Origin of the sequence: Candidatus Poriferisocius sp., assembly GCF_965208355.1 — a bacterium.
GTDB lineage: Bacteria > Actinomycetota > Acidimicrobiia > Acidimicrobiales > Bin134 > Poriferisocius.
This window is the reverse complement of record NZ_CBDBOM010000003.1, coordinates 1,662,697-2,582,898: the sequence shown is the minus strand read 5'-3', so window position 1 is coordinate 2,582,898 and position 920,202 is coordinate 1,662,697. Positions and strand designations below refer to the sequence as shown.

Below are 920,202 nucleotides of genomic sequence, written 5' to 3'. Positions count from 1 at the left end.
GCCGGCTGGATGAGCTAGCTGCTCGATTTGCTGATGGCCTCCTTGAGGGCGGCCACCCGCTCTTTGAACTCGGGCTGCTTCATTGACCACACCTGAGGATCGACTTCCCGGGCCACCGCGGCCGCACTGTCGGTGATTGCCCCCATGTCGATGATCGTCTTTTTCATGGCCTTGGTCAGTTCTCGCGGCGCACGGGTGGGGCGGCGAGCCATGCGCCGGGCCTCATCCAATAGCGCGTCATCGTCCACGCATTTCCAGGCCAGCCCAATCTCGGCGGCTAGGGCCCCGTCGAGCCTCTCGCCAAAGACCACCATGGCCATGGCCGTCTGGCGGTCGCAGATGTCTTGCAGCCGCCAGGTGTGACCGCCACCGGGGTGGATGGCGATCTGGAGAAATCGGCTTTCGAACATGGCCGAGCGGCCGGCCAGGATCACATCGCAGGCCAGCGCGAAGTTCATGCCTGCTCCAACTGCGGCGCCGTTCACCGCGGCCACCGTTGGCAGTGGAGAGCTGGCAACCCGCAGGAACCCGGCGTAGATGGAGCTCAGGCTGCTGGGATCGTCCGAGGCCAGCAGCTCGTCCAAGTTGGCCCCCGCCGAGAAGGCCGGGGGCGCGCCGGTGAGGACTACCGCTCCTACCGACTCATCGTCTTCCAATTCGTCAAACACGGCGTCGAGCTCGCGGTTCATCTCCAGGCTGACCGCATTTCGCACCTCGGGATGGTTGAGGGTCACGGTGGCAACGCCGTCGTCGGTCTCACAGAGCACAAGTGCCATGCCATGACAATAGGGGTGCAGCGAATAAGTTGGCGCAGTGACCGATTCCCGGAATCCTCGACGCGCGCGGCAAGCGCTGTCGTACCGGAACTATCGCCTGTTCATCTCCGGGGCCCTTATCTCCAACTCCGGCGTTTGGGTGCAGATGATCGCGCTGGCCTTTGTGATCGAGCGGCTGACCGGCAGCGCCACCTGGGTTGGCTTGGCCGCCATGTTGCAGACACTGCCGGCGGTGTTCTTAGGAATGGTCGGAGGGGCGCTGGCCGATCGATTCCCCCGTCGGATCATGCTGGCGTTCACCAACTCAGCCCAAGCGTTGATCGCACTGGGATTCTCGGCCATGTGGGCCGCAGGCGTCGATCGGCCACTGGCTTACATCGCCCTTGGAGTGGTGAACGGGTGCGTGAACGGTATCCAGCTTCCCGCCTGGCAGGCGTTTGTCAGCGAACTGGTGCCTCGCGTCGCCCTCTTGAACGCCGTCACCTTGAACTCGGCCCAGTTCAACGCCTCTCGGGCGGTCGGCCCCATGATCGGTGGAATCGTGCTGGCGATAGGCGGCCCCGGCTGGTGCTTCTTCACCAATTCACTGACGTATGTGCCTGCGTTGCTGGCCCTGATCTTCATCCAGGTGCCCCGACTGGCTCCGGCGGATGGCGACAGGCCGAATGTATTCAAAGATGCCGCGGCCGCAATTCGCTACGTCGCCGAACAACCGGGCATCCGCTTGTCGGTACTGATTGCCGGGGTGATTGCCTTCTTCGGCCAGCCGGTCATCCACTTGGTGGTGATTTTCGCCAATGACGTATTCGAGGTGGGTGAAACCCAATACGGGATCCTGGCTGCGGCTACCGGTGTGGGAGCGATGCTCAACACTCCGTTTGTGGCCGGCCCGGGAAGCCGCGTGCCCCGCAGCCGTCTAGTGGGATTCGGTTGGCCGACTTATGGCATCGCGCTGTTGGGATTCGCAATGTCGCCCTACTACTGGTTGGCGGTAGTGGCCCTGGCGGTATTGGGGGCATCGCACATCGCTACTGCCGCCACGCTCAATACCGTGATTCAGCTTCAGGTGACGGAGGCTTTGCGGGCCAAGGTTCTGGCTCTCTACCTGATCACCCTGTTGGCCGGCCTGCCCCTCGGCGCCCAGCTTCAGGGGTTTCTGTCCGATCTGATTGGTCCCCGCATTGCCGTGGGCGGAGCCGGTGTTCTCTTGGCTGCCACCGCCCTGTGGTGGGTGATAAGAGGCCGCACCAAGGTGCTCGATCAGAATTAGTGCCAAGACATGAAACTGTCACTCCTGTCGGGATACTGGGTTCATGAAGGAAATCAAGAAGAACAAGACGGAGAACAAGAGGGCCGAGACCGTGGGTATGCGGGTCATCCACGGCAATAATCAGCGACAGGAAAGCAGCACCGGTCGGTGTCTGGCCTTTGCCGAGGCGGCCCGGCTTCTGGGTATGGCAGTGCGAGGCCAAGAGCTGGCCATCCCCAGCTTTCGCAGCCCGCCCCGGGAAGTTGGCCGCCGCCGCACGCTGTCCCGCCATGAGGATGGCTCGGTGACCGTCTCGGTGATGGTTCGAAACCGAGTCTGGGAAGCGGTGCTGGCCGACATGATCGAAGGGATAGTGGCGACCAACCGGATGGACGGCATCGACGCCGAAGCCCTGCGCGACCATCTCTGGGAGGCCCTGGAAGGCGAATCGGCCCAACGCGAAGCGGCCTGAGGACAGAGACATCCGGAGTTGTTGCCTCAATTCGAAAAATCAGACAGTCAGCAGGGCCGCGGCAGCCAGGCGAATGAGCTAGCGAGACGCCGCGAATAGTACGGCTGGGCCCGCGGGGGTTGGAGCCACACCGCGCGACTCGATACGGACAAAGCCATGGTCGTTGAAGCAGCGGATCAAGTCATCGTGGTAGAGCCAGACTGCTTCTTGGGCTATGCCTGCGCAGTAGTTCCGAATCTCGTTGCGGGCATTGCCGTAGTTCATGCGCCGTCCCTTGTAGCCGTTGACTTCAGTCGGGACTCCGTTAGTTGGGTAGTCCTCGTCTGCCACATGGGTCCAAACCATGACCGTGTCGGTAAGGCTGCTGAGCCTCGCAATAAGCGTTGCGGGGTCGAATTGGTGGTAGAGGACGCCGCAAGCCAGTACGGCATCGAAGGGGGATCCCTCGTAATCGGCGACATAGTGGTTGAAATCCCCATAGACGAAGCGCGCCTGGTCGAGGTGGAAAATCTCCTTTATGACCAGACAATGGATCCAAAGCGCCCTGGATCCCTCTACTGCGACTACTGATGCCGCGTCGGCGTCGCAGAGCATCTTGGTATGGGCACCTTCAAGCGGCCCGAGCTCCAGCAGCCTTTTACCTGTCACTCCTCCGATGCAATTCACCAGCCATTCAATGCGCTCGTCCGTGGATAGGCCAACCGCACCTCCCACCTTTTCCCCACCTATATCGAACTGGCTGATCCACCCATCGAGAACATTGAAGGAAGCGAGCGGTGAAGGTGCCGGAGTGGGGGGCTCCACATAGTCATGGCCCTCACTGCCAAGTCGAGGGGTCAGGTGGAGTTGCTTCGGTATCTCAGGTCCGAAGCGGTCGTCGCCTTCCACATCGACCCCAAGACGCTGGAGTTCCTGACGAGCCCGGTCAAGCGCCTCGTGTAGACGCTGGGCATCGTTTGATGGTTTGGCGGCTTCAACTTGGCGCAGTAGCGAAGAGTAGGTCCGGTCGCGAATGACATGAATGGGCCCAAACTTCATCATTCAAACGTAGATGATTGCTTTCAGGACTACTAGCTATCGGGAGGCAGCAAACAGAATGTGAGGCGCCCCACCCCAGTCGGGTCTTTCAATTGGCTTGGACTCAATGCGGCTGAGGCCGTTATCGGCGAAGCAGCGCAATAGCTCGTCGTGGTAGAGCCAAACGGCCTCTTGGTCGACGCCTCCGCAATAATTCTGGATGAGGTTGCGGTCTTCGTGGTAATTCATCTTCCGGCCCCGGTACCCACTCACCTCGACTTCCATTGCTGGCTTCGGGAAGCCATCGTCGGCGAGGGAGGTCCAAACCAAAACGGTGTTAGTGAGCCGGCTGAGCCCAGAGATAAGGGAAACGGGATCCAGTTGGTGGTAGAGGACCGCACAAGCAAGCACGGCGTCAAACGGAGGACCCTGGTACTGGTCGACGTAGTGGTTGAAGTCACCGTAGAGAAAGCGGGCCTGACTGAGCTCAAAGATCTCTTTGACCACCAGGCAGTGCAACCACGATGCCCGGGAGCCCTCGATGGCGATCACTGATGAAGCGCCCGCTTCGCAGAGCATCTTGGTATGGGCGCCTTCAAGAGGTCCAAGTTCCAGGATCCTGTTGCCCTTAACCCCCCCGATTGCATCCATCAGCCATGTGATGCGTTCGTCGGTCGACAAGTCAACTTGTCCACCGACCGATTCCCCGTCGATGTCGAAGCGGCTGATCCAGGAGTCGAGCACATGAAACGAGGCAATGGGCGAAGGGGCGGGGGTGGGCGGTTCGACATAGTTGCTACCGGACCCAGCAGGCCGGGGGATGAATTTGAACCCATCGTCGGAGTCAAGGTTGAATCGGCTATCGGAGTCCACTTCGACTCCCCTGGTCCGCAGCTCTCGGCGAGCTTCGACAAGCGATCCTCGAAGTTGATGAACCTTGCTCAAGAGCAGGTCATGGTGGCTCAGTGAATAACTCGCTGCCTGCGGTTCCATGGGAGAGGTCGGTGCGGGCTCGGGAGCCGTCAACGCCGGTAGAGGGGGTTTGGAGGGAGCCGGGGCGGGTTCGGACGATGACAGGCTAGATGGAGTCTGGGACTTCCTGAGTGTGGCCAACTCGTCGACCAGCGAGAACAGCGTCTTGTGCTTGACTAGGTGGACCGGCCCGAATCTCACGCAGAGCTCCTGTTCGGCTCCCGACAGCGCCCTCTGGCGGAAGGTCGGCCTACGATAGCAAGGCCATGCTTCTCTCTGAAATCGATCATGTTGCCATCGCGGTTCACGACTTGGAGCAGGCCATCTCGTTCTACGAGAGGGCTTTTGAGGCTTCCGTGACGCATCGCGAGATCGTGGAACGCGACGGCGTCGAAGAGGCTCTCATCAAGGTGGCTGACTCCTATGTCCAGCTCACCGCCGCCACCCGGGAGGACTCGCCCGTCGCCAAGTTCTTGGAAAAGCGGGGCGAGGGCATTCACCACATCGGCTACCGGGTGGATGACTGCGCCGCTGCTTTGGAGTCATTGATCGCTGCCGGAGCCACTGCTATAGATGCCGAGCCCCGTCCCGGATCTCGGGGCACCACCGTCGCCTTCATCCACCCCAAAGGCGCCTTCGGCACCCTGATCGAGCTGGTTCAGGAATAGTTTTTCCGCCCAATCCGTAAACTTGGTTTGTGGCGATGCGACGAGCGGCATTGATTGTGGACGGCATGACCTGCTCGGCCTGCGTGTCGCGCATAGAGCGCAGCCTGAACGCAGTCGACGGGGTTATTGAAGCCCGAGTGAACTACGCCTCGGGCCGAGCATCAGTGGCCTGCAATGAGACCGTCGCCGATTCCCAACTGGAAGCCGCCGTGGTTTCCGCTGGTTATTCGGCACGCGTTCCCCAAAGTCTTGATGCCGAGCCTGCCGCCCAACCTCCCGGACTGCGACCGCTAATCGCTTCGGCAGTGATGGGCGCCGCGGTGATGCTGCTCACCATGGTGGACTGGCTGGTCTTCGATCTGGGGTTTTCTGCATCGGATTGGCTTGCTGCGATTCTGAGCGCGGTGGTGATTTTCTGGTCGGGCCGGGGATTCCACCGGCGGGCCTGGGCGCAGCTCCACCACCGAACCGCCACCATGGACACGCTGGTGTCGGTAGGCACCGCCTCGTCTTGGGTTTGGTCCACCGTGGTGCTGGCCGCGCAAATCGGCGACGGCCACCTCTATTTCGAAACCGGATCGGTGATCGTGGTGCTGGTTTTGTTCGGCCGCTATCTGGAGTACCGGGCTCGCCGCCGGTCGGGAGACGCCTTGCGGGCTATGGCTGAGCTTGTTGCTCCAGTAGCTCGCCTTGAGAACGGAACCGATGTGCCGGTGGCCAGCCTGGAAGTGGGTACCAGATTCGTGGTGCGTCCGGGCGAGAAGATCGCCACCGACGGCGTGGTGGTCGATGGCTTTTCGGCAGTGGACATCTCCTTGGTCACCGGTGAGCCGGTGCCGGTGGAGGTTGGCCCCGGCGACGCCGTCCTGGGAGCTTCGGTCAACGCCAATGGATCATTGGTCGTAGAAGCCACCGGGGTGGGAGCCGACACCGTGCTGGCTCGGATCATGCAGCTGGTGGAGCAGGCCCAGACCAACCGCACCCGAATCCAGCGATTGGCCGATCGGCTTTCGGCGGTATTCGTGCCTGCCGCGGTGGTGATCGCGGTGGCCACCCTGATTGGCTGGCTGGCCGCCGGGCAGCCTTCTTCCGAGGCATTTACCGCCGCGGTGGCAGTGCTGATTGTGGCCTGTCCGTGCGCGTTGGGGCTGGCCACACCGCTGGCGGTGATGGTCGGCACCGGGCGGGGGTCGCAGCTCGGGATCATCCTCAAGGGCGGCGAGATGCTGGAGGACACGCGGGAGCTTGACACCGTGGTCTTCGACAAAACCGGCACGGTCACCGAAGCTCGCATGGAAGTGGTGGGCATCGATGCTCCCGGAGGGGACCCCGACGAACTGCTGGCCTTGGCCGCATCGGTTGAGGCCCGGTCGGAGCATCCCATTGGGCGGGCCATTGCCGCGGCAACCGATGCCGGGCGGACGCTTGCCGGTTTCGAGAATCGTCCCGGCTCAGGTGCGGTCGGCACGGTGGACGGCACGGAGGTTCGAGTGGGCCGAAGAGACCTGTTCGACCAAGTTCCCGAAGCGGTGGACTCGGCTGCGGCCGAAGTAGAGGCCATGGGTCGGGTCGCCGTTCTGGTGGGTCGAGATTCGGTGGCCGAGGCAGTGATCACAGTGGACGACCGATTGCGGGATTCCGCCCCCGCCGCGGTGGCCGCGCTCAAGTCTTTGGGGCTCGACACCGTGCTGCTGACCGGGGACCATCCCCGGCGGGCTCAGGCCGCTGGCGATGAGTTGGGGATCGACCGGGTGGTGCCCGGGGTCGGGCCCGATGGCAAGGCCGACGAGATCGCCCGCCTGCAAGCTGAGGGCCGCCGGGTGGCCATGGTGGGCGACGGCATCAACGACGCCCCCGCCCTCAGCCAGGCCGACATTGGTATTGCCATGGGCACCGGCACCGATGTGGCCGCCGAAGCTGCCGACCTCACCATCATGACGTCTGATCTGGGAGCCGTGGCCGACGCCATTGCTCTGAGCCGTCGGACCATGAACACCATTAGGGGCAACCTGTTCTGGGCCTTCGTCTACAACACCGCGGCCATTCCTCTGGCCGCTGCCGGCGTGCTCGAGCCCATGTTCGCGGCCGTGGCCATGGTGGCTTCATCGCTGTTCGTGGTCACCAACAGCTTGCGCCTCCGGCGCTTCGGAAGCGGTTAGCCGAAAGAACTGTCAGATTTCGCCGGCCAAGAAGGCCAGGAGCACTTCGTTGGTGCGCTCGGGATCTTCTTCGGGGATGAAGTGACCGGTGCTGGCAGCGCGGGCCCGGTAGTCGGGGAAGTGATTGATGAAGGAGTCGGCGTAGGGGTTGCCGTTGGGGATGTGGTCGTCGGCGGGGAATCCGTCTTCAAAGGCCTGGGACATCAAGAACGCCGAGTACAGGTACAGCGCGGGATGGGGGTAGGTGCGACCGAGGTCTTCGGGTCCGAATACCGGGAAGATCCCGAAGTCGGGGTGGCTGAACAGCAGGCCGGGGTGATTCCACATCTCAGCCACTCGGGCTGGTGTTCGGTACACCAGATTGCCGTCGTCGTCGGGGAAGTGGAACGGAAGGGCATCCCGGTAGTACGAGACGGCGTGGAAGTGGGAACCGGGCTGGTCGAACGCCTCCCGGTAGTGCTCCACGTCGTCGGCGTTCCAATACTTGCTCGGATCCCAGTCGGCCATGGCCCGACCGGGGTCCTGGGCATCGCTGTCGGCCAACGGGGCCTTCCACGGGGAATGGGGCGGCGGACCGTAGCTACCTTCCACGCCGCCGAAGATCGAGTTGATGAATTCGCCGGCGTGGCGCTCCCAGAACTGCTCGGCCTCGGGCTCGCACTTGTACCAGTAGCCGTGGATGCCCCACGGAATCCACATCGTGCACAGCGTGTCGACCAGCCCCAGCCGGGTGAACCGGTCGGGATACTCCAGGGCAGCCTTGAAGGCGATAATCCCACCCCAGTCGTGGCCCACCAGCGAGCAGTGCCCGATGCCCAGGGCGTCGATGAAGTCCACGATGTCGCGGGCCAACAGATCGCGGGTGACCCGGATGCGGGGCTTGTCGGTGCCGCCGTAGCCCCGGGTGTCGGGGGCGTAGACCCGGTAGTTCTCGGCCAGTACTGGAATCTGGTGGCGCCACATGTGGGAGGTCTGGGGAAAGCCGTGCAGTAGAACTACCGGGGGTGCCGCTTCGTCGCCCGCGGCCAGATAGTGAAACCGCAATCCCGCGGTGTCGATGTAGTGGGAGTCGATGCTTGTTGGTCCACTCATAAATGCTCCTGAGGTGAGAACACGGCGGATGCGAGCCTAGAACCACGTCCGGCAGCGCACCGTATTCGCGGATGGGCGAGACTAGGGAAATGGACTACCAGTACCTGACCTACGAGACGCTGGACGACGGAAGAATCGCCCGCATCATGTTGAATCGGCCCGAGGCCCGCAACGCCCAGAACCGGGGGATGCTGGTAGAGCTCAACGAGGCCTTCTTGGTGGCCGAAGCCGACGACGACGTGCGGGTGGTGATTCTGGGCGGGGTCGGCCCGATGTTCTCGGCCGGACACGACATGGGCACCAAGGAGAGCATCGAGGAGCGCACGCCCGGTCCCAACCAGCACCCTACCTTTCAGTTCAACGGCGCTGAGCGGCGGGGTTCGGAGAAGCTGATGCTTCAGGAGTGGCATTACTACTTCGAGAACACCAAGCGGTGGCGCAACCTCCGCAAGATCACCATCGCCCAGGTGCAGGGGCCGGTGCTGGCCGCCGGGCTGATGCTCATGTGGTCGTGCGATCTGATCGTGGGGGCCGAGGACGCATCATTCGCCGATGTGGTGGGCACCCGATTGGGCATGATGGGGGTGGAGTACTTCGCCCACCCGTGGGAGTTTGGCCCTCGCAAGACCAAGGAGTTGCTGCTCACCGGTGATTCCATCGACGTCCACGAGGCCCACGCCATGGGCATGGTGGCCAAGGTGTTCCCCAACGAGACCCTTTCGGAACAGACCCTGGAGTTCGCACAGCGCATCGCCGCGGTGCCCACCATGGCCGCCCTGTTGATCAAGGAGGCGGTGAACCAGACCATGGATGCCCAGGGCTTCAACACCGCCCTGTCGGCGTGCTTCACCCTCCACCAACTGAACCATTCCCACTGGGCCTCCATTACCAACGGCGAATGGTGGATCGCCACCGAGGAGCACGGTGTGCCCCATTGGAAGGACGCCCCCAAGGTCCGACCGGCGGCCAAAGCCTCGCCCGGAGGCGGCTGACCGGAAATCAGGCGATAATACGACCGTGATCCCAGAGCGCTATTCCGGCTACGAGACCCGGCTGCGGGCTGGCGCGGTGGACTTCACTCCGGTTCCTGGCGATGTGGCCGCCAATCTGGACAAGATCACCGGTTGGATTGCCGAGGCTGCCGCCGCCGGAGTGGGACTGCTGGTGTTCCCCGAAGAAGCGCTGACCGGGGCGATCCACTGCGACGATTGCGAACGTCTGGGCGGGCCGTGCGATCTGCACCGGTCGCTGGCCGAAACTGTGCCCGGGCCGTCGACTGATGCTCTGGCCCGGTTGGCCGCCGAGCACGACATGTACTTGGTGGTGGGCATGATCGAGCAGGATCCCGAGGATACGGACGCCCTCTACAACGCCGCCGCGGTGATCGGCCCCGAAGGAATCCTCGGGACCTATCGAAAACTGCACCTGGGCTCGCTCCCGTTCGTGACCGAGGGGGTGTCGTTTCGGCCCGGAAGCAGCCTGGATCTCTTCGAGACTCGCTATGGGCCCATCGGAGTGCAGATCTGCTACGACTTCTGGCTCAACCCCGAAGGCAGCCGACTTCTGGCCCTCCAAGGGGCGAGGATCATCGTCAATCCCACCGCGGCGTTCGCCGGTGGGCCCGACAAGGTGGAGTCCATGCGTCGGGTGGCCGCCACCCGAGGGCAGGAGAATTTCGTATTCACGATCTCGGCCAATCAGGTAGGCGGCATCGACAACGGCGAGAGCGTGGAGGATGGCTTTAACGGGGCGTTACCGGCCAACTACGCCGGCCACAGCCTCATTTGCGGCCCTCACTTTCCCGACTTCAGCCACATCTATGCCGAGGGGAGCGACACCGAGGGGCTGGTGATCGCCGATTTGGACTTCGACGTGCTGCACCGCTGGGACGATGTGTGCCCGTGGCGGCAATGGCGGGCTACCCACCAGTCGGGCACCTCGGAGTTGTTCGCCACCGAATTCGCCAAACTTGTCCACGGCCCACCGGCCCAATAGCGAAGGAGCGACATGAGCACAGAGCCCAAGGTGTTGAAGTTCGACGACATCGAATGGGTGGACGAATCTGCCAATACCGAAACCCCAAGGGAGCTGATCGAAGAGGCCAAGAAGCTCGGCGCGGGGCGCAAGCGCGTGGCCCAAGGCGAGGGAGGTTTCTGGTGCCAGTACAGCACCATGCCGGCCGGCTACCACGTCCCTCCCCACAGCCATGACCAAAACGAGCTGCTGATCGTGGTGTCGGGCGGGTGCGAGGTGTGGCCCGACGGCGCCGACGGCCCTTCAATGGAGCTGGGGCCGAAGGATTCGGTCATCCTGGCTGCCAATCACAAGTACTCCTTCACTTGCGGCCCCGACGGCATGGAGTTCTTCGTGATGCGTCCCGGCGATGCGGCAGCATCGTTCAGCGAATCCTGAAGGCGGTTCTTTGGCGCCACTTGATGTTGCGGTCGTAGGAGCGGGTCCAGCAGGGCTAATCCTGGCCCGGCGCCTGGCGCAGACATCGGCCGCCTTCGAGCTATTCGAGCGCCATGACGATGTGGGCGGCATCTGGAACATCGACGCCCCGGGCTCGCCGATGTACGAGACCGCCCACTTCATCTCGTCGCGCACCATGTCGGGATTCGACGGCTTTCCCATGCCCGAGCACTATCCGGACTACCCCGACTACCAGCAGCTCTTGGCCTACATCCAGGCCTTCGCCGACGAATTCGATCTTCGCCGCCATGTTCGATTCAACACCCCAGTGGACCGGGCCGCCCTCGGGTCCGACGGCTTATGGGAGCTTCAACTCGGCACCGGCGAGACCCGCCAGAGCCGGTATCTGATCTGCGCCAACGGGGTCAACTGGGAACCCCACGAGGTGAGCTGGCCGGGGCAGTTCAACGGAGAGGTGCGCCACTCGGTCACCTACCGGTCGCCGGACGAGTTCACCGGCAAGCGGGTGTTGGTGGTGGGTGCGGGTAATTCGGGCGCCGACATTGCCTGCGACGCGTCGGTCAGCGCCGATCAGGCCTTCTTGAGCGTGCGCCGGGGCTATCACTTCATCCCGAAGTACATCGCCGGGACGCCTTCCGACGTGTTCGGCGAACGCGGCCCCAGCCTGCCCCATTGGCTGGAAGTGCGGTTCTTCCAGGTTCTGTTGCGAATGATCAATGGCGATCTGCGCCGCTACGGACTCCCCAAGCCCGACCACAAGCTCTTTGAGTCGCACCCGCTAATGAACTCGCTGATCCTGCACCACTTGGGCCACGGCGATTGCATCGCCAAGCCCGATATCGAACGGCTCGACGGCGACCATGTGGTGTTCGCCGACGGGAGCCGGGAGCAGATCGACCTGGTGATCGCCGCCACCGGCTTTGATCGCTATATCCCATTTCTCGCCGACGGGCTGTTGGAGTTCAAGAAGGGTCGTCCCCAGCTCTACCTGGGTATTTTCGCCCGCGACTGCCCCAATCTTGCCGCCCTGGGTTATGTGGAATTCGCCTCGGCCGCCTATTCCCATTTCGAGAAGATGGCCGAGCTGATCGTGGCCGACGCCACCGCGCCCCCGGGGTCGGCGACGGCGCGGGCATTCCAGGACCTGAAGGCCAACCATCACCCCGATGTGAGAGGCGGGCGCCGGTACATCGACACCGACCGCCACGCCGACTACGTCGAGATCAAGGCCTACCGGAAGATCCTCTCCCAGGTGCGCAAGAAGGTCGGCCTTCCCAAAGGAGGGAACCCATGACCCGAAGCTCAGCTCTCATCACCGGTGCGTCCTCCGGTATCGGCGCCGCCGTGGCGAGCCGCCTTGCCCGGAGGGGATATCACGTCATCGCCGTGGACCGCACCGCTGAACTGGCCGAACAGGCCGCCGCTGAAATCGGCCCGGATTCCACTGCGGTGGGCTGCGATCTGGCCGACGGGCCGAGCCTGGCTGAGCTGTGCCAGCGGATCGCCGAAGAATGGCGCCAGGAACTCGACGTGCTGGTCTGCAACGCCGGAGTCATCATCCCCGACCACGTTGCTGGACTCACTCCCGAGCAGCTAGATCTTCACGTCGATGTGATGCTGCGCTCGCCGATCCAGCTCATCCGGGCCGCACTGCCCGAATTCTTGGCCCGCGATCGCGGCCAGCTGATGGCCACCGTTTCACTGGGCGGGATCTGCCCCCTGCCGGCGTCGGCCGCCTACTCGGCGGCCAAGGCCGGCTTGCGAGCCTTTCTGGCTGCGCTCAACACCGAGCTGTGGGACACCAACGTGCATGTATGCGGCATCTATCCCACCGCGGTGGACACCCCGATGCTGCAACACGAGGCCCGGGCCGGGGGCAGCGCCCTCAACTTCCTCAGCGCGGTCAGGACGGTGGACGATGTGGCCGACGCCTACGAGCGGGCCCTGGACAAGCCCAAGCTGGAAACCTATGTGCCGTTCCACGAGAGCCTGTCGGCGCGGGCCGCGCAGTGGACCCCGGCGATCATCCCCCGCATCTACCCTGCTTTCCGCCGCATCGGTGAGCGGGGTCGTCAGAAGTACCTGAAGCGGATCGACGGCTAACCGCGGCACCCCGACCCACCATTACGGTGGAGGCATGGGAAATCGTCTGGACGGCAAAGTGGCAATCGTGACCGGGTCAGGGGGTGGCATCGGGCGAGAGCATGCCCACCTGCTGGCTTCTGAGGGGGCCAAAGTGCTGGTCAACGACCTGGGCCTTCGCAAGACCCCCGATGGGGTGGCGGCCAACGCCGAGCGGGTGGCGGGCGAGATCATCGATGCCGGAGGCGAGGCGGTGGCCAGCAGCACCTCGGCAACCTGGGACGGCGCAGCCGAGATCGTGCAGCAGGCGGTAGACGCCTTCGGCCGCCTCGACATCCTGGTCAACAACGCCACCGCAGGGCGCAACAACGACATCTGGCGCTTCACCGAGGAGGAGTGGGACCTCACCGTGAATGTCAACCTCAAGGGTTATTTCGCCATGATCAAGCACGCCGTTCCCCATCTGGTGCAGCAGGAGACCAGCGCGATCATCAACACCAGCTCGGGTTCGGGCTTCGGCCATCCGTCGCACTGTGCCTACTCCGCGGCCAAAGAGGGTGTGATCGGCTTGACCCGCACCGCGGCCCGGGAGTTGGGCCGCTTCGGGGTGCGGTGCAATGCCATCCGACCCCGTGCCGAAGGGGCGTCAACCGCGGAGTACGCCATCCGCACCGCTCGGTGGACCGACCTCATGGCCCTCACCATGGCTCCCCGGGGGGCCGCCTCGGCCCCAGCCCCCGACACCAGCCCCGACGCGCTGGCCCCCCGCAAGATCGCTCCGCTGGTGGTGTGGCTGTGTACCGACGCCGCCCGCCACGTGACCGGGCGCACCTTCCACATCTCTGGCGACATCGTGAGCCGTCTCAGCGAGCCGGAACGGGAGCTGGCCGTCTACCAAGAAGACGGCCTCACCCTCGACGCCCTCGACGCCTACCACGGCCGCCACCTCACCGAAGACCTCACCAACCACTACCTCCTCGAAGACCGCCCCGACCTCCGAGTCTTCGAGCTGTAGCCCAGATTGCCCGGTTCCGCCGCCGGGAATTTACAGCGGGGAGTGCAATAGTCTGGGGCATGGCCCAAAACCAGGCTGACGAGCGCTACATGATCCTGTCTTCGGACACCCACGCCGGCGCCCAAACCTGCACCTACAGGGAGTTCTTGGACCCCGCGTGGCACGACGAGTTCGACGCTTGGGAGGCGGCTATCACTAACCCGTGGGTAGACCTGCGGGACATGGACGCAGCCAAGGTCAACTGGGACAGCGACGCTCGCTCTGAGGCCTGCGACGCCGAGGGCATCTCCGGCGAGGTGTTGTTTCCCAACACGCTCACCCCCTTCTACGACATCCTCGTCCACCTGTCCGGCGTGCCCGATTCAGCGTCGGCCTATGCCCGCCGGTGGGCCGGTCTGCAAGCCCACAACCGTTGGCTGGTGGAGTTCTGCGGCTACGAGCCCAAGCGGCGCAAGGGCCTCATCCAACTGCTGCCCAATGACCTGGACGACGCCATTGCCGAAGTGCGGTGGGCGGCCGAGACCGGGGTGATTGGCGGAGTGATGATCCCCGCCATCCCGCCCAACCATGTTGTCGAGCCGTTCTTCCATCCCCGCTATGACCCGCTGTGGGACGTGTGCAGTTCGCTGGGCATGCCGGTCCACCAGCACATGGGCTCGGGCTGCCCCGACTTGGGCGACGATCCGGTGGCTTGGGGAGTGACGTTCGCCGAGTACGAGCTGTGGCCCAAGCGCACGCTCATCCACCTCATTTTGGGCGGGGTTTTCGAGCGCTTCCCCGATCTGCGAGTGGTGTGGACCGAGATGTGGGGGATGCGGTGGATTCTCGAAGAGCTGAACCGCATCGACCAGCGGCTCCGCAACATCCAGAGCAAGTACGCCCACGATCCCCGCACCCTCAACTACGCCCCCACTTTCGGCTCCGAAACGGTGGACGGACTTTCGCTGTCGCCCCTCGAGTACTGGCAGCGCAACTGCCGCATTGGAGCCTCCATGCTGCCCCGATCCGAAGTCCAGTACCGCCATGCGGTTGGGGTGGACACCATCATGTGGGGAGCCGATTTCCCCCACGACGAGGGTTCTATCGGCTACACCACCGAAGCGCTGGCCGCCACCATGTGGGACGTTCCGGAAGACGAGTGCCAAAAGATGCTCACCGACGTGGCCGCCGATCTCTATGCCTTCGATACCGAGGCCCTGGCTCCCATCGCGGCCCGCATCGGCCCCCCAGTGGCCGAAGTCCACACCCCGCTGGACGAGCTTCCTGAATCCAAGAGCCTGTCATTCAACACCGACCCCCCACTCGAATCGGTGATCATCTTCTAGTTGCTCCAGCGTCGCTTCATAATTCCTGCTTAGGGGGTGTGTGGGGAGCGTTAGCGTTGCGATGTGGTGGTGATGCTAGGGGATATTGTCGATGAAGGGCTCTTGGCTCGGGCGGTGGCCGATGGCTATATCTCGGCCCGTAGCGAAGAAGGGCTGATCGTCTACAACTACACGGCAGCTACGCAGTACTCGGGGACGTGGAACGAAGCGACGCTGGTGTGCCGCGGGCTAATTGCAGATGCCGATGGGAAGGTGGTTGCCCGCCCGTTCGGGAAGTTCTTCAACCATGATGAGCCGCAGGTACCCGTCCTGCCCTCGGACGCAACCATGATCGTAACCGAGAAGTGGGACGGGTCGTTGGGCATCCTCTACACGGCTCTGGACGGCACCAAGCGGATCAGCACCCGGGGGTCTACTCGCTCAGACCAGGCGCGGGAAGGGACCCGCATCTGGCAAGAGAAGTATGAGGGTCTGGACTTCGGGCCGGGTGTGACCCCGTTGTTTGAGATCGTCTACCCCTCGAACCGGATCGTTGTGGACTACCGGGGAATGCGCGACCTCGTGCTGTTGGCGGTTATCGACAACGCCACCGGCGCCGATCTGCCCCTTGAACGCTATGACTGGCCGGGCCCTCAAGCCGCGCAGATCAGGTTCGAGACTCTGGCCGATCTTGCCGCGCATATGGAACACCCGCGTCCTAGCGACGGTATCGAAGAGGGATTCGTAATCCGTTTCGACACCGGTCCCGCCGAGCCACATCCTCGAATCAAAATGAAGTGGGCCGACTACCTGGAACTCCACAAGATCGTTACCGGGTTGACTGGCACTGCCGTTTGGCGGGTTGCCGCGGTTCGCGCCATGGACGAACGAGGAATGCCGGCCAAGCGGATCGCTGCTCGGCTGCACCTGGATCCGTCTGTTGTCGAGGGAATGCTGCGGCAGACCGATGCAGTGAAGGCGCTGTTTGAAGTCGTCCCCGATGAGTTCCACGGGTGGATCAAAGGGACACTGGCCCAGTTAGAGAAGGAGGCTGCGGCACGAATCGGACTGTGCGAATCGTTGGTGGCCTGCGCTGAGTCCGAATCCGACGGCTCGGACCGCGGGTTCGCGGCAGCCGCCCAGCGGTTTGCCGCTGACAATGGTGTGCATCCTGGAATCCTGTTTGCACTACGCAGGGGAAAGCCGGAGGCGTATGCCTCCATCTGGTGGGACCTCAAGCCCAACGCCGATTCAGACACTCCTGTCGCCGGTTGGGCCGCGATGCAAGCCCTCGACACCTGAGCTTGGCAGGCCCCGCTAAGGGGCTAATCGACGGGTGGCGGGTCGAGCACTGCCGATCGGATGTGCTGTGAGGGAAATGTGGGTGTTGTTTATTATGTTCAGATTGATATCAATAAATAACAGGTTTATTTCGCTTAATCCCGTTTATTCGAATGGTTGTTGTCACTGGGTTGGGTAAACTTGCATGTATGGAATTTAGACCCTGTGAGCAGGGGAAACGAACTGGCAGTGGGCTGTCGGGGCAGGTTTGGCCGGAGGCGGTTGATGTGGCCGGTCTGTCGTTGTCTGAGCTGCGGGAGCGACTGGTTCTCATCAAGAGAGCCGAGGCCCGGTTGGCGGCGATGAAGACGGCGGCGTTGGCCGCGTATGCCAGCCGGGGCGGGGAGGGCTCGGCGCGGCGGGTGGCTTTGGAGGAGCTTCAGGCGTCCAAGCAGCAGGCCCGCCGGGAGGTGGAAGCCGCGTCGCAGCTTTCGCAGGTTCCTGAGACGCTTGATGCTTTGGGCGCGGGGGAGATTCCTGAAGACCATGCCAAGCAGATCGCCAAGGCCGCCTCGCAGGGTCCGGTGGACGAGTCGGTGTTGGTGGAGGCGGCCCGGCGCGAGGATTTCGGCACGTTCTCCCGGACCTTGCGCGACCATCAGCACGAGCAGTCGCCCGACGACGGCAAGTCGCTTTTGGCCAAGCAACGGAAGCGTCGAGACTTGGGCTTCTTCAAGTCGATTGAGGATGGCATGTTCATCTTGAACGGCCGGTTCGACCCCGAAGCGGGGAACCGGATCGAGGCCGCGCTGGCCGATGAGGTGCGCCGCCAGCGCAACGACGAGGACGCAGCCGACCAGACAACATTCGGCCAGCGGATGGCCGACGCGCTGGAGAACCTGGTGTGTGCCGACACCGGCGACCGCACCCCGCCTCGGGCCACCTTGATCTTGACCGCTGATTGGGACGCGCTGAATCAGAAGCTGGCCGACGCACGACTGCTCGACGGCACGCCACTGCCGGTTGACGAGGTCCTGCGGCTGGCTTGCAACGCCGACATTCTGCCCGCCGTGTACGACACCGAGGGCCAACAGCTGTGGGTAGGCCGCAAGTACCGGTCGGCCACCGAGGCCCAGCGGGCCGCGCTCATCGTCCGCGACAAGCACTGCATCGGTTGCGGAAGATCAGCGGTTTGGTGCGAGGCCCACCACATCGAAGAATGGCTCACCGGCGGCCGCACCAACATCGACAACCTCGTGCTGGTCTGCAAACCCTGCCACCACAACATCCACGACGACGGCTGGATCGTAAGTCGAGACCAAAACGGGGTCTACGAACTAAGACCGCCGCCATCGCCCTACACCGACCTCCCGACCGACCGAACCCGTTCGGGGCCGCCCCCCAAGCCATACGCCGACATTCCCTCTGGGCAGGCGCGTTCGGGGCCATCTCCCGTCTCATCGAAATCCAGCACTGAGGCCTTTCCCGAATCTGGAATCGCCACTTGGCAGCCCGAGGGCACCAAACAACTGCTATTGAACTGACACAGTGCCGGGGTGCAGTCTGATGGCACTTGACCCCACTCTCAGTGCCAGGCTCATGAAGTTGAGCCGAAACTGCCCTGGAGTGGTTTCTAGCGGATGAAGTCGTGCCTGCCTGATTGGGGCCAGCATTGGATTGGATACGCTGGGTGTTGATGAGAGGGAACGTCCGATGATCACCGGGATGAACCATGCGGTGCTGTATGTGCGGGATGCCCGCCGCCAGCAACAGTTCTATACCGATGTGCTGGGGTTTGAGACCATCATCGACGAGCCGGGGCAGTTCGTGTTCATGCGGGCTCCGGCGTCGGAGAACCATCACGACATCGCCTTCTTCTCCATTGGCGACGGGGCTGAGCCGTCGGCAGCTGGCCGCCGGTCGGTGGGGATGTATCACATTGCCTGGGAGGTGCCCACCTTGGAAGAGCTGGCCGACATTCGCCAGCGGCTGGTGGATGCGGGCGCTCTCTACGGCGAGAGCGACCACGGGGCCAACAAGAGCCTCTATGCCAAAGACCCCGACGGTTTGGAGTTCGAGGTGATGTGGCTGGTTCCCGTTGAGCACTGGGGTGACGAGGAGAACCAGGCCATCATCCGCCCTCTAGATCTTGACCAGGAACAGCGACGTTTTGCCGCTCTGGCCGCCGACGACTAGATAAGCAAGGCCTCTACTATGAATCTGACCAACCAGTACTGCTACTTCTACGACGATGACCTGTTCATCGACACCGAAAGGGAGGGATTCCGGCGTCGGGTCATCACTGGCGACGGGCTTCAGCTCTGCTTCTGGCGGATCGCCGGAGGAGCCACCGGATCGTTCCTGCACCGCCACGAGGACCACGAGCAGCTCGGCATCATCGTGCGGGGCAAGCTCGACTTCCGCATCAACGACGATCCGGACAGCGAAGAGCGGGTGGTGTTGGGCGAGGGCGAGGCCTATATCGCCCCCAAAGGGGTGTGGCACGGCGACTCGGTGTTCATCGGCGACGACGAGTACGGGGAGTGCTGGATTATCGACGTGTTCACCCCGCCCCGCGACGACCTGCTTGCCGGCTAGAGCAGTGTCTGATTCCATCTTCAGGCCGCTCGAGAGCTAACGCAATGTCGGATTGGCGTTTGGCGGTTGACATAGGGGGCACGTTCACCGATGCAGTGCTGTTGGATGCCGCCACCGGCTCGGTAACGGTCAACAAGGCCCTCACCACTCCGGCCGCTCCCCTCGAAGGGGTGCAGGCCGCGGTGGGCCAGCTGCTGGGCCGAGCCGGAGTAGCCCCCGGCGAGATCACCGCCCCCATCGTGCACGCCACCACGCTCATCACCAATGCCCTGATCGAGAACAAGACCGGACGGGCCGCACTGGTCACCACCACCGGTTTCGGCGACACCCTGCTGATACGCGACGAGCACCGCTACGACATGTACGACCTCCAGATCGAGTTTCCCGATCCCCCCATCGCCCGGGAACTCACCTTCGAAATCGATGAGCGCACTGCGGCCACCGGAGAGGTGCTGGACGTGCCGTCTCCTGAGGCCATTGCTGCGCTGGTACGAGGGCTGGAGGCGGCCGGGGTCGAATCGGTGGCGGTGTGCCTGCTCAACTCCTACGTCAACCCGTCCAACGAGCGGCTGCTGGCGAACGAGCTGCGCCGGGAACTGGGCGTGCCAGTGTGCGCCTCAGCCGACATCTCGCCCCAGATCCGGGAGTACCCCCGCATGATCACCGCGGCCTGCAACGCGGCCACCATGCCGATCATTGGGCCGTACCTAGACGAACTTCAGAAGTGGCTGTCGGCCGAGGGATTCGGCGGGTCGGTGTTGATGATGCTGTCCAATGGGGGAGTGGTGTCGGCCGACGACGCGGCGGCCGCTCCCATAAGGCTGGTGGAATCGGGCCCGGCTGCCGGGGCTCTGGCCGCCCGCTGGTTCGCCCGCCGCATGGGGGAGGACCGGTTGCTGGCCTTCGACATGGGCGGCACCACCGCCAAGGCCACCCTGGTGGAAGAAGGCGAGCCCGCGTTGACCACCACCTTCGAGGTGGCCCGGCGCTACCGGTTCAAGAAGGGATCGGGTTTTCCGGTGTCGGTGCCCTCGGTCGACTTGGTGGAGATCGGTGCCGGAGGCGGCAGCCTGGCCCATCTCGACCAGTTCGGACTGCTCAAGGTGGGGCCTGAGTCGTCGGGGGCCGACCCCGGCCCGGCCTGCTACGGCCAAGGTGGCGATCAGCCTGCGGTAACCGACGCCGATGTGGTGCTCGGTCTGCTGGACCCCGACGCCTTTTTGGGGGGCGACATGCCCTTGGACGCCGGGCTTGCCCAGTCCGCCATCGAGCCCTTGGCCGACGGTCTCGGCCTGTCATCTATCGACACCGCCGCGGGGATGTACGAGGTGGTCAGCCAGAACATGGCTGCCGCCGCCCGCATGCATGCAGTGGAGCGGGGGGTGGATCTGCGGGGCGTGACCGTGCTGGCCTTCGGCGGTGCTGGGCCGCCCCATGCCTGTCGAGTGGCCGAGCTGCTGGATTCGGATCGGGTGGTGTTCCCGGTGAACGCCAGCGTGCTGTCGGCGTTCGGAACCCTGGTCTCGCCGGTGAGGATCGACCTGGCTCGTTCCATGCCGGTGAAGCTGGCTGAAGTGGACCCCGTTGAGAGGGACGGCCTCCTGGACGAGCTGCGGGAAGAAGGCCGCCGGGTGTTGCTCAGCGCCGGTGTGCCCGAGGCCGATATCAGATTCCGCTATGGCATCGACGCCCGCTACACCGGCCAAGGCAACGAGATCACCGTCGGGGTGGGCGAAGGAGATGCCTGGGCAGCCCCTGACGATGAGGTAATCGGGGCGTTCGAGTCGGAATATCGCCGCATCTACGGCATGACCATCGACGATGTGCCTATCGAGGTGGTCACTTGGCGGCTATCAGCCCGAGCCGACCCAGCTGAGTTGGGTGGTGCCGAGGCGCCCGAGACTTCGGGCGACAGTCAGCCTCTGCCGGCTTCGATCCGCACCGCGGTGTTCGGGCGAGAGCAGGACGCAGTAGAGGTGCCGGTCTACCGCCGCGCCGACTTGGCTATCGGTGCGTCTTTCCCGGGCCCGGCCTTGGTCGAAGAACGGGAGACAACCTCGGTTGTTCGCCCTAGGTGGCATGTGACGGTTGCGGAAGACGCCAGCCTCGTCGCTGTCTTGGAGGAGATGTGACCCAGACCACCTACGACCCCATTCAACTGGAAATCCTGTGGCAGTCGCTCATCTCGGTGGTGAACGAGCAGGCTCGAGCCCTTCAGCGGGCCGCGTTCAGCCCCATAGTGCGCGAGGCCGGCGATCTGGCCAACGCCGTGTTCGACAAGCGGGGCCGCATGGTGGCCCAGGCGGTAACCGGCACTCCGGGACATATCAACTCTCTGGCCATCGGCGCGGCCAACATGCTGGAAGAGTTCCCCCCCGAAGCCCTCGAACCCGGCGACGTGCTGGTCACCAACGACCCCTATCTCACCGCGGGCCAACTGCTGGACGTGACCGTGCTGGTTCCGGTGTGGCGTGCGCCGGCAGCCGGGGGCGATCCCGTGCCCATCGCCTACTTCGGCTCCACCATCCATCACACCGATGTCGGAGGCTATGGCATCGGCGCCGGAGCCCGGGACTGCTTCGAAGAGGGCCTGTGGATCCCCATCTGCAAGCTCATGCGGGCCGGCGAGCGCAACGAGGACGTGTGGAAGTTCATCTTGTCCAACGTCCGCCAGCCCGACCACATGGCCGGCGATTTGCACGCTCAGATGGCCTCGGGAGAGGTGGGGGCCCAGCGCCTCGGCGCGCTGTGCGATTCCTACGACCTTGACGACATCGAGGACCTTGCCGATGAGATCATCGATCGCTCCGAGGCGGCCACCCGGGCCAGCATCGCTGAGATGCCCGCCGGCGACTACCAGGCCGACGCGGTGCTGGATCTGGCCGACGGCAGCCGAATCGACATTGTGTGCTCCTTGCGGGTGGACCCCGACGCCGGAGAGATATTCGTCGACTACGCCGGCTCGTCTGAGGCCAGCCCATGGGGCATCAACGTGGTGCGCAACTACACCCACGCCTACACCACTTTTACCGTGCGCTCGGTGCTGAATCCCGAGATTCCCAACAACCACGGCAGCCTGGCCCCCATCAAGATGGCTGCCCCTGAGGGTTCGATCGTCAACGCGGTGCTGCCCCAGCCCGGCACGGCCCGCCACGTGGTGGGAATGTTCTTGCCCAATGCCTTGCTCAAGGCGTTGGCCCAGGTCAAGCCGGAGGAGTCCATGGCCGAAGGGGCGGGCGCAGTGTGGACCATGCAGGTGAGCGGCAACCACGACGACGGAACTCCGTTCATCACCGCCATGTTCACTTACGCCGGAGGGGTGGGAGCCCGGGCATCCAAGCCGGGCTTGGACGCCTGCTCTTATCCCACGGGGGTGAGCGCGGTGCCCATCGAGGTGGTGGAGGCCTCTGCGCCGGTTCGCTTCACCCGCAAGGCACTGCGCCCCGGTTCGGAAGGGTCGGGAGCCCAGCCTGGCGGCAAGGGCCAGACCATCGAGTTCAGCGTGGACACCTCCCGCCCCTGGCTGCTCAACGCGGTCACCAGCCGCCTGTCCGATCCTCCGCAGGGCATCTTCGGCGGGAGCCCGGGAGAGGCGGGATCGTTCCAAGTCAACGGCGAGCCGGTCACCACCCAGAGCCGCATCACTCTCGATCCCGGTGATGTGGTGCGCCTCGACCTTCCCGGAGGCGGAGGCTACGGACCTCCCGATGACTGATCCGGTCACTTTCTCGTCCGTTTGGGAACGAGCGGTCGAACGTGATGGCGATGCCGTCTTTCTGATCTTCGAGCAACCTGACGGGACCACTGCATCCTGGACCTACGAGCAATTCGACGCGGCTGTCACTGATGTGGCCGCCGGATTGATCCAGCGGGGGGTGGTTCCCGGCGATTCTGTGCATCTGGCGCTGACCAACACTCCGGCATTCGTGGTCCTGTGGCTGGCCGCCAATCGGCTGGGGGCGTGGATCGTGCCGTCCGATCCCATGGGCAAGGCGCCAGAGTTGGCCGACCACATTGAGCGCACTCGCCCAAAGGCCGGCTTTTGTGCTACCAGCCGAGCCGATGTCTACCGCCAGGCTGCCGAAGTGAGTCCCGATTTGGCCATCACCGAGTTGGACGAAGCCAGTGGCAGCCTCGATGCGCTGTTCGGAAGCGCCCGAGTGGACTGGCCCGCAGTGGACATTCGGGACCGCGCCGCGGTCATGTTCACCTCAGGAACCACCGGGCGGCCCAAAGGGGTGGAGATCACCCAGGCCAATTACGCCTTCTGCGGCCAGGTCATGGCCGAGCGAGCCGACTTGGCTCCCGACGACCGCCAGTTGGTGGTGCTGCCCCTGTTTCATGCCAACGCCCAGTACTACTCCATCGCCTCAGCCATCTGGACTGGGGCGTCAGTGGCGCTGATGCCTGCCTTCTCGGCCAGCGGATTCCTGGCCCAGGCCGCCCGCCACCGGGCCACCTGCGCCAGCCTGTTCGCCGCACCGATGCGGATGATTCTGGCCCGGGGCGCTCCGGTCGACGGGGTGGAGCTGCGCCACTGCTGGTTCGCCCAGAACATTGCCGACGATCAGTACGAAACCCTGGCCGACTGGTTCGGCTGCCGTCCCCGCCAGCTCTACGGCATGACCGAGACCGTCCCCGCGGTGCTCACCGAGCCGCCCGAAAATCCCGTACCGTCGTCTATGGGGCAGGTCACCCCCGGCTGCCAGGTAATCGTGCGAGACGGCCAGATACTGGTTGGGGGAGAACCCGGTATGACGCTGTTTGCCGGTTACCTGGACGATCCCGACACTACGGCAACCTCGTTTACCGATGACGGCTGGTTTCGCACCGGCGATCGTGCCCGAGTTGAGCCTGACGGCCGCCACTACTTCGACGGCCGCCACTCCGACGTGCTCAAGGTGGCGGGTGAGAATGTCTCCATCGTTGAGGTGGAGTCGGTGCTGGCCAGCCACCCATCGGTGTTGGAGGCCGCGGTGGTAGGCGCTCCCGATCCGGTGCGCGACGAGGTGCCGGTGGCCTTCGTAGTCCCGGCCGATCCGGCCAGGCCCCCGACCGATGATGAGCTGGCATCGTGGTGCCAAGATCGGCTGGCTAAGGCCAAGCTGCCCCGCTCGTTTACCCTTATGGAAGAGTTGCCTCGAACCAGCGTCGGGAAGATCCGCAAGTTCCTGCTAAGGCAAGAGGCAGAAAGCCAAGAACAAGCCCCGCAGGAGGCCACGAGGACGTGATCGGATGACCATGTTGACCGGCGAGTTGCTGGATTCGTTCGAGGATTCGATCACCGATGTGGCCACCGCGGTGACCCTTCCTCCTGAGATCTACACGTCGGAGGAATTCTTGTCCTTCGAGCGACATGCCCTGTTCGAGCACGAATGGTGCTGCGTCGGGGTGGCCAGTCGCATTCCCGAAACCGGTGATTGGTTCACCGCCACGGTCAGCACTGAGCCCGTCATCGTGGCTCGCCAGAGGGACGGCAGCATCGCCGCATTCTCGGCCATCTGCCGCCACCGGGGCATGCAGGTGGCGGAGGGAGAGGGCAACAGCCGCACCTTCCGATGCCCGTACCACCACTGGAGCTATCGACTGGACGGCCGCCTGATGGGTGCCCCAGCCATGGAGCAGACCGAGGGCTTCGACAACGACGATTGGGGCCTGCCCAACTTGGCCGTGGAGCTGTGGCACGGGTTCATCTTTGTCAACTTCAATCCCGATGCCCCGCCGCTGGCTCCCACCCTGGAGCGGTATGAGCCCTACCTGGCCAACTACGAACTCGACAACTGCGTGTGTCCGGGCACCTTCACCCTCGAAGACCTGCCCTGGAACTGGAAGGTCATGTTCGAGAACTTCAACGACGGCTACCACGCCAACCGCCTCCACCAGGTGATCCAGGACTTCTGCCCCTCGGAGATGGCCCGGTTCCCGGTCCCGTGGTCGGACGATTCCAATGTGATCTTCCGGGAGAACGGCTACACCCACATCGACGGCGGGTTTAACGCCACCCGCAAGGCCCTGTTGCCGGTGTTCCCCAAGCTCACCGAGGAGGAACGGTGGCGGTCGACCTTCGCGCTGATCCCGCCCACGCTGTGCTTTGGCACCGCTCCTGACATGGCGTTTTTCTTCATCGTGCGGCCCACCTCGGCCGAAACCATCGACGTGGAGATCGGCTACCTGCTGCATCCCACCTCGCTGGAGCACCCCATGTTCGACCACTTGTTCCAGGCCAGCGACGACGGCGTGCAGGTGTTCGTGGCCCAAGACCAAGACGCCACCACCAAGGTGCAGCGGGGCCTGCGGTCCCGCTTTGCGGTGCGGGGACGGTACTCCTGGCAGGAGGAGTCCCATGTGCAATTCAACCGCTGGCTGGTGCAGCGCTACCGCCACCACTGGCCAACAGGCACAGAATCTTCTGACGGGGCATGATTAAGGCCCTGGATTGATCGACAAGAGATCGCCCAAACAGGAGGGGAATCCATGACCAAGCGAACGAATGGCCGACTTCGGCTCTTGATGGTGCTGGCGGCGCTGCTGTCGGTGCTGGCCCTAGTGGCCGCCGGCTGCGGCAACGACGACGACGATGACGGGGGCGCGGCGGTCGAAGCGCCTGCGCCAACCGAGGCGCCCGCGCCGGAACCGGAGCCGACAGAAGCCCCGGAGCCCGAGCCTACTGAGCCGCCAGTGGATCCGGAGATGCAGGCGCTGTTGGACACCTTTGACGCGAACGGTGACGGAACCCTCACCATCGGAGTTGCGGCCGCCGGGCCTCGCGACGACCAGGGCTACTACCAGGCGCTGGTGGATTTCGCCGAGGAGTTCTCAGCTGAGAACGGATTTGCCCCTCCCATCGTGACCGACAACATCGGCGCAGCCGAAGCCGCTCAAGCCATGTCCGACCTAGCCGCCCAGGGCGTCGACGTCGTCTTGGTGGGCGCTAGCGAGATTGCCGAGCCACTGGCCGACCTCACCGAGCAGTACCCCGACATCTTCTGGTACTGCAACTGCGGGGCCGGATACCCGGAGACTCCCGGACTGGCCCAGGCCACCGACTGGGGTTCTCCCATCCACTACACCGCGGGCGTGGCCATGGGCGCAACATTGCAAGACCACGGCGGGGACACCGCGGTGTTCTTGGGCTGCTGTGACCTCGGCTTTGAGAAGGAGGCCTATAACGCCACCGTGCACGGTCTCCAGTCCGTGGACCCATCGTTCACCATGGAGTATGTGGCGACCGGCGCCTTCCCGTTCGACTTCGACAACTCGGCCAACGCCACTGCCGCACTCACCAACGCCATCGCCGAAGGGGCCACCTTGGCCTATGCCTACTTGGGCGGCGCGCTGAACCCGGTGGGCCAGCTGGCCACCGACGAGGGCATTGCAGTGTTCGCGGCCGGTCCTGGTGACATCTGCTCTCGCGATGATGGGATCAACTGGACAGGCTCGATCGTGTTCGACGCCGGCCGCTATGCCCGAATCGTGCTGCCATTGATCATCGATGGCGAGCTGACCGAGGGTTCCACCTATCAGTTCCCGACCGCGCCGGGCCTCAACGGCGGCGAGCTGTGTGATCCTTCGGCGGAGGCAGAGGCACTGCTGGCCGATGCCTTCGAAGCGGTTACCACCGACGGTGAGCTGCTCGGCGTGCTCGGCGGAATCTCCGGGGCCGCCTACGGCGGCGGGTGACCGACGCAACGACCGGATTGACCGGCGCCGGGGGGTCTGACCCCTCGGCGCCGGCGGTCGAACTCCTCGGCATCACCAAGAGGTTCGGGGGGATCGTCGCCTGCGATCAAGTAGATCTGACCCTGCATCGGGGTCACATCCACGGCATCTTGGGTGAGAACGGAGCAGGCAAGTCCACGCTGATGAAGGTGCTCATCGGCCTTGTGCTGCCTGACGCCGGGTCGGTCCGCATCGACGGCCAACTCCGCACCATTCACGACCCACTAGCCGCTTCCGCCCTGGGAATCGCCATGGTCCACCAGCATTTCAGCCTGGTCGACCAGCTCTCGGTGTGGGAGAACGTCGCCCTAGGCGAGGAGGGTCGCCTGAAGTCGGCGGGTGTGCGCGACCGGGTGGCGGCCATCAGTCGGCAGTACGGCTTGGACATCGATCCCGACGCCCGAGTGGGCGAGCTCACCGCCGGCCTGCGCCAGAGGGTGGAGATCATCAAATGCCTGCGCCGCGACCCTCATATCCTGGTGTTCGACGAGCCCACCTCGGTGCTCACCCCCGAGGAGTCGGAGCAGCTCTTCAGCACGCTGAGAGAGGTGGTTGCCGCTGAAGGCCGAGCCGTCGTGCTAGTCAGCCACAAGCTGGACGAGGTGCTGCACGCCACCGACGAGATCACCATCATGCGCCAAGGACGAGTGGTGGATCACCGGCCCACACAGGAAGCCGATGCCCGCAGTCTGGCCCGGGCCATGGTGGGCCGCGAGGTGTCGCTCCGCTCGGAGCGGGCCGCCTTCGGAATCGCCGAAATCGATGATGCCGAAGGGGAATCCGCAGTCGACTCTGAAGACCCCCGACTCACCGAACCGGCGGTGTCGAATGAGCCGGTGATGCGGATTGAAGGAGTTACCGTGCGGGGCCGGGGCGGGGCGCGGCTGCTGGACGACATCAGTCTGGAACTTCGAGCCGGAGAGATCGTGGGTGTGGCCGGCGTGGAGGGCAACGGCCAGCGGACTCTGGGCGATCTGCTGTCCAGTCTCGTCCCGCTGGATGCCGGACGGGTAGTGGTGAAGGACAAAGAGGTGCCTACCGGCGCGCCCGGCGCCATGGCCAAAGCCGGGGTGGCGGTGATTCCCGAAGACCGCCATGACTCCGGCGTGGTCTTGGATATGACGGTGGCCGAGAACCTGCTCATGGTGGACCCTCACCGGGTGGCCCGTCATGGCGTCATGGATAAGGCTCGGACCACCGAGACCGCCCAGCAGATGATCGAGGAGTTCGACATCGGCTGTTCCGGACCCGACGCACCACTGTGGTCGCTGTCGGGCGGCAACCAGCAGCGGGTAGTGCTGGCCCGCGAACTGGCCGCCGAACCTGATGTGCTGGTGGCTGCCCAGCCCACCCGCGGACTCGACGTAGGGGCGATTGAGTACATGACCGATCGCCTACGCCAGACGGCGGTTGACGGCGTGGCCGTGCTGTTGATCTCCAGCGAGCTTGAGGAAATCCTTGAACTGGCCGACCGCATCTTGGTCATGTCTCGGGGCCGTATCGCGGGTGAGCTCTCCCACGCCGAGGCCAACCTCGAAACCCTCGGATTGCTGATGGGCGGTAGCGAGGCATGACGAGGGGGGCGCGGCTGACCGAGTGGGTGGCCCTTTACGCCCTCAGCGTTGCCGTGGCCCTGGCCCTGGCCAGCGTGATTGTGGAGGCCACGGGGGGCGACTGGTGGCCGGTGGTGGAGGCCCTGGTGGACGGCAGCATTCTGGCGCCCGGCCGGTGGGGAGGGACTCTGGGCATCGCGGCACCCCTGCTCTTGGTGGCCTTGGGCACGGTGATCTCGTCCAAAGCCGGCTTGATCAACATCGGCCAAGAGGGCCAACTGCTGGTCGGTGCGGCAGTGGCGGTGTATTTCAGCTTCCTTATCGGCGGACCCGGCCCGCTGAACGTGGTGCTGTTGCTGCTGTTCGGTGCTCTGGGCGGGGCGGCGTGGGCTTCCATATCAGGACTGCTGCGCTTCTGGCGGGGGGTGCCCGAGGTTCTGAGCACCCTGCTGTTGGTGTTTGTGGCCCTTCAGGCGGTGGGTTACGGCCTGAAGTGGCAGTGGTTGCTGCTGGCCGACGAGGCCAGTCGGGGAAACCGAAATCTGGTGAGCGAGCAGTTGGCCAAAGACAACCGGATCCCTCGTCCCGACATATTCGGCAATGAGTTCCCCATCACCTTCTATGTGGCGTTGGCCCTGGCCATGGCGGTGGCCTATGTGCTGGCCCGCACGGTGTGGGGATTTCGGCTTCGGATGCTGGGCCACAATCCCCGGGCCGCCCAGCGTGCCGGGGTGTCGTCCACAGTCTACGGAGCAACCGCGCTGGCCATCGGCGGTGGCTTTGCCGGCTTGGCCGGGGCGGCCATGTTCGCCGGCGGTGGCTTCTCGTTCGGCAACTTCCGGCTGGTGCCTGGATTCTCCGACAACATCGGTTGGACCGGACTATTGGTGGCCTTGTTGGCCCGAGAGCGGGCGCTGCCCGCAGTGGTGGCCGCCTTCGTCTTCGCGGGTTTGCGGAATGGGGCCGGCTTTGTGAACAGCACCGGGGTGGAGAGCCGCATCACCGATGTGGTGCAGGGGCTCTTGGTGCTGGCCCTTCTGGTTCCTCCCGCGGTGGTCTTCTTGCGGGATCGTCGATGAGCTCGGGCCGCGGCTACCGAGAGGGTGTGATTTTGTGCTGATTGACGTTGCAGAGGTAGGCCCATCATGCTGATCGACTTCTTCTCTGCCGTGGGCGATGTGCTGTCGAGCGAGTCCACCTATATCAACGGCGCCCTGTTTGCCGCGCTGCTGGCCTTTGCCGCCACTGGAGAGTGGGTAGCCGAGCGCTCAGGAACCTTGAACATCTCCGTGGAAGGGATGCTGCTGAGCGGAGCTTTCGCCGGGATTCTGGGCTATCACATCTCCGACTCGATCGTGGTGGGCTTGGTATTCGGTGTGATCGGAGGAATGCTGATCGCCGCAGTACAGGCGGAGATGAGCCATCGCCTAACTGCCGATCAGTTCGTGGTTGGCCTCACCCTCAACATCCTGGTGTTCGGCTTGGTGGGATTCCTGGATCGAGAAATCGAACCCCAGGCCCAACGGGCCTCAACAGTGGAGATCCCCATCCTGGTGGACATCCCCCTGTTCGGCAAGGCGTTGTTCGGGGAGCCGTGGCCGTTCTACCTCCTCTATGTACTGGTGCCGGTGTCGTGGTGGCTGGTGTACCGAACCCGTTGGGGTTTGGAGCTGCGGGCCGCGGGGGAGAATCCCCAGTCAGCCGATGTCAGCGGCATCGACGTGAACCGCCGCCGTCGCCAGTCGATCTACTACGCCGGGTTCACGTCCGGGCTGGGTGGGGCCTATTTCTTGTTCGCTCGGATCGCCGCGTTCGACGATTCCGTCATCGGCGGCCAAGGATTCATCGCCATCGCCGCGGTGATCTTCGGCGGTTGGACACTGTGGGGCACCATGGCGGGCTGCGTCCTGTTCGCCGGGGCGCTTTCTTTCCAGTTGTCGCTGCAAGGGCTGGGCTATGAGCTCAACACCGAGCTGTTGCAGGCCCTGCCTTACCTGGTCACAATCGGAGCCATGGCCATCTTCGCCAAACGGGTTCGACCGCCGGCCGCCTTGGCCCGACCCTTCATCCGTGGTCTGAAATAGGCAGGCCGAGACCAAGGAGAACGGCGATGAAGGCGATGCGATACCACGAGCCCGGCGGACCGGAGGTGCTCCGCTATGAGGAGGTGGCCGACCCCGAGCCTGGACAGGTGGATGTGGTGGTGGACGTGGTGGCCTCCGCGCTCAACCGATTGGACGTGGTGCAGCGCAATGGCTGGTTCACCATGCCCGGCTTCACCCTGCCCCACATTGCCGGTATGGATGTGGCCGGGGTGGTGTCGGAGGTCGGTTCCGAGGTCGACGGGGTGGCAGTCGGCGACCGAGTGGTGGTGGACCCGTCGCTGGCCGGGGTGGACGACCGCTCCAAGTTGGGCGGCCGAGGCGATCTCTATGGCGAGTTGGGCATCATCGGGGCCACTGTCGACGGGGGCTACGCCGAGCGGTGTCTAGTGCCAGCCTCGCATGTCTACCCAGTGCCCCACGCCATGGCGCTGGAGGCCGCCGCCACCTTCCCCACCTGCTACCTCACCGCTGCTCATGGACTGTTTGAAGTAGGCGGCCTGACGGCGGGGGAGACGGTGATGATCCATGCGGCCGGGTCGGGAGTGTCGGTGGCTGCCATCCAATTTGCCGTGAACGCCGGGGCCACGGTGCTGGCCACCGCGGGCACCGACGAGAAGTGCCAGCAAGCCCTTGAGCTGGGAGCATCCCACGCGCTGAACAACCGGACCGGTGATGTGACGGGGTGGGCTCGGGAGCTGACCGCCGGAGCGGGGGTGGACATGGTGTTCGACCATGTGGGAACGGCGCTGTTCGGCCCGTCTCTGTTCGCGCTGAGCATCGGCGGTCGGCTGGTGAACTGCGGCAATTCCTCAGGCGACGAGGCGGTGATCCCCTCGTTGGGCTACGTGTACCACTCCGGCATCAAGATCCTGGGTTCCGACCCCTATCGCCCCGAGGAGTTCGGCCCGGCGTGGGACACGTTCTGCGGCGACGGATTCACCGCCGCGGTCGACTCGGTATTCGACCTGGCCGACGCCGCAGACGCCCAGGCCAAAATGCTGGCCAGCGACTTCTTCGGCAAGATCTTGCTCAAGCCCTGATCCAAGGCGAGTGAGTGGCTGATTCCCCGTATCCCGAACTGAAGAAGTCGCATGTTCCCGAGCGCGTGGGCCGCCCCTGGACCGACTACAAGCCCCCGCCGTCGGCCCCGGTGTGGGCGGTGATCAGCGGGTTCGGCTCGTTTCATGTGTTGGTGGCGGCCCTTGAGCTGGGGGTGTTCGACGCCCTGTCCGACCGAGGTGCCCATCCCGGCATCCCGCCGGAGGTGACCGCCTCCGAGTTGGCCAGCGATCTTGGTGCGTCGGCTCCCCATCTCGAAGCGCTGCTCGACTCCCTGGCTGTGCTCGGGTTGTTGGAGCGAGTGGGGGGTCGATACGGCCTGAACGACACTGCGGCTCGCTATCTCACCATTGACGGGGCGGCATCGATGGCCTCGCTGGTGCCAGTGGCCCTCGGACCGCTGGACAACTGGTCCCGGTTAGCCGACACCATACGGGCGGGACGGCCTGCTGAGCCGATCGACGACGACCCGGCCGACTTCTACCGCCCCCTGGTGGAGGGCACGTTCACCACCATGCTCCGAGCCGCCACCCGTTCCGACTTCCAGGTGCGCTACAGCGCCCTGGACTCCCCACGGGTGTTGGATCTGGGAGCCGGCGGAGCCCCGTGGGCCATCGCCGTGCTCAAGGCTTGCCCAGGGGCTACCGCGGTGATCAACGACCTTGACGGAGTGATCCAGGTAGCCCAGCGAACCACCGCCGAGCACGGCGTGGCCGACCGCTGCGACTTTCTCCCCGGCGACTTCCACACCATCGACATCGAGCCCGAGGGCTACGACATCGTGGTGCTGGGCCATGTGTGCCGCACCGAAGGCCCTGACGGCGCCCAAAGTCTCATCGCCCGAGCCGCCGACGCGCTGCGCCCCGAGGGACGACTGCTACTGGCCGACTATTTTGTCGCCCCCGAGCCCCAGTGGAGCCCTCACAGTGTGCTCATGGGGATGACCATGATGGCCAGCACCGTTCACGGCTTCGGCATCACCGCGGCCCAGGTCGCCGAGTGGCTGCGGGATGCCGGTTTCGAAGCCCTCCGCCTCATCGAACCCATTGGCCACCAATACGCGTACATAGCCACAAAACCCAGAAACTTTCCCAAGGGGAGGGTTCATTGATAGATGGTGACGTGAGGGCGGGGGGTGGTGCCGGAGGCGGACCTGGCGCACGCGAAGCACGCCAGGCCGCCGTCAGGCGACAGGACCCGCCGCCCGGACGCGTACGATCGAATGAAGGAGTTCAATGACAGAGCAAGTCGACACACTGATCAAGGGCTGGTACGTGGTCACCATGAACCCGACCCGCGACATCATTCGCCACGGCGCGGTTGCTATCAGAGGAAACCAGATCGTCGACGTGGGCAAGTCATCCGACCTCGAAGCCCGCTACCAGGCCGCCGAGACAGTAGGCGGGGATCGGTTCGTGGTCACCCCGGGGCTGGTTAACACCCACATTCATATCACCGGCGAACCCCTCACCCGGGGCTACGTGCCCGACGACACCCCGTTCGAGGAGAACGTGTTCCAGTGGCTTTGCCCGCTCTACTCGGTCTACACCGCCGAGGAGGAGCGCTTGTCGGGGCAGTTGGCCGCGGTGGAGATGCTCAAGTCGGGCACCACCTGCTTCTTGGAGGCGGGAACCACCCGCTTCGTCGACGAAGTGATGGACGGCTTGGACGAGGCCGGCATCCGGGGCCGGATCGGCAAGTGGGTATGGGATCTGCCGCCCGAGCCCAGCGTGTACCGCCAAGACACCGACGAGGCCATTGCCAACCTGCGCGACACCGTCAAGCGGTTCCGGGGCGCGGCCGGGGGAAGGCTGGGGGCATGGTCGATGGTGGTGGGCCACACCACCTGCTCTGACCCCCTGTGGCAGGCTGCTCGGGCCGCGGCCGATGAATTCGAGGTGGGTCTCAGCTTCCACATGTCTCCGGCTACGTTGGATCCCGACACCTTCATAGCGGCGTTCGGCCAGCGGCCCATGGTGCACCTCCATGAGCTGGGGGTGCTGGGCGACGACACCGCTATCACCCACTGCGTGCACGTCGACGACCAGGAGATCCAGCTTCTGGCCGGGGCGGGATCGACAGTGGTCCACTGCCCCACCACCGCGCTCAAGGTGAGCTACGGCGTAACCCAGATCGGCAAGATGCCTGAGATGGTCACCGCCGGGGTGAACGTGAGTCTGGGCACCGACGGCAACAACGCCTCCAATTACTCCGATCTGATGCGGGCCACTTATCTGGTGGCTGGTTTGTTCAAGGACGCCCGGATGGACCCCCAGATGTTCCCGGCCGAGAAGGCCTACGAGATGGCCACCTTGGGCGGGGCCCGCACCATGCTGATGGAAGATCAGATCGGCTCACTGGAACCGGGCAAGCTGGCCGACGTGGTGGTGCACGACACCGACCGTCCCGAGTGGCGGCCGTTGTTGAATGTGATGAACCAACTCGTGTGGTCGGCCGACGGCCGGGGTGTCCACACTGTGTTTGTGGACGGTCAGAAGGTGGTGGAGAACGGCCGCATGACCACCATCGACGAAGACACCTTCTACACCCGCTGTCAAGAGGCGGGAGAGGCCGTGGTGGGACGATCGGGGCTGCCCGACAAGGCGAAGTTCCCTGTCTGGTAGGGGCTAGGAGTACAGCTCCCGCTTGACAATCTTGCCAGCGGGATTGCGAGGCAGGGGGGTAGGGCGGATTTCCCAAAGAGAGGGGATCTTGTAGGGGGCGAGCATTTCCTTGCACCATGCGGCCAGGTCGTCGGGGTCCACCGCGGCATCCTCATTGAGCACCACCACGGCCTTCACCTCTTGGCCCATCTCGGAGTGCTCGACGCCAAACACCGCCGACTCGGCCACCGACGGATGGGCATCGAGGCGGTACTCGATCTCGATGGGGTAAATGTTCTCGGCGTTGCGCAGGATCATGTCCCGGGCCCGGGAGTTGATGTAGAGGTACCCGTCATCATCGAAGCAGCCGATGTCGCCGGTGTTGAGCCACCGATCTCCATCGATGGTCGCCGCAGTGGATTCGGGGTCATTCCAGTACTTGAGCATGGTGTAGGCGCTGCGGCACCAGATGTCGCCCTCTTGTCCGATGGGGAGCGCCTGGCCGTCGGGGTCGCGGATCTCGGCTTCGAATCCGATGGCCACCCGTCCGCAGGAGGTGGGGCGCTCCCGGTACTCGGTGCCACCGATGGTGGCGACCACCGCCACCGACTCCGACGATCCGTATCCCATCCCCACCGCGGGCGCGGCGTTGGGGAAGGCCTGGCGCATGAGGTCTTGCACCGCCGGGCTGGCCGGGGCACCGCCGAAACCCACGTTGACCACACTGGAGGTATCGAACTCGCCGAAGCGGGGATGGTTCACCAGCCGGGAGCCGATGCTGCCCAGGGCGGCGAAGGAGGTCACCCCTTCGTCTTGCATGAGTTGGAGCACTGCCTCAGGATCGAACCTTCCCCGGCGATACACGATCTTGCCCCCGGTGACCATGGCGATAAGCGTTGTGCCGTACAGCCCCGACACGTGGAACAGCGGCGAGGTGCCCAACGTGACCGACTGGGCCGGCGGGCTGGGCGCCGAGCCCTCGTCGGCAGGGGGGTTGGTGCGCATCTCGGCGAACACCCGCACCGCGCCGTTCATCATGGTGGACTGCACGAAACCGATCAGCCCCCGATGCGTGGCCACCGCTCCTTTGGGGCGCCCGGTGGTGCCGCTGGTGAACAGGATCACCGAGGGGTCGTCCTCGGCTAGTGGGACGTCGATGTCGTCAAGAGTGGTGCCCGCACCTGCGGCAATGAATTCGGCCCAATCGTCTTCGATCACCAGGCACGGGGCATCGGTGTCGCCCTTGCCGGAGCGCTCCAGGCGGGGCCGGTCGGCGATCACTAGGGCGGGGTCGCTGAGCGCGGTGGCGTAGTCCACCTCGTCGGTGGTCCACCAGCCGTTGTAGGCCGACACGATGGCGCCGATGCTGGTGGCCGCGAAGAATGACACCACCCACTCGGGGCAGTTGGCGGCGAAGATGGCCACCCGGTCACCGCGGCCGATGCCCCGCTGCTGCAATGCGGAGGCCGCGGCCGCCACTTGGGCGATGAAGTCGTCGAAGGTGTGCCGCTGATCTTCCAGCACCAGGAATTCCCGGTCGCCGAAGTTGGCAGTGTTGGCCACCATCTCCCGCAGCGATCGCATCCGAGCGGAAAAAACCGCGGCCGGTTGTCCCAACACTTCCTCGGTGGTCAGTTCGAACAGCCCGCTGGGCCCGGTCAGCTCTTGGATTACTTCCTCTCGAATACCCACGGCTCAGAACCCTAATCAGTTGCTGTCGTTCGACCGGCTTCGACGGGCTGAACTATGGCTAAAGGCTCTATCGTTGGACCATGACCGAAGTCGTCATCGTCGAAGCCGTTCGCTCCCCGGTGGGCAAGCGAAACGGCGGCTTGTCCTCAGTACATCCCACTTCGCTGCTCAGCCAGGTGCAGTCGGCCGCAGTCGAGCGTTCGGGCATCGATCCCGCCGCCATCGGCCAGGTAGTGGGCGGCTGTGTGGACCAGCTTGGAGCCCAGGCCATGAATGTCACCCGCACCGCGTGGCTCACCGCCGGGCTTCCCGAGGAAACGGCGTGCAGCACGGTGGACTCCCAGTGCGGCTCGTCGCAGCACGCGGTCAACCTGGGCTACAGCCTGGTGAAGTCTGGGGTGGAGGACACGGTGTTGGCCTGTGGCGTGGAGAGCATGAGCATCGTGCCCATCGGTTCGAACGCCACCGCCGAAGGAGTGGGCCGGCCGGTGACCCGCGACTATTTCGCCCACTACGAGTTCACCTCCCAGTTTGAGGGCGCCGAGCGGATGGCCGACAAGTGGGGCATCACCCGGGAGGACTGCGACCACTTCGGTCTCTCCTCGCAACAGCGGGCGGCCCGGGCCTGGGACGAGGGCCGGTTCGAGACCCAGATCGTGCCCATCGAGGCCCCGGTGCTGGACGAGGATGGCAAGAGGATTGACGAGACGGTCACCGTCAGCATGGATGAGGGGCTCCGGGAAACCACCCTGGAAGGGCTGGCCACCCTCAAGCCGGTGGCCCGGCCCGACGGAGTCCACACCGCGGGGTCGTCGTCGCAGATCTCCGACGGGGCCGGCGCGGTGTTGATGACCACCGCCGAGCGGGCCGAACAACTCGGCCTCACTCCTAGAGCCCGTGTGGCGGAGACCTGCCTGGTGGGGTGCGACCCGGTGCTGATGCTGGAGGGCCCGATTCCGGCCACCCATCGGCTGCTGGAGCGATCCGGGCTTGCGATGGACGACATCGACGTGGTGGAGATCAACGAGGCGTTTGCCTCGGTGGTGCTGTGCTGGGCCGCGGACTTGGAGCCCGACATGGAGCGGGTCAATCCCAACGGCGGCGCCATCGCCCTGGGTCACCCGCTGGGGGGAACCGGATCGATCTTGGTGACAAAGGCGCTGCACGAACTGGAGCGCACCGATGGCCAGTGGGGCCTGATCACCATGTGCTGCGGAGGCGGCTTGGGTACCGGGACCCTGATCGAAAGGCTCTGATGGCCACCGACGCCGGTTTGGCCGACGAGCTGGTCGACGCCATCCGGACCTGGGTGGAACGCGAAGTCATCCCCAACGCCCCCGATCTCGAGCACGCCGACGAATTCCCGGAGGCGATGTTCGACCAGATGTGCGAATTCGGCCTGTTCGGGGCCACCATCGATGAGTCCTACGGCGGGTTGGGGCTGGACGCCACCACCTACGCCCGCATCATCGAGGAGTTGTCCCGAGGGTGGATGTCGCTGGCCGGCATCCTCAACACCCACAAGATCGCCGCCACCATGATCGGGCGCTACGGCACCGACGAGCAGCGGGACCGCTTCTTGCCCCGCATGTGCGATGGGTCGTTTCGCTCGGCCTTCTCGCTGTCGGAGCCCGACGCGGGAAGCGACACCCGCAACATCCGCTGCCGGGCCGTGCCCGACGGCGACGAGTGGATAGTCAACGGCACCAAGATGTGGGTGACCAACGGCATGAGAGCCCAGATGGTGATGCTGTTGGCCCGAACCCCTGACGACCGCATCACCTGCTTCATCGTGGAGAAGGAGCCGGGAACGGGTGCCGACGGCCTGACCGTGTCGCGCACCATTCCCAAGCTGGGCTACAAGGGCGTGGAGACCGTGGAAATGGCCTATGCCGACTTCCGGGTGCCCGACGCCAACGTGTTGGGCGGACCCGAGGGCGTGGGCCACGGGCTGGGCTATGCCCTTTCTGCCTTGGAGTTGGGGAGGATCAACATCGCCGCCCGGGCGGTTGGGGTGGCCCAAGCCGCCCTGGAAGCGGCCATGAAGTACGCCCAAGAGCGGGAGACGTTCGGGCGGCCCATCTACGACCACCAGGCCATAGGGTTCAAGCTGGCCGAGATGGCCACCAAGCTCCACGCCGCCCGCCTGATGACCTACGACGCCGCCCGCCGCTATGACTCCGGGGAGCGCATCGACCTGGAGGCGGGCATGGCCAAGCTGTTCGCCTCTGAAGCCGCCTTCGAGATCGCCTCCGATGCGCTGCGCATCCATGGGGGAAACGGCTACACCGAGGAATACCCGGTGGAGCGCTACTTCCGGGACACGCCCCTCATGATCATCGGAGAGGGGACCAGCGAAATCCAGAAGATGGTGATCGCCCGCCAACTGCGCGATCGGTATTCGTAGAGATGATTGCCCGTAGACGACTTTTCGATGTGGATTTCTGAGAGGACGAACAATGGCTGAGATTTCTGAGGATCAGCTTCGTAAAGAGGTGCGGGATCTGCTGGCTGACGTCGATCCCGCCAAGGCCACGCAGTACGAGTTCCGGGGCGCTCAGTTCGACCGAGGCCTGTCCCGGGTTGACTTCCCCGAAGGCAAGGGCGGGCTGGGCTTGTCGCCCAAGGCCCAAACCGTGGTGGACGAGGAACTGCGCAATGGCAGCCGGTATTGGCACGATCTGAACGTCAATCCCATCGGCATCGGCATGGGTGCTCCCACCGTCTTGGCCCACGGCACCGAGGAGATGCACCACCGTCTGCTGCGGCCGTTGTTCACCGGCGAGGAGATCTGGTGTCAGATGTTCAGCGAGCCCAGCGCGGGCTCTGATGTGGCCGGTTTGGCTTCCCGAGCCGAACTCGACGGCGAAGAATGGGTGGTTAACGGACAAAAGGTGTGGACCTCACTGGCCCATCGGTCCCGATGGGGCATGCTGGTGGCTCGCACCGATCCCGACGCCCCTAAGCACCGGGGCCTCACCTATTTCGTGCTCGATATGACGCTGCCGGGAGTGGAGGTTCGTCCCCTCTACCAGATCACCGGTGAGGCCGAATTCAACGAGGTCTTTTTGAATGATGTCCGTATCCCCGACTCCATGCGGCTGGGAGATCGGGGCCAGGGCTGGAATGTGGCCATTACCACCCTTATGAACGAGCGGGTGGCGTTGGGTGGAGGTGTCCCCGAACGGGGCAGTGGGCTCATCGGCATATTGGTTTCGGCTTGGGAGCAGCTTCAGAGCCAGGCCAATGGCCAGGATGGGTCCGGGGGCGTCCGCCGCCAGGTGCTGTGGGATCGAGTGGTCCGATTGTGGACCGAGGCCGAGGTCTTACGGCTGACCAATTGGCGGGCTCGCACCCTGTCGTCGGCGGGAACCCCCGGCCCCGAGGGATCGGTGGGCAAGGCGGTGTCGGCCGAGTTGAACCAGCGAATCTATGAGTGTCTGATCGACGTGATGGGGTCAGAAGCCATGCTGTTCCCCCAGGGCTATCCAATGTCGAGGCCCGAACAGTCAGAAGAGTATTCCCTTCGGACAACCCCGCCGGTAAAGGGCTTCTTGCGGTCGCGGGCCAACACCATCGAAGGCGGAACGTCCGAGGTGATGCGCAACATCCTGGGTGAGCGGGTGCTCGGACTGCCCAAAGAGCCCGGTGTAGACAAGAACACCCCGTGGAGTGAGATCCCCCGCAACTGAAAGGGCTTGGCGATGGTAGATGCTCAGCACATGCGCACCGTGATGGAACAGTACGCCGCCGCGGTGAGCGCCGGCGACAAAGAGGCGGTCGTGTCGTTCTACGCCCCCGACGGATCGTGCCAAGTGCCCGTCGGTGGGCCGGTGTACCAGGGGATCGATGCCGTCCGGGCGTTCTATGAGGGCAATGAGTTGGCCGAGACCTTGGTATTGACCGGACCGGTGCGAGTGGCGGGCAATGAGGCCGCCGCACCGATGGTGGCCCAGGTGTGCTTCGACGGGGTGGACTATGAGCTTGATGTGGTGGACGTAGCCGTGTTCAACGACGACGGTCTTCTGACCTCGCTGCGGGCGTTCTACTCGCTCGACGATCTGCGTGCTGTTTGAGAAGTTGAAGAAACGGCGGCGGTTGTTGCTGTGGCTGGCGGCGCTGGGACTGCTGTTGGGCTGGAGCCTCACCTGGGCGCTTGACTCGCCGCAACGGCCAGTGTTGGCCGAGCGCGACGACATTCGGGCCGCGGCCGTTCATATCAGCGGCGTGGCCTGTGGCCAATTCAGCGAGGGGAGCGGCTTCGCCGTCGAGTCCGGTCTTGTGCTCACCAGCGCCCATGTGGTGGCCGGAGTAGAGGAAATCAAGGTGACCGCGCCGGATGGGAGTTCGGGACGAGGCGTTTTGGTGGGGTTCGACCCGGGAAGGGATGCCGCGGCGATTTCGGTGTCGGGTTTGGGACTTTCCCCGGTAGCGATGGCCCCGGCCGTCGCCGTCCAGGCCGATGAGGGCGATGTCGGCACAGTGGATCGCGATACCGGCTTGGAGTTCGTGCCCTACCGAGTTCTTCGCCGCATACCGGCCTCGGGCGTCGACATCTACGAGAAAGAAGCGGAGAACCGCTACCTGTTGGAAGTCCGCTCACTGCTCGCCGCGGGCGACTCGGGTGCCGCGCTGGTGAATGTGGACGGCGAGGTGGTGGGCATGGTCTACGCCGTTGCCCGAGGGCAGCGGGAACAGGCTTATGCCCTAGATCGAAACGAGATCGCCGAATTCCTGGCCGGGATCGATCGAACCCCACTTGCCACTCCGCCCTGTCACGCGTTGTAGGGGTTGAGACGGCCGATAGGGCTAGTCTCATGCGATGCCAGTGGATTTGGATGAACTGCTTTCCCCATCGCACTCCGCAGTGGTCACCATGGAGTGTCAGAGAGGGGTTATCGGCGACCTGGCCTCCATGGGGGGCCTGCGGGATGTGATGCTGGACCGTGGGGCGATTGATGCTGGGGCCCGTCTGTGTGCCGGAGCCCGGGCTGCGGGGGTGCCGGTGGTGCATTGTTTGGCCCACTTCCGGGCTGACCGAGCGGGAAGCGTTGCCAACTGCCGGATGCTGGCCGCTTCGGCCAAGATGAGCGAGCAGACCGGGGGGCTGCTGATCGGATCGGAGTCGGCTGAGGTCATCCAGGAGTTCGACCCCCAGTCATCCGACATCGAGATTGCCCGCTGGCATGGCATGTCTCCATTTATCGGAACATCGCTCGACCAAACCCTGCGCAACCTGGGGGTCACCACCGTGGTGGCCGCGGGAGTCTCGCTGAACGTTGGGGTGATGGGGCTGGTGATCAACGCGGTTGACTACGGCTACCAGGTGGTGCTGGCCGGCGATGCGGTAGCTGGAATACCGGCCGACTATGGCGATGCGGTGATGCACAACACGATGGCCTTCCTGACCACGATGGTCACCGTGGACGACATCGTGGCCCGGTGGTCGTGAACAAAGCAGAGCGAAACAAAACCGTCGTAGAGCGCTTGGTGCATGACATCGTGAACGGCGGGAAGACTGACTTGCTCGATGAGGTGCTGGCCGACGACTTTGTCGCCCATGGCGTGGGGCCCGGTCCCTCTGGCCCCGACGGAATGCGCCGTCTGATTGCCACATGGCGCACTGCATTCCCCGACTGGCAAGACCACATCGACGAGATGGTGGCCGAAGGCGACCTGGTGGTGCTCAAGATCTCGGCTCAAGGTACCCACGACGGTCCTCTGCTGGGCATCGAGCCCACCGGTGAGACCGTCCAGTGGGGCATGATCGAGATGGTGCGCCTCGCCGACGGGAAGATCACCGAGCAGTGGGGCTACTCCGACTTTGCCGAAGTGGTGCGACACCTCCGTAAAGTTGCCGCGGCACAATCCAAACAACGAACCGAACTGGAGGCTTGACCATGGCCGATACCTCACCCGTACCCGACTACGCCGGACTCATGCGGCTCGACGAGAAGGGCTTCATTGTGCTGGGCGCCGGCCAGGGCATGGGACGTCAGTCCTCGCATGCCCTAGCCCAGATGGGGGCCAAGGTGCTTTGTGTGGACCTCGAGCAGGACCGGGCCGAGCAGGTGGCCAATGAGGTGGACGGCATCCCGTGGACTGCCGACATCACCAAGCGGGAAGACGTCCAGGCTCTGGTTGACGAGGCTGGTAGGGCCATGGGATCGATTGACGGGATCGTCGACATAGTGGGCGTCTCCGGTTGGGCCGGAGTGCTGGACATCGACGACGCCGAGTGGGACTGGCAGTTCGACATGGTGCTCCGCCACGCCTATCTGATCTCGCAAATCGCCGGACGGGCCATGAAGGAGACCGGCGGGGGAACCATGGTGTTCATCGCATCGGTCAGCGGTCTTACTGCGGCCCCCAACCACGCTCACTACGGAGCAGCCAAGGCCGGACTCATGGCATGGATGCAGTCGGTGGCCATTGAGCTGGCTCCCTACGGCATCCGGGCCAATTGCGTGGCGCCGGGCACGATCCTGACCCCTCGCATGGAGGCGCTATTCGACGATGAGAGAAGGGCGATGAACGATGCCGCCGTGCCCATGGGCCATATGGGCGTGCCCTCGGACATTGCCGGTGCGGTGCTCTATTTCTCCGCGCCGATATCCAACTTCGTTTCGGGTCGCACATTGGTTGTGGATGGGGGAGTAGACGCCGACTTCCCCTACAACCCGATGTAGTTACAATGTGCCTATGGCGGATGAAGTGAGCGAACCGGACAATCGGATCGTCGTCGGAGTGGAAGGATCGGGCGGGGCCCGAGCCGCGCTTCGCTGGGCCATCAAGGAGGCTCGATACCGCAACGCCGCGGTGGATGTAGTGACCGCCTACTCAACCACCTACGTGCCCGCCTCGCCGGACTTCAACTATGTGCCGCTCGATCCCATCGACTTGGAGGCTGAGGTCAAGCGGATGCAAGACAGCATCATCGACGAAGTCCTGGCCGAAGTCGACTCCGAAGGGGTGGATGTCAGGCGCCGCATGATCCGGGGTCGGGCGGCCGACACCTTGATCGCCGAGTCCGACAATGCCTGCATGTTGGTGGTGGGCTCGCGGGGCCGGGGCGGTTTCCGGGGCTTGCTGCTGGGATCAGTGAGCCAGCAGATTACTCATCACGGCAGCTGCCCAGTGGTGATCGTCCGCCCCGATCTGCCGACGTAGCTGTATTTCAGCGCTTCTTCCTCAATCGGAGGGGCTCAGATTTCTACGATGACCTTGCCCCAAGTGCGGCGGTGGTAGATGTCGTTGAGGGCGGCAGGGACGTCGTCGAAGGCGAACGGGGGGAACACCGGGGGATCAAGCCGCCCTTCTTCGAGGAGGGCGAAGATCTCCTGGCGGGCCCGTTCGGATGGTTCGGGATTGCGGCCTACCGAGGCGCCCCAGTGGACACCGACCACCGAGTAGTTCTTCAACAGAATGTGGTTGGTGGGAGCGTCGGCGATTCGGCCGCTGGTGAAGCCGACAACCAACAGTCGGCCATCCCAGGCCATGCACCTCCGGGACTGGTCGAACACATCGCCGCCCACCGGGTCAAGGCACACGTCTACCCCCTGGCCTTCGGTGTGGGAACGCACCAGATCGACAAAATCGGGAGTCTCTCGGTAGTCGATGGCCAGCTCCACGCCCATCTCCTTGAGTAGGGCGGTCTTCTCAGGGCCTCCGGCAGTGGCAATTACCCTTGCTCCTGCGACCATTCCAAGCTGTATCGCCGCCGAGCCCACGCCTCCCATCCCGGCGTGAACCAACAGGGTTTCACCCTCGGCCAAATGCCCCCGGTCGTGAAGGGCAAACCACGATGTGCCGTAGTTCACCAGCGCCGCCGCGGCTGCTCCGGCTGATATCCCCTCGGCCAGCCGGTGGACTCCGCTGGCCCGCAGCGCGGTCTGCTCAGCCAGCGATCCCCCGCCGATGCCGACTACTCGATCGCCGACGGCCAAGTGGTCGACCTCGTCGCCGAGTTCCCGCACCCGACCCACCACCTCGGTACACGGCGACCATGGCAGCCTGGTCTCCATCTGGTAAAGGCCCCGGGCCATGAGGCAGTCCACAAACGTCAGTCCGACGGCCTCCACGTCAACCAAGATCTGGCCAGAACCTGCCTGGGGTGGTTCGACTTCTTCCTGCTGGAGAAACTCGACGGGATCGCCCAACTCATGCTGTCGCCAAATTCGCATCAGCCTTCCTCCTCAGTGCTGCTTGCCTCCTCGGAGCTGCTCCCCGCCGCGGCCGGGCGGTCCACCACCGACTTGATGCTGTCCAGAGCTCGCTGCTTGAACTCCTGCACCGACGGCACATTGCCGGCCAGAGCCTGGTAATCCGACATCGTACGTATGGCGTTGCGGGTGCCCATGGCCTCCATTCCCCGGTGGACGCTGCGCTTGTTGATCTGCTGGAGGTCGGACGGAACCCGGGCCACCCGCTGGGCCATCTCCAGTACCCGTTCTTCGAGTTCGGTTTCGGGGTAAGCCCGGTTGGCGAAGCCCATGGCGGCTGCCTCGGCACCGGAGTAGGAGTCGCCGGTGAGCATCATCTCCATGGCGTTGCGGAACCCCACCAGCCAGGGGTGGTAGTTGAAGTCGGGCGGGCTCAGCACCCGCACCACGGGGTGGCCGATGTCGGCGTTCTCGGCCACATAGACCAGGTCACAAGCCGCGGCCAGCTCCGATGCTCCGGCCAGGGCGTAGCCGTGGATCTGGGCGATGACCGGTTTGGCCAGCTCCCAGATGGCCAGCCAGCTGTCGGTCACATGGCGAGACCACTGTCCGTCGCCCCCCGCGGTGTAGTGGGGCGGATCTTCCATGAGGGAGTCAGAAAGGTCGTAGCCCGACGAGAAGCACGGACCGGCCCCCCGGATTATCGAAACCCGCACGTCGTCGTCGACATCGGCCGCTTGCAAGGCAGCCAGCAGCTCCTTTCGCATGGGAGTGCTGATGGCGTTGCGCTTCTCCGGGCGGTTCAGCGTTATGCGGCGGATGTGGGGTGCAGGGTCATCGATCAAGATCAGCTCGTAGGCCATGTGGCCATGTTTTCATGTCGAATGGCTCAATCGGCAGCCCGGCGGGTCCTGTCGCTCTACGGCGGCCTGGCGTGCTTCGCGAGCGCCAGGTCCACCCCCCCCCCCCCCCCCCCGGTCTGCCCACCGTTGCCTACACCCGGAGACAGAGAGGGCGTTAAACGACCGGTGCCCCGGACCCGAAGGCCCGGGGCACCGAGTGTTTTGATCAGTGGTTGGTGTTACAGGGTACGCAGCCGGCGGCTGAGGCCAAACACCATCAGACCGGCGAGGGCGATGCCCGCACCGATGATCACCAGCACCGACGTCTCCACGCCGGTATCAGCCAGCATGTCGTCGTCCATCATGGCCATGTCCGCATCAACTATCACCTGGACGAATGCGCCTTCACCATCTGCCGCGAGCTGGAACAGCCCAAAGGCGACGCCAGCTTCACTGATTTCGACAGTTTCAGTGGCGGTGTAAGTGCCATCTGCTTCAAGGTCTACCGCCGAGCCGAAACCGCCGCATTCCGCGATGAGTCCGGCGCCGCCAGCAGGTCCGGTTATGGCGTCCATATCCGAAGTGCCGCAGGTCACGAAGTTCACCGACGCAAGCGTGTAGCCCGCACCTTCTAAGGTGATGTCGTAAGTGCCAGGTTCGGCCACATAGAGCGGATTTTGTCCGTTGGCCGTCAAAGTCTGGTCCTGAGCCGAGGCGGACCCGGCGAACAATAAGCCCACCAGCGCCACTGCCAGCCCAACGAAAATCAACTTGGTCTTGGTCATAGTTGTGTCTCCCTGGACCAAGCCAAGTGTCGGCTGGCCCCTACTCGGATAGTTGAGGCCAGACTTTAGCCTCTTCAACCGCCCATGTCATTAATTCAGGAACACAAGTCGTCAGTGCAGGGAAATTGTGGACTCCTGGCTAGGGTGCCCGGCGTGGAGTCCATACGAAATTTCCGACCGCTGGGCGGCCAGACCACAGTTGACGGTCGCCGGGTGCGCACCGGGCTGGTGTATCGGTCGGCCCACTTGGCCGAGGCCTCCGACGCTGATTTGGGCGCGCTGATTGATTTGGGTATTTGCACAGTCTTCGATTTCCGAAACCAAGGTGACCTTGCCGCCGAGGGCCCCAACCGACTGCCCGTCGGGGTGGAGCAGGTCTCGCTGCCGATGGCCGATTCTGCGAACCCGTCCGGGCTTCGGGAGAACTTTGCCGCTTTCAGTGCCGAGGAATTGGAAGAGCGATTCGGCAACGGCAAGGCCTTCCAGTGGATGAAGGAGGCATCGGCGAGATCGGTAAGCGACCCGGTGCGCTCGTCCCAATTCGGTGAGTTTGTGAGAGGGGTTTTGGCGCCGGGAGCGGTTCCGTTGCTGTTCAATTGCAGCGCGGGCAAAGACCGTACCGGCTGGGCGGCCAGCCTGCTGCTGCTGGCCGTGGGGGTTCCGGAGCAGCAGGTGGTGGACCACTATCTGGAGACCAACCAGCATGTGGCTCCGGGCCGCTATGGGGAGTTGATGATGCCGCTGGCCATCGTCCACGAGGACTACTTCGCCGAGCAGATGCGGGTGCTGGTGGACACCTGGGGCAGCTTCGACCAGTACTGGAACGATGCCTTGGGTTTGGATGACGGCCACCGTGTGGCCTTGCGGGATCTACTGCTGGACTAGGGGGCTTTGAGTTCGCTGATGTTGTGGACGGGGGCGAGGGTGTCTTGGAGGTAGTCGGGGCCTTCCAGGGTGTCGACGAACCAGCCGGTGGGGCACATGGTGAGGATTTCCACCAGGCTGAACCCGGCCCCGGCCATCTGGGACTCGTAGGCCCGGGTGATGTAGCGCTTGGTGCGGGCCACGTTGCCGGCGTTGTTGACCGCACACCGGGCGACATAGGCCGCGCCATCCATGGTGGCAGCGAGATCAGAAAGCAGAATCGGGTGACCGTGCTGGTGGGGATCACGCCCCTCGATTGAGGTCTTGGTGCGTTGGCCCAGCGTCGTGGTTGTGGTCATCTGGCCACCGGTCTCACCGAACACACCATTGTTCAACAGCAGGCAAGTGATGTTCTCGCCCCGGGCCGCGGCGTGCAGCACTTCTTGCAGGCCCTCATTCACCATGTCGCCATCGCCTTGGACAGTCATCACGAATCCATCGGGCAGCATCCGCTTGATTCCGGTGGCCACCGACGGGGCCCGGCCGTGCAGGGCTTGGACCACCTCTACGTCGAGGTTGTGGGCGAAGGCGGTGTAGCAGCCGATGCCAAAGACCGTGATCGTGGACTGGGCCAATTCCAATTCTTCAATGGCCTCCATAGCGGCCCGGATGGCGATGGGCTCACCACAGCCGGGGCAGAGGTGGTGGTTGGCCTGGGTGATGAGCGCGGGGGTGAAGTCGTCCACCAGCGCGGCGGACTCTTGGGGGGGCGAATCGGTGGAAAGGTATATCCGCTCGTCGCTCATGGCCCTCCTACCTTCATGACCCTCTTCTCTTCATGACCCTCTTCCCTTCATGACAGGGCCTCCAAGATGCGCTCGGAGATGTCGGGCACGTTGATGTCGGGTCCGATCCCAAAACCGGAGTGGTCCCAACTCGGGCTCCCGATGAACTCCACCGGCACTGTCCCCAGCGTAGCCAGTCGCACGTCGTCGACCATCTGGCCCATGTTCTGCTCATAGACCGCCACTTTGGCGGTGCCGGCAACGGCGTCGTGCACTGCCTTCGAAGGGAACGGCCACAGCGTGATGGGACGTACGTAGCCCACCCGGTGCCCGGCGTCGCGCAATCGCAGGCAGGCGTAGCGCACGAACTTGCCCACCGAGCCGTAAGCGGCCACCACCAGATCGGCGTCATCGCAGAAGCCGATATCGACCAGCGGGTCGACTCCGGCAGACATGTCTTGGATGTGGGCCGCGCACGCCGCGTAGTGGGGCCCCAAGTCGAACCCCTCCTCACCTTCGACGCCCCCACCTAGGGGAGAGATGATCTTGGCCGACCCTGACCCCCCGGAAGATCCGTTCAGGGCCCAGTCGGGCACCTCGGGGGCGGCTCCTTGTATGGAGGGAACCGAAACCGCTTGGTAGGTGTGGGCCAGGTAGTAGTCGCCCAACACCATCACCGGGGTTCGCCACTGATTGGCCAGTTCGAACGCCAACCGGGTCAGCTCCACTGCCTCAGGCACATCCATGGGGGCCAACACGATGTGGCGATAGTCCCCGTGGCCCCCGCCGCGGGTTGCTTGGTAGTAGTCGCCTTGGCCCCGGGCCATGTTGAACACCACCAGGGGCAGTCGGGCGTTGGTGATCTCCGACAGCGACTCCTGCATCAGCGACAGCCCTTGGCCGGTGGACCCGGTGGCGGCCAAATGGCCGGTGGTGGCTGCCCCCCAGGCCATGCCCACCGCCTCCAGCTCGCTCTCGGCGTTCATGCACACGCCGTCTACCTCGGGCAACAGGGCGGCCATGTGCTCCAACAGCTCGGTGAACGGGGTCATCGGGTATCCCGTGAAGAACCGGCAGCCAGCGGCCACCGCGGCCCGGGCAATGGCCTCTGAGCCCTCCAGCAGCGCCCGGTCGCTCATTGCTCGTTTTGATCCTCGAGCGGCATTTCCAGTGGTGTGTCGTACTTGTACACCTGGAACACGAAGTCGGGGCAGATCTGGGCACAGGCCTGACAGCCCGTGCAGCCAGCCAGCAGGCGGGGATAGCGATAGCCCCTGGTGTTGACTTCGTGGACGGTCATCTCGAGCACCTGGGGCGGACAGGCATCGATGCACAAGTCACAGCCCTTGCAGGCCTCGACGTCGATGACCACGGTGCCTCGGACGGTCACGGTGCCTCCCGGGGTGCTTGGGCTCACGCCGCCATCTCCCAGCCGACGGCCAGTGCACCCTCATTGGCCTCGATGAGCTGGCTGCGGTAGGACGGCACCGAGCGGCGCATGCCCTCAACCAGTCCGTCCAAGCTCACCAGTCCGGACATCCGCCCGTACACCCCGGACATCACCATGGCGGCCAGCAGTGGGTTGCCCAGATCGGTGGCCACATCGGTGGCGGGAACCTCCACAACTTGGTAGCGGTCCGCGTCCAGCTCGTCCTCGAACACCGAGGTGTTGACCAGCACCAAACCGTTGTCGAGGATGCGCTCCCTCAGCGGAGTCCAGTACTGGTGGTGCATCAAGATGGCCGACCAGGTGGTCGACAGCACCGGCGGTGCCTCGATGGGCTGGTCGCTGATCACCACCGTGCTGTCGGTGTTGCCGCCTCGCATCATGCCGCCGTAGCTGCCGAACACCAGTACCTCTTTGCCGTCGGCGGTCGCTCCCTGGGCGATGACCTGGGCGGCCAGTTGCACCCCTTGGCCTCCGATCCCGGTGAGCATCAGCTCCCGCTCTCCGGCGCTCATCGGCCCTTCCACACCGGGGGTCTTTTTTCCACGAATGCCCGGGGGCCCTCCAAGAAGTCCTCGGTTTGGGAGATCTCCCGGCTGTAGCCGGCGGCGATGGCGAACCCCTCGGCCTCGGTGGTCTCCAATCCGTCGAGCACAGAATGGCGGATGGCCCGCACCGCCAGCGGGGCATTGGCCACGATGCGCTTGGCCAGCTTCTTGGCCTCGGCCAGTGCCTGGCCTGGTTCGCAGACCACGTTCACCAGCCCCAGGGTGTGGGCTCGGTGGACGTCGATGGTGTCGCCGGTAAGGGCTAGCTCCATGGCGATGTTGGTGGGGATGCGGCGGGGGAGCCGAGTGACCCCTCCCTCCGAGGCCACCAGCGACCGCTTCACCTCGGGCAGGCCGAAGGCGGCTTCGGTGGAGGCCACCACCAGATCACAGCCCATTACCAGCTCAAAGCCGCCAGCAACCGCAGGGCGGTCCACCGCGGCAATGACCGGCTTGTCTCGCTGTCGGCGGGCGAATCGGCCGAAGCCCTCCTCGGCGGTGATGATCCCCGCCGTTCGTCCCTCGGACAGCGCTTTGAGGTCGGCGCCCGCGCAGAACACCCGGCCGTTGCCGGCCAAAATGGCCACCCAAAGGTCGTCGTCGGCTTCGAATTGATCGAAGGCCTCGCCCAAGGCGGCAGACAGCTCCGGGCTCATGGCGTTTCGGGCCTCCGGGCGATTCAGGGTGATGACCGCTATCCGCCCCTCGGCTTCGTAAAGAACCAGGCTCATCGCGACTCTCTCTACTCCGGATCCCTAACTTTCAGCAGCTGCTTGCCGTGATTGGCCCCGGAGAACAGCCGCAAGAACGTTGTCGGGATGTTGTCGAAGCCCTCCTGGATGTCGGTTTGGAAGGCGATCTCCCCGTCGGTCACCCACTGGGCAAGATCGGCCGAGGCTGCGGGCACCCGGTCCAAGTGGTCGAACATTACGAAGCCCTGAAGGGTGAGCCGCTTTTCGATGATCTCGAACATGTTGGACGGGCCTGGCCGCCGCAAGCCCTGGTTGTAGGTGGAGATGGCCCCGCACACCGCGACGCGCCCGCCTTGGTTCATGTGGCCCATGACTGTCTCCAGCATGTCGCCGCCCACGTTGTCGAAGTACACGTCCACCCCGTCGGGGCATGCCTCGGCGAGCTGGGCGTCCACGTCCTCGTTCTTGTAGTCGATGGCGGCGTCCAGGCGGGCCTCTTCCAGAAGCCAGCGGCACTTGTCGGCTCCTCCGGCGATCCCCACCGACCGGCAGCCTTTGATCCGGGCGATCTGGGCCGCCACTGAACCGGTCGCCCCGGCGGCGCCCGAAGTCAATACGGTCTCTCCCGGTTGGGGCCGGCCGATGTCGAGCAAACCGATGTAAGCAGTGAGGCCGGTGCCCCCCATCGGGCCCAGCATGACCGGGATGGGCGTGCCCGGCGGCACCACCCGGACGTTGCCGTCGACCACCTCGTAGTCCTGCCAGCTCATCATGCCGCTGACCAGGTCTCCCTCGTTCAGCGCCGGTGTGTTGGAGGCCACTACTTGGAAGACCCCCGGCCCCACCATGGGCTGGCCCAGCGGCGCAGGAGGCATATAGGTGATGAAATCTTCCAACCATGTGCGCATGGCCGGCTCGAAGCTGAGATAGCACAGTCGGGCCAGCGCCTGGCCATCGCCCGGTTCGGGGATGGCAGTCTCCCGGTATTCGAAATTGTCCACGCCCACCGGCCCGTCGGGCCTGGTGGCGTAGATCCACTGGCGGTTCATCCCGCCAAACTACTCGGGTAGGTCCCCTGTTCCCTTAGCGAGCGGGGCGGACTCGCATCATCATGGTGGCCATCAAGCGGTCGCCTTTGCCCAAGTCCCTAATCTCGGTAACCACCCACCCTGATGATGGGTCGCCCATCCAGCGGCAGGTGCTGTACACCGGGCCGATCTTGCCGCCCAGCAAATAGCGGATGTCCATGTCGGCTACTGCGTGGGGCGTGCCGAGACGATGCTCGGCAAAGGTCTCGGCCCCCACCTCGCCCACCAGGGTGACCATGGCCCCTTGCATAATGCCCGCGGGGTTGAGCAACTGCGGGGTGAGCTCGACCTCCACGTGTCCGGCAGCGGCATCCACGACCTCGATGCCCGCCACTTCGGCTAGGGGCCGGTCGATGTCGGGAAGCCCCATGAGGTCGGGACGGGGAGGGTCGTGGATGGGTTTGGCCGGGTCTCCGGGACGTTGGTGGTGGCGCCCGAAGCCGATTTGGGCGTAGCCGATCTCGGCGCCGTCGGTAGTGGTGAAGCGGCACTCGCAGCTCAGCGTGGAGGCCCCGGCCCGCAGCACCTCGGCGTAGACGTCGATTTGATCGGGCAGAGGCACCGCTGCGGTGCGGAGTTGGAAGTCAGTGGTGAAATGCCAGCACTCTGGATCTTCCTTCTCGCCGATCATGCCTCCGGTGATGTCGGCGATCAGCATCAGCACCGAGGGCCTCACCTGACCGCCGTAGCACTGCTCGTCGAATACCCGGAGCATTCCGTACCCGGGCTGGGAGCTTGGATCGCAGTAAATCCCCAACTGGGCGAGAAGCATGAATCTAGAAGTTGCTGTATCGGGGGCGTTCATGGCGCCCTATTCCTCGTGGCGTCGTGGTTCTAGACGGTGACGCCCTCTAGGACCGTGCCCTTGAAGAAGTCGGGGCGGGCTTCGGAAAAGAAGCGGTAGGCATTGTCGAAGGTGAAGGACCGGAATTGGTCCTCGTTCAGCCAGCCGTGCTCCACCTGCTCCCACACCTCGGGCATCACTTCGGACATGTCGGGCACGTCCCAGTGGCCCACGTCGGAGGAGAAGATGGCGTTGAGGGTGGCCCCTTCAGGCAGGGCACCGTCGAAGGCCAGCCGCACTAGGGGGTCGTCGGCCTCGCAGCCGAACCAGTATGACCGGTCGATCTGCTCGAGAATGTCCTCGGAGCAGGTGATGCCGGCGGCCTCGAAGTCGTTGACGACCTCGTCATGGCTGATGCCCTTCTGCATCGTTCTCCCGAAACCGGCGGGCAGGTCGATGGGGTCGCTGGCCTCAGCCAGCAACGACTCGAAGTACTCGGGCTCGAATCGGTCAGGGTCGTAAGCCTTGAGGCCCTCGGGACCACGCTTTTCCCAGTGGCTGAAGAGGTCGCACACCATCTGCGCCCCCCAGGTGACGCCCCCTTCGAGGAAGCCGAGGCGCAGGTCGGGGAAGCGGTGGGTGACTCCGCCGAAGAAAATCGACTTGGCCGCGGCTTCGCTGGCGGAGCCGAAGTTGCCCATGTGGTTGTAGGTGAAGTTGGAGATGGAACGGCGGCCGTCCCAGCCCATCGATCCGGAGTGAAGGCTGGCCGGGGTTTGCAGGTCAACCAGCCGCTGCCAGAGGGGGTCGTAGTCGTAGGCCGAGTCCAGGCCCAGCGAGTCGATCCAGGTGGCCATCTCGCCGCCAGCCGGCAATTGTCGGGGAACGAATCCGCCGATCATCACTGCTTTGAAGCCCAACTCGGTGACCGCGAAGTCAAGCTGCTCGACAGCCTCGTCGGGGGTGTGGGTGGGAATGGCGGCCACCGGGGTGAGGCGGTCTTGCAAGCCCTGGTAGCTGTCGGCCAGGTACCGGTTGAGGGCGCGGCAGAGCTTGTTGCGCACCTCGTCGTCTTTGTAGGCGGGGAAATTGAGCCCGATGCTGGGATAGCAAACCGCGAAGTCCATTCCCAGCTCTTCGATCCGGTCGTGGAACAGCGCGGGTGACACCGCGGTGGCGAAGTCGCGGGTGTTGGCCAGCGGCAGGGCCCACCACGGACCCCGGAAAGAGCGCCGGGCCAGCCGTTCATCGGGCGACAGGCCGCTCCAATTGGGCTCTCCATTGAACGAGCAGTTAGCCATCTGGGGGTAAAGCCCCCCCTCAAGCCCCTCGTCGAGGCAGTACTGGTGCAGGGCCGGGTAGTGCTCGAATACGTGCCCATCGGCGTCGATGACGGGGTGGCCGAGGTCGGCTCGGATGTCGGCGGCGGATCGCTGGCTGCTCATGGGGGAAACGCTAGCTACTACCGTTGGTGGTTGTCTCAGTGAGACGAGATTGAAATTGAAGAGGTTCAGAAGATGAGCACCGTTACTCCCGTTCGCCCCTGCATTTCGGCCGATTCGCACGTGACCGAGCCCGACAACACCTACATCGACTACATCGACCCCAAGTTCCGGGATCGGGCGCCGCGGGTGGACTGGGCCGATGACATGGGCGTGTTCATGTCGATCGACAACGGGCGCAACCGCATGCCCTTCGGCATGATCGCCGCGGCGGGCAAGAGCTGGCATGAGATCAGCATTTCCAGCGGCACCCGCTGGGAAGAGCTGCACCCCGGCGGCTATGACCCAGTGGCCCGACTGGAGGAGCAGGACCGCGACGGCGTGGTGGCCGAGGTGATCTACCCGTCGGTGGGGATGACCATCTGCAACCATCCCGATGGCGACTACAAGAAGGCATGCTTCGACGCCTACAACCGCTGGATTGCCGAGTTCAACTCCCACTCTCCGGAGCGGCTCATCGGCTTGGGCCAGACCGCGATTCGCTCCGTGGACGAGGCCATTGCCGACTTGGAGGCCATGCGGGATCTCGGGCTCAAGGGGGTCATGCTTCCCGGCTACGCGGCCTCTGGCCTGGACTACGACCACCCCGATTTCGACGCCCTTTGGGAGGCGGCGGTATCGATGGGCATGCCGCTGTCGTTCCACATCCTCACCTCGGGCAACGACCATCCCATGGCGGCTCACTTCCGGGGGCCGAAGATCAACTCGTTCTTGGGGATTATCCGGGGCAACCAGGACATCATCGGCACGATGATCTTCGGTGGCGTATTCGAACGCCATCCCGATTTGCAGGTGGTGTGCGTGGAGGCCGACGCCGGGTGGGCACCCCACTGGATGTACCGGGCCGACCACGCCTACAACCGGCATCGCAACTGGCTGGAGAGCGCCGAGCTGTCCAAGAAGCCCAGCGATTACTTCCGGGAGAACGTGTACCTCACCTTCCAGGACGACTGGGTGGCGTTCAAGCTGCTCGACCTGATGAACGAAAACCGGGTGATGTGGGCCAACGACCACCCCCACTCCGACGCCACCTGGCCCTGGTCGCAAGAAATGCTCACCGAGCAGACCACCCACATGTCAGATCACCAGATCGACCGAGTCCTCCGCGACAACTGCGCCGAGCTCTACGGCCTGACGGTCTAGGGGCTATCGACGCTCAGTTGCGGCCCTGAGTGCCTGCCAGATCCGTTCTGGGGTGCAGGGCATGTCGATATGGGTGACGCCGAGGTGGGACAGGGCGTCGACAATGGCGTTCTGCACGGCGGGGGGTGCCGCGATGGCGCCGCTTTCGGCCACCCCTTTGGCTCCGAGGGGGTTGCGGTCGGTGGGGGTTTCGATGAAGTGGGTCTCCACTGGCGGCACGTCGCTGGCCGCGGGCACGAGGTAGTCGGCCAGGCTGACGGTGAGCGGGTTGGCGTCGGCGTCGAATCGCATTTCTTCGAACAGCGCCACCGCGATGCCCTGCACGGCCCCGCCCTGCACCTGGCCCGAGGCTTGCATCTCACTGAGCACTCGGCCGCAGTCGGTGACCGCCACATGGCGGATCAGATCTACTTCCCCGGTCTCGGTGTCCACCTCCACGACAGCCACGTGGGTACCACCGGAAAAGGTGGGCTGGCCCTGGTCGAAGGCGGCGGTGGCCTCGGTTCCAGCCAGATCGGCCAGTGGGATGTTGGCTGAAGGGGTTCCCCGGACGCCCAGAGTGGCGTCGGACCGTAGTTCGATGTCGTCTACTGCGGCTTCCAACAAGTCGGCGGCTTGATTCTTGAGCTGATCTAGCAGTTGTTCTGCCACCCGGACGGCCGAACTGCCAGCCAGAGAGGCCGAACGAGAGCCGAAACTGCCCAATGCCGATCGGAAGCGGCCAGTGTCGGGGGTGGCGGCCTCGATATGAGCGGGGTCGAGTCCCAGCGTCTCTGCGGCCAAACGGGTAACGACGGTCTGCATTCCCTGGCCGATGGGGGCTGTGCCCGCGTCGACCTCGATGCGGCCGTCGTCGGTCACCCAGGCTGAAGCCGGCTGGCAGGGCTCGTGGCGACCGGTGAAGTCGGCCCAACAGCTCAGGCCGATGCCCAGCAGCCGATGGTCTTCCGAAGTTCGGCGAGCCGCCTGCTCTTCTCGGAGACTTGGGTAGCCGATTTCGACGAGAGCCTGCTCCAAAGCGCCGAGATGGTCGGCTTCATCCATGACCAATTCTCCAGGGGTCTGTCGGGGGAAGTCCTCAGGCTGAAGCAGGTTGCGGCGGCGGAGTTCAGCCGGGTCCAGGTCCAGAGCGCGCGCCAGATTGTCCATGGCCCGCTCCAGCAGCCCGATGGCCTCGGCCCGGCCTGGACCTCGGTAGGGGCCAGTGGGAGCAGTGTTGGTCATCACCGCCGAGGCGGTGACCGCAACTTGATCGATCCGGTAGGGGCCGGGGAGCAGTCGCTGGGTTTGTAGAGGTTCGAACGCGCCCATCCCGGCATAGCCGCCCACATCGGCGCTCACCTCTGCTGTCAGCGCAGTGACAGTCCCGCTTTGGTCGGCGGCCAGAGTGATGCTCTGGTCTTGGTCCCGGGCCTGCATCGACAGCAGGTTCTCGGGGCGGGACTGGACGAGGCGCAGCGGGCGGTTCAGTCGCCGGGCCAACTGTGCGGCTACGGCAAACAGGCCGTTCTCGCCCCAGCACTTTCCTCCGAAGCCGCCCCCGATGGGGGGAATTACCACACTGATCCGATCATCGGACAAAGCCAGGGTGTTGGCCAGCTCATCGTGGGTGAGAGCCGGCATTTGGGAGTTGATGTGGACTAGCACCCGGTCGCCGTGGGGGACGACCAAGCCGGCAATCCCCTCAATAGGGGAGCACGCCACCCGGGGATAGTGCTGAGAGAGTGTGACGGCTACTTCGGACTGTTCGAGAGAGGAACGAACCGCGGCGGGATTGCCGGATGGGACGGTGAGCACGACGTTGGATCCGTGCCGGGCATGCAGGAGCGGTGCATCCTCGTCGGTGGCAGAGGGCAGGTTGGAGAGTGGGGGCAGCGGTTTGTAGTCGACTTCCACCATCTCGCAGGCGTCGGCTGCAATCGCTTCGCAGCTGGCAACGACGGCGGCCACCGCTTCCCCGACATAGGCCACCGATCCTTGCGCCAGCGGGGGTCGGCTGATCTCGGTGGGGGTGATGCCTTCCACGCTCGGCTGGGTGATCAGTTCAAGATCATCGGCAGTGAATACTCCAACGACGCCGTCGAGGGCCGCGGCGGCCGACCTGTCGATAGCGACAATTGCGGCTCGGGCCACCGGAGACCGCACGAACCCCAGCCAGAGAGCTCCCTCGACCCGCAGATCGCCGCCGAATCGGGTCTGACCGGTCAACAGGTCGAAGTCTTCGACCCGGCCTTCCCAAGTGCTCACAGCAAGAAGTCTCTACAGGGCTTCTTCGATGACGGTGCCTTTGAAGAAGTCGGAGTTGGTGCCAGCCCAAAGCGACATCGGGTGCTCGAAGGTGAACGCCCGGAAGTCGGCCTCGTCGAGGATGCCGTCGTCCACCAGCTCGTAGGCCTCGGGCAGCACGTCGCGCACATCAGGGACGTCCCAGTGGCCCACATCGGAGGCAAAGATGCCCTTCACCACCTGTCCTTTCGGCGTCACCGTTCGATTGAAGCCAATGGCAGTCATGGGGTCGTCGGCTTCACAACCGAAGTGGAACCGGTCCCAGATGGCCAGGATGTCGTCCACGGTGTCCACCCCGCTGAGGGCGAACTCATCGATGGTGGCCGGGTCCTCGTCGGGCTCGCTCAGCATGTGCAGCGCTTCTTGGAGGCGGTCGCGGTGGCTGTTGGCCGCTTCCGTCCCGAATTTGTCGAAGAGTTGGCCCAGCTCGTCCATGTCTACCGCCGCGGGGTCGTAGTGTCCGATGGCGTCGCGGTTGCGCTTCTCCCAGTGGCCGATCACATCCGACAACAGGTTGACCCCCCAGGCCACGCCCCCTTCCAGGAAGGCCCATCGCAGTTCGGGGAAGCGGTGGGCCACCCCGCCCATGAACACGGCCCGGCACAGGGCCTCGCCCGCGGCGGCGAAGTTGCCCAGATGGTTGTACACGTAGTTGGTCTCCGACGTGCGGCTGCCCCAGCCCATCCCCGCCGAGTGGAAGGTGGGCGACACGCCCAGTTCGGTGCACCGCTGCCACACCGGGTCGTAGTCGCAGGGGGAGTCCATGCCCAGTGTGTCCATGCGGCGGGCGTGGCGATGGCTGGTGTTCTCCCGGTCCACCGGGCGGGGTACCAGCCCGGTCAGCATCACCGGGCGCATGCCCAGCTCGCCCACCGCGAAGTCCAGTTCGGCGATGGCCTCTTCGGGAGTGAACATGGGGATGATGGCCACCGGCATAAGACGGTCGCTATAGGGCTCATACGCCTGGTGGAAGTAGAGGTTGAACGCCCTAGCTGCCCCGAGGCGGAGATCCTCGTCTTCGAGGCCCATGCAGGTCAGCCCGTAGGTGGGGTAGAGCACGGCCAGGTCGATGCCGATCTCGTCCAGCCGCTCGTACAGCAGCTTGGGCAGCAAGGCGGTGGCCCGGTCGAGGGTGTTGCGGGTCGGCAGCCCCCACCATGCTGAGCGCATCATTCCGGCAGCCCGGCGCTGCTCCAGGGTCAGATCGATGGATTTCCGCGCCCCGTACTCCACGACCTTGAACTTGTCCACCAACTCGGGACCGCCGACGGTGGCCATGATGTCGTGGACTTCGGGGAGAAACTCGATGATGTGGCCGTCGGAGTCGATGATCGGATGGTCGATGGCATCGCGGATGCGCCGCACCTCGGCGCTGGGCTCAAAGGTCATGGGGGACAGACTAGGACTCCGGCTGATGGCAGTGTCAGGCGTACACTTCGGCGGTATGCGAGGCGTCATCAGCTTCGGGGGCTACGTGCCATTCCGGCGCCTGGACCGGTCGGCCATTGCCGCGGTTATGGGCAAGGGCGGCGGACGGGGCACCCGATCGGTGGCGTCTTACGACGAGGACACCACCACCATGGGGGTGGAAGCGGCCCGACTAGCGCTGCGCCCCGTAGATGCCGAGCCCCGGGCACTGTGGTTCGCCACCGCCGACCCCGCCTATCTGGAGAAGACCAACGCCACCGCCATCCACGCTGCGCTGCGGTTGGATTCCTCCGTGGGCGCGCTGGACTTCGGGGGCGCGGTGCGCTCTGGCATCGGAGCGCTGCGGACTGCCCTGAATGCGATTGGACCGACGTTGGTGGTGACCGCCGACACGAGAGGCGGACTGCCTACCGGTGCCGATGAGGCCACGGGCGGCGACGGGGCCGCCGCGTTCTTGATCGGCACCGAGGACGACGGGCCGGTGGTGGCCGAGTTGCTGGGAGCGGCGTCGGCCACCGAGGAGTTTGTGGATCGCTGGCGCCAGCCGGGCTCGCCCAGCACCGGCCAATGGGAGGAGCGCTTTGGCGAGACCCGCTACGGCCCGCTGGCTGACCAAGCCTGGAAAGAAGCACTAGGCGCGGCGGGCATCGGAGCCGACGATGTGGATGTGGCGGTGGTGACCGGGTCTCATGGCCGAGCGGTAAAGCGGGTGGCGGGCCAGCTCGGGGTGGCTCGGGTGGCTGACGATTTGGGCGCGGTTGTGGGCAATACCGGAACCGCCCATCCTGGGCTGTTGCTGGCCAACGAGCTGGAGCAGGCCGAACCCGGCCAGACCATCGCGGTGGTGATGCTGGCCGACGGGGCGGAGGTTCTGATTCTGCGGGCCACTGAGGCGTTGGCCGCTCACGCGTCGGCCCTTCCCGTGGCCGACCAGATCGCCGCTGGCGCCGAGGTGAGCTACGCCACGTTCTTGCAGTGGCGGGACATGATCCGAGTGCAGCCTCCCAATCGGCCCGAGCCAACCCGACCGTCGTCGTCGGCCGCGGCCCGAGCCCAAGACTGGAAATACGGGTTCGTGGGCAGCCGGGGGACCGAGAGCGGGACGCTTCACCTCCCGCCGGCCCGGGTGTCCATCCGCCCCGAGGACGCTCTCGACGCCATGGACCCGGCGCCAATGGCCGACGTCGGGGCCACCGTGGTGACCTTCACCATCGACCGGCTGGTGTATTCGGTGAGCCCACCGGTGGTGTTCGCAGTGGTGGATTTCGACGGGGGCGGGCGGCTCCCGGTTGAGTTGACCGACGTGGACCCCGACGCGGTCCGCATCGGCCAGCGGGTGGAGATGACCTTCCGGCGGCTGTACGAGGCTGAGGGCATCTATAACTATTTCTGGAAGGCCCGCCCGGCGCGATAGGAGGCGACTGGTGGCTAGTCATGGCATCAAAGACCAGGTGGCGATCATCGGAATGGGCTGCACCCAATTCCGTGAGCACTGGGACAAGGGGACCGATGATCTGCTGATCGACGCCGCCACCGCGGCGTTCGACTCCGCCGGAGTGGCCAAAGACGATGTCGACGCCTTCTGGCTGGGAACTGCCTCTAGTGGCATGAGCGGGTTGACGCTGAGCCAGCCCCTGAAGCTGGAGGGCAAGCCGGTCACCCGGGTGGAGAATTTCTGCGCCACCGGCTCCGAGGCGTTGCGCCAAGCTTCCTACGCGGTGGCCAGCGGGGCCTACGACATAGCCATGGCCATTGGGGTGGAGAAGATCAAGGACTCTGGCTACCAGGGTTTGAACGCCGCCCCCGCCCCCCACGACGGCACCAAGCGGAATCTGACCGCCGCGGCCATGTACAGCCTGGTGCTCCCGGCTTACGCCGCCCGCTACGGAGTTGACGAGGACGAGCTGCGCATGGTGGTGGCCAAAATTGCAGAGAAGAACCACCGCAATGGGGCGCTCAACCCACTGGCCCAATTCCGCCGGGAGATGCCGGCCGAGAAGATCTGCGAGATGGCCTCGGTGGCCGGGCGGCTGTCAGTGTTCGACTGCTCCGGCGTGGCCGACGGTTCGGCTGCCGCCATCGTGGTGCGGGCGGCCGATGCCCACAAGTACTGCGAGGATCCGCTGTACATCAAAGCGCTCTCGTTCGTGTCGGGCACCGGCGGCGGGCTCATCGACCCCGACTACGACTACACCACGTTCCCGGAGTGCGAGATGGCCGGGGCTGACGCTTACCGCCAGGCGGGGATCGACGACCCCCGATCGGCGCTGGCCATGGCCGAGGTCCACGACTGCTTCACCCCCACCGAGATGGTGCTCATGGAAGACCTGGGCTTTTGCGAGCGGGGCACCGCCTGGAAAGAGGTGCTGGCCGGGACCTTCGAGCGCAACGGCGACATGCCCATCAACACCGACGGCGGCCTCAAGGCCTTCGGCCATCCCGTGGGCGCCTCCGGTCTGCGCATGCACTACGAGTGCTGGCTCCAACTCCGGGGCCAAGCCGGCGACGACCGCCAGATCGACCTGTCGAACCGCAACCTCGGCCTCGTCCACAACCTCGGCGGCTACCCCGGCGAAATGGTCTCCTTCGTCTCCGTACTCGGCCCCGAGTTGGGTTAGCGGGGCCAGACTTGGGGACAGCGGGGGTGGTCGACGGGATCGCCCTCGGTGACTTCGGAGTGGTGGGGCTTTAGGGGGGTGCCCCGCTTGAAGCGGTAGACGGTGTCGTCGCCGCAGTAGCGCACCGAGATGGCCCGGCGCCACTGGTCGGTGACGTTGGCGTGGGCGCCGTGAAGGGTCATTGCGTGGTGGACGGCCACGTCACCAGGCTCCATGTCGAAACAGAGCAGATGTTCGGCGTCGTCCCGGTCGAATTGGGGGACTTCTTCGCCGTCGGTGTTGGGCATGGAGAGCTGGCTCACGAACCAGTTAGGCCGGAAGTTCCGCTCCCAGCGATGCGAGCCCTTCACATAGACGGTGGCTCCGGTCTCCTTGCTGATGGGGTCGAGCGGGCACCAAGTGGTACACACTTTGTCGCCCTCCAACTGGAAGTAGGCCATGTCTTGGTGGATTGAGGTGGGTTCTTCGGTATGGGGTTCCTTCACCAGCACGCTGTCCTCGTAGAACCACAGCTCCTGGCTCTTCATCAATTCAGCGGCCAGCTGAGGTAGGGGGGACCGGGTGGCGAAATTCTCGAAGTCGGGATCGCTCCACCAGTGATCGGTGCCGCCGTGGAACTGGCCCCGGGGGGCGCCCCTCTTGGCTGCGGCGGGGTCGTTGAGCACCGTTCCCCCGCTGGGCGGAACCACAATGGCGCCCATCTCGGTCATGTTGTTCATTTCCTCTGCGCCCAGCGCGCGCTCCACCGGCTTGGCCATCGACGCCAGGGTCTTGTCTGAGAGCACCCTCCGGATCACCACCACGCCGTCGCGCCAAAAGTCCTCGATCTCTTGGTCGGTAACCAGTGCCATAGCGATAATCCTTACATCTGCTCCAGTTCGGGGGGCATGCCCAAATGCACCAAGCTCTCCGCGGTGGAACCCTGGGGGGTCCAGTCGGAGGTGTCCATAGCGCTGGCCATGCCCTGAGCCACCGATTCCATGGTCAAGTCAATCTCCTGGGCCGGAGAAGCGGCGTACACGATTCGGGCGAACTGGCCGCCGCCCACGGTGAATGCCTCGCCGTTCACCGTGCACTGATCGCTCACCAGATGGGCCACCACCGGAGCCACCTTCTCGGCGCCGAAATGCTCCCGCAGGTGCGACTTGAACGGCGATTCAGGCAGGCCCTCGGTCAGACGGGAGATGGCCGCCGGCAACAAGAGGTTGGCGGTGATGTTGTGGGCTTGGCCGAAGATGGCCTGGGTGCGGGTGAAGCCGAACAGCCCCGACTTGGTGGCGGCGTAGGAGGCGGTGGGGTTGCCGAAGCATGCCGGAGAGCCGGTGTTGATGATGCGCCCGTGACCCCGCTCCACCATGTGGGGCCACACCGCCTTGGCGGTGTTGAGGCATCCCAGGAGGGTCACCCCCACGTGGCGGTGCATGTCGTCGGCGTCGATATCGGGAAAGAACGATGCGCTGGCGAACCCGGCGTTGTTGATGAGGATGTCTATGCGGCCCCAGGCCTCCAGAGCGGCTGACGCCATCTGCTGGGCGGTGGTTTCGTCGCCGACGTCGCCGTTGTTGGCGATGGCCTCGCCGCCGGCGTCGCGGATGCGCTGAGCGGCATCCTCGGCGATGTCGGGATTGATGCCCTGCTCGGCCAGCCCCAGTGTTCCGCTGCCGAAGTCGTTGAGCACGATCTTGGCCCCGCGCTCGGCCAGGTAGCTGGCGTGGGCGAACCCCAGGCCGATCTCGTCTCCGGCCCCGGTGACCAGGGCCACCCGGTCTTGGAATTCACTGGCCATGGCGGGTCACGCTCCGTTCAAGAGTGGGGCGAGGGTCTCGAGGGTTTCGAGGCTGGGGCGGGTCTTGTCCGCGGGGTCGAGCGGTTGGATGCACACGTGGGTAGCCCCGGCCTCGAGGTGCTGGTGTACCCGCTTCACCAGGACCCCCTCGTCGCCCCAGGCCACCACGGCGTCGACCACCTCGTCGGAGCCGCCGTCGTCGAGGGCGCTCTCCTCGAAGCCGCAGCGCATGAGGTTGTTGCGGTAGTTGGGCATGTGCAGTGGCCCGACCATGGCCGCCCGGGCCCGCTCCCGGGCCCGATCCGGGTCGGTTTCCAGCATCACCTTCTGCTCCGGGCAGATCCAGGCGTCGGGTCCCATGATCTCCCGGGACCGCCGGGAGTTCTCCGGCGGGGCGAAGTAGGGATGGGCGCCCAGGGTGCGCTCGGCGGCTAGCTTCAGCATCAGCGGGCCGAGAGCGGCCAGCACCATAGGGGGCTCGCCGTCGATCTCCGGACCCCACCACATGGCGTTTTCCATCTTGTCGAGGTACTCCCGCATCGACGGGATGGGCGCGGGGTAGGGCTTGCCCTGCATGCGCTCCACCGGCGCTTGGTGCGACACCCCGAGGCCGAGCAGAAATCGGCCGCCCGACTGATCGTGCAGCTCCTTCTGAGCGCAGGAAGTGGCTTGGGCCTCCCGCAGGTGGATGTTGACCACCCCGGTGGCCAGCACCAGCGTGGAGGTGTGGTTGAGCAGCAGGGAGGCGTGGGCGAATGGGTCGCGGCCGAAGGCATCGGGGATCCACAAGGCGCCATAGCCCAGCTCCTCGATCCGCTGGGCGAACTCGATGGCCTCGCCGGTGGAGAAGCTGTCGGTGCGGGTCCAGACGCCGACGGGGCCGATGTCCATGGTCATGGAGTCAAGGTAGCGGCCCGCCGTTGACGGTGAGATGGTCAGGCGACGACTTGGCGGTCGTGGAGGCTGGCAATCTCCGCCGCCGACAGTCCGAGCACATCGGCCAGCACCTCGTCGGTGTGCTGGCCCAGACGGGGGGCGGGACCGGGGTCGGCCTGATGCTCATCTGAAAAGCGGAGCGGCGGGCCGGGGGTGAGATATTGGCCGGTTTCGGGGTGTTCCACATCGGCAAATAGCGGATTCTCCGTAGAGCAGCGGGGGTCGTTGGCCACCAACTCCAACATCGACTGGTAACGGCCCCAGCACACTCCTTCGGCGTCTAGCGCGGCCGACGCCTCGGCCAGGCTGTGTTTGGCGCACCACTGGGCCACCAGCGGATTGAGGCGGTCGAGGGCCAAATAGCGATCGCCGTCCACCCGGGTGAAGTCCAAGCCGGTCTCGGCCTCTAGAGCGGTCACCTCATCGCCGATCCCGCAGGCGGCCACGATTCCCTGCCACTGGCGGGCGCTCACCGCCACGATTTGGATGCGCTCGCCGTCGGCCAGCTCGAAATCCCGTCCGAAGGCGCCGTAGATGTCGTTGCCGATGCGGGGCCGCTGGGTGCCCAGGAGCTGGGCCTCGGCCACGTGGCCCAGCATCGACACCGCGGCCAGGGCCACATCCGACAGGGCCAGGTTCACCAGGCTCCCCTCACCGGTGCGGGACCGTTGGCGCTCGGCGGCCAGCACTCCAACCGCGGCGGTCTGTCCGCAGATGATGTCCCAGGCGGGCAGCACGTGGTTGATGGTGCCGTCGGTGCCGGTGAGCGAGGGATATCCCACCGCGCAGTTCACCGTGTAGTCCACCGCTGTGGAGCCGTCGTGGTTGCCGGTGATGGCCACCATGATGAGGTCGTCGCGGTGCTGGCGGAGGCTGTCGTACGACAGCCATCCGACGGCGGGGAAGTTGGTGGTGAAGATGCCGGCGTCGGGGCCGGGGGCGGTGGCCAGAGCGATGATCAGCTCCCGCCCCTCGGGGGAGCGGAGGTCTACCTGGATCGACCGCTTGCCCTTGTTCAGCCCCTGCCAATACAGCGACTGGCCGTCGGGAGTGAGCGGCCAGCGGTGGTAGTCGATGCCGCCGCCAATGGCGTCGAAGCGGATCACATCGGCGCCGTGCTGAGCCAGGGTCATGCCACCCGACGGACAGGCCACGAAGGCCGATCCCTCCACCACCCGCATACCCGCCAGCACGCCGCTCATGGTCAGGCTTCCAGCAGGGGCAGGACCTCGGCGCCGAAGCGGGCGATCTGGTCGATGTACTCGGACGCGTCGCGAGATCGGAAGAACAGGAACAGCACCGAGGTACCCAGTTCGTGGGCGTAGCGAAGCGACTCGGCAACCTGGTCGGGTGAGCCGCCGATGTACGGCCATCCCGGCAGAAAGAGCCCTTCCGGAGGATCGCCGACATAAACGGCCCCGGCCAACCAGCCGAAGTCCACCTCATCGAGGTCGCGGCCTACGACGTCGGCGTGGGCCCGCATGTAGTCAATCTGTTCGGCCATGGCCTCCCGAGGCGTGCCCTGGGGAATCCAGCCGTCTCCCCGCTCCACCACCCGGCGCAGGGCCGGTCGGGTGCTGCCTCCGATCCAAATGGGAATCTCGCTCTGGGCAGCGGCGGGACCCACTCCCACATCCTTGAAGTCGTAGAACTCCCCGCTGAACTCGCAGAACCCACCAGCGGCCCCCACGGCGACCCGCACGGCGTCGATGGCCTCGTCGGTCATTCGGCCGCGGTCGGCAAAGCTCAAGCCCAGCGCTTCGAATTCGGCCTCGACGTGGCCGGCACCCACCCCCATCAAGGCCCTTCCGCCGGTGAGATGGTCGAGGGTGCAGAACGAATTCGCGGTGGTCAGAGGATGGCGATAGGGAAGGACGTACACCTCCGACAGCAGCCGGATGGTGCTGGTGGCCGCTCCCAAAAAGCCGAGGGTGGCGATCGGGTCGTACCACGTGGTGGACATGTGGGCGGCGTATTCGTTGTCGGGGATGGCGATGTGGTCGCACACTCCCACAAACCCCAGTCCGGCGGCCTCCGCGGCTTGGGTGATGGCCACCAGGTCGTCCACGGTGGCGTCGGCCTCCCACGGCTGTGTGATTCGCTCGTTGAGGGTTTGGATCGGAAGCTGAATCCCGCAGGTGATCTCGCCGTCGGCAGTAATGCGGGTCATGGAGTCATTCTTGTGGGCCGATGTCGAGGCTGTCGAAGAGGAAGGTCCGTTGCAGCAGGAGCAGGTTCTCGGCTACCTGCTCCTGAGGAGTCATATGAGTGACGCCGGGCAGGGGGAGCACCTGGTGGGGGCGGCCGGCTTCGAACAGTGTCTGCGACAGCTGGAGGGTGTGGGCCGCGAACACGTTGTCGTCGGCCAAGCCACAGATCAACAGCAGGGGGCGGGAGAGTCCGCTGGCCAACTCGAGCAGGCTGGTGCGGGTGTAGGCCTCGGGGTTTTGGTCGGGGTGGCCCAGATAGCGCTCGGTGTAGTGGGTGTCGTAGAGGCGCCAATCGGTGACCGGGGCCCCGGCAATGGCGGCGTGGAAGCGGTCGGGACGGGCCAACACGGCCAGCGCGGCCAGGTAGCCGCCGAACGACCAGCCCCGCACGGCCACCCGGCCCAGGTCGAGACGGGGATGCTGACCGGCCAGCGCATCGAGGGCGTCGATCTGGTCTTCGAGCACCGGGTGGGCCAGATCGCCAGCCACCGCCCGCTCCCAAGCCGGGCCGCGGGCGGGGGTGCCCCGGCCATCGGTGATCACCACCGCGAACCCCTGGTCGGCGAACCATTGCGACACGAGGAACGGCGAGCGGGCCTTCAGCACTCGCTGGGCATGGGGGCCGCCATAGGGGTCGAGCAGCACTGGCAGCGAATCGCCATCGGCTCCGTCGTCGTCCGACGGGTACAGCACCGCGGTGCGCAAGTCCCGTCTGCCGATCACGGAGAACTGGGGCGAGGGAGACAACGACGGCGTCGCGGCTTCCGAACCAATTGACATGCGCTCGGTGGGGGTGACCACCTCCACCGCCGCCTCTCGATCGGTTCCCGCGGCCCGAACCACCACCACAGTCCCGCCTCCCGCGGCTGCGCTGTGGACCCCCGCCCAGTCGCTGAGCCGATCCAGATTGCCATCGCCGTCGAGATGCCAAACGTGGACTTCGGTGGGGTCGTCCGACGCGGTGAACACCACCCGGTGCTCATCGGCCGACACCACACTTCGCACTTGCAAGGCGTCCGGGGTGGCTGTGTTGCTGTCGATCACCAGGCATCGGGCCGACTCCCGGTCCTCGACGGTCACTAGCCGTTCGCCTGTCCACGTCGGCGTGCCGGGCACTAACTCCACCCAGTGCTTGTCGGTCTGGCGGGCAACCTCGGTGGTTGCTCCGGTATCGGGGTCTACTTCTAGGAACACCACCGTGCGCTGGTCGCGGCTCTGCACGGTGATCACGGGGTTCGACCGGGGTGCCCACGCAGCCCGGGCCAGGTATTCGAAGGCGTCTTGTTCCCAGCCCACCTCGACCCGTCTGCCGTCGAGCCCAAGGATGGCCAAAGAGACGTCGGCGTTGACCGTGCCGGCGGCGGGGTAGGCCATGGGCACCGGAGCCGCCGCCGGATCAGCCGGCGAGGCGATATGCCACACGGGCACCCCGGCGGTGTCCACCCGGGCTACCAGCAGACGCTGGCTGTCGGGTGACCACCAGAATCCCCGGCTGCGGCCCATCTCCTCGGCGGCGATGAACTCGGCCGATCCCCAGCTCACGGTGTCGCCGGGCTCGTCAATAGCTGGTCGATCAAGGCCGTCGGCCGAGGCGTCCACCACTCGCAGGCCGGAGCCGGAGACATAAGCCACCCGCTGCCCGTCGGGTGAGGGGCGGGGGTCGAACGCGCCTGACGCTGCGGGCAGCGATTCGACGGTGCCCTCGGCCATATCGGCCAGGAACACCCGCCCATCCAAGGTGAAGGCGATCCTGGTCAAGCCTGGATCGCCGGCGTAGGCCACGATGCCACCCCCGCTTTCCCGGGCCCGCTCCCGACGGGCCCGCTCAGCTGGCGGCAAATTCTCCTCACCGGGGTCGGCTAAGAGCTCGACCGGATCGGCGACCACAACCTCCTCACCGGCGGACGTGTCGAGCAGCCAAAGCCGGTTCACCGGATCGTCACCGGCCATGCTGCGCAGAAAGGCCACCCGGCGGCCATCGTCAGAAACAGTGAAGCTGCGGGGCGCTCCCAATGTGAAGCCCCGGGTTCGGGCGTGCTGGCGGGGGAACGACTCGGTCATAGCGCGCCGAATGAATCTAGGTCGGCAGCCGCCCTTGCCGCGCGGCTCACCAGGGTGGTGGATGTGGACTTGGGCATCATCACTCCCACCGCGGCGGTCACCAACATGGCCTCGACCGCATAGACGACATTGCGTCGATAGGCCAGCCAGGCCTCTTCAACAGTCGGAGCGACGGGGCCCAATTGGTTCAGATAGTCGGCCAGCAGATCTTTCTCGGTGCTTTGGCGCGTCTCGGGCTCCAGCGAGGTGGCCAGCAGGTATGCGACGTCTCGAGCCCACGGTCCCGCTCGACACAGCTGCCAATCGATGAGACCGGGACGGCCGTCAGCGGCGACAAACTGGTTTCCCGGGTGGCAATCGTTGTGGATCAGCGTCGTCGGCCCAGCCGACATTGCCTCCTGGGCCGCCCGGCGATTGCGGGCGTAGCGGGAGATGGCTTGGTGAAGCGGCTCGGGAACCGCCGAGCCAACCCGCCAGAGCCCCAACCGACAGAGTGAGGGGCTGAGCAATGCGCCCAGCTTCTGTTCCCGCCGGGGATTGAGAGCCAGCCACGGATGCAACTCAGTGCGCCCCCACCACTGCTGGTGCATGGCCGCCAGTGAGGCCAGCAGCGAGGCGGCCTCATCGGAAGTTATGGCATCGGTGGACGACCGCAACGTTGCACCGGAATCGGTCAGATCCTCAAGGACCACCATGAAGCCGCGCCAGAAGCGGTCAGCACCATGGCAATGGGGGGTGGCGATGGGAACTTGGTCGCGCAGCTCGGTATAGAACCTGACTTCGGCTTGGCCGAGCCGAGGCACCGCCACAAAGGCCCGGGCGATTGGGGAGCGGGATGGTCGCTTGATGAACACAGCCAGCTCTTGGCCATCGTCCAAACGCAGCCGAGCCCGGGTTCTTCGCGTGGTGCCCGACTGATCGTCCAGTATCTCGATCTCCGCCACCGGTTGACCGAAAAGCTGGGTCTGGAACTTTCTCAGGGTTTTCTCCAGATCGTGCCGCCGGGAGTGTCCTCCAACACGATGCCCCGGTCAGCCAGCTCGTCGCGTATGCGGTCGGCGGAAGCGAAGTCTTTGGCCATGCGAGCCTCGTCCCGTTCGGCCAGCAGCTTCTCCACCTCTGCGGCCAAGGCGTCATCGCTTGCTTGGTCGTCGCTGGCCAAAACCAGGCCCAGCGCGCTGGCCAAATCGCACACCGTGGCGTGGGCCGTTGCCGCTCGTTCGATGGCTCCGCCATCCAGCGCGGCGTTGGCCTCCCTAACCAGGTCGAACACCACCGCCAAACCAGCGGGAGTACCGAAATCGTCGTCCATGGCCGCGGTAAACCGGGCGACCGCATCGGCGTCGGGCGTTGCCGCGGGGTCTAGGCCAGCGGCGGAGGCCCGACGATGCCAGGCCCGGAGCCGGTCCAGCGCACCGGCTGCTCCGGCTAGGGCGTCGTCGCTCAACTCCATGACCGTGCGGTAGTGGGTTTGCAGCATCAGCAACCGCAGCACTTGGGGCTCGAAGGCGTCGAGCAAATCGGACAGGGTGGTGAAGTTTCCCAGCGACTTGGCCATCTTCTCGCCGTTCACGTTGAGCATGGCGCCGTGGATCCAGTGGCGGGCGAAGCCCAGATCAGCTCCTTCAGCCTCGGCCACCTCGTTTTGATGGTGGGGGAAGGCCAGGTCGTCGCCCCCGCCGTGGATGTCGAAGGCCTCGCCCAATAGATCGGTGGCCATGGCCACGCACTCGATGTGCCAGCCGGGGCGGCCCGGTCCCCACGGCGAGTCCCACACCGGCTCGCCCGGTTTGGCCGCCTTCCAGAGGGCAAAGTCCAGCGGGTCGACCTTTTCGACGTCTACTTCCACTCGGGCGCCGGCCCCTTCCCGCAACTCCTCAGGAGTGCGCCCGATGAGGTCGCCGTAGCGGTCGTGGGCCGCCACCGAGAAGTAGACCCCTTTGCCCTCGATGGCGTAGGCCGCACCCCGTTCCACCAGGTCGCCGATGAAATCCAGCATCTCCGCCACGTATTCAGTGGCGTGGGGCCGGTGGTCGGGTCGAGCGATGCCGAATCGGTCCATTTGGTCGACATAAACCTGCTCGTAGCGGGCGGCGAGCTCGGGCTCAGTGGTCCCGGTTTCAAATGCTCGGTTGATGATGTTGTCGTCGATGTCGGTGATGTTGGATACAAAGGTGACCTCGAAGCCCCGCCATTGGAGATAGCGGCGGATCATGTCGAAGGTGAGTGCGGTGCGGGCATGGCCTACATGGGGATCGTCGTAAACGGTGGGGCCGCACACATACATCGACACCTGGCTCTCGACCAGCGGCTCGAACGGCACGATCTCCCGACGCCGGGTGTCATAGAACGAGACCACGCCAGAAGGCTAGCTATCGCCCCTGCCACTGCTGCCATCCGTTTGGCGGGAGGCAAGGGGGTTACAGTCGTTCGGTGATGCAGCAAGCAGCCATTGACCCGGCGGTCATGCGCCGGGCCTGGCTGGTGCTGGTGGTGGTGAGCTTGGCCAGCTTCCAGACGGCGATGTCGCTGTCGATCATCTTCGTGGTCTACGCCGACCTGAAGGAGTCCTTCCCCGACGCCAGCGAGGCCGAGCTGTCGTGGATTATCAACTCTTTCACCATCGTCGGGGCGGCCACTCTGGTGATCGGCGGGGTCTTGGGCGAGCGATGGGGGCGGCGGCGGACCCTGATGGCCGGCATCGCGGTGTTCACCCTGGCGTCGGCGGGGGCGGCGCTGGCCCCCAGCACCGGAGTGCTTATCGTCGCCCGGGCCCTCCAGGGGATCGGAACATCGCTGAGCCTTCCCATGGGGGCCGCCATCGTGATCGACGCCTTCCCGGTGTCCCGCCGGGGGACCGGCGTCGGGGCGTGGTCGGCCAACGGCGCGGTGGCCGCGGCCATGGGGCCGTCGGTGGGAGCGCTCCTGGTGCATGTGGGCGATTGGCGGTGGGCGTTCTGGATGAACGTGCCCTTCGGGGTGATCGCCCTGGTGTTCATCCGCAAGGTCATTCAAGAGCACCGCAGTCCGCAGACCCCGGAGCTGCCCGATCGGCTGGGAGCCCTCATGGTGTTGGCCGGGGTAGGGGCGATGGTGTTCGCCCTGGTGCAGAGCAGGGAGTGGTCATGGATCCATCCAGTGGTGCTGACAACCCTGATTGGAGGGCCGCTGGTGCTAGTGCTGCTGGCTTGGCGGTCGATGCGCCACCGGCTGCCGGTGATCGAACCCAGGCTGTTCCGATTCAAGAGCTTTCGGCTGGGCAATTACGGGATGCTGGTGTTCTCCATCGCTTTTTTCGGACACCAGTTGGTGGGCGTGAACTACCTGACCATTGTCTGGGAGCTGACCATCTTCGAGGCTGGATTGCTGCTGACCCCGGTGTTCGTGTTCACCGGCCTGCTCTCGGCTTTGTCGGGCCGGTGGGCCGACCGGTGGGGGCCGGCCAGATTCGTCGTGGCCGGGAGCCTCATGTGGACGGGAGGCATGGTGTGGCAGTGGGCCACGCTGGCCGGCCAGGAAGACCTCGTGGCCTGGGTGCTCAGCGTGACGCTGGCCGGAATCGGATCAGGCCTGGTCTGGGGGTCGCTGTTCGCCGTCATGGTGGCCGACTTGCCCAGCGATGTTCTGGCGTCCGGATCAAGCGTGCTCCAGACCATGATGCGGGTGGGCAACGCTTTCGGCGTGGCCCTCGCGGTGACCATTATCGGAGCCTCTTTGGCGGTGGGCCAGATCGGCAACCTCGGCACCAGCTACATCATGTTGGCGGCCGGGGGCGCGGTGACTGCGGTGTTGGGATTTCGTTGCACACGTCCTGGGGGGCAGCAGGCCCCCACGTTCCAATAAAGTCGCGGGCATGAGCACTGCTGTCAAAGGGCTAGTCGCCTACTCGCACGTGAACATCTGTGTGACCGATGTGGAGGCCGCCGACGCCTTCTACATCGGGAAGCTGGGCCTGGAAAAGCTGCCTCGTCCCGATTTCGGCGAGTTCGCGGGGTCGTGGCTGCGGATGGGACCCTCCCAGCTTCACCTCAGCAAGGTGGACAAGATGCCGGACACCGCGGGGGCAATGTCCCACTTCGCCCTCTACATTCCCACCGACGAATTCGACGCAACTATGGCCGAGTTGGCCGAGCGGGGTCTCGAGTTTGCCTCTGAGCCGAACGAGCGGGAGGACTTCGGCGTCCCGGTGAAGACGGCGTTCGCCCGCGATCCCGACGGGAACCTCATCGAGTTCACCGACGTCGCCTTGTTCGAGTGAGGGAGGCCTCCACTCGAATCGACTAGGACTGATGCCCTCGATTCTTGGCCACCCGGTTCTGCGAAGGGAGGATCCCCGTTTTCTCACCGGCCAGGGCGCATTTGTGGCCAATCTGATCCCCCCCGACGCTGCTCATGTTGCCTATGTGACCTCCACTGAGCCCCACGCTCGGCTCTTATCGGTGGAAGTGGCGGTTGCCGCAGCCGCCCCCGGTGTGCTCGGGGTGTTCATTGCGGACGATATCGACTCCGACGTGGTGGTCTATCCCACCCCGTTCCCAGGCATGAACGATCAGATGATTCGCACCATGCTGGCTCGCGATGTGGTCCGCTACGTGGGCGAGCCGGTGGTTGCAGTGGTGGCCGACGACCCTGTTCAGGCGGCCGACGCCGCCGACTTGGTGGCGGTGTCCTACGAACCGCTGCCCCCGTTGGCCGATCTGGAGGCCTCGCTGCGGGGCGACGTGGTGCTGTTCGAGGGGATCGACGATCAGACGGTGTACCGATGCGGGGTGGGCCAAGAGCCCGACTTTGAAGAGTGCGAGGTGGTGGTGCGGGCCCGGTTCCACAACCAGCGCATGTCGGCGGCGCCCATCGAGGCCCGAATCGGCTACTCCTACTGGGAGGGCGACCGGCTGGTCCACCACACCGCCACCCAGGGCAGCCACAACGTGAAGACCGCGCTGATGGGCATATACGGGCTTGACCCCGGTCAGGTGCTGGTGGTCACCCCCGATGTGGGCGGCAGCTTCGGGGCCAAGTTCCGCTGCTACCCCGAAGAGGCCATTCTGGGGTGGCTGGCCCGCCACCTGGGGCGCCCTTGTGCCTGGGCGGAAACCCGCACCCAGTCGATGACCGGGCTGGGCAGTGGTCGGGGCCAGATCCAGGATGTGGTGGTGGGCGGTAGCCGGGACGGCCGCATCACCGCCTATCAGCTCGATGTGATCCAAGACAGCGGGGCCTATCCGCTCATTGCCGGGTTCTTGCCCCGAATGACCATGGCCATGTTCACCGGTGTCTACGACATCGCCTGCGCCGGGTATCGGGCGGTCTCTGTGCCCACTTCCACCACACCCAACGGGGCCTTCCGAGGGGCCGGTCGGCCTGAAGCCACCTCGGCCATCGAGCGGGCGGTGGACCTGTTCGCCGCGGAAATTGAGATGGACCCCGCCGAGGTGCGCCGCCGAAACTTTCTCGACCCGGAGGTATTCCCCCACACCACGGTGTCGGGAATGAGCTACGACTCCGGCGACTACCAAAAGGCGCTGGATCTCGCATTGGAGGCGGTCGGGTACGACGACTTGCGGGCCGAGCAAGCCGCCCGTCGAGCCAACGGTTCGGAGAGCCTGCTGGGCATCGGCCTGTCCACCTACGTGGAGGTCACCGCCACTACCGGGGCGGGGGATTTTGCCTCGGTGGAGTTGGGCACCGATGGGATGGTCAAGGCGGTGACCAGCTCCACTCCCCACGGGCAAGGCCACGAGACGGTGTGGCCGATGATCGTGGCCGACGCGCTGGGCATCGACCTGGATCGGGTGGTTGCGGTGGGCGGCGACACCGACTGCACCCCTCGGGGGCAGGTCACCGGTGGTTCACGTTCGGCCCAGATCGTGGGATCGATGCTGGTCGATGCCTCTCAGCGGCTGGTGGAGGAGGTGCTGCCGACGGCGGCCGATCTCTTGGAGGCCGCGGTCGGCGATGTGGTCCACGATCGGGAGGCGGGCACATTTCATGTGGCCGGAACCCCGGCGGTGTCGGTGGGGTGGGCGGCCGTGGCCACTGCTCTGAACAGCCCGCTGACGGTGGAATCGGATTTCGAGTCCGGTGGCCAGACCTTCCCGTTCGGCGCCCACGTGGCAGTAGTAGAGGTGGATGCGGAGACCGGCGGGACGGAGCTGGTGCGGCTGGTAGCGGTGGACGACGCTGGCACCGTTTTGAATCCACTCATCTTCGAAGGCCAGATCCACGGGGGAATCGCCGGCGGTGTCGCGCAGGCGCTTATGGAGGAGTTGTCTTATGACGCTCAGGCCAACCCGATTACTACCAACTTTGCCGATTACCCGGTGATCTCGGCGGCTGAGCTTCCCAGTTTCGAGCTGATCAGATCGGAGACCCCCACCGATCGGAACCTGCTGGGGGCCAAGGGCGTCGGCGAGTCGGGCACAGTTGGGGCCACCGCCGCGGTGCAGAATGCGGTAATCGACGCACTGAGTCATCTGGGAATCCGACATCTGGACATGCCGACGTCACCCCGGCGAGTGTGGAAGGCCTTGCACAACCATGTCTGAACAGCATTTGGAAGACCGGGTGCTGGCCATCTGGGCCACTCGTCGGGCCCAGATTCTGTACTGGTTGTTGCGGGGTTTGATCCGGGTGGTTGGGCGCTTCTATCTGCGGACCAGAATGGTCGGCGCCGAGCGGCTGAGAATCGATGGAGCGTTCATTATCGCCCCCGTACACCGGTCCAATCTTGACGGCCCATTGGTGAACTCCCGATGCCCCCGTAAGGTGCGATCGCTGGCCAAGATCGAGATGTTCAAGGGGAGGGTCGGCACCTGGATCAGCGCCATGATCGGATCGTTCCCCGTGCATCGGGGGGCGGGAGACCGCCGGTCGCTGCAAGCGGCCATTGGCCTGTTGCGAAGGGGCGAGCCATTGCTGGTGTTCCCAGAGGGCACTCGCCACTCGGGTCGTCAGGTGGGGGAGATTTACGGAGGCGCTGCTTTTCTATCGGCTCGTACCGGGGTGCCAATCCTCCCGGTCGGCATCGCCGGCACCGAGGAGGCCATGCCCCCCAAGGCCAAGTTTCTCCGGCGTATCCCGGTGTCAATCGTCATCGGTGAACCGCTGCTGCCACCGAGCATCGAGAGCGGCCGACTCTCCTCCAACCAGCGCAGCGAGTTCACCGTCCGCTTGCGAGAGGCCATGCAATCGGCCATGGATGAAGCCGTCGACTTGGCGTCAACCCGCCGAAGCCGACGCCGCCGATGGAACAAGCGCGATGATTGAGGTTCTGTGAGCGCAGTCGATGTCATCCACGCCGCCGAAGTTGAGGCCACAACCCGCTATCCGGCGACGACGGTCGCGGTATCTGGAGGCCTTACTGCTCGGCCGGTGAGCCCTGACGGAGCATCGCTGTGGCTGATAGCCGCCGACCTGGCTGCGGGCACCGAACTGCGGTGGGGCACCGAGCACGGCGACGAGGCCGTGTACGTGCGCTCCGGCAGCCTGGCCGTCGACGGGCGGGTCTGCCCTGCCGACGGGGCGATGGTGGTGGAGGCCGGGGTGGCTGCCAGCGTGATCGCAGAGTCCGACACCAGCATCTTGCACATGGGTCCCGCCGATTCCGCGCCGCCGACCGACGGGCTGAGAGGCCCGGCCGAATCCGATGGCCGAAGTGTGCGGATAGTCGGCCCCGGCGGGGTGTGGGCCACGGTCGACGAATCCCAGCGCACCCGATTCTTCTCCGACGCTTCAGCACCCACCAATCGGCTGTGGCTGTTGGCTAGCGATCGCCCCCAGTATTTCGAATCCTCCGCTCACAGCCACTCCCAGGACGAGCTGATCCACGTGCTGCGGGGCGAGATCCGAGTTGGCCGCCGAGTGGTTGGCGCAGGCGACACCTTGTGGGTGGCCGCCGACCGCCGCTACAAGCTCTACAGCGGTGACGACGGCGTCCATTTCGTCAACTACCGCCGCGACGCCTCGGTCATGACCTCCCCCAACTACGACGGGCCATTGCTGGAAGCTGGCGAGAGCACCAACATGACCTGGGTCAACGACACCCTCTGACCCGACCCTGGCGAACTCTCGTGATCACGATGGGTGCTGCGGAATCGGCTTCGCGCCCGTATATCTTGAGGCCACTAGGCCATGACCAAGGAGGGTTGATGAGAAGGTATCCGAGGGCGATTGCCGGAGCGGGTGTGCTGCTGGTTGCGGCCCTGATTGCCGCAGGATGCTCCGACGGCACCGATGCGCCTTCAGCATCGAATGCTGAACCAACGGCGATCTCCGCCACTGCGACGGAAGTACCGACCGAGGCCGCGATGCCCGCTCCTACTGAAGAGGCGGCACCTACTGAGGGGTCTGTACCCTCCGAGGCGCCTACTGAAGGGCCTGCGCCCACCGCTGTTCAACCTGAACCCGATGCCTCCATCTTCCAGGACTGCGGACAGGTTTATCTCTGCGCTGAACTGGAAGTTCCTGCCGACCACAACGACCCGGACGCGGGAACCATCACCCTGGAGCTCGGAATGCTCCCGGCTGGCGACCCGGATCGGCGCATCGGCGCGCTGCTGGTGAATCCTGGCGGTCCTGGCGGCGATATGCATGGCTTTTTGGAAAATGGCGCAGGACTGTCCGACCAGGTGTTGGCCCGATTCGACGTGGTGGGCTGGAACCCCCGGGGGGTGAGCGCCAGCCTGAACCCCAACTGCCGTGACGAGGCCGACAACCTCCAGCTGGTGGGTGCGCTGTCCGATACCCCGGAGAACGAAGCCGCCATCGCCGAAGCGGCCCAGCAGGCTGCTGAGGCCTGCTTGGCCGGCTTGACTGGTCGAGCTGAGCTCATCAGCACGGTGCAAACCGTGCACGACATGGACTCGATACGCCAGGCCTTGGGCGAGGACCAGATCAGCTTCTTGGGCTACAGCTATGGCACGGTATTGGGCCAATTCTACGCCGACCTATACGGTGCCAACGCCCGGGCGGTGGTCATCGACGGCGTGCTGGACACGTCGCTGACTCATGAGGACGTCTTGGTGGAGCAGATGCGAGGCTTCGCCCGAGTGATTGACGCGATATTCGACGCCTGTCTGGCCGATGCGGCGTGCCCGATTGTCGGCAGTCCCAAATCGGCCTACCTCCAGTTGATGGACAGCTTAGAAACCAACCCGGTGCTCGATGCTGAAGGCAATGTGCTGGTGGGACCGGGGGAGGCACAACTGGCCTTGGTGATGGTCTCCTATTTCCCCGAAGATCAGTGGACGTACTTCTATCAGGCATTCGCCCAGGTTTGGGGGGAGGATGACGGCCAACTTATGCACGACCTGGCTCACTTCTATTTGGGGGCAGTTGATCTGGGCTCGTTCTTCAGCATCAGTTGCACTGACGGCGGCCGGATGAGCGTTAGCAAATTGGACCTGTTCATAGAGCGGATGACCGAGGAGGCCGGCACCTTTGGGCGAGCCGCAGCCGCCGAGGCCCGCATGTGCGTGTATTGGGCCGACACTGAGCCTCGGCCGCTCGATCCGATCCGGGCCCCGGATGCTCCATCGGTGCTGGTAGTGGGGAATCGCGGCGACAACGCCACGCCCTATGAGTGGGCGGTGGCGGTGGCCGAAGCCCTGGAGACTGGTGTATTGCTCACCTACAACGGCACAGGTCACACCAGCTATGGCCAGCATCCGTGCGTGGACGAGGTGGTGGACAACTATCTCATCGACCTGGTGCTGTCCTCAGAAAACATCGAGTGCGGCTGACATCCCCTGGCGGGTTCGCCCGGCTGAGCACGGCATTGGTGGCCCTTGGGCTGCTCTGTGGGGCTGCGGCCTGCGCCGAGGAATCCGAAGTGGTGCTGGAGGTGACCGCAATTGGCGGGGAGGCCACTCCCACATTGGCGCCGACTCCGGTGCCCACCGCGGTGCCCACACAGACGTCTCCGACGCCAGCACCAACGCCGAGCCCCACCATCGAGGCGGCAGTGCCCGCCACCCCTGAACCGACCGTCGAGCCAACCCCGACTCCTGATCGCTCCGCTCAAGAGTTCTTGGACTCCTTGGCTGGAGAGTTTCATTTTGAGCTGGCTGAAGAGTTCGAGTTTCTGGCCGAGATCTCCGAGGAATGGAATCCCGACGGGCAAATCTCGATAGCAGTGGTGCTTCCCGACGAGACACTCCACGGCTATGAAGCAACGGAGTCTCGGATCTCGGCCAGCGCGGTCAAGCCGTTGTGGGCTGCAGCCGCACTCGACGCGGCCGGGCTGGAGGCGGTGAGATCGCAGGCTCATGCCGCCTTGATTCTGTCTGACAATTTGGCGGGAGGAAGGTTGATCGATCTGGCCGGGGGAGTTGACGCGGTGAATGCCTGGACACGGAATGTGGCCCGGTTGCGTGACACCCGGCTAGAGGCGTGGCGCTTCCAGGACCCCAATCGGGTGGCCAGTAGTTTCAACCCCGAGAATCCTCTGGGCAACCGAACCACCATGGCCGACCTGGCTCTTTTCTTTGCCCGTCTGTATAAGGGCGATCTTCTAGAACCCGGCGAGAATGCCGCTCTTCAACAGTGGCTGCTAGATACCTCACATTCGTTGAATTCTCCAAGAGACCTTGACGGGGTCTTGCTTGATCGGCTGCCTCTGGAAGTGGCCGAAACGTCGCTGCACAAGGCGGGTTGGCTTCGACCCAACTGCTGTCCCGCGGAATACCGGCAGATGATCGACGCTGGAATCATCGTGCTTCCTGACGACAGCTGGTATGCGTTGGCTATCTTGAGCTCCCGGGGGGAGTTCTACGACCTGACCAACCAATGGGTTTCGCTGGCTGCCTGTCGGATTTACGCCTTCATTGCCGAAGACCCCGACCTCGAATGTGTGCGGGAACACGACGGCGTCCACGACCCGGAGATTTGGCCTGAAGCAGGAACTAGTTCGCAGTGAAGGGCTTCTCCGCTCCGACGTAGGCCATTGAGTCGTGCCAGCATGGGATCATGCAGGACTTTGACGGCAAAGTGGCAGTGATAACCGGTGCAGCCAGCGGGATCGGCGCGGCCCTGGCGGCCGGATTCAGTGCCCAGGGCGCCAAGGTGGTGGCCGCGGACATCGACCTTGCGGGCGCAACCGCCACCGCTGACGCCATCGGTGATGATGTGGTGGCTGTTGAAGTAGACGTGGCCGACCGGTCATCGGTCGAGACGCTGGCCGACGCCGCTTGGGATGCCTTCGGGCAGGTGGACCTGCTGTTCAACAACGCCGGGGTATTCCAGGCCGGCCTCATGTGGGAGCGCACTCAAGCCGACTGGGACTGGGTGTTCGGGGTGAACATCTACGGCATCGTCAACGGGGTGGCCGCTTTCGTGCCTCGGATGATCGCCCAGGACACCGAGGGCCGCATCGTAAACACTGCGTCGGTAGCCGCCTTCGTGGCCGGAGGATTTTCCAGCCCCTACGTGGTGTCGAAGTGTGCCGCCTTCTCCCTCACCGAATGCCTGGCCCTGGACCTGGCCGGGGTGGGGGCAAAGATCGGAGCCTCAGTGCTGACCCCCAGCGCCATCGACACCGCTATTGCCCACACTGCCCGGGTACGCGGCGAGCGCTATGGCACCGATGAGAGCGAGGACAACGCCTTCGTGGTGGAGTCGCTGTCCCAGATGACCGCGTCCGGCATCTCGCCGGCCGACGTGGTTGGCCCGGTCATGGCCGGCATCAGAGCAGGCGATTTCCTAATTCCCACCAAGCCCAGCTACGCCAATCAGATCCGGGTCCGCTTCGACGCATTGCTGGAGCGGAAGGTGCCCCCAACCGCCGAAGTCGACTGACTCAAAATCCTTATGGCTCAGCCATAGGCTTGCCCCATGGCCGAAACGGCTCGGAGGGCCTTGGCCCCTCTTCTTGTCTTAGGGCTGGCTTTCGCCGGATGCAGCCAAGACAGTCGCTCACAACCAGATACTTCGTTGCCAACGCCCACATCGGGGGCCCCAATTGCTGCCATTGCACTGACCCCGGCTCCCACCGAGCCGCCTGCTATTCCGGAACCCACCCCGAGGCCGTCTCCGACTCCGACATTGGCCCTAACTCCGTCGCCATCTCCGGTTCCATCTCAGACCCCTACCCCGACCCCGACATCGGCTCCGACCCCGTCTCCGACTCCGACTCCGGCCCCGACCCCATCGCCGTCTCCGGTTCCATCTCAGACTCCGGCCCCGACCCCGCTACCCACTCCCGCCCCGCGTCCCGACAAGTCTGCCCCGGTCATGTACCTCACGTTCGACGACGGCCCCCATCCGGTACACACAACGGAGGTGCTCGATGTGCTGGCCCGCTACGGGGCTCGAGCCACATTCTTCGTAGTCGGCTCGATTGCCCAGCACTACCCCAACACAATGCAGCGAATGCTGGATGAAGGGCACACCATCGGAAATCACACATGGAACCATGAGAATTTGGCTGAACTCTCTCGAGAGGAATTCGATGAGACAGTCGGACGGACCCAGGAGATGCTTGGCGATCGCGGCGCCGCCTGTCTGAGGCCGCCCTATGCTGCCGTGGGCTCGTCCACTCGGGAGTGGGCAGCCGAGCATGGTCTTGACCTGGTGACGTGGGATTTCAGTCCCCAAGACTGGATCCCGCAGTCGGCGCTTGAAATCGCTCAGCAGGTAGTGGATCAAGCTCGCGATGGTGTGATCATCTTGCTTCACGACGGCGGTGGAGACCGCACGCAAACTGTTATCGGCCTCGAAGTAGCTCTCAGCGAATTGTCCAGCCGGGGCTACCGCTTCGAACCCCTCTGCCTATAGATGGCCATGACTTCTCTCAGATTTGCGGTCGCTGGGCTCGCCTTGGCTTTGCTTCTCGGCGGGTGCGGTCAGGATGACTCGTCTTCGCCGACGGGCGGGTTGCCCACCCCTTCGCTGGCTGCGGCTCCATCCCCAGAGTCCTTGAATTCGCTGCCTGCTTCTCCAACTGCGTCTGCGCCAGCATCCCCAGACTCCATGCCGTCAGAGGTACTGCCAAGCGAGCCTCCGAGCCCGCCGGCACCAACTCTGGTGCCGATCGAACGAACGGGGGTGGACTGGGAGGACCTCGAAAATCTTGCCTTCGAGGTGGACGGCCAGTTCATACAGCTTGAAGGCGGCAAAGCCGAGATCTCCTACGGCGGCGCTTCCACCGACCTCTTTGTGCTTCAAAACCGAGTGGCACAGGGTGATCTGGATGGTGACGGATTCGAGGACGTGGTGGCCCACATCACCTTGAGATCGGCCGGTTCGGGCGTATTCCACCTGCTTGTGCCGGTGGTGGACGACGGGCGAGGTGGGGCGGCCAAACAGCCGGTGCCGGTGGGCGATCGCATTGTGGTGGAGGGAATCGAAGTGAGAGACGGCCTAGTAAGAGTGTCACTTCTGGATCGCGAGCCGGGCGAGCCCTTCACCGTCATTTCTCTGCGTCAGACGCTGGAAATCGACATCTCCGGGCCAGAACCCGCGGTGTCGGTGGTCGAGTCCATGCCTTTGGAAGACCTTCCGCTTCCTGAGGCCGAGGCGCCCGAAATCGACATACGTTTCGACCCGGGTGCCGTGGGCGGCACGGTGACCGGGTCGATCGACTTCCAGCAGAGGCAGCCCTACACGGCCTACATATCCGAGGGCCAGGCGTTCACCGCGATACTGGAGGCCCCTATCGGGGTGTGGCTGGATGTGCGGCTCGGCGATCGCGTGCTGACCTCGGGGTCCAAACGGTTCCAGTCGGTGTCTACCAACCTGCCCGCCACCGGTCCTTGGAGGGTGACGGTGGTATCCACTCACGCCGGGCAGGTCGACTACCGGCTCTATGTGGAGGCCCTACCGCTGGGGGCCAATCCCGTCCCTGTTCCCATCCCTACAAGACCTGCCGAGCGCACCTCGGTGCCGTCCGCACCCGACAGCGGCGATGGCCCGGTCTTGTACTTGACGTTCGACGACGGCCCCCACCCCGTTTACACGCCGCGAGTGCTGGAAATCTTGTCCCGCTATGGCGTTCGAAGCACGTTTTTCGTAATCGGCTCGTTGGCCGAGCAATACCCCGGCATCATCCAACGCATAAATGCCGAGGGCCACACTGTCGCCAACCACACATGGAATCACGAGGCTTTGGCGGGCTTGCCCCAAGAGGTGTTCGATGACACGGTCGGGCGAACCCAGGACTTGCTTGGCTCTCGGGCTACGCCGTGCCTGCGGCCCCCCTACGGATCAATCGATGCCTTCACCCGCGACTGGGCGGCGGACCACGGTCTGGATGTCGCCCTGTGGGATGTCGACCCTGCCGACTGGCGCAGTCCTCCGGCAGCGGAGATTGCCCAGCACGTCGTGGACCACGCCCGCAACGGGGCCATTGTGCTGCTGCACGACGGCGGCGGCGACCGAACCCAAACCGTATTGGCCCTCGATGCCGCCCTTAGCGAATTGTCCAGCCAGGGCTACCGCTTCGAACCCCTCTGCACCTGACACAGATAGTCGACCGAAGCTGCTGGCCAGCGTCTCACTAGTGTGAGGCGCATGGGAAAGAGAGCGGCGGCGATTGTGGGGCTCACCGAGTGGGCGCCAAAGAGGGTGTGGGACGAGCCCATGTTCACCATGGAGGCGTGTGCTCGGCTGGCGGCCGAAGTGCTGGCCGACGCCGAGGTGGACAAGGGCGAGGTGGATGGATTGGTGATCAACGGTGTGCGGGAGTCGCCGCTGTTCGCTCCGTCGGCGCTGGCCGAGTTCCTGGGCATTCGCAGCAACTTCAACGAGGTGGTCGACCTTGGCGGAGCCACTCCGGCGGGCATGGTGTGGCGGGCGGCCGCTGCAATCGAAGTGGGGATTTGCGAGACGGTGCTGGTGTTCGCCCCGTCGGTGCCGGCACCGCCCCAGCCGGGTTCCAACGGCGGCCCGATGAAGATGAAGATGGGGGCCTACATGGGCGGCGAGGTTTGGGGCTCCCCCCAGGGGCAGTTCGAGATTCCCGCTGGTCTGGTGGCCGCCACTCCCAGTTTCGCCATGGCCGCCCAGCGCTACATGGCCGCTTACGGGGTGAGCGAGGAGACACTGGCCAAGGTGGCGGTGGACTCCCGCTACAACGCCCAGGCCAATCCCTTGGCGGTGTTCTACGGCAAGCCCATCACCATCGACGACGTAATGAACTCGCGTTATGTGGCCGACCCGCTGAAGCTGCTGGAGATCGTCATGCCGTGCTACGGCGGCTCCGCGGTTCTGGTTACCTCCGCTGAGCGCGCCGCCCGGTCCCCGCACCGCCCGGTGTACGTGAGCGGCTACGGCGAGCACCTCACCCACAAGAGCATCACCTACGCCCCCGATGTCATTGACACCCCCATTCGGCTGGCCGCCGACCGGGCGTTCGAAATGGCCGGGGTGTCGCGCGACGCGGTGGACATGGCCTCCATGTACGACTGCTACACCATCACCGTGCTGTTGACCATCGAGGATGCCGGGTTCTGCCCCAAGGGCCAGGGCGGGCAATTCATCGACGAGCACAGCCTGCGCTACGACGGCGACTGGCCCCTCAACACCCACGGCGGGCAGCTGGGCATGGGCCAAGCCGGTTTGGGCGGCGGGATGAGCCACATCACCGAGGCGGTGCGTCAAGTGCAGGGCCGGGCCGACGAGCGCCAGGTGCCCGACTGCAACATCGCCTACGCCAACGGCACCGGGGGAATGCTGGCCGAGCAGGTGGCCCTCATTTTGGAGGGGGCCTGATGGTCCACTTCTCAACCGACGGGCGGCCCCTGCCCACCCCCACCCCGATCACTGCGCCCTATTTCGACGGCCTGCGGGAGCGGCGCCTGGTGCTCCAGCGCTGCCCCCGTCACGGGTTCTTCTTCTACCCCCGGGGCCGTTGCCCCCACTGCCTGGGCGACGACTGGGAATGGGGGGAGTTGAGCGGACGAGGCACGGTGTACTCCTTCACCGTGGACCGAGCCGGCCACGATCCCGCCCTGGCCAGCCGCATCCCCTTCGCCATCGCCCTGGTGGACCTGGATGAAGGCCCTCGGCTGGTGGGCAACATGGTGGACTGCGACGTTGACGATGTCACCGTGGGCATGGCCGTGGAGGCCGCCTACGAAGACGTCGACGACACCTCCCTGCTGGGCTTTCGTCCCGCTGGCTAGACCGCCTCGGCCAGGCGGGTCTCGGTCCAGTCGATTTGCAGTTCCCGGACCGCAATGCGCCAGCCCTCGTCGAGGCGGACGAATTGGTCGTGATAGCGGATGAACATGATGAAGTCGGTAGCGGGGGTTCCGTCGTCGGGAACCGTCAGGTGGTGGGCGATGCAGTAGGTCTCGCCGGTGGCGGCGTCGCCGGCGATCTCAGTCTGCTGCTGGCCCAGAAAATGGAATGTGGCGTTGTAGCTCATCCGGGAGATCGCCCGGGCAATCTCATCTCGTCCCGTCCGCTCGCTGAGTATCGTTCCTCCGCTGGGCAGGTCGACGCGGCGCAGCACCCCATCGGGGGCGAAGCAGGCTGCCACGCCTTCGGGATTGCCCCGGTCCACGCAGCGGGCGTAGTCAGCGGCAAGGTCGGCCAATGCATCTCGATCAGACATGGCCCCACCTTGTCATGCCGCAACCCCGAGGGAAACTCGCTGTGCCCCCATTATTGTGACCGGTTTGAGGGAAGTAGGCTTCGGCCATGGCTGTAATCGAAGCTGTTGATCTGGATGTGCGCCGGGTAGCGGGTGCGCTGGGCGCCGAGGTTCGGGGTCTGTCGCTGGCCTCGGTGTCCGATGAGGAGTTCACCCTCATCCAAGAGCTGTTGGACGAGCACTTGGTGCTGTTCTTCCCCGACCAGCACCTCACCCCCGACGAGCACCGGGCGTTCGCCGTTCGCTTTGGCGAGCCGGAGATCCACCCCTACATCCCCAAGCTGGATGAAGACCATCCCGAGATCGTGGTGCTCAAGGGCGAGTCGGGCTATGTGGCCGACGTGTGGCACACCGACTGCACCTTCGAGCAGTCCCCGCCCATCTGCTCGGTGCTCAATGCCATGGTGATGCCCCCCGCCGGCGGCGACACCATGTGGTCCAACATGTACAAGGCCTATGAGACCCTGGCCGAGCCCATGAAGCAGATGATCAACGGGCTCACCGCCATCCACTCCGCGGCCAACTACGGGCAGCCCGACCACAAGGCCGAGCACCCGATTGTGCGCCGCCACCCCCGCACCGGCCGCCCGTCCCTGTACGTGAACAAGCAGTTCACCCGGCGCATCCCCCAGCTCAGCCGGGACGAGTCCGAGTCACTGCTAGACCTGCTCACTGCCCACGCCTGCAAGACCGACTTCACCTGCCGCTACAGCTGGAGTGAGGGCACCATCGGCATTTGGGACAACCGGGCCACCCAGCACTTCGCAGTGAACGACTTTGACGGCAACCGGGCCATCAGCCGGGTCACCATCCTGGGCGACAACCCCGAGCCGGCTTTCGACACCACTCAGTGGAGCCCTTACAAGTACGAGCGGGTCTCCGCTGCTGCTTACGGCCTCGACCGCGACTAGAGCACCTCGTTTGTTCCCTTAGTCGGGCGGCTCGCCAGCAACCTACGCTGCATGACCGATGGGGGGCGGCAAAGGGGGTGAGCCTCGATGAGTGAGAAGGTCAACCACGTCGGGCTGGCAGTGGCCGACCTGGATGCCGAAGTTGATTTCTGGACCGGGGCGCTGGACTTCGAGCGAGTCGGGGCGCTCGACGCCGACGACGCGTCGACCGGCCAGCTATTGCAACTGGAGCGGCCCGGTCTGCGAGCGGTGTATCTGCGCAAGGGCGAGTTCGTGCTCGAACTTCTGCAATTCCGCGGCGCCGGGCTGGTCGAGCGGCCAGCCCGGGTGGTGAACGAGCTCGGACTCACCCACCTATCCCTGAATGTCCCCAATATGGATGCGGCTCTCGAGCGAGTGAGAGCCCATGGCGGCGAAGTGCTGGACGACACCCGCTTGTGGGACGTAGCGGTAATGATCCGTACCCCGGCCGGCCAGCTGGTGGAACTGCTGGTGGGCTTCGAAACTCCAACCACCGACCTGGGAGAATGACCCGGTGATAGGAAACCCGAGAACCTATTGGGAGGCCATAGAAGCGCGGGCCGCCGCCACCCCCGACAATCCCCTGACAATTGAACCCGACGGCACGGTGATGACTTTCGCCGGATTTCGGGACGCCGCCGAAAGGGCTGCCGCCGGTTTGGCCGCCATAGGAGTGGCGGCAGACACTCGGGTGTCGTGGCAACTCCCCAACGGCCGAGCCTCGCTCGTCCTGTCGGCGGCGTTGGCCCGATTGGGGGCAGTCCAGAACCCGATCATCCCCATCTACCGGGAGCGGGAGGTGGGCTTCGTGGTTCGCCAAACCGGGGCCCGGCTGCTGGTGGTGCCCTCGGTGTGGCGGGGATTCGACTATCCAGCCATGGCCGAGGCCGTGGTGGCCGCCACCGATGACTGTGACGTGCTGGTGTGCGACGGCGACCTCCCCGAGGGTGACCCCAGCACCTTGGCCCCGTTCGAGGCACCCCTGGACGACGACGGCTGGCTCCCGGTGCGATGGATTTACTACACCTCGGGCACCACGGCCGACCCCAAGGGGGCCATGCACGGCGACGACTCGGTCATCGCCGCGGCCCGTCATATCTGGGAGAACCTCGAACTGCGGGCCGACGATGTGTGGCCCTTGGCCTTCCCGTTCACCCACATCGGCGGCATCAGCCTGCTCATTGCCACTCTGGTGTGCGGCCCTCCCTTGCTGATGGTGGAGAGCTTCAACCCCGAAGCCGACACCCGTTTCTTCCGCGAGCACGGGCTGACCCTGGCTGGCTCGGGCACGCCGTTTTTCATCGCCTTTCTGGCCGAGCAGCGCAAGACCCCCGACCAGCCGATCTTCCCCAAGATGCGTGCCGCCATCGGGGGAGGCGCCCCCAAACCGGCCGGACTGCATATGGAGGTCAAGAACGAGATGGGCGGCGTGGGCATCATTTCCAGCTACGGGCTTACCGAGTGCCCCATCGTCACCTATTGCTTTCTTGGCGACCCCGACGACAAGCTGGCCACCACTGAGGGGCGGATCCTGGACGACACCGCTTGGAAGCTGATCGAAGGGGAGCTGCTCCTGAACGGCCCAACCTTGTGCCGGGGCTATCTGGACGATGCGCTGAACGAGTCCGGGTTCGACGACGAGGGGTTCTTCTTCACCGGCGATCTGGCCGAAGTCGACGATGAGGGCTTCGTGACCATCGTCGGGCGAAAGAAGGACGTGATCATCCGCAAGGGAGAGAACATCTCGGCCAAAGAAGTAGAGGATGTGCTGTTCTCTCATCCCAATGTCGCCGATGTTGCCGTCATCGGTCTGCCCGACTCGGTGTCGGGAGAGCGGTGCTGTGCGGTGGTGGCCCCCATGGCGGGGGAGGAGTTCGGTTTCTTGGAGATGGTCGAACACTGCAAGGAGATCGGGTTGATGAACCAGAAGATCCCCGAGCAACTGGAGATCGTCGACGAACTGCCCCGCAACCCGGTGGGCAAGGTTCTCAAGCAGCAGCTTCGGGAAACCTACGGAGGGTGAATGTTATGGCATCAGAGCAACCCAACATTTTGTTGATCGTTTCCGACGAGGAGCGGCGCAACCCGTGGCTGGACGGGGTGGTGGAGATGCCCGCCCACGACCGGCTGCGGCGCGACGGTTTGGACTTCAACCGCTACTACACCCACGCCTCGCCGTGCTCGCCGTCGCGGGCCAGCTTGTACACCGGCAGCTATTTGGCCGAGCACGGCGTGGTGGACAACGTGAGTTTTCCGGCCCACACCGCGCTCGACCCGGCGATTCCCACCGTGGGGCGGCTGATGCGCGACGTGGGCTACGAATCGGCCTACCTGGGCAAGTACCACCTCACCCACGAGCCCCAACCCGACATGGAGACCTTCGGTTACAGCGGCTGGATTGGCGACGACCGCCACTACATCGGCGGGCCGTGGACCGGTCGGCACTTCGACCCGGTGATCGCCGACCAGGCGGTGGACTGGCTGCGGACCCACGGCGCCGATCCTTCTGTCGGCCCTTGGTTCTTGACCGTGGCGCTGGTGAATCCCCACGACGTGATGTGGTACCCCCTCGATCAGCCGTCGTACCAGGAAGCCAACCCCGACCTGATGGGCGTGTTCAATTTCATGCACGAGCACATGCTGGGCGGCAAGGTCGACTTAGAACCCCTGGAGGAGATCTACCCCCGTCGGTTCACCCAACTGCCCGACAACTTCGGCGACGACCTCCACACCAAGCCCGAGGTCCAGCGGGCTTGGCGCCATGTCCGCAACCGGGAGCACATGGTTGGCCACATGGCCATGGACGACGTCGACTCCTGGCTGCGCCAACTGGACTACTACGCATGGCTCCACGAGCTGCTCGACCACAGCATCGCCGCGATCCTGGGGGCCCTCGACGACATCGGGGCCTATGACGACACCGTGGTGATCTACACCTCCGACCATGGCGACGCCTGCGGATCGCACGGGCTGCGGGCCAAGCTGCCGTGTGTGTACGAGGAGGTCATGGGGGTGCCGCTCATCGTCAAGGCCCCCGGGCTCACTCCGCAGGGAGCGTCCACCGATGCGCTGGCCACCCACGTGGACCTGGCCGCCACCGTCGCCGCACTCGGCGGAGTGGATGTCGACGGCTCGCCCACACTGTCGGGGAAGGACCTCACCCCGTCGCTGGCCGATCCGTCGACTTCGGTGCGGGACTATGTGCTGTTCAGCCAAGACAGCGCCCAGTCGGAGTTGATCCGCCACAGCCGCTACGCGGTGCGGGGCTTCTTCGACGGCGAGACCAAGTACGCCCGCTACTACGGGGTGGGCGGCGGCATCGACCGCACCGGCAACCCCGCCCCCGAGCCAAAGCTGTTCGACACCGACGCCGACTTCGACGACCACGACCACGAGTGGTACTCCCTGGCCGATGACCCCCACGAACTGGTCAACCTGGCCAACGACCGCTCTCGTCGCTCCGAGTTGCGGGACCTGTTCGGCCGTCTATTGGAGTACGAAGCCGCCGAGTTCAGCGGCTAGGCACTGTTTGCTTGCGGCCCCACCCGAGTAGGGTGGGCCGTCTGACGGTCGCTGGCCCCCTTGTTCTTCCCAAGCCGGTTTTCCGGGGCTGGTCCCACACCGTGGCTGCGGTGGCTGCGGTGACCTTGGCGCCCATCGTCATCGCTTTGGGGCCGGGCGGTGCCGACCGGGCTGTTGTGTCGGTCTACGCCATCGCAGTGGTGGGCGTTTTCGGGGTGAGCGCGGCCTACCACCGGTTCAACTGGTCTCCGCCAAAGCTGGCGATGTTCCGCCGCTTGGACCACTCGATGATCTTCGTGTTCATCGCCGCCTCTTATACCCCGGTGGGCTTTTTCGCGTTGGATACCGGTGCCGCCCAGCTGGTTCTGAGCGTGGTGTGGTCCGGCGCACTGCTCGGCGTTGTCGGACGGGTGGTGTGGCTCAACGCACCCCGGTGGGTGCTGATCGCCCCCTATCCAATAGTCGGCTGGGCCGCGCTGCTGGTCATCGGAGACGTCTGGCGGGGAATGGGAACCGCGGGGGGAACTCTGCTGTTCGTGGGCGGTGGCCTATACACGCTGGGCGTGATCATCTATGCCACCCACCGCCCCAATCCCTGGCCCCGCTGGTTCGGCTACCACGAGATCTTCCACCTGCTGGTGGTGGCCGCCGTGGCCGTCCACTACGTGGCTATCGCGTTTTTCGCCATTCCCTTGGCCTAGCTGAGCCGTTCGGCTACTCGCGCTTCCAGCCGCCAGTCTGAATCCGGCGCCAGAACTCGGCGTCGCGCTCATCGGCCGGGCGACCGACATGGGTCACCACGTCGACATCGGGAGACTCGGCCCGCAAGGCCGCGGCGGTGCACTTCTCCGGCGGCCGGTGGGCGAAGGGGTTGAACTGGTAGTGGCGCATGGCGTTCTGGTGGGTGATCTTGGCCACGATGTCCTCGGGCAGTTCGGCCATCAGCTTGGCCACGTACTCCGGAGACTGGGGCCAAGTGCCGTCGGAGTGGGGGTAGTCCGACTCCCAGCACAGGTTGTCCACGTTGAACTCGTCCAGCAGTTTGATCCCGATGCGGTCGTTGATGAAGCAGCACAGGATGTGGTTGCGGAACACGCCGGTGGGGCTGCCGTCTATGCCGAACTCGTGCTTGGTCCAGCCCGAGTGGCGGTCTTGCACGTGCTCGGATCGCCACATGAAGTAGGGGATCCAGCCGATGTCGCCCTCGGTGAGTGAGAACTTGAGGTCGGGGAAGAGGTCCCAGAACTCGGCCCAAACCAACTCCACCAGCGTGGAAATGGTGAGAGCAGACGAGAGGGTCATCGGCACGCTGGGAGGAGCGTCGGCCGAGGCGCCCATTGACCGTGACGACGATCCCAAGTGACAGCACAGCACGGTGTTCAGGTCGCTGCATGCGGCGAATAGCGGATCCCACGCCCCGGAGTGGATCGAGGGCATGCCCAGCATCGCGGGGTTCTCCGAGAAGGTCACCGCATGGCAGCCCTTGTCCGCGAGTCGCTTCACCTCGGCCACGGCCCGGTCGATGTCGAACAGGGGCAGGATGCCGCAGGGGATGAACCGATCTGGGTAGGCGCCGACCCATTCGTCGATATGCCAGTCGTTGTAGGCCTTGATCATGATGTCGTTGAGGTCGGGATCGGGTCCCTCGTTGAGCACCTGGCCGGAGAAACCGGTCCAGTTGGGGAAGTTCAGCCCGGCCAACTGCCCGCCGGCGTTCATGTCCCGTACCCGCTCGTGCACGTCGTAGCAGCCGGGGCGCATCTCGTCGTAGCGGCTGGCGTCGATGTTGTAGTGCTCCCGGGGCTTTCCGGCCACCGCATTTAGGCCCAGGTTCCGGCCCGGCAGCTTGCCGTAGTACCACTGTTCCCGCCCGTTCTCGTCGGTGACCACCTTGGGGGCGTGCTCCTTGTACTTCTTGGGCACGTGGGCTTCGAACATGTTGGCCGGTTCGGCGATGTGGTCGTCAACGCTGATCAAAATGAGGTCGTCGGGGTTCACAGCAATACTCCGGGTTTGGAAGAGTTTCTAGGGTTCAACGGTAATGGAGACGGCATTGTGAATGCCTGCTTGGACAAGGGTCTGCACCGCATCGGCGGCCTGTTCCATGGGAAAGTGGTGGGTGTGGAGGCGCTCCACCGGCAGTGATCCCGACTCGATGAGCCGCACCGCCTGTCGGTAGCTGTGGAAGTCCACCGTGCGCACCCCGATGACGGTCTGGTAGCGCATGGCCACATCGTCGGACGGGAAGCCGTCCACTCCCCGGCCCTTGAGCCCGGCCAACACGATTGTGCCGCCCAGTCGGGCCATTGACACGGCATCGACCACCGGCTGGGTGGCGTGGGGGGTGGTGTCCACCACGATGTCGGTTCCCCGGCCATTGGTTTCGGCCAGCACTCGTTCAACTGCGTTTTCCGACTCCACGTCGATGGTCACATCGGCTCCGAACTCGGCGGCCAAGGCCAGTTTGTGGGCGTCTTGTGATCCCAGGCCGGTCACGAAAATCGCCGACGCGCCCGCGGCTGCCGCCGCGATCACGCAGGCCAGCCCCCGCTGGCCGGGACCGAGCACGGTGACGGTGTCGCCATAGCGCAGGCCAGGGGCCGACACCGCCCAGGCGAACCCCGCGCCCAACGGGTTGTACAGCGCAGCAATGCGAGGCGGGATCGAATTGTCAATCTTGTGGGGGACCGAACCCGGTGCCAGATACATCATCTCTGCGTACCCGCCCCACAGCGAAGGGGTCCGGCCAGTAGGAGTGAAGCCGTGGTTGCCCGGGGCCACCCGGCACATCTGCCGGTCGAGACAGGCCAGACAGCGCCCGCACCCGTAGGCGGCCTCGGCCACCACCCGGTCGCCGGGCTTCAATCCCCAGCGTTCCGCGTACCGCTCGCCCACGTCTTCGACGATCCCCACCGGCTCGTGGCCGGGAATGACCGGGTAGTTCATGAGTGAACTGCCCGAGTATGTCTCAACGTCCGTGCCGCAGATCCCGCAGGCTTCGATCCGCAACAGGGCGTCGTCATCGCCCACCCGCGGCCGAGCGAACTCCTGCAACTCCAACTGCTCCGGCCCCACCTGCACCATGGCTCGGATCCCATCGCCCATAGCGACGATCCTACGATGCACTCATGACGGTTCTTGATCTGACCATTGATGAGGTGTTAACCACCACCAGGGCGGTGCGCAAGCGGCTCGACCTGGAGCGGCCGGTGGAGCGGGCCATGATCGAGGAGTGCCTGGACTTGGCGTTGCAGGCGCCGACCGGGTCGAACCAACAGCGGTGGCACTGGATCGTGCTCGACGATCCCGAAGTAATCGGGCAGGCCTCGGAGATCTATCGAGCCGCCATGGCCCAGTACTCGGCCGACATCGCCACGGGTCGGGAGCAATATGAGCGCCAGACTGTGCGAGCTGAACAGATGTCGGAGTCGGTGGCCTACCTACGCGACAACATGCACCGCCTTCCCGCCATGCTAATTCCGGTGCTGGTCGACCGGTTCGGAGTCCTGCGCAGCGACCGGGCCCAGACTTTCCACCACGCCAGCCAGTGGGGGTCGATCATCCCGGCAGTGTGGAGCTTCATGCTGGCCCTGCGCAGCCGGGGCATGGGCAGCGCCTGGACCACCATCCACCTACACCGCGAGCAGGAGATGGCCGACCTGCTGGGCATCCCCTACGACACCCACATCCAAGCCGGCCTCTTCCCGATTGCCTACACCCTCGGCACCGACTTCCGCCCAGCCCTCCGCCACCCTGCGACCGAGGTAACCGCATACAACCACTGGAACCCCGCCTGGAAGTAGGCGTCGAAAACTAGCGCCAGGTGATGTGGGCGGGGAGGTCGCTGTAGGCGAGGTTGGCGGGGAGAGGCGGGTACTCGAAGCCCGCCACGGGGGTTAGGGCGGACACCCTATCGAGTAAGGTCTCGATGGCGGTGACCCCTTCGAGGCGGGCCAGGCTGGCGCCGGGGCAGACGTGGGCACCGGCGCCGAATGCCACGTGGTTGAGGGGGTCGGGTCGGTCGAGCAGGAAGTCTTCAGGGTCGTCGTACTGCTCCTCGTCCCGATTGGCCGACGCCAAGCCCACCTCCACCCAGTCGCCCTGCTTCATGTCCACCCCGCCCAAGGCGGTGTCCTTCAGGCACCGCCGGGCCACTCGTGGGGCGGGCGAGTCGTGGCGCAGGGATTCTTCGACGAAAACCGGGATCAGCTCTCGGTCGGCTTCCAAGGCAGCCCAGGTGTCGGGCTCGACGATGAGCCGGTGCATGGAGTGGGCCAGCAGCCCTCGGGTGGTGTGAACCCCGCCCAGCACCATGGTCTGAAGCTGATGGGCGATCACCGTGTCGCTGAGAGGCTCGCCTTCGATTTCGGCGTCCAAGAAAACCTTGTAGGTGTGGGAGGTGGGCTCGTCGGCCAACCGTTCCTGGGCCACCAAGTCCTTCAGGTAGCCGGTGATGGGCGGGCCGTCGGGGGCGTACTGGGGGCACACCGCCCGGAACATCACCGAGCCGTCCGACGACCACACCTTCAGGTTGTCGGCCCCGCCTTCGGGCAGGCCGATGATGTGGGCGATCACCTCGCAGGGGATGGGCACGGCGTAGTCGGCGTGTAGGTCGGCAGGCCCCTCGCCAGACAGGGCGTCAAGCAGCCGCTCGCAGGTCTCCCGCACGAACGGTTGGATTCTCATGGTGCGGTGGGGCCCCAGCGCCGAGTTGTACAGCCGGCGGATCTGCCCGTGGACCGGCTCGTCGATCTCAGGAAGGAACAGCTGCTCTTGGGGCACTTCCTCCACGCCACCGAGCCCGGTGCCCGGCGTCATGTCGGAGCCGTAGGTGTCTACCGCATACAGCAGTTCGTCGGCCTCTTGGCGACGGGTCAGGTAGTAGCCCAGCGGGGTCTTGGCCACCGGCCCCTGCTGGCGCAGTTCGGCCAAATGGTCGAAGGGCAGGCCGGTTTCGAAGTACTCAGGATTGTGGGGGTCGAAGGCGGGGAGGGCGTCGGTCATGGCGATGTCCTTGCCTATTCCTCGAACGACTCCCGCCAGGGCCCGGCCAGGTGCCCGCCGTCGATCACGAACTGGGCACCGGTGATGTAGCTGGCCTCGTCGCTGGCTAGGAACAGAGCCAGCGAGGCGATTTCTTCGGGTTCGCCCATGCGTTTGATGGGTTGCATGTCCATGAGCCGGTTGAGACGGCCCAGCGTCTCAGGCGGTGCCTCTTGCACCATGGGGCTGTTGATCACCCCGGGGTGGATGGAGTTGACCCGCACCCCCAGCGGTCCCAGCTCGATGGCCGCCGAGCGGGTCATGCCGGTGACCGCGAACTTGCTGCCGGAGTAGCTGGTCATGCCCAGCACACCGACGATGCCGTCGATGGAGGAGATGTTCACAATGGCACTGTTGCCGGTGGCTACCAGAGCGGCCTTGGCCGCCCGCATCCCCAGGTACACGCCGTGGAGGTTGATGTCGATCATCTCGTGGTGGGTCTTCAAGTCGAGTCCCTCCAGGGTGCCGAACGCGCCGATACCGGCGTTGTTCACCAGGATGTCCAGCTTGCCGAACCGCTCCACAGTGGCAGCCACGGCCGTGTCCCAGTCGTCCTCCCGGGTCACGTCCAGCTGCTGGTAAAAGGTGTCGGGGCCAAGCTCGGAGGCCAGCTGTTCCCCGAGCACGTCCCGCAGGTCGGTGATGGCCACTTTGGCCCCTTCGGCCACGAACCGGCGGGCCTCCGCCTCACCTTGGCCCCGGGCGCTGCCGGTAATGAGCGCCACCTTTCCTTCCAACCTTCCGCTCATTGCCGTCGCCTCCTGCCTATCCGGGTGTTTCTTGCCTACGGGGTCGAATTCAGTCCGCAGGCAAAGAAGCCACCTCGTAGGCGTCCTCGTCGATGGCGGCGGTCTGGTCCTTGAAGGTGGTCATGTTGTGGGGCCACTGGGTGACGATTCGGCCGCTGGGGCTGCGGTAGTAGCCGTTGCAGCTGGCGTTCCAGGGCCTGATTTCGGAGATGCCCTCCTGCACCCACTCGTTGTAGTCGGCCATGGGCTCGGCCTTGACGTCCACCCAGGCCAGGCGCTGCTCGGCCAGGCGCTGGATGTGGGCCAAGGCGTAGTCCACCTGGTATTCGATCATGGTGATGATTGAGCCGTTGTTGGTGTTGGGGCCGTACAGCATGAACAAGTTGGGGAACCCGGCGGTGGTGATGCCCATGTAGGCGGTGGCTCCGTCGTCCCAGGCGTCGTTGATATGCAGCCCGCCCCGGCCGATCACCTCGATGGCCGACAGGTACTTCGTTGTGGAGAACCCGGTGGCCAGCACCATGGTGTCCATCACCCGCTCGGTGCCGTCGGCGGTGAGGACGCCCTTGGGAGTGATCCGCTCGATGGCGTCGGTCACCAGTTCCACATTCGAGCGGTTGTAGGTGGTGAAGTACTCGTTGTGGAACAGCGGCCGCTTGCAGCCCCACATGTGGGTGGGGGTGAGCTTGGCCCGCAGCTCAGGATCGGACACCGCCTCTAGGGATTGCCGTCCGATGGCTTCCATCTCGGCCTGCCGCTTGGGGTCTTTGAAGGCCATGCCGGTGTCCACCTGCTCGAAGAGCTCGTCGCGGCGGGCCACCACGATGCTGGGGTCGGCCTGACGGGCGGCCATCTCCTCGGGGGTGTAGGGGTCGTCCTCTTTGGGCAGCACCCAGTTGGCGGTGCGTTGGAAAACGTAGAGCTGGCCCACCTCAAGGGCGATCTCGGGCACGAGCTGCACGGCGCTGGCTGCTGAGCCGATAACGCCCACAGTCTCACCGGCCAGATCGTGGTCCCAGTCCCAGCGGGCAGAGTGGATGGTCTTGCCCTCGAACGAGTCCAAGCCTTCGATGTCGGGCAAGGGCACGTCGTTGAACATGCCCAGCGCGCTGATAACCACGTCGGCAGTCACCTCGGCGCCGGACTCGGTGGTTAGCGTCCAGGTGGCATCGTTGTCGTTCCACCGGGCCGAGGTCACCGCGTCGTTGAAACGACAGTGGGGGAGCACCCCATACTTCTCAGCGCAAAACTCCATGTAGCGCAAGATCTCGGGTTGGCGGGCGTACGGACGGGTCCACTCGGTGTTGACCTCGAAGGAGAACGAGTAGAGCTCCGACTGGATGTCGCAAGCGCAGCCGGGGTAGCGGTTGTGGTACCAGGTGCCGCCAACGCCGCTGCCTTTCTCCAGCACGGTGAAGTTCTCAAACCCCGACTGGCGGAGCCGGATGGCGGCGCACAAACCGCCGGGCCCGGCCCCGATGATGGCGATTCGCAGGTCACGCTCTCCGTTGCTGCCGGTTGCCTCTATTGACTGAGTGCTCATGTCCACCCCTTGCGTGTGTCCGGAAAACGCTACCCTTGTGCTCGCTGCGGTTAGAAAACGGAGAGAACATCGGGCGCGGCAAGTGCCTTGGGAAAAGGGCTGAGTTGTTGTTGTGGAAAGTGCCAATGGTTAGAGTCCCTAGCGTGGGAGAGGCAGAAAAACGCTTATGACGGTTACCGAAAATGACGCGACCGCCACCCAGCTGACGCTGCTCGATGAGCTTGTCCTGACGCTTCTGAACGAGGAGAGCGGCTACTTTCGCCAGGTTCCCGGCTGGAACCTGAACTGCGCCGTCGTGGGGGCGGCGCTCGCCGAGCTGTCGCTCATCTATCGCATCGACACCGACATGGAGTCCTTGATCCTTCTGGATCAGACCAGGACGGGCGACCCTTGTCTCGATCCGATTCTCTCCGAGATTGCCAAGGAGCCGGTTCAGCGCAACGCTCAGTATTGGATTGAGCGCCTCGCGCCGAAAGCGGATTCGATCATCGATACGACGCTGGAGCGCTTGGTTGACCTGAAGATCCTGCAACACCACGAAGGGGATTTCTGGTCTCTGGCTCAAGGGGCCTGGAAGTCGGGATTCCACACCAGCTCCGAAGTGGGCACTGCCGTTGAGTTCGTGAAGACCCGCATCAGCAGGGCGATATTCAACAACGAGATTCCCGGCCCTAGAGACGTCATCATCATCTGTCTCATCGACACCTGCGACGTCTTGCGCTACATCTTCGAACTTGACGAGGAGTCGGAAGCGCGCGTCGAGCAAGTCTGCAAGATGGACCTGATCGGTCGCGCCATCGCCGATGCGGTCAGCGAGAACATCGCCGTGTCATTGTTCCAGCGAACCGCCCTGACTAGGGCGATTCCCCGCCTCAAGCTGCGCAAGGTGATGCGCAGCAAGCAACTCCGCAAGGGCAACGTGCCCGCATTCATGGCGGAACTCCACAAGGAGTACGGCCCGGTATTCGACGTCAAGGTGCCATTCCAGGGTCGCATGATCTTTTTGGCCGGGCCCGAGACCAATCACTGGGTACACCGCCATGGCCGCATGCACCTGCGAGCCAGGGACTATCTGGAGGACTTCGAGAAGGTCTATGGCGGGGTAGGGCTGTTACCCGCTCTCGACGGTGCTGATCACTTCCGGTATCGGAAGTCCATTCAGCCGGGCTATGCCCGCGGGAGGCTGGAAGAACAGCTCGACATGGTATTCGACAAGGCCCGGGAGAACCTGGCGACTTGGAACGTTGGTGAAGCGGACATTGCGGTGACCATGTGCCGGAATCTGATCAACTCGGAACTGTCACCGCTGACCATCGGCATTGACTCGAATGACGTATCCGACGACATGCACAAGTTCAAGGAGCGGGCGCTCAAGACGCACCTGGCCAAGACCCTCCCCAAGTTCATGCTGCACACCCCCTCAATGAGGCGTCGGGCGAAGCTCATCGACGACGTGGTGGATCGGGTTTTGCGGGTCCACACCCCCGCCCAGCGGGCGGGATGTCCTCGGGATCTTGCCGATGAGCTGTTGAATATGCACGGCAGTGATCGGCAGTTCCTCCCCGAGTCGAACCTGCGATTCGTGCTCTCAGCACCGTTGATTGCCAGCATGTACGTGGGCGATCAGCTTTCCTTCATTGCCTACGCCATGCTGGCGCAGCCGGAGTACCTCGAGAAGATCCGTGAGGAGGCCGATGCCCTGTTCGCCAACGGCGATCCTGACCGCGAGACGCTCACCGGGCCGGCGATCGACGTCACTCGCCGCTTCATCATGGAGTGCCTGCGCATGTACCCCATCGTCCCGATGTCAGTGCGCAATGTGATGAACAAGTGCGTAGTTGAGGGCTACGAACTGCCGGAAGGGGCTCGAGTATTCATCGCCCAGACGGCAACGCACTACATGAGCGATCACTTCCCCGATCCCTTCACGTTCGACATCGACCGCTATCAGGCGCCGCGCAAAGAGCACATCGGCTCTACCTACGCCCCCTACGGGCTGGGCACGCACACCTGCCTGGGCATCCGCTGGACGGAACTTCAATTGGCCATCAACCTGCTGATGATGGTGCATTACTACGATCTGGAGATTGCCCCCAAGAAGTACAAGCTCAAGATCAGCCCATTTCCGTCGATGTCGCCCAACAAGAAGCTGAAGTTCCGGGTCGCCGGGAAGCGCCACGAACTGCCCGTCTGACCCAGCTCTACTAGGCAGAAGAGATTTTGGCGGTTAGCGCCTGGCCTTCTTGAACCGCCAGCCGTACATGATGCTCCCGTAATAGTTGAACGTCCGTCTGGCGGCGGGGTCGTTGAACGGGTAATCCGCCCCCATCTGCCGGGCCGCAGCCATGCCGGTGATGAAGCAGGTCTCCTGGCTGTTGATCAGCGTGTGGGCGCCGCAGTGCCACGCCCGCCGCTTGCCCTGGATTAAGCGGAACAGGTTGACGATCAGGGCCACGTGACGCACGTCGTGAACGACGTGTTGGAACCACCACTTCTTGACAATCTTGTCTTCATCGATCGGGCTGATCGCGTTATAGGTCACCAGACAGGGCTTGTCCGACCGGCTCACCCATGGTTGCTGGTTGTGCATGATGTAGGTGATCTCGTAGTTGTCGGGTCGGGCGCCGTACTGAGCGATGTGGTTGCTGCGAGTGGTCAGGGGCTTGGCCTCGTTGTCGGGAAGCACCGATGAGTCGTAGTGGACCACAGTGTGGTTGTGGAGTTCGCTCTCATAGCGAATCGACGAGAGCAGATAGCGCTCGAGGGCGGTGGGCTTGTCCAGCATCATCAGCGTCTGGTTGGCGTTGCACGCGAACACAACTTCGTCGAATTCTTCCCGGACGCCGTCTTCGTCAACCACCACAACCCCGGACTTCGATCGGTACACCTTTTGAACCGGCCGGTTCAGGTAGATCTTGTCCCGAAAGCCGGCTGACATGTGCTCGTAGATGCGTTGCGATCCCTGATCCCACGTCTGCATGGGCGTAGCCGACTCGATGTCGAAAAACTCCAGATACCGGGCGAACAGGGATGCCGGCATATCGAACACGTTTGTGGCCATGAGGAAGTTGACGAACATGGGCTTGAGGATCTTGTACCGGAAGTCGCCGGAGAACCCGCCCAGATTCAGCAGCGTGCCCATGCTGACGTAGTTGAAGGGATTGAGGAAGTTCACGAACTTCGACTGGGAGCGGCTCAGCCAGCCCACCCGTTGCATCCGCCGCAAGAGTCGTTGGAATTTGGCAATCTCCGCATGCAGTTGCTGCCTGATCTCAGAGTCGAAATCGTGGGCGTAGATCTGTCCGGCGTACTTCACGCTGTAGCTGAACTTCGTGTCGATTCGCTCGATTCCAAACTGCTCCATCAAAAGCAAAATGTGTTCATAGACGGAGGGGATCAAGGCGGTGACCGACATGTCAAAGGGAATTGACCCGCCATCGTCTTGGGGCATGTCAACGGTGATCGCGTTGCCACCGAGCAGTTCCTGTGCTTCGTACAGTCGGAAATCGAAGCGGTCCGGTTGGTGGTGCAGGGTCCACGCGGCCCCCAGCCCTGAGACGCCACCGCCCACTATGGCGATCTTGCGCGGCGGCTTATGCGTCTTGCCCTTTGCCATTGCCTGCTATCCCTAGCTGTCGCTGGTTGCCGAGTCGGGATAGAACTGGGCGCAGTAGGAGCGGAATTGCATGATCTCACCGTCGGCACGCGATAGGCGGGGGCGAGACCGGTATTGCTTGTTGCTCCAGATCGGAATGTCCTGGAGGACGTCTTGTTTTTCGAAAGCGGCCATGACCTTGTTGATGATGGGAGCCCGCAGCCTCACGGGAAGAAACCCCAGTCCGGCAATCTTGCGACCCGGTTTGCGAAGTTCTCCTGTCTGCGACACCACCGACAGATCAATCAGCTCACCGTCGACGGGGGTCGCCAGAATCCAGAGACGCGTGTCCAGGCCAATGGTGCGCTCGCGCACTTCCACGAAGGAGTACCCCAGCCCATAGATGAGAGTGTTGGCGGCGACGTCGAGCTTCAGCTTGGCGACTTTGGCAACTCTCCGGGTCCGGGCGAAGTTGAAGCGGCTCCGGAAATGGGCTCCGTCCACCGAAACCGGCTCGACGCGAGTCACGCTGTCGTAGCCATGGACATGCTGAAGGTGGGTCAGATCCACCGAATTCTCGGTTGTCTCCTGGGGATGGCCGGCAAAGCGAGAAGTCCAGATATGAAGGCTGCTCCAGCCGGCTTGGTCTGGCTCCTCGGCGGGCAGGTGCCATTGCGGCGGTCGTCCCCCGATTCCCCACCACGCGAAGATCAGGCCGGCTATTTCACGGCTCTCAAATGTTCGCAATCGCGCCGCCTTTGGAGGGGGTCCGAAGGGAGTGGCCACGCACTGGCCATCGGCTTGGTACTCGAATCCATGGAACGGACAGACGAGCCGGCCGTCGCGAACACATCCTCCTACTTCGGGCCCTAGATCGGCCCCCAGATGCGGGCAATAGGCCTCAGCGACGCAGACGCTCCCGCTGTCGTCGCACCAAACGATGATGTTCTCGCCCATCCAGCCCCTTTTGATGAGCTTGTCATTCATGAGGGACTGGCGGCTGGTGACGAAGTACCAGCCCTCGGGAAACGGGGAGGGCAGCGGGTCGTTCGCTGTTGCCGTCATATCGCTCAGAAAAGCTACCCTCAAGGCCCCTGTCGACTGAAAACGGAGAGAACATGGGACGTTTGGACAACAAGGTTGCGCTGGTGTCCGGCGGCGCTCGGGGTATGGGCCAGTCCCACTGCCGACTGTTCGCCGATGAGGGGGCCAAAGTGATGGTGTCCGACATCCTCGACAACGAGGGCGCCGGGGTAGCTGCCGACATAGGCCCAAGTGCTGTCTTCCAACATCTGGACGTAACCCGCGAAGAAGACTGGGCCGCTGCCATGGATGCGGTGATGGCGGCATTCGGGCGCCTCGACGTGCTGGTAAACAACGCTGGGATTGCCGAGGTGGCCCCGCTGGCAGACATGACTCTGGAGAGCTACCGCCGGGTCACCGAGGTCAACCAGACCGGCGTGTTTTTGGGGATGCGGGCCGCGGTGAAGCCTATGGCCGAGTCGGGAGGCGGATCGATCATCAACATCTCGTCCATCGACGGGCTGATCGGTATGAACAACCTCACTTCGTACATTGCCAGCAAATGGGCGGTGCGGGGCATGACCAAGACCGCGGCCATGGAATTGGCCCCACTGGGCATCCGGGTGAACTCCATCCATCCTGGATTCATCCTCACCCACATGGGATCCACCGAGGAGAGGAGTCCCGAGGAGGTGCACAAGAATCTGGAGGCCTACTCAGCCCGGATGGCCCCCATGGGCCGGGCTGGAGTTCCCGAGGACATCTCCCGCTTGGCCCTGTTTCTGGCCTCTGACGAGAGCTCGTATTCCACCGGATCGGAGTTCACATCCGACGGCGGGTTCACCGCCGGATACCCCTCTCCGGGAATAATGCCCGTCTAGGAGCGGCTAGGGGATCTCGAACTGGATGGCGGCTCGGTCGGAGATGGCTGGTCGGATGATGTCGAAGACGATTCGCTGGTGCTCGGGGTGGTCGCGGTAGGTCAAATAGGCCTCTTGGTCGGCGAAGTCCCCAACCACGGTGAAGTCGAAGTTGCCCTCGGCCAATCCGAGATCGGGCCCGAATTCGTAGGCCTCGGTAACGCCGGTGGCCTTGGGCATGGTGGCGATGGCGTCGTGTACGGCCTGGCGCTGGGCCTCGTCGGCGTCATCTCGGAATCTGAACATCACTACGTGTCGGATCATCGTTTCTCCTTTGAACTATTGAAGCCCGGCGCTCAGGCCGCCATCCACCGGCAGAGCAGCACCGGTTATGAACCGGGCGTGCTCGGAGCACAAGAAGGCGGCGATCCGGCCGAAGTCTCCGGGGTCGCCCACCGGACCGAGGGCGGCCATTGCCTCCAAGTTGCCAGCCTTGTCACCGTACAACTGCCGCATACGGTCGGTGGCGTGATACCCGGGCTGGAGCGAGTTGACGGTCACTCCGTCAGCCGCAACTTGGTTGGCCATGGTCTTGAGGTAGCCGGTGACCCCGGCTCGGGCGGTGTTCGACAAGATCAAATTGTCCAGCGGCTGGCGAACCGACACCGAAGTGATGGCCAGCACCCGGCCCCACCCCTGGGCCTGCATGGCCGGCACCGCCGCCTTGGTCATGGCTACCACCGACATAAGACTTAGGTCGAGCGCAGCCGGATAGAGGTCGATGTCGGTGCTCGCCCAGTTGCCTCCCGGAGGCCCGCCAGCGTTGGTGACCAGGATGTCAATGCCGCCTAGGGCCTCGGTGGCGGCTTCAACCAACGCCGCGGCGCCGGCTGAGTCGGACACATCCCCGACGATGGGGATGGCCCCGGGCACGCCTCCCGCTGCCTGGTTGAGTCGGTCGGGGTCTCGACCATTCATCACCACCTGGCACCCTGCTTCAGCCAGCGCCACCGCGGTGGCCAAGCCCAACCCAGCCGATGAGGCTGCTACCAGCGCTCGTCGTCCGCTGATTCCTAAATCCACGGGGCGAGGCTAGTAGCCCATCGGCGAAGGTGATGCGCCGTGCTCGGTCAGGCTGGCAGAACCGATCCTGGCAATGAGTAGTCTGCGGCCATGAATTGGGAACTCCCGGCTGATTTTTCCGATCGCTATGGCCCGTGGGCTTTGATCGCCGGAGGATCGGAGGGCACCGGTGAGGCTTTTGCCCGGCGCCTTGCTCGCGAAGGAATCAACTTGGTGCTGCTGGCTCGCCGTCAAGGGCCGCTCGACAGTCTGGCTACCGATATCCAAGCCGAGCACAACGTCGAAGTTCGAACCGCCTCGGTGGACCTCGGCGACGCCGATGCCGCCGCGATCGCGGCCGAGTTGACTGAAGACCTCGATGTTGGCCTCGTTATCTTCAATGCCGGAGCCACCATCCGGTTCAACTACTTCCCCGAATGGCCTGAAGAAGACCTCCTCGCGCTGGTGAACATGAACTGTCGCACTACCACGTTGCTGGCCCACCGGTTTTCTCCTCGGCTGATCGAGCGGGGTCGGGGTGGTTTTGTGATGGTCGGCTCGGTAGCCGGGTTCGCCGGCTCCACCCACCAGTCGGTCTACAACGCCTCGAAGGCGTACGACTGGATCTTTGCCGAGGGACTGTGGCGAGAGCTCGGCATCTACGGGGTGGATGCCATTGCCATGGTCATTGGGGCCACCGATACCCCTTCCCATCGGCGGATGGGTGCTGATTTGAGCGCTCACAACCCGATGGACGCCTCAGATGTGGCCGATGAAGCCCTGGCCAACCTCCACAACGGGCCGACCTATGTCGTCGGCGAGCACAACCGGGTGGCGGCCGATTTCATTCTTACCTCCCAAAACCGGGGGGCGATTGTGTCGTCGATGAGTGAGTCGTCGGCAGGTATCGCGGGAGACGAGATGCTCCCCATGGCCGGGGGCTAGGCCACTAGCTGGGCAGGCCGTGGCCGATTGGCTTGGTCACGCCGATGTCGTGCAGTCGGTCAATCTCCTGGCTGTCGAACCCAAGTTCCTCCAAAATTGCCGCAGTTGCCCAACCGAGGGGAAGCGCGGGGTCCAGCGGAGCTGGAGCGGCAGAGAACTGCATGGTCGGCCCGGCTCGCCAGTAGGTGCCAAGGTTGTCTTGGTGGAACTCAACGGCCGCGCCGCACTCCTGCATGTGGTCCTCATACAGCATGTTGTGCATGAAGTCGCCCCTGTCGGCCTGGGCAGCGGGCACTCCGGCGACCAGAAGGCGAGCCTCCCATGACTCAGCAGAGTCGGTCGCAAGAATTTCGGCCAGTTGGGCGGCAAGCTCTGGGGTGGGCTCATCGGGAAGCTCCTCCCCCAGGATCGTGGCCAGCGAGCGGCGCTCCCGACTGGAATGAATGTCCAACACCAGCCACCCGTCGGCGGTCTCATACAGCCGCTGGTAGGCGTGGTACCCGAATTGCCCAGAATCCACCATCGGCGCTTCGGGTCCCGAATGCTGGATGCCCCACTCGGCCACCGCGTATGCAGTGGCAGCGAGCATGGTTGTCTCAAGCGTCTGGCCTCGGCCGGTGCGTCGACAGGCCAACACCCCGGCCATGATGGCCGCTGCGGTGGCCAGGGCGGCGGTGGGGTCGCCGTAGGTGCGATTTCGGGGCGGGTTCTGGTGGCCCGACTCCACCACCCCGGCCCCGGCGATGGCGTTAGGCGACGAATGGAAGCCGGCCTTGTGGGCCCAAGGTCCGTTGCTGCCGAAACACGAGGCGTACACGTAGAGCAGGCGGGAATTGCGGCTCATCACGGTGTCGGCGTCGATGCCTAGCCGCTCCGGGGTTCCCGGCCGGAAGTTGTGCAAGAAGACGTCGGCCTGATCCACCAGCCGGTACAAGATGTCGAGCCCTTCAGGAGTTTTGAGGTCCAAGACGATGGACTCTTTGCCCACGTGGGATTTCACGTAATCGGTCGTCCAGTTGCGCCGTCCCGGGTCACCAAAGGGCGGCTCGACCTTGATCACCCGTGCGCCGGCCTCGGCCAAAAGGGTGGCCGCGAACGGGCAGGCGTAGAAATAGCCGACGTCCAAAATTGTCACATCGGCAAGGGGCAGCTCACCAGCGCGTCCGGCTTGAATCGCAGGGCCGCTTGGTGATGTCGCCGACAACCAGCTGCTCAATACTTCTTCGGTGTGCTCACCAAGACGGGGGGCAGGCGGTCCCACCAGCGACGGCGTTTCGGAATACAGCCCCAGCGGACCGATCTGCACCGTTGGGCCCATGGCCTGGTCAAACACTTCTTGGCGGCGTTCATTCTCAGTGCACTGGGGGTGGTCCAGGAACTCCTGGGGGGCCAAGAACGGATCGCCACCGATGTCCTTAGCCGAGAAGACCTCCATCCACTCTTCGGCGGTGCGCTGCTCCATGCCGCGTCTGATGGCGTTGATGGCCTCGGACAGTCGCTCTTCGCTGGGCCACAGATCGGGGGCATTGGGGAGCTCAGGATCATCCAGCAACGCCTCAAGACCTAGCTCGGCGAGCCACCGGCGGTAGTGGTGGGCTTGGCGGCTGCACATTTGGATGAAGCGGCCGTCTTTGGTGGGCGCGGTCATGAACGGCACTCGCATGACGCCGTACACCCGGCCCGGTTCCGGCGGCAGGTGGGTGCGGTTCCCGTGCCCGCTGGTCATGTCGTACACGGACAAGGCGTGAAGCAGGCTGGTGTGAACTCTCTGGCCTTGACCTGTCCCGGTGCGGGCCCAGATGCCTGCCATGAGGCCGACCGCGGCCAGCATTCCTGCCCCGTATGAGGCGATTGGCACCGGGGTGAACACCGGGCCGGGGCGCACACCGTCATAGGTGGTCATGCGCCCGCTCTTGGCCGCCACGATCTGCTCGTAACCAGGCAGGTCACGCCACGGACCCGTCTCTCCGAAGCCGGTGATCGAGGCGTATACCAGTTGGTCGTTCAGCTGGTGCAGGGCCTCATAGTCCACCCCGAGCCTCTCAGCCACCGTCGGTCGGAATGCCTCGATTACCCCGTCGGCCGCCCGGGCCAGATCGAGAAACCGGTCTCGATCACCAGCGTCGGCCAAATCAAGGACTGCGCTCTTCTTGGCCCGGTGCCAGACGGCGAAACCGGGTCGTCCCCGATCTCGGTCGCCGTCGGGCGATTCGACCTTGACCACTTCGGCGCCGTTTTCGGCCAAGACCATTCCGGCCATACCCGCGGCCGCCCCCGAGCCGAGTTCGAGAATCCGCAAGCCCTCTAAGGCAGTGGCCATGGCTTGATTCTTGTGCCTGTCGATGCGATGTACCTATCAGAGATGCCATCGAGTCCAGTCGGGAGACCCAGCCGAGATAGCGTCGCGCCATGCCGCCGAGGGCCATCGACTGCTGGGTGAACGTGAACATGGGCGATTACGAGCCGCCCGAATACCTGATCAGGGTCAAAGAGGACTACCTCCACGGCGGGTCCGATTTTTTCCGCAGCTTCACCCCCGAGGAGCTTCTGCCGCTCATGGACGAACTCGGGGTTGAGAAGGCGGTCATTCAGGCCGCAGTAGGGGAGGACAACCCTCGACCATTCGACTTCGTGGAGCGCTTCCCGGAGCGGTTTGCCCTGGCCGTCCACCTCGACCCTCGGGGGTTGATGCCCGTTTTGTGGAAGCTGGAGGAAATGGTCAAGCAGTATCCGGTGGCACTGGCCCGGGTGGTGCCGTTCGGGGTGGATGTGCCCCCCAGCGACCCGGTGTACTACCCGCTGTACGCCAAGTGCACCGAACTGGATTTGCCGCTGTCGATCAATACCGGCATTCCCGGACCACCCATGCCGGGGGAGGGCCAAGATCCGATGCTGCTGGATCGGATCTGCCTGCGCTTTCCCGACTTGAAGCTGTGCATGGCCCACGGCGCCGACCCGTGGTGGGGGGTGGCTATGCGGCTGATGATCAAATACAAGAACCTGCACCTTATGACCTCGGCCTACAGCCCCAAACGGCTTCCGGAGGAATTCGTCCACTTCATGAATACCCGGGGCCAAGACAAGGTGATCTTCGCCTCCGACCATCCAGCTCTCGACATGCGCCGCTGCATCACCGAAGCCTGGGATCTCGACCTGCGCGACGGCGTTCTCGACAAGTACTTGTACGCAAACGCCGATCGCCTGTTCTTCGGCCCCCGCAATCCCCGCTACTAGAGAGAGCCAGACTTGAGCGCGACCACCAACTCCTATCTCGACTCGGCGGTCCGAATCGGCCAGCGAGCGGCAAGTGCCGCCGATCAGATTGAACAAGAGATGTCTCTGCCGTCGACCTTGGTCGACGATCTGATTTCCGCAGGGCTGCTCCAGCTCTATTTGCGGGAATCAGTGGGCGGGCCGGGCCAGGGCGCCATGGCCGCCTATCACTGCGTGGATGCCATCGCCCGGGGCGACGGCTCTACCGCGTGGTGCGTGATGGTGTCGTCAACCACTGGCTATCTGACCGGCTGGCTCGAGGCCGACGTGCTGGCCGAGATGGCTGGGTCTCCCCCTGATTTCCGGGTGGCGGGATCCTTCCGACCGCAGGGGAAGGCGACTGCCGTTCCCGGCGGCTATCAGATCAGCGGCCGGTGGGATTTCTGTAGCGGCATCGAGCACGCCAATTGGGCCATGCTGGCGTGCTCGATCGAGGGCGAGTCCACGTCCCGGGCCATGTTCGTTCCCGCCGATGAGGTGGAGATAGTCAGGACCTGGTCGGTAATGGGAATGGCCGGCACCGGCAGCCACGATGTGGTGGCCCGCGACGTGTTCGTCCCCAAAGAGCGGACGGCTACCAATGAGGGACCGCCCGACGAGGACCTGCGCCTTTACCATCCCCGGCTCTTGCGCATGGCCACCCATGCCCCCGTGGCCGCGGTGGCGCTGGGCCTGGCCCAAGGGGCCATCGATGGGGTGGCGTCCCTGGCCGCCAAATCCGGGTCGAGCGGCTCAGAACAGCTGCTGCAACATCGACCCGACGTGCAGACGGCGGTGGGCGAGGCGACTGCGGCGGTGGTTGCCGCCCGCACGGGGGTGATCGACGCCACCCAGCGGGCGTGGGACGACCCCGAAGATTCCATGGCGGTGGCCGAGGCACGCCTGCTCTTTGTCCATGCCGGGCGGGTCTCTCTGGACGCCGTTCAGCGCTTGTTCCACGCGGTCGGCACTCCGGCAGCCATGCGGGCCAATCCCATCGAGCGCCGTCTGCGGGATCTCCATGTGGCGCTTCAGTTTCCGACGTTCTCGCCATCCGTTGTGCTCGGCGGCGGCCAGGCCGTGTTGGGGCTAGATCCAGATGGGCAGGGCTGGTAGAGGTTCACGAGCCTCGCAATTTGACGGTGATAAACCTCAAGCGGACCGGCCTGCATAGGAAGTGGGCAAGTCCTCGGGATTGAGCCTGGTAATGCGCTCAGGGGTGAACATCAGACCGTCGGAGTAGCTGTCCTCACCGGTGAGCTTGCCGTCGTCGTCGTAGGGCCAGAACAACACCAACCGCATGGTGAGGGCGTAGGGGCTGTCGGGGTCGTCTACATCCATGCCCCGGGTCGCCAGCACCCGTCCGGGATACACCTGGTGGAAGACGCCCTCGGTCACAATGCAATTGTCGTCTACCACGATCCGTTCAATGTCGTACTGGACAACGTTGCGGCCTTCCTCGTAGAGCTGGGTGTAGTGGGAGGTCACGGCATCGAAGCCCTTAGGACCGGCATCAAAACCGGAGTCGGAGATCCAGAAGTGGTATTGGGGATCGTCTGACAGGGTCGACACCAACCGCTGGAAGTCTCCGGACGCCTCGGCCTGGAGGTGGTCCAAGAGCACTTGCAATAGCTGACGATGCCTGGGGTTTTCGGTTGTCGCCAAGCGCTCCTCGATTGCCATCCAGCTGCGGGTGGGATCGATCTTCATGCATTCCTCTCTAGTCGGCTTCAGGAATTCAGCCGTCGCTGATGGAGATGGCCCGCTCGTCGGTGCCGAGGTAGCTGGCGATCACCAGGGGATCGTTGCGCACCTCGGAGGGGGTTCCCTCGGCGATCACCTTGCCGGCCTCGAGGCAGTACACCCGGTCGCTGATGCTCATGATGAGGGGCATGTCGTGTTCGATGATCAACATGGCCGCGTCCAGTTCCCGGCGGATGTTGACGATGAGCGGTCCGAATGCCTCGGTCTCCCGCTGGGCCACCCCGGCGGTGGGCTCGTCGAGGCATAGCACCCGGGTGCCCAGCGCCAGCAGCCCGGTGATCTCGACGATGCGCCGGGTCCCGGTGGACAGGTCGCTGATATAGGAATCGGCGTAGCGCCCCAGCCCCAGGTAGTCGATCAGCTCGTCGGCCTCGGCCCGACGCCGCCGTTCCAAGGCAAATGTGTGGGGGAGGTGCAGGGCAGTGCTCAACAGTGGCGTGCGGCCCCGGGCCTCCAAGGCCACCTGCACAGTTTCTCGCACAGACAGCTCCGGGAACAGCGCCGCGGTCTGGAAAGTGCGCCCCAGACCGGCCCGGGCTCTGCGAGGGGCAGGGAACCGGGTGATATCGGTCCCGAGCAACTCCACCCGGCCCGTAGACGGCACGTAGCCTCCCACCGCATTCATGAACGTCGACTTTCCGGCGCCGTTGGTGCCGATGAGGCCCACAATTTCGTCGGGATGGACCAGCACAGTGGCCTCCGACACCGCCTGCACGCCGCCAAACCGCACACTTATGTCGTGCCCGGCCAGCATGGGATCGGTGGCGGGCCGAGGATCGTCAGGCCGAGTCAGGCTGGTGGGAGCGGACTGGACGGTTTTGCCGCCGGGGTCGGGCCCCAGGCGCCGCTCGGCCAAGCCGATGAGAGCGTTGCGCGCGCTGTAGCCGATCTGAATGAGCCCGCCCGGGAAGTACATGAGCACCAGCAGCAGCCCGATGCTGGAAGAGAAGAGGGCAACGGTTTCCGCGTTGTTGAACAGATTGGGAAGGCCATAAACCCAAATCGCGCCCAACACCGCGCCAACCGATGAACCCAGGCCCCCGATGACCACCATGCCCACAAGCTGTAGCGAATCCTCCACCTGGAAGAACCGCTCGCTGATCGGGACGTTCTGCACCAGCCCGGCCAGCATTGCTCCTCCCAGCCCGGCGATGCCCCCGGCCAACGCGAACGACGAGAGCTTCGAGCGCACCGGCCCCACCGTGTAGCCCGAGGCCGAGTCGGCGTTGTCGCGTACCGCGATGATGCTTCGACCCACACCCGATCGACGCAGCCGGCTGACGATGATCACCGCGATCAACAAGAAAGCCAAGCACACGTAGTAGTAGGCCTTTTGCGACTTCAGGTCGAGACCGAACAGCTCACCCCGGCGGAACGACACCGACGATGTGTTGCCCCCAGTGAAGAAGGGCCGGCGATACAGGTACTGCTGGGCGGCCAGCGCAAACACGAAGGTGGTTACCGCCAGATAGAGGCCGCGGACTCGCAGCGACCCGACCCCAATCACTGCCGCCACTAGCGCGGAGAACAGTGTGGCCAGCGGAATGGCCACCATGAACGGGATGCCCCCGGTTTCAAATTGGACGTCGAAGAAGTCGTAGGACAAGGCGTCGCCGGGCAAGAAGCCGGTGCCCACCGTGAAGTCCATGGACAGCCCACGTTTGAGGCCGGCGGCAAATAGGGCCCCCATGCCGGCGAAGGTCATCTGGGCCAGCGAGAGCTGACCGGCCCAGCCGGTGATGATGGTGACCGAAAGCCCGCAGACCGCGAAGCACAACACCGTGGCGTACAGCAGCTGGCGGGAAGGCAGGTTGGAGATTCCGGGGAGCTGCACCAGCACAATGCCGAGCGCCAACAACACGCCCAACGAGATCTTGGACAGGTGTCGCAGCCACCACACCTCGCGCAGCCGCTCTGGAATGGCTCGCACCTTGGGGGCGAAGGAGAAGATTCCAGTTTCGCCTTGGCTCCGGCTTTGGAAGTACACGGCCACCAGCACAGCCAAGAAGATGACGAAGTCTATGAGGCCGGTTTCGGTGAAGAAGTTGAACCGGAACAGAGCGTCGAGGAAGCCGATCAGCATCCCGCCCAACATGGCCCGGGGGAATGAGACCATTCCGGCTAGCACCGCGGCCACCATGGCCTTGCCCAGCGTCTGCGGACCCAGGTTGGACAAGCCTGCTATCTGTCCGGTGGATCCGGAAAGCATGATCATCGACAACGAGGCCAACAACCCGGCCATTATCCAAACGAAGGTGGACACGGTCTTGGGGTTGATTCCCGACAGGCGGGAGAGATCAGGGTTGTTGGCCGACGCGGACACCGACTTGCCGAATGAGGTTCGATTCATGAACCAACCCAACAGCAGGGCCAGTACTGGGACCGCGATGAGGATGATTAGCTGCGGACCGCGCACTCGGATCTCGGTGAACCAGACGTCTTCCCACACCGAGCCGACGAATACCGGATATTTCTGGCCGGCGGCTTCGATGTCGGGAAGCTGGGAGATCACCAGTTGGGCCAGTTGGGCGATGCCGACCGTGGCCACCAGCACGATCACCCGGGGAGAGTTGAACAGCCGGCGGATCACGGTCAGCTCCACCGCGGCGGCGAACAAAACCCCCAACGCCAGCGAGAGCGCCAGCGCCAGCCAGAATCCCCAGCCGTAGTTCAGCACCAGCAGCGCCATCATCGAGGCGGAGATGATGCCCATGTTGCCCACCGCGAAGTTGATGACCCGGGTGGATCGGTAGATCAGCACGATCCCAATGGCCACCAGGCCGGTAACCAGGCCGTTGACCACCCCGTTGAATGCCAATTGCTGGGTGATCCAGGTCCCGACCACGGAAGCGGTGGCGATGTCCATCAGCCGCCCTCGGTGCCCAGGAACACCGCCCGGGCCAGGTCGTCTCGTTCGGCCAGCTCTTGGGCCGGGCCTTCGAAACGAACTTGCCCCTTCTCCAAGAACACGGCCCGATCAGCGATTGCCAGCGCCACATTCAGCGACTGCTCCACGATGATCATGGTCTGGCCTTGGTCCTTGAGCTCCTCGACAGTCTCCAACAACGACTGCACCACCACTGGGGCCAAGCCCAGCGACAGCTCGTCGATCATCAACACCTCGGGTTCGTGCAGCATCACCCGGGCCAAAGCCAGCATTTGCTGCTGGCCGCCGGAAAGATTGCCGGCACGCTCATTGGTCCGTCTGCTGAGGTCGGGAAACATGTCGAGCACCTTCTCGATGCGCCGGTCTCGGTCGCTGGTATCTCTGCGATAGGCGTAGGCCCCCATGAGGAGGTTGTCGCGAATTGAGAGGTCGCTCCACACCCCGGCCCCGCCGGGCAGCATGTGCAGCCCCATGGCCGCCCGCTGTTCGGGAGTGGCGTAGGTGATGGTCTGGCCGTGCAGGCGCACCACCCCCCGCTCCGGGGTGACCAGTCCGGTGATCACCTTGAGCGCGGTGGACTTGCCGGCGCCGTTGGTGCCCAACAGGGCCAGGGTTTCCTGCTTGCGCACCTCGAATCCGAGATCGAACAGCACCTGCACCTGTCCGTAGCTGAAGTCCACATGGGCCACCTGGATGGCGGGCATGTCTTCGGGGTCGGTCTCGGCCTGGCGGCGTTCTTCGTCTTGTTCTTCCCTCAGCTCGCCAACCACTAGCGAGAGGTCGCGCCGCAGCCGACTAGCCCCTCGGAGCACGAAATAGGCCCCGATCGGCATGGCACCTGCGGTGATGATTGTGATGGCGGTCTGCTCGCCGAGTTCGTTCTGGAGGAAGCCGGCGATGATGCTGCCCCCCACGCCGCCCACCATGACCATGAAGAAGGTCAAGAAGGCGGTGCCCATGCCCCGCAGCCGATAGGGGAATACCGCTTGGATGGCGGGCTGCACCATGGCGAAAGCCCCGCCCAGGAAGGTGGAGTTGATGGCGGAGAGAATCATGAACAGGGCCAGGTTGGGCATGGCGTACTGGATGGGTACCAGAACACCGATGGGCAGCAAGAGGATGCCGATGAGCCGCACCGCCCGATCGGGGTCCTTTCGGAAGGTGGCGTCGAACCGGCGCCCGACGAACGGCAGGAACACCAATAGGCCGATCCCCGCCGGTGCCACCGCCAGCCCGCGCTCCAGGGCGTCGAGGTCGAACTCCTCCTCTAGGAAGAACGACTGAATTGAACCCGCTGGGAACAGGGCGAAGCCCATGGCCGCGAAGGCGATGGTCATATTGCGGATGGTGTCGATGTTCCAGATGCGGGTGAAGGCGGCTTCCACCGAAATCGGCATCTTGTTGTCCTGTTTGAGGCCGGCGCCCAGCACATGCTTCTGTTCCCATTGGCCCCGGGGGGGCTCCCTCAAGAAAAAGGCCAAGAAGGCCAGGGCCGCGGTGGGCAGACCGAGAAGGTAGAACGCCCAGCGCCAGCCGTCATCGCCGCCAACCCACACTGCGATTCCCCCAGCCAAAACCGGGCTGATGGCCGAAAAGATGCGCCCCACTCCGGCGTTGGTGGCGTACATGCGGCCTCGGGTCTGAAGCGGGTAGGTGTCGGCCAGCATGCTGGGGTGCACGGTGATGGTGTTGGCCTTGGACATTCCGGCGAAGAACCGCATGAAGAAGAACATGAGGGCGTTCACCGCTGCCCCCGACAGGGCGCTGAATGCGGCAAAGGCCCCGCTGGCGATGCCCACGATGGGGCCGCGCCGGAAGCGGTCGGCCAGCCAACCCATCGGCCCGGCCCCCAGCACGAAGAACATGAGCGACGCCGTGCTGATGGCAGTAACGGTTCCGTCGCTTACCCCGAAGCTCCTGCCGATGTCGGGTCCCAGGATGGCCACCGCGCTGTTCTCCAGCTCGTCGAGGCTGTTCAGCGCCAACAAGACGACGAAGGTCTGAAAGCCCCCTTTGCGCAGGCCCTCTCTGAGCGTCGTCTGTTCGCCGCCCACACCGGGCAACAAATCGTCGGGGAACAGGACTTCAGCCTTTTGGGCATCCCGCCGAGCGGCCTCCCCCTCCAGCACTGTGGTGGCGAGCGCGTCGATTGACTCGCTTTGAGATGGCTGATTGTCCACCTGTCCCCCGAACGTGATTGGCTCTTTCGGCCTGTGCTGGCCCATGAGAGTAGCCTGAGAGGCTCCCAGGGTTGCCAGAAGCCGGGCAAGGAGTGGCATGAGCGCACCATTGAATGTCGCAGTTGTCTTGTTGGACTCGCTGAATCGGCACATGCTGGGGTGTTACGGGGGCACCGAGTTCGAGACGCCGAATTTCGATCGGTTCGCCTCAAAGCGGGCCACTCGGTTCACTCGGCACGTGACGGGGTCGCTGCCGTGCATGCCGGCCCGCCATGACATCTTGTGCGGGGCGCTGGACTTCTTGTGGAAGCCGTGGGGTTCGATTGAGCTGTGGGAGGAGCCCATCACCCGGGTGCTCCGCCACCAAGGCGTAACCACCGCCCTGGTGACCGATCATCCCCACCTGTTTGAAACCGGAGGGGAGAACTACCACACCGACTTCCATTGCTGGGACTATCTCCGTGGCCATACCACCGACCCGTGGCGTACCTATTACGACCCCTCCTGGGTCGGGGCTCCGGCCATGCCGGCAAAGAAGGGCGGCTGGTGGTGGACGAAGGCGTGGGGGATCGAGGAATTGGACCGGGGCTACGACCGGGCTCGCACGTTCTTTCGGACTGAGGAGGACTACCCCGGGCCGATGACGATGAGTGCGGCAGCCCGTTTCTTGGCCGAAGCCACTCCACATCATGATCGGTGGTTCTTATTCGTGGACGAGTTCGATCCCCATGAGCCATTCGACACCCCTGTGCCGTGGGCCGGCCGATATTTCGACGAGGCCTGGGACGAGGAATGGCTTATCTGGCCGCCCTATGCCGACGGCGCCATCTCCGAAGGAGCCCTCTCAGAGCGGGAAGGCCGCCACGTGCGGGCCAATTATGGGGCTAAGCTGTCGATGATCGATCACTGGTTCGGGCAGATTCTGGACCGGTTCGACGAGCAAGGGCTGTGGGACAACACTGCGCTGATCGTGTGCACCGATCACGGCCACTATCTGGGCGAGGAACGGGAGGGACGCGACATTTGGGGCAAGCCCGGGGTGCCCCAGTATGAGCCGATGGGCCATACGCCGCTGCTTGTTTCTTGGCCCGGCAAGCCTGGCGGGGAGGTGTGCGAGGCGCTGACCACCAACGTGGACATCTTTGCCACTGTCGCCGACGTCTTCGATGCCGAGGTGATGCAGACCACTCACGGTTGCTCAATGGTTCCGCTGCTAACCGGTGAGGCTGACTCCATCCGGGAATGGGCTTTGGGCGGCGTTTACGGAGGCTGGGTCCAAGTGACCGACGGCCAGCACAAGTACGCCCGTGGAGCGGCTGGCGAGAATTTCCCCATTTCGATGTGGTCCAATCGGTGGTCCACCGTGCCATTCGGGGAAATGGGCTTTCCCGGCCTTCCGGTCCCCGACCACCGGGCCTGGTTGGACAAGATGCCCGGATCAGAGGTGCCGGTGATCCGCCAGCCTTACCAGCCGGGCGACACGCTCCCGCTATGGGTGACGGTCAACAACTGCAACGATCGCCACTTCCTGTTTGACCTCGACATCGACCCCTATGAGCAGGAGAACCGCAGCGGCGAGTCGGGCGCCGGGGATCTGGTGGATCTGCTCCACACCGCTCTCAGCAAGTTGGATGCCCCTGACGACCAATTCACCCGACTGGGCTTGTCGTAGCTGGCTTCGAATTGCGGTGGTTGGATGGCTTGCCGTGACACGGCGCCAAGCAACCTGTTGGCAACGACTCATGCAGAGTAGCTTTGGGAGCCTGCGCAATTGCCAGGGCTGAACCAAGGGGGAATATGAGCACACCGTCGAATGTCGCCGTCATCCTGCTGGACTCGCTGAATCGGCACATGTTGGGGAGCTACGGCGGCACCGAGTTCGAGACGCCGAACCTCGACCGATTCGCCGCTGAGCAGGCCACCCGGTTCACCCGCCATGTGACGGGGTCGCTGCCGTGCATGCCGGCCCGCCACGACATTTTGTGCGGGGCGCTCGACTTCTTGTGGAAGCCGTGGGGTTCGATCGAGCTGTGGGAGGAGCCCATCACTCGAGTGCTGCGCCACGGTGGGGTGACCACCGCGCTGTTTACCGACCATCCCCATCTGTTTGAGACCGGAGGGGAGAACTACCACACCGATTTCCACTGCTGGGATTATTTGCGGGGTCACGAGGGCGACCCGTGGCGCACCTTCTATGACCCCTCTTGGGCCGGCACGCCGACCATGCCGGCCCGAAAGGGCGGCTGGTGGTGGTCGAAGATGTGGGGCCTTGAGGAAATCGACCGGGGCTATGACCGGTCCCGCACGTTCTTCCGCTCGGAGGAGGACTATCCCGGGCCCAAGACCATGAGCGCGGCGGCACAATTCTTGGCCGAGGCCACCCCACACCACGACCAGTGGTTCATGTTCGTGGACGAATTCGATCCCCATGAGCCGTTCGACACGCCGGCGCCATGGGCCGGCCGATATTTCGACGAGGCGTGGGACGAGGAGTGGATCATCTGGCCTCCCTATGTCGACGGTGGTATCGCATCCGGGAATCTCTCGGAGAAGGAGGGTCGCCACGTGCGGGCCAACTACGGGGCCAAGCTGTCGATGATCGACCACTGGTTCGGGCAGATACTGGACCGGTTCGACGAGCAGGGCCTGTGGGACGACACTGCGCTGATCGTGTGCACCGACCATGGCCACTACCTGGGCGACGTGCGGGAGGGGCGCGACATCTGGGGCAAGCCCGGGGTGCCCCAATACGAGCCTCTGGGCCACACGCCGCTGTTGATCTCGTGGCCGGGCACGCCCGGCGGGGGGACCTGCGAGGCGCTGACCACCAACGTGGACATCTTTGCCACCGTCGCCGATATCTTCGACGCCGAGGTGGTGCAAACCACCCACGGCCGCTCAATGGCTCCGCTGCTGAGGGGCGAAGCCGACTCCATCCGGGAGTGGGCGCTGGGCGGGGTGTTCGGCGGCTGGGTCCAGGTCACCGACGGCCAGCACAAGTACGCCCGAGGGGCCACCGAGGACAACTTCCCGCTGTCAATGTGGTCAAATCGCTGGTCCACCATGCCGTTTGGCGACATCGGCATGCCCGGCCTGCCTCCGCCCGACCACCGGGCCTGGCTTGACAAGATGCCGGGCTCGGAAGTTCCGGTGATCCGCCAACCCTATGAGCCCGGCGACACGCTGCCGCTATGGGTAACGGTGAGTGCCAGCAACGACCGCCACTTCCTGTTCGACCTCGACGTCGACCCGAGCGAGCAGGAGAACCGCAGCAGCGAGTCATCCGCCGCTGAGATGATCGATCTGCTCCACACCGCGCTCAACGAGGTGGACGCCCCCGATGAGCAATACGCTCGGCTGGGGCTCAAATGACGCACCTTCACCTATCCGACCACAACCTTGGAGATTGAACATGCCCGGCATCATGAGGGGGTCCAGGACCGCTAATAGATGGTGGTGGCTGCTCGCCGTTTTGGCGTTGGTGGCCGCGGCCTGCGGCGGCAATGACGATGACGGCGGTGCTGAAACCGCAGAGCCGGCCGCGGCCCAAGAGCAGACGGCTGCACCGGAAGAGACACCCGCTGAGGCGCCAGAGGTGGAGTCCGGGGAGGCGCCCGCGGAGGAGGCTGCCGACGAGCCTGCTGAGGAGCCCAGCGAACAGCCGGCCGACGAGCCGGCCGACGAGCCTGCCGAAACCCCGGCGGAGCCGACGCCCGCCCCCACGCCGGTAGAGCTCATCGCCAGCTATCAAGGCGTAACCGAAAGCGAGATCGCCATCGGCGTGGCTGCCATCGACCCGGTGCAGATCAATGAGATGTTCGGCATCGACATAGGCATCTTCCCGGTGCAAGACCTCTATGCCGCCCTCTCCGCCGACCTGAATGATCAGGGCGGCATCCACGGCCGCAATGTCGTCGTCCATGTGGTTTCCTTCCTTCCCATTGGGACCGCCGACAGCGAGCGGGTGTGTACCGAGTTGATGGAGGACCAGAAGGTATTCGTGGTGATCGGTCAGTTCCTCGAGGACAACGCCCTGTGCATTACCGAACTTCACGGGCACCCCTATGTGGGCCACTTCGGCGAGAACACCGAGCGCCAAGAGCGGTCCAACGGCCTGTTCTTCGCTACCGAGATGAAGCAAACTCGCCAGCGGGTCGGTGGGACCACCGAAATGATCCGAGCCGGCGATCTCGACGGATACCGCGTGGGCATCTATTACGAGGCACCCCCCGACAAGGAGTATGCCGATGCTGTGCAGCCCCTGTTGGAGGAGGCCGGCATTGACATCGTCGGTGTCTATTCCCCGGGTTCGCCCACCACTGACACCGTTCAGAACGAGCAGAACACCGACAACATCTCCACGCGCATGGAGGCCGACGGTGTAGATCTGATCCTCAACCTCTCCAACGTGTACGGCATCATCCAGTCGGCGCAGCGAATTGGCTGGGAGGTGCGCATTGCCCACACCAATGGACAGGCTGCCGACCGCCTGACCATCGCCGACGATCAAGGAATTGAAGACGAGTACATGGCCCGCACTTTTGCCGTCACCACCAACAAGCCGACCAGTGAGGAAGCGCTGGCCGATCCCGGGGTGCAGGAGTGCCTCGCCGTATTCGAAGAGCGGGTCCCCGACGAGCCCCTCGATCTCGCCAACGACGACATAGTCAACGGTGTGGTCAACCACTGCCGAGTCTTCGCCCTTACCGTGAAGATCTTGGAAGCAGCCGGCGGCAATATCACTCCGGAGACGTTCAAGGCCGCCGCTGAGGGGCTCGGCACCTTCGACCTGCCCGCCATGATCGGGGCCAGCCTGTCGCCCGACAAGCACTCGGCCGGCTCTTTGGTGCGCCGCTACGAGTATTTCCCCGAGGTAAGGACCTATTTGCCGGTCGGCGAGCCGATTCCGACTGATCCCGTCCAGTAAAGGAGCTAGAGCCATGACAACGATCACCGTCCTCGGCGATGAGGTTGCCACCACTGTCGGAGAGTGGGCGGATGGGCGTCCGCTGGTTGAGCCGGATGCTCTTTCCGCCGCAGTCGGCTGGACGCTCAAGCCCGAAGGTCTGTGCCGCGACGATCAGTGCGTGCTGGTGGGAGACGGTTCGGCGTTCAGAGTCGGCAACAAGCTCGATCTGGCCGCGGTGGCCAATGCGGTGGACCAGCCCACCGTGGTTGATCCCGACGCCAGCATCGTGGTGCTGGGCCAGCCCAACGCCACTCGCCGGGCCGCCCTCCAAGATCGCCAAGCGCCCGACTTCACTCTCGCCGATCTCGACGGCGTGAATCGGAGCCTGTCGGACTACGCCGGCAAGAAGCGGCTCCTGGTTGCCTTTTCCAGTTGGTGAGGATGCGCCTTCGACCTGCCCGGGTGGCAGGAATTGCAAGACGAGATGGCCGATGACGGTTTCCAGGTGATTGCGGTGGCCATTGACGAGGCCATAGACGAAGTGCGGGTACTGGCCGATGGCATCACCTATCCGGTGCTGATGGACCCTGATCACCTTCTCACCGAGTTGTACGCCATCAGCAACGTGCCCGCGGTGGTATGGATCGACGAGCACAGTCGCATCGCCCGTCCCAACGCCAGCGAATTCGGTACCGATATGTTCAGCGAGTTCACCGGCCGCTCCTGCGAGGGCCATTTCAACCAAATCCGCGCTTGGGTTCACGATGGTGTCGTTCCTGACGACGCCAGCAACGAGATTGCCGACCTCGACGACAATGAGATCGCCGCTCGACTGCACTTCCGTCTCGCCGCTCACCTGCGGCGCGCCGGCGACGAGGATGGCGCAGCCCGCCACTTCGATGCCGCCGCGCAGTTGGCGCCACTGGACTTCACCGTTGTCCGCGCCGCAATGCCGCTTCGGGGTGAGAGCCCCTTTGGCGAGGAGTTTTTCAAGCTCCTCGAGGAGTATCAGGCCGCCGGCAGTCCGTTCCACGGAATTACCCCGGCAGCAAGCTCTGAATGATCGTTCATCCCAGCCTTTTGCCCGATGAGCCGCTGAGTTCGCAGCCGGTCACCGGGTTCGTGCTGGAGCGGGCCGGGGAGCTGGCCGATCAGCCAGCGGTGATCGACGGGCCGGGGGAGTGGTCGCTTTCGTTCAGGGAGCTTGCCCATGCGGTGTATTCCCTGGCCGGGGGGCTGGCCGCCCGCGGATTTCAGCGGGGCGACGTGGCCGCGCTGGTCGCGCCCAACTCGCCGTGGTATCCGGTGGTGTTCCACGCGGTGGCAGTGGCAGGGGGCGCGGTCACCACGGTCAACCCCACTTACGGTGCCGAGGAGATCGCCTACCAGCTCACCGATTCGAATGCGACGCTGGTGTTCGCCGCCGACATGTTTGCTGCTCAGACCCGGGAGGCCATGGGCCAGGCCGGGGTGGAGGGCGACGTGGTGGTGATCGATTCCGACAGCCCGTCGGCGGGCATTGCCATGCGGTCGTTTATGGGCGAGCCGATCGCTCAGGTGGAGGTGGATCCCCACAACGAAGTAGTGGTGCTGCCCTACTCGTCGGGCACCACGGGTCTGCCCAAAGGGGTGATGCTCACCCACGCCAACCTGGTGAACAACATCGAACAGGGCGCCTCGACGGTGGCGTCCCAGGCCAGTGATGTAGTGCTTGCCGTGCTGCCGTTTTTCCACATTTACGGGATGCAGGTGCTCATGAACGACCAGCTTCACCATGGGGCAACGCTGGTGACCATGCCCCGCTTCGATCTGGCCCAGGCGCTGTCGTTGATCGAGCGCCACCAGGTGACCCGGTTCTTCGCCGTGCCTCCCATCGTGCTGGCGCTGGCCAAACATCCCGCGGTGGGTGATTTCGACTTGTCGTCACTGCGCCAGGTGCTGTCGGGGGCGGCCCCGCTGGGGGCTGAAGTGGCGGCTGAGGCATCGGCCCGCATCGGCTGCGAGGTGGTGCAGGGCTACGGCATGACCGAGCTCAGCCCGATTTCCCACGCCACTCCGCCCGGAAACTCCAAGCCGGGGTCGGTGGGCCTGACAGTGGCCAACACCGAGATCAGGATCGTGGACTCCGACTCTGGGGAGGACCTGCCCATCGACCTGGAGGGCGAGCTGTGGATTCGCGGCCCCCAGGTGATGAAGGGGTATCTCAACAACCCGGAGGCCACCGCCGAGACCGTCGACGAGGACGGCTGGCTCCACACCGGTGACATCGCCCGGATCGACGGCGACGGCCACGTCTACATCGTCGACCGGCTGAAGGAGCTCATCAAGGTCAAGGGCTTCCAGGTGGCCCCTGCCGAGTTGGAGGCGCTGCTGGTGGAGCACCCGCAGATCACCGATGCCGCGGTGGTGGGCCGCCCCGACGATGAGAGTGGGGAGATGCCCTTGGCCTTTGTGGTTGCCAGCCCGGATTCCGGGCTCGATGAGCAGGCAGTGAAGGCTTACGTGGCCGACCATGTGGCCACTTACAAGCATCTCGGTGAAGTGCGGTTCACCGATGCCATTCCCAAGTCGGCCTCGGGGAAAATCCTCCGCCGTGAGCTGAGAGAGCTGATAGGTGGCTGAAAAGAAGCCCACGGTGCGGATGTCGCCCGAGGAGTGCTGGGAAATGCTGGAGACCTCGGTGAATGGCGTCTTCACCACGCTACGGGCCAATGGCCAGCCGATCTCCCTTCCCGTTTGGTATGTGGTGCTGGACCAGAAGATCTATATGGTCACCCGAGGCAAGAAGGTGGTGCGGGTCCGCAACGACCAGCGGTGCTCCTTCTTGGTGGAGGCCGGGGATCGCTGGGCTGAGCTGCGGGCCGTACATGTGGAGTGCGTTGGCCGGGTGATCGAGCCCTCCGAGGAGCTGGCTAGCCGGATCAACCAGGCCCTCGATGAGAAGTATGCGCCGTACCGGACAGCCCACAACGTGATGCCCGAGCAGACCCGGGACTACTACGAGAAGAACCTCAACGCCACCATCGAGCTGACCCCGGTAGGCAAGATGCTCAACTGGGACAACGCCAAGCTCTTCTAGCCGTCACTCCCACTTGTAGTCGGGATCGCGCCTTTCTCTTTCACTCCCACTTGTACTCGGGATCGCGTTTCTCTCGAAAGGCGCGGCGGGCCTCACGGGAGTCGTCGAAGCGCATCAGGCGGGTGGTGTAGTCCTGCTCGGTGCGGTACCCCTCTCGCAGCGGCAGATGCTCGATTCGGTTCATCGACTCCTTGGCCAGCCGCATCGCAATTGGGCTCTTGGTGGCCAGCTCGCAGGCCAGCTCCAGCGCGGTGTCCATGAGCTTGTCGGGCGCAGTCACCTCTCGGACGGCGCCGATGCGGTACATCTCTTGTGCGGAGACCTGTTCGCCGGTGAGGAACATCTCCCTGGCCTTGTGGCGGCCCATCATCAAGGAGAGGTGGGCGCTGGCCCCCAGCAGGCCTACATTGATCTCAGGGGTTCCGAACGTGGCGTTCTCGGAGGCCACCAGCATGTCGCAGCAGGCGGCATAGGCCAGGCCGACCCCCAGTGCGTAGCCGTTGATGGCTCCGATCACCGGGACGGTGCAATCGATGATGGCCCACATGGATTCTCGGGCCAGGTACCCGGCGTCGATCAGCTCCCGGGGGTGGCGCTCAGAGCGCGGTGCGCTGTTGGGCGGGCTCAAATCGACACCGGCGCAGAACGCCCTTTCTCCGGCACCGGTGAATATGGCCACCCGTACATCTCGGTCATCGCCAAAAGCGGCGAAGACTTCGCGGATCTCGACGAATGTGTCGTCGTTGGCCGCATTAACCGGGGGGCGGTCGAGGGTGACGATGGCGACGTGGTCGCGCTGTTCTACTCGGACATCGGGCACTGCTCGCCTGCTTTCGCTCCTGAGTTCAGCCCCAACAGTATCGGGGGCAGGAAGCGGCGAAGGCTATGCCGCTCTATGTCGCGGCGACGTCGGCCACCAAATCGCCCTAGGCCGCGGCGGCGTCGGCCACTGGGCCGTAGCGCACCGGCAGGTGTTTGATTCCGTGGACCTGCAAGTCTCGTAGCCGCACTGGAGTTCCGACCACCTCGATTTCAGGCAGGCGGTTGATCAGTGCTTCGAAGAAGACCTCCAACTCCAGCTTGGCCAGGTTGGCGCCGAGGCAATAGTGGGCCCCTCCTCCCCCGAAGGCGATGTGGGGGTTGGGCGTGCGGGTGATGTCGAAGCGGTGGGGGTTGTCGAATACCTCGGGGTCGCGGTTGCCCGCGGTGTACCACAGGGCCACCTTCTCTCCGGCGGCAATGTGCGCACCGCCCAGCTCCAGGTCTTGGGTTGCGGTACGGCGGAAGTACCGGACAGGAGAGCTGTATCGCAGTATTTCTTCCACTGCGCTGGACATCAGCTCGGGATGGCGGCGGAGCAATTCCCATTGGTCGGGAAACTCCTGGAAGGCGAGTAGGCCGTGGGTGATGGCATTGCGGGTGGTCTCGTTGCCGGCAACCACGAGGAGTGTGAAGAACAGCGAGAGCTCCAGGTCATTGAGCTCGGTTACCGTCCCGTCGCCCATAGTCACTTTGGCATGGGCCAGCTTGGTCATCAGGTCGTCGCGGGGACAGCGGCGCTTCTCCTCAACGAGCTCGTGGGCGTACATGGTCATGTTGAAGGCGTCCATCGGCGCGTTTATCGGCGCGTAAGGGTCGTCGTGGTCCTGGAACTCGGGGTCGTGGCGCCCGATGGCCGAGTTGGTCCATTCGAACAGTCGTTGGCGGTCTTCTTGGGGGACGCCCACGATCTCGGCGATGACCATCAGCGGAAGCTCGGAGGCGAGATCGATCACGAAGTCGCCCTCGGTGCGACCGTCGAGCGAGTCGATGATGAGGTGGCTGCGGGTGCGGAGCCAGACCTCCAGCTTGCGCACCATCCGAGGGGTGAACCCCCTGCTGACCAGCTTTCGGTACCGAGTGTGATCGGGCGGATCGGTCATGATCATCATGATTCCGGGGCCCGTCTCGACGTCAGGGATGGTGATGCCACCGGTGCCGTTGCGGCCCGGACCGGTCTGATGGGAAAGCACCGGGCCCATCCGATGGGCTTTGGTGATGAGATCGTGAGAGGTGACCAGCCAGAAGGGCTCGTCATTGTGGGGGGTTTCGGGATGGCGCCAGATGGGGGAGTGGATTCGCAGTTCGTCGTACAGCTCGTAGGGCTCCCGTACTGCGAACATGTCCATGTCGGTCAGGTCGATCGCTGTCGCTAGTGTTGAGGGAGACATAACCTACTTCTCCTTGGTGAGAATGCCATTCTTACACGCGAGAACTAAAATATCAACAACGAGAACAAGAGAGCCATGTCTGAAAACCCAAATATCGACACTGAGAACTTAGAAACCACTGTTGAGAACAGCGAAACCACAGTTGAGAACGCCAGTAGCGACCTGTCGGACCTCAGCTCCTGGGAGCAGCGCATGCTTGAGCGGTCGTTGGACAGCGCTCGAGTACAAGCATTGGCTCGCAGCGGCGAATTCGTCCACGCCGCGTTGGCCCTGCTTGAAGAGGAGGGGTCGGTTGAGTTCACGGTGCAAGACGTGGTGCAGCGCTCGGGAGGCTCGCTGCGGCGCTTCTACCAGCTCTTTTCGTCCAAGGACGACCTCGTTCTGGCTCTATTCGAGGAACTGATCACCCAGCTTGTCGAGCACATTCCTGCTGCCGTTCATGCCGGCGCCCCTCCGCTGGACAGACTTGAAATCTGTGTCCGAACCTTTTGGGACTTCGTGAGAGGAGAGGATGCGCCGCCAGCCAAGATCGTCCGAGACATGGCTGCACTCCACAACCAATTGGCGGCCAACAGGCCCGAAGGCCTGCGCCTGGCCTGGGATCCCTTGCGGCAGCTCATCGCCGGCATCATCGCCGATGGGGTGGCCGACGAGTCGATCCGATCGGACATCGAGGTGGAGGATCTGTCGGAACTCTTTTTCGACGTCTCGCTGGCCTCCCATCTCTTCGCGCTCGGTCGAGTGGGTGCAACTCACGCCCGATTCGACCCGCTTTGGGCCTTCTGTCTCGGGGCGCTTCGTCCTCCTCTTGAGGGATAGCGGGCGAGACTTCAGCGCAGCCGGGCCTTAGCCGCTTTCTTGAATGCCGCGAGTTGGATGCGCTCTTCTCGCTGGTTGTAGAAGTCGTCCAGCGGGTAGCACCCCGAGATCAGGCCGCTGCGAGGGGCGGTGGTGCAGTCGGAGAACGTGCGGCAGATGAGACGTCGGTCGAGTTCTCGGCCGGCCATCACGTCGGCCGGCATGTGCGGGTACGACAGGATCATTCGGCCCAAACCGACGGCATCGGCCATTCCCTGGTCGACAAGAGCTTGGCCGACGTTGGGCAGCCACTCCTGGAGGTAGGACAGGCCGGCGGCCACCACGGTCATTTTGGGATGCTGGCGGGCAATCTCGGCGGTGGCCGCGATCAGCCGGGCCACACCGACCAGGGGATCCTCGGGCGGCTGGTAGCCGTCGGAGGGCGGGAAATAGGCGGGCCGCTGGATGTGGGGTACGTAGTACGGACTGCCGGCGGTGGCGCACACCAGCCCGACGCCGAGGCTGTCCAGCATGTCCAGAACCCGGTGGGTTTCAGTGAGATCTGTGCCCACCCCCGATCCGTCGCTCCCGAAAGCCAGTTGGTAGGGGCCGAAGGCCTCGGGAACCCCCACGCCGCCTTCTCCGATGGTGTGGGGAACGAAGTCGAACAGCGAAAGACGAACAGCCACCCCCAAGTCGGGGGCTTGCTGGCGAATCCCGGTGATAATTGATCGCAGAAATCGTGTGCGGCTCTCTAAATCGCCGCCGTAGGGGCCGGGCCGGTCGAATGCCGACAAGAACTCGTGGCCCAGGTAGCCATGACAGGCCTTGATGTCCACGAAATTGAATCCGGCTTGGTGGGCAAGTACCGCCCGGTCGATGAATTGCTCGACCAGCTCGTCGAGCTCCTGGTCGGTGAGCACTTCGGCCGCACCCGACTCCACCCGGGCGTCCAGCAGCGGATGCTCATACACCGTCTTGGGGGCCGGTCCCTCGGTGGTAGGCCGGGCATAGCGGCCCGAGTGGGTGAGCTGAAGCCCAGTGAGCTGCGAGGGATCGAGCCGGGCTCGCAGCACGGCGAACTCCTCCACGGTGGTCTCGTCCAGCACCAGCTGACGGGGGTTGGCCCGGCCATCGGGTCGCACAGCAGTGGCCTCACCCCACACCAGCCCGGCCTCGCTGGCCGCGAACCGGTCCCAGCGGCGGCGGACCAGATCGGACGGCCGACCGTCGTCTTCCCCGTCCCACCCCTCCATGGGCAGCACGGCCCAGCGGTTGGGTGCGGTCATGGTGCCAGCCGACCCGTCGGTGATCGCCAGCGGCTGGGCCAGCGAGCCGGCGGGGTCCACCCTTTCGTCCATTGGTATCTCCACGCCGAGGTCTTCGAGATGGGCGCGCAGGGCATCCACGCTGGCCAGGTTCTTCACCTGCTTTATTCGGACCACTAGATCACCTGAAGCTGCTCGCCGATGTCGCGCAAGATCTCCCGGTCGCTGTCGGGGCGCATGGGTGCCCCGCCGGGAACAGCATCGCTTTCGGCCCAGCCCCGCATCTGCAAGAACATGGCCGCGCTGTGGCGGTAGGCCGGTACTGGCGGGCGAAACGTGAAGTGCCCCAGGTACTGGAGAACGTCGTTTAGCGGGTAGAAGCCGGGGTCATCCTTAGCCCACAGGCGGTCTCGTTCGGCAAATTTGTCGGGGGCGAACGTCGAGAGGCCCAGCAGATAGTCAGAGCCGTACATCACCATGTCGATGGCCAGGTCGTTGCCGGTTAGCACCATGAAATCCGGGCGCACCTCATCGCGCAGCGCCAACCGGTCCCACTCCAGTTGTCGATTCAGCGAGGAGTGCTTGGCCCCGACGCACTGGGGAATTTCCAGCAGCCCCCGGTAGGTGTCCAGCGACACGATGCGGCCGTAGGGCACGAACATGGGGCCGAGTTCGAACCCGATGAATCGCTCGAGTTGGCCGGCCAGCTGGCCGTGGGCGTCGAGCCAGGCGGCATCGCCGTGGTCGTTCAAACCGTGCGATGGGAACACCACCGGCAGGCCGCCTCGGGAAGTGATCTCGTCGGCGGCCCGGAGGTAGGCGTCGAGGTCGAATGTCGCCCCCAGTTCGTCGGCCACGAACGCTCCGGCTACGAAGTCGCCTCCGGTGATGGCCTCGGCCCGGTCAAGCACCTGCGTACGAGTGTCGGCATCGAGCAGCTGGACGTAGCCGGTGTCCATGTTCACCGCCGGGGTCAGTCCGGCCTCGTGGGTGCGGGCGATGTGAGCGTCGAGTGAGGCCCAGTCCACCGTGGTCGAGTCGAGATGGGGCAGGAGGATGGCCGACATCCCAGTGATGGTTCGGCCGGGCAGAACCTGCATCAAGCGTCGACTCCGAGGCTCTCAAGCACGTCTTTTGGGATTCCCGACAGTCCGGTGGATGCGTCGTCAACCGGATGGCGCTGGCGAAGAACGGCGGCGGCCTCGGATCGGCCGGTCGCTTCGAGGCGCTCCAGGTATTCGGGCAGGTGTCCCTTGCAGTGGAAGGGGCCGCCCTCGGCCAGCACGATCTTGAGGGGATCGACTGGGGAGTAACTGCGGGTCATCTGGTCGTCGGTCCACGATTGGAGCATGTCCCGGCCTTCGGCCAGCACCGATGGGGCTTGATCGGCCAGGTCGTCGTTCTCGTGGGGGTCGGAGGCGATGTCGAACAGCATCTCCTCGTTCCAGGCCGCGTGGTAGCCGTCGTGCCAGGTCCGCAGGTAGAGATGGTCGCCCCAGCGGACGCCCCGCTGCACCGACCACGCCCCCTGGGACAGCACCAGGGACTCCCGACCGCCGTGGTCGCCGGTCCGAATATCTTCGGCCACCGACATGCCGTCCCAGTGGAAGGGAATGTCGATGTCGGCCAGATCGACGATGGTGGCGCCCACGTCCAGGTGGTAGAGCAGCCCCTCGTGGACTTGGGGCTCGATTCCCGGCCAGCGCAGCACCGAGGGGATGTGGCAGGTGGCCTCGTCGGCGGCTTGGTGATCGGCGTACACGCCCAGCTCGCCGAACGCCTCGCCGTGGTCGGAGGAGATCAAGATGGCGGTCTCGTCCAGCACGCCGTGGTCGGCCAGTTGGCTGACCAGCGTCCCCACCGCGTCGTCGGCGTAGCGGATGCCGGTGTCGTAGCCGTCGAAGGTCTGTTTAACCTCGTCCATGTTCGACAGGTTCCACGGGTGGCGGGGCGGGGGAGGACCCCACTCGTCGGGCTTGAACCCCCAGGGTTCCTGGGCCGAATGCGGTCCGGCCAGCGGCCAATTGCGAGCCCGCACCTCTTCGGTGTGCCAGGCCGGCGGGGGATCGCCCTCGAATGGGTTCCCATAGTCTTCGGGGGCGTTGTAGGGGGTATGGGGATCCCACAGGTGGACATGGAGGAACCAGTCTTCGGTTTCGGCGTTGTCGTTGAGCCAGCGCAACGCGCCAGGCAGCACCTGGTCGGCCCGCTCGCCGCCGAAGCCCCGCATAAGGTTCATCGACTCCATGAATCCACTGTTCCACCAGGTGGCCGAGTGGCGGAAGGGGAAGCTGGATATCGAGGCGGTGTGATAGCCCGACCAGTAGAAGCGCGAAGCCCAGGAACTGGCGGCGATCGTGGAAAAGAAGCTGCGCTCCGCCCCCTGGGGCCTCAGATCGGCGGCCATGCCACCGTGGTTGGCCACCCCATTGCGAATACCGAACATGCCGGTGATCAGGGCGGTGCGGCTGGGCAGACAGGGCACATCGGACGCATACACGTTGGAAAACCGCACTCCCTCAGCGGCCAGCGCGTCGATGTTCGGGGTGGTGTTGCGGTGGTATCCCGCGCACCCCAAGTGGTCGGCCCGAAGGGTGTCGATGTCGATATAGAGGATTCGCATGGCCTCTCCAGTATGGGTCAACTATTCGACTAGGAACGTGGCCACCGACTCGGCACTTCGCTGATAGCCGATGCGGTGGGCGAAGGCCCGGATGTGGGTTTCGCCGACGGGAAGCCGCAGCGGCTCGTGGTACAACAGGCGGCGCGGGGGCTCGCCGCCTTGGGGGTTGTGGCCCAGCACGGCAGAAAACTGGGCGTCAAGATCGGCGGGTGGGTCGGGCAGAGGTTCGCCTTCGAAGGTGTAGCCGATGGACGCCCCTTGAGTGCTGCATTGCATCTGGAGGACTACAGGGCCCTTGAATGTCCCGCCTTCGGGGCTGGCCTCGGTGCCGTGGTGCTCTGCTCCCAACACGATGAACTTGGGGGCATCGGTGACGGGCTGAACGCCTCCCGGCCACATCTGGGCCACCATCATGTCTTCGGGCACCATCCCCAAGTCGCCCACGTCGCGCTGCCAGTGCTCGAGCGCAGTCCGGTGGCGCTCCAGCACCTCGCGGTAGGCCGGGTTGCCGGCCAGGTTCTCGATCTCGTGGGGGTCGGCCTCGGTGTCGTACAGCTCTTCGGCCGGTCGCCTGTCGGCCATGGCCCGCGCCGGAGGGCCTTCAAGTCCACCGGCGGCGTAGAGCCGCCACATCTCCTGCATGATCGGGTGGTTGTTCCGAAACGAGTTCCACGTCATGTAGGGCTTGGCCGGGTCGTAGTGGCGGATGTACTTGAACCGCTGATCCCGGCTGGCCCGCACCATGTCGTACATCTCGTCGTAGCGGTCGCGGGAAACGAACACGTAGTCGCGCCCGCCGTGGGCTTCGGGACCGAGGAACGGGTGACCGTGCAGGTGGCGGGGAACCTCCACGCCGCAGATCGACAGCACGGTCGGCCCCAGGTCCATGGTGCTGACCAGATCGTCGCTGACCGTCCCCGGCTCGATCATTCCCGGCCAGCGGACGATGAGCGGGCTGTGGATGCCGCTGTCATAGGGCCACCGCTTGCCCCGAGGCAGAGGGCCGTGGTCGGTCCACACGAACACCGCGGTGGAGTCGGTCAATCCGTCCTCTTCAAGCTCTTCGAGTAGGTCGCCCAGCAGCCCGTCGCAGTGCTCGATGGCGGCGTACACCCGGGCCAGCGACTCCCGCACCTTGGGGGTGTCGGGGAAATAGGGAGGCACCTCGATGCGGTCCACGTCGATGTCGTTGTCGTCGAAGAACCCCGGCCATCCCCGGGTCTCATGGGTGTCGTCCAGGTTGAACACCGAGAAAAACGGCTGGTCGGGGTCGGGCCGGTCTCGCCAGTGGCCGCCCGGCAAGTCCCAGGCGGTGATGGGCGGGATGAACTGGTAGTCGGTCTTGTTGCGGTTGGTGCAGAAGTAGCCGGCTGCCCGCAAGTACTCCGTGAAGCAGCGCACATAATGGGGAATCACCGCCTCATAGCGGGGGATGCCCTTGCCGCCGTGATGCGGACCGACGTTGGTGCGCATGTGATGGGTCCCCAGCGTCACCGGGTGCATGCCGGTGATCACCGCGCTGCGCGATGGCGCGCACACCGGCGCAGTGGTGAATGCCTTGGTCCACAGGCCGCCCTCGGCCGCCAGCCGGTCGAGATTCGGGGTGCGGGCCACCGGATCGCCGTAGCAGCCGAATCTCGGCGAGCAATCCTCAAACGACACCCATACAACGTTGGGGCGCGTGCTCATCCTCGTTTCCTACACCGTGGCATGGCCTCTGGACATGTTTTCGCCGAATGCGAGAGCGATCAGGCGTTGCCCACCATTTCCGCCTCTCCCCTGGTGAATGCCGGGGAATAGCTATCGGCCGGATATTCCTCGATCGCAATGGGGCGGGCGACTTGGTCAACCTCGGGACCAAACTCCGCGGCCAGCGGCGCCAGTGCATCGAGATCGAAACCGAAGAGATCGGCCGCGTTGGTCGACACCATCCGGGCCACGTCGGCGGGGTCGCGTCCGGCAAACGCGACCCGCAGCGCTTCGGTGGTGTAGGGGTATGTGCCCTCTCTGTGCGGATAGTCGTGTCCCCACATGATGTGGTTGGCTGCGTTTTCCCGCAGTGAATTGATCTCTCCGGCGCTGGGAAAGCTGGCGCCGAAGAGAATCTGATCCCCAAAGGTCTGCGTCGGGGTCCTCTCGAGATGGTCGGCACCAGCAGCGTCATGCTTGAGCCGCACATGCTTCGCATACCACTCGAGCTGGGGCAGTTCGATCTTGATCCACCCCACCGCCTGTTCGGTGAGCACTACGGTCAGGTCGCGGTAGCGGTCGAGCATGCCGCCGTACAGGAACTGGATGAGCCCCCGTCTCGTCCAATATGCGATCTCGGCCAGCTGAACTGCCACCTTGCCGGGCCCGGGTGCATACACCGGCTCGTTTCCCCCGTGGGTCTGTATCGGAATTCCCGCGTTGGCTGCGGCAGCCCACACCGGTTCCCAATGCTCTTCGTAGAGCTGGGGAAAGGCTCCATCAGGGGGACAGACCCGTACCAGCACGCCGCCGGTCATCAGCCCGTTTTCGGCCGCCGAGCGGATCTCGTCCGCCGACTCCTCGGGCAGGTACGGACTCGTCTGCATTACCCCGCGCAGCCGGAGCGGTTCGGTGGAGCAATGGTCGGCCATCCAGCGGTTGTGAGCCTTGAGGCCTTCCCAATGGAGCTCGATGCTGTGGCGATCATGGCCCCGTTCGAACACATTGAGCGAAAAGGGCGGGTCGGTGTTGGGGAAGATGATGCCGGCTACCACGCCTTGACCGAATTGCTCGTTTCGCCGCCGGTCGTGGTCCCAGTTGTTTGAGTCAGTGCGGTCGCCTTCGGGCGCGTGCTGCGATGCCCACGCATCAAATTCCTCGTGCAGGGACGAGGGGAGGTATGGACGATACCCGCTGAGGCTCGCACCACCATGGGAGTCAGCGCTCACGACGATGTACCGCCCATTGTCGGTAATGCCACGGGTCACTTTGGTATTGCTCATCCTTCAACCCCCTTGGGACAAATGGCCAAGAAGTACTTCAGCCCCGCTCTATACATGAGGTTATCCTCAAGTCATACTGGCGTCTGAGGTAGTACCAAGAGGAAAGCGATATCAGCAGTCGTGCCACCGGTCATCCCTCTTGATGAGGACGCTTATTGGGCTGATCCCTACCCGATAATTGCTGAGCTCCGGGATCGCCACCGCACGGCAGTAACCCCCGAGGGCATGAAGGCGATCCTGCGCTGGTCGGATGCCGAGGAGATAAAGAAGCGCCCGGAGTTCGAGAACGAGGGTCTCGAGTACATCGAGAAGCGGGGTTTCAAGCCCGGCGATCCCCTCTATGAGTGGCGTCGGCACTCCATCGGGGCCCTCAACGGCGCAGACCACCGGCGGATTCGGAGCCTGGCCAGCCGGGCCCTGACTCCCAGATCAGTGGAGAAGGTCCGCCCGGTGACCCGGGAGCACGTGCGGTCGCTGCTCGAACGGCATGCCGAGGCAGGCGAGTTCGACGTCAGAAAGGAGATCACTGCGATCCCGTTCATGTCCGTCGTCTCGTTTTTGGACATCGAGATGGACGAGGCCGCCACCATCGGCCAGCAGATGGCGGGAGCGGGAGCTGAGGCTTTCGGCCCCAACGTGACCCAGGAGATACGGGACCGGGCCAATGCCACGTTTGGGGCGCTGATGGAGTTCGTCGGCGGGTTGGTGGAGAGCCGGCGCTCGAAGCCCCGCGATGACCTCCTCACCCGATTAATCGCCGCCGAGGAAGACGGCCACCGGCTGAGCCACGACGAGTTGATCGTATTGTTCACCAACATCTTCGGCGGTGCGATTGAGACCACCTCCAGCATGATGACCAGCACGTTCCTCGAGTTCGCCCGCCACCCCGATCAACTGGAATTGCTGCGCCAAGACCCCGAAGGGCTCAAACGAGGTGCCGTGGAGGAAGTCCTCCGCTACCGTCCGGCGTTCTACGCCAGCGGCAACAAGGCGAACGCCGATGCAGAGGCCGCGGGGCTTCAATTCGAGGTAGGGGAGCCGCTCAGCATCATCATCGGCGGTCCCAACCGCGACCCGACCCGCTTTTCCGATCCCGACCGGTTCGACATCACCCGCGACCCGACGATCTGGTCATTCACATTCAGCATGGGACCGCACTTTTGTCTGGGCCAGGCCCTGGCCCGGGCCGAGCTCCAAGAGACCGCCGCCGTCATTGCCCGCCACGCCCGCGACCTCGAGCTCACCGCCGAACCCCACTGGCTGCCCCGGGTCATGGTCAACCACGTCGACCGCTGCCCCATCCGCTACCGATTCCAACCCTGAATCCAAGCTGTGGCCTTGGGCAAATGACCGAAATGCTCCCCCGTTGGCTATATGAAAGAACTCAAACAAGACCTAGACGGCCAATGGTCCATCATTCAGCCCCCGGTGTCGATCAGGTCGGAGATGACGACGAAGTCACCACTGTCGTCATCGCCCGCTTCAGGATCCCATTTCATGAGAACAACGCCGTCTCGGGCGTCGTTCTTGCCGGCGCCGAGCGAGGCGAACGCCTCGTTGGGCAGTTCGATGGGTCCGAAGCTGTCAATCGCCGCCTGCAAGGTCTCGTTGGTGAGGTTGGGGCCGGCCGCGGCCGTTAGTTGCACGAAGAGGTCGAATACCTGGCAGAAGCCGCGAACCGGGACAAACCAGTCGGTCTCGTCTTCCGGCACCAGCGAACTGGGGACTACCTCAATTCCCGTTTGGCGCTCGAAGGCGTCCATGCAGTCATCCATCCGCTGATTAGTCTCATCGCCGGTGTACGGCGAGCCGAGTGTGTAAGCCTCGAAGTAGCCAGGGTCACTGGAGTCTCGCAACCCGAAGGTGAACGTGTCGCGTTCAGCGTTGAACAGCTTGACATCGAGGCCGCCCTGAATGAGCTGTTCTACCCCGAAGACGTTGTCGCCATCGATGAAGACGGTGTTGATATCGGCGTTCCGGTAGATCTCTATGAACGTCCGCCACACCGCCGCCCCGGCTTGGGTGTCGCCGGCTGGCACATCGATCACGGTCCGCTCGGCGATCTCCACTCCAGCGGCTTCAAGGGCCGGGACCAGCACGTTGTCGACCAACTCGGCGCGTCCGGCGCCGGAGTGTACGGCCACATTTCCGAGATCGGTGAGCAGGCCAGCCCTGTCCAACGCGGTCACAAACACCTCCAGGATCCGGTCGGAGGCGATACCCAAATTCACCCAAGGAGCATTGGCCCGGGCCCGATCTTCGGCGGTGAAAGGGGCGCCGATGAGCGCAGTGCCGTAGGTCTCGGTCACACAGATGTTTCCGGCCGCCACCCTGGTGAAACTGCCCAAGACTGCGAAGACTTCCTCGTCCTCGGTGAAGTAGACACAGCCGGCCAGCGAGGTGTCGGTACCGAAAGGAAGGAACTTGTAGGTCACCGTCTCCAACATGCGGCCACAGATCCCTCCGTTTTGGTTGAGTTCGTCGGCCAGGGCTTGCATGATGACCTCGTTGTCGCCTCGGTCGAGCTGAACCAGGCCCAGATTGCTCAATCCCGCGTAGTCGATCTGGGGGGCACCGATTTTGATGGTGTCCGCGGTTACTCCGGTGGCGGTGGCGCTGAGCTCGCCTTCCCCCCGGCAGGTCGGCTGGAAGATGGGGTCGGATATAGCCGCCGCTTCTTCGTCTGCCACGGCGTCGTCCGAGAGTTGCGGGCTGGCCGTGTCTTCGGGCGCTTCGTCCTCTGTGTCGTCTCCCATGGTTTCCGGGGCGTCGTCGCCATCGCTGGTGTCGGCGTCTTCGGGTGCGCCGGCAACTTCTGGTACGGGGGCTTCGGCCGCTTGGGTCGGGGGTGGCGCGTCGGGTGCGGCTCCACCCTCATCACCGGAGTCACCCCCTCCGCAGGCGGCAGCGAGTAGGGCAAAAACTGCAAGAAATATGAGCAGCCTTTTCATGATTCCCCCTCGTTGAGAACAGTAGTCGGCATTGGGGAGAAAGCGTCCTTGTCTGTGGCAGCTGCCCCCGACCGGCGGATGGCCCGCTCGTCGGTTCCGAGGTAGGAGGCGATGACCGCAGGATTGGTGCGGACCTCGGCAGGCGAGCCTGCCGCGATCACGCGGCCTGCTTCCAGACAGCAGATCCGGTCGCTGATCTGCATGATCATGGGCATGTCGTGTTCGATCACCAGCATGGCCGCGCCGAGTTGGTCTTTGATCGACAACAGCAAGGGAGCGAACGCCTCAACCTCGCGCTGAGCCACCCCTCCGGTCGGCTCGTCGAGGCACAGCACCCGGGCCTCCAAAGCCAAGAGGCAGCCGAGTTCGACGATGCGACGGGTGCCGGTGGAAAGCTCGGAGGTAAACCTGTCGGCGTAGGGGCCGAGGCCGAGGAAGTCGACGATGTCTTGGGCGTGGGCTCGCTGGGCGCGGTCGCGGCGATAGCCATTGGGCAGGTGGCCGACCGCAGCGGCAAACGAAGTTCGCTGGCGGGATTCTGCCGCCACCGCCAGGGTCTCAAGCACGGTCAGGTCGGGGAACAGCCGCGACTGCTGAAACGCCCGGCCCAATCCGAGCGCAGCTCGCCGATCGGCGGCCAGCTTCTCGATGGGACGGCCTTCGAGCTGGATTCGACCGGAGCTCGGGACGAATCCGCTGATGGCGTTCATCAGTGTGGTCTTGCCTGCTCCGTTGGTGCCGATGAGTCCCACCACCTCTCCGGCCTGGACTCGGATGGAGGCGTTGTCAACTGCTGTCAAACCTCCGAAAATCACCGTCACTTCCTCGGCAACCAGCACTGGTCCGGAGGCGGCAGAGACGACCCCCGATCGGGACACCACGCTGGCCACCTCGCGTTTCTTAGGTGGCTCGGGTTCGGGAAGACGGTCCGCATACCAGGCCAGGAAGCGGTCGCGCCCGGAGAGCATCACCTGGGCGAATCCGCCGGGAAAGTACATCAACAGAACCAGCAGCCCGATGGAGGACGTGAGAAGTGGCACCAAGTCGTTGGCGGGCCAGACTGCGGGAAGGCCCACGATCCACAGGGCGCCCAAAATCGGCCCGACCACGGTGCCGGCCCCGCCGATCACTGCGATGGCGACAACCTCGATGGAGTCTTGGAGCTGGAATCGCTCGGTTAGCCCTACGGAGACGTACAGCCCGGCCAGCAGCCCGCCGCCGAATCCGGCGATCACCCCGGACACCACGAACGCCTGGATCCCCGCCCGGGAGGGCGAGATTGTGTACGCGGAGGCGGCGGTGCTGTTGTCTCGCACCGCCAGCCATCGGCGCCCCACCCCGGTGGCCCGCATCCTGGCCACCAAGACGATCACCACCGCCAGGGCAATCAGCGAGAAGTAGTAGTAGTTGCGCTGGTCGGCCAGATCGACAGGCCCCGAGGCTCGGGGTAGCGAGACAGTGTAGGAACCGCCGGAGAGGAATGGCCGCCGCCAGAGAAATTGCTGTCCCAACAACGCCAACGCCAATGTGGCGATAGCCAGGTGAAAGCCTCGAATCCGCAGCGCGCCCAACCCGATGATCACGGCGACGGCACCAGTTGCCGCCGCACCCACCAGCAAGGCCAACAGGAAGTGGATATCGGGCAGGGCAAGAGTGAACCACTCCCCGCCGATGCCGACCCCGATATCGCGCCCGGCCACCAACGCCGCGGTGGTCAGTCCCCCGATACCGGCCAGCGCGGCCTGCCCCAGTGAGATTTGACCGGTCCACCCGGAGAGCACCACCAACGAGATCCCGATCAGGGCGAAGAGCAGCACCTCGCTGAACAGGAGTTGGCGCGAGGCCAGGGTGATCAGGAAGGGGAGGATCGCCGCGGCGGCAATGAGCAGTCCAATGCCGATGCGAGACGAGTGGCGGACCCACCAGAGGCGGGCCACCGCGTGGGGAAGCGGGCGGGTGGTGGGCACGAACGAAAATGACTCGTCGCTACCAGCGAGCCGCCGGCTGACCACCAGTGTGGTGGCTATGACGATCAGGAAGAGCGATCCGTCGTAGAGCCCCGCGGTGGTCGGCCAGTTGAATACCAGCAGCGAACGGAGCAAGCCGAGGGCCATTCCGGCGATCATCGCCATCGGGAAGTTGCGAAGCCGCCCGATCAGGGCCGCGGCCAGTACCTGGACCAGGGTGGCTGGCCCCAGCGACCGGAATCCGCTGGCCTGGCCGTTGATGCCCGCCACCAAGATCAACGCCACCGCGGCCAGCAGGCCGGCGATTATCCAGGTGATGGTCGAAATGATCTTGGGGCTGATGGCGGAGAGCCGGGCCAGGTCGGGGTTGGAGGCCGCGGCCCGAATCGCCCGTCCTTGTGCGGTGCGCTGGAGGTAGTAGGTCAGGGCCACGGTGAGGACGGGGACGACGATGATCACGATCAACTCGGGACCTCGCACCCGAAGTCCGAGGATCTCCCACCGGCCGGAGATCGCCACCGGGTACCTTGCGGCCATCGACGTCTCAATGCCGGGCAGCGCCACTTGGAGCAGTTCGCAGAGCTGAGCGATTCCGATGGTGGCCACCAGGAGGATGACCCTCGGGGCACGGAACAACCGGGTGATCACGGTGAGCTCCAGGGCGGCGGCGACGAGGCCGCCCGCTATCACCGCAACGATCGCCGCGGGCCAGAAGGGCCAGTCGTAGGTGAGCACCAGCAGGGCGAGCAGGCTGGCCGACAGAACCCCGAGCGAACCCACCGCGAAGTTGATGACCCCGCTGGCCCGGTAGATCAGCACGACGCCCAAGGCCAGCAAGCCGACTAGCAAGCCGTCGATCAACCCGAAATACACGATCTGGCTGGTGAGCGAGAAGGCCAGCATCAGCTGTCGTCCTCATCGGATTGCCGATCGGTGGATGCGTCGCGGCCCAAGAACACGGCGCGGGCCAAGTCGTCGCGCTCCAACAGATCCTGGGCCGACCCGGTGAACCGCACGTGGCCCTTCTCCATGAATATCGCACGATCGGCCAATGTCAGGGCGACATTGAGCGACTGCTCCACGATGATCATGGTCTGGCCGGCGTCGCGGAGACGCCCGACCACGGTCAGCAGGTCTTGAACGACCACGGGAGCAAGGCCAAGGGAGAGCTCGTCGATGATGAGCACTTCCGGGTCGTGCATAATCACCCGGGCCAGTGCCAGCATCTGCTTCTGCCCGCCGCTGAGGTCGTGGGCCAGCGTCTTGGGCCGCTGGCCGAGCACCGGAAACAGCTCGAATGCCCGATCGAGCCTCCCGGCGATGTCAGGCTTGGCGTCGGCATCACTGCGGATGATCGCTGCCGACGTCTCGAGATTCTCTCGCACTGACAAGTGAGGGAACACCCCTTGTCCTCCCGGCAGCAAGAAGATTCCCTCTCTTACCCGCTGCTCTGGTGACGCCAAGGTCACATTGCGGCCGTTGAGCCGCACCACCCCCCGGGAGGGAATGCCCAGACCGGCGGCAACCCGCAGGGCGGTGGACTTGCCCGCGCCGTTGGTGCCGAGCAGGGCCAGGGTCTCACCCCGGGCAACTTCGAGGTCGACGTCGAACAGGACCTGCACCGGGCCGTAGGAGAAATCGATGTTGTGGAGCTGAAGCACCGGGATGTCGTTGGGATCAGCCTTCATCCGATCTCGTTCGGCCTTCTCCTCCCGAATCTCCTCCACCACCAGGGTGAGGTCGGCCCGAATGTGTCGGGAGCCGTTGATGGTTAACAGACCGCCGATGATCATCGCTCCAGGAACAACGGCCAATAGGGCAGTGCGGGGCGAAGTGGCATCGGAGATGAGTCCCATCAGGATGGCCCCGCCGAGACCGCCCACCCCGAACACCAGCGAGACCCCGATGGCCGAGCCCAGCGCCCGCATGCGGTAGGGGTTGATGTGGGCCAGGGTCGGTCCCAGCAGTGAGAGGGCCGGGGCCGCGAACAGCGCCTTGAGCCCGGCCATCACCGCGAAGGTCGCCGGTGAGGGCATTTGCAGCTGAAGCACGGTGAAGAACGCCATGGGGAAGAAGAGCGATCCCAGCAAGGCCATGGCCTGCGGCGGGGTACGGCGGTAGAAGCCGTCGTACCACTTGGCCACGAACGGGATCATGAACAGGGCGATCACCCCGGGGGTGCTGTTGGCCAGGGCCCGCTCGAACGGGTCGAGGTCGAAGCGCTCGTCGAGGTAGAGATTGAGGAATAGCCCGTCGGAAATCAGGCTGAAGCCGAGGGCTACCGCGGCCATCAACGCCCACTTCATCGTCCGCACCTTGAAGAGCCGCTGGAAGGCGGCGCCGAGCGAGATGGGTCCCGGCTTCATATCGGTGAGCGCCTCGCCGATGGTGGCGCGCTGCTCGAACTGTCCCCGGGGCGGGTCGGTCAGGAAGAAGATGGCCGCGCCGACGATCAGCGTGGGAATCGACGCGGCTATAAACCCCCAGCGCCAGGCGTCGTCCCCGCCGATCAGAGAGACCAGCCCGCCCACGGCCAGCGGAGCGATGAATGCCCCTGAACGTCCGGCCACATCTTTGGCGGCATACACCCGGGCTCGGGCCTCGACGGGATAGCTGTCGGCCATGATGGCGCCCTGCACCGGGTGGGTTTGCGATCGTCCGAACGCGATGGCGCAGTTGACGACGAAGAACCAGAAGGCGGTTTGCACGAACCCGAGCAGCAGGGTCATGGCCGACCAGAAGATGGTGGCCAAGGCCACCAATCTCGCCCGATTGCTGTTGTCGGCTATCCGGGACAGCAGCAGGCCGCCGGCCACGATGAAGACATTGCCTCCGGCGGTGATGGTGCCCAGCACGGCGTCGCTGACCCCCAGCGACTTCTGGATGTCGGGGCCGAGTAGCCCCATGGCGCTGATGCCGAGGGCGTCGGTGGCGTCGAGGGCTCCCAGCAAGACGATGGTGGACACGCCACCGATTGAGATGGCCTCTCGCAGGGAGATTTCTTTGGCGCCCACGCCGGGAAGCTCCTCATCGTCGAGGATTACCGATTCTGCGGCCAGTTCAGCCTGGCGCTCGGCTTCTGCGGCCAAGATCTGGTCGCTGAGGGCACTGGTCTCGGAGGGATCGACACAATCCCCCGTCATCTCAAGGCGTGATCGCTTCCTGCCGACTCGTCGCGGCATCCGGGACTCCTCAACTCGACCGACAGCTCGACGACTCCAATCCACCGACACGCCGGTTGATGTTGAACACAGTAAATGATTGGTGGGAATCCTCGTCAGCCGCCTCGCCATCGGTTTGAGCAGGGAAGGCGTCCCTGCTATCGTCTGTTGAACAGTGTACAATAGGTGTTCGCTAGAGATCGGATGGGTTCGGTGACGACAGATATTGGGGCTCTGCTTGATTCAGCTGATGCCACGGAGATTGCGGCGGCCGTCAGAAGCGGGGCTGCGGACCCGGTTGAATTGGCGGAGGATGCGATTGGACGGATCGAGGAGCGAAATCCAGAGATCAACGCGGTGATTGCTACGTGTTTCGATGTTGCGCTGAACAGCGCCCGCAACATGGATCGGGATGCGCCGTTCGCTGGCGTCCCGTTTGTGGTGAAGGACTGTCGAGTGCGACTTGCTGGCGTTCCTGAGACATGGGGTTCGAAACTCATGGCAGGCCATATTCCTGACGAGGACAGTGAGTTGGCCAAGCGTTATCGGGCCGCAGGGTTCGTGATTCTCGGCGTCACCAACATGCCGGAGATGGGCAAGATGGCCACGACCGAGCCGGCCGCTTATGGCCCGACTCACAACCCGTACGATCTCAACAAGTCGCCGGGCGGGTCGTCGGGCGGCACAGCCGCTGCGGTGGCGTCGGGCATGGTGCCTATCGGGCATGGCAACGATGGTGGCGGGTCGATTCGGGTGCCGTCAGCCGCCTGCGGTTTATTTGGGTTGAAGCCGAGCAGGGGTCGAGTGACGGGACATCCTGCCCCCACAATGATGTCGTATCCGATGGGCATTGATCATGTGCTGACCCGGTCCGTTCGGGATTCGGCCCACGTACTCGACCTGACGGCAGGGCCGGTTCCCGGTGACCCCTATGAGATCTCCTCGCCGACGGCGACTTGGCTGTCGTCGCTCGAGGCGGAGACAGGTCCGCTGCGGATCGGCGTTGCCGGTCGCTCGATAGAAGGGCCTGCATTCGACCCGATGTGTGCTGAAGCCCTCGAGCGGGCAGTCGGATGCCTTGAGGGGATCGGTCACCACTTGGAGGTGGCAAACCTCCCGGTGGAGCCCGGCGTAATGGTCACCATGGGCGCGTTGATGGCCACCGCGGCCAAGGTGATGATCGACGACCGGCTCGCAGAGCTTGGCCGTGGGCTCCAAGACGACGACATCGAACCGTTCACGCGCTACCTCTACGACCTCGGGGCTGGATTCGATGGGGCTGATGTCATCCGAGGACTTCAGGCTGCCGAGCTGATCGGCCGTAAAACGGCAACCTACTTCTCGCGGTTTGACATCTTCCTGTCGCCTACCACCAGAACGGTTTTTCCGGAGCTCGGCGTGTACGACACAAGCAACGTCGAAGAGTTGCTGCCGATCGCCGGGACGCTCGCGAGTGAGACTTCGGTGTTCAATATCGGCGGGCAGCCGGCGGCGTCGGTGCCCATGGGCTATGACGAGGCTGGTGTGCCCCTCGGCGTACAGGTCGCGGCGCCTTTTGGTCGCGAAGACCTGGTCTTGGCCGTGTCACGGCAGTTGGAGGAAGCGGCTCCGTGGTCGACGGCGGCTATGTGGCCGGCCCGGCCATCTGCGTCGTCGTGAGGTCGCGAGCAGGCCGCTAACTGGCGGGGAGGACGGCGTCGAGAATCGCCTCGATCGCCAGGTCGAAAGCGGCGTCATGGTGATCGAATTCCGTCAGCCCCCGCCACGCACCGTCAGACAGAGCGTCTGGAGCGAGCCCGTCGGCTGCTCGCTCTTTGCGTCGCAGTTCTACCGTGGTGAAGCCTGAGACCACCGCGAGGAGCGAGACCGTGGCGAGGCCGGCATCGAGACCGTTTACGCCTGCGGCTTCGAATTCCGATGCAATCGCGACCGCCAGCGGGCGTATCAAGAGGTGCTCGGCCCCGATCTCGAATGCGAGGACGGCAACCGATGCGCTCTCGAATATGGCCGCCCGCGCTCGATGGACTCCATCGGCCACTCGAGCGCGAGGTGTAGTGCCCTTGAGTTGGACGCCGGCAATGTCTTCCGCTTTCTGCGCGACGATCGCGGATAGAAGGCTCTCGCGGTTGCCGACGTGCCAGTAGACGGTGTTCGGGTTTACCCCGAGTCTCGCGCTCAATTGGCGCATTGTGAGTGCCGCAGATCCTTCTGACTCGACGATGCGCACGGCTTCGGCCACGATCTCATCGCGGTCAAGCCCAGCTCGTGGATGTGGCTTGCGCGACGACATCACATCGAATGTACCGCCCTGACCGACCGCATCCTTCCCATTGTGGGCTGTGGCAGCCTGAAATGGTGATCTGGTCCTCTGGTACGGTCGGGGGCGATGCATGTGTCCGATCCGCCCATCTTGCTCACCGATGTGATTGACGATGTTGGGGCTGTGGTCAAGCTGCTGGCTCAAGAGGCCCCTTACGTGCCGCTGGGGGGTTGGTACAACCCGGGGGCTGATCCCCACGCCCGCACCCGTCCGCTGTGGTTCCGGGACGACTGGGTCAACGAGACTCTCGCTGTGCCGGGGTCAGAGGTGTTTCTGGACAATCAGGCCTACATCGACTCGGCCAAGGCCTACTACCGCGCTGAGATCGTAGAGCCCCATAGCGTGTACGTGAACCAGATGATGGCCATTCCCGAGGCGGGTCCGGCCCACACCGACAATCCCCGCTTCGCGGGCCGCGACCGCACCAACACCCCGATGTGGCTGCTGCGGGCCATGCTGTGGTCGGGCCTGTTCGACGACATGTCGTTCCCGCAGGCCACCGCCATCTGGTGGCTCAACGATGTGGAGGGCGGCGGCATCCGCTACTGGCCCTACGGGCCCGACCAACCGCCCGAAGAGCATGTCGGCAACATGGCCAACACCGCGCTGATGGGCGACAACCACGGCATGTTCCACCAGGTCAACTCGATCGGTCCCTTCGACATCGGCACGCCGCGGGTGTCCCCGATGGCCCAATTCGCCCCTGCGGGCAGCCCCGATGGGGAGTGGGTGGTAACCGACCACGGCGAGGAGGTTTACCGCACGCCTCTGGCCGACGTCCGTATCAGCGTGCTGTGGAAGGCCGACGTGTACATCGACGCCGACCACAAGAATCGACTGGCCTCTAATCCCCTGAGCCGCGACGACATCGCCGCCCGCTTCAACGCCGATCTGGCTGAGCGGGGGATCGACGCTCGCTTCGATCCCAATCGCATCGACAACGATCCCGACCATGCGGCCATGATCGCCGAGCACTACCCCGAGGCCCGCCCCGTAGACGCGCTTCCCTCGGTGTTTGACTACTGACCGGCGCTCAGCCTAGGTCAGCGAAGCGCACCAGCTTGGTGGTGATCACGGGGATGGACTCGTGCTCCACGAACCGAAGGCCCATCACGCCGTGGTCGCGCCCGGCAGTATCCACCCAGATACCCGTAGTCGGCTTCTCGGGCGCCACCACGAGTCGCACCACTCCGTCGGCGTCGGCCTCGACGTCTTGGGACGATGCGTAGCCCTGCCCAGTGAAGTAGTTGGCCAGGTTCTCCATCCAGTGGTTGCACAGCTGGAAGTTCCAGTGGCGGCACACCGGCGGCTTGAACTCCACCACCAGCGCCTCGCCCTCGCCAATGCGCCAGTAGCCGAACTCGAAGTGACGGTCATCAGGGGATCCGCCCACTCGTAGGTAGTGCTCGGTAGTGAGCTGCAACTGGTTCTCTTCCTTTAGCAGCGTGTCGGTCCAGTCGGAATAGTCAGACTGCACCGACAGCACCATCTGGGCTGCGATGGCCAGCCGCTTCGACATTTCGGTCGCGTCCGGCGTGTGGATCACCGGAGTGGGCTCAAGCGGCTCGATCATCAGCCGGGGCGCCGACTGGGAGTCACGGTCGTCGTAGACAATGCGCATCATCAACTCCCGGGTTTCCGGTGCGACCGCCATCCAGTTGTCGACGCCGGGATCGTCCACCGAGAGAATGAAATCGACGTTTCCGGCGCCGTCGGTGAACTCGTCAAGCAGGGCGGTGAACGGCGTCTGCGACCAGCTCGGATTGAACTCCTCCAGCACGGCGACGGCCCGGTCGCCCACTGATTCCACTCCGACCCAATCGGGCACCTTCGGCGTCCACGCCGACATATGGACGTAGGGGGCAGAACCCCGCTGGCCGGTTACCCGGTAGCGCTTGGCGGCGTCGATGGGCTGCACCACGTGATCTTGGTCGGGCGATTGGACCCCCTGGCCGCCCTTCATGGGTGGGGGGATGATCCAAATCGACGACTTCTCCATCGGGGGGAGGTTCTCGATACAGCGCATATAGGCCATCAGCGACATGCGGGTCAGGTAGCGGAACCCCTCCACCCGATCTTGCTCGTTGGCGTCGGGGGTGCGTTCGACCACCACCTGCCCTGCGGCTCTCATGGTGTCGCAGAAGTCGTTCCACGCCTCACCGGTCATCAAGCGCTCTCGTGCCGCGGCGTCTTTCGTCATGGTTTGACCTTTCTGAAGCTCCGGCACACTCTATTGACGACAGGACCAAAGCGAAGAAGCGTTGGAGGCAATCCATGAGGCTCGGGTTCAAGACCATGCCCCAGAACATCGAATGGCCGGTCATGTTGGAGACGTGGAGGGAGCTCGACGCCGATCCTCGGTATGAGTCGGCCTGGCTGTTCGACCACTTCTATCCCATCTATGGCAGCGAGGAGGGCCCGTGCCTCGAGGCATGGGTGGCGCTGAGCGCGCTGGCCCAGGCCACAAACCGCATCCGAATCGGGACCATGGTTAACGCCGCTCCCTACCGCAATCCTGGATTGTTCGCCGACATGGCTTCAACGCTCGACGTTGTGTCCAACGGCCGACTCGATCTCGGCCTGGGCGCCGGGTGGAATGAGTCGGAGTCGAGGGCCTACGGGATCGAACTCGGCTCCCTCACCGAGCGCTTCGACCGCTTTGAGGAATACCTGGAGTGCGTGGTCTCGCTGCTCAGCGAGCCGGTCACCAACTTCCAGGGCCGCTACTACACCCTCACCGAAGCCCACAATGAGCCCAAGGGCCCCCAGCAGCCCACCCCGCCCATCGTCATTGGCGGGGCCGGTCCCCGCCGGACCATGCCCCTGGTGGCCCGATGGTCCGACCACTGGAACTTCCCCGGTGGCGAGGTGGACAAATTCGCCGAGGTCAAGGCCCGGCTGGCCGAGTGCTGTGAGGAGATCGGCCGCGACCCCACCGAGATCACCACGTCATCCCATCTCATCTACCGGGCCGAAGACCCCATCGACAACGTCCTGGCCCAAGCTGACGCCTACCGAGAGGCCGGCCTCGACCTCGCCATCTTGTACCCCTTCTCGCCAATCGACCCCGCCTCCGTCCACGACATGGCCGACGCCCTGGAACCCCTCGTGGAGACCGTCTAGGACATCGCCGAAGATGGACACTGCTGCACAGCTGGCCGCCAGGACCATGGCGGTTATCAACGCGGCGGCTCGAGGATCAGCTCTTCGGGGATCGATGTCATGGTGGCATAGCCGTTCAAGAAGGCGGCCACATCGTTGTCAAAGTCCTCTAGCGTCGATGAGCAGTCGGCCGCGAACATGTCTACCCCACGTTCGAATTCAGCGGCGATGATGGTGTGGATCAGGCCCCGCACCTCGCCAACGCCCCCGCATGAGGGCGTGTTGAGGCTCCACACTGGGGCCACGTCGCCCTCGAACGCCAGCACATCATCCAGATTCTCGTTGAGCCACTCGACCATGAAGGGGATCCCGCTCTCGTGTTCGGCGTCCACGGTGACGCCCCCTTGGCTGATGGCAAACGCGGGAACTCCCCGTCTCGCCGCGGTTCGGGCGGCGCCGACCGTGCCGGAGATCTCCGAGAAGGGGCCGAAGTTCTGCCCGTCGTTCGATCCGGAAACCACCAGGTCGGGAGGCTCGGCGAACACGAAGTCGAGCGCATAGTTGACCGAGTCGGCTGGAGTGCCCTCGACGGCCAAAGCGGGATAGCCGCTCGCGGTGGCGGTCTCCGTGGCCGTGGTAGGTGCGGGATCGGACACGCGGTTCGATGTGCCGCTTTGGTTGGTGGCCGGAGCAACCACGGTGACCTCAACGTTGTCGATGCTGATGAGCGCCTCCACCACGAGATTGATGCCGTCGGAATCGATGCCGTCATCATTGGTCACCAGGATCTGCACCGGCGGTGGGGGCGGTGGAGTCGGGGTGGGCGTCGGTGTCGGCGCGGCCGTGGGCTCTGGCGCCTCCGTTGGCGCGGGTGCCTCAGTGGCTGCCGGCGCTTCCGGGGTGGGCTCTGGCGCCTCCGTTGGCGCGGGTGCCTCAGTGGCTGCCGGCGCTTCCGGGGTGGCAGTTTCGCGTGGCGCTTCGGTGCTTTCGACGGTTTGTGTCGGTTGGGCGACGCTGGCGGCACCACTGCCGTCATCGTCGTTGCCGCAGGCAGCACCAATGAGCGCGGCCACAACCGCGAACGCCAAGAACTGAAACACGCGTTTGCTCGTATTCATCTGCCGATCTCTCCCGAAATTGGTTCCTTCTGGTCTGCCTATCTTGACGAGGGCGTCAGTCAGCCTTGCCAGTATTCCAGATGCCGGCTTTCTGTTCCCCCTGCCCTGTTCCCCAGTGCCGCTCGCGTGGCCGTGACTGTTCACGGCCGAGAGGGTCGTTAGGTACAGTCCCAGACGTGTCCGACGCAGGGGCGATTACCGACGAGGCCATTGCCCGGTTGCGGGCTCGGATAGGGATCGCTCAGCCCCATCCCCAGCCGCCTTGGTATCGGGATCCCAACACCGATGCATTTCGCCAGGTAGCCGAGGCTTATGGCGACGACAACCCGCTGTGGTGTGATCCCGACTACGGCGCCGGCACCGTGTGGGGAGGGCCGATTGCGTCGCCCAACATGAACGGCGGTGACACCCTCATAGGGGAGAACGAGGTCCAGGGGCTCGATCCCGACACCAGGGCATTGCTCAAGGGCGACCCGCTCAAGGGGGCCCACGCCTACTACTCGGGCAGCTATCGGGAGTGGTGGGCGCCGCTGCGCCCCGGAATGCGGGTCACCCGGCGCAACGCCCTGGTCGGAGTTCACGACAAGAGCAGCCAATTCGCCGCCCGCACCGTCCACGAGTGGACCGCCGAGGTGTTCGCCACCCAGGGTGCAGTGCTCTCGGCCCAGTACCGGCTGATGATCCGCACCGACCGGGGGGCGGTGGAGCGCAAGGCCGACGAGGGCGAGGGCAAGTACGCCGACATCGAGATCGAGCCTTACACCGACGAGCAGATCGCCGAGATCACCGAAGCGGTGAGTACTGAGTCAGAACGGCGGAGAGGGGCTGAGCCCCGCTGGTGGGAGGACGTCGAGGAGGGCGACGAGCTGCCGCCGCTGGTCAAGGGGCCCATGCGGGTCACCGACATGGTGGTGTGGCACACCGGCATGGGCATGGGCCTCTATGGGGTCAAGGCGCTGAGGCTCGGTGTGCAGCAGCGCCAGCGGGTGCCGGGGTTCTTCCGTCCTGATGATCTCAACATCCCCGACGTCCAACAGCGGGTTCACTGGGATCCCGAGTGGGCCCGGCGAGCGGGCAACCCGGCCATCTACGACTACGGCCGGATGCGCGAAACGTGGCTGGTACACCTTTGTACCGACTGGATGGGCGACGACGCCTGGCTGGCCTCCCTCGACGTGCAGTTTCGACGCTTCAACTACGTGGGCGACACCCACTGGATGCGGGGCACGGTGACCTGCAAGTACCGAACTGACGAGGGCACCTCGGCGGTGGACCTCGACATCTACGGGGAGAACCAGAGGGGTGAGGTCACCTGTCCGGGGCACGCCACGATCCTGCTGCCCAGCCGAGAGCATGGGCCGGTGAAGCTGCCCACGCCGCCCGGAGGGGCTATGACTGCGGCCGAGACGCTTGATGCGCTGGTAGAGCGGTTCGAGGCGATGTCGGCGGAATGACTCCCGAGCGGTTGCCGATAAACGCAACCAGCACTGACGAGGAGATTCGGGTCGCCGTTACCGCCTGGGTGGCCGAGTACGTCCCCCAAGCGTGGCGCGACGCCGCACCCCACGGGCGGCGGGCCATCCGCGAAGTGCGGCCCCGGTCCGAATACGAAGCCTGGTATCCCACATTCGCCGCTTCCGGGCTGGCCGTGGCCACCTGGCCCGTCGAATACTGCGGACTCGACCTGCCGCCGGCCAAGGCCCGGGTGGCCGAGTCGATCCTGGCCCCGCTCAATCTGGGGCGGCTGAACCCGCTTGGATTGCACAACACGGCCCCGGCGCTGTTTGCCCACGGCACCGAGGAACAGCGCATGCGCTTTCTCCCTCCACTTGTGGCCAATCAAGAGCGGTGGTGCCAGATGTTCAGCGAGCCCGGTGCGGGATCCGATCTGGCCTCGCTGGCCATGCGGGCCGAAGCCGACGGCGACGAGTGGATCCTCACCGGCCAGAAGGTGTGGAGCACGTGGGCCCACCAGTCCGAGTTGGCCATCTGCCTGGCCCGCACTGATCCCACCGTCGCCAAGCGCCGGGGCATCACCTACTTCCTGGTCGACTTGTCGTCGCCTGGTGTCGAGGTGCGGCCCCTGCGCCACATCGGCGGCGAGATCGACTTCAACGAGGTGTGGCTCGAAGAGGTGCGGGTGCCCGACTTCCACCGGGTGGGCGCTGCGGGCGACGGCTGGAGTGTGGCGGCCTCCACGCTGGCCGGCGAGCGTCAGATGGTGGCCGGCGCGGGATCAGGAGGTGTTGACCGCATCGGCGGCGGGGGGATCGACAGCCTGCTCAACCAGGCTCGACAAGTGAGCATCGGCCCAGTGGAGCGCGACCGGCTGATGCGGCTTTATTGCGAGGAGAAGGTGAGGACGTGGACCAATGAGCGGGTCCGGGCCGCGGTCAAAGCCGGTGGGACTCCCGGACCAGCCGCGTCCATCGGCAAAGTCCACCAAAGCCAGCTCAACCAGGCGCTTCAGCTGGCCGCCGTCGATCTCATGGGCATGGCATCGGTGGCTTGGACCCCCCAAGAGCAGGCCGACGGGCTCGACCCCATCGAGGCATGGGCCGCCCACATGCCCTATGTGGTCAAGGGCATGCTGCGCAGCCGGGCCAACACCATCGAGGGGGGCACAACCGAGGTCAACAAGAATGTGATCGGCGAGAAGGTGCTCGGACTGCCCCGCGAGCCCGATCCCTTCCACGACATGGCGTGGCAGGACGTCCCGAGATAGTTGGGCCCTGAAGATGAATCTGGCCGATCTGATCCTGGAGCACCCCTTCAACGACGATGAGCCGCTGCTCCATGACCTCGAACGATCGTGGAGCGCAGGCGAGGTCCGCAGCGAGGTGCGCTCCCTGGCCCAGCAGCTTGAGTCAATGGGCTGCGCCCGCCGGGGGGTGGCCGTCAACCTGGCCCGGGGGGCCGATGTGGTGCTGGCCATGGCGGCCATCTGGCATGCCGACGCCGTGTTCGTCCCCGTCAATCCCCGTCTTCCCGCCCGAGCGGTGGCCGAGCTGGTGGACAGGCTTCGCCCTGCCCTGATGATTGACGCCGACGGCATCCACTCTGTTGAGGCCGAGTCCACGGCCTACGACGAGGGGGATGCCTTCGTGCTGTGGACCTCGGGCACCACCGGAGATCCCAAGCCCGTGCTCAACACCCACGACGGATACATCGAGCTCATCGACCGGGTGCTGGGACCCCTGCGGGGCGGGCGTGACCCCGGCGACCAACCGGCCAAGAAGCCCACCCCCAACCTGATCCCGGTGTCGATGGCGCTCAACGCCGGCATCTACAACGCCTTGTTCGGGCTGCGGGCCGGTGCCGAGCTGGTGGTTATGGACCGCTTCGCCACCAGCGACTTCGCCACCCTGGTCCACCGCCACCAGATCCGCTCCACCATCTTGCCCCCGGCGGCCATGGCCATGCTCAACGACGATCCCGAAGTGGGCGATCTGGGGCCGCTCAGATATGTGCGGTCGGTCACCGCTCCCTTGTCGCCGTTCCAGGCCCGGCGGTTTGCCGACCGATTCGGGGCCATCGTGCTCAACGGATACGGCCAGGCCGAGATGGGTGAGGTGATCGGATGGACTGCGGCCGACGCCAAAGCGCATCCCGAGAAGCTGGGAGCGGCCGGACGCCCCCATCCGGGAGTCAGCGCCCGCATCGACAACCCCGACGCCAACGGTGTGGGGGAGCTGTTGGTGCGTCCCCCCTTGGTGTGGGACGACACCCGACGGGCCGTGCTGGCCGAGCGGCTCACCGACGACGACCACATTGGCACCGGCGATCTTGCCCGCATCGACGACGACGGTTATGTGTGGATCGAGGGTCGGGCAGGCGACGTGATCAACCGGGGCGGGAACAAGGTGGTTCCCACCGAGGTGGAAGAGGTGCTCACCGCATTGCCCCAGGTGAGCGAGGCCGCCGTGGTGGCCGCCCCCGACGAGCGACTGGGCCAAGTACCGGTGGCGTTCGTGGTCGAGCGCCAGCCGGTAGCCGACCGAGCACTCGAGCAGGCCTGCCGGGATGCACTGGTGCCCTATAAGGTGCCGGTGCGCTACGAGCGGGTCGAAGCGATCCCCCGAAGCGAAGTCGGCAAGGTGTTGCGCCGCCAACTAGAAGAGGGCCAGATAGAAGAGGGCCAGATAGAAGAGGGACTGTGAAGGGAGCCACATCCATGTTCGATCTCAACGGTAAGACCGCGCTGGTCACCGGCGCGGGCCAGAACGTCGGCGCCGGGGTCGCTAGCACGCTGGCGTCCCAGGGGGCCCACGTCTTCGTCAACGACATCGTGGCCGATCGGGCTGCCGAGGTAGCCGACGCCATTGCCGCTGCCGGGTACTCCGCCGAAGCATTGCCCTTCGACGTCACCGATGGCGAGGCGGTGCGGGAGGCCATCGCCGACCGGCCCATCGACATCCTGGTCAACAACGCCGGCAACGGCGGGGCCGAGATGATGCAGGTCAAGCCTTTCGCCGAGACCGAGCCGGCCGATTGGATCGGGCCCCTCGCTGTCAACCTCGGCGGCGTCTTGAACTGCACCCACGCGGTGTTGCCGGGAATGATCGAGCGGGGTTGGGGCCGGGTTATCGGCGTCGTCTCAGGAGCAGGCACCGTGGGCGTGAACATCGGCGTAGCGGCCTACTCGGCTGGCAAGGGCGGCGCGGCCGGATTGCTGCGCTCTGTGGCGTTGGAGGTGGCCCAAACGGGCGTGACGGTGAACTCCATCGCCTTGGGGCTGATGTCCAACACCTCCGGGGGCGACATCACCGAGCATCTAGCCAGGGCCATTCCCACCCGCCGGCTGGGCACCCCCGAAGACGTCGCCGCTCTGTGCGCCTACCTCGCCTCCGAGGAGGCCTCCTGGATGACTGCCCAAACCATCCCCCTGGCCGGCGGCTCCATCACCAGCTGAGCCCCAACCGCGTAGGTTGTGAACATGGCGATAACCACAGAGGCTGCCGTTCTGCGGGCGGTGGGAGAGCCGCTGTCGATAGAGGCGATTGAGATCCACCCGCCCGCCGACGGAGAGGTGATCTTGAAGATGGGGGCCGCGGGGATTTGCGGTTCCGACCGCCGCGTGATCGAGGGGACATATCCGGTGGAACCGCCCGTCGTGTGCGGACACGAGGGCGCCGGGGTCGTGGTTGAGGTCGGGCCAGGGGTGCAGTCGCTGGAGGTGGGCGACACCGTCGTGCAGATGTTCAAGGGACCGTGCGGCACCTGTCGGAACTGCCTGCGCGGCCTCAAGACCTTCTGTCCCACCGCCATGGACGTTTCGGGGCGGTTGCGCGACGGCACCTATCGCATGTTCGACCAGTCGGGCGCGGCGGTGGGGACCCATATCGGACTCGGGAGCTTTGCCCGCCACACCGTCACGCCTGAGCGCCACCTGGTGAAGATTCCCGATGGGGTAGAGCCCGCGGTGGCGGCCCTGGTTTCCTGCGGGGTGTCCACCGGCGTGGGCGCGGCGGTGAATGTCGCTGGTGTCCAGCCTGGCGATGCGGTCATGGTGCTGGGCATCGGCGGGGTGGGCGCCGCCGCCGTGATGGGGGCCGCGCTGGCCGGTGCCGAGCGAATCGTGGCCGTCGATATCAATGCCGACAAGCTCGCCCTCGCCCCCGGCTATGGGGCCACCGACGTGGTCGATGCCAGTGCCGCCGACGTCGCCGACGCCGTGGGCGAGCTCACCGGCGGGTGGGGGGTGGATGCGGTGTTGCTCGCTCCCGACAAGGTCCGGTCCGAGCACTACGAGACGGCCATAGCCTGCCTTGGCGCCGGCGGCATGGTGGTGCAGGTGGGAGGCACGGCGCACGGCATGGAGTCGATCCCCATTTCCCCGAACCTGCTGTTGGCCCAAAAATCGATAGTTGGAACCACGTTCGGGGGTCCCGACCCGGCTCGAGACGTGGTGCGATGGATCGACCTCCATCTGGCCGGGAGGCTGCCGCTGGAGAAGCTCATCACCCAGCGCTACCCGCTAGAGGAGATCAACACCGGCTTCTCCGACTTGGTGGCCGGCCGCAACATCCGAGGCGTTGTCGAAATGGGTAGGGCAATGAAGTAGGGGCCTCGCCTGTTTGTCTTGGCCTTAAGTAATCGTGCTGCTACGCGTCAGCGACACCCACGAACGTCAGGCTCGACGGCACGCCGCCGACTTCCCACTCCTCCTCGATCTCCATGTGTTCGAGGTGGACCCCGAGGACATGTCCGCTGTTCGGGTCGGCGACGTACATCATCTGGCCGACGACGACAAGTGCTGGCGAGGGACTTCCGAACACGATCTCGAAGGGGTCGATTAGTTGCAGGGTCCCGACCAGTTCGCCGTCGTGGGCGTCGAACATGCGCAGAACACCATCAGCGGCGAGCATGTAGAAAGCTTCGCCATCGCTTGAGAAAGCTGCGGTAGCGCTGGGCTCCGGGAACACCTCTCGGATTTCGCCGTTGACCACGTCGACCATCCAGACCCCGCCCAGATCAGGCACGCCGTCGATGAAGATGGTCGCGGGGGCGAAGAAGTTGTCGCTGTCAGGGTGTCCGTAGAGGAGGCCGAGCGCGAGCTCTCCACTCTCCACCGGTGGGTAGGGAATGAGCTCATGCTCGTACTGCCCGTCGTGCGAATGTACGAGCAGCACCCCGTCGAGGCAGCCGAAGACAGTGCCGTGCGCGTTATGCGATTCGCCGTGCAGGCCGGGGCAGGACTCATTGGCCGCGTCGTAGACGACGTCGTTGTCGAAGGTGCGCACCTCAACGCCCACCGGCAGGCAGTCCCATGATGGGATGAACACGGTGCAGGCCGGGTTGTTAACGCTGAGGATGACGTGGTCATCGGCAATGACCAATGCCGCGCCGTGCTGGATTCCGCCCTCGAGCACGATCGGTTCGTAGTCGCCATCTGAATTGGCGAGATCTTGCTCGTTGATCAGGACCACGTGACCGTTGGTGTCGGCGAAGATCGTGGTCCAGCCGCGGCTGTTGACGTAGTGGACCGGCCATTCTTCGACGATCTCAAGCGCGTGGCGAGAAACCGGGCGTTCAACAAGGTCGTGGTGGTCGTCATGGGGGACGAGGAACATGCCGCCGTCGAAGACGTGGATGCGGTCGTCGCCTTCCTCTGGCCCGCGTGCCAGGACGATGGCATACCGGTGAGTGGGACTGGGGTGCACGGTCGCGCCGGGCGCAGCGACCTCGAAGGCTCCACGGTCGATTTCCTCGGTGCGGAGGTCGATGACGGAGAGGTGTGCCTCTACCGCATCCGCAACGAGCAGGCGCCCCAGAATCGTCTCCCCATCTTGGCCTGCGTGATCGTCGTCTTCGTCGTGGGCGTGATCGTCGTCTTCGTCGTGGGCGTGATCGTCGTCTTCGGTGTCATCGTGGTCGTGGTCGTCGTCATCGTCGTGGTCGTGGGCGTGATCGTCGTCATCGTCGTGGTCGTGGGCGTGATCGTCGTCATCGTCGTGGTCGTGGGCGTGATCGTCTTCTTCGTCGTGGTCGTGGTTGTGATCGTCGTCATCGTCGTGATCGTCCACTTGGGCGGCAGCGGTAGAGGCGGTGGACGTCGGGGTGTCGGCAGCGGTCGAGCCATCGTCGTTTCCGCAACCGGCGGCCACAAGCGCAAGGATCAGGAGGGCGATGAAGAAATGAGTGAAACGCATTGCGACAAGCTAACGAGAATGAGAACTATTCTCAAATCATGGCTCGTGCCCCATCGAGTCGGTCCTCCGCGGAGGTCAATACCGGCCTCTTCGACTTGGTGGCGGGCCGCAACATCCGAGGCGTTGTCGAAATGAGCTAAAGCAATGAAGTGCCCGGGGTGGGAGTCGAACCCACACGCCCCCTTGGGGGGCTGGGGGGTTTAAGCCCCCTGCGTCTGCCTATTCCGCCACCCGGGCCTGACCCCACGGTACTGGGCTGGCCGGGGGGTGGCTTCTCAATTGCGGTGGGGGATTCAGACCACTCGGAATACGCCTGATCCGGTGGTGATGGTGCGGTTGTCGCGTCCTTCGTCGAACAGGGTGAGGTTGACGTTTATGCGACCGCTGCGGGCGGCGATGGCCTCGCCCTCACAGCGGAACGGGCCGATCAGTCCCGGTTTCACGAACATCACGTACCAGTTCTCCACCTGTATGTGGTCGGTGCCCGCGGCCTGCTCGGCCAGCTCGTGGGCGGTGATGTCGAACACGATGTGGATGGGGCCCAGGTGCAGGGCGGCGTGGGGAGCGGAGAACTCCTTGGACAATTCGGGGAGTCGGTACCAGCCGTCGTCGCCCTTTTCCACCCCGAACACCTCGTGCAGCCGGGGCATGTCAGGGGAGTCCTCCACCGGGATGAGCGGGTTTTCCACCGCCTCGTAGCCGTCGGGCACGTCGCCCAGGCTCACGCCCATGCCCGCAGAGGTGGAGATGACCCGGGAGTGGTCGGCGGCGTCCACCACTTTGGATCGGGTGAACCCCATCTGGCGCCCGAAGTTGATCACCTCGCGGTAGACCTCTATGCGGTTCACTCCGCGGGCGTCGTCGAGGATCTGGGTGAACGACACCACGGGCGCGGGCACCACCAAGTCGTCGTTCCAACTCGGTTCGGGACAGCCGATGGCCAGCGGAGCGGCCATGATTCCGCCATGCGCGTTGCGCATGTCGTGGCGCAGCGGCATCGACTCCAGCTCGTCGTCGGCGAAACCAGTGTCCAGCGCCGGGGTGGTCTTGTTGAGGTACCGATACGAAATCAGCCCGGTCCACAGTTCTTCGAATGCCTCCCAATGCTCGTCGGGGCTCACTTCTCGGATGTCTTGGACCATGGAGCGTCCCTTCCTGGTTGCGGGTTGACGCGAACGAGCTCTGCTCGTTCTGGCTTACTTGCCCCAGAAGGCCGGGGAGGTTGCGTCTTTGGGGATCTCAGCCAGGGGTTCGGCGATCTCGGCCACAGTGGGGCCGTGCTCGGCGGCCAGCGGGGCCAGAGCATCGAGGTCGAATCCGTATACATCGGCGGCGTTGCCGGCCAGGATGCGGCGCATCGACTCCTCGTCCCGGTCGTGCAGGGCAAAGCGGATGCCCTCGCGGCTGTAGGGGTAGGTGCCCTCGACGTGGGGGTAGTCGGAGCCCCACATCACCTTGTGGTCGCCCACCTTGTCGAGCAGGCGCATCTCGTTGGGGCCGGGGAAGCTGATGCCGATCCAGATGTTGCGCTCGAAGTAGAAGCTGGGCTTTTCGGGCAGCACCGACTCGGCGGAGAAGCCCAACTCGCCGGTGCGTCCGGTCATCGACATCTGGGCGTGGAGGCCATCGAGTCGGCGCAGGATCTCGGGCACCCAGCCGAAGCCCTGCTCGGTGAACACCGCTTTTAGGCCGGGGTAGCGCTCGAACACTCCGCCCATGATGAGGTGCCACATGGAGCGGTTGGAGAAGAACGGGGTCTCGATCACGAACATCGGCCCGGCCGCGGGGGAGTCGCCGTAGTCGGGCATCCCGGTTCCCCCGGAGTGCAGGGTCATCACCACGTCGTGCTCTTCGCAGGCGGCCCACACCGGGTCGTAGCGGGGGTGGAACAGCGGGGGCAGATCGGAGTTGGGAGCGATGCTGGGGATGAGCGCCCCGCCCCGCAGGTTGTGGTCGGCGATCCATTTCACATCGGCGACCGCCTCGTCGATGTCGTTCAGGAAAATCTGGCCGATGCCGGCCCGGCGCTCGGGGTACTCGGCGCAGAAGTCGGCCAGCCAGCGGTTGTGGGCCCGGATGCCGGCCAGTCGGCGGGGGAGGTCTTTGTCGGTGGGCTGGGGGGCGATCAGGGTGCCGGTGGGGAAGAACGGGGGCACGGTGTTGGGGAAGGTGATCTCGGCCACCACACCGTCGGTGTGCTGCTCGGAGATGCGGCGGTCGTTGTCCCAGTTGCGAGACCGGCCGTCGTCTTGCAGGTCGCGGAACGGGTTGCGGTACTTGCCCCTCCAGGCGTCAAACTCGTCGTGCCAGCTCGACTCCAGGTACTCCCGATAGGTCTTGTGATTGGCTCCGGCGTGGCAGTCGGAGGAGATGATCGTGTAGCGGTCAGCGGTGGCGGTTGTCACGTTGTAAAGGCTATCGGGCAGGCGGGTTCGGTCGCCTAGGGCGAGAGCAGTTCGTCGCGCACTTCGCGCTTGAGGTATTTGCCGGAGGCGTTGCGGGGCAGGGGGGTGGTGAGGAACCAGATGTGGGCGGGGATCTTGTAGGGGGCCAGGCGGCCGTCCAGATGGGCTCGCAGGCCGTCGGCGTCGAGGTCGCCGCCGGAGCGCAGCACGACGGCGGCGCCGGGCACTTCGCCGAGGCGCTCGTCGGGCACGGCGAACACGATGGCCTCGGCCACCGCGTCGTGCTGGTAGATGGCGTTCTCCACCTCGGCGCATGCGATGTTCTCGCCGCCCCGGATCACCAGGTCCTTGGCCCGGTCTACGATGGCGATGAACCCGTCCTCGTCGATGACGGCCACGTCGCCGGTATGCAGCCAGCCGTCGACAATGGCCTCGGCGGTGGCTTCGGGCTTATTGAGGTAGCCCCGGATGACGATGGGAGAGCGAACCAGCAGCTCACCGGGCTGGCCCGACGGCAGCTCGGCGCCGTCGTCGTCCACCACCTTGGCCTCGACGGTAGGCAACGGGGGGCCCACGGTGGTGGGCTTGTCCCGGTAGATTGCCCCGACATTCATGGTGACAACCCCGCTGGTCTCAGTCAGGCCGTAGCCGGTGCCGGGATTGCCGCTGGGGATCGACCGGGAGATCTTGTCCACCAGATCGGGGTGCAGCGGCGAGCCCCCGCCTCCCAGCGAGCCCAGACTCGTAGTGTCGTAGCGGTCGAAGTCGGGATGCAGCACGATCTCCCGGGACATGGCCGGCACCGCCGCCAGGGTGCTGGGCCGCTCGGCGTCGATGAGCTTGAGGGCCTCGGTGGCATCCCAGCGGTACATGAGCACCAGCTTCCCGCCCACGGTGGTGGTGGGGTGCAGGTAGCAGTTGCACCCGGTGACATGGAACAGCGGGACGCACACCAATCCAGCCGGCTGATCTTTCTCGCCTTGGGGAATGGGCTCCCTCTCGTTGATCATGCCCAGGGTCGATGAGTAAAAGCCCATGTTCATCACGTTGTGCACTGCGGCCCGGTGGGTCATCACCGCTCCCTTGGGGAAGCCGGTGGTGCCGGAGGTGTAGAAAACGCACAGGTCGTCGTCGGGGTCGATGGCCACGTCGGGCAGAGCGGGGGGATCGGGGTCGGCCACCGTGTCGGCCCAGCGGATCACGTCTTCGGGCAGATCCTCGCTGCGCCGAGTCACCACCACTGGAATCTCCGGGTGGTTGTCGATGGCGGCTAGGCGCTCCCACCGCTCGCCGTCGATCAACAGCGCATTGGGCGCGCTGTCGTCGAGGCCGTAGGCCATCTCAGCCGGGGTCCACCAGGCGTTCATGCCCACCACCACCGCCCCCATTGAAATTGTCGCCCAGTAGGCGATGATCCACTCGGGGTAGTTGCGCATGGAGATGGCCACCCGGTCGCCCTGATTCACGCCGCCGTGGGTGGCCAGCCACGACGCCAGCGCCCTCACCTGGCGGTGCGCCTCGGCGTATGAGACGCGCTCGTCTCGGAACACCAGGTAGTCGGCGTCGCCGTGGGCGGCAGTGCCGGCGAACAGGTCTCTCAGCGAACTGGGGGCGTTGTCGAACACCCGTACGGGGACGCCGTTGACCTCTTGGATCGACCAGGCGAAGAGCGCGCCCGGCGCGGTGAGCTGGTCGGCGGCCTCGTTCCAAGCTGCGAGGGTCATCAGTTGGACAGCCCCCAGCTCTCCATCACGATTGGGATCAGGGCGTCGACCAGCTCCTGGGCGTCAGGATTGGGGGGCAGGACATTGGCGTTTACCGCCAGCGACAGGTCCAACTCGGGGAAGTAGAGCGACCGGGTGCGGAATGCCGGCGTGCCCCCACCGTGGCTGTAGACCAGCAGGCCGTCGATATCGTCAATGCCCAATCCCAGGCCGTAGCCTGGGTTGACCCCCGGAGTGGTCATCTCGGCCAGCGATTCATTGCTGATCAGGCCTCCCTTGAACAATCCCCGGAACATGGTGGGGACGTCGCCGATCAGGGTTTCGATCCCCCCGCCCGTCCAGCCCGCCGTTTGCAGGAATTCCTGGGGATAGCTATTGGTGGCGAGGAGGTCCTTTCCTTTGAAGACGTGCAGTGATCCATCGGGGGGATTGGTCAGCGATGTGAACGCGGTGTACAGGAGCCCGTAGTTGTAGCTGTTGGCCACCGTCTCGGGCGGAAGCTCGTTGGGAGGCAGGTAGGTGTTCTGAAGGCCCAGCGGCTCTAGGACCCGGTTCCTGATCTCGACGTGGGCGGGATTGCCGGTGACCGCCTCGATGATCATTCCCGCGATCACGTGGCCGGCGGTGCTGTAGTTGTACTCGGTCTCGAAGTCGGCCACCGGCCCGTAGTTGGTGGTGAAGAGCACGATCTCCTCGGGGGCGATAGGCACGTTCAATCGGCCAGCGCCCAAGATGAAGAACCCGGGATCGAAGGCGTATTCCACGAATCCCGCGGTGTGGCCCATGAGGTGTCGGAGGGTGATGTCGGGGCCGCGTTCATATTTTCCGTACCAGTCGTCGCCCAGGTAGGCGGTGACCGGGGTGTCGAGGTCGACGAGGCCCTCTTCCACCATCGACAGCACGGCGACGGTGGTGACCGGCTTGGTAACCGACCCGATGCGGACAAAGGAGCTGGGCGTCATGGGCTCTTCGGTGGCGAGATCGCTCACCCCCCAGCCGAAGGTCCACGGATCCTCGTCTCCCAGGGCTACGGCCAATACCAACCCGGGTATTCCGGCCGAGTCCATGTAGTCGGCCACTGCGGCTTCGATGGCGGCGATGTCCAGACCCGACGGGTGGTCTTCGGGATCGGGTACAGGGGTGGCCTCAGGAGTGGGGGCTTCGGTGGGCTCGGGGGTGGCCTCAGGAGTCGCTTCAGGAGTGGGGGCTTCGGTGGGTTCCGGGGTGGCCTCGGGAGTGGGGGCTTCGGTGGGTTCCGGGGTGGCCTCGGGGGTTGGCTCAGGTGCGGGGGCGGCGGGTGTGGCCTCCTCGGTTGCCGCGGCCGTCGGCGGAGACTCGGTGGCTCCACCGTCATCGTCATTACCGCAGGCACTGGCCACCAGGGCCAAAGCCAACAACAACGCCCAGAGCAACTTGGCGGCTGAAGATCGCATCATCGCCTCAGGCTACGCTGCGGCATGGCCAAAATGCGCTTCAACCACATGGAGTTGACGCTTCCCCTGGGAACATTGACCGACGAATACCGGGCCGAGGTGCGGGAGTTCTACGGCGATGTGTTCGGGTGGACGGCGACCGACACCCAGATCCTCAAGCAGACCGCGCTGTTGCTGTCCACCGACCCTGCCACCAGCCAGTTCGTCTTGCTGGCCGAGCACAAGGAGCCCATGGCCCCGCCGCCGTTCGACCATCTCGGCCTGCTGTTCGACACCCGCGAAGAGGTCGACACCTGCCTGGCCAAGTGCGAGGCCTGGCAGGAGAAGGATCCCCGGGTGGAGATCAAGCGCTACAACGACCTGGTGATGCCCACGGTGACCGTGCATGCCTTCTATGTGCGGCACCTGCTGCCCATTCACTTGGATGTGCAGTGCATGGAGCGGCCCGAGGGGGTGGCCGCGCCGTCGGGCCGCTGGGTCTGGGTTGAAGACTGATGGCTGACGAGCGGGTCTCGGAGCTGATTGGGAGGGACGGCCCCGAGTCCGCAACTGAGGTAGCCGACCGGATTTGGATGGCGGTGGGCACGGCCAACGCCTACAAGGTGGCCACACCCGAGGGCAGCGTGATGATCGACGCCGGACTGGCCGGTGACGCACGCCGCTTCCACCGCCAGCTGGCGGCCGTGCCTGGCGACCCGGTGCGCTACATCGTTTTGACCCACGCCCACGAGGACCACATCGGCGGTCACCGGCTCTGGTCCCGAGAGGGAGCCCAAGTGGTGGCCCATCGCCTGTGCCTCCAACGCGATGAGCAGTACCGACAGCTGACCCAGTTCCGGGTGGATCGGGCCAAAATCTTGTGGGGGGCGGCCATGAACCTCCGCACCGACTCGGGCCGGGTGGAGCCCACCGCGCCCATCGAGGCCGACATCGTGGTCGACCGCTCCCACACCCTTGAGGTGGGCGACCTCACCTTCGAGGTGATGCACACCCCTGGCGCCGAGGGTCCCGACGGGCTCACGGTGTGGGTGCCCGAGTTGCGGGCCGCTTTTGTGGGAGATCTGTGGGGTCCGATCATCGACGCCTTTCCCAATCTGTTCACCCTGCGGGGCGAGCCCTACCGCGACGCCCAGCAATACATGGAGTCGCTGCGCGAAGTTCGCGACCTTGAGCCGGAGATCGCCCTGGCCGGGCATTTTGAGCCGGTGATGGGCAAAGAACAGGTGCGAGAAGTGCTCACCCGGATGCACGACGGCGTGGAATGGGTATGGGATCGGGTGATCGACGGGATGAACGAGGGCAAGGACCCCTACACGCTCATGAAGGAGATTCGCCTGCCCGACGACTCTCCGTTGAACGAGACCTACGGCCGGGTGGACTGGGGCGTTCGGGCCATCTGGGAGGGGCTGGCTGGCTGGTTCACCTATCAGTCCACCTCTGATCTGTACGCCACGACCCCCGAGGCGGTCTATTCCGATGTGGTGGACCTAGCCGGGGCCGATGCCCTGGTGTCCCGGGCCGAAGAACGGCTGGCTGCCGGTGAGACGCTCGAAGCCCTGCACCTGGCCGACATGGTTCTGGCCGCCGACGCCGCCCACGTTGGGGCGCTGACGGCCAAGCTCGCTGCCCTCCGATCGATGGCGGATCAATTCGGCCTGCGCAACTTCCAGGAGGCCGGGTGGTACCGGACAGAGATCGCCCGAGTCGAACAGGAATTGGAAGCGGCCCAGGCGTGATCAGTCGTCCGACCGGAGACAGAAACTGATGCGGGCGGCGGTGATTGCCGAGGATCGAACCCTGGAAGTAGCCCAGGTAGACGATCCCACGCCGGGACCGGGGGAACTGGTCTTGGCGGTGAAGGGATGCGGCATCTGCGGGTCGGATCTCAAGGTCGTAGAGCACCTGCCCATCGGCTACACCATGGGCCACGAGTTCGCCGGCGAGGTGGTGGCGGTGGGTTCCGACCCGGTGGGGAACTGGAAGGCGGGAGACGCGGTCTGCGCGCTGCCGCTGGTGGGCTGCGGGAACTGCCAGTACTGCTGGGACACGCTGCCGGTCCACTGCCCCCACATGGAGATGATCGGAACCGGTGTTCGGCCCGGGGCCTATGCCGAGTATGTGGCCGTGTCCAGCGCGCAGACGTTCCGCCTGCCGGAAGGATGCGGCTACGACGTGGGTGCATTGGTGGAGCCTCTGGCCATAGGGCTCCATGCGGTGGACACCGCCGACATCGCCGCGGGCGACAACGTGCTCATCGTGGGGGCCGGGCCGGTGGGTTTGGCCGTTGCCCTGTGGTGCCACCACGTGGGGGCCCGCAGCGTGGTGGTCAGCGACCCGGTGGCGGTACGGCGGGAATCGGCCGCCCAATTCGGTGCCACCGGGATCATCGACCCCGGAGCGGAGGAACTGAGCCCGGCCTTCGAGCGGCTGGCCGGAGCCCCTCCCGACGTGGTGGTGGAGGCGGTGGGCAAGCCGGGCATCATCCAATCCTGCATCGAGGCGGCTGCTCACCGGGGCCGGGTAACGGTGGTGGGAATCTGCTCGGGTCCCGATCCCATTATCCCGGTCTTCGCGTCGCTCAAAGAGCTGACCATGACCTTCCCCGTGTACTACCGCCACCAGGACTACGCGCACACCCTGGCAATGATCGACCAGAGCCGCATCGACCCCGCCCCCTTCATCACCCACACCGTGGACCTCGACGGGCTGCCTGAGGCTTTCGAGGCCATCAAGTCGCCCACCGACCAGTGCAAAGTGCTGATCCGCCCATAATCGACTTACCCTGTCCCCGTGGATTTTGGCGACACCCCCGCTGAAGCAGCCTTCCGGGCTGAGGCCCGGGCCTGGCTGGAGGCCAATGCGCCGGCCAAGGGCTCACCGGAGGCGTTCGATCACATGAGCAGCCCGGGGAAAAGCTCGGAGTTGGAGAGAGCACTGGCCGACAGGGCCCGGGCCTGGCAGGCGAAACTGGCGGCCGGCGGCTGGGCCTGCTTGGACTGGCCGCCGGAGTACGGGGGACGGAACGCCTCCACGGTGGAATCGATCATCTTCGAGGAGGAGCAAAGCCGCTTCGGCATTTCGAGGTCGATCTTCATGGCCGCGCTTGATATGGCTGCTCCCACCCTCATGGCGTGGGGTACTGACGAGCAGAAGAAGCGGTTCTTGAACCCCATCCGCCAGGGAGAAATAGTGTTCGCCCAGTTGTTCAGCGAGCCCAACGCCGGCTCCGACTTGGCCGGGCTCCAGACCAGGGCGGTCCGAGACGGCGACGTGTTCGTGGTCAACGGCCAGAAGGTGTGGAACTCCTATGCCCATCTGGCCGACTGGGGCATTCTGCTGGCCCGCACCAACTCAGACGTGCCCAAGCATCAGGGGCTCACTTATTTCTTTGTGGAGATGGACAGCGAGGGCTTGGATCCGCGACCGCTGCGCCAGATGACCGGCGGGGCCGAGTTCAACGAGACCTTCTTCGACAACGTGAGGATTCCGGCGGAGAACGTGATCGGCGGGGTCAACAACGGCTGGGCGGTGGCCCAGACCACCTTGAACAGCGAGCGGGCCGCGGTAGGGGCCCAGACGTCGGTGGTCGATGTCCCCACATTGGTGGATCTGGCCCAGAAAAAGGGCCAGGCCGGCGACCCGGCGGTTCGCCAGGCCTTGGCTGAAGCGTGGATAAGGTCGGAGGTGCTCCGCTATCTGGGCATGAGGGTGTACACCGCGCTGAGCCAGGGCACCGAGATTGGGCCGGAGGCTTCGATCATGAAGCTGTTGACCGGTGACCACATCCGGAACACCAGCCAAACGGCTATGGAGCTGCTGGGGCCGGAGGGGATGCTGAACGACGATGTCTGGGTGACGCGGATGGTTAGCCATTTCGCCCACACGATTGGCGGTGGCACCCCGGAGATTCAGCGCAATGTGATCGGCGAGCGCATCCTCGGCCTTCCCCGTGAGCCGCGAGCCGACAAGGGCATTCCCTTCCGCGACCTTAAAGTGTGAGAGTGATGGGCCCGCTCGGCGCTCGGCCGCTGACGGCGTGATGAACGCGCTCGGCGCCAGGCCAGTGCTGCTGGTCGCGGTGGCGCTGTTGGTGCTTTCCGGGTGCGGCCTGTTCAGCGAGGGAACGGTTATCAGCCCCGCGCCCATCACCGAGGAAGAGGACCAGCCGGGTGTCGAGGGCACTCCGATTCCCACGGCCACCCCCGCGGGAGCGCCGTTGCCCGCCGATGCCATCGTGATCGGCGCCCTGATGGCCACCACCGGATTCTTGGCCGACTACGACGAGCCCGCCCTGGTGGCCGCCCGGAACCGGATCGACGCGTTGAACGAGGCCGGCGGCTTGCTGGGACGAACGGTTGTACTTCGCCACATCGACAGCCACACCGAGCTATCCATCATGAGAAACGGCGCCGAACAGCTGCTCTTGGACGGCGTCGACCTGATGCTGATGACGTGTGATGCCGCTTATGCCGGCCCGGCCATCGACGCGCTGGAGAGCTCGGGGACCCTGGTGATCAGCCCCTGTGGAACCGACGACCTCTGGGTCAGCGGTGAGCTGGGTGACCGGGTCTTTTCCCTGGGCACTCCGGTGAGCACCGAAGTGGAGATGCTGGTCTCGTTGGTGGCCGACCGGGGCACCGCCACCGCGGCGGTGATCATCGACCGGACCAGCACCGAAGCGGTGGCCGTCTGCGAGGCCTTCGGGCCGCGCTTCGAGGAAGCCGGCGGACGGGTTGTCGGCCTGCACCGTTACCAGCCCACCGATCCCGGCCTTCTCGAACCCATCCTTTTGGGGCTGGGCAGCACCAGTCCGGAGGCCATCGTGTTCTGTGGCACCCGGCTGGTGGCTCCCGAGATACTGGCACCGGTCCGGGCTGCGGGATTCAACCAGCCCGTCTTCGCCAGCTCCACCATGGACGGCGATCATTGGATCGGCCATGTCCCCGGTGTCGGCGACTTCACCATGCTTTCGTACGCCTCGATCTACACCGACTCGCCCGATCCCAGCCCCGCGGTTCGCGAGGTGCTGGCCGACTACCTGGATTCCACCGGCCATAGAGCCCGGGATGGCCGCATGATCACGGGCCACGACGCCATGGAGGCCTACATACGAGCGGTGGAGCGGGCCGGCACCACCGATCCGGGGCCGGTGGCCACCCAACTGGAGCGATTCGACGGCGAAGACCTCGTCGCCGGACCGGTCACGTTCGATTCCGGCGCACATGCCCCGCTCGGGCGTCCCATGAGGGTGATCACCATCCAAGACCCCTACGCCCAATTCGAGCGGATCGTCGAACTACCCGCCGCTCAGTAGCCCAAGTCGACGTCTACCGGTCCCAGCAACTCCTCGCCGGCGATGTAGCGGCGGACGTTCTCGGTGACCCGGCGGGCGAGCAGCTTCAGCCCCATCTCGGGGGTGTTGCCCACATGGGGGGTGACGATGCAGTTCTCCATGTCCCATAGGGGATGACCGTCCGGAAGCGGCTCGGGCTCAGTCACATCCAGGGCGGCACCTCCGATGGCACCGGCGGCCAGCGCCTCCACCAAATCGTCGGTGACCACGTGGCCGCCGCGGCCCACGTTGATCAGCCAGGCATGCGATGCCATGGCGTCGAGTGCAGCGGCGTCGATGATGCCGGAGGTCTCGGGGGTCAGCGACAGCGCCACTACCACCACATCGGCGTCGCGCAGGGCGTCGTGCAGGCACTCGGGGCCGACCACCCGGTCGACGCCGTCCATAGGCACGGGATGGCGGCGCAGCACGGTCACGCGGCAATCCCACGGACCCAGCAGCCTCACCAGCGACTCGGTGATGCCTCCGCCGCCCAGCACGGTAACCCGGCCGCCCAGCAGGTTCCGCCCCTCCGGGGGCGACCAGCTGCGGGCACGGGCATAGCTCCCCATTCCCCGCAGGCCGGCCAGGGCCAGCATCAGCACGTGCTCGGCCACCGGCTCGGCGTACACCCCCTTGCCGCAGGTCCAGAGATGGTCGCGGTCCAGCAGGTGGGTCAAGTTCTCGATGCCGGCGTAGGGGAGCTGCACCCACTCGATGGTCGGTCCGTTCTCCAGCACGCCCGGCAAGAGCTCGGGGGCCGCGGGCTCGGCCCACACCAGCGCCTCGGCCTCGTCGGGCGCCGTCACCTGGCCGCCCCCGGCGATCACTGCGTCGACCAGTGCCGGCCGGCGCCAGCATTCGGGCTCCACCGCGATCCTTGGCCGGTCCATAGCACCGGGTAGCTTATGGGCGTGGAGGTCCAAGGCGAGCGAATCATCAGGCCGGTCGACAAGGATGGCTAGCTGAAGTCCATGGAAGTCGCTGACTCGATTCTCGACCTTGTCGGGAACACGCCGCTGGTGCGGATGCCGCGCATTGCCGACGGGGTGTCGTGTGAGGTGTTGGCCAAACTGGAGATGCTGAACCCCGGCGGAAGTGTGAAGGACCGCCCTGCGGTGGCCATGATCGACGCGGCCGAGCGGGAGGGGCTGCTGAAGCCGGGCGGCACCATCATCGAGCCCACCTCGGGAAACACCGGTGTGGGCCTGGCTCTGGTGGCCGCCCAGCGGGACTACCGCTGCGTATTCGTGATGACCGACAAGGTGAGCGACGAGAAGGTGCAGTTGCTTCGGGCCTATGGGGCCGAGGTGATCGTGTGCCCGGTGGCGGTGGATCCCGAAGATCCTGAGTCGTACTACTCCACTGCGGAGCGGCTGGTGGCCGAGACTCCCGGCGCCTACCGGCCCAACCAATATTTCAACCAGGTGAATCCCCTTTCGCACGAGCTCACCACCGGTCCCGAGCTGTGGAAGCAGACCGGGGGCAGGATCACGCATTTTGTGGCCGGAGCAGGCACCGGGGGCACGCTCAACGGTGTGGGCCGCTTTCTCAAGCGGCAGAATCCCGAGGTCCAGATTGTGGCCGGCGACCCGGAGGGCTCGGTGTTCAGCGGCGGGTCGGGACGGCCCTATCTGGTGGAGGGGATCGGCGAGGACTTCTGGCCCGAGACCTACGACCCCGCTGTGGTCGACAAGGTGATACCGATCTCTGACCAGGATTCCTTCGACATGGCCCGGTTGGTGACCCGGAGAGAGGGCCTGCTCATCGGCGGGTCGGGGGGTACCGCGGTGTGCGCCGCCTTGGAGGTGGCCCAAGACTGCGGGCCCGACGATGTGGTGGTGGTGCTGCTGCCCGATGCTGGCCGGGGCTATCTGTCCAAGGTGTTCAACGACGACTGGATGGCGTCGTACGGCTTTTTGATCGGCGAGCACCCTTGCGTCAAGGACGTGCTCGACGCCAAGGAAGGGGCGCTGCCGCCGCTGGTGTACGTCTTCCCCGACGACCCGGTGAGTGCGGCGGTGACCCAGATGCGCGACCACGGAGTCAGCCAGCTGCCGGTGGCCAAAGGGGAGATGCCCTTGGCCGCCGCCGAGGTCATGGGGGCGGTACACGAGCTTCAGCTCATGGAGTTGGCCTTCAACGGCGACCTTCTGGGCCAGCCGGTGGAGAGCGTGATGAGCCGTCCGTTAGAGCAGATTGGAATCGGCGAATCGGTGGCGTTGGCGGTAACCAAGCTGGAGCGATCTCCGGCCTTGCTGGTGCTCGACGGCGGCCGCCCCCTGGCGGTGATGACCAGCACGGATGTGCTCAGCTTCCTGTCGTCGGGCTCGTCGGAACCAGATTCATGAGCGCAGTTTCATGAGCGGCTCCTCTTCCGAAAACTGGGGCTTCGACACCCGGGCCATCCACGTCGGCCAGGAGCCCGACGAGGCCACCGGCGCCATCACCGTTCCCATCCATCTGGCCACCACCTTCGTGCAGGCCGCACCGGGCCAGCATCAGGGCTTCGAGTATGCCCGCACCTCTAACCCCACCCGGGTGGCGCTGGAACGGTGCGTGGCCGGCCTGGAGGGCGCTGAGCACGGCATGGCCTTCGCCAGCGGGATGGCCGCGGAGGACGCGGTGGTCGGCATGATGCGCCCCGGCGACCACGTGGTTCTGGGGACCGACGCCTACGGAGGCACGTTCCGCCTAATCGACCGGGTGTACGGCGAGCGGGGCATCGAGTGGTCGGCGGTGGACTTGGCCGATCAGGATGCGCTGGCCGCAGCCATCCGCCCGGAGACCCGCCAGGTGTGGGTGGAGACCCCCACCAATCCCATGCTGGCGGTGGTGGACATCTCCGCGGTGGCCGATGTGGCCCACGCTTCAGGGGTCGACGTGGTGGTGGACAACACCTTCGCCACGCCGTACCTCCAGAACCCGCTTGAGCTGGGCGCCGATGCGGTGGTGCACTCCAGCACCAAGTATCTGGGCGGTCACTCCGACGTGGTGGGCGGATTCATCGCCGTCAACCGGGAAGACCTGGCTGAGCGGCTGACCTTTGTCCAGAACGCGGTGGGGGCGGTGCCCAGCCCGTTCGACTGCTATCTGCTGCTGCGGGGGGTCAAGACCCTGGGGGTGCGCATGGACCGCCACTGCGACAACGCCCAGGCGGTGGCAGAGTTCTTGGCAGGCCATCCCGCGATCGACCGAGTGCTGTTCCCCGGTTTGCCCGACCATCCGGGATTCGAGGTGGCCGCTCGGCAGATGCGCCGCCCCGGTGGAATGGTGTCGTTTGTCCATGCCGGTGGAGAGGCCGCCGCGGTGGCCGCGGTGAGCGCAACCAAGGTGTTCCGGCTGGCCGAGTCTCTGGGAGCGGTGGAGTCGCTCATCGAACAGCCCTCCACCATGACCCATATGTCGGTGGCCGACTCCCCACTGGCCGTGGACCCCGGCTTGGTACGCTTGTCGGTCGGCATCGAGACGATCGACGACCTATTGGCTGACCTAGAACAGGCCCTCAGCTCGTAGCCGCCTCAGTCCTGCAACGGGAGCAGGTCGTCGGCTCGCAGCGGGTTCAGTCCTGCAACGGGAGTAAGAGTTCGGCCAGGGCCTCGACCTCGGTTTCCAGGTCGGATTTCCCGTGCACCCGTCCCCAGCGAGAGGGTTGCGGGCTTCTTTCCCTCTTGTGACAGGGTGGCTGACCAGCCCTGGAGGCCGCAAGGTGTGGTGGAGCAGGCCGGGAGGCTAATGCCTTCTGCCCATCTGGCCCAGCTTCCCATCCGGTGCGGTAGGTCTTTTGGATGTTGTCGGAGAGAGCGGCCGCCCTGCCCTTCGCCGCCAACTGGTCTGTGGCATTGGTGGCTAGTGCGGAGTTGTCAGCAGATATAACGCAGGCATGGACGATGTCCTCGGCCTGGGACATTCCTGCCTGACAAATGTTTGTCAGTTCCATGCCGCTGATCTATGCAATAGTGTGAATATGACGTCATCTGAAAGCGGAAAGAAGAGCGATTCGCTTGGGCCGCCATGGCTCGTGATTCTCGTTCAGATCGTTGTCGCTCTAGCAATCTTGCGGGTGGCGCTTTGGCTGATTCCCCTGTCGGGCCAGTGGGATTTTGTTGTTTGGATTGGCGTAGGCGTGCCTTTAGCTGCGGCGGCTCATCGCTTTAACAAAGCCCGCTATGGGGCTGCCACCCGCGCCCCCCTGTGGGCGGGGAGAAAGCGATGAGGGTTCCCAAGCCCAAGCCCTACCAGAGCCTCTTGGGAATAGTGGCAGTCGCGACCGTGTCGAGTTGGCCGCCATCCCTATTCATATTGGCTGCAATTGCCATGGCACTGCTGGTCGCCGCCTATCTGTACCGGCTGGATGCCAGGTCAAATCACGACAAGACAGATCTGGAGCGCAACAGGACTTCGTAGGCCGCTGGTCTCCATTGGTCAGAGCCTGTAGGCCAACAGACTCCACAATTAGTCCTGCAAAGGCAGCAAGTCGTCGGCTAGGGCCTCGACCTCGGCCTCCCAGTCGGGACACTCGCCCAATGGCATGACCACGAACTTGGAGGCGCCGGTGTCGATGAACGCCTCGATCCGGGACCGCAGCTCTTTTCGGCTCGAAGCCACTAAGTCGCCGGGGTTCTTGTCGGGCTGACGCAGCTTGATGAGCTCTAGAAACCGGTCGGGCAGCGGGCCGTCTGTGTAGGTCAACAGGGCTCCGTAGTGCTCAGGGTCGATTTCCCGTTCTGCCTCGTCAGCGTGCTGTTTGATGGTGGCAATCCCGTTGCGCACATCGTCGGGGGTGACGAATGACGGCAGCCAGCCGTCGCTCAGCCGGCCGACCCGGCGGAGCTCCGAGGGGGCGATGCCTCCCATCCACACGTCCAGGGGCTGCTGGACTGGCTTTATATCCACGCGGGCAGCGTCCAATTGGAAGCGGGGGCCATGGTGCTCAACCACGTCTTCGGTCCAGAGCCGGCGCATGAGGGGCAGGGCCTCGTTGAACCAGGCCGCCCGGTCCATGCGGGCCACTCCGAAGGCCTGGTGCTCGGCGGTGTCGGCCACGCCGAGCCCGAAGGCGGGCAGGAGCCGTCCGTTGGAGATGCGATCGAGGCTGGCCATGGTCTTAGCCAAAAGCACAGGGTTGCGGCCCGGCAGCACCATCACGCTGGGCCCGAATTTGAGATGTGTGGTTCGAGCCGCGGCGAAGGTCATGGCTACCACCGGATCGAGCGCAGGACCGCTGGCCCGCTCGGCCACCCACAGCGAATCGAACCCCAGCCGCTCCAAACCGTCGACCACTGCGCCGAAGACCTTTGGATCTCCCGACGTTGTCCCGCCTCCGATGCCGAAGCCGATTCGGACTCGCATGCTAAGAGAGCTTGGCGATCTCGGAGGACTCGCCGGGGTCGGGCTCGGTGGCCACGAAGGCGTCGAGCATCTCGGCGGCCACCTCGGAGGACACCAGGCGCAGGCTCATGGCCAGCACGTTGGCGTCATTCCAGCGGCGGGCGCCGCGAGCGGTCTCCGCGTCGGTGCACAGTGCGGCCCGCACGCCGGGCACTTTGTTGGCCGCGATCGACACCCCGGTTCCCGTCCAGCAGCACACCACCCCGATGTCGGCGCGGCCGTCGACCACCGCCTCGCCGACCGCTCGGCCCACGTCGGGCCACGGCGCTCCCTCCGGGGCGGCCGCCACCACGCTGTGTCCTCCGTCGGCCAAGTGCTGCTTGACGGAGTCGGTCAGGGCGGTGGCCTCATCGGTGCCGAACGCAACGCGCATATCCCTACCCGGCGAGGTCGTTTTCGAGCAGGTCGAGGTCGAAGCCGTAGAGAGCGGCGCAGTTGTCCCTCACGATCATCTGCTGCTCGTCGTCGGGCACATCGGCCAGGGTCTCGGCCACCACCTCCCGGGACCGGGGGAAGGTGGACTCGGTGTGGGGGTAGTCGGAGCCCCACATGAGCGTGTGGGTGCCGAAGGTGTCCCGTACCCTCACTCCCACCGCGTCCTCCTGGAAACTCACGAAGCAATTGGAGCTGAAGTAGTGGCTGGGGCGGGCGTCGGGATCGGCAAAGCGGTGCCAGTCGCCCCGCAGCGGCCGGTCGGTGTAGCAGTAGTCCATTTGGAACAGCCAGAACGGGATCCAGCCCACCTCGTGCTCCACCGATCCTGCCCTGAGCTTGGGATGGCGCTCGAACACCCCGGAGAAGATCATCTCGCCCAGCGACTTCCGCACAAAGTGGTCTTGCAGGTAGAACGCCGCCTCCGACACCGCCCTCACGTCGTTTTTGGTCTGGCCGCTGGCGCTGGCCAGCTGTCGCCCGGTGGCCACGTGCATGGACAGGGGGATATCGAGGTCGACCGCGGCCGACCAGAACGGCTCATAGCGGGGGTTGTCGTAGCCCTGGCCCGCCGGGGGCATCACGCTGATCATCACTCCCGACAGTCCCATGTTGCGGCACCGGGTCATCTCGGCGATGGCCTCGTCTACGTCGTCCACGTTGATGAGGGCGATGCCCTTCAGCCGCTGGGGGTCGTAGGCGCAGAAATCGGCGATGAAGTCGTTGTAGGCCGCCATGGTGACCGAGCACAGCTCAGAGTCGGGGATGCTGTAGGCCAGCAGCGCCTCGCTGGGATAGATCACCGAGGCGGCCACCCCGTCGGTGCGGTTGTCGGCGATGAACTTCTCCGGGTCGTAGGCCCCGGGGCGGACCTCGTCGAACGACGCCTCGATGCGCAGCTTGGTGGGATCTTGGTCGAACCGGTTGCCAGCCTGGAATCCGAGAAACGACATGGAGCGCTGGCCGTCGATGTACCACCAGTCGCCGCCGGGCTCGCGGCGCACCTGCGGCACCCGCTCAGCCATCGGCCCGGTGCTCACCCGCTCGGTCCACAGGTCGGGCGGCTCGATGATGTGGGAGTCGGACGAGATCATCACGGCGGTGGGGCTCATGGCGCTCCTTTTCTCATGCCTTCATTTCAGCACTTCGGCGGCCCGCTCGCCCACGGCGATGCAGGTCAGGTTGGTGTTGGCCCGGGGGATCATCGGCAGAATGGAGGCGTCGAACACCGACAGGCGGTCGACTCCGTAGACCCGGCCGAAGTCGTCGACCACATCTCCGGCGTCGGGGTCGGGTCCCATCCGGCAGGTGCCCGAGGCGTGGTACCAGGGGAAGCTGAACTGCCGGGCGTATTCGGCCAGGGGGCCGTCGTCATCGCCGGCGAAGGGCGCCTCGTCGAGAACCGCCACCCGCTGGAAGCGCTCGGCCAGCGCCTCATGGGTGGCCAGCCGGTAGCAGAGTCGCAGCCCGGCGGTGAGCTGGGCGATGTCGTCCGGGCTGTCGAGCAGGTTCAGGTCGATCACCGGCGGGTGGTCGGGATCGGGGGAGAGCACCCGCAGCCGGCCCCGAGAGCGGGGGACTTGGATGCCGGCGCAGATGCCCCAGATCAACTCCGAGCCGCACACCTCGGCCAGGGGCTGGTTCTGGCTCAGGTCCCAGTGGTTCATCATGCCTATCTGCATGTCATTGGTGACCGGGCTGGCTGGGGAGCTGTAGCGGATGAGCAGTTGGTGCTGCACCATTTCGGTGGTCACCGCCCCTTCAGGGGGGACCACGAAGATGAACGCTCCGACATGGTCCATGAGGTTGGCGCCGACCCCGGGGAGGTGCACCACAGAGCGGATGCCCATCGCCTCCAGGTCCCGCACCGGGCCGATGCCAGAACGCAAGAGCAGCGCCGGGGAGTTGAGCGCTCCCGCACAGACCACGATGTGACGCCCCCGGACCTGCTCCAGGCTGCTGCCGTCCGGCGAGTAGGCCACCGCGGTGGCCCGATCCCGCTCGATGACGATGTGGTGGGCGTGGGCACTTCCGATGATGTGGAGGTTGGGCCGCCCATCGGCTGGACGGAGATAGGCCATGGCAGTGGACACCCGCACGCCGTCCACCACGTTCTGGGGCGACGGGCCGATGCCCTCCGACACGCCGTCGTTGTGGTCGTCAATCCAGCCCAGCCCGCTGTCTTCGGCGGCGGCCCAAAGCTGCTGCTGGGGGGCGACCAACTCCTCTTTGGCGGTACGGCGAATGGGGATGGGGCCGCCAATTCCGTGGAAATCGCCGCCCAGGGGGTCGTCCTCCAGACGGCGAAAGCACGGGGCCATCGCATCCCAACTCCAGTTGGGGCTGGCCCAGGCGTCGTAGTCGCTGGGCATCCCTCTCAGGGCCACCCCCCCGTTCACCGCCGAGCCCCCGCCCAGCGTCCGGCCCTGGGGGTAGGGGGCGGTGGCGTCGCCGGTGGTGCGGGCCTGGAAGCCCCAGTCCCGCCCGGTGTGGGAGAAGTCCACCGCGCCCAGCCGGTCGGCTTCGGCGTCAGGCTCTATCGGCCCGGCTTCCAACAGCAGCACCGACGTGCTTGGGTTCTCTGTCAGCCGGGCGGCCAGCACCGCGCCGGTGGAGCCCCCGCCGACGATCACGAAGTCGTAGATCATGTGCGGCGAGCGCCTTCTACTGATCGAAAGGCAGGTGGAGCATCGTGATGGCGTTGCCCCGCATGATCTTGTAGATCACCTCGTCGGACAGGTCCTCACACAGTTTCTCGGCGACCTCCTTGGTGTGGGGCCAAGAGCTGTCGTTGTGGGGGTAGTCGGTCTCGAAGGTCACGTTGTCGGCGCCGATGGCCTCGATGTTGGCCAGTCCGAAGCGGTCGTCGAAGAAGCATCCGTACACGTGGTCGGCGAAGTAGGTGCTGGGTCGCTCGGGGATCACCCCCCATACCTCGTTCCAACCCCGGTTTTGCTCCCACACCACGTCGGCCCGCTCCAATATGTAGGGGATCCAGCCGATCTGACCCTCGCTGTAGGCGATCTTGATTTCGGGGTAGCGGATGAACGCCCCGGAGAACAGCCAGTCGGCCAGCGATCCCATGGCGTTGTTGAACGTCAGAGTGGACATCACCGCAGGCGGGGCATCGGCCGAGGTGGATGGCATGCGCGACCCCGACCCGATGTGCATGCACACCACGGTGGCGGTTTCCTCGCAGGCCGCGAAGAACGGCTCCCAGTGCCCGTCGGCGTCGTGGATCGACGGCAGCCCGAGATTGGTGGGCAGCTCGGTGAACGAGACTGCGTGCGCTCCCCGCTCGGCGTTGCGGCGCACTTCGGCGGCGGCCAGCTGGGGGTCCCACAAGGGGATGAGCGGCAGGGGAATCAGCCGGCTGTCGGTGCCCGCGCACCACTCCTCGATCATCCAGTCGTTGTAGGCCTGCACGCACAACAGGGCCAGATCCCTGTCGGATGCCTCCAAGAAGGTTTGGCCGCAGAACCGGGGGAACATCGGGAAGCACATGGCGGCTTCCACGTGGTTGAGATCCATGTCGTCGAGGCGGGCTTTCTGCTGCCAGCAACCGGGGCGGATGTCGTCATAGGTGATCGGCTGGGGACCGAGATCGTCTTTGGGGTAGCCCGACGCTGCGCTTAGCCGGATAAGCGGCTGCTTGAGGTCTTCATAGAGCCAGGAGTCGATCGTTCGCTCGACATCGCTGTCCACCCACTCCGGCATGTGGTTGATAATCGCCCTGTCTTTGAAGAGTTTTTCCCGCACGACCCGGGGCCCGACGTCGGCGTACCTGCGGGGCAGGCGGTCGGTCCACAGGGTGGGCGGCTCCACTATGTGGTCGTCCACCGAGATGATCTTGGGGATTTCCGGCATGGGGCGAGCGTACTTCGCGGTCGGGTGCCCAAGTCCCGCTGGGAGTCTGGGAAACCCACTGGCGTATTGTGGCTCCATGCTGGATCTGATCATCAAGGGCGGCACCGTCGTCGACGGAACTGGATCGCCGGGGTTCGCTGCCGACGTGGGCATCAGCGGTGGGAAGATCACCGCCGTCGGTGCGGTTGACGAGGCCGCAGCCCAGGTTGTGGATGCCGACGGGCTGGTGGTGGCGCCGGGCTTCATCGACGCCCACACCCACTACGACGCCCAGCTTTTCTGGGATCCGCTGGCCTCTCCCTCCAACGAGCACGGGGTGACCACCGTGCTGGGGGGCAACTGCGGGTTCACGCTGGCCCCGCTCAAGGCCGACGACGCCGACTACATCCGCCGGATGATGGCCAAGGTTGAGGGAATGCCTCTGCCCGCCCTGGAGCAGGGCCTGCCGTGGAGCTGGTCAAGCTTTGGCGAGTATCTGGATGCGCTGGACGGTCGCATCGGGGTGAACGCCGGGTTCCTGGTGGGCCACTCGGCGTTGCGCCGCTATGTGATGGGCGCTGAGGGCACCGGGAACGCGGCGTCTCCCGAGCAGGTGGGCGAGATGGTGCGGCTGCTGCACGAGGCGCTGGAGGCCGGAGGTCTGGGGTTCTCGTCGTCGCAGTCCACCACCCACTCCGACGGCAACAACGACCCGGTGCCGTCGTATTTCGCCGACCGCGACGAGATGCTGGCCCTGTGCGACGCGGTGGGCGACCATCCCGGCACGTGGCTGGAGTTCATCATCACCGGCTGCAATGCGTTCTTCAGCGACGAAGAAATCGACTTGATGACCCAGATGTCGGCCCGGGCCCAGCGGCCGCTCAACTGGAATGTCCTATCCCATGCCTCCACGATGATGGACCGCACCCGGCACCAGCTGCGGGCCTCGGATGTGGCCGCCGAGGCCGGAGGGCGCATTGTGGCGTTGTCGATGCCGTCCATCGGCGGGCTGAAGATGAGCTTTGCCAGCTACTGCGCCCTGTACCTGCTGCCCAATTGGGGCGACGTGCTGTATCTGGACCACGACGAGAAGAAGGCCAAGCTGGCCGATCCTGCCGTGCGGCAGTGGCTAGACGAGCAGGCCCGCAGCTCCGAGGGCCCGTTCCAGTTCATCTCCACCTGGGCCAACATGGAGATCGGCGACACCTACGCCCCGGAGAACGCCGGGCTCACTGGGCGAAAGGTGGGCGAAATCGCCGCCGAGCGGGGAGTAGATCCGTTCGACGCCCTGCTCGACATCGTGGTGGCCGACGACCTGCGCACCGCGCTGTGGCCTATGTCATCCGACGACATCGATTTGGCCTGGGAGCAGCGGGCCGAATTGTGGCGCGACCAGCGGGTGCTGGTAGGGGGCTCCGACGCCGGAGCCCACCTCGACCGCATGTGCGGCGCCCGATTCCCCACCGAGATGCTGGCATCTGCGGTGCGCGACCGGGGCCTGCTGTCGCTGGAGGAGTGCGTGCGACTGCTGACCGACGAACCCGCTCAATTGTTCGGGCTCAAGGGCCGCGGCCGCGTGGCCGAGGGCTATTGCGCCGACCTGGTGGTATTCGACCCCGACACCGTGGCGTCTGAGCCCATCGTGGAGCGCACCGACCTGCCCGGAGGCTGCGAGCGCCTCTACGCCGGCGCCGTCGGCGTCGAGCACGTGCTGGTAAACGGCACCGAGATCATCACTGCCGGTGAGCCCACCGGCGCCACCCCCGGCACTCTCCTCCGCTCCGGCCGGGACACCGAAACCGTCCTGCCGTAGGGCAAATCCCGACTGGGGACCAAACAACCCCGACAATTGGGGGGTCGATGAGGCGCGCCTACTGTGGGGGCCATGTTTGATCTGGTGATTCGGGGCGGCACGGTGGTGGACGGGACCGGGGCTGAGCCGGTGGAGGCCGATGTGGCGGTGGCTGGGGGGCGGATCGTCGAGATCGGCAAGGTCGAAGGGTTGGTGTCTCGGACGGTTGATGCCGACGGGCTGGCGGTGGCACCGGGGTTCATCGATCCCCACACCCACTACGACGCCCAGTTGTTCTGGGACCCGGCGGCCACGCCGTCGCCGATGCACGGGGTGACCACCGTGCTGGGAGGCAACTGCGGGTTCTCCCTGGCCCCGGTGAATCCCGACGACGCCCGGTACCTGCAAGAGATGATGGCCATGGTGGAGGGAATGCCCTTACTGGCGCTGGAACAGGGGCTGCCGTGGGACTGGGAGACCTTCGGGGAGTTCTTGGACAGCCTCGATGGCAAGACCGCGGTCAACGCCGGATTCCTGGTGGGCCACTCGGCGCTGCGCCGCTATGTGATGGGATCTGATGCCGATCAGCCCGCTAGCTCTGATCAGCTCGACCGGATGGTGCAGGCACTACACGACGGGCTGGCCGCCGGAGGCATGGGGTTCTCCACGTCTTTGGCCCACACCCATTGGGACGGCGACAACGAACCCGTCCCCAGCCGGTTCTCCTCCACCGAAGAGGTGCTGGCCCTGGCCGGAGCAGTATCCGATCATCCTGGCACCTGGCTGGAGTTCATCACCTCCGGATGCCTCAGCATGTTCAGCGACGAGGAAATCGAGCTCATGAGCCAGATGTCGGCTCGGGCCCAGCGTCCGCTGAATTGGAACGTGCTCACCGTCAGCGCTAACACCCAAGACCGCACCAACCACCAGCTCGGAGCGGCGGACGCTGCCGCCGCGGTGGGCGGGCGCATCGTGGCCCTGTCGATGCCCACCATCGGCGGGTTGAAGCTGTGCTTTGCCACCTACTGCCCGCTGTACAACATGCCGGGGTGGAAGGACACCATGAACCTTCCCCACGAAGAGAAGATGGCCGCGCTGGCCGACCCGGAGACGCGGCGGTGGCTTCACGAGCAGGCCCAGACCGGTAGCGGCGGCTTCTACCACATGGCCCAGTGGGAGAACATGGAGATCGGCACCACTTACTCTCCGGAGAACGACGGGCTCACCGGTCGTCGAGTGGGCGACATTGCCGCCGAGCGGGGGCAGGAGCCGTTCGACACCCTGTGTGACATCGTGCTGGCTGACGATCTGCGCACCGACCTTTGGCCCATCAACGCCGACGATTCGTCGGAGAGTTGGGCTCATCGAACCGAGCATTGGCGGGATCCCCGGGTGATCGTGGGCGGCTCCGACGCCGGGGCCCATCTCGACCGCATGTGCGGCACCCGCTACTTCACCATCATCCTGGGCGACATCGTGCGCACCCGGGGGCTGCTGCCTCTGGAGGAGGCGGTGCGGCTGATGACCGACGTGCCTGCCCGCCTGTTCGGCTTGAAGGATCGGGGCCGGGTGGCCGAGGGCTGGCACGCCGATTTGGTGCTGTTCGATCCAGCCACCGTGGCCTCCGACCCCATTGAGGCCCGCACCGATCTGCCCGGCGACTGCATGCGCCTGTTCGCCGGCGCCCAAGGCGTACACCGGGTGCTGGTGGGCGGCACCGACATCGTGGTCGACGGACAAGTGACCGGATCTACCCCGGGAACTGTGCTGCGCTCCGGTCGCGACACCGAAACCGTATTGCCCTGAGCCCCCATCCGCCCCCGACCGCGCGGGGGTGTACGCAGTCGGGGGCAGAGGCTTGGGGGTGGGGTCAGGCGGCGAAGTGCTCGTCTCTGGCGCGGTAGTGCTCGTCAAGGCCAGTGAGCGCAGGGTGGCGCAGTTCTGAAGGCCGAAATCGGACGGCTCCGCCGATGCTGTAGGCGGGAACGATGCCGTCGTTGATGCCCCTCAGCAAACTGTGCTGGTTGACGCCGAGCATCTGGCACGCCTCGGCCGGGCCGATGAGGTTGTCCACAGGGTGATTCATGTGTCTGCTCCTTTCAGTTGCTTCGCCCCAGCCGCTGAGCACGGCCAGGGCAGAAATGGAGCGGGCATTGTCGCGAGGCAAACTCTCAAATAATTCACACCTAGGCTCACTGAGTGATGAGAATCCGGTGCCAATTTCGCTTCGCCTCCTGTGGATTACCCTGTGGATAACTCTAGACACCTGTGTGACCTGGGAGTTTGAGGCCGAAGTCTGGGCAGCCCGGCGCAGATGAGCCGAGGGCACAGTAGTTTCACAAATTAAGTATATTTTTCTGAGACAAATGGATTCGCCACCCCGCCGGTCACGGGTAGTGGTCAGAATTGGCCGATTACCTCGTCGGCGAAGCGGTCCAAAGTGGCCATTGCGGAGGCCAAATCGGGGTCATGGGTGCTGTAGATCATGCGAGTTGCCCCCAGATCGGCCAAGAAGCGGGCATCGTCGAGGGTGGTGCCGAATCCTTGAAGATCGCAGGCCCCAACCCGCCCCGCATCCGCGGCCCAGAGCTGCACCTCGGCCCACATCTCGGGCCAGGTGTCACGGTTCTGCGAGGCCGAGAAGGCGGGCAGGAATGAGTCACCCCGCTGGCCAGCTCGGCGCAGCGCCGGCGGGGAGTGGCCCCCCACGATGATGGGTACCCCGCCAGGCTGGCGGGGGTGGGTGGTGAGTTGGATGCGGTCGAAGGCGATGGTCGGCCCGGCAAAGCTGGCCACCGGATTGGCCCAAAGCTCCCGCATGACGTCGATGTATTCGTCTGTGCGAGGGCCTCGGTCGGCAAACGAGTAGCCCAGCGCGTCGAATTCGTCGGCCAGCCAACCCGCGCCGATTCCCAGCTCGGCCCGGCCTCCCGACAGCACGTCGATGGTGGCCAGCTGCTTGGCCAGCAGCATCGGATGGCGCTGGGGCAGCACCAGCACCGCAGTGCCGAACCGCAGCGTGTCGGTAACCCCGGCCAGGAAGGCCATCAGAGCCAGAGGCTCAGGGAGCTGGGTGTTTTCGTTGTCCCAGGGGTAGGCCCCCGATTCGGCGTAGGGATACGGCGCCTGCTTGGCCGCGGGGAACACGATGTGATCGGCGAAGAACAGCGAATCGCACCCCACCGCCTCGGCGTGGCGGGCGAATCCGGCCAGAAACTCCGGATCGGCGATCGGTGCCGCCGGCAGCCCTGGGGCCCCGGTCGCAGTGCCGATGAGATAGAGCCCGAACTTCATTCCCGTAGCCTTCCACGCCTAGTCCGCCCCTACCCTGGTAGGGCCATGCCTGCTCCTCCGCCACTCGGTGATTTCATGCCCGGCGCGGGCGATCCCGACGAGCTGTTGGGGGCATTCTGCGACTGGGCCGAGGCGGCGGGGCTGGAGCTGTACCCCCATCAGGAGGAGGCGGTGCTGCGGCTTCTGGCCGGCGACAACGTTGTACTGGCCACCCCCACCGGTTCGGGCAAGTCGCTGGTGGCGCTGGCCGGGGCCTTCGCCGCGCTGGCCCAAGGCCGTCGTTCGGTGTACACCGCGCCGATCAAGGCGCTGGTCAGCGAGAAGTTCTTCGAACTGGTAGCGGCTTTCGGAGCCGAGCGGGTAGGGATGGTCACCGGAGATGCCACCGTGAACGGGGACGCCCCGGTGATCGCCTGCACGGCGGAGATACTGGCGCTGCATGCCCTGCACTCTGGCCATGAGACCGACGCCGACCTGGTGGTGATGGACGAATTCCACTACTACGGAGACCGGGACCGGGGCTGGGCCTGGCAGGTCCCGTTGCTCGAGTTGAGCAGGCCCCAGTTCTTGTTGATGTCGGCCACGTTGGGCGACACCACTGCCCTGCGCCAAGACCTGAGCAAGCGAAATGGCCGGACCACTGCGCTGGTGGCCTCGGCCAAGCGGCCCGTGCCGCTGGATGTGGAGTATCGGGAGACGCCCCTTCACGTGTCCATCGCCGAGTTGCTGGGGGCCGACAAGGCGCCGGTGTACATCGTCCACTTCACCCAGCGGGAGGCCACCGCCCAGGCCCAGAGTCTCACCAGCCTCGACGTGCTGGACCCCGAATCCAAGGCCGCGGTCAAAGAGGCGGTGGGCGGCTTTCGCTTCGACACCCCATTCGGCAAGGATCTGCGCCGCTTCGTGCTGGCCGGGGTGGGAGTACACCACGCCGGGCTGTTGCCCAAGTACCGGCTGCTCGTGGAGAAGCTGGCCCAGCAGGGGCACCTGAAGTTGATCTGCGGCACCGACACTCTGGGCATGGGGGTGAATGTGCCCATCCGCACCGTGCTGTTCACCCGCTTGTACAAGTACGACGGCCGCCGCACCCGGGTGCTGACGGTGCGGGACTTCCAGCAGATCGCGGGGCGAGCCGGGCGAAAGGGCTTCGACGAGGAGGGCAGCGTGTGGGTGCAGGCCCCCGAGCACGTGATCGAAAACCGCCGAGCCGAGGCCAAAGCGGCGTCCGACCCGGTCAAGCGCCGCAAGCTAGTGAAGAAGAAGCCGCCTGAGCACAACTACGCCCACTACGACGGCGACACGCTGGCCCGGCTGTGGCAAGGTCAGCCCGAGACCCTGGCGTCGAGCTTCGCAGTGAGCCACTCCATGATGCTCAACGTGCTCGACCGGCCCGGCGACGGCTGCGCGGCCATGAAGCGCCTGCTCACCGACAACCACGAACCCCGATCCCGCCAGCGGGTCCACATCCGCCGGGCGGTGGGGGTGTTCCGATCGCTGATCGATGCCGAGATCGTTGAGGTGCTAGACGAGCCCGACAATCTAGGCCGTCCAGTTCGGGTGAATCTCGATCTGCAAGACGAGTTCCGGCTGAACCAGCCGCTCGGGCTGTTCGCGGTGGAGGCTCTGGAGGCCCTGGACATGGAGGCGCCCGACTATCACTGGCAGGCGCTGAGCGTGGTGGAGTCGGTGCTCGAGGACCCCACGGTGGTGCTCTTGGCCCAGCGGGACAAGGCCCGCGACGACCTCATGGCTCAGCTGAAGGCCGAACGGGTGCCCTACGAGGAACGCTTGGAGCGGCTGTCGGAAGTCACCTGGCCCCGCCCCGAGGCCGAATTTATCGAGCCGGCCTTCGCGGTGTTCGCCCGCTACCACCCCTGGGTCGGCCACGACCGTCCCAGCCCCAAGTCGGTGGCCCGCGATCTCATGGAGGTCGGCGACACATTCAACCAGTACGTCTCCCGATACGGCATCAAGCGCTCCGAGGGTGCCCTGCTGCGCTATCTGTCCGACTGCTACAAGGCCTTGGTCCAAACCGTCCCCGCCGCCGCCGTTAACGACGCCCTGGCCGGTGTCGCCGCCGAACTAGGCACCCTCCTGCGCACCACTGACTCCAGCCTCCTCGACGAATGGGAAAGCCTGCGCACTGGGTGAGGTTTTGATGCCCTGGATGTCACACTTGAGGCAGTGATCGCCGATCGGATCGTGTGCGTGGATTGCGGGGGGCAGTGCCACCGGCTAACGCACTGGCCCGAGGATGACCCGCCCGTGCCCGGCGACACCGTGGCCTATCGGTGCTCAGACTGCGGCGACCGGTGGGACATGGTGCTGGACCCAGAGGACTTCGACGACTGAGCGGCCTCAGGGCAGCAGCGAGGCGATCCAGGCGTTGAGGCGGGCGGCATGGGCTTTGGTCATCTCAGTGGGCAGGAACATGAAGCCGTGGGGGGAGTCGGGATAGACGGCCAACTCCACCGGTGATTCTGCGGCAGCCAGTCGGACGGCGAAAAAAAGCGAATCGTCCAGGAGATGGTCATAGGTACCCACCGTGACCAGACAGGGGGGCAGGCCGGAAAGGTCGGCGAAGAGCGGCGACACATCGGGATCTCGTCGCTCAGTCTCGGACATACCCGGAGTGAACGACTCGATCATGAATTGAAACCCCGGCGGATCCAACACGTCTGGATTACCGCCGTTGCCGAAGGTGGATGGGGTCCCCCTCAGGTCGTAGCAGCCGAATAGCAGGTTGGCGCCCAGCACACGGTCGATGGCGCTGAGGCGGTCCCGCACCCGCAATAGAGTGACTGCGGCCAGATGCGCCCCAGCTGACCCCCCGCCGATGAGCATCTTGTCGGTGCCCCAGCGCTCGGGGCCGTGCTCCAGCATCCAGGCTGCGGCGGCCTCGCAGTCGTCGGGTCCGGCGGGGTAGGGGTGCTCGGGGGCCAGCCGATAGCCCACCGACAAAACCGCCAGCCCGTGGTTCTTGGCCAGGTTCTCACTGGCCACGTCGGCCATTTGGGGGCGGCCCAGGATCCAACCGCCGCCGTGGATTTGCAGGAACATGGCCCGTGGCTTTTCTGGTTCAAAGAGCCGGATCGGAATGTTCCCGGCTGGTCCGGGAATGGTGGCTTCGACGGCCATTGCCGATGGCTCGGGTTCTAAGGCAATCGCATTCTGGCGCTGGATCCGGGCACGGGCCACCGGGTCTTCGGGGAGATCGCCCTCTTCGCCTCCTGCACTGGGCAAGGCGTCGAAGAGATTTTCCAGCATGGCTTGGGCCTCGACGCGGTATCCATCGATTGTCTCGTCCCAGAGCTTCATTGGTATCTCCTGTCTGCTTTGTCCCGTGTCGTTGGGCAGGGTGAGTTCTTGTTGCTGATCGACTTCAGGGCAGCAGCGAGGCGATCCAGGCGTCGAGGCGGGCGGCATGGGCTTTGGTCATCTCAGTGGGCAGGAACATGAAGCCGTGGGGGGAGTCGGGGTAGACGGCCAATTCGACCGGCGATTCGGCCGCGGCCAACCGAACGGCGAAAAACAGCGAGTCATCGGCCAGATGGTCAAAGGTGCCCACCGACACCAAACAGGGCGGAAGCCCGGACAAGTCGGCAAACAGGGGAGACACGTCGGGGTCGCGCCGTTCGGCCTCGGACATATTGGGGATGAACCCTTCAAGCAGCATTTGCATCACCTTGGGGTTCAATGCGTCAGGCTGGCCGCCGTTTCCAAAGGTGGATGGGGTGCCCCTCAGGTCGTAGCAGCCGAACACCAGGTTGGCGCCGAGCACCCGGTCGATGGCTCCGAGTCGGTCCCGAACCCGCAGCAGGGTGACGGCGGCCAGATGGCCACCGGCCGACTCGCCCCCAATGAGCATCTTGTCGGTGCCCCAGCGCTCGGGGCCGTGTTCCAGCATCCAAGCCGCAGCTGCCTCGCAGTCGTTGGGCCCGGCGGGGTAGGGGTGCTCGGGGGCCAGCCGGTAGTCCACCGACAAGACGGCCAAACCGTGGTGGGTGGCCAAGTGCTCATTGCCGGGATCATTTGCCTGGGGTCGGCCCATCATCCAACCTCCCCCGTGAATGTGCAGGAACATGGCCTTGGGCTCATCGGGCACGAACAGCCGTACCGGAATTTCGCCGGCCGGCCCCGGAATAGCGGTCTGGACGGCCATCGCCGACGGCTCGGGCTCGAAGTCAATCATGAATTGCCGTTGAGCCTGGACTCTGGCCACCGGGTCCTCGATCTCCTCAACGGCTCCGTCTCCGTCGCCGAACGGTAGGTGGTCCAGCATGGCTTGGGCCTCAGCGCGGTAGCTGTCGATTGTTTCGTCCCAGAGCTTCATCGGTATCTCCTGTCTGCTTAGTTTGGGGTCGTCGGGCAGGATGAAATTTGGCTGCTGAGCGGCCTTAGGGCAGTAGTGAGGCGATCCAGGCGTCGAAGCGCTTGGCGTGGGCTTTGGTCATCTCGGAGGGGAAGACCTGGAAGCCGTGGGGGGAGTCAGGGTAGACGGCCAGTTCCACTGGCGACTCGGCTGCGGCCATTCGAACTGCGAGGAAATAGGAGTCGTCGGCCAAGTGGTCAAAGGCGCCGACCGTCACCAGACAGGGGGGCAGACCGGTTAGGTCGGCAAACAGCGGTGACACATCGGGATCGCGTCGCTCGGCCTCGGTCATGTCCGGGATGAACGACTCGAACATGAACTGGAGCCCTTCGGGGTCTAATACGTCAGGGTTGCCGCCGTTGCCGAAGACCGATGGGGTGCCCCTAAAGTCGTACAAGCCGAATACCAGGTTGGCACCCAATACCCGGTCGATGGCGCCGAGGCGGTCACGTACCCGCAGCAGGGTGACGGCGGCCAGATGGCCACCGGCCGACTCGCCGCCGATGAACATCTTGTCGGTGCCCCACCGCTCGGGGCCGTGCTCCAGCATCCAGGCCGCGGCCGCCTCGCAGTCGTCGGGCCCGGCGGGGTAGGGGTGCTCGGGGGCCAGCCGGTAGTCCACCGACAAAACGGCCAGCCCGTGGTGGTTGGCCAGGTGCTCATTGGCCGGATCGCTCATTTGGGGACGGCCGATAATCCAGCCGCCGCCGTGGATGTGCAGGAACATGGCCCTTGGCTCCTCCGGCTCAAAGAGCCGCACCGGAATGTCTCCGGCCGGTCCCGGAATGGTGGACTCGACCGCCATGGGTGACGGCTCGGGTTCGAAGGCAATCATGTTCTGGCGCTGGATCTGGGCTCGGGCCACTGGATCTTCGGGGAGATCGCCTCCGGCTGCGGGAAAGGCCTCCGCAAGAGCTGCCAGCATTTCCCGTGCCTTAGGGCGGTAACTATCGATCGTTTCGTCCCAGAGCTTCATTGGTGTCTCCTGATTGTTTCGTCTCGGCCCATGGGCCGGGGCAGTACTACGTTGCCCCTTTTGTGGGCGATGATGCCATTTTCTATCAGGACGGCCACGCGGTCATACCGACGATCTACGCACAGGGGCCGTGGGACGCCGGTGCCCAGCACGGCGGTGCCGTAGCCGGATTGCTGGCCCGAGCGGTCGAGCAGCTGCCCACCCCGGTGCCGATGCGGGTAGCCCGATTCACCCTGGACATGCTGCGGCGGGTGCCAGTGAAGCCGCTGGCAATCTCCACCGAGGTTCTCCGCACCGGCAAGAGAATCCAGACCGCTCGAGCCGAACTGCACGACGGCGATCTTCTAGTGGCGTCGGCTGTCGCCGTGTTGGTGCGGACCGGTGCGGGCATCGACATGTCGCCCTACCGCCAGCCAGAGGTCCCGCTTCCCCCTCCGCCGGGAAGCTCCGACCAGCCGTCGTCTTTCAACCCCCGGGCGGATATGCCCGAGGGCTTTCCCCATGTGGTGGAATTCGATCGTGTAGTCGGCAGCTTCCGCGGAGGCTCACCCAGCAAGACCTGGGTTCGTCTGTTGGTGCCATTTGTGCGAGGAGAGGAGACATCCCCCTTCGTGCGGTTGATGGCCCTGGCCGACTTCACCAGCGGTTTGGCCGGATTCATACCCTTTGACCAGTTCGTGTCGATCAACCCCGACTTGGCCATCCATGTGCTGCGCTTTCCCACCAGTGAATGGATTTGCGTCGACGCCGAGACCTGGGCCGACGCCGACGGAATCGGGCAATCTCGGGCCCGGCTGTTCGATGAGGCCGGTCTGTGCGCCCTCAGCAACGCCTCGCTCTTCATCGAGGCCCGCAGCAACTATTAGGCATCCTGGGCCAGCAGCGAGGCGATCCAGGCGTCTATTCGCCTCTCATGGGCCTTGTTCATCTCGGTGGGAAACACCACGAACCCGTGGGGGGAGTCGGGGTAGACGGCCAGCTCCACCGGCGATTCGGCTGCTGCCATTCGAACTGCGAGGAAATAGGAGTCGTCGGCGATGTGGTCGAAGGTTCCTGTAGAAATCAGGCAGGGAGGCAGGCCGGAGAGGTCGGCGAACAAAGGCGACAGGTCCGGGTTGCGGCGTTCCGATTCCGAAAGGCCGGGGATGAAGAAGCTGACAGCCTGCTGGAGCCCTTCAGGTGTCAGCACATCGGGTCTGCCGCCGTTTCCGTAAAAGGACGGGGTGCCCCGAAAGTCGTACATCCCGAACACCAGATTGGCGCCGAGCACCCGGTCGACGGCGCCGAGGCGATCTCGGACGCGCAGCAAGGTGACAGCGGAGAGATGACCACCGGCCGACTCGCCTCCTATGAACATCTTCTCTGTGCCCCAAAGCTTGGGGCCGTGCTCCAGCATCCAGGCGGCGGCCGCCTCGCAGTCGTCGGGGCCAGCAGGAAATGGATGCTCAGGGGCCAGCCGGTAATCCACCGAGAGCAGCGCCAGCCCGTGCTGGGTGGCGATATGCACATTGGCCTCTTCCGACATCTTGGGCCGACCGGTGTACCAGCCGCCTCCATGGATGTGCAGAAACATCGCTTTGGGGTTGTCGGGAATGTACAACCGCACCGGAATGTCGCCCGCTGGACCGGGGATCGCGGAATCTTCCGCCATGGGCGACGGCTCAGGCTCGAATTGGATCAGCAGCTCACGCTGAGCCAGAACGTGGTCCATGGGATCGTCGGAGGTGTCCTCCTCGGCTTGGAATTGATCTAGGGGCAGGTTGTCCAGCAGTGCTTTAGCTTCGGCGCGGTAGCTCTCAATTTCCTCGTCCCAGAGCTTCATGTCTCTCCCTCTGATGAGATGGCAACGATAATGCTATGGACCACCGAGGGATTCAATCTCACTGAAGCCCACGGAGTGGCCGCTCCAGTCGTCGGGCTGGCGGATCATCCAGTGGGCGCACTCGGCGGTGTATTCGGGGGTCTTGAGGGTCTCCAGGCCGGCGCCGCCAGTGGCGATCTCGGCCCCCTGGGTGTTGTAGACGTGCCACCACCCTTCGGTGGACACGATGTTGTCCACCCGGAGCACATTGAACGCCACCCCCCCGCCGCCCAGCTCTAGGTGCATTGAGGCATTCCAGCGCTCCATGGCCTGCTTGGATGTGGAGTACAGGGCCAGGTTGGGGCTTATCTCGTTGGCCGACCCGGAGCTCACGCTGAGCACCCGGCCCCGGCCTCGCTCCAGCATCCCCGGCACCAAGCCCTGGCACAGCTGCATCGGGCCCACCACCTGCACCCGGAACGCCCGCTCCCAGCGCGAATAGGGCACGTCGATGATCGGGCCATTGGAGGTGTAGCCCGCATTGTTCACCAAGATGTCGCAGCCCCCAAACCACTCCAGGGTGCGGTCCACGATGCGGGCGGTGTCGTCGGACGACGTCAAATTGGCCTGCACGCTGCGGGCCTCGATGCCCTCATCGCTCAGCGCGGCTACCACCTCAGGCAGAGACCCCGGCAGCAGGGCATCGGGGTCGTCGCTCCCGGTGCGGCCCACCACCACTAGCCGGGCCCCGGCCCGCCCCAGCTGGAAGGCGATCTGTCGGCCGATGCCCCGTGTAGCCCCGGTGACCACGGCGATGGAACCTTCGATTGAGATTGACACGCTCGGACCCTAGTGGATTGGCCTCGCGCCACGACGTTCGGTCAACACGAGCAGGCTGGGCAGGATGATCGCAGCGGCCATCATCGAGAGGATTCCGGTGATGGCAATGAGAATCCCGAGCTGGCTGACCACCAGCAGGGGGGCGAAGGCCAGCACGATGAAGCCCAGGGCAGTAGTGGTGGCCGACCCGAACAGTGCCCCGCCGACGGTGTTGGCGGTCGAAGTCAGTGCCTCAAATACCGGCATGCCTTGCTTCCGATCGTGCAGATAACGGTGGGTGAAGTGGATGGTGTAGTCCACGCCGATCCCGATAGTGAGCGACGTCAACAGCGCGGTCAGCGCGTTGTAGTTGATGCCCAGCACCCACATCAGCCCTAACAGCAGCATGAGCACCACCACGATGGGAGCCACCGTGATCACCCCCAGCAGAGGACGGCGGTGGGCCCGCCAGAAGTACGCCGTGAGAAGGGCGAGGGCGGTGAGAACGGTGATGAACGTGGCGGTGGTCTGGCTGCGAGCCACCGCATTGGTGGCCACCCCCGGGTTGATTTGAGCCCCCGTCACCGTGAAATTGCCGGGAGCGTCATCGGCCCAGAGGTCGCCCGAGGCGTTGTATAGATCTCGGGCGTCGCTGTCGCTCCCGAAATGGGCCTGAATCGGGATGATGGTCACGTCGTTCCCCGATGATTCCGACAGTGAGGCGACCTTCGCAAATTCGTCGGGGGCGGCCACCGACACCATACGGTACAGCTGGGCCAGGTCGTCGGATGATCCCTGGGTGAGCACGGCTCGGGCGTTTGGCACCGTCTCAGCGGCCAGCGATACCAGCGTGACACCGCCCACGCCGACCACATGTTCAGGCTGCTCCAAGTCTGATGGCACCGATCGGCCCGACCCGGGCCCCGGACCCCGCAGCCGGTCTTCCAGCGCCACCAGTGCTTTCGCCGCGGCCGGATCCTCTAGATCGGTGATGACCACTCCTGTGATCGTGGTGCTCAGTCCGCTGACTTCTTCACGGGCTAAGCGGATGTCCTGCACCACCTCGGAATCCTCGGGCAAGAACTCGTCCTCTTTGAACTCGGTGTCCACATTGATCCCACCCGCTACCGCGGCGCCGGCCAGCGCGGCCACAGCCAACAGGGTGAGCTTGGGATGGCGGGCACACCGGGCCACGGTTGGCCCGAGCAGGTGCCGCACGCCGGGCACAGAGTCGATGACTGGCCGGGTTCTCAGGACCCGCCCGCGCTTCTGACGTCGGCGGTCGCCCAGGATCCGAGCCGCGGGCACTAGCGACGTCATGATGAAGAACCCCGCAATAATGCCGATGGACGCCAAGATCCCGAAATCCCGAATCGGGGACATCGGGCTAGCCAGGTTGGTCAAGAAGCTGAGTGCCGTGGTCAGCGCACCCAGTCCGATGGCCGCACCGGTAACGGCCACCGCTCTTCGAGTGGCCTGTTGGGGTTCGGCGTCCAACTCCTCCCGGCGACGGGACACCACTTGAAGGGAGTAGTCCACTGTCAGTCCCACCAACAGCACTGGAACGATGATGCTGATCGGCGTAATGCCGTTGATTTTGTCCAGGCCTTCTGGTCCGAGGTAGCCCGACAGGCCGATTTGCCAGAGCGCAGTGAGGATGACGCCGATGATGGTGATCACGGTGTCGATCGCGGAGCGGAACAGCACCAGTAATACGATCACCATTACCACCAGGGCCATGGGAAACAGGACTGCACCGTCGGCCAGGGCCTGTTGCGCCCCTTCTTGGAACCGGGCCGGGGAGAGGGTGCGAGCGGAGGTACCCGGCCCGTAGTCGCCGGCTTGAATGACGTCGTCGACTGCTAGCAGAGCATCGCTGACTTCCATTTCAGGGTGGTCGATTCGCAGTAGCCGGATCTGTCCGATCCCGGCGCGTTCGCCCAGCAGCAGGTCGAATTGAGCTGCTCGGGGATCGTCTGACGGATCGAGAGCCAACACCCTGGCCACGTCCTCGGTGGTGAGCTGACCGGGGGGTACCTCGGCCAGGCGCACGATCAAGTGGGCATAGCTGAATGCCGGGGATTCGCCGGACTGGGGAACGAATGGGGCAACTTCAGGCTGGGCCAGGGCCATCGACGAACGGGCGATCACTTCTCGGATGGCATCGGGCGAGGTCGCATCGCCCCGAACCACGATCTGGGCACTCACGAAATTGCCTGATGTGGAGAATCGATCCTCCAATTGGTCGATGGCGTAGGCCAGATCGCTTCCGTCGGGCACAAAGGAGGCAATTGCATCGGGTTCCTCAGTGGTCATCGCCACCCCCGGCAGCATTGCTGCGGTGATGAGGGCGATCACCGCGATGGTGCGCCACGGGGAGCGGGTGACCAGGCGGGCGTACCGGTCCAGCATGGGGTGTATCGGCTATCTCGTCAGCCGAGGACTCAACCGGTCCCGGACCGGACCGCTCTGCCCACCGATGCCATAGCCGCCCCCACGATGCCGGCGTTGTTTCTCATCTCGGCGACAGCGACCTCGGTGTCGATGTCCAGCAGCGGTACCCAGAGGTTGAAGTCCTTGCTGATTCCGCCGCCAAGGATGAACAGACCAGGCGAGATAATCCTCTCGAGGTGCTCCAGATATTCCTGCACCCGTCCCGCCCACGTCGGCCAGTCCAAATCATCCCGCTTTCGGACCTTGGCCGCCGTCCACACCTCCACATCGTCGTCATGTCCGGCCAGGTAAAGGTGCCCGAACTCGGTGTTGGGCACCAGGTTCCCGTCTACGAATACCGAGCTTCCGATCCCGGTGCCGAAAGCCGTGAAGCACACCGTCCCCATCTGGCCCACACCGGCACCATGGGTCATCTCCGCCATTCCGGCGGCATCGGCGTCATTGATGATGGTCACGGGGGCGCCGATCCGTCTGCTCATCGTCTCCGCAATATCAACCCCGGCCCACGAGTCGTCCAAATGCGCCACCCACTTGACCGTGCCGCCGACTATCGGAGCGGGAAACGCGCAGCCCACTGGCCCGGTCCACCCGAACGAAGTCACCAGCTCGTAGACCACATCTGCTACTTCGTCGGGAACACCGGGCTTCGGGGTGGGGATACGGAGTCGTTTTTCGAGCAACTTGCCGGTGTCAGTATCCACCGGCGCGGCCTTCATGCCGCTTCCCCCTATGTCGATGCCGAATGCCGTGCTCATTGCCCTCACCCGTTTCCCGCCCGATGAAGGTACCAGCGGCCCTCCCCGGCAGGGGAGTTGAGCGCGGGTTGCGCGAAGCTGGAAAGAACCTGGAATCGGGCAGAGCAAACCGAATCCGGTGACAGAAACAGGGGTTGAGCAATGGCAGAGATGCTGGCTGGAAAAGTGGCGCTGGTGTCGGGCATCGGGCCCGGTCTGGGAATTGAGATCGCCCGGCTTTATGCCCGTGAGGGGGCCGACATTGTGATGGGCGCCCGCCGCACCGAGGTAATGGAGCCGCTGGCCGCCGAGATCGAGGCGATGGGCCGCCGCACGGTGTGGCAGTCCACCGACATCACCGATCCCGCCCAGTGCCAGGCGTTGGCCGATGCCGCGGTGGAGAAGCTGGGGCGGCTCGACGTCTGCGTGAACAACGCCTTCAACGATGGTTTTCCCATTGTCAACGTGGAGAACGCCGACCTCGACCGCTGGCGCAACGTGATTGACGTGAACTTCTTCGGTTCGCTGAACATGACCCGAGCCTGCATTCCCGCCTTGCGGGACTCTGGGGCCGGGCGGGTCATCTTCATCAACACCATGTCCATCCGCATGCGACAAGCCGGCTGGGGGGCCTACAGCAGCTCCAAGGCCGCGCTGGAGAACATCACCAAGATCCTGGCCAAAGAGCTTGGCCCCGACGGCATTCGGGTGAACAGTGTGCTGCCCGGCTACATATTCGCCGACGCGGTGCGCAACTTCCTCCAGGGCCAGGCCGACGCCCGGGGGGTGGACTACCAGGTGGTCTACGACGAGACCGCGGGGGAAACCGCGCTGAAGTACCTTCCCGATGCCGCCGAGATCGCGGGGGCGGCCTTGTTTTTCGCCTCCGATCTCTCTTTGCCCATCACCGGGGCCTCCCTGGACGTCAATGCCGGGCACTGGATCGGCGGGACGTGACCAACGAGCGTCTCATGTCGGTCCTATGAGCGACGGCACCCCCGCAGGAGTTGCCATCGCCGAGGTGCTAGCCGACGCCGGAATCACTCATGTGTTCGGGGTGCCCGGCGGCTACTCCATCAAGGTGTTCGACGGGCTGCGGACGGTGGCAAACCGGGTGCAAAGCGTGAGAGCGGCCCACGAACACCAGGCATCGGTCATGGCCGACATGTACGGCCGGCTCACCGGCCGACCCGGTGTGTTCACTGGCCAGGGTCCGTTTGCCGCCTCGTCCGGCGGGTTCGGGTTGATGGAGGGGTACCTGTCGGGCACTCCCATGCTGGTGCTCACCGAGATGACCGATCATGGCATCCCCCAGCACGCCCCCACCCAGGGCACCACCGGCGATCACGGTTCGGTGGACTTGCCCCGCATCCTGTCGGGGATGACCAAGTACCTGAGCGTGGCCACCACCCCCAACGAGGCGGCGCATGCGGTGGAGCTGGCTATCCACCACGCCACCTCGGGCCGCCCCGGTCCGGCTGCGGTGGTGTTTCGCCTCGATGCCATCTTCCGGCGCACCGACGAGGCCCGCCATCCTCGCCTCTACGGGCGGAACCGGGTGACATTGGCAGCCCCGCCCCGGCCCGACGCATCAGCGGTGGCCGCGTTGGCCGAAATGCTGTCGGAGGCCAAGCGCCCAGTGATCGTGGCCGGAAACGGCATCCATCAAGCCCAGGCCTACGACCAGCTGGACGCCCTGGCTCGCCGGGCTGCCGCGCCGGTGGTGACCACCGCCAAGGCCCGGGGGGTGATTGCCGACGACCACCCGTGGGCCGGCGGGCCGCTCAGCCCGTTCGGCTGGCAGGGGGCGTTCGAGCTGCTGGCCCGAGCTGACGCCGTTGTGGTGCTCGGGTCCCGCCTCAACCCCCACGACACCCTGGTGGAGTCGCCCACTTGGCTCGACGCCAACCGCCAGCGCATTGTCCAGGTGGACATCGAAGCCGCCAACCTGGGGGTGAGCTTCCCGGTGGAGTTGGGCGTTCACGCCGATTTGGGCGCGCTGCTAGCCGAGCTAGTGCCTGCGGTGGGGGTCGATGAGAATCTGGCCAACGACCGATGGACTGATCTGGCCGAGATCAAGTCAAGGGCCGAGGATCTCCCGGTGCTGCACGAGTCGGCCAGCCCAGTGCCGCCCCAGCGGGTGATGCAGGTACTCAACGAGATGTGGCCGATCGACGGTCGGATCACTCTGGACGCAGGCAACAACCGAATCTTCGCCTATCACTTCCTCGCGGCGCGCACCCCCGGGAAGCTCCACTTGCCCGGGGGGCACTTGGGCATGGGCTGGGGCCCGCCCGCCGCGCTGGCCGCCGCCATGGTCCATTCCGGTGAGCGGGTTCTGTCAATCAGCGGGGACGGCGGATTCCTGATGTCGCTGCACAATCTGGCCACTGCGGTGGAGTACGGCCTGCCGGTGACGTTCTTGGTGCTCAACAACCGGATGCTGGGCAACGTCTACGACTTCCAGGGGCCGGAACGGCGCACTGCGGTGGATATTGGCGACCATGACTTTGCCGCGGTGGCTCGAGCCTTCGGCATGGACGGCCACCGGGTGGATGACGACGCCGCGCTGGCCGACGCCCTGGCCTCGTCGCTGGCCGCCGACGGCCCGGTGCTCATCGAGGTGTCCACCGATCCCGACCACTCATCAGATTTGGTGAGGGTCCGCGACTCCCGCTCGCCATGACCGTCACCCTTGAAGCGGAGATCAGCCCGGGGATGAGCACCGCTGATGCGGTGGGGCTGGCCCAGCTTGTGGAGGAGGCCGGGTTTCACCGGCTGGGCATCTCCGACGTGGTGTTTTGGCCCGACTGCTTCATGCTCCAAGCCCTGTGCGCCCAGGCCACCGATCGAATTGCGGTTGGGGCCATGGTCACCAACCCCTATACCCGCCATCCGGTGGTGCTGGCCGGAGCGCTGGCCACCCTTGACGACCTGGCCCCCGGCCGAGCGTTCTGCGGGCTGGGCGTGGGGGCCGGCTTGGAGCCGCTGGGCATCAACTACCCCAAACCGGTGGGCGCCCTTCGCCAGGCAGTGGCTGACATCCGTGCCCTATTGGGTGGGGGAGAGGTAGGCGGCGAGCGGTTGATCCGTCCCGCCGCCCATCCGGTGCCCTTGTCCATCGGCACCCGCAGCCCTCAGGTGATGAGATTGGCCGGCGAAGTGGCCGACATCGCCCTCGTCGGCGGCCGCTTCTTGTCAACCGATCTGTCCGAAACGTACCGGGTTTGGCTGGCCGAGGGAGCGGCTCGGTCCGGGCGCACCTTGGATGACTTCGAGACCGCTCCCCGGCTCACGCTGTGCTGCTCTGAAGACGGCGAACTAGCTCGACGCAGCGTCAAGCGATACGCCGCTCACTATCTGACCATCATTCGACCGCCCGAACTGGACGTGGCCCCCGACCGCATAGCGGCCATCGAGGCTGCTTTGGACCGCAGCCGGGGCTGGTACTTCGACCACAATCGATTCGACGATCCCGCGCTCGATGAGCTGATCGACGACCGGCTGGTGCAGGCATTCACCATCGTCGGCACGCCGGATGAATGTGCCGATCAACTTGGTGCAGTGCTCGACATGGGGTTCACCAGCGCCAGCCTCAATCTGGCCGCCACCGCCCGCTCGAGCGCTGCCGAGGGCCTGGCCGAGACCATCACCAGCTTCGCCCCGGTGGTGGCCTCGCTCTCGGAATAAGGCTAGCCGCCTATCAGTCGGCCGAAGGCCTGGCGGTAGAAGCCCAAGGCGACGCCGCAGGGGTTGGGGTCGCCCTTAATTGCCGCATAGGGCAGCGACGCCCCGGTGAACGCAGCGTCGTTCCAGAACGGATCTCCTGGGTCCACCGGACCCCATGGACCCACATACAGATAGGGCTCAGGGTGGGCCGCGTCTCCGGGCGATGCCCCGTAGGTGGCCCGGGTGACCCGCTCGGACTCGGCATCGCCGATCTCCACTGCAACGTCGAAGTGGCCGGGCCACAGCTGCACTCGGCTGGGATCGGGTGCACCTGGAGTGCAGCGCAGTTCCTCCAGCGCCGCGGTGGCCATCCCGAACCAGTCGGTGATGAACGCCACCAATTCCCCGTCCACCGTCAGCGGGCGGTCGAGATCGCCCAATGCCACGGTGTCGTGCTCGGCCTGGTCGCTGGTGGCTTCCACCCCCAGGAACTGGGCCGCCGCACCCAGCGTGGTGATTTCCTCGGCGTCCACCTTGTCGCCATGTTGCCTCACCAACATGCGCCCTTCCACTCTCACCTGGGTGTCATCGCCGAAGAACGGGGTGCCGAAGCCGCCCAGAGTCCAGCGCAGGCCGAACTTCCCGTTGGCCGCCTTGCGGGTGTTGGACACCACTCCGTAGGCCAGCCGGTGGAGGTCGTCGCGCCGCACCGGATAGTGGTCAGGCACTCCCAGCAGCCGCCGGTAGTTGGCCAGCCATCGGGGCTGGCAGAAATCAGCCACCGTCTCGTCGGCGCTGGCCAGATCGGCCCAAAGGATGTCGCCCGCGCTGGTTGGGGTCACCACCCTGGCAGTCGCTTGGTCGTCGCTGCCCACTGCGACGGGGTCGTCGGCAAACCAGGGTCCGGTAGCGACGGCGGGTGGAGACGGCTCAAGCACTCTGGCGGTTAGACCGTCGCCCACAATGGCATCGGCCTCGGCTTGTGGGTTTCGGTATCGGGGTGCCATGGTGCCTCACTGAAATTTATCGGCGAATGGCAGCAATCACACCGCTTCGCCGACAGTCGGTAATGTCTCGCCGACGACCACGATGAGGAGGACACACTCATGGGAAGACTGGACGGCAAGGTCGCCCTGGTTACCGGTGGCGGAGGAGGACTGGGGACGGCCATCAGCGTGCTTTTCGCCAGCGAGGGCGCCAAGGTGGTGGTGCAAGACCTGAACGAGGCGGCCGCCGCGGCCACCGCCGATCAGGTGATTGCCAACGGGGGCGATGCCATGAGCGCGGCCTGCGACGTGTCCGACAGCAAGGCCATCGAGGCTATGTTCGCCGACATCGACGATCGCTTCGGGCCGGTCACCGTGCTGGTGAACAACGCTGGCGTGGATAGCACCCCCGGTGACGGCTCCGGGGAGGGGAACACCGGCGGCGACCGCCAGATCGTGGACATGAGCGACGACGGCTGGCAGCGGATGCTCGACATCCACCTCAACGGCGCCTTCTACTGCACCCGGGCCATGCTGTCCCGAGTCATCGACACCGACCTCAAGGCCTCGGTTGTCTGCATGTCGTCCATCGCCGGGCTGGCCGGTTGGGGGCCGATTCACTACGCCACTGCCAAGGCCGGCCTCCTGGGGTTCGTTCGGGCGATGGCCCGATTCTGCGCCCCTCACGGCATCCGGGCTAACGCAGTGTGCCCTGGCGTCATCGACACTCCGATGGTGGCCGGAGTGGACGCGACCATGATCGAGGGCCTCAAGATGATCACCCCGGCGGGCCGGATTGGCCAGCCGGAGGACATCGCCTATGCCGCCCTCTACCTGGCCTCCGACGAGAGCGACTTCGTCACCGGCGAGACCATCACCCCCAACGGAGGCCTCGTCATCGGCTGACTCTGTAGAGGCCACCGAATTTGTCACTACCCGTGGGTACCCTGTGCTGACCTTGGCACAGGAGGTTCCATGCGGGAGTGGAATGGCCACTCGTACGAGAAGATCTCAATTCTCGGTGACTACTTGCCGGCCTTTGCCCAAGCAACGCAGAGGGCACCCAATAGGGTCTGCATCGATGCATTTGCCGGCGACCCCCAGAACATAATCAAAGGCACAGATCGAGAATTCCCTGGGTCAGCCGAGCTGGCTCTCGGGGTGTCACCACCCTTCACCCACTTGCGGTTTTTTGAGAAGAACGCAGGTCGAGCTCAGCGACTCAGGGAGCTCGCCGCCAAGTGTGGAAATTCAGGCGTGCAAGTTATAGAGGGCGACTGCAACGAGGAGATGGCTGGCGTACTGGAAGGGCTCCCCAAGAGATCTCCGACGTTCGCGTTCCTTGATCCCGATGGGATGGAACTTCGTTGGAGCACGATCAAAGCCATCTCTGATCACAAGCGTGCCTATTCCGAGCAAACCGGCAGGTCCAAGGTGGAGATGTGGATTCTCTTTTGCACATCAGGCATCGTGCGGATGTTGGGGTCGAACCGTGAAGAAGCAGTGAGACGTAGGTTCCCACAAAGGGTCGCGGAGCTATATGGTGCCTGGGGACCTTGGCAGGAAATCTGGGAAGCTCGCCTGAATGACCGAATCACCCCCGGCAATGCCAAGAAGGCGTACCTCTATCTCTATATGGACCGTCTTGCCGACTTGGGCTACAAGCACCTGCTCGTGCGGCCTATCAAGCCGAGAAGGGGCAACGAGCTCTACGCAATGATTTTTGTGACAGACAGCCCTGCAGGCGAGTCGATAATGCGTTGGGCTCAAGAGAGAGGTCGGATTCAACCTCAGGAAGGCACCCTCTTCGATGTTGAAGAGTCTCGCCCTCGATACGAAGACCTCCATACAGGGTGGCGAGACGAACTCCCATTTGAGTTGCCGGAGTGGGAGGATGTCGCATGAGCCGAAGCGAGTTCTGGGGATATCCCCGTGGCTGAATCAGCCATCGAGTGGACTGATGCCACCTGGAATCCCACCACCGGTTGCGACCAGGTCTCGCCAGGGTGCGACAACTGCTACGCATTGACTATGGCTGGCCGCCTCAAGGTGATGGGACAGGCAAAGTACCAAGCGGATGGCGACCCTCGAACCAGTGGTCCTGGCTTTGGGCTGACCTGCCACCCGGAGACGCTTGCCCTGCCCCATACTTGGACAAAACCCCGCATGATTTTCGTCAACTCGATGAGCGACCTTTTTCACGAAGATGTGCCAGTGGGGTTCATCCGGGACGTGCTTGAGGTCATGCGGGATACCCCAGATCACATCTACCAAGTGCTGACCAAGCGTTCTCGCCGGCTTGCGCAGCTCAGCGATGCCTTGGATTGGCCATCCAACGCATGGGTGGGGGTCAGCGTGGAAACTGCTCGCTACCTGTTTCGGGTGAGGCACCTGCAAGAGGTCCCAGCCCATGTCCGTTTCGTAAGTGCGGAACCACTGCTTGGGTCGTTAGGAGCCATAGACCTCACTGGTATCGACTGGCTTATCGCTGGTGGTGAGAGCGGTGCGGGTGCCCGGCGAATGTCGCCAGAATGGGTGACTGACCTTCGCGACCGTTGTGTCGAGGCCGGAGTTTCGTTCTTCTTCAAGCAGTGGGGTGGTCGATCCCCCAAGGCCGGTGGTCGCCACTTGGACGGTCGGACCTGGGATGAGTATCCGCTGACTGCCTTAGCCAGTTGAGAATGGCCTATCGGCGATAGCGCGCTACCCTGATGGGCCGTTCGCTGTTTGTACGAAGTGAGGCTCCATGTCCCTGCACGAGAGGCTTGAGAAGATTCGCTCTTTGCCCGTGCCTCAAAACGAGGAGTCGGCCAAGTTTCAAATCCTGGCACCCGTCCTCCAGGACTTGGGATGGGATCCTTATGGCCCCGAGGTGTTGTTTGAACACCCTGTCGGTGGTAAGGGAAGCGGCCGGGTAGATATCGCCCTCAAAAGGTCAGGTCGAATCTATGCGATGATTGAGGCAAAGGCGCCCAATTCGAATTTGAGCAACCATGTCACTCAAGTGCTTGGATACGCATTTCATGAAGGAGTGGACATCTGCGTGCTGACTACGGGGTTGGAGTGGTGGCTCTATCTTCCAAGAGAGTCTGGAGATCCTGCAAAACGGAGATTTTCCGTGTTGCATCTCATGAACGATCCTATCGACCGTTTGTCAGATGATTTGGAAGTATTTCTGAGCAAGGAAGCTCTGGTCAGTGGGCAAGCGGTCCAGCGAGCAAAGCTTGTACTAAAGGCAAGTCTTGAGACGGCCCGACTCAACAAGGAAATACCCGGTATTTGGGAGCAAATGTTGAGTAAACCTGATGATGAACTCGTGGAACTCGTGAGCAAGCGAGTATACGAAAATACGAATCTAAGGCCGGCGAATGATCAGGTAATTGAAGCATTGCAACGGTCGCCCCAACCTTCAATCCTGAAATCTAATCCTAAAACTACGGTGCCGCTTGCCCCTATTGTGGCTGATACCCGTACTTCATCAAGAAGGTCAGAAAGGAAACAGTCTCCGACATCATTTGAGTTATGGGGACAAAGTCATCAAATTAGGATGTGGAAGGAAATTACATGCAAAGTAGCAGAACTGTTGTATGATCGACATCCTCACGAGTTCCACAAGATGCTAGAGTTAAGAGGTAGAATGCACCCATATGTCGCACAAGATCCACAAGAGCTGAAGGTTGCAAAGCCAAACTCGTACCATCAGATCGGCTCAACTGGATACTATATAGACATACACTTGAGTGCTGATCATTGTGTCAAAAGAGCACAGCTATTCTTAGACTGCTTTGGGTACTCGTCCTCAGAATTAAAGATCAACTTTGACTAAGCTCCAGTGCCAACTTGACTTAGGTTGATCCGATCAGTCCTCGGGGAGGGGAACCTCCAGTGCGCCCATCTCGACATGTCGTTCGACTTCGGCGGGGTCCATGCCCAGCTCTTCGATGCAGATATGGCGGGTGTGCTCGCCCAGCAGGGGGGCGGCATGGACTGGCGGCGTGGGCATCTCGCTGCCGTAGAAGCAGGGGCCTTCCAGCACCAGGTTGCCGGCACCGGGCTGGAATACCTCGACCGGGAAGCCCCGGTCGCTGAGCTGGGGGTTAGTCATGTGGTCTAAGGCGGTGAGCATGGCCGAGCCGGGAACGCCGACCGCTTGACAGGCCTCCTGCACCTCCTGCGGTGAGAGCCCGGCGGTCCACTGGGCCACGCCGGCGTTCACCGCTTCTCGGGCCCCCTTTCGGCCCTCCGCGATTCCGTAGGCCGGGTGATCGGCCCAGGCCGGGCTGCCCATGGCCTGCTTGAGTGCCTCCCAGTCGGCGTCGTCGCGCACACACACCACGCTCCACTGCTGGTCGCCGTCGCACTGGAACACGCCCCAGGGGGCGCCCTGGTCGGAGTCGTTGCCCACCGGCTGGACCGACCCCGGGCTGAGCGACTCGGCCATGAACAGGTCGCCCAGCGTGTTGACCAACGCTTCGGCCTGGCTGATCTCGGCATGGGCTCCCTCTCCCCGGCGCTCTCTGCTCAACAGCCCGACCAGCGCGCCCAAAGCGCACAACCGCCCGGCCAGATGGTCGGGGTGGATGGCATTGGAGCCCGGCGGGGGGTCGCCATCGGTGAAGTTCCACAGGTACTTGATGCCCCCCACCGTCTGGATGGTGGGCCCGTAGCCGATCCAGTCGGCATAGGCCCCGGTCGAGCCCATGAGCTGGCTGCTGGCCATGCACACTCCGGGATTGAGCTCCTTGAGCGTCTCATAGCCCACCCCCATGGCATCCATGGTGCCGGTGGAGTTGTTCTCGATGACGATGTCGGCGGTCTTCACCAGTTCCTTGAGCACGGCCAGGCCCTCGGGGATCTTGGAGTTCACCCCGAAGCTGCGCTTGGTGCGGCTCGACGAGGCGAACGACGGGGTCATCTCGGTGCCGGTGACCAGCCGCATGAAGTCGGGATAGGTGCGGGTTTCGATTTTGATCACGTCGGCGCCGTATTCGGCCAGCATCCGCCCGCCCTCCACACCCACGCCGCCGTGGCCGAAGTCCAGTACCCGCAGCCCGGCCAGCGGCTGGGCCAACTCACCGGCCGCGGGAACAGGACCGCGAGCCTCAGCGGCAGCCGCCTCCTCGGCGACCTCGGCGTTGTGCTCGCCCACCGCGGGCGGCCCGGACCGGAAGCCCTGGCGCTGTCGGTTGATCTCCATGAACCCCGACGCAGTGGCCGCGTCCACACCGGAGGCCACCTCCACCGGGACAAATGTGGATCGGGATACGTAGTGCTCGTTGGCCAGGATGTCGGAAGGCTTGAGCATCGGGGTGACCACCACGCCTCGGCGCTGGGCCTCGGCCGCGGCCTCTTCCATCAGCATGGGGGCGAAGTGCTCGGCGATGACCGGATTCAACACGTCACCGTTCATCAGGCGGGTGAGAGTTTGGCCCCACATCTCGTCGGCGAACGCCTCGGGCTCGCCCAGCCACTCCCACATGGCGAACCACTGGCGGGGGCTGAGGATCACCATGGTGATGAACCCGTCAGCGGTCTCGAACAGCGGGTACACCACGGTGGTGCCCGATCGGACGATGGGCGGGTCTATGCCAGCGTCCAAGGTGGGCTGCATGTTGGCCAGCTGCCAGGTGTTGAGTTGGATGGCCGCCTCTAGCACTGAGAAGTCCAAGTGCTGGCCCCGACCGGTGCGCTGTTTGGCCACCAGGCCGATGAGCACGGCCAGCGCGCCCACCACCCCGGCGGCGTCATAGGCGAACGCTCCGGGAATGAGCAGCGGCGGCTTCTCGGGGATGCCCGAGGCGGCCAAATGGCCGCTCATGGCCTGGATGACCTCGTCGGTGGCCTCGAATTGGGCGTAGGGCCCCTCCTGACCGAAGTCGGTGACCGACAGCACCAACAGATGCTCCAATTCGGCGGAAACCTCTCGGGGGTCCAGCCCGTACGGGGCCAGCGTGCCCGGCTTGGAGGACTCGATCCACACGTCGGCGCCGGCCAAAAGCTCTCGCAACTGGGCCTGGCCCTCGGCCGCGGTCACGTCCACTGTGATGCCCCGCTTGTTGAAGTTGCGGAATGCGAAGTACAGGCTGGATTCGCCGTCGGGGGTGAATGGAGGCATTCCGCGGGATTCGGCCCCTCCGGGCGGCTCCACCCGGATCACGTCGGCGCCGAAATCGGCCAGCAGTCGTCCGGCCAGCTCGCCCTTGACATCGGCCATGTCGATGACCCGCAGGCCGCTCAGCGGCAGTTCATTGGAGGACACGAAGCGCGACACTACTGCCCAGGTTTCTGCCAGTTCGAAGAACGTGGTCAACTGGCGTCATGAGTGCACAGAGCAACCTGGAAGTCCTCCAGTCGGTGTTCGACTCCATGGGCGATGCCGACGCGGTAGTGGTCCACTACACCGACGATTACGTGATGGAGTTGCCCTATGCCCATCCCGATGGCCCCGATCGCACCGAGGGCAAAGAGGCGGTGCGGGAGCGGCTGGTGGGGGCCTTCAAGGTGTTCCGATTCACCCTGCACATCACCGAGGTCTACCCCTGCGTCGACCCCGACCTGGTGATCGCCGAATACACCAGCCAGGGCGAAGTGATTCCCACTGGGCGGCGCTACTCCAACCGCTATATCGGTTTGTGGCGCTTCAGGGACGGAAAAGTCTGCTTCACCCGGGAGTACCTCAACCCGGAAATAGCCCGGGCCGCGATGGCGCCTGCTGACGGCTAGCGGCTAGAACCTGCCGCCCCCGAGACCCCCACCGCCGAAGCCCCGCATGAGGGGACCTTGGGACCGTTCGTTGAAGGTGTCGCTGATGCCGGATTGCTCGAATCCCATGGGCACCTGGCCGGTGGTGGCGTACAGGTAGAGGGCCATCTGGAAGATGGCGGTGAGGGTGCTGATAACTACTGACACCAAAGCAATCCACCCAAACCCGATGACGATCGCGACCAGTGCGCCGACTGATCCGGCCGACGCTCCGATGGCGATGATGATGATGCCCGGGATGGCGGCCACGAATCCGATGATGCCGAATCCCACCTGGGCGATCAGGTTCTCACCCCAAGTGTGACGCAGTAGCTCGCCGGAGCGGCTCAACGACTGGAACGGCCCGGTCTGTTCGACCACCAGTATGGGCACCACTAGGAAAGTGAGCACCCCCCACGCCATGTTGAGAAGGCTGCCGAGGATGCGGGCGACGATGTTGTCCGAGCTCTGGATCAGTCGAATGATCATCCCGACGGTCAGCGCGAGAATCGCCCAGGGAATGATCACGTGCAGCCGAGAGAACGCCCCCTTTATGGCGCTGGAGATGGTGGGGTCACCCCCGCTGAACCTCTCTCTCGCCCCCGATACCACTGCGGCGTTGAAGAACACGGTGATGACCGTGACGGCCAGCAAGATGATGATCCCGCCAATCCACAGCATGGGATCGCTGCCCGCGCTGCTGCCCCCGTCGTCAATCCCATCGGTAGAAAGCCAGATGGGCAGCCCAACAGCTAAGACCACTGCGATCGAGGCCAGCGCCCCCAGAATCGGCAGGACGGCCAGTTCCCGATCGTGTTGCAGCACCGCCCATGAGGCCTTGGCAGTGTCCATTGTTCGGCGAAATCGACCCATAGCCGAAACGCTACCAGCGAAGGACGACGGTTTTGCGGCGACGAATTCGAGGGCTATTGACTGGCTCGTACCAGCGGCACTTCGCAGGACTGGTCAAGGTCGATCTCCACGGTGATGTGGCCGTTGCCGTGGGGGCCGGCCCCCCACGACGGCATAACCGCGGAGTAAAGGCCGGTGCCGCCGGCTACGAAGACGAGCAGGTCGTCGGGGCTGCTCAAGGCGTGGATCACTATGTCGGGGTCGTCGCCCTGGCTGCGCTGATGGCGGTTGATGCCCGAGCCCCGGGCCCGAACCGCAGACAGCTCCGACCAGGAGCGCTTGGCCCGTTGATGGAGTGCCTCGGCGATGGTGGCCCGGTCGTGGCCCACGTCGGCCAGGGCGATGGCATGGTCGGGGTTGAGCACCAGCACCTGGGTTCCCCGGGCGAAATGCGTGTTGTTGGCCCCCAGCCCCGACAGCGAGGCGGCCAGCACATTCAGCAGGTGGTCGGCGTACACCTCGGGGTCGTCGTCGGGAAAGCACAGCACCGAATGCGGCCCTTCGGTGCAGGCCACTGTGACCGTGCTCTGGTCGATGTCGTAGCCCAGTGAGGTGTGCAGAGGTGGGAATGGGCTGGCCTCCTCGTCCTCGCCCAGACAAAAGGTGAATTTGCCGGGGTGACCCAGCAGCGCCATGTCGGAGGTGCCCGGTCGCCCGCCGCCGATGTTGATCATGGCCAGGCGCACCGCCCGGCCGATGCTGGCGTTGGCCCGGTGGCCGGGGCCCAGCGCGCCGAAGCCCGAGGCGATGCCGCACGCTCCTACCGCCGGTCCGTTGATCACCAGCAGAGGCCCCAAGTTGTGGGTGGTGGCCTGTACTTCGGTCATGTCCAACCGGGGGTCGGACACCGCCCGGACAGCGGCCACCACCACTGGGAAGTAATCGGGTATGCAGCCGGCCATCACCGCGGCAATGGCGGCCTTCTCCACGGTGGCCTCGCCCAGATTGGGGCCAAGCTGGCCCAGCGAGACATCGCCGTCGAGGCCCGAGGCCAGCACCATGCGCTCGACCCGGGCCGGGGTGGGTATCACCACCGGCAGGCCGTCGGTGCACCCCGCCTCGTGGAGCTGTTCGAGAGCGTCCTCCTCGGAGAGCGCCGTCAGCCGTTGGCTCATCCGGCGGCGCCCAGCGCCTGAAGCACCTCATCAGCGATGTCGTCGGCCACCATCTTCATGGCCTTCTCCCCGGTGCCGGCCACCGGATGGGGGAGGATCACGCGGGGAATGTCGGGCATCCCCGCCGAGCGGGAAACGAAATCGCCCTGGGGGGAGAACTTGGTGGTCACCAAGGCCACCGCTGGGGTGTCGCGGCGGGCTGCTTTGATGGCGTCACGCACGGTGCCGCTTGTGCAGCTGCCTCAATGGCCGTACGCAGCCACCACTGCGTCGCACGTCTCGGTGATCTCGCCCATGAGCTGGTCGTCGGCCACCATCGAGGCGTTGCCCTTGTTCCAGGCCCGAACCTCAACGTCGGGGCGCACCCTACGCAGGCTCTCGCCCACCGCATCCATGAACGGCACGGAATCGGGAAATCCGTTGGCCAACAGCCCGATGGTGAGAGCTCCGCTTCCCGCGGACAACTCGTAAGGGGTTACTGATTCGCCCGGATCAGCCTGTGGGTCCAAGTATTCGATCGCCATGGCTCTACGGTAGTGCAAGTGCGTCAGTGGAAAGCATGGGCTGTGATCGCGGTGATCGCCGCCGCCGTCGGAGTCTTGGCCGTGGTGGTGGATCGGCAGTTCTTCGTCGAAGAGGATCCCGTGCTCACCACCTCGCCCGCACCGATCCAGGCGCCGCCCGTCTCGACTCCCACGTTCACGGCGCCCCCTTCGCCCGAACCCACGCCCACCGGAGAAATCACTCCCACCGAGGCACCGATCCCCACGCCCACGCCGGTACCCACGCCCACGCCCTATCCCGGATGGGTCGATCCGGCCACCGCCTTCCAGCCGTCCAGCGGTATGCCCGGGTTGCTCACCTTCCGGGGCAATCCCACCCGCACCTTCTACGGCACCGGTCCAGCTCCGCAGGCGCCGGAGGTTCTATGGCGGTTCACCGGAAGCGACGAGCGGGATCTGTGCTCGCTTACCACTTGGGAAGCGGGCACCACCTTGTGGTGCGGCGCGGGGTGGACCGGCCAGCCGGCGGTGATCGAGTGGGATGAGCGCACCTGGGTGATTGCGGGCACCTACACCCCGGGGGTGCACTTCCTGGACGCCGCCACCGGCGAGCAGCTGCTCCCCGAGTTCGTGGTGGGCGATCTCGTCAAGGGTTCGGTCACCGTCGATCCCGACGGCTATCCCCTGGTGTACTTCGGAGCGCGCGACAACGAATACCGGATCATTGCCTTCGACCGGGAGGAGCCGACCCAGCTGTGGTCTATGCACGCCAACGAAGTGTCGCCGGTGCTGTGGAACGACGATTGGGACGGCGCCTCCCTGGTGCTGGACGACTACCTGTTCCAGGGCGGGGAGAACAGCCACTTCTTCATCATCAAGCTGAACCGCGGCTTTGGCCCCGACGGCCTGGTGACCGTCGATCCCGAAGTGGTGTTCTCCAACCCCGGCTGGGACGACGAGCTGCTCAACGTGGTGACCGACGGCAACGTGTCCATTGAGGCGGGGATGACCGTGGTGGGCAACACCCTTTATTTCGCCAACTCCGGGGGCCTGGTGCAGGGCTGGGACATCTCCGGGGTGGCCGATGGGCAGGTGCCCGAGCGGGTGTTCCGCTACTGGGCGGGCGACGACGTGGACGCCACCGTGGTGGCCGACGGCGAGGGCTTCTTGTACGTGGGTGTGGAGTACGAGCGGGGCAATGCCCGCAGCCAGGAGTTGGGCCAGATGCTCAAGCTCGATCCTTTGGCCGAGGATCCCCTGGTTTGGGGGACAGACCTCCGCAACGCGGCGATCGATGGTGTGTGGGCCACGCCGGCGCTGACCGAAGAGATGGTGTACGTGCCCACCAACGCCGGCTTCCTCTACGGGCTGAGCCGAGAGACCGGCGAGGTCGTGTGGTTCAAGCGGCTGAACGGGCCGGTGTGGTCATCACCGGTGGTGATCGACGACGTGCTTATGCAAAGCGACTGCGCGGGCAACATCTACGCCTACGACATCTCGCTCCCCTCGGTTGAACCGCCCGAGCTGTGGCGCATGTCGCTGGGCGGCTGTGTGGAGGCCACCCCCGCGGTGTGGAACGGCGTCATCTATGTGGCCGACCGCGTCGGCGGCTTCTACGCCATCGGCGACCGTTGAGCGCTCGCATATCCTGACGCCGTGGCTGAGCCGTTCCGGATTGCCGTGCCCGACGAGGTGATCGACGACCTGCACCGGCGCCTGGACGCCACTCGGTGGCCGCAGACCCTGGACGGAGTGGGGTGGGAGTACGGATCGGACACTGACTACATCGCCGAGCTGTGCCGCCACTGGCGCCACGACTACGACTGGCGGGATCACGAGGCCGCGCTCAATGAGCTGCCCCAGTTCACCCAGCGCATCGACGGGCTCGACGTTCACTTCATCCACGTCGAGGGCAGGGGTCCTAGCCCGCTGCCGCTGGTCATCACCCACGGCTGGCCCAGCTGCTTTTGGGAGATGCACAAGGTGGTCGGCCCGCTCAGCGATCCCGCAGCCCACGGCGGCGACCCGGCCGACGCCTTTCATGTGGTGGCTCCGTCGCTGCCCGGATACGGGTTCTCTTCCCCGCCGACCCAGCCAGGGGTGTCGTCGGCCAAGGTGGCCGACATGTGGGCCGAGCTCATGGCCGCCCTCGGCTACCAGCGGTTCGGTGCCCAAGGGGGCGACTGGGGATCAGCTGTCAGTGCCGGGCTGGGGGCCATGCACGCCGATCGCATGGTCGGCATCCACCTCAACATGGTGGCCCCGCCCATCGACGAGGACGCCCTCACCGATGAGCAGCGCCAGTGGTGGGAGGGCGTCAAGCAGTACCGCGACCGGGAGTGGGGTTACGTCCACCTCCAGCGCACCAAACCGCAGACCGCGGCGGTGGGCCTCACCGACTCGCCCGCCGGTCTGGCCGCTTGGATCATCGAGAAGTGGTGGCGGTGGAGCGACATCGACGGCCCCGGTGGCCGGGACTTGGCCCGGCGCTACACCCTCGACGAGCTATGCACCCTGCTCACCATCTACTGGGCCACCGCCACCATCGGCCCGTCGATGCGCATGTACTACGAGAGCTTCGGGGTCGGCTCGGCGTTCAACCAGCCGCCGAGGATCACCGTGCCCACCGGGGTGGCGGTGTTCAACGAGAAGAACCGCCCGCCCCGAGAGCTGGCCGAGCCCTACTACAACATCACCCGGTGGACCGAGGTTGACGACGGCGGCCACTTCCCCGCCCTGGAAAACCCCGATGCGCTGGTGGAAGAGGTGCGGGCCTTCTTCCGGCCGCTTCGCTGACAACCCTTGAGCAGAAAGAGACCATAGCCATGACACGACTGGGAATCATCGGACTGGGGGACATGGGCGGCGCCATTGCGGAGGGCGTGCTCACCGGCCAATGGGACGATGAGGTGACCGTGGTGGGCTACGACATATCCGCCGAGGCCATGGACCGGTTCGCCGATCTGGGCGGTATTCCGGCCGCCTCGGTGGGAGAGCTGGCCCGCCAAGTAGACCTGGTGGCGGTGGTGGTGATCGACGACGCCCAGGTGCGCCATGTGTGCGCCGGCGACGACGGGGCCATCGCCGGGGCGGCCGAGTCGGGCGCGCTGGTGGCCGTCCACTCCACCGTTTTTCCCGCCACCGTGATCGAGCTGGCCGCCGAGGCCGCCGAAGCAGGGGTGGCGCTGATCGACGCACCGGTCACCGGCGGCACTTCTTCGGCTCGCGTCCGGGACCTTGTGGTGTTCTGCGGGGGCGATGAAGCCCACACCGAGCAAGGTCGCCCCCACTTCGAGCGCTACGGCGGCATGGTGGTCAACGTCGGTCCCCTGGGTTCCGCACTGAAGGCCAAAGTGGCCCGCAACCTCATCACCTACGTCGAATTTGCCGTGGCCTACGAGGCCATCGCACTGGCCGCGGCCGCCGACGTGGACTTGAAGGCGTTTGCCGACATCGTGACCTATTCCGACCGCAATATCGGTCCCCACCTGGGGATGTTCACCCGGCCGATTGTCTATCCACCTCCGGCGATGGGCGGCAGCTTCGCCCAGATCGCCCACAAAGACCTCGGAGGCGCGCTGGCTTTAGGCGAGGAGCTGGGCGTCGACCTGCCCATCACCGCATTGGTCGACCGCAACATCGACGCTGCCTTCGGCGAGTAGCCGAGACGAGGCTGTCAGGTAACCGGGCCAGCGGCCCGGCGCCTACTCGAAGGTGACGGTTCCGGCGTCGAGCACCACCCGGTCGCCCACCCGGGTCTGGAACCGGGCCGATCCGCCGCCCTCGTCCCAGATGTGTACGTCGAGGGTCTCGCCCGGCAGCACCGGCGAGGAGAACCGGCCGTTCATCGACTTGAAACGAGCCGGATCGCTGTCGCACAGGGTGTGCAGCAGGGCCCGACCGGTGAAGCCATAGGTGCACAAGCCGTGCAAGATGGGGGTGTCGAATCCGCCGGCAGCGGCGAACGACGGATCGGAGTGAAGCGGGTTGCGGTCGCCGTTGAGCCGATAGAGCAGGGCCTGGTCGGAGCGGGTGTGGTAGGTGACCACGTGGTCGGCGTCGCGCTCGGGCACCTTCGGCGGGCTGGCCGGACCCCGGTCGCCGCCCCAGCCCCCTTCGCCCCGGATGAACAGCGAGGTGACGTTGGTGAACAGCGGCTTACCGTCGGCGGTGTCGGTGGCCTCGCTCTCCAACACCACCAGGGCGGCCTTGCCCTTGTCGTAGATGCCGGAGACGCGGCTCACCGAGCTGACCGTGGCCTCCACCGGCAGCGGCTTGTGGAGGGTAAACCCCTGCTCGCCATGCACCAGCAGCGCCGGGTTGTAGGTGCCGATCTTGGCCAACGGGCTGTTGGCGCCGCCCAAGCCGCTGCCCAGGACCACGCACATGGTGGGCAGGGCCCTCTGCTCCACGTCGTTGGTGTTCTCGGTGGTGAACTCCAGTTCGAACCCGGTGGGGTCGGACATCCCGGCGCCAACGCCCAAGGAATAGAGGAGGGCATCTTTCGACTTCCAGCTCGAGGTGCTCGGTTCGCTCTCGGCTCCGACGGCAGTTGGGTCGAGGGGCATGGGGGCTCCTAACGGGGTTGGGGTTCTTGGGCGCCTGGTTGCGCCGTGACGGTGCTCAAAACATACCGTTGGCGTCGTGGCCCATATCAATCAGCCAGGCGGCCCGTTCCAGGCCATCGACCATCCGGCGGTGGCCGGCCGGGAGCGGGAGCTGCGGGCGCTGGCCGACGCGGTTCGACGGCTGGTGGCCGCCACCGTCACCAACACCGCCTCGCCCGCCGACACCGCCGCGCTGGCCGACGAGGCCAACGCTCTGGCCGACCGCATCGAGGCCCATGTGCCTGCCGACCCTCCGCCCCGATACGGCCCCGGCGGACATGAAATGGAAGGCCCGCCCATAACCCACAAGCGGGCGCCGTTCGACTATGTGACCGGCATCTGCAATCCCGCGGCGTTACCGGTGGAAATGACGGTTCACATGGACACCGACCCCCCCAAGACCCGGGGCCGGGCGGTATTCACCACCGTGTATGAGGGACCCCCCGGTTGCGTCCACGGGGCGGCGATCGCCGCGGCGTTCGACATGGTGTTTACCAGCGCCTGCTCCACCCGAGATGCCAGTGGCCCCACCATGATGCTTTCGGTGCGCTATCGGCGTCCCACGCTGCTCAATGTGGAGACCGTGTTCGAGGGGTGGGTGGAGTCCTTCGACGGCACCATCACCGAGGTCAAGGGCCACGCGCTGCAAGACGGACAGGTCACCGCGCTGGCCGAGGGGGTGTTCCGCCACCTCGACCGGGAGACGCTGAACCAGCTCGCCCAAGCGCGGGAGCCAAGTGCTGAAGAGGCCGCCGACTAGGACGGCCCGGCGCCGACGGCTCTAGGCCGATGCCCCCACCGGCTTCGACGGGGTGAATTCCGCAGGCAGGTGCTTGATGCCGTGAATAAAGGCCGACGACAGCGGCTCCGGCTCGCCGGTGGCGCGGATGTCTCCGATGCGGGTGAAGAGCTCGTGGAATATCACCTTGATTTGCCTGCGGGCCAGGTGGGCGCCGAGACAGAAATGCGGCCCCGGACCGCCGAAGCCGATATGGGGATTCGGGTCACGCAGCACGTTGAACGTTTGCGGGTCGTTGAACACCGAGGTGTCCCGGTTGGCGCAGATGTAGCTCATTGCCACCATGTCACCCTCGTCGATCTTCTGGCCCTCCAGTTCCGTGTCGCACAGAGCGGTGCGGCGCATGTAGGTAACCGGGCTGGCGAACCTTACAATCTCCTCCACCGCGCTGGCGGCCACGCCCTCGAAGTCGTCGGTCCAGATCTTGCGCTGGTCGGGATGGTCGGTGAGGTACACCAGCCCCCAGCTCGTGGAGTTCCGGGTGGTCTCGTTGCCAGCCACCACGAGCAAGACGAAGAAACTGGCCAACTCGGCCCGCGTGAGCCTCTCTCCGTCGACTTCGGCATTGACGAGAACGCTGGTCAGATCTCCGGTGTCGACTCCCACCTTCGATTCGGCCACCTCATCCATCAGGTTGGACAGAGCTTCGCCGGCCATGAGGATGGCGGTGACGAAGTCGCCGAACTCGGGCACGTACTCGTCGTCGGCCGCCCCCAAGATCACGTTCGTCTGGTCGAAAACGAAGTCATGCTCGGAGGCGGGGATCCCCATGAGATCGCACACGATCCGCAGCGGCAGCCGGGCCGCCACGTCGGTGACGAAGTCGCACTCGCCCCGCTCGCACACTTCGTCCACGATCAACCTGGCCTGGTCGATTATCGAGCTTTCTAGCCGGTCGAGCATACGGGGGGTGAAGCCGGCTGACACGATCTTTCTCAGCCGGGCGTGGCGGGGGTCGTCCATGGCGATGATGGAGTTGAAGTACTCGTTGAACTCCGGCGGGAAGTCGTTGATTGTAACCCCGGACGACGAGGAGAAAACCTGCGGGTTGCGGGACATCTCGAGGATCGAGGCGTGCCGGGTGACGTACCAGGCACCGGGCGTCCGCACACTTTCGAGGTCGCCGGTGAATTCGAATCCTGGATAGAAGGTAAGAGGCCGAGCGCACACCTGCTTCAGGTCCTCTTCCACCAACCGGCGGTCCCGCCTCCAGAAGGCGTTGTGGAGCGGGTTGTGGGGGTCGGCCTCAGTCGCGGGCGGCGGCTTGGTGAAGGTGCCGCTTGCGGCTTCCGATTCGGTTGGCACGGCAGTCATAGAAGCAACCTCTGTTCGGCTATCTCTCAATAACGTGATGTAACCCTGACTGTAGTGGCCAACCGAGCGCGGTATTCGTCTAGGCCGCAGTCGACTACCGGCTTCCCACCGGGGTACGCCAGCTGAAGGGATCGGAGGCGGCCCCGGTTTGGGCGTCGGTAAGGGCTTGGCGCAGGCGCAAGGTGTTGGGTCCTGGTTGGCCGGTTCCGATGGTGATGGTCTTGCCCGAGTAGATGACGGTGCCCACCGGGGCGACGCCGGCGGCCGTGCCTGACAAGAAGGCCTCGCCCCGCTCAGCCCAGTCAACGAGCTCCTCGGGGTCGATGGCCCGTTCCTCCACGTCGTAGCCAAGGTGGCGGGCAAGCTGGATCACCGAGTCCCGGGTCACGCCGTGTAGGAATGAATCGTCGAGGTGCCGGGTGACGATGCGCTCGTCGTCGGCCAGGAAGAAGTTCGAGGCCCCGGTCTCGGTGATGTCGCCACCGGTGGCGAACAGCACCTGGTCGATGGCCTCATTGGCGGCCATCGCGTCGAGCGTGGCCCCTAGGGCCATGGCGTAGTTGGCGCTGCACTTCACCATGCCGAACTGGGGCACAGTGCGCGGGGTAGCAGACTCCACTTGCAGTGTGAGGGGTCGGATGCCCCCCTTGAAGTAGTCGCCCACCGGCGAGTTGACCACGAACAGCAGTGCAGAGGGAGCGGGATGGGCCGCCGCGCCGATGTCAGCCCCGGTGCCCACCAGCGTCGGGCGCAGGTAGAGCGAACCGGGCGGGTCGGGGACCTCGTCGGCGTTGGCCTCGACCGCGTCGATGATCATTTGGCGCAGGAGGGCGGGGTCGACCTCGGGCAGCCGCAGGCAGGCCGCGCTGGTGACCATGCGGGCGACATGGGTGTCCAGCCGGAAGATGGCCACCGACCCGTCGATTTGGCGATGGGCCTTCAATCCCTCGAAAACGGAGCTTCCGTAGTGCAACACGTGTGCGGCCGGGCTGAAACTCAAGTCGCCGAACGGCTCGGGCGAGCCGCGGTATGCAAAGGGACCGCCGTCGGACCGGGCCGTCGTCATCCAGTCGCAGAAAACGGTCCCGAATGGGACGGTGAGGGGGTCGGGCTTGGCGGTCATACAGACTCTCCTTCGGGCAGGAGGATGGTATAGCCCGACCGTCCCGAAGTTTGACGAATAATCCCAAATCAGTGAGCGCCGCGAATGCAACGGTTTGGGTTGTACTGCACAATCGAAGGATGCACCGGCGGGAAATTGCGTGAATAGGTCATAATTTTGACCTATACTCGCCTCGATGGCAGACACGATCCCGTTTTCCGAGGTCAAAGCTCATCTATCTGAGTTGGCCGACCGGGTGGAATCCCAGCACGACCGCATCTTGGTAACCCGCAACGGCCGGCCCTCTTTCGTCCTCATGAGTCCCGACGAACTCGAGTCCCTAGAGGAGACTCTGGATATCTTGAGCGACACCGAACTGGTCGAGTCGCTCCGCGAGTCGCTTCAAGAAGTGGCTGAGGGAAAACTCCTGCCATTGCGCGATCACATCTGAAGCGGCCCCGTGTACGAGGTCAAGATCACGCCCTCGGGCCTGCGGCATCTTGACCGCTTGCCCAGCAAGGTTCGAGATGCCGCCCTCGCCACCATCTTCGGCTCGATGGCTGAGAATCCCCAGAGGGTTGGCAAACCGCTGATGGACGAACTTGAGGGCCTACGATCCGCCCGCCGCGGCGACTACCGCATCGTCTACGAAATCCTGCAAGACGAGATGGTGGTGGTGATCCACCGAGTTCAACACCGCCGATACGTATACCGCCCGCACTAACCGATGCCGAGCAGCATCTTGGTCACCCGGGCGGTGCCGGGTCAGTGATGTCGGGTAGGTCTATTTCACAGCCGAGGGCTTGGGCGACGGTCTCGAGACGGTCACGCTGGGCTTGGGTCACCACTCGGTCGGCCACGATCATGTCTTTGACTGACTGGGTGTAGGCGGCGTGCAGGCGCTGGCGTTGAGCCAAGGAGATCCCGAGGTCGCGGGCGGCCTCGTCCAAGAACCGCTGCTCGGCGCTGCCGATCTCCAAGTTGTCGAGCATGCGGTCCAGACAGTCCAAATACACCGCTGATTCGTCTTGGTGTTCGCGGGGCCAGCTCACCTGGTCGCCGATGGTCCACAGCCCGCCCGAGCGGACCGTGTCGGTATCCCTGCGCTTGGTCGGGGCTCCCGGCGGGCCGATGCCGATGCTCAAGGCGACATAGGCGGGCTCGACCGGCCGGGAGTCCTCGGCTAGCCGCCGGTATAGCTCAGCTGCGATGCGGGCGTGTTGCAGAGCACCGCGATCGCCGCCAGCTGCGATGCCGTGCGTTTGCGCCGCGGCCGTGAGGGAAGTCCCGCACAGTTCGAACGTACAAACCCCGGACCCGGGGTCCACATAGGCCCCCAACCGGTCAAACTCCCGGACAAGCACCCCCATACATACCGACAGGTTGTGGGCCACCGGGACCGCCCCGTCCAAGCGAGCGGCGACATCGCCGGATACTGAACTGAAAGCAGGGGCGCCTTCCAGCAATGACGGGGTGATCCCGTGCAGGCTCTCAGGGCCGGGGCCGCTCTCGGGATTCACCAGAGTGTCCCACTCTTCGAGGACCTGGCCTTCAGGCGATATAGATACGCAGGCAATCTCCACTAAGTGGCCGTCGCCGCCGAATCCCGTCGTCTCATAGCCCAGCACAACCCGATTCGATGTCAAGTCGGCCATTACACCCCCTGTCGCAGTATAGAACCGCACTCACCCGGCCCGGCGCGAGGCCGAGCTGCGAAAGCTACGGATTTGGGCGCACTGCCAAATTGAGGGATTTGTCGGCTTAACCCTCTGGGAGACTGGGAGCTGTGGCTGTTCCGTCAACCGCGATTGCCGGGGAGCGGGTGCTCTTGCGACCGTTTCGAGTTGAGGACGCGGCTGACGTCGCTGAGTCGTGCCAGGACCCGGAGATTCCCCGATTCACGATGATGCCGGAAGCCATGTCTGAGGCGCAGGCTCGCGAGTGGATAGAGCGACGGCTGGCTCAGAGGGAGCAGGGAATATTCGCATTCGCGATCACTCTGCCTCCATCGGATCGCTGCATCGGTCAGATTGGCATCTTTCTGGAACCCCAGTTCCGGCGGGGGGAGGCATTTTATTGGCTCAACCGACGGCATAGGGGCCAAGGAATCACCTCCGAAGCCCTCAACCTGATTACCGACTGGGCGTTCTCCGAGCATGGCATGGCCCGGGTTCATCTGGTGACCCATGTCGACAATCCGGGGTCCCAACGGGTGGCCGAACGTTGCGGCTTTCAGCGTGAAGGCGTGCTGCGGGCTTGGCAGAAGATGAAGGACGACCAACCCGACGTCGTGATGTGGAGCCGACTGCCGGGGAATTGACCGCCAGAAAATGGCACTTGGGCCTGCCCCGTTAGCCTTGTGGTGTGGGTGGTGGCTCTGGTGAAGGGGAGATGGTCGCCGGGAAGGTGACCGAATTCATCCGGGTCGGCGACGAGGTGCTTCGGCCAGCCACTGCCAACTCCGAGTCGATGAGGCAGCTTCTCGCGTATTTGGAAGAGTGCGGCTTTCAAGGTGCTCCCCAGGTGGTCGGCTCTGAGCCTGATGGCGCAGTGAGGCTGACGTGGATTGAGGGGTGGGTGCCAGACGAAGCCGAGGCGTGGAAGCTCGATGCTGAGGCTCTGGAGTCGGTGGGCCTGTTACTGCGCGAGTATCACGACACCGTGAGGGGTTTTGCTCCAACGGCTGGCTTCGAAGAGGGCCCCCAGGCTGTCGCCGAGGGTGACATCGTCTGCCACGGCGACATCGCCCCCCGCAACACCGTCTTCGGGGACGGGCGGGCCGTGGCGTTCATCGATTGGGACGGAATCTGGATCGCCCCGGCGATATGGGACCTCGGCCATGCCCTGTGGCAGTTTGCCCCCATCTGCGGTGACGACGACCCCTGGCTCCAAAATTGGCCGGCTCCGCCCGACCGGAGCACTCGCATCACCGCCCTCGTGCGCGGCTACCGCCCAGCCCCCTCTGAGGCCCAGCAGCTATCCGAGATGATCTGCGAGGTCATCGCCGGGTGCCACAGCAGCATGGCCCGCAAATCCGGCTCCGGAATCCCCGCCTTCATCCGTTTGGAACGTGAGGGCACCCTCGACGTCCTCTCCCGCCAACTCCAAGCCGCTCAACAACTCCGCCCCCTCATCCAAGAGGCCGTATTCGCTGGCTGTCTAGACCAGGGTTGAGAGGTTTTGGTCGGGCGCGGCGCCGGGGTTGACCTTGGAGCCGGGGGTCCAGGCGACGGGCAGGTGTTTGACGCCGCCGATGAAGTTGGAGCGCAGCCACTCGGGCTCGCCCACGCGGTGGATGTCGGGCATGCGCTCGATGATCTCCTGGAAGATGAGGCGCAGCTCCATCTTGGCCAGGTTGGCACCCAGGCAATAGTGGGCCCCGCCGCCTCCGAAGGCGATCTGCTCGTTGGGGGTGCGGTTCACGTCGAAGGTGAACGGGTCTTCGAACACCTCTTCGTCCCGGTTGGCCGAAATGTGCCAGATGACGATCTTGTCGCCTTCGTCGATGTGCTGGTCCCTGATCTCGGTGTCCTCGGTTGCGGTGCGGCGGAAGTGCAGCACCGGGGTGGACCACCGCAAGAGCTCGTCGATGTGGGTGTCGGTCACCCCGTCGGGGGAGTCCTTCATGATCTCGAACTGCTCGGGATGGTCCATCAGCGCCAGCATTCCTTGGGCGGTGGCGTTGCGGGTGGTCTCGTTGCCGGCCACGGTGAGCAGCAGCATGAACATGTCGAACTCCAGCTCGCTCAGCCGGTCGCCGTCGATCTCGGCATTGATGAGCTTGGTGACGATGTCGTCGCGGGGGTTTTCCGCCCGGTCCTTGGCCAGCTGATTGGTGTAGGCGTAAAGCTCGGCACCAGCCGCCACGCCGTCTTCGGCGCCGCCGGCGTACTCGGGATCGTCGACGCCGATCAAGCGGTTGGACCAGTCGAACAGCATCATGCGGTCTTCCTGGGGCACGCCCATGATTTCGGCGATGGCCTGGAGCGGGAGCTCAGAGGCCAGATCCACCACGAAGTCGGCCTCGCCTTTTTCGATCACGTTGTCGACAATGAGGATGGCCCGGTGCCGCAGGTATTGCTCGATCAGGCCGATCATGCGGGGGGTGAAGCCTTTGTTCACCAGCCGCCGGTAGCGGGTGTGCTTGGGGGGATCGGTGGTGAGCATCATCACGCCCCGGGAGTCGGGCCCGCCGTTTTCTCTGGTGCCCGGGTCGGGAATCGAAGTGCCGCCAATCTCAGAGGAGAAGCGCTCGGTGTCGCGGTTCACCTCCACCAGATCGTCGTGTTTGACCACGTTCCAAAACGCCGGTCCGTTGGGATCCTGGTGCAAGAAGACGGGGGCTTGTTCGCGCAGCACCCTGAACATCTCATGGTGCTCTTGTCGCACGAATCGGTCGGGGTCTAGCAGGTTGACTTCGGTGAGCTTCACGACGGCCGTCCTTTGCTGCAATCGTTTGGCGACTGTCGGCCAGTGTACGGGAACTTCTGATGCGACAAGATACCGGGGTGCGGACTGACCGGAAACCAGTGAGCCAGCGATGACGGCGGGGAACAACGGCGGGAGTGCGAGCAACGGCATCCACACGCAGGCCTCGATCCTGGACGGCATCCGGGTGGTGGACTTCTCGACCGGCGTGCCCGGCCCCTATGTCACCAAGCTGCTGGCTGACGCCGGGGCTGATGTGATCAAGGTGGAGGGCCCGGAGGGCGACCCGGTGCGCCGCTGGTCGGCCACCCGGGCCGAATTCGAGGGCGACAGCGCGCTGTTCCAACTGTTGAACGCCTCCAAACGGGGCATTGTCGGTGCGCCCGGCGACCCCGAAATCGAGGAGCTGGTGGCTACCGCCGATGCGGTGGTGGAGTCGTTCCCCGCCGGATCGGGCCTGGGCAAAGCCTGGGCCGAGCGCCATCCCCATCTGGTGGTGTTATCGGTGACTCCTTATGGCCAAGACGGGCCGCTGGTTTCCCACCCGTCCACCGAATACACCGTGCAGGCCCAGTGCGGGGCCATCGCCTGTCGGGGAAGGCCCGACCAGCCCCCGATCCACGCCGGAGGAGGTATCGCCGAGTGGACCGCGGGGGCCTACGCCGGGCCTGCGATCCTGTCGGCGCTATTGCGGGCCCGGCGCACCGGCCGCGGCGAGCACATCGACCTGGCGGTGGCCGACGTGATGGGCATCGCCGCCACCACGTTCAGCGATCTGGCCAATTCCATGCGAGGCGGCGGTTCTGACTTCGACCGGGTGGCCCGGTCGGTGGAGGCACCCTCCATCGAGCCCGCCCTCGACGGCTGGGTGGGGTTCAACACCAACACTGCCCTGCAATACCAGGGCTTCGTGCTGATGATCGAGCGCCCCGACCTGATCGACACCGAGTGGAGCCAAATCGGGGAGCGGGCCGGCCGCTTGGACGAGTGGAATGCCATGGTCCATCCGTGGACCTCCCGCCACACCGTGGCCGAGATCATCAAGGCCGCCTCCGATCTGCGGGTGCCGGTGGCCGAAGTGAACGACGGGCGCAGCGTGCTCGACAACGAGCAGTTCGCGGCCAGAGGGGTGTTCGTGCGCAACCCCGGTGGGTTCCTCCAGCCCCGGTCGCCCTACTTGATGGACGGCGGCGGCGAGCGCAGGCCCGCCACGCCTGCTCCAAGATTGGGCGAGCACACCGGCACAATCGAAGCCCGCCCCCGGCCGGAGCCGTCGGCTGCTGACGGCTCCCACGATCTGCCCTTGGCCGGGGTAAAGGTGTTGGACCTCACCAGTTGGTGGGCCGGGCCGTCGGCCACCGGCACGCTAGCCATGCTGGGCGCCGATGTGATCCACATCGAGTCCACCGGCTACCCCGACGGCATGCGAATGACCGGGTTCATGTTCGGCACCGAGGACTGGTGGGAGTGGAGCTCGATGTTCGTGGCCATCAACCCCAACAAGCGGGACCTGACGTTGGACTTGGACACCGAGGCGGGCATGGACCTTTTGTGGCGGCTCATCGAGGAAGCTGATGTGATAATCGAGAACTTCTCCCCCCGGGTGGTGGAGAAGTGGGGCCTGAGCTGGGAGGCCGTCTCGGCCCGCAACCCGAGGGCAGTGTTCACCCGGATGCCCGCGTTCGGCCTGAGCGGGCCGTGGCGGGATCGGGTGGGGTTTGCCCAGACCATGGAGCAGCTCACCGGCATGGCCTGGGTCACCGGCCATCTCTACGACCAGCCCCGCATTATGCGAGGCCCATGCGACCCCATCGCCGGGATGCACGGCGCCTACGCCGCGATATTGGGCTTGGCCGTGCGGGAGCGCACCGGCCAGGGAGTGTTCGTGGAGTCCACCATGGTGGAGGCCGCCCTCAACTGCTCGGCTGAGCAGATCGTGGAGTACACCGCCTATGGCAACGTGATGGAGCGGGCCGGCAACCGGAGTCCTTACGCCGCCCCCCAGGGGCTCTACCCCTGCCGGGGCCATGAGCAGTGGCTGGCGCTGGCTGTGGCCACCGATGAGCAGTGGCAGGCGCTGGTGGAGGTGCTCGGGTCGCCGGATTGGGCCAACCGGCCGGAGTACGCCACCGACGCCGGTCGTCGGGAGAGCCACGACGCCATAGACGAGGGGCTGTACGCCTGGGCCGCCGAGCAGGACCTCGACGATGCCGTGGCCCGGCTGGTGGACGCTGGCGTTCCTGCCGCCCCGGCGTGGGATCCCCGTCTCCAGAACGAGAACCCCCAGCACGCCCATCGGGGCCTTTTCGAGATGGTCGAGCACCCCGCGGTGGGAACCCACCCCATGCCGGGGATGCCCTACCGGTTCGCCTCGGTGGACCGCTGGATCACCTCCCCCTCGCCCACCCTGGGCCAGCACAACCACGAGATATTGGCCGAGCTGGGCGTGTCGGCTGACAAGATCGCCGCGCTAGAGGCTGATGGCGTTATCGGCACCCGCCCCAAGGGCCTGTGAGCATCCGCCCGGTGAGAGGATGAAGCCATGAGAGCAGTGCGATGCGTCGACGGTCGGCCCACCACCGTGGAGGTGGCCCCTCCTGAGGGCGACGGAGTGAGGATCAAGATGGCCTCGGCGGGAGTGTGCGGCTCCGATCTGCACATGCTGGAGCTGGGAATGCTCAACACCTTCACCATCGGCCATGAGTTCGCCGGCTGGCTGGAGGACGGCAGCCCGGTGGCCATCGAGCCCATCCACGGCTGCGGCACCTGCGAGATCTGCCTGGCCGGCGACTACAACCGCTGCCCGGTCACCCTGACCGACATCGCCGGCATATCCCGTGACGGGGGAATGGCCGACGAGGTGCTCATGTGGCCCGAGGCCATTGTGCGGTTGCCCGCTGGAGTGGATGCCCGGGATGCCTGCCTAGTGGAGCCGCTGGGCATCGCGGTACACGGCTTCCGCTTGGCCGGGTTGCGGGGCGACATGCGGGTGGCCGTCATCGGTGGCGGCCCGATTGGCCAGACGGCGCTCGGCGTGGCTCGCCTGGCCGGATGCGAGGTGGCCATCTCTGCTCGCCACGACGCCCAAAAGGAGGCCGCCGAGCGCCTGGGGTCGGCCCCGCTCACCGATGAGCCCTACGACATCGTGGTAGAGGCTGCTGGTACCGCCTCGGCTCTGGCCGATGCGGCCAAGAAGTGCCGCCCCGGCGGAAAAATCGTCATCCTCGGGTCCTACTGGGACCCAGTTGAGATGCCCGGCATAGAGCTGAGCATGAAGGAGATCACCGTGGTGCCCTCCTCCATGTACGGCCGCTCCGGCCCCACCCGAGACATGGACGTGGCCGCTGCCGCCCTGGCCCAACTCCCAGAGCTCCCCGACGCAGTCATCACCCACCGCTTTCCCCTCGACGCCCCCGCCGAGGCCTTCGCCGCCGCCGCCGACCGCGCCGCCGGCGCCATCAAAGTCGTCCTAGAGCCCTAGCGATGTCGGGCGGGGGGATGACAGGAGAAGAAGTAGTGGCGATGCTGGGGTTGGCGCCGCTGCCGGAGGAAGGGGGGATGTGGCGTGAGGTTTGGCGGGATAAGCAGAGCACCGCCATCTACTTCTTGCTCCAGCCGGGGGACTTCTCGGCCATGCATCGGCTGGATGGGCCGGAGCTGTGGCATCACTATGCGGGGGCGGCGGTGGAGATGCTGCTGCTCAGCCCCGATGGCTCGGTGGAGCAGCCGGTACTGGGTGATGACTTGGCGGCGGGGGAGCGGCCTTGTGTTGTGGTGCCAGCTCATACCTGGATGGGGGCTTCGACTAGGGGCGAGTGGTCGCTGATGGGGACAACCATGGCGCCGCCGTATCACCACGATGGGTTCGAGCTGGGCGACGGCGACGAACTCACTAGCCAGTACCCGTCGGCGGCCGCGGAGATTGCCGGGTTGGTGAGGCCGTGACGGCATCGCCCGCTGAGCTGCTTGATCTCACCGGCAAGGTGGTGGTGGTCACTGGCGCGGGCGGAGGGATCGGTGCGGGCATCGGACGGCGCATGGCGGCGGCCGGGGCCTCGGTGGTGGCCCACACGCGGTCGTCGCCGATAGATCAGATCGGGGGACAGGTCACCGAAGTGTGGGCCGACCTCACTGCCGAAGACGGACCGGCTGCGGTGATGGAGGCAGCCAACAAGCATCACGGCCGTATCGACGCCCTGGTCAACAACGCCGGCATCCAGCCGGTGGCCCCGTTCACCGATCTCGACGACCAGCAGTGGGCCGAGATGATCGACACCAACCTGACCGCGGTACACCGGCTGACCCAGGCGGCGGCATCGGCCATGGCGGACCAGGGGACCGGCGGGTCGATTGTCCACATCGCCTCCATCGAGGCCCGCCACCCCACTCCAGTCCACGGCCACTACGCCACCTCCAAGGCCGGGCTGGTGATGCACGCCAAGGCGGCGGCGCTGGCGTGGGGGCCACATGGCATCAGGGTCAACTCGGTGTCTCCGGGGCTGATCGACCGCCCGGGTTTGGCCGACGACTGGCCCGAGGGGGTGCAGCGCTGGATGGCCGCCGTTCCGCTCGGGCGGATGGGAGCCCCCGAAGACGTCGGGGACGCCTGCGTGTTCTTGTGCTCCGACCTAGCCCGATGGATCACCGGCGCCGATCTGGTGGTGGACGGCGGCATCCTCACCAATCCCACTTGGTGACCGGCGAGGACCAGATGTCAAGGACCATTGGGCTGGCGGGCACCGGGGTCATCGGCTCGGGGTGGGCGGTGCGGGTGCTGGCCCGGGGGTACAACGTGGTGGCCTGGGATCCGGCCGACGGTGCCGAGGACCGGCTGCGGCAAGCAATTGAACGAGCCTGGCCGGCGGCCACAGAACTGGGCCTGTTTCCGGGGGCCGATCCCGGCCGGGTGCAGTGGGCCGAATCTCCCGAGGAGGTGGCGGCATCGGCCGACTGGGTGCAGGAGAGCGCCCCTGAAGACGAAGAGCTCAAGCGATCCCTGCTGCGCCGCTTGGATGCTGCTGCCCCGCCCCACACGGTGATCGCCAGCAGCTCGTCGGGGCTCTTGCCCACCCGCTTGGCCGAGGGTTGCGCCCACCCCGAACGGCTGCTCATCGGCCACCCGTTCAACCCGGTTTATCTGCTGCCTCTGGTGGAGGTGGTGGCCGGTCAGGCCACGGGTCCCGTCGCGGTGGCTGCCGCAGTGGAGCACTACGACGACTTGGTCATGCACCCCCTCATCGTGCGAAACGAGATCGAGGGCTACCTCTCCGACCGCCTCCAAGAGGCGCTGTGGCGCGAGGTGCTGCACCTAGTGAACGACGGGGTGGCCACCACCGCCGAGCTGGACGACGCCGTGGTGTACGGTCCCGGCCTTCGCTGGGCGGCCATGGGCACCAATCTGACCTTCCATCTGGCCGGGGGCGACGGCGGGATGCGCCACATGCTGAGCCAGTTCGGCCCAGCGCTGGATCTGCCCTGGACCCACATGGAGGCCCCCGAGCTCACCGAGGAGCTCATTGAGGCCATGGCCTCGGGCACCGAGGCCCAGGCGGCCGGGCGCACGGTGGCTGAGTTGGAGCGCCAGCGCGACCAAAGCCTGCTGGGAGTGATGCGAGCGCTGAGCGAAACCGGAATCGGTGCCGGCCGATTGATCACCGAAAGAGATGCCCGCATCCAGCGGGCCCGCGGAACAGCCAGCCACGACTAGTTCCCGATAGCGGCCTTCTCCCGGAGGCGATATTCGGGCACCAGCACGGCCAAGATCACAGCCATTGCCGTCACCGGGATGCCCCACCAATAGACGTCGGCAATGGCGCTGGCGAAAGACTCCACGATGCCATTGCGCACCGCCGCCGACTCGATGGCGTGAATTTGAGTGGGCACCGCGATGAGGGTCTCGATGTCGAGTTGATCACCACCGGGCACCAGCCGGGGGAGATAGTGGTCGAGCCTGGCGGTGAACATGACCCCCATCACCGCGGACCCGAAAGTCTGACCCAGGGAGCGGAAGAAATTGGACGCCGACGTGGCCGCCCCCAGGTCGTCATGGGGAACGATGTTCTGGACCGCCACCAACAGCACCTGCATGATGGCCCCCACACCGCAGCCCATCGTGAACAGAAAGGCCATGGCCGTCAACGTGGACGTCTCGGGGGTCAGGGTGGACATCAGCCACACCCCCAGCGTGAGCACCCCAGTTCCCACGATGGGCACTGCCTTGTAGCGCCCGGTGCGGGTGAGAACCTGCCCGGCGCTTACCGAGGTAACCAACATCCCCAACATCATGGGTATCAGCAGCAGTCCCGACCGGGTGGCGTTGACATCGGTGACCACTTGGAGGAAGAGCGGCCCGAAGATCCCTGCGCTGAGCATGGCCGCACCGGCGATGAATTGGATCGCACAAGAGATGTTGAACAGCCGCAGCCGGAACAGGCGGGGCGGCAAGATGGCCTCGGTTGTCCGCCGCTGCTGGGCAACGAAGAGGACCACACCGCCGGCTCCCACCGCCAGCAGTCCAATCGAAGGGGCCGACGCCCACTCCCAAGAGTCGCCCCCCAGCTCCATGGCCAGGATGATGGCGACCACCCACACCAGCAGCAGTCCCGCACCGGTGTAGTCCACCCGGGCCTCCCGGCGGGTGAAGGCCAACTCGAGATGGGTGACCGACATCACCAGAGAGACCCCGCCGAGCGGCAGCACCATGAAGAAGACCCATCGCCAGTGGGCGTAGTCCACCAGCAGGCCACCGGCCAGCGGTCCCAGGATGGTGGCCAGAGCGAAGATCCCGCCCATGTATCCCTGATACCGACCCCGCTCCCGGGGCGACAGCACATCGGCCAGTATGGCCATAGACAGCGTGAACAGCCCGCCGGCGCCCAGCCCCTGGATGGCCCGGAACACAATCAGCGTGGTCATGCTGCCCGACACCCCGGCCAGCACCGAGCCGGCCATGAAGATCACGATGGCGGCCTGGTATAGGCCTTTGCGGCCCCACAGGTCCGAGAGCTTGCCCCACAGCGGCGTGGTCGAAGTGGAGGCGATGAAATAGGAGGTGAACACCCAGGTGTAGAGGTCCCGCCGACCCAGGTCTCCAATGATGGTGGGCAGCGCGGTGGACACCACGGTCCCCTCTATGGCCGCCATCATCTGGGCCAGCATCAGGGTGAGTATGATGACCAGTACTTGGCGTTTGGGCAGGTTGCCGCTCCCTGCCGGACTACTATCACTTATAGAGATAGATTTATCAAAACTATTCATATAGGATATCGTGACGAGCGCTATTCGAGCGTCTAACTTTTTGTCTGGAAAGCAAGCAAATATCTAAGCGATTGCTGGGAAATTTGGTTGCTGAAGTAATAGCCAAACGGAGAAAGGCCCCCGGACTCGTACGGGAGGCAATGGGTGGAGATGGCAATGGAGCCTCGTCCTTGGTGGATGGAAAATGCGAACTGCAAAGGGAAGAGCGAGCTGTTCTTCCCCCCGGCCGGCGAACGCCCGTCGGCTCGGGAGCGGCGGGAGAATGCAGCCCGTCGCATCTGCGGTGAGTGTGTGGTGATTCGGGCGTGCCGGAGTTGGGCCCGCGACCAGCGCGAGCTCGGTTTCTGGGGCGGCGAGTCGGAGATCGAGCGGGCTGAGGCGGGCTTTGCCCCCTCAACTCCGGTCATCGGTCTGCGGCGCCACCGCACCGAGCGGGAATCGGCCTGAGCCAACCGCACAAACCCGGTGCCGGATGCAACCGGCACCGCCAACGCCCTCATCCCACGACGCGTCGGACAAAGGCCGCAATGGCCTCGGTTCCCTCAATCGCCTCGGGATAGTTGGGGTACATGATCTGGAAGTCGTGGATCATCCCCGGCCATATGCGGAGATCCACTTCGACGCCGGCCGACTCCAGCGCCGCGGCGAATCCGGTGGCATCGTCCAACAGCACTTCGTGGTCGCCGGCGTGCACCAGCATTGGGGGCAGTCCCTCTAGGTCGCCGAAGAGCGGTGAGGCCAACGGGTCTCGGGGGTCTTGGCCGTCCAAATACCAGCTGGCCGCGGTCACCGCGTCGTCGTGGCCGAACATCACATCCAGCTCGTCGCGTTCGGCGTGGCTGGTCGAGGAGTTGGTCAGATCGACCCAGGGCGACAGGCAGACACCGGCGGCGGGAAGCGCCAACCCCTGGTTGCGGGCCCCGAGCATGACGGCGCCCACCAGTCCGCCTCCGGCGGAGTCTCCGATGTAAGCGATACGGGCGGGGTCGATCCCGGTGTCCAGCATCCAGCGGTAGGCGGCCACACAGTCGTCGACGGCAGCGGGGAAGGGGTTCTCCGGGGCCAGTCGGTAGTCGATCATCAGCACCCGGGCCGGGATCAGTGAGGCCAAATGGGATCCGAAGCCCTGATGAGAGATGATCGATCCCACCCGATAGCCCCCGCCGTGGAAGAAAAGCAGCGCCGGCAAGCCGTCGGGATCGCGAGACTCGGGACGAAGCCAAGCGGCGCCGGGCACTCCGGAAATCTCCACGCTCTCTTTGACCACCCCGTCGGCCAGCGGTGTGTTCGCGGCGTTGGCGTCCAGGCGGGCTCGGCGCTCGGCGGGGGTCTCGGAGGGGTCTGGCTTTGGTGCGGACGCCAGCATGGACCGCACCGCTTCGAATTCTGGGCTTGGCATTCCCGGAGACTAACCCTTGCCCTGGTACCCCAAGGGACTCGGAAACCCACTGAGGGTTGCCGGGTTCGGGTTCTTGGCGGGACCGGGGCGGCGGTAGCCTAAGCGGGCGATGACCGGCGACCTCCGAATGCTAACCATCCACGCCCACCCCGATGACGAGGCGTCCAAGGGGTCGGCGACGGTGGCTATGTACGTGGACCAGGGGGTGGCGGCCTCTTTGGTGTGCTGCACCGGCGGGGAGGAGGGCGACATCTTGAATCCGGCCATGGACCGCCCCGAGATCCGGGAGAATCTCAACCAGGTTCGCCGGGAAGAGCTGGTGGAGGCCGCCGACGTGCTCGGCTATCGCAGCGTCCACTGGCTGGGCTATCGCGATTCCGGTATGGCCAAGAGCGATGCCAACGCCGATTCCCGCAGCTTCGCCCAAGCCCCTCTAGAGGAAGCCGTCGGGCGTCTGGTGGCCATCATCCGGACCGAGCGCCCCCATGTGGTGGTGACCTACGGGGAGGACCAGCAGGGCTACCGCCACCCCGACCATCTCCGGGTGGCCGAGATCAGCGGACCGGCATTTGATGCCGCCGCCGACCCCGATGCCTATCCCGATGCCGGGGAGCCGTGGCAGGTGTTGAAGTTGTACTACGTGACCTGGTCGCGGAACCGGATCACCGCTCTGCACGAGAAGTTCGGGGAGCTGGACCTGGAGTCGCCCTATGACGAGCGGTGGTTCAGCCGGCCCTCCAACGACGACATCATCACCACCCGCATCCAGTGCGCCGAGTTCTTCGACCGCCGGTCCAAGGCGCTGCTGGCCCATCGCACCCAGGTCGATCCCGACTCCAAGTTCTGGTTCGGCCTGCCTGATCACCACATGGCCGATGCCTACCCGTGGGAGGACTACGTTCTGGCCCGCACCCTGGTGGACACTGACCTGCCCGAAACCGACCTGTTCGCGGGGATCGCCTAGGCCGATGGAGCGGGCCCGGTACCTCAGCGATGAGTGGTTCGGGTTGAACCTGGAGGCGGCATCGGGGTGGCCGGAGCGGCCGGGGGTGGACTGTTCGGCCAACTTCGAAGTGGGTGGAGCGCCCGATGGGAAGGTCCGCTACCACGCGGTCATCAGCGACGGCCGACTGGCGGAAATGGGCTCGGGCAAGTTGGCCGATGCCGACGTCAACATCGTCTACAAGTACGCAGACGCCCGAGCCGAGATTTCCGGCGGCGACCACCCCGACTTGGCCTACATGACCGGCAGGATGAAGCTGGAGGGGGACTATGCCCGCTGGGTTTTCGGCCTGCGCCCGCTGCTGGACTCAGCCGAGTACGACGACTTCCGGACGGCTCTGGCCGAGCACACTGACTTCTAGCTAAGGCTCAGCCCTGGCGCTGCGCATCGCGTAGGTCGGCGTAGCTCAGCATCCGGGCATCGGAGCGCTCTACCGCGGTGCGCAGCCCCGGGTCGTGAGCCACCAACAGGTACTGCTCCACTCTGCTGAGCCAGCCCGGGTCCATCTCCCGCAGCTCGGGGGTGTCGATGGCCGGGGACACCACCAGCTCGGTCACCCCCGGGGCCAGGTTCTCCAGCGCGTCCTCCAGGGTGCGCCGGGCGGGTCGGCCGCGGATCTGCACCAAGTGGTCGGGGGCCAGCACACCGGCGTCGGCGGCCAATCGGCGAAACGGAAAGCCGGACCGGCGCTCTTGGTCGCCTCCCCCCAGGCGCATGGGCAGCGCCATCTCCACCGCCAGCTCCAAGTACACGTCGAAGAATTCGGGGCGCATCAGCAGAGTGTCCAAGTGCGGGCTCAGATGGGTCAGGTCGCTGCCCCACTGGCTGGCCCGCTCGATTTGGGCCCGGCACTCCCGGTGGACCTCATCAAGGTCGCTGTGCTCCCACGAGTCGGAAGGGGTCCGGGGGAAGCCGCCGTCGCCGTCCAGCAGCGACGGCGCCTGGGTGATCGGACCCCATCGGTAGTTGTCGAACTCGGCGTTGAGGGTGAGGTTGACCCCGACGGGAGTGTGGGCGAAGCGTTCGGCGGCATCCCGGGCCCACGGGCACGGCACCATCAAGCTGGCGGCGGTGGCCACCCCCAGGTCCAGGCAGTCGGCGATACCCGCATTGGCCGCATGGGACTGTCCCAAGTTGTCGCAAGTGATGATCAGGCCCCGGCCGTTGGGGTTACCGCCTAGGCGTTCCAGTAGCTCGCTCACTACCGGAAAGCTACCGCCCCTAACTGGAAAAGACGCTTACTCAAGCACGACGTCGGCGCTGCCGCAGGCGTCCCACAGGCCCAGCCCCTGGTTGCGGGCGTTGGCCGCGGCGGCGTAGAAGGAATCGGCGTGGGTGGTATTCGGCTCGATGACCAGGGCCTCGGCGTACCCATGGGCGGCGATCTCGAGGTTGACGAACAGCCCGTCGCCGGCCCGGTGCACGTAGGCCAAAAGCCGGTCGTAGCGGTCGCGGGCCTCAGCGTCGCGAGTCAACCGAACCTCGGTGCCTTCCGGCACGAGTGACCTTGTAAAGGCGGTGGCCTCCTCCCCAAAGCACTCAGCAGGCAGGAATCCCCCGATTGTCTCGGGGGTGTCGATGCCGATGAGGCGCACTCGCTCGGTACGCCCGACCACCTCCACAACCACAGTGTCGCCGTCGACTACTTCCACCACGGTCGCGGCTGCCCCGACCATCGCCGCGGCTGGCTCAGACGAGTTGCCGGTTGGGTTGGTGGGATTCGCAGCGCAGCCGGCGAGGGCAAGAATCAGCAGCCCACCGACTGCTGCCGTCGCCCTCACGCAGCACGGGGAACGTCGTCGGAGGGTGTTGGCGTCGGCCGGGGTGCGGGGGAGCGGCCCTGCAAGGCCGCTCGGGCCTGAGCCAGACCGCGGCGACCGATCTCTTTGGTGCGCTCATCGATCCGCCAGTCTGGCGGCGCCTCCAATAGCGTGAGCTGTAGCTTCATACCACCAGTATCCCGGTGGGAGTGACAGTTTGGTCGCTGGAGGGGGAATTTCTTGGGAATGCCCCTCTGATATGGGAAATCTGGCCCCTATGAGCCTTGGTGGCCACCCGTCATGCTGCGGTACACCTCCAGCAGTGCTGCCTTCTGCTCGTCGGTGAGGTTGGCGTCGGACCGGATGGTGGACTGGGTGTCGGACACGCCTTCGGTGCTGTCTCCGTTGGCGGCGTCGATGCCCGCGGCCTGGGCCAGCAGAGTCTCAGCCGACAAGTTCAGCGCCTTGGCCAGCGACTTGATCACCCGCACCGATGGCTGGTGCAGGCCCCTCTCCAGTTGGCTGAGGTAGGGGTTGGACACCTCGGCCAGATCAGACAGTTCCCGCAGGGTAAGTTGGGCCAGCTTGCGCTGGCTGCGGAGGTAATTGCCAAAAGCATCGACGGCGGTTTGATCCATGGTTCGGCCTAGCTGTCGTACTCGTAGAATCCCCGGCCGGTCTTGCGGCCCAAGTGTCCGGCAGCCACCATGCGCCGCAACAGCGGGGGCGGGGCGTTGTGGGAGCCCTTGAACTCCTCGTAGAGGACGTCGGCCACCGCCTCGACGGTGTCCAGCCCGATGAGGTCGCACAGCGACAGCGGGCCCATGGGATGGCCGCAGCCGTACATCATTCCGCTGTCGATGTCGGCTGCGCTCACCTTGCCCTGGTCGAACATTCGTATGGCCTCGAGCAGATAGGGGATCAGCAGTCGGTTCACCACGAATCCGGCCCGGTCGCGGCAGCGGATGACCCGCTTACCCAGAACTTCCACTGCGAAGCGGTCGACCCGGTCGATGGTCTCCAAAGAGGTGCCCAGCGAGCGAACCAACTCGACTAGCGGCTGCACCGGGGCCGGATTGAAGAAGTGCATGCCCAGCACCATGTCCGACCGGCTGGTGATGGAGCCCAAAGTAATGACGGGAATCGACGAGGTGTTGGTGGCCAAGATGGCGTTGGGGGCCATCACCTTGTCCATGGCCCGGAATACCGAGAGTTTCTCTTCCAGCGACTCGATGACGGCCTCAATGGCCAGGTCTCGGTCGGCCAGATCGCCCAAGTCGGTGCTGAAGCTGAGCGAGTCCAAAGCCAGCTCTCGGGTGGCGGCGGGCATCTTTTCTCGGGCCACCGCCTTTTCCATCGACTGCTCGATCTTCGTGCGGGCGGCGTCGATGGCCGCCTTGTCCACCTCGACCACCAGGGTGTCCAAGCCAGCCCGGGCACATACTTCGGCGATGCCCGAACCCATGGTGCCACCGCCGATTACTCCGACTCTGTTGATCGGCTCCAGCGGCGACTCGAGATCCTGCGGCGGCTGTGCGCCGGAGGAGTCTTCACCCGTGGTCATGGCTTCCCTCCCGTTCGCCGAGTCTGGCGACCCCTACTTGGCTGTTCAGGATACTACGCAAGCGATAGAAAAATAAAACGGGGCCGGTCAGCGACCGGCCCCGTTTGCAGGAAAGAGCTGAGGGGGGAATCAGCTCTTCTTGGAAATTGGCTGGGCCGGAGCCGCGCCGTTGGCGGTGGCTGCGGCCAGCAAGTTCTGGGCGAACTCCTTCTGGGTGTTGAGCAGTTCCTGGGCGAACCCGAAGCTGACGTTCATCAGCTCCTTGGGATCGGGAAGGGAGTCAAGGCCGGGCACGGAATCAAGCTTCAGGCTCTCGGGGGTGATGCTGCCGACCGTATCGGTAAAGGTGCGGACACCTTCGACGATGGCGGTCTGGCCCATCTTGAGGGCGCTCAGAACCTGTTCTTGCACGGCTTCGGTGATTTCTTTGACGTCGGTCATGTTGCTTACTTTACTTAGCAAAGGCTTGATTGGCAATTCAAGGAAGACTTTTTTCGGAGAAATTCGATCAGTCTGAGGCTGCGTCGTCGGAGCGCATTTTCACGTAGAGGCCCGGGGCGTCCTCCATCGGCGCGTAGTCCTTGCTGCCGAGCTGCTTGGGGGCATCGACCTTCTTGCCGGCCCGCTCGCCGATCCAGCTGGCCCAGTCCTCCCACCACGTCTCGTGGTGCTGTTCGGCACCTTCCAGCCACTCCTCGGCCGACTCCGTGATCTGGTTGTTGGTCCAGTGGCGGGCCTTGGGACTGGGCGGGTTGACGATGCCAGCGATGTGGCCAGAGGTGCTGAGCACGAATCGGTTGTGGCCTCCCAGCAGGGTGGCAGTGCGATAGGCCGCCGTCCACGGCACGATGTGGTCGTCGATGGCCGACAGCACGTAGGCGTCCTGATTGACGTCGGCGGGGCGCAGCGAAGTGCCGTCGACCTCGAAGGCATCATTGGCGAATTCATTGTGGAGGTAGCAGCGGCGCAGGTAGCTGCTGTGCATTCGGGCCGGCATCCGGGTGCTGTCGTTGTTCCAGGCCAGCAAGTCGAACGCCGGGGGATCCTCGCCCAGCAGCCAATTGTTCACCACATACTGGAAGATCAGGTCGTTGGCCCGGATGGCGTCGAAGGTGCGGGCCATCTCGCTGGCCTCCAGATATCCCTGGTCGGCCATCTTGCGCTCGAGTCCGGCCACGGTGGGCTCATCCGTGAACGCTCCCAGCACGCCGGGGTCGGAGAAGTCGGTGAGGGTGTTCAAAAACGTGGCGGTGTGGATCGGCTGGTCGCCGGTGGCCGCTCCGTGGGCCATGGCGATGGCGCTGAGCGTGCCCCCCAGACACACGTTGACGGTGTTCACCTGGGTCTGGCCGGTTATCTCCTGCACCACCCGCAGGGCGTCGAGGGGTCCCTGGCGCAGATAGTCCTCGAAGCTGGTGTCGCGCATCGACCCGTCGGGGTTGCGATAGCTGATGGTGAAGCAGGTATGGCCGTGCTGCACCGCCCACTCGATCAAGCTTTTCTGCGGGGCCAGGTCCATGATGTAGTACTTGTTTATCCACGGCGGGCAGAACAGCATCGGGATCTTGTAGACCTGTTCGGTCTGCGGCTCGTACTGCATGACCTCGATCAGGTCGCTGCGGTACACCACCTTGCCGGGGGTCAGGGCCATGTTCAGCCCCGGCTCGAACCCCGAGTCGTCCACCTTGGACGGCCACCCGTCGTTGTGGCGCAGGTCGTGCAGCATGTTGGCCGCGCCCTTGACCACGCTGGCCCCGCCGGTAGCGGCCGCCTTGGCCAGGGCGTCGGGGTTGGTGAGCAGCATGTTGGTGGGGGACAGGGCGTCGAAGGCGAAGGAAGCGGCGAATTTGGCCTTGCGATCCTCGGCCTCATCCAGGTTGGCCGCGTCGATGAGGTCGTCGGCCAAGTTCCTGGTCAGCAGATAGGTCTGCTGGAGGCCGAAGAAGTAGGGGTTGTCCTGCCAGGTTTTGGAGGTCCAGCGGTGGTCCTTGGGTCGGGGCTGGATTGGCGCGGGCGCTTCGGGGTCGGCGGTGTTGGCCGCCTTGGCCATGGTGGCCGCTCCCACCTTCATCGCTCCGGCGGCCGCCTTGAGGAGGGCAGTGCCCACTCCCACCGGGTTGGCCGCGGCCTTCATGCCCGCGTTCACCAGGGTGCGGGCAAAATAGACTGGGTCGAGCGTGTCGATGATCTGGTCGCCCACCCAGTTGGGGTCGAGGACGTCGGACTCGCCGGCGGTGGCCCCGATATTCCCTGCTTCGACCTCTTCCCTCACGGCTGGGAACTTTATCAAGCAGGCTTGGCAGAGCCCTTACCCTGGAGCCATAGAGTTGCCGCATGGTTTCACGACGTGACGGGATGACGGTTCCCCTGTTCGGCCCCCTCGACCAGCAGGCCGCGCAGATGGCTGAGCTGGTCGAACTGGGTTACACCGACGTGTGGTCGTCGGAGTCCAATTCCCACGATGCCTTCACCCCGCTGGTGCTGGCCTCGCAGTGGGCGCCGACGCTGCGGTTGGGCACCGCTATTGTCCCCGCCTACACCCGGGGTCCGGCCCTCGTGGCCCAGTCGGCGGCCACGCTGGCGTCGCTGGCGCCGGGCCGGTTCCTGTTGGGGTTGGGCAGCTCCTCGGACGTGATCGTGGAACGGTGGAACTCCATCCCGTTCGATGCCCCTTACCAGCGGGTGCGCGATCTGGTGCGCTTCTTGAAGCCCGCCCTGGCCGGCGAGAAGGTGAGCGGCGATTACGACACCTTCTCGGTTCAGGGCTTCCGGCTGGGAATGGTTCCGCCCGAACCGCCGCCCATCTTGGTGGCGGCGCTGCGATCCCAGATGCTGAAGCTGGCCGGCAAGGAGGCCGACGGGGCCATCATCAACTGGCTGTCGGCCGACGACACCGCCCGGGTGAGCGAGATCGTCAATTCCCAAGGTCCCGACAAGGAGGTCGTGGCCCGCATCTTCGTGTGCCCCAATCCCGACAGGGAGACGGTTATGGCCCAGGGGCGGCGGGCGGTGGCCGGCTACCTGAACGTGCCCGTCTACCGGGCTTTCCACCAGTGGCTGGGCCGCGGCGAACTGCTGGCCGAGCACTGGGAGCGGTGGGCGGCCGGCGACAGGGCCGGATCGCTGGAGGCCATTCCCGAGCAGGTGGTGGACGACTTGATTGTGAACGGCACCCCCGAGGAGTGCCGCAAGCACATCGACCGCTATTTCGACAACGGCGTCACCACCTCATCGCTCATGGTGATGCCTCTGGGCGGGATCGACCCCTGGGAGGCGGTCAGGTCGCTAGCGCCGCGGCCTGCTGGAGGTGGCTGACGTAGTCGGCCAGCTGGTAGCCGGCGGCCGCCCCGCTGGTGGAGGGCATCACATAGACCGGTCGACCGGCCAGCCCCTGGGGCTGTGGACCGGCCTGGGCCTTTCGGTCCACCGCGGTCCGCCAGCCGGCCAGGCCCACGAAGCACACCACCGAGGGCCTGAGCCACTCCGCTAGCCACTTGAGCCGGTCGAGGCCCCGGCGATACTCGTCGGTGGTGAGCTCATCGGCTCGGGGGGTGGCCCGCTTGACCAGATCAGTCATGCCCACCCCGTGGTCGATCAGCGCTCGCCGGGGATCGCGGTCGATGCTTACCAAGCCGGCGGCCAGTGCCGCGGGCCAGAACCGGTTGCCGGGCCGGGCGAATCCCGCGCCAGCATCGGCCGCGTACACACTGGGGTTCAAGCCGCAGATCAGCAGGCGCATGTCTGGCCCCACGGTGTCGGGCAGCGTGCGGGCCCGGCGGCCCTTCACGATGAGCGTGGCCACCTTGGGGGGCCGGTCCAACCGCTCCAGGGCGTCGAGCTCGAACCCGGCACCCTCCATCAGGGGCGCAATCCACTCCTCGGGCCACTGGGAGAAGCGGCGGCCGGGGAAGTCGTCGTCGGAGAACGGCTCAAAATCGGCATCCCCCTCAAAGATGTGAAGTTCCACCGGTGCGCCAGGAGCCAGGGCCCGATGCAGGTCGGCCAACGCCAGCGGGATATGGCGGCGGTCGAGGTGTACGTAGCTGCGCGACGCCCACGCCCCGGACAGCGATCCGGTGGCCAAGGGGAGCGCGGCCAGATCAGCCCGGCAGCGAAGGGCATCGGGGGCGTGTTCGGGAACCATTTCCAGCATGGACCGGGCCGCGTCGATGGCCAGCGCGGGACTAGGCAATGCGGAGGTGTGCCAGCCGGGGCCGCAGCCCAAGTCGGCAGTGATCCCGTCAGGGCGATCTAGGGCGGCAAACGCCTCGACGGCCGAGGTCGACTTGGGCTGGCGCTCAGCCCGCCATTCGGCCGCCTGCTTCTCGTAGACGCTGACGGTGTTGTGATCGGCCATGGTCCATTAGTGGTCCGTCTGTGAATTGGCTGGCGCGGATTGCGACGGCAGCGGCGTTCCTCGCAAGGCGCACCGACGCAGCCATACCCGGAGCGTACGGCAAGGAGGAGCAACGCCGCGAGGGGCGTCGATGCCTAGCAGGACGCCCTGACCAATTTGCAGACGGACCACTAGCGCAGCGGCCAGATCTTCTTGAACACACGAACGATCACTGCGCCCACCATGGCGCCAACCACCACGTCGGAGGCGTGGTGGATGCGCACGTGAACTCGGCTGGCCGCCACCACCGAGGCGGCTGCCCAAAACGGCCAGCGTCGGCGTCGGGACTCGGCCAAGAGCGCGGCGGCCACCACCGCGGCGCTGGCATGGCCGCTGGGAAAGCTGCTGGTGAGCGGCTGGCGCAGCCGGTGCGGGTGGTCGTGCTCAGCCAGCGGGCGGGTGCGGTTGAAGGCCGACTTGATCGGCCCATTGACCAGCGCCGATTCCACCGCCAAAGCCACTGACACCCGCAGAGCCCGGCGCCGGCCTCGCTTGGAGGTCGCGCCCGCCCAGGCCAGGGCGTGCCACAGGATGCTGAAGTTGCCCAGTTCCGAGGCGGTGTAGAACACCCGGTCGGCCATCGGATTCCCCCGCAGGCGGGCGAAGAGCTGCTCGACGGCCTCGTCGAATGCCTCTATAGCCGCCGATGTGCCTTCGGGCACTTCGTCTTCGAACATCTCGTCGTCAAGCGCCTCGTAGTCGGGCGCTTCGCCGAAGAACGCCACGTCTTCGAGGTCCTCGTCTTCGAGGTCCTCCAGCGAATCGGCCGCGTCGGGAGCGTCCTCGGGGCGCTCAGCCTCGTCAGCGGTCATTCCCGGGCCGCCTGGATGGTCTTGTAGGCCACGCCCACCTCGTGGTTGGCGTCGTTCAAAACCTTGTAGCCGGGTTCGTCGCGGATCTGGTCTAAGTTCTCGGCCACGTCTTCCACGGTGAGGTCGGGGTTGTAGTAACCGGGGGTCCGCCCGATGAAGAACCGGGCCACTGTGCCCCCGGCCGCCGAATACACCTCACCCGATACTGGACAGTCCTCATGGGCCAAAAAGCACACCACCGGGGTGACCTGCTCGGGGTTCATTGCCTCTTTGACCTCCTCGCTGAAGATGGCCTCGGTCATTCGGGTGGTGGCCACCGGGGCGATGCAGTTGGCCTTGATGTTGTATTTGGCCCCCTCCAGGGCCAGCGTGTGGGTGAGCCCGACGAGGCCCATCTTGGCCGCGCTGTAGTTGGACTGGCCGAAGCTGCCCAGCACCCCGGCGTTTGATGTGGCGCTCACGATGCGGCCGTAGCCCTGCTCGCGCATCTGCACGAAAGCCGGACGGGTGACGTTGAACGCCCCCCGGAGATGGACGGCCAGCACCGGATGGAGCTGATCGTCCTCCAGCTTGTGGAAGGTCTTGTCCCGCAGGATGCCAGCGTTGTTGATGACGATGTCCACCTGCCCGAATGCCTCTAGGGCGGTGGCGGTGATGGCTGCCCCCCCCTCGGTGGTAGCCACTGAATTGGTGTCGGCCACCGCCTCGCCTCCGCCATCGTTGATCTCGTTGGCCACCTTCTGGGCCGGTCCCTCGCTGGCCCCGGTGTCGTCGGCGGCCCCGCCCAAGTCGTTGACCACCAACCGGGCCCCCCGCCGGGCCAGCTCCAGGGCGTACAGGCGACCCAGACCGCCCCCGGCCCCCGTGACGATCGCCACCCGGTTGTCAAAACTCAATGCCATAGGCAGAAGATTACGGCGATTTGTGCTGTCAGCGGTAAGCGCCGGGGGCGGTGAGGGGCTTGCGGATCCAGCGGCGGGGTGTGGTGATGATGGACCGGGGGTAGTCCTCGAAGAGCCAGCGGGCGAAGTTTCGCCGGGTCCAGGGAGTGAGCCCGGCGATGCGCACCGCCCCCCGCGCACCCGGGCGAGTGGCCAAGACCCGCCCGAGTCGGCGGGCCATGCGATGGTCGGCGAACAGCTCTTGGCGCACAAAGCGGCGGTAGTGAGCCATCACTCGGCTGGAATCGTCGCCGCCGGCCAGTACAGCATTGGCCGCGCCGATGCCGGTGAGCAGGGCCTGGGCTATGCCCTCGCCGCTCATCGGGTCGGTGGCCGCCGCGGCGTCGCCGGTGAACATGGTTCGGCGGCCAGTGAGGGAGATCTTGTCTATGCGGGCGGGAATGGGCCAGGCCCGGTGGGATGTCTCGGGGGCGGCGCCATCGCCCAGTACGGCTCGAATGTGGTCTCGCTCCAGCAGGTCTCGCCACAGCTTGCCCATATCGCCCACCGCCACCGGGCCGCCCCGGCGCACGCCGAACCCCACGTTGGCCCGGCCGTCGGGCAAAGGAAACGACCAGACATAGCCAGGGAGGATTTCCTCCTCAAACCACACCCACAATGCCCGGCTGGCCGGAGTGTCCACCCCCGACCAGTACTGGCGGAACGCATGCCAGTCGCCCCGGTATCCGTCGTGGGCCAGCCCCAGGAACTTGCGGGTGGGCGACCACATCCCATCGGCGGCGATGGCGAAGCCAGCGGTCATCGTCCCCGCGCCTTCCAACTCCAGGGTCACTTGCCCGTCATCCTCGGATAGCCCCTGGCAGGCGGCACCCTCCACCAATTCGGCGCCCTCGGCCTTGGCCTTCTCCGCCAGCGCGTTGTCCAACTCGGCCCGGGGGACAACCGCGGCGAATTGACCGCCCGATCGGGGAAGTGGGAACTCCACAGTGCGGCCTGAGGGCGATCGGATGTAAACGTCCTCCACTGGCATCCACGTGGAGATGGGGGCCGGGTCCAGCCCTAGGCCTTCCAGGAGCCTCAGGGCGCCGGCAGTGAGTCCGTCGCCGCACGCCTTGGGACGGGGGAAGCGGGCCTTGTCCACCATCACCACCCGCTTTCCGGCCCGAGCCAGGGTTATGGCCGCCGCGCACCCAGCTGGCCCGGCTCCAATGACAGCCGCGTCCCAATCGCCGTTCATCGATCTGACGGGCTCACGCGGCCTGGCCCGCCGCTTGCTGGGGATCTAAGGCCTGCGATTGCCCGGGTTGGGCGTCGGGATCTTGAGCGGGTGTTTCTCCAGGTTCCCCCTCTCCCTCGGGAGGAACAGCCTCACCGGGCTCCACCTCTTCCTCAGGCGGGGTAATGGTGCAGAGATCGGCCCGATTGTCGTCATTCACGTCAGAGGGCGCGTGGGTGCCGGTGCAATCCTCAGGGTCGATGCACTCCACGGGTAGTCCCGCTTCGTCCAACTCCACCACGCCGTCGCCGTCCGCATCCATGGGCAGCACTGAAGAGGTGCACACTCCTTGGCAGTTGATGCCCTCTCGGGGCTGGTAGAGCGCGGTCACCGAGTCACGCAAAACCGTGCCGTCGGAGTAGGTCCGGCTGCGCTCGGTGGTGCGCCGGGTGCAGTGCCCCCGCGGGGTGTCGTAGCGGTTGGTCCACTCCACCTCGGCATAGGCGGTGGAGTACACACTCACGGTGACGCTGCCGCTGGTCACGGTGGGCCACAGCAACACCGCATAGGGGTTGGGATTTCGGAACTTGAAGTCGGGCTTGGGCCAGGAGATGGTGGCATCCACACCTTCGCGGTAGCGGGCGATGTCGATGCTGTGCGCCTGGTATTCGGGGAACTCCATCCCGGCGTTGAATGTGGCGGTGAACAGGGTGGTGATGAACTGGGAGATTCCCCCGCCCACATCATCGGTGTACACCCCGTCGTAGATCACCCCGGCATCCACGAACCCCTTCTCCTCGGTGCGCTCGCCCACGTACCCGTTGACCGAGAAGGTCTCACCCGGATAGACCACCGCACCCTGGAGTATGTCGGCGATGCGGTGGATGTTGGACACCCGATCCTGGCCCGGCGTGTAGTAGGTGGTGAAGCGTCCGGTCAGCTCCACGATTCCCCGTTCCTCCAGCCAGCTCTGGTCGTTGATCTCATCGGACTCCCGCAGCTCCAACTCCACGGCGGGCTGGGCGGTGTTCAGGGCGGCCAGCACCTCTTGGGCCGCGCTCAGCTGGCAGCAGATGTAAGCCGGGACTTCGCTCACCAGCACCGGCACATCGTCTTGAATGGTGAGGATCGGTTCGGATGCCACGGTGGCCACCTCGATGAAGAGCTCGGCCAGATCCTCTTTGATCCGCTGCTGGTCGATTCCGTAGGACCACTGGTCGTTCTCGGAATGGAGCGTGAGCCAAGAGCGGAGCTGGGCCGGCTGCACACGCTTGGTGACTTCCTGCACGGTCACCAGGATCCCCTGGGCGGTGCGCTGATTTATCCAGTCCACCGTTTGGAGCATCACCTCTTCGCCCAGCTCGGGGGGAATCAGGCTCACTTCGGCCTCGACCCTCAGGGGGTCGTCGCCCCGGACGGCAGCTTGCAGCAATTGGGGGAGCGCTGGCGATAGATCGGCAACCTCGCCAGGTACGCCGGGCGCCACCTGGAATATGCCGTTTTCCAGCACTATGTGCGGATCGGCCGGGGCGCGGTGCAGTTCGGCTTCTAGGCGGGCGATCTTGCTTTCCTCGGCCGACAAAGTGAGCAACAGCTCTGACCGCGAGCTCTCGAAGAATGAGGCCGTCCATCCGATGGGATTGCCCGTCCCGCTGTCCAATTCCATGATCGCGGCCACGGTGCCCTCCACGTCCACCGCCAGACCGGTGTCGGCGGCAGTCACGGTGATGGCTTGGCTGGGGGTTGCGATCTCCACCGGAGTCTGCTGGAAGCGCTCGGCCAGGTCGACGACCACTGCGGTCACGTCGTCCTCGCTCAATCCGCCGATGTCGATGCCGCTGTCGGAGATGATTGGGCTCTCGATCTTCAAGCCCCGGGGAGTCCGGTCGCCGCTGCCGGAGTAGTCAATCAGCCAGATCAGCAGCCAAACGACCAGGACCAGCATCGGAACGAACATGAGGACCCACATCCAAATCGGGCGGGGAGGCCGGCGCAGTTTGAGTGGCGGTTGGCGATCCATGGGGATTAGGGGATCGTAGTGGGAGCTTCCCGCCGGCCGGGTTCAGCAGACATGGCGGAAGTCAGAACAGCTTGGCCTGGTCGGGCTCGATGCCCCGGAGCAGGTCGTAGTCGATCTCCACGCATTCGATGCCCCGGTCGGCCCCTAGGGCCCGGGCCTGGGGCCGGACTACCTGGGCGGCAAGCATGCCCTGAACCGGGGCCAGGGTCGGATCTTGGTTCAAGAACTGGAGGTAGCGGGTGAGCTGCTCCACCCCGGCAATCTCTCCCCGCCGCTTGATCTCCACCGCGATGGCGTTCCCGTCGGCGTCGCGGCACAGCAAGTCCACCGGTCCGATGTCGGTGGGGTATTCCCGCCGCACCAGACGGAATCCATCTCCCAGCACCTCGGGCGACGCGGCCAGCAATTCCTGGAGGTGGGCCTCCACGCCGTCTTTGTCCAAACCGGGGTCGTGACCCAGATCGTGGTCGGTGTCGGAGATCAGCTCGTGGATGGTGATGGTCAACTTCTCGCCCGACGGGTTGACCACCGTCCACACGCCGTCTTCCTCCGACAGCCGGTTGGGGGCGTTCATCCAATTCAGCGGTTTGTAGGCGCCCCCGTCGGCGTGGATGGCCACACAGCCGTCAGCCTTGATCATTATGAGCCGCACTGCTTCGGGCAAGTGCGCGGCCAACCGGCCGTCGTAGTCCACCGAACATCTGGCAACTACCAGTCTCACAGGGGCATCCCGTCTGCAGAAGCAGCCTCGAGGAGCTTCATCGAGCGATCACCAGCCGCACAGTGGCTCAAATCTACGGGGATGAGGGGGCAGTGGTCATTTGGCCACTACGGCGGCGGCGAAGTCGGGGTGGCAGATGACGAAGTCGGACATATAGGTGTCCGACTGGTTGAAGCTCAGCTCGTCGCCGTTGAGACGGGACACATGCAGGCCGGCGGCCGCCGCCACTGCCGCCGGAGCGCACAGGTCCCACTCGTGGAGCCCCGAGGCGTGGGCATATACCTCGGCTTCCCCGTTGATGACCGCGGCGGCCTTGGCTCCGGCCGAGCCCATTTGCACGATGGTGCCCCCCAGGTCGTCGGCGATGCGACGGGCCAGGCGACCGGGCCGGCTCCGGCTGGTGATTACCCGGGGCCGGGCCGCGGCCACTGGTGTGGGGGGAGCGGGCTCGGTGGCCAGGGTTATCCCCTGGGCGGGCAGCGCCACCGCCCCGGCGATGGGCGTGTCGTCGGCCACCAAGGCCACGTGGACGGCCCAGTCGGTGCGGCCCGGGATGGAGAACTCCCGGGTCCCGTCCAGCGGGTCCACGATCCACACCCGGCTGTGCTCTAGTCGACGGCGGTTGTCCACCGACTCCTCCGACAGCACCATGTCGTCGGGACGGTGCTGGTGGAGGGCTTTGGCGATGTAGTCGTGGGCCAGAGCATCGCCTCGGGCCCCGACGGCGAATGGGGCCAACTTCTGAGCGCTCAGCTCGGCCCGCAGCTCAACCAGCAGCTCACCCGCCTTCCAAGCCAGGTGAGCGGCGAGTTGGTGGTCGTTCACGGCCTCGGCGGTATCTCGAGCAGGTCCATGACCTGGTCGCACAAGCCGGGGGCAACGGCGATGAAGCCGTCCATCAGCGGGTCGGCCCGGTTGAACACCACGTCGGCGCCGTCGATCCCGAACACCTGTCCGCCTCCGGCTCTCACCAGCGCAGCCCCGCCGGCCACGTCCCACTCGTTCTTCGGCACCAGCGTCCAAGTGGCATCGGCCAGCCCGGCGCCCACCAGGCTGAGCTTGTAGGCCACCGAGCCCATGTTCCGCACCGCGATCGGAGTGGAGAAGAATCGCTCCCACTCGCCCCGCTTCACCTCGCTGCGGGAGGCCAGCACCAGCGCCCCCCGGATATCGGTGGTGGCGGTGGTGCCCGCAGGCTGACCGTTGCACATCACGCCGGTGTCGTCTGACCCGATGATCAGGTTCCCGTTGGGCGGGCTCAACACGCCTCCGGCCACCGGCACGCCGTCTTCCACCAGCCCGACGGAGACGCACCACTCGGGGATGCCGTCGATGAACTCGCGTGTGCCGTCGATGGGGTCCACCACCCACACCCGGCGCCGGTCAAGGCGCCCTCCAGCGTCGGTGGTCTCCTCAGACAGCCATCCCTCGTCGCCTCCCCGCAGAACCTTGGCCAGCACATCGTTCACCGCGGTGTCGGCCGCGGTCAGCGGGTCGCCGCCGTCTTTCAGCTCCGATGCGATCTCTCCGGGTGTGAACCGCTTCAGCACTTCGTCGGCTGCCGATAGCGCCTCGGAAATGCGCTCGAGATCGTCGGCGCGCGACACCTCAGTCGCCCATCGGGTCGAGGTACCCCTCGGCCTCCAGGTGGTCGATGATTATCTGGGCCTCTTCATCGGGTGTCTGGTCCACGGTAGGCAGCACTACGTCGGCGTCGATGGGCTCCTCATAGGGGTCGGAGATACCGGTGAACTCCTTGATGATGCCAGCCCGGGCTTTGGCGTACAGCCCCTTGCGGTCCCGCTCCTCGCACACTTCGAGCGGGGTGGACACGTGTACCAGCACGTAGCCGCCGTTGGCCGAGATGGCCTCCCGGTTGCGGCGCCGGGGCTCGGCGTAAGGGGCGATCGGCGCGCAGATTGCGATGCCGCCGTGCTTGGTTATCTCCGAGGCCACGTAACCGATTCGGGTGATGTTGATGTCACGGTGTTCTTTGGAGAACCCCAGTTCCGACGACAGATTGGTGCGCACCACATCGCCGTCGAGCAGGGTCACCGGCCGCCCTCCCCGCTCCAGCAGCTTGGACATGAGCGCATTGGCGATGGTCGATTTGCCCGAGCCGCTGAGACCGGTGAAGAACACGGTGAAGCCCTGCTTGGACTTCTGGGGGTGGGTGCGGCGCAGCTCGGCCACCACCTCGGGATAGCTGAACCACTCGGGAATCTCGTCGCCCGATGCCAGCCGGTCCCGCAACTCGGTGCCGCTGATGCTCAATGTGGCCGTTCCCTCGTCCACCTCGTCCACCGGGTGGTAGCTGTCGCTGTCGGGGACGTACACCATCATCTTGAACGGCACCATGGTCACGCCCAACTCGTCGGTGTAGTCCTGCAACATGTCCTGGGCGTCATAGGGGCCGTAGAAGGGGTTGCCCGAGGCGTCGGAGCCCGGTCCGGCGTGGTCCCGGCCCACGATGAAGTGGGACACCCCGTGGTTCTTGCGGATGATGGCGTGCCACACCGCCTCCCGGGGCCCGCCCATGCGCATCGCCAGCGGCAGCATGGCCAGCATGGCCGAGTTCTCCGGGTAGCGCTTGATGATGTGCTGGTACACCCGCCCCCGGGTGTAGTGGTCCACATCTCCGGGCTTGGTCATGCCCACCACCGGGTGGATCAACAGGTTGGCGTCGGCTTCCACCGCGGCCCTTCTGGTGAGCTCTACGTGGGCCCGGTGCATCGGGTTGCGGGTTTGGAAGGCCACCACCCGGCTCCACCCCGCGGCATCGAACTCGGCCCGCAACTGGGCCGGGGTGCGCCGCAGCTCGGTGAAGTCGTAGTGGACCGGATATTGCAGGCCCTGCACCGATCCGCCGACATATACCGGCGCGGTGCTCCGCATGAGGTGGCCCACGCCGGGATGGTCGGGGTCGGAGCTGGCGAACACCGCTTCGCCCTCCGCCATGGTGTCGGGCCGCCACACGTCGCTCACGGTGAGCACGGCGAGCATGACCCCCTCCACGTCCCGCAGCGCGAGGCGACCGGCGTCCTGGGCTTCCTCAGCCGTCTTGGCATCCATATCAAGGGTGATGGGCATGGGCCACAGGGTCCCGTCGACCAGCCGCATTTCAGAGCACACCCGGTCGTAGTCGGCTTGGCCCATGAAACCCCGAAGCGGGGAGAACCCCCCGTTCAACAGCAGTTCCAGGTCGCAGAGGTGCCGGGGCTGGAGGGTGAACGACGGCAAGTCGCGCGAATCCGCTTTGAGTTGTTCGGCGGTGGCGCTGTCGACCATCAGATCGACCAGCTCACCACCATGGGGTTGGATCAGTTGTGAAGCCACAGGACATTTCATATCGCAATTACCCGTCGGCTGAGTCATCGGAACACGGGGATGGTGGACCCGCCGCCCGGGCAAGCGCCAAAGCCCTGTTTTCGTGCCGAGGCCGTAGCATTTCCCTGAATGGATGGCGATGCGGTGCTCACCGTCGCGGTGCTGGCGGTTATGGGCGCCGGGCTCATCAGCAACCGGCTTTCGCCCGCAGCCGGGGTGCTGGGCGCCACCGGCGCCCTGTTCCTGCTCCGGGTGATCGACGTCGACCAGGCCTTCCAGGGATTTGCCAACCCGGCCTTCTTCACCATTGGGGCCTTGTACGTGGTAGCCGGCGCGGTGACCAAGACCAACGCCTTGCAGCCCGTAGTGGCCCGGGTCTTGGACCGGGGCTCCCGTACCCGGGTGGCCCTGTTCCGGCTGCTGGCCCCGGCCAGCGCGGCCTCGGCTTTTCTGGCCAACACCCCCATTGTGGCCATGCTGGTGCCGGCGGTGCGGGGCTGGACAGAACGGCACGGAAGGGCCGCTTCCCGGTATCTGATCCCCCTGTCCTACGCCACCATCCTGGGCGGTGCGATCACCGCCATCGGCACCAGCACAAATCTGGTGCTGGGCGGACTGCTGCAATCCGCGGGCTACGACGAACTGGAGATGTTCGAGCTGGCCCGCTACGGATTACCGCTGGCTGGGGCCGGTTTGGTGCTGATTGTTGTCGCCGCTCCCTGGGTGCTGCCCGAGAGACGCGATCCCGAGCCGGCCGGCGAAGGCCGTTCCTATCTGGTGTCGATGTATGTGGTGCAGCACGGGGCGTTCGACGGGCAGTCGGTTGAGGCCGGCGGACTGCGCCACCTCCAAGGAGTGTTCCTGGTGGAGGTGGAGCGGCAGGGAACGGTGATCGCCCCGGTGGCGCCCACCTTTGTGCTCCGGGGCGGCGACCGGCTCACCTTCGCGGGCCGGGTGGATCTGGTTGTGGATCTCCAGGCCATGACCGGGCTTGCCTCCGCCGAGGATCCCCACCTGGAGGCGGTGGACTCCGACGACCACACGTTCTTCGAGGCCGTGGTGGGGGCGGCTTCACCCCTCAGCGGGAGGACGCTGGCCGAGGCCGGCTTCCGGAGCCGCTACCAAGCCGCGGTAGTGGGCATCCACCGCTCCGGCGCCCCGGTGGAGGCCAAGTTCGGTCAGGTTCGCCTACGCATCGGCGACACGCTATTGGTGTTGGCCGCCGACGGCTTCGAAGAGCGGTGGCGCAACCACAACGACTTCCTGCTGGTGTCCCGGTTGGGCGGGTCCCCGCCCCGGGCCACCCGGCGGGCTCCGGTGGCACTGGCCGCAGTAGTGGCCCTGGTGGTGCTGCCCGCGGCGGGGGTGCTGAGCGTGTTGGAGGCCGCGTTGATCGCCGCGGGCGCGGTGGTCGTCGGCGGGGTGCTCTCTCCCCGGGAGGCCCGGGAGGCAGTGGACTTCAGCGTGCTCATCACCATCGGCGCGGCGTTCGGATTGGGAGCGGCGCTGGAAGAGGCCGGTTTGGCCGAGGACTTGGCCGACGGCATCGTCACCGGCTTCGACTTCATGGGCGACGCCGGTGTGGTGCTGGGCATCGTGTTGGCCACCATGGTGTTGACCGAGATGATCACCAACGTGGCTGCGGTGGCTCTGGTGTTCCCGGTGGCGCTGGAGGCGGCGGCCCAGTCCGGGCTGGACCCCCGCACTATGGCGCTCGGCGTGGCGGTGGCCGCCTCGGCGTCTTTCTTGACCCCTATCGGCTACCAGACCAACACCATGGTCTACGGCCCGGGCCGCTATCGCTTCACCGACTACCTGCGCTTGGGCGTGCCCATGTCGGTGCTCACCCTGGTGCTGCTCACTGCCCTGGTGGCCGCGGCGGCCTGAGCTCGGCGATCTACAGCACTCCCACGGCCATGTCGGCGGCGTGGTCCAGCATGGCGTCCACTCGGCGGGCGATGTCGTGGACGTCACCGGTGGTGGCCATGCCCCCGCTCATGCCCTTTAGGCGGCGGGCATAGGCCCCCTCCACAATGCAGGCCTGCTTCCACCAGCTGAACACGGCGTAGTAGGGGAGGTCGGACAGGTCGAAGCCCGACTGGGCGGCGTAGCGTTCGGCCACCTCGTCTCGGCGCACAAAGCAGTCTTGAAGGGTGGGTGGGTCGGTGAGGAAGCTCATCTCGTCGCCGGGGTCAGCCCAGTATTGGAGCGACCAGGCGAAGTCGGCGATGGGGTTGCCGGTGGTGCACAGCTCCCAGTCCAACACCGCGGCGATCTTCCACTGGTCGTTGAGCACGGTGTTGTCGAAGCGGTAGTCGCCGTGGGCCAACGCGGCGGGTGCCTTTTCGGGGGGCTTGGCCACGCTCAGCCGCTCGTGCAGCTCGATGAGCAGGGGCACCTCCCGCACCCCGGCGGCCTCCACCTGCCGACGCCATCGCTTCAGCTGGCGGCCCACGTAGTCCTCGCGGCGGCCCAGGTCGCCCAATCCGACGTCGTCTAAGTCGAGGGTGTGAAAGGCGATCTGCACATCGAGCAGGCTCTGGGTGGCGATCTCGGCCTGCTCGGAGGTCATGGCGGCTGCGGATTTCTGGTCGCGCAAGATCAGCCCCTCCACGAAGCTCATCACATAGAAGTCGGCCCCGTTCACGGAGTGGTCGTCGCAGAAGGCCACCATCTCGGGCACCGGCACGTCGCTGGCCTCGCCCAGCGCGGCCATGATGCGCCATTCCCGCCCCATGTCGTGGGCGGTGGCCAGCGCCGATCCCACCGGTGGTCGCCGCAGCGCCCACTGTCGGCCTTCAGAATCAGCCAGCCGGAAAGTGAGATTCGATCCGCCTGCCGCGATCAGATCGAAGGTGAACGGGGGTTCGCTGTCGGCGATGTTGTCGTCGAGCCAGGCAGTAACCGGCGAGACGTCGACTCCCGGTATATCGGCGCTCGAGGACTCCACCGCCTCAGTCTGGTATTCCGCTACGGTCAGTGCCATGTCTCAAACTGCGCTGCTTTCCCGCTCCGACCCTGCTTCCCCTGAAGCCGATGGCCTCGGTGTGGCCCTGGGTTCCGTAGACACCCCCATCGGAACGCTGCAATTGGCGGCAACTTCCCGGGGGCTGGTGAGGATCGGGTTCGGCTACATGGAAACCAGAGAGGACATGATGGCCGAGCTCGCCGAACTGCCCTGCTCGATGGGCCAGGGCGACCCCGACTGGCTGGCCGAGCCCATTACTCAGCTCCGCGAGTATTTCGACGGGAGCCGCCGCTGGTTCGAGGTGGCTTTGGACTGGCGCCTGAGCCACGGGTTCTATCGCCAGGTGCAAGATGCGCTGATGACGGTGGAGTACGGCACCACGGTGTCGTATGGGGAGCTGGCCCATATTGCCGGCTCGCCGGGCGCGGCCCGCGCCGTGGGAACGGCCATGTCCACCAACCCCATTCCCCTCATCGTGCCCTGTCACCGGGTGGTGCGAAGCGACGGGTCGGTGGGGGAGTACGGAGGCCGCTCCGAGGTCAAAACCTGGCTCATCGACCACGAGCGCGCCCACCGGGATTGATGACTCGCCTCACCAAGTTGGACCGGTCGGTGGCCGGGAGGGTGGCAGTGGTCACCGGCGCGGCCTCGGGCATGGGCCGGGCCACTGCGTGGCTGTTGGCCGACGAGGGGGCCAAGGTTGCCGCACTGGACGTCAATCGCTCCGGGGTGGAGGAGACGGTGGCCGCCATCGTAGACGCCGGAGGCACGGCGCTGGCGGTGGCGTGCGACCTGGCTGATCCCGCCGTGGTGGAACCGGTGGTGGAGCAGGTGCGGGCCGAACTGGGCCCGGTGGACATCCTGATCAACAACGCCGGCATTGCCGCCGGCGCTCCCGTCGACGATGCCCAATACGAAGATGTGTGGGCCGCCGCCATTGAAGTGAACCTCACCGCGCAGATGCGCTTGGTGCGGGCCTGTCTGGACGACCTGAAGCGCAACGGCGATGGGCGCATTGTCAACGTGGCCTCCACCGAGGGGGTGATGGCTACCCCCAACACCTCGCCCTACACGGTGAGCAAGCACGGGGTTGTGGGTCTCACCCGGGCCCTGGCCGTTGAGTTGGGCCAGTTCGGAGTGACCGCCAACGCCATCTGCCCCGGCCCGATCCGCACCGCCATGACCGGTGACATTCCCGAAGAGGCCAAGCAGAAGTACGCCCGCCGCCGGGTGCCGGCCCGCCGCTACGGCGATCCCGAGGAAGTAGCCCAGATCACCCTGTCGCTGGTGCTGCCCGCTGCCTCATTCATCAACGGCGCCGTGGTGCTGGTGGACGGCGGCCTGCACGCCAAGTCGAACTGATCCTGCCTCGATAGCGGGGAAGGGTCAGGCGCTGCGGCGGCGCCTCTCGTTCCAGAAGACGGCTTGGAGCTCGAACTCGTCGATGGCCTCGAGGGCTTGGTCTTCCTCGGTGTCCCAGAAGGAGTGGGTCTCCACGAAGGCGGTGAACTCGGATAGCTGCTTGGGTTCGGGCAAGTCTGGGACGTTGCGGAATCGGCCGAAGAGATCAGTGGCCACCCCGGACGCGCGCAGCAAGTAAACGCCGAGCAAATGCACGACGAGATAGGCCCCTACTGCAATGCCCAAAGTCATGCCAGAACCGGCACTATAGGGATGATCCGCCCTGTCCACAACTGGTTCACAGGGAAATCCACAAAATGGCCGTGCCCGTTGCTTATAATTCTTGCCCCGCTCAAAGGATTCCCGCCTGAACCAGTGCTGCCACCAGGGCTTTTGCCCCAACGAGCGAGACTGTATCGCGAGCACGGCTGAGCGCAACTCGGGTTGCCTCGCGACCGAGTCCTAGTGTGAGGCCCGTGACTGATGCATCCACCGTCACGGTCCAAACACTCGAACCGGGCATCACCCAGATCACTATGTCGCGCCCTGAGCGGCTCAACGCCCTGAGTCCTGAGCTCATCACCGACATGCACGAAGCCCTCGACGAAGTGGGGCGGGACCGCTCGCAACGGGCCGTGGTTCTCACCGGCGCTGGCCGGGGGTTCTGCTCCGGTGCTGATCTCAAAGCCGGGGGCGACCAGGAGTTCGCCGAGCCGCCCGACCGAAGCCGGCTGGGAGCCATCTACGACATGCAGCTCGACCTGGCCAACCTCATGCTCAAGATCTACGAGCTTCGGGTGCCGGTGATCGCCGCGGTGAACGGCCCCGCGGTGGGCGGGGGATTCGCCATCGCTTTGCACTGCGATGTCCGGGTGGCCGCGGAGTCGGCCCGGTTCGGCTCGGTGTTCATCAAGGTGGGCCTGTCGTCACTCGACGTGGGCAACAGCTATCTGCTGCCTCGCATCGTCGGCGCCGGGCGGGCCCGGGAGCTGATGCTCACCGGGCGGATTTTCGATTCCGCCGAGGCTGAGCGCATCGGTCTGGTCTCTCATGTGGTGCCCGATGGCCGAGTGGTGGAGGCAGCCCTCGATGTGGCCCGGCAGATCGCGGCCAACAACGAGTACGGGGTATGGATGACCAAGCTCGGGGCCAACGCCACTCTCGACGCCCCCAGCCTGCGCCACGCCATGGAACTGGAGAATCGAACTCAGGTGCTGGGTACGTTCACCGGGAACATGACTGAGGCATCGCAGGCCTTCCGCGAGGGCCGCGAACCCCGCTGGAATCCGCTGTAGGAGGATGTCGATGCTGGATATCGAAGACTTCGGCCGGGTGCGGCTGCTCAAATTGAACCGGCCTGACGCCCTGAACGCGTTCAGCGAGGCCCTGTACGACGCCACTGCTGAAGCCCTAATCGATGCGGCCGCCGATCCCGATGTGGCCGTGGTGGTGTTGACCGGAAACGGACGGGCGTTCTGCGCTGGCACCGATTTGGTGGAGATGGGGGCCCGCAATCCCGGCGGGGGCGGCGTCGAACCCGGTGTCCATGGATTTGGCGGAATGATCGACCAGATGGACTCGTTCCCCAAGCCGTTCATCGTCGCGGTGAACGGGCTGGCTGTCGGCGTGGGGGCCACCATGCTGGGCTTCGCCGATCTGTCCTTCATGTCGTCGGAAGCCCGGCTGCGGTGCCCGTTCTCCAGCCTGGGCGTCGCCCCCGAGGCGGCCAGCAGCTACACCTTCCCGCTGTTGCTGGGCCGCCAGCAGGCCATGTGGACCCTGCTCAGCGCGGAGTGGGTCAGCGCCGAGGAGGCCAGGGAAATGGGCCTGGTGTGGAAAGTGTGCCCTCCCGAAGAGCTAATGGACACGACGATGGCCCACGCCCAGAAGCTGGCCGCGCTGCCGGTGTCGTCGCTGATGGAGTCGAAGGTGCTCATCACTCACGGCTGGCATGACGGAGTGGCCGCCGCCCGGGAGCGGGAGAACGCCGCCTTCTCCCGCTTGATGGGAGCGCCGGCCAACGTCGAGGCCATCGCCGCCTTCATGGAGAAGCGCCCTCCCGACTTCACCGGCATGTAGGCACGGTTTCGGCGATTGATCAGGCTGCGCCTACCATCCTCCAAGCGCGCACGCCGACGGGAGGACAAATGGACATGGCTGATGATGTCATTACGAAGTTGGCTGCAATAGGGAGAGCAAATGGCTGAGACCGACGTGCTGGGACTCTGGAAGATCGCCGAGGCCGATCCCGAGCGCCTCGCGGTGGTAGACCCCGACTACAACGAGATCACTTATCGAGAGCTTGCCGAGCTCACCAACCGCATCGTGCACGGCCTGCGGGCCGCGGGCCTTGAAGTGGGCGATCAAGTGACCACCGTGTTGCCCAACGGGATCGAGCAGACGGCGGTCTCTTTGGCTGCCTACCAGGGCGGCTTCTACCTCACCACCGTGAACTGGCACCTGGCCGGCCCGGAGATCGCCTATATCGTCAACGACAGCGAGACCAAGGCGTTCATCGTCCATGAGGACTTTGCCGAACAAGCCACCAGGGTTCTCGAGGAGAGCGATGTGCCGGCCGCCAACCGGTTTTCGGTGGGCAGCATCGACGGGTTCCGCCCGCTGTCTGAGCTGATCGACTCCCAGCCGGCCAGCAGGCCCGACGACCTCACCACCGGCTCATTCATGTTCTACACCTCAGGCACCACCGGTCGGCCCAAGGGCGTGCGGCGGGCCTTGCCCGGCGTCCACCCCGATGAGTCCGCGGCCGGATCCGGCGGCCTGTTCTTGCTGCTGGGCATCATGCCCCACACCGATAACGTCCACATCACCCAGGCCCCGCTCTACCACACTGCGGTGAATATCTGGACCACCACCTCGCTGCACATGGGGCATCCCGCGGTGCTCATGGGCCGCTGGGACGCCGAGGGGGCGCTGGAGCGCATCGACCGCTACAAGGTCACCCAGAGCCACATGGTTCCCACCATGTTCCACCGCCTGCTCCAGCTTCCCGACGAGGTGAAGGAGCGCTACGACGTATCGTCGCTGCGGCGCATGATCCATGCCGCCGCCCCCTGCCCGGTGGAGACCAAGCAGAAGATGCTCGACTGGTGGGGCGACTGCATCTGGGAGTACTACGCGGCCACCGAGGGGGGCGGCACCTATATCCCGCCCGACGAGTGGCGCCAGTACCCCGGCACAGTGGGCCGTCCCTGGCCGGGGTCGGAGGTCATCGTGGTGGACGAGGACGGCAACCGCCTGCCCCCCGGCGCCAGCGGGACCATTTACATGAAGATGCCCGGCGGAGCCACCTTCGAGTACTACAAGGACAAAGAGAAAACCGACAAGGCCCGCCTGGGAGAGGAATTCTTCACCGTGGGCGACGTGGGCTACTTCAACGAGGACGGCTACTTGTTCCTCAACGACCGCTCCAACGACATGATCATCGTGGGCGGGATGAACATCTATCCCGCTGAAATCGAGGGGGCGCTGCTCCAGAGCCCGCTGGTAGGCGACGCCGCGGTATTCGGAATTCCCAACGAGGACACCGGCGAGGAGATCAAAGCGGTGATCGAGCCCGCCGCCGGTGTGGCCTCCGACGACGAGACCCGGGGGGCCATCATGGAGTTCCTCCGGGATCAGATCGCCAAACAGAAGTGGCCCCGCTCTATCGACTTCACCGACGAGATGCCCCGCGACCCCAACGGCAAGCTGTACAAGCGCCGACTACGCGACCCCTACTGGGAGGGCAAGACCCGCGCCATCTAGGCGGACAGGGTGAAAGCAAGGGCTGGTTGAGATGATGGCCCGCCTGTTCAACCCAGAGCTCGTCGAGCCTGAGGACCTGGCCCCTCGCCAGGTCCACATCATCATGATCGCCCTGATGACCGGCATGTTCCTGGCCGCGCTCGACAACTCGGTGCTGGCCACTGCGGTGCCCACCATCGCCGGTGAGCTGGGCGGCCAGGATCAGGTGGCGTGGATCATCATCTCCTACCTGCTGACTGGCACTATCGCCACGCCGCTTATCGGCAAGCTAAGCGACATCTACGGCCGCAAGCTGGTGTTCCAGCTCACCATCGGCTTCTTCATCATCACTTCAGCGCTGGCCGGCCTGTCCCAGTCGATGTTGCAGTTAGTGCTGTTCCGGGCATTGCAGGGGTTGGCCGGCGGCGGCCTACTGGCGCTGCCTATGGCCATCGTGGGCGACATCGTCGCCCCCAACGAGCGGGGCCGCTACCAGGGATACATTGCGGGCACGTTTGGCACAGCCAGCGTGGCTGGACCGCTCATCGGGGGATTCTTCGTCGACCACCTGAGCTGGCGCTGGGTGTTCTACATAAACGTCCCAGTAGGCCTTATCTCGATGGTGGCCATCGCGGTGCTGTTCAATGTGCGCCTCGACGTGGCGTCCCGTCCCATCGACTGGTTGGGCGCGGGGTTGCTCATCTCTGGATTCACCCCGTTGCTGATTGCCCTCAGCATCGGGGGAGACCAGCTGGCCTGGTCGTCGCCGGGGATGGTTCTGATCCTGGCGGTTTCGGCCGTGCTGTTGCCTGCGTTCTTCTGGTGGGAGACCAAGGCCGCCGATCCGATCCTTCCGCCCCGGCTCTACTCCAACGACATTGTGCGCTGGTCGATGGTGGTGATGCTGCTCATTGGGTTGGTGATGTTCGGGGCCACGCTGTTCATTCCCGTGTTCTTGCAGGTTGTCACAGGGGTAAGCGCCACCGGTTCGGGCCTGAACATGATGCCCATGTTCATCGGTATCATCATTACGTCGGTATTGTCCGGCAAACTCCTCACCCGGTTCGGGAACTACAAGGTGTTCATCGTTCTCGGCACCGTGCTCATGACCTTGGGCACGGCGCTGTTGGCCTTGTTCTTGGATCGCGACACCACCCAGGTTCAAGTGGGTCTCATGGTGTTTGTCATCGGTTTGGGACTGGGAATGACCATGCCTGTGCTCGTACTGGTGGTGCAGAACGCCAGCCCTCACCGCGACATCGGCATGGTGTCGGCGGCCACCAACTTCGTGCGATCGCTGGGAGGAACCATCGGCGCGGCCGCTATGGGCGCCATCTACGCAGCCGGGCTGAACTCCTCGCTGGAATCGAAGGTGACTCCTGCCCAACTGGCCGCCCTGCCCGATCCCGACAAGCTGCTGGGCAGCCCCCAGCAGATTCGGGCCATCCAGGATCCCACCATCGTTGACGCGGTGCTGGAGTCCTTCACGGTGGGCGTGCAGCGTTGCTTCATCTTGGGAGCACCGGTCATCGCCTTGGGGATCTTGTCGGCCATCCTGGTTCGACAGATCCCGCTTCGCCAGGAAATCCGCTCCGAGGAGGAGCGCGCCGAGGCCGCCGCTCTCCGGGAAGTGTCTCCTACGGAGGCCTGATTACTGCTACTTGATGGCCACCGGATTGACCGGCGAACCGAGCCCGCCCACAAAGGGCTGGGGCGAGGCCTCCAGGAAGAAGTCGTACTGGCCGTCGGCAGCGCAATCGACGGCCAGCTCTTCCAAGTCCCAGTTCTGGCCTTGGGTGAGGCCCATGTCCACCAGGTCAAGGCAGTGGATGGCAATGATGGCCCCCTCGAAGGCGGGGTCGTAGGGCAGCACCTCGAACACGATGTTGTCGGTGGCCACCGCCGCAATGTTGTGGTCGTAGAACCACTCACAGGCGGTCACCCCGATGCCCGCCGAGCGCACCACTCCCAACTCGGGGATGGGCTCGCCGTAGTAGCTGTCCAGGTCGCCGGCCTTGGCGTAGGCGAACAGTCCGGTGCGGACCAGGATGATGTCTCCGGTGCGGATCTCAACTCCTTGGGCTTCGGCCGCGTTGGTCAGGTCGTCGTACCCGATGGCGTAGCCCGGTTCCAGCACGTCGACACCGTGGAGCCTGGCGATATCCAGCAGCACCCCCCGCCCGGTGAGGCTCTTGACCTGTTCGATGCCGCACACCGATGCCCCCCACTCAGTGATGGTGGAAGCGTCGTGGCCGTTGTAGAGCTTGCCCCCGTACATGGCGTGGCACAGCCCGTCCCAGTGGGTGGCGCATTGAAGGCCCATGGTGACCACGTCGTCGCTGGTGTGGAACATGTCGGGGTCGCCCAGCATTGAGGAATTGAGCGACACCATGGTCTTCAGCGGGTTGACACGGCCGGGTATCACGCCGGTTTGGAGGCCGTCTTTGTGCAGGGGATAGGCCAACGAGATGCGCTTGCCGGTTCGGATGCACTGGGCGGCCTCTTTCACAACCTCGTCGGTGAGGAAGTTGAGCGTGCCGATCTGGTCGTCTTCGCCCCAGCGCCCCCAGTTGTTGATGCGGGCGGCGATGTCTAAGAGGGATTGCGGGTATGGCATGGCCGCACACCCTAGTTGTGTGTCGGGTGGCTGAGGTCAGCCGCTGCGCAACCGCAAACGCAAAACAGCCGAGTACCCCAGCCAGAACAGGCACCAGACCACCACGGCGACCAGCAGGATGGTCTCATCGCCAGGTCTCAGACCGGGCGCGTAGAACGGCTCGATGAAGTACTGGGAGATGAAGCCACCTCGGTATGGCGTCTCACCGGCAAGGCGCCAGAAGTGCTTCTCCCACACCGTCAGCGGGCACGGTTGGCCGGTGAGGTTCACCACGCCGGTCGGTATCAACGCGACTAGGTACCACTTCATCCACCGGGGCCGACGGGCGGCCAGGGGAGCCCCAACAATGAGGAAGACGGCCAGCACTCCGTGAATGAGCGCTATGGCGAACGCCAAGATCCAAGCCGCCACAAACCCACTTTATCCCCGGCCCAACGGTGTGGCAGGAGCGGTCGGTGGGCTAGAACTTCGCCATGGGATGTCTTGATGGACGGGTGGCGATTGTGACCGGGGCGGCTCGGGGCCAGGGCGAGGCCGAGGCCCGGAAGTTCGTGGACGAAGGCGCCTTCGTGGTGATGGGCGATGTGCTCGACGAGCAGGGGGAGGCGGTGGCCGCCGATCTGGGCGACCAGGCCGTTTATCTCCACCACGACGTGACCTCCCCTGACGACTGGGCCCGGATGGTGGCTACCGCCGTGCAGCAGGGGCCGTTGCGGGCGCTGGTGAACAATGCCGCCATTCACTGGACCGCCCCCATTGCCGACGAGACGCCCGAGAGCCTGCGCCGCATCTGGGAAGTGAACTACCTGGGCACGTTCCTGGGCATCCAGAGCGTGGCCGACCCCATGGCCGAGGCCGGCGGCGGGGGGATCGTCAACATCTCGTCCATCGCCGGGATGCAGGGAATCCCCCACCACTCGGCCTACGGGGGCACCAAGTGGGCGGTGCGGGGATTGACCAAGGTGGCGGCCATCGAGCTTGGCCCCAGTGGAATCAGGGTGAACTCCATCCATCCCGGCCCGATCGAGACCGCCATGCTGTCAGCCGACCGGCATGGGCGTCCCGAGCTGTTCGGCCATGTGCCGCTGCGCCGGGCCGGAGTGGCCTCAGAAGTGGCCGATTTGGCCTGCTACCTGGTGTCGGACGCGGCGTCGTACCAGACTGGCCACGAATACATCATTGACGGGGGCTCCACCGCGGGCATCCCATTTCGAGGGTAGGCACCATGAGCGTTGAGGGATTCGACCATCTGGCCATCACCGTGGCCGACGTGGAAGCCACCGTGGCCTTCTACGGCGAGGTACTCGGGGCTGAGCCCATGTATCTGGAGGAATTCCGGGCCGGGAAGCTTCCGATCGTGATGATGCAGGTCGGGGCCAACCGCATCAACGTGCATCCCGGCGCCGCCCCCGCCTCGCCACACGCCCGCTTGCCCACTCCCGGGTCGGTAGACCTGTGCTTCCGCTGGGGCGACACCATCGCCGCTGCCCAGGCCCACCTGGCCGAACACGGCATCGAAGTCATCGAGGGCCCCGCCCCCCGCCCGGCCAGCAACGGCGAACGAGGCCAGTCCGTCTACTTCCGCGACCCCGACGGCAACCTGCTGGAGCTCCTCACCATCAAGGGCTGAATCGCCGATCAGGAACTGCTGGCCCTATCGGTGGGGGTCGCAAGAGAGCGGTGTGGTAGTCAAACCCTCATGTCGTTAGGCCCGCTGCGGTTTTTCCATGTCAACGTGAACTGCTCTGATCTGGAGCGGTCGTTGGAGTTCTATCGGGACCTGGTGGGGTTGAAACCGACGGTCCGCACCCAGCCGGAGCGGCCCCAGCCTGGTGGGGCGTTCGGGTTGGACGAGGTGCAGTGGGATGCGTGGATCTTGTCCGGCGACGACGCTCCCGACGGAGCGGTGCTGGATCTGTTGGAGTGGCAGGTGCCCGGGCCAGCGGGGTCGCCGCCGGCAACGGTCACCGAACTGGGTTTCGGACGGTTGTGCATCCTCACCGATGACCTGGCTGGCCTGTACCAGCGCCTCACTGAGGCGGGCCACGACGTGTGGTCGCCACCGGGCCGGGTCGAGCTCGGGGCCGAGGGGATGGCCGCCCCTGAGCTGTTTCTTTGCTCCGACCCCGACGGCACTCCGGTGCAGTTCGTCCAGGCCGACAGCACCCGTTTGGCCCACGTCAACGTGAACTGCTCCGACCTAGAGCGATCCCGCCATTTCTACTGCGACGTGCTCGGGTTGAACCCTTGGATCCGCTCCTGCCCGTCTGAGCCTCAGCCCGGTGGGGGATTCCGGGTAGACGGCGACGTGGCCTGGGACGCCTGGTTCATCGGCGCCCCCGACGCCAGCCCTTCTGGCTTCATCCTCGACTTGGTGGAATGGAAACAGCCCCAGCCCACCGGCAGCGCCCGTCGGAAGGCCAACGAGCTGGGCATCTTCCGGATGGCGCTGCTCACCGACGATATCGATCGTGACTACGCCGCCCTGTTGGAAGCCGGGGTGGCGTGCTATTCGCCGCCAGTGGAGTTGGAGATGGGCCCCGGTCTCCCTTCCGATCTGCGGGCGCTGTTTTTTGAGGATCCCGACGGCACCTGTGTGGAGCTGATCGAAAGCCCGCCTCCGGAATAGCCGAGACTGGTCAGTCGGGCGGGCAGACCCCGATGACCTCGCCGTTGATCCAGGCCCAGAAGCCATCGGGTTGGGTAGCCCACTGGTGGAAGGCATCGGAGATTTCCTGAAGTTCATCGCGGGTGGCGAGTCCGTTGCTCACCGCGTGGTCGGCGAAGTCGCTGTCGATCACCCGCACCGCCCACATCTCGCCCCACACCGTTCGCCCCTCTTGATCAGTGTGGGCGGTGGTGCTGGCGGTGGCCTCAATGTCGGTGAATCCGGCCTTCATTGCCCATGACAGCAGATACCGCCCGGCGTCGGCTTCCCCGCCGTTGGCCGAGGCCACCTGGTGGTAGAGGTCTCGCCAGCGCTCGATGGCCGGGAACACCGGAGCGTGCACCATGGTCTCGTAATCGGAATCCCGCACCGCCACCAGCCCGCCGGGCCGCAGCACCCGCCGGGCCTCCCGCAGGGCCCGGACCGGATCGGAGAGGTGCTGGAACACCTGATGGGCATACACCACATCGAAGCTGGCGTCGTCCCACGGCAGTTCGTAGACCGAGCCCACCTCGAATGAGATGTTGGACAGGCCACCGTCGTCGGCGTGGGCCCGGGCCGCGTCCACCACATCAGCCGAAAGGTCCAGGCCCACCACCCGGCCGGCGCGGCGGGCCAGCCCAGTGGTGATGGTGCCCGTCCCGCAACCAATGTCGAGGACCTCGGAATCGGGCCGCAGTCGAGGCAGCAAGAAGGCGGCGCATGCCTCGGCGGTGCGCCGGGAGTGCCACCCCACGATCACCTGATGGTAACCGTGGGTGTACTTCTCGCCCTCCGGGGGTTGGTTAGCCAACGGGTTCGGGAGTCAAGAACGCATCGAGGCGTTCAGGCCCGTTGGCCCAGAACACCTCGGTCTTCTTGCGGACGCAGCCGGGGGCCAACTCGGCGGCAGCCACCCGGTCCAAGAACACTTCCAGCGCCACTCGGCCCTCAAGGCGCGCCAGGCTGGCACCCGGACAAATGTGGGGGCCGCCGCCGAAGGCTACGTGGTCCTTGGGGCGTTCCCGGTCGAGCCGGAACTCGTTGGGATCGTCGAAGTAGTCCTCGTCCCGGTTGGCCGACGACACGCCGAACACGATCTTGTCGCCGCGGCTCATGGGAGCGCCAAACACATCGGTGTCGGCGGTGCAGTCCCGGATGAGCATGTGGGCGGGGGAGTCGATCCGCAGCGACTCCTCAACTGCCCGTTCGCATAGGCCCCGGTCGGCTTTGAGGGCGGCGAACAGATCGGGGTCGCCGATGATGCGCCACAGCAGGTTGCCGATCAGATGCCGGGTGGTCTCGTTGCCCGACATGATGAGGAAGGCCAGCTGGGTGCGGATCTCCACGTCGGTGAGCCGATGGCCTTCGATCTCCGTGGTGATAAGCCTGGTGACCAGATCGTCGGGGGCGTCATCGCTGGCCCGCCGCTCGGCAATCAGCCCGTCGATGTAGGCGCAGAACTCGGGGTGGGCGCCGGCCAGACCCTCGCCCCGCTCGTTGCGGTTGGTCCGGGGGTAGGTGCCCAGCACCACCTCGTCGGTCCAGATGTGGAACTGCTCCCAATCTTCGGCGGGGACGCCGATGAGGTGGGAGATCACGTTGATGGGCACCGGGGTGATGAACTCGGCCACCAGCTCGCCGCGGCCCCGCTCCAAAACTGGGTCGAGGTACTGATGGCACAGCTCCCGCACCATTGGCTCGGCCCGCATCGACTTGTGATGGGCCACGGTGGCGTTGATGATCCGCCGCACTTTGCCATGCCGGGGTTCGGCGATCTCACTGATCAGCTTTTCCTCTTCGGGGACCTCCACGCCAGGATCGCGGAAACTGGACACGAAGGTATCGACATCTTTGGTAGCGGCCAGCACATGGTCGAACTTGGTCAGATACCACCCGGTGGGAGTGCGGACCACCGGGCATTCTGATCGCAGCTCGGCCAGCTCGTCGATGGGCACCTCCTCGGGATAGGCGAACGGGTCGAAGGCCGTCTCCTCTTCGGTGCTGGAGAGCGGATCAGACGTCAAGCTCATAGCTTCAATGGTGCCACGTTGCCGCTCCCAGTGCGGCTTCGCTCATGCGGCTGTGAAAGCCGCGATGCGGGACCACTGGTCGGGATCGGCTTCGTCTGCTTCCTCGTAGATCGGCCGCAAGTCGAAATTCAGCCCGGCGATGAGCCCATCCAACTGTCGCTCCTCGAGCCAGTGGCCAAAACCGACCTCGACAAAGTGAGCCGAATTAATTCCGAGTGCGAAGCGAGCTCCGGGCCGGGCCACCCGCAGCAATTCAGAGATCGTCTCAGGACCGAAGATCCCATGGGTAAACGCTCCCGCGCTCACGATGCCGGCGTAGGCCCCGTCGGCTAGCTCGGTTGGCCCAGTGAGGTCGGCCTCGAAGAGCCGGCGGTACAGGGGTCGGCCATCGTGGGTCTTGGCTTCGGCCTCGGCCAGCATCTCCGGCGAGAGGTCGATGCCGTCGATGACCGATACGCCCAATCGGGCCAATTCAGTGGCGACTATTCCGGTTCCGCAACCCACGTCCAGTACCGGCTCGTCGATATGAGCGAAGCCATGGCAGAAGACTCCGGCCACCTGCTGGGGATACACGTATCGGCTGTCGACGACGAAGCCCGAGTCGTACGTATCAGCCCATTCCGCATACAGCTCTCGGTTGGCCTCCGGCCCATCGGTGGCGTAGGCCTTGTCTAGAGCAAGCTCTGTCGCCCTCGATCGTGACGCTGATTGCTCCGTCATCGCGCCTCACGCTACATACCACACCAAACCGAGGCCCCATCTCCCGGTAGTGTGCCCGGCGATGGAGTTGGTGATCGGCTCGGTGTTCGACAATGCGGCCACCGCTGCGCCGTCTCGCCCGGCGGTGACGCTGGGGGAAGAGTCGCTGACCTATGGGGAGCTGCACCGACAGGCCAATCAGATGGGCCATGTGCTGGCCGGTCTCGGCGTGGGTCGAGGCGACCGGGTGGTCACCTGGAGCGACAACAACTTGGAATCAGTGGCCCTGTTTGTGGCGCTGGCCCGTGCCGGTGCGGTGTTTGCCCCGGCCAACGCCCGGCTGTCGCCCGATGAGGCGGCCGAGATGGTTGCGTTGGCCCGGCCCCGGGTGTTGGTGGTCGATCCCGGTCATGCCGAGGCTGCCCAGTCGGTTGCCGAGGCGGTGGGAGTCCCATTGCTCTGCCTAGGCGGACCCGGGCCGGGCCTCGACATAGTGGCCGAGGCCGTCTCTGCGTCGACATCGACGCTGCCCCCCTCGGGTGTGGAGGAAACCGACCCTCATGTGGTGTTCTTCACCAGCGGCAGCACCGGGCGCTCCAAGGGCGTGGTGCTGTCGCACCGGTGCAACTGGCTGCGCACCCGTACGCCGGCACTGCTCGAGCCCAGAGGGCCCACCGTATGCATGTTCCCGATGTTCCACATGGGTGCGTGGACCATTGCCCTCCAAGCCTGGCAGGCCCGGGGACAGGTCGTGTTCACCGACCGGGCCGACGCCGATGTCCTCATTAATGCGGTGCACACCCACCAAGCCGCCTACATGAACTGCATCCCCGCGGTGTGGCGCCGGGTGCTGGACGCTGATCGGCACGAAGACCTCTCCTCGCTGCGGTTCGCCACCTCAGGCACTTCAGCCACCCCGCCGGAGCTGCTGGCCGACTTGAAGGCCGCGTTCCCCAATGCCCACCGACGGGTGTTCTATGGCTCCACCGAAGCAGGCTCGGTCACCATGCTGGACGATTTCGACATGGCGTCGCGGCCAGGGAGCTGTGGCCAGGCCCACACAGGCGCCGAGGTGCGTCTTGACCAGGGAGAGCTCCAGACCCGCTCCCCGTTCATGTTCGACGGCTACTTCGACAATCCCGAGGCCACCGCCGAGGCGTTCACCGATGACGGCTGGTTCCGCACCGGCGATTTGGCCGAGGTGGACAGCGACGGCTTCTACTCCATCGTGGGCCGGGTGAAAGACGTGATCCGCACCGGTGGGGAGACGGTGTCGCCCGCCGAGGTGGAAGGCCATCTGGCCGACTTCCCCGGGGCGGCTGAGGTGGCGGTCGTGGGCATCCCCGACGACCGCTGGGGCGAGGTGGTGTGCGCGGTGTTCGTGCTGGACCCTGGTGCCGCCTTGCCCACTGCCGAGGCGGTGCAGGCCCATCTACAGGACCGCTTGGCCCGGTTCAAGCACCCCCGGCGCATCGAAGCCATGAGCGCCATCCCCCGCACCCCGGCCACCGGCCAGGTCCGCCGCCGCGAAGTGGTTGCCGCAATCTTGTCGACCGGCGGCTAATACTCCTCGTCGGGGTTGACGATTCCCTCAAGGGGCTGGCCGGTCAGGCGGCGCTGGAGGTTGTCGGCGAAGGGTGCCATCAGCAGGTCCCAGGATTCGGGCATGCACCAGGAAACATGGGCGCTGAGCCGGACCCTGGGGTGGTCGTACAGCCAGTGGCCCTCGGGCAGGGGCTCGGGCTCCACTGTGTCGAGCGAGGCTCGGGCAACGTGCCCGTCGTCCAGCGCGGCCCGCAGGGCGTCCTGGTCGATGAGGTCGCCCCGGGCGATGTTGACAATGTGGACCCCTGGCTTGGTGGCGGCCAGGGCATCGGCATCCAGCAGATGGCGGGTGGCCGCGGTGGCTGGCGCAGCCACCACGACGTGGTCGGAGTGCTCCAGCAGGTCGCTCAACGAGCTGACAATTTCAATCCCCTCCAATGGGGCAGGTGCCGCGGTGCGGCGCACGGCCAGAACCGACATGTCGAAGGCCAGGGCCCGGCGGGCCACTGCGGTACCGATGCCGCCCAGGCCGATCAACCCCAGCGTCTTGCCGTAGAGCGCGCCCAACTCTGCGGTGAACCATCGCTCGGGCGGCTTGTCGAGCCATACGCCGGGCAGGTCCTTCTCAAAAGCCAGCATCATGGCCAGGCACCATTCAGAGATGGCGATAGCCCCGGCTCCTCGAGAGCAGGTCATTACCCGGTGGCCCAGCAGCTCGAGCGGGAACCCGTCTATCCCGGTGCTGGTCACGTGAACCCAATCCACTCCCCGGTTCAGCAGCTCAGCCAGGTTCGGGTAGTCCCGGGGGATGGTCAGCAACGCCTCGCCGGAGGCATCCTCGGGAATGTCGCCTTGGCGGGGCACGTACACGAATTCGACGTCTTGGAACTGGGCGATGATTGGGTCGAGACGCCCATCTTCCATGTGGTGTAGCACTCGCACGCCGTGCAGCCTAGGGATTGTTGAACCGGCTGGCTGGAGATTCTCGGCTCGGATTCCCATGCACAACACCGCGTAAGGTCGAGCCGTGAAATCTGAGGCTTTGTCCCACATTCGCATCTGCGACTTCACCGGGCAGTTGGCCGGAGCGGGGGCCACCCGGTGGATGGCCGCATTCGGCGCCGAGATCATCCGGGTTGAAGACCCGGCGCGCCTCGGCAAGTGGGACGTGCTCCGGGGAACGTCCCCGTTCGTGGACGAGCGCCGCGGCCATGAGTTCGGCGGGTGCTTCAACAACCACAATGTGGAGAAGCTGGGCATCACCCTGAACCTCCGCACCGACAAGGGCAAGGATCTGCTGACCGAGCTGATCGCCGAGTGCGACGCGGTCACCGAGAACTTCGCCGCCGGGGTGCTGGAGCGTCTCGGATTTGGCTACGACCGCCTGCGGGAGATCAAGCCCGACATCCTGTACGTGTCGAACTGCGGGTTCGGCCACGCCGGCCCTTATCGCAAATACAAGACGTGGGGGCCGATCGTGCAGGCCTGTTGCGGCCTCACGTTCACCTCCGGGTTGCCCGACATGCCCTCGGCCGGATGGGGCTACTCCTACATGGACCACCACGGCGGCAACTTCATGGCCATGGCCATCATGGCCGGGCTGATTCACCGCAGCCGCACCGGCGAGGGCCAGTGGATCGATATGTCGTGCACCGACGCCGGGGCCACCATGCTCGGTCCGGCGGTGCTGGACTACACCGTGAACGGGCGACCTCTGCGGCGCGACGGAATGCCCTACTCCAACCGGAGCCAATTCCCCGCCATGGCCCCCCACGGCATCTATGAGGCCGATGGGCACGACGCCTGGCTGGCTCTGGCCGCCCGAGACGAGGGCGACTGGCATGCCATCGCCGAGCTCATAGGCATCGACGACCGCCGGTTCGCCGACCTCGCCGGACGGCTCGCCCATGAAGATGATCTGGACGACGCGGTGCGGGCCTGGACCTCGAAGCGGGATCGATTCGAGGCGGCCGCCGAGTTGCAAGCCGTCGGGGTGCCCGCGGCCGGGGTGGCCAAGCCGGTCGACCGGGTAGACAACGACGCCAACACCGAGGCCTGGGGTTTGTGGCCCACCGTCACCCACGGCGAGATGGGCCGGGTTCGGGTCGACGGCATCCCCGCCCACTTCTCCGACACCGACTGGGTGCTGGAGCGCGGCGGCCCCCTGCTGGGCCAGCACAACCGCCAGATCCTCGGGGGTCTGCTCGGCTATTCGGACGCCGATCTGGCCGACTTGGCGGCCGAGGGGGTGATCTGATGGCGGGCAACGATCTGCCCGGAGCCCTGGCCGGTATCCGAGTGGTGGAGCTGGCCAGCGAGGCCTCTGCCTATGCCGGGCTGATGTTGGCCGGCATGGGGGCAGAGGTGATCGTGGTGGAGCCCCCCGAAGGCCATCACTCTCGGGGCTTCGAGCCGTTCTTGGATGACGAGGCCGGGCCGGAGCGCAGTCTGTGGTGGTGGCACTACAACGCCTCCAAGCTGGGCGTGACCCTGGATCTTGGAGAAGAAGGCGACCGGGACCGATTCCGGTCGCTGGTCGGCACCGCCGATGTGGTGCTGGAGTCGGAGCGTCCCGGACGATTGGCCGACTTGGGCATCGACCACGACACGTTGCGGGCCGATCATCCCGAGTTGATCTGGGTGTCGTTGACCCCATTCGGCCGCACCGGGCCGCGATCCCAAGAGGAGAGCATCGACCTCACCGTGCTGGCCGCCGGCGGTCCAGTGTGGAGCTGCGGTTACGACGACCATGCCATCCCACCCCAGCGGGGCGGGGGCAATCAGGGGTACCAGACCGGGTCGGTTTTTGCGGTTCTCTCGGCTCAGACCGCGCTGTTGGCCCGAGATCGCACGGGCCAAGGCCAGTTCGTGGATGTGAGCCTGCACGCTGCCGCCAACGTGACCACCGAGTTCGCCTCGGTGCAGTGGTTGGTGGCCGGCGAAGAGGTGCAGCGCCAGACCGGGCGCCACGCCGCCGTTGAGCCCACCACGTTCACCCGGGCGCTGTCGGTGGACGATATCGACGTCAACACCGGCTTTCCGCCCCGATCAGCCCGGGACTTCGCCGTGGTGGTGGAGTGGATGGAGAGCCTGGGGTTGAAGGACCAATTCGAGGAGTTCTTCTTCTTGGAGATGGGCACCCAGCTCGAAGAAGACCTGCACCTATCGCAGATCGGCCAGGATCCCGAGGTGACCGCCATGTTCGGCGCTGCCCGGGAGGCTGTGCGGTTCATCGCCCAGAACATCACCGCCCACGAGTTCTTCATCGGCGCCCAAGAGCGGGGACTGGCAGTGGGCATCATCTACTCGCCCGAAGAGGTGCTGGCCGACCCTCACTTCCAGGAGCGGGGCTTTCCCGTCGAGGTAGAGCACGAGGACTTAGGCCGTAGCTTCACCTATGTGGGCGCACCCTATATCGCCCCCAAGTCCCCCTACCGAGTCCGCCATCGGGCCCCTCACATCGGCGAGCACAACCACCTGCTCGCCTAAGCTGCCCCAGTGCCATCCCGTCACCCGGTCATTTGCGGTATCGGCCTGAGCGATTATCCGGTGGCACCGCATTTGAACTCGGTGCAGCACCACGCCCTGGCCGCTCGCCGGGCCATTGCCGACTGTGGCATCGCCAAATCGGCCATCGACGGCTATGTCAGCACCAGCGGCGGGGGACCGGGAGCGGGGGATGACGCCGTGTCCATGGCCGAGTACCTGGGGGTGAACCACCGCTACATCGACGGGACCATGGTGGGGGGATCGTCGTTCGAGTTCCATGTGCAGCACGCCGCCGCGGCCATCAAGGAGGGGTTGTGCGACACCGTGCTGGTGACCTACGGCTCTGATCAGCTCACCCGCATGGGACGGGTGCTGGGCACCGGCGGGTTCCAGCGCGACGCTCAGCCGGTGGCCGGGGCCATGCAGATGGCCACGCCCTACGGATTGCCCTTGGTGGGGGCCTATGCCCTGGCCGCTCGTAGGCACATGCACGAGTTCGGTACTACCTCCGAGCAGTTGGCCGAGATAGCCGTTGGGGTCCGGGAGTTCGCCGGGCTCAACCCCGACGCCCGCTACAGCGACCCCATCACCGTGGGCGATGTGGTGAACAGTCGCATGATCGCCGATCCGCTGCACAAGCTGGATTGCTGCGTGATCACCGATGGGGGCGGGGCGCTGGTGCTGACCACCGAGGAGATCGCTCGCGACCTGCGCCATGCCCCGATTTACGTGCTGGGGGCAGCGGGCACTCAGACCCACTGGAACATCCACCAGATGCCCGACTTCACCGAGATGGGCGCCGCAGTCTGCGGACCCGAGGCCATGGGCCAAGCCGGTGTGACGCCAGGCGACATCGACACTGCCCAGCTATACGACAGCTTCACCATCACCGTGCTGTTGATGCTGGAAGGCCTCGGCTTTTGCGGCAAAGGCGAGGGCGGCGCCTACGTGACCGAGGGCCATCTCCGCCGGGGCGGGTCGATGCCCACCAACACCGACGGCGGAGGCTTGTCGTCCAACCACCCGGGCATGCGGGGCATCTTCTTGTTGATCGAGGCGGTGCGCCAGATCCGGGGCGATGCGGGCGAAGCCCAGGTGCCCGACGCCGAGGTGGCCTTGGCCTGCGGCTCCGGCGGCTGGCTGTCGGCCATCGGCACCGTCATCTTGGGGAAGGACCGACCCTCATGAGGGTCGTCCGTGATCTTGAGTGGCAGGGGCCGGTCCCCGCCGGCGAGGGGGAGTACGGCGAGTTCTTCGCGGCCGCGGCCGAGGGCCGCTTGCTCATCCAGCAGTGCCCACAGTGCGGCAATCGCCAGCACTACCCCCGAGCGCTGTGTACCGCCTGCGCGGCCGAGCCTGAGTGGATGGAAGCCGCCGGCACCGGCAATGTCTACACCTACACCATCGTCCGTCAGTACGGAGTGCCCGCCTTCGCCGAACTGCCCTATGTCCTGGCCATGGTCGACCTCCCCGAGGGAGTGCGGATGTTCGGCGGCCTCACCGGAATCGACCCCGAAGCAGTCGAGATCGGCATGGCAGTCACCGCCTACGCCCGCACCTACGACGACACCCACGCCATGGTCTTCTGGGAACCCGCCTGATGATGGACAATCCGCCTTTTCCGCCTGTGCCATCACGACCATCAATGCCCCCTTCACCCATCCAGCCTTCGATGAAGCGTGTGATTCCGCTTCTCTCTGGCTCAGTGTTTCTCTCAGTATTCCATTCGAGATTTCTCGTGGTGGCCCTCGAAAAGGACATCAGTCTCGAAGAGGCACGATGGGGGTTGCTTACCTTTTGGATCGCGTCTGGAGTGCTTTTCGTGCCAATGGGGTGGCTTGCCGACACAGTCGGAAGGAAACGCGTCTTTCTCTTAGGTATGGCTGTCTTCCCAGCGGGGTTGATCGTCGAGGCCGTAGCCTCAGATTGGAAAATGCTGATCGTAGCGGGGCTTATCAGCTCTGTAGGAAACGCAGCAGCAATTCCTGTAGGAATGGCAATTTTGCTTGCGGCCGTACCTGCTCAGCGGCGATCAACGGCTGTTGGGGGCTATTACACCATGTTTGGAGTAGTAACCATCGTTAGCTCCTTCGTTATTGCTTGGGTAGATGAAATCAATTGGAACTGGATGATCCCCATATACGTATTGATTGGTGCAACCACAATCGGGTTTGGAAAAGATCAACTGGTGGAGGTGACTGGAGAAGGCAGCCATGAAACTTCTGTTGATGTGGGAGTGCTGTCAAGTCCTCCTGAGGGGGATGTTCCTCCAGTAGTCCCAAATGTACGAAAACTGTGGACCAGAAATATGGTCCTTTCAAATTGCGCTGGGTTAGCTTGGGTATCCGCGATAGGCTTTATCTCTTTTGCAGTAAGCGTCTATCTTATCAACTCGTGGGCGAAGGGTCTCAATACTGAGCGGGCAGTGTTTATCTTGGCTGCGGTTGTAATTGGATTGCTAGCACTGCCTCTAGTAGTTGGAAGATTTGCCGACAAGTGGGGCCATAGGCTGCCGATGTTGGTGGTAGCGATATACCTCTTAATGTTCTCATTGGCTTCGGTATCGCTTGCTGATGGGAGGACTATGCCGTCTATTCTCTGGTTTGGAAATACGGCTGCATTTTTTCTCAATGTCGGAATCGCATCTACAATCTTCGAAGGTGCAGCAGTGAATTCTCTCCCGATTGAGAGATTGGGTATTGGTGTAGCAATTCATCGCTTCTTTCGCTACTTGGGTACGATTATCTCGACTTGGACCTCTCTCTTCGTAATTTGGGCGGTAGGTAGTCCTCTAGAAGAGCAGCGGTGGCTTTTCGGGTTGGGGGCTCTATGCGTCGTTGGAGCGATTGCTCTTGCCTCCGGAATAGATACTCGACCCGGAGTACATCCGCCCGCAGACACAAAGGGCACCGCAGCGATCGAGTGACCACAGGTGCGCCTGTTCGGTGGGACTTTGCCTTCGTACAGGGGCCATGATGGGGCCATGCATGACGACATCATGGCGGCGTTTGACATTTCCGACCGGGTAGCGGTGGTCACCGGAGCCGCCTCGGGGATCGGCCGCGGGACGGCGGTGACGCTGGCCAAGGCCGGGGCATCGGTGGTGCTGGGCGACGTTGACGCCGACGGTATGGGCGAGACCGGCGGGGAACTGGATGCGCTGGGCGCCTCATGGTCGGCGGTGCCCATCGACGTGAGCGACAAATCGGCGGTAGACGCACTGGTGGCCGACGCCGTGGACCGCCACGGACGGCTCGACATCATGGTCAACAACGCCGGGATCATTACCGACAGCCTCATCGTGGACACCACGCCCGAGCAGCTCGAGCGGGTGATGAATGTGAACATCAAAGGCGTCTACTGGGGCACCGCGGCGGCCGGCCGGGCAATGGCCGACCAGAAATCGGGATCGATCGTCAACTTGTCGTCGGCCGGAGCCGACATGCCCGCCCCGATGATCTCCATTTACGCGCTGACCAAGGCGGCCGTAAAGATGATCACCCGCACCGCCGCGTTGGAGATGGCCCCCATCCGGGTAAACGCCGTGGCCCCCGGTTCTATCGAGACCCCCATCTACGACCGCCACTTTCTAAACGACGACGGCAAGGTCGACCCCGAACGCCAGAAGAACCACTTCGACACCATCGCCCAAATGAACCCCCTGGGGTTTGTGGGTGATCCCACCGACATTGCCTACGCCATCTTGTATCTCTGTTCGGATGCTGGCCGATTTATGACCGGCCAGACTGTGCGGCCCAACGGCGGCGTGGTGATGCCGCTATAGCTAGCCCATAGCCTGTAGTCATGGATTCGAAGCGCAGTACCCGTCGAGCAGTAGCCCTCGCGGTGGCCGTCTTGCTGCTGGCCGCTGCCTGCGGCGGAAACGACGATGACGCCGCTTCCGAAGCGGTTGAGGTTGCCCCGGTGCAGATCGTCGGACAGTCTCTAGGGCTGGCAGGAGATTCTCCAGCTTCTGATCCGGCAATCGGTCGTCCAGTGCCTGGGCTCTCAGGTTCAGCCATCGACGGTACGCCGTTTTCCTGGACTCCGGGTGAGCGTCCAGCAGTCTTCGTGTTCCTGGCTCACTGGTGCCCGGCTTGTCAGGGAGAAGTCGCTGAGTACACCGGCTGGCTTGCCGCAGGAAACGAACTTCCCGACGGGGTGGACCTGATCAGCGTGGTCACCCTGGTGGACTCCAGCAGGGACAATTACCCGCCCAGCCAATGGCTGGCCGACGAAGATTGGCCGTACCCCGTTCTGGTGGACAGTGCCGACAACGAGATTGCCGCCGCCCTCGGGCAGGCAGGCACACCGTTTTGGGTCTTGGTGTTCAGTGACGGAACGTTGGCGTCTAGGGGAAGCGGTCGTATTCCCCCAGAAATTCTGACCAGGCACTTCAACCTGCTATTGGCTCCAGGCGACGGGTAGGGTTTTCGCCCGTGACTGGTTATCTCGAAGGCAAGAACATCGTCGTCACCGGAGCGGGCAACGGCATCGGCCGGGCCATCGCCATGGGCTGCGCCGCTGAGGGGGCCAACGTAGTGGTGGCTGACTACGGCGTGTCCCTAGACGGCTCCGACCCGTCGTCGGAAGTGGCCGACGCGGTGGTGGGCGAGATCGAGGCAGCGGGTGGCACCGCCCTGGCCTTGGCCTCCGACATCAGCACCATGGAGGGCGGCGCGGCAGCGGTTCAAGCCGCGGTGGACACCTGGGGATCGATCGACGGAGCAGTGTGCGTGGCCGGCATCCTGCGGGAGCGGATGATCTTCAACATGACCGAAGAAGAGTTCGACGACGTGATCCGGGTACACCTCAAGGGCCACTTCACCGTGTACAAGCACGCCTCGGCCATCATGCGCAAGCAGGAAACCGGCGGATCGCTGGTGGGGATCACCTCGGGGGCGTTCACCGGCTCGACCTCCCAGTGCAACTACGCGGCGGCCAAGGGGGGCATCATCTCGCTGACCAAGAGCGCGGCGCTGGCCCTGAAGCGCTATGGGATAAACGCCAACTGCATCGCCCCCAGCGCCAAGACCCGCATGTCAGAGAACGTGCCATTCGAGATCGAGGCCGGCGCTCCAGAAGACGTGGCACCCCTGGCCGTGTACCTGCTCAGCGACACTGCTCGGGATATCACCGCCCAGGTCTATACCGTGGTCGGTCCCCGCATCTCGGTGTGGGCCCAGTTTGGCGAGCTTCGCTCCATGTACGCCCCCGACAGCAGCTGGACGCCAGAGGGCATCGAAGAGGCGCTACCCCGCACCGTCGGCACCGAGGAGCACCCCACCATGGCCATGCTCGAAGCACAAGCCGCCCAGCGCCAGGCCTCACAAGGCAGCAGCTGATGTCCGGCGGCGCGCTGGCGGGACGGATCGCCGTCATCACCGGCGCCGGGCGGGGAATCGGCCGCCACTACGCCCTGCTGTTTGCCGCCGAGGGGGCCAAAGTGGTGGTCAATGACCTGGGTTGCGAGGCCGACGGCACTGGCGCCGACCCCGCGGTGGCCCAAGCAGTGGTGGACGAGATCACTGCCATCGGCGGAACGGCGGTGGCCAACGGCGATGACGTGGCCGACATGGCCGGGGCTGAATCCGTGCTGGCTCAGACGCTGGACGCCTTCGGCGGGGTGGACGTTCTGGTGAACAACGCCGGCATCTTGCGGGACAAGATGTTCGCCAGCATGAGCGAAGACGACTGGGATGCGGTGATCCGCGGCCACCTCAAGTCCACGTTCTGCATGACTCGGGTGTGCGCTGGGTGGTGGCGCGACCAGACCAAGGCTGGAGAGGCGGTAGACGCCTCGGTGATCAACATCAGTTCCACCTCGGGGCTGATCGGCGCGGTGGGCCAGTCCAACTACGGTGCGGCCAAGTCGGCCATAGCCGGCATGACGGTGATCATCGCCCAAGAACTGGGTCGCTACGGAGTTCGGGTGAACTGCGTGACCCCCGCCGGCCGTACCCGCATGACCGAGGGGGCGCCGGGCGTGGCCGAGATGGTAGCCAAGCCCGCCGAGGGGTTCGATGTGTACCACCCCTTCCACCCCGCTCCGGTGGTGGGATGGCTGGCCACCGCCGGCTGCGACGTGACCGGCCGGGTGTTCATGGCCAAGGGCGGCGATGTCCGCTGGTATACCCCGTGGTTGCGCCAGGACTTCCTTGACGACGAGCGGGAGTGGACCATCGCCGAGTTGGCCGAGGCCATGAAGGACCTGCCGCCGGCTCCGGTGTCGCCGTGAGCCGGGAAGTGCCCCCCGAGCCCCCCGGCCGGGGGCTTCTGGAGGGCAAGACCGTGGTGGTGACCGCCGCGGCGGGAACCGGGCTCGGTTTTGCTGCCGCTCGAAGAAGCATGGCCGAGGGCGCCCACGTGCTCATTAGCGACATTCATGATCGCCGTTTGGGTGAGGCCGCTGACCGCTTGGCCGAGGAGTTCGGGGTTCGCCCCGCCACCCAGCTGTGCAATGTCACGGTCGAGGATGAGGTCCAAGCCCTTATCGATGCTGCGGTGGCCGAGTTGGGCCGCATAGACGTGATGATCAACAACGCCGGGTTGGGGGGCACCGCCAATCTGGTGGACATGACCGATGAGCAGTGGCATGTGGTGATCGATGTCACCCTCAACGGCACCATGCGAACCACCCGGGCCGCGCTGCGCCACATGATGCCCCGAGGTTCGGGGGTCATCGTCAACAACGCCTCGGTGATGGGGTGGCGGGCCCAAGCCGGCCAGAGCCACTACGCGGCAGCCAAAGCCGGGGTGATGGCCCTCACCCGCTGCGCGGCCATGGAAGCAGCCGAGACCGGTGTTCGGGTCAACTGCGTAGCGCCCAGCTTGGCCATGCACCCGTTCTTGGCCAAGACATCCAGCCAAGAGTTCCTCGACAGCCTGATTTCGCTGGAGGCCTTCGATCGGGCCGCCGAGCCGTGGGAGGTGGCCAACGTGATGGTGTTTCTGGCCAGCGACTACTCCACATACATGACCGGCGAGATCATCTCGGTCAGCTCCCAGCACCCTTAGGGAGCGACCGTCAGCCGAGAGCGGCGGCCAGAACCGAGCGGTCAGTGGCGTGGTAGACGTGGGCCAGGTCGAGGTCCACGATCTTCCGGGGCATCTCGGGATCGAACCAGCCGTCGATGAGGCCCCAGTGGTGGGGGCTCATCATGTAGTCCACTTTGAGCCCGTCGAGGGTGTGGTACTCCTGCTCCCAACAGTGCGTCCACCGAGAAGTGGGCGGACCGACGACTCGGCTGAGGGCCCAGTTCACGATGGCCGGGATGTGGTCGGGCATTGCCATTAGGTCTCGCTCGAACGCGGCCACCGAGTCGGCCGGTGAATCGGGTTCGACTCGCAGCAGCAATGTGCGCTTGATCTCCCCGGCGAAGCCGGGGTCGGTCACCACGCCGTCGATCAGCTCCAGCTCCACCAAGTCGACGTCGGCCACGTCCTCGAAGCCGGAAGGGACAGGTTCGTCGATCCCGTCCCAGGTGTAATGACCACCGCCCACCGTTCCCGGCAGGTGCTGGCCCAGCGCCGCAGCCGATTCCAACTCGGCCACCCTGCCGGAGTCAGCACCGTCGGCCAATGTCACCAGGGCTAGCTTGCGGCTCATCGCCCCGCCTCATCAAGGGGATCGTCCACGAGGAACCGTCGCTGTCGCTCCACGCAGTGGGCGTCCACCTCGGCCCAGAACTCAGCGACGCGGGGATCCCGTCCGGCCGCGCCCCGCATGGCCCACCAGGCGGGGGCATCGGGCACCGACCACAGGTACACCAGCGTGTTGGGCTGGTCGAACAGCTCCACCGGCGGGGTCAGCCACGTCTGTTCCAGCGTCATGCCCCGCTCGGCGGCGCCCGGCATGTAGCTATCGTTCATCAACCGCCGCACCTCCTCCAGGTTCCCCGGTTCGACCGTCAATTCGTCCAAGATGTGAATCTTCCCGACCACGACCACACGCTAGTGGTGTCCTAGATTGCAGGACCGGAGCAAAGACGGGAGTTAGATCAATGAATCAGCTGCGGCGCATTCCGCTGGAGGGATGCGTGAACTTCCGAGACCTAGGAGGTTACGCCAGCTCATTGGGCGGCACCACAAAGTGGGGAGTGCTGTTTCGAGCCGACTCGCTGCACCGCCTCAGCGCGGCAGACGCCGAGGTGCTCACGGGTCGATTGGGGGTCCGCACTGCGGTGGACCTGCGGGCGCATGACGAAAGAGAGCGGGTTGGGGTACTCAATCCGGCTCTGGGCATCAACGAGCACCATGTGGGCACCATCGACCGGAGCGTGCACAGCAATGAGCCCCCCGATCCCGAACTGAAGGACCGCTCCTTCGGCCAGATCTACGAGAACATGATCCACACCGGGGGAGAGCGATTCGCCGCCGCCATCGAGTTGGTGGCCGACCCCGATCAGTGGCCCACTGCCTTCTTCTGCATGGCCGGCAAAGACCGCACCGGCTGTCTGGCCGCGATGATCTTGGGCTTGGCCGGGGTAGAGCGCCAAGACATCGTGGGCGACTATGCCGCCACTGCTCCAGCGGTTCCGGAAATCCGGGAGCGGTCTTTGGCCGAACTACCCGAATTGGCCAGAGTCTGGGAGCAGTTCCGCCCCGACATCGTCAACGCCCCCACCAGCGCCATGACAGAGCTGTTGGGGATTGTTGAGGACCGGTGGGGCGGCCTCGAGGGCTATGCCCTTGACTACGGCGTCAAGCCCCAGACCATCGAGCGCCTGCGGGACTCGTTTCTGGTCTGATCCGCCTACACCGAGACCAAGTCAGGGCTCCACGACCACTTTGAGGGTGGGCGTGTCGCTAGCTGCCAGGGCGAAGGCCTCGCCGGCGGCATCGAGGGGGAAGCGCTGGGTGATCATGGCCTCTGCGATCTCAGGACGGTGGGCCAGCAGCGCGGCGGCTGAGTCGAAGGCCCGGCCCGCGCCGTGGTGGCCGTAGAACGTGCCCCACACTGCGGTCAGCTCCTTGAGCACCCAGGGCAATACCTCGAACAGTTTGTTCTGGTAGTAGCCGGCCACGAGCAGCACTGTTCCTCCCGGTCGGGCCACCTCGGCCGCACGGGTGATGGAGCGCTCTGAGCCGTCACCCTCGATGACCACGTCATAGGTGCCCGACAGGCCGACACTCAGTCCCATCCGCTCTGCGGCCACCGCGTGCAGATCGTGATCGGGCTCGACGTCCACCACACAGCCCCGCCAGCGGGCCGCGGCCCCGCCCAGCAGCCCGAAGCCGGTGACTCCCGGACCGACCACGGCCACTCGGTGGCGGCTCTCCAGCCGCCCCAGCATCAGGCTGTGGATGTTCACCGCCAGCGGCTCGCACAAGCAGGCGTTGGCCACGTCCAAGCCGTGGGGCAGCCGTACCAGACACCGCTCAGGCAGCAGGATCTCGTCGGCCATGCCGCCGTCGAAGGCCACCCCGGCGATCATCTCGTGCGACTTCTTACACCAGTGGTAGTCGCCCATTCCGCAGAACTCGCACACCTCACAAGGCACCATCGGCTCAATCGCCACCGGGGTGCCGTCGTCCAGCACCCCGGCGAACTCGTGGCCAAAGGTCATCTCCCGGGGGCCGAAACCCACCATGTTCAGGTCGGTCTGGCATATGCCCACCGAGCGGGGTCGGATCCTCACCCCTTCGGCGTCGCCCACCGCCACCTGGGTCGGAACCGGCACCTCCACCGGCCGGATGCCCTCGGGAGTATGGCGCACCGCCCTCACGCCGACAGGCCCCGCTTCTTGAACTCGTTTTGGGCGTACACGATGCCCCCGAGGTGCTCGTCGGCGTCAGAAGAAGTGGCCAGCCAGGCCACCACCGCGCCGATGGTGGCGGGCTCCCCGCCGGGATAGGGGAACGATCCTGCGGTATTGCGGGCCCGGGCTGCCTCAGTGATCACATAGCCGGGATCGATGCTGAAGCACCGGATGCCGTCGGGGCCGTGCTCCACGTGGATGTGGGGGGTCATACGGGTGAAGGCCCCCTTGCTCATGGAGTAGGCCATGCCCCAGCCCCCCTTGCCGATCGGACCGGGCGGGTCGGTGTGGGCCGAGGCCGAGATCATGTTCACGATGGTGCCCGAGCCCCGCTCCACCATGGCGGCCAGTACCCGCTCGGTGATCGCCATTTGGGCGAACACGTTCCCCTCGAACAGCTTGTGGACCTCGGGCTCCTCCAGTTCCATGATTGGGGTCATGCTCACTTTGCCCTGGTAGATGGCATTGTTTACCAGTACATCGAGATGTCCGAAGTGCTCCAGCGCGCCGTCGATGCACGCCTCCACGCTGGCTCGGTCGAGCAAGTCCATCACGAACGCTGTTCCCTGCTGACCTTCGGCTTCGATGGCGGCCACGGTCGTGTCGAGGCCGCCAGGGATAGTGAGATCGGGGTCGTACATATCCCGGCCTGAGCCGTCCGACAAGGTGCGGGCCGACACGGCCACGTCGAATCCGGCTCGGGCCAAGGCAATGGCGCTGGCCTTTCCGATGCCTCGGCTGGCTCCGGTGACCAGGGCGGTCTTTTGCTGCTTTGCGCTCATCAGTGTCGCTCTGCCTTTCGGTTGCTCCGACTCGCAGGCATACCGTAGGGCCATGGGTCCGCTGAAGGGAATGCGCATAATCGAGTTGGCCGGGATCGGGCCGACCCCGTTCGCCGGCATGATGCTGTCGGATATGGGGACCGAGGTGATCCGGGTCGACCGGGTGGGCGGGTCGGGCAACCCAGTGGCCTCCCAGTCGGGACCCATGGAGCGGGGCAAGCGAACCGTGGCCTTCAACCTCAAGCAGCCCGAGGGCGTGGAGGCGGTGCTCCGACTGGTCGAGGCGTCCGACGGCTTGTTTGAGGGGTTTCGGGCCGGGGTGGCCGAGCGCCTCGGCGTCGGGCCCGAAGCCTGCCTGGCCCGCAACCCCAAGCTGGTCTACGGGCGGATGACCGGTTGGGGGCAATCCGGGCCATTGGCCGACCGGGCCGGTCACGACATCAACTACATCTCTCTAGCTGGACCCCTGGCCCACATCGGCCGGACCGGCCAGCCACCTTCGGTGCCTCTCAACCTCATCGGCGACTTCGGCGGTGGCTCGGTGTTCTTGGTGCTGGGCATGGTGGCGGCCCTGCTGGAGGTGGCCAGAGGCGGCGACGGTCAAGTAGTGGACGCCGCCATGGTGGACGGGGCCGCCTACCTGCTGTCGCCGCTGTACGCGGCCCACGCCAGCGGATTCTGGACTGACGACTACGGGGCCAATTTTTTGGACTCCGGGGCCTACTTCTATGAGGTGTACGGCACTGCCGATGGCAAGTGGCTGGCGGTGGGGGCCATTGAGCCGCAGTTCCACGCCGAGTTCATGGCCGGGATCGGTCTGGCCGATGTCGATGACCTGCCCGGCCAGATGGACCGAGACCGGTGGCCGGAGATGAAGCAGCGGGTGGGGGACATCATCGCCACCCGCACCCTGGACGAGTGGGTTGAAGTGTTCGACGGCACCGATGCCTGTGTCACTCCGGTGCTGACCATGGGGCAAACCCCGGCCCACCCCCATGCACTGGCCCGCGATTCATTCTTCGACTTTGACGGGGTAACCCAGCCCCAGCCTGCCCCTCGGTTTGGGCGCACTCCTTCTGAGCCGGCGATGGCATCGCAACCCCCCGGGGCCGACACTGACGCAGTTCTCGCTGAACTGGGCTATTCCGCCGCAGAGGTGGAGGCACTCCGGTCGTCGGGCGCGGTGGCCTGAGCCATTCAGATCGGCAAAGCCGCGAATTCTGAAGGAACTGCCCGTAGCGTTGAAGCGTCGTAGATGAGTGAGGGCAGCGGGCAAACTCACGGACATGAAGGAGAGCGTCATGATGCGCTTACCAAAATTGGCTTTGACTGTGTTGCTGGTCTGCCTTATCGCGGCGGCCTGCTCAGGCGACAGCGAGGACAGCGGCCCTTCTGTGGCGGCCACTGAACCCCCGGTACCAGCTTCCGAACCCTCGGTGGTACAGCCCACTGAGCCGGCCCAAACCTCTGCACCAGAGCCGACAGAGGCCGAAGATGGACTCTCGTCCGCCCAGCAAGAAATTGCTGACGCAATCTTTACAGCGATGATGAATGACGAAGGACGCCCGGTTTCTGTGACAGAAGTCCAGGTCCGATGCCTGGGTGACAACGTAGCCGGCGTCTTCTCCGACGAACGGATCGCCGAACTAGGCCTCAATGGGGACCAGCTCGCCTGGGCATATGTCGAAAGGAGTACCTTTGCCTTGGGCGACGACTACGACATCACAGACGTTGAGGCGTCGGAGGTGGTGGATCAGGCCTTCGACTGTCTGGATTGGCGGCTGGCATTAGCTGAGATAATCGCCTCAGAGGGTGTTCCGGCGGACCAGGCAAGCTGCTTTGTTTCTGAGATTTCTGATGAGGGACTACGAGCCACGATAGAGAGTGGGTTTATTTCCGAATCGGAGGATGACCTCGGAATTGCTGAGTCGGAGGCTCTGGAGGCAATGCAAGCCTGCATCAATGTGCGGGAGATGCTCTACCAGACGATCCTCGAAGAGGGCCTCTCGGAGCAGAGCGCCCGGTGCGTTGCCGACGGTTTGCCCGAGGAAATGGTCGAGATGATGCTCGAAGGCCCGATTCTCGAAGACGAGGAAGAAGCGCTCAAGATGGCTGGCGAGCTCATGGCACTTCAGAACCGGTGCCTGACCCCCGAAGAAATCGAGTCGATGGGCGGGTTCGGCGGTTAGCCTCCCCTAATCGTGTATCCGATGATCAACGCAGAAGACGGCTGACGGGAAATTTGAGCTTTGCGCCGTCGCTGGATCATCTCGATATTCCTTGTTTCTCTATTGGCCTCGGCCTGCTCGAGCGAAAGCATGAGCCGCGCACCGTCGGTGCCGGCCACCCAGGCCCCTGCGGTCCAGCCCACTGAGGCAGTCGAAGCTCCCAATTCGTCTTCCACCGACGACGCTGGTCCCGACAACGCTGTGCAGGTCGATGAAGTCGATCCACCCGCATCCAACCGTCAGGAGTTGTCCGCCACATTTGCGGAGCTGGTCTTAGCCGACGCACTGGTCACCACCTTCATGACGCGACCGGAGATCATCTGCCTGGCCGAGGGAGCATTTGCCGTGTTCACCGACGATCGGCTTGACGAAATTGGGCTCAACCCCGAGTCATTTGCTGGCGCATACCGCCAGCCGGGATTGTTCGTGTTTGGGGACTGGTTCGATATTTCTGATCGAGAGGCGTTCGATCTTGAGAACCTGGCTTTGGGTTGCGTCGACTGGCGGAACTTCGTGGTCCAGGTCTTGGTGGCAGAGGGCGAGCCGATGGATCGAGCGCAGTGCATTGCCTCCCAGATCTCGGTTGACGGATTGAGAGACGTCGTGAGGGACGCCATGGTGGTCGACACCGGAGAGGGTTTTGGGGAGGCACAGGACGAGGTGGCATCGGCCCTAACCGCTTGCTACCTGAATGCGTCACCGGTGGAAGTCTCCTAGCCGAACAGCAAGGCAAGGTGGCGGCAACCGGTACCGCTCCACTACCCCCGGTAGTACACCGCCTCGCCAGTGGCCTCGGCGTCGGTGCCCACCCGGCCATCGGCAACCATGGCAATGAGGTGGGCCAGCACGGAGCGGGCGGCTGGCTCATGTAGCTCTGAGGACACGTCGGCGTACATCACCTTCACCATTTCAGGGATGGTCTGCGGCCCAGGTCTCAGGCATTCCATGATCTGACGCTCCCGGTCCAATCTGTGGGCATAGAGGGCCTCCACCAGGGCGTGGGGCTCGGTGACTGGGGGGCCGTGGGTGGGCCAATACACCTGGTCGTCGGGACAGTCGGCCAACAGCCGGAGGCTGGCCAGGTAGTCGGTCATGTTGCCGTCGGGCGGGGGGATGATGGTGGTGGACCACCCCATGATGTGGTCGCCAGTGAACACACCGGCCGCCTCCCGCCAGCGATAGGCGATGTGGTTGGAGATGTGGCCGGGGGTGTAGAGGCACTCGAAGCTCCACCCCGGCCCCTCCACAACATCCCCGTGGATCACCGAGGCACTGGGAGCGAATTCGAGATCGCCCCGCTCCTCGCTCTTTCCGTCATCGTCATCGGCCGCCGGATGGGGGCCGAACCCATAGGCCGGAGCGCCGGTAGCCTCGCCCACCGCCTGTGATGCAGGGGAGTGGTCCCGATGGGTGTGGGTGATGAGCAGGGCTTCCACCTGCTCGCCATCCACCGCGGTCAGAACGGCCTTGATGTGGTCGGCATCGTCGGGGCCGGGATCGACGATGGCCACCTGTCCCTGGCCCACGATGTAGGTGCCGGTGCCCCGGTAGGTGAACTTGCTCGGGTTGTTGGCCACTACTCGGCGCAGCCCGGGGGCCATTTCAACCACCGCGCCGTATTCCACGTCGGGCTCGGTCGCAAACGGGATGCTCACCGCCATCGTGGGATTCTCCCGACCGGTCAGCCGTCCTCGCCGGCCACCTCGCCGGTGGAGACTCCCAGATAGGCGGGCTTCTCGCCGCCGCCGTGGACTTTGATGTTGGCGCCCGACATCCACCGGGCCATGGGCGAGGCCAAGAACAGGCACACGTCGGCCACGTCGTCAGGTTGGCCCATGCGGCCCATGGCAATGGTTTCGCCCACCGCGTCGATGCCAGCCTGGTCGCCGTAGTAGAGGTGGGCGTCTTCGGTCACAATGAGACCCACGGTCACGGTCAGCACTCGGATCTTGGGCCCCCACTCCACCGCCAGGGTCTCGCTCAAGTTCAACAGTCCGGCCTTGGCTGCTCCGTAGGCTATGCCCATGGGGTTGGGTCGGATGCCTGACACCGAAGAGATGTTGAGGATCACTCCGCCGCTGTCCTGGTTCTGCATCACCGGATACACCGCCTGGCTGAACGCCATGGGGGCCATCAGGTTCAACGCCACGATCTTCTCGTTGAATCGGGGCGACACCGTGGCCGAGTCGGCTGGAGGCGCCCCGCCCGCGTTGTTGATGAGAGTGTCCACTCGCCCGGTACGCTCCACCGCGGCCTCCACCACCCCGGCGATCTGTTCGGGATCCCTCACATCGGCGGCCACGAACAAGGCCTCCCGGCCGACGGCGGTCACCGGCTCCTCCGGCGGGCGGCGGGCGCAGACCACCACGTCGGCCCCTGCGGCCAAGAAGCGAGTGGCCATCCCCCGGCCCAGCCCCTTGGTGCCGCCGCTGATGATGGCGGTCTTGCCGGTGAAATCGAGGTCGTTCATTGCTGCCAGTGTGCCTTATACGGGCCACCGGGAGCATGACCACGCCGAACGAGGCAGTTCTGCCAGTGTGGGCCGGGTTGCAGGAGCGGGCTATCGTCGCCGCCATGGTCGACAAGCGGATGACCGAAGACGAAGTCATCTCAGAGCTGAAGGACGGGATGACCATCGGTATCGGCGGCTGGGGATCCCGTCGCAAGCCAATGTCTCTGGTGCGGGCCATATTGCGCTCCGATCTCAAGGATCTGACCGTGGTGGCCTACGGCGGACCCGATATCGGGCTGCTGTGCGCGGCGGGCAAATTGCGCCGGGCGGTGTATGGGTTCGTATCGCTGGACACCATCCCGCTCGAGCCCCACTTCCGCCAGGCTCGCCAGAGCGGGGCCATTGAGTTCACTGAGCTGGACGAAGGGGCCTTCTACCTGGGGCTTCTGGCCGCCGCCCACCGGGTGCCGTTCTATCCCACCCGGGCTGGCTTGGGCTCCGACATGTTGATCATGAACCCCGAGCTGCGCACGGTGACGTCGCCCTATGACGACGGCGAGGAGCTGGTGGCCATCCCCGCCTTCAAACTGGACGCGGCGCTGATCCACATGAACCGGGCCGACGCCGCCGGCAACGGCCAATTCCTGGGCCCCGACCTGTATTTTGACGACCTGTTCGCCATGGCCGCCGACAAGACCTACCTGAGCACCGAGAAGATCGTGCCCACCGAGAACCTGCTTGACGAGGGGCCGGTGCACACGCTTCGCATTCAGCGCATCTTCACCGACGGTGTGGTGGAGGCCCCCCGAGGGGCGCACTTCACCGAGTGCCCGCCCGACTACGGGCGCGACGAGGCCTTCCAGCGGGAGTACGCCGCCACCGCCCGCGACCCCGAGGCGTGGGAGGCCTTCCGCAGCACCTACCTCGACGCTTCCTCCCATGAGGACTACCTGAAGGCGCTGGAGGCTCGATCATGAGCACGCCCGCCGAAGCAACCCTCGACGAGATCTGCGTGGTGGCCTGCGCCGAGGCCTTCCGGGGCGATGGCGAGATCCTGTGCAATCCCATCGGGACGGTGCCCTTCGTGGGGGGCCGGCTGGCCCGGGCCACCTTCGAGCCCGACCTGGTGTACACCGACACCGTGTCGGTGCTGCCGGCCAACAACTTCCCGGTGGGCGTTCCCGACGCCCCAAAGGTGGTGGAGTCGTGGGTGCCGTACCGCACCGTGTTCGACATCGTGTGGTCGGGCAAGCGCCACGTGATGATGGGGGCTTCCCAGATCGATCAGTGGGGCAACCAGAACATCGCCGCTATCGGCGACTTCCGCCAGCCCAAGGCCCAGCTTCTCGGTTTGCGGGGTGCGCCCGGCAACCTGGTCAACCACACCACCAGCTATTGGATGCCGAACCACTCCACTCGCTCGTTCGTGGCCTCGGTAGACGTTGTCTCGGGGCCGGGGTACGACCGGATGCGGGAGCTGGGCGCGCCGAGCAACCGCTATCACGAGGTGCGACGGGTGGTGTCCAACCTTGGTGTGTTCGACTTCCAGACCGACGACAACCGCATGAGGATCGCCTCGATCCATCCCGGAGTGACCGTGGATCAGGTTGTGGAGGCCACTGCCTTCGAGTTGGCCGGAATCGACGATGTGGCCGAGACCCGGCTGCCCACCGACGAAGAGTTGCACCTGATTCGCGAGGTGCTCGACCCCACCGGCGCTCGCAAAGCCGAATTCCGCTGAGCCCCTGATGAGCACTGACCCGCGCTTGCACACCCGGCTGAGCGAGCTGTTCGGGGTGGAGTACCCCATCGTGCAGACCGGTATGGGGTGGGTGTCAGGGGCTCGGTTGACTGCGGCCACCTCCAACGCCGGCGGCCTGGGCATCATCGCGGCCGCGCCGTTGACGTTCGACCAGATGGTCGAGACTATCGATGGCGTAGCCGAGGCCACCGACCGCCCGTTCGGGGTGAACCTGCGCACCGACGCCGCCGACATCGACCAACGGGTCGACCACATCATCACCGCCGGGATACCGGTAGCCAGCTTCGCCCAAGCCCCGGGAGAGGCCATTGTCAAGAAGCTGAAGGACGCCGGGGTGGTGGTGGTGCCCACCATCGGTGCCCCTCGCCACGCCGAGAAGGTGGCGGCCTGGGGGGTCGATGCGGTCATCGCCCAAGGGGCCGAGGGCGGGGGCCACACCGGTCCCATCGCCACCACACTGCTCTTGCCCTCGGTGGTTGACACCGTGGACATTCCAGTCATCGCCGCCGGCGGGATGGTGGACGGCCGCTCGCTGGCCGCGGCACTGGCCTTCGGGGCCGACGGCGTCGCCATGGGCACCCGCTTTCTCTTGTCGTCCGACAGTGACGTCCCCGACCATGTGAAAGCCATCTATCTCGACACCAAGCTCACCGGCACGGTGGTCACCACCGCGGTGGACGGCGTGCCCCAGCGAGTGATCAATACCAACGTGATCTCCCGACTGGAGCGGTCGGGCCCGCTGTCGTTCCTCCGGGCCGCCCGCAACGCGCTGAAGTTCCGAGCCCTCACCGGGGTGGGTTACCGCCAGCTGCTTTCGGAGGGTTTGGCCATGCGGCGCAGCCTCAACCTCACTTGGGCCCAGATGGCCATGGCGGCCAACGCCCCCATGATGACCAAGGCCGCCATGGTGGACGGCCACCCCGAGGTCGGCATCCTCCCCACCGGCCAAGTGGTGGGCAGCATCGACGCCCTCCCCAGCTGCCAGGAGATCATCGACTCCGTCATCGCCGAAGCCGTACAGGTCTTGGACCGCCTGACCGGGGCTAGTCAGGCCTAGAGTTTCCCGCTGATGGATCTATCGTTCACTCCGGCGGAAGAGGAATTCCGGGAAGAGGCCCGCACCTGGCTGGTCGAGAATGTGCCCGCCGAGCCGCTGGCGTCGATGGACACCCCGGACGGCTTTGAAGAGCACCGGGCGTGGGAGCACATTCTGTTCGACGCCGGGTGGGCGGTGGTGTCGTGGCCCGAGCGCTACGGCGGCCGGGAGGCGTCGCTGGTGGAATGGCTCATCTTCGAGGAGGAGTACTGGGCGTCGGGGGCCCCGGGACGGGTTTCATCCAACGGGGTGAGCCTGCTGGCTCCTACCATCTTCGACTTCGGCACCCCCGAGCAGCAGGACCGCTTCTTGCGGCCCATGGCCCGAGGAGACGAGGTCTGGGCCCAGGGCTGGTCGGAGCCCGACGCCGGATCGGACCTGGCCGGGATCAAGACCAAGGCCCCCCGCGACGGCGACCACTTCGTGATCGACGGCCAGAAGACCTGGTGCTCTCGGGGGGCCTTCGCCGACTGGTTCTTCTGTTTGGTGCGCACCGACCCCGACTCCGAACGCCACGCCGGGCTGAGCTATCTGCTGGTTCCCGGCGACACCGAGGGCCTGGAGGCTCGGGCCATCGGCCGCTTGGACGGCGAACCTGGATTCGCTGAGCTGTTCTTCGACGGCGCCCGGGTGCACGAGCGATATTTGCTGGGGGGCGAAGGTGAGGGTTGGGCGGTGGCCATGGCCACCACCGGCAGCGAGCGGGGCCTGAACCTGCGGGCGCCGGGCCGGTTCATGGCCGCGGCCGACCGGCTGGTAGGGCTCTACAAGGAGCTGGCCGACAGCCGGGGCCCCGATCTGGACCGCCGCGATCAGGTGGTGAGCGCCTGGATGGGGGCCCAGGCCTACCGCTGGCAGACCTACGCCACCGAGTCTCGTTTGCGAGGCGGCGCCCCCATCGGCTCGGAGGCCAGCTTCATGAAGGTGCTCTGGTCGGAGCTCGACGTGGAGTTGCACGCCACCGCCCTGCGGTTGCTGGGCCGCGACGGGGAGCGGGCCGACAGTTCGTGGATGGACGGCTATGTGTTCGCGTTGTCGGGCCCGATCTACGCCGGCACCAACGAGATCCAAAGAAACATCATCTCCGAGCGAGTTCTAGGACTCCCGAGGCGGTAGGCGTGGATTTCTCGTTCAGCGACGACCAGGTCATGTTCCAGGAGGCGGTGCGGGACCTCTTGGCCAACGAGTGCCCGCCCGAGGTGGTCAGAGCGGCCTGGGAGAACGACACTGGCCGCACCGATGGCCTGTGGAACGCGCTGGCAGAGATGGGCGTGGTGGGCATGACCGCCCCCGAGTCGGCCGGCGGTTTGGGCATGGACGAGACCGACCTGGTGCTTTTGTTGGAAGAGGCGGGTAGGGCCGCGTTGCCCGAGCCCCTGCTGGAGCACACCGCGGTGGGCATCCCCACCTTGGCTGAGGCGAGAGGACCGATGGCCGAAGTCTGGTTGGAGCAGGCCGCAGCCGGGGAGGCCACTCTGGGCGCGGGTCCCGAAGACGGCTACACGGTTGGAGCGGCATCGTGTGATTTGGTACTGCTCATTGGCGAACAGGTCCGGGCTGTGCCGGTGGACGGGGCATCGCTGGTCGAACACCGGTCAGTTGACTGGTCTCGGCGGCTGTTCGAGGTAGACGGAGAGGAGGAGGTGCTCGACGCCGACCCCTCACTGGCCCTCGACCGGGCGGTGGGGGCGGCTGCCGCCCAGTGCGTGGGCGTGGCCCAGCACCTGCTCGACGCCACCGTGGAGTACGTAGCCCAGCGCTACCAGTTCGGCAAGCCGGTGGGCACCTACCAGGCGGTGAAACACCACTTGGCCAACACCGCCCTCAAGATCGAGTTCGCCCGTCCCGCCGCCCGCCACGCCGCCTGGTGCATTGCCGCCGGCGATCCCGACCGCAGCCGAGATGTATCGCTGGCCAAAGCCTTGGCCTCTGAAGCGGTGGACCTGGCTGCCCGCACCGCCCTCCAGTGCCACGGCGCCATCGGGTACACCTTCGAGTACGACCTGCATTTGTGGATGAAGCGGGGTTGGGCCCTATCGGCCGCCTGGGGCGACGCCGCCTGGCACCGCAACCGCATCGCGGCCGCCCTGGGCATCTGAATTGAAGAACATCCCTGTTGAGGCTCTATCGGTTGTTTCCACCCGCTCTGGAGTAGCGTGGCGGAGGTGAGCACCGAAGGCGCCACTGCGGTGGCCGAGCGTCCCGCCGATTCGGGGCAACCCCTCTTGGCCGTCGAAGGGGTCACGGTTCGATTCGGTGGCGTGGTGGCGGTGGACAACGTGACCATGTCGGTGCCGTCCGGCCAGGTCAGAGGGCTCATCGGACCCAACGGCGCGGGCAAGACCACGTTGTTCGACAGCATCACCGGGGTGAACACCCCCGCAGCTGGCTCCATTCGGTTGGAGGGTGAAGAGCTGACGGGACGTCCGGCCACCACGCGAGCCCGCATGGGCATCCGCCGCACCTTCCAGCGCCAGCAGCCGTTCGGCTGGCTGTCGGTGGCCGACAACGTGTTGTCGGCCCTGGAATGGGAAGGGGGCGGGGGCGGCATCACTGCCGACCTGTTCGCCCTGCCCGCCCGCCGGCGAATCGAGGCGCAGCGGCGCAAGCGGGTTGACGAGGTGCTGGAGCTGTGCGGGCTCACCGATATCAAGGACACCCCGGCGGGGGAGTTGCCTATCGCCCGAGCCCGCATGGTGGAGCTGGGCCGGGCCATTGTGTCGCGCCCCAAGCTCTTGTTGCTGGACGAGCCCACGTCGGGCATCGAACACGATGAGGCCGAACAGCTTGGTCAAATCATCCAGACCATCCGGGTCGAAGACCAGTGCTCGGTGCTGTTGGTGGAGCACGACGTGGCCTTCGTCATGGCGCAATGCGACCTGATCACCGTGCTGAACCTGGGGCAAGTGATCGGCGAGGGCTCGCCCGAAGAAGTCCGCAACAATCCAGCCGTGCGCGACGCCTACCTGGGATAGCAGTCGCCCATGCAGACTTTTTCCTCTTCCACTCCAATCTCAGCGCCGCCGGAGATCGTTTGGGAGGTGATGACCGACCACCAGCTCTACTCTCGATGGTCGCCCAGTTCCCGGGTTGATCTTGAGGTCGAGGGATCGCCCCACCGCAATGGGGTCGGGGCAGTTCGGGCGTTCCGTACTGGCCCGGTGAGCACCCGCGAGGAAGTCACCGCCTTCGAACCGCCCCGCCGCATGGCTTACCGGTTGCTGAACGCGCCGCTGCCCATACGAAACTACCGCTCCGAGATGGTGCTGGTAGGCAGTGAGGATAGGGCGAGTTGTGACCTGCACTGGGACTCCTGGTTTGAAGTCGTCATTCCGCTTACCGGGGGGATATTGCGGCAGCTCATGGCCTCGGCGGTGGCCAAGTTCGCCGCCGGCATTGCCGAGGAGGCTCAGAGCCGAGCCCAATCGGCGTGAAGAGTCCGCCGGCGGCCTGGTTGATCCGGGAAGCATCGTGAGCGAATCGGGGCGGCTGGGCGCGCCCAATCTGCTGCCCCCCGCCTTGGACGTGAGCTACGACGCTGACGACCTCGGCCACCCCACCGTTACCGCGGTGGTGTGCTTGGACGAGGCCTATCAAGGACCGCCCGGCAACGTCCACGGCGGCTATCTGGCCGCCATGTTCGACAACCTGCTCGGCGTGCTGCCCTACCGCTTGACCGGGAAAAAGGGAGCGTTCACCGGCCGGCTCATCGTGCGCTACCGGGCGCTGACCCCGTTAAACGCCGAACTGGTTCTCACCGGCCGCCTGACTGATGTCCGCAGCCGGCGGGTCACTGCCGCCGGCCAGTGCCATGTCGATGGCCGGCTCACCGCTGAGGCCGAGGCCCTGTTCGTCCGTCCCGCCGCCGAGCGGTCATGACCGACTCAGACACCAGGCCGGTGGTGGTCATGCTGTGTACCGGCAACGCGGCCCGGTCGGTGATGGCCACCGTCATCGGACGGTCCCGCACCGACGCCGTTCGGTTTGTGGGCGCGGGCACCCACAGCATTGAAGGCCTGCCCATGAGCGGCCGAACCCGGCGAGCGCTGGAGTCTCTGGGCCTGTCCGACGGCAGCCACCGCAGTCACCAGCTCACCGGGTCCGACGCCCGAGGTGCCGATCTCATCGTGGCCTTCGCCCCCGAGCACGTGGACTATGTGCGCCGAGTTCACCCCGAGGCCGCGGACCGCACCGCCACTATCAAGCGCCTGGTCGACGAGCTGCCACCAGGCTCTGAGCCGCTGGCCCAGCGGGTGGCCGCCCTCAATCTGGCCGACGCCGACGTGCCCTGGGGCGAAGAGGTGGTGGACCCTGGCGGCTTTGACGAAGACATCTTCATCGCTTGCGCCCGCGAGATCGACGGGTTGATGGACCAACTCTTGCCCTTGCTCTAGAGCTAGGTACCATCGCTGCCGATGGATATCCGATTTTCCGAAGAGGAGATCGCGTTCCGCGACGAGTTGCGCCACTGGCTCAAGGAGGTGCTGCCCACGTTGGGCGACCCGCCGGCCAGCGACGATTGGGCTGCTCGTCGGGCATGGGACACCGGCTGGCAGCGGATGCTGTACGACGCTGGGTATGCGGGCATCAACTGGCCCTCCGAGTTCGGGGGCCGGGGCTCTACGCCAACCGAACACCTCATCTTCTTGGAGGAGACCACTCGGATGGGTGCCCCCTATGTGGGGATGAATTTTGTCGGCCAACTCCACGCCGGACCGACCCTCATTCTTGAGGCCACCCCCGAACAGCAGGCCCGCCACTTGCCCGCCATGTTGAAGGGCGAAGAAGTGTGGTGCCAGGGGTTCTCCGAGCCCAACGCCGGGTCCGACCTTGCCTCGCTGTCCACCCGGGCCATCCGCGACGGCGACCACTACGTTGTTACCGGCCAGAAGATCTGGACATCATTCGGCCACGTGGCCGACTACTGCGAGCTCCTGGTGCGAACCGACCAAGAAGCCCCCAAGCACCGGGGCATCACCTGGCTGATCTGCCCCATGGACCTGCCCGGCATCGAGGTCCGCCCCATCACCACCGTGGCCGGTTCCAGCGAGTTCAGCGAAGTGTTCTTCGACGAGGTCCGCATCCCGGTGGAGAACCGGGTGGGCGACGAGAACGACGGCTGGCGGGTGGCCATGGTCACCTTCAGCTTTGAGCGGGGAACAGCCTTCATCAGCGAGCTGTTGGGCACGATGAACCAACTGGCCGAGATGGCTGACATTGCCCGCAACATTTCTCGCAATGGATCATCGGCGTGGGACGACGACGAAATTCGCCGGGAGATCGGCCGCCTTCAAGCCGAATACGACGCCCTTTGGGCGCTCACCAAGCGAGTGGTGTCGCAAGCCCAGCGCACCGGGATGCCCGGACCGGGCGGCTCGGTGTTCAAGCTCTACTACGCCGACGTCAAGAAGCGCATGGCCGACTTGGCCCACCGCATGTTGGAGCGGGAGGCCCTAGTGTTTGCCGAGTCCGGTGACGAGCAGACCGGGGGCGACATGGTGGCCGGCCGGCTCTACGTGCTCAGCCTGTCGATTGCCGCGGGCACCTCTGAGATCCAACGAAACATCATCGGTGAGCGCATTCTGGGCTTGCCCAAGGAGCGGTAGGCATGGATTTTGAGCTCTCCGAAGACCAGGTGGCGCTGTGCGATGGCATCAGGGATCTGTGCCAGGGCCGCTTCGACATCGACACCGTGAGGGGTCTGGCCGACTGCGGCGGGGTCGACCGCCAACTGTGGTCTGAGCTGGCCGACACCGGGGTGTTCTCGCTAGTTGTACCCGAGGACGAGGGCGGGGTCGGACTGGGTTGGGCCGAGGCTGGCCTGGTGTTCGAGCAGTTGGGACGGGCTCTGGTTCCCGGGCCGCTGGTGGGCACGCTGCTGGCCGCTGATGTAATCGATGATGCGGTGGTCGGCTTCATGGAGCGTCCCTATGGGCCCGCCTTGGTGGAGTACCCGGACGTGATCGACGCCCTGCTGGTGCTCGATCGAGATGGGGTGTGGCGGGTGGACGCCTCAGAGTTGTCGGTGGAGGCGGCTCAATCGGTGGACCCGCTCACTCCGGTGGGGCGGGTGGACCTGCTGCCCCAAGGCGAACAGTTGATGGACTTCTGCTACGGCTGGGCCAACCGAGCGGTGTTCTTGAACTCGGCCCTCCAAGTGGGCCTGGCCACAGGAGCCCGGGAGTTGGCCGTGGCCTATGCCCAAGAGCGCCAGCAGTTCGGCAAGCCCATCGGCCAGTTCCAGGCCATCAAGCACAAGTGCGCCGACATGTACAGCCGGGAAGAGGTGGCCCGGGCCGCCCTGTACTACGCCGGCTGCGTGATGGACGTCACCCACGGCCCCGGCCTGCCTGCCGATCCCCGCGGCTATCTCTACTTCGAGGGCTGCACGATTGAACTCGGCGACACGTTGGGTGACCGCGAGCATCAGGAATTGGTCCGGGCGGTGTCGGGGGCCCGCATCCTGGCCGCGGAGGCCGCCGACCACAACGGCAAGGACTGCGTGCAGGTCCACGGGGGCATGGGCTTTACCTGGGAGATCGACGCCCACCTCTACCTCAAGCGGGCTTGGGCGCTCACACCGCAATTCGGATCGCTGGACCGCCACGCCGATCGAATTGCCAACTTGGTGGGAGCGGATCCACTTGGGCACCCCGCGCCGCTGGGCTGAGCGGCTTCCGCCCCATCTCGACCCCGAGCTGATCGAGGGAGGCGACACCCGTAACGTGGTGGACGCCTACCGCTTTTGGCGCCACGAGGCCATCGTGGCCCACTTGGACGACCGCCGCCATGGGTTCCACGTAGCGGTGGAGAACTGGCAGCACGACCTCAACATTGGGACCATGGTTCGCAACGCCAACGCCTTCGGGGCCGCCGCAGTCCACATCGTGGGCAAGCGGCGCTGGAATCGCCGGGGGGCCATGGTCACCGACCGCTACCTGCACGTGCTGCACCACCCCGAGCTGGATGATCTCGTGGCCTGGGCCGCCGAGGCCGAGCTGCCGATTTTGGGAATTGACAACGGTCCCGGCACCGAGCCCATCGAGTGCTACTCGCTGCCCGAGCGCTGCGTACTGCTGTTCGGCCAAGAGGGCCCCGGCCTGTCGCCCGAGGCGGTGGAGGCCTGCGAGGCGGTGTTGGCCATCACCCAATTCGGCTCTACCCGCTCCATTAACGCCGGGGTGGCGTCCGGCATTGCCATGCATCGCTGGGTCTGCCAGCACGCCCTCTAGCTGCTAGAGCGGCCCCACCCGGCCTCAGGGCCGGGGCAGCATGTTGCGGGGGAACAGGTGGTCGAGCTCGTCCAGGGTCCAGGGATCGACCTGGGCGTGGTCGCCCCGGTAGATGGCCCGCTCCTCCCGGAGCTCGTTCCACACCGCCACCTGGCCGCCGGCCGCGTGGACCACCTGGCCGCTCACGTAGTCGGCCGCGTCGGTACACAGCCATACCACCGCGGGGGCCACGTACTCGGGCGGGGGAGTGGTGAGGTAGCTCTGCCACATCTCGTCGTCGATGATGCCCTGCTCGTGCCAGGCCTTGAAGTCGTCGTGTGTTTTGGCGTGCAGCCGGGTGGCTGCTCCCGGGGCCAGGCAGTTCACCGTCACCCCGGTGCCCGCCGTCTCGGTGGCCAGGGCCTTGGTCATGGAGATCACCCCGCCCATGGCCGCCGCAAACGCCGGCTGGCCCAAGTCGCCCAGCGCCCCGTGCGAGGTGGTGTTCACCACCCGGCCCCAGCCTTGGGCCACCATCTGCGGCACGGCGTGGCGGGCGATGAACCACTTCTGGGACATCTGCAAGGCGATGGTCTTGTGGTACAGCTCGGGCGCCATCTCGTATATCGATCCCTCGATGGCCGCCCCCGCGCAGTTCACCGCGATGTCGATGCGCCCGTAGGCGTCCACCGTCTGCTGCACCACCTCACCGGCCCCCTCGAAGGTGGCCACGTCACTGTGGTTGGCCACCGCAGTCCCTTCGGCGGCCTCGATGTCGGCCACCGTCCGAGCCGCATGAGAATCATCGGCCCCGTTGCCCGCCTCGTCGGTCCCCAGATCATTCACCACCACCTGGGCCCCGTGCTCGGCCAACAAGAGCGCAATAGCCCGCCCAATACCATTACCCGCCCCCGTCACCATCGCCGCCTTGCCATCAAGCCTCTTGCTCATGGCCGCAGGGTAGCCGCGAGATGTAGCGGCCTATTGAGACGGGGCTACTTGGATGGCGCTACTGCCGTCTTAGGTAGACAGTCCAGTTGGTGAGGCCGACGAGGGCGCCGCCGACGATGTTGCCGAGGGTGACGGCGACGAGATTATGGGTAACCCAACCGAAGTTGAGGCGGTCGACTTGATCGGCGGCGAGTCCGGCGGCGGCCAGGGCCTCGGCGTCGGTGGACACCAGCCAGCCCAGCGGCAAGAAGAACATATTGGCGATGCTGTGCTCGAAGCCGGCGGCCACGAAGGCGGTGATGGGCAGAAGGATCCCGATCATCTTGTCCACCAGGGAACGGCCGGCCACCGCCATCCACACCGCCAGACACACCAGCATGTTGGCCAGCAGCCCCCGCACGAACGCAGTGCCGAACGACAGGTTCACCTTGTCGTTGGCGATCTGGATGGTGCGCACCGAGAAGGCGTAGTCGGCTTGGGCCCACCACCGGCTGTAGTAAAGCAGGAACACGATCACCAGCGAGCCGACCAGGTTGGCCACAAAGGCCAGAGCCCAGTTGCGGGTGAGCTCGGGGCCGCTGATGCGGCGGCTGAAGAAGCTGGCCACCATCAGGTTGTTGCCGGTGAACAGCTCCGATCCGGTGACCACCACCAAGAACAGCCCTAGCGAGAAGCCCACCCCGATGAGCAGTCGGGCTGGTCCGGTTCCCAGCTCCGGGCTGACCGCGATGGTGAGGGCGAACACGCCGCCCAGGCCGATGAACGCCCCGGCCATGATTCCCAGGATGGAGGTCTGGGTAAAGTCGAACTGGGCCTTGCCGATTCCGGCCCGCTTGATCTTTCGGGCAATCTCCTCCGGCGTCAAGGCTTCTGACATGTTCCCGCTCCCCCGTCCCCGGTTCCGATTGGATCAAACCGTACTATTTCGGTTCCCCTGGGGTGGCGCATGCAATTGACAGCATCAAGTCGTCTCGCTCTGCCCAATTCTCTTGGCAGTTCCAACTACCGTGTAGGCCATGACTGAGCCGGTAGCAGGCACGGAGTTTTCGGCCGGAGGTGTCGTCGCTGACTCCCGGTATTACGCCGGAGCGGTTGAGGCATTGCGCAGTTCTTGCGCTCATATCGGGGAGGCGGCCGATGCGGCCCAGCGGGCCAGGTTCTTCTCAGACATCACCGGCTGGAATGATGAGGCCGCCGCCTCGGCCCACGACGCCGACAAGGCCGCGGTCATGGCCATGGCCGAGGCCTTGCGGGCCAAGGGGGCAGTTGCCGCCTATGCCGACGCCGCCCGCAGCACGCTGGCCGAGGTGACCGCCGCCTTCGCCGCCCCCGACACGCCCAGCAGCGCCATCGTCGGCGCGGGAGCCACCGAGGCCGATGACGTGGACGAGAGCGAAAACGAAGACACCGCGTTCTCCGGCCACCTGGCCCGTGCTCTGGTTGCCCTGGTGGAGGAGCGGGAGAGGGAAGTCGATTCGGACTCCGACGAAGCCGGCTACGGAAAGATGGCCAACACTCTTTCGGTGCTGGCGGGGGCCCGGTCCGCCTATCGAGCGGTTGATGAGGCGCTAATCCTGCTGGCCAATGCCCGAATCGCCTATCTCAAGGATTCGCTGGCCGCGGCGCAAACTGCGCTGGCCGCCGACTTGAAAGCCGCGGTGGCCGACGACATCCGGGCGACTTCCATCGGCGAGTTTCGCTCGGCTCTGACCACGCTGGCGGTAACCCGTACTGCATACAACGCCGAGATTGCCGACGAGCTGTGGGGGGCCTTGGCCGAGGCCCGGACAAATTTAGCCGCGGCCACCGCGACCGTCTTCGAGATCCAAGCCGCCGCCGGCGAACGCGGCGGCGCCGACGATGTCCACTCTGCATCGGCTCTGGCCTATTCGTTCAGCGACTCTGAAACCCCCGCAGACGTCTACGACGCCGCCCGAGACGTGGTCATCGAGGCCAAGGAGTTCCGGCGCCGGGCTCAGGCCGCGTGCGACGCGGTCGATGCCTTGCTGGTGGAGAACCGGGCGGTGGCTGCCGACGCCTTGATCGAAGCCCGAGCAGTAGTCGGATCGACGGCTCTGGTGGAGATCCGGGCCGCCTACGAAATGGCCAGTGCTGCGATGGACTCCCTGTTCGGGGCTCGGGCGGCCTTCGAAGTGGGATTCGACCTCACACTCCCCGAGATCTTCGGAGACTTCGAGTTCTGAGACAGGAGCGTGGGGGTGCTCTACAGCGCCACGCCCACCAGCACGGCGGCAATTGAGGCCACGCCCGACAGGGAGCCCATCATGGCGATGCGACGGCGGTCGGTGGCCTTGGTATGCAGCCAAGCGGTTACCCCTGTAGCAATCACCAGCACGATCTTGATGGTGAGGGTGATGTGATAGCTGTTGGCGGCGTCGTCGAATTCCACCTCGAGCAGATTCCACAGTCCTGACAACACCGCGAGCCAGAAGAATGGCCACGCCACTCGGGCGAACTGCTGGGCGGCGGCCTGGGTGGCCTCGGGACCAATCCGGCGCAGGGCCGGCACCAAAGCGGCGACGATGACTTGGCCTCCCACCCACACCGCAGCGCCCAGGATGTGGAGGAAAACCCGGAAGGTGTCGAGGTCCCAATTGGCTTCGATCATGGGCTCAACTTAGTGGTCGGCCTGGTTGGGGTTGGTACCGTCGCGCCATGAGCATCGACCGAGCCGTCTATCAGCAAGCTCTGCGATCCGACGGCGAGGCCATTGCCGCCGCCGGCCGCCGGGACATCGACGTGATCGTGCCGTCGTGCCCCGGCTGGACCGTGCACAAGCTGCTGGCCCACGTGGGCCGGGTGTACCGATCGGTGGGGCGCCATGTGGCCGAGCGGGCCACCGAGATGATCCCCGCCGACGAGATTCCCCGTCCCCCCGAGGGCGACGCCATCGTGGACTGGTTCGAGGAGGGACACCGGTTCGTGCAGGAAGCGCTCGATGGGGCCGATCCCGACGAGGCGGTGTGGAGCTGGGCCGGGCAGAACACCATGGCCTTCTATTTCCGCCGCATGGCCCACGAAACCGCGGTGCACCGCTGGGACGCCGAGGCAGCCTTCGGAGCTCCCGGACCAATCGACTCCGAACTGGGGGCCGACGGGGTGAGCGAGCTGTACGAAGTGGTGCTGCCGTTTGCGGTGGCCAACTGGGACATGACCCTGCCCGACGCCAGCTTGCATCTGCACCGCACAGACGGTGACGGTGAGTGGCTGCTGGTCAACGACGGCGGCCGTATCAAGATGAGCTTCGAGCACGCCAAGGGCGACGCCGCGGTGCGGGCCAGCGGAACCGACCTGCTGTTGCTGGTGTGGGAGCGCATCGGACTGGACAGCCCCGGCGTGGAGACCTTTGGCGACGCCAACGCCGCCCAAGCCTGGTTCGCCCTGTCCCGCTAGAGCCAACGAGCAACCTGGTCATGGACGACAACACATCCCCACCGACGCCGATGCCGTCGGTTCCCACCCGGACCGATGTGTTCGACCAGTACATGCCCATCGTGCTGTTTCTGGTGCTCAACAGCGCGTTCGGTTTGGTCCCTGCCATTGCCGCCATGACGCTGTGGGCCGTCAAAGCCCAGGTCAGCCGGTACCGGCGGGGCCTGCCGCTGGGGCGGGTGATGCCGATCATCGTGGTGTACCTGCTGATCCGGGGCACGCTGGGCATCATCTACGACAGCGAGGACGTGTACTTCGGCATCGGCATCGGAGCCAAGGCGCTGGCCGCGCTGGCTCTGCTGGTGTCGGCGGCCATGAGGCGCAACGCCACCGGCTACGCCCTGCCCTATCTCGTGCCTATCGACCGCGACACCAAATCCCACCCGGAATATCGAGCCGCTACCCGGCGGGTCTCCGTCGCAGTGGCGTTGATCGTGTTCGCCAGCGTCGGTTTCGACATCTGGTTGCTTCAGAACGCCTCAATAAACAAGTTCGTGCTCATACGCCTGGGAGTCAACTGGGGAGCATCGATTGCCACGATCCTGGGCGTGGGTTTGTACCTCGACCGCCGCTTGCGCCGCATCCCCGGCTTTCCCGGCATGATGGCACTGGTGGAGCGGCGCCTAGGGGATCTCGGGATGAACCCGCCGTCTACCTCGCAAGAGTGACCGGTCACCATCACTGTCACTAGAGTTCCCCGCATGACTGAGAACAACTGGGGAAGATGGGGCGACGAGGACGAGCGAGGGGCGCTGAACCTGCTCACCCCCGACGTTGTGAAGGAGGCCAGTGCCTCGATCACCACCGGCAAGGTGTACCCGCTGGGTATTCCGATTCAGTCACAGGGGGTGCCCATCATGGACTACCGGGGAACGCCCATGCGCCTGACCCTCCAGAACGCCTCCGACGAGGGCATCTACGAGGCCTACGGTTGCCACGCCGGCACCGGGGCGCATGAAGACGTGCTGGTGTTCGCCTCCCACACCACCAGCCACATGGACGCTCTGTGCCACGTGTACGGCCAAAATCAGCACTACAACGGCTTCTCCAAAGAGGCCATGAAGACCCACACCGGAGCCTCGCGGCTGGGCATTGAGAAGGTGGGCGCCATCGCGGGGCGGGCCGTGCTGTTGGACATGGTGGCCCACATGGGGGCCGACAATTGGCTGGAAGCAGGCACGCCGATCAGCGGATCCGATCTGGCCGCCTGCGCCGACGCCCAGGGCACCCCGGTGCGAGCGGGCGACATCGTGTTGATCCGCACCGGCTATTTGGACATGTGGTGGTCGATTGAGGCCGACCCCGCCGCCGAGCAGCCCTTCGCCCAGCCCGGCATCAACAACGACGGGGCCGAGTGGCTGATGGCCAACGATGTGGTGGCCGTGGGGTCCGACAACGCGGCCATCGAAGTCATCCCATTCGACGAGAACGACTTCCTCACCGTTCACAAAATTCTCTTGGTGGGCGCGGGCATCTACATGCTGGAGTTCTTGAACTTCTCGGAGATGGCTGCCGACGGTTGCCACGAGGGCTTCATGACCGTGTCACCGCTGAATGTGACCGGGGCCACCGGCAGCCCGATCAACCCAGTGGTCATCGGCTAGACGCCAGTCGGTGTCAAGGGCTTAGGCGGCGAAGATGGCCGGCCAACTGCTGGGCACCCCCGAGGGGGCGGTGCTGGACCAGGTTCGGGTGCTGGAAGTCACCCGCACCATCGGCGGGGCCTACACCGCCAAGCTGTTCGCCGACGCCGGCGCCGAGGTGATCAAAGTCGAGCCTCCCGGCGGCGATGGGCTGCGGTCGTGGTCGGCATCGGGATCGCCCGCGGGCGGCGACTCTGGCGACGGCGCCTTCTTCCAGTTCCTCAACGCCGGTAAACGCAGCACGGTGATCGACCTGGACGACCCTGTGGGTCGGGACCGGTTCCGGTCGCTGGCCGCCTCCGCCGATCTCGTCATTGAGGACTTGGGTGCCGGAGCAGTCGAGTCGATGGGGTTGGGCCACGCCGTACTGACCGAAGTCAACCCGTCTCTGGTGATGCTGTCGATCTCGCCGTGGGGTCGAGGGGGACCATGGGACCAGCGCCCGGCCAACGAGTTCACCCTCCAGTCCTGGGTGGGCTCCACCCACAGCCGTGGTATTCCCGGAGAGTTGCCCCTGGGAGTGGGGGGCAGGCTGGGGGATTTCCTAACGGCAGCCAACGCCGGGGCGCTGGGACTGGCCGCGCTGATGGCCGCCCGGCGGGACAACGCCCAAGGCGAGCATGTGGACATCTCGGCCTACGAGGCCATGACCACCAGCTTCATCGTCTATGCCCACCTTTACGCCGCCTATGCCCCCGAGTCCCGCACCGGTTCTACCCGCTCCATCGAGGTCCCCTCCGTGGAGCAGGCCAAAGACGGATGGGTGGGTTTTTGCACCATCACCGGCCAGCAGTTCAAGGACTTCTGCGTGGTCATCGACGACCCCGAAATGGCCGAAGATGCGAGGCTGTCCAGCGGAGACGGGCGGATGGACAACCGCGACGAGGTGTGGAGCCGCATCGCCCGCTATACCAAGGCCCACACCGTGGATGAGATCGTGGAGAAGGCCACCTTGTTGCGGGTGCCGGTGGCTCCCATCGGCGACGGCAGCCGGGTGGCCCAGATCGATCACTTCGCCGAGCGGGGCGTATACGTAGAAAATCCCGGAGGGTTCACCCAGCCTCGAGTGCCGTACCAGCTCAGCAGCCGTCCGGCCCGCCCGGTCCCGCCTGCGCCCGCCTTGGGCGAGGCCGACGATGAATTGCTGGGGGCCCATGGCGAAGCGAGTCGAGTCTCGAATCCGCTATCCGCTCGCACGGAGCCGTCGCTGCCCCTGGCAGGGCTCCGGGTCTGCGATCTGGCCACGTTCTGGGCCGGGCCGGTGGCGTCGTGCCTGTTCTCTGCTTTGGGCGCCGACGTCATAAAAGTGGAGTCCATCCAGCGATGTGACGGCATGCGCTATGCCAGCGGACTCAAACGAGACAATTTGTGGGAGTGGAGCCCGGTGACCCACGGGGCCAACACCGGCAAGCGGTCGGTGACGCTGGACTTGTCCAGCGACGATGGCCGGTCTCAGGTGAAGCGGCTCATCGAGATGTCCGACATCGTGATCGAGAATTTCTCCCCCCGGGTGGTGGAGAACTTCGGTTTGGACTGGGAAGAGGTCCACCGGCTGAACCCCAACGCCATCATGGTGCGGATGCCGGCCTTCGGCCTGACCGGGCCGTGGCGTGACCGCACCGGTTTCGCCATGACCATCGAGCAGGCCAGCGGGTTGGCCTTCCTCACCGGAGATCCCGATAGTCGCCCGCTGGTTCCCCGGGGGATGTGCGACCAATTGGGCGGAATGCACGCAGTGTTCGCCACTCTGCTGGCCCTGGAGCACCGGGCCCAGACCGGCGAAGGGATCTTGGTGGAGGTCCCGCTGATCGAGGCCGGTCTGAACGCGGCCGCCGAACAAGTGATCGAGTGGACGGCCTACGGCCAGCTCCTCCAACGCCAGGGAAACCGCTCTCCTTATGCCGCGCCCCAGGGCATCTATGCCGCCGAGGGGCAGGATCAATGGGTTGTCATCTCCGTCGACGAGGACTCCCAATGGCCCGCACTGGCGGCCTTGATCGGACACGACGATTGGGTTGGGTGGGCGAGCCGGGCTGATCGCCAGAACCACCACGACGAGATCGACGCCGCTATCGGCAGCTGGACGGCGGGCCGAAATCGTGACGACGTGGTCTCCGAACTGCTGGACGCCGGCGTGCCCGCCGCCCCGGTCATCAATGGCCGGGTGTCGATTGACAATCCCCAACTCGTCGCTCGGGGCCACCAACAGTGGATGGACCACGTGGTGGTAGGGCGAGTGCCCTATCCCAGCTTCCCCGGCCGGTTCAACGGCCAATACCACCGGCTTCGCCGCCCCGCCCCCACTCTGGGAGAGCACAACGAGGAGATCTTGGGTGCCGTGCTCGGCCTCGACGAGGCCGAGATCGCCCGCCTGGCCGAGGCCAAGGTAATCGGCACCCGCCCCACCGCTTGGGGCTGATCGACCCACCCGGCTGAGGCTCGGCGTTTCGCTGGGAATAGGGTGGCCGTCGATGTTCCTCGATCTCACCGAGAGCCAGCTCGAACTGCAAGGCACTCTGCGGGCCTACTTCGAAAGCCTGATGACCCCCGAGCGGCGGGACGCCATGGAAGGCAGGCGAGCGGGACAGGTATACCGGGAGACCGTCCGCCAAATGGGCAAAGACGGCTGGCTTGGCGTGGGCTGGCCCAAGGAGTGGGGCGGGCAGGGCTACACCCCGCTGGAACAGCTCATCTTCTTCGAGGAGGCCAACCGGGCCGGAGTGCCCCTGCCGTTTGTGACCCTAAACACGGTAGGACCGGCCCTGAACGTCTACGGCACCGAGGAGCAGAAGGCGTTCTTCCTCCCCAAGATCCTGGCCGGCGAGCTGCACTTCTCCATCGGTTACTCCGAGCCCACCGCGGGCACCGACCTGGCTTCGCTCAAGACCAAGGCGGTGCGCGACGGCGACGAGTGGATCATCAACGGCCAGAAGATCTGGACCACCGGGGGTCACGAGTCGGACTGGATATGGCTGGCCACCCGCACCGATCCCGACGTGCCCAAGCACAAGGGCATCACCATCTTCGCGGTGGACACCACCCTGGACGGTTTCAGCCACACTCCCATCTGGCTCCTTGGCGGGGGCCATACCAACGCCACCTACTACAACGACATCCGGGTGCCCGACTGGGCCCGCATCGGAGAGGTTAACGGAGGGTGGAAGCTCATCACCGCCCAGCTCAACCATGAGCGGGTGGGCCTCGCCCCCGCGGGCAACATCGACGGACCGCTGCGCCGAGTCGTGGATTGGGCCCGCCAGACCACCCTGGACGACGGGCGACGAGTGATCGACCAGGAGTGGGTGCGCCTCGCCCTGGCCGAGGTGTACGCCCGCAACGAGGCGCTCAAGATGTACAACTGGAAGGTGGCCACCGCGCTGGAGGACACCGAGCTGAAGCCGGCAGATGCCTCGGCCATGAAGGTGTTCGGCACCGAGCTGAAGGTGAAGTCGTTCCAGTCCCTCATGGAGGTGCTAGGGCAGCGGTCGTACTTGGTGAAGGGGTCTCCGGAGGCGGTGCTCGCGGGGGAACTTGAGCGGGCCTATAGAGGGGCGCCGGTGGGCACCTTTGGCGGGGGAGTGAACGAAGTTCAGAGGGACATCATCGCCACCGCGGGGATGGGCTTGCCTCGGTCTCCCCGTTAGAAGGTTGTTGTCTGGCCGCCGTTGGAGCGGAAGACGTTGCCGGTGGCGAATTTGCCGGCATCTGAGGCCAGGTAGAGCATGAGGTAGGCCTGGTCGATGGACTCTCCGAGGGCGCCGATGGGGGACAGGTCTCGGGCGTAGTCCAAGAACTCGTCGTAGGCCTCTTGGTTGAGAGTTCCGTCGTCGTTGTGGAGGCGCCAGGTGGTGAAGGGGGTCAGAGTGCTGCCCGGCGCCAGGGTGCACACCCGGATGCCGTAGCGGCCCACTTCAAGGGCCATTGTGCGGCCCAGCATGGCCACGGCCGCCTTGGTGAAGGCATATACCCCGATGCCCTCGTAGGCCAGGTCGATGGCCCCTGACGAGATATTCAAGATCACCCCGCCGCCGTCGTCCTTCATTGCTTTGACCGCGGCCTGGCAGCCGTAGAGCACCCCTTTGAGGTTCAGGTTGATGCCGGCGTCGATGTCCTGGTCGGTGAGGTCTTCGATCAAACCGGGGAACATTGCACCCGCGATGTTGGCGATGATGTCCAGACCGCCGTAAGCGTCCACTGCACGGGCCACAAGCGCCTCGACCTCATCACGGGAGGTCACGTTGCAGGCTTGGGCGGTGGCCTCGCCACCGTCTTCGCGGATCCGCTTGACGGTGTTCTCCGCCCCTTCGACGTCGAGGTCGCCGCACACCACTTTGGCCCCGGCCGCGGCGAACAACTCGGCTGTTGCCTCCCCGATGCCCGAAGCCGCTCCGGTGATCACCGCCACCTTGCCGTCCAGCCGGAATGCGTCCAGCGCGTCTGCCTTCATCAGATCCTCCTGTTACCTTTGCGGCTGCTGAGATCAATCAACCGCACAAGGCAAACAGCCCCGTGCGACTCATCAGGGAGCAATCATGGCAGATGGCGTGAAGGGATACGGAGTGCTGGTGACAGGTGGGGGCACGGGCATCGGCCACGCCTGTGGGGCGGCGCTGGCCGCCGACGGGGCCGCGGTCACCATTTGCGGACGCACCGAGTCGAAGCTGGCCGACTCGGCCGAGCGCATCGAGAAGGTAGCGGCCAACGGCGGCAGCGTGGCCTATGTGGTGGCCGACGTGACCGACGAGGCTTCCGTTGCCGCCGCCATTGCTGCCGCGGCCGAGCCCACCGGGACGCTGAACGGCGTGGTGGCCAACGCCGGGGGCGGCGGGGGCATGGGTCCCTACCATGTGCAGGACACCGACGAGTTCTTACGGGTGCTGCACCTCAACGTGCTGGGCACCATGCTCTCCATCAAGCACTCGGTGCCCCTGATGCGAGCCGCCGGGGGCGGGTCGTTCGTGGGCATGTCGTCGATCGCCGGCCAGATCACCCACCCCTATTTCGGGGCCTACACCCCCGGCAAGGCGGGCATCGAGGCCATGATGCGCAACGCGGCCGACGAGTACGGTCCGGCCAATATCCGTTTCAACGCCATCCGCCCCGGATTCATCGCCACCGAGATCATGGAGGGCATCCCCCGCGACGGCGACGTGTACGAGAGCTACATCGTCAACACCCCCATGGCCGATGTGGGCCAGCCCGAGGACGTGGGCCATCTGGCCCGGTTCCTGGTCGGGCCGGAGTCCCGGTGGATCACCGGGCAATGCATCAACGTCGACGGCGGCCACAGCCTGCGGCGGGGCCCCGACTTCGGGCCGTTCATCGCCCCGGCACTCGGCCCCGATGTGATGCTGGGCGCTCTGCCCGAAGCCTGATCGGCGGGGGCAAGGCAGCAGGCGCGATGCGAGGGGAGAACTAGTGAAGTACTACGCCGCGGTGATGTTCGAGGAGACCGACCAACTGGTGGACATCGCCCAGGCCGCTGAGGCAGAGGGGTTCACCGGGGTGGCCCTTGCCGACCACGTGGCCGTGCCCGCCGGGTTCGCCTCGGTACACCCGTCGGGGGAGAACCCGTTCGACCACACCTCGCCGTTTGCCGACCCTCTGATAACCGCGTCGGCCATGCTCAGCGCCACCACATCGCTGGAGGTGCTCACCTACGTGTACATCCTGCCCATGCGCGACCCGTTCTCGGTGGCCAGCCAGGTGGCAACCCTGTCGCTGTTGTCGGGCAACCGGCTCCGGCTGGGCATAGGAGTGGGCTGGCTGCGAGAGGAGATCGAGCTGCTGGGAGCCGACCCCCGCACCCGGGGGCGGCGCACCGATGAGATGATCGAGATCTGCCGTCGCTTCTGGCGCGACGGCACCGCGGAGTTCCACGGCGAGTTCTTCGACTTCGGTCCCACCGGGGTGTACCCCAAGCCCGAAGCTCCGGTCTCCATCTGGGTGGGGGGCAAGTCGGAGGCCGCGTTGGCCCGGGCGGTGTGCAACGACGGCTGGGTGGGCATGAATTACGACCTGCCCGAGATCCACCAGTTGCTCGACCGGCTGAGCGAGCTGCGCAAAGAAGCCGGTAAAGAGGACGGTCCCTTCGAGACGATGGTCATCCCCAACGCCGACCCGTCACCCCGGCTGCACGACAAGATGAACGAGCACGGGGTCACATCCACCATCGCCATGCCCTGGTACCCCGGCGACCCGTCCTGCGCCTCCATCGAGGCCAAGCGGGACGCCCTGGGCCGCTTCGCCGACGCCTTCATCCGGCGCTGAGGTCCATGTCAGCTCAGACCGCACCCCCGCTGGCCAAGGGCTCGTTGTCGCTGCGGCTGTACCCCCACGACGGTCCGGCCGCCGAGCAGTTGGACGAGGTTCGCGGGTTGGCTCGGCGGGCGGTGGAGGTGGGCTACGACGGCGTCATGGTTTCGGAGCACCATGCTGGCTTCCCGGGCTATTTTCCCAGCCCCCAACAGATGGCCGGGTTCTTGCTGGCGGCCATGCCATCCGGATGGGCCGCGCCCTGCCCGCTACTGCTGCCCATGAAGCCCTTCGCGCTCATCGCCGAAGAGGTGGCCTGGCTGGCGGCTGCCTTTCCGGGTCGGGTGGGGGCGGGATTCGCATCCGGGGCGCTGCCGGTGGACTTCGAACTGGCCGAGGTGCCGTTCGACGAGATCACCCCGCGCTTCAAGCAGGCGTTGCCCCTCGTGGTGGCCGCGCTGCGGGGCGAAGCCGACGGTCCGCTGGCCGACGACCGAGCCATTGCTGCCTGTGCCGACCACCCGGTGCCCATGGTGGCCGCCGCTCAGTCGCTAGCCGCCGTCCGCCGGGCGGCCCGCCTCGACCTGGGCATCCTCTACGACAGCCTCCAAGCAGTCGAACATGTGCGGGCCCTGTCCGACGCCTACGACGAGGCCGGAGGAACCGGGCCCAAGATCCTGATTCGCCGGGTGTGGATCGGCGGCCCTCCCGGCGAGGCGGTCGACAACCAGCTCGACTTGTACCGCACCTACACCACCGAGGGCACCATGGCCCGCTGGGACCAAGGCGCCAACACCGTGCTGGCCGCCAACGGCGCCGAGGCCGCCGACCAACTGCATGCCGAGATGGCCGCCACCGGCACCGACACCATCAACATCCGCATCCACGTTGTCGGCTTGTCCCCCGGCTACATCCGCGACCAACTCGAATTGCACGGCGAACTGATAGAGCAGCTCAAGCGGAAGCTTTCCGGCTCGGCGCAAACCGCTTGAACGCCCAGAAGACTGGATCTACGGCTTCTTGATGACGAAAGTTCTCGCCGCCTTGTCGTGCCACCCTTGCCGGTCGCGGTCCCACGTCAGGGAGAGGTAGCAAAGGAAGGACAAGACTTGACCTACCAACGGGATGTAAAACGCAGGAAGTCCCAATACGAAGGGCAGTCCCCAGCGAACCGAAGACTGTCCCCAACTCGGTGGTCGGCCCCATTCGGGTTGGAAGAGGTCCTCGGCTCGGACCACTTGAATTCTGGTAGCCATTTTCCCCGGTGTTTGACCCTTGACGGCTATGAATGCAATCTCATAGAGGGCCGCCACGGCGGTGAGCAACAGCCAGTTGGAGAAGTTGTTTAGATCCTCCGAATAGTCATCCAAGTGATCAAAGAACTCTTCGGCGGTATCGGAGTCAGAAATCTCGTCGAAGGGAATCGGCTTGACGTCCATGGCGTGAAGGGCAAACAACAAGGCGACAAATAACGCCAAGAAGATGATCCCATCGACGAACCGAGCAGCGAGGCGAGCAAAGCGTGTAGCCAGCTCTTGGGATGGCTGAGAATCAGGCACGCCTTCATCGGAGGAACTGGGTGGCGGCGGGTTGGGTCGGCTGACAGGGGGCTTCAGATTCTCCGCCCCGGTGAGGGGATCCAAAGATTGGACGCCGTTGTCGGCCACGTACTCTGTCCACTTTTCGCCATTCCACCAGCGGTACTCGTGGCGAGTTGTGGGGTCCGACTCCCAGGCAGGGTCGCTCATGCGGAGGTCAGGCTATCTGGTGGCCGATCATGAACCCGCGGTTCAGTTGACCGCCGGGAGCGTGGCAGTTGGATTAGCTGTCCGACATTTGTCGCGGCCGGGGAACAGGCTTGAAGCGGTGGTCGGGGTCGCTTATGACCACGGTCTTGAGCATCTTGTCCCACAGCGTCTGACTTCGGTCGTTGTTCAGCATGACGATTCCATTGACTATTGCCCAGATGAAGCCCAACAAGAAGACCCCGCCCAGGAACACAATGACCGCAATTTTCAACACCAGTTCGCGCAGGGCCATCCACCTCCATTCGGCTGCCCGATGGTCTTCAATCCGGATCACCCGCAATTGGAGTACCTGCTTGGCGGGGGTCTGGCCTCGGGAGTAGACGATCAGCGACCAGATCAGCCAGCCGATAACCAAAGTGACGGCAGCCAAAAGTGGCTCAAGCAAGAAGGCGCCGAGACGCTGACCCCTGGAAGCCAGCATTACCGACAGCTCGGGCAGCGCGGTGTCGGGTTCGCCCTCGTTGTATTCCTCGGAAGGATCCGGAGATGGAGAAGGAGGTGGTGCTGGCTGGGGTGCCTCCCGGGGAAGCTTTGCCTCATCGGTGCTGACTGGATCGACCGACTGCACGCCGTCGTCGGCCACTTGGTCGGTCCACTCCTCGCCATCGAACCAGCGGTACTGGTGGCGGCCCGTGGGATCGGGTTCCCAGGACGAAACGCTCATTGCGAAATCAGGCTAGTGGCGAGACGTCGACTAGGCACCCGTCAGCAAGGCAGTTATTCATTGGGATTGCTTCACCACAACGATGGTGCCAGCGGCACTGTCGTGCCACCCTCGGCGGTCCTTTCCCCAAGTCAGGGAGACATAGCAAAGCAATGAGATCAACCACCCGACCAATGGAATAATCAGGATCAAGTTGGGAAGGGCCCAGCGGCCCAGCGATTTCGCCGGTCCAGGATTCGTACCGGCGCCGGATCGAATCACCTTGATTCCCAATGCCATCTTCCCAAGTGTTTGGCCTCGGATGGCGATCATCACCACCTCATACAGGAGTCCCCCAACAAGCGGCGGCAATATCAGGATCAAGAGGATGGATGCCCCCAGGTCCTCGAGCTCCTGCTCTGTCGTGGACGAGATAACCCCGAGGAGCACGATCAACCAAGCGGTCGAAATGATCTCAAAGTCGATGAGGCGGGCTCCGAGCCGCGCCCCGGGAGTGGCGAGAAGCACAGTTCGGCCATGTCCGGTCCTAGCCCAACGCGCATTCTTGGTGGCAGAACGATCAATGCGCACCACGACCGTGCCGGCATAGGAGTCATGCCACCCTTGACGATCACGACGCCACGTCAACGACAGATAGCAGAGGTAACTGAGCGGTAGTCCAATAAACGGGATCAGTCCCAAGAGACCGGGTATAGCCCACCGGCGAACGGCCCTCTTGAACCCGGGAACGCAGCAGTCTTCAACTCTGACGACTTGAATTCCCGCGGCCATCTTGCCCAACGTCTGACCTTTGGTTGCGGTGAAGGCCACCCAGTAGACCGAAGTGACCAATATCACTGCGAGGAAGATGAGCCATTCTCCACTTGAGGAAGGCCAGAGGGGGCCGGTGAAAGTGCTCAAGAAATCGCCCCAGCTCAGATCTAGTTCCTCCGAGTCGTCCGAGAAATCCATCAAAAAGATCAACGGAATAATGAAGGGAAGCGAGAACAAGGCGATGGCAAATCCGTCGACCATCCAGGCGCCCAGACGGGCACCAGGGCTGGCTAGCGTCACTGTGCGGCCATCGCCGAGGTAGGCCTTTCGGCCCAAAAGTTCTATTTGGCCGGATTCCGCTTCCTGCGGGTTTGTGGGAGCGGACAACTGGCCAAGGCTGGTTGCCGGGTCGCTCTTGGCAACCCCGTCATCGGCCACATGGTGGGTCCACTGGTCGCCGTCCCACCATCGGTACTGATGACGACCGGTGGGGTCAGGAAGCCAGGCTGGGTTGCTCACAGTTCAGATGGGGGAGACAAATGGTCCACTTAGCCGCTGGTTCGATTCCGTGACCGGCGGGAACGGTCGAAGTGGTAGTCAGGATCGTGAACCACCACTGTCTTTAGCATCATGTCCCACAGTGCCTGCTTCCTGTTGCTGGCCAGCAGAGAGACTCCGTTGGCCAAGATCCACAGCAAACTGAGGCCAAGGAAGATCAAATCAAGGAAAGTTCCGATCGCGCCAAGCAGCACCAACTCCCGCAACGCCATCCATCCCCAGTGAGCGTTCCTCCGCTCCTCCAACCGCACGACTCGCATCCTTAGCAATTGTTTGGCCGGGGTTTGACCTCGGGCAAAGACGATGAGCGACCAGATGAGGTAGCCAATACCCAGGGTGACGATTGCCAGTGGAATTTCGAGCAATCGGGCACCGAGGCGCCGTTTCCTCGACGCCAGCATCGACAGAGGGTCGGGGGTCTCAGACCCAGGTTGGGGCATTGGCACTCCCGGTACCGAGCCTGGAGGCGGAGGCGGCAATGGAGGCGCTTCGCGGGGAAGGTCCGCTTCGCCAGGGGTGATTGGATCAACCGACTGCACACCGTCGTCGGCTACTTGATCAGTCCACTGTTCACCATCGAACCAGCGGTACTGGTGGCGGCCAGTGGGATCCGGCTCCCAGGACGAAACGCTCATGTAGACGTCACGTTAGTAGTTGGCAGCGACATTCCTGCACCGGCAGGGTGATGGGGATGACGGGCTATGACGAGTTCTCCATGCTGGCGGACAACGCCTCTGAGGTGGGGCTCGGCTGGGACGGGCCGCCTCCAGTGAAGCGTCGCCGGGTGGAACTGCCCGGTGGACTCGGCTTGAGCGCCATCGTGTGGGGGGATGCCCCGGCCCGGGTGGTGTTCATCCACGGGGGCGCTCAGAACGCCCACACCTGGGACACGGTGGTGCTGGCGCTGGGGGAGCCTGCGGTGGCCATAGATCTGCCCGGCCACGGGCACTCCGACTGGCGCCCTGAGCACGACTATTGGCCGCCGTCGATGGCCGACGACATAGCGGTGGCCATCCGGGAATTGGCCCCGCAGGCCGAGCTCGTCGTGGGCATGTCGTTAGGGGGGCTGACCGCAATTTGCCTTGGGGCCCGTCACCCTGAGCTGGTGCCCTCCCTGGCGGTGGTGGATGTGACCCCCGGCACCGACCACGCCAAAGCCGAGCCCATCGTGGAGTTCATTTCCGGGCCTCAGACCTTCGAGAGCTTCGACGACATCTTGGGCCGGACCATGGAGTTCAACCCAACCCGCACCGAGTCATCCCTGCGGCGGGGCATCATCCACAACGCCTTCGAGCAGGAAGATGGCAGCTGGACCTGGCGGTGGGACCCGGTGCGGGACTGGAAGCTCACTGATCCCGACAAACCCACCGCGGGCAGCCCCGAGTTCTCCGACCTGTGGACCGCAGTGGATGCGCTGAATTGCCCGGTGGTGCTGTACCGGGGAGCGGATTCAGGGGTGGTGGGCGACGAGGACGTGGATGAGCTCCTACGGCGCCAGCCTGATGCCGAAGTGGTGGTGGTGGCCGATGCGGGCCACAGCATCCAAGGCGACCAGCCGCGAGAGCTGGCCCGCCTGCTGGCCTCCCGACTCAGCTAGAAGTCAGTCGTTGCCGTAGGCCGCGCTCAGCCGCTCGAAGCCGCCGATGCCGGGTGCCGGCTGGCCACCGGGATAGCGGACTTCGTAGACCCCGGCCAGGCCGTCTCGCCAGCTCACCTGGCACGGGCCGGTGAGCGAAATCCGCTTGGCCGGATCGGCCCCCGAACCGGGCTGGGATCCGGGGAAGGAGTCGTATATGACCTCGGGCATCTTGCCCGACAGCTCGCCCAGCAGCATCACCCAGTCTTCGGCCTTGACGTGCTCGTCCCCACCCCAGTTGACCACCGTGGCCGGCACCGAGGCCGCGGCTAGAAGCGGCTCCACCTGGGCATTCATGTCGTCTTGGTGGATGGGGGAGTAGGGCGAGGGCGCCGGTGCCCGCAGCCGGATCGGCTGGTCGCTCATCAGCCAGTCCATGTGGTACACCGGCAGCCCGCCATTGGGCCCATAGCTGGCGTTGATGCGGGCGATGGTGGTGGGCAGGTTCAAGGACCGGGCCATGGTTCGGGCCACCGCCTCCCCGCCGATCTTCGACATCGAGTAGGTGGGGGCGTGGACGGCGTGGCAGTCGCCGATGCGGTCGGTCTCGGTGTAGAGGTGCCACGGGTCGGGATTGGGGTGGTACACCGAGCAGGTTGAGGCGATGAGCGCGGCCTTGGCCCTGTGGCAGTGGGCCATGAGCAGGCCGGTGCCCTCGGCGTTCACCTGGATGGCCCAGTCGTAGTCCAGCCCCTGGCTCTGGAAGGCGGCCATGTGGACCAGATAGTCGAAGTCGTCGGGCAGCATCGAGAAGTCCCCGTCGGCCATGTCCACAACCTCGGTGTGAACCCCAGCGGCCTCCACCATCTTCCGGCTGCCCTCGGCGCTGAACCGGGCGATGCCCCACACCTCGTTGTGCTCGGCCAAGTAGGCGGCCATGGGGAGGGCGATCTGGCCGGTCATGCCGGTGATGAGGATCTTCTGGTCTTGCAGCATGGGAGTTCCTTACGGGTCGGGGCTAGAGGTCGTCGATCAGCTTGAACAGCTCCGCCGAGGCCAAACCGGCATCGGCTCCTGCCTCGGCCAGCTTGTCGGCCACCCACTTGTGGAGTCGGGCCATGTCGGCGTCGCCGGGGTCGGGGGGCAGGTCCAAGGTGGTCTCGTATTGGCTGACGAAGGCCTCGATTGCGCCGGCCTTGACCGCCTCGAAACCAGCGGTGTCCTCGGCGTGGTCGGGCTCGTCGGCCTCGAATAGCAGCAAGGCGTCGGGGCGGTGGGGATCAAGGCCCAATTCGGGGAAGAAGTGCGGATCGCGGGCGGCCACGATGCCGTCGACGGTCAGCCAGCCGGCGTGGCGGTGATCAGGGTGAAGACGCCACCGCCGCCACGGGTCGTGGCCCAGCACAACATTGGGACGCAGAGTCCGGATCCACGAGGCCACTTGTCGGCGGGATTCTGGACCCGACTCCAATTCCCCGTCTACCCATCCCAGAAACACCACTTCGCCCACTGCGCCCAGCCGCCGAGCCGATTCCCGCTGCTCGTCTTGGCGCACCGCCACCAGCTTTTCCAGGTCGGCATCGGGATTCCATGTGCCTTTGGAGCCGTCGGTACACACCAGCAGGCTCACCTCACAGCCTCGGGCGGCCCACTTGGCCAAGGTGGCCCCGGCCTTCAGCTCGATGTCGTCGGGATGAGCGCCGATGGCCAGCGCCCGCTCGGGGATGGCCAGATCCTGGGACTTCACGCCCTCACAGCCATTTCTTTGAGATCGGCGGGAAGGTCGATGTCCAATCCGAACGACGGGTCGCGCAGGATCCGCAGACTGCGTCCCAGCCGCTGGGCCTCGGCCAAATGGCGGGCGAATGAGCCCTGACCGTAGGAGAACTCGAATGGACAGTCGCCGGGCAGGGCGATCACGTTGGTGCCGTCGTTGTGGCGGTCGGGCACCAGGGTGATGCCGGGCCAGTCGCCCAGCGGTGCCAGCGATCCCGCCAGCGGGAGGTCTCCGTGGGCCACAACCACCCGATCGAAACCGGCCTCTCTCAGGTGATCCACCCCGCTGCGCACCGCGCCGTTCAGCCCGGTGCCGGGGCGCCACACCACCTCAGCGCCCACGGAGTCGGCCCATTCCCGCACGCCGCGGTCATCGCACACCACCGCTACCGGGAGCGGCGCGGCCGACTCAACCACATGAGTGGCCATGTCCCGGGCCAGAGCAGCCCGTTCGGTGGACCCAAGAGCGGGGGCCAGTCGGTTCTTGGCCTCCGCAAAGGCCTTCACCGGGATCAGCACCGCCACCGTTGGCCCTGGTCTCACCCGCAGGAGTCTACGGCCATCCACTGTGTCGACCCATACGCGGTACCGCTGGCTAACTTTCGGCCCTGTCCCGTCTACGCTCAATGCCTATGTCCAATCGGGTTGCGGTGATCGGGGGAGGGTCGTGGGGCACCACGGTTGCCCATCTGGCCGCCCACAATGAGCCCACCGTTCTGTGGTGCCGTGATCCCAAGACGGCCGCCGCGGTGAACGAGCACCACGCCAATCCCCGCTATCTGGCCGGCTTCGATCTGCATCCCGGGCTGCGGGCCACTACCGACTTGCAGCAGGCTGTGGCCGAGGCCGAGGTGGTGGTGATGGGCGTCCCGTCGTCGGTGTTCCGACCGGTCATGGAGAAGGTGGCTCCTCACCTGCGCCCGTGGGTGCCGGTGGTGAGCCTCACCAAGGGGCTGGAGCAGGGCACCCGTCGGCGCATGACCGAGATCGTCAACCAGGTGGCCCCCGCTCACCCCGCGGGGGCGCTCACCGGTCCCAACCTGGCCAAGGAGATCCTGGCCGGCCACGCCGCCACTTCAGTCATCGCCATGGCCGACGACACGGTGGCCGCAGCCCTTCAGGGGGTGTTCACCACCGACCTGTTCCGGGTCTACACCAACGACGACGTGGTCGGCTGCGAGCTGGGCGGCACCCTCAAGAACGTGATCGCTCTGGCCTCGGGCATGGTGGACGGCCTCGGGGCCGGGGACAACACCCGGGCCGCGGTGATCACCCGGGGCTTGGCGGAGATGGGCCGACTGGGCACCGCCATGGGCGGACGAGCCGACACCTTTGCCGGTTTGGCCGGGATGGGCGACCTTCTGGCCACCTGCATGAGCCCCCAGAGCCGGAATCGCCATGTCGGCGAGCAGCTCGGTCGGGGTCGAAAGCTCAAGGAGGTTCTGGCCGGGATGGACCAGGTGGCCGAGGGGGTGTTCACCGCCGGGGTGGTGGTGGAGTTGGCCGCCGAGCACAGCGTGGAGATGCCCATCAGCGCCGAGGTGTTCGCCGTGGTCAAGGGCACGAGGACCGCCGCTCGGGCGACCAGGGTGCTGATGGGGCGCCAAGCCCGCCCTGAGCCAGAGGACAACAATTTCAAGAATTCGCGGCTCCGCCGTATCTGGCGGTTCGTGACCCGCGCCTCTCGATGAACAGCCCACTCCACTCGCGGTGAGCAAGCCCCTCGACGTTCTCGGCGCCCCCGGATGGGGGGAGGTGGATGCCCGCGGGTTGGTCCGACCGGGCAGCGGGGAATGGACGCTGGACTGGTGGGTGGGGGCGTCCGACCGCTGGCACCGGGCATCCCAGGAGGCCGCAGTGCGCCAGAGCGAGGTGGGGGCCGGTGCGGTGGTGGAGACCCGCATGAAGGTGCCCGACGGCGATGCGGTGCAGCGGGTGTGGGCGGTGGCCGCCGGCGGGGGACCGGCGGTGGCAGTGGTGGAGGTGGGCAATGAGGCCGCCACCGCCTTCGCGGTCGCCATGGTGGTGGAGGCCCCAGGGACGGTGCTCACGGTGGACAAGGGTGGGATGGCCGTGGGCGGCCAGCCAGTGCTGGCGTGGGATCGTCCCCCGGCGAGTGCCGCGGTCGGTCGTGATGCGGTCGAAGCTCTGCTGGAGGTCGAAGGCGGGGGTGCCGCGGGATTGGACCACAAGGGCCGCGACATAGCTGGGTTGGTGTGGCCGCTGCCTCACTCGGCCCGGCTGGCGGTGAGCGCTTCATTGGGCCGCGGTAAGCCCTCGCCGCCGTCAGACCTGCCCGATGCCGATGCGGTGCGGCGGGGCTGGCAGTCACATCTGGACCGGGGGGCACGGATCGAGGTGCCCGATGAGGGATTGGCCCGGCGAATCGACCGCAATCGACGCCGATGGCTGGGACGCACGGGCCGCATGGAGACGGCCGACGTTGCCGAGCTCTGCGAGCTGTCGGTGCGGCTCGACCACCACGGCTACCACGATGACGCCGTGCTGGTGCTGGACGAGGTCGCCGCCCGTTGGACCACCGAGGCACCGACCGAGCGGTTGAGGGCCTTCACTGTCCACCACGACCTGACGGGCGACCAGCAGGCCGCTATTCGATTTGTCGAGGCGGTGGCCGAAGGGGTTGAGGCTGCGGCCCGGATGGGCGCAGAGGTGCCGGTGGAGCCGGTCGAGCGCCTCCTGATCGCCGCAGGCCAGGACCGGGCCGCTGAGGACTTCCGCCGCCTTGGCCTGGGTTTGGCCGAGCCTCCTGCTGAAGGGTTGCGGGCCGAGCTTGTGGCCGACCACGGAGACGAGTTGCTTTTGGCCCCCGGCTTTCGACCGGCCTGGCAAGGTGGATCCTTGGCGGTTTACGAGCTTCCTACCCGGTTTGGGCCGCTGTCCTACGCGGTGCGCTGGCACGGCCCCCGCCCCGCGCTGCTGTGGGAGTTGGACTGCCGCCCCGGCCAAAAGCCGGTCACCATTCGGGCCCCAGCCTTGGACGGGAGCTGGTCGAGCGACGAACCGACCGGAGAAACGCTTTTGGCCGCATCCCGCTAGCTACCTTGAAGAGATGCGGGCCGCACTCAAGTCGGCTGCCCCCACCTTGGCGATCGAGCGCCGCCTGTGGGCCGAGGGCCACCAAGTGGTGGTGGGCATGGACGAGGTGGGCAAAGGCGCATGGGCTGGCCCCCTCACCCTGGTGGCCGCGGTGCTGCCCGCCGACCGAAGGGTCTACCGGGTGCGGGATTCCAAGCTTCTTACCGAAGATGAGCGGGAAGGGCTGTTCGATCGGATAGCAGATTGGTGCGTGGCTTGGTCGGCGGGCCACGCTAGCAACGACGAGTGCGACCGGCTCGGCATGTCGGCCGCTCAGCGATTGGCGGCCCGGAGGGCTCTGGATGGTTTGGGCCTGAGTGCCGACGCGGTGCTGGTGGACGGCCGGTGGGATTTCGTGGGCAACGGCAAGACCCGTGCGCTGGTCAAGGGCGACGCCACCTGCCTATCCATCGCCGCCGCGTCCATCCTGGCCAAGGTCACCCGCGACCGGCTCATGCGAGCCGCAGCCGTCGACTACCCCGACTACTGCTTCGACTCCAACAAGGGGTACCCCTGTCCCCGCCACCGGGCCGCCCTGGCTGCCCAAGGCCCCACCCCCCTGCACCGCCGCTCCTGGGCCTTCATGGACACCCACGGTTGGTCCCACCTCCGAATCGGCCCCAACACCGCCCTGCCGTTCTGATTGACCGTCGGGTTGGGGCAAGCGGGTACGATCTCGGGGCGTATGGGACAGCCGGTGACTGTTGTGGAGAGGGCGACGAGCCGTCCGGGGGTGATCCGCTATGAGATCAACCGGAGCATCACTGGCACCGGCCATGAGCACTATTCGGTTGGGCGGGAGGTCGCCGGGGAGCGGCCGGTGGACGAGCTGGCCCGCCGCCTGTTCGACCGGGGCGGCATCGATGCCATCCACGTGAACAGCAACATCATCACCGTGGATCTGGCCAAGGGCGGCACCCGCGACGGTATCGACGACCTGATCGCCAACCTGTTCATCTACTACGGCCCCGGCGTCGAGGTGCCCACCATTCCCGAAGGGGACTGACATGCGGCGGAGGCAATGACCTCTCGTCGCCAATCTGTCGAGCGCTGGTTCATCCGCCGGGGCGTTCCCCACGTCATCCACGACTACCGGGCCACCACCGATGTTTTCACCCGGGCAGTGCCGTTCCTGGCGCTGGTTTTCCTGATCGAGATTTTCGCCTCCTTTGGCGACCGGTTCGACGGGTGGGCCCAATTCGGCGTGTTCTGGGCCGGCGCGGCCATTGCCTTGGGCGCCGTGGCCGCGGTCAACGCGCTTAGGGGGCGACGGCTGTTTCAGCTTCCCGACCGGGTGGGCGCCATCGAGCTGGCGGTGTTCGTGCTGATTCCCCCCGTGCTGCCGGCCCTGTTCTCCGACGACCGGTTGTCGGATACCGCTGGCCTGGCGGTGATCAACATCGCTCTGCTCGTGGGGGCCTATGTGGTGGTGAGCTTCGGCCTGCTCCCCATGCTGTTTTGGGCCGGGGGCTACTCGGTCAACCAGATCGCCCTGATCGGCCGATTGGTGGGGCGGATTCTGCCGCTGCTTTTGGTGTTCAGCGCATTCTTGTTCCTGAACGCCGAAGTGTGGCAGGTGGCCCACGACTTCACCTGGCCCTTCTACGCCATCGTTTTAGGGGTTGTCGGCCTCATTGCCCTGGGCTCGGTGGCGGTTCGGGTGCCGTCGGAGCTGGTTGGTCTGGCCCGGTTCGAAAGATGGGAAGAGGCGTGTGAATTGGTCGACGGCTGCGATTCGCCGCTGGCTCCGGCCACGCCGCCCGCCGACTTCGCGGTTTCGGATGTTCCGCCCCTCGAACGCATGGACCGGGTGAACCTCGGGTTGCTGATGTTCGTGGCCCAGGCCGTGCGGGTGGTGCTGGTGGGGGTGGTTATCGGGGCGTTCTATGTGGCCTTCGGCCTGCTGGCGGTGAGGGAGGCCACCATCGTTTCGTGGGTGGCGTCGGATGCACTGGACCCCCTGGCCCGCTTCGGCTTGTTCGGCAACGAGCTGGTGCTCACCTGGGAGTTGCTAGGGGTGTCGGGCTTCATTGCCACCCTGTCGGCCCTTCAGTTCGCAGTGTCCACCATCGTCGACAAGGCCTATCGGGAGCACTTCTACGACGACATGGCCCACGAGGCCCGAGAGGTGCTGGCCACTCGGGCTCTGTACCTGGCCGAGCTCAGCCAGCAGGCCGAGCCGGACGACGGTTAACCGACAGCAGCGTTGCGCAGGAACGTGCCGGGCCGCTCTCCGGTGGAGCGGTCATCGGCCCAGGTGGGCACGCCGTTGACCACGGTGGCCCGATAGCCGGCCGGCTTGCGGCTGTAGCGCCAGCTGCCGGTGGGGAGATCGTCCACCCGGACCTCGTCGCCCAGATCGATCTCGTCGAGGGCGAAGACGGCCAGATCGGCAGCGGCCCCTTCGGTCACCACCCCCCGGTCCTGAATACCGAAGAATGCGGCCTGCTTGCCGGTCACCGAGTGCACCGCCTCCTCGGTGGTTAGCAAGCCGAGATCGCGAACCATCGAAGTCAAGAAGTAGGTGGCGTCGCCGGCCCCGACGAACATCTGGATGTGGGCCCCGGCGTCCGACGCCCCGTTCACCGTCATCGGCGAGCGGGCCATCTCCGCCAGCGTCTCGTTGTCCACCGGCTGGGGCTGGGTCTTGAGGTGGGTGCCCATGTTGTTGTCCAGCAGCCAATCGGCCACCGCATCCGAGAGGTGCATGCCCCGGGCCTCGGCCAGATCGGCGATAGACCGCCCGGTCCACTCGGCGTTGCGGGGCTCATCGGAGGCCAGCAGGATCATGTGGGGGCGGTTGATGGGGGCCAGGGTGTAGGTGCAGGCGTCCCAGTCCTCCCGGGCGCGTGCTCGCCAGGCCTCATCCCGCAGCATGGCCATCTTGGCCTCGTCGCCGTCCACGTTGCACAGCTCGTGCCACGCCTCCACTCCGCTCCACATGATCGACCGCTCGAAGTGGAGGTTCACGTAGCCGGGCCTCACCGAGTACAGCGTGGCGATCTCACTGCCCTCGGCGTTGAGCCGCTCCACCAGATCCAAGGAGATCTTGCGTTCCTTGGCCCGGTTCTCCTGGGCGAAGAAGCCGCCCCAGTTGGCCCGGATGCCCCGGTTGCGGCACAACGCGGCCATTCGCTCCATGTCGCCGGGGAAGTGCTCGAACTCGAAGGCCCGGGGCACGAACTGGAAGGTGGTGCCGGGATGGGCGGCCACCACATCGAGCAGGTCGCCCCACTCCTGGTCGTCGGCCATGCGGCTGGGCACCAGCCGGTTGTGGCGGTCGAGGTCCATGAGCGAGGTCGAAAGGCCGAACGCCCCAGCGGCCAGCCCCTCGTTGAGCAGCTGGGCCATCTCGGCCCGCTCGGCTTCGGTGGCGGCTCGCTCCCACGCGTCGGCGCCCATGACCCACATCCTCAGGGTCTGGTGAGGGAAGAAAGCGGCCACGTTCAGCGCCGTAGGGTGCTGATCGTTGGCGGCCTGGTACTCCGGCCAGGTCTCCCACGTCCATGGGATGGCCGTCTCGAAGGCATCGGTGGGGAGATCCTCGATGAAGCACATCAGCTCGATGAGCTGATTGCGGTCGGCCTCCCGCAGCGGGGCCAGGCCCAGGCCGCAGTTGGCCAGCACCACGCTGGTGGTGCCGTGCGACGGCATGGGGTCGATATGGGGATCCCACCACAGCGATCCGTCGTAATGGGTGTGGGGCTCGATGAACCCCGGCGTCACCAGAGCGCCGCCGGCGTCGATCTCCGGCTCACCGTCGGGCCGCAATCCCGGTCCCACCTCGGCGATCCTCCCCGAGCGCACCCGCACGTCAGCCTCGAACGAGGGTGCGCCTGTGCCATCCACCACCGTTCCTCCGCGAACCAGCAAATCTCCTGAAGCCATGCCAGAACCTTAGGAGGAAAATTGACCCAAACCCGACTCGGCTCTGAGGGAGAATTGGCAGACCGCGCCGAGCCCATTTGATGCGGTGTTGAAGGATGAGGGTTGCCATAGTGGAGTCCGATGGCTGAGCCAGAGCAATTGGTGGTCGAGGCCGAGCGCCAGGCGGCGGCCGCGACCACCGTCGATGAACTGAGCGCGGTGCGGACCGCAATGACCGGCAAGCGCTCCCCGCTGGTGGCGGCTCGCAAGGCCTTGGGCGATCTTGAGCCCGAGGCCCGCAAGCAGGCCGGGCAGGCATTGAACGCGGCCAAGGCCGCCATCGACGACATCCTCAGCGCCCGCGAGGCCGAGCTGTCGGCTGCGGCCCGGGCCGAGCAGCTGGCCGCCGAGCGGCTCGACCTCACCGAAGTCACCGAGTTGGGTGCCGACGGGCATCTCCACGTCATCACCCAGACCTGGCAGGAGCTGGAGGACGTGTTTGTGGGCATGGGCTACCAAGTGGCCGAGGGCCCCGAGATCGAGAGCGAGTGGTACAACTTCGGCGCCCTCAACTTCCCCCTCGGGCATCCGGCCCGGGACATGTACGACACCCTGTACGTGGACTACGGCGAGCCGGGCACCACCCTGCTGCGTACCCACACTTCCCCGGTGCAGGCCCGGGTGATGGAGAACCAGGAGCCCCCCATCTATGTGGTGGCCCCCGGCCGGTGCTTCCGCCAGGACACCGCAGATGCCACCCACATGCCGGTGTTCCATCAGATCGAGGGCCTGGTGGTGGACCGCGACACCACCCTGGGCGATCTGGCCGGGACCATCGAGGCGTTCACCGCCGCTTACTTCGGGCCGGGCTTCACCTCTCGGCTGCGCCCCTCCTACTTTCCGTTCACCGAGCCATCGGCGGAGTTCGACATCCAGCGCCCCGACGGCACCTGGCTGGAGCTCGGGGGCTGCGGCATGGTCCACCCCAACGTGTTCGAGGCCTGCGGCATCGACTCCGAACAGTGGCAGGGGTTCGCCTTCGGTTTCGGCATCGACCGCCTTGCCCTCATCCGGTTCGGCATCGACGACCTGCGCGAGCTGTGGACCAACGACATCCGCTTCCTGGGGCAGTTCTGATGGCCCGCACTCCGATGCATGAGGCGGCAGCGCGATGAAGGTGCTGTTGAGCTGGCTGCGGGAGTTCGCCCCCGACATCGAAGGCGAACCCGAACACCTGGCCGGAGTGCTGTCCGACCTGGGCCTGGCGGTGGAGGAGCTGTCCCACGTCGGGCAGGGGCTGGACGGCATCGTGGTGGCCGAGGTGCTGTCTACCCGCCCCCATCCCGATGCCGACCGCATCCACTTGGTGGATGTGGACGCGGGCGACGGCGAGGCCCTCCAAGTGTGCTGCGGGGCCTTCAACATGGCGGTAGGCGACCTGGTGCCGCTGGCTACGGTGGGCACCACCATGCCCGGCGGTATGGAGATCGCCCGCCGGAAGATGCGCGGGGAGTGGAGCAACGGGATGCTGTGCTCGGGGGCCGAGATCGGCATGGGCGACGACCACGAGGGCATCTTGATCCTGGACCAGGGGCTCTCGTTGGGCGCACCCCTCACCGAGGCGCTGGGCATCCATCCCGATGTGCTGTTCGACCTGGAGGTGAACCCCAATCGGCCCGATGCCATGTCGGTGATGGGGGTGGCCCGCGACCTGGCCGCCCGCCTCGGCGTGGGCTTTGCGGTGACTGCCCCCGGGGTTGAAGAGACCGGCCAACCGGCGGCCGAGCGGGCCGCGGTGAGCATCGCCGCCCCCGATTTCTGTCGGCGCTTCGGCGTGCGGGTGCTCGACAACGTGCCCTCCGGGCCGTCGCCCCGGTGGATGGCCAACCGGCTGTTGGCCGTGGGGCAGCGGCCCATCAACGCGGTGGTCGACCTGTCCAACTACGTGATGTTCGAGCTGGGCCAGCCCAACCACACCTACGACCTCGACTTGGTGCCCGGCGGGGAGCTGGGGGTGCGCATGGCCCATCGGGCCGAGCAGCTGACCACCTTGGACGGGGTGGAACGCACTCTCACCATCTACGACGGCGTGATCGTCAACCGCGACGACGAGGCCATCGGGCTGGCCGGGGTCATGGGCGGGGCCTCCACCGAGATCTCCGCCGAGACCCGCTCGGTGCTGCTGGAAGCCGCGTGGTGGGATCCCATGACCATCGCCCGCACCGCCCGCCGACTGGGCCTGCGCAGCGAGGCCTCTGCTCGCTTCGAGCGGGGAGCCGACCCCGAGATCATCCCCATGGCGCTGGACCGCTTCGCGGAGTTGGCCGCCGCGCTGGGGGCCACCACCAGTCCGGGCATGATCGATGCCACCGGCAACCGGCCGGAGCACATCACCGTCCGTGTGCGGACGCCGCGGGTCAACGCCATCTTGGGAACCGAACTGAGCATCGACGAGATGACCTCCCTGTTGGAGCCCATCGGGTTCGCCTGCGAAGCCGGCGGCGACAGCCAGGATTTCGACGTCTCCATCCCCTCGTGGCGCATCGACTCGGCCACCGAGATCGACGTGATCGAGGAGGTCGGACGCCTGCACGGGTACTCCAATATCGTTCGCACCGTGCCGGTGACCGAGCAGGCCGGAACGCTCACACCGCAGCAGCAAGATCGCCGCCACATACGGGCGCTGCTCACCGGCATGGGGATCACCGAGGCCATGCCCCTGCCCTTCTTGGCTCCGGGTGATCTGGCCCGAGCCGGTTTGGGCGACGACGGCATCACGGTGACCAACCCGTTGGTGGCCGAGGAGTCGATCATGCGCACCTCGCTGCGCCCTGGGCTGCTCAAGGCCGTGGCCTACAACGCGGCCCGGCGCACCACGGGGGTGTCGCTGTTCGAGATCGGCCGGACAAATCCCGGCGGGGGAGGGGAACTCCCCGACGAACACGAGCACTTGGCCGTGATCCTGGCCGGCCAGGAGGCCACCGCAGCCACCACGCTTTGGCGCCGACTGGCTCGCCATCTGGCCGTTGCCAATCCCGGAGTGGTCAACGGCCCGGTGGACGGCCTTCACCCGGGACGCTCCGGCCAAGTCTTGGCCGACGGCCAGCCGGTCGGTGCACTGGGCGAGATCGACCCCCAGGTGCTGGACGCCTACGAGATCGACGAGCGGGTGGCCTGGCTGGAGGTCGACCTCGGCGCCCTATTGGAAGCCGATCGGGGACTGGCGCCCTATCGAGCCCCCAGCCGCTACCCCTCCAGCGATATCGACCTGGCCTTCACCGTCCCCGACGAGGTTTCGGCCGACGAGGTGGCCGCCACCATCGCCCAAGCAGGAGGCGTGCTATTGGCCTCGGTCGCCCTGTTCGACGTGTTCCGCTCCGAGCAGCTCGGCGAAGGCTGCCGCAGCCTGGCCTACACCCTCCGCTTCGAAGCCGCCGACCGCACCCTCAACGACGCCGAAGTCGCCGCCGCCCGCCAAATCTGCATCGACGCCGTTACCACCAGTCACAACGCCACCCTCCGCGGCTGACACTTGGCGGCAATTGACTTGAATACTTATTCATAGTTGTGCATAATTGTCCCCATGGGGCAGAAGATTCCTGTTGGGATCATTGGTGCGTCGGGGTATGTGGGCGCGGAGTTGATGCGGCTGCTGGCCGCCCACCCGGGCTTCGACGTGGGGTTTGTGACCGGCGATACCCAGGCGGGGCAGCCGGTTGCTGATCTGTATCCCCACCTGGCTGCGATCGGTGCCGAACAGGAGTTCGTGAAGTACGACTCCCACCTGTTGGACGACGTGGCGATGGCGTTTTTGGCGCTGCCCCATGGCCAGTCCATGGCCCTGGCTGGCGACGTCTTGGATCGGGGCAAAGTTGCCGTCGATTTGGCCGCTGACTTCCGGCTGACCGATCCGGCTCAGTACGAACAGTGGTACGGGGAGCCGCATCAGACTCCCGAACTTCTCGGAATTTTTGCCTACGGCCTGCCCGAGCTGTTCAGGGATGAGTTGGCGGGCGCCACCGCCGTGGCCGTTCCCGGCTGTTATCCCACCGCCGCCGCGCTGGCCATCGCTCCGCTGGTCCGCACTGGCCTCATCCAGCCTGAGGGGGTCATCGTGGACGCGGCCAGTGGTGTGTCTGGAGCTGGACGGCCTCCGAAGGACCACATTACGTTCTGCGCGGTCGACGAGGACTTCACCGCCTACGGACTGCTCGACCACCGTCACACCCCCGAGATTGAGCAGGCCGCCGGCGCGTCGGTGCTGTTCACTCCCCACCTGGCTCCGATGAACCGGGGCATCTTGGCCACTTGCTATGCCAAGCCCGCGGCGGACACTTCCACCGACGCGCTGCTGGCCGCGCTGGCCGAGTTCTACGCCGACGAGCCGTTCATCGTGGTGTCCGACCGCTCACCGTCCACCAAGGCCACGCTGGGCTCCAACGCTGCCCACCTCACCGTTCGCTACGACGCCCGCACCAACACGGTGGTGGCGCTGTGCGCCATCGACAACCTGGTAAAGGGAGCCGCCGGACAGGCCATCCAGTGCGCCAACCTGATTTCCGGGCTGGATGAGGCCACCGGGTTGACCGCTGTGGGGGTGTACCCATGAGCGTGACCGACGTCCCCGGATTCACCGCCGCAGGGGTGACCTGCGGCATCAAGCTCAGCGGCAAGCCCGACCTCGCCATCGTGGCCACCGCCGACGGCGCCGCGGTCAGCGCAGCCGGCGTGTTCACCTCCAACAAGATGACCGCGGCCCCGGTGCTGGTATGCCGGGAGCACTTGGCCGCCACTGGGGGAGAGGCCACCGCCGTGGTGCTCAACAGCGGCAACGCCAACGCCGCCACCGGGGCGCAAGGCATGGCCGACGCCCGCCAGATGTGCCAGGAGACCGCCGCCGCTCTCGGAGTGGCTCCCGAACAGGTGCTGGTGTGCTCCACCGGGCTGATCGGCTACGCCCTGCCCATGGACGCGGTGTCCTCGGGAATCATGGCCGCGGCCCAGGCCATCACTCCCCAGGGCGGCCCCCAAGCAGCCGAGGCCATCATGACCACCGACACCGTCCCCAAGCAGGTGGTGGTCGCCGGCGACGGCTTCACCGTCGGGGGAATCGCCAAGGGCGCCGCCATGCTGGAGCCCAACATGGCCACCATGCTGGCCGTGCTGGTCACCGACGCGGCCGCCGATCCTGACACCCTCCAGCAGGCCCTCCGGGCCGGAGTGGCCGGCACGTTCAACACCCTCACCGTGGACGGCGCCGAGTCCACCAACGACACCGTGTTGATCCTGGCTAATGGTCAGGCTGGCCCCATTGATCCTGACGCCCTCACCCAGGCCATCGCCGATGCCTGCGAGAGCCTGGCCCTTCAGATGGCCGACGACGCCGAGGGCTCCACCAAGACGGTGTTCCTGCGGGTCACCGGGGCGGCCTCCGACGCCGAGGCGGCCAAGGCGGCCCGGGACACGGCCAACTGCCAGCTGGTGAAGTGCTCGTGGTACGGCCAAGACCCCTACTGGGGCCGCATTGCCTCGGAGATGGGCGCAGCGGGGGTGGCCTTCGACCACACCAAGCTCACCATCGCCTACGGCGACCATGTGGTGTACCAGTACGGCGAGCCCGCCCATCCCCCCGAGCTGGCCCAGTACATGACCGGCCGGCGCCTCGACCTCCACGTGGATCTCGGCATGGGCGACGGCTCGGCCCGGATCATCACAACTGACCTCACCCACGCCTACATCGACGAGAACATGGGGACGTCATGAGCTTCAAAGCCGAGGACACCGCCGCGGTCCTCACCCAGGCCCTGCCCTACATCCAGCGGTTCTCGGGCTCGACCGTCGTGGTGAAATACGGCGGCAGCGCCATGGACAGCGACCACTTGGCTGGATTCGCAGCCGACGTCGTGCTGATGCAATCGGTGGGCATTCGCCCCGTGGTGGTCCACGGCGGCGGCCCCCAGATCGGCGAGATGATGGCTCGGCTCGGCTTGGAGCCCCGCTTTGTCGACGGGCTGCGGGTCACTGACGCCGAGACGCTGGACATCGCCCGAATGGTGCTGGTGGGCCGGGTCAACCGCGACATCGTGTCGGCCATCAACGTCCACGGCCCCCTCGCGGTCGGGGTGTCCGGAGAGGATGCCGGCTTGATCCAGGCCCGGGCCGAGAACCCGGAGCTGGGCTATGTGGGAACGGTGGACACGGTCAACACCGCCATCATCGACCGGCTGCTGGACGAGAGCCTGATCCCGGTGGTGTCCACCATTGGTGCCGACGCCACCGGCCAAGCGCTGAACATCAACGCCGACACCGTGGCCGGGATCCTGGCCGGCGCCCTAGGCGCGGCCAAGGCCGTGTTCCTCACCGATGTCGAAGGACTGTTCGCCGACCCCGCCGATCCGTCCACCCTCATCAGCGTGACCACCGCCTCCGATCTGGACGCCATGATCTCGTCCGGGGATTTGACCGGGGGCATGATCCCCAAGGCCGCTGCCGCCATTCACGCCGTTCGCCACGGCGTGGCCTCGGCCCACATGGTGAACGGAGCCACCCCCCACGTGCTGCTGCTGGAGCTGTTCACCGATTCCGGTGTGGGCACCATGGTGTACCCCGACTCCCAACCAGACTCACCAGGTCAGGAGGCCACCCCATGAGCACCCACACCGATGCGGTGGGCGTCGACACCGGCTCCTGCCCGCTCATGCCCACCTATGGCCCGCCCTCGGTCATGTTCGTGCGGGGCGAGGGCTGCTGGCTCTGGGACCGCAACGACACCCGCTACCTGGACTTTCTCAGCGGTATTGCCGTGGTCAGCCTGGGCCACGCCCACCCCCGGGTGGCCGAGGCTGTGGCCGAGCAGGCCCGCACCCTGTGCCATGTGTCCAACCTGTACGCCACCGAGCCCCAGATGCACGTGGCCCGCACCATCGACCGCCTGGTCGGCGGGCCTCCCGGTCAGGTGTTCTTCGCCAACAGCGGGGCAGAGTCCAACGAGTGCGCCATCAAGCTGGCCCGCAGATGGGCCGGGCATGGCCGCTACACCGTGATCAGCGCGGGCCGGTCGTTCCACGGGAGGACGCTGGCCACGCTGCACGCCACCGGCCAGGCCGAAAAGCACGAGGTCTTCCAGCCCCTGCCCGAGGGCTTCCGCCACGTTCCCTGGGACGACCTCGCCGAGTTGGAGAAGGCCATCGACGACTCCACCGCGGCGGTGCTGTTGGAGCCCATCCAGGGCGAAGGCGGCATCAACGTTCCATCAGACGGCTACCTCCAAGCGGTGCGCGAGCTGTGCGACGACCGGGGGCTGCTGTTCATGCTCGACGAGGTGCAGACCGGACTGGCCCGCACCGGGCGCTGGTTCGCCCACCACCACGACGGCGTTGAGCCCGACGTGGTGACCATGGCCAAAGCGCTGGGCAACGGCATGCCCATCGGGGCCTGCTGGGCCCGGGCTGATGTCGCCGCTTCCTTCAAGCCCGGCGATCACGCCACCACGTTCGGCGGCCAGCCTCTGGCAGCGTCGGCGGCCAAGGCCACGCTGGCCGTGATGGAAGAACTGGATCTGCCCGCCCGGGCCGCCGCGGCTGGAGAGAAAATGCGGTCCGCGGTTGAGGCTCTTGACGGCGTCGCCAGCGTGCGGGGCCGGGGCCTGCTGCTGGGCGTGGAATTGGCCGAGGAGCGGCCGGCCGCCGAGGTGGTGACCGCGGGGATGGACGCCGGTCTGGTGCTGGGAACCGCCGGGACCACCTCTCTGCGGATCGCCCCGCCCCTCATCATCAGCGACGACGAGATCGCCCACGGCGTAGCCGTGCTCGACAAGGTACTGAAGTCATGACGTCGGTTCGCCACTTCCTTGAGGTCGATGATCTCACTGCGGCAGAGCTGGCCACGGTGCTGGAGCTTTCTGCCGACCCTTCTCCCACACCGGCGTTGGAGGGCAAGGGCATGGCCCTGCTGTTCGAGAAGCCCTCGGCTCGCACCCGGCACTCCATGGAGATGGCGGTGGTGCAGTTGGGCGGCCATCCGGTGTCCTTCGCCGCCTCTGAAGTGGGCATCGACGATCGTGAGTCCGCCGAAGACGTTGCCCGAACGCTGGCCTGTTTCCATGCGGCCATAGGCGCCCGAGTGAAGTCGCACGGCTTGCTCGAGCGCATGGCCGCAGTCAGCCCGGTCCCGGTGGTCAACATGCTGAGCGACCAGGCCCACCCCTTGCAGGCCCTGGCCGACCTGCTGACCGTCAAGCAGGAGTTCGGGGAGATCAGCGGCCGTCGCATCGCCTTCGTGGGCGACGCCAACAACGTTTCCCGGTCGCTGGCCATTGGCGCCGGTTTGGCCAAAGCTCAGTTCGTCATCTCCGGCCCTCCCGGTTACCAGTTCAGCGAGGTTGATCTCGACCGCGTCTCTGCTACCGGCGGGGCGACTGAAATCGTCGACGACCCGATTGAGGCGGTGGCCGATGCCCATGTGGTGTACACCGACGTGTGGGTGTCGATGGGCGAAGAGGCTCAGGCTTCCGAGAAGATCGATGCCTTCGCCAACCGCTACGCCGTTAGCGAGGCCCTCATGGGCCGGGCCGGCGCCGACGCCATCTTCTTGCACTGCCTGCCCGCCAAACCAGGCCAAGAGGTCGCCCACGAGGTGATTTATGGCCCCCAGAGCCGCATCTGGCAGCAGGCCGAGAACCGGATGCACGCCGCCCGCGGCCTGCTCGCCTTCTTTTTGGGGGCGTCATGAGGCTGGGCAAGAATCAGCGCCAGCACCGGATCGCCGAAATCCTTCGCCAGGAGTCGGTGTCCAGCCAGGACCACCTGGTGGAGCTCCTGACCGACCAAGGAGTGGCCGTCACCCAGGCCACCGTGTCGCGCGACCTCGACGATCTGGGCGCGGTCAAAGTCCCCACCGGCGGCGGGTCGGTCTACGCCATCCCCGAGCTCCCCTCTGAGCAGGTCGCCCCTGATGACCACCTCAAGCGGGTGCTGGGGGAGTGGGTGGTGGCGGTGGGCTGCTCCCACAACTTGGTGGTGCTGAACACCCCGCCGGGGTCGGCCCACGTGGTCGGCTCGGCCATTGACCGCTCCGCGGTCCACGGCGTGCTGGGCACCGTCGCCGGCGACGACACCGTGCTGGTAGTGGCCACCGAAGACGTCGGCGGCCCCCTCGTGGCGGCCGACTTCCGCTCGCTGGCCGGACTCACCGAGGAGGAGAGCTCGTGAACCAGAACCTGAACAAGATCGTGCTGGCCTACTCCGGCGGGTTGGACACCTCGGTCATCCTGCGCTGGTTGCAGGACACCTACGGCTGTGAGGTGGTCACCTTCACCGCCGACCTGGGCCAGGGCGAGGAGCTGGAGCCGGCCCGGGCCAAGGCCGAGGCCATGGGCGTAAAGGAGATCTACATCGAGGACCTGCGCGAGGAGTTCGCCGCCGACTTCGTGTTCCCCATGTTCCGGGCCAACGCCATTTACGAGGGGGAGTACCTGCTGGGCACCTCCATCGCCCGCCCCCTCATCGCCAAGCGTCTGGTGGAGATCGCCGCCGAGGTGGGCGCCGACGCCATTTCCCACGGCGCCACTGGCAAGGGAAACGACCAAGTGCGATTCGAGCTGGGGGCCTACGCCCTGAACCCCGACATTTCGGTGGTGGCCCCGTGGCGCATCTGGGACCTGGGCTCCCGGGAGAAGCTGGTGGCCTACGCCGGCGAGCACGGCATCCCCATCGAAGCCGAACGGGAGGGCGGCTCGCCTTTCTCCATGGATGCCAATCTGCTCCACATCTCCTATGAGGGCGGTCCGCTGGAAAACCCCTGGACCGAGCCCCCCGAAGAGATGTGGCGCTGGTCGGTGGCGCCGGAGAACGCCCCCGACACCCCAACCGAGATCGAGCTCGCCTTCCAGGGCGGCGACATCACCGCTATCGACGGCCAGCTCCTCAGCCCAGCCTCGGTGCTGGCCGAGCTGAACCGCATCGGCGGGGCCAACGGCATCGGACGGCTCGACCTGGTGGAGAACCGCTACGTGGGCATGAAGTCGCGGGGCTGCTACGAGACCCCGGGCGGCACCATCATGCTCAAGGCCCACCGGGCCATGGAGAGCCTCACCCTCGACCGGGAGGTGGCCCACCTCAAAGACGAGCTCATGCCCCGCTACGCCCAGCTGATCTACAACGGCTATTGGTGGAGCCCCGAGCGCCTGATGCTCCAGACCGCCATCGACCACTCCCAGGCCCGGGTGAACGGCACCGTGCGGCTCAAGCTGTACCGGGGCAACGTGATCGTCACCGGACGGCAATCCGACGACAGCCTGTTCGACGAAGCGGTGGTCACCTTCGAAGAGGACCAAGGCGCCTACCAGCAGGCCGATGCCGAGGGGTTCATCAAGCTCCACGCCCTGCGGTTGCGCACCCTGGCCCAGAGAGCGGGCTCGCCATGAGCACGCTCTGGCAGGGAAGATTCGACGGCGACCCCGCCGACGAGCTGATGGCCTACACCGCCAGCATCGGCTTTGATGTCCGGCTCGCGCCCGACGATATTGCCGGGTCGCGGGCCCACGTCCTGATGCTGGGTCGGGTCGGCCTGCTCGACGAGGCCGAGGTCGACCAGGTGCTGGCCGCCCTCGACCAGGCCGAGGCTGAGTTGGCGGCGGGGGACTTCGCATTCGCCCCTGGCGACGAGGACATCCACACCGCCATCGAGCGCCGGGTCACCGAGCTGGCCGGTGAGGCCGGGGCCAAGCTCCACACCGGTCGCAGCCGCAACGACCAAGTGGCCACCGACCTGCGGCTGTTCTGCAAGCGGGAGCTGGCCGCCATCGCCGCCGACGTGATCGCCCTTCAGCAGGTGCTGCTAGACCGGGCCATCGCCGCTGGCGATGCCTACCTGCCCGGCTACACCCATCTCCAGCGGGCCCAGCCGGTGCTGTTGGCCCACCATCTGCTGGCCCACGGCTGGGCGCTGGCCCGGGATGTGGACCGGCTGGCCGACGCCCGCACCCGCTTGGACGTCAGCCCCCTGGGGGCCGGCGCGGTGGCCGGGTCTTCGCTGCCCCTGGACCCCTACATGGCCGCGGCCGAGCTGGGCTTTGCCGCCCGGTTCGAGAACTCCATGGACGCGGTGTCCGACCGGGATTTCGTGGCCGAAGCCCTGTTCGCGCTGACCATGGTGGCCATCCACCTGTCGCGACTCGGCGAGGAGATCGTCTTTTGGACCTCGGAGGAAGCCGGTTTCGCCACCCTCGACGACGCCTACGCCACCGGCAGCTCCATGCTGCCCCAGAAGAAGAACCCCGACATCGCCGAGTTGGCCCGGGCCAAGGCCGGGCGGCTCATTGGGAACCTCACCGGGCTCTTGGCCACCCTCAAAGGGCTGCCGCTGGCCTACAACCGCGACCTCCAAGAGGATAAGGAGCCCCTGTTCGACACCCTCGACCAGGTCCGCCTCGGGGTTCGGGCCATGACCGGGCTGATGACATCGATCGCATTCAATACCGACACCATGGCCGCAGCCGCCGACGCTCCCACCGCAGCGGCCACCGACTTGGCCGAGCATCTGGTGGCCAGCGGCATGCCATTCCGTGATGCCCACGCCGCAGTCGGCGACCTGGTGCGCCGCAGCCTGGAGGGCGAGGGGTCCTTGGCCGACTTGGTGCAGGCCGACCCCCGGTTGGGAGAGGAAGCCGCCCAGTTGCTCGCCCCCGGCGTCCCCGTCACCCGCCGCACCACCCCCGGTGGGGCCGGCCTCCAGTCGGTGAGGGCCCAAATGGCCAATTTTCAAACCCAACTCATTGCCGAAAGCAGCCGCTTCGATTGAGGCAACCGGCGGCTATTCGGCGGCCAGCTCCAGCATGCGGTCGTAGATCTCTCGGGCCGGGAAGTCGGCGGCGTGGCGGCCGATCCACCGGTCCACCACCGACTGGGTGGCTTCTCGCCAGGTGGCCAAATCGGCGTCGTCGAGCACAACCTTGTTGATCCCTGCTTGCGGGTAGCGCTCGTCTACTGCCTGTGAGGCGGCGTCGTAGGCCCCCGCCGCGGCCAGGGAGACCGCCCGGCCCGACAACCGCTCGATGGCTCGCTGCTGGGAAACCGACAGGCTGTCCCACAGGTCCTGGTTCATGGCCAAGAAGCTGGCCGACACGTAGCAGTTGCACTGCACGCCGCTGCCCAACACGCCGTAGAGGTCGTAGCTGGACAGGCCGGAGTTGGCGATCATCACCCCGTCGATGTCACCCCGGCCCAACGCGGCTTGAATTTCCTGAACGGGCAGGTTTACCGGGTTCCCCCCCAGGGTTTCGATCACGTCGACTTGGATCTGCGTTGGTGCCCGCACCGTCAATCCAGATAGATCGGGGGCATCAGAAGCCTGGTCGGCGGCCAGCCACAGGTCGGCCACATCGTGGGTCCACAGCCCGAGGAGCTTCACGTCGGCGTACTCGTTGCGGATGGCCTCGAACTCGTCGTGGAGCGCCCACAGCACTTCAGTGGCTTCCACCGCGCTGTCGAATATGAACGGCATTCCCACCACCTCAGCGGCCGGGAAGCGGCCCAAGGAGTACCCCTGGAGTGCCCAGCCGATGCCCTGACCTCCGTCAGCGGTGTTCTGGTAGACCTCGCTGCGATAGCTCAATGCCTGACTGGGGTAGAACTCGATGGTCACGGTGCCGCCGGTGGCTTGGAGCACCTCGTTGGCCCACGGCTCGAAGACCTGCGCATGAACCGGATGCGTCGGCGGGAAGGGGTGGCCGAAGCTGATCGTCACCGACTGTGGCTGCTCCACATTGTCGCTGCATCCGGCCGCCCCGGCCAGCAGGCCGACAACCAGCGCTGCTCCCAGCAGTGAAGTCCGCATTCTTCTTCTTGGCATCAGCACTCCCTTTGCCATAGCCAGCGAATGTCACACCAGTATGGGCGGGGAGTCACTCCGGCTGCCTTATTGTGACGGCGATGATTCTGGAGCGGGGGTTCTACGCCCGAGACCCGCGGGAAGTGGCCCCGGATCTGTTGAACAAGGTGCTGGTGGCGGGTGGATGCCGGGGCCGGATCGTGGAAGTGGAGGCATATGCCGGTTCCGACGATCCCGGCAGCCACGGCTACCGGGGCATGACCCCCCGCACCGAGGTCATGTTCGGCCCGCCCGGGCGCCTGTACGTGTACTTCACCTACGGCATGCACTGGTGCGCCAACGTGGTGTGTGGCACCGATGGGGAGTGCGCCGCGGTGCTGCTGCGGGCGCTGTCCCCGCTGGCTGGCCTGGAAGAGATGCGGGAGAGGCGGCCCAAGGCCCGTCGGGATCAGGACTTGTGCAGCGGACCGGCCAAGCTCACCGCTGCGCTGGGCATCGACGGCGATGCCAACGGCGCAGATCTGGTGACTGCCGATTGGGGGATCGGGTTGCACGATGACGGGATGGCGCCCCTTGCTGAGCCGGGCCGCTCAGTTCGCATCGGGCTCAGCGCCGGTGCCGACCTGCCGTGGCGCTGGTACGTTCCCGGCTGTCCCGACCTGTCTCGGAGAGGATGATGAGCGGCACTGAAGAGCTGACCTGGCTGGACGATGGTCACCCTTTGCTGGCCTCGACGGAAAACCTGGTCGTGGCCCGAGAACAGCTGGCCGAGTTCGACGACGATCTGGGTGACCGCTATCGGGCCTTGATCGACGGCCATCCCGACGCCAGCCTGAGAACGTGCCGGCCGGGACACCTCACCGGCTCGGCGCTGGTGGTGGACCATGCGGGCGAAAACACCCTGCTGCTGCTCCACGCCAAGTTCGGCCGCTGGTTGCAGCCCGGTGGCCATGCCGACGGTGACGCCAACCTGGCTTCGGTGGCGCTGCGGGAGGCCACCGAGGAGACTGGCATCGACGGCCTGCTTATCAGGCCTCAGCCCCTGCATCTGGATATCCACGAAGTGGATCCCCCTGGCGAGGATCCCCATCTGCACTACGACGTGCGATTTCTGGTGCAGGCCCCTATCGGAGCTGAGCCGCGGGGCAACCATGAATCCAAGGCGCTGCGCTGGGTGCCGCTGGACGGTTTGGCCGACTTCGGCTGCGACCCCGGCCTGGTACGCCTGGCCCAGTTGGGCGCCGAGGCCTTGGACGAGCTGCCCCGGTACTGAGGACTGCTAGCCGATATCCAGGGGATCGCCGCAGGAGGGCATTCGGTTGCGGCCGGCAAAGGCGTCCAGCAGCGCGTCAACCCCATCGCCCCGGTCGGGGTCCACGGTCACCCGGAACTGGCGATCCTCCCCGGCGCGGAGCGCGTCGGCGTGGGCCAGGCGATCGCCCAGATACACCCTCCAGCTCTCGAGCCACAGCGCCACCAACTCGCCATCGTCGCCCCCTGGGGCGGAGGCGGCTAGGTCGGCTGTCATCTCGGCCAGCACCGCGGTAGCGGCATCTATCTGTTCGGCCCGGTCGACCATGTTCGCCGCCTCGCGGGCCTGGGGAAGCCGATCCAGCTCGTCTCTGGTCTCGGCGCATCGGGCTTCGGCCTCGGCCACCCACTCCCGGTCGTCGAGGCGGTCGGGATTCTCGTTGCCGAAGAACCAGATAGTGGCTCCGATCCAGAACACCGCAAACAGCACTATCGCCGAGATGCCGATCGTCAAGCCGAGTCGCCTGCCCGTCACTTACTCATTCTCCCTTGGCCGTCGTTATGCGTAGCATTCGCTCGGTGCTTGAAGAACTCGAATCCCGCGGCTTGGTGCAGGACACCACCGACCGTGATCTGCTGGCTCAGCGACTGAGCAGCGGTTCGGTTGCGGTGTACCACGGCATCGACCCTACGGCCAGCTCCCTGCACTTGGGCAACCTGATCGGGGTGCTGGTGCTGCGGCGATTCCAAGAGGCCGGCCACCGGCCCATCGCCCTGGTGGGCGGGGCCACCGGCATGGTGGGCGACCCCAGTGGTCGATCCGATGAGCGCAACCTGCTGGATGACGAAACCCTGACCGCCAACCTGGCGGGGATCAGAAGCCAGCTCGAGAAGCTGCTGGACTTCGACGGGGACGCCGAGTTGGTCAACAACTACGACTGGACCCGCGACCTCACCTTGATCGAGTTCTTGCGGGACACTGGCAAGCACGCCACCGTGAACCAGATGGCGGCCAAGCACTCGGTGCGCAGCCGCATGGAGAGCGAGACCGGCATCTCCTACACCGAGTTCACCTACATGCTGTTGCAGGCCTACGACTTCTGGTGGCTGCACACCAATCTCCAGTGCGAGCTCCAGATTGGCGGCTCCGACCAATGGGGCAACATCACCGCCGGAGTGGACCTCATCCGCCGCCGCTCCGGCGCCCAGGCCCACGGCCTCACCTGGCCGCTGCTCACCCGCTCCGACGGGGCTAAGTTCGGCAAGACCGCCGAAGGAGCGGTATGGCTGGATCCCGGCCGCACCAGCCCCTACCGGTTCCACCAGTACTTCGTGCAGATTCCCGACGAGGACGTGGAGCGCAGCCTGCTTCAGTTCACCATGCTCCCAGTAGCCGATATCGCCGAGGTGGTCGAGGCTCACCAGCGCGATCCCGGTCGACGGGAGGCCCAGCACACCTTGGCCAACGAGGTCACGACCCTGGTCCATGGTCCCGGTGCGGCCGTAGCCGCCGAGAAGGCAGCCCAAATCCTGTTCGGCTCCCCGGTCGACGACATCGACGAGGCCGCCATGGAGGCCGTGGCCGCCGAGGTCCCCACCTCCGACATCCCCGAGGGCGGATTCGATGACGCCTCGAACAGCTTCGATCTAGTGGAATTGCTGGCCTCCACGGGGTTGGCCTCCTCCAAGGGCGATGCCCGCCGAGGGCTGTCTGAGGGGTCGGTGTACGTGAACAATGAGCGGGTCTCCACCGAGGAGACCGCCGTGGCTGTCGACCGCCTGTTGCACGGCCGCTACCTGCTGCTTCGCCGGGGCAAGCGCCGACACCACTTACTGAGGGTTAAATCACAGCAAAACCCCTGATTGAGTTGGCAAATGGGGCCAGCAACAATCTCGTGGTTGAGTTGACGCTGCTGGCCTGGGCCGGTAGCGTTACAACTCGCCTCTAAAACGGGTGGCCTGCGGGCTGCCCGCAGGGGCAGAGCAAGGTTCGGCCTGGTCCGGGCCGGTGCGGTTCTCCCGTCAGGGTCACCGCCTCACGCTCCTTGAAAACGGAAGAGAGGACGGAAAAGCCAGTGCGGGCGACGGCTCGGCGCACCTCGCGTCGAAGGCGTCGACCTACACAATTCCAAGGAAACCAAGTCAGGAAGGGCTTCGGCTCTTTTGACTTTCCGGAATCGCTTCGTCTTGCCGAGGCAAATTAGTAAGACGAGCACTTGATCGAAGGCGGCGACCCCCTCGGGGGAAACTGCCGGAGATATTGACGGAGAGTTTGATCCTGGCTCAGGACGAACGCTGGCGGCGTGCCTAACACATGCAAGTCGAACGAGGTCGCCTTCGGGCAATGACCAAGTGGCGAACGGGTGCGTAACACGTGAGAAACCTGCCCCGAAGACTGGGACAACCACGGGAAACTGTGGCTAATACCAGATGCCCTCCGCTGATCGCATGATCGGCAGAGGAAATGCTCCGGCGCTTCGGGAGGGTCTCGCGGCCTATCAGCTTGTTGGTGAGGTAACGGCTCACCAAGGCATCGACGGGTAGCTGGTCTGAGAGGACGATCAGCCACACTGGGACTGAGACACGGCCCAGACTCCTGCGGGAGGCAGCAGTGGGGAATCTTGCGCAATGGGCGAAAGCCTGACGCAGCAACGCCGCGTGGGGGATGAAGGCTCTCGGGTTGTAAACCCCTTTCAGCAGGGACGAAATTGACGGTACCTGCAGAAGAAGCCCCGGCCAACTACGTGCCAGCAGCCGCGGTGACACGTAGGGGGCGAGCGTTGTCCGGAATTATTGGGCGTAAAGAGCTCGTAGGCGGTTTAGTAAGTCAGATGTGAAAGGTTGGGGCTCAACCCTAAGACTGCATCCGATACTGCTATGACTGGAGTCCGGTAGAGGAGTGTGGAATTCCTGGTGTAGCGGTGAAATGCGCAGATATCAGGAGGAACACCGACGGCGAAGGCAGCACTCTGGGCCGGTACTGACGCTCAGGAGCGAAAGCGTGGGTAGCAAACAGGATTAGATACCCTGGTAGTCCACGCCGTAAACGTTGGGCACTAGGTGTGGGGCCTTATCAACGGGTTCCGTGCCGTAGCTAACGCATTAAGTGCCCCGCCTGGGGAGTACGGCCGCAAGGCTAAAACTCAAAGGAATTGACGGGGGCCCGCACAAGCGGCGGAGCATGTTGCTTAATTCGAGGCAACGCGAAGAACCTTACCTGGGTTTGACATGTACGGAAAAGCCATAGAGATATGGTGTCCTTCGGGGCCGTACACAGGTGGTGCATGGCTGTCGTCAGCTCGTGTCGTGAGATGTTGGGTTAAGTCCCGCAACGAGCGCAACCCTCGTCCTATGTTGCCAGCACGTAATGGTGGGGACTCGTAGGAGACCGCCGGGGTCAACTCGGAGGAAGGTGGGGACGACGTCAAGTCATCATGCCCCTTATATCCAGGGCTGCAAACATGCTACAATGGCCGGCACAACGGGCAGCGACACCGCGAGGTGAAGCGAATCCCTTAAAACCGGTCTCAGTTCGGATTGGAGTCTGCAACTCGACTCCATGAAGTCGGAGTCGCTAGTAATCCCGGATCAGCAACGCCGGGGTGAATACGTTCCCGGGCCTTGTACACACCGCCCGTCACACCACGAAAGTCGGCAACACCCGAAGTCAGTGGCCTAACTCTTTTGAGAGGGAGCTGCCGAAGGTGGGGTTGGCGATTGGGGTGAAGTCGTAACAAGGTAGCCGTACCGGAAGGTGCGGCTGGATCACCTCCTTTCTAAGGAGTTCCGTTTCCACTTGATACCGCTAAATAGCGGAATCAGGTTCGGACACTCCCAGTTGATGCACTGGTTTCTTTTGTCCTCTCTTCCGTTTTGAGGGAGCGTGTTTTCACGCTCGAGGCTCTGTCGAGCAATTTGATCAATTGTTGGCATCCTCCTGCGCTCATTGAGAACTGCATAGCGAGCACGAGCATCTGATCGAAATTAGAGTTCTTCGATGTATGAATCTTCCAAGCTACGAAGAGCCAACGGTGGATGCCTTGGTGCCTACGACCGATGAAGGACGTGAGAGGCTGCGATAAGCCTCGGGGAGCTGCCGACTGAGCTTTGATCCGGGGATGTCCGAATGGGGAAACCTGATACTTGTAAAGGGGTATCACTCCGGTGTGAACACATAGCACCGGTAGAGGGAACCAGGTGAACTGAAACATCTAAGTAACCTGTAGGAAAGGAAAGCAACCGCGACTCCCTTAGTAGCGGCGAGCGAAGAGGGAAGAGCCTAAACCGTGCCGGTGGAATAGCCTGGTGGCGTTGCCGGTCCGGTGTTGTGGGGCCTCAGAGGAGGAGCGCCAGATCCTCCACGAAGTTACAAACGTGCGTGGTAGTGGAATCGTTCTGGAAAGGCGAGCCGCAGGGGGTAAGAGCCCCGTACACGAAACTGCTGCACACTTCGCTGAGTGTCCCCGAGTAGCGCCGTTGCCGTGTAATTCGGCGTGAATCTGCGAGGACCACCTCGTAAGGCTAAGTATATGTAGGCAACCGATAGTGAACTAGTACCGTGAGGGAAAGGTGAAAAGTACCCCGGGAGGGGAGTGAAATAGTACCTGAAACCGTTGGTTTACAAGCAGTCAGAGCGTCGTCTCAACCGGTGATCTTCGGATCATCAATCAGAGATCGCGATGGCGTGCCTTTTGAAGAATGAGCCAACGAGTTACGGTATGTGGCGAGATTAACCTGTGAAGGGAAGTCGGAGCGAAAGCGAGTCATAACTGGGCGTACAGTCGCATGCCGTAGACCCGAAGCCGGGTGATCTATCCATGGGCAGTGTGAAGCGGGGGTAAGACTCCGTGGAGGCGCGAACCGACCTAGGTTGAAAACTGGGCGGATGACCTGTGGATAGGGGTGAAAGGCCAAACAAACCCGGAGATAGCTGGTTCTCCGCGAAATGCATTTAGGTGCAGCGTTGTGCGTTCAACCATGGAGGTAGAGCACTGGATGGGCTAGGGGGCCGACAAGCTTACCAACCTCAGCCAAACTCCGAATGCCATGGTTCTAGAGCACGGCAGTGAGACCCCGGGGGATGAGCTTCGGGGTCGAAAGGGAAACAGCCCAGACCGCCAACTAAGGTCCCTAATTTCTAGCTAAGTGGTAAACGATGTGGGATTGCACAGACAGCCAAGAGGTTGGCTTAGAAGCAGCCACCCTTGAAAGAGTGCGTAACAGCTCACTGGTCGAGTGATCCTGCGCGGACAATGTAACGGGGCTAAAGCTAGAAACCGAAGTTGCGGATTTCTGCCATTAGGCAGGAGTGGTAGCGGAGCGTCGGGCTTGGAGTGAAGCGTCAGCGCAAGCTGACGTGGACCGAGTCCGAGTGAGAATGTTGGTATGAGTAGCGAGAGAGGGGTGAGAAACCTTTCCGCCGAAAGCCCAAGGGTTCCTGGGGAAGGCTAATCCTCCCAGGGTGAGTCGGGAGCTAAGGCGAGGCCGACAGGCGTAGTCGATGCACAACCGGTTGATATTCCGGTACCGCTGTGAACGCGTCCAGGCTTAACCGGTGTTGCTAAGGGGATGCCTGTCCCGGTAAGGGACAGGAGAAACCGACCCACACCGGAGCGGCCAGCAACGCGGGGACGCAGAGAGGTAGGTGAACCCAGGCGACGGTAGTTCCTGGGGTAAGCGTGTAGGGCGGGGCCCAGGTAAGTCCGGTCCCCATAAAGCCTAAGGCGTGATACCGAACCGCATGAGGTGAAGTCACTGATCCTGTACTGCCAAGAAAAGCCGCTAGCGAGCTTTCACGGCGCCCGTACCCCAAACCAACACAGGTGGGCAGGTAGAGAATACCAAGGCGATTGGGAGAACTATGGTTAAGGAACTCGGCAAATTACATCCGTAACTTTGGGATAAGGATGACCCTAGTAAAGTAATGGACTTCGCGTCCGGAGCTTGATTGGGTGGCACAAACCAGGGGAAAGCGACTGTTTACTAAAAACACAGCAGCGTGCTAAGTCGTAAGACGCTGTATACGCTGTGACGCCTGCCCGGTGCTGGAAGGTTACGGGGAGGGGTTAGCCGTAAGGCGAAGCTCTGAACCTAAGCCCCAGTAAACGGCGGCCGTAACTATAACGGTCCTAAGGTAGCGAAATTCCTTGTCGGGTAAGTTCCGACCTGCACGAATGGCGTAACGACTTTCCCACTGTCTCAACCATAGACCCAGCGAAATTGAAGTACGAGTAAAGATGCTCGTTAGCTACAGAAGGACGGAAAGACCCCGTGGACCTTTACTACAGCTTGATATTGGTGTTTGGTATGTGTTGTGCAGGATAGGTGGGAGACTGGGAAGCATGGACGCAAGTCTGTGTGGAGTCAACCTTGAAATACCACTCTGCTCATGCTGGGCATCTAACTTGGGCCCGTAATCCGGGTTGAGGACAGTGTCAGGTGGGTAGTTTGACTGGGGCGGTCGCCTCCCAAAGAGTAACGGAGGCGCCCAAAGGTTCCCTCAGCCTGGTTGGCAATCAGGCGTCGAGTGTAATGGCACAAGGGAGCTTGACTGCGAGACCGACGGGTCGAGCAGAAACGAAAGTTGGGCATAGTGATCCGGCGGTTGCGTGTGGAAGCGCCGTCGCTCAACGGATAAAAGGTACCCCGGGGATAACAGGCTCATCTTCCCCAAGAGTCCATATCGACGGGAAGGTTTGGCACCTCGATGTCGGCTCATCGCATCCTGGGGCTGAAGCAGGTCCCAAGGGTTGGGCTGTTCGCCCATTAAAGCGGTACGCGAGCTGGGTTTAGAACGTCGTGAGACAGTTCGGTCCCTATCCTCTGTAGCCGAAGGTGATTTGAGGAAAGCTGTCCCTAGTACGAGAGGACCGGGACGGACGCAGCTCTCGTGTGCCAGTTGTTCTGCCAAGGGCATGGCTGGTTAGCGACCTGCGGAAAGGATAACCGCTGAAAGCATCTAAGTGGGAAGCCTGTTCCAAGATGAGATCACCCACCGGGAAAACCGGGTAAGGCCCGTGGCAGAACACCACGTTGATAGGCCGGAAGTGTACGCATGGCAACATGTTCAGCTAACCGGTACTAATCGGCCGAGGGCTTGGTTCTACATCACTAACTCGATGTCGAAACCGATGTTCGTGCTCGCTGTGGAGTTCTTGAAGCTCTGCCTCTTTGACAAGAACATAAAGGTTTCGGTGGCGATGGCGGTGGGGTCACACCCGTTCCCATTCCGAACACGGAAGTTAAGCCCACCAGCGCCGATGGTACTTGGGTGGAGACGCCCTGGGAGAGTAGGTCGCCGCCGGATTTCGCAAACAGCGGGGAGCCATTTGGCTCCCCGCTTTCGTTAACCGTTGATTCATCGGCCAGCCACTACACTTTGGCGGTGTCTTCCGGCGGAGGTTCTGGTCGCAAGCCTCCCAACCGCCGGAGGCCACCCCGACAGCAGGCGTCCCAGAACCGCCGCAAGGGGGGGCCGCCATCGGGGGAAGGTCGGCGGAGAGGAAAGCCTCCTTCGGGGGAAGATCGCCGCAGAGGAAAGCCTCCCTCGTCCCGAGATCGGCGAAGGGAAAAACCACCTCCACCCAAGGGACCGCGCCACATGGGCTCGGTGGCCCGGAAGGGTGCGGCCAAGATCCACGAAGAGCCTCTGCCCGTCCCCGACGAAACCCCGCCCGACCCAGATCTGACACCCGAAGAGGCCGAAGAAGCCCGTCTGAGAGCTGAGCGACGGGCGGCTCGGCAGGCACGCACCAAGCAGCTTCGGTCAGAGGCCCGAGAGGCGGTCGAGCGGGGCAATCTCACCGAGGCTCCGCCCAGCAAGCCAGGCAAGCAGTCGCGGGGCCGTCGGCGCACGCCGCTGTCGGAGAGCGGCTCGCCCTCTCAGTCCCAGAAGTTGGAGGAGGCAGTCGGCCAACGAATGGCGGTGACGCTCAGACAGCGGCTTGAACGGGCCGAGGACGCCTATGAGCAAGAGGACTACCGAAGGGCTTGGCGGTCACTGGACGGCATGGCCAAAGAAGCTCCCAAGGTTCCCGAGATAAGGGAGCTGGCTGGATTGACCCTCTACCGGTTGGGCCGGTGGGACCTGGCCGCTCGAGAGCTGGAAGCCAACCGAGAGCTCACAGGGCGAACCGATCTCCATCCGGTGTTGGCCGACTGCTACCGGGCCCAGCGCCGGTGGACCGATGTAGAGCTGATTTGGGCCGAGCTGCGGGCCTCGGGGGAGAGTTCCGCTGTGCTGGCCGAGGGCCGAATCGTTGCCGCCGGCGCACTGGGCGACCGGGGGGAGCTGACCGAGGCCGTTCGCCTGCTGTCCGCTGATTTCCAGCTGCCCCGCCGGGCCAAAGAGCACCACCTCCGCCAGGCCTACGCGCTAGCCGATCTATGCGAGCGGGCCGGCGAAATACCCCGGGCTCGACAGCTGTTCGGCTGGCTCCGCGACCAGGACGAGCTCTACGTGGACGTGGTCGAGCGACTAGACGCTCTTCGTTAGCGAAATACCCCTTGGGATGCCCCTGAAGGATTCTGTCCGCCGGTAAGGTGAGAACAGTCGGCAGTTTGTTCCAAGGAGTAGGCGATCGTGGACATCCAAGCACTGTTGGGCGACGAGGCTGAATCGCTCTTATCACATGAATCCAAGACCATTCCCCGCGAGGATTTGAGCCTTCCCGGTCCAGATTTTGTGGACCGGGTACTTGCCAGCACCGACCGCTCGCCCCAGGTGCTGCGCAACCTCCAGTCGCTGTTCGACCACGGCCGGCTGGGCGGCACCGGCTACGTGTCCATCCTCCCGGTGGACCAGGGCATCGAGCACTCAGGCGCCGCCTCGTTCGCCCCCAACCCCCGATACTTCGATCCCGCCGGCATTGTGGAGCTGGCCATCGAGGGGGGCTGCAACGCGGTGGCCTCCACCTTCGGCGTTCTGGGGGCCACCTCCCGTCGTTTCGCCCACCGCATTCCCTACATCGTCAAGCTCAACCACAACGAGCTGCTGACGTACCCCAACAAGTTCGACCAGGTGATGTTCGGGTCGGTGGACCAGGCCTACGACCTGGGCGCGGCCGGCGTGGGGGCCACCATCTACTTCGGCTCAGAAGAGGCCACCCGCCAGATCCAGGAAGTGGCCGAGGCCTTCTATCGGGCCCACGAGCTCGGGATGTTCGCCGTGCTGTGGTGCTATCTGCGGAATTCTGACTTCAAGGTGGACGGCACCGACTACCACGCCGCCGCCGATCTCACCGGTCAGGCCAACCACATCGGGGTGACCATCGAGGCCGACATCATCAAGCAGAAGCTCCCCGAGAACAACGGCGGCTACACCGCCCTCGGGTTCGGCAAGACCCACAAGCTGGTGTACGACGAGCTGACCACCGACCACCCGATCGACCTCACCCGCTGGCAGGTGGCCAACTGCTACATGGGCCGCATCGGGCTGATCAACTCCGGCGGCGCATCGTCGGGGGCCAGCGATCTGGCCGAGGCAGTGCGCACCGCGGTGATCAACAAGCGAGCCGGCGGCCTGGGCCTCATCAGCGGTCGCAAGGCCTTCCAGCGCCCCGTCGCCGAGGGCGTCGAACTCCTCAACGCCATCCAAGACGTCTACCTCTCCGACTCGGTAACCGTCGCCTAGCAATGGGAGTCTCAGACACGCCTGCGGATCTCACACCCCTCATCGGCATATTGGATCGCGGCGACAGGCCTACTGATGTGGCTCGTGACGAGCAAGAGATGATCGACGAGGCATTTGGCCAGGAATTCGACCGGAAACTAAGGGACCGCGGTGTCGTTGAGTGATGCGTGTCTTAATTGCCATGCTCGCTGAGGTGAAACGCCGCCGCCGCAGCCAAGGAATGCTCGACATGATCGCTTCATGGGAGGCAGAGGAGGGTTCAATCAGCCCTAAGCATCTTGAGTGGGCCGATGCCATTCTCGACCGACAGAGAGTTGATCGTTGACGCTGGCTCACTGATTCAGAAACCTCCGACGTGGTCGATGCCCACCTCACCGTGGTCGCAGAAGGTTTGGGCACATTCATCCTCACCACCGACCACGAGGAAATGACAAGGCTCAACGCCCGCTTTGAGCGCTACTGAAGTCAGGAAGAACCCCCCGGGGCACTACCGGTTCGGTTTCGAGTGAGGATGTGCCAATTCTGGCGCGCTTTGCCTCGTTAGAGGCGGTGTTGGACGAGACTCGGCAGGAACCGCACTTGTTCTATCTGGCTCTGAATGGAAGAAATTTGGTCTCTTGACTTGACAAACCCCACTTTACCTTGCCAACAGGTGATGTTGGACGCTTCAACGATTAGCGCCTTCGATGGTTGAGAGGCAATTGTGCCGCTTCTGATATACGTCACGGCGGGAAGGGCTGTACCCCGTTGTCTGCATGGACTTGGGGGGTGGTGTCGCCCATCGTGGTTGGTGATTTGGACCTCTCACAAGGCTTTGCCATTCAAGGGCTCTCGTAAAGTGCTGAGGCCGGGCCACTGGTTGTATCGGAATCTGGGAAATCAGACCGAAGGGAAACCAAATGAAGGATCAAGCTGCCATTTCCGTCGACGTGTTCGTGGGAGTTGATATCGCCAAGCAGGACCACTGGGCCTGCGCGATCACAGCCGAGGGCGATGAACTGTTCTCCCGTGCGGTGGCCAACGACGAGTGCGCCATTGATGCGCAATTCGACGAGATTCAGGCCCACGGCACAGTCGCTGTGATTGTCGACACGACGAGCCCTGTGGCCCATTTGCTGCTGAGGGTGGCGGCGGAGCGGCAGGTGCCCGTGGCCTATGTGCGAGGTACGGTGATGCGCCAGGCGGCAGGGACGTATGCGGGAGAGGCCAAGACCGACCCGAAAGACGCGTTTGTCCTGGCCGACTACGCCCGGCGAAACACCGACCGACTGACATGGCTCGAGGTGGAGGACCCACAGCTGACTCGGCTCCGGCTTCTCAACAGCCGCGACGTCGACTTGGCCACCGATGCCAATCGAGCTGTCCAGCGGTTGCGCCAGGCTCTGACGGCTGTTTCGCCTGCTCTGGAGCGCGTCGTCGGCAAACAACTGGCATCCACTGCGGGGGTGCGTGACCTGCTCGAACACTGGCCCACTCCGTCCGCGCTCCAAGCCGTTGGGCGGGCCCGCATACGCAGCCGCATCGCCAAGCGCTCACCCCGCTCCGCCGACAAACTCGCCGATGCCATCTGGAGTGCCCTCGGGGCACAAACCGTCGCTGCTGATGAGGAGGAAACGTGGGGGGAGATAATTGTCGATCTTGCCGGTGACATCAATCGCGTCAACAGCCGACGAAACCAGATTGCCAAAGACATCAAGGCCATCTACAAGTCCCACCCCCTGGGCAAGGTACTCGACAGCATGTGCGGGTTCGGCCCCCGAACCGGCCCCCGGGTACTCGCCGAAATCGGCAATCCTCATCGCTTCGAAACCGGCGCTCAGCTCGCCTCGTATGCCGGACTCGCCCCGGTAGACCGCCAATCAGGTCGTACCAAGACCACTCGCCGCTCCAAAGGCGGAAACCACCGCCTGAAGAACGCCATGTTCTTCGCCGCGTTCGTGGCTAAACGGCACGATCCTGCTGCCAAGGCTCACTACGAAAAGAAGCGCGCCGAGGGCAAGAGCCACAAAGCCGCTGTGATCAGCGTCGCCCGCAAGCGCTGCGACATCATCCTCGCAATGCTCAAGACGCAAACCCCCTATAGAAGGCCCCAACTTGAGGAACTCGCTTTAGCAGCCTGAAGCCAACTGTTCAGCAGTCTGGCCAATTCCCCGCAGGAGCCGCCGTGAATTAGACAAGGCACCCTCTCAGATTTACTTCTGGCCATGACGCGACGTGTAGTGGCCATGACGATGTTGGTATGCCTATTTGCCGCGGGCCTTGCATTTGCGATTGGCAGGGTCCCGTCGCAAACCGCAGCAGCCATTCCCACGTCCTCGACAGCCGCGTCCGCTGGCCTAGCGCCAGCTTCGACGCCGCCTGGTCCGCCATCATGGGTTTGGATTGCCTGCGCCGCCGACGGCGTGACGCTCACGGTGGGGTGGACTGCTGGCAGCGGCGCGACCGGCTACGAGGCCGAGGAGGACGGCAGCGACCTGAGCAGTTGGAGCGGTACTGCGACGTCGTTCACCCGCACCTCGACTCCGGGCGAGTTTTACCGCTGGAGAGTCAGGTCGACTGGGCCGGGCAACACCGCATCGGCCTGGACGGGGTGGTCGGGAGGATTGTGCCCTGCGCTCCCCGATCCCACGCCCGACCCCACGCCCGACCCCACGCCTGATCCCCCCCCGCCGGTAGCTGCGCCGGGAGTGCCAACGGGGTTGTCGGCAGTGGTGGGCTCAGACAACGCGTCGATCGACATTGCCTGGACCGCGCCATCGGGCGTCGACGGAGTTGAATTGCACATCGCGTCAGCCTCAAATCCCTCAGCGCCGTTTACCCAGGAGTTCGCCAGCACCCACACACCTGACGCCAACGGCATTATGCACACCTACCATGCGGCCGCTGGTGAGACCTACAGCGTCAAGGTTCGGTCGTACAAGACTGGCAGCGACAACACAAAGACCCATTCGATGTGGGCTCCGACAACCACCGTATACATCCCACCGCCAGTACCAACAGGCGTCACCGCGGCATTGGGGTCGGATCTGAAGTCAATCAACGTTTCGTGGACGGTGCCGACAAGTGCCGCCGGTGTAGAACTGAGCATCGCGTCTCAATCAAGCCCGCCGGTGGTGTTCACCCAGGAATTCCCCAGCTCCCATCCAAGCAGTGCCAGCGGGGTGATGCATACCTATCAAGCCAAGCCGAGTGAGGCGTATGAAATCAAAGTTCGCTCCTACCGAACTGGCAGCGGCTCGACGAAAATTCACTCAACCTGGTCAGCATCCATCGATCTGGTTATCCCTCCGGAGATGGATGCGTGCTTCCTCGTCGCAGATTCGAATGGTGGATCGGATCAACTGAAGTGCTTTTGGACCAATGCGGCAAGCGCTTCAGGGTATGAATTGGAAGTTATGAGCAGCGCATCTGAAGGTGCCGCATCAGGACAAGGTGCATCTGGGGCGTCAATGTCGAGGTTGACCCTTCAAATATCGCAGACCCTCTCGACTAGTTCGTCTGCTTCGATCTTCAAGACTATAACAGATGTGAACAAGTCCCAAGAATACGATGTGCGAGTAAGGGCAAAGCACGCTTTCTCGACCGATCCAAGAGTCCACACTTGGAGCGCCTGGTCACCTTCCATTCCAGCCGACCTAAGGAAGTTGATCGACATTGTCCCGCGCTGCGTGCAAACTTCGACAGAAGCCACTGTCCTTGGCAAGTATCCCGTGAAATGCTATCTGCCGTACTTCAACAAGGTTGTCCTAAACATCTACAAGACAGTAACCGTAAACGGTGTCAATCAAGATCAAGTCCAAGTAACCAAGACTGTGAACGGTGGAATCTCAGATACAATCTTGCTAGCACCAGGCAGCTATTTTCCCAGATGGCGGTTTCATAGCAAGACCGAATTGTCTTCAATCCCAGATCGCACAACTGAGAAGGGAAGACAAGATTTCGCGAGAATCAGATTAGAGGTAGAGTCCCTCAGCGAGTCCGAGTGTCCGTCTGATTTATCCATTTACTCACCGCTGAGTACGAATAACAGCATCTCAAGCAGCTTTATGTTCCGACAGCATCCTACGGATCATGCTCTCAAGATTCATACTGGAACAGATATGGGCGGACCAGTCGGTCAAGCAGTGAGGGCCGCTCACAGTGGACGTATATTTTGGGCTAGCTTTCCGATTGAAGGTGTCACAGGCGGGAGTGGTTATGGCAATTACATTGTAATTCAGCACCAAGAAGATGAGAATGATTCCAATAGTATCACGTGCTGGTATACATATTACACACATTTAGCCCACCCGGATCACGTAGCAAGCTCCAAAGAATGCAAAGCGGCAGCGACGTTGTATACAGCGACGCCCTCGCCAAGGCCATTTGTGGAGGCCGGACACATAATTGGCTGTGTTGGTAACACCGGCACGTCTACGGGTTCACACTTGCACTTTGAAATGCGCCGGAAGTTCAACAGCAGCGAACTGAACAACAGGATTACGTATCGTCGGGAGCCATTGGAATTCTTGTTCCCGTCGGGTGTGGCCCGGGGCGAGTCTGAATTGGTACAGCGATCGGTGAAGATTGGCTGTCCGTCATTGCAAGCAGAGGCCAACAATTGCTCCTGGGGTACCCAGAGAGTGGCTGCACCTCCCGTCGTATGGTGTTCTTCGGATTTCTCGTCGGTGACGTGGAAGTGGAGCATGCCCCAGGGGGTGTCTGAGTTCCGGACCAGTACGAGTGCAGCTACTGAATTGAGTAGCTGGAATTCTCGATCAGACGTTTCAGACAGGACATTGAGACTGACTGGGAATCCGGGCCAGCGGAAAACGCTATATGTGCAGGCGAAGAGGAGCACTGAGGCCTATTGGTCGTGGTCGGGAGCCGCTTCTTGTGTCGTCCAGCCTGCGAACATTCCGATCTCTTGTACTTCTACGGGAACCTCCATTACTTGGACCTGGTCCAAGCCGTCTACTGCGACAGCTCAGGAGATCAGCCTTGATGGGTCGTCGTGGACCAGCCACACGCTGGGGTCGAAGACTGAGGAAGGCTTGTCTGCTGGTGATGAGAAGACGCTGCAGGTAAGAGCGCGGGCAAGCGGTGATATCTATTGGTCTTGGTCAAGCTCGAAATCTTGTGCAACAAATTCGCCGAACTCTCCAACGCCACCGCCTGCACCGCTGGCTACGCCGGATGTGTCGTGTACTGCCAATTCAAATTCGATCTCCTGGTCGTGGCCGGCGGTGACAGGGGCGACGAAATACCAGACGAGTTCTGATGACTCGACGTGGTCCGAGCAGACCGGCCTTTCGAAATCCACCACCAGTTTGTCGGCGGGTGTGAGCGCCACGCTGCATGTGCAGGCTGGCAACGACTCTGGTTGGTCGTCGTCGGACTCGGCTATGTGTACTACGATTCCGGCTCCGCCGTCGGTGTCGTGTACCGCCGATGAGGATTCGATCACCTGGTCGTGGGGGTCGGTGATGGGGGCGACGAAATACCAGACTAGATTCGACCTCGGCGGCCAGCTCGGCGTTGGCCAGTGGTCTGAACAGACAGGCCTGTCGAAAACCCGCGATGAACTGTCGGCAGGCATCTCGCTGACGCTAGATGTGCAGGCGGGCAACGACTCGGGCTGGTCAGGCACTGACTCGGAATCCTGTACCACCACTCTGTCCGTACCACCTGTGCCGGATGTGTCATGCACTGCCGATGAGGATTCGATCACCTGGACCTGGCCGGCGGTGACAGGGGCGACGAAATACCAGACGAGCTCTGACAACTCGACATGGTCTGAGCCGACTGGCCGGTCGAAGATCAGCGATGACCTGTCGGCAGGCACTTCGCGGACGCTGTATGTGCAGGCGGGGAACGCCGCGGGTTGGTCGGACTCTGACTCGGCCACCTGCACAACTATCCCGGGGGCGCCGTCGGTGTCATGTACCGCCGATGAGGATTCGATCACCTGGTCGTGGGGATCGGTGACGGGGGCAACGAAGTATCAAACCAGGTTCTACCTCGGCAGGGATCTGGGCTATGGCCGGTGGTCTGAGCCGACTGGCCGGTCGAAGATCAGCGATGACCTGTCGGCAGGCATCTCGCTGACGCTAGATGTGCAAGCGGGCAACGCGGCGGGCTGGTCGTCGTCGGACTCGGCCGCTTGTACCACGATTCCGGCTATGCCGTCGGTGTCGTGTACTGCCGATGAGGATTCGATCACCTGGACCTGGCCTGCGGTGAGGGGGGCGACGAAGTACCAGACGAGCTCTGATGATTCTGATGACTCGGCGTGGTCTGAGCCGACTGGCCGGTCGCAGACTAGCGATAACCTGTCGGCAGGCACTTCGCGGACGCTGTATGTGCAGGCGGGGAATACTTCGGGCTGGTCAGGCTCGGGCTCGGCTACGTGCACCACGATTCCGGCTATGCCGCCGGTGTCGTGTACTGCCGATGAGGATTCGATCACCTGGACCTGGCCTGTGGTGTCTGGGGCAACGAAGTACCGGACCAGCCATACGGTTGGGCTGTCTTCTGACTGGGTTGAGCAGACCGGCCGGTCGAAGTCCCGAATCGATATGTCAGCGGGCTTGCAATCGACGCTGTTCGTGCAGGCGGGCAACGCGGCGGGTTGGTCGAATTATGGTTCGGCGACTTGTACCACGATTCCGGGTGCGCCGTCGGTGTCGTGTACTGCAGATGCCGACTCGATCACCTGGACTTGGCGGATCGTGGTGGGGGCGACGAAGTACCAGACGAGCTCTGACAACTCCACGTGGTCCGAGCACTCTGGCCTGTCGAAGACCAGCGACAGCCTGTCGGCGGGTGCTTCGGGGACGCTGTATGTGCAGGCGGGGAATACTTCGGGCTGGTCGTCGTCGGGCCCGGCGACTTGTACCACGATTCCGGGTGCGCCGTCGGTGTCGTGCACCGCCGATGCCGACTCGATCACCTGGTCGTGGGGATCGGTGACGGGGGCAACGAAGTACCAGACCAGGTATCACCTCGCCGGTTTTGGCTATTCGTCCTGGGAGGAGCAGACCAGCACTTCGAACTCATACGACGAGCTGTCTGGTGGGGTCCAGCTGACTCTGCAAGTGCAGGCAGGCAACGCGGCCGGCTGGTCGGGCACGGACTCGGCTGCCTGTACCACGATTCCGGCTGCGCCGTCGGTGTCGTGCACCGCCGATGCCGACTCGATCACGTTCACGTGGCTGGCAGTTGGGGGAGCGACGAAGTACCGGACTGCTCATCCCTTAGCTGAGTGGGCTGAGCAGACCGGCCGGTCGAAAACGTTCGACGACCTGTCGGCTGGCATAACACTAGTTCTGATCGTGCAGGCGGGGAACGCCTCTGGCTGGTCGGGCTCGGATTTCGCGACCTGTACCACGATTCCGGCTGCACCGTCGGTGTCGTGCTCCTCGACTTCTACTTCGATCACTTGGTCGTGGCCGACGGTAACGGGGGCGACCAAGTACCGGACCAGGTTCTACCTCGGCCAGGATCTGGGCTATGGGCAGTGGTCTGAGCAGACGGGCAGGTCCAAGACGAGTTCTGGGCTGTCGTCGGGCGATTCGAGTCTGACGTTGTATTCGCAGGCTGGCAACGCCGCTGGCTGGTCGTCGTCGGATGGGGCTACCTGCACGACTATCCCGGCTGCGCCGGACGTCTCATGCACCAGCACAGCCTCGTCCATCACTTGGACCTGGCCAGCTGTCACCGGGGCAACGAATTACCGCACCAGCTACAACAGATCAACTTGGACCGAGCAGACTACGCGGTCCAAAGCCAGCACCGGCCTCGATTCCGACACGACGCAGACTCTGTACGTGCAAGCTGGAAACTCCGGCGGCTGGTCGTCTTCGGACTCGGCTGCCTGCACCACAAGCTCGACAGGGAAGTAGCACAGTTTCCATATACCCTAAGGGCAGAATGCGGTTCACAGCAGGTCGCCCGAAGAAGTTGAGGAATGGTCGCTGCTCTTGGGCAAGGCTGTTGCTGGCTCTTGGTTTGGCAGTGGGGGCGTGTTCCGCCGGCACTCCGGAAGAAGCTGCTGTTCCGGGAGGGCCTGGTAACGAGGCTGCGTCGCTCCAACCGACGGTAGTGCCTATGCCGGTTGAGGCTGCGACTCCTTCTGCGGTGGCATCTGCAATTCCCACGTCGGCACCGACGGAGACGGTGGTTCCTACACCGGTGTCGACTGCGATGCCAGTTTCGACTGTGGTCCCGGTCCCGGCTGCCACATCGGTTCCGTCTGTGACGCTGTTGCCGGAGTCGATTTGGGAGGTGGGGTGGGGAGAACGTCTGTGGGTAGGGGTTTCAGCGGGATGGGACTTTGCGTGTGGGCTGAGGGAAGGGGGCGAGGTGGAGTGCTGGAGCGAGATTCTCCACGGTAGCCAGAACTATTACGGGCAATTGGATGCCCCTGAGGGCCGATTTACGGCAGTGTCGTCAGGAGCAACGCATTCGTGCGGTATCAGGGTTGATCACACCCTTGAGTGCTGGGGCGATTCGTTCTATGGGAAGTTGAAGGTGCCAGACGGGGAGTTCGAGGCGGTGGATGCGAGCAGGAATCATTCGTGCGCGATACGGGCCAATGGCGCGGCGGTGTGTTGGGGTTACCCCAATGACGGGTTGTTGGATGCGCCTGAAGGCGAGTTCACAGCAGTAGATGCGGGCTGGTCGCACACGTGCGGCCTCAGAGTTGGTGGGGCGGTGGTGTGTTGGGGCGATGCTTTAGCAGAGTGGTACGGGCAGGTGCCGGAGGGAGACTTCACCGCGATCGCTTCGAGTCGGGACGGTTCGTGCGCGTTGCAAGCTGATGGATCGGTGGTGTGTTGGGGCATGTACCGATCACACACAGGAGTTGTCGAGGGCGTGTATGAAGGCGTCGTTGCTGGGGGGTACTACGCCTGCGGGCTGCGGGCGGATCGCTTGGTAAATTGTGGGCTCCCTCAGGCACCTTCGCACGATTACTTTGCCTCTCTGCCCGGCGAGATCGGATTTTCATCGGTGTCGGTTGGGGGGTGGGTGGTCTGCGGGTTGCGCAAGCACGTTGTTGTAGAGTGTTGGAGCGACCGGGACGGCAGGGACTTGGAGGAGCCGTTGTTGTCGACGGCGAATTCCGCATCGGGCACCTGGACGGCGGTGTCGGCAGGCGGCTACCACACCTGCGGGATCAGAACTGATCAAACCGCGGCATGCTGGGGTGACAACGAGTTCGGCCAATCAGAAGCACCCGACGGCCAGCTCATTTCCATTTCGGCGGGTGTGGACCCCACCTGCAAGTGGCCACCGTGGCCCGCGGTGGAGTGCTCGGGCGGATACCACTCCTGTGGTGTTCGTGTTGGTGGAGCGGTGGTGTGCTGGGGCGACAACACCTACGGGCAGACAGACTTGCCCGACGGCGAGTTCGCGTCTGTGTCGGCTGGCGGGGCGCATACTTGCGGGCTGCGCACTGAACGAACTGTGGAGTGCTGGGGTGACAACGAGTTCGGCCAATCAGAAGCACCCGACGGCCAGTTCATCTCGATTGCTGCTGGTGGGTCGCATTCCTGTGGCGTTCGTGTTGGTGGGGCGTTGGAATGCTGGGGCAGCAACGAGTACGGACAGGCTGCCTCTCTTGACGGCGAGTTCATCTCGGTGTCGGCTGGGGTAGTGGTCAACTGCGCCCAACGGGCCGACCAGGCAATCTTGTGCTGGCCAACAGAAGAGCAAAGCCAGACGGCCTACGAAGTCAGCGGGCTGTCACATTATTCAGTCGGGCTTACGTATGGATGCGGGATGAGCCACGACGGAATAGCAAGCTGCGACGATAGCCGACCCTCAGGCGCCTTCACCACCGTGTCCAGCGGGATTGTCCATGAGTGCGGGCTGCGTCCCGACAAGACTCTGGAGTGTTGGGGTGATTTCAGCCGCGGCCAGCTCGACATGCCGTGAGTTGGATTGCCTCTTCGATCTAGCTCGCCTCTTCGATTCGGTCCATGAGCTCGAGATAGGCGGGAGCTTGGCGCAGTTGGCTGTAGGTGTCCATGACCTTTTTGAAGCCTTGGCTGTGTTGTTGGTGTTTGAGGGTGGGGGGCCAGGAGAGGTGGCCTTCGATGTAGGTGAGTTTGAGGACGGAGCCAGAGAACCTGATGTCGCCGCTGCTGAGGAGGTAGCCGAGGCGAGTGTCGGTGTGGAGCCATTCGGTGAGGGTGTGCCAGTGGAGTCGCAAGCCGATGTCGGTATCCGCCTCTGCGGGGGGCACAAGGTGGTGGGTGCCGTCGGAGTTGAGGCGGACGGCGAGCTCGGCGTCTCCGAAGGGAGTGGCGTGTACCTCGAGGGCCAGGTCGACGGTGCGGGTTGCGACTTCCTGGAGGCCGGGGCGGTTCACGTTGGCAATGCCCAGCGGGCAGGTCTGGTGATTGCGTCCGATAATGACGGTGGTGCTGTTCATGGTCTCTGTCGCGGTGAGTAGGCCCAGCAGGTCTCCGGCGTCGCAGTCGATCGAGCGGATCAGCGTCAAGTTGGGATTGCGTACGGCTTGTCCCGGAACCCATGCGGCCAGTTCGTTCTCGCTGAAGAGCTGTTGGTGAACCACGGCGCGGTCTTGCGGGGTGATGGCTCGGTGCTCGACGACAAAGTCGCATCGTTCGGGTATGGCTTTGGGAAGCGGGACCGGTGTTTGCTCGAACCAGGCTGCGGTTCCGAAATTCTTAGACAATGGGGATGGCATTGAGGACCTCGTCGAGGAGTTGTTGGCGGGGCAGAATGTGGTCGTCGTTTTCCACACCGACGCCGTTGAGGTACACGGCCAGGCTTGCCTTTCGGCTGGGATCGTGGAAGGCGAAGGAGTTGGCCAGTCCGGCGGTGTGGCCAACGGTGCCGGGGCCGACGGCTTTGGAGATGCCCTGGAGGTCGACGTCGGTCATCAGCCCCGCAGCCCACTTTGTCGGGCGGAGCAGTATCGGATCGTGTCTGAGCGGGCGGCCGTCATCGAGCAGGTTCGCCAACAGGGCGGGCGAGGGGAGTCCGGGCTGGGCGTACCCGGCCATGACTTCCCCCACTGCTTCGAACAGCCGGGCCACGCCTCCCATGGTTGCGTAGGCGCCCATGGCCAGCCTGGCCTCGCGAATGCGGGAGGGCAAGAACTCAGTGAGCATGGGGAGGGGATCGACCGGCAAGCCGATGACCGGAACTCGAATGCGGCTGCGGGCTGCTATGGCCGATTCCGGGTCGATGAGGATCTCGCCGGACAGTCCCAGCGGCTCTAGCAGCTCTTGAGTGCAGTAGTGGCTTGGGGGGTGTCCGCTCAACTCTTCGATGATGTGCTCGACAACTAACCCCCCGGCTATTTCGCTGTAGCCGGCACCGAGATTGCCGCTCATTCGGTTGAGCAACTCCTGCCTTTGATCGGCTGGAGTCGATCTCCAAATATAGGCAGAAGGTTCAGCCAAGTCAGCTTCATGGGCGGCAAGAATGCGATAGGTCAAACTCTCCGGAACCCAAGCTGGCAAATCGACAATCTGATCGAGGGGATCATCTGGTCCGAAACCGTTGGTTTCGAGCGCATAGCCTAAGAGGAGATAAGCCATTGGTTTGACGATGCAATATACGTTATGCAGGGCATCCGCAGTCATATCGGCCCCACATCCTGCCTGGCCAACCCCGACATTCACCACTGAAATGCCGTTGACCCCTATTGCCAGTTGACCGCCTGCTGCGAATATTCCTTCGTCGGTCAATTCGCGCAACAGATCAATGACAATATCCTCTAACTTACTGTCAGACATGCGACCTGTATTTTTGGAATCTTGTGAGCATCGTAGGCCTCATTTGGCCAGTAGTCTTGTTGTGCAACAATAGCAAATGAAATGAGCAAAAAGCCAAGCAATTAAGCGTAATAATTCCGGCCGGTATTTCGTGCTCAGATACCAGTTTGGATCTGATGAAACGAGATGATGTAGGCCAAGCAGTCTGATAACGGCCCCGGCAACAAGCTGTCGGTGATGCTGTCAGAACGGCAAAGGACGTAGTCGTTGGGGCTCAAGCCGGTCGGTCCCCACCCGCGCCCTGACGTGATGGCATCATAAGTAAGCTCTGTTTTGATTGTGAGGTATAAATGAGGCGCGCTCTGGTGTTGGCGGTGGTGCTGTGTGTGGGTGCGGCGGGGTTTGCTGCACCTCTTGGGGGGCAGACCCCGGATGATTCAGCGGCTCCGCCTGGGCCGCCGGCTAAGACTCACGTGGGCCTGGCCGCGGGGCTGGTCGAGGAAAGCGGTGCAGGCGGGGCAGCGGGCTCTGAGGCATTCGTTCCGGTTCCGGCAGTGTCCGGTACGCCGCCAGGCGACGGCCCGCTCGACGATGGTGCGGCCGGGCTTGATGGGTCTGGTGCCGGAGGATCGTCCGATAGTGACGGTGATCCGCCCGATCCGGCACCAGAGCCGCCTGCGATGCCGGTCGCAGAGGGCAGTGGTTCACAGGTGCCGGTTTCAATCGAAGGGGAATTCGGGCCCGCCCCGGAAGGCTTTGAGGGGGTGGCGCCGTGTGGTGATGGGCATGTGTGCGGCAAGTCGGCCCTTCTCCCCCCGCCAACGGGCTTGGCGTGTTCGGTGACGGCTACATCGATCGTGTTTTCGTGGAATGCGGTTACAGGAGCCGATGACTATACGGCGAAGATCCAGTTTGACACGCCGGGCAGCACTCAGACGTCGATGACCACATCGTCGACGTCGGTGACGTTTGCCGAGTTGACCTCGTCGACGAGGTACTACGTCTCTGTGCATTCCAACGTGGGAGGTGTGGCCCAGTATTTCTCGGGAGTCTATTGCTCAACAGCGGTGGGCCCGACGACGTGCGGGACGGTGTCGGCTACCACGGTGCGGCTGGACTGGCGGGCCGACTCCCGGGTTCACAATTGGTATGCGGCTCGGGCGACCACAGGGGGGAATTACGTTGATGGGCGGTCCATTTCGGGGTCGACACTGACCACGACGTTCACTGGCCTGTCCGAGAATGTGTCATACACGTTCTATTTCTGGTGGCAGGCGTCGCAGACAGGCCCTTGGAACCAGGTCCTTCCCAGCACAGCCTGCACGACGGTGTCGCCGCCGGTAGCGCCTTCGGTTACCTGCACGACAACGGTGAGCAGCATCACGGTGACCTGGGGATCGGTTGCGCATGCGGTTCGGTATCAGGTTTCCAAGGGTGCAGGATGGGCGACAGCCTCGGGCCTGAGCCATGAATTCTCCGACCTGACAGCGTCGACCACCTACACGGTGAGCGTCCAGGGCGGCAACGCGGCGGGTTGGGGTGCGACCGGGACGGCGAGTTGCACGACAAAGGCGCCGCTTCTGCCAGCGCCGACGGGGTTGTCGTGCTCGGCGACGCCCACAGCGATTTCATTCTCTTGGAACACGGTTGCGGGCGCCGACAGCTACTCGGCGAGGATCCAGTTGGCGGAACCGGGCAGTTCCCAGACACAGCTCAACACGACTGCGACGTCGGTAACGTTCACCAGCTTGTCTCCGTCCACGACCTATTGGGTGAGCGCACTCGCAGTCAAAGACGGCGACCCCCAGCACTTTGCCGGGGTGAACTGCACCACCCTGGCTGACATTGCCGCGCCGGTCGTGTCGTGCAGGGCCACGTCGAACAGCATCTTGGTGTTTTGGCAAGCAGTGCCGAGCGCCACGAAGTACCGGACCAAGCTGGGCAGCGGAGTTTGGACCGCTGACTTGACGACGACGTGGCATACATATTCAGATCAGTCGCCTGGCACGTCGTACAGCGTTTCGGTCCAATCAGGCGCAGCGGCAGGGTGGGGCCAAGTGGGCACCGCTACCTGTGTGACCGCGGCCACTGGGCTGAGCTGCGGAGCGGCGACCATCAACAGTGTCGTGCTGAACTGGGACCGCAGGTCCAGCGTGAGGTACTGGTACGCGGCGCGAGCTGTGCCCGGCGGCTTCACCGATGGCAGAACCCTCGACGGGACGGTGACCACGACGTTCACTGGCCTGGCCAAGGGCACGTCATACGTGCTTCGCCTGTGGTGGTGGGACGGCACCAATTGGAACGAGGTGACCCCGTCGCCAATGTGCTCAACGACGCTCGTAGCCGCCCCGGTAATCTCGGATCACCGTACCGGGGGCACCACCCTTACCGTCGAGTGGACCCCGGTAGAAGGTGCCGAGGTGTACCAAGCGAGGTACCAGCCCCGCCAGCCGCAGGGGGCTTCGGGGGCCTCGGGGTCCTCGGGGGCTGGACAGTGGGTAGTGGTGGTTTCGACGGGGACTTTCCACACCTTCACCGGCCTCAGCCCCGGCACCGAGTACACGGTAGAAATCCGAGCCGGCACAAGCAGCTCCCTTCATCAGTGTGCCGTGGGCTTTGATTTTGTTGCAGCATCGTCGCGGTGCTGGAGCGGGCAAATCCCTACTGTCCGGATTACGGCACCGGCGAAATGTACAACGAGCACCCTAAACAGGGTCACAATTTCCTGGGAAGACCCCGATGACCAATACAACTGGCGGGTCAGGCGGATAACGGGTCTCAACCAGTTCGTCGACACCAAGACGTTCGCCAAAGGCGGTGCCACAACAGCGGACTACACCGGGCTCCAGCCTGGCACGGGCTACGAGTTCGAGGTGTCGAAGCGCGCTGGTAGCTCCGGCGAATGGGATGACCACACCCCCTCCCTTCACTGCTCCACCCGGTCCAGCAACCCCCGGATTGACCAGTGTCCGAATACGGCAGACACTGACGGTACTGTGCGATGGACACCCAACGGTGCCGCTGGCTACCGCATTTCCATTCAAAGGGCTCCTGGCAACCCCAACTGGATCGTCACCAATGCCAACTACTACACCTTCACTGGACTTGCTGAAGGCATCACCTATACCGTGAATCTCCAAGCATGGAACACCTCCGGATGGAGCACAGGCACTACTTGCTCACTAATAACCTTGCCGTCAATACCCTCAGGCACTCTCACAACTTCAACAAGCACGAAGCACTATTTCACCAAAGGGACCGTCAAGGGAGTCCTCTACGCCGCAGGCAAGGCAATCAGCGATAAGGGAACATGTACAGCAGGAATGCCATCAACAAACAAGTTGGCTGCGATCATGTTGTCGATACCCATCCACGAATTGAATGCTGCCTTTAGCTCAACGTCATCACCAACTCCTATGACATTGAGTCGATGGGACAACCTCGGCCGGAAAATACAGACCCACCCAGGAGTGACCGAGGATAAGGACAAAACTGAGAGTCTGAACAAAAGGCTGTATTCTCATGTAACTAAGCAGGACTATGTGAGGGCATTCTGGAATCCAGGAGTTGGACTTTGGCAACTCGACCCATGGGACAATAGTCTAACATTGAATCATGCTGAACGTGCAGATACTACTAAGGGTGGTCTGGTCGTAGCATCGTATTTACTCAATCAATATTGTACTGGTATCAACACCCTAAAATCAAAATTGAACAGCATTTGGCACGGTTGTAGTAAAGATAATGTGCCAGATAGATGCTACAATACTTTTACAAATGAGTTGTATCATAATGCGAACAACGTTGACCAACTTAAGGTCAACTCAGTTGACGCCTTTGATGAAGTAGACGGTGGAGTTCGGGAGCGAACTTGCCGGTGGGCAACGAGTTCAACTGAAATAGCATGCTATCTATATGATGTTGAGTTAACTCAAGGATGGATGGACAAAGCCGAACTATTAGGCGCAGACAGTAATTTCGGGCGAACGCCATTATCAAAGGCATTTTTAGCCTTTACCGACCCCAATACCCGTCCAAATGCTGATCGCGATACGGGCACGAGGTATGCCGTATGGCCCAAGCAGTGGCCGCGTTCTTCACTCCAGACAAGCTGGCCCACAGATGTCGTGGCAACAGATAAAACGATTTTTAGAGCTGTCAAGCAAAAGGTGGAAGTCCGGTGCAGCCCCGGACTTGATCCGACACCGGAGCGTAGAGGTCAACGTGGCCATGTGGAAATAGGACAAGATTGCGCTGAGGAGACCTACAAGCCGTTTGGCGAGAGTATTGAGAATCATGACTTTTCCGGTAGCAACAAATTTGCAGAGGGCTGGTACGACGACTCAGTGCCCTTCCGGAATGGCGGCACGGTTGCGGACAGGCACAGTCTTCAAGTCCAGAACTGCGAAGCAGGAGTTGTATTCGGGCAAGCCGTCGTCTACTGCTGGTGGGTTGATGTCTAAGTGCGCTGCCTGCTGTAAGCGGGATGGATTGTTGAGTGTTCGGAGCGTTGTCGCGTTAGTGGTAGCAGTAGGACTTGCCGTTGCTGGTTGCGGCAGTGAAGGAGCAGATCGAAGTGAGGCCAGCGAGACGGCAGCTGCAGAACAATCCGCAGCCAGCTCCTCGGCAGACGGCGTGGCTTCCGGTACTCCTACTCCCTTGGCTACCCCCCTTCCTACAGCCGCTGCGACTTCCCCTGACACTGACGGGGAGCCGTCTCGGGATCAGGACGGGTTGAACGGGGACTCTCCGCTTGCGTCGCCTTCTGTCACGCCGAAGGTAGATAAGAACTCGGGCGATGATGGGACTGGGGAGGGCGTGGGGGAGGAAGATGCGACACCGCTGCCTCCATCTCTGGAGGATAACGATCGGTCTGAGGAAGATGTAGGCGAAGGAGTCGAATCGAGTGTTGACAAGGTTGAAGTTGATTCTTCGTCAATCACAGTGAGGGATTGTGTGGCGCGGGGGTTGGTACACAACAACTCCGACAAGCTGTTTGCCCGAAATGTTGTTATCACTCTCTTGTCACCAGACGGAGACGAGAGCGTAGAGTGGCATTGGCCGCTGACCATGCAACCCGGTGAGGAGGCACCATTCGAACTCGAGATCAGTTGGCCGAGCGAGGACATTATTGTTGAAGTAGCAGCCGATATGTCTGAAGAGCCTGATCTCAGCCGTTCATTTCTGGTAAATGTTGATGGAACACCGAGGGATTGGGGAAATAACAAATGGGAGCCCTATATCAATGTATATGATGAAAGATATTACGCTTTAGAAGGGACAGATGTATACGGAATAGAATATCTACACCCTTATCAAAATACGTTTACTCACATAGCCACATTTAGACAACAGTTTCCTGCTTCTTTGGTCAAGAGCAATGATATCGATACCGTTGTTCTGGAATATGATGGGATAGAGTTTTCAGATGTATATTTCAAGCCAGAGGTAATCTTCCCCGAACTGACTGTTCCAGGGGACGTCGTGTCCGTCGACAATTTACGCGTCTATCAGGCCATCCTGGAATCTTCTAGAGTCATTGATGTGAGAGAGCTAATTCCCTATACGATCGAAATGGAACAGGATGTCGACGGTTCACTTGTGGAAAGAGTTATCGCTCCGGTTGGCCAAGTGTCGAATCTGATGTCAGGAGAAGGTGGTCATTTCTACATCCTACATACCCTTCCCCTGGATTCCTTCGACCGCCGGTTCGTTGACGACGAAAGACACCAGCAGTTGTGGATGGGCGATGCCAATGGGGACGGTCCTTTTGATGGGGAGGCAGAGGGACCCGGGGCATTGAATGAAGGCGGATGGAGAGGTTTGCCTCCTGCTCCTTGTGACCCGCCCGCGGGAGGCTTGACATGGCGAAGGGTGGTTGCCACAAAAGGAGGAGATCATGAGTCTGATAAGCCGATGGGCTATTATGGAGTGTTTTCGCATTTTGACCCATCGCAAGATTTCGTTGGCAAACTCGTTGTTGACCGAGAGACGGTCACCGTTGCCGATGGCGTCATTCGGGGTGAGATTTTATATCTGCTGGAGGAATTAGACACTCCGCTTCTGGCAGCTGGAAGCGTATTTGTACATGCATCATCTGAAAACGACAGCGCCGCATGGGTGCGAGTGTGGCCCTTATATGATCTTCTATACCCAGGCAGGAGTGAACGGTTTGAGATCCATGGATGGACAGGCAGTAACCATGTTGACGAGATTGCCTTTAAAGTCTTCGGAACCTTCTGGATATCGTCATGGGAGGAGAAGGAGGAAACGGACGGTTCATTATACCGTGACTATCCATCCCAGTACATGAATCATAAAGTGATTGTTGAGCGCGATACCGTTATACTCGTGGATGGTGTTATCCGTGGTTTAGTGATCAACCAATCGGACCAATTGTTCGCTCGAGATGTTGTCGTAACTGCTTCAACAGGAAGTGGAAGCAATACAGCCACAGGTTGGCAATGGCCGTTGACAGTGCAACCGGGTGAACGAGCCCCGTTTGAAATAGCAGAATGGGGTGGAAGCGCCAACATCGAGGACATCGAATTCACAGTTTCATCAACGCTTTCAGAACGCGTAGATGTAAGTCGGTCATTCCAAATAATTCGCAATAGAGTAGGCATTGTGTATAGAGAAGGAATGGAAGACACATATCGTCAGGAAAGATACAATCGTCCACGGATTCCAACGGCTGACCCAGGTAATGTTCTGTATCATTATGAAGATGAATTCTTGAGTCTATATCCATATTTTCTGACAAGTGATGGCAAATTTGGCACTCAAGGTCTGTTCTACTTTGACTTCAATGCTGAACTGGAGGAAACAGATTCCCATCCAAATCTCAACGACGAGATAAGGTCTCAGGTTGTTGAGGATTTGAGAGCATATGTGGCCTTCTTTAACTCGGATATGGACGTCGTAGCCATAGAGGAGATTGAACCGTTGACCGCCATATATCAGCCACCAGAATACGAACCGAAGCTGATACCGGTGAGCACCGTCCCGACACCGAGCGCCCATGCGCGGCACTCGGTACGGTTATTGGTCACAATTCCCCGTGAAGACGCTCAGCAATCTAGCCAATATCAGTTCTTCCAGATATGGATAGGAGGAGCGCTCGAGCCTCGGTCGTGAATCGCTCCCTGTAGGGGCATGATGGGCTCGGAGGGGGCCAGCGATCTGGCTGGGGGCGTGTGCAAGCGAGTTGTCTGTGAGCGATTGGATGGCGTGCAGGCTGCGCCTTGATGGGGCAGTTGGGCGTGGCGTTTCCAATTCATGCGGCAGCTGGTTGCCTCGTGGGCATCCCTGGTGGGGTGGCTTTGCGGTGAGGATGTGCCACTTGAGGTTCGCCACTGGGTAACCTCGTATTCCGGCGTCGCTTTAGCGAGGGGCCATCGGGGATCAAGGAGGATTCCGTGACTGACACCGTGCCGCGTACCGTCGGGACGCGTGAGTTGAACCGCCTGGTAGTTCGTTTTGCGGGCGACTCCGGCGATGGAATGCAGCTCACCGGTGACCGGTTCACCAGTGCCAGCGCGCTGTTCGGCAACGACCTGGCCACGCTGCCGGAATTCCCCGCCGAAATCCGGGCGCCTCAGGGAACGCTGGCCGGGGTGTCGGCGTTCCAGGTGCAGGTTTCCGACCATGACATCAGCACACCGGGCGACGCTCCCAGCGTTCTGGTCGCCATGAATCCGGCTGCCCTCCGCAAGGAGATAGCTCATCTGGAGATCGGCGGGACCGTCATTGTCAATCAGGACGCCTTTGTGGAGCGGAACCTGACCAAGGCTGGCTACGAGACCGATCCGCTGGAAGACGGCAGCCTCGACAACTACACCCTGTTCAAGGTGCCGATGACCACCATCACCAAAGAGGTCTGCAAGGACTTGGGGGTCAAGCCCCGTGACGCCGAGCGGTCCAAGAACTTCTTCGCCCTGGGCCTCTTGTCGTGGCTCTACAGCCGTCCGGCCCAGCCCACCCTGGACTGGATCTCGGCCAAATTCAAGCGCCAGCAGCTCATAGCCGACGCCAACACGGCCGCATTCAAGGCGGGGATGGCCTTCGGCGAAACCGCTGAGCTGTTCGACTTCACCTACGAGGTGAAGCCCGCCTCGCTGGCTCCGGGCACCTACACGAACGTGAACGGCAACACCGCATTGTCATGGGGTCTGATAGCTGCCAGCCAACGGGCCAAGGTTCCCCTGTTTTTGGGTTCGTACCCCATCACCCCGGCCAGCGATGTGCTCCATGAGCTGAGCCAGCGGAAGAATTTCGGGGTCCGCACCTTTCAGGCCGAAGACGAGATCGCCGCGGTGTGTGCTGCCCTGGGCGCTTCCTTCGGCGGCCATCTGGGGGTGACCACCACCAGCGGGCCGGGCGTCGCCCTCAAAGGCGAGACCATCGGGCTGGCCGTCAGCCTGGAGCTGCCCCTTCTGGTGATCAACATCCAGCGGGGCGGACCGTCCACCGGGTTGCCCACCAAGACCGAGAGCGCCGACCTCATGCAGGCCATGTACGGGCGCCACGGCGAGTCGCCGGTGCCGATTGTGGCCGCCTACTCCCCGTCGCAGTGCTTCTTCGCGGCCATCGAGGCGGCCCGCATTGCCCTCAAGTACCGCACGCCGGTGATTTTGCTGTCCGACGGGTATCTGGCCAACGGGAGCGAGCCCTGGTGCCTGCCCGACGTGGCGACGCTGCCCGATATGACGGTGGAGTTCGCCACTGGGCCCAACCACACCGAGGACGATGGCACCGAGGTTTTCTGGCCCTACCTCCGCAACCCCGAGACCATGGCCCGTCCGTGGGCGGTGCCCGGCACGCCTGGTCTCACCCACCGCATCGGCGGCATCGAGAAGGAAGACGGCACCGGAAACATCAACTACGAAGCCGACAACCACGGCTACATGGTGAGGCTGCGCGAGGACCGCGTGGCCCACATAGCCAACGACATCCCCCTCACCATGATGGACGGCGATGTGGACGACGCCGACCTACTGGTGCTGGGCTGGGGCTCCACTTGGGGAGCCATCACCAGCGCAGTGGGGCGGGCCCGGTCGGAGGGCCGCAAGGTGGCCCATGCCCACGTGACCCATTTGAACCCGCTGCCCAGGGATTTGGGCGAGATCGTCCAGAGGTATCCCAAGGTGCTGGTACCAGAGATGAACCTGGGCCAGTTCTGCCGCATCATCCGGGCTGAGTTCCTGGTTGATGCCCAGTCGGTTTGCAAGGTGGAGGGCGTTCCCTTCACCGCCGCCGAACTTCACAGCCACATCAACGGAGCCCTTGATGACTGACGTTCCCACCACGACCAAGGCCGATTGGACCAGCGACCAAGAGGTCCGCTGGTGCCCCGGTTGCGGGGACTACTCGATATTGACCGCGGTGCAGCTCCTCATGCCCGAGCTCGGCGTGCGCCGGGAGGACACGGTGTTCGTCTCGGGTATCGGCTGCGCCGCCCGATTCCCTTACTACATGAACACCTACGGGATGCACGGCATCCACGGGCGGGCCCCCGCACTGGCCACCGGCCTGGCTATGGCCCGTCCCGACCTGGATGTGTGGGTTGTGGGCGGAGATGGCGACATGCTGTCCATCGGCGGCAATCACCTGCTGCACGCCCTGCGCCGCAACGTGAACCTCAACATCCTGCTGTTCAACAACCAGATCTATGGCCTGACCAAGGGCCAGTACTCGCCCACCAGCGAGATCGGCAAGGTCACCAAGTCCACCCCGGCGGGCAGCATCGACGAGCCGTTCAATCCCGTCTCGGTGGCACTGGGAGCGGAGGCCAGCTTCGTGGCCCGCACCCACGACATGGACCGCCAGCACATGATGGACATGTTCCGGCGAGCCCACGAATTCCCCGGCGCTTCTTTCGTGGAGGTGTTCCAGAACTGCAACGTGTTCAACGACGGGGCGTTCGGGGCCATCACCAAGAAGGACAAGCGGGCCTCCATGCTCATTCACCTCGAGCACGGCCAGCCCATCCGCTTCGGCGAGAACAACGAGAAGGGCGTGGTGATCAACCCTCAGGGGACCGCCGAGGTGGTCGATGTGGCCGACGTCGGCGAATCGGCCCTGCTGGTGCACGACGAGACCCGTCAAGATCCCAGCTTGGCCTTCGCCCTGTCCCGGCTCTCGGCCGGCCCGTTCGAGCCCACTCCCATCGGGGTGTATAGGGCAGTGGAGCGCTCGGAGTACGCCGGCGAGGCCAGCAAGCAGCTGGCCATGGCCCAAGAGCAGTCTGGTCCCGGCGATCTCGAGGCTCTGCTTCATTCCCGGCCCACCTGGGAAGTCTCCTGAGCAACGCCTCTGCATCATCCTCTCGTCCCGCACCCGGCGGCTGGGTGCTGGACCTGGACGGAGTGATCTGGGTAGGCGGAACGGCAATTCCTGGCGCGGCGGAGGCTGTTGAGCGATTGCGCCAGGCCGACGCAAACTTGGTGTTCGTCACCAACATGTCGGCGCTGACGGTGGCCGACCAGGAGGCCAAGCTGGCCGCCTGCGGGATCGACGCCACCGGGTTGGTCGTTACGTCGGCCACCGCCGCGGGCCAGCTCATCTCTCCCGGCGAGCGGGTGCTGGTGGTGGGGGGTCCCGGCATCGACGAGGCGGTGGAGCTGGCCGGCGCCAAGGTGTGCTCTTCGGGTCCCGCCGATGCGGTGGTGGTGGGCATCGACCGCGGCTTCAACTACGACACCCTCGGTCGGGCCATGCGGGCGGTGCGGGGCGGCGCCCGGCTGATCGGCACCAATCACGACCCCAGCTACCCCACCGAGCACGGTCTGGAACCGGGAGGCGGTTCTCTGTTGGCCGCGGTGGCTACTGCCGCGGAAGCGGTGCCCATCATGGCGGGCAAGCCCAACCAGCCCATTGTCGACTGCGTGCGTAGCAGAATCGGCAACACCGGCGTGGTGGTGGGGGACCGTCCCGACTCCGACGGCCGCTTCGCTCAGGCACTGGAGTACGAATTCGCACTGGTGCTGAGCGGGGTCACCGGGGCCGACGACCTGCCGGTGTCGCCGGAGCCCCAGTATTGCGCCCCTGATCTGGCTGCCCTGGTCGACCAGATGGGACTTGAATAGGGGGGATGAGAGGCTCGCGCCGGAGGCTGGACGCGGAGTTGGTTCGCCGCGGGCTGGTTGCAAGTCGGGAGCGGGCCCGAGAGGCAGTGGCCGCTGGCCAGGTCACCGTGAACGGAGCAGTGGCCCAGAAGGCCGCTCGCCTGGTGCTGCCCGGCGATGCCCTGGAATTGGCCGGCCCGCCAGCCCGCTACGTGAGCCGAGGTGGCGAGAAGCTGGAGGGCGCACTGGCGGCCTTCGACTTGGCTGTCGCCGGCTTGCGGTGCTGTGACGTTGGTGCCTCCACTGGAGGATTCACGGACTGCCTGTTGCAGCGCGGTGCAGCTGAAGTGGTGGCCATTGATGTAGGCCGGGCCCAGATGCACGAGCGCCTGGCCGACGACTCCCGGGTAACCCTCCACGAGCGCACCGATATCCGCGACGTCGACCCGGCCGTCATCGGCGCGCCGTTCGACTTGGTGACGGCCGATGTGTCCTTCATTTCGCTGACTTCGGTTATGGGATGCCTGGCTGGGCTAGCCGCGCCGGGCGCACCGGTAGTGGTGTTGGTCAAACCCCAGTTTGAGGTGGGGCGACAAGAGGCCAGCCGGGGCCGGGGCGTCATTCGCGACCCTGAGCAATGGCAGGCCGCTCTCGATCGGGTGCTGGAAGCGGCGGCCACCGCGGGTCTTGCCCCCCAGGCCGCCACTCCGTCAGCGCTGAAAGGCGCACAGGGAAACGTGGAGTTCTTCCTCCACCTTGAAAAGGGCGGCACCCCCGCCTCGGTGGATTCCGCTCTTGTGGTCTCCCAAGTTGTCACCCAAGAGGAATAGCCTGACTCCGTGGCTGCAATCGCCTTATTTGTTCACGCTGACCGGCCGGAAGCTCTGAAGCTGGCGGCTGAGCTCATTAGCCGCTTGGACGGCGACGGCCACGAAATCCGGCTGCCGCCTGAGTCGGCTGAGGCGGTGGGCCGCACCGAATTGGCCCACCTAGACGATCACATTGGCGAGAAGCTGGACTTGGCGGTGAGCTTGGGGGGAGACGGCTCCATGCTGCGGGCGGTGACCGCGGTGGCCGATGACGGGGTGCCGGTTCTTGGGGTCAACTACGGCTCACTGGGCTACCTGACCGGGATCGAGCCGGATTCCGCTTCGGAGGCAGTCGAGCAGTTCCTGGCCGGGGAATATGTCATCGAGGAGCGAATCCGCCTGAGTTGTCGATTAGACGACGGCACGGAGGTGAGCGCTCTCAATGAGGCCATCGTGGAGAAGGTGGACAGCGGGAGAACTGTCAATCTGGCCGTTCACATCGATGGGGAGTTCTTCACCAGTTACGCCGCCGATGGGCTGATCGCGGCCACTCCTACCGGTTCAACGGCCTACTCCTTATCGGCGGGCGGACCCATCTTGGCCCCGACCATGAACGCAGTGATTCTGACCCCGGTGGCTCCCCACACGCTGTTCGACCGCAGCCTGGTGCTGCTGCCGTCAAGCGAACTGGTGGTGGAGGTGTTGGGCGACCGTCCGGCCGCAGTCGCGGTGGACGGCCGATCGCTGGGAGAGTTGGGCGAGGGGGGCTCGTTGACGGTGTCGGTTTCGGATCGGCCTGCTCGTCTTGTCACTCTGGGCCGAAGAGGCTTCCACCAAGCCCTCAAGTCGTCCTTCGGCTTGTCCGACCGCTGACAGGAATCCGAGAAAATGCTCACTGAGCTGGCAGTTGAGAACCTGGGAGTGATCGAGCGGCTCAATCTGGTGTTGGGACCGGGCATGACCGCGCTGACTGGGGAGACGGGTGCGGGGAAGACCCTGGTGGTGACGGCCGTCGACCTTCTCCTGGGCGGCCGGGCCGACTCGTCATTGGTGCGGTTCGGGGCTGATGAGGCCGTCGTTGAGGGCCGCTTCGACCACCAGGGGGAAGAGGTGGTGCTTCGCAGGGTGGTGCCAGCGGAGGGTCGGGCCCGGGCATATGTCGATGGCCGGCTGGCGTCGGCCGCCACCCTGGCCGAGCTGGGTGCAGAGCTAGTGGACCTCCACGGCCAACACGAGCACCAGTCGCTCTTGCGCCGGGTCCATCAACGGGCCGCACTGGACCGATACGGCGACGTGGACTTGGCCCCGCTCATGGAGGCTCGGGCCGCGCTGGCCGACCTGAATCGCCGACGGGCCGAGTTGGGCGGTGACGAACGATCCCGGGCACGGGAGATCGAGCTGTGCCGATTCCAACTGGCCGAGCTTGACAAAGCTGGACTGGAAGACCCCGATGAGGATGAGTCGCTCAAGGCCGAAGAGGCGGTGCTGGCCGACGCGACGGCGAGCAGAGATGCGGCCCGGCAGGCCGCGATGTCTCTGGGCGCCGATGGCGCCGTGGGTGCCGGGCTGGCCCAGATGGCCGCCGCCTTGGAGAGTCGTCCGCCGCTGGAGAGCCAACATGAGCGGCTGGTCAACCTGGTGGCCGAGGTCGCAGATCTGTCGACCGAGCTGCGCCGGGCCGCCGAGTCCATCGACGAGAATCCGGCCCGACTGGCCGACGTCCGCCAGCGCCGCGAGCTATTGGTTGATCTGCGCCGCAAGTATGGAGAGACCGTGGCTGAGGTCATGGAGTTCCATCGCGATCTGTCCGACCGCCTCGCCGAGCTGGAGGACTTCGACCGACTGGCCAAAGACCTGGACGGGGAACTCGATCGTCGCACCGCCGCGGTGACCGAGACCGGTGGTGCAGTTGGCAAAGCCCGGCGGCAGGCGGCCCAGGCGCTGGGCAAAGAGGTGACCGCCAATCTGCGGGAGTTGGCCATGCCCCGAGCCGAGGTGCAAGTAGAGGTGGGCGACGATCCCGGCGACGACGTGGACATCCTTTTGTCCGCCAACAGCGGGGCCCCCGGCCTGTCACTCACGTCGGCCGCATCAGGGGGAGAGCTGGCCCGGGTCATGCTGGCCCTTCGCCTGGTGGTCAGCGCGGGGCCCCCGGTGCTGGTGTTCGACGAGGTGGACGCCGGCATCGGCGGCCAAGTGGCCCAGACAGTGGGTCGATCGCTCTCTCGTCTCACTGCCGACCACCAGGTGCTGGTGGTCACCCACCTACCCCAGGTGGCGGCGTGCGCCGACTTCCAGGTGAGCATCGTCAAGCACGACGATGGGGCTTCTGCCACCGTGACTGCTGAGCCCTTGGACGGCGAGGACCGGGTTATCGAGCTCTCCCGGATGCTCTCCGGCTCGCCCGACAGCGAGAGCGCCCGCCACCACGCCACTGAACTCCTGGAGATGTCCCGAGGTTGATGGCCACTGAACTCCTGGAGATGTCCCAGAGTGGCTGACGGTCCACCAGTCGTCACTCCTTCCCGCTAGGATTGGCAGGCGTGACCAAACACATCTTTGTCACAGGCGGGGTGGCGAGTTCGCTGGGCAAAGGACTTACGGCCGCCTCCCTGGGGCGTTTGCTCAAGCAACGGGGACTCCGGGTGACCATGCAGAAGCTGGACCCGTACATCAATGTGGACCCCGGCACGATGAACCCCTTCGAGCACGGGGAGGTGTTCGTCACCGACGACGGCGGCGAGACCGACCTGGATCTCGGCCACTACGAGCGGTTCATCGACGAGAACCTCACCAAGCTCTCCAACGCCACCACCGGCTCCATCTACTCCTCGGTCATCGCCGCCGAGCGCCAAGGCGAATATCTGGGCAAGACCGTGCAGGTGATCCCCCATGTCACCAACGAGATCAAGAACCGAATCTCAAGCTTGGTGTCCGACGACATCGATGTGGTCATCACCGAGATCGGCGGGACCGTCGGTGATATTGAGATCCTTCCCTTCTTGGAGGCCATCCGCCAGGTTCGCCTGGATGTGGGACGGGGAAACGTGTGCTATGTCCACGTCACCCTGGTGCCCTTCATCGGCCCGACCGGCGAGCAGAAGACCAAGCCCACCCAGCACTCGGTGACTGAGCTCCGCAGCCGGGGAGTTCAGCCCGACGCCATCGTGTGTCGCAGCGAATCGCCCATCTCCGACGAGCTGAAGCGCAAGATCTCCAGCCTGTGCGACGTGGACGTATCCGCGGTGGTCAACGCCGCCGATGCCGAGAGCATCTATGAGATCCCCCTGGTTCTTCATGAGGAGGGCCTCGACGGCGTGGTTTGCGACATCTTGCGGTTGAATGTCCCCGAGCCCGACCTGTCCGACTGGCAGGGGCTGAACCAGCGAATCGAAATGGCGCAGCGCAGCGTGCGCATCGGTTTGATCGGGAAGTATGTGACGCTCCAAGACGCCTATCTGTCGGTGGTCGAGGCACTCAACCACGCCGCCATTCATCAGGGTGCGTCGGTGGAAATCGAATGGATCCAGGCGGAGAGCGTGGAGGGTCTAATGGTCGACAGCCTGCTGAGCGGGCTGGACGGAATCGTGATCCCCGGCGGATTTGGCGAGCGGGGGATTCAGGGCAAGATCAACGCCGCCTCTTATGCCCGAGAGAACGACCTGCCCTGCCTGGGCCTGTGCCTCGGCCTCCAGGTGATGACCATCGACTACGCCCGCAACGTGCTGGGTCTGGCCAACGCCCATTCCAGCGAATTCGATCCCAGCACGCCGTGGCCGGTCATCGACTTGATGGAATCGCAGCGCGGCATCACCGACAAGGGCGGCACTATGCGGCTCGGGGCGTGCCTGGCCAAGCTCAAGCCGGGTACCAAGGTGGCCGAGGTCTACGGAGAAGAAGTGGTGTCGGAGCGCCACCGCCATCGCTACGAGTTCAACCCCAAGCTACGCGGTCGCTTTGAGGGCACCGACTTTGTACTCGCTGGCGAGTCGCCCGACGGGCTCTTGGTTGAGTTCATCGAACTGGACAGTCACCCCTGGTGGGTGGGAACCCAGGCCCATCCCGAATTCAAGAGCCGACCCGATCGGCCTGCACCGCTCTTCTACGGTTTGGTGAAGGCTGCATTGGACCGTCGAGAGGGAGGAATGACTGCCGATGACGCTGCTCCTTCCCATTCGGAGGCAGAGGATTCAGAGCAGGCCGAGGCGGTTGCTGAAGCCTCGTCCGCAGCCCATCGTTGAGGGGTAGCGCGGCGGTGGGCATCGGGCAGGGCTTCACCCCGGTTGGAGAGCGCCAAGAGTGGCAGGGTCGGGTGGTTTCCCTGAGCGTTGCCGAGATCAGGGCGCCCGACGGGTCGATCTATGAGCGGGAGATCGTCCGCCATCCCGGCGCCGCGGTCATCGTGCCCCTCGACGGCCAAGAGGTCATCATGGTGCGTCAGTACCGTCCTGCGGTGAATCGGGAACTGCTGGAAATACCCGCGGGGAAACTCGACAGCCAAGACGAGCCTCCCGAGATGACGGCCCAGCGTGAGCTGGAAGAGGAGATCGGCAAGAGGGCAGGGCACCTGGAGCTGCTGGCTGTGTTCCATAACTCTCCGGGGTTTTGCGACGAGATCACCCACTGCTACCTGGCCACCGAGCTGGTCGACGCCGACCGCCAGCCCCACGGAATCGAGGAGCAGCACATGGCCATAGAACGCATCAAGCTGGACGAAGTCCTTGATCTGGTGGCCTCCGGCGAAGTGGCCGACGCCAAGTCGATCGTCGGATTGATGCTGGTCCGCGAGCGACTGGGTTAGGCGCTTTGTGCCGCCAGCGGTGAGCGCAGGGAGCGGAGTAGAGGAGTTTCTGGATTGGCTGGTGCTGGAACGGGGCCGCGCACCTCGTACCTGTGAGGCCTATCGCCGAGACTTGACCGGTTACTGCGAGGTCTTGGATTCCCGGGGGAGCAGCCCTGAAGCAGCCGGAGAGGATGACATTCTGGCGTTTTTGCGGCACCTCCAGAGCCGGGGGTTGGCCCCCTCGACGGTCAAGCGGGCCATGACCGCGGTACGGACCTTCCACCAGTTCCTCGTCATCGAGGGTGCTCGAGCCGACGATCCGGGGTCCCAAGTGGAGCTACCCACGGTGCCAAGGGCATTGCCCAAGGCGCTGAGCGAGGCCGAAGTGGAGGCCGTATTGGACGGGGTGGTAGGCGCCGACCGGGTGGCTCGGCGGGATCGGGCGCTGCTGGAGATGCTCTATGGCACAGGGATGCGCATAAGCGAGCTGGTTGGGATGTCGCTGGCCGACCTGGACATGGGAGGGGCCACCGTGCGGGTTCTGGGAAAGGGCCAAAAGGAGCGGGTCCTGCCGCTGGGCCGATGCGCCCTCGAGGCCCTGACCGCCTGGCTGGTACCCGCCGGGCGGGGGGAGATGGAGCCCGAGCGCTGGGCGTCCCAGCACGATCAGGAGGCGGTTTGGCTCAACCAGCGGGGACGCCGCCTGTCGCGTCAGGGGGCCTGGGGTGTGGTGAAGAAGAGGGCCCAGCAGGTGGGGCTGGGCGCCAAGGTGTCCCCCCATGTGTTCCGCCATTCCTGTGCCACCCACATGCTGGATCACGGCGCCGACATCAGGGCAGTGCAGGAGCTGTTGGGCCATGCCTCCATCAGCACCACGCAGGTCTACACCATGGTGTCCAAGGAGAAGCTGTGGGAGGCCTATCGCGCCGCTCACCCGCGGGCGGTGTCGAAGCGTTGATTCACTTGGCTCGGCGCTTCTTTCAGTCGATTCTCGACCAAGGTCCAGATGCCGCCGAAGAGGACTGGCTGATGGGCCTGCTCAGCGAGCGCGAGGCGACCCTCTACGCCCAGATGAGCCCAGTCGACCGCAGCCACGCCCTGCGGTCGGCCCGATGTCCTGCGTTGGCCGACGATGCCCAGCGGGTGGCCGCTGCCCTACACGACGTGGGGAAGATCCAGGCAGGTCTGGGGACTTGGGCCCGGGTGGCCGCCACCGTGGCAGGGGTCGCTCAACCTGGCGTTTTGAGAGGCCGGTGGGCCGATTATCGGGATCACCCCCGTCTTGGCGCGGCGATGCTGCGGGACGCCGGCAGCGCCGAACTGACCGTGACTTGGGCCGCAGAACACCACCTTTCCGCTCGCAAATCCTCCCTTCCCCCCGAGTTAGCCGCCGCCCTGGCTGCTGCCGACTAATCGGGCAGCCGGTAGGCTTCCGGGCGTGCGCACCGAGATTCCCAAGATCATCAGCGTGGACGACCACCTTGTAGAGCCCGCCCACCTGTGGCAGAGCTGGCTGCCTGAGCGCTTCAAGGAGCGAGGGCCGCGGGTGGAGCGCCGCCGAGTCGGGCCGATCACCTTTATCGGCGGGGACAAGATGTACACCTACGAGCTGGACGTAGAAGACGGCCCGTGGGGCGACGTCTGGTTCTACGAGGACCTCGTCTATCCCAACAAGCGCCATGTGGCCGCAGTGGGCTTCGACCGCGATGACATGGAGGCCGTGCCCATCACCTTCGACGAGATGCGCCCGGGGTGCTACGAGCCCAAAGCCCGGATAGAGGACATGGAGATGAACCACGTCGAGGCGTCGCTCTCGTTCCCCACGTTTCCCCGGTTCTGCGGCCAGACATTCCTGGAGGCCGAGGACAAGGAGCTGGCCCTGGCCTGCGTGCAGGCCTACAACGATTTCATGATCGAGGAGTGGTGCGGCGACTCTGACGGGGCGCTCATCCCCCTGGCCATCATCCCGCTGTGGGATGTGGAGCTGGCCAAGGCCGAAGTGGAGCGCAACGCGGCCCGGGGCTGCCATGCGGTTTGCTTCTCTGAGATTGCCCCCAATCTGGGCCTGCCCAGCATTCACACCGACTACTGGGACCCGTTCTTTGCCGCCTGCCAGGACACCGCCACCGCGGTGTGCATGCACATTGGGTCGTCGTCGAAGATGCCCGCCGCCTCCCCTGACGCCCCGCCTGCCGTGGCGGCCTCGCTCAGCTTCAACAACGCCATTGCGTCAATGAGCGATTTCCTGTTCTCCGGTGTGCTGGTGCGGTTTCCCGAACTGAAGCTGGCCTATTCCGAGGGCCAGATCGGGTGGATCCCCTACATCTTGGAGCGCTGCGACGACGTCTGGAGTGAGCACCGGGCCTGGGGAGGGGTGCGAGACATCGTCCCCGAACCGCCGTCCACCTACTACTACCGACAGATCTACGGCTGCTTCTTCCGGGACAACCACGGATTGAAGTCGCTGGACGAGGTGGGGGTGGACAACGTGACGTTCGAAACCGACTACCCCCACACCGACACCACATGGCCCCACACCAAGAAGGTGGCCGAGGACATGATGGGCCATCTGCCCCCCGACGTGGTGCACAAGCTGGTGCGGGGCAACGCCGCCCGTCTCCTCAATCTTGACATTGACTGAAATGACCTAAGCTCTCGGCACGGCTGCAATGGCCTAGGTGCTATGAGCTACAACCTGCACGATTTTCGTGAGGATGCCTTCGGGGGCATTACTGCGGCAGTTGTAGGACTGCCCACCGCACTGGCGTTCGGGGTGGCCTCCGGTTTGGGGGCGGTGGCCGGCATGTACGGGGCGATCGCCCTGGGCTTGTTTGCCGCGATTTTCGGCGGCACCCGGGCCCAGATCTCCGGACCCACCGGTCCGATGGCCCTGGCCATGGCGGTGGTGGTCACCAGCCACGCCGAGAGCCTGGAAGAGGCATTCACCATCGTCGTCATGGCGGGGCTATTGCAGATCTGTCTGGGATTGCTGCGAATCGGCCGTTTCGTGGTGTACACGCCGTATTCGGTGGTGTCGGGATTCATGTCCGGCATTGGGGTGATCATCATCCTGGTTCAGACCCTGCCGTTCTTGGGAACGGAAGTGGAGTTGGGCGGGCCCATCGACGCCGTCCGCTCCTGGCCCGATGTCTTCAGCAACGTCAACTTCAACTCACTGGCCATCGCCGCGGTCTCGCTCGGCGTCTGCGTATTCTGGCCCCCTCGCCTCCGGGCCTTCGTTCCCTCAATGCTGATGGCGTTGGTCGTCGGGACGCTGCTCAGCCTGCTGTGGCTGGACAACACCCCGGTCATCGGCGACGTGCCCACCGGTTTGCCGGACTTCGAGCTGCCTGAGCTCACCGGCGATGTGTTGGCCCGTGCCGTGCAGCCGGCACTGACCATCGCGCTGCTGGGCTCCATCGACAGCCTGCTCACCTCGCTGGTGGCCGATTCGATGACTCGCACCAGCCATCGGCCCAACCGGGAGCTGATCGGCCAGGGCATTGGCAACATGATGGTCGGACTCATCGGTGGGACACCGGGAGCGGGGGCCACCATGGGCACGGTGGTCAACATACGGGCCGGCGGTCACAGCCGGGTCTCCGGTGTGTTGAGAGCGCTGATCTTGTTGGCCCTGGTTCTTGGCTTGGGCCAGTACGTGGAAGAGATACCCCATGCCGCGCTGGCCGGCATCTTGATGAAGGTGGGCTGGGACATCATGGACTGGCGGTTCTTGACCAGGGTCACCCGCCTGCACCGAGAGCACCTGTTCATCATGTTCGCCACGTTCGGCCTGACCGTGTTCGTGGACTTGATAACCGCAGTGGCCATCGGGCTGATCATCGCCGGCATGACCCGCTCTCGGCAGTTCGAGCGCCTGGAGATGGACAACGTGGTCTCTGTCCCGATCCTGGACCAGGTGTTCTTCGAAGGAGGGGTGACGCCCTCCGAAGAAGGGGCGGATCCTCATGCTGCCCGAGTGGGCATGGTCGCCTTTCGGGGGAGCTTCTCGGTGGCGTCATCCAACAAGATCATCAACACCGTCACAGTGGACATCCGGGACCACGAGGTGGTGATCTTCGATTTCTCCGAGACCATCTACATCGACGAAAGCGCGGCATTGGTTCTCGAACAGCTCATCGACGCGGCCTTCGACCAGGACACCGAGTGCATCGTGATGGCCCTCTCCGGGTTGCCCGCCCGGACGTTGAGTTCTCTTGACGCCCTCCAGCGGGTTCCCGAGGAGCGGATCGTCGACACCCTGGACGAGGCCCGAGAGGTAGCCAGACGGCTACTCGACGCTTAGTAGCGCAAAGGTTCGGGCAATGAGCTCGGACTGTTCTTGGGCGTGCACGGCGGCGCTACCGGTGGCGGGGCTGGACGATTCGTTGCGACTGGCTCTGAGGATGTCGCAGCGGTCTCCGAATGCGTCGTGGAGGTGTCCCTTCACGTAATTCCACGGTCCCATGTTCTGGGGCTCTTCTTGGAGCCAGACGATCTTGTTGAGCTTGGGGTAGTGGGCGAGGGCCTCGGCCAGGGCGCTGGCCGGCCAGGGATAGAGCTGCTCGAGCCGTAGCACGGCGGCGGGGGCGCCTTCCCGGTCTCGGTGGGCAATGGCCTCGTGGCAGATCTTGCCGCTGGCCAGCACGGCCCCACTGGTCTGCTCCGACTCAGGACCGTTCGTATCGCCTAGCACCGGTGAGAACCAGCCACTGGTCAGTTCGGTTACCGGCGACCTTGCGTCGCGATGGCGCAGCAGCGACTTTGGAGTGAACAGCACCAGCGGCTTGCGGGTGGCGCGCTTGGCCTGGTCTCGGAGCAAGTGGAAGTACTGGGCCGCAGTCGACAGATTGGCCACCCGGATGTTGTTCTCAGCCACCGACTGCAAGAACCGCTCGATCCGGCCAGAGGAGTGCTCTGGACCCTGGCCCTCGAATCCGTGGGGCAGCAGCATCACCAGTCCTGATTGCTGGTTCCACTTGTCCTCGGCCGACACGACGAACTGGTCGATGATGATCTGGGCACCGTTGACGAAATCCCCGAATTGGGCCTCCCAAAGGACAAGCGCATCGGTGTCGCCCACCGAATAGCCGTATTCGAAGCCCAGAGCGGCGTACTCCGAGAGCAGGGAGTCGTAGGCCCACAGCTTGGCCCCGTGGCGGGCCATTCCGGCCAGGGGGCAATGCTCCCGGGCTGTTTCGTTGCACACCAGGGTGCTGTGGCGATGGGAGAACGTTCCCCGGCGAGAGTCCTGGCCCGCCAGGCGAATCGACGTCCCCTCGTCGAGCAGTGTGCCAAAGGCCATCGCCTCGGCCAGCCCCCAGTCCACCAGGCCCTGAGCCATCATGGCGTCGCGGGCCTCGAACTGGCGGGCCAGCTTGGGGTGCAGCACGAACCCGTCGGGCACCGATGTCAGCGCATTGAACACTCGCTTGATCTGCTTTTCCGACACACCGGTATCCACCGGCGGCGAGACATGAGGAGTGGGGTCGGACAGCCCCGCCGAAATCGACAGTTGGAGTTCTCTCTTGCCGGCCGCCTCGATTCCAACGGTCTCGCCCAAGCCTTCGTCCGCCGCCTGGTCCCGGGTTTCCTCTAGTGCCTTTTGGAGCTTGGCCCGGAATTCGTCCATGGCCTGCTCAGCCTCATCCAGGGTGATGTCGCCCCGTTTGACCAGCGATTCCACGTACCGCTTGCGCACGGAGCGATGGCCCTCGATTCGCCGGTACATCTCCGGCTGGGTGTAGCTGGGGTCGTCAGCCTCGTTGTGCCCCTGCCGGCGGTAGCACCACATGTCGATTACCACGTCCTTGTGGAAGTGATTGCGGTAGGCCAGCGCCAAGTGCGCCACCCGGGCACAGGCCTCGGGGTCGTCGCCGTTGACGTGGAAGATGGGGGCCTGGATCATCTTGGCCACGTCGGTGCAGTAGTAGCTGGAGCGAGCCGACTCCGCGGTGGTGGTGAACCCCACCTGATTGTTGATCACAAGGTGTACGGTGCCCCCGGTGCGATAGCCCTGGATCAGCGACAGATTCAGCGTCTCGCTCACCACCCCTTGACCGGCGAAGGCGGCGTCGCCGTGCACCAGCACAGGCAGCACCGGGTAGAGGTCTTCTTCGCTGGCCACTTGGCCCCGGACCAGGCCGCTCACTGGGCTGTGCTCACCCTGGTCGTGGCTGAGGTGGTCCAAGCGGGCCCGGACCATGCCCTCGACCACCGGGTTGACCGCCTCCAGGTGAGACGGATTGGCGGCCAGCTCCACCGGGATCCGGTTGCCGGACATGCTCACGAACTCCGAGGTCATCCCCAGGTGGTACTTCACGTCACCCGAACCCTGGGTGGACGACTCGTCCAAATTCCCCTCGAATTCGCCGAACAGCTGTCCGTAGTCCTTGCCCACGATGTTCACCAGCACGTTGAGCCGTCCCCGGTGGGCCATGCCCATGATGGTCGAGGCCATGCCCAGGTCGGCAGCCCGGCCCAGCACCGCGTCCAGCACCACGATGGCGCTCTCGGCTCCCTCGATCCCGAACCGCTTCTGACCCACGTACTTGGTGTCCAAGAAGCGCTCCAGCGCTTCGGCCGCGTTCAGCCGATCCAGAATATGCAGCTTCTCGTTGAGCCCCACGGGGGTGCCCAGCCCCTCCACTTGCTCCTGGATCCACTGCTTCTCGTCGGGTTCCTGGATGTGCATGTACTCCACGCCCACCGTGCGGCAGTAGGCGTTGCGGAGCACATGCAAGATATCGCCCAGCGGCATCTTGCCGTCGGGCTGGCCCAAGTCGATCCCACCCAGTCCGGTGGTGAGGAACTCCCGGTCGAGGTCCCAGATGGTTAGGCCATAGGTGGCCGGGTCGAGTTCGGCGTGCATTGCGGGCTCGTTGGCCGAAAGAGGGTCTAGGTCGGCGATCAGGTGGCCCCGCACTCGGTGCATGTTGATAAGCGCGTTCACCTGCACCTGCTTGGTGATCACGGCCTGCTCCCGGTCGAGGGGAAGGATGTCGGGGCGCCAGCGCACCGCCTCGTAGGGCACGCCAACCGCTCGGAAGATGTTCTCGTAGAATTCGTGCTTGCCCAGCAGCAGTTCGTGGACCGCGCCCAGGAACATGCCCGACTCGGCGCCCTGGATAATGCGATGGTCGTAGGTGGACGACAGGGTGATCACCTTCGAGACGCCCAGGTCGGCCAGCGTGCGGGAATCGGCGGCCTGGTAGGCGGTGGGGTAGTCGATGGTGCCCACACCCACGATGACCCCTTGGCCGGGCATGAGCCGGGGCACCGACTGCACCGTGCCAATGGTGCCGGGATTGGTGATGCTGACGGTGACGCCGGCAAAGTCGTCGGGGCTCAGTTCGTTGTTCCGCACCTTGCGGATCATGGTGTCGTAGCGCTCGACGAAATTGGGAAAGTCCAGCGTGTCGGCCTCTTGAATGCAGGGCACCAGAAGCGAGCGGGATCCGTCGGCTTTCTCCACGTCCACCGCGATCCCCATTCCGATGTGGGAGTGGCGGATGACTCGTGGACCGCTTTCGGTGTCGATGAAGGAGGAGTTCATCACTGGCCGGTGGTGGGCGATGGCCTGCACGACGGCATAGGCGATCAAGTGGGTGTACGACACCTTGCGCCCGTCGGTGCGCCCCAGATAGCCGTTGATGATCCGGCGGTTGACGTCTAACAGCTTGGCAGGGACCTCGCGGAAGCTGGTCGCGGTGGGAATGGCCAGGCTGGCTTCCATGTTCTTGGCGATGCGGGCCGCCGCCCCCCGCAGCGGATCTCCCGGTAGAGGCTCAGCAGTCTCGGCCGGGTCTGGCACCGCCTGAAGCCGGGCCACGGGGGCGGCCGACTCGGTAAGGACTCGGTCGGGGCGGTAGTCGGAGAAGAAGTCCCGCCAGCTCTCGCTCACCGACTTGGGGTCGTCCAGGTACTGGCGGTGCATCTCATCCACCAGCCAGGCGTTCTGGCCGACCATCGACTCGGCGTCTGGGGCCATAGGGAGAGTTTACGAACTTTGGGACTACTAAGGTTCTGCGGGTGCGGTTGGCCACTTGGAATGTGAACTCCTTGAACGCCCGCATGCCCCGAGTCCAAGAGTGGCTGGAGCTGGCCGACCCCGATGTGCTGTGCATGCAAGAGACCAAAATGGCCGACGACGCCTTTCCTGGTCTGGCCTTCGAGTCGATGGGATACGAGTGGGTCCACCACGGTGAGGGAAGGTGGAACGGGGTGGCCATCTTGAGCCGGGTGGGTTTGGCCGACCCTGGCAATGGGTTCGCCGATGGCCGTGACGCCGATCCCGATGCCCGAATCGTGTGGGCCACCTGCGCTGGGGTGCGGGTGGCCAGCGCCTACATCCCCAATGGGCGCGAGCTGGGCCACGACCACTACCACTACAAGCTGGACTGGCTGGGCCGGCTCCGTTCGCATCTGGAGGCCAACGCCGATGCCGGTGCGCCGGTGGTGGTGGCCGGTGACTTCAACGTGGCCCCGGCCGACAACGACGTGTGGGACATCGCCGCCTTCGAGGGGCTCACCCACGTGAGCAGGCCTGAGAGGGAGGCCTTCGCCGCGGTGGAGGACTGGGGACTGGTGGACGTGTTCCGCCGCCGGTGGTCCGACGACGGCCTCTATACCTTCTGGGATTATCAGGCCGGCCGGTTCCACAAGCGCCAGGGCATGCGCATCGACATGGTGATGGCCACCGAGACGCTGGCCCAGCGGGTTAGCACCGTGCTCATGGACCGCAACGCCCGCAAGGGAGAGAAACCGTCGGACCACGCCCCGGTGGTGGTGGATTTCGACTGGGACGAAGCCGCCGGAGGCGGCTGAGTTGGCGATGGTCTTTGCCGCCGAAACGGGAGGGTTCGACCTCCTGGTCTTTTGGGTGAACATCCTGGTACTGGTGGCCGTCTCCCATCTCTTCGGTCTGGTGATGAGAAGGGTGGGGATGCCCTCGGTGGTGGGAGCGCTGCTGGCCGGGCTCGTGCTGGGACCGTCGGTGTTCGGGGTGGTTTGGGAGTCGGGTTTCGAGTGGTTCTTGCCGGAGATCGGCCAAGGCGCGCAGTGGACGTTGCTGGCCGCGGTCAGCTGGATAGGGGTTGCCCTGCTGTTGGTGGTGACTGGGTTCGAGACCGACTTGGGGCTAATCACCAAGCTGGGGCGGCCTGCTCTGTTGGTTACCGCGGGCAGCCTGGTGGTGCCGCTGATCGGCGGCATCGTGGTTGGCCTGTTGCTGCCCTCTTTGTTCTTGGCCGAGGGTGCCGAACGGCTCACGTTCACGTTGTTCGTGGCGTTGGCAGTCGCCGTGTCGTCTCTGGCAGTAGTGGCGAAGATCCTCAGCGAACTGGGGCTGATGCGCCGGGACTTCGGCCAGATCACTGTGGCCGCGGGCATGGCCAACGATGTGATCGGCTGGATCTTGCTGGGCGTGTTCACCGGCTTGGCCACCTCAGGCGAGGTGTCGGCCGGGCAGGTGTTGGCCACGCTGGGGGGAATTGCGGCCTTCGGGGTGTTGGCGCTGACAGTGGGCCAGCGCGTCGTGGACTTGCTGTTGCGACAAGTGCGGCGCACCGGGGGCAGCCTGGCCGCGGCGCTGGGCGTGGCCATGGTGACCATGCTGGGATTCGGGGTGGCCACTGAGTGGCTGAAAGTGGAAGCGGTTTTGGGGGCATTCGTGGCTGGGGTGGTGCTGCACCGGTCACGCTTCCAACACGACGACGTTCTCCACCATCTGGAGGGACTGACCAATGCCCTGTTTGCGCCGGTGTTCTTCGCCACTGCTGGCTTGCAGGTAGATCTCCGCCTGTTGGACAACGCCGAGGCCCTGTGGTGGGCCTTGATCGTGCTCGGAGTGGCCATCGTCTTCAAGTTCGCCGGGGCCTACGGAGGTGCCCGCCTTGCTGGCCGTACCCACCGGGCGGGACTGGCCTTGGGTGCCGGACTGAATGCCCGAGGAACCCTGGAGATCGTCATCGCCACCGTGGGGTTGAGCGTCGGGGTGTTCAGCCCTACCGCTTTCACGGTAATCGTGCTCGTGCCGGTGCTGACCTCGCTGTTCGCCTCGGCCACGCTGCGAGGGGTGGTGAACAACTGGCAGGGAACCCCCGACGAGCAAAAACGCCTCGGTCGAGAGCAGGCGCTGAGTCGGAACCTCGTCGTGCGAACCTCCCGGCTACTGCTGCCCAGCCGGGGCGGCCCGGAGTCCATCGCCGCGGCCCAGATCCTGCATTTCGCCTGGCCTATCGAGGCTGGGGCCACCGTTCTCACAGTGGGCGATCGAAATGCTGAGGTGGATATCACCCCACTGCGCAACGTGCTTCACGACCGGGCCTTGGAGCACCGACGGGTGCGTGGAGACGATCCAGTGCGGGCCATTATCGATGAAAGCCGGCTGGGGTTCGGAGTCATCGGGCTGGGTGCTCTGGACTACGCCGACACCATGCAGGTGATCTCGCCCCTGGTGGACGGGGTTTTGTCAGAGAGCCCCATACCGGTGGTGGTGGTACGCCGGGCGAGAAACATGGACCGGCCGCTCCCCGGGGCCTATAGCCGGGCGGTGGTTCCAGTTACCGGCAGCCCGGTGTCGCGGGCCGCTCAGGAGGTGGCCTTCAACCTCAGCGCGCAGCTCGGCACCGAACTGCACCTAACCCACGTCAACACCATTAGGAGCGATCCCGCAGGTCTGCCGTCGCTGTTCAGCCGCCGAATGATCGCCCGCAGCGGCAGCATCGTCGGAGTCCAGGTGGTAGCCCAAGCCGAGGAGCTCGCCATTGAACTGGGGGCAACCACCCAGACAGTGGTCATGGACGGCACCTCGCCAGCCGATGAGATTTTGAAGCTGCAACGAGACATTGAGGCCGACCTGGTGGTCATGGGGGCCAACCTCCGCCGGGTTGGAGATCGACCGTTCCTAGGCCACCGTGTAGAGCAGGTGCTCCGAGACTGCGATGCCACCGTGGTTGTGGTGCTCATCCCGTTCGACCTCTAAGCGGCACTGAGGATGGCGTTCAGATACGGCGAGGGGGAGCGGGCTGACGTCCGGTCTCCGAAAGCCCGCTCCGCGGCCCAGTGGCAGTGCAGCTCTCTCTCGGCCCTAGTGATGGCTACGTAGAGCAGCCGCCGCTCCTCAGCAATCTCGGCCGGCGACTGAGCCCGGCTGATGGGCACTAGTCCCTGCTCCAGGCCGGCCAAATGCACGATGGGCCACTCCAATCCCTTGGCCGCATGGAACGTGGCCACATCCACTGCGTCGGAGCCAATTGGAGGGGCTGCTCCAGCGCCGTCATCGGTTCGGTGGGAGTCGATGCGAACTCGACAGGGGATCTGCGCCTTTTCCAGTGTGGCTGCCAGCTTGGCGGTCTGGGCATTGGTGCGGGCCAGCACGGCCATCGATGACCACGCCATTTCGGGGCCCTTGGCGTCGCGCAGGGCGCGAGCGATGGTTGCTGCCTCGTCGAAATCGTCGACATGGGTGCTCACCGTCGGCCGGGGACCGTCCAGGCTGTGGGATGCCAATTTGGCCGCCCCCGCAGGCAAAACCGCCCTTCCCGCGGCCAATATCTGAGGAGTGGAGCGGTAATTGTCCAACAGGTCGAGCACCTCAGCACCGGGGAACCAGCTGGCGAACCGCTCGATGTAGTCGGAGTCCGCCCCGTTCCAGCTGTAGATCGCCTGGTTGGGGTCGCCTACCGCGCACAGGTCGTTGCGGTCCCCCAGCCAGGCCCGGAGCAACTCGAACTGGAGGCGGTTCACGTCTTGGAATTCGTCGACGAAAAGGTGCTGGTAACTCCAGCGGCGGGCCTCGGCGTAGTCGGGGTCGTCGGTCAAGTCCCTCAGTGCCAGGATCAACAGGTCGTCGAAGTCCACCACTCGTCGCTTGACCTTCTCGCTCTCATAGCGCAGGTAGAGGTCGGCGACGACGCTGTGGTCCAGTGCCGGCCAGCGGCGGAGGCCGGCAGCCCTTTCGCAATAGTCATCGGGGGTAATGCGGTGGGCTTTGGCCCATTCAATTTCGGCCACCGCATCTTGCACCTCGGCCTTGGCCAGGCGCAGTCCTGCTTGTCTTGCCGCCCGGGCGACCAGGCCCCGCTTGTCCTGCGCCAATTCCGGTGGCTTGATCCCCCTCTCGGCCCAGCGAGTGCGCAGCTGGGCATACGCGGTGCTGTGAAAGGTACCCGCGCTCACCGAGTCCCGCAGACCCAGCCCAGCCAGGCGCTCGCGAAGCTCAACGGCCGCCTTACGGGTGAACGTGATGGCCATGGTGCGCTTGGGGTCGATAGCGCCGATGCCGGCTTGGTGGGCAATTCGGCGGGTGAGCACCCTGGTCTTGCCGGTGCCCGCCCCGGCGCGGATGCACAATGGCGTCTCCGGGGATTCCACCGCGGCCCGCTGCCGCTTGTTCAGCCCCTCCAAGAGCCCTTCAAACACGCTCACCCCACCACGGTACCGACGCCGGTGACAGTTCGGATCAGCGGTCTTCCAGCGTGTCGAGGCGGGCCACAGTGGGCGGTGATGATTCATGGGAATATGGCAGGGATGGTTGTGGTGTCGAGGGAGCGGTTTGAAGCGTTGGTGGCTCAGGCGCTGGACGAGATTCCCGATGACCTGGCCGAGTTGATGGACAACGTGGCGGTGCTGGTGGAAGACGAGGGCGAGGATCCGGACATCTGGGGGCTGTACGACGGTGTGCCCCTCACCGATCGGGTCGACTACGGCGGGGGTGAGATGGTGATGCCCGACCGCATCTACATCTACCGCCTGCCCATCTGCGAGGGGTGCGAAACCGAGTCCGAGGTGGTCGAGCAAGTGTGCATCACCGTCATCCATGAGATAGCCCACCACTTCGGCATCGAAGACGATCGCCTCGACGAGTTGGGCTGGGGCTAGGCAGTCGAACAAGGACCGGCATCTTGGGCTGCCTCGCTTGACGGGATTACGGGTACTGTCCCAGCGGTGAAGACCTCAGGAGGCAGCATGGGACCGCTGAAGGGCATTCGCGTGGTGGAGATTGCCGGAATCGGGCCGGGGCCGTTCGCGGCCATGATGCTGGCCGATCTGGGGGCCGACGTGGTGCGTATCGACCGGGCCGACAGGGTCCGAGACGAGGTCCCCGACACCCCTCATCCCGACCTGTTGAACCGGGGTCGCCGCAGCGTGGGCGTTGATCTCAAGCACCCCGAGGGCGCCGAGACCGTGCTCAAGCTGGTGGAGGGCGCCGATGGGCTGATCGAGGGCTTCCGACCCGGCGTGGCCGAGCGCCTGGGCATCGGCCCCAACGCCTGCCTGGCCCGAAATCCGAAGCTGGTATACGGGCGGATGACCGGATGGGGCCAGGATGGCCCCTACTCGTCCATGGCCGGCCACGACATCAACTACATCGCGCTATCGGGCGTGCTGGGGGCCATCGGCCGGGAGGGGGAGGCACCGGTGCCTCCGGTGAACCTGGCCGGCGACTTCGGCGGGGGAGGGATGCTGCTCGCCCTCGGAATGCTGGCCGGGATGTTGGAGGCCCGCACCTCGGGACAGGGCCAAGTAGTCGATGCCTCCATGGTGGAGGGCTCCGCCCTGCTGATCACCATGATCTATGGCATGCAGGCCATGGGGGTATGGGGGCCGCGGGGCACCAACATGCTGGACACCGGCGCCTGGTTCTACGACGTCTACAAGTGCGCCGACGGCGAGTACATCTCGCTGGGCTCGCTGGAACCCCAGTTCTTTGCTGAGATGGTGGAGAAGACCGGCATCGACGCCGACGGAATCGACCAGAACGACCGCGCCACCTGGCCGGAGATGCGAGACCGACTGGCCGCCGCAGTCAAGGCCAAGACCCGGGACCAGTGGTGTGAGATCCTCGATGGTTCCGACGTCTGCTTCGCACCGGTGCTCAGCCTGGCCGAGGCCCCGGAGCATCCCCACAACATCGCCCGTGGCACCTTTGTGGACGTGGACGGTGCTCTCCAGCCCGGACCCGCTCCCCGCTTCAGCCGCACCCCTGGGGAGATCGCCCGTCCTGCCCCCAACCCCGGCCAGCACACCGCCGAGGCACTAGTCGACTGGGGCTTCGATGCCGCCGCGGTGGCTGCCCTTCAAGAATCGGGAGCGGTCAAGTAGATGGGAGCAGGCAAGTAATGGCCACCATGGTGAACTTCCACGCCCATCCCGATGACGAGGCCATTGCCACTTCCGGCACGATGATGAAGGCAGTCGCCGACGGGCACCGGGTGGTGTTGGTGGTGGCCACCAAAGGGGAGCAGGGTGAACCGGCACCCGGAGCGCTGCGCCCGGGCGAGACGCTGGGCGAGCGCCGAGCGGCGGAGACCCTGGATGCGGCCGAGATCATCGGCGCGCACCGGGTGGAGTTCTTGGGCTATGAGGACTCGGGCATGGCTGGCGAGGAGTCCAACAACAACCCGGCAAGCTTCTGGCAGGCCGATTTCGGCGAGGCGGTGGACCGATTGACACGCATTCTGGTCGAAGAATCCGCCGAGGTGCTCACCGTGTACGACGATCACGGCGGCTACGGCCACCCCGACCACATCCAAGTTCACCGAGTTGGGGTGGATGCAGCCCGCCAGGCCGGAGTGGAGAGAGTGTTCTACGCCACCATGAACCGCACCCAGATCTTGCGGCAAATGGCCGAGGTGGAGTCTTTCGCCGAGGCGATGGAGGAAATGGACGTTGAGCGGGCGGAGCGGTTCAGGGAGGAGGAATTCGGGACTGAGGAGGCGGACATCACCCATGCGGTGGATGTGAGCGCCTACCTGGAGCACAAGCGGGCGGCCATGCTGGCCCACACCAGTCAGATCACCGCCGACTCCTTCTTCGGCTCCATGACCGACGAGCAATTCGCCGATGCATTCGCTACCGAGTGGTATGTGGCCCCCGGACCACCGCGCACCGGCGACTTTGCCACCGACTTGTTCAGGTGAGCTTGGGGACGGGCCTATTGGCCGCGTCGCTGGCCGGCTTCCACGACTGGTTCTCCTGGGTGGTGATGCTGGCCAACGCCGCCGCGGGGGGATGGGCTCTGGGCGCCCACTTTCGACCGCGGTGGCGCGGCTGGCCGTTGTGGACGTTCATTACTGCGGCCCAGGGCACCATCTTCGCCCAGGTGATCGTGGGCGTTTTGTACGAGAATCGTTCGGGGGCCGATCCGGGAGACTTGCACCGCCTCTACGGCTTCGCGGCCATCGCCGCGGTGGCCATCGTGTACGCCTACAGAATGCAGCTCGCCCACCGTCGTGAACTGCTTTATGCCGGCGGCAGCTTCTTTCTGGCTGGCCTGGCCATTCGGGCCATGATCCTCAGCTGATTGAGGACCAAGCCTCGATCAGAGGTTGACGACGGGACAGGTGAGGGTCCTGGTGATGCCGTCCACCATCTGGATCTGGCTCACAACCAGGCGGCCGAGTTGGTCCATGGACTCAGCCTCGGCCTTGGCGATCACGTCGTACGGACCGGTCATGATCTCAGAGATCACCACGCCATCGATCTCGCGTATGGCCTCGGCCACCTGACGGGCCTTGTCCATTTCGGTTTGGATCAGAACATATGAGCTGACACCCACGTGACTACACCTCCGGTCGGTTATTCCGCATCGTACTCAAAGCTGCGCTCCAATGGGCGAGCAGGTCAGGCGCAGCGCAATGATGTAGGCCCATGAACGGTGCACCCGCCAATCCGTATCTCGCCGATTCCTCCTACGGCATTGCCCATGGCCGGTGCGACCAGCAGGACAACGTGCCCTGGCGTGGGCCAGAGGGCCCCACCGAGACGCTCGACGAGACGACCGACCTCCAGTACGCCTGGCTCGGTCCGTGCCATTTCGGCCATTTGATTTCGGGGCTGTATCCCGACGGCCGACGGGTGGTGTGGAGCAACGGCCGCCAGAACATCGCCAAGCTCGACTACGAGACCCTCGAGATGCTGGCCGATCACGAGATTGTCGGCGGGGAAGGTCGCACTCCCATCGAAGATCTGGAGGTCAATTTGCTCGGCCTCGACAAGAAGGACGGCTGGGAGGCCGTCGAACACGCCATCGAGCTCTCGCTGAAGTTCATGACCGGCATTGACGGGGTCTATGCGCTGCTGGATTGCGACCACACCCTGTTCCTGGGCCGCAAAGACCACGCGGTGGCCTACGTGGAGACCGATCCCTCCGATCCGGCGTCGCCCATTGTGGAGCGAGACCGATGGAACAAGCCCGACCACATCGAGGGCTTCTTCGTGGGGATGAACATGACCTTCGACGGCAAGCTGGTGATGACCACCGATCACGGCTGGGTCATAGTTCTAGAGCGTGACTTCAGCGCCTATCACGCCCTTCAGATAACCGGCGGGGCCGAGATCGCCGCCGAGTACTGCGCCCGGCGGGCTGCGGAGCGGGGCAATACCGGCTACGGCTGGGTTCGCACCAGCATCTGCGTGGACAGCGACAACGGCATCTACGTGTCGTCCAACGACCACCACCACAAGCTGCGCTGGACGGGCACCGAGATCACCGACGATCCTGCTGACGGCTGCTGGATGGTTCCCTATCGCAACGGCGGCGGTCACGGCTCGGGTACCACGCCATCGCTCATGGGTTTCGGCCCCGACGAGGACAAGTTCGTGGTTATCGGCGACGGCGACGAGGTGGTCAACATCACCCTGTTGTGGCGAGACGAGATCCCCGACGACTGGGAGCAGCTGCCCAACGCCCCCCACCGCCGCATCGCCGGCATCGGGCCGGCCAACATGGGCAACCCCGACCTGGCTGAGATCAAGACCGAGCAGTCGATCACCGTGTCGGGATACGGCGCCATGACGGTGAACAACGAGCCGGCCTCGATCCCTGATGGCTATCCCGCGCGGGCGGCCCGGATGCTGTGCTTCATGCTGGGCCACAAGCCGGAGTACCAGCCCCACGGCCTCCACAAATATGAATGGGATCCGGCGTCCCGAGAGCTGAAGGAGGCATGGGTCAACCTCGATATCTCCTCGCCCAACTCGGTCCCATTCGTGGCCGAGGAGAGCGGGCTGGTCTACACCTGCGGGGTTCGCGACGAGCGCTGGACGATCGAGGCCGCCGACTGGGCTACTGGAGTGTCGCGGTTCCACTACGTACTGGGTGGTTCCAAGTTCAACACCATCGGCGCGGGGGTGACCGTTGACGACGACGGCCGGCTGCTGTTCGGGTCGATGTACGGCAAGACCCGCATCCTGAGGGGTCCAGGGAAGACCCCGAGCTGAGAGCGCTCCGCTAGCGTCCACGTTATGGCGTCGGTGCTGGTGACCGGGGGAGCGGGCTATATCGGGAGCCACACTTGTGTCGCACTCATGGAGGCTGGCTGGGAAATTTCCGTACTGGACAGCTTGGAGAACTCTTCGAGTGCCGCGGTAGACGCGGTGGCGGAGATCACCGGCCACCGGCCGCGCCTCGAAGTGGCCGACTGCCGAGACGAGGCCGCGGTGGAAAAGGTGATCACCGAGATGAGTCCCGATGCCGTGCTGCACTTCGCGGGTCTCAAATCAGTGCCCGACTCGGTGGCTGATCCGCTGCGTTACTACCGCCACAACCTGGAATCGACCGCCGTGCTCATGGAGGTGATGCAGCGCGGCGGCGTCCGCCGGATGGTGTTCTCATCTTCGGCCACGGTCTATGGGCCTCCCGATGAGTTGCCGGTGTCAGAAGCGGCGACAACCCGCCCGGTCAACCCCTACGGATGGACCAAGCTCCTCATCGAGCAGATGATCGCCGACGTGGTTCGGTCTGATCCCCGCTGGTCGGCGTCGCTGCTTCGCTATTTCAATCCGGTAGGAGCTCATCCCAGCGGATTGATCGGAGAAGACCCCGAAGGGGTGCCCGGGAATCTGATGCCCTATCTGCTCCAAGTGGCGGTGGGCCGCCGCGACGCGCTGCCCCTGTATGGGACCGACTATCCGACCCCGGACGGGACCGCGGTGCGGGACTACATCCACGTGATGGATTTGGCCGAGGGCCACCTGGCTGCCTTGCAAGCCCTGGAGTCGTCGGCCGGGCAGGTTCACACCTACAACCTGGGCACCGGCCGGGGTGCGTCGGTGCGAGAAGTGATCGCCGCCATGCGAGAGGCCACCGGCCATCCCTTGCCCCACGAGGAACTCGGCCGTCGCCCTGGCGATGTCCCCGAGCTGTGGGCCGATCCCGCCAAGGCTCGCTCGGAGTTGGGCTGGTCGGCAACCCGCTCGCTGGCCGAGATGTGTCGAGACGGCTGGGCCTGGCAGTCGAAGAATCCACAGGGCTATAGCTAGAGCATCTTCTGGATGCCCAACTTGCGGATTGACAGCTAGAGCATCGCCTTTATGCCCAGCGAGGCGTAATCCTGTTCCTCGTAGTTCTGGCGGAACAGATCGCGCAACCGAATGGCGGCCTCGTCGTAGGCCTCGGGATCACTCCAGGTATTACGGGGATTGAGCACTTTGTCGGGAACTCCCGGGCAAGATACGGGAATTCTCAGCCCCAGGATGGGGAGCCTGACGGTGTCCACTGTGTCGAGGTCGCCGTTTAGAGCGGCGTCGAGCAGCGCCCGGGTGTGGGCGATGGACATGCGGTCTCCCACCCCGTAAGGCCCTCCCGACCAGCCGGTATTCAACAAGATGCAGCGGGCCGAGTGGGTGTCCATGCGATGGGCCAATAGTTCGGCGTACACCGATGGCTTGTGTGACATGAACGGTGCTCCGAAGCACGCGCTGAACGTGGCTTGCGGCTCCACCACCCCGACCTCGGTGCCGGCCAGCTTGGCGGTGAACCCCATCACGAAGTGGTACATCACCTCGTCCCGCTCGAGGATCGAGACCGGGGGCAGCACGCCGAAGGCGTCGGCGGTCAACAGCACGATGGTGCGGGGGTGGGGCCCCTTGGCGCCGGGGGCCACGTGGGGATTGCAGGAAAGCGGGTAGGCGAAACGGGTGTTCTCGGTGATGGAGTCGTCGGTGAGGTCGAGGTCTTGGGGATCGGTGTCGGCCAGGTCCCGGCCAGGCAGGGCGGGGACGTTCTCGATGAGGGTCCCCGCCTTCGACAAGGCGGCAGCGATGATTGGTTCGGCCTCCTTGTCCAAGTCGATGAGCTTGGCGTAGCAACCGTCCTCGAAATTGGCGATCCCCGATTCGGTCCACACATGCTCGTCGTCGCCGATCAGGCTGCGGTCGGGGTCAGCCGACAGGGTTGTCTTCCCAGTGCCGGACAGGCCGAACAAGATGGCGCTGTTGCCGCTGTCGTCCACGTTGGCCGAGCAGTGCATGGTCAGCTGCTTGGCATCGGGCAGCACGAAGTTCATCACCGTGAACATGGTCTTCTTGACCACGCCGCAGTAGTCGGCCCGCCCGATTACTAGGCCCAGTCGGTTGCGCAGGTCCATGATGACGGCCCGGTCGGTGCGGGTGCCGTCGCGGTCGGGATCGCACCGGAAGCTGGGGACGTTGATCATGGTCCAGCCGACGGCATCGCGGTCGGCGTCGTCGCGCACCCCCTTGGGGAACATGATGTTGGCGAAATAGGCGTGGGTGGCGTACTCACTAACTAGCCGATATGGGATGGCGAACTCGGGGTCCCAACCGCAGAACACATCGGCGGTGTACAACGTGGCCCTTTGTTCGTTGAGATGGGCCAGCACCCGATCCAGCAGACCGGTGTAGTGGTCGCTGCCCAACTGGCTGAAGTCCGACTTCCACCACACTTCGTCCACTACTTCGGGCCAGGCCACTGCGAAGGTGTCTTGCACGGGACGTCCGGTGCAAGACGGATCGGAGTAGAAGATCAGCGGTCCGTCGGCGCCCAGCGCGGTGGCGAACGCCTTCTGGTCGTTTTCGCCGCCGTCGATGCGGGTGCGGCCCCGGTCACCTTCGATGGCCGCGGCAAAGAGCTCGTCTTGGGTAAGTCCGGCCCGGACATCCACCGAGTCCAAGCCGAAGCGAACGCGGAGCTGATCGGCGACCTCGTCGGTCACGCGGTCTCCGAATCACCAGCGGGTGTGAGGAACGAAGGGGTGCCCATGTCCACCTCTGAGCCCAACCGCAGCCGGGTGGCCTGCCCTTCTGCCAGGTCGAACAGCACCCGCTGGCCTTGGCGCAGCATCCTAAACACCGATCCCTCCAGCGCATCGGGGGCCAAGTCGAATTCGGCCAAATCGGTGTCGCGAACAACCACGCCGAGACCGGTTGCGGGATCGTAAGCCTTGATCACACCCTGCACGGGGACTCTTTCTGTCAGTGATCGGGGATTAAAGGCAGGGTAACGGCTGGTCTAGACGGTTCGCGAGTCGGGCAAAGCCAACTAGCTAGCATCGCGGGGCATGACGGCAGATCGTCTGGGGGCTGATGGGTTGCGGGCCACCATGGAGTGGTTCCGCGACGCCCTTGCCATACACCGAGACGTCATCAACCAGCTCAACGTGTATCCGGTGCCCGACGGCGACACCGGCACCAACATGGCGTTGACCTTGGAAACGGTGGTGACCGAGGTGTCGGCCGCCGGGGATCAGATGAGCGAGGTTTGCCACGCCATCAGCCATGGTTCGCTTATGGGGGCCCGGGGCAATTCCGGCGTGATCTTGTCGCAGATCCTCCGGGGCTTGGCCGAGACGGTGGCTACCGCTGGACACGTCGATCCACCGGTCCTAGCCGGTGCGCTGAAAAAAGCATCGGTTGCGGCCGATGAAGCGGTGTCTACCCCGGTGGAGGGGACCATTCTCACCGTGGTGCGAGATGTGGCCAACGCCGCTGCCGAAGCGGTCGAGGAGGGGGTCGACGGCCTTATCCAAATGGTGGAGGGATGCCAGCAGGCGGGACGGGCGTCGCTGGATCGCACGCCGGAGCTGCTGCCCCAGTTGGCCCGGGCCAATGTGGTGGACGCCGGGGGAGCGGGTTTTCTGCTGTTCCTGGATGCGATGGCCACCGCGATGGACGGTCGGCCGCTGCCCGACCCGCCGCCGGTGGACCCCACGGCGGGAGTGGGGGCGGCAGTGGCCGGGGCCGACGATCCCCACGGAGTGGATGACGACGCTGATGGCACCCGCTATGAGGTGATGTTCTTCTTGGAGGCCGACGACGATCGTATTAGCGACTTCCGCTCCGCCTGGGAGGCCCTGGGCGATTCCATCGTGGTGGTGGGCGGCGACGGCCTATGGAACTGCCATATCCACAGCAACGACATCGGTGCCAGCATCGAAGCGGGCATAGGCGTTGGTCGTCCGTACGACATACGGGTGACCGACTTGTTCGAACAGGTGGAACACGTGGAGTCGCTCACCGCCGCCGAGATCGGCGGGACCGTCACCACCATTGCCGGCGAACCGGTTCGCACCGCGGTGGTGGCCGTGTCGGTGGGGGCGGGGGTGCGCCGAATATTCGAGTCGCTGGGGGTTCGAGCGGTCATCGCCGGGGGCCAGACCATGAATCCCTCCACCGAGCACTTTGTGCAGGCGGTGGAGCAACTCGACGCGGCTGAGATCGTGCTTCTTCCCAACAACAAGAACATCGTGCCGGTGGCCGAGCGGGTGGACGACTGCACCGATGCGGTTGTGCGGGTTGTGCCTACCAAAGGGATCGCCGAGGGCTTGGCCGCCTTGATGGCCTATGACCCGTCGGCCACCGCCGATCAGAATCAGGAGGCCATGGCCGACGCCGCCTCCGAGGTGGTAACTGGGGAGGTGACCCAAGCAGTGCGCGACACCGAGAGCGAGCTGGGACCCATTGCTGCGGGCCAGTGGCTGGGACTGGATCGCGGTGGGTTGCGGGTGGTGGCCCCGAGCGCGGCACAGGCGGGTACCGGGCTTCTGGCCGAGATCATCGACGACGGCCATGAGCTGGTGACGGTGATCGCCGGCGTCGACGCCGCATCGGCCGATGTCGGGGAAGTGTCCGCTTGGCTGGCCGAGCATCATCCGGCGATCGAAGTGGAGATCCACGAGGGCAACCAGCCGCTCTATCCGTTCTATTTCGGAGTGGAGTGACCACGCCGCCCTCGGTCAGCTCTGAACAGGGAGTGGCCAGTCGGTCTCCGCTCACGATGGCCGACTTCGAGGCAATGAATGTCGAAGTGCTGAGCGGGGTGGGGCGGGCCAAGGCCAAGGCACTGGCCTCAGTCGAGGTGGAATCGGTACTGGATTTGTTGACCTACTACCCCCGCCGATACATCGATCGGACGAACCGAGCCGCCATCTCAGACCTGGAAGACGGCGTGGAGGCCATGGTGATGGCCCGGGTGGACAGCGTGTTCTCCAAGAAGCTCCGAGGCAGCCGAACGCTGGTCAGGGTGACGGTCAGCGATGACACCGGCCGCCTGGGCCTGATCTTCTTCAATCAGCCCTGGCGGGATCGCCAGCTGTCCCAGGGCCAGGAGGTAGTGGTCTTCGGAAAGCTGGACCGGTATCGAGGTCAGAGCCAGATGACCAATCCCATTGTCGACCTGGTGGGCGACGAGACCGGTCGCATCGTGCCGGTGTACCCCCAGTCGGGCAAGGCCGGACTCCAAACCCGGGAAATCAGGCGGTGGGTGGACGAGGCCTTGCGGCGATCCGAGCAGCGGGGGATCAGCGATCCGGTTCCCGAGTCGCTACGGCAGCGCCACGGCTTGATCGGCCGCCATCAGGCTATAGAGGGTATCCATCGACCCGACTCCATGGACGCCCAGTACACCGCCCGCGATCGGCTGGTGTTCGACGAGCTGCTTCGCCTCCAACTCAAGCTCATCATGCGCAAGCGGGCGGTGGAGCGGGCAGCAGTCGGCATCTGCCATGACACCGGTGGCGAGCTCGTCGACCGGTTCACCGCCTCGCTGGGGTTTCCCCTCACTGGTGCCCAGCGCCGGGTGATCGCCGAAGTGGTGGCCGACATGGCCCGTCCGGTGCCGATGCACCGCCTCTTGCAGGGCGATGTGGGAGCGGGCAAGACCGTGGTGGCGGTGGCCGCGATGCTCACCGCAGTTCAGGGCGAGCACCAGGGGGCGCTCATGGCCCCCACCGAGGTGCTGGCCACCCAGCACTTCTTGGGGATTCGCTCCCTGCTGAAGGACTTGGCCGTACCCGCATCTGAAACGCTGCTGGCCGAGCGGCCCCTAAAGGTGGCCTTGCTCACCAACCAAACGCCGGGAGCCGAGCGGGCCCACATTCAGGAGTCCCTCGTCACAGGGACCATCGACATTGTGATCGGCACCCACGCCCTCATCCAGGAGGGAGTGGAATTCTCCTCGCTGGGAGTGGTGGTGGTGGACGAGCAACACCGCTTTGGGGTGGAGCAGCGGGCCGCGCTGCGGGCCAAGGGCTCCCAAGCAGCCACGCCCGATGTGCTGGTCATGACAGCCACTCCCATACCCCGAACCGCGGCCATGACCGTGTACGGCGATCTGGACGTGTCCACGCTCGATGAGATGCCCCCGGGACGAACGCCGATTGTCACCCGTTGGGCCCGTTCCGCTGCCGAGGAGGCCGAGGTGTGGGAGCAGGTCAGAGCCGAGGTGGGCAAAGGCCGCCAGGCGTATGTGGTGTGCCCGCTGATCGACGAGTCAGACAGCATCGAGGCCCGCTCGGTCACCGAGACCTACGAGCGCCTGCAAGAAGACGAGCTGGCTGGCCTGCAAGTCGGTCTACTCCACGGCCGGCTCACCCCAGCCGAGAAGGAGTCGGTGATGGACCTGTTCCGAAGCGGGGCCATCGATGTGCTGGTGGCCACCACTGTGATCGAAGTAGGGGTGGATGTGCCCAACGCCACCGTCATGGTGATCGTGGACGCCGACCGGTTCGGAATAGCGCAACTTCACCAGCTCAGAGGCCGGGTGGGCCGGGGCGAGGAAGAATCTTCCTGCTGCCTGCTAGCCGCCGATGCGGTGGGGGTGGCCGCTGAGCGGCTCCGGGCCTTGGTGGACACCACCGATGGGTTCGAATTGGCCGAGGCCGACTTGGAATTGCGGGGCGAGGGCACCATATTGGGGGAGCGCCAAAAGGGCCGGAACGATTTGCAGCTGGCCTCCCTGCGCCGGGACAAGGACTGGGTGGTGTGGGCCCGCGAGGCTGCCGGGGAGATGCTGGACGATGATCCAGACCTTCAACAAAAAGCAGAGCTGCGGGCCGAAGTCGAACTGCTATTGGTAGACGACGACGCCGACTACCTGCTGAAGAGCTGAGGTCCGAGGAGGAACCGTGTTGGAGATCGTGCGAATGGGTATGGAGCGACGGGATCGGATCGCGGAAATCTGGGCCGACGCCTTTGAGCAGGATCCGCTGATGAAGTGGGTGTTTCCCGACGATGCTGCCCGGCTAGAGTGCTTGACCCGCTGGTGGGGTTTCTGTCTCGACCATCTGCCGCCGGCCTCTGAGCTGCACGGAACCCGGGCCGACGGCTGCGTGGCCTACTGGCAACCCCCCAAAGACCAGAACGGCCAGACAACGGGATCCGACGATGCTGATCCAGGCGAGTCTGAGGGCCAAAGGGCCTTCATCGCCATGATGACTGAGCTGGTAGGGGATCTGGCCCCGTCCCGAATGGAGGCCTTGGGCAAGATGCAACAGGCCCGGTTGGACGAGCCCCACTGGTACTTGGCGGTGTTGGGCACGTCATCGCAACAGCAGAGCAAGGGCCTGGGAAGCAGGGTGCTGGCGCCGATGCTTGATCGCTGCGACCGGATCGGCGCCCTGGCCTATTTGGAGTCGAGCAACCCGGCCAACGTGGGCTTCTATCGACGCCACGGATTCGAACCCTACGACGAGTTCACGCTGGGCGACGGGGTGCTGATCACCCCGATGGCCCGAGAACCCCGCCCCCCCGAATAGCGATGACGCTTCGGATCATCGCGGGGGAGGCCCGGGGGCGGCGGTTAACTACCCCTGAGGGCATGGAGGTGCGGCCCACCACCAGCAGGGTACGGGAGGCGGTCTTCAACTCGCTGCACAGCCAGGGCTGTCTGGAAGACGCCGACGTGCTGGACCTGTTCGCCGGCTCCGGGGCGCTGGGACTGGAGGCCGTGTCCCGGGGAGCAGCCTCGGCCACGTTCGTGGAGTCGGCTCCGGCTGCGCTGGCCGCGCTGAAGGCCAACATCGACGTCACCGGGTTCAACGACCGCTGCCGGGTGGTGCCCGGCGATGTCATGAGAGAGCTTGCTGGCCTGGGCCATGGCTTCGACGTGGCTCTGTGCGATCCCCCCTATGGGTTCGATGCCTGGCCTGAATTGGTGTCCCAGCTCCCCACGGACACAGTGGTGGCTGAGTCCGATCAGGCAGTGGAGCTCGGACCCCATTGGGATGTCGTAAAACAGCGGCGCTACGCGGGTACCGTTGTGGTGATTGCCACTCGGCGATAGCAACCAAAGACCCCTGGAGACCCCTTCGTGACGCGTGTCCTGTTCCCCGGATCGTTTGATCCCATTCACAACGGTCATATGGAGATCGTGGAGACCGCGGCGCGCCTGTTCGAAGAGGTGATCGTGGCCGCGGTGTACAACCCTCAGAAGACCCCTTTGTTCGAGTTGGACGAGCGTCAGTCGATGCTGGAGGAGTGCTTTGCCCACCTGCCCAATGTGCGGACCACGATGTTCGCCAGCCTGGTGGTGGACCTGGCCAAACGGGAGGGCGTTGACTTCATCGTGAAGGGCCTCAGGGCGGTATCCGATTTCGAGAACGAGCTACAGATGGCCCAGATGAACCAAGCCGTCTCCGGAGTCCACACGCTCTTCATCCCCTCAGCCAGCAAGCACTCTTTTCTGGCTTCCAAGCTGATACGCGAGCTCGCCCGCTTCGGCCAGCAGATTGACTCAATGGTCCCCCCGCCGGTGGCCAAACGACTGATCGAGAGGTACCCAGATGACTGATATCGACCCCAACTCAACGGCAACGCACCAAACGACCGCCGGGACGTTCGTGGATCCCGAATTCGATCTGCTGTTGCGCCGAGCGATCGAGTTGATTGACGCGGCCCGGCCGATGCCCCTGTCGGCGTCTTCAATGATCAACAAAGAGGAAGTCCTTGAACTGCTTCAAAACTGCCTGAACCGTCTTCCCGAGGAGATGCGGGCGGCTCGCTGGCTCCTCAAAGAACGTGAGGACTTCCTGAAGAGGGTTCACCGAGAGGGAGACGAGATCTTGGTGGCCGCCCGAACCCAGGCAGAGGCCATGGTGCAGCGCACCGAAGTGGTCAAGGCAGCCGAGCAGCGGGCCCGGCGGATGGTGGAAGAGGCCGAAGCCACCGCTCGACGACTGCGCTTGGAGACTGAGGACTATTGCGACACCAAGCTGGGAAGCTTCGAGAACGCCCTGGAGCGAATTCTGAACACTGTCAAAGAGGCCCGGACCCGACTTCAGGGCGATCCGCTGGCCGATCTGGTTCGAGCCTACGGCCCCGAGCCGGAACCGGAACCGGACGACGGATTCTTCGATCAGGACACCTTGGGCTGATCTGCGAGAGGAGCGGCCATGTCGAGCCGGTTGCCATGACGAGCCAGCTGATAGTGCCGGTTGCGGAACTTCTGCGTCGTCCCGGTTCGTCCCGAGAGCTCTCCATCCACGTAGACGTCGATGATTGGGCCACCTCTGATGCCGCGGTTCATGGTCCGGTTGATGTCCAACTCCAACTGGAGTCGGTCATCAGCGGACTGGAGGTGACCGGCTCACTGGAGGCAGGGTGGCGGGGGTCATGCCGGAGGTGTTTGGAGCCCATTGAGCAGACGGTGCAACAGGATCTGCGGGAGATGTTCAGCACTGCCCCGACCGATGAGGAGACATATCCGATTCAAGACGGTGAAGTAGATCTAAACCCTATGGTGCGCGACTGCCTTGTCCTCGCCCTGCCCATCGCTCCGCTCTGCTCCGTCGATTGTGCCGGACCGGCGCCTGATGCCTACCCCATGAACCAGCCTGAGCCGTCTCCCGAAGACCGTCCCAAAGACCCCCGCTGGGCTGCGTTAGACGCGCTGCGCACCGGCAAGTAGATTTGTACGTTGCGTTCGCGCCGATTCTGATCAGGGCGCGGCATTCCCTTCCCCATGTAGGACCGTTCGATGGCTGTACCCAAGAAGAAGACATCCAAAGCCAAGGGACGCAGCCGCCGGGCCGCGGCCTGGCGAGTGTCCGCGCCGGCACAGAGCACCTGCCCCCGCTGCGGATCGGTCAAGCGGCCGCACCGGGTGTGCAAGGTATGCGGCTGGTACGCCGGGCGTGAAGCGGTTGAAGTGGCCTGAGCCACCCTCTGTAGTCACATAAGGGGCGTCAATTGACATCGCTTCCCGTTGCCGTGGACGCAATGGGGGGTGACGATGCCCCTCAATCGGTGTTGGCTGGAGTTCGAATCGCCGCGGAGCAGGGGATACCCGTGCTTCTGGTGGGACAAGCCGAGCAGCTGACTGGGTCTGGGGACTTCGAGGTAATCCCCGCATCGCAGGTCATCGCCATGGGGGCTGAGGGAGCTTCCAGCGTCCGAAAGATGAAGGATGCCTCGGTCGTTCGGGCCGCAGAGGCGGTGCGCGACGGCCGGGCCGCGGCCATGGTCAGTGCTGGCAATACCGGAGCGGCTATGGCCGCCTCCCTGCTGAGAATGGGTCGGATCCGGGGGGTGTCCCGGCCGGCCATCGCCACTCCGATTCACGTTCCCGGCCGGGCCTGGCCCAACGTGCTGCTGGACTCAGGAGCTAACACCGAATGCAGTGCTGGGTGGCTGGTGCAATTCGCCCAGATGGGTGCGGTCTATTGCCGCGACCGGTGGGGGGTCGAGAAGCCCAGAGTCGGGCTCTTGTCCAACGGCGAGGAGGCTGGCAAGGGCTCGCCCCTGGTCAAGGAGGCGTTCGAGCTGTTGGAGGACCGGGACTGGCAATCCCGGACAGGTGCGATGTTCACCGGCAATGTGGAAGGGCGAGACCTGCTGGAAGACCTCGTGGACGTAATCGTCACCGACGGCTTTACCGGAAACGTGGCCCTCAAGACCGCCGAGGGAGTGGCCAAGCAGCTGATTGGCGCACTGCTGGGTGCATTCGACTCCTCTGATGAGGCCCGTCAGGGGGCCAAACTGCTGGCCCCGGCGCTTGGACCGCTCTATGAGGAGTTCAGCCCCGACTCGGTGGGCGGAGCCATCCTGCTCGGGGTGAGGGGTGTGAGCATTATCAGTCACGGGGCCTCGTCACCGAGGGCGTTGGCCAACGCCATACAGGTGGCCCATGAGCTGGCCGAACGCGACACCGTGGGCTCCTTGCACCGAGTTCTGTCACCCGAATAGGGGTTACATCTGCGTCCGGTGGGTGGGAACAGCGGCAAGCTGGCTTATACTTTTCGGGCGCAGTATTGCTGAACCGCCCGGAGAAGACGTGCCATCCGAAACCCATGTCGAACAGAGTCCGCTGGATCGCGACGGGGTCTTGAGTCTCGTCACTGAGTGTTTGGCCGACATTTTGGAGATCTCTCCCGACCGGATAAGCGAGGGCCAGGCCTTTGCCGACGATCTTGATGCCGACTCACTCGCCCTCATCGAGCTGGTCGAGACTCTGGAAGAAGAATTGAGCGAGAGGACGGTCGGATTCAGCATCGATGACGAAGATCTGGAGGATCTCAAGACGGTGCGAGACGCCGTCGACTACGTCCACGGCCGTCTGAGCCGAAGCTCCTGACTTCTGATCCCGACCTCGCCGCTCTAGCCGAACGCCTCGGTTATAGCTTCACCCAGCCCAGCTTGCTGGTGGAGGCGGTGACCCATCGATCTTGGTGTGCCGACCACGCCGGGGCTTCCTCCAACGAGCGACTGGAATTCTTGGGCGATGCCGTGTTGGCCCTGGTGGTGACCGATCACGTATACGCCGCCTACCCCCAGATGGCCGAGGGCCAATTGGCTCCCCTGCGAGCTGAGGTGGTCCGAGCCGAGACCCTGGCTGATCTGGCTGTTGAGCTTCAGCTGGGCAAGGCTCTCCGCCTCGGACGGGGGGAAGAGGCGTCTGGAGGGCGGGAGAAGCAGTCGATTCTCTCCGATGCCATGGAGGCGGTGATCGGCGCGGTCTACCTGGATGCTCCCTGGGAGGTTCTAACCGATCTGGTCCGGGGATGGCTGGCCGATCGCATCGCCGCGGCGGCCGAGGGCCCCGGTATACGAGACTTCAAGACCAGATTGCAGGAGTACTGCGCCCGCAGCGGCTTAGATGCCCCGGAGTATCGGTTGTCGGAGAAAGGTCCCGACCACGCCAAGCAATTCCTCGCCGTTGTGTACATGAACGGCGTGGAGCGGGGTAGAGGCAAGGGCCGGTCCAAGAAGCAGGCCGAGCAGGCCGCAGCGGCCTCATCCTGGCAGTCCCTGGACTCTGGGGCGGTCGCCGCCGGGGCGGGAGCAGCCTCGTGATCTCATCAGTACGAGTAGGAGTGACCCGATGATCGCATTGCCGGAAATCGAGACCATCCGCCGCGACCTGGACAGGGAGCTGTCCGGTCTTCGCATCAAGTCGGTGGAGGTCATGGAACCGGGGTATGCCAAGCGGTCGGGAGGACCGAAGAAATTTGTCAACCGGTTGGAGAAGCTGAAGATCACCAACGTGCGCCGTCGGGGGCTGTTCTTGATCATGGGCCTGGACAGCGAGGACGTGGTGGTGGCTCGCTTGGGCACCGGCGGCCAGCTGCGACGCCACGCCAACCGGGACGAGGTCGAGCCCAACACCGCCCTGTCGATCACCTTCACGAAGAGCGGGCAGCTCCGGCTGGTAGATGAGCCGGGAGATGCTGAACTCTTCTTGGCCAACGCCGAAAAGCTGGTCGAGGAAGTCCCCGAACTGGAAGGGCTGGGCATCGATCCCCTCGATCAACCGGTGCCCTGGCGCATGTTCGGCCAGATCCTCTTGGCTCAGGACGCCAAGTTGAAGGCCGTGCTGACTGATGATCGCGTTGTGGTCGGTTTGGGCGAGATGTACTCCGACGAGATCCTGTTCGCCGCCGGTTTGCGATTCGACCGCCTGCCGAATTCGTTGGGGCCCCAGGAAGTGAGGCGGCTGCACCGGGCGATGGTGGAGACGCTTCACGACGCGGCCAAGCACCGGGGGGCGTCGCTGGAGGATGGCCACTACCTCGACGTGCACGGCCAGCCCGGCGGCTACGAGGAGTACCTCAACGTGTTCAAGCAAGCGGGCCAGAAGGGACGGCCCTGTCCCCGCTGCCACCGCCCCATTCAGAAATATCGTTTCCGCCGCCGGTGGACCTATTACTGCGAGCAGTGCCAGATCTGACCTCCGAAGTGCATTTGGGCAAGTAGTTCCACTAATCACGGCCCTCCGCTGGGTAGGGTCGCATAGGTGTTCTTGAAGGCGTTGACGCTTAAGGGGTTCAAATCCTTCGCTGATTCCACCACGCTGGTCTTCGAGCCCGGTGTGACGGTGATTGTGGGTCCGAACGGCAGCGGCAAATCCAATGTGGTTGACGCGGTGGCCTGGGCTCTGGGCGCTCAAGCCCCGACCTCGGTGCGCTCGGCCAAGATGGACGACGTCATCTTCGCCGGGACTGCCTCACGGGCGGGCTTGGGTCGGGCAGAGGTGTCGCTGAGCATCGACAACACGTCCCGTCTCCTGCCCATCGAATTCGAAGAGGTGACCATCACCCGCACGCTGTTTCGCAGCGGAGACAGCACTTACGCCATCAATGGGGTCCCCTGCCGCCTGCTTGACATCCAAGAGCTGCTGAGTGACTCCGGTGTTGGCCGCCAACAGCATGTGATCGTCTCCCAGCGCCAGATTGAGGGCGTTTTGAGCGCGCGGCCCGAGGACCGGCGGGCGGTTATTGAAGAGGCCGCCGGTGTATTGAAATATCGCCGCCGCAAGGAGAAGTCAGAGCGGAGGCTGGCCGCATCCGAGGCCAACCTCACCCGGTTGTCCGATGTGGTTCGGGAGATCCGGCGCCAGCTTCGGCCGTTGGAACGACAAGCCGAGGCCGCTCGGCGCCATGGCGACTTGCTGGCGGAACTGAGCGGTCTTCGCCGCTACATCGCCGGTCAGGAGATCGATCAGCTGCGCCAGCGGGTTCGCCAGTTGACCCAGGACCAGGCCGCGGATCGCCGCGAGATGCAGCAGATCACCGTGCAGGCGGAGGCGTTGGATCGAGACCTGGCCGCGGCCGAGGCCCAGCTCTCGGCTGCTGACGGGCAGGACATCAGCGATGCCCTAGTGCGCTTTGAGGGAATCACCGAACGGCTGCGGGGACTGGAGGCCCTGTTGTCGGAGCGCAACCTCCGCTTGCAGCGCGATCGCGACGTCGCAATGGACGAGGACGTGGTGGCCACGCTGGAGGCCGAGTCGAATCGTCTCGCCAGCGAGCTGCTCGAGGTGGAGGATTCGGCGGCAGCTATGGAGCCCGAGGCGGCCGCCGTGGCCGGTGCCGAAGAAGAGCTAGAGCAGCTCCGCCTATCGTTCGATGAGCGATGGGGCGACCAGGGCGTTCCTGAATCAGATTCGGATGCCCCTCGAATTAAGGGTGAGATAAGGATCTTGGAGGCGTCGATCCACCGGGACCAGGCCGAGTCGGATCTTCTGGGCCGCAATCTGGAAGCCCTGGAGGGGCGCCGACAAGAACTGGTTGAAGAGCTGGACCGATGCTGGGCCGAGGCCAAGGAGGCCGAGATTGCTCAGCAGGCGCGTATACAGGACTACGAGCTGGCAGAGCGTTTCACTCAGGAGGCTCGAGCGGCCCACGAGCAGCAGAAGGCCGCTCTTGGGGAGGCGGTCGGAGTTCTTCAGGCCTGGGAAGCCCGCCGGGAGGCCCTGTCCCTGGCCTTGGACGAAGCGCGCGATCAATCCGGGGCCCAGCGACTGGTGGGCGTCGAGGGCGTGCTCGGCACTTTGCTCGAGGTGGTAGAAGTCGACCGGGGATGGGAGGCCGCATTCGAAGCCGCGGCCGGTGAGGCTATCGCCGCGGTGATTGCCACCGACACCGAGGTCGCCATGAGGGCAATCGCCACCCTGGAAGCCGACAGCGTGAGCGGTGCGGTCTTGGCCCTGGGAGGGTCAGCCCCGCCGGCGCCCACTCCTCTCGTCGGGGATCCCCTGCGTCCCCGAGTGCGCTCGTCGGTGGCCGGCGTGGACCAGTTGCTGGACGCGCTGATCGGCACCGTGGGGGTGCTGGAGAGCAGTGAACTGGCGGCTGAGGCGGTGATCGGCGAACCCGCCGCGGTGGTGGTTACCCGTCGTGGCGATCGGTTCTCTTCCTCCGGATGGCGAGTGGGCGTGCGCCGTTCAGGGGCCACCAGAGGACTGCTCGAAGAGGCCGAAGAGGCATCGGCAAGGGCTAGAGAGGCGGCTGAAGCCGCCGAACAGCAGTTGGTAGTGACCGAACACCAGTTGGGGGAGGCAAGGCGAAATGAGGCCCGAGCCCGGGAGGTGGCACGGCAACACTCAGACTCCCTGGACGCGGTTCGGGCTAGGGGGAATGGGGTGGAGCGAGAGCTTCGCGACGCGGAGGTTGGGATTGGGGCCCTTGGCCCGCGCCGCTCAGAGTTGGAGGCCAGGATCGACGAGGATCGCCGTCGGCTAGACGACCTTCTTCAGGAACTGCCCCAGCACCAGGCCAAAGAGGTGGAGCAGCGCGCCCGCGCCGAGAATTTGTACCGAGACCGCGATGAGCTGGCCCAGAAATACCAGGCAGTTGGCAGCCTCCGCTCTGACTACAAGGTAAGGACGGCTGGAATAGAGGAGCGACGCCGGTTGCTGACTGCGCAGCGAGACGAAGTTGAGCGGCGGCTGAGCCAGATGGACCAATCCCGGGCCGAGGCCGCCTCCCGGCGCGAGGCTGTCGACCAGCGGCTGTCTATCGTCGACCAGCTTCTGGGCCTGGTATCTGAACGGGCCAAAGAGACGAGCCACCAACTTGAAGGGCTGCGTCTTCGGCGAGCCGAGGAATCGGAGGCGGCCCGGGCCGCCGCCCAGCGGCTCGAGGGCTTGCGCAGCCAGCGAGCTCTGGCCGAAGCACGGCTGGGCCAGTGCCGGGAGAGAGACCGAAGCGCGGGGATCGAGTTGGCCGAATCTGGGATCAGGCTGGAAGCAGCCACAGATCGGTGTCGCCGCGAGCTGGACTGCGAGCCCGGCGAAGCGGTGGCCGCCGAATGCCCGCCTTTGGAACCGGGCATCGCCCCCGCAGACCGGGTCAGGGCCTTGGAGCAAGAACTGCGCATCATGGGACCGGTGAACCCGCTGGCGCTGGAGGAGTTTGAGGCGCTCTCAGAGCGGTATGAGTTCACCCAGGCCCAGATCGACGACATCCGCCAAAGCCGCCGGGAGCTCCGCAAAGTGATCCGCAAGATCGACGAGGAGATCGTCGGCGTGTTCTCGTCGGCTTATGCCGACGTGGCCCGCAATTTCGCTGATCTGTTTGAGACGCTCTTTCCCGGGGGCGAGGGCAAGTTGCGGCTCACCCAGCCCGACGCTCTGCTGGACACCGGGGTGGAGATTGAGGCCCGTCCATCGGGCAAGAACATCAGGCGTTTGAGCCTGCTCTCGGGCGGGGAGCGCTCGCTTACCGCGCTGGCTTTCCTGTTCGCAGTGTTCCGCAGTCGTCCTTCGCCCTTCTATGTAATGGACGAGGTGGAGGCCGCTCTCGACGATGTCAACTTGCATCGCTTCCTCCAGCTTGTGGATGAATTCCGAGCCGACGCCCAGCTGCTAATCGTCAGCCACCAAAAGCGCACCATGGAGGCGGCCGACTGTCTCTACGGCGTGTCTATGAAACCGGGGGGAAGCTCCAAGGTGCTATCAGAAAGAGTGGTGGTAGCCTCAGAACCGAAGGTTTTGGTCGAGCAAGGCTGAGGACTCAGCACACAGTATGAGCAACGAGTTGCTGAGGACTCAGCACGCACAATGAGCAACGGGCCCGAAGATCCCCGGTCGGAGTGGGATCCGCTGGGATGGGAACTGGAGGACTCAGGCCAGCAAGCCAGCAGCGTGCCTGTGCCCCGCGAGGTGGAAGTGGTGGAGTGGATTCCTCAATCCAGCCCACCGCCCCCACCTCGCAATCCCGCGGTGGTCATGCTGGTGGCGTCTGTGCTGCTGGCTGTTCTGGGGCTGGTTGGCATTGGTATCGGTGTGGGCAGCATCTTCTTCAATCGGGATGCTCCTCCTCCTGAGATTGTGGTGGTGTCGGGACCACAGGTGGTGAGCGCCCCTGCCGGCGCGCCCACCTTGCAAACGCCGCTGGCGGTGGAGCCCTCCGATCAGGCGCCACCAGGAGAAATCCCCGGCGCCGTTCAGCTACCTAGCCCACTGGTGCCTGATGACCCGGTTGTGGCGGTAGCCCGGGCGGTCATTCCCTCTGTGGTTCTGATCGAGGTGAATGTGGACGAGCTGGGCCAGGAGAATCCTCTCCTTCCCGATCTCGAGGAAGAAAACCCTGATTTCGAGTCCGAACTCCCCGAGGACTTCCCGAGGTATGGGCAGGGTTCGGGGATCATCTACGACGCGTCCGGCCTGATTCTGACCAACGCCCACGTACTGGGAGAAGCCGAGATGGTAAGGGTTCAGTTCGCTGATGGCACAAGGGCCGAGGGTGTGGTGGTTGGAACTGCGCCGGCCACCGATGTTGGTTTGGTGAGGGTCGAGACGGACATGGCGCTTACGCCGGCAGTCTTTGCTGACCGCTCCACCATCGAGGTCGGGCAATTGGCGGTGGCGGTGGGCAGCCCGTTCGGGTTGCAGCAGTCGGTCACCTCCGGGATCGTCAGCGCGGTGGGCCGGGCCATCAGGGAGGGGACCGGTGACAGTGCCTTTGTTGAAATGATCCAAACCGATGCCCCCATCAACCCCGGCAATTCGGGCGGAGCCCTGGCCAACCGCTTTGGCCAGGTCATCGGCATGAACACCCTTATTCAAACCGATGGCTCAATGGGCAACATCGGGTTGGGGTTCGCCATCCCCTCCGATATCGCGCTGAACATCGTCCAGCGCATCTTGAACGGTGAGAGCACCGAACTGGGATACCTGGGCGTCTACGGAACTGATCCGGAGATGGGCCAACCCGGTGCCTTGGTGGTGGAAGTGGAGTCGGATACTCCCGCCGAGCGAGCCGGGCTGATGGAGGGGGACTTGATCATTCTGATCGACGATGAGGTGGTTTCGACGTTCACCGAGCTGGCCGCCAAGGTTCAATTCCGCGTTCCGGGAACGGAAGTGGAATTGGAGGTGGTGCGCAACGACGAGAACATCACACTCACGGTGGTCATCGGCACTCGGCCACCTGTCGAAGAGCCCGAGGACGAGGAATAAGGGCTAGAGATGCGTCTGCGGCGTGGGCGGAAGAAGGACGAATCGGATGCTGGGGAAGAGGTCGAGCCGGAGATAGACGGCGAGCAGGCCCTTGCGTCTGGGGAAGAGGACGAGCCGGAGATTGACGGCGAGCAGGCCCTTGCGTCTGGGGAAGAGGACGAGCCGGAGATTGACGGTGACCAGGCCCTTGCGTCCGGGGAAGAGGTCGAGCCGGCCAGTTTTCGGAACCGATTGGCTACTGCAAGGGGGACGTTTTCGGGGTTCTTGGCCTCGGTGGTTTCTCGGGGAGTGGACGACGCCACTTGGGAGGAGTTGGAGGATGCGCTGATCCTGGCTGACGCCGGTGTCGGCACCACCACGGCCCTGTTGAATCGGCTCAAGGAGGAGGCCAAAGCGGACAGGGTCTCCGATTCTGAGGAACTGGTAGCCCTGCTGAAATCCCAGATGGCCGAGAGTCTGGGAGGCCGCGACCTTGAATTGGTCACCGAGGGCAGCCCCGCGGTGTGGCTGTTTGTAGGTGTGAACGGGGTGGGCAAAACCACCACCATCGGGAAGCTGGCCGCCCGGGAGGTTCGGAGCGGACGCAAGGTGGTGCTGGCCGCAGGAGACACATTTCGCGCCGCGGCGGCCGAGCAGCTGGGTCAATGGGCCGAGCGATCGGGAGCTGAGCTGGTGCGGGGCGCGGAAGGCGCTGATCCAAGCTCGGTCATCTACGACGCCGTCGAGCACGCGGCCGCCTCAGGGGTTCCGCTGGTCATGGCTGACACCGCTGGCCGCATACACACCAGAGCCAACCTGATGGAAGAGCTGGCCAAAATCCACCGGGTGGCCGGCAAGGGGCCGGGAACAGTCACCGAAGTGCTGTTGGTGATCGATGCCAGCACCGGCCAGAACGGGCTGGCCCAGGCCCGCCAGTTCACCGAGTCGGCTGAGCTGACCGGGGTGGTCCTCACCAAGCTCGACGGGTCGGCCAAGGGCGGCATCGTCATGGCCGTGCAAGATGAATTGGACATCCCGGTGAAGTTGGTGGGCCTGGGGGAGGGTATAGCCGACTTGGTGGAATTCAATGTCGACGAATTCGTCGAGGCGCTGTTTTCATAGTGGTCCGTCTGCGAATTGGTCAGGGCGTCCTGCTAGGCATCGACGCCCCTCGCGGCGTTGCTCCTCCTTGCCGTACGCTCCGGGTATGGCTGCGTCGGTGCGCCTTGCGAGGAACGCCGCTGCCGTCGCAATCCGCTCCAGCCAACTCGCAGACGGACCACTAGCACCCCCCTTCTCGTCGGATATCCAATTTGTTGTGCAAGCGCGTAGTCTGGGCCGCCCATGTTCGACACGCTGAGCAACCGGTTCGAGGGCATTTTCAAGCGCATGCGGGGTCTGGGGATCCTGCGGGAGAGCGATGTCGACGAGGTGTTGCGGGAGATTCGCCTGGCCCTTCTGGAGGCCGATGTCAATCTCCATGTGGTCCGGAGCTTTCAAGACAGGGTCCGCCAGCGGTGTGTGGGAGCTGAGGTCCACAAGGCGCTGAATCCGGTCCAGCAGGTGATCAAGTTCGTCCATGAGGAGCTGATTGCCACCTTGGGCGGCGAAACCCTCGAAATCTCCCATCCGGCCAAGGCCCCCACGGTGGTGCTGTTGGCCGGGCTTCAAGGCTCGGGTAAGACCACGAATGCGGCCAAACTTGCCTCCTGGTTCAAGCAGCAGGGTCGCAACCCAATGCTGGTGGGCGCAGACTTGCAGCGTCCGGCTGCGGTGGAGCAGCTCCGCACCTTGGGGGCCTCCATCGAGGTGCCGGTGTTCAGCGAGCCCTCGGACCCCGTAGCAGTAGCTCGACAAGGCGTTGCTGAGGCGGTGGCAGCCAACCGAGATGTGGTGATCTGCGACACCGCCGGACGACTGGCCATCGACCAGGAGATGATGGACCAGGTCGGACGGATATCCGACGCCATCGAGCCCCACTACACCTTCTTGGTGGTCGACGCCATGACCGGTCAGGACGCAGTCGCCACGGCGGAGTCGTTCCATGAAATTCTGGAGCTCGACGGGGTGATCCTCACCAAAGTGGACGGCGATGCCCGCGGCGGCGCCGCGCTGTCGGTGAAGGAGGTGGTGGGCCGGCCCATCGCCTTCTCCTCCACCGGCGAGAAGATCGACGAGTTCGAGCTATTCCACCCCGACCGGGTTGCCAGCCGGATACTCGGCATGGGCGATGTCTTGACCCTGGTGGAAAAGGCCGAGCAGGTTTATGAGGAGGCCGAGGCTGAGGCGACCGCGGCCAAGCTGCTGGAGGGGGAGTTCACGCTGGAGGACTTCTTGGAGCAAATGCGCCAGCTAAAGAAAATGGGCTCGCTCCAGAATCTGGTGGGAATGCTCCCCGGCGTATCCCCCGAATTGCGCAATGCCGAGATCGAAGATGATCAGATCGCCCGGGTAGAGGCCATCATCTGCTCGATGACCCCACAAGAGCGGGCCACACCCCGGATCGTGGATGGCTCTCGCCGACAGAGGATCGCCGCCGGCTCCGGTACCCGGCCCTCCGAGGTCACCCAGCTCTTGCGGCAGTTCAGCGAGGTGCAGCGGATGATGAAGCGAATGGGGGGCAAAGGGCCGGGTTCGGGTCGCAAGAAGTCCAAGAAGGGCCGAAAGGGGAGTCGGGTGACTCCGCCGGGCGGCCAGCAGAGGAAGCCGGGAAAGCCCAAGTTGACCCTGCCGGGCTTGGAGGACGGGGAATTCGATCTCTCATCCCTGAGGTAGCCCACAGGGATTTTGGGCGGGTAGAGTTTGCCCATTCCGGCGGTCGGCGCCGGTTCGTGCCTGCACCGGCACTGATGAGGGGCCATTTGGGCTCAGGACGTCCAATGGACCCAAGTAGATAGAAGGGCTGACCGGCTAGTGGCAGTAAAACTCCGGCTGATGCGGATGGGCAAGAAGAAGCAGCCCACGTACCGCGTGGTGGCCGCCGATTCCCGCAAGGCCCGAAATGGGCGATTCATCGAGATAGTGGGCACTTACAATCCACGCCAGGAGCCATCTCTGATCGAGATCGACAACGAGCGGGCCCTGCACTGGCTTCGCCATGGCGCCCAACCCAGCGAGCGGGTGCAGAAGCTGCTGGTTATCTCGGGCGCGTGGGAAGAGTTCACCGGAGTGGCCGCCCCTGCGACCAGCGCACCGGCAAAGGTGACCACAGCCGCATCAGCGGAGGCGATGGACGCCCCAGCCGCGGACGCCCCAGCCGCGGACGCCTCCACGGAGGAGCCCGATGCTGCGTCCGAGCCTGGTGAAGATTCTGAAGCCGCATCCGTGGACGAAGAATCCGAACCCCAAGCTGAAGCGGATGAGGCTGGCGGCGACGCTGAAGACGACGCTGAGAAGGCCGAGGGCGGGGAATCGTGAGCGACACCGACTTCGAATCCGAGAACAACGACCCTGTGAACGATGATCCTGAGCACGAGGACGCTGTGAACGATGATCCTGAGCACGAGGACGCTGTGAACGATGATGTCGGGAACGACGACTTCGAGGACGACGACTACCGCGACGACTTCGAAGACGACGATTTCGACGAGGATGGCGACATCAACACCATCGAAGTCCCGACTGCTCGAAACGTCTTGGAATTTCTGGTCAAGTCGGTAGTGGAGAACCCCGACGACGTGGAAGTGGAAGTAGTCGAGCGTCAGGGATCGGTCACGCTGGAGGTCACGGTGGCCGAAGGGGATATGGGTCGGGTCATCGGCCGGCGGGGCCGAGTAGCCAACTCCATTCGGACCCTGGTGCGGGCTGCGGCCAGCAAGGACGGCAGTTCCATCGACGTTGAATTCGTCGACTGACCATCGGGCGTGCCCCCTCTACTTGAGGTCGGCCGCATCGACCGGGCCCACGGGGTCCGGGGGGAGACGGTGGTCACGCTCTGGACGAATCGGACCGAACGCCTCGAAGCCGGGTCGGTGCTGACGGCCGAATCCGGTCCGCTCACGGTGGTGGAGGCCCGAGCCTTCCAGCGACGATGGATAGTGCAGTTTGCCGAGGTACTGGACCGGGACGCTGCCGATTCCCTGCGGGGCCAGGTGCTTCGAGCCTCGCCCATTTTCGATCCCGACGAGCTTTGGGTTCATGAGTTGATCGGCAAGATGATCTGTGAAACCGACGGCACAGAGCGAGGGAGGGTGGAAGCGGTGCAGCAGAATCCGGCCAGCGATCTGCTGGTTTCGGAGTCCGGCGCCTTAGTCCCGCTCACATTTCTTGTCGAGCAGTCCGGGGATCGGCTGATTGTGGATGTCCCCAGCGGCCTGTTCGACGAGACTTGAGGGTTCAGCGAGCCATGAGAGTCGACGTATTCACCATCTTCCCGACCATGTTCAGGGAATTCTTGGATTTCGGGGTTATCAGCAGGGGAGTGGAGCAAGGCCGCCTTGTCGTTCGGGTTCACGATCTGCGGGCCGGCGCGGGCGATCCCCACCGCTCAGTGGACGACGCCCCATTCGGGGGCGGTGCGGGAATGGTGATGATGCCGGAGCCCCTATTCAATGCGGTAGAGCTGGCCAATCCCCCCCGTCCTCTGTTTCTCCTCGGGCCCGCTGGCCGCCGATTCGACCAGAGCATGGCCCGCGAGCTGGCCTCCGGCGAGGGGTTTTCGCTGCTGTGCGGTCGTTATGAAGGGGTAGACCAGCGAGTTCGAGATCACCTTGTGGACGAGGAGCTGTCACTGGGCGACTTCGTGTTGGCCGGTGGCGAAGTGGGGGCTATGGCGGTAATCGAGGCCGTCGGTCGACTGGTCCCCGGCGTATTGGGCAACGTGCTCTCGGCCGCCGAGGACTCCTTCAGCCACGGGTTGTTGGAGTATCCCCACTACACCCGGCCTGCCGAATTCAGAGGCTGGCCGGTGCCCGATGTGCTGTTGTCGGGAGATCACGGCCGGGTAGAGCGGTGGCGGAAGGCCCAGGCCCTCGCCCGGACGGTGGCCTTGCGCCCCGACCTGGTTGACGCCCGTGGCGGCCTGAGCGACGAGGAGCGATCGCTCCTAGATGAGTTCGGCCTTTCATAAACGGGCCGGATATAATTTCTCGTCGCGCCCCGATGCCAGAGTTGGGCGCTGAAGTACTCACAAGAGGCGTGCCATGAATCCCACCGACATCGTTGATCGCGATACCAGACGCTCCGACATCCCTGAGTTCAGCTCCGGCGACACGATCAAGGTCCACGTTCGCGTGGTGGAAGGCAGTCGTGAGCGGGTTCAGATTTTCGAGGGTGTGGTCATACGCCGACAGGGCAGCGGGATTCGGGAGACCTTCACCGTTCGGAAGGTCAGCTTCGGTGTGGGTGTTGAGCGCACATTTCCAGTTCACTCGCCCATCATCGCCAAGATTGAGGTAGGGGCCCGCGGCGATGTGCGCCGGGCCAAGCTCTACTACCTCCGAGACCGGATTGGTCGGGCCGCCCGGGTCAAGGAGAAGCGCTTCTAGCCCAAATTGTCACTTCCCGTGCTTACGGTGGAGGCATGGCATACAGGCAGGCCTTGGGCCGTTGGGGAGAAGACCGAGTAGTGCGGTGGTATCGCCGCCAGGGATTTCGGGTTTTGGATCGCAACTGGCGGTGCGGCCGGGGCGAATTGGATGTGATCGTGCAACGAGGAGGCATCGTTGCCGTGTGCGAGGTGAAGACCCGATCTTCTCTGGCGTTTGGAACTCCCGCCGAGGCCGTGGGGTGGGAGAAGCAGCGCCGAATACGCCGACTGGCCGTGCAGTGGTTGGCAGAGCAGGAGCGCTCAGAACCGGTGCAGCTTCGATTCGACGTCGCTGAAGTAGTAGGACGCGATCTGCGGGTTATCGAAGGGGCCTTCTAGGCGGCGGTCAGCCCAGCACGGCCCACAGAATCAAGCCGACGCAAACCAGCACACCCGCGGCCACATACCAGTAGTCGAATCGAGTGCGGCGCTGCTTGCGTGTGGGATCGAAGCCGATATCCCAGTATGTTCCCACGAGTGGCTGCAAGGAAAGCCGTTGCCTCTTTGGGAGTGGTGTTGGCTCTGTTCTCGCCCCTGGCCGCCGGCTGCGGGTCGGATCCATCGCCTGAGGTGGAGGTTGGTCCCGATGGGACCCCCGATCCCGTGCTGGTGGCCGGACGAGAGGTATACGTTGACCGGTGCGCGTCTTGCCACGACGCCGATGGCAGCGGGACCGGCGACGGTCCCCGTCTGAATCAGGGTCGGTTGTTGCAGGAATACCCCGATCCCAGCGGAGCCGTCGCCGTGGTTTCAGAGGGCAAGAACCGCATGCCAGGCTTCGGCGGTTTGCTGACCTCAGGCGAGATCGACGCGGTCCTTCGCTATATCAACGAAGTGCTCTGAAGAGCTCCGTGTTCCTTGAGAAGCAGTGAAGTTTACTGAATAGGAGCAGTTGTCACTGGTGTTCGCTAAGGTCGGAGAACGCTCGTGACCAGCGAAACGGGTCTCTCTTCAGGCACGAGGAATCATCCTCGAGAAAGCACTCGCTGTGCTTGCCACCATTCCCGCCTCCGTTCTCGCCGGCATCACCGGATATCCGGTTTCGGTGGAAGTCCACGTGTCATCAGGCCTGCCCACCTTCACTGTGGTGGGCCTGCCCGACGCTGCTTGCCGGGAGGCCCGTGACCGGGTTCGCGCCGCGCTGCTTTCCAGCGGCGTCGATTGGCCCCCGGGCCGCATCACCGTCAACCTGGCCCCCTCGGGCATCCGTAAGGAAGGCTCTGGTCTCGACCTGGCCATCGCCATGGGAGTTCTGGTTGCCGATGAGCAGCTGCCTGCTGAAGCCGTGGGCAGCATGGCCTTTCTGGCCGAACTGGGGCTCGACGGTCGGCTCCGGTCGGTTCCCGGCGTTCTGCCTCAGGTGCGCTGTCTGGAGACTGCCGCCATTGTCGTAGCCCCGGAAAGCGCCGCGGAGGCTGCGCTGGCCAACGGTCCTGTGGTGAGGGCGCCGACCACGCTGGCCGAGTTGGTATCTGCTCTCCGAGGCGAGGACTCGTGGCCGGAACCGCCCCTGCTGGGGTCGGCAGACTTGCGGGAAGACACCGCGGATTTGGCTGATGTGAGAGGACAGCACATGGCCCGTCTGGGCTTGGAGGTGGCTGCCGCCGGTGGTCACCACCTGCTGCTGATCGGTCCTCCAGGGGCGGGCAAGACCATGCTGGCCCGCCGGCTCCCCGGCCTGCTTCCCCCGCTAGATGAGAACACCGCCATCGAGGCCACCATGGTGCACTCCGCCGCCGGCTTGGACTTGCCCTCCTCGGGCTTGATTCGCCGAGCTCCTTGGCAGGCGCCCCACCACTCCGCCTCGATGATCGCCTTGGTCGGCGGGGGGAGCCATACGCTGCGTCCTGGGGCGATCAGCTGTGCCCATGGAGGCGTGCTGTTCCTGGACGAGATGGGGGAGTTCGGTCCCCAAGCCCTGGATTCGCTGCGCCAGCCCCTTGAGGAAGGGTCGATCCGGGTCAACCGGGCCGCGGCGATGGCTACGTTTCCCGCCCGTTTCCTATTAGTAGGGGCGATGAACCCGTGTCCGTGCGGAGAGCTTGGACAGCCTGGCAGGTGCCGATGCACACCAGTGGCCCGATTGCGCTACGCCCGTCGGCTGAGCGGACCGCTCCTGGATCGATTCGACCTGCGGATCCATGTCGGCCGGCCGGAGGTGAGCGATCTCTTCGACGCCCCGCCGGGTGAAACCTCGGCGCAGGTCCGCGACAGGGTGAATCAGGCACGAGCTATCGCCCGCGACCGCGGAGTGGCCGCCAACAGCGAGTTGCCTGATGATGCCTTGGATCAGTTCGCCCCCCTGGACCCAGATGCCAAGCACTTGTTCAGCCACTCCATTGCCGAGGGCCGTCTCACTGCCCGAGGATTCCAGCGGGTGCGAAGGGTCGCCCTAACCCTGGGCGACTTGGCCGGTCAGGGGCCGCCGCTCACCGGCGGCATTGTCGCTCAGGCGCTGTTCATGCGGACTGAGCCGGTCACCGTGGTTCACGATCCTTGGAGCTGTGCCAGTGCCCGCCGATGAGTTCTCGTTAGCCGGGCACCATGGAGCAGACGGGGGAGAGCTGCCGGTGGAGGCCTGGCTTGTGGCTCTTGCATCGCTGCCCGCGGTGGGACCGGCCCGATTGCGGGCCCTGCTCGACATCGGGAGCCCGCCCGTGGTGTGGGCCCGCTTGCAAGTACCGGCATCACCTGAATTGGCACAGATAGCCGGCAAGCAAGACCTGTACGGCCAGTGGCAGCGCACCGCAGCTGGCTTGGATGTGGCGGCGCTGTGGGCGCGGCACCGCGAATACAGGGTGGGGGTGGCTGCACTGGGCACACCCGGATATCCATCCGCTCTGTCTGATGACGTGGATCCGCCCGCGGTCGTGTTCCACAAGGGAGACCCCCAGGTGGTCGGCGGTCCCCGCGTGGCCATCGTCGGGACCCGCCGATGCACCCGCTACGGCAGTGATGTGGCCTTCGAGCTGGGCCGCGACTTGGCCTCAGCGGGCGTGGGCGTCGTCTCCGGCTTGGCGCTGGGCATCGATGCCGCCGCCCATGCCGGAGCCCTGCAAGCTAGAGCAGCCCCGCCGATAGCGGTGGTGGGCAACGGATTGGACCGGGTCTATCCCGAGCGCAATCGGGCCCTTTGGCGGGCGGTGGCCGATCAGGGAGTGCTCTTGGGGGAAGCGCCGTTGGGAGCGCCACCCGAGCGGTGGCGCTTTCCGGCTCGGAATCGGATAATTGCCGCGCTGGCCGATGTGGTAGTCGTGGTGGAGTCTCATTCCTCGGGCGGCGCCATGCACACGGTGACCGAGGCTGCGGCCAGGGATAGGGCGGTGTTGGCAGTGCCCGGTCCGGTCCGCAGTTCGGCATCCGATGGATGCCTTGAATTGCTGGCCGACGGCTGCGCCCCTTGCCGAGATGCTGATGATGTCCTCTTGGTCTTAGGCCTGTCCGGAGCCGAGACCGCCCCGTTGGACACCCGCCCCGATCCCGGCGATGCCGGGCAGCAAGTGCTGGAGGCACTGGGTTGGCAGCCCGCCGATGCTGAGCAGATCAAGGGGCGTACCGGCTTGACCATGTCAGAAGTGGCCGGTGCAGTTGAGGAACTTCGGGTTGCGGGCTGGGTGGCAGTATCGGGCCGCTGGATAGAGCGGGTGGGCATTCCCCGGTGAATCGGACCACAACCCGTAGTCTTGAGAGTTGATGGGGTGGGATCTGGACGCGTTTGCCGCGTCGACCGCTTCGGTCAGCGACGAAACCGCGGCGATGTACTGCCGTGAAGTTGCCGCGTTCTCCGAATGGCTTGCCGACAGCCGACATGGCTCCGGGGCAGCGGATTCCTGGGATCCCGGTCCCGCAGACGTCGACCTGCGCATGGTCCGCAGGTATCTGGCCCACCTGAGCACCAAGGGCTATGCCCGCAAGACGGTGGCCCGCAAGGCCACGTCCTTGCGACGCTATTTCGGTTGGGCGGAGCGCACCGGCCGGGTCGCCGCAGACCCCACGGTTGGGGCGATGACACCGACACGAGAGCGACGACTGCCCCGCGTACTGCGCGCCGAGGAACTGGGGACCCTGCTAGACGAGCCGCGTGCCGCGGTGGCCGACGACAGCCGCGTTCGGCAGGCTCGCGACATTGCGGTGCTGGAGCTGCTCTACGGCAGTGGCCTGCGGGTCAGCGAAGTGTGCGCCATGCGGGTTGGGGACATTGATCTGCCCCGTCGGCGCCTGATCGTGCACGGAAAGGGATCGAAGCAACGGGTCGTGCCGCTGAGCGAGCCGGCGGCCGTCGCCCTGGAGAAGTGGTTGGACCATGGGCGGCCGGAGATGGCTGATCCATCCACAGCCGGAGATTCCGTGTTCGTGAACCTGTACGGGCGACCGCTGAACACTCAGGCCGTGCGGCGGCTCGTCAACCGTCGAGCGAGCACTCAAACCAACCCCCACGCCCTGCGGCACACCTTCGCCACCCATCTGCTCGACGGCGGGGCCGACCTGAGGCAGGTTCAGGAGCTGTTGGGCCACGCCGATCTGGGATCCACGCAGATATACACCCACGTCAGCCGTGATCGGCTCCGACAGGTGGTGGAGAAGAGCCACCCTCGGGCCTGACAACCTCGGTTTGCCGGTAGCCTGACAGCCGGCTTCCCCCTGGCTTCAGAAGACTGAGGACAAGCCATGGTGCTGGGAGTGCGCATCGGCGGCCTGGCTGTTGTAGCGGTGTCGGCGTGGCTGGCACTCAGCCCTGCTCAGCCCGCGCCGGATACGTCCCTACCGCCTACTCTGAATGAGGCGGCGGCGCTGTCACCCGTGACGTACCGGCCTCCGGTGGATGCCGAGGTTGTCGATTCCTTTCGACCCCCGGCCCATGTGGGCGCACCGGGCAATCGGGGCTTGGAGTACGACCCCGAGCCGGGCCAGCCGGTGTGGGCTTCAGCTGGGGGCGAAGTGGTGTTCGCAGGACCGGTGGCCCTCAACCGGTTCGTGACCGTGCTCCACCGCGATGGGCTGCGCACCTCATACGGATACCTGGGCTGGATAGCAGTCGACGAGGGCGACTTGGTGGCTCCTGGTCAGTTGTTGGGCACCACCTCAAGTCGGTTCTTCTTCAGCGTTCGCTTAGGAGGCCAATACCTCGACCCTGCCTTGGTGCTTGGCGCGGGACGCGTGCGGCTGGTTCCCCATGACGAGCCAGATGGCCGCAGTCGCGTTCCTACTTATGGATGAGTCTTATGACTCAGCTATCGTGTACCTCGGCCTGGAAGCAGTTCCCGGCTGAAGAAAATACCGCCCGGGGCATCCCACGGTCGCCAATTGGTGCTGACCCCGGGTTTCGAAGAACCGCTGGGAGAGGAGAAACACCATGGCGCCAGTCGTGACGATGCGTCAACTGCTCGATGCCGGAGTCCACTTCGGACACCAGACCCGCCGTTGGAATCCGAAAATGCAGAGATTCATCTTCGGCGAGCGCAACGGCATCTACATCATCGATCTGACCCAGACGCTCAACCATATCGAGGCGGCCTACACCTTCGTTCGCGATCTGGTGGCCAAGGGCGGCCAAGTGCTGTTTGTGGGAACCAAGAAGCAAGCCCAAGACAGCGTGCAGAGCTACGCCGAGCGGGTGGGCATGCCCTATGTGAACGAGCGTTGGTTAGGCGGCCTGCTGACCAACTTCGAGACGATCTCCAAGCGCATGGGCAAGATGAAGGAATTCCAGCGGATGCGCAGCTCGGGCGAGCTTGACGTAATGCCAAAAAAGGAAGCCCTGCTCATCTCCCGGGAATTGGCAAAGCTGGAGCGCAACCTTAACGGCATTCGCGACCTGACCCGACCGCCTGATGCTGTTTTCGTGCTCGACACGAAGAAGGAGCACATCGCGGTGGCCGAGGCCAACAAGCTGAAGCTGCCGGTAATAGCAGTGGTGGACACCAATTGCGATCCCGACGTCATTCAGTTCGTCATCCCCGGAAATGACGATGCGATTCGATCCGGGGAGCTGATGTGCCGGATCATCAGCGATGCAGTTCTCGAGGGTCGCTTCATCGCTCAGGGAAATGCTGCCGCCAAGCCACGGCCCGCGGAGGAGGCTTCGGTGACCGAGGAAGCATCAGCAGATGCCGAGTCGCCGCCACAGGAAGAAGATGCATCGGCGGCGGTGGAGTCACCCGCGGAGGTAGAGGGCGCCCCGGCGGCGGTTGAGTCACCTGCGGAGGAAGAGGGCGCCCCGGCGGCGGTTGAGTCACCCGCGGAGGTAGAGGGCGCCCCGGCGGCGGTGGAGTCACCCGCGGAGGTAGAGGACGGATCAGCAGATGCCGAGTCGCCGCCGCAGGAAGGGGCGGCCCCGGCGGCCGAGTCTGGCGAGGCAACTGTTGAAGCCGAATCGACTGATCCCCAGGAGCAAGCGTGAGTTCGTTTACCGCCCAAGACGTCAAGGCCCTTCGCGATGCCACTGGCGCCGGAATGATGGATTGCAAGCGCGCCCTCACTGAGAATGATGGTGACATGGAGGCTGCCACCCAATGGCTGCGCGAGAAGGGCATGGCCAAGGCCGCGGCCCGCGCCGATCGGGCCAGCGACCAGGGAACGGTGGCCCTCGCCGCAGACGGCGTGGCTGCCGCCATTGTGGAGCTTCGGTGCGAGACCGACTTCTCAGCCAAAGCGGACGACTTCACTTCAATGGCAGACGAACTGGCCCAATTAGTGTTGGACGAGGGAGAAGACTCGGTGGAGTCGCGCAAGGCCGAAATTGAGGATCTCAGTTTGGCCAAGAAGGAGAATGTCCGGTTGGGCAAGGTTGTCAAAATTCAGGCCGCTGAAGGGAGCATCCTGGACACCTACCTCCACACCCAGGATGGCCGGGGCACCAGTGCGGTCGTGGTTGAGGCCCGTGGCATCAGCCAAGAGCTGGCCCATGAGGTAGCCCTCCACATCGCCTTCGCCAAGCCTTCAGTCCTACACCGCGATGAGGTCGACGCTGATGAGGTTGAACGGGAGCGCGTTGCTCTCACGGAGATGACCAAAGCGGAGGGAAAGCCAGAGCAGGCCTGGGACAAAATCGTCGACGGTCGGCTGCGAGCGTGGTATGCCGAACGGGTGCTGCTAGAGCAGGGAATGTTCGGGGAGAAGGAAACCGTGCAGTCCCGATTGGGCGACGGCGAGATTGTCAGATTCGAATTGGCGGCTATCGGCAGTTAGCTCAGGGGCATGACCAGCGAGCGCACCAAGAAGTCAGGTCGGTGGGACCGGATCGTGTTGAAGCTTTCCGGCGAGGCCTTTGCCGGAGAGGCGGGTTACGGCATTGACGGCGAGATCGCCGCTCAGATCGCCACCGAGATTGTCAAGGTCAGGGCCGAGTTCGATGTGGATGTGGCCGTTGTGGTGGGCGGCGGGAACATCTGGCGGGGGATGACCGGAGCGGGCGCGGGTATGGACCGAGCCCAAGCCGACTACATGGGGATGTTGGCCACGGTGATCAACGCGCTTGCCCTCCAAGACACCCTTGAACGACTCAATCAGCCCACCAGGGTGCAGACGGCCATTGGCATGGCCCAGGTGGCTGAGCCGTATATCCGTCGAAGGGCGATTCGTCACCTGGAAAAGGGTCGGGTGGTTATTTTTGCCGCTGGAACCGGCAACCCGTTCTTCACCACCGATACCGCGGCCGCACTTCGCGCCGTGGAAATCGAGGCTGGAGTGCTGCTGAAAGGAACCCACAGCGGCACCGACGGGATCTACACCGCCGATCCGCGGACCGATCCCAATGCTGAGAAACTCGATGAGGTGCAGTACCTGGATGTGCTGTCCCAGGGACTGAGGGCCATGGACAGCACGGCGGTTTCGCTGTGCATGGACAACAAGCTGCCCATCGTCGTGTTTGACCTCATGAAGCCGGGAAATGTAAGCGCCATACTCGACGGGCAGTTGATCGGTACTCTGGTGTCATGAGGGATGCCCCAAGGCATCGAAATGATGACTGGTCCGGCGAGCTTCTCGCCGCGTTTGCCGAGGTCGTCCGGACAAATTGGGACAATGACAACCGGCGATGAGCTGACCGATTTGGTGTTGGACGAAGCCGGCGGGCGCATGGACTCCGCCGTCCAACACGCACGCCACCAGTTCGCCTCCGTCAGAACCGGACGGGCTTCTCCCGCGCTTTTCGAGCGGTTTCTCGTGGATTACTACGGCACGGAGGTGCCATTGCAGCAGCTGGCCAGCTTCAGTGTCCCCGAAGCGCAGCTGCTTGTCATCTCCCCATTCGACAAGAACTCCATTGGGGCAATAGAGAGGGCCATCATCCAAGCCGATCTCGGGCTCAATCCCAGCAACGACGGCAATGTCGTGAGGCTCACGTTTCCGCCATTGACTGAAGAGCGCCGCCGCGAGCTGGTCAGGCTGGTAAAGCAGATGGCCGAAGAGGGACGTGTGGCGATTCGAAACACTCGCCGCAGCAGCCGACACGAGATCGACCAACTCAGCAAAGACGGCGATGTCTCCGAGGACATCGCCGCCCGGACCGAGAAGGAGCTCGACCGGCTTACCCACGACCATGAGCAGCTGATAAACGATGCCTTGGGCGTCAAAGAACAAGAGCTGCTCGAGATCTAGCCTGGAGGGGCAGTGGACGACGACAATCCTTTCCAACGACCAAATAACCAGTCCGATGAGGCGCCTGAAGATGAACAGGCCATGTTCTTGGACGACCTGACTTCCCTGTTCGACGAAGAGGAGGATGAGTCGGAGCTCCCCGCCTGGAATGAACCCGCTGGCACCGAGTCGGAGGCAGAAGAGGGCTGGGACAGCCTCGCTGATGCCGCTCCCCGGTGGCGGGAAGACTCCGACGAGCACTCGTTTGCCGATTTGCCCGATCCCGGTGAGGTCGGCCCAATTGACGTCGGCGGAGCAGCCGAGGGGGCGAGCGTCTTCGAAGACCCTGAACCCACCGAAGCGGTGGAGTTTCCCTCGGTGGACCGGGTGGATGAGGTGCTGTCTTTGGATGTCTCCGGTCCTCCGACCGCCACGGATATGGTCGAAACCCCGTCGCCCCTAACGGCACCGCATTCGACAGGCACCCAACCGCGGGCTGCTGGCGCCAACGGCAATCTGATGAGGGCCGTAGTGGTCGGATTGCTGCTGGGGGGCATCGTGCTGGGCGCAATCGCCCTAGGCGAGAAGGCCACGCTTGCGGTTCTGGTCATCGCGCTGCTGATCGCCGCGGCGGAATGGTTCACCACCCTGCGGCATGCCGGCTATCAGCCTCCTACGCTGGTGGGACTCGCTGGGATTGTTGCCTTGCCGATAGCCGCCTTTTGGAGAGGTGCCGACGGCCTGGTGATGGTGCTGGTCTTTGCCCTGTTCGGCGCCGGGCTCTGGTACTTGAGCGGGATAGGGCGCGACCGCCCGCTCGCCAACCTCGGGGTGACCCTTCTGGGCATTACCTACATCGGGGTGACCGGGGCATTCGGCGGGCTCCTGTTGGACAGCCCGGATGGAGCCGAACTGGTGCTGAGCGCGGTCATCTTGACCGTGGCCCATGACGTTGGGGCGTTTGCCGTCGGGCGGGCCGCGGGCCGCACACCTTTGTCAAAGGCCAGTCCGAACAAGACGGTGGAGGGCCTGATCGGCGGCACCATCCTCACCATTGCGGTGGCGTTGGTGTTCATTTCCATACTGGAGATCGGCCCGTTTGGGGGGGACACCGGGTCGCGTTCCGATGGCGTCATCTTGGGCATAGTGGTGGCGGTGGTGGCCCCGCTCTCCGATCTCCTGGAGTCGGCCCTCAAGCGAGACCTCGGCGTCAAGGACATGGGGTCGGTGCTGCCCGGCCATGGAGGCATGCTCGACCGGATCGACGCCCTGCTGTTCGTGTTGCCGGCTACCTATTTCACCGCTCTCATGCTTGGAGTGATCTGAGCAAAGTGGTCCGTCTGCGAATTGGTCAGGGCGTCCTGCTAGGCATCGACGCCTCTCGCGGCGTTGCTCCTCCTTGCCGTACGCTCCGGGTATGGCTGCGTCGGTGCGCCTTGCGAGGAACGCCGCTGCCGTCGCGATCCGCTCCAGCCAATTCGCAGACGGACCACTAGGTCAACCGACGTGATTCGCTCATGACCTCCCTGTCTTTGCTTGGTTCCACTGGCTCAATCGGCGTTCAGACGCTGGATGTGATTCGGGCCGAACCCGACGCCTGGGACGTGGTGGCCCTGGGAGCGGGACGCTCCGTCGAGCAGTTGGTGGCACAAGCCCGGGAATTTCGCCCCCGCATTGTGGTGGTCGGCGATGACGGTTTGGCCTCCGATGTACGGGAGGCGCTGCCCGGTGTGAATGTGGCCAGCGGTCCGACTGCGCTGGCCGAGGCAGCCGCCATGGGGGAGGTGGTTGTCAACGGGGTTGTCGGATTCGCCGGTCTGCCGGTGACGCTGGCTGCCCTGGAGAACGGCCGACGCCTGGCTCTGGCCAACAAGGAGTCGCTGATTGCCGCCGGCCCGGTCGTCCAACGAGCCCGAAGGACCCCCGGCGCCGAATTGCTGCCGGTGGACAGCGAGCACTGCGCCGTCCACCAGTGCCTTCGGGCCAATGACGTGTTCACCGTGGCAGCGGGCATGGAACGGGTGAACCGCATTGTGCTTACCGCCAGCGGTGGGCCGTTCCGGGGCCGAACACGGAGCGAGTTGGCCGAAGTGACGGTGGAGGACGCCTTGGCCCACCCCACTTGGAGCATGGGTCCCAAGATCACGGTGGACTCATCCACGCTCATGAACAAGGGCTTGGAGGTGATCGAGGCCAACGAGCTGTTCGGAATGGGGTATGAGCGCATCGAGGTGGTGATCCACCCCCAGTCGGTGGTCCATTCCATGGTGGAGTACTCCGATGGCGCCACCATTGCCCAGCTTTCCCTGCCCGACATGCGACTGTGCATCGGCTACGCCATTGCCTATCCCGACCGCATTGCCACGCCATTTGGCCGCATCGATTGGGCCGAACTGCGCCGCTTGGACTTCGAGCCGCCGGACACCGAGGCGTTTCCCTGTCTGGAGCTGGCCTACGCCGCCGGGCGCATGGGCGAGACCGCACCGGCTCTGCTGAATGCGGCCAACGAAGTGGCCGTACAGGCTTTCCTGGATGAGCGGATACGATGGACGGCAATTCCCGAGATCTTGGAGACGGTCTTAGGCGACCACGACGGCACCGAGGCCGACTCCCTGGAGGCGGTCATGGAGATCGACGGCAAGGCCCGAGCCGCGGCCGAGCATGTCGTCGCCCGCCAATCCGACCGCAGATAAGCGATGCCTGCTGAGCAGAGCGGTTCAAGCCCAGTTCGTAGTTTTCTGAATTCCCCTAGATCCTTCCCGAAACGGGACTTGAGAGAAGGTTGGCCCGGCTTGCTGCTAGTAGCAGGGGTCCTGGCGGCAGTTGTGGGGATTTGGGGTGTGCCCTTGCTTGTGGCCCTTCTACTGATACTCGCAATGCTGTTTCTTCACGAGCTGGGCCACTACTTGACCGCCCGATGGGCAGGCATGAAAGTCAGCGAGTTTTTCCTGGGGTTCGGACCTCGGCTTTGGTCATTCCGACGGCGTGACATGGTGTGCGGCCTAAAGGCTATTCCCCTTGGGGCATATGTCCGTATAACTGGGATGAACAACCTGGAGGAGGTTTCCCCCGCCGACGAGCACCTCACCTATCGCAGCAAGCCCTACTGGCGGCGAATGTCGGTGGCCGTGGCTGGCTCGACCATGCACTTCCTGTTGGCCTTGGCGCTGCTCTTTGCCTTTCTCGTGATCGGCGGCAAGACAGAGAGCATCCCCTCTACGGAATGGAGCGTGACCCGGGTTGCAGGCGATTCTCCCGCTGCTGGAGCAGGATTGCTGCCCGGCGATCGAATCGTTTCAATAGACGGCGATCCGGTGGCAACTATGGGTGAACTGGTGGAGACCCTACCTAGTCCTGGATCGACGGTCAGTCTGGGAATAATGCGTGATGGCGATGTCCTTGTACGTTCGTTGACTCTTGACTCCCATCCTCAAGATGCCAGTCGAGGGTATGTCGGCATCGCGTCACAGACAGCCTGGTTGTCCCGGTCGGTGGAGGTCGGCTACTTCGAGGCGATTCCGGAGACGTTTGAGGAGTTTGGGTTCATAGCCAAAGAATCCGTACTCGGCATCGGCAGGATTTTCTCTCCGGGTGGACTCAGCAACTTCTTCCAAAGGGTCGCCGACCAGCCTTCCGGTGCGGAGGTTTCTTCGGTGGGTGGCCAAACGAGCCTTGGATCTGGTGTCGAGGACGAAGACCGAGTGGTCTCCATTCTTGGGGTGCTCCAGCTGTTTTCCGACTTCGTTGCCAACATCACTGAGGACTACGGCGAGCTATTGCTGTTTTTCGCCATCGTGAACATCTTCATTGGGGTCTTCAACATGGTCCCGCTCCTGCCGTTTGATGGCGGCCATGTCGCCATCGCTACCTATGAGCGTCTCCGGTCTCGCCGAGGTCGCCGGTATACCGCCGACGTGTCAAAGATGATTCCCGTGGCCTACGCGGTAATTCTGATTGTCCTCTTTGTGGGCCTTGGGGCGATATATCTGGACGCCTCCGATCCGCTGCAGCTTCCGGGTTGAGGAACGTGATGGCCGCTAACAATTGCGAACGCCACGCGGCGGGCGTGTCAAGCTGAAGACATGGAAGTCGAGTCAGCTTTCGAGCGGCGTCCGACCCGTCGGATCAATGTGGGGGATGTAGCCGTCGGCGGTGGCGCGCCCATCACCGTCCAGTCCATGACCATTACTCGCACTGCTGATGTGGAGGGCACCCTTCAGCAGATATATGCCCTGGCCGCGGCAGGAGCCGACATCGTGCGTTGCACTTGCAATGAGATCGAGGCCGCGGAGGGGCTGGCTCAGATCGTGCCCCGCTCTCCAGTGCCGATCGTGGCCGACATCCACCACCAGTACCGCATGGCGCTGGCCGCGCTGGACGCTGGAGTGCAGTGCCTGAGACTGAACCCCGGAAATATCCGCAAGCCCGAGCACATCCGGGCGGTGGCCTCGGAGTGCCGGGATCGAGAAGTTCCCATTCGCATCGGCGTGAACGGGGGATCGCTGCACCCCGATCTCTACAAGAAGTACGGAGACCGGGTTACCCCAGAGGCCATGGTGGAGTCGGCCCAGATGGAACTCGACTACTTCCGGGAAGTGGACTTCGACGATGTCAAGATCTCGGTCAAGGCGTCCAGCGTGCCTCTCATGATCGAGGCCTACCGCCAGTTGTCCGAGGTCACCGACCACCCCTTGCATCTGGGAGTGACCGAGGCGGGGCCGCCGCCAGTCGGGCTGATCAAGTCCACCGCGGGCATAGGCACGCTGTTGGCCGAGGGCATCGGCGACACCATCCGCTACAGCCTGACCGCCGATCCGGTGCAAGAGGCCAAGGCCGGTCGCCAGCTCCTTGAGTCCATGGGATTGCGGGAACGCAAGAATGTGGACTTGATCGCTTGCCCGAGTTGCGGCCGGGCCGAAATCGACGTGTACGCGGTGGCAGACCAGGCCATGGAGGCGTTCGGCGATCGGGAGATCCCTCTGCAAGTAGCGGTCATGGGCTGTGTGGTCAATGGTCCTGGCGAGGCGCGCGACGCCGACATCGGCATCGCGGCCGGCAACAAACGGGGCCACCTGTTCGTCAAGGGTCGCAACGTGGCCGTGGTGGCCGAAGAAGACATGGTGACGGCATTGGTGGAGTGGGCGGAGCTCATTCACGAGCACGGGGCCGAGGCCGCGCTGGAAAGGGCCGACACGGTGGCCGCGGAGCGGGAAGCCGAACGGGACCGGAGCCGCTTGCTGGCCGAGCAGGGCGATGATGCCAACCAGGCCAGCCAGAAGATCGAGATGATCCGCAGGAGAGCGTGAACATGGCAAAACAAGGGGTGCTCACCCCGCAGCAGGAGGACTTCCCGCGCTGGTATCAGGACATCCTCAACAAGGCGGAGTTAGCCGACAACGGACCGGTGCGGGGCACCATGGTGATCCGCCCCTACGGATACGCCCTTTGGGAGCGGATGCAGGCCGAGGTGGATCAGCGCATCAAGGCTGCTGGGGCCGACAACGCCTACTTTCCGCTGTTCATCCCCGAGAGCTATCTGAACCGGGAGTCTGACCACGTCGAGGGTTTCAGTCCCGAATTGGCAGTGGTCACCCAGGGCGGGGGCCGCGAGCTGGCCGAGCCGGTGGTGGTGCGCCCCACCAGCGAGACCATCATCAACGCCTATTTCTCCAAATGGGTGCAGAGCCATCGAGACCTGCCGCTGCTGATCAACCAGTGGGCCAACGTGGTCCGCTGGGAGATGCGCCCTCGGATTTTCCTGCGAACCACCGAGTTCTTGTGGCAGGAGGGCCACACTGCCCATGCCACCCGTCAGGAGGCCCGTGACTACGCCGCCCAGATCCTCCACGAGGTGTATCGGGACTTCATGGAATCGGTACTGGCCATTCCGGTGCTCATCGGCTACAAGACCGAGGCTGAGCGGTTTCCCGGCGCCATCAACTCGATGTGCCTCGAGGGGATGATGCGAGACGGCAAGGCCCTCCAAATGGGGACATCCCACGAACTGGGGCAGAGCTTCGCCACCATGTTCGACATCACGTATCTGGATGGCGAGGGAAACCAGTCATACGTGTGGCAGACCTCATGGGGAGTGTCGTCTCGAATGGTGGGCGGATTGATCATGGCCCACGGCGACGACCGGGGCCTGGTGGTCCCGCCCCGGTTGGCGCCCATACAAGCCGCCGTCATCGCGGTGCGAGATGCCGAGGGGGTCGTGGATGCTTGCCGCGGGTTGGCCGACGAACTTGGAGCGGCCGGAATACGGGCCAGGGTGGACGATCGCATGGGAACGGGATTTGGCCGCAGAGCCACCGACTGGGAACTGAAGGGCGTGCCCGTCAGGGTGGAGATCGGCCCTCGCGATTTGGAGCAGGGACAGGCCACTTTGGTGTCCCGGATTCGCGGCGAGAAGGAGGCGGTCGGCATTTCTGAGGCGCCGAAGAGGGTGGATTCGCTGTTGGAGGACATCCAGCAGCGAATTTTTGATGATGCCATTGCGTGGAGGGACTCCCGGATTTCCGAGGCGACAACGGCAGATGAGGTTCGGGAGGCGGCTGCTACCGGGTTTGCTCGCATTCCTTGGGCCAAACTCGGGCCCGAAGGAGAAGCAGCCCTGGCCGAAGAGGCGATAACGGTGCGGTGCTTGCAACGTCCCGACGGGACCCTGCCCCAAGCTGGCGATGAGCCCGATCTGGTGGCTGTCTGCGGCCGCAGCTACTGAAAATGCCCCGCCTGTGCAACGACATACCTGCGTTTAGCGGGTAAGATTGACGCTGAATCGTCGATCTCTCTAGTCGGGTGAGGCGTGGGCTGGGGCCCACGCCTTCTCACTTTGGAGACCGACCGGAAATTCGGCACACCGCAGGTCCAGGAAAGGGGCGAGATGTCAGTAGCAGACGATGTGTTCGACCTGCTCGCGCCCATTTTCCAAGGGAGGGGCTTGGAGGTGTACGACCTCACCTACGGAGGCGGCGTGCTGCGGATCATCGTGGACAAGCCCGGCAGCGTCAGCCTAGATGAAGTGGCCGACGCCTCAAAGGTGGCCTCTCGACTGCTGGACGACCACGACATCGTTCCCGGCCGCTACACCCTGGAGTTGACCAGCCCTGGCCTGGAACGGCCGCTGCGCCGGCCAGAGCACTATGTCCGCGCCATGGGCGAGACCATAAGCGTCAAGCTCAGCCCTCAAGTCGAGGGACAACGCCGGATCCAGGGTGTGCTGATGGGATGCGACGATGATGGGATTACCATAGAAGAGGACGGCGTTCCTCGTCGATTGGCCTTCGGCCACATCACCAAGGCCAGGACCGTTTTTGAATGGGGTCCGACACCGAAGAACAAGACCAAGGAGAAGAGCAGCCGATGAACCCCGACATGCTGGAAGCCCTGCAAGCGCTGGCCGCAGACAAGGGAATCTCGGTGGACGCTCTGCTGGCTGCCCTGGCCGACGCTCTTGAATCGGCTTACAAGCGCATGCCAGACAGCGAGGAATATGCCTGGGTCACGATCAATCCTGAAACGGCCGACATCCAGGTTTTCGCCCAGAAGCTGGATGACGACGGCGAGCCCATAGGAGAGTCGTTCGACGTGACCCCTGATGGCTTCGGGCGCATCGCCGCCCAGACGGCCAAGCAGGTCATGATGCAGCGGATTCGAGAAGTTGAGCGCGAGCTCAAGTACGAGGAATACGCCGGACGCGAGGGCGACATCGTGACCGGCATCATCCAGCAGAACGATGCCCGCTACACCCTGTTGGATTTGGGCCGGGTGGAGGCGCTCTTGCCCCAGGCCGAGCAGGTGCCATTTGAGCGCCCCGACGCCAACAGCCGTCTCAAGGCCTACATCGTGGAGGTCCGCAAGACGGCCAAGGGCCCACAGATCGTGGTCAGCCGAACCCATCCAGGGCTTATCAGGCGGCTGTTCGAGTTGGAGGTGCCCGAAATTGCCGATGGCGTGGTGGAGATCAAGGCGTGCGCCCGAGAACCCGGTCATCGAACGAAGATCGCGGTGTCGTCCAACGACACCAACGTGGATCCCGTTGGAGCGTGCGTGGGCGCCCGGGGCGCCCGGGTGCGGATGGTGGTCAACGAACTACGGGGGGAGAAGATCGACATTGTTCCCTTTGCGGACGATCCGGCTGACTTCGTGGCCAAGGCGCTGTCTCCGGCCAAGATCAAAGAGGTGTCCATCGACGAGGAGACCGGGGTTGCCGAAGTGGTCGTGCCCGACTACCAGCTCTCGCTGGCCATCGGAAAAGAAGGCCAGAATGCTCGGTTGTCCGCTCGATTGACCGGATGGCGAATCGACATCAAGAGCGAAACCCAGCTAGCCCAGGAAGCCGCGTATGAAGAGATGGACTGGGCCGAGGGAGAATGGGTGGTAGATGAGACAACCGGCGAACAGGTTTGGCGGCCCGCCGAGGGGGGTCCCGCGCTTTCGGCTGAAGAATGGGCAGCCGAAGGCACCGACGGAAGCCCGGTTGAGGAGTTGGGGGAACCAGTGGAGGGTGGTCCTCCAACGGGGTAAAGACCAGCGCCTGCGATTGACTTCGAAATCTGACGGCTGGGCGTGAGAAGATAAATTCCCGACCCAATTGGGTCGGCCGCGCACTGCGGACTGACCAAGAAAGAGCTATTTGCCAGCGAAAATTCGGGTGTACGAGCTTGCCCGCGAGCTTGGCCTCACGAACAAGGAAACGCTTGATCTCTGTGTGACCCTGGGGATCGGCGTCAACAGCCACTCCTCGAGCATCGTTGATGCTCAAGCTGACCGCGTCCGGCGGCGAGCACACCGTGACGGGCTGGTTCGGCCACCGGAGCCGGAGCCCGAACCGGTGCCCGAACCCGAACCCGAACCAGAGCCGGAACCGGAGCCTGAACCAGAGTCGGAGCCGGAGCCTGAGCCGGAGCTCAAATCGGTGCCTGAGCAGGAGATCGAGCCCGAACCTGAACCCGAGGTACCCCCGAAGCCGACGCGGGTGGTTACGTCCAGCGGTGGGATGTCTCCCCGACCCCGCCCAGCAGCGCCCGCGGTTGAGCCTGTCTCCGACACCCCGCCCCCGCCGCCCCGAACCGCCCCCAAGCCGGCCGCCGAGCCACCTGCGGCTCAGCCGGCCGCTTCTGCTCTAACCAGTCCACCGGTCTCACGCTCGGGCAAGCCGATACCTCCGCCCCCCGGACGACCGCCTACGTCTTCTTCAGGCAAGCCGATTCCCCCGCCCCCTGGTCGGGGTGGTCGGGGTCCGTCGCCGAGTCCGCGCCGGGGCCCACGCGGTCCAGTCCGCCCCGCCGCGGGAACACAAGGACCGGGGGTGGTAACGCCCGGCCGGTCTTCCGCACCGTTGCCGGCACGCGGCCCGTCTGGAGCCCTAGGAGGTCCTCCCAGCGGCCCTGGAGGCCCAGCAGGACGGGGTCGAGGGGGTCCCCAGCGTCCTCAGCAGAGGCGGCGCAAGAGCCGTCGGCGTCGGCGGGTGGCCGAAGACCTCCAGCCCATGAACATCCCCGACTACACCCCGACGGATGCGGCCGCTCCTGCGGGGGAGGTGGTGATCGAGCGGGCGTCGACTCCGCTGGAGGTGGGTCCCAGGCTTAATCAGACCGCTGCTGACGTGGTCCGGTTCCTCATGCAGCAAGGAGAGATGGTCACCGCAACCCAGTCCCTGACCGACGACATGATCGAGCTCTTTGCCGCCGAGGTAGGAGCCGAGATCAGACTGGTGGATCCCGGGGAGGAGCAGGAAAACGAGCTGCTCAAGCTGCTAGAGGCCGACTTTGACCACGGTGAAGTCACTGAGGGCTTCCCGGTCCGGCCTCCGGTTATCACCGTGATGGGCCATGTGGACCACGGCAAGACCAAACTCCTCGACCAGATTCGCAACGCCAATGTGGCCGAGGGCGAAGCTGGGGGCATCACCCAGCACATCGGCGCCTATCAGGTCGACAAGGAAGGGCGAACGCTGACGTTCTTGGACACCCCCGGCCACGCCGCGTTCACGGCGATGCGGGCCCGGGGCGCCGACGCCACCGACATTGTGGTGCTGGTGGTGGCGGCCGACGACGGTGTGATGCCTCAGACCCTGGAGGCTATCAACCATGCCCGCGCTGCCGACGTGCCCATCGTCGTGGCTGTCAACAAGATCGATCGCAACAACGCCGATCCCAATCGGACCATGCAACAGCTCTCCGAGCACGAGCTGGTGCCCGAGCAGTGGGGCGGCGAAACCATCATGGTGGAAGTCTCAGCTCTTCAGAATCTGGGTATCGACGACTTGCTCGAACAGCTGGCTGTGGTGGCCGAGGTGGAGGATTTGCGGGCCGACCCGGAGGGTCGGGCCCGAGGAGTGGTTTTGGAATCCAACTTGGACATAGGACGGGGTCCTGTGGCCACGCTGTTGGTCCAGCACGGAACATTGAGGCGAGGTGATCCGGTGGTTGCCGGGGCATCGTGGGGGCGGGTCAGGGCATTGCTCGACGACCGCGGCAACCAGATTCAGGAGGCCACGCCATCTAAGCCGGTGCAGGTTCTCGGCCTTTCCGAGGTGGCTAACGCTGGGGACGCTTTTGTGGTCGCCCCCAACGAGAAAGTGGCGGCCAAGGTTGCCCAGACACGAGAGCACTCCCAGAGGATTGCCAGCCTGGGCCGGGATGCCGCCGCCACCGCGGGCGGCGCCCGCCTGGAGGACATCTTCAGCCAGATCCAGGCCGGAGAGACCGCCACGCTGAACCTCATCGTCAAAGCAGACGTGAACGGGTCGTTGGAGGCAGTTGTGGACAGCCTCCAGCGCCTCGGGCGCGACGAGGTGAAGCTGGCCTTCGTCCACCGGGGAGTGGGCGGGGTGACGGCCAACGACATCCAGTTGGCCGCCGCGTCCAACGCCACCATCATCGGCTTCAACGTCAGGCCCGACCGCAAAGCCAGAGAGCTGGCCGAGCTCGAGAAGGTGGAGATACGCACTTACGAGATCATCTACAACCTCATCGAGGACGTGGAAAACGCCATGGTGGGGATGCTGGCTCCGGAATTCGAGGAAGTCGTCACCGGCGATGCCGAGGTGCGGGAAATCTTCCGGATTCCCCGGGTCGGCGCGGTGGCCGGCTGCTATGTCCTCAACGGAGCCATTTCCCGGGGCTCCAAAGTCCGGTTCCTGCGGGAAGGCGCGGTCATCTGGCGGGGCACAGTCTCCTCTCTCAAGCGATTCAAAGAGGATGTGCGCGAAGTGCAGTCCGGTTTCGAGTGCGGAATTGGCTTGTCCGACTTCCAAGACCTCAAGCAAGGCGACATCATCGAGACGTTTGAGGAGCGGGAAGTCGCCCGAGTCTGACAACACGAGGGGTGAGGTGAACCGATGCACGTTCTCGCCGTGGTCTATGACCTGCACATCCCGGGCTGTCAATCGCTGAAGGAGCGTCGCTCGGCATTGCGCCCGGTCCTTTCGGGAGTGGCCCGCAAATTCGGCATCTCGGTGGCTGAGACTGGCCACACCGACCTCTGGCAGCGAGCCGAGGTGGGAGTGGCCTTGGTGTCAGGACAGCCCAGCCAGTGCCGGACAATGGCCGATGAGGTGGATCGGTATATGTGGTCTATCCCCGATATCGAAGTAGTGGACTCCACGGCCCACTGGCTCAACACCGACGAATAAAGGCACGTATGGCACGCCGTCGGGAATCGCGCCCCTCCCAATACTCGAGGTCAGCTCGCCTCGGCGAGTTGCTGCGCGAGATCGTGGCCTCCGAAATGGCCCAGTTGGACGACGACCGATTGTCGCTTGTCAGCGTCACCGGAGTGGAAACCAGCGTCGAGTTGAGCCGGGCCACGGTCTACATAAGTGCCTTGGACGATGAGGTGGCTTCAGAAGCCCTGGAGGCCCTAGTGGAGCATCGTTACCAGCTCAAGCAGGCGGTTGCCCGCGCCGCCGCGGTCCGGAGAGTGCCCGATCTGTCGTTCGCGCTCGACCCCTCGATTTCAGCCGGTGAGCGGGTGGACGAGATATTGCGGAATTTGGCCGATGAGGCTGAAGAGTGACGACCGCTGACGGGCTGGCCGAAAAGGCCGACGGGTGACAACCGCTGACGGGCTGGTCGTCATCGACAAAGAGGCGGGGTGGACCTCCCATGATGTGGTGGCCAAGGCCAGGGGGGTGTTCGGTACTCGCAAAGTTGGGCATTCCGGCACGCTGGATCCCGATGCCACCGGGGTGCTGTTGTTGGGAGTGGGTCGGGCCACCCGGCTGCTGCGATTCCTCACTCCGCTCCCCAAGCGATACGTAGGCGAGCTTGTTTTGGGCGCCGAGACCAGCACGCTGGACGCGTCAGGCGAGGTCACCGCGGTCCACGACATGTCCGACGTGACCCCGCACCAAGTGTCCGAGGCCGCTTCCCATTTCTTGGGCGACATCATGCAGGTACCGCCGATGGTCTCGGCCATCAAGGTCGGGGGGCGCCGGCTGCACGAGCTGGCCCGAGAAGGCATCGAGGTCGAACGGGAGGCCCGGCCGGTGACCGTCCACGAATTGGCCGTTGCCCCGGTGGATGCCAGTGCGGGGGTGTACCGGATTGAGGTGAGCTGCTCCTCGGGTACCTATGTCCGATCGCTGGCTGCCGATATCGGCTCTGCCTTGGGCGGAGGGGGGCACTTGCGGGCGTTGCGTCGGGTTGCGGTCGGCTCGTTCACCATCGAAGAAGCCCGCCCGGTCGTCTCTCCCGAGCTGCTTTCGATGGAGACGGCCCTGCGCGACTATCCCTCGGTCTTGGTCGACGCCGACCTCAGTCGAAGGGTGGCCAACGGACAGGTGCTGGCTTCCGAAGAGATCACGGCGGAGGGGAATGGCCCCTGGGCCGTGCATGGGGTAAAGGGTCAGCTCCTGGCCGTTTACGAAACCCACAAACCGGGGATGGTCAAGCCGGCGGTGGTCATCCCCAATTGACTGCCTTGAGCGAGACGCGGGCGAGCGGGATTGTCCAGTTTGACCTTGGGGCCGCTACCGTGCAGCGCGGTGCAGGTCATCGAAGACTTTGGCCGCCTGGAAGGCATTGAGGAGACCGCCGCCAGCATCGGTGTGTACGACGGCGTGCACGTCGGACATCAGGCCGTCATCAATCAACTTCTCTCTGAGGCGGAACGCCTAGGAGTGGCCCCCGCGGTGGTTACATTCGATCGCCACCCGGCGCTGGTGTTGCGGCCCGAGAATGCCCCTAAACTGCTGAACTCGCTCGACCAGAAGCTGGAACTGCTCGAGGCGGCTGGCATTGAGTACGTGTACCTGATCGAGTTCTCACCCGACCGAGCCCACACGATGCCAGAGGAATTTGTGCGCCAAGTCTTCGTGAAAAGGCTTCGAGTGCGGAGCATCGTGGTGGGGGAGGACTTCCACTTTGGGCGGGCCCGGCTGGGCAATATCGACACGCTGCGGAAATTCGGCATGGAAATGGGATTCGAAGTTCATGCTGTAAAGCTGCTGCACCACGACGAGAAATGGCCCGAGCCGGTGTCATCCACCGCGGTGCGCCGTGCGCTGGCCGGCGGCGATGTGCGCACGGCGGCGGCCATGCTGGGTCGATACCACGAGATCAGGGGCAAGGTTGTGCTGGGCGATCGGCGGGGTATGGCCATCGGGTTTCCCACCGCCAACATCCCGGTTTCCATGGTCATGGCTTGGCCGGCCGACGCGGTGTATGCCGGCTGGTATACCCGTCCCGACGGCTCGCGGTACATGGCGGCCATCAATATCGGCCGGCGACCAACCTTCTATGAGCACGCCCAGCAATCGCTGCTTGAAGCCCATCTCCTGGACTTCGAGGGCGACTTGTACGGCGAGGAGGCCAGAGTGGAGTTCGTAGAGCTGCTCAGAAGCGAGCACCGCTTCGACGGCATTGAGTCACTGGTAAAACAACTCCGCATCGACGTTGCCCTGAGCCGGGAGATCTTGAACGCGGAACCTTCCCGCTAGCCGTTCATGAAACTGGCTCTTTTCTCGGAAATCCCGGTACCTCGGCCTTGGCATGCCGATAGCGAGATGCTCCGCTATCAGGAGCTGATCCAGCAGGCCGTGCTGGCCGACCAACTCGGATACCACAGCTTCTGGACGGTGGAGCACCACTTTCTGGAGGAGATGTCGCACAGCTCCAACCCCGAGGTGCTCTACGGGGCGGTGGCTGCCCTCACCGAGCAGATTCGACTGGGCTATGGGGTGCGCCTGACCCCAAAGCCCTATAACCACCCGGTCCGCAGCGCCGAGTCGGCGGCCACGCTGGACGTGATCAGCGGGGGACGAGTGGAATTCGGTACCGGCCGCTCCACTACCCGAGCCGAGCTGGAGGGCTTCGGAATCGACCCTCGGGAGACCAGGGCTATGTGGGCCGAGGCCGTTGGGCACATCGCGGGCTGTTGGCTGAATGACGAATACGAGTTCGAGGGCCAGTACTGGTCGATGCCCCGTCGCCGGGTCTTGCCCAAGCCGGTGCAGAAGCCCCATCCCCCGATTTGGGCGGCTACCGGCAGTCGGGAGACCCATCAGCTGGTGGGGGAGATGGGGATGGGATTGCTGTCGTTCAGCGCCGGGGTTTCGCTGGAGGAACTGGAGCTTCGGATCAACCTCTACCGCGAGGGGGTGGAGGCCTGCCAAGACCCGGTGGGGGGCTATGTGAACGACCGGGTGGCCACCTTCGCCATGTTCCACTGCGCGCCCACTACAGCCGAGGCCTATGACAACGCCCGGGAGTCGTTCTGGTGGTATCCCACGGTGGCCTTCAAGCTGGTGGGCAGCGTGGCCGAGATGCTCCAAGAAGAGGGCGCCGAGCTCGGCGACTGGAACTATCTCCGGTATCTGCCCGGCATGACCGCGGACGCCGATTGGGATACCACGTTCAGCGTCGAGGATCTGGTGGAGCAGGGCGTGGCCATCGCCGGCGACCCCGACCAGTGCATCGAGCTATGCCAGGGCTTCGCCGACCTCGGCGTCGACCTGCTGCTGTGCATGATGAACCCTTACAACATCCCCCACGACAAAGTCCTGGAAAGCCTCCGCCTCACCGCCACTCAAGTGATGCCCGCTCTCAAGGGCTCGAACGGCCCTCGAGCAGGGCGCTGACTGCGTCTCTGGTGGGCATGGAGGGCTGGGCACCGGGGGTTTGCACCGCGAGGGCGCCGGCGGCGTTGGCGAAGCGGACGGCTTCGATCAGCGGGCGCTGTTCGGCGACAGCGACTCCGAGTGCGCCGCAGAAGGCATCTCCGGCACCGGTGGGGTCCACTACTTCGGCGGGAAAGGAGGGAACTAGCACATCGTCAAGCTGGGCTCCTAGGCCGCCCAGAGTGAGGACTATGTCGCATTGGCCGGTATCGGGGCCGATCGCATCGATCTGGGTTTGCTCGGCCCGGTTCACCACCAACACGTCGGTAAGGGGCACGACAGCCTCTACAAGGAACGGATCGACCGGAGCAGGGTTGAACACCACGGTCGTCCAACCGGAACGGGCGGCCTGGGCTGCCCGTCGGGCCCCCGCCGCTCCCACCTCGCCTTGTAGCAGCAGCACGTCGGCGGCCGCGATGACTTCGGTGGCCGCCTCAGCGTCGGCGACCCCAGTGCTGGCGTTGGCCCCGGCGACGATGACGATGGAGACGTCGGCCGGAGAGATGAGCGGTATCGCAGTGCCGGTGGGTTCATCGGCGATGCGAACAAGGCTGGTATTCACGCCGCTGTCGTTGAGCACCTCCAGCAGCCAGCGGCCCCGGTCGTCATTGCCCACGCAGCCCACCATGTGCACGTCGGCCCCCAATCGGGCCGCAGCAGTTGCCTGGTTGGCGCCCTTTCCCCCGGAAAACGCCTCCATCTTTTGGGCGCGCAAGGTTTCATCGGGGCCAGGAAGCCGGTCGAGCCAGATAGACAGGTCGTAGTTGAGACTCCCGAAGGACACAACCTTCACCATTCCAGTATCCCCCAAAAGCCCCCAGGTAGGTGTTCGGGCCTTCTGGGTGGTACCTTTACTGGGTCCCCCGGGCACAAGCACGGCAAGGAGCAGTGCAGCAGCCCGTTTTCTGACCGACGGACACACTGAGTAGGGATGGCCGAGAAGCTAGCGTCCAAAACCGCGACCATCGAGAAGCACCGCCTGCATGATGCCGATACAGGCTCACCCGAGGTCCAGATCGCTCTGTTGACTGAGCGGATCAACCACCTCACCGAGCACTTGAAGGTACATGTCAAGGATCACCACAGCAGGCGAGGCTTGCTAATAATGGTGGGCCGTCGGCGGCGGCTGCTCGACTACGTCAAGGACAACGACGTGGAGCGCTACCGCGGCATTATTGCCGAACTTGGCCTTCGCCGCTGAGTGGATTGCGCCGCTGAGAAGCGGGTATCGCCCTGGCGATTCAAAAATACAAATAGGCGGGCCACAAGAGAGGCCAGCTGCCAGTTGAAGGGGCCGAGTTGCGCTGGGCCTCTCCAACTGGGAACTGGCTCCGTTCCGGCCCGCACGGACCTCGCGTGGTCCGGAGAGGAGCAAAAATGGCGGAAGCCATCACCGTTTCAGCCGTCGTAAGCGGCGCGGAAAGCAAAACCCTGTCCTTTGAGACAGGTCGTCTGGCCGGCCAGGCCGACGGAGCCGTTGTGGCCCGCATGGGCGACACCACCATCCTGGTGACCGCAACCGCGGCCCGACGGGTCCGAGAGGGCGCCGACTTCTTCCCCTTGACCGTCGACATCGAGGAGCGGATGTACGCCGCGGGCAAGATCCCCGGCTCGTTCTTCAGGCGTGAGGGCCGGGCTCCCGAGTCGGCGATATTGACGTGCCGGCTGATCGACCGACCGCTGCGACCCTCATTCCCCGACGGGTTCCGCAACGAGATCCACATCGTCGGAACCGTCTTGGGGGCTGATCAGGAGAACCCCTATGACGTGATCGCCATCAACGGGGCATCGGCCGCCCTGAGCATCTCGGGAATACCGTTCGCCGGACCGATCGGCGCAGTCCGAGTGGCCCACAGCGCCGAAGGGGAGTGGATTCCCCACCCGACCTACGCCGAGGGGGCCGATTCCACGTTCGAGATGGTTGTAGCCGGCCGAGTCCTGGACGACGGCGACGTGGCCATCATGATGGTGGAGGCCAACGGTACCGAGGCAAGCTGGTCGCTGTACCAAGACGGCACTCCCAAGGTCGACGAAGCCGCGTTGGCGGAGGGCTTGGAGAAGTCCAAGGAGTGGATCAAAGAGGCGGTGGGCCTCCAGCGTCGCCTGATCGCCACGGCGGGGGTGAAGCCCCCCATGGAATTCGACCTCCAGGTGGACTACAGCCCCGAGATAGAGGCGGCGGTGGCCGAAGTCGGCTCCGAGAAGCTGGCCGCGGCCATGTCCATCGCCGACAAGGCTGAGCGCCAGGAGGCCGAGACGCAGGCCAAAGAGGAGATCGTTGCCGCGCTGGCCGACCGGTTCGAAGAGACCGAAGGGGCCGACAAGCAGGTCTCCGCGGCCATCCGCTCGCTCACCAAGAGCATTGTCCGCAACCGCATCGTGAACGACGGCGTACGGATCGACGGCCGAGGTGCGGCGGACCTCCGACCCCTGGGATCAGATGTCGCCGTGGTCGACACCGCCCATGGGTCCGGACTATTCGAGCGGGGCGAAACCCAGGTGCTGAACATCACGACGCTGGGCACGGCGCGGATGGATCAGATGATCGACGGGATCGACCCCATCGACAAGAAGCGCTACATCCACCACTACAACTTCCCTCCGTACTCCACCGGGGAGACCGGCTTCATGCGGGGTCCCAAGCGTCGGGAGATCGGGCACGGGGCCCTGGCCGAGAAGGCGCTGGTCCCCGTCATCCCCGACATGGACGAATTTCCATACACGTTGCGGCTGGTGTCGGAGGTGCTCTCATCCAATGGATCGACTTCCATGGGCTCGGTGTGCTCGTCCACGCTGTCGCTGATGGACGCGGGGGTGCCCATCAAGGCCCCGGTGGCCGGCATCGCCATGGGATTGGTCTTTCACGAGGGCCAATACACCACCCTTACCGACATCCTCGGCGCCGAGGATGCATTTGGCGACATGGACTTCAAGGTGGCAGGAACCGCTGACTTTGTGACCGCCCTGCAACTCGATACCAAGATCGACGGGCTGCCCGCCGATGTTCTGGCCGGTGCCCTCAATCAGGCCCGCGATGCCCGGCTGAAGATCCTCGAGGTCATGGCCGGGGCCCTTGACGCCCCCCGAGACGATGTTGGACCTACCGCCCCCAAGATCGTCAAGTTCGAAATTCCCTTGGACAAGATCGGAGAAGTCATCGGGCCAAAGGGCAAGGTGATCAACTCCATCCAGGCCGAAACTGGTGCCGAAGTCAACGTGGACGACGCCCAAGACGCGGGCATCGTTACCATCTCCTCGCCCGACCGAAATTGCGTGGACGAGGCTGAGCGCCAGATCCGCTTGATTCTGGATCCACCCACCGCCGACGTGGGAGAGGTTTACAACGGGAAGGTGGTGAACATCACCGCGTTCGGTGCGTTCGTGAACATCCTTCCGGGCCGCGACGGTCTCGTGCACATCTCCAAGCTGGGCCGAGGTCGCCGCGTTGAGCGGGTTGAGGACGTGGTTGCGCTGGGCGACGACCTTGAGGTTGTCGTGGAAGACATCGATCCCAACGGCAAGATCAGTCTCAAGCTGGTCGGTGACGTGAGCGACGACAACCGCGATTCTGGTTCTCGCTCAGACGACCGGGGTGGCCGTGACCGAGGTGATCGCCGGGACGACCGGGGTGGCCGTGACCGAGGTGATCGCCGGGACGACCGGGGTGGCCGTGACCGAGGTGATCGCCGGGACGACCGGGGTGGCCGTGACCGAGGTGATCGCCGGGACGACCGGGGTGGCCGGGGTCGCGACGACCGCCATGATGATCGGGGTGGCCGGGGTCGCGATAACCGCCGTGATGATCGGGGTGGCCGGGACCGCGACGACCGTAGGGGTCGCCGTGACGATCGTGGAGGCCGAGACCGCAGGGACTGGGACGGCCCTTCCCAAGCGGCTTCCTTCGAGGAAGACTTCGAAACTCAGTTGCGCGATGAATTCGGCGATCTGGGTCCCAGCGGGGGCTCGCATCGTCGAGGAGGGGGTCGCGGTCGCGACCGGGATCGGGCACCGCGCTAACCCCGCCCTCTACTTCATAATCCAAGCCCGGTAGCCATTGCTTGGCCCTATATCGTCTCGTTCATGATCCAGGTAGGGGTGTTCGGCGCGGGCGGCAGAATGGGCGCCACCGTCTGTGAAGCGGTGGCTTCCGACCCTGACATGAATCTGGTGGCCGCGGTTGATCCCTACGGCGTAGGAGCGTCGGCCGGCGGTGTGGTTGCCGTTGCCGACCGCCAGGCAGTGGTTGACGCGGGTGCCGACGTGGTGGTGGATTTCACCATTGCCGAAGCGGCCCGAGACAACCTGGTCTGGTTGGCTGAGCAGCGAGTCCACGCCGTCGTGGGAACCACCGGGTTCACTGACGCCGACTTGGAGCGATTTCAGGCTGCCTTCGACGCGGCGGAACGGGCCTGCATAATCGCTCCCAACTTCGCCATCAGCGCGGTACTGATGATGCGGTTTGCCGAGCTGGCCGCGCCTTACTTCGAGACGGCCGAGGTCATTGAGCTGCACCACGACGCCAAGATCGACGCTCCGTCGGGAACCGCCCGGCTAACGGTGGAGAAGATGGCCGCCGCATCAGATGCTTGGGCCCCCGATCCCACCGAGCACGAAATGCTGTCGGGAGTTCGGGGCGCCGAGGGTCCCGCTGGCATCCGGGTCCATGCCGTGCGCATGAAGGGGATGGTGGCCCATCACGAGGTGATCTTGGGTGCCGAGGGCCAAACCCTGACCATTCGCCAAGACTCCACCGATCGGTCCTCCTTCATGCCCGGAGTCCTAGCCGCGGTGAAAGCCGCCCCCGACCACACCGGGCTCATCGTCGGACTCGACGCCTTGCTGGACATCTAAACCCCTGTCGTGTCGTTCAGGCGCATACTGCTGAACATCGCGGTGCTCTTGGCCGTAGCGGCCATGGTCATCGCCGGCTTCTGGCAGCTCCACCGGCTGTCTGAGCGCCGGGATCGAAACAGCACGATCACCGATCGCAGCAAACTCCCTGTTGTCGAGGTGCAAACCTTGGTGGAAAGCGCCGACGGCTTCGACGTGGGGAAAGACATCGAGTTCCGCCTGATCCGGGCGGTCGGCTTCTATCAAACCGAAGATGAGGTGCTGATACGCAACCGGACCTATCAGGGCTCTTCCGGATTTTGGGTCCTCACCCCGCTGCTGCTCCAAACCGGTGACATTGTGGCTGTCAATCGGGGCTGGATCCCCCACGCCGCGGGCACCGGCGCAGCTTCTGCTGAATTCGCTCCCTCCACCGGCGAGGTACAGGTGGTCGGGCTGGTCCGGGCCACGGTCACCGCCGAGGGACTCCAGCAGTCGGACCCGTCAAGCGGGGTGCTGGCCGAGATGGCCCGGCCTGATCTGGCCCGCCTGTCCCAACAGCTCGATGGCGCCCTGCTTCCGGTCTACGTGCAACTCCAGGCCCAGACCCCGTCCTCTGGCGATCTGCCGGTCCCCGTTCCACCCCCCGACCTGGGAGAAGGATCGCATTTGGCCTACGCCGTCCAGTGGTTCATCTTCGCCACCATCGCCGCCGTGGGCTATCCGTTGATCTTGCGCCGTCTGGGCCGCCCCGGCGATCGGTCGAAGGCAGCCCAAGAGGCCGTTTAGCCGGAGTCTGGGACGGTGGCTGGTCTATAACGCGAGAGGCCCCAGCACTCGGCTGTGCCATCGGTGCGGATGGCACAGGAGCGGTTGAGGGAGGTGGCGATGGCGGTGAAACGGCCCTCTGGTGTGCTTGTCTGCCCGTATTGGTTGTTTCCCCAGCACTCGGCTGTGCCATCGGTGCGGATGGCACAGGAATGGTTCGGTGAGGTGGCGATGGCGGTGAAACGGCCCTCTGGTGTGCTTGTCTGCCCGTATTGGTTGTTTCCCCAGCACTCGGCTGTGCCATCGGTGCGGATGGCACAGGAGTGGTACGACGAGGTGGCGATGGCGGTGAATCGACCAGTGGGCGGGGTGAACTGACTGTTTCGGTGGACGCCCCCGCACCGAATGACCCCGGTGTCTCGCAACCCACAGGATTGCAGGGTGCTGACGGAGATGTCGATGAACCGGCCGCCCAGCCGATTTAGCTGCCCGGCTTCATTATTGCCCCAGCAGGCAATGGTCTGGTTGGTGCGGATGGCGCAGGTGTGGCCCGATCCGGCGGAAATGGCGGTGAACTGGCCCTCTGGAGGAGCGGATTGACCGTATTGATTCTGGCCCCAGCATGTCACCGCACCGCTTTCCAGGATGCCGCAGGAGTGGCCCGATGTATTTGATATGGATCCGGCGGAAATGGCGGTGAACTGGCCCTCTGGAGGAGCGGATTGACCGTATTGATTCTGGCCCCAGCATGTCACCGCACCGCCTTCTAGGATGCCGCAGGAGTGAGTTGCTGCCGAAGATATGGCACTAAAGCTTCCAGCTGGTGCCCCCCACAGCTCCAGGTGGCAAAGCCCGGTGTCAGGCCAGCCAAGCAGTCTCAGAGCGTCACACCCAATGTGGATATCGCTGATTCGGCCACCGAGGCACATTCCCGCGCCCATAATCGAGCAGTCCTGAGGGTGGCCCAAACCGAATATCGAATGACCCAATTCGTGTGTTACTCCTCGCAGATAATGCATGTACGTCCAATCCAGGCATCCAGCATCTTCGTGGTCGCGCACCCGAAGAGGCACTGACTTGGCTATGCAACCGGCGTTGGATTCATGCAGGTAATACCCCTCAGGTGTCCCCACCCAAGCGACACCTTGATGGGCGAAACCTGCTGCATAGTGATCTGGATTCTCACTCCCAGAAACTGCGTCGATGAGGATCAAAACTTGGGAGAAGTCTCCTAGCTTTCGTACCTCAACCAGGCACAGCTCTTCGCCGTCTCGGCCTTCACCTGCCCAAATGTCGCCCACTCGAATAGTTCCCCAGTCGTAGCCGGGGAAGACGGACCCGGAGGCGATGAAGTTAATGCTGACAAGATTGGATGATTGTCGGGCGTAGAAGCCGCCGACTTGGCTGTCCAGTATTTCGAGTTCATGGCGCAAGTCGTCGAGGGTGTATCCACTGTTCTCATGCGTGCAGTAGAAGACGTGTAGATCAACAGTGCCCATGAAGGGAAATGTCATGGTTATGGAGCCCCAGCACACGAGGCTCTGGTCAACGCGCAGCCCACATGCGTGCCACCAGCCAGTGGAAACGGCGGTGTAGCGACCATCGGGCGGGTTCCCCTGTCCGTGGCTGTTGTTGCCCCAACAGACAATGGTCTGGTCGATATGCAGCCCGCAGGGATTGTTGTAGCCCGCAGACACCTGGGTGAATTGGCCAGTGGGGACATCAAGTTGGCCGTGGTCGTTGCCTCCCCAGCAGGCGATGGCTTGATCGGCGCGGATGCCGCACCAGTGTCCCCCGCCTTGTGAGGCGGATACGGATAGGAACTCTCCAGGAGGAGCAAGTCGCTGGCCTCGGTTGTTGTCCCCCCAGCAGGCGATGGTCTGCTGCACGCGCAGCCCGCACGCATGACCAAAGCTGGCAGTGATTGCGCTGAATTGACCATCGGGCACATCCACTCTGCTATACCCGTCGCGGCCCCAGCAGGCAGCGGTTTGGTCCGCCCGCAATCCGCACGAGTAACCCGTGCTCGCGGATACGGCGGTGAATTCTCCTGTGGGGGCGTCGGATTGACCGCGGTCGTTGCCGCCCCAACACGCCACCGTCCGATCGGTGCGAATCCCGCAAGTGTGGTCTTCTCCAGCGGATACGGCGGTGAATTCTCCTGTGGGGGCGTCGGATTGACCGCGGTTGTTGCCGCCCCAACACGCCACCGTCTGGTCGGATTTCAGGGCGCAAAAGTGTCTCTGGCCGGAGGAAAGGCCGATGATAGGCCCATTAGGGGTGTTCGGCTCATCTGGCATGTTCGGCCCATCAGGGGAGTCGTCGCACCCGTTGGGAACGATGTGGGTGTCGATGCCGAATTGGCACCGATAGGTGTTGAGCAGAGACTCTTGAGCAGCAACCAGTTCGTCACGAACTGCGATGTCGGCCTGAGTAGGGGTTCCGTCGAATCGCGCAGGTTCAGAGGGTTGCTGGGCCGGCTGGCCATTGATGCACCCATTGGGGATGATGTGGGTGTCGATGTCGAATCGGCAGCGGTAGGTGTTCAGTAGGGCTTCTTGGGCGGCGACCAACTCGTCGCGGGTCTGCACGTCCTCCACCGTTTGGGCTTGGGCGGGAACAGCGAACGCAACTCCCGCCAGCACCACCGCGGCCAACGGAACAGCGAAGCGTTTCAAGTAGCCACCTGCCTTCACGCACTGCGACACTAGTAACGAGGATCTTCTTTGGACCAGGTAGGACAGTAGGCTGATCTGGTGCCATATCCGGGTGATTCAAACCATCGGGTTCTTCATACCCTGCGCACCAAGGGCATGGCCGAGGTCGATACGGTGGCTCATGCCGCCGGCTTGTCGGAGGACCAGGCGGCCGGCGCATTGCTCGAACTCGGCGAGCAGGGATGGGCCCGCTACCGGGACGGCAATCGGGCCAAGGGCTGGATGCTGCTGGGGGAGGGCCGGGCCGAGGCCGAGCGACTGGCCACCGCTGAGATGGAGGACTCCGGCCAGCGGTCCGCGGTCTTCGATCTCTACGAGGCGTTCAAGGTGTTGGATCCCGAATTGAAGCAGGCCTGCACCGATTTTCAGATACGCGGAGATCAGACTCTGAATGACCACACCGACCCCGACTACGACGCGGCGGTCATCGCCCGATTGGCTGACATCAATCGGCGAGTCCAACCGATTATGGCCAGTCTGACCGAAGCCCTAGGCCGCCTTGGGCACTATGGACCGAGACTGGACTTCGCTCTGAGCCAGGTGGAGAGCGGCGACATTAACTGGTTTACGAAACCCACGCTGGATTCGTACCATGAGGTGTGGTTCGAGCTGCACGAGGATCTCCTGGTGACACTGGGAATTGATCGGGCATCCGAGCTGGCCGCTGATTCCGCTGACGCGTAAGGAGAACCCATGGCTCGATTCGGCAAGGTGCTCACCGCCATGGTCACACCTTTTCGAGAAGACGGCTCACTTGATCTGGACACGGCTGCATCACTGGCCCAATGGCTGAGCGACAACGGCAGCGATGGGCTGGTCATCGCGGGCACAACCGGCGAGGCGCCCACCCTGACCCACGACGAGCAAATCGATCTCATCGGTGCCGTCGTGGCCGCGGTTGACGTCCCGGTGGTGGCCGGTGCGGGCAGCAACGACACCGCCGCGGCGGTCGAGCTCACCGAGCGGGCCCAGGAGGCTGGAGCCAACGGCATCTTGTCGGTGGCCCCGTACTACAACCGGCCCTCCCAGGCCGGTTTGGCCAAGCACTTTGCCACGGTGGCCGCGGCAACCGACCTTCCGGTGCTCATCTACGACATTCCCGTTCGCACCGGTCGCAAGGTGGACACCGCCACGCTGCTGGACCTGGCCCACGGGGTGGCCAACATAGTCGGCATCAAGGACGCCGCCGGCGACCCCGCCGAAACCGCCGGCCTCATCGCCCAGGCGCCCGATGATTTCGAGGTTTACAGCGGCGACGACAGCCTCACACTGCCGCTGCTGTCGGTTGGAGCGGTGGGCGTCATCGGAGTAGCCACCCACTGGGCCGGCGCCGAACACGCCGAGATGATCGCCGCCTTCGAGAAGGGCGACGTGGCGGCCGCCCGCCAGATCAACGTCAGCCTCATGCCTTCGTATGACTATGAGACAGGGTTGGCCGCGCCCAACCCCATCCCGGCCAAGGCCATGATGCGCCTCATCGGGCTGCCGGTGGGCCGGTGCCGACCGCCGCTGGACGTAGAGCCCGACGGCTTGGTCGAGGCCGCCGCCGAAGTGCTGGCCGGCACACGGCTCGGTGCTGATGGCTGAACCTGCGGTCACATTGAGGATTCACGCCAATGGCTGAACCGGTTCAGATCACCTTTCTGGGCGGGTTGGGCGATATCGGGAGGAACTGCGCGGCCATCGAGTCCCAGGGCGAAGTGCTCCTTTTGGACTGCGGCGTGCTGTTCCCCGATGAGGACATGCCCGGGGCCGACTTCGTGCTTCCCGACCTGGAGTATCTGCGCGACCGGGCCGACCGCATCGTGGGCTGCATCTGCACCCACGGCCACGAGGATCACATTGGCGCTCTGCCCCGGGCGTTGGAGTGGCTGTCGTTTCCCGTGTACGCGTCACCGTTCACCCTCGGGCTGATACGCAATCGGCTTGAGGAACGGGAGGTGAGCGACCGCGCCTCCCTCATTCCCATCGGCGACCACGACCGGGTGCGCATCGGATCGTTCGACTGCGAGTTCATCCCGGTCACCCACTCGGTTCCCTCAGGGTTGATCTCGGCCATTCGCACGCCGCAGGGGGTGATCCTCCATTCCAGCGATTTCAAGCTGGACCTGAACCCAGTGGACGGCCGCCGCACCGATCTCGCCCGAATCGGGGCCATCACCCGCGGCGAGGGGATTCGACTGCTGCTGTGCGATTCCACCAACTCTGAGATACCCGGCAGCTCCCGGTCGGAGTCCGAGATCGGGGAGGTGCTGAAGGGAGTATTCGCCGCCCATCCCGACCGACGCCTGGTGGTGGCGGCGTTCTCCAGCCACATCCACCGAATTCAGCAGGTGGCCGACGCCGCGGTTGAGTCCGGGCGCAAGGTGGCCACGCTGGGGCTGTCCATGAAGCGCAACTTCGCCCTGGCTCGTGAGTTGGGATTGCTGCGGCTGCCCGACCATGCGGTCATCGAAGTGTCCGATGCCGAGCACTATCACCCCGGTGATGTGTGCGTGGTGTCCACCGGCTCTCAGGGAGAGAACCGCTCGGCACTGGCCATGGCGGCCACCGGCGACAGCCGCTGGATCAAAGTCGGCCCTGACGACACCGTGGTGCTTAGTTCCAGCCCCATACCCGGCAACGAGGCTCGGGTGTCCCGAATGATCAACAACCTGGTGTCGCGGGGGGCGAAAGTGGTCCATAGCGGCCAACTGGAGGTTCACACCACCGGCCATGGCAAGCAGGACGAGCTTCGCACCCTGCACGCCGTGGCCGACCCCGAGTACTTCGTGCCGGTCCACGGCGAGGTCCGCCACCTGGCGGCCCACGCCGAGCTGGCCTTGAACATGGGCATGCCTTCTGATCGGGTGATCCTGGCCCGAGACGGCGAACAGGTGGAGTTGAGCGACCGCGGTCTGGCCAACCGGGGGCAGGTCACCTCTGGGGATTACTACTACGTGAACGGGCAGCTGATCGAGAGCGGCCGGGAGCTGTTCAGCGAGCGTTTCATCCTCGGCGGCCAGGGAGTGGTCAACGTCGTGGTGGTGTTGAGCCGCGAGGAGGGTCGTCTGCTGGCCCGCCCCCGCGTGGAGAGCAAGGGCTGGGTGGGAGGCGACCTAGTTCGAGAATTTGAATATGCCGCGGCCGACGAAGTGGAGGCTGCGGTGGAGGCGTATCTGGAATCGGGAGAAGACGACGGGTTGGAGCGCTTGGTTCGAAGGGCAGCGGGCCAATTCGTCAACCACAACACCGGCCGCCGTCCCATGATCGTTCCCGTCATCATCGAACTCTGAACGCTTATCTGGCCCGCTCTGTCGGCCCAAACCATTGGTTACTGGTGTTGTCAATGGTACGTTTGTGGTTGTTGTGGCTACCAAAACCGCTCGAAAGCCCCCTACAAAGCCCAGCGCAAAGTCCAAATCCAAGGCCGGAGCCTCATCGGACAGCCGATTGAGGCAGGCATCGGCCGCGGTCTGGGCCAGACACCGCGCCGACATCATTGCCGTGGGGTTCATCCTCGCCGGGCTGGTGGCAGCGTGCGCCGTTTGGGCCGATGTGGCCGGACCGTTCGGCAAAGGCCTCCGAATCATGCTCGGCGCGCTCATAGGCACCGCCAGGTCTGCCATTCCGATTGCTCTGGTGGCCATAGGGGTTGTGCTGTTGCGGGGTCCCCGCCCCGACGACGAGGAGGATGTGCAACCCGCTTCCGAGTCCTTCGACAAGAACCCCTACACCGACCCGGCCCGGGCCGACCTGGTGCAGGCGGTTCGCCTCGGCCTCGGCACCGCATTGACGCTCCTGTCGGTGACCGGTCTTCTTCACATAGCCATCGACCGGCCGGGCATCGAGGACCTCGATGGACTGATGGGGGCCGGTGGTGCTCTGGGCTTGGCCTTCGGGGGCACGCTGGCCGCGTTCATGGGAGTTTGGGGTGCGAGCCTGGTGGTGGGCGCGTTCGGCCTGCTGGGAATGGTGGTGCTCACCCGGGTGTCGCTGCGGGCATGGGCCCGCCGAGTAGACGGTGCCAAGCTCAAGGCCGCCCTGGTCCGAGCCCTCCACTCCGCGACTGGCACGGCAGATCCTTCGATGCCGGCCGAAGACCCCTCCGTGCACCATCAGGAGAACTGGGCAGAGGCGATTCCGGTCGAACCGGAGGTGACCGGCTCCGATGTGGTGGTCATACCCGAACCGCGCCCGGAACCGGAACCGGCGCCCGCTCCCGACACCAGTTCGGCACCTGAACCCAAACCCAGTCCTCCTTCCCCCGACCCGGAGCCGGACTGGCAGGCACCGGCGATCGTGGGTGAGAAGGGGTCCAAGGCACCCAAGTCGTCGAAGTGGAAGCTCCCCTCGCTCAAGCTGCTGAGCGGGTCCGATCCCCAGCAAATCAACCAGGATGAGGCCACCCGCAAGGGCGCCGCCCTCGAGCAGGCCCTGGCCGCCCACGATGTGGAGACCAAGCTGGTGGGGATGGTGATCGGCCCCACCGTGACCCGCTACGAGCTGGAGCTCGCCCCCGGGGTCAAGGTCAGCCGGGTCACCAGCTTGAGCAAGGACATCGCCTATGCGTTGGCCTCGCCCGACGTCCGCATCCTGGCCCCGATTCCCGGGCGCCAGGCCATCGGCGTGGAGGTGCCCAACCGCGACCGCCAGGTGGTGTCGCTGGGCGGGATACTGGCGTCGGCCGAAGCCCGCAAGGCCAACCACCCCCTGGAGGTGGCCATCGGGCGGGACATCAACGCCAAGCCGGTGATGATGGACCTATCCCGGATGCCCCACATTCTCATCGCCGGAGCCACGGGAGCGGGCAAGTCGTCGTGCATCAACTCCATGATCACCTCGGTGCTCATGCGCTCCACCCCCGACCAGGTCCGCATGATCCTGGTCGACCCCAAGATGGTGGAGATGGCCCAATACGAGCATGTGCCCCACCTGCTCACCCAGCCGGTAGTCGACCCCAAGAAGGCGGCCAACGCCCTGGCGTGGGCCTGTCGGGAGATGGACCGTCGCTATGAGGTGCTGGCCTCGGTGGGCGTGCGGGACATCGATGGCTACAACGACGCCTGTGACCGGGGCGTGTTCGAGAACGATCGCAAGCTGGGGATTGAAGTGTCTGAGCCCAAAGAGCGGATGCCGCTCATTTTGGTGGTGGTGGATGAGCTCTCCGACCTGATGATGGTGGCCCCCCGCGACGTGGAGGACTCCATCTGTCGGATCGCCCAGAAGGCCCGGGCAGTGGGCATCCACTTGGTGATCGCCACCCAGCGTCCGTCCATCAACGTGATCACCGGGGTCATCAAGGCCAACATTCCGGCCCGGTTGGCCTTTGCGGTGTCTAGCCAAACCGATAGCCGGGTGATCCTCGACCAGCAGGGCGCCGAGCGCCTGGTGGGCCAGGGCGACATGCTCTTGCTCAGCCCCACCTCCACGTCGCCCCAGCGCATCCAGGGTGCGTGGGTGACCGAGGAGGAGGTCCGCAAGGTGGTGGCCGCCTGGCGGCGTCAGGACGTGGCCATGGAGCCACCCAGTCCTTCGGCTTCGGTGACCACCGACGGAGGCGACGGCGACGACGACCCGTTGGCCCCCGCGCCTTCGACTGCCGCGAGCGGGGGCGGCGACGATGACGATGAGCTGCTGGTGCAGGCCATGAGGCTGGTAGTGGAGAGCCAGCTGGGCTCCACATCGATGCTCCAGCGCAAGCTCCGGGTGGGATTCGCCCGAGCCGGGCGTCTGATGGACCTGATGGAGCAGCGGGGCGTGGTGGGACCCTCTGAGGGGTCGAAAGCACGAGAGGTGCTGATGACCCCCGACGAGCTTCCCTGACAATCGCCTACTAGGCATCGATAGTCTCCTCTCGTGGCGTTGGCAGTATTCCTCCTGGTGGCAGGCCTTATTGTGCTTGCCATCGGCGCCGACCAGCTGGTTGTTGGCGCCTCCCGGTTGGCCACCGTTCGGGGTATCTCACCCATAGTGATCGGGGCACTGGTCATCGGCTTCGGCACCAGTGCTCCCGAGATGCTGATTTCCGGACTGGCTGCCGCCGAGGGCGACTCCGACCTCGGGGTTGGCAACGTTGTCGGCTCAAATGTGGCCAATCTCAGCTTGGTGCTGGGCTTCTCGGCCCTGGTGGCGGCGTTGGCCGTGGGCGGCCGCTACATCCGGGTGGTCAAAGGCACGCTGTGGCGGGAGGGCTTGATCTCGGTTGCTGCCGCAGGGTTGTTCTGGGTGCTGGTCCAAGACGGATTCCAGCGCTGGGAGGGCGTCGTTCTGATCGCGGCTTTCGTCGTGGCCATGGTGGGCATCCTGAGGCGCCCCGCCCACGACGGCAGTGCCTATGACCTACTTGCCGGTGACAAGCCCATCAGCCAGCGGCTTGAGTTGGGCCGCACCGTGGGAGGGCTGGTGGCCACCGTGGTCGGCGCCCAGCTTGCGGTGGAGGGAGCCACGGACATCGCCCATGAGGCTGGCTTGGGCACCGGATTTGTGGGGCTGTCCCTGGTGGCGTTCGGAACCTCGTTGCCCGAGCTGATCACCGGCGTGCAGGCCGCCCGCCGGGGCGAAGCCGACCTGCTGGTGGGCAACATATTGGGCTCCAACACATTCAACAGCTTGCTGGTGGGGGCACTGGTGGCACTGCTCGGCCCCGGACCGCTGGTTGACCCCAATCTCACTGGGCTGGCGGTGTGGATCATGATGGGCATCTCGGTTGGGGCGTGGTTGTTGATGTTCTCGGGGGGCGGACTGAAGCGGTGGTGGGAGGGGGCCGTGTTGTTGGCCGTGTATCTGGTGTCGCTGCCGTTCTTGGTTTCCGACCACCAGGAGGCCCCGATACACGCGGCTCCTGCGGTTGAGGTTGAGCTGACGTCGACCGACGGTGGTGGCCCGGGATTGGACGCCGCGTAGTCTCGGTACGGTGCGCCGGTTTTGGGTTGAAACGCTGGGGTGTCCCAAGAACCAGGTGGACTCTGACAAGATCACCGGTTTGCTGGTTCGCGACGGGATGGCTGTGGCCGAAGCGCCTGAGGAAGCCGATCTGGTGGTGGTGAACACCTGCGCTTTCATAGAGGAGGCCCGCCAGGAGTCGGTGGACACGGTGTTGGAGCTGCGCTCGACGGCATCCGAGGCCGAGCTGGTGATTACCGGGTGCATGGCCGAGCGCTACGGCGCCGAGTTGGCCGAAGCCCTGCCTGAGGTCGACCGGGTGGCCGGGTTCGGCGTGCCGGTCAGCATCGGAGCGAAGCCCTCTGATTCGTCGCGGAGCCCGGCGGAGCTTCCCTCGTTCGACCTGTTGAACCTACCTCGGCCGCCGGCGGAAGCACCCTGGGCCTACGTGAAGATCGCCGAGGGCTGCGACCGGCGCTGCGGGTACTGCGCCATTCCCAGCTTTCGAGGGCCCCAGCGCTCCCGGTCGGTCGAATCCATCGTGGCCGAGGTGGAGGCGCTTGGAGTGAGAGAGGCGGTTCTGGTGGCCCAAGACCTGGCCTCCTACGGGCGCGACCAGGGCCAGGGGGAGCGGGGCATCATCCCCCTGGTGGAGTCGCTGCGCCGTCGGGTCGATTGGGTGCGTCTTTTGTACCTGTACCCGTCGGATCTCACCGATCCGCTCATCGACGTCATCTGCTCCACCGATGTGCCCTATTTCGACCTCTCGTTGCAGCACGTGTCTAGGCCGCTGTTGGCCCGAATGCGCCGGTGGGGCGACGGTGACCGATTTGCCGCTCGCATTGCCGAGATTCGCCAGCGCCAGCCCGAGGCGGTCTTCCGGTCGAACTTCATCGTGGGCTATCCCGGCGAGACCGAGGCCGACCACGACGCCCTGCTGGAGTTTGTGGAAGAAGTAGGCCTCGACTGGTGCGGGTTCTTCACCTACTCCGCGGAGACGGGCACCTACGCAACCACCCTCGATGGCCAGGTTCCCGCCGAGCTGGCCGCGGAGCGCCGTCGGGAGCTGGCCGAGGTCCAGGACGCGATCACCGTATCCAAGCGTGACCAACTCATCGGGCGCGAAGTCGAAGTGCTGGTGGACACCCCCGGCCTGGCCCGCAGCTACCGAGAAGCCCCGGAGATCGACGGCATCGTCTCAGTGCCCGATCACTTGGCTGTTGGCCAATTCCACACCGTGCGGGTGACCGACGCAATGGGTCCCGACGTTATGGCCGAGGCGATGGAGCCATGAGCGAGGTAGGGGCCTATTCCTGGGCCGATCTGCGCTTGACGGCCAACCTGATCACGCTGGGGCGGATTCTGGTTTCGCCTCTGCTGTTTGTGCTGATCTTGACCGCCTCGGACAGCGGAGGGACATCGTGGGCCGTGGTGGCCGTGGGCTGGGTGTTGGGCGCCAGCGACTACTACGACGGCTGGGTGGCCCGCGCCTCGGACAGCGTCAGCCGCTGGGGAGCTTTCCTGGACCCGTTGGCCGACAAGGTGATGATCCTGGGAGCGGCCTGGTGCTTCGTGGCCGTGGACCGCCTGTTCTGGGTTCCGGTGCTGATCATCACGGCTCGGGAGCTCCTGATGAGCGCGGCTCGGACTCGATGGGCTCGAGACGGCCTCTCGCTTCCTGCCCGCCACTCGGCCAAGCTCAAGACGCTGTTGCAGGGCGGGGCGCTCACCGTGGCCGCCCTGCCCCCGCTGGAGAACGTCGACTGGGCGGTGTCGCTGGCCATCTGGCTAGCAGTGGCCATAACCCTTTACTCCGGCTGGCGCTACTGGGCCGACGGGCGGGCCGGAGCCATTGCCGCCTCGGAGCGTTAGCTGACGGCGGGCGGCGGTATAGCCTCCCAGCGTGAATTGTGAAGTAATCGCGGTGGGAACCGAGCTCCTGCTCGGCCAGATTGTCGACACCAACTCGTCGTGGATCGGCGAGCAGCTGGCGCTGGCCGGTATCGACTCGCACCACCAGGTCAAGGTGGGCGACAACTTCGATCGCATGCAGGCGGTGCTCAATCAGGCCTTGGAGCGCAGCGATTCGGTCATCATGTGCGGCGGTCTGGGCCCCACCCAGGACGACATCACCCGGGACGTGATCGCTGCGGCGTTGGGGGTGGAGTTGGTGCGGCGCGACGACATCGTGGAGCGCATCTCGACTGTGTTCGGCGGCCGGGGCCGAGCCATGCCCGAGAACAACCTGCGCCAGGCTGATGTGCCCGACGGGGCCGAGGTGCTGCCGGTGATGCCCGGCACCGCCCCCGGCTTCAAGGTGGAGACCGGCGGCAAGGCGGTTTACGCCGTGCCCGGCGTGCCCTGGGAGATGCAGCAGATGGTGGGGGAGTGCGTGCTGCCCGATCTCAAGCAGCGGGCCGGGATCACTGCGGTGATCAAGAGCCGCACCCTGCGCACCTGGGGCGATTCCGAGTCGGGCTTGGCCGAGAAATTGCACGGAGAGATCGAGCGGTTGGATGAGACTGGCGAGTGCACCATCGCCTTTCTGGCCTCCGGCATGGAGGGGCTCAAAGTGCGGCTCACTGCCAAGGCTCCCAGCGAAGCCGAGGTGGATGAGATCCTGGCCAACGAGGACCAGATCGTGCGGGGCATCATCGGCGACATCGTGTTCGGGGTGGACGACGAGACCATGGAATCGGCCGTGCTCGACGCCCTGCGACAGCGGGGGTGGACCCTGGCGCTGGCCGAGTCGCTCACCGGCGGGCTGATCGGCTCCCGGCTCACCGCCGTTCCCGGGGCCAGCGACGTGTTCCGGGGCGGGCTGGTGTCCTACGCCAGCGACGTGAAGTTCAATCTGCTGGACGTGCCCGAGGGCCCGGTGGTGAGCGAAGAGGCCGTCACCGCGATGGCTCAGGGGGCGGCCAAGCTGCTGGACGCCGACTGTGCCATCGCCGTCACCGGCGTGGCCGGCCCCGACCCCCTCGACGGCGAAGAGCCCGGCACCGTGTGGATGGCCACCCTGGTCAACGGCGAAGTGGAGGCCACCCGGGTCAAGTTCCCCTTCGACCGCGAGCGCACCCGCCAATTCACCACCGTCTCCATCCTCAACAACCTCCGCATGAGGGTGCTGGCTGGCAAGTAGGCCGACATTCTCAGACCAATTGGCAGTCGGGCCGCTATACCTCGGGGTTGACGAAACCGGCGAGCATGCCGCCGTCGGCGACGAACTCAGCGCCGGTGCTGTAGGAGGAGTCGTCGGAGGCCAGATACATGGCCAGGTGGGCGATTTCGACGGGCTGGGCGGCCCGGCCCAACGGGAGCATGGCGTAGACCGCGGCCTTTTCCTCTTCGGTAATGGCGTCGCCCAAGGCGTCCTGGGAGGTCATTGGCGTATCCACCCCGCCGGGGTGGATGGAGTTGACCCGGATGCCGTGTTTGCCGAGTTCCAACGCCGCGTCTTTGGTCATGCCCCGCACCGCGAATTTGGAGGCGGTGTAGGCCACCGTGCCGCTGTAGCCGGCGATGCCGTTGGTGGAGCTGATGTTCACGATGGAACCGCCGCCGGCTTCGATCATGGCCGGGACGGTGTGCTTCATGCCCAAGAAAACCCCCACCTGGTTGACGTTGATCACCTGCATGTAGTCGTCGAGTGACATGTCCATGAGCGACACGCCGAACACGAGGATCCCGGCGTTGTTCACCAGCACGTTGGGGGGTCCGTAGAGGCTGACGGTCTCGTCCACCGCCTTCTGCCACGCCCCGGGGTCGGTTACGTCCAAGGGGATGTAGTGGACATTGGGGCCCACATCGGCGGCTACTGCCTCTCCGAGGTCGTGGAGCACGTCGCCGAACACCACCTTTGCGCCCTCAGCGGCGAACAGCCGCACCTCGGCCTCGCCCTGGCCCCGGGCGCCACCGGAGATGAGGGCTACTTTTCCATCGAGCCTGCCCATGTCAGTTCTCCTCTCCGGAGTCGTCGCGGTCGAGTCGCAGCGACGCCGAGTTCATGCAGTAGCGCTCTCCGGTGGGGTGGGGACCATCGGGGAAGATATGGCCCAGATGTGCTCCACATGATGCACACACTGCCTCGGTGCGGACCATGCCGTGGCTGCTGTCGGTGTGGCGGTCCACCTTGCCCTCGGCGACCTCCTCGTAGAACGACGGCCAGCCGGTGCCCGAGTCGTACTTGGTGTCAGAAGAGAACAGCGGCTCGCCGCACACCCGGCAGCGGTACATTCCCTCGTCCTTGCAATCCCAGTACTCGCCGGTGAAGGCCCGCTCGGTGCCAGCTTGCTGGGTGATGTGGTACTGCTCGGGAGTGAGCCTCTGGCGCAGTTCCTCGTCGGTGAACGTGGTCTCAGACATGGGTGCCACCGTATCGGATTTCTGAGGCAAACAGGCAGGTTGGACCAGCGGGGTACTTGTGAAATTTGACCGCCGTAACTACGCTGATGTCATTCATCGGGGACAAACTGTCACTGGTCGTCTTTAGAGTGTGGCTCGACATTCCCCCTGCAAACTCGCAGCCGTAAAACCCTGACCTGAAGGAGGAGATGTGGAGCGAGACAAGGCACTAGAGATGGCCCTGGGCCAGATCGAGAAGCAATTCGGCCAAGGCGCCGTAATGAAGATGGGCGAGAAGGGCGCCATGGCCATAGAGACCACCCCCACCGGGGCGCTAGCCCTCGACTTGGCACTAGGCGTCGGGGGGCTCCCCCGAGGCCGGGTGGTGGAGATCTTCGGCCCGGAGTCCTCGGGCAAGACCACCTTGGCGCTGCACGCCGTGGCCGAGGCCCAGCGGAACGGGGGGATCTGCGCGTTCGTCGACGCCGAGCACGCCCTCGATCCGATCTACGCCAAAGCCATCGGCGTGGACGTGGACGAGCTGTTGATCTCACAGCCCGACACCGGCGAGCAGGCCCTGGAGATCACCGACATGTTGATCCGCTCGAGTGCGCTCGACGTGATCGTCATCGACTCGGTGGCCGCCCTCACCCCCCGGGCCGAGATCGAGGGCGACATGGGCGACACCCACGTGGGCCTGCAAGCCCGGCTCATGTCGCAGGCGCTGCGCAAGCTCACCGCCAACTTGAATAAGTCCAAGACGGTGTGCATCTTCATCAACCAGCTGCGGGAGAAGATCGGCGTGATGTTCGGCTCTCCAGAGACCACACCAGGTGGCCGGGCGCTGAAGTTCTACTCGTCGGTCCGCCTCGACATCCGCCGCATCGAGTCCCTCAAGCAGGGGGTAGACGTGGTCGGCAACCGCACCCGGGTAAAGGTGGTCAAGAACAAGGTGGCCCCGCCGTTCCGGCAGGCCGAGTTCGACATCATGTACTCCAAGGGCATCAGCCGGGAAGGCTCGCTGCTCGATGTGGGCGTCGACCTGGACATCATCGACAAGTCCGGGGCCTGGTTCACCTACGAGGGCGAGCACCTCGGCCAGGGCCGGGACAAGGCCAAGGCGTTTCTGGGCGAGCACCCCGAGATCATGGTGGAGATCACCGAGCGGGTGTGGAAGGCGGTGAGCCCTCAGTCTGAGGAGGAAACCGCCGAAACCGAAGAGCCAGCTGCCCAAACCGGCTAGGAGGCCCACAAACCGGCCAAAAGGCCCGCAAACCGGTTAGTGGGCCACTGGAGGCCGACAGGTAGCCTGACGGGGTGAGCCGCAGCTATTTCATCCGCACCTACGGGTGCCAGATGAACGAGCACGACACCGAGCGCATCGCCGGGCTGTTGGAGGCCGACGGGATGACCTCGGCCGACGCCATGGAGTCGGCCGACGTCATCGTGCTCAACACCTGCTGCATCCGCGAGAACGCCGACAACAAGCTCTATGGCCAGCTCGGCCACCTCAAACGGCTCAAGCAGGAGCGCCCCGACATGCAGATCGCGGTGGCTGGCTGTCTGGCCCAGAAGGACCGGGATCTGATCCAGGAGCGGGCCGACCACGTGGACGTGGTATTCGGCACCCACAACGTGCACCGTGCTGCGGAACTGATCGGAGCTGCGGCCGACGGCCCCATCATGGAGATCCTGGAAGCGGCGGTCGAGGATGACCGCGACAGCTTCCCCTCCGCTTTGCCGGTGCGCCGCGACGCCCCCTACGCGGCCTGGATGACCATCCAGGTGGGCTGCGACAACTCGTGCGCCTTTTGCATCGTGCCCGCGGTGCGGGGCGCCGAGATCAGCCGTCCTCTGGAGCTGCTGGTGGACGAGGCCACCGACCTCGTCGAGGGTGGGGTTACCGAGATCACATTGTTGGGCCAAAACGTGAACTCCTACGGCCGCGATCTCCAGCGGGGCCGCCGCCAAGCCGGCGAACAGGTGTCGCTGCGGCCGCTGTTTGCCGACCTGCTCCGGGCGGTGGGCGCGGTGGACGGCATCGAGCGGATCCGCTTCACCAGTCCCCATCCCAAAGACTTGCGGCCCGAGACCATCGAGGCCATGGCCGAGGTACCCGCGGTGTGCGAGCACCTGCACCTGCCTCTGCAATCGGGCAGCGACCGGGTGCTGGCCGCAATGCACCGGGGCTACACCGCCGAGCGGTACCTCGATCGGCTGCGTGCCGCCCGGGAGGCGGTAGGCGACCTGGCCGTGTCCACCGACATCATCGTGGGCTTTCCCGGCGAGACCGAGGACGACTTCGAGCAGACGCTGCTGGTGGCCGCCGAGGCGGAGTACGACTCGGCGTTCACCTTCGTGTTCTCGCCCCGCCCGGGCACCGAGGCCGCCGAGATGGCCGACCAGTACTGCGATCCAGAAGAGGTGCGAGACCGCTTCGAGCGGCTCCGGGCGGTGGTGGAGCGCTCCAGCCGCCGGGGCAACCAGGCCCGGGTCGGTTGCCGCGAGGAAGTGGTGGTGGAAGGCCCGTCCAAGAAGGACCCGGGCCTGCTCACCGGGCGCACCCGCCAGAACCGCCTGGTGCACTTCCCCTCCTCGCAGAAGCTGAAGCCGGGCACCTTCGCCAAAGTAGACGTGACCGCGGCGGGTGCCCACCACCTGCGGGGTGAGCTGGCCGAGGTCACCGCGCCTCCCCGGTGGCGCACTCGCATCCCGGTGGCCGCGCTCTGAGCAGTTCCCCGCCCTCCGATGCCGTCGGCGCGCCGGGCGCGCTGGCCATCGTCGGGGTCACCGCCACCGGCAAATCGGCGGTGGCAGTTGCTGTTGCCCGGCAGTTGGGAAATGCCGAAATCATCTCGGTCGACTCCATGCAGGTGTACCGGGAGATGGACATCGGCACCGACAAGCCCCCCGCCGCCTTGCGAGCCGAGGTGCCCCACCACCTCGTCGACGTGGCCGACCCCGCAGAGGACTACTCCCTGACCATGTTTCAAGCCGCCGGCCGCCAGGCCAGGGCTGATATTGCAACCAGAGGCCGCACCGCGGTGCTGGTTGGGGGCACTGGGCTCTACCACCGGGCGGTGATCGACGACCTAGAGATCCCGGGCCGCTATCCGGCGACGGTGGCCATTCTGGAGCAGGAGCCCGACACCGAGGCCCTGCACCATCGCTTGGTTGAGCTCGACCCGCTGGCCGCCTCCCGCATGGAGCCCACCAACCGCCGGCGAATCCTGCGGGCCCTGGAGGTGACGGTGGGCAGCGGCCGGCCGTTCTCCTCCTACGGGCCGGGGTTGGGCGACTATCCGCCCTGCAACATCGCTCAGATCGGCCTGTCGCTGTCGCGTGCCGAGATCGACCACCGCATCGAACAGCGCTACCACCAGCAGATGGAAGCCGGTTTCCTAGCAGAGGTGGAGGCGCTGGCCCACCGCCAGCCGCCGCTGTCGCGCACCGCATCTCAGGCCCTGGGCTACAAGGAGCTGTTGGGGCATCTCAACGGCGAGATGTCCCTAGACGAGGCGCTGGACCTGGCCATCGCCCGCACTCGGAAGTTCGCCCGCCGCCAAGAGCGCTGGTTTCGGCGCGACCCCCGCATTGTCTGGCTCAGCGCCGACAACGACGCTGAGGCGCTGGCCGGCGAGGCGCTGTTTTGCATGACCCAGCATGAGTCCCCAGGCTGAGACCGAAATGGTGCGCGGCGCAGGGCCCAGAACTTGCCAGACTGGAGCGATGCAGCTGACCAAGCACCACGGCTTGGGAAACGACTTTCTTATCGCCTTGGCCGACGCGCTACCCCCCGACGCCCCGGCGATGGCCGAGGCGGTGTGCCATCGCACCCGCGGCGTGGGCGCCGACGGGCTCATCTTCGGCCTGCCCGGCGATGTCGGCGCGGGCACCGACGTCACGATGGCGCTGTTCAACGCCGACGGGTCCCGGGCCGAGATGAGCGGCAACGGCATCCGCTGTTTGGCCCAGGCGTTCGTCCAACACGACGACCGCGGCACCACCCGAGAGCTGTCCATCGGCACCGACGCCGGCATTCGAACCGTGAGCGTTGAATCCACCGCCGATCCCACCGTGGTTCAAGCTCGAGTGGACATGGGGTCGATCGGCGCAGGCCCCAACCTGGAAGACAGTGAAGTCGCCCACTACCTCCGCAATCACGGCTTCGCCGATCACTTCTTCACCGCAGACGTGGGCAACCCCCATCTGGTGGTGGGAGTCAACGATGTGCAGCAGATCGATGTGGCCCGGAGCGGCTCGGAGCTCTCCCGTTTGGCTGGCGGGATCAACGTGGAGTTCATCAGCGCCACCTCCGTCGGAATCGACATGCGGGTGTGGGAACGAGGGGTAGGGGTGACCGAGGCGTGCGGGACCGGGGCGTGCGCCGCCGCCCAGGCAGCCCACCACTGGGGGTTGGTCGGCCCGGTGGTCTCAGTGTCGATGCCCGGCGGCGATGTTGTGGTGAATCTGGGCGACGCCGCAGTGCTGACCGGTCCTTCCCAATACATCGCGACGGTGGACTATGGCTGACAGCGATACCCACCGGGGCGGATTCGGCACCCACGGCGGGGAGTCCGGGGCGTTCATCGAGCGGGCCTTTCGGGAGAAGATCGTGCTGGTGGGCGTCACCCTCGCCGGCGGCGATCCGGCCCGCACTGACGCCGATTTGGACGAGTTAGCCCAGCTCATCGACACCGCAGGAGCCGACGAGGTGGGCCGGCTGGCCCAGCGCCGCAACGCCCCCGATCCGTCCACCTACATCGGCCGGGGCAAGGTCGACGAGATTCTGACGGTGTGCGAGCAGGCCGACGCCGACACCGTGGTGTTCGACGACGAGCTGAGCCCGGCCCAGCAATTCAACCTGGAGAAGATCCTCGGGCGCACCGCCATCGACCGCACCGCGGTCATCCTCGACATCTTCGCCCAGAACGCCAGCAGCCAGGAGGGCCAGGCCCAAGTCGAGCTGGCCCAGCTCCGCTACCGGTTGCCCCGGTTGCGACGAGGCCGGGGATTCAGCCAGCAGGCCGGCGGGATCGGCACCCGGGGCCCGGGTGAGACCCAGCTCGAGGTGGACCGCCGGCGCATCCAGCGGCGCATCCACAAGCTGGAGGCCCAGCTGCGAAACATCGCCAAGAACCGCACCGTGCAGAGCCGCAGCCGCCGCCGCTCGGCCCAGAGCGCGGTGGCCATCGTCGGCTACACCAACGCGGGCAAGTCCCGCCTGCTCAACCTGCTCACCGACTCGGGGGTGCTGGTGCAGAACCGGCTATTCGCCACCCTCGATGCCGCCACCCGCCGCCTCGAGCTGCCCGGCGGGGAGCGGGTGCTGCTCACCGACACCGTGGGGTTCATCCAGAAGCTGCCCCACCAGCTGGTGGAGGCGTTCCGGTCCACCCTCGACGTGGTGGTCGAGGCCGACCTCCTGCTGCACGTGGTGGACGCCTCTGGCCCCGATCCCGACGCCCACATCGCCGCCGTTCGCCAAGTGCTGAAGGAAATCGGCGCCGGGGCCGTGCCCGAGCTGCTGGTGTACAACAAATGTGACCTGTTGGCCGGCCGTGACATCCCCCTGGGGGCCAACAAGGACGCCGTGGTGGTTTCGGCCGCCACCGGCGAGGGAACCGACAAACTCCTGGCCGCCATGGCCGACGAGCTGCGTTCCAGCGCGTTGATCGTCGAGCTTCACGTTCCCTATGCCCGGGGCGAGGTGCTGGCCGCCGTGCGGCGAGCCGGCCACGTGCTGTCCACCGACACCGACGAACACGGCTACCGGGTACAGGCCCGCCTGGACGAGGCGTCGGCTTCACGTTTGTCTGAGTGGGTGGTGGGGTAGTGGACGGCTTCGTTCCCCCGCCCTATCCCTACGACCGCCTCGACGAGCTGCGGGCGGTGACCGACCGCTTCGACGGCGGCTGCGTCGACCTGTCGGTGGGGGCACCGTCTGATCCGCCTCCCCCGGAGGTGGTGGCCGCCTTGTCGACCTCCAACGCCGAAAGGGGCTACCCGGCGTCTGTTGGCTCGCCGGCCTACCGGGAGGCCGCACTGGGCTGGCTGACCCGCCGGTTCGGAATCGACGCCGGCGATGCCGCGCTGGCGGCCTGCGTGGGCACCAAGGAGTTCGTGGCCTCAGCACCCCACTACCTGCGGCTGCGAGATCCCAGCCGTGACACCGTGCTGTACCCGGCGGTCTCCTATCCCACCTACGCCATGGGTGCAGAACTGGCCGGGTGCCGGGCCGTCCCGGTGGCCGTGGACCACCAGTGGTGTCTTGATCTCGATTCGATAGATCCCGACGATGCCGCCCGAGCCCTGTGCCTTTGGGTCAACACGCCGGGCAACCCCGCCGGAGGCCTTGAAGATCTGGCCGCCATCGCCCAGTGGGGCCGGGACCGAGGCGTTCCGGTGTTCAGCGACGAGTGCTATATCGAGTTCACCTGGGGGGCCGATGCCGGTGCCAGTATTTTGCACCACGGCGCCCAGGGAGTGATGGCGGTCCACTCTTTGTCCAAGCGGTCGAACATGGCCGGGATCAGGGCCGGCTTCTACGCCGGCGACCCTGATCTGGTCGGCTACTTGTCGGAGGTTCGCAAGCACGCCGGGATGATGGTTCCTGCTCCGGCGCAGGCTGCCGCGGTGGTCGCCCTCAACGACGACGCCCATGTCGACGCCCAGAGGGCCGTCTACACCTCTCGGCTGAACCGCCTGCGAGAGCTCTTCTCGAACTATGACCCCGAAATGGCTCTGCCCGGCGGGGGGCTCTACCTGTGGGTGGCGTCTCCCGACGGCGACGGCTGGGCGCTGGCCCGCCGGGTGGCCGAGGAGATGGGGGCGCTGGCCAGCCCCGGGGAGTTCTACGGTCCATCGGGCCAGGGCCACATCCGGGTGGCCGCCGTGGCCCCCGACGCCCGAATCGACCTGCTTGAACAGCGTGTGGCCGCCCGGCGCGGCGATACCGTGAGGAAGTGAGCAATAGCATGAGCGATCTGCAAGCCCGGATTGAGGCGCTGTGGGCCGACCGGACACCGATCACTGAAGGCGACGGTGAGGCCCGAGCGGCGGTGACCGAGGCCATCGGCCTGCTCGACGCCGGTGAGGCCCGGGTGGCCGAGGTGAACGGCGACGGCGAGGTGGTGGTGAACCAATGGCTCAAGCAGGCCATCCTGCTGCTGTTCTCCATGGCCGAGATGGAGACAATGGAGCTGGGCCCGTTCGAGTACGCCGACAAGATCCCCCTCAAGACCGACTATCAGGCCGCCGGTGTCCGGGTGGTGCCCGGGGCGTCGGCCCGCTGGGGATCGTTCTTGGACCGGGGTGTGATCATGATGCCCAGTTACGTGAACATCGGCGCCCGAGTGGGGGCCAACACCATGGTCGACACCTGGGCCACTGTGGGCTCGTGCGCCCAGATCGGGGCCAACGTCCACCTCTCGGGCGGCGTGGGAATCGGCGGCGTGCTGGAGCCCCCGCAGGCCGCCCCGGTCATGGTGGGCGACGACTGCCTGATCGGCAGCCGCTGCATCGTGGCCGACGGCGCCCGGGTGGGAGACGGCGTGGTGCTGGGGGCGGGCTGCGTGCTCACCGGCTCGATCCCGGTCATCGACGCAGCCACCGGCGAGGAATTGGGCCGAGGAGTGGTGCCCGACTGGTGTGTGGCGGTGTCGGCCACCCGGTCTCGCACCTTCGACGGGGGGACGTTTGGAATGCCCTGCGTGCTGGTGATCAAGCATCTTGAGGCCGGCGAGCGCCACGACAAGGCCCAGCTAAACGCTGTATTACGCGACCACGGCGCGGCGACCTAGTGGTCCGTCTGCGAATTGGGCAGGGCGTCCTGCTAGGCATCGACGCCCCTCGCGGCGTTGCTCCTCCTTGCCGTACGCTCCCGGGTATGGCTGCGTCGGTGCGCCTTGCGAGGAACGCCGCTGCCGTCGCGATCCGCTCCTGCCAATTCGCAGACGGACCACTAATCATGACTTATCCACAGGCTGACCTTTTCAACAGGTCCGTGGCCCCCAGCTCGGCGAAAATCGCCGGCGAGGCAGGCCATGGGCGCTGATCTGCTGGCCAAGGCGGCCGAGCTGATCGACGTCGCCTCGGTGTCCTATCACGAGAGCGAAATCGCCGACCTCATCGAGGGGCGGCTGAGCGCTGTGCCCGGCCTCACCGTGGACCGCGTGGGCGACAACGTGGTGGCCCGGACCGATTTGAGCCGACCTCTGCGGGTGCTGATCGGCGGCCACAGCGACACCGTGCCCCCCAACGACAACGCGGTCGCCCGCATCGAGGGCGACGTGCTGTGGGGCCTCGGAGCCGCCGACATGAAGTCGGCGTTGGCGGTGATGCTGGAGCTGGCCGCCGAAGTGGCCGAACCCGCGGTGGACGTGACGTGGCTGTTCTATGCCCGTGAGGAGGTCCGGGTGGCCGACAGCGGACTGCGGGAGCTGTTCGATGTGCGCCCCGAACTGCTAGCCGCCGACGTGGCCCTTCTAGGCGAGCCCACCGGGGGAGCGGTGGAGGCCGGCTGCCAGGGGTCCATGCGGGCCGTAGTGACGCTGGCCGGCGCTCGGGCCCACACCGCCCGGCCCTGGATGGGAGTCAATGCCATCCACCGGCTGGGATCGGTGCTCAGGCTGGCCGAGGACTACGAGCCCCGCGAACCAGTGATCGACGGCTGCCAGTACCGGGAATCGCTTCAGGCGGTGGCGGTGGAGGGCGGAGTGGCCGGCAACGTGGTGCCCGACCGAGCCCAGGTGACCCTGGGCTATCGCTACGCCCCCGACCGCGGCCCCGCCGAGGCCGAGGACATCCTGCGAGAGATGGTGGCGCCCCTGCTGGGCGACGACGACCGCTTCGAGGTGACCGAGCACGCACCGGCGGCTCCGCCGGGGTTGGGCCATCCGGTGCTGCAACGGCTCATCGCCGACAACGACCTGGAGATCAAGGCCAAGCTGGGATGGACCGACGTGGCCTTCTTCGCCGAGCGGGGCATACCCGCGGCCAACTTCGGACCGGGAGAATCGACCTTGGCCCACACCGCCGAGGAGCGGGTTGACCGGGCCGCGCTGGAGTCTTACCACCGCGCCCTGCAAGGTGTACTGACCGCCGGGTGAAATACCGGCTTGGAATTTGCAAACGGCCAGGTAGACAGCCATATTCGAGGTAACTGTCACCCCGGCCTGGACAATGGACGCATGGCTTTACCCATGTGCGAACAACCTCCGGTTCGGCCCGCCTTGACCCTGGTTTCTGGCTGCCCGACGCCCCGGCATCGCCCTCCGGCCGTGGCGCGGCTGCCCGCTTCGGTGTACTGGTTCCGAAGAGCGCTGGCCGTGTCCGTTCTGTTTCTCGTGCTGTGGGCCAGCTCGTTCCTAGCCGGCAAGCTCCAATGGTCGCTATCCCCTGAAGGCCCGGCCGCAGGGCTGCCCCAGTCAGAGCCGGCTTACGTGATCGTGGACGACACCGCTCTGCGGGTCAGCTCCGGCGGCCGCTAGCCACACGGGGGCGGTCAATGGGCGAGGTAGCGCAGAAACAGGGTGTGGTCTTGGGCCAGCACTCGATCAAGGCGAAGCTGCTGGAGGCGGGCCGGCGCGTCCTTGGCCATCCTCGAGGAGTCGCCGCCGGCCAGTGTCGGCGAGATTGTCCAGCACACTTCGTCCAAGAGCCCCGCGGCCAACAGTTGCCCGTTGAGAGTGGGCCCGCCTTCGGCCAGCACCACAGAGGCGCCCAACTGGCCGATCCGGGCCATCGCCGCGGTCAGGTCCACCCGGTCGGTGCCCATGCGATGAACCTCGGCCACCTCGTCGGCCTGGGCCACCCTGTCGGCGGGCGGCTCGGTCACGGTGAACAGCAGCGGCGGCGGGCTGTCGCCGAAAACCGGGGCGGTGAAGTCCAAGTCCAGCGAGCGGCTCACCACCGCCAAGCGGGGACGGGGCGCCTGGTTGCGGGTCGCTCGGTCAGCGGCCGCGTCCGGGCTGGATTTTGGCGGTCCGTAGCCCTCGCGCCGCACCGTCTCGGCGGCCACCACCACCACATCGGCCACCGACCGGATGGCCGCGAACACCCGCCGGTCTACGGGGCTCGACAGGCCTGCCGACACGCCGTCGGCCGACGTGGCGCCGTCGGCCGAGGTGACCATATTCAGCATCAGCCACGGGCGGTCGGGGTGCGGGATGCGGCTGTCGGACGCATAGAGCGCGACCGGGTCGACGTCGGAGACGAACCGAGGAAACAGCTGATCCACGTGCTGTCGACGGTAGCAGGCAGATCAGTTCGCCACGTCTTGAGAAATTCACCTGAAATCCACAGGGAATCCCCCTTATCCTCCTTACGGTCCACAGGCACGATGCTCTACCGTGACCTATTGCTGCGGTGTGAGTGGCCGGAATGGTGGCTGACGCCGACGACCATAGTGGGGTTCAGGCGACTCCTTGAGGGGTCCAGCCCGTTGTTTGGGCGGGCTGGCGTGTCCGGTGCAGGCACGCCTCATGAAGAGGCTCCTTTGACCTGGCCGCTCACGCCGCAGCCTCATTCGAGCAAGGATAAAATGAATGCGGTATGCGCCATAAGAGCTGCATCCGTTGAGGAGTGCTGATGGCTCTGGCATCTGACCGCACCAGAATCGGGCTGCGCCGCCATTTCAGCCGTGCTGATGTCCACCCCTACGACGAGGTGGAATGGCATCGTCGCGACGCCCGAATCACCAGCGCAGACGGCGAGGTGGCCTTCGAGCAGACCAACGTGGAATTCCCCCAGAGCTGGTCGGTCAATGCCGGCAACATCGTGGCCCAAAAGTACTTCCGGGGGGGTTTGGGCACGCCGGAGCGGGAGACGTCGCTGCGCCAGGTGATCGACCGGGTGGTGGACACGCTGGTGGCGTGGGGCACCGAGTCGGGGCACTTGGCCGAGCCCGAGGAGGCCGAGGCGTTCGGCGATGAGCTTCGCTGGCTGCTGGTCCGCCAACGGGCAGCATTCAACTCCCCGGTCTGGTTCAACCTCGGGGTTCCCGGTGCCGTCCCCCAGTCCTCGGCCTGCTTCATCCTGTCGGTTGACGACACCATGGAGTCGATCCTCGACTGGTACGGAGAGGAGGGCCGGATCTTCAAGGGGGGTTCGGGAGCCGGTGTCAATCTGAGCCGGATCCGGTCTCGGAAAGAGAGGATGAGCGGCGGGGGGGCACCCAGCGGCCCGGTGAGCTTCATGCGGGGTGCCGATGCCTCGGCTGGCACCATCAAGTCGGGGGGCAAGACCCGGAGGGCGGCCAAGATGGTGGTGCTCGACGCCGACCATCCCGACGTGTCCGAGTTCATTTGGTGCAAGGCCGTCGAGGAGCGCAAGGCCCGGGCCCTGCGAGATGCCGGATTCGACATGGACTTGGACGGCGCCGATGTCCACTCCATCCAATACCAGAACGCCAACAACTCGGTGCGGCTCAGCGACGCCTTCATGGCGGCGGCGGTCGACGACGGGGAATGGCAGCTCAACGCCCGCACCACCGGCGAAGTGGTGGAGACGGTGCCAGCCCGTTCAATTCTCACCCAGATCGCCGAGGCCGCCTGGGAATGCGCCGATCCCGGGGTGCAGTTTGAGACCACCATCAACCGCTGGAATACCGCGGCCCATACCGGCCGCATCACCGCCAGCAACCCCTGTTCGGAGTACCTCCACCTGGACAACTCGGCCTGCAACTTATCCAGCTTGAACCTGCTGTCGTTCGTCGACGCCGACGGGGCGTTCGACACCGACGGATTCAGCGCCGCAGTCCGGGTGATGACCGTGGCCCAGGAGATTCTGGTGGGCCCGTCGCACTATCCCACCGAGCAGATCGGGGCCACCACCCGCCGGTTCCGACAGTTGGGCCTGGGCTACGCCAACCTGGGGGCGATGCTCATGGCCCTGGGCCTGGCCTATGACTCCGACGAGGGTCGGGGCCTGGCCGCTTCGGTCACCGCGTTGATGACCGGCGTGGCCTACGAGACATCGGGGCGCATGGCCGCTCGCCTCGGACCGTTCGAGGGATTTGCCGAGAACCAGGAGCCCACCCGGCGGGTGCTGCACATGCACCGGGACGCATTGAACCGGCTGGAGGGCGAGCCGGTGCCCCCCGACGTTCTCGACGCCGCCCGGGCCGCGTGGAACGCCGCGGTGGAATGGGGCGACACGGTCGGGGTCCGCAATTCGCAGGCCACCGTGCTGGCCCCCACCGGAACCATCTCGTTCATGATGGACTGCGACACCACCGGCATCGAACCCGATTTGGGCCTGGTCAAGACCAAGAAACTGGTAGGGGGCGGCACCATGCCCATCGTCAACCAGACGGTGGACAGGGCCCTACATCGCCTGGGCTACAGCCCCGACCAAGTCACCGACATCGAGGCCCATGTCCATACCCGGGGCACGGTGGTGGGCGCTCCCCATTTGGAGCTGGCTCACCTGCCGGTATTCGCCTGCTCGATGGGCGACAACGTGATCTCCCCCAGCGGCCACGTGAAGATGATGGCCGCAGTACAGCCCTGGCTCTCGGGGGGCATCAGCAAGACGGTGAACGTCCCCGAGGACACCACGGCCGGCGAGATCGAGCAGCTCTTCGTGGACGCCTGGCAGATGGGCGTGAAGGCTCTGGCCGTGTACCGGGACAACTGCAAGCTGGGCCAGCCCCTCTCGGTATCCGACTCTGGTGGCGCCGTGTCTCACCATGCCGCGGTATCCGACTCCTCGGCCGCCCAGCCCGATCAGGCTTCGGACTCGGCGACGGCGGCGCAGCCGAAGCGCCGGCGGCTGCCCCGGTTGCGTACCAGCCGCACCTTTGAGTTCCGAGTGGCCGATTGCAAGGGATTCGCCACCGTCGGGGAGTACGAGGACGGCAGCCCTGGCGAGATCTTCATTCGGGTCTCCAAGCAGGGAACCACCCTGGCCGGGTTCATGGACTCGTTCGCCATGGCGGTGAGCCACGGACTGCAATACGGAGTGCCCCTGCGGGCCTATGTGGACGCCTTCACCGGCATGCGCTTCGAGCCGGCTGGGATGACCGACGACCCCGACATCCGCATCGCCACCAGCCTCATCGACTACCTGTTCCGCCGACTGGCGGTGGAGTACCTCGAGCCCGAGGAACGCCACGAACTGGCGATATTCACCACTGACGAGCGCATTCAACCCACCCTGCCCGGGGTAGAGGAGCAGGTTCCGATCACCGTGCCCAGCGACATCGTGGAGCCCGACCCGCCGTCGCCGTACACTCGCCGGACCCCCCTGGATGCCCACGCGCCCGTCTGCTACGACTGCGGCGTGCTCATGGTCCGGGCTGGCAGCTGCCACGCCTGCCCCGACTGCGGCTCCACCTCCGGCTGCTCCTGACCGGCGTATAGGGCCGCTGGGGCTTCGGCATTGAAGCATCTCCCGTTGGTAGTTTGACGGGGCTTGTCAAGGGGCTAGGCAGGAGAAGAATCCATGAGAGCAGCGCTGTTTTTGGACGGGCACGAAGACTTGGTGGTGGACGAGGTGGACGTGGCTGCCCCGATCGGCAGCGAGGTGCTGATTCACACCGCGGCCTCAGGACTGTGCCACAGCGACCTGCACTTCATGGAGACCGAGGGCTGGGTCGTTCCTAGGCCCATCGTGTTGGGCCATGAGGCCGCCGGTGTGGTGGAGGCGGTGGGCCCCGACGTGCGCGAAGTGCAGCCCGGCGACCACGTCATCTGCTGTCTGTCGGTTTTCTGCGGGCGCTGCGACTTCTGCTTGAGCGGCCAGCCCTATCTGTGCGTGCAGAGCCGGGTCGACTGTGTTCGCTCCGAAGACCAGCCCGCCCGGCTCAGCCGCGGGGGTCAAGAAGTAAACCAGTTCGCCAACCTGTCGTCGTTCGCCGAGCAGATGCTGGTGCACGAGAACGCGGTGGTGAAGGTCCGCGAGGAAATGCCGCTTGACCGGGCCGCGCTCATCGGCTGCGGGGTCACCACCGGAACTGGTGCGGTGTTCCGCACCGCCGGTGTGGGGCCCGGCGCCTCGGTGGCGGTGATCGGCTGCGGCGGGGTGGGCATGTCGTCGCTCCAGGCCGCCCGCATTGCCGGCGCAACCACGATCATCGCAGTCGACCTCGAGCCCCGGAAGCTGGACACCGCCCTGCGCTTGGGTGCCACCCACGCGGTCAATCCCGCCGACGGCGACCCAGTGGAACAGGTCATGGAGCTGACCGGCGGGGGAGTGGACTACTCCTTCGAGGCCATCGGCCTAGCCGTCACCGCCCAGCAGGCGTTCGGGATGATCCGCCGGGGGGGAACGGCCACGGTGATGGGCATGATCCCGCCGGGTTCCAAGGTGGAGATCGAGGGCCAGGAGCTGTTCATGTCGGACAAGCGCCTCCAGGGGTCGCTGATGGGCTCCAACGTTTTCCGCGTCGACATGCCCCGACTCGTCGACCTTTACCTCGACGGCCGGCTGCTGCTCGACGAGATGGTCTCGGCCACCATCGGCCTCGACGACGTGAACGACGGCTTTGCCGCCATGAAGGCGGGCGACGTGGTGCGCAGCGTCATCGCCTTCGACTGAGCAAGACCCTCCCGCACTGACAGGCGCTCGTGACCATGGCCCATGACAACCTCCGCTGGTGGGACCGCGAGGTGGGCTATGAGGTGTATATCCGGTCGTTCGCCGACGGCAACAACGACGGGGTTGGCGACTTTCCCGGCCTAACCGAGAAGCTGGACTACCTGGCCTGGCTCGGGGTTGGCATCGTGTGGATCACCCCCTTCTACCCGTCGCCCATGGCCGATTTCGGCTATGACGTGGCCGACTACACCGGGGTCGACCCCCTCTTCGGCACCCTGGACGACTTCGACGCCTGCATTGCCGAAGCCCACCGGCTGGGCCTGCGGGTGCTCATCGACCTGGTTCCCAACCACACCTCCGACCAGCACCCGTGGTTCCAGGCCTCTCGCTCTGATCCCGACAGTCCCATGCGGGGCTTCTACCACTGGCGGGACCCCGCCCTGGGAGGCGGTCCGCCCAACAACTGGGTGTCGCACTTCGGAGGGCCGGCCTGGACTTTCGACGAGGCCAGCGAGCAGTACTACCTGCACTTGTTCCTGCCCGAACAGCCCGACCTCAACTGGTCCAACCCCAATCTGGTGCGGGAGTTCGACCAGGTCCTGACCTTCTGGCTCGACCGGGGAGCTGACGGGTTCCGCATTGACGTGGCCCATGGCCTGGTCAAGAACATGCTCATGCCCGACAACCCCCAGCGCTATCCGGTCACCCCCGACATGGGCCCCCGTCAGGTGTTCGACAGCTATGAGCATCGCTATGACTTGGACCAGGCCGGCAACACCGCCATCTACCGCCGGTGGCGGGACATCGTCGAGCCCTATGACGCTCTCTTGCTGGGCGAGGTATACCTAAGGGACAACAACCCCAACCGGGCCAGCCGCTATGTGGCCAACCAAGACGGTCTGCACCGGGCCTTCTACTTCCCCCCCATGCACACCCCCTGGAAACCATCGGCCATGTGGTCCACGTTCCGCGATGCCCTCGACGCCGCCCCCCGGGACTTCTCCTGGGCGGTCAGCAGCCACGACGACCCCCGGGCCCCCACCCGGCTCGGAGGCGGGGAGCTCGGCCAGTCACGGGCGCTGGCTTACTGCGTGCTTATGTTCTCCCTGCCCGGCCTGCCGTTCCTCTATCAGGGCGACGAGCTGGGCCTCGCCGATGTCGACATTCCCCCTGACCGGTGCCAGGACCCGGTGGCGGTTCGCAACCGGAATCCCTCCAACGGACGAGATGGCTGCCGGACCCCGATGCCGTGGGCGCCGGGACCGGAGGCCGGCTTCACCGACGGCGCCGAGCCGTGGCTGCCGATGGACCGCACCGACGGCGAGTCGGCCGCCGCCCAGCGCGACGATCCTCAGGCGATTCTCCACAAGTACCGGGAGCTGTTGGCCTTGCGCCGGGAGCTGCACGACCTCCACGCCGGTGGGCTGGAATGGCTGACCGACCGGACAAGCCCGGTGATCAGCTTTCGGCGGGGCAACACCGTATGCGCGCTCAACGCCGGTGACGTGGCGACCGACCTCCAACTCCCGCCCGGCCAGTGGCGTCTGGCGTTCTCCTCCCAGCAACCCGCCGGCGCGGTGGCCGACTCGGCCGTCAGCCTCGACGCCCCCGAAGGGGTTCTGTTGGTGAGAGTCCCGGACTCGGCCTGAACAGAACGCCGCTCAGCCCAGGCCCAGCATCGCCCGGGTCTGGTCGACGGTGGCCAGATCGGCCCCCGCCTCAGCGATGCAGCCGGCCAGCGCAGCCACGACGTCGGCGTTGGTGGGGGTGCCCAGCTCCAGGTAGGGGTAGTCGCCCAAACCGGCGATGAGGTGCCCGCCCCGGGCAATCACCTCGGGGGCCAAGGGGCGCAGGTCGGCCCCATAGGCCAGACAGCCCCACACCGCCCGGCCGTCGTCGGGCAGGAAGCGGGTCATGGCGTCCAGCCCGTCCACCGTGGCCGGATGCCCCGACAGCCATGAGTTCGATAGGGTCACCTCGCCATAGCCCGGCGCCGCCATATCGCCGGTGTCCAGGAACGCCGACAGCAGCCGGGCCGACCCCACCGTCCAGAGCGCCCCCATCGGCTTCATCCCCGCCTCGGCCACATCGGCCACCATTTCTCGCAGCGCCCGCAGCGGGGTCACATACACGATGTCGGGGTTGCCGAACTCGCCGGTGGCCGGGTCGAAGGGGTCGATGTTGAAGCTGCCCAGATCGATGGGGGCCAGCTCGGGCCGGGTGGCCGGATCGGCGGCCATCTCCAGCACCGGTGCCAGCCGAGCGTGGGGATCGGGAACGGTGGAGGCCCCCAGGGTGGGCATCAGTATCAGGTCGCAGGCGGCGCGCACCCCGGCTACCACCGAACCCAGGGTCTCGGCGTCCCACACCGGTGCCCCGGTGGCCGGTTCCCGACCGTGGAAGTGGTACACCGAAGCCCCGGCCTCGGCGCAGGCCACTGCATCAGCGATCAGCTCTTCGATCGACCAGGGAACATTGGGGTTGGCCTCTCGGCCGGTGTACTCATTGGCACGGACCTCGATGAACACGGGGGACACGGAGGTACTCCTACAGGGTGGTGGCGTAGCCGCCGTCCACCGGGATCACCGCGCCGGTCAGATAGGCGCCGCCCCGACCGGACAAGAACACGACCGCCCCGGCCATGTCGTCGGGCCGCCCGAGCCTGGCCAGGGGAGTGTCGGCCATGATCTCGTCGCCGAAGGTGTCCAGGGTGTGGGCCATCATCTTGGTGTAGAACACCCCGGGGGCAATGCAGTTCACCGTGATGTGCTGGGGGGCCAGTTTCTTGGCCAGCACCCGGGTCATGTGGTGGACCGCAGCCTTGCTGGCCGAATACGAGTAGTTCTCGATATCGGGGGCTTGGAGCCCCTGCACCGAGCCCACGTTGATCACTCGGGCTGGATCGTCGGCCGAGGCCGCCTCCTCAAGCAGCGGAATCAGGGCCACGGTCAGCTGGAACACCCCCTTGACGTTCAGGTTCATCACCCGGTCCCACGCCGCGTCGGGGAATTCTGCCATCGGCGCCCCCCAGGTGGCCCCGGCGTTGTTGACCAGGATGTCCAGCCGCTCGGTACGCTCGCCTACCGCCTCGGCCAAACCCACACATCCCTCCTCGGTGGAGCAGTCGGCGGCGATGGCCTCCACGGGACCGATGGCCGACAGCTCTGCCACCGCCTCGTCAAGCTGCTCCTGTCGGCGGGAGGAGATGATCACTCGGGCGCCGGCGCCCAGGAGGCCCTCGGCGAACATGGCGCCGATGCCCCGGCCGCCCCCGGTGACCAGGGCAGTCTTACCGTTTAGGCCGAACAGATTGGCAGGAGTGAGATCGGTCATGAGTTCTCTCCTTCGGGGCGAGGCGAGTTGGAAGCCGAGCTCACAGTTTCAGCTCGAACAGCAGATGGCGGCTGAGGTCGCCGAGCTGGTCCACCAGCATGGTCCGCTGGTCGAAACACCATTCGCCGTCGATGCGGTGGAAGGTGTCGTGGTATCGGCCGGTGATGATGGGTTGCAGCGGGAAGTCGTCGAGCTGCTGGAAGACGGTGTAGTAGGAGCGGGCCGAAGCGGTCCCCGCGTCGTCGTCCACCTCGATGATGGCGTTAGTGGTGACGTGCTTGGTGCGGGGGGTGCCGCAGGGGTAGAGGCGGGTGGAGCCCTGGTACATCCCCAGCACCTCATCGCGCCCGGATACCGCCGTTTCCACCGGTGCCTCGGGAGAGGCCACGATCCGCCCGTTGGCGAACAGGTCGGCCACCCCCTCTAGATTCCCGGCGTCAATCCGCTCAGCGTAGGTGTACATGAGGTTTTCAATCTGTCTCGCGCTGTCGACCATGGGGAGAATCTAATCAGATCGCCCGCGGCCTGGGATAAGTGGCCGGGCCCGCCGCGTGGCAGAGTAGGGCGGTGACATTGATGTCCATTCCCAGCCCGGGCTCCGACAGCCTGGACATCGGCTCCCTGGAACTGCGGGCCTATGGCCTGATGATCGCCCTCGGAGTACTGGCCGCCACTTGGCTGTTCCACCGGCGGTTCGTCCAGCGGGGCCATTCCCCCGAGCTGGCCAGCTCGATCACCGTGTGGGCGGTGATTGCCGGGCTGATCGGATCGCGGATCTACCACGTAATCACAGATTGGAAGACCTACCAGGGCAATTGGGGTGAGGTCTGGCAGATATGGGAGGGGGGCTTGGGCATTACCGGCGGGGTGGTCGCCGCCGCGGCCGTCATATGGGTGTACGCCCGCCAAAAGGGCATCCCCATGTCCACAATCGCCGACTCGGCGGCCCCCGCCCTCCCGTTGGGCCAGGCCATCGGGCGGTGGGGGAATTGGTTCAACCAAGAGCTGTACGGGCGGCCCACCGATCTGCCGTGGGCGCTGGAGATCGACCCCGAGCACCGCCGCTTCCAGTATCTGAACGACGAAACCTTCCACCCAACGTTCCTTTACGAGTGCATCTGGAACCTGGCCTTGGTCGGAGCCCTGCTGTGGGCGGGCAAGCGCTTCACCCTGAAGCCGGGCCGTCTGTTCGGGCTGTACGTGCTGGGCTATTCCCTCGGCCGGCTGTGGATCGAGTTCATCAGGGTGGATTTTGCCAGCGAGCTGGCCGGCGTGCGGGTGAACATCTGGGTGATGCTGGCCCTGATCCTCGGCTCGGTGGCCTATCTGCTCTACGGCCGAGGTGGCGACAGCGACGAGGAATCGGAAGAAGAAGCCCCTGAGGACCCGTCATCAGACGAATTGACCCCTGAGTCCGACGAACCGACTCCGGACGCCGATGAGCCGGTATCTGACGAACCAGTCGCCGAAAACGTCTCTTTGGAGACCTGAACCCGGTAACCTAAGAGAGCGGGCTGGCGATCTTTCCGCTTCCTTTCGCAGCCCGGATCACAGATGACAGAAGAATTCCGCGTTTTGGGCGTGGCCTCAGACCTGGTGGCCTCGCTCAAAGAACGGGGCATCCAGACCCCGTTCCCCATCCAAACTCTCACCATCCCCGATGCCATGGCTGGGCGGGATGTGTGCGGCAAGGCCAAAACCGGTTCGGGCAAGACCCTGGCCTTCGGCCTGCCCTTGGTGGAGAACCTCTCCCATGCCGACTCCCATTGGGTGCGAGGCCTGATCCTGGTTCCCACTCGGGAGCTTGCCTTGCAGGTGGCCAATGAGCTGCACCCGCTGGCCCGGTGCCGAGACCTCGACCTGGCCCCGGTCTATGGCGGTGCGCCCATCGAAGACCAGATCAGCAAGATAAAGGATGGACTCGACGTCATCGTGGCCACCCCCGGACGGCTCATCGACCTCATCGACCGCAAGGCAGTGTCGGTGGCCAAATTGGAGATCGTGGTGGTGGACGAGGCCGACCGCATGGCTGACATGGGGTTCTTGCCTCAGGTGGAGTGGATCCTGCGCCATGTGGAGTCCCGCCACCAGACCATGCTGTTCTCCGCCACCCTCGACGGGGCGGTGGACGCCCTGGTCCGCCGCTACCAGAGTGATCCGGTTCGCCATGAGGTCCAGTCCCGACAGGTGACGGTGGACGAGATGAAGCACCGGTTCGTGGCTGTTCATGAGATGGACAAGGTCAAGGTGGCCGCGGCCATCATCCGGGCCTCCAAGCGCACGCTGGTGTTCTCTGCTACCCGCCACGGGTGCGACCGGCTCAGCCGCAAGCTAAAGGCCGAGAACGTCCGAGCCGAGCCCATCCACGGCGACCTCCGCCAAAAGGCCCGGGAGCGCTCGCTGGCCCGATTCGCGTCTGGCGAGATCCAAGCGCTGGTAGCCACCGACGTTGCCGCTCGGGGCCTGCACATCGACGACGTGGACGTGGTGATCCACTACGACCCGCCGCCCGACCACAAGACCTACCTGCACCGCTCCGGCCGCACCGCCCGAGCCGGAGAGACGGGCATGGCCGTCACGCTGTCGCTGTGGAACGAGGAGCTGGAGGTGAAGCGTCTCCAGCGCCGCCTGTCGCTGGACATGCCCATTGTGGAGATGTTCTCCAACGACGACCGGCTCGAATCCCTCGAGCGATGGGATCCGGTGGCCGAGCCCGTTTGAGGCCTCAAACAGTAAAAGGTTGAGCTTTAGACCGGCTCCCCGCTACCCTTGTGGGGTACATCGAGAGCGGCTCGCCGCCCGGCACAGTGTGTTCGGGAGGGGAGTCCAGCAACCTGGGAGGGACACCCAAGGTGCTCGCCCGCTTCGGCGGGGGATGTGGCCTCTGGCCAAGGCGGAGGCAACCAAGTGTCCGAGTTTGACCGCTGCGCCGACAGTGGCCCTCCCCTAAGCAGACGAAGGGAGGACCATGCCCAGAGGCAAGAAGCGCTCCGCCTCGGATCGTCCTCCCTCGGAGCCAGCCGAGAACACCCCGGCAGCTCCCCATCCCCGGGGCTACAGCACCGACCTGCCGGTAACCGGCGCATGGAAGCCCGGCGACCCCGTCGGCAATCGCCAGTTCTACACCCTGGAGCGCCCCCACAACTTTGAGCTGGAGGGCGGCGGAGCGCTGCGGGAGGTCACGCTGGCCTATGAGACCTGGGGAGAGCTGGCCCCCGACGGTTCCAACGCCGTTCTGATCTGCCACGCCCTCACCGGTGACTCGCATGTGGCGGGCGACGCCGGACACGGCCACCCCACCCCCGGCTGGTGGGGCGAGATGGTCGGCCCCGGCAGGGTCCTGGACACCAACGAGCTGTATGTGGTGTGCGCCAACGTGCTCGGCGGCTGTCAGGGCACCACCGGGCCGGCATCGCCCGACCCCGATACCGGTGAGCCCTACGGCTCGTCGTTCCCCACCGTGACGGTGCGCGACATCGTGCGCACCCAGCGCCGGCTGGCCGACCACCTAGGCGTCAAGCGGTGGCTGACGGTGGTCGGAGGCTCCATGGGGGCCATGCAGGCCCTGGAGTGGGGGGTCATGTTCCCCGATCGGGTGAGCTCGGTGTGCTCGCTGGCCGGCTGCATGGCCGCCAGCGCTCAGCAGATCGGCTGGTCGGCGGTGGGCCGCACCGCACTGGCACTCGACCCCAACTGGCAGGGAGGCGACTACTACGACAACCCGCCCGGCCAGGGTCCCCACGCCGGTTTGGCCATTGCCCGGTCGCTAGCCCAGATCACCTATCGGTCCGATGAGGTGTTCGAAGACCGCTTCGGCCGGGAGCTGTTCGACATCCACTCGGTGTACGGCGCCTGGGACCGGTTCCAAGTGGAGTCGTACCTCGACTACCACGGGGAGAAGCTGGTCCGCCGGTTCGACGCCAACACCTACTTGGTGCTCAACCGGGTGATGGACTTGCACGACATCGGCCGGGACCGGGGCGGCATCGCTGGTGCTGTATCCCGGATGAAGGCACCGGTGCTTTCGCTGAGCATCACCAGCGACGCCCTTTACCCGCCCCGCCAGCAGGTGGAGCTCCACGACGCGGTGGTTGCCGCGGGCGGCCGATGTGTGTACACCGTGGTGGACAGCCCCCACGGCCACGACGGCTTCCTGCTCGAAGTCGAGGCGGTGGGCCAGGCCATCAAGGACTTTCTAGAGAAGGTGGGCAGCAGTGTCGACTGAGACGGGCTGGGACGAGGCTGGCCAGGAGTCGGTGGCCGCCCCCGACCCGGCGGGGTTTGCCCATCCCGACACGTTGGCCGTGCTGGCCGGTCGGCGCTCGGGTGGGGCCGAACTGGCCCCTGCGCTGTTCCCCACCACCACGTTCCGCATCCCCTCGCTCGAGGCCGGCCAGCGCATGGCGCTCGACCCCACCGAGAGCCATTACTACACCCGCAACGGCAATCCCACCGTGGCGGCCTTCGAAGAGGCCATGGCCACCCTCGAAGGCGCCGAGGCCTCCCGGGCCTTCGCCTCGGGCATGGGCGCGGTGAGCTGCGTGATCCTGGGCCTGTGCTCGGCGGGCGACCACATCGTGGCCCAGCGCCAGCTCTACTCCGGCACCCAGTTCCTGCTCCAGGCGGTGTGCCCTCGATTCGGGATCGATGTGACCTTCGTGGACGGCACCGAGCCGGGAGCGTTCCAAGCTGCGATGCGACCGGGCCGGACCATGCTGGTGTTCGCCGAGACCCCGGCCAATCCCCGCCTCGACCTGGTCGATCTAGAGGAGCTGGGCGCCATCGCCGGCCCGCTGACCGCGGTGGACTCCACCTTCGCCCCACCCAGCATCACCCGGCCGCTGGACTACGGGGTCGACCTAAGCCTGCACTCGGCCACCAAGGGCCTCGGCGGCCACAACGACACCACCCTGGGGGTGGTGTCGGGCAGCGCCGAGTTGATCGCGTCGCTGTGGGGGTTCGCCATCTTGCAGGGGGCCAACGCCGCCCCATTCGACGCCATGAACGGCCTGCGGGGCCTGCGCACCCTGGGCGTTCGCCTGGAGCGCCAGAGCGCCACCGCCCAGCAGCTGGCCGAGGCGCTGTTGGGCCATCGCGGGGTAGAGGAAGTGCGCTATCCCGGGCTGGTCTCCCATCCCCAGCACGAGCTGGCCAAGCGGCAGATGAAGATGTTCGGCGGACTGCTGGCCTTCGACCTCGCTGGCGGGCACGAGGCGGGGGAGCGGTTCGTGGAAGCGGTGAAGCTGGCCCAGGTGGCCACGTCGCTGGGTGGCCCTGAAACGCTGGTCACCCACTCGGCATCCACCACTCACGCCGGGCTGACCCCCGATGAGCTGGCCGCCGCTGGCATCGGGCCGGGCACGGTGCGGGTGTCGGTGGGCCTGGAGCACGGCGACGATGTGGTGGCCGACCTGCTGCACGCGGCTGACAAGGCGATGGCATAGAGGCTGGTTTCGCTGCCTGAGATCATCGAGGTCGAGTACTACCGTCGGGCCGCCGAAGCTGCGGTGGGCCGCAGTGTCTCGGCGGTTCATGCTCCCGACGACTGGTTCATCAAGGGAGGGGCCGATGCCCAAGCGCTAAGCCTCGCCTTTACTGGACAAACTGTCGTCGGGCTGCGCCGCACAGGCAAGCTGCTGATGATGGACTTCGGCGACCCCGACGGCCCGCCGAACGCAGTGCTGGGCCTGCGGTTTGGCATGACCGGGAGGCTGGTGGTGGACGACCATGCGGTCATCGAGAAGTTGGAGTACTCCAGCGCCCGGGTGCTTCCCGAATGGCGCCGCTTCGAGCTGCGCTTCGACGACGAGGGGACCCTGGTCGTAGTCGACCCCCGGCGTCTGGGCGGCGTAGAGCTGAACCCCGATGACTCCCGAATGGGTCCTGATGCCTTCGAGCTGGCTACCGAGGAGTTGGCCGCGGCCTTGGAGGGGAGCCGAACTGCGTTGAAGGCCCGGCTGCTGGACCAGCACCGGGTGGCCGGTCTGGGCAACCTGCTGGTAGACGAGATTCTGTGGCGAACCGGGCTTGACCCGGCCCGGGAGGCTGATTCGCTCGACGGGTCCGAGCATGAGCATCTGGCCGAGGCCATCCGCACGACGGTGGCCGAGTTGGCCCAGCGGGGCGGCTCGCACACCGGCGATCTCCACTTGGCTCGAGTCAGGGGCGGATCATGTCCTCGAGACGGCGAGCTGCTGGACCGGCGGACCATCGGCGGGCGCACCACCTACTCCTGTCCTCAACACCAGCGTTGACCGCCACTGCGGTGGCCATGAGCCGTGCGAGACTGGACGCCGTGCAATCAAAGGGGCTGCTTGTTGGAGCCTTGCTCCTGGCGATCCTGTGGGGGACGGTCGCCACGGGATCCGCCGCTGGGGCTCCTTGGCTGGCTGATCCGGTGGCCCAGGCCGGTCAGACGGAGGCCGAGCCCATCCCGTCGCCATCGGATTCCGACGATGAAATCCAGCTGGTGATGGCCCTGCTGATCGCGGTGGCAGTCATCGCCCTGCTGGGCACGTTCGTCTACTGGGTGCGCACCGGTGACGGCTCTCGCAGGGGCGATGAAGATCCGCCGGACATCTCCGAGCCACAAGATACGCTCGGGTGATGGCCGACGAACTGGACGTGGAGGCGATGATCACCCGGTTCCGGGAGCGGGCCGAGGCGGTAAGGAACCGCCCGCTGCCGCCGGTGGGCGGCGAAGAGCGGACGTTGTTCATCCGCCGGGCCCAGGAGGACTTCCAGGATTTCGCCATCATCGGCGACGCCTCCGGTGCCATCGAGGACGGAATTCTGGTGTTGCGGGTGGACCTGCGCCCGCCCGCCGATTCCTGACTGAATAGCATGGTCACCGACGCTGTGATCCCGAGCGACCGGCTCAAGGCCGCGTTGGCCGCCATCGACCAGGCCAACGCCGATGATCCCCACACCATCGAAGTCGATGGCCAAGCCCGGCCCAAGGAGCAGGCCCACGCCGAGCTGATGACCGAGTGGGTGCAGCGCCTCAACCCCTATGCCCACGATGCCCAGCTGGTGGCCGCTCGAGCCCATCACTTGCGACGCTGGGCGCTGCCCCGCTCCGACTACCCCGAGGGCCGGGCCGGCTACCTGCGGTGGCGCACCGCCCAGGCCAAGCGCCATGCCGCCGAGGTGGCCGACATCGTCACCGCAGTGGGCTACGACGACGCCTTTGCCGCCGACGTGTCGGCAATTGTGGCCAAGAGGGGTTTGGCCACCGACCCCCGGGTGCAGACCCATGAGGACGCCCTGTGCCTGGTGTTCCTCCAAACCCAATTTGATGAATTGGCCGACAAGCTGGGCGACGACCACATGGCCGAAGTACTGGCCAAAACTCTGGCCAAGATGAGTCCCGCCGCCCGTCGCATTGCCCAAGACCTGGAGTTGAGCGAGCGGGCCGCGGTCCTGCTGGAGGCGGCCGCCAGCTGACCTATTGCTGTGAGTGTCCCAACGGCAGCTTGCTATGCTGGACCGTCCTGCGGATGTAGCTCAGTTGGTAGAGCGACACCTTGCCAAGGTGTAGGTCGCCGGTTCGAGCCCGGTCATCCGCTCCCAGCAGCAAACGCATAGGCTTCCGGCGGAGTGGCCGCCGGGTCTTTGTACAGCGTGATCCGGCACGGCTCCGCGTCCATCCCCTTGGGGCACTGGATCACCGGCCACGGCACCCCGGTCTGCTCCATGGGCACTATGAAATGCATCACCGAAACGTGGGTTCGGTAGATGGGCGCGGGACCGTTGCCAAAGGTGAGGGGATGGTCCTCGGCCACCACCGCCAGGTCCAGCGTCTCCCCGTAGCAGCCGTCGGACACCTGGCGACCGCATGTCCCGCACGGATGCAGTGTGATAACGAAGGCGTCGTCGGTCTCTCCCACGGTGATGTCGGCGAAGTTGCCCTTCTGCATGCCAGCCCACTGGCGCACTCGCACCTCGGCCGGCCGGGCCACATCGTGGGGCATCCATCCCAGCAGTGTCTGCTCACCCGCGAAGCGGATGCTCGCCTCCAGCACATCGGGTCCCCAGGCCCGGTACACCTGCGACAGCACCGAGGCCACCCGGTCGCGCTCCACATCGTGGATGCGCCGGTAGCTGGCCTCCAAGGCGTGGAAGGCGGCCAGAGCGGCCTCGTGGTCGCCCGCTTCGATGAGCCCCGCGATCGCGTCGGCCCGGTCGGGTTGGTGGCGGCCTGACACGTCCTCGTCGGTCAAACCGTGTAGCAGCGCCGAGCGATAGGCATCGTCGGCCGAGCCAATCATGGCCAGTCCGTCAGCCCCGTAGCGCTCGTCCACGAAGCGCTGGGTTTGGGCGATCCACGCCCCGAACCCGTCGATGAAGTTCCGATAGGCCCGGTCGATGCGCCGGAGCGTTTCGACGGCGGCTTCGGGGCTCTCCGCCAGGGCGTCGACCAGATCGGCCCGGGGCGGCTGGCTGAGTTTGGCCAGCTCCTCGGGGCTCAACAGGCGCTCGCCGGAATCAACCATCGGCGGTGTCCTCGTTTAGCGGTGCTGCCATCACCCATCGGCAGCCAGCAGCGGCATGACCCGGTTCTTGGTCAGCTCCAGGCTCTCCCAGCCGATGGCGGGATCGATGCCACCCACCAACGGGTGCAGCATGGCGCTGCCCTTGTCCCGCACCAGCTGGGCGCACTCCTCGGGGGTCAGCACATCCCATTGGCCGCTGGCCGCCAGCCCGGCCACGTCGTCGGCGTCCACCGCGGTGAGATTGTGATGGTCGTTGTATTGCCAGCTGTTGTACAGCCCAGCGTCGTACAGGGCGTGGCGCTCGATGGCCGCCCAGGTGCGCTCCGGGTCCTCGGTGACCATGACCATCGACGGGCCGTCGGGCACGATGGCGAACGGGGTCTCATAGCCCAGCCGGGCCGCCTCGGCGTAGTAGAGGTCGGCCAGCGACTGGTCGGGGGTGGAGGGGGAGAATGGCAGGCCCAGCCGGGCGGCCCGCAGGGCTGAGGCCCGCACCGAGCCGCCCACCATCAGCACCGGGTGGGGCTGGGTCACCGGCTTGGGGGTGACCCAGATGGTGCGCCCCTCGTGCTCGAACGGCTCGCCGCTCCAGCACCGCAGGATCAGCTCGATGGCCTCCTCGGTGTCTCGGCCCCGGCGGGTGCGGTCTTTGTCGAACATGTCGAACTCGAACTCCCGGTAGCCCACGCCCATGGTCACCGACAGGCGGCCCGGCGCCATCAGGTCGATGGTGGCGATGTCCTCGGCGATGCGGATGGGGTCGTGGAACGGCAGCAACAGCGCCGAGATGGCCACCATCACATTGTCGGTGCGGGCCAACGCCGCGCTGGCCAGCACCAGCGGGGAGCACATGAAGCCGTCGTCGGCCCCGTGGTGCTCCGACACGATGACGGTGGCGATGCCGTTGTTGTCGCACCACGACACCATGTCCAGGTACTCGCGGTGCAGCTGGGCGTGGGTGACATCGGCGAACGGGGGGACTCGCAGTTCGAATCGGCAGGTGAACATGGCGCAGACCCTACTGGCGCCGGTCTATTGGCGGAGGCTGCGGCGGTAGGCGGACCACTGGTCGGGGCGCCAGCAGTCCTGGTCCTCACCCCAGCCGGTGCCGCCGTCAAAGTCCCAGGCGGTGGTGCTCACCCAGGTGAGCATCTTGGGATAGGGGTTGAAGATGATGCGGCTCACCGGGGTGCCAGTGGCCCGAAGCTCCCGGCCCATCTCGTCCACCGCCTCGATCTCGAAGGCGGTGGCGTAGCCGTGGACGGGATCCCGCTCCACCCGGCGCTCGCCGCTCTTGATGTCGGCCCTCACGCCGTCGCGCAGGTAGTAGCCGGCGTTGATCGGGTCGCTGTCAGCCTTGGGCAGCGAGTAGCACAGAAAGGCGCTCTGTGACGACGTGGTGGCGAAGGCGTAGCCGATGCGGAAGCCCTGGAGGTCGGAGCGGGGCCCCCACGACCGGTCCCGCATGGCGCAGCAGTCCACGTCAATGTCCTCGCCGTGGAGGCGGATGCGCCCGGTGACCCGGCCGGGCTGATCGATGTGGCTCGCGATGGTGAACGGGGGCTCGCCCCGGGTGAACACATGCGGCGGGGTGAGGGCGTCGAAGCGCAGCTCGGCCTCGAACATGTCCTTGTAGGGGTAGCGGTAGCCCAGCTCGTAGCTGGTGAGCGGCTCGATCACCTTCACCCGCATCCCGGTGGGCAAGGTGGTATCGCGCAGGTCGAGGCCCTCGGGCAGCGGGATGCTGTGGTTGTAGTCGAAGAACGGCACCTCCCACGGCAGGTAGGCGGTGTCGTCCCACACGAGGGTGCCGCCCCCGCAGATGCCCAGATTGGGGCGGATCCAGGTGTATAGGTAGCCCATCAGGTTGCGCTCGGGGACGCAGAATGCGTACCAGCAGGTCTCGGTCTCCCACGGGTGATCCGAATGCGGGTGGAAGTTGTCGTCCTCGGGCCCAACCAGGGCGTCTTCAGCTGCTCCCACGAATGTGCTCCTTCATCTCGTTCATCTGGCCGCGTGCTCGGCGAAGCGAGCGGGAATCCACTCGGCGAGCGTAGCGGCGATCTCATCGGCCACCGAGGCCAGCCCGTGGTCGGCCTCGGGATACACCACGAGCTCGCCGCCCCCGGCCAGGGCCCGCACCGCCTCGCTTGCCTGCACCGGCAAAATCTGGTCTTGCCCGCCATGCATGAGCAGCAGGGGAGTGGCGCCCAGGGCCGCCGCGTTCTCACATCCCGCCGACTGGGTGGCCAAACCCACCACCCCCGCCATGTGCTCCCCCAGGGCGATCCCCGCCTGCACCGCCACCGCACCCCCGAAGGAATGCCCCATGAAGATGAACCGACGCCCCTCCTCTCGAGCGGCTAAGTCGGCCGCGGCAGCCGCATCCAGCAAGCAGCGCTCGATGATCCCCGGCCGCCGGTAGTGCACCCGGATCACCGCGATGCCCTCCTCGGCCAAGTTCTCGCCCAACCGCAGATACAGCGCCCGAGCCGGCCCCAAAAGCCCTCCGATGGCCCCGCCCAAAGTGATCACCACATCAGTCGCATCCCGGGGCCCGTGCCACAACAGCGTCAAAAGCCCATCGGGGCAGTACACCTCCAAGTGCCGCATCCCCGGGCTCGCCTCGGCCTCCACGATGCCCATCACGTCGAGCAACTCCAACGGAGAGCGGACGCCGCCATCACTCATGGCCGACACCCTAAACCCCATGTGGAATGGTCAGCCCGATCCCATACACTGTCAGCGCTGGCCGCTCCGGCGGCCACACCTGCGCCGGTGCCCGAGCGGACTAAGGGAGTGGCCTGCAAAGCCATGATTCACGGGTTCAAATCCCGTCCGGCGCTCTACGGGATGTTGCATTGGCAATTGACTCTCTAACCTAAAGGCATGGGCAGCCAGGAGCGCCTTCCATCCGAACAGGTCATCATGGAATCCCCGTTGAGCTTCACGGGGTCGGCCAAGCGAATCATCCCAGCCGTTTATGGGAAGATGCCCAGGCGGCGATGGGCTGTACCTGTGGCCCCCGTGGTGGTCGCGCTAGTGATCTCAGTGGTTTGGGTTGGGGTGTTTTTCTGGTATCTGGTCTGGGGAGTGCTTCTGATTCCGTTCCGGTTGTTCCGCCGCTTGCAGCTCAAGTCCGAAGTTGATGAGTTGCGCCACCGGGAGATGCTTGATGCAATACGCGATTCAGACACAGCACGCGAGAGTGCTCCTGTGGATGAGGGTGGCCGCAACTCCTAGCTCCTACTCTTGATCCGTTTCGCCGAAATAGCTTCGTTGGCAGATCTTGAAGGCTCTGTCCGCCGACGTTTTTGATAAGGACTTCACGATGATCGTCAAGCCATACGAGCAGTCGGCGGGCCAGAAAGATCGCCGCCGGCATGCGGGACATCCGAGACAATCTGGATTGAAGTTTGAGAAACGATTTCTAAACTTTTGTGATAATTCGTTGCACTTCAATCTGCACGGCGGTACGGTGGCCGCAGCTCGACCCAAGCAAGATCGGAGGTGGGAGCGATGGGCGCCGAAAGGCAGTGGCAACAAGATGATCAGGCCGCCAAGGAGTCCTCGCCCCTCACCGATGTAGCTGCGATCTCTGCGGAGGACGCGTCTGGGCCGGTGCTCGCTGATCGCACGGAGTTCACGCTCAGCCCCGAAGATTGGGAGGCCTGGGAGGCCCTCCATGACCGTCCCGCCCAGGATCTGCCTGAATTGCGGGAGTTTTTGGCTGAGCCGGCTCCCTTCTTTGTCGACTGACTCCCGCTACCAGTAGCCGACACTGCTTGCAGCTGAGCACCGGCTGGACTTCTTTGAGTGCCGGTCAGCCGAACAGACGGCGTGGCTTCGTCAGCACGCGCGTCAGTCCATGGCCGCGAACATGGCGAGGGTATTCGTGGTCAACCAGTACAGCCAGGATGAAGTAGTCGCGTACTACGCCTGGTGCATGTCCTCGGTCAGGGCACCGGAGCTACCCAATCGGTGGAGGCGTGGTGTGGGCCGCTATTCCCAGCCGGTGGCGCTGCTGGCCAGGCTCGGTGTGGACCTTCGACACGAGAGGCGGGGAATCGGCAGAAGGCTCGTGCAAGATGTGATTGCTCGCGCCTCGGCGTTGGGCGATGAGATCGGATGTCGAGGCCTGCTGATTCATGCCGAAAATACCGACGCTCAGGACTTCTATCTCCGCCTAACGCCAGAGTTCGAACCTTCGCCCACTGACGACCTCCACCTTGTCCTCCTGATGAAGGACATCCACAAGACTTTGCCTCGGCGAATTTAGATAGGCAGGTTGAGGCCCCGCCTTCCTACCCCCGGCCCTTCGACGCATCCGTCCGGTCGCCGTCGATGTAGAGATTGGTCTTCAATCGCTGCTCCCAAGAAAAGACAGAGACCGCCGTCAGACGGCGGTCTCGACGCTACCGGCGAAGCGATAGGGGTGGTTCAGGGAATCTACCGGGAGTCCGGCGAACATCAATGGTCAACGATGAAGAGTGCTTCCTTGACCGGTGTGACAGTTTGAGCTCGACGGGATTGGGCATGCCGCGGCCACACCTGCGCCGGTGCCCGAGCGGACTAAGGGAGTGGCCTGCAAGGCCATGATTCACTGGTTCAAATCCCGTCCGGCGCTCCCACGGCAGAAGAGACGTTGTCCTTTGCTAGCTTCGAAGCCCATCAGGGGAACGTCCCGTTCTGCTCAACGGGTATTGGTTGCATCGTTACTAGTGCTGGTGGGCACCATAGTCCTGGCACTCTCCTGGCCCGAGTCACTGGCGGCTCACACCGAGTTGGAATCTTCCCAGCCCTCTGACGGGGACCTCGTCAGCCAATCGATCTCGCAGATTTCGCTCACTTTTTCCCGACCGGTTGAACCGGTCTCCAACGGGATGATCGCCTCCGATGAACGGGGCATCGAACATGAACCCGTTGCTGTCGACTCTGTCGACGGGAAGACCTGGACAATGAGCTACGAAGCGCCGCTTCCTGACGGCAGGTATGAGGTTTATTGGCGAGTAACGTCAGCCGACGGGCATTTCATCGAAGGGGCGTTCGCGTTCACTGTCGCTGTCCAAGAACCGGGGTCAGCTGTCTCTCCGTCGCCAAGCCTCCAAGAAACACAGGACGGGAAGACGACAGAACCCCTCGTCAATCCCACTGAGACAGGTGTATCTGCCACAAGGAGCGTTACGCCGACACCGACGTACTCGACTCCCGAAATGGAGAGTCCCTCCACCCAGCCAACGACAACTGCCGCCTCGACACCGGGTGCCACCTCAGGCAACGACGGTACGCGCCCAGCGCCGTCACCTACTGCGGCTCCCGCCGAGACCGCTATGGAAGGGCGCACCCCTCCCTCGTTGCTTTCCTCCGCACAGCGTAAAAACTCGGCGGTCACGGGATCTCAGCGCATCGCTGAAGCGACCCGAATCTTGATCTTTCTGGCCACCATGGGCATCGTGGGCGGGTTGGCGTTCGTTGCCCTTGTCGTTCGCGACGAGCCCCTTGCCTCAGACCGCGCTCGTAAATGGGTGGGCGTCGGCGGAATAGTGCTAACCGCAAGCGCGGCTTTGGCATCTCTGAATCGAGCGGTCGTGATCGAACGCGAATGGTCGGCGTTCTGGTCGCCCGACGCAATCGCCGATGCCGTTTCGACTCACTTCGGCGTGGCGGCAGGACTGCGTCTCGCAGGCGGACTCGCCTTGGCTGTCACCCTGCTTCGCGCTGCGGCAAGCCCACCGAGGCAGTGGACTGTCGTGACCGCCCTGACGGGCGGCGCGCTAGTCATCGCTTCGTTTGCTTTCGACGGACACACAGTTACCGAAGGACCCAGATGGCTTCACGCCGTTGCCAGCGTGAGCCATGTGAGCGCCGCAGCGGTTTGGACCGGCGGCCTCGTACTACTGGTCGATCTCCTTTGGCGTCGTCGCCGCCGCGGCGCAGACGTGTACCGGCCATTGATGCGATTCTCACGGATGGCGGCTACTTCGCTCGTTCTGGCCGGCGCAACGGGCACGGCTATGGCGATTATCGTTCTCGACCGCTTCGCCGATCTCTGGTCAACTCCGTGGGGCCGATTTCTGCTGGCCAAGATTGCCCTTGTTGCTGTGGCCGCGGCCATCGGCGGCCATAATCGCTGGGTGCTCATCCCCGCCATCGAGGAAAACGGGCAAGCCGCCATTCACCGACGCCTGCGTCTAGCTGTTGTGATAGAGGCGGTTGCCCTGCTGGGCGTCGCCGTCGTCGCTGCGTTCTTGGTGGCAGCAGCAGCGGCATAGCGTGAATGCACTTCCATGCCTACGCGGAGCCCAGGGATCACCACGCTTGAGCGAGAGGACAGCAATCAGGTCTTAGTACAGCGCTTCAGTTTCCTCAGTCACTTCGCCTCAACGTCGACGGGCTACTGCGACTGTGCCAGTTCGGCGGCGGCTGCGCCATACCTCTGTTGAGCTGCTTGGCGGGTGACGCCGAGCATTATCCCGATCATCGCCCATGACCAGTCGTCCTGTCGGGCGGCGGCAACTGCTTGAGCCAACTCAGTCTCGAGATTGTCGCGTTGTTCGGCCAGCCTTCCCACTGCTTTGAGGCTGGTGGAATCCAACCACTTCAGATCGGCCGGGTCGACCTCGTCGGCCCACTTCTCAAAGGCAGCCAGCTTCTCGGCCCACCGTTCTTCTCGACTGCCCATCAGTTCCACACTCCGATGCCGTGTTTGCGAGCACTGGGCGCGATGACGGCCTGTTCAAGGTAACGGTCCATCGGGTTGATGTCAACAAAAGTTGACACTGGGTGGCGAGCCGCCTTGCCTAGGTGGGGCGGGAGGCCAGCAGTTCTGCGGCCTGGGTGGCGGCGCGGTGGCCGCTGGAGAGAGCGCCGTTGACTGACGGGATGCCCATGTAGTCGCCGGCTAAGAACAGGTTGTCGATGCGCCCGGCAAGCTGGCAGGGGATCTCGGCCATCTTGGCGAGCATTCCGGGCTTGCCCATGCACAGAGCCTCCTCCCAGCGATACACCCGGTAGAACAGGCCCTCGTCATCGCCGGGAAGGGCCGAACCGGGAGGGGCGTTGCGGCGAGCGGCGTCCAGCATCTGGCACTTGACCTCTTCGTCGTCTTGGGGGATGAGTTCCTTGGCCCGGTCGAGCCCGATGAGCAGGTCGAGGATGCTCTTGCCCGGCGGCGCGCAGGCGGGCAGGAAGGTGGTCCTGTCCATCAGAAGCGGGGTGTTGTCGTGCTCGGGGTAGAGCGCGCCGTGCCAGCCGGGAGGCAGCGGGCGGTGGTCGAGGCCGATCACCACCCGGCAACCGGTTGAGTAGTTCACGGTGCTAAGCGCGGCGTGAGTCTCGGCCGGCAGGTCGGGGACGAGGCCAGAGACCTGGGTGCCGGGCACGGCGCTGATGACCGCGTCCGCCTCGATCGTCTCACCGTCGACGAAGACGCCGGTGGCAGCCCCGTCTTCCACGACGACTCTCCTGGCGGGGGTTGAAACCCGGATCACGTCGGCACAGGCAGCAGCCAGCGCTTCGCTCAACGAGCCGATGCCCCGCTCGGGCATGTACACCTTGCCGCCGCTCAGCATCGTCTCGCCGATGTAGGCCCGCATCAACGCTTGGCCGGCGGGCGCGGCATCGCCCAAGACCATCTTCAGGGGCCCGCTGAGCGATACCCGCAGCTTGTAGGGCACCTTGTGGCGATCGAGGTAGTCGCCGTAGGACTCGTCGTCGTCGATCTCAGCCAGACGGCTGTCGCTGGCGAAACTCAGGAGTTCCTCTTGGCGGTACATGTGCCGCATCACCTTGGAACCGGCCCGCAGGCCCGAGGGCGAGAGGAAGCCCATGGCCTTGGCCGCGGGCAGCTGCCGCAGGAAATTCCCGATTGATTGGTCAGGCGTCGTGGTAACCCACCGTCCGCCGCGGTAGTGGCCGAAGATCATCGTCGACTCCACCAGCGGCAGTCCTAGCTCCTCGCATATGCGGAATGCGGTGTCGTAGGTGGTGGTGAAGACGAATGCACCGTTGTCCACCGAGAACCCGTCCACCCTCTCGCCGATGCCGCGTCCGCCCGCCCGCTCCTTGGCCTCGAGCAGCAGGGGAGTGATGCCTCGCTTCTTCAGCTCATAGGCGGCGCTGAGCCCGGCGAAGCCTCCGCCCACGATCACAACCCGCTTGGCGCTCATAGGAGACCCTCCCTTTTTGCCACTTTCCAGCTTTGGTGCAGGCGTCTTGTGCGAGGGCGCAAGCGCCTAGTGGACATATACGCAATGTACTGCCAACTCCAGGACCCCTTGGCGGCGCTGTTCTGTCAATATGGCAGTTGCTGCATCGACTACGGGGAGGAGAGACCAGTGGGAAAGGCAACTGAGACTGATTTGCCCGGTGTGGGGGTTCGCTTCGACTTGGAGACAACCGCAGGCCGATGCGTCGGCGTGGTCGTCCACCAGACCGGTCGGCGCGATCTGGTGGTCTACGACGAACGGGACGTTGACCGCGCCTGTGAGAGCGTGGTGTTGACCGAGGACGAGGGTCACACCCTCGGCGAGTTGTTGGGGGGCAACCCGGTTCTGGAGCATCTCGACGACGTCGTGCACCGGCTTGAGGATCTCGTGATCTCGTGGGTAACGGTCGACCCGAAGTCATCCCTCGCCGGGCTCACCCTGGCTGAGGCCGAGCTGAGGGCACGAACCGGGGCGGGCATCGTCGCACTAGTAACCGATTCGGGTTCCATCCCCATCCCCGGCGGAGCTGACCGTCTTGAAGCTGGCGGTACGGCAGTGGTTGTCGGCGTCCCGGCTGCGGTGAAGGCGGCCACCAAGCTGCTGAACGAATCGGGTTAGCCCATGCACACGGGCGGCGATCTGTTTGTGATCGAGCTCGGGGCGGTGGTGCTGGTTCTGGCCATCGTCGCCCGCCTGGCTCGAAGGATCGGCCTGCCTGCGCTCCCGCTGTACCTGCTGGTGGGACTGGCCCTGGGCGAAGGTGGTCTCGTCGAGTTGCCGGCCTCTGCAGAGTTCATCGAGGTGGGCGCGGAGATCGGTGTGATCTTGATGCTGCTCATGCTGGGACTCGAGTTTTCGGCCCACGAGCTAATCGACAACGTTCGGCGGTCGACGCAGGCCGGGATCGTTGACATCGCCCTCAACTTCCCGCCCGGGTTCGTTGCCGGTTTGCTGCTCGGGTTCGACCCCATCGTTGCTGTGTTGCTGGGCGGTGTGACCTACATCTCGTCGTCGGGAATCGTGGCGAAGCTCGTCGCCGACCTCGACCGCATCGGCAACCACGAGACCTCGGTGATCCTGAGCGTGCTGGTCATCGAAGACCTGGCCATGGTGCTCTATCTGCCCATCGTCTCGGGTGTGCTCTTTGGCGGCTCGGCGCTGAGCACCACCATCACCGTCTGTGTGTCATTACTGGTGGTTGTCGGGGTGCTGGGCGCCGCCTACTTCTTCGGCGACCGGCTGAGCGCCCTTGCTTTGAGCCAATCCAGCGAAGCACTGTTGTTGACCCTGCTGGGTGGCACGCTTCTCTTCGCTGGGATTGCCGGACGCCTCAACCTGTCAACGGCGGTGGGGGCCTTCGTGGTGGGCGTGGCGTTGTCGGGCGACATCGTCTCGCATGCCCGCGGGCTGCTGTTGCCGCTGCGCAACCTCTTCGCCGCCGTCTTCTTCGTGTTCTTCGGCCTGCAAGTCGACCTCGACCTGGTCCCCGATGTCGCCGTCGCCGCGGTCGTTATCGCCGCAGTGACAGTCGTCACCAAGTTCGCCACCGGCTGGATCGCCGCCGGACGAGTCGCCATCGGCAGACCCGGTAGGGCCCGGGCCGGCGCCGCCCTCATCGCCCACGGAGAGTTCTCGATAGTCATCGCCGAGCTCGGCATCTCTCGCGAGAGCGACCTCGGGGCGCTTGCTGCCGCATACGTGATCATCCTCACCCTCGTCGGCGCGGTGCTCTACCAGTACTCCGACTCCATAACCCTCCACACCCCAAGCGAGTCCTACCGCGCCAGGTGGCAGCGAAAGTCCCGCCTCGCGGAGCGGCTCCGCCGGCGCCGCTGGTCGCCATCCCGCTAGGACTAACCTCCAGACAGTCATTGTTTTGGAGGAAGAGTTGGCAACAAAAATTGTTTGTTGGAATATCGCAAAGCGCCATGAGCCGTGGCGCGAGCTGGTGGCCATGGATGCCGATGTGGCTCTGCTGCAAGAGGCAGGTCAAGTGCCGCCAGACGTAGCAGACAAGGTCGACACCGGTGACCGAGAGCATTGGGATTCACACGTGTGGAATTCGGAATGGTACTCAGGTCGTTTCAAGAATCTGTCCGACCGTTGGTCGAAGGTGGTGAAGCTGTCCGACCGAGTAAAGGTCGAATGGTTCAAGCAGGTAGGCCAAATTAGTGAGGTAGCAGAAGACGAGATCGCCGTTAGCGGCATCGGCACGATCGCGGCTGCCCGGGTTACTCCACATGGCGGGCTGCCATTCATTGTTGTGTCGATGTACGCACGGTGGATCAAGCCCCATCCGTCTACCAACAGCAGGTGGAGGGTTGGGTACTCAGACGGTTCGGCGCACCGGATCATTTCAGACCTCTCGGCATTCATCGGCGACACCGACCCCAGCACCCATCGCATACTGGCTGCGGGTGATCTGAACATGTTCTACGGAGCCACTCATAGCAACCGGCTGTCGCTTACCGATCGCGAGCGCACAGTTTTCGAACGGATGGATGCGCTGGGCCTGGAGTTCCTGGGCCCCCAGTCTCCTAATGGCAGACAGGCCAGCCCGACACCCCAAGGTCTCCCGGAGGACACCAAGAATGTCCCCACCTATCACACGGCCAAGAAGAAGCCGGAAACTGCTGAGAACCAGCTCGACTATGTCTTCGCCTCCCGCGGCTTCCACGAGGAAGTCAAGGTGCGGGCTATGAACGAACCTGAAGAGTGGGGGAGCAGCGACCACTGCCGACTGTGGATCGAAGTGGGTAAGTCGGTTTGAGCTGTTTCCTCTAGCGGCAGAGCGGGATGTACATGAGGCCGCCGTTGGTTCAGAGTTCGTTGGCGCTGCCAGCCAGCGTTTTCGACAGCGACTGGCTGTTGTAGTTTCGGCTGGTGCAGAAGATGCTGAAGTTCTCTCGCGTAGTGGCCGTAGCTGCTCTTGTCGCCGCAGCCTCTGTTCTGTTTGTGCCTGCTGCTTCTGCGCAGACCGCTGAAGACGTGAAGCAGAGAGATCAGCTGATCGCCAACCAGGAAAACTTGCTCAATACCTACAGGTGTTTATTCGGTGTCGATACCGATGTGGTACCTGGTAGCTGTCCGAATCCGGATGTAGTTGTTCCCGGCGTCACCCCTGAGAAGCCCAGCCAGCAAGACCTCGACGTGCGGGATGGGCTGATCCAAAACCAGGAGGCCCTGCTGAATGTGTACCGGTGTCGGTTCGACGTCGATACCGAGATCGTTCCCGGGGGATGCGTAGACGGCGCACCCGCGCCAGTCTTGGTGGAGGAGTCGGAAACAGGTCCGGAGCCGCTAGGACCGCCTCCAGCGGCGTTTGGATTCGATCCCTTCTACGGGAAGTACCTAGATGCGGGCGGCTTGCCGGTAATTGCCTCTGCCCAGGTTCCCGACGAGGCTCTTGTGCAGGTCAAGCGCCTTGTTGAAGAGATGCTGGGCAACCGGGAGGACATCCTGGCCAAGTTCGGTGACAACAACGTTCGGGTTGCCGTGATGGCTAAGGCCTCCGGGATTACTGAGCTGCCCGAATTGAGCGACCTGTATGAAGTTTTTCCCGGTACTGATTGGGACGAGAGAACTAGAGGTGGTGGAGTTGGCCCGACACTAGCCCGACCCGTTGTGGCGATCGCCGAAGAGCACCTGCTCTGCTACGACTCTGATGTCTTCCCCTTTGAGGACATATTCGTCCATGAGTTTGCCCACGGAGTGCTCAATATGGGAGTTGAACTGCTACCTGGAGGCAGTGAGTTCCGTCAGCGTCTTGAGACCGCTTACCGAGAAGCGTTAGGTGCTGGCCTGTGGGCGGACACCTACGCCGCGACCAACCCTGATGAGTATTGGGCAGAGGGGGTCCAATCCTGGTTCGACCTGAATGATCCGCCTGGATGGATCCACAACGAGATCGACACCCGACGGGAGCTAGAAGCCTACGATCCGGCGCTCGCGACGTTGATCCAAGAGGTGTTCGGCTCGGCCACAGTCGAGTCTTCATGCCACCGCTGAGAGATCGATCGAACCACCGCCGTCCAGTGAGCCGCCATTCGGCGTGACCGGACACCCCAGTTGGCACCTGGTTATGGGTCTGCGGATTTGCTGCCACTCCTGCTAGCCTGACTCGTTCCGGGCCGTTAGCTCAGTTGGCTAGAGCACCTGCATGACGCGCAGGGGGTCAGGGGTTCGAGTCCCTTACGGCCCACCCAATGGTTGTCGCCCAGTCCAGTGATCGACGGCGGCTGGGCTGGTTGCTCGCCGGGTTTGGCATGTTGTCGGTGTCCACCGATTCGCTGTGGATCCGGCTGTCGGAGGCCGATGCAATCGATGTCTCTTTCTGGGTGGCGTGCTGCTCCATTCCCCTCTACACCGCGCTGAGCCATCGGATAGACGGCTGCTGGCCGCTGGAGGCGTTCCGCCGCCACCCTTGGCAGCAACTCGTCATTGGGGCGCTCACCGGGGGCAGTCAGCTCTGTTTCGTGATTGCTGTCACCCAGACCCGAATAGCCAATGTGGTGGCCATCGTGGCCGCAGTGCCACTGTTGGCCGCAGTAAGCGCCTGGATATGGCTGAGGGAGCGCATCTCCCGGAAGATGGCCATCGCCATCGCCATCACGATGGGGGGAATCGGCGCGATTGTGTCGAGCTCGGTAGGAGAGCCCACGCTTTCGGGCGATCTGCTGGGTGTGTTGGCCATTGTGGGCTTCTCGGTGAGCCTGACCATGTGGCGCCGCTACCCGGACATGAGCCGGCTGGTGGGACTGTCCATCGGCGGGGTGATGACCGTTGTGGCGTTGGTGTACTCGGCGTCGCCGCTGTCACTCGACGTACAGGCCTATCTGTCGATCGCCGCCATGGGGCTGGTGTTCAACCCATTCGGCCGATTGGCGCTGTCCAACGCACCCCGCTTCGCCCCAGTGGCCGATGTGGCTCTGTTCTCGCCCATTGAGACGGTGGCCGGCACGATTTGGGCCGCGGCGTTCTTCAGCGAGTTCCCCCGGCCCGTTGCCGCCGTCGGCGCTGCCATCGTGCTGGTCGGCGTGTTCTACGGCACCATCGCCACCACCCGCCCCGGAGCCGCCACAGCCCACTAGAGACTCTATCCCCAGAGGGGATATGGGAAGTAGCGTCGCGGGCTATGGCCAAGCCCAACATCTTGATGGTGATGGCCGACCAGCTGGCCCCGCACTTCACCGGTGCCTATGGCCATCAGGTGGTGAAGACCCCGGCGATGGATGCCCTGGCTGAACGGGGCGCCCGATTCGATGCGGCCTACTGCAACTTTCCGCTGTGTGCGCCGTCTCGGTTCTCGATGATGTCGGGCCAGCTGCCGTCGGCCATTGGGGCGTGGGACAACGCCGCCGAGTTTCCCGCCGCGATTCCGACGCTGGCCCACTACCTCAACCTGGCCGGGTACCGCACCGCGTTGGCCGGCAAAATGCACTTCATCGGGCCCGACCAGCATCACGGGTTCACCGAGCGGCTCAACACCGAGATCTACCCTTCCGATTTCGCCTGGACCCCCAATTGGGACAACCCCGGTGAGCGGATCCACAAGTGGTACCACAACATGGACAGCCTGTCGGAGGCCGGTCAGGCCCTGGCCACCTACCAGCTGGACTACGACGAGGAAGTGGGCTTCGCCGCCATCCGCCGGCTCTACGACTTTGCCCGCGACAGCGACGACCGGCCCTTCTTTCTCACAGTTGGATTCATCCATCCCCACGATCCCTATGTGGCCCGCCCCGAGTGGTGGGATCTCTACGATCACGACGCCATCGACCTGCCCGATCCGGTGGACCTCGATTTGCTGGATCCTCACAGCCGGCGCATCCGCCAAGGCATCCAAGCCGACACCATCGGTTACACCGAAAAGCAGTGCCGCAACGCCCGCCACGGCTACTACGCCAACACCAGCTACTTCGACTCATGGTTGGGCCGACTGATCGGAGTCCTCGAGGAGACGGACGAGCTCGACAACACAGTGGTGATCGCCACCAGCGACCACGGCGACATGCTCGGCGAGCGCGGCCTGTGGTTCAAGATGAGCTTCTTCGAGCGGTCGCTGCGGGTGCCGTTCATCATGGCCGGGCCGGGTGTGGCCACGACAACGGTTCCCAACGCCTGCTCGCTGGTTGACCTGCTTCCAACCCTGCTGGACATAGCCGCCGACGGCGGTTCCCCAGTCGAGCCGGTGACGCCGCTGGCCGGGCGCAGCCTGTGGGAAGGCGCCACTGGAGGCGGTGATCTCATAGACGAGGCCGTCGCCGAGTACACCGCGGAGATGACCTCCCATCCGCTGTTTATGATCCGACGGGGCCGCTACAAGTACATCCATTGCGACACCGACCCCGCCCTGCTCTACGACATCGACACCGACCCCCAAGAGCAGACCAACCTGGCCGATGACCCGGCCCATGCCGAACTGGCCGCAGAATTCGCCGCTGAGGTGGCCCAGCGCTGGGACAGCGACGCCATCAGAGACCAGGTGCTGGCTTCCCAGCGATCCCGGCGGCTGCTACACGCCGCCACGGGCAACGGCGGAGGCATTTCGTGGGACTACTCCCCAGCCCAAGACGCCGCCAACCAGTACGTTCGCGACCACATGGACTGGGCCGAGGCCGGCGCCCGCACCCGTCTCTGATCGTCGGCGACAAGGCGGGTACTGTGTTGGCACCCCAGCCAAGGAGGAGGCATGGCCCGTATCAAAATCCCCGATGGCCCCGCAGAGGAGCTCCATCGGTTGTGGATGATGTGCCCGGAGCTCACCGCCCCGGCGTCGGCGTTCAGCGCGGCGGTGTACAATAAGAGCAAGCTCTCGGTGCGGCTGCGAGAGCTGCTGCGGATGAGGATCGCCCAGATCAACCACTGCGTGGTTTGACTGGACACCCGGGTTGCGTCGTTGGCGCAACATGATCTGAGCGAAGACGACTACCTCCACGTCGGTGATCGAGACAACTACGACGGCTACAGCCAGGCCGAGCGGGATGCGCTGGAGTACTGCGAGAAGTACGCCACCGACCACTTGGCCATCGACCAGGCGTTCATGGACCGCATGGTCGATCACTACGGCGACGAGCTGATGGTGGACATGACCCTGTCCATCGGCTGCTGGATTGCCTTTGGCCGCATCAATCAGGTGATGGATGTGTCAGTCTCCTGCCCGCTGCGCATGAAGGGCCCCGAGGAAGCACTCGAGGCGATGGAGGGCAATGGCCAGAGCGAGGACGACATCCTGGCCATGCGCTCCGCCCGATTCGCCTAGGCCTTAGCGGAACAGGCGGCCGAAGGCCCGCAGGTCGTCGGTGAACAGCTCGGGCTGCTCGAAGGGGGCGAAATGGCCGCCTGTGGGCTGCACGGCCCAGTGGACGATGTTGTAGCGGCGCTCAGCCCACACCCGCGGGGTCTGAAGCAGCTCTCGGGGGTAAACGGCATGGCCGGTGGGCACCTCCACCCGACCGGCCCACGAGTCCACCGCCGAGGTTCCCGCTCGGGCCGACTCCGAATAGAGCCGCCCCGATGACGCCGCGGTGGCGGTGATCCAGTACAGCATCACGTTGTCCAACAGCTGGTCTTTGGTGAACACGCTCTCCAGGTCGCCGTCTTCCAGGTCGCACCAGTGCTGGTACTTCTCTATGAACCAGGCGGCCAAACCGGCGGGGGAGTCGTTGTGGGCTATCGCCAGGGTCTGGGGCTTGGTGCTCAGCATGGCCATGTAGCCGGTGCCGCCGGTGATTACCTCCAGTGACCGGGCCATGGCCTCCTGCTCGGCCTCGGTCACCCCGTTCATCATTTGCTCGGGGTGGGCGGCCTCCTCGGCGGTGGGCTGGGCGAAGAGCATGTTGAAGTGGGCGGCGATGAGCCGGTCGCCGAAGGCCTCGGCCATGCGCCGGGTGACCAGCGCTCCCCAGTCGCCCCCCTGCACGATGTAGCGGTCATAGCCCAACTGATCCATGACGCCGGCGATGGCCTCGGCGCAGCGGTGCATGTCCACGCCGGGGTTGGCGGTGGGACCGGAGAATCCGTAGCCGGGCAGCGACGGGACCACCACATGGAAGGCGTCGGACGAATCGCCGCCATGGGCTGCCGGGTCAGACAGCGGGCCCATCATCTCCCGGAACTCCACCACCGAGCCCATGTACCCGTGGATCATCACCATGGGCAGGGCGTCGCGTTCCGGCGAGCGCACATGGTAATAGTGGACCCGCTCGCCCGCCGCGGTGGCGGTGAACTGGGGAAAGGCGTTGAAGTAGGCCTCCCGGCCCCGCCAGTCGTATCCGTCGGCCCAGTAGTCGCACAACTCCCTCATGTAGGCCACCGAGGCCCCGTCGTCCCAGCCGGGTCGCACGGTGTCGGGCCACCTGGTCATGGCCAAGCGCTGGCGCAGATCGTCTAGGTCGGCCTGGGGGATGTCGATTTCGAACGGCTCGATGCTCACTCCCGCAGCGTGTCACAGACCCGCGTCAGCACTGCTAGTCGAAATGATCCGCCCGGCGGACAACGAAGAACCAGGTGAGCACGCCCGACAAAACGACCAGCACGCCCGACCAAATGCCGGCCTCGGCCACGAACGCCTCTTCGATGCTGTTGAACGCCTTGGTGGTGAGGGTGGGGAAGTCGAAGGGGGCGATGAGCAGGGTGATGGGCAGCTCCTTCATCACCGACAGCATCACCAGCCCGCCCCCGGCCAACAGCCCCGGTGCCATGAGCGGCAGCTCCAGCGATCGGAAGCGGCGCACCCAGCTGGCTCCCAGGGTGCGGGCCGCGTCGGTCAGCCGAGACGACACCGCGGCCACCGCCACCTGGGAGGTGCGCATCGTCTGGCCTCCGAACCGCACGATGTAGGCGAACACCAGCAACACCAGGGTGTTGCGGAGGTGGCTGCCGACGTCGGTCTTCAGCGTCCAGAACAGCAGGGCCAGTCCGATGAGAATTCCCGGCAGGGCAAATGCCGACACGATCACCGCGTTGGCCACGGTGCCGATTCGGGATCGATAGCGCACCACGAGGTAGGCGGCTGGGAGCACGACGGCCACCGACACGACTGCGGCCAGAATGCTCCCGTACGCGGTGTGCCAGGTCGGGGACCATACGTCGTCCCAGCCCACCAGCAGGTCCCGTCCCCCCGACGCCTCCAGCCTGATGCCGTCGATCGTCCAGTCGCCCAGTGAGGCCAGCGGCCCCAACAGAGCCAGCGCCACCGCACCGACCAGGAACGCCACTGCAATCGGCTTGGCCCGGCCCAGGCGGTACATCACCGGGCTTCGCGATCGCACCGGCGCCGCGTGTTCGAAGCGCCGGGTGGCGCCTCGCTCCACCAGCACTACCGCGGCGGCCAGCACCAGCAGGATGACGCTGAGGGCCATCGACACCGCCTGGTTGTTGAGCCGGGTGGTGTAAATGGCCCGGCTGAGCGTGTCGTAGCGCATGAGCTGGACCGCGCCGAAGTCGCTGATGGCATACAGGAACACCAGCAGGGTTCCGGCGCTGATAGCGGTCGCCGTTTGGGGCAGCACCACTCGGCGGATGATGGTCAGCGGGCTGTCGCCCAGCAGCCGGGCGGTCTCCTCGGCCGAGCCGGGCAATCGCCGCAGCCGGGCGGCCACCGGCAGGTACACGTAGGGATAGGTGAAGAGCGTGAGGGCCAGCCAGGCGCCGAAGAGGCCCCGCACTTCCACGTCCCACACCAGCCCCAGGTTGTCCAGCCAGTCGGACAGCAGACCTCCGGGATTGAGGGTACGGATCAATGCCGCGGCGCCGATGAAGGTGGGGAACACCAGCGGCAGCGGCAGTAGTGCCTGCCACATGCGCTTGAGGGGGACGTCGCAGCGGGTGGTCAGCCAGGCCAGAGCGGTGCCGAAGGCCGCGGTGGAAGCCGACACCAGCACAGCCAATCGCAGCGTGCGCAGCAGTGGTCCCTGAGTGCGTTGGGAGAACAGCACGCCGAGCGGATCGCTGTGGAAAGTGAAGTTGCGCCACACCAGATAGCCCGCGGGGAAGGCGAACCCAACGGTCACCACGATGGCGACCACCTTCAACAGCGCCGTGGATCGGATAGCGGGCGGCTGCACGAAAAGCGGCTCAGTCGGGGTCGGATCGGGGGAAGGCCACCGCCGGTGATCCGGTGTAGGCAGGGCAGACCCGGTCTCCAGGAGCGAGGCTTTGTGCCCCGCTTACTCGGGCGAGGAGCCGGATACCGGCGGCGTTGGCCACGGTGACCATGGAGTCGGCCCCTTGGAACTCGAAATCCTCCACAGTGTGGGTCGCGGTGCCGCTGCCTTCGGTGCGCAATTCCACGTCCTCGGGCCGCACCGCGACTTCGACCGGACCTTGGCGGGCTTCGAGCAACGGGATAGATCCGAAGTCGGCATGGGCGATTGAGCCGTCGGCGTCGGCAGGGTACATGGAAACATCGCCGATGAAGGCCGCCACCCATGGGCTGGCTGGTTTCTGGTAGATCTCCGCGGGCGAGCCGATTTGAACGATTCGACCGGCATCCATGACCGCCACCCGGTCGCCCAGCACCAACGCCTCCTCCCGGTCGTGGGTCACGAACACCGCCGTCATGCCCGTGGACTGAAGAAGTTGGCGGACCTCGGTGCGAACCTCCCGTCGCAGCGCGCTGTCCAAGTTGGAAAACGGTTCGTCCAACAGCAAAGCGGTGGGCTGGGGAGCGAGTGCCCGGGCTAGCGCCACCCGCTGCTGTTGTCCGCCGGAGAGGGTCTCGGGCATGCGGCCCTGCATTCCCGGAAGATTCACCAGCTCCAGCGTCTTGGCCACCTCAGTCATCCGCTTGCCGCGAGGGACTCCGTAGCCGACATTCCTGGCCACATCAAGATGGGGGAACAGCGCCCAGTCTTGGAACACCATTCCGACATTTCGGTCCTCAGGCCGAAGCCAGATTCCGTCGCCGGCCACCTGAGTACCCGCTATGTGGATCGTGCCCTGGTCGGCTCGCTCCAGTCCGGCGATAATGCGAAGCAGCGTGGTCTTTCCACACCCGCTTGGCCCCAGCAGGGATACCATTTCGCCCCACCCCACTTCGAGGCTGCATTCTTCGATCACGGTGGTCCCCTCGAACGACTTGGACACGTCCTGCACTGACAGCAGCGGAACCGGGGGGACAAGGGCCATGAAAATGTAAGGCTACCCTAATTCGGGCGCTCAACTAGTTGCGGGGTACCTCGTTCCAGGGGACGGCCTTGTCCACTCGGGGTTCGCCGGGCAAGCCGAGAATCTGCTCGCCCAAGATGTTGCGCATGATCTCGGTGGTGCCGCCCTCAATGGAGTTGGCCCGGGATCGCAAGAAGGCGTGGCCAATGCCGCTCTCGGCTCCGGTTTCGGAGACGAAATCGGGTCGGCGAAAGGTGTAGTCGAAGTCCACTGAGCCGGCCGGTCCTTGGAGATTCACGCACTCCTCGAAAATGTCCTTGTTCAGCTCGGCGTGGATGGCCTTGGCCACCGAGCCCTCGGGACCGGGGTTGCCTGCTCGACGATTCTGAGAGGCCCGCATGTTGGTGAGCCGCAACGTCTCCGCTTGGCTCCACAGCTTCATCACCCGGTCGAGACGAGCCGAGGTGCGCTGCTCATCGGGCAGCTCCGACCACACCTGTACCAGTTCGGCAATGGTGCCCGAGCCCCGTTTGGGAGAGCTGCCGCCCCCGATCACGGTGCGCTCGTTCATCAGCGTGGTGAGCGACACCCGCCAGCCCTCGCCTTCTTCGCCGATGCGGTCGGCGTCGGGCACCCGCACGCCGGTCATATAGACCTCGTTGAACTCGGCTTCACCGGTGATCTGGCGCAGCGGGCGAACCTCCACCCCTTCGGCGTGCATGTCGAGGGCGAAATAGGTCATGCCCTTGTGCTTGGGGGCATCGGGGTTGCTGCGGGTTACCAGCATGCCCCGGTCGGCCAGGTGGGCGAGGGTGTTCCACACCTTTTGGCCGTCCACCGTCCAGATGTCGCCGTCTCGGACCGCTCGGGTAGCCAGTCCCGCGAAGTCGCTGCCCGCGCCCGGCTCGGAAAACAGCTGGCACCAGCGCTCCTCGCCGGTGAACATCGGGCGCAAGAACCGGTGCTTTTGCTCGTCGGTTCCGTGGGTTACGACGGTGGGACCGGCCAGGGTGAAGAAGAAGGCACCCGGATCGGCCGGTCCCGCTCCGGCATCTCGCAGCCGCCCTTCGATATGGCGTTGGTAGCGGGGTGCGAGTTCAAGGCCGCCGAATCCCACCGGGAAATGGACCCAGGCCAGCCCGGCGTCGTATTGGTAGCCGCGGAACTCCTCCACCGACATGGTGGTCGGATCGTGCTCGGCCAAAAGGGCGTCAATGGCGTCGTCGACTTCTTGGGGGATGGCGTCGGTGCTCACAGGGCCAATCTAGCTTTCAATTCCTCGAAGCAGGCCATCGACTGGTGGGCAACTACTTCGGGTTCCAGGGCGTTCAACTCGTCGGAAAACACCTCGATGGCAAGGGGGGCATCGACGCCCCGGCCGACCAGTTCCGCCAACAGGTCGGCGATGTTTCCGTGCCCGTCGCCGGGCATGAGGCGATGGTGGATGCACTCGTAGGCGACCTCTTCAGGGGTTGGCTGGCCCACGGGGTCTGGGCCGGTGTCGCCTATCTGAATGGCCTTGATCATGGCCGGGTCGATTGAGGCATCCAACAGGCCCCGCTCCGGTCCCCGCCACAGATGCCAAGTGTCCAGCAGCAAACCGGTGTTGGGCCGGTCGGCCCGCTCGACAATCTCGGCGGCCACCCGGTGGTCGTCCAACGGCGACCAGGAGAACGGTTCGATCAGGGCCAAAATGCCGTGTTCAGCGGCTTGGTCGGCGATCTCGGCCAGTGTGGCCGCGGCCTGGTCTAGGTGTTCTCCCGGCTGCCAGTCGGAATGTTCCAACACGGTGATCGACCGGGCGCCCAGGGCGGTGGCCGCAGCCACCGCGTCCTCAGCGCCCTCGGGGCTTCGCATGGTCATCACCACCCCGTCGTACTCGGCGACCCGAAGATTCAATTCGTGCAACAGACTCACGATGGTCGCGTCGTCCCATCCCCGCTCATGCAGTTTGCGGTGCTCCCACCCGTAGATCGACAGGCGGGCAAACCCGGCGGTCGACGCGGCCCGAACCTTCTCATCCCATGGCACTCGCCCCAGCGTCCCTGTGCACAGGTAGGGCGGATGAGACATGGCCCGAGATTATGCCGGTTGCACTACCGTGACCCCATGGAGTTCGACGCCCGCGACCCTGCCCATGAGACCGATGGAGTGCCCTTTCACACGCTGGCCCGCATCCGCGACGAGCAGCCCATCTGCCCGTCGCCCAAGGGCGGCTGGTATCTCTCGACCCGACGCCACATCGATACCGCCCTCAAGGAGGTGGAGACCTTTGTGGCCGATTTGGCCCCGATGGCGGGACTGCCCGGCACCGAGGTGGTTGCGCCCGAGGAGCTCTTTCTGAGCGAGATTCCCGAGCCCCGCCACGGCCGCATCCGCCGGCTGTACAACTCCAACTTCGCTCCCCACCGGTTGCGCAATACCGAGGAGTTCGTCACCCGAACCTGCCACCGCCTGCTCGACCCGATGCTGGACGCCGGTGAGGGCGACCTGCATGCGGGCTACGCCATGCCCATCCCCAGTGCCACCCTGGCCGATCTGATGGGACTGCCCCCCGAGGCCGGGGAGAAGTTCATGGGCTGGTCGTTCGACGGCACGCTGATGCAGCGCCCCGGCACGCCGGGGATCAAGCCGACCGGCCCGCCGATCCTCGACTACTTCCGCGAGGCGCTGGCCGAGCGCCGGAAAACAGCAGCCGCAGGGGAAGACCAGCCCCACGACGTGATCGTCGGATTGATGAGAGCGGAGGTCGACGGGGTCCCGTTGAGCGACACCGAGATCGTCACCCAGCTCCAGTTCATGGTGATGGCCGGGGTCCACACCACCCGGGCGTTGCTGGTGCATTTGGCCCACCGGCTGCTGCGAGACCGGGAGCTGTTCGGGCGGGTGTCGGCCAATCGGGATCTGGTGGGTCCGTTGGTGGAGGAGTCGCTTCGCCATGATGCTCCGGTGCAGGCCACCACCCGCCGCTGCACCCACAGGGTCGAGCTCGACGGGGTGGAGATGCAGGCTGGCGATTGGGTGGAGGTGGGCATTGGCTCAGCCAACCGGGACGAGACGGTGTACGACGACCCCGACGTGTTCCGATTGGACCGGGACGACCCTCGCGACCACCTCGGGTTCGGCGGCGGTCCCCACATCTGCCCCGGAGCCACCCTGGCCCGCATCGAGGCATCGTGCGCGGTCAACGTGCTGTGCGACCGAGTGGCGGAAATGTCAGTAGTTGATGGGGCGACTTATCCGCCGCTGCCCGGCGGCATGTCGCACCTTCCCATTACCGCCAAGCTCAAGGCGAGGTAGTCCTAATCGGCTCGAGGTTCGGCCTCGGCCAGCTCGGCGATGTAGGCCAGTTCCTCGTCGGTGTTGGCCCGGATGGTGAGGCCGGTGGCCTTGGTGTCGCACCAGCGGGCAAAGCGCTCCCTGATGCGTTGGCGGGAACCGATCAGCGCCCCGTCGTCGATGTACTCGTCGGGCACTGCGGCCACGGCCTCGTCCCGGCGTCCGGCCATGAACAGCTCCTGGATGCGCTCGGCGGCCTCGCCGAATCCCCGACGCACCATGGCGTCACGGTGGAAGTTGTACTCCCGGGTGCCATAGCCCCCCACCAGGAAGGCGAACTGGGGTTTGGCCCTGTCGATGGCCTCCTGTACGTCGTCGGTGATCGACACCCGGGAACCGGCCTGGATCTCGATGTCGTCCCAGGTGCGTCCAGCCCGGTCGAGCCCCTTCTGGATGGCCTCGGTGTAGAGGTGGGCGCTGCCCGGGGTGTATCCCAGCGGCAGCCACCCGTCGGCCAGCTCGGCCATTAGAGCGGTGTTTGCTGGCCCGCCGGTGGCCAGAAACACGGGAATGTCGGGATTCATATGCAAGATCGACTTCAGCGGCTTGCCGACGCCCAATGAACCGTCGCCCACATACGGCAGGCTGATCTGCGACCCGTCGTGGGTCAACGGCTCCTGGCGGGCGAACACCTTTTTGATGATGGACACGTAGTCGCGCAGCAGGGCATTGGGCTTGCCCCACGGCTGGCCGTACCACCCCTCCACGATCTGGGGGCCCGACAGGCCCAAACCGCAGATGGCTCGCCCCGGGCCGGCCAGCGCCTCCAGAGTGCCGAACTGCATGGCGGTTGTCACCGCCGGTCGGGCCGCCACCTGGCACACTGCGGTGCCCAGCCGGATGTGGCGGGTGTGGGCCGCGATCCAGGCCAGCGGGGTGATGGCGTCGATGCCGTAGATCTCCGCCGACCACACCGAGTCGTAGCCCAGGCGCTCGGCCAGCTGGACCCGGGCCAACTGCTCTTGGGCCAGCGAAGTATCCAGCCTGGACTGGCTCCAAATGTCCACTCCGATTCCCAGCTTCATAGGCCCTGACTATCCCACTCCCGGTGGCTGGCCGGTGAATTGGCAGTGGGTAGAATTCGGCGGTGCCTACGAAGTTCTTGCATGGATTCACTCCGCCGGCGGCCGACGACTTCGTCACGATCGTGCGGGCTGAGGGCTGCACGCTCTGGGATGACCAGGGGAAGCGGTACCTGGACGCCCTGGCCAGCCTGTGGTACTGCCAGGTTGGCCACGGTCGGGCCGAGATCATCGACGCGGTGGCCGACCAGATGCGGTTGTTGGACGCCTACCAGACGTTCGCACCGTTCACGAACCAGCCGGCTGAGGAATTAGCCTCAATGGTGGTCGAGCGGTCGCCCCATCCCGACGGACGGGTGTTCTTCGGCGGCTCGGGATCGGAAGCGGTGGATACCGCGCTGAAGATCGCTCGGGCGGTTCACCAGCTCCGGGGCGAGCCCGACCGCCAGGTCATCATCCGGCGTACCGACGCCTACCACGGCACCAACTTCGGGGGCACCTCCGCTCAGGGCATCGCCGGCAACCGGGAAGGGTGGGGTGATCTGGTACCCCACTTCATCGAGGTGCCCCGCGACGACATCGAGGCGGTGAGCACCACCATGGCCGCCAACGAGGGCCGGGTGGCGGCCGTCATCACCGAGCCGGTGCAGGGCGCCGGAGGCGTCTACCCGCCGTCCGACGGCTACCTGGAGGGACTGCGACGGCTGTGCGATCAGCATGGTGCGCTGCTCATTTTGGACGAGGTCATCTGCGGGTTTGGTCGCCTCGGGCAGTGGTTCGGGGCTCAGCACTTCGGCGTGATGCCCGACTTGATGACGTTCGCCAAAGGAGTAACCTCCGGCTACCAGCCGGTGGGAGGGGTGATTTGCAGCCGGGCGGTATGCGACGTGTTGGAGGAGCCCGGCTACAACCTGCGCACCGGCTACACCTACGCAGGGCACCCCACGTGCATGGCCGCTGGTGTGGCCAACCTGGCCCTGATGGAAAAAGAACAGCTTGTGCAGCGGGTGCCGCACCTGGCCGAAAAGCTCACTGAAGGGCTGGCCGCCCTTCAGGCCGACGGGATCATCCAGAGCTACCGGGGTGCCGGAGCGGTGTACGCCGCGGAGTTGGGCTATGACGCCGCGGCCGCCCGGATGCAATTGCTGGAGGCTGGGGTAGTGCTGCGGCCGGTGGGCACCGGCCTGGCCATTTGCCCACCCCTGGTCATCACCGACCACGAGATCGGCATCCTGTTCGACACCATGGCCGACGTGTTGTCCAACGGGCCTGCCTAAGGCGAAGCGCTCAGCCGATCACCTGGCCGGCATCCACCCGAATCTCCTGGCCGGTCAGCCCCCTGCTCCGCTCGGAGGCCAGAAACAGCACCGCCTCGGCGATGTCCTCGGGGTCGACGTGGCGGTTCAGGGCTGCGGCCGAGGCCGCCCGATCTGACACCTGCTGGGCGGTCTTGTTGGTTTGCTCGGCGATGTTGCTCCACAGCCGGTCGAGGTTGCCGCCGGTGATGTAGCCGGGGGTGACGATGTTCACCCGTATGTTGTGGGGGCCCAGTTCTCGGGCCATGACCAATGATGCGGTCTGGAGGGCGGACTTGGTGGAGGTGTAGATGGCCATCTTCTCGGGCACCGAATGGGTGCTGAGTGTGCCGATCTGCACGATCGAGCCCCCGCCGACCGCCTTCATGTGCTCAGCAGCCCGGCGGCTCACCTCCAGGGTGCCGATCACATTCAGCTCGAATGAATAGCGATAGTCGCCCCAGTCGATGTCGGCCACCGCAGCGCGGGCTCCGCCCGCGGTGGCCACGTTGACCACCGCGTCCACCCGGCCCAATTCCGCCGCCGCGGTGTCGGCCAGAGCCGCGGCCGAGTCGTGGTGCGCGATGTCGGTGGGCACGGCAAGAACCCGCCGACCGGTGGCCTCGGCTACTTCAGCGGCCAGCGCTTCCAATGGCTCTACCCGGCGAGCGGCCAGGGCCAGGTCGGCGCCGTCGGCGGCCAATGCCATTGCGCACGACCGCCCCACCCCCGGTCCCGCCCCGGTGATGATGGCCACCTTGCCCGTGAGGGAGCGATCCGGATTCATAGCGTCCTTGCGTATCACAGTGCCTCGGTCCGACGCCTGCGGCACTTGGGTTCGCTGATCATGGTGCATCGGTCCGACGCTTGCAGCGTCGGCGCTACTCAGTCTCGGGCAGGTCCGGGACCCAGCTGGCGCCGTTGATGTGGCTGCCGCCGTCCACATACAGCGTATTGCCGGTGAGGTACTGGGCATCCTCAATCGACAAGAACAGGGCCACCGGGGCGATGTCGCCTTCGGGGTCGCCCATACGGCCCATCGGGTTGGCCGCCTCGGCGTTGCGGATCAGATCGGGCATCATCTGCTCCACTCTGCGGGCTGATGCGGTCTTGGCCCCCGGGCAGATCACGTTCACCACGATGCCGTAGGGCGCCCATTCCCGGGCCGCGGTGCGACTCAGCGTCCGCAGCGCCTCCTTGGCGCAGTTGTACTCCAGCGTGCCCATGTGGGCGTTCACCCCGTTGAGCGAGCACAGGTTCACGATCCGGCCGTACCGCTGATCCCGCATGGGTCGGAACGCAGCCTGCATGGCCCACAGCGGTCCGTACAGGCCCACGTGCATGGCGTCGTTCATGAGCTGGTCGGTTTTGATCTCCACCCGGCTCAGCTCTCCGCCGCCCCAGGCGTTGTTGATGAGCACATCCAGGCGGCCCCAGTGGTCGACCGCGGCGTCCACCATGGCGGTCACCTCGTCCTTGTCGGCCACGTCCACCCGCATGGTCCGGGCATCAGCGCCGAACTCGTTGCCCAGTTCACCGGCTACCCGCTCGGCGGCCTCCCCGTCGATGTCGGTGACCAGCAGCTTGGCTCCTTCGGCGGCAAAACGGCGGCAAATGCCGTAGCCGATGCCGTCGGCACCGCCGGTGACTACCGCCACTCGGTCGTCGAGTTGTCCCATGGTCATGCTCCTTTTGGGTGTTGAATGAGCGGGGTAGGGGAGGAGACGGTCAAAAGGCGATGACCGAGCGCAGGGTCTCGCCCGCCTTCATGGCCGCGTAGCCGTCGTTCACCTCGTCGATGCCGATGGTGGCCGACACCATCTCGTCCAGCTTGAGCCGCCCGTCGAGGTAGAGGTCGATGAACTTGGGCATGTCCAAGCGGAAGCGGTTGCCGCCCATCAGCGAACCCTGGAGCTTCTTCTCGCTCAGGATGATCTCTCCGCCGGGGATGGTCACCTGGCTGGTCATGGGCAGCATCCCAATGACCGTGGCCGTGCCGCCGATGCCGATCATGGCCCAGGCTTGCTCGGCGGTGGCCGTCAGGCCGATGGCCTCGAACGAGAAGTCGGCGCCGCCTCCGGTGATCTCGTGGACGGCGGCCACCGGTTCGGTCTCCGATGCGTTCACGGTGTGGGTGGCGCCCAGGGTACGGGCCATTTCCAGCTTGGAGGCCACCAGGTCCACCGCGATGATCGGCGTGGCTCCTACGATGCGGGCCCCCTGCACGGCCGACAGCCCGATGCCGCCACAGCCAATCACCACCACGCTCGAGCCGGCGGGCACCGCCGCAGTGCGCATGACCGCGCCCAGCCCGGTGGTCACTCCGCAGCCGATCAGCGCGGCCCGGTCCAAGGGCATTTCATCGCGAATCTTGACCACCGCCCGCTCATGTACCAGCAATTCCTCGGCGAACGAGCCCAATCCGGCGAAGGCAATGCAGCCCCGGCCGTCGTCGAACCGCAGCGACGGGGTGGGGCGGCCCGAGCGCATGGAGTCAGCGTCGAGGCACAGGTAGGGCTTGCCCTGAAGGCAGGTACGGCACACCCCGCACCACATCGACACGCAGGTGATGACGTGGTCGCCGGGCTTCACATAGGTCACATCTTCGCCCACCGCGGCCACCACACCGGCCGACTCATGGCCCATCACCATTGACTCCGCCACCGGCCAATGACCGTCCATGAAGTGCAGGTCGGAGTGGCACAGACCGGCATGGGAAGTGCTGATGAGCACCTCGTTGGCATTGGGCTTGTCGACAGTGAGGCTCTCAACGACAAGTTCGCCGGGACTGGTGTGCAAAACGGCGCCGCGCATGGGGGTTCTCCTTGATGGTGGGGTTCAGGTAGTGGTCAGGAACGTTTCTATCAGGCTGATCACGTAGCCGATGTCTTCGTCGTCGAGGGAGTGGTTCATGGGCAGCACCACACCTCGCTCCATGATTGCGTCGGCGTGGGGCAAACCGCCCTCGGGCTGGCGGAAGTCCACCCCGGCCATAAACGGCTGCCGGGTGGCGTTGCCGGTCCACACCGTGCGGGTGTCCACTCCATTGCCGTCCAAATGGGCCTGCAGGTCGGCCCGCACGAAGTCGGCGTCCGGGGCGATGGTGAGCGGATAGCACAGCCAGGCGGTGTCCAGCCCCTCGGTCTGGCGGGGGAGGCGGAAGCGGTCGGCGTGGGCGGAGAAGAACTCCGTGTAGAGGTCGAAGCTGCGGGTGCGCCGGGCGAAGTTGGCCGGAACCTTGTCGAGCTGCTGGCGGCCGAAGGCGGCCCCGATCTCGGAAGGCTCGAAATTCCAGGCCAGCTCGTCGAAGATGAACTGGTTGTCGTAGTGGATGCCGTCGAGGTCCTCCCAGAAATTCCGGTCCTGGCGCTTGGAGCCGTAGAAGTGCAGCTCGGAGCGGCGCCCCCAGCGGCGCAGCAGCAGACCACGGTCCCGCAGGTCCTCGTCATCGAGCAGCACCATCCCGCCGTTGCCCGCGCAGGTAATTATGTGAGAGGAGGCGAAGCTTGTGACGGTCAGGTCGCTGCGGGTGCCGGTGGGGGTTCCCCGAAGCACCGGGCCCAAGGCGTCGCAGCTGTCTTCGATGACGAACAGCCCGTGACGGTCGGCAATGGCTCGGATGGCGTCCCAGTCGGGGGCGTTGCCGATGAGGTTGGGGGCCAAGATGGCTCGGGTTTCGGAGCTGATGAGGCTCTCGATGGACTCGACGTCGATCTGGTAGGTGTCGGGGTCCACGTCGGCGAATGCCGGGACCAGCCCAGCTCGCACCAGCGGGGCCACATCGGTGGAGAAGGTCACCGCCGCGGTGATCACCTCGCTGCCCGGCGGCAGGTCGGCCAGCTCCACTGCCAAGTAGAGCGCCGAGGATCCCGAATTGCACATGAGCCCCCGCTGTTTGCCGAACCGCTCGGCCACCGCCCACTCGAAGGCGGTGACGTTGCGCCCTGGCCATAGCGCCCCCGCCCCGCTCCGCAGCACTTCTACTACGGCGTCGATCTCGGCCTCGTCGTGCACGCTGGCCGCATAGAAGATCCGCTCGCCCATCGGCCCTCAGTCTGCCCCACTCCCGCTGATGATTCGCGATCAGAACGCCGGGCCAGGGCGTGCGGTGATTGAGCTTTGCGAAGGGCTTAGACGGTGTGGCAGGGGTCGGAGTGGCCGGCCGACATGGCTTCGAGGAAGCCGGAGGCTCGCTCTTGGCGGGGGTAGCGGTTGGCCAATTCCCAGAATGCGGGGCTGTGGTTGGGCACAGAGAGGTGGGCCAGTTCGTGGACGATGACGGCGTCGAGCACCCAGGAGGGCACTCGGGCCAGCCGGGTGGAGATGCGGATGGTTCCCTGGGAAGAGGTGCACGACGCCCAGCGGTCGTTCTGCTCGGCCCAGGTGACCGACTCCGGCTGAGGCAGTCCGTAGCGGCGGGCCAGCTTGGTGGCCCGCTCGGCCAGGTTGACCCCGCCGGCCTCGGCCGCCCTTTTGCGTTCGAGGCGGGCTACCAGGTGGGCCACCATCTCGGCCTCGGCGTCGGGAGTCATCCCGGCGGGAACCCGAACCTCGATGCAGTCGGGCTGGACCTTGGCCGCAGCCGTCTTGCGGCGCTTCGGGCTGCGGATCACGCGGATGGGGAGCGGGGGCGGCGCCAGGGAGGCTGAGGCCGAATCGGCGTCAATCGCAGTGCCTACTGCCGTGTCCACGAGGGCTGAACTCACGGTGCGACCATATCTACGGGGGGTGACGGTTTGGTGGATGGTGGCGGGTTGAGGCTGCCGCGATATCGTCCCGGCGAAAGCCAAGGGGGAGATCGTTATGGCAGATCAGACCAAGACCCAAGCCGCGTGGGCCGACATGGTGGACGCCCTGGGACAGGTGAGTGAACGCTTCTGTGGCGAGGAGTGGGGGGTGTCTGGCGAGCAGGACATAGCCGACAGCCATCGCCTGGTGCTGCACATCCTCCAGTCGGCGCTGTTCGCCCACGCCGAGTTCGACCCGGAACGGCCGGTGTGGCGCCGTATCGTGTCGCCTACCCGCAAGTTCACCGGCGACAATGCCGATGCGGTGTATTTCGAGGCCCCGGTCAGAAGCGATCTGATCTATCGGGTCTCCGGCAACCTGGTCGGAGCGGTCTACACGTCGTTCACGGTGGAGTTGGGCACATCTGAGGGGCGATATGCCACCGGCACCGGCGGGGTGCTCAACGACGACGACATCGACGTCGATGCCGACGGCAACTACGAGGTGTTCCTCGGCGGTGAGCCGCGGGACCGGAACTGGCTGGACCTGCCCCCCGATGCGGGCCGGATCACCACCCGCCACTACTTCGAGGTGCCCAAGCCCTCGGCGGCCGATGAGTCGCTACACATTCCCCTTGCCATCGAGTGCCTGTCGCCGGTGGGGCCGGCCACGTTGTGGAACGACGAGACGGTGGCCGCGGCCATCGGCCGGGTGTCCAACCATGTGCTGGGCAAGACCCTTCAGCAGCCGATTCCCGGCACGTACCCCCTGCCCTCGTGGGTCAGCCGCGAGCCCAACGTTTTGCCCGACCCTCAGCCGCCCGGCACCATGGGCTTTGCCGCCTTCGACGCCTACTACACCATGGGCCGCTACGTGCTCGCCCCCGACGAGGCCTTGGTGATGACCGGGCGGTGGCCGGAGTGCAAGTTCGGCAACGTGTGCCTGTGGACCGCAGCCGGCCAGACCTACGACTACGGCAACCGCACCACCAGCCGCAACCGGGCCAACACCACCCTGGAGGCCGACGGCACTTTCAAGATGGTCATCGCCCACGAGGATCCCGGCGTGTACAACTGGCTGGACACCGAGGGCCGCCCCTCCGGCAGCATCTTCTGGAGGTTCTTCCTGCCCACCGGCTCGGTGGAGCGCATCGAGCCCAAACTGGTCAAGCTCGCTGATCTGCAATAGCAGCTGGGGTCAGCTCCCCGCCACAACAAGGCTCAATCAGCGCAACTCCGAGCTGAGAGCCGAAAGGGCATCCGCGTCGAATCCGTAGAGGTCGGCGGCGTTGCCCCCGACGAGACGGGCTATCTCGTCGGCGGATCTCTCGGCGAATTGCTGGTTCAGCATCTCCTGTGAGTTCGGCCAGGTGCCCTCGATATGGGGGTAGTCGGAGCCCCACATGAGATGGTCGGCGCCGAGTCGGTCCACCACGTCGACCTCGTCGGCGTCGGTGAACCCCGCACCCAGGTACACCTGGCGGCGGAAGTACTCGCTGGGCTTGAGCGGGAGGTCTCGGCGAAGCTGGTCGAACATCCGCAGCTCGTAGAAGTGGTCCAGTTCGTCGAGCGTCGCCGGAGCCCAAGTAGAACCCTGTTCGTTCATCACCATGCGCAGGCCGGGATGGCGCTCGAAGGCGCCGGACCACATGAGCAGCCAGAACGGGCGGTGGGCATACCAAGAAATCTCGGTGAGAAAGATGCCCAGCGAGCCGGTGAAGTCGCCGTAGTTGGGGGTCCAGCCCGAATGGGTGTGAACCGGCAGTCCCTCATCGGCGCAGGCCGCCCACACCGGGTCGTACCGGGGATGGTTATACAGGGGGTTGTCCCCCGTGCCGCTGCACAGCAGAACGCCACCGAACAGTCCCAAATCGCGCATCTGCTGGATCTCGCCCACGGTCGTGTCGATGTCGTCGACAGTGATCAGGCCCACCCCGGCACGGCGCCCGAGAGCGTCATTGCAGAAGTCGCCCAGCCAGCGGTTGTAAGCCCGGCAACCGGCCAGCCACAGGGCCGGGTCCTGCTCGTACTGGTAGGTCATAAGCCCAACGTCGAAGGGAGTGACGGTCGGGCCGCCCGCGCCGGGATACAACACTTCGGCGACGGTCCCATCGGCCTCGAGTTCCCGCAGCCGTCGGACCGAGTCCCAGCCCCCATCGACTCCGCCGGCGGCCACTTCCTCGATTTCGCCGAACTCCTCGAGAGCCTGGTCGCTGTAGATGGCGGCGCCGGTGTGCTCGGCCTTGCGCTTGTTCTTCATCTCGGTGTCGCCCAACCACTGGTCGTAGGCATCGTCGTAGCCGGGATCCAGGTACTGCCGGTAGGTGTCGGGCAGTGCACTGGCGTGGCAGTCGGCGGAGATCATCAGCTGGACGTGCATCTCCATACTTTGCCCGGTGCTGGAGGGGTGCGCGGAATCGGCCCGCCGGCGGGCGAGAATGTCAGGATGCAATTGCTGGGTCAGACCGAAGTGCTGCCCGACGGGCTGGACTGCGTCGACCCCGATCTACTGCAAGATCTTCGCAGCGGAGTAATCGACAAGATTCCCGAAAGCGCCCTCGACTGCTTGCCGCCCAATGTGCGCGACGACATTCCCCCCGAGCTGATCGATTTCGCCACCGCCAATCCTCAACTCGCCGTCCTGGCAGTGGTGGTTGCCGTGCTGGCCACGCTGGTGTTTCTGTACAAGCTGGCCAAGCGGGCCTTCTTTGTCGCCTTGGTCGCGGGAGCGGTCGCCGTCGCAGGATGGTGGTGGTGGCTCACGGAGCCCAATATCTTCTGACCATGGTCAATCGGCCGCATTGGACGATTTCCGCATCCGACCGGAGCCAGCATGGCTGAAACATCCCATCTTCAAGATTCGCTTCCCCGGATTCGAAGCCTGCTGTTCGCCCCGGCCAGCCGGCCTGACATGTGCGCCAAGCTGCCCCGTAGCAGCCCCGACGGCGTGGTGCTCGACCTGGAAGACGCGGTGGCATCCTCAGCCAAAGCCGAGGCCCGGTCCCAAGCTCGCGACGCGACGGTCGACCTGCGCGGTCTACGCCCCGACCTGGCCATATTCGTGAGGGTGAATCCGCCGAGCACCGAGTGGTTCGCCGGCGATGTTGCTGACGGACTGGGCGAGGAGTTGACCGGGGTAGTGGTGCCCAAGCTTGAGAGCGCGGCCCAAGTCGATGCGGTGCAACAGGCCTTGACCAAAGCGGGCCGGGACCATCTCCTGCTGCTAGCCGGGATCGAAACCGCAGCTGGGGTGGCCCACGTTGGCGATGTCTTGGAGCACCCCAGCGTTCACATTGCCTATTTCGGTGCCGAGGACTTCATCACCGACATGGGGGGTGTGCGCACCGACGACGGCCTCGAGGTGCTCTTTGCCCGCTCTCAGGTTGCACTGGCCGCCCGCCTGGCCGGAGTTCCGGTGCTCGACCAGGTGGTGACGGCGTTCGGCAACGACGAGCGCTTCTTGGCTGACGCCGCCGTGGGGCGCTCCATCGGCTACAGCGGCAAGCTCTGCATTCACCCCGCCCAAGTGCCCCTGGCCAACCGGAGCTTCTCCCCATCACCGGAGGAGAAGGAGCGGGCCCGAGCGTTGTTGGCCGTCTGGGATGCCGCCCAGGCCCGGGGTGAGGCGTCGGTGGCCTTCGAGGGCCAGATGATCGATGAGCCGCTCGCCCGCCGGGCCCGAGCCCTATTGGACGAATGACCGCCTCGCCAGGTGGTGTGAGAAGCTGAGCGCATGGCTAAGCGACGCGACAAGATCCGCCTGACCCCCGAAGAGCTCGACGTCTTCATCGAGGAGCAGAAGAGCCTCCAAGTGGCCACCCTCAACCAGGATGGGACTCCCCACCTGAGCACCCTGTGGTTTGCGGTGGTCGACGGCGACATCGTGTTCGAGACCTATACAAAGTCGCAGAAGATCAAGAACCTGGAGCGGGACAGCCGCATCGCCCTTTTGCTGGAAGACGGCCTGGAGTACGACAAGCTCCGCGGGGTGGCGATCAACGGCCATGCCGAGCTGCACACCGATCCCGAGGTGGTCCACCGTTATGCCTTGGAGGTGATGGACCGCAACAACCCCGAAATCGACCGGGAGATGCTGTCCAAAGCGGCCGAGAGCATGGCCTTGAAGCGCACCGCGGTGGTGGTCAAAGCCGAGAAGGTCATCAGCTGGGACCACACCAAGCTGGGCGGCAGCTACTGAGCGCGCACCTGCCCCTACCCCTCAGCCGGTAGCGTTGGGGGTCTGGGTACATATGCGGACCGCGTGAGTCCAATGTTTGTAGCGAGACCGGTAAACCTAGGGGTCTGGTGAAGGACTTTTTGAGGTGGCTGTCCCACCTGTTCCGGTTGGCCGTGCTCATGCCCATGCTGGCATTGGCCCTGGCCGCCACATTGTTCGTGGTCTGGCCCCCCACCGCCGACGTGCTGAGGTCGTGGGAGTCCACCCCGGTTGAGGTGAACCTCACCGAGGACGTGAGCCTGGATGAGCTTGCCATCCGGTCGTACGTCTACGACGCCAACCGCCAGATCATCGACGTCTTCAGCTATGTGGAGAACCGAGTGCTGGTCGACCTCGACGACATCTCCGAGGAGGTCAAGCACTCGGTGATCGCCATCGAGGACGAGAACTTCTACCTGCACACCGGCGTCGACCTCAGTGCGGTGTTCCGGGCTGGTCTCGAGAACGTGGGGGCCGGGGGCATCACCCAGGGCGGCTCCACCATCACCCAGCAGCTGATCAAGAACCTGGTGGTGGGCAACAAGGTAGAGGCCGAGCGCAAGCTCCAGGAGATGGCGATGGCCAAGCGCCTGGAACAGGAGATGGAGAAGGACGACATCCTCAACCTGTATTTGAACACGGTGTATTTCGGCCAGGGCGCCTATGGGGTCCAGGCCGCGGCCGAGGTGTACTGGGGGCTCGACGCCGCCGATCTGGGATGGGGGGAGGCGGCCCTTCTTGCCGCGCTCATAAGCAATCCCAGCAGCAACGAGCCCATCAACAACCCCCTGCGGGCCCTGCGCCAGCGGCGCATCGTGCTGAACCGCCTGGCCGAGCTGGGCTACCTCACCGAAGAGCAGGCCGACGCGTACCACCTCCAGCCACTGCCCAAGGAGGTCAACGAGATCGAGCTGCCCCCCAAGAGCTATTTCGTGGAAGAGGTCAAACAGCAGCTCTTGGACGATCCCCGGTATCTGGGGGGGAGCGCCGAGGATCGCTTCAACTTGATCTTCAACGGCGGCCTCAGCATCTACACCACATTCGATCCCGTCGCTCAGCAGCAGGCCGAGGCCGCGGTGGTCGCCACCCTGGCCGAATACAACGAGGGCGAGCACGGTGGAGTGGAGGCCACTATGGCCCTGGCCGCTCTCGAGCCCGACACTGGAGCGGTGCGGGCGGTGGTGGGCGGACCGGGATTCGCCCAAGACGAGGAGGAATTCAACCTGGCCACCCAGGGTTCCCGCCAGCCAGGGTCGGCGTTCAAGACCTTCGTGATGATGACCTTGTTCGAGCAGGGGTACCAGCCCAGCGACCGGATCAGCGGTCGGGGCCCCTGCCAGATCCCCAACCCCGGTGGTGTACCCGATCCCTATGTGGCCAACAATTTCGCCAGCTCGCCCGGGCAGGTGGACACCATCACCGACCAGATCCGAGTGTCCTCCAACTGCGCCTTCCTGCGGCTGGGCCGGGTGGCGGGGATTCAACCGGTTGTCGAAACCGCATCCAAGATGGGCATCACCACCGAGCTGGAGCCGGTGGCGTCGCTGCCGCTGGGTTCAGAGGAGGTCCACCCCATCGACATGGCGTCGGCCTACGGAGTCATCGGTACGGGGGGCATCCGCTACGAGCCGTACTTCATCGAGCAGATTGTCGACCGCGAGGGCAACGTGCTCTACCGCCATGAACTGTCGGGCCAGCGAGTGGTGTCGGAGCGCTCGGCATGCTGGGCTTCCGACGTGTTGGAGAACAACATGGTCAATGGCACCGGGCGCCGGGCCCAGCTGCCCCAGCAAGTCGCGGCGGGCAAAACTGGCACCACCGAGGAGTCGGCCGACGCCTGGTTCGTCGGTTTCACCCCCCATCTGGCCACTGCGGTGTGGCTGGGGAACCCCAATGAGCGAATTCCCATGCGCAAGGTGACCGGCAGCTCCTATCCGGCGGCGGCCTGGGGCCGGTTCATGACCAGCTATCACGAGGGCCTAGAAGTGGTCGACTTCCCGGGTTGCCCCCGAGAGCCTCGGATTAGCGAGTTGATCGAGCTTGAGGACGTGTTCACCGTGGGCGTCCCGTGTGCCACGCCGCTGTTGCCCGAGGACCCGTCGGTGGTCGTACCGATCATCGTGCCGGTGGACACCGACGGCGACGGCACCCACGACGCGTGCGTGGACTTGCTGTTAACAGAAGGCGTCGAGCCCTGCGGTTTCAGCGAGTTCGCGGTGGAGGGCGGAGATCCCATCCCGCTGTACTGCGGGACCCCCTCGCCCATCGCCGTGGAATGTCTCGAAGGACAGTTCCCCCTGGACTCGAACGACGACGGGGTCGCCGACACCTGCGTGGGGGAGGGGACCGGTACAGATCTTCCGGCCGACGTCGGCGACGAGCCTGAAACCGACGTCGAGTCCGAACCCGTTGACGATCCTGATCCGGGCACGGTGTCTGAACCCGAAGCTTGACCCTAAGATCGCATTGTGAGCGACGATCACTTCCAACGCCTGCTGTCGGTGCAGGATCACGACACTCGGATCGACCAGCTCCGCCACCGTTTCGACACGCTGCCCGAGCGGGCCGCGCTGGCCACCCGACAACAGGACAGCAAGAAGATCGTGAACCAGCGGGAGGCATTGCAGATAAGGCAGCTGGAGCTTCAGCGGAACCTCAAGCGGAACGAGGATGAGTTGGCTGCCTTGGAAGACCGGAGGAAGAAGGAGTACGACCGGCTGTATTCCGGAGAGGTCACCGGAACCCGAGAGCTGCTGACCCTCCAAGAAGAGGTGGACGGCTTGCGCTCTCGCTGCTCGGACATGGAAGGCGATGCCTTGGAGCTGATGGAGGCGATTGAGGGCATCGAGTCCGACGTGGTGACCTTGGGGTCTAGCCTTGAGGCCGCCGATGCCGAAGTGGTCTCCGCCCAACAGCAGTTGGCCGAAGCCGAAGCCACTGTGCAGGCCGAAATCGACCAGGAGACCGCCGCCCGCTCGACCGAGGCTGCTGAAATTCCCGAGACGGCCCTGGCAAGTTACGAGGCCCTGCGGTCTCGCATGGGCGGCGTGGCAGTGGCCCGACTCCGCAACGGCACCTGTGAGGGCTGCCATCTGGCGCTATCGGCCATGGAATTCGACCGCATCCGCCACGCACCCGCCGATGAGCTTTGCCACTGCGAGGAGTGCGGCCGCATCCTGGTGCGGACCTGACCATACGGCCAACCGGTGTTTTTCTGGTTTCTGGCCCTCAGCTTCGTGTTGGTGGCCTTGGTGTTCGACAGCCCGGCGCTGGACTACCGCATGGTGATGCTCGGCTCGGTACTGCCTATGGTCGAGCAGCTGGCCGGTGGTCCGTGGGCGCTGCACACCCTGTTGGCGCCGCTGGTGGTCCTGGTGGCGGTGATGCTGGCCACTCGGGGCCGCCGGCTGGCCCGCCGCCGTTGGCTGGGGCTGCCCATCGGGCTGTTCCTGTACTTGGTGCTGGATGGAGCTTGGCTGCGCACCGACCTGTTCTGGTGGCCGGTGTTCGGGGTGGATGTGGCCAGCGGCGACCTCCCCGAAGTCAAGCCGTTGGCCGCGCTGATCACGCTGGAATTGATCGGGCTGGCGGTGGGGGCCTGGGCGTTTCGCCGCTACGGCTTGGCTGATCGGGAGCGCCTGCGCCTGTTCGCCACCCAGGGCCGGCTGGATAGGGCCCGTATGAGCCGGGATCGGCCGCGACGGCGCTGAGCCCCACGGTCTTCCAACAAGCTGGACGGTGAGTCGGCCTGTAGGCGGGATTCTGTCCGGGTCCTGGCGGACCGTGGATGGCCATCCATCTAAGCGGCCTACCCGGGGACTGCCCCTGAAGGGGCGGTGGGCCACCGTGTCCCCTGCTTGGCCTTGCTCCCGGTGGGGTTTGCCGAGCGAGCCGGGTCACCCCGGCCCCTGGTGCGCTCTTACCGCACCGTTTCACCCTTGCCTGTACCCGGAAATCCGGGCCATCGGCGGTCTGTTCTCTGTGGCACTTTCCTTCGAGTCACCCCGACTGGCCGTTAGCCAGCACCGTTGCCCTGCGGAGTCCCGACCTTCCTCGACACCGAGGCCGAGACCTCGGCGCCGCGGCCACCCGGCCGACTCACCGTCTTCTCCAGTCTGCCAGCCCCTCTCATTGCGAGGCGAGAGGAATTTCGAGGCCGATGCCTAAAGGCCGATGTCGGAGAGCTCGGGGTACCAGCGGACAGCCCGCTGTACCGCTTCTTGCCAGCGATCGCGGTCTACCGCTCCCTGCGGCTCCACCACCGCCCGGGGCGTCCAGGAGTCGGCCACCTCCTGCCAGCTCGCCCACTGGCCCAGCGCCCGCCCGGCCAATACCGCCGCACCCAGCGCCGTGCCCTCCGGCACCGGGCACAACTCCACCGTTCGGCCCAGGGTATCGGCCAGGATCTGGTTGAAAACCGGATTCTGCGACATCCCACCGTCCACTCGGATCCGCTCGAATCGATAGCCGCTGTCAGCCTCGGCCGCTTCGAGCAGATCAGCGGCCCGGTGGGCCACACCCTCGAACACCGCCCGCACGATGTGGGCTGCGGTGGTACCCCCGGTGATGCCGAACAGCGCGGCCCGGGCCCCAAAGTCCCAGTAGGGGGTGCCCAGCCCGTACAAGGCCGGCACATAAACCACGCCGCCGGTGTCGTCTACGCTGCCGGCCATCGCGGTCGACTCGGAGGCATCGGCCAGCAAGCCAACGTCGTCGATCAGCCAACTCATGTTCGACCCGGCGGCAATCATAAAGGCCTCCACACCCCACACGATGGCCCCATCTTCCTGCCAGGCCACGATGGGGAACGTCCCCCGGTCGCTGCGCTTGTCGGCAATGGGCCTGCCCGGGCCGGTACACACGTCCAAGAAGGCCCCGGTGCCGAAGGTGAGCTTGGCCAGCCCCTCCAGCACGCAGCGCTGTCCGATAAGTGATGACTGCTGGTCACCGATGATCCCGGCTATCGGAGGCGACCCCGGCAGGGCAGTGGCAGCGCCCACCACTCCGGTGGAGTCCACGATCTCGGGCAGGCAGGCGGGTGGAACGCCGAGCAGGTCGACGATCTCGACTGACCAGTGAGTCCCGTCATTGCTCAGCATCCCGCTCATGGCCGCGTTAGAGGGGTCCACCACATGGTGGGCACCCTGCGAGAGGCACCAAACCGTCCAAGTGTCCACGGTGCCAAAGCACAGGTCGCGGGTTCGATCGGGGTCGTGATGGTCGAGCAGGTAGACCAGCTTGGTGGCCGACTCGTTGGGCACCATCTCCAGGCCCTCGGCCTGCCACGCCAGGCACTCGCCCACCGTGCGAAGGTCCTGCCACCCCAGCGCCGGACCCACTGGCTCGCCGGTCTTGCGGTCCCACACCATTGCGGTTCCCCGCTGGTTGGTCACGGCTACGGCATCCACACCCCCCACCTCGTCGATCACCTCGGTGGCCGACTGGAGGATGACCGCGGCCATCTCATTGGCGTCGAATTCCACCAGCCCGGGCTCGGGCATGTCGGGCGGGGTGCGCTCCTGGCGAAAGCAGATCACCCGGTGTCCGTCGGTCACCGCCGAACGGATGCTGCTGGTGCCCACGTCTATGACGCAGATGTTCATGAAAGAGATTGTGGCAGGGTGGCGACGATGGTCCACACTAGGACGATGAGCCTGGGCCAATACGGGGGATGGGCTGGGATATTCCGGCAACTGACCGCAGGAGGCAGCTTGACGACCGGTGCTGCCAACGCGGCCATGACCGAGATCTTGAGCGGCGAGGCCACTCCAGCCCAGATCGGTGGCTTCGTGATGGCCCTGCGGACCAAGGGCGAGACCGCGGAAGAGCTGGTAGGACTGTTGTCGGCCATGCGGGCGGCTGCGGAGACGGTCCCTGTGGACGTCGCAGGTCTCGGACTCATCGACACTTGCGGCACCGGCGGCGACAACAGCGGGAGCATCAACGTGTCCACTGCGGCGGCGTTGGTGGCGGTGGGCGCGGGGGCCAGAGTGTGCAAGCACGGCAATCGGTCGGCCTCTTCTCAATGCGGCTCTGCCGATGTGCTGGAGGCGCTGGGCGCGGTCATCGACCTGGGTCCCGAAGGGGTGGCCCGGTGTGTGACCGAGGCCGGTTTCGGTTTCTGTATGGCTCCTCGCTTTCACCCGGCCATGCGCCACGCGGGGCCAGCCCGCCGCGAACTGGCCGTGGCCACGGTGTTCAATTTCCTTGGCCCTCTGGCCAATCCAGCCGGGGTCAAGCGGCAGTTGGTGGGTGTGAGCGACCGGGCGATGGCCGAGATCATGCTGGAGGTGCTGGCCGCCACCGGGTCGGAGCGGGCGATGATCGTGCACGGCCACGATGGATTGGACGAGCTGTCGACTACCGGGCCGACCGACGTGTGGGAACTGCGGGATGGAGACCTGCATCGCCAGACGGTGGATCCCGCGGATCTCTCCTTGGCCCCGGCCAGCCAGGAGGACCTGGTGGGCGGCGATGCGGCCGTCAATGCCGACTGCCTGCGGCGGGTGCTCGACGGCCACCCGGGTGCCCACCGAGACATCGTGGTTCTCAACGCCGCGGCCGCGCTGGTGGTCGCCGAGGTGTCCGACTCGTTGGAAGACGGGCTAGAAGCAGCCGGCGCGTCCATAGACAGCGGTCGGGCCGGCCAAGCGCTCGAAGCGTTTGTCGCCGCCTCGGTTCAGGCCGCGGCCGAGGAGCAACGATGAAACCGGGGGATAGTCCTACGACTGAACAACTGAGAGATGTGCTCATGCAGTCGGTGGAAGTCGCTCGGGCCGGGCAGAAGGAGAAACCGCCGATAGACCCGCCCGCCCGATTGAAGCAAGTATTGACGTTCAAGAAGTTCAGCGAACGGGCCATGGACCAAGTGCGCGAGGTGGTGGAGTCCGACGAGGAGTTCCGAGATCGGGTGGTTGACGCCAGCTCCGAAAAAGACATGGGCCGGGTCGGCTGGCTTTGGCTGACCCGCCCCGACGGCTGGCAGCAGGAGTCCGCCGAGCTGACGGCGGAAGCCCAGCGCAAATCGGAAGCGGCTGCTGATGCCCAGAAAACCCAAGAGTTGGAGCAGCGGCTCCAGCGGGCTGAGGCCGCCCAGAAGAAGGCTGACAACCAGCGGGACAAGGCCAGTCGAGAGCGGGACGAGGCCCGGATTCAGGCTGCCCAGGCCCGCACCGAGGTCCGTCGGGCCGAAGAGGAGGCTCAGAGGCTGGTCGCCGAATTGGATCAGGCGAGGGCCGCCCTCGATGCCGCCGAGAGCAACTCGGCCCGGGCCCAGCGAAAGCAGAACCGCACCGACGAGAAGCTCAGGAGCGCTGTCGCCCAAGTTGACAGGTTGAAGAAGCAGCTGAGGGACTCCCGCGAGCAGCATGGCGAAGAGGTCAGCAGCCTCAAGGCGCGCTTGGCCGTCGCCGAGGACGAGGTGGCCATGGCCCGGGCGGTTGGATTTGAGCTCCCTCCAGAGGTTGAGCCCAAGCCTGCGACGCCCCTGTTGACCAAGCGCACGCCCGTCCCGATGCCCGGCGGGCTGCTCAATGACACCCCGGAAGCCGCGGAGTTTCTGCTTCGACAGGTGCCCGAAGTTGTGGTGTTGGTCGACGGCTACAACGTGACCTTCAAGAACTGGGAAAAACTCCCCTTACAAGAGCAACGGCACCGGTTTCTCCAAAAGATGGAGGAGTTGAGCGCCCGGTACACGGGGGCGGAATTCGTGGTGGTATTCGACGGCACCGAGACCGACTACGACTACATCTCCACCACCGCCCGCTCTCTCGGGGTGACCGTCCGCTTTTCCCAGCCAGGGGTGACCGCCGACGACTACATCATCAACCAGTGCGATTCCCATCCGCTGTCGCGGCAGCTTGTGGTGGTCTCTGAGGACGGCGAGGTCCGCGAACGGGCCAGAGACCGAGGGGCCAACCTCGTCCACCCCCGCAAGCTGCTGGAGATCATGGGCCTCGAGGTGGAATACCCCGATAGCTGGACGGGATTTGGAGACCGGTGAGCGCCATCAGCGCCGATGAGGTGATCACCGCTGGCTTGGCGGCTGGACTCGACGCCGTAGGGATAGCCCCGGCCGACCCTTTCGAGTCCACCCGGGCCACCCTGGTGGACCGGCGCGAGCAGGGCCTGCACGGTGGTATGGCGTTTACCTATCGGAACCCCGATCGCTCCACCGACCCGGGCCGAACGGTGGGCGGGGCCCGATCCCTGGTGGTTGGGGCCCTCGGCTATCGGCGCGCCGCCTCAGCACGGCCCGACCGGGCTGTGGGCCGGGTGGCTGCCTACGCCCGCCGAGACCACTATGCAGAGCTGCGAGACGCCCTCAGCCAAGTCGCCGATCTGCTTCACGGAGCTGGGCACAACGCCGCAGTGGTGGCAGACGACAACGCCCTGGTGGACCGGGAGGCGGCCAACAGGGCCGGGCTGGGCTGGTACGGCAAGAACAGCAACATCCTGCTTCCGGGGAAGGGAAGCTGGTTCGTGCTGGGGACGGTGATAACCACCGCTGAGCTGGATCCGTCGACCCCAGTGCCCGACCAGTGCGGCCCTTGCCGCCGCTGCTTGGACGGCTGTCCGACGGGGGCAATCGTGGCTCCCGGCGTCGTGGACGCCCGGAGGTGCCTGGCATGGCTGGTGCAAGCCGATGGTGATTTCCCCCTTGAATTCCGAGAGGCGCTGGGCGACCGGATCTATGGCTGCGACGACTGCCAAGAGGTGTGCCCGCCCAACCGGCTGGCTGAGTCGGACCAAACCAGGGCCGCAACTGGCGACGGCGATCGGGAAGATGACACCCCATGGGTAGACCTTGTGGAGCTGCTGCAATTGGACGACGACGAGCTGATGGCCCGCTACGGCCGCTGGTACATCCCCAAGCGCGATCCCCGCTATGTGCGGCGCAATGCCCTGGTCGCGCTGGGGAACTCCGGACGGGGGACCGACCCCGAAGTGGCCGGCACCGTACACCGCTATCAGTCGGCATCCGATCCCATGCTGGTGCGCCACGCCGATTGGGCGGCTTCCCGCCTCGGAATCACCGCTGCGGAGGCGGTTTGAACATGCCCCGCCATCTGTTGGTCACCAACGACTATCCCCCCAAGCTCGGGGGCATCCAGAACTACCTGTGGGAGCTGTGGCGCCGACTGCCCCCAGAAGAGGTCTGCGTGCTGACCCGCTCCCATCCCGGAGACTCGCAGTGGGATGCGCAGCAGAACCACCAGGTGATCCGCTCGCCCCGCCAGTTCCTTCTGCCTACTCAGGACATGGCGGTGGAGATATCCGAATTGGTCGCCGAAATCGACGCCGAGCTGGTTCTCTATGACCCCGCGGTTCCCCTGGGTTTGCTGGCCCCCCGGCTTCCCCATCCCTATGGCGTGATCCTCCATGGTGCCGAGGTCACCGTTCCCGGACGACTGCCGGGAAGCAAGCAGATGTTGGCCAAGGTGTTGCGGGGCGCCGAGGTGGTGATCACCGCTGGCCGATACTCGGTGGACGAGGCCGAACGCGCCGCCGGTGGACCGCTGCCCGCAGTGATCGTGCCGCCGGGGGTCGATGTCGACCGCTTCAAGCCGCTGGATGCGGCTCAAAGGCGGGCGGCCCGCCTTCGATTCGGTCTTCCGGTCAACGCCCCGGTCGTGGTGTCGATCAGCCGGTTGGTGCCCCGCAAGGGCATGGATGTACTCATTTCGGCATCGGCCCGGTTGGCTGACCGCCATCCGGGGCTAACCCTGGCGGTGGCCGGGGCCGGCCGGGATAGGGCCCGCTTGGATCGGATGATCGGGACCACGGGGGCACCGGCCCGCCTGCTGGACCGGGTGGCCGATTCAGACCTGCCCGACCTCTACGGCTGTGCCGACGTGTTTGCCATGGTGTGCCGGCAGCGCTGGGGAGGTCTGGAGCAGGAGGGATTCGGCATCGTGTTCTTGGAGGCCGCGGCCGCCGGGGTGCCGCAACTTGCCGGGGATAGCGGAGGGGCGGCTGAGGCGGTGGAGCACGGCCGAACCGGACTGGTGGTGCAGAAGCCCAGTCAACTGGACGCAGTAACCGCATGTCTGGACACCCTGCTGTCGGATCGGATTCGCCTTCAGCGGATGGGCTTGGAGAGCCGGCTGAGGGCAGTGGCCGAGTTCTCCTATGACCACATGGCCGAGCGGCTTCGAACCGTGATAGCCGAGGTCGTCGCCCGGCGAAAGAACCGATGATGGCGCGGCGCGGTCGCCTCACGGGGTGAGTGATTCCATTGTCTTGGCGAAATCGGTTGGTGCCACCGGAGGTCGAGGGCCCGGCCCTCCTCCAGGCCTGCTGGGCGGGTACCTGGGTGTTCACCGCCATCGCCATACTCACCACCGCCTTTCCCGATCCGATGGCGGTGCCCATAGCAGTGGTGTCACTCGGGCTGCTGGCAATCGGGTGCTGGGCCATGCTCTGGGCCTTCCAGCGGGCCTTGCAGCGCAGCCGCTACGAGTTGATCGGGGTGGGGGGACTCTATTTCCTGGCCGGATGCGCGCCCCGCTCGGTGCGGCTCTCGATGATGGCCGCTCTGGCTGTGCAATTTATTGTGGCTTTGGCCGCAGCCTCGGTGCGTCCGTTTACCGCATCTGCATTCGGTATCCTGGTACCTGTCTATGCGCTGGGTTTGTCTGGCGCATGGGGTGCCAGACACGGGACATTCCCGCCCCGGCTCCCCGACGGCACAAATTCAGAACGCGGCGATCCCAACAGGAACGGTGACGATGTTTGACCAGGCCACCAAGAGCATCACCATTGAGGCGTCGCCCGCGCGCTGCTTCGAGGTGGTGTGCGATTTCGAGTCTTATCCCGAGTGGGCCACCGAAGTGAAACAGGTCGAGGTGATCCGACGGGACGACGACGGTAGGGGCGGCTTGGTGTCATTCAGGGCTGCGGCCATGGGACGCAGCACCAGCTATTTGCTGGAGTACTACTACGGATCCAACCCCCTGCGGGTTTCCTGGCGATTGGTGCAGGGGGATCTGACCCGGCGCCTCGACGGGGAGTATTGCTTCAATGCGGTGCCCGGCGAGCCGGATCGAACCGAGGTCTCCTATCACCTCGCCGTCCAGATGGTGATGCCGCTGCCCGGTTTCGTCAAGCGCAGGGCCGAGGCCCGGATCATGCAGACCGCGCTGGAGGATCTGCGCAGCCGAGCCGAATCGGGCGTCGGGAAACTCCTCTGAATTCGCCCCCTCAGAAAGTAGATTGGACCTGTGGAGTTCCGACGGATCAACAACCTGCCCCCGTACGTCTTCACCATCATCAATGAACTGAAGGTTGAAGGTCGCCGAGCCGGCCACGACGTCATCGACCTGGGATTCGGCAATCCCGATCTCCCTTCGCCGGATATTGCAGTGGAGAAGTTGGCGGAAGCCACCCGCAACCCCCGCAATCACCGCTACTCGGCCAGCCGGGGCATCCCCAAGCTGCGTGAGGCAATCGCCGGGTACTACGCCCGGCGGTTCGGGGTGTATCTCGATCCCGACACCGAGGTGATCAACACCATCGGGGCCAAGGAGGGGTTCTCCCATCTCATGTGGACCCTTCTCCAGCCCGGCGACGCCGCCTTGGTGCCATCTCCCTCCTATCCGATCCACCTCTATGCCCCGCTGTTCGCCGGGGCCGAGGTGCGGGAGATCCCGTTGAGCACCGGCACCGACTTCTTCGGAACGATGCAGGAGCGCTGGCGCTACTCCTGGCCCAAGCCCCGCATCATCGTGCTCTCGTTTCCCCACAACCCCACTACGGCTTGTGTCGACTTGGAGTTCATGGCTGGCGTGGTGGCCTTCGCCAAGGAGCACGATGTGCTGCTGGTCCACGATTTCGCCTATGCCGATCTGGGCTACGACGGCTACCTGCCGCCTTCCATCATGCAGGTGGAGGGGGCCAAGGACGTGGCGGTGGAGCTTTATTCCATGACCAAGTCATTCTCCATGGCCGGTTGGCGGGTGGCGTTCATGGTGGGAAATCCCCAGGTGGTGGCGGCGCTGGCCAAGCTCAAGTCCTACTTGGACTACGGCACCTTCCAGCCCATACAGATCGCGGCCACGGTGACCCTGAACGAGGCGCCTGGGCACCCCAAAGAGGTGTGCGACATCTACCAGAGTCGCCGCGACGCCCTGTGCTCGGGGCTGAATCGAATGGGGTGGGAGGTGGAGCCACCCAAGGGGACCATGTTCGTGTGGGCCAAGATCCCCGAGCCCTATCGGGAGATGGGCTCGGTGGAGTTCGCGTCCTGGCTGGTCCGCGATGCCCGGGTGGCGGTGTCTCCTGGGGTGGGATTCGGTCCCGGCGGTGAGGGCCACGTGAGATTTGCGCTGATAGAGAATGAGCAGCGCACGGCGCAGGCCGTCCGCCAGCTGCGCCAATCGCTGGCCAAGCTGGATTAGGGGCAAGCTTCCCATGAGAGTCGGCCTTTTGACCGGGGGAGGTGACTGCCCGGGTTTGAACGCCGTTATCCGGGCCATCGTGCGCAAGGCCGAACGCCACTACGGCGACTCGGTGATCGGCTTTCTGGACGGCTGGCGAGGGGTGCTCGAGGGCGAGTTCATCGAAGTGGACGTGGAGTACATGCGGGGAACCCTGCCCCGGGGGGGCACGGTGTTGGGCACCTCTCGGATGTCTCCCCGAATGTACGACGACGGGATCGAACGAGTGCGAGCCACTATGGAGTCCACCGGCACCGAGGCGTTGATCGTCATCGGGGGCGAAGGAACCCTGTCGGCGGGTGTGGGGGTATACGAGGCAGGCGCAGCCAATGTTGTTGGCGTGCCCAAGACCATCGACAACGACATTGGGCTCACTGAGCTGACCTTCGGTTTCGACACTGCGGTGGAGATCGCCACCGGGGCCATCGACCGACTGCATACCACCGCGGAATCGCACGACCGGGTGATGGTGGTGGAGGTTATGGGCCGCAACGTGGGGCATATCGCCACCTGGGCCGGCATTGCCGGAGGGGCGACCCTCACCTTGATTCCTGAGGAGCCCTTCGACATCGACGCGGTGGCCGAAGCCATCACTCGGCGCCACCAGCGGGGCCGGTGGGCGTCCATCGTGGTGATAGCCGAGGGGGCTCGGCCCAAGGAGGGCACTTTGGAGCTGCCCGAGCCGGAAATCGATGAATTCGGCCATGTCCGGCTGGGGGGAATCGGCCAGTTAGTGGCCGCGGAGATCGAGGCCCGAACCGGATTCGACACCAGGGTCACCGTGCTGGGCCACATTCAGCGGGGTGGCACCCCCTCGGCATTCGACCGAGTTCTGTGCTCCTGGTACGGCATCGCGGCCATCGACGCCGTCCACGACAGCGACTGGGGGTCGATGGTGGCCTTCCAAAACGGCGAGATGGCCCGAGTGCGGCTGGCCGACGCGGTGGCCGAGTTGAAGCCGGTCAGCCCCGCTCTCTATGAGGTGGCCCGAGCTTTCTTCCCCTAACTGCCCTAACTGGGAGGCGCCAGCAACCGCCACCGGCAGCTAGTTGTCACCGAAATCCAGTCTGAAGTCTGGGGGCAGTCCGGGCGGCAGAGTGGGGGTGGGCTCAGGGGTCGGGGTCGCCACGGGAGTGGGCGGGGTTGTCGGTGTGGGTATCGGAGTCGCTGGCGGCGCAGTGGGAGTCTCGGGCGGCGGCGTCGGCGGAAGGGTCTCAGTCGGCGTGGGCTCGGGCGTGGGCTCCGGCTGGTATTCGGGATCCAGCGAGTAGAAGTCGTCCCGGGTAACAGGCAAGTCGCTCTCCCCGCTGTCGGTGGGAAGCGGCACAGGATTGTCGTTCAACAGCAGTGAGAATCGGGTCGAGCTGGTGTTCTCGGTGGCGGTGAACACCAGCTGGGCTACTGCGAGCTGGCGATTCTCGCCCTCCAGGCGCTCTTCGAATACCTCGGACTCCAACGCCACGGTCACCATGTCGCTGGACTGGTCAACGTTCACCGCCACCACCTCGACGTCGGCCGGCAGGGCCGTGGAGAGGGCTTGATTGGATTCAGCCTCATTGGGGGCCGAGAACAGGGCTTCCAACACGGCGCTGGGACGGGCCGGGCTGGCCACATTGCGCACGACTGGTGACAGCAGGTTGTTCTCGTCGATCAGGTAGATGAGCACTTCTTGGGTGATGAGCGGCGTCGGTTCGGGCGATTCAGTGGGCGCGGCCAGCACATCGGGAAGCCGTGAATAGTCAACGGTGCGGGGACGACTGTCCTCGGGCACCGAGCAGCCCGTGGCCATTAGCAGAGCCGCAGCCAGCAGCAGAGCAGCGGCCGACAAGAGAGTTGCGGCCTTGGCCCCACCCCGGCGCAGCAGTGTGTTCGACATGTTCATGGCACGGCTATGGGGAGATGGACAACGAATCTGGTCCCCGGCTGACCGTCGGGTCGATCCTCACACCAGACCCGGCCCTCGTGGAGTCGGACGTGCTCGGCCACCAGTGCCAGTCCCAGTCCCACCCCGGTGGAGGTTCCCCGCTCGACCGTCTGGCGGCCCCGGGAGAAGCGGTCGAAGATGTGCTCCTTCTCGTCATCGGCCACACCGGGACCGGAGTCGTCTACCGCGATCACGACCTCCTTCATTTGGTGGCCGAGAGTGATCCTGACGGCTCCTCCGGCGTATTTCTGCGCATTGCTCAGGAGATTGTCGATGACCTGCATCATCCGCCGCTTGTCGGCCCGCACCCTGGTCCGAGCGGTGACCAGATCGCACACAATGGGGATCTCGACCGGGCTGGTGGCCGACACCGCATTCTCCACGAACTCCAGCAAGTTGAATACGTCCAGGTCGAGCTCGGCGGTGCCCACGTCGAAGCGGGAAATCTCCAGCAGGTCCTCCACCAGGTGCTCGAAGCGGTCGACGTCCTCAGTCAGCAGGTCCAGGGCGGTCCGGGCCCGTTCCGGCAGCTCGGCCCGGCGGGTGTTCATCACTTCCACCGAGGCGGAGAGAGTCATCAGCGGCGATCGCAGCTCATGGCTCACTTCGGACGCGAATCGCTCGTCGCGGGCGATCCGATCTTGGAGCGCTCCCACCATCTCGTTGAAGGAGTCGGTGAGCGCGACCAGCTCCCGGGCGGCTCCGGCCTCCAGCCGGGTGCTGAGGTCGCCTCGGGCAATGGACTGGGCCGCCGCGCCGATATCCACCAGCGGCCGCAGCAGACGGCGGCTGGCCCAGAAGCCCACTCCAGCGGAGGCCAAGGTCACGCCTCCGCCCGCGCTGGCCAGGATCAGGCCCAGCGAGCCCAGCGTGTCCTCGATCTCATCCAGGGGCGTGGCCTCGTAGTAGGAGGCGTTGTGGCCGGGAATCGGGATTCCGATCACCAAGAAGGGCTTGTCCCTGACCCGGTAGCGCATGCGCGCCGGGGTGCCCCCCTCCACCGTTCGGCGGAGACGCTCGTCGATATCGCCCTGCTCGAATTCGAAGGACGGCTGGAACCAATCGCTGCCCACCCGCAGCACCGGTCGGGAGCCCTCGGGGGTGGCCAGCGTGCTGACCAGGTTCTGGAGGGCCTCGGATTCGATATCGGGGCTGAGGCGGCGGTTCACCACCGAGGCGTTGAAGCCCACTGTGGCCAGGGCGTCGTTCTCTCTCCCGTTGAGCAGGTTCTGGCGGGTCAGCGCGAACACGGTGACGCTGAGCAGTGCCGACAGGAGCAGCGTGGTCAGCACCAGAGCCAGGATGATGCGGGTGCGCAGCCTCAGCCTGCGAGCCCGCGAGCCCGCTCGGTGCCAGATGCGGGAGAGAAATCCCAGATTGGGGGCCGCGGCACCCTCTTCGGGCCAGGACATTCGCGCGCTGGACTCTAAGCCTGGAGCTTGTACCCCAGGCCGCGAACGGTGACCACGTAACGCGGATTGGCCGGGTCGGTCTCGATTTTGGTGCGCAGCCGTCGGATGTGGACGTCCACCAGTCGGCCGTCGCCGAAATAACCGAGATCCCACACCCGCTCCAGAAGCACTTCACGGCTGAGCACTTTGCCAGAGTTGCTGGCCAGCTCGACCAAAAGGCGGAACTCCGTCTTGGTTAGGTGGGCCTCTTCGCCGTCAATGGTCACCACCCCTTGTTCGGGCATGATCTCCAGCCGCCCGAAGCGCATCTCGGTCATGGTGGTGTCGGTGGTTCGGACCCGGCGCAACAGGGCGCGGATGCGGGCAGAGAGCTCTTTAGGCGCGAAGGGCTTGGTCAGGTAGTCGTCAGCGCCCGCCTCAAGTCCGGCTACTACATCATGGGTGTCGGCTCGAGCCGTGACCATGATGATGGGAACGTCGCTGGAGCGGCGAATGGTGCGGCATACCTCGAAGCCGTCGATATCGGGGAGCATGATGTCGATGAGAACGACGTCGGCTGGCGACTCGGAAAACGCGTCAAAGGCATCCTGCCCGTTGGCCGCCTCCAGAACGTCCCAACCCTCGTCTTCAAGGGCAAGACGGACCGCAGTTCGGATCCTCTCGTCGTCCTCAATGGCCAGGATGCGAGTTCCCACCCTGAAATGGTGCCTGATTTTCAGCCCAAATGCGTGGCGGGGGAGCTCATAGTCGGTCGGCTTCGGCGTTTTGAAGCAGTTTCAGCAGGGTCTCGGCCACCGCGGGAGCGGCAGCAAACACAAATGCGCTGCTGGGAGAGCCGCCGCTCAGATCTTGGACGATCGCGCCGGCCTCTTCGCAGATCAGCACTCCCGCGGCATAGTCCCACGGATTCAGCCCCACTTCGAAGAAGGCGTCCACCCGGCCGCAGGCCACTGAGCACAAATCGACGGCGGCCCCGCCCACTCGACGGATGTCGCCGATGAGCGGAAGCAGCTCCTTGAGCACTTCGGCCTGGCGCGGCCGGCGGTCGTGAGCGTACGAGAACCCGGTGGCTACTAGCGCCAGTGCAGGATCACCGTCAGGGCGGACATGAATCGGCCGTCCGTTGAGGCGCGCACCACCTCCCCGGTGCGCGGTGAACGTCTCGCCCAAAACCGGGTCGATCACCGCGCCGGCGACGATCTGGCCATCGGCCTCGGCAGCCACCGAAACCCCGAAGCCGACATGGCCGTAGACGAAGTTCACCGTGCCGTCGATGGGGTCAATGATCCAGCGCACGCCGCTGGTGCCGTCGCGGCCCGTACCCTCTTCGCCCATCACTGCGTCGTCGGGCCGATGGGAGGTCAGGAAATCCACGATGGCGGCCTCGCAGGCCACGTCCATGTCGGTCACCAGGTCGGTACGCGACGACTTGGCCGAAATCTGGAGTTGGGTTCCGGACTCGGCTCGCAGCAGGGAAGCCGCCACCTCAGCGGCCTCAGCCGCCAGCTTCTCCAGATGGTCCCACGCAGGAATTGCCGACGCTGATAAGGGTTCGGTCTCTGGCACAGCTGAACTCTACGCTGACATTGATGACAAATAGCGGCGTGGTGGACCTTCGGTCGGACACTCTTACCCAGCCGACTGAGGCCATGAGGCAGGCCATGGCTTCGGCGCCGGTGGGCGACGACCGCTACGGGGAGGATCCCACGGTCAACCGCTTGGAGGAGCGGTTTGCTGAGCTGGCAGGCAAGCCGGGCGCGGTGTACGTGCCGTCGGGCACGATGGGCAACCAGATCGCCCTGCGGCTGCACGGAACGGCGGGCAGCAACGTGGTTGTGGGCCGCCGCCAGCACTTGATGTCCTACGAGAGCGGTGCGGCCGGGCTAAACAACGCCTTTCAGATCTACGCCGTCGACGACGCCGGGGGAGTGCTCGACACAGAGGCCGCCGCCGAGGCGGTAGCGACTGGCAACGGTGGATTTTGGCCTCCGGTGTCGCTGATCTGCCTGGAGAACACCCATCTGTCCTCCGGTGGCCTGGCCATCGGGGGTGATGAACTGGCCAGGGCTGCCGCATTGGGGCCGCCCGTGCATTTGGACGGCGCCCGCCTGTTCAACGCTGCCGTTGCCTTGGGGACCACCGCCGAGGATTTGGCCAGCACCGCGACCACGGTCATGTCGTGCGTGTCCAAGGGGCTGGGGGCACCGGTGGGCTCACTTCTGGCCGGCCCGGCCGACCTGATCGACGAGGCCCGGTTGCACCGGCGGCGGCTGGGCGGGGCCATGCGCCAGGCCGGGGTGATTGCCGCCGGGGGGCTATTTGCCCTGGACCACCACATCGATCGGTTGGCCGACGACCACGCCCGGGCCCAGCGACTCGGCGACGTGGTGGCCGAGCGTTGGCCCGGCGCTCGCCTGGGAGAGGCCGAGGCGGTTTGCGGGCGCCCGTTCACCAACGTTGTGGCCTTCCGCCACTCCGATTCTCTGGGCCTGCTGGATCACCTGCGCACCGCAGGCATCAGAGCGGGGCTGCTGGCGCCGGGCATCGTCCGCTTCGTCACCCATTTGGACGTGGACGACGCCGATATCGACCGGGCCGTGGCCGCGCTGGCGTCCGCGCCCGGCTGACAGGGAGTTGGGCTAGTACCGATCGCGGTCTTGTCGGCGGCCGCCGAACCGCCGCCACTCCTCCATGGCCCGCAACGTCAAAATCGCCACCACGGCCAAGCCGACCGCCCCTGCCACCGCGCCGATCAGGGCCCCAAGCCCGGTCCACAAGGCACAGTCGCCCTCGCACTGGAGATCGATGTAGGCGAAGCCGATAAGCCCCCCGCACAGCCCGCCGACGAGAATCGACGCGAAGGCCAGCCACCGCGCCCCCTTGGGGGGTAGGGCTGAGCGCTCCTCGGGCGATCCCGAATCCACCATCCGCCCATGTTACGGGGGCGGTGAACCGGGCAATCGTGTTGGGGCCGGGTTGCGATGTCACCAGGCCGGGCCATACTGGGGGGATGCCGGGGGAGGCTGCGGGGCGAGTTCGGGACTGGGAGGTGGCCGGAGGAGTGGTGCTGCGGGGGGATCAGTTGCTTTTGGTGCGCAACCGGCGCCGCAACGACTCGGTGGAGTGGAGCACGCCCGGCGGGGTGGTCGATCCCGGTGAGACCATGCTGGAGGCGCTGGGCCGTGAGGTGCAGGAGGAAACCGGGATCCAGGTTCATCTCTGGGAGGGCCCGCTGTACGAGATAACCGTGGATTTCACCGACCTCGGGTGGCGGCTTCGGGTGGAGACCCACCGTGCTGTGGACTGGTACGGCGAGATCGTTCTGGAAGATCCCGACGGAATCGTGGAGCACGCCGACTTTTACCATCCCGACGAGTGCGAGGTCCGCTTGGTCCAGAGTCCCCGCTGGGTGCGAGAACCGCTGATGGAGTGGTGTCGAAATCGCCCCGACCAGAAGCTGACCTACCGCTATCAGGTGACCGGCACCGAGATCGACGGTCTCGCGGTCACCAGGCTCTAGTCACAGTTATGGGGAATATGGGCGACGAGAGCGGGAATACCCGGTCGGGGTCCATCTTGCACGTGGACATGGACGCATTCTTCGTGTCCGTGGAGCAGCTTCGCCGCCCAGAATTGCGAGGTCTGCCACTGGCGGTGGGCGGTCCGGGCACCCGGGGGGTGGTGGCGTCGGCCTCCTACGAAGCCCGGTCCTTCGGGGTGCATTCAGCCATGCCGGCGGTTCAGGCCCGCCGCCTGTGTCCAGAGATTGTGTTCTTGCCCGGCGACCACGAGCTGTACTCCCAGGTGAGCGACCGCATCATGGTTATCCTGCGGTCGTTCACGCCGCTGGTGGAGCCTTTGTCAGTAGATGAGGCGTTCTTGGATGTGTCTGGCGCCCATGACTCCCCGGTGGCAATTGGCCATCTGATCAGACGTCAGGTTCGCGATGACGAGGGCATCAATTGCGCGGTAGGGGTGGCCGCGGTCAAGTTCTTGGCCAAGCTGGGGTCCAAGCTGGCCAAGCCTGAGCCCACACCCCAAGGGCCCACAGGCGGCGTTGGGGTGTTTGAGGTGCCGGTCGGCGAGGAACGGGCGTTCTTGGCCCCCCGCCCGGTGAGAGACATCTGGGGAGTGGGTCCGGCCACGCTGGCCCATCTCAGCCGCATCGGAATATCCACCATTGGAGAGTTGGCCGAATATCCCCTCGACCGGCTGGCCGCGGTCGTCGGCAACGCTCACAGCCGGCATCTTCACGATCTGGCCAACGCAGTCGACCCCCGACCGGTTGTTCCCAACACGGCGCCCAAGTCAATGAGCCGGGAACAGACGTTTTCCCGCGATCTGCACACCCACGAGGACCTTGGCGCGGCGATAGTGGCTCTGAGCGACTCAGTGGCATCCCGCCTTAGGGCCGCCGAATTGGCGGGACGTACGGTCACCCTCAAGATCCGCTTCGGGGACTTCAACACCATCACCCGGTCTCACACGCTGACCAGCCCGGTTGACTCCGGGGTGGTGCTGGCCCGGGAGGCCAAGCGGCTGCTGGAAGAGGTGGACGTCGCCTCCGGCGTGCGCCTCATTGGGGTGGGGGTGTCGGAGTTGGAGGATCCCGGTCAACGCCAGCTATCCCTGGAGGACGCCAGTGCCCCGTCCTGGCACGACGTCGACCGGGCCGTCGACCGCATCAGGGGACGCTTCGGCACCGAGGCCATTCAAACCGGAGGAACTGCCGACGAGCGTCCCAGGGGCGTCGGTTGGACCCGCCCAAATTGAGTGACTGGGGCGGTGCATCGCCGGTCGCTGGCATTGTCTGACAGGTCGGCCTGTGAGACACTTAGACAGTGCCACTTTCCGAGGACGAGCAACGCATCCTTAGCGAAATAGAGGAACGGCTCTATGAAACCGACCCTGCGCTGGCACGCGAGGTCGGCCGAACCACGGTGTTCACCCACCCTGCCCGCAATCTCCGCCTCGCCATTCTGGGCTGCATTGTCGGGTTGATATTCATGATCGTGACCCTTTCCACTTCGTATTGGCTCTCATTCCTGGGCTTTTTGGTCATGCTGGCCGCCTCGCTGTGGGGGTGGAGCAATCTGCGCCAATTGGGGCGATTCGGCCTTCAGCAGATCAGCGACAGCATCAACCGTGGCGACGTGAGCACCTTCCTGCGCACGCCGGGCCGCCGCATTCTCAACCGCCTGCGCCGCGGCGACGCCGAGCGTCCCTGACGGCATTCTTGACTGCGGTCAGGGGCCGATGGTCCAACTGGGGCCGCGCCGCGGCTGACGCCGTGAAATCAACAGCGGCCGGGGATTGAACGCCGCGGCGAGCTTCTGCCACCACCTCACCCTGAAGTTGACCTCGGAGCGCACCGACAGCGACCAGGTTCGGGCCAGCCACTGGTTGTGATCGGTTGGCTCCGATGGAGCGAAGGTCGCGGCCGAGGCCAACTCGCCCAGTTGCCTCAAGTCGGGGCTGTGAAGCGGGACTTGCTCAATGGCCCGGCGGGCGAATTCGGCGTAGGTCTCGTCGGGCCGGGGGTTCATGTTTATGAGCGCCAACGCCTCCACGGTCTCTGTCCACAGCAGCCTGATCTTTCCCCGGTTCCCGGTGATCCTCACGAAGCGCCGCTGGCTCTGAAACTTGCGGAGCCAGGGGATGAGCATGATCAGCACCACGACTAGCGAGGAGGACAGAATGGCAACCCATGTCTTCCAGGTGATCCCACCCCGGTCGCCGAGGGCTTCCCCTTCGGTATCGACAAATTCCACCAAGTCGGGGGGAAACAGGCTCTCGAAATCGGTCGAGGGCTCAAGAGGGCTGAAAGATTCGGGGACTGGTTCGTCCTCCAGGCCTTGCAGATCGGGACCGCCAACCGCCTGGGCTTCGGCCAATCCGGTGTAGTTCTGGGCGCCGGGGGCGCCTCGGCCCGGCGTGGGCTCAAATGCCACCCATCCCACACCGGACAGGTACACCTCGGGCCAGGCGTGGGCGTGCTTGCCCTGAACTACGTAGAGGTTTGGATCAACCGGGTCGGCCTCGCCCACGGTGAAGCCCACCGCGACTCGTGCCGGCAGGCCCACCGAGCGGGCCATGGCCGCGAATGTCCCGGCAAACTGCTCGCAATAGCCCCTTCGGATACTCAGGAACTCTTCGATGCGGTTTCCAGAATGGCCGGGGGCCACGTTGGCGTCGTAGGCGAAGGCCCCGCTGCGGAAGAAGCTCTGAAGGGCCAGAGCCTGTTCGTAGCCCGATGCGGCACCTTCGGTCAGCTGGGCGGCCAGTTCCCGCACTCGGGGGCTGAAGCCCGAAGGCAGCGACACGAATGAGTCTGCCGGTGATTCCAGATCGGTTTGGAGGGGGATTGATTTGAGGGTCTCGGGGTCGAATCGGGGCAGTGCTGAGGTGACGGTGTAGGTCAGGCGATTGGAGTTGGCCAGGGAGCGGCCCACGATGAGCGTTGAGGAGGAGGGTTCATAGCTGATGTCCCCATTGCTGATGTCACTAGCGGCCGTGACCAACGACCGGGGTTCGAACGCCGCGGGCAGCCAGACCGCGCCGAGCTGTTCGATGTTGAACTCCTGCACCGAGGTCTGCACGCTGGAGCCCGACCGGAACAGCGACGGCAGCTGCGTAGGGCGAGCGGCGTAATCGGCTCGAGACGTCCACACTTGTCCGTCGAACTCGTCCAAGGCAGTGAGGCGCCAATAGGACCGCTCCTCAGTTCTCACCCGGAACATCACCGTGTCGGTCTGGCCCACCAGTCGGCCCCTGATGTCCACCAGGGGGCTGATAACCACCCTCCCCGAGCTTCGCCGGCCCCGCTCGACGGCTTCAGTCAAGTCGATCAATGGGTCGTCGTTGCTGCCGAGAACCGGTCCCGCGGCAATTGCCCCTGCCAATGCCACCGCGGCGATGGCGACGCTTCCGCCCACTAGCGCCCGGCGTCCGCTCGCCGCGCGGCCCTCGCCCCCCAGCCAGGAAGTACCTGCGGTGCGGGCCGCAACCCGGTGAATCGTGGCAAACACCAGCAGGGCCGCGGTAAACGCTCCAATGGTGAGGACCCGGCGCTCGTCGGTGCCTACCAGGCCAGTGAATCCAACGGCGACGATCGGCAGCACCATGGACTCGAATAAGGCCCGCATTCTCATCGCCGTCCAGTCGCTGAAGAAGGCAAGCAGCCAGACTGCCGCCACGGCGCTCACGGTGAATCCGTCAACCGGCTCCACTGGAGCGCTGAGCTCGCCGAAATCGTTCCAGGCTTGCTCCAGGCTGTCGGCCAAGGCCGTCTGGGTGTCTGCGGAGGGCAGACCCCAAAAGGCGGTTTCCCAATAGAGGGCCCAGGTGACCGTCAGAATGAGGCCGACACCGGATACCAGCGTCGAAATCAGCATTCCCCAGCCGATGCGGCGAGCGATCAGCGCCAACAGATGGGCGATAGCCGCGGCGATGAACACTGGCAGCACCCAGTCTTCTCCGTCGAAGACGCGGACGAGGCTGAAGGCAGTGGACGCGGTCAGGATCGGCCCGGCGGCCTCTAAAGCAGTTTCCCACCCGCTTGAAGCGCGAGGAGCGTTCATGGGCGGAGTCCGGAGCTGGTCGATGCGGCTGGGCCGGGCGGGGTGGATGGTTCCTCGCCGGTGGCCGTGTGGGCGGACCACGCCTCGGTGAATCCCATGGCCCCGTCCACCATCAGCACGGTCGTACCGGGGACGAACTGGTGCGGCAGCGGCCCCGGTTCGGCCAGATCCAAACCGGCGAACAGCACCACAGTCTTGGAGCTGAATTGGGAGCCCAGAGGCATTAGAGAACCGGATTCGGTACCGTCGACGGCGGCGGCCAATGCCACGATAAGCCCCCCGCCGTGCTCCCGTCCGAGCCGCTCGACCGCACCGATCAGGCCGCCGATGTCGGGGCTGACCAGAGCCAGGTGCTCGTAGATCTTGTACAGGTGGGCGGAGTCGGCTCCAAAGGCGCTGTCAAAGTCCGCGGTGGTGGTCAGGCGGATTTGGTCTCCCCGGTTCTGGCTTGCCCGGCAGATACTGGCGGCAGCCGAGACCATTGCCTCGAAACGCTCCAAGCCGGCTTCGGCGTCCAGCTGCGCGCTCCGAGTGTCAAGCAGCACGGTGGTATGGGTGTGGGAGAACTCCTCGAATTGGCGAACGATCAGCTCATCGTGGTGGGCCGACGAGCGCCAGTGGATGCGACGGGGATCATCGCCCCTCTGGAATGGGCGCAGGCCGTAGAGCTCTTCGCCGCTTTGGGCCATGGGGCTGCGACGGACGGCATCGAACGAGCTCCCCGGCAGGCGGGGGGGAGGCCCGATGGGGTACATCGCGGGGTAGACCAGCGCCTCGGCCTGGCCGCCGAACTGGAAGCGGCGGGCTGACATGCCCAGTGGATCGGTCACCGTCAGCGATAGCGGTCCCACGATGACCCGACCCCGCTCCTCGGTGGGGAGCCGGTAGGCCACGGTCAGACCCTCATCGGTTCGAACCGGTGCCACCATCAGCTCGGGAGATTGGAAGGAGCTGGTGGAACGCTTGGTGGTGAACGAAATGTCATCAGCCAGGCGCAGCACCGGGGTGCGAACCCGGCCGGGGTTGGCCATCTCCAGCCTCACCTGGCAGTCGTCGCCGACGTGTGCTTCCTGGGGTTTGAGCGAGCGGGCAATCACCCGCAGCGGCTGGCGGACCTTGACATAGGCCACCGAGAGGATCGCCACCGCCAGCCCGGCGACGCCCACTGCCAGCAACTCGGCCGAACCGAGTATCCGGCCCGCCGCCACCAGCAACGCCGATCCGACTAGGAGCAGCCAGCCTGAGGGGGTGAGCACGGTGGGGCTAGTCGACCGGGACCGGAACCGAGCCCATTACCTCGTCCACAATCTGCGCGGGTGGCGTGCCCCGAGCTCGGGCTTGGGGGTTCAGCAGCAGCCGGTGGGCCAAGACCGGCACGGCCAGCTGCTTTATGTCGTCGGGGAGCACGTAGTCGCGCCCCTGGGAAGCAGCTCGCACCCGGCTGGCCCGTTGCAGCGCGAGGGTGGCCCGGGTGGACATACCCAGAATGAGGCTGGGGTGGTCCCTGGTGGCGTTGGCGATCTGTACCAGGTAGCGCTTTATCCCCGGGGCGGTGAACACGGCGCTGGCGTGGTCGGCCAGCGCGTTGACCGACTGCGAGTCGAGCGCGGGGCGAAGGGAGTCCAGCGGGTTGTCGGTCCCGTGGGCCTCGAGGATGTCGAGCTCAGCTTGTCTCGAGGGGTAGCCCACCTCGATCCGCATCAAGAAGCGGTCGAGTTGGCTTTCGGGCAGCGGATAGGTGCCCTCGTGCTCCAGTGGGTTCTGAGTGGCGATCACCATGAACGGCCGGGGGAGCGTATGGGTGGTTCCATCCACGGTAACCTGCCGCTCGGCCATGGCTTCCAACAGCGCCGACTGGGTCTTGGGGGACGCTCGATTGATCTCGTCGGCCACCACGATGCCGGAGAACACTGGCCCGGGCTGGAAGTCCAGTGTGTTGGCCGCACGGTTCCAAATGGTGGCTCCCACGACATCGGAAGGGAGCAGGTCGGGGGTGAACTGAATGCGGCCGAATTCGGCCTGCACGGTGATGGCCAGGGCCTTGGCCAGGCTGGTCTTGCCGACGCCAGGGGCGTCTTCGATCAGGAGGTGCCCTTCGGCCAGCAGGCAAGTCACCGCAAGGTCCAGGACATCGGCCTTGCCCATGATGGCCCGCCCGATGTTGGAGGTAATGGATTGGAACTGTTCGGCAAACAGTCCCTCCTCCGGTTCTTGCAAGGCCATATCTTCGATTCTCTCAGGTGTTGTGAAGCTGCGGCCAACGGGTTGGCATGTCGACGAGCATTCCGTCGGGACTGGGGCCGTGATCGCGCAGCGTTCCCCGGCGGCGAAAGGCGACGTGATAGCGCTCGGGCTGCGATGTCCAGCACACGTTCGCCACCAAACCCGATTCGATGGCGTCGTCGCAGTCCTCTAGCTCGCTGAACCGCGCGCTTGAGAGCCAGGTGGTGCGTTGGAGAACCCAAGCTGCCTCGGCCTCTTCGGGATCCAGAAGCTGTTCACACCAGCGGACGAAGCCGCCCTTGATCGCACGACCAGAGAACGGCTCGGGGGATTCGATCTCCAGTCGGGCGGCCATCCGCCAACGGAGCACCTCAACTCCATCCCTTTCGATCCAAGCGTCGAAAGGAGGTTCGTGCCAGTCAGGTACGGTGGCATCGTACTGGCGGGTGTCGGTTTCTCCCCGGGCGGCGTGAAGCACCCCGAGAACGGCTGCATCGTAGAGGTGGGTGCACTGCTGGCGGACATCGGTCCAGGTGAAGACCTCGTATGCGGAGCGGGTGAGAGGACATCCCACAAGGAGCTGGAGCTGGTCGAGCGCCCCCGCGCACGGCTCCCAGGGCATTCGAGGACCGGCTGCGTCCGCCCCGGTGATCCGCTGTCCGTCGTGGGTCAATGCGGCTTCGTAGTGGTGCATGTCGTCCTCGAGCCCCACAATCACGGTCTTGTCGTCGGGGGCAATCATGCGCAGCCGTCGGCGAAATGATCCACTGCCATGGCGATTGCGGACCAACATGGGCTCAGATTCATGTTGGGTCATTGGTCGATGTTGGCATATCAGCGCCAGACGACCAGATTCCTTAGCTGGGGTTGTACTGTCGGTTAATCGTGCCCGCCCAGTCCTCCGCACTCCGCGCCCTGTCACACCGCTCATTTCTGCTCTTCTTCATCGGAGTGTCCATCGCCACCACCGGGCAGTTCATGCAGTCGCTGGCCGTGCCCTTCTACATGAACGAGCTGACCGACTCGAACTTCTGGGTGGGCGGCTCGGCGTTCGCGGTGCTGATTCCATCGCTGTTCATGACCCCGGTGGCCGGCATCTGGAGCGACCGGATCAGCCGCAAAGCCATCTTGTTCGGATCATTCTTGACCCAGCTGGCCTGCTCGGCGGCGTTCTTGGTGCTATTCGCCGCCGATCTCCTCACCCCGTGGCTGATGATCAGCATCCAAGTGGTGGTGGGAGTGGCGTCTGGGTTCCAGTGGGCACCCACCCAGGCGATGACCGCGCTGTTGGTGCCTCCTGAGGATCTTCTGTCAGCGGTTCGGTTTGTATCGCTGTCGTTCACGGTTGGACGGGCCCTAGGGCCATTTCTCGCTAGTGGCACGTTGTACCTTTTGGGACCTGGACCAGCCTTCGCGGTGACCATCGTCGGCTTCGCCCTGGGCTTGGCCTTGATGGCGCCGATGAGGCTGCGGCCGGCGGAACCGGTTAAACAGGAGCCGTTCTTGATGCAGTTCCGCCACGGGCTGGAATACGTCAGGCACCGCCCAGCCATGCGTCTGGTGATGTTCACCTCTTTCATGGTGGCCTGCGTCGGAGCGGTCTTCGCCTTCGCCCTGGTGGCTAGCGTGGCCGACGACGTGTTTTCGATTGGCGGCGGCGGCTTGGGCTTGCTCACCGGCACATTCGGACTCGGATCGCTGGTGGTGGGCTTGTACGTCACCAACTTCGGCGACCGCCACCTTCGCTCCCGGGTGGAGATGGCCGCCGTCGGGGTTTACGCCGTGGGAGTACTACTGGTTGGTTTCTCCCCGTGGTTGGTATTTGGAATGTTGGGCTACTTCGTGTTCGGTGCAGCCCATATGGCCCACGGGGTCACAGTGAACAGCGCTCTGCAAGTGCAGGTGGACGAAGAGTATCGAGGCCGGGTGATGTCGGTGTGGCTGATGTCGGTGCTGTCCGGGCTGCCGGTCGGATCGCTGATCGGTGGCTTCCTAGGCGATCTTGTGTCGATGCGGTTCGTGTTGCTGCTCTATGGCGGCATGCTGGCCGTGTTCTGGGCCATCACCGTGATTCGTTCCAACGGCTTCTCCGGCCTTGATCTCGGCTACGACTGACCGGCGGGGTTGGGAGATGACTCCACGAGTACCGTTGTAAAGGCTGTGGAGACAGCTGAAATTGGGAGGCGACACCATGAAGACACGGGCCGCGGTTTATCGGGAGCCGAATGCGCCGTTGGACATCGTGGAGCTGGACATCTGCAGCCTGGCCCCCCAAGACGTGCTGGTTCGGATCACCCACAGCGGCATTTGCCACAGCGACCTGCACGTCTACCACGGCAACCGCGATTGGGAAACCCCCATGATCCTCGGCCACGAAGGTGCCGGTGTAGTGGAGCATGTGGGGGAGGGCGTCACCGGGATCAATCTCGGCGACCGGGTGGTTCTGTCGCTGGTGGCCAGTTGCGGGCGGTGCCGATCCTGCGCGGCGGGCTTCGCCAACCGTTGCCAGGTGCTGCCCGCCTTCCCCATCGGCACCTACTACGACGGTGGCCACCGCTTCGAGCGGAACGGCGAGATCCATCACTCGTTCTGCACGGTGGGGTCATTCGCCGAGCACGCCGTGGTCCACTTCTCCAAGGCAGTGGCGGTGCCCGACGGTGTGGGCTTGGATGTGGCCTGTTTGGTGGGCTGCGGGGTGCCCACTGGGGTGGGCTCAGCGGTCAACACCGCCAAGGTCCGCCGGGGCAGCACGTGCGTGGTCTACGGGTGCGGAGGTGTGGGCCTCAACGTGATCCAGGGTTGCCGCCTGATGGGCGCGGCCGAGATCGTGGCTGTGGACCTGCTGGCCGACAAGTTGGCCCTGGCCGAGAGATTCGGGGCCACCCATACGCTCAATGCGTCCGACGACGATCCGGTGGCCGCGGTGATGGAGATGACGGGGGGCCGGGGCGCCGACTATGCCTTCGAGGTGATCGGCACTGGGGCCACCTACATGAATGCCTGGAACTCAATCGGCATGGGCGGGTTGGCGGTCATGGTGGGCGGGCCTCCGGCGGGCACCCCGTTCCACATCGACGCGAACGAGATCTACTTCGGCAAGGCGCTCACCGGCAGCATGTACGGCAACTCCTCGCCCGCTCGGGACTTCCCGTGGATCTTCGATCTCTACCGATCCGGCGAGCTCTTGCTGGACGAGCTGATCACCCAGCACCGTCCTCTCGACGACGTCACCGCCGCTCTCGACGAGCTTGATACCGGCGGCGTTGTCCGCACCGTGCTGGACATCGGCGAGGAATAGCCGCTATTTCCCCCCAAATTCTTCAATCCAGCGGGTGTAGTCGTCGAGCACCGGCAGCACTTCGTCTGCTGAGCCTCCGTGGGGGAACCGCAGTACCACCTCGGTGATGCCGATGTCTCGGTAGTAGGCCAGCTTTCCGGGTTCGGGGTGGGTGCCGTAGGTGACCAGTTCCAACTCGTCGATGCTTCGCCCCGCGGCAGTCATGGCCTCGGCCAGGTCAGCCAGGGCGGCTCGCATCCCGGCCCCGCCGATGGGCATCCATCCGTCGCCAAACTCAGCGATGTGGGCAAACGTGGTGGGGCTGGCTGCCGCACCGACAATGGTGCGGATGCGGGGCTGCTGGATCGGCTTGGGCCAGCACCACGAAGGTTCCATGTGAACGAACTCGCCGTGGAACTCGGCGATTTCGTTTCCCCACAATGCCTGGGCGCACAGCATGTGCTCGCGCACCCGGGCGCGGCGGCGGGGCACGTCGATCCCGTGGTTCTCCATCTCCTCGTGGTTCCAGCCGTAGCCCACGCCCAGCACCAGACGACCCCCGCTCATCCAATCGAGGGTGGCACATTGCTTGGCGAAGGCAATGGGGTCGTGTTGGGCAGGCAGTGCGACCCCCACTCCCAGTTCCACAGTTGTGGTGGCCTGGGCGCAGGCCGCCAAGGCGATATATGGGTCGAGCGTGCGCAAGTAGGTGTCGGGCAGCACCTCCTCACCGGTGGGCGGCGGGGTGCGCCTGCTGGTCGGGATGTGGGTGTGCTCGGGCAGGTAGATGCAGGCGTAGCCTCGGGCTTCTGCCTCTTGGGCCAGAAGTATGGGCGACATGGACCGGTCGGTGGTCTGCATCATCACGCCGAATCGCATGGGCAAAGCGTATGTCGCTTGGGCTATCTCCCTGCTTGCCAGCACATACTCCGCTTGGGCTGACTGTTTGACTGCTCGCGGCGGTACTCTCAGGGCAGTCTCATGAGACCCCAACCCGAGATCAGGTTGATCGCCACCACCGAGGTACCCATGAATTGGGGTCGCTTCACCTGCCACGCCTTCGAATCGATGGACGACGGCGAGGAGCATGTGGCATTCGCCCTCGGCGACTTAGACAGCGCCGACGAGGTACTGGTGCGGGTACACAGCGAGTGCCTCACTGGGGATGTGTTCGGCTCGTGGCGCTGCGACTGCGGGGCTCAACTGCACGCCGCCATGGACGCCATCGCCGACTGCGGCACTGGCGTATTGGTGTATCTGCGGGGCCATGAGGGAAGGGGTATCGGCATCGGCCATAAGGTTCAGGCCTACGCCCTTCAAGACGAGGGCCGCGACACCGTGGACGCCAACCTGGAGCTCGGATTGCCGGTGGATGCCCGCACCTACGGCATCGGTGCCGCCATCCTGGCCGAGCTGGGGGTCAAGCGGGTTGCGCTGATGACCAACAATCCCACCAAGCACGACGGATTGGCTTCCTTCGGCCTAGAGATCGCTCGCCGGGTTCCCCTCGAAGTGCCTCCTCGAACCGAAAACGTCGACTACCTCCGCACAAAGCAACAGCGCCTCGGCCACCTACTGGACCTGGTTTAGCCTTTAGCGGCAGAAAACAGGGGCGACGACGTCGGCGAAGGTGCGCATCCAGCCCTCTTTGTCCTCCATGAACTGGGCCAGCACCATCTTGTTGACGCCCCGTTCGGCCAACTCGGTCAACCGGTCAATGCAGTATTCGGGTGGGCCGGCGATGGTGCCCCGACTGGCCAGGAATTCAGTGAGGCCGTGCTTGTCGGCCAGCCCGGCGTTGACGTTGGCGCCGTCGGCGAAGGCGTGGTGGCGGCTGTCGTACTCATCCATCATGGCGACCAGCCGGGGTTTGATGTCCTCGGGAAGGCCTTTCCCGTCCATGTGAAATCGGTAGACGTGGTTGGCAGTTCCCGCGATCAGGAACTTGATCTGCTCCAGTCCGGCCTCCTCCGACTCGGCGAACAGCAGGTTGGCGAACCACCAAATTTCGATCTCATCAGGGTCTCTCCCGACTGAGCGGGCGCCTGCGGCGACGTTGTCCCGGACGATGTCGCACACGTCAGCGGGCAGGCTGTTGGAGAGGATCACCCCGTCGGCTATCTGCCCGGCCATGAACTGGGTGCGGGGCCCTTCGGCGGCGATCCACACCGGTACGGGGGCGGGACCCCATCGCATGTGCAGGTCCTTGCCCTGCCAGCGTGCTGTCTCGCGGTTGCTGAGCGCTTTGACCGCGGCGGTGTAATCCCGGAGGTAGTCCACCGATGCCGGTTTCTCTCCGATGTTGAGCAGCGCGCTGTCGCCCGAGGCGATCCCGTAGCGGAACCGCCCTCCGGAAATCTGCTGGAGCGCCATGGCGGTGGAGGCGGCCGCGGCCGGGTGGCGGGTGACGGGGTTGGTGACCGTGGTGGCCAGCAGCGCCTTGTCGGTGTGGTTGGCGGCCACAGAAAGGGTGAGGAATGGATCGGCCCACAGCGACTGGGAGTCGCCCGCCACCACCATCGAGAAGCCGGAACTCTCCACTTGGCGGGCCCAAGCCCCGTAGGTGGTGAGGTCTTCGGGGACTTTGCCGGTGCCGAATGCAATGGATGCGCTCATGGCCTGAGGATAGAGGCCTCTCGTAGCATGGGCCGGTGCCGGACGTCGCCCCGATCGACTTCAGCGAACCCCTGTCCCTGGGCCCGCTTCTGGAGCGGGCGGTGGCCGCAGTGCCCGACAAGACCGCCCTGGTGGGAGCGCGGGGACGCCAGACGTATGCCGAACTGGTCGACGAGGTGTCCCGTACCGCCGCGGCACTAGGTGAATTGGGGGTGCGTGCCGGCGACCGGGTCGCGGTTTCGCTGGGCAACGACATCGACATCGTGACCGCCCTGATGGGCATCTGGGCCCAGGGAGCGGTGTTCGTGGGGGTTCACACCGTGCTGGCCCCGCCGGAGAAGCGCTATCTGATAGACGACTGCGAGCCCTCGCTGTATCTCACTGCCGATGCCGACGAAGATGTGGGCACCCCCCGGGTGATCGGCCTGGACGAGTGGCGGGCGAGAGTGGCCGAGGCCGAGCCCCTCGACCCGTGGCCCGAGTGCGATCCGCTGGCGGTGGCGGCCATCGCCTACACCTCGGGCACCACTGGCAACCCCAAGGGGGTGATGCACAGCCAGCACAATGCCCTGTTGCCGGGGGCAGTGGCTGTGGCCCGGGGTAGCTACGACGCCGATGACGTGTTCTTGTGCGTCCACCCCCTGACCATCCTGAATCTCCAGGTGCTACACGGCCTGACCACCATCCAGGCGCTGGCCGTCTGCGCCATTGCCGACCGCCACGATCCGGTGTCGCTGGCCCGCTGGATCAAACAGGAGAGGGTTACCCATTTCGCGGTGGTCCCCACCGTGGCGTACGACCTGCTGACCCATCCCGAGGTAAATCCCGACGACCTGTCCACCCTCACCAAGCCCCGGGTGGGAGGCGCGGCGATGCCGGAGTCAGTGAAGCTGCTGTTTGAGGAGCGATTCGGCACCAAGCCGGCCACCAGCTTGGGAATCACTGAGGGGCCGACGCTGGTGACCCGCCAAGATCCCGACCGTCCGATCATTGAAGGAAGCTGCGGACGGGCGCTGCCCCACATCGACGTGCGGGTGCTGGACGACGACGATCGGCCGGTGGAGGTGGGAGAGGTGGGGGAGATCTGCTTCGGCCCTCGCCAGGACGGCCCTTGGGCCGGGGTGTACCGCACCATGCTGGGCTATTGGGGCCGTCCCGAGTTGTCGGCCGAGACGCTGCGAGGCGGGATGGTCCACTCCGGCGACCTGGGCCGACTTGATGCCGATGGCGAGCTGTACATCGTGGAGCGCCGCAGCCAGATGATCATCCGGGGCGGCAACAACATCTACCCCGCCGAGATCGAGCGGGTGTTAGGGGCCGACAGCCGGGTGGCCGAGTGCTGTGTGGTGGGTCGGCCCGACGACCGCCTCGGTGAGGTCGTGGTGGCATTCGTGCAGCCGGCTGACGGCGTCGCCCTGACGGCAGACGAAATGCTGGCGCGGTGCCGGGCCAATCTGGCCTCCTACAAAGTGCCTAGCGAGATTTGCTTCGTGGACGCCTTTCCCCGCAGTCCTCTGGGCAAGATCGCTCGATCCCAAGTACAAACAATGGCCCAAGGCTGAGCGGGCGGAGGCACCGATGAGCGAAGAACAACCACCCAGTGTGGGGACGGCCGACTACGAGGACGTAACGGAGTGGTGGCTGGACGCCGAAGCTGAGGAGGCCATGCTGGCTGCTCAAACCGAGTGCACGTTCATCTGGGCCAACAAGGAGGGGTGGCCGGTGGGGGTCATCATGAGCTTCATCTGGCGTGAGGGCCGATTTTGGCTCACGGCCAGCGGCCAGCGGGCCCGCATCGCCGCAGTGCGCCGAGACCCCCGAGTATGCATTGTGGTAACCAGCACCGGCGCGGCCGGCGTTCCCCGCCGGCAGACAGTGACCTACAAGGGCATATGCAACCTCCATGACGACGACGAGACCAAGGCCTGGTTCTATCCCGAGCTGGCCGCTGCCCTTCACCCTGATGAGGAAATGCAGGGCCACTTCACCCAATTCTTGGACTCTCCTCGGCGGGTGATCCTCGAGGTGGAGCCCACACAGCGCATATCTTTCGACGGCACCAAGCAGTCGGCTGCCACTGCGGCCTGGATTGAGGACACTCGCTGATCTAGAGGAACTGCGCCGCGGGGGTGCTCAAACCGCCGCCGGAGGGCGGAGGCGGTCGGCGATGGCCCGGGTGAGGCGGTCGAGGATGCTGGCCAGCAGCACGATGGCGATGCCTGCTTCAAAACCCCGGCCCACCGCGTCGCTGCGCCGCAGGCCCCGGACGGCCTCCAGGCCCAGCCCGCCGCCGCCGACCAACCCGGCGATAACCACCATGGCCAGGATCAGCATGATCACCTGGTTCACCGCCACCATCAGCTCGGGTGCGGCCAGCGGCATCTCCACCCGACGCAGACGCTGGCTGCGGGTCGCTCCAAAGCTCTCGGCGGCCTCGTGGATTTCGTCCGGTACCCGCCGCAACCCTAAGTCGGTGTAGTGGACCGCGGCCGGAAGCGCATAGATCACCGAAGCGATGATTCCGGGGATGCGGCCCACGTGGAAGAGGGTGATCACCGGCACCAGCAACACGAAGCTGGGGATGGTCTGAAAGAAGTCCAGCACCGGCTTCAAGGCCGTTCGCAGCAGATCATTGTGGGAGCTCATTATCCCCACTGGCAGACCGATGATCAGCGTGATGGCCACCCCCACGATGGTTTGGGCCAAGGTGTCCATGGACAGCGCCCACATGCCCAAGAACCCGATGGCGAACAACGCTGCTCCGATGCCGATGGCCAACCGGATGCCCCGAGCCCACAGACCGAGGACAACGCCGATCCCGATCATGGCCGGCCACGGGATGTCGGACGCCAGCAACTCTCGCAGAGGAGTGACGAACTCGAGGGTGACGAAGTCGCTGAACGGGCCGGTGCCGATCCCCGAGCCGCCGATGTCGTACAGGTTGTCCCGCGCCCAGTCAGTGGCGTCGTCCACATAGGGGGCGAACTGCCAATTCAGTGACTCGGGGAACGCGTTGTGGCCCAGCAGGCCACCGACGATGCCCACTGCTGCGACAACAAGGGTGAGCCACTTGATGGCTTGGGCATCGCGACCGGGGTCGGCGGTGGCGATGCCGGTGGAGAAGCGATCGAGCACGATGGCCATGATCACGATGGCGATGCCGGCCTCCGATGCCTTGCCCACTTCGATGCTCTGCATGGCCCGCAGCACCACTTGGCCCAGTCCGCCCGCGCCGATGAAGGCGGCGATGACCACCATGCTCATGGCCAGCATGGTGGTCTGGTTCATGCCCGCGAAAATGGCCGGTCGGGCTTGGGGCAGGCGGACCAGTCGCAGCGTCTGGCGCTCGGTGGCCCCGAACATCTCGGATGCTTCGACGGTGACCTGAGGAACGGTTCGAAGCCCAACCTCGGTCAGCCTCACCACCGGTGCAAGGGCGAAGATCACGGTGGAAATCAGCGCCGGTACCCGTCCAACCCCGAACAACAGCACGAAGGGAATCAGATAGACGAACCCCGGCATGGTCTGCATGGCGTCCAGGGTGGGGCGGACCACCCGGGCGACGGCGTCGCTGCGCCAGGCTGCGATTCCCAGCGGTATGCCGATGACCATGGAAATGAGAACCGATACCCCCATCAGCGCCAGGGTGGCGAAGGACTCCTCCCAGAGGTCGATCACTCCAATCAACGTCACACTGGCCAGGCCCAGTGCACCGGCCACTCGCCCCCGGGCCCACCACAGACCAACGCCGGTGAACAGCGGATAGGAGTACCACGGGAACCACCTGAGGACGGATTCCAACCGGCGGATGCCCCAGTCGATGGCGTCGGTGATGGGGTTCAAAAAAACGGTGTACAGCCAGTGGGAGGTCTGGTTGTTGATCAGCCATCGTCGGGCCCGGTCGATGGGGTCGGCCAGCCCGACATCCCAGGACTCTGGGAAGACATCGAAATTGGTGAACAGCCGGAAGAGCAGAACCAACACGACAATGGCGCCGACGGCCAGTACAAAGCGGGCCATACGGCTGTCAGACCCGGTTCGAAGCCCGTTGGCCTTGCGGCGGGCCTCGGTCACATTTGTCATGGCACCATTGTCATGGGCGGTTCTCAGAAATCACGCCTGCGACATCGTCCCCGTGGAGCAATCCCACCGGCGGCCCATCCTCATCGCACACCACCACGGGGGAGGTGGACCCGAGCAAGTGGGGGAGGGCGACCTCCAGAGGTGTTGTTGACGAGACCCGCGGCCAACCGGGGTCGATTGCGGCACCGTCGAGGGGCCGCATCAGCGTACAGGCCTGCAAGACCTTGGCCACCGGGGCATCCTGGGTGAACGCCCGCACATAGTCATCGGCCGGACTGGTGAGTATTTCCACCGGAGTGCCGACCTGAACGAAGGCCCCGTCGTTCATGATGGCGATCCGGTCGGCCAGCTTCAGCGCCTCGGCGAAGTCATGGGTGATGAATACCAGTGTCCGCTGGAGCTTCATCTGGAGGTCGATGAGCTCATCCTGCATGTCCCGGCGGATGAGCGGGTCGAGGGCCGAGAACGGCTCGTCGAAAAACAGCACTTCGGGATCGACGGCGAGGGCTCGGGCCAATCCCACCCGCTGTTGCATGCCGCCGCTGAGTTGTTGGGGATAGTGGTCGCCCCAACCGTCCAACCCGACCGTGTCCAACAGCTCCCGGGCACGGTCTTGTCGGTCTTGGCGATCTACTCCCTGCACCTCGAGTCCGTAGGCCACGTTGTCCACCACCTTGCGATGGGGGAACAGGCCGAAATGCTGGAACACCATGGCCATCTTTTGGCGGCGCAACTCGCGCAGTTTGGCGCTGTCTGCTTGGGTGAGCTCGGTGCCGCACAGCTCAACGGTTCCCTCGGTCGGCGCCACCAAATGGGAAACGCACCGGATGAGGGTGGACTTTCCCGAACCGGAGAGCCCCATGACCACGAACGTCTCCCCGGCGTCCACATGGAAGCTGACGTCGCGTACGGCCACCACGCTTCCCGTGGCGGTTTGGATCTCTTCACGGGTGGCCCCGGCCTGGGCCATCTCCCTTGCTTCGCGTGGCTTTCTTCCGAAGACTTTCCAGACGCCCTCAACTCGGACTTGGACTGTCTCGCTGGCTTTGTCCATTGCGCCCCAGTCCTAGACCTTACCGTCCGCTCAGACGGGTATCGGCTTGGAGTACCCTGACTCCGCAATGGCGGAATCGAAGGAGCGACCCAGGAATCTGCCAGTGCAGGAGCGTGCGGTGCTGACCCGTGACCGCATTCTGCAAGCGGCCGCCGAGGTGATCAAACAGGAGGGGGTGTCGTCGCTGACCCTCGACAAGGTGGCGGCCCAGGCCGGGGTGAGCAAGGGCGGCTTCCTCTATCACTTCGGCTCCAAAGACGCGTTGATCATCGGGCTTCTCAACCAGGTAATGGGAGTCCTCGACAACGAGCTCAATGTGCTGGCCGATGGCATTGACGCCCGCCGGGGAGCATTCGCCCTGGCCTATCTCGACTACGTGCGGGAGCCGACCCAGGCGGCCACCGATACGGCGGTGTCGATCCTGGCCGCAGCCGCGGTGGACGACGATCTGCTGGACAGCACGCGGGAAACTTTCGAAATCTGGCAAGACCGGCTTCGCCACGACGACGGTCTCGACGATGTGGTGGCGCTGTTGGCCCGGATCGTGGGCGACGGTCTCTGGCTCATCGACCTGTTCGGACTGGCACCGCCCACCGCGGAGGAACGCAGGAAGGTGATCGACCTGGTTTCCAACCTGATCGGCGATCATGGAGCGGCTCGGGACCTGATCGGTTCAGCGGAATAGACCGGGACGTCTTCGGGGGGAAGCGGCTCGCCACCCAGTATGAGGTCAGCTGCTTTTTCGGCAATCATCATCACCGGCGCGTAGATGTTGCCGTTGGTAACGGTGGGCATCACCGAGGCATCTACCACCATCAGCCCGTCGGTGCCGTGGACCTCCATTGTCTTGGGATGCACGACCGATTGGTCATCGGTGCCCATGCGGGCCGTTCCGGCCGGATGCAGCGCGGTCTCGGCATCGTGGGCCACCCAGTCCATGATCTGCTGATCGGTGGAGACATCGGGCCCGGGCGACAACTCCCCGGCGTTGTAGGGGGCGAACGCCGGTTGGTTCATGATGGTGCGGGTCACTCGGATGGTCTCCACCCACTCACGGCGATCTTGCTCGGTGGAGAGGTAGTTGAACTGAAGGGCAGGCTTGGTTTTGGGATCACGCGACTTGATCCGCAATTGGCCTCGGGCATCCGAGTACATGGGTCCCACGTGCACCTGGTAGCCGTGACCGCTGCTCGGCGATGAGCCGTCGTAGCGGATGGCCAGCGGCAAGAAGTGGAACATGAGATTCGGGTATGCCTCGTCGGGGTTGGAGCGCACGAAGCCACCCCCTTCAAAGTGGTTGGTGGCGCCCGGACCTGTCCGGGCCAGCCATTGCAGGCCGATCCAGGGCCGGCGCCACAGCTTGAGGGCTGGCTGCATGGACACTGGCTGGCTTGAGGCGTACTGGATGTACACCTCCAAGTGGTCTTGAAGGTTCTCACCCACGCCGGGCAGATCGGCGATCACCGGAATGTCCAGCGATTCCAGCAGATCGGCCGGACCCACTCCGGAGAGTTGCAGAAGCTGGGCCGAGCCGAATGCCCCAGCGCACAGCAGAACGTGCGCCCCCCGGGCGGTATGGGTCCGTCCCCTTCGCCGGTACTCAACGCCCACCGCCCGGTTCTGTTCGAACAGTACCCGACTGATGAGGGTGCCGGTCTCCACCTTGAGGTTCTTGCGATCCATCACTGGATGCAGGTAGGCCCGAGATGCAGAGAGCCGTCGACCTTTGTAGACGTTGCGGTCGAACGCCGCGAATCCCTCTTGGCGGTACCCGTTGACGTCGTCGGTCAACTCGAAACCGGCTTCTTGCACTGCCTTGAAGAAGGCGGTGAACAGGGGGCTGTCAGCCGGTCCCCGCTCCAATACCAGCGGCCCCTCGCCACCCCGCCACTGGTCTGGTCCGGCCAGGCAGGTTTCCAGGCGCTTGAAGTACGGCAGACAGTGGCGGTAGTCCCAGTTCTCCATGCCGGGCTCGGTGGCCCATTTGTCGTAGTCGGCGGGATTTCCTCGCTGGAAGATCATGCCGTTGATGGAACTGGAGCCGCCCAGCACCTTGCCCCGGGCGTGGTAGACCCGTCGTCCACCCATGTGGGGCTCGGGCTCGCTTTCGTATTTCCAGTCGTAGAAGCGACTGCCGATGGGAAACGCCAGGGCCGCGGGCATGTGAATGAACACATCCCACTTGTAATCCCGGCGCCCTGCTTCCAACACCAGAACTCGGGCGTTGGCGTCCGCGCTTAGACGGTTGGCCAACGCGCAGCCCGCAGAGCCGCCTCCGACGATGATGAAGTCGTACAACGACTGCTCCTAAAGAGAGAGGAAGAGAGAACCGGTGTCGGCAGCTCCCGCAAGCCGCCGACACCGGTTCTCAGCTGGAGCCTAGGAGGGGAGCCAAGCGCTCCAGACGCTCTCGTTGGCCTCGATCCACTGAGCTGCGGCATCATCCACGGACATTCCGTCGTTCTCAATGGCCGCCAGCATCGAGATCTGGTCGGCGGTGGAGTAGCTCATAGCCCGCAGGAAGTGATCTGCATCAGGGGCGTTCTCTGCCAGGTCGGCGTTGACGATCTTGAACAGGGCGTCTTCGGGATAGTCGCAATCGATGCCTCCATCGGCATCCCGGGCGTAGCACTCATCGCTGTAGGCGGGCAGGGCCACCCTGGTGAGGTCATAGGTGCCGAATGCCGAGTGCGGTGTCCAGAAGTAGAACAGCACCGGGTCTTCGCGGCTGTAGGCGGCGTCCAACGAAGCCAGGATGCCGGCCTCAGAGCCGACGTAGACAATCTCCAGCGGAAGCCCGAGATTGGCGATGATCTGCTCGTCGTAGATCGTCCAGCTGGGATCGCCGCTGAGGAACTGCCCTTTGTCGCCGGTTTCCGCGGTAGCGAACAATCCGGCTAGAGCAGGATCAGCGAAGCCCTCCCAAGTGGCCAGGGCCGGCTCGCGTTCCACCATGTAGGTGGGCATGAACCAGCCGATCTCGCCGACGGGGCCGATCAAACCGGCGTTGTCCACGTTGCCGTCGGGGCTGTCGATGTAGTCAGCCACGTTGTCGGCGTGACCCGATGGCCATACCTCCAGCGAAGCGTCGATGTCGCCGGTGTTTATCGCGGCCCACTGGGCGTTCTCGTCAATGTCGACAAATTCGACGGTGTAGCCGAGTTCGCTCTCCAGCAGTTGGGCGGCTACCGCCACGTTGGCCGCTGAGCCGTTCCACGGGTTGACCGCCAACGTGATCGTTGACTGAGAGCCTCGGGAGTCGTCGTCGTTGCCGCAGCTGACAGCAACGAGTGCCAGAACCGCCAAGAGCACGGCGATAATCCTCCAGCTTCGGGTCGACTTGGTCTTTTCTGTCCGCATGGGATCCCCCCTAAGTTCAATCGCCAAAAACAGGCTAGCTGGACTGTTTTCTAAAATAGCACATCCCTGAGCCGTGCGCTAGAGGCTCTTGGTCATTTGGCAGAGCAGGCATGCTGGGGGCCATGCTGGGCGTCCCGATAAGACGATTCGACGATAGGAGAGAAAGCGATGTCTGATCTGCCGACCGATCCCAGCGAACTGGTGAGTGCGTTCTGCGCCGCGTGGGCCAATGGCGATGCCGATGAGCTGATGGCCTACTTCACTGACGACGCCGTCTACCACAACGTGCCGATGGATCCTTTGGAGGGGGCCGAGGCCATTCGGGGGTTCTTGGAGGGGTTCTTCGCCACGTCCGGAGGCATAGTGTTTGAGACCCACCACCAAGCGGCCAACGGCAATGTGGTCCTGAACGAGCGAACCGATTACATCAATTCCGGCGACGGGAAGCTGGCGTTGCCGGTGTGCGGCGTGTTTGAGGTGCGCGATGGGCGCATCGCCCGCTGGTCGGACTACTTCGACATGGGACAGTTCGCCGGCGGCTGAGAGCGTCGCCGGCCCGGCCCCTATTCAGCGGGGCGGCTCAGCCCCCGAACAGCTCGGAGAGGGTGTCCACCACGTACCCGACGTCATCTGATCCCAGCCCGTGGTGGGTGGGGATGCACAGCGCATGGCTCATTACCAAGTCGGCGTTGGGGAAACCGTCGGCCGGAGCCCGGTGCTCGATATTGGAGAAGCCGGGCTGGCGGAGGATGTTGCCGGTCCAAACCATGCGGGACTGCACATTGCGGTCTTCGAGGAAGTTCTGCACATCGGTACGGTCGTACCCCGACTCGGGCCGCAGGATGAACCCGTATCGCATCCAGGTGGTCTCCAGTTCGGGGGTGGTGCGGGGGAGGATCACCTTGTCGGTGTAGTTGACCAGCAGATCGTTGTAGCGATCGAAGGCGTGCTGACGGCGGGCGTTGAACTCCTGGAGCTTGGAGAGCTGCACCAGCCCGTAGGCCGCCCCCAGCTCGGAGGGCTCGAGGTTGTAGCCCAGGTCGTCGAAGATGAAGATCTGGTCGTACATGGTGCCGTCGTCCAGCGGGCCCCAACGGGTGTCCTGCCCCTTGCGGGAGCCGTAGAGGTAGGACTCTGACCGCCGTCCCCAGCGGCGCCGGGTCAGGCACTTGTCGTGAATCTCGGGATCGTCCATGGCCACCATGCCGCCGTTGCCCGCGCAGGTGAGCGAGTGGGATATGGCGAAGCTGGTGAGGCTGATGTCGCTGCGGGCGCCGATTCGAGTGCCCCGCAGCCGGGTGTCCAACACGTCGCAGGAGTCCTCGATCACCTTCAGCCCGTGCTCGTCGGCAATGGCCCGGATCACGTCCCAGTCGGGACAGTTGCCCATCAGGTTGGGGGTCATGATGGCCCTGGTGCGGGGGCCGATCATCTCGGGGATGCGGTTCACGTCGATCTGGAAGGTGTCGGGCTCCACATCGACGAAAACCGGCACCAGGCCCAACTGGATGATGGAGGACACGTCGGTGGAGAAGGTGAGCACCGAGGTGATGATCTCGTCACCGGGCTCCAGGTCGAGCAGCCCGATGCCCAGCAGCAGCGCCGAGGAGCCGGAGTTGACCATCACCCCCAGTTCCTTGCCCAGCACCGTGGACACCTCGTCCTCGAAGCGGGCCACGTTCTCGCCGATGTTGAGGTCGCCCGAGCGCAGAACTTCGAGCACGGCTTCGATCTCCCGCTCGTCTTGGATGGCCCCGGCTGGCGGCAGGGTGCGGACTGGTTGATTCGCCACGGCTGTCGAACCTAAGCGGGGCGCTGCTCTACCAGCCGCACCAGGGGTATGCGGCGGTGGGGGGCCTTGGTCTGGTAGTCGGCGTACCAGGCCCGGTCGGCCACCAGGCCGTCCCAGGTGGCCTGGTAGTCGTCGCCGTCGCAGATATCGGCCACGGCCCAGAACTGCTGGCCCTCCTCGGTGATGAGCAGCTCGGGATTGGCCTCTTTGTCGGCCAGGTTGAAGTACCACGACGGGTGGGCCTTGGCCCCGGCGTATGACGCCACCACGATGCGGTGGCCGTCGGGATCGCGCCAGTAGGGCAGAGCCACCTTGTGCTCATTGCCCGAGCGCCGGCCGATGGTGCGGACTACCACATGGTGCATGCCCGCCTGGCTCCACACCATGGGGCTATCGCTGGACTCCATGGCCTCGACGTGCATCTTTGAGATGACCGGGATCTCCTCCAGGGAAGGGGTTTCCCAGGTTTGCTCAACTCGTTGATCGCTCATGTTGTGTCTCCTGTCGCTCAATCCAATTTGAGAACTCGGCGGGCGTTCTCCCGCAGGAATCCGGGCCAAACCTTGTCCCGGAATGGAACGTCCTTCATGTCGGTCATGATCCGCTCTAGCGAAAGGCCCATAGGAAAGTAGCCGGCGTAGATGACCTTTTCGGCCCCTCGGGTGTTGGCGTAGCGGATGATGGCCTCGGGGTAGTGCTTGGGGGCGAAGGCCGAGGTGGAGTAGTGCAGCCCGGGCCACTTCAACATGAGCTTCACGGCCAGGTCCTCCCACGGCTCGCAGCCGTGGCGGGTGACGAAGGTGAGCTCGGGGAAGTCGTACATCACCCGGTCGATGCGCTCCACATGCTGGGGGGAGAACGGGAACCGGGGGCCGGGCACGCCGGCGCACACGAAGATGGGCAGTTCGAGCTCCACGCACTTGGCGTAGATCGGGTAGAACTTGGCGTCGTCGATTGCTACCTGGGGGATGCAGCCCGCGGGGAATGCCCCCACCGCTTTGACGCCCCACTCCCGGTGGAGTTGGTCGATGCGGCGCACTTCTCCCATCACGTCGTTGGGGTCGACGCTCATGGAAGGGATGAACCTCTCTGGGAAGTCCTTCAGTGCCCGCTGGCCGGAATCGTCCTCGCAGGAGACCAGGGCCAGCTCGATGTTGAACCGGTCCATTTCCTTGAGCGTTACCTGAATGGGGTCGTCATCGGTGCCGTACAGCTCCTTGGGCACGCCTTTGAACATGTACTCCACGGGGAAGTCGAACTCCTCGGACGACTGGGTGTCTTTGGTCTGGGACCGGATGAAGTCGTAGGTGGAGAAGTCCGGTTTGGGAAACCCGATCATGGTGTCGATGATCGGAATGTCGGTGGGCATGGCCATGGTGTTGGACCCTTTCGATCGGCTGGTCGGGTGGTTGATGCTCAGGCGGCCGTTGCTCAGGCGGCTTGGGCGGAGCGGGGGTTGATCACGTTCCAGGCATTGTCCCGCATCATGGCCTTGGCCTCGGCATCGGTGAAGTTGGGGATGTCGTAGATGAAGTCGGTCGGCACCTCCAGCCCCTCGGCGTGGGGGTAGTCGGAGCCGAACAGCATGTGGTCGGCGCCCATCGTCTCTTTGATCAGGTCGATGTCGTCCTCGTAGTAGGGCGATACCCACACATGGGCCAGGAACTGGTCAACCGGGTCGGTCTGGAACTCGTTGGGCATCTTGCCGTAGGCGATCTTGAGCTCCTCTACCAGCCGGGGGGCGAACATCCCCCCGTTCTCGATGCAGGCGATCCGCAGGTTGGGATGGCGGTCGTACAGGCCGTGGCACACCATGGCCGCCATGGTGTCGAAAATCTGGCGGTCGTGGCCAGTGACCTGCTTGAACGTGGAAGTACGGAACGACTGGAAGTCCTCGGTCGGCTCCCACATCTCGTTGTATTCGTGCAGGCCGCCGTCGCCGCCGTGCATCCCCACGGTGATGCCGGCCTCAGCCAGACGGGCCCACACCGGGTCGTAGTCGGGCATTCCCGGCGATTGGCTCCCGCCGTCGGCGGTGGGCACCGGACCGGGCACCATCACCACCATGCGGGCGTCGTTGTCCAAGGACCACTCCACTTCGGAAATGGCCCAGTCCACGTCGATCATCGAGATCATGGGAGCGGCGAAGATGCGCTCTTGGTAGGCGAAGCCCCAGTCCTCGGCCAGCCAGCGGTTGAATGCGGTGAAGGCCGCCATAACCGCCGGAGGGTCGTGGCGCAGGGATTGCTCCATGCCCACACCCAGAGTGGGGAAGAACAAGGCGGCCTCGATGTTCTGGGCGTCCATGAGCTCGAGGCGCTTGTCGCGGTCCCGGTACTCGGGCCGCTCAGAGATGGGGTCAAGTTCGCCGAACATAGTCTTCACGTCCACCCCGTCTTTGTTGCGGCCCCGGAAAAAGTCTTGGAGAGCCCCCGGCTTGGACACCGGGTCGAACGTGGGGTTGGGGATGAACCGGTTGACCTTGCCCGCCACCAGCAAGCGCTGCTTGCCGTCGATGTTGGCCCACTGCATGCAGCGCTTCTTCATGGCCGGGTCGATGTGGCGAATGAAAGCGTCGGTGGCCTCGTAGTAGTGGTTGTCGGCGTCGAACACCTTGAACGGCAGGTCTGCCATTTTGCACCTCTGGGTGGGGGAGGGAACGCCTTGATTTTCCTCCTCGTTGGGAATCGGCCACAAGTTGCGCGGCTAAAAGGGACGGTCGGTCTTCGTTTTCCAAGGCGGGAAGACTGTGGGCCAGGACGTACCATTCAGAGTTGTGAGCGACGCCGTGATGAGCCTGGCCGCCGATTTCGATCCGGCCGGGCGGGACCAGTGGATGGAGCTGGTGGAGCAAGTGCTGCGGGGCGCGCCGTTCGACAAGAAGCTCGTTCACAAGACATATGACGGTGTCGATATACAACCGCTCTACACCGGTGACGACCACGCTGGCGATACCAGCCTCCCCGGTGCCGCGCCATTCACCCGGGGCAGCAGGGCTGCCGGCGGGGCGTGGCAGGTCCGCCAGGCCCATTGCCGTGCTACCGGCAACCGGGCTGCGCTGGACGACCTGAGCGGGGGAGCTGATGCCATAGAGCTTCACATCGACGGCGAAACCAGCTTTGAAGAGCTCGACGACCTGCTCGATGGTATTCCCGCCACGGTGCCGATCATGCTGGCGCCGGGGAGCGAGGCCGCGATCTGGCACCTGGTCGATCTGTGGGACAGCAGGGGAGTGGCCAGGGAGAAGGCTCTCGGCGGTTTTGGGATGGACCCCCGAGACCCTGCGGTTGCTGAGGCAGTGGCCAATACCTTGAACCTGAATTACTCCAACGTGTTGGTTTCTGTTGTCAACGGGGCGCGGCTGGCTGATCAGGGGGCCACCGAAGCCCAGGAGCTGGCCGGATCCCTGGCCGACGGAGTTGCCTACCTGCGGGCCTGCGAACAGGCGGGCATCGAGCTGGCACCGGCGGCCGACAGGCTGGAATTCCGCTACGCCGCGGGAGTGGACCAGTTCTTGACCATGGCCAAGCTGCGCGCCGCCCGCCGTCTGTGGGCCCGGGTGACCGAGGCTTGTGGCGTCGAGCCCGCCGCCCAGCGACAGCACGCGGTGACCGCCGGGGCCATGATGACCCGCCGCGATCCGTGGGTGAACATGATCCGCACCACTGTGGCCTGTTTCGCCGCCGCGGCGGGCGGGGCCGATGCCATCACCGTCAGCCCCTATGACTCGGCCATTGGAGTGCCCGACCCGCTGGGGCTGCGGATCGCCCGCAATACTCAGCTGCTGCTTCGGGAGGAGTCCCACATAGATCAGGTGATCGACCCCTCGGGCGGTGCCTATTACATCGAATCGCTCACTGATGCCCTGGCGAGCGAGGCCTGGGGTCTGTTCCAGGAGCTGGAGTCGGGAGCAAGTCTCTCGGAGCGAATTGATGCCGCCCACGAAGCCCGCAGCCGGGATGTGGCCACCCGCCGTTTGCCGCTTACCGGTGTGAGCGAGTTCCCCGACTTGGATGAGCCGGCCGTCGATCGGCCACTGGTGGTGCCTGATCCCGCGTTGCGCCGCCTGGCCGATCCGTTCGAGGCATTGCGGGATGCCGCTGAGGCCAGCCCTTCTTGCCCGACCGCATTCTTGGCCAGCCTGGGCTCCATATCCGTCCACACGGCCCGGACTGCATTTTCCGCCAATCTGCTGGCTGCCGGGGGAATCAGCGCCGTTGGCGGAGATGGATATGACACGCCGGCCGAAGCGGCCTCGGCGTGGAAGGCGTCGGGCACGCCCATCGCGGTGATGTGCTCTTCCGACGATTTGTACGAAGAGCACGCCGTCGCCGCAGTGGCCGCCCTCAGAGAAGCCGGATGCGGATATGTGCTGCTGGCCGGCCGTCCCGATGATCGGTGGGGGGCCGACGGCTACATCTTCATGGGGTGCGACGCGCTGGCTGCCCTGCGCGCCATCCACGAGAGGCTGGGCCTGTGACCGTCCCCGACTTCTCCCTCGTCGACCTCCACGCCCCGCCGGTTTCCGGCGCCAACGGCATGGGTTGGGCCGACCTGGTGGCGGCGCAGACCGGGGAGAGCCCCGACCGCCTCATCTGGGCTACCCCCGAGGGCTTCGGCGTGCGCCGGCTCTACACCGCCGAGGATCGGACGCCGCTGGATTTCTGCGACACCTACCCGGGGCTGGAGCCGTATCTGCGGGGCCCCTACGCCACCATGTACGCCACCCAGCCGTGGACCATTCGCCAATATGCGGGATTCTCCACCGCCGAGGACTCCAACGCCTTCTACCGCCGCAACCTGGCTGCCGGCCAGAAGGGCCTGTCGGTGGCCTTCGACCTGGCCACCCATCGGGGTTACGACTCCGACAACCAGCGGGTGAGCGGCGATGTGGGCATGGCCGGGGTGGCCATCGACTCCATTCTCGACATGCAGATCCTGTTCGACGGCATCCCGTTGGACCAGATGACCGTGTCGATGACCATGAACGGCGCAGTGCTGCCGATCCTGGCCATGTACATCGTGGCCGGCGAAGAGCAGGGAGTGGCGCCCGAGAAGCTGGCCGGGACCATCCAGAACGACATCTTGAAGGAGTTCATGGTCCGCAACACCTTCATCTACCCCCCGGCGCCGTCGATGCGGATCATCTCCGACATCTTCGCCTTCACCTCGGCCAACATGCCCAAGTTCAACTCCATCTCCATCTCCGGCTACCACATGCAAGAGGCCGGGGCCACCCTCGACTTGGAGCTGGCTTACACCCTGGCCGACGGGGTGGAGTATGTGCGGGCCGGGTTGGACTCGGGGCTGGATATCGACGCCTTCGCCCCCCGGCTCAGCTTCTTCTGGTGCATTGGCATGAACTTCTTCATGGAGGTGGCCAAGCTACGGGCCGCCCGCCTGCTGTGGGCCAAGCTCATGCGCCCCTTCAATCCGTCCAATCCCCGGTCGCTGTCGCTTCGCACCCATAGCCAGACCTCGGGGTGGAGCCTCACCGCCCAAGACGTTTTCAACAACGTGGTCCGCACCACCATCGAGGCCATGGCCGCCACCCAAGGCCATACCCAGTCGCTGCACACCAACGCATTGGATGAAGCCCTGGCCCTGCCCACCGATTTCTCGGCCCGGATCGCCCGCAACACCCAGCTCCTGTTGCAGCACGAGTCGGGCACCTGCCGAGTAGCCGACCCCTGGGGCGGTTCGTACTACGTGGAGCGGCTCACTCACGACCTAGCCCAACGGGCGTGGGAGCACATCAGCGAGGTGGAGGCCGCCGGCGGAATGGCCGAGGCCATCGAGGCTGGGATTCCCAAGATGCGCATTGAGGAGGCGGCCGCCCGTACTCAGGCCCGAATCGACTCTGGCGCCCAGACGGTGGTGGGGGTGAACCGCTACCAGGTGGACGGCGAAGAGGGCATCGAGGTCCTCAAGGTGGACAACGCCGAGGTCCGGGCTTCCCAGATCGCCCGGCTGGAACGGCTGCGGGCTGAGCGGGACAACGAGGCCTGCGGTCGTGCTTTGGACGCGTTGACGGCGGGCGCTGACCGCCCGGTCGGAAGCGCGGACTCCAATTTGCTGGCCCTGGCCGTGGATGCGGCCCGAGCCCGGGCCTCAGTGGGAGAGATCAGCGACGCGCTGGAGAAGGTGTATGGTCGCCATGCGCCCCGGATCCGAACGATCTCCGGGGTATACCAATCAGAGATGGGACAAAGCGACGGCAACGGTAGCGGCACCGTCCAGGTGCGAGAAGCGGTAGACGGTTTCGCGTCTCGAACCGGACGTCGGCCCCGCATTTTGGTGGCCAAGATGGGCCAAGACGGCCATGATCGGGGCCAGAAGGTGATTGCTACCGCGTTTGCCGACCTCGGTTTCGACGTGGACGTCGGGCCGCTGTTCCAAACCCCGGCCGAGGTGGCCCGCCAGGCGGTGGAAGCCGACGTTCACATCGTGGGGGCGTCGTCGCTGGCCGCCGGGCACATGACCCTGGTGCCCGAGCTGCGGGCTGAGCTGAAACAGCTTGGGCGAGGCGACATCATGATCGTGGTCGGCGGGGTGATTCCGTCCGGCGACCACGACGAGTTGCGGGCCGCGGGGGCCGAAGCCATCTTCGGCCCCGGCACCGTGATCGCCGACGCGGCCCTGGAACTGCTGGCCGCCTTGGACGACCGCAAGTGATCGACCTCGACGCCTGTGTCGAGGGGGTGCTAGGGGCCGACCGCACTTGGCTGGGCCGGGCGGTCACCCTGATGGAGAGCACCAAACCCGATGATCGGGAGTCGGCTACCGAGCTTCTCCAGAGACTGCTGCCCCACACCGGTGGCGCTCGCCGGGTGGGTATAACCGGTGTGCCCGGGGTGGGGAAGTCCACCTTCATCGACGCATTGGGCACCTACCTCACCTCCCAGGATCACCGGGTGGCGGTGCTGGCGGTGGACCCGTCCTCGTCGGTGTCGGGGGGCAGCATCCTGGGCGACAAGACCCGGATGCCCAACCTGGCAATTGACGATGCTGCCTACATCCGCCCGTCGCCGTCCTCCGGCTCGCTGGGCGGGGTGACCCGCACCACCCGCGAGACCATGACCGTGGTGGAGGCGGCCGGGTTCGACGTGGTTCTGGTGGAGACCGTGGGGGTGGGTCAATCGGAGACTGCGGTTGCCGACATGGTGGACTTCTTCCTGGTGATGATGCTGCCCGGGGCGGGCGACGAGCTTCAGGGCATCAAGAAGGGCGTGCTTGAGCTGGCCGACGCCCTGGTGGTGAACAAGGCCGACGGCGGCAACGAAATTGCCGCGCAACGGGCGGTGCGGGACTATCGGGCGGCGCTAGCCATGACCGCTCCGGACAATCCCAATTGGGTTCCCCCGGTGCTGGCGGTCAGCGCTATCGAGGGCACCGGCCTCGACCAGGTGTGGGACCAGATCCAGGCCTACTTCCAGGTGCTGGCCGACTCCGGGGAACTCGCCGGCCAGCGTGCTGGCCAGCAAGTGCGGTGGATGTGGGCCATGGTGGAGGATCGCCTCCGCGATCGCCTACAGGCCTCCTCGGAGGTAGCAGATTTGGCTATCCAGTTGGAACAGCAGGTAGCTGCTGGCCAGACCGCTCCTGCGGCCGCGGCGGACCAAATCTTGGCTGCTTTTGATAGCTGACCATTTGGGTCATCCGGGCGGCGGGTCCTGTCGCTCTACGGCGGCCTGGCGTGCTACGCGTGCGCCAGGTCCGCCACCGGCGCCACCCCCCGCCCTCTAGGAGTGAAGCGGCGGGCGGGTCACCATCTAATCGGAGTTGTGTAGGGGCCCGGTGTAGCGGGCGCTGGGGCGCATGATCTTGTTGTTGGCCGCTTGCTCCAGCAGGTGGGCGCCCCAGCCGACGACTCGACTGGTGGTGAAGGTGGGGGTGAAGGCCTCTTGGGGCAGGCCGGCCAGGTGGAGCACCACGCCGGCGTAGAACTCCACATTGGTGACGATCACCGCATTGGGCTTCCACTCGGCCAGATAGGCCAGGATGCGGCTCTCGATGTCGAGGGCTCGGTCCACCAACTCTCCGCCCAACTCAATGGCGACGGCCTTCAGGGTCGCGGAGCGGGGGTCGGCCGCCCGGTAGACCGCGTGGCCAAACCCCATGATCTTGCGCCCGGCCTCCAGCTCAGCGGCGATCCAAGGCACGGCGTTGTCGGGATGCCCGATGGCGTGAAGCATGTCCAGCACTCGGCCCGGCGCCCCGCCGTGCAGCGGACCGGCCAGCGCGGCGAGCGCTCCGCCCATGGCTCCAGCTACGTCGGTGCCGGTGCTGGTGATGACTCGAGCAGTGAATGTGGAGGCATTGAAGCCGTGGTCGGCGGTCAGGCACAGATAGGTCTCCACTGCCCGGGCATGCTCAGGGAGCGGCGTCTCGCCCAGGGTCATGCGCAAGTAGTCGGCGCTGTGGGACAGCGACTCGTCAGGTTCGAGCGGCTCAGCACCTGAGCGGATGCGGTTGACTGCCGCCAATACCGTGGGGGTGATGCCGATGGCCTGCATGACCGCGTCCCGCCGCTCGTCCGAGCCAAGGTCCAGTGTGGGCCGGGGATCGACTACCACTCCCAGCACGCTTCGCAATACCGACATTGGCGGCAGATCGGTCTTGGCCAGGGCAGAGACCATTTCTGCCGCATCCGGCGTCAGACGGCGGGCCGCAGCCAACTCGGACCGAAAATCCTCCTCGGCTGTCGGGTCGGGAAGTGAGCCGTTCAAGAGCAGGTGGGCCACCGCTTCAAAGGAGTTGCTTCGAGCCAGTGCCGCGGCACTATGGCCTCGATAGTGGTACCACCCCTCATCCCCGCGAACTGAGCCCACCTCCGTGTCGGCCACGATCAAGCCCTTCAGGCCAGGAGGAGCGATGTTCTCAGTCAATGGGGAAACGGCATTCATGCCGCCCATTATCGTCGTGTATCGATATATTGACTACATTGATCAATGTCTACATTGATTAGTCAATATAGGGGGGTGTCGATATGGACCATTGGCTTACCAGTTCTGAGGCAGCCGCCCGTCTCGGCGTCAAGCGGGCCACCCTCTACTCCTATGTGAGCCGCGGTCTGCTGGAGCGAGCAGTCGACTTAGACGGACGCAGCTCGCGTTTCGACCCCGAAAGCGTGGATCGCCTTCGCAGTCGCTCCAGAAATCGAGGTGAAGGCGAAGTCGGCGTTCTGGTCTCTTCTGGCATTACCCAGGTGGCTGACGAAGAGTTGCGAGTGCGGGGTCGCAATTTGATCGGGCTGTCGGCCGAAACCCGGTTTGAAGAGGCCGCCGACTGGGTTTGGGGCGCAGAGCCAAATGGCCAATGGCCCAATGGAGATGAGGGTAGAGACGTTGCCCGCCGTGTGCAGGATCTATTGCCGGATGGCGCACCGATGATTGATCGTCTTCGTGTCGCGGTCAGTGTTGCATCGGCCACCGATCCCCTTCGCAACGATCTTTCACCATCGTCAGTTCGGGGTGTGGGCAGACGGGTAATCGACTTGATGGTCGATTCGCTTCCCCTGGTTACTGGTAAACGAGGTGGCGATTTGGCTGACAGGCTGTGGTGCCGACTGGCCCCGGGACGGTCCAATGCCCGCCATCGCGCCGTTCTCAACCGGGCACTGGTTCTGTTGCTGGACCACGGGCTGGCCAGTTCCACCCTCGGTGTTCGAGTGGCGGCATCAGTGCGAGCCGATCCCTATTCGGCAGTGGCCGCTGGTCTCGGCATCCTGGGTGGACGGCTGCACGGCGCCGCCAGCGCTCCGGTTCATCAGATCTTCCAAGAAGCGGTTACGAGTGGCGATCCTGCCGGGGCATTGGGGGAGGCCCAGCGCCGCACGGGCCGCACCCCCGGATTCGGCCATTCGATCTACCGCCAGAACGATCCTCGATACAGCGCACTCATGGAGTCCATTGCGGGGGCATGGGCAACGCACGAGCATCTTCCCCTGGTGCTGACGGTGCAGAGCCTGGCGTCGGAGCGTACTGATGCGCCCGCCACCATTGATTTCGCATTGGGCGCCCTTACGTTCTTGGCCGGCATGCGCCTTGAAGCTGGCGAGGCGATATTCGCCATCGCCCGCACCGCGGGTTGGATCGCCCACGCCCTAGAGGAATACGACGAAGACCCGCTCCGCTTCCGATTCCGAGCCCGCTACACGGGGAGCTAGAACGTCAGAGGATCTGGGAGAGGAAGAGCTGGGTGCGTTCTTCTTGGGGGTTGGTGAAGAAGTGCTCGGGCTCGCCCACTTCGACGATCTCGCCGTCGGCCATGAAGATGACCCGGTCGGCGGCCTCTCGGGCGAAGCCCATCTCGTGGGTGACCACGATCAGGGTCATGCCTGTTTTGGCAAGTTCCAGAATCACTTCTAGAACTTCAGAGATCATCTCGGGGTCAAGGGCCGAGGTGGGCTCGTCGAACAGCATGATCTTGGGCTGCATAGCCAGGGAGCGGGCGATGGCCACCCGCTGCTGCTGACCGCCGGAGAGCTGGCCGGGGAACTTGCGAGCCTGTTCGGGGATCTTGACCCGCTCCAGCAGCTCCATGGCCCGGTCTTCAGCCTGCTTCTTCGGCATCTTGAGCACTTGTCGGGGCCCCAGGGTGATGTTGTCGATCACGGTGAGGTGGGGGAACAGGTTGAATTGCTGGAAGACCATGCCGGTTTCCCGGCGGATTAGGGCGATGTTGCGCACGTCATCGGTGAGCTCGACGCCGTCCACCAGAATGCGACCCCGGTCATGGTGCTCCAACCGGTTTATGCAGCGGATGAGCGTGGACTTGCCCGAACCTGATGGACCGATCACCACCACCACCTCACCTGTCCCAACCCTCATGTTGATGTCCGTGAGCGCTTGGAAGGACCCAAAGAACTTGTCCACGGCCGCCATCTCGATGATGAGCTCCCGGCCGCCTATCTGGGTGGCGTCGCTGTTGACGTTGGATGTTGTAGTCGTTGTGTCTGTCATCGTTCTCCGACTCCGAGGTGGCGCTCAAGGCGCTGGCTTTCTTTGGACATGGTGTAACTGATGGCCCAGTAGGCGAAGGCCACAAAGACCAGGGTTTCGGCTATTGCGGTAGTCGAGTATTCCGCAGGCACGTGGATCAGCTCACGGGCCCTATAGAAGTCCCTGACGCTAATGATGGCGAACAGCGAGCTGTCTTTGAACAGGCTGATGAACTGGCCCACCATGGCGGGGATGACCGCTCGCAGAGCTTGGGGCAGCACGATAAGGCGCGTGACCCCGAACGGCTGGAGGCCGACTGCTTGGCCAGCTTCGATCTGGCCCTTGGGCACGGCCTGTAGCCCGCCGCGCACCACCTCAGCGACGTAGGCCGAGCTGAAAATGGTGAAGGCGATGATGGTTCGGGTCGTCAGCGATAGAGGGGTATCGACGTCAAGGAAGAAGTCGATGAAGGTCTTGGCGACAAGCAATAGGGCGATGAACGGTATCCCTCGGAAGATCTCGATGTAACCCACGCAGAGCCAGCGCACCACCGGGAGCGAGGACCGCCGACCCACGGCCAGCAATAAGGCCAGCGGGAACGACAGGATGATGGCCGCTCCGGAGGCCACCAACGTGAGGTACAGACCCGACCAATGGTCCCAGCTCACACCGGAGGTGTCGCCGATGAGCCCGTAGGCGAGGCGGACTATGACTACTGAGATCACAATGGCGAAGATTTGGGCTACACGTCTCAGCCACACCAAATCTCTGACAGTGACGAGCCGCGAACGGCCGGAAATCGGCCACACCATCGAAGTTCCCAAGTACTTGGTGAAATCTCTGGCGTTCACCAAATGGAAGGCAACAAATGCGAAGAGACCACCAGTCCACCACCAGGCGTTTCCGCCCGTTCCCGAGACCACCTGGAAGGACACGATGGCCATGAAGGCTGCTGCATACCAGCAAGGCCGCCGCGCGGAGCGGGGCAGGCGCAAGGCTACCGAGCGCACGCCGAGCCCCACGACGAGGGTTGAGATCGTGAACAACGTTGGCCAGATGGTGCGGGTGAACACCAAAATGACCACCAGCAACAGGAGAATGGGCCAGTAGCGGCGCAGCAGATCGAGGGGTGAGGGGCGTTGTGGAGTCTCACCGGTGTCGTCGGCCCGGTCTTTGCTTCTGGCGGTGACCGTCCCCCAGGCCAACCCCAGGGCTGAGGCCACCAGGTACATCTGAGCCACCAGGCGCCACGTTTCGCTGCGAGGGAAGATGCCCACCATCAGCAGTGTGAGGTACCTTCGCACCGGCTCCCACTGCCCGGTGACAAAGATGAATCGCCCGCCGTAGTAGATGAGGATCGCACCCACTACGACGGCGATGACGGTGACCAGGCCGTTGTACCAGGTGTTGAACAGGTTTTTACGCAGCCACTCGCCAGGAGGTACCCGCATATCAGGGGGCAGGGCCGATTGGCTGTCCGTGGGGTTGGTTTCAGAGGGCGGAAGGGTGGCGGTCATCGGCTCATCGCTCTCTGAGCTGGATAGATCGGTTGTAGATATTCAAAAGCGCCGACACCAGGAGGTTGATTATCAGGTACACAAGCATGTGGATCAACAGCAACTGAGGTGCGGGGAAGTTGATGCCCCAGGCAGTGATGACGATGAGCGTGAGATCGGGATAGGCGACGACGATGCCTAGGGAAGTGTTCTTGATGAGGTTGGCGCATTCGCTGATATACGGGGGTATGGCGATTCGCTGGGCCTGGGGAAGCACCACATGGCGGTAGCGCTGGCCAGACTTCAGCCCTACTGCCATTGCCGCCTCGGTCTGTCCTTTGTGAACGGCCAGGATTGACCCGCGGATGATCTCGGCCACAAAGCTGGCTGTGTAGAGGCCCAAGCCGAGGGTGAGTGACATGTAGCCGGAATTGGTGCTGAACCCCCCGGACACTCGACGCCCGCTCTCTGAAATCGCGGGCCACGACCACGAGTAGGGCCCGCCCAAGGCCACAAAGCACACCACCACGATCGCTGCGAAGACTCCCAGAGACCACAGCACGCGGTGATGAGGTTCGCCGGTGGCGTTGTTGTGCTGAGACCGCCATCTCCAAACGGCCACCGCGATGAGGGCTGCCACCAGCACAAACAGCCAGAACAACCCGACGTTGTTTTCTGAGGCTAGCGACGGGATGCCCCATCGATCCTTGCTGATGATGATCCAGTTGCTGTCGGAGCCGAAGAACTTTCCTTGCCATGGAGGGCTGGCAGCGGTGAACGGGGGGAGGGGACCGTAGGTAAAGAGGGCGAAGCCGAAGAAGACGATCACTACCAGTGGCGGAATGTTGCGCAGGCTCTCGACGAAAAGGCTCGCCCCTTTGGCCACTAGCCAGTTGGAGGAGAGTCGGGCGATTCCCACGAACAGGCCCACCACGGTGGCGATGAGTACTCCGACTATTGAGGCAACGACGGTGTTTTGGAGGCCGACGAGCAGCGCCTTCCAAACTGGATCGCGTACCCCCAGTCCGAACGCATCACGAACCGCCACACCGTAGGGCTTGTCGAGAAAGTCGAAGTCCTTGGGTAGACCGACCTCGTCCATGCTCGAGATGAGGTTGTGGAACATCCATCGGATGAGGGCCACAACCACAACCACGGCCAGCACCTGTGCGACCAATCGAAGAACTCGCACGTCCCGCCAAAGCGCGGGGATGCCGGGTTCTGGCACCCGCGGATCGCTGGACGACACCACTCGTCTTTGGGATCCGTCGTGGATGGAGCGGATACCAATAGCGGCCATGCCCGGCGTTTGCCCGATGCGTGTTGCGTCAATGACAACGATGGCAAGGATGGCCACAGGCACTGGAACAAGGAACATCCAGGCCAGGGCCAGTTCGGAAATGTCGCTGTAGTTGTCCAGCAGACGCAGACCCAGTTGCCAAACCGAGATGACTCCCACGAGGGTCAGAATCACAAGGTCGGCCACCAGGGCCAGCACTCGGCGGCTAGAGGGCGCGGAAGGCACTGCGGTGAGATCAGCTTGCATGCTGGCGAATTCAGCCGTGCTGCTCATAGCAGTGTGACCTTGAACACTAGACGAGAGCGGCCCACCGGCCGGTGACCGGTGGGCCGCTCATCATGTCAGTTGCTGCCCGTCACGAGACGAGCGGAGTTTTCCCTAGCGGTAGGGCGGGACGTACATGAGCCCGCCGTTTGACCAGAGATCGTTGACGCTGCCGGCGAGGACTCCCAACTGCGGATAGCGGTTGAAGATCTCCTCGTAGTTGCCGACCTGCTCCACCACATTGACGGCGAAGTCGGTGGGCAGGCCGAGGCCGGGATCGAAGCCGTCGCGCCCCAAGAAGTTCAAGATGTTGGGGTCGGTGCCGTCGTAGCTACCGATGTTGGAGGAGTCGAGTCCGAACTCCCAAGCCTGAACGGTGGCCATGGTGGCCCAGTTCACAACCTGTGCCCATTCGGTATCGCCGTCGCGTACCACGGTGCCGAGGGGCTCCTTCGAGATGAGCTCGGCCATGACGTGCTGTTCAGGGCCTCCTTCGCCTTCGATCTCGAACTTGAACACGCCGAGCACGCTGCTGTCGGCAGTCATCGCCTCGCACTGGCCTTCTTGGTAGGCCGGCACCAGGGTGTCGAAGCCCTCAAACGTAACCGGATTGAAGGGGATTCCCCGGGCGGCGAAAACCGCAGTGAGATTCAGCTCGGTGGTGGTACCGGTGCTCACGCAGATGTTGGCGTCGGCGAGGTCATCCAGGGTGGTGAAGCCGGTGGAGGCCGGCACCATGAGGCCCTGGCCGTCGTAGTACGTCGTGAACAAGAAGTTGGCGCCCTCGGTGCCGTCACGGGTGGCGGTCCACGTGGTGTTGCGGTTCATCACCTCGAACTGGCCTGAGGCCAGCGCAGTGAAGCGCTCGGCGCTGGTGACGGGCACGATCTCCACGGCATCGGCATCGCCGAAGATGGCGGCTGCCACCACGCGGCACATGTCGATGTCGAAGCCCTCGTATTGGCCGTCTTCGTTTAGCAGAGCGAATCCGGGAACGTCGTCACGGGAGCCGCACAGCACATGACCGCGATCCAGCACAGCCTGCAAGGTTCCACCGTCTTGAGAGGGAACGACCTCGACTGTTTCCTCAGGTGTTGCCTCTGGCGCCTCTGGGGCTGCCTCGGTGGCCGCCGGCTCTGGGGCAGGGGCGGCGCCGTCGTCATCATCGTTGCCGCACGATGCGGCAATTAGCGAGAAGGCCAGCACCAACCCGAGTAGGGCCAGCAAGCGGTGAACGGATTTCTGCATGTCAATGCTCCCAACGTTGGACTCAAGGGACGGGTAAGACGCTAGCGGCTGAATCGCGGCCTGACTAGGCCCGCCCAAGAAAAATGGATGGTGTTTTCAATGACTAGCGATAGTTGATAGCAATCACTATTAAGACGCCAGGGCAGCCTCGCGCTGGCGGGTGGAGCGGTGCACAGGGTCGGTGTCGATCACCGGAATGACGTGCTTGCCGAAGTTCATGATGGTTTCGCGCACCACGTCCATGGGCAAAGTCGAGGTAAGGGGGCTGATCACGTACTGGTCGGCGCCCACCCGCTCGTACTGGCGGGAGACGTGGACGCAGTCTTCGGCGTTGCCCACGCATAGCGACCCGCCCTCGATGGCCATCTTGACATCGTCGTGGCTCGGCTCGGGGATGACCGCGGGCCATTCGGGAATGCCGTCGGGCTTGGGGAAGGTGTCCAGCCAGCGGTACACGAGGCATTGGTAGTAGTACATGTGGCTGCGGGTGGCCAGGTCAATTGCCATCTCCCGGTCGTCCAGGCAGATGCCGAACCCAACGCACATGACGTTGTCGTGGACGAAATCGCCCACCGGGTTCTTGCAGCTGGCCACCTCGTTCTTGTAGATCTCGATCAGCGGGGCGATCTCGTCGGGAGTGCCGATGGTGAAGCACAGCACCCCAATGCCCAATTTGCCGGCCTTCTCAAAGGTTCCCGGGCTGCCGCACGCCACCCACAGCGGGGGATGAGGCTTGGTAACCGGCTTGGGGAAGATCTCCCGGGCTGGCATCGAGAAGCTGTCGCCCTCGTAGCTGTAGGCGCCCTCGCGCCACATGTGGGGGATCTGGCGAATGGCCTCGTCCCACAGGCCGCGGGTTATCTCGGTGTCGGCCAGGCCGGTCTCCGGGTCGCGGGGGGCGCCCGGCATGCCGAATCCCATCACCTCGGTGGACGATGAGCCCCGGCCGGTGCCCAGCTCGAAGCGCCCGTTGGACAGCACATCGATCATGGCGGCCCGCTCCGCTGAGCGGGCGGGATGGTTCACCGGGGCGGTGATGTTGAAGATGGCCGAGCCCAGATGCACGTTCTCGGTGGTGGCCGCCACTGCCGACAGAAACACCTCAGGGCAGGACATGTGAGAGTACTCCCGCAAGAAGTGGTGCTCAGACGACCAGATGTACTTGAACCCATGCCGGTCGCACAGCTGGGAGATCTCCAAGTTGTCGCGGATGCGCTGGGCTTCCCAGTCGGGATTGCCCTCGTAGCCGAAGTCGGGCACGAAGCACTGGGCGAAATATCCGAATTCCATCTTTTGCAACCCTTGGTTAGCGGTATATCGAGCGGGACTGTACCGGCGTTCGCCTTCTGCGATCTATACAGGGGTCAAATCGGCTGCGCTACGGTCCTCGTAGACCCGGAAGCTAGGGTCGGCGCCCATGGCATGGACGCTGCGCCGCCCGGCAGCCCGAGTGGTGCTGCTGGACCTACACGGGCGCATCTTCTTGATGCAGGCCAGCGATCCCATCGACCCCCGGAAGGGGCCGTGGTGGGAGATTCCCGGGGGTGGTCTGGGACCGGGGGAGGATTCGGCCGACGGCGCTCGCCGCGAGCTGTGGGAGGAGGCGGGGTTCGCCGACGTAGAAGTGGGTCCCTGCATCTGGACCCAGCATGTGGAATTCGATTTCGCGGGCATCCACTTCGACTCAGATGAGCGCATTCACGTGGCCTGGTGCGCCGATGGGGGCGAGTGGAACCCCCAGCATCTCGAAGCGCTGGAGGCCGCGGCATTCGAGGATGCGCGCTGGTGGACCCTGGATGAGCTGCTGGCTTCTGATGATCAGGTGTTGCCCGAGCGATTGCGGGAATTTCTGCCTGATGTGATCGCTGGGCGGTTGCCTGAAGTGCCGATTGACATAAGCCCTTAGCGAACTGGCAGGGCTGCGGGTCCTGTCGCCTGACGGCGGCCTGGCGTGCTTCGCGTGCGCCAGGTCCGCCTCCGGCGCCACCCCCAGCCCTGCCTACCGTTGATGCCCACTCCTCTTGACTTGTTAGTGAGGGGGGAGCGGCTCTTCGCGGTCGGCGGCTCTTACCGCGTAGGAAAAGACTATGGCGGGAGCCAGCACGAGGGAGCCGACGACGAGGCAGACGATGATGGCGGTGACCAGAGGGCCGTGGAACCTGGTGGCGAAGCCGGTGAAGAACAAGGCGGCCGCCGCTAGGTACAGGAGGTAGCCCAGCCGCTGGCCGGTCACGGTCAGTTGGGCGATGCGGTGGCGGCGGGCGGCCAGGTCGTCTGCGCTCACGGAAGCCACCCGGCGTCGTCCAAGAGGGCGACCAGGTCGGATCGCACCCGTTCCAGTGAGAAGTGCTGCTGGGCGATGGCTTGATTCTGGTCCAACAGGTTGGCGTCGGGGCATTCCAAGAAGTCCCGCACTTCGTCGAGGCGCTGGGGTGAGAACCACCGGAACCCGAATTCGGCCAACTCTTCGGCCACCAGGTAGTCGCCCACCACACACGGCCGCCTCCAAATGGCCGCCTCCACCGGAGGGTTGCCGAACCCTTCCCAATGAGAGGGGAACACCACCAGATCGGCCGCCGCGTAGATGTCGGGGGTGCGGGCCACCGGCCGGTGGATCACTGGGCAGCGGGCATCGGCCAGAAGCTGATCCAAAGTGGCGTCGTACCCCTCCTCGGCTTGTCCCATCAGCCAATAGGTGCCTTCCAGCTCTTCGGCGATGGCAATGGCCGCGGGGATGTTCTTTCGAGGAATGGCCCGGACGGGGTGGACCACCAGCAGGGTCTCTTCGGCTACGCCCAGTCGGGCTCGCATCGCATCCCGGTCGCCGGCAGCGCTGTTGGTGTCGAAACCGTTGTAGATCACCGCTGCCTCGAGCCCCCGCTGGGCGAACTGTTCGGCGGTGAGTCGGTTGATCACCACATGGCGCCAGGAGGGATCGTCGGGGGGCAGCTCGGTAACCGACGCGAATCGCTCCCGCTGCCACGGGGGATCGTGGTGGTGGAGTATCGCCGGCCGACCGGCCAGCGCGCCGGCCACCGTGCGAGCTGCCGGAAGGTTCAGCGGAATGGTGCAGAGGTTCGCCACCACCACCAAGTCGACGTCGTCCACCGCGGCCGAGAACTGTTCCGGGTCGGGCCCATCAGGCTGGTCGATGCCCAGGCCGGGCACCAGCCGGTCGACCGGACCCTCGGCGGCCACCGTCACCATGTCGAACCCGATGTCGCCTAGTAACTCCTTCCAGAGGCGGGCGACGATGGACACTCCGTCGCTCAGTCCCAGTCGAAAGGAGACGATCGCAGCCCGGGCCATTCCCATGAGGTAACCAGATAACCCGGTTTTGTGAGACTTTGGAAGTATGGAAGGCCATGAGAACCCTGACCGCTTGGGGGTTCGGGCGGCGGCACGAGCGGTGCTGGAGGACCACTGGGTTCCCCAGGGCTATACCGCTCCGAACCACGCCACCTACCCGTGGCAGTGGCTGTGGGATTCGTGCTTCCACGCGATTTGCTGGGCCGACCTCGGTGACGATCGCGCCTTGACCGAGCTTCGCACTGCGCTATCGGTTCAAGCCGAAGACGGGTTCGTTCCCCATATGAACTATGTCCGCAACCCCGGAGTGGCCGCCGACCTGTGGGGGAGGGACGACGCTTCATCCATTACCCAGCCCCCCATGTACGGCCATGCAGTGGCCGAGCTCGTGCGCCGGGGTGTGGACGTCGACGAGGAAACGGTGTCCAAGGCGGAGAGTGGGCTGCGATTTCTGCTCCTTGACCGCCGTCGTCTTCCCAACGGACTGGTGGCGCTGTGCCATCCGTGGGAGAGCGGGGCCGACGACAGCCCTCGCTGGGATGACTTCTGCCCCGGCGGGTTCTCGCTGGAGTCTTGGCGGCCGATCAAGAATCAATTGGTGACATCGATCGAGCGCAGCTCGGCCGGCTCTCCGGTGGCCAATCCGGATTTTGAGACTGCCTCCGCGGGGTTCAATGCCCTCGTGGTGTTCAACGCCTGGGAGTTGGCCGAGGTCACCGGTCGATCGGCGACAACCGACCGAGCCGACGAGTTGGCCGGCTGCCTGGCCGGTCAGTGGGACGAGTCCCGCCGAACCTGGACCGATGCGGGGGCATCGGAGTCGGGCTCGGGGATGGCGCGTACCCTCGACGGCCTGCTGCCGATGCTGGTCTCCGCCGTACCGGAGCGAATCGATGCCGTTGCGGCCGATCTGATTGACCCCTCGGCCTACGGCGGGCAGTGCGGACCGGCGGGCGTTCACCGGCAAGAGCCCGGCTTCGATCCTCGCTCGTACTGGCGAGGACCGGCGTGGCCCCAGCTCGGCTATCTGCTCTGGCAAGGATTGCTTTGGTACGGTCGGACCGAGGCTGCCGAACAGATGGCCTCGACCACAGTCAGGGGCGCCATGCGGAGCGGTTTTGCCGAGTATTGGGATCCCGACGACGGTACGGGCGGCGGGGCGGTGCCCCAGTCGTGGACGGCTTTGGCCGCGCTGATGGCCTAATCGGCTCGGCTCAGAGGGCGATGTCCTTCATGGTGCCGACGATGAGCAGTCCCCGCCAGCTGTGTACGAAGCAAGAGATTCCCCGACGGTTGTCCTCGCCTTCCCAGTCAGACCGACTGGGGATGATCATGCCGATTTCGAGCTCACTCTTCACATATTCCAGTCCCACAAACGGCTCGAATTGCTCGAGGCATTGATCTTGCCCCCACCCGTTGACCGCCTCTTCACCGGGGTAAGGGGCACCGGCGGGTGCGTTGTGGATCAAGATGGCGTACACCTGGCCATTGTGGGGTCGGTTGCAGCCGATAGCGGTAGTCAACTGGGCCGGTAGGTCGTTGCGGTCCAGGTAGGTGTACTGGTTGAAGCACGTTTCCACCAGAAGGTCAAAGGGGTCAGTGACGGTCCCCTCGAACCGGTCTCGAAGGTCCTCTTCGGTGGGCAGGAGGTCGGGCTCGGCCGTGGGCTCGACGAATACTTCGTCGAGCCCAGATTCCTCGGACTCTTCCCCTCCGCATCCGGCTACGGAAAGGGCCAGCACGAGGACTAGGGGCACCCAGATTCGCCTGAGAATCAGCATCGTTGACCCTGCATCAGTAAGAGGGCAGGACTCGATCGATGTGCCAGAAGGCCATGAACATGACAACCAAGAAGGGCACTGCCGATAGAGCGTAGGCCGGAAGCCTCCTCCACCGCTGCCCGGCGAACAGGGCGAAGAACCAAATGGCCAGGGCGGCCATACCCCACAGGATGGCGGGGACCAGCCCGTCGGAGTCACCGTCGAGGCCTTCCCCAAAGGAGGCGGTCGTCTCTTCCACTGCGGGTGCTTCGGGAACTGGCATTGGGTCGGGCGGGTCATCGTTCGGGGCCGAAACCGGTGCCGGAGCAGCCGCGGCTTCGGTCGGTTCAGGCTCAGGGGTCACGCCGGCTGCCTGCTCGGTGGGCTCGGCTGTGGGTTCTGGGGATGGCCCTGGCCGTTCAGCGGATTCGGTGGTAGGGGCCGGAGCAGCCGCTTCGGTGGGCTCCGGAGCGGGAGTGGCGGTGACCGTCTGCTGGGTGTCGAAAGCCTCTTCCAGGTTCTCGGTGGCCAGCAAGGCGGTGGGCAGTATCTGCTGCCCTGGCCGCGGATAGTTGGGTGCGGGTTCGCCTACCAGCTCAGCAATGACAATGATCCGCTGGCGGGCTGAGCCCTTGGGATGGCATGCCGTGAGGGTGAGCCGGTTGGGATGCTCGCTGAAGTCCTGGTCGAGCACCTCCACCGCAGTGGGGGCCACTATGAGGTGCCCGTGGCCATCTCCCTGGGGCAGCACCCGGTAGATGAACTCTCCTTGGATGGTGGTGATGATGATCTCGTCCCCGGGAATCACCTTGTCAATCTCCCCGAATGGAGCGCCGTAGGTGGTGCGGTGCCCGGCGATGGCTGCGTTTCCGGCTTGACCAGGCAAGGGAGTCGTCGGGTAGTGGCCGGGGCCCTTGCGGAGATCGCCCACCCGGACGCCTTCCACCACGGTCTTGTCCACGTCGATAGCGGGAATCTGGATCCGGGCGATAGCCGCTCCATTTTCCCGGTAGAGCATGGCCAGCCAGGCGGGGTCGGGTTGTTGGGGTTCTTGGGCCGGCTGGGGAGTAGCGGCAGGGGTTGGAATGGGGGTGGCGCTGGGGGTAGCCGCGGCCGGCTCGGCACCCTCGGTTGGCTGGGAACCCTCGGCTAATGGTTCAGCTGTCGGCTCGGGAGCAGACGCGGTTGGGGTGGGTGCCGGAGTGGCTATCGCAACCGGCGCGACTGGGGCAACCGGGGCGACGGGTCCCAGGGCGCTGGATGCCTCCAGCAGATCGGCGAATTCATTGTCCAGGCTCTGCTGGGCCCTGGCTTCGATGATGCCGGTGCCCCAGAGCTGGAAGATCCCGAACAGCAGGATCATGAGCCCGAGCGCGATGACGGCCTTGCCCAGCGCTCCCAAGACCCGTGCAACCGTCACGGCGGAAATTCTACGAGTAGGAAGTGGCGAACCCATGTTGGGTGGAGGTCTTCGATTGACCTCGGGACCAAGAGAGAGCCAGCGCGCCGCTATGTAGCGGTGATGGCGGGCTGGGTACGGTGGGGCAATGAAGGTAGCTCTGAGCGTGCGGGACTTCCTGGATCGGGCCGAGACGGTTTACGGACCCCGAGTGGGGATCGTCGACGAACCGGACCAGCCGGCCGAAGGCTGGGGCGAGCTGAACTACTCCCGGATGGCCGAGTTGGCCCGGGCCCAGGCTGTAGCGCTGGACGACCACGGGGTCGGGTTTGGCGAGCGGGTGGCCATCGTCTCCCATAATGCCGCCCGGCTGATGGTCTCCTTGTTCGGCGTCAGCGGGTACGGCCGGGTGTGCGTGCCCATCAATTTCCGGCTCAACCAGGAGGAGATCAGCTACATCGTGGAGCACTGCGGGGCGACGATGCTGCTGATCGACCCCGAGCTGGTCGACACGCTGGCCGGCGTTGACTGCCGTCATCGCTATGTGCTGGGCGCGGAATCCGACGAAGCCCTGTATCGATTCGACGCCGAGCCCGTGCCGTGGAACCCGGACGAGGACGCCACCGCCACCATCAACTACACCTCAGGCACCACCGCCCGCCCCAAGGGCGTGCAGATGACCCACCGCTCGCTGTGGCTCAACGCCACCACCTTCGGCTGGGCCGCCGGGGTGAGCGATCGGGACGTGTACCTTCACACGCTGCCCATGTTCCACTGCAACGGGTGGGGCATGCCCTATGCCGTCAGCGGCGCGGGCGCTTCCCACATCGTGCTGCGCAAGGTGGACGGGGCGGAGATCCTGCGCCGGATTGACCGCCACGGGGTCACCTACCTGTGCGGGGCGCCGGCGGTTGTGGCCGCCGTGTTGGACGCGGCCCAAGACTGGGACGGTGAGATTCCCGGTTCGGGCCGGGTGCGGATGACGGTGGCCGGGGCGCCCCCGCCCACCCGGACCATTGAGCGGATGGAGTCCGAGTTGGGCTGGGAGTTCATGCAGCTCTACGGCCTCACCGAGACGGCGCCCTATCTGACCATGAATCGCCGACGGGCCGAGTGGGACCACCTCAGCCCGGCCGAGCGGGCGGTCAAGCTCTCCCGCCAGGGTGTACCCGCTCTGGGCATCTCTCTAGATGTGGACGACTCCGGTGAGGTGCTGGCCCGGGGCAACCACGTTCTGGCTGGCTATTGGGAGCAGCCCGACGCCTCGGCCGAGGCCCTGGCCGGGGGCTGGTTCCATACCGGCGACGGCGGGCTCATCGATGAGGAGGGCTATCTCACACTGTCGGACCGCAAGAAGGACGTGATCATTTCCGGCGGCGAGAACGTGTCATCCATCGAGGTGGAGGATGCTTTGTTCGCCCACGAGGCGGTGGCCGAGGTTGCGGTTATCGGGGTGCCTGACGAGAAGTGGGGAGAGACGGTGAAGGCCTTGGTGGTGCTGGCGTCGGGGGGATCGGCCTCCGAGGCTGAGCTGATCGAGCACTGCCGCAGCCGCCTAGCCCACTACAAGTGCCCGACGTCGGTGGAGTTCCGCGACGAACTGGCCCGCACCGCCACCGGCAAGCTCCAGAAATACCGCCTCCGCGAGCCCTACTGGTCCGGCCAAGAGCGGCAGATCAACTAGCTCATCAGCTGATGGCTACCGGTGTTGAAACTTCAGTAAAGAAGTCATTCCCCTTATCGTCAGTCACGATAAATGCGGGGAAATCCTCCACCTCGATCCGAAACACCGCCTCCATCCCCAGCTCGGGGTACTCCAGCACTTCCACCTTGCGGATTGAATCCTTGGCCAGCCGAGCAGCCGGGCCGCCAATCGATCCCAGATAGAACCCGCCGTGGCGGGCGCAGGCGTCGACCACCTGTCGGGACCGGTTGCCCTTGGCCAGCATCACCAAGCTGCCCCCGGCCGCTTGGAACTGATCCACATAGGCGTCCATGCGCCCCGCGGTAGTAGGGCCGAATGACCCGGAGGCGTAGCCCTCGGGAGTCTTGGCCGGACCGGCGTAGTAAATCGGGTGGTCGCGCAGGTACTCCGGCATGGGCTCGCCGGCGTCGAGGCGCTCTTTGATCTTGGCGTGGGCCAGATCGCGGCCCACCACCAGGGTTCCGGTGAGCGACAGCCGGGTCTTCACTGGGTATTTCGACAACTCGGCGCAAATGTCGGCCATGGGCTGGTCCAAGTCGATGCGCACCACCTGGCCGCTCAACTCGTCGTCGGTAACCTCCGGCAGGAAGCGGGCCGGGTCGGTCTCCAGTTGCTCCAAGAAGATCCCCTCTGAGGTGATCTTGCCCAGGGCCTGGCGGTCGGCTGAGCACGACACTGCCACGCCCACCGGACAGGAAGCGCCGTGGCGAGGCAGCCGGATGACCCGGACGTCATGGCAGAAATACTTGCCCCCGAACTGGGCCCCAATGCCGAATTGCCGGGTCAGTTCCAGAATCCGGTCTTCCCACTCCAGGTCTCGGTAGGCGTGGCCGGTCTCCGACCCCTGCGTGGGCAGTGTGTCGAGGTAGCGGGCCGATGCGTACTTGGCCACCTTCAGCGTGTACTCCGCCGAGGTGCCGCCGATGACTACCGCCAAGTGGTAGGGCGGGCAGGCTGCGGTGCCCAGAGTGCGGAGCTCTTTGTCCATGAAGCGGGTGAGCGATTCCGGGTTGAGCAGCGCCCTGGACTCTTGGAACAGATACGACTTGTTGGCCGAGCCGCCGCCCTTGGCCATAAACAAGAACGAATAGGAGTCTCCCGGTGTGGCGTAGATCTCGATCTGGGCCGGCAGGTTGTTGCCGGTGTTGCGCTCTTCGAACATGGTCAGGGGGGCCATCTGGGAATAGCGCAGGTTCGAGGTCTGGAAGGTGTCGAACACCCCCCGGGCGATGGCCCGCTCGTCGTCGGCGTCGGTGAGCACCCGCTCGCCCTTGTGACCCACTACTACTGCGGTCCCGGTGTCCTGGCAGCCGGGCAGCACTCCGCCGGCCGCGATGTTGGCGTTGCGGAGCAGCTCAGTGGCCACGAATCGGTCGTTGGCCGATGCCTCGGGGTCGTCCAGGATGGAGGCCAGTTGGGCCAAGTGACCGGAGCGCAGAAGGTGGGCGATATCTCGCATGGCCTCGCTGGTGAGCAGTCGCAGGGCCTCCGGGTCGACCTGGAGGAATTGGCGGTCGCCGAGTGTGACGGTGGAGACGTAGTCCGTGGTCAGCAGCCGGTATTCGGTGGTGGTGTCAGGTCCCTTGGGGAGCAGTTCGGAGTAGGCGAATTCGGCCATTTTGTTGAGCCATTCAGCGCGGGGTTCTACTCAGCCTAACGCCGGGGTTCCGGCGAACGGCGATGGGTCGCCGGTGTCGGGAATTACTGGGGGGTGCCAGCTCATGACCTGGCCAAGCTGGTTTGCGAAGTCACGCCAGTCCGGAGGATTCCAGCCTTCGGCCGAGGCCCGAAGGTTTAGCTGGTGGTCCAAATGGACAATGGCGGGCAGCGACTCCAGCCCCAGGGCTCTAACTACGGAGCGGTCTTCGTCGGCGAACGTAAGGAATTCTTCGCTCCACGGTCCGAGAAACTCCTCGGCTTCTTGAGCTGAGGCGGTCACCATGAAGGACACCCGGCAGTCGGCTCCGACGAAGTTCCGCAGAATGCGACCGGCGGTATCGATCATCCACGAGCTCTCATAGGTATAGGGATCGAGCACGACGATGACCAGATGGAAGACGGTCACCCAGTCGCCGATTGGGCGGGGCTCGCCGTTCAGAGGTGTCAGATTCACATCGGCGTCAAGCGTGGTGGACATCGCATTTGAAAATAGCCCAGTGGGAGGTAGGAACCCGGTGTCGTGGCTGATGATCAGATCGCGGTCGCGTACGCTTTGGCGGTGCACCCGATCGAGCATCTGCGCTATGTGGCCCGGTCTTCGGGCGTGGGACAGGAGTCACTGGTGCGGGAGACGGCCGGGGCGCTGTTGAGTTTCGGCCACGACCCGGCCGGGCTGGTTACCACCTGTCGGCGGATGCTCGCTCGGCAGCCCTCTTCTGGTCCGCTGATGTGGCTGGCCTCACGGGTCCTCACTGCGGCTGATCCCCGGTCTGAAGTCCGGGCGTGCATGGAGGCGATCTCCGATGACAAGACCGCCCGCCTGTTGTCACGCCAACTTCCCGTCGAGGCCTCGGTCTGCGTACTCGGATGGCCCGACCAGATCGGCCGGGCTCTCCGGCTTCGAGGCGATCTGCGGGTGCTAGTGGTGGATGTGCTGGGAGAAGGCCACCATCTCGTGCGGCGACTGTCGGAGCAGGACGGCTGGGTGGACGAGGTGGCCGAGAGCGGCCTGGGCTCAGCGGCGGCATCAGCCGACGTCGTGCTGTTGGAGACCGCCGCGGTGGGCCCGGACGGATGTCTCGCCGTTGCCGGGTCTCGTGCGGCCGCGGCGGTGGCCCACGCCGCTGGCGTGCCGGTGTGGCTGGTTGCTGGCAGGGGAACAGTCCTTCCCGGCCCCATGTGGGACTCGCTGATCGAGCAGGCATTGGGAATGGTGGAACCGTGGGATGCCGACGAAGAGGTTGTGCCACTCGCACTGGTAGACCAAGTGGCCGGCCCCGATGGACTGGTCACAGTGGCCGAGGCAATCTCGAGCACCGACTGCCCCGTAACCCCTGAACTGTTCTGCGCCGCCATTTGATTGGTATCCGCCTGATCGGTTGCACCGGTCGCCAGGCAACGGCGGCTTTGCTGGTTGCGGTGATCGTGTTGGCGAGTGGCTGCGGTGACGGTGGCACGGCTCCCGCGGTCATTTCTGATCCCACTCCCAACACCTCAACGCCGGTTCCGGCGGCCACGCCTACTCCCATTGCCACGATTGCTTCCGCGGCCCCTCCTTCAGCCACGCCTGCTCCCATTGCCACGCCTGCTCCCATTGCCACGCCTGCTCCCGCGGCCACGCCTGCTCCCGCGGCCACGCCTGCTCCCGCGGCCACGCCTAATCCCATCGCTCCGCCAACTGCCACTAGCACTTTTGCTCCCACAGCCACACCCATCCCTACGGCTTCGTCGATTCCAGATCCTTCTCCCTCGGCCGAGCCGGAGTCCTGGCATGCCCGGCTGGCCTTTACCGGAGACCTCTTGTCACATGGTCCGGTGTTCAGGCAGGCGCAGGCCTATGGGGGCGATGACTTGGCCTACGACTACCGCCCCATGTTCGATTTGGTGCAAGACACCCTGAGCGATGCCGACTTGGCGGTCTGCCACTTGGAGACTCCTCTCTCGCCCAACAACCGCAACCTTTCCGGCTACCCCTTGTTCAATGCCCCCGGCGACCTGGTTGTTGCCATTGCCCATGCAGGCTATGACGGTTGCTCGACCGCTTCGAATCACTCCCTGGACCAGGGGATCACCGGCATCAATGACACCCTCGACCTATTCGACCAGGCGGGCCTGGGCCACGCCGGCATGGCTCGCACCGCTTTGGAGGGGGCAATCCCGAGGTTGTACTCGGTAAACGGCGTCACCATCGGTCACCTGTCCTACACCTACGGCCTCAACGGGCTCATCCTCCCGGATGACAAGCCGTGGGCAGTGGACATCAATTCTGTCCAGGACATTCTCGGAGAGGCTCGGGCGGCCATCGAGCTCGGGGCCGAGTTCGTAGTGCTGAGCATCCATTGGGGCGCGGAATATCAGGTGGCACCGACTTCGCAGCAGAGGGCATTGGCCAAAGAGCTCCTCGCCGGCGACGAGATCGACATCATCGTCGGCACGCATGCCCATGTGATTCAACCGGTGGAGCGACTCGGCGGCAAACTCGTGATCTATGGACTCGGGAACTTCCTGTCCAACCAATCGCCCCAGACATGCCGCTCGTGCCCGCCGGAAAGCACCGATGGTGTGATCATGCTGGTTGATTTGGTGGAGGGCGAGACCGGCGAAATCGAATTGGCCGACATCAGCGCCGTGCCGACCTGGGTCGATCGGCGGACCTTTACCATTGTCGATGTGGGTGCCGCGTTGGCCGCCGGAACCAGCTCGGAGCTCATCAGTCAACTTGAGCAATCGTGGGTTCGGACGACGACCACGCTTCGTAGCTACGGCGTGGATGTGATGTTCGCGGGCCAACCCTAGAGATCGATGGCGGCGCTAGTGGCAAAGCAGCAGGCAGCCACTAATCTCACTGCGTCGGGGCAAAGTCTGTCCCTGCCCGAGGAGTCCTAGTGTCTGACAGCCTGCCGTTCGACTCGGCTTTCTTCCGCCAAGTGCTCGGACAGTTTCCTACCGGCGTAACCGTGGTCACCGCCGCCGGTTCTGACGGACCCGCCGGGCTGGCCATCGGTTCCTTCGGCTCCGTGTCGCTCGATCCGCCGCTGGTCATGTTCATGCCGGGCAAGACGTCCACCAGTTGGCCGGCCATCGAGGCCGCAGGCCACTTCGGGGTGAACATCCTGGCTGAGGACCAAGGGGACATGTCCAACCTCTTCGCCTCCAAGGCCGAGGACAAGTTCGCCGGTTTGGAGTGGACCACCAAGATCACCGGCGCACCGATATTCGAGAGTTCCCTGGCTTGGATCGACTGCGAGATCGACCAGATCGTTGAGGGGGGCGACCACTGGATCGTCCTCGGCCGGGTATTGGATCTGGGCGTGCAGCGAGACGATGTGGGGCCGCTGGTGTTCTTGGCCGGCAAGTACGGCTCTTTCGACCCGATGGGCTGACGGCTAGGACCAGAGAGCAATGCCGATCTACGCGTTGGGAGACATCGAACCCGACATCCACCCCGAGGCGTTTGTCCACCCGCAGGCGGTGATCATCGGCCGGGTGAGCATCGGGGCCGAGTCGACCATTTGGCCAGGAACAGTCCTCCGGGGCGATGGGGCGGGCATAACCATAGGGGCTCGCACGTCAATCCAGGACAACGCCGTCATCCACAACACCGACGAGCTGGCCACAGTGGTGGGCAACGACGTCACCGTCGGCCATCTGGCCCACTTGGAAGGCTGCACCGTAGAAGACGAAGCGCTCATCGGCGTGGCTTCAGTCGTGCTGCACGAAGCGGTCGTGGGCCGGGGCGCGCTGGTGGGAGCCAGCGCGGTGGTCACCAACCACATGAAGATCCCCCCGTTGGCTCTGGCCATCGGCGTGCCGGCCAAAATCCGCGAAGGCCACATGGCCGAGGGGCAGAATCGAGAGGACGCCCAGGGCTATGTGGACCGGTGCCACCGATATCGCGCTGAGATGCGCCTATTGGGCTGACCGCCGGTAGTATTCAGGTCAACCACGCTTTCCCTGCAACTAGGATTTGGATATGTCGTCGGAAGCCCTCGCCCTAGATCTCGGCCGATACAAGCTCGGCTGGAGCGACGAGGAAGATTACGTCTTCAAGCCCAAGAAGGGGCTGAACACCGACATCGTGCAGGAGATGTCGTGGATGAAGAGCGAGCCCGACTGGATGCGGAATTTCCGCTTGAAGTCGCTCTCCCGATTCGAGAAGCGGCCCATGCCCAACTGGGGCGGCGACATGTCGGGCATTGATTTCGACAACATCTACTACTACATCAAGCCCACCGAAGAGCAGGTCGACGCTTGGGAGGACCTGCCCGACGCCATCAAGGACACCTACGAGAAGCTGGGCATCCCCGAGGCCGAGCGCAAGTACCTGGCCGGGGTGACCGCCCAGTACGAGTCGGAGGTTGTGTTCCATCGCAACCGGGAGGACTTGGAGGCCCAGGGGGTGCTGTTCTGCGACATGGACACCGCGCTCAAGGAGTACCCCGAGCTGGTGAAGGAGCATTTCGGCACCATCATCCCGCCGGGGGACAACAAGTTCTCCGCCCTCAACTCCGCAGTGTGGTCGGGGGGCAGCTTCATCTACGTGCCGCCCGGCGTGACGGTGGAGATGCCGCTTCAGGCCTACTTCCGCATCAACGCCGAGAACATGGGCCAGTTCGAGCGGACCCTCATTATCGCCGACGAGGGCTCACAGGTTCACTACATCGAGGGGTGCTCTGCTCCGGTGTACACCACTGATTCGCTGCACTCCGCGGTGGTGGAGATTCTGGTCAAGAAGTCGGCCCGGGTCACCTACACCACCATCCAGAACTGGTCCAACAACGTGTACAACCTGGTCACCAAGCGGGCCAAGGTCGAGGCCGAAGGCCACATGGAGTGGATCGACGGCAACATCGGCTCCCGGCTAACCATGAAGTACCCGGCAGTGGTGATGGTCGGCCCCAAGGCCTCGGGCGAGGTGCTGTCGGTGGCCTACGCCGGTCCCGACCAGCATCAGGATGCCGGGGCCAAGATGACCCACGCCGCACCCGAGACCACCTCCAAGATCGTGTCCAAGTCGATCTCCAACGGTGGCGGGCGAACCAGCTACCGGGGTCTGGTCCGGGTAGAGGACGATGCCTACGGATGCCGCAGCCATGTGCAGTGCGATGCGCTGATCCTGGACGAGGACAGCGTGTCCGACACCTACCCCTACATGGAGGTGGGCACCCGGGATGCGGAGATCGGCCATGAGGCCACCGTGTCCAAGGTGGCTGATGAGCAGTTGTTCTATCTGATGAGCCGGGGGCTGACCCAAGAGCAAGCCATGGGCATGATCGTCAACGGCTTCATCGAGCCCATCACCCGCACCCTGCCAATGGAGTACGCCGTGGAGTGGAGCCGGCTCATCGAGCTGCAGATGGAGGGATCTGTCGGCTAATGCCCATGCGGCAGGATTGCAAGTACTTCGAGAGCCGGTCGTACCCCAATGGGGAGACCGTGCGGAAGTGCGATTTAGACCTGGCTCCCGAGGCCCCCTGGCGCTGTCCCGACGACTGCTCGGCCTATGAGCGACGAATGGTGGACGTGAATTGGTCGCACGGCACCTTGGTCACGCCGCCCACTCCTGAGGCGCCGGCCAGTGTGGGCAGCGACGAGAGCATCGGCGCCCTGCTGGACGCTGCCGAAGACATCGTGAACGAGGCGGGACCCCGGGTGATGGCCGAACTGGAGAAGGAGAAGTCCCGGCGACGGTCGAGAGCTGGCGGCGGCGGAAAGGCGAAACGGCGAAAGCGCCGTCGGCGTACGTGATCGAAACCCAGTTCACCCCCGATGCGGCCGGAGCCATTCCCGGCCCTGATTGGCTGGTCCGCCGACGAGTGGCCGCCGCCGAGCAGGTGGCTACTGCCTCTATGCCCTCGGTGGAAGAGGAGGTATGGCGGTATACGCCGATTGGCCAGTTGGACCTCGGCCGCTATCAGCTGGCGGCTGATCCCGGTGAGCGGTCTACAGCCGAGGTTCCCGACTACTGCGCCGTTGCCGATACCAGCAACGGCCGGCTCTGTGGAGTTGAGTTGGCCCCGGAGCTCGCCGACCTGGGGGTGGAGATCCGCCCGCTGGGCGACGGCGACGCCGACCTGGCCGCTTCGGTGGATGTTGACCTGTTCGCCCTCATGAATGCGGCCTTCGCCGTCGAGCCAATGTTGGTGCGGGTGCCGCCGGGGAAGACCGTGCCAGGTCCGATTGTGGTTCGCCATTGGCTCGATGCCGACGGAGCCGCAGTGTTCCCTCGGCTGATCGTGGACGCGGGGGCTGACTCCACAGTTGAAGTGCTGGAGTTGTACGGCTCGGCCGACGTGGCCTCGTTCATAAGCCCGGTCATCGAGATCAGGGCGGCCGCCGCCGCTCGGGTGGGGTACCTGGCCGTGCAGGACCTGGGGCCCAAGATGTGGCACATCGGCTCTCAGGTCAGCCATATTGGCTCGCAGGCCCACCTGAGGGCATCCACCGCCGCGCTCGGCGGGGCATACGCCCGGACGCGGCTGGACACCCATTTGTCGGGGCGGGGGGCCACCGGCGATCTGATCTCGCTGTATTTCGGTGATGGCGAGCAGACCTTGGACTTCCGCACCTTCCAGGATCACGCCGCGCCTGACACCACCAGCAGTCTGCTGTTCAAAGGAGCGGTAGACGACGCCTCCCGGTCGGTGTACACCGGTCTCATTCGGGTGCGACCCGACGCCCGGGGCACCAACGCCTACCAGACCAACCGGAACATCAAGCTGTCGGAGGACGCCTGGGCTGAGTCGGTGCCCAACCTGGAGATCGAGAACAACGAGGTGCACTGCAGCCACGCCTCCGCGGTGGGACCCATCGACGGCGAGCAGCTGTTCTACTTGGAAAGCCGGGGAGTGCCCACCGAGACTGCCGAGCGTCTCATCGTCACTGGCTTCTTTGACGAGGTGCTGGATCAGTTCCCCGTTGCGGGGGCGGTGCCGGCGGTGCGCGATCGGCTTCAGGCCAAGATCGCGGGGTTGAGCCACCATCATGCGGGCAACGGGAGCGGATCGTGAGCACTGAGGGAATCACGAGGATCACGCTGTGTCCCCTGGACGAGCTAGAGGACGGGGAGGCTCGGCGGTTCGACGTCGAGGTCAGCAGCCTGTTCCACAAGGTCGCAGTCATCCGCTTGGGAGATGATCTTTACGCCCTGGGCGACATATGCAGCCATGCTGACTACTCCCTGGCAGAAGGCGAGGTGGATCCCGAGGAGGGCACCATCGAGTGCTGGAAGCACGGCAGCCTGTTCTCGTTGGAATCCGGCGAGGCCGAGACTCTGCCCGCCACTCGACCGGTCCCGGTCTACGACGTGGGCGTGGACGACGGCCAGGTCTGGCTGGAGGTCGGCCACGATGAGTGATTCATCCAAGAGCGAGCTGGTCGTCTCAGACCTGCATGTTCGAGTCGGCGGGCAAATGGTGCTCAATGGGGTAGACCTGCGGGTTGCTTCCGGCGAGGTCCACGCCGTAATGGGGCCCAACGGCTCGGGCAAGTCGACTCTGGCCTACGCCATCATGGGCCGTCCCGGCTATGAGATCACCGCGGGCTCGATCACCCTGAACGATGTCGATCTCGTGGATCTCTCCCCGTGGGAGCGGGCCCACGCCGGGCTTTTCTCCACCCAGCAGTACCCAACTGAAGTGCCGGGTGTGGGCTTGGAGAACTTGCTGGAAGAAGCGGTGGCCGCGGTTGGGGGAGACCGCAGCGCGGTGGAGGCCCAAGTGGTGGCCGAGGCCGAGTTGGTTGGCTTCGACCTTGATCTCTTGTATCGCTCGCTAAACGTCGACCTGTCCGGGGGAGAGATGAAGCGGAGCGAGGCGGTGCAGCTCGGTGTGCTCCGACCCCGCATCGCCATCTTGGACGAGCTGGACAGCGGTCTCGACGTGGATGCGCTGGCCGCGGTGAGCCATCGCATCGAACAGGCCACCCATGAGGACAATCTCGGGGTGCTGGCCATTACCCACTTCAGCCGGTTGCTGACTGTGCTCCATGCCGACGTGGTCCACATCCTGATCGATGGTGCTATCGCCGAAACTGGTGGCCCGGGCTTGGCTGCCCAGCTGGAGGAGACTGGTTACGATCCCTGGATCGACACTCGGGCCGAATCACCGGTTGAGATCCACTCACACTTAGAATTCGGAGGGGGAGGAGACCCATGGCCCTAGGAATTGATTGGGTGGAGTCTGGGTGACAATAGGCTGGAATTGAAAACGCTAAGGCTTGGAGAAATAGATGACTGCTGATGCCAAGAGGCTGCTAAGCGATGAAGAAATCACCGCCGCCCTAGAAGACCTGCCCGGTTGGGAGCGCCAGGGCGACAAGCTCGCCGCCACCTTCAATTTCTCCGACTTCTCTGAGGCCTTCGGCTTCATGTCTCGGGTGGCATTGATCTCCGAACGGCTGTTTCATCATCCCGAGTGGTCCAACGTCTGGTCCACCGTCGAGATCGCCATCACCAACCACGCCGCCGGCGGCCTCACTGAACTCGACCTCGAATTCGCCCGCCGCGTCAACGCCTTGGTTTAGTTCCGTCTTGTCGGGCAATTTGCGGGGACAGCTTCCCTAACCGACATGCAGATGCCGAGCAAACAGGGCAAGACGGTGGTTGTGGCACGCAACTGTTAGCGGTAGGGTGGGCCGCAACCACTCGAGGACATGGTTTTTGGTCCTCCTCTAGCGATAAGAACATCCGAGGAGGCTGGAAATGCCTGCGAGTGAAGAAAAGCGCCTGGCGCTGCGCAATCGATTGATCGAAGTCCTAGGAGAGGAGGAGGCCGAAGTTCTGATGGAGAGCCTTCCCCCCTTCGATTGGCACCAACTCGCCACTAAAGACGACATCAGGGGCACCCACAAGGCCATCGACGCCCTTGAAGAACGTCTCCGCACCGAGATGAACGCCGGATTCACTAACCTCCGCACCGAGATGGACGGCAGATTTGCCATGGTCGAAGCCGAGTTCAAGATGCTGCGGGCAGAGAACAAGGAGATTCGGGCCGAGAACAAGGAGTTCCGAGGTGAGAACAAGGAGTTCCGAGGTGAGATGGCCCTCCAGTTCGCCAAGCAGACCCGCACGATGGTGTTCACCATGTTGGGTGTGTCATTGCCGACCTGGGGCGCGATCCTGGCCGTGGGGCTGGGCTGACGCTGCCCCGCCGAGTTGGATTGGGAGTTCGACCGCGGGACCGCCGCGTCAACGCTCTGGTCTAAGCAGCTGAATCAGCCCTGCCGGTTGGGTTCCTAGAAACGCTCAGCCAGTGCTTCGAGTTCCTCTTCGATCTGACCTTGTAGCCACTTTCCGAGGTTTCTCTCAGCCAAGCGAAACAGCCCTTTGAACCTGAATTCGTAGGAGTGAGTTACCTCGGCGGACCCGTCCGGGCGCTCTTGGCAAGCAATGATCCCAGTGAAATCAAACACCAGGCGGGCAGGCTGGCGGGGTGCTCCGGTGAACGTCAGCTTGGTCCAACGCTCTAAGGCGAAGTCCTGCCGGTCTGGCGCCGGAGGCAAGCCCTTCAACTTGCCCCAGATTCTTACCGACCCCCGACCCTCATCATCTGGCCCCGCCACAGAACGCACTCGCTGGATCTTGGGGTCGACCTGACGGTACTGATCCAAGTCGAGCGCAAACTCCAAGACATCCTTCGGACTCGCCCCCACACTTGCTGCTGCTTGGGCAGTGATGGTCATACCCAGAACGTAGTAGATCTGGCTGGGCTTCTTGGCTGGGCGTCCTGGCTGGGCTTCTTGGTTGGGCTTCTTGGCTGGGCGTCCTGGCTGGGCTTCTTGGCGGCTCTTTTCTACAGAGCTGAATCTATTTCGAGGCTCAGTTGAGCAGCACAGAGTTGAGGTGAGCGGGCTGCCAGGTTGTTGAGCCGTTGTCGGGGTAAGGGTCGGGTGGGGGATGGGTTTTCCATCGGCCAGTGTCGGGGTCTTGGGTGGTTTGGAAGCCGTGGTCGTGGATGTCGTGGTGGCAGTCGTTGCAGACGAGGACGAGGTTGGGGTAGTCGGTGGGTCCGTCGTTTCTCCAGAACTTGACGTGGTGGGAGAAGCATCGGTTGGGGGCTGTGCCGCAGCCGATGCAGCCCTGGTCTCGGACCATCAGGGCGATGCGCTGGGCGTCGGTGGCGGTGCGGCGTGTGCGTCCGAGCCACAGGTTTTGGGTCTTGGCGTCGAATATGGCGGGGAAGATGTCGGCTTTGAGGGCCAGGCGGACCAGTTCTTGCATGGGCAGTGGGCTGCCGTCGGAGAACCTGGCGTTGACAAGTTCCCGGCTGGTGGCGTCGTAGTCGGCCACCAGCACCAGGGCGATGCCCTTGGCCTTGCCCTTTTCCGGTTCCAAGATCAACTCGGCCAGCGCGTCGGCCATGCGCTGTTGTGAGGTACGGCGGGCCTTGGGGTCTTCTTGGTGCCACAGCTCGCGTTCCTTGTCGGCGACGACTGCGGCGATGTGCTGGCCGGTTGTCGGGTCGTACTCTCCCGAGAGGATGAACATGCCGGTGTCGCGGTTGTTGAACATGCGGGCGGTGCGCTTTTGCCTCTGGCGGTCCAATAGGGCCTGCCCGTCGTCGCCCGACAGGTCCTGCTGCTGGCGGCGCAGCGTCTTTTCGAACTCGTCGTAGTTCTGCTCCATGGCCGCGTCCACCAGCGCCTGTTCGTCGATGGGCCCGTCGGATGAGGCCCGGGCGATGAGTCGGGCATGGTCTTGGGGGATGTCGCCGGCGGCCAATGCCTCCGATGTGGCCTCCAGCGCGGCCAGCCGCTCTGCTGCTTTGACGTCGTGGCGGGCGGCCCGCTTGGAGGATTGCAATTCTTCCCGGACAGCCCGCTCCGCGGAGGCCGCGTTGTGCTGGCGGGCCATCTCCGCCACGGCTTGGGACTTCATCGCCGCCAACTTCGACTCGGCCCGGCCGATCAAGCTGATCCGCGCCCGCAACCGCTCCTCCGAATGGCCGGCAACATCCACCGTCCCGACACAAACCGCCGCCCCGCAACCGCTTTCTACGCCGTCGCGGGCCTCGGTGCATTCGGCCTGGTCAAGGGCAAATCTCATGGCTGTAAGCATACCGACGGCCAGTGACAATAACCCCCTGAATATCGTGTTAAAACAGAAAAAATCTTATAAATAATCAAACAGCAGCAACATCAACCACAAAACATGCAAAAGTGCTCGGGTTAAGGCCCTTGCCAATCCAGCAGTACAACCTGGAGCTGAAAGCTCTTGGCTTCGAGGTCCCTTCGAAGATCCCTATCGTCGCTGGCCAAAACCACAACGAGCTGAGCGTCGCCGCGGGCGGTGGCTGCTGATTGTGCGAGGTCGAGGGCGACACCTCGATTAGGGCCGCCGAGCTGGTCGACTATGGAGGTAGGTCCACCGGGGTCATAGATCGGCGGTTCGACGCTGGGAGAGCCGATGGCGTAGTTGCCGTCTTCGTCGCAAGCCACCAGTGCTCCTGGGATCGCGGGATCGAAAGCAACCCCTCCAAAGGTGTGTGCTGGCCCAGTTGGCCGTTGTTCGGGGATGGAGGGCGCTTCATCGATCTCAGGCATCGACGGGCTGCTCGGCAAGGACTTACTCCAGTACGTCGAGATCGGCGTGAGTCCAGCAGATGAGAGCGCATCAAGACGGTCGGAGTCGTGGGGGGATACACATGTCACCCACGATGTCGATCCCATGGAGTCGACCAAGGTCCTAGCTGCCTCCTCCCAGAGAATCGGATCCCGCAGGCATAGATCATCGACCCAGATGTGGTGGGGTAGGTAGGCCTGTCGGAAGAAGCCGACAACAGAGTCATCAAGAAGAAAGACGCTGGCATGCTGATCGGGAGAATCGATAACGAATTCCAAGAACTGGGCATGAGCTTCATCAGCCCCTTCTCGAGGACGAAAATACACCGGCGACCAAGCCGCCAACTGCCGCCTCATCGCCGAAGTCATTCCGCGAATCTCAGGGAGGTCCTCTTCCTGGGCATGCCGCACCCTCATGCAAGAACCGCAGTTTGGCTGCGCGCAACTGCCGGGCTCAAGGGTGGAGTCTCACTTCGAGGCTGCCATTGGCGAGGGCGGCTCTGCATGCCTCGATAACCTGCTCGGCCGGTGCGTCCGACGAGATGACATGGGGTTCGAACTCTCCCAGGTCGGCGAACTGGTCGTACATGGTTTCGGCGCCTGAGGTTTCGGGGGTGTCCCCACGCCCCCGCACTCGTTGCGACGCCGTGACGCGCCCGGGTCGCAGGACCAGATACTGCACACCGATCTCACGGTCCTCAAGACGTCGGACAACTTGATCCAGAAACCACGGCCCGACGATTCCGTCCCACACAACCCCGTAGCCAGCATCGGCATATGCTGCGGCAGCGTCCGCAGCGGCCACCATTACCGCGGCATTCTGGCTGTGCGCGTCCGGTAGCCACGGCGCAACAAAACCCGACCGGATGGACCGAAAAAACCAGTCCGACTCCAGATGGACGCCGCGCTCATAATCCGATGCGAGAGCAGCGCTTACAGTCGTCTTTCCCGAGCCTGGCGGGCCCGACACGATTACCACTTCACCGCGGCCGATCATTCTGCTTCACCTGTGGACAGCACCCCGGCCATCATCAGAACCGCATTTGCTGGATCTGAGCGGAGAGGCCTCCGTCGAGCACCCACAGCTGTCCGGTGGCGTAGCGAGCCTCGTCGGAGACCAGCCAGTGGACCAGGTTGGCCATGTCGGTTGGTGTGCCGATGGTGCCCAAAGGGTGAATTCGCTCGGCTTCGGCGTGGGCATCGGCTAGCTCAACATGATCGGGGTAGAACTGCTCCAGCATCGGAGTGTCGATATAGCCGGGACAGATGGCGTTGACTCGAATGCCCTCCGGCCCGTGGTCACAGGCCATCGCCTTGGTCAGGGCGTGCACCGCCCCCTTGGTGGCGCAATAGGCGGCCAGCTTGGGATCGGCGATGAAACCGTCGTAGGAGCCGAAGTTCACGATCGCCGCATGGTCCGACCGGCGCAGCAGCGGAAGGGCGTGCTTTGAGGTCAAGAACGTGCCGGTCACGTTGATGGCGAAGATGCGATCCCACTCCTCCAGCGAGGTGTCTTCGACCGTCTTCTCGATCTCAATGCCGGCGGCGTTGACCACGATGTCGAGGCGGCCCCGAGCCGACTCAATCCCAGCGATGCCGGCCACAACCTCGTCCTCGGAAGTGACATCGAACCGGAGGAACTCCCCGGCCGCAGACGCCTCGTCGGCGGGACAATCGTCGCTGAGTCCGGCCGCGTACACGTGGGCGCCTTCGTCCACGAAGCGGCGGCACACGGCGCGCCCGGTTCCACCCCGGCCGCCGGTAACCAAGGCCACCCGGCCCTCCAGCGTCCCAGTCATGATGCGGCTCCCTTGTAGGCGTCCAGCACAAGGCCGTGGAAGTGATGCACCGCATGTTCGGAGAGGCCCGACCCACTGGGGTCGTTGACGATGCGGCCCTGCTCAAATGCCGGCGTCGACATGCCCCGCTGCACGCTCTCGACCAGGTTGATGTCCTCCACCTGGAGCACCTCGTCGAGATAGCGGATCGACTCCAGCTCGGCTTCGTTGGGCTCGGGAGTCTCCAAAAAGAAGTCGTAGGTCTCGTAGGTCAGGTCAGGGGCGGCGGGAATGATCTTCAACACGATGAAATTGCCCCGGCCCGGGTACCGCATCATGCAGGTGTTAGGCCACAGCCACCACACTGCGTGGTCGGTCACCGTGGCCTCGCTCACGTCGTAGGCGGTGTTGGCGGCCTTGCCCGCTTCGGCCATGTGGCTGGAGTAGATGCCGTGGGTGGTCACCACATAGGTGTCCATGTCCACCAGCGACACGAAGTCCTTGTGGGCGTTGTGGCAGTGGTAGCACTCCAAGAAGTTGTCCACCACGCTCTTCCAATTGCTGTTGATCGTGTAGGAGAGTCGGTGGGCGAAGGTGAGCTGCTCCACATCGGGGGCCCAGTGGGCGATCTCAGCCCCCAAGTCGCCCGACTGCACCTGAAGGGAAGCAGCCTCAGGGTCGAGGTTGACGTAGACGAACCCGCCGAACTCGATGATCTGCACCGGGTCTAGGCAGATCTGCTCGATGTCGAAGTCGACGAGGTGATTGGTGTGGCGTGCGGCCTGAAGCTGGCCAGACAGGTCATAAGACCATCCGTGATAGGGGCAGACCAGGTTGTTCAGCAGGCCCTCGCCCTCGACGAGCTCGTGGGCCCGGTGCTGGCACACGTTGTAGAACGCCCGCAGCTCGCCGTCAGCCCCGCGGATGGCGAAGATCGGCTGCCCGGCGATGGTTTCGGCCACAAAATTGCCCGGCTTGCGGAGCTTCTCGCCATGGCAGATCCACTGCCAGGTCCGGCTGATGATGGCCGATTGGTCAGCGTCGAACCACCGCTTCTCGGTGTAGGCATCGGCGTGCAGTGAGAGCGACGAGCTGGGGTCAGGGTGCCAACCCTGCCCGATGTCGACGCCCGACACGCTACTAACCGGTGGTTTGAGCTTCTTCGACGGCTTGGATGAGGGTGTGCCAGGACAAGGTGGCGCACTTGATGCGGACGGGGAACTTGACCACACCCTTGAGGGCTTCCAGGTCGCCGAGCTTGATATCGGCCCCGTTGCCGTTGACGGGCGCGGGATCGTCGGGGTCGGGCTCGATGGACATCATGGACTTGAATGCCCGGTTGAGCCGGTGCAGCTCGTCGGTGGTGCGGCCCTTGACGATGGCCGACATCATCGACGACGAAGCTTGGCTGATGGAGCAGCCCTGGCCTCCGAACTTGATGTCGTCGACCACCCCGTTGGCCAAGCGCACGTAGATGATGACCTCATCGCCGCACAGAGGATTGAAGCCCTCGGCCCGGACGGCGGGCGGGGTGTCCAGCTCACCCCGATTGCGGGGATTGCGATAGTGATCAAGGATGATCTCGCGATAGAGGTCTTCAAGATCCGGCATGGCGACGGTTCAACAGTCTACGGGCGAAGTCTCAGCCATATGCAGTCATTCTTCACTCAATGAAGAAGGCGTCGGCATCGGCCAGGGCATCGGCCAGGGCATCCACGTCTGATTCATCGTTGTACACGTACATCGACGCCCGGCTGGTGGCGGAGCAGCCCAGCACCCGCATCAGCGGCTTGGCGCAGTGATGGCCGGCCCGCACGCACACCGCTGATCGGTCCAGCACCTGGGCCACATCGTGGGGATGGATTCCCTTGTACTCAAACGACAGCACCCCGCCCCGCTCAGCTGGCTCGGTCGGCCCGTGGATGGTGATGTCGTCGCCGTAGCGCTGGTTCAGGGTTCGAAGGGCGTAGCCGGTGAGGGCCACCTCGTGCTCTCGAACCTGCTCCATGCCCAGCCCGTTGAGATAGTCCACCGCCGCCCCCAGCCCGACCGCCTCGGCGATGGGTGGGGTGCCGGCCTCGAACTTCCACGGGACCGCGGCGGTGCTGAACCCCTCCTTGGTCACGTTGAGGATCATCTCGCCCCCGCCCAAAAACGGCGGCATGGCCTCCAGCAGCTCGGACTTGGCCCACAGCACGCCAATCCCGGTAGGGCCGCACATCTTGTGGCCGGTAAAGGCCACGAAGTCGGCCCCCATTTCCGCCACATCAGTGGGCAAATGGGGGGTGTACTGGCTGGCGTCCACCATCATCAGCGCGCCGGCTTCGTGGGCCGCGTCGGCCAGTTGTCGGATGGGGTTGATGGTGCCCAGCACATTGGATACTGCGGCCACGCTCAGCAGCCGGGCGCCGTCGAGCAAGCGGTCGAGGTCGGTCAAGTCGAGATGGCCGTCGCTGCGGATGGGGATCCAGCGGAGATCGATGCCCTGTTCGGCGGTCAGCATGTGCCAGGGGACGATGTTGGCGTGGTGCTCCAACTCGGTGATCACCACCGGATCGCCCGGCCCCAGATTGACCCGGCCCCAGGTTCGGGCCACCAGGTTGATGGCCTCGGTGGCGTTCTTGGCGAAGATGATCTCTGAGTCCTGGGATGCCCCGATGAACTGGGCCACCTTGGCCCGGGCCTGCTCCAGGGCCTCGGTGGCTTCCACCGCCAGTTGGTAGGACCCCCGGTGAACGTTGGAGTTGAAGCGCTCGTAGTAGTCGGTAACCGCGTCGATCACCGGCCTGGGCTTGTGGGAGGTGGCCGCCGAGTCGAGATACACCAGAGGGCGGCCGTGTACCTGTCGGCACATGATGGGGAAGTCGTCCCGGATCGAGGCGGAGTCTAGCGCCATGCCTCGTACCCCTCGGCGTCGAGCTGAGCGGCCAATTCGAAACCGCCACTGGCCGCGATCTTGCCGTTCATCAGGATGTGGACGTGGTCGGGGGCCAAATGGTCGAGCAGTCGGCGGAAGTGGGTGATGGCCAGCACCCCCATCTCCGGCCGGGAGGTCATCACTTCCTGCACCCCGCTGGCCACAATCTTGAGGGCATCGATATCCAAGCCGGAGTCGGTCTCGTCCAAGATGGCCATTTCCGGTTCCAAGATGGCCAGTTGCAGCACCTCATTGCGCTTCTTCTCGCCCCCGGAAAACCCGTCGTTCAGATAGCGGTCGGCGAACGAGGGGTCCATGTCGAACCGCTCCATCCACTCCATCACCGCCAACCGCAGTTCCAGCACCGACAAGTCGATGCCCTTGCGGGCCGACAGGGCTTGACGCAGGAAGTTCATCACCGACACGCCGGGGAACTCCTGGGGGTATTGGAAGGCCAGAAACAGCCCGGCCTTGCCCCGCACATCGGCAGGCCAGTCGGTGATGTCGTCGCCCTTGAAGCGGATCCGCCCCCCGGTCACCTCGTACTCGGGACTGGCCAACAGGGCGCTGGCCAGGGTCGACTTGCCCGAGCCGTTGGGCCCCATGAGGGCGTGTACCTCACCCGCTCGAACAGTGAGGTCGATGCCCGACAGGATCGGGGTTCCGTCTTCAGCCGTGGCGACGTGCAGGTTCTCGACCTCGAAGAGCGGGGCCTCGGGCGGGCTCACTAGATCAGTCTACGTCGGAGGGCCGTTGATCCCTATCACTGGAAAGGGGTGGGGCGCGCCGACAACTAGGCCTACCAGCCCCGGTCGATCCACTCCTGGAGATGGGGAGTCTCGTTCCCGATGGTGGTCTGATCGCCGTGGCCGGGCAGCACCACGGTGTCGGCGGGCAGCGGGGAGAACATCCGCTGCTCGATTGACTCGATGATGGTGTCGAAGTCTCCGCCCTCGAATCCGGTGGCACCTGGACCGCCGGGAAAGAGGGTGTCGCCCGAGAACAAGATGGGCGAGCCTTCCAAGCGGAACGACATCGACCCCGGGGTATGCCCCGGCGTGTGGATGCAGTGCAGCCGGAGCCGGCCCACCTCGATCACCGACTCATCCTCCAGCAGGTAGTCGTAGGAGTCGAGCATGGCGGCGTCTTCGGCGGTCACCCCCACCTCATAGCCGGCGTCGCGCACCGCGGGAATGGCCTGGATGTGATCCCAATGCCCGTGGGTCTCCAACACGGTGCGGACCCCGAGCGACGAGCACAGCTCCAGCAGCAGCTCGTGCTCATTGGCCGCGTCGATCAGCACCGCATCGCCGCTCTCACGGCAGCGGACTACGAATACGTTGTTCTCCATCGGGCCAACAACCACCTTGTGGATCTCAGCCTGGGTGTCTTGCCAGTGAAGGGTCATAGCGGCTCTTTTCGCAGGAGCTTCACGTTGCGACCCCGATTGTGCCCCATCTAGCGGGCCAGTGACAGGTCAATGGCGTAGAGGGCAGCGAATCGATCGGTGAGCAGAGTGGTCGGGCGTGGCTACCAGGGTTGCGGTCTAGTAGAAACTAGGCCGTGAACTTTGCCTTCAGCGAGGAACAGGAAGAGCTGCGGCGCTTCGTCCGACAGTTCTTGGAGGACAAATCCCCCGAATCGGCCGTCCGAGAGCAGATGGACACCGAAAAGGGCTACGACGATGCCGTGTGGAACCAGATGGCCGAGCAGCTCGGGTTGCAGGGGCTCATCATCCCCGAGGAGTACGGCGGCAGCGGCTTCAGCTATATCGAGCTGATCGTGGTGCTGGAGGAGATGGGCCGGGCCCTGTTGTGCGCCCCGTTCTTCTCCAGCGTGGTGCTGGCCGCCAACGCCCTCATCCACAGCGGTGACGACGCGGCCAAGGCCGAGCTCCTGCCCGGTATCGCTGGCGGAGAGACGGTAGCCGCGCTGGCCTTTACCGAGGAGAACGGCCGCTGGGACGAGTCGGGCATCACTGTGGAGGCGACCGCCGACGGCGATGGCTGGCGCATCAGCGGCACCAAGATGTTTGTGATCGACGGCCACACCGCTGATGTGGTGTTGGTGGCCGCCCGCACCGCCGGTGGGGTGAGCCTGCTCTGGTGCCCCAGCGACGCCGACGGTTTGACCAGCACCGCACTTTCCACCATGGACCAGACCCGCAAGCAGGCCCGATTGGACTTCGACAACACTCCGGTCACGCTGATCGGTGCCGAAGGCGGAGGCTGGGCCGTGCTGGAGCGGGTGCTCGACTTGGCTGCGGTCGCCCTAGCCGCCGAACAGGTGGGCGGCGCTCAGATGTGCTTGGACATGTCGGTGCAGTACGCCAAAGACCGGGTGCAGTTTGGACGGCCCATCGGGTCGTTCCAGGCCATCAAGCACAAGTGCGCCGACATGCTGCTGGAGGTTGAGTCGGCCAAGTCGGCTGCCTACTACGCCGGTTGGTGCGCCTCGGAGCTGAACGACGAGCTCCCGTCGGTGGCCAGCCTGGCCAAGGCCTACTGCTCGGAGGCCTACTTCCACGCCTCGGCGGAGAACATCCAGATCCACGGAGGGATCGGCTTCACCTGGGAGCATCCCGCCCACCTCTACTTCAAGCGGGCCAAGTCGTCGGAGCTGCTGTTCGGCGATCCCACGTATCACCGCGAGCTGCTCGCTCAGCGCATCGGCATCTGACGCTCCTCATCATTCTCGCCGCAGTCTTGGTGGTCGGGCTGGCCGCCTATGCGGTGATGCGGGTGTCGTCTCGTTTGTCCCACACCCGGGCTCGGGCGGTGTACGACCTGTTCGAGGCGGTGGACTTTGTGGCCGAGCGCCTGCCCGACGCCCTTTCGGCCAAGCTGAGCTACGACGACGTGCAGGAGATCTTGCTTTGGCGACTGGACCACCTGCGGCTCCGGGGATCGGCCACCTACGGGCGGGGGGATGTGACGGCCACCGAAGCGGAAGGCCGGGAGGAGGAGGTCGTCACCAGCGACGACGACTCGGTGGACTACGTGTTGGCCCAGGCGTCGGAGTCAGGTCGGGACATCGACGCCCTCGATGTGGTGGTGGTGCTCGATCTCGAGAGTCAATACCTGGAGGCCATAGGCGCCCTCGGCCCTCCAGCCGAGGATTCCGAGTAGTGGAAGGGTACGGTTAGGCAATGGACAGGCCACGGTCGTTGGAAGGCTTCCGGTACGTGGGGGACAAGCGGTCCCAAGTGGTCTACGACCTGGATGAGGAGAGCGACGAGTCGGTCATCGACGAGCTGGTGGCGTCGGAACAATTCCTCGTGTTCGGGCCGGACTCGCTGGCCGAAGCCCGAAACCGCGGCTATCGGCCTCGGTCGGTGTGATCCACTGGCAGAATTCCGGCGGGCTCAAGCTTGCCGGGTACTTAGCGCGGCCTGAGAGCCGCCGAACGCGAGCGCTGCCCGGTGTGGTGCTGTGCCCTGCATTTCCATCGGCGGCCAACGGCGGCAAGAGGGCCGCCGACCGGCTCTACCCCCTGGCTGATCGAATAGCCCAAAACATGGAGTGGATTGCGCTGGTGCTCAACTACCGCGGCTGCGGTGACAGCGAGGGGGATTTCTCCCTGGACGGATGGACCGACGACGTCGGCAGCGCAGTGGACCACCTCGACGGACTCGAGGAGATTGAAGGGGTCTGGCTGGCGGGATTCGGCATCGGCGGCGCGCTGGCGGCCCATGTGGCCCAAGAAGACCTCCGGGTGCGAGGGGTGGCCACCATGGGAGCGCCGGTGGATTTCGCCCACTGGGGCCTGGATGCCTCCGGGGTGGTGGAGTATTCCCGCTCGCTGGGCATCATTTCCACGCCCGACTATCCCGCTTCGGTCGACTCATGGGCCAAGGCTGCCGGGTCGATCCGAATTGACCGGTGCGCTGCTGAATTCGCTCCCCGGCCCATGCTGGTGCTCCACGGCTCCGACGACCGGGAGGTGTCGCCGCTCGACGCCCGAGTTATCGCCGACGCCCACGGCGACGCTGGCCTCCGCATCATCAGCGGCGCCGGCCACCGCCTCCACTCCGACCCCCGCTGCATCGCCATCCTCCTAGGCTGGCTCGACTCCCAAATCACCCTCATCCCCTGAGGGGATGGCCGATAGCTAGTAGTTCAAGAGCGTCTTGATCACCGCGGCCACTTGGTGACTTGGGTCGGGCTCCAAGATGCCCAAGCGGTGGATGAGGCGTTTGTGGTTCACCGACCGGATGAGTTCGCATTGGACGAAGCTGGTTTCAGACAGGCCGTTGAGATCGGTGGCTTCCAATTCAACATGAAACGGCAGGCCGCGGTAGGTGGTTGTCAGCGGCACGACGATTATGAAGGGAAACTCGATATCTGATTGGTCTGGTTGGCTGAAGATAGGAGATGGCCCAATGACGAGAGCTGGTCGAATGGACCCCGGCTCTCCTGGATGGCGCTCTCCGAAGTCAATCAGCCATAGCTCGTCAACCGATGCCATCGGCGACGTAGGTCTCTTCAGCCTCAGCCAGATACTCCTGCCAGGCTTCTGGGTCTTGACGCAACTCGTTGAGCTGCCTCATCACCTCGCGGGCGAATCGCTGTCGCCAAAGAGCCTCAGCAGCGTCTCGAACCGTGGCGACAAGGGACGTTTCAGCGTCGCGGCTCAACTCAAGCAGTCGAGCGTGAGTACTTGTGTCCACGCGGATCGTGGTGGTTTCCATAGGAAGAGTCTACATATTGTAGACATAGAGCCGGAAGTGCATCCCGTCGGAGGCTGCTCAATGCCTGGGGAGATTCAGGCTCTCAATCCGCCCCTTGTGACAGGTACTGCTGGACTTCATGGAGGGTGGAAATGACATTGCATCGGCCATCGGGGAGGTTGGTTGGATTGGGTTCGTTGGAGTTGCGGGCGATTAGGAGCGCAGCCATACCAAGTTCGAGGGCGGGGACGATGTCGCGGGTGACGCTGTCGCCGACGAAAACAGCGTTCTCGGGAGCCACCCCGAGGTGGTCAAGGGCCCGCATGAACGGTTCGGGGCTGGGCTTGGCGATGCCGATTTCGCCAGCGACGACGGTTGGCAAACCAAAGCGATCGAGTCCGGTAAGGCTCAGCTTGGTTCTCTGGGTGTCGGAGGCGCCATTGGTCACGATCGCCATCGGCACCGCTGGTTGGAGCTGGCTGATCACTGGCTCGGCGTCGGGAAAAGCCTCCATTCGGTTGAGGCGTTCTACTACGAAGAGATTGGATAACTCCTCAACCGTGTGATGGTCGACAGTGGCTTGGCGCTCAATCGCAACACGCCACACGGCCTGTCGGTTCGAAAGCCTCACTGCCCGAAGGTTGGACAATTCTTGACCGGGTCCTTCAAATGTCGCCCACAGAGCTTCCCAGCTGGCGATGCCCACTCGTCGAGCAAAGTCGATAGTGGGCAGGCTCCACCATTGGGACTTGGCCTCGTCGAAGACATCTTGCTCGAGTTGATTCGGGTCGACGCCGAGCACGATGGCAGCCTGCTGGCATGTCGCGGCCACCGCTGCTTCGGCGGCGGGCCGCTCGACAACGAGAGTGTCGTCGAGGTCCCAGACCACTGCTTCAACTGGACTGGGTGGACGGTCTCCATGATTCAGATTGGCCAATCGATCTTGCTCCGTTGTGCATCACACCGACACCACAGTCCCCGGTGCTGTCTGAACCATACTGTGAGACACGACCAATTGGAGTTGGCCCGAAGAGAAGCTGTCACTGGTGTCAGTAGAATTGTGGCATGGAGTTTAGGCCCTGTGATCAGGGGAAACGGGCTGATTGCGAGTCACCCGGGCCGGTGTGGCCGGAGGCTGTTGATGTGGCTGGCCTGTCGCTGTCGGAGCTGCGGGCGAGGCTGGGTTTGATCAAGAAGTCCGAGTCCCGGCTGGCGGCGATGAAGACGGCCGCGCTGGCTGAGTACGCGAGCCGGGGCGGCGAGGGTTTGGCCCGGCGGGTGGCTTTGGATGAGCTTCAGGCTTCCAAGCAGCAGGCCCGTCGTGAGGTGGAGACAGCCTCTCAGTTCACCAAGGTTCCCGAGACGCTCGATGCATTGGGCGCTGGGGAGATTCCCGCGGATCACGCAAAGCAGATCGCCAAGGCCGCTTCCCAGGGGCCGGTCGACGAGACGGTTTTGTTGGAGGCGGCTCGCCGCGAGGATTTCGGCACCTTCTCCCGGACGTTGCGCGATCACCAGCATGAGCAGTCGGGCGACGACGGGAAGTCGCTGTTCGAGAAGAAGCGGGAGCGCCGCACATTGCGCGTTTTCAAGTCTCCTGAGGATGGGATGTTCAACTTGAACGGCTGGTTCGATCCGGAGGCCGGGAACAGGATCGAGGCCGCGTTGGCCGCCGAGGAACGCCGGCTGCGCAACGACGACAACAGCGCCGATCAGGCCACGTTCGACCAGCGGCTCGCCGACGCCCTGGAGAGCCTGGTCTGTGCTGACACCGGTGACCGCAAGCCGCAAGGCACCACGCTCATCTTGACCGCGCAGTGGGACATGATCAACAACCAGATTGCTGAAGTGCGCCTGCCCGACGGCGACCTGTTGCCAATGTCTGAAGCGCTGCGGCTGGCATGCAACGCCGACATCCTGCCCTGCGTGTTCAACACCAAGAACCAGGAACTCTGGATTGGACGAAAGCACCGCCTGGCAACCGAAGCCCAGCGGGCCGCGCTCATCGTGCGCGACAAGCACTGCGTCGGATGCGGAAGATCAGCCGTGTGGTGCGAAGCCCACCACATCCAAGAGTGGTTCAAAGGGGGCCGCACCGATATCGACAACCTCGTGCTTGTGTGCACAAGCTGCCACCACAACATCCATGACGACGGATGGGAAGTTCACCGGCGAAGCGACGGCGCCTACGAACTCAGACCCCCACCCAAACCGTATGCCCACCTGCGACCCTGGCAATCCAAAACCGACAAGCCCTCCCAACAAACCGACCCATTCCCCGAATCAGGAATCAGCACGACGCAGCCCGCCGACCGCCAGCCGGTACTCCTGAGTTGAACTCTGAGCACACCCGCCAAGGAGGCTCCTGCGGAATTTGCGTCCCTAATGGGCGGCTAGCAAGTCTCCGAGTTGTTGGAGCCGATGCTGAATGACTCTCGGCGCTGTAGCCAATACGTAACCCTTGTCGGCGGTGCCTTGGATTGCGCCAACTATTGGACTGGCCAAGGTGTCCAGCACTTGCTGGATCTCCTGCGCCGAACTGGGCTTGTCGGGCTGATCGAGCATCACCATCAATTGCGAGGCGATGAGCGGTCCAAATGCACTGGTCCTCTCAGCCAACTTCGCACAAAGCTCCACTGCGAGGTTCCGAGTCCGGGCCAAGTCTCGGGCAGCAATCTCTATCGGGGCCATGTCGACAGCACCGCCTGTGTCGAAGAGCATCCGGTAGCTCTCGAGGCCTAGTGGCGCGTTGGCGTGCTGGATGCAGAGGTCCGCTAGCTGCTCGGTTGAGAGCACTGCCACTGACTTGTCAACTGCTCGGTTCATCAAGCGACTCCCGGATGGGTTAGGTCCGATGAGCATCGAGTAGTCAGCGTTGTGTTGTTTGCGGTGGTCATCCAAAGTGACCCAGTCCACCTGGCCATCGCCCAAGGAGCCAGCGCCGACTGTTTTGGCGTCGACCGCTACCGAGTATGAGTCGTCCCTGCCCAGCGGTGCCTTGACGAGCACATCGGTCTTGCCGCTGCCGCCGAGTTTCTCCGCGTCGAACCCAAGAATCCGGAAAGCATCCCGAATGGCGAGCTCCAAGCGCTCGGGGTTCTTGCTGTCGGTGGATGCTTCTCGAATCTCTTTGGCAAGCACCTCTGCAGGGGAGGGGGGTTGGTGAACTGCTTCGGAGTCGTCTGAGTCAGATTTGGCAGTTGATGGCGTGGCCTCGGGGATGGAAGCAGGGGTGCTCTCTGGTTTAGGGAAGAGCCGTGAGTGAGAGCGTTCTGATTTCTGACCAGGTGAATGTACGTCCAGAATGGCCAGTAGGTCGCGTCCCGCATCCGTGATGTCCAAGCGGTCTCCGCCAATGGGTTGGATCAGCTTGGCCGATTGAAGCCAACCCCTCCGTCTTTGGACTTGTGCCTTGCTTTCCCAATTCAGACCTAGGGTCCTCGCAGACCGACGAAGCTCTTCGGTCGAGCGGGGTTGGTTCTGCAACTCTGCAAGCATTTCCCCAACAAATCGAATTTGGCTGTGCAGGAGCCCGATCAGAATTCCGTCGTCTTGCGATTCATACCATCTATTTGCTTGTTGTGTAAGGCAAAGCGAGCCGTTCATGTGCTCGAATACACCAGCCTTTCGGAGAAAATTCTCTTTGCCGCTGGCACTGCCGCCGGTCAATTGGTAGTGGCTCTGAAGCCATGACACCAGGTCCTGAGATTTCGGGTGGTGCATCTCAACCTGTTTGCAGATCTCGCGCAGTGTGATGATGTAGCCTGCAAACCCGCCTGGCAAGGTACCGATATTCTTGCCACGCTCCTCCCAGGGAAGCGGATCGGGGATGTCGGCTGGGTTGGTCATGCGGGGGTAACCGTACTGAATCAGCCGGTTACGGTCAGTCTTGCTTGGTTTTGCCTTTGGCCTTTTGGGCTTTCTTCCAGGCGCGTACTTGGGCGAGGGCTTCGGGGCTGTCGATGTCGGCGACGGTGCGGGGGGTGGGGTCGGAGAAGGGGCTGGCGGCGGATTCCCAGCCCTCGGGGGTCACGTCGAATCGCTTGGCCAGCACGGCAAGGAAAATCTTGGCCTTTTCGTCGCCGTAGCCGGGGAGGGCCTTGAGCCGCTTGAGGAGGTCTTTGCCGGTATCGGCCTCGGTCCAGACTCGGGCGGCGTCGCCGTCGTAATTGTCCACGATGTGGCGGGCCAGGTCTTGGGCCCGGCGGGCCATCGAACCGGGGAACCGGTGCAGCGCGGGCTTCTCCTTGAACACAGCCTCGGCCTTATCGGGATCCAGCACGGCGAGGCGTTCAGCCGAGAAGTCGTCGGGGATCCGCTCCTTCAACCGCAGGGGCGACTTGAACGCCCATTCCATGGGGACCTGCTGGTCGAGCATCATGGCCAGCAGAAGAGCGAACGGATCATCGAGGAGGAGTTGGTCGGCGTCGTGATCGCCGGTGACAGCAAGTGTTCCCATCCGCCTATCGTAACGGCCCTGTGTCACAACGCGTAGCCTGAAGAGGTGGCTCGATTGCTGGGGAAAATACTGATGCGCCCCGACATCTGGCCCGCCGCGATCCGACTCGGATGGCGACTGAGGATGCGCCCCGATCCGGCATACATGAAGTTCAGAATGGTCACCATGTACGGCGATGCCGACGCCCAACCCCAAATCCACGACCTCATCAACTATCTGAAATGGTGCAAAGCCTGGGGGCGGATCACTAGGTGAAACCGGGTTGAACAGCCGCTGGCCGGCGTTCAATACAGAGGCGGGTTCTGGGTAATCCGCGCAAAGCAGGTCGGCGAGTTCACTATGGTTTCCCCCATGAGCCGGGCGCTGGTGCTGAACGCCTCCTTTGAGCCGTTGAGTGTGGTATCTCCCCGGCGCGCCCTCGTTTTGGTGATGGCCGAGAAGGCCGAGGTCGTGCTGGAGTCCTGCGAGCGGATCCGCTCGGAGCGGCTCGACCTGCCCGTGCCGTCGGTGGTTCGACTCCGCTACTACGTCAAGGTGCCGTTCTTCCGCACCGGCGGGCTCAGCCGCCGGGGGGTATTTGCCCGAGACGGATACCGCTGCCAATACTGCGGCCGTCACGCCGACTCCATCGACCACGTCCGGCCCCGCAGCCGGGGCGGAGACCACTCTTGGGAGAACGTGGTGGCGGCCTGCCGACGGTGCAACATGGCCAAGAGGGATCGGTTGCTGTCGGAGACCCCCATGAGGCTGATGCGTCCGCCAGCCGAGCCGCCCCGTTCGGCCTGGGTGGCTTCTGCCGTCGGCCATGTGCCCTCCGATTGGCTGCCCTACCTCGACCCAAACGCGGAATCCGTCGCCCAGTCAGCCTGATCCCTTGGCGATCGAGGGCGGGTGGACAACCCGCTGTTTGAGCGGGACAGTGGAGGAGCTGCACCAACTGAGCCCCGATCCCGATGCCGATAGGGAAGTGTGGCTCATGTCGCCCCATGACTCCGCGCTGGTGCTGGGTTCGGCCCAACCCGACGCCGCCGCTGCTTCCAGCGAAGCGGGAGTAGTAAGGCGTCGCAGCGGCGGGGGAGCGGTGTTAGTGGTGCCCGACGACACGGTATGGATCGATGTGGTGATCAGCCACAACGACCCCCTTTGGGATGACGATGTCAACCGGGCGCCCCTGTGGTTGGGACAAGCCTGGCGGGCCGCACTGGCCTCGTTGGATGTACCAGCCGGAGTGGTCTTGGATCGCTATGAACCCGGCCCATGGGGACGACTGGCTTGCTTCGCCAGCAAAGGCCCCGGAGAGGTATTGGCCGGTGAAGCCAAAGCGGTCGGCATCACCCAGCGCCGCACCCGGAACACGGCCCGGTTTCAGACCCTGGTGTATCGCCGCTGGAATCCCGATGAGCTAACCGCTCGTCTGGCAATACCGGCCGATCAGATCGATGATCTTCGAGACGCCCTGGCGGGAGCGGCCTTCGCCGTTGATGCCCGCCGAGACGACATCAACGCAGCCCTTTTGAGCGCTCTTCCTAGCTAGCGGTGCGTCTTGGGTTTAGCGCCGTGAATTGCGACGGCAGCGGGGTTCCTCGCTAGGCGTACCGACGCAGCCATACCCGGAGCGTACGGCAAGGAGGAGCAACGCCGCGAGGGGCGTCGATGCCTAGCAGGACACGCGCTAATAAACCCAAGTCGCACCGCTTGACAGTCAGTTTCGTCGGCCTGTTCCCGAGGCCTAGGCCCGTCCCTATTGCCTGCGGTGGCGCGGCCCTTTCCAAAAACCCGGAGTTGGGTTGCTTTGGTGGGGCTGTAGGGGATAGGGTGGGAGGAAATGGGAGATAAGGGGAAATACTCGGGACCCATTAGGGGAAATCGTGCTTACCGGTGAGCACGCGCGTTCCCTGGATGACAAGGGCCGGCTCTCGTTGCCGCCCTCCTTTCGCTCGGTGCTGGCCGAAGGGGCATACGTGGCCATCTACAAGCAGTGCCTCGGCATCTGGACCACGGAGGAGGCCCGCAGCGCGCTGGAGCGGATGGAAGCCGCCGTTCGAGCCGGAGAGGCCACCGGCGATGAGTTCCGCCGATTCTCTTCCAGTCTGGAGCCGGCGACCGTGGATGCCCAGGGCCGGTTGAATCTCCCCGACTCCAAGCGTGAGGTGCTGGGTCTGGAAAAGAGCGTGGTGCTGGTCGGCGTCTTCAACCGGGGCGAGGTGTGGGACGCGGAGGTATGGGCATCGCTTCAAGCCGAATTGGGTGAAGCCGATGTCGACAGGTGGCTGTGAAGAGGTCTGGAGGAAGGAGATCACGACTGGAATACGCAAGGTAAGGAGAAATAGGGCTCATGGGCAGTCCTCCGTCTGACGAGATGGAAGGCCCCTACTCCGCCCGCTTGCCATCTGACACTGCCGGGGAGAAATCCCGGAGTGCGGTCGCCAGGCGGAGGACTGCCGATGGGCGCCATTTTTATCGCCCGACCCGGTCGGACGCAACAAAGCAGCTCCCTCAACCATTGGGCCGCTGACACGCCGAGGAGGTGAATGAGCATGAACGGGGGGACATCGACGGCGATCGACAGTCGATTTGTCCATCACCCCGTCATGGTCTCAGAAGTGGTGGAACATCTGTCCACGGTGCCGCCGGGAGTATTTCTCGATGGAACCGTGGGTTGGGGAGGTCACTCTCGGGCAGTCTTGAACGCCCGGCCTGACCTCTCACTGATAGGCCTCGACCGTGACCCCTCCGCGGTCGAGGCCGCCACCACCGTCCTGGCCGGCCGCAGCGCCACCATCTGCCGGGCGAGCTTTGCACAGTTGGACGAAGTGCTGGAGTCGCTGGGCGTGTCTCGCATCGTGGGATCGCTGTTCGACTTCGGGGTGAGCTCACCACAGCTCGACAGGCCAGAGCGGGGGTTCAGCTACCGCCATGACGGACCCCTGGACATGAGGATGGACTGCGACCAGCAGCTCTCGGCCGACGAGGTGGTCAACAAATGGCCATCGGCCGACCTGGTCCGAATCCTGAAGAGCTTTGGCGACGAGCGCTACGCCAATCGCATCGCCTCGGCCATTGCCGCCGCCCGGCCGGTCGCCTCCACCACCGAGTTGGCCGACATCGTGCGAGAGGCCATCCCCGCTCCCGCCCGTCGGCGGGGAGGCCACCCGGCCAAGCGGACATTCCAGGCCATTCGGATCGCGGTCAACAACGAGCTGGACCAGATAGAGCCGGCCTTGGAAGCGGCCATCGATCGCACGGTGCCCGGGGGCCGGGGAGTGGTGCTCAGCTACCACAGCGGTGAGGACCGCATCGTCAAGCGGGTCCTGCGCCGCCGCGCCGGACTCAGCGACGAATCCCGCTTTCGGGGCCTGCCCCCATCGGCGTCCCAGCCTCAGCCCGCCATCGAGTTGATTCCCCGGGGCAGTCGCCGGCCCAGCCCGGCGGAGATGGAGGACAACCCCAGAGCCTCCAGTGCCCGATTTCGGGCATTCGCCAAACTGGGAGACGTTCAAAGCGGGGGAGCTGCGTAATGGCCTCCCCCCAGCGCCACCCCCGCCCGGCACCGGCCAAGACCGACCCCGGCTCCCGACCGGCACCGGCCAAGACCGACCCCGGCTCCCGTACCGCACCGGCCAAGACCGAGGAGAGTCCCCGCCAACACCTCCATGTCGCCCCGCGGCCCAGCCGCAAGCTGATGCCCCTGATGGGCTGGGCCGCCGCCATCACCGTGGTGATTGGCCTCTTCGCCCTGGCCTTGTTCCACGCCATGATCGTCGACCGGCAAACCACTCTCGACAACCTCAACCAGCAACTCGAAGACGTTCGGGCCACCAACGACAGGTTGCGACTCAACGTGGCTCGGGCCGAGGCTCCCGACCGCATCGTGGCGGTGGCCCTCTATCGATTGGGAATGGTGGAGCCGGACCGCCTCATCTACCTGTCTCCCGTGGATTTGGATGAGGGTGGCGAGTAGTGAAGTCCTCGAGGGAGGCTAGGGGAACCCAGTCGCGCCGACGGCGGGGCACCGCCATGGCGGTGGTCTTCGCTCTGATCGCCGTGGTGCTGGGCGTTAGGCTGGCCGACCTCCAGCTCTTCCGATCCGACGCCTACGTGAAGTACGGCGAGCAGCAGAGAATCCGGACGGTCAAGCTGACGGCCGACCGTGGGCAGATCTTCGACCGCAACGGGGTGGAGATGGCGGTGTCGGTGCCGCAATGGACGGTCTGGGCCGACCCCAGCCAAGTAGACGACCCGGCCAAAGCCGCGGCTGCGCTGGCCCCAGTGCTGGAGAAAGACGAAGATCATCTGTTCCAATTGCTGAGCGAGCCCGACCAGCACGCCTATCTGGCCCGAACGGTGCCCGACAAGGTGTCCCAGGCCGTGGCTGAACTCAACCTCAAGGGGGTGTATCTGCTGGAGGAGTCGGCCCGCTTCAACCCCGCGGGCTCTCGATTGGGCCGATCCGTGGTCGGGATTGTGGACGTCGACCAAATCGGCATCAGCGGCCTCGAATATCAATATGACGGAGTCCTCGGCGGCATTCCCGGAGAGATGGTGCTGGAGAGCAGCCAAGACGGGCGCACCATTCCGACCGGAGCCCGCCACATCAAACCGGCGCAACCGGGCGCCGATCTCTACTTGACGATCGACCGCTCGTTGCAATTTGAGGCTGAGCGCGCCCTCATGCGCCAGATCGAAGAGGTGGACGCCTCCAGCGGTTCCGTGATCATCATGGAGCCCGACACCGGCGAGATTCTGGCCATGGCCTCGGTGGGTCGAAATGGGGAGGGCGATCCGGTCTCCCTCAGCGAGAACCTCGCCGTCACTTGGGGCTATGAGCCCGGTTCGGTCATGAAGAGCGTGGTGCTCTCCGGTGTGATCGAGGAAGGCCTGGGAGCGCCCCACCATGTGCGCGAAGTCAACCACTGGCTCAACCTCTACGATCAGGAGTTCACCGATCACACCGAGTACGGGACCGCGCTCTACACCATGGAGGAGATCCTGGCCCGTTCGTCCAATACTGGTACCGTCGAGTGGGCCCTCGTGTTGGGCTCCACCCGCTTGGCTGCCTATATGTCCCGGTACGGACTGGGATCGCTCAGCGGACTGGGGTTCAAGGGGGAATCGTCCGGCTTGGTACCCAATCTCCTGGAATGGAGCGGAACCGATGTGGCCAGCTTCGCGCTGGGCCAGGGCATGCTGGCCACCCCCTTGCAGGTGTTGATGGTTTACAACACCCTGGCCAACGGCGGATTGCGGGTGCCGCCCACCCTGGTTCGCTCGGCGGTGGACGCTGATGGACATGAGATACCGGTGGAGCGGACCGAGCCGGTCAGGGCGGTGTCGTACAACACCGCCTCGCTCATGACCGACATGCTGGTAACGGTCGTGCGGGAAGGGACGGGACGCAACGCCCAAGTAGACGGCTACACCGTCGCGGGCAAGACCGGGACTGGCCAAAAGGTGCTGACCGGCGGCAACTACGAAGACGAGGACGGGGCGCGGCGCTATACCGCCACCTTCGCCGGCTTCTTGCCCGCCGAGGATCCTCAGATCTCCATCATCGTGGTGATCGACGAGCCGGTTACCAACTTCTATGCCAGCCAGGCGGCCGCCCCGCTGTTCGCCGAGCTGGCCAAGTACTCCCTGCAACGCCTCCGCATAGCCCCGCCAGTGGGCTTCGTCACCGTCGAGCCGAAGCTGGGTCCCGCTCCCACTCCTCAGCCGACCCCCGCGCTTGTGCCGGCAACCACCCCGGAGCCGACACCTGCTTCCACCCCGCAGCCCACCGTGGCGCCGGCCAGCACTTCCCAGCCCGCTCCCACCCCGCAGCCCACCCCGGTTCCGACGCCGGTCCCCGAGCCCACACCTGAACCGGCACCCCCGCCAGAGTCGGAGGACACTTCCCCGGGCGTCGAGCCCCAGGGTTCAGGAACGCCGGAACAGGCCAGCGGCGAATCCCCCCCGACCGAAGTCGGCCAGTGAGCGCTCCGTCGATGGCATTGCGGGAACTGGCCGAGGCCGCTCCGGGGCTGGTCGATCGCCAAGGCGATGCCCAGATCACCGGGCTGGCCCACGATTCCCGAACAGTGAATCCCGGCGATCTGTTCTTCTGTGTGCCGGGGGCCAACCACGATGGCCACGAATTCGCGTCCGACGCGTTGGACCGGGGGGCGGCGGGCCTAGTGGTGGAGCGCCCGCTCAGCCTGGGCTGCCCCCAAGTTCAAGCCGATTCGGTGCGCCGGGCCATGGGTCCCATGAGCTCGACCTTCCACGATCATCCATCCCGGTCCATGGCCATGGTCGGTGTGACCGGCACCAATGGCAAGACAACCGTGTGCAGCCTGCTGGGCTCGGTGCTGGCCGCCGCGGGCCTGCAAACCGAGACAATGGGCACGCTCACCGGATCCAGAACCACACCGGAGGCCGTCGACTTGCAGCGCCAACTGGCGGATTGGCGGTTGGATGGTGTTGAGGCGGTGGCCATGGAGGTGTCCAGCCATGCGCTGCACCAGCACCGAGTAGACGGCATTCGCTACGACGCCTCGGTGTTCACCAACTTCTCTACCGACCACCTCGACTACCACCGCACCGACGAGGAGTACTTCGAGGCCAAGGCCCGCCTGTTCACCCCCGAACTGTCCGACCGCGGCATAGTCAACCGCGGCGACGAGCACGGCAGGCGGCTGGCAGCCGATTCCCGCATCCCCACCGTGGGGTACGACCCCGCCGACTTGTCAGTCGACTTGGGGCCGCGGGGCTTGGCCATGCGGTGGAGGGGCCAAGATGTCAGCCTGCCCCTCATCGGCCGGTTCAACGCGGCCAACGCTTTGGCGGCGGCCGAGGCAGCCCTGCTGCTGGGAGTCAGCGTTTCCGAAGTGGTGGCCGGGCTGGAATCGGCTCACCCCGTCCCCGGCCGATTCGAGACCATCGAATCCGACCGTCCGTTCACGGTGGTAGTCGACTATGCCCACACCCCCGACGGGATGGCCAAAGTGCTGGCCGCCGCCCGAGAGTTGGTCGCCGACGCCGGTCGCCTGTGGGTGGTGTTCGGCTGTGGTGGCGACCGAGACCCAAGCAAGCGGCCGATGATGGGCCAGGTGGCGGTCGAGCAGGCCGATCAGGTCATCGTCACCTCCGACAACCCCCGCTCCGAGGATCCCGACGCCATCATCGCCGACATCTTGACCGGAGTGCCCCGCCGTTCCAGCGGTGTCATGACCATGGCCGACCGAGCAGCCGCCATAGCCCGGAGCCTGGCGGAGGCCGATCACGGCGACGTGATCGTGCTGGCCGGGAAGGGCCACGAGACCACCCAGACCGTGGGCGACCAGGTGATTCCCTTCGATGACCGGGAGGTGGCCCGAGAGCTTCTGGCCACCATGGAGGCAGCCCGGTGATCCGGCTCTTGTTCGCGGTGGCCATCGCCGGGGTGGTGTCGGTGATCGGCACCCGTCTGCTGATCACCTTCCTGCGCAGGCACTCCATCGGACAGCCCATCCAGCTGGACGGACCCCAGGGCCACATCAGCAAGGCGGGTACGCCCACCATGGGAGGCGTGGCCATCGTGGTGGGCGCGCTGGCCGGCTACGGCATCAGCGACCTCTACAACGGCATATTCACCCGCACCGGTTTGATCGTGATGCTGGCCATTCTCGGAGCCGGCGTGGTCGGCTTCATTGACGACTGGCTCAAGGTGGCCCGAGAACGCAATCTGGGTCTGGGCAAGCAGACCAAGATCTTGGGCCTGCTAATCGTGGCGGTCGGCTATGCGCTCATGATGATCCACCTGACCGACGTGCGCACAGAGCTGTCCTTCACCCGCCACGACTCCCTGAACATCGACTTGGGACCGTGGGGCTGGGGCCTGTGGGCCGTGCTGCTCATCCTGGCCACCAGCAACGCCGTGAACCTGACCGACGGACTCGACAGCCTGGCCGCTGGCTCGTCGGTGTTCGCTTACGCCGCCTTCGTCGTGATCGGCTTCTGGGCCTTCCGCAATGAGGAAATCTACGGCATCCCCCACGCGCTCGACCTGGCCATCCTGGCCGCCGCCATGTTGGGGGCCAGCGCCGGGTTCATGTGGTGGAACGCCGCGCCGGCCCGCATCTTCATGGGCGACACAGGATCGCTGGCCCTGGGGACGGGGATGGCCGGGCTGGCCCTGGCTACCAACACCCACCTTCTGCTGCCCATCATCGGCGGATTGTTCGTGATGGAGACCCTGTCGGTGATCATCCAGGTGTTCAGCTTCCGGGTGTTCGGCACCCGTGTGTTCCGAATGGCTCCCATCCATCATCACTTCGAGCTCCGGGGCTGGCCGGAGACCACGGTGATCATCCGGCTATGGATCATGACCGGTTTCGCCACCGCGGTAGCCCTAGGCCTCTTCTACGCCGACTTCGTATCCATAGGAGGGGCAGATTGAGCCGGGAACTCCTGCTGCTGGTGGGCTTTGCCGTGACCAACCGGGCGGTGTGCGTCCAACTGGTGGAGCGCGGCCGGCCGGTGGTGGCAGCCGACGACGCCCCCGACGACCACGCCCGCCGCTTGGCCGCTGAACTGGGTGTCGATCTCCTAGAGCGCCCCTCTCCCGAAGACTGGCCCTCCCTGGTGGCCGGAGTCCAGGCGGTCGTCCCCACTCCAGGGTTGCCCGAGTCCCACCCCTCCCTCGGTGCAGCCGCGGCCGCGGGCACGCCCGTCATCTCCGAGTTCGACTTGGCCCAGCGGTGGGACGACCGCCCGACGCTGGCGGTCACCGGCACCAACGGCAAGACCACGGTGACGCTTCTGGCTGCCGCCATGCTGGAGGCTTCCGGGATTCCGGTAACCGTGGCCGGCAACACCGAGACGCCGCTGGTGGAGGCCATCCGAGACAGCCGTCCCTCCGCGTTCGTGGTTGAGGCGTCCTCGTTCCGGCTTGCCCACAGCCGGTGCTATCGGCCCACGGTGGGGGCATGGTTGAACTTCGCCCCCGACCACCTCGACGTCCATGCCTCCCTGGACAGCTATCGGGCCGCCAAGGCCGCCCTGTGGAGCCGAGTCGACGAGAAAACCATCTCGGTGGTGAACCGAGACGACCCGGTGGTGGTGGAATATGCCCCCGACCGGGGCCGGGTGGTGACCTTCGGGCTCGACGACGGCGACTTCCGAGCGAGCGGAGGCGCCTTGTGGGTCGGGTCGGAAAAGCTGGCCGACGTGGCCGAGCTGCACCGGCCCCATCCTCACGAACTGGCCAACTGCCTGGCCGCGGCGGCCGTGGCCATGGCCGGCGGGGCCCATGCAGACGGAGCGAGGGCGGCTCTGCTGGCCTGGACCGGCCTTCCCCATCGGATGGTGCTGGTGGGCGAGCGCGACGGCGTGCGCTTCTTTGACGACTCCAAAGCCACTACCCCCCATGCGGTGTGCGCCGCCGTGCGGTCGGTGGGGCAATCCCCAGGACAAGCGGTCCTCATCGCCGGCGGTCGCAACAAGGGACTCGACCTGCGGCCGCTGGCCGAGGCGGCCGACCAGCTCCGCTCGGTGGTGGCCATCGGCGAAGCCGCTCCCGAAGTCCAGCAGGTGTTCGCCGGGCTGTGCCCGGTGGTGGTCGTCGAATCCATGGAGGAGGCGGTGTCCGCCGCCGCTGAGACGTCCCTAGAGGGCGACGCAGTGCTGCTCTCGCCGGGATGCGCTTCGTTCGACTGGTACGGCTCCTACGCCGAGCGAGGCGACCACTTCTCCCGGTTGGTACGCGAAATGATCGGAGGATCGCCATGACCGCAGTAGCTCCTCGGGTTCCCCGCCGGGCGTGGGTCACGGCCCTCCGATCGGCCCCGGTTGGCCAGGCCACGGTTCCGTTCTACGTGCTGTTCGGATTGATCGTGACCCTCAGCTCTATCGGCTTGGTCATGGTGCTGTCGGTCTCCTCAGTCACCAGCCTGTACGTAGGCCAGTCCACGTGGTTCACCTTCCAGCGCCAGCTCGTTTGGTGCATGGGAGGGCTCTTGGCCATGGTCTTGGTGCTGCGCACGGACTACCGGAATTGGAAGAAGTACGCCAATGGCGGGGTAGCGATCACTCTGGTGCTGTTGGTGGCCGTGCTGATCCCGGGGATCGGCACGACGGTCAATGGGGCTACCCGCTGGATCTATGTCGGCCCGTTCAGCTTCCAGCCCTCTGAACTGGCCAAGCTGGCCATGGTGCTGTTTGCGGCCGCTTGGCTGGCCGACAAGAAGGGCGAAGAGCGCAGTACTCGAACCACCATCCGTCCGGTGCTGGTGATCTGCTGCATCATGTCCGGGCTCATTCTGCTCCAGCCCAATCTGGGCACTTCGGTGCTCTTGGTGATGATCGCCTTCGCGGCATTGTTCATGGCCGGAGTGCCCCTGCTTCCGCTGACCGGCTGGTCGCTGGTCAGCGGAGGGGCGGCCGCATTGGCCGCATGGGGATCAACCTATCGCCGCAACCGGTTGTCGGCCATGCTCGACCCGTGGTCCGATCCGCTCGACACCGGCTGGCAGACCATCCAGTCGCGAGTAGGCATCGCTTCGGGGGGGCCCTCCGGAGTGGGCTTGGGGGAGGGGCGCATAAAGTGGGGATTTCTCCCCGAGGCCCAAACCGACTTCATCTTCGCCGTCTTGGCCGAGGAGACGGGCTGGTTGGGGGCCACGTTCGTCATCTGTCTGTTCGCTGGCTTTGTGGTTTGTGGGATCTGGGTGGCGGTAAATGCACCTGACCGCTTCGGGCAGGTCTTGGCCACCGGCGTCACGGTGTGGGTGGGCGCCCAGGCCTTTGTGAACATCGCCGCGGTGGTCGGGGTGATACCCATCACCGGGGTTCCCCTGCCCTTCTTGTCGGTGGGAGGCTCAGCTCTGTTGACGAGCATGGTGGCCTCGGGGATGCTCTTGAACATCGCCCGGCAGATCCGAGTCGAGCCGTGAACGGTGACCCCCCGGTGTGGGCGGTAATAGCCGGGGGAGGCACCGCCGGCCATGTCCACCCCGGATTGGCCGTAGCCCAGGCCTTGGTTCGGCGCGGCCATAATCCCCGTGCCATCCATTTCGTGGGATCGGCCCGAGGGGTGGAACGTGATCTGATCCCTGCCGCCGGGTTCGATCTGACCCTGCTGCCCGGCCGGGGTATTCAGCGCCGGTTCACCCGCCAGAACCTGTCGTCGGCCTGGGGCCTGGCCCGGGCTGTAGGGCAAGCCCACCGCCTGCTGCGGCGCCTTCGGCCCTTGGTGGTCTTGGGTCTGGGGGGCTACGCCAGCGTGCCCTGTGCGCTGGCCGCCAGGCTGCTCAGAATCCCGATTGTGGTGGCCGAGCAAAACGCCGTTCCCGGCTTGGCCAACCGCGTCGCCAGCCGGTGGGCCCGGGCGTCGGCCGTGTCCTTTGCGGGAACCCCGTTACACCGGGCGGTCCTCACCGGCAATCCGGTGCGGGGCGAAGTCCAGAGGGTCAACCGGGAAAGCGACCGGGCTTCGGCTCGAGCCGCTTTAGGCGTGGAAGACGGGCGCCGATTGGTGGCGGTGGTCAGCGGGTCGCTGGGCGCAGCCCGCATCAACCGAGCCGCCTTTGAGGCCGCCCAACGCTGGGCCGATCGGGACGATCTAGCCATACACCACGTGGTTGGCCGAAGGGACTGGGAAGAGCTGGCCGATCTGCGGCCCGACCTGTCCGATGCCGCGCTGGACTATCGGACGGTGGAGTACGAGAACAACATGCCCGGCGTGTATGCCGCCGCCGATCTGATGGTGGGCCGAGCCGGGGCGTCCAGTGTGGCGGAGTTGGCCGTTGTCGGCTTGGCGTCGGTGCTGGTCCCGCTGCCGGGAGCCCCCGGCGATCATCAAACCGCGAATGCCGCCCAGCTGGCGGCCCGGGGAGGGGCGGTTCTGGTGCCCGACGCCGAGATGGACGGCGAACGGATGGTCCTCGAGGCGGACCAACTCCTCAAGGTTCCCGGCATTCTCAACGCCATGGGCCGGGAGGCCGCAGATCTGGGTTTCCGAGACGCCGACGACCGAGTGGCCGATCTTCTGGAGGTGCACGCTCGCGCCCCCCGCCAAGATCAACAATAGAGACCATGGTCGATCTGAGCTCGACGCCTCGGGTCCACTTGTTGGGAGTGGGCGGAGCAGGCATGTCGGCCATCGCCGTGGTCTTGCGGGGGCTGGGCTGCCCGGTGAGCGGCAGCGACTCGGCTGACACTCCGGTGCTCGACCGCTTGCGGGAAATCGGGGTGGATGTGTTCGTCGGCCACCATGCCTCCCACGTGACCGAGGCCGATGTCGTTGCCCGCTCCACCGCGGTGGGCGACGACAACCTCGAGATCGTGGCGGCTCGCCAAGCCGGCATCCCCGTCTACCGCCGAGCCGAGATTCTGGCGGCCATCACTGGAATGCGCTCCACCGTGGCGGTGGCCGGGACTCATGGCAAAACCACAACTGCGGCCATGTTGTCCCATGTGCTGATAGCGGCGGGCGCCGACCCCGGATTCGTGGTGGGCGCGGTGTTGGCCAACGGCAGCATTGGCGCACGATGGTCGCAGAGCCCCTTGTTCGTGGTGGAGGCCGATGAGAGCGACGGCACCTTCGGGGAGCTGATCGTGGCCTGGGCCGTGCTGACCAGCGTGGAACCCGATCATCTGCGCCGGGATCGTCCGGCTGTTGAGCTGGAAGCCGAATTCGCCCGGTTCTGCGGGAGAGCGGCCAACGGGCTGGTGGTGTGTGCGGACGATCCTGGAGCTATGAAGGCCTCCGAGGGCTGCTCCCGGGTTCTGTACGGCTTCGGACCCGAATCCGACTACCGCTGGCAAACCCTGAGCCGCAGTCGTCAAGCCATCGAGGGGGAGGTCACTCGCCGGGGCGACCTGCTGGGTCCGGTGACGGTCCCCATGCCGGGAGACCACAACGCGCTCAACGCCACCGGCGCGCTGGCCATGGCTTGCGAGCTGGGGGTGGACGAGTCGGCGGCGGCGGCGGCGTTGTCCGGGTTCCAGGGCGTGTCACGGCGATTCGAGCACCGGGGGGAAGCGGCCGGGGTCGAATTCATCGACGACTACGCCCACTTGCCCACTGAAGTCGCCTTTGCACTGAAGACAGCGGTTGAGGGGGGATGGAACCGGGTGGTGTGCGTCTTTCAGCCCCACCGCTACACCCGTACATCGCAACTGTGGACTTCTTTCGCCCACTGCTTCGAGGCTGCCGACGTGGTGATAGTCACCGACATCTACTCGGCGGGCGAACCACCCATTTCCGGCGTGACTGGAGAGCTGACATGGCAGGCGGCCAAGGAGGCCCATCCTGATTTGGACATTTCCTATGTGGCTCGACTCGAAGATGCAGTCGACCATCTGGTCGACATCCTCCGCCCCGGTGATCTGTGCCTGACTTTGGGCGCCGGCGACCTCACCGAGATTCCCGATCGGGTGATCTCCAGACTTTTTGAGCGCCAATGAGCCCAGTCGACTGGAATCGCCTGGCCCAAGACCTGGCCCGAGTGCTGGGCCAAGATGCGGTTGTCCGTGAGCGCCCGATCGGCCCGGAAACCACCTATCGGGTTGGCGGCGCGGCGCGGGTGGGGTTTACGTTGGCCGCCGATGCCGATGTCGCCGCCCTCGCCAAGGTGGTGGCGGCCAGCGGAAGCGATGTGCTGGTGGTGGGCAAGGGCTCGAACCTGCTGGTGGCTGAAGCCGGCTTTGATGGGATAGCCGTGTGGCTGGGCCCCGGTTTCGACTGGGTCGAGATCGACGGGCCCGATGTCAGGGCCGGCGCCGCGGCCGGCCTGCCCGTCCTGGCCCGCCAGAGCGCGGCGGCCGGACTCACGGGCTTCGAATGGGCAGTCGGGGTGCCCGGATCGCTGGGGGGCGCAGTTTGCATGAACGCCGGGGGCCACGGGTCCGACATCGCTGCATCGCTCGTCCATGCCGAAGTTGCCGACCTGAGGAACGGCGTTGTCGAGCGCTGGGACCGACCGCAACTGGAGCTCGGCTACCGGAGATCGGCCTTGGCCGACCACCACCTGGTGCTGGGGGCAGAGATGGGTCTGGCTGCGGGGGACGCTGAGGAGTCGCAGGCTCTGATCGCCGAGATCGTGGCGTGGCGAAGGGAGAACCAGCCGGGAGGACAGAACGCCGGTTCGGTGTTCACCAACCCCGACGGAGACAGCGCGGGGCGAATCATCGACGCGGCCGGTCTGAAAGGGCTCCGGGTGGGCACCGCGTCGGTCTCTGACAAGCACGCCAACTTCTTCATCGCCGACCGGGGCGGATCGGCCGACGATCTCCACGCTCTGATGGGCGAGGTGTTCACCCGAGTGCGGGACGAGATCGGCGTCGCCTTGATGCCCGAGACCCGCCTGGTGGGGTTTGAAGGCGGTCCGTGGACAGGGCGGTCGGTCTGACATGCCCACGGATGAGACGCCGGAGGATCGGCAAGCGAATCGACTCCCCCAACCTGCGCCTCCGGTGGACCCCCGGATCGAGGCTCGGCGCAATGACGTCCATTCGCGTCGTCGCCTTCGGGTGTGGATCACCATCGGCTTGGTCGCGGTGTTGGTCGCCGCCGCCTTCGGGATCAGCCGCAGCCCGCTGTTGGATGTGGATGAGGTGGAAGTAATCGGCGCCCGTCGCACCGGAGCCATTCAGGTGGCGGAGGCGGCCGGAGTCGAGCTCGGCACCCCGCTTCTGGGACTGGACTTGTCCGGACCCCGCAGGGCGATAGCGGCGCTGCCGTGGGTGGATCAGGTCCGTTCCAATCGAACGTGGGGCGGCAAAGTCACATTCGACGTCACCGAGCGAACGCCGGTGGCCCAAATCCCCCTTGAGACCCAAGTCCCCGGTGAGCAGAGCTGGGCGGTGGTCGACCTCCATGGCAGAGTCCTCCAGATAATTCCGACACCCGGAGTGTTGCCGGTAGTGCTGTTCGGTCCGGTGCCTGAGCCGGGGGGGTGGCTATCGGAGTCGGCACTGCCGCTGCTTGAGGCCAGCCAAGCTCTTATTTCTCTTCAGGGCAGTGGAATCGGCCCGATTTCCTGGGACAACGGACAGTTGATTGTGGATTTACCCGGTGTGGGGCGGGCCCATTGGGGAGGGCGAGACAATCCCCGCGGCAAAGCGGTGGCCCTTGCTACGTTTCTGGCCAGAATCGACCTGCACTGCTACGAGAAGGTTGATCTGAGCGACCCCGACCGTCCCGCCTTGACCCCAATCGAGAATTGCTCGTAAGCTGAATCTACCTCTACTTGAGGAATAGGTTCTAAAGCCTCAACTCTTCATTCACATAAACCAAAAGTAGAGATTGAAGAATTGAGCTATTGGAGTGAGGAAGCCCCATGGTTGAACCCCAGAATTATCTAGCAGTCATCAAGGTGATCGGCGTCGGCGGCGGCGGTGTAAATGCTGTTGACCGCATGATCGATGCCGGTCTGCGCGGCGTGGAGTTCGTGGCCGTCAACACTGATGCTCAGGCTCTGCTGATGAGTTCAGCTGAGGTAAAGCTTGACATCGGTCGAGAGTTGACCCGCGGGCTTGGCGCGGGCAGCGACCCCGAGGTCGGCGCCCAAGCGGCCACCGATCATCGCAAGGAGATCGAAGAGGCACTCAGCGGTGCCGACATGGTGTTCATCACCGCGGGCGAGGGGGGCGGCACCGGTACGGGGGCTGCTCCGGTCATTGCCGAGATTTCCAAGGGTCTGGGCGCGCTCACCATCGCGGTGGTGACCCGTCCGTTCGGCTTTGAGGGTCGCCGCCGCTCCGTTCAAGCCGAGAGCGGCATTCAGTCTCTCAAGGACAAGGTCGACACCCAGATCGTCATTCCCAACGATCGCCTGTTGAGCATCTCCGACGACAACACCTCGGTGGTCGACGCGTTCCGCATGGCCGACGAGGTGCTGCTGCACGGCGTCCAGGGAATCACCGACTTGATCACCACCCCCGGACTCATCAACACCGACTTCGCCGACGTTCGCATGGTGATGCAGGACGCCGGTTCTGCGCTCATGGGCGTGGGCATCTCCTCCGGTGAGGGGAAGGCGGTCAGCGCGGCCCGCAAGGCCATCGCCAGCCCGCTGCTCGAGGCCTCGATCGAAGGCGCACGCGGGATCCTGCTGAGCATTGCCGGCGGCGCGGGCCTCGGCATCTTCGAGGTGAACGAAGCGGCCGAAATCGTCCAGGGCGTGGCCCACCCCGATGCCAACATCATCTTCGGCACGGTGGTGGACGATGCCATGGGAGACCACATCCGAGTCACGGTGATCGCGGCCGGATTCGACCGGTGGGAAGGCGAGCGGGCCACCAGGATGTCGGCCACCGATTCGTCTGGCGCCGGCGAAGTTCCCGATGTGTTCGGAGGAGCGGAAGACGACATCTTGGGCTCGGATGTGGAAGACGAGTTCGACATCCCCTCCTTCCTCCGGTAACACGCCCAACCGAGACGTTGATCAGCCCCGCCGAGGTAGCCGACCGCCTGGGCGCACTTCGGGACCGGTTGTCTCGAGCCGGCGGCGACCATGTGAAGGTGGTGGCGGTCACCAAGGGCTTCGGCCCGGATGCGGCGACCGCGGCAATGGAGGCCGGCCTGGCCGACCTCGGCGAGAACTACGCCCAAGACCTACTGGCCAAGGCTGCGGAGCTGAGCGCCGAGCCTGGCGCCACCCCCCAGCCCCGCTGGCACTTCATCGGCCGGCTCCAGCGCAACAAGATCCGCAAGATCTCCGGCTTGGTCCACCTGTGGCAGAGCGTGGACCGCCCTGAGTCGGCCGCAGAGATCGCCCGGCGGGTGCCGGGCGCAAGGGTGCTCGTTCAGGTGGACATCGCCGGTATCGGCGGCCGAGGGGGTTGTTCTCCCGAAGACACCGCTGGGCTGGTGGGGAGCTGCCGTGAGGCGGGCTTGGAGGTGGCCGGGCTTATGGCGGTGGGAGCACCGGGTTCACCGGAGGATGCCCGCCCCGGATTTCGCCTCCTGGCCTCCCAGGCCGAAGAACTCGGACTGGTCGAGCTGTCGATGGGAATGTCCGCCGATATCGAGGTGGCGGTGGAGGAGGGGGCCACCATAGTGAGGGTCGGCACCGCCCTGTTCGGCCCCCGACCCGGCTAGACACCACCGGAGTGGTGTCCCTCCCCGAAATGGGGGGCCGGTTCCTGTACCATCAGCGAGAGCAAGTGAATCGCTGCCGAGAGGGGGATGCAGAAATGTCGTCCGTGTGGCAGAAAACCAAGTTCTGGCTAGGGTTCGGAACCGAAGAGGAGTTCGGCCCCCAGGGACTTATGGAGCAGGACTCCGATATGCGACTCGTGTCTCAGTCGCCCGACGACGAGTATGCGGTGGGCACCGATGTGGGCTCGGTGCGGCCCATCCCGGCCGCGGACCCGTCGGAAATGGAGGCGACGTCGGAACAGCCTCGCACCAGCTTTGTCCGTCCCATTCCCTCCACATCCTCGAAGCCCTCGGTGGTCAGCCCGATATCGTTTGACGACGCCAAGGATGTGGGGGACTGCTTCCGAGGCGGGCAGGCGGTCATCGTCAACCTGCAACACAGCAGCCGGGAAGTGGCCCGACGGCTCATCGACTTCTCCAGCGGTCTGTGCTACGGGCTGGACGGCCGCATGGAGCGGGTGGCCGATCATGTGTACCTGCTGACCCCCACCAATGTGGAGGTGTCGGCCGAAGAGCGGCGCCGCATGGAGCAGGCCGACTACCAGAACGGCTGATTGCTGCGGCTAAGCCTTGGCCAGTCGGACAGAGAGACGGCCCGCGTCAATTGACAGATCGGTGGGAGTCTCGGCCTGTTGATCGGCGTCGATGAGCTGAGGCTCGCCGACGGCCAGCACTTGCTCGCAGACGTAGTTGAGGTGGGCCTGCACCGCCTCGATGATCTCGGCATCGGCGGCAATGGTCAGTTCGATCCGGTCGGTGACGTCTAAATCCTGGTTCTTGCGCTCGGCCTGGATGACCCGGACAACGTCCCGAGCGATCCCTTCGGTGGCCAGCTCAGGGCTGACCACGGTGTCCAGCGCCACGAGGGCGTCGTTGGTGCGCAGCGCCGCTGCGGTGGTCCCCTCGACGGGGTTCAGGGCCAGCTGGAACTCGCTGTCCGACAGCGTGTGGCCGGCCACCGTTACGGTGCCGTCGGGATTGGCCTCCCATAGCCCCTCGCGGGCGGCGGCAAACACCACTTGGGCGTCTTTACCCAGGCGGGGGCCCAGCGCTTGGCCGTTGGGTCGGAGCACGAACTGCCCGTAGGCGGTGAGGTCGTCGCTGAGGAAGACCTCCTTCACGTTCACCTCGTCGGCGATCAGCGGGGTGAACGGCGCCAAGGTGTCCACCTCGTTTCCGGCCACGGTGAGCGATGGCAGGGGCTGGCGGACTCGGATGCCCTCGTCCTCTCGAACCCGCAGACCGGTGGAGCACACGTCGCGCACCCGGTCCATGGCGGCCACCAGCTGGGGATCGGCGGGAAGCTCCGAGGGATCGGGCCAATCGCACAGGTGGACGCTGGACTCCCGGGTGAGGCCCCGGAAGATCTCCTCGGACACCAACGGCAGAAACGGGGCCAGCAGCTGGGCCAGGGTGGTCAGCACCGTGAACAGGGTGTCGTAGGCATCTTGCTTGTCGTCGGCCGAAGACGGGCGCGACGGGGCCCAGAAGCGATCCCGGCTCCGGCGGATGTACCAATTGTTGAGGGAGTCGATGAATCCCTCCAGCTCGGCAGCGGCGCCGGGCAGGTCGTATGCGTCCATGCGTTCGGTTACCGCTTCGGCAAGCAGCCGGGTCTTGGCCAGGATGTAGCGGTCCAACAATTCCTCAGAGCTGGCCCGGGGCTTAGCCTGAATCCCGTCGGCGTTGGCGTACAGGGCGAAGAAGTAATAGGCGTTCCAGATGGGGATGATCACCTGACGCAGAACGTCGTCGATGGCCGAGTCGTCGAGGCGCGGGTCGCCGCCCCTCACGATGGGCGAGGCCATCAGATACCAGCGGAGGGCGTCGGCCCCCTTGGTGGCGAAGATCTCCTCGGGCTCGGTGAAGTTCCTCAGCTTCTTGGACAGCTTCCGGCCCTTGGCATCCAGCAGGATGCCGTGGCAGATCACGTTGTTGAACGCCGGCCGGTCGAACAGCGCCGTGGCCAACACATGCAGGGTGTAGAACCAGCCGCGGGTCTGGTTGATGTACTCCACGATGAAATCTGCCGGGAAGTGGTGCTCGAACCACTCCTTGTTCTCGAACGGGTAGTGGACCTGGGCAAAGGGCATGGATCCCGACTCGAACCAGCAGTCCAGCACCTCGGGCACCCGGCGCATGACCGACTTGCCGGTGGGATCGTCGGGGTTGGGTCGAGTCAGCTCGTCGATGAACGGCCGGTGCAGGTCCGCCGGGCGCACGCCGAAGTCCCGCTCGATCTCATCCAGGCTTCCGTAGACGTCCACTCGGGGATAGGCCGGATCGTCGCTTCGCCACACCGGGATGGGCGATCCCCAGAACCGATTGCGGCTGATCGACCAGTCTCGAGCGCCTTCCAGCCAGGTGCCGAACCTCCCGTCGCGCACATGGCCCGGCACCCAGTTGATCTGCTGGTTCAGCGCCAGCATCTTGTCCCGGATCTCGGTCACCCTCACGAACCACGAGCTGAGGGCCCGGTAGATGATCGGCTCGTCGGTGCGCCAGCAGTGCGGGTAGTTGTGCTCATAGGTGGCGTGGCGCAGGATCCGCCCATGCTCTTTGAGCCGGGCGATGATGCCGCTGTTGGCCTCGAATACGTTGACCCCGGCCCAGTCGGCCACCTCGTCGGTAAAGCGGCCCTGGTCGTCCACCGGCACCACCGTGGGCAAGCCGTGGGCCTCGGCGGCCTGCTGGTCGTCCTCACCGAAGCCGGGGGCGGCGTGGACCACACCGGTGCCCTCGGAGGTGTCCACGAAGTCGGCCCCCAGCACCTGGAAGGCGCCGTCGGCGTCCAGGGAGGCGAAGTAGTCGAACAGCGGCCGATATCGCCGGCCGATCAGATCGGCGCCGGTCACCGTGCCCACAACCCGGCTCTGGCCCAGCTCAGCGCCGTAAGACTCCAGTATCGCCGCAGCCAGCACTACATGCCCGCCGTCATGCTCCACCACGGCGTAGTCGATCTCGGGCCCCACGATCAGCATCAGGTTGGACGGGAGAGTCCACGGCGTGGTGGTCCAGGCCAGAATGCACATCGGACCGGGATCACCTGCTTCCGGCACCAGGTCGAAGGCCACGGTGATGGCCGGGTCCTGGCGGGGTCGGGTGGCGTCGTCGAGGCGGATCTCGAAGTTGGACAGCGGGGTCTCGGCGGCCCACGAGTAGGGCATCACCCGATAGGCCTCATAGACCAGGCCCTTGTCCCACAGCGACTTGAAGGCCCACATCACCGACTCCATATAGGACAGGTCCATGGTCTTGTAGTCGTCGGTGAAGTCCACCCAGCGGGCTTGGCGGGTCACCGTGGACTCCCACTCCTGGGTGTAGCGCAACACCAATTGGCGGCAATAGTCGTTGAACCGGTCGATGCCGTAGCCGGTTATGGCGGCCCTCCCCGACACCGACAACTCCTTCTCGGCCTCCATTTCCGCCGGCAATCCGTGGCAGTCCCACCCGAAGCGCCGCTCCACCCGACGGCCCCGCATGGTTTGATAGCGGGGGATCACGTCCTTCACATATCCGGTGAGCAGGTGTCCGTGGTGGGGTAGCCCGTTGGCAAACGGGGGGCCGTCGTAGAACACGTATTCGTTGTCGCCGTCGGTACCCGCAGGTCGCTGGTCCACCGACTGGGCGAAGGTCTCGTTCTCAGCCCATAACTCCAGCACCCGTCGCTCGATGTCGGGGAAGAACGGTTTGGGGTCGACCTCGGGGTAGGGGGTGGACGGATCTGACAACGGGCCTCCAGAAGAAACTGGGAAATTACAAAATAGCCCGTCGCCATTCCGGTCCAGACATCGTTAACCCTCTCTCGACCATTGATAGGCCATTTGAGAGTAATTGGCGGCGACCGCGGCTACACTCCCGCCTGCAATGGCAGCTAAGAAGACCGCGACCAAGAAGCCGGCGGCCAAGACGACCGCGGCCAAGACAAGCGCGGCAAAGAAGCCTGCGGCCAAGACGACCGCGGCCAAGACAAGCCCGGCAAAGAAGCCTGCGGCCAAGAAGCCAGCCGCAAAGAAGCCAGCAGCCAAGAAGCCGGCGGCCAAGCAGACCGCGGCCAAGAAGCCCGCAGCCAAGCAGACCGCGGCCAAGACGACCGCGGCAAAGAAGCCAGCCGCAAAGAAGCCAGCAGCCAAGAAGCCAGCAGCCAAGAAACCGCTGTTCGACAAGAAGTACCTGGATAAGCAGCGGCTGCTCCTGTTGGATGAGCGCAACCGCTACATCACCTCGGCCACCCGCCTCAAGGCTGAGGCCGATTCCCTGGTGGAAGAGCGAGAGCCCGGGGATGTCCAGTTCGACGAGGAATCGGGCGAGGGAGACACCCTGGCGGTGGAGCGGGAGCGGGACCTGGCACTCAGCGCCCACGCCCGCGCTGCGGTCGAACAGATCGATGCCGCCTTGGCCCGAATCGACGCCGGCACCTATGGCATCTGCCTGGTCTCGGGCAAGCCGATTCCCCGGCAGCGGCTCAACGCCATTCCGTGGGCGGCGGAACGGGTCGAGCACAAAGCCGGTGGGTTCTAGAGCAATCACCCCCACCGAGACAAAGCACCGATCTCGCCGCCACAACCTGGTCCTGCTGGGGGTGGCGGCCTTCGTGGTGGCCGTTGACCAGCTGACCAAGTGGTGGGCGCTGGTGACCCTCGACGACCGGGACATAGACCTGGTGTGGACCCTGCGGCTGAATCTGGTCCACAACACCGGAGCGGCCTTCGGATTGGGACAGGGCTTGGAAGCGGTGATCGCCGTGGTGGCGCTGCTGTTCGTGATCTTCGTGGCTTGGGCCAGTTGGGGGGGCCGCCGACTGTCGTTGCCGCCGGTGCTTTTGGGCATGATTCTGGGCGGTGCGATCGGCAACCTGGCCGACCGGGCCTTGCGGACCGGGGACGGATTTCTCGGCGGGGCAGTGGTTGACTTCGTCGACCTCCAGTGGTGGCCGGTGTTCAATGCGGCCGACTCCGCCATCGTGGTGGCCGGGGTGATCCTGGTGCTGACTGCGCCGCGCTATCGCCAATCTGATGACGAACCCGATGGGGCCACGAGCAATAGCAGCACAGAGCTGAATCCCCCTCATGGGCCCTGAGGGGGTTGTTCCCGACGCATTGGCCGGCGAGCGCCTCGACCGGGTGGTGGCGCTGGTGTGGGAGTGCAGCCGGGCCGAGGCCGCCCGCCTGATCGACCAGGAGAAGGTGGCTGTGAACGGCGTTGCTGCCGCCGCCCGCTCTCAGAGATTGGCGGCCGGAGATCGCATCTCCCTGTCCGAGGAGCCCGCGGTCGGCCCGGCGGCACCGGAACCCGACCCATCGGTGGAACTCGATGTGGTCCATACCGACGAGCATGTGATCGTGGTCAACAAACCGGCCGATCTGGTGGTCCACCCCGGATCGGGCAACGCCGACAAGACCATGGTCAACGGATTGCTGGCCCGGTATCCCGAGATCGCCGGAGTGGGGGTGCCGGAGCGCCCCGGAATCGTGCACCGTCTCGACCGGGGCACCTCGGGGCTGCTGATGGTGGCCCGCACCGCCACCGCTCACCAGGCCTTGTCCGAGGCGCTGGGCCGACGGGAGGTACACCGCGGCTATGTCGCCCTGGTGCAGGGGATGCCGGCCGACGACCGGGGGTTGATCGACGCTCCGGTGGGCCGGTCCACCCGCCACCCCACCAAGATGACGGTGAAGGCCGACGGCCGACCGGCCAAAACCCACTACCGGGTAACCGATCGCATGGCCGCCCGCACTGAATCCCAAGACGGGCCCCAAGACGAATCCGTGCCCTTCGACTCTGCTCGACTGGAGCTACGGCTGGAAACCGGGCGCACCCACCAGATTCGGGTCCATCTGGCGGCCATCGGCCACCCGGTATTGGGCGACGATCTCTACGGAGGTCCCGTTGCTCCCGGCATCAGCCGACCAGCGCTCCACGCCCACTCTTTGGGCTTCGACCACCCTGAGAGCGGCCAGCCCCTCCGATTCGAAGCCGAGCCCCCCGAGGACTTCTCCGCCCTCTACCAGTTGCTCAGCGGGTAGAGGGGGTAAGCGTCAGTCCGATCCCGGCCAGGGGAGGAGGCCGTTGGCGGTCTTGGCGATGTCATCGAGGGTGTAGTCGCTCAGCAGGTCGTGCATGATGTCGCCCGCATGGGTCCAGATGGCCAGCAGCACGCACTGGCCCTCGTGATCACAGGCGCCGTCTTGGTGGGGCTCGCCGAAGTCGCCCAGCACGATGGGACCGTCCACCGCGCTCACGATCTCGCTCAGCTTGATCTCGGAAGCCGGCCGGGCCAGGGCGTAGCCGCCCCCCGCCCCTCGCTTGGAGCGCACCAGTCCGGCGCCCTTGAGCGCTTGAAGTATCTGCTCCAAGTAGGGCTGGGGGAGCCCGGTGCGCTCGGCAATGTCCCGCACCGAGGTGGGACCGGACTCGTCGGCGTGCAGGGCCAGCGACAGCAGCGCCCGGCTGGCGTAGTCCCCTCGAGTCGACACCCTCACGAGCCATCACACTACTTCTCAATCTTCTCCGCATGGTCGAGCCGATAGTTTGAAGTCGGAATGGGAAGCCCCAGCCAGCACAACAACCCGACAGCCACCGGTTCGACCACCGGCTTTCCGGTGCTGCCCGACTACCGGGGGTCGTGTCTGAGCAACGTGGTGCCGGCCCTGCTCGGCCCGCCCGATGCCGCTGATTGGCTGCCCGCTCCCATCCGTCAGGCCAAAGCGGTGGTGCTGCTTCTGATCGACGGGATGGGGTGGGAGCAGCTCCAAGACCGGGCCGAGCTGACCCCGGTATTATCGGCCATGGAGGGCGGCCCAATCACCACTGTGGCCCCAAGCACCACCACTACTGCCCTGACATCGCTGGTCACTGGGGCGCCGCCGGGTGAGCACGGCCTGATCGGCTATCAGATCTACATGCAGGGCCAGGTGCTCAACGCACTGCGCTGGACCGCGGGCTCCAAGCCATCAGATGCCCGCCGGTCCATCGTGCCCGAGGAGGTGCAAACCCGGCCCGCGTTTCTCGGTCGAAGGGTGCCCGCGGTGGGCCGGAGCGAGTTCCAGGGAACCGGCTTCACCCGGGCCCATCTCGACGGGGTAGACCACAAGGGATACAAGCTGACCAGCTCCATCGCCGTGGAGGTGCAGATGCTGGTGGACGACGGTGAGCCGTTGGTGTACGCCTACTACGACGGCCCCGACCGCATTGCCCACGAATACGGATTCGGCCCCTACTTGGATGCCGAGTTTGCCGAGGTCGACCGTCTGGTGGCCCAGATCCTGGCTGTGTTGCCCCCCGAGGTGGCGCTGTTGGTGGTGTCGGACCACGGTCAGGTCATGGTGGGCGAAAACAAAGTGGAACTGGCCCGAGACGTGCTGGCCCTCACCGCGGTGACCTCGGGGGAAGCCCGATTCCGCTGGCTCCACGCCCGCCCCGGACGAGCCGGCGAGCTCTTTGGGGCAGCCGCCGAGCACTATGGCCACCATGGTCTGGTAGTCGAGCGCCAACAGGTGTTGGACGAGGAATGGTTCGGCCCCCACGTGGGACCGGAGGCCCGCTCTCGAATGGGCGACGTGGCCCTCGTGCCCTGCGACCCGGTGGCCTTCGTCGAGCCGAAGCCCGCGCCCCGGAGCGGGGCCGGGAGTGGGGGCAGGCCGGTGTTTGAGCTGCTGGGCCGGCACGGATCGCTGACGTCGGCCGAGATGTTGGTGCCCTGCCTGGCCGCATTCGGCACCCGGACGTGACAGCGTTGCCCCACTCCGGCGGCTAGCCGGTAGATTTTCAGCCATGGCAGACACCGCACAGCCGGTTCCGGTCGAACCTACCGAGGTGATCCACGAAGGGCCGCCGGCAGAAGGAGATTCGAATGAGCCGTTGGCGGCCGGGGAGGCCATCGAACAGCCGGCCAAGGTGATGAGGGTCGGCACGATGATGAAGCAGCTCTTGGACGAGGTGCGCCAAGCCTCCCTGGATGAGTCCAGCCGTGATCGACTGAGAGACATCTACGCCACCTCTATCGAGGAGCTGGGCTCGGCGCTTTCCCCCGACCTGCGTGAGGAGCTCGACCGCCTGATTCTGCCCTTCCCCGAGGATCACCCTCCCAGCCAGGCCGAGCTTCAAGTGGCCAAGGCCCAGCTGGTGGGCTGGCTAGAGGGACTCATCCAGGGCATCCAAGCCGCCCTGTTCGCTCAACAGGTCTCCGCTCAGCAGCAGCTGGCCAATATCCGGGCCGAACTTCCCCCCGGTGCGCAGCCACCAACCGAACGCCGGCCGGGAACGTATCTCTAAAGCTTCGATAACCAGGCAAAAGGCGGCAATTCGTCGGGGAACTGCATGCGTCCCCCAGGCTTGGTATGGTCAGGGTTAGGCCAAACCACAACCCTGTAAGTTATCCACAGGTAGGCCGTTAACACGCACAGACCATCCACAATCAGCCCACAGGAGCACCGTGTCCAGTTCGTTCACCCACCTCCACGTCCACACTGAGTACTCAATCCTCGACGGCGCCTCCCGGGTGAGCGAGTTGGTCAAGGCAGCCGCGGCCGACGGTCAGCCTGCGTTGGGAATGACCGACCACGGCAACATGTACGGGGTTGTCGACTTCTACCGGACCTGCCTTTCCGAGGGGATCAAGCCGGTCATCGGCATCGAGGCCTACATGGCCCACGAGAACCGGAGTGAGCGACCCCCGAGGCGGGGCAAGGTAGACGACAGCGGGGGCAGCACTGAGGGCGGGCAGAAGATCTATTACCACCTCACCCTGCTGGCCGAGAACAACACCGGTTACAAGAACCTCATCCAGCTCTCCAGCCGGGCCTTCCTAGAGGGGTACTACTACAAGCCCCGGCTCGACTGGGAGCTGCTGGCTGAGCACAGCGAGGGGCTGATCGCCTCCACCGGCTGTCTGGGCGGCCACGTGCTCCAGGCCTTGCTGCGCAACGACTACGACGACGCAGTGGCCAAGGCGGCCCGCCTCCAGGACATCTTCGGCAAGGACAACCTGTTCGTGGAGATCCAAGACCACGGCATCCCCGAGCAGAAGCGCACCAACCCCGAACTGCTTCGGTTGGCCAGCCAGATAAATGCCCCCCTGCTGGCCACCAACGACAGCCACTACACCCACCGCCATGATGCCGAGGCCCACGATGCCCTGCTGTGCGTGCAAACCGGCTCGCTGGTGAGCGACACCGACCGATTGAAGTTCGACGGGAGCGAGCACTACCTCAAGACGGCGGCGGAGATGCGCCATGTGTTCTCCGACCTCAGCCCGGCCTGCGACAACACGCTGTGGATCGCGGAGCGGGCCGATGTGGAGATCGAGTTCGGCAAGCCGCAGCTGCCCGACTTCCCCATCCCCGATGAGTACGACAACGCCGACGACTACCTCCAAGCCCTGACCCTGGAAGGGGCTAAAGCCCGGTGGGGCGATCCGCTGTCAGAAGAGGTGGCCGACCGGCTGGCCTTTGAGCTCAAGGTCATCTCCGACATGGGCTTCTCCTCCTATTTCCTGATCACCTGGGACCTGATCCGGTACGCCCGGGAGAGGGGCATCCGGGTGGGTCCCGGCCGGGGCAGCGCGGCCGGGTGCGCGGTGGCTTATTCCCTGCAAATAACCGATCTGGATCCCATCCGCTACGACCTGCTGTTCGAGCGCTTCCTCAACCCGTCGCGGGTGTCCATGCCCGACATCGACATGGACTTCGACTCTCGCTACCGGGACGAGATAATCCGCTACGCCACCCACAAGTACGGCGAGGACCATGTAGCCCAGATCATCACCTTCTCCACCATCAAGGCCCGGGCCGCGGTGCGCGACAGCGCTCGAGTGCTGAACTATCCCTACGCGTTGGGCGACAAGCTGGCCAAGGCCATGCCCCCGCTGGTTTTGGGACGCGACACCCCGCTATGGGCCTGCCTCGAGAAGACCGAGGAGTACGCCGACGGCTACACGGCGGCCGCCGATCTGCGGGAGATGTACGACAAAGACGAGGACGCCCGCAAGGTGGTCGACGTGGCCCGGGGCTTGGAGGGCCTGCGCCGCCAGGACAGCATTCACGCCGCCGCGGTGGTGATCACCAAAGACCCGCTCACCGAGCACCTCCCCATCCAGCGCAAGGCATCGCCGGGCCAGACCCTCGAAGAAGCCCCCATCGTCACCCAGTACGAGATGCATGCGGTGGAGGACCTGGGGCTGCTCAAGATGGACTTCCTGGGCCTGCGAAACCTCGACGTGATCGAGGACGCCGTCGGACTCATCAAGCAATCCCACGGTGTGGACGTCGATATCGACAACGTGCCGCTGGACGATACGCCTACCTATGAGCTGTTGGCCCGAGGCGACACCATTGGGGTGTTCCAGTTGGAGAGCGGCCCGATGCGCTCGCTGATCCGATCGCTCAAGCCCTCCTGCTTCGACGACGTGGCCGCCCTGGTGGCCCTCTATCGGCCCGGCCCGATGGCGGCCAACATGCACAACGACTACGCCGACCGCAAGAACGAGCGCAAGCCGGTGCAGGTGTTCCACGATGATGCCGCCGACATCCTGGGCGACACTTATGGGCTGATGATCTACCAGGAGAGCGTCATGCGGGTGGCCCAGCGATTTGCCGGCTATTCCCTGGCCGACGCCGACAACCTCCGCAAAGCCTGCGGCAAGAAGGACCGGGCGCTCATGGCCAAAGAGCGGGACACCTTTGTGGAGGGATGCGAAAAGAGCGGATACGGATCAGATCTGGGCACCCATCTCTTCGACATCATCGAGCAGTTCGCCGACTATGCCTTCACCAAGAGCCACGCTTACGGATACGGCCTCATCGCCTATCAAGGCGCCTACCTCAAAGCCTGTTATCCGGTGGAGTACATGGCCGCGCTGTTGACCAGCGTCAAGAATCGGCTGGAGAAGGCCGCCGTCTACCTGGCCGAGTGCCGCCAGATGGGCATCCAGGTGGCGCTGCCCGATGTGAACGTATCGGAATCGGACTTCGCCGCTATCAAGTCCCCCGACGGAGGGCAGGCCATCTCCTTCGGCCTGTCCGCCATCCGCCACATGGGTACGGGCACCGCGCAGATGATCCTCGACGACAGGAGAGAGAACGGCCCGTTCGCCGATTTCTACGACTTCTGCTCAAGGGTGGATCCGATGGTGCTCAACAAGGGCGTGGTCGAGGCCCTCATAAAGGCGGGCTGCTTCGACTCGTTCGGCCATCCCCGCCAGGGGCTGCTCAACGTGTCCGAAACCATCGTGCGCCGCTGCATCCAGGAGCAGCGAGAGCGCAGCCAGGGCATCATGAGCCTGTTCGGCGAAAACAGCGAGGAGAGCTTCGAGGAGCGCATCGACATCCCCGACGTCGAGTTCGACAAAGCCCGCAGGCTGGCCGCCGAAAAGGAGATGCTCGGGCTCTATGTGTCCGACCACCCCATCATGGGCATGGAGGGGGTGCTGGCCCGCAAGACCACCCATAGGATCGACCAGCTGTCCGAGGTGGAGGAGGGCACCTCGGTGAAAGTCGGCGGGGTGGTGAGCAACTTGCGCAAGCGATGGACCCGCAAGGGCGACCAGATGGCGTCATGCGACCTTGAGGACATGTACGGGACCATGGAGGTGACGCTGTTCCCCCGGGCCATGGAGGAGCACGGCCACAAGCTGGCCGACGACCTAGTGGTGGTGTTCGATGGACGCCTGGACCGACGCGACGAAGGGGCCAACCTCATCTGCTTCGGAGTGGAGCCCGTCGATCCCGATTCGGCCAACGGCTACACCCCCCTGACATTGAAGCTGGGATCCAGCGGCCTGCCTCCGGAGCGAATCGACACCCTCAAGTCGATTTTGGCCAGCCATCCCGGCAAGTCGGAGGTGGTGTTGATGCTCGGTGCCGACAAGGTGATCAAGCTGTCCTCCGATTACGGGGTGGACGCGGGCAGCGGGCTTATCGGGGAGTTGCGCGAAATGCTGGGGGAGGGCGCAGTCGCGGTGTAGCTCCGCTAGCTGGCGTTTTGCCAAGAGCGGCCATTTGCCGAAAACCCTTGCAATCCTGCGGGTTTGCGCGCCCACCGGGACGATTGATGGACTATAGGGGTGCCCACGGGCGGAAACTGTGGGGGATCAGCGAGCAAGAAGGGTGAGCAGCACATGGCAATCGACGTCGAGACCAAGGACTGCACAGCGGTTACCGACGCTGAGTTGGCCGAAATGGCCGACATGTGTGCTGACGGCCCCAACCCATACTCGGTGGGGCTGCTTTCCAAGCAGACCGAGGAGTGGGTGCTGATCTCCACTGCTCGGGAAAACGGAAAGCTCCGGGGGTTCTCCTTCTCCACTCTGGAGCGCATCGGCGGGACGCCGAGCGTGCTGGTGGGCTTGGCCTCGGTGGCCCGCACCTCCAAGCGCAGCACCGTCCTCCGCCAGCTCACCGAAGCGCAGCTCCATCGGGCGCTCATGGCCTTCCCCGACGAGGATGTGCTCTTGGGAACCCAGTTCGACAACGCCGGCGGGTTCGAGGCGTTCAAGCCCTTGGTGGATATCGTTCCCCGTCCCGGGCACAAGGCCTCCGGGGAAGAGCGGGCTTGGGGCCGCCGCCTGGCCAAGCGGTTCAGCATCAGCCCCTCCCGCTATCTCGACCGCGACTTTCGGGTGGTGGGGGACAACGGCCAGTCCTGCCTAATGGACTACGAGACCGTCAAGCCGGAGAGCATCGATCCCGACGTGGAGGCCCTGTTCGACAAGGTGGACCGCGATGGCGGCGACACCATGATCGCCTTCGGCTGGATCATGGCCGAAGACCTGCTCAAGTACGGCTGAGCAACACGACGCCCTTCCGGCGGCCGATGTGCCGCAACTATCTCCCTGATCCGCTACCTGATGGGCTGCTGACCCAGCTTCTCGACCAGGCTCGCCGGTCGCCCTCGGCCGGAAACACCCAGGCGGTGGAGTTCTGTGTGGTCACCGACCCCGAGCAGTACTGGCGCCTGACCCTCACCCCGGAGCGCCGAGCCAAGTTCCCCTGGCCCGGCCTGCTGGTCGCTCCCGTACTGGTGGTGGTGCTCACCAATCCCGAGCGCTACGTGGAGCGCTACGCCGAGCCCGACAAGGCCCACACCGGTCTGGGCGACAGCACCGACGCCTGGCCCGTGCCCTACTGGTGGGTGGACGCCGGCATGGCAGTCCAGACGCTCCTCATGGCGGCCTCTGCCGCTGATCTGGGCTCCTGCTTCTTCGGCACCTTCGAACACGAGGAAGCGGTGCTGGACGGCCTCAACATCCCCAAGTCTCATCGAATAGTCGGAGTAGTCGCCCTCGGCCATCCCGCCCCAAACCGCTCCAGCCAGTCAGCAAGACGACCTCGCCGCCCGCTAGGGGAAGTCCTCCACACCCACCCCCCTCCTCCAAACACAGAGGACGGATAACCCGGTAGGGCGGGGGGTGGCGCCGGAGGCGGACCTGGCGCACGCGAAGCACGCCAGGCCGCCGTCAGGTGACAGGACACGCCGCCCGGTTGGAGCAACAGCCCAAACACGGCACATTGCCCATATATCGTCTACCGTTCCCGCCCATGAACATGCCTGACCCCGTTGACCGCTTGGCCATCGAAGATGTCATCGTCCGCTACACCATCGCCATCGACGAGAAGGACTGGGACCTTCTCGACACGGTCTTCACCCCCGACGCCCATCTGGACTACTCCTCTTCGGCCCCCGGCGTGGACGACGCCAACGCCGACTATCCCACCGTCAAGGGCTGGCTCCAGATGGCCCTGTCCATCTTCCCCATGACCCAGCACATGGTGGGCAAGACCTACATCCGCAGTTGGGACGGCGACACCGCCCAGTGCACGACGCTGTTCCACAATCCCATGGGCATGCCCATCAACGACGACGGCAAATTCGACCCCAATGGATCCGGTCTGCACTTGTTCTACGTGGGCGGCTGGTACCACGACACCGTGTCCCGGACCCCCGACGGCTTCCGCATTGTCAAGAAGGTGGAAATCGGGGGCTACATGGACGGCGGTTTCCCCGAGGGCTTCGACATCCCCCAATAGCCCAATATCGATTCACCTGGCCGGCCCGGCTGTTCGGCGCGGTTGGGCCGCTGCATCGGGTGCTGAGGTAATCTGCCCGTCGTGCAAATCCCACTTGTGGACTACCTAGTTTTGGGCGATGAGCCCCACCTGCAAGCCAACGAATGCGCCAATTGCGGCGCCCGTTTCTTCGGCCGGCGCAACGCCTGCGCCAATTGCGGCCACCGAGATTTCAACTCCGTTCGAGTGAGCGGCACCGGCACGCTGCGCACCTTCAGCATCGTGTACCGGGCTGCCCCCACCATCCCCACGCCGTATGTCTCGGCCATCGTGTTGACCGACGACGGCACCTCGGTCCGCACCAACCTCATCAACATCGAGCCTGATCCGACCAAGATCTCGCTCGGCATGAAGGTCAAGCTCGACACCTATGTCGTGGGCACCGACGACGATGGCCAAGAGGCCGTCGCATTCGGATACGCCCCGGCATGACAAGCTGAACGCATATAGGAATCGGCAAAGCCAACAACGAGAACCAACCGAATACAGGAGGCCGACAATGGCACAAGACATCTGGGTTCTGGGAACGCACATGACGGCGTTCGGCCGCTACCCCGACGAGGATGCGGTGGACTTGGCCACCACAGCCGCTCTGGGCGCGCTCGACGACGGCGGGGTGTCTATGTCCGACATGGACCTGCTGGCCTGCGGGACCCTGTTCCAAGCCGCCGCGGGAATGGGCCAGCAGGTGCAAAAGCAGATCGGCCAGACCGGCATCCCGGTGTACAACGTGTCCAACGCCTGTGCCACCGGGGCCACCGCACTGCGCACCGTGATCATGGCTATCCGCGCCGGAGAGGCCGACATGGGCCTGGCCATCGGCGTGGAGCAGATGGGCAAGATGGGGCTGTTGGCCGGCGGCGACCGCAAAGAGAAGAACGTGTACGAGCCGTCGGGCCGCTACGGCGCGGTGATGCCCATCGACGGCATCCTGGGCACCGACACCATGCCCGGCGTGTTCGCCCAGGCCGGCATGGAGTACGCCAACGACAACGACGGCGTCGGCTTTGAGCAGTTCGCCAAGGTGGCCCAGAAGAACCACGCCCACTCCACACTGAACCCCCTGGCCCAGTATCAGAAGGAGTTCAGCCTGGAGGAGATCATGGGCTCGCCCATGCAGTCGTACCCCAACACGCTGTTGATGTGCTGCCCCACCGGCGACGGGGCCGCTGCTTGCGTGCTGGTGGGCGAGGAGCGGTTTGCCACCCTCAGCCGCGAGCAGCAGGCCCGGGCTGTGAAAATCTCCGCCTCGGTGCTGACCTCCGATCCCTACGTGGAGTCGGGTGCCATGCAGCCCGACGTGAACACCCTCACTCGCAACGCCGCCCAAGCCGCCTACGAGCAGGCCGGAGTGGGTCCCGAAGACCTCAGCCTGGTGGAGCTGCACGACTGCTTCGCCACCGCCGAGCTCATCCACTACGACAACCTGGGGCTGTGCGAGCCCGGCGGTGCCGGCGACTTCATCGACCGGGGTGCCCCGTGGCGCGACGGAGAGACCCCGGTGAACGTGTCCGGCGGCCTCATCTCCAAGGGCCATCCCATCGGCGCCACCGGCGTGGCCAACGTCTATGAGGTGACCACCCATTTGCGGGGCGAGGCCGGCGACCGCCAGATCGAGGGGGCCAACGTGGGCCTGGCCCACGTGATCGGCCTCGGTTCCAGCTGCGGCGTGCACATCCTGGAGAAGAGCGGGATCAGCTGAGCCTGATCTAACTGAATGAACCCCGAAGGGAGGCCACCATCATGAGCAGCACCTGTCGGGGGGTTGTTTTCAACGGCGACGGCACCTATCAGCTTCGCGACGACTTCCCGGTGCCCGAATCACCGCCCGGCGGTGGGGTGCTGAGGGTGGAGGCCGTGGGCATGTGCGGCAGCGACGTGGCCCAGCTCCACGGCCACCAGCACGTTCCGGGGGAGAAGTCCCCGCTAGTGCCCGGTCACGAGATCGTCGGGCGGGTTCACGCCCTGGCCGACGATGCCGACTTCGGCGTGGCAGTGGGCGACCGGGTGGCCGTGGACCTGGTTGTTCGGGCCCCGGTTACCGAGGACAACCCGTTCGGCCTGGGCCAGGTGTACGGATACACCCTGGGAATCGAAGACGAGCACGGCCTTTGGGGCGGCTACGGGGAGTACATGGGGCTGTTGCCTGGCTCCCACCTCGTCAAGCTGACCGACGACATCGATGCCGCCGAGCTGACCGTGTTCGAGCCCTTGGCCAACGTGTGCAACTGGTTGAGCCGGATGCCGGTGGGCGAGGGCGAGACCGTGGTGGTACAGGGGCCGGGACACATGGGGCTGGTGTACGCCGCGGAGGCCAAGCGCCGGGGTGCGGAGACGGTGATCGTCACCGGTACCGATGCCGACGCCCTGCGTTTGGAAGTGGCCCGCGAGGTGGGCGCCGACGTGACTGTGGACGTCACCGCCATCGACCTGGTGGCGTTTGTGGCCGAGATCACCGGAGGGGCTATGGCCGACATGGCCGTGGACCTGGCCGATACGACCGTAACCGTGCCCCTGTGCCTGGACCTGGTTCGCCAAGGGGGCAAGGTGCAGCTGGCCGGATTGAAGAACTTGGCGCCAGTGGAGTTGATTACCGACATGATCGTGCTCAAGGGCCTCACTGTCTCGGGCGGCAGCGGCTCCACCCCGAGCTCCATGAGGGAGGCGGTGGCCATCCTGAACAGTGGAGAGTTCCCCACCGAGCCGCTGTTGGGCGAAGTGTTCGGCCTCGACCAGATCGACCAGGCCATGGCCCTGCTCCAGCGCACCGCCGACCACGACGCGGTGCGGGTCGGGCTCCGCCACAGCTAGCCGTACCGCAGCGATGAGCGTCGAAATCGATCATTCCGGCAAGGTGGCGCTGGTCACCGGGTCGGGCGCGGGCATCGGCCGCGAGATCGCCCGATGGATGGGTCGAGCCGGCGCCGCGGTAGCGGTGAACGACATCCGGGCTGACACTGCTGAGGAGACTGTGGCCCTCATTGCCGAAGAGGGCGGCAACGCCAGGGCGTTCGCAGCCGATCTGCGAGACGACGCCGCCATCGAGCAACTGGTGGCCGATGCGGTGGCCTGGGGCGGGAGTCTGGACATCGCGGTGAACAACGTCGGCATGATGGCGGGACGTTCCCCCACTCGGTTTGTGGACATGGACGGGGAATTCTGGCGGGACCTCGTGGATCAGAACCTGGTGCTGACCGCGCTGTGTGGTCGGGCTCAGGCCCTGGTGATGATGGAGCAGGGGGGCGGTGTGATCATCAACGTCAGCTCGGGGGAGACCACCCGGCCATCGCCCATGATGTCGAGCTACGCCGCGGCCAAAGCGGCTATCAACCACCTGACGTGGTCGATGGCGGTGGAGCTCGGCCCCCATAACATCCGGGTCAACGCCATCGCCCCCGGCACCACCCCTACCGAATTGATTAGGGAGGCGTTTCCTCCCGAGCATTACGAAGCCATTGTGGCCGCCACGCCATTGCGTCGGGAGACCCTGCCCGAAGAATTGGGCCGCCTGTCGGTGTATCTGGCCTCCGATCTAGCCCGATGCACCACCGGCCAGTTCATCCTGGCCGACGCCGGAGCATTCTTGTCTCGAACCCGCCCGCCGAACCTGGGACAAGACGCCAGTTAGTATCCATCGCCATGGATCAAGCCCTATTGGACGAAGCCGTCGGCGAATTGCGAGCACTAGTAGCCCTCGACGGCGGCGACGTGGAGCTGGTATCGGCTGATGCCGGAACGGTGGCGTTGCGGCTCATCTTGGAAGGGGCCGAGTGTCGCGAGTGCGTCATGCCCAAAGAATTTCTCGAGCAAATCGCCCTCGACATGGTGAGCACCCGCCTCGGTGAGGTGAGCACGGTGACTATTGAGGATCCCCGCCTGTAGCGGGGATCCCCATAGTCTTACGGGTTGCTAAGAGCCCAAGGGCTGTTGGTGCCGTTGGTGAAGTTCGCCCGAACCCGCCACTCGTAGGTGTAGTAGTCGAGCAACCTCGTGATCTCGTACGAAGTCGGCGTGGGGTTCTGCGTGGTGTCAATTGCCGTGGTGTACTGGCGGCTAGAACTAGAAGACCAGGCTTCGCAGGTGATTCCCTCGGGGCCGCACGAGCGCCACTGCACCGTGTAGTTCCTGAGGGTTAGGCCAGTTCCAGGTGTCACTCCGCCCCAGTTCACCGTAGCCTCGTTGACGCCGGTTATCGGCGACGGGGTCGAGCTAAGGCCAGTCGGCGTTAACTGCGACCCTGGAGTGGCCGCACTGGACACATCGGACCACGGGCCGCTGCCAGCGGCGTTCCTGGCCTGCACTCGCACTTCGTATTCGGTGCCGGCGGTCAGGTTGGTCAGGATGTAGCAGTAGGTACACCCGTCGACTGTGGCTTGAGCCAGCGACACACTTCGTGAACTCCACCTGGTTGTATCGGTAGCCCGCCACTGGATTGTGAACCCGGTTGGGGTGATACTCGCATTTGACCAGGTGATGCTCAGAGAGCGCGGATTGGTATTGATGTCGACGGCAGCGACGCTGGCAGGAGTGAAGCTAGCCCCAGGGGTAGCCGCCGCAGATGCATCAGACCAGGCCCCTTGACCGTTTCGGTTGCTGGCGCGCACTCTGACCTCGTAGGCGGTACCTGCGGTCAGGCCGGTCAACGTGTAGGTGTAGGTCGGAGCATTGCTGGTGTCGAGCCCAGACGTGGTCAATCCCAGAGTTCGAGATGAGCCCCAATTGGTGGCGCCTTCGACCCGGGATTGAACAACGAAGCCGGTCACGGGCAAGGGGTCGTTGTCGGCGTCGACGCCCCAGGTATCCCGAGCCCACGACACGGTCAGCGCAGTCGGGTTGGCAAGGGTCTCAGCGGCGTTCACGCTGGTGGGGGCGAAGCTGCTGCCCGGCGTTTCCGTGCTGTCAGTGGTTGTTGTTGACCACGGGCCATAGCCGTAGGAATTCCTGACCTGCACCTGCACTTCGTACTCGGTGCCGCCGGTGAGACCGGCCAGTGTGTAGCAGTAGTTGGTGCAAGCGGCGTCGCCATCGCCAGCCTGGGTCAGAGATAGGTTGGAAGAGGTTCTCCAATTAGTGGTTCCAGTGGCGCGCCACCGGACTCGGAAACCGTTTGGTGCTGGCCTGTTGGCCTGCGCCGCAGCCTCCGAACTCCAGGTGAGGTCGAGGCTCCTCGGGTTTCCGGTGACCTCATCTGCATTGACGTCCGTTGGGGCGGCCACGGTGCCGGGGACCATCGAGACGGTCGGCGACCAGGAGCTGGGCACATCGTTGGTGTTCACCGTCCGAATCCGCACGTAGTACGTCCCGTTGATCACCAACGAGCCGCCATTGAAGCCGGTGATGCTGTGGCTGGCCGTTGTGCTGGTAGTGCTGTCGCAGGGAGAACTACCGCTACAGGAGAAGCCGCTGCTGGAGCTCACTTGGATGAAGTAGTGCCTCACTCCGGGCAGACTGGTGACAGCGTCCCAGGTCACATCGATTGTGGTGACTCCCGGGCTCCAGTTGATGTTGGTGGGAGGCTCTGACTGGCCCAAAGTGATTGAAGCCGCCCTTGTCCATCCACTGCCTACTGTGCTGTTCACTGCCTGGACCCGCACTTGGTACACCTCGTAATTGAGGCCGCTGATCGTTTCCGTTAGGTCTGCGGAACCGATGTCGCCCGAATCTGGTACCCGTTCCTGGCGGGCGATGGCCGACCAGGGGTCGCAGCTGCTGCCGGTGGCGCCGCAAGCCCGCCATTGCACGAGGTAATGAGTGGGAGCCGGGTCGCTACCAGGAACGACGGCTGGCGCGTCCCATGTCACCGTGATGTCTTTGCCCGTTGCACCCGCAGCTATCAGCTCCACGTTGGTGGGCAGACCGGGATCTTGCAGCGTGCTGGCCAAACTGAGCTGTTCGGTAAGCGACCAGGTGCCGGGTCCGGATCCGGCCGGAATGCCCTGAATCCTCATGTAGTAGGTGCGGTTGTTGGTCAGACCGGCAATGGTGCAGGCGAAGTTGTCGCCACTCGCCGGGCTGCTGGTGCAACCGTCGGGGAGGTTGCTGACGTCAATACGCAATTGCTGGTTGGTTGACCAACTGCTGGGACTGGTGCTCCACTGCAAGTGGTAGTAGGCGGGAACCAATGAACTGCCCAGCGGTGCATTCCATGTGGCTGTAATTTCTCCGAACTCGCCGCTGACCAGCGCGGCGACATCGGTGTCGACCCGGGGATCGTCAGATGCCCAGATGGGCGGTCCGGCCAGCCCTGGGGTGATCTGGGGGGTGGTGCGGGAGTTGCCAGAGGGGGTGTAGCGATCATTGGTGCCCCGTACCGCCTGGATGCGCACGTAATAGGTCTCAAAGTTTGTCAAGCCGGTGATCGTGCATTCGAAGTCAGCGTTCGTGTCTGCTGAGGTGCTGCACGGGGCTGTCGGGCTGGCGGCCACCACGATTATCCGCTGGCTGGGCGAGAAGTTTGCGTTGGTGCTCCATTCCACGTGGTACCGGAACACGCTGGTGCGATCGGCCAGCGGATCGCTCCACTTCACGATGATCTGGCTGGTTCCGGTCTCCAGCAGAATGTTCTGCGGTGCCGCCACATGGTAGCTGGCCACAATTGGTGCAGTTGGCAGGGTGGGCGCGGTGATACCGGTGCCACCGGGGCCACCGCCGGACTGACCATTGTCCTCGGATTCGTCGTCTTCTTCGTCGTCACCGGTGCCCGGTCGGCCGGGGATGCCGGTTCCGTCGCGGTGGGGGGCGCACTCGTCTGACGCCTCTGCTTCGGGGTTGCCGAATGTCGCCGGAACCCGACGGCACTCGATGGAGAAGAAAACCTCGTAGAGGCCGTCCTGCTCGACTGCGAGGCGGTCAAAAGCCTTCTGGCGGGCAACGGTAGCTCGGCGCGTGGTGGGAAGCGAGCAGATATCGGCCACGCCATCGTTGTCGGAATCAAATGGGTAGGTGATTGGGCCGCCGAAGCTGAAGTTCAGACAGAAAGAGGGGCCTGTGATGACCGGTCCGGAGAAGAAGAAGGGGTTGGTCGTCTCCACCACGAAACGGGGACGGGGCACGGGCGGAATCGGCCTTCCGGTGGCCCGAGCCAGACGGGGGGCGGCGCATTCGTCGCGAGGCTCATGAACGGGCTCGCCGTACGACTGGTCGACCCTAAGGCATTCATCGGCCCACAGTTGGCCGAAATAGAGAGGAAATTCACTGGCGAGCTGCTCCAACGCATTCTGACGGGCCGCGGTGGCGCGACGGGTTGTATTGAGTGAGCAGATGTCGGCCACACCGTCGCCATTGGAGTCAAAGGGATAGGTAACTGGGCCGCCGAGGCTAAGCCTCAAACAGAAATCTTCATCGATGACACGGGGTGTGCCCTGCTGCACATTGCCGGTTTGGGCTGACGCGTACGCGGTGATGCTGGCCACGAGCCCCATGACGGCAAGAGCTACTCCGCCCAACTGCAATGCCCGCCTCGGTTTGCTAGTGCCGTTGGACATACTGCCCTCCATCTCGCGGTCCGCGCGACATTCCGTTCGCGGCCCCGTAGCTTATCCCAGGCTGGGGTGCATCTGGTGAACCCCTAACCCTATACAGCGTATTCTCGCTACAACCGGGTTAGCAGGTCGTCCTTGCTGTCGGCGGGGGCTTCGCAGGTGTAGTTCCGGCAAACGTAGGCCAGTCCATCGGTGCGGTTCTCCCACAGCGGCGAGTCGTAGGGCTCTCCCCAGGCCAGCACGGTGTTGGGCCGGTATTGCTCTCGTACCGCGTCCACCAAATCGGGGCGGTCGCCGCCTATCACCACCTCGGTGAGCCCGGTGGCGTTCATGTCCACTGCTTCGAGCAGGTGGCCGAAGCCGCTGGGGTGGTTGGCGGCTACCTCGCCCAGCAGGGCCAAGATGTCTTGGGCTCGCTCGAGATAGTGGTTTTGCCCGGTTAGGGTGCCCAGGCGCAGCAAGGCCAACGCGGCGGCGCTGTTGGCCGAGGGCACCGCGTTGTCGGTGATCTCTTTGGGCCGACAGATCAGCTCTTCGGCGTCCGATCCGGTGGTGAATACCCCGCCTCGCTCGTGGTCCCAGAACAGCTCTAGCAGTCCGTCGGCCGTTTGGACGGCCTCGTCGATCCAGCGGGCCTGGCCGGAAGCCTCGCCTAGGCGGGTGAAAGCGTCGGCCACCGCGGCGTAGTCAGCGGCATAGGCCAGGTGGCGGGCCTGAGCCGGGCGATCACCGTCGCCTGCCTGCCAGGAGCGCAGCCAGCGGCCGTCGGGGCGGCGCAATCGGTCGAGCAGGAACCCGCCGTTCTTGATGGCGGCCTCCATCCACTGCTGGTTGCCGGTGGCTGCGGCAGCCTCGCCCAATGTGGCCAGCATGAGGCCGTTCCATTCCAGCAGGACCTTGTCGTCCAAACCCGGCGGAATTCGCAGGTTGCGGGCCGACAGCAGCCGCTCTCGGCTCAGCTCCACGCTGGCCGGGCGCAGCAAGTCGCCCCGCACCGGGCGCCACAAGATGTTGTGGCCCTCGAAGTTGCCGGCCTCAGTCACCCCGTACCAGGTCATGAACTCGGTGGCGTCGTCGCCCAGCACCGAGGTGATCTGATCGGGGGTCCATACGTAGAACCGGCCCTCCTCGCCCTCAGAGTCGGCGTCGAGGGCCGAGTAGAAGCCGCCGCTGTCGTGGCGCAGGTCGCGCAGCACGAAACCAATGGTCTCGTCCAGCACTTGGCGGAAGCGGGGGCGGCCCGTTTCCTGCCAGGCGTGCAGGTACAGCCGGGCGAACAGGGCGTTGTCGTACAGCATCTTCTCGAAGTGGGGCACGATCCACTGGGCGTCCACCGAGTAGCGGCTGAAACCGCCGCCCAGGTGGTCGTAGATCCCCCCCGAGGCCATGGCGTCCAGCGAGTTGATGACCATGTTGAGCACGTCTTGGTCGCCACTGTGGAGGTAGGAGCGCAACAGCACCTCCTGGCTCATGGTCTGGGGGAACTTGGGAGCGCCTCCGAAGCCGCCCCAGGCGGCGTCGTACTGCTGACGGAGGGCCGCGGTGGCCTGGTTGAGGGCCTCCGAGCCGGTTCCGGCCGCGACTCGCTGGGGGTCGGGCTGGATCAACGCGGTGCGGTTCAGCGACTGGGTGAGCTGGTCGGCCTGGTTGTTTACGTCATCGCGGCGATTGACCCACACATCTTGGATCCGGTGCATGATCTCGGTGAACGACGGCATCTGCCCCCGGCTTTCCCGCGGGTAGTAGGTGCCGCCGTGGAACGGAAGGCCGTCGGGGGTCATGAACACAGTCATGGGCCAGCCGCCCCGGCCGGTGAGGGCCTGGACGGCCTCCATGTAGATGGTGTCCACGTCGGGGCGCTCTTCGCGGTCCACCTTGACGTTCACGAACAGCTCGTTCATCACCTTGGCCGTCTCGGGGTCTTCGAACGACTCGTGGGCCATGACGTGGCACCAGTGGCAGGCCGAATAGCCCACCGACAACAAGATGGGCTTGTCGTCGGCTCGGGCCGCGGCGAAGGCCTCCTGGCCCCACGGGTACCAGTCCACCGGGTTGTCGGCGTGCTGGCGCAGGTAGGGGCTGGTCTCGGCCCCGAGTCGGTTCATGGCCCTGACACTAACGAACTCAGGCACTAACCAACTCAGGCCATCGGCAAGACTTGGCGCGATGATTCGGCTGTGGATTCATGGAGCCCGGCCTCGGACGCTGGCTGCCGCGGTGGTGCCGGTGGCGGTGGGCACCGCCGCGGCTGCTCCCGGCGTGGTGTGGTGGCGGGCGTCGGCCGCGCTGGTGGTGGCTATGGCCCTCCAGGTGGGCGTGAACTACGCCAACGACTACTCCGACGGGATTCGGGGCACCGACGCTGAGCGCAAGGGCCCGGCCCGGCTGGTGGGCAGCGGCGCGGTGGCGCCCGCGGCGGTGAGCCGGGCCGCGTTGTGGGCCTTCGCGGTGGCGGCCGCGGCCGGCTTGGCCCTGGCGGTGGCGGTGGCTCTGTGGCTGGTGGCGGTGGGGGTGGCCTGCATCGTTGCCGCCTGGTACTACACCGGGGGGCGGCGGCCCTACGGCTACGCCGGGTTCGGCGAGGTCTTCGTGTTCGTGTTCTTCGGCCTGGTGGCCACCACGGGCACCGCCTATGTGCAGACCGAGGAGCTCACCTGGGTGGCCGTGGTGGCGGCGGTGCCGGTCGGGTTGCTGGCCTCCGCGCTGTTGGTGGCCAACAACCAGCGGGACATCGATCAAGACCGGGCCGCGGGAAAGAGGACTCTGGCCGTGCGGTTGGGCGCTCGGTGGTCGGGCTGGCTCTATGCCGTGCTGGTGGCTGCCGCTTTTGCGGCGGGATCGACGCTATCGGTGGCCCGTCCCTGGGCGCCGATGACGCTGGCCGCGCTGGCCTTCGCGGTGCCCGCTGCCGGTCTCTCCCTTTCGGACAAGGACAAAGCGCCCCTGCTCAACATGACCGCCCGCCTCCACTTGGTATTTGGCGTTTTGTTGACCATTGGGCTGGCGGTCTCGGCTTAGCCCTTCCAATAGGGGGCCCGCAGGGCCTGTTTGTTGATCTTGCCCATGGCGGAGCGGCCCAATTGCTCTTCGCTGATGAACTCAACTGTTCTTGGGCACTTGTAGTGGGCGATCCGGTCGCGGCAAAAGGCGACGATCTCAGCCTCGGTGGGCGGATTGGCCTGGTCGGCGGGCACAACCAGGGCTTTGAGCTGCTCGCCCATCTCCTCGTCGGGCACTCCGATGCAGGCCGCGTCGGCAATGCCGGGATGCTCGGCCAGCACCTGCTCGGTCTCGGCGGGGTAGATGTTCACCCCGCCCGAAACCACCATGTCGGAAAATCGGTCGGTCAGATACAAGAACCCGTCGGTGTCGGTGTAGCCGATCTCGCCCAGGGTGAACACCCCCGGTCGCAGGTGGGCGGCCGCCGTCTTCTCCGGGTCATTGCGATAGCTGATTCCCCGGCCGCTGGTGTCGGTGAAGTATACCCGCCCCTCCTGGCCCGGCGGTAGCTCGTTGCCGTCCTCGTCCACGATGAGCACCTCGAAAGGGGGAACCGGGCGCCCCACCGAGCCAGGATGGGCCAGCCAGTCCTCAGAGTTGATGTGGCACGATCCGCCCACCTCGGTGGAGCCGTACCCCTCCGAGACGATGGGTCCGAGCCAGTCGATGATGGCCCGCTTGACCGACACCGGGCAGGGCGCGCCGCTGTGGGTCACCGACACCAGGCTGTCGGTGCGGTACTTCTGCCTTGCCTCGGCGGGCAGGGCCAGCAGCCGGGTGAAGTGGGTGGGCACCATGAACACGGCGTTGACTTGGTAGCGGTCGATGGCCGCCAGGGTGGCCTCGGCGTCGAACCGGCCCATCACCACCACTGGGGCGCCGCCCATAAGGTTTCTGGTGGCCGAGAACGGTCCGGCGTGGTACATCGGCCCCACCACCAGATGGGTGCCGATGGCCGCGTTGGGGGTGGCGCAGGTGGCGAAGTACTCCTCCACCGTTCGCCCGCCTCGGAACAGGGCCGGAGGGGCGTCCACCCCCTTGGGCCGGCCGGTGGTGCCCGAGGTGTAGAACAAGTGGGGGACTGGCGGGATATCGGTGGGCGGGGGCTCATCCGGGGAAGTGGCCAGGCCGTGCTCCCAGGAGTCCACCTCGGGGTGGTCGGCGCATCGCCAGCCCATCACTGCGATGGGTGGTGCGCCGGGAATACCGGCCACCGATTGGGCGGCCTGCACGCCCCGCTCTGCCGTCTCTGGTCCCACCAGCAGCAGAGCCGAGGCCGAGTCCTCCAGGATGTAGGCCAGTTCGTCGGGGGTGAGGTGGAAGTTCACAGGCACGGCCGAGACCCCGGCCAGCGCGACAGCCACATAGGCCACCACCGTCTCGGCTGAATTCTCGGCGAACACCGCCAATCTCCGCTCCGGGCCCAGGTCGAGGCTGTGGAGCAGGTTGGCTGCCCGGTTCATCATCCGGTCGAGCTCGGCCCAGCCCAGGGTGGTCCGCTGGTCGGTCAGCGCCATCTGGTCGGGGTCGTCGGTGGGGATGTGCTGAGCCAGCAGGGACATGGGAGGTTTGGGCCTAGTGCCTTCTGGTGGCGGTGAAGAGCTGGGCGATTCCGCCGGAGAGCTGCGAATGCTGGACCGCGTCGAACCCGCGCCCGGCCAAGAGGTCGAGCATCTCCTCGGTGGGGGGCATGTAGGCCACTGATTTGGGGAGGTACTCGTAAGCGGCCCGGTCTGAAAGCAGACCGCCGATCAACGGGATCACCTTGCCGAAGTACACGCGGTGGCCGAGTCGCATGATCGGGTTCGACGGCTCAGCCACCTCCAGCAAAGAGACCCGTCCCCCCGGGCGCACAACCCGAGCCAACTCGGCGAACAACCCGTCCAGATCCACCACGTTGCGCAGGGCGAACCCGCAGGTGATGCCGTCGGCGCTCTCCGGTGGGACCGGAAGGCATAGGGCGTCGCCCAGCACCATGGGGGCGCTCAGCTTGCCCGAGTCCCGGTACTTCTGGGCCGCTCGGAGCATGCCAGCCGACAGGTCGAAGCCCACGGCGCGGTATCCGGCGGATTCCAGGTCGCGGCACAGATCACCGGTACCGCAGGCCAGGTCGAATACCAGCGACTGCGACGGCAGCCCCAGCTCCCGCACCGACCGTCGCCGCCAACGGCAGTCCATGCTGAAGGTCAGAAGGCGATTGAGCAGGTCGTAGCGGGGGGCGATGGCATCGAACATCGACCGCACCGCCGCCACTTTGTCTTGGCCTTGAGGCAGCGAGGGGTCAGCACTCATTGGACAGCCACCTTGTCCTGACCCTGGGGGAGTGAAGAATCCGAGTTCATTCCACAGTGTGCCGATAGGCCCGGTTGGTGGAGCGGTGGTCGAATCGCAAGCGGTGATAGGTGGCCACCGCGGGATCGTTGTCCGACTCCACATAGAGGAATCCCACCGTGAGCCCCTGGTCGGCCAGGTGGTCGAGGCCGGCCAGGGTCATGGGCTTGCCCAGTCCTTGGCCGTGGAAGTCGGGGTCCACCGCGATGGCGTAGATCTCGCCAGACGGCGGCGTCTCATCGGGGTGGACCTTGGTCCAGCAGAAGCCGGCCAGTCGGCCATCTTGCTCGTAGAGGCGGAATCCCTCGGCGTCGAACCAGCTCTCGGCCATGCGCTCGGCCAAATCGGCGGCGGTCAAGCCCCCCTGTTCGGGGTGCCAGTGGAAGGCCCGGTTGTTCACCGCTAGGAATTCTTCGTCGTCGGGGCCGGGCACGAACGCCCGAGTGGTGATGGTGGCGCGCGGTGCGGGCAGCGGCCGCTGCATCCGCCACAGGTCCCGGTAGGGCTGAAAGCCGAGATCGGCGGCGAAAGCGTCATCGTGATCGGCTGCTTGCTCAATCCAGAGTTGCACCGACTCGCCGGTCTCGGCGCCGGCGATCACCTGCTGAATCTGGTCGGCGGCGGCTTCGCCTCGGGCCATGTCGGGGGCGATGGTGACGGACCAGGCGAACTCTCCCTGGTGGGGTCGAGAAACCGTCAGCGTCACAAAACCTACGGTAGCGGCCCCAATCGCCGACTCCGGACAAATTCCAAGGTTGCGACCCCCATTGCCGAATCAAGAGTCAGGGTCGTTACCATGCGGTCGATGGCGAGGCCGCGCACCCCCAAAGGGAGAGCCAAGCGGACGCACGAGCTGCTGGCCCAGGAGTATCCCGAGGCAGTGTGCGAGCTGGACCACGCGAACCCGTTCCAGCTGTTGGTGGCCACCATCTTGTCGGCCCAGTGCACCGACAAACGGGTGAACATGGTCACCCCTGACTTGTTCTCCGCCTATCCGACGCCCGAGAGTTTGGCTGAAGCGCCGTTGGCCCACGTGGAGGAGTTGATCCGCTCTACCGGTTTCTTCGCTACCAAGGCTCGCAACATCGTGGGCATGGCCCAAGACCTGGTCAACCACTTCGACGGCCAAGTTCCGGGAAAGATGTCCGATTTGGTGAGCTTGCCGGGGGTGGGCCGCAAGACCGCCAACGTGGTCCGCAGCGTGGCCCTGGGATTGCCCGGCTTGCCAGTGGACACCCATGTGGCCCGCATAACCGGACTGCTGGGCATAACCGAGCACAAGGACCCGGTGAAGATCGAGTTGGAGCTGAACCCCATGGTGCCGGCCGCCGAGCGGGGCGAGTTCTCCCTGCGGCTCATCCTCCACGGCCGCCGGGTGTGCATAGCCCGACGCCCCCGCTGCCACGAGTGCGTGCTGGCCACCTTTTGCCCGTCCGCCGGCGACTGAAGTCAGGCGGCCTGTGAAGGCGGACCACTAGGGTGACATCTCGCGCGTACAACTGAACTAGACGGGAGCAACCAGCATGAAAGCGGCACGATTGGTTGACGGCAACCTGAGCATTTTGGACGTACCGGTGCCAGAGCCGGGCTTTGAGGAGGCGTTGATCCGCATCACCTCGTCGGGGGTGTGCCACTCCGACCTCCACCTGGCCAGGGGCGATTGGGTTGGCGTCTCGGGCATCGAAGTGCTGGGCCACGAGGCCATCGGCGTGGTGGAGGCGCTGGGGCCGGGGGCCGAGCGCTACAGCCAGGTGGGCGACCGGGTGATCCTCGGGCTCGGTGGCACCGGCGGCGGTTTCTGGTGCGGGGCTTGTGAATTCTGCCTGCGGGGCGAGCCCCGGCACTGCCCGCAGACCCAGGGGATCATGGGCACCTTCGCCGAGCAGTTCTGCGTATGGGCCAAGTCGCTGGTGGTGCTGCCCGAATCAGTGGGCGACGATCAGGCCGCCCTGGCCTGCGGCGGGCTCACCGCCTACGGGGCGGTGAAGAAGCTGTTCCGCAACCAGGTGCCCCCGGGCCGCTGGGTGGCCATCATCGGCGCCGCCGGCGGGCTGGGCCACTATGCGGTGCAGATCGCCAAGGCGTTGGGCTACAAGGTGATCGGCGTCGACATCGGGGCTGCTCGGCTGGAATTCGTCGAGTCGCTGGGCGCCGACATGGCGGTCAGCGCCGACGACGCCCTTGAAAAGGTGACGAGTGATATCGGCGGGGTGGACGCCAGCATCGTGTTCTCGGCCGCCATGGCCGGGTTCACCCTTGGCTTTAGGCTGCTGCGGCCCAAGGGGCTGTTTGTGGCCGTCGGCTTGCCCCCCACCAGCGAGGGCAACATCGAGCTGAACCCGTTCGAGTTCTTCATGAGGGACGCAACCCTCATCTACTCCGCAGTGGGCACCGTGCAGGACATGCGCGAGCTGGTGGACATGGCCGCCGCCGGACAGGTGACCACCCACGTCGGGCGCACCGGCCCTCTGTCGGAGCTAGACGCCATCTTCGACGAACTCCAGTCCGGTAAGTATGTCGGCCGGGCGATAATCGACGACTTGGCCAACTAGCGGGTCCCGGCCCGTGCCAGGGCTATGCCCCCTCGGCGAGGGCGGGCATGACCTTGTCGACCACTAGCTCGAGCGTCTCCCAGCCGATGGCGGGGTCGATGCCCCCGCACAGGGGATGGAGGGTGGCCGCCCCCTTGGTGCGGACCAGCTCGACGCACTGGTCCGGGGTGAGCACCTCAAACTGGCCGGAGGCCTTGAGATCGGCCACATCTTCGGCGTCCACGTGCCAGCCGGAGCGCTGGTCGGGGTACTGCCAGCTGGCGTAGGCCGCGGCGTCGTACAGCATGTTGGGGCCGATCTTGGCCCACAGTGCATCGGGATCCTCGGTCACCAGAACCAGCCCAGGACCGTCGGGCGCCATGGCGAACGCCCCCTCGAACCCGATCTCGGCGGCCTCGGCGTAGTACAGGTCCACCAGCTCCTGATCGCCGATGGGCGGCATGTAGGGCAGGCGCAGTCGGGCGGCCCGCTTGGCCGACGCCGGCACCGAGCCGCCCACCATCACAATGGGGTGGGGCTGGGTCACCGGCTTGGGGGTGACCCACACCGTGCGCCCTTCGTACTCGAACGGCTCGCCGGTCCAGGCCTGCTGCATGACCTTGATGGCCTCTTCGGTGTCGCGGCCTCGGCGAGTGCGGTCTTTGCCGAACATCTCGAATTCGAATTCCCGGTATCCCAGGCCGGCGATGGTGATGAACCGGCCCGGCGCCATCAGGTCGATGGTGGCGATGTCCTCGGCCAGCCGCAGCGGGTCGTGGTAGGGCACCAGAAGGGCCGACAGCGTACACATCAGGTTGTCGGTGGCTCCCAGGATGGCGGCGGAGATGGCCAGCGGCGCCGACATGAATCCGTCTTCGGTGCCGTGGTGCTCACTGGTGATGGCCCCGGCGAAGCCCCGGGTGTCGGCCCACTTCACCATCTCCAACATGGCCCGGTATTGATCGCCATGGGTCACCTCGGTAAACGGCGGCGTCCGCAGGTCAAAGCGCAGATTGAACATTTCTTCTCCCGGTCAGCTCGATGGGCCTTTGTAGGATTGCAGATTTACAGACTCCGGGTGAGCCGGTCGAGCCGGCGGGTGGCCCCTCGCAGGCTCCGCTCCACCTCGTAGAGCTCAAAGGCCACGTCCTCTCGGTAGGTGCCCTCGTAGCGCCGGGCCACATCGGCCACCCGCACGGCGAGATCACCCATCACACTGCTCATCGAGCCGAGCTCTGCCCCATCGGCCGCCGTTGTCCTGTCATCCACGGCAAGGTTCTATCGCATAACCAGGCCGCCGGTTTCCTTGACAACCTGTCAAACCCTTCGTGGCGGGGGGATATGGGCCTGTAGTTTTGGGGGTCGTGCTAGACCGAGTGGACCTGCGGGGCGTGGGAGACATTGCTGGCCGTTTGCCTCGGCCTGAGCCTGTTTCTGAGGGCTCGGTGGCCGCGGTCCGCGAGATCATCGAGGCGGTGCGGGCCGACGGGGATGCCGCCCTGGCCCGCTATACCGAGCAATTCGACGGTGTTGTCCCCTCGGGTTGGCGGGTTTCTCCTGCCGAGATGGCCGCGGCCCGAGATCGAGTCGATCCCGCGCTGCGGGCTGCGCTGGAAGCCGCCGCCGATTCCATCGCTGAGTTCCACCGAGAGCAGGCTTCCAAAGAGCAGACCCACAGCCGCCAGGGAATCACCATCCGCAGTTGGGATCAGCCGGTGGGCCGGGCGGGCTGTTATGTGCCCGGGGGCCGGGCTGCTTACCCGTCTACGGTGCTTATGACTGCGCTGCCGGCGCGGGCCGCGGGGGTGGGCCAGGTGGTGCTGTGCGTGCCTCCCGGGCCTGAAGGCCAGGTTGCCGATGTGACCTTGGCCGCGGCGGCTATCGCCGGAGTCGACGAGGTGTATGCGGTGGGTGGCGCCCAAGCCATTGCCGCCATGGCCTATGGCACCGAGTCGGTGGGGGCGGTCGATGTGATCGTCGGGCCGGGCAATGTCTATGTAGCCATCGCCAAGCAATTGGTGGCTGGGTCTGTTGGCGTACCGGCAGCCTTCGCCGGACCGTCGGAGGTAGTGGTGGTGGTTGATGGGACGACTCCGGCGGAATACGCCGCCGTCGACCTGATCGTGCAGGCCGAACACGGTCCCGATGGCTTGGCCTGGCTCATCACCTGGGATGCGGGGGCGGCTGACGCCGTTACCGGCGCCGTCGCTGATTTGCTGGTCGATGCCGCACGCTCGGATGACATCGCGGCCACATTCGACCGCAGCGGCCACATCGTGCTGGTCGATGGCCCCAAATCCGCCGCCGAGGTGGTCAACTTCATCGCCCCCGAGCACTTGCAGGTGATGACCGAGGCACCGGAGGCGGTCATCGACGGAGTTCAGAACGCCGGGGCCATTTTCCGGGGTCCGCTGGCACCGGCGTCCATCGGCGACTACGTGGCCGGCCCCTCCCACGTACTGCCCACCAACGGCACCGCTCGCTTTGCCGGTGCCTTGAGCGTGCGGGACTTCACCAAGCCCATGCACGAGATCTCCGTAGACGCTGAAGGTCTGGCCGCGGTCGGACCCCATGTGGCCGCCATCGCCGATGCCGAGGGATTGGATGCCCACGCCCAATCCATTCGCTTGCGCGGCTTCGGCGACGGAGTTCAGAGAGGAAACAACGATGAGTAGCCCTGACCGCCTGCCAGTGAGAGAGAACCTGGCCCTCATGTCTGGCTACCACTCGCCGCAGCTCGACGTGGCTGTGCGGCTCAACACCAACGAGTCGCCGGTGCCCCCGCCCGAAGGATGGGCGGAGGCTCTGCGGGCGGCCCAGGCCGATATCGACTGGCACCGCTATCCCGACCGGGGGGCTCACGAGCTGCGAGCCGCGTTGGCCAAGCACGAACGGGTCGCGCCCGAGCAGGTGTTCGCGGCCAACGGCTCCAATGAGGTTCTCCAGTGCCTGATGCTGGCATTCGGCGGACCGGGACGCGCCGCGCTGACCTTCGAACCCACATACGCCCTTCACTCCCACATCTCCCGGCTGGCCGCTACCGAGGTGGTCACCGGCGAACGCAATGAGGACTTCTCGCTGGACGCCGACTATGCCGCGGCCATGGTGGCCGAGCACCGCCCGGCTGTCACCTTCCTGTGCTCGCCCAACAACCCCACCGGCATGGTGGAGCCGCCGCAGTTGGTCGAGAGGCTGCTGGCCGACGTCACGGCGCTGCCCGGCTTGCTGCTGATGGATGAGGCCTACGGCCAGTTCGACCCCCACACCTCGGTTGACCTGGTGGATGAGGGTCGGCCGCTGGCGGTGACCCGCACCTATTCCAAAACCTGGTCAATGGCCGCCGCCCGGCTCGGCTACCTAGTCGGACCATCGTGGTTGGTAGCCGAACTGGAGAAATCGGCGCTGCCCTACCACCTCGACACCATGAAGCAGATCGCCGGCCGTCTGGCATTGGACTACGAGGACGAGATGAACGAGCGGGTGGCCATGCTGGTGGCCGAGCGGGAGCGGATCGCCGCGGCCCTAGACCAGCTCCCGGTCCGCCATTGGCCCTCGGGAGCCAACTTCATGTTGCTGCGGCCGGACTCCGGCGACGGCGACGCAGTTTGGCAGGGTCTCGTGGATCGGTCGGTGCTCGTGCGAAACTGTTCTTCTTGGCCCCGGCTCGCCGGTTGCCTTCGGGTCACCGTGGGATCGCCGGCCGAGAACGACGCGTTCTTGTCCGCATTGAGTGAGGTGCTGACATGACAGACACATCCCGAACCGCCACCGCATCTCGGAGTACGGCCGAGACCAGCATCGACATCGCCATCGACATCGACGGCAACGGCCAGGGTACGGCGACCACTGGGTTGCCGTTCTTCGACCACATGTTGAGCCAGCTGGGCCGCCACGGCGGATTCGAGTTGAAAGTGGAAGCCTCCGGTGATCTGGAGATCGACGCCCACCACACCGTGGAAGACGTCGGCATCCTGCTGGGGACGTGTTTCGCTGAGGCCCTGGGCGACAAGGCCGGGGTGCGCCGGTTCGCGTCCATAGCGGTACCGCTGGACGAGGCCGTGGTAGAAGCGGTGGTCGACCTGTCGGGTCGGCCATTCCTGCACTATGACGTGAGCCCGCCGGGCCAGAAGATCTTGGGCGACCCGCCGTTCGACCCCCAGCTTTGCGAGGAGTTCTGGCGGGCCTTCGCCACCTCGGCCGCGCTGACGCTGCACATCACCATGATTCGGGGCCGCAACACCCACCACATCATCGAGGCCAGCTTCAAGGCGGTGGCCCGGGCGCTGCGCGACGCCGTGCGGGTGGAAGGCACCGCCATCCCCTCCACCAAAGGGGTTCTGTGAACCGACCGCTGATAGCGGTGTTGGACTACGGGATAGGCAACCTCCGCTCGGCCCAGAAGAGCCTGGAGCGGATGGGGGCCGACGCCCGGCTGACTGCCGATACCGGGCTGATTGCCGACGCTGCCGGGGTGGTTCTGCCCGGCGTGGGGGCGTTCGGGCCTTGCATGGCCGCGCTCTGCGACACCGGGCTCGACGAGCAGGCCCGGGCCGCGGCAGCCGACGGACGGCCGTTTCTGGGCATCTGCATCGGCTTGCAGCTTCTCTACGAAGGCTCCGAAGAAGCGCCGGGGGTAGCTGGCCTGGGCATATTGCCCGGCACGGTGCACTTGTTGCCCGGCAACGTGAAGCGGCCCCAGATGCAGTGGAACCGCCTGGAGGTGCGCAGTCCCAGCCCGCTGCTCGAGGGCCTCGACGGTGCTTGGGTGTACTTTGTGCACTCCTACGCCGCGCCGATGGCCGACAATGTGGCCGCGACCTGCGACTACGGCGGCCCGGTGGCCGCGGCGATTGCCGACAACAACGTGTGGGCCACGCAGTTCCACCCTGAGAAGTCGGCCCACCCCGGCCTGCGACTGCTGGAGAACTTTGTGAACCAGGCCCGCACCGCAGCGGTGGGGGCCTGAGATGCAGCTCTACCCGGCCATCGATCTGCGGGGCGGACGCTGTGTGCGGCTCTACCAGGGATCGTACGACGCCGAAACCGCCTACAGCGACGATCCGGTGGGCCAGGCCCAGCAGTTCGCCGACGCGGGGGCCTCATGGCTGCACGTTGTGGACCTGGATGCGGCCCGCACCGGCGACCCGGTCAACTTGGCGGTGATTGCTGCCATTGCCGACGCGGTGGATGTGCCGGTGCAGACCGGCGGGGGAGTCCGCAGCCTTGACGCCGCTGCCGCGCTGGCCGACGCCGGGGTGGCTCGGGTGGTGATCGGCACTGCTGCGGTGGAGACGCCGGAGCTGGTGGAAAAGGTGGCGGCCCGCCAGCCGGTGGCGGTGGGGTTGGACGCCCGGGGTCGGGAAGTGGCCACCCACGGGTGGGAGCAGGGCGGCGGCGGAGACCTGCTGGAGCTGGCCGCCCGCTTTGAGTCCTCGGGGGCCGAGGCGGTGGTGGTCACCGAGATCAGCCGGGACGGCACTATGAGCGGCCCCGACACTGACGGCCTGGCCGCCGTTCTGGCCGCCACTGGCCTGGCGGTGATCGCCTCCGGCGGGGTGGCAAGGGTTGAAGACCTGGGCGAGTTGGCGGCCATCGGCGACCACCGCCGACGGCTGGCTGGCGTAATCGTGGGCCGAGCGCTCTATGAGGGGCGCTTCACCGTGGAGCAGGCCTTGGAGGCGTTGGCCTCATGAGCACGCCGTCAAACGTGCCCAGCAACGCCCGGGTCATTCCCTGCTTGGATGTGGACGCCGGCCGGGTGGTCAAGGGAGTCAACTTCGTGGACCTCGCCGACGCCGGCGATCCGGTGGAGCTGGCCGCCCTCTACGACCAGCAGGGCGCCGATGAGGTGGTGTTTCTGGACATCACCGCATCGTCCGATCAGCGGGAGACCACCCTGGAATTGGTCCACCGCACCGCTGAGGAGGTGTTCATCCCCTTCACCATTGGCGGGGGCATCCGCACGGTGGACGACGCCCGGCGCCTGCTGCGGGCCGGGGCCGACAAGGTGTCGGTGAACACCGCGGCGGTCAATCGCCCCGAGCTGGTGGCCGAGATCGCCGACGAGTTCGGCAGTCAGTGCGCGGTGGCCTCCATTGACGCCCGTCGCATCAACGGTGGGGCTTTCCCCTTCGAGGTGTTCACCCACGGGGGCCGCACTCCCACCGGGGTCAATGCCATCGAGTACGCCATCCGGGTGACGGAGTTGGGTGCGGGGGAGATCCTGCTCACCTCAATGGACCGCGACGGCACCCGCGATGGCTTCGACCTAGAGCTGACCCGGGCGGTGGTGGAGGTGACCAACGTGCCGGTGATCGCCAGCGGGGGAGTGGGCACCCTCGATCACCTGGTTGAGGGCGTGCTGGAAGGCAAGGCCGATGCCGTGCTGGCCGCCTCAATCTTCCACTTCAGAGAGCACACCGTGGCCGAGGCCAAGTCACATATGGCCGCGGCCGGGATCCCCATCCGGCCTGCCGACGCCTGACCGGGCGGAGAGCCGCGGCTACAGCTCGGCCAGGTAGTCGTCGATCAGCTCGTTGAGCTTGTCGGTGCGGCCGACGAGGAAGTGGTCAGCACCGCCAATGGGGTGGATCTCGGCGTTGGTCCAGTCGGCCACTGTCGATCGGGCCTCGTCGGGAGGATTGAACTGGTCCCGCTCGGGCACGGCCAGCCACTTGGGCCGGGGATCGGTAGCGGCCCTGAAGCGGTCGGCGTTGACCACCCGCAGCGGCGGGGCCACCAGGAACCAGCCGGCCAGCTCCGGTGCATCGCAGGTCAAGGCCATGTCGGCCCCGAACGACCATCCGGCCAGCACCAGCGGGCACTGCTCCTCACCGACCGCGGCCACGGCCTCCACTGCCGCCCGCACATCCAGCTGCTCGCCCTCGCCAAAATCGTGCTCACCCTCCGAACCCCCGACCCCTCGGAAGTTGAACCGCAGCACCGCGCACCCCGAGTTCACCAAGTGGGTGAACAGGATGGAAACCACCAGGGAGTGCATGTTGCCCCCGTACTGGGGATGGGGGTGAGCTATCACCACCCGGTTCCGGGGTCCGGCGGGCACCGCCCACTGGGCCTCGAGGCTGAGACCGTCGGCTGTAGCCAAAGTAGTGGCGGTCGGCGTTGGGGCGGTCGGCCCGAAGTCGTCTGTCATATGCCGGTCACGGTAGCGTTGTCACCCCATGGCCAAGGCAGCAAACTCCGCAAGCAAGGTCGCGCCCGAGGACAAGCTCCCCATCAAGATGCTCAACGACCGCATCCTGGTGCAGCTCGATATCCCTGAGGGGGAGCGGCGATCCACCGGCGGCATTCTCATCCCGGCCACCGCCCAGGTGGGCAAGCGCCTGGCCTGGGCCGAAGCCATTGCGGTGGGCCCCAATGTCCGCACGGTGGAGTCGGGCGACCAGGTGCTGTTCAACCCCGAAGACCGCTATGAAGTGGAAGTTCGGGGTGCTGACTACCTCATCCTGCGGGAACGGGACATCCACGCCGTGGCCGCCCCTCGCCTCGACGAGGGAAGCACCGGCCTCTACCTCTGATGCAACAGCATCTCTGATCCGGGCCCGACCCTGGTTTGGCTCGGAATTGGCTCTAATGCGGACAGGGTCTGCTCCTACGATGGGACGATGCCGGCAATCACGCCAATAGAAGCTGCCCCTGGAGCGCTGGACAAGGTGGCGTTCAACGACGACGGGCTGGTGCCCGCCATCGTCCAGGAGCACGAGGGGGGCCGGGTGCTGATGATGGCGTGGATGAACCGGGAGTCGCTAGAGCGCACCTTGGAAACCGGGCGCACGTGGTTCTGGAGCCGGTCCCGCCAGGAGTACTGGTGCAAGGGGGAGACCTCCGGCGACCGCCAGTACGTTCGGGAGGCGTATTACGACTGCGATGGAGACACGTTGCTGTTCATGGTGGAGCAGGAGGGCCGAGGGGCGTGCCACACCGGGGAGTATTCGTGCTTCTTCACGTCATTCGACGAGCCGGTGCCGCCGTCGGAGTGATCTTTCCGCCATGTCTGTGATCAGCCCCGATCGCCGCGAATTCCATCGGCTGGCCGCCGCCGAATGGACAGTGGTTCCGGTGTGGCGGGAACTGGTGGCCGACCTCACCACCCCGGTGGCGGCTTTCGTCCGCACCGTGGGTGACGAACCCGGCTTTCTGCTGGAGTCGGTGGAGCACGGCGAGCGCTGGAGCCGTTTCTCCTTCATCGGCCGTCGTCCACTGGGCACCCTGGTGGCCCGGGGCAACGATGTCTCCGCCACGGGGGAGTTCCCCGAGGGAACCCCGCTCGACCAGGGGATTCTGGCGGCAATCGAGCACATCTTGTCGCAATGGCGGTCCCCGATCATGGACGAACTGCCTCCGCTGCACGGCGGGCTGGTGGGCTATTTGGGCTACGACGTGGTGAGGGAGGTGGAGCATCTCCCCGATATCCCCGACGACGACCAAGGTTTGCCCGACGCGGTGATGTCGGTGATCGGGGAGCTGGCCGTTTTCGACCACTGGCGCCAGCGGGTCACGCTGATCGAGAACGTGATCATCCCCCCGGGCGCGTCAGCGGCTGAGATCGATGCCGCCTATGACGGCGCCATCGACGCCTTGGAGCAGTTGGCTGCCGATGGGGCCCGACCGGTGGCCGAGCCGCTGCTGGAGCCTCCGTCAGAGGACGAGGAGTTGCCTGAGGTGGTGTCCAGCATGGGTTCGCAGACCTTTTGCGACGCGGTGGAGGTGGCCAAGGAGCACATCCTGGCCGGGGACATCTTCCAAGTTGTGCTGGCCCAAAGATACGACTTCGACCTGGGGGCCCAGCCCTTTGATGTGTACCGCTCGTTGCGCCAGGTGAATCCCAGCCCTTACATGTACTTCGTGCGCCTGCCTGAGGTGTCGCTGGTGGGCTGCTCGCCGGAGCCGATGGTGCAGCTGCTCAACGGAAGGGTCATATCCCGGCCCATCGCCGGTACCCGCCGCCGGGGGCGCACCGAGGCCGAGGAGCGCCGCATGGCCGCTGAGCTGTCCGAGCACCCCAAGGAGATCGCCGAGCACATCATGCTGCTCGATTTGGCCCGCAACGACGTCGGCCGGGTGGTGACCTTCGGCACCGAGACGGTGGACGAGATGATGACCCTGGAACGGTACAGCCACGTCATGCATCTGACCTCGCAGGTGTCGGGCGAGTTGGCCTCCGGGCGCACTCCGGTGGACGTGCTGAGGGCCACCTTGCCGGCGGGCACCGTGTCGGGCGCGCCCAAGGTGCGGGCCATGGAGATCATCGACGATCTGGAGCCGGTGAAGCGCGGCCCCTACGCCGGCGTGGTGGGCTACCTGGACTTCTCGGGCAACATCGACACCGCCATCGCCATCCGCACCATGGTCATCCAGGGGGGACGGGCCTCGGTGCAGGCTGGGGCGGGAATCGTGGCCGACAGCATTCCCGAACAAGAGGATCTGGAGTGCCGCAACAAGGCCCGGGCCCTGCTGTTGGCCGTGCCCGCCGCACGGCGGATGAACCGGGGGCGCTCGCAGTGAGCGGCCTAGTGGACCTGTCAACTTCGATAGGGGCCTGCCCCGTCGAGCGGAGCGTGCTGGCGGTGTCCGGTCCCGACGCCGAAGCCTTTCTGCAAGGCCAGCTCAGCCAGGACGTCGCGGCGCTGGAACCCGGCCAGTCGGCCTGGTCGCTCATCTTGCAGCCCCAGGGGCGCATCGACGCCTTCGTGCGGGTCACCCGGCAGGCCGCCGACCGCTTCGTCCTCGACACTGATGGCCCGCTGGAGCAGCTCGACGCCCGGCTCCGGCGGTTCATGCTGCGCACCGATGTGACCCTGGAGCCGCTCGATTGGCGGTGCATTGCGATGCGAGGACCGGGGGCAGAAGACGCCGCCGTTTCCGGCGATATTGTGGCCTCGGTGCCAACCGGCGGCGTCGATGTGCTGGGCCCCGATCCCGCCGTGCCGGGAGACGTTCCCGCCGTGGACTCCGCAGCGCTGGAAGCCCATCGGATCAGATCCGGGTTCCCCCGCATGGGAGTCGACATCGACGACCGCACCATTCCCGCTGAAGCTGAGATCGTCGACTTCACGGTGAGCTTCACCAAGGGGTGCTTCACCGGCCAGGAACTGGTGGCCCGCATGGACTCCCGGGGCAGCAGCGCCCCCCGCTATCTGCGGCTTTTGACCTTGGAAGGACACGTCGAGTTGGCCGGCGGGGAGTCCATAGTCGGCGCCGACGGGTCCGAGGTAGGCACCGTCACCAGCGCCGCCGGGGACGCCATGGCCGGGGCCACGGTGGCGTTGGGCTACATCAAGCGATCCGTGGACATGCCCGCCGAGGTGGAGGTAGCCGGCTGCCCGGCCCAGGCCGCGGCCGTTCCCCGGTAACAATCGCGATCTCACGGGAACCAGCCGGTAGTTTTGGGGCAGTGTTCATCAAGATCTGCGGCATCACCAACGCCGACGACGCCCTGCTGGCCACCGCATTGGGGGCCGACGGGTTGGGTTTCATCATGGCCCCGTCATCCCGCCAGATCGCTCTGCCCCGGGTAGAGGAGATCGTCCGGCGGCTTCCTTCCGGCGTGCTCACCGTGGGGGTATTCAAAGATGAAGCCCCCAGCAGGGTGATCGAGATTGTCAACCGGTGCGGCCTCAAGGCCGCCCAGCTGTCGGGTCGAGAGAACATGGAAGACACCCGTCTGATTCGAGAGAGCGTGCCGGCGGTGATTAAGGCCTTCCCCGGCGGCAGCCCCGCTTTGTCGGTGGCCGACCGGTATGGCGCCGACATAGTGATGGTGGACTCCGACACCCCCGGTTCGGGCCGAGTGTTCGACTGGTCTCTGGCCGAGGGGGCGCCCGGCGGAATCAGGCTGCTCATGGCCGGCGGTTTGACTCCAGAGAACGTGGCCACGGCCATTGCCAAGGTGCGCCCGTGGGGAGTGGATGTGGCCACCGGTGTGGAGATGTCACCGGGCCGCAAAGACCCGGCCCTACTCCGGGCCTTCATCAACGCCGCTCGGGAAGCAGATCCCGAACGCGGCGGAGCAACCGACGAGGGGTCGGACGAGGACGCTCCCTACAACTGGCAGGAGGAGGGGCTCCGGTGACCGTGGCCGAGCTTTCTGTCCGAGGAGTGCCGCGGTGAGCATGGCCGAGCCCGTCGGCGGGTTGTTCGGGGACTTCGGGGGGCGATTCGTTCCCGAGCCCCTGGTGCCGGCCTGCGAGGAACTGGAGGCCGCATTCCGCTCCGCCTGGGCCGACGACGGCTTTCGCGGCGAGCTGAACCAACTGCTGGCCGACTATGCCGGGCGGCCGTCGCCACTCACCGAGTGCCATCGCCTGTCCGAGGAGATGGGGCTTCGCCTGCTGTTGAAGCGGGAGGACCTCAACCACACTGGCTCCCACAAGATCAACAACGTGCTGGGCCAGGCTCTTTTGGCCGTGCGCATGGGCAAGACCCGCCTGGTGGCTGAGACCGGCGCTGGTCAGCACGGCGTGGCCACCGCCACCGCGGCGGCGCTGTTGGGCCTGGAGTGCGTGGTGTACATGGGCGAGGTGGACATGGAGCGCCAAGCCCTCAACGTCTTTCGTATGCAGCTGCTTGGAGCTGAGGTCCGCTCGGCGGTGTCGGGCAGCCGCACCCTGAAGGACGCCATCAACGAGGCCATGCGCGATTGGGTGGCCACCGTGGAGAACTCCCACTACTGCCTGGGCTCGGTGATGGGCCCCCACCCGTATCCGTGGATGGTACGGGAGCTTCACCGGGTGATCGGCGACGAGGCTCGCGAGCAGTGTCACCAGCTTCTGGGGTCCGACCCCGATGTGGTCACCGCGTGCGTGGGCGGGGGCAGCAACGCCATCGGCATCTTCAGCGGCTTCGTCGATGGCGACGCCGCGCTGGTGGGGGTGGAGCCGGCCGGAGGGGCGGCCATCGGCCGGGGCGTGCCCGGCGTGGTCCACGGCTCCAAGTCGTTCCTGATGCAAGACGAGCACGGTCAGGTGCTGGAGGCCGAGTCGATCTCCGCGGGGTTGGACTATCCCGGCATCGGCCCGGAGCACTCCCATCTGGCCGCCATCGGCCGGGCCCGCTACGAGTCGGTCACCGACGACGAGGTGGTGGCCGCCTTCGAGCTGCTGTCGCGCACCGAGGGGATCATTCCCGCGCTGGAGCCGGCCCATGCCCTGGCCTGGGTCTCGCGGGCCCGCGAAGAACTGGCCGGCCAGTCGGTGCTATTGAACCTGAGCGGGCGGGGCGACAAGGACGTCGACCAGATGATGGACCGACTGGTGGTGGACACCAGCACCAACGGCGACGACGGGCGGGCTGGGTGAGCACTGAACCCGGCCCAATGGAAGCCGCCTTGCGGGCCCGGCGCTCTCAAGGCGGCAAGGCACTGGTGCCGTACCTGACTGGGGGGCTGGGCGACTGGCAGACGGCGCTGGCCGCGGCCGCCGATGCGGGGGCCGACGCCATCGAAGTGGGCATTCCGTTCTCCGACCCGGTGATAGACGGCCCGGTCATCCAGGAGGCCAACGACCGGGCGCTGGCCGACGGGGTAACGCCTTTAGCAGTGCTGGATGCCCTCGGACGGCTCGACATCGACGTCCCGCTGGCGGTGATGACCTACTACAACATCGCCTTCCGGTTCGGCCTCGAGCGGTTCGCCTCCGTGCTGGCCGAGCGGGGAGTGGCCGCGGCCATCCTTCCCGATCTGCCCCTGGAGGAGGCGGGTCCCTGGGCCGAGGCGGCCGATGCCGTCGGCGTGGAGACCGTGCTGTTGGCCGCCCCCACCGCCTCCGACGAGCGCCTGGCCCGGATATGCGCCCGAACTCGGGGGTTTGTGTACGGCGTGGGGCTTCTGGGGGTTACCGGGGTGCGCGAGGAGCTGGCCTCGTCCGCAGTGGTCATGGCCGGAAGGCTCAAGCAGATGACCGATGTGCCCGTGCTGGTCGGGGTGGGGGTGGGCACCCCGGAGCAGGCCGATGAGGTTTGCCGGGTCGCCGACGGCGCGGTGGTGGGATCAGCGGTGGTGCGCCGGATGCTCGACGGGGGACCCGCCGCGGTGAGCGAGCTGATAGGGCAGTTCCGCCAAGCCCTGGACTGAGCTTCACCTTTCCCCAGTTGAACTTTGCATTTCTCGTGAGGACTGCTTGACTCTTGGGACTTTGTGTAAGAAGCCGACTGAATTACAATCCCGTAATTCCAATTTCAGGAGGATTCCATGAACAAGTCAGAGTTGGTCAGCGCCATCAGCGAGCGCACTGGCGAGAGCAAGAGTTCCGTGGAGGCGGTTCTCAACAGCCTCGAGAAGACAGTTACCGAACAGGTGATCCTGGGCAACAAGGTGTCGATCACCGGCTTCGTGTCTTTCGAGCAGACCTCTCGGGGCGCCCGCACGGGCCGCAATCCCCGCACTGGCGAGACCATCCAGATTGCCGCCACCAAGGGCTGCAAGGTGAGCGCTGGCGCCCGGCTGAAGGGGGCCGTCAAGGGCACCTGATCCACTAGGGTCAGACCCATGGCTGATTGGCTCTTATCTGCCGGCGATCCTGCGCCGGCATTCAACCTGGAAGATCAAAACGGCAACCAGGTGACTCTGGGCGACTTTGCCGGACGGAAGCTGGCGATCTTCTTCTTTCCCAAGGCGCTCACCCCTGGTTGAACGAATCAGGCAATCGGCGTGCGTGACATCGCCACAGAACGCGGAATCGCCGCAGTAGGCATCAGCGGGGACAAGCCCGACCGCCAGAAGCGGTTCGACGAGAAGTGCGATCTCGGGTACTCGCTGCTGTCTGATCCCGACCACGAGGTGGCCGAGGCCTTCGGGGTATGGCGGGAGAAGAAGATGTACGGCAACACGTATTTGGGCATCGTCCGCTCGGCCTTCTTGGTGGCTGAAGACGGGTTGATTGAGCACGCCTGGTACAAGATCAGCCCCAAGAACACCGCCTCCAACCTGGCTGACGCCCTGCCCGAGGACTAGCCAGGCAGGAGCGCTTCCTATGAGACCTCCCGACGAGGTTCTCCCGCACCGTCCGCCGTTCCTGTTCCTCGACGAGGTCACCTCCATGGTGGCCGGGGAGCGGGCCGAGGGCTATTGGCGGCTCACCGGCGACGAGCCGTTCTTCGCGGGACACTTTCCCGGCCGCCCCACCCTTCCTGGGGTGCTGATGGCCGAGGCCATCGCGCAGCTCGGCGCTTACATCGTGCTTCATGACGAGCGATTCGCCGGCAAGCTGCCCCTGTTCGGCGGTCTCGACAGCGCCCGGTTTCGCCGCCAGGTTGTACCTGGTGAGCGCCTGGACTTGGAAGTGGAGATGACCCGGTTGTCGGCTCGGGCCGGCCGGGGAGCGGGAAAGGCGTCGGTGGACGGCGAGCTGGCCTGCTCGTGCGAGCTGCTGTTCGTGGTGGTCGACGCCGGCTGAACGGCGTCTGAAACCGGTTGCCGGCTACTCGGCTGGCGGCGGGCCGATCACGATGGACCCGTTGTGGCCGCCGAATCCGAAGGAGTTGGACAGCGACGGCCCCGGGGTCCACGGGGCAGGATCGGGGGCCACGATGCGGATGGGGGCCATGTCGGGATCGGGGGTCGCATACCCGTAGGTGGGCGGGATCACCCCGTGTTCCATAGCCAACAGAACCGCCACCGCCTCGATGGCTCCCGCTGCGCCCAGCGCGTGCCCGGTCACCCCTTTGGTCGAGGTGACCAGCGGCCCGGGCGTGCCGAACACCTTCTGGATGGCCTCGGCTTCGGCGGCGTCGTTCAGCGGGGTGGAAGTGCCGTGGGCATTGATGTGGACAATGTCGGCGGGATTCAGTCCGGCGTCGGCCAGGGCCAGCTCCATGCACCGAACCGCCCCTCCTCCTCCCGGAGCCGGGGCGGTGATGTGATAGGCGTCGGCGTTGCTGGCGCCGCCCAAGATCTCGCCCAGCACCGTTGCCCCCCGATTCCGGGCTGAATCCAAATCTTCGAGCACCAACACGCCCGCGCCCTCGGCCTGGATGAACCCGTCTCGCTCCAAGTCGAACGGGCGGCTGATGTGGCAGCTGGAGACCGCGGTCATGTTCTTGAAGGTGGCCTCTCCGGTGATGGAGTTGGAAGCCTCGCTTCCGCCGGTAATGACCGCGTCGCAGCGGCCCGAGCGAATCAGCATGGCCGCGTTGGCGATTGACTGGGTGCCCGCCGCGCAGGCGGTGACCGTGTTCTCACATGGCCCGGAGAAGCCGTAGCGCATGGAGATGGCCGCCGAGGCCGCATTGGCCATCAGCATGGGCACCAAGAAGGGCGACACCCGGCGCTCGCCGCGCTCGATGCGCACCTGGATTTGGTCCTCCAGGGTTCGCAAGCCGCCCACGCCAGTGCCCACCCACACGCCGATCCGGTCGGGGTCGGCGCTGAGCTCGCCCGACTGCTCCAGAGCTTCGGCGGCGGCGGCCAAGGCCATCTGGGCGAAGCGGTCGGTGCGGCGGGCCTCCTTGGGGGACTCGAAGTGGGGGAGGGGGTCGAAGTGGTCCATCACCCGCCGTCCTTCGGCGGGGGTTTCCAGCAGCCCCTGCCAGAAGTTGTCCCGGCCCAGTCCGGGCCAGCCCAAGACCCCGATTCCGGTGACCGCCACGCGGCGCGCCGCGGTCATGATCTAGCGCTCCGCAGGCGGAACTCGGCTCTCGTCTCGTCGGGCGGCTGCGAGGTCATCCCAGTTTGACGGTCACCAAGTCGAAGGCCTGGCCCACAGTTTCGATGTCCTCCAGCTCTTCCTCGTCGATGGTGATGTCGAACTCCTCTTCGAGCGCCATCACCAACTCGACCAAGTCGAGGCTGTCAGAGTCCAAGTCGTCGGCAAAGGTGGCCTCGGGTGTGACCTGACCGGCCTCCACCGACAGCACCTCCACAGTGCAGTTCTGGAAGCGAGTGAAGTTTTCGTCGCTCACGCTGGTTATCTCCTATTCGTGGACGGATTGTCCTTGGGTGGGTTTGCGAATGGGTTTACGGCCACTCATCCTCCCATGCCCAGACCCCCGTCAACCGGAATAACCGCTCCGGTGACGTAGCCGGCGGCGTCGGAGGCCAAGAATGAAATGGTTGCAGCAACTTCTGTGGGTTCGCCCAATCGTCCGAGGGGAACCATGTCGATGATGGCTGAGCGGCGGTCCTCGTCGAGCTCGTTCAGCATGTCGGTGCCCACCGGGCCGGGCGCCACCACGTTGACGGTGATGTTGCGGCTAGCCAATTCCTTGGCCAAAGACCGGCCCAGGCCGACCAGTCCGGCCTTGGAGGCGGCGTAGTTGGCCTGACCCGCCTGTCCCATGATCCCCACCACCGAGGACACGAACACGATGCGCCCCCAGCGGTTGCGCATCATCGACCGGGCCGCCCGCTTGGCCACCCGGTAACCGGCGGTCAGGTTGGCGTCGATTACGTCGGTGAAATCGGCCTCGCTCATGCGCATCACCAGCTTGTCCCGGGTGATGCCCGCGTTCGATACCAGCACCTCGACGGGCCCCAGCTGATCTTCGATCTCGGCGAAGGCGGCGTCGATCTGCTCTTCGGCGGTCACATCGCAGTGCACGCCCAGAATGTCGACCTGTCCGTTGGACGGTGGGGGCTCGCTGCGGTAGGTGACCGCCACCCGGTGGCCGTCTTTGGCGAGCTCGGTGGCTGTGGCCAGCCCAATGCCCCGGTTCCCTCCGGTAACCAGGACAACCCTGGATGTGCTCACTGGCCCCAGCGTAGCAGCGCGGCGGCCACGCTCATTCCCGCTCCGAAGCCCACCAGCAGCACGACGTCGCCGTCGGTTATGGCGCCCTTGGACACCGCGTCGTCCATGGCCAGGGGGATTGAGGCCGACGAGGTGTTGCCGGTTGATTGCAGCACGGTGGCCGCCTTCTCCAGGGGGATGTCGAGGCGCTTCATGGCGCTCTCGATGATGCGGGCGTTGGCCTGGTGGGGGACCACTGCGGCCACATCAGACGTGTCCAGGCCGGCGTCGGACAGCACTCTCTGGCTGGCTGAGACCATGACCCGCACGGCCTGGCGGAACACCTCTTTGCCATCCATCTTGATGTAGTCGCCGAAATCGCAGATCAACAGATCGGCGAAGCGGCCCTCTGAGCCCATGTAGGTGCTGAGCACGCCCCGGTCCTCGCGGATGGCCGGCTCCATCACCACTGCGCCGGCGCCGTCGCCGAACAGGATCGCGGTGGAGCGGTCGTCCCAGTCGGTGAACCGGCTTAGGGTATCCACCCCCACCACCAGCACCCGCTCCATTCCCGCGGCGATCTGGGCCTGGCCCAGCGAGATGCCGTAGGTGAAGCCCGAGCAGGCCGCGTTCAGGTCGAATGCGCCGCAGGACGCCCCCAGCTCGTTTTGGATGCGGTTGGACACCGCGGGAAACACCTGGTCGGGGGTGCAGGTGGAGCAGATGATCAAGTCGAGGTCGGTGGCGTCGATCTCGGCCTGCTTCAGAGCGATCTTGGCCGCTTGCCCGCCCAGTTCCAGGCAGCTGCCCCCCACCCGGCGCTCGTGGATTCCGGTGCGCTCCACTATCCACTCGTCGCTGGTGTCGAGGACGGCGGCCAGGTCGTGGTTGGTGACCACCTTGTGGCCGGTGGCGGTGCCCAGGCCGGTGATGGCCGCTCTCGTCATCTGCCTGCGCCCCTCAGCTCGTCCGCAACCAGGCGATGGGCTGGCTGGCGGTGACCCGCTCGCCTTCCACCGCCAAGAACCCCATGATCATCCCGGCCCAGGGGGTGCGGACCTCGGTCTCGCCCACATGGCCCAGTAGCTGCCCTGCGGGAACGCCGGTGCCCAGCAGATTGTCCTCGGTGGGCTGGAAGATGCCAGCCGCGGGGCTCACCACCAGGCGCTCGGTGGTGAACAGGGCTTCGCCCTCCAGCGGGCCGCCCGCGGCCACCGGTGGCCCAGCCAATTCCTCGAGCACCGCGTCGATGTCGGCGGGGGCGTTTACCTTGAGCGACTTGCAGTCTTTGGCGGTTCGTTTCACCGTTCCGGTGAGCACGGCGCCAGGTCCCAACTCCACGAAGGTGGTGAAGCCGTCGTCGCACATGTTGTGGACCGACTGGCGCCAGCGCACCGGGCTGGTCAGCTGGGTGTTCAGCAGGTCGGCCCAGGCCTGAGCGCCGGTCTGGGCGGCGGCGTCGACGTTGGCATACACCGGGTGGTCGGGAACCCGGAACTCTGTCTTGCCGATGGCCTTCTGGAGGCGGTCTTTGGCCGACGCCATGAACGGGGTGTGGAAGGCACCGCCGACGGGCAGGGCCATGACCCGCTTGGCGCCCAGCTCTTTGGCGATGGCCCCGGCCGCTTCCACCATGGCGGGGGCCCCGGCTATGACCACCTGGCCGGGGGCGTTGTAGTTGGCCACCCATACATCGCCGTCGGCCTGCTCGCAGGCCTGCTCAACGAGGTCGTCGTCGAGGCCCATGACCGCGGCCATGGTGCCGTCTTGCTCTTCGGCGGCCACCTGCATGGCCTCGCCCCGCTCGCTCACCAGCCGCACGCCGTCGTGGAAGTCCACCACCCCGGCGGCAACCAGCGCGGAGTATTCGCCCAGGCTGTGGCCGGCGTGGCCCGCGGTCTCAATGCCCACCCGGGTTACCGCGTCGAGGGAGATCATCGACACCACGAAAGTGGCGAGTTGGGAGTTGCGGGTGTGGCGCAGTTCGTCATCATCGGCTTCGAGCAAGAGCTGGGCCACGTCGCGCCCTGCTGCCTCGGAGGCCTCGGCCACCAGCTCCCACGAGGGGTGGTCGACCCAGGCCGAACCCATGCCGGCCTTTTGGGATCCCTGGCCGGGATAGGTGAAGCAGATCATCAGGTGTCAGACCTCTCAGACGACGGTGGGGTTTCAATACTCTACGAGAGAGCGGCCCCGGCAGGGTATCCGGCAAGGCCGCTGGGACCACGGCAATCTAGACTGCATTTTCCTCAGCCAGCACGCTGAGCAGCCCAGTGCTCGCCGCACTGGCCACCCGCCCGGGTGGTGGAATTGGTAGACGCGCCGGACTCAAAATCCGGTTCCCGCAAGGGAGTGAGGGTTCGAGTCCCTCCCCGGGCACTGTGCCAACATGGGCGCCGTGGAACAAGGTGCCCCAACCGGAGGGCGACACATCCGGTTCGAACCCGACGACAGGCCGCCGCCTGCGCTGACTGCGGGCATGGGCGTCCAGTTCGCGGTGCTGACCATCGCGGGCATAGTGCTCACGCCGGCGATTGTCATTCGGGCCGCGGGCGAATCCGACTCGTATCTGACTTGGGCGGTGTTCGCGGCGGCGATTGTGAGCGGCATCAGCACAATCCTCCAGGCGGTCCGGCTGGGCCGCATCGGTGCCGGGTACGTGCTGCTCATGGGCACGTCGGGCGCGTTCATCGCGGTGTGCGTGGCGGCGCTGGTCGAGGGTGGTCCCGGCTTGCTGGCGGTACTGGTGGTGGCGTCGTCGCTGTTCCAATTCTTGCTGGCCGCCCGGCTGTCGCTGTTCAGGCGTCTGGTCACGCCGGTGGTGGCCGGCACCGTGTTGATGCTCATCGCGGTGACCGTGATGCCGCTCATCTTCAACATGGTGAGTGCGTCGCCGGAAGGCAAGTCCGACTGGAGCGCCCCGACGACAGCCCTCGTCACCATCGTCTTGATGATCGCCATTGCACTGAAGTCGTCCGGAAGCCTGCGGTTGTGGGCGCCGGTCATTGGCGTGGTGGCCGGTTCGATCGTGGCCGTCGGCTTCGGCCTCTATGACTTCGATCAGGTGTCCGATGCCTCCTGGGTCGGTGTGCCCGATGGCGGATGGCCGGGCTTCGACACGTCGTTCGACTCGGCGTTTTGGAGCCTCCTGCCGGCCTTTGTGATCGTCACGATCATCGGCGCGGTCGAGACCATCGGCGACTCCGTGGCCATTCAGCGGGTGTCGTGGCGCAAACCGCGAGCGGTGGACTACCGGGTGGTGCAGGGGGCAGTGGCCGCCGACGGCACCGGCAACCTGCTGTCGGGGGTGGCCGGCACGGTGCCGAACACCACCTATTCGACGAGCGTATCGATCACCGAGCTGACCGGCGTCGCCGCCCGACGCGTGGGTGTCGCCATCGGCGTCATTTTTGTCATGTTGGCGTTCTTGCCCAAGTTCTTGGCGTTGGTGCTGGCCATCCCGGATGCCGTGGTTGCGGCGTACGTCACCGTGCTGATGGCGCTGTTGTTTGTGGTCGGCATGAGGATCGTCTCCGAAGAAGCTGCGGACTACCGCAAGGGCCTGATAGCGGGGGTCGCGTTCTGGCTGGGCGTCGGATTCCAGAACAACCTGATCTTTCCGGAGTACCTGGAGGGCTTCGCCGGCGGCCTGTTGGAGAACGGGATGACTTCGGGCGGCCTCGTGGCCATCGTGCTGACGCTGTTCACCGAGGCAACTCAATCTCGCCGGCATCGTTTGCGCACCAGCCTGACGCTGGCGGAGCTCCCCCGCATCCAAGGGTTCCTTAACGCTTTTGCAAAGCGGCACGGTTGGGTGGCATCGATGTCGCACCGGCTCGATGCGGTGGCCGAGGAGACACTGGTGACCCTGCTCGAAGCTGGGCAGGCCGGAGAGGCCGCAACCGAACGCGAGCTACGCCTTACGGCCAGCAAGCAGGACGGGCGGGCGGTACTCGAGTTTGTGGCTGCGGCCCGGGGAGAGAACATCGAAGACCGGCTGGCCGTGCTCGATGAGCCGACCGCCGACCGGCCCGTCGAGCGAGACGTCTCATTGCGGCTGCTTCAGCACTACGCCGCCTCAGTGCTCCACCAGCAGTACCACGAACTCGAGATCGTCACCGTCCACGTCAACCCTGCCAGCGACACATGAGGGACTCAGGGGCCGTGGTGGAGACGACGCATGGGGCGGTTCGGGGGGTAGTTGTCGATACGCCTTATGGGGCGGTGCGGCAGTTTTTGGGGATTCCGTTTGGGAAGCCGCCGGTGGGGGAGCTGCGCTTCTGTGCTCCAGAGGCCGCTGAGCCGTGGGAGGGGGTGCTGGATGCGAGTGCGTTCGGACCCGATCCGATTCAGAGCGTGGATGGTCCGTACACCGGGGTGATTCCGGGGACGAGCACCGACTCGGTGTCGGAGGACTGCCTCACGCTCAATGTGTGGGTACCTGAGGAGGGCGAGGCTGGACTGCCGGTGATGGTGTGGATCTACGGCGGGGCCTTCTTGACCGGGGGAGGCTCGTTCCCGCTTTACTACGGGGCGAGGTTGGCGGCTGAGCAGCAGGTGATCGTGGCGTCGGTGAACTACCGGGTGGGGGCGCTCGGCTTCATGGATCTTCGGAAAATGCCGGGTGGTGAGAACACCACGGCCAACTGCGGTCTCCACGACGTGCGGCTCGGATTGGATTGGATTGCTGCCAACGCGGCTGCCTTCGGTGGCGATCCGTCGACGCTGACCGCATTCGGCGAGTCGGCGGGGGCCGGTTCGATCCTGCACCTGCTCGGCGCTCCGGACATCTCGTCGGTAATGCGACGGGCCATCATGCAGAGCCCCGGCGCCGACATGACCCAATCGCCCAAAGTTGCCGCCAAAGTCGCCCGCTGCTTCCTGGGCAACGTGGGGGTGAGCGATGTGGCGGGGCTCCGTCAGTTGGAGCCAGGGGAGATAGTTGCCGCCCAAGTCCAGACCGCCATGGAGATGTTCACCGAAGCAGGAGCGATGCCTTTTCACCCCGTTGTCGACGGAGTGCTTGTTCCTGCTCCACCAATAAAGAGGCTTCGAAAGAGGGTCGCGGCCGATATCGATGTGCTCATTGGCGCCACCGCCCACGAACTGCGCTTATTCAAGCAGGAGCTGCCCGCCGGAAACTCTGACCTAATCCTGTTTCACCTGGTGAGAGCCCACGTGGCCAAAAGAACCGGGGGAGAGCCGTCGATAGACGAGGTGGAGGCGGTGATACGGGAGTATCACCAGGCGGCCAAGGGCACGGCCTGGATCACTGACTCCGACATCTTGGCCGCCGTCAACACTGACGTCTCCATGCGGGAGCCCATCCAGAGGCTGGCCGATTTTCGAGCTGGCGCTGGGGCCCGCACCTACATGTACGACTTCCGGTGGTGTTCCCTAGCCAACCCGGAGATGGGGGCGTTCCACGCCATCGATCTGCCCTTCGCGCTTGACGGCTTCCACGTCGACGGCTGGGGCGAGTTCATCGGTGCCGACGAAGCCGCGGAAGCGTTGGGCCGAGGAATGCGATCGGCCTGGGCCGCCTTTGCCCGCTCTGGAGATCCCTCATCTACTGAACTCGGCCCCTGGCCCCGCTACGAACTCGATGAGCGCATGGCAATGACCCTCGACGGCGACTCATCTCCGGCCGCCGACCCCCTACAGAATGAGCGGTTGATGTGGGGGCCGGCAGGCAGAGGGGATTCTCAGTAGACCTCGGGGACGAAGGTCTGGTCCGACAAGGGCGGGCGCACGTAGCCGGCGCGGTCTTGGCGCTCAGGGAGCTCGACTTCCTCCCAGGGGACTTCCTCGTAGGGGATCATCGACAGCAGATGTGAGATGCAGTTCAGCCGGGCCGCCTTCTTGGAGTCGGCGTTCACCACGTACCACGGGGCCTGCTTGATGTCGGTGTGGGCGAACAGGGTGTCTTTGGCCTTGGAGAACTCAACCCATCGGGATCGGGCCTGGATGTCCATCGGCGACAGCTTCCAGCGCCGCAGCGGATCGGAGATCCGGTTCTGGAACCGGCGCTCCTGCTCCTCGTCGCTCACCGAGAACCAGTACTTGATCAGGATGATCCCCGACCGAACCAGCATGCGCTCGAATTCCGGGCACGAGCGCAGGAACTCGCGGTACTCCTCTTCGGTGCAGAATCCCATCACTGGCTCCACCAGCCCCCGGTTGTACCAACTGCGGTCGAACAGGATCATTTCTCCGGCGGCGGGCAACTCGGCCACATAGCGCTGGAACCACCACTGCGTTTTATCCCGGTCGCTAGGTGTGCCCAGCGCCACCACCCGCACCACTCGGGGGTTGGTCCGCTCGGCGATGCGCTTGATCACCCCGCCCTTGCCAGCCGCATCGCGCCCTTCGAAGATCACCACCACCTTGAGGCCCTTGTGGCGAATCCAGCGCTGTAACCGCACCAGCTCCTCTTGAAGCCGAGCCAGTTCCTGCTCGTAGGCCTTCCTGTTGAGCTTCTGGCGCGGCTCGGGCCTGGGCGCGTCGGCTCCGGAGATTCCCAGAACGTCGTGACCCGGGTCCGGACCCATACGCGAAGCGTAATTCCGGCGTCATTTCCCGACAATGGGCTTGTCTAGCCATTCCTGGCTGAAGGGGACCGACCCGACCAGTAATCGACGATCCGGGGTCATATGATCCCGATCGCGGGTGGGTCCACAGGGGGGCGCAGACAAATCTCCTGAGGACCACAAAGTGAATTACTACGTGATTGCCGCAGCTGTAATCGTGGGGTCGGCGTCCGGCGCGGCTTCGGTCTATTGGATCAATCGGGGAGTCCACGCCAGCTGGATTGTGCTTGGTGTTTTGGGCATTGGCGTCGGCTGCACGCTTGTGTTGACCGCGGTTGCGCTGCTCTTCACCGGACCAGATGCCTTCATGGTCCTTCACGTCGTCTATCTGGTACTTGTGGTCGGCCTGCCGTTGGCTGGGGCGGTGGTGCTGGCCTTTGCCAGCCCAATCCCGCCGACCATCCTCGCTCTATGCATCGTTTCTTTCTCAGCCATCCCGATTGGCTTCTATGCCACCCACATAGAGCCGTTTTGGCTACGGGTGGATGCCGTGGAGTTGGAGGTTGACGGGATCAGCGAGGACGTCCGGATCGGCGTCGTGGCCGATCTTCAGACCACCTCCATCGGCGACTATGAGAATGAGGCGATAGACCGTCTTATCGCCCTCGAGCCCGACATTGTGATGTTCCCGGGGGATGTGCATCAGATCGAAAATGGCCAATTCGATGAGCGGGCCCCGGAATTCACTCGGCTCGTTGAACGGCTGGTTGACGCCGTGCCCATCGTTTATCTAGTGAACGGCCATTCCGACACCGTCGCCGACCTCTGGCGGATCACCCATGGGACGGGGGCCAGAGTTCTCGACAACGAGATTGACACGTTCGAGCTAAATGGCAGCCTCATCCATCTCGCTGGGGTGTCGTTGGATGGCCGTGACTATGAGCCTGCGGGATGGGAGGCTGCCGAAGGGCTAGCCGAAGGCGACCTTCCTGGCGTGCGGATCCTGTTGGCCCACGAGCCGGACGCCATCAGGCTCCTCAAGGGAGGAACCGTGGACCTGCTCGTCTCGGGCCATACCCACGGAGGGCAAGTGTCGATCCCGTTCTTCGGCCCTCCTATCACCGCGTCTCGAGTACCCCGGGATGTCGCCGCTGGCGGGCTCAATGAGCTCCACGGAACCCCGGTCTACGTGTCTACCGGCGTGGGACGAGAGCGCGGCAACGCCCCTCAGCTCCGCTTCGGCGTTCGCCCCTCCATTGGGATCATCGATCTGGTCGCCAGGGACTAGATGCCCAAACCAGGCCGGGTTCCTACTTCGCTTGCCCTCAGATAGTTGGCCACAATGGGACCCATGACGGCCGATCAGCTGAACCACTACAAGCACAAGCTGGACTTCGAGATGGACTCGTGGGACGTCAACGAAGCCCTGGGCAACGGCGAGCCAATCATGGTGGTGGACGGCAGGTCGGCTGAGGCCTACGCCCAAGAGCACATCCCTGGGGCGATCAGCCTGCCCCACCGGAATATCGATGCCGAGTCGACGGCTTCACTCGATCGGTCGCTGACCTACGTCTGCTACTGCGACGGGATCGGGTGCAACGCCTCCACCAAGACTGCCTTGAAGCTGCTCATGCTGGGCTTTGAGGTGCGCGAGCTGATCGGCGGCCTCGACTGGTGGAAGCGCGACGGCTACCCAACCGAAGGGTCCTAGCGCAGGCTGGGGAGGTCGGCCACGTCAATGACCCGCAGGGTCGGCGGGATGTCCTCGACCACCTGGTTGTAGCGCATGCCCATGGTGCCGTGGCGGCGGTGGTTTGTGTCGATCCAGTTGGCGAAGCCGGGATCCTTGTCAGCCACGATGATCCGGGCCGTGCCGTCGGACTCGTACACCGCGCTGTGCTTGTTGACCGTCACCTGGAGCCAGTCGTAGTCCAGCGACTCCTCCCAGATGTTGTTGAGCTGGAAGTTCCAGTAGTACACGTCGATGGGCGGCACGTCGATCACCAGGGCCTGGCCGGGCTCGAGCGTCCAATAGCCGTGGCGGAACATCTGGGTGGGGTCGCCCCATCCGCCGGGGCCATCTCGCGGCGGGAGGAACTCCAGCGTGTTGGGCCGCTCTTGGAACATGTCCAGCCATTCGACAAACCGCCGGGCGATGCCGTGTACTCCTAGGGCGGCCCGGGCCAAGCCGTGGGTCAAGCGCTGGGGGCTCAGCGGGGGAGGAGTCCCATCGGGCCCGTTGAGGCACTCGATTTGGAGCTCGGAAGGCCGTTCGGTATGGCGGTCGAGGTAGAAGTTGCGAATGACGATCTGATTGGTCTCCGGTCCGGTGGGGAGCCACCGCTGTCCAGGCTCTAGATGCTCGGGTTCGTTGACACTGGCGATCACATCGACCTGCTCGCCGGGCTGGGGGTCGTTGAAGGCCAGGTTGCCCTGCCGATCGGGGGGCGCACCTCCCATCCCGAAGCTGCCGGAGAGTGCGTTCAAGCTCAGATAGTTGACCGTGCCCCGCGGCCCGCGGATGCGGTAGTCGAGAGAACCGCTAATGGCGACGCCCTGGTAGAGGGCATCGGGGTTGTCGCAGCCGATCTTCACGTTGTAGGGGATGGGCAGGACTTGGGTGTGCCCGGGTCCATGGTTTTCGAGGCGCCCGAGCTCTCCTCTGGTGAGACGGGACAGGTAGCGGAATCCCTCCAGCCGGTCGAGATCGTCGGTGCTGTTGTCGAGGATGATCTGGCCGGCCTCCTTCAGGTTGTCGCAGAAGTCGGCCCACACCTTGCCGTTGACTGCGTTCTCCCGGATCTCGTCGCTCATCGGTGTCCTCCTCGTTTCGGCTTGGCCCGATGAAAGGCTAGTGGGGGCCTCGCCCTTGGGAAGCAGCCGAAGCAGTGCCTGGCGGGGCGGGGGTAATAGCATCGGCTCGTGGTCCAGAACAGGGCAGAGCGGCGGTTGGCAGAGTTGGCCGACCGGCTGAAGCGGCTGAGAGCCGACCTGGAGGTGGCCGAGGAGCAGTGCCTGCATTTTGAGGACCTGGCCGACGACGCCCGCCTGCGGGCGCTGGTCTCGGAGACCCCGGCCGCCGAGCGCCAGCACCGCGATGCCGCCCGCCAGGCGGAGACCATGGCCCGACACCGCGCCCGCCTGTCCGACGAGATCCACAGCCTGGAGCAGCAACAAGACGAACTGCTCGACAAGTTCTACTCCGATGTCTGATCCGTCGGCCCAACCAAGTTCTACTCCGATATCTGATCCGTCGGCCCAACCCGGTTCCGATTCGATCGACAAGCCGGTGCGGATCGTGCTGGCCGAGGACGAGGCCATCATCCGCCTGGACTTGCGGGAGACCTTGGAAGAGGAGGGCTACGAGGTGGTGGGCGAGACCAGCCGGGGCGACCAGGTGCTTGATCTCGTGCGGGAGAAGCGCCCCCACGTGGCCATCTTGGACGTGAAGATGCCGGGCACCGACGGAATCACCGCCGCCAGTCAGATCCGCGACGAGCGGCTGTGCGCGGTGTTGCTGCTCACCGCGTTCAGCCAGCGGGATCTGATCGCCCGGGCGGCCGACGCCGGCGCGCTGGCCTATCTGGTGAAGCCCTTTGAGCGGGCTGAGCTGGTGCCCGCGGTGGAGGTTGCCCTGGTGCGGTTCAAGGAGCTGAAGGACCTCAACCACCAAGTCGAGCGGGCTGAGGCCCGGCTGGAGGCCCGCAAGGCCATCGACCGGGCCAAAGGCCGATTGATGGACGTCGCCTCCATGTCGGAGGCAGACGCCTACAGCCACATCCAGCACCAGGCCATGGGCGAGCGCCGGTCGATGGCTGAGGTGGCCGCCGAGATCGTTGAGATGAGCGCCGATCAGCTGAAGGCGCTGGGCGGAGGCCCGAAAGATGGCTGAGTCGGGCACGGTCATGCTGGTTGACGGCAACTCACTGGCCTACCGGGCCTTCTTCGCCCTGCCCGAGGACATGACCACCGCCAGCGGCCAGGCAACCAACGCGGTGTACGGCTTCACAATGATGCTCTTGACGCTGTTGCGCGACCACCGCCCCGACCAGGTGGCGGTGGCCTTCGACCGCCCCGAGCCCACCTTCCGCCACGAGCGGATCTCCAGTTACAAGGCCAATCGCCGCGAGACCCCCGACACCCTCCGACAGCAGATGGGACTGGTCCGCAAGCTGGTGGAAACCCTCAAGATCACCGCGGTGGAACACGCCGGGGTGGAGGCCGACGACGTGATCGCCACCTTGGCCACCCAAGCTCGCGACCGGGGCCAGGACGTGATTGTGGTGACTGGCGACCGGGACGCCTACCAGCTGGTGGAGGACCCCCACGTCCGAGTGCTCTACAACAAGCGGGGCGTGTCCGACTACGCCCTGTACGACGAGGCCGGCATCGAGGAGCGCACCGGGGTGAAGCCGGCCGACTACGTGGCCTACGCCGCACTGCGAGGGGACACCTCCGACAACCTGCCCGGCGTGAACGGAGTGGGGGAGAAGACCGCGGCCAAGCTGATCAACGCTTACGGGGGCATCGAGGAGCTGTATCGGCACCTGGAGGACCAGACTCCCAAGCTTCAAGAAAACCTGGGCGAGGCCCAGGACCGGGTGAGCATGAACCTGGAGCTGATGGAGCTGGTGCGCGATGTTCCTCTGGAGGTAGGGGTGGACGATTTGGACCTCGGTCAGCCCGACGCTTCCGAGGTCGAGGAGTTATTCGACTTCTTGGAATTCCGCAGATTCGGCGAATTCGTGGCCGACGTGTTGGGCGTGGAACTGGGCGGTGCCGATGACGGGGCCGGCGCACTGGAGGCAACCGTGGAAGCCCTGTCCACTGCCGACGCCGCCAGCGATGCGCTGAGCCGCTTGGCGGCCGCATCTGAACCGGTGGCGCTGGCGCCGGCCTGGGGCGAGCCGCTCGATCCCCGCCAGCCCCACCGCTGCCAGCTTCTGGGGATTGCCCTGTCCGCCGATCTCGAAGCGGGCAAAGTGGTCTGGTTGCCGGCCGATGTGCTAGAGACGTCGGGACACGAAGCCCTGGCCGGTTTATTCGGCGGGGGCAATCCCTTCATCGCCCACGATGCCAAGCCGCTCGTCTTGTGGCTGTTTTCGAGGGGGATAGATGCCACTGGGCTGGTGTTGGACACTCGGATCGCGGCCTATCTGCTGGATCCGGCCAGCGGGCGCTACGAGCTGGCTGACTTGATGCGCACCCACACCTCGATGGAGCTCCCGGTGACCGAACAGCCCGACGAGGGCCAGCTGTTCGGCGACGATGCTGCTGATCCGGGGGATTCATCGATGAACGCCGGACTTGAGGCCTTGGCCGTGGCCCATTTGGCCGCCCCACTGCTGGCGGCGCTAGACGCCCAGGGACTGCGGGACCTGAACGACGACATGGAAGTGCCTTTGGTGCGGGTGCTGGCTCGCATGGAGCATGTGGGTATCGGGGTGGATGTGGAGGGCCTGACTCGTCTGCGAGACCAGTTGGCCTCCGATGCCGAGCGGCTTCGGGCGTCGGTGATCGATGCGGCTGGCGGGGGGAGCTTCAATGTGAACTCCTCCAAGCAGGTGGGCGAGCTGCTGTTTGAGAAATTGGGGCTGCCGTCCCAAAAGAAAACCAAGACCGGCGCCTTCAGCACCGACGCCGCCACCCTGGAGAAGCTCCGGGACGAGCATCCGGTGGTGGGCGAACTGCTGGACTACCGGGAGGTGGAGAAGCTGCGCTCCACCTATGGCGAGGGACTGGTGGCCGCAGTGGGGATCGAGCCCGACAACCGCATCCGGGCCACCTTCAACCAAACGGTGGCCCGAACCGGGCGGCTCAGCTCCGATGCCCCCAACCTGCACAACATCCCGGTGCGCACTGAGACCGGTCGGGTGTTTCGAGAGGTGTTTGTGGCTGCCGATAGCTGCGCTCTGCTGGTGGCCGACTACAACCAGATCGAGCTGCGCTGCATCGCCCATCTGGCCGAGGACCCCGGCCTGATCGAAGCCTTCGAGTCCGGCCAGGACGTGCACACCTCCGTCGCCTCCCAGGTATTCGGCATCGACCCCGCCGCGGTGGGCATCGAAGAGAGATCCACCGCCAAGATGGTGTCCTACGGTCTGGCCTACGGGATGGAGGCCTACGGCCTGGGCCAGCGGCTCAACATCCCCACCAGGGACGCCGGCGTGATCCTCGATGCCTACTTCAAGGCGTTTCCTGCCCTCAGGGAGTACATGGACCGAACAGTGGCCGAGGCCCGGACCCGGGGCTACACCGAGACCCTGTTCGGCCGGCGGCGCCGGATCCCCGAGATCAACTCGCGCAATGCCCGGCTCCGTCAGGCCGCGGAGCGACAGGCCATGAATTCCGGGATCCAGGGGCTGGCCGCCGACATCTTCAAGGTGGCCCTGGTCAGGCTCGACCACGCCTTGGAGGAACGAGGGCTCGACAGCCGGATCATCCTCCAGGTCCACGACGAGGTGATCTTGGAAGTCCCCGAGGGAGAGCACGGCGACGTGGCCGACCTAACGGTGGACACCATGGCCGGGGCTTTCCCGCTGCGGGTCCCCCTCGAGGTGCACCTGTCGTCGGGGCGCACCTGGGCCGAGGCTAAGTAGGTAAGCCCAAGTAGCCAGGCCCAAGTAGCCAGGGCCGGGGGTGGCTGTTAGCATCGACGGGCCGGTTCAGGCTGCTGAACCGCGCCCATTGTCCCATCTACTTCCTCCTGTGAGGCTCAACCCAACGTGTCCGAACCCGATACCGCACCATCCGCCCCGCCAGCCGCCACCGCTGTGCTCGATGCCCCCGAAGGAGTGGGGACATTTGACAAAGAGGGCAACTACATCCCCCGCCAGATCACCGATCAGGACATAGACGACCAGCACCTCGAGGACGCCTACGCATCGACCATGGTGCAGGTGGAAGACGGACAGATTGTCTCCGGCAAAGTGGTCAAGATCGACCGCGACGAGGTGCTGTTGGACATCGGGTTCAAGGCCGAGGGGATTATCCCGTCCCGAGAGCTGGACATAAGCAATGTGATCGATCCCAGCGAGATAGTCGCTCTCGGGGAGGAGATCGAGGCTCTGGTGCTCCAGAAGGAGGACAAGGACGGCCATCTGATCCTGTCCAAGAAGCGGGCCCAGTACGAGCGGGCCTGGGGCGACATCGAGGAGACCAAGGAGAAGGACGGCACCGTCTCCGGCAAGGTGATCGAGGTGGTCAAGGGCGGGCTCATTTTGAACATCGGCCTGCGGGGCTTTTTGCCCGCTTCGCTGGTGGAGCTGCGCCGGGTGCGCGACCTCCAGCCCTATATCGGCCAGACCTTGGAGGCCAAGATCATCGAGCTGGACAAGAACCGCAACAACGTTGTGCTGTCCCGCCGGGCCTGGCTGGAGGAGACCGAGAAGGAGCAGCGCGAGGCATTCCTCGACAACCTCAAGCCGGGCGAGCGCCGCAGCGGCGTGGTGTCCTCCGTGGTCAACTTCGGGGCGTTCGTCGACCTGGGCGGCATGGACGGGCTGGTACACGTTTCTGAGCTGTCCTGGAAGCACGTCGACCATCCCAGCGCCGTGGTGCAGGTGGGCGACGAGATCGAAATCCAGGTTCTCGAAGTGGACCTCGACCGGGAGCGCATCAGCCTGTCGCTGAAGGCCACCCAGCAAGACCCCTGGCAGGAGTTCGCCTCCAGCCACCAGGTGGGCGAGCTGGTGTACGGGCGGGTTACCAAGCTGGTGCCGTTCGGGGCCTTCGTCCAGGTGGGCGAGAGCATCGAGGGCCTGGTCCACATTTCGGAGATCTCCTCCCATCACATCGACCTTCCCGAACAGGTGGTCACCCCCGGCGAGGAGCTGTGGGTGAAGATCATCGACCTCGACATCAACCGGCGCCGCATAAGCCTGTCAATCAAGCAGGCGGCCGAGGGCGGCGTGGTGGCCGCTGAGTTCCAAGAGCACTTCGGCGAGCATGCCTATGACGCCGAGGGCAACTACATCGGGGCAGTGAACGAGGATGTGGCTGCCGACCAGGACGAGGCTTGGGCCCAGTACTACTCAGAGGTGGGCGATGGCGAGGTCCCCGCTGAGGATGGCGGCCTCGAGGGTGCCGAAGATGGCGAGGTCCCCGCTGAGGACGGCGGCTTCGAGGTTGCCGAAGACGGCCCAGCCGAAGTCCACGAAGAGCCGGTAGAAGACCCGGTCTAATTTCCCGCCCCGGCGGGGCGACCGTCGGATTTCCTGAGCGCCGATTTCCGCGCGGCAGCATCCCCGAAATCAGGGAGGCCATTGCCTAGCCTGAGCGAATGCAACACATTGGTCGCTTCGCCACTGCCCTGATCGCAGTCGCCTCGATGGCTTTTTCGATTGTCGCCTCGCCGGCCAGTGCCCAAGAGCAAGGCGAGGATCAGAGCTCAGAGGGGGACCGCGACGCGTTGGTGGCCCTGTACGAGGCCACCGGCGGAGAAGGCTGGAGCGACTCGGGGGGCTGGCTCGATGGCGGGCCGCTGGGCAGCTGGTACGGCGTTACCGCCAATGACGACGATCGGGTCACCGGATTGTCTTTGGCGTCCAACGGATTGCTGGGCGAGCTTCCCGCCGAACTCGGAAGCCTCGAGTTCCTGGAATTCCTCGACTTGGGGAACAACGACCTGGTGGGTGATCTGCCCCCAGAGCTTGGCGGCCTCTCCAATCTTGTCGAGCTGGACCTACAGAACAACCGCCTGGAGCGCAGCATTCCCGCCGAGTTCGGCGAGCTTTCCCAGCTCACGGTGCTCGATCTCAAGTACAACGGCCTGTGGGGGGCGATACCCCCGGAGCTTGGCCAGCTTGGCGAGCTCCGCATATTGGACTTGCGGGGCAACGTCTTGTCGGGCGGGATACCCGTCGAGCTGGGCAGAATGTCAAAGCTGACCCACCTGATGCTGAGGTTCAACGGCTTGTCGGGCGGGATACCCGCCGAGCTGGGTGATCTGCGCAGCCTTAGGTGGCTGGACTTCAGCAACAACGGTTTGTCGGGGGAGATTCCCGCCGAGCTGGGTGATCTGCGCAGCCTTGAGTGGCTGGACTTCAGCAACAACGGTTTGTCGGGGGAGATTCCCGTCAGACTCGCCGACCTCTCCAAGCTGCGACACCTCAGCTTGACGGCCAATGACCTATCAGGAGAGATCCCGGCGGCGCTTGGCCGGCTGACTCAGCTCCGGAACTTGTCACTGTCGGTCAACGATCTGAAAGGGAGGATTCCCCACCAGCTGGGCCAACTCGAAAATCTCCAAGTGCTTCGGCTTGGGCACAACAGGCTCTCGGGGCGAATTTCTACCGAACTGGGCAAACTGGGGCGCCTCACCCTGCTGTGGCTGGAGGACAACAACCTCTCGGGGGCGATACCCCCGCAGCTGGGCAGGTTGACGGAGCTTAGGGAATTGGATCTCAGCGAGAACGGCTTGTCGGGGGAGATTCCCAATGAGTTGGGCCGACTGGCGGAGTTGACGCGGCTGTCCCTCCAAGACAACGGCTTGTCGGGGGAGATACCCGCTGAACTGGGCCAACTAGCCGAACTGGAAGACGTTGACCTCAGCAACAACTGGCTGTCGGGCACCATCCCCGAGGGGATTGGTTCAATAGTCGGTCTCAAGAGCCTTCTGCTCCACGACAACGTGTTGTCGGGGGATGTGCCAGCAGGTATCGGCGAGTTGGGCCGGTTGGGGGTGTTGGATCTCTCCAACAACCGGCTGTCGGGTGAGATTCCGGTGGGAGTCGGCGAGTTGGGCCGGTTGGGGGTGTTGGATCTCTCCAACAACCGGCTGTCGGGTGAGATACCGGAGGAGATCGGCCAACTGTCGAGTCTCGTGTACCTGGACCTGCGCAGCAACCGGCTTACGCGGGAGATCCCCACCAGCCTTGCTGAGCTTCAGATGCTCACCCATCTGCTGCTTCGGGACAACCAGCTGACTGGGGAGATCCCCGCCGAGCTGGGCGGTTTGGCCAACCTGATATGGCTCGATCTGAGCATCAACTTCCTGTCAGGCGAGATCCCCGAGGAGCTAGGCCAACTCGAAAACCTCCTGGCGCTGTATCTGAGCTACAACCGTCTTACCGGCAAGCTGCCCCCTGAGTTGGGCGAGCTGACGAACCTGAAGCACCTGATCATTCGCCGCAACCAGCTTTCGGGGGAGATTCCCGCCGAGTTTGGCCGGTTGGCCAGTTTGGAGCGGCTCAACCTGTGGGCCAACCAGCTTTCGGGGGAGCTTCCCGCCGAGCTGGGCAATCTCACCAGCCTCACGAGGCTGGACCTCGACGGCAACGAGTTCAAGGGGGAGATTCCAGCCGAATTGGGCAATCTCACCAAACTGCGAGAGCTGTGGCTGGACGGCAATCAGCTCACCGGCGAGATCCCCGCTTGGCTCGGCAACCTCAGTGACCTCAGACGACTGCACCTGCACAACAATCAGCTCACCGGCGAGATCCCTGCGGAATTGGGCGCGCTAAGCAGGCTGACCCATCTGTATCTCTACAGCAATCAGCTGGAGGGGGAGATCCCGGCCGAGTTGGGGGCTCTCAGCAGCCTCACGCACCTCTACATCGGAAACAACTTGCTGAGCGGGGAGATTCCCGCTGCACTGGGGAACCTGAGCAACCTGACGCATGTCTACATTGGCGACAATCAGCTTGTCGGCGAGGTGCCTGCCGAGCTGGGCAACCTAGGCAAACTCATGCAGTTGTACATCAGTGGCAATCAGCTCACCGGTTGCCTGCCCGCCGCCTGGGAGTCAGCCGACCTCACGGGGAGCGACTTGGAATCGCTCGGCCTGGAGTTCTGCGACGAGTAAACGCCCGGCCCTCCATTCGCTGAGTTGTGGCTGCCCCAATAGGAAGCCGTTCTGGAAGAAAGCTGAACTCAGGCCATCGCCCTCAGGTCGCGCTGCAAGTCCTTGATCTCGTCGCGCAGACGGGCGGCGTACTCGAACTTCAGGTCGGTGGCGGCCTCGTTCATCTCCTCGGTGAGAGTGTGGATGAGGCGCTCGATGCCGCCGGAGTCCAGGTCGATCACATCGGGGCGCCGACGCGACTGATCCATCGAGCGGGAGCGCTGACCGCCCCCGGGTATGGGCACGCCGTCTTCAGCCGGCCGCAACTCGGCCAGGATGTCGCTGACCGCCTTGCGAATGGTCTGGGGGTTGATGCCGTGCTGCTCGTTGAAGGCCTGCTGCAGCCCCCGCCGCCGGTGGGTCTCGGAGATGGCCCGCCTCATGGAGTCGGTCACCATGTCGGCGTACATGATTACTTGGCCGTCCACGTTGCGGGCTGCCCGGCCGATGGTCTGGATCAGCGAGGTCTCGCTGCGCAGGAAGCCCTCCTTGTCGGCGTCCAAAATGGCGACCAGCGACACTTCGGGCAGGTCGAGCCCCTCCCGCAGCAGGTTGATGCCCACCAGCACGTCGAATTCGCCCAATCTCAGATCCCGCAGTATTTCGATCCGCTCGATGGTGTCTACCTCACTGTGCAGGTAGCGGACTTGTACCCCCAACTCCAGCAGGTACTCGGTGAGATCCTCGGCCATCTTCTTGGTCAGCGTGGTTACCAGCACCCTTTGGCCCCGCTCGGTGCGGTCTTCGATGAGCTTCATCAGGTCGTCGATCTGGCCCTTGGTGGGGCGCACCTGTACTTCGGGGTCTACTAGCCCGGTAGGCCGCACAATCTGCTCCACCACCTGGGCAGACACGCTGATCTCATAGTCGCTGGGAGTGGCCGACAGAAATACCACCTGGCCCACCCGCTCCATAACCTCCTCAAATTGCAGCGGGCGGTTGTCCACCGCTGACGGCAGCCGAAAGCCGTGGTCCACCAGGGTGTTCTTGCGGCTCCGGTCGCCCTCGTACTGGCCGTGGAGCTGGGGCACGGCCACATGGGACTCGTCGATCACGGTGACGAAATCGTCGGGGAAGTAGTCCAGCAGCGTGTACGGCCGCTCTCCAGGAGCCCGCCCGTCGATGTGTCTGGAGTAGTTCTCAATGCCGTTGCAGAAGCCGATCTCCTGCATCATCTCCAGGTCGTAGGTGGTGCGCATCCGCAGCCGTTGGGCCTCCAGCAGCTTGCCCTCCTTCTCAAAATAGGCCAGCCGCTCTTGGAGCTCGGCCTCTATCCCTGTCATGGCCTGGCGCATCCGCTCTTCACCGGCCACATAGTGGGTGGCGGGGAACACGACTATTTCGCTCAGCGAGTGGAGCCGCTCACCGGTCACCGGGTCGACGGTGGTGATTTGCTCCACTTCGTCGCCGAAAAGCTGGATGCGAACCACGTATTCCTCGTAGGCCGGGTGGACTTCGATGACGTCGCCCCGAACCCGGAAGCGGCCCCGCACCAGATTGGTGTCGTTGCGCTCGTACTGCATGTCCACTAGTCGGCGCAGCAGGTCCCGCTGGTCGTAGCTCTCGCCCACCTTGGAAATGCACAGCAGGTTCTTGTACTCGTCCGGCCCGCCCAGCCCGTAGATGCATGACACCGAGGCCACCACGATCACATCCCGGCGGGTCAGCAGCGCCTCGGTGGTGGAATGGCGCAGGCGGTCGATCTCGTCGTTGACCGACGAATCCTTTTCGATGTAGGTGTCGGAGGCCGGCATGTAGGCCTCGGGCTGGTAGTAGTCGTAGTACGACACGAAGTACTCCACCCGGTTGTCGGGGAAGAACTCCCGCATCTCATTGGCCAACTGGGCGGCCAGCGACTTGTTGGGGGCCAGCACGAGGGTTGGCCGTTGTACCTGTTCGATGGTCCAGGCCACCGTGGCACTCTTACCCGAACCGGTGATTCCCAAAAGCGTCTGGAACCGGTCCCCGCGATTCAATCCCTCTGAAAGCTGGCCGATGGCTTTGGGCTGGTCCCCCGCTGGTTCGAACGACGACACCATCCGAAAGGCCGTGTCCCCCAAGCTGCTCACCTATGCGATGCTACTGATGATGTTGGCGAATTTGGCCACCATGGCGCATCCCAGGTCCCTCCGGAAGAGGCGATCCGCATGGCGACTGGTTCTGGCGATCGCAGCAGCCGTGGTTCTGACCGTCGGCTGTGCTTCGAGCGATTCGCCTTCCTCGGTGCCTGCGCCGATCAGCACGCCTGCGCCCACTCCTACCGCTGAGCCGACCTATACGCCTGCGCCCACCGCTTCCGCTGAGCCGGAGCCCACTTCTGTGCCCACTGCTACCGCGACCCCGGTCCGCCAGATTGAGTTCGGTTTCACCTTCGAGAACGATGCCGAGGGTTGGATGGCGGGCTTTGCCGACTTGCCGGTGGACTATGACCCGACGATCTACGAACTCGACAGCAGCCATCGAGCCCTTCCTGATGGCCTGGAGGGCTCGGGCATCTACATCCAGGGGCACAACCGTAGCGATGACCTCTTCATGTACCTCAAGAGACAGATCGAGGGCCTAGAACCGTCAGCGACCTACACCGTTTCGGTGTCTATTGACTTGGCCTCAAACATTCCTCTGGGAATGGTCGGAATCGGTGGATCGCCTGGTGAAAGCGTGTATGTAAAGGGGGGTGCCTCCACGGTGGAGCCGGTGGGGGTAACCGGTTCCAACAACCACTGGCGAATGAACATCGACAAGGGTAACCAGTCCACCGGGGGCTCGGCGATGAAGGTGATCGGGAATGTGGCCAACCCCGATGTCGTCGGCGACGAGTACCGAATCAAGACGCTGGCCAGCGGGCCGCATTTCCTCAGCGTTGAGACTGATAGCGAGGGCCGGGCGTGGCTGATCGTGGGAACCGACTCGGGTTTCGAAGGCCTCACCACCCTCTACTATGACCGAATCTCCTTCACGCTGGCGCTCTCCGATTGAATTGCCGGGTTAGCTCTTCCGGCGGTTTAGGTTCGGGCGTTGCTAACGATCCCATAATCGGTTCATCACAATTCCATGGGAGGATGCGACGTTGTGAGGAGCCCCGACGAGGCCACAATTGTTCTGGTTGAGGATGATCCCAACATCGCCGACCTGGTGGACATGTACTTGCGCAAGGACGGCTACCGGGTATACCAGGCTGCCGACGGCGAGACCGGGCTGAAGCTCGCCAAAGACCACCGGCCCTGCATGGTGATACTCGACATCGGGCTCCCCGGCGGCATGGACGGCTTGACGGTCTGTCGGGAGCTGAGGGCTGTCTCCGACGTTCCCATCATCTTCCTCACCGCCCGAGACGACGAGATCGACCGCATTATCGGGCTGGAGATGGGCTCCGACGATTACGTCACCAAGCCATTCTCGCCCCGTGAGCTGATGGCCAGGGTGCGCGCCGTGATGAGAAGGGTGGAGGGCTCGGGCACCACTGCTATGTCTCCTGTGCTGGCTGTGGGCAGCGTGGAGGTGGACACTGCCAGGCGCGAGGTGCGCTTGGACGGCGGCCAAGTGGCGCTCACCGTGAGGGAGTTCGACTTGCTCCAGTTCCTGACCGAGAACCAGGGGTTGGCCCTCAGCCGGCGGCAACTGCTGGATGGGGTTTGGGGCTACGACTGGATCGGTGACGAGCGCACCGTAGACGTGCATGTGCTGCAATTGCGCAAGAAGCTGGGTGACGCCCTCCCCCTGACCACTGTTCGGGGCGTGGGCTACCGGCTGGGCTGAAGCGGCTACCGATGCAGCGCAAGCTGACAATTGCCGTGCTGGTAACCGTGGTGGTCACGCTCCTTTTGGCGGGCATATCCAGCGTGCTGCTAATTCGCCGCGAAGACCGACAGGCCACCCAGCGGGCACTGGAGCAAGAGGCCAGCGCCCTGGCGAGCCTGATGCAGACGATTCCGTTCAGAGGCGAACAGCGCAATCCGCAACTGCTCAGGGCAGGTGAGATTCTTCGCCGCAACGACGTGACTGCGCTCCTGTTAACCGATGACAAGATCGTCGGCCAGTTGCCCGAGCAAGTGGAGCCAGGCGACCTGATCCCTCTCCACAACCAGTCCAAGCAGTCGGTGAGCGGCATCCGCGACGGCACGGCCTGGGCAGCCGCCGTGGGGGTGCGTCCCGGCCCGGTCACCACCGTGTTGGTGTTGACCGACGACGCCGACCAACTGCTGGGTGTCATGTGGCGTTGGCTGGTTGTGTCTGCTGCGGTGTCGCTTGCCATAGGGGCGGTGGTTGCCGCGTGGTTTAGCAGACGGCTTACCGGGCCCATCGCCAGGGCGCGGGATGCTACCCGCAAGATCGCAGGCGGCGATCTGAGCGCCAGGGTGAACACCCAGCACCGCGGCACAGACGAGATCGGCGAGCTGTCGGAATCCATCAACACAATGGCCGAGTCGCTGGAGCGCTCCCGAGCCCTTGAGCGGCAGTTCCTCATGTCGGTGTCCCACGACCTTCGCACGCCTCTCACGTCCATTCGCGGCTACAGCGAGGCCATCTCCGATGGCACTGCGGAGAACAGCCAGGAGGCCGCCGAAGTGATCGTGGCCGAGTCGGCGCGATTGGAGAGGCTGGTGAGCGACCTGTTGGATCTCGCCCGACTCGAGGCCAGAGAGTTCTCATTGCACATGCAGTGGGTGGACGTCGGTTCGGTGGTTTCGGACGTGTGCGCCGGTTTCGCCCTTGCAGCCGAGGAAGCGGGCATTGCGCTCGAGGTGGTGCAAGACGATTCGCCGGAGGGTGCAGCGGAGTCCACGGTTGCCTGGTGCGACGCGGGAAGGCTGGCCCAGATAGCGGCCAATCTGGTGCAGAACGCCCTCAAGTTTGCTGAAACCAGCGTCCGGGTCGGGTATCGGACTTCCCAAGGCCAAGCGCTCGTGACCGTGGCGGACGACGGCGTCGGCATCAGCCAGGAAGACCTGCCACATGTGTTCGAGAGGCTGTATGCGGCCCGTCACTCGCCCAAGGTCGAGGAGGCCGGATCGGGGCTGGGACTGGCGATCGTGGCCGAGCTTGCCCACGCAATGGGAGGCGAGGTGAGCGTGGCCGCCCAAGAGCCCTCTGGCACCGGCTTCACCGTGGTTTTGCGCTCCTCAGAGGAGGATTGAGCGGCGCAGGCGCCCAAACCCCCGAGGTAACCACCGCCGTTGTCGCAGAAGCCCAAGCCAATTCTGCCGAGTCCGGTTCTGTGGAGTCCGACTCCAAGCAGGACGGCGAAGGGGAATCCTGCGATCGGGACGGCAAGGCAGGTCACCACGGCAGGCGCGGCACAGGAACGGGCTGACGAGATTTTGGCCTCTGTTCGCGAGAGGGTCACCGAGAAGGTGAATGGCGAGCACACCTTGCGTATGAAGAATCATCGGCGGCGCTAGCCCGTTCGATAACCCCCCCAACCTCTTACCCGGCACTGGCCGGAGCGACTGTTCCCCCGCGGTTGCTCCGGTCAGTTGCGTTGCGCGGGCAAAGGTGGAGCTTGCGGGTGCCCAACTTAGATTTTGCGACCAAGGCTGGCGCCGGCGTGGATGGCAGCCATGATGCTGTTGGTTCCGTTTACGTCGCCCACCAGGTGCAAGTTGAACGGTGGAGTGTCGGCCTGACCAGGCATCTCGGTGAGGAGATAGTCGGACAGCTCACTATTGCAGTCGTGGTAGCTCACAATCACCACGGTGTCGGCGTCGAAGCTCCGTTCGGTGTATGTGCCCAGGTCGCGGGTCACGACTGCATCGGGAGTGATTTCCCGGAGCGCCACTGCGGGAACAAAGGAGAACGGTCCGGCGAACAGCCTCTCCCGGCTGGCCTCGACGGTGGCGGCCGGGTACAGGATCGTCGCCCCCAGTTGTTCGTGGCGGCTGAGAAACGTCACCTCCGCTCCTGCGGCCATAAGGGCATCGCACACCGAGATGGCCTCGAACGTGCCGGTGTCGTCGTACACCACCGCCTTTTGGCCGATGGAGGCTCGGCCTCCAAACCCCAGCACCTCCCAACTGGTGTAGACGTGGGGCAGGTCGGCCCCGGGGACCGGCTTCGAGGGCGCAGAGATCTGAAAGCCCCGCCGAGGGGTGGTGCCAGTGGCGATGATCAACTCGTCCGGGCGTTCATCGGCGACCACGTCGGGATCGACGGGGGAGCGGAGCTTCACAGTCACCCCCAGCCGGTCGAGCTCGTCGGCCAAGAACGCGGTGATTGCCCCCAGGTCAGAACGGGGCGGCACCGAGGCGGCCATGCGGACCTGGCCCCCCAAGTCGCCGGTCATCTCGTGGAGCACCACATCGTGGCCCCGCAGCGCCGCGGTGCGGGCTGCCTCTAGTCCCGCGGGTCCGCCCCCAGCCACCAGTACCCGCTTGGGCTCTGAGACCCTGTCTTCCGGTTCGAATGGCAACGAAGTCTCCTGGCCCGCGGCGGTGTTGACCACGCAGCGCATCTTCCCCGCCACCATGAACCGGGCCACGCAGCCCACCGAGGTGCCGATGCAAGGGCGGATCTCGCCTTCCCGGCCGTCGCGTGCCTTGGCCACCAGCTCGGGGTCTGCGATCATCCCCCGCACGATGGACACCAAGTCGGCCACGCCGCTCTTGATGAGGTGCTCGGCGTGGTCGAGGGTGGTGATACGGCCGGTGACGATGGTGGGCACGTCCACCGCCGCAGTCACCACTTCGCTGGTGGGCACCTCGTAGCCCAGCCCTTCATCCAGCGTGGACAACAATCGGTGGAAGCGCCAATAGGACGAAAGCGACACGTCGAGGAAGTCGATGTCGGGCTCCACCAGCTTGGCGATGTCGGCGGCTTCCTCCGGTTCGACGCCGCCCTCGATCTGGTCGTCGGCTGAGATGCGCAGGCCAACCGGGAAGCCGGGGCTGGTCTCAGTTCGGATGGCGGCCAGGATCTCCCGCAGGAATCGGGTGCGATTCTCCAGGCTGCCGCCGTAGTCGTCGCCTCGCAGGTTGGTGGCGGGGGAGAGGAACTGGCCGATCAGGTAGCCGTGGGCCCCGTGCAGCTCCACGCCGTCGAGCCCGCCCTGCTCGCAACGCCGAGCCGCGGCGGCGAATGCCTCCACCAAGTCGTCGATCATGGCTTGGGTCAGCTCCTGGGGGACCACACCCACCATCGGGCTGGGGATGGCACTAGGGGCCAGGGGTTGCTGGAAGTTCTGGAGCGATCGCTGTTCGATAGCCGCCCCTCCATGCCAGAGCTGCTGGAACACCTTGCCCCCGGCGGCGTGAAGGCGAGCGGCCATCTCCTCGTAGAACGGCAGCACCTTGTCGGCGAACACCGGGATATCGGTCGGAGAAGACGGGTGGACGCCGGCGATCTGGAGGATGGTGAGGGCCGCGCCGCCCCTGGCCCGGGCCTCGTGGTAGGCGATCAGGTCTTCACCCGCTGCGCCGGTGCTGTGAGCAGCCCGGACGATCCGGTTGGGCAGCGTGCAGCCGCCGATGTCGAGAGGCTGAAAAACGTTTGGGTAGGTCATGGGGCTATTCAGGTCCCATTTTCTGCGGCTCTTTCCATCTCTCCTGTCTCAATTGTCAGCGCGGGCCGATAAGTTCACTGCGTGGCCGACGAGATCGTCATCCATGGAGCGCGTGAGCACAACCTGCGCGACGTCCATCTGACGATACCCCGCGACCGGCTCATCGTATTCACCGGCATCTCCGGGTCGGGCAAGTCGTCGCTGGCCTTCGACACCATCTACGCCGAAGGCCAGCGCCGCTACGTCGAGTCGCTGTCGGCCTACGCCCGCCAATTCCTGGGCCAGATGGACAAGCCCGACGTGGACTTCATCGACGGGCTGTCCCCGGCCATCTCCATCGACCAGAAGAGCGCCTCCCGCAACCCCCGCTCCACGGTGGGGACCATCACCGAGGTGTACGACTACCTGCGGCTGCTGTTCGCTCGCATCGGGATCCCCCACGACCCTGAGACTGGCGAACGGCTGGTGCGCCAGACCCCCCAGCAGATTGTCGACCGGGTGATGGAGATGGACGAGGACACAAGGTTCCAGGTGCTGGCCCCGGTGGTGCGGGGCCGCAAGGGCACCTACGACACCCTGTTGGCCGAGCTGGCTTCCGACGGATTCGCCCGAGCCATCGTGGACGGCGACCTGATCGAGTTGGACAATGGCATCGACGATCTCGACTTGGCCCGCTACGAGATGCACAGCATCTCGGTGGTGGTGGATCGCCTGGTGATGCGGGAGGGCATTGAGCGGCGGCTCACCGAATCGATGGAGACCGCGCTGGGGCTGGCCGAGGGCGTGGCCGAGCTGATGATCATGCCCCAGGACTCCGACTCCGACGAAGAGCCGCAGACGATTACCTTCTCCCAGCACCTGTCCCGGCCCTCCGATGGCAAGTCGTTTGAAGAACTGGCCCCCCGCAACTTCTCCTTCAACTCGCCGTACGGGGCGTGCCAGTCGTGCGACGGGCTGGGGTCGGTGTTCGAGGTCGACCCCCAGCTGGTGATACCCGACCCCGACCTGAGCCTGGAGGATGGGGCCATCGCCCCGTGGGCCAAGGGTCACAACCAGTACTTCAAGCGCCTGGTGGAGTCGGTGGCGGAGGACCGGGACATCCCCATGGACGAGCCGTGGGGGAGCCTCGACCGCAAGCACCATGACCTGCTGCTTTACGGCAAGGGCATTGCCAACCAGCGGACCGAGGTCCGATTCAAGAACCGATATGGCCGGGTTCGCCGCTACAACGCCCGCTACGAGGGGGTCATCCCCTATCTCCAGCGCCGCCACAGCGAGTCGGACTCCGACGCGGTGCGGGCCCAGATCGAGGGGTACATGCGGGAGGTGCCCTGCTCGACGTGCCAAGGCGCCCGACTCAACCCGCTGTCACTGGCGGTGACCGTGGACAACCGCACCATCGACGAGGTGTGCGGGTTGTCCATTCGGGACTCGGCCGCCGCCTTGGCCTCGCTGGAGCTGTCGGAGCGCGACCAGGCCATCGCCGGGCAAGTGCTCAAGGAGATAAACGCCCGGCTCAAGTTCCTGCTCGACGTCGGACTGGAATACCTGACCCTGGGTCGCTCGGCCGGCACCCTCAGCGGGGGAGAGGCCCAGCGCATCCGGCTGGCCTCGCAGATCGGCAGCGGCCTTGTCGGCGTGCTCTACGTGCTGGACGAGCCCTCCATCGGCTTGCATCAGCGGGACAACCGCCGCCTCATCGACACCCTGGAGCGGATGCGGGATCTGGGCAACACCGTTTTGGTGGTGGAGCACGACGAGGAGACGGTGCGGGTGGCCGACTACGTGGTGGATATCGGCCCCGGCGCCGGCGAGCACGGCGGCACCGTGGTCCACTCCGGCACCGTTGCCGGCCTGATGAAGAACAAGAAGTCGCTCACCGGCGACTACCTGTCGGGCCGCAAGTCCATCCCAGTGCCCGAGCACCGGCGGAATCCGGGCGACGACTGGCTCACCATTCGCGGCGCCCGGGAGCACAATCTGGCCGACATCGACATCGACATCCCGCTGGGCTGCTTCGTGACCGTGACCGGGGTGTCGGGGTCGGGCAAGTCCACCCTGGTCAACGACATCTTGTACCGGTCGCTGATGCAGCGCATCTACAAGTCCAAGATCCCGCCCGGCCTGCACAAGGGCATCGACGGCACCGAGGCCCTCGACAAGGTGATCAACATCGACCAGCAGCCCATCGGCCGCACCCCTCGGTCCAACCCGGCCACCTACACCAGCGTTTTCGACCACATCCGCAAGCTGTTCGCCCAGACCCCCGAGTCCCGGGTGCGGGGCTACATGCCGGGCCGGTTCTCCTTCAACGTGAAAGGCGGGCGCTGCGAGGCCTGCTCGGGCGACGGCACCATCAAGATCGAGATGCACTTTCTGCCCGACGTTTATGTGCCGTGCGAGGTGTGCAAGGGGGCCCGTTACAACCGCGACACCCTCGACATCGAGTTCAAGGGCAAGACCATCTCCGAAGTGCTGGACATGTCCTGCGCCGATGCCCTGGAATTCTTCGGCAACCAGCCGGCCATCACCCGCCACATGCAGACCCTGGTGGACGTTGGGTTGGGCTACATCCGCCTGGGCCAGCCCGCCCCCACCTTGTCGGGGGGCGAGGCCCAGCGGGTGAAGCTGGCCTCTGAGCTGGCCAAGCGACCCACCGGCCACACCATCTACATCCTCGACGAGCCCACCACCGGGCTGCACTTCGACGACGTCCGCAAGCTGCTGGCGGTGCTCAGCCGCCTGGTGGACCAGGGCAACACCGTGCTGGTGATCGAGCACAACCTCGATGTGGTCAAGACCGCCGACTGGATCGTGGACCTAGGTCCCGAGGGCGGCGACAACGGCGGGACCGTGGTGGCCGAGGGTCCCCCCGAGCTGGTGGCTCGCTCCGACCACAGCTACACCGGCAAGTTCCTCCGGCCCGTGCTGGGTATCTGAGCTAACTGCCGCCACGCCCTTCACCAAGCGCACAGGAAGAATCCTGGCTGACTCATTAGGCTCCGCCCATGGATAGACGAGAATTCTTGCGGGCCGCCGTTGTTGCTACTGGCGGCGCCGTCACTGTTCCACTGGTCGGCAGCGCAGTCGGTGCTCAGCCCGGCCCCGGCCCTTACGGCAGCCTCGACGGCATTGAGCCTGATGAAAACGGCATCCTTCTGCCCCCGGGCTTTACTTCTCGGATTGTGGCGATGGCCGGCGAGCCAGTGGGCAAATCCGAATATCGGTGGCTTGTCTATCCCGACGGAGCGGCTGTGTTCGACGACGGCGAGGGTGGCTGGTACCACACGGTCAACAGTGAGGTGTTCCTTTCGGGTTTTGCCGGTGTCTCCGCCATTCACTACGGCCCCGACGGAGAAATCCTCGACGCCTACCGTCTGCTGGGAGAAAGCAACGCCAATTGCGGCGGCGGTCCTACCCCATGGGGCACCTTCTTGTCAGGCGAGGAGGACTTCAGCGGCTACGGCGTGATCTGGGAATGCGACCCGACGGGGGCCACACCGTCGATGTCCCGCCCGGCCATGGGGATCTTCACCCACGAGGCGGCTGCAGTCGACCACGACCGCCAGCAGGTGTACATGACCGAGGACCAGTACGACGGGCTGTTCTACCGGTTCACGCCGTCCAACTACCCCGATTTGAGCGAGGGATTGCTCGAAGCTGCCCGCGTCGAGGAGGACGGTTCCGTTACCTGGATCGAAATACCCGACCCGTCGGCGAGCGAGACACTTACCCGCCATCAGCTGCCCGATGAGGCGACAGCGTTCTTGGGCGGGGAAGGCATTTGGTACCACGACGACGTGGTGTTCTGGTCGACCAAGTTCGACAACATCATCCATGCCATCAATACCGCAGAGCAGACCTACAGCCGGATCTATGAGGCTGATCCGGACATGGTGGCCGACGGCACCGCAATTCTGTCGGGCGTGGACAACCTCACCGTGGACGGCGGCAGCGGCGACGTGTACGTGGCCGAAGACGGCGGCAACATGGAGATCGTCATCATCACCCCCGAGGGCGAGGTCGCTCCGTTTCTGCGCGTCGTAGACCAGGATGGGTCGGAGATCACCGGACCGGTGTTCAATCCCCGGCGCGACCGCCTGTATTTCTCCAGCCAGCGCGGTCCGGCCCCCAACAATGCCGAGGATGTGATGCCGGAATCGGTGATCAAGGGGAACCACACCGGCATCACCTATGAGGTAACCGGGCCTTTCCGCGGCATCGTGCCCGAGCCCGAGCCAACCCCGACGGCAGCGCCAACGGTGGTCGCAACCCCAACGGCCGCCCCGACTCCGGCTCCGACCCCGGCACCCACCGCTGCCCCGACTCCGGCCCCCACACCTGCCCCAACCAGGGCTGCAACCCCCGCGCCGACTCCCGCTCCCACCGAGACCATCGCCGCCGCAGCCAGCTCTGGCGGCAATGGCGGAGGCGGAAGCAACACCGGGATTTTCGTCGGCGTGGGAGTGGCTGCGGCTGCCGTAGTGGCCGGCGCCCTGGTGGCCATTCGACGAAGGCGACCTGCCTAGCGGACAGTTCCCAATTGGCCGGGAATTGCCCCCCTCTACTGGAAGCGGGCCGACTGCTCGCCGAATATCACGTTTTCGGGATCGAAGTCGGGGTTGGCCACCAGCACCTCGCACTCCATCCGGTCGGGATCACGGAAGAACAAGCTGAGCTTTCGCCCGAACACGGTGACGATACCGTCGGTCGCTCCTGCCGCCATTAGCCGTTCCCTGATTTCGGAGAACTCCTCGAAGCTGGCTGCCAGCAGCCCTATGTGATCGATCCGCCCCCGGCCGTACATCGGAGTCTGGTTGTCGGCCTCGTTGTTACCCTCAATCTCGAACACATTGAATTCGCAGTCCGGCCCAATGTTGATGATCGTCATCCGCGGCCCACCCGGAAATTCCGGCCCGTCAAACTCAATCGACGCCCCGAAGTTCTCCACATAGAACCGCTGAAGCCGATCCGAGTCCTTCGTGATCGTCGCAACATGATCAATTCCCGCCGTCAGCATGGCCGAACCTCCCTGCCTATGCCCGTACCGGCCGGTGGCCCGTATCGGTGTATCTGTTGCGATAGTTGTCTTGCAGGTTCAGCCACAGTTCGGGTCCAGTTCCCAGTGCGCGCCCGATTTCGTCGGCAATCTCGGCGGTGATCTCTGTCCGATCTTCAAGAATCGCCGTGACCGCCTCGACAGTTCTTCCCATAGTCTCTGCAAGCCTGGCCGTGCTCCAGCCACGTGCCTCCAGTTCGTCGCTCAGGATCTCCCCTGGAGTGAAACTCGGCTCAATTTCGCCCATGCCTGGTTCCTTCCTCATCAGTGGTAGTCCGCGATCTCTATCAGAAGAGCAATCCTACCGCTTCCCCTCACAGAGCCTCTGCCTGCTATTCCTTTACGCAGTGAACGCAACGTCTGATTACCTCACACCTGAGGCTCGTGCTCGCATGGCGATCGATGACCAACTGGTGGAGTGCGGGTGGGAGGTGCAGGACTACCAGCACGCGGCGGTCGCCGCCGCCAGGGGAGTGGCGGTGCGAGAGGTGCCCACCGAGGCCGGACCGGCCGACTACGTGCTCTACGTCGATTCCCAAGCAGTAGGTGTTATCGAAGCCAAGAAGGAGGGCACCACCCTTACCGGAGTAGAGCCCCAGACTTGCAAGTACCAGTCCGCCTATCCCGGCCAGTTACCCGCTTTCTTGGTGGATGACTCGCTGCCGTTTGGTTACGAGTCCACCGGTACCGAGACCCGCTTCACCAGCGGGCTTGACCCCAAGCCCACCTCTCGACGGGCGTTCGCCTTCCACCGCCCTGAGACGCTGGCCCGCTGGCGGGACGACCACAGAGAGTTCAATGGCATCGCCACCCTGCGCAACGGCTTTGGAGAGTTGCCCGAATTGGGCGACGAGCCACCCGGGCTATGGCCGGCGCAGGCCGAAGCCATCCGCAATCTGGAGGCGTCGTTCAAGGACAATCGTCCACGAGCACTGATCCAGATGGCCACTGGCGCGGGCAAGACTTTTGCCGCTGCCAACGTGTGCTACCGGCTGCTGCGCCACGCTCGGGCCAACCGCATCCTGTTCTTGGTCGACCGGGCCAACCTGGGCCGCCAGGCCGTCCGGGAGTTTGAGGGTTTCGATGTACCCGACAGTCGCCACAAGTTCACTGAGCTGTACAACGTCCGTCGGCTCGCCTCTTCACAGCTCAACATGGCCAACGAGGCGGCTGCCAAAGTCCATGTCAGCACCATCCAACGTCTCTATTCCATCCTGCGGGGCGAGGAGCTTGACGAAGACCTCGACGAGCGGTCGGGTTTTGACATTCCCCTCGATCAGCCGGTGGAGCTGGCCTACAACCCGAGGGTGCCGATCGAGTCGTACGACTTGATCATCATCGACGAGTGCCATCGCTCGATCTACGGCGTGTGGCGCCAGGTGCTGGAGTATTTCGACGCCTTTCTGGTGGGCCTAACCGCCACGCCCGGCATTCAGACTTTTGGCTTCTTCGACCAGAACCTGGTGATGGAGTACGGGCACACTCAAGCGGTGGCCGACCGGGTCAACGTGGACTTCGACATCTTCCGCATCCAGACCGAGATCACCGAAGCAGGCAGCACTGTACCCGCAGGCTTTGTGACCGAGTTCCGCGATCGTGAGACCCGCAGCATCCGGCTCGAGCAGGCCGACGCTGACATCGACTACAACGCAGCGGAACTCGACAAGAAAGTGGTGGCCCCCGATCAGATCCGCACCATCGTGCGCACGTTTCGCAACTCGCTGCCCAAGATGTTTGAAGAGCGGGAACGCAACGAAGATGGCCTCCTGGTCAATGTTCCCAAGACCCTGATCTTCGCCAAAGACGACAGCCACGCCGACGACATCGTGCAGATTGTTCGGGAGGAGTTCGGTCTTGGCAACCAGGGGGCGGTGAAGATCACCTACCGTTCCGGCGAGTCGGGCGAGAGCGCCGAGCAACTGCTCCAGAAGTTCCGCACCGACTATCCCACCCGCATCGCGGTAACCGTGGACATGATCGCCACCGGCACCGACGTAAAGCCCATCGAGTGCGTGGTGTTCATGCGCATGGTGCGAAGCCGCAACTTCTTCGAGCAGATGAAGGGCCGAGGCGTCCGGGTGATCGACAGCGACCAGCTTCGTACAGTCACTCCCGACGCCCAGGCCAAGGAGTTCTTCGTCATCGTGGACGCGGTGGGCGTGACCGAGGCCGACCTCCACGACACCGTTCCGTTAGAGCGACAGCGATACGCGACCTTTGATCAGCTGCTCAACCAAATCGGCCTCGGCGTAAGGGATCCCGACGTGGTGTCATCGGTAGCGTCGCGCCTGGCCCGACTCGACCGTCGAATCACCGCAGAAGACCGGTCGGAGGTGGAGTCGGTGGCAGGGGTCGAACTGAGCGATTTGGTCCGCCAAATCACAGATGCCCTCGACCCCGACCACCAGGTTGCCGCCGCCACGGCAGAAACAGGCACCGACGACCCATCCCCCGAGCACGTGGCCCTAGCCGCCCAAGAGCTGATCGCCGAAGCGATCCAACCCCTGGCCGGCAACCCCGAATTGCGGGAGAAGCTGGTGGACATCCGCCGCAGCTACGAACAGGTCATCGACACCGCCTCTCGTGACCGGGTGATCTCAGGTGAATTCTCCGTCGATGCTGCCGACCGGGCCCACACCCAAGTGGAGTCTTGGAAGCAGTTCATTGAAGACCACAAAGACGAGATCACCGCGCTGGAGGTCCTCTACAGCCAGCCCTACGGCGGCGGCCTCACCTACGACGACATCAAGGAACTGGTCAGCGCCGTCGGCCGTCCACCACACCGCTGGACCCCCGACATCCTCTGGCAGGCCTACGAAACTCTCGACAAGTCCAAGGTCAGAGGCTCAGGCCACCGAGTAGCCACCGACCTCGTGAGCCTGGTCCGCTATGCCCTCGGAAACGCCGACGAACTGGTTGCTTACCCCGATCTGGTCAACGAACGGTTCGAAGTCTGGTTGAACCAACAGCAGACCTCCGGAACCGACTTCACCGACGACCAACTCGCTTACCTCGGCCTGATCAAGGACCGTATCGCCTCCAGCCTCAGCATCACCCTCGCCGACCTCCAGTCCCCACCCTTCAGCGACCGCGGCGGCCTAGGCAAAGCCCGCCAACTCTTCGGTGCCGGCTTGAACTCCCTGCTTGACGATCTGATCGAAGCCCTAGCGGCATGAATGGGGAGCTACCTTCCAGATGGGAGCGGGTACAACTTGGTCAAATTTGTCTTCCTCGAGCCGGGAAGGTGATTCCGGCTTCCGACGACGACCGTCCCTACTTGAGCCTCGACAACATTGCAGGCGATAGCGGGACGGTGATCGGCTGGGAAAAGTCAAGCGACTATAGCTCGCAGTCAGTTGAGCTATACCCGGAAGACGTAGCGTATGCGCGGTTGCGGCCCTATCTGAACAAGGTCGCACACATAGATTGCGAAGCACTCGGTTCAGCAGAGCTGATTGTGTTGCCAAAGTCTCAAGCCATACTGCCGCGGTACTTGCAGCACTCGCTCTTGAGTCCTTCATTCTGCGCGTTTGCGCAGCATGAGAGTACGGGCGACCGCCCGCGCCTCAAGTGGCGACAAATGCAGGAGTATGAAATTGCGCTGCCGCCGATTGATGAGCAAGCTCGAATTGTCGCTGCCATCGAAGAACACTTCTCCCGCCTCGATGCTGCCGCTGAGTCTTTGCGCGCTTCGCATGGGAAGCTCCGTTCCTTACCCTCCGTACTGGCCAAGACGGCCATTCGAGGGTGGGCAAGTGAGCAGCTTGGGGAGGTCGCTGAGGTCTTTGTGGGCTCGACGCCCAGTCGAAGCAGACCTGAATTGTGGGATGGCTCAATACCTTGGGTTTCTAGCGGTGAGGTGCAGTTTTGCCGTATCAGAGAAACACGTGAGTCCGTCTCAGTTGGTGCAGTCAAGTCTGATCGAATACATCCACCCGGCACTGTCCTCCTGGGAATGATTGGTGAAGGAAAAACTAGAGGGCAGGCAGCGATCCTCGAAATTGCAGCAGCCCATAACCAAAACTCTGCCGCCATCCGAGTCGATCATTCGAGACTCATGCCTGAATGGCTCTACTACGTATTCCGCGCCCAATACGAAGCGAATCGAGGCGTTGGGTCTGGAAACAACCAACCAGCACTGAATAAATCGCGGGTACGTGAGCTCGTAGTCCCTCTGCCACCTCTCAGTGAACAAGATCGACTCATCAAGGGCTTGAATGAAGCCATGGATGCAATTGACCATGCTGACGCAGAAGTGCAGCGCGCCCAACAACGATGCAGCGCTCTCTACAAGTCTCTTCTCTCAGAGGCGTTTTCAGGCCGTCTCGTACCCCAAGACCCCAACGACGAACCAGCTTCAGCCCTACTGGAGCGCATCGCTGATTCTCGGTAGCTCGCTGCTGGGAGCGTTGACGAAGAATCGGCTCGCATGTCTCTAGTCAAGGGGGCACACTCGCGCTGATCGAAAAGATCGCTTAGGAGATACCCGTGGCTGGAAGAAGTTCTGAACGAATACCGCCTGATCGCTACCTGATGCCCATCGTTGGGCTGCAGGTACCCTGCCGGTGGGAGATCGGCCGTGTCGCTCTTCATCCCGGAACCGCCGGTCCTGACCTCATTCGAGACGTACCGCCAATCGGAGATGAGGGGGATTTCTTTCACGATGGCGTATACGAGCTTCTCGATTTGGCGAAGGAGTCGACGATTGCCGTGGTTCCAGGCAGGTTTGACATCGATGCCGCGATAGACGAACTCAGGGCAAGCCTCGACGTCCTTCGACTCTTTCAGCTTTCTCGTCAATCCGGGCAGTCAACCTCGTTTGGCCTTCCTGGTGATGTAAGCGAATCAAAGATTGGCTACATCGCCATCTGGGAGAACAGCGCACCGGGGCACCGTCTCGTCGGTGACTACCTAGGCTTCACGTTCACTCAGGCGTCCCACGACGATTGGGCCAGTTCTAACGCTTTCCAGTACTTGAGTGATTCGCTTGCCGATACATCGCCTCCTGATGGTGCTCGCCGGGCGGTAACGGGAGCACGGCTATTGGCTCGAGCGGCCACAGAGTACCGCTCTGACCTTAAGTTGCTCAGTGTCATGGCAGCCCTTGAAGCCTGGCTATTGAAGCGCCATTCAGGCTCCCAAACCCTTCGACTCGCACGTCACGTCACGTGGTTTGGATGTGGGCGGCCCGAAGAAAGTCTCTGTGGTCGAGATCGTCCAATCTGTGCGTATCTCAACCTATCTCCCAACAACTCGCGTGATCGCTACAGACTCAATTCGCTACGAGATCTTGGAAATACCTACTTGGGTTGGCGCTGTTCCGAATGGCATCGGGTGATGGATTGGTACGACGCCCGCTCAGGCGCAGCTCACGGTGATCCGGGCGCCGTAGGTGCAAAGCATGCATCCACCGCGGAATATTGCGTGTTGCACTACCTGATGGAGCCCATCCTCAACTGGTTGCGCGAGCACCCCGACGACCCGGTCGCCGATTTGGAAATCACTCTTGATGCAACGCAAGACCCTGACGGTTGGCAAGAGATGCTTGAAGCCCTCGACTCGAAAGTGCCCCCTGCTGCACCTCCCTTGACCTAGGGGAAAGCGAAGATGCCGGCTTGTCGTGGTCGATAATGTGGTATCGAGCTGATACCATCCATTGAATGGCTATGACACTCAGACTGACTGAGGAGGAGCAGGACGCTCTACGAGAGCGAGCGGCGCTCGAGGGTACGTCGATGCAGGAGGCAGCACGACGGGCCGTACGCGAGTACATCGCCAAGGCCGATCATCGCGACCGCGTCGCGGCTGCTGCTGAACTCATCACGCAGCGCCATGCTGACGCGTTGCAACGCCTGGGCGAGTGAGTTTCACCGTCGAATACCTGGACGCCGAGGATCTTCTAGAGCTAGCTCGCCGCTTTCTCGGGGACACGCCGCCCGTTCGCGATCTCGGCTTGCTGGGCGCAGCTGCCGCCCGGCCGCAGGCATCGGCCTTTGGTGAGGACGCGTATCCCGACATCTGGAGCAAGGCCGGTGCGCTGCTGCATTCGATTGTCAGCAACCACCCGCTGATTGACGGCAACAAGCGGCTTGGCTGGCTTGCCACTGCCGTCTTTCTGGAACTCAACGAAGCCAGCGTGAGCAGCGCTGCCAACGACGACGTGTACGACCTTGTAGTAGCCGTCGCAACCGGCGCCCTAAGCGTCGACCACATTGCGGAGGCACTACAGCTCATGCATGAGCAGGCCCCTGACTCCTAGTTGTGACATGGTGAAGCGCCTATGACCTCCGACCCCAAGGCCATGGTGCAGAAGCTGTGGGACTTCTGCGATTTGCTCCGGGATGATGGCTTGTCATACGGCGATTATCTGGAGCAGCTCACATACCTGCTATTTCTCAAGATGGCAGATGAACAGGAAGAGATGCTGGGGGAGCGGGTGGTGCCCATCGGCTACGACTGGGCGACGCTGCTGAATCGGTCGGGAGAACAGCTCGAAGCCCAGTACGACAGGACCCTTGCCAAGTTGGGTTCGTACGACGACATGCTTGGAGAGGTATTTCGCAAGGCTCGCAACCGGGTTCAGAATCCTGCCAAGTTGGAACGGCTCATAAAGGAGTTCATCGACCAGCACGAGTGGATGAGTTACGACGCCGACCTGAAGGGCGATGCCTACGAAGGTCTGATTGAACGGACCGCCCAAGAAGGGGCTAGGGGTGCGGGGCAGTACTTCACTCCGCGGGCTCTCATCTCTGCCATCGTCGATGTGATGCTTCCTGGACCCGAGGATCGCATCTGCGACCCTGCCTGCGGGACTGGTGGATTCTTCCTTGGTGCTTACCAATCCATCGTGGAGCGGTTCCCCATTCTGAGTTCTGAACAGTCTGCTCACTTGCGCTCCGGAGCATTCACTGGCTGGGAGATTGCCGACCTGCCTGCGCGCCTTTGTGCCATGAATCTGCTTCTTCACGGCATCGAAAGCCCTGAGTCCGATTCCCCCATCAATGTGGATGACGCGTTACGGGATGACCCGGGCGAGCGCTTCGACATGGTTCTTACCAATCCGCCATTTGGCAAGGCAGCCTCTGACGCATACGTGCGCGACGACTTCTGGGCTACTACCAGGAACAAGCAACTCAACTTCGTCCAGCACGTCGTCAGCCTGCTCAAGATCGGCGGCACCGCCGCGGTAGTCGTCCCAGACAACGTGTTGTTCGAGGCCGATGCCGGCGAGACCATCCGCCGACGGCTCTTGCATGATTGCGATGTCCACACATTGCTCCGTCTCCCTACCGGCATCTTCTACGCCCAGGGTGTTAAGGCCAACGTCCTCTTTTTCCGCCGCCGCGAGGGTGCGGAGCAAGCCTGGACCAAGGAGCTGTGGGTATACGACCTCCGCACCAACAAGCACTTCACCCTCAAGCAGAACCCTCTAACCAGGGCAGACCTTGACGACTTCGTTGCTTGCTACAACCCCACCAACCGCCACCAGCGCCAAGAGTCCAAGCGCTTCAAGCGCTACTCCTACGACGAACTCAACGCTCGCGACAAGGTCAGCCTCGACCTCTTCTGGCTCCGCGACGAGGGCCTCGAGGATATCGACAACCTCCCCGCCCCCGCCGTCCTAGCCGCCGAAATCGCCGAAGACCTCCAGTCCGCCCTCACCGAAATCCAAGCCCTCGCCGACGGTCTCACCGCTCCTGACTAGCCAACATTCAAACCACCAACGCATTCTGCCTTCAAGGGCAAAAGCACACTAGATGTAACAAATCAGACGCATGTGGCAGAGCGACCTAATGATGTCAGAAGAAACGGACTGAAGAACTACTTTACATTGCAGTATTGCCCACTAACCAAAGTAGTTACTGATATCATCAAACGGTGTTACATCGTTATGCATCGATTGGATGGATGGCTTCTAGATCTTGTTCAGAAATCTCCTGAATCAAATTATATACCCTTCCAGCTTCTTGACGACGGTCAATGTAGTCCCGATATGCTTGAAGGGCATTTTCAATGAGCTCATCGTATCTAACGATGCGCGCGTTGAGGGCGCGTAGCGAGTCGCGGGAGCGAGATTCGCCGGTTTCAGATTCATCCCAATCCCGCAGTCGTTTTCCAATTACGCACACGAATTCTAAAGGCTCGTGCCCTTTGCCAGCGCTCCTCAGGCAATTTTCTGCGGCACTGTAGTACTTGGAAATTTGTGAATGAAGATCGGAAGTAGATAACACCCTGTTAGCGCGTTTCAGTTCAATGAGAACATGCTTATTGCCGGTAGTGCTGTATTTGAGATCCAAGCGAGCATTTCGTTGCTCTTTTGTCAGTGAATCATAGACTGCATCAAGAGCCGTATAAATTCTGGACTCCATAAATTCGGTGTGTGTGGCGCGTTCCCAAGACGGATCCAAGAGCCAGAGATGCTTATGTAGGTGATTCTGAAGCACCTTCTCCTTGGCATTTTCGTCCACAAGGTCATTTAGTTTACCGATAACTTCGAGCCGGTCTTTTGATATTTGGTAGTAGGCACTGGCCTCCAAATCATCCAATTGGATGAACACTTGGCTCAAGACTTCCAAATTTTCTGGGGATACCTCGTCCAATCTATGAAGCAGATTGCGAAGCTTTAGGCTTTCAAATGCCAATATGCCGCTTACAAAGAGTTGGCGCTTGTCATCAGGGTCGTCGATCGTCAGTTGATTAATGCGGCCCAGCAACTTTTCTGCTGCCCTCTTCTGATCGGCGTTTAAACTGTTGTACCATTCCTCAATTTGAGGGAACATCAATGCATCTTGAGTTCCCTTCAAGTTCCGGAGTTCAGTCCACCTGCTTTGAATGTGCTTGAGTTCGGTCTTTAACTTCTTCTTCAGTTGTTCGTAACGGGGATCTTCTTCTATCAATCGCTGTCGGCTAGTAGTGGCGATATCTTCCTGATCATCAAGATCAAGGAAGTCCGCATGGATTTCACCAATAATGTACTTGGTGTATAGTCCACCTTCCCCAAATTCTTCAAGAATGTCTTCTTGGGCAAGCTTTCCTCTTACCATTATGACTATCTTGTTGATGCTTTCCGATGTGTCTGCATCCTTTAGTTGACCAGCTTCGAACGCAGTTCCGATCCAGCCGTCAATTTCGTAGTCCTGGCCTTCGTTGACGGCACCGGATCGACTTTCACTGTCCTCGTGTTTTTTTGCGGTGCCACGGCACTCGTCCCCTCTTGGGCCATAGGTCCAAATATATTGTAACTTATCCTGGTATTCTCTATCTTCTATAGTTACGAGTTCTCCGTCTAATGCGATTTCAAAATTATGTTGGGGCCCTATTATACTAAATCGCCGAGCTAATCGTCTTCTTAATGCCCTTCCTGTCCATTGGAGCTGGCGTTTCATATTAGTCAGTACAATTCGTGTACCCTTTGATATTTCGACATCTTGCGTGTTGACTGGTGAAGGATGGTATTGTACTTCGTGTCCGTCCTTGATGATCCGTTCAATGTCGTCAGAATCCATGCGAAACCCGTGTTTCAGTGAGTTCCTGACACTGTGAATTTCCACAGTTCGCGCGATGGAAAATAATGAGAGCTTACCGATTCCCTTACGTCCCATTACCGGACGTTGAAATCTAGGCGTTAAGCCTTCCTCGGCGCGTCGCTCATATCCGACATACAGGTACTTGTTGTTTGCATCCTGAATTGTCATACCATGTCCGTCATCTTCGATGGTGACGCTGCCATCGTCTGCATCTATTGAGATAGATACATGTTCCGCATCGGCATCCCAAGAGTTTGCCACGACCTCTGATAATACGGCAGCGATATTGCTATATAAGCCAAAGCCCAGATGCCTCAAAATGTTGAGGCTTACAGTCATCTTGTATGTGTGGTCGTCGGTCGTCATCGATTTGTACTCACATGGGATAATATTGCATTGCCGATTGCTGTTCCCAGCTTGACAGGCACTGCATTTCCAATTAGGCGAGCTATTGGTGCTGTATGGATAACAGCGTCGTCCGGAAGGAAGGAATATGTTTCCGGAAATGTTTGAAGTAAAGCTCCTTCTCGCAATGATATTGCGCGATCTTGTTCAGGGTGTCCGAACCTTCCATTGCCGTAGCCATGAAATTGAGTCGTAATTGTGGGTGCGAGTTCATCCCACCTCATTCGCCCATAGACGCTGGAATAGGTGCGTCCACTGGTCTTGGTGTGGCATTGTGCCCGAAGTTCTTCGTCCCAGTCCTTCCAGGTTCCGCCCGGCGTAGAACTCCTTATGCGTCTCAGATTCGTATCGGATAAGCCACTGGCCCTGTGCAATCTATCAGTGAGCGACTCACAGCCCGCTGCGATCTGTTCGAGGTGGTGGATGCTCTTCTTGACAGTTAGCTCACGTTGATCGACATTTGAGGGAGAGGGCAGATCTATGGGCCCGAGCAAAGAAGCAAGCAATACGAGACGCCTTCTTGTTTGAGGTACTCCATAGTCCGAACAGCTGACGACGGAATAATTGTAGTGGTAGCCTGACTGGATTAGATTGGTGAGGAATTCGGAAAAGACTTCATGCCTTGTCAGCAGAGAGACATTCTCCATCGTGACAATGTCGGGTTGTACCGCTGCTATCAACTCGGAGAACTTGTCTAGCGGCTGGAGTTCTCGTTGTTCGTGACCAATGGGATTGGTATAGGTGGAGTACGGTTGACAAGGTGCGCAACCTGACAAGACGGTGGGATGCCCAGGGGGGTAGAGGGAGGCAAGAAACTCTGGTGCGAGGTCAAAGATGTCTTCTTGGTAGAACCTCCCCTTTACATTTGATTCAAAGGGGTGTTTGCAGAAGGGGTCGTTGTCGATGCCAGCGACGATGTTTATCCCAGCCTGCTGCATGCCGAAGGAAAGACCACCAGCTCCGCAGAACAGGTCGACGGCGTGTGGTAGAAGGGGCTGCTGCTTTTTTTGGACGTCAGCCATCGGTAGCCAAACCTTGTCGCCAAGGAAATGGTAATTCCATTGGAGGCGGATGATAGAGAGGAGGGGAAGGGTCCGCCACTCTAGTCGGAGGCAGTGACAACATCTGCAGGAAGGCTCTGGAGGAGTGGTGGCCTCACAACCTGGCAGAGGGTGGGGCAGACTGTTGAGGCCGAGGGTCCTTGGGGGCCAGCGTTTGAGGCGGCCATTCGACACCAGGTTTGGGCAGCGGCTTGGCCTCAGCCACTAGGTCTTCGATGTCTTCGGCGACCACGGCCCGGATGCCCGATTCGGCTGCCTCTTGGTCCGGCTCTACCCAGCTAACGAGGGGAAAGCCATCGCACAGGCCGACCCACTCGCCGTCCTCTTCGGACCACTCGGTCCAGAATCTGTACTGGTCAATCACCATCGTGCTCATCCTGCAATTCAAGGATAGGTGAATCCCCTTACCTAACCGCCGCAAGTGCTTGAGCGTTGTATGGTCTCATTGGATTGGAGTTGGCGGGCTTGGAAGGAAAGTCGAGATGCAGAGGTTCACGTTCACGCTGACCGTAGAGGGTCGTGATCTTCAGTCAGGTGAGGTTGTTGACGCGCTGTTTGACGCGGGCTGTGATGATGCGTTGGTCGGCTCGTCCGAGGGGGTTCAATTCTTGGACTTCAATCGCAAGGCCGGCTCCATTGAGGAGGCGGTGCTGTCGGCGGAGGCAGATGTGGAGTCAGCAGAAGACCTATCGGTGACCGGAATCGTCGGTGCGAACTCGCTTACCTCGGCCAAGAACGCTGCTCGTACTGAGCGGGCCCCTTAGAGAGTTCGGCGCTTGGCTACAGGCAAGCGAAAGCCTGGTCATTCGGGCTGACGTGGATTGCCTCAGCGGGCGGCCTCGACGGTGTATGGCCTATTCCAGTCCCAGGTCAGCCTTCACCTCTTCCCAGAGCGCATCGTCGGAAATATCGTGCGTGGGATTGCTGAGACCCAGGTCAGCCTTGACCTCTTCCCAGGGCACAAAGTCGTCTTCGGCCAGCGCGGCGGCTAGTTCGCGGCGGTCCTCGGCGTCTTCTGCGACGTCGACAAGCCAGTCAAATGTGTTCGGGCCAATGATCTGGTCGGTGTCGTGGCGCATCTTGTCGGGGTCGACGTAGTCCAGTTGGCGCCATCGGTTGAGCAGGGATTCGCGGTCTGGGCTCTGGTGGTGCGCAGGTTGGGGTTCAGGCTCGGGATGGTCAGGTTGGGCCACGACGAAAGAGTATTCGCTGCTTGATGCAGGGCTGGCGAAAATTTGCCTAGACGTCGATTCCGGTCTGCCAGTTGAATTGAAATATATGGATATATATTGTGAGGTAGGAATCTATCGCACCCGGTGATCAGGGCGCCCTGGCAGTTCAGACAACGAGGAAGACTCATGATGGGTCCATTCCTGACGGGGGTGACGATCGGCTGTTTTGGGCTGATGATGCTCAACCTGGGGTTGTGTTTTCCGATTCTGAGGAACAAGTGGTACCGGCGGCGGTTGGCGAAGGTGCGGGCCGTTGGTCCGGATGGGACGGTGGTCACCAAAGACGACATTCGCCGTGAGCTCATGCGGGATCCGGTGGCGGCCGACCTGTTTGCCGACGACGACACGCCCGATGACGTGGCCCGGTACCTGTTCCTGGAAGCTGAGCGGCGGGCGATGCTGCGCAAGTGCAACCGGCTTGACGACGATGAGAACGACTTCTTCGCCCCGCCTCGCCGCTCCGGTCCCGACCCGGGGTTTCGGGGCTGCAACGAGATGTGAGCGGCCTGGTTCTATGGCAGGCCGCTAATCTCCCTCCGGCAAAGACCGCGGAGGAGTAGGCCACGCATGTATCCGGGGGAACACGCTCGCACCACGCCGGACAAGGCGGCGCAGATCATGGCCAGCACCGGGGAGATCACCACCTACCGGGAGCTGGATGAGGCGGCCAACCGGCTAGCTCGGCTGCTGCACGACCGAGGGCTGCGGGAGGGGGACCACATCTCGATATTGGCCGAGAACCATCCCCGCTACTACGAGGCATTTTGGGCGGCGATGACTTCAGGGCTCTACTTCACCACCATCAACCGGTACCTGTCGCCGGAGGAGGCGGCCTATCTGGTCAACGACAGCGGTTCCAACGTGCTGATCACCACCAACGCGATGGCCAACACGGCTGCACAAATGCTCGACCTGATCCCCGACTGCCAGCACCGGTTGATGATGGACGGCAATGCCGACGGGTTTGAGCCGTATGAGGATGCCGTTGCAGCTATGCCCGCTGAGCCTCTGCCCCGCTTGCCCAAAGGGGCGGTGATGCTGTACTCCTCGGGTACCACCGGCAAGCCCAAGGGGATCCTGCGGCCTCTGCCCGATGTCGAAGTGCACGATGACAGCCTCTCGGGCATCAGCATGCTTGAGCGCCACCTCCTCGGAATGAGCGAGGACTCCGTCTATCTGTCTCCGGCGCCCCTCTACCACTCTGCCCCTTTGATGTGGAATGCCGGCGTGCACGAGTTGGGGGGCACGTTGGTGATCATGGACCGATTCGACCCTGAACGCTTCTTGGCTTACGTGGAGCAGTATTCGGTGACCGACAGCCAGCTCGTGCCCACCATGTTTATCCGCATGCTCAAGCTGCCTGAGGAAGTCCGCAACCGCTATGACCTGTCGTCATTGAAGATGGCGGTCCACGCTGCCGCTCCTTGTCCGGTGGCGGTCAAAGAACAGATGATCGAGTGGTGGGGGCCCATCGTCCAGGAGTACTACGCCGCCACCGAAGGCAGTGGGTTGTGCTTTATCGGCCCCGAGGACTGGCTGGCGCACAAGGGGTCGGTGGGCAAGGCCATGGTGGGCATCCTCCACATCTGCGATGACGACGGCCAGGAGCTTCCAACTGGGGAGCCGGGCCTCGTTTACTTCGATCAAGAGACCCCTCCTTTCGAGTATCACGGCGACCCGGAGAAGACCAAGGACTCCCGCCACCCTGAGAACAGCAGTTGGACCACGGTGGGAGATATCGGATACGTCGACGAGGAGGGCTACCTCTATCTCACCGACCGAGCCACCTTCATGATCATCAGCGGCGGGGTCAACATCTACCCCCAAGAGATCGAGGCCTGCTTCGCCCTGCACCCCAAGGTGGCCGACGTGGCTGTGTTCGGGCTGCCCGACGAGGAGATGGGGGAGTACGTCCACGCCGTGGTGCAGCTTGAGGATGGCATCGAGGCAACCGACGCTCTGGCCGAGGAACTACGGTCCTACGCCCGCCAGCAACTGGCGGGATTCAAGGTGCCGAGGGTGGTGGACTTCCGGGCCGACTTTCCCCGCCTGCCCACCGGCAAGCTCTATAAGAAGCCTTTGCGGGAGGAATACTTGGCCCGACTGTCGTAGGTACCCTCTCGCAGCCACCGCATCGCCAGTTCCAGACGGAATCGCTCCAAAAGTTAGAGTTGGGCGATGCCCTACACCGACGACGCGATCCGGGACTTGACCCGTCGGGTCTTCGAACTGTGGCAGGACAACACCACCGATCTGGCCCCCGACGTGATGCGCCAGTCGGTCGACGCCTACCTTGACCAGCCCCGATTCGAGTACGAGGTCGAGCGGATCTTCAAACACCTGCCACTGGCTCTGGCGATCAGCTCAGAGCTTCCTGCTCCGGACACCTACAAGGCCATGGACGTCATGGGCGTGCCGCTGCTACTCACCCGAGGGGCCGATGGCGCGGCCCGGGCCTTTCTGAACGTCTGCCGCCACCGGGGTTCGCCGCTGTGCGAGCCAGGTTCGGGTTCGGCTCAGCGGCTGACTTGTCCCTACCACGCCTGGTCTTACGACACCGCCGGCGACCTGGTGGGCATGTTCGGCGCCCACACCTTCGGTGACGTCGACCGCGACCACCTCGCGCTTACCCCGCTGGCCTGTGCCGAGAAAGCCGGCTTCGTGTTCGCCTGCCTCACCCCCGGCGTCACCTTCGACATCGACACCTTCCTTGGCGACTTCGCCCCCTACGTCGCCGCCCTCGACCTCGACCAGTGGCACATCTTCGAGCAGCGCACCCTCGACGGGCCGGGCTGGAAGGTGGCATGGGACGGGTATCTGGAGGGCTACCACCAGGAGCGGCTCCACCCCAAGACCGTGGGGCTGAACACCATCGGCAACCTCATGGCCCACGACACCTGGGGGCCGCACCAGCGCATCGTGTTCGGCCGCAAGTCGCTGCCCAAGCTGGTCGACCAGCCCGAGGAGGAGTGGGACCTCGACGAGCACATCCGCTTGATCCACTCCATCTTCCCCAACGTCTCGATCTCGGGGATCCTGGGCGACTACTGCCTGCTGAGCCAGCTCTTCCCCGGATCAACCGTCGACACCAGCCTCACCATCCAGACCGTGCTGTGCCGCCATGAGCCGTCCACTGATGAAGAGCAGCAGGTGGCTGAGCAGTTCAGCGCGCTAGTGCTTCAGGCGGTGCGAGACGAGGACTACTGGGTGGGCTTCCAGATCCAGAATGCTCTCAAGAGCGGAGCCACCTCAGAGGTGCTGTTCGGGCGAAACGAGCCCAGCTTGCAGCACTATCACCACGCGGTAGAGCGCTACGCCGAGCTGAGTGTGGACCGAGAGAACTAGGTAATACTCAGCATCCGGTCGAGGGCGACGCGGGCGTCGGCGGCAATGTCCGGCTCGACGGTGATGCGATTGCGGACTTTGTCCTCAACCAGGCCCTCCAGTGTCCAGGCCAAGTGGGCGGCGTCGATGCGGAACATGGTCGAGCACGGGCAGATCAGCGGGTCGAGCGACACCACTGTTTTGTCTGGGGTCTCATCATTCAGCCGGTTCACCAAGTGGATCTCGGTGCCCACCCCGATGACTGAGCCGACTGGTGCGGCGGCCACCGCCTTGATGATGTAGTCGGTGGAGCCCACTTGGTCGGCCAGAGCGCATACCTCTCGGCTGCACTCGGGGTGAACAACCACGATCCCCTCGGGGTGCTCGGCCCGGAATGCGGCCACATGGTCGGGCTGGAACCGCTGGTGCACCGAGCAGTGCCCCCTCCACAGCAGCAGTACCGACTCCTTGCAATCGGCCTCGGTCAGCCCGCCCAAATCGAAACGGGGGTTCCACACCGCCATGTGGCTCTCGTCGTATCCCATGTCGTATCCGGTGTTGCGCCCCAGGTGCTGGTCGGGGAAAAAGAGCACCTGATCGCCCCGCTCCAGCGCCCACGTCAAAACCGCACGGGCGTTGGACGACGTGCAGACAGCTCCGCCGTTGCGGGCCACGAACGCTTTCAGGTTGGCGGCGGAGTTCATGTAGGTGATGGGCACCACTCGGTCGATGTCCACCACTCGGGCCAGCTCGTCCCAGGCCTCTTCCACCTGGTCGATGTCGGCCATGTCGGCCATCGAGCAGCCGGCGTTCAGGTCGGGGAGCACCACCTGCTGGTGGTCGCCGGTCAAGATGTCGGCCGATTCGGCCATGAAGTGCACACCGCAGAACACGATGTACTCGGCCTCGGGGCGCTGCTGGGCCAGCACCGACAGCCGGAAGGAGTCGCCGCGGGCATCGGCCCACGCCATGACCTCGTCGCGTTGGTAGTGGTGGCCGAGAATGAACAGCCGGTCGCCCAGGGCGTTTTTCGCGTCGCCGATCCAGCCCGCCAATTGCTGGGGCGATGCCGTTGTGTACCGCTCAGGGAGCGGACGCTGAACGCGCAACATGTTTTGGGAACCTCCAGGAGGTACGGGAACTCTGATTAGCAGCCGGTGGGGACAGCCGGGTCGCCTCGCCACGGGGATGTCGGCCTCAGAGTTCGATATGTCGCCGGATACCCGGCCGGCGTGGATAGAAATCATATCCGCCAAACACTCCCAATGAAAAGAGAAGCGTCGCGCCGTTGCTGGGCAATCCGGGGGCCGCTCGACTCGTAGGATGGGCAGAGCATGCTGAACCGCCCGCCCTCCGGCACCATCCCTGATGCCGCAGGTTCGTACCAGTTCAAAGACCGCCACGGACGGCTCATTTACGTGGGCAAGGCCAAGAGCCTGCGGTCCCGGCTGGGCAGCTATTTCCAGAATCCGGCCTACCTGCCGCCCCGCACCGCCCAGATGGTGGCCGAGGCCGAATCGGTGGAGTGGATCCAGGTGGATACCGAGGTGGAGGCGCTGATGCTGGAGTACAGCCTCATCCAGCAGCACCAGCCCCGGTTCAACGTCCGCTATCGGGACGACAAGAGCTACCCGTTTCTGTGCGTGACCATGGTGGACGAGTGGCCCCGGGCCATGGTCATCCGGGGCCGCAAGAAGAAGGGCAACCGCTATTTCGGGCCCTACGGCCACGCCTACGCCATCCGGGAGACCCTCGACCAACTGCTGCGCACATTCCCCATTCGCACATGCAGCGACAACAAGTTCAACCACCACGCCCGCCTGGGTCGGCCGTGTCTGCTGTTCCACATCGAGAAGTGCGCCGGGCCGTGCGTGGGCGAGGTGGAGCGGGAGCGCTATGACGAGATGGTGGACGACCTGCTCGCCTTCCTCGGGGGCGACACCGACGAGGTGGTGAAGCGGCTGGAGGACGATATGGCCCAGGCCTCCGCAGCCCTGGAGTTCGAGCAGGCCGCTCGCAGCCGGGACCGCCTGGCCAGCGTGCGCAAAGCCATCGAGGGCCAGCAGATGGTGGGGGCCCGCTCGGAGGACTACGACGTGGTCGGCCTAGTGGACGACGAGTTGGAGGCGGCCTGCCAGGTGTTCTACGTCCGCAAGGGCCGGGTGATGGGCCGCCGGGGGTTCATCGTGGACAAGGCGGGCGACCTCACTCGCGACGAGTTGGTGAGCCGGGTGCTAGAGCGGCTGTATTTCGAGGAGAACCCGCTGGGCAGTCCCAAGCAAGTGCTGGTTCCCGACATGCCCGACAACCAGGGCCTGTACGAAGAGTGGCTGCGGGAACAGCGGGGATCCAAAGTGGCCATCTCGGTGCCCCAGCGGGGGGCCAAACGCAAGCTCCAAGAGACGGTGGCCCGCAACGCGGCCGACGCCTTTGACCGACACCGGCTCAAGCGCAGCACCGACCACAACAGCCGGGCCCGAGCCCTCAACGACCTCCAGAACTGCCTGGGTTTGCCCGAAGCCCCCCTGCGGATCGAGTGCTACGACATGAGCCACCTCCAGGGGTCCGACTATGTGGGCTCGATGGTGGTGATGGAGGACGGCCTACCCCGCAAGTCGGAATACCGCCGGTTCAAGGTGCGCACCGTGGGCGGCAACGACGACTACGCCGCCATGGAAGAGGTGCTTACCCGGCGACTGACCAACTACCTGGACGAGCGGGACCGTCCGGTGGAAGAGAAGGGGAAGTTCGCCTATCCGCCCCAACTGCTGGTGGTGGACGGCGGCAAGGGCCAACTGGGCGTGGCCGAGCGTGTGTTGGCCGAGTTGGGCCTCGATGGAGAGATCTTCCCCGCCGGGCTGGCCAAAGAGTTCGAGCAGGTCTACGTGCCGGGCCAGGCCGCTCCGGTGGAGATCCCGAGGCCGTCGGAGAGTCTGTACCTGCTTCAGCGCATACGGGACGAGAGCCACCGGTTTGCCAACGATTACCACCGCCAGCTCCGGGGCAAGCGAATGACCCGATCCTCGCTGGACGGCATTGCCGGCCTCGGTCCCACTCGACGAGCTCGTCTGGTGAAGGAGTTGGGCGGAGTGCGGGCAGTGGAACGGGCAACCCTGGACGACCTGCTGGCCCTCAGCTGGCTCCCCGATGCGGTGGCCCACGCGATCAACGAGAAACTCCACGGCCCCCAATGACCCAAGAGCACCCAAATGAAGATCTTTGGGAGCGTCACGCCGGCTGGTGGCAGGATCAGTGCACCGACGGTGCCGATCCCGAGTACGCCGAGTTGATCGTCCCGTTGGCCGCAGAGCTCCTGGCCGGGTACGACCGGGTCCTGGACGTGGGAGCTGGCGAAGGGCAGCTGTCTCGATTGGCGGATGAACAGGGGGCGTCCTTGGTAGTGGGAGTTGATCCCACCAAGGCCCAATTGAGCAAAGCCGCTCAACGCGCTGGGGGACCGGTCTATGTGCGGGCAAGTGCCGAAGCACTGCCGCTGGCCTCTGGGTCATTCGACGCTGCGGTGGCCTGCCTGGTGTTCGAGCACATCGAGGCCATGGACACCGCCGTGGCTGAGGCCTCCCGAACACTGCGCGACGGCGGGCGATTCCTGTTGTTCCTGAACCATCCGCTGCTGCAAACCCCCGACAGCGGATGGATCGACGACCATGTCCTAGACCCTCCCGAGCAGTATTGGCGGATCGGGGCCTATTTGCGGGAGAGCGTGATGATCGAAGAGGTCCAGAAGGACGTGTTCCTGCCGTTCGTTCACCGCCCGCTGAGCCGCTATGTGAACGCGTTGCTCGACGCCGGACTCGCCATCGACCGAATGCTGGAACCGGCGCCACCGTCGGGATTCCTGGCCGCCGCCCCTGAGTATCCCCAGGCCGAGTCCATTCCCCGCCTGTTGGTGCTGGTCTGTCGAAAGTAACCGCTGGCGGGGTGACCCGTTGGCGCTCATCAGTGTTTGCGGAATATCCGAAGCAATCCCATCTCGACCATTAGCCTGAAGTGGTGGCCGAGTTTGTGGTGATCACCGGGATGTCCGGAGCGGGCCGGTCGCAGGCTGCCAACCACTTCGAAGACTTGGGCTGGTACGTGGTCGACAATCTGCCCCCGGCCTTGATGCCCAAGGTTCAGGAGTTCGCCGATGCCCCCGGCAGCAGCATCTCCCGGGTAGGCCTGGTACTGGGGCTGAACCTGTACCACGAGGAGGTGGTCCCCGCGCTGGTCGAACTCAAGGAATCAGCCGAGGGGTCCGTGCGCATACTCTTCCTCGACGCCTCCACCCCGGAGCTGGTGAAACGGTTTGAGAGCACCAAACGCCGCCATCCGTTCGCCAGCATCCCGCCGATGGGGGTGTCCGACGCCATCGAGGCCGAGCGGGAGGCCCTGGGCTATCTCCGCAGCCAGGCCGACGTAGTGGTGGACACTTCCGAATACAGCATCTACCAGCTCCACCACTTCATCGACGAGGTGTTCGGGCTGGACGCGGGGCCGGAGTCGGTGACCACCAGGATCATGTCATTCGGCTTCAAGAACGGCATCCCGCTAGACGCCGATCTGGTGTTGGACTGCCGCTTCCTGCCCAACCCCTACTGGGTGGAGGAGCTTCGACCGCTCACCGGCCAGCACGAGGCGGTGACGGACTTCCTGCTCAACGGCCAGCCCATGGCTGAGACCTTTCTCCAGAAGACCGAGGATCTGCTCAAGCTCCTGGTGCCCGCCTATGTGAGAGAGGGCAAGTCATATCTCACCATCGCTTTCGGCTGCACCGGGGGCCGCCACCGCTCGGTGTTCGTGGCCGAGGACATCAACCAACGCCTCACCGAAGACCCCGAACTCGGCGTTCGCCCCCTCATCACGCACCGGGACCTTGACAGCTAGCCCGAAGGGCGGCAGAGCAGCGCTCAGACAGCGTCCCGAAATTTGGCCACCATTGCTTCACTGGCCTCCCACAGCTTGGTCCCGTTTACAGATTCGGCGGCAGGGTCCGACACCGGTTTGTGATTCATCAGGTGGAGGTACATCCCGGTGGTCGTACCCGCGTCGGGTGCGCAGCACAGGTAGATGATCGGTGCGATGGCCTTCTCAGGAGACCGGAAGAACAACCGCAGAGCCGGGCTGACGATGGGCTTCAGCAGCGCTGGCGCGTCTCGGGCGATGTTGGTGGCCACCCCGCCCGGGCACAAGGCGTGCACGGCCACCTCTGTGCTTTCGTTCTGGTTCAGGCGGCACGACAGCTCGGTGGCATAGGTGCACAGCACCAGCTTGCTGAGTCCGTAGTGCTGCATGCTCTCTTTGATCCCGTATTCGGCGTACTCACCGAGGCGATCGAAATCGATGGCTTCAGCGGAGCGGTGCGATTCCGATGAGACGAACACGATCCTCGGTGGTTCCTCTCCCTGCTTCGCAGGCCGAATGACGCTGTCCGTCAACCACCGGTCGATCATCACGCGGTTGGCCAGGAAGTGAACGGCGAACATGATGTCGAACCCCTGCGCCGACTGCCTGGAAGTGGGCGCCATCAGACCGGCGTTCAGGAGGGCGATGTCGATGCTGACGCCGCTTTCCTTCAGCTGGTCGCAGCAGCGATGGACCGAGCGGAGATCGGCCAGGTCCACCTCGACCATCTCGATGGTGTCGGAACCTGACGCCTGCTTGATTTCATCGCAAACCTCAGCCCGACCGGGGCGGCAGGCCAGGATCATGTTGCCGCCGCGACGGGCCAGATCGATGGCGGCGGCTCGGCCCAATCCACTGTTGGCCCCGGTCACCAAACATGTCTTGCCGTCGATCCGCACGTCGTCGGAAACCGATTCAACGTCAGGTGCCTTCGAATTGCGCAGGTCGCGCACCGCGGCAACCACAGCGCTGGCGATGTTGCCCATCCGGGCCTTTTGACTCATGGCAGAAGGTACCCCGCTAGCCACCGGAAAATGGGAATTCGACGCTTGCCGCTTGGCCTACTCGAAGGGGATGTCATAGGCCTCCCGATAGGCCGCGAAGGCCTCGTCCATAGCCTGCTGGCTCAGCCCGAAGTGTTCGAGCCGATAGTTGTGCTTTCCGAAGCGGTTCTGCGGATTAGCGGCTGCGTACTGCTCGGCCAGTTTTTTGGCCTCGTCGTCGAATTCGACTGCGGCCACCTCAAAGATCCGCCGAAGCTGGGTCATTGGATCAGGGATCAGGTCGTAGTAGGAGACATCCACGAATCGGCCTTCTGGTGTCTCCGCCCGGGTCTTCATTGCCCACTCGACCATCCGGTGTGTCTTGTCGCACCAGTGCCGGCCAATTTCTGCCGGATCGACATGGTCGCTGAACATGCCCCGGCCATGAGCCACCATGCTGCAAAAGGAGGAGACGGCAACCCGGGGATCGCGGTGGGTCTGTACGACGGTGACACCTTCGAATACCTTCAGCAGCACATCTAGATACTCCAGGTGATGCGGAGTCTTGATAACCCATGCGGTCGCCGGTTGCTGCCAGGTCAGCACCTTCAAGACTCGGCGGAAGTACTCGTAGGTCGCGGTGTGGTCTTGGTTTTGGAGCCAGCGGGAATAGCTGGGAACGTGCAGGATGGCCTCGGCCGACTGGCTCATGAAGTTGAGGTCGAGCAGCAAGACGTCTTCCTCAGGCTGCTCGCGGTCGACGGGGTGTACCGCCATGAAGTCAGGGGACAGGTAGGAAATCGTCCGTTCGGCCAGCATCGCCCGTCGCTTGCGAACTCGTTCGGCGCGTTGGGCCGAATCGGTCGCAGCCACCGGCATCAGCGCTTCCAACCCGGAAATGCCCCGGATCTCCGGGTGGGAATAGAGGAGCCGGTGAAGGAGCGTTGTGCCAGTGCGCTGAAGCCCGGTGATGGCGATGACAGGCCCGAGGTCGATGTCGTCGATTTCAGGATGCCGTCTGAGGAGGTCCTGAATGCGCAGCCGCTGGATGAGCGCCCCGGCGAGCCGGGATTTCTGGACTATCCGGCCAGTCGGAGTAAGTCGGGCTTCGTTGTTGATCGACTCCACGAGCACCTGCAAAGCCTCCAGGTGTCCGTCGTCGCCGAAGTCGGAGAGCCCGGTCTTGCGCTTGGCATGCTTGATGAGCTTGTCGACGTCCAAGCGACCCGAGGACCCAACCCGCTGTGCTGCGCGGCCCAGCCGGTTGAAGACCCGAACCGGAACCGGCCGATACGGGTTCTGGTAGTCGGTGGAGGTCAAACCACTAGTCCCGCAAGCTGCTCAACGGGACCACCCGGCACTGGGGCTGGGGGTGTTCGGCGGCTCTTACCCATCGAAACGACATGGTCCCGAGCGAGTGGCCTGCGGTTTCGATCCAGTTGGGCAGGCCGGGATTCTCATGGGCCACGATCAGGCGCACAGACCCGTCGGCTTCGTAATGGGCCAAATGGCTGTTGGTGTGGATCGTGTAATGGCGGTAGTCCAGTGATTCCAACCAGTAGTTGCTGAGCTGGAAGTTCCAATATTCGCATTCGGGAGGAGTGGCTTCGATCACCAGCGCCTCGTCGGGCTCCAGAGCCCAGTGGCTGTGGTAGTAGGTGATGTTGGGATCGCCGCCGGCGGCCAGCGACACATCCGGATCGAACAGCGGCAGTTGGTTGCTGTGCTTGGAGAAGTCGCGGGCCCATTTGGTGAACAGCAGGGGAGCACCCATCACCAGCGCCCCGACGTTCTTCAAGCCCTCATCTAGCGCCCGGGCCGTCAGATGAGAGGGTTGGCGCTCCTCGGGGGCACAGTTGATGCGCTCGATAGCCAGCTCAGCGGGGATTTCCGTACTGCGGTCGGCGAAGGTCTGGCGCACCACCAGCGTGCCGGTCTCGGGCGTCATCGGCAGCCAGTTTCCTTGTTGGGGGGTGCTGCTCAGTATCAGCTCGAATCGCCCGTCGGCGTCCATCTCGATCTGGTCGGCTTCGATATGGCCCGTGGGGGGAAGGCCGCCACCCTGGCCGTAGTTGCCCGACTGGGTTCCGATGCTCAGGTAGGCGATGTTGTTGCGTCGCCCGGTGATCTTGTAGTCGTAGCTGCCGTCCAAGGCAGCGGTGTAGTAGTAGTTGTCGGGGTTGTCGGCCCCCAGCTTGGTGGTCTCGTTGGCCACACGATGCATAACCGGCGCCTTGGGGTCGGCGTGCTCGACGAACGCCATCAGGCCAGCCCGGGCGAGGCGGCTCAAGTGCCGATAGCCCTCCGCTTGGCTGAAGGGGTCGCGGGGCGCGCCGGGGAAGTTCATCGCCGCTCCCGCCGCCTTCAATGAGTCGCAGAACTCCTCCCAAGCTTTGCCGCTGACAACCCGTTGTTCGGCCACGTCGTCGAGGGTTTTGCCCCGCATCTTCCGAATGAGGAGGGAGATTTGTCGAAACGCACCAAGCAGTCGTATAGCAAGCCGTCGCATGGCGCTTGTCTAGTGACGGTCTTGGTCTGGCGACAACACGGGTTGAGCGGTTCGGCGCTGAGGTGATCCCGCTAATGTCCGGCTGACAGCTTGATCAAAGGAAACAGGCTCTATGGGGTCGGACAACTTGCCTTATCACGGTCCAAGGATCGGTCTCTGTCTGCCCTACGAAGGCTCGGCCACAGCTCAGGACATTGTGGATGTGGCTCAAGCGGCCGAGTCGGCCGGTTTGCACTCGGTATGGGTGGGGGACCACATCGCCTTTCCGGTGGAGTTCACATCGCAGAACCCGACCATGGCCGACGGGAAGTATCCGTATCCCACCGACAATCCCCGAATGGAGTCACTCACCACCTTGGCCTTCGTTGCCGGGGCGACGTCCACCATCAAACTGATGGTCAACGCCTGCGTGCTTCCCCAGCGCAACCCGGTGATCGTCGGCAAAGCGGTGGCCACGCTCGACTTCCTGTCGGGGGGAAGGGTGATCTTCGGAGCAACCCTCGGATGGCTTCGCGAGGAGTTTGACGCCCTCGGTGCCGACTATTCCCGGCGCCGGCAACGGCTAGAGGAAGGAATCGAGATCCTGCGCACGCTGTGGGAGCAAGACCAGCCCTCGTTCGAGGGCGAGACCTACTCGTTCTTGCCCCTCAACATGCAGCCCAAACCGGTCCAGTCGCCGCTGCCGATCTACCTGGGCGGCCATTCCCAGCCTGCACTCCGCCGGGCTGCCGCAGTGGGAGACGGTTGGTTGGCCGCCCGAATGACCCCGGAAGACCTGCGGGAACATGTGGACTTCTTGCGCGAGGAGCGCAAACAGTCGCCCCGAGCTGACCAGCCGTTCACCGTGGCCACCAATTGTCCAGCGGCAGTCGGTGCCGGCGCCCCGGGCGTGCTCGATCTCACCGATGGGGACGCCACGCGAAGCACGCTGGCAGCCCTGGGAGAGGCCGGGGCCGATGTCGTCAATGTGGTCGTCGTCTCCTATGACCCCACCGAGACCCGAGAGGCGGCCGAAGCACTGGGCCACCACTTCGGGCTGACTTCCTGATCCGGTCAGCTTGCGGCGAGGTGCTCTCGCAGTTCGAATTTGCGGATCTTGCCGGTGACTGTGCGGGGGAAGCTGTCGACGGCGATGAATTCGTCGGGGATCTTGATCTTGGCCAAGCGTTGGCGGCACCAATCGAGGAGTCCGTCGAGCGTCTCTTCTGGTCGGAGTTCCACAAACGCCACGGGGCGCTCGCCCCACTCCGGGTCGGGGCGCCCCACCACCGCCACCTCGGCCACGGCCGGGTGGTCGTAGAGCACCGCCTCGATCTCGCTGGGGTAGATGTTGACGCCCCCGCTGATGAGCATGTCTTTGGAGCGGCCGACGATGTAGAGGTATCCGTCGTCGTCGAATCGGCCCAGGTCACCAGTGCGCAGCCATCCGCCGACCAGGGCCTCGGCGGTTTGATCGGTGTCGCGCCAGTAGCCGGCCATCACCTTTTCGCTCTTCACCCAGATCTCGCCCACTTCTCCGGGCGTAACAAGATCGCCGCTGTCGTCATGGAGTTCGATCCGGACACCAGGTACCGCCCGGCCACACGAGTCCAACAGCTCGGGGCGCCGGGCCATGGCCAGGTCGTGGTCCTCGGGCAGCAGTCCGGCGATATTTGATACGCCCTCGGTGATGCCGTAGGCCTGGTACAGGCCGCACCCGAAGCGCTCATGGGCCTGTCGGATGAGCGGCCCGGCGGTGGGCGCCGCGCCGTAGACGATGAGGCGAAGGGTGGAGAGGTCGGCCTCCTCGAAGCCGGGATGGTCGAGGAGGCGGCGAATCTGGGCGGGGACCAAGACCGAGATGGTCACCCGGTGCTCGGCGACCGCGGCGAAGAACGATTCGGGTGAGAAGGAGCGCAACACCACGTGGGTCTGGCCGTCGGCCAGCATGGAGCACACCCGTGTTCCGCTGGCCACGTGGTACAGCGGCGTGGTCGACAAGTACACGTCGTCGGGTCGAAACCGCTGCACCACTGCCATGGACATCCCGTTGAAGGCCAGTCCCCGCTGGGTGAGGCATGCCCCTTTGGGTCGCCCAGTGGTGCCGCTGGTGTAGATGATCAGCGCAGTGTCATCTTCGGAGGCGCGATCCAGGTCGGAGAATGGCACCGATGCCAGCATCTCTGCATAGGCATCACCTTGGCTGTCGATCACCGGTCCCGCGGAGCCGATCGCCCCCACTCGCTGCGCGTAATCGCTGGTGGCAACGGTGAGAGTGGGCTCGGCGTTCGACAGAACGAAGTCCAGTTCGGGGTCGGTGAGCTGGGTGTTCAGCGGCACTGCCGCCGCGCCCAGGTAGGCCGCGGCCAGATAAACGTCAAAAAACTCCAGCCCGTTGTCGGCCATGAGCGCCACCCGGTCACCTCGTCCCACCCCGGCAGATTCAAACCCGGTCGCCAGCCGGCGAACCCGGTCCCGCAGTTTCTCAAACGTGACCGATAGCCCCCCGCTGACCGCTACCGCAGTCCGCTGGGAATAGAGCGCCGCATCACGCTCCAACAAGTCAACAATCCGCATCGTCACCCAGGAGACGTTTCCAGGCGATAGGTGCGGGTGGCGGTGCCGGAGAACAGCTCGTTCTGTTCGGCATCGGAGTAGCTGTCGGCCATGATTTGGAAGGCGTTCCATAACACCGGATAGGTGAGGGTTTCGCGGTCGATTGGGTAGTTCGACTCGAACATGCATCGGTCGGGTCCGAAGGCGTCGATGCAGAATCGCACCGCGTCCGACCAGTAGGCGGCCACTTCTTCAGAGCCTGGCGGCACCGCCAGGTCGGCCCAACCCGTCCCAAACATGAAGTCCATTCCTATCCCGCCCACCTTGACCACGGCATTTGGCTGGGCAGCCACGGCCTGCATTGACGCCCGCCAGTCGGCCCAGACCTGCTCGCGGATGTCGCGATAGGGGCCTACTCCGAGGGGAGCCCCGAGGTGGCCGACCACCACCCTCAGCTCCGGAATGGCCGAGGCCAACTCAGCCACCTCGGGCAGTTGAGGGTGAAAGAGCCAGGCGTCGAAGGCCAAATCCCGCTCGACGAGCTTGCGCAGCCCGGCCCGGAACTGGTCCGTGCCCATCATCTGGGGAAATGGGTTGCCGTGGCCTTGGGGAATGTCAGGGCTGGGATCCATGCCTACTGTGTGGCGGATGCTGCACAGGCGGCCGCTGCTGGCAGCATCGTGGGCGTCAAGGACTTCGTTGAGGGAGTCGCCGAGCATCAGATCGGCGAAAGCGGCGATGCCGGCGACGGGTGGTCCACCGGCTGCTTCGATTGCGCCGGTCTGCGACATGGCGAAGACCGTCTCGCCCACCGGCTGTAGGTGCTCGGGAAGCGCCGTGTCGTAGGAGACTGCCGTCTCCACAAACACCGTTTTCGTGATGTTGTGTGAGCCCGTGACGTTGTCCAAGTGGTGGGCGGCGAGATAGGTGAGAAACTCCCAGTCGTAGAAGTGGTGATGGGGATCCACAATCGTCCGTTGGGGATCGATGGCGGTCTCATCCCGCTGAGCTAGCCAGTCGAAGCGATTGAAGTCGGTCATTCGGCTCCAATTTCATCGACTTTGGCGATGTGCGGGTTGGGGATGGCATCAGGCATCGAAACTCCTGCGAAACCCCAGCGAATGTCCCTATAGGTGCGCATTGTCATAGCGGGCCTACGTTAGTCTCAGCCGCATGAGCATTCGCGTGGGCATCAACGGGTTCGGCCGCATCGGACGGAACTTCTTTCGAGCGGCAAGACAGGCTGGCGCCGATCTGGAATTCGTGGCCGTCAACGACTTGGGCAGCCTGGAAACCATGGCCCATCTGTTGCAGTACGACTCGGTGATGGGCCGGTTTACCGACCCGGTTGCGGTGGTCGATGGCGGGCTCGACATCGGCGGCAGCGTCCTGCAAGTGCTGTCAGAGCGCAACCCAGCCGATCTGCCCTGGAAGGACTTGGGCGTGGACGTCGTGGTGGAGTCCACCGGGTTCTTCACCGCTCGCGATAAGGCTGCCGCCCATTTGGATGCCGGTGCCCCGAGGGTGATCGTGTCGGCGCCGGCGTCGGGGGCCGATGCCACCTTCGTGGTGGGGGTGAACGACGGCGACTTCGACCCCGACAACCACTTGGTGGTGTCCAACGCCTCCTGCACCACTAACTGCTTCGTGCCCATGGTGAAGGTGCTCGACGACGCCTTCGGGGTGGACCGGGGCCTGATGACCACCGTTCACGCCTACACCGGCGACCAAGCGCTGGTGGACGGGCCGCACTCCGACCTGCGTAGGGCCCGGGCTGCCGCGGCGAACATCGTGCCCACCTCTACCGGGGCCGCCCGGGCCACCGGTTTGGTGCTCCAGGCCATGAACGGTCTGCTGGACGGCATCGCGTTGCGGGTACCTATTCCCAACGGCTCGCTCACCGATTTCACCGCCATCGTGCAGGGTGAGCCCTCGTCTGACGATGTCAACGCGGCCTTTGCCGCTGCGGCAGCCGACGGACCGCTGTCTTTGGTGCTGGACTACAGCGAAGCCCCATTAGTGTCGTCCGACATCGTTGGCTCACCGGCCTCGTGCACGCTTGATTCCGGGTTGACCATGGCTCTGGGCAACCTGGTCAAGGTCTCCGGTTGGTACGACAACGAGTGGGGCTACTCCAACCGGTTAGTCGACTTGGTCTCTATCGTGGGCGCAGCGGGCGGCTGATCACCGAGGTGCTGCCCACCCTTGAATCGCTGAGCGAGGCCCTCGGTGGGCTGGACGGCCGCCGGATCCTGCTGCGGGCGGACTTCAACGTTCCGCTTGGCTCCGATGGCGCCATTGCCGACGACTTCCGCATCAAGGCCGCGCTGCCCACGATCCGGTGGCTGGCCGGTCAGGGGGCCGCGGTTGTCGCATGCAGCCACTTGGGCCGCCCTGGCGGCGCGCCCGATCCCCGATACTCGATGGCGCCGGTTCAGGCCCGGTTGGGCGAGCTTGCCCCCGGCGTGGAGTTGCTGGAGAACCTGCGTTTTGACTCCGGGGAGACCGGCAACGACGACCGATTGGTCCAGCAGTTGGTCGACGGCTGCCACGGCTACGTGAACGACGCCTTCGGGGCGTCGCACCGGGCTCATGCCTCCATCGTGGGACCGCCTGGTTATCTGCCCAGCGCCGCTGGGCGCCTGCTGGCCAAAGAGGCCGAAGTGCTGCTCGGCCTGCGGTCCAAGCCCAAGCGGCCGTTCGTCGCCGTGCTGGGCGGAGCCAAGGTCAGCGACAAACTGGGGGTGATCGACGCCCTGCTGGAAACCGCCGATGAGGTGGTGATTGGTGGAGGAATGTGCTTCACCTTCCTGGCCGCCCTGGGCCACAGCGTGGGCGACTCGCTGCTCCAAGCCGACCAGATTGAGGCCTGCGGTCGGCTGCTGCAATCAGGGGCGCCCATCCGGTTGCCTTCGGACATCACCGCGCTGGCCCCGGGGGAGCATGTGGTGCAGGCTGGGGTGGAGCTGCGTCCCGACTGGCGGGGTCTGGACATCGGACCCGGTACCGCAGCCGAGTTCAGCGACCTCATCGCCGAGGCCGGCACCGTGTTGTGGAATGGCCCCATGGGGCTGTTCGAAGATCCGAGGTTCGCTGCCGGAACCAAGGTTGTGGCCCAAGCACTGGCCGATAGCCGGGCGTTCACCGTAGTGGGCGGGGGCGACAGCGCGGCGGCGGTCCGCCAGTTCGGCCTCGACCGGGAGATGGATCACGTATCTACTGGCGGCGGCGCGTCGTTGGAGTTGATCGAACAGGGCGACTTGCCCGGCTTGAGAGCCCTGAGAGAATCCGTTGGCACTCGTGAGGAGGACAGCAATGGCTGAGCGCAAACCGCTGATCAGCGGCAACTGGAAGATGCACATGAACCATCTGGAGGCCATCCAGCTCATTCAGAAGCTGTCGTATGCCCTCGACCATGCCGACTACGCCTCTGCCGACATCTCCATCCACCCGCCGTTCACCAACCTGCGCTCGGCCCAGACGGTGCTCGACGCCGACAACATCCCCATCGCCCTCGGCGCCCAGCACTGCCACTGGGAGGAGAGCGGGGCGTTCACCGGAGAGGTGTCGCCGGCCATGCTGGCCAAGTTGGCGGTGAGCTACGTGATTGCCGGCCACTCCGAGCGCCGTCAGCTCTTCGGCGAGACCGACGAGAACGTCAACCGGCGGCTCAAGGCCATCCTGGCCGCGGGGATGACCCCGATCATGTGCTGCGGCGAAACGCTGGAGGAGCGAGAGGCCGACCAGACCGAGGCCCGGATCACCACCCAAGTGGATGCCGGTTTGGCCGGTCTGAAGCGGGATCAGGTGGGGGCCATGGTTGTCGCCTACGAGCCGGTATGGGCCATCGGCACCGGCCACACCGCCACCCCCGCCGATGCCCAAGCGGGCTGTGCTCTGATCCGGGACCGAGTGCGGGCCAACTTCGGGGCCGATGCCGCCGCCAGCGTGCGGGTTCAATACGGCGGATCGGTCAAGCCGGTCAACGTTGCCGAGCTCATGGCCCAATCCGACATCGACGGCGCTTTGGTCGGTGGCGCCTCCCTGGAGGTCGACAGCTTCTCTCGAATCGTCCGCTTCAGACTCCAGTAGAAGGAGGCGATCGCCGAAATCAGTCATACCGTTCGAACGTATTTCTGTACCAAGAAGAGGTAGCGCCCAACAAGCTGTGGTTTCGGTTCTCGAAACGACGTCGCATTGGTGATTCGCGGGCTGAGCCATTGGTGTCACTAACGTCAGCCCCATGGCAGCTGCGTTCGAAGAGCTGATGGAGGCTCTCGCCGAGGGATTGAATTCGTCCTTGGTGGGGGAGGCCGAAGTTGCAAAAGAGCTCATGGAGAAGGTTTTCGATGAGCGAGCGGATAAGCGCAATCGAGGTACGTATCAGATACGGGTAAATCTTCCTCGCAAAGAGGACGCCGCTTCTTTTGCAGGATTCATTACCTCAGAAGGCAACCCCACTTCAGGGCCCTATCAGGGGACGTCGTTCGTGTGGTTCCCTGGCGATGGTGGCAGTGTTGCAGTTCTAGTTGTCGGCACTGACGGATTTGGGGCTGATTCAGCCATTCTTGGTCGACCGGGGCATGCTCGCCGTCTTCGAGCGCTGGCACGAGCCCACCGAGGTTCGCTTTGGGTCAAGCCCGACTTGCTCGATTTGGCAGTCGGGGTCCCTGACGCTGTCACCAAGAGTTGGCCGGCCATCACTCCACAGCTGAAGTCCTATTCGCACTTCATCTATGCGGCTGCCCCTATCCGTGATGCCTCTGGGGATGGTGGAGTGGTGGCTGACCTCTTGGATCTGTTCTTGCAGGAGCATGGAACACGCCACAAGGGCTCGGCCAAGAATGTATGGAGCGATCGACGTGCTGTCATGGACGAATGCATCTTTCCCAAAGTGGATGCTACGACGGTTGCTGGCCTCTTGCGCGAAAGGCGGTTTGTCATTCTGGAAGGCCCTCCAGGCACAGGGAAGACGAGGGTAGCCCAAGAGGTTGGAGACGCTTTCGGCTCGTGGGAGATGGTTCAGTTTCATCCGGCTCGCACCTACGAGGATTTTGTTGTTGGCCTCTATCCGAGATCAAAGAATGGAGAAAACCTCGCGTTCGAGGTTCGCCCCGGTGACTTGCTTAGGGCGAACCAAGTGGCGCACGACAGGCCGCATGTATTGGTTGTGGATGAGATCAACCGAGCCGATCTGGGTCGAGTCCTCGGGGAGGCGGTAAGCCTATTCGAGCCTGGTGAGCCGGACCGGGCAGTTGTGCTTCCCCACAGACCGGAGGGATACGAAGACAAGTTGCGACTCTCGCCCGACTTGTACGTGCTCGGGACCCGAAATACAGCCGATCGTTCGATTGCTCGCATCGATCTAGCCATCAGGCGGAGGTTCGCATTCGTCGAAATGTGGCCGCAACTGTCAGTGGTCCGAGAGCAGGGCGATGAAGCTGCAATTGCAGCTTTTGAAGACACCCTTCACACATTTTCTGAGTATGCAGACGATGACGGACTGAGGCTTACGCCAGGGCATGCCTATTTTCTTGACCCTAGACCCGATCTAGGTCACGTAAACCGTACAAATCGTGTAACTAGCCGTCTTCGGCTTGAACTCGTTCCTCTTCTACGGGACTACGTACAGGAACGACTGCTCGGACCCGCGACCGCTGAAATTGCCGGATTGGCTGACCGAGTGGAGACCCTGGCTGGTTGGACAGAATGAGCCGAGGGCGGACCACCCGAGGCCGTGCTAGGGCCGGGTTTACAGTTGCGGCCCCGAAAGCCAAGCCTCTCCTCTCCACTACAGATGAGGGAGACCCAGTGCGAGTTGATGGGAATATGGTCGGTGCGACCGGTGATAGATGGATGGATCCGTTCCTAGCGGCGAATCAACTGGCTTTAAGACGTCTTGGCTTGACTCCGAATGTGCGAAGCGACGGGGGGCTTCACCTGGAGCTTCATCCGTCAGGAAGCATAGGTGCAGTCCCGTTGGTTGCACCGGCTACTCGGCGAGTAGCAGCCGGTGTGCTCGTCTCCCCGCGCTTTAGATGGAGCGCGCTGGGCGATGTCATGGCGGCTGTCGGCTTCTCTGTATCTCCAACACTCGGCGGTGATGTGCTGGTGCCAGGCTCGGTTCGACAAGTTCCGTCGTGGTTGATCGCTGGCCCGGTGTTACGCCGAATCGATGGATTGCTGCGTCATCGCCGCTCGTCCTTCATCGAGCAGACCGAAAATCGGCGTTCCCCTCGAGGTCAGGTTCGCTGGGGGGAATGGTCACGTAAGCACCTCCCAATCGGTCAGTGGACGACGCTGCCATGTCGATATTCCGATCTGGCCGACGATCCGAATCTCATGTCCGCAGTACGTTGGACCCTGGGTCGTCTCGATGATGATTTGGCTTTAGAGGTTGGAGTTGGGCCCGCCGCCACCCTTCGGACCCAGATCGGCCAGATGCAATTGGAGGTTGGTGAGGGACCAAGCATCCGGCCGACTACAGAGGTGTCCCTTCCCCTAGATGTGTGGGTGGCAAATGCGGTAGAAGCCATGGGTTGGGTAGCTGAAGAGCGTGGCCTTGGAGGAGCGAGAGCGCTCGACGGGCTCTCATGGGATCTGGAGGTGGCGAATCTTTGGGAGGAGTGGGTCCGCGTCTTTGCTCGGGAATTTGCACCCCGTATTGGGCTGGTATCACCGTCGCACCGTGAAGTGCGTCGCCCGCTCCGGTGGAAGGGATCGGCAAGTAGCATGGGATCGCTGGCGCCTGATGTTGGGCTTTTTGCATCTGATCGAACCATTTGGATTGATGCAAAATACAAGGCGCACCTGACTTTGCTCGGGCGTCACGGCTGGTCAGGCATCAGCGAGCATGTTCGGGAAACGCACCGAGCAGACTTACACCAAGCACTGGCCTACGCAGCACTTGCCGATGTCAACACAGTCGACACTGTGCTGGTGTACCCGAGCCTAAGGGCTACCGATGTTCCAAGTCCTCATGCAGTTGCAACAGTGGTTTCTGGGCAGCGAAGAGTACGGCTGGTTCTTGCCGCACTGCCGTTTGGATTCCGGACGCCATCTCAGCGAGACGAGGCGATGTCCGATTGGCGGGATTTGCTGTCTGCTTAGAGGACCGCTGAGTAGTATCGATTGGGTCAGAACCTGAAAGTAATCCTATATAGCCCCTGTAGCGCTTTATATGTAGGCTTGTGGGTGTGAAGACGATCTCCATCACGATCCCCATTGAACTTGATCACCGGGCGGCCGCGGAGGCTCGGCGTCGGGGCATTTCCAAGTCAGAGTTGATTCGCATGGGATTGGCAGAGGTCCTCCCCGAGCCAATGGCCGAAGTCGACGCATCAAGTTCCACGGCGGACTACTTCCGGGAGCGTGCTGGATTCGCCCAACAGGGCAGGCGGGAAGAGCCCAGCGAAGTCGACCGCGTGGTGTACAAGCTGTGAAATTCGCCGACACCAGTTGGTGGGTGGCGTGGGCCGTGTCAGACGATCCTCGGCATCATGATGCCGAGGCAATGCTCTCCCAAGTCGGTGATGCCGAACAGTTGCTCACGACCAATTTTATCATGGGGGAGGCGTGGACTTTCTTGCGAAGCCGCCATGGCCATCAGGTTGCGGTGCCTTTTCTTGATGAGATTGAGCTCGCTCAGATGAACAGCAAACTCGTTGTCCATCAGGTGAGCCCGGAACAGGAGTTCCGTGCTTGGACTTGGCTGCGCCGCCATGACGAGAGGGCCTACTCCTTTGTCGATTCGACGAGCTTCATAGTCATGCGAGACCGCCGGCTAAGGGAAGCACTGGCATTTGATCAGGATTTCGCCGCCGCCGGCTTCATTGAACTGCGCCCCTGACAGCGTTCACAATTTGACTCCGGTCAGGTGATCTCGATGTCGTCCCACTCGACGTCGGTGCATAGGCGGTGGTACTCCGGGCCGTACCAGGGGGCGCTCATCTGAAGTCGGTTGTGGGTGGAGTTGACGTAGTAGTTGTTGCCCGGAGACCCGATCTCGTGCATGAGCAGGAGCTTGGAGGCCTCCTTGTCCAGCGCCTCGTTGTAGCGCTCGTAGGCGTCCATCGTGACTTCAACGCTGGTCTTGCCCTCTTCGAGCATCCGAACGATCAGCTGGGCCGCGTAGCCCGACCACACCTGATACCAGATGGGAAGACCGGTGCCGCCCGACAAGGGCTGGGAGTTGGGACCGTACAGCATGAACATATTGGGGAATTTCGGCACCATCATGCTGATGTAGGCCCGGGGGCCGTCTTTGGACCAAAAGTCGTGCACATTGAGGCCGTCTCGGCCGATGTAGTCGGCTGGATACAAGAACTGGACGATCTCGAAGCCGATGGCGGTGATAACGGCATCCACCTCGTGGAGAGTTCCATCGGCGGTCTCGATGCCTTCAGCGGTGAACCGGGCGATCGGTTCGGTGATCAGCTCGACATTGTCGCGGGTTAGGGACCGGTACCAGCCGTTGTCTACCACGGGGCGCCGGGAGAAGGGGGCATAGTCGGGTATGAGACGATCCACGAGGTCTGGGTCGTTGTCGGTCTGCTCGTGGATGTAGTTGGTGAGGAACGAGCGCAGCTGGTCGTTCACCTCGTTCCAATAGCCGCCGGCGGCCTGCCACTCCTCATCGGGAATCAGCTGGTCGTGGGTCTTGAACAGCGCCGCGATGGCCATGTAGCGCCACCAGTTCCAATAGCCCGGGAAGTTGTCGAGCAGCCAGCGCACTTCGGGCTCGATGGGCTGTCCGTACTTGGGCCGAGGGCTGATCCACTGCTTGGACCGCTGGAACACGTACACCTGCTCGGCCTCTTCGGCGACGGGGGACAGGAGCTGCACTCCGGTCGAGCCGTTGCCGATGACGGCGATCCGGTCGCCGCGGTAGTCGTAGTCCTCTGGCCATTGGGACGGATGGATCACCCGGCCGGGGAAGTCCTCCAGGCCTTCGAAATTGGGGGTCCTTTGGTTGGCGAAGGCGCCGACTGCGTTGATCACCACGTTGGCCTCAATGGTCTCGATGCCGTCGGGGGCGTCGGCTTCGAGCACCCATACGTCGCGGTCCTCGTCGAAGGCGGCCCGCTTCAGGTCGTGGTCGAAACGGGTGTTGTCATACATGCCGTACTTGCGCGAGATGTGGAGCAGGTATTCCCGCACGAACTGGCCCTTCCCGAAGTATTCGGGCCACGGGTAGTTCTTCTCGAAGGCGAACTCGTAGGTGATCGAGATGGTGTCCACCCGGATGTCGGGGTAGCGGTGCCGGCTCCAGGTGCCGCCCGGCTCGGATCGGCGCTCGAGGATGACGTAGGGGATTCCCAGCAGCTCCATCTGAATGCCAGCGGCTAGGCCGCTGAATCCGCTGCCGATGATCGCCACCTGGAATCCCTCGGGAAGCTCGGGCTTGCCGTTGGTCCAGTCGACTGTCCAGGGGAAGGGCTTGAAGGCCATCAGCTCGCGCCGCGACTCGAATTCCAGGTCACCCATGTTCTCTTGGGTGGCCAGGTCCATCAGTTGGCGGAGGCGGGGTTGCGGCGGTTCCTCGGGCATTCCCGGTCCGGCGTTCTCCTCCAGCCAGGCCACCGTCTTGGCAACCAGAAGCTCGCGCTGGTCGTCGTCGAGCTCCAGCATTCTCGGCAGTGCCGCTATCTCGGGATCGTCGGTGTGCTGGAACAGCGCCACTCGCACCGCATCCAAGTCGGCCAATTCCACTGCCCTGCGCATGAAGTCCGAATCCATGCCGGAAATTGTTGCAGAGCGGAGTGGGATTTCTTTAGTCCACAGGTGGGAGGTTTATCCCAGAGTCTCGGAGAACAAGGTTGTGTACACCTCGCGGGTTTCCGCAGTCGACAGGCCCGCGCCCAGGTACAGGTTGTCGATGTGTATCTCCCAGTGAAGGTGAGGGTCGGTGTAGAAGTCCCCGTTGGCGGCCGCATGGGTGCCGCGATTGCCGATCTCGCCCACTCGCTGTCCCGCTTGGATCTTCTGACCGACCCGGATATCAGGATCGACATTGTGGAGATGGGCGTAGACCGTCACCACGTGGCCGAGGAATGGGAAGTCACCGTGGTCGATCACCACATAGTTGCCGTAGAGCGTCAACAGGGTGAAGGGGGGAGTGGCTTGCAACCGTTCCGCGATGCCGAGCAGCTCATCTCGGTCGTCGGAATCGGGGTCTTGGTAGTTGCCTACGGCGAGGACCACCCGCCCGTCAAGGGCGGCCACCGCAGAGCGCCCCAGCGTGAAGCACTGGAAGTCCACCCCCTGATGGATGCCGGATCGGTAGGCCCGGGGGGCGTTGGGCAACAGATCGGGATTGGAGAGCGGGGACGCGCAGTCGCTGGGAGGAGTCGTGAGGGGCGCCAGACCCTCTGCGACCGCCAAGGCCTCTTCATATGTCGGTGGCGTCCGGTCCAAAACGACCACGACCGGCGTGGGAGAGGGATCAGGGAACTCTGGATCTGGGTCAGCGTCATCTGATGGGTTGTCGGCGGTCGATTCTTGATTCGATTCCGACGGGCCAGAAGCCGCTTCGGGATCATCCGGCGAGTCGCCTGATGCACTGGATGACGATTCATCACCGGTCTCCGGTTCGTCAGGGGGCGTTGAGGAGTCGGTCTCGGCGGACCCTCCAGAAGATGTCGCCGGGGCATCGTCTGCACTATCCGACCACCAGATTTGCGATATCAGGATTCCGACCGCGAAGGCCGCGGCCAGGCCGACAATCGACAGGAGCACTCGGGCCGATTTGAGACTTCGCAACCCCTTGGCAGTCCATCTGGCGAACCATCGGAGGGAAGCGACTAGGCCATCTCCGATGCCTTTGAGGCTCCTGGCGCCGCGTTTCCCCAGCCAGCGGAAGGGCGCGGCCAATCTATTCCCGATGCCGGTGAATCTCATGGAGTCCCATTTCCCCAACCATGCGAATCACGAGACTACACGGGTGTCGGGTGGGTCTGTGGGGCAGTCGAACGGGTAGAATTGCCCGCTGTGACCATCGCGCTTGTGGTTATCGACGTGGTTTCGGCCTTGGGGCTGCTGCTTCTGGTGCTGCTGCACAGCGGCCGGGGCGGCGGCCTCTCAGACATGTTCGGCGGCGGCTTCGGCACGCAGGCCGCCGGTTCGACGGTCATTGAGAAGAACCTCGACCGCCTCACCATCGTGGCTGCGCTGATCTTCTCCTTCTCCACCCTGGCTCTGGCCCTGCTGCTGGACTCCAGCTAGCCGCTGGCCGCTGGCCGCCGGTTTGGACTTCTCGCTTACTCCCGAGTTGCTGGCCCTGCGCGACCGGGCGCGAGCCGTGGCTGCCGACGGGGTGGCTCGATTCGGACGGCACAACGACTCGTGGATCAACGGCTACTCCAAGGAGTTCGCTCGGATCATGGCCGCCGAGGGCTGGATCGGCATGGGGTGGCCGACCGAGTACGGGGGAAGGGCCAGGCCGCCTATCGAGCGGCTGATCGTGGCCGAGGAGATGATCAGCGCGGGGGCCCCGGTAGCGGCCATGTGGTTCGCAGACCGTCAGATGGGCCCAACGCTGATCGCCTACGGCACCGAGCATCAAAAGGCCGAGCTTCTGCCCAAGATGTTGTCGGGAGAGTCCACCTGGTGCATAGGCATGAGCGAGCCCGACGCCGGCTCGGATTTGGCCTCGATCTCCACGCGGGCGGTGAGGGACAGGGACCACTTCGTGATTGACGGCCAAAAGATCTGGACCAGTTTCGGGCATGTGGCTGACTACTGCTATCTGATCTGCCGCACCAGCGACGAGGGGCCGCCCCATCGGGGGGTCAGCGAGATCATTGTGCCCATGAACACCCCGGGCATCGAAGTGCGGCCGATAACGGACATGATCGCCAACCGGCACTTCTGTGAGATCTACTTCACCGAGGTCCGGGTGCCGGCTGCCAACCTGGTGGGGGCCGAGGGCGATGCCTTCAAGCAGACCATGGTGCAACTGGCCCACGAGCGCGGTGGCATCGACCGACTGGTGTCCAACCGGGCGCTGTTCGTGCATGCCAGATCGCTGGCCAACTGGGATGATCCGCGGGTCCGCCAACAAATCGCCCAACTGGAGACCGAATATCGGGTGGGCCGATTGCTGGTGTATCGAGAGGTCCTTGGCCAGGCCCCGGCCGGTTTCAGCGCGGCCACCAAAGCCTTCTGCACCGAGCATGAGCAGCGGGTAGCCCAATTTGCCGCTGCCTCCCTCGGGTCGGCAGCCCTCCTCGACGACCAGTGGACCAGGGGAATCTGCTACGCCGCCTCGTACACCATCGCCGGAGGCACCTCCAACGTCATGCGCAACATCCTGGGCGAACGCGTGCTCGGGCTGCCCAGAGAACCCCGTTAAACGAGTTGCCTTCTCGGGCACGGGTAATCTGGCGCAGTGCTCCAGCGGATCAAGCGGCGACCGATCCTCTGGTCGGTGGTGGGGATTGTCCTCGTCTTGGTCGTATTGCTGGCCATCGGGCTTTGGTGGTGGCTGAGGGACGATGCTCCGGCCAGAGTTGACCTTGGTGCCGCGGTTTCTACGCTGGAAGATGATGTGGTCGAGGCAACCGCGACTCCCTCTGCGGCTCCCACGGCAATTCCAATCACTCCTGATGTGGTCGCCGAACCCACCACGGCCCCAACTCCGGCCGCGGCGCAGACCGCGGCTGAGCCTGAGGCCCAGCCCGCCGAGGGGGTCGCCGCCGAGGGGGTGGAAGGTGAATGGGTCATCAACACGTCCGCCGCCGAATTCGACTACGACGAGTCATCCGGCACATTTGTCGGCTTCCGCGTCGAAGAGGAGTTGGCCAGCATCGGCTCTACAACCGCTGTGGGCCGCACCCCGTTAGTTGGCGGATCGCTCACCATTGATGGCGAAACGGTGACCTCGGTGACGGTCGAGGCCGATATGACCGGCATCATCACCGATGACAGCCGCCGTGATCGCGCCATCCAATCAGCGCTCAGCACCGGCAGTTTCCCCATGGCGATCTTCACACTCACCGAGCCCATCGATCTGGGCGACGACCCTGGCTCTGGCCCCATCACAACGACGGCGATTGGCGAGCTCACCGTGAAGGACATCACCCGCACCGTTGAGATCGCGCTGGAGGCCCAGTTGGTGGATGACACCGTCGTTGTCGTCGGGTCCGCCGAAGTGGTGTTCGCCGACTACGAGGTAACCGTCCCCCGAGTCCCCATCGTGTTGTCGGCCGAAGACCACGGCACCGTCGAACTCCAACTCTTCTTCACCCGGGCTCCCTAAGCCGCGCCTAACTGGGGCGAAACCAGGAAAACGATCCGGTCTCGCGGCGGTGGATTTGGAAGACTCGGGGCGTGTTTCGAGTCACTCAGTTTTCAGACATGCATTTCTGTACCGAGCCGGAAGGAGAGCCACGCAACACCGACGAATCTTGGGATGCGGTGTTCTCCGACGCGTTCGATTCAGGCCAGCCGCTGCCCGACCTGGTGGTGATCACCGGGGACATCGCCCACAACGGCACCGAGGCCGAGTACGAGAAGGTGGCCGAGAAACTGTCCCGCCTCCCCGTCGATGCGGTGGTGTGTCCCGGAAATCACGACCGGCAGGCGCCCTTCGATGCCATATTGCCTAGGCCGGGCATCAGCAGCGGGCGCACTCTTCGGGTCGGGTCGTGGCTGTTCCTCTTCGCCGACTCCAACGCGGACGGGCGGGATCAGCGCCCGGATGGCTCGCTGGTGGACCGGGAGGACCGGACCCACGCGCACGGCCGTTTCGGGGATGCCGAAGTGGCATGGATTGCCGAGACCATTGAGCGCAGCGACGCGGATCACGCCTTTGTGTGGACCCACCACCCCCCGGGAGCCTTCGGTTTCTTCTACAAAGAGGACCATGACGCGGAATTCGCTCGACTGATCGACATGGCCCCCAAGATCCGCGGGGTGGGAGCTGGCCACACGCACACCAACACAACCCTGGAGTGTGCGGGACGGCCTGTACACCAGTGCCCATCGCTGTCGGTCAACCTCGACTTCGACGAGTACACCACGCTTCCGCCGGGATACCGCACCTACGAGTTCTTTGATGACGGGACGGTTGCCAGCGAAGCTCACCTGGTGGGGGAGGAGCAGTGGCCGAGCTTCTCCCTGACCGAAGTCACCCGGCGCATGCTCCGAGGTGAGATCAGCTACGAGGAGATGAAGGCCGAACTGGCCGCTGAGAGAGCCTGACTGCGACGTTGGGTCGGGCCGACCCGTGTCCTGAATATTTCTTAGATCAGAATTCCCAAAATGTTGGAATTAGTCCAGAATATTTGCTAGGGTCCCTGTATGGGATCCAGCGATACTCCCTCCACCGCTGATCTGCTGCGGCAGAACGGCTTGCAAGTCACTGCTCAGCGGATTGCCGTCATCCGTGCCGTTTCGGCCTGTCCTCACGGTACCGTTGAGGATGTGGCCGAGGCGGTCCACAACGACATCGGCGCCATCTCCCGCCAGGCGGTTTATGACGCGCTGGGAATGCTTGCCGACAAGGGCCTGATACGTCGGATCCAGCCCGCGGGATCGCCGGCTCGCTACGAAGACCGAGTAGGCGACAACCACCACCACCTGATCTGCCGCAGCTGCAATCGGATGGTCGACGTGGACTGCGCGGTGGGCTACACCCCGTGCCTGAACGCCTCCGACGACCTGGGATTCGAGATCGACGAGGCGGAGGTCATCTATTGGGGTCGCTGCCCCGAGTGCTTCGCAGCCAGTCCAGAACCGGCCGCCCAATGAACCGATCAACCACCAAACATCAACACAAAGGAGAGTCCAATGACTGAGAACGCAAGCCAGTGCCCGTTTTCGGGGGCCAATACCGCCAAGGGCACCTCAGCCACCGAGCAGTGGTGGCCCGAACAGCTGAACCTGAAGATCCTGCACCAGCACTCACCCGAGGCCGACCCGATGGGGGAGAGCTTCGACTACGCCACCGAGTTCGAGTCGCTCGACCTGGCTGCCGTGAAGCAGGACATCGCCGACGTCCTGGTTGACTCCAAGGAATGGTGGCCCGCCGACTACGGCCACTACGGACCGCTGATGATCCGCCTCACCTGGCACGCCGCCGGCACCTACCGAATCGGCGACGGCCGCGGCGGCGGTGGCACCGGAGCCCAGCGGTTCGCTCCGCTGAACAGCTGGCCCGACAACGCCAGCCTGGACAAGGCCCGCCGGCTGTTGTGGCCCGTCAAGCAGAAGTACGGCCGCAAGCTCTCGTGGGCCGACCTGTTGATCCTCGCCGGCAACGTCGCTCTGGAATCGATGGGCCTTGAGACCTTCGGCTTCGGAGGGGGCCGCCCCGACATCTGGGCGCCCGAGGAAGACGTGTACTGGGGCTCGGAGAACGAGTGGCTGGGCGATGAGCGCTACACCGGCGAGAGAGAGCTGGAGACCCCGCTGGGGGCGGTGCAGATGGGTCTCATCTATGTCAATCCCGAGGGCCCTAACGCCAATCCCGACCCCATCGCCGCGGGAATCGACATCCGGGAGACGTTCGGCCGCATGGCCATGGACGATGAGGAAACCGTGGCCCTGATCGCCGGCGGACACACTTTCGGCAAGGCCCACGGTGCCGCCCCCGACACCTACGTCGGAGCCGACCCCGAGGGCGCCAGCCTCGAGGAACAGGGCCTGGGCTGGAGGAACACCTTTGGCTCTGGGGTGGGCGGTGACGCAATCACTAGTGGCCTCGAGGGCGCGTGGACCAACGATCCCGCCACGTGGGACAACGGCTTTTTCGACAATCTGTTCGGTTACGAGTGGGAGCTGACCCAGAGCCCCGCCGGTGCGCACCAGTGGCGTCCGACCGACCGGGCCGCCGACGACACCGTGCCCGACGCCCATGATCCAGCAAAGCGGGTGGCGCCGATGATGCTGACGACGGACTTGGCGCTGCGGTTCGATCCCATCTACGAGCCGATCTCCCGCCGTTTCCATGAGAACCCCGACGAGTTGGCCGACGCCTTCGCCCGGGCCTGGTTCAAGCTCACCCACCGCGACATGGGCCCAGTAGCCCGCTACCTCGGACCTGAGGTACCCGATGAGGAGCTGATCTGGCAGGATCCGGTGCCCGCCCCCCAAGGCGAGCCCATCGGGCCCGATGACATCGCCGACCTCAAGGCTCGGATCCTGGGATCGGGCCTGTCGGTGTCCCAACTGGTGGCAACGGCATGGGCCTCGGCCTCCACGTTCAGAGGCACTGACATGCGAGGCGGTGCCAACGGCGCTCGCATTCGGCTCGCACCCCAGGACGGCTGGGAGGTCAACGTCCAGTCAGGAGTGGGCGAGGTGTTGGCTGCTTTGGAACAAGTACAGGCCGACTTCAACGCCCAAGGGGGCAGTCAGGTTTCGCTGGCCGATGTGATCGTGTTGGGCGGATGTGCCGCGGTGGAGAGAGCGGCCCGCGACGCCAGCCACGACCTTGCGGTCTCGTTCTCACCGGGACGCACCGACGCCACTGCCGAGCAGACCGACGTCGAGAGCTTCGGCGTGCTCGAGCCAACCGCTGATGGCTTTCGCAACTACCTGGCCGACTTCCACAAGCGGCCCGCTGAGGAGCTGCTGGTGGACAAGGCGTTCTTGCTCAACCTGACCGCCCCGGAGATGACCGTGCTGGTCGGCGGCATGAGAGCGCTCGACGCCAACGTCGGCCGATCCCAACACGGTGTGCTCACCGACCGGCCCGGCGCCTTGACCAGTGACTTCTTCACCAACCTCCTCACCATGGACACCGAGTGGCAGGCGTCAGTCGACCAGTCCGGGGTGTACGAGGGCCGCGACCGGGACACCGGGGAGCTCCGCTGGACGGCGACCGCCGCCGATCTGGTGTTCGGCTCCAACTCCCAGCTTCGGGCCATCGCCGAGGTCTACGGCTGCGATGACGGCGAGGAGAAGTTCGTCCAAGACTTCGCGGCCGCCTGGGCCAAGGTAATGAACCTGGACCGGTTCGACCTGGCCTGAGGACGGCGCTGGCCGGCCGGTCAGCGGGATCCCCCTCTCCCGCTGACCGGCAGCTAGCCCGTTGTCGGGAGGCTTGGTAGCCAGTTCGAACGCGGAGAGTGGGTGTCCCTAGAACCCGTTGGTAGGCAGCGGGTCGATGACCAGCTCGACTACCGCGGGCCGGTCTTCGGCGATCATTTCCCGGACTGCGCTGCGGAGGCCGTCGTTGTCGACAACCCGAGTAGCGGCGCAGCCGAACGACTCGGCGTACTTGACCAGGTCGGGATTGTGCAGCTCGGTTCCGAGGAGCCGTCCGCCGTAGTTGAGCTCTTGGTCCAGGCGGGTGTTGCCGTAACCGTTGTCGTTGACCACGATGTGCACGGTTGGGATGTCGCATTGGATAGCGGTGGCCAACTCGTTGCTGGCGAACAGGAAGCCGCCGTCGCCGTTGATCGACACCACCGGACGCTCAGGGGCGGCCACTTTGGCGCCGAGGGCCATGTTCATGGCGAAGCCGAGAGTGCCCATGTACGACGACGTGAGGTACGACCTGGGACGGGCGATCGGCAGGTACATGTGGCACATGTAGCCCACCATGGTGGCGTCGACCGCCAAGATCGCATCGACGGGCAAGCCGTCTCGCAGGGCTTCGACGATGGCGGCCTGGGGTCCAGCGGCGCGATGGGCAGTGTCGACTTGCTGGCGAGCCTCGCGCCACTCCGCTGAGCGGTCAGCTCGCGGATCGCTGCACTGGCGCAGCGCGTCGAGCAGGTCGGCCGCGCCGACTTCGGCATCGCCCACCAAGGGGACTTCGGGAGAGGTGAACCGGCCGATCTCGGCGGGATCGACGTCAAGATGGATCAGTCGGTGGCGGTCGCCCAGCCCCACGCCTTGGAGGCGGGTACCCACCGCCAGCACAACGTCGGCGTCGGCGATAACCGGTGCGAGGCGCTGGTGGACGAACAGGGTGCCGATCGCGGCGGGGTCGCGGCCGTCGATCACGCCCTTGCCCTCCCGAGTGGAGATGGTCGCCGCCTGGAGGTGATGTTGCAGCTCGCGGAGGACATGAGCCGCGCCGTGGGCCCCGCCGCCGACGACCAGCAGCGGGTGGTCGGCCTCGGCCAGCAGCAGGGCGGCCTGGGCTACGAGCTCTGGATCGGGCCGCCGAGGTTCGGGAGCGACGGGATCGATCAATGGCGCGCCCGTCGGCTCGCCCATGGTCTCAGGAGGGATTTCCAAGTGAGCAGGGCGAGGACGACCGCTGGTCATTGCGGCAAAGGCCCGTCTCACCGCGCCAGGAAGCTGGTCGGCGTCAGTGATCCGCTCAGCGTGCTTGGTGATCGGCCGAACAACGTCGAGCTGGTCATGCACCTCGTGGGGGAGGCTGTGGCCCTGGCCGATGGCGTCCCGGTTGATCTGCCCCGAGATCTGAAAGACCGGCGACGACGCGGCGTATGCCGTGGCCAGCCCCGACCCCGCGTTGTACACACCGGGGCCGGGCACGATGAGCGTCGTGCCGGGCCGCCCGCTCACCCGGGCGTATCCGTCGGCCATAAAGGCCGTGGCCTGCTCGTGGCGCACGGTTATGTAGCGAATCTTGTCGGCGCCGTGGTGGAGCGAGTCCAAGATGTGCATGAGTTGCACGCCGGGAATGCCGAATACCACCTCGACGCCCTCTCGCACCAGCTGCTCGACAACCGCCGATCCCCCCAAACGGGTCGAGACGGCATCGGATTGCGTGGTCATGGTGCCTCCACCCTTACCGTTTCCGCGATACCTGCCAATTCGTGCCGCGCCCTGCTTCTGGGAGTGTCGCCCGACAGGTGCTGGCAGTAATTTGAGTCCACCAAGCTGCCAAAGGAGCTCGCTGTGGAGTTGCGGAACAAGACCATTGTGGTGACGGGGCCGACGGGGATGGTGGGGCCACCGCTGTGCAAGTCGTTGGCCGCCGACAATCGGGTGATTGCGCTGGCCCGATTCTCTGACCCTGACGCTCGGGCTGATCTGGAGGCTGGGGGAGTGGAGTGCATCGCTGTTGATTTCGTGACCGCCGACTTCTCGGCGGTTCCCCGCGATGTGGACGTGGTGGTGAATCTGGCGGTGATCAAGACCGGCGACTGGAAGACGGACCTGGCGGTGTGCTCGGAGGCCACCGGGCATCTGATGAGCCACTTCCGCGACGCGGAGGCATTCCTTCATTGCTCATCGGGGGCGGTGTATCAGCCCAATGGGGGCCAGCCGTTCACCGAGGACAGCCCCCATGGCAATCACCACGCCCACATGATGCCCACCTATTCGATCTGCAAGATCGCCGGCGAGTCAGTAGCCCGCTTCGGGGCCCAGGAGTTCGATCTGCCGACGGTGATCGCCCGGCTCAACGTGCCCTACGGCGACACCGCCGGTTGGCCGCTGTTCCACCTGCTGATGATGCGAGCGGGCATGGACATCGAGGTGCATACCGATGGTGCCCGCTACAACCTCATTCATGATGAGGACATCGCCGCTGACCTGCCCGTTTTGCTGGATCTGGCATCGGTTCCAGCCACCACCTTGAACTGGGCCAGCCCAGGGCTGGTATCGGTTGCCGACTGGTGCGCGTACATGGCCGAACTAGACGGTTGCGGCCCACCCAAAATCGTGGAGGCCGATAACGCCATTCCCAGCACGGTGATGGACACCAGCCGCATGGAGGCCCTGCGTCCCGACCGCCTGGTGGGCTGGCAAGACGGCATCCGCCGCCTAGTTGAGAACCATCCCGCCTGACCGCTATCTCGTAGAGCCAACAAGCCCCGGCGCGATAGGGTGCCCTCTGCGCCGGAATGCGGCGTCCACGTCGGAGTGGCGGAATTGGCAGACGCGCTAGCTTGAGGGGCTAGTGCCCAATACGGGCGTGGGGGTTCAAGTCCCCCCTCCGACACCACCACTAACCCATGGTGCGACCGAGAGTTGGGCGCCTCTCGGTCGCCATCGTCGGGCGGCGGCGCCTCGGGTTCGTCCTTCCGGCTTGCCTGGCGCTCTTTGGCAGATCGAGGTCAGCTTTGTTGGCTGCTGGGTAGGAGGTAGATCCAGGTGTTTCGATCCTCGCCGGAGGCCTCGAGGGCGCCGGCGGCCCCCGCATGATGGCCCCGGTCTGCGTCTGTTGGTAGAACCACGATTCGAGCTGGCGGGCTGCTGGAACGTGGTCGGTGAGAGCGAGTCCGGCTTCCTCGTAGTAGGCACGGACGTCTTGGCCGGCGGCGCGTACGGTGTCGGCATTGAAGCCGGCGGCTGGAGTCAATCGTCCATCCACCCGAACGTGGTCCCTTCGCCGAGTGATGGAAAGGCGACCGGCCGGCGTTCGAGGAAGCTGGCAATACCCTCGCCGACATCGCTGCCAGCGTGCGATTCGGTCATCAGCTCTTCGGCATTGGCTAGCGCCTCGTGTGCGGTCATGTCGACCTCGGTGTTGAGCTGGTGTTTGATCGTGGCCATCGATGCCGGCGACACGTTCACCGCGAGGTTGGTGGCATAGGTCATGACCGTGTCCATCAGTTCGTCCGACGCAACCACCCGATTCACCAGTCCGAGCTCTTCGGCCTCATCGCTGCGCAGGACGCGAGCGGACAGCAATAGGTCGGCAGCAACCGCCCGACCCACGATCTGGTTCAGCAACCAGGCCACCCCGTACTCGGCGATCAGGCCGCGTCGAGCGAAAGCGGTAGTGAACTTCGCCCCCGCCACGGTGAACCGCAGATCGCACTGCAGTGCGTAGGCGAGGCCGGCCCCAGCGCAGGCACCGTTGATCGCTGCGATCATCGGCTTGGCGATGTCGAGCGGGGTTGTTCGAGCGATCGTTTCGTTCGGGAGCGGGTGGTCATCGGGTCCGGGACGATGCGCCAGGTCCGCGCCTGGGCAGAAGGCCCGCCCCTTGCCGGTGACGACGATCACCCGGACCTGCCGGTCCTCTTGCGCCTGGAGCAGCCGTTCGAAGTAAGCGACCTCCATGTTCCCGGTCATGCCGTTCATCGACTCTGGTCGGTTGAACGACAAGACGGCGACGCCGTCCGCCACGTCGTAGGTGCAGAGGTCGTCGCTCATCCCTGGGAACCTAGTCGCCGCCCCGTCGAGTTCCGAGTCCGTCAGTTCGTCGTCGCGAGCAGAGTCCAGCCGTTCCGCCCGGGAGGAACCGACGGAGGTGTCCTTGAATGGACTGCTCAAGCGTGACCTCGTCCATCCAGTTCGGCCCGAGTTACGAGATGGCAATCGGCTCAGAAGACGGTGTATCCGCCGTCGACGCAGACTTCCTGGCCGGTGTGGAAGGTCTGGCTTGGGTCGGCGAGGAAAGCGCCGACGGCTTGGAATTCGGAGGGATCGGCCCAGCGGCGGACCGGGGTGCGTTTGATGGTGGCATCCCGGAAGATGTCGCGGGCATAGGCGCGGGAGGCGAGCTCGGTGATGGTCCAGCCCGGCAGTAGGGAGTTGACCCGGATCCCGTGGCGGGCGAGGGCGACCGCCAGGGCACGGACGAGGCCGTTGAGCCCGGTTTTGGCCGTGCCGTAGGCTTCGTTGCCGGCAGCGCCGTGGATGGCTGATGTCGACGACACTGCGACGAGGCTGCCGCCGTCGCCTTGGTCGATCAGCACCTTGGCTGCCTCGCGGAGCGTCAGGAACACGCCGTCGAGGTTGGTGGCCATGACGGCCCGCCAGTCCTCGAGTGAGGTGTCGACGAAGGCGGTTCCGGGGCCGTTTCGTCCGGCGTTGGCGAATAGGCCGTCGATGCGGCCGAATGTCTCGCGGGACCGGGCCATCGTCTCGATCACTTGCGCTTCGTCGCTGATGTCGCACACGTAGGCCGCGGCCTCGCCGCCGAGGTCTTCGAGCGTGGCCACCGCATCGGCGTTCTTCTCCTCCCGCCGACCCCAGACGACCACCGATCCACCTGCCATGACGATGCCCTCCGCCATGCCCAGACCGATCCCGCCGTTGCCACCCGTGATCACGAAGACCCTTCCGCTTAGGTCGATCATCTACGCCTCCTCCGTGTGGCCGCCTTAGCGGGCATCACGCGTTCAGTTGAACAGATGTCGTTATCGTGTCTAGCATCTTCCCGTGGAGTTCGGAGAAGGAACGATCGGTCAGTCCTCCAGAGATTGGCAGTGCAATGGAGTGCCGCACCCTGTCCAACACAGCCGAAACACATTCCCGGTGCGGTGACATAGTCTTCGTTGATCTGCACCGCCCGATCCTGGAGAACGCGTGAAGAACCCGCCGTTTCACTATCACCGGCCCAATAGCGTGGACGAGGCCCTGGCGTTGCTCGCCGAGCACGGCGACGACGCCAAGGTCCTAGCGGGTGGTCAGAGCCTGCTGCCCACCTTGGCGCTCCGGCTCGGCCCACCGGAACATCTGATCGACATCGGCCGCCTGAGCGAGCTCGACTCTATCCTCGTCGACGGGGCCGCCGGCGTCGTGATCGGCGCGCTCGTCCGGCACGCCGTCGCCGAGGACTCCGCTGACATCGCCGACCACGCACCGATGGTGCACCAGGCGATGCCGCATGTCGGCCACCGCGCGATCCGGAACCGCGGCACTGTCGTCGGTAGCATCGCCCACGCCGACCCTGCGGCCGAGATGCCGGCGGTCGTCCTGGCAACCGGTGCCGAGATGACCGCTCGATCGTCGACAGGCGAGCGCTCGATCGGCGCGGACGAGTTCTTCGAGGGCTACCTCAGCACGTCACTACGCAGCGACGAGCTCCTCACCGAGGTGCGCTTCCCCGCATTGGCTCCTGGTACCGGCGGAACGGTCGTCGAGGTCAGCCGCCGCCATGGCGACTATGCGATGGTCGGGCTCGCATGCCGTGTGCAGGTGGATGACGGGACTTTCTCCGACGCCGCGCTCGCCTTCTTCGGCGTCGACAGCACTCCCGTTCGGGTCGGGGCGGCCGAGGCGGTCCTCATCGGTCAGGCCCCGACCGACGAAGCCTTCGTCGCGGCCGCCGAGGCGGTGCGGGCGACCCTTTCGCCCGGCGCGGATATCCACGCCAGTTCGAACTACCGCCGGCATGTCGCCGGCGTGCTCACCGAACGGGCGCTGTCGAGCGCCACGGAGCAGATCGGAGTCCCGGCATGAGCACCAGCATTCCCATGCACGAAACCATCGGCGTCGCGTTCACGGTCAACGGCATGAGCTTCTCGACCGATGTCGAGCCCCGGCGGAGCCTGAGCGACGTGATCCGCGAAGAGGCGGGCTTGACCGGCACCCACCTCGGCTGCGAACACGGCGTCTGTGGCGCCTGTACGATCCTGCTCGACGGAGAGCCGGTGCGCTCGTGCCTCATGTTGGCACCACAGGCCGAGGGCACCGAGATCACGACGATTGAGGGCCTGGCTGATGGCGACCAGCTCCATCCGATCCAGCAGGCCATGCACGAAGCCCACGGATTCCAGTGCGCCTTCTGCTCGCCGGGCTTCCTGATGAGCACCCTGGCGTTGCTCGAGCGCAACCCACATCCGACCAGAGACGAGATACGCCAGGAGTTGAGCGGCAACCTGTGTCGCTGCACGGGCTACGAAACGATCCTGAACGGCGTCGAGACCGCGGTCCGACTGATGAACGGAGGAAGCGGCGAGTGAGTACCACCGAGACCACCCAGACCTCGGGCCTCGGCTTCGTTGGCCAGAGCGTCACCCGCGTCGAGGACGATCGACTGCTGCGCGGCAACGGTCAGTACGTTGCCGACGTGGACCCGCCAGGAGTGCTCCACGCCGCGTTCCTTCGCAGCACGTTCCCCCATGCCCGCATCACCCGGCTCGACGTCAGCGCGGCACGGGCGGCGAACGGCGTCGTCGCCGTTTTCACGGGCGAGGACATGGAGGAGAAGACCCACCCGTTCCCGCCGTTCTTCATGCTGCCCAACCTGTACACGCCTCTGTATTGCGCATTGAGCTCTGAGAAGGTTCGGCACGTCGGCGATCCGATCGCACTCGTGGTCGCAGAGTCGCGCTATCTCGCCGAGGACGCACTCGAGCTGATCGAGGTCGACTACGAGCCCCTCGACGCGGTCGCGAACATTTCGCAGGCCTTCGAGACCGACCGCGAGCAGCTCTGGGACAAGGCCGACGGCAACGTGTTGTACGACGGCACACGCACCTACGGCGATGTCGATGCCGTTTTCGCCGGGGCCGACCGCATCGTCACCGAGCAGTTCTCGTGCCAACGCCAGTCCAACCAACCGATGGAGACGCGCGGAATCGTCATCGAGGTCGGCGATGGCGGATCGCTCACCGTCCACAGTGCAACCCAGGTGAGCCACGTCCTCCGCTGGATCCTGGCTGCGTTGACCGAGAAGGAACCGTTGCTCGACTCGGTCAAAGCGGTCTTCGCGCAGAAAAACCGGCGATCGGCGTTCGCCGCTGCCGCCAAGGAGTTCAGGGAAAAGAACAAGGAAACGCTGGACAAACAGGACAACACCGGCGCGAAACATCAGATAAAGCGCGATCGCAGCCTGATCAGCGTGATGCCTCGCATCGGCCTCGGCTTGCTCGGCAAGGAGCGCTACCCGACCGTCGTCGCCAAGGACATCGGCGGCGGCTTCGGCGCTAAGGGCGCAGTAACCCGCGAGGACGTCGCAGTGGCCGTCGCAGCGATCGATCTCGGACGTTCGGTGAAGTGGATCGAGGACCGCGTCGAGAATTTGACCGACGGCGGGCAGGCTCGCGAGGAAGACATAACGGTCTCGGTCGCGCTCGACAACGACGGGACGTTCCGCGGCCTCAAGGTCGACCTCGTCGTCGACCAGGGCGCCTACCCCGCCTTTCCCGTCGGGGCCGCGCTCTTCACCCAGATCATCCGGGTGATGGTACCGGGGGCCTACAGATGGGATGCCTTTGAGCAGCGTTCGCGAGTCGTCGCCACCAATAAGGGCAGGTACGTCGCGTACCGCGGGCCGTGGGCGAACGAGACGTGGGTGCGCGAACGCATCATCGATGTCGCCGCCAGAGCGCTCGGGCTGTCACCCACCGAGCTCCGCCTGAAGAACATGATCGGCGAGGACGACATGCCCACGGAGATGCTCACCGGCCCCACCATCGACGAGACGATGTCGACACGCAAGACCTTCGTGAAGGCCATCGAGCTGATGGGCCTTGATGAGGTCGAGCGCCAGCGAGCCGCCGCCGCTGCTGAGGGCCGCGCGTTGGGCATCGGCTTCGCGTGCTACCACGAGGCGGCGCCCGGACCGCCGAACTACAACGAGTTCATCAACCCCGGGACCAGTGCGCTGCTGGGCGAGACCGCCCGGACCGTGGTCGAGGCTGACGGATCAATCAAGGTTTTCACGCCGCAGATGCCCCACGGGCAGAGCCACGAGACCACGTACGCGCAGGTCGCCGCGACCGAGCTCGGCGTGAGCATCGAGGATGTCGAGGTTGTGTACGGAAATACCTCCAAAACACCCTTCGGGGTCGGCACCGGGGGCAGCCGGGGCGGCCCCATAGGTGGCGGAGCGGTACGCGGGTCGTCGCGCGAGGTCCGCCAGCAGGTCGTCGACAAGGCGGCGCGAATGCTCGAGGCTGCGGTCGACGACATCGAGATCGTCGATGGCAACATCCACGTTTCCGGTGTGTCGGCGCGAGGTCTGAGCTACGCCGATGTCGCTCGGGCAGCTGCGGGCGATGCAGCGGCCGCCGATGCGGAAGCGTTTCAAGCCCGCTGCGAATACGAGGGCAAGGGCGACGGCGGGTGGTCGTGCGCGACGCACGCGTGCATCGTCGAGGTCGATCTGCAGACGGGGCTGGTGGACATCCCGCGGTACATCGTCGTGGAGGACTGCGGCCCGGTCATCAACCCCGCGATCGTCGACGGCCAGGTCCGAGGTGGAGTCGCACAAGGAATCGGCGCCGTGCTGTACGAGTACTCAGCCTACGACGACCACGCGAACCTACAAGCGACCACGTACATGGACTACCTGATCCCGACCACGATGGAGATCCCTCACATCGAGGTCCATCACATCGAGACGCTGTCGCCCGGCGGCGAGAATGACTTCCGAGGCGTCGGTGAGGGCGGCATGATCGGTACGCCGGCGGCGCTCACGAACGCGATCGAAGACGCACTCGCCTCACGATGCGCCCGCGTGATCGATCAGTACCTGCCCCCCACCAAGATCCTCGAGCTCGCCGGAGTGATCGATCCCGATTGAGCCAAGCCGGGCCACCTCGAAAGGTTCAAGCCTGCACGAGTCTCGCCATCCACGCGCTACTCGAACTCGCGCTCAGTCCACCACGGCATGACGTCGGGTAGATCTGCGCTCGGGCGCATCGTGAACTCCGCTGGCCGCTTCTCGACGAATGACATCACGCCCTCGGCCACGTCGGCACCTTTGCCGAGCTGCCAGATCAACCGCGAGTCGATCTTGTGGGCCTCCATTGGGTGATCGGCGCCCGCCATCCGCCACAGCAGCTGGCGCGTTGCCGCGACTGAGACCGCCGAGGTGTTCGCGGCTATCTCTGCGGCGAGCGCCCGAGCCGCCGGCAGGAGATCGTCAGGCGCATGGACGCTACGAACCAGCCCCGCTTCGTGGGCGTCCTCGATCGGAAACACCCGTCCGCTGAACGTCCACTCCAGCGCGGTGCTCAGCCCGACGACCTTTGGCAAGAAAAACGACGAGCACGCCTCGGGCACGAGCCCACGACGGGCGAAGACGAAGCCCATCTTCGCGCCGAGTGCTCCCAACCGAATGTCCATCGGCAACGTCATCGTCGCCCCTACACCGACGGCCGGTCCGTTGATGGCAGCGATCACGGGCTTCAGGCACTCGAAGATGCGAAGCGTCACGCGGCCCCCGCCATCGCGAATGCGCGAGATGTCCTCAGTCTGGACGTTGGCGGCACGGTCGGTCCGCTGCTCATAGTTGAACGTCTCCGCGCCCGAGCCGAGGTCAGCGCCCGCGCAGAAGCCCCGCCCGGCGCCCGTCACGATCACCGCTCGCACCTCGTCGTCGGCGTCGACCTGATCGAACGCATCGATCATCTCGAACATCATCCTCGGCGTGAACGCGTTCAGTCTCGCGGGACGGTTGAGGGTGATGGTGCCGACGCTGTCGACCACGTCGTACACGATCTCTTCGTATGTCATCTGCTGCTCCGAGTCGGCGGCGGCGGGTGTGCAACGACCCTGGTCACTGTCACTGCGCCATGAGGCCGCCATCGACCAGGTGGTATGAACCCGTGATGAATGACGCCTGCTCCGACAGCAGGAAGCAGATGAGGTTGGCGACCTCGGCGGGAGTGCCCAGGCGGTTGAGCGGGAAAGTCGCGGCCATCTGCGCCTTGCCTTCGGCATCCAACAACTCGTTGAGCGCGGGGGTGTCGATGACACCCGGACCGACTGCGTTCACACGAATGCCGTCAGCGGCATGGTCTATCGCAGCGGTCTTGGTGATGCCGATGACTGCATGCTTCGCGGCGACATACGCGCTCGCCATGGGCATGCCCTTGATGCCAAGGAAGGAGGAGGTGTTCACGATTGCGCCGCCGCCGACGCGTTGCATGGCCGGAATGGCGAACCGCATGCCGTGGAACACGCCGTGGAGGTTGAGGTCGATCCCCTGATGCCAGCCGTCCAACGGATAGTCGCCGGCCGGCCCAGATGGTGTATCGCCCCCGGCGTTGTTCACCATCATGTGAAGACCTCCGGTCTCGGATACGGCGAAGTCGACGAGGGCCTCGACCGCCTCTGGGTCTGTCACGTCTGTCTCGTGGCCGATAGCGCCGTGGCCGATGTCCTCGGCGGCCGCGCGGGCGCGTTCGGCATTTAGATCGGCGATGATGACGGTCGCCCCGCTTTCGGCCAGCGTTCGGGCGGTCGCCAGTCCGATGCCGGATGCACCCCCAGTCACGATGGCTGTCTTGCCATCAAAGCGAATTTCCATGTCTCATCTCCTTATTCTGGTATCTGGACCTTGTCCTGGATCGTTGTTCCTTCGTAGCCGTGGCGCCAGAACACCGGCATCGCGCGTCGGGCGACGTCGTCTTTGTCGTAGGTCTTCGGCCGCCCCATGGAGTTCTCACGCTACATTTTCAACCGGAGGGTTAAAAGTCCCACTAGGGTCGGGCATAAAGGTGTACATGCCAATCAAACCCGCAACCCGAAGAGATCGTTCGTATGCCTAGCCGTCCGATATCGCCCGAGTTTCCGTTCGAGTCCAGATTCGTGGACGTACTCGGGAGCAAGATTCACTACGTCGACGAAGGTGTGGGAGCTCCAATCCTATTCCTGCATGGAAACCCCACCTGCAACTACCTGTGGCGAAACATCCTCCCGCATCTCTCTAATAAGGGTCGTTGCATCGCACCCGACCTGATTGGTATGGGGAAGTCGGACAAGCCGGATATCGGCTACGGCTTCGAGGATTCCTATCGCTACCTCTCGGGATTCATCGAGGAGCTGGAGCTCACGGACGTCACCTTGGTGGTGCACGACTGGGGCTCCGGCCTCGGCTTCCATTACGCAAGGCAGAACCCAGCGAACGTCAAGGCGATCGCGTTCATGGAGTCGCTGCACGACATGCCACCCCTCAAGGAGCTTTCCTTTGGTGTCCGGTTCTCGTCAACGCTGCTCAGGAACCGAGTCTTCGGGAAGATCATGGCTGGGAATCTCAACCTCTTCATCAAGAAGGTGCTCCCTGCTCTGATCGTTAGAGACCTCACAGAAGAGGAAATGGCCGTCTACGCCGCTCCCTACCCGACGAAGGAGAGCCGCCGCCCCATCTGGGTCTGGCCGCGAGAAGGACCTCTAGATGCTGACGCAGGAACCCCGGTGAGCACAGCCTTCGCTGCATGGCGAGACTGGTTGCCAACGTCGAGCATGCCCAAACTCTGTCTCTACGCAACACCTGGCGCCGCCATCAAAGAGAAAGAGGCCGAGGTGATACGCCAGACGTTCGTCAACACCGACGTCGTTCATGTCGGTGAAGGTCTTCACTTCATCCAGGAAGACTGCCCGCATGAGATCGGGGAAGCCTTGTCGAACTGGTACGCACGAATCAATTGAGGAGAGAGAACAAATGCGCGTTTTCGTTACCGGGGCCACGGGCTACATCGGCGGGACCGTGACACGGCGTCTACTCGACGGCGGGCACGAGGTCATCGGCTTGGTTCGATCGGGCGACTCCGCGAGCTCGGCTTCGGAGCGGCTCGAGGCCATCGGAGCCGAACCGCACGTCGGCAACCTGGAGGACCTGGACAGCATCGAGCAGGGCGTTGCAGCAGCCGAAGGCGTGGTACACGCGGCCATGAGCATTCCCGACTACAACCGTCTCGATCTCGTGTTTGCCAACGAACGCGCCGTTGTGGAGGCCATGCTGTCCGCCCTCGCTGGCACCGGACAGCCGTTCATTTACACGAGCGGCGCAGCCGTGTACGAGGACACCGGCGACAAGGTCGTCGATGAGACAGATCCAGCTGATGCCAAAGGCGATGTTGCGCTGCGGGCGGCGCTGGAACAAGACGTCCTCAAAGCCGCCGAGCACGACGTGCGTTCCATTGTGATCCGCCCGGGCATGGTCTACGGCAAGGGTGGCAGCGGCATCATGCACGTGCAGGCGGGATTGGTGCGTCAATTCGGAGGCGCTTGCACCGTGGGCGACGGCAGCAATGCCTGGTCTGCCATCCATGTCGAGGACTTGGCCGATCTCTACCTTCTGGCGCTGGAACACGGCCCAGCCGGAAGCCTCTTCAACGCTGGCACGGAGGACTTTGTCACCATGCGCGACATTGCATCCGCCATCGCCCGCACGCTCGACCTCGAAGGCCCGGTAACGGCTTGGCCAGTCGAAGAGGCACGCGGCGCACTCGGCCCGATGGCAGACGCGTTGACGACCAACAAGCGCATGTCGTCGGCACGCGCACGCACCGCCTTGGACTGGCACCCACATCGCCCTGGCCTCATCGAAGAGATCGAACACGGCTCCTACCCCGCTGCCTTCACCGCGACCGGTGAGCAGGCGGAGTGACGGTCATCGCCAGCGACTTCGTCAGCCGGGTTCCGTGAACGACCACGCGCAACTCAAGGCTGATACCGTGCGGCGCCATGAGCATGATCGGTACGCGTGTTGTTCGGAAGGAAGACCCGGATCTGCTGACCGTAGGCGGGATGTACGTCGACGACATCGCAGCCGAGAACGTCGCCCATGCGACTTTCGTCCGGTCACAGATGGCGCACGCCGACATCGCCGGCTTCGACACGTCGGAGGCGCTCGATGTCGATGGCGTCATCGCCATTTACACCGCGGCCGATCTCGGGCTGAAGGCGGCGCCACCTGACATGCCGATGTTCAACCAGGCGATGACCCGGACCGATCTGGCGACCGACCGGGTCCGCTACGTCGGTGAGCCCATCGCCGTGGTCATCTCCGAGACCAGGGAGGCCGGCGCTGATGCCGCCGAGCTGGTGTTCGTGGACTACGAGCCTCTGGAAGCGCTCGTGTCTATGGAGGCGGCCGCTACCGACGAACTCGTCATCCACGGCGAGGCCGGCACCAACACCATCTTCAAGATCCCATCCGACGCCGAGGGCGACATCTTCGAGGGGTGTGAGGTGGTGGTGGAGCAGACGTTCTGCAACCATCGCCAGGCGCCGTGCCCCATCGAGCCCCGGGCATCGCTGTCGGTCTGGGGGACCGCGGACGACGGACAGCCCAAGCTCACGCAGTGGTCGTGCACCCAGTTCCCGCATGGCACCCGCGACATCTTGATGAAGACGATGGGGGTCGACGCCGACCACGTCCGTGTGATCACTCCCGACGTCGGTGGCGGGTTCGGCGCCAAGACCGGCGGCTACCCCGAGGACATCGTGGTCGCGCTGGCTGCCCGGAAGCTAGACCGTCCCGTCCGGTGGGTCGAGACCCGCTCCGAGTCGATGGTCGGCTTGTCGCACGGCCGGGGCTGGATCAACACCGTGAAGATCGGCGGCAGCCGTGATGGCGATGTGGAGGCCTACAAGTTCCACATGCTTGCCGACGGGGGCGCCTACCCGCAGGTGGGCGCCCTCCTGCCAATGTTTGGGCGCATCATGGCCACCGGCAACTACGACATCCCGCGCGTCGATTTCTCCGCCCAGTCCGTCATCACGAACACCGTGCCCATGGGCGCCTATCGCGGCGCCGGTCGGCCTGAGGCGGCGCTCGGCATCGAGCGGGCCATGGAGCTATTCGCGGCCGAGATCGGCATGGACCCGGCCGAGGTCCGCAGGAAGAACTTCTTCGCCAACGACCAGTTCCCGCTAGAAACGCCCACCGGCGCCTCGATGGATACCGGCGACTACGGCGGTGCGCTCGACAAGGTGTTGGCCGCCATCGACTACGACGAGCTGCGCGCAGAGCAGGCCCGGCGGCGCGAGGACCCCTCCGCGCTGCTGCTTGGCCTTGGCTGGGCCGCGTACGTGGAGATCGCCAACCCGGTCACGAGCGGCGAGTTCGGCAGCATCGAGGTGCGCCCCGACGGGTCTGCGCTCGTGCTCACCGGCTCTTCTGCCCATGGTCAGGGCCATCACACTGCGTTCGCACAGCTCGCCGCCGACATCACTGGTATTCCATTCGAGATGATCGAGGTGCGCCATGGCGACACCGACGAGGTGGTGCGGGGAGGTGGCACGGGCGGTTCGAAGTCGCTGCAGACCGGTGGCGCGGCGGTGTGGGAAGCCAGCGAAGGCCTTGTGGAGCGGGCCAAGGAAGTAGCGGCCACAATGTTCGAGGCCAATCCGGCCGACATCGTGCTCGACATCGCTACCGGCTCGTTCGGTGTGGTCGGCACGCCGGCGAACATGGCCTCTTGGGCCGCGGTCGCGTCGCACGTTCAGGAGGCGGACAACGCGCCGCTGTTGCACGAGGTGGACTTCCAGCCGCCGGGCGCGACCTTCCCATTCGGAATGCAGCTGTCGATCGTCGAGGTGGACCGGGAGACGGGCAAGGTGACGCCCATCGACCACATCACCTGCGACGACGCGGGCACGATGGTCAATCCGCTCATCGTCGAGGGGCAGGTCCACGGCGGCGTGGCCTCCGGCGTGCTTCATGCACTCATGGAGGAGTTCGTCTACGACGACGACGGCAACCCGCAGACCGGCAACTTCACGGACTACGCGCTGGGCTCGGCGGCCGAGCTGCCGATGTTCAACCGGATCCCGCAGGAGACCCCCACCGATCGGAACCCGATCGGCGCGAAGGGCATCGGCGAGTCCGGCACCATCGGCTCCACCCCGGCGGTGCAGAACGCAGTGGTCGACGCGCTGTCGCACCTCGGCGTCCGCCACGTCGACATCCCTGTGACCCCCGAACGCGTCTGGCGCGCCATCCGAGCCGCAACCTGAGCCCATATCGGTGCCTGGCGCCAACAGGGGCTCAGGTTGCGGCTTCGACCACAAAATCGATAGCGCCCGTCTCTGGAGGACCGATGCGCAGATATGTCATAAACCCCGACACCCAAGCCATCGAGGCAGAGGAGGCCGAGCGGCCCGACATCGGTCCAGGTGAGGTGATGGTCCGAGTGCGCGCTGCTGCGCTCAACTACCGAGACCTGATCGTCGCCAAGACGTCGCGACGCCCCGTGGTGCCGTTGTCCGACGGTGCGGGGGAGGTCATCGAGGTGGGTGAGGGTGTGACTGACCTTTCGGTAGGGGATCGAGTTGTCGGCCTCTTTTTCCCGAACTGGATGGACGGGCCAATTTCGGCGGAAGCGATCGGTACGCTGCGCGGCGGTGACATCGACGGGATGCTCACGGAGGTAGTTGTTGGTGACGCCTCAGGCTTTGTGCGATTCCCCGACTACTTGTCCTATGAGCAAGCGTCAACGCTCCCATGTGCTGCTCTGACTGCTTGGCACGCCCTCTTCGAGCACCCGAACCCCGCGGAGGCCGATCAGATTGTGCTGCTTCAGGGAACCGGCGGCGTATCGGTCTTCGCGCTCCAGTTAGCCGCCTCACGCGGCATCGACACCATCGTGACGTCGAGCTCGGACGAGAAGCTCGAGCGAGCACGGGCAATGGGCGCCACCCACACGATCAACTACAAGGCGATCCCTGACTGGGACGGCGCCGCTCGGGAGCTCACAGACGGCCGCGGCGTCGACCTGGTCGTCGAGGTGGGAGGAGGCGGCACGTTCGGCAAGTCCATGAGCGCGCTGCGCGAGGCCGGCACCATCAGCTTGATCGGGGCGCTCGCAGGTATGGCCGGCGAGGTCAACCCTTTGCCAATACAGCGCAAGGCCTTGCAGGTCTACGGCATCAAGGTGGGTAGCCGAGCGATGCAGACGCGGCTGCATGAAGCGCTCACCGAACACTCGATCCAGCCGGTGGTAGACCGAGTCTTTCCGTTCGAAGACGCGGCCGCATCGTTCTTCTATCAGGAATCCGGCGCGCACTTCGGGAAGGTTGTGGTCGCATGCTAGATCGCCAATCTGTCCTTCCAGCCGACCACCCAAAAGGCGGCGTTTCCAGGCCAGACCAGTAACAGCGTGGATCCGACACTCTCGGCGACGGGCGCATACCGGCGGGCGCTCCGAGCCAGCGAGTTGAACAGGGGGGCATCATTCGTTCTTTTGTTGACAGCTTGATTCGCCGGTGTGTAAGGTTCGCGACGGGTGTGGAGGATGACCGGGAGACTCAGAAGCACAGTGGGGGAACATTGAGGCTTTTCGTTGACCACGACAAGTGCCAGGGGCACGGTCGTTGCTATATATCGGCGCCAGCCCTTTTCGACGCGGACGAGGAAGGGTTTGCGATCGTCAGGCCGGGCGGCGTTGACGGTCCACTCGAAGCCGCAGCGCAGAGCGCTGTACTGAATTGCCCTCAAGCCGCGATCCGGCTTGAGGGAGAAGACTCGGCGTGACTCTGAACATGAGCAACTGTCAGCATTACGTCCACTAACAGAGGAGAGGGCAGTCATGGATAAAGCTAAGCACTACCGGGCACACCTCGATCCATTTGCTGAAGATCCAGTGCTGAACGACAGCTACTGGGACATCATGCGAGACCTGCGCGAGAATTGTCCGGTCGCGCACAGTGACGCACGCGGTGGTTTTTGGATCCTCACGCGGTATGAGGACGTATTGGCAGCGGATCGGGACTGGGAGACATTCTGTTCAAACAAAGGTGTTGGCGTGGTGGCCCCGACAGAAGGAACACCACGTCTCCCCCCGATCGAGGTTGATGGTCCTGACCATCGGGAATGGCGTCGCTTTCTCAATCCGCACTTCACCCACGAGAAAATGAGCATGCTTGCGCCGCCGGCCGCCGGAATTGCGAACCACCTGATCGATAAATTCGAGGATGCTGGAGAGTGCGATCTTGTGGAAGACTATGCGAGGGCGTTTTCCACGGCTTCTTTTTTTGAGCTGATGATTGGTACGGATCGGTCGGAGTTGCCTCGCGTGCTGGATATCACGAGGCGCGCCATTTTTGAACGGGGTGATCCGGTCAAGGTGCAAGAGGGTCGCGCTGAGCTCGCTGCATGGGTTCGCAACAAACTGGATCAACGGCGCGATGAGGAGCCGCAGGGTGACCTCGTGGATGTGATTCTCCGCGAGACTCGTGCGGGCTCGCCATTGTCTGCGGATGAACAGGTGCAGCTGTTATCGATGCTAATCGGCGCCGCGATGGATACAACCACTACCGCGATTTCGATCATCTGTCGTCACCTGGCTGAGAATGCAGAGGTGCGAGAACGGCTAGCCGGCGATCCAAGTCAAATTGGATCTTCAGTCGATGAGTTTTTGCGACTCGAGTCACCGGTCACGCATTTGGCCAGGGTCACAACGCGGGAAGTCGTGGTCGGAGAGACAACCATCCCTGAAGGGGAGCGCGTTGCGTTGTACTTCAGCGCCGCGAATCGTGATCCGGTCGAGTTTGAGAATCCGGATACTCTGCAATTTGATCGACTCAGTAATCGACACCTGTCGTTTGGGGCTGGTCCGCATCGCTGCCTGGGTGTTCATTTCGCGCGTATGCAAATTGAAGTAGCGATTGCTACGTTGCTCTCACGGATCCCGGACTTCAGAGTAAGGCTCGGGTCTTCAGTTCCTTACTACACCATGGTGCCGCGTGGCCCGATCGAAATTCCAGTCGAGTTTGCGTCGCACGGTTAGTCGAGAGGATGTACACATGCGGTTAGAGGGGAAAGTGGCAGTCATCACCGGCGGGGCCAAACGCATCGAGACATAGCAGGTTCGCCCAGGGGCGTCCCTGACGCGCCGGGCGGCAACAGAAACGGATGAAATCGACATGACAAGGGCCGCCGTTCTGGTGCAACCACAAGAAGCTCTCCAGCTGTGGGATGGAATTGAGGTTGCGCCTCCCCGGCACGGTGAGATCCGGGTTCGTATCGAAGCGTCTGGACTTTGTCATTCGGACTACTCGGTCATGACCGGCAAATTGCCTACTGCATTGTTGCCAATGGTTCTGGGCCATGAAGGTGCTGGAATTGTCGTCGACGTTGGACCTCATGTTACCGGAATCGTCGAGGGTGATCACGTCGTCATGTCCTTCAAAGCAATGTGCGGCTCTTGTTTTTACTGTCGAAATGGGCAGCTCTATTTGTGCGAGAAGGACTCCGCTCAACGACTGGCCGGGACAATGCCTGACGGTACAACCAGGCTTCGACGGGGACATGACGATATTCGTCAATTGTGCCAGGTCGGCTCGCTCTGCGATGAGGTCGTAGTGCCTGCAGCTAGCGCCGTGCGTCTGCCCGACCATGTGCCGTTTGCCGTTGCTGCACCGCTGGGATGCGGCGTCATGACAGGCGTGGGGGCCGCCCTGAACACCGCATGCCTGACACCTGGGGCTACCGTGGCAGTCATCGGCTGCGGCGGCGTCGGCCTCAGCGCGATGCAGGGCGCCCGCATTGCCGGTGCCAGTCGGATCATTGCGATCGACACCGTTCAATCCAAGCTTGATATTTCGACGCGGTTCGGGGCCACTGACACGATCAACGGTGCCACGACCTCGGTGGTTGACGTCGTCCGTGAGATGACTAAGGGACGAGGCGTCGACGCAGCGTTCGAGGCTGTCGGGCTAGCGACTACCATTGGCCAAGCAATCGAGATGGTTCGTCCTGGCGGCGAAGCTGTATTGGTGGGCCTTCCCGGCAGTGACGTCAACCTGTCAGTGCACGCATTGGGTCTGATCACGACGGGCAAGTCGCTTAAAGGCAGCCTCTATGGTTCGTGTCATTTTTCGCGGGACGTGTGTCGAATCCTCGATTTGTACGAAGGCGGTCGGATAGACCTCGATGGGCTCATCTCGCAGAAGATTGCTCTTGAGGACGTCAATGAAGCCTTCGAATCCATGGTCCGGGGTGAGGTCGTTCGGTCGGTCGTAGTGCATCAGCACTGATTTGGAGAAGCCATGCTGCTCATAGCCGGCAAGATGACGTTTGACCCTGCCCACACCGACGCCCTGCGCGAAGCAGCGGCCACGGCGATGGCAGCCACCCTGCAAGAGGACGGCTGCCAGGAGTACAACTTGGCGATCAGCTGCGGCGACGAGGGCACCCTCCGGATCTTCGAGATCTGGGACAGCGCCGACCACCTGGCCGCACATTTGGAGACGCCCCACATGGCCGAGTACCGAGCGGCGATGGCGAACTTCGGCATAAGCGGCCGCGAGCTGACGCGATACGAGGTATCGGACAGCCAGCCTCTCTAGAGGTCCGAAAGAACCGGCCGTTACTCGGCCTTGTGGGCTGGAGGAGTCGGTCCCTAGGGCTTGACGCCGCCGCAGAGCTTGACTAAGAATAGATCAAACTCACACATTTTGTTCGCGTGTCGTCGACTCTCATGAGCATGCGTCATATACGACGCTGGGGGCGCGCATCGCGATTGGTACGAATTGCCGGAAGGGGGCTCTGCCTGATGCCATCTCGTCTACCTCCGATCCCACCCAGCGCCGACATACCGCCGCTCATGTGGGTTGATGAGGCTTGCCGAGCACGTGGCTACCCCGCCCCGGAGATCTATCGTGTCCTCGCGCATGCGCCGCCGGTGCTCGAGCGAGTCATCGGTCTTGGGTATGCACTGACCGGGAACGCCCCGGGGGTGCCGCAACCGGAGCTTGACCGTCCCCTCCAAGAACTCATCACGATGCGGGTGGCGTATCTCACGGGGTGCGATTACGAGCTGGGCCGGCACCATCCGGTCGCGCTCGACGTTGGCGTGCGAGAAGAACAGTTGGCAGATCTCCCGGCCTGGGAGGTCAGCTCCACATTTGACGAGCGCGAACGGGCGGCTCTTGCTCTGACCGACGAAGTGATTCGCCGCGGACAGGTCCCCGCATCGCTGTTTGAGTGCTGTCGAGCGTTGTTCAGTCCGCAAGAGCTCGTCGAGATTGCAATGACGGTCTCGTTCTACACACTCATCGTGAACTTCGTCAAGGTGTTCGAACTGGAGATCGAAGAGGATCGGCGCGCCTTTCTCGAGGCGTGGGAGTGAGCTACCGGCGGTCCCCTCGCTCCAGCTGGCGCGGTGCTGCGCCGACAGGAGGCCCGTGATGGAATTTGGTGTCGAGATCTTTCTCACGGATCAGACGATTCAGCCGGCGGAGCTCGCTGTCGCACTTGAGGATCGAGGGTTCCACACGCTATGGCTCCCGGAGCACACGAACGTTCCCATCAGCCTGAAGCAGCTCCCGACAGCTGGCCCCATCCCGGACGCATTCAAGCGCATGTATGACCCGTTCGTCGCACTCACGCACGCCGCAGCAGCGACGAAGACGCTGCGGGTGGGGACCGGCATCTGCCTGGTCGCCCAGCGTGACCCCATAATCCTCGCAAAGTCGGTCGCAACGATCGATCACCTCAGCGACGGACGCTTCAGCTTCGGTGTCGGCTACGGATGGAACAGGGACGAGGCGCTTCAGCACGGCGTCAACTGGCCGACGCGGCGCGCCGTCGTTCGTGAACGGTGTCTGGCCATGCGCCGCATCTGGACCGAAGATGTCGCGGAATTCCAGGGGGAATACCTCCAGATCGAGCCAACCGAAATATGGCCCAAGCCCATCCAACAGCCCTACCCGCCCATCATCGTCGGAGCGAAAGCTGGCCCGACGACCTTCGACCACATCATCGAGTTCGCCGACGGATGGATGCCCCAGGACGGCTATGGCAGCGGTCCGCTCGATTCTACTATCGAGGAACTGAAGAGGCGCGCCGAGAAGGCCGGTCGCGATCCCACTGACATCGATGTGATTACGATGAGCTCTCCGCCCGAGCCGCGCCATTTGGAGTGGCTCGAAAGCCTCGGCGTCCGGGGCGTCATCTTCCAGCTGCCGCCTGCCGGACGCGACGAGGTCTTGCCACTACTCGATGACATTGCGCGCGACTGCATGGCGCACTTCTGAGTTATCATGTCGAAGCGCCTGATCTCGGTGCCTGTGAACACCGGCCACTACTAGCGTCCGGGAGGTCGCCTCATGCCAGCGAATAATCAATCGTGGAGGTTGTCCTCTGACACCCACGTCGTCGAACCGCCCGATCTGTTCACGACCCGCGTCGACCGGGAGTATCGAGACGAAGCGCCGCGTGTGGTTCGACGCGAGGGCGGCGAGGTATGGCGGGTCGGCGAGTCCGACACCTTCCCGCCCTTCCTTCCCGCGCGAGCCGGTGACCGTTTCCTCGACGACGCGGACAGGCCAGACCGTTGGAGCCCACGGACCTGGAAGGACTGCTCCTTCGAGACGGACGTTCCGGTTGGCGCATACGATCCCGATGCGTGGCTCGCCGACCTGGAGTCTGACGGCGTCCACGGCGGCATAGCCTTTCCAACCGTTACGATGGTGTTCTACAACCACGTCAAGGACACAACAAAGCTGGACCACTATCTGCGCACCATGAACGACTGGTTGCTAGAGTTTTCGGCCGCACATCCTGACCGCATCGGTGCTGCTGTCATGCTCAACGTCGACGACGCGGACGCCGCTGTCGCCGAGTTGACTCGGACGAAGGAGAAGGGGGCGCGGGCCGCGCTCGTTCCCGTTCGCAATCCGCACGGTTACCCCTCGCCGCAATACGACGCGCTGTGGGCTGCGGCGGCCGACCTCGATATCCCGCTTCAGATGCACATCGCCACCACACGTTGGCCCGATCCGTTGCTCTTTGCACTGCCCGGCGATGGGACGACAGACTATGCCGGCATCCAAATGATGGTGAACGGACCGGCCTTCAACATCCGGAGCTCGCTCACCGAAATGGTGTACTCGGGAGTGTTCGAGCGCCACCCGGGCCTGAAGGTCGTCTCGGTCGAGAACGAGGGAAGCTGGGTGTTTCCGTTGATGGAGCGACTCGACTGGAACTACCGCACGAATATGCGCGTCATCGACGCCGTCGCTCCATTCAAGAATGACGCACTACCGAGTGACTTCATCCGGCAGAACGTCTACATCAGCTTCACTGAGGACGCGGGTCTGGTCCAACGCCGTCATGAACTGGGCGTCGACAACCTGATGTGGGGGAGCGACTACCCCCATGCCGAGAGCACTCACCCGTATTCGACATCGATACTCGGCGAGATGCTCGAAGGCGTCCCAACTGACGAGCAGCAGCTCATGTTGCAGACAACGTGCGCCGAGCTCTACGGCTTCGACACCTCCGACCTCCCGACCCCGGCCATCGCCGCCTGATCCCGGTGAACGCCGTACTCGCCCGATGCGCACCCTCGACGCCATCTGCGTTATCAACGCGCTCGAAAACGTCACCGCAGTAGGCGCCTGCTCAGCCGCAGCACGCGAAGGTGGAGAGTAGGCGTGACTCACCCGTTCGCTGGCGTGGTCCTTTGCGCCGGGTTCAACACAACCCAAGCCCGCAAGCTTGAGGGACACACCTCGGTCTCGATCGCCCTGGAGGCGGCCGTCGGTGCGCTCACCGTAGCGGGTGTCGAGGCGGCCGAGGTGGATGGCGTATTTGGCGACGTCGCACCGCATGTGGTGTTCGAGTTCGGGCTCGGCCCTGTCCTCGTCAGGCGTGAGCTCGCCGGCATCGGCACCGTTGCCGCTGCGGCTGCTGCGATCGGCGCCGGATTGGTCGACGTCACCCTCGTCGTCGCTGGCGATGCCGATGTCTATCGCGATCGTTCCGCCACGGCACCGTGGACAAGACCGGCACACGAATTCGTGGAGCCATTCGGGCTGTACACCGCGGTCGAGTTCGCCTTGACCGCTCGCCGCCACATGGAAATGTTCGGTACCAAACCAGAGCACTTGGCAACCGTCGCGGCCACCATTCGCAACAACGGGCACGTCAACCCGGACGCCGTATACAGCGGGCGCGGGCCCTTCACCGCTGACGACGTGCTCGCCTCGCCGATGGTCGCAGAGCCGTTCCACGTCCTCGACTGCGCAATGACGTCGGAGGGAGGCTCGGCGCTAGTCATGATGCGCGCCGACCGTGTCTCCGACCTGGACCACCCGGCCGTCTACATCCACGGGGTGAGCGGCGACACACTAGGACCGGGCTACCACACCGGACCGGCGTGGGACCTACGTGGCTGGAATGGCGATGACACGCCCAACGGGTGGCTCGGCGCACGCGCCGCCAATCGAGCCTTCGCCCAGGCGGGCCTCAGGCCTGCCGACGTCGCGGTCGCCGAGCTCTACGACGCGTTTTCGTTCGAGGTGATACGCCAGCTCGAGGCGTTTGGATTCTGTCGTCCGGGCGAGGCTGTCGACTTCGTCATGAGTGGCGAAATCGGTGCTGGCGGCTCGCTGCCGGTCGCCACGGACGGCGGTCTGATGTCGTACAGCCACCCCGGCAGCAGTCAAATGCTGCAGCGAGTGGTGCGAGCGATGCACCAGATCCAGGGGTCGTGCCGCAGCAATCAGGTTGACAACGTCGACATCGCCTTAGCAGCCAACGCTGGCGCCGGGGCCTTGAGCTGCGAGGTAATGATCCTTGGCGGGCACCGACCATGAGCGCGTTAGCACCCCAACTCGGCGAGATCCCATCGCCTCGGGCCTCCGCCGTTTCGCAACCGTTCTGGGACGGCTGTGCCCGCCGCGTACTGCTCTACCAGCGTTGCGCGGCGTGCGGTCTCGCAATGGGCCACCCGGCCACGCGGTGCCGCCGCTGCCACGCGCCGGACCCCGAGTGGACGCGCAGCGAGGGTGCGGGAATGGTCTACAGCTGGTCGACGGTGTGGCATCCGCAATCCTCCGTATTCACCACACCGTATACCGCGGTGATCGTTGAGCTGGACGAGGGTTTCCTGCTCACGAGCAGCATGGTCGGATGCGACACCGACGACGTCGTGTGTGGACTGCGCGTCAACGTCGTCTTTCACCGGATCACCGACGGGGCGCTGTTGCCCTACTTCGAGCCGGCATGAGCATGCGCATCCTCACGAACGTTCGGGCACTCGATTTCTCCACAGGGGTCACGGGGCCTTACGCGACCAAGCTACTGGCCGACGCCGGCGCCGACGTAGTAAAAGTCGAGACGTCGGGCGGTGACCCGTTGCGGCGTCGTGGTGTCACCGCCGATTCCGACCGCGACGGGGCTTTGTTCCGTTTCCTCCATCAGGGCAAGCGGGCGATCGTCGCCGACGACCTGACTGCGCCGGACATCGACAGTTTGGTCGCCGACGCCGAACTAGTGGTTGTCGACACGGCCATGGCATCTGATCGGGTGGACGACTGGCGCCGGCGGTTCCCTGATCTGGTGGTGCTGTCGATCTCGCCGTTCGGGCGCACGGGGCCGTGGGTGGATCGGCCAGCCTCAGATTTCGTGCTACAGGCTGAGAGCGGATCGTTGGCGACCCGGGGCCGGCTCGATCGACCGCCGGTGCAAGTGGCGGGCCGCGTGTTCGACTGGGTGGCCGGGGTGTACGGAGCGGTCGCTGCGTTGGCAGCTGTGCGACGCACTCAGCATGGCGGCGGCGGCGAGGTGATCGATCTGTCGATGCTAGAGACCGGCACGTTCGCCGGGACCCGCTTCGCCCAGGTCGAGTACGCGCTGGCCGGGCGCCCGCCAATCGATCGGCCGCCGCGGACGATCGAAGCTCCCTCAATTGAGCCGACTGCCGACGGCTGGGTGGGCTTCAACACCAACACCCGCGACCAGTTCGACAACTTTCTGGTGTTGATCGAGCGCGGCGACCTACTCGGCGATGACGACTGGGCAAGTTCGGTCACGCGCTCTCGTCGTCTCGACGAATGGAATGCGTTCGTACACCCCTGGACGGCACGGCAGACCGCTGCTGAGATCATCGAACCTGCGTCCCTATTGCGCATTCCTGTTGCTCCTGTGCACAACGGGGCCACCGTCCTTGACAACGATCATTTTCGTAGCCGCGCGGCGTTCGTCCGTTCCGTCTGCGGCACTTTCGACCATCCAGCGCCGCCGTACAAAGTCGACGGCAAGCGACCCACGGTGAGTGCACCGTCCCCGTCGCACGGGGAACACAACGGCAGGGTAGCGCTACGCGGTGTCCGCCGCCCGGAGCCCGCAGCCCGGCCTGAGTTGCCGCTGGCCGGTCTTCGCGTTCTCGATGTCACATCGTGGTGGGCAGGCCCGTCGAGTGCGCAGCTGCTTGGCTACCTCGGCGCTGAGGTGATCCACGTCGAAGCTGCCGAGCGCCTCGACGGCGCTCGAACAGCCGTGCGAACCGCGACGATTGAGCTGGCCGACCTCCCCCAATGGTGGGAGCGCAGCCCGCTGTTCCTGACCACCAATGTGGGCAAGCGCGGGGTAGCGGTCAACCTAGCAACGGATGGGGGGCAACGCTTGCTCGATCGGCTCGTCCTCGCGTCCGATGTCCTCATCGAGAACTTCTCGCCGCGCGTGTTTGAGAATTTCGGCTTGAGTTGGTCGCGGCTCAGCGCGTTGAACGAGCGGCTGATCATGGTGCGCATGCCCGCGTTCGGCCTGGACGGGCCGTGGCGCAACAACGTCGGGTTCGCCCAGACCATGGAACAGGCCACCGGCATGTCGTGGATCACCGGGTATCCGGACGAAAGCCCGCAGAACCCACGCGGCCCGTGCGACCCGCTCGCCGGCGGCCACGCTGCGTTCGCTGCGTTGGTAGGCCTGTACCAGCGCGAGGAGACTGGCAAGGGGTGCCTGGTCGAAGCGACGATGGTCGAAGCGGCGTTGAATGCGGCCGCCGAATCTATCGTCGTTCACAGCGCCTACGGCCGCGTCACCGAGCGTGACGGCAACCGTTCACCCGATGCTGCCCCACAGGGCCTGTACGCCTGCCGCGGCAACGAGCGTTGGCTAGCCCTGTCGATCGAGACCGACGCACAGTGGGGTGCGTTCGTCAACGCCCTCGACCGCCCAGCATGGACCGAGCACGAGGAACTGGCGACCGCCGTCGGTCGGCGTGCTCGCCACGATGTGCTTGACGAGCACATCATGGCGTGGGCGGCGACGGTCGACGTCGAGTCGGCCGTAGAGATGCTGACCGCCTGCGGCGTTCCTGCCGGGGTTGTGCGCGACCCGCGACTGATGGCCGAACATCCGCAACTCCGGGCGCGGCAACACTTCGAGGAGCTTGAGCATCCCCTCGGTGGGCGGTATCCGGTCGGCACGCTGCCGTTTCGCTTCGCCTCGGTCGACCGGTGGTCCCGCGCCAGGGCGCCGATGCTCGGCGAGCACAACGCTGAGGTGCTCGGCGACGTTCTGGGGCTCGATGCTGATTCGATCGCCGCGCTTACAGCCGACGACGTGATCGGCGACTGGCCGCGAGGCGTTCCCCGTCCCGGTCAGGAGACCACAACGATGCGATCCAATGAAAGGGATAGCACATGATCGATACCAAGGATTGGCTGATCTCCGTCGACGACCACGTCGTCGAGCCGCCCGATCTATGGGTGGAGCGCGCTCCTGCGGCGATGCGCGACCGGGTGCCGCGGGTCGAGCGGATCGACGGCTATGACACGTGGCTGTACGACGGCAAACAGATCGTGCTTCCCGGTCTAATCGCCGCGATCGGCAGGCCAACCGAGGAGATCGACCCACTGCCAGTGAATTACGACCAGATGATCCCCGCGTGCTACGACCTCGACGCCCGTGTCGACGCGATGAACACCGACCGGGTCCTGGCGTCAGTGGTGTTCCCGAGCTTCCCGCGGTTCTGCGGTCAGACGTTCCTCGAAGCAGCTGACAAGGACGTGGCGCTCACGTGCCTGCAGATCTACAACGACTGGATGCTCGACGAGTGGTCGGGCGCCGCGCCCGGCCGATTCATCCCGCTGATCCTTACACCGATGTGGGACACTGCTCTCTGCGTTGCGGAGATTGAGCGTTGCGCAGCGAAGGGAGCGAAAGCGATCGCTTTTAGCGAGAACCCGTACCGGCTGGGTCTGCCGTCGATCCACAGTGCCGATTCGCACTGGTGCCCCGTGTTCGCGGCGGCCAACGACACAGGTATGCCGTTGTGCATCCACCTCGGTTCGTCGTCGCACGTGCCCGAGACGTCACCGGATCAGCCCTTTTCCGTGCACGGCGTGATGACGAATCTGAACCTTGCCGCGCCGATGGTCGACTGGCTCTTCTCAGGTTTCCTACAGCAGTTCCCCAACCTGAAGGTGGTGCTCTCCGAAGGCCAGATTGGCTGGATCCCGTACGTGCTCGAACGTGCGGCCTATATGTCGAACGAGTACCACTACCTCGTCGAGAACGACTACCGGCCGAGCCCCACGCGTCCCTCGCAGATGGTGGCGCATCCCGCCCGGCCGGGCACGTTCCCCGATGATCCGGTGGCGCTCTTTCGCGACCACATCTTCGGCTGCTTCATCGAGGACCAGTTCGGAGCGCGCAACCTCGACGCTATCGGCTTCGACAACGTCATGGTCGAAACTGACTTCCCGCACGGCGACAGCCGTTGGCCCAACTCCGCCGAAGTGGTACACCAGATGCTCGCCGGCTACTCCGACGAGGAGCGCCACAAGGTGTTGCAGGGAAACGCTATGCGCGTGTTCAACTTCGAGCCAGCGATCATCGAGTAAACGCTGAGGTCGGGTGGCCGCTGCACCCGTTGTGCGGCCCGGTGCGGAACGGCTTGTAGTCCGGCGTCGAATTGGCTCAGCTTCTGTCGGACGCGACTGCAGCCCATGCCCGCACGTACTCTTCGTGGTCGGCCTCGACGTCAAGGTCGAGAGCACCACAGAAGCGCACGATGCAGCAATACCACGACGCTAGGAGCACGAGCTCGACGAGTTCGACGGTGTCGAACAATTCGGCGCAGCGGTCGAACACTTGAGTGGGGACGTCCGGCCCGGCGATGAGGGCGTCCGTCATCGCGAGCGCTGCACGCTCACGGTCCGAAAACAGGCCGCTCAGTTGCCATGTAGGAAGCGCGTCCAGCTGCTCTTGGCTCACACCCACGGCCAGCGACACCGGCTCGTGATGGGCGAGTTCGTACGCCGATCCTGTCTGCTCTGCGATCCGCATCACCACGAGTTCCATCGTGACGCGACCGATCGAGAGATCGCCGCCGTCCTCGCCGATGGGCATTGCGTACCCGAGACCGCTGAACGCCTCGAGCAGGGAGGGACGGTGCGCGAGGACGCGGTAGATATCCAGGACGGCATACCCGCGTTCGCGAGAGCCAGCATCGATCTGCTGCAGGACCGGAATGTCTGCGTCGGGCGGTACGAGTGGCACACGAGTCATCTTGGATCCTCCTGATTGGGGTTGTTACAGACGTGCAACCTGGACTTAGACGCGGCTGCACAGTAGCGCGTCACCTGCAACGAGGAGCGGCAAGACTGCCTCCCGACACGAGACGACCCGTCCAGATGCATGGCTCGCGCCGAACGGTTACTCGGATTATAACCCGCGCCTGCACAAATAGACAAATTATGCTATGATGTCGCAACTGTCCCGATACGTAGGAGTACGAGCCACGGATAGTCCAAGCCAGCGACGATGTCCTGAATGGAGGGCTGTTCTAGGTTGCTTTGAGGGAGCAGATTGACGGCCAAAGGAGGGCCAGCGAAGTGGAGAAGGCACCCTTCAAGATCCAAGTGCCGGGGGAACAACTCGAGGATTTAGCGAGGAGGCTGGCCGCCACGACCTGGTCTCACGAGTATGCGAACGAAGACTGGCGCTACGGTGTCAGCGGGACCTACCTGCGGGAGTTGGTCGACTACTGGCAGAACCACTACGACTGGCGCTCTGTCGAGCGCACTATGAATCGCTATTCCCACTACCGCGCGACTCTCAGCGGGATTCCGATCCACTTCATCCACGAGCCGGGGAAGGGCCCGGCGCCCCGCCCACTGATCCTCAGCCACGGGTGGCCGATGACCTTCTGGGACATGTCTCGGTTGATCGGTCCTCTCACCGATCCCGCTGCTTACGGCGCAGACCCGAACGAATCCTTCGACGTCATCGTCCCTTCGCTGCCAGGATTCGGCTTCTCCTCCCCGCTGACCAGGCCCGGTGTCAACTTCTGGGAAACCGCCGACTTGTGGGTTGAGCTGATGAACGGGCTGGGGTATAGGCGATTCTTCGCTCATGGGGGAGACTGGGGTTCGCTGATCACGAGTCAGCTCGGGCATCGGTACCCGCAGCAGGTCATCGCGATCCACCAGACGTCAGCGCCTGCTCTCGATCGGCACTGCAACAGTCCGACGCCGTGGCAGGTCGACTTGCGCCGCGCCGCGGTCCACGTCGCCACCTCAATGATCGACCCCCAGACCCTGGCCTGGGCGATGCACGACTCGCCGGTCGGAATGCTCGCCTGGCTACTGGAGCGGCGTCGGAGCTGGAGTGACTGCGACGGCGATGTCGAGGCGTGCTTCTCGAAGGACGACCTGCTCACCGGGGTAATGATCTACTGGCTCACGGACACGTTCGTTACGTCCATCCGTTACTACTACGAGGCCAATGCCAACCCATGGACGCCCGATCGCGTCGAATGGCCGGTGGTGCCCGTACCGACCGGTCTGACGTTCTTCGAACATGAGAATGTGTGGACGCAGCCCTACCACGAGCGGTACTACAATCTCGTCTACAGCAGGAACGCCCGCCAGGGCGGGCACTTTGGGGCCTGGGAGCAGGCGGAGATCGTCGTCGAGGACATTCGAACGACGTTTCGAGATCGGTGACGGGGCTGCGATGATCCCGATTGTGACGGGCTTCCCAATGCCCCTAAGTTCGTCGATATGAGCTTTGATACCACGATTGCCCGTGACGGCGTGACGTTGCGCGGGCCCGCTCGCCTGCCGGTCCAGATGCTGGCCGAACAGAACTTCCAGGGTCAGCTCGGAACCCATGACGAGGCGGTGGCGGCCAAGCTCGGACTTGCTGGCGCACCTACCGAGCCGGCGCGGAAGTCTTGTGTCCTTGATGTTCGAGATGATCCGCGACGTTTGACCAGTGATCGGTGTAGCGCTTTTCCACCTCTTTCGAGTTCGCATGGCCCCGCCCCACGTTCGCAATCCTGCAAAGCACCCTTGTAGCCCGAATCAATTTTGGTCGTGAAACTACTCTTCAAGAGTCACCTAACCCCCCCCTGGAGCGATGACACCCATGTCCACCCGTCCGATTTCGCCTGACTTTCCGTTCGATTCCAAATACGCAGCTGTGCATGGGAGCAAGATCCACTACATCGACGAGGGCGAGGGGGGTCCCATTCTGTTTCTGCACGGAAACCCCACCTCCAACTACCTATGGCGCAATGTGATTCCGCACCTTGATGGCCAAGGTCGGTGTATCGCTCCAGATCTGATCGGGATGGGGAAGTCCGACAAACCTGACATCCAGTACGGCTTCATGGACTCCTATCGCTACCTCCGCGGTTTCATCGAGGAGCTCGGCCTGAAGGATCTGACTCTGGTCGTGCACGACTGGGGCTCTGGCCTCGGCTTTCACTACGCGACCGAGAATCCGGGGAACGTGAAAGCGATTGCGTTCATGGAGTCGTTGCACGATGTACCGCCCGTGAAGGAACTTCCCTTGAGCGTCCGGATCGGGACCGCGTTCATCAGGAACGACCTCTTCGGGAAGTTCATAGTCGGACATCTCAACCTCTTGATCAAGAAGATGCTCCCCTCCCTTATCGAGAGAGATCTCACTAAGGAGGAACTGGCGGTCTACGCCGCGCCATACCCGACGAAGGAGAGTCGACGCCCCCTCTGGGTATGGCCGCAGGAGGTGCCCTACGATGCCGAGGGAGGAACCCCCGTGGGCGACGCTTTCGTTGCCTGGCGCGACTGGCTATCGACGTCCAAGATCCCCAAGCTGTGTCTCTACACAACCCCCGGCGCCGGCATCAAGGAGAGAGAAGCCCAGAAGGTACGCGAGACGTTCGTCAACACCGACGTCGTCCATGTCGGTGAGGGTTCTCACTTCATCCAGGAGGACTGCCCGCATGAGATCGGGGAAGCATTGTCGGATTGGTATGCGAGAGTCAACTGAGGTGGAGGGAGTCGGGCGCATCTCCGTGACTGGTGCCACGCACGTCGACGACCATCGCCGCTACCGCACCGCGGTTGCAATCCTCGGCACGAGGCCAACTAACCAGGAGCAGATCCGATGACCATTCAGACGAGATTCACCGAAATGTTCGAAGTCGAGCACCCGGTCGTCCAGGGCGGCATGCAGTGGGTGGGCTACGCCGAGATGGTTGCCCCGGTCGCCAACGCCGGTGCGCTCGGCTTCTTGACCGCGCTGACCCAGCCCACGCCGGAGGATCTCGCCAGGGAGATCGCTCGCACGAAGGAGATGACCGACAAGCCGTTCGGCGTCAACCTCACGATCCTGCCGGCGATCAAACCGCCACCGTATGCGGAGTACCGCGAGGCGATCATCGAAGGCGACATCCAAATCGTCGAGACCGCAGGCTACAAGCCCCAAGAGCACGTCGATCACTTCAAGGAGCACGGCATCAAAGTCATCCATAAGTGCACGGCGGTCCGACACGCCCTGTCGGCTGAACGCATGGGAGTCGATGCCATCTCGATCGACGGGTTCGAGTGCGCGGGCCACCCCGGCGAAGACGACATCCCCGGCCTCGTGTTGATTCCCGCTGCGGCCAACAAGGTGTCGATTCCCATGATCGCCTCGGGTGGTTTCGGCGATGGCCGCGGCCTAGCTGCGGCGCTTGCGCTCGGTGCCGACGGCATCAACATGGGGACCCGCTTCTGTGTCACCGAGGAGGCGCCGATCCACGACGCGTTCAAGCAGCGCATGGTCGAGAACGACGAGCGCCAGACCAAGCTCATCTTCCGCACACTCCACAACACCGCGCGGGTCATGAAGAACGACGTGAGCTCCGAGGTCGTCGAGATCGAATCGAAGGGCGACGCCGAGTTCAGCGACGTCCAGCATCTGGTGGCCGGTCGCCGTGGTCAGAAGGCTATGAAGGACGGCGACCCCGACGGTGGTATCTGGTCGGCTGGTCTCGTGCAGGGCCTGATCGACGACATCCCGACAGTGCAGGAACTCGTCGATCGCATCGTGGCCGACGCGGAAGCGATCATCACTGCCCGGCTAAGCGGGATGGTCAGTTAGGGTGAACCCTAGGGACGTTGTTTAGCTTGGGGCCGTCCTTGAGGATCGAGGGTTCCACACGCTCTGGTTGCCGGAGCACACGAACACTCCCACCAGCCGCACGCTGGCCCCGACTGGTGACCCCATCCCGGACGTGATCAAGCGGCTGTATGACCCGTTCGTTGCGCTGGCGCACGCGGCGGCAGCGACGAAGACGCTGCGGGTGGGGACCGGCATCTGTCTTGTGGCGCAGCGTGATCCGATTGTGCTCGCGAAGGAGGTGGCGACGATCGATCATCTCAGCGGAGGCCGTTTCACCTTTGGCGTTGGCTATGGATGGAACCTCGACGAGGCGCGCCAGCACGGCGTCGAGGGGCCGACCCGGCGCGACGTTGTTCGCGAACGGTGTCTAGCCATGTGCCAAATCTGGACCGAGGACGTCGCCGAGTTCAAGGGGGACTACCTCCAGATCGAACCGACCGAGATATGGCCCAAGCCTCTCCAGCAGCCCTACCCGCCCATCATTGTCGGAGCGGCAGCTGGCCCGTCGACCTTTGACCACATCATCGAGTTCGGCGACGGGTGGATGCCCCAAGACAGCCGTGGCCCCGGTGGGCTCGATTCTTCTTCCGAAGAACTGAAGCGGCGCGCGGAGCAGGCCGGTCGCGATCCCGCTGGCATCGACGTGATCACGATGAGTTCTCCGCCCGACCCGAGCCATATCGAGTGGCTCGAAAGTCTCGGCGTCGGGGGCGTCATCTTCGCGCTGCCCCCTGCTGGACGAGACGAGGTCTTGCCACTCCTCGATGCCATGGTGCACGACTGCACGGACCACTTCTGAGTTCCGATGCGAGGCCACGGTAAAGATTCGGAACGGTCAACCAATTGGGAGTATCTACGATGACTCGTGTTCCGCCCGACGTTGACAAGCCAGCGGAGAACCAGCCGTGGAAACTGTCCGCTGACACCGCCAGGGCGGGCATTTCGGGGCCTGGGAGCAGGCGGAGATTGTCGTCGAGGACATTCGCAGGACGTTTCGAGGTCGGTGACGGGGCTGCGATGATCCCGATTGTGACGGGCTTCCCAATGCCCCTAAGTTCGTCGATATGAGCTTTGATACCGCCGTTGCCCGTGACGGCGTGACGTTGCGCGGGCCCGCTCGCCTGCCGGTCCAGATGCTGGCCGAACAGAACTTCCAGGGTCAGCTCGGAACCCATGACGAGGCGGTGGCGGCCAAGCTTGGACTTGCTGGCGCACCTATCGAGGGAACCACCCACTTCAGCCAGATCGACCCGTTGGCGTTCGAGCTCTGGGGGCGTCGGTGGTTCGAGTCCGGGTGTATCAGCTCGCACTTCATGACGATGGTGTTTGAGGGCGAGTCCGTCGTCGCCTCGCTGACCGACCTTGGTGGTGACCGCGCCGAGATCTCGGCCGAGAAGGGGGACGGCGCACCGGTGTTGGAGGGAACGGCGTCGGTCGATCCCGCCGCGCCGACTGCGCTGCAGGCTCGCCTTGCGCGGCAGCGAGAGAGTGACGTCGACGAACTCTTCATCATCGATCGCATTCAGGTGGGTGATCGGGTGACGGTGGAGGGGGAGTCCATCGATATGACGACATCGAACGGCGAGGGCTATCCATTTTCACTGCGCGAGAAGCTCGACCGGATCACTGAACCGAGCCCCTGGTACACTTCAGCCGCGAACCCGTGGGGGCGGCCGATCGTCCCGTTCGAGATGTACAGCGTGCTCACCAACAAGAGTGGCGGCGCCCGCGGTGTGCGTCGACCCTCCAGCGGTCTGTTCATCGACCTGGAGGTCAGAGCAGTGGACGGTCCCCTGTTCGTCGGCGAACCCTATGTGGTGGAGAAAGAGGTGCTCTGCATCGGCCAGAGTCGACGGGTCGAGTCGTACTGGACCGAGTCTCGGGTGATCGCACCGGAGACCGGTAGACACGTGGCGACGGTCTTGCTCCACCAGGGCGTGTTCAAGGCGAGCTATCCGGACTACCCGACAGGTCCTTAGTCAGCCGGCGACGGTCCGATGGGTTTGGTTCTGGAGAACACCCAGGCGTGAGGTGTGGCATCCTCATTGCGTGTCCGATGACCTGCCGCTGCCGAACGTATCCCACGACCTGACCGGCGAGGTCGCGCTCATCACGGGCGCGACGTCCGGCATCGGGCATCGGTTCGCCCGCGTCCTCGCCGCCGCCGGGGCGAAGGTCATCGGCGCGGGACGAAGACGAGAGCGGCTCGACGAACTCGTGTCCCTGATCGAAGCCGACGGCGGGACTGCAGTCGGGGTGGCGATCGACATGACCGACACCGACTCGATCATCGGCGGCTTCACCGAAGCGGAGGCCGCCTTCGGCACGATCACCATCCTCGTCAACAACGCCGGTGTGCCCGATGCCCAGCGGGCACACAAGATGGACGTCGACCTGATCGACCGCGTGGTCGACACGAACCTCCGTGGCCCGTACGTGCTGTCGGTCGAGCACGCAAAACGCTTGATCGCCGAAAAGCGGCCCGGTCGTCAGATCAACATCTCGTCGATGACCGGCTACGGCTACGACGGCCATGGCGCTGCGTTGTATTCGATCACCAAGGCCGGCATCACGCGCATGACCGAAGTGCTGGCGGTCGAGTGGTCTCGCAACCACATCAACGTGAACGGCATCGCTCCGCGCGCCTTCCACTCGGAGATGATGAACGGGATGCTCGAGCGCATCGGCGACTTCTCCGGCCGCATGCCGCGAAAGCGGCTGGGTGTGGCCGCCCAGCTCGACTCGACGCTGCTCTACCTCTGCTCACCGGCTTCTGATGCGGTCACCGGCACGGTGATCAAGGTCGACGACGGCCAGATGCCGCGCTGAGTGTCAACTGGGGTTGGACCCCAGTTGACACTCAACTGCGGGGAACGTCCTTCCAGGCGATGCCCTTGAACGGGTCGGGCTCACGCGGGAGCCCGAGGACCCGCTCGCCGACGATGTTGCGCTGGATCTCCGACGTGCCGCCTTCGATCGAGTTGCCGCGCGTGCGGAGGAACTGCTCGATCCAGTCGGCTGCGTCGGCGTCGCCGGACTCCCACGCAAGCGCGTCGGCGCCGAGGATCTCCATCGCCAACTCTTGCAGCTGTTGGTTGCCTGTCGCCTTGGCGATCTTGGTGATCGAGCCCTGTGGCCCTTGGAAGCGCCGGGTGTTCTGACCGAGTGTCCAGCTGTCCGCATGCGCTCGGGCGAGGCGCTGACGCACTGCGGCTTCGCTTGCAACGCCGCCGCTTTGGGCGCGTGTCAGAATCTCGGCCAGCGGCTTGCCGCCGAGGATCTCGTCGCCCGCCCTGCGCTTCTTTTTCGACCCCGACAGCGCGTGTCGCTCGGCGCCGAGCGTCGTCATCGCTGCCGCCCAGCCCTCGCCGATCGGGCTGATGCGGCACCGGTCGGGCACCCGGACGTCGGTCATGAAGACCTCGTTGAACTCGACCTGCCCAGCCATGTTGACGAGCGACCGAACCTCGACGCCGTCAGCCCGCATGTCGAGTCCGAAGTACGTGATGCCCTTGTGCTTCGGGGCGTCGGGGTCGGTACGGGCGATCAGCATCGCCATCTCCGACTGGTGACCGAACGTGGTCCAGACCTTCTGGCCGTTGACGACCCACTCGTCGCCGTCACGAACTGCGGTTGTGGCAAGGGAGGCCAAGTCGGAACCGGCACCCGGTTCGGAGAACAGCTGGCACCAGCGCTCCTCGCCGGTCGCGAGTGGCGGGAGCAGCCGTCGTTTCGTCTCGTCGCTAGACCACTCGAGGATCGTTGGTGCGGCGAGCGGCATGCCTGACCCGCGTGGCGTTCGCGGGATCTCCCAGGTGTCGAGCAGCCGATAGACTGCCTCCGCCTCGTTCCGGGGGAGCCCTCGGCCGCCGGCGTCGTCGGGAAAGTGCGGGGCGGTCCATCCGGCCTCGCCGAGGGCACGGACGATGGCAGGGTTGTCTGTACCGGCTTTTGCCGAGACCAAGCGCTCCTCGTCGCCGTGACGGGCAGCGTCGAGCCAGTCGGCGGGCACGAGCGACTCGACGAGTGTGACGAGCTCCGAGCGACCGGGGAATTCGTCCACGGGGCTCACCGGCCCAGCGCTCCGCTCATCCGCTCGGCTGAGTCCTCCGGCATGCCAAACGGCAGGGACCGTTCGTGAAGGAGTGCGTCCGTGCGGCTCATGTCGTCGTGCGCGGCGATGAGCTGATTCACCCGCCGGTTGGTGCCCGGAGAGTTGGTAGCGATCTCTGCTGCCAGCGCAGCGACGGTCGCCGCCAACTCCTCATCGGGTACCGCCCGATCGACGAGGCCGATCTCGGCGGCTTCGACACCCGAGATGCGACGGCTTGTGTACATCAGCTCCTTTGCCCGCTGCCGGCCGATGCGTTCGGGCAGGCGGACCGACATCCCCCAGATCGGCACGAGCCCCCACTGGCCGTGCGTGTCGCCGAGCTTGGTGGAGTCGGCGGCGACCAGGAACTCGCAACCGAGTGCGAGTTCGAGACCTCCGGTGAAACAGTGGCCGTGGAGTTGGGCGATCGTCGGCTGCGGGAGTCGTTCGAGTGCATCCACCGTCTCCGGCTCGAAGTACTTCGAGGGCGCCCGCTCGCCAGTGGCGATCGAGCTGAGGTCGTGACCGGCGCAGAACGACCGGCCCGCACCACGTAGGACAACGCAGCGGACCGAGTCGTCGGCAGCTATCGCATCGAGATGATCACGCAGCGCGACGAACACACCAGGTGTCAAGGCGTTGAGCTTGTGAGGACGGTTGAGGGTGAGTGTCGTCACCTCGTCTGTGTCGTCGCGCAGAACCAGATCGAGGCCCGTCATGTTGCCATCCTACATCTCGGTGTCACCGGGTCGAACAGACGACGAACTAGACGTAGCCGGTGATGAGGCGTTCGAGCTGGCGTTGGTGGCCGTCCGTCCGTCGATGAGGAGGTTGGGTCCAGTGCCGTGCGATTCGTTGGCGGTGCCTCGTGCCCGAGTGCGCCGTCTCGGCTGCAGAGCGGAACGACCTTCTCGACCGGCTGCGTGAAGTGGCCATCAACCAGGCACGCCGTGCCGGCGACCTTCCCGCCACGCCGAGTCCGCTGTCGAGGATCCGCACCTAGTCACCGTCGATCGGGTTCTTGTAGTGGTCCAGGTAGGTGATCTCTGACACCGGGCGCCGTTCGACCGCCGTGAAATCGGTTCCGAGGGTGTAGGCCACCGGCAGCAACCCAGCTTGGTTGATGTGATCGGGTATTCCCAATAGATCAGCGGCCTCCTCTTCGAACTGGAGGTGCAAGGTCGTGTAGCAGCTACCAAGGCCTCGACTTCGCAGCGCAAGTTGGAAGCTCCATACGGCCGGCAAGATCGAACCGAGCAGTCCAGCAGCGAACGTGGTGATGTTGTTTGCACCTCCGAGCCGAGGTGAGTCGAGTCGACCGATAATCAGCGGAATCACGAGGACTGGGACCCTCTCGAGGTTCTGAGCAAGGTAGTTGGCCGAATCGATCGCGCGATGCGCAGCCGTCCCCTTCTCGGCTTCGTCGGCTGCGACTGCGAGGTAGTCACCGCCGCCGCGGCGATAGAGGTCGGCCAGCGCGTCCTTGCGCTCCTGATTGCGTACGACCATCCACCGCCACCCCTGCCGGTTGTTGCCGGAGGGTGCCTGGACGGCCAGTTGCAGGCAGTCGAGCAATACGTCGGTCGGGACATCGCGATCGAGGTCGAGCCGCTTACGAACCGAACGTGTAGTCGAGAGCAGCGCATCGGTCTGAGAGAGGTCGAACTCCATACGCCCACTCTCTCACGATGGGCTACGCGTCCTCAATGAGGAAGATGAGGCTGGCAAGCTGGCCAACGGCCAGATCGCCCTCGTGATCGGCACGATCCGCGGCGGTCGATGAGATGGCCGGAAAGAGCAGAGCCCGTCGCGATTCGTCGACACGCTTGCCGAGCGTGCGCCGGTTGTCCCGGAACCGATCGCCGCAGTGTCCGTTGATGTCGAGGCGTCGCGCGCGATGGAGGCTACCGAAGAGATCGAACGCGGTCCCTACCCCGCTGCGTTCACCGCCACGTCTGGGTAGCGCCCGGCCTCGCTACCGACCCTTCCGCTGCGGTGGGCGCTTCTCCTGGAATGCGGTCATCCCCTCGGTGAATTCCTGGGCTGACGAGTCGCGCAGAATCAGCAGCGTCATTCCCCGGATCGGGTCGGTCGTGCTCGCGGGCGATGTGGCTACTATGAAGACGACCTTCGTCGGTGGCCACAAAGCCGTCCCGATCCGCCATACCCTCACCCCGGCTTTGCCATGGAGACCGCCATGGCCTTCGAAATCGATGCACTACCTGACCAAGAGGGACGCGTCGCCCTGATCACTGGATCAAACACCGGCCTCGGTTTCCACAACGCCCACGACCTGGCGGCCAAGGGCGCAAAGGTGGTGATGGCGTGCCGCAGCGAGGAACGTGCCCGCGGCGCGATGGAGCGGATCGGCGCCGAAGTTCCGAACGCCGACCTGGAGTTCCTCGCAGCCGACCTCAGCTCACTCGAGGCGGTGCGGAGCGCAGTGGCCGAGTTCCGGGCGAATCACGACAGTCTGGATCTGTTGATCAACAACGCTGGCATCGGGATCGCGCCCTACGCCAAGACGGCTGACGGATTCGAGCGCCAGATGGCCGCCAACTACTGGGGCCACTTCCTGCTGACCATGTCGCTGATCGACGTGATGCCGGACAGCGCCCACTCCCGGGTGGTTGCTGTCAGCAGCCTCGCCCACAAGCAGGGTGCAAAGGAGATCCGCTTCGACGACATCCACTGGGAGCAGAAGTACAGCAGCGTGGGTGCGTACCGACAGAGCAAGTTGGCCTGCCTGATGTTCACGCTGGAGCTGGACCACCGCCTCAGGGCCGCCGGGAAGTCGATCTTGTCCGTGGGCTCGCACCCTGGCGTCTCCGAGACCGAGCTCGGGCGGAGTCTGCCCAAGGTCGTCAAGTTGTTGACCCGGTACGTGGTGGGGCCGTTGATCTCCCACGACCCCGACAAGGCGTCGCTGCCCACGCTCTTGGCCGCCATCGGTCCGGACGTTGAAGGCGGCGACTACTACGGCCCGCAGAACAAGGGCGAGACGCGGGGCGATCCGGGCGAGGCGGGCATCCACCAGTGCGCGCAGGACGAAGAGGCCGCCACACGGCTGTGGGAGCTTTCGGTCGAGCTGGCCGGCGCCGACCTGCCCTTCTGAGGGACAGCCGAATGAGCGTCGAACTGATGAGGCCGAGCTCGGCCATGATCCGAGCCACCCGCTTCTTCGACACACGGATGCCGTTGCGCAGAAACAGGTGTCTCAGCCGCACGTGTCGATCGCCCTTGCACGCCTTCCCCAGCTGCGGGTCGTTGATCTCGAAGGTGGTCACTCGATCTGTGGAGAAGGCCGACTGATTCGACGGGCGGTGGTCGAAGTGATTGCCCGGGCCGGGGCGGATCAGTCCGAATAGGGGAAGTCGTTGAGGTAGTGCAGGTATTCGTCCTCGACGTCGATCTCGAATGTCTTCAGGAACCGGGTGACGGCGTTGTAGTAGCTGACGGCGAGCGTGAACTCGACCATCTGCTCGCCGTCGAGATGGCGGTGCAGCGCGGCGAAGGTGTCGGCTGCCATGGCCCCGTCGAGCGTGATCTCGTCGGCCGCCCGCAGCACGAGCTCTTCGATCTCGCCGAGTCCGGCGGCTCCGGGTCCCTTGGCCACCGCGCGGACATCGGCCTCGGACATGCCGAACTGCATGCCGAGCTCGATGTGATGGGTGTACTCGTAGTCCGCCCGAGCCAGGACGCCCACCCGTAGGATCGCCATCTCGCGCAGGCGCGCGTCGAGCGTGCTGCTAGAGCGGATCCAGCCGCCCAGACGGTTAAAGGCGCGGGCGCCGCCTGGGGCGTACGCGGTGATCTTCACCAGGTTGATGTCCCGCTCGACGAGGTCCCGGTCGTCGGGGTCGAGGTCATCGGGTGTGAGATAGGGGAGTCGGGCCACGTCTAAGCATCGCACAGCGAGGCTTCGAGACCTCAGGTGGCGACATCGTCGAGCACCGATTCGCGTTCCGGTGGGTGTCCTTGGACTTCGCCTCGCACGTCTTGACACCCTTGTCCGGCAAGCAGGCCCTCGCAGCCCAGGCCCAAGTCCTACATCGCAACCCGCCGGGCGAACGAGTCGCCGATCATCGACATGGAGGAGACCAGGGCTACCCCCGGATGGGGGTCGGCATCGCTACCGACCCCTCCACTGAGGTGGGCGCTTCTCGCGGAACGCAGTCATCCCCTCGGTGAAGTCCTGGGCTGAAAAGTCGACAGCAGCGGCGAGGAACTCTGCACTCAACCCCGTCTCTAGGCTGCCATCGACACCTCGCCGCAGGACCTCCTTGATGAGCATCGTCGCCGATGGCGAACATGAAAGAATCTCGTCAGCGAGGTCGAAAGCGCCGGCGAGCCAATCGTCTGCGAGCCGGTTCACCAGGCCGACCTCGAGCGCCTGTTGGCCTGAGATCCTGCGCCCTGTCAGCAGCAGCTCCGCGGCGACGCCCGGCCCGACCAAGCGGGCAAGCCTCTGGGTCCCGCCTCCCGCAGGAATCGCTCCGACCCGGGCCTCGGTCAGGCCGAGCTGAGCGTCGGGCGATGCGACGCGCAGGTCACATGCGAGCGCTGTCTCCAGGCCGCCGCCCAAGCAGTAGCCGGAAATCGCGGCGATAGTAGGCTGAGGCACGTTCGACAGGATCGAAAAGAACTCGCTGCCCGGTCGATTGAGCCGCCAGAACGACATGGGATCAGCCGGAGCCTCATTGTCGCCGCTGATGTCCGCTCCCGCCGAGAATGCTCGATCGTCGCCGGCGATAACCATCACAAAGATGTCCGACCGCAGCCGGATCGACTCACAGATCGACCGAAGCTCTGAGCGCATGAGATCGTTCATAGCGTTCAGAACCTTGGGCCTCGCGAGTTCAACAACGGCGACGTGTCCCTCCTCCCTGTATCGGATGGTCTCGTAGTCTGCCGGTTGGTGCTCGGTCACGGCCGCGCATCGTACTGATCTCTCGAACGGTGGTCAACAGATGCACAACCTGTGTGCATCGATTTCTCTCGTCTGGACCGCCAAGAGTGAGACCAGGGCCGCATGCATGAGCCGGAGATTTGAACGTTTACGCTGAATGTGTCAATCTGACAGACCTCCGGATTCGACGAGGGGTCGCAGCCCGCGGACGACCACCGCCTGATGGGAACCACCAGCGTTGCCCGGAATGAGGAGTAGCAGTGTGACGGAACCGTCGTCAACGAGACCATCAAATGGCCTGCTTGACCTTGCAGGCAAGGTCTGCATGGTGACAGGCGCAGGCCAAGGCATCGGCCGCGAAGTCGCGCTGACCGTCGCACGGCATGGGGCGGGCGGCGTTGTCGTGAATGACTTCTTCACCGAACGCGCCGAGGCGGTGGCCGCCGAGGTCGAGTCGCTCGCCGTGCCGGCACTTGCTGCGCAGGCCGACGTCTCGGACTACTCAGCCGTCGAGGCGATGGTCGACGAGACACTCGAGCGCTTTGGGCGCCTCGACGTGGTTGTCAACAACGCTGGCAACATGGGGCCGGACCCCGACTCCGTATTGTACGATGTGTTCTGGAAGACACCGCCCGACATGTGGGACAAGTGGATCGGGGTGAACTTCCACGGTGTCCTCAATTGCGCACATGCTGCGCTGGGGCCGATGATCGACAAAGGAGAGGGCGGCCGAATCATCACCGTGATCTCCGAGGCGGCACGCTTCGGCGATCCAAGGTTCGCGGTGTATGCAGGTGCCAAGGCTGGTGCCGCCGGGTTCATGCGGTCTATTGCCCGGGAGGCAGCCCGGTACGGCATCACGGCGAACAATGTCTCGATCGGGGGAACGAAGACCCCCACGGTTGCGCCGGACCCTGAAACGGAAGCCAAGGTGATCAAGGCGTACCCGTTGCGCCGAATGGGGGAACCCGCAGACGTTGCCAACATGGTGCTGTTTCTCGCGTCGGACGCCTCATCATGGATCACCGGCCAAACCTATCCGGTCAATGGCGGCTTCACGTTCAACCTGTGATGACTCGCGACACGCGAAGGAGGTGTTGGAGTGACCGAATCCCGACCCGAGTTCATCATCGAAGGGCGCTTCGAGATCGACCCATCCGGTGAGACGGTGACCTTACTCGGATCGCGCTGTACCTCCTGCGGTGCTCTACAGCACCCACGGCGCGAGAGATGTTTCTCTTGCTTTGACAGCGCGCTTCAGGACTGCTCCCTCGGATCGGAGGCCACGGTGTGGAGCCGCAGCGTGGAGCGCCTTGGTCTCGTTGTAGGCAAGCCTTTCGGCGTGTGCTGGGCCGAGGTGGCGGAAGGCGTGATGGTTCAGGCCATCTTGGACGGCGACGTCGACGACCTGCCGGGAATCGGCGAGCGCGTCGTGGCTGTGCCCTTCACCCTTCCCGAGAGCGAGATCGGCGGTCCCTACACCACGTTTGCATTCCGATCGAAGACGGAGGGCGGCACGTGAGTCAGCGCGATGTCTATGTGATCGGTGTGGGAATGGTTCCCTTCGGGCGGTTCCCTGAGATTCCGGCGGCATTGCACGGCGCGCGGGCTGGTGCCCAGGCGCTGGACGACGCCGGAGTCGACTGGCAAGACATCTCGACGATGTACTGCGGGGCGTCCATGACCGGAGGGTTCGTTGCGAGCCGGGTCGGTCATCTCCTCGGACTGAATGAGTCTGAGCAGGTCACGGTGGACAATGCTTCGGCGAGCGGCTCGTCAGCCTTCCGACAGGCAGTCCTGGCCGTAGGCGAAGGCCGCACCGACGTTGCTCTCGCCGTGGGTTGCGGCAAGATGGATCGAGCGATGTTCTTCGGCGCCGGTCCCGACCCCCTCGAGCAACGGATCGCAGTCGCCGACGCTCAATTGTCCGCAGCGATACGCTTCGCGCTCATCGCCCAGCGCAGGATGCACGACGAAGGTCTCGACGAGGAGGTTTTCCACCGCATCACAGTGAAGAGCCACCGCCACGCGTCGCTGAACCCCAATGCGCAATACCGAAAGGAAGTAACCCTGGAGCAGGTACTGGAGTCGCGACTCATCGCCGACCCCATTCACCTACTCGAATGCACGCCAACCGGGGACGGGGGAGCGGCCGCGGTCGTTGCGACTCGGGAGGTCGCCGAGCGTCTGGGCCGGCATCCGCGGGTACGGGTGATGGCATCGCAGTTCAGATCCGCGCCCGAGACAGACCACCCGTTCTACGAGTACGAGCTGACGAAGCGAACCGCAAGTGACGCATACGAAGACGCAGGGATCGGTCCGAGCGACCTCGACCTGTGTCAAGTTCACGACGCGTTCAGTTCCGAAGAGCTGGAGTATTACGAAGCGTTAGGTGTTTGCGACCCCGGTGAGGGTGGCCGGCTCGTAATGGATGGCGACGTCGAGCTTGGGGGTCGAATTCCTTTCAATACCGACGGCGGGCTGGTTTCTCGCGGTCATCCGCTCGGGCCCACCGGCCTGGCGCAAATCTGGGAGACGACCCTGCAGCTTCGAGGTCAAGCGGGTCCGCGCCAGATCGACGGTGCGAGGTTTGGTCTGGCGCAGATGATCGGAGCGGGCGGTGTGTGCGTTATCCACATCTTGGGACGCGACTGAGGAGACCTCTTCCACTGTGAGAGCCGCCCAGAGGTCAGCGTCGCCTGTCGTATCGTGCTGGCGAGGACCAAACGTGGTTCGTCGTCGGTTCTCGACGAACCGAGCGTGACCGGGGACGCCCCTCGCGTCCTACCGCGTCATCGATCTGACAGACGAACGCGGCCTGTACTGCAGCACTATGCTCGGCGACTTGGGCGCCGACGTCGTGCGGGTCGAGCCTCCCGCAGGATCTCCGGCTAGACGGAGCGACAGCGGGGCGTTGTGGGAGGCCTGGGCCCGCAACTCGAGAAGCGTCGTCTTGGACGTCCAAACCCGCCGAGGTCGCGATGGCGTCCGTGACCTAGCGGCAGACGCGGACTTCTTCATCGAGAGTGGGGAACCGGGCGAACTCGCCGAGCTCGGACTCAGCTACGACTCCTTGGCGAGAGTCAATCCTGCACTGATCTATGTGTCGATCACCCCGTTCGGGCAGAGCGGCCCACGGGCTCATGAACCGGCGACCGATCTGACCGTTCAGGCAGCGTCGGGAATGATGATTGGGGTCGGCTCCCCTGACCGGGCCCCTCTGCGATTGTTCGGGTCGCAATCGTGGGCCCACGCCGGAGCGGAGGGTGCTGTGGGCGCGCTCTTGGCGCACCACGAGAGGGTTCGGTCCGGGAGGGGGCAGCACGTTGACGTCTCGGCGCAGGCGGCAACGGCGCTCGCCGCTGGGTTCCAGCCACTTGCCGGCGTCCTCGATGCCGAGCCGACGCGCCGGAGTGGCGGCGGCATTGTCGCAGGAGACATCGACGTGCCGACGACCTTCCGCGCGGGCAACGGATTCGTCTGCGTTCCTTTCTTCTTCGGACCGAGCCAGGGTCCGTTCGCTCGTCGGCTCATGGAGTGGATTCACGACTGCGGGGAGTGCGATGCAGCGACCCGCGACAAGGATTGGATCGGCTATCTCGACCTGCTGTCGTCGGGGGAGGAGCCAAGGTCCGAGTTGGATCGAGTCCTGGGCATCGTGCGTGACTTCGTCGCTTCACGCGACGTCGACGACCTGTTCACCACAGCCCGCAATCGAGGGGTCCAGCTCGTCCCCGCCTATAGCGTCGACGGCATCCTGGCTGATGAACAGCTTCAGCGCCGTGGCTACTGGTGGGTGGCGTGCGACCTTCCCGGCGAGCCGAGTGTGCCCGGGGCGTTTGCCAGGATGAGCGTCACTCCTCTGGAGTACCGCGGACACGCGCCGCCGCTCCCGAGCAGCGAGGCGGAGAGAACAGCGGCTCTCGCGGAGGTCCAGGGTGAGCTGCGCCCGGCTTCCGAGTGGGCGTCCGATAGTTCGGCGAGACCCGTTCTCGACGGCCTCAAGGTCCTCGACTTCACATGGCTCGCAGCGGGACCGCTATCGACCCGTGTACTGGCGGATTTTGGAGCCACGGTCGTGAAGGTCGAGAACAATCGGCGGCTCGACGCAATGCGCATCCTGCCACCGAACATCCACGGCCGAACCGACCCAGACTCCGGCGGCGGGTTCCACAGCGCATGTGCCGGCAAGCTGAGCCTCAACCTCGACATGAAGCACGATGGAGCACGCGATGTGGCGATCGACCTCGTGCGCTGGGCCGACGTTGTCGTCGAGTCCTTCTCGCCGCGAGCAATGCCCGCTTGGGGGCTGGATTTCGACACACTCCAGGATGTCAAGCCGGACCTGATCATGGTGAGTTCGTCGCTGTTCGGTCAAGACGGCCCGTACGCGATGATGGGCGGTGTCGGCTTCATGGGCGCAGCCCTCGGAGGATTCACCCGTCTCACCGGATGGCCTGACCGCGATCCAACCGGGCCCTGGGGACCCTACACGGACTACGTCGCGCCGAGAGCGACGATCGCGGCGCTTCTCGCAGCGCTGGATCATCGACGCCGGACGGGACAGGGCCAGTGGGTGGACGTCTCGCAGATCGAGGCCAGTCTGGGGTTTCTCGGTCCTCAGCTCGTCGACTTTGCCTTGAACGGGACGATGCCCGAGGCTCTTGGAAATCGCCACCCTTCGATGGCACCTCACGGCGTCTACGCCGCAGAAGGCGAGGATTCGTGGGTCGCGATCGCCTGCCGTGACGACCACGACTGGACACGTCTTTGCCGGGCGATCGACCGGGACGCCCTCGCCGCGGATTCACACCTCGCGTCATTCGTCGGCCGCAAGGACCAAGAAGACCGAGTTGACCAAATCGTCGCAAAGTGGGCCGCAAGCGTCACCAGTGCCGAAGCGGAGCGATGTCTCACAGCAGCAGGCGTGCCGGCAGCGGCTGTCATCGATCACCGCACCCTCTCGACCGAGCACCAGTTCAGCCACCGGAAGCACATCGCTCGAGTCGATCACCCCCTGCACGAGCACACCTACATCGAGTCGACGCACATCGGGTTGTCGCGCACACCAGGTCAGGCAGGGGTCGCCGGGCCGCTCCTGGGGGAGCACACCGGGCTTGTCCTCCGGGAACTCCTCGGTTACGACGAGCGCCGCGTTCGAGATCTCGTCCGGGACGGCGTTGTGGCAACCAGTACCTTGGTGCCGGATGGCGAGGAATGCAGTAGTTAGGAGAATAGTGATGTCGGACTTCGTAAATGATCTGTTTGGGCTGAAAGGGCGAACCGCGGTAGTGACCGGGGGATCGTCGGGAATCGGAAAGTTCATTGCCGAAGGATTCGTGAGAGCGGGTGCACGGGTCTATATCGTCGCTCGGAGCGGAGATGCCCTCGAGGAAATATCGAACGACCTGTCCGAAGTGGGCACGTGCATTCCGATCGTGGCTGACCTGTCAACGATGGCGGGGGTTCGCGACCTGGCCGATCAAGTCGTGGATGCCGACCCCGACGTTCACATTCTTGTGAACAACGCGGGCGTTACCTTCGGCGCCCCGTTGGAGGACTTTCCAGAAGAGGAACTCGATCGGGCGTGGAATCTGAACGTGAAGGCCGTGTTTCACCTGACTCGATTCCTCCTCCCAGCACTGCGGGCTGCCGCCTCAGACGAGCGACCGTCATCGGTCATCAACGTGTCGTCCGTCAACGGATCAGTGGTACCCGAGATCCCCGGCCACAAGGGAATCGGACCTGTGCGCGAGTCCTGGGGATACGGGGCCAGCAAGGCAGGCGTCAATATGCTCACACGCCACCTCGGCGCCGCGCTGGCAGTGGACAATGTCACCGTGAATGCAATCGCCCCCGGCCCGTTCGAGTCGCGGATGACCGCACCCTATTTCGACAACCCCGAGATGCGGTCGTCGACCGAAGCCATGGTTCCCATCGGTAGAATCGGGACGCCGATCGACGTCCAAGGGGCATCGATCTTCCTTGCTTCCCGGGCAGGCGCGTACCTGACCGGAGCCATCATCCCGGTCGACGGTGGCTGGTCGACCCACGGCTGACGATCGTTTCAAATCGCGGGTGGTTGGCAGGCGAGCGGGCCCGGCATCGTCGTACTGGCATGGCCCGTGAGATCCTTGAGCGAGGCTTGGTAGACATTCAGGCAGCGACTGTTGTAACGTTCAGCGGCGCGGGAACGCGGGACGGGACTGATTTCGATGTATGACATGTGTGCCGGGATACGAGTGATCGAGCTCGGCTTGGAATGGGACGAGATCATTCAGCTCAAGATTGCCGAGGTGGTCCTATGACCGAATCAGATGCCAGCCCGCAGCAGACCGGCCTAATCCCTCCACTGCTCGCGGGGCGCCATGCCCTCGTCACCGGCGGCAGCAAGGGGATCGGCCGATCGACCGTTGAGACGTTTGCAGCAGCCGGTGCCACCGTGTCGTACTGCGCGCGCTCTCCAGAGTCGTTGGAGATGGTGCAGGAGGCAACTCGGGATCTGCCCGGCGAAACTCTGGCGTACACCGCGGACTTCAGCGATGTGGCCGAGGCCGACAGGTTCTATGACGAGGCAAGTGCTCGAAGTGGCTCTCCGGACATTCTCGTTCACAACGTCGGATTGAGCGTCGCTCGGAACTTCGTGCGCATGACGAACGAGGACTGGGAAGCGCTGTTTCGCTTGAACCTCGGTTCCAGTCTCCAGCTCACCCGAAGGGCATTCCCTGACATGAAGCGGCGTGGATGGGGCCGCATCGTGATGGTCTCGTCGGCGACAGCCAAGTTCCCGATCGGGCATCTGGTTGACTACAGCGCCAGCAAGGCAGCGATGGTTTCGGTGGCCAAGGGGTTGGCGCGAGATTGGGCCAAGTACGGAATCCTCGTCAATTCAGTACTCCCTGGACTTATCATGACCCCGGCGTGGGACGAAGCGGCCGAGCGGTTGGCGGGCTCGGGCATTCGTGGTGAGACCGTTCCCGAGGTGCTGGAGAGCTTTTCCGGCGAGGTGCCGATCCCGAGATTCGGCCACCCTGATGAGATCGCCAAGGTGATCCTCTTTCTTTGTTCCGAATGGGCGAGCTACGTCAATGGAGTGGCGCTCGATGTGGATGGCGGATGGAGCGGTCATCTGTTCTGATTCGCCACAGGTCTCAATGACTCGAGCACGATGGAGCACAGCCAAGTGAGGTCATCGGGCGCGCCTGAGCGTCGTTGGGCCCAGTAGCGACATCAGTCCTCGGAAGAAAGAACAGAAGATGACCAAAGCAGCTGTGATGGCGGCACCGGGCGAACCGCTCGAGGTGCGGGACATCGACGTGAACGCGCCACGCGGCAACGAAGTGCAGGTACGACTCGCCGCTTCTGGTGTCTGTCACAGCGATCTAACGATCCACGAAGGCCTAGTGCCGCTACCCTTGCCGCTCGTACTTGGCCATGAAGGCGCAGGCGTTGTGACCGAAGTAGGCGAAGGGGTCGAGCGGTTGGCCGTCGGGGACCACGTGGTCCTGTCGGCGACCGCCCGCTACTGAACTCGTAATGCCCGCCAGGACACTGCACGGATCGCTCTACGGTAGCGGGGACATTCTCGTCGACTTCCCCCGGCTCGCCGACCTCTACATGGATCGCACTCTCCGGCTCGATGAACTCATATCTCGGCGGATCGCGCTCGACGAAGTGAATGCTGCCTTCGCTGAACTCCGCGAAGGGACGGCTGCTCGGTCGGTCATCGTATTCGACGGTCCGACGGACTGAGGTCGGAACCACTTCGCTCGCACACCTCACTAGACCGGCGGTGGGTTCCGAATCGCTGGGGCCGCGATCTTTCTCGCGTCGCGCGCAGGTTCGTACATTTCGGGCGCGATCATCCCGATCGATGGTGGATTAACGACATACGGTTGACCGGCTCGGCGGCGCCGTTCCTTGGTGCGAGCCTTCCTGGCATCCGTTCCCGCCGCCCTTCAGCCGCCGCCCAATGCTAAAGGGGTTAGGTCGGTGTGAGGCCGAAGGCAGTCGAGCCACCAGCTCTGCTGCGACAAGTAGGACCCCTTGACACCCACTGTCCTTTTGTGCGAGCCTCTGTGCATTCCTATTCGATGGCACTGAGCCACGATCCAGGGGGGCATTCATGAAGGTGACGTATTCGATTTGGGCGCGTGTCGCTGCCTGTTTTCTCGTGTTTGTGCTGATCGCGGCGAGTTGTGGCGATGACGATGACGACGCAGCAACGACGGGCGACACGCCGACGACTGCTGAAGAGACCCCGATCGAGGACGATTCGCCTGCCCCCGATGCCAGCAGCGACGACGACAGTGAGTCCTCCGACTCCGAGTCGGACGCCGAGGCGGAGCCGACGTCAGATGAACCGGATGTTGAAGCCCCAGACGAGACGTGTGACCTATCGGGTGAGCCGATCGTTCTCGGTATGGGTGCCCCGGTCGTCTCCGACGTGGTTCAGGTTCCCGCAATCCCAGCGGCTGCGAAGGCGGCCGCAGAGAGCATCAATAACCGCCTATGCGGGATCGATGGGCGGCCGATCGTTGTCGAGCACTGCGATGACAGGGGTGATCCGAACGAGGCGTTGATTTGCGCACGCGAGCTCGTTGACGAAAAGGCCGTGATCGCGATGGTCGGCATTGCGTCGCCCCAATCGGGCGCGTACTACCCAGTCTACGAGGCCGGCGGGGTCGCCAACGTCGGGCCCGTCCCGGCGTCGTTGGAGGACCTTACGCACCCCCAATCGTTCCCGCTGCTACCCGGCGCGCTCTTCGAAAACGCTGGCTCGGCAGCGCTTGTTCCTCCTGGATCGAAGGTCGTGACAGTTTGGGGTGACAGCGCCGTCCTGCGCCTCGCCGCGGACTTGTTCGTCCAGAGCGCCGAGGCCGCTGGAGTAACCGATCATGAAGAGATCTTCATCCCGGTCGGCACCGTGGACTATGCCTCGACTGCCCAACAAGTTGCTGATTTTGATCCCGACTACATTGGGCACGGTTCGGAATTCGGTCTCATCGACGCTCTCAACACGATCGGGCTGGGAGACGTGCCGCTTCTCGCTGGTGTCGGGTCCTTCGAGCCCCACTTTGTTGATGCGTACAATCGCAACGACAATCCGATTCTTGTCGGGTCCGGATTCGAGCTGGATCCTTCGCTACCGGGCCGCGCGCAGTATCTGGAGGACATGGCTACGTACGCCCCCGATGTCTCCTCTCTGGGGAGTGGTGCCTTCAATGCGTGGCTGAGCGTGGTCACCCTGGTGCGGATCTTCGAGGACAACCCTGAGACCATTGATCGCCAGGCGCTGCTGACTTACCTACAACAGGCGAACGCGGTGGAAACCGGAGTGACGCCCCCGATCGACTTCACCTCGCCCGGTCCCGTTGAGCAGTTCCCTCGGATCGTCAACACTTGCGTGTACCCGGGTGAGTTCGACAAAGAGACGCAGTCATTTGTCGGACGCAGCGGTGGGCCGTACAGTGGGTTCCAGGACTGCGGTAACTGACTGATCGAGCGCCGGCCCCAGCAGACACGCCCACCCCGTAGTAACGGCGGCCCCGTTCCGTGAGCCTGCCGGTGGTCCGGCCCGAATTTCGAGCGAATTCGACCCTCCTCGCGAACGACGCGCTGGCCGCGAGAACGGTGAAACTCTGAGGACCAGGGGCGAGAGACTTGCATCACGTCTGGCAATTCGGGCTGATTGGGCTCCTGTCCGGCAGTGCCTACGCGCTCCTTGCGTTTGGGGTCGTTGCGGTGTACCGGGGTTCGGGCGTGCTGAACCTCGCCCAAGGAGCGCTGGGCATGGCTGGCACATACGCGTTCTGGGAGTTGTACGACGCCGGTGAGCGCCTGAGCTTGTGGTTGGCGATTCCGCTCGGGATTGTCTTCGGCAGCGCACTCGGCGTGGTCGCATTCATCCTGGCGATCTATCCGCTCCGACGTTCGACAGAGCTCGCCAGGCTGATCGCCACGCTGGGTGTGCTCCTCGTCGTGCAGGGGTTTGCCGTGGTTCACTACGGCGCGGAGACGAGGTTTGTGACGCCGTTTCTACTACCGGGCAGCTACGAGATCCTTGGCGCTGTTGTACCGAGGCTCGCAATCGTGCTCCTTGTGATCACAACGGTCCTCGCGATCGGGTTGTCCGCACTGTTCCGCTGGACTCGCCTTGGCCTGACGGCAACCGCTCTCCGCGAGAACCCGCTCGCGGTGGCGATGATAGGTGTCTCACCCTACCCATCTGGGATGATCTCTTGGGGGCTAGGAGGAGCGCTCGGTGCCGGAGCCGGAATTGTGCTGCTGTCCATCACCGGTCTCTCACCGTCTCGGCTCACGACTCTGATGATCACGGGTCTCGCCGCTGCGCTCCTGGCCCGGTTCCACTCATTCGCGGTGGCCGGGGCAACTGGTGTAGTCATCGGTGTTCTTCAGTCGATCCTCGAGACGCGGTACGACGCATCGCTCGTACGGTCGATTCCCTTCCTTGTGATCGTGATCGCACTGGTGATTGGAGGGCAGTCGCTTCCCGGGCGAGCCTCGGTCGAAATCCCACGACTACCGGGCCTGGGTACGGGCCGTATCCGCCCGATTGTCGTATTCTTGGCGACCGCAGCCGCCGTGTTCGGGGCGTTTACCCTCTCCTCAACTTGGTCCGAGGCAATCATCACCAGCTCGCTGTTTGCGATCATCGGACTGTCCATCGTCGTGGTCACCGGCAACGCAGGCCAGGTCAGCCTTGCACCGATGGCGATCGCAGGGTTCGCCTCGCTCATCACGGCCCGGGCTGCATCGTCGTGGGGAGCACCGTTCCTTGTCTCCATCGTCGCAGGCGTCGCCGCGGCGGTCTTGCTTGGCGTCCTACTGGGCATTCCCTCCGTGCGAGTTCGGGGGCTCAATCTCGCGGTCGCGACCATCGGCTTGTCGCTAGCCGTCGAGACCACATTGCTTGGCTCAAAGAGCCTCACCGGTGGGGTCGACGGGATCTCAGTTCCACAAGCGTCGTTCTTCGGCATCGATCTGGAACCGGGCCGCCACCCCGACCGCTTTGCGGCCTTCTGTGTCATTCTGCTCTCGATCGCCTCGATTGGTGTCGCCAACGTCCGCCGGTCTCGGTCCGGGCGGAGGTACGCCGCCGTTCGCGCAAACGAGAGGGGCGCGGCGGCACTCGGCATCTCGGTCGCCGGCGCAAAACTCGGCGCCTTTGCCCTCTCATCGGGTCTGGCCGGCCTCGCAGGCGCGTTGTTTACCTATCGCACCCGATTCGCCGTATTCTCGCAGTTCACCGTGTTCAACTCGGTCTTCGGCATTGGCCTCGCCATCATCAGTGGGGCTGGCATGGTGATCGGCGGAGTCGTGGTCGGATTCGCCTGGGCCGGCGGCGTCTTCAGCCACTTCCTCGGCCGCTACACGGAGTCGATCGAGTCGTGGTTGGCGGTGATCTCTGGCGCTGTGCTCATCCAGGTCCTGATCATGCACCCGGAAGGCCTCGTTCCGGCGTTATCACGCGGGCTGCGCCGAGTGAAAGGCCGATTAACCGCGCCCGCCAGCGATAGCGCCGCGATCGGCGCGTCGACGGACGCGGTCGACGAGAGTCGTCCGTCCATGCGGGCTTCGACACAGATGGACGGCGACGTGGTGTTGGAAACGCGCAACCTATCGGTCCACTACGGTCACATCGTCGCCGTGGACGACATCTCCTTCGACCTGCACGCTGGACGCGTGCTAGGACTAATTGGGCCCAACGGAGCCGGCAAGACAAGCGTCGTCGACGCCCTCTCAGGATTCGCCAATGTTGCTGGTGGCACCGTCACATTCGACGGGGCTGATGTCGTCGGTCGCCGCCCCGTCGGGCTCGCTCGTGTCGGACTGACGCGGACTTTCCAGAACCTCGAACTGTTCGAGGATCTGTCAGTCCGGGAGAATCTCGCGGCAGCCGTCGAACCTCGTGACCGTTGGGCGTACTTGACCAACCTCGTCCTACCTGGTCGGGTTCGCCTTCCGCTCTGGTTGGTCGACGCAGTGGCCGATCTAGGGCTGACCGACTATCTGGATATCAAAGTGTCCGAGCTGCCCCAAGGCACCCGGCGCATGGTCGCGATCGCGCGAGCAATCGCAACAGATCCCCTCGTCGTATGCCTCGACGAACCCGCTGCGGGGCTGAACGAGGCCGAGCGGCGGGTACTCATGCGAGCCGTCCGCGGGCTCGCCGACGCCGGAATAGCCGTCTTGCTAATCGAGCACAACGTCGACGTGGTCGCCACCGTGAGCGATGTGATCATCGTGCTCGACTTCGGTCATGTAATCGCCCACGGATCAAGCGACGATGTACTGAAAGATCCGGCAGTCCGGTCAGCGTACCTTGGAAGCTCCGCGGCAGTTGCACGCGTCAGTGAGGAGGCTCTGGAGTCGTGAATCGTCTTGAGGTCCGACAGCTGTCGGCGGGCTACGGAGGGCGGCCAGCGATAGAAGATATCGACATTGACGTCGACGAAGGCGAGATTGTTGCCCTCCTCGGGCGGAATGGAGCTGGAAAGACCACAACGCTGATGTCAATCGCAGGCGCCCTGCCACGCACTGAAGGCGAAGTGCGAGTCGGGGGCGTCCCGCTCACCGGCCCATCACATCGCCGTACTCGAGACGCGATCGGCCTCGTGCTCGAGGGTCGCAGCGCCTTTTCGAGCTTGACGACTGCTCAGAACCTCGAACTCGCCCGCGCCGACCAGCACGACGTTCTGGACATGTTCCCCGAACTCGAGCCCCGGCTCCACGTCAGAGCCGGTCAACTAAGCGGGGGCGAGCAACAGATGCTCTGCCTCGGACGAGCCATCGCAAGGTCACCGAAAGTGCTCCTTGTGGACGAAGTCACCTTTGGGCTGGCGCCGATCATATGCGAGCGGCTCTTTGAGGTTCTAGCGTCCGTCGTGGAACGCACGGGCATGGCGGTGCTTCTCGTCGAGCAGCACCTCCACTCTGCCGCTCAAATCTGCTCCCGGTCATACGTTATGAGCGATGGCAGGATACGCATGCAGATGTCTTCCGCCGAGCTAAGAACCCGCGAAGCCGAAATCGAGGCAGTGTATCTCGGCGGGCCAGACACAGAGCGGTCAGGTGCTGCAAGCCGTGCGTCAACGAGGCTCGGATGCACGGAGCAACCGTGAACTCCGGGGCCGATGGGTCGTGGTCGAAGGCACGAACTCGTTCGATCGCGCCACCGCTGAGCTTGAGCCGTGCCAAGGTGCAAGCACCGCAACGGGTCTCGTCAGGGTGATCGTGGTGATCAAGACCCTGCGTATGGCACCCCTAAGCCCGCGCGCTTCGGGAGGAACGGATGTCCTTTAACCTCGCGAGCGCCTGGGAGGCGATCAGCGATGAATTCGGAGACGCAGACGCACTGATCTGCGGCGAGGATGTGCGTTCGTGGCACGACTACGAACGCCGGGCGTCGTCGGTGGCCGGCGGTCTGCTGGCTGCCGGTCTCGGGCCTCGAGAGAACGTGGGGCTTTGCCTCTACAACGGCACCGAGTATCTCGAAGCCCAGTTCGGGGCCATGAAGCAGCGTTGTTCGCCGTTCAACGTCAACTATCGGTATGGGGCCGGCGAACTGCGGAGTCTCTTGGACGATGCCGACGCGCGGGCGGTCTTCTACTCGGCGGCCTTGGTGGACCGCTTTGAGGACATCCGGGCCGATCTCCCCGACGTAGCGCTGTGGGTGCAGGTCGGGGCTGAGGCTGACGTTCCCGAGTGGGCCGTCGGCTACGAGGCGTTCGTGCGCGGCAACAAGCCCGCCCCCCGCATCGATCGCTCTGGCGACGATCTCTGGCTGTTGTTCACCGGTGGCACCACCGGGCGACCGAAGGGCGTCATGTGGCCCCACGTCTCGTTGACGGGGACGATGGCGTCCGCCTATGAGTCGATGAAGCTCACACCGCCCGAGTCGGTGGACGATGCAGTCGCTCGGGTGCGAGAGATCCGTGCACGCGGGTTCGTCCCCCGGCAGCTCGCAGCGGCACCGCTGATGCACGGAACTTCAGGCACGCCTGCGTTGGCCACCCTGCTCCAAGGCGGTGTAGTGATCTGCCTTGAAGGGGCCTCGTTTGATGCGGACGCGCTGTGGCAGGTGGTCCAGGCCCGTCGCGTCACACTCCTCACCATCGTCGGCGATGCGTTCTGCCGTCCGATGGTGGATGCCCTTGATGCTGCAGTGGAGCGCGGCGCCCGCTATGACCTTTCGTCGATCTTCGTCGTGATGTCATCGGGCGTCATCTGGAGTGCTCCTGTGAAGGACGCACTGCTGCGCCACAACCCGGCGGCGCGTCTGGTGGACACGATCGCGTCGTCGGAGGGTTCCAGCTTCGCTCGCAAGATCGATGCCGAGCCCGGAACGACGGCCACGGCCCGCTTTGAGCTCGGTCCCGATGCGAGGGTGATTACAGAGGATGGTAGGGATGTGGTCGCGGGCTCGGGCGAGCCTGGGCGGTTGGCCGTCACCGGGCCGCTCCCGCTGGGCTACTACGGCGACGCGGTCAAGTCGGCCGAGACCTTCCCGGTTATCGATGGCGTGCGGTATTCGATCCCCGGCGACTGGGCGACGGTCGAGGAGGACGGGTCCATCGTGCTTCTTGGCCGCGGGTCGGCATGCATCAACACCGGCGGCGAGAAGGTGTACCCGGAAGAGGTCGAAGAGGCGCTCAAACTCGTCGACGGTGTGATCGATGCCAACGTTGTCGGAGTCCCGGATCCGCGATGGGGTCAGGCCATCGCTGCAGTGGTGGAACTCCGTGGTGACGTCGAGGTCAGTGATGATGCGCTGGTGGCCGGTGTGCGGGCCCAGTTAGCCGCCTACAAGTCGCCCAAACACATCGTGCGGGTGTCCCGGGTGCAACGCGGCCCGAACGGCAAGGCCGACTACAGGTGGGCCCAGGCAGCCGCAGACGAGGCGCTGGGCGTCGCCCGCTGACGCTGGCACCACTCTCGCTGTCGCCCTTCGGAGTCGCAGACAGCCGGTGGAATTGTTCAACGAGATCGGAGTGAAAGCTTCCGTCGAGCAGGTCTGGGAGCAGCCGGCAACGGCAACTGGAGCCAGTCATCCATCCACCCGAATCTCGACTCTTCGCCGAGTGGAGCAAAGGCGACGGGCCGACGTAGGATGACTTGACCGCTCGTCTCCGCACTCGAGACCTTCTTCCGATAGCAAGGGAGCGGCCGATGCCAATCCTCGACTCGTCGCATGACCACATGCATGCTGTCGAGGGAGACAGTGCATGGAGTGAGTCGTACTACTTCAACGCGTATGACCCAGACTCTGACACCGGGTTCTTCACTCGCATCGGCATCCGCCCCAACGACGGAACAATGGACGTCGTCATGAACGTGTGGTTGCCCGACACCGGACTTGCAACTGTGCGTGCTATTCGCGATCAGTCCGAGATGTGCGAGTCACCGCTCGAGGTCGGCGGTGTAACGTATCATTGCACAGAGTCCGGCCAAAGCTGGGTGATCACCGCGGACAGTGACGGACGACGTTACGACCGAACGGGAGCGTACCGCCCCACGCGGCTTCAGATGGACGCCCAGTTCTGCGCCCTTACGCCGATGATCGGTGTCGACGGCCAAGGCAAGTCGGGATCAGGGGCGAGCGCTCGCACCGGAAGCTCGGTGGGCAAGGGCCACCTGGAGCAAGCGGGCCGGTGGCAAGGCTGGATCCAAGTCGACGACATGCGATTCGATTTCGGCGAGAACGTGCGGGGCAACCGCGACAAGTCGTGGGGGCCGCGCCGATGGGGTGGCCCGAAGATGTGGCGCTGGTTCTCTGTCAACATCAGCGACGAGGTCCATTTCGGAGGGATCCGCATCGGGACAGACGAGGGTGACCTCCATCGCGGCTGGGTCTGGCGCGATGGCGCCCACGCAAGCGTTCGCCGCTGGGACGTCCACACGCGAACTGCCTCGGACGGTGTCACGCAGAAGGCCTGTGAGGTGACCGCGCACGACAGCCTAGGTCGCTCACACGACCTCCGCGCCGAGGTCATGCGCGTCGTTCCCGGGGGTTCGCGGCCCGGCGAGACGATCGTTAATGAGGGCTTGGCAAAGTGGACGTACGAGGGTGTCACGGGCTACGGCATCGCCGAGTACCTCCACCAGTTCGACGATGACGGGCACCCGCTCGTGCCGATCGAGTAGGAGCACACGGAGGCTCCACCGTGATCGACCGGCCGGATGCGACTCAGCTCCTCGAGGGGATGCGTCGCGCCCTCCAGCGCGACGTGCTCGACGAGACGAGCGGAGCAGCCCGGCATACGGTCCGGGTCGTTGCGAACCTCTGCGGGATCCTCGCCAGGGAACTCGAAGACGTCGCGGCGGACGCGGGTGCGACCCGGCGAGAACTCGCGGCACTGCTAGATGCCGACGAGCCCCTTGCGGTGCTCGTCGGGGAGCTCGATCGTCGACTCTCGAGCGATCAAGACCTCGAGCCCTCCGCCATGGAGCTCGTGACCGCTGTCATTCGACGAGACGTCGAGCGCCGTCTCGGCATCGCCCGACCGGGCTATTCGACGTGACAGCGCAATCCGCCACGCTCGCGCGACTGGCCGACCTCGTCCGCGCCGGTACGGCAATCGAGGTGACCGGTGTTGCGTCCGCCGGTGCCGCCCGTCGGACGCTGTTCGTGAATCTCGTTGTGGACGGCGCCACGATCCCAGCGGTCGCGCAGATCGTGCTCGACCGATCATCCCATCTCGGTTCATCGGCGGAAGCTGCGCTGCTCCAGACAGCTGCTCGGGCCGGCGTGCCGGTGCCAGAGGTACTGGCCTACGACGACGACTCGGGTTCGCTCCTCACGCGGCTCGTCGAGGGCGCGTCTATCCCTCGCCGTGTGCTCCGGCTGGCCGAGGCTGATCCGCGCTTGGGGCAGAAACTCACCGACGACTGCGCAAGTGCTCTGGCCGCCGTGCACTCGATCGAAGCTCGAGCGCTTCCCGACCTTCCGAAATGCCAGAACCCCCACGAGTTCGTCGACCAGCTGGAAGAGTCGCTGGATTCGATTCGGCCACCGATCCCGACGTTTCGCCTTGGGCTGAGCTGGCTCCGACGCCACGCACCCGAACCGGTTCGAAACGAAACACTCGTGCACGGCGACTTCCGAAACGGCAACTTGCTGGTGACCGAAGAGGGACTTGCCGCCGTTCTCGACTGGGAGCTCGCTCACACAGGTGACCCGATGGAAGACATTGCGTGGTTGTGCCTCCGATTCTGGCGGTTCGGTAACGACGCACTGGAGATCGGTGGGTTTGGCGAGATCGAATCATTCCACGACGCGTACGACCGTGCGGGCGGGCACTGGGACGACGAACGTCTCCGTTGGTGGAGCGTCGCCCGGACGGTCTGGTGGGGGCTCGGCTTGGCTTCTCAGGCGCAGGCTTTCCTGGGCGGACTGACGGACTCGATCGTCTTCGCAGCAAGCGGACGGCGTGTGGTCGAACTCGAGTTCGACATGCTCAACCTCATCGCAAATGATCACGGACCACCAGTGTGAGCGCAGCCGTGCGGACTCGGATCATCACCTCACCAGCACCGATGTCGGGCCGCTCGGCCTCACACGGAGCGGTCAGGTGCTGCAAGCCGTGCGTCAATGAGGCTCGGATGCACGGAGCAACCGTGAACTCCGGGGCCGATGGGTCGTGGTCGAAGGCACAAACTTTTTCGATCGCGCTGCCTGTGCTGTAGAGTCGGGTGGCCTTGCGAGACGGATCCCACAACACACGGAAGCCACCGGCTACACCATCGACCGGCGACCGCAAAAGCGATATCGAGGCTCGCGTTCTCGATGCGACGATGCACTCCGTGCGGAGGTTCGGTCACTCCCGAATGAGCGTGAGCGACGTGGCGCGGCTCGCAGGAGTTTCCCGCAATACCATCTACAAGTACTTCGGCAATCGATCGAATCTCATCAACGCGGCCGTAGAGGTGCGTATCGAGAAGTTCCTCGCGGCGGCGAACGCTGAGCTTGAGCGCGAGGGAAGTTTACCCGCGAAGCTCGCAGCGCTGATGACCTGGATACACCGACGTATACGAGCAATCGAGGCCGAGGACCCCTTTCGACAGCGCGACACGGTTGACGATGCAGTCCTCGGCGACCCGATCCCGGTGACCCCCGCGAGATCGCCCGAAAGGAGTCTTCAAAGGTTCGCAGAAATCCTGGAGCCAGTCTTGCAGGATGCCATCGACAGTGGCGAGATTCGACAGATCGAGGTGGCAGCAGCTGCTGACTACATCGCCCGGCTCATGATGAGTGCCGGCATTCCGTCCCAAGCTACGCCTCTTCACGATCAGGCCGCAATGACGCGATTCTTCGAGGAGCAACTCGTGCGTGGGTGGGCCCCGTCACGTACGTGATCCTCTGGCGGACCGACATGGCTGAACCACGACGCGCGCCCGAACCGACAAGCGCCCGTGCGACCGAGCCGGTTCTTCTGAACACGCACATGACCGACCTGAGGGAGTCGCAGAACGCCCGGCGTTTGTCTTCATCCCAGCCAGCTCACGAACAGTGAGGCCGACGCGGTTGCTGCCGGTCTTGGTTGTCCCCTGACGGTGAGAACCTGTCGGGTTCCAGTGGTGTGGCTCGCGCCGCGACTCGATCGCACCGAAGCTTGACCAAAGTAGTCGACTATCCGCCTCGCCGTCTGTAGTGTTGTCAAGGTCACGGAATTGGCGATTCGAGGTGGGTTCACGCCGGGGATCGTGACCAACGGCTGTGCCGCTCGCCTGGGCTAACGAATCCGGGGAGCACTCTCGTGCCATCAGAATCGATCAGCGCGCCGTGGATGGAACGGTCATCTGTTCTGATTCGCCACAGGGCGCAGTTGCTTGAGCACGATGGGGCACAGCCAGGTGAGGCCGTCGGGTGCATCAGTGGCTCACGCAAGCTCCTCTTCGGGTACGAAGCGGAAGCTGTCGCCCTCTCTGACCACCCGGCCCTGCGACGGTGGCGCTGGGAGGTGGGCATCGGACTCCAGCGGACCTTCGTCGGCCGTCACCGCCCATGGCTCGGCGTCGTGTGCAATCCCGCACCGACGGAGAACCCGGTTCTGCGCCTCGTCGTACGCGGTGCGCTGATGGTGGACGAATCGGTTGTCCCAGAGCACGAAGTCCCCGTTGCTCCACTCGTGGGTGTACACGTGTTCATCGTCGTACAGCGCCGCGAAGACTTGGTCGAGCAACTCCTTTGAACGCTCCGGCGAGACGTCACAGATGTAGTCGGTGAGGAGTTGATTGGGGACAAGGTAAGGCGTCGACGTCGCCCAGTGCTTTTCGATGCACGGGCGTACCGTCTTGTCGTCGGGGTTGCGTCGTGCTGAGAGCGCGCATTCGAGGGACTCCAGTTCGGTCACGACCTCGCTGGGCAGACGTTGCAGCGCGGCGGCTGCGTTCGCGAGCATGGTTGTTCCACCGACGAGTGGCTCGCCGTTCGTGGTCACGTTGTCTCCGAACAACATGATGTACTTGAGGGGATAGGGTGTCCACGCGTTGTCGGAGTGCCATGGTGCGATGCCTTTGCCCACGCCTTCGAGATTGTTGAAGCGATAGACCAGCGACTGACGGTCCTCGGGGTTCAGCTGCGTGAACTTGCCAAGGTGAGATGCAAAGCGCACCTGATCCTCGTCGGAGAAGTCCTGGTTATTGAAGACCAGTAGTCCGTGCACATGGAGCAGTTGCTGAAGTTCGGCGATGGTCTCAGAGGAGACCGTTCCAATGTCGACCTCCGTGACACCGAGACCAAATGGTGTCAGTTGTCTGAGCTTCATGTTGTCCTCACTTGATTCGTGCTACTCGTTACGGTTCCAGATGTGATCGGCTGCCCGCTTGTAAGCGATCAGCCAAGCGCCGTCGACGCGTCGATACCGATCGTAGTAACGGCACGCACAGAGGATCCGCAGCTCGCCGTCATCGGATGGAACCAGCATCAGCAAGTCGCTCATCACGTCGGCCTCGTCACCCGCAACGGAGATCTCAGAGTTCGTGATGAGATGTCGGCCCTTCGGGGAGTTGAGACCCCGAACGAAAGCTTCCAAGGCTTCACGGCCCTTGAAGACACCGCCTGTGAGGTCTGCCTCGCAGTCCTCGGTGAACAATTGGGCCCAGGCACCCCAGTCCTGCGCGTCGTTCAGATGGCAGTAACGGGCGAGGGCGTTGCGGATAGCCACGTCGTCTGCTGCTGGATCCGGCATAGATGCGTTCCTCCGAACGTGTTCGATGGAAGAATAGTCAACCGTAGTTCAGTTGTCTACCCTTAGCGCCGGCTTGCGAGGGTCACGGTCCAGTTCGGCCCAGCCATCTCGGCCCAGCCATCTCGGCACGGTGATGTTAGGTACTAGCTGACCCCCACGGCAGTGAAGCTGTCATGGTCCTCGGCTCCCGCGGCGTATCGCTTAACGACGGCGACCGTGTTCTCGAGCGGCTGCATTTCGATCGGTGTGGGGAACCAGAGCACGCCGTGCAGCTGGTGTTGCCGGTAGCTCGTCCACGCGTCTTCGAAACTGAGCGTGCCACCGGCCGCGTGGAAGGCCGTTAGGTAGTGGCGGATCAGGTCACGCTCGTGGGTGCGCCGATCGTCGATCGAGAGGGCGCCGACCATGAAGTAGGTCACGTCCCACATGCCGGGCGTGCGTCCAACGCACTGCCAGTCGAGGAAGTGAGGCTGTCCTGCGCTGTCGAAGTACGTGTTGCCAGGGTGGGCATCCCCGTGGCTCAGTGAAGGCACGCTGGCGTCGTCGATCTCCCACAGTCGTATGGTGGACTGGTGCAATCTGGGCATGTTCTCGAGCCAGCTTGGTACCTGGTCCCCGATCTCATCGAAGCGCAACGCCCAACGCTCCGGATCGAAGAGGTGGTCGACGGCGCTGCGTACTGCGGGCGCACCTGGCTGCAGCCAGTCGAGGTCTTCGAGGCGGTTGCCGTTCCATGTCTGTCCATGCCAGGACGCCTGTTTCTCGAGCGCTGTGCTGACTTGATCGGGAGACCATGCTTCTGTCGGTGGTTTGAACGTGCAACCGTGCGCAATCAAGTCGTCGAGAATTACAAGGCCTTGACCGCCAGCGTCCACGTCGGCAAACCAACAGCGGGGGAGTGCGACGTCAAGGCGGGGTGCGATATCGCCGAAAAACATTGCCTCGTCGCGATAACCCTGGCCCATGCCGAGCGCGCGGATTCGCTCATCGAGGCATGCCTTGATGCACAGCGCCTCTGGTGGGCCGTCGTCTGTGGAGGGGTCTGCGTATCGAACGAGGACCCGCACTTTGGTTGCTGTGCCCCAGATGACATCGACGATCGCGACGTCTTCGATGCGGACCGCCGGGAAGTTGCGTTGGAGCGCGTTCTCCAACCATTCTCGGGTGACCTCTTCGACTGTGAGTGGTATGGGGTGCGCCGCATCGTGAGTTGGCATGTAGGCTCCTCATTCGAGAGATCGGCATGATAACGCAATGAACAGATTCGCCGCGATTGTTCGTCCCCTTATCGAGCAGTGCTCTGCTCGAGGCTGGTAACGCAGTATGACCGTGCCGTCCGACCGGTTGATGAGTGGCGTCCACGGAGGGACTCTCTTGGCACCGGCAACCCGTGCAGACCGGGGAAACACGACAGAAGATCGGCCCTTCTTGGCTTGGTTTGATACGACCAAGCCGTTGTCCGTGCCAGGCCGCTCGGGCACGGAGGCCAAGATCCTCGACGCCGCACGCCGTACGTTCCTGCGATTCGGGCCTGCGAAGGTGAGCGCCCAGGATGTGGCTCGGGAGGCTGGCGTATCGCGTGGGTCCGTCTACAAGTACTTCAAGAACCGCGACAATCTCATTGCGAGCGTCAAAGAGTTCGCCGAGGTCGTGTTCGCAGATGACCTAGACCGGGCTATGGCCATGGGTGCCAACTTCGAGGATCAGGTGCTGGAGGCGGCGTTTCTCTTCCAGGAGTATCTGCGCATCCGACCGGATTCTCCGGGACATTCTGAATTCGTGGCGCTGGAGCTGACGCTCCATTCGGGGCCCTTCGTCGAGATCATCAGTACGGTGGTTCGCCGATATCTGGAACTCGCACGAGCCAGGGGAGAGATCCGCCGAGATCTACCGATTGACTGGGGTGCCGAATGGATTGCCCGGATCCTGATCTCGTTGGTCAACAATCCCGCGCAGGCTTTCGACGACAGCGATCCAGCTCAGCTCGAGTCCTTTATTCGAGCGTTTGCCGTCCGCGGTCTCGACTGATAAGCCTGTCGCTCACGCTCTCACCAAGGCTGTGGTGCGTTCCGGATCTCGTAGCCGCTATCAGCAACGAGCGTCAGCCCCACTAGCAGTGAGTTGACTGGGATCAGGAGAAGGGCTAGAAGTTCCGCGGCTCGTCGTTTGCGCAGGTTGCTTGCATCGGCGGGAACGACGACTCGTCCACGGGCCGAGTACAGCTCGACAGATTCTGATGTTTTGCTATGGTTCGCCCGGGTCCTGGACGTTGATTCGGAGTGGTTCGTGAACCTGGGTGACTTCATCGGTCAGAATGCTCGACGGCACGGTGATCGTACAGCGATCGTCGACGGCGAGCGCTCAGTGTCGTTCCGTGAATTCGATGAGCGTTCGAATCAGCTCGGGCGATGGATGCTCGAGGCTGGTCTTGCCACCGGCGATCGCGTGGCAATATTTCTTAGCAACCGCCTTGAGTTCTTCGACGCCGCGTTCGGCCTGCCGAAGGCGGGCCTTGTCCCGATCTACCTGAGTCACCGCCTGACGAGTGCAGAACTGGGGTACCAGTTGGCGGACTCCGGTGCTTCGGCTCTCATCGTCTCGGACGACCTCGCCTCGGTCGTTGAAGGTGCCGATCTCGCCGCGGTGACGGTCGTGCTACAAACCGGGTCCGATTACGAGGAAAACCTCGCTGCGATGTCCGGAGAACGACTCTGTGTCGAAGTCCCGCCGGACGCGCCGTTTTCGATTGTGTACACCTCAGGCACGAGCGGTCGTCCCAAGGGTGCGATCCAGTCGCACGAGAACTGGTATTGGTTCACGATTGGGCACCTGATCCACATCGGGATGCGGCCCGACGATCGGGTGCTGGTTGCAGGTCCGTTGGCGTTCTCGGGGCGTGGGCATTCATACTCCGCGCTCTACAGGGGTGCGCCGCAGGTCGTGTTGCGGAAGTTCGATGCGGCCGCGACACTCGCAGCAATCCAGGAGCACAAGATCACGGCGACCACTCTCGTGCCAACGATGATCTACATGCTCCTCGAGCTTGTTGAGACCAGTGAGGCAGACCTCTCCTCGCTTCGGCGAATCGTCTACGGCGGCGCACCGATGGCTCCTGATCGACTCGAACGGTGCCTCGATCGGTTCGGTCCCATCTTCACGCAGTCCTATGGTTTGACCGAGGTTACCGGCGGCGCAACGTACCTCGAGCGTGAGGATCACGTCGCGGGGGCGCCGCAGATTGCATCTGCTGGCAGGGCTGGGATCGGCATGGAGTGTGCCATCGTCGATAACGACGGACAGCATCTCCCGCCCGACGCCGTCGGGGAGATCTGCCTGCGTGGCCCGAATGTGTTCACTGGATATCTGAACAATGAAGAATTGACGGCGGAGCGCTTCGACGATGGGTGGTTCCACACGGGCGACATCGGCCGCCTGGACGACAACGGGTACCTCTACATCCTCGACCGGAAGTCCGACATGATCATCAGCGGAGGTCACAACGTTTATCCCCGCGAGGTCGAAGATGTCCTCCTCTCTCACGGTGACGTCGCAGAAGCGGCTGTGGTACCCGTGCCGGACCCGACCTGGGGTGAAGCCGTGACGGCAGTTGTCAGGTTGCGGGCTGACAACACGACCACCAGTGACGCTCTGATCGCTCACTGCAGACAAACGTTGGCGGGGTACAAAGTCCCGAAAACCGTCGTACTGTCCCCGGTCGAGTTGCCAAGAAATACCAACGGGAAGCTCCTTCGGAGGGCGCTCCGAGACGAACTAACATCGAAAGAGTCACGCTCATGACAGGGCCAGCACCCCAGGTTAGCGGCGGTATCGGTCTCTGGTTCGGCACCAACCTGATGGAGCCGAACCAGGCGGCCGAGTTTGCTGCGAGAGTCGAGTCGCTGGGGTATTCGGCGCTCTGGCTCCCCGAGACCACTCATCGGGATCCCTTTGCCCACATCGCGTTCCTCGCAACGCAGACCGACTCGCTCGTCTTCGCAACTGGCATAGCGAGCATCTTCCATCGGCACCCCGGTGCCATGAAGCAAGCGGCCATGACGGTTGCTGAGCAGAGCAACGACCGGCTCATTGTCGGGCTCGGTGTCAGTCATGCGCCGATGGTGTCGGGTGTCAGGAAGCTTGACTACACCCGCCCACTGTCGCAAATGCGAGACTACCTCGACGGCATGGACGAGGCGCCATACTCCGGGGCAGCTACGCCCCAGCCGCCGCTCGTGCTCGCCGCCCTCGGGCCGAAGATGCTGCAGTTGGCCGCCGACCGAAGCGATGGAGCGCATCCGTATTGGACGACTCCGGAACACACCGAACTTGCCCGGAGCGTGCTCGGACCCGACAAGTTGCTTTGTGTCGAGCAGAAGGTCGTGCTGACCTCGGAGGCCGACGAGGCCCGGTCGAAGGCGCGAGAGGCAGTCGACCTGTACGCCGACTTGCCCAACTACCGAAACAACTGGATTCGGCTCGGGTTCAGCGACGACGAGATCAACCACCGCTCAACAAGATTGCTCGACGGTCTAGTCGCATGGGGCTCGGCGGAGCGCATCAACGAACGGGTTCAAGCTCACTACGACGCCGGTGCGAGTCACGTCTGCATACAACCGATCGCAGCAGGAAGATTCGGCACGTTGGACGAGCACACCCTCGAAGGTCTAGCTCCTGGTTGAGCCGAGCTCAGTCCGTCGGATCGTCGAACACGATAACCGACCGAGCAGCCGTGCCCTCGCGGAGCTCCGTAAAGGCATCATTCACTTCGTCGAGCGCGATCCGCCGAGATACGAGTTCATCGAGCCGGAGAGAGCGCTCCATGTAGAGGTCCGCGAGCAGGGGGAAGTCGACCAGAATGTCCCCGCTACCGTAGAGCGATCCGGAGAGTGTCTTCGCGGGCATCACGAGTTCAGTCATGATCGGGATCGACAACGTTTCACTTGGGTCCGGGCCACCGACGAACACCGCTCGCCCGGCAGCCCTGGTCATGGCGAGAACCTGCTCGGCTGTTTGGCGAGTGCCGGCGGTCTCGAATGCCACGTCGGCACCGCGGCCTCCAGTCAGCTCGAACACTCGCTCGACCGGATCAACAGTGCGCGCATTCACGACCTCAGTCGCGCCGAGCGTCTTCGCGAGCTCGAGCTTCGAGTCGTTGATATCGATTGCGATCACGGTGCCAGCTCCATTGATTGCCGCACCTTGAACGGTGTTCAGCCCGACGCCGCCGCATCCCGCGACCGCTACTACGTCGCCAGTCTGGATGTCACCAGCGTTCGCTGCCGCGCCGTACCCGGTGACAACGCCGCATCCGATGAGACATGCCACGTCCAGGGGAATGTCGTCGCGAACCTTGACGGCGCACACGTCTGGCACGACGGTCTCCTCGGCGAACGTTCCAAGGAAACTCATCTGGTGCAGCGGTTGACCCTCGAGTGTCAGGCCGGGGATGCCGTCGAGTAGTCCGGCTTTGAGGAACACGGCGGAACCGGTCTCGCACGATGTGTAGAGGCCGCGCTCGCAATAATAACACGCGCCGCAGCGGGCGGTGGCCGACAGAACCACGTGGTCCCCGACGGCCAACCGTTCGACCCCTTTGCCTACTTCGGTCACAACACCTGCGCCTTCATGGCCCAGCACGAGCGGCAAGGGCAGCGGCACCTTGCCTTCATGGATCGTCAGATCGCTGTGACAGACACCAGAAGCGGCGACTCGCACCCGCACCTCGTTGATGCGTGGTGCATTCACTTCAATGTCCTTGATCTCGAGCGGTTCGTTCTGTGCCGTCATCACTGCTGCTTTGGTCATCTTCTGCTCCCTCTTCCGTGGACTGATGCCGCACGTGACCCGCCGGGTGCGGCAAACTTGAGGTCGCGCTTGCAACTCTGGATCTTGGCGTCGGCGATCGAGCGTTTGAAACCGTTGGAGACGCCTGTGATCAGCCAGCCTCGCGGGGCCTGGGATTCAACAGCTGACGATGTCGAAGCACCCCTTGTGACACGTGAACACACGTTGTGTAGTTCATCACCCGCGTGCTAGTCGGTCAAGCGGTTGTAGCCGTGCACGGTGATTCGACGCTCCCGAAGCCGCTGACATGGGTGCTCCCTGGCTATGAAGCGCGGATCGCCTCGGTCGCTACTCTGATGAAGTCGACATGCTCTGCACACGTGCGACCGACTCCGAGTCCGCTGATCGAGACATGGGTTGCTCCGATCTCGCGCCAGCGCGCAACTTGCTCGCGTACCGTCTTGGCGATGTCCGTTGTCCGGCCGAGCGCTTTCGGGGTCACGTGGTCACCACCAGGCTGAATCGTACCCTGGAGCCCGACGTCGCGCCCGTGCCGCGAGGCTATATCGCGAACTTGCTTCCATGCCCCAGCGACTTCAGCTGAGGGGGAAAGGTAGGTGGTCCATCCATCGGAAAGTCGACCAATCCGTTCGAGTGTTGCGGGGCGGGTGCCGCCGCCCATCCAGATCGGCACCGGACGTTGCACGGACCGTGGGCACAACCCGGCGCGGTCAACCGTGTGAAAGCGGCCTCGGAAATCGACCGACGGCTCCACCCACAATCGACGAAGGAGATGAATCTGCTCCTCGAATCGCTGTGCTCTCGAAGCAAAGTCGGTTCCCAGCGCCTCGAACCCCACCTGGTTCCAGCCGATGCCAACCCCTAGCTGGACTCGACCTCCCGCGAGGATGTCAAGCTCTGCGGTCTGCTGCGCCACCAGGACTGTCTGCCTTTGCGGAAGCACCAGCACGCCAGTGAGCAATTCGAGCGTGCTCTGTCCTGCGATGAAGCTGAGGAGGACGAGCGGCTCATGCATCTCGGTCGTCGAGTCGTACGAATAGCGCCAGTCAGGACGCGACGATCGATCAGCACCGAGAACGTGGTCATAGAGTACGAGATAGGAGACACCGGACTCTTCGGCGGTCCGAACGAGCTGCATGATCGAGTCCGGCCCACCGAGCTCGGTCTGGGGGAGGATGAGCCCGATCTTCACCGCGGAAGCTCATCGGAGGGTCGTCGGCGTGCCCCTCTCCGGTGGTCAGCAGCCTGCCGATGTTCCCTGCGAGCAACTCGTGGTCCCAGCAACCCACTCTCCCTCAGCTGACGGTGACCTTCGATAGCGCTTCGAGCCCCTTAGGACACATGGTGTTAGGCTGTCCATCGTGTACCTAGGGGAGGCAGCTGGAGAGGTCGGTGCTCATCCCCTCACCAAAATCGGAGGTTAGCTCGATGCGTATCGTCCTCGACGAGGATCTATGCGATGGGAACGGGTTCTGCGTGGCACACGCCCCAGAGCTGTTCGGTCTTCGAGACGATGACACCCTCGAGGTGATAGATCCATCTCCCCCGACCGAGCTCCACGAGCGCGCACGCGAAGCGTTCCTCGTCTGTCCGAAGCGGGCCCTTTCGGAACAGTGATGGCTTGCGGTCCCCGTCCGCTTGCCGGAGACGTGAGTGGCCGGGATTCGGCAGTTCCCGAGCCCCAAATGGCCCCACGGCGGACAGGGAAACCATGAGCGTTCAGGTCAGCGGAGATCGCACGCGTGCGCTCGAGGAGTTCCGGCGTTGGTTTGAGTCGAGCGCAATAGAGTCCGACGATTGCCCCATGGGCGAACGGATACTCGATGCTGCGAGGCGGTGCTACCTGCGCTTCGGCCCGACGAAGATGAGCATGCGCGACGTTGCTGACGAGGCTGGCGTCTCACGGGGCTCTGTCTACAAGTACTATCAGAGTCGAGATCAGCTGCTCGAGGAACTGATCGACCAGGGCATTGGCACCTTCGCTCGCACACTCGATGCACTCATGTGTGAACACGACAACCTTGAGGCAAAGCTGTCCGAGGCCGTGCGGCTCATGTGGGATGGTGTTCGCCGTCGGCCCCGACCGCCAGGCCACGATTCCTTTGCAGCGGCCCATTTGACGAGCGGATCCGGCCCCTTGATCCGCGCTACCATGGCAGTAATTCGGGAGCATCTCGGTGTTGCCCAGGCCAGCGGAAAAGTTCGCAACGACCTCGATGTGGATCGGGGCGCCGAGTGGGTGGCTCGGAATCTGATCGCGGCGATCAGCATGCCGGGCGTGACGTTCGACTCGGATGAGGTCGCAGATGTGGATCGGTTCATCTGCGACTTCATGATCCGCGGTCTGGATTGAGGCACGACAAGTCCCGGGGTCACTCGGAGTTTTCGTCCGACGCCAACCACCGCCAGTTGTTCAGGCGTAGCCTCGCTTCACAGTGACCCGAGGCCCGAAGGCGTGAAGTCGAAGAGCCGCTCCGCGTTCCTGCGAGCAATGTCGAGCCTGGTATCCGGGCTCGATTACTGCGGCCCCCACGCCAGCGGAAGGCGACTCGGGCCGAATATGACCAGGAGGTCCCGATAGGTCGGCGTTGAGGAGACGCGCATGTCGGGAAGCCGGTCAACGATGGCCTCGAGGGATTCGTGCATTTCCATCCTTGCCAACGCGGCTCCCAAGCAATAGTGCGCGCTGTACATCGCAAACGTGAGGTGCTTTGTGCGAATGTCCGTCTCACGGAAGATATTGAAGGTGTCAGGATCGTCGAAGACGCGCGGATCGCGGTTGCCTGCGAGCACACATGACCAGATCTGATCACCGCGTTCGATGGTCGTTCCACGGATCTCGAGCGATTCTGCTGCAACGCGGGGCGCGGTGAACGGCAGCGGAGGTTGGAAGCGAAGGCACTCCTCAATGGCTTGAGGCCAGAGGCTCGGATCTTTCCGGATGGCGCTGAGCTGGTCGTCGTGCTGGAGCAAGAGGTGAAGCGCGGATCCGATCCCGTTTACCGTGGTATCGAAGCCTGCGGCCACGAGGAACGTCAGGTTCATGGTGAGCTCGATCTCGCTGAGGACGTCGGGATCCTCCTGCCTCTTAGCGGCGAGCTCGGTGATCAGGTCGGAACGCGGAGACCCGAGGCGCTCTTCTGCGAGCGCCTTCAAGTAGTGGTGGCGCTCCTCGAAGATCGCATCTGCTTCGGCAAGCCAGCTCTCCAGGTCGACACCTGGTTGTAGTACCCCCGTAATGTGTTGGACCATGGTTTGCATGCGCTCGAACTGGTCTTGCGGGATGTCCAGCAGGTTCATGATCACGGTCGTGGGCACGAGCAACGCATAGTCGCTGACCATGTCCATCTCGCCTTCGGGCGCCGCGATGACGGCGTCTAGCAGCTCCTCCGCGACGTTCCGTGTTGCCTCACGCATCGTCTCGATTGCTCGCGGCGTGAACGTCTTGTGGAGCAACTTGCGCATGCGTACGTGGTCGGCTCCATCTTGGTGATCGATGTTGTGGATGAAGTGCTTCTTGAAGTACCCGTCCCCCTGGAGATACGGGGGTTTGGGTGCTCCTGGGAGCGCCTTCTTGCAGATCGGGGCGCCACTATCCCCTCGAAATACCCATTCGATGTCTTCGTGTCGCGTGAGCACCCAGAACCCAGCAGGCGTTCGAAGGACCGGTTCGTTCTCTCTGATCCAGTTCAAATGCTGAACCCCATCAGGATGTGGAGCGCCGAGATACGCATTCCACCGCGCCACGGCTTCGGCTTGAGAGTCGGTCATCGGGCCAGCCTCCACATTGCGATCGCTTCACGCGACCGTGATTTTGTCGGGCCGAGGGCTGTGGACAACGATGTGGGCCCCCTCAACATGTTCGAGAGTGTAGACAGACGACCGAACCGTGTTCAAGTGTGTGGTTGCCGCCCGACCGCGACGCATTTTGCACCGGAACACCGTTATCGCAAAGCTCAGGGCCGAGTGCCGCGAGGACCTCGGCGCTAGGTCGGAACCGGTCGTCGGCCAGTCAGGCTTCTGTGACTGGCCGGCTTGGTGGATCCGGACTCGCGTCGTCGGGGCTACCTAGGTATGACGCTATGACTGCGGGATCGGACATGACTTCTGTAGGTGTGCCGCGAGCAATGACGGCTCCGTATTCCAGGACGACGATCTCGTCGCAAAGAGAGCCGATGAAGTGCATGTCGTGTTCTACGAGCAAAACTCCGACCCCGCGGTCGTCAACCAGCCGCTTGATCATTCGTGCGAGTTCGCTTGATTCGGCCTCCGACAGGCCGGCCGCGGGCTCGTCAAGCAGCAGCAGCGACGGCTCGGTTGCCATTGCACGGGCGATGGCAACGAGGCGCCGGGTGCCATAGGAGAGCTCGCTCACGGGCTGGTGCACCTGGTCCTCGAGCTCGAGCCCGCGCACGGCCTCTGCGATCAGGTCGTCGGATTCTCGGGTTCTGCGACGACCGAACCAGGGCATGTACGCGGCAGGGGAGCGCTCATCGGCCGCAGCTCTGAGATTCTCCGCGACGGTGAGGTCCTCGAAGAGCTCCAGGGACTGAAACGATCTGCTGACTCCGGCGCGGGCCCATTTGTGAGGTGCCTGGCCGGTAGCATCTTCGTCGTCGAGGAACACTTGCCCTCGGTCGGGCTTTGTGAAGCCCGTGACGGCGTCGATGACCGTCGACTTCCCCGCACCGTTCGAACCGATCAGGCCAAGCACCCGCCCAGTTCGGACTTCGAAGGACACGCCGTCCACGGCGGTCACTCCACCGAAATGCACGGCCACGTCATGCACGCGAACTTCCATTGCCGGAACGCGCTCCGTTCTATGGGCTCCTTCCCCCGGAAGGATGTCGCTGTCACCAGGGGGTTGGTCTCCAGCATGCGTGCGAGGGATGCGCAATATGGAACCGATGCGCCGTGAGACTTGGCCCATGAGGGGGAAGACCCCGTTCGGCGCCTGCATGAGATTGAGAAGCACGACGCCTCCGGCAATGAGAGGCAGGTAGCTGCCGATGCCGTCGAACCATCCGGATGCAACCTTGTCGATGATGCCGGCCGTTGCAAGAAGCGAGCCGATGAGCGCGCCGCCGATGTAGCCGATCCCGCCGATCACCGAGAGCGTCAGCATCTCGATCGAGACGTCGTTTCCGAACTGCGTGAAGTAGACGATGGTTGCGTTCTGGTAAGCGAGGAGTACCCCAGCGAGTCCCGCGATGCCCGAAGAGATCGCAAACGCAACGACCTTGCCTCGGACCACGTTGATGCCGATGGCCGCGGCCGCTCGTTCGTTCGTTCGAATCGCAATGAGATTCCGTCCCAGGGTCGATTGGCGCAGCCACGCGACCCCGAGGCCGACGACAACCACCCAGAGAATGGCGACGATGGCATACCGATCGAGGTGCTCACGCCCGCCGATGGGCCATCCGAACAGCGTTGGGACATCGAGCGCGGTCCCGCCGCTGCCGCCCGTAAAGGAAGAGTCGTTGAACACCATGGCCACGACGGCCTCGCCAAGCCCGAGGGTGACAATTGCGAGGTTCACTCCGCGTGTTCGGACCGCCGGAACAGCGATCAGCGCCCCGACCGCTGTGGCGCCGAGTATCCCGATCACGAATGCCAAGGTGAGCGGGACTCCAGCTGCCGCCTGTAGTCGCCCCGCGATGAACGCACCGATACCAGCGAATGCGAATTGAGCCAAAGAGAGTTGCCCTGCGTAACCCGTTATAACGATGAATGAGAGCAGAATGATGACAACAATCGCCGTCGTGGCAAACGCCCGGCTGGTAGCCCTGTCATCCGAGGAAAGTATCCAGAATATGGCTACGGCGCAGACTGCAATGATCGGGCTGAGCCGGAGCTTGCCGGTGCCGATCGACGGGAGCTTGTCTGTGGCGTAGCTGCGCAGTGGCAGAGCTCGTCCGCGTATCACCATCAGCCCAATGACGACCAAGAACGGCAGTGACGTCGAGAGTCCGGTGACATCTGACGCGTAGCGCGCCAGCAGCGATTGCAGGATGCCGATCCCGAGTCCTGCACCGAGCGCGACACCGAACGATGCGAACCTGGCGACGAGAGCCGCAGCGATGCCCGATAGCAGCAGGACCGTGAGGGTGGTGACGCGTAGGCCGGCAATTGGCACGATGAAGATGCCGGCGACTGCCGCAAGCGCCGAGCCAACTGCCCAGTTGACTGCTCCGAGGACTCGGGGTGACCAACCTAGGGTTGCCGCAGCGGTTTCGTTGTCCGCTACGGCTGATGTCGCGAGGCCGAACAGTGTCCGATGCTGAATGATCGTGAGCACTGCAGTCATTGTGATCGCGATCGCAGCGAGAAGCACGCGATCCTGCGCCAGAAGGATCGCCCCTTCTCTCCAGTTGATCTGCCAGACTCCGTCAGGCAGGGTGCTGGGCACTCCGAACGTGGCTGCGCCGTAGCGGAGCTGGAGGGCAGCGGTGAGTATCGCCAACACGGCCAGTGTCGCAACGACGCGCACCAACGGTGACGCGCTGCGTAGTCGGCGCATGATGACCAGGTGGACTACGAGCCCGATCGTTGCAGAGAACAGTATTCCGCACATGATGCCCACGCTCGTAGGCCAGGACCCTTTCACCGAGAGTTCGTAGTACAGGTAGGTGCCTGCGACTCCGATGGCCCCGTGCGCGAAGTTGAGCACCCCTGTCGCTCGGTACACCAAGATCAGACCTTGCGCCATCAGCGCATACATGGCCCCGCCCCCGAGCCCGAGCGCAGCGAACCGCAAGACTTCTGTCAGGATGTCCTCCTAATACGAGGCCGCCGCGAGCCCTTGGCAACAAGGGCTCGCGGCGGCTGGTCGATCGGACGCCCCAGCGTGACCGCTCTATCTACTGGCAGGTTGCAAGCGTGTCAGCGATGTCGATGGGCTCATCGTTGTTCAGGGGAACCAGTTCGCCGTCCGTGACCCTTGCGAGGTACACGGCTGAGTTCCTGATCGCGCCGTAGGGGCCATCGCTCGTCGATGTGAAGTCCAAGGGCGGGGTGATGCCACCGGTATCGACTGCAGCGGAGCTCGACAACGCCTCTGAGAGCGACATCGATGTCACGTCCGTCCCCGCCAACTCGCTCGAGATAACAGAGCTCATGGCCATGACGGCCGTCCAGGCAGCCTGTGCCTGCTGGTCGTTGGTCACCGCGCCGAGCATGTCGGGCGCAGAACTCTCGAACGCAGCGTAGTAGTCGGCCCACACCGGGTTATCTGGGCCCGGGAACGGGCCGAAAGTGATCGTGCCCTCATACGGCGTATCCGCCCCACCTGACTGCTCGAGGTTCTCGGCGTTGATCGTCCCATTCGCCGTCATGATCAGGTTCTCAATGCCGGACTGGCTGAACGCAGCACCCAACGGCACGATCACGACCGGAGGGACGAAGTACTGGGACCCAGCCGCGGGACCCGAGCTCAGCTGCGCCACGAACGGGGCGAAGTCCTGTGATGTCGGGGGAATGATGATTCTGGCGCCCTCGTTGATGCCGTTTGCCGCGAGACCGCAGGCCCAAAGGTTCTCCAGCAGGGGCGTCACGGGTGATTCGAGCGTGAGCATGTCGACGGTGTCGATTCCGTTTTCAGCCGCGATGAGTCCGCCAACCACGATCTGGGTTACGCCCGCTGTGACATTGAACAGGTTTTCACCGGTGAAGCCGCCGGGTGTGTTGGGGACGGTCGGGAAGTGCGGGATCCCGGCTCCGGTCGTAACGGGGATGTTGAGGTCGTCAAACAGCGAAGCGCTTATCACGGCGTCGACGTCGGCGTCGATCAGCTCCTCAACGCAGAGTGCGGCCTCGTTCGGGTCTGACAGGTCGTTGCAGAGAACGATCTCGACCGTTCGTCCGTCGACTCCACCTGCTTCGTTGAGGAAGAATGCAGCGGCCTCAGCCCCGGCCCGTACGGTCGGGGAGTTGTAGATGGGATTGTCATCGGAGTAGATGACGCCGATGGAGACGGTGCCAAGGTCCTCACTCGCCGGTTCGTCGGCCGGTTCGTCGGCCGGTTCGTCGGCCGGTTCGTCGGCCGGTTCGTCGGCCGGTTCGTCGGCCGGTTCGTCGGCCGGTTCGTCGGCCGGTTCGTCGGCCGGTTCGTCGGCCGGTTCGTCGGCCGGTTCGTCGGCCGGTTCCGCAACGGTGTCTGGAGCACTTGCGTCGTCGTCGTCCCCGCAGGCGCTCACCCCGAGCAGTGCGATCAACGCGATTGCGATCCAAAGAATCCATCGACGTGGCTGCATAATTCCTCCCCCTTGACAGGTGGCTCAGCCAGGTCGGTGGCCGAGCTCCAGGTTGAACGTTAGAACATACGGCGACATTCGTCTACCCCTTCCCGTTGGGTGCGTCCGACAAGGCCAGATAGCTCCGCTCGATATCCTCCACCTGACTGCGCAACTGGGACGCGGTGCCCTCAGCCTGCACTCGACCGCGGGCCAATACATACCCCCTGTCCGCTGTCTCGAGCGCTCGCCGCACGTGCTGCTCCACGAGCAACACGGCGATGCCCGAATCAGCCGCCGAGCGAACCGCAGTGAGCAGGCGCTCGACGATCTTGGGCGCGAGTCCGAGCGACAACTCGTCCGCCAGCAGCAGCGACGGCGCTCGCGCCAGCGCCCGGCCGAGCGTCAACATCTGCTGCTCGCCTCCCGAGATCAGCCCGGCCGGGACCTTGAGGCGACCCGCAAGCTCCGGGAACAGCTCCAGAGCGCGGTCGACGTTGCAGCGCCCGACGCGAAGGTTCTGCTCCACCGTGAGGCTCGGAAATACAGAGCGCTCCTCTGTCACCAGCGCCATGCCAGCACGAGCGCGTTTGTCCAACGCGGTCCGCACCGCCAAACCTTCGCGAAGCACGGTGCCGGCCTGCAGATCGATCGCCCCAGCGAGGGCGCGCAACGTCGTCGTCTTGCCGGCTCCATTGGGGCCCAAAAGGACAACCACCTCACCCTGGTGCACGACGATGTCGACATCACGAACAACTGGCTCTGACCCGTATCCTGCCTGGATAGAGCGACCTTCCAGTGCTGGTGGGGGTATCGCACTCGTGTCTTGAGCGTGGAGGCTCACGATGTCACCACCATCGGGTGAAGCCGGTGCGGGTTCGTCTTTGCGTCCAAGGGCATCTTTGCATCGCTTGGCGAGCAACGGGCTCGTCGCTTGCGCCAACGCAGCCTAACACTCTGCGTGCATATGTCTCCTGCTAGCTGATGCTGCCGGTTGCGGGCCCAACGGTGCTCGGGCGTGTCCCGATGACGCCGTCGGACTCGAGAGCCTCGATGTCAGAGATCGTGAGTCCGATCTCCAAAAGGACCTCCATGTTGTGCTCGCCGAGCAATGGTGGCCGACGACGCTCGGGACGGGCCCGGCCCGCTTGACCGGATGTCGATGGGTGGCGGGCGTAGGGCAAGCGGCCCGTAATCGGGTGTTCGAGCTCGTCGAAGAAGCCTCTGGCCTGCAGCTGGGCGATGTCGATCTGCTCGTGAGGCCGGATCAACTTGGCCACTGGAATGTCGTTGGACCACAGCTCTTCAACGATGGAGTCGGCGGTGCGGCCGGCGCACCATTGGGCAATGCCAGCGTCGATCTCGTCATGGCGTTCCTGGCGGCCTTCGAGCGTGGAGAGGGCGGGACTGCGTGCCCAAGCCTGGTCGCCGAGGACACGGCAGAGCCGGAGCCACTGGCTGTCGTCTGCGATCGAGATTCCCACCAACTCTTCGGCGTCGTGTGCTGAACTGACCCGGGTACCTGCGGGGTAGATGCCTTGAGGGGCACAGAACGGGCTTCGGTTGCCGAGTCTTGATGGTTCCTGGCCAAACGTCGAGCAGTGGACAATCGCTTCGGCGCCAATGTTCAGCGCCGAGCCGACCATCGCAGCCTCCACCCACATGCCTCTACCGGTACGGTCGCGGTGTGCTAGGGCGAGCAGCAGGGCGACGGTTGCGTGCCCCCCGGCTACAGGATCGCAGATGCCGTTCGGCAGCTCCGGGCCCCCATCTCCGTACCCCGTCATCCATGCAAGGCCTGAGCTCATCTCGATCGTCTGGGCGTAGCCACTACGGTCACACCAAGGGCCGGACAACCCAAAGGCCGGCATTCGAAGGAGGATGATTCCGGGATTGGCAGCGCGAAGGTCGTCGTACTCGAGTCGGAGATTGCCCATCACTCGCGGGCTGAAGTTCTCGATGACGACATCAGATCGGGCGACGAGCTGCAAGAAAACATCGCGTCCTCGTGGGCTGGACAGATCGACCGCAATCCCGCGCTTGTCGGTGTTCGCACCATGGACCGTGGGGGTCCACTCCCACCAGTCGTCATCTTCGAGAGACTTGACAGTGTTGTACCGCGAGCCGTCCATCCTGGCCGTCGACTCGACCTTTATGACATCCGCTCCGGCCATCCCGAGGTAGCCGCCAACAACCGGACCCGCCCAGAATGTTGTGAGGTCGAGTACCCGGAGCCGGTCGAAAGGCGTGGCCGAGCGAGTGGCGCGCTGGGACCGATCGTTCAGGGATCTCAGAACCGCATCCGCGTCCGCCCCGACTTCCGGGGCGGAACCCGCTGGCCTCGATTCCGCAGTGTCGCCGAGTATGTACGGGACATTCGGTTGGAGAAAGCTGCCTCGACTATTCGCAACGAACGACTTGCGCTCCACGAAGTGGTCCAGGTCAGCGATGGTCGCCGGCCGCGCCACTGGTGCGACCGGAATCCGCATAAGGCTCGCGAGCTCGATGATCTCGCTCGTCGTTCGCTGAGAGGTCCATGCTTCGATCGCCGCCGAGAGCTCGTCCGCCCTTCGCCACCGCTCGACCGCGCTGAAGAGCGTTTGATCCTCAAGCCAGTCGTCGCGCCCGAGCATCGAGCAGAAATCGAGCCACTGTTGTCCGGTCACCACCATGAAGCCGACAAGACTGTCCTTTGTGGAGTGGATTCCAGGGAGGACGCGGAATCTCTTGTCGCGGCGCTCTTTGCCGGCCATGCGGAAGTCGGTGACCGGGTACGGAAGCTGACTCCACAGGACGCATTCGAACTCAGACACATCCACCAACTGCCCACGGCCCGTCGCGTCAGTCGACCTGAGCCGGCTGAGTGCCCCGATTGCCGCGCACATGCCTGCGACCCACAGACCCGACTCACCGCCCACCGTCAGTGGCGGCAGCTCCTCAGTCCCACGCAGCACTGGCCCACCCGACCAGCACTGGAGAGTGAATTCTGTAGCGGCGCGTTCGCACCAGGGCCCTTCCAGGCCAAACGGCGAGACGGACACCACCACCGCACCAGGCAGACTCGCGCGCAACTCACTGGCATGGAAGTCCTCGTGCCAATGCAAGGCGTTGCCTGGGCTCCAGACGACAGCGTCGGCTGTCTTCAGGATTTCCCGCACCATCAGGACAGAACTGTCGAGCTCCGGGTCGACGACCACACTCTTGGACGACGCGCAAAGAAAACGGAACAGCGGACTGTCATCATCTCGAATCACCTGGTCCAAGAAGCGGCGGCGTAGGGGGTCTCCCGATGGAGGCTCAACCTTCACCACCTCTGCCCCTCCATCTGCTAAGAGCTTGCAGCAGTATGCACCTGCGATCCCGGTGGACAAATCAACGATTCGGCGTCCAGCCAGCGGTGCGTTGCTCGCAATCGCCTCGGCGTCGGACATTGTGCTTCGTGGCCGAGCTCTCACGCCTGGTCTCGATCCTCAGCCGTTGGGCGGAAGACCGGGACAACCATCTCGCCCCGGGACTCGAAAACTACCGTGACGGGCATCCCGACTGTAAGTGAATCGATGGTGCAGTCGACGATGTTCGTCATGAGATCGATCCCCTCCTCCAGTCGAACGATTGCGACGACGTAGGGCGTCTTGAATGCCGGTGTTGGCGGCCTCCAAACCACCGTGTAGCTGTAGATGCTCCCTCTGCCCGACGCGTCGACCCAGACCAGGTCTTCGCTTTGGCAGCTTCGGCATCTGTCCTCCGGGATCGACATGCGGTGGCCACAGCGCGTGCAAGTCTGGATCTTGAGCTTGTGGACCTGGCAGGCATCCCAGAAAGGCTTGGAGAGCGCGGTCGGAGTCGGAACGGGGAGTTCGGGTGGGCTCACGATGGGGAGTCTCCGAGCAGCATGAGTGCGTGGTTCATAGCTCCGGAGCCGGCGCTGCTGGCCAAGGCGAGGCGGCAGCCATCAATCTGGTTGACAGCGGTGCCGCGAACTTGATGAGTCGCCTGGACAACGCGTTGAAGCATCTGGGCCGCACCGGTATGTGAGTACGACATGGTGCCGCCATCGGTGCAAATCGGGTGGCGCTGCCCGGGCCCAATCACACCAGACGTGACGAATGGGCCACCGTCGCCCTCATCGCAGAAGCCGAACACCTCGAACTGTCGAAGGATCTCAAAGGAGAAGGGATCGTAGAACTCGCAAGCTTGCACATCACTCGGGTCGACCTGGGCCCTCTTGAATGCACGGGCCGCTGCGGCTGCGCCGAGCTGACCCGTCAACTCGTAGACCGGGGGATAGCAGTAGCCAGGGCCACAACTCTCAACGCCGCTCGCCAACACGAAGGTTCCCGGCCAACGCGAATCCTTGGCGCGGTCGGCAGCGGCCAGAACGACCGCCGACCCGCCTTCGGCAGTCATAGCGCAGTCCAGCAGGTGAAACGGGTCGGCAACCATCCGAGACGCGAGAATGTCATCAGGGGTGAATGGGCCGCGACCGCTGTAGACAGCGTCGGGATTTTGGTGGCCGTTGTTTCGGATCGTGGCGGAAACGAACGCCAGTTGTTCGGGTGTCGTCCCGAACAGATACATGTGCCGACGGGCCACTAAAGCGAATTCCGTCGCGGTGAACTGTCCACACCACTCGACCCACTCGTTCGATGGGCGCGTCCAGGGCGCGGTGGCCGCATTGTCAACGTACACACCGGCTTGCCCACTCGCGACGACGGCAACACTGCACCAGCCTTCTCGGATTGCGCTCGCCGCCTCGGCGACAGCAATGAGCGGACTGGGCTGGCCGCCATACCAGAATCGCTCGGCGCCAAACCTGTACGCCCATGTCTTCGATTCCGTGTTGACGTCGTGTGCCGGTGTTGTCGGACACACGGTGAATCCGTCAACCTCCGAAAGCCCGATTCCGGCGTCTGCGAGAGCCCCGCGGATGGCATCGTCTGTGATCGAGTAGGACGTCTCCCCACTGAGTCTGCGCGCCTGCTTGGTGTTGTACGCCCCAACGACGGCAACTTCCGGTCGCGCCATGGTCAGAGAGTATCGGGCCTGGCCTTGGCCTCGAATCCGCCATCCGTGTACAACGTCTGGCCCACCAGCAGCGAGTTGGCCGGGCTTGCGAGCCACCTCAGAGCAGATGCTACGTCTGCCGGCTTGACAAATGGCTGCCCGATGGCGCTTGCGCCGCGGGCCATTTCGTCGAGCTCCTCGGAACGGTACGGGTCAGACATCGGCGACTCGATGCCACACGGCGCGACGGCGTTGAGAAGAATCCCCGCCCCGGCCCAGTCAGAGTCGACTGCCGTCGTCTTGACCCAGCGTGAGAGGGCGTACTTCGTCGACGCATAGATCCTCGAGTTTCCGGGGTAGTAGTCGCTGCTCTCACGTTCAGCGATCGCTGTCGCTTCCTCCTCGTCGAGCGCAAGGCACGCTTCCACCAGCTCGTCGATACGAGGTACGATCGCGGTGGCGGAGGAGACCACAACCGCCCGCGGGGCTTCGGCGTTGGCCAGGAGGGCTCGGGTGGCTTCGATAGTCGATACTGCACCGAAGAAGTTGACTCGCACGGCGAGCTCGGTCTCTTGGAGAACGCCGGCGCAAGCGATGACGCCATCTAGACCATCGCCGGCAAGCTGCTGCGCCTCGACCGCCATCTGAGCCCTGCCGTCAGGAGTCGCGAGATCCGCGATGATCTCCGTGTCACGGAGATCGACGCCGATGACGCGGTGGCCATCGTTCTCGAGCTGACGTGCAGTTGAAGCACCAACTCCGGACGCGGCGCCCGTGATGAGGTACGTTCGTCGATCCATCTCAGCCCCGTTCCTCCAGCAGCTGCCTTTAGGTTCCCGGCGTGGCGGCCAGTCGACAGGGAACCACGCCGCCATTAGTATACAGATACACTGAAGGCGTTCAATCGGTTAGCTGGACGACCTTGTCGGCCCCGAGGAGGAGCTCGAATGGCTACCACGATCCCGCTCATGATCTCCGTCGACGACCACGTCATCGAGCCGCCGCACCTCTGGGAGACCTGGCTGCCCGCGAAGTACCGCGCCGATGGCCCGCGGGTCATCCGGGCGCCGCGGGAGTTCAATGAGGTCCCACGGTCGGGGGATCATCCGAGTCAAGGGATGTATCGGATCGGCGCGTCGGGACCGGAGGCGGACTTCTGGGTCTACGAGAACCTCAGCGTGGCGACGTTGCCGACGCTCGCTGCCGTCGGTCTCTCGGACGAGAGAATGACCGACACACCAGTTGACTATGCGGAAATCAGACCGGGGTGCTTCGACCCGCAAGCGCGTCTTGCCGACATGGATATGAATCACGTTGAGCGGTCGCTGTGTTTCCCGACCTTCCCGCGATTCTGCGGCCAGACCTTTCTCGAGGCAAAAGACAAAGAACTGGCAATGGCGTGCGTCGTTGCGTACAACGACTGGATGGTCGAGGAGTGGTGTGGTGACAGTGGAGACCGACTGATTCCGCTGTGTTTGATTCCCCTGTGGGATGTCGAGGCCGCGGCCGCCGAGGTGGTACGCAACGCAGAGCGGGGGGTGCGCGCGCTCACGTTCTCGGAAATGCCGGACGCTCTCGGGCTTCCAGCAATCTACGATCTCGACGCATGGGCGCCACTGCTCCGGGCGTGCGAAGACACCGGGACAGTCATATGTATGCACGTGGGTTCGTCATCCGCCCCTGTGATGAGACCTCACCGCGTCGCGTCACATGCACTTAGCCATGTGACGGCGGAGATCGCCTTGGTGGATTGGTTCTATAGTGGGGCACTGCCGCGCTTCCCGCGACTGAAGCTCGCCTTTTCGGAGAGTCAAGTGGGGTGGATGACTTTCGCCCTTCAGCGCCTCGACTGCACCTGGCGCAAGCAGAAGGACCGTACGTTCTCGAATTTCAGCTCGGAGATCACGGAGGAGCCGTCGAGCTACGCCGGTGATCGGGTCTACGCCTGCGCGTTTGAAGACGACTATGGCATTGCAACGCGTGGAGGAAAACTGGGCATCGACAATCTCACATTCGAGACGGATTATCCACATTCGGACAGTACGTGGCCCGATACTCTCGCCTATGTCGAGAGCGCGTTTGCGGACTATGACGACGACGAGCTCTATAAGGTCATGCGCGGAAACGCCATGAGAATGCTCGATATAACGGCCGATGTGCCCGCCCGCTAGCAAGCCAAGGTGACTCCGGCGCGGATGGCTCGTTGAGGAGCGGGATCGTCTCCATGATCTGGGCACCTTCCCAGTAGGTCACGAGTACGAACTCCGGAAACCTCGGATCGGGACCGGTGGTGAGGGTTAAGGGTTGCATTCGCCCCTCCGACACCACCGCTAACCCTCGCTATTCGGCTCGTCTTCCTGCGCTGCGCATCAGTTGGACGAGTTCGGCTGGGTCGTAGGGTGCCGGGGGGCCGGGAAGATAGGTGACGGCTTCGATGACACCGGGGTAGGCGAAGGCGCCGTGGGTCTCAAACGTCGACCACAGGACAGGGGAGCGGCGATCGATACCGACGTCGATGCCTTGGAACGGTGCGAAGCCCATAAGCATCTCGACCCCGTCGAGGGTCGCCTGCGGTTGGCCGTCCACGCTGATGGTGAAGCTCCAGGTGTAGGGCTCGCCACAACGAGCCGAGATGTGGATCTGGTGCCGGCCCGGTTGGAGGAAGTCAGCGGCGGCGATCTTTTCGATGCCGTACTCGTTGTAACCGAAGTGCACGATGCCATGTTCGATGTACACCACGTATCCGCCTCCCTGGTCGCCGTGGGCGACTAGGACACCGTCGGCGTCTTGGTGCACGATGTCGATCTCGATGTCGAAGTCCCGGAGGGTGACGAGCTTCTGGGACCGGTAGCGCTCTAGTGACGGTGTGCCCGCCAGGAGACGGACGGGATCGTTGAGCGAGGCTTCATCGGGTCGGCGCAACACTTGGAGAAGGCCGAGGCCGTCGTCGAGCGGGAACACCTGGTTGTTCCAGGCGGTGCGCTCCCAGGCATCGGCTAGTTCGGCGACGACTTCTGGGTTCTGGGCGGCCACGTCGTTCACCTCGGTGGGGTCGGTGGTGATGTCGTAGAGCTCCCACTCTGTGTCGTCATAGGCTGCCCCCCGCTGGTGGAGCGTGACGAGCTTCCATCCATTGCGGTAGAAGCTTCGATTGCCGAAGCACTCCGAGTATTGCTCCGGGTGGGTGCTTTCGGTGGCTCCATGGGTGATGGCGGGGGCGAAGCTGGCGCCGTCGAGGTCGTTTGGCGTCTCGACCTGGGCGATTTCGAGGATCGTCGGGAGGAGGTCGGTGACGTACTGGTACTGGCGATGGATCGTGCCGGCGCGGTCGAGTCCGATGCCCTTGGGCCACGAAACGATCATGGGCACCCGCACGCCGCCGGCGTGGGTACAGGACTTGTAGAGCCGAAACGGCGTGTTCGACGCCATTCCCCACCCGCGGGGGTAGTGCACCATCGCTCGAGGACCGCCGATGAGATTGAGATCGCGCTCGACGTCGAAGCCGCGTCCGAACCCCGCTGGGTTTCCGAACTGCCGGTAGTAGCTCCGCGTCCCCTGGGCCCCGCCCTCTCGGGTCGCGCCATTGTCGGAGGTGAACAAGACGACCGTGTTATCCAGGTCGCCCAGCGCATCGACCGCAGCCAACAGGCGGCCGAGGTTCTGGTCGACGTTGTCGACCATCGCGGCGTAGACCTCCATGTACCTCGCGTACCTGTCCTGAGCCTCAGCGGGGAGGCTGGCCCAAGCCTCCACCTCGTAGCCAGTCTCGTGGTTGCGCGGCGGTAGCGCCGTGCCCTTGTCGAACAAGCCCTGCTCGATCTGATTGGCGAATCGGCGCGCCCGGACCTCGTCCCACCCCTGCTGGTAGCGGCCCCGATGCGTGGCGATGTCGCTCGCCTTGGCCTGGAGCGGTCCGTGGACCGCCCCGTGGGCCAGATATAGGAAGAAAGGGCGGGTCGAGTCGTGGGATCGCAGCGACTTGAGATAGGAGATCGCCTCGTCGGTGATGTCGTCGGTGAAGTAGTAGCCGTCGGGGTAGGTGTCGACCGCCACCGGTGAGTTGTCGCGCACGAGCCGATGGGGATGGTGCAGGTTGGTCCAGCCCTCCAGCACGCCGTAGAACCGGTCGTAGCCCACCTGAAGCGGCCACGAATCACGGGGTGCGCCGTCGTGCATCGCCCCGTCGCGAGTCAGGTGCCACTTGCCGACGGCGAAGGTGGCGTACCCCGCGTTGCGAAGGAGTTGGGGGAGCGTGTCGATTGAGGGATCAATCTCCATCGTCCAACCTGGAAAGCCCGGGTCGAGATTGGCGACTGCGGCGAACCCGGCCCGGTGGGGGTTCATCCCGGTGTGGATGGACGCCCGAGACGGTGAGCACAGCGGGGCGGTGTGATAGTTCGTGAAGCGCAGACCCCCGGCGCTGAGGCGGTCGACGGTAGGGGTGGAGATCTCCGAGCCGTAGGGGCCGATGTCGGAGAAGCCGAGATCGTCCAGTAAAACGACGATGATGTTGGGGCTGCCCTGGGCGGGCCGAACCGGTTCGGGCCACCACGGGGTCGAGTCGCCGGCGAGACGGGAGATGTGGCCGCCGAAGGGCTGCGGCTTGTTCCGATGGTTGTCGTTCATGCTTGCGTGGTTAGGTGCTCCGGGATGCTCACGGACTCCGAGTGCCGAGCACAGGAGCACCTGACCCGTCCACCGTCACCGACTCGAAGCCGGTCGGGCCGACGAAAGAAACACCGTCGAGCGTGATGCGCTCCATGACACGCCGATAACCCGGCACCACGTTCACCGGCGCGATGTGAGCCGTCGCACGGTTGTCCCAGAACGCGATGCTGCCCGGGCGCCAACGGAACCGAACCGTGAACTCTCGGCTGTACAAGTGCTCGTTGAGCATTTCAAGCAGATGGCCGCTCTCCTGGCGTGAGAGCTCGACGATGTGGCTCGTGTAGTCGGGGTTCACGTACAGCTGGCGCTCTCTAGTCTCGGGGTGCAGGGTCACTACGGGGTGCCGGGCTCGGAGAGGAGTGGACATGAACTCACGGGCGAGCTTGTTCGGTTCCCCCCGCACGACGTGCAAGACGTTGTGGTGGACGGCGGTCAGCCCGTCGATGAGCTCGCGGATGGGGGTAGACAGGGCCGCGTACGCCGCCGCGAGATTCGTCCATTCGGTATCGGCACCGTACGGCGGCACGGAGACGGCGCGAAGAATCGAACCCATCGGCGGCGCGGCCATGTACGACAGGTCGTTGTGCCAGCGGTGCTGGATCTCGTTGGTGCCTAGGTCGTCGCTGTGGTTTTCCTTCTCGATCATCACGATCTCCGGATGCTCCGGGAACCGCGGTGCCAGCGTGGGATGGCCAGGGCACACTGATCCGAAATTGCGGCCAAACGCCACGTGCTCGTCTCGGGTGAGTTCCTGGTCCCGGAAGAACACGACCTTCCACTGCAAAAGAGCGGCACGGATAGCGTGAACAGTGGGGTCGTCCAACGGTTCGCGGAGATCGACGCCGTGAATCTCCGCACCGGTGTGCTGAGACATCGGCAGAACCTCGAGCCGGTCGCCGGCATCGATCGTTCCCTGGGCTTTATTCATCACCTTCATGCAGGGTGGCATCCCATCGCGGTAGACGTCGGTATAAGCAACTAGCTTATTCTCATCGACGCCTGCATGACGCTCCTGACCACTTCTTGACCCATCGTGCCACCCGGAGGACCCGCCCATGGCCCATCCCACCATCGAGCAGATCGCTGAACTCGGGCCCTACCTGGCCGACCGCTCGAGCCAAGCCGATGCGCTCGGGCGGCTACCCGACGACACGGGCAAGTTGCTGAAGGAGACTGGAGTCATTCGAATGTTGCAGCCGCGGGACTTCGGAGGCCTGGAGGCCGACCCCCGCGACTTTTTCAACGCGGTGATGGACGTTGGGAACCACTGCCCCTCGGCGGGCTGGGTCGCGGGTGTGGTCGGCGTTCACCCCTGGGAGCTGGCCCTCAACGACACCCGGTTGCAAGAGGAGGTCTGGGGTGAGGACCCTGACACATGGGTCGCATCGCCGTACGCACCCTCGGGCATCGCAACGCCGACCGACGGCGGCTTCATCGTCAATGGCCGCTGGTCGTTCTCCTCCGGTACCGATCTCTGCGACTGGATCGTGCTGGGTGCGATGGTCAAGGAGGCCTCCGCCGGACCGGACGACCCGCCGATCGGCAGTCTCCACGTCATGTTGCCTCGCGCCGACTACCAGATCGTCGAGGATTCGTGGAACACGATTGGACTGGAGGGGACCGGGAGCAAGGACATCATCGTCGATGGCTCGTTCGTGCCCGACTATCGCGCACTCGATGTGCGCAAGCTCCTCGACGGTCGAGCCGCCAAGGAGTCGGTCCGCAGCGGCGATCCGCTATTCAACGTGCCGTGGGCAGGCGTGTTCCCCGGTGGGGTGGCAGCTGGCCTGATCGGAATCGCCGAGGGGGTGCTCCAGCGAGGTATTGAGTACCAGGCGGGTCGGATCTCCAACCTCGGTGTCGTGCAGGCCGACGACCACCATTCTCGGCAGGTGCTCGCCGAGGCGGCGTCCGACATCGCCAGCGCTCGCCTTCAGCTGGTCCACAACATCGGCGAGGCATATGACGCGGTTCGAGCCGGCCACACGATTGGGATCAACCAGCGGGTTGTGCTGCGGCGCGATCAGGTCCGTGCCGCGTGGCGGGCCGCGGCGGCAGCCAACACCGTCTATGACATCTGCGGTGGGAACTCAATCCGTCTCGACAAGCCAGTGCAGCGCTTCTGGCGGGGCATGCACGCCGGGCTCCATCACGGCATTTTTGTCCGAGGCCCGCTGCTCAACCTCGCAGGCGGGGTCCTGATGGGCCTGCCGCCCACCGGCCCGTCAGCGGTCACGGTCTGAGCGCAGAGGTTTTCAGCTCATGAACACAACGACGACACCCATCACCGAAGAAGACACCAGCCGAACGCTGCGCATCGATCACGGTATTCTGCACTATCACGAGGTGGGCCATGGCCCGCCGCTGGTCATGCTGCACGGCTCTGGCCCTGGGGCCACCGGCTGGGCGAACTTCGGCGAGAACCTCGCGGCATTCGCTCCCCACTTCCGCTGCCTGGTGCTGGACCTGCCGGGCTTCGGTCGCAGCTATGCCCCGCCCACCAATCTGGTACTTCACGGGGCCGAGGCCGTTAGTGCCTTCGTTGACGGGCTCGGCCTGGATGCGTTCTCGCTGCTCGGCAATTCACTCGGGGGAAAATTCGCCGCCCAGGTGGCGGCGGCTCGACCCGACCAGGTGCGACGGCTGGCGACCATCGGAGGGGTCGGACTTCCACTGTTCAGCCCGTTGCCGTCGGAAGGCATCAGTCGCCTCGTCGACTTCGTTGAGAACCCCACCCGCGAGCAGCTCATCGCCTGGATGCGATCGATGGTCTTTGACCCCGCCACCCTCACCGAGGAGTTGATCGAACGCCGCTGGGCGGCAGCAACCGAGCCCGAGGCGCTGGCCAGTATCCGCCAGATCTATAGCCGGGAGAAGCTGTCGTTCCTACGCGACGTTATGCTCGACAACAACAACGAGTTCGTGACGCTGCGCGAGATCCAGGCGCCGACGCTGGTCACCTGGGGGCGAGACGACCGGGTCACGCCCCTTGACGGGATGATCCCGGCAATGCGCCTGATTCGCGACTGCGAAGTCCACATCTTCCCGAACTGTGGGCACTGGTCGATGATCGAACGCAAGGACGAGTTCGAGCGGGTCGTGATCGAGTTCCTCACCCGCGATGAGTCGGAGACCACCCCATGAGCACACGAAGGTAACCAACCATGTCCGTCCTATCCCTGGGATACGTCCGGCTCGTTAGTCCACACCTGGACGAGTGGTGCAGGTTCGCCACCGACGTACTCGGTTTCATGCCCGCGCCCGGACCCGACGCGGCCGCAGCCTATTTCCGATGGGACAACTACCCCTACCGCCTGGTCGTCGCCCCAGCTGACACCGCGGGAGTCGACGCCATCGGCTTCGAAGTCATCGACGACACCGACTTGCACGCACAGGTCTCTCGCCTCGAACAGGCGGGTGTCGACGTGACAATGGGTTCCGACGAAGAGGCCGCCGCACGTCTCGTGACCGACTACGCCTCCTTCGAAGATCCCGCCGGCACCCCGCTTGAGCTCTACCACGGCCCAATTCGCAACGACATTCCGGTGGTGACACCCCTTGTGTCGAGCTTTGTGACCGGAGACATGGGCTTCGGACACGCCGTTCTGAAGGTCGATGAAATCGAGCCGGTCCTGAATTTCTATCGAGAGATTCTTGGCTTCCACCTGCGGAACACCTGGCACGCCGGTGCGATGTCGATGGCGTTTTTGGGTTGCAACCCGCGTCACCACACGCTCGGAATCGGTGCCGGTTTGCCTGTGACCCATCCGCTTGGGCACATCATGGTCGAAGCGGCGACCATCGATGATGTCGGCATGGCGCAAGACCGCTGCCTCGACCAAGGAGTCCCTGTCCGCATGTCCTTGGGACGCCACACCAACGACGAGATGATCTCTTTCTATTGCCAGGCGCCCGACCCGATGATGGTCGAGTTCGGATGGGGTGGGCTACGAGTCGAGGATCCCGACCACACCGGCACCTACCAGATCTCCCGCCCGAGCTTTTGGGGTCACCGGCCCTTCCCGACTCCCGCTGACGGCGGCTGACCCAATCCCGACGGCAGGCGCGCTAGCTTGAGGGGCTAGTGCCCAATACGGGCGTGGGGGTTCAAGTCCCCCCCTCCGACACAAACAGGTGTTCAATCGACCCGTCGGGTTCCGACGAGATCGTCATCGGAGGCAAGCGGTGTGGCCGGTCCACCTAGTCGACCGGGGTCGACGGCGTCGACATTGCAATATCTCACCTCGGCGATGCTTCGTGAAGGTGGTGGATGTGTGTTCAGCCTCGGTCGACGATAATCGGGTCCCCCTCGATCACAACCGAGTCGGTCGCGGCGTCGTAGACCAGGATGTAGAACTCGTCGAGGCCGTCCCACTTCTCGCTCGAGAAGGTCGCCTGGCCCAGTCCGTACAACTGGATCGGACCCAGCTCGTCGAGAGCGGCTCGGAAGCTGTCGTTGGTTAGGTCGGCGCCGGCGATCTCACCGACCTGCTTGAGGATGTTCGTGATGTTGCATGCAGCGCGGATCGGAGGAAGCCAGGACGGCTCCCCCGCAGCCTGCTGCTCGCTGGTCGGGATGTACTCGAACTCGGGAGCGAGCTCGGGATTGGCCTCCAGGACGACGTTCATGCAGTTCTCCCAGAGCTCGGGGTCCTCCCACGAAGACTCGTCGGTGAGCGCGCCCACACTCACGGCGCCGTCGAGGACCGACCGGTCTGTGGTGCCTGTCGTGGCCCCTGCCATGGACCAGATGCCCATCTCCGGCATGTAGCCCTGGCGGTGGAAGATCTCGGTCAGGTTAGAACCGCCGATGAGGTCGAAGGCGAAGTCGACGCCGTCAACACTGAAGCGCTCGGCGACGATCGCGAACTCCGCCTCTCGGGTAATCGCATCCGTAGCGTCCTGGACGACGACGACCCGTGACTCGAAGCCTTCGTCGGCGAGGACCTCTTGGAGGGTGGTGCCCATCGCGCCCTCGGCAAAGATGGCGTTGGCGACGATGCCGATTGTCCTGCCGTCGAGCCGTCCTGACTTGGCCAGTACGCGACCGAGGATCTCCATGTGGGCGTCATCGGTGGGCCGCGTCTGGAGCCACAGGGTGTCGCCGGAGGCGTCCTTGAGCTCTTCGGTCAGGTTCGTCACGGTCATGAGCATTGTGTCGTGGAGGTCCGTGAAGCAGAGGTTGGCCGCGGCCAACGTGCCCCGCAGCACGATGAAGACTTCGTGGTCCTCGGTCAGCTCCACGCAGGCCGCTTCCTGCGACGCCTGATTGAGGAAGTCCATCGTGGCGTAGTAGGGCTCGATCTGGCGCCCGTAGATCCCACCTGATTGATTGATGACGTCGAAGAACGCCTGGTAGGCGACTTCCGTGCTTCCCTGGTAGTTCGGGACTCCCATCGCCTGGAGCGCATCCCAATCGGGGACGATCACGCCGACCTTGATGGTGTCGGCGGTGACGCCACGGAAACTCGCCGTCAGCTCCTCGGGCGGTTCCTCTGCCTCCGGGTCCTCCTCGCGCTCCGGTTCCTCTGCCTCCGGGTCCTCCTCGCGCTCCGGTTCCTCTGCCTCCGGGTCCTCCTCGCGCTCCGGTTCCTCTGCCTCCGGGTCCTCTTCGCGCTCAGGGTCCGGATCCGCAGCCGGTTCCCCGGCCTCTTCTTCCGGCGAAGGTTGGGAGGTCACGTCTTTTGCCACGTTCTCGCTGTCGTCGCCGGAACATGCGGCGGCGATCAACGTCAGCCCGAGTCCGATGGCCAGTACACGAAACAGGTGATTCTTCATGGTGTCCCCCTCGCACGATGTTGAGACGCTAGTCCGCCGACCCATTCTACTTCGTAAAACGACCCGCGCTGCTGCTTGCGCTTTACGGCCCGAGGGAACCCGAGGCAATGGGAGCAGCCCTCCTCCGGCTCCACGGTGGCGGCCCGATGTCGGGTCCCGCTCGGCAGGACAACACGGCGTGCTCTGCGTTCGCCGACGAGCTGGGTCTCGTTGTGGTCTCCGTCGGATACCGATTGGCGCCCCGACATCCGTTCCCCGCCGCCATCGATGATGGTTACACCGTGTGGTCGTCGATGGTTGACCGGGTGGCCGTGCGGTACTCGCTGTACTGTGTATAGTAACGCCCGTCGAGACGGAGGTCTCCCGAGAACATGTCGACTGAACCCCGCACACCTCCACCGGCCCCGACGGGCCTCAGCCCCGAGGCGCGACAGTATCTGGACATGTTGTCGGAGTTTCCGAGTGCCGACGACATGCCGACCCACGATGCCGATCCGGCCGAATGGAAGGCGTGGGTCGAGGGGATCGACTCTGTGATGCTCGAGGTGTTCAGCTCCCGGATCCCGGAGGACGTCCCGATCTCGCGAAGCGACTTCGAGATCGCTGGTGTGCGTACGCATGTTCTGACCCCGGACTCGCTCGCGGACCCCGCATCCGCGCCGCTCTACATCGACATCCACGGCGGCGGGCTCATGAACGGCGGTGGTGACGTGTGTGCGCTGATGGCCACGAGAGGAGCGCTCGAGCGCGACATGATCACCTGGGCCCCCGACTATCGGATGCCGCCCGACCACCTATTCCCGGCGGCACTGGACGACCTCATGGCGGTGTACCGGAAGGCACTCGCCGAGCGGGAACCGAGGGACATCTTCGTTGCGGGTGGTTCGGCGGGCGGAAACCTGGCTCCGGCGTTGCTGCTTCGCGCTAAAGACGAAGGGCTGCCCATGCCAGTCGCACTCCTCCTGTTCACGCCAGAGGTGGACCTGACTGAGTCCGGCGACAGCTTCCAAACCAATCTCGGCATCGACAAGGTGCTCGCTCCCTTGATGGAGATCAATCTGCTCTATGCCGGCGGCGAGGACCTGTCGCATCCCTACCTGTCGCCGCTCTTCGGCGACCTCGCAGGCTTCCCACCGACCTATCTTCAGACCGGGACGCGGGATCTCTTCCTGTCCAACACGGTGCGGATGCACCGGGCGTTGCGCAACGCGGGGGTGGCGGCGGAACTCCACATCGGTGATGCCATGCCCCACGGTGGGTTCGGTGGGTCGACTGCTGAGGACAAGGAGCTGGCGGACGAACGCGACCGGTTCATCGCTCGGATCCGCACTCGAGCGTGACGTCGGACGGCTTCATCGACGCCGCGCCGACCGATCGCTCGGGGTGAAGCTCACCCCATCGCCGCTCGAAACGGAGAGTCGCCGCCGAATTCCATTCCTCCCATGAGGCCGGGATGGCGCGTCTTGAACACGAGCGTCTCCATCGCGTGGGCCAGCTCCGCAGGGTGCCAGCGGCGGTCACTGCCCGGCACGGTGACTGCGGTGCCCGCGGTCCACGGGTTGAAGTGCGTGATCGTGCCGGCCACGCTGAGGAACGACTGGCCCGAGACGCTGGTCGCCAGATCGGACGCGAGCCAGACGACCAGGGGGCCGACATTGCCTGGATCCTGCGCGGAGTACTCCTCGTATTCGTCCGGCTCGACGACCGCGTCGCCGGCGGTGGGCAGAAGGCGAGTGGAGCCGGACGGCGCAACGCAGTTCGACCGAACGCCATAGCGAGCCATGTCCTGCGCGACCGCGATCGAGAACATCCCGATGCCGCCCTTGGCCGCGGCGTAGTTCGTCTGCCCGACATTCCCGAGGAATCCCACTGCCGACCCGGTGTGGATGACCGACGCGTTCACCTCGTCGCTGGCCTTCGAGCGCTCGCGCCAGTATTCGCACGCGTGGCGGGTGGGCGCGAAGTGGCCCTTCAAGTGCACGGAGATGACCGCGTCCCAATCCGACTCGTCCATGTTGAAAATCATCCGATCGCGCAGAATGCCGGCGTTGTTGACGAGGATGTCGAGCCGGCCGAACTCGTCGACCGCTTGATCGATCATCGCCCGGGCGCCGTCGAACGACGAGACGTCGCTGGCGTTGGCGACCGCGGATCCGCCCCGCTCGGTGATGACGTCGACAACCGCTTGGGCGACGGAGGCGTCGGCGCCCTCGCCAGTTGTCGATCCCCCCAGGTCGTTGACAACCACCTTCGCCCCGGCTTCCGCGAGCTGGACGGCGTGGCCCCGACCGACACCGTGTCCGGCGCCCGTTACGACCGCGACCTTCCCATCGAGCAATCCCACGTGTCATACCTCCCGGTCGGCGCCGCCCGAGAGTGGCGACGAGATCATTGTACGCAGTATAGTGACCATCGAGTTCGCCACAATTTCGAACGAGCGACACACTTCGTCGCGCAAGGGGACCCACATGTCGGAGATGCCATTGGTCGACTATCTGGTGCTGGAGCCCGAGCCGCATCTGGTCGCCAACGAGTGCACCAGTTGTGGCGCTCGCTTCTTCGATCGCCGCAACGCCGGCGCGCCCCGCTTCGGCGTTGAAAAATCTCAAAATGAACGGTCGCTCTACCGGGCAGACCGAGTCCTAAACAAGGAGCGGACACATGCGTGAAGAAGACATGGTTCTCGTCAGCATCGACGATCACCTGATCGAGCCAGCAGGTGTCTTCGAAGCACACATCCCGGACCGTTTCCGCGATCGGGCTCCCAAGATGGAACGGGATGAGAATGGCGTCGACCGGTGGATCTTCGAGGGGGTCGAGGTCGGCTCTCCCGGGTTGAACGCCGTTGCCGGCTGGCCGAAGGAGGAGTGGTCGATGGACCCCGTCGGCCTCGCCGAGATGCGACCCGGTTGCTACGACGTCGACCAGCGCGTGCGCGACATGGACGCGGCCGGCATCTGGAAGTCGATGTGCTTCCCGACAATGGGCGGGTTCAGCATGCGAGCCTTCAACGAGTCCGTCGACAAGGAACTCGCAGGCGCGGTCATCAGCGCGTACAACGACTGGCACATCGACGAATGGTGCGGGCCCCATCCGGACCGGTTCATTGCGCTCTCGGTGGTTCCGCTGTGGGACCCCGAAGCCTGTGCCGCGGAGGTGCGCCGAGTGGCGGCGAAGGGCTGCCGGGCGATCACCTTCCCGGAGACGCCTTATGCGCTTGGGCTGCCGAGCTTCGAGAGCGGCCACTGGGACCCGCTCTTTCACGCGCTGTGCGACGAGGGCGTCGTGATGTGTCTTCACATCGGTCTCGGCATCAGTCTCATCCGTCGCCCGGAGGGTGGTTCGTTGGGGGGGCCCGGGAATCTCGGCGGCATTACCGTCGAGACGATCGACACGTTCATCGTGCTCGCACAGCAGGTCTCCGCGATCGCGCTCACCGACCTCGTCTTCGGGGGGACGCTTCGGCGCTTCCCAGACCTCAAGATCGCCCTGTCCGAGGGAGGGATCGGGTGGCTTCCCTTCTATCTGGAAAAGGCCGACCGGCACTGGACGAACCAGGTGTGGACAGGCGCTCGGGACGGACGTCTGCCCAGCGATCTGTTCCGCGATCAGGTGCTCGCGTGTTTCATCACCGATCCGGCCGGCGTGAAGCTCCGCCACGAGATCGGCATCGACAACATCGCCTGGGAGTGCGACTACCCGCACGCCGACTCGACCTGGCCGACTGCTGCGACGCAACTCGCTGGAGAATTCGCGGCGGCTGACTGCTCGGATGATGACATCAACAAGATCGGCTGGGAAAACAGCTGCCGGTGGTTCGGAGTCGATGTGTCCGACATGGACCGCGACGCGGTCTCGGTCGGCGGGCTCCAGAAGCAGGGAGCCGATGTCGACGTGTCGATCGTGTCGAAAAGCGAGTGGCGCGAGCGGTATGCGCTCACCGGAGCTGAGGACTGACGGCCACGAACCAGTCACGCGAACCGAACGACACGAGCGAGTGAGGAAACCGCTTTGACAGACAATGCGCAGAAGGCCGAGGAGTTGCGACAGGAGTTTCGCAGCTGGCTCGCCTCCAACTACACCACGGACGTGAAGGAAGCGATCGGCGAGATCGGGAGCGCGGCGGGGTTCGAGGCTCATCGTGAATGGAACGCCACGTTGGTCGACGCGGGGTGGGGCGCGATCTCGTGGCCGGCCGAGTTCGGTGGCCGCGAAGCCACGCTCGAGGAGCAGCTCGCCTACAACGAGGAGCTGAGCCGAGTCGGGGCCCGGGGGCCGATCAATCAGATCGGCGTGTCCAACATCGCGCCCGCGATCATGGCGGTCGGCACGGAAGAGCAGAAGAATCGGTTCATCCATCCGATGCATCGTGGCGACGAGATCTGGAGCCAGGGGATGTCCGAGCCGGAGGTGGGCTCCGATCTGGCATCGCTGCAGTGTCGAGCGGTTCTCGACGGTGACCATCTCGTCATCAATGGCCAGAAGACCTGGAACTCGAACGGCACCCGCGCCGATTGGTGTCAGCTCTATGTTCGCACCGGTACCGAAGGGTCGAAGTACGAGGGCATCACCTGTCTGCTCCTCGACATGCGCACGCCTGGGATCGAAGCGCGCCCGATCGTCACCATGACCGGGGATGAGGGCTTCTCCGAGCTCTTCTTCACCGACGTTCGCGTGCCGGTCGAATCGGTGCTGGGGGAGATCGACAAGGGCTGGAGCGTCGCCGTCAATACCCTGAGCAACGAGCGCTCCGGGGTCGCGATCATGTACCTGACGGTCGAGCGAACGTTCGCGGACCTACTGGAAGCAGCATCCGCGCCGGGGCCCGATGGTTGCCGACCGATCGACTCACAGACGACGCGGCAGCGGCTGATGTCGATCTACGCGGACGTCCGCAATCTCGAGTTCCTCGCCAAGCGTTCCATCGCGGTCGCCATCAGCGGTCGACCTCCGGGCCCTGAGGGGAGTGTCATCAAGCTGGCCTGGTCCGAGACGAGCCAGCGGATGGCTGAAGCCGCAGTCGATGTCCTCGGCATGGGTTCCTTGGAAGGGCGATGGGGAAGAGAATTCATCTCGTCGCGCTCCTACACGATCGCAGGGGGGACGTCCGAGGTGAATCGCAACATTCTCGGCGAGCGTGTGCTCGGCCTGCCCCGCGAACCGAAGGTCGCGGTGTGAGCCTTGGCGACCACCTGTCTTACAGCGTAGAATGAAGCACTCGGGTCGCGCTCGTGCCGCAGCCGACCGAAGGGACAGGATCGACTATGAATGATTCGCTGAAGGATGTCGACCCGCCGGACCACGCGAAGTACCGGATCCCCGAGTACGGCCTCAAGCCGGGCCACGAGGAGCTCGTCTACCCGCGTGGCATGCGGCATGTGAAAGATCTCACGCTGGCCTGGGGCTAGCGGAACCGTCTCAGATTCAGGAGGAGCTGAACGTGCAGGATCCGTTGGGGTATGAAGGCAGCACGGTGGTCGTCACCGGCGCGGCTTCGGGGATGGGTGCAGCCACCGCCGAGCTCCTCGTCAGCCTCGGCGCCGACGTGACCGGCCTCGACGTGAACGAGGTGAACGCTGAGTGCGTCACCGGCATGCAGGTCGACCTGCGCGATCCGGCGTCCATCGACGCCGCGGTCGGCCAGATCGACGGGCCAATCGACTCGGTATTCAGTTGTGCCGGTCTGCCCGGAGCGCCGTTCTCCGAACTCGACACGGTTCTGGTGAACTTCGTCGGAGCGCGGCACTTCATCGAAGCGATGGTCCCGAAGCTTGCGGAGGACTCGTCGGTGGGCCTCATCTCGTCGGCGGCCGCCGTCGGTTGGCAGGAGCACATCCCCACACTGATGGCGATGTTCGCGGCGGGAGACTTCGACGGGCAGAAGACCTGGCTCACCGACAACGAGGAGTTGTGGAGTTGGAGCGGCTACGCCTGGTCGAAGTACGCAGTCAACGCCTGGGTGGGCTGGCGTGGGGCCGAGCTGATCGAGAACGGAATCCGCGTCAACTGCATCAACCCGGGACCGACCGACACTCCGATGATCCCGGCGTTCTACGAGAGTGCGGGTAAGGACATGGTGGACGGGGCGCTCGGGCCGATCGGTCGGTACTCGAGGGCGGAGGAGCAGGCGTGGCCGCTCGTGCTCCTCAACAGCCGACGCATGAGCTATGTGTGCGGGGAGGTGCTCTGGACGGACGGCGGCTTCATGGGAGCGCTTCAGACCGGACGGATCAACCGGGGCGGCCCCCCGCCCGAGGAGTAGGCGACCAGTGTCTAATGGACCAATGGAGGGGATCAAGGTCCTCGAGGTGGCGCAGTTCACCTTCACGCCGGCGGCGGGCGCGGTGCTCGCCGACTGGGGCGCCGATGTGATGAAGGTCGAGCACGCGGTCACGGGCGACGCGCAGCGAGGACTCAAGATCGGCACGGGCGGTGCCGCGGCTGGATCGTTCCAGCCGTTGATGGAGCACCCGAACCGCGGCAAGCGCAGTGTCGGCATCGCGCTCGAGACCGAGGCCGGCCGTGCCCTGTTGGACGAACTCATTGCCGAGAGCGATGTCTTCCTGACCAACTTCCTGCCAGCGGCGCGACGCAAGTTGCGCATCGAGGTCGACGACGTTCGGGCGGTCAACCCGTCGATCGTCTACGCCAGGGGATCGGCGCTCGGGCCCCGCGGCCCCGAATCCGAGGATGGCGGCTACGACGGCAGCACGTTCTGGTGTCGAGCGGGAAGTGCATGGGGAGGCACGGCAGCGGGCGCGTCCATGGCCGCATCGATGCCATCGGGTGCCTACGGCGACTCCATGGGTGGCATGACCATCGCCGGCGGGATCGCCGCTGCGCTTCTGAAGCGGGAGCGGACCGGTGAGGCGAGCGTCGTGGACGTCTCGTTGCTGTCGGTCGGCGCATGGGCGACCGCACTGTCGATCGGCACGGCGCTGCTTCTCGAGGAGAATCCACCGAAGATGCCGGTGGAGAACATGCGACCTGCGATTCCGGTAAACCCGGTGATCGGCACGTTCCCCACATCCGACGGTCGGTTCATCAACTTCACGATGCTCCAGCCCGGTCGGTACTGGGCTGACGTCTGTCGTCACATCGACCGAGAGGATCTGATCGATGATCCCCGCTTCGACACGGACGAGAAGCTGATCGAGAATGCGATTCCCGCCGGCGATCTGGTCGCTGAAGCCATCGCGGCTAAGCCCTACGACCACTGGGTGGAGAAGTTCGAGACGCTCGAAGGGCAGTGGGCAAAGGTGCAGAGCCCGTTGGAGGTCGCCGACGATCCCCAGGTTCGTGCGAACGGCTACATCCTGATGGTGCAGGATCTCGAGGGCAACGACCGCGAGCTCGTCTCAAGTCCAGTCCAGTTCGACGAGGCTCCGTACGACGTGTCCCGAGCGCCCCAGTTCGCCGAGCACACCGACGAGATCGTGCTCGGGCTCGGCAAGAGCGAGGACGAGCTGATCCAACTGAAGATCGACGGCGCGATCACCTAGCGACCGGCTCGAACACCGGGATCCACGCCTCACCCGCATGCTCGAACAGCACCTGGACCCGTTGCCCAATCGAGACGGAGGCCGGGTCGCAGTTGACGATGTTCGTCACCAGCCGCAGCCCCGGCTGTTCCTCGAGTTCGACGAGGGCGATCACGTAGGGCGGAGAGACCTCAGGATGGTACGGATATCGGTTGACGGTGAAGCTGAATACCGAGGCGGTCCCACTCGCCGCGCGAGATTGGAGTGCGCCGCCGCACTCGGGGCATGCTTCGGCGAGCGGATGGATCCAGCAACTGCACGACGGGCAGTACTGGATCATCAGCGATCCGTTCAAGCCGCCGGTCCAGAAAGGTCGAGTCGCTTCCGTGATCGGCGGTGCGATCCGAGGGGCCGGATCCTCGACGTTCAGCATCGAGTCGATCGTAGAACCCTGTCGGGACGAGCGTCGACATGACGGGCGCCATCGTTTCGGGCATCGGCATCACCGGGATCGGTCGTCGGACGGATGTGGTGGGGCGTGACCTCACGCGGACCGCCGCGCTCGCGGCGATCGAGGACGCCGGCCTGACTCCCGCTGACGTCGATGGCGTCGCGACCCACGGGGAGACGCCCGTGTCGGAGGTGATCGAGGATCTCTCCCTCGAGGTCGGATACATCGGCGGCGGGTACAACCCCGCCGCACTCCTGGCCCCTGTCATCAGCAGCGCCGAGGCCATCGCGGCGGGACGGGCTCGTCACGTGCTGGTCTACCGGACCGTCAAGATGATGGGCGGCGCGGTCGTGAGTTCAGATGGTGGGGGAGATGCGCTCGCCGACTTCGCAACACTGTTGACCTACCACGCGTACTCCGCGGCCAATTGGGTCGCCCTCCACTGCCAGCGGCACATGCACCTCTACGGCACGACGAAGGAGCAGCTGGGGGCGCTGGCGATCAGTAGCCGCGGGAAGGCGGCGCTGAACCCGCTCGCCGTCTACCGAGACCCGATCACGATGGACGACTATCTCTCGGCTCGACCGGTCAGCGATCCCCTCGGCCTCCTCGACTGCGACGTGCCGATCGACGGCTCGATCGCGGTTGTTCTCTCGGTGCCCGAGCACGCGGCGAGTTGCCCCAACCGGCCCGTTCGCATCGAGGCCACAGGGAGCGCCGTCGGCGAGGGTGGTTGGGATCAGCGACCCGACTATCCGGTCATGGCCCCGGTGGATGCCGCCGCGGACCTGTGGAGCCGCACGAGTCTCACCCCGGCGGACGTCGACGTCGCGCAGCTCTACGACGGGTTCACGTTCCTGACCCTCGCGTGGCTCGAAGCGCTGGGGTTCTGCGGCCACGGGGAGGGAGGTGCCTTCCTCGAAGGCGGCCACCGGATCGCCCTCGATGGAGCGCTTCCCCTAAATACCTACGGCGGCCAGCTCTCGGCCGGACGAATGCATGGCTACTGGACGCTCCACGAGGCGGTGACGCAGTTGCGCGGTCTGGCCGCCGACCGTCAGGTCCCGGACGCGGGGGTCGCCGTCATCTCCGCCGGAGGCGGACCGGTCGCCGGCTGCATGCTTCTCACGCAGTAGGCCGCGCGCTGTCAAACCTCCGGCGAGTGACGTTCTGTACGATGGGCGTCGATGGCTCCCGCTAGTGGTCGTTCCACTCCGCTGACTCTCGAAGAGATCGTCGACGTTTCGCTCGAGCTCGTCCGCAAGCACAGCGTCCAAGGCGTGACGATTCGTGCGGTCGCAGCGGAGCTAGACGTGACGCCGATGGCGATCTACTACTACGTCAAGAACAAGGATGCTCTCGTCCAGCTGATCTCCGAGGAGGTGATCTCTCGAGCGATTCCTCTCGAACTGGGTGATGACGGGTGGGAGGAAGCTCTCCGTCGGTATCTCGTCTCGCTGTGGACGACGATGCACAGCTACCGAGGGCTCCGCTCGTACAGAATCGGACTCCCCGACCTCGGCACGTCGAAGGAATCCAACGTGGAGGGCGTTGCGTTCTTCGAGTCGGCCGGATTCCCTACCGAGATCGCGCAACGGGCCTGGGCGTTCGCGCTGACCTACATCCACGGACGGCTGAGCGTCGAAGCGACGTTGGACCGAACGACAGCCCGCCGCCTGGGGTTCGGCAACGTCTCGGCCAAGGACCATGTGGACTTCGGCGTGGACGCTGTTGTCGCGGGGTTGCGGGAGATGTTCGAGCAGGCCGCGGCCTGACCGCTCGTCGCTGAGGCTTCAGCCGAAGATCGCGCCCGACGCGACGAGTTCCTCGATTCGATCGTCGGATAGCGCGCTCCACGTGCCGCGTCGGCTCAGCTGTGGATCGTGGTACATCTCCTCGCGGTCGGCGGACAAGGACGAGCGAGCGGCCGGGGACGAGATCAGCCGTCCTCGTTCGCTAGTAGGCGAGCGACGTCGTCCTCGATCACCGTGCCCTCGAAGAAGCTCGGATTCAGCTGGGTGTGGAGGCGTGCGGAGTTCTCGAACGTGAACTCCCGGAAGTTGTCCTCGTCGATCAGGCCGTCGTCGACAAGCTCCCAGGCCTCGGCTAGCACCTCGCGCATGTCGGGAACGTCGAAATGGCCGACGTCGGAGCTGTAGAGCGCCTTGAGCCGGTGGTTGTCGTGCTTGTCGAAGGCCCAGGGGACGGTGACGTCGCCGGCCTCGCAGCCGAAGTAGAAGTTCTCGGTGAACAGCTTCTTCAGTTCGTCGGCCGAGGTCACTTCGGCGGCGGCGAAGTCGTCGAGCGTGGGCTCGCGGTACTCGCGATCCGTCGCCTCCTGCTGGGACTCGAAAGGGAACGCCAGGTTCGCGGCACCGTGCTCGGCATCGATCTTGGATCTGAGGCGCTCGTCGCCGTACTGCGTCAGCAGTTCGGTCAGGCGGTCGATGTCGACGTTGCTGGGACGCACGTGAGCCTCGAGCGCCTGCGTGTTGCGCTTCTCCCAGTGCTCGACGAGGTCTGGCAGCAGGCTGCAGGCCCAGCCCACGCCGCCTTCCAGGAAGGCGAATGGCAAGGTCGGGAAGCGCCGAGTAACGCCGCCAATCACCAGGGCCTTCGCGAGCGTCTGGTTCGCGTTCGCGAAGTGGCCGATGTGGTTGTAGCAGAAGTTGCTCGTAGAAGTGCGATGGCCCCAGCCCTGGCTGGCTGCGTGGACGGTGACTGGCACATTCAGCTCGACGCACTTTGCCCAGAAGGGGTCGTAGTCGTAGGGGCTGTCGAGGGCGAGCGAGTCGATGTAGGTCGGGCTGTGGTGCATTGGCCGGTCGGGCCGGGCGTAGGCCTCCACCGGGCGTTGGATGTAGCTCGAGGTCAGGATCACCTTCATCCCTAGCTTGCGCACGCAGTACTCGGCCTCTTCGATGGCCTCGTCCGGCGTGAAGCAGGGCACGACGGCGACCGGCGTCATGCGGTCGGCGAAGGGCCGGAACATTTCCGCGTTCATCTCGTTGCTGGCACGACACGTAGCGCGGCGGATCTCCTCGTTCGGGTAGTTCAGGAACATCAACCCAAGACTCGGATAGGTGATGCAGTAGTCGGTCCCGATTTCGTCGAGCCGCTCGTACATGAGCTGAGGAGCCATGGACGTGGCCATGTCGAGGGTTGTCATCGGCACCCTCCACCACGAGTACCGCACGGCCCGCTTGTCGAGCCGCTCCTGTGGGGTCATGTCGTACCATTCGCCTCCCAAGGAGCGTCCGTTGCTGTAGGCGCTGGAGAAGGGCTCGTACACCTTCGGGTCGGCGACCGACTTCAGGAAGTCGAGAAAGATCGCGTACGGCTCGACCCAGTGGCCGTCGCCGTCGATCACGGGATGGTCGAGCTGTTCACGTACCTTGGACGAGGCGGTTGGAAGCTGACTGCTCATTCGGATTCCTTCCAGTGACAGAAGTCGCATTTTATGGTGTTAGATAACACAGAGATCGTTGTGGGCAAAACGTCCTATCCACCAGTTCACCGTCCGGCCGCTGCGGAGCCTTGCGAGCTTCACTCCGAGTCGCGCTCAATCCGCCTGCAGGACGGTCACCACCATGGCCGCCGCGTCCAGGCCCTTCTTGCCGCCACCGTTCTGGGCGAGTGCAATGCGCGCACCCTCGACCTGGCGCTTGCCCGCGCGCCCCTGCAGCTGCGTGGTGAGCTCCACGACCTGGGCCACGCCGGTAGCGCCGACGGGGTGTCCCTTGCGAAGCAAGCCGCCAGAGGTGTTCACCGGAATGCGGCCACCCAGCCGCGTCGCTCCAGACTCTGCGAGTCGGCCCCCCTCGCCCTTGGTGCACAGTCCCAGCTGTTCGTAAACGATCACCTCTGCCGGGGCCGAGGCGTCGTGCAGCTCCACAACGTCGAGGTCCTCCGGTCCGAGGTCCGACAGCTCGTAGGCCTTCGCTGCGGCAAGTTCCACCGTCTCCGACTCGACCACCTCGCCTGCGGCGCCCGAGAGCATCACGCTTGTGCGCACCCGAACGGGATTCGACACACCCAGCTCGCGCGCCTTGCGCTCGCTCACCAGGATCGCTGCACCCGCACCGTCGCCAATGGGGGAACACATGGAGCGGCGCAGGGGCTCGACGATGAGCCGATCCGCAAGCACCTCCTCCACTGACATCTCCTGGTGGAACTGAGCCTTCGGGTTCAAGCTTCCGTGAAAGGAGTTCTTGGCGGACACGGCCGCGAACTGCTCGACCGTCGTGCCGTACCTGTTCATGTGGTCGCGCGCGCTCTTGGCATACGAGTCCATGAACACCGAGCGCCCGCCCTCGCCGCCGCCCGCCTTCTCCGCTTCGGCCTGGGCCCGGGCCATCATCTCGCGCAGCTCGTCCTGATCAACCGCGCCGGAAAAGGCGGCGAAGCTCTTCGACTTGTCCGGATGACTGAGCTTCTCGACGCCCAACGCCAGGACCACGTCGTAATGCCCTGCCGAGACCATGGCACTGGCCTCGCGAATGGCCGTGGACCCACTCGCGCACGCGTTCTCGACGTTAGTGATGGGGATCCCACCGATGCCCATCGTGTGCAGCACTACCTGACCGCGCACGCTCTCTTGCCCAGTAATCAGTCCGGCAGCGCAGTTCCCGATGTAGGCCGCGTCGAGGTCGTCGACTGTGAGACCGGCGTCCTCCAGCGCTGCCCGCGTCGCCTCGACTCCCAGTTCCTTCAGGCCCTTGTCGCGGTGCTTCATGAAGCGGGTCATCCCCACTCCCGCGATCACGGCGTTCAGTCGCATGGACGCTCCCCAGCTTGGTTGCCGCGACGCAGTATAGGCCCGCCTGGCCGAGCACCGCCCGACACGCTCGGTGTAGCCGACCTGCGGCGGACAGGTGGTTGCAGTTAACCTGCGCTTGTCGCCGCCCGGAGGAGGGTTCGGATTGAAGACCTACGCGATCACCGGCGCCGCGTCGGGAATCGGCGCGGCCTGCGCCAGCGAGCTGATCGATCACGGCCATCGCGTGATCGGCGTCGACATCCAGCAGACCGACATCGTGTGCGATCTGTCAAAGCCCGACGGTCGCCGTCAAGCGGTGGATGAGATCCTCGAAGCTTGTGACGGCACACTCGATGGGATCATCACATCGGCCGGCCTCTCCTCACTTCCGAGCCGGCCAGGAAGCCTGATCGTGAGCGTGAACTACTTCGGGACCGTCGAACTGCTCACCGGCTTGCGCGAAGGGCTGGCTCGCAGCGATGCGGGCGCCGCCGTCGCTATCAGCTCGAACTCCGTGACGACCACCCCCGGCGTACCGCTCGCGGTTACCGAGGCCTGCCTGGCCCACGACGAGGAGCGAGCGTGCGCACTGGCCGATGAGCTCGAGATGGGCCCCATCATCACGTATCCGGCGACGAAGACGGCGGTGGCTCGCTGGGTGCGCCGGAACGCACCGACCGTCGAGTGGATTGGCGAGGGGATCACCCTTAACGCTATCGCCCCCGGCAAGATCGACACGCCAATGATCGCAGAGGCCCTGGCGGATCCGATCGTGGGCCCGGGCGCGGCGGCGTGGCCGGTGCCGGCCGGTCGCTCGGGGCGACCGGAAGAGATCGCTCATCTCGCCGCCTTCCTGCTGAGCGCTCAAGCCCGGTTCTTCGTAGGCTCGCTCATCTACTGCGATGGCGGGACCGACGCCGAAGCGCGCGCCGACGACTGGCCGGTGCCCAATCCGCACGAGTGGCCACCGAAGGACCCCTGACGGCTGGCCCGGCGCAGAGCCGGCTGGACCGAAGAAGGGCCCAAGCGGATCAGGCGGCGGGTTCCGCTAGTGCTATACAAGCGATAATGACAATGAGGATGCCCAACCCATTCGGAGCGAGCTCGATGCTCGTCACCAGGGCAAGCAGCAACGTTCTCAAGCGCGCCATCCAGTCGGCTGCGTCCAGCGTTCTGGTCGATCTCGAGTCGTCGGTCGCGCCCGCCGAGATCCCGAGGGCCCGTGAGCTGGCGGCCGAGTTCTTCGCATCGACCGAACCCAGCTGTGTTCGTGGCGTGCGCCTCAATCCGATCGCAACCGACCAGGGCCGCGATGACCTCCAGTGGCTCGCGGCGCTGGACGCCAAGCCCGAGGCGGTGCTCGTCTCGCATGTCGAAACCGCTGAAGAACTCGAGTTTTTCGCGGCGGCGATGCCCGACACGCCGGTGGCGGCCCTACTCGAGAGTGGAGCGGCGGTGGAACGCTCGTCGGAGATCGCCGCAGCGAACGGACCAGTCGTAATGCTGGTGTTCGGGCTGGGCGACTACTCAAGGGACACCGGGCTCCCGATGACTTGGGAGGGACTCCTTCCGGCGCGTACCCGCGTTGCCGAGTCTGCGCACGCGCAAGGAATCGTGGCATCTGACGGTCCCTTCATCGACGAAGCCGGCATGCGTGACTTGAAGAGCTTTCTCGAGCGGGTGCGCACGACCGACTATGTCGAACTTCGCGCCCATCTCCAGAGGCTCGAAGACCTCGGCTTCGGTGCGATGTCGACGGCATTCCCCGACCACGTACCACTCATCAACGAGCAGTTCGAAAGGTAGCGGGGCGCCCATACCGATCGCCCCCGACGGCGGTGGGAGCGGCAAGGCGAGATGGGCTTGCTGCCCGATCATGCCCGACTTGCTCCGGGGGAGACGGAAGGGCGAGACCCACGGGACCTCGCAATTCTTCGCCCCGCTCGTTTACGACCCCGACATCCGGTGCAAGGACCTTGAGCGGCTCGACCTCCTCGGTGGTCCGCAAACGCTTCCTCACTACCAGCGCGGCTGGGTGTACGCCTGCAACACACCCTTCCGCCTCTATAAGGCCAGCACCCACGCCGGCGGACATCAGGTGCCGCTCATCGTGAACGGCCCATCGGTGCCTGCTACGGGTGAGATCCGCCACCAGTACCAGCCGCTCCGCGACCGCTCCTCCGATGCCCGAAGCCGAGCCGGTCACCACCGAGTACCGCATGTTCCCTCCCGACCGACCAACGAACTGGACCGACAAGTGAATCCCGTTGTCGCTCTCGACTGGCTCACGGCGAGTAGGGCAGCGACGAGTGATGGAGCACTATGCGCAGCGCGCCATCGGCGTCCTTCTTGTAGCCGAAGCTCTTGTCCACCTTGGTGACCTGACCGTCCTTGTCGGTCATCGTCACCCATCCCATCCACATGGCGACATCGCCGTCGACGAAGGTTGCCGAGGTCTCTGACTGGACGTCTCGCCATCCCTTGAGGCCGAACCCGCCGTCGAGGGGATACTCCGGATCGTGTCCGACGAAATAGGACAGCGCTCCCCGTTTGGTGGGCCGGAACGTGTGCTCGCCGCTCGCCATGGTCGGCTTGAACAGCACTGGCCCCAGGTCGTACCCGTACAACTCATCCAGAACACGAGAGGCGACCGCACGGGCACCATCGACCCCGTCTGATTCGTAGGCCTGGGAAATCGCGACCAAGCCAATTCCCCAAGCATTTCGGGCCGCCGTTAACTCCGACTCAGTGATAGGCACGGCGCACTTCCTTCTCTAGCCATCGGCGAGTTCGACAAGGCTGTTTAAAGCAGGGATCGTGGCGGGGAATCCTGCATAGAACGCAATATGGGTGATGACCTCACCAAGCTCCTCAATGGTCAGCCCGTTTCTGAGAGCGTGGCTCAGGTGGGCATGAATTGCCTCGTCATTTTGGAGAGTGATCACGGAGGCGACGGTAATCAAGCTCCGCTCACGGGGCGAGAGTTCCGTCCGTTTCCAGATATCCCCGAAAAGCACGTCCGCGGTCAACTCTGACAACTTTGGCGCGATCGCGGCTCTCTTTGCCCGAGCGTCAGCTATCTCCTGGTCTGTTGTCATCGGGTTCCTCCTGTGATGATCCATTCAACATAAGGAACACATTAACGGCGACCCGACGCAGATACGCGACCTGCGGAGTCAAACAGCCCGGTGGAAGCGTCGGGATCCGCCTTGCACCAGGGGCATGGCATCTCTGACAAAAGCCGTCCAGTGCGGGTCGGAAATGGTTGTGGCCCGGAGGTCGCTGTATGCGCTGAGGGAGCCGATCTGCCAGGTGGAGTGGATCTCGGCTTCGAGGTAGCCCTGATCCACGGTGCGCCAGCGATTGAGGAGGGGACAGCCGCCTTCCACCATGAACGAGTCATAGTGGCGTTCGAGCAGGTCGACGTAGCTGTCGGCGTCGTCTGCGGCGGTGCGGGCGGTGATGGTGTACAGCACCGGGGCGGTGTCGGGCGGCGTCTCAGGGGGCGACTGGTGCTCGGCCGGTGAGAGTTTGAATGGGCAAGTGAAGATCTTCAGCGAGCCCAAGTCGATGCCGAGGCTGGCAAAGCCCTCCAGGCTTGAGCAGGCCGTGCCGTCTGGTGTGTCGAGGTAGCGCTCTAGATGAGGCATGTCGGTGAAGGACTGCTCCCAGATATGGGTCCAGGGCCGGCCCTTGGCCGATACCCACCCCACGTCGTCGGCGCCGAAGGCCGATGCCGCCATGCCCTGAGGGTGCGCGGCGAGGGCTTCGAGCGCCGAACCGTACGCGTCGGTGCCCGCGTTCACCAGCAGCACCCGGCGGATCCCGCCTCGCACCTGCTGGGCGGCGTCAGGAGTGGTGTAGCGGGTGGCGTAGGTGTTGTCGGTGATGCACTCGGGGCTGTCGGGCATGACGTAGTTGTCGATGGCTCCGATGTGATACGGGTGCACCATGTAGGGCCCGGAGTAGCTGGCCTCGTCGATAAAGGTGTTCTCCCAGATCACCGTGCCCGAGTCGAGGTCGACACCGGCGGAGGAATCCAGCAGGCCCGGAATGAAGTGATCGGCGGCGCTCAACACGTCGATCATCTCCTGAACCTTTGCGTCGGGCACACCCGGATTCACGGGAAGGATGTAGAACCGCCTGATCATGCTGGCCACACCAAGTATCCTGCCACCGCATACAAAAGATGCCAGCGTTGAAGGAGGATCTGTGACTGCCATCGAACCGGACATCTTGTCACCGAAGTTCTTTGAGGACCCCAACGCCGTCTTGGAGGTCATGCGGGAGGACTATCCCGTGGTGTACCACGAGGCCACCCAGGCGTGGCTCATCTCCCGCTACGACGACGTGGAGCGGGCCTTCAAGGACAAGGCCTTCACCTCCAAGAACTACGAATGGCAGCTCGAGCCGGTCCACGGCCGGACCATCCTCCAGATGGAGGGCCGCGACCACTCTGCGCATCGCAATCTGATTGCACCCGCTTTTCGAGGCAGCGAGCTGACGGCCAAGTTCGTCCCGGTCATCGCAGCCAACGCCCGTGACCTCATCGACGGCTTCCGCACCGACGGTAAGGTCGACTTGGTCGACCAGTTCACCATCCGCTTCCCGATCAACGTGATCGTCGACATGCTGGGGCTCGACAAATCAGACCACGAGCGGTTCCAGAAGTGGTACCACTCGATCATGATGTTCCTCAGCAACCTCACTGGTGACGAGGAGGTCATGGCCCAGGGCCTCCAGACCAAAGACGAGCTTGAGTCCTACATGATGCCGATCATCGCCCAGCGGCGGGCCGACCCCGGCGACGATCTGCTCAGCACACTGTGTACCGCCATCATCGACGGCGAGCAGATGACCGACCTGGAGATCAAGGCATTCGTGTCGCTGCTGTTGGTGGCCGGGGGAGAGACCACCGACAAAGCGATGTCCAACATGATGATGAACCTGATCGCCAATCCCGATCAGCTCCAGGCGGTACGCGACGACCGCAGCCTCATCGACAATGCGTTCGCCGAGACGCTGCGGCACTCCCCACCAGTGCAGATGATCATGCGCCAGCCCGAGGAGGACGTGGAGATGCACGGCGTGACCATTCCGGCCGGCTCCACGGTGACCTGCCTCATCGCCGGCGCCAACCGCGACCCCCGCCACTACGCCGACCCCGACAAATTCGACATCTTCCGCGATGACCTCGACGTGTCCAAGGCGTTCTCGGGGGCGGCCAACCACACCGGCTTCTGTTTGGGACGCCACTTCTGCATCGGGGCCATGCTGGCCAGGACCGAGGTCGACATCGCCACCAACCAGTTGCTGGACGCCATGGACGACGTCGCCTTCGACGGCCTCCCGCCCACCCCCGAGGGCGTCTTCACCCGGGCGCCCAAGTCGATGCCGCTGACCTTCACCCCAACCGGCCCCTGAGTATCCCGCGCCGCCGGGGCAGGTACAACTAAGCGTTCTTGCCCAGCGTTGTGGCGGGGCTGGGGGTCTCGCCCTGGAGTTGGCGTCGGCGCTCGAACAGTTCCTCGGCTGCGGCCTGGGCATTGGCGGCTACTTCTTGAACATCGACGGAGATCACCTCGCCACTGGCCACCAATTGCTGCCCCTGGACCCAGACATTGGCCACATCATGGGATGACGCAGTGAACACGAGGTGGGCGGCGATGTTGAAGTCGTCCCCGTGCAAAACCGGGACGAAATGCAACCCGCCCAAGTCCACGGTCACAATGTCGGCGTCCTTCCCTGCTTCCAGTGACCCGGTCACATCGTCGAGGCCGAGTGCCCGCGCACCGGACAGGGTGGCCATGTCCAGGATGTCCCAAGGGTCGCCGGATGTGGGGTCGAGGGTGCTCACCTTCTGAAGCAACGAGGCGAACTTCATCTCCTCGAGCATGTCGAGGTTGTTGTTCTCCTTCTCTCCGTCGGTGCCCAAAGCAACCGTCATGCCTTGCTGGCGGTAGAAGCCGATCCGGGCCGGGCCCGACGACAGCTTCATGTTGGAGCAGGGGCAATGGGTGACGCTGGTACCGGTTTGCACCATCAGCTGCACCTCCCGGTCGTCGAGCCACACGCCGTGGGCAATCACGCTGTTTTCTCCCAGGATGCCCCGGTTGTAGAACTCCTCGATGGGGCGGCGGCCGAATTGGCGGAGGCACTCCTGCACCTCCCAGATGGACTCCGACGAATGGGTGTGGATCCCAGTGCCAAACTCCTCGGCCAGATCAGCGGCCTGGCGGAACATCTCCGGCGAGCAATAGAAGATGTGCTCCAAGCCCACCCATGTGCGAACCCGGCCATCGGCGGCGGTCAGATGGGTCTCCAACAACCGCCGATTGGTCTCCAGGGTCTCGAAGTAGTCGTACAAGTCGGCGGTATAGGGGGCCAGCGTGGCCCGAATGCCGATTGCCTCCGCGGCCCGGGCCGAGCCCTCCATGTGCCGCCACATATCCAGCACCGATGTGGTGCCGCCGCGCAGTCCCTCGGTGTAGGCCATCCACGACGCGGCTTCGGCGATTTCCTGGGTCAGCGCCCGATGAGCCGGATCAATGTGGTCCTCCAGCCACTCCCACAGCGCCAGCGACTCCGCAGTACCCCGCAATAGGCCGGAATGAAGGTGGCAATTGTGAAAACCTGGAACCACCGCGTGCCCGGTTGCGTCAATGGTGTCGACGTTCGCCGCCGCGGGATGCTCATCTACCTCGGCCACGCTGCCGACCAATTCGATTTTGCCGTCGATCACCAACACCGATCCCGGATCGAATACGACCTTGGATCCCTCCATGGGGAGCACCGTTCCGCCGCGCAACAAGAAACTGGTCACCGTGCCTGCCTTTCAGAGCCGCATCTGCGGATCACGGTAGTTGCTTTATTTCGGCTGGCGCGTCGGCGGCTGCATACAGGCCACTCCGCTGCCTGCGGCAGTGGACAGGGGCTAGCGTCTGTTCATGCAGAGTTATCTCGATGAGGAGACCCGGTCCCGAGCTGTCGCGGCCGCGCTCGGCAACGAGTCATTCGACCTGATCCTGAGCGGCGGCACCGTTGTCGATGTGGGAACCGGAGAGCTGCGCCAGTCCGACGTGGGGCTGGTCGGCCCAATGGTCGCCAGCGTCCACCCGACGGGATCCCGCACCGACACCGCCGACACGTTTGACTGCTCTGACCGGTTCATCGCACCCGGGTTTATCGACATGCACGTGCACTTCGAGAGCTCCATGCTCACTCCCGGCGGGTATGCCGAGGTGGTGTGCCCCCGGGGCACGACCACGGTATTCATCGATCCCCACGAGCTGGCCAACATCGCCGGAGTTGAAGGCGTTCGCTACGCCGTCGACGCCAGCCGGGGGCTACCGGTGCGCTTCGTGGTGCAGGCTCCGTCGTGCGTCCCGCCGCTGCCGGGGTTAGAACTCTCCGGCCACGACCTCCATGCGGCCGACATCGCCGAGATGTTGTCTTGGGACGAAGTGGGCGGCCTGGCCGAGGTTATGGACATGGGCGGGGTCTTGACCCGCGACGCCCGCATGGTCGACATCGTGGCGGCCGGCCATGACAGCGGCAAACTGGTCAGCGGCCATGCTGCCGGCTTGACCGGCCCCGCGCTTCAGGCCTATCTCAGCGCGGGCATCTTCTCCGATCACGAGGTCTTCGCCCACGTCGATGCCATGGAGAAGCTTCGGGCCGGCATGACGGTTGAATTGCGGGGTGCATTCGACTTCGTTCTGCCTCTATTGATTGAAGAGCTGGCCCAACTTCCCGAGTTCCCCACCCACCTCATTGCCGCCACTGACGACCTGTTCGCCCTCACGCTGCTGGAGGAAGGGGGCATCGACGACCTCCTTCGCCGCTTGATCCGCTACGGCCTGTCCCCGGTGCGGGCTATCCGGATTGCCACCTACAACGCGGCCTATCGACTCCAGCGCACTGATCTGGGCCAGGTGGCCGCCGGACGGCGGGCCGACATCGTGGTGCTGTCGTCATTGGAGGAGGTCACCGTCGACGATGTGTTCTTCGACGGCCGCCGGGTGGCCCATGGGGGAGCGATGCTTGAACCGGTTGTCGAGGCACCTTCGAATCCTCCGCTTGACACGATCCAACTGCCGGACATGACTCCCGAGCACTTCGTTTTCCGTCTGCCTGGAGTTGCCGACGGCAAGCACCGCATCAGAGTCGTGGAGGGCGTGGTGCTTACCGACTGGGGCGAGACCGAAGTCGAAGTGACAGACGGCATCGTCGCCATCCCCGACGGGTACCTGTTGAACGTGGTTGTGCATCGCCACGGGAGGATTGCCGCCAATCCGGTTGCCGGGCTCCTCGGCGGCTGGGGGGACTGGACCGGAGCGGTGGCCACCACCATCAGCCACGACACCCACAATCTCTCGGTCTTCGGGCGCGACCCCTCTGATATGGCGGTGGCGGCCAACGCAGTGATCGCTACCGGAGGAGGAGTGGCCGTGGCGCGAGACGGCGAGGTCGTGGCCATTTTGGAACTCCCGGTGGCAGGGATCCTGTCGCCATTGCCCGCCGCCGAGGTAGCGAGGATTCAGGGTGAGGTAGGCGCCGCCGCTGAGGCCATCGGGCTGCCGCCCGGACCGCTCACCCAGCCGCTGTTCTCGGTCATGTTGATGAGCTTGGCCTGCTTGACGGGTCCGCACGTGACCGACATCGGCGTTGTCGACGGCACGCTGAGCGAGCTGGTCGACGATCTCGTCCTGTCGTGAGCCAGATGTTTATCGGTGCCCGGTCCGTTCCGTCATGACGCAGAAATTCATCGGCGCCGACCTCGTTGCCGATCCGGAGCAGATTCTGCGGCTTCAGGCTGCCGCCCGAGGCGATCAGCCGGCCGATTTGGCCATACGGGGCGGCAGGGTTCTGGCACTTCACAACCGTGAGATACTCGAGCGCGATGTCTTGATCGTCGGGCAGCACATCGCCGCGGTGACACCACCGGGGCGGCTGGAGGCCACCGCCGAAATCGATGCGTCGGGCCAGTTCGTGGCTCCGACTTTCATCGATGTCCATCTCCACATTGAATACACCATGCTCACCCCGGGAGAGTTGGCCCGACTGGTGGTGCCCCGGGGCACGACAACGGTTCTGGCCGACCCCAACTGCCTGGCCAACGTGGTCGGCACCCGGGGCGCCGATGCCATGGCCTCCACTGCCACGCCGATGCGCATCTTCCAACAGATCTCCCACAAGATTCCCCGGGTGCCCGATCTGGAACTGGGCGGAGCGGTGATGCCTGAGGAAGACGTGCTCGAGAGGCTCTCTGCGGTCAACGTGGCCACGCTGGGGGAGAGCAATCCCTTCGACCTCGACATCTCGGCGGCCCGCAAGGCTCATACCGCCATCGCTGCGGGCCGTCGGCTCACCGGCCACACCGCCCGCATCGCCGATGAGCCGCTGTGGGCCTACTTGGCCGGTGGGGTCAGCGACGATCACAACGCGTTCAATACCGCGGAGGTGATCGACCGGCTCCGCCTCGGCGTCATGATCACCGTCATGTCGGGGTCGATGAATGACAACGTGCCTCTGGTATTCGAAGACGTCGACGCGGTGGCCGGTGGGTTCGACTACATGAGCTTCTGCGCCGACGACCGCCACGTTGAGGACCTACGCGACGAGGGGCACATCGACCATCACGTTCGCAGCGCCATCGCCCAGGGGGTGCCCGCCATCGAGGCCTATCGGATGGCTTCGCTCAACGCCGCCCAGTACTACCGCCTCGATCACCTGCTGGGATCCATCACCCCCAGCCGCCTGGCCGACGTGATGATCCTCGACGATCTGGATGAGGTGCGGCCTTCGCTGGTCATCGTTGGCGGGGAGGTCGCCGGTCGAGACGGCGAAGCTACCTTTACCAACCCCGACACCATGCCCGACTGGGTCCGCAACACCGTGCACCTGCCGGGCGACTTCGGGCCCGACCTGTTCCGGGTGGAAGCCGACGCCGCGCCCGATGAGGTGGCGGTGGTGCGGGCCATGGAGATGTACGACGGATACTTCAAACGGGCCATCGAGGCCGAATTACCGGTGGTGGACGGCAACGTAGCCCCCGACCCATCCATCGACATCGCCAAGATCACGGTGGTCGACCGCCACCACGGCACCGATACCCGGGCTACAGGCTTCGTGCGGGGGTTCGGACTCACGCGGGGCGCGCTGGGCATCACCAGCAACTGCGAGAACCAGAACCTGGTGGTGGTGGGAACCAGCGATAAAGACCTCGCCCACGCGGCCCGCACCCTCCAACAGATCGGCGGCGGCTACGTATGTGTGGCCGACGGCGAGGTTCTGGCCTCCGTCCCACTGCCTCTGGGGGGCATCATGAGCGACCAGCCGTGGGAGCAGGTGTACGACGAGTCGATCGCTGCCAACCAAGCCGCAGCCTCGCTCGGCTGCGAAATCGCGTCGCCGTACATGATCTTGGCCTTCGTCGGTTTGGCCGGGGTTCCCGACTACGGCCTCACCGAAAAGGGACTCATCGACACCATGACCCAGTCGTTCATTCCGGTGCTGCTGTGCTGTCGGTGCCCCCAGCACGTTCACACTGGATGAGGCGGGTTCGACAGAAGTGAAACCGAGGAGGAAACCATGACATTGGCACGGCTGTTGGGTTCGGCGGTTGCACCTCCGGTGCTCGATGCTGACGAGGAGAGCGCTCTGGCGACACTTGACGAGGTGATTGCCGAGGTGGTGGCGCCACTCGCCCCCGAGCACGACGACGAGGGCCGGTATCCCACCCGCGCCGTAGAGGCCCTCAAGGGCTGTGGAATCCTGGGGCTCGCTGTTCCGGAGGAGTTCGGCGGCATCGGCGCCTCGCACACCGCCAGCTTGCACGCTCAGGTGCGGCTGGCCGTTGCCGACTCATCGGTAGCTCAGGTCTACAAAGTGCACGACGAGCTGGTGCGGGAGATATTCAGCTACTGCTCTGATGACTTGAAGCCCCGGTTGGCATCGTTGGTTCTGGAGGAGAACGCCATGTTGGGCCTGGCGGTGGCCGAGGCGGGTCGGACGGTGGCCGATCCGTTCACCACGGTGGCCTTGGAGCAAGAAGACGGCAGTCATGTGATCAATGGCCAGAAGATCTACACCACTGGCTCGGCAGAGGCCGATTACGTGGCGGTATGGGGCGTCAACCCCGAGCGGTTCACCCCTGAGAATCCGTTCTTCGCGCTCCAATTGAACCTGGTGGCCAAGGACACACCGGGGATGACAGTCCATCGTGACTGGGACACCCTGGGCCAGCGGGCCACCGACTCGGGATCCATCAGCTTTGAGAACGTCCATGTGGGCCCGGAGTGGAATGCCAGCATTCCCGGACGGGCACCCTTGCCCCATTCCGGGGTCCGGTTCGAGGCCGGTTTCGCGGCGGTGAACGTGGGCATCGGCATTGGTGCGCTTCAGGCCGCGGTGCCGTTCGTCAACGAGCACAGTCGTCCGTGGCCCTCCGCCGAGGTGGACAATGCGGCCGACGATCCCATGGTGCAGCGAACGACAGGAGAGCTGGTCGCCGACCTCGCTGCCGCCCACGAGCTGACCATGCGTTGTGGGCAGTTGATCGAGGCCTTCGAGCGAGGCGAGGTGAGCCGCACCGATCTGGCCATTCCCATCTATGCCGCCCGCTCAGCGGCCGACCGGGCCGGGCTGGCCGCAGCGCAGGGCATATACGGGCTCATGGGCACCCGGTCAGTGCGGCGCCCACTGGGTTTCGACCAGTGGTGGCGCAACGTCCGCACGCTCTCTCTGCACGATCCAGTGGAGTGGAAGCACGCCGAGATCGGCAAGCACGTCCTCACCGGTTGGGATCCGCCCCCTGGCATCTACACATGACCGCGCTCAGCGGGGAGCAAGTCCGCGCCGTCCCCAAAATCGAGCTGCACGTCCATCTTGAGGGTACGTTTCGCCCGGCCCGAGTGGTCGAACTAGCCGCCATGGCAGGCGAAGATCCACCCCGGCCGGTGGACCGGCTTTTTGAGGTGGACAATCTGGCCGATTTCCTGGAAACCCTCGATTGGGTTTGCGGCCTGGTCCGCGACCAGCCCACCGCCGAACAAGTGGCCTACGACTTTGCGACCTACGCCCACGGCCAGGGCATCGTCTACGCCGAGGTCATCGTGAATCCCACTCACTGGTCAGGCCTGACCACCGCAGAGCTCTTCGCTGCGTGTGCTCGTGGGTTCGATCGGGCCCAGGCCGACGGGTTGGGCGACTTCCGCTTGCTCCCGTCGATTCTTCGCCAGCAGTCCGGACAGGAAGCCCGCCAACTGGTGGAGTGGATCGAGGGTGCTGGGCTGGATCGGATCGTCGGGTTGTCGATCGACGGCAACGAAGACGCCGCCGGTCGCACTGGTCCTCGTTTCGCCCCTGCCTACGCCGGCGCGGCCCGAATCGGCCTGGGGCGCACCGCCCACGCGGGGGAGTCGTCAGGAGCCGAAGGGGTCCGCGACGCCATCGAGCTGTTGGGGGTGAGCCGGATCGATCACGGGGTTCGCTGCATCGAGGATCTTGAGGTGTTGGGCATGGTTTTGGAGCGGGGGATCACGCTGAACGTCTGCCTGACGTCCAACTGCACCCTGTTGTACTCGAGCCTGGACGACCACCCGATTCGGGAGCTAGCCGCGGCGGGCGTGCGTTTCACCATCAACACCGATGACCCTGAGACGCTGGGAATCTCGCTGTGCAGCGAGCTCACGCTGGCCGCCGAGCACCTCGGCTGGAAATTGAGTGATCTCGTTGCTGCCCAACACCGGGCCGTCGACGCCACATTCTGCTCGGAGGCCGACAAGCAGGCGCTCAGAGCTCTGATTGATCAGACCGTGGGGACGTAGTTCTGACCCAAACCTCGTGGCATGCGGGCCCACCGGGCGCTGACGGTGAGGATCACCAGGGCCACGAAGAACGGTATGGCGTTGAGACCTTCAATGGGCACGTCCACGAACACGTTGTTGAGGTTGAATCCCAAGGCCTCGAAGAAGCCGAAGACAAACGCGCCCACCGCGGCCCCCCAGATGCTCCAACTGGCCATGATGATCACAATCAGGGCGATGAACCCCCGGTTCGCAGTGAGGTACGGCTGGAACCGGCCCACGCTGCCCAGCATCAGCGCCGCCCCGCCCAGACCGCCCAGGAATCCGGAGATCAGAGTGGCCTGGGTGCGTATGCGCAAAACGTCGACGCCCTTGGCTGCGGCGGCGTCGGGGTCCTCTCCAACCGCCTTCACTTGGAGTCCGAAGATCGTCCGGGAAGCGACGAATCCAGCCACGATCACCAGGCCCAGAGACAGCCACGTGTACCAGCTGTGGCCGAAGACGGCATCGCCGAGCCAGGGGATGTCCGACAGTAGCGGGATGTCGATCTCAGATGGAAGGGAAACCTGGCGGTCCCTTCCCCCGACATCGGTGGTCTCGTGGAAGATGTATCCCGTGGTGCCTATGCCGAGGATGGTCAGCCCGAAGCCGACCACAACCTGGTTGGCAAAGAGGCGAATGGAAAGCAAGACCATGAGGCTGGCCAACGCCATCCCGGCCAGCCCGCCCACCAGGAAGCCAAGCGGGGCCGAGGTCGGATCGGCGACATAAAGGGAGGTCAGCGCGCCGATGATCATGTATCCCTCAAGTCCCAGATTCAGCACTCCAGCCCGCTGGGCGAACGTCTCGCCGATGGATGCGTAGATCAATGGAGTGGCCAAGCGCAGCCCGCCGGCCACGGTGGCGCTCCAGAACGTGGCTTCCAGCAGTTGGCTCATGCCCGTCTCTTCCCGATGAGCGTGAAGTTGGCCATGACCCCGCGGGTGAGGCGGATGATCTGGGGGGCATAGCGGATGGAGAACCCGAGCAGGAGAAGCGCTTGGATGATGTCGGAGAGCGAGGCCGGGATGCCCTCCGAGGACTGCATGGCCAAACCGCCGGATTGGAGGGCTCCAAACAACAGCGCGGCCACCAGCACGCCGCCCGCGGTGGCACCGCCGAGGAAGGCGACGACAAGGCCGAAGAAACCGATATCAGAGGCAATCTGCACGTAGACCCGCTGGAGCAGCCCCGCGGCCTGCATCCAACCCACGAGGCCGGCAGTAGCCCCGGAGATGAGAAGCGAATTGATGATGACGCGATTGCTGGAGATGCCCAGGCTCTGGGCCAGGCTGGGGTTCTCGCCGTACAGGTCGTAGCTGAACCCCCGGTCTGACCGCACCCACCAGACAAAGGCGATTCCAATCACGAAGGCAGCGAAGACCCCGAAATGGAATCGGGTGCCGTCGACCACCAGTCCGAGGATGCCGTTCTTCGGATAGGGCTCCGACTGCGGAGTGATGGCAGTGGGGGGTTTGAGGGGGTTGTTCAACAGGTACTCGATGAGCAGGGCGGCGAACTCAGTGAACAGCAGGGTGGAGAGGATCTCGTTCACGTTGAAGCGGGCGCGCAGCAGAGCGGGAATCAACACCCAGGCCATGCCGAACAGAGCGCCTCCAAGGGCGGCCGCGGGAATGGCGACGGCCGAAGGCGCATTCTCGAAGAACTGGGCGGTCAACAGCGCCCCAATGGCGCCGGCCACAACCTGGCCCTGCGCGCCGATGGTGATCAGGCCGGCACGAAGGGCAACCGCAGTCCCGTAGCCGACAATGGCCAGGGGAGCGGCCCGAGACAGAGTCTCACCAAGGGCAAAGCTCGACCCGAACGCACCGTCGACCATGGCGGAATAGGCGGTCAGCGGGTTCTCGCCGGACATGAGCAGGATAAGCCCGCCGATGATCAGGGCAATCAGAACGGCGAGGACACTGGTAGACAATGAGGTGGTGAGCCTGCGCTCGCCGTCATCGGGAGTGGTGGGCCTTACGTCGTCCAATTCGCCATCGGCGACAATGTCAGCCACTGGTCGCTCCCGCGGATTCGGTCAAGCCCGCCATGGCTGCACCCACTCGTTCGGAGGTCATGTCCTCGATGGGGAACGCATCGGTCACCGCCCCCCGATACAGCACGATGACTCGGTGAGCCAGGTCGGCCACCTCGTCGAGGTCAGCGGAAATAACAACCACGGCTCCACCGGCCTGGGCGGCGGCGAAACAGCGATCGCGCATGGCTTTGGCCGCCTCAGGGTCGAGTCCCTTCGTCGGACCATGGGCCACTAGGACCGTGGGGTTCTTCTCGAGCTCACGAGCGGCCATCAACTTCTGCTGGTTCCCGCCCGATAGCGAGCTGGCCTTGGCTGTTGGTTCTGGAGGACGGACCTGGAAACGTTCGGCCAATTCCCGGGCGTGGCGGGCGATTTTGTCCGGCAATCTGACGCCGAACCGGGTGAACTTCCGGCTACCCGCGTAACGGGCAGTGGCGTTATCGGCCACTGAGAATGCTGCGGCCAGTCCGGTAGAGCGGTCTTCATGCAGGTGGGCGACCCCGGTGGCAATGGCCTCGCGGGCCGATCCAGAGATGTCCACCTCATCCACCAGGACATGGCCGCTCGATAGTTTGACCTGCCCGGTAAGGGCCTTGGCCAGCGACTCTTGGCCGTTGCCGGCGATGCCGACCACCCCGAGAATCTCCCCACCGGCCACCTCGAAATCGAGACCGTGACAGCCGACCTCTTGTGTCGATGAGACCGAGAGATCGCTCACCCTCAAGCGAGTCGATCCCCGCTCGATCTCCGGCCGATTGACCTCCAAAAGAGTGACATCGCCGATCATCAGGGTGGCGACCTCGCGGAGATCGGCGGCCCGCACATCGGCCCCCTCGACCACCACCCTCCCGGCCCGAAGAACCGTCAGGCGGTCGGCTAGCTCAGCTAGTTCGGGCAATCGGTGGGAGATGTAGAGGATCGGAGTGCCTTCGGCCCGGAGTCGGTGGCACAACGTGATCAGGGCCCTGGTCTCCAGTGGCCCCAGTGCGGAGCTGGGCTCGTCGAGGATCAGCAGCCGCGCTCCCCAGGCCACGGCGATGAGGATCTCTGCCTGCTGCCGCACCGCCAGGGGCATGTCGTCGACCAGTGTTTCCGCCGGAACGCTGAGGGCGAACTCATCGGACCACCGCTCGACCTCGGCCCGGGCCGCAGCTGCGTTGAAGACCGCGGGGGCGCCCGGTCGACCGAGCTGAAGGTTCTGGGCGACGGTGAGTCCTCGGACCAGCGATAGCTGTTGTCGTACGTGGGCAACGCCGGCGGCGGCTCCTTCTCTACGCGATGACGGCTGGTACGGCTGGCCGAACAGGCTCATCGAGCCAGCGTCAGACCGGATCGATCCGGCGACAATCTTGGCCAGTGTGGATTTGCCCGCTCCGTTCTCGCCGACCAGCGCGTGGATCTCACCTGATTCCAGCGTGAAATCAACGTTGGCCAGCGCCTGGACGGACCCGAACCGCCGGGAGATGCCCCTTACCGAGAGGGGCGTACCGGTGGCCGGGCCCGCGCCTGGTTCTGAGTTCAACGAGGGTCTAGCCGGGGAACGGGATCGCGAATTCGCCGGCTTCGATAGAGGCGACCAACTCGTCGAGCGCGGCTTGCAGCTCGTCGAGTCCTACCGCGGTGTCGACCGTCGCCGCCATGTTGACCGGCAACACCTCTACTTGGGCGTTGAAAATGCCGCCCGGATAGAAGACGTATCCCTCTTCGCCCACTGCGTGCACTTCACCATCAGCCGTGCCGAACGTACCGGTGCGGACCTGGTTGAAGAAGTCCAGGTACAAATCCTTCATCCGAATGACGGTGGCCGCCAGATAGACATCGGGTGCGGTCTGTTCCTGGGATCCGAATCCGACTGAAAGCGGGATTCCCGCAGCAGATGCGGTCTGGGCCGCGCCGATGCAGATTCCATCTCCAGAGCAGTAGATGAAGTCCGCCCCTTGGTCGATGAGCTGCTGGGTTACCTCGGCGGCGGCCTGGACATCAACGAACGAACCGGCAAAGCCTTCGAGGAAGTTCAAATCGGGGTTCACCGACAGGGCCGCGTCGCGGAACGACTGGTGCATGGTCTTGACGAAGTCAAACTCAGGCCCTCCGACGATCCCGATGGTCTCGCCGATAACGGCCTTGGCGGCCAAAATGCCATTGGGATAGGCCATGTCTTGAACGTTGTATAGCCAGTCCACCACGTTGCCCGCCGTAACGGAACCGGGAACCAAGACGCCGCCGGTCATGGAGAAGGCAACGTCGGGGAACTCGGCATAGAGCTGCTGGATCGGATCCACGTACTCGATGCCGTGTCCTAGAATCAGGTCGAATCCCTGGCTGGCGAAATCGCGGAGCGCCGGTAGCGAGTCGGTCGGGTCGATGATCTCCTCAAGGACCTCAGTCTCGACGTTGCCGTCTTCGGCTACGGCATCCCGCAGGCCCTCGTAGGCCGCCTGGCTGAACGAGTTGTCGTTGCGGACGCCCGGCAGAAGCAGCGCCACCTTGAGAGCGCCATCGTCTTCGGAGTCGTCGTCGTTGCCGCACGCTGCGGCTACCAGCCCAAACACCATCAAAAGAGCAAGGAATTTGAACAGAATTGAAGAACGCCTTGTCACGGAAATACCCCTCCTTCTACGGCATTGTCATACGACAACGCACGCACTTGACAGTATCCGACACTAGCCCTTCTCTGATCAGGTGTCGATTGAGTGGGAGGGTCGTTAGCGGCGTCGCCTGTGCGCTGTGGGACGCACGGGATAGGCGTCCCGAGCGGCATCGGCGATGGCGGTCTCGTCCACTGTCGTGCAATGCCCGTCTCTGACCACGATCTCGCCGCCCACCATCACCAACGAAGCCCGGTCTGAGAGGCCGCCGAGCACCAGGCCGATGACCGCATCGTGGACCCCGACGCGATCAACGGTGGTCATGTCCCACGCGGCGATGTCGGCCGCTTTCCCGGGCTCGATCACCCCCAGTTCAAGGCGCCCGAGGCACGCCGCCGAGCCACGAGTGGCCAGCCCCAAGAGTTCACGGGCGCTCGGCCACTTCTGCGGTGATACGTGCATGTCGCGGTGGGCCAGCGCGGCCACTCGGACGTCGCCCAACTGGTTGCAGCCGTCGTTGGAGGCAGACCCGGTGGTGCCGAATCCCACCTTGCATCCGGCATCGAGGTATTTCCGCAGCGGCGCCAGCCCCCAGCCCATGCGCAGATCGGGCGCAATGAGATGCACAATGCCGACTCCGGCCCCGGCGAACTCGGGGATCTCCTCATTAGGGGGGTCAACCATGTGGGCCAGCCACACTTTGTCGTGGTTCCAGCCGTTCTCCACCAGGAAATGCCATGGCGTCACGCCGTAGGTGTCGGTGCAGAATCCGGTGTCGATCACCTCATACAGATGGGTGTGCAGTCCGACCTCCGGGTGGTCGGCGGCCAGCCTGGCGAACTCGCGGTACATCTCCGGTTCGTCGGTGTGTACGCCGCAAGGAGCCAGATCAATCCGAATCCGGGCCAGCGGGTCAGGATCGTGATACTGGTCGATGAGCGCTTGCGAGTGGCGCAGCACCTCATCGATCGTCTGGCAGGCGATGTCGGGCACGACGCCGCCGTGTCTTTTGCCCTTGGTCATCGAACCCCGCCCGGCGTGCAACCGGATGCCGGTTTCCAGGGCGCCTTCGATCATCTCCTCGATGAAGGGCTCGGTTTTGCCGTCGACATACACGTAGTGCTGGTCGGCCACGGTAGTGACCCCGCCGAGCAACGACTCCACCATGCCGGCCCGGGCCACGGCGCCCACCGTGGCCGGTGTGTAGTGCCCCTGGCGCCAGAGATAGAGCGTCTTCACGTGGAGCGCGCTCAGCCAGGGATGTATGGGGGCGCGCTCGAGTTCCACGAACGAGCGCAATCCCACTTGATAGAGATGCTGGTGGCCGTTGATCAGTCCGGGGAGCACCAGCAGACCGCGGCCGTCGATGATCTCGGCGGAGTCGTCCACCTCCAGTCCATAGCCCACCGCGGCAACGCGCGAACCGGACACCAGAAGGTCTGCACCCTCTAGCTCGCGGTCGTTGGCATCGAAGGTAACCAGATGGCTGATGTTGCGGATCAAGGTGTCGGGCATCTTCTGCGAGTCTCGCCTTTGGGCTTGTGGCGGCGCAATCGCCGCTGATCGACTCGACCAACGCTGGCTAGTGTCGCGACACCTATGAAGGACCGGTTTGTCGGTCAGCGAGTGACCCGGCGCAATGACGAGTATCTCCTGCGCGGCACGGGCCGGTACATCGACGACATCGTGGTGCCGGGCATGGTTCATGCCGCCATTGTCCGCAGTCCAGTGGCCCATGGCCGCCTGCTCGGGTTCGACAGTGCCGCCAATGGCCGGGCCACGGTGTACAGCCCTGATCGGCTGGCTTCGCTCATTCCCGGTGAGTTGCCCGTCCTTTGGATTCTGGGCGGTCAGCAGCAGCGGTCCACCCCGGTGGTCGACAAGGTGCTGCGATACGTGGGCCAGCCGATGGGATTGGTCATCGCCGAATCGAGATACTTGGCCGAGGATGAAGCTGAGCAGGTAGGCCTCGACATCGAAGAACTAGATCCGGTGCTGGCCATTGATCAGGCTCTGGCCGCCGATGCCCCTGTGCTGTATCCCGCGGCCAGCTCCAATGTGTTGGCCTCTTTCGACGCCGGCGACGGCGAGGATCACACCGCTGCGGTGTTTGCCGCTGCCGACCGCACATTGTCCCTGAGGCTGCATATCGGCCGAGTTCATGGGCTGGCTCTTGAGGGTCGTGGGATCGTCGCAGTGCCCGAGCCTCGGGGGAAGCTCACCGTCTATACATCCACGCAGACCCCGCACTCGGTACGTGATTCGCTGTGCGAGTCGCTGGGATTGAACCAGAGCCAGGTGCGGGTGGTCGCCCCCGATGTGGGGGGCGGTTTCGGTCTCAAGGACCACGTGTACGAAGACGAAGTCATGGTGGCCGCGGCGGCATTGGACCTGGGGCGGCCTGTGAAGTGGGTTGAAGACCGATCGGAGTCTCTACTGGCCACCACCCACGCCCGCGACGAGATCCACGATGTGGAAGTGGCCTTCGACGATGACGGAACGCTGCGGGGTCTGCGGCTCGACAGCTTTCGGAACGCCGGAGGACGGTTCGCGGTCTTCGGGGGTGGACCACTGTTCACCGTATTCGGGGTCGTGCCCGGGCCGTACCGATGGGACGCCGTGCGCTGCGTCGGCCGGGTTGTGGCCACCAACACCATGTCCACTGGCGCCTACCGCGGCTTCGGGCAGACTCAGGCGGCATGCATCCGCGAACGGGTGGTCGACCTGGTGGCCGCGGAATTGGGCCGCGACCCCGTGGAGCTGCGGCTCCAGAACATGATCGGTCCCGAGGAACTGCCCTATCGGATCCGGACCATGATCGAGTACGACAACGGCGACTACCCCAGGGCGTTGCGGCGCGCCCAACAGCTCATCGAAGACGGCCCGGCGGCAGCTGACGATGGACGGCTCCGAGGCGTGGGGTATTGCAGCTACGTGCAGATGGCCGGGATCGGGCCGAGCACTATGAACGAGTTCATAGGCCTCAGTATCGGCGGATTCGAGACTGCCACCGTCCGCCTTGAACCCGACGGCTCGGTTCGGGTGGCTACTGGAGTGTCCCCCCATGGCCAGGGCCTGGAGACGACGATTCCGCAATTGGTGGCCGACGAGTTGGGGGTGGAGTTGGAATCGATTGAGCTGGTACACGGAGACACCGACACCACGCCCTATTCCCCGTACGGGACGGCGGCATCGCGGTCAATCGCGGTGGGCGGGGGAGCCGCGATAGTGGCCTCACGGCGGGCCGCAGACAAGATCAGAACCATCGCGGCTGAAATGCTGGAAGCTAGCCCGGTGGACATCGAGCTGGGGGAAGGGCAAGCTCGGGTGGCCGGAACCGAGGTCGGAGTGAGCATTCCCAACGTTGCTCAACGGGCCTGGCAGGGGTTTCGGCTTCCCGAGGGTACTGAGCCAGGGATTGTTGCGTCGCACTCCTACGATCCCGCCAGCCCGACGTTTTCCTACGCCACGCATGCGTGTCGGGTGGCGGTCGATGTCGGCACCGGGCAGGTGGAGGTCGAGGACTATGTGGTGGTGAGCGACTGCGGCACCATGGTCAACCCCACCATCGTCGAGGGACAGATCCAAGGCGGCGTCGCTCAGGGTCTGGGTGCTGCGCTCATCGAGGAGTTTGTTTACGACGAACAGGGCCAGCCGAGATGTTCGACGTTGCTTGACTACCACGTTCCGGACAGCGCGACAATGCCCGACATCCGCATCGAGCACTTGGAAATCCCCAGTCCCTTCACCCCCGGTGGCATGAAGGGCATGGGGGAGGGGGGTACCAACGGCGCGTACGCCGCGGTGGTGAATGCGGTTTGTGCTGCGCTGCCGGAGGTGGACTGGACAAACGTCGTCACGCCGCTGTCACCGAATCGAATATGGGAGATGCTTCATGACCAATCCTGAATACGACAGATTGCGGGTGCTCTACCCGGACATGTTCGGATTCGCCCGTGGGAAGTACATCCCGATGGCGGCGGCCAACGGCGCGGTGAGCTACTCCATTGCCATCTTCGGGGTGGGCTACGACCGGGCGTTGATTCCCGCACCCGGCGCCGATGTGCTCGATGGCCTGGGCGATATGCGGGCGGTCTACGACCTCGAACAGGTCAGGGACAGCTGGCAAGAGGGGACCGGCGTGGTTATCGCTGACCTGCTTCAAGGTGGCGAACCGCTCGCCATCTCGCCTCGCCATGCCTTGACCAAGGCGGTCAGCGACCTTGAGGCTTCGGGGTATCGGGCTCGAGTTGGTGTCGAGCTCGAGGCCTATGTGCTCCAGCCCGATGGAAACGGAGGCTGGGAACCGTGGGACACCCCCGGTTCCTATTGCTACGGGACCGGCCCGCTGGTGGACCCCGTCGGGCTGCTGGACGAGATCATGGCCGCAGCCGAATCCACCGGGATCGGGCTGGAGACCATAGCCAGCGAGTACGACACCCCTCAGTTCGAGGTCACCATCGAGCACAAGGAGCCGCTGGAGGCCATTGACAACACCTTCTTGCTCAAGCTGTTGTGCCGCGAGATGGCCGCCCGTCATGGGCTCTTGTGGACATTCCTTGGTCGACCATTCGGCGACCGCGGCGGCAACGGCCTACACGTGAACATCAGCTTCCAAGACGACGGTGGCGAGCACCTCTTCTGTGATCCTCAAGCTGAAGACGGGCTCTCTGAGATGGCCCGCCAAGGCATCGGGGGAATGCTTGAGCACCACGAGGCGGTGACCGCCCTGTGCGCGCCCACGGTCAATGCCTACAAGCGGCTCATCCCCGGGCAATTGTCGGGCTACTGGGCCAATTGGGGCTACGACCACCGCGCTGCGGCGATTCGCGTCCCCAGCGATCGAGGCGCGGGCACCCGTCTGGAAAGCCGAGTGCCCGATGGAGCGGCCAACCCCTATGTGGCCACCGCGGCGCTGCTTCAGGCCACGCTCCTCGGCATTAGAGACGAGGTTGCGCCGCCTCCCTGCGAGGAGGGCGACGGACTGGAGACCGCCAACACCGAGCGTTGCGCTCCTGCCAATTTGAGCTTGGCGCTGGACGCGCTGGAGGCCGACGATGCCTTGATCGAGGCTGTCGGCTCCGAGTTAGTGGCCAACTTCGTGGCCATGAAGCGGGAAGAGTGGCGTCGATTCTCCCAAGCGGTCACCGACTGGGAGCTCAACGAGTATCTGACCTACCACTAGCGGGTTAGCTCGAGGGCAATGCCAAGTGGGCTAACGGCCTAGCTGTCCTCTCCATCGATGTCGGGTTCGAGTACGAACAAGCGCAGTTCGCGATCGGTAACTGCGTCGTACTGAATCCACAGCGGGTACCAGGCCACCGCGGTCTGCCATCTCGCTTCCCGCTCAGCACCGGCGAGGAGTCGAGCCCTCACCGGCGTTCTCTTGCCCCGGTACACGATCTCGGCTTTAGGGTTGGCGAGGAGGTTGGTGGTCCAGGCCGGGTGGTGGTCGCGGGCGAAGTTGCTGCCCACGACTAGGAAGCGGCCCTCTTCGAGCGGGACCGCGCCGAGCGGGGTTTCTCGGGTCTCACCGGTCTTGGCCCCCGTTGTATAGAGCATGAGCATGGGCTGGGCGGCGGAATCGAGCAGGGTGCGGCCCCGGGTGATGCGGTTGATTGCTCGATGAACTCGCGGGACCACCAGGGGGCCCAGAGTGCGGAATGGCCGCGAGAGCACCACGCGAGCGGGCATACGGAAACCCTTTGGGGGAGTGGGCGCGGCGCTGGGTTCGGGCACGGGGAGAGCTTTACCGATTTGGCGGTCGGAAAGGAGGCCACCTGTGTGCCAAGCGGCCAGGCTGTCGGCGAACGTCTCTTCGATATCGCGGAACTGAACCCCATATTCGGCGAGGTCGCTGTCTTCTGACCCCTCCCACTGGGTGAGCACGCTCATGCTGAATCTGTTCATGGCTGGGTTGATGGGCACTACCCGCCGTATCGAATCGGCCAGGCGGCCTATCCCTCGGAGTGCCGACGGGGGCAAGGGCATCATGGGGAACCTTCGACCGGTGAGGTTGCGGTAGATGGTGGCGAAGAGATCCATGTCGACCAGATGGCCGCCGCACATGATCCGACGGGGCCCATGGCCTCGTTCGAGCAGGGCCACTATGAGCGAGGCCATGTCGCGGACATCGGAAATGGCCACCGCGGCCCTGCGAGTGGGAAGGATCCCGGTAGCGGTAAAGCGAGCCATGTCTTCACTGGCCTCGCCGAAGGCTGAACCGGCCGGAGGGCCGATCACCGCGCTGGGGTACACGATCGCGATGGGGGCACCATCAGCCTGAAGCTTCCGGGCCACCATCTCCGCGTCGGCCTTGGCCTGGCCGTAGGTGAATCCCGCTGACGAAGGCGGGTGGTCGACAGTGAGAGATCCGGCTCCTGGGTCGAACAGGGCCGCCACGCTGGAAACGTGGATGATCGGGTCGAGGTCGAGGGCGTGAGCCTGATGAAGCACAAGTCGGGCCCCGGCGATGCTGTTTTCGATCCCCTGGGCGTTGCCACGGGCGTCGAGCGATACGACCGCAGCGCAGTGGATGGCCGCATCAGCGCCCTCAAGTGCTGCCTCTACAGCATCAGGATCGGTCATATCGCCCACGACGTGGTCGATAACGGGCAGGTCAAAGGCAACGCGGAGCTCGTCAAGCTTCTGGGGCGACCTAACCAGGGCACAGACTTCGTGGCCCGCGGCAATGGCCCGGGCCGCGGTGTGACCGCCGATGAACCCAGTTGCCCCCGTCATCATCACCCGCACAAATGACCACCCTAGTGTCGACCTTTGCGCTTCCAGCCACTATGTCTGTTGGGGGCCACGGTGGGTAGCCTTCTCGAAGCTTGGCGTTACGGGAGGAACTGATGGCTGATCGATCAGGACAGGTGTGGGAAGAGCTGGTAGCCCTGATGGGGGAAATCGAAGGCGATTGGTGGCGCGAGGCAAGGGGAATGCCGACCGCCAATGACCGGGCCGAGGCTCGGATCTTTGCCCTCAATAGTTTGCAGCACGCTCTGGAGTTCTGGTCGCAGGCTGATCCGGCTCGGCCGTGGTTCTATCGGTGGTTCTCGCCGACCAAGAAACTGCTGGGGGACAACCCCGACGCCATCTACTACGGCAGCGTGATCGATCCCGATCGCGACTATGTGGTCCGGGGCAACCTCGCCGGGGCGGTATACACCTCTTTCACGGTGGAGCAGGGAACCGCCGGGGGTGCGATGTCAGCCAAGCTGGGAGCCACGCTCAACGACGATGAAATCGAGATCAACTCTGACGGAAGCTACGAATTGCAGCTCAGCCAGAGCCCCCAGCCCGGCAACTGGCTGGCGCTCACTCCTGAGTCAGGCAGCATCACGACCCGGCACTATTTCGAGTGGAATCGCCCCGCCGCCACCGATCCGAATATGCACATTCCCTTGTCCATCGAGCCGACGGTCGATCCCGGACCGCCGGCCATCCCCGATGACGAGGCTTGCGCGCAAGGTCTCCAGCGAGTGATCACGTTTCTGCGCAGTGTGACCGTCGAATGGCCCGACGGGCCCCGAGAAGACATGCCGTCGTGGAGCTCTCCTGAGCCCAACCGGTTCACCAACCCTCCTCTCGACGAGGGCAATCGGACCATCGGCTATGCCGCGGCCGACAACGCTTACCGCTCCACCCGCTATCGACTGGGGCCTGACGAGGCGCTGGAGATTCGGGGCCGATTCCCGGATTGCCGTTTCGCCAACGTGGTGCTCAACAACCGCTTCATCCAGACGCCGCCCTACCGAGACCGCCGAGTCTCGCTCAACCGACGCCAAACGGTGCTTGAGCCAGATGGCTCTTTCCGCATGATCCTGGCTCATCGCGACCCCGGCGTCCCCAACTGGCTGGACACCGCCGGCGCTCCCACGGGCACCCTGTTCTGGCGCTACCTGCTTCCCACCGAACAGCCCAGCCAGCTGGAGACGCAAGTGATACCTGTCGACGACGTATGACCACCGTCGCAGCTGGCGTGCGCGACTGGGCCGGCAGATTCACAGATCACGCCCGAGCAAGCTGAAACACTGACCGGTGGGGCCGGCCAGGGTTGAGCGGGTAGCGAGGAATGCCACGTAATCGGCGACCTCGATCGGGTCCTTTACAAGATCGCCGCCGAGGGCCGGCTCCAGCTCGTGCAGGCGCTCCATCGGTAATCCGACCGTCCAGCTCAACAGCTCGGTGGCCACCGCGCCGGGGACGATCTCGTTGACCGTGATTCCCAGGGGCCGGAGTTCTTTCGCCAGTACGCGAACGTACATTGACACCGCGGCCTTGGCTGAGCAGTACGCGGCGGCTCCTGGGGAGGGTGAATGCCCTTGACCGGAGCCGATCATGATGATGTGCCCTCCGTCGCCAGCGGCAAGCAGCTCTAGTGCGGAGTCGCAGCAGTAGTGCACCCCATGCACGTTGACGCCGAAGCAGCGGTCCCAGTCTTCGTCGTCGAGCTCTCCGACCGGCGTGAGCGGCTGCATCGCGCCGGCATTGTTCACGAGGATGTCGAGCCGTCCGAAGACCTCTTCGGTTCGGCTGAAGAGACGGCGGACTTCGGAGCGAGAGGTCACGTTCGTCACAACCACCTCGGCTGTCCCTCCAGCGGTCTCAATCCCAGCCGCCACCTCCTCGAGTTCATCGGCAGAGCGAGCGGCAAGCACTACTGAGGCGCCTTCTTGGGCCAAGCGCTCAGCACATGCCCGTCCGATGCCGCGCCCCGCACCGGTCACGACTGCGACCCTCCCATTGAGTGGCTTGGTCGACATTTGGTGCAGCCTTTCGATCAGGTTCGGTATCGCCAGGCGATGTGCGAAGAGCGTCGGGCGATTTGGGTTTGTCTGTCCACCGCGGGCAGGTCGAGCTGGCTGAGGGAAACAACCTGGGCGTCCACGACTGGAGTTTCGGGTGGGTGCCACCAGCGGAAGGTGCAAAGCACCGAGTCTCGCCCCTCGGTGTCAAGCCAGTTGGGGCCGCCGGGGTCGGTGCCAGCGATGACGATGGGGCCGGGTTCGATCAGCGCGTGGTTGAGGCAGGTGAGCCGGTTGGTGAAGTCCAGGGCCTCATACCATGGCCGGTTGTATAGCTGGACGTCCCACATTTTGGCACCCCGATGGTCGACCTCGACCACGAGGGCCTGGTCAGGATCCAGGGCCACCCCGGCATGGCTGTAGATCAGGGTCTTCACGCCGCGGCCCATCCCGGCGGGAGGAAGAAACGTGTTGGCGGGCTGATCGCCCAGCATTCGCTCCTGGTACCCGTTCCAAAACGCGAAGGAGTGCTCAATCTCGCCGAGGGCAATACCGAGGATGGCAGCGGCATCGATCTCCGGCTTGGGCTCGCCAACGGTATCGAGACGCTCGATCACGAACGTGGCTGGCTCGGCCGGCTGCCAATCGAAGTAGTAGTCACGGATATGCACGAACGATGCCTCGGGATCGAGCGGAAGCCAGGTCCTCGATTCGTTTTCGGGGGCCTCGCCGCCTAAGAGGATGTCGATGTCATCACCGGGGCCCATCCCGAGGCTCGATCCGGTCACCTCGAGGCCCACTCCCGCTCCACCGCTTTGCGTGGCGCCGAGCTTGATCTGGAGCACGAATTCCTCACAGGCGCCCATGTGCCCAGAGATCCGGTACACCCCGTCGCCGTCGATCGCGGTTCGGCGGGCCACCTGGTCGGCGTTGGGCCCGCCCCATTGGTAGACGGGATCGCTGCTCCGGAAGAAGGCCGGGTGGCGGGGGTCGTTGTGGCCGATCGCATAGGTCAGCCAACAGGCCACCTGATTGGCCAGGTGCCGCTGTCCTTCATCGTCGAGGCCCTCGCCGAGAACCCGTATCCGATCACAGAACTCGCCCCATGTAGTCATAGACGACCTGCAAAATAGACCACCGCCACGCTTGTTACGACTTTCCGGGTAGCGGTAATTCCGCCGAAAGGCACGAATTCTCTGTGGAAGTGTTGGAGAGTGAGTGTTCTTCCCGAGGTAGTCGTCGGCCCCCGGTTGGTATTGCGTCGATGGCGCGTCAGAGATATGGAGATTCTGCGGGATGCCATCCAGGAGAGCATCGACCATCTCCGGCCATGGATGTCATGGATCGAGTTCGAGCCGCTGAGCGATCGCGAACGAGAAGCACTCATCCGCACCTGGGGAAAGGACTGGATTGCCGGAGAAGAGGTCGTGTTTGGGGCGTTTTTCGGGGATCAAGTTGTGGGCGGTTGCGGCTTTCACCGCCGCGCTGGCCCAAACACCCTCGAAATCGGCTATTGGGTGCATGTTGATCATCTGCGAAAGGGCTACGCCACCGAGATGGCCCGCATCCTCACCTCCGCAGCGTTTACCGTTCCTGGCATCGAGCGGGTGGAAATCCACCACGACAAGGCCAACACCCGAAGCGGGGCGATTCCTGAAGCCCTCGGCTTCAATCTCGACGGAGAATCACAAGTCAAACCCCATGCCCCAGCCACAATCGGCATCGACGTCGCCTGGTCAATGAGCAAGAGAAGGTGGCAGTCCATCAACACCACTCTTGATGGCTGATTTATTGCAGTCTTGAGGCAATACTATAACTTAGCTAAGCTAAGTCCATGACGGCTCACATTGTGAACACTCATGAGGCAAAGTCTCGGCTGTCTGAGCTCATTCGAGAAGCCGAGGGGGGTGCAGAGGTAATTGTGGCGCGCAATGGCCATCCGGTTGCCAGGATTGTTCCATGGCGTCCTGCCCATTCTGCGCGGACCCCTGGTGCCTGGGCCGGGCAGGTCGAATACGGCGATGATGTTGTCGGCTCCGACGAGGAGGTTGTGGCGATATTTGATGAGTCTGCCGAGGCCGATCTCCTGTGAGGATCCTCCTCGACAGCCATGTGGCGCTGTGGTGGCTTGATGACCACGTCTCGCTTGGGGTTGAGTGCCGCAGGCAAATTGAGCAGGCCGATGAGGCATTCTTCTCGGTGGTCACTCCATGGGAGCTGGGGATCAAGCGAGCGCTTGGCAAGTTGACCATGCCCGATGGTCTTGTCAATGCGCTCAATTCTGGAGGATTCATCCCGCTGTACATCTCGGTCGAACACGCTGAGCACGCACCAACGCTGCCTAATCACCATCGTGATCCCTTCGACCGAATGCTGGTTGCCCAGGCACAGCTGGAGACATTGGCCTTGGCGACTGCCGACGAAATTTTTGAGGCCTATGACGTCGAGTTGATTGACGCCCGAAGCTGATCAGCATTCGCAATTTGGGCGCAGATCAAGTAGAGCCATATGCCTGACGCTACTCAGCTAGGGGAGGCCACCAGTATGCGAATAGAACCGCTCACTGCGGCAATTGGGGCTGAGCTTTCGGGTATCAATCTCGGGGAACTCGACCCTGAGACCGGTGAGGAGCTTCGGGCGGCGCTGCTTGAGTACAAGGTGGTGGGCATCCGGAATCAGTTTCTCGATGACGCTGGCCATGTTCGGCTGGCTGAGTCGCTCGGCGAGCCGTGGATTCACCCGATGGATCGCCTGGCCGGCGTCGATTCGGCCGAGCCGTCAGAGTTGCGGGTCAAGAGCGACCACCAGCTTCTGACCGACCGGTGGCATCTGGATGTGCTCTATGCCCCCAACCCGCCCGCCTTCGGCATATTGCGGGCCATCGATGTGCCGCCGGTGGGTGGCGACACCATGTGGGCCAATCTGGTGTTGGCCGCTTCGTGGCTGCCCGATGACTTGCGAGGGCAGTTACAGGGCCGCTTCACAGTGCACAGCGTGCCTGACACGTTGGTCAATCTGAAGCAGACGTTGTTCCCAGACTTCGACCCGCAGATCTGGCGGGACAACCTCCAAGGGGTGCGCCAGCCCCTGCTCCGCCGCCACCCCGAGACAGGGGAGGAGGCGGTCTTTTGCGTTGGGGACGCCTCCGTTGACGGGCTCGATGACGATGCCAGCCGTAGCCTCATGGCCGCCGTCACTGAACACGCCACCAATCCCAGCGTGACGTGCCGCTGGCGCTGGCGCAACGGCGACGTGGTGATCTGGGACGAGCGGTGTACCGCTCACTTCGCGGTGCGCGATCCGTGGGAAGGCGATCGCGTGCTGCGACGCTTGCTGGTTGAGGGCGATTGCCCAGTGGTGGCCACCTAGTTGCCGTACCGGTGAGCAGGAGCCCGAGTTCGGGCTGGTCCTGAGTAACGTTGCGCGGACAAGGCAAGGAGAACAGGGAAATGGCGACTGATCTGACCGGGGGTCTGAGCGAAGATCGGGAGTATGTGTTCGCGGAGCAGCCTGACGATCCGGAGATGCGGGAGTCGGTCAATATCTGGCTCTGGGACAAGGGCGACCAGGTGGGCATTCCCAGGATTGGAATCGAGGCGGTGGCCGACCAGTGGGACACCCACGAGGTGCAGGTGAACATCGCCAGCGGGGATGGCCGGGTATTCACTCGGTTTGGTGCAGGCAAAATCCACGATCCGATGAATTCCCAGGGCCGGCCTTCCATCCTGGGTGCTGGCCCGTTGTCATTCGAGATGATCGAGCCGTTTCGTCATTGGCGGATGCGCTTCGACGGTGTTGTCAACGGGTGGACATGTGACGAGCAGATCTCCGGAGGCCGACCTCAGGGCGAGCCTTTGGTACCGGTGCAGGCAGAAATAGACCTGTATTCCGCAGTGCCCCCGTGGGAGAACGGCGGGCTATTGGCCGAGGCCAAGCGGGTGCTCAAAGAGCAGGACGAGGGGGCGCTGATGGGGAACCCCAGGTTTGAGCAGTTGGCTCGGGCCCAAGGGACGTTGAAGATCGGCGATGAAGAGCACAGCATCGACGGCGGTGCGCTGCGGATCCGACGCCGGGGAGTGCGCCGCCTTGCCACCTTCTGGGGCCATGCTTGGCAGTCGGCGCTGTTCCCCAGTGGTCGGGCATTCGGCTACATCACCTATCCACCCCGGGAGGACGGTCTTCCCACCTACAACGAGGGCTTCGTATTCGAGGGTGACGGCGAGCTGACCCCGGCCTGGGTGGTCAAGGCCCCGTGGCTCAAACGGCTCAACCACCACGGTGACGACGTGTCCGTGGTGATCGAGACGGAGCACGGCACCGAGACGATCGAAGCTGAAACGGTCATGTCGGGATTTATGGTGATGGGCGGTGTCGGGCCAGGGACCGAGGGCTACCCAGTGCTCCAGCAGGCCATCACCCGATTTCGCTGGAACGGCGAAGTGGCCAACGGCATGACCGAGCGTTCTATGCCCGGCAACCTCATCGAAACATGAGCAACACGAGAAGCGCCCCGCCATCGGTTGCTTCCCGAATCGACGGCCTGATCGCCGAAGCCAAGGCCAAGACGGGACTGGAGGATTTCGGAGGGGACTCTTGGCGAGAGGGCCTGGAGGTGCTGGTCGGCTCCGCGCTGAAGGAGGCAATGTTCAACGACATGGGTGAGCTGGGATTTTACGGAACAGTTGTCCGAGCTCTCGTAAACCGGTTGAAGGTTGAGGACTGGTATCGCCGCCACCCCGAAATCGACGAACAGGAGGTGGTCATCGAATTCTTGGGGGTTGGTTTGCCTCGCACCGGCTCAACCGCGCTGTCGCACATGCTGGGGGAGGATCCCGCCTTCCGCAATTTGCGCACCTGGGAGGAGGGGAATCCCTGTCCACCGCCGGGCGTCGATCCCGAAGCGGACCAGGCCCGAATCGACGGTGCCCACAGCATTGTGGACTTGGGGCGACAGCACATGGCCGAGCGGCTTCGCTCGATGCTGCCTCAGTCACCCACCGGCCCCATGGAAGACCACGATCTCATGGCCCTGGAGTTCAAGGCCCAGTACTTCCTGACCATGGGCCACATACCTACCTACGCAGATTGGTTTACCCACTGCGACATGGAGCCGACCTATCGGTACGAGAAGCGGGTGCTGAAACTGCTCCAATGGAAGACCGACGAGAAGGTGTGGCGGCTGAAGAGCCCAACCCACACGCTGTTCCTGGACGCCTACACCAAAGTGTTTCCCGAGGCCAGGTTTGTGCAGACGCACCGGGATGTGTCAAAGGTTCTGCCATCGGTGTGTGACCTCTATTTCACGCTGCTCGAAGGCGGGAACCCGGAAATCGATCCGATTTATGTGGGTGAGATCAACCTTGAGCACTGGTCGATTGCCATGGATCGGATGCTGGTGTTTCGCCAAGACCCGGCCAACGACGCCAAGTTCTTCGACATTGGGTTTACCGAGTTCCAAGCCGATCCGATCCACCACATTGGCCGGTTCTACGACTGGCTGGGCGACGAGTTGACTCCGGCCACGGTGGAGCGGATGCTGGCCTGGAGGGCTGGCAATCCCAAGGACAAATACGGGCGTCACACTTACGACGGCGCCGAGTTCGGCATCACTGAGGTTGCTTTGTCCCAGCGCTTCCGGGCCTACCGAGGCCGCTTCGGACCACTGTTGGACTAGCACAATGGCAGCGAACAGCTTTGAGTGCCGCCGGCTGATTGAGCAGGCTGACTAGCACAACAAAGGGGAAATGGGAGCAACATGCCGGGACCAACGACACGGGTCTACCAGGGCAATTGGGTCATCTCGTCATTCGAGGTTGAGGCGTCAGTCAGAGGCCAACCCGGAGTGCTCGAATGCGCCGTTTTTGCGGTCACGTCCGAGATCGCTGACACGGAGGAAGAGGTCATGATCGCGGTAGCGCCCGATTCCGACGGCGACCTAGACGTGGATGCACTGTTCCGCAGCCTGCTGAATCAATGACTGATTCACTTGACGACCGGATTCGCCGGCTGCTGGACAGGGACGAGGTGCTGTTGGCGTCTCCGTGGCAGCTCTTTGACGACGTTAGGTCGGCGTCGGACCCGGCGTTCTACAGCGAGGCCATGGGGGCGTGGGTCATCACCAGTTACCAACTCCTGCACGACGTCCTTGTCGATCCCGCGACATGGTCGAACCGGTCTCCCACGGCCACCTATGAGTTTCGCAATCCTGTGGCCGAACACGCCGATGCCATCGAACAGGAACCGGAGATGGTTGAGGCAGTCCGCCGTTTTCGCAACCGCTCTCGGGGCCGAGTACTCAACACGGCTGATCCTCCCGAGCACGTGCGCCAGCGCAGGGCCCTGAACCGTGCCTTTCGGCCCGCGCGCCTTCGGGCGTTGGAGCCGGAGGTCAAGTCGGTGTCAGATTCGCTGGTTGCTGCTTTCGCCCGGCGCGGCCGGGCTGATCTGGTTCAGGAATACGCCGTGTTGTTGCCCATGGTGATGATCTCGCGGATGCTGGGGGTTTCCGAAGGAGAACTGGAGATGTTCAAGGGGTGGTCGGACGACTTCGCCATACCCATCGGACGAGCCCGACCTAGCCGCGACGAGGTGCGCAGCTACATCAAGTCTGAGTACGAGTTCGACGAGTACTTCTCGGACTTGGTCGAGCAGCGCCAAGCCGAGCCCCGCGATGATCTGATCTCCGATGTGGCCAACGCCGAGGTTGACGGCGAGCCGCTGACCTATGAAGAGCGCATGGGGGCGCTGCGGCAGTTCCTGCTGGCTGGCAACGAGACAACCACGACCTTGCTGGGCAACATTGGGCACCGCCTGGCCACCAACCACGGTTTGCGAGATCACTTGGCCTCAAACCGAGACCTGGTGCCGGCGTTCGTCGAAGAGGCGCTGCGCCATGAGGGACCGGTCACTGGCCTCTTCCGAGTTGCTACTCGGGATACCGAACTCGGAGGGATGCCAGTGGCCAAGGGTGAGTTCGCGTGGTTGGCGTTCGCGGCCGCCAATCGCGACCCGGAATTGTGTCCGATTCCGCACGAATTCAAGGTCGACCGCAGCCCGAACGACCACGTGGCCTTCGGATACGGCGAGCACTACTGCATAGGCCAGGGCTTGGCTCGCCTGGAAGGCAAGGTGGGCACAAATGCCATGTTGGACCTACCCAATTTGGCGCTCGCCGACGACCACAGCGACACCTTCATGGACAGCTACATCCTGCGAGGCCGCACCCAAGTGCTAGTTACCTTCGATCCCCTTCCGATAGTCGAAGGCGACGCGTGACGGCTTGATTCTGGCGATAATGGAGGATGTGGGGAGCCATGGTCTCTAGCGAGTACTCGGAACTGGGGGGCCTATGAAGTCCAAAGCCGAGCAGCGGGTGCTTTTGGTGTCCGGCGACTCCCATGCTGGGCCAACCCTGGAAGCTCTGCGGTCGTACTGTCCGGGGGCTTATCTGGGGGCTTTCGATGAATTCTCGACTAGCGCTCAAGTCGAGGAGATGCGCGCTGGGGTGCGAGAGAGCGGATCGTTATACCTCAACACCTCAGGGCACGATGACCCTGGGGCCCGCCTGGCCGACATGAACCGCGACGGCATCGCTGCTGAGGTGATATTCCACAACAGCTTCAACGGCGAGCCGATGCCGTTTCTGGATCTGGGATGGCCCGAATTCGACAATCCCGAACTGGCCGGCGTGGGATTCCAGATCTACAACCGCTGGCTGGCTGACTTTTGCGCGGCTGCGCCAGAGCGGCTCATCGGGTTGGCCCATATCCCGCTGTGGGACATCGACGCCGCCATCAAGGAGTTGCACTGGGCTGCCGACCACGGCTTGCGGGCGATCAACTTCCCCAGTGCCCGGCCGCAATGGATTCAGTACAACAACCCCCATTGGGATCCCTTCTGGGCCGCGGTGGAGGAGACTGGTCTGGTGCTGGCCACCCACGCCGGAGCGGCCACTGATCCGGCAGTACAAGAAGTGGCCGGAACTCCGCTGCTTTTGATCGAAGCCGGCGGGGCCTACAACCGCCGGGCGGTGGCCCGCATGATTCTGGGGGGAGTGTTCGAGCGGTTCCCCGGTCTCAGACTGGCCATGACCGAGCAGCCCGGGGTGTGGATCCCGGCTGCGCTCGTCGAGCTCGACACCGCGGCCTTGGCCCCGTTGCCTCTGGCCAACAGCGAGTTATCCAAGGCGCCAAGCGAGTACTTCAAATCCAATGTATTCGTGGGGGCCAGCTTCATCGCTCCGTTCGAGGTCGAAGCCGCGGTTGACGACTGGTGGTGGACGAACATCTTCTGGGGTCGCGACTACCCGCACCCCGAAGGTACTTGGCGCTATTCCGCTGATCCCGAAGAGACGCCGATGACCCACCTCTCGCTGCGCCACGCAATGGCCGGCATCCCCGAAGACAAGGTGCGGGCCATCGTCGGGGAGAACGCGGCCCGCGTCTACGGACTCGACGTGGTCTCGCTGCAATCGATCGCCGATGAGATTGGTCCTACCATCGAAGACATCACCGCTCCGCTTGACGACGTCCCTGCCCTGGACGGGCCTGAACGCAAGGGCTATGGCTACTTCGCTTTCAGAACCGTCGGCCCCTACGCGTAAGGACGGGCCGAAGATGAATGCTCGCAGCGACAACCGGGTAGCAATAGTTACTGGAGCTCGCCCCTGGGGAGTTGGCGGGGCGACGGCCCGAGCCCTTGCCCAACGGGGCTACGACATCGCGCTGGTGGATCTCCGTCAGGACTGGGGGGAGCAGAGCGCCGAGGCCATTTGTGAAGAGACCGGTCAACGAGCGATCTGGGTTGGGGCCGACGTTTCAGATCGCGACGACGTCGCTGAAATGGCCGATTCCGTACTCGGGGAATTCGGCCGCATTGATGCCCTGGTCAATAACGCCGCAATCGGCGGCGCCAGCAGCACCGAAAACTTCGAAGTTGAGGAATTCAACCGAACCATCGGTGTCAATCTGCTGGGGCCGATGCTCTGCACCCAGGCCGTCATCCCGGCGATGAAGGAGGCCGGCTACGGCCGAATTGTCAGCGTTGCCTCGACGGCCCCCTTCAACCCGCCGCCGGCTGACATGAGCCCGGTGTCGCTGTACAACGCCGCCAAGGGGGGCTTGATTGCCTGGACCAAGTCGGCGGCGGCCGAGCTGGCGCCCTACGGCATCGTCGTGAACGTTGTCGCCCTCGGTGGGATTTCCACCGGGGGCATGGGTAGTGAGAATCCGCCGACTCAGGAGCAGGATGAGCACATGTTGAACGTCGTGCACCGCGGACTGCTGCCGTGGGGTCGGCTATTGGGGGTTGACGAAGCGGCCGACGTCATCGCCTATGCCGCATCAGCCCCGAGCCACGCGATGTTGGGGGCAACCATTCACGCCAGCGGAGGGCGGGTGATGCCGCTCTGAGGGCGGCTAGGAGACTGTCCCGCAGCAAACGGAGAAAGGCAGATGATGGGCAATCCCGACAAGATCCGCCGGGTGGTCACCGGGCATGACGCCGACGACCGGTCGGTGATCGTCTTCAACGATGAGCACGACTACAAGCGCCGAGTGCAAATTTGGACCACAGAGGGTTCTCCGGCGGACAACTCTGGTGAGGTAGTCGATGCCGCACAGCGGGAGACTCGCCTGGAGGCCCCACCGCAGGGATCGATGTTCTGGTTGGTTGAACTCCCTCCGGTTCAGGAAATGGCACCGGGGGCAGCGGCAGAAACCGCCGAGCGGCTTGCCAAGGAAGGCGCTGTTGCCCATAGCGACCGGCGGCCCGGTATGCACACCACCAGAACGATCGACTACATGGTTGTCCTCGACGGCGAGGTCACCCTATTGCTGGACGAAGGGGAGGTGACCCTGCACAAGTACGACACGGTGGTCCAGCGGGGAACGGCGCACCACTGGGAGAACAGGGGCACCGAGCCGGCTCGGCTGGCCTTTGTCTTGCTTGACGCCCAGCCGCTGTCTTGAGCGATGTCGTCTCAGCGGGAGATGGAGTTGGACACCAGGCCGTAGATCTGGCTAGCTGATGTCAACCGTGGTGGCGATGATGGTCCGGCGGTCGTAGGAGGCCGTGTCTCCGGTCAGATCTACCGTTGCTTCCCTCATGTTGGGGTCGAAGGACGAACCGCCGATCCGGAACGTGAACGTCCCCGGCTCGGTGGTGAGGTCCATATCAAGGCCGTGGAAGGCCAGCCGGCTGGGGTGGACGGTAAACGTGACGGTGCGGGTTTTACCGACAGGGATGGCCACCCGGGTGAAACCGATGAGCTCGCGAATCGGCCGAGCTACAGAGGCAACCTCATCGGTCACATATAGCTGTAAGACCTCGTCGCCTTCGTGTTGGCCGTTGTTGGCGACGGGAACCGAGACGGTGGTGGCTTCCGTTGTCGAACCGGCCACCACTGAAGGCTCACCATATTCGAATGTGGTGTACGACAGGCCGTGGCCGAACCAGAAAAGCGCATCGGTGTCGCGGTCGACGTAACTGCCATAGAACTCTGATCGATCGCCGCGCCGACGCATGTCGTGGTGAAGCGGGATCTGCCCGACATGCAGGGGCAGAGTGACCGGGAGGCGGCCCGACGGGTTCACCTCGCCGGTCAGCACTTGGGCGATGGCCGATCCGCCTTCTTCGCCGGGAAGGATCGACCACATGAGGGCGTTGGCAGCCGAAGACTCGGCACCGAGGGTGTGGACCCGGCCGCTGATCACCACAACCACCATCGGTGTGCCGGTGGCCGCTATTCGAGCCACCAACTGCGACTGCACACCGGGAAGGCCGAGGTCGGTGGCGTCGCGGGCTTCTCCGACGGTTGCGTCAGCAACCAGCCCGGAGCGGGCGCCCACGCAGACGATGGCCACGTCGGCCGACGCCGCGGCGGCGACCGCTTCATCGATACCGGACTCGTCGTCGCCGGTATCGGCGCATCCAGCGGCATGGATGATCTCGGTGTGGGGAAGCGCAGCCCGCAGTCCGTCGAGCGGCGTCACATGGGGGGTGAAGTGCGGTCCCGGGGAGAACGTGCCCCCGGCTTCGGGCAGCTGATCGACCCCCTGCTCCATCCCGAGGGCCTCCATGGCCTCGAGCATTTCTTCACTGCGATTCTGGTAGATGATCTCCAGATGGGCGGGATAGTGGTAGTCGCCCTGGAGGAGACGGGGATCGTCGGCGTGGGGGCCGATGACTGCCAGCTTTGAGATCGAAGGGTTGAGGGGCAGCACCCCATCGTTCTTGAGCAGGATCACCCCTTCAGCCGCGGCTCGGCGGGCCAGCGCCCGCTGGTCAGGAGTGTCGAAAACCGCCAGCGCGGCACCAGCGTCGACGTAGGGGTTCTCGAACAAGCCGAGCTGGATCTTCTGAGCCAGGACTCGGGCACAGGACTCATCGATGATTGACTCGTCGATTCGGCCTTCTCGAACTGCCGCGGGCAGGTGCTTGTAACAGTCGAGTGCCGGCAGCTCGATATCGAGTCCCGCACTGAGCGCTTGGATGGCTGACTCAGTGGGATCTGCGGCGGTCATGTGGTTGAAGTGCAGCTGCATAACCGCGAAGTAGTCGGCCACCACCGTGCCGGCAAAGCCCAGCTCACCCCGCAGGAGATCAGTCAGTATCGCCCGGCTGGCGGCCACGGGCACTCCGTCGATGGACGAATAGCTATTCATGATCGACGCCAAGCCCGCCTCGCGGATGGCGGCTGCGAACGGCTCGGCGTACACCTCGCGGAGCTCCCGATTGCCGAGGTGAACCGGCGCCTGGTTGCGGCCGCCTAGGGAGTACCCGTAGCCCAAGAAATGCTTTCCGGTACACACCACGCCGTTGGCCAAATCGTCGGTCTGGAGCCCCTTCACATAGGCAACGCCCATCCGGGCGCACAGCTCGGGCGACTCGCCGTAGGTCTCTTCCACCCGGCCCCATCGGGGGTCCCGAGCAACATCCAGGACGGGGGAGAGGTTGTGGCGGGCCCCGACGGCGGTCATTTGGGTGCGGATCACCTCAGCGACTTCGGCCATCAGGTCCACATCCCAGGTGGCGGCCAATCCCAGCCCTTGGGGAAAGGTGGTGGCCCCGCGGTGGAGGAATCCGCCGACCCCCTCCTCATGGATGACCGCGGGGATCCCCAGTCGGGTGCGCTCTACCAGCACTCGCTGGATGTCATTGCCGAGTTCTGCTGATTCGTTGGCCAGCAGGCCGGTGCTCGCACCAATGCGGGTTACTTGGCCGATCCCGTCGGCCAGTTGCTCCGCCGCATGGTCAGGATCGAAGGCCTCGTCCTGTACCAGCGCGGTTAGCCAAACCGTCCCGAGCTGGGCCACCTTCTCCTCCAAGGTCATGCGCCCCAGGAGATCGGCAACTCGGTCGTCGATTGCTGCGTTCGGATCGCGGTAGGTCTCGGTCATGGCGTCTCCTCCTGATGGCTTTCTCTGCTTAGCACTTACACAGGCGGAGGCTGTTGCCCTGGTGTGCGTGCCGAATGCCGCACCTACAGGATCTGGCGAAGAATAAGGGCAATTCCACCCGCAAGGGCAACAAGCAGCACAGCGGGGCGGAACCAGGTGCGATCGAGGAAGGGGCGCACGAAGCGCGCCAGGAACAGCCCCAGGATGATGCCAGGAATGAGCCAGCCGATTAGCTCTAATTCGTAGGTGCCGAATTTTCCGGTGGCGAGAAGCCCGATTATGGCGGCAACTGCCGTCATGAAGAAGACCGAGCCCACTGTGCCTCGCAGCGTGGCCGGTTTCATGTCGCTGAAGGTGACCACAAATGGTGGGCCCGGCAATGCGGCAGTCATGCTGGAGAATCCAACCGCCGCCCCGGTGGCGACCTCTATACGTGGCGAACGGACAATCCGCAATCCACAGAGCAGCGACAGCGCACCGGCAGCGGCGAGGCTTCCGACCAAAAGGGCGATGACCTCATCGCTCACTAGGGAGAGCACGACCAGCCCCGCCGCCAATCCAAATGGAAGTCCGATCGCGCAACGGCCTACTGCTTGACGGTCAGTGTGGCTGCGTTCGACAACGACATTGCGCACGCCCACAACTTGGGCGACGGCGATGAGCGGCCCAGGAGCGAAGGCCGGGTCGATGGCCACCAAAGCTGGCCCAGCCACCAGCGCCAAGCCGATTCCCAAGCAGCCTTGAGACACGGCCCCAGCGGCGGAGAAGCCGAAGATGACGACAATTTCGATGGCAGTCAGGGCGAGAATCCGGGATTGGGTTTGACGGTCACACCTTTTTCGGGTCGGGGATGCCGGGGCGGGTGCCCTCTTTGTGCTCAACGAACTCGATGAGATAGCCGTCGAAGTCCTTCACGTAGGCCATGATCACCGGCCAACGGTCGAGATGGGTGGGTTCCATTACCGACTCGCAGCCCGCGTCGATGGCTCGCTGGTAGAGCCGCTCGCAATCACTCGTGTTGATGTAGATCTTCCACATGGCGGTTCCCATATCGATGGGGCCCTCGTTGTCGAGGTGCTGAGCCAACTGGAGTCGGGAACCGCCGTGGGGCGACTGGATGACCGCCTCGAGGGCACCGGGAATTTCTAGGCGGTGCTGGAGCTCGAGCTCGCACACGTCCACCCAGAACTCGAGAGCTCGGTCCATGTCTTCGACGTTGATGCAATATTGGGCGAGTATTTGGGTCATAACGGCCTCCTTGATGGCAATGGTGGCGGGCTACTCGTGATTGCCGGTGTGACAGTACAGTGTGGAACGGCGCTCACGTTGGCGTAAACAAGCCGCAATTCAAGAGGGAGGCGACCCATGCCCAGCCCCGTCGCAGGCGTAGACCAGAGCAACGCCCCTTACATCATCGTCTCATCCGATACCCATGCCGGGCTGTTCGTCGAGGACTATCGGGAATACCTCGAGTCGGCGCTCCACCCCGAGTTCGACGAGTGGCTGGTCACCCGCCACCAACATCGGGCCATGGTCGAGGAACTCAACGGCGAATATGTCGAGCAGTGGGAGCGCGAGAACGAGATCGGACTGAAGGGCGCCTTTGACCCCGAGATCCGCGACAAGACCCTTGATGCCGACGGTGTCGCCGGGGAGATCATTTTCGCCGACGGCGACGCGGTCACCGGCATGGAGGCCCCACCGTTCGGGGCCGGCCTGTCGGCCGGACAGATCACCGACTCGCGGCGCGCCTGGGCTGGAGCTCGGGCCCACAACCGCTGGCTTGAGGAGTTCTGCGCCACCAATCCGCCCCGCCGAGCCGGAGTCGCCCTGGTGCCGATCACCCACAGTATCGACGAAGCGGTGAAGGAGATCGAGGCGCTGGCCGGCAAGCCCGGCATCAGGGGCATCATGATCCCCACTATGTGGCATGAGCACCCTTCGTACGGCCACGAGAGCTACGACCCGGTGTGGGCCGCTTGTGCCGAAGCCGGACTGGTGGTGCACACCCACTCCGGAGAAGCCGACACGCCGTCCTACAACGAGAACATGGCCCAGTACATGCTCGAGGTGGCGTTCTGGACTCACCGACCTCTCTGGCAGCTCCTGTTCTCCGGGGCCTTCGACCGCCATCCCAACCTGCGCTACGCGCCGGTGGAGTGCGGCTCGTGGTGGTTGGGCGACCTGCTGTTCAAGGCCGATGCCATGTTCGGCGGGCGCAACTGGAAGGTGAAGAAGATGAGCTCGCGTACCAAGGGGCTCATCCAGCGGCTGCCTTCGGAGTACATCGGCAGCAATGTGTTCATCGGTGCTTCCACCATGAGCAAGGTGGAGCTGCGGCGGCGCTACATGAACGGCGTCGACGCGCTTATGTGGGGCACTGACTACCCCCACCCCGAGGGAAGCTGGCCCAACACCATTGAGCGTCTCGAAACCGACTTCCAGGAGATACCGGTCGAGGAAACTCGCTTGTTGCTCGGGCTAAACGCGGTGCGGTGTTACGACCTAGACATCGACGGGCTGTCGAACATTGCCAGCCAAATTGGCCCGACTCCCGAGCAGCTCAACCAAGACCTCGGCCTGCGGACCGACCCCAATGCCATACGCGAGGCCCGGTTCTGGTTCGACGACTACAACATCGAGTGGCCTGCTTAGGCTGACCCGTCGAGCGGACGCTAGGGATCAGTCCAGGGAGAAGAGGGGTTCAGGTCGGCCCTGGACGCCGACGTCAAGAGCAAGCAATTCCCCGGGCTGAAATCCGTCTCGACCCGGCTCGGAGGGCACGGTGCCGCCGGCCCCGATTGTGGTGACAAACAAGGTTGAGAGATCTGAGCCTCCAAAGGCGGGCATTGACGGCTTCTGCACTGGCAGCTCAATGCGACGGTCGACCACGCCTTCTGGGGTTACCCGGATCAATGCCCAGCCATAGACCGAAGCCGACCAGTAGCAGCCGTCGGCATCGACGCAGGCTCCATCGGGCTTACCGGGAAGGCTCGAATAGTCGAGGAATACCCGCTCGTTGGTTGCCTCCCCGGTGTCAGAGTCGTAGTCGAACACCAGAACACGGTCGGTGGGGGTATCGGCGAAGTACATGCGCTGGCGGTCAGGGTCGAATGCCAATCCGTTGGTGACCCCGATGTCTGAACGCAGGGTTGTGGCATCTCCGTTGGACTCAACGCAGTAGAGAGCCCCTGTCCACTCCCCAGCATTGGTGTCGGCGTACATCGAGCCGACCATGTACCGGCCGGCAGGGTCGCACCGGCCGTCGTTGAGCCGGTTGCCGGTGCCTGCCTCCTCAAGCTGACGCCAACTAACGATGTCGCTGGTAGCCCAATCGAGTACCACCAGTTCATGCTCGCTGGCCACCAGCAACCGGTTGGGATCGGTGGTTAGGACGAATGATCCAGGACGTCCGGGAAGTGCCCTCGACATGGTGGCACCGGAGGATGGGTCCAACCGATGGATGGCACGGCCATCGATATCGGCCCAGTACAGCACCTGGTCACGCTCACTCCACACCGGGCACTCTCCCAATGCCGCAGGGGCGTGGCCGACAGCCTCGATCATGATCATGGAGCCCTCCGGCGTTGACAGCTTGACGACGTATTCATATCCTCCCACCAGATTGACCAGCAAAGCCGGAGAAACAGTGAAGGGATTCGACCCCAAATTCAGCGATCCACCCGACTACATCCTGGGGATCACCAAGGAGATCTGGGAGGACCGCGGCGTTGACGCCCTCCATCGCTATTACGCACCCAAAGTCACCGTCCGCTCACCCGATGGGGTGGTCGTCGGAAACGAGGAAGTGATCAGCGCGACGTTGGCCACCCTTGCTGAGTTTCCGGACCGGCAGCTTCTCGGTGAAGACGTCATCTGGAGTGAGGACGAAGACGGCGGGTTTTTGTCCTCGCATCGCATCTTCTCCACGGCAACCCATCTCGGCAACGGTGCCTATGGACCGGCCAGCGGGGTCCGCTTGGGCTATCGGATCATCGCCGACTGCGCTTGTCGGGAAAACCAGGTCTACGACGAGTGGCTCATCCGCGACCAGGGGGCGATTGTCCGCCAGCTGGGAATAGACCCGAAGCGATTCGCCGCCGACCAAATTGCCAACAAAGGTGGCGTTGATCAGGCACAACACCCCTTCACGCTTAGGGCCGACCGAGAAGCCCTCTATAGGGGAACCGGCAATGATCACGAGTTTGGCCACCGGTACGCCGAGGCGTTGAATCAGATCATGCAGGGCCGTTTAGCCGTGGTTCCCGAAGCATTTGATCGGGCGGTCAATCTTGAATTGCCTGGTGGGGAGACTGGCCATGGTTGGGGTGACGCCGATGCCTTCTGGCTCGGGCTGCGCAGTGCTCTCCCCGATGCCTTATTCCGCATTCACCACCAGATCGGGCGAAGCGATGCCGGCATGGCACCCAGGGCTGCGTTGCGCTGGTCGCTGGACGGCACTCACGATGGCTGGGGGGCGTTCGGAGCACCAACCGGCGCACCAGTCCACGTCATGGGCCTGAGCCACGCCGAGTTCGGCCCTTGGGGACTAAGGCGCGAATACGTCCTGTACGACGAGACCGCAATCTGGAAGCAGATACTGCTGCACACCGGATGATCCACTGGATGGTTCCGGCGGTTTGACACAATGACTACGTATTCATAAGGTCTCGATCCGTGGGGGCCAAGCCAGGGGAGGCATCCTCTGCCGAGGTGCGGAACCAGCAGCAAGCCAACCGACGGGTGACGTCGGTAGATGTGGCTGCGGAGAGCGGCGTTTCTCAAGCCACCGTCGCCCGTGTCTTCTCTTCACCGGAGAAGGTCTCGCCCGCCACCAGGGAGAAGGTCCGCTCCGCGGCGGAGCGATTGGGATATGTGCCCAATGCCATCGCTCGCAGCCTCAAGTCACAGCGGACCAACATCGTGGGGGCGGTGGTTCCGGCCTATGGCGAATACTGGCAGAACGTGCTGGCTGAGTTTTCCCGCCAGTTGGCCCAGCGCTCATACCAGCTCCTGTTGTTCAGCTTCGCCAAGCCAGAAGATGTTGACGGCGCGCTGGCCTCTGTAGCCCAATACCGCCTCGACGGAGTGATCCTGGCGTCGGCGACCATCGGTCAGGCCCAACTGGGCAGAATGCAGTCTTCGCCTCTGCCCTCGGTGGCCTTCAACCAGCCTGCTGCTGAGGGCTTGGTTCCGTCAGTCTCGGTCGACAACGAGGTGGGTATGGCCGAGTTGGCCCAGCATCTGGTTGACATGAAAGTGGGCACTGCGTTGTACATCGGCGGGGTGTCGTCGGTGTCAACCGATCAGGTGAGATACCGGGGCGCAGTGCAAGCCCTCGCGGAGCACGGCGTGGCGTGTCCCTATATGGAGGCCGGTGCCTATACCTACGATGCCGGCTACAAGGCCGCTGGCGAGTTGGCTCAGCGAGACAATTTGCCCGAAGCGGTGATGGTCGGCAGCGACGAGGTGGCGTTCGGGGTGCTCGACGGCTTGGAAAATGCAGGTATATCCGCTCCTCGTGACCTGCTTCTCACCGGTTTCGATGGGCTGCCACAGGCAAGTTGGGCCGGCTACGACCTCACCACCCTGGTCCAAGCCACAGACGTGCTCGTAGCCCAGGCAATCGACGTGCTGCTCGATTCCAACAGCGCCGCCGACCGGCCGGCCTCAGTCGTGGTGCCGGGGACCATTCGCTACGGAATGACTACGAAGAAGTCCGATGGCTGAAGTCCTGAAAGACGCGGCGGCCAAGACCGCGCATGGCACCGACCCAGAACTGGCTGAGCGAGTCCGCCTCCTGATCGCGGACATCGAAGCTAGGGGCGAAGCGGCGGTAAGGGAGATGTCTCGAGACTTCGACAGCTGGGAACCAGAGCAATTCCAGTTGGCCCCTGAGCGAATCGAAGAGGTCGTTGCCAGCGTCGACCCGGGCACACTCGACGATATCCGCTTTGCCCAAACTCAGATCCGAAACTTTGCCCAGTCCCAGCTCGACTCCATCGGCAACACCGAGGTCGAGACCATGCCTGGAGTGATATTGGGTCACAAGAGCATCCCGGTCGGCTCCGTCGGCGCCTACGTGCCGGGCGGGCGCTATCCGATGGTGGCATCCGCCCATATGAGCGTTCTCACGGCCAAAGTTGCCGGAGTTCCGAGGGTTGCAGCCTGCACGCCGCCAATCAATGGGGGAGTGCCCGCAGAGACGATAACGGCGATGCATCTGGCCGGTGCCGATGAGATCTACCTATTGGGAGGAGTCCAGGCAGTCGCGTCCTTAGCGTTGGGCACGGAGTTCTTGGATCCCGTTGACGTTCTGGTCGGTCCCGGAAATGCCTTTGTGGCTGAGGCCAAGCGACAACTCTACGGCAGAGTCGGGATCGATCTTCCGGCTGGCCCTACCGAAACGCTGCTGTTGGCCGACGAAACCGTGGACGGCGAGATCTGCGCCACCGATCTTCTGGGCCAGGCCGAGCACGGCCCAACCTCACCCGCGGTGTTGCTTACTACATCGCGCGAACTCGGGCTTGAGACTCTTGCTGAAGTTGATCGCCAGCTCGAAACCCTGCCAACGGCTGACATCGCCTCGCAGGCATGGGCTGACTACGGGCAGGTCATCGTCTGCGATGACAAGGCCGAGATGCTGGCCATGGCGAATGACTTGGCGTTCGAGCACGTACAGGTCATGACATCCGATGACGACTACTTCTTCGAGAACATGACGAACTATGGCGCCCTGTTTCTGGGTCCGATGACCAATGTGTCCTATGGCGACAAGGTGATCGGCACCAACCACACGCTGCCCACCCAGGGCGCGGCGCGATACACCGGTGGCCTGTGGGTGGGGAAATTCATCAAGACCGTGACCTACCAGCGGGTTACCGACCCAGAATCCAGCGTCCTAATCGGGGAATATTGCAGTCGGCTGTGCGCGATTGAGAACTTCGCCGGGCATCAGGCTCAGGCTGATATCAGGGTCAAGCGGTACGGCGGGGCCGATTCATGAGCGAATCCATGAGCCAGGCCGCGGGCCGCGTCATGAAAACAGCGGTGGTTACTGGAGCCAGCGGCGGGATCGGCTCCGCAATCACGCGGCGTCTCGCAGCCGAGGGATTTGCCGTGATCGCTGGCTACCATCGTGCGGTCGAAAGAGCTGATTCGCTGGTGGCCAGCCTGCCTGGCCAGGGCCACCGAGCCGTGCGGATCGCAGTAGACGAGCCGCAATCCCTGGCCGAATTGTCCCAGTCCCTGGAGGAGTCGCCTGGATCCTTGGACTTGCTGGTCAACTGCGCCGGAATGACCAGGTCTGTTCCCCATGACGACCTCGACGCACTCGACGACGCCACTATCGACGAGATCTTCACCATCAATTGGCGGGGTCCGTTTGCCGCTGTCCGCGCTCTGCGGCCGCTCTTGGACAAGGCCGACAGTGCCGTCGTGGTCAACATCTCCTCAGTGTCTGGCGTCACTGGCCAAGGATCCAACGTTGCCTACTGCGCATCGAAGGCCGCTCTCGACAGCATGACCAGGTCGTTGGCCCGGGCGCTAGCCCCTTCGATTCGAGTGGTGTCGGTGTCGCCAGGGTGGGTTCTTGGCGAATATGCCGATCAAGTGCCTTCTGCGTACCTCGAAGCTCAGCGCAGCGGCACACCGCTGGGCCGTCTGGCCACTGCCGATGACGTGGCTTCAGCAGTTAGTGCTGTTGTACAAGATCTGCCCTTCACCACCGGCGCAATCATCAGCGTTGACGGGGGCCGACCCCTGGGGGTCACATGAGAGCTCCCGTTGTCGTCCGAGCCGAAGACTTCGCCCGTCGGGTGATTCAGCCGTCTGACTTTGTGGCCGACACAGAGGCTTTCGTCGACGTGCGACTACCCCAATCAGCGGGCAAGGCCAGCTACTCGTTTATCGGGCCGGGCGTTTCCCAGAACGATGCCCAAACGGTCAATCTCACCGAACTCCATGGATTCCAAATCGGCGCGGCGAGCATGGGCCACGGAGTGGTCAATAACCAGCATCTCCATTTCACCGCCGAGGTGCTCATCTGCACCCGAGGCCATTGGAAGGTGAACATCGGCGAACACGCCGAGCAGCACTTGGAGATCGGACCCAACACAATTTTCTCCGCCCCCAATTGGGTGTTCCGGGGCTTTGAGAACATCGGGAGCGACGACGGCTGGCTATTCACGGTGTTGGGCGGCGACGACACCGGAGGCATCATCTGGGCCCCCGACGTACTTCGAGATGCGGCCCAAACCGGCCTATACCTGCGCACTGACTATTCGTTGCTGGATACTGCCAATGGAGAGCCCCCTGAAGACGTGGTGCTTCCGTTGAATGCTGAGTTGCTTGCCGGGGTGGACACCTATAGCGATACGGAACTCGCCGCCCGAACGGTGAGGATGGAGGACCTCCAGTGGTCAGACAAGGCATTGCTCTCCAGCGTGCTGGGCGACCACACCACCGCTTTGGCGCCGGTTATTGGCTACGGCCTGACTGAGGATCGCCGCCATCGAACGCCGATCAGCACACCTCACGGCTTCTCGGTGGAATGGCTTCGGGTGGCGCCTGGGTCCAGTACCGGTGTCCACAGCCTCGATCACAGCCAGGTGGTGCTGGTTGGCGAAGGCCAATGGGAGATTGCCGTCAACCGAGGCGATGACGTAGTCAGCGCCAATCCGACGGAAGGCTCGGTGGTGTCGATTCCCCCTTCTGCCTGGAGGAACCTAAAGAACGTCGGCGCGGTAGATGCATTCGCGCTGTTGGTCTGCGGCAGCGACCAGCGAGCTGCCATCCAATGGGATTCAGAGATCGTGGCCGCCGCTGAAGCACTCGGCTGGGGTCACGACGCCGCTGGCTACTTGGCTCCGCTTGCACTTCTCGGAAGGCCACTGCAATGAGCCGACCCACGATCTACCTACGTAGAAAACCAACAACCAAGGAGGGGTAATACCCATGAGCACACACAAGCGCAGATGGTGGCGAATTCTCGCCGTCGTCTTCGCATTCACCCTGGTCGTCGCAGCCTGCGGTAACGACGACGATGACGACACGGCCGAGCCAGCGGCTCCGGCTGCTACTCAGGCTCCGGCTGAGGAGCCCATGGACGACGAGCCGATGGACGACGCTGAGGAGCCCATGGACGACGAGCCGATGGACGACGCTGAGGAGCCCATGGACGACGAGCCGATGGACGACGAGCCGGAAGTCATGCTGATTTCCGACGAATGCGCCATCCCGAATCCCGAGAGCAATTTCGAGATCGACATCATGGGCTGGGAGTTCCCGATCACAACTCAGTACGCCGAAGAGTTGGAAGACTGCGAGGAGGGCAACTACTCGTTCAACTATCAGTTCCTCGACTCGCAAGAGGCCCGCAGCGCCATGACGCAGGACGCGGCCTCCGGCTCGCCCAGCTTCGAGCTCTATCAGGGGTCGAACGCCTTCATCAGCGAACTGGCCAACCAGGGCTTCGTGAGGCCTCTGAACGACTTGATCGACAAGTACCGCGACGAGTTCAACCTCGATCAGATCGACAGCGCTTTCTGGGAGATGGCCACGCTGGATGGCAACATCTACTCGGTGCCCATGGTGTCCAACACCATGCACGTCTTCTATAACGAACCGGCCCTTGCCGAATTGGGCATCGACGTTCCGACCACGTTTGACGAGGCATTTCAGGCTTGCGCCGACATCCAAGACGCTGGGTATGACATCGGCTTCTTGTACATGCTTTCTGCCGGCTGGGCCTGGCAAATTGAGTTCGACAGCGTTCTCGGATCGCTCGGTCAGCAGCCGATCGACCCAGTTACCGGTGCACCCAACTTCAGCACCCCCGAGGGTGTGGAGGCCGCTTCGATCTTGAAGAGGCTGTGGGAAGACTGCGCCCCCAACGCATCCAACTCCTACAGCACCGATGACGTACAAGCTGCCTTCCAGACCGGGGAGGCCATCTTGGGCCACACCTGGGCTTCTCGGGCCGGAGCCATGGACGATCCCGAGGCTTCCACTGTGGTGGGCGAGATCCAGTTCGCGGCTGCGCTCACACCTGGTACCGGGACAGTGGCCGCACCTGCCTACATCGACGGATGGATGATCCCGGCCGGAACACCCGAGGAGAACGTCGAGAAGATCTTCTTGGCCATCCTCGCTGCCACCGACCAGGAGAGCCAGGAGGCTGCAGCTGAGTTCGGGCTTGTGACCCGGACCGGCGTAAGCAATCCAAATGGGCCCCGCAACGCGGCGGCTGCTGAAGCCAGCCTGGTGAATGGTCGAGGCGTCGACCTCACCCACCCCGCGGCCGGCATCGCCCGGGCCAAGCTGGGCGAGGCGCTGGTCAGCATTCTTGACGGCACCCCGGTTGAAGAGGCACTGGCCGCCGCTGAAGAGGCGTATCTGGCCGAAGCCGAAGAACAGGGCGTGCTCTGATCCAAGCGAGGCTGTCGGAACCGACAGCGTAGAATCCCCCTCCGGCGGGGCGGTGGCCTAAGGGCCCCGCCCCGCCTGGGGATTGGGGATTTGCCGCCAAGCCGGCCAAGAGCAGGGGGAAGATGAACAGACGCACCTTCTGGGGATTCACGATACCCAGCGTGGTCGTGATGCTGGCCTTGATGGTCTTTCCACTGGTCACCACGGTGTGGCTGGGCTTCCAGAAGCTGCTGCTGCGCGACCTGAACAACCCTGAGTGGGTCGGATTCGATAACTATTCCGACGTCCTGACCGATTCCGAGTTCTGGGCCGCGTTCCGGTTCACCATGGTGTTCGTGGCCATCGTCGTGCCGGTCACGATGGTGATGGGTTTGGGCGTCGCCCTGCTGCTCGACCGAGTTGGCCGAGGGCGCAGCCTGTACATGGCGGCTCTGCTCCTCCCGTTCATCGTGACCCCGGTGGTGGGCTCTTTGGTCTACAAGGACCTGTTCGAGCGGGGCGGGCTGCTCTCGTGGCTCTGGGAGGTGGTCACCGACGATCCCTTTGCGGTCAACGCTGGGAACGTGAAGTGGCTCATCATCATCCAATCGATTTGGTACATCATGCCGTTCGCCATGATCACGTTCTTCGCCGGTCTCCAGACACTTCCCCAGGAGCGGGTGGAGGCAGCGGCCATCGACGGGGCCAATTTCCTCCGGAACCTGTGGCATGTGATCTTGCCCCACCTCAAGGTGCTCATCTTGTTCGTGGGATTGATCTCGATCATGGACGCCTATCGGGTGTACGACCAGGTGTTCGTGTGGACCGGGACCAGGTTCACCGACGCCCACACCCTGTCGGTCTACAACGTGCGGGTGGCCACCGCCTTCGACATCGGGAGGCTGGGCAAGGGCAACGCCATCGCGGTTCTCAACGTGATCGGCATCTTTGTGGTGCTGATCCCGTTCTTGTGGCGCAGCTACAAGGATCAGATTGCGGAGAGGACCTGATCGCCGTGCGCCGCTCCAGCACCCTTTCCCGAATCGGGCTCCACGCCACCATGTTGGTGCTGGTGGTTTGGAGCATCCTGCCGTTCATTTGGACGTTCCAGACCTCCATCAAGTTCACCCGCGATGTGGCCGCCAAAGAGCCCGTGCTGTGGGGCTATGAGACCACTGCCAACGCCTATCGGGCCTTTTGGTTGGACGAAGACGACATCAATATGTGGAGCGTCTTGGTCTACATCCTGGTGGTGGCAGTGGTTTGCCTAATCTTGGGCCAGATCGGCCGCCGGGTTCGGCACAGTTGGCCGTGGTTCACCGCAGCAGTTGGAGTGATATTCGTTGCTTTGTGGCGGTTCCCGAAGGTCTGGGAGGTCAACGACGAGTACGACTTCTTGATCAACAGCATCGTGGTCACCGTTCTCACCATGCTGATCTCGTTGTCCATTGGGCTATTGGCTGGCTACGGACTCGCTCGGTACACCGGTATTTCCGGAGCGGTCATCCTGATTGTGGCGCTCGGCTTTCGGGCGCTGCCCCGTACTGCGTTCGTCCTTCCGTATTTCTTCGGTGCCAAGGAGATCGACGACTGGCTGAACAGCAGCGGCGTCGGTTCATGGGACTTCCCCCTCATTGACTTTCCCGGCATTGATACCCTCCAGATTCTCGACACCCGCCTTGCCATCGTCTTGGCATTGGTCGCCGTCAACCAGCCCTTCACCATTTGGATGTTCCGCAGCTTCTTCATGGAGGTGCCCAAGGAGATCGAGGAGGCGGCCATGATGGACGGGGCCACCCGACTCCAGGCGTTCCGAAGAGTGATCATCCCCATGATGTGGCCGGCCATCATCGCAACCGGCCTGTTCACCATGCTTTTGGCCTACAACGAATACCTGTTCGTGCGAGTGCTGGCCCCGACGGAGTGGACCTTGCCAGTGGCAATCGTGTCGCTCACCGGAGGAGAGAGTTCCAGAACGATCACCGAGGCGGCCGCGGCGTCGGTGTCGATCACGCTGCCCATTGTGGTGGTCATCATTTTGTTCCAAAAGCACCTCGTGAAAGGACTCGGCGCGGGCGCCGTGAAGGGTTGATGTCTGAGATCTTCCAGCAAGCCAAGCGGGTGGTGCTCGACTACTACGACGCGCTCGACTCGGCCCGAGAGGACGAGATCGCCGAGGTGCTCAGCAAACACACCGCGGAGAGGTATAGCTGGCGGGGGATGCACCCGTTTCACGAGATGGCCGGCGCTGACGAAGTGGCCGAACGGTTCCATTTGCCGCTCCGCCGGTCGTTCTCGCCCCTACAGCGCCGCCCTGATGTGTTTCTTGCCGGTGCCAACACCCGAGATCAGTTGGGGGATATCTGGGTGTGCCAGATGGGGCACCTTTTGGGGCTATTCGACCAGCCGTGGCTGGATATTCCGCCCACTCGAAAGATGTGCTTCATCCGCTATGCCGAGTTCCACCGGGTTGAAGGCGATTTGATTCAAGAGACCGCGTTCTTCACCGACATCATCAGCGTGATGCGACAGGCAGGCCACTATCCGCTGCCGCCCCAAACCGGCTCATCGCACATCTATCCCGGTCCCCGCACCCACGACGGGTTGCTTTATGACGCCCAGGAGCCTGCCGAGGGCATGTCCACCATGGCGTTGGTCGACAGGATGATCGACGACCTCATCTGGGCCAATGAAGTGGGGAATAGCCAGGGGGAGAACATCATGCCCCGGTCGGTGTTGGCCGAATCTTGGCACGAGGACATGATCTGGTCGGGCTCGGAGGGCATCGGCGCGGCCTACACCATCGATCGCTATCAGCAGCAGCATCAGCACCCGTTTCGGGTCAACCTCTCAGCCAAGACCTTCAATGGGCATGTGGCCCGGTTTGCCGAGGGGAACTACGCCTGCTTCTTCGGCTGGCCCAACCTCACCGTGACCGCTGATGGAGGATTCATGGGCCTGCCGGGTTCGGGCATTCCGGCTGATATGCGGGTGGTGGATGTTTACCGCCGCGACGGCGACAAGTTGGCCGAGAACTGGGTATTCATCGACTTGGCCAACTGGCTCAATATGCAGGGGCTTGATGTCCTCGGTCGCATGCGCCAGCTCTTGGGCCAAGAGGAATTTCGCAATGAAGACGCAGAAGCACCCGCGTGGGTCCGGCCTGAGTCGCCGGCCCAGAGTGGAGGGGAGTGAAGATGTCAACGGTTACCTTGGACAAGCTCACCAAGATCTACCCCAACGGTTTTCAAGCCATCACCGAGCTGAGCTTGACCCTTGAGGACGGCGAGTTCCTCGTTCTGGTGGGTCCGTCGGGATGCGGCAAATCGACGGCACTGCGGATGATCGCGGGCTTGGAAGACATCAGTTCGGGCGACCTATACGTGGGAGAGCGCCGGCTCAATGACGTGCAGCCCAAAGACCGGGATATCGCCATGGTGTTCCAGAGCTATGCCCTCTATCCGCAGATGACGGTGGCGGAGAACATCGGCTTTCCCCTCAAGCTCCGAAAGATCGGCAAGAAGGATCGCCATGAGCAGGTCTACCAGGCTGCTGAAATCCTCGAGCTCACCGAGCAGCTCGAAAAGAAGCCGGCACAGTTGTCGGGCGGGCAGCGCCAGCGGGTGGCCATGGGTCGAGCCATTGTGCGGCGTCCTGCGCTGTTTCTCATGGACGAGCCGCTGTCGAACCTCGACGCCAAGCTGCGAGTCCAGATGCGGGCCGACATAGCCGGCATACAGCGAGAGTTGGGGGTCACTACTTTCTACGTCACCCACGACCAGGTCGAGGCCATGACCATGGGCGACCGGGTGGCGGTGATAAAGGACGGAATCCTTCAACAGGCCGCTGCCCCCGAAGCGCTCTACGAGAACCCCGACAACGTATTCGTAGCCGCCTTCATCGGTTCCCCCTCCATGAACCTCTACGAAGCGACACTTGCCGAAGCCGACGGCGACTACCTCCTGCGCCTCGGTGACCAGGCCCTCGCAGTGCCCGACCGCGTTGTGGCGGCGCGGCCCGCTCTGCGGGACTACTTGGACCAGCCCCTCGTCGTCGGCTTCCGCCCCGAAGACCTTGAGGACGCCACGGTCGTCTCCGACCATCCCGACGACCAAAGGCTTGATACCGAGATCGCGGTTCGGGAAGCCCTGGGCGCTGAAACCCTGGTTCACTTTTCCATTGCCGCCCCGAGCGTGGACAGCGGAGACCCCGATGCCCTCGACGAGCTCGGCGATGAGGAATCCAGCCGGTGCACGGCCCGGTTCAGCGCGGCTACTCGGGTCCGGGTGGGCGACCGCGTCCGAGTGAACGTATCCACCGAGCGCCTCCACTTCTTCGACCGCAAGACACATCTGGCAATTCGGTCCTGAAGGCAAACAAGCCATGAACGCCAGCGCCGATCGCATTCTCACCACCCATGTGGGCAGCCTGCCTCGATCGGAGGCAGTTACCTCGGGCGTGTTCGCGATTGAGAGAGAGGAGCCCATCGATCGTGACGAACACGACGGGGTGGTGACCGAGGCAGTGAAGGCTGTCGTTGCCCGACAGGTGTCCGCCGGGGTGGATGTTGTGAGCGACGGCGAAATGAGCAAGCTCAGCTACGCCACCTACATCAAGTACCGCGTCTCCGGCTTTGAGGGAGACAGCCCCCGTCGGGCCCCCGCCGACCTTGAGGAATTTCCGACGTTTCTTGAGCGCCAAGCCGCAACCGGGGGCACGCCGACTTACACGCGCCCGCAGTGCGTCGGCCCCATTGAGGTCATGGACATGGAACCGTGCAAGACGGACATTGCCAACTTCAGAGCCGCCTTGGACCAGCATGCTGCGGTAGACGGTTTCATCAACGCGGCATCTCCCGGTGTTATTGCCCTCTTTCAGCCCGATGCGTACTACGGCGACCACGAGGCTTACCTCTATGCCCTGGCGGAGGCGATGAGATCCGAGTACGAGGCCATTGTCGACGCCGGTTTCTTGCTGCAACTGGATTCCCCCGATCTCGGTCTAGGCCGGCACATGATGTTCAAGGGCCGACCCGACGAGGAGTACGAGCGGTTGGCCAGCATCCATGTCGAAGCCTTGAACCATGCCGTAAGGAACATCGACGCCAGCCGCCTTCGGCTTCACGTGTGCTGGGGCAACTATGAGGGACCCCACACTCATGATGCCCCCATGTCCCAAGTGCTGCCGATAGCGCTCAAGGCCAAGCCCCAAGCACTGCTGTTTGAGTCGGCCAATCCGCGGCATGCCCATGAGTGGACGACTTTCGCCGATGCCGACATCCCCGACGACAAGGTGCTCGTCCCCGGTGTCATCGACACCACGACCCACTTTGTCGAGCACCCGGAGCTCATTGCCCAGCGCATTGAGCGGTTTGCAGGAATCGTGGGCCGCGATCGAGTGATGGCCAGCACAGACTGTGGGTTCTCTTCGTTCGCCGGTTATGAGGGAATCGATCCTGAGATTGCCTACACCAAGCTCGAGTCTCTGGCCCAGGGCGCGGCCCTGGCATCTGAACGGCTCTGGTGAGTTGCATCTCCCGTGAGTAGGAGCACCGGATGACCATTCATGACGAGAACAAAGCGGCACTTACCCCGCTGCGAGCTGCTTTGTATCACTGGGTCGATGGGGGAGTACAGCCTGCTTTGTCGAAGACCTTCGTGGCCGATGCTCGAGTCCATTTGGCGTTTCCATTCGAGGATCTCGACGGCCCCGATGGTCTGTGGGATCAGGCGCTCAGCGCATTGGCCTCGGCCATGCCCGACATCGAGCGCCGTGACTACATCGTGATGGCTGGCGACGACGACCAAGACGACAACTGGGTTGGCTGTTGCGGCCACTACACGGGCACGTGGTTGAGGCCGTTCCTGGACATTCCGGCAAGCGGACATCAAGCGGCAATGCGGTACCACGAGTTCTTCCATGTGGTTGATGGGCGCGTGGTGGAGATGCAAGCACTGTGGGACATACCCGAGCTGATGATGCAGGCTGGCGTGTGGCCGATGGGCCCCAGCCTCGGGCGGGTGTGGCCTGCGCCCGGCCCGGCGACTCAAGACGGCGTTCACCGCGGTCCCCGGGATGCGGCAGACTCGCAGGCGAGCGTCGACTGGGTGACGGGCATGCTGACCGACATGGGCCGCCACCCCACAGAACCCGAGCAGGTGATGCGCCTCGACCACTGGTGGCACCCGAAGTTCAGCTGGTACGGCCCCGCCGGTATCGGGACGGGACGAGGAGTAGACGGTTTCCGCAACTGGCACCAGATTCCCTTCCTGGCTGCCATGCCCGATCGCCGCGTCGATTTCAGCAGTGTGAGCCACTTCTTCGGGGACAATGACTATGTCGGGGTTACCGCGTGGCCAGGCATGGCGATGACCGTTACCGGTGATGGATGGCTCGGCATCGCTCCCTCGGGTCGGGAGATAACTATGCGCAGCCTCGACTTTTGGCGGCTGGAAACCGATCCGGCCACCGGCCAGCGGTCTATTCGGGAGAACTGGGTGCTGGTCGACCTGCTACATGCATGGGACCAACTGGGGGTGGACGTCTTTCGGCGGATGAGAGAGTTGGCGCGGCCAAGTCATCTGGCTGAATAGCGCCACTGGCAATGCCGGGTAGACGATGGGAGACATAGAACTGGCGGCGTCGAAGGCGGCGGTGCGGCTCGATCCCGGGAGCGGCGGTCGGGTTGCTTCACTGGAGTTGGACGGGGTTGAGTTGCTTGCCCCGCGCCATGGTGACGATTGGTTGACGTGGGGGTGCTATCCCATGGTGCCCTGGGCGGGGCGTGTCCGAGACGGCCGGTTCGAGTTCGACGGCGAGCAGTACCAACTGGAGTTGGATCTGCCCCCGCATGCCATTCACGGGGTGGGGTATCGATTGGAGTGGGAGGCCGCAGGTCCTGGGGCGCTGCATTTGAACCTTGAAGGTCTATGGCCCTTCGGGGGTTGGGTGGAGCAACGAGTTGACCTAACTGACCAGGCTCTGGCCCTGTCCATGTCGGTACGGGCGACTAGGCGGATGCCGGTAATGGCCGGCTGGCACCCGTGCTTTCGCCGCCAATTGTCACGAGGCGGCCAGGCCGAGCTCTCGTTCAACGGCGGGTACATGTGGCAGCGAGACGATGCAGGGATCCCGACGGGGGAGCGAATACCGGTTCCTCCGGGCCCATGGGACGATTGCTTCGGCGACGTTGCCGAGCCTCCGGTGGTGCGCTGGCCGGGCTTTGGGTCAATCTGGCTGGAATCCAGTATGAATTCGTGGGTGGTGTACGACGAGCGCCCTGACCTGGTGTGCGTGGAGCCTCAAAGCCACGCGCCCGATGCGTTCAACCGCGACCCTGCGATTCTCGAACCGGGGGAGACGTTGGAAGTATGGATGAAGATCTCTTGGGATCTTGAAGGATGAACGTGGATCCCGAGCGCCGTTTGGCTGCTGAGCTTTATGGGACGCCGTCGGATGAGCTGCCCGGTGTTCTGGCAGCAGGGGATGGCGATGTGACGGCGGTCTTTGTGTCGCTATCGGCCCGCGACCCCGACGGACGCGATGCAGAATATTTGGAGTGGCACGCCCTCGACCATCGGGCCGAGCAGTATCGGCTGCCCGGCCTCCGCGGATCTCTGCGGTTCGTGTCCACACCGGAGTGCCGATCAGCCCGAGCCGCGGCCGACCCTCGATACGAAGCCACCGATCACGTCATGGCATATCTGTTTGCCGACCAAGCCCCTATGGACGCGTTCTATGGACTGGGAGAAGAGCTCTTCAAAGCAGGCCGGATGCAGCACCGACTGCCCGCGGTGGAAGGTGATCTGTACCTGTTGCAAGGCAAGGCGGCAGCACCAAGCGCGGTGGCTGGTGCCGATGTCCTCCCGTGGCGTCCCGCACGTGGGCTGTACCTGCTTATCGAGCTAGGAGCAGCCAGGCCCGACCATCTTGTCGAGATTGATGGCGTTGCCGGGGTGTGGTGGGCAACCACTGATTCAGAGAAGATCGAGACTCGCCCCTGGTTCGGCTCTCTTACATCAGCTGCTGAGGGGGTGAAGCAAGTCAGTCTGTGCTTCACCGACGAAGACCCAATCGACGTCGCTGAGCGAATAGAGCCGGTCTTGAAGGAGCGATGGGCTGACGGCTCAGTTAAACCCTTGCTGGCCACGCCCCTCCACACGGTCATCCCTTACGAGTGGGATCGCCACCTGCCCTGACCTCGGGCCGCAGTGAAACCGAATGCCGTTCGCTGAGAGCTGGGGTCCGCGTATTCCGCTGAAGACATCTTGTGTCTGATCGGCACGCGCCGCGGCACCGTTAGATTGGTGCCCCATGAGCGACAACTACGTCTTGTACAGCACCGATGGGACCGTTGCGACGATCACCCTGAATCGTCCTGAGTATCTGAATGCCATTGTCCGTCCCATGTGGACCCAGCTCGACCACTTCGTCGCGGAGGCCAATCGTGATCCGGAGATCAAGGTGATCGTGCTGCGGGGTGCTGGTCGGGCGTTTTGCGCGGGGTTCGATTTCGGCGCCGACGGCGATATGGCCGCAGTGCGCAGCGAGGGCCGGGATTGGGACCCAGGACGCGATGCCATTGGCGTCACCAATCGCTGGGATGCGCCGGTGCCCAACTTCATGGGCCTTTGGTCAAGCCCGAAGCCGACCATTGCCCAGGTTCATGGATGGTGCGTGGGAGGCGGCTCAGACATGGCCCTTTCGTCCGACCTCGTGATCGCGGCGGAGGATGCCCAGATCGGCACCCCGTATTCCCGTATGTGGGGCTGCTATCTGACCGCGATGTGGGTGTATCGGCTTGGTCTGGCCAAAGCAAAGGAGTACGCCCTGACCGGCAAGCCGCTTTCGGGGGCCGAAGCAGCCGAGGTAGAGCTCATCAACCAGGCTGTCCCGGCCGATCAACTCGATGAGACCGTGGCGGAGTTGGCCGAGCAGCTTTCGAGCATCCCGGCAACACAGCTAGCGGCCATGAAAATGGTCGTAAATCAGGCGTACGAGTCAATGGGGCTGAGGAACTCGCAGATCATCGGTTCGCTCCTCGATGGCGCCATGCGCAACACCCCCGAAGCCCTCGCGTTCATCGACAAGGCCATGACCGAGGGTGTCCCCGCCGCGGTAGCTCAGCGCGACGGCCCCTTCGGCGATTACAGCCAGCGCAAGAAGTAATTGGGGCCGATTCAGAGATCAGTGCCGCTGCTGCGATCAAGAATGCCCTGGTAAGCGTCGACGGTTTCTTGGTTGAAGGCGACGAACCGAATTTCCGACACGTTGGTGGGGGTAGAACGGACGGTCTCGATAGCGATGGCGGCCGCAGCCTCAATCGGATACCCGAAGACCCCGGTGGAGATAGCAGGAAAGGCAACGGTCTCGGCCTCCACCTCGTCGGCCCGTGCTAGTGATTCCCGATAGCAAGAGGCCAACAGTTCAGGCTCACCGTGACCGCCCCCATGCCACACTGGCCCCACGGTGTGGATCACCCAACGCGCCGTGAGGTTGAAACCCGGCGTGATCTTGGCCTCTCCGGTCTCACACCCACCCAAAGTGCGGCAGTACTCGACCAACTCAGGCCCTGCCGCCCGATGAATGGCCCCATCCACCCCGCCACCCCCCAGCAGTGTGTGATTGGCGGCATTCACAATGGCATCCACGTTCTCAGCCGTGATATCGCCCAGCACCAGTTCCAAACGTGGACTTGCCTTCTTGATGATCCTTGGGAGAAACGCTTGCTTCTGGATTGACGGCACGGTGAGTTCCCAGTTCATGACCGGATCTTGTCGCGACAATCCCTCGGCTGAAATGGATCCGCCTGTGAGATGCCCGACGATGATCATTTCAAGAATTTGGGAATCGTCCTCGTTAGAAGAGCGTCTGTAGATGGAGTCGTCGCCGGTAATAGCGGCGCTCTCAATGACGTAACCGCCCTCAACTGGAGCAAACGTTGCCTCATAGACCCCGTACCCGGTCCAACTGCGATGGGCATAGAGTCGGTCGTCTTCCACGAAGATGAACCACTTCTCATCCATGATCTGAGGGATGTAGCCCCGCCGGATGCGCTCCATCTCTTCGTCGGTCCAGATCCGAGCAGGAGGGGGAATGTCTTGTGGCATTTTGATTGGCTCGTTGTCCCAATCGCTGCGTTGAGCAATGCGGTCATTCATTCTGTTGTCCAATCCTAGGTTCGCCCCTCGGCGGCGGTTTTTGCCAGGGGGGCCTGAGATAGTGACGACCGGTGTCGGGGTGCTTCTCCACCGCCCAGTTGTTGTAGTGGACCTTGTCGTGGCAGGAGTGACACAGCATCACCAAGTTGTCGGGTTGGGTGGGTCCGCCGTGTTGCCATTCGATTATGTGGTGCGAGACACACCATTCGGGTTCCACCCGGCAGCCGATGCAGCCGCCATCTCGGGCTTCTAGTGCGGCTCGCAGTGCGAAGTTGGGGTGGCGGGTTGTGGTACCCATCCAGATTGGCTCGCTGTCGGCCTCTCGGAATAGGCCGCAGAAGATGTCGGCGTCACAGGCCAGCTTGTGGAACTCCGACGCCGGTAGGGGAGTGCCATCAGACAGGCGTGGGTTGCCCAACTTGTTGTCGACGAGGTCGTAGTCGGCCATCAACAACAACGTGGTGCCTTGGGGCTGCTCATTGCCGCCCTCCGAGCTCAGTCGTGTGATGAGCTGCTCCAAGGCGTCAGCTCGGCGGTGACGGTCTGAGATGTGGTCTCGGCCTCGCTTGTTGTCGAAGCGCCAGTTGGCATCGGTCTTGGCGTTGAGAGCCTTGCGAATGCGAGCTGCCGCCGTGGGATCGAACAGGGCGTAGAGCCGCCACATGCCATCGTCTTGTTCGGCGAAGCTGGCCGTTCGAGCTTGCTTCTGACGTTCGTGGCGGGCCTCTCCATCGTCACCGGCCAACTCGTTCTGGTGGTCCCGCATCGTCTTGCGAAACTGATCCGGCGTCTCAGTTTCAGCTGCCTCCAGCATCTTCTGCTCGTCCATTGGCCCATTCTCCGACGCCCTTCCCATTATCCGTGCGTGCTCAGGAGTGATCCGGCTATCCACCAAGGCGTCCCGGGTGGCTCCTAGCTTCTCCAGCTGTGCAGCTTCATCCATCGTCTTGCGAGCCTGTCCTTTCGAAACTCGCAACCCCTCCAGCAATCCATCAATTGTGTCGCCCACCCGCGACCGCCGCTTCTTCTCTGCCACCACTTCCGCAATCAATCCGGAAACCCGGCTCTGCACCCGCCCCAAATCCCGCAACCGAGAGTCCAGCCCGGCGCCATCCAACCCCCGAACATCCACCGCCGTCAACACCGAAGAACCGATGTCGGCGGCGGTGTTAACCCTGGTCAGAGCCCCAAACTCCATGCCAATATTCTATCGACCCCTGTGACAACATCTATCTAGAGCAACCTTGTTGATCAAGCCGTCACATCTCACAAGTAAAGTGCTCGGCGTGGCTGATCATGTAGAAACCAAACCAGACTCGTCGGGAGGCGGCCCGATCTTCCGTCTTGAGCTTCCTGGCTGTAGCGGCACCGGCGTATTGCTCCCCGACGGACAATTTCTGGTTCATGCCGGTGCAGTTGGGCCTGCCAAGACGGTGGCGTCGTTCGACAAGTATGCCAACAGCTATCGCCGGCAGCTCCGCGAGGAACTGCTCGACAACGGCACTCTTCTAGTCGATGGTGACCGTGTGGTGTTGACACGTGACTGGGAATTCAATTCACCAAGTGCAGCAGGAGGAGTGCTGACAGGTAAACACAGGACCTGGCTTGACAAGTGGCAAGACGACGATGGCAAGAAGTTAAGGGAGTACCTGCGTATCGAGTCGAGCAATTCCGGCGATGGTGGCCCTGACCCTGGGTATACCTCGCCAGCGGAGATTGAGTTCCGACAGTTGTGGTACGAGGCGCATGTCGCGAGATTCGTTGCGGATGAAGATCACTACCGAGCGGCCAAGGACGCCACGGACGGCTTTAAGGCAAGTGGGGACGAAGCTCTCAGGCTGCTGACTGATCTTCGACGAACCGGTGACCTTGACCGGTTTATCAAGGACATTCGGAAGTGGGCCGTAGCACCCGGGACACTGGACTTCAATGGCTTCGCCGGACAGTTGTTGCTGAACCAGCTATACGATCGAACCGACGAACCCCAACGATTCGCTCATCTGCTGGCCGAATCGCTCACGGTTCCAGCTTCCAATCAGGAAGCTGCCGAGAAGCTCACGTCAATGGTGGACTATGTGAAGTCCATCAAGGTTGGGGCATACCCAGCCCCTGGAAGTGTGCCGTTCCTCTTATCGTATTTTTGGGCACTAGCCGACTGGGAACGCTGGCCTGTGATGTGGGCAAGTGCTGTCCGCTTCATTGAGTTCTCTACTGGTGAGAACCTCCCAGACGATCCCCCTGAGAAGTATCGGGTGTTCATCGAGAGGGTTCGTGAGCTTACCTCCGACCATCTGGAGTTTGAGACCACCGCCGCATGGTGGCAGAGCCAGGGGCCTGTATTCCTTGACGAGGTGTTGGCGGATCGGGTCGTGCTAGGTCTCGATGCTGACGGCGCGACGCATCAGGAGAGGGAGACCAACGCTCGAGCGATGGTTGGCGTCGCAAAGTTCTGGGGAGACCAGCTTGTAAAGCGAGTCTCTACGGTACTTGACCGGAAAATGACCGTGGGCAAACCCCCGCTTAACTGGACTCCCACCTATCCCAGAGCTGACTTGTGGGTGGACTGGAGTGCCAAAGAGGTGTCCGGATTGGGATTCAGAGTGTGGGTGAACGACCGGGGCGCTGCGGTGGCACTCCGCCCGGGTTTGGTACGCGAAGGATGGTGGGAGGAAGTTGCGCCGATTCTTGAGGCAGCCGACGATCCCGGCTACCTCGTGCTAGGAGGGTCGGAATCCAGGGTAGGCGACGACGTTGGCTTCTACGGACGGCGCGGCGAGTTCGTCTACGGGCGATGGTTCGCTCGGGAACAGTTCGCAGATGTCGACTTGGGGGCGACGGTTGTTGAGACGGCTAGGCAGCTGAAGCCGTTGTTCAATGAGCTGTTGGCCCTCGCTAAGGGCACGCAGAAAGAACCACCCGTGGGTGGCGACGAAACACTCAGGCCCCTTTATGAAGAGTGGTTAGCTGAAACCGACTACCCGAACCAATGGCACAAAGACGCAGTAGCGCAGCGCGAGCGCTTCGCCGAGCTGTTGGCTCCTGAAAGGATCTCGATAGACGACTGGCCAGAAATCCGCCGCATTTGGACTACGAAGGAGGCTGGTGGCGCGGGGGCGATGGGTACCTTGAATACAGCACTCAAAGATGCAGACGAATCTGCAATTCGCAGATTCCTAGAGATTGTTCGCTACCTGTGCTGGGGGAACGATCCCGACGTAGAGCGTATTCGCCGAGTTCTTGAAGAAGACGAAATGCGGTTTACGGGATTGGGAGAGTCCCTGGTCATGAAGTTTCTGTGGATCTCCCACCCAGAACGCTACGGGAACACTTACAAATATTGGGACGATAACGGAAAACAGGCAATTCTCCATCGTCTCAAGATCGAGGAACCCAGCGGTTCCCGGGCCGAGAAGCAATATGAGTCCGCACGCATACTCAACGAGCTAACCGAACCGTTCCTGCCCGGAGACACATTGGCTCAGTCGGAGTTTCTCTGGTGGGTATGCCGTAGGCCCGATGAGCTTGAGCCCGGAGCACCAGAGATTGGTGAGCCTGACCCAGAGGACGAAGCCGACCCGATAGAGGAACTGGCTGCGGAGCTGCTAATCGAGCGGGGGTTCTTGGACGATGCGGTGGCCCTACTGGAGGATAAGGGGCAGGTGATCTTCTACGGGCCGCCGGGGACCGGGAAAACCTACTTGGCCCGCAAGCTGGCCGAGGTACTCACCGCCGATCCGAGCCGGCGGGCGTTGGTGCAGTTTCATCCCTCGAGCTCCTATGAGGACTTCTTCGAGGGATACCGGCCCGAAGCCGCAGACGGCGACATGACCTATCAGCTCACCCTGGGCCCGCTTGCGCTTATGGCCGGACGGGCCGAGGATTCCTCTGATCTCCAGCATGTGATGATCATCGACGAGATCAACCGGGCCAACTTGCCCAAGGTGCTGGGCGAGTTGCTTTTCTTGCTGGAGTACCGGGAAGAGAGCATCCAAACCCTCTACCGGCCCGAGGAAGAATTCGCGTTGCCGGGGAATCTCTGGTTCATCGGCACCATGAACACCGCCGACCGTTCCATCGCCCTTGTGGACGCCGCCTTGCGGCGCCGGTTCCACTTCATCCCGTTCTTCCCGAACCGCGAACCAATAGCGGGCCTGTTGGATCGCTGGCTGGAGGCGAAGGATGAACCTGCATGGGTGGGCGAGTTTGTGGCACAAGTCAACGACGAACTCAAGGATGCATTGGGTGGGGACGACTTACTTGTCGGGCCAAGCCACTTCATGAAGGCGGGCTTAGACGCCGATGCTGTGCGGCGAATTTGGGAGTACAACATCGAGCCGTTCATTGAAGACCAGTTCTTCGGCGACCCCGCAGAGATCGAGCGGTTCAGGTTTGGCAATGTCTATCAGCGGTACCGCAGCTATTCGGGTCAGGACGAACTGGAGGCGGTCCAAGTAGAGACCGTAACCACCGAGCCGTCCGACGAGGACGACGAATCGCAAGAAAACCAAAACGAAGAGGCGGAGTGAGCGACACCATCACGCTCTACGAGTACGAGCGGACATCGCATCGGCTCTCGGAATCCCAATCACGTCGACTTGCCTCCGTGGGAAGGGGAGCGATCACCGTAGAGCCGGAGGCTCAACACGGTTACTACTCAATCACCGCCCAGAACATGGTGGGCACCCTGGTGGTTGATGATCTCCGGGTGCTGATCCGCCCGAAGATCCGCCCTGAAAACCTGTTTCTGCTGTTGGAAGTGGGCTTGGACCCCGATGCTTGGCGGCAGGAGGCCTTCGACTACGAGACCAGCGCCAACCTACTGCCTTCGGTGATTGCCTTCTACGCACGCACCTTGGAGACCACCCTTGCCCGAGGGCTCCTGCGTTCATACCGCCACACCGAGGAGCGGCTGGTGGCGCTGCGGGGGCGTATCGATATGGCCGGGCAGTTCCGCCAAGCAGGAATCCGGGTGCCGGTGGCGTGCCGATTCGACGAGTACTCCTCCGACATCGCCGAGAACCGCTATCTGAAGGCCGCGACACGATTGGCGCTGAGGGTTCCCGGTGTCGCTCCAGAGGATCGCCAAAGATTGCTCCGGGAGGTCGTCTCACTGGAGGATGTGGCCGACGTCCATATTCAACCTGGCGAACTCGACCGAATTGCATTCACCCGTTTGAACACTCACTATCAGCCTGCGCTGCGCCTCGCCCAGCTACTACTCGCGAACCTGACACTGGCCGACCAGCTTGGCAAACGTGCCGCATCGTCATTCTTGGTCGATATGAACAAGCTGTTCGAGGACTTTGTCACTCAGAGGCTTCGGCGAGAGCTTCGCGGTCGCCTCGAAGTGCTGAGTCAGTTCGGAACTCATCTAGCCGAGCGACGTCAGGTGCCGATCCGTCCTGATCTTGTGTTCCGGAGGCAAGGCGTAGAAGTTCTTGTCGCTGACATCAAGTACAAGCTGACGGGCGACGCTCAAGCCCGAACCTCGGACTACTACCAGTTGCTCGCCTATACCACGGCACTCGATCTCCCCGAGGGCCTTTTGATCTACTGCCTCGCTGATGGCGGTCGACCTGAAGGTGTGGTGACCGTTCGCCATGCCGGAAAACGGCTTCACACCTTGGCCATTGACCTGACTGGCCCACCCAGTGCGGTGGCTGCGGAGCTCTCGAGTCTTTCCGAGTGGATCAATGGGCGGGCTCGGATCGCAGCTTGAAGGACTGCCGGGTGCCTGAGAGGTAAAGACCTCCCAGTAGGTTGTGGTCAGTATGGCGGGGGAGAAGAGCTATTACGTCGACTCGCTGGGTTCGATCAAGCTGTCCCCATATCGGCTGAACGAGTCGCCGTTCGCCCACCGGTATGTGACCGATCAGACGATTTTCGCCTTGTATTGCGATCGCCTGTATCCCCTGAAGCATTCTGCGGACGAGGATCCGCTTCCCAGCTATTGGAAACTGCGCAATGGCGTCCTGTTGTACGACGTGCCGGAGATGCCGCTGGAGATCGTTGGACCTGACGCCGGACGGCTGCTGGAGAAGGTGCTCGTGTGCAGTGTGGAATCGCTCGGGATAGGCCGATGCCGTTACGCACTGGCCTGCAACGAAGACGGAACCATGGTGATGGATGGCGTGATAATGCGACTGGGGCCGGAGCGCTTCTGGTACGTGAAGGCCAATGGCGAGTTCACCACCTGGCTCAGGGCCAATGCCATCGGCCTGGATGCCGAAGTCACCGACCCGCGGTCGCAGGTGCTCCAGATTCAAGGCCCGAAGTCGCTCGATGTGCTGAATGCCGCCATGGGGGGAGGCTTGTCAGCTGACTTCCGATATTTCCGCGCCGGATTCTTCGACCTGGGTGACCAAACCTTGTGGGTGTCTCGCACCGGTTGGACCGGAGAAGTGGGCATCGAGGTCTACACCAACAGCGGTCCGGAACCGACGGATCACGATGCCCTGTGGGATCACCTCATTGCCAGCGGCGAACCGTTCGGCATGGAGTTCAGCACCTCCACCTCAATGGGAATCCGACGCATCGAGGCGGGGATCTTGGACAACGGCAGCGATATCGAACCGGATCTGACCCCGTTCAGCGCCGGCCTCGGCCATTTCGTCAACTTCGGCAAGGGGGAATTCATCGGCCGGAGTGCACTGGAATCCGCCGATCGCACCCAACTCCTGTTCGGCCTGATCTGCCCAACCGCAGTGCCAGAAGCATTCATGAGAGTCCACTTCGAGAATGGCCCGGTTGGGCACATAACCGTCGGCACCTGGTCGCCAACGTTGGATGCAGGGGTGGGCTACGTCCGCTTTGATCGGCCGCTGGCTGACGACGACTGGCGAGGAAAGACAGTTCTTCTTCAAGATCAGGAGGGAGCCCGGCACGAATCGACCGTGGACCTGCTGCCCTTCATCGACAAGGAGAAGCAGCTGCCCCGGGTGGCGTGGGGCGGAGGAGGTCAGTAGTTGCGGCTTGGGATTCATCTACCCCAGTACGGTCGAGCGGCGTCGCCAGAGGCCATCCATCGGATTGCAGAGCGAGCCGAAGATATCGGGCTGGCCGATGTGTGGGTGAGCGACCACATCGTCTATCCGGCCGACCAGGGGTATCCGGCGTCTTACCTGTTCGATCCGCTGCTCACTCTGAGTTGGGCGGCGTCGGCAACCCGGCGGATCGGATTGGGCACCAGCGTCATGGTGGTTCCCCAGTACCACCCACTGCACTTGGCCAACAGTCTGGCCAGCCTCGACCAGCTGAGCGGGGGTCGACTGACCGTTGGCGCCGGTGTCGGATGGTCGGCGGCTGAATACTCGGCGCTCGGGCAGGACTTTCATACCCGAGGGGCCCGCATGGACGAGGCGCTGGAGATCATGCGCTTGGTGTGGACGGAGTCTCCCGCCTCGTACCACGGCAACCACTATCAGTTTGAAGACATCAAGGTGCTGCCCCAACCGGCCCATGCGATCCCCATTTGGATCGGCGGCAGCAGCCAGCCGGCCTACGACCGGGCCGCTGCGGTGGGCGACGGCTATCAGGGACTAAGCAAGCCTCCCGAGGAGATGGGGGAAATCGTGGCTGGCATTCGGGAGCAGTTGGCCGAGAGTCGCCCCGAGGCCGATTTCACCTTCTCATACCGCACCGGTTGGGATCCCCAGGGCATGGAGGCCGCTCAAATCCGCGAGGAGCGAGACCGCTACGCCGAGGCCGGCGTAGAGCATGTGGTGTCGGCGCCGTGGAGAACCGACGCTGACGCGTGGATCCGGTCGATGGAGCTGCTGGTCGAGATTGTCGAGCCGGATCTCGTCACCCAGTAGGTAGTCGAATAATCAGCAGGCAAAAGCCAAGAAGACCCGGCCATTTGTCACATGGCCGAGGTGAAGCCGCCCATCTGTTTGGGGTCGGCGTCGAAGGATCGCACCATGGCGTGAAGCGAGTAAGAAGCCACCAGTCGGCCGTCCTGGGCAAAGATGCGTCCTTGGCCTTGCACGTGGCCGCGTCCGGCGTAGATGGCCGGATTCTCGTACAGGTGCCAGTCGGCCGCGTCGGCGTCATCGTGAAAGGCGATGTCGACGGTCATGGGGCCGGTTGACAGGGTCTTGTGGGCCAGCGCCTCGGTGATGCCCTGGAAGGGCCGCATCGACGCACCGATGGTGTAGTGGGTGGTGGCCTGGGCCAGCAGGGCGGCCTGCATTGCCGGAGCCTCCGGCCGGTCGCGGTATCGCATCCACACGAATAGCTCGGGGGGACCCACATCGTCAGGGTCGAAGTTGTAGGCCCCGTCCACCACCCGGATATCGCGACCGATCACACCGAAGTCTCTCAGGGGACACTCAAGCGGATCGGGTACCTCCGGCATCTCTGCGGTCACCCGGTAGACGTCCTCAGCGCCACCGTCGAGAAGAACCAGGCCTACCGAGCACAGCTTGTCGTGCTGGATGATCCGGGTTTCCACGGTGGAATAGGTCCGGCCCTGGCGAAGGACATCAACTTCGACGGCCAATGGAGAGTCGAACCGGGCCGCTCTGGTGAAGACCATCGACGCCGACACAACTCGCTGGTCGGGCACAGTCTTGGATGCCGCCACTATGGCCTGGCCCAAGAGTTGGCCACCTTCGATCACCTGGCGGGGTCGGAACCGGTCGGGAATGTCCACGAAGGTGCCCTGGGGCGGGTCGGGGAATGACGGGCTGGTGAAACGTCCTTCGCCGTCGGGTACCACGTCTATCAATCGAGCCAGGTCGGCGGCGGTGCCCCAAACAGGGAAGGGATAAACCACGACGTCGCCGTTGTCCTCAGCCACTTCTTCAACGAGCGCTACTTGGACCCGATCGGTGTAGAAGGCCACGTGGTCCTCAAGGCCGGCAACTTCGGGAAATGGCCGGCGGTAGGCCCAAACCACGTTCTCCTCGGATTGGTCGCCAACGGCAAGCGACCAGTAGTCGGCCTCACCTTTGAACGGGCAGACGGTGTGTTGCTCAGTCTCTGTGAAGTGCTCCCAGGCCACATCGCCCATGGGGAAGTAGAGCTGGTCTTGGTGATCTGACTCTTTGACGATCAAGCATGAGTCGCTCTCGGCCACGATGGCGCCGTTGAACGTCGCCCGACCCCGACCCGACCACGGAACCAGATCGATGGCATAGCCGGGGTACTGCCCCCAGGCAGACTCAATCTCGCTCATGTCGAGATCGTATTGCTAGCGTCACCGCGGCAGGGAAGTAGTAGGGAAGGGCAGACCATGGTTCAACCAATGGAGGGCATCCGCATCCTGGATGTCTGCGATCACACCTTCGTGCCGGCGGCCTCTGCGGTGCTGGCGGACTGGGGTGCCGATGTCATCAAAATCGAGCACGCCCAGCGGGGCGACGCCGCTCGTGGTCTGGGGTCGAGTGGAGCACTCGACCTCTCCGGCAAAGTTCACGCCATTCTGGAGCACGCCAACCGGGGCAAGCGCAGCCTCGGCCTCGATCTTCAGACCGATGAAGGGATCGCGGTACTGCACCGGCTGGTCGCAATCTCCGATGTCTTTCTCACCAACAAGCCACCCAACGTGCGTGAGCGGCTTCGCATCTCTGAAGAAGAGGTCCGGCCCCACAACGAGAACATCGTCTACGCCGCGGGCACCGCGTGGGGACCCAAGGGGCCTGAAGGCAATCGAGGCGGCTACGACATGACTTCGTTCTGGGTGCGCTCAGGGGCGGCGATGGCCACCTGGTACACCGATGACGAGCGAATGCCCTCTCAGCCGGGCCCGGCCTTCGGTGACTCCATCGGGGCAATGACCATCGCGGGAGGAATTGCCACCGCGTTGTTCCACCGAGAGCGCACCGGCGAGGCCCTATCCCTGGAAGTCTCCCTGCTCGGGACCGGCCTGTGGGCCATGGGAGCCGGTGTGGCCATGTCTCACGTCAGCAACACACCGTGGCGGCCGATCGATTTGAGCGGGGCCCGGCAGCCGTTGCTGGGCAACTACGTCACCGCCGACGGGTACACCGTCAACATCACTTGCCTTCAGCCCCTCCCGTACTGGCAGGAGTTCTGTCGAGTCATCGGACGCCCGGAGCTGATCGAGGATGAGCGGTTCACCTCCTATGAGACGCTTACGGAGAATGCTGGGCCCGCGCGGGAGATTGTTAACGAAGTGGTCTCCAGCCGGACCCTTGAGGAACTTCGAGAGCTGTTCACCGACTTCTCCGGCCAATGGACCCCGGCGCTCGACACCCTGGAGATCATTGACGATCCCCAAGTCAAAGCCAACGGCTACGTCCAGGATGCGGAGACCCAGGACGGGATTCCGTTCAAACTGGTGGCCGTGCCCGTCCAGTTCAACGGCGAGCCCGCGGCGCCGGGACGGGCACCGGGCTTCAACGAGCACGGCGATGAGATCCTTACCGAGAACCTGGGCATGGACTGGGAAGAAGTCATCGACTTGAAGGTCAAAGGAGTGGTTGCCTGATGAAAGCTGCCGTCGTCTACGAGGCCAAAGAGCCAATCGATGTCGTCGAGTTCACCTCTGGACCCGTCGGCCCCCACGATGTGCGGGTCAGGGTCGGGGCCAGTGGGCTGTGCCACTCCGATGTCGCGGTGCAGACCGGGGATTTGCCGTTTCCGCTTCCCATGATCCTCGGCCATGAGGGCGCAGGCGTGGTTGAGGAAGTCGGCAGTGAGGTAACCACCTGCCAGATTGGTGACCACGTTGTGCTGTCGGCTCTTATCCACTGCGGCGTGTGCCGAAACTGTCTGAAGGGCCGGCCGAACCTGTGTACGGCGAATCTGGAGTTGACGTTTCCCGGCACCGACGCCGCCGATGGCGCCCCCCGCATGGCTGACTCGTACGGCCGCGGCCTCTATCAGTTCTCGGCCATCGGCACCCTTGCAGAGGAGCTTGTCTGCAACGAGCGGCGGGCCATTCCGATTCCCGACGACGTGCCGCTGGAGATTGCCGCCATGACCGGTTGTGGTGTGTTGACGGGAACCTCGGCGGTATTCAATCGGGCCAAAGTTCAACCGGGCTCCTCCGTGGTGGTGATCGGTTGCGGCGGCGTGGGGCTCAACGTGATCCAGGCTGCCGCGCTCGCTGGGGCCAGCACCATCATCGGCGTCGACCTTCACGACGACAAGTTGTCTATGGCTCAGGGCTTCGGTGCCACCAACCTGGTCAAGAACGAGAGTGCTGAAGCCACCGTGGAGCAGATCTTCGAACTCACCGGCGGCGAAGGTGCCGACTATGCCTTCGAAGTGGTCGGCATCCCCGCGCTGGTGCGCCTGGCTTGGGACTGTCTGCGCCAAGACGGCACGGTGGTGGCCATCGGTGTCCAAGCCGCCGGAGCGATCACCGAACTTCCCGGCCTCGAGTTCTGCATGACGGAGAAGACCCTCATGGGCTGCGTGTACGGCACGTCGCGGCCCACAACCGACATTCCGATGCTGGTTGAGATGTACCGCCAGGGCCAACTGGAGATTGAGAAGCTAATCACCCACCGATTCGATCTAGAGGAAATCAACGGCGCCGTTGAGAAGATGGAAGACGGCCACAACGCCCGCGGGGTCGTCGTATTCTGAGACGCAATGTTGGACTCGACTGGCCGTGCTGTGGCCATCATTTGTGTCTTTGCTCTCAGCGCGACCCTGTTGGTGTCGTGCGGATCATCTGGCGATCAAACGTCAGAAGCTCCAGAGGACTCCTTAGAAGTCGGCACCGCTACGGACCCTACCCCTGCTCCGGAGGCGCCCCCCGCCGATCCGAATAGCGAAGACCCGGTTGGAACCATCGTTCCCTCCGCCCCGTCGGCTCCTCCTGAGGAGCCGGAAGAAACCACGGACGAGCCGGCCCCAATTGTTTCCGGACTCGGCTATATCGAGGAGACTTTCGTCGACCACGACCGAACCACTCCGCCAAGTGGCAACGACCCGAGCAAAGACAGCCGCACCCTTCGAACCCTCTTGGTCTATCCCGCCGCGATAGATAGCTCAGCCACCAGCCCGGTAGAGAACGCCCAGCCAGCAGGTGGCCCGTATCCGTTAGTCCTGCTGGCCCACGGGCTGAGCGGCTACCCGGAGGGATACGGAGAATTCCTGGCCGCAATCGCTTCAGGCGGATACGTCGTCGTCGCCCCCGAATTCCCCCGCAGCTCGAGATTCAATCCTGGTGGCGCGGACGCGGGCGATACCGGATCTCAACCGGGCGACTTGAGCTTCCTGATCGACACCGTCGTCCAACTCGGCGCCGACCCCCAATGGCCGCTGGCCAACATGGTGGATAGCAGCAAGATCGCGGCAATCGGGCATTCCAATGGGGCGATCACCGTGCTGGGAATCGGCGCCAACAGCTGTTGTCGCGACGAGCGGGTTGATGCGGTGGTGCCCATGGCAGGTCCGCCGGCACCCTTTGAGGGCGAGTACGACTTCACCGACACCCCGCCAATCTTGATAATCCACGGCACCAAAGACCCCCTGATTCTTTATGCAACCTCACCGAAGCTATTCAACGACATTTCAGCGATCAAGGGCCTGTTGACTCTTGACGGCGGGGACCACGGTTCTTGGCTGGGTTCGGGCAGCGATCTCTTTGACGACGTTGTCACCACCACATTGGATTTCTTGGCCGTGGCTCTCGATGGCGACGAGCAGGCCGCCACCCGTTTGCAACAGCCCCGCTCATCTCCCAGCGCCGAGCTGGTTTTCGCCGCCGAAGCGAACTCCGGCCTAACCGTGGAGTTCGAGGTGCCCGAGCTCAGCCGTCAGGCATCGGCTGAGCCGACAACCGGCTTGGTCGACGGACAGACCGTAGTGGTCGCCTGGAGCGGGTTCCTCCCCGAGCAGACCGTGAACATTCTCCAGTGCTCGCAAGGCGGTATCGAGGGTTCAGGAGTCTGCGACTTCACCAACGCCAGAATCCTGCATCCCAATCCCACCGGCGAAGGCTCGGTGGAGCTGACGATCATCGTCGGAGCAGTCGGCAGCGGTATCTGTGATGCCACCGTTGACGACTGTGTCATCGCGGTCAACGATTCCGGCCTCCAAGACCCCGAGGCCACCATTCGGATTCCCCTCAGCTTTGCTCGCTAGCTGCTAACCCGAACAGAACGGGGGCCGCGGAATTCGAAGCCGTGGATTTCGATCTGCTGGTCCGGTTCCAGCACTAGATCAGGAAAGCGGGCGAAAAGACGCTCTACCCCCACTCGCACTTCTTGGCGGCCGAGCCATTCGCCCAGGCAACGGTGGGTGCCGAGGGCGAAAGCGGCGTGGGTGCCCTCTCGGCGGTCGAGGTCGATCTCCGTTGGGTTGGTCCAGTGCGCCTCATCGAGATTGATCGACCGCAGCACGCCGCTCACCAGGTCTCCAGCCCGGATTGGCGTGCCATCCAATTCAAGATCCCGCGTGGCCTGGCGGGTGATGGTTCCTACTGGGCTGTACACCCGAAACACTTCCTCTATGAGACGGCGCAGCTTGGCGGGGGCTGCATCAATCTGAGACTTGAAGTCGGGGCGAGTCAGGAGAACCCAGGTCACCATCCCAATGCCGTCCCGGGGCTCGTTGATGCCTCCAGAGATCATCAGTCGCACGTTGTTAACGATCTCCTCTGGCGCCGCCCCCTCCTGAACAAACCACGAGATGGCCGAGTCATCGTCGCCAGCGGAATCGATCCGCTCGGCGATAGCTGCACCGAGTTCAGCTTTGGTCTGCTCACCGATGGCGGTCAGGTCCGGGTCGTTCTCGAAGTTGGCCAGATCGGTGCACAAACCTTCACACCAAGCCCACATCTTGTCGAAGCCGTGCGCGTCGAGTCCGAGCACGGTGGCCAAAGACCCTGCTGACAGCGGCTGGGCATAGTCGGTCATCAGGTCGAACCCCGCCGGATCAACGGTGTCCAGCAATCGATCAGCCATCGGGCCAAGCTCATCTGAGGAAAAGGCGCCGCTGCGCCCACCGGGCTGGAACGGTGGCTGCATGATGGCTTGGAGGCGAGTGTGCTCCGGAGGGTCGCAGGTGAGCATGTTCTGACCCAGCGCCCGGGCCAAAAACGACGGCTCAGTCGCCGCGCTAAACAGCTCGGGATGTTCTTCCACGTAAACCACGTCGTCCCACCGGGTGACTAGCCACATTTCCATAGCTGGAACCCAGGACACCGGCTCCTCCGCCCGCAGTCGAGCCAGGATCGGGTCGGGGTCGGCTTCCAAGTGAGCCAGGGAGATGGAAGATCCAAGGGTCATAGATCGACCGCGAGCATAGGATTCCAGTCGACCAAGAGGTGGTTGTATGAGATTTGAAGGCAAAGTGGCCATTGTCACCGGTGCGGGGGGCGCAGGCGTTGGAGGATTGGGGGTCGTCTATGCCCGGGCGCTGGCCAGCGAAGGTGCATCGGTTGTGGTTGCTGATATCGACGGCGAGGCCGCAGTAGAAGTTGCTGAAGCAATTGCGGCAACCGGGGCTCAGGCCATCGGTGTTCGGTGCGATGTTGCCTCGGGAGACGACATCGACGCCATGGTGCAGGCCACCGTCGACGCGTTCGGCGGGGTGGACATCCTGGTCAACAACGCCGGATTGGCCCGGGGGAAATGGAGTGAGGCGTTGATCCTGTCCGCCGATGAATGGATGGAGATCCTGGCCGTGAACACGGTTGCGCCGATCATGTGCGCCAAGGCCTGCGCGGAGTCAATGCGCACCCGCGGCGGCGGCGTCGTCGTCAACCAGTCGTCAAACGGTGCGCTGATGGACGCCGGCGCCTACACGGTGTCAAAACTCGCCCTCAACGGGGTCACTCGGGTCTTGGCCGACGAGTTTGCCGACGACAACATCAGAGTCAATGGCATCGCACCGGGCATGATGACTGCGAAACTCCCGGAGAAGCAGGTCCGGACCCTGCTGGCTCGCCAAACGGTAAGACGACAAGGCCAGCCCGAAGATCTGGTCGGATTGCTGCTGTACCTCTGCTCGGACGAATCGAGCTTCATGAACGGCCAGACGGTGGTGATCGATGGCGGCATGGCCCGCAGCCCTAAGAATTGACCGAGAAGAACCATCCAACTGACAGTGAAGGGGAAGTAGGGCAAACTTGGAATATGGCCAACTCTGAGCTCGTCATCGACGTCGATACTCATGTGACTGAACCACCCGACACATTTGTGTCCCGCGTTCCCGCGAAATTCAAAGACCGAGTGCCCCAGGTGCAGCGGACAGATGAGGGCAAGGACCACTGGTTCGTCGGTGGCGAGGTGTTCTCTTCAGTAGGAATGACCGCGGTGGCCGGGTGGCCAGAGCCTTTCCCCGACGGTCCTTCGGTGTTCGAGGAGATCCATCCCGCGGCCTATGACTCCAGCGAGCGACTGAAGTACATGGACGAGCAGGGAATCTGGGCCCAGGTGCTCTATCCCAATGTCGGCGGATTCGGCGCTCAGCACTTCTTGAAGCTGGAAGACCGCGAGCTGATGCTGGCCTGCGTCCAGGCCTACAACAACTTCCAACTCGACTGGATTTCCCCGGATCCCCGCCGCTTTGTGGCCGTTGTCTCAACCCCCTTTTGGGACATCGATGACACCGTGGCCGAAATCACCCGATGCGCTGAGCTCGGCCACCGGGCGGTTCTGTTCACCGGAGAGCCGCAGCGATTCGGACTGCCTCTGCTGGGCGACCCTCACTGGGATCCCCTGTGGTCGGTGGCCCAAGAGGCTGGACTCCCCATCAGCCTCCACATTGGCAGCGGCGACACCACAACCGGTTTCACTCCAGAACGGATGGCGGCCCACGGCAAACCCTCGACTTACGCCTACGCGTCGTTGGAGATGTTCCTGAAGAACGGCATACAGCTAACTGATCTGCTGGGTTCCGGAGTCTTGCCTCGCTACCCGGACCTCAGATTCGTGTCCGTGGAGAGTGGCATCGGATTCATTCCCTTCGTGCTTGAGGCTGTTGACCATTCCTTCAAC

Annotated in this window: 846 protein-coding genes, 7 tRNA genes, 3 rRNA genes, 1 other RNA gene, 9 pseudogenes and 1 riboswitch (2 of these 867 cut by a window edge); of the genes and pseudogenes, 562 read left to right on the top strand and 304 right to left on the bottom strand. The window is 64.5% G+C overall.

From position 1 onward, the window contains the following. A protein-coding gene (locus ACOGXH_RS13340) for a GNAT family N-acetyltransferase (protein WP_419929582.1) crosses the window boundary here: on the top strand, positions 1-18 show its final stretch. 609 nt of this gene lie to the left of the window's left edge; only the last 18 of its 627 coding nucleotides appear in the window; its start codon lies beyond the left edge, outside the window; its stop codon occupies positions 16-18. Here ACOGXH_RS13340 and ACOGXH_RS13335 read toward each other — a convergent pair. Beyond that, positions 15-776, bottom strand: coding sequence for an enoyl-CoA hydratase-related protein (locus ACOGXH_RS13335; protein ID WP_419929581.1), 762 nt, complete (start codon positions 774-776; stop codon positions 15-17). The two genes, ACOGXH_RS13340 and ACOGXH_RS13335, sit on opposite strands and share 4 nt — an antisense overlap. Positions 777-813: 37 nt before the next feature. Here ACOGXH_RS13335 and ACOGXH_RS13330 point away from each other — a divergent pair, with 37 nt between their 5' ends. Both ACOGXH_RS13330 and ACOGXH_RS13325 read left to right on the top strand, forming a co-directional pair. After that, on the top strand, positions 814-2,046 hold the full coding sequence (locus ACOGXH_RS13330) for an MFS transporter (protein WP_419929580.1): 1,233 nt from the start codon (positions 814-816) through the stop codon (positions 2,044-2,046). Between the two features lie 43 nt (positions 2,047-2,089). Then, positions 2,090-2,497 (top strand): hypothetical protein, encoded by a 408-nt coding sequence (locus ACOGXH_RS13325; protein ID WP_419929579.1) that lies wholly within the window; start codon positions 2,090-2,092, stop codon positions 2,495-2,497. A gap of 78 nt (positions 2,498-2,575) precedes the next feature. On the opposite strand, the gene ACOGXH_RS13320 is transcribed toward ACOGXH_RS13325, so the two are convergent. Next, the gene (locus tag ACOGXH_RS13320) at positions 2,576-3,535 is read right to left on the bottom strand and encodes a class I SAM-dependent methyltransferase (protein WP_419929578.1); all 960 of its coding nucleotides are present in this window, start codon (positions 3,533-3,535) and stop codon (positions 2,576-2,578) included. A gap of 36 nt (positions 3,536-3,571) precedes the next feature. Continuing rightward, entirely contained in the window at positions 3,572-4,459 is an 888-nt protein-coding gene (locus ACOGXH_RS13315) for a class I SAM-dependent methyltransferase (protein WP_419929577.1), read from the bottom strand. A 293-nt stretch (positions 4,460-4,752) separates the two neighbouring features. Between ACOGXH_RS13315 and mce the strand changes: the two genes are divergently transcribed. Then, a complete protein-coding gene (gene mce / locus ACOGXH_RS13310) occupies positions 4,753-5,154 on the top strand; it encodes a methylmalonyl-CoA epimerase (protein WP_419929576.1) in 402 nt (133 codons plus the stop codon). A 35-nt stretch (positions 5,155-5,189) separates the two neighbouring features. Further along, complete coding sequence (locus ACOGXH_RS13305; protein ID WP_419930376.1) at positions 5,190-7,313, top strand: heavy metal translocating P-type ATPase; 2,124 nt, start codon at positions 5,190-5,192, stop codon at positions 7,311-7,313. Between the two features lie 12 nt (positions 7,314-7,325). Here ACOGXH_RS13305 and ACOGXH_RS13300 read toward each other — a convergent pair whose 3' ends face one another. Beyond that, positions 7,326-8,405: an alpha/beta fold hydrolase gene (locus ACOGXH_RS13300; protein WP_419929575.1), complete on the bottom strand. Its 1,080-nt coding sequence runs from the start codon at positions 8,403-8,405 to the stop codon at positions 7,326-7,328. Between the two features lie 71 nt (positions 8,406-8,476). Here ACOGXH_RS13300 and ACOGXH_RS13295 point away from each other — a divergent pair, with 71 nt between their 5' ends. The 22 genes from ACOGXH_RS13295 to ACOGXH_RS13190 all read left to right on the top strand — a co-directional run bounded on the left by ACOGXH_RS13295 (position 8,477) and on the right by ACOGXH_RS13190 (position 34,178). Next, positions 8,477-9,397, top strand: coding sequence for an enoyl-CoA hydratase (locus ACOGXH_RS13295; protein WP_419929574.1), 921 nt, complete (start codon positions 8,477-8,479; stop codon positions 9,395-9,397). Between the two features lie 25 nt (positions 9,398-9,422). Then, positions 9,423-10,400 carry a carbon-nitrogen hydrolase family protein gene (locus tag ACOGXH_RS13290; protein ID WP_419929573.1) on the top strand — a complete coding sequence of 326 codons (978 nt, stop codon included), beginning with the start codon at positions 9,423-9,425 and terminating at the stop codon, positions 10,398-10,400. 12 nt (positions 10,401-10,412) lie between these two features. Next, a complete protein-coding gene (locus tag ACOGXH_RS13285; protein WP_419929572.1) occupies positions 10,413-10,817 on the top strand; it encodes a cupin domain-containing protein in 405 nt (134 codons plus the stop codon). Positions 10,818-10,827: 10 nt separating this feature from the next. Next, a complete protein-coding gene (locus tag ACOGXH_RS13280; RefSeq protein ID WP_419929571.1) occupies positions 10,828-12,132 on the top strand; it encodes a flavin-containing monooxygenase in 1,305 nt (434 codons plus the stop codon). Beyond that, positions 12,129-12,941, top strand: coding sequence for an SDR family NAD(P)-dependent oxidoreductase (locus ACOGXH_RS13275; RefSeq protein ID WP_419929570.1), 813 nt, complete (start codon positions 12,129-12,131; stop codon positions 12,939-12,941). Before ACOGXH_RS13280 ends, ACOGXH_RS13275 begins: the two co-directional genes overlap by 4 nt. A gap of 34 nt (positions 12,942-12,975) precedes the next feature. Continuing rightward, the gene (locus ACOGXH_RS13270; RefSeq protein WP_419929569.1) at positions 12,976-13,935 is read left to right on the top strand and encodes an SDR family NAD(P)-dependent oxidoreductase; all 960 of its coding nucleotides are present in this window, start codon (positions 12,976-12,978) and stop codon (positions 13,933-13,935) included. Between the two features lie 59 nt (positions 13,936-13,994). Next, the gene (locus tag ACOGXH_RS13265) at positions 13,995-15,260 is read left to right on the top strand and encodes an amidohydrolase family protein (protein WP_419929568.1); all 1,266 of its coding nucleotides are present in this window, start codon (positions 13,995-13,997) and stop codon (positions 15,258-15,260) included. A 72-nt stretch (positions 15,261-15,332) separates the two neighbouring features. After that, positions 15,333-16,541, top strand: a complete 1,209-nt coding sequence (locus ACOGXH_RS13260; protein WP_419930375.1) for an RNA ligase — start codon at positions 15,333-15,335, stop codon at positions 16,539-16,541. A 188-nt stretch (positions 16,542-16,729) separates the two neighbouring features. Continuing rightward, on the top strand, positions 16,730-18,064 hold the full coding sequence (locus ACOGXH_RS13255; RefSeq protein ID WP_419929567.1) for a DUF222 domain-containing protein: 1,335 nt from the start codon (positions 16,730-16,732) through the stop codon (positions 18,062-18,064). Positions 18,065-18,233: 169 nt separating this feature from the next. Then, on the top strand, positions 18,234-18,716 hold the full coding sequence (locus ACOGXH_RS13250; RefSeq protein ID WP_419929566.1) for a VOC family protein: 483 nt from the start codon (positions 18,234-18,236) through the stop codon (positions 18,714-18,716). 18 nt (positions 18,717-18,734) lie between these two features. After that, positions 18,735-19,118: a cupin domain-containing protein gene (locus ACOGXH_RS13245; protein ID WP_419929565.1), complete on the top strand. Its 384-nt coding sequence runs from the start codon at positions 18,735-18,737 to the stop codon at positions 19,116-19,118. 44 nt (positions 19,119-19,162) lie between these two features. After that, entirely contained in the window at positions 19,163-21,250 is a 2,088-nt protein-coding gene (locus tag ACOGXH_RS13240; RefSeq protein ID WP_419929564.1) for a hydantoinase/oxoprolinase family protein, read from the top strand. After that, positions 21,247-22,833, top strand: coding sequence for a hydantoinase B/oxoprolinase family protein (locus tag ACOGXH_RS13235; RefSeq protein ID WP_419929563.1), 1,587 nt, complete (start codon positions 21,247-21,249; stop codon positions 22,831-22,833). Before ACOGXH_RS13240 ends, ACOGXH_RS13235 begins: the two co-directional genes overlap by 4 nt. Then, on the top strand, positions 22,826-24,349 hold the full coding sequence (locus ACOGXH_RS13230) for a class I adenylate-forming enzyme family protein (RefSeq protein ID WP_419929562.1): 1,524 nt from the start codon (positions 22,826-22,828) through the stop codon (positions 24,347-24,349). Before ACOGXH_RS13235 ends, ACOGXH_RS13230 begins: the two co-directional genes overlap by 8 nt. Positions 24,350-24,353: 4 nt before the next feature. Then, the gene (locus ACOGXH_RS13225; RefSeq protein ID WP_419929561.1) at positions 24,354-25,541 is read left to right on the top strand and encodes an aromatic ring-hydroxylating oxygenase subunit alpha; all 1,188 of its coding nucleotides are present in this window, start codon (positions 24,354-24,356) and stop codon (positions 25,539-25,541) included. Positions 25,542-25,592: 51 nt separating this feature from the next. After that, on the top strand, positions 25,593-26,798 hold the full coding sequence (locus ACOGXH_RS13220) for a hypothetical protein (RefSeq protein WP_419929560.1): 1,206 nt from the start codon (positions 25,593-25,595) through the stop codon (positions 26,796-26,798). Next, entirely contained in the window at positions 26,795-28,411 is a 1,617-nt protein-coding gene (locus tag ACOGXH_RS13215) for an ABC transporter ATP-binding protein (RefSeq protein WP_419929559.1), read from the top strand. The genes ACOGXH_RS13220 and ACOGXH_RS13215 overlap by 4 nt, the downstream gene beginning before the upstream one ends. Then, on the top strand, positions 28,408-29,469 hold the full coding sequence (locus tag ACOGXH_RS13210) for an ABC transporter permease (protein WP_419929558.1): 1,062 nt from the start codon (positions 28,408-28,410) through the stop codon (positions 29,467-29,469). Before ACOGXH_RS13215 ends, ACOGXH_RS13210 begins: the two co-directional genes overlap by 4 nt. A gap of 66 nt (positions 29,470-29,535) precedes the next feature. Further along, positions 29,536-30,474 carry an ABC transporter permease gene (locus tag ACOGXH_RS13205; RefSeq protein ID WP_419929557.1) on the top strand — a complete coding sequence of 313 codons (939 nt, stop codon included), beginning with the start codon at positions 29,536-29,538 and terminating at the stop codon, positions 30,472-30,474. A gap of 26 nt (positions 30,475-30,500) precedes the next feature. Then, on the top strand, positions 30,501-31,535 hold the full coding sequence (locus tag ACOGXH_RS13200; protein WP_419929556.1) for a zinc-binding dehydrogenase: 1,035 nt from the start codon (positions 30,501-30,503) through the stop codon (positions 31,533-31,535). Between the two features lie 14 nt (positions 31,536-31,549). After that, a complete protein-coding gene (locus tag ACOGXH_RS13195) occupies positions 31,550-32,665 on the top strand; it encodes a methyltransferase (RefSeq protein WP_419929555.1) in 1,116 nt (371 codons plus the stop codon). A 124-nt stretch (positions 32,666-32,789) separates the two neighbouring features. After that, entirely contained in the window at positions 32,790-34,178 is a 1,389-nt protein-coding gene (locus ACOGXH_RS13190; protein ID WP_419929554.1) for an amidohydrolase family protein, read from the top strand. A 3-nt stretch (positions 34,179-34,181) separates the two neighbouring features. Here ACOGXH_RS13190 and ACOGXH_RS13185 read toward each other — a convergent pair whose 3' ends face one another. Then, positions 34,182-35,849, bottom strand: coding sequence for a class I adenylate-forming enzyme family protein (locus tag ACOGXH_RS13185; RefSeq protein WP_419929553.1), 1,668 nt, complete (start codon positions 35,847-35,849; stop codon positions 34,182-34,184). Positions 35,850-35,929: 80 nt separating this feature from the next. Here ACOGXH_RS13185 and ACOGXH_RS13180 point away from each other — a divergent pair, with 80 nt between their 5' ends. The 9 genes from ACOGXH_RS13180 to ACOGXH_RS13140 are packed head-to-tail and all read left to right on the top strand — an operon-like array spanning position 35,930 to position 43,019. Then, positions 35,930-37,105 carry a steroid 3-ketoacyl-CoA thiolase gene (locus ACOGXH_RS13180; RefSeq protein ID WP_419929552.1) on the top strand — a complete coding sequence of 392 codons (1,176 nt, stop codon included), beginning with the start codon at positions 35,930-35,932 and terminating at the stop codon, positions 37,103-37,105. Next, positions 37,105-38,256: an acyl-CoA dehydrogenase family protein gene (locus ACOGXH_RS13175; protein ID WP_419929551.1), complete on the top strand. Its 1,152-nt coding sequence runs from the start codon at positions 37,105-37,107 to the stop codon at positions 38,254-38,256. Before ACOGXH_RS13180 ends, ACOGXH_RS13175 begins: the two co-directional genes overlap by 1 nt. A gap of 52 nt (positions 38,257-38,308) precedes the next feature. Next, positions 38,309-39,541 (top strand): acyl-CoA dehydrogenase family protein, encoded by a 1,233-nt coding sequence (locus ACOGXH_RS13170; RefSeq protein WP_419929550.1) that lies wholly within the window; start codon positions 38,309-38,311, stop codon positions 39,539-39,541. A gap of 12 nt (positions 39,542-39,553) precedes the next feature. Then, on the top strand, positions 39,554-39,925 hold the full coding sequence (locus ACOGXH_RS13165) for a nuclear transport factor 2 family protein (protein ID WP_419929549.1): 372 nt from the start codon (positions 39,554-39,556) through the stop codon (positions 39,923-39,925). Beyond that, the gene (locus tag ACOGXH_RS13160; protein ID WP_419929548.1) at positions 39,915-40,637 is read left to right on the top strand and encodes a trypsin-like peptidase domain-containing protein; all 723 of its coding nucleotides are present in this window, start codon (positions 39,915-39,917) and stop codon (positions 40,635-40,637) included. The genes ACOGXH_RS13165 and ACOGXH_RS13160 overlap by 11 nt, the downstream gene beginning before the upstream one ends. A gap of 34 nt (positions 40,638-40,671) precedes the next feature. Continuing rightward, a complete protein-coding gene (locus ACOGXH_RS13155; protein ID WP_419929547.1) occupies positions 40,672-41,301 on the top strand; it encodes a cysteine hydrolase in 630 nt (209 codons plus the stop codon). Next, positions 41,292-41,747, top strand: coding sequence for an ester cyclase (locus tag ACOGXH_RS13150; RefSeq protein ID WP_419929546.1), 456 nt, complete (start codon positions 41,292-41,294; stop codon positions 41,745-41,747). The genes ACOGXH_RS13155 and ACOGXH_RS13150 overlap by 10 nt, the downstream gene beginning before the upstream one ends. A 2-nt stretch (positions 41,748-41,749) precedes the next feature. Next, entirely contained in the window at positions 41,750-42,538 is a 789-nt protein-coding gene (locus ACOGXH_RS13145; protein ID WP_419929545.1) for an SDR family NAD(P)-dependent oxidoreductase, read from the top strand. A gap of 13 nt (positions 42,539-42,551) precedes the next feature. After that, positions 42,552-43,019, top strand: coding sequence for a universal stress protein (locus ACOGXH_RS13140; RefSeq protein WP_419929544.1), 468 nt, complete (start codon positions 42,552-42,554; stop codon positions 43,017-43,019). Between the two features lie 35 nt (positions 43,020-43,054). Here the strand turns inward: ACOGXH_RS13140 and ACOGXH_RS13135 are convergent, their stop codons facing one another. From ACOGXH_RS13135 to ACOGXH_RS13125, 3 genes are all read right to left on the bottom strand, one after another. Next, entirely contained in the window at positions 43,055-44,032 is a 978-nt protein-coding gene (locus ACOGXH_RS13135; protein WP_419929543.1) for an NADPH:quinone oxidoreductase family protein, read from the bottom strand. Beyond that, positions 44,032-44,874 (bottom strand): enoyl-CoA hydratase/isomerase family protein, encoded by an 843-nt coding sequence (locus ACOGXH_RS13130; protein ID WP_419929542.1) that lies wholly within the window; start codon positions 44,872-44,874, stop codon positions 44,032-44,034. Before ACOGXH_RS13130 ends, ACOGXH_RS13135 begins: the two co-directional genes overlap by 1 nt. A gap of 218 nt (positions 44,875-45,092) precedes the next feature. Continuing rightward, positions 45,093-45,638 (bottom strand): hypothetical protein, encoded by a 546-nt coding sequence (locus ACOGXH_RS13125; protein WP_419929541.1) that lies wholly within the window; start codon positions 45,636-45,638, stop codon positions 45,093-45,095. Between the two features lie 153 nt (positions 45,639-45,791). On the opposite strand from ACOGXH_RS13125, the gene ACOGXH_RS13120 reads away from it, so the two are divergent. Next, the gene (locus tag ACOGXH_RS13120) at positions 45,792-46,523 is read left to right on the top strand and encodes a tyrosine-protein phosphatase (protein WP_419929540.1); all 732 of its coding nucleotides are present in this window, start codon (positions 45,792-45,794) and stop codon (positions 46,521-46,523) included. Here the strand turns inward: ACOGXH_RS13120 and ACOGXH_RS13115 are convergent. The 8 genes from ACOGXH_RS13115 to ACOGXH_RS13080 all read right to left on the bottom strand — a co-directional run bounded on the left by ACOGXH_RS13115 (position 46,520) and on the right by ACOGXH_RS13080 (position 53,291). Then, the gene (locus ACOGXH_RS13115) at positions 46,520-47,308 is read right to left on the bottom strand and encodes a thiamine pyrophosphate-dependent enzyme (protein ID WP_419929539.1); all 789 of its coding nucleotides are present in this window, start codon (positions 47,306-47,308) and stop codon (positions 46,520-46,522) included. The genes ACOGXH_RS13120 and ACOGXH_RS13115 overlap by 4 nt on opposite strands. Positions 47,309-47,355: 47 nt before the next feature. Next, positions 47,356-48,426, bottom strand: coding sequence for a hypothetical protein (locus ACOGXH_RS13110; protein ID WP_419929538.1), 1,071 nt, complete (start codon positions 48,424-48,426; stop codon positions 47,356-47,358). Then, positions 48,423-48,704: a 4Fe-4S dicluster domain-containing protein gene (locus tag ACOGXH_RS13105; protein ID WP_419929537.1), complete on the bottom strand. Its 282-nt coding sequence runs from the start codon at positions 48,702-48,704 to the stop codon at positions 48,423-48,425. Before ACOGXH_RS13105 ends, ACOGXH_RS13110 begins: the two co-directional genes overlap by 4 nt. Beyond that, entirely contained in the window at positions 48,701-49,249 is a 549-nt protein-coding gene (locus tag ACOGXH_RS13100) for a 2-oxoacid:acceptor oxidoreductase family protein (RefSeq protein ID WP_419929536.1), read from the bottom strand. The genes ACOGXH_RS13105 and ACOGXH_RS13100 overlap by 4 nt, the downstream gene beginning before the upstream one ends. Next, entirely contained in the window at positions 49,246-50,013 is a 768-nt protein-coding gene (locus tag ACOGXH_RS13095) for a crotonase/enoyl-CoA hydratase family protein (protein WP_419929535.1), read from the bottom strand. The genes ACOGXH_RS13100 and ACOGXH_RS13095 overlap by 4 nt, the downstream gene beginning before the upstream one ends. Positions 50,014-50,024: 11 nt before the next feature. Continuing rightward, complete coding sequence (locus ACOGXH_RS13090) at positions 50,025-51,023, bottom strand: NADP-dependent oxidoreductase (RefSeq protein ID WP_419929534.1); 999 nt, start codon at positions 51,021-51,023, stop codon at positions 50,025-50,027. A gap of 34 nt (positions 51,024-51,057) precedes the next feature. Further along, a complete protein-coding gene (locus ACOGXH_RS13085) occupies positions 51,058-51,834 on the bottom strand; it encodes a PaaI family thioesterase (protein WP_419929533.1) in 777 nt (258 codons plus the stop codon). 62 nt (positions 51,835-51,896) lie between these two features. Then, positions 51,897-53,291, bottom strand: coding sequence for an amidohydrolase family protein (locus tag ACOGXH_RS13080; protein ID WP_419929532.1), 1,395 nt, complete (start codon positions 53,289-53,291; stop codon positions 51,897-51,899). 72 nt (positions 53,292-53,363) lie between these two features. On the opposite strand from ACOGXH_RS13080, the gene ACOGXH_RS13075 reads away from it, so the two are divergent. Continuing rightward, the gene (locus ACOGXH_RS13075; RefSeq protein WP_419929531.1) at positions 53,364-54,491 is read left to right on the top strand and encodes an amidohydrolase family protein; all 1,128 of its coding nucleotides are present in this window, start codon (positions 53,364-53,366) and stop codon (positions 54,489-54,491) included. Positions 54,492-54,494: 3 nt separating this feature from the next. On the opposite strand, the gene ACOGXH_RS13070 is transcribed toward ACOGXH_RS13075, so the two are convergent. Together ACOGXH_RS13070 and ACOGXH_RS13065 are read right to left on the bottom strand one after the other, a co-directional pair. Then, entirely contained in the window at positions 54,495-56,738 is a 2,244-nt protein-coding gene (locus tag ACOGXH_RS13070; protein ID WP_419929530.1) for a xanthine dehydrogenase family protein molybdopterin-binding subunit, read from the bottom strand. Between the two features lie 12 nt (positions 56,739-56,750). After that, positions 56,751-58,166: an amidohydrolase family protein gene (locus ACOGXH_RS13065; RefSeq protein WP_419929529.1), complete on the bottom strand. Its 1,416-nt coding sequence runs from the start codon at positions 58,164-58,166 to the stop codon at positions 56,751-56,753. A gap of 25 nt (positions 58,167-58,191) precedes the next feature. Here ACOGXH_RS13065 and ACOGXH_RS13060 point away from each other — a divergent pair, with 25 nt between their 5' ends. Next, on the top strand, positions 58,192-59,619 hold the full coding sequence (locus tag ACOGXH_RS13060; protein WP_419929528.1) for an OB-fold domain-containing protein: 1,428 nt from the start codon (positions 58,192-58,194) through the stop codon (positions 59,617-59,619). Between the two features lie 10 nt (positions 59,620-59,629). Next, positions 59,630-60,823 (top strand): acetyl-CoA acetyltransferase, encoded by a 1,194-nt coding sequence (locus ACOGXH_RS13055; RefSeq protein WP_419929527.1) that lies wholly within the window; start codon positions 59,630-59,632, stop codon positions 60,821-60,823. Here ACOGXH_RS13055 and ACOGXH_RS13050 read toward each other — a convergent pair. From ACOGXH_RS13050 to cysS, 8 genes are read right to left on the bottom strand one after another with little or no spacing between them, the layout of a single operon-like run. Continuing rightward, the gene (locus ACOGXH_RS13050) at positions 60,820-61,674 is read right to left on the bottom strand and encodes a phytanoyl-CoA dioxygenase family protein (protein WP_419929526.1); all 855 of its coding nucleotides are present in this window, start codon (positions 61,672-61,674) and stop codon (positions 60,820-60,822) included. The genes ACOGXH_RS13055 and ACOGXH_RS13050 overlap by 4 nt on opposite strands. An 11-nt stretch (positions 61,675-61,685) precedes the next feature. Beyond that, positions 61,686-62,609 carry an SDR family NAD(P)-dependent oxidoreductase gene (locus ACOGXH_RS13045; protein WP_419929525.1) on the bottom strand — a complete coding sequence of 308 codons (924 nt, stop codon included), beginning with the start codon at positions 62,607-62,609 and terminating at the stop codon, positions 61,686-61,688. 6 nt (positions 62,610-62,615) lie between these two features. Continuing rightward, on the bottom strand, positions 62,616-63,506 hold the full coding sequence (locus ACOGXH_RS13040) for a TIGR03620 family F420-dependent LLM class oxidoreductase (RefSeq protein ID WP_419929524.1): 891 nt from the start codon (positions 63,504-63,506) through the stop codon (positions 62,616-62,618). A gap of 38 nt (positions 63,507-63,544) precedes the next feature. Then, complete coding sequence (locus ACOGXH_RS13035; RefSeq protein WP_419929523.1) at positions 63,545-64,747, bottom strand: CoA transferase; 1,203 nt, start codon at positions 64,745-64,747, stop codon at positions 63,545-63,547. Between the two features lie 2 nt (positions 64,748-64,749). Further along, positions 64,750-65,715 (bottom strand): TIGR03619 family F420-dependent LLM class oxidoreductase, encoded by a 966-nt coding sequence (locus tag ACOGXH_RS13030; protein ID WP_419929522.1) that lies wholly within the window; start codon positions 65,713-65,715, stop codon positions 64,750-64,752. Positions 65,716-65,719: 4 nt separating this feature from the next. Continuing rightward, on the bottom strand, positions 65,720-67,816 hold the full coding sequence (locus ACOGXH_RS13025; protein WP_419929521.1) for a prolyl oligopeptidase family serine peptidase: 2,097 nt from the start codon (positions 67,814-67,816) through the stop codon (positions 65,720-65,722). Further along, the gene (locus ACOGXH_RS13020) at positions 67,813-68,760 is read right to left on the bottom strand and encodes an aminoglycoside phosphotransferase family protein (protein WP_419929520.1); all 948 of its coding nucleotides are present in this window, start codon (positions 68,758-68,760) and stop codon (positions 67,813-67,815) included. The genes ACOGXH_RS13025 and ACOGXH_RS13020 overlap by 4 nt, the downstream gene beginning before the upstream one ends. Positions 68,761-68,792: 32 nt before the next feature. Then, complete coding sequence (gene cysS, locus ACOGXH_RS13015) at positions 68,793-70,175, bottom strand: cysteine--tRNA ligase (protein WP_419929519.1); 1,383 nt, start codon at positions 70,173-70,175, stop codon at positions 68,793-68,795. A 77-nt stretch (positions 70,176-70,252) separates the two neighbouring features. Between cysS and ACOGXH_RS13010 the strand changes: the two genes are divergently transcribed. From ACOGXH_RS13010 to ACOGXH_RS12955, 12 genes are all read left to right on the top strand, one after another. Further along, on the top strand, positions 70,253-71,659 hold the full coding sequence (locus ACOGXH_RS13010) for an MFS transporter (protein WP_419930374.1): 1,407 nt from the start codon (positions 70,253-70,255) through the stop codon (positions 71,657-71,659). A gap of 10 nt (positions 71,660-71,669) precedes the next feature. Next, on the top strand, positions 71,670-72,074 hold the full coding sequence (locus ACOGXH_RS13005) for a VOC family protein (RefSeq protein WP_419929518.1): 405 nt from the start codon (positions 71,670-71,672) through the stop codon (positions 72,072-72,074). A gap of 31 nt (positions 72,075-72,105) precedes the next feature. Then, positions 72,106-74,361 carry a xanthine dehydrogenase family protein molybdopterin-binding subunit gene (locus ACOGXH_RS13000; protein ID WP_419929517.1) on the top strand — a complete coding sequence of 752 codons (2,256 nt, stop codon included), beginning with the start codon at positions 72,106-72,108 and terminating at the stop codon, positions 74,359-74,361. Further along, positions 74,354-75,082, top strand: coding sequence for a lysophospholipid acyltransferase family protein (locus tag ACOGXH_RS12995; protein ID WP_419929516.1), 729 nt, complete (start codon positions 74,354-74,356; stop codon positions 75,080-75,082). The genes ACOGXH_RS13000 and ACOGXH_RS12995 overlap by 8 nt, the downstream gene beginning before the upstream one ends. Positions 75,083-75,088: 6 nt before the next feature. Beyond that, a complete protein-coding gene (locus ACOGXH_RS12990) occupies positions 75,089-75,865 on the top strand; it encodes a hypothetical protein (protein WP_419929515.1) in 777 nt (258 codons plus the stop codon). Positions 75,866-75,963: 98 nt separating this feature from the next. Further along, the gene (locus tag ACOGXH_RS12985; protein ID WP_419929514.1) at positions 75,964-77,556 is read left to right on the top strand and encodes an alpha/beta fold hydrolase; all 1,593 of its coding nucleotides are present in this window, start codon (positions 75,964-75,966) and stop codon (positions 77,554-77,556) included. Continuing rightward, entirely contained in the window at positions 77,547-78,731 is a 1,185-nt protein-coding gene (locus ACOGXH_RS12980) for a serine hydrolase (RefSeq protein ID WP_419929513.1), read from the top strand. The genes ACOGXH_RS12985 and ACOGXH_RS12980 overlap by 10 nt, the downstream gene beginning before the upstream one ends. Before the next feature lie 50 nt (positions 78,732-78,781). Beyond that, positions 78,782-79,609: an SDR family NAD(P)-dependent oxidoreductase gene (locus ACOGXH_RS12975; RefSeq protein WP_419929512.1), complete on the top strand. Its 828-nt coding sequence runs from the start codon at positions 78,782-78,784 to the stop codon at positions 79,607-79,609. Between the two features lie 36 nt (positions 79,610-79,645). After that, entirely contained in the window at positions 79,646-80,587 is a 942-nt protein-coding gene (locus ACOGXH_RS12970; protein ID WP_419929511.1) for a polysaccharide deacetylase family protein, read from the top strand. A 249-nt stretch (positions 80,588-80,836) separates the two neighbouring features. After that, the gene (locus ACOGXH_RS12965) at positions 80,837-82,270 is read left to right on the top strand and encodes a polysaccharide deacetylase family protein (RefSeq protein WP_419929510.1); all 1,434 of its coding nucleotides are present in this window, start codon (positions 80,837-80,839) and stop codon (positions 82,268-82,270) included. Positions 82,271-82,321: 51 nt separating this feature from the next. After that, on the top strand, positions 82,322-83,521 hold the full coding sequence (locus tag ACOGXH_RS12960) for a thiolase family protein (RefSeq protein WP_419929509.1): 1,200 nt from the start codon (positions 82,322-82,324) through the stop codon (positions 83,519-83,521). Next, entirely contained in the window at positions 83,521-83,934 is a 414-nt protein-coding gene (locus tag ACOGXH_RS12955) for a Zn-ribbon domain-containing OB-fold protein (RefSeq protein ID WP_419929508.1), read from the top strand. The genes ACOGXH_RS12960 and ACOGXH_RS12955 overlap by 1 nt, the downstream gene beginning before the upstream one ends. Here the strand turns inward: ACOGXH_RS12955 and ACOGXH_RS12950 are convergent. Further along, complete coding sequence (locus ACOGXH_RS12950) at positions 83,931-84,368, bottom strand: nuclear transport factor 2 family protein (RefSeq protein WP_419929507.1); 438 nt, start codon at positions 84,366-84,368, stop codon at positions 83,931-83,933. The genes ACOGXH_RS12955 and ACOGXH_RS12950 overlap by 4 nt on opposite strands. Positions 84,369-84,454: 86 nt before the next feature. Here ACOGXH_RS12950 and ACOGXH_RS12945 point away from each other — a divergent pair, with 86 nt between their 5' ends. The 5 genes from ACOGXH_RS12945 (at position 84,455) to trhA (ending at position 89,562) form a co-directional block, all read left to right on the top strand. Beyond that, positions 84,455-85,318, top strand: coding sequence for a TauD/TfdA dioxygenase family protein (locus tag ACOGXH_RS12945; protein WP_419929506.1), 864 nt, complete (start codon positions 84,455-84,457; stop codon positions 85,316-85,318). An 87-nt stretch (positions 85,319-85,405) separates the two neighbouring features. After that, positions 85,406-85,849 (top strand): VOC family protein, encoded by a 444-nt coding sequence (locus ACOGXH_RS12940; protein ID WP_419929505.1) that lies wholly within the window; start codon positions 85,406-85,408, stop codon positions 85,847-85,849. 4 nt (positions 85,850-85,853) lie between these two features. Further along, on the top strand, positions 85,854-87,362 hold the full coding sequence (locus ACOGXH_RS12935) for an AMP-binding protein (protein ID WP_419929504.1): 1,509 nt from the start codon (positions 85,854-85,856) through the stop codon (positions 87,360-87,362). A gap of 5 nt (positions 87,363-87,367) precedes the next feature. Further along, on the top strand, positions 87,368-88,861 hold the full coding sequence (locus ACOGXH_RS12930; RefSeq protein WP_419929503.1) for a sulfatase-like hydrolase/transferase: 1,494 nt from the start codon (positions 87,368-87,370) through the stop codon (positions 88,859-88,861). Positions 88,862-88,893: 32 nt separating this feature from the next. After that, entirely contained in the window at positions 88,894-89,562 is a 669-nt protein-coding gene (gene trhA / locus ACOGXH_RS12925; protein ID WP_419929502.1) for a PAQR family membrane homeostasis protein TrhA, read from the top strand. 13 nt (positions 89,563-89,575) lie between these two features. Here the strand turns inward: trhA and ACOGXH_RS12920 are convergent, their stop codons facing one another. Next, positions 89,576-90,859: an amidohydrolase family protein gene (locus ACOGXH_RS12920; protein ID WP_419929501.1), complete on the bottom strand. Its 1,284-nt coding sequence runs from the start codon at positions 90,857-90,859 to the stop codon at positions 89,576-89,578. Positions 90,860-90,886: 27 nt separating this feature from the next. After that, on the bottom strand, positions 90,887-91,966 hold the full coding sequence (locus ACOGXH_RS12915; protein ID WP_419929500.1) for a zinc-dependent alcohol dehydrogenase: 1,080 nt from the start codon (positions 91,964-91,966) through the stop codon (positions 90,887-90,889). 23 nt (positions 91,967-91,989) lie between these two features. Here ACOGXH_RS12915 and ACOGXH_RS12910 point away from each other — a divergent pair, with 23 nt between their 5' ends. Continuing rightward, positions 91,990-92,664 (top strand): nitroreductase family protein, encoded by a 675-nt coding sequence (locus ACOGXH_RS12910; protein ID WP_419929499.1) that lies wholly within the window; start codon positions 91,990-91,992, stop codon positions 92,662-92,664. Between the two features lie 10 nt (positions 92,665-92,674). Here the strand turns inward: ACOGXH_RS12910 and ACOGXH_RS12905 are convergent, their stop codons facing one another. Genes ACOGXH_RS12905 through ACOGXH_RS12895 form a run of 3 tightly spaced genes read right to left on the bottom strand, consistent with a single transcriptional unit; the run spans position 92,675 to position 96,196 of the window. Continuing rightward, entirely contained in the window at positions 92,675-93,865 is a 1,191-nt protein-coding gene (locus ACOGXH_RS12905; protein ID WP_419929498.1) for a cytochrome P450, read from the bottom strand. A 14-nt stretch (positions 93,866-93,879) separates the two neighbouring features. Continuing rightward, entirely contained in the window at positions 93,880-94,653 is a 774-nt protein-coding gene (locus tag ACOGXH_RS12900) for an SDR family NAD(P)-dependent oxidoreductase (RefSeq protein ID WP_419929497.1), read from the bottom strand. A 49-nt stretch (positions 94,654-94,702) separates the two neighbouring features. Further along, entirely contained in the window at positions 94,703-96,196 is a 1,494-nt protein-coding gene (locus ACOGXH_RS12895) for a flavin-containing monooxygenase (protein ID WP_419929496.1), read from the bottom strand. Between the two features lie 166 nt (positions 96,197-96,362). On the opposite strand from ACOGXH_RS12895, the gene ACOGXH_RS12890 reads away from it, so the two are divergent. Next, positions 96,363-98,390 carry a cytochrome P450 gene (locus tag ACOGXH_RS12890; RefSeq protein ID WP_419929495.1) on the top strand — a complete coding sequence of 676 codons (2,028 nt, stop codon included), beginning with the start codon at positions 96,363-96,365 and terminating at the stop codon, positions 98,388-98,390. A gap of 33 nt (positions 98,391-98,423) precedes the next feature. Here the strand turns inward: ACOGXH_RS12890 and ACOGXH_RS12885 are convergent, their stop codons facing one another. Together ACOGXH_RS12885 and ACOGXH_RS12880 are read right to left on the bottom strand one after the other, a co-directional pair. Next, positions 98,424-99,812 (bottom strand): FAD-dependent oxidoreductase, encoded by a 1,389-nt coding sequence (locus ACOGXH_RS12885; RefSeq protein ID WP_419929494.1) that lies wholly within the window; start codon positions 99,810-99,812, stop codon positions 98,424-98,426. A 12-nt stretch (positions 99,813-99,824) separates the two neighbouring features. Next, positions 99,825-100,856, bottom strand: a complete 1,032-nt coding sequence (locus ACOGXH_RS12880) for a Rieske 2Fe-2S domain-containing protein (RefSeq protein ID WP_419929493.1) — start codon at positions 100,854-100,856, stop codon at positions 99,825-99,827. 53 nt (positions 100,857-100,909) lie between these two features. Here ACOGXH_RS12880 and ACOGXH_RS12875 point away from each other — a divergent pair, with 53 nt between their 5' ends. Further along, positions 100,910-101,695 carry a glucose 1-dehydrogenase gene (locus ACOGXH_RS12875; RefSeq protein WP_419929492.1) on the top strand — a complete coding sequence of 262 codons (786 nt, stop codon included), beginning with the start codon at positions 100,910-100,912 and terminating at the stop codon, positions 101,693-101,695. Positions 101,696-101,701: 6 nt separating this feature from the next. On the opposite strand, the gene ACOGXH_RS12870 is transcribed toward ACOGXH_RS12875, so the two are convergent. Both ACOGXH_RS12870 and ACOGXH_RS12865 read right to left on the bottom strand, forming a co-directional pair. Further along, on the bottom strand, positions 101,702-101,998 hold the full coding sequence (locus ACOGXH_RS12870) for a Dabb family protein (protein WP_419929491.1): 297 nt from the start codon (positions 101,996-101,998) through the stop codon (positions 101,702-101,704). Between the two features lie 15 nt (positions 101,999-102,013). Beyond that, entirely contained in the window at positions 102,014-102,757 is a 744-nt protein-coding gene (locus ACOGXH_RS12865; RefSeq protein ID WP_419929490.1) for an SDR family oxidoreductase, read from the bottom strand. A 90-nt stretch (positions 102,758-102,847) separates the two neighbouring features. On the opposite strand from ACOGXH_RS12865, the gene ACOGXH_RS12860 reads away from it, so the two are divergent. Then, positions 102,848-103,681: an SDR family NAD(P)-dependent oxidoreductase gene (locus ACOGXH_RS12860; protein ID WP_419929489.1), complete on the top strand. Its 834-nt coding sequence runs from the start codon at positions 102,848-102,850 to the stop codon at positions 103,679-103,681. Positions 103,682-103,685: 4 nt separating this feature from the next. Here ACOGXH_RS12860 and ACOGXH_RS12855 read toward each other — a convergent pair whose 3' ends face one another. After that, positions 103,686-106,001 (bottom strand): CaiB/BaiF CoA transferase family protein, encoded by a 2,316-nt coding sequence (locus ACOGXH_RS12855; protein ID WP_419929488.1) that lies wholly within the window; start codon positions 105,999-106,001, stop codon positions 103,686-103,688. An 89-nt stretch (positions 106,002-106,090) separates the two neighbouring features. Between ACOGXH_RS12855 and ACOGXH_RS12850 the strand changes: the two genes are divergently transcribed. Both ACOGXH_RS12850 and ACOGXH_RS12845 read left to right on the top strand, forming a co-directional pair. Next, positions 106,091-106,915, top strand: a complete 825-nt coding sequence (locus ACOGXH_RS12850) for an amidohydrolase family protein (RefSeq protein WP_419929487.1) — start codon at positions 106,091-106,093, stop codon at positions 106,913-106,915. Between the two features lie 12 nt (positions 106,916-106,927). After that, entirely contained in the window at positions 106,928-108,049 is a 1,122-nt protein-coding gene (locus ACOGXH_RS12845) for an acyl-CoA dehydrogenase family protein (protein ID WP_419929486.1), read from the top strand. A 36-nt stretch (positions 108,050-108,085) separates the two neighbouring features. Here the strand turns inward: ACOGXH_RS12845 and ACOGXH_RS12840 are convergent, their stop codons facing one another. From ACOGXH_RS12840 to ACOGXH_RS12830, 3 genes are read right to left on the bottom strand one after another with little or no spacing between them, the layout of a single operon-like run. Further along, on the bottom strand, positions 108,086-108,643 hold the full coding sequence (locus ACOGXH_RS12840; protein WP_419929485.1) for a nuclear transport factor 2 family protein: 558 nt from the start codon (positions 108,641-108,643) through the stop codon (positions 108,086-108,088). A gap of 28 nt (positions 108,644-108,671) precedes the next feature. Next, positions 108,672-111,563 carry an ABC transporter permease subunit gene (locus tag ACOGXH_RS12835; protein WP_419929484.1) on the bottom strand — a complete coding sequence of 964 codons (2,892 nt, stop codon included), beginning with the start codon at positions 111,561-111,563 and terminating at the stop codon, positions 108,672-108,674. Then, positions 111,563-113,809, bottom strand: a complete 2,247-nt coding sequence (locus ACOGXH_RS12830) for an MFS transporter (RefSeq protein ID WP_419929483.1) — start codon at positions 113,807-113,809, stop codon at positions 111,563-111,565. Before ACOGXH_RS12830 ends, ACOGXH_RS12835 begins: the two co-directional genes overlap by 1 nt. Positions 113,810-113,861: 52 nt before the next feature. Between ACOGXH_RS12830 and ACOGXH_RS12825 the strand changes: the two genes are divergently transcribed. The 6 genes from ACOGXH_RS12825 (at position 113,862) to ACOGXH_RS12800 (ending at position 121,752) form a co-directional block, all read left to right on the top strand. Further along, positions 113,862-115,436: a sulfatase gene (locus tag ACOGXH_RS12825; protein ID WP_419929482.1), complete on the top strand. Its 1,575-nt coding sequence runs from the start codon at positions 113,862-113,864 to the stop codon at positions 115,434-115,436. Positions 115,437-115,561: 125 nt separating this feature from the next. Further along, positions 115,562-117,136 carry a sulfatase gene (locus ACOGXH_RS12820; RefSeq protein ID WP_419929481.1) on the top strand — a complete coding sequence of 525 codons (1,575 nt, stop codon included), beginning with the start codon at positions 115,562-115,564 and terminating at the stop codon, positions 117,134-117,136. 52 nt (positions 117,137-117,188) lie between these two features. Further along, positions 117,189-118,691: an ABC transporter substrate-binding protein gene (locus tag ACOGXH_RS12815; RefSeq protein ID WP_419929480.1), complete on the top strand. Its 1,503-nt coding sequence runs from the start codon at positions 117,189-117,191 to the stop codon at positions 118,689-118,691. Between the two features lie 13 nt (positions 118,692-118,704). Beyond that, on the top strand, positions 118,705-119,736 hold the full coding sequence (locus ACOGXH_RS12810) for a peroxiredoxin family protein (RefSeq protein WP_419929479.1): 1,032 nt from the start codon (positions 118,705-118,707) through the stop codon (positions 119,734-119,736). After that, entirely contained in the window at positions 119,733-121,295 is a 1,563-nt protein-coding gene (locus ACOGXH_RS12805; RefSeq protein ID WP_419929478.1) for a 4-coumarate--CoA ligase family protein, read from the top strand. The genes ACOGXH_RS12810 and ACOGXH_RS12805 overlap by 4 nt, the downstream gene beginning before the upstream one ends. Further along, positions 121,288-121,752 (top strand): pyridoxamine 5'-phosphate oxidase family protein, encoded by a 465-nt coding sequence (locus tag ACOGXH_RS12800; RefSeq protein WP_419929477.1) that lies wholly within the window; start codon positions 121,288-121,290, stop codon positions 121,750-121,752. The genes ACOGXH_RS12805 and ACOGXH_RS12800 overlap by 8 nt, the downstream gene beginning before the upstream one ends. A gap of 40 nt (positions 121,753-121,792) precedes the next feature. On the opposite strand, the gene ACOGXH_RS12795 is transcribed toward ACOGXH_RS12800, so the two are convergent. Both ACOGXH_RS12795 and ACOGXH_RS12790 read right to left on the bottom strand, forming a co-directional pair. Next, positions 121,793-122,572 carry an enoyl-CoA hydratase-related protein gene (locus ACOGXH_RS12795; RefSeq protein WP_419929476.1) on the bottom strand — a complete coding sequence of 260 codons (780 nt, stop codon included), beginning with the start codon at positions 122,570-122,572 and terminating at the stop codon, positions 121,793-121,795. Positions 122,573-122,678: 106 nt separating this feature from the next. Then, complete coding sequence (locus ACOGXH_RS12790; protein WP_419929475.1) at positions 122,679-123,962, bottom strand: cytochrome P450; 1,284 nt, start codon at positions 123,960-123,962, stop codon at positions 122,679-122,681. Positions 123,963-124,037: 75 nt separating this feature from the next. Here ACOGXH_RS12790 and ACOGXH_RS12785 point away from each other — a divergent pair, with 75 nt between their 5' ends. Further along, positions 124,038-124,781, top strand: coding sequence for a TetR/AcrR family transcriptional regulator (locus tag ACOGXH_RS12785; RefSeq protein WP_419929474.1), 744 nt, complete (start codon positions 124,038-124,040; stop codon positions 124,779-124,781). Between the two features lie 11 nt (positions 124,782-124,792). On the opposite strand, the gene ACOGXH_RS12780 is transcribed toward ACOGXH_RS12785, so the two are convergent. From ACOGXH_RS12780 to ACOGXH_RS12760, 5 genes are read right to left on the bottom strand one after another with little or no spacing between them, the layout of a single operon-like run. Beyond that, positions 124,793-126,205 carry an NADH:flavin oxidoreductase gene (locus ACOGXH_RS12780; RefSeq protein ID WP_419929473.1) on the bottom strand — a complete coding sequence of 471 codons (1,413 nt, stop codon included), beginning with the start codon at positions 126,203-126,205 and terminating at the stop codon, positions 124,793-124,795. Then, entirely contained in the window at positions 126,205-127,128 is a 924-nt protein-coding gene (locus ACOGXH_RS12775; RefSeq protein ID WP_419929472.1) for a dihydrodipicolinate synthase family protein, read from the bottom strand. The genes ACOGXH_RS12780 and ACOGXH_RS12775 overlap by 1 nt, the downstream gene beginning before the upstream one ends. Then, positions 127,128-128,651, bottom strand: coding sequence for a sulfatase (locus ACOGXH_RS12770; RefSeq protein WP_419929471.1), 1,524 nt, complete (start codon positions 128,649-128,651; stop codon positions 127,128-127,130). Before ACOGXH_RS12770 ends, ACOGXH_RS12775 begins: the two co-directional genes overlap by 1 nt. Before the next feature lie 21 nt (positions 128,652-128,672). Continuing rightward, positions 128,673-130,340, bottom strand: coding sequence for a sulfatase-like hydrolase/transferase (locus tag ACOGXH_RS12765; protein ID WP_419929470.1), 1,668 nt, complete (start codon positions 130,338-130,340; stop codon positions 128,673-128,675). A gap of 59 nt (positions 130,341-130,399) precedes the next feature. Then, positions 130,400-131,623 carry an amidohydrolase family protein gene (locus tag ACOGXH_RS12760; RefSeq protein WP_419929469.1) on the bottom strand — a complete coding sequence of 408 codons (1,224 nt, stop codon included), beginning with the start codon at positions 131,621-131,623 and terminating at the stop codon, positions 130,400-130,402. Between the two features lie 120 nt (positions 131,624-131,743). Between ACOGXH_RS12760 and ACOGXH_RS12755 the strand changes: the two genes are divergently transcribed. Further along, positions 131,744-132,946 (top strand): cytochrome P450, encoded by a 1,203-nt coding sequence (locus ACOGXH_RS12755; RefSeq protein ID WP_419929468.1) that lies wholly within the window; start codon positions 131,744-131,746, stop codon positions 132,944-132,946. Positions 132,947-133,041: 95 nt separating this feature from the next. Here the strand turns inward: ACOGXH_RS12755 and ACOGXH_RS12750 are convergent, their stop codons facing one another. From ACOGXH_RS12750 to ACOGXH_RS12740, 3 genes are read right to left on the bottom strand one after another with little or no spacing between them, the layout of a single operon-like run. Next, the gene (locus ACOGXH_RS12750) at positions 133,042-134,574 is read right to left on the bottom strand and encodes a hypothetical protein (protein ID WP_419929467.1); all 1,533 of its coding nucleotides are present in this window, start codon (positions 134,572-134,574) and stop codon (positions 133,042-133,044) included. Continuing rightward, complete coding sequence (locus ACOGXH_RS12745) at positions 134,571-137,444, bottom strand: ABC transporter permease subunit (protein ID WP_419929466.1); 2,874 nt, start codon at positions 137,442-137,444, stop codon at positions 134,571-134,573. Before ACOGXH_RS12745 ends, ACOGXH_RS12750 begins: the two co-directional genes overlap by 4 nt. Then, a complete protein-coding gene (locus ACOGXH_RS12740) occupies positions 137,444-139,684 on the bottom strand; it encodes an ATP-binding protein (RefSeq protein ID WP_419929465.1) in 2,241 nt (746 codons plus the stop codon). The genes ACOGXH_RS12745 and ACOGXH_RS12740 overlap by 1 nt, the downstream gene beginning before the upstream one ends. 231 nt (positions 139,685-139,915) lie before the next feature. Between ACOGXH_RS12740 and ACOGXH_RS12735 the strand changes: the two genes are divergently transcribed. Beyond that, complete coding sequence (locus ACOGXH_RS12735; RefSeq protein WP_419929464.1) at positions 139,916-141,361, top strand: amidase; 1,446 nt, start codon at positions 139,916-139,918, stop codon at positions 141,359-141,361. A gap of 16 nt (positions 141,362-141,377) precedes the next feature. On the opposite strand, the gene ACOGXH_RS12730 is transcribed toward ACOGXH_RS12735, so the two are convergent. Further along, a complete protein-coding gene (locus ACOGXH_RS12730) occupies positions 141,378-141,992 on the bottom strand; it encodes a TetR/AcrR family transcriptional regulator (protein ID WP_419929463.1) in 615 nt (204 codons plus the stop codon). Positions 141,993-142,088: 96 nt separating this feature from the next. Here ACOGXH_RS12730 and ACOGXH_RS12725 point away from each other — a divergent pair, with 96 nt between their 5' ends. Then, positions 142,089-143,048 (top strand): hypothetical protein, encoded by a 960-nt coding sequence (locus ACOGXH_RS12725; protein ID WP_419929462.1) that lies wholly within the window; start codon positions 142,089-142,091, stop codon positions 143,046-143,048. Positions 143,049-143,055: 7 nt separating this feature from the next. Here the strand turns inward: ACOGXH_RS12725 and ACOGXH_RS12720 are convergent, their stop codons facing one another. After that, the gene (locus tag ACOGXH_RS12720) at positions 143,056-144,222 is read right to left on the bottom strand and encodes a hypothetical protein (protein WP_419929461.1); all 1,167 of its coding nucleotides are present in this window, start codon (positions 144,220-144,222) and stop codon (positions 143,056-143,058) included. A 74-nt stretch (positions 144,223-144,296) separates the two neighbouring features. Between ACOGXH_RS12720 and ACOGXH_RS12715 the strand changes: the two genes are divergently transcribed. After that, entirely contained in the window at positions 144,297-145,145 is an 849-nt protein-coding gene (locus ACOGXH_RS12715; protein ID WP_419929460.1) for an LLM class F420-dependent oxidoreductase, read from the top strand. Between the two features lie 56 nt (positions 145,146-145,201). Here the strand turns inward: ACOGXH_RS12715 and ACOGXH_RS12710 are convergent, their stop codons facing one another. After that, a complete protein-coding gene (locus ACOGXH_RS12710; RefSeq protein WP_419929459.1) occupies positions 145,202-146,224 on the bottom strand; it encodes a 5'/3'-nucleotidase SurE in 1,023 nt (340 codons plus the stop codon). Positions 146,225-146,418: 194 nt separating this feature from the next. On the opposite strand from ACOGXH_RS12710, the gene ACOGXH_RS12705 reads away from it, so the two are divergent. Genes ACOGXH_RS12705 through ACOGXH_RS12685 form a run of 5 tightly spaced genes read left to right on the top strand, consistent with a single transcriptional unit; the run spans position 146,419 to position 152,306 of the window. Next, positions 146,419-147,696 (top strand): hypothetical protein, encoded by a 1,278-nt coding sequence (locus tag ACOGXH_RS12705; protein ID WP_419929458.1) that lies wholly within the window; start codon positions 146,419-146,421, stop codon positions 147,694-147,696. Further along, positions 147,693-148,967, top strand: a complete 1,275-nt coding sequence (locus ACOGXH_RS12700; RefSeq protein WP_419929457.1) for an acyl-CoA dehydrogenase family protein — start codon at positions 147,693-147,695, stop codon at positions 148,965-148,967. Before ACOGXH_RS12705 ends, ACOGXH_RS12700 begins: the two co-directional genes overlap by 4 nt. A gap of 13 nt (positions 148,968-148,980) precedes the next feature. Then, the gene (locus tag ACOGXH_RS12695) at positions 148,981-150,402 is read left to right on the top strand and encodes a class I adenylate-forming enzyme family protein (RefSeq protein ID WP_419929456.1); all 1,422 of its coding nucleotides are present in this window, start codon (positions 148,981-148,983) and stop codon (positions 150,400-150,402) included. Continuing rightward, positions 150,399-151,154, top strand: coding sequence for an SDR family NAD(P)-dependent oxidoreductase (locus ACOGXH_RS12690; protein WP_419929455.1), 756 nt, complete (start codon positions 150,399-150,401; stop codon positions 151,152-151,154). Before ACOGXH_RS12695 ends, ACOGXH_RS12690 begins: the two co-directional genes overlap by 4 nt. A 24-nt stretch (positions 151,155-151,178) precedes the next feature. Next, entirely contained in the window at positions 151,179-152,306 is a 1,128-nt protein-coding gene (locus ACOGXH_RS12685) for an alcohol dehydrogenase catalytic domain-containing protein (RefSeq protein ID WP_419929454.1), read from the top strand. Positions 152,307-152,346: 40 nt separating this feature from the next. On the opposite strand, the gene ACOGXH_RS12680 is transcribed toward ACOGXH_RS12685, so the two are convergent. The 6 genes from ACOGXH_RS12680 to ACOGXH_RS12655 all read right to left on the bottom strand — a co-directional run bounded on the left by ACOGXH_RS12680 (position 152,347) and on the right by ACOGXH_RS12655 (position 159,459). Next, positions 152,347-153,894 carry a hypothetical protein gene (locus ACOGXH_RS12680; protein ID WP_419929453.1) on the bottom strand — a complete coding sequence of 516 codons (1,548 nt, stop codon included), beginning with the start codon at positions 153,892-153,894 and terminating at the stop codon, positions 152,347-152,349. Positions 153,895-154,044: 150 nt separating this feature from the next. Beyond that, positions 154,045-154,131 (bottom strand) — tRNA-Leu (locus ACOGXH_RS12675). Between the two features lie 56 nt (positions 154,132-154,187). Further along, positions 154,188-155,036 (bottom strand): hypothetical protein, encoded by an 849-nt coding sequence (locus ACOGXH_RS12670; RefSeq protein ID WP_419929452.1) that lies wholly within the window; start codon positions 155,034-155,036, stop codon positions 154,188-154,190. 54 nt (positions 155,037-155,090) lie between these two features. After that, positions 155,091-156,299, bottom strand: a complete 1,209-nt coding sequence (locus tag ACOGXH_RS12665) for an amidohydrolase family protein (protein ID WP_419929451.1) — start codon at positions 156,297-156,299, stop codon at positions 155,091-155,093. Between the two features lie 35 nt (positions 156,300-156,334). Further along, entirely contained in the window at positions 156,335-158,023 is a 1,689-nt protein-coding gene (locus ACOGXH_RS12660) for a class I adenylate-forming enzyme family protein (protein WP_419929450.1), read from the bottom strand. Continuing rightward, complete coding sequence (locus ACOGXH_RS12655; RefSeq protein ID WP_419929449.1) at positions 158,023-159,459, bottom strand: serine hydrolase domain-containing protein; 1,437 nt, start codon at positions 159,457-159,459, stop codon at positions 158,023-158,025. Before ACOGXH_RS12655 ends, ACOGXH_RS12660 begins: the two co-directional genes overlap by 1 nt. A gap of 21 nt (positions 159,460-159,480) precedes the next feature. On the opposite strand from ACOGXH_RS12655, the gene ACOGXH_RS12650 reads away from it, so the two are divergent. From ACOGXH_RS12650 to ACOGXH_RS12630, 5 genes are read left to right on the top strand one after another with little or no spacing between them, the layout of a single operon-like run. After that, positions 159,481-159,951, top strand: a complete 471-nt coding sequence (locus ACOGXH_RS12650; RefSeq protein WP_419929448.1) for a VOC family protein — start codon at positions 159,481-159,483, stop codon at positions 159,949-159,951. Next, positions 159,951-161,192: an MBL fold metallo-hydrolase gene (locus ACOGXH_RS12645; RefSeq protein ID WP_419929447.1), complete on the top strand. Its 1,242-nt coding sequence runs from the start codon at positions 159,951-159,953 to the stop codon at positions 161,190-161,192. The genes ACOGXH_RS12650 and ACOGXH_RS12645 overlap by 1 nt, the downstream gene beginning before the upstream one ends. 28 nt (positions 161,193-161,220) lie before the next feature. Next, positions 161,221-162,228 (top strand): alcohol dehydrogenase catalytic domain-containing protein, encoded by a 1,008-nt coding sequence (locus ACOGXH_RS12640; protein WP_419929446.1) that lies wholly within the window; start codon positions 161,221-161,223, stop codon positions 162,226-162,228. Positions 162,229-162,246: 18 nt separating this feature from the next. Further along, positions 162,247-163,455 (top strand): acyl-CoA dehydrogenase family protein, encoded by a 1,209-nt coding sequence (locus ACOGXH_RS12635; RefSeq protein ID WP_419929445.1) that lies wholly within the window; start codon positions 162,247-162,249, stop codon positions 163,453-163,455. Between the two features lie 40 nt (positions 163,456-163,495). Further along, on the top strand, positions 163,496-164,770 hold the full coding sequence (locus ACOGXH_RS12630; RefSeq protein WP_419929444.1) for an ABC transporter substrate-binding protein: 1,275 nt from the start codon (positions 163,496-163,498) through the stop codon (positions 164,768-164,770). On the opposite strand, the gene ACOGXH_RS12625 is transcribed toward ACOGXH_RS12630, so the two are convergent. Beyond that, on the bottom strand, positions 164,764-165,681 hold the full coding sequence (locus tag ACOGXH_RS12625) for an NAD(P)-dependent oxidoreductase (protein ID WP_419929443.1): 918 nt from the start codon (positions 165,679-165,681) through the stop codon (positions 164,764-164,766). The two genes, ACOGXH_RS12630 and ACOGXH_RS12625, sit on opposite strands and share 7 nt — an antisense overlap. Positions 165,682-165,762: 81 nt before the next feature. On the opposite strand from ACOGXH_RS12625, the gene ACOGXH_RS12620 reads away from it, so the two are divergent. The 3 genes from ACOGXH_RS12620 (at position 165,763) to ACOGXH_RS12610 (ending at position 169,004) form a co-directional block, all read left to right on the top strand. Then, complete coding sequence (locus tag ACOGXH_RS12620) at positions 165,763-167,139, top strand: cystathionine beta-synthase (protein WP_419929442.1); 1,377 nt, start codon at positions 165,763-165,765, stop codon at positions 167,137-167,139. A gap of 10 nt (positions 167,140-167,149) precedes the next feature. Next, positions 167,150-168,304, top strand: a complete 1,155-nt coding sequence (locus tag ACOGXH_RS12615; RefSeq protein ID WP_419929441.1) for a cystathionine gamma-synthase — start codon at positions 167,150-167,152, stop codon at positions 168,302-168,304. A 367-nt stretch (positions 168,305-168,671) separates the two neighbouring features. Continuing rightward, positions 168,672-169,004 carry a hypothetical protein gene (locus tag ACOGXH_RS12610; RefSeq protein WP_419929440.1) on the top strand — a complete coding sequence of 111 codons (333 nt, stop codon included), beginning with the start codon at positions 168,672-168,674 and terminating at the stop codon, positions 169,002-169,004. Positions 169,005-169,243: 239 nt separating this feature from the next. Here the strand turns inward: ACOGXH_RS12610 and ACOGXH_RS12605 are convergent, their stop codons facing one another. The 5 genes from ACOGXH_RS12605 to ACOGXH_RS12585 are packed head-to-tail and all read right to left on the bottom strand — an operon-like array spanning position 169,244 to position 174,478. Beyond that, positions 169,244-170,140, bottom strand: coding sequence for an LLM class flavin-dependent oxidoreductase (locus ACOGXH_RS12605; RefSeq protein WP_419929439.1), 897 nt, complete (start codon positions 170,138-170,140; stop codon positions 169,244-169,246). A 1-nt stretch (position 170,141) separates the two neighbouring features. Next, positions 170,142-170,552 carry an RpiB/LacA/LacB family sugar-phosphate isomerase gene (locus tag ACOGXH_RS12600; protein ID WP_419929438.1) on the bottom strand — a complete coding sequence of 137 codons (411 nt, stop codon included), beginning with the start codon at positions 170,550-170,552 and terminating at the stop codon, positions 170,142-170,144. A gap of 4 nt (positions 170,553-170,556) precedes the next feature. After that, entirely contained in the window at positions 170,557-171,723 is a 1,167-nt protein-coding gene (locus ACOGXH_RS12595) for an amidohydrolase family protein (RefSeq protein WP_419929437.1), read from the bottom strand. 21 nt (positions 171,724-171,744) lie between these two features. Continuing rightward, the gene (locus ACOGXH_RS12590; RefSeq protein WP_419929436.1) at positions 171,745-173,259 is read right to left on the bottom strand and encodes a GMC family oxidoreductase; all 1,515 of its coding nucleotides are present in this window, start codon (positions 173,257-173,259) and stop codon (positions 171,745-171,747) included. Positions 173,260-173,275: 16 nt separating this feature from the next. Then, positions 173,276-174,478, bottom strand: a complete 1,203-nt coding sequence (locus tag ACOGXH_RS12585; protein WP_419929435.1) for an amidohydrolase family protein — start codon at positions 174,476-174,478, stop codon at positions 173,276-173,278. Positions 174,479-174,554: 76 nt separating this feature from the next. Here ACOGXH_RS12585 and ACOGXH_RS12580 point away from each other — a divergent pair, with 76 nt between their 5' ends. Together ACOGXH_RS12580 and ACOGXH_RS12575 are read left to right on the top strand one after the other, a co-directional pair. Further along, positions 174,555-176,270: an N-acyl-D-amino-acid deacylase family protein gene (locus ACOGXH_RS12580; RefSeq protein WP_419929434.1), complete on the top strand. Its 1,716-nt coding sequence runs from the start codon at positions 174,555-174,557 to the stop codon at positions 176,268-176,270. Positions 176,271-176,342: 72 nt separating this feature from the next. Continuing rightward, entirely contained in the window at positions 176,343-178,055 is a 1,713-nt protein-coding gene (locus ACOGXH_RS12575) for an N-acyl-D-amino-acid deacylase family protein (protein WP_419929433.1), read from the top strand. 64 nt (positions 178,056-178,119) lie between these two features. Here the strand turns inward: ACOGXH_RS12575 and ACOGXH_RS12570 are convergent, their stop codons facing one another. Continuing rightward, positions 178,120-178,335, bottom strand: a complete 216-nt coding sequence (locus ACOGXH_RS12570; RefSeq protein ID WP_419929432.1) for a helix-turn-helix domain-containing protein — start codon at positions 178,333-178,335, stop codon at positions 178,120-178,122. Positions 178,336-178,649: 314 nt separating this feature from the next. Beyond that, the gene (locus ACOGXH_RS12565; RefSeq protein WP_419929431.1) at positions 178,650-179,543 is read right to left on the bottom strand and encodes an LLM class F420-dependent oxidoreductase; all 894 of its coding nucleotides are present in this window, start codon (positions 179,541-179,543) and stop codon (positions 178,650-178,652) included. A 45-nt stretch (positions 179,544-179,588) separates the two neighbouring features. Between ACOGXH_RS12565 and ACOGXH_RS12560 the strand changes: the two genes are divergently transcribed. Together ACOGXH_RS12560 and ACOGXH_RS12555 are read left to right on the top strand one after the other, a co-directional pair. Further along, positions 179,589-181,694, top strand: a complete 2,106-nt coding sequence (locus tag ACOGXH_RS12560; RefSeq protein ID WP_419929430.1) for a DEAD/DEAH box helicase — start codon at positions 179,589-179,591, stop codon at positions 181,692-181,694. Between the two features lie 33 nt (positions 181,695-181,727). Further along, positions 181,728-181,895 carry a hypothetical protein gene (locus ACOGXH_RS12555; protein ID WP_419929429.1) on the top strand — a complete coding sequence of 56 codons (168 nt, stop codon included), beginning with the start codon at positions 181,728-181,730 and terminating at the stop codon, positions 181,893-181,895. 6 nt (positions 181,896-181,901) lie between these two features. Here the strand turns inward: ACOGXH_RS12555 and ACOGXH_RS12550 are convergent, their stop codons facing one another. From ACOGXH_RS12550 to ACOGXH_RS12540, 3 genes are all read right to left on the bottom strand, one after another. Continuing rightward, complete coding sequence (locus ACOGXH_RS12550) at positions 181,902-182,861, bottom strand: alpha/beta hydrolase (protein ID WP_419929428.1); 960 nt, start codon at positions 182,859-182,861, stop codon at positions 181,902-181,904. 64 nt (positions 182,862-182,925) lie between these two features. Then, positions 182,926-183,876: an alpha/beta hydrolase gene (locus ACOGXH_RS12545; protein ID WP_419929427.1), complete on the bottom strand. Its 951-nt coding sequence runs from the start codon at positions 183,874-183,876 to the stop codon at positions 182,926-182,928. A 64-nt stretch (positions 183,877-183,940) separates the two neighbouring features. Next, positions 183,941-184,840 (bottom strand): alpha/beta hydrolase, encoded by a 900-nt coding sequence (locus tag ACOGXH_RS12540; protein WP_419929426.1) that lies wholly within the window; start codon positions 184,838-184,840, stop codon positions 183,941-183,943. Positions 184,841-184,953: 113 nt separating this feature from the next. Between ACOGXH_RS12540 and ACOGXH_RS12535 the strand changes: the two genes are divergently transcribed. Beyond that, positions 184,954-185,757, top strand: coding sequence for a thioesterase family protein (locus ACOGXH_RS12535; RefSeq protein WP_419929425.1), 804 nt, complete (start codon positions 184,954-184,956; stop codon positions 185,755-185,757). Here the strand turns inward: ACOGXH_RS12535 and ACOGXH_RS12530 are convergent. The 4 genes from ACOGXH_RS12530 to ppgK are packed head-to-tail and all read right to left on the bottom strand — an operon-like array spanning position 185,754 to position 190,720. Next, a complete protein-coding gene (locus tag ACOGXH_RS12530; RefSeq protein ID WP_419929424.1) occupies positions 185,754-186,713 on the bottom strand; it encodes an alpha/beta hydrolase in 960 nt (319 codons plus the stop codon). The two genes, ACOGXH_RS12535 and ACOGXH_RS12530, sit on opposite strands and share 4 nt — an antisense overlap. A gap of 33 nt (positions 186,714-186,746) precedes the next feature. Continuing rightward, complete coding sequence (locus ACOGXH_RS12525) at positions 186,747-187,532, bottom strand: SDR family NAD(P)-dependent oxidoreductase (RefSeq protein WP_419929423.1); 786 nt, start codon at positions 187,530-187,532, stop codon at positions 186,747-186,749. A 9-nt stretch (positions 187,533-187,541) separates the two neighbouring features. Then, the gene (locus tag ACOGXH_RS12520; protein ID WP_419929422.1) at positions 187,542-189,923 is read right to left on the bottom strand and encodes an efflux RND transporter permease subunit; all 2,382 of its coding nucleotides are present in this window, start codon (positions 189,921-189,923) and stop codon (positions 187,542-187,544) included. Between the two features lie 32 nt (positions 189,924-189,955). After that, entirely contained in the window at positions 189,956-190,720 is a 765-nt protein-coding gene (gene ppgK, locus ACOGXH_RS12515) for a polyphosphate--glucose phosphotransferase (RefSeq protein WP_419929421.1), read from the bottom strand. 141 nt (positions 190,721-190,861) lie between these two features. On the opposite strand from ppgK, the gene ACOGXH_RS12510 reads away from it, so the two are divergent. The 3 genes from ACOGXH_RS12510 to ACOGXH_RS12500 are packed head-to-tail and all read left to right on the top strand — an operon-like array spanning position 190,862 to position 194,389. After that, positions 190,862-191,656: an SDR family NAD(P)-dependent oxidoreductase gene (locus ACOGXH_RS12510; protein ID WP_419929420.1), complete on the top strand. Its 795-nt coding sequence runs from the start codon at positions 190,862-190,864 to the stop codon at positions 191,654-191,656. A 25-nt stretch (positions 191,657-191,681) separates the two neighbouring features. Further along, positions 191,682-193,385 carry a thiamine pyrophosphate-binding protein gene (locus ACOGXH_RS12505; protein ID WP_419929419.1) on the top strand — a complete coding sequence of 568 codons (1,704 nt, stop codon included), beginning with the start codon at positions 191,682-191,684 and terminating at the stop codon, positions 193,383-193,385. Next, positions 193,382-194,389 (top strand): LLM class flavin-dependent oxidoreductase, encoded by a 1,008-nt coding sequence (locus ACOGXH_RS12500; RefSeq protein WP_419929418.1) that lies wholly within the window; start codon positions 193,382-193,384, stop codon positions 194,387-194,389. The genes ACOGXH_RS12505 and ACOGXH_RS12500 overlap by 4 nt, the downstream gene beginning before the upstream one ends. Positions 194,390-194,391: 2 nt before the next feature. Here the strand turns inward: ACOGXH_RS12500 and ACOGXH_RS12495 are convergent, their stop codons facing one another. After that, positions 194,392-195,375: a hypothetical protein gene (locus ACOGXH_RS12495; RefSeq protein ID WP_419929417.1), complete on the bottom strand. Its 984-nt coding sequence runs from the start codon at positions 195,373-195,375 to the stop codon at positions 194,392-194,394. Between the two features lie 99 nt (positions 195,376-195,474). On the opposite strand from ACOGXH_RS12495, the gene ACOGXH_RS12490 reads away from it, so the two are divergent. The 4 genes from ACOGXH_RS12490 to ACOGXH_RS12475 all read left to right on the top strand — a co-directional run bounded on the left by ACOGXH_RS12490 (position 195,475) and on the right by ACOGXH_RS12475 (position 199,180). Continuing rightward, positions 195,475-196,260 (top strand): SDR family NAD(P)-dependent oxidoreductase, encoded by a 786-nt coding sequence (locus ACOGXH_RS12490; protein WP_419929416.1) that lies wholly within the window; start codon positions 195,475-195,477, stop codon positions 196,258-196,260. 69 nt (positions 196,261-196,329) lie between these two features. Continuing rightward, complete coding sequence (gene tcmP / locus ACOGXH_RS12485) at positions 196,330-197,259, top strand: three-Cys-motif partner protein TcmP (RefSeq protein WP_419929415.1); 930 nt, start codon at positions 196,330-196,332, stop codon at positions 197,257-197,259. A 27-nt stretch (positions 197,260-197,286) separates the two neighbouring features. Further along, positions 197,287-198,033, top strand: coding sequence for a DUF5131 family protein (locus tag ACOGXH_RS12480; RefSeq protein ID WP_419929414.1), 747 nt, complete (start codon positions 197,287-197,289; stop codon positions 198,031-198,033). Positions 198,034-198,100: 67 nt separating this feature from the next. After that, on the top strand, positions 198,101-199,180 hold the full coding sequence (locus ACOGXH_RS12475) for a hypothetical protein (RefSeq protein WP_419929413.1): 1,080 nt from the start codon (positions 198,101-198,103) through the stop codon (positions 199,178-199,180). Positions 199,181-199,213: 33 nt separating this feature from the next. Here the strand turns inward: ACOGXH_RS12475 and ACOGXH_RS12470 are convergent, their stop codons facing one another. Next, positions 199,214-201,613, bottom strand: a complete 2,400-nt coding sequence (locus tag ACOGXH_RS12470; protein ID WP_419929412.1) for a CaiB/BaiF CoA transferase family protein — start codon at positions 201,611-201,613, stop codon at positions 199,214-199,216. 59 nt (positions 201,614-201,672) lie between these two features. On the opposite strand from ACOGXH_RS12470, the gene ACOGXH_RS12465 reads away from it, so the two are divergent. Continuing rightward, entirely contained in the window at positions 201,673-202,077 is a 405-nt protein-coding gene (locus ACOGXH_RS12465; protein ID WP_419929411.1) for a nuclear transport factor 2 family protein, read from the top strand. A 3-nt stretch (positions 202,078-202,080) separates the two neighbouring features. Here ACOGXH_RS12465 and ACOGXH_RS12460 read toward each other — a convergent pair whose 3' ends face one another. From ACOGXH_RS12460 to ACOGXH_RS12450, 3 genes are all read right to left on the bottom strand, one after another. After that, positions 202,081-202,947: a DUF6159 family protein gene (locus ACOGXH_RS12460; RefSeq protein ID WP_419929410.1), complete on the bottom strand. Its 867-nt coding sequence runs from the start codon at positions 202,945-202,947 to the stop codon at positions 202,081-202,083. A gap of 74 nt (positions 202,948-203,021) precedes the next feature. Then, complete coding sequence (locus ACOGXH_RS12455) at positions 203,022-204,122, bottom strand: hypothetical protein (protein WP_419929409.1); 1,101 nt, start codon at positions 204,120-204,122, stop codon at positions 203,022-203,024. Then, positions 204,119-204,646, bottom strand: a complete 528-nt coding sequence (locus tag ACOGXH_RS12450; RefSeq protein WP_419929408.1) for a UGSC family (seleno)protein — start codon at positions 204,644-204,646, stop codon at positions 204,119-204,121. Before ACOGXH_RS12450 ends, ACOGXH_RS12455 begins: the two co-directional genes overlap by 4 nt. 18 nt (positions 204,647-204,664) lie before the next feature. On the opposite strand from ACOGXH_RS12450, the gene ACOGXH_RS12445 reads away from it, so the two are divergent. From ACOGXH_RS12445 to ACOGXH_RS12435, 3 genes are read left to right on the top strand one after another with little or no spacing between them, the layout of a single operon-like run. Then, positions 204,665-206,260, top strand: coding sequence for a PQQ-binding-like beta-propeller repeat protein (locus ACOGXH_RS12445; RefSeq protein WP_419929407.1), 1,596 nt, complete (start codon positions 204,665-204,667; stop codon positions 206,258-206,260). 21 nt (positions 206,261-206,281) lie between these two features. Next, positions 206,282-207,421, top strand: coding sequence for an epoxide hydrolase family protein (locus ACOGXH_RS12440; RefSeq protein ID WP_419929406.1), 1,140 nt, complete (start codon positions 206,282-206,284; stop codon positions 207,419-207,421). Between the two features lie 29 nt (positions 207,422-207,450). After that, a complete protein-coding gene (locus ACOGXH_RS12435; protein WP_419929405.1) occupies positions 207,451-208,287 on the top strand; it encodes an NAD(P)-dependent oxidoreductase in 837 nt (278 codons plus the stop codon). Positions 208,288-208,329: 42 nt separating this feature from the next. Here ACOGXH_RS12435 and ACOGXH_RS12430 read toward each other — a convergent pair whose 3' ends face one another. After that, positions 208,330-209,193: a MaoC/PaaZ C-terminal domain-containing protein gene (locus ACOGXH_RS12430; protein ID WP_419929404.1), complete on the bottom strand. Its 864-nt coding sequence runs from the start codon at positions 209,191-209,193 to the stop codon at positions 208,330-208,332. Positions 209,194-209,269: 76 nt separating this feature from the next. Between ACOGXH_RS12430 and ACOGXH_RS12425 the strand changes: the two genes are divergently transcribed. After that, positions 209,270-209,992, top strand: coding sequence for a PaaI family thioesterase (locus tag ACOGXH_RS12425; protein ID WP_419929403.1), 723 nt, complete (start codon positions 209,270-209,272; stop codon positions 209,990-209,992). Between the two features lie 21 nt (positions 209,993-210,013). Here ACOGXH_RS12425 and ACOGXH_RS12420 read toward each other — a convergent pair whose 3' ends face one another. Further along, positions 210,014-211,345 carry a cytochrome P450 gene (locus tag ACOGXH_RS12420; protein ID WP_419929402.1) on the bottom strand — a complete coding sequence of 444 codons (1,332 nt, stop codon included), beginning with the start codon at positions 211,343-211,345 and terminating at the stop codon, positions 210,014-210,016. Between the two features lie 94 nt (positions 211,346-211,439). Further along, positions 211,440-212,468, bottom strand: a complete 1,029-nt coding sequence (ilvE, locus tag ACOGXH_RS12415; protein WP_419929401.1) for a branched-chain-amino-acid transaminase — start codon at positions 212,466-212,468, stop codon at positions 211,440-211,442. A gap of 175 nt (positions 212,469-212,643) precedes the next feature. Between ilvE and ACOGXH_RS12410 the strand changes: the two genes are divergently transcribed. Both ACOGXH_RS12410 and ACOGXH_RS12405 read left to right on the top strand, forming a co-directional pair. Beyond that, positions 212,644-212,898: a type II toxin-antitoxin system Phd/YefM family antitoxin gene (locus tag ACOGXH_RS12410; RefSeq protein WP_419929400.1), complete on the top strand. Its 255-nt coding sequence runs from the start codon at positions 212,644-212,646 to the stop codon at positions 212,896-212,898. Positions 212,899-212,907: 9 nt separating this feature from the next. After that, the gene (locus tag ACOGXH_RS12405; RefSeq protein ID WP_419929399.1) at positions 212,908-213,171 is read left to right on the top strand and encodes a type II toxin-antitoxin system RelE family toxin; all 264 of its coding nucleotides are present in this window, start codon (positions 212,908-212,910) and stop codon (positions 213,169-213,171) included. Between the two features lie 22 nt (positions 213,172-213,193). Here ACOGXH_RS12405 and ACOGXH_RS12400 read toward each other — a convergent pair whose 3' ends face one another. Next, the gene (locus ACOGXH_RS12400; protein ID WP_419929398.1) at positions 213,194-214,102 is read right to left on the bottom strand and encodes an exonuclease domain-containing protein; all 909 of its coding nucleotides are present in this window, start codon (positions 214,100-214,102) and stop codon (positions 213,194-213,196) included. 131 nt (positions 214,103-214,233) lie between these two features. Between ACOGXH_RS12400 and ACOGXH_RS12395 the strand changes: the two genes are divergently transcribed. Further along, positions 214,234-214,767, top strand: coding sequence for a GNAT family N-acetyltransferase (locus ACOGXH_RS12395; RefSeq protein ID WP_419929397.1), 534 nt, complete (start codon positions 214,234-214,236; stop codon positions 214,765-214,767). A gap of 44 nt (positions 214,768-214,811) precedes the next feature. Then, the gene (locus ACOGXH_RS12390) at positions 214,812-215,621 is read left to right on the top strand and encodes a phosphotransferase (protein WP_419929396.1); all 810 of its coding nucleotides are present in this window, start codon (positions 214,812-214,814) and stop codon (positions 215,619-215,621) included. Here ACOGXH_RS12390 and ACOGXH_RS12385 read toward each other — a convergent pair. Then, a complete protein-coding gene (locus ACOGXH_RS12385) occupies positions 215,607-216,878 on the bottom strand; it encodes a cytochrome P450 (RefSeq protein ID WP_419929395.1) in 1,272 nt (423 codons plus the stop codon). The genes ACOGXH_RS12390 and ACOGXH_RS12385 overlap by 15 nt on opposite strands. A gap of 109 nt (positions 216,879-216,987) precedes the next feature. Between ACOGXH_RS12385 and ACOGXH_RS12380 the strand changes: the two genes are divergently transcribed. Genes ACOGXH_RS12380 through ACOGXH_RS12360 form a run of 5 tightly spaced genes read left to right on the top strand, consistent with a single transcriptional unit; the run spans position 216,988 to position 222,582 of the window. Further along, the gene (locus ACOGXH_RS12380) at positions 216,988-219,390 is read left to right on the top strand and encodes a CaiB/BaiF CoA transferase family protein (protein ID WP_419929394.1); all 2,403 of its coding nucleotides are present in this window, start codon (positions 216,988-216,990) and stop codon (positions 219,388-219,390) included. Between the two features lie 27 nt (positions 219,391-219,417). Then, positions 219,418-220,356: a zinc-dependent alcohol dehydrogenase gene (locus ACOGXH_RS12375; RefSeq protein WP_419929393.1), complete on the top strand. Its 939-nt coding sequence runs from the start codon at positions 219,418-219,420 to the stop codon at positions 220,354-220,356. Between the two features lie 2 nt (positions 220,357-220,358). Beyond that, positions 220,359-220,820, top strand: coding sequence for a cupin domain-containing protein (locus ACOGXH_RS12370; protein WP_419929392.1), 462 nt, complete (start codon positions 220,359-220,361; stop codon positions 220,818-220,820). Beyond that, a complete protein-coding gene (locus tag ACOGXH_RS12365; protein ID WP_419929391.1) occupies positions 220,817-221,572 on the top strand; it encodes an SDR family NAD(P)-dependent oxidoreductase in 756 nt (251 codons plus the stop codon). The genes ACOGXH_RS12370 and ACOGXH_RS12365 overlap by 4 nt, the downstream gene beginning before the upstream one ends. Positions 221,573-221,586: 14 nt before the next feature. Continuing rightward, positions 221,587-222,582 (top strand): 3-hydroxyacyl-CoA dehydrogenase NAD-binding domain-containing protein, encoded by a 996-nt coding sequence (locus ACOGXH_RS12360; protein ID WP_419929390.1) that lies wholly within the window; start codon positions 221,587-221,589, stop codon positions 222,580-222,582. Here ACOGXH_RS12360 and ACOGXH_RS12355 read toward each other — a convergent pair. Further along, the gene (locus ACOGXH_RS12355) at positions 222,579-224,033 is read right to left on the bottom strand and encodes an MDR family MFS transporter (protein WP_419929389.1); all 1,455 of its coding nucleotides are present in this window, start codon (positions 224,031-224,033) and stop codon (positions 222,579-222,581) included. The two genes, ACOGXH_RS12360 and ACOGXH_RS12355, sit on opposite strands and share 4 nt — an antisense overlap. A gap of 276 nt (positions 224,034-224,309) precedes the next feature. Here ACOGXH_RS12355 and ACOGXH_RS12350 point away from each other — a divergent pair, with 276 nt between their 5' ends. Further along, positions 224,310-224,579, top strand: coding sequence for a WhiB family transcriptional regulator (locus ACOGXH_RS12350; protein ID WP_419929388.1), 270 nt, complete (start codon positions 224,310-224,312; stop codon positions 224,577-224,579). A 49-nt stretch (positions 224,580-224,628) separates the two neighbouring features. Here the strand turns inward: ACOGXH_RS12350 and ACOGXH_RS12345 are convergent, their stop codons facing one another. After that, positions 224,629-225,531 (bottom strand): alpha/beta hydrolase, encoded by a 903-nt coding sequence (locus tag ACOGXH_RS12345; RefSeq protein WP_419929387.1) that lies wholly within the window; start codon positions 225,529-225,531, stop codon positions 224,629-224,631. Between the two features lie 109 nt (positions 225,532-225,640). On the opposite strand from ACOGXH_RS12345, the gene mca reads away from it, so the two are divergent. Both mca and ACOGXH_RS12335 read left to right on the top strand, forming a co-directional pair. Next, positions 225,641-226,495, top strand: coding sequence for a mycothiol conjugate amidase Mca (gene mca, locus ACOGXH_RS12340; RefSeq protein WP_419929386.1), 855 nt, complete (start codon positions 225,641-225,643; stop codon positions 226,493-226,495). Positions 226,496-226,499: 4 nt separating this feature from the next. Continuing rightward, positions 226,500-226,895 carry a hypothetical protein gene (locus ACOGXH_RS12335; RefSeq protein ID WP_419929385.1) on the top strand — a complete coding sequence of 132 codons (396 nt, stop codon included), beginning with the start codon at positions 226,500-226,502 and terminating at the stop codon, positions 226,893-226,895. A 7-nt stretch (positions 226,896-226,902) separates the two neighbouring features. Here ACOGXH_RS12335 and ACOGXH_RS12330 read toward each other — a convergent pair whose 3' ends face one another. The 7 genes from ACOGXH_RS12330 to ACOGXH_RS12300 form a co-directional block, all read right to left on the bottom strand. Continuing rightward, positions 226,903-227,736, bottom strand: coding sequence for a ChbG/HpnK family deacetylase (locus tag ACOGXH_RS12330; RefSeq protein ID WP_419929384.1), 834 nt, complete (start codon positions 227,734-227,736; stop codon positions 226,903-226,905). Between the two features lie 36 nt (positions 227,737-227,772). Then, positions 227,773-228,315 carry a thermonuclease family protein gene (locus ACOGXH_RS12325; protein ID WP_419929383.1) on the bottom strand — a complete coding sequence of 181 codons (543 nt, stop codon included), beginning with the start codon at positions 228,313-228,315 and terminating at the stop codon, positions 227,773-227,775. Next, positions 228,312-228,482: a hypothetical protein gene (locus ACOGXH_RS12320; RefSeq protein WP_419929382.1), complete on the bottom strand. Its 171-nt coding sequence runs from the start codon at positions 228,480-228,482 to the stop codon at positions 228,312-228,314. Before ACOGXH_RS12320 ends, ACOGXH_RS12325 begins: the two co-directional genes overlap by 4 nt. Positions 228,483-228,569: 87 nt before the next feature. Next, a complete protein-coding gene (locus ACOGXH_RS12315; protein ID WP_419929381.1) occupies positions 228,570-228,932 on the bottom strand; it encodes a helix-turn-helix domain-containing protein in 363 nt (120 codons plus the stop codon). Between the two features lie 8 nt (positions 228,933-228,940). Continuing rightward, positions 228,941-229,858, bottom strand: a complete 918-nt coding sequence (locus ACOGXH_RS12310) for a 3-hydroxybutyryl-CoA dehydrogenase (RefSeq protein ID WP_419929380.1) — start codon at positions 229,856-229,858, stop codon at positions 228,941-228,943. A 129-nt stretch (positions 229,859-229,987) separates the two neighbouring features. Continuing rightward, a complete protein-coding gene (locus ACOGXH_RS12305; protein ID WP_419929379.1) occupies positions 229,988-230,299 on the bottom strand; it encodes a hypothetical protein in 312 nt (103 codons plus the stop codon). 67 nt (positions 230,300-230,366) lie between these two features. Further along, positions 230,367-232,130 (bottom strand): PHA/PHB synthase family protein, encoded by a 1,764-nt coding sequence (locus tag ACOGXH_RS12300; RefSeq protein WP_419929378.1) that lies wholly within the window; start codon positions 232,128-232,130, stop codon positions 230,367-230,369. A 62-nt stretch (positions 232,131-232,192) separates the two neighbouring features. On the opposite strand from ACOGXH_RS12300, the gene ACOGXH_RS12295 reads away from it, so the two are divergent. Beyond that, the gene (locus tag ACOGXH_RS12295; protein WP_419929377.1) at positions 232,193-233,173 is read left to right on the top strand and encodes an LLM class F420-dependent oxidoreductase; all 981 of its coding nucleotides are present in this window, start codon (positions 232,193-232,195) and stop codon (positions 233,171-233,173) included. On the opposite strand, the gene ACOGXH_RS12290 is transcribed toward ACOGXH_RS12295, so the two are convergent. From ACOGXH_RS12290 to ACOGXH_RS12250, 9 genes are all read right to left on the bottom strand, one after another. Beyond that, positions 233,136-234,215, bottom strand: coding sequence for a uracil-DNA glycosylase family protein (locus ACOGXH_RS12290; RefSeq protein WP_419929376.1), 1,080 nt, complete (start codon positions 234,213-234,215; stop codon positions 233,136-233,138). The genes ACOGXH_RS12295 and ACOGXH_RS12290 overlap by 38 nt on opposite strands. Positions 234,216-234,385: 170 nt before the next feature. Beyond that, complete coding sequence (locus tag ACOGXH_RS12285) at positions 234,386-235,066, bottom strand: phosphatase PAP2 family protein (protein ID WP_419929375.1); 681 nt, start codon at positions 235,064-235,066, stop codon at positions 234,386-234,388. Then, positions 235,063-235,968 (bottom strand): SDR family oxidoreductase, encoded by a 906-nt coding sequence (locus ACOGXH_RS12280; protein ID WP_419929374.1) that lies wholly within the window; start codon positions 235,966-235,968, stop codon positions 235,063-235,065. Before ACOGXH_RS12280 ends, ACOGXH_RS12285 begins: the two co-directional genes overlap by 4 nt. Positions 235,969-235,996: 28 nt before the next feature. Beyond that, entirely contained in the window at positions 235,997-237,205 is a 1,209-nt protein-coding gene (locus tag ACOGXH_RS12275; protein ID WP_419929373.1) for an NAD(P)/FAD-dependent oxidoreductase, read from the bottom strand. 13 nt (positions 237,206-237,218) lie between these two features. Beyond that, entirely contained in the window at positions 237,219-239,129 is a 1,911-nt protein-coding gene (locus ACOGXH_RS12270; RefSeq protein WP_419929372.1) for a VanW family protein, read from the bottom strand. Between the two features lie 136 nt (positions 239,130-239,265). Further along, positions 239,266-239,925, bottom strand: a complete 660-nt coding sequence (gene nucS / locus ACOGXH_RS12265; protein WP_419929371.1) for an endonuclease NucS — start codon at positions 239,923-239,925, stop codon at positions 239,266-239,268. A gap of 96 nt (positions 239,926-240,021) precedes the next feature. Continuing rightward, positions 240,022-240,750, bottom strand: a complete 729-nt coding sequence (locus ACOGXH_RS12260; protein ID WP_419929370.1) for a 3'(2'),5'-bisphosphate nucleotidase CysQ — start codon at positions 240,748-240,750, stop codon at positions 240,022-240,024. Continuing rightward, positions 240,747-241,532 (bottom strand): 3'(2'),5'-bisphosphate nucleotidase CysQ, encoded by a 786-nt coding sequence (locus ACOGXH_RS12255; RefSeq protein WP_419929369.1) that lies wholly within the window; start codon positions 241,530-241,532, stop codon positions 240,747-240,749. Before ACOGXH_RS12255 ends, ACOGXH_RS12260 begins: the two co-directional genes overlap by 4 nt. A 1-nt stretch (position 241,533) precedes the next feature. Next, positions 241,534-243,261, bottom strand: a complete 1,728-nt coding sequence (locus tag ACOGXH_RS12250) for a bifunctional sulfate adenylyltransferase/adenylylsulfate kinase (RefSeq protein WP_419929368.1) — start codon at positions 243,259-243,261, stop codon at positions 241,534-241,536. 120 nt (positions 243,262-243,381) lie between these two features. On the opposite strand from ACOGXH_RS12250, the gene ACOGXH_RS12245 reads away from it, so the two are divergent. Beyond that, a complete protein-coding gene (locus tag ACOGXH_RS12245; RefSeq protein ID WP_419929367.1) occupies positions 243,382-245,139 on the top strand; it encodes an SLC13 family permease in 1,758 nt (585 codons plus the stop codon). Positions 245,140-245,149: 10 nt separating this feature from the next. Here the strand turns inward: ACOGXH_RS12245 and ACOGXH_RS12240 are convergent, their stop codons facing one another. Beyond that, the gene (locus tag ACOGXH_RS12240) at positions 245,150-246,238 is read right to left on the bottom strand and encodes a phosphotransferase family protein (RefSeq protein WP_419929366.1); all 1,089 of its coding nucleotides are present in this window, start codon (positions 246,236-246,238) and stop codon (positions 245,150-245,152) included. Here ACOGXH_RS12240 and ACOGXH_RS12235 point away from each other — a divergent pair. Both ACOGXH_RS12235 and ACOGXH_RS12230 read left to right on the top strand, forming a co-directional pair. After that, a complete protein-coding gene (locus ACOGXH_RS12235) occupies positions 246,237-246,803 on the top strand; it encodes a methylated-DNA--[protein]-cysteine S-methyltransferase (protein WP_419929365.1) in 567 nt (188 codons plus the stop codon). The genes ACOGXH_RS12240 and ACOGXH_RS12235 overlap by 2 nt on opposite strands. Beyond that, on the top strand, positions 246,803-247,582 hold the full coding sequence (locus ACOGXH_RS12230) for an SDR family NAD(P)-dependent oxidoreductase (protein WP_419929364.1): 780 nt from the start codon (positions 246,803-246,805) through the stop codon (positions 247,580-247,582). Before ACOGXH_RS12235 ends, ACOGXH_RS12230 begins: the two co-directional genes overlap by 1 nt. A gap of 24 nt (positions 247,583-247,606) precedes the next feature. On the opposite strand, the gene ACOGXH_RS12225 is transcribed toward ACOGXH_RS12230, so the two are convergent. After that, on the bottom strand, positions 247,607-247,873 hold the full coding sequence (locus ACOGXH_RS12225; RefSeq protein ID WP_419929363.1) for a hypothetical protein: 267 nt from the start codon (positions 247,871-247,873) through the stop codon (positions 247,607-247,609). Positions 247,874-248,097: 224 nt separating this feature from the next. On the opposite strand from ACOGXH_RS12225, the gene ACOGXH_RS12220 reads away from it, so the two are divergent. From ACOGXH_RS12220 to ACOGXH_RS12205, 4 genes are all read left to right on the top strand, one after another. Further along, positions 248,098-248,916 carry an enoyl-CoA hydratase/isomerase family protein gene (locus tag ACOGXH_RS12220; RefSeq protein WP_419929362.1) on the top strand — a complete coding sequence of 273 codons (819 nt, stop codon included), beginning with the start codon at positions 248,098-248,100 and terminating at the stop codon, positions 248,914-248,916. 4 nt (positions 248,917-248,920) lie between these two features. Beyond that, positions 248,921-249,700 carry an enoyl-CoA hydratase/isomerase family protein gene (locus ACOGXH_RS12215; protein WP_419929361.1) on the top strand — a complete coding sequence of 260 codons (780 nt, stop codon included), beginning with the start codon at positions 248,921-248,923 and terminating at the stop codon, positions 249,698-249,700. 120 nt (positions 249,701-249,820) lie between these two features. Continuing rightward, the gene (locus ACOGXH_RS12210; RefSeq protein WP_419929360.1) at positions 249,821-251,386 is read left to right on the top strand and encodes an acyl-CoA synthetase; all 1,566 of its coding nucleotides are present in this window, start codon (positions 249,821-249,823) and stop codon (positions 251,384-251,386) included. A 31-nt stretch (positions 251,387-251,417) separates the two neighbouring features. Further along, positions 251,418-253,016, top strand: a complete 1,599-nt coding sequence (locus ACOGXH_RS12205) for an MDR family MFS transporter (RefSeq protein WP_419929359.1) — start codon at positions 251,418-251,420, stop codon at positions 253,014-253,016. A gap of 6 nt (positions 253,017-253,022) precedes the next feature. Here the strand turns inward: ACOGXH_RS12205 and ACOGXH_RS12200 are convergent, their stop codons facing one another. Together ACOGXH_RS12200 and ACOGXH_RS12195 are read right to left on the bottom strand one after the other, a co-directional pair. After that, positions 253,023-253,982 (bottom strand): cyclase family protein, encoded by a 960-nt coding sequence (locus tag ACOGXH_RS12200; RefSeq protein ID WP_419929358.1) that lies wholly within the window; start codon positions 253,980-253,982, stop codon positions 253,023-253,025. A gap of 36 nt (positions 253,983-254,018) precedes the next feature. After that, entirely contained in the window at positions 254,019-254,393 is a 375-nt protein-coding gene (locus tag ACOGXH_RS12195) for a DUF2784 domain-containing protein (RefSeq protein WP_419929357.1), read from the bottom strand. A 62-nt stretch (positions 254,394-254,455) separates the two neighbouring features. On the opposite strand from ACOGXH_RS12195, the gene ACOGXH_RS12190 reads away from it, so the two are divergent. The 3 genes from ACOGXH_RS12190 (at position 254,456) to ACOGXH_RS12180 (ending at position 256,611) form a co-directional block, all read left to right on the top strand. Further along, positions 254,456-255,202, top strand: coding sequence for a glucose 1-dehydrogenase (locus tag ACOGXH_RS12190; protein WP_419929356.1), 747 nt, complete (start codon positions 254,456-254,458; stop codon positions 255,200-255,202). A 5-nt stretch (positions 255,203-255,207) separates the two neighbouring features. After that, positions 255,208-255,612 carry a VOC family protein gene (locus tag ACOGXH_RS12185; protein WP_419929355.1) on the top strand — a complete coding sequence of 135 codons (405 nt, stop codon included), beginning with the start codon at positions 255,208-255,210 and terminating at the stop codon, positions 255,610-255,612. Positions 255,613-255,681: 69 nt separating this feature from the next. Further along, on the top strand, positions 255,682-256,611 hold the full coding sequence (locus tag ACOGXH_RS12180; protein ID WP_419929354.1) for a VOC family protein: 930 nt from the start codon (positions 255,682-255,684) through the stop codon (positions 256,609-256,611). Between the two features lie 10 nt (positions 256,612-256,621). Here ACOGXH_RS12180 and ACOGXH_RS12175 read toward each other — a convergent pair whose 3' ends face one another. From ACOGXH_RS12175 to ACOGXH_RS12165, 3 genes are read right to left on the bottom strand one after another with little or no spacing between them, the layout of a single operon-like run. Then, positions 256,622-257,443 carry a methyltransferase domain-containing protein gene (locus ACOGXH_RS12175; RefSeq protein ID WP_419929353.1) on the bottom strand — a complete coding sequence of 274 codons (822 nt, stop codon included), beginning with the start codon at positions 257,441-257,443 and terminating at the stop codon, positions 256,622-256,624. Further along, complete coding sequence (locus ACOGXH_RS12170) at positions 257,436-258,662, bottom strand: cytochrome P450 (protein WP_419929352.1); 1,227 nt, start codon at positions 258,660-258,662, stop codon at positions 257,436-257,438. Before ACOGXH_RS12170 ends, ACOGXH_RS12175 begins: the two co-directional genes overlap by 8 nt. Positions 258,663-258,704: 42 nt before the next feature. Further along, positions 258,705-259,382 carry a class I SAM-dependent DNA methyltransferase gene (locus tag ACOGXH_RS12165; RefSeq protein ID WP_419929351.1) on the bottom strand — a complete coding sequence of 226 codons (678 nt, stop codon included), beginning with the start codon at positions 259,380-259,382 and terminating at the stop codon, positions 258,705-258,707. Positions 259,383-259,443: 61 nt separating this feature from the next. Here ACOGXH_RS12165 and ACOGXH_RS12160 point away from each other — a divergent pair, with 61 nt between their 5' ends. Continuing rightward, positions 259,444-260,925: a class I adenylate-forming enzyme family protein gene (locus tag ACOGXH_RS12160; RefSeq protein ID WP_419929350.1), complete on the top strand. Its 1,482-nt coding sequence runs from the start codon at positions 259,444-259,446 to the stop codon at positions 260,923-260,925. On the opposite strand, the gene ACOGXH_RS12155 is transcribed toward ACOGXH_RS12160, so the two are convergent. After that, positions 260,922-261,848: an NAD(P)-dependent oxidoreductase gene (locus tag ACOGXH_RS12155; RefSeq protein WP_419929349.1), complete on the bottom strand. Its 927-nt coding sequence runs from the start codon at positions 261,846-261,848 to the stop codon at positions 260,922-260,924. The two genes, ACOGXH_RS12160 and ACOGXH_RS12155, sit on opposite strands and share 4 nt — an antisense overlap. 85 nt (positions 261,849-261,933) lie before the next feature. Between ACOGXH_RS12155 and ACOGXH_RS12150 the strand changes: the two genes are divergently transcribed. The 10 genes from ACOGXH_RS12150 (at position 261,934) to ACOGXH_RS12105 (ending at position 271,412) form a co-directional block, all read left to right on the top strand. Continuing rightward, the gene (locus tag ACOGXH_RS12150) at positions 261,934-263,163 is read left to right on the top strand and encodes a CaiB/BaiF CoA transferase family protein (RefSeq protein ID WP_419929348.1); all 1,230 of its coding nucleotides are present in this window, start codon (positions 261,934-261,936) and stop codon (positions 263,161-263,163) included. Continuing rightward, complete coding sequence (locus ACOGXH_RS12145; RefSeq protein WP_419929347.1) at positions 263,163-264,395, top strand: CaiB/BaiF CoA transferase family protein; 1,233 nt, start codon at positions 263,163-263,165, stop codon at positions 264,393-264,395. The genes ACOGXH_RS12150 and ACOGXH_RS12145 overlap by 1 nt, the downstream gene beginning before the upstream one ends. A gap of 9 nt (positions 264,396-264,404) precedes the next feature. Continuing rightward, positions 264,405-265,583: an acetyl-CoA acetyltransferase gene (locus ACOGXH_RS12140; protein ID WP_419929346.1), complete on the top strand. Its 1,179-nt coding sequence runs from the start codon at positions 264,405-264,407 to the stop codon at positions 265,581-265,583. Continuing rightward, complete coding sequence (locus ACOGXH_RS12135; protein ID WP_419929345.1) at positions 265,580-265,996, top strand: Zn-ribbon domain-containing OB-fold protein; 417 nt, start codon at positions 265,580-265,582, stop codon at positions 265,994-265,996. Before ACOGXH_RS12140 ends, ACOGXH_RS12135 begins: the two co-directional genes overlap by 4 nt. Positions 265,997-266,067: 71 nt before the next feature. Further along, positions 266,068-267,321, top strand: coding sequence for an MFS transporter (locus ACOGXH_RS12130; protein WP_419929344.1), 1,254 nt, complete (start codon positions 266,068-266,070; stop codon positions 267,319-267,321). Between the two features lie 57 nt (positions 267,322-267,378). Next, positions 267,379-268,179, top strand: a complete 801-nt coding sequence (locus tag ACOGXH_RS12125; protein ID WP_419929343.1) for an SDR family NAD(P)-dependent oxidoreductase — start codon at positions 267,379-267,381, stop codon at positions 268,177-268,179. Between the two features lie 20 nt (positions 268,180-268,199). Then, entirely contained in the window at positions 268,200-268,823 is a 624-nt protein-coding gene (locus tag ACOGXH_RS12120; RefSeq protein ID WP_419929342.1) for a TlpA family protein disulfide reductase, read from the top strand. Between the two features lie 11 nt (positions 268,824-268,834). Next, positions 268,835-269,740 (top strand): SDR family oxidoreductase, encoded by a 906-nt coding sequence (locus tag ACOGXH_RS12115; RefSeq protein WP_419929341.1) that lies wholly within the window; start codon positions 268,835-268,837, stop codon positions 269,738-269,740. After that, positions 269,740-270,633: an SDR family oxidoreductase gene (locus ACOGXH_RS12110; RefSeq protein ID WP_419929340.1), complete on the top strand. Its 894-nt coding sequence runs from the start codon at positions 269,740-269,742 to the stop codon at positions 270,631-270,633. Before ACOGXH_RS12115 ends, ACOGXH_RS12110 begins: the two co-directional genes overlap by 1 nt. Then, positions 270,630-271,412, top strand: a complete 783-nt coding sequence (locus tag ACOGXH_RS12105) for an SDR family oxidoreductase (RefSeq protein ID WP_419929339.1) — start codon at positions 270,630-270,632, stop codon at positions 271,410-271,412. The genes ACOGXH_RS12110 and ACOGXH_RS12105 overlap by 4 nt, the downstream gene beginning before the upstream one ends. A 10-nt stretch (positions 271,413-271,422) precedes the next feature. On the opposite strand, the gene ACOGXH_RS12100 is transcribed toward ACOGXH_RS12105, so the two are convergent. Next, a complete protein-coding gene (locus ACOGXH_RS12100) occupies positions 271,423-272,004 on the bottom strand; it encodes a Dabb family protein (protein ID WP_419929338.1) in 582 nt (193 codons plus the stop codon). Beyond that, positions 272,001-272,339: a hypothetical protein gene (locus ACOGXH_RS12095; protein WP_419929337.1), complete on the bottom strand. Its 339-nt coding sequence runs from the start codon at positions 272,337-272,339 to the stop codon at positions 272,001-272,003. Before ACOGXH_RS12095 ends, ACOGXH_RS12100 begins: the two co-directional genes overlap by 4 nt. 59 nt (positions 272,340-272,398) lie before the next feature. Here ACOGXH_RS12095 and ACOGXH_RS12090 point away from each other — a divergent pair, with 59 nt between their 5' ends. Further along, entirely contained in the window at positions 272,399-273,145 is a 747-nt protein-coding gene (locus ACOGXH_RS12090; protein ID WP_419929336.1) for a tyrosine-protein phosphatase, read from the top strand. A gap of 21 nt (positions 273,146-273,166) precedes the next feature. Here the strand turns inward: ACOGXH_RS12090 and ACOGXH_RS12085 are convergent, their stop codons facing one another. Beyond that, positions 273,167-274,123 (bottom strand): zinc-dependent alcohol dehydrogenase, encoded by a 957-nt coding sequence (locus ACOGXH_RS12085; RefSeq protein ID WP_419929335.1) that lies wholly within the window; start codon positions 274,121-274,123, stop codon positions 273,167-273,169. Continuing rightward, entirely contained in the window at positions 274,120-274,938 is an 819-nt protein-coding gene (locus ACOGXH_RS12080; RefSeq protein WP_419929334.1) for an SDR family NAD(P)-dependent oxidoreductase, read from the bottom strand. The genes ACOGXH_RS12085 and ACOGXH_RS12080 overlap by 4 nt, the downstream gene beginning before the upstream one ends. A 52-nt stretch (positions 274,939-274,990) precedes the next feature. Between ACOGXH_RS12080 and ACOGXH_RS12075 the strand changes: the two genes are divergently transcribed. The 3 genes from ACOGXH_RS12075 to ACOGXH_RS12065 all read left to right on the top strand — a co-directional run bounded on the left by ACOGXH_RS12075 (position 274,991) and on the right by ACOGXH_RS12065 (position 277,883). Further along, the gene (locus ACOGXH_RS12075) at positions 274,991-276,130 is read left to right on the top strand and encodes a CaiB/BaiF CoA transferase family protein (RefSeq protein ID WP_419929333.1); all 1,140 of its coding nucleotides are present in this window, start codon (positions 274,991-274,993) and stop codon (positions 276,128-276,130) included. Positions 276,131-276,197: 67 nt separating this feature from the next. Next, positions 276,198-277,127: a hypothetical protein gene (locus ACOGXH_RS12070; RefSeq protein WP_419929332.1), complete on the top strand. Its 930-nt coding sequence runs from the start codon at positions 276,198-276,200 to the stop codon at positions 277,125-277,127. 129 nt (positions 277,128-277,256) lie between these two features. Then, positions 277,257-277,883 carry a hypothetical protein gene (locus ACOGXH_RS12065; protein WP_419929331.1) on the top strand — a complete coding sequence of 209 codons (627 nt, stop codon included), beginning with the start codon at positions 277,257-277,259 and terminating at the stop codon, positions 277,881-277,883. Positions 277,884-277,924: 41 nt separating this feature from the next. Here ACOGXH_RS12065 and ACOGXH_RS12060 read toward each other — a convergent pair whose 3' ends face one another. Next, a complete protein-coding gene (locus ACOGXH_RS12060) occupies positions 277,925-278,827 on the bottom strand; it encodes an MBL fold metallo-hydrolase (RefSeq protein WP_419929330.1) in 903 nt (300 codons plus the stop codon). 20 nt (positions 278,828-278,847) lie between these two features. Then, positions 278,848-279,636, bottom strand: coding sequence for an SDR family oxidoreductase (locus ACOGXH_RS12055; RefSeq protein WP_419929329.1), 789 nt, complete (start codon positions 279,634-279,636; stop codon positions 278,848-278,850). 104 nt (positions 279,637-279,740) lie between these two features. On the opposite strand from ACOGXH_RS12055, the gene ACOGXH_RS12050 reads away from it, so the two are divergent. From ACOGXH_RS12050 to ACOGXH_RS11995, 12 genes are all read left to right on the top strand, one after another. After that, positions 279,741-280,595: a CoA transferase subunit A gene (locus ACOGXH_RS12050; protein WP_419930373.1), complete on the top strand. Its 855-nt coding sequence runs from the start codon at positions 279,741-279,743 to the stop codon at positions 280,593-280,595. Further along, the gene (locus ACOGXH_RS12045) at positions 280,592-281,359 is read left to right on the top strand and encodes a CoA-transferase subunit beta (RefSeq protein WP_419929328.1); all 768 of its coding nucleotides are present in this window, start codon (positions 280,592-280,594) and stop codon (positions 281,357-281,359) included. Before ACOGXH_RS12050 ends, ACOGXH_RS12045 begins: the two co-directional genes overlap by 4 nt. 7 nt (positions 281,360-281,366) lie before the next feature. Then, positions 281,367-282,437: an NAD(P)H-dependent flavin oxidoreductase gene (locus tag ACOGXH_RS12040; RefSeq protein WP_419929327.1), complete on the top strand. Its 1,071-nt coding sequence runs from the start codon at positions 281,367-281,369 to the stop codon at positions 282,435-282,437. Between the two features lie 12 nt (positions 282,438-282,449). Next, positions 282,450-283,592, top strand: coding sequence for an acyl-CoA dehydrogenase family protein (locus ACOGXH_RS12035; RefSeq protein WP_419929326.1), 1,143 nt, complete (start codon positions 282,450-282,452; stop codon positions 283,590-283,592). A 2-nt stretch (positions 283,593-283,594) separates the two neighbouring features. Beyond that, positions 283,595-284,575, top strand: coding sequence for an acyl-CoA dehydrogenase family protein (locus ACOGXH_RS12030; RefSeq protein ID WP_419929325.1), 981 nt, complete (start codon positions 283,595-283,597; stop codon positions 284,573-284,575). A gap of 66 nt (positions 284,576-284,641) precedes the next feature. Further along, complete coding sequence (locus tag ACOGXH_RS12025; RefSeq protein WP_419929324.1) at positions 284,642-285,451, top strand: ABC transporter ATP-binding protein; 810 nt, start codon at positions 284,642-284,644, stop codon at positions 285,449-285,451. A 9-nt stretch (positions 285,452-285,460) separates the two neighbouring features. Beyond that, positions 285,461-285,910 (top strand): SRPBCC family protein, encoded by a 450-nt coding sequence (locus tag ACOGXH_RS12020; RefSeq protein WP_419929323.1) that lies wholly within the window; start codon positions 285,461-285,463, stop codon positions 285,908-285,910. 37 nt (positions 285,911-285,947) lie between these two features. Then, positions 285,948-286,355 carry a PaaI family thioesterase gene (locus ACOGXH_RS12015; RefSeq protein ID WP_419929322.1) on the top strand — a complete coding sequence of 136 codons (408 nt, stop codon included), beginning with the start codon at positions 285,948-285,950 and terminating at the stop codon, positions 286,353-286,355. Further along, positions 286,352-286,870, top strand: coding sequence for a hypothetical protein (locus ACOGXH_RS12010; protein ID WP_419929321.1), 519 nt, complete (start codon positions 286,352-286,354; stop codon positions 286,868-286,870). Before ACOGXH_RS12015 ends, ACOGXH_RS12010 begins: the two co-directional genes overlap by 4 nt. Positions 286,871-286,891: 21 nt before the next feature. Beyond that, entirely contained in the window at positions 286,892-288,082 is a 1,191-nt protein-coding gene (locus ACOGXH_RS12005) for an acyl-CoA dehydrogenase family protein (RefSeq protein ID WP_419929320.1), read from the top strand. A 2-nt stretch (positions 288,083-288,084) separates the two neighbouring features. Further along, positions 288,085-289,146: an acyl-CoA dehydrogenase family protein gene (locus ACOGXH_RS12000; RefSeq protein ID WP_419929319.1), complete on the top strand. Its 1,062-nt coding sequence runs from the start codon at positions 288,085-288,087 to the stop codon at positions 289,144-289,146. Beyond that, on the top strand, positions 289,115-289,708 hold the full coding sequence (locus ACOGXH_RS11995) for a TrmH family RNA methyltransferase (protein WP_419930372.1): 594 nt from the start codon (positions 289,115-289,117) through the stop codon (positions 289,706-289,708). Before ACOGXH_RS12000 ends, ACOGXH_RS11995 begins: the two co-directional genes overlap by 32 nt. A 24-nt stretch (positions 289,709-289,732) precedes the next feature. Here ACOGXH_RS11995 and ACOGXH_RS11990 read toward each other — a convergent pair whose 3' ends face one another. Both ACOGXH_RS11990 and ACOGXH_RS11985 read right to left on the bottom strand, forming a co-directional pair. Continuing rightward, positions 289,733-290,638, bottom strand: coding sequence for an SDR family NAD(P)-dependent oxidoreductase (locus ACOGXH_RS11990; RefSeq protein ID WP_419929318.1), 906 nt, complete (start codon positions 290,636-290,638; stop codon positions 289,733-289,735). 58 nt (positions 290,639-290,696) lie between these two features. Then, on the bottom strand, positions 290,697-291,515 hold the full coding sequence (locus ACOGXH_RS11985) for a formate/nitrite transporter family protein (RefSeq protein ID WP_419929317.1): 819 nt from the start codon (positions 291,513-291,515) through the stop codon (positions 290,697-290,699). Positions 291,516-291,654: 139 nt separating this feature from the next. Here ACOGXH_RS11985 and ACOGXH_RS11980 point away from each other — a divergent pair, with 139 nt between their 5' ends. Next, on the top strand, positions 291,655-292,842 hold the full coding sequence (locus tag ACOGXH_RS11980; protein WP_419929316.1) for a hypothetical protein: 1,188 nt from the start codon (positions 291,655-291,657) through the stop codon (positions 292,840-292,842). A gap of 20 nt (positions 292,843-292,862) precedes the next feature. Here ACOGXH_RS11980 and ACOGXH_RS11975 read toward each other — a convergent pair whose 3' ends face one another. Then, entirely contained in the window at positions 292,863-293,267 is a 405-nt protein-coding gene (locus ACOGXH_RS11975; protein WP_419929315.1) for a hypothetical protein, read from the bottom strand. Between the two features lie 47 nt (positions 293,268-293,314). Here ACOGXH_RS11975 and ACOGXH_RS11970 point away from each other — a divergent pair, with 47 nt between their 5' ends. From ACOGXH_RS11970 to ACOGXH_RS11950, 5 genes are read left to right on the top strand one after another with little or no spacing between them, the layout of a single operon-like run. Then, positions 293,315-294,052: a maleylpyruvate isomerase family mycothiol-dependent enzyme gene (locus tag ACOGXH_RS11970; RefSeq protein ID WP_419929314.1), complete on the top strand. Its 738-nt coding sequence runs from the start codon at positions 293,315-293,317 to the stop codon at positions 294,050-294,052. A gap of 20 nt (positions 294,053-294,072) precedes the next feature. Continuing rightward, complete coding sequence (locus tag ACOGXH_RS11965; protein ID WP_419929313.1) at positions 294,073-294,759, top strand: hypothetical protein; 687 nt, start codon at positions 294,073-294,075, stop codon at positions 294,757-294,759. 33 nt (positions 294,760-294,792) lie between these two features. Beyond that, positions 294,793-295,695, top strand: coding sequence for a cyclase family protein (locus ACOGXH_RS11960; protein WP_419929312.1), 903 nt, complete (start codon positions 294,793-294,795; stop codon positions 295,693-295,695). Positions 295,696-295,729: 34 nt separating this feature from the next. Next, positions 295,730-298,153, top strand: a complete 2,424-nt coding sequence (locus ACOGXH_RS11955) for a CaiB/BaiF CoA transferase family protein (RefSeq protein WP_419929311.1) — start codon at positions 295,730-295,732, stop codon at positions 298,151-298,153. Positions 298,154-298,205: 52 nt separating this feature from the next. Beyond that, positions 298,206-299,378: an acyl-CoA dehydrogenase family protein gene (locus ACOGXH_RS11950; RefSeq protein ID WP_419929310.1), complete on the top strand. Its 1,173-nt coding sequence runs from the start codon at positions 298,206-298,208 to the stop codon at positions 299,376-299,378. On the opposite strand, the gene ACOGXH_RS11945 is transcribed toward ACOGXH_RS11950, so the two are convergent. Beyond that, a complete protein-coding gene (locus ACOGXH_RS11945) occupies positions 299,375-300,181 on the bottom strand; it encodes an SDR family NAD(P)-dependent oxidoreductase (protein WP_419929309.1) in 807 nt (268 codons plus the stop codon). The two genes, ACOGXH_RS11950 and ACOGXH_RS11945, sit on opposite strands and share 4 nt — an antisense overlap. Before the next feature lie 85 nt (positions 300,182-300,266). Between ACOGXH_RS11945 and ACOGXH_RS11940 the strand changes: the two genes are divergently transcribed. Genes ACOGXH_RS11940 through ACOGXH_RS11930 form a run of 3 tightly spaced genes read left to right on the top strand, consistent with a single transcriptional unit; the run spans position 300,267 to position 302,981 of the window. Next, a complete protein-coding gene (locus ACOGXH_RS11940) occupies positions 300,267-301,109 on the top strand; it encodes an SDR family oxidoreductase (protein WP_419929308.1) in 843 nt (280 codons plus the stop codon). Positions 301,110-301,152: 43 nt separating this feature from the next. Next, entirely contained in the window at positions 301,153-302,004 is an 852-nt protein-coding gene (locus ACOGXH_RS11935) for a TIGR03619 family F420-dependent LLM class oxidoreductase (protein ID WP_419929307.1), read from the top strand. Between the two features lie 5 nt (positions 302,005-302,009). Further along, positions 302,010-302,981, top strand: coding sequence for an LLM class flavin-dependent oxidoreductase (locus ACOGXH_RS11930; RefSeq protein ID WP_419929306.1), 972 nt, complete (start codon positions 302,010-302,012; stop codon positions 302,979-302,981). Positions 302,982-302,999: 18 nt separating this feature from the next. Here the strand turns inward: ACOGXH_RS11930 and ACOGXH_RS11925 are convergent, their stop codons facing one another. The 4 genes from ACOGXH_RS11925 to ACOGXH_RS11910 form a co-directional block, all read right to left on the bottom strand. After that, positions 303,000-303,737, bottom strand: a complete 738-nt coding sequence (locus tag ACOGXH_RS11925) for an RDD family protein (protein WP_419929305.1) — start codon at positions 303,735-303,737, stop codon at positions 303,000-303,002. Positions 303,738-303,810: 73 nt separating this feature from the next. After that, entirely contained in the window at positions 303,811-304,461 is a 651-nt protein-coding gene (locus ACOGXH_RS11920) for an RDD family protein (protein ID WP_419929304.1), read from the bottom strand. A gap of 57 nt (positions 304,462-304,518) precedes the next feature. After that, positions 304,519-305,733, bottom strand: coding sequence for an RDD family protein (locus tag ACOGXH_RS11915; RefSeq protein WP_419929303.1), 1,215 nt, complete (start codon positions 305,731-305,733; stop codon positions 304,519-304,521). A 29-nt stretch (positions 305,734-305,762) separates the two neighbouring features. Beyond that, entirely contained in the window at positions 305,763-306,407 is a 645-nt protein-coding gene (locus tag ACOGXH_RS11910) for an RDD family protein (RefSeq protein WP_419929302.1), read from the bottom strand. Between the two features lie 56 nt (positions 306,408-306,463). Between ACOGXH_RS11910 and ACOGXH_RS11905 the strand changes: the two genes are divergently transcribed. Beyond that, a complete protein-coding gene (locus ACOGXH_RS11905) occupies positions 306,464-307,369 on the top strand; it encodes an alpha/beta fold hydrolase (protein WP_419929301.1) in 906 nt (301 codons plus the stop codon). A 3-nt stretch (positions 307,370-307,372) separates the two neighbouring features. On the opposite strand, the gene ACOGXH_RS11900 is transcribed toward ACOGXH_RS11905, so the two are convergent. Genes ACOGXH_RS11900 through cofC form a run of 3 tightly spaced genes read right to left on the bottom strand, consistent with a single transcriptional unit; the run spans position 307,373 to position 309,667 of the window. After that, complete coding sequence (locus ACOGXH_RS11900; protein WP_419929300.1) at positions 307,373-308,344, bottom strand: NAD-dependent epimerase/dehydratase family protein; 972 nt, start codon at positions 308,342-308,344, stop codon at positions 307,373-307,375. Between the two features lie 22 nt (positions 308,345-308,366). After that, positions 308,367-309,095 (bottom strand): PIG-L deacetylase family protein, encoded by a 729-nt coding sequence (locus ACOGXH_RS11895; RefSeq protein ID WP_419929299.1) that lies wholly within the window; start codon positions 309,093-309,095, stop codon positions 308,367-308,369. Next, a complete protein-coding gene (gene cofC / locus ACOGXH_RS11890; RefSeq protein WP_419929298.1) occupies positions 309,092-309,667 on the bottom strand; it encodes a 2-phospho-L-lactate guanylyltransferase in 576 nt (191 codons plus the stop codon). Before cofC ends, ACOGXH_RS11895 begins: the two co-directional genes overlap by 4 nt. A gap of 89 nt (positions 309,668-309,756) precedes the next feature. Here cofC and ACOGXH_RS11885 point away from each other — a divergent pair, with 89 nt between their 5' ends. The 5 genes from ACOGXH_RS11885 to ACOGXH_RS11865 are packed head-to-tail and all read left to right on the top strand — an operon-like array spanning position 309,757 to position 314,414. Beyond that, complete coding sequence (locus tag ACOGXH_RS11885) at positions 309,757-310,815, top strand: NAD(P)H-dependent glycerol-3-phosphate dehydrogenase (RefSeq protein WP_419929297.1); 1,059 nt, start codon at positions 309,757-309,759, stop codon at positions 310,813-310,815. Positions 310,816-310,834: 19 nt separating this feature from the next. Beyond that, on the top strand, positions 310,835-312,181 hold the full coding sequence (locus tag ACOGXH_RS11880; RefSeq protein ID WP_419929296.1) for a hypothetical protein: 1,347 nt from the start codon (positions 310,835-310,837) through the stop codon (positions 312,179-312,181). A gap of 13 nt (positions 312,182-312,194) precedes the next feature. Then, on the top strand, positions 312,195-312,863 hold the full coding sequence (locus ACOGXH_RS11875; protein WP_419929295.1) for a ribonuclease HII: 669 nt from the start codon (positions 312,195-312,197) through the stop codon (positions 312,861-312,863). 42 nt (positions 312,864-312,905) lie between these two features. Continuing rightward, entirely contained in the window at positions 312,906-313,226 is a 321-nt protein-coding gene (locus ACOGXH_RS11870; RefSeq protein WP_419929294.1) for a hypothetical protein, read from the top strand. Between the two features lie 15 nt (positions 313,227-313,241). Beyond that, positions 313,242-314,414 (top strand): hypothetical protein, encoded by a 1,173-nt coding sequence (locus ACOGXH_RS11865; RefSeq protein ID WP_419929293.1) that lies wholly within the window; start codon positions 313,242-313,244, stop codon positions 314,412-314,414. Here the strand turns inward: ACOGXH_RS11865 and ACOGXH_RS11860 are convergent. Beyond that, positions 314,411-316,108, bottom strand: a complete 1,698-nt coding sequence (locus tag ACOGXH_RS11860) for an N-acyl-D-amino-acid deacylase family protein (RefSeq protein WP_419929292.1) — start codon at positions 316,106-316,108, stop codon at positions 314,411-314,413. The two genes, ACOGXH_RS11865 and ACOGXH_RS11860, sit on opposite strands and share 4 nt — an antisense overlap. A 120-nt stretch (positions 316,109-316,228) precedes the next feature. Here ACOGXH_RS11860 and pheS point away from each other — a divergent pair, with 120 nt between their 5' ends. The 10 genes from pheS to argH are packed head-to-tail and all read left to right on the top strand — an operon-like array spanning position 316,229 to position 327,886. Beyond that, positions 316,229-317,224, top strand: a complete 996-nt coding sequence (gene pheS, locus ACOGXH_RS11855) for a phenylalanine--tRNA ligase subunit alpha (RefSeq protein WP_419929291.1) — start codon at positions 316,229-316,231, stop codon at positions 317,222-317,224. Between the two features lie 34 nt (positions 317,225-317,258). Continuing rightward, positions 317,259-319,616 carry a phenylalanine--tRNA ligase subunit beta gene (gene pheT, locus ACOGXH_RS11850; protein WP_419929290.1) on the top strand — a complete coding sequence of 786 codons (2,358 nt, stop codon included), beginning with the start codon at positions 317,259-317,261 and terminating at the stop codon, positions 319,614-319,616. Positions 319,617-319,670: 54 nt separating this feature from the next. Then, positions 319,671-320,696, top strand: coding sequence for an N-acetyl-gamma-glutamyl-phosphate reductase (gene argC, locus ACOGXH_RS11845; RefSeq protein WP_419929289.1), 1,026 nt, complete (start codon positions 319,671-319,673; stop codon positions 320,694-320,696). Then, positions 320,693-321,850: a bifunctional glutamate N-acetyltransferase/amino-acid acetyltransferase ArgJ gene (gene argJ, locus ACOGXH_RS11840; protein WP_419929288.1), complete on the top strand. Its 1,158-nt coding sequence runs from the start codon at positions 320,693-320,695 to the stop codon at positions 321,848-321,850. Before argC ends, argJ begins: the two co-directional genes overlap by 4 nt. After that, positions 321,847-322,737, top strand: a complete 891-nt coding sequence (argB, locus tag ACOGXH_RS11835) for an acetylglutamate kinase (protein WP_419929287.1) — start codon at positions 321,847-321,849, stop codon at positions 322,735-322,737. The genes argJ and argB overlap by 4 nt, the downstream gene beginning before the upstream one ends. Continuing rightward, on the top strand, positions 322,734-323,918 hold the full coding sequence (locus ACOGXH_RS11830; protein ID WP_419929286.1) for an acetylornithine transaminase: 1,185 nt from the start codon (positions 322,734-322,736) through the stop codon (positions 323,916-323,918). The genes argB and ACOGXH_RS11830 overlap by 4 nt, the downstream gene beginning before the upstream one ends. Next, complete coding sequence (gene argF, locus ACOGXH_RS11825; protein WP_419929285.1) at positions 323,915-324,817, top strand: ornithine carbamoyltransferase; 903 nt, start codon at positions 323,915-323,917, stop codon at positions 324,815-324,817. The genes ACOGXH_RS11830 and argF overlap by 4 nt, the downstream gene beginning before the upstream one ends. Continuing rightward, on the top strand, positions 324,814-325,296 hold the full coding sequence (gene argR / locus ACOGXH_RS11820) for an arginine repressor (RefSeq protein WP_419929284.1): 483 nt from the start codon (positions 324,814-324,816) through the stop codon (positions 325,294-325,296). Before argF ends, argR begins: the two co-directional genes overlap by 4 nt. Continuing rightward, positions 325,293-326,510 (top strand): argininosuccinate synthase, encoded by a 1,218-nt coding sequence (locus tag ACOGXH_RS11815; RefSeq protein ID WP_419929283.1) that lies wholly within the window; start codon positions 325,293-325,295, stop codon positions 326,508-326,510. The genes argR and ACOGXH_RS11815 overlap by 4 nt, the downstream gene beginning before the upstream one ends. Next, positions 326,507-327,886, top strand: a complete 1,380-nt coding sequence (gene argH / locus ACOGXH_RS11810; RefSeq protein WP_419929282.1) for an argininosuccinate lyase — start codon at positions 326,507-326,509, stop codon at positions 327,884-327,886. Before ACOGXH_RS11815 ends, argH begins: the two co-directional genes overlap by 4 nt. 12 nt (positions 327,887-327,898) lie before the next feature. Here argH and ACOGXH_RS11805 read toward each other — a convergent pair whose 3' ends face one another. Then, positions 327,899-328,921: a TRAP transporter substrate-binding protein gene (locus ACOGXH_RS11805; RefSeq protein WP_419929281.1), complete on the bottom strand. Its 1,023-nt coding sequence runs from the start codon at positions 328,919-328,921 to the stop codon at positions 327,899-327,901. A 95-nt stretch (positions 328,922-329,016) separates the two neighbouring features. Between ACOGXH_RS11805 and ACOGXH_RS11800 the strand changes: the two genes are divergently transcribed. Together ACOGXH_RS11800 and ACOGXH_RS11795 are read left to right on the top strand one after the other, a co-directional pair. After that, positions 329,017-329,592 carry a DNA-3-methyladenine glycosylase gene (locus tag ACOGXH_RS11800; protein WP_419929280.1) on the top strand — a complete coding sequence of 192 codons (576 nt, stop codon included), beginning with the start codon at positions 329,017-329,019 and terminating at the stop codon, positions 329,590-329,592. Then, entirely contained in the window at positions 329,592-330,188 is a 597-nt protein-coding gene (locus ACOGXH_RS11795; RefSeq protein WP_419929279.1) for an NUDIX hydrolase, read from the top strand. The genes ACOGXH_RS11800 and ACOGXH_RS11795 overlap by 1 nt, the downstream gene beginning before the upstream one ends. Before the next feature lie 6 nt (positions 330,189-330,194). On the opposite strand, the gene ACOGXH_RS11790 is transcribed toward ACOGXH_RS11795, so the two are convergent. Further along, positions 330,195-330,701, bottom strand: coding sequence for a hypothetical protein (locus ACOGXH_RS11790; protein ID WP_419929278.1), 507 nt, complete (start codon positions 330,699-330,701; stop codon positions 330,195-330,197). A 26-nt stretch (positions 330,702-330,727) separates the two neighbouring features. On the opposite strand from ACOGXH_RS11790, the gene tyrS reads away from it, so the two are divergent. From tyrS to ACOGXH_RS11750, 8 genes are all read left to right on the top strand, one after another. Beyond that, positions 330,728-332,029: a tyrosine--tRNA ligase gene (gene tyrS, locus ACOGXH_RS11785; protein WP_419929277.1), complete on the top strand. Its 1,302-nt coding sequence runs from the start codon at positions 330,728-330,730 to the stop codon at positions 332,027-332,029. 397 nt (positions 332,030-332,426) lie between these two features. Then, positions 332,427-333,942, top strand: a 16S ribosomal RNA gene (locus ACOGXH_RS11780). A gap of 232 nt (positions 333,943-334,174) precedes the next feature. Next, positions 334,175-337,270, top strand: a 23S ribosomal RNA gene (locus ACOGXH_RS11775). Positions 337,271-337,355: 85 nt separating this feature from the next. Next, positions 337,356-337,472: ribosomal RNA gene (gene rrf, locus ACOGXH_RS11770) — 5S ribosomal RNA — on the top strand. Together the 16S, 23S and 5S rRNA genes form the textbook arrangement of a ribosomal RNA operon. Before the next feature lie 294 nt (positions 337,473-337,766). Next, positions 337,767-338,660 (top strand): tetratricopeptide repeat protein, encoded by an 894-nt coding sequence (locus ACOGXH_RS11765; RefSeq protein ID WP_419929276.1) that lies wholly within the window; start codon positions 337,767-337,769, stop codon positions 338,658-338,660. An 84-nt stretch (positions 338,661-338,744) separates the two neighbouring features. Next, positions 338,745-339,797 (top strand): class I fructose-bisphosphate aldolase, encoded by a 1,053-nt coding sequence (locus tag ACOGXH_RS11760; RefSeq protein WP_419930371.1) that lies wholly within the window; start codon positions 338,745-338,747, stop codon positions 339,795-339,797. A 2-nt stretch (positions 339,798-339,799) separates the two neighbouring features. Continuing rightward, a complete protein-coding gene (locus ACOGXH_RS11755) occupies positions 339,800-339,961 on the top strand; it encodes a hypothetical protein (RefSeq protein WP_419929275.1) in 162 nt (53 codons plus the stop codon). A gap of 735 nt (positions 339,962-340,696) precedes the next feature. Beyond that, positions 340,697-341,917 (top strand): IS110 family transposase, encoded by a 1,221-nt coding sequence (locus ACOGXH_RS11750; RefSeq protein ID WP_419929274.1) that lies wholly within the window; start codon positions 340,697-340,699, stop codon positions 341,915-341,917. Between the two features lie 413 nt (positions 341,918-342,330). On the opposite strand, the gene ACOGXH_RS11745 is transcribed toward ACOGXH_RS11750, so the two are convergent. Further along, positions 342,331-342,657, bottom strand: a complete 327-nt coding sequence (locus tag ACOGXH_RS11745; protein WP_419929273.1) for a hypothetical protein — start codon at positions 342,655-342,657, stop codon at positions 342,331-342,333. A gap of 1 nt (position 342,658) precedes the next feature. Between ACOGXH_RS11745 and ACOGXH_RS11740 the strand changes: the two are divergent. Continuing rightward, a pseudogene (locus ACOGXH_RS11740) lies at positions 342,659-344,236 on the top strand (M23 family metallopeptidase); the annotation flags it as partial. 650 nt (positions 344,237-344,886) lie between these two features. Here the strand turns inward: ACOGXH_RS11740 and ACOGXH_RS11735 are convergent. The 5 genes from ACOGXH_RS11735 to ACOGXH_RS11715 all read right to left on the bottom strand — a co-directional run bounded on the left by ACOGXH_RS11735 (position 344,887) and on the right by ACOGXH_RS11715 (position 347,496). Further along, positions 344,887-345,744: a hypothetical protein gene (locus ACOGXH_RS11735; protein WP_419930406.1), complete on the bottom strand. Its 858-nt coding sequence runs from the start codon at positions 345,742-345,744 to the stop codon at positions 344,887-344,889. Between the two features lie 69 nt (positions 345,745-345,813). Beyond that, positions 345,814-346,245, bottom strand: coding sequence for a hypothetical protein (locus ACOGXH_RS11730; protein WP_419930405.1), 432 nt, complete (start codon positions 346,243-346,245; stop codon positions 345,814-345,816). Between the two features lie 171 nt (positions 346,246-346,416). Continuing rightward, positions 346,417-346,728, bottom strand: a complete 312-nt coding sequence (locus tag ACOGXH_RS11725) for a hypothetical protein (RefSeq protein WP_419930404.1) — start codon at positions 346,726-346,728, stop codon at positions 346,417-346,419. A 66-nt stretch (positions 346,729-346,794) separates the two neighbouring features. Then, entirely contained in the window at positions 346,795-346,986 is a 192-nt protein-coding gene (locus tag ACOGXH_RS11720) for a hypothetical protein (RefSeq protein ID WP_419930403.1), read from the bottom strand. A 300-nt stretch (positions 346,987-347,286) separates the two neighbouring features. Then, positions 347,287-347,496 carry a hypothetical protein gene (locus ACOGXH_RS11715; RefSeq protein WP_419930402.1) on the bottom strand — a complete coding sequence of 70 codons (210 nt, stop codon included), beginning with the start codon at positions 347,494-347,496 and terminating at the stop codon, positions 347,287-347,289. Positions 347,497-348,032: 536 nt separating this feature from the next. Between ACOGXH_RS11715 and ACOGXH_RS11710 the strand changes: the two genes are divergently transcribed. Beyond that, a complete protein-coding gene (locus tag ACOGXH_RS11710) occupies positions 348,033-349,715 on the top strand; it encodes an RCC1 domain-containing protein (protein ID WP_419929272.1) in 1,683 nt (560 codons plus the stop codon). A 19-nt stretch (positions 349,716-349,734) separates the two neighbouring features. Here ACOGXH_RS11710 and ACOGXH_RS11705 read toward each other — a convergent pair whose 3' ends face one another. Both ACOGXH_RS11705 and ACOGXH_RS11700 read right to left on the bottom strand, forming a co-directional pair. Continuing rightward, complete coding sequence (locus ACOGXH_RS11705; RefSeq protein ID WP_419929271.1) at positions 349,735-350,493, bottom strand: hypothetical protein; 759 nt, start codon at positions 350,491-350,493, stop codon at positions 349,735-349,737. Further along, on the bottom strand, positions 350,474-351,550 hold the full coding sequence (locus tag ACOGXH_RS11700) for a serine hydrolase domain-containing protein (protein ID WP_419929270.1): 1,077 nt from the start codon (positions 351,548-351,550) through the stop codon (positions 350,474-350,476). The genes ACOGXH_RS11705 and ACOGXH_RS11700 overlap by 20 nt, the downstream gene beginning before the upstream one ends. A 329-nt stretch (positions 351,551-351,879) precedes the next feature. Between ACOGXH_RS11700 and ACOGXH_RS11695 the strand changes: the two are divergent. After that, a pseudogene (locus tag ACOGXH_RS11695) lies at positions 351,880-353,268 on the top strand (fibronectin type III domain-containing protein); the annotation flags it as partial. A 26-nt stretch (positions 353,269-353,294) separates the two neighbouring features. Here ACOGXH_RS11695 and ACOGXH_RS11690 read toward each other — a convergent pair. Together ACOGXH_RS11690 and ACOGXH_RS11685 are read right to left on the bottom strand one after the other, a co-directional pair. Next, a complete protein-coding gene (locus ACOGXH_RS11690; protein WP_419930401.1) occupies positions 353,295-353,465 on the bottom strand; it encodes a hypothetical protein in 171 nt (56 codons plus the stop codon). Positions 353,466-353,522: 57 nt separating this feature from the next. Next, entirely contained in the window at positions 353,523-353,780 is a 258-nt protein-coding gene (locus ACOGXH_RS11685; RefSeq protein WP_419930400.1) for a hypothetical protein, read from the bottom strand. Between the two features lie 70 nt (positions 353,781-353,850). Between ACOGXH_RS11685 and ACOGXH_RS11680 the strand changes: the two are divergent. The 15 genes and pseudogenes from ACOGXH_RS11680 to ACOGXH_RS11610 form a co-directional block, all read left to right on the top strand. Then, positions 353,851-354,054 (top strand): annotated as a pseudogene (locus tag ACOGXH_RS11680) (hypothetical protein); the annotation flags it as partial. Positions 354,055-354,138: 84 nt separating this feature from the next. Continuing rightward, the gene (locus ACOGXH_RS11675; protein ID WP_419930399.1) at positions 354,139-355,992 is read left to right on the top strand and encodes a fibronectin type III domain-containing protein; all 1,854 of its coding nucleotides are present in this window, start codon (positions 354,139-354,141) and stop codon (positions 355,990-355,992) included. 58 nt (positions 355,993-356,050) lie between these two features. Beyond that, on the top strand, positions 356,051-358,666 hold the full coding sequence (locus ACOGXH_RS11670) for a hypothetical protein (protein WP_419929269.1): 2,616 nt from the start codon (positions 356,051-356,053) through the stop codon (positions 358,664-358,666). Between the two features lie 281 nt (positions 358,667-358,947). After that, entirely contained in the window at positions 358,948-360,825 is a 1,878-nt protein-coding gene (locus ACOGXH_RS11665) for a 2-oxoacid:acceptor oxidoreductase subunit alpha (RefSeq protein WP_419929268.1), read from the top strand. Continuing rightward, positions 360,818-361,834: a 2-oxoacid:ferredoxin oxidoreductase subunit beta gene (locus tag ACOGXH_RS11660; RefSeq protein ID WP_419929267.1), complete on the top strand. Its 1,017-nt coding sequence runs from the start codon at positions 360,818-360,820 to the stop codon at positions 361,832-361,834. The genes ACOGXH_RS11665 and ACOGXH_RS11660 overlap by 8 nt, the downstream gene beginning before the upstream one ends. Positions 361,835-361,878: 44 nt before the next feature. Beyond that, positions 361,879-362,616: an HAD-IIA family hydrolase gene (locus ACOGXH_RS11655; RefSeq protein ID WP_419929266.1), complete on the top strand. Its 738-nt coding sequence runs from the start codon at positions 361,879-361,881 to the stop codon at positions 362,614-362,616. Positions 362,617-362,621: 5 nt separating this feature from the next. Then, complete coding sequence (locus ACOGXH_RS11650) at positions 362,622-363,425, top strand: TlyA family RNA methyltransferase (protein WP_419929265.1); 804 nt, start codon at positions 362,622-362,624, stop codon at positions 363,423-363,425. A gap of 9 nt (positions 363,426-363,434) precedes the next feature. Next, a complete protein-coding gene (locus ACOGXH_RS11645; protein WP_419929264.1) occupies positions 363,435-364,277 on the top strand; it encodes an NAD(+)/NADH kinase in 843 nt (280 codons plus the stop codon). A 15-nt stretch (positions 364,278-364,292) separates the two neighbouring features. Then, a complete protein-coding gene (recN, locus tag ACOGXH_RS11640; protein WP_419929263.1) occupies positions 364,293-365,867 on the top strand; it encodes a DNA repair protein RecN in 1,575 nt (524 codons plus the stop codon). A 71-nt stretch (positions 365,868-365,938) separates the two neighbouring features. Further along, positions 365,939-367,645 (top strand): CTP synthase, encoded by a 1,707-nt coding sequence (locus ACOGXH_RS11635; RefSeq protein WP_419929262.1) that lies wholly within the window; start codon positions 365,939-365,941, stop codon positions 367,643-367,645. 14 nt (positions 367,646-367,659) lie between these two features. Beyond that, positions 367,660-368,205, top strand: a complete 546-nt coding sequence (locus tag ACOGXH_RS11630; protein WP_419929261.1) for an NUDIX hydrolase — start codon at positions 367,660-367,662, stop codon at positions 368,203-368,205. Between the two features lie 19 nt (positions 368,206-368,224). Continuing rightward, complete coding sequence (locus tag ACOGXH_RS11625) at positions 368,225-369,145, top strand: site-specific tyrosine recombinase (RefSeq protein ID WP_419929260.1); 921 nt, start codon at positions 368,225-368,227, stop codon at positions 369,143-369,145. A 5-nt stretch (positions 369,146-369,150) separates the two neighbouring features. Next, a complete protein-coding gene (locus tag ACOGXH_RS11620; RefSeq protein ID WP_419929259.1) occupies positions 369,151-369,600 on the top strand; it encodes an HD domain-containing protein in 450 nt (149 codons plus the stop codon). Positions 369,601-369,625: 25 nt separating this feature from the next. Continuing rightward, positions 369,626-370,828, top strand: a complete 1,203-nt coding sequence (locus ACOGXH_RS11615) for an amidohydrolase family protein (RefSeq protein WP_419929258.1) — start codon at positions 369,626-369,628, stop codon at positions 370,826-370,828. A gap of 42 nt (positions 370,829-370,870) precedes the next feature. Further along, a complete protein-coding gene (locus ACOGXH_RS11610) occupies positions 370,871-372,493 on the top strand; it encodes a SulP family inorganic anion transporter (RefSeq protein WP_419929257.1) in 1,623 nt (540 codons plus the stop codon). Here the strand turns inward: ACOGXH_RS11610 and ACOGXH_RS11605 are convergent. After that, entirely contained in the window at positions 372,479-376,177 is a 3,699-nt protein-coding gene (locus ACOGXH_RS11605; protein ID WP_419929256.1) for a multifunctional oxoglutarate decarboxylase/oxoglutarate dehydrogenase thiamine pyrophosphate-binding subunit/dihydrolipoyllysine-residue succinyltransferase subunit, read from the bottom strand. The two genes, ACOGXH_RS11610 and ACOGXH_RS11605, sit on opposite strands and share 15 nt — an antisense overlap. Before the next feature lie 41 nt (positions 376,178-376,218). Between ACOGXH_RS11605 and ACOGXH_RS11600 the strand changes: the two genes are divergently transcribed. Both ACOGXH_RS11600 and ACOGXH_RS11595 read left to right on the top strand, forming a co-directional pair. Next, positions 376,219-377,013: an exodeoxyribonuclease III gene (locus tag ACOGXH_RS11600; RefSeq protein ID WP_419929255.1), complete on the top strand. Its 795-nt coding sequence runs from the start codon at positions 376,219-376,221 to the stop codon at positions 377,011-377,013. Between the two features lie 7 nt (positions 377,014-377,020). Continuing rightward, on the top strand, positions 377,021-379,171 hold the full coding sequence (locus tag ACOGXH_RS11595; protein WP_419930370.1) for a cation:proton antiporter: 2,151 nt from the start codon (positions 377,021-377,023) through the stop codon (positions 379,169-379,171). Here the strand turns inward: ACOGXH_RS11595 and ACOGXH_RS11590 are convergent. Continuing rightward, positions 379,168-380,616, bottom strand: a complete 1,449-nt coding sequence (locus ACOGXH_RS11590; protein WP_419929254.1) for an ATP-dependent helicase — start codon at positions 380,614-380,616, stop codon at positions 379,168-379,170. The genes ACOGXH_RS11595 and ACOGXH_RS11590 overlap by 4 nt on opposite strands. A gap of 93 nt (positions 380,617-380,709) precedes the next feature. On the opposite strand from ACOGXH_RS11590, the gene ACOGXH_RS11585 reads away from it, so the two are divergent. The 4 genes from ACOGXH_RS11585 (at position 380,710) to ACOGXH_RS11570 (ending at position 383,494) form a co-directional block, all read left to right on the top strand. Continuing rightward, a complete protein-coding gene (locus tag ACOGXH_RS11585) occupies positions 380,710-381,069 on the top strand; it encodes a metallopeptidase family protein (protein ID WP_419929253.1) in 360 nt (119 codons plus the stop codon). Positions 381,070-381,156: 87 nt separating this feature from the next. Further along, positions 381,157-382,293: a CaiB/BaiF CoA transferase family protein gene (locus tag ACOGXH_RS11580; RefSeq protein ID WP_419930369.1), complete on the top strand. Its 1,137-nt coding sequence runs from the start codon at positions 381,157-381,159 to the stop codon at positions 382,291-382,293. Positions 382,294-382,310: 17 nt separating this feature from the next. Next, positions 382,311-383,111: a PIG-L family deacetylase gene (locus ACOGXH_RS11575; RefSeq protein WP_419929252.1), complete on the top strand. Its 801-nt coding sequence runs from the start codon at positions 382,311-382,313 to the stop codon at positions 383,109-383,111. After that, positions 383,108-383,494: a hypothetical protein gene (locus tag ACOGXH_RS11570; protein ID WP_419929251.1), complete on the top strand. Its 387-nt coding sequence runs from the start codon at positions 383,108-383,110 to the stop codon at positions 383,492-383,494. Before ACOGXH_RS11575 ends, ACOGXH_RS11570 begins: the two co-directional genes overlap by 4 nt. An 18-nt stretch (positions 383,495-383,512) precedes the next feature. Here ACOGXH_RS11570 and ACOGXH_RS11565 read toward each other — a convergent pair whose 3' ends face one another. Beyond that, the gene (locus ACOGXH_RS11565) at positions 383,513-383,749 is read right to left on the bottom strand and encodes an Lrp/AsnC family transcriptional regulator (RefSeq protein WP_419847051.1); all 237 of its coding nucleotides are present in this window, start codon (positions 383,747-383,749) and stop codon (positions 383,513-383,515) included. Between the two features lie 92 nt (positions 383,750-383,841). Between ACOGXH_RS11565 and ACOGXH_RS11560 the strand changes: the two genes are divergently transcribed. Together ACOGXH_RS11560 and galE are read left to right on the top strand one after the other, a co-directional pair. Further along, the gene (locus ACOGXH_RS11560; protein ID WP_419929250.1) at positions 383,842-385,413 is read left to right on the top strand and encodes a hypothetical protein; all 1,572 of its coding nucleotides are present in this window, start codon (positions 383,842-383,844) and stop codon (positions 385,411-385,413) included. A gap of 24 nt (positions 385,414-385,437) precedes the next feature. Then, the gene (gene galE, locus ACOGXH_RS11555) at positions 385,438-386,454 is read left to right on the top strand and encodes a UDP-glucose 4-epimerase GalE (RefSeq protein ID WP_419929249.1); all 1,017 of its coding nucleotides are present in this window, start codon (positions 385,438-385,440) and stop codon (positions 386,452-386,454) included. A 35-nt stretch (positions 386,455-386,489) separates the two neighbouring features. On the opposite strand, the gene ACOGXH_RS11550 is transcribed toward galE, so the two are convergent. Next, positions 386,490-388,148 carry a phosphoenolpyruvate carboxykinase (ATP) gene (locus tag ACOGXH_RS11550; protein WP_419929248.1) on the bottom strand — a complete coding sequence of 553 codons (1,659 nt, stop codon included), beginning with the start codon at positions 388,146-388,148 and terminating at the stop codon, positions 386,490-386,492. Further along, complete coding sequence (locus ACOGXH_RS11545; RefSeq protein ID WP_419929247.1) at positions 388,145-388,393, bottom strand: hypothetical protein; 249 nt, start codon at positions 388,391-388,393, stop codon at positions 388,145-388,147. Before ACOGXH_RS11545 ends, ACOGXH_RS11550 begins: the two co-directional genes overlap by 4 nt. Positions 388,394-388,493: 100 nt before the next feature. Between ACOGXH_RS11545 and ACOGXH_RS11540 the strand changes: the two genes are divergently transcribed. The 22 genes from ACOGXH_RS11540 (at position 388,494) to ACOGXH_RS11435 (ending at position 409,232) form a co-directional block, all read left to right on the top strand. Then, on the top strand, positions 388,494-390,152 hold the full coding sequence (locus tag ACOGXH_RS11540) for a DAK2 domain-containing protein (protein WP_419929246.1): 1,659 nt from the start codon (positions 388,494-388,496) through the stop codon (positions 390,150-390,152). Continuing rightward, on the top strand, positions 390,149-392,320 hold the full coding sequence (gene recG / locus ACOGXH_RS11535; protein ID WP_419929245.1) for an ATP-dependent DNA helicase RecG: 2,172 nt from the start codon (positions 390,149-390,151) through the stop codon (positions 392,318-392,320). The genes ACOGXH_RS11540 and recG overlap by 4 nt, the downstream gene beginning before the upstream one ends. Before the next feature lie 16 nt (positions 392,321-392,336). Beyond that, a complete protein-coding gene (locus ACOGXH_RS11530; RefSeq protein ID WP_419929244.1) occupies positions 392,337-392,966 on the top strand; it encodes a GNAT family N-acetyltransferase in 630 nt (209 codons plus the stop codon). Positions 392,967-392,968: 2 nt separating this feature from the next. After that, positions 392,969-393,493 (top strand): RsmD family RNA methyltransferase, encoded by a 525-nt coding sequence (locus ACOGXH_RS11525; protein WP_419929243.1) that lies wholly within the window; start codon positions 392,969-392,971, stop codon positions 393,491-393,493. 27 nt (positions 393,494-393,520) lie between these two features. Further along, positions 393,521-394,000: a pantetheine-phosphate adenylyltransferase gene (gene coaD, locus ACOGXH_RS11520; RefSeq protein WP_419929242.1), complete on the top strand. Its 480-nt coding sequence runs from the start codon at positions 393,521-393,523 to the stop codon at positions 393,998-394,000. Further along, a complete protein-coding gene (locus ACOGXH_RS11515; RefSeq protein ID WP_419929241.1) occupies positions 393,993-394,583 on the top strand; it encodes a hypothetical protein in 591 nt (196 codons plus the stop codon). Before coaD ends, ACOGXH_RS11515 begins: the two co-directional genes overlap by 8 nt. A gap of 35 nt (positions 394,584-394,618) precedes the next feature. Continuing rightward, on the top strand, positions 394,619-395,116 hold the full coding sequence (locus ACOGXH_RS11510) for a YceD family protein (RefSeq protein ID WP_419929240.1): 498 nt from the start codon (positions 394,619-394,621) through the stop codon (positions 395,114-395,116). Positions 395,117-395,185: 69 nt separating this feature from the next. Beyond that, positions 395,186-395,365 (top strand): 50S ribosomal protein L32, encoded by a 180-nt coding sequence (gene rpmF, locus ACOGXH_RS11505; RefSeq protein ID WP_419929239.1) that lies wholly within the window; start codon positions 395,186-395,188, stop codon positions 395,363-395,365. A 32-nt stretch (positions 395,366-395,397) separates the two neighbouring features. Continuing rightward, positions 395,398-396,393 (top strand): phosphate acyltransferase PlsX, encoded by a 996-nt coding sequence (plsX, locus tag ACOGXH_RS11500; RefSeq protein ID WP_419929238.1) that lies wholly within the window; start codon positions 395,398-395,400, stop codon positions 396,391-396,393. A gap of 88 nt (positions 396,394-396,481) precedes the next feature. Next, positions 396,482-396,781, top strand: a complete 300-nt coding sequence (locus tag ACOGXH_RS11495) for an acyl carrier protein (RefSeq protein ID WP_419929237.1) — start codon at positions 396,482-396,484, stop codon at positions 396,779-396,781. Beyond that, positions 396,778-397,500, top strand: a complete 723-nt coding sequence (gene rnc, locus ACOGXH_RS11490) for a ribonuclease III (protein WP_419930368.1) — start codon at positions 396,778-396,780, stop codon at positions 397,498-397,500. The genes ACOGXH_RS11495 and rnc overlap by 4 nt, the downstream gene beginning before the upstream one ends. Positions 397,501-397,528: 28 nt before the next feature. Beyond that, positions 397,529-398,374: an Fpg/Nei family DNA glycosylase gene (locus ACOGXH_RS11485; protein ID WP_419929236.1), complete on the top strand. Its 846-nt coding sequence runs from the start codon at positions 397,529-397,531 to the stop codon at positions 398,372-398,374. A gap of 66 nt (positions 398,375-398,440) precedes the next feature. Continuing rightward, on the top strand, positions 398,441-401,935 hold the full coding sequence (gene smc, locus ACOGXH_RS11480) for a chromosome segregation protein SMC (RefSeq protein WP_419929235.1): 3,495 nt from the start codon (positions 398,441-398,443) through the stop codon (positions 401,933-401,935). Between the two features lie 51 nt (positions 401,936-401,986). After that, complete coding sequence (locus ACOGXH_RS11475) at positions 401,987-403,387, top strand: S1C family serine protease (RefSeq protein WP_419929234.1); 1,401 nt, start codon at positions 401,987-401,989, stop codon at positions 403,385-403,387. 9 nt (positions 403,388-403,396) lie between these two features. Continuing rightward, positions 403,397-404,488: a signal recognition particle-docking protein FtsY gene (ftsY, locus tag ACOGXH_RS11470; RefSeq protein ID WP_419929233.1), complete on the top strand. Its 1,092-nt coding sequence runs from the start codon at positions 403,397-403,399 to the stop codon at positions 404,486-404,488. Positions 404,489-404,710: 222 nt separating this feature from the next. Then, on the top strand, positions 404,711-406,141 hold the full coding sequence (gene ffh, locus ACOGXH_RS11465) for a signal recognition particle protein (RefSeq protein ID WP_419929232.1): 1,431 nt from the start codon (positions 404,711-404,713) through the stop codon (positions 406,139-406,141). A gap of 138 nt (positions 406,142-406,279) precedes the next feature. Continuing rightward, on the top strand, positions 406,280-406,783 hold the full coding sequence (gene rpsP, locus ACOGXH_RS11460) for a 30S ribosomal protein S16 (protein WP_419929231.1): 504 nt from the start codon (positions 406,280-406,282) through the stop codon (positions 406,781-406,783). Beyond that, entirely contained in the window at positions 406,780-407,220 is a 441-nt protein-coding gene (locus tag ACOGXH_RS11455; protein ID WP_419929230.1) for a KH domain-containing protein, read from the top strand. Before rpsP ends, ACOGXH_RS11455 begins: the two co-directional genes overlap by 4 nt. A 9-nt stretch (positions 407,221-407,229) precedes the next feature. Continuing rightward, positions 407,230-407,697, top strand: coding sequence for a ribosome maturation factor RimM (gene rimM, locus ACOGXH_RS11450; protein ID WP_419929229.1), 468 nt, complete (start codon positions 407,230-407,232; stop codon positions 407,695-407,697). A gap of 14 nt (positions 407,698-407,711) precedes the next feature. Further along, complete coding sequence (gene trmD / locus ACOGXH_RS11445) at positions 407,712-408,434, top strand: tRNA (guanosine(37)-N1)-methyltransferase TrmD (protein ID WP_419929228.1); 723 nt, start codon at positions 407,712-407,714, stop codon at positions 408,432-408,434. A 73-nt stretch (positions 408,435-408,507) separates the two neighbouring features. After that, positions 408,508-408,852 carry a 50S ribosomal protein L19 gene (gene rplS / locus ACOGXH_RS11440; protein ID WP_419929227.1) on the top strand — a complete coding sequence of 115 codons (345 nt, stop codon included), beginning with the start codon at positions 408,508-408,510 and terminating at the stop codon, positions 408,850-408,852. 35 nt (positions 408,853-408,887) lie between these two features. Further along, positions 408,888-409,232, top strand: coding sequence for a YraN family protein (locus ACOGXH_RS11435; RefSeq protein ID WP_419929226.1), 345 nt, complete (start codon positions 408,888-408,890; stop codon positions 409,230-409,232). A gap of 7 nt (positions 409,233-409,239) precedes the next feature. On the opposite strand, the gene ACOGXH_RS11430 is transcribed toward ACOGXH_RS11435, so the two are convergent. Continuing rightward, on the bottom strand, positions 409,240-409,368 hold the full coding sequence (locus ACOGXH_RS11430; protein ID WP_419929225.1) for a hypothetical protein: 129 nt from the start codon (positions 409,366-409,368) through the stop codon (positions 409,240-409,242). A gap of 2 nt (positions 409,369-409,370) precedes the next feature. On the opposite strand from ACOGXH_RS11430, the gene ACOGXH_RS11425 reads away from it, so the two are divergent. The 23 genes and pseudogenes from ACOGXH_RS11425 (at position 409,371) to ACOGXH_RS11315 (ending at position 432,555) form a co-directional block, all read left to right on the top strand. Then, on the top strand, positions 409,371-409,736 hold the full coding sequence (locus tag ACOGXH_RS11425; RefSeq protein ID WP_419929224.1) for a c-type cytochrome: 366 nt from the start codon (positions 409,371-409,373) through the stop codon (positions 409,734-409,736). Between the two features lie 145 nt (positions 409,737-409,881). Then, positions 409,882-411,417, top strand: a complete 1,536-nt coding sequence (locus ACOGXH_RS11420) for a YifB family Mg chelatase-like AAA ATPase (protein WP_419929223.1) — start codon at positions 409,882-409,884, stop codon at positions 411,415-411,417. After that, complete coding sequence (gene dprA, locus ACOGXH_RS11415) at positions 411,398-412,555, top strand: DNA-processing protein DprA (protein WP_419929222.1); 1,158 nt, start codon at positions 411,398-411,400, stop codon at positions 412,553-412,555. The genes ACOGXH_RS11420 and dprA overlap by 20 nt, the downstream gene beginning before the upstream one ends. Before the next feature lie 31 nt (positions 412,556-412,586). Beyond that, positions 412,587-413,495: a tyrosine-type recombinase/integrase gene (locus tag ACOGXH_RS11410; RefSeq protein ID WP_419929221.1), complete on the top strand. Its 909-nt coding sequence runs from the start codon at positions 412,587-412,589 to the stop codon at positions 413,493-413,495. A gap of 66 nt (positions 413,496-413,561) precedes the next feature. After that, positions 413,562-414,110, top strand: coding sequence for a murein hydrolase activator EnvC family protein (locus tag ACOGXH_RS11405; RefSeq protein ID WP_419929220.1), 549 nt, complete (start codon positions 413,562-413,564; stop codon positions 414,108-414,110). Positions 414,111-414,246: 136 nt separating this feature from the next. After that, the gene (gene rpsB / locus ACOGXH_RS11400; protein ID WP_419929219.1) at positions 414,247-415,293 is read left to right on the top strand and encodes a 30S ribosomal protein S2; all 1,047 of its coding nucleotides are present in this window, start codon (positions 414,247-414,249) and stop codon (positions 415,291-415,293) included. Beyond that, positions 415,290-416,081 carry a translation elongation factor Ts gene (gene tsf / locus ACOGXH_RS11395; RefSeq protein ID WP_419929218.1) on the top strand — a complete coding sequence of 264 codons (792 nt, stop codon included), beginning with the start codon at positions 415,290-415,292 and terminating at the stop codon, positions 416,079-416,081. The genes rpsB and tsf overlap by 4 nt, the downstream gene beginning before the upstream one ends. 9 nt (positions 416,082-416,090) lie before the next feature. Then, complete coding sequence (pyrH, locus tag ACOGXH_RS11390) at positions 416,091-416,831, top strand: UMP kinase (protein WP_419929217.1); 741 nt, start codon at positions 416,091-416,093, stop codon at positions 416,829-416,831. An 84-nt stretch (positions 416,832-416,915) separates the two neighbouring features. Continuing rightward, positions 416,916-417,491 (top strand): ribosome recycling factor, encoded by a 576-nt coding sequence (frr, locus tag ACOGXH_RS11385; protein ID WP_419929216.1) that lies wholly within the window; start codon positions 416,916-416,918, stop codon positions 417,489-417,491. Positions 417,492-417,503: 12 nt separating this feature from the next. Then, the gene (locus ACOGXH_RS11380; protein ID WP_419929215.1) at positions 417,504-418,796 is read left to right on the top strand and encodes a phosphatidate cytidylyltransferase; all 1,293 of its coding nucleotides are present in this window, start codon (positions 417,504-417,506) and stop codon (positions 418,794-418,796) included. Positions 418,797-418,987: 191 nt separating this feature from the next. After that, the gene (locus ACOGXH_RS11375; RefSeq protein ID WP_419929214.1) at positions 418,988-420,163 is read left to right on the top strand and encodes a 1-deoxy-D-xylulose-5-phosphate reductoisomerase; all 1,176 of its coding nucleotides are present in this window, start codon (positions 418,988-418,990) and stop codon (positions 420,161-420,163) included. Between the two features lie 3 nt (positions 420,164-420,166). After that, positions 420,167-421,492 (top strand): M50 family metallopeptidase, encoded by a 1,326-nt coding sequence (locus ACOGXH_RS11370; RefSeq protein WP_419929213.1) that lies wholly within the window; start codon positions 420,167-420,169, stop codon positions 421,490-421,492. A gap of 60 nt (positions 421,493-421,552) precedes the next feature. Further along, on the top strand, positions 421,553-422,776 hold the full coding sequence (ispG, locus tag ACOGXH_RS11365) for a flavodoxin-dependent (E)-4-hydroxy-3-methylbut-2-enyl-diphosphate synthase (protein ID WP_419929212.1): 1,224 nt from the start codon (positions 421,553-421,555) through the stop codon (positions 422,774-422,776). A gap of 2 nt (positions 422,777-422,778) precedes the next feature. Further along, positions 422,779-424,191, top strand: a complete 1,413-nt coding sequence (gene proS / locus ACOGXH_RS11360) for a proline--tRNA ligase (protein ID WP_419929211.1) — start codon at positions 422,779-422,781, stop codon at positions 424,189-424,191. A 162-nt stretch (positions 424,192-424,353) separates the two neighbouring features. Then, entirely contained in the window at positions 424,354-424,836 is a 483-nt protein-coding gene (gene rimP / locus ACOGXH_RS11355; protein ID WP_419929210.1) for a ribosome maturation factor RimP, read from the top strand. Then, positions 424,788-425,996, top strand: a complete 1,209-nt coding sequence (nusA, locus tag ACOGXH_RS11350; RefSeq protein WP_419929209.1) for a transcription termination factor NusA — start codon at positions 424,788-424,790, stop codon at positions 425,994-425,996. The genes rimP and nusA overlap by 49 nt, the downstream gene beginning before the upstream one ends. 109 nt (positions 425,997-426,105) lie before the next feature. Beyond that, positions 426,106-426,228, top strand: a pseudogene (locus ACOGXH_RS11345) (translation initiation factor IF-2 N-terminal domain-containing protein); the annotation flags it as partial. A gap of 711 nt (positions 426,229-426,939) precedes the next feature. Further along, positions 426,940-428,790 (top strand): translation initiation factor IF-2, encoded by a 1,851-nt coding sequence (infB, locus tag ACOGXH_RS11340; protein ID WP_419930367.1) that lies wholly within the window; start codon positions 426,940-426,942, stop codon positions 428,788-428,790. 24 nt (positions 428,791-428,814) lie between these two features. Then, positions 428,815-429,108, top strand: a complete 294-nt coding sequence (locus ACOGXH_RS11335; RefSeq protein ID WP_419929208.1) for a DUF503 domain-containing protein — start codon at positions 428,815-428,817, stop codon at positions 429,106-429,108. Between the two features lie 8 nt (positions 429,109-429,116). Continuing rightward, on the top strand, positions 429,117-429,491 hold the full coding sequence (gene rbfA / locus ACOGXH_RS11330) for a 30S ribosome-binding factor RbfA (RefSeq protein ID WP_419929207.1): 375 nt from the start codon (positions 429,117-429,119) through the stop codon (positions 429,489-429,491). A gap of 34 nt (positions 429,492-429,525) precedes the next feature. Next, positions 429,526-430,392, top strand: a complete 867-nt coding sequence (gene truB, locus ACOGXH_RS11325) for a tRNA pseudouridine(55) synthase TruB (protein ID WP_419929206.1) — start codon at positions 429,526-429,528, stop codon at positions 430,390-430,392. A 69-nt stretch (positions 430,393-430,461) separates the two neighbouring features. After that, on the top strand, positions 430,462-431,415 hold the full coding sequence (locus ACOGXH_RS11320; protein ID WP_419929205.1) for a bifunctional riboflavin kinase/FAD synthetase: 954 nt from the start codon (positions 430,462-430,464) through the stop codon (positions 431,413-431,415). Positions 431,416-431,481: 66 nt separating this feature from the next. Continuing rightward, positions 431,482-432,555, top strand: coding sequence for an LLM class flavin-dependent oxidoreductase (locus ACOGXH_RS11315; RefSeq protein ID WP_419929204.1), 1,074 nt, complete (start codon positions 431,482-431,484; stop codon positions 432,553-432,555). On the opposite strand, the gene ACOGXH_RS11310 is transcribed toward ACOGXH_RS11315, so the two are convergent. Continuing rightward, positions 432,521-433,390, bottom strand: coding sequence for a ribokinase (locus tag ACOGXH_RS11310; protein WP_419929203.1), 870 nt, complete (start codon positions 433,388-433,390; stop codon positions 432,521-432,523). The two genes, ACOGXH_RS11315 and ACOGXH_RS11310, sit on opposite strands and share 35 nt — an antisense overlap. 135 nt (positions 433,391-433,525) lie before the next feature. Here ACOGXH_RS11310 and rpsO point away from each other — a divergent pair, with 135 nt between their 5' ends. From rpsO to ACOGXH_RS11290, 4 genes are all read left to right on the top strand, one after another. Continuing rightward, positions 433,526-433,795: a 30S ribosomal protein S15 gene (gene rpsO, locus ACOGXH_RS11305; protein WP_419929202.1), complete on the top strand. Its 270-nt coding sequence runs from the start codon at positions 433,526-433,528 to the stop codon at positions 433,793-433,795. Positions 433,796-433,971: 176 nt separating this feature from the next. Continuing rightward, the gene (locus ACOGXH_RS11300; protein ID WP_419929201.1) at positions 433,972-436,611 is read left to right on the top strand and encodes a polyribonucleotide nucleotidyltransferase; all 2,640 of its coding nucleotides are present in this window, start codon (positions 433,972-433,974) and stop codon (positions 436,609-436,611) included. A 63-nt stretch (positions 436,612-436,674) separates the two neighbouring features. After that, positions 436,675-437,445: a 4-hydroxy-tetrahydrodipicolinate reductase gene (gene dapB / locus ACOGXH_RS11295; RefSeq protein ID WP_419929200.1), complete on the top strand. Its 771-nt coding sequence runs from the start codon at positions 436,675-436,677 to the stop codon at positions 437,443-437,445. Positions 437,446-437,454: 9 nt separating this feature from the next. Further along, entirely contained in the window at positions 437,455-438,213 is a 759-nt protein-coding gene (locus ACOGXH_RS11290; protein WP_419929199.1) for an SURF1 family protein, read from the top strand. Here ACOGXH_RS11290 and ACOGXH_RS11285 read toward each other — a convergent pair. Then, entirely contained in the window at positions 438,210-440,888 is a 2,679-nt protein-coding gene (locus ACOGXH_RS11285) for an RCC1 domain-containing protein (protein WP_419929198.1), read from the bottom strand. The genes ACOGXH_RS11290 and ACOGXH_RS11285 overlap by 4 nt on opposite strands. A 117-nt stretch (positions 440,889-441,005) precedes the next feature. On the opposite strand from ACOGXH_RS11285, the gene ACOGXH_RS11280 reads away from it, so the two are divergent. The 8 genes from ACOGXH_RS11280 (at position 441,006) to ACOGXH_RS11245 (ending at position 450,915) form a co-directional block, all read left to right on the top strand. Continuing rightward, positions 441,006-441,593, top strand: a complete 588-nt coding sequence (locus ACOGXH_RS11280; RefSeq protein WP_419929197.1) for a transcriptional regulator — start codon at positions 441,006-441,008, stop codon at positions 441,591-441,593. A gap of 9 nt (positions 441,594-441,602) precedes the next feature. Next, complete coding sequence (gene dapA, locus ACOGXH_RS11275; protein WP_419929196.1) at positions 441,603-442,496, top strand: 4-hydroxy-tetrahydrodipicolinate synthase; 894 nt, start codon at positions 441,603-441,605, stop codon at positions 442,494-442,496. 29 nt (positions 442,497-442,525) lie between these two features. Next, a complete protein-coding gene (locus tag ACOGXH_RS11270; RefSeq protein WP_419929195.1) occupies positions 442,526-444,184 on the top strand; it encodes a ribonuclease J in 1,659 nt (552 codons plus the stop codon). 157 nt (positions 444,185-444,341) lie between these two features. Continuing rightward, positions 444,342-446,714 carry a DNA translocase FtsK gene (locus ACOGXH_RS11265; RefSeq protein ID WP_419929194.1) on the top strand — a complete coding sequence of 791 codons (2,373 nt, stop codon included), beginning with the start codon at positions 444,342-444,344 and terminating at the stop codon, positions 446,712-446,714. Positions 446,715-446,747: 33 nt separating this feature from the next. Beyond that, positions 446,748-447,794: a calcium/sodium antiporter gene (locus ACOGXH_RS11260; RefSeq protein WP_419929193.1), complete on the top strand. Its 1,047-nt coding sequence runs from the start codon at positions 446,748-446,750 to the stop codon at positions 447,792-447,794. Between the two features lie 10 nt (positions 447,795-447,804). Then, positions 447,805-449,067: a 30S ribosomal protein S12 methylthiotransferase RimO gene (gene rimO / locus ACOGXH_RS11255; protein WP_419929192.1), complete on the top strand. Its 1,263-nt coding sequence runs from the start codon at positions 447,805-447,807 to the stop codon at positions 449,065-449,067. Continuing rightward, positions 449,064-449,645: a CDP-alcohol phosphatidyltransferase family protein gene (locus ACOGXH_RS11250; RefSeq protein ID WP_419929191.1), complete on the top strand. Its 582-nt coding sequence runs from the start codon at positions 449,064-449,066 to the stop codon at positions 449,643-449,645. Before rimO ends, ACOGXH_RS11250 begins: the two co-directional genes overlap by 4 nt. A gap of 31 nt (positions 449,646-449,676) precedes the next feature. Next, positions 449,677-450,915, top strand: coding sequence for a competence/damage-inducible protein A (locus tag ACOGXH_RS11245; protein WP_419929190.1), 1,239 nt, complete (start codon positions 449,677-449,679; stop codon positions 450,913-450,915). Positions 450,916-450,949: 34 nt separating this feature from the next. Here ACOGXH_RS11245 and ACOGXH_RS11240 read toward each other — a convergent pair whose 3' ends face one another. Next, the gene (locus ACOGXH_RS11240) at positions 450,950-451,726 is read right to left on the bottom strand and encodes a glucose 1-dehydrogenase (protein ID WP_419929189.1); all 777 of its coding nucleotides are present in this window, start codon (positions 451,724-451,726) and stop codon (positions 450,950-450,952) included. A 1-nt stretch (position 451,727) separates the two neighbouring features. Then, complete coding sequence (msrB, locus tag ACOGXH_RS11235) at positions 451,728-452,138, bottom strand: peptide-methionine (R)-S-oxide reductase MsrB (RefSeq protein ID WP_419929188.1); 411 nt, start codon at positions 452,136-452,138, stop codon at positions 451,728-451,730. 214 nt (positions 452,139-452,352) lie between these two features. Between msrB and recA the strand changes: the two genes are divergently transcribed. The 9 genes from recA to ACOGXH_RS11190 all read left to right on the top strand — a co-directional run bounded on the left by recA (position 452,353) and on the right by ACOGXH_RS11190 (position 461,608). Next, positions 452,353-453,360 carry a recombinase RecA gene (gene recA, locus ACOGXH_RS11230; protein ID WP_419930366.1) on the top strand — a complete coding sequence of 336 codons (1,008 nt, stop codon included), beginning with the start codon at positions 452,353-452,355 and terminating at the stop codon, positions 453,358-453,360. Between the two features lie 74 nt (positions 453,361-453,434). Then, entirely contained in the window at positions 453,435-454,847 is a 1,413-nt protein-coding gene (gene miaB / locus ACOGXH_RS11225; RefSeq protein ID WP_419929187.1) for a tRNA (N6-isopentenyl adenosine(37)-C2)-methylthiotransferase MiaB, read from the top strand. Continuing rightward, on the top strand, positions 454,814-455,797 hold the full coding sequence (gene miaA / locus ACOGXH_RS11220) for a tRNA (adenosine(37)-N6)-dimethylallyltransferase MiaA (protein WP_419929186.1): 984 nt from the start codon (positions 454,814-454,816) through the stop codon (positions 455,795-455,797). Before miaB ends, miaA begins: the two co-directional genes overlap by 34 nt. Before the next feature lie 49 nt (positions 455,798-455,846). Continuing rightward, complete coding sequence (dapF, locus tag ACOGXH_RS11215) at positions 455,847-456,650, top strand: diaminopimelate epimerase (protein ID WP_419929185.1); 804 nt, start codon at positions 455,847-455,849, stop codon at positions 456,648-456,650. Continuing rightward, a complete protein-coding gene (gene hflX / locus ACOGXH_RS11210) occupies positions 456,643-457,953 on the top strand; it encodes a GTPase HflX (RefSeq protein ID WP_419929184.1) in 1,311 nt (436 codons plus the stop codon). The genes dapF and hflX overlap by 8 nt, the downstream gene beginning before the upstream one ends. Beyond that, positions 457,938-459,086 (top strand): aminotransferase class I/II-fold pyridoxal phosphate-dependent enzyme, encoded by a 1,149-nt coding sequence (locus ACOGXH_RS11205; RefSeq protein WP_419929183.1) that lies wholly within the window; start codon positions 457,938-457,940, stop codon positions 459,084-459,086. The genes hflX and ACOGXH_RS11205 overlap by 16 nt, the downstream gene beginning before the upstream one ends. Positions 459,087-459,094: 8 nt before the next feature. Then, positions 459,095-459,919 (top strand): 2,3,4,5-tetrahydropyridine-2,6-dicarboxylate N-succinyltransferase, encoded by an 825-nt coding sequence (locus tag ACOGXH_RS11200; protein ID WP_419930365.1) that lies wholly within the window; start codon positions 459,095-459,097, stop codon positions 459,917-459,919. 243 nt (positions 459,920-460,162) lie between these two features. Beyond that, positions 460,163-461,227 (top strand): succinyl-diaminopimelate desuccinylase, encoded by a 1,065-nt coding sequence (gene dapE, locus ACOGXH_RS11195; RefSeq protein WP_419929182.1) that lies wholly within the window; start codon positions 460,163-460,165, stop codon positions 461,225-461,227. A 171-nt stretch (positions 461,228-461,398) separates the two neighbouring features. After that, the gene (locus ACOGXH_RS11190) at positions 461,399-461,608 is read left to right on the top strand and encodes a hypothetical protein (protein ID WP_419929181.1); all 210 of its coding nucleotides are present in this window, start codon (positions 461,399-461,401) and stop codon (positions 461,606-461,608) included. A gap of 14 nt (positions 461,609-461,622) precedes the next feature. Here ACOGXH_RS11190 and ACOGXH_RS11185 read toward each other — a convergent pair whose 3' ends face one another. Next, positions 461,623-462,357, bottom strand: a complete 735-nt coding sequence (locus ACOGXH_RS11185; RefSeq protein ID WP_419929180.1) for a dihydrofolate reductase family protein — start codon at positions 462,355-462,357, stop codon at positions 461,623-461,625. Between the two features lie 350 nt (positions 462,358-462,707). Here ACOGXH_RS11185 and ACOGXH_RS11180 point away from each other — a divergent pair, with 350 nt between their 5' ends. From ACOGXH_RS11180 to ACOGXH_RS11170, 3 genes are all read left to right on the top strand, one after another. Further along, on the top strand, positions 462,708-465,470 hold the full coding sequence (locus ACOGXH_RS11180; RefSeq protein WP_419929179.1) for a vitamin B12-dependent ribonucleotide reductase: 2,763 nt from the start codon (positions 462,708-462,710) through the stop codon (positions 465,468-465,470). A gap of 93 nt (positions 465,471-465,563) precedes the next feature. Next, complete coding sequence (locus tag ACOGXH_RS11175) at positions 465,564-466,658, top strand: Zn-dependent alcohol dehydrogenase (protein ID WP_419929178.1); 1,095 nt, start codon at positions 465,564-465,566, stop codon at positions 466,656-466,658. Positions 466,659-466,693: 35 nt separating this feature from the next. After that, positions 466,694-468,307, top strand: coding sequence for an alpha-amylase family glycosyl hydrolase (locus ACOGXH_RS11170; protein ID WP_419930364.1), 1,614 nt, complete (start codon positions 466,694-466,696; stop codon positions 468,305-468,307). 12 nt (positions 468,308-468,319) lie between these two features. Here ACOGXH_RS11170 and ACOGXH_RS11165 read toward each other — a convergent pair whose 3' ends face one another. Genes ACOGXH_RS11165 through ACOGXH_RS11155 form a run of 3 tightly spaced genes read right to left on the bottom strand, consistent with a single transcriptional unit; the run spans position 468,320 to position 470,487 of the window. Continuing rightward, complete coding sequence (locus tag ACOGXH_RS11165; RefSeq protein ID WP_419929177.1) at positions 468,320-469,195, bottom strand: 3-keto-5-aminohexanoate cleavage protein; 876 nt, start codon at positions 469,193-469,195, stop codon at positions 468,320-468,322. A 10-nt stretch (positions 469,196-469,205) separates the two neighbouring features. After that, the gene (locus ACOGXH_RS11160; RefSeq protein ID WP_419929176.1) at positions 469,206-469,991 is read right to left on the bottom strand and encodes an SDR family NAD(P)-dependent oxidoreductase; all 786 of its coding nucleotides are present in this window, start codon (positions 469,989-469,991) and stop codon (positions 469,206-469,208) included. 40 nt (positions 469,992-470,031) lie between these two features. Next, positions 470,032-470,487 carry a nuclear transport factor 2 family protein gene (locus ACOGXH_RS11155; protein WP_419929175.1) on the bottom strand — a complete coding sequence of 152 codons (456 nt, stop codon included), beginning with the start codon at positions 470,485-470,487 and terminating at the stop codon, positions 470,032-470,034. An 80-nt stretch (positions 470,488-470,567) separates the two neighbouring features. On the opposite strand from ACOGXH_RS11155, the gene lgt reads away from it, so the two are divergent. The 9 genes from lgt (at position 470,568) to ACOGXH_RS11110 (ending at position 477,559) form a co-directional block, all read left to right on the top strand. Beyond that, positions 470,568-471,482, top strand: a complete 915-nt coding sequence (gene lgt / locus ACOGXH_RS11150) for a prolipoprotein diacylglyceryl transferase (RefSeq protein ID WP_419930363.1) — start codon at positions 470,568-470,570, stop codon at positions 471,480-471,482. Between the two features lie 63 nt (positions 471,483-471,545). Then, entirely contained in the window at positions 471,546-472,712 is a 1,167-nt protein-coding gene (locus ACOGXH_RS11145; RefSeq protein WP_419929174.1) for a DEAD/DEAH box helicase, read from the top strand. 52 nt (positions 472,713-472,764) lie between these two features. Beyond that, positions 472,765-472,908, top strand: a riboswitch (SAM-I-IV-variant riboswitch). A gap of 51 nt (positions 472,909-472,959) precedes the next feature. Next, positions 472,960-474,216 carry a homoserine O-acetyltransferase MetX gene (gene metX / locus ACOGXH_RS11140; protein ID WP_419929173.1) on the top strand — a complete coding sequence of 419 codons (1,257 nt, stop codon included), beginning with the start codon at positions 472,960-472,962 and terminating at the stop codon, positions 474,214-474,216. Then, complete coding sequence (locus ACOGXH_RS11135) at positions 474,206-475,435, top strand: trans-sulfuration enzyme family protein (protein ID WP_419929172.1); 1,230 nt, start codon at positions 474,206-474,208, stop codon at positions 475,433-475,435. The genes metX and ACOGXH_RS11135 overlap by 11 nt, the downstream gene beginning before the upstream one ends. A gap of 3 nt (positions 475,436-475,438) precedes the next feature. Beyond that, complete coding sequence (locus tag ACOGXH_RS11130; RefSeq protein WP_419930362.1) at positions 475,439-476,245, top strand: DNA-formamidopyrimidine glycosylase family protein; 807 nt, start codon at positions 475,439-475,441, stop codon at positions 476,243-476,245. A 17-nt stretch (positions 476,246-476,262) separates the two neighbouring features. Next, a complete protein-coding gene (locus ACOGXH_RS11125; RefSeq protein ID WP_419929171.1) occupies positions 476,263-476,598 on the top strand; it encodes a hypothetical protein in 336 nt (111 codons plus the stop codon). Next, complete coding sequence (locus ACOGXH_RS11120) at positions 476,598-476,825, top strand: hypothetical protein (protein WP_419929170.1); 228 nt, start codon at positions 476,598-476,600, stop codon at positions 476,823-476,825. The genes ACOGXH_RS11125 and ACOGXH_RS11120 overlap by 1 nt, the downstream gene beginning before the upstream one ends. Before the next feature lie 9 nt (positions 476,826-476,834). Then, complete coding sequence (locus tag ACOGXH_RS11115; protein WP_419929169.1) at positions 476,835-477,437, top strand: DUF4202 domain-containing protein; 603 nt, start codon at positions 476,835-476,837, stop codon at positions 477,435-477,437. A gap of 49 nt (positions 477,438-477,486) precedes the next feature. After that, positions 477,487-477,559, top strand: a tRNA-Gly gene (locus tag ACOGXH_RS11110). Here ACOGXH_RS11110 and ACOGXH_RS11105 read toward each other — a convergent pair. Genes ACOGXH_RS11105 through ACOGXH_RS11090 form a run of 4 tightly spaced genes read right to left on the bottom strand, consistent with a single transcriptional unit; the run spans position 477,551 to position 481,177 of the window. After that, positions 477,551-478,486: a hypothetical protein gene (locus ACOGXH_RS11105; RefSeq protein ID WP_419929168.1), complete on the bottom strand. Its 936-nt coding sequence runs from the start codon at positions 478,484-478,486 to the stop codon at positions 477,551-477,553. The genes ACOGXH_RS11110 and ACOGXH_RS11105 overlap by 9 nt on opposite strands. A 30-nt stretch (positions 478,487-478,516) precedes the next feature. Then, positions 478,517-479,494 (bottom strand): LLM class flavin-dependent oxidoreductase, encoded by a 978-nt coding sequence (locus ACOGXH_RS11100; protein WP_419929167.1) that lies wholly within the window; start codon positions 479,492-479,494, stop codon positions 478,517-478,519. Positions 479,495-479,518: 24 nt separating this feature from the next. Then, on the bottom strand, positions 479,519-480,469 hold the full coding sequence (locus ACOGXH_RS11095) for a DUF7065 domain-containing protein (protein ID WP_419929166.1): 951 nt from the start codon (positions 480,467-480,469) through the stop codon (positions 479,519-479,521). A 21-nt stretch (positions 480,470-480,490) separates the two neighbouring features. Beyond that, positions 480,491-481,177, bottom strand: a complete 687-nt coding sequence (locus tag ACOGXH_RS11090; RefSeq protein ID WP_419929165.1) for an alpha/beta hydrolase — start codon at positions 481,175-481,177, stop codon at positions 480,491-480,493. Positions 481,178-481,258: 81 nt separating this feature from the next. Here ACOGXH_RS11090 and ACOGXH_RS11085 point away from each other — a divergent pair. The 7 genes and pseudogenes from ACOGXH_RS11085 to ACOGXH_RS11055 all read left to right on the top strand — a co-directional run bounded on the left by ACOGXH_RS11085 (position 481,259) and on the right by ACOGXH_RS11055 (position 484,758). Next, positions 481,259-481,332: transfer RNA gene (locus tag ACOGXH_RS11085), tRNA-Cys, on the top strand. A gap of 43 nt (positions 481,333-481,375) precedes the next feature. After that, positions 481,376-481,729 (top strand): hypothetical protein, encoded by a 354-nt coding sequence (locus ACOGXH_RS11080; RefSeq protein ID WP_419929164.1) that lies wholly within the window; start codon positions 481,376-481,378, stop codon positions 481,727-481,729. Between the two features lie 276 nt (positions 481,730-482,005). Beyond that, positions 482,006-482,245, top strand: coding sequence for a DUF1778 domain-containing protein (locus tag ACOGXH_RS11075; RefSeq protein ID WP_419929163.1), 240 nt, complete (start codon positions 482,006-482,008; stop codon positions 482,243-482,245). Positions 482,246-482,354: 109 nt separating this feature from the next. Then, entirely contained in the window at positions 482,355-482,765 is a 411-nt protein-coding gene (locus ACOGXH_RS11070) for a GNAT family N-acetyltransferase (protein ID WP_419929162.1), read from the top strand. Between the two features lie 274 nt (positions 482,766-483,039). Next, a tRNA-Cys gene (locus ACOGXH_RS11065) sits at positions 483,040-483,113 on the top strand. Further along, positions 483,082-483,534 (top strand): annotated as a pseudogene (locus ACOGXH_RS11060) (copper resistance CopC family protein); the annotation flags it as partial. The gene ACOGXH_RS11065 and the pseudogene ACOGXH_RS11060, both read left to right, overlap by 32 nt. Positions 483,535-483,912: 378 nt before the next feature. Continuing rightward, positions 483,913-484,758 (top strand): copper resistance D family protein, encoded by an 846-nt coding sequence (locus ACOGXH_RS11055; RefSeq protein ID WP_419930361.1) that lies wholly within the window; start codon positions 483,913-483,915, stop codon positions 484,756-484,758. A gap of 122 nt (positions 484,759-484,880) precedes the next feature. Here the strand turns inward: ACOGXH_RS11055 and ACOGXH_RS11050 are convergent, their stop codons facing one another. Continuing rightward, positions 484,881-485,168 (bottom strand): hypothetical protein, encoded by a 288-nt coding sequence (locus ACOGXH_RS11050; RefSeq protein ID WP_419929161.1) that lies wholly within the window; start codon positions 485,166-485,168, stop codon positions 484,881-484,883. A gap of 118 nt (positions 485,169-485,286) precedes the next feature. After that, a complete protein-coding gene (locus ACOGXH_RS11045; RefSeq protein ID WP_419929160.1) occupies positions 485,287-486,654 on the bottom strand; it encodes a protoporphyrinogen/coproporphyrinogen oxidase in 1,368 nt (455 codons plus the stop codon). Between the two features lie 168 nt (positions 486,655-486,822). On the opposite strand from ACOGXH_RS11045, the gene ACOGXH_RS11040 reads away from it, so the two are divergent. The 9 genes from ACOGXH_RS11040 (at position 486,823) to ACOGXH_RS11000 (ending at position 493,954) form a co-directional block, all read left to right on the top strand. After that, complete coding sequence (locus ACOGXH_RS11040) at positions 486,823-487,311, top strand: cation:proton antiporter regulatory subunit (RefSeq protein WP_419929159.1); 489 nt, start codon at positions 486,823-486,825, stop codon at positions 487,309-487,311. 3 nt (positions 487,312-487,314) lie between these two features. Beyond that, complete coding sequence (locus ACOGXH_RS11035) at positions 487,315-488,544, top strand: cation:proton antiporter (protein ID WP_419929158.1); 1,230 nt, start codon at positions 487,315-487,317, stop codon at positions 488,542-488,544. A 25-nt stretch (positions 488,545-488,569) separates the two neighbouring features. Then, the gene (locus ACOGXH_RS11030; RefSeq protein WP_419929157.1) at positions 488,570-489,463 is read left to right on the top strand and encodes a hypothetical protein; all 894 of its coding nucleotides are present in this window, start codon (positions 488,570-488,572) and stop codon (positions 489,461-489,463) included. A gap of 113 nt (positions 489,464-489,576) precedes the next feature. Continuing rightward, on the top strand, positions 489,577-490,701 hold the full coding sequence (locus ACOGXH_RS11025; protein ID WP_419929156.1) for a hypothetical protein: 1,125 nt from the start codon (positions 489,577-489,579) through the stop codon (positions 490,699-490,701). A gap of 119 nt (positions 490,702-490,820) precedes the next feature. Continuing rightward, positions 490,821-490,894, top strand: a tRNA-Val gene (locus ACOGXH_RS11020). Between the two features lie 4 nt (positions 490,895-490,898). Continuing rightward, on the top strand, positions 490,899-491,783 hold the full coding sequence (locus ACOGXH_RS11015; protein WP_419929155.1) for a DMT family transporter: 885 nt from the start codon (positions 490,899-490,901) through the stop codon (positions 491,781-491,783). A gap of 44 nt (positions 491,784-491,827) precedes the next feature. Continuing rightward, positions 491,828-493,333, top strand: a complete 1,506-nt coding sequence (gene betC, locus ACOGXH_RS11010) for a choline-sulfatase (protein WP_419929154.1) — start codon at positions 491,828-491,830, stop codon at positions 493,331-493,333. Positions 493,334-493,384: 51 nt separating this feature from the next. Continuing rightward, positions 493,385-493,570 carry a carboxymuconolactone decarboxylase family protein gene (locus ACOGXH_RS11005; RefSeq protein ID WP_419846932.1) on the top strand — a complete coding sequence of 62 codons (186 nt, stop codon included), beginning with the start codon at positions 493,385-493,387 and terminating at the stop codon, positions 493,568-493,570. 21 nt (positions 493,571-493,591) lie between these two features. Then, entirely contained in the window at positions 493,592-493,954 is a 363-nt protein-coding gene (locus ACOGXH_RS11000; RefSeq protein WP_419929153.1) for a hypothetical protein, read from the top strand. Between the two features lie 3 nt (positions 493,955-493,957). On the opposite strand, the gene ACOGXH_RS10995 is transcribed toward ACOGXH_RS11000, so the two are convergent. Genes ACOGXH_RS10995 through ACOGXH_RS10975 form a run of 5 tightly spaced genes read right to left on the bottom strand, consistent with a single transcriptional unit; the run spans position 493,958 to position 499,875 of the window. Further along, positions 493,958-495,127, bottom strand: coding sequence for an epoxide hydrolase family protein (locus ACOGXH_RS10995; RefSeq protein WP_419929152.1), 1,170 nt, complete (start codon positions 495,125-495,127; stop codon positions 493,958-493,960). A gap of 34 nt (positions 495,128-495,161) precedes the next feature. Next, entirely contained in the window at positions 495,162-496,760 is a 1,599-nt protein-coding gene (locus ACOGXH_RS10990) for an ABC transporter permease (RefSeq protein WP_419929151.1), read from the bottom strand. A 10-nt stretch (positions 496,761-496,770) separates the two neighbouring features. Beyond that, positions 496,771-497,823 (bottom strand): ABC transporter ATP-binding protein, encoded by a 1,053-nt coding sequence (locus ACOGXH_RS10985; RefSeq protein ID WP_419929150.1) that lies wholly within the window; start codon positions 497,821-497,823, stop codon positions 496,771-496,773. A 34-nt stretch (positions 497,824-497,857) separates the two neighbouring features. After that, a complete protein-coding gene (locus tag ACOGXH_RS10980; protein WP_419929149.1) occupies positions 497,858-499,057 on the bottom strand; it encodes an acyl-CoA dehydrogenase family protein in 1,200 nt (399 codons plus the stop codon). Further along, a complete protein-coding gene (locus tag ACOGXH_RS10975; RefSeq protein ID WP_419929148.1) occupies positions 499,054-499,875 on the bottom strand; it encodes a sugar phosphate isomerase/epimerase family protein in 822 nt (273 codons plus the stop codon). The genes ACOGXH_RS10980 and ACOGXH_RS10975 overlap by 4 nt, the downstream gene beginning before the upstream one ends. 36 nt (positions 499,876-499,911) lie before the next feature. On the opposite strand from ACOGXH_RS10975, the gene ACOGXH_RS10970 reads away from it, so the two are divergent. After that, the gene (locus ACOGXH_RS10970) at positions 499,912-501,102 is read left to right on the top strand and encodes a cytochrome P450 (RefSeq protein WP_419929147.1); all 1,191 of its coding nucleotides are present in this window, start codon (positions 499,912-499,914) and stop codon (positions 501,100-501,102) included. A gap of 2 nt (positions 501,103-501,104) precedes the next feature. Here ACOGXH_RS10970 and ACOGXH_RS10965 read toward each other — a convergent pair whose 3' ends face one another. Further along, a complete protein-coding gene (locus ACOGXH_RS10965) occupies positions 501,105-502,166 on the bottom strand; it encodes an LLM class F420-dependent oxidoreductase (protein WP_419929146.1) in 1,062 nt (353 codons plus the stop codon). A gap of 62 nt (positions 502,167-502,228) precedes the next feature. On the opposite strand from ACOGXH_RS10965, the gene ACOGXH_RS10960 reads away from it, so the two are divergent. Then, positions 502,229-503,440 (top strand): aspartate aminotransferase family protein, encoded by a 1,212-nt coding sequence (locus ACOGXH_RS10960; RefSeq protein WP_419929145.1) that lies wholly within the window; start codon positions 502,229-502,231, stop codon positions 503,438-503,440. Between the two features lie 10 nt (positions 503,441-503,450). Here the strand turns inward: ACOGXH_RS10960 and ACOGXH_RS10955 are convergent, their stop codons facing one another. The 5 genes from ACOGXH_RS10955 to ACOGXH_RS10935 form a co-directional block, all read right to left on the bottom strand. Continuing rightward, positions 503,451-504,245 (bottom strand): SDR family oxidoreductase, encoded by a 795-nt coding sequence (locus ACOGXH_RS10955; RefSeq protein ID WP_419929144.1) that lies wholly within the window; start codon positions 504,243-504,245, stop codon positions 503,451-503,453. Positions 504,246-504,339: 94 nt separating this feature from the next. Then, the gene (locus ACOGXH_RS10950) at positions 504,340-505,143 is read right to left on the bottom strand and encodes an SDR family NAD(P)-dependent oxidoreductase (protein WP_419929143.1); all 804 of its coding nucleotides are present in this window, start codon (positions 505,141-505,143) and stop codon (positions 504,340-504,342) included. A 43-nt stretch (positions 505,144-505,186) separates the two neighbouring features. Beyond that, complete coding sequence (locus ACOGXH_RS10945; RefSeq protein ID WP_419929142.1) at positions 505,187-506,272, bottom strand: Zn-dependent alcohol dehydrogenase; 1,086 nt, start codon at positions 506,270-506,272, stop codon at positions 505,187-505,189. Positions 506,273-506,296: 24 nt separating this feature from the next. Next, a complete protein-coding gene (locus ACOGXH_RS10940) occupies positions 506,297-507,502 on the bottom strand; it encodes a DegT/DnrJ/EryC1/StrS family aminotransferase (protein ID WP_419929141.1) in 1,206 nt (401 codons plus the stop codon). A gap of 86 nt (positions 507,503-507,588) precedes the next feature. Next, a complete protein-coding gene (locus ACOGXH_RS10935) occupies positions 507,589-508,164 on the bottom strand; it encodes a M48 family metallopeptidase (RefSeq protein ID WP_419929140.1) in 576 nt (191 codons plus the stop codon). A 97-nt stretch (positions 508,165-508,261) separates the two neighbouring features. On the opposite strand from ACOGXH_RS10935, the gene ACOGXH_RS10930 reads away from it, so the two are divergent. After that, positions 508,262-509,374: a DUF1214 domain-containing protein gene (locus ACOGXH_RS10930; RefSeq protein WP_419929139.1), complete on the top strand. Its 1,113-nt coding sequence runs from the start codon at positions 508,262-508,264 to the stop codon at positions 509,372-509,374. 36 nt (positions 509,375-509,410) lie between these two features. Here ACOGXH_RS10930 and ACOGXH_RS10925 read toward each other — a convergent pair whose 3' ends face one another. After that, positions 509,411-510,565 carry an amidohydrolase family protein gene (locus ACOGXH_RS10925; RefSeq protein WP_419929138.1) on the bottom strand — a complete coding sequence of 385 codons (1,155 nt, stop codon included), beginning with the start codon at positions 510,563-510,565 and terminating at the stop codon, positions 509,411-509,413. Between the two features lie 66 nt (positions 510,566-510,631). Here ACOGXH_RS10925 and ACOGXH_RS10920 point away from each other — a divergent pair, with 66 nt between their 5' ends. The 6 genes from ACOGXH_RS10920 (at position 510,632) to ACOGXH_RS10895 (ending at position 516,111) form a co-directional block, all read left to right on the top strand. Then, positions 510,632-510,967 carry a hypothetical protein gene (locus ACOGXH_RS10920; protein ID WP_419929137.1) on the top strand — a complete coding sequence of 112 codons (336 nt, stop codon included), beginning with the start codon at positions 510,632-510,634 and terminating at the stop codon, positions 510,965-510,967. Positions 510,968-511,018: 51 nt separating this feature from the next. Then, positions 511,019-511,885, top strand: coding sequence for an HpcH/HpaI aldolase/citrate lyase family protein (locus ACOGXH_RS10915; protein ID WP_419929136.1), 867 nt, complete (start codon positions 511,019-511,021; stop codon positions 511,883-511,885). Positions 511,886-511,918: 33 nt separating this feature from the next. Beyond that, positions 511,919-512,383 (top strand): pyridoxamine 5'-phosphate oxidase family protein, encoded by a 465-nt coding sequence (locus ACOGXH_RS10910; RefSeq protein WP_419929135.1) that lies wholly within the window; start codon positions 511,919-511,921, stop codon positions 512,381-512,383. Positions 512,384-512,490: 107 nt separating this feature from the next. Continuing rightward, positions 512,491-514,854 carry a transglycosylase domain-containing protein gene (locus ACOGXH_RS10905; RefSeq protein ID WP_419929134.1) on the top strand — a complete coding sequence of 788 codons (2,364 nt, stop codon included), beginning with the start codon at positions 512,491-512,493 and terminating at the stop codon, positions 514,852-514,854. 15 nt (positions 514,855-514,869) lie between these two features. Then, positions 514,870-515,592, top strand: coding sequence for a zinc ribbon domain-containing protein (locus tag ACOGXH_RS10900; RefSeq protein ID WP_419929133.1), 723 nt, complete (start codon positions 514,870-514,872; stop codon positions 515,590-515,592). A gap of 15 nt (positions 515,593-515,607) precedes the next feature. After that, entirely contained in the window at positions 515,608-516,111 is a 504-nt protein-coding gene (locus ACOGXH_RS10895) for a hypothetical protein (protein ID WP_419929132.1), read from the top strand. 25 nt (positions 516,112-516,136) lie between these two features. Here ACOGXH_RS10895 and rnpB read toward each other — a convergent pair. Beyond that, positions 516,137-516,502: RNase P RNA component class A (rnpB, locus tag ACOGXH_RS10890), an RNA gene on the bottom strand. A gap of 62 nt (positions 516,503-516,564) precedes the next feature. Next, the gene (locus ACOGXH_RS10885) at positions 516,565-518,004 is read right to left on the bottom strand and encodes an FGGY family carbohydrate kinase (RefSeq protein WP_419929131.1); all 1,440 of its coding nucleotides are present in this window, start codon (positions 518,002-518,004) and stop codon (positions 516,565-516,567) included. A gap of 45 nt (positions 518,005-518,049) precedes the next feature. On the opposite strand from ACOGXH_RS10885, the gene trpD reads away from it, so the two are divergent. Genes trpD through ACOGXH_RS10845 form a run of 8 tightly spaced genes read left to right on the top strand, consistent with a single transcriptional unit; the run spans position 518,050 to position 525,844 of the window. Then, entirely contained in the window at positions 518,050-519,108 is a 1,059-nt protein-coding gene (gene trpD / locus ACOGXH_RS10880; protein ID WP_419929130.1) for an anthranilate phosphoribosyltransferase, read from the top strand. Further along, positions 519,105-520,403, top strand: coding sequence for an NYN domain-containing protein (locus tag ACOGXH_RS10875; RefSeq protein WP_419929129.1), 1,299 nt, complete (start codon positions 519,105-519,107; stop codon positions 520,401-520,403). The genes trpD and ACOGXH_RS10875 overlap by 4 nt, the downstream gene beginning before the upstream one ends. Further along, a complete protein-coding gene (gene queG / locus ACOGXH_RS10870) occupies positions 520,400-521,455 on the top strand; it encodes a tRNA epoxyqueuosine(34) reductase QueG (protein WP_419929128.1) in 1,056 nt (351 codons plus the stop codon). Before ACOGXH_RS10875 ends, queG begins: the two co-directional genes overlap by 4 nt. 2 nt (positions 521,456-521,457) lie before the next feature. After that, positions 521,458-522,600 (top strand): glycosyltransferase family 4 protein, encoded by a 1,143-nt coding sequence (locus tag ACOGXH_RS10865; protein ID WP_419929127.1) that lies wholly within the window; start codon positions 521,458-521,460, stop codon positions 522,598-522,600. Positions 522,601-522,659: 59 nt separating this feature from the next. Then, positions 522,660-523,139: a hypothetical protein gene (locus tag ACOGXH_RS10860; protein ID WP_419929126.1), complete on the top strand. Its 480-nt coding sequence runs from the start codon at positions 522,660-522,662 to the stop codon at positions 523,137-523,139. Further along, complete coding sequence (locus tag ACOGXH_RS10855) at positions 523,132-523,593, top strand: SRPBCC family protein (RefSeq protein ID WP_419930360.1); 462 nt, start codon at positions 523,132-523,134, stop codon at positions 523,591-523,593. The genes ACOGXH_RS10860 and ACOGXH_RS10855 overlap by 8 nt, the downstream gene beginning before the upstream one ends. Positions 523,594-523,623: 30 nt before the next feature. Beyond that, entirely contained in the window at positions 523,624-524,799 is a 1,176-nt protein-coding gene (locus tag ACOGXH_RS10850; RefSeq protein WP_419929125.1) for an aminotransferase class I/II-fold pyridoxal phosphate-dependent enzyme, read from the top strand. Between the two features lie 13 nt (positions 524,800-524,812). Then, a complete protein-coding gene (locus tag ACOGXH_RS10845; RefSeq protein ID WP_419929124.1) occupies positions 524,813-525,844 on the top strand; it encodes a 6-phosphofructokinase in 1,032 nt (343 codons plus the stop codon). Positions 525,845-525,883: 39 nt separating this feature from the next. On the opposite strand, the gene ACOGXH_RS10840 is transcribed toward ACOGXH_RS10845, so the two are convergent. Genes ACOGXH_RS10840 through ACOGXH_RS10825 form a run of 4 tightly spaced genes read right to left on the bottom strand, consistent with a single transcriptional unit; the run spans position 525,884 to position 529,740 of the window. Beyond that, a complete protein-coding gene (locus ACOGXH_RS10840; RefSeq protein ID WP_419929123.1) occupies positions 525,884-526,720 on the bottom strand; it encodes a GerMN domain-containing protein in 837 nt (278 codons plus the stop codon). Further along, on the bottom strand, positions 526,717-528,174 hold the full coding sequence (locus ACOGXH_RS10835) for a sensor histidine kinase (protein WP_419929122.1): 1,458 nt from the start codon (positions 528,172-528,174) through the stop codon (positions 526,717-526,719). The genes ACOGXH_RS10840 and ACOGXH_RS10835 overlap by 4 nt, the downstream gene beginning before the upstream one ends. Before the next feature lie 14 nt (positions 528,175-528,188). Further along, entirely contained in the window at positions 528,189-528,869 is a 681-nt protein-coding gene (locus tag ACOGXH_RS10830) for a response regulator (RefSeq protein WP_419929121.1), read from the bottom strand. Between the two features lie 46 nt (positions 528,870-528,915). Beyond that, positions 528,916-529,740: an inositol monophosphatase family protein gene (locus ACOGXH_RS10825; RefSeq protein WP_419929120.1), complete on the bottom strand. Its 825-nt coding sequence runs from the start codon at positions 529,738-529,740 to the stop codon at positions 528,916-528,918. 23 nt (positions 529,741-529,763) lie between these two features. Between ACOGXH_RS10825 and ACOGXH_RS10820 the strand changes: the two genes are divergently transcribed. Then, on the top strand, positions 529,764-530,801 hold the full coding sequence (locus tag ACOGXH_RS10820; protein ID WP_419929119.1) for a threonine aldolase family protein: 1,038 nt from the start codon (positions 529,764-529,766) through the stop codon (positions 530,799-530,801). Positions 530,802-530,813: 12 nt separating this feature from the next. Here ACOGXH_RS10820 and ACOGXH_RS10815 read toward each other — a convergent pair whose 3' ends face one another. Continuing rightward, positions 530,814-531,101: a hypothetical protein gene (locus ACOGXH_RS10815; RefSeq protein ID WP_419929118.1), complete on the bottom strand. Its 288-nt coding sequence runs from the start codon at positions 531,099-531,101 to the stop codon at positions 530,814-530,816. A gap of 83 nt (positions 531,102-531,184) precedes the next feature. Here ACOGXH_RS10815 and ACOGXH_RS10810 point away from each other — a divergent pair, with 83 nt between their 5' ends. The 3 genes from ACOGXH_RS10810 (at position 531,185) to ACOGXH_RS10800 (ending at position 533,402) form a co-directional block, all read left to right on the top strand. Beyond that, complete coding sequence (locus ACOGXH_RS10810; RefSeq protein WP_419929117.1) at positions 531,185-531,694, top strand: NUDIX hydrolase; 510 nt, start codon at positions 531,185-531,187, stop codon at positions 531,692-531,694. Positions 531,695-531,711: 17 nt separating this feature from the next. Beyond that, positions 531,712-532,947: a DNA polymerase IV gene (locus ACOGXH_RS10805; protein WP_419929116.1), complete on the top strand. Its 1,236-nt coding sequence runs from the start codon at positions 531,712-531,714 to the stop codon at positions 532,945-532,947. Between the two features lie 68 nt (positions 532,948-533,015). Beyond that, entirely contained in the window at positions 533,016-533,402 is a 387-nt protein-coding gene (locus ACOGXH_RS10800; protein ID WP_419929115.1) for a DUF3040 domain-containing protein, read from the top strand. 18 nt (positions 533,403-533,420) lie between these two features. Here the strand turns inward: ACOGXH_RS10800 and ACOGXH_RS10795 are convergent, their stop codons facing one another. The 4 genes from ACOGXH_RS10795 to ACOGXH_RS10780 are packed head-to-tail and all read right to left on the bottom strand — an operon-like array spanning position 533,421 to position 538,794. Then, positions 533,421-535,754, bottom strand: a complete 2,334-nt coding sequence (locus tag ACOGXH_RS10795; RefSeq protein ID WP_419929114.1) for a transglutaminaseTgpA domain-containing protein — start codon at positions 535,752-535,754, stop codon at positions 533,421-533,423. Continuing rightward, positions 535,751-537,010 (bottom strand): DUF58 domain-containing protein, encoded by a 1,260-nt coding sequence (locus tag ACOGXH_RS10790; RefSeq protein WP_419929113.1) that lies wholly within the window; start codon positions 537,008-537,010, stop codon positions 535,751-535,753. Before ACOGXH_RS10790 ends, ACOGXH_RS10795 begins: the two co-directional genes overlap by 4 nt. A gap of 7 nt (positions 537,011-537,017) precedes the next feature. Further along, positions 537,018-537,977 (bottom strand): AAA family ATPase, encoded by a 960-nt coding sequence (locus ACOGXH_RS10785; RefSeq protein ID WP_419929112.1) that lies wholly within the window; start codon positions 537,975-537,977, stop codon positions 537,018-537,020. A gap of 13 nt (positions 537,978-537,990) precedes the next feature. Further along, the gene (locus ACOGXH_RS10780) at positions 537,991-538,794 is read right to left on the bottom strand and encodes a hypothetical protein (protein ID WP_419929111.1); all 804 of its coding nucleotides are present in this window, start codon (positions 538,792-538,794) and stop codon (positions 537,991-537,993) included. Between the two features lie 68 nt (positions 538,795-538,862). On the opposite strand from ACOGXH_RS10780, the gene ACOGXH_RS10775 reads away from it, so the two are divergent. Beyond that, entirely contained in the window at positions 538,863-540,092 is a 1,230-nt protein-coding gene (locus ACOGXH_RS10775; RefSeq protein ID WP_419929110.1) for an MFS transporter, read from the top strand. A gap of 76 nt (positions 540,093-540,168) precedes the next feature. After that, the gene (locus ACOGXH_RS10770) at positions 540,169-541,275 is read left to right on the top strand and encodes a Zn-dependent alcohol dehydrogenase (RefSeq protein ID WP_419929109.1); all 1,107 of its coding nucleotides are present in this window, start codon (positions 540,169-540,171) and stop codon (positions 541,273-541,275) included. Between the two features lie 3 nt (positions 541,276-541,278). Here ACOGXH_RS10770 and ACOGXH_RS10765 read toward each other — a convergent pair whose 3' ends face one another. Then, positions 541,279-542,133: an LLM class F420-dependent oxidoreductase gene (locus ACOGXH_RS10765; protein ID WP_419929108.1), complete on the bottom strand. Its 855-nt coding sequence runs from the start codon at positions 542,131-542,133 to the stop codon at positions 541,279-541,281. Positions 542,134-542,235: 102 nt separating this feature from the next. Between ACOGXH_RS10765 and ribA the strand changes: the two genes are divergently transcribed. After that, on the top strand, positions 542,236-542,844 hold the full coding sequence (gene ribA / locus ACOGXH_RS10760) for a GTP cyclohydrolase II (protein WP_419929107.1): 609 nt from the start codon (positions 542,236-542,238) through the stop codon (positions 542,842-542,844). Positions 542,845-542,847: 3 nt separating this feature from the next. Here the strand turns inward: ribA and ACOGXH_RS10755 are convergent, their stop codons facing one another. Further along, positions 542,848-543,870, bottom strand: coding sequence for an LLM class flavin-dependent oxidoreductase (locus tag ACOGXH_RS10755; protein WP_419929106.1), 1,023 nt, complete (start codon positions 543,868-543,870; stop codon positions 542,848-542,850). Positions 543,871-543,905: 35 nt separating this feature from the next. On the opposite strand from ACOGXH_RS10755, the gene ACOGXH_RS10750 reads away from it, so the two are divergent. Continuing rightward, positions 543,906-545,432: a class I adenylate-forming enzyme family protein gene (locus ACOGXH_RS10750; protein ID WP_419929105.1), complete on the top strand. Its 1,527-nt coding sequence runs from the start codon at positions 543,906-543,908 to the stop codon at positions 545,430-545,432. A gap of 16 nt (positions 545,433-545,448) precedes the next feature. Beyond that, positions 545,449-545,976 (top strand): pyridoxamine 5'-phosphate oxidase family protein, encoded by a 528-nt coding sequence (locus ACOGXH_RS10745; protein ID WP_419929104.1) that lies wholly within the window; start codon positions 545,449-545,451, stop codon positions 545,974-545,976. 27 nt (positions 545,977-546,003) lie between these two features. On the opposite strand, the gene ACOGXH_RS10740 is transcribed toward ACOGXH_RS10745, so the two are convergent. Together ACOGXH_RS10740 and ACOGXH_RS10735 are read right to left on the bottom strand one after the other, a co-directional pair. After that, positions 546,004-547,953: an ABC transporter permease gene (locus tag ACOGXH_RS10740; RefSeq protein WP_419929103.1), complete on the bottom strand. Its 1,950-nt coding sequence runs from the start codon at positions 547,951-547,953 to the stop codon at positions 546,004-546,006. Between the two features lie 10 nt (positions 547,954-547,963). Beyond that, complete coding sequence (locus ACOGXH_RS10735) at positions 547,964-548,923, bottom strand: quaternary amine ABC transporter ATP-binding protein (protein ID WP_419929102.1); 960 nt, start codon at positions 548,921-548,923, stop codon at positions 547,964-547,966. 151 nt (positions 548,924-549,074) lie between these two features. Between ACOGXH_RS10735 and ACOGXH_RS10730 the strand changes: the two genes are divergently transcribed. Further along, complete coding sequence (locus tag ACOGXH_RS10730) at positions 549,075-549,692, top strand: TetR family transcriptional regulator (RefSeq protein WP_419929101.1); 618 nt, start codon at positions 549,075-549,077, stop codon at positions 549,690-549,692. Here ACOGXH_RS10730 and betA read toward each other — a convergent pair. Both betA and ACOGXH_RS10720 read right to left on the bottom strand, forming a co-directional pair. Continuing rightward, entirely contained in the window at positions 549,653-551,305 is a 1,653-nt protein-coding gene (betA, locus tag ACOGXH_RS10725) for a choline dehydrogenase (protein ID WP_419929100.1), read from the bottom strand. The genes ACOGXH_RS10730 and betA overlap by 40 nt on opposite strands. A gap of 81 nt (positions 551,306-551,386) precedes the next feature. Next, a complete protein-coding gene (locus ACOGXH_RS10720) occupies positions 551,387-552,367 on the bottom strand; it encodes an ABC transporter substrate-binding protein (RefSeq protein WP_419929099.1) in 981 nt (326 codons plus the stop codon). 168 nt (positions 552,368-552,535) lie between these two features. Here ACOGXH_RS10720 and ACOGXH_RS10715 point away from each other — a divergent pair, with 168 nt between their 5' ends. Continuing rightward, positions 552,536-552,910, top strand: a complete 375-nt coding sequence (locus ACOGXH_RS10715) for an SgcJ/EcaC family oxidoreductase (RefSeq protein ID WP_419929098.1) — start codon at positions 552,536-552,538, stop codon at positions 552,908-552,910. Positions 552,911-552,947: 37 nt separating this feature from the next. Here the strand turns inward: ACOGXH_RS10715 and ACOGXH_RS10710 are convergent, their stop codons facing one another. Genes ACOGXH_RS10710 through ACOGXH_RS10695 form a run of 4 tightly spaced genes read right to left on the bottom strand, consistent with a single transcriptional unit; the run spans position 552,948 to position 556,793 of the window. Beyond that, positions 552,948-554,159: a DegT/DnrJ/EryC1/StrS family aminotransferase gene (locus tag ACOGXH_RS10710; RefSeq protein WP_419929097.1), complete on the bottom strand. Its 1,212-nt coding sequence runs from the start codon at positions 554,157-554,159 to the stop codon at positions 552,948-552,950. 11 nt (positions 554,160-554,170) lie between these two features. Beyond that, positions 554,171-554,650: a nitroreductase/quinone reductase family protein gene (locus tag ACOGXH_RS10705; protein WP_419929096.1), complete on the bottom strand. Its 480-nt coding sequence runs from the start codon at positions 554,648-554,650 to the stop codon at positions 554,171-554,173. A gap of 17 nt (positions 554,651-554,667) precedes the next feature. Next, positions 554,668-555,534, bottom strand: coding sequence for an amidohydrolase family protein (locus ACOGXH_RS10700; protein ID WP_419929095.1), 867 nt, complete (start codon positions 555,532-555,534; stop codon positions 554,668-554,670). Positions 555,535-555,590: 56 nt separating this feature from the next. Next, positions 555,591-556,793, bottom strand: coding sequence for an amidohydrolase family protein (locus ACOGXH_RS10695; RefSeq protein ID WP_419929094.1), 1,203 nt, complete (start codon positions 556,791-556,793; stop codon positions 555,591-555,593). A gap of 142 nt (positions 556,794-556,935) precedes the next feature. Between ACOGXH_RS10695 and ACOGXH_RS10690 the strand changes: the two genes are divergently transcribed. The 3 genes from ACOGXH_RS10690 to meaB are packed head-to-tail and all read left to right on the top strand — an operon-like array spanning position 556,936 to position 561,805. Next, entirely contained in the window at positions 556,936-558,639 is a 1,704-nt protein-coding gene (locus ACOGXH_RS10690; protein WP_419929093.1) for a methylmalonyl-CoA mutase family protein, read from the top strand. Continuing rightward, positions 558,636-560,834 (top strand): methylmalonyl-CoA mutase, encoded by a 2,199-nt coding sequence (gene scpA, locus ACOGXH_RS10685; protein WP_419929092.1) that lies wholly within the window; start codon positions 558,636-558,638, stop codon positions 560,832-560,834. Before ACOGXH_RS10690 ends, scpA begins: the two co-directional genes overlap by 4 nt. Beyond that, positions 560,831-561,805 carry a methylmalonyl Co-A mutase-associated GTPase MeaB gene (gene meaB / locus ACOGXH_RS10680; protein ID WP_419929091.1) on the top strand — a complete coding sequence of 325 codons (975 nt, stop codon included), beginning with the start codon at positions 560,831-560,833 and terminating at the stop codon, positions 561,803-561,805. The genes scpA and meaB overlap by 4 nt, the downstream gene beginning before the upstream one ends. Positions 561,806-561,931: 126 nt before the next feature. On the opposite strand, the gene ACOGXH_RS10675 is transcribed toward meaB, so the two are convergent. Further along, the gene (locus ACOGXH_RS10675; RefSeq protein ID WP_419929090.1) at positions 561,932-563,065 is read right to left on the bottom strand and encodes a citrate/2-methylcitrate synthase; all 1,134 of its coding nucleotides are present in this window, start codon (positions 563,063-563,065) and stop codon (positions 561,932-561,934) included. 83 nt (positions 563,066-563,148) lie between these two features. Here ACOGXH_RS10675 and ACOGXH_RS10670 point away from each other — a divergent pair, with 83 nt between their 5' ends. Continuing rightward, positions 563,149-564,327 (top strand): citrate/2-methylcitrate synthase, encoded by a 1,179-nt coding sequence (locus ACOGXH_RS10670; RefSeq protein ID WP_419929089.1) that lies wholly within the window; start codon positions 563,149-563,151, stop codon positions 564,325-564,327. Between the two features lie 4 nt (positions 564,328-564,331). On the opposite strand, the gene ACOGXH_RS10665 is transcribed toward ACOGXH_RS10670, so the two are convergent. From ACOGXH_RS10665 to ACOGXH_RS10645, 5 genes are all read right to left on the bottom strand, one after another. After that, complete coding sequence (locus tag ACOGXH_RS10665; RefSeq protein ID WP_419929088.1) at positions 564,332-565,123, bottom strand: amino acid ABC transporter ATP-binding protein; 792 nt, start codon at positions 565,121-565,123, stop codon at positions 564,332-564,334. Continuing rightward, complete coding sequence (locus tag ACOGXH_RS10660; protein ID WP_419929087.1) at positions 565,120-566,619, bottom strand: amino acid ABC transporter permease; 1,500 nt, start codon at positions 566,617-566,619, stop codon at positions 565,120-565,122. The genes ACOGXH_RS10665 and ACOGXH_RS10660 overlap by 4 nt, the downstream gene beginning before the upstream one ends. A 4-nt stretch (positions 566,620-566,623) precedes the next feature. Next, the gene (locus ACOGXH_RS10655) at positions 566,624-568,171 is read right to left on the bottom strand and encodes an ABC transporter permease subunit (RefSeq protein ID WP_419929086.1); all 1,548 of its coding nucleotides are present in this window, start codon (positions 568,169-568,171) and stop codon (positions 566,624-566,626) included. 105 nt (positions 568,172-568,276) lie between these two features. Beyond that, a complete protein-coding gene (locus tag ACOGXH_RS10650; RefSeq protein WP_419929085.1) occupies positions 568,277-569,410 on the bottom strand; it encodes an amino acid ABC transporter substrate-binding protein in 1,134 nt (377 codons plus the stop codon). Positions 569,411-569,539: 129 nt separating this feature from the next. Continuing rightward, the gene (locus ACOGXH_RS10645; RefSeq protein WP_419929084.1) at positions 569,540-570,700 is read right to left on the bottom strand and encodes an LLM class flavin-dependent oxidoreductase; all 1,161 of its coding nucleotides are present in this window, start codon (positions 570,698-570,700) and stop codon (positions 569,540-569,542) included. A 127-nt stretch (positions 570,701-570,827) separates the two neighbouring features. On the opposite strand from ACOGXH_RS10645, the gene ACOGXH_RS10640 reads away from it, so the two are divergent. Continuing rightward, positions 570,828-571,316, top strand: a complete 489-nt coding sequence (locus ACOGXH_RS10640) for an NUDIX hydrolase (protein ID WP_419929083.1) — start codon at positions 570,828-570,830, stop codon at positions 571,314-571,316. Between the two features lie 123 nt (positions 571,317-571,439). Here ACOGXH_RS10640 and ACOGXH_RS10635 read toward each other — a convergent pair whose 3' ends face one another. Then, the gene (locus tag ACOGXH_RS10635) at positions 571,440-571,694 is read right to left on the bottom strand and encodes a hypothetical protein (RefSeq protein ID WP_419929082.1); all 255 of its coding nucleotides are present in this window, start codon (positions 571,692-571,694) and stop codon (positions 571,440-571,442) included. Then, positions 571,691-572,719 (bottom strand): glycosyltransferase family 4 protein, encoded by a 1,029-nt coding sequence (locus ACOGXH_RS10630; RefSeq protein ID WP_419929081.1) that lies wholly within the window; start codon positions 572,717-572,719, stop codon positions 571,691-571,693. Before ACOGXH_RS10630 ends, ACOGXH_RS10635 begins: the two co-directional genes overlap by 4 nt. Before the next feature lie 46 nt (positions 572,720-572,765). On the opposite strand from ACOGXH_RS10630, the gene ACOGXH_RS10625 reads away from it, so the two are divergent. After that, positions 572,766-573,923, top strand: a complete 1,158-nt coding sequence (locus ACOGXH_RS10625; RefSeq protein ID WP_419929080.1) for an MGH1-like glycoside hydrolase domain-containing protein — start codon at positions 572,766-572,768, stop codon at positions 573,921-573,923. Between the two features lie 10 nt (positions 573,924-573,933). Here ACOGXH_RS10625 and ACOGXH_RS10620 read toward each other — a convergent pair whose 3' ends face one another. After that, positions 573,934-574,500, bottom strand: coding sequence for a septum formation family protein (locus ACOGXH_RS10620; RefSeq protein ID WP_419929079.1), 567 nt, complete (start codon positions 574,498-574,500; stop codon positions 573,934-573,936). A 13-nt stretch (positions 574,501-574,513) separates the two neighbouring features. Further along, entirely contained in the window at positions 574,514-575,899 is a 1,386-nt protein-coding gene (locus ACOGXH_RS10615) for a sortase (RefSeq protein ID WP_419929078.1), read from the bottom strand. Positions 575,900-576,026: 127 nt separating this feature from the next. Here ACOGXH_RS10615 and ACOGXH_RS10610 point away from each other — a divergent pair, with 127 nt between their 5' ends. Then, positions 576,027-577,562: an AMP-binding protein gene (locus tag ACOGXH_RS10610; RefSeq protein WP_419929077.1), complete on the top strand. Its 1,536-nt coding sequence runs from the start codon at positions 576,027-576,029 to the stop codon at positions 577,560-577,562. Positions 577,563-577,566: 4 nt separating this feature from the next. Here ACOGXH_RS10610 and ACOGXH_RS10605 read toward each other — a convergent pair whose 3' ends face one another. Both ACOGXH_RS10605 and ACOGXH_RS10600 read right to left on the bottom strand, forming a co-directional pair. Next, entirely contained in the window at positions 577,567-579,201 is a 1,635-nt protein-coding gene (locus ACOGXH_RS10605) for a fumarate hydratase (protein WP_419929076.1), read from the bottom strand. 30 nt (positions 579,202-579,231) lie between these two features. Then, positions 579,232-579,720 (bottom strand): hypothetical protein, encoded by a 489-nt coding sequence (locus ACOGXH_RS10600; RefSeq protein ID WP_419929075.1) that lies wholly within the window; start codon positions 579,718-579,720, stop codon positions 579,232-579,234. Between the two features lie 42 nt (positions 579,721-579,762). Between ACOGXH_RS10600 and ACOGXH_RS10595 the strand changes: the two genes are divergently transcribed. The 11 genes from ACOGXH_RS10595 (at position 579,763) to ACOGXH_RS10545 (ending at position 588,381) form a co-directional block, all read left to right on the top strand. Then, on the top strand, positions 579,763-580,602 hold the full coding sequence (locus ACOGXH_RS10595) for a hypothetical protein (protein WP_419929074.1): 840 nt from the start codon (positions 579,763-579,765) through the stop codon (positions 580,600-580,602). Positions 580,603-580,661: 59 nt separating this feature from the next. Continuing rightward, positions 580,662-582,038, top strand: a complete 1,377-nt coding sequence (locus tag ACOGXH_RS10590; RefSeq protein ID WP_419930359.1) for a CapA family protein — start codon at positions 580,662-580,664, stop codon at positions 582,036-582,038. Positions 582,039-582,127: 89 nt separating this feature from the next. Next, the gene (locus tag ACOGXH_RS10585) at positions 582,128-582,625 is read left to right on the top strand and encodes a flavin reductase family protein (protein ID WP_419929073.1); all 498 of its coding nucleotides are present in this window, start codon (positions 582,128-582,130) and stop codon (positions 582,623-582,625) included. Positions 582,626-582,644: 19 nt separating this feature from the next. Then, the gene (locus tag ACOGXH_RS10580; RefSeq protein ID WP_419929072.1) at positions 582,645-583,163 is read left to right on the top strand and encodes a gamma carbonic anhydrase family protein; all 519 of its coding nucleotides are present in this window, start codon (positions 582,645-582,647) and stop codon (positions 583,161-583,163) included. 52 nt (positions 583,164-583,215) lie between these two features. Further along, entirely contained in the window at positions 583,216-584,619 is a 1,404-nt protein-coding gene (gene sufB / locus ACOGXH_RS10575; protein WP_419929071.1) for a Fe-S cluster assembly protein SufB, read from the top strand. A gap of 5 nt (positions 584,620-584,624) precedes the next feature. After that, entirely contained in the window at positions 584,625-584,990 is a 366-nt protein-coding gene (locus tag ACOGXH_RS10570; RefSeq protein WP_419929070.1) for a hypothetical protein, read from the top strand. Then, entirely contained in the window at positions 584,987-586,252 is a 1,266-nt protein-coding gene (gene sufD / locus ACOGXH_RS10565) for a Fe-S cluster assembly protein SufD (protein ID WP_419929069.1), read from the top strand. The genes ACOGXH_RS10570 and sufD overlap by 4 nt, the downstream gene beginning before the upstream one ends. Then, a complete protein-coding gene (locus ACOGXH_RS10560) occupies positions 586,249-586,599 on the top strand; it encodes a non-heme iron oxygenase ferredoxin subunit (protein WP_419929068.1) in 351 nt (116 codons plus the stop codon). Before sufD ends, ACOGXH_RS10560 begins: the two co-directional genes overlap by 4 nt. After that, on the top strand, positions 586,592-587,404 hold the full coding sequence (gene sufC / locus ACOGXH_RS10555; RefSeq protein ID WP_419929067.1) for a Fe-S cluster assembly ATPase SufC: 813 nt from the start codon (positions 586,592-586,594) through the stop codon (positions 587,402-587,404). The genes ACOGXH_RS10560 and sufC (ACOGXH_RS10555) overlap by 8 nt, the downstream gene beginning before the upstream one ends. A 67-nt stretch (positions 587,405-587,471) precedes the next feature. Continuing rightward, entirely contained in the window at positions 587,472-587,765 is a 294-nt protein-coding gene (locus tag ACOGXH_RS10550) for a 4a-hydroxytetrahydrobiopterin dehydratase (RefSeq protein ID WP_419929066.1), read from the top strand. A gap of 178 nt (positions 587,766-587,943) precedes the next feature. After that, positions 587,944-588,381 carry a hypothetical protein gene (locus ACOGXH_RS10545; protein WP_419929065.1) on the top strand — a complete coding sequence of 146 codons (438 nt, stop codon included), beginning with the start codon at positions 587,944-587,946 and terminating at the stop codon, positions 588,379-588,381. A gap of 95 nt (positions 588,382-588,476) precedes the next feature. Here ACOGXH_RS10545 and ACOGXH_RS10540 read toward each other — a convergent pair whose 3' ends face one another. From ACOGXH_RS10540 to ACOGXH_RS10495, 10 genes are all read right to left on the bottom strand, one after another. Then, the gene (locus ACOGXH_RS10540) at positions 588,477-588,923 is read right to left on the bottom strand and encodes an SRPBCC family protein (protein WP_419929064.1); all 447 of its coding nucleotides are present in this window, start codon (positions 588,921-588,923) and stop codon (positions 588,477-588,479) included. Positions 588,924-589,059: 136 nt separating this feature from the next. Further along, the gene (locus tag ACOGXH_RS10535; RefSeq protein ID WP_419929063.1) at positions 589,060-590,286 is read right to left on the bottom strand and encodes a DUF222 domain-containing protein; all 1,227 of its coding nucleotides are present in this window, start codon (positions 590,284-590,286) and stop codon (positions 589,060-589,062) included. Positions 590,287-590,408: 122 nt separating this feature from the next. Next, positions 590,409-591,170 carry a hypothetical protein gene (locus ACOGXH_RS10530; protein ID WP_419929062.1) on the bottom strand — a complete coding sequence of 254 codons (762 nt, stop codon included), beginning with the start codon at positions 591,168-591,170 and terminating at the stop codon, positions 590,409-590,411. A gap of 85 nt (positions 591,171-591,255) precedes the next feature. Beyond that, positions 591,256-591,798 carry an AAA family ATPase gene (locus ACOGXH_RS10525; RefSeq protein WP_419929061.1) on the bottom strand — a complete coding sequence of 181 codons (543 nt, stop codon included), beginning with the start codon at positions 591,796-591,798 and terminating at the stop codon, positions 591,256-591,258. A 34-nt stretch (positions 591,799-591,832) separates the two neighbouring features. Next, positions 591,833-592,600: an SDR family NAD(P)-dependent oxidoreductase gene (locus ACOGXH_RS10520; RefSeq protein ID WP_419929060.1), complete on the bottom strand. Its 768-nt coding sequence runs from the start codon at positions 592,598-592,600 to the stop codon at positions 591,833-591,835. Further along, a complete protein-coding gene (locus ACOGXH_RS10515) occupies positions 592,597-593,715 on the bottom strand; it encodes an aromatic ring-hydroxylating oxygenase subunit alpha (RefSeq protein WP_419929059.1) in 1,119 nt (372 codons plus the stop codon). Before ACOGXH_RS10515 ends, ACOGXH_RS10520 begins: the two co-directional genes overlap by 4 nt. A gap of 4 nt (positions 593,716-593,719) precedes the next feature. Further along, positions 593,720-594,190, bottom strand: a complete 471-nt coding sequence (sufU, locus tag ACOGXH_RS10510; protein WP_419929058.1) for a Fe-S cluster assembly sulfur transfer protein SufU — start codon at positions 594,188-594,190, stop codon at positions 593,720-593,722. Positions 594,191-594,242: 52 nt separating this feature from the next. Continuing rightward, the gene (locus ACOGXH_RS10505; RefSeq protein ID WP_419929057.1) at positions 594,243-595,475 is read right to left on the bottom strand and encodes a SufS family cysteine desulfurase; all 1,233 of its coding nucleotides are present in this window, start codon (positions 595,473-595,475) and stop codon (positions 594,243-594,245) included. Then, positions 595,466-596,224 carry a Fe-S cluster assembly ATPase SufC gene (gene sufC, locus ACOGXH_RS10500; RefSeq protein ID WP_419929056.1) on the bottom strand — a complete coding sequence of 253 codons (759 nt, stop codon included), beginning with the start codon at positions 596,222-596,224 and terminating at the stop codon, positions 595,466-595,468. Before sufC (ACOGXH_RS10500) ends, ACOGXH_RS10505 begins: the two co-directional genes overlap by 10 nt. A gap of 71 nt (positions 596,225-596,295) precedes the next feature. Beyond that, positions 596,296-596,904: an MBL fold metallo-hydrolase gene (locus ACOGXH_RS10495; RefSeq protein ID WP_419929055.1), complete on the bottom strand. Its 609-nt coding sequence runs from the start codon at positions 596,902-596,904 to the stop codon at positions 596,296-596,298. 155 nt (positions 596,905-597,059) lie between these two features. On the opposite strand from ACOGXH_RS10495, the gene ACOGXH_RS10490 reads away from it, so the two are divergent. From ACOGXH_RS10490 to ACOGXH_RS10475, 4 genes are all read left to right on the top strand, one after another. Then, positions 597,060-598,175, top strand: a complete 1,116-nt coding sequence (locus ACOGXH_RS10490) for an acyl-CoA dehydrogenase family protein (RefSeq protein ID WP_419929054.1) — start codon at positions 597,060-597,062, stop codon at positions 598,173-598,175. A gap of 26 nt (positions 598,176-598,201) precedes the next feature. Further along, positions 598,202-598,624, top strand: coding sequence for a hypothetical protein (locus ACOGXH_RS10485; RefSeq protein ID WP_419929053.1), 423 nt, complete (start codon positions 598,202-598,204; stop codon positions 598,622-598,624). 20 nt (positions 598,625-598,644) lie between these two features. Continuing rightward, entirely contained in the window at positions 598,645-598,836 is a 192-nt protein-coding gene (locus tag ACOGXH_RS10480) for a hypothetical protein (RefSeq protein WP_419929052.1), read from the top strand. An 83-nt stretch (positions 598,837-598,919) separates the two neighbouring features. Beyond that, on the top strand, positions 598,920-599,591 hold the full coding sequence (locus tag ACOGXH_RS10475) for an alpha/beta hydrolase (protein WP_419929051.1): 672 nt from the start codon (positions 598,920-598,922) through the stop codon (positions 599,589-599,591). Between the two features lie 15 nt (positions 599,592-599,606). Here ACOGXH_RS10475 and ACOGXH_RS10470 read toward each other — a convergent pair whose 3' ends face one another. The 3 genes from ACOGXH_RS10470 to ACOGXH_RS10460 all read right to left on the bottom strand — a co-directional run bounded on the left by ACOGXH_RS10470 (position 599,607) and on the right by ACOGXH_RS10460 (position 601,054). Beyond that, positions 599,607-599,963, bottom strand: a complete 357-nt coding sequence (locus ACOGXH_RS10470; RefSeq protein ID WP_419929050.1) for a type II toxin-antitoxin system PemK/MazF family toxin — start codon at positions 599,961-599,963, stop codon at positions 599,607-599,609. Then, a complete protein-coding gene (locus ACOGXH_RS10465; RefSeq protein ID WP_419929049.1) occupies positions 599,950-600,186 on the bottom strand; it encodes a hypothetical protein in 237 nt (78 codons plus the stop codon). Before ACOGXH_RS10465 ends, ACOGXH_RS10470 begins: the two co-directional genes overlap by 14 nt. An 82-nt stretch (positions 600,187-600,268) precedes the next feature. Continuing rightward, the gene (locus ACOGXH_RS10460) at positions 600,269-601,054 is read right to left on the bottom strand and encodes an HAD family hydrolase (protein WP_419929048.1); all 786 of its coding nucleotides are present in this window, start codon (positions 601,052-601,054) and stop codon (positions 600,269-600,271) included. Positions 601,055-601,230: 176 nt separating this feature from the next. On the opposite strand from ACOGXH_RS10460, the gene ACOGXH_RS10455 reads away from it, so the two are divergent. After that, complete coding sequence (locus ACOGXH_RS10455; RefSeq protein ID WP_419929047.1) at positions 601,231-602,502, top strand: DUF222 domain-containing protein; 1,272 nt, start codon at positions 601,231-601,233, stop codon at positions 602,500-602,502. A 45-nt stretch (positions 602,503-602,547) separates the two neighbouring features. Here ACOGXH_RS10455 and ACOGXH_RS10450 read toward each other — a convergent pair whose 3' ends face one another. After that, positions 602,548-604,014 carry a hypothetical protein gene (locus ACOGXH_RS10450; RefSeq protein ID WP_419929046.1) on the bottom strand — a complete coding sequence of 489 codons (1,467 nt, stop codon included), beginning with the start codon at positions 604,012-604,014 and terminating at the stop codon, positions 602,548-602,550. 34 nt (positions 604,015-604,048) lie between these two features. Further along, positions 604,049-604,624, bottom strand: a complete 576-nt coding sequence (locus ACOGXH_RS10445; RefSeq protein WP_419929045.1) for an HhH-GPD-type base excision DNA repair protein — start codon at positions 604,622-604,624, stop codon at positions 604,049-604,051. Positions 604,625-604,669: 45 nt separating this feature from the next. Here ACOGXH_RS10445 and ACOGXH_RS10440 point away from each other — a divergent pair, with 45 nt between their 5' ends. From ACOGXH_RS10440 to ACOGXH_RS10355, 18 genes are all read left to right on the top strand, one after another. After that, positions 604,670-604,879, top strand: coding sequence for a hypothetical protein (locus tag ACOGXH_RS10440; protein WP_419929044.1), 210 nt, complete (start codon positions 604,670-604,672; stop codon positions 604,877-604,879). Positions 604,880-604,975: 96 nt separating this feature from the next. Beyond that, complete coding sequence (locus ACOGXH_RS10435; protein WP_419929043.1) at positions 604,976-605,494, top strand: HNH endonuclease; 519 nt, start codon at positions 604,976-604,978, stop codon at positions 605,492-605,494. A 4-nt stretch (positions 605,495-605,498) separates the two neighbouring features. Continuing rightward, on the top strand, positions 605,499-606,158 hold the full coding sequence (locus tag ACOGXH_RS10430; RefSeq protein ID WP_419929042.1) for a lipoyl protein ligase domain-containing protein: 660 nt from the start codon (positions 605,499-605,501) through the stop codon (positions 606,156-606,158). Between the two features lie 334 nt (positions 606,159-606,492). After that, positions 606,493-606,900, top strand: a complete 408-nt coding sequence (locus ACOGXH_RS10425) for a division/cell wall cluster transcriptional repressor MraZ (protein ID WP_419929041.1) — start codon at positions 606,493-606,495, stop codon at positions 606,898-606,900. Positions 606,901-607,155: 255 nt separating this feature from the next. Continuing rightward, positions 607,156-608,142, top strand: coding sequence for a 16S rRNA (cytosine(1402)-N(4))-methyltransferase RsmH (rsmH, locus tag ACOGXH_RS10420; protein WP_419929040.1), 987 nt, complete (start codon positions 607,156-607,158; stop codon positions 608,140-608,142). Continuing rightward, positions 608,142-608,585: a hypothetical protein gene (locus ACOGXH_RS10415; RefSeq protein WP_419929039.1), complete on the top strand. Its 444-nt coding sequence runs from the start codon at positions 608,142-608,144 to the stop codon at positions 608,583-608,585. Before rsmH ends, ACOGXH_RS10415 begins: the two co-directional genes overlap by 1 nt. Continuing rightward, positions 608,585-610,597 carry a peptidoglycan D,D-transpeptidase FtsI family protein gene (locus ACOGXH_RS10410; protein WP_419929038.1) on the top strand — a complete coding sequence of 671 codons (2,013 nt, stop codon included), beginning with the start codon at positions 608,585-608,587 and terminating at the stop codon, positions 610,595-610,597. The genes ACOGXH_RS10415 and ACOGXH_RS10410 overlap by 1 nt, the downstream gene beginning before the upstream one ends. Then, on the top strand, positions 610,594-612,012 hold the full coding sequence (locus ACOGXH_RS10405) for a UDP-N-acetylmuramoyl-L-alanyl-D-glutamate--2,6-diaminopimelate ligase (protein ID WP_419929037.1): 1,419 nt from the start codon (positions 610,594-610,596) through the stop codon (positions 612,010-612,012). Before ACOGXH_RS10410 ends, ACOGXH_RS10405 begins: the two co-directional genes overlap by 4 nt. Next, positions 612,009-613,040: a phospho-N-acetylmuramoyl-pentapeptide-transferase gene (gene mraY, locus ACOGXH_RS10400; RefSeq protein ID WP_419929036.1), complete on the top strand. Its 1,032-nt coding sequence runs from the start codon at positions 612,009-612,011 to the stop codon at positions 613,038-613,040. The genes ACOGXH_RS10405 and mraY overlap by 4 nt, the downstream gene beginning before the upstream one ends. Next, the gene (murD, locus tag ACOGXH_RS10395) at positions 613,037-614,371 is read left to right on the top strand and encodes a UDP-N-acetylmuramoyl-L-alanine--D-glutamate ligase (protein WP_419929035.1); all 1,335 of its coding nucleotides are present in this window, start codon (positions 613,037-613,039) and stop codon (positions 614,369-614,371) included. The genes mraY and murD overlap by 4 nt, the downstream gene beginning before the upstream one ends. Then, the gene (gene ftsW, locus ACOGXH_RS10390; RefSeq protein WP_419929034.1) at positions 614,368-615,534 is read left to right on the top strand and encodes a putative lipid II flippase FtsW; all 1,167 of its coding nucleotides are present in this window, start codon (positions 614,368-614,370) and stop codon (positions 615,532-615,534) included. The genes murD and ftsW overlap by 4 nt, the downstream gene beginning before the upstream one ends. After that, positions 615,531-616,670 carry an undecaprenyldiphospho-muramoylpentapeptide beta-N-acetylglucosaminyltransferase gene (gene murG, locus ACOGXH_RS10385; protein WP_419929033.1) on the top strand — a complete coding sequence of 380 codons (1,140 nt, stop codon included), beginning with the start codon at positions 615,531-615,533 and terminating at the stop codon, positions 616,668-616,670. Before ftsW ends, murG begins: the two co-directional genes overlap by 4 nt. Positions 616,671-616,675: 5 nt before the next feature. Further along, positions 616,676-618,049: a UDP-N-acetylmuramate--L-alanine ligase gene (murC, locus tag ACOGXH_RS10380; RefSeq protein WP_419929032.1), complete on the top strand. Its 1,374-nt coding sequence runs from the start codon at positions 616,676-616,678 to the stop codon at positions 618,047-618,049. Beyond that, positions 618,046-618,993 carry a UDP-N-acetylmuramate dehydrogenase gene (gene murB, locus ACOGXH_RS10375; RefSeq protein ID WP_419929031.1) on the top strand — a complete coding sequence of 316 codons (948 nt, stop codon included), beginning with the start codon at positions 618,046-618,048 and terminating at the stop codon, positions 618,991-618,993. The genes murC and murB overlap by 4 nt, the downstream gene beginning before the upstream one ends. Positions 618,994-619,057: 64 nt before the next feature. After that, complete coding sequence (locus ACOGXH_RS10370; RefSeq protein ID WP_419929030.1) at positions 619,058-619,816, top strand: cell division protein FtsQ/DivIB; 759 nt, start codon at positions 619,058-619,060, stop codon at positions 619,814-619,816. A 107-nt stretch (positions 619,817-619,923) separates the two neighbouring features. Further along, a complete protein-coding gene (gene ftsZ / locus ACOGXH_RS10365) occupies positions 619,924-621,009 on the top strand; it encodes a cell division protein FtsZ (RefSeq protein ID WP_419929029.1) in 1,086 nt (361 codons plus the stop codon). A 17-nt stretch (positions 621,010-621,026) separates the two neighbouring features. Further along, complete coding sequence (locus ACOGXH_RS10360) at positions 621,027-621,686, top strand: YggS family pyridoxal phosphate-dependent enzyme (protein WP_419929028.1); 660 nt, start codon at positions 621,027-621,029, stop codon at positions 621,684-621,686. A 95-nt stretch (positions 621,687-621,781) separates the two neighbouring features. Then, positions 621,782-622,300 carry a cell division protein SepF gene (locus ACOGXH_RS10355; protein WP_419929027.1) on the top strand — a complete coding sequence of 173 codons (519 nt, stop codon included), beginning with the start codon at positions 621,782-621,784 and terminating at the stop codon, positions 622,298-622,300. A 9-nt stretch (positions 622,301-622,309) separates the two neighbouring features. Here the strand turns inward: ACOGXH_RS10355 and ileS are convergent, their stop codons facing one another. Beyond that, positions 622,310-625,477, bottom strand: a complete 3,168-nt coding sequence (gene ileS / locus ACOGXH_RS10350) for an isoleucine--tRNA ligase (protein ID WP_419929026.1) — start codon at positions 625,475-625,477, stop codon at positions 622,310-622,312. 136 nt (positions 625,478-625,613) lie between these two features. Between ileS and ACOGXH_RS10345 the strand changes: the two genes are divergently transcribed. Genes ACOGXH_RS10345 through ACOGXH_RS10335 form a run of 3 tightly spaced genes read left to right on the top strand, consistent with a single transcriptional unit; the run spans position 625,614 to position 627,772 of the window. Further along, positions 625,614-626,267 carry a DNA-binding protein gene (locus tag ACOGXH_RS10345; RefSeq protein WP_419929025.1) on the top strand — a complete coding sequence of 218 codons (654 nt, stop codon included), beginning with the start codon at positions 625,614-625,616 and terminating at the stop codon, positions 626,265-626,267. After that, positions 626,257-626,826 (top strand): signal peptidase II, encoded by a 570-nt coding sequence (gene lspA, locus ACOGXH_RS10340; RefSeq protein WP_419929024.1) that lies wholly within the window; start codon positions 626,257-626,259, stop codon positions 626,824-626,826. The genes ACOGXH_RS10345 and lspA overlap by 11 nt, the downstream gene beginning before the upstream one ends. Continuing rightward, positions 626,816-627,772 carry an RluA family pseudouridine synthase gene (locus ACOGXH_RS10335; RefSeq protein WP_419929023.1) on the top strand — a complete coding sequence of 319 codons (957 nt, stop codon included), beginning with the start codon at positions 626,816-626,818 and terminating at the stop codon, positions 627,770-627,772. The genes lspA and ACOGXH_RS10335 overlap by 11 nt, the downstream gene beginning before the upstream one ends. Positions 627,773-627,784: 12 nt before the next feature. Here ACOGXH_RS10335 and ACOGXH_RS10330 read toward each other — a convergent pair whose 3' ends face one another. Further along, a complete protein-coding gene (locus ACOGXH_RS10330) occupies positions 627,785-628,228 on the bottom strand; it encodes an RrF2 family transcriptional regulator (protein ID WP_419929022.1) in 444 nt (147 codons plus the stop codon). Between the two features lie 60 nt (positions 628,229-628,288). Here ACOGXH_RS10330 and ACOGXH_RS10325 point away from each other — a divergent pair, with 60 nt between their 5' ends. From ACOGXH_RS10325 to ACOGXH_RS10275, 11 genes are all read left to right on the top strand, one after another. Then, a complete protein-coding gene (locus ACOGXH_RS10325; protein ID WP_419929021.1) occupies positions 628,289-629,476 on the top strand; it encodes an alkaline phosphatase family protein in 1,188 nt (395 codons plus the stop codon). Positions 629,477-629,519: 43 nt separating this feature from the next. After that, on the top strand, positions 629,520-630,020 hold the full coding sequence (locus ACOGXH_RS10320) for a proteasome activator (RefSeq protein WP_419929020.1): 501 nt from the start codon (positions 629,520-629,522) through the stop codon (positions 630,018-630,020). Positions 630,021-630,180: 160 nt separating this feature from the next. Then, entirely contained in the window at positions 630,181-633,708 is a 3,528-nt protein-coding gene (gene dnaE / locus ACOGXH_RS10315) for a DNA polymerase III subunit alpha (protein WP_419929019.1), read from the top strand. A 153-nt stretch (positions 633,709-633,861) separates the two neighbouring features. Further along, positions 633,862-634,530 carry a hypothetical protein gene (locus ACOGXH_RS10310; RefSeq protein WP_419929018.1) on the top strand — a complete coding sequence of 223 codons (669 nt, stop codon included), beginning with the start codon at positions 633,862-633,864 and terminating at the stop codon, positions 634,528-634,530. Between the two features lie 26 nt (positions 634,531-634,556). Then, positions 634,557-635,135, top strand: coding sequence for a nitroreductase family protein (locus ACOGXH_RS10305; RefSeq protein ID WP_419929017.1), 579 nt, complete (start codon positions 634,557-634,559; stop codon positions 635,133-635,135). A 146-nt stretch (positions 635,136-635,281) separates the two neighbouring features. Beyond that, positions 635,282-635,770: a nuclear transport factor 2 family protein gene (locus tag ACOGXH_RS10300; RefSeq protein WP_419929016.1), complete on the top strand. Its 489-nt coding sequence runs from the start codon at positions 635,282-635,284 to the stop codon at positions 635,768-635,770. Between the two features lie 81 nt (positions 635,771-635,851). Then, complete coding sequence (locus tag ACOGXH_RS10295) at positions 635,852-636,241, top strand: Zn-ribbon domain-containing OB-fold protein (protein ID WP_419929015.1); 390 nt, start codon at positions 635,852-635,854, stop codon at positions 636,239-636,241. Positions 636,242-636,308: 67 nt separating this feature from the next. Then, positions 636,309-637,511 (top strand): thiolase family protein, encoded by a 1,203-nt coding sequence (locus ACOGXH_RS10290; protein WP_419929014.1) that lies wholly within the window; start codon positions 636,309-636,311, stop codon positions 637,509-637,511. Between the two features lie 41 nt (positions 637,512-637,552). After that, the gene (locus tag ACOGXH_RS10285; RefSeq protein ID WP_419929013.1) at positions 637,553-638,620 is read left to right on the top strand and encodes a zinc-dependent alcohol dehydrogenase; all 1,068 of its coding nucleotides are present in this window, start codon (positions 637,553-637,555) and stop codon (positions 638,618-638,620) included. Between the two features lie 13 nt (positions 638,621-638,633). Next, positions 638,634-639,437 (top strand): SDR family NAD(P)-dependent oxidoreductase, encoded by an 804-nt coding sequence (locus ACOGXH_RS10280; protein ID WP_419929012.1) that lies wholly within the window; start codon positions 638,634-638,636, stop codon positions 639,435-639,437. Between the two features lie 11 nt (positions 639,438-639,448). Continuing rightward, the gene (locus tag ACOGXH_RS10275; protein WP_419929011.1) at positions 639,449-639,691 is read left to right on the top strand and encodes a NifU family protein; all 243 of its coding nucleotides are present in this window, start codon (positions 639,449-639,451) and stop codon (positions 639,689-639,691) included. A 17-nt stretch (positions 639,692-639,708) separates the two neighbouring features. On the opposite strand, the gene ACOGXH_RS10270 is transcribed toward ACOGXH_RS10275, so the two are convergent. Together ACOGXH_RS10270 and ACOGXH_RS10265 are read right to left on the bottom strand one after the other, a co-directional pair. Beyond that, entirely contained in the window at positions 639,709-643,230 is a 3,522-nt protein-coding gene (locus ACOGXH_RS10270; RefSeq protein ID WP_419929010.1) for a fibronectin type III domain-containing protein, read from the bottom strand. Positions 643,231-643,400: 170 nt separating this feature from the next. Next, positions 643,401-645,395 carry a thioredoxin domain-containing protein gene (locus ACOGXH_RS10265; protein WP_419929009.1) on the bottom strand — a complete coding sequence of 665 codons (1,995 nt, stop codon included), beginning with the start codon at positions 645,393-645,395 and terminating at the stop codon, positions 643,401-643,403. A gap of 61 nt (positions 645,396-645,456) precedes the next feature. Here ACOGXH_RS10265 and ACOGXH_RS10260 point away from each other — a divergent pair, with 61 nt between their 5' ends. Continuing rightward, positions 645,457-646,308 carry a 1,4-dihydroxy-2-naphthoate polyprenyltransferase gene (locus ACOGXH_RS10260; RefSeq protein WP_419929008.1) on the top strand — a complete coding sequence of 284 codons (852 nt, stop codon included), beginning with the start codon at positions 645,457-645,459 and terminating at the stop codon, positions 646,306-646,308. Here the strand turns inward: ACOGXH_RS10260 and ACOGXH_RS10255 are convergent. The 3 genes from ACOGXH_RS10255 to mshD are packed head-to-tail and all read right to left on the bottom strand — an operon-like array spanning position 646,305 to position 649,327. Next, positions 646,305-647,852, bottom strand: coding sequence for an AMP-binding protein (locus ACOGXH_RS10255; protein WP_419929007.1), 1,548 nt, complete (start codon positions 647,850-647,852; stop codon positions 646,305-646,307). The two genes, ACOGXH_RS10260 and ACOGXH_RS10255, sit on opposite strands and share 4 nt — an antisense overlap. 13 nt (positions 647,853-647,865) lie before the next feature. Continuing rightward, entirely contained in the window at positions 647,866-648,582 is a 717-nt protein-coding gene (locus ACOGXH_RS10250) for a ubiquinone/menaquinone biosynthesis methyltransferase (RefSeq protein WP_419929006.1), read from the bottom strand. 46 nt (positions 648,583-648,628) lie between these two features. Further along, positions 648,629-649,327, bottom strand: a complete 699-nt coding sequence (mshD, locus tag ACOGXH_RS10245) for a mycothiol synthase (protein ID WP_419929005.1) — start codon at positions 649,325-649,327, stop codon at positions 648,629-648,631. Positions 649,328-649,426: 99 nt separating this feature from the next. On the opposite strand from mshD, the gene nth reads away from it, so the two are divergent. After that, entirely contained in the window at positions 649,427-650,068 is a 642-nt protein-coding gene (gene nth / locus ACOGXH_RS10240; protein ID WP_419929004.1) for an endonuclease III, read from the top strand. Between the two features lie 76 nt (positions 650,069-650,144). Further along, on the top strand, positions 650,145-651,173 hold the full coding sequence (locus tag ACOGXH_RS10235) for a zinc-dependent alcohol dehydrogenase (RefSeq protein ID WP_419929003.1): 1,029 nt from the start codon (positions 650,145-650,147) through the stop codon (positions 651,171-651,173). Positions 651,174-651,195: 22 nt separating this feature from the next. On the opposite strand, the gene ACOGXH_RS10230 is transcribed toward ACOGXH_RS10235, so the two are convergent. Together ACOGXH_RS10230 and ACOGXH_RS10225 are read right to left on the bottom strand one after the other, a co-directional pair. Next, positions 651,196-652,173: an LLM class flavin-dependent oxidoreductase gene (locus ACOGXH_RS10230; RefSeq protein WP_419929002.1), complete on the bottom strand. Its 978-nt coding sequence runs from the start codon at positions 652,171-652,173 to the stop codon at positions 651,196-651,198. 44 nt (positions 652,174-652,217) lie between these two features. Continuing rightward, positions 652,218-652,421, bottom strand: a complete 204-nt coding sequence (locus ACOGXH_RS10225; RefSeq protein WP_419929001.1) for a hypothetical protein — start codon at positions 652,419-652,421, stop codon at positions 652,218-652,220. Positions 652,422-652,516: 95 nt separating this feature from the next. Here ACOGXH_RS10225 and hisD (ACOGXH_RS10220) point away from each other — a divergent pair, with 95 nt between their 5' ends. From hisD (ACOGXH_RS10220) to hisF, 6 genes are read left to right on the top strand one after another with little or no spacing between them, the layout of a single operon-like run. Beyond that, a complete protein-coding gene (gene hisD / locus ACOGXH_RS10220) occupies positions 652,517-653,827 on the top strand; it encodes a histidinol dehydrogenase (protein WP_419929000.1) in 1,311 nt (436 codons plus the stop codon). After that, complete coding sequence (hisC, locus tag ACOGXH_RS10215; RefSeq protein WP_419928999.1) at positions 653,820-654,899, top strand: histidinol-phosphate transaminase; 1,080 nt, start codon at positions 653,820-653,822, stop codon at positions 654,897-654,899. Before hisD (ACOGXH_RS10220) ends, hisC begins: the two co-directional genes overlap by 8 nt. Further along, positions 654,896-655,495 (top strand): imidazoleglycerol-phosphate dehydratase HisB, encoded by a 600-nt coding sequence (gene hisB, locus ACOGXH_RS10210; protein ID WP_419928998.1) that lies wholly within the window; start codon positions 654,896-654,898, stop codon positions 655,493-655,495. Before hisC ends, hisB begins: the two co-directional genes overlap by 4 nt. Next, the gene (gene hisH / locus ACOGXH_RS10205) at positions 655,492-656,118 is read left to right on the top strand and encodes an imidazole glycerol phosphate synthase subunit HisH (protein WP_419928997.1); all 627 of its coding nucleotides are present in this window, start codon (positions 655,492-655,494) and stop codon (positions 656,116-656,118) included. The genes hisB and hisH overlap by 4 nt, the downstream gene beginning before the upstream one ends. A 1-nt stretch (position 656,119) precedes the next feature. Further along, positions 656,120-656,845: a 1-(5-phosphoribosyl)-5-[(5-phosphoribosylamino)methylideneamino]imidazole-4-carboxamide isomerase gene (gene hisA / locus ACOGXH_RS10200; RefSeq protein WP_419928996.1), complete on the top strand. Its 726-nt coding sequence runs from the start codon at positions 656,120-656,122 to the stop codon at positions 656,843-656,845. Then, the gene (hisF, locus tag ACOGXH_RS10195; protein WP_419928995.1) at positions 656,842-657,636 is read left to right on the top strand and encodes an imidazole glycerol phosphate synthase subunit HisF; all 795 of its coding nucleotides are present in this window, start codon (positions 656,842-656,844) and stop codon (positions 657,634-657,636) included. The genes hisA and hisF overlap by 4 nt, the downstream gene beginning before the upstream one ends. A gap of 18 nt (positions 657,637-657,654) precedes the next feature. Here hisF and ACOGXH_RS10190 read toward each other — a convergent pair whose 3' ends face one another. Further along, entirely contained in the window at positions 657,655-658,305 is a 651-nt protein-coding gene (locus tag ACOGXH_RS10190; RefSeq protein WP_419928994.1) for an alpha/beta hydrolase, read from the bottom strand. 28 nt (positions 658,306-658,333) lie between these two features. Here ACOGXH_RS10190 and ACOGXH_RS10185 point away from each other — a divergent pair, with 28 nt between their 5' ends. From ACOGXH_RS10185 to fabZ, 10 genes are all read left to right on the top strand, one after another. After that, complete coding sequence (locus ACOGXH_RS10185; protein WP_419851280.1) at positions 658,334-658,690, top strand: GroES family chaperonin; 357 nt, start codon at positions 658,334-658,336, stop codon at positions 658,688-658,690. Between the two features lie 87 nt (positions 658,691-658,777). Next, positions 658,778-659,152 (top strand): phosphoribosyl-AMP cyclohydrolase, encoded by a 375-nt coding sequence (gene hisI / locus ACOGXH_RS10180; RefSeq protein ID WP_419928993.1) that lies wholly within the window; start codon positions 658,778-658,780, stop codon positions 659,150-659,152. Positions 659,153-659,162: 10 nt separating this feature from the next. Beyond that, a complete protein-coding gene (gene trpE / locus ACOGXH_RS10175) occupies positions 659,163-660,677 on the top strand; it encodes an anthranilate synthase component I (protein WP_419928992.1) in 1,515 nt (504 codons plus the stop codon). Then, complete coding sequence (locus ACOGXH_RS10170) at positions 660,674-661,525, top strand: YgfZ/GcvT domain-containing protein (RefSeq protein WP_419928991.1); 852 nt, start codon at positions 660,674-660,676, stop codon at positions 661,523-661,525. The genes trpE and ACOGXH_RS10170 overlap by 4 nt, the downstream gene beginning before the upstream one ends. 41 nt (positions 661,526-661,566) lie before the next feature. Continuing rightward, on the top strand, positions 661,567-662,244 hold the full coding sequence (locus tag ACOGXH_RS10165) for a phosphoribosylanthranilate isomerase (protein WP_419928990.1): 678 nt from the start codon (positions 661,567-661,569) through the stop codon (positions 662,242-662,244). Positions 662,245-662,284: 40 nt separating this feature from the next. Beyond that, entirely contained in the window at positions 662,285-663,469 is a 1,185-nt protein-coding gene (gene trpB, locus ACOGXH_RS10160) for a tryptophan synthase subunit beta (protein WP_419930358.1), read from the top strand. Then, positions 663,466-664,242, top strand: coding sequence for a tryptophan synthase subunit alpha (gene trpA, locus ACOGXH_RS10155; protein ID WP_419928989.1), 777 nt, complete (start codon positions 663,466-663,468; stop codon positions 664,240-664,242). The genes trpB and trpA overlap by 4 nt, the downstream gene beginning before the upstream one ends. Positions 664,243-664,359: 117 nt before the next feature. Continuing rightward, the gene (locus ACOGXH_RS10150) at positions 664,360-664,638 is read left to right on the top strand and encodes an HU family DNA-binding protein (RefSeq protein ID WP_419928988.1); all 279 of its coding nucleotides are present in this window, start codon (positions 664,360-664,362) and stop codon (positions 664,636-664,638) included. Positions 664,639-664,656: 18 nt separating this feature from the next. Continuing rightward, entirely contained in the window at positions 664,657-665,121 is a 465-nt protein-coding gene (gene bcp, locus ACOGXH_RS10145) for a thioredoxin-dependent thiol peroxidase (RefSeq protein WP_419928987.1), read from the top strand. 19 nt (positions 665,122-665,140) lie between these two features. After that, positions 665,141-665,563 (top strand): 3-hydroxyacyl-ACP dehydratase FabZ, encoded by a 423-nt coding sequence (fabZ, locus tag ACOGXH_RS10140; protein ID WP_419928986.1) that lies wholly within the window; start codon positions 665,141-665,143, stop codon positions 665,561-665,563. Positions 665,564-665,587: 24 nt separating this feature from the next. Here the strand turns inward: fabZ and ACOGXH_RS10135 are convergent, their stop codons facing one another. The 5 genes from ACOGXH_RS10135 to fabD all read right to left on the bottom strand — a co-directional run bounded on the left by ACOGXH_RS10135 (position 665,588) and on the right by fabD (position 669,970). Continuing rightward, the gene (locus ACOGXH_RS10135; RefSeq protein ID WP_419928985.1) at positions 665,588-666,772 is read right to left on the bottom strand and encodes a beta-ketoacyl-[acyl-carrier-protein] synthase family protein; all 1,185 of its coding nucleotides are present in this window, start codon (positions 666,770-666,772) and stop codon (positions 665,588-665,590) included. Between the two features lie 55 nt (positions 666,773-666,827). Continuing rightward, on the bottom strand, positions 666,828-667,067 hold the full coding sequence (acpP, locus tag ACOGXH_RS10130) for an acyl carrier protein (RefSeq protein ID WP_419928984.1): 240 nt from the start codon (positions 667,065-667,067) through the stop codon (positions 666,828-666,830). Positions 667,068-667,132: 65 nt separating this feature from the next. Then, positions 667,133-667,855: a 3-oxoacyl-ACP reductase FabG gene (gene fabG / locus ACOGXH_RS10125; protein WP_419928983.1), complete on the bottom strand. Its 723-nt coding sequence runs from the start codon at positions 667,853-667,855 to the stop codon at positions 667,133-667,135. Then, the gene (locus tag ACOGXH_RS10120) at positions 667,852-668,781 is read right to left on the bottom strand and encodes a beta-ketoacyl-ACP synthase III (protein ID WP_419928982.1); all 930 of its coding nucleotides are present in this window, start codon (positions 668,779-668,781) and stop codon (positions 667,852-667,854) included. The genes fabG and ACOGXH_RS10120 overlap by 4 nt, the downstream gene beginning before the upstream one ends. Positions 668,782-668,794: 13 nt before the next feature. Continuing rightward, positions 668,795-669,970, bottom strand: a complete 1,176-nt coding sequence (gene fabD, locus ACOGXH_RS10115; RefSeq protein ID WP_419928981.1) for an ACP S-malonyltransferase — start codon at positions 669,968-669,970, stop codon at positions 668,795-668,797. 159 nt (positions 669,971-670,129) lie between these two features. Here fabD and ACOGXH_RS10110 point away from each other — a divergent pair. From ACOGXH_RS10110 to ACOGXH_RS10100, 3 genes are all read left to right on the top strand, one after another. Further along, positions 670,130-670,213: transfer RNA gene (locus ACOGXH_RS10110), tRNA-Leu, on the top strand. A gap of 10 nt (positions 670,214-670,223) precedes the next feature. Next, a complete protein-coding gene (locus ACOGXH_RS10105) occupies positions 670,224-671,984 on the top strand; it encodes a uracil-xanthine permease family protein (RefSeq protein ID WP_419928980.1) in 1,761 nt (586 codons plus the stop codon). Next, positions 671,981-673,546: a carboxylesterase/lipase family protein gene (locus ACOGXH_RS10100; RefSeq protein ID WP_419928979.1), complete on the top strand. Its 1,566-nt coding sequence runs from the start codon at positions 671,981-671,983 to the stop codon at positions 673,544-673,546. Before ACOGXH_RS10105 ends, ACOGXH_RS10100 begins: the two co-directional genes overlap by 4 nt. Here the strand turns inward: ACOGXH_RS10100 and ppk2 are convergent. Then, entirely contained in the window at positions 673,540-674,385 is an 846-nt protein-coding gene (ppk2, locus tag ACOGXH_RS10095; RefSeq protein WP_419928978.1) for a polyphosphate kinase 2, read from the bottom strand. The two genes, ACOGXH_RS10100 and ppk2, sit on opposite strands and share 7 nt — an antisense overlap. Positions 674,386-674,548: 163 nt before the next feature. On the opposite strand from ppk2, the gene ACOGXH_RS10090 reads away from it, so the two are divergent. Beyond that, positions 674,549-675,652, top strand: coding sequence for a metallophosphoesterase (locus ACOGXH_RS10090; protein WP_419928977.1), 1,104 nt, complete (start codon positions 674,549-674,551; stop codon positions 675,650-675,652). Positions 675,653-675,715: 63 nt separating this feature from the next. Next, positions 675,716-676,075, top strand: coding sequence for a rhodanese-like domain-containing protein (locus ACOGXH_RS10085; RefSeq protein WP_419928976.1), 360 nt, complete (start codon positions 675,716-675,718; stop codon positions 676,073-676,075). On the opposite strand, the gene ACOGXH_RS10080 is transcribed toward ACOGXH_RS10085, so the two are convergent. Continuing rightward, positions 676,072-677,178, bottom strand: coding sequence for a hypothetical protein (locus tag ACOGXH_RS10080; RefSeq protein WP_419928975.1), 1,107 nt, complete (start codon positions 677,176-677,178; stop codon positions 676,072-676,074). The genes ACOGXH_RS10085 and ACOGXH_RS10080 overlap by 4 nt on opposite strands. A gap of 108 nt (positions 677,179-677,286) precedes the next feature. Between ACOGXH_RS10080 and ACOGXH_RS10075 the strand changes: the two genes are divergently transcribed. The 5 genes from ACOGXH_RS10075 to ACOGXH_RS10055 all read left to right on the top strand — a co-directional run bounded on the left by ACOGXH_RS10075 (position 677,287) and on the right by ACOGXH_RS10055 (position 685,168). Continuing rightward, on the top strand, positions 677,287-677,577 hold the full coding sequence (locus tag ACOGXH_RS10075; protein WP_419928974.1) for a hypothetical protein: 291 nt from the start codon (positions 677,287-677,289) through the stop codon (positions 677,575-677,577). After that, on the top strand, positions 677,570-678,256 hold the full coding sequence (locus ACOGXH_RS10070; protein WP_419928973.1) for an ANTAR domain-containing response regulator: 687 nt from the start codon (positions 677,570-677,572) through the stop codon (positions 678,254-678,256). The genes ACOGXH_RS10075 and ACOGXH_RS10070 overlap by 8 nt, the downstream gene beginning before the upstream one ends. Continuing rightward, entirely contained in the window at positions 678,249-680,963 is a 2,715-nt protein-coding gene (gene polA, locus ACOGXH_RS10065; protein WP_419928972.1) for a DNA polymerase I, read from the top strand. Before ACOGXH_RS10070 ends, polA begins: the two co-directional genes overlap by 8 nt. A 195-nt stretch (positions 680,964-681,158) precedes the next feature. Further along, positions 681,159-682,547 carry a 30S ribosomal protein S1 gene (gene rpsA, locus ACOGXH_RS10060; protein ID WP_419930357.1) on the top strand — a complete coding sequence of 463 codons (1,389 nt, stop codon included), beginning with the start codon at positions 681,159-681,161 and terminating at the stop codon, positions 682,545-682,547. Positions 682,548-682,645: 98 nt separating this feature from the next. Next, positions 682,646-685,168, top strand: a complete 2,523-nt coding sequence (locus ACOGXH_RS10055; RefSeq protein WP_419928971.1) for a leucine-rich repeat domain-containing protein — start codon at positions 682,646-682,648, stop codon at positions 685,166-685,168. Between the two features lie 68 nt (positions 685,169-685,236). On the opposite strand, the gene uvrB is transcribed toward ACOGXH_RS10055, so the two are convergent. After that, a complete protein-coding gene (gene uvrB / locus ACOGXH_RS10050) occupies positions 685,237-687,246 on the bottom strand; it encodes an excinuclease ABC subunit UvrB (protein WP_419930356.1) in 2,010 nt (669 codons plus the stop codon). Between the two features lie 184 nt (positions 687,247-687,430). On the opposite strand from uvrB, the gene ACOGXH_RS10045 reads away from it, so the two are divergent. The 3 genes from ACOGXH_RS10045 to ACOGXH_RS10035 all read left to right on the top strand — a co-directional run bounded on the left by ACOGXH_RS10045 (position 687,431) and on the right by ACOGXH_RS10035 (position 690,342). Further along, on the top strand, positions 687,431-688,183 hold the full coding sequence (locus ACOGXH_RS10045) for a PEP-CTERM sorting domain-containing protein (protein ID WP_419928970.1): 753 nt from the start codon (positions 687,431-687,433) through the stop codon (positions 688,181-688,183). A 93-nt stretch (positions 688,184-688,276) separates the two neighbouring features. After that, positions 688,277-688,963, top strand: coding sequence for a response regulator transcription factor (locus ACOGXH_RS10040; protein ID WP_419928969.1), 687 nt, complete (start codon positions 688,277-688,279; stop codon positions 688,961-688,963). Positions 688,964-688,974: 11 nt separating this feature from the next. After that, positions 688,975-690,342 carry a sensor histidine kinase gene (locus tag ACOGXH_RS10035; RefSeq protein WP_419928968.1) on the top strand — a complete coding sequence of 456 codons (1,368 nt, stop codon included), beginning with the start codon at positions 688,975-688,977 and terminating at the stop codon, positions 690,340-690,342. A gap of 380 nt (positions 690,343-690,722) precedes the next feature. Here the strand turns inward: ACOGXH_RS10035 and ACOGXH_RS10030 are convergent, their stop codons facing one another. After that, positions 690,723-692,702 (bottom strand): FAD-dependent oxidoreductase, encoded by a 1,980-nt coding sequence (locus tag ACOGXH_RS10030; RefSeq protein ID WP_419928967.1) that lies wholly within the window; start codon positions 692,700-692,702, stop codon positions 690,723-690,725. Positions 692,703-692,783: 81 nt separating this feature from the next. Between ACOGXH_RS10030 and uvrA the strand changes: the two genes are divergently transcribed. Both uvrA and ACOGXH_RS10020 read left to right on the top strand, forming a co-directional pair. After that, positions 692,784-695,642, top strand: coding sequence for an excinuclease ABC subunit UvrA (gene uvrA / locus ACOGXH_RS10025; RefSeq protein ID WP_419928966.1), 2,859 nt, complete (start codon positions 692,784-692,786; stop codon positions 695,640-695,642). 68 nt (positions 695,643-695,710) lie between these two features. Further along, positions 695,711-697,231, top strand: coding sequence for an alkaline phosphatase PhoX (locus ACOGXH_RS10020; protein ID WP_419928965.1), 1,521 nt, complete (start codon positions 695,711-695,713; stop codon positions 697,229-697,231). 35 nt (positions 697,232-697,266) lie between these two features. Here ACOGXH_RS10020 and ACOGXH_RS10015 read toward each other — a convergent pair whose 3' ends face one another. Together ACOGXH_RS10015 and ACOGXH_RS10010 are read right to left on the bottom strand one after the other, a co-directional pair. After that, positions 697,267-697,722 carry a VOC family protein gene (locus ACOGXH_RS10015; RefSeq protein WP_419928964.1) on the bottom strand — a complete coding sequence of 152 codons (456 nt, stop codon included), beginning with the start codon at positions 697,720-697,722 and terminating at the stop codon, positions 697,267-697,269. 16 nt (positions 697,723-697,738) lie between these two features. Beyond that, positions 697,739-698,008, bottom strand: a complete 270-nt coding sequence (locus tag ACOGXH_RS10010; RefSeq protein WP_419928963.1) for a HigA family addiction module antitoxin — start codon at positions 698,006-698,008, stop codon at positions 697,739-697,741. 145 nt (positions 698,009-698,153) lie between these two features. Between ACOGXH_RS10010 and ACOGXH_RS10005 the strand changes: the two genes are divergently transcribed. The 6 genes from ACOGXH_RS10005 to ACOGXH_RS09980 all read left to right on the top strand — a co-directional run bounded on the left by ACOGXH_RS10005 (position 698,154) and on the right by ACOGXH_RS09980 (position 705,466). Further along, entirely contained in the window at positions 698,154-700,937 is a 2,784-nt protein-coding gene (locus tag ACOGXH_RS10005) for a DEAD/DEAH box helicase family protein (RefSeq protein WP_419928962.1), read from the top strand. Between the two features lie 101 nt (positions 700,938-701,038). Continuing rightward, positions 701,039-702,154, top strand: a complete 1,116-nt coding sequence (locus ACOGXH_RS10000; protein ID WP_419928961.1) for a restriction endonuclease subunit S — start codon at positions 701,039-701,041, stop codon at positions 702,152-702,154. Positions 702,155-702,249: 95 nt separating this feature from the next. Beyond that, positions 702,250-703,356, top strand: a complete 1,107-nt coding sequence (locus ACOGXH_RS09995; RefSeq protein ID WP_419928960.1) for a hypothetical protein — start codon at positions 702,250-702,252, stop codon at positions 703,354-703,356. Positions 703,357-703,421: 65 nt separating this feature from the next. After that, positions 703,422-703,625 carry a DUF6290 family protein gene (locus tag ACOGXH_RS09990; RefSeq protein ID WP_419928959.1) on the top strand — a complete coding sequence of 68 codons (204 nt, stop codon included), beginning with the start codon at positions 703,422-703,424 and terminating at the stop codon, positions 703,623-703,625. Next, the gene (locus ACOGXH_RS09985) at positions 703,622-704,020 is read left to right on the top strand and encodes a type II toxin-antitoxin system death-on-curing family toxin (protein ID WP_419928958.1); all 399 of its coding nucleotides are present in this window, start codon (positions 703,622-703,624) and stop codon (positions 704,018-704,020) included. The genes ACOGXH_RS09990 and ACOGXH_RS09985 overlap by 4 nt, the downstream gene beginning before the upstream one ends. A gap of 21 nt (positions 704,021-704,041) precedes the next feature. After that, positions 704,042-705,466: an N-6 DNA methylase gene (locus ACOGXH_RS09980; RefSeq protein WP_419928957.1), complete on the top strand. Its 1,425-nt coding sequence runs from the start codon at positions 704,042-704,044 to the stop codon at positions 705,464-705,466. Between the two features lie 184 nt (positions 705,467-705,650). Here ACOGXH_RS09980 and ACOGXH_RS09975 read toward each other — a convergent pair whose 3' ends face one another. The 3 genes from ACOGXH_RS09975 to ACOGXH_RS09965 form a co-directional block, all read right to left on the bottom strand. Then, the gene (locus tag ACOGXH_RS09975) at positions 705,651-707,654 is read right to left on the bottom strand and encodes an ATP-binding protein (RefSeq protein ID WP_419928956.1); all 2,004 of its coding nucleotides are present in this window, start codon (positions 707,652-707,654) and stop codon (positions 705,651-705,653) included. After that, on the bottom strand, positions 707,651-708,715 hold the full coding sequence (locus ACOGXH_RS09970; protein WP_419928955.1) for a DNA cytosine methyltransferase: 1,065 nt from the start codon (positions 708,713-708,715) through the stop codon (positions 707,651-707,653). Before ACOGXH_RS09970 ends, ACOGXH_RS09975 begins: the two co-directional genes overlap by 4 nt. A gap of 133 nt (positions 708,716-708,848) precedes the next feature. Further along, the gene (locus tag ACOGXH_RS09965) at positions 708,849-709,130 is read right to left on the bottom strand and encodes an antitoxin HicB (RefSeq protein WP_419928954.1); all 282 of its coding nucleotides are present in this window, start codon (positions 709,128-709,130) and stop codon (positions 708,849-708,851) included. 106 nt (positions 709,131-709,236) lie between these two features. Here ACOGXH_RS09965 and ACOGXH_RS09960 point away from each other — a divergent pair, with 106 nt between their 5' ends. Further along, positions 709,237-709,518: a hypothetical protein gene (locus tag ACOGXH_RS09960; protein WP_419928953.1), complete on the top strand. Its 282-nt coding sequence runs from the start codon at positions 709,237-709,239 to the stop codon at positions 709,516-709,518. A gap of 90 nt (positions 709,519-709,608) precedes the next feature. On the opposite strand, the gene ACOGXH_RS09955 is transcribed toward ACOGXH_RS09960, so the two are convergent. Continuing rightward, entirely contained in the window at positions 709,609-709,947 is a 339-nt protein-coding gene (locus ACOGXH_RS09955) for a hypothetical protein (RefSeq protein WP_419928952.1), read from the bottom strand. Between the two features lie 165 nt (positions 709,948-710,112). Between ACOGXH_RS09955 and ACOGXH_RS09950 the strand changes: the two genes are divergently transcribed. The 3 genes from ACOGXH_RS09950 (at position 710,113) to ACOGXH_RS09940 (ending at position 713,331) form a co-directional block, all read left to right on the top strand. Beyond that, complete coding sequence (locus tag ACOGXH_RS09950) at positions 710,113-710,487, top strand: hypothetical protein (RefSeq protein ID WP_419928951.1); 375 nt, start codon at positions 710,113-710,115, stop codon at positions 710,485-710,487. A 66-nt stretch (positions 710,488-710,553) separates the two neighbouring features. Continuing rightward, positions 710,554-712,098 (top strand): AMP-binding protein, encoded by a 1,545-nt coding sequence (locus ACOGXH_RS09945; protein WP_419928950.1) that lies wholly within the window; start codon positions 710,554-710,556, stop codon positions 712,096-712,098. 66 nt (positions 712,099-712,164) lie between these two features. Beyond that, positions 712,165-713,331: an aromatic ring-hydroxylating oxygenase subunit alpha gene (locus ACOGXH_RS09940; protein WP_419928949.1), complete on the top strand. Its 1,167-nt coding sequence runs from the start codon at positions 712,165-712,167 to the stop codon at positions 713,329-713,331. Here ACOGXH_RS09940 and nadA read toward each other — a convergent pair. Beyond that, positions 713,328-714,422, bottom strand: coding sequence for a quinolinate synthase NadA (nadA, locus tag ACOGXH_RS09935; RefSeq protein ID WP_419928948.1), 1,095 nt, complete (start codon positions 714,420-714,422; stop codon positions 713,328-713,330). The genes ACOGXH_RS09940 and nadA overlap by 4 nt on opposite strands. Positions 714,423-714,644: 222 nt before the next feature. Between nadA and uvrC the strand changes: the two genes are divergently transcribed. The 3 genes from uvrC (at position 714,645) to rapZ (ending at position 718,194) form a co-directional block, all read left to right on the top strand. Beyond that, positions 714,645-716,504 (top strand): excinuclease ABC subunit UvrC, encoded by a 1,860-nt coding sequence (gene uvrC / locus ACOGXH_RS09930; protein WP_419928947.1) that lies wholly within the window; start codon positions 714,645-714,647, stop codon positions 716,502-716,504. Further along, positions 716,501-717,238 carry a class I SAM-dependent methyltransferase gene (locus tag ACOGXH_RS09925; RefSeq protein ID WP_419928946.1) on the top strand — a complete coding sequence of 246 codons (738 nt, stop codon included), beginning with the start codon at positions 716,501-716,503 and terminating at the stop codon, positions 717,236-717,238. Before uvrC ends, ACOGXH_RS09925 begins: the two co-directional genes overlap by 4 nt. 83 nt (positions 717,239-717,321) lie before the next feature. Next, positions 717,322-718,194, top strand: coding sequence for an RNase adapter RapZ (rapZ, locus tag ACOGXH_RS09920; protein ID WP_419928945.1), 873 nt, complete (start codon positions 717,322-717,324; stop codon positions 718,192-718,194). A 23-nt stretch (positions 718,195-718,217) separates the two neighbouring features. Here rapZ and ACOGXH_RS09915 read toward each other — a convergent pair whose 3' ends face one another. The 3 genes from ACOGXH_RS09915 to ACOGXH_RS09905 are packed head-to-tail and all read right to left on the bottom strand — an operon-like array spanning position 718,218 to position 721,641. Then, positions 718,218-719,216, bottom strand: a complete 999-nt coding sequence (locus ACOGXH_RS09915; protein WP_419928944.1) for an SDR family NAD(P)-dependent oxidoreductase — start codon at positions 719,214-719,216, stop codon at positions 718,218-718,220. A 57-nt stretch (positions 719,217-719,273) separates the two neighbouring features. After that, positions 719,274-720,515, bottom strand: a complete 1,242-nt coding sequence (locus tag ACOGXH_RS09910) for a sulfotransferase family protein (RefSeq protein WP_419928943.1) — start codon at positions 720,513-720,515, stop codon at positions 719,274-719,276. A 4-nt stretch (positions 720,516-720,519) separates the two neighbouring features. Beyond that, complete coding sequence (locus ACOGXH_RS09905) at positions 720,520-721,641, bottom strand: DUF1214 domain-containing protein (protein WP_419928942.1); 1,122 nt, start codon at positions 721,639-721,641, stop codon at positions 720,520-720,522. A gap of 175 nt (positions 721,642-721,816) precedes the next feature. Between ACOGXH_RS09905 and ACOGXH_RS09900 the strand changes: the two genes are divergently transcribed. Next, positions 721,817-722,752 (top strand): LLM class F420-dependent oxidoreductase, encoded by a 936-nt coding sequence (locus tag ACOGXH_RS09900; protein ID WP_419928941.1) that lies wholly within the window; start codon positions 721,817-721,819, stop codon positions 722,750-722,752. 5 nt (positions 722,753-722,757) lie between these two features. Here the strand turns inward: ACOGXH_RS09900 and ACOGXH_RS09895 are convergent, their stop codons facing one another. Continuing rightward, a complete protein-coding gene (locus ACOGXH_RS09895; protein ID WP_419928940.1) occupies positions 722,758-724,260 on the bottom strand; it encodes a class I adenylate-forming enzyme family protein in 1,503 nt (500 codons plus the stop codon). A 2-nt stretch (positions 724,261-724,262) separates the two neighbouring features. Then, positions 724,263-725,279, bottom strand: coding sequence for an amidohydrolase family protein (locus tag ACOGXH_RS09890; protein ID WP_419928939.1), 1,017 nt, complete (start codon positions 725,277-725,279; stop codon positions 724,263-724,265). Positions 725,280-725,412: 133 nt separating this feature from the next. On the opposite strand from ACOGXH_RS09890, the gene gap reads away from it, so the two are divergent. The 6 genes from gap to ACOGXH_RS09860 all read left to right on the top strand — a co-directional run bounded on the left by gap (position 725,413) and on the right by ACOGXH_RS09860 (position 732,088). Beyond that, complete coding sequence (gene gap / locus ACOGXH_RS09885; protein ID WP_419928938.1) at positions 725,413-726,423, top strand: type I glyceraldehyde-3-phosphate dehydrogenase; 1,011 nt, start codon at positions 725,413-725,415, stop codon at positions 726,421-726,423. 8 nt (positions 726,424-726,431) lie between these two features. Then, complete coding sequence (locus tag ACOGXH_RS09880) at positions 726,432-727,562, top strand: phosphoglycerate kinase (protein WP_419928937.1); 1,131 nt, start codon at positions 726,432-726,434, stop codon at positions 727,560-727,562. Next, positions 727,555-728,331: a triose-phosphate isomerase gene (tpiA, locus tag ACOGXH_RS09875; protein ID WP_419928936.1), complete on the top strand. Its 777-nt coding sequence runs from the start codon at positions 727,555-727,557 to the stop codon at positions 728,329-728,331. Before ACOGXH_RS09880 ends, tpiA begins: the two co-directional genes overlap by 8 nt. 151 nt (positions 728,332-728,482) lie before the next feature. After that, the gene (locus tag ACOGXH_RS09870; RefSeq protein WP_419928935.1) at positions 728,483-729,952 is read left to right on the top strand and encodes an McrB family protein; all 1,470 of its coding nucleotides are present in this window, start codon (positions 728,483-728,485) and stop codon (positions 729,950-729,952) included. Between the two features lie 1,483 nt (positions 729,953-731,435). Beyond that, entirely contained in the window at positions 731,436-731,681 is a 246-nt protein-coding gene (locus ACOGXH_RS09865; protein ID WP_419928934.1) for a hypothetical protein, read from the top strand. Next, positions 731,678-732,088: a type II toxin-antitoxin system VapC family toxin gene (locus tag ACOGXH_RS09860; RefSeq protein WP_419928933.1), complete on the top strand. Its 411-nt coding sequence runs from the start codon at positions 731,678-731,680 to the stop codon at positions 732,086-732,088. The genes ACOGXH_RS09865 and ACOGXH_RS09860 overlap by 4 nt, the downstream gene beginning before the upstream one ends. Positions 732,089-732,111: 23 nt before the next feature. Here ACOGXH_RS09860 and ACOGXH_RS09855 read toward each other — a convergent pair whose 3' ends face one another. Both ACOGXH_RS09855 and ACOGXH_RS09850 read right to left on the bottom strand, forming a co-directional pair. After that, entirely contained in the window at positions 732,112-733,977 is a 1,866-nt protein-coding gene (locus ACOGXH_RS09855; protein ID WP_419928932.1) for a flavin-containing monooxygenase, read from the bottom strand. 54 nt (positions 733,978-734,031) lie between these two features. Beyond that, positions 734,032-734,976, bottom strand: coding sequence for a M23 family metallopeptidase (locus ACOGXH_RS09850; RefSeq protein WP_419928931.1), 945 nt, complete (start codon positions 734,974-734,976; stop codon positions 734,032-734,034). 252 nt (positions 734,977-735,228) lie between these two features. Here ACOGXH_RS09850 and secG point away from each other — a divergent pair, with 252 nt between their 5' ends. The 6 genes from secG to katG all read left to right on the top strand — a co-directional run bounded on the left by secG (position 735,229) and on the right by katG (position 741,213). Further along, complete coding sequence (secG, locus tag ACOGXH_RS09845) at positions 735,229-735,462, top strand: preprotein translocase subunit SecG (RefSeq protein WP_419928930.1); 234 nt, start codon at positions 735,229-735,231, stop codon at positions 735,460-735,462. A 22-nt stretch (positions 735,463-735,484) separates the two neighbouring features. Next, positions 735,485-736,591: an acyl-CoA dehydrogenase family protein gene (locus ACOGXH_RS09840; RefSeq protein ID WP_419928929.1), complete on the top strand. Its 1,107-nt coding sequence runs from the start codon at positions 735,485-735,487 to the stop codon at positions 736,589-736,591. A 36-nt stretch (positions 736,592-736,627) separates the two neighbouring features. Then, positions 736,628-737,497 carry a YceI family protein gene (locus ACOGXH_RS09835; RefSeq protein WP_419928928.1) on the top strand — a complete coding sequence of 290 codons (870 nt, stop codon included), beginning with the start codon at positions 736,628-736,630 and terminating at the stop codon, positions 737,495-737,497. A 71-nt stretch (positions 737,498-737,568) separates the two neighbouring features. Continuing rightward, positions 737,569-738,441 (top strand): metallophosphoesterase family protein, encoded by an 873-nt coding sequence (locus ACOGXH_RS09830; RefSeq protein WP_419928927.1) that lies wholly within the window; start codon positions 737,569-737,571, stop codon positions 738,439-738,441. Between the two features lie 99 nt (positions 738,442-738,540). Beyond that, complete coding sequence (locus ACOGXH_RS09825; protein WP_419928926.1) at positions 738,541-738,990, top strand: Fur family transcriptional regulator; 450 nt, start codon at positions 738,541-738,543, stop codon at positions 738,988-738,990. A 39-nt stretch (positions 738,991-739,029) separates the two neighbouring features. Further along, the gene (katG, locus tag ACOGXH_RS09820; RefSeq protein ID WP_419928925.1) at positions 739,030-741,213 is read left to right on the top strand and encodes a catalase/peroxidase HPI; all 2,184 of its coding nucleotides are present in this window, start codon (positions 739,030-739,032) and stop codon (positions 741,211-741,213) included. A 108-nt stretch (positions 741,214-741,321) separates the two neighbouring features. On the opposite strand, the gene ACOGXH_RS09815 is transcribed toward katG, so the two are convergent. Then, positions 741,322-742,938 carry a thiamine pyrophosphate-dependent enzyme gene (locus ACOGXH_RS09815; RefSeq protein WP_419928924.1) on the bottom strand — a complete coding sequence of 539 codons (1,617 nt, stop codon included), beginning with the start codon at positions 742,936-742,938 and terminating at the stop codon, positions 741,322-741,324. A 123-nt stretch (positions 742,939-743,061) separates the two neighbouring features. On the opposite strand from ACOGXH_RS09815, the gene ACOGXH_RS09810 reads away from it, so the two are divergent. Both ACOGXH_RS09810 and ACOGXH_RS09805 read left to right on the top strand, forming a co-directional pair. Further along, positions 743,062-743,955, top strand: coding sequence for an NAD-dependent epimerase/dehydratase family protein (locus ACOGXH_RS09810; protein ID WP_419928923.1), 894 nt, complete (start codon positions 743,062-743,064; stop codon positions 743,953-743,955). Between the two features lie 69 nt (positions 743,956-744,024). Beyond that, a tRNA-Leu gene (locus ACOGXH_RS09805) sits at positions 744,025-744,112 on the top strand. A gap of 353 nt (positions 744,113-744,465) precedes the next feature. Here the strand turns inward: ACOGXH_RS09805 and ACOGXH_RS09800 are convergent. Beyond that, positions 744,466-745,269, bottom strand: coding sequence for an enoyl-CoA hydratase-related protein (locus ACOGXH_RS09800; protein WP_419928922.1), 804 nt, complete (start codon positions 745,267-745,269; stop codon positions 744,466-744,468). A gap of 170 nt (positions 745,270-745,439) precedes the next feature. Continuing rightward, the gene (locus ACOGXH_RS09795) at positions 745,440-746,198 is read right to left on the bottom strand and encodes an SDR family NAD(P)-dependent oxidoreductase (RefSeq protein WP_419928921.1); all 759 of its coding nucleotides are present in this window, start codon (positions 746,196-746,198) and stop codon (positions 745,440-745,442) included. Between the two features lie 229 nt (positions 746,199-746,427). Between ACOGXH_RS09795 and ACOGXH_RS09790 the strand changes: the two genes are divergently transcribed. From ACOGXH_RS09790 to ACOGXH_RS09780, 3 genes are read left to right on the top strand one after another with little or no spacing between them, the layout of a single operon-like run. Beyond that, positions 746,428-747,303, top strand: a complete 876-nt coding sequence (locus ACOGXH_RS09790) for an FAD binding domain-containing protein (protein WP_419928920.1) — start codon at positions 746,428-746,430, stop codon at positions 747,301-747,303. Beyond that, positions 747,300-747,806: a (2Fe-2S)-binding protein gene (locus tag ACOGXH_RS09785; protein ID WP_419928919.1), complete on the top strand. Its 507-nt coding sequence runs from the start codon at positions 747,300-747,302 to the stop codon at positions 747,804-747,806. The genes ACOGXH_RS09790 and ACOGXH_RS09785 overlap by 4 nt, the downstream gene beginning before the upstream one ends. Continuing rightward, positions 747,803-750,373, top strand: a complete 2,571-nt coding sequence (locus ACOGXH_RS09780; protein ID WP_419928918.1) for a xanthine dehydrogenase family protein molybdopterin-binding subunit — start codon at positions 747,803-747,805, stop codon at positions 750,371-750,373. Before ACOGXH_RS09785 ends, ACOGXH_RS09780 begins: the two co-directional genes overlap by 4 nt. A gap of 56 nt (positions 750,374-750,429) precedes the next feature. Here ACOGXH_RS09780 and ACOGXH_RS09775 read toward each other — a convergent pair whose 3' ends face one another. Both ACOGXH_RS09775 and ACOGXH_RS09770 read right to left on the bottom strand, forming a co-directional pair. After that, the gene (locus ACOGXH_RS09775) at positions 750,430-751,308 is read right to left on the bottom strand and encodes a crotonase/enoyl-CoA hydratase family protein (protein WP_419928917.1); all 879 of its coding nucleotides are present in this window, start codon (positions 751,306-751,308) and stop codon (positions 750,430-750,432) included. Between the two features lie 49 nt (positions 751,309-751,357). After that, on the bottom strand, positions 751,358-752,104 hold the full coding sequence (locus ACOGXH_RS09770) for an SDR family NAD(P)-dependent oxidoreductase (protein ID WP_419928916.1): 747 nt from the start codon (positions 752,102-752,104) through the stop codon (positions 751,358-751,360). Positions 752,105-752,337: 233 nt separating this feature from the next. On the opposite strand from ACOGXH_RS09770, the gene ACOGXH_RS09765 reads away from it, so the two are divergent. The 15 genes from ACOGXH_RS09765 to ACOGXH_RS09695 all read left to right on the top strand — a co-directional run bounded on the left by ACOGXH_RS09765 (position 752,338) and on the right by ACOGXH_RS09695 (position 769,161). After that, a complete protein-coding gene (locus ACOGXH_RS09765) occupies positions 752,338-753,225 on the top strand; it encodes a haloalkane dehalogenase (protein WP_419928915.1) in 888 nt (295 codons plus the stop codon). A gap of 13 nt (positions 753,226-753,238) precedes the next feature. Further along, complete coding sequence (locus ACOGXH_RS09760) at positions 753,239-754,186, top strand: NAD-dependent epimerase/dehydratase family protein (protein ID WP_419928914.1); 948 nt, start codon at positions 753,239-753,241, stop codon at positions 754,184-754,186. 77 nt (positions 754,187-754,263) lie between these two features. Next, complete coding sequence (locus ACOGXH_RS09755; protein WP_419928913.1) at positions 754,264-756,540, top strand: xanthine dehydrogenase family protein molybdopterin-binding subunit; 2,277 nt, start codon at positions 754,264-754,266, stop codon at positions 756,538-756,540. 83 nt (positions 756,541-756,623) lie between these two features. Then, on the top strand, positions 756,624-757,616 hold the full coding sequence (locus ACOGXH_RS09750) for a zinc-dependent alcohol dehydrogenase family protein (RefSeq protein ID WP_419928912.1): 993 nt from the start codon (positions 756,624-756,626) through the stop codon (positions 757,614-757,616). Positions 757,617-757,810: 194 nt separating this feature from the next. Further along, complete coding sequence (locus ACOGXH_RS09745) at positions 757,811-758,056, top strand: ferredoxin (RefSeq protein ID WP_419928911.1); 246 nt, start codon at positions 757,811-757,813, stop codon at positions 758,054-758,056. Positions 758,057-758,111: 55 nt separating this feature from the next. Then, the gene (locus ACOGXH_RS09740; protein ID WP_419928910.1) at positions 758,112-759,311 is read left to right on the top strand and encodes a cytochrome P450; all 1,200 of its coding nucleotides are present in this window, start codon (positions 758,112-758,114) and stop codon (positions 759,309-759,311) included. A gap of 136 nt (positions 759,312-759,447) precedes the next feature. Continuing rightward, on the top strand, positions 759,448-760,560 hold the full coding sequence (locus ACOGXH_RS09735) for a Zn-dependent alcohol dehydrogenase (protein WP_419928909.1): 1,113 nt from the start codon (positions 759,448-759,450) through the stop codon (positions 760,558-760,560). 12 nt (positions 760,561-760,572) lie between these two features. Continuing rightward, positions 760,573-760,872: a putative quinol monooxygenase gene (locus tag ACOGXH_RS09730; RefSeq protein WP_419928908.1), complete on the top strand. Its 300-nt coding sequence runs from the start codon at positions 760,573-760,575 to the stop codon at positions 760,870-760,872. 257 nt (positions 760,873-761,129) lie between these two features. Beyond that, positions 761,130-761,654: a carboxymuconolactone decarboxylase family protein gene (locus tag ACOGXH_RS09725; RefSeq protein WP_419928907.1), complete on the top strand. Its 525-nt coding sequence runs from the start codon at positions 761,130-761,132 to the stop codon at positions 761,652-761,654. Between the two features lie 58 nt (positions 761,655-761,712). Further along, complete coding sequence (locus ACOGXH_RS09720) at positions 761,713-762,561, top strand: LLM class F420-dependent oxidoreductase (RefSeq protein WP_419928906.1); 849 nt, start codon at positions 761,713-761,715, stop codon at positions 762,559-762,561. A gap of 99 nt (positions 762,562-762,660) precedes the next feature. Then, a complete protein-coding gene (locus ACOGXH_RS09715; protein WP_419928905.1) occupies positions 762,661-763,839 on the top strand; it encodes an amidohydrolase family protein in 1,179 nt (392 codons plus the stop codon). Positions 763,840-763,962: 123 nt separating this feature from the next. Continuing rightward, on the top strand, positions 763,963-765,126 hold the full coding sequence (locus ACOGXH_RS09710; protein ID WP_419928904.1) for a thiolase family protein: 1,164 nt from the start codon (positions 763,963-763,965) through the stop codon (positions 765,124-765,126). Further along, complete coding sequence (locus ACOGXH_RS09705; protein ID WP_419928903.1) at positions 765,123-765,539, top strand: Zn-ribbon domain-containing OB-fold protein; 417 nt, start codon at positions 765,123-765,125, stop codon at positions 765,537-765,539. The genes ACOGXH_RS09710 and ACOGXH_RS09705 overlap by 4 nt, the downstream gene beginning before the upstream one ends. After that, positions 765,536-767,962 (top strand): CaiB/BaiF CoA transferase family protein, encoded by a 2,427-nt coding sequence (locus ACOGXH_RS09700; RefSeq protein ID WP_419928902.1) that lies wholly within the window; start codon positions 765,536-765,538, stop codon positions 767,960-767,962. Before ACOGXH_RS09705 ends, ACOGXH_RS09700 begins: the two co-directional genes overlap by 4 nt. Further along, the gene (locus ACOGXH_RS09695; protein WP_419928901.1) at positions 767,959-769,161 is read left to right on the top strand and encodes an amidohydrolase family protein; all 1,203 of its coding nucleotides are present in this window, start codon (positions 767,959-767,961) and stop codon (positions 769,159-769,161) included. The genes ACOGXH_RS09700 and ACOGXH_RS09695 overlap by 4 nt, the downstream gene beginning before the upstream one ends. 76 nt (positions 769,162-769,237) lie before the next feature. On the opposite strand, the gene ACOGXH_RS09690 is transcribed toward ACOGXH_RS09695, so the two are convergent. After that, on the bottom strand, positions 769,238-769,828 hold the full coding sequence (locus tag ACOGXH_RS09690; protein ID WP_419928900.1) for a carboxymuconolactone decarboxylase family protein: 591 nt from the start codon (positions 769,826-769,828) through the stop codon (positions 769,238-769,240). A gap of 326 nt (positions 769,829-770,154) precedes the next feature. Here ACOGXH_RS09690 and ACOGXH_RS09685 point away from each other — a divergent pair, with 326 nt between their 5' ends. The 6 genes and pseudogenes from ACOGXH_RS09685 to ACOGXH_RS09660 all read left to right on the top strand — a co-directional run bounded on the left by ACOGXH_RS09685 (position 770,155) and on the right by ACOGXH_RS09660 (position 776,524). After that, positions 770,155-771,267, top strand: coding sequence for an epoxide hydrolase family protein (locus tag ACOGXH_RS09685; RefSeq protein ID WP_419928899.1), 1,113 nt, complete (start codon positions 770,155-770,157; stop codon positions 771,265-771,267). 424 nt (positions 771,268-771,691) lie between these two features. Next, positions 771,692-772,579: a haloalkane dehalogenase gene (locus ACOGXH_RS09680; RefSeq protein WP_419928898.1), complete on the top strand. Its 888-nt coding sequence runs from the start codon at positions 771,692-771,694 to the stop codon at positions 772,577-772,579. A 117-nt stretch (positions 772,580-772,696) separates the two neighbouring features. Further along, positions 772,697-773,674 carry an NAD(P)H-dependent flavin oxidoreductase gene (locus ACOGXH_RS09675; protein WP_419928897.1) on the top strand — a complete coding sequence of 326 codons (978 nt, stop codon included), beginning with the start codon at positions 772,697-772,699 and terminating at the stop codon, positions 773,672-773,674. Between the two features lie 40 nt (positions 773,675-773,714). Further along, positions 773,715-774,494: pseudogene (locus ACOGXH_RS09670) on the top strand (TIGR03619 family F420-dependent LLM class oxidoreductase); the annotation flags it as partial. A 265-nt stretch (positions 774,495-774,759) separates the two neighbouring features. Continuing rightward, positions 774,760-775,674 carry a hypothetical protein gene (locus tag ACOGXH_RS09665; RefSeq protein WP_419928896.1) on the top strand — a complete coding sequence of 305 codons (915 nt, stop codon included), beginning with the start codon at positions 774,760-774,762 and terminating at the stop codon, positions 775,672-775,674. Positions 775,675-775,744: 70 nt separating this feature from the next. Further along, a complete protein-coding gene (locus tag ACOGXH_RS09660) occupies positions 775,745-776,524 on the top strand; it encodes an SDR family NAD(P)-dependent oxidoreductase (protein WP_419928895.1) in 780 nt (259 codons plus the stop codon). Between the two features lie 31 nt (positions 776,525-776,555). Here the strand turns inward: ACOGXH_RS09660 and ACOGXH_RS09655 are convergent, their stop codons facing one another. The 3 genes from ACOGXH_RS09655 to ACOGXH_RS09645 form a co-directional block, all read right to left on the bottom strand. Continuing rightward, positions 776,556-777,758 carry an acyl-CoA dehydrogenase family protein gene (locus tag ACOGXH_RS09655; protein WP_419928894.1) on the bottom strand — a complete coding sequence of 401 codons (1,203 nt, stop codon included), beginning with the start codon at positions 777,756-777,758 and terminating at the stop codon, positions 776,556-776,558. 5 nt (positions 777,759-777,763) lie between these two features. Continuing rightward, positions 777,764-778,507, bottom strand: a complete 744-nt coding sequence (locus ACOGXH_RS09650; protein ID WP_419928893.1) for an enoyl-CoA hydratase/isomerase family protein — start codon at positions 778,505-778,507, stop codon at positions 777,764-777,766. A 280-nt stretch (positions 778,508-778,787) separates the two neighbouring features. After that, positions 778,788-779,459, bottom strand: coding sequence for a nitroreductase family protein (locus ACOGXH_RS09645; RefSeq protein ID WP_419928892.1), 672 nt, complete (start codon positions 779,457-779,459; stop codon positions 778,788-778,790). A gap of 514 nt (positions 779,460-779,973) precedes the next feature. Between ACOGXH_RS09645 and ACOGXH_RS09640 the strand changes: the two genes are divergently transcribed. Continuing rightward, a complete protein-coding gene (locus tag ACOGXH_RS09640; RefSeq protein ID WP_419928891.1) occupies positions 779,974-780,903 on the top strand; it encodes an oxidoreductase in 930 nt (309 codons plus the stop codon). Positions 780,904-781,143: 240 nt separating this feature from the next. On the opposite strand, the gene ACOGXH_RS09635 is transcribed toward ACOGXH_RS09640, so the two are convergent. Next, positions 781,144-781,686, bottom strand: coding sequence for a carboxymuconolactone decarboxylase family protein (locus ACOGXH_RS09635; RefSeq protein ID WP_419928890.1), 543 nt, complete (start codon positions 781,684-781,686; stop codon positions 781,144-781,146). Between the two features lie 234 nt (positions 781,687-781,920). Then, complete coding sequence (locus tag ACOGXH_RS09630; RefSeq protein WP_419928889.1) at positions 781,921-782,718, bottom strand: enoyl-CoA hydratase/isomerase family protein; 798 nt, start codon at positions 782,716-782,718, stop codon at positions 781,921-781,923. Positions 782,719-782,959: 241 nt separating this feature from the next. Here ACOGXH_RS09630 and ACOGXH_RS09625 point away from each other — a divergent pair, with 241 nt between their 5' ends. The 18 genes and pseudogenes from ACOGXH_RS09625 to ACOGXH_RS09540 all read left to right on the top strand — a co-directional run bounded on the left by ACOGXH_RS09625 (position 782,960) and on the right by ACOGXH_RS09540 (position 801,075). Then, positions 782,960-783,769 carry an SDR family NAD(P)-dependent oxidoreductase gene (locus ACOGXH_RS09625; protein ID WP_419928888.1) on the top strand — a complete coding sequence of 270 codons (810 nt, stop codon included), beginning with the start codon at positions 782,960-782,962 and terminating at the stop codon, positions 783,767-783,769. A gap of 30 nt (positions 783,770-783,799) precedes the next feature. Continuing rightward, positions 783,800-784,219 (top strand): Zn-ribbon domain-containing OB-fold protein, encoded by a 420-nt coding sequence (locus ACOGXH_RS09620; protein WP_419928887.1) that lies wholly within the window; start codon positions 783,800-783,802, stop codon positions 784,217-784,219. After that, positions 784,216-785,352 carry a thiolase family protein gene (locus ACOGXH_RS09615; RefSeq protein WP_419928886.1) on the top strand — a complete coding sequence of 379 codons (1,137 nt, stop codon included), beginning with the start codon at positions 784,216-784,218 and terminating at the stop codon, positions 785,350-785,352. The genes ACOGXH_RS09620 and ACOGXH_RS09615 overlap by 4 nt, the downstream gene beginning before the upstream one ends. A 133-nt stretch (positions 785,353-785,485) precedes the next feature. Beyond that, positions 785,486-786,577 (top strand): annotated as a pseudogene (locus ACOGXH_RS09610) (CoA transferase); the annotation flags it as partial. Further along, positions 786,560-787,927, top strand: coding sequence for a CaiB/BaiF CoA transferase family protein (locus tag ACOGXH_RS09605; protein ID WP_419930355.1), 1,368 nt, complete (start codon positions 786,560-786,562; stop codon positions 787,925-787,927). The pseudogene ACOGXH_RS09610 and the gene ACOGXH_RS09605, both read left to right, overlap by 18 nt. A 10-nt stretch (positions 787,928-787,937) precedes the next feature. Continuing rightward, on the top strand, positions 787,938-788,756 hold the full coding sequence (locus ACOGXH_RS09600) for an SDR family oxidoreductase (protein ID WP_419928885.1): 819 nt from the start codon (positions 787,938-787,940) through the stop codon (positions 788,754-788,756). Positions 788,757-789,001: 245 nt separating this feature from the next. Next, positions 789,002-789,835 carry an SDR family NAD(P)-dependent oxidoreductase gene (locus tag ACOGXH_RS09595; protein WP_419928884.1) on the top strand — a complete coding sequence of 278 codons (834 nt, stop codon included), beginning with the start codon at positions 789,002-789,004 and terminating at the stop codon, positions 789,833-789,835. A gap of 118 nt (positions 789,836-789,953) precedes the next feature. Then, a complete protein-coding gene (locus ACOGXH_RS09590) occupies positions 789,954-790,226 on the top strand; it encodes an alcohol dehydrogenase catalytic domain-containing protein (protein ID WP_419928883.1) in 273 nt (90 codons plus the stop codon). 7 nt (positions 790,227-790,233) lie between these two features. Further along, positions 790,234-790,449 carry a hypothetical protein gene (locus ACOGXH_RS09585; protein ID WP_419928882.1) on the top strand — a complete coding sequence of 72 codons (216 nt, stop codon included), beginning with the start codon at positions 790,234-790,236 and terminating at the stop codon, positions 790,447-790,449. 51 nt (positions 790,450-790,500) lie between these two features. Then, positions 790,501-790,596: pseudogene (locus ACOGXH_RS09580) on the top strand (3-oxoacyl-ACP reductase); the annotation flags it as partial. Positions 790,597-790,822: 226 nt separating this feature from the next. Next, entirely contained in the window at positions 790,823-792,193 is a 1,371-nt protein-coding gene (locus ACOGXH_RS09575; RefSeq protein WP_419928881.1) for an ABC transporter substrate-binding protein, read from the top strand. 167 nt (positions 792,194-792,360) lie between these two features. Then, positions 792,361-795,096, top strand: coding sequence for an ABC transporter permease subunit (locus tag ACOGXH_RS09570; protein ID WP_419928880.1), 2,736 nt, complete (start codon positions 792,361-792,363; stop codon positions 795,094-795,096). Next, positions 795,093-795,842: an ABC transporter ATP-binding protein gene (locus tag ACOGXH_RS09565; RefSeq protein ID WP_419928879.1), complete on the top strand. Its 750-nt coding sequence runs from the start codon at positions 795,093-795,095 to the stop codon at positions 795,840-795,842. Before ACOGXH_RS09570 ends, ACOGXH_RS09565 begins: the two co-directional genes overlap by 4 nt. 170 nt (positions 795,843-796,012) lie before the next feature. After that, positions 796,013-797,641 carry an AMP-binding protein gene (locus tag ACOGXH_RS09560; RefSeq protein WP_419928878.1) on the top strand — a complete coding sequence of 543 codons (1,629 nt, stop codon included), beginning with the start codon at positions 796,013-796,015 and terminating at the stop codon, positions 797,639-797,641. A 278-nt stretch (positions 797,642-797,919) separates the two neighbouring features. Next, positions 797,920-798,864 (top strand): DUF7064 domain-containing protein, encoded by a 945-nt coding sequence (locus ACOGXH_RS09555; protein WP_419928877.1) that lies wholly within the window; start codon positions 797,920-797,922, stop codon positions 798,862-798,864. A 20-nt stretch (positions 798,865-798,884) separates the two neighbouring features. Further along, complete coding sequence (locus ACOGXH_RS09550) at positions 798,885-799,241, top strand: DUF6285 domain-containing protein (protein WP_419928876.1); 357 nt, start codon at positions 798,885-798,887, stop codon at positions 799,239-799,241. Further along, entirely contained in the window at positions 799,238-800,215 is a 978-nt protein-coding gene (locus ACOGXH_RS09545; RefSeq protein ID WP_419928875.1) for a phosphotransferase family protein, read from the top strand. Before ACOGXH_RS09550 ends, ACOGXH_RS09545 begins: the two co-directional genes overlap by 4 nt. A gap of 299 nt (positions 800,216-800,514) precedes the next feature. Next, the gene (locus tag ACOGXH_RS09540) at positions 800,515-801,075 is read left to right on the top strand and encodes a TetR/AcrR family transcriptional regulator (protein WP_419930354.1); all 561 of its coding nucleotides are present in this window, start codon (positions 800,515-800,517) and stop codon (positions 801,073-801,075) included. A 524-nt stretch (positions 801,076-801,599) separates the two neighbouring features. Here the strand turns inward: ACOGXH_RS09540 and ACOGXH_RS09535 are convergent. From ACOGXH_RS09535 to ACOGXH_RS09525, 3 genes are all read right to left on the bottom strand, one after another. Beyond that, positions 801,600-802,487: a TauD/TfdA dioxygenase family protein gene (locus ACOGXH_RS09535; protein WP_419928874.1), complete on the bottom strand. Its 888-nt coding sequence runs from the start codon at positions 802,485-802,487 to the stop codon at positions 801,600-801,602. A 21-nt stretch (positions 802,488-802,508) separates the two neighbouring features. Continuing rightward, positions 802,509-802,910: a nuclear transport factor 2 family protein gene (locus tag ACOGXH_RS09530; protein ID WP_419928873.1), complete on the bottom strand. Its 402-nt coding sequence runs from the start codon at positions 802,908-802,910 to the stop codon at positions 802,509-802,511. Between the two features lie 143 nt (positions 802,911-803,053). Beyond that, a complete protein-coding gene (locus ACOGXH_RS09525; protein ID WP_419928872.1) occupies positions 803,054-804,127 on the bottom strand; it encodes a phosphotransferase in 1,074 nt (357 codons plus the stop codon). 244 nt (positions 804,128-804,371) lie between these two features. Between ACOGXH_RS09525 and ACOGXH_RS09520 the strand changes: the two genes are divergently transcribed. The 3 genes from ACOGXH_RS09520 (at position 804,372) to ACOGXH_RS09510 (ending at position 807,589) form a co-directional block, all read left to right on the top strand. Then, on the top strand, positions 804,372-804,938 hold the full coding sequence (locus ACOGXH_RS09520; protein ID WP_419928871.1) for a TetR/AcrR family transcriptional regulator: 567 nt from the start codon (positions 804,372-804,374) through the stop codon (positions 804,936-804,938). A 258-nt stretch (positions 804,939-805,196) separates the two neighbouring features. After that, on the top strand, positions 805,197-806,708 hold the full coding sequence (locus ACOGXH_RS09515) for a class I adenylate-forming enzyme family protein (RefSeq protein ID WP_419928870.1): 1,512 nt from the start codon (positions 805,197-805,199) through the stop codon (positions 806,706-806,708). Continuing rightward, positions 806,705-807,589 (top strand): TIGR03620 family F420-dependent LLM class oxidoreductase, encoded by an 885-nt coding sequence (locus ACOGXH_RS09510; RefSeq protein WP_419928869.1) that lies wholly within the window; start codon positions 806,705-806,707, stop codon positions 807,587-807,589. The genes ACOGXH_RS09515 and ACOGXH_RS09510 overlap by 4 nt, the downstream gene beginning before the upstream one ends. A gap of 7 nt (positions 807,590-807,596) precedes the next feature. Here the strand turns inward: ACOGXH_RS09510 and ACOGXH_RS09505 are convergent, their stop codons facing one another. Together ACOGXH_RS09505 and ACOGXH_RS09500 are read right to left on the bottom strand one after the other, a co-directional pair. After that, positions 807,597-808,715, bottom strand: a complete 1,119-nt coding sequence (locus ACOGXH_RS09505; RefSeq protein WP_419928868.1) for a Zn-dependent alcohol dehydrogenase — start codon at positions 808,713-808,715, stop codon at positions 807,597-807,599. Positions 808,716-809,016: 301 nt separating this feature from the next. Next, entirely contained in the window at positions 809,017-809,907 is an 891-nt protein-coding gene (locus ACOGXH_RS09500; RefSeq protein ID WP_419928867.1) for an LLM class F420-dependent oxidoreductase, read from the bottom strand. Positions 809,908-810,143: 236 nt separating this feature from the next. Between ACOGXH_RS09500 and ACOGXH_RS09495 the strand changes: the two genes are divergently transcribed. After that, on the top strand, positions 810,144-810,332 hold the full coding sequence (locus ACOGXH_RS09495; protein ID WP_419928866.1) for a ferredoxin: 189 nt from the start codon (positions 810,144-810,146) through the stop codon (positions 810,330-810,332). A 94-nt stretch (positions 810,333-810,426) separates the two neighbouring features. Further along, positions 810,427-811,068, top strand: coding sequence for a TetR/AcrR family transcriptional regulator (locus ACOGXH_RS09490; RefSeq protein ID WP_419928865.1), 642 nt, complete (start codon positions 810,427-810,429; stop codon positions 811,066-811,068). A gap of 164 nt (positions 811,069-811,232) precedes the next feature. Here ACOGXH_RS09490 and ACOGXH_RS09485 read toward each other — a convergent pair whose 3' ends face one another. From ACOGXH_RS09485 to ACOGXH_RS09450, 8 genes are all read right to left on the bottom strand, one after another. Continuing rightward, positions 811,233-812,486, bottom strand: a complete 1,254-nt coding sequence (locus ACOGXH_RS09485) for a cytochrome P450 (protein ID WP_419928864.1) — start codon at positions 812,484-812,486, stop codon at positions 811,233-811,235. Between the two features lie 241 nt (positions 812,487-812,727). After that, positions 812,728-815,472 (bottom strand): ABC transporter permease subunit, encoded by a 2,745-nt coding sequence (locus ACOGXH_RS09480; protein WP_419928863.1) that lies wholly within the window; start codon positions 815,470-815,472, stop codon positions 812,728-812,730. A 103-nt stretch (positions 815,473-815,575) separates the two neighbouring features. Then, the gene (locus tag ACOGXH_RS09475; protein ID WP_419928862.1) at positions 815,576-816,928 is read right to left on the bottom strand and encodes an ABC transporter substrate-binding protein; all 1,353 of its coding nucleotides are present in this window, start codon (positions 816,926-816,928) and stop codon (positions 815,576-815,578) included. 121 nt (positions 816,929-817,049) lie between these two features. After that, entirely contained in the window at positions 817,050-817,790 is a 741-nt protein-coding gene (locus ACOGXH_RS09470; protein ID WP_419928861.1) for an ABC transporter ATP-binding protein, read from the bottom strand. Positions 817,791-817,923: 133 nt separating this feature from the next. Further along, the gene (locus ACOGXH_RS09465; protein WP_419928860.1) at positions 817,924-820,377 is read right to left on the bottom strand and encodes a CaiB/BaiF CoA transferase family protein; all 2,454 of its coding nucleotides are present in this window, start codon (positions 820,375-820,377) and stop codon (positions 817,924-817,926) included. 20 nt (positions 820,378-820,397) lie between these two features. Then, entirely contained in the window at positions 820,398-820,817 is a 420-nt protein-coding gene (locus tag ACOGXH_RS09460; protein WP_419928859.1) for a Zn-ribbon domain-containing OB-fold protein, read from the bottom strand. Further along, positions 820,814-821,971, bottom strand: a complete 1,158-nt coding sequence (locus tag ACOGXH_RS09455) for a thiolase family protein (protein WP_419928858.1) — start codon at positions 821,969-821,971, stop codon at positions 820,814-820,816. The genes ACOGXH_RS09460 and ACOGXH_RS09455 overlap by 4 nt, the downstream gene beginning before the upstream one ends. Positions 821,972-821,973: 2 nt before the next feature. Beyond that, positions 821,974-822,750 carry an SDR family oxidoreductase gene (locus ACOGXH_RS09450; RefSeq protein ID WP_419928857.1) on the bottom strand — a complete coding sequence of 259 codons (777 nt, stop codon included), beginning with the start codon at positions 822,748-822,750 and terminating at the stop codon, positions 821,974-821,976. A gap of 147 nt (positions 822,751-822,897) precedes the next feature. On the opposite strand from ACOGXH_RS09450, the gene ACOGXH_RS09445 reads away from it, so the two are divergent. Beyond that, positions 822,898-824,121, top strand: coding sequence for an amidohydrolase family protein (locus ACOGXH_RS09445; protein WP_419928856.1), 1,224 nt, complete (start codon positions 822,898-822,900; stop codon positions 824,119-824,121). 169 nt (positions 824,122-824,290) lie between these two features. Here ACOGXH_RS09445 and ACOGXH_RS09440 read toward each other — a convergent pair whose 3' ends face one another. Beyond that, complete coding sequence (locus tag ACOGXH_RS09440; RefSeq protein ID WP_419928855.1) at positions 824,291-826,576, bottom strand: arylsulfatase; 2,286 nt, start codon at positions 826,574-826,576, stop codon at positions 824,291-824,293. 28 nt (positions 826,577-826,604) lie between these two features. Next, a complete protein-coding gene (locus tag ACOGXH_RS09435; protein ID WP_419928854.1) occupies positions 826,605-827,555 on the bottom strand; it encodes a TauD/TfdA dioxygenase family protein in 951 nt (316 codons plus the stop codon). Positions 827,556-827,673: 118 nt separating this feature from the next. Between ACOGXH_RS09435 and ACOGXH_RS09430 the strand changes: the two genes are divergently transcribed. The 3 genes from ACOGXH_RS09430 to ACOGXH_RS09420 are packed head-to-tail and all read left to right on the top strand — an operon-like array spanning position 827,674 to position 830,664. Next, positions 827,674-828,861 carry a hydroxylase gene (locus tag ACOGXH_RS09430; protein WP_419928853.1) on the top strand — a complete coding sequence of 396 codons (1,188 nt, stop codon included), beginning with the start codon at positions 827,674-827,676 and terminating at the stop codon, positions 828,859-828,861. Positions 828,862-828,880: 19 nt separating this feature from the next. Continuing rightward, positions 828,881-829,762, top strand: a complete 882-nt coding sequence (locus ACOGXH_RS09425; protein WP_419928852.1) for an alpha/beta fold hydrolase — start codon at positions 828,881-828,883, stop codon at positions 829,760-829,762. Between the two features lie 20 nt (positions 829,763-829,782). After that, entirely contained in the window at positions 829,783-830,664 is an 882-nt protein-coding gene (locus ACOGXH_RS09420) for a VOC family protein (protein ID WP_419928851.1), read from the top strand. 232 nt (positions 830,665-830,896) lie between these two features. On the opposite strand, the gene ACOGXH_RS09415 is transcribed toward ACOGXH_RS09420, so the two are convergent. After that, entirely contained in the window at positions 830,897-832,396 is a 1,500-nt protein-coding gene (locus ACOGXH_RS09415; protein WP_419928850.1) for an ABC transporter substrate-binding protein, read from the bottom strand. Between the two features lie 68 nt (positions 832,397-832,464). Here ACOGXH_RS09415 and ACOGXH_RS09410 point away from each other — a divergent pair, with 68 nt between their 5' ends. Continuing rightward, positions 832,465-832,734: an alpha/beta hydrolase fold domain-containing protein gene (locus ACOGXH_RS09410; protein ID WP_419930353.1), complete on the top strand. Its 270-nt coding sequence runs from the start codon at positions 832,465-832,467 to the stop codon at positions 832,732-832,734. Positions 832,735-832,839: 105 nt separating this feature from the next. Beyond that, positions 832,840-833,736 (top strand): alpha/beta hydrolase, encoded by an 897-nt coding sequence (locus tag ACOGXH_RS09405; protein WP_419928849.1) that lies wholly within the window; start codon positions 832,840-832,842, stop codon positions 833,734-833,736. A gap of 50 nt (positions 833,737-833,786) precedes the next feature. Here ACOGXH_RS09405 and ACOGXH_RS09400 read toward each other — a convergent pair whose 3' ends face one another. Continuing rightward, entirely contained in the window at positions 833,787-834,740 is a 954-nt protein-coding gene (locus ACOGXH_RS09400) for an SDR family NAD(P)-dependent oxidoreductase (RefSeq protein WP_419928848.1), read from the bottom strand. A gap of 61 nt (positions 834,741-834,801) precedes the next feature. On the opposite strand from ACOGXH_RS09400, the gene ACOGXH_RS09395 reads away from it, so the two are divergent. The 6 genes from ACOGXH_RS09395 (at position 834,802) to ACOGXH_RS09370 (ending at position 839,898) form a co-directional block, all read left to right on the top strand. Then, positions 834,802-835,065: a hypothetical protein gene (locus ACOGXH_RS09395; protein ID WP_419930398.1), complete on the top strand. Its 264-nt coding sequence runs from the start codon at positions 834,802-834,804 to the stop codon at positions 835,063-835,065. Beyond that, positions 835,058-836,353, top strand: coding sequence for an amidohydrolase family protein (locus tag ACOGXH_RS09390; protein WP_419928847.1), 1,296 nt, complete (start codon positions 835,058-835,060; stop codon positions 836,351-836,353). Before ACOGXH_RS09395 ends, ACOGXH_RS09390 begins: the two co-directional genes overlap by 8 nt. Positions 836,354-836,407: 54 nt before the next feature. Next, the gene (locus tag ACOGXH_RS09385) at positions 836,408-837,574 is read left to right on the top strand and encodes an acyl-CoA dehydrogenase family protein (RefSeq protein ID WP_419928846.1); all 1,167 of its coding nucleotides are present in this window, start codon (positions 836,408-836,410) and stop codon (positions 837,572-837,574) included. An 86-nt stretch (positions 837,575-837,660) separates the two neighbouring features. Continuing rightward, positions 837,661-837,804 carry a hypothetical protein gene (locus ACOGXH_RS09380; RefSeq protein WP_419928845.1) on the top strand — a complete coding sequence of 48 codons (144 nt, stop codon included), beginning with the start codon at positions 837,661-837,663 and terminating at the stop codon, positions 837,802-837,804. 32 nt (positions 837,805-837,836) lie between these two features. Beyond that, complete coding sequence (locus ACOGXH_RS09375) at positions 837,837-838,658, top strand: SDR family oxidoreductase (RefSeq protein WP_419928844.1); 822 nt, start codon at positions 837,837-837,839, stop codon at positions 838,656-838,658. A gap of 22 nt (positions 838,659-838,680) precedes the next feature. After that, positions 838,681-839,898 carry a CaiB/BaiF CoA transferase family protein gene (locus ACOGXH_RS09370; protein ID WP_419928843.1) on the top strand — a complete coding sequence of 406 codons (1,218 nt, stop codon included), beginning with the start codon at positions 838,681-838,683 and terminating at the stop codon, positions 839,896-839,898. Here the strand turns inward: ACOGXH_RS09370 and ACOGXH_RS09365 are convergent. After that, positions 839,891-840,310 (bottom strand): Zn-ribbon domain-containing OB-fold protein, encoded by a 420-nt coding sequence (locus tag ACOGXH_RS09365; protein ID WP_419928842.1) that lies wholly within the window; start codon positions 840,308-840,310, stop codon positions 839,891-839,893. The two genes, ACOGXH_RS09370 and ACOGXH_RS09365, sit on opposite strands and share 8 nt — an antisense overlap. Positions 840,311-840,348: 38 nt before the next feature. Between ACOGXH_RS09365 and ACOGXH_RS09360 the strand changes: the two genes are divergently transcribed. Beyond that, positions 840,349-841,464, top strand: coding sequence for a thiolase family protein (locus ACOGXH_RS09360; protein WP_419928841.1), 1,116 nt, complete (start codon positions 840,349-840,351; stop codon positions 841,462-841,464). A gap of 51 nt (positions 841,465-841,515) precedes the next feature. After that, entirely contained in the window at positions 841,516-842,103 is a 588-nt protein-coding gene (locus ACOGXH_RS09355) for a TetR/AcrR family transcriptional regulator (protein WP_419928840.1), read from the top strand. 164 nt (positions 842,104-842,267) lie between these two features. Here ACOGXH_RS09355 and ACOGXH_RS09350 read toward each other — a convergent pair whose 3' ends face one another. Both ACOGXH_RS09350 and ACOGXH_RS09345 read right to left on the bottom strand, forming a co-directional pair. Continuing rightward, positions 842,268-843,755: an amidohydrolase family protein gene (locus ACOGXH_RS09350; RefSeq protein WP_419928839.1), complete on the bottom strand. Its 1,488-nt coding sequence runs from the start codon at positions 843,753-843,755 to the stop codon at positions 842,268-842,270. A 135-nt stretch (positions 843,756-843,890) separates the two neighbouring features. Beyond that, entirely contained in the window at positions 843,891-845,108 is a 1,218-nt protein-coding gene (locus ACOGXH_RS09345) for a thiolase family protein (protein WP_419928838.1), read from the bottom strand. A 142-nt stretch (positions 845,109-845,250) separates the two neighbouring features. Here ACOGXH_RS09345 and ACOGXH_RS09340 point away from each other — a divergent pair, with 142 nt between their 5' ends. Together ACOGXH_RS09340 and ACOGXH_RS09335 are read left to right on the top strand one after the other, a co-directional pair. Further along, the gene (locus ACOGXH_RS09340; RefSeq protein WP_419928837.1) at positions 845,251-846,069 is read left to right on the top strand and encodes an SDR family oxidoreductase; all 819 of its coding nucleotides are present in this window, start codon (positions 845,251-845,253) and stop codon (positions 846,067-846,069) included. A gap of 125 nt (positions 846,070-846,194) precedes the next feature. Further along, positions 846,195-846,893, top strand: a complete 699-nt coding sequence (locus ACOGXH_RS09335) for an HpcH/HpaI aldolase/citrate lyase family protein (protein WP_419928836.1) — start codon at positions 846,195-846,197, stop codon at positions 846,891-846,893. A gap of 479 nt (positions 846,894-847,372) precedes the next feature. On the opposite strand, the gene ACOGXH_RS09330 is transcribed toward ACOGXH_RS09335, so the two are convergent. From ACOGXH_RS09330 to ACOGXH_RS09320, 3 genes are all read right to left on the bottom strand, one after another. Further along, positions 847,373-847,846: a phosphoribosyl-AMP cyclohydrolase gene (locus ACOGXH_RS09330; protein WP_419928835.1), complete on the bottom strand. Its 474-nt coding sequence runs from the start codon at positions 847,844-847,846 to the stop codon at positions 847,373-847,375. A 15-nt stretch (positions 847,847-847,861) separates the two neighbouring features. Next, positions 847,862-848,185, bottom strand: coding sequence for a carboxymuconolactone decarboxylase family protein (locus ACOGXH_RS09325; RefSeq protein WP_419928834.1), 324 nt, complete (start codon positions 848,183-848,185; stop codon positions 847,862-847,864). A 78-nt stretch (positions 848,186-848,263) separates the two neighbouring features. Further along, positions 848,264-849,247, bottom strand: a complete 984-nt coding sequence (locus tag ACOGXH_RS09320) for a hypothetical protein (protein ID WP_419928833.1) — start codon at positions 849,245-849,247, stop codon at positions 848,264-848,266. Positions 849,248-849,299: 52 nt separating this feature from the next. Here ACOGXH_RS09320 and ACOGXH_RS09315 point away from each other — a divergent pair, with 52 nt between their 5' ends. Then, positions 849,300-850,511: a cytochrome P450 gene (locus ACOGXH_RS09315; protein WP_419928832.1), complete on the top strand. Its 1,212-nt coding sequence runs from the start codon at positions 849,300-849,302 to the stop codon at positions 850,509-850,511. A 28-nt stretch (positions 850,512-850,539) separates the two neighbouring features. Here ACOGXH_RS09315 and ACOGXH_RS09310 read toward each other — a convergent pair whose 3' ends face one another. Further along, a complete protein-coding gene (locus ACOGXH_RS09310) occupies positions 850,540-851,910 on the bottom strand; it encodes an amidohydrolase family protein (protein WP_419928831.1) in 1,371 nt (456 codons plus the stop codon). 124 nt (positions 851,911-852,034) lie between these two features. Between ACOGXH_RS09310 and ACOGXH_RS09305 the strand changes: the two genes are divergently transcribed. From ACOGXH_RS09305 to add, 4 genes are read left to right on the top strand one after another with little or no spacing between them, the layout of a single operon-like run. Then, complete coding sequence (locus tag ACOGXH_RS09305) at positions 852,035-853,804, top strand: adenine deaminase (protein ID WP_419928830.1); 1,770 nt, start codon at positions 852,035-852,037, stop codon at positions 853,802-853,804. Between the two features lie 34 nt (positions 853,805-853,838). Further along, positions 853,839-855,644, top strand: a complete 1,806-nt coding sequence (locus ACOGXH_RS09300; protein ID WP_419928829.1) for an adenine deaminase — start codon at positions 853,839-853,841, stop codon at positions 855,642-855,644. A gap of 36 nt (positions 855,645-855,680) precedes the next feature. Beyond that, complete coding sequence (locus ACOGXH_RS09295) at positions 855,681-856,919, top strand: acyl-CoA dehydrogenase family protein (RefSeq protein ID WP_419928828.1); 1,239 nt, start codon at positions 855,681-855,683, stop codon at positions 856,917-856,919. Further along, a complete protein-coding gene (gene add / locus ACOGXH_RS09290) occupies positions 856,916-857,917 on the top strand; it encodes an adenosine deaminase (RefSeq protein ID WP_419928827.1) in 1,002 nt (333 codons plus the stop codon). The genes ACOGXH_RS09295 and add overlap by 4 nt, the downstream gene beginning before the upstream one ends. Here add and ACOGXH_RS09285 read toward each other — a convergent pair. The 5 genes from ACOGXH_RS09285 to ACOGXH_RS09265 form a co-directional block, all read right to left on the bottom strand. After that, entirely contained in the window at positions 857,899-858,834 is a 936-nt protein-coding gene (locus ACOGXH_RS09285; RefSeq protein WP_419928826.1) for an ABC transporter permease, read from the bottom strand. The two genes, add and ACOGXH_RS09285, sit on opposite strands and share 19 nt — an antisense overlap. Continuing rightward, positions 858,831-859,955: an ABC transporter permease gene (locus ACOGXH_RS09280; protein ID WP_419928825.1), complete on the bottom strand. Its 1,125-nt coding sequence runs from the start codon at positions 859,953-859,955 to the stop codon at positions 858,831-858,833. The genes ACOGXH_RS09285 and ACOGXH_RS09280 overlap by 4 nt, the downstream gene beginning before the upstream one ends. After that, positions 859,948-861,498 carry an ABC transporter ATP-binding protein gene (locus ACOGXH_RS09275; RefSeq protein ID WP_419928824.1) on the bottom strand — a complete coding sequence of 517 codons (1,551 nt, stop codon included), beginning with the start codon at positions 861,496-861,498 and terminating at the stop codon, positions 859,948-859,950. Before ACOGXH_RS09275 ends, ACOGXH_RS09280 begins: the two co-directional genes overlap by 8 nt. A gap of 7 nt (positions 861,499-861,505) precedes the next feature. Continuing rightward, positions 861,506-862,576 (bottom strand): BMP family protein, encoded by a 1,071-nt coding sequence (locus ACOGXH_RS09270; RefSeq protein WP_419928823.1) that lies wholly within the window; start codon positions 862,574-862,576, stop codon positions 861,506-861,508. 105 nt (positions 862,577-862,681) lie between these two features. Beyond that, positions 862,682-864,079, bottom strand: coding sequence for an amidohydrolase family protein (locus tag ACOGXH_RS09265; RefSeq protein ID WP_419928822.1), 1,398 nt, complete (start codon positions 864,077-864,079; stop codon positions 862,682-862,684). 84 nt (positions 864,080-864,163) lie between these two features. On the opposite strand from ACOGXH_RS09265, the gene ACOGXH_RS09260 reads away from it, so the two are divergent. Then, complete coding sequence (locus ACOGXH_RS09260; protein ID WP_419928821.1) at positions 864,164-866,473, top strand: xanthine dehydrogenase family protein molybdopterin-binding subunit; 2,310 nt, start codon at positions 864,164-864,166, stop codon at positions 866,471-866,473. Continuing rightward, positions 866,460-867,749, top strand: coding sequence for a glutamine synthetase family protein (locus ACOGXH_RS09255; protein WP_419928820.1), 1,290 nt, complete (start codon positions 866,460-866,462; stop codon positions 867,747-867,749). The genes ACOGXH_RS09260 and ACOGXH_RS09255 overlap by 14 nt, the downstream gene beginning before the upstream one ends. Before the next feature lie 38 nt (positions 867,750-867,787). Here the strand turns inward: ACOGXH_RS09255 and ACOGXH_RS09250 are convergent, their stop codons facing one another. After that, positions 867,788-869,308 (bottom strand): nitroreductase family deazaflavin-dependent oxidoreductase, encoded by a 1,521-nt coding sequence (locus tag ACOGXH_RS09250; protein ID WP_419930352.1) that lies wholly within the window; start codon positions 869,306-869,308, stop codon positions 867,788-867,790. 110 nt (positions 869,309-869,418) lie between these two features. Between ACOGXH_RS09250 and ACOGXH_RS09245 the strand changes: the two genes are divergently transcribed. Further along, positions 869,419-870,531, top strand: coding sequence for a DUF1214 domain-containing protein (locus ACOGXH_RS09245; protein ID WP_419928819.1), 1,113 nt, complete (start codon positions 869,419-869,421; stop codon positions 870,529-870,531). A gap of 39 nt (positions 870,532-870,570) precedes the next feature. Here ACOGXH_RS09245 and ACOGXH_RS09240 read toward each other — a convergent pair whose 3' ends face one another. Next, positions 870,571-871,332 (bottom strand): SDR family NAD(P)-dependent oxidoreductase, encoded by a 762-nt coding sequence (locus tag ACOGXH_RS09240; protein ID WP_419928818.1) that lies wholly within the window; start codon positions 871,330-871,332, stop codon positions 870,571-870,573. A 17-nt stretch (positions 871,333-871,349) separates the two neighbouring features. Next, complete coding sequence (locus ACOGXH_RS09235) at positions 871,350-872,429, bottom strand: hypothetical protein (RefSeq protein WP_419928817.1); 1,080 nt, start codon at positions 872,427-872,429, stop codon at positions 871,350-871,352. 99 nt (positions 872,430-872,528) lie between these two features. On the opposite strand from ACOGXH_RS09235, the gene ACOGXH_RS09230 reads away from it, so the two are divergent. From ACOGXH_RS09230 to ACOGXH_RS09180, 11 genes are all read left to right on the top strand, one after another. Beyond that, positions 872,529-873,101, top strand: a complete 573-nt coding sequence (locus tag ACOGXH_RS09230) for a GNAT family N-acetyltransferase (RefSeq protein ID WP_419928816.1) — start codon at positions 872,529-872,531, stop codon at positions 873,099-873,101. 47 nt (positions 873,102-873,148) lie between these two features. Next, positions 873,149-873,406 (top strand): type II toxin-antitoxin system Phd/YefM family antitoxin, encoded by a 258-nt coding sequence (locus ACOGXH_RS09225; protein WP_419928815.1) that lies wholly within the window; start codon positions 873,149-873,151, stop codon positions 873,404-873,406. Beyond that, entirely contained in the window at positions 873,403-873,783 is a 381-nt protein-coding gene (locus tag ACOGXH_RS09220; RefSeq protein ID WP_419928814.1) for a type II toxin-antitoxin system VapC family toxin, read from the top strand. The genes ACOGXH_RS09225 and ACOGXH_RS09220 overlap by 4 nt, the downstream gene beginning before the upstream one ends. 39 nt (positions 873,784-873,822) lie before the next feature. Then, a complete protein-coding gene (locus ACOGXH_RS09215) occupies positions 873,823-874,683 on the top strand; it encodes a TauD/TfdA dioxygenase family protein (RefSeq protein WP_419928813.1) in 861 nt (286 codons plus the stop codon). Between the two features lie 80 nt (positions 874,684-874,763). After that, positions 874,764-875,807 (top strand): hypothetical protein, encoded by a 1,044-nt coding sequence (locus tag ACOGXH_RS09210; protein ID WP_419928812.1) that lies wholly within the window; start codon positions 874,764-874,766, stop codon positions 875,805-875,807. Continuing rightward, positions 875,804-876,988 carry a sulfotransferase family protein gene (locus tag ACOGXH_RS09205; protein ID WP_419928811.1) on the top strand — a complete coding sequence of 395 codons (1,185 nt, stop codon included), beginning with the start codon at positions 875,804-875,806 and terminating at the stop codon, positions 876,986-876,988. Before ACOGXH_RS09210 ends, ACOGXH_RS09205 begins: the two co-directional genes overlap by 4 nt. A gap of 81 nt (positions 876,989-877,069) precedes the next feature. Further along, positions 877,070-877,291, top strand: a complete 222-nt coding sequence (locus tag ACOGXH_RS09200) for a hypothetical protein (RefSeq protein WP_419928810.1) — start codon at positions 877,070-877,072, stop codon at positions 877,289-877,291. After that, the gene (locus ACOGXH_RS09195; protein WP_419928809.1) at positions 877,288-878,589 is read left to right on the top strand and encodes a cytochrome P450; all 1,302 of its coding nucleotides are present in this window, start codon (positions 877,288-877,290) and stop codon (positions 878,587-878,589) included. The genes ACOGXH_RS09200 and ACOGXH_RS09195 overlap by 4 nt, the downstream gene beginning before the upstream one ends. A gap of 73 nt (positions 878,590-878,662) precedes the next feature. Then, entirely contained in the window at positions 878,663-879,916 is a 1,254-nt protein-coding gene (locus ACOGXH_RS09190) for an amidohydrolase family protein (RefSeq protein WP_419928808.1), read from the top strand. 13 nt (positions 879,917-879,929) lie between these two features. Next, positions 879,930-880,724 carry an SDR family NAD(P)-dependent oxidoreductase gene (locus ACOGXH_RS09185; RefSeq protein ID WP_419928807.1) on the top strand — a complete coding sequence of 265 codons (795 nt, stop codon included), beginning with the start codon at positions 879,930-879,932 and terminating at the stop codon, positions 880,722-880,724. Positions 880,725-880,766: 42 nt separating this feature from the next. Continuing rightward, entirely contained in the window at positions 880,767-881,282 is a 516-nt protein-coding gene (locus tag ACOGXH_RS09180) for a cupin domain-containing protein (RefSeq protein ID WP_419928806.1), read from the top strand. Between the two features lie 51 nt (positions 881,283-881,333). Here ACOGXH_RS09180 and ACOGXH_RS09175 read toward each other — a convergent pair whose 3' ends face one another. From ACOGXH_RS09175 to ACOGXH_RS09165, 3 genes are all read right to left on the bottom strand, one after another. Then, positions 881,334-883,712 (bottom strand): glycoside hydrolase family 3 N-terminal domain-containing protein, encoded by a 2,379-nt coding sequence (locus ACOGXH_RS09175; protein WP_419928805.1) that lies wholly within the window; start codon positions 883,710-883,712, stop codon positions 881,334-881,336. Between the two features lie 83 nt (positions 883,713-883,795). Then, on the bottom strand, positions 883,796-884,593 hold the full coding sequence (locus ACOGXH_RS09170; protein ID WP_419928804.1) for a TSUP family transporter: 798 nt from the start codon (positions 884,591-884,593) through the stop codon (positions 883,796-883,798). Continuing rightward, positions 884,541-884,960 (bottom strand): VOC family protein, encoded by a 420-nt coding sequence (locus ACOGXH_RS09165; RefSeq protein WP_419928803.1) that lies wholly within the window; start codon positions 884,958-884,960, stop codon positions 884,541-884,543. The genes ACOGXH_RS09170 and ACOGXH_RS09165 overlap by 53 nt, the downstream gene beginning before the upstream one ends. A gap of 117 nt (positions 884,961-885,077) precedes the next feature. Here ACOGXH_RS09165 and ACOGXH_RS09160 point away from each other — a divergent pair, with 117 nt between their 5' ends. After that, a complete protein-coding gene (locus tag ACOGXH_RS09160; RefSeq protein ID WP_419928802.1) occupies positions 885,078-886,367 on the top strand; it encodes an amidohydrolase family protein in 1,290 nt (429 codons plus the stop codon). Positions 886,368-886,394: 27 nt separating this feature from the next. Here ACOGXH_RS09160 and ACOGXH_RS09155 read toward each other — a convergent pair whose 3' ends face one another. Further along, the gene (locus ACOGXH_RS09155) at positions 886,395-887,333 is read right to left on the bottom strand and encodes an SMP-30/gluconolactonase/LRE family protein (protein WP_419928801.1); all 939 of its coding nucleotides are present in this window, start codon (positions 887,331-887,333) and stop codon (positions 886,395-886,397) included. A 28-nt stretch (positions 887,334-887,361) separates the two neighbouring features. On the opposite strand from ACOGXH_RS09155, the gene ACOGXH_RS09150 reads away from it, so the two are divergent. The 15 genes and pseudogenes from ACOGXH_RS09150 (at position 887,362) to ACOGXH_RS09080 (ending at position 903,287) form a co-directional block, all read left to right on the top strand. Next, a complete protein-coding gene (locus ACOGXH_RS09150) occupies positions 887,362-888,330 on the top strand; it encodes an ester cyclase (RefSeq protein WP_419930351.1) in 969 nt (322 codons plus the stop codon). 59 nt (positions 888,331-888,389) lie between these two features. Then, positions 888,390-889,442: a LacI family DNA-binding transcriptional regulator gene (locus ACOGXH_RS09145; RefSeq protein ID WP_419928800.1), complete on the top strand. Its 1,053-nt coding sequence runs from the start codon at positions 888,390-888,392 to the stop codon at positions 889,440-889,442. Then, the gene (gene hisD / locus ACOGXH_RS09140; protein WP_419928799.1) at positions 889,435-890,718 is read left to right on the top strand and encodes a histidinol dehydrogenase; all 1,284 of its coding nucleotides are present in this window, start codon (positions 889,435-889,437) and stop codon (positions 890,716-890,718) included. The genes ACOGXH_RS09145 and hisD (ACOGXH_RS09140) overlap by 8 nt, the downstream gene beginning before the upstream one ends. Beyond that, complete coding sequence (locus ACOGXH_RS09135) at positions 890,715-891,488, top strand: SDR family NAD(P)-dependent oxidoreductase (RefSeq protein ID WP_419928798.1); 774 nt, start codon at positions 890,715-890,717, stop codon at positions 891,486-891,488. Before hisD (ACOGXH_RS09140) ends, ACOGXH_RS09135 begins: the two co-directional genes overlap by 4 nt. Then, positions 891,485-892,612: a hypothetical protein gene (locus tag ACOGXH_RS09130; RefSeq protein ID WP_419928797.1), complete on the top strand. Its 1,128-nt coding sequence runs from the start codon at positions 891,485-891,487 to the stop codon at positions 892,610-892,612. Before ACOGXH_RS09135 ends, ACOGXH_RS09130 begins: the two co-directional genes overlap by 4 nt. Before the next feature lie 55 nt (positions 892,613-892,667). Further along, positions 892,668-894,140: an ABC transporter substrate-binding protein gene (locus ACOGXH_RS09125; RefSeq protein WP_419928796.1), complete on the top strand. Its 1,473-nt coding sequence runs from the start codon at positions 892,668-892,670 to the stop codon at positions 894,138-894,140. 122 nt (positions 894,141-894,262) lie between these two features. Next, positions 894,263-895,129: a carbohydrate ABC transporter permease gene (locus ACOGXH_RS09120; protein WP_419928795.1), complete on the top strand. Its 867-nt coding sequence runs from the start codon at positions 894,263-894,265 to the stop codon at positions 895,127-895,129. Next, entirely contained in the window at positions 895,090-896,211 is a 1,122-nt protein-coding gene (locus ACOGXH_RS09115; RefSeq protein WP_419928794.1) for a carbohydrate ABC transporter permease, read from the top strand. The genes ACOGXH_RS09120 and ACOGXH_RS09115 overlap by 40 nt, the downstream gene beginning before the upstream one ends. Beyond that, positions 896,211-897,230: pseudogene (locus ACOGXH_RS09110) on the top strand (nuclear transport factor 2 family protein); the annotation flags it as partial. The gene ACOGXH_RS09115 and the pseudogene ACOGXH_RS09110, both read left to right, overlap by 1 nt. Before the next feature lie 86 nt (positions 897,231-897,316). Next, entirely contained in the window at positions 897,317-898,489 is a 1,173-nt protein-coding gene (locus ACOGXH_RS09105) for an ABC transporter ATP-binding protein (RefSeq protein WP_419928793.1), read from the top strand. A 13-nt stretch (positions 898,490-898,502) separates the two neighbouring features. Beyond that, a complete protein-coding gene (locus tag ACOGXH_RS09100) occupies positions 898,503-899,645 on the top strand; it encodes a cobalamin-independent methionine synthase II family protein (RefSeq protein WP_419928792.1) in 1,143 nt (380 codons plus the stop codon). 29 nt (positions 899,646-899,674) lie between these two features. Beyond that, the gene (locus ACOGXH_RS09095) at positions 899,675-900,712 is read left to right on the top strand and encodes an ester cyclase (protein WP_419928791.1); all 1,038 of its coding nucleotides are present in this window, start codon (positions 899,675-899,677) and stop codon (positions 900,710-900,712) included. A 25-nt stretch (positions 900,713-900,737) separates the two neighbouring features. Then, a complete protein-coding gene (locus ACOGXH_RS09090) occupies positions 900,738-901,523 on the top strand; it encodes an aldose 1-epimerase (RefSeq protein ID WP_419928790.1) in 786 nt (261 codons plus the stop codon). After that, entirely contained in the window at positions 901,520-902,317 is a 798-nt protein-coding gene (locus ACOGXH_RS09085; protein ID WP_419928789.1) for a hypothetical protein, read from the top strand. Before ACOGXH_RS09090 ends, ACOGXH_RS09085 begins: the two co-directional genes overlap by 4 nt. 115 nt (positions 902,318-902,432) lie before the next feature. Further along, a complete protein-coding gene (locus ACOGXH_RS09080) occupies positions 902,433-903,287 on the top strand; it encodes a crotonase/enoyl-CoA hydratase family protein (RefSeq protein ID WP_419928788.1) in 855 nt (284 codons plus the stop codon). A gap of 11 nt (positions 903,288-903,298) precedes the next feature. Here ACOGXH_RS09080 and ACOGXH_RS09075 read toward each other — a convergent pair whose 3' ends face one another. Both ACOGXH_RS09075 and ACOGXH_RS09070 read right to left on the bottom strand, forming a co-directional pair. Further along, the gene (locus ACOGXH_RS09075) at positions 903,299-903,883 is read right to left on the bottom strand and encodes an O-acetyl-ADP-ribose deacetylase (RefSeq protein WP_419930350.1); all 585 of its coding nucleotides are present in this window, start codon (positions 903,881-903,883) and stop codon (positions 903,299-903,301) included. Positions 903,884-904,271: 388 nt separating this feature from the next. Further along, positions 904,272-905,477 carry a DUF222 domain-containing protein gene (locus ACOGXH_RS09070; protein ID WP_419928787.1) on the bottom strand — a complete coding sequence of 402 codons (1,206 nt, stop codon included), beginning with the start codon at positions 905,475-905,477 and terminating at the stop codon, positions 904,272-904,274. Positions 905,478-905,565: 88 nt separating this feature from the next. Between ACOGXH_RS09070 and ACOGXH_RS09065 the strand changes: the two genes are divergently transcribed. Genes ACOGXH_RS09065 through ACOGXH_RS09050 form a run of 4 tightly spaced genes read left to right on the top strand, consistent with a single transcriptional unit; the run spans position 905,566 to position 912,093 of the window. Then, the gene (locus ACOGXH_RS09065; protein WP_419928786.1) at positions 905,566-908,805 is read left to right on the top strand and encodes a DUF4357 domain-containing protein; all 3,240 of its coding nucleotides are present in this window, start codon (positions 905,566-905,568) and stop codon (positions 908,803-908,805) included. Further along, positions 908,802-909,998, top strand: coding sequence for an McrC family protein (locus ACOGXH_RS09060; protein ID WP_419928785.1), 1,197 nt, complete (start codon positions 908,802-908,804; stop codon positions 909,996-909,998). Before ACOGXH_RS09065 ends, ACOGXH_RS09060 begins: the two co-directional genes overlap by 4 nt. 52 nt (positions 909,999-910,050) lie before the next feature. After that, complete coding sequence (locus tag ACOGXH_RS09055; protein WP_419928784.1) at positions 910,051-911,244, top strand: aminomethyltransferase family protein; 1,194 nt, start codon at positions 910,051-910,053, stop codon at positions 911,242-911,244. Continuing rightward, positions 911,245-912,093 (top strand): LLM class F420-dependent oxidoreductase, encoded by an 849-nt coding sequence (locus ACOGXH_RS09050; RefSeq protein ID WP_419928783.1) that lies wholly within the window; start codon positions 911,245-911,247, stop codon positions 912,091-912,093. A gap of 47 nt (positions 912,094-912,140) precedes the next feature. On the opposite strand, the gene ACOGXH_RS09045 is transcribed toward ACOGXH_RS09050, so the two are convergent. Next, on the bottom strand, positions 912,141-913,457 hold the full coding sequence (locus ACOGXH_RS09045) for a DUF427 domain-containing protein (RefSeq protein ID WP_419928782.1): 1,317 nt from the start codon (positions 913,455-913,457) through the stop codon (positions 912,141-912,143). Positions 913,458-913,514: 57 nt separating this feature from the next. Here ACOGXH_RS09045 and ACOGXH_RS09040 point away from each other — a divergent pair, with 57 nt between their 5' ends. From ACOGXH_RS09040 to ACOGXH_RS09030, 3 genes are read left to right on the top strand one after another with little or no spacing between them, the layout of a single operon-like run. Further along, positions 913,515-914,732: a CaiB/BaiF CoA transferase family protein gene (locus ACOGXH_RS09040; RefSeq protein WP_419928781.1), complete on the top strand. Its 1,218-nt coding sequence runs from the start codon at positions 913,515-913,517 to the stop codon at positions 914,730-914,732. After that, positions 914,732-915,838: a zinc-binding dehydrogenase gene (locus tag ACOGXH_RS09035; protein WP_419928780.1), complete on the top strand. Its 1,107-nt coding sequence runs from the start codon at positions 914,732-914,734 to the stop codon at positions 915,836-915,838. The genes ACOGXH_RS09040 and ACOGXH_RS09035 overlap by 1 nt, the downstream gene beginning before the upstream one ends. A 6-nt stretch (positions 915,839-915,844) precedes the next feature. Further along, the gene (locus ACOGXH_RS09030; protein ID WP_419928779.1) at positions 915,845-917,344 is read left to right on the top strand and encodes a neocarzinostatin apoprotein domain-containing protein; all 1,500 of its coding nucleotides are present in this window, start codon (positions 915,845-915,847) and stop codon (positions 917,342-917,344) included. Here the strand turns inward: ACOGXH_RS09030 and ACOGXH_RS09025 are convergent. Continuing rightward, the gene (locus ACOGXH_RS09025) at positions 917,341-918,489 is read right to left on the bottom strand and encodes a cytochrome P450 (RefSeq protein ID WP_419928778.1); all 1,149 of its coding nucleotides are present in this window, start codon (positions 918,487-918,489) and stop codon (positions 917,341-917,343) included. The genes ACOGXH_RS09030 and ACOGXH_RS09025 overlap by 4 nt on opposite strands. Before the next feature lie 46 nt (positions 918,490-918,535). Here ACOGXH_RS09025 and ACOGXH_RS09020 point away from each other — a divergent pair, with 46 nt between their 5' ends. Beyond that, a complete protein-coding gene (locus ACOGXH_RS09020; protein ID WP_419928777.1) occupies positions 918,536-919,285 on the top strand; it encodes an SDR family oxidoreductase in 750 nt (249 codons plus the stop codon). A gap of 53 nt (positions 919,286-919,338) precedes the next feature. Continuing rightward, positions 919,339-920,202 carry the 5' portion of an amidohydrolase family protein gene (locus ACOGXH_RS09015; protein WP_419928776.1) on the top strand. The gene runs 288 nt beyond the window's last position, so only the first 864 of its 1,152 coding nucleotides appear in the window; its start codon is at positions 919,339-919,341; its stop codon lies beyond the right edge, outside the window.

Bases quoted from the DNA above. Each gene is read 5' to 3' on its own strand.
- ACOGXH_RS12745 (WP_419929466.1), bottom strand. From the start codon at position 137,444: ATGCTGGCCTTCTCGCTCACCAGCCAGATCGTGTATTTCGGGTTGATC.
- ftsW (WP_419929034.1), top strand. From the start codon at position 614,368: ATGACCGCAGTAGCTCCTCGGGTTCCCCGCCGGGCGTGGGTCACGGCC.
- hisB (WP_419928998.1), top strand. From the start codon at position 654,896: ATGACAGACACATCCCGAACCGCCACCGCATCTCGGAGTACGGCCGAG.
- ACOGXH_RS11485 (WP_419929236.1), top strand. From the start codon at position 397,529: ATGATCGCATTGCCGGAAATCGAGACCATCCGCCGCGACCTGGACAGG.
- ACOGXH_RS10335 (WP_419929023.1), top strand. From the start codon at position 626,816: ATGGGCCCTGAGGGGGTTGTTCCCGACGCATTGGCCGGCGAGCGCCTC.
- ACOGXH_RS09870 (WP_419928935.1), top strand. From the start codon at position 728,483: ATGGCAGCTGCGTTCGAAGAGCTGATGGAGGCTCTCGCCGAGGGATTG.
- ACOGXH_RS11015 (WP_419929155.1), top strand. From the start codon at position 490,899: ATGGTTGTCGCCCAGTCCAGTGATCGACGGCGGCTGGGCTGGTTGCTC.
- ACOGXH_RS13060 (WP_419929528.1), top strand. From the start codon at position 58,192: ATGGCAGTGTCAGGCGTACACTTCGGCGGTATGCGAGGCGTCATCAGC.
- ACOGXH_RS09750 (WP_419928912.1), top strand. From the start codon at position 756,624: ATGCGCAGATATGTCATAAACCCCGACACCCAAGCCATCGAGGCAGAG.
- ACOGXH_RS11105 (WP_419929168.1), bottom strand. From the start codon at position 478,486: ATGGTTGATTCCGGCGAGCGCCTGTTGAGCCCCGAGGAGCTGGCCAAA.
- ACOGXH_RS09760 (WP_419928914.1), top strand. From the start codon at position 753,239: ATGCGCGTTTTCGTTACCGGGGCCACGGGCTACATCGGCGGGACCGTG.
- ACOGXH_RS12910 (WP_419929499.1), top strand. From the start codon at position 91,990: ATGACGGTTCTTGATCTGACCATTGATGAGGTGTTAACCACCACCAGG.
- ACOGXH_RS11970 (WP_419929314.1), top strand. From the start codon at position 293,315: ATGAGCATCGACCGAGCCGTCTATCAGCAAGCTCTGCGATCCGACGGC.
- ACOGXH_RS12740 (WP_419929465.1), bottom strand. From the start codon at position 139,684: ATGACGGGGGATTGTGTCGATCCCTCCGAGACCAGTGCCCTCAGCGAC.
- ACOGXH_RS12495 (WP_419929417.1), bottom strand. From the start codon at position 195,375: ATGGCACCCCGATACCGAAACCCACAAGCCGAGGCCGATGCCATTGTG.
- hflX (WP_419929184.1), top strand. From the start codon at position 456,643: ATGGCTGACAGCGATACCCACCGGGGCGGATTCGGCACCCACGGCGGG.
- ACOGXH_RS10120 (WP_419928982.1), bottom strand. From the start codon at position 668,781: ATGACGAGAGCGGCCATCACCGGCCTGGGCACCGCCACCGGCCACAAG.
- ACOGXH_RS12275 (WP_419929373.1), bottom strand. From the start codon at position 237,205: ATGAACGGCGATTGGGACGCGGCTGTCATTGGAGCCGGGCCAGCTGGG.
- pyrH (WP_419929217.1), top strand. From the start codon at position 416,091: ATGACCAGCGAGCGCACCAAGAAGTCAGGTCGGTGGGACCGGATCGTG.
- ACOGXH_RS12215 (WP_419929361.1), top strand. From the start codon at position 248,921: ATGTCGATGCTGGATATCGAAGACTTCGGCCGGGTGCGGCTGCTCAAA.
- ACOGXH_RS11050 (WP_419929161.1), bottom strand. From the start codon at position 485,168: ATGGGCAGTCGAGAAGAACGGTGGGCCGAGAAGCTGGCTGCCTTTGAG.
- ACOGXH_RS11090 (WP_419929165.1), bottom strand. From the start codon at position 481,177: ATGAGTGATGGCGGCGTCCGCTCTCCGTTGGAGTTGCTCGACGTGATG.
- ACOGXH_RS09990 (WP_419928959.1), top strand. From the start codon at position 703,422: ATGGCTATGACACTCAGACTGACTGAGGAGGAGCAGGACGCTCTACGA.
- ACOGXH_RS13230 (WP_419929562.1), top strand. From the start codon at position 22,826: ATGACTGATCCGGTCACTTTCTCGTCCGTTTGGGAACGAGCGGTCGAA.
- ACOGXH_RS11115 (WP_419929169.1), top strand. From the start codon at position 476,835: ATGGTCACCGACGCTGTGATCCCGAGCGACCGGCTCAAGGCCGCGTTG.
- ACOGXH_RS09350 (WP_419928839.1), bottom strand. From the start codon at position 843,755: ATGAGCAGTCAGCTTCCAACCGCCTCGTCCAAGGTACGTGAACAGCTC.
- ACOGXH_RS12120 (WP_419929342.1), top strand. From the start codon at position 268,200: ATGGATTCGAAGCGCAGTACCCGTCGAGCAGTAGCCCTCGCGGTGGCC.
- ACOGXH_RS13320 (WP_419929578.1), bottom strand. From the start codon at position 3,535: ATGAAGTTTGGGCCCATTCATGTCATTCGCGACCGGACCTACTCTTCG.
- ACOGXH_RS13305 (WP_419930376.1), top strand. From the start codon at position 5,190: ATGCGACGAGCGGCATTGATTGTGGACGGCATGACCTGCTCGGCCTGC.
- ACOGXH_RS13010 (WP_419930374.1), top strand. From the start codon at position 70,253: ATGCAGCAAGCAGCCATTGACCCGGCGGTCATGCGCCGGGCCTGGCTG.
- ACOGXH_RS10600 (WP_419929075.1), bottom strand. From the start codon at position 579,720: ATGTCCACCACGCTTGACGCCGATGTGAATCTGACACCTCTGAACGGC.
- ACOGXH_RS12790 (WP_419929475.1), bottom strand. From the start codon at position 123,962: ATGTCTCCCTCAACACTAGCGACAGCGATCGACCTGACCGACATGGAC.
- ACOGXH_RS09675 (WP_419928897.1), top strand. From the start codon at position 772,697: ATGACCATTCAGACGAGATTCACCGAAATGTTCGAAGTCGAGCACCCG.
- ACOGXH_RS09365 (WP_419928842.1), bottom strand. From the start codon at position 840,310: ATGCTGAACGTCGAGGATCCGGCCCCTCGGATCGCACCGCCGATCACG.
- ACOGXH_RS13130 (WP_419929542.1), bottom strand. From the start codon at position 44,874: ATGGCCTACGAGCTGATCTTGATCGATGACCCTGCACCCCACATCCGC.
- ACOGXH_RS11805 (WP_419929281.1), bottom strand. From the start codon at position 328,921: ATGCGGACTTCACTGCTGGGAGCAGCGCTGGTTGTCGGCCTGCTGGCC.
- ACOGXH_RS09080 (WP_419928788.1), top strand. From the start codon at position 902,433: ATGAGCGACAACTACGTCTTGTACAGCACCGATGGGACCGTTGCGACG.
- ACOGXH_RS12160 (WP_419929350.1), top strand. From the start codon at position 259,444: ATGGAGTTGGTGATCGGCTCGGTGTTCGACAATGCGGCCACCGCTGCG.
- ACOGXH_RS11540 (WP_419929246.1), top strand. From the start codon at position 388,494: ATGACGGCAGATCGTCTGGGGGCTGATGGGTTGCGGGCCACCATGGAG.
- ACOGXH_RS13025 (WP_419929521.1), bottom strand. From the start codon at position 67,816: ATGACCGAGTCGTTCCCCCGCCAGCACGCCCGAACCCGGGGCTTCACA.
- ACOGXH_RS13190 (WP_419929554.1), top strand. From the start codon at position 32,790: ATGACAGAGCAAGTCGACACACTGATCAAGGGCTGGTACGTGGTCACC.
- ACOGXH_RS09720 (WP_419928906.1), top strand. From the start codon at position 761,713: ATGGAATTTGGTGTCGAGATCTTTCTCACGGATCAGACGATTCAGCCG.
- ACOGXH_RS11960 (WP_419929312.1), top strand. From the start codon at position 294,793: ATGACTGAGAACAACTGGGGAAGATGGGGCGACGAGGACGAGCGAGGG.
- ACOGXH_RS12020 (WP_419929323.1), top strand. From the start codon at position 285,461: ATGCAGACTTTTTCCTCTTCCACTCCAATCTCAGCGCCGCCGGAGATC.
- ACOGXH_RS13000 (WP_419929517.1), top strand. From the start codon at position 72,106: ATGCCCTCGATTCTTGGCCACCCGGTTCTGCGAAGGGAGGATCCCCGT.
- ACOGXH_RS10650 (WP_419929085.1), bottom strand. From the start codon at position 569,410: ATGCAGAAATCCGTTCACCGCTTGCTGGCCCTACTCGGGTTGGTGCTG.
- argH (WP_419929282.1), top strand. From the start codon at position 326,507: ATGAGCACGCTCTGGCAGGGAAGATTCGACGGCGACCCCGCCGACGAG.
- ACOGXH_RS10190 (WP_419928994.1), bottom strand. From the start codon at position 658,305: ATGACAGACGACTTCGGGCCGACCGCCCCAACGCCGACCGCCACTACT.
- ACOGXH_RS09975 (WP_419928956.1), bottom strand. From the start codon at position 707,654: ATGACGACCGACGACCACACATACAAGATGACTGTAAGCCTCAACATT.
- ACOGXH_RS12055 (WP_419929329.1), bottom strand. From the start codon at position 279,636: ATGAACGACCTCGATTTCACCGGCAAGACCGCCATCATCAGCGGCGGC.
- ACOGXH_RS12640 (WP_419929446.1), top strand. From the start codon at position 161,221: ATGCGGGCGGCGGTGATTGCCGAGGATCGAACCCTGGAAGTAGCCCAG.
- ACOGXH_RS11405 (WP_419929220.1), top strand. From the start codon at position 413,562: ATGGTGCTGGGAGTGCGCATCGGCGGCCTGGCTGTTGTAGCGGTGTCG.
- ACOGXH_RS13100 (WP_419929536.1), bottom strand. From the start codon at position 49,249: ATGAGCGCCGGAGAGCGGGAGCTGATGCTCACCGGGATCGGAGGCCAA.
- ACOGXH_RS09415 (WP_419928850.1), bottom strand. From the start codon at position 832,396: ATGAAGAATCACCTGTTTCGTGTACTGGCCATCGGACTCGGGCTGACG.
- ACOGXH_RS09390 (WP_419928847.1), top strand. From the start codon at position 835,058: ATGCGTGAAGAAGACATGGTTCTCGTCAGCATCGACGATCACCTGATC.
- ACOGXH_RS10105 (WP_419928980.1), top strand. From the start codon at position 670,224: ATGGGCGCCGTGGAACAAGGTGCCCCAACCGGAGGGCGACACATCCGG.
- sufC (WP_419929067.1), top strand. From the start codon at position 586,592: ATGAGTGATTCATCCAAGAGCGAGCTGGTCGTCTCAGACCTGCATGTT.
- ACOGXH_RS09905 (WP_419928942.1), bottom strand. From the start codon at position 721,641: ATGCGGGGCAAAACCCTCGACGACGTGGCCGAACAACGGGTTGTCAGC.
- ACOGXH_RS11870 (WP_419929294.1), top strand. From the start codon at position 312,906: ATGGGACAGCCGGTGACTGTTGTGGAGAGGGCGACGAGCCGTCCGGGG.
- ACOGXH_RS10640 (WP_419929083.1), top strand. From the start codon at position 570,828: ATGGCATGGACGCTGCGCCGCCCGGCAGCCCGAGTGGTGCTGCTGGAC.
- tyrS (WP_419929277.1), top strand. From the start codon at position 330,728: ATGCGTAGCATTCGCTCGGTGCTTGAAGAACTCGAATCCCGCGGCTTG.
- ACOGXH_RS13045 (WP_419929525.1), bottom strand. From the start codon at position 62,609: ATGGCCAGTGAATTCCAAGACCGGGTGGCCCTGGTCACCGGGGCCGGA.
- ACOGXH_RS13200 (WP_419929556.1), top strand. From the start codon at position 30,501: ATGAAGGCGATGCGATACCACGAGCCCGGCGGACCGGAGGTGCTCCGC.
- ACOGXH_RS12035 (WP_419929326.1), top strand. From the start codon at position 282,450: ATGGATCTATCGTTCACTCCGGCGGAAGAGGAATTCCGGGAAGAGGCC.
- ACOGXH_RS12785 (WP_419929474.1), top strand. From the start codon at position 124,038: ATGTCTGAAAACCCAAATATCGACACTGAGAACTTAGAAACCACTGTT.
- ACOGXH_RS09245 (WP_419928819.1), top strand. From the start codon at position 869,419: ATGGCTGATCGATCAGGACAGGTGTGGGAAGAGCTGGTAGCCCTGATG.
- ACOGXH_RS11950 (WP_419929310.1), top strand. From the start codon at position 298,206: ATGTTCCTCGATCTCACCGAGAGCCAGCTCGAACTGCAAGGCACTCTG.
- ACOGXH_RS10930 (WP_419929139.1), top strand. From the start codon at position 508,262: ATGGCAGATCAGACCAAGACCCAAGCCGCGTGGGCCGACATGGTGGAC.
- ACOGXH_RS10300 (WP_419929016.1), top strand. From the start codon at position 635,282: ATGAACATGCCTGACCCCGTTGACCGCTTGGCCATCGAAGATGTCATC.
- ACOGXH_RS09205 (WP_419928811.1), top strand. From the start codon at position 875,804: ATGAGCAACACGAGAAGCGCCCCGCCATCGGTTGCTTCCCGAATCGAC.
- ACOGXH_RS12465 (WP_419929411.1), top strand. From the start codon at position 201,673: ATGAGTGCACAGAGCAACCTGGAAGTCCTCCAGTCGGTGTTCGACTCC.
- ACOGXH_RS09590 (WP_419928883.1), top strand. From the start codon at position 789,954: ATGACCAAAGCAGCTGTGATGGCGGCACCGGGCGAACCGCTCGAGGTG.
- ACOGXH_RS10765 (WP_419929108.1), bottom strand. From the start codon at position 542,133: ATGCGATTCGGCGTGATGATGCAGACCACCGACCGGTCCATGTCGCCC.
- ACOGXH_RS11070 (WP_419929162.1), top strand. From the start codon at position 482,355: ATGGCCGCGAACATGGCGAGGGTATTCGTGGTCAACCAGTACAGCCAG.
- ACOGXH_RS12590 (WP_419929436.1), bottom strand. From the start codon at position 173,259: ATGATCTACGACTTCGTGATCGTCGGCGGGGGCTCCACCGGCGCGGTG.
- ACOGXH_RS09450 (WP_419928857.1), bottom strand. From the start codon at position 822,750: ATGGATCGACGAACGTACCTCATCACGGGCGCCGCGTCCGGAGTTGGT.
- ACOGXH_RS12435 (WP_419929405.1), top strand. From the start codon at position 207,451: ATGACACGACTGGGAATCATCGGACTGGGGGACATGGGCGGCGCCATT.
- ACOGXH_RS09370 (WP_419928843.1), top strand. From the start codon at position 838,681: ATGGAGGGGATCAAGGTCCTCGAGGTGGCGCAGTTCACCTTCACGCCG.
- ACOGXH_RS10965 (WP_419929146.1), bottom strand. From the start codon at position 502,166: ATGAAGCTGGGAATCGGAGTGGACATTTGGAGCCAGTCCAGGCTGGAT.
- ACOGXH_RS10820 (WP_419929119.1), top strand. From the start codon at position 529,764: ATGACAAATAGCGGCGTGGTGGACCTTCGGTCGGACACTCTTACCCAG.
- ACOGXH_RS12860 (WP_419929489.1), top strand. From the start codon at position 102,848: ATGAATTGGGAACTCCCGGCTGATTTTTCCGATCGCTATGGCCCGTGG.
- recA (WP_419930366.1), top strand. From the start codon at position 452,353: ATGGCCCTGGGCCAGATCGAGAAGCAATTCGGCCAAGGCGCCGTAATG.
- ACOGXH_RS12610 (WP_419929440.1), top strand. From the start codon at position 168,672: ATGGACGATGTCCTCGGCCTGGGACATTCCTGCCTGACAAATGTTTGT.
- ACOGXH_RS11945 (WP_419929309.1), bottom strand. From the start codon at position 300,181: ATGAAGGCAGACGCGCTGGACGCATTCCGGCTGGACGGCAAGGTGGCG.
- ACOGXH_RS10435 (WP_419929043.1), top strand. From the start codon at position 604,976: ATGAGCCGGGCGCTGGTGCTGAACGCCTCCTTTGAGCCGTTGAGTGTG.
- ACOGXH_RS09435 (WP_419928854.1), bottom strand. From the start codon at position 827,555: ATGAAGGTGATGAATAAAGCCCAGGGAACGATCGATGCCGGCGACCGG.
- frr (WP_419929216.1), top strand. From the start codon at position 416,916: ATGACAACCGGCGATGAGCTGACCGATTTGGTGTTGGACGAAGCCGGC.
- ACOGXH_RS11315 (WP_419929204.1), top strand. From the start codon at position 431,482: ATGCTCCGCTATCAGGAGCTGATCCAGCAGGCCGTGCTGGCCGACCAA.
- ACOGXH_RS11370 (WP_419929213.1), top strand. From the start codon at position 420,167: ATGCCTGCTGAGCAGAGCGGTTCAAGCCCAGTTCGTAGTTTTCTGAAT.
- ACOGXH_RS12135 (WP_419929345.1), top strand. From the start codon at position 265,580: ATGAGGGTCGTCCGTGATCTTGAGTGGCAGGGGCCGGTCCCCGCCGGC.
- rsmH (WP_419929040.1), top strand. From the start codon at position 607,156: ATGAGCATGAACGGGGGGACATCGACGGCGATCGACAGTCGATTTGTC.
- ACOGXH_RS11170 (WP_419930364.1), top strand. From the start codon at position 466,694: ATGGCCCATGACAACCTCCGCTGGTGGGACCGCGAGGTGGGCTATGAG.
- ACOGXH_RS10735 (WP_419929102.1), bottom strand. From the start codon at position 548,923: ATGGCCCAGGCCGGGGCCACCCGTGAAGAGATCCAAACCGCCACGGGA.
- ACOGXH_RS12355 (WP_419929389.1), bottom strand. From the start codon at position 224,033: ATGCTGGCCCAGATGATGGCGGCCATAGAGGGGACCGTGGTGTCCACC.
- ACOGXH_RS09755 (WP_419928913.1), top strand. From the start codon at position 754,264: ATGAGCATGATCGGTACGCGTGTTGTTCGGAAGGAAGACCCGGATCTG.
- ACOGXH_RS13155 (WP_419929547.1), top strand. From the start codon at position 40,672: ATGCCAGTGGATTTGGATGAACTGCTTTCCCCATCGCACTCCGCAGTG.
- ACOGXH_RS12695 (WP_419929456.1), top strand. From the start codon at position 148,981: ATGAATCTGGCCGATCTGATCCTGGAGCACCCCTTCAACGACGATGAG.
- ACOGXH_RS13125 (WP_419929541.1), bottom strand. From the start codon at position 45,638: ATGACCAAGACCAAGTTGATTTTCGTTGGGCTGGCAGTGGCGCTGGTG.
- ACOGXH_RS10805 (WP_419929116.1), top strand. From the start codon at position 531,712: ATGGGCGACGAGAGCGGGAATACCCGGTCGGGGTCCATCTTGCACGTG.
- ACOGXH_RS12840 (WP_419929485.1), bottom strand. From the start codon at position 108,643: ATGAAGATCGATCCCACCCGCAGCTGGATGGCAATCGAGGAGCGCTTG.
- ACOGXH_RS12835 (WP_419929484.1), bottom strand. From the start codon at position 111,563: ATGGACATCGCCACCGCTTCCGTGGTCGGGACCTGGATCACCCAGCAA.
- trpD (WP_419929130.1), top strand. From the start codon at position 518,050: ATGAGCCTGGGCCAATACGGGGGATGGGCTGGGATATTCCGGCAACTG.
- ACOGXH_RS09090 (WP_419928790.1), top strand. From the start codon at position 900,738: ATGGGAGACATAGAACTGGCGGCGTCGAAGGCGGCGGTGCGGCTCGAT.
- mce (WP_419929576.1), top strand. From the start codon at position 4,753: ATGCTTCTCTCTGAAATCGATCATGTTGCCATCGCGGTTCACGACTTG.
- fabD (WP_419928981.1), bottom strand. From the start codon at position 669,970: ATGATCTGCTTCACCTATCCCGGCCAGGGATCCCAAAAGGCCGGCATG.
- ACOGXH_RS10275 (WP_419929011.1), top strand. From the start codon at position 639,449: ATGGATCAAGCCCTATTGGACGAAGCCGTCGGCGAATTGCGAGCACTA.
- ACOGXH_RS10610 (WP_419929077.1), top strand. From the start codon at position 576,027: ATGAAGGTAGCTCTGAGCGTGCGGGACTTCCTGGATCGGGCCGAGACG.
- ACOGXH_RS10670 (WP_419929089.1), top strand. From the start codon at position 563,149: ATGGACCATTGGCTTACCAGTTCTGAGGCAGCCGCCCGTCTCGGCGTC.
- ACOGXH_RS12815 (WP_419929480.1), top strand. From the start codon at position 117,189: ATGAGGGGGTCCAGGACCGCTAATAGATGGTGGTGGCTGCTCGCCGTT.
- ACOGXH_RS13335 (WP_419929581.1), bottom strand. From the start codon at position 776: ATGGCACTTGTGCTCTGTGAGACCGACGACGGCGTTGCCACCGTGACC.
- ACOGXH_RS09345 (WP_419928838.1), bottom strand. From the start codon at position 845,108: ATGCGACTGAACGCCGTGATCGCGGGAGTGGGGATGACCCGCTTCATG.
- ACOGXH_RS12500 (WP_419929418.1), top strand. From the start codon at position 193,382: ATGACCGTCACCCTTGAAGCGGAGATCAGCCCGGGGATGAGCACCGCT.
- ACOGXH_RS09700 (WP_419928902.1), top strand. From the start codon at position 765,536: ATGAGCATGCGCATCCTCACGAACGTTCGGGCACTCGATTTCTCCACA.
- ACOGXH_RS11180 (WP_419929179.1), top strand. From the start codon at position 462,708: ATGGCTCTGGCATCTGACCGCACCAGAATCGGGCTGCGCCGCCATTTC.
- ACOGXH_RS09940 (WP_419928949.1), top strand. From the start codon at position 712,165: ATGCCCTACACCGACGACGCGATCCGGGACTTGACCCGTCGGGTCTTC.
- ACOGXH_RS09915 (WP_419928944.1), bottom strand. From the start codon at position 719,216: ATGAGTCAAAAGGCCCGGATGGGCAACATCGCCAGCGCTGTGGTTGCC.
- ACOGXH_RS10770 (WP_419929109.1), top strand. From the start codon at position 540,169: ATGAAGACACGGGCCGCGGTTTATCGGGAGCCGAATGCGCCGTTGGAC.
- ACOGXH_RS13135 (WP_419929543.1), bottom strand. From the start codon at position 44,032: ATGCGAATTTGGCGACAGCATGAGTTGGGCGATCCCGTCGAGTTTCTC.
- ACOGXH_RS11985 (WP_419929317.1), bottom strand. From the start codon at position 291,515: ATGTCAGAAGCCTTGACGCCGGAGGAGATTGCCCGAAAGATCAAGCGG.
- ACOGXH_RS12855 (WP_419929488.1), bottom strand. From the start codon at position 106,001: ATGGCCACTGCCTTAGAGGGCTTGCGGATTCTCGAACTCGGCTCGGGG.
- ACOGXH_RS13325 (WP_419929579.1), top strand. From the start codon at position 2,090: ATGAAGGAAATCAAGAAGAACAAGACGGAGAACAAGAGGGCCGAGACC.
- ACOGXH_RS11300 (WP_419929201.1), top strand. From the start codon at position 433,972: ATGGCGGAAGCCATCACCGTTTCAGCCGTCGTAAGCGGCGCGGAAAGC.
- ACOGXH_RS10665 (WP_419929088.1), bottom strand. From the start codon at position 565,123: ATGACAGACACAACGACTACAACATCCAACGTCAACAGCGACGCCACC.
- ACOGXH_RS09765 (WP_419928915.1), top strand. From the start codon at position 752,338: ATGCCTAGCCGTCCGATATCGCCCGAGTTTCCGTTCGAGTCCAGATTC.
- ACOGXH_RS11310 (WP_419929203.1), bottom strand. From the start codon at position 433,390: ATGGTGAAGGTTGTGTCCTTCGGGAGTCTCAACTACGACCTGTCTATC.
- ACOGXH_RS11045 (WP_419929160.1), bottom strand. From the start codon at position 486,654: ATGAGCGCCAAGCGGGTTGTGATCGTGGGCGGAGGCTTCGCCGGGCTC.
- ACOGXH_RS09420 (WP_419928851.1), top strand. From the start codon at position 829,783: ATGTCCGTCCTATCCCTGGGATACGTCCGGCTCGTTAGTCCACACCTG.
- ACOGXH_RS10630 (WP_419929081.1), bottom strand. From the start codon at position 572,719: ATGGCCCGGGCTGCGATCGTCTCCTTTCGACTGGGACTGAGCGACGGA.
- polA (WP_419928972.1), top strand. From the start codon at position 678,249: ATGGCTGAGTCGGGCACGGTCATGCTGGTTGACGGCAACTCACTGGCC.
- ACOGXH_RS09970 (WP_419928955.1), bottom strand. From the start codon at position 708,715: ATGGCTGACGTCCAAAAAAAGCAGCAGCCCCTTCTACCACACGCCGTC.
- sufU (WP_419929058.1), bottom strand. From the start codon at position 594,190: ATGCCGGATCTTGAAGACCTCTATCGCGAGATCATCCTTGATCACTAT.
- ribA (WP_419929107.1), top strand. From the start codon at position 542,236: ATGAGACCCCAACCCGAGATCAGGTTGATCGCCACCACCGAGGTACCC.
- katG (WP_419928925.1), top strand. From the start codon at position 739,030: ATGACTGAGAACGCAAGCCAGTGCCCGTTTTCGGGGGCCAATACCGCC.
- ACOGXH_RS10480 (WP_419929052.1), top strand. From the start codon at position 598,645: ATGGACAGGCCACGGTCGTTGGAAGGCTTCCGGTACGTGGGGGACAAG.
- ACOGXH_RS10720 (WP_419929099.1), bottom strand. From the start codon at position 552,367: ATGCGGACAGAAAAGACCAAGTCGACCCGAAGCTGGAGGATTATCGCC.
- ACOGXH_RS12890 (WP_419929495.1), top strand. From the start codon at position 96,363: ATGACGGTTACCGAAAATGACGCGACCGCCACCCAGCTGACGCTGCTC.
- ACOGXH_RS12885 (WP_419929494.1), bottom strand. From the start codon at position 99,812: ATGGCAAAGGGCAAGACGCATAAGCCGCCGCGCAAGATCGCCATAGTG.
- ACOGXH_RS10745 (WP_419929104.1), top strand. From the start codon at position 545,449: ATGAGCGAAGAACAACCACCCAGTGTGGGGACGGCCGACTACGAGGAC.
- ACOGXH_RS09210 (WP_419928812.1), top strand. From the start codon at position 874,764: ATGGCGACTGATCTGACCGGGGGTCTGAGCGAAGATCGGGAGTATGTG.
- ACOGXH_RS09785 (WP_419928919.1), top strand. From the start codon at position 747,300: ATGAGCACCAGCATTCCCATGCACGAAACCATCGGCGTCGCGTTCACG.
- ACOGXH_RS12130 (WP_419929344.1), top strand. From the start codon at position 266,068: ATGAAGCGTGTGATTCCGCTTCTCTCTGGCTCAGTGTTTCTCTCAGTA.
- ACOGXH_RS12895 (WP_419929496.1), bottom strand. From the start codon at position 96,196: ATGAGCACTCAGTCAATAGAGGCAACCGGCAGCAACGGAGAGCGTGAC.
- ACOGXH_RS12490 (WP_419929416.1), top strand. From the start codon at position 195,475: ATGGGAAGACTGGACGGCAAGGTCGCCCTGGTTACCGGTGGCGGAGGA.
- ACOGXH_RS09180 (WP_419928806.1), top strand. From the start codon at position 880,767: ATGATGGGCAATCCCGACAAGATCCGCCGGGTGGTCACCGGGCATGAC.
- ACOGXH_RS09425 (WP_419928852.1), top strand. From the start codon at position 828,881: ATGAACACAACGACGACACCCATCACCGAAGAAGACACCAGCCGAACG.
- ACOGXH_RS09135 (WP_419928798.1), top strand. From the start codon at position 890,715: ATGAGCGAATCCATGAGCCAGGCCGCGGGCCGCGTCATGAAAACAGCG.
- ACOGXH_RS10100 (WP_419928979.1), top strand. From the start codon at position 671,981: ATGAGGGACTCAGGGGCCGTGGTGGAGACGACGCATGGGGCGGTTCGG.
- ACOGXH_RS10445 (WP_419929045.1), bottom strand. From the start codon at position 604,624: ATGGGAACACTTGCTGTCACCGGCGATCACGACGCCGACCAACTCCTC.
- ACOGXH_RS09265 (WP_419928822.1), bottom strand. From the start codon at position 864,079: ATGCCCGACACCTTGATCCGCAACATCAGCCATCTGGTTACCTTCGAT.
- ACOGXH_RS12285 (WP_419929375.1), bottom strand. From the start codon at position 235,066: ATGACCGCTGACGAGGCTGAGCGCCCCGAGGACGCTCCCGACGCGGCC.
- ACOGXH_RS09535 (WP_419928874.1), bottom strand. From the start codon at position 802,487: ATGAAGCTCAGACAACTGACACCATTTGGTCTCGGTGTCACGGAGGTC.
- pheS (WP_419929291.1), top strand. From the start codon at position 316,229: ATGGCTGAGCCAGAGCAATTGGTGGTCGAGGCCGAGCGCCAGGCGGCG.
- ACOGXH_RS09770 (WP_419928916.1), bottom strand. From the start codon at position 752,104: ATGGAAATTCGCTTTGATGGCAAGACAGCCATCGTGACTGGGGGTGCA.
- ACOGXH_RS09925 (WP_419928946.1), top strand. From the start codon at position 716,501: ATGACCCAAGAGCACCCAAATGAAGATCTTTGGGAGCGTCACGCCGGC.
- ACOGXH_RS09305 (WP_419928830.1), top strand. From the start codon at position 852,035: ATGCAGAGTTATCTCGATGAGGAGACCCGGTCCCGAGCTGTCGCGGCC.
- ACOGXH_RS10260 (WP_419929008.1), top strand. From the start codon at position 645,457: ATGATTCGGCTGTGGATTCATGGAGCCCGGCCTCGGACGCTGGCTGCC.
- ACOGXH_RS12460 (WP_419929410.1), bottom strand. From the start codon at position 202,947: ATGGACACTGCCAAGGCCTCATGGGCGGTGCTGCAACACGATCGGGAA.
- ACOGXH_RS09250 (WP_419930352.1), bottom strand. From the start codon at position 869,308: ATGATGACGGGGGCAACTGGGTTCATCGGCGGTCACACCGCGGCCCGG.
- ACOGXH_RS11905 (WP_419929301.1), top strand. From the start codon at position 306,464: ATGACGGGCTATGACGAGTTCTCCATGCTGGCGGACAACGCCTCTGAG.
- ACOGXH_RS10580 (WP_419929072.1), top strand. From the start codon at position 582,645: ATGCCGATCTACGCGTTGGGAGACATCGAACCCGACATCCACCCCGAG.
- ACOGXH_RS12075 (WP_419929333.1), top strand. From the start codon at position 274,991: ATGGGTCCGCTGAAGGGAATGCGCATAATCGAGTTGGCCGGGATCGGG.
- ACOGXH_RS10255 (WP_419929007.1), bottom strand. From the start codon at position 647,852: ATGTCCCTGCTGGCTCAGCACATCCCCACCGACGACCCCGACCAGATG.
- ACOGXH_RS10450 (WP_419929046.1), bottom strand. From the start codon at position 604,014: ATGACCAACCCAGCCGACATCCCCGATCCGCTTCCCTGGGAGGAGCGT.
- ACOGXH_RS09405 (WP_419928849.1), top strand. From the start codon at position 832,840: ATGTTGTCGGAGTTTCCGAGTGCCGACGACATGCCGACCCACGATGCC.
- ACOGXH_RS13035 (WP_419929523.1), bottom strand. From the start codon at position 64,747: ATGAGCGGCGTGCTGGCGGGTATGCGGGTGGTGGAGGGATCGGCCTTC.
- pheT (WP_419929290.1), top strand. From the start codon at position 317,259: ATGAAGGTGCTGTTGAGCTGGCTGCGGGAGTTCGCCCCCGACATCGAA.
- ACOGXH_RS10945 (WP_419929142.1), bottom strand. From the start codon at position 506,272: ATGCGCGGCGCCGTTTTGCACACCAGTCCCGGCGAACTTGTCGTTGAG.
- ACOGXH_RS12345 (WP_419929387.1), bottom strand. From the start codon at position 225,531: ATGCCAAGCCCAGAATTCGAAGCGGTGCGGTCCATGCTGGCGTCCGCA.
- rpsO (WP_419929202.1), top strand. From the start codon at position 433,526: ATGGCCGAGAAGCTAGCGTCCAAAACCGCGACCATCGAGAAGCACCGC.
- ACOGXH_RS12930 (WP_419929503.1), top strand. From the start codon at position 87,368: ATGGCATCAGAGCAACCCAACATTTTGTTGATCGTTTCCGACGAGGAG.
- ACOGXH_RS11755 (WP_419929275.1), top strand. From the start codon at position 339,800: ATGGGAGTCTCAGACACGCCTGCGGATCTCACACCCCTCATCGGCATA.
- ACOGXH_RS12430 (WP_419929404.1), bottom strand. From the start codon at position 209,193: ATGCCCCTCGACCCAACTGCCGTCGGAGCCGAGAGCGAACCGAGCACC.
- hisC (WP_419928999.1), top strand. From the start codon at position 653,820: ATGAGTAGCCCTGACCGCCTGCCAGTGAGAGAGAACCTGGCCCTCATG.
- ACOGXH_RS11120 (WP_419929170.1), top strand. From the start codon at position 476,598: ATGGCCGACGAACTGGACGTGGAGGCGATGATCACCCGGTTCCGGGAG.
- hisD (WP_419928799.1), top strand. From the start codon at position 889,435: ATGGCTGAAGTCCTGAAAGACGCGGCGGCCAAGACCGCGCATGGCACC.
- ACOGXH_RS12360 (WP_419929390.1), top strand. From the start codon at position 221,587: ATGTCAAGGACCATTGGGCTGGCGGGCACCGGGGTCATCGGCTCGGGG.
- ACOGXH_RS09645 (WP_419928892.1), bottom strand. From the start codon at position 779,459: ATGGAGTTCGACCTCTCTCAGACCGATGCGCTGCTCTCGACTACACGT.
- ACOGXH_RS11080 (WP_419929164.1), top strand. From the start codon at position 481,376: ATGGGCAGCCAGGAGCGCCTTCCATCCGAACAGGTCATCATGGAATCC.
- ACOGXH_RS09740 (WP_419928910.1), top strand. From the start codon at position 758,112: ATGGATAAAGCTAAGCACTACCGGGCACACCTCGATCCATTTGCTGAA.
- ilvE (WP_419929401.1), bottom strand. From the start codon at position 212,468: ATGACCGCCAAGCCCGACCCCCTCACCGTCCCATTCGGGACCGTTTTC.
- ACOGXH_RS10940 (WP_419929141.1), bottom strand. From the start codon at position 507,502: ATGGGCGAGCGGATCTTCTATGCGGCCAGCGTGCACGACGAGGCCGAG.
- ACOGXH_RS13170 (WP_419929550.1), top strand. From the start codon at position 38,309: ATGGCTGAGATTTCTGAGGATCAGCTTCGTAAAGAGGTGCGGGATCTG.
- ACOGXH_RS13145 (WP_419929545.1), top strand. From the start codon at position 41,750: ATGGCCGATACCTCACCCGTACCCGACTACGCCGGACTCATGCGGCTC.
- ACOGXH_RS10325 (WP_419929021.1), top strand. From the start codon at position 628,289: ATGGGAAGCCCCAGCCAGCACAACAACCCGACAGCCACCGGTTCGACC.
- betC (WP_419929154.1), top strand. From the start codon at position 491,828: ATGGCCAAGCCCAACATCTTGATGGTGATGGCCGACCAGCTGGCCCCG.
- ACOGXH_RS12900 (WP_419929497.1), bottom strand. From the start codon at position 94,653: ATGAGCGGAAGGTTGGAAGGAAAGGTGGCGCTCATTACCGGCAGCGCC.
- ACOGXH_RS12625 (WP_419929443.1), bottom strand. From the start codon at position 165,681: ATGGACCGGCCAAGGATCGCGGTGGAGCCCGAATGCTGGCGCCGGCCG.
- ACOGXH_RS12065 (WP_419929331.1), top strand. From the start codon at position 277,257: ATGAGCCGCGCACCGTCGGTGCCGGCCACCCAGGCCCCTGCGGTCCAG.
- ACOGXH_RS09455 (WP_419928858.1), bottom strand. From the start codon at position 821,971: ATGGCGCGACCGGAAGTTGCCGTCGTTGGGGCGTACAACACCAAGCAG.
- ACOGXH_RS12775 (WP_419929472.1), bottom strand. From the start codon at position 127,128: ATGCAGGTTCTGCCCGGCCGAACCATCACTGGGATGTCGGCCATCCTC.
- trpB (WP_419930358.1), top strand. From the start codon at position 662,285: ATGGCCGAGCCCGTCGGCGGGTTGTTCGGGGACTTCGGGGGGCGATTC.
- ACOGXH_RS09960 (WP_419928953.1), top strand. From the start codon at position 709,237: ATGCAGAGGTTCACGTTCACGCTGACCGTAGAGGGTCGTGATCTTCAG.
- ACOGXH_RS12700 (WP_419929457.1), top strand. From the start codon at position 147,693: ATGACTCCCGAGCGGTTGCCGATAAACGCAACCAGCACTGACGAGGAG.
- ACOGXH_RS12550 (WP_419929428.1), bottom strand. From the start codon at position 182,861: ATGAAGCTCTGGGACGAGACAATCGATGGATACCGCGTCGAGGCCCAA.
- ACOGXH_RS09575 (WP_419928881.1), top strand. From the start codon at position 790,823: ATGAAGGTGACGTATTCGATTTGGGCGCGTGTCGCTGCCTGTTTTCTC.
- ACOGXH_RS12080 (WP_419929334.1), bottom strand. From the start codon at position 274,938: ATGAGCGCAAAGCAGCAAAAGACCGCCCTGGTCACCGGAGCCAGCCGA.
- ACOGXH_RS11160 (WP_419929176.1), bottom strand. From the start codon at position 469,991: ATGACCGATCTCACTCCTGCCAATCTGTTCGGCCTAAACGGTAAGACT.
- ACOGXH_RS10540 (WP_419929064.1), bottom strand. From the start codon at position 588,923: ATGACCATCACTGCCCAAGCAGCAGCAAGTGTGGGGGCGAGTCCGAAG.
- ACOGXH_RS11750 (WP_419929274.1), top strand. From the start codon at position 340,697: ATGAAGGATCAAGCTGCCATTTCCGTCGACGTGTTCGTGGGAGTTGAT.
- ftsY (WP_419929233.1), top strand. From the start codon at position 403,397: ATGCGTCTGCGGCGTGGGCGGAAGAAGGACGAATCGGATGCTGGGGAA.
- ACOGXH_RS10915 (WP_419929136.1), top strand. From the start codon at position 511,019: ATGGCTGAAACATCCCATCTTCAAGATTCGCTTCCCCGGATTCGAAGC.
- ACOGXH_RS10465 (WP_419929049.1), bottom strand. From the start codon at position 600,186: ATGGAAACCACCACGATCCGCGTGGACACAAGTACTCACGCTCGACTG.
- ACOGXH_RS09190 (WP_419928808.1), top strand. From the start codon at position 878,663: ATGAAGTCCAAAGCCGAGCAGCGGGTGCTTTTGGTGTCCGGCGACTCC.
- ftsZ (WP_419929029.1), top strand. From the start codon at position 619,924: ATGGTTGAACCCCAGAATTATCTAGCAGTCATCAAGGTGATCGGCGTC.
- ACOGXH_RS10530 (WP_419929062.1), bottom strand. From the start codon at position 591,170: ATGACTTCGGCGATGAGGCGGCAGTTGGCGGCTTGGTCGCCGGTGTAT.
- ACOGXH_RS10855 (WP_419930360.1), top strand. From the start codon at position 523,132: ATGTTTGACCAGGCCACCAAGAGCATCACCATTGAGGCGTCGCCCGCG.
- ACOGXH_RS12100 (WP_419929338.1), bottom strand. From the start codon at position 272,004: ATGAGCCGCAAGCTAGCCCTGGTGACATTGGCCGACGGTGCTGACTCC.
- ACOGXH_RS11605 (WP_419929256.1), bottom strand. From the start codon at position 376,177: ATGGCCCCAGACGCCGAGTCGATGGTCGGCCAGAACGCCTGGCTGGTG.
- ACOGXH_RS09185 (WP_419928807.1), top strand. From the start codon at position 879,930: ATGAATGCTCGCAGCGACAACCGGGTAGCAATAGTTACTGGAGCTCGC.
- ACOGXH_RS11125 (WP_419929171.1), top strand. From the start codon at position 476,263: ATGAGCCGTGCGAGACTGGACGCCGTGCAATCAAAGGGGCTGCTTGTT.
- ACOGXH_RS09825 (WP_419928926.1), top strand. From the start codon at position 738,541: ATGGGATCCAGCGATACTCCCTCCACCGCTGATCTGCTGCGGCAGAAC.
- ACOGXH_RS12475 (WP_419929413.1), top strand. From the start codon at position 198,101: ATGTCCCTGCACGAGAGGCTTGAGAAGATTCGCTCTTTGCCCGTGCCT.
- ACOGXH_RS10835 (WP_419929122.1), bottom strand. From the start codon at position 528,174: ATGTCCTGGCCCGAAGAGGGTGCCGCGGCCCCCAATCTGGGATTTCTC.
- ACOGXH_RS13265 (WP_419929568.1), top strand. From the start codon at position 13,995: ATGGCCCAAAACCAGGCTGACGAGCGCTACATGATCCTGTCTTCGGAC.
- ACOGXH_RS12510 (WP_419929420.1), top strand. From the start codon at position 190,862: ATGGCAGAGATGCTGGCTGGAAAAGTGGCGCTGGTGTCGGGCATCGGG.
- ACOGXH_RS12730 (WP_419929463.1), bottom strand. From the start codon at position 141,992: ATGTCGTCGCGCAAGCCACATCCACGAGCTGGGCTTGACCGCGATGAG.
- ACOGXH_RS12570 (WP_419929432.1), bottom strand. From the start codon at position 178,335: ATGAATCACCCTGTGGACAACCTCATCGGCCCGGCCGAGGCGTGCCAG.
- ACOGXH_RS10345 (WP_419929025.1), top strand. From the start codon at position 625,614: ATGGCAGCTAAGAAGACCGCGACCAAGAAGCCGGCGGCCAAGACGACC.
- ACOGXH_RS09430 (WP_419928853.1), top strand. From the start codon at position 827,674: ATGGCCCATCCCACCATCGAGCAGATCGCTGAACTCGGGCCCTACCTG.
- ACOGXH_RS10705 (WP_419929096.1), bottom strand. From the start codon at position 554,650: ATGAGCGATCAACGAGTTGAGCAAACCTGGGAAACCCCTTCCCTGGAG.
- ACOGXH_RS12005 (WP_419929320.1), top strand. From the start codon at position 286,892: ATGGATATCCGATTTTCCGAAGAGGAGATCGCGTTCCGCGACGAGTTG.
- ACOGXH_RS10250 (WP_419929006.1), bottom strand. From the start codon at position 648,582: ATGAGTGCTGACCCCTCGCTGCCTCAAGGCCAAGACAAAGTGGCGGCG.
- ACOGXH_RS13080 (WP_419929532.1), bottom strand. From the start codon at position 53,291: ATGAGCAGCCAGCGATCCGCCGCCGACATCCGAGCCGACCTCGGCCAC.
- ACOGXH_RS10655 (WP_419929086.1), bottom strand. From the start codon at position 568,171: ATGAGCAGCACGGCTGAATTCGCCAGCATGCAAGCTGATCTCACCGCA.
- ACOGXH_RS09445 (WP_419928856.1), top strand. From the start codon at position 822,898: ATGGCTACCACGATCCCGCTCATGATCTCCGTCGACGACCACGTCATC.
- ACOGXH_RS09130 (WP_419928797.1), top strand. From the start codon at position 891,485: ATGAGAGCTCCCGTTGTCGTCCGAGCCGAAGACTTCGCCCGTCGGGTG.
- ACOGXH_RS12370 (WP_419929392.1), top strand. From the start codon at position 220,359: ATGTCGGGCGGGGGGATGACAGGAGAAGAAGTAGTGGCGATGCTGGGG.
- ACOGXH_RS13275 (WP_419929570.1), top strand. From the start codon at position 12,129: ATGACCCGAAGCTCAGCTCTCATCACCGGTGCGTCCTCCGGTATCGGC.
- ACOGXH_RS12565 (WP_419929431.1), bottom strand. From the start codon at position 179,543: ATGAAGTTCGGGCTCTATCTCATCGGCACTGCGACCGGGGCCCCAGGG.
- ACOGXH_RS11375 (WP_419929214.1), top strand. From the start codon at position 418,988: ATGACCTCCCTGTCTTTGCTTGGTTCCACTGGCTCAATCGGCGTTCAG.
- ACOGXH_RS09070 (WP_419928787.1), bottom strand. From the start codon at position 905,477: ATGGAGTTTGGGGCTCTGACCAGGGTTAACACCGCCGCCGACATCGGT.
- ACOGXH_RS09085 (WP_419928789.1), top strand. From the start codon at position 901,520: ATGAACGTGGATCCCGAGCGCCGTTTGGCTGCTGAGCTTTATGGGACG.
- ACOGXH_RS10085 (WP_419928976.1), top strand. From the start codon at position 675,716: ATGACGGCCGATCAGCTGAACCACTACAAGCACAAGCTGGACTTCGAG.
- ACOGXH_RS09560 (WP_419928878.1), top strand. From the start codon at position 796,013: ATGTCCTTTAACCTCGCGAGCGCCTGGGAGGCGATCAGCGATGAATTC.
- ACOGXH_RS09355 (WP_419928840.1), top strand. From the start codon at position 841,516: ATGGCTCCCGCTAGTGGTCGTTCCACTCCGCTGACTCTCGAAGAGATC.
- ACOGXH_RS13225 (WP_419929561.1), top strand. From the start codon at position 24,354: ATGACCATGTTGACCGGCGAGTTGCTGGATTCGTTCGAGGATTCGATC.
- ACOGXH_RS12950 (WP_419929507.1), bottom strand. From the start codon at position 84,368: ATGTCTGATCGAGATGCATTGGCCGACCTTGCCGCTGACTACGCCCGC.
- ACOGXH_RS11830 (WP_419929286.1), top strand. From the start codon at position 322,734: ATGAGCACCCACACCGATGCGGTGGGCGTCGACACCGGCTCCTGCCCG.
- ACOGXH_RS12620 (WP_419929442.1), top strand. From the start codon at position 165,763: ATGGAAGTCGCTGACTCGATTCTCGACCTTGTCGGGAACACGCCGCTG.
- ACOGXH_RS11930 (WP_419929306.1), top strand. From the start codon at position 302,010: ATGTCAGCTCAGACCGCACCCCCGCTGGCCAAGGGCTCGTTGTCGCTG.
- hisA (WP_419928996.1), top strand. From the start codon at position 656,120: ATGCAGCTCTACCCGGCCATCGATCTGCGGGGCGGACGCTGTGTGCGG.
- ACOGXH_RS12820 (WP_419929481.1), top strand. From the start codon at position 115,562: ATGAGCACACCGTCGAATGTCGCCGTCATCCTGCTGGACTCGCTGAAT.
- ACOGXH_RS10495 (WP_419929055.1), bottom strand. From the start codon at position 596,904: ATGACCCTTCACTGGCAAGACACCCAGGCTGAGATCCACAAGGTGGTT.
- ACOGXH_RS12660 (WP_419929450.1), bottom strand. From the start codon at position 158,023: ATGACCCTCGCAGCTTGGAACGAGGCCGCCGACCAGCTCACCGCGCCG.
- ACOGXH_RS09200 (WP_419928810.1), top strand. From the start codon at position 877,070: ATGCCGGGACCAACGACACGGGTCTACCAGGGCAATTGGGTCATCTCG.
- ACOGXH_RS10135 (WP_419928985.1), bottom strand. From the start codon at position 666,772: ATGACCGCGGCGCGCCGCGTGGCGGTCACCGGAATCGGGGTCTTGGGC.
- ACOGXH_RS12600 (WP_419929438.1), bottom strand. From the start codon at position 170,552: ATGCGCGTTGCGTTCGGCACCGATGAGGCCACCGCCCTGACCGACTCC.
- ACOGXH_RS09585 (WP_419928882.1), top strand. From the start codon at position 790,234: ATGCCCGCCAGGACACTGCACGGATCGCTCTACGGTAGCGGGGACATT.
- ACOGXH_RS11240 (WP_419929189.1), bottom strand. From the start codon at position 451,726: ATGGGCAGGCTCGATGGAAAAGTAGCCCTCATCTCCGGTGGCGCCCGG.
- ACOGXH_RS12560 (WP_419929430.1), top strand. From the start codon at position 179,589: ATGCCTGCTCCTCCGCCACTCGGTGATTTCATGCCCGGCGCGGGCGAT.
- ACOGXH_RS10950 (WP_419929143.1), bottom strand. From the start codon at position 505,143: ATGACCATGGGACAACTCGACGACCGAGTGGCGGTAGTCACCGGCGGT.
- ACOGXH_RS12970 (WP_419929511.1), top strand. From the start codon at position 79,646: ATGGCCGAAACGGCTCGGAGGGCCTTGGCCCCTCTTCTTGTCTTAGGG.
- ACOGXH_RS13175 (WP_419929551.1), top strand. From the start codon at position 37,105: ATGGCCACCGACGCCGGTTTGGCCGACGAGCTGGTCGACGCCATCCGG.
- argR (WP_419929284.1), top strand. From the start codon at position 324,814: ATGAGGCTGGGCAAGAATCAGCGCCAGCACCGGATCGCCGAAATCCTT.
- ACOGXH_RS09980 (WP_419928957.1), top strand. From the start codon at position 704,042: ATGACCTCCGACCCCAAGGCCATGGTGCAGAAGCTGTGGGACTTCTGC.
- ACOGXH_RS12185 (WP_419929355.1), top strand. From the start codon at position 255,208: ATGAGCGTTGAGGGATTCGACCATCTGGCCATCACCGTGGCCGACGTG.
- ACOGXH_RS10730 (WP_419929101.1), top strand. From the start codon at position 549,075: ATGGCGGAATCGAAGGAGCGACCCAGGAATCTGCCAGTGCAGGAGCGT.
- ACOGXH_RS10320 (WP_419929020.1), top strand. From the start codon at position 629,520: ATGGCAGACACCGCACAGCCGGTTCCGGTCGAACCTACCGAGGTGATC.
- ACOGXH_RS12200 (WP_419929358.1), bottom strand. From the start codon at position 253,982: ATGCCATACCCGCAATCCCTCTTAGACATCGCCGCCCGCATCAACAAC.
- ACOGXH_RS13220 (WP_419929560.1), top strand. From the start codon at position 25,593: ATGACCAAGCGAACGAATGGCCGACTTCGGCTCTTGATGGTGCTGGCG.
- ACOGXH_RS09240 (WP_419928818.1), bottom strand. From the start codon at position 871,332: ATGTCGACCAAGCCACTCAATGGGAGGGTCGCAGTCGTGACCGGTGCG.
- ACOGXH_RS09540 (WP_419930354.1), top strand. From the start codon at position 800,515: ATGCACTCCGTGCGGAGGTTCGGTCACTCCCGAATGAGCGTGAGCGAC.
- ACOGXH_RS12765 (WP_419929470.1), bottom strand. From the start codon at position 130,340: ATGAGCACGCGCCCCAACGTTGTATGGGTGTCGTTTGAGGATTGCTCG.
- ACOGXH_RS09895 (WP_419928940.1), bottom strand. From the start codon at position 724,260: ATGCGGATTGTTGACTTGTTGGAGCGTGATGCGGCGCTCTATTCCCAG.
- ACOGXH_RS11145 (WP_419929174.1), top strand. From the start codon at position 471,546: ATGACAGAAGAATTCCGCGTTTTGGGCGTGGCCTCAGACCTGGTGGCC.
- ACOGXH_RS10985 (WP_419929150.1), bottom strand. From the start codon at position 497,823: ATGGCCCTTGTCCCCCCGGTTCCGCTGCTGTCAGTGCAGGACGTGTCC.
- ACOGXH_RS09380 (WP_419928845.1), top strand. From the start codon at position 837,661: ATGAATGATTCGCTGAAGGATGTCGACCCGCCGGACCACGCGAAGTAC.
- ACOGXH_RS12655 (WP_419929449.1), bottom strand. From the start codon at position 159,459: ATGATGCGATCTTCAGCCGCCAAGTTGCTCTGGGCGTTGTTGTTGGCT.
- ACOGXH_RS11795 (WP_419929279.1), top strand. From the start codon at position 329,592: ATGAGCGGCACTGAAGAGCTGACCTGGCTGGACGATGGTCACCCTTTG.
- proS (WP_419929211.1), top strand. From the start codon at position 422,779: ATGGCAAAACAAGGGGTGCTCACCCCGCAGCAGGAGGACTTCCCGCGC.
- ACOGXH_RS13040 (WP_419929524.1), bottom strand. From the start codon at position 63,506: ATGACCATGGACATCGGCCCCGTCGGCGTCTGGACCCGCACCGACAGC.
- uvrC (WP_419928947.1), top strand. From the start codon at position 714,645: ATGCTGAACCGCCCGCCCTCCGGCACCATCCCTGATGCCGCAGGTTCG.
- sufB (WP_419929071.1), top strand. From the start codon at position 583,216: ATGTCGTCGGAAGCCCTCGCCCTAGATCTCGGCCGATACAAGCTCGGC.
- ACOGXH_RS10280 (WP_419929012.1), top strand. From the start codon at position 638,634: ATGAGCGTCGAAATCGATCATTCCGGCAAGGTGGCGCTGGTCACCGGG.
- ACOGXH_RS09525 (WP_419928872.1), bottom strand. From the start codon at position 804,127: ATGCCAACTCACGATGCGGCGCACCCCATACCACTCACAGTCGAAGAG.
- ACOGXH_RS12310 (WP_419929380.1), bottom strand. From the start codon at position 229,858: ATGACCACGGGTGAAGACTCCTCCGGCGCACAGCCGCCGCAGGATCTC.
- rimP (WP_419929210.1), top strand. From the start codon at position 424,354: ATGTCAGTAGCAGACGATGTGTTCGACCTGCTCGCGCCCATTTTCCAA.
- ACOGXH_RS10785 (WP_419929112.1), bottom strand. From the start codon at position 537,977: ATGGCCTTGCAAGAACCGGAGGAGGGACTGTTTGCCGAACAGTTCCAA.
- ACOGXH_RS10605 (WP_419929076.1), bottom strand. From the start codon at position 579,201: ATGGCCGAATTCGCCTACTCCGAACTGCTCCCCAAGGGACCTGACACC.
- ACOGXH_RS10815 (WP_419929118.1), bottom strand. From the start codon at position 531,101: ATGGTGGATTCGGGATCGCCCGAGGAGCGCTCAGCCCTACCCCCCAAG.
- ACOGXH_RS12295 (WP_419929377.1), top strand. From the start codon at position 232,193: ATGGTTTCACGACGTGACGGGATGACGGTTCCCCTGTTCGGCCCCCTC.
- ACOGXH_RS11435 (WP_419929226.1), top strand. From the start codon at position 408,888: ATGGCATACAGGCAGGCCTTGGGCCGTTGGGGAGAAGACCGAGTAGTG.
- ACOGXH_RS09695 (WP_419928901.1), top strand. From the start codon at position 767,959: ATGATCGATACCAAGGATTGGCTGATCTCCGTCGACGACCACGTCGTC.
- ACOGXH_RS10675 (WP_419929090.1), bottom strand. From the start codon at position 563,065: ATGAATGCCGTTTCCCCATTGACTGAGAACATCGCTCCTCCTGGCCTG.
- ACOGXH_RS10270 (WP_419929010.1), bottom strand. From the start codon at position 643,230: ATGGGGCTCGTGGCCAGCATCACCGCGTACGCGTCAGCCCAAACCGGC.
- ACOGXH_RS09175 (WP_419928805.1), bottom strand. From the start codon at position 883,712: ATGACCGAGACCTACCGCGATCCGAACGCAGCAATCGACGACCGAGTT.
- ACOGXH_RS12090 (WP_419929336.1), top strand. From the start codon at position 272,399: ATGAATCAGCTGCGGCGCATTCCGCTGGAGGGATGCGTGAACTTCCGA.
- ACOGXH_RS12045 (WP_419929328.1), top strand. From the start codon at position 280,592: ATGAGCACGCCCGCCGAAGCAACCCTCGACGAGATCTGCGTGGTGGCC.
- ACOGXH_RS12995 (WP_419929516.1), top strand. From the start codon at position 74,354: ATGTCTGAACAGCATTTGGAAGACCGGGTGCTGGCCATCTGGGCCACT.
- ACOGXH_RS10955 (WP_419929144.1), bottom strand. From the start codon at position 504,245: ATGAATCCGGATCGCTCCCTCACGGGCAAGGTGGCCATCATCACCGGG.
- ACOGXH_RS09335 (WP_419928836.1), top strand. From the start codon at position 846,195: ATGCTCGTCACCAGGGCAAGCAGCAACGTTCTCAAGCGCGCCATCCAG.
- ACOGXH_RS10550 (WP_419929066.1), top strand. From the start codon at position 587,472: ATGACTGCTGATGCCAAGAGGCTGCTAAGCGATGAAGAAATCACCGCC.
- ACOGXH_RS11980 (WP_419929316.1), top strand. From the start codon at position 291,655: ATGACTGAGCCGGTAGCAGGCACGGAGTTTTCGGCCGGAGGTGTCGTC.
- ACOGXH_RS11765 (WP_419929276.1), top strand. From the start codon at position 337,767: ATGGGCTCGGTGGCCCGGAAGGGTGCGGCCAAGATCCACGAAGAGCCT.
- ACOGXH_RS11800 (WP_419929280.1), top strand. From the start codon at position 329,017: ATGATTCTGGAGCGGGGGTTCTACGCCCGAGACCCGCGGGAAGTGGCC.
- ACOGXH_RS11875 (WP_419929295.1), top strand. From the start codon at position 312,195: ATGCGGGCCGCACTCAAGTCGGCTGCCCCCACCTTGGCGATCGAGCGC.
- ACOGXH_RS09035 (WP_419928780.1), top strand. From the start codon at position 914,732: ATGAAAGCTGCCGTCGTCTACGAGGCCAAAGAGCCAATCGATGTCGTC.
- ACOGXH_RS12280 (WP_419929374.1), bottom strand. From the start codon at position 235,968: ATGGCATTGAGTTTTGACAACCGGGTGGCGATCGTCACGGGGGCCGGG.
- ACOGXH_RS12580 (WP_419929434.1), top strand. From the start codon at position 174,555: ATGCTGGATCTGATCATCAAGGGCGGCACCGTCGTCGACGGAACTGGA.
- argF (WP_419929285.1), top strand. From the start codon at position 323,915: ATGACGTCGGTTCGCCACTTCCTTGAGGTCGATGATCTCACTGCGGCA.
- ACOGXH_RS09945 (WP_419928950.1), top strand. From the start codon at position 710,554: ATGTATCCGGGGGAACACGCTCGCACCACGCCGGACAAGGCGGCGCAG.
- ACOGXH_RS10285 (WP_419929013.1), top strand. From the start codon at position 637,553: ATGAGCAGCACCTGTCGGGGGGTTGTTTTCAACGGCGACGGCACCTAT.
- ACOGXH_RS11885 (WP_419929297.1), top strand. From the start codon at position 309,757: ATGTCCAATCGGGTTGCGGTGATCGGGGGAGGGTCGTGGGGCACCACG.
- ACOGXH_RS11965 (WP_419929313.1), top strand. From the start codon at position 294,073: ATGGACGACAACACATCCCCACCGACGCCGATGCCGTCGGTTCCCACC.
- ACOGXH_RS11335 (WP_419929208.1), top strand. From the start codon at position 428,815: ATGCACGTTCTCGCCGTGGTCTATGACCTGCACATCCCGGGCTGTCAA.
- ACOGXH_RS11175 (WP_419929178.1), top strand. From the start codon at position 465,564: ATGAGAGCAGCGCTGTTTTTGGACGGGCACGAAGACTTGGTGGTGGAC.
- ACOGXH_RS12680 (WP_419929453.1), bottom strand. From the start codon at position 153,894: ATGCGTTTCACTCATTTCTTCATCGCCCTCCTGATCCTTGCGCTTGTG.
- ACOGXH_RS09505 (WP_419928868.1), bottom strand. From the start codon at position 808,715: ATGACCAAAGCAGCAGTGATGACGGCACAGAACGAACCGCTCGAGATC.
- ACOGXH_RS13090 (WP_419929534.1), bottom strand. From the start codon at position 51,023: ATGAACCGCCAGTGGATCTACGCCACCAGGCCCGACGGGCCGGTGGGC.
- ACOGXH_RS13140 (WP_419929544.1), top strand. From the start codon at position 42,552: ATGGCGGATGAAGTGAGCGAACCGGACAATCGGATCGTCGTCGGAGTG.
- ACOGXH_RS12420 (WP_419929402.1), bottom strand. From the start codon at position 211,345: ATGACTGCCGTGCCAACCGAATCGGAAGCCGCAAGCGGCACCTTCACC.
- ACOGXH_RS13270 (WP_419929569.1), top strand. From the start codon at position 12,976: ATGGGAAATCGTCTGGACGGCAAAGTGGCAATCGTGACCGGGTCAGGG.
- ACOGXH_RS10795 (WP_419929114.1), bottom strand. From the start codon at position 535,754: ATGAACGCTCCTCGCGCTTCAAGCGGGTGGGAAACTGCTTTAGAGGCC.
- ACOGXH_RS12520 (WP_419929422.1), bottom strand. From the start codon at position 189,923: ATGCTGGACCGGTACGCCCGCCTGGTCACCCGCTCCCCGTGGCGCACC.
- ACOGXH_RS10015 (WP_419928964.1), bottom strand. From the start codon at position 697,722: ATGCTGACGGCGGGAATTGATCATGTTGCGACGATCACGAAGGACTCG.
- recN (WP_419929263.1), top strand. From the start codon at position 364,293: ATGCTCACTGAGCTGGCAGTTGAGAACCTGGGAGTGATCGAGCGGCTC.
- ACOGXH_RS09495 (WP_419928866.1), top strand. From the start codon at position 810,144: ATGCGTATCGTCCTCGACGAGGATCTATGCGATGGGAACGGGTTCTGC.
- ACOGXH_RS09900 (WP_419928941.1), top strand. From the start codon at position 721,817: ATGGGGTCGGACAACTTGCCTTATCACGGTCCAAGGATCGGTCTCTGT.
- nth (WP_419929004.1), top strand. From the start codon at position 649,427: ATGGCGAGGCCGCGCACCCCCAAAGGGAGAGCCAAGCGGACGCACGAG.
- ACOGXH_RS13260 (WP_419930375.1), top strand. From the start codon at position 15,333: ATGCTAGGGGATATTGTCGATGAAGGGCTCTTGGCTCGGGCGGTGGCC.
- rplS (WP_419929227.1), top strand. From the start codon at position 408,508: ATGAATCCCACCGACATCGTTGATCGCGATACCAGACGCTCCGACATC.
- ACOGXH_RS12315 (WP_419929381.1), bottom strand. From the start codon at position 228,932: ATGGATCAAACCGCCGTCGATGCTTTTGGCAATTACCTCCGCAGCCAG.
- ACOGXH_RS10715 (WP_419929098.1), top strand. From the start codon at position 552,536: ATGTCTGATCTGCCGACCGATCCCAGCGAACTGGTGAGTGCGTTCTGC.
- argJ (WP_419929288.1), top strand. From the start codon at position 320,693: ATGAGCGTGACCGACGTCCCCGGATTCACCGCCGCAGGGGTGACCTGC.
- murC (WP_419929032.1), top strand. From the start codon at position 616,676: ATGGTCGATCTGAGCTCGACGCCTCGGGTCCACTTGTTGGGAGTGGGC.
- ACOGXH_RS09125 (WP_419928796.1), top strand. From the start codon at position 892,668: ATGAGCACACACAAGCGCAGATGGTGGCGAATTCTCGCCGTCGTCTTC.
- ACOGXH_RS13250 (WP_419929566.1), top strand. From the start codon at position 18,234: ATGATCACCGGGATGAACCATGCGGTGCTGTATGTGCGGGATGCCCGC.
- ACOGXH_RS09040 (WP_419928781.1), top strand. From the start codon at position 913,515: ATGGTTCAACCAATGGAGGGCATCCGCATCCTGGATGTCTGCGATCAC.
- ACOGXH_RS09510 (WP_419928869.1), top strand. From the start codon at position 806,705: ATGACAGGGCCAGCACCCCAGGTTAGCGGCGGTATCGGTCTCTGGTTC.
- ACOGXH_RS11250 (WP_419929191.1), top strand. From the start codon at position 449,064: ATGAGCGAGGTAGGGGCCTATTCCTGGGCCGATCTGCGCTTGACGGCC.
- ACOGXH_RS10150 (WP_419928988.1), top strand. From the start codon at position 664,360: ATGAACAAGTCAGAGTTGGTCAGCGCCATCAGCGAGCGCACTGGCGAG.
- ACOGXH_RS12410 (WP_419929400.1), top strand. From the start codon at position 212,644: ATGGCAGACACGATCCCGTTTTCCGAGGTCAAAGCTCATCTATCTGAG.
- ACOGXH_RS09255 (WP_419928820.1), top strand. From the start codon at position 866,460: ATGACCAATCCTGAATACGACAGATTGCGGGTGCTCTACCCGGACATG.
- ACOGXH_RS10055 (WP_419928971.1), top strand. From the start codon at position 682,646: ATGCAACACATTGGTCGCTTCGCCACTGCCCTGATCGCAGTCGCCTCG.
- ACOGXH_RS13300 (WP_419929575.1), bottom strand. From the start codon at position 8,405: ATGAGTGGACCAACAAGCATCGACTCCCACTACATCGACACCGCGGGA.
- ACOGXH_RS13205 (WP_419929557.1), top strand. From the start codon at position 29,536: ATGCTGATCGACTTCTTCTCTGCCGTGGGCGATGTGCTGTCGAGCGAG.
- ACOGXH_RS09555 (WP_419928877.1), top strand. From the start codon at position 797,920: ATGCATGCTGTCGAGGGAGACAGTGCATGGAGTGAGTCGTACTACTTC.
- ACOGXH_RS11585 (WP_419929253.1), top strand. From the start codon at position 380,710: ATGGCAGGGATGGTTGTGGTGTCGAGGGAGCGGTTTGAAGCGTTGGTG.
- ACOGXH_RS09775 (WP_419928917.1), bottom strand. From the start codon at position 751,308: ATGACATACGAAGAGATCGTGTACGACGTGGTCGACAGCGTCGGCACC.
- ACOGXH_RS09950 (WP_419928951.1), top strand. From the start codon at position 710,113: ATGATGGGTCCATTCCTGACGGGGGTGACGATCGGCTGTTTTGGGCTG.
- ACOGXH_RS12870 (WP_419929491.1), bottom strand. From the start codon at position 101,998: ATGATCCGACACGTAGTGATGTTCAGATTCCGAGATGACGCCGACGAG.
- ACOGXH_RS09025 (WP_419928778.1), bottom strand. From the start codon at position 918,489: ATGACCCTTGGATCTTCCATCTCCCTGGCTCACTTGGAAGCCGACCCC.
- ACOGXH_RS13115 (WP_419929539.1), bottom strand. From the start codon at position 47,308: ATGAGCGACGAGCGGATATACCTTTCCACCGATTCGCCCCCCCAAGAG.
- ACOGXH_RS12615 (WP_419929441.1), top strand. From the start codon at position 167,150: ATGAGCGGCTCCTCTTCCGAAAACTGGGGCTTCGACACCCGGGCCATC.
- ACOGXH_RS10080 (WP_419928975.1), bottom strand. From the start codon at position 677,178: ATGAGCGACGAGATCCGGGAGAACGCAGTCAACGGCAAGGTGTGGGCC.
- ACOGXH_RS10885 (WP_419929131.1), bottom strand. From the start codon at position 518,004: ATGAACATCTGCGTCATAGACGTGGGCACCAGCAGCATCCGTTCGGCG.
- ACOGXH_RS11610 (WP_419929257.1), top strand. From the start codon at position 370,871: ATGAGCTACAACCTGCACGATTTTCGTGAGGATGCCTTCGGGGGCATT.
- ACOGXH_RS09890 (WP_419928939.1), bottom strand. From the start codon at position 725,279: ATGACCGACTTCAATCGCTTCGACTGGCTAGCTCAGCGGGATGAGACC.
- uvrB (WP_419930356.1), bottom strand. From the start codon at position 687,246: ATGGTGTCGTCGTTCGAACCAGCGGGGGACCAGCCCAAAGCCATCGGC.
- ACOGXH_RS10700 (WP_419929095.1), bottom strand. From the start codon at position 555,534: ATGGCCATGCCCACCGACATTCCGATCATCGACACCATGATCGGGTTT.
- ACOGXH_RS12960 (WP_419929509.1), top strand. From the start codon at position 82,322: ATGGGAAAGAGAGCGGCGGCGATTGTGGGGCTCACCGAGTGGGCGCCA.
- ACOGXH_RS11745 (WP_419929273.1), bottom strand. From the start codon at position 342,657: ATGCCGTTGGCGTCAGGTGTGTGGGTGCTGGCGAACTCCTGGGTAAAC.
- nadA (WP_419928948.1), bottom strand. From the start codon at position 714,422: ATGTTGCGCGTTCAGCGTCCGCTCCCTGAGCGGTACACAACGGCATCG.
- ACOGXH_RS10925 (WP_419929138.1), bottom strand. From the start codon at position 510,565: ATGCACGTCCAGCTGATGATCTCCGCCGACTGCCACGCCAGTGCACTG.
- add (WP_419928827.1), top strand. From the start codon at position 856,916: ATGACCGCGCTCAGCGGGGAGCAAGTCCGCGCCGTCCCCAAAATCGAG.
- ACOGXH_RS12320 (WP_419929382.1), bottom strand. From the start codon at position 228,482: ATGAAGCTACAGCTCACGCTATTGGAGGCGCCGCCAGACTGGCGGATC.
- tcmP (WP_419929415.1), top strand. From the start codon at position 196,330: ATGCGGGAGTGGAATGGCCACTCGTACGAGAAGATCTCAATTCTCGGT.
- ACOGXH_RS09680 (WP_419928898.1), top strand. From the start codon at position 771,692: ATGTCCACCCGTCCGATTTCGCCTGACTTTCCGTTCGATTCCAAATAC.
- ACOGXH_RS10030 (WP_419928967.1), bottom strand. From the start codon at position 692,702: ATGACCTACCCAAACGTTTTTCAGCCTCTCGACATCGGCGGCTGCACG.
- fabZ (WP_419928986.1), top strand. From the start codon at position 665,141: ATGAGACCTCCCGACGAGGTTCTCCCGCACCGTCCGCCGTTCCTGTTC.
- gap (WP_419928938.1), top strand. From the start codon at position 725,413: ATGAGCATTCGCGTGGGCATCAACGGGTTCGGCCGCATCGGACGGAAC.
- ppgK (WP_419929421.1), bottom strand. From the start codon at position 190,720: ATGAGCACGGCATTCGGCATCGACATAGGGGGAAGCGGCATGAAGGCC.
- ACOGXH_RS12125 (WP_419929343.1), top strand. From the start codon at position 267,379: ATGCATGACGACATCATGGCGGCGTTTGACATTTCCGACCGGGTAGCG.
- ACOGXH_RS09215 (WP_419928813.1), top strand. From the start codon at position 873,823: ATGCCTGACGCTACTCAGCTAGGGGAGGCCACCAGTATGCGAATAGAA.
- ACOGXH_RS13075 (WP_419929531.1), top strand. From the start codon at position 53,364: ATGAGCACCGTTACTCCCGTTCGCCCCTGCATTTCGGCCGATTCGCAC.
- ACOGXH_RS11560 (WP_419929250.1), top strand. From the start codon at position 383,842: ATGAACGGTGCACCCGCCAATCCGTATCTCGCCGATTCCTCCTACGGC.
- ACOGXH_RS12350 (WP_419929388.1), top strand. From the start codon at position 224,310: ATGGAAAATGCGAACTGCAAAGGGAAGAGCGAGCTGTTCTTCCCCCCG.
- ACOGXH_RS12230 (WP_419929364.1), top strand. From the start codon at position 246,803: ATGACTCGCCTCACCAAGTTGGACCGGTCGGTGGCCGGGAGGGTGGCA.
- ACOGXH_RS12305 (WP_419929379.1), bottom strand. From the start codon at position 230,299: ATGACCGACGTCAAAGAAATCACCGAAGCCGTGCAAGAACAGGTTCTG.
- ACOGXH_RS09045 (WP_419928782.1), bottom strand. From the start codon at position 913,457: ATGAGCGAGATTGAGTCTGCCTGGGGGCAGTACCCCGGCTATGCCATC.
- ACOGXH_RS10625 (WP_419929080.1), top strand. From the start codon at position 572,766: ATGGAAGGCCATGAGAACCCTGACCGCTTGGGGGTTCGGGCGGCGGCA.
- ACOGXH_RS10290 (WP_419929014.1), top strand. From the start codon at position 636,309: ATGGCACAAGACATCTGGGTTCTGGGAACGCACATGACGGCGTTCGGC.
- ACOGXH_RS11510 (WP_419929240.1), top strand. From the start codon at position 394,619: ATGACGAGCCAGCTGATAGTGCCGGTTGCGGAACTTCTGCGTCGTCCC.
- ACOGXH_RS11525 (WP_419929243.1), top strand. From the start codon at position 392,969: ATGACGCTTCGGATCATCGCGGGGGAGGCCCGGGGGCGGCGGTTAACT.
- ACOGXH_RS09725 (WP_419928907.1), top strand. From the start codon at position 761,130: ATGTGGGTTGATGAGGCTTGCCGAGCACGTGGCTACCCCGCCCCGGAG.
- ACOGXH_RS09490 (WP_419928865.1), top strand. From the start codon at position 810,427: ATGAGCGTTCAGGTCAGCGGAGATCGCACGCGTGCGCTCGAGGAGTTC.
- ACOGXH_RS10570 (WP_419929070.1), top strand. From the start codon at position 584,625: ATGCGGCAGGATTGCAAGTACTTCGAGAGCCGGTCGTACCCCAATGGG.
- ACOGXH_RS09105 (WP_419928793.1), top strand. From the start codon at position 897,317: ATGTCAACGGTTACCTTGGACAAGCTCACCAAGATCTACCCCAACGGT.
- ACOGXH_RS12180 (WP_419929354.1), top strand. From the start codon at position 255,682: ATGTCGTTAGGCCCGCTGCGGTTTTTCCATGTCAACGTGAACTGCTCT.
- ACOGXH_RS13065 (WP_419929529.1), bottom strand. From the start codon at position 58,166: ATGACCTTTGAGCCCAGCGCCGAGGTGCGGCGCATCCGCGATGCCATC.
- ACOGXH_RS10645 (WP_419929084.1), bottom strand. From the start codon at position 570,700: ATGGAATTCGGATATTTCGCCCAGTGCTTCGTGCCCGACTTCGGCTAC.
- ACOGXH_RS09690 (WP_419928900.1), bottom strand. From the start codon at position 769,828: ATGACTCGTGTGCCACTCGTACCGCCCGACGCAGACATTCCGGTCCTG.
- ACOGXH_RS09815 (WP_419928924.1), bottom strand. From the start codon at position 742,938: ATGACCACGCAATCCGATGCCGTCTCGACCCGTTTGGGGGGATCGGCG.
- ACOGXH_RS09055 (WP_419928784.1), top strand. From the start codon at position 910,051: ATGGCGGGGGAGAAGAGCTATTACGTCGACTCGCTGGGTTCGATCAAG.
- ACOGXH_RS13255 (WP_419929567.1), top strand. From the start codon at position 16,730: ATGGAATTTAGACCCTGTGAGCAGGGGAAACGAACTGGCAGTGGGCTG.
- ACOGXH_RS12040 (WP_419929327.1), top strand. From the start codon at position 281,367: ATGAGCACTGACCCGCGCTTGCACACCCGGCTGAGCGAGCTGTTCGGG.
- trpE (WP_419928992.1), top strand. From the start codon at position 659,163: ATGTCTGTGATCAGCCCCGATCGCCGCGAATTCCATCGGCTGGCCGCC.
- lgt (WP_419930363.1), top strand. From the start codon at position 470,568: ATGTCCATTCCCAGCCCGGGCTCCGACAGCCTGGACATCGGCTCCCTG.
- ACOGXH_RS12225 (WP_419929363.1), bottom strand. From the start codon at position 247,873: ATGACTTTGGGCATTGCAGTAGGGGCCTATCTCGTCGTGCATTTGCTC.
- ACOGXH_RS11910 (WP_419929302.1), bottom strand. From the start codon at position 306,407: ATGAGCGTTTCGTCCTGGGAGCCGGATCCCACTGGCCGCCACCAGTAC.
- ACOGXH_RS12170 (WP_419929352.1), bottom strand. From the start codon at position 258,662: ATGAGCTTGACGTCTGATCCGCTCTCCAGCACCGAAGAGGAGACGGCC.
- dapB (WP_419929200.1), top strand. From the start codon at position 436,675: ATGATCCAGGTAGGGGTGTTCGGCGCGGGCGGCAGAATGGGCGCCACC.
- ACOGXH_RS09160 (WP_419928802.1), top strand. From the start codon at position 885,078: ATGCCCAGCCCCGTCGCAGGCGTAGACCAGAGCAACGCCCCTTACATC.
- hisF (WP_419928995.1), top strand. From the start codon at position 656,842: ATGAGCACGCCGTCAAACGTGCCCAGCAACGCCCGGGTCATTCCCTGC.
- ACOGXH_RS12010 (WP_419929321.1), top strand. From the start codon at position 286,352: ATGACCGACTCAGACACCAGGCCGGTGGTGGTCATGCTGTGTACCGGC.
- ispG (WP_419929212.1), top strand. From the start codon at position 421,553: ATGGAAGTCGAGTCAGCTTTCGAGCGGCGTCCGACCCGTCGGATCAAT.
- ACOGXH_RS10035 (WP_419928968.1), top strand. From the start codon at position 688,975: ATGCAGCGCAAGCTGACAATTGCCGTGCTGGTAACCGTGGTGGTCACG.
- ACOGXH_RS12715 (WP_419929460.1), top strand. From the start codon at position 144,297: ATGAGGCTCGGGTTCAAGACCATGCCCCAGAACATCGAATGGCCGGTC.
- ACOGXH_RS09530 (WP_419928873.1), bottom strand. From the start codon at position 802,910: ATGCCGGATCCAGCAGCAGACGACGTGGCTATCCGCAACGCCCTCGCC.
- ACOGXH_RS10875 (WP_419929129.1), top strand. From the start codon at position 519,105: ATGAAACCGGGGGATAGTCCTACGACTGAACAACTGAGAGATGTGCTC.
- ACOGXH_RS11155 (WP_419929175.1), bottom strand. From the start codon at position 470,487: ATGGTCGACAGCGCGAGACAGATTGAAAACCTCATGTACACCTACGCT.
- ACOGXH_RS12530 (WP_419929424.1), bottom strand. From the start codon at position 186,713: ATGAAGCTCTGGGACGAGGAAATTGAGAGCTACCGCGCCGAAGCTAAA.
- ACOGXH_RS11035 (WP_419929158.1), top strand. From the start codon at position 487,315: ATGCACACGGGCGGCGATCTGTTTGTGATCGAGCTCGGGGCGGTGGTG.
- ACOGXH_RS09360 (WP_419928841.1), top strand. From the start codon at position 840,349: ATGACGGGCGCCATCGTTTCGGGCATCGGCATCACCGGGATCGGTCGT.
- ACOGXH_RS10810 (WP_419929117.1), top strand. From the start codon at position 531,185: ATGCCGGGGGAGGCTGCGGGGCGAGTTCGGGACTGGGAGGTGGCCGGA.
- ACOGXH_RS09165 (WP_419928803.1), bottom strand. From the start codon at position 884,960: ATGACCCAAATACTCGCCCAATATTGCATCAACGTCGAAGACATGGAC.
- ACOGXH_RS11860 (WP_419929292.1), bottom strand. From the start codon at position 316,108: ATGGCTTCAGGAGATTTGCTGGTTCGCGGAGGAACGGTGGTGGATGGC.
- ACOGXH_RS10305 (WP_419929017.1), top strand. From the start codon at position 634,557: ATGTGCCGCAACTATCTCCCTGATCCGCTACCTGATGGGCTGCTGACC.
- ACOGXH_RS13180 (WP_419929552.1), top strand. From the start codon at position 35,930: ATGACCGAAGTCGTCATCGTCGAAGCCGTTCGCTCCCCGGTGGGCAAG.
- ppk2 (WP_419928978.1), bottom strand. From the start codon at position 674,385: ATGGGTCCGGACCCGGGTCACGACGTTCTGGGAATCTCCGGAGCCGAC.
- ACOGXH_RS09730 (WP_419928908.1), top strand. From the start codon at position 760,573: ATGCTGCTCATAGCCGGCAAGATGACGTTTGACCCTGCCCACACCGAC.
- ACOGXH_RS12165 (WP_419929351.1), bottom strand. From the start codon at position 259,382: ATGACGGAGCAATCAGCGTCACGATCGAGGGCGACAGAGCTTGCTCTA.
- dapA (WP_419929196.1), top strand. From the start codon at position 441,603: ATGGCTCGATTCGGCAAGGTGCTCACCGCCATGGTCACACCTTTTCGA.
- ACOGXH_RS09295 (WP_419928828.1), top strand. From the start codon at position 855,681: ATGACATTGGCACGGCTGTTGGGTTCGGCGGTTGCACCTCCGGTGCTC.
- ACOGXH_RS11515 (WP_419929241.1), top strand. From the start codon at position 393,993: ATGACTGATATCGACCCCAACTCAACGGCAACGCACCAAACGACCGCC.
- ACOGXH_RS12770 (WP_419929471.1), bottom strand. From the start codon at position 128,651: ATGCGAATCCTCTATATCGACATCGACACCCTTCGGGCCGACCACTTG.
- ACOGXH_RS12210 (WP_419929360.1), top strand. From the start codon at position 249,821: ATGGCTGAGACCGACGTGCTGGGACTCTGGAAGATCGCCGAGGCCGAT.
- ACOGXH_RS09795 (WP_419928921.1), bottom strand. From the start codon at position 746,198: ATGATCGACCTAAGCGGAAGGGTCTTCGTGATCACGGGTGGCAACGGC.
- ACOGXH_RS13050 (WP_419929526.1), bottom strand. From the start codon at position 61,674: ATGGCACTGGTTACCGACCAAGAGATCGAGGACTTTTGGCGCGACGGC.
- ACOGXH_RS11920 (WP_419929304.1), bottom strand. From the start codon at position 304,461: ATGAGCGTTTCGTCCTGGGAACCCGATCCCACGGGCCGCCACCAGTAC.
- ACOGXH_RS09225 (WP_419928815.1), top strand. From the start codon at position 873,149: ATGACGGCTCACATTGTGAACACTCATGAGGCAAAGTCTCGGCTGTCT.
- ACOGXH_RS13295 (WP_419929574.1), top strand. From the start codon at position 8,477: ATGGGCGAGACTAGGGAAATGGACTACCAGTACCTGACCTACGAGACG.
- ACOGXH_RS10505 (WP_419929057.1), bottom strand. From the start codon at position 595,475: ATGGCGCTAGACTCCGCCTCGATCCGGGACGACTTCCCCATCATGTGC.
- ACOGXH_RS09300 (WP_419928829.1), top strand. From the start codon at position 853,839: ATGACGCAGAAATTCATCGGCGCCGACCTCGTTGCCGATCCGGAGCAG.
- ACOGXH_RS12905 (WP_419929498.1), bottom strand. From the start codon at position 93,865: ATGACCGACGCCCTCCCCGCCTTCGACCCCCACAATCCTGAGTACTTC.
- ACOGXH_RS11700 (WP_419929270.1), bottom strand. From the start codon at position 351,550: ATGTCTGACAGTAAGTTAGAGGATATTGTCATTGATCTGTTGCGCGAA.
- ACOGXH_RS09735 (WP_419928909.1), top strand. From the start codon at position 759,448: ATGACAAGGGCCGCCGTTCTGGTGCAACCACAAGAAGCTCTCCAGCTG.
- ACOGXH_RS10970 (WP_419929147.1), top strand. From the start codon at position 499,912: ATGGAGTTCGACGCCCGCGACCCTGCCCATGAGACCGATGGAGTGCCC.
- ACOGXH_RS10235 (WP_419929003.1), top strand. From the start codon at position 650,145: ATGAAAGCGGCACGATTGGTTGACGGCAACCTGAGCATTTTGGACGTA.
- ACOGXH_RS12830 (WP_419929483.1), bottom strand. From the start codon at position 113,809: ATGGGCCAGCACAGGCCGAAAGAGCCAATCACGTTCGGGGGACAGGTG.
- ACOGXH_RS11975 (WP_419929315.1), bottom strand. From the start codon at position 293,267: ATGATCGAAGCCAATTGGGACCTCGACACCTTCCGGGTTTTCCTCCAC.
- ACOGXH_RS10265 (WP_419929009.1), bottom strand. From the start codon at position 645,395: ATGAACCGACTCGGGGCCGAGACCAGCCCCTACCTGCGCCAGCACGCC.
- ACOGXH_RS12270 (WP_419929372.1), bottom strand. From the start codon at position 239,129: ATGCTGGTCCTGGTCGTTTGGCTGCTGATCTGGCTGATTGACTACTCC.
- ACOGXH_RS12760 (WP_419929469.1), bottom strand. From the start codon at position 131,623: ATGAGCAATACCAAAGTGACCCGTGGCATTACCGACAATGGGCGGTAC.
- ACOGXH_RS12585 (WP_419929435.1), bottom strand. From the start codon at position 174,478: ATGCCGGAAATCCCCAAGATCATCTCGGTGGACGACCACATAGTGGAG.
- ACOGXH_RS11705 (WP_419929271.1), bottom strand. From the start codon at position 350,493: ATGCCATCCCCATTGTCTAAGAATTTCGGAACCGCAGCCTGGTTCGAG.
- ACOGXH_RS12880 (WP_419929493.1), bottom strand. From the start codon at position 100,856: ATGACGGCAACAGCGAACGACCCGCTGCCCTCCCCGTTTCCCGAGGGC.
- ACOGXH_RS13165 (WP_419929549.1), top strand. From the start codon at position 39,554: ATGGTAGATGCTCAGCACATGCGCACCGTGATGGAACAGTACGCCGCC.
- ACOGXH_RS10020 (WP_419928965.1), top strand. From the start codon at position 695,711: ATGGATAGACGAGAATTCTTGCGGGCCGCCGTTGTTGCTACTGGCGGC.
- ACOGXH_RS10525 (WP_419929061.1), bottom strand. From the start codon at position 591,798: ATGATCGGCCGCGGTGAAGTGGTAATCGTGTCGGGCCCGCCAGGCTCG.
- tpiA (WP_419928936.1), top strand. From the start codon at position 727,555: ATGGCTGAGCGCAAACCGCTGATCAGCGGCAACTGGAAGATGCACATG.
- trmD (WP_419929228.1), top strand. From the start codon at position 407,712: ATGAGAGTCGACGTATTCACCATCTTCCCGACCATGTTCAGGGAATTC.
- ACOGXH_RS09800 (WP_419928922.1), bottom strand. From the start codon at position 745,269: ATGAGCGACGACCTCTGCACCTACGACGTGGCGGACGGCGTCGCCGTC.
- ACOGXH_RS10535 (WP_419929063.1), bottom strand. From the start codon at position 590,286: ATGAGATTTGCCCTTGACCAGGCCGAATGCACCGAGGCCCGCGACGGC.
- argB (WP_419929287.1), top strand. From the start codon at position 321,847: ATGAGCTTCAAAGCCGAGGACACCGCCGCGGTCCTCACCCAGGCCCTG.
- metX (WP_419929173.1), top strand. From the start codon at position 472,960: ATGCCCAGAGGCAAGAAGCGCTCCGCCTCGGATCGTCCTCCCTCGGAG.
- ACOGXH_RS10780 (WP_419929111.1), bottom strand. From the start codon at position 538,794: ATGACCCAACATGAATCTGAGCCCATGTTGGTCCGCAATCGCCATGGC.
- ACOGXH_RS09020 (WP_419928777.1), top strand. From the start codon at position 918,536: ATGAGATTTGAAGGCAAAGTGGCCATTGTCACCGGTGCGGGGGGCGCA.
- ACOGXH_RS11865 (WP_419929293.1), top strand. From the start codon at position 313,242: ATGACCTCTCGTCGCCAATCTGTCGAGCGCTGGTTCATCCGCCGGGGC.
- ACOGXH_RS11475 (WP_419929234.1), top strand. From the start codon at position 401,987: ATGAGCAACGGGCCCGAAGATCCCCGGTCGGAGTGGGATCCGCTGGGA.
- dapF (WP_419929185.1), top strand. From the start codon at position 455,847: ATGCAGCTGACCAAGCACCACGGCTTGGGAAACGACTTTCTTATCGCC.
- rbfA (WP_419929207.1), top strand. From the start codon at position 429,117: ATGGCACGCCGTCGGGAATCGCGCCCCTCCCAATACTCGAGGTCAGCT.
- ACOGXH_RS12290 (WP_419929376.1), bottom strand. From the start codon at position 234,215: ATGGCCGATCACAACACCGTCAGCGTCTACGAGAAGCAGGCGGCCGAA.
- ACOGXH_RS09030 (WP_419928779.1), top strand. From the start codon at position 915,845: ATGTTGGACTCGACTGGCCGTGCTGTGGCCATCATTTGTGTCTTTGCT.
- ACOGXH_RS11940 (WP_419929308.1), top strand. From the start codon at position 300,267: ATGGCAGATGGCGTGAAGGGATACGGAGTGCTGGTGACAGGTGGGGGC.
- rpsB (WP_419929219.1), top strand. From the start codon at position 414,247: ATGGCGCCAGTCGTGACGATGCGTCAACTGCTCGATGCCGGAGTCCAC.
- ACOGXH_RS12000 (WP_419929319.1), top strand. From the start codon at position 288,085: ATGGATTTTGAGCTCTCCGAAGACCAGGTGGCGCTGTGCGATGGCATC.
- mca (WP_419929386.1), top strand. From the start codon at position 225,641: ATGACCGGCGACCTCCGAATGCTAACCATCCACGCCCACCCCGATGAC.
- ACOGXH_RS11650 (WP_419929265.1), top strand. From the start codon at position 362,622: ATGAGAGGCTCGCGCCGGAGGCTGGACGCGGAGTTGGTTCGCCGCGGG.
- ACOGXH_RS12720 (WP_419929461.1), bottom strand. From the start codon at position 144,222: ATGACGAAAGACGCCGCGGCACGAGAGCGCTTGATGACCGGTGAGGCG.
- ACOGXH_RS09325 (WP_419928834.1), bottom strand. From the start codon at position 848,185: ATGACAACAGACCAGGAGATAGCTGACGCTCGGGCAAAGAGAGCCGCG.
- ACOGXH_RS10520 (WP_419929060.1), bottom strand. From the start codon at position 592,600: ATGACTGGGACGCTGGAGGGCCGGGTGGCCTTGGTTACCGGCGGCCGG.
- ACOGXH_RS10660 (WP_419929087.1), bottom strand. From the start codon at position 566,619: ATGACCGCCACCCTTCCGCCCTCTGAAACCAACCCCACGGACAGCCAA.
- ACOGXH_RS10355 (WP_419929027.1), top strand. From the start codon at position 621,782: ATGTCGTCCGTGTGGCAGAAAACCAAGTTCTGGCTAGGGTTCGGAACC.
- ACOGXH_RS09285 (WP_419928826.1), bottom strand. From the start codon at position 858,834: ATGAGCCAACTGCTGGAAGCCACGTTCTGGAGCGCCACCGTGGCCGGC.
- rpmF (WP_419929239.1), top strand. From the start codon at position 395,186: ATGGCTGTACCCAAGAAGAAGACATCCAAAGCCAAGGGACGCAGCCGC.
- ACOGXH_RS12605 (WP_419929439.1), bottom strand. From the start codon at position 170,140: ATGCGAGTCCGAATCGGCTTCGGCATCGGAGGCGGGACAACGTCGGGA.
- ACOGXH_RS12235 (WP_419929365.1), top strand. From the start codon at position 246,237: ATGTCTCAAACTGCGCTGCTTTCCCGCTCCGACCCTGCTTCCCCTGAA.
- ACOGXH_RS12875 (WP_419929492.1), top strand. From the start codon at position 100,910: ATGGGACGTTTGGACAACAAGGTTGCGCTGGTGTCCGGCGGCGCTCGG.
- ACOGXH_RS12630 (WP_419929444.1), top strand. From the start codon at position 163,496: ATGAACGCGCTCGGCGCCAGGCCAGTGCTGCTGGTCGCGGTGGCGCTG.
- ACOGXH_RS11200 (WP_419930365.1), top strand. From the start codon at position 459,095: ATGAGCGATCTGCAAGCCCGGATTGAGGCGCTGTGGGCCGACCGGACA.
- ACOGXH_RS09705 (WP_419928903.1), top strand. From the start codon at position 765,123: ATGAGCGCGTTAGCACCCCAACTCGGCGAGATCCCATCGCCTCGGGCC.
- ACOGXH_RS12670 (WP_419929452.1), bottom strand. From the start codon at position 155,036: ATGGTCCAAGACATCCGAGAAGTGAGCCCCGACGAGCATTGGGAGGCA.
- ACOGXH_RS09095 (WP_419928791.1), top strand. From the start codon at position 899,675: ATGACCATTCATGACGAGAACAAAGCGGCACTTACCCCGCTGCGAGCT.
- ACOGXH_RS10840 (WP_419929123.1), bottom strand. From the start codon at position 526,720: ATGAACATGTCGAACACACTGCTGCGCCGGGGTGGGGCCAAGGCCGCA.
- ACOGXH_RS12645 (WP_419929447.1), top strand. From the start codon at position 159,951: ATGGCTGACGAGCGGGTCTCGGAGCTGATTGGGAGGGACGGCCCCGAG.
- ACOGXH_RS09465 (WP_419928860.1), bottom strand. From the start codon at position 820,377: ATGTCCGACGCCGAGGCGATTGCGAGCAACGCACCGCTGGCTGGACGC.
- hisI (WP_419928993.1), top strand. From the start codon at position 658,778: ATGCCGGCAATCACGCCAATAGAAGCTGCCCCTGGAGCGCTGGACAAG.
- ACOGXH_RS10230 (WP_419929002.1), bottom strand. From the start codon at position 652,173: ATGTTCAATCTGCGCTTTGACCTGCGGACGCCGCCGTTTACCGAGGTG.
- ACOGXH_RS10455 (WP_419929047.1), top strand. From the start codon at position 601,231: ATGGAGTTTAGGCCCTGTGATCAGGGGAAACGGGCTGATTGCGAGTCA.
- ACOGXH_RS12375 (WP_419929393.1), top strand. From the start codon at position 219,418: ATGAGAGCAGTGCGATGCGTCGACGGTCGGCCCACCACCGTGGAGGTG.
- ACOGXH_RS11595 (WP_419930370.1), top strand. From the start codon at position 377,021: ATGGTCTTTGCCGCCGAAACGGGAGGGTTCGACCTCCTGGTCTTTTGG.
- ACOGXH_RS13085 (WP_419929533.1), bottom strand. From the start codon at position 51,834: ATGCTTCTCGCCCAGTTGGGGATTTACTGCGATCCAAGCTCCCAGCCC.
- ACOGXH_RS13245 (WP_419929565.1), top strand. From the start codon at position 18,735: ATGAATCTGACCAACCAGTACTGCTACTTCTACGACGATGACCTGTTC.
- galE (WP_419929249.1), top strand. From the start codon at position 385,438: ATGGCGTCGGTGCTGGTGACCGGGGGAGCGGGCTATATCGGGAGCCAC.
- ACOGXH_RS10755 (WP_419929106.1), bottom strand. From the start codon at position 543,870: ATGAGCGCATCCATTGCATTCGGCACCGGCAAAGTCCCCGAAGACCTC.
- argC (WP_419929289.1), top strand. From the start codon at position 319,671: ATGGGGCAGAAGATTCCTGTTGGGATCATTGGTGCGTCGGGGTATGTG.
- ACOGXH_RS13095 (WP_419929535.1), bottom strand. From the start codon at position 50,013: ATGAGCCTGGTTCTTTACGAAGCCGAGGGGCGGATAGCGGTCATCACC.
- ACOGXH_RS12335 (WP_419929385.1), top strand. From the start codon at position 226,500: ATGGAGCGGGCCCGGTACCTCAGCGATGAGTGGTTCGGGTTGAACCTG.
- ACOGXH_RS12725 (WP_419929462.1), top strand. From the start codon at position 142,089: ATGCATGTGTCCGATCCGCCCATCTTGCTCACCGATGTGATTGACGAT.
- dapE (WP_419929182.1), top strand. From the start codon at position 460,163: ATGGGCGCTGATCTGCTGGCCAAGGCGGCCGAGCTGATCGACGTCGCC.
- ACOGXH_RS11410 (WP_419929221.1), top strand. From the start codon at position 412,587: ATGGGGTGGGATCTGGACGCGTTTGCCGCGTCGACCGCTTCGGTCAGC.
- ACOGXH_RS09100 (WP_419928792.1), top strand. From the start codon at position 898,503: ATGAACGCCAGCGCCGATCGCATTCTCACCACCCATGTGGGCAGCCTG.
- ACOGXH_RS11660 (WP_419929267.1), top strand. From the start codon at position 360,818: ATGACTGACGTTCCCACCACGACCAAGGCCGATTGGACCAGCGACCAA.
- nusA (WP_419929209.1), top strand. From the start codon at position 424,788: ATGGGGTCCGACACCGAAGAACAAGACCAAGGAGAAGAGCAGCCGATG.
- ACOGXH_RS12380 (WP_419929394.1), top strand. From the start codon at position 216,988: ATGACGGCGGGGAACAACGGCGGGAGTGCGAGCAACGGCATCCACACG.
- ACOGXH_RS13285 (WP_419929572.1), top strand. From the start codon at position 10,413: ATGAGCACAGAGCCCAAGGTGTTGAAGTTCGACGACATCGAATGGGTG.
- ACOGXH_RS09965 (WP_419928954.1), bottom strand. From the start codon at position 709,130: ATGAGCACGATGGTGATTGACCAGTACAGATTCTGGACCGAGTGGTCC.
- ACOGXH_RS11270 (WP_419929195.1), top strand. From the start codon at position 442,526: ATGGCTGAACCGGTTCAGATCACCTTTCTGGGCGGGTTGGGCGATATC.
- ACOGXH_RS10695 (WP_419929094.1), bottom strand. From the start codon at position 556,793: ATGGCAGACCTGCCGTTCAAGGTGTTCGACGCCGACAACCACTACTAC.
- ACOGXH_RS09440 (WP_419928855.1), bottom strand. From the start codon at position 826,576: ATGAACGACAACCATCGGAACAAGCCGCAGCCCTTCGGCGGCCACATC.
- ACOGXH_RS12945 (WP_419929506.1), top strand. From the start codon at position 84,455: ATGGCTGTAATCGAAGCTGTTGATCTGGATGTGCGCCGGGTAGCGGGT.
- ACOGXH_RS11955 (WP_419929311.1), top strand. From the start codon at position 295,730: ATGGCCGGCCAACTGCTGGGCACCCCCGAGGGGGCGGTGCTGGACCAG.
- ACOGXH_RS11100 (WP_419929167.1), bottom strand. From the start codon at position 479,494: ATGTTCACCTGCCGATTCGAACTGCGAGTCCCCCCGTTCGCCGATGTC.
- ACOGXH_RS11925 (WP_419929305.1), bottom strand. From the start codon at position 303,737: ATGAGCGACCCTGCCTGGGAGTCGGACCCCACAACTCGCCACGAGTAC.
- ACOGXH_RS12915 (WP_419929500.1), bottom strand. From the start codon at position 91,966: ATGGGCGATGGGATCCGAGCCATGGTGCAGGTGGGGCCGGAGCAGTTG.
- ACOGXH_RS11575 (WP_419929252.1), top strand. From the start codon at position 382,311: ATGGCCACCATGGTGAACTTCCACGCCCATCCCGATGACGAGGCCATT.
- ACOGXH_RS10005 (WP_419928962.1), top strand. From the start codon at position 698,154: ATGGCGATCGATGACCAACTGGTGGAGTGCGGGTGGGAGGTGCAGGAC.
- ACOGXH_RS12110 (WP_419929340.1), top strand. From the start codon at position 269,740: ATGTCCGGCGGCGCGCTGGCGGGACGGATCGCCGTCATCACCGGCGCC.
- ACOGXH_RS10545 (WP_419929065.1), top strand. From the start codon at position 587,944: ATGCCTGCGAGTGAAGAAAAGCGCCTGGCGCTGCGCAATCGATTGATC.
- ACOGXH_RS09485 (WP_419928864.1), bottom strand. From the start codon at position 812,486: ATGACCGACTCTCAAGCCGAAGCCGTGGCGCGGTGGAATGCGTATCTC.
- ACOGXH_RS10910 (WP_419929135.1), top strand. From the start codon at position 511,919: ATGGCTAAGCGACGCGACAAGATCCGCCTGACCCCCGAAGAGCTCGAC.
- ACOGXH_RS12850 (WP_419929487.1), top strand. From the start codon at position 106,091: ATGCCGCCGAGGGCCATCGACTGCTGGGTGAACGTGAACATGGGCGAT.
- ACOGXH_RS13005 (WP_419929518.1), top strand. From the start codon at position 71,670: ATGAGCACTGCTGTCAAAGGGCTAGTCGCCTACTCGCACGTGAACATC.
- ffh (WP_419929232.1), top strand. From the start codon at position 404,711: ATGTTCGACACGCTGAGCAACCGGTTCGAGGGCATTTTCAAGCGCATG.
- ACOGXH_RS12240 (WP_419929366.1), bottom strand. From the start codon at position 246,238: ATGGCACTGACCGTAGCGGAATACCAGACTGAGGCGGTGGAGTCCTCG.
- ACOGXH_RS09235 (WP_419928817.1), bottom strand. From the start codon at position 872,429: ATGACTACATGGGGCGAGTTCTGTGATCGGATACGGGTTCTCGGCGAG.
- ACOGXH_RS10865 (WP_419929127.1), top strand. From the start codon at position 521,458: ATGCCCCGCCATCTGTTGGTCACCAACGACTATCCCCCCAAGCTCGGG.
- ACOGXH_RS12190 (WP_419929356.1), top strand. From the start codon at position 254,456: ATGGGATGTCTTGATGGACGGGTGGCGATTGTGACCGGGGCGGCTCGG.
- ACOGXH_RS11005 (WP_419846932.1), top strand. From the start codon at position 493,385: ATGGCCCGTATCAAAATCCCCGATGGCCCCGCAGAGGAGCTCCATCGG.
- ACOGXH_RS12050 (WP_419930373.1), top strand. From the start codon at position 279,741: ATGGTCGACAAGCGGATGACCGAAGACGAAGTCATCTCAGAGCTGAAG.
- ACOGXH_RS12545 (WP_419929427.1), bottom strand. From the start codon at position 183,876: ATGAAGCTCTGGGACGAAACAATCGACAGCTACCGCGCTGAGGCCCAA.
- ACOGXH_RS10310 (WP_419929018.1), top strand. From the start codon at position 633,862: ATGGCAATCGACGTCGAGACCAAGGACTGCACAGCGGTTACCGACGCT.
- ACOGXH_RS10845 (WP_419929124.1), top strand. From the start codon at position 524,813: ATGAGAGTCGGCCTTTTGACCGGGGGAGGTGACTGCCCGGGTTTGAAC.
- ACOGXH_RS11900 (WP_419929300.1), bottom strand. From the start codon at position 308,344: ATGCTGCAAGACCAGAAGATCCTCATCACCGGCATGACCGGCCAGATC.
- ACOGXH_RS12955 (WP_419929508.1), top strand. From the start codon at position 83,521: ATGGTCCACTTCTCAACCGACGGGCGGCCCCTGCCCACCCCCACCCCG.
- ACOGXH_RS09665 (WP_419928896.1), top strand. From the start codon at position 774,760: ATGAGCTTTGATACCGCCGTTGCCCGTGACGGCGTGACGTTGCGCGGG.
- ACOGXH_RS10070 (WP_419928973.1), top strand. From the start codon at position 677,570: ATGTCTGATCCGTCGGCCCAACCAAGTTCTACTCCGATATCTGATCCG.
- ACOGXH_RS09195 (WP_419928809.1), top strand. From the start codon at position 877,288: ATGACTGATTCACTTGACGACCGGATTCGCCGGCTGCTGGACAGGGAC.
- ACOGXH_RS09075 (WP_419930350.1), bottom strand. From the start codon at position 903,883: ATGAACTGGGAACTCACCGTGCCGTCAATCCAGAAGCAAGCGTTTCTC.
- ACOGXH_RS12650 (WP_419929448.1), top strand. From the start codon at position 159,481: ATGGCCAAAATGCGCTTCAACCACATGGAGTTGACGCTTCCCCTGGGA.
- ACOGXH_RS10920 (WP_419929137.1), top strand. From the start codon at position 510,632: ATGCAATTGCTGGGTCAGACCGAAGTGCTGCCCGACGGGCTGGACTGC.
- ACOGXH_RS13030 (WP_419929522.1), bottom strand. From the start codon at position 65,715: ATGACCCGCATTACTGCCGACGGCGAGATCACCTGCGGGATTCAGCTT.
- ACOGXH_RS12245 (WP_419929367.1), top strand. From the start codon at position 243,382: ATGGATGGCGATGCGGTGCTCACCGTCGCGGTGCTGGCGGTTATGGGC.
- ACOGXH_RS12805 (WP_419929478.1), top strand. From the start codon at position 119,733: ATGATCGTTCATCCCAGCCTTTTGCCCGATGAGCCGCTGAGTTCGCAG.
- ACOGXH_RS09260 (WP_419928821.1), top strand. From the start codon at position 864,164: ATGAAGGACCGGTTTGTCGGTCAGCGAGTGACCCGGCGCAATGACGAG.
- murB (WP_419929031.1), top strand. From the start codon at position 618,046: ATGAGCCCAGTCGACTGGAATCGCCTGGCCCAAGACCTGGCCCGAGTG.
- ACOGXH_RS12940 (WP_419929505.1), top strand. From the start codon at position 85,406: ATGAGTGAGAAGGTCAACCACGTCGGGCTGGCAGTGGCCGACCTGGAT.
- ACOGXH_RS10010 (WP_419928963.1), bottom strand. From the start codon at position 698,008: ATGGGCGAAATTGAGCCGAGTTTCACTCCAGGGGAGATCCTGAGCGAC.
- ACOGXH_RS12400 (WP_419929398.1), bottom strand. From the start codon at position 214,102: ATGGCCGACTTGACATCGAATCGGGTTGTGCTGGGCTATGAGACGACG.
- ACOGXH_RS10975 (WP_419929148.1), bottom strand. From the start codon at position 499,875: ATGTCTCATCCGCCCTACCTGTGCACAGGGACGCTGGGGCGAGTGCCA.
- ACOGXH_RS10740 (WP_419929103.1), bottom strand. From the start codon at position 547,953: ATGACAAATGTGACCGAGGCCCGCCGCAAGGCCAACGGGCTTCGAACC.
- msrB (WP_419929188.1), bottom strand. From the start codon at position 452,138: ATGTCTGAGACCACGTTCACCGACGAGGAACTGCGCCAGAGGCTCACT.
- ACOGXH_RS10470 (WP_419929050.1), bottom strand. From the start codon at position 599,963: ATGGCATCGGTTGACGAGCTATGGCTGATTGACTTCGGAGAGCGCCAT.
- ACOGXH_RS11280 (WP_419929197.1), top strand. From the start codon at position 441,006: ATGGCCGAGGTCGATACGGTGGCTCATGCCGCCGGCTTGTCGGAGGAC.
- ACOGXH_RS12685 (WP_419929454.1), top strand. From the start codon at position 151,179: ATGGCGATAACCACAGAGGCTGCCGTTCTGCGGGCGGTGGGAGAGCCG.
- ACOGXH_RS09650 (WP_419928893.1), bottom strand. From the start codon at position 778,507: ATGACGGGCCTCGATCTGGTTCTGCGCGACGACACAGACGAGGTGACG.
- ACOGXH_RS12750 (WP_419929467.1), bottom strand. From the start codon at position 134,574: ATGAAAAGGCTGCTCATATTTCTTGCAGTTTTTGCCCTACTCGCTGCC.
- ACOGXH_RS12575 (WP_419929433.1), top strand. From the start codon at position 176,343: ATGTTTGATCTGGTGATTCGGGGCGGCACGGTGGTGGACGGGACCGGG.
- ACOGXH_RS12060 (WP_419929330.1), bottom strand. From the start codon at position 278,827: ATGGCGGTGAGCATCCCGTTTGCGACCGAGCCCGACGTGGAATACGGC.
- ACOGXH_RS12145 (WP_419929347.1), top strand. From the start codon at position 263,163: ATGGCGGGCAACGATCTGCCCGGAGCCCTGGCCGGTATCCGAGTGGTG.
- ACOGXH_RS12595 (WP_419929437.1), bottom strand. From the start codon at position 171,723: ATGAGCCCCACCGCCGTGATGATCTCGTCCGACTCCCACATCATCGAG.
- ACOGXH_RS13210 (WP_419929558.1), top strand. From the start codon at position 28,408: ATGACGAGGGGGGCGCGGCTGACCGAGTGGGTGGCCCTTTACGCCCTC.
- ACOGXH_RS13110 (WP_419929538.1), bottom strand. From the start codon at position 48,426: ATGAGCGACCGGGCGCTGCTGGAGGGCTCAGAGGCCATTGCCCGGGCC.
- ACOGXH_RS09600 (WP_419928885.1), top strand. From the start codon at position 787,938: ATGTCGGACTTCGTAAATGATCTGTTTGGGCTGAAAGGGCGAACCGCG.
- ACOGXH_RS12975 (WP_419929512.1), top strand. From the start codon at position 78,782: ATGCAGGACTTTGACGGCAAAGTGGCAGTGATAACCGGTGCAGCCAGC.
- ACOGXH_RS09855 (WP_419928932.1), bottom strand. From the start codon at position 733,977: ATGGATTCGGACTTCATGCGCAGGGCAGTGGAATTGGCCGACTTGGAT.
- ACOGXH_RS09640 (WP_419928891.1), top strand. From the start codon at position 779,974: ATGGAGACCGCCATGGCCTTCGAAATCGATGCACTACCTGACCAAGAG.
- ACOGXH_RS10620 (WP_419929079.1), bottom strand. From the start codon at position 574,500: ATGCTGATTCTCAGGCGAATCTGGGTGCCCCTAGTCCTCGTGCTGGCC.
- ACOGXH_RS12825 (WP_419929482.1), top strand. From the start codon at position 113,862: ATGAGCGCACCATTGAATGTCGCAGTTGTCTTGTTGGACTCGCTGAAT.
- ACOGXH_RS11580 (WP_419930369.1), top strand. From the start codon at position 381,157: ATGGGACCGCTGAAGGGCATTCGCGTGGTGGAGATTGCCGGAATCGGG.
- ACOGXH_RS12205 (WP_419929359.1), top strand. From the start codon at position 251,418: ATGATGGCCCGCCTGTTCAACCCAGAGCTCGTCGAGCCTGAGGACCTG.
- ACOGXH_RS12455 (WP_419929409.1), bottom strand. From the start codon at position 204,122: ATGAGCCAACGGCTGACGGCGCTCTCCGAGGAGGACGCTCTCGAACAG.
- ACOGXH_RS11990 (WP_419929318.1), bottom strand. From the start codon at position 290,638: ATGAGCAAGAGGCTTGATGGCAAGGCGGCGATGGTGACGGGGGCGGGT.
- ACOGXH_RS09595 (WP_419928884.1), top strand. From the start codon at position 789,002: ATGACCGAATCAGATGCCAGCCCGCAGCAGACCGGCCTAATCCCTCCA.
- ACOGXH_RS10185 (WP_419851280.1), top strand. From the start codon at position 658,334: ATGGCCAAGGCAGCAAACTCCGCAAGCAAGGTCGCGCCCGAGGACAAG.
- ACOGXH_RS12985 (WP_419929514.1), top strand. From the start codon at position 75,964: ATGAGAAGGTATCCGAGGGCGATTGCCGGAGCGGGTGTGCTGCTGGTT.
- ACOGXH_RS11075 (WP_419929163.1), top strand. From the start codon at position 482,006: ATGGGCGCCGAAAGGCAGTGGCAACAAGATGATCAGGCCGCCAAGGAG.
- ACOGXH_RS12505 (WP_419929419.1), top strand. From the start codon at position 191,682: ATGAGCGACGGCACCCCCGCAGGAGTTGCCATCGCCGAGGTGCTAGCC.
- ACOGXH_RS12540 (WP_419929426.1), bottom strand. From the start codon at position 184,840: ATGCTGGCAGCTCTTGCGGAGGCCTTTCCCGCAGCCGGAGGCGATCTC.
- ACOGXH_RS13240 (WP_419929564.1), top strand. From the start codon at position 19,163: ATGTCGGATTGGCGTTTGGCGGTTGACATAGGGGGCACGTTCACCGAT.
- ACOGXH_RS09120 (WP_419928795.1), top strand. From the start codon at position 894,263: ATGAACAGACGCACCTTCTGGGGATTCACGATACCCAGCGTGGTCGTG.
- ACOGXH_RS10415 (WP_419929039.1), top strand. From the start codon at position 608,142: ATGGCCTCCCCCCAGCGCCACCCCCGCCCGGCACCGGCCAAGACCGAC.